Genomic DNA, 905,212 nt, shown 5'->3' with positions numbered 1-905,212 from the left:
GCAGCCCAGGCGCCCCGGGCGCTCGACGATGTCGATGCGGCGGTCATCAACACCAACTATGCGACACAGGCCGGTCTCGATCCGGTCAAGGATCCGATCCTGCGCGAGGATCCGAAAGGGCCATACGTCAATCTGATTGCGGTTCGCTCCGCCGACAAGGACAAGCCGTGGGTCAAGATCCTGGTCGACAGCTACCACACGCCCGAGATCAAGGAATTCGTCCAGACCAAGTTCAAGGGCGCGGTGCTGCCCGGCTGGTAGTTGCCGCTCCAATTGCTGAGGGATGATGATGCGTATTCTGATGACGGCGGTTGCCGCGGTAACGCTCCTGGTCGGCACCGCGAGGGCCGAGACGGTCCGCGTTGGCGTCACGGCCGGACCACACGCCGAGATCCTCGAAGTCGTCAAGAAGGTGGCTGCGGGCCATGGGTTCGACATCAGGGTGGTCGAATTCACCGACTATGTGATCCCGAACCAGGCGCTCGCGCTCGGGGATCTCGCGGCCAATTCGTTCCAGCACGAACCTTATTTGAAGAACCAGATATCGAAGACCGGCTGGAAGATCGTCAAGGTCGCCAACACGATTGCGTCGCCGCAGGGTGTCTACTCGTTGAAATACGAGAAGCTGGCCGATCTTCCGGATGGCGGGCGGGTGGCGATCGCCAACGATCCTTCCAATGGCGCGCGCGGCCTGATGATCCTTGCGCTGCACGGCGTGATCAAGCTCAAGGACCCCAACAACGTCGCGTCGACCATTGCCGACATCACTGACAATCCGAAGCATCTGCGCTTCGTCGAGCTTGATGCCGCGCAGTTGCCGCGTTCCCTGCAAGATGTCGATCTGGTCTCGATCAACAACAATTATGCGGTTCAGGCCGGGCTCAATCCCGCCACCGATGCAATTGCCCGCGAGGCGGCCGATGGCCCGTGGGTCAACATCGTTGCCGTGCGCGAGGCGGACAAGGACAAGCCCTGGGTCAAGCAGTTGATCGATGCCTACCATTCCGAGGAGGTCAAGGCATTCCTCGAGAAACGCTTCAAGGGCACCTACATCGCAACCTGGTGACGGGCGTTGACCGCCCATCGCCAGGAGGTTTCCAGGCCGATCTATTCGGCGGCTTCGGTGCGCGCTGCCGTCGAGGCGCGGCGGAAGCCGGCGCCGGGATGCGTGGCGTCAAGATAGGGTCCGCGTCCGGGGAACAGCTTCTCGCGGAGCGTGCCTTCGCGATAGGCTGTCTTGTAGACTCCGCGTGACTGCAATTCCGGCACGACGAGGTCGACGAATGACGTCAGTGATTCCGGCGCGACGAGGCGGAACAGGTTGAAGCCGTCGACGTCGGTTTCGTCGGCCCAGGCGATCAGCTCATCGGCCACGTCCTGGGGTGAGCCGACCACGAATGGCGAGCGTGCGCCGATCCGGCTCAGCGTCGCGAGATCACCGACCTTGACCGGCCGCTCGCTCCGCAACGTGAAATTCTCGACCATCGACTGGATCGCGTTGCTCTCGACATATTGTACCGCCTGATCGGGACGATAGTTCGAGAAGTCGATGCCGGTCCAGCCCGAGAGCAGAGCCAGCTGGCCGGCTTGATCGACATACCCTGCGTACTCCTCGAGCAGATCGTTGGCCTCCGCGCGCGTCGGGGCAACGATCACGGTCGCGCCGGCGAACAGGCGGATATCATAGAGATCTCGTCCGAACGCCTTGGCCGCTTCCCTGATCTCGCGTACGGCACGGGCCAGAATGGGCCTGGTCTGGCCGTTGAGGAAGATCGCCTCCGCGTGCCTCGCCGCGAAGGCGCGGCCGCGCTTCGAGGTTCCCGCCTGATACAGCAACGGTGTGCGTTGTGGCGAGGGTTCGGCGAGGTGGATGCCGTCGACCTGGTAATGAAGTCCCTGGTGCCGCACATTGTGGATCCTTGCCGGATCCGTGAACACGCGCGCTGTCCGGTCACGGCGAACCGCGCCGTCCTCCCAGCTGCCTTCCCATAGCTTATAGCTCGCAATGAGAAACTCCTCGGCCGCCTCGTAGCGTTCATCATGCGCGCGGTTGGCCTCAAGGCCCATTCCGCGGGCGCCGCTGTCGAGATAGCCGGTGACGATGTTCCAGCCGATCCGCCCGCGAGTGAGATGATCGAGCGTCGAGAAGCGGCGGGCGAACTGGTAGGGATGCTCGTAGGTGAGGTTGGATGTGATGCCGAAGCCGAGATGCTTCGTTGCGTAAGCCATGGCGGAGACGAGCAGGGTCGGCTCGGCGTTCGGCAATTGAACGGCGTGACGCAGCGCAGTGTCAGGACTGCTGCCGTAGACGTCATAGATACCAAAGACGTCGGCGAGGAAGATGCCGTCGAGCAGGCCGCGTTCGGCGGTTCTGGCGTAGTCGACCCAATAGTCGAGCGAGTTGTAGTTAAGTGAAGTGTCGCGCGGATGCGACCAGAGACCGGCCCAGTTGTGGCTCGGCGCCATCATGTTGAACGCGTTGAAGCGAAGTTCCTTTGGTCTGGTCATTGCGCAATTCCGCTAATTGAGGACTGAGAGGTGATTTATCACGTCAGTTGCGCGGCTTTATTTTCTATATGGAAAGACAGGATCAAAATCGTGCTTTGTCTTCGATCCGGCGCAGCAGAGATTCGTTTGTTCGACGTCGTCGTGCTGTTCGAAATGACGGTATGCACGACATTGCGTACTGATTTGCAGGCGCGATCGGCAGATGACTCGTCAGCTCCACTGAGTCGTTCAAACCGGCGGAGCAGTGAAACAAATGTTACGCGACAGGCGCCGCGGCTGAAAAATTAGCGACGCCATCAGACGCGCCGCCAGCACGCTCATCGCTATTTTCTCCGATGTCTCGACAGTCGCGGACGCTGCTGCGCATCATTCTTTGCCTTTTGATGCTGGGTCCACGGATTTCAGGAGAATTTCGAGATGCCGATCGAAACCAAGAATGTCGAGACGCTCGCCTTGCATGGCGGATCGTACCGGTCCGACCCGGCGACCGGCGCCGTCGCCGTTCCGATCTACCAAACGACGTCCTTTCAATTCGAGAATACCGATCACGCATCGCGGCTGTTCGCCCTGGAGGCGATCGGACAGATCTACACCAGGATCAAGAATCCGACGGCTGACGCGTTCGAGGAGCGCCTGGCCGCGCTGGAAGGCGGCGTTGGCGCGCTGGCCGTGGCGTCGGGCCAGTCGGCGACGGCCTACGCGATCTTCAACATCGCGCAAGCCGGCGACAATATCGTCTCATCGACCGATCTGTACGGCGGCACCTGGACGCTGCTGTCGCAGACGCTGAAGCAGTTCGGCATCGAGGTTCGCTTCGTCGATCCGGCCGATCCGGAAAACTTCCGCCGGGCGACCGATGCGAAGACCCGGGCCTATTTCGCCGAGACGCTGCCGAACCCCAAGCTCAACGTCTTCCCGATCAGGGAAGTCGCGGATATCGGCCGTTCGCTCGGCGTGCCGCTGATTCTCGACAACACCGCCGTCCCGCTCATTGCGCGCCCGTTCGAGCACGGCGCAGCGATCGTCGTCTATTCCGCGACAAAGTATATCGGCGGCCACGGCACGTCGATTGGCGGAGCGATCATCGATGGCGGCAATTTCGACTGGGCGGCGCACGCCGAGCGCTTCCCGCTGCTGACGCAGCCGGACGATGCCTATCACGGCGCGATCTGGACCGAGGCAGCCAAGCCGCTCGGTCCGATCGCCTACATCCTGCGCGCACGCGTGAAGCTGCTGCGCGATCTCGGTGCCGCGGTCGCTCCCCAGAACGCATTTCAGTTCATCCAGGGACTCGAGACCTTGCCCCTGCGGCTGCGTCAGCACAACGAGAACGCGATCAAGGTCGCGAATTTCCTGGCACGACATCCCGCCGTTTCGCACGTGATCTTCCCCGGACTGCAGAGCGGGGAGGACCGGCGCCGCGCCGATCTCTATCTGAAGGGCGGCTTTGGCGGGCTGGTCGGCTTCGAGCTGAAGGGGGGCGTCGAGACCGGCCGTCGTTTCATCGATGCGCTGAAACTGTTCTATCACGTCGCCAATATCGGCGATGCGCGCTCGCTGGCGATCCACCCGGCGTCGACCACCCATCAGCAGCTGAGCGCCGCGGAACAACTCGCGGCAGGCGTGACGCCCGGCTACATCAGGCTTTCGATCGGCATCGAACATCCCGACGACATCCTCGCCGACCTCACCCAGGCATTGGCCGAGGCTGAGGCGGGAAGCAGCGGCCGCAAGGCGGCCTGATCGATCCCTGAAGACGGAGTTGAAACCGAGACCATGAAGACATTGTTGCGCCTGGCGCAGGCGGCTGGCGTGCTGCTTGCCATGACTGCGGCCGCCGTTGCGGACGAACCTCTCAAGATCGCGACCAGCGCCGGCCCGGTCGGTCAGCTGGCTGGCTTTGCCGCCAAGCTCGCCAAGGACAAGGGGCAGGACGTCAAGATCGTCGAGCTGTCGGACTGGGTCGCGTTGAACGAGGTGGTGAACAGCGGCGACGTCGACGCCAACCTGTTCCAGCACGCCACCTATCTCGCGATCCAGAACAAGCAGCGCGGCTTCGACCTGGTCCAGGTCGACAAGGTCGGCGTGATCGCGCCCGTCGGGCTGTTCTCGAAGAAGATCAAGTCGCTCGAGGAGATCAAGTCCGGCGACAGCGTTGCGATCCCGAACGAGCCGCTCAACGGCGCGCGTGGCTTGATCCTGCTCGAACGCGCCGGACTGATCAAGCTGGCGCCGGGCAAGGGTTTTTCGGTCAATCGGTTTGATATCATCGAAAATCCCAAGAACCTGAAGATCGTCGAGCTTGATCCGGCGCAGACCTACCGGTCGCTCGATGACGTCACGCTTGCGCTCGTCAACATCACCTATCTGATACCGGCCGGCGGTGATCCAAAATCGGCGCTGGTGATCGACCGCACGCTCGATGACGGTCTCGTGCTGCGCTTTACCGCGCGGCCGGACAAGAAGGACGATCCGCGCCTGAAGGCCTTCATCCAGGTCTTCAATTCACCCGAGGTCAAGCACTTCATCGAGGAGAAGCTGCCGGCGTTCATTCCGGCCGGCTTCGGCAGCTAGAGCTTTCCCGAGCGAAGTGGACGCCGGTTCGCGGCAGGAAAGCGCGTCAAAACTGGAATCTGGAGCTCCGTTCCGATTCCATCGGAACGGGGTTCTAGACGCGCGCGAGGGATGCGAGTCGCCGCCCCTCGTCGGAGTGAACCAGCAGAGCGGCAAGCTCGGCGCATTGGTTGCGGATGTCGGGAATTGCGCTGATTTCCCAGAACGCGGCGCGCGTGAGCGGGCCGACGGCATACAGGCGGCGCGATGGGACGCCGTCGTGACCGATGATCGCGCAATTGCGATCGGTTTCGATGCCGATGCGGAGCGGATCGACGCGCGCCAGGCCAAGCTCGAGCAGGCTGCGCACCGCGGGATTGGCGGTTGCGCGCGGATCCTTGACAATGCCGGTGCAGTCGACGATGGCGCCGACATGCATGCGACGGAGCCTGCTCTCGCCGCGCCGCCGGTAACTGACGATCGCGCCTGTCCGGTCGGGCTCGGCCGAGATCAGCTTTGCGGCCATCGGGGTGAGCCGGCCTCCATAGATCGCTTCAGTGATCCGGACCTCCACTTGCGGCGCCATCCGATGCCGATGCACGTCCCACCAGGCGCGTGCGTGCTCGAGGAACCGGCGCTTGGACGAAAGCGGGAGCTCACGCCACATTCGCTGGGTATGGGGGCGAAGCCCATCGATCACGCTGCGCCAATCGCCGCCCGCTGCGATGTGCCGGTCGATGCGGCCGCGAAGCCAGCGAAGCAGGCTGCCGATTCCGGAGCCGAAGGGGACCTCCGCCTCCTCGATGTGCACGGCGTCGACCCGGCGGTGCGGTTTCGCGAGAAGGCCTCGGCGCGACATCGCAACGATCGGCCCGCGATGTCCGTCGCGCAGCAACGACAGCACGTAATCGACCATCGTCAGGCCCGTGCCGAGGATCAGGACGGTCGCGTCGTCGGCGATCGCAGCGGCAGACGGTGCTGCCCAGGGATCGGCATGTCCCGGACTGTTCGCGCGTGGATCGTGTCCGGTTGCGAGAACGACGATGTCGCCGATCAGCTGCCGGCCGTCGTCGAGGCTGGCGGTGACGTCGCCTCGCCGTTCGCGGATCGCGATGCATCTGCCGTGCACGATCGACAGGCGTTGGATGTTGGCCTGATCGGACGCCTGTTGCTCGAGCAGACTGGCAATGTAGTCACCAAAGATGCGCCGCGGCACGAAGCAATAGGGATCAGGGCAGAGCGGCGCGTCCGCCCCGCGCGAGATCAGCCAGTGCCAGAAATGGTCCGGCTGGTCGGGCAGCGCACTCATATTCGCGACCCGTACATTGAGCAGATGATCCGGATTGCCGGTATGATAGGCGATACCGCGCCCGATGTCGGGACGCTGCTCGATCAGGCTGACACGGACATCGTCCGTCGGTTGACGCAGTAGCTGGTGCGCCAGCAGGACGCCGCTTGCGCCGCCGCCGACGATGATGACGTGACGCGCTCGAGGAGCTGTCATGCTATCGCTCTGTGCGTGATCCTGTCGCACGACATGTGCGGCGTGGGCAGACTGACGTCAGCGAGGCGATGGATCACATCTGCCGCGGTCTCGATTGGGCATGCGTCGCGCCAACGAGCGGTCAGCCGTGAGGACCAAACAGAAAGAGTTCGTGCATGTCCTTGCCGTCGGGGTTGGCGGCACGCGCCAGCCGCCGCTGCCATCTCTTCAGCCGGCGTGCCGCGCGATGAAGGACGTGGAGCCAAGAGGATGTCCGCACCCAGAGCCTCCTTCGCATTCCGAGCCGTTCGATGAACGATAACACGCTCCTGTTCGGGACGCGCGCGAAACTCGGCGGCGCCGCGAACTTTGCAATTAGACGCGCATGGCGAGGCGATTTGCAGCAGAGAGATTCTCTCGCGACGCGGCGCCAGGAAAATTCATTCCGGGCAATGTTGCCCGATCGCCGGGCTTATGGAATTGTCCGACCGGATGGTCAATAAATAGCGGTTCGGAGGCGGGGCTGCGGTCGCGGAACTTTGCGGCTCTTGACAGACATCTCTGGACGATGGCCGAACGGCCGCCTGGTGAAACGGACAAGACATGGCCCGATCGCGCGCCAAGGACTATGACGACAAGCGCCTCTTGATGCTGCATCGCTCGGCCGAGCTGTTTGCCGCATCGGGATATGTCGGCACGTCGATGAACACCATCGCCGATGCCTGCGGGGTTTCGAAGGCGCTGCTCTATCACTATTATCCCGACAAGGAAGCGATCCTGTTCGATATCCTGTCGTCGCACCTCGCGAAGCTGGTGGCGGCGATCCGCAAGGCGAGCGCACAGGCCGGCGATCCGGTCGCGCGCTTCAGGACGATCGTTGCGACCCTGCTCGAGCTCTACCGGCATGCCGACGCCGAACATCAGGTCCAGATCTCAAGTCTCAAGCTGTTGCCGAAGGACAAGCAGCAGCCGCTGCTCGCAAGCGAGCGGATCCTGGTCGGGATCATGTCGGACGCACTCGCCGCCGCCGTGCCGGCGGCGAAGCACAAGCGCCTGCTCAAGCCGCTGACGATGAGCGTCTTCGGCATGCTGAACTGGCATTACATGTGGTTTCGCGAGGGCGGGCCGATGACCCGCGCCGAATATGCCGGTTTCGTCGCGCAGCTCGTGCTGGCTGGCGCCGACGATGCCGCGGCCGGCGCCACCCGGCCGCGCGGCAGGGCGAAATCGGCCGGCCGCGGCCGACAGGCCGAGTTGCTCTGACGCGCCTCTTAACCCCGCATCGCGTTCATGGTCAGCAGCTCGTAGGTCGCCGCGGTTTCGCCGGTGCCGGTCGTGATCTCGACGTCCCAGCGTACCTCGCCATATTGCTTGTTGCGCGGCATCTTCTCCTTCGCCGTCAGCCGCACCTGGATCTGTTCGCCGGGCTGGACGGGTTTGACGAAGCGCAGCGAGTCGAGGCCGTAATTCGCCAGCACCGGCCCGTAGTCGGGATCGACGAACAGGCCGGCCGCAAACGACAGCAGCAGATAGCCATGCGCGACGCGGCCCGGGAAGAAAGGATGCCCCTTGGTCGCTTCCTCGTCCATATGGGCGTAGAAGGTGTCGCCCGTGAAATGCGCGAAGTGCTCGATGTCGTCGAGCGTGACCTGCCGCGACTTCGAGACCAGCGTGCGGCCGATCTCGAGATCGTCATAGTGATAGCGGAACGGATGCAGGTCGCCTTCGAGCATCGGGCTGCCCTTGAACCAGCGGCCGGTGACGCCGCTCAGCATCGCCGGCGATCCCTGCAATGCGGTGCGCTGCATGTAGTGCTGGAGGCTGCGGACGCCGCCCAGTTCCTCGCCGCCGCCGGCCCGGCCGGGGCCGCCGTGAACCATCTGCGGCATCGGCGAACCGTGTCCGGTGTGCTCGCTCGCGCAGTCGCGGTCGATGATCGCGACGCGGCCGTGAAAACTGCCGATGCCAAATGCCAGTTCGGTCGCAGCCGGGATGTCGTGCGTGTAGATGGATGCGACGAGGCTGCCGCCGCCGCGATTGGTCAGCGCGATCGCTTGCTCCAGACCGTCGTAACCCATAACGGTGCTGACAGGGCCGAACGCCTCGATCGCGTGGACTGCGGATGCGGCGAGCGGCTTGGCGCAATGCAGCAGCAGCGGCGGAACGAAGGCGCCGCGCTTCGCATCGGCATCGAGCAGCGCGAAGTTGCCGGGATCGCCGGCCACCAGTTCGGCTTCGGCGCGAAGCTTCGCGACATGGGCAAGCACATCGCTGCGCTGGCCGAGCCCGACAAGCGGCCCCATCCTGACCTTGTCGTTTTCGGGATTGCCGATCGTGACCTTGGCCAGACGGTCGCGCAGCGCCGTGATCACGGCATCGAGCTGTGCCGACGGCACCAGCGCGCGACGGATCGCGGTGCATTTCTGGCCGGCCTTGACCGTCATCTCCTTCGCCACTTCCTTGACGAAGAGGTCGAACTCCGGACTTCCCGGCACGGCGTCCGGAGCGAGGATTGCGGCGTTCAGCGAATCCCGTTCGGCGATGAACCTGACCGCCTCGCGCGCGATGACCGGATGCCGCTGCAGTTTTTGCGACGTGTCGGCCGAGCCTGTGAAGGACACGACGTCCTGGCAGGTCAGATGGTCGAACAAGTCGCCGGTCGATCCGACGATGAATTGCAGCACGCCTTCGGGCAGCGCGCCGGATTCGGTGATGATCCGAACCAGCTCGTGGGCGACATAGGAGGTGACCGTCGCGGGCTTGGTCACGACGGGCACGCCGGCCAGCAGCGCCGGCGCCAGCTTCTCCAGCATGCCCCAGCACGGGAAGTTGAATGCATTGATGTGCACTGCGACGCCGTGCAGCGGCGTCACGATATGCTGACCGGCGAATGCGCCAACCTTGGAGAGCCCTTCGACGTTGCCATCGAGCAGGAATTTGCTGTTCGGGAGCTCGCGGCGGCCCTTGCCGGCATAGGCGAACAACGTGCCGATGCCGCCGTCGACGTCGATCATTGCGTCGGTGCGGGTTGCGCCTGCGTGGAATGACAGTTTGTAGAGCCGGTCCTTGTGCTGGGTCAGATAGTCGGCCAGCGCCTTCAGTAGGCCCGCGCGCTGGTGGAACGTCAGTTTTCTAAGATGTTTGCCGCCGATCGCGCGGCCATAGGCAAGGATCTCGCGCATGTCGAGATCGCTCCGGGTCGTGACCGCCACCACATCGCCGGTGACGGCACTGTGAATCTCGGCTGCCGGTTCGCCCGGGCCGGACCATTTTCCGCGCACGAAGCTGCCGAGCTTCATGACGTTGTCCGCAGTCCGTGCACCACTGGATTGAGGCTGTGTCATCGCAATTGGACCTTCTGACTTGTGATCAATGATGCGTCTCGCCTTGGCGGCGGAACGTTCAAGCTTTGGCTCGTCCGACAAAGCGCGTCGCGCGCTTTTCGAGAAGGCGTTGAGCGTCACGACGCGATATCCGGCGCGGTTATCGGTCAACACCAAATCGCTGGCCATGATGACCTCCCGTTGCGGCTTCTGGTGGCCGAAGGTTGCGTGACGTGCGCTTGGATTACTATTGACCGTCCGGTCAGTCAATTATAATCCGCGTAACGGCTTGGGACGACGACACCGGGCAATATCGAGCGAGCACGATTTCGGTCTCGGTTGCATTTCAGACCCGACAAGAACGTCAGGATGATCCGGCCGAGCATCGCCTGTCGGCAGCAAAAGTGCCGACGCGTAAGCACGGGACCGTGCTTACGCGCGGTGTCATGCTGCCACAAATCGGCCGAATATCACCGGCCACCTCCTGCCGCCATGAGGATCAGCCGGTGACGATGCAGTCGCCGGATATCGCCGGGTTTCGGTTCTCGACCGCGGATTTCGGCGAGCGCGACCGCTTGCCGATCTTTCGCGAGCAGATCGGGCGGATGATCGTGAAGCTCGATCCGGAGCCACTGAGCGGCGCGTTCCATGCCGACCAATGTGCGCGAGCTGCCTGGGCTCGGGATGGGATCCTAGGCGTGCAGCAACCTAAAGATCGCACGGCCGCGCGAGCAGCCCGACGGCAATGACGACCTTGTGCTGACGATCATCACGAGCGGCAACGCCCGCGCGTCGCAGCGCGGCCGCGACATCGAGCTGGGCTCCGGGGCAGGCCGTGCTGGAGTCGAGCGCGGAGGTCGGCAACATGGTGGTCCCGGTCTCGCCGAGCCGTCTCGTCGGTCTCACGCTCCCGCGCAAGGCGCTGGCACTGCTGGTCCGCGATCCCGAGGACATGCTGAACCGGTCGTTGCCCGCGAACACCGAGGTGATGCGTCTGCTGGCGCTCTACATCAGGGAGCTTGACGACAGCTACCAGCTCGCGACGCCCGAGCTGCGCGGCGCCGTCGTCCGGCATCTGGTCGATCTCGGGCGACGTCGCAAACAGCGCTCTCGGCCAGCCTGTGTGCTGTCGTGCACCCAACATCGCCGCCCAATCACGTCCGCTGCGGGCGATTTCAGACGTCAATGCACGACAACGTGTTTCACATTGTTGCCCGATGTCGCATATGTCCAATCCCCCGTCGCCTCAGTCCGAGCCTGCCGATCGTCTCGCGCTTAAAAGGCAGCCCCCGGTGATCGTTGCAATCGGCGGATTCGTCGACTGCGATGCATTGAGGCGACTTGAGACCATCGAGGAGAATGTGATGAAGTTTGCACTTCGAGGATATTTTCTTGCGCTCGGCGCGAGCCTGGCCTTGTCCGGCGCCGCCATGGCACAGGATATCAGTGTTGCCGTGGTCGGGCCGATGACCGGCTCCGAGGCGAGCTTCGGCCAGCAGTTCAAGAACGGTGCTGATCTCGCGATTGCCGATATCAATGCGGCGGGTGGCGTGCTTGGCAAGAAGCTGAAGCTGGAGGTCGGCGACGATGCCTGCGATCCGAAGCAGGCGGTGTCGGTTGCCGAGAAGATGGCAGGCGCGAGGATTCCGTTCGTCGTTGGGCATTTCTGCTCATCGACCTCGATCCCTGCGTCGGACGCCTATGCAGAGGGCAATGTGCTGCAGATCACGCCGGGCTCGACCAATCCGCAATTCACCGAGCGCGGGTTGTGGAACACGTTCCGTGTCTGCGGCCGGGATGACCAGCAGGGCACGGTTGCGGCCGCCTACATTATCAAGAACTACAAAACCAAGAACGTCGCGATCATCCACGACAAGACGACCTACGGCAAAGGCCTTGCCGACGAAACGAAGAACGCCATCAACGCCGCGGGCGTGAAGGAAAAGCTTTATGAGGCCTATACCAAGGGCGACAAGGATTTTGCCGCTCTGGTATCCCGCTTCAAGAAAGAGTCGATCGATTTCGTCTACGTCGGCGGCTATTATGCCGAGGCTGCGTTGATCCTGCGCCAGATGCGCGAGCAGGGCGTCAATGCTGTGCTGATGGGCGGCGACGCCCTGATCGACAAGCAGTTCGCTGCGATCGCAGGTCCGCTTGCCGAAGGCTCGCTGTTTACCTTCTCGCCCGACCCGCGCAAGAAGGCGACCGCGGCCGCGACCTTGAAGAAGTTCAAGGACAAGGGCATCGATCCCGACGGCTACACGCTCTACAGCTATGCCGCGTTCCAGATCTGGAGCCAGGCCGCGGCCCGTGCCCAGACCACCGACGCCAAGAAGGTCGCGGCGGCCATCAAGGCCGGAAGCTGGGATACCGTGCTCGGCAAGATCAGCTATACGCCGAAGGGTGACATCACCCTGATCGACTACGTCGTGTACCGCCGTGACAAGGACGGCAACTACGCCGAATTGCCGGCCGGTCAATGATCGCCAGAGCGTTTTCGAGCGAAGCGGATACCGGTTCGCGTGAGGAAAACGCGTCAAAGCAAAATCGAGAGCCTCCGTTCCGATGCAATCGGAACGGAGGCAACCCTGGCCAGGCTGAATCGTTTCCCGCTGCGCCCGTGGTCGGCGCATCCGGTCACATGTTCCGGGGAAAGCGCGCAGCGCCGGGGATCGGCGCGAGCCATGCGACGGCGCGATCGGTATAGATCTCGGCCTGCGGCTGCAATCCCTCCATGCTGTCGAGCGTGCCGGCTTTCACCACGACCTTGCCGGGCATCAATGCGGTCTTCGCCAGCAGAGGGGACCCGCAGCGCCCGCAGAAATGACGATGGACCGGATGGCCGCTGTCGCCCTTGTCGACGAACGCCACCGTCTCGCCCGACTGCTGGTAGTCGGTTTCGCGGATCACGAGGTTGAATGAAAACAGGCTGCCGCTTTGCCGCTGGCAATGTGTGCAATGACATATCGCGATGCTCCGCGGTTCGCTCTTGAGCGTGTAACGCACCGCGCCGCACAGGCAGCCGCCGTTCCGTTCCTGCATGCTGTTTTCTCCCATTCGATGACGCCGTCGCCGCGACAAGGACGCCGCCTCAGGCGTCGCCAATCACGGCATCGATGAATGTGGTGGCCGACTCCCTCAACTGCTTGCGGCTGTATCCGGCGCGCTCCATCACGGCGAGCCCGCGCGTGAACGTCACGATGACGCGCGCCAGCCGGTTTGCATCGGCCGTGCTGCGCCTGTTCGGCGCCGCGCTGATGGCTTTGCCGACCAGTTGCTCGAGCCGGGTGAGCACGTCCAGCACGCGCTGACGCACATCCGCGCTCGAAATGGCAGCGTCCAGCGCAGTGCGCGTCGTCAGGCAGCCCCGCTGCGGCGTGCCGTTCGTCATGTTGACGATGATCATGTCAAAGAAGTCCCTCAGTCTCGCCGAGGTATCGCCCTGCGCCAGCGCGCTGCCGGCCGCGTCCAGGAATTGCGCGGCATACTGATCGAAGGCGCGCAGGAAGATCGCTTCCTTGTCGCCATAGGCGTTGTAGAGGCTGCCGCGCTGGACGCCGGTCGCGGCCGCGAGGTCCTGCATGGTCGCATCGTGCAGGCCCTTGCGCCAGAACACGTCGAGCGCGGTTGCGATCATCTCGTCCTCGTCGAACTGACGCACGCCCACCATTTCGATCCACTCCATCGGCTCATTGTTGACACAATCGTCAATATTGACAATGATGTCAAGAATGAACCCGAGGAGATCCGGATGATTACCGCTGTCACGACGTTCAAGCTGCCGAAGCCGATCACGCGCGAGGAAGCCCGCAGCATCTTCCTGAGCACCGCGCCGATCTATCGCGGCATTCAGGGGCTGTTCCGAAAGACCTATTTGCTGTCCGAGGACGGGATGACGGCCGGCGGTATCTATTTCTGGAACTCGAGGGTGGAGGCGGAGGCGCTTTACACCGATGCGTGGCGCGCCCGCGCCCGCGAGAAATATGGCGCCGATCCGACGGTGACCTATTTCGAGAGTCCTGTGGTGGTCGACAACCTTGCCCATCAGATTGTTGCCGACGATTAGCAACGACGCGGCGGAGGCGGATGCGCATCACGGGTGCGCGGCGGCGCTGGGACCAGCTCGCGCGCGATCCAGACCGCCGCCGGCCCATGGCGAGCTCGGCAACCGCCGCGACGGATTTCAGCCAGATCGGCGCGAGCTTCGGTGACGGCGGCAGGTGGTTCGCGATCTGCCGGCGAAACAGCTCGTCATCGGGCAGTCCCGTGATCGGAGCGGTGAATGCTTCCGGCGGCAATCTGCGCCGCCACAGCGGAATGCCCGCCGCGGCCGCGGCGTCCGCGAGCGAGCGGCCGTCGATGACGCATGCGCGTGCGCGCGCCGACGCGATCCCGGCTCGCGGGACCCGCCAGCGCGAATAGCAGCGCAGGGAAGCTCGCGGCAAGGTCCGCAAGACGCGTGTGCCGCATGGCCAGCGCGCGGACCTTTCCCTGAACGTGTGGATGATACCTCCGCAGCTGATGTTCGAGCAGCACGGAGCGTGTGGCCTCGCGACGAGAGGTCACCAGAAGCGTCGAGGTCATGAACAAAAGTTCCGCAAGCGCGGAGCCGAAGGCCCGCGGCAGATTCGATTGCGTGTGGGTGTTGCGATTTCACCCGGGATCCGATCCCGGGACGCGCGTCAAATATCGCGCGGCGAACCCGGGAAGCGCACAGACCTGAACATCGTCGCCTCCTGCGTTGAAGTTGCGGAGCGCTCCCATAGCCTATTCCCCGCCGATAGGCAACGTGAAGCTGTGCATTGCATTTTAGCGATGTGGTGCGAGCGCGATGAGAGACCACACCGCGGCGTCGGCCGCCAAGGTCTCTTCACGATCCCGGTCAACGACGCTAGTCTGATGAGGGGCTAACAAGAAACGCAGGCGAGAGGCCATAATGACCCAACAACAATCCTCCGATCCAGGCTCCCCGGCACTGCCACGCCGCAGGCTCGGCCGCACCGGGCTCGATGTCTCCATTCTCGGCTTCGGCACAGCACCGCTCGGCGACCTGTTCGCACGGCTCGACGACACTGCTGCGATCGCAGCAGCGGAGCGGGCGTTTGCGCTGGGCGTCAACCTGCTGGATTCCTCGCCGCTCTACGGCCATGGCCTCGCCGAACACCGTAGCGGCACCGCGCTGCGCCGCGTGGCGCGCGACGACGTCGTCGTCTGCACCAAGGTCGGGCGCTGGATGGACCCGTTCCACGGCCGCGGCGACGGCTCCAATTTCGCCGGCGGCGCGCCGCATCGCGCGGTGTTCGACTATTCCTATGACGGCACCATGCGCTCGGTGGAGCAGTCGCTGCTGCGGCTCAGCACCGATCGCATCGACCTGCTGCTGATCCACGACGTCGACGTCTGGACCCACGGAGCTGACGCGATCGAGGCGCGGTTTCGCGAGGCGATGGAGGGCGCCTATGTCGCGCTCGACAAGTTGCGTTCCGAGCGCGTGGTCAAGGGCATCGGGATCGGCGTCAACGAGGCCGAGATGTGCGTGCGCTTCGCCAAGGCCGGAACGTTCGACACCATGCTGCTTGCCGGCCGCTACTCGCTGCTCGAGCAACCCGCACTCGCCGAATTCCTGCCGCTGGCGCAAGCAAAGGACATCGGCATGATGCTCGGTGGCGTCTTCAACTCCGGCATCCTGGCGACCGGCGCGGTTGCCGGCGCCAAGTACAATTACAAGGATGCGCCGCCGGACGTGATGCGGAAGGTGGCGGCGATTGATCGCGTCTGCCGCGCCCACAACGTAGCGCTGCCGACCGCGGCGCTGCATTTCACGCTCGGCCATCCGGCGGTGGCAAGCCTCGTGCTCGGCGCGCAGACGCCGCAGGAGGTCGAGCGCAACGTCGCCGCGTTGTCGTCGCCCGTGCCTGCCGCGCTGTGGCGCGACCTGAAGAATGAGGGGCTGCTCGACCAGCATGCGCCGGTGCCGGCATGATGCGGATCGACGCCCATCACCATGTCTGGACCCTGGCGCGCGCGGATTACGGCTGGCTGACGCCCGAGCGCGGGCCGATCTACCGCGACTTCGGCCTGGCCGATCTCGCGCCGCATCTCGCCGCGGCTGGGATTGAAGGCACCATCCTGGTGCAGGCCGCACCGACTGAAGCGGAGACCGTATTCCTACTCGATATCGCCAAAGGGACCGAGCAGGTGCGCGGCGTGGTCGGCTGGCTCGACTTCGACGCTGCCGATGCCGCGGCGCGGATCGACGCGTTTGCCGGGCGCGAGCTCCTGGTCGGTCTGCGGCCGATGGTGCAGGACATCGCCGATGACGACTGGCTGCTGCGCCCCGAACTGGCGGCGCCGCTCGAGGCCATGGCGCGGCATGACCTGGTCTTCGACGCGCTGGTGCTGCCGCGCCATTTGCCGCGGCTCATTCAGGTGGTCGATCGCCATCCGGACCTGCAATTCGTGCTCGACCATTTCGGCAAGCCGCACCTTGCGACCGGCGACATCGCGGCCTGGAAGGACGACATCGCAAGCCTCGCCACACGATCCAACGTGGTCTGCAAACTCTCGGGTCTTGCGACCGAGCCGGCGCCGAACTGGCAGGTTGCCGATCTCAGCGAGGCCGTCGATCATGCACTGGCATGTTTCGGGCCGCAGCGGATGCTGTGGGGCAGCGACTGGCCCGTCGTCAACCTCGCCGGCGGCTATGCGTACTGGTTCGCAGCCGCGGAGTGCCTACTTGCTGATTTGTCAAGTGAAGCAAGAGCTGCGATTTTCGGCGGCAATTCGGCGCGGGTTTATTTGTCAAGCCGCGGACGGCCAACATCCCGGAAATAGATTGCAGCCCGCGCCCAATTTGATCCACAGCGCGCCTTGATGAATCAATCCGGGATGGTTCATAAGCGACCTCCGCGCCATCGGTGATCCGGCGGCGCAACGGAATTTCAGAGAGACAGGCGTGGCAAAGATTCATCATCAGATTGCGCAGGAGCTGGGGGTTCGCGACGAACAGGTCGAGGCGGCGGTGACGCTGCTCGACGGCGGCGCCACGGTGCCGTTCATCGCGCGATACCGCAAGGAGCTCACCGGCGCGCTTGATGATGCCCAGCTGCGCACGCTGGAAGAGCGGCTGACGTATTTGCGCGAGCTCGAGGAGCGCCGTACCGCGGTGCTCAATTCGATCCGCGAGCAGGGCAAGCTCGACGCCGCGCTCGAGGCTCAGATCATGGCCGCCGACAGCAAGGGCCGGCTCGAGGACATCTATCTGCCGTACAAGCCGAAGCGTCGCACCAAGGCCGAGATCGCCAAGGAGGCCGGCCTCGAGCCGCTCGCCGATCAGCTTCTGACGCAGCCCGAGAGCGATCCGAACGAGGCCGCGACGCCCTTCGTCAATGCCGAGAAGCAGGTCGCCGACGTCGCCGCGGCGCTCGACGGCGCGCGCGCGATCCTGGTCGAGCGCTTCGCCGAGGATGCCGACCTGATCGGCGCGCTGCGTGAGGAGATGTGGTCGAACGGCATCATGGCCTCGACCGTCCGCACCGGGAAGAAGACCGAAGGCGAGAAGTTCAAGGACTATTTCGATTTCTCCGAGCCGCTGCCGAAGTTGCCGTCGCATCGCATCCTGGCGCTGTTCCGCGGCGAGAAGGAAGAGGTCCTCGACCTCGCCATCAAGCCGGAGGCGCAGGAGCCGGTCGTAGGCCAGCCCGGCCTCTACGAGCTCAAGATCATGAACCGCTTTGCGATCTCCAACCAGGGCCGCAAGGGCGACAAATGGCTGACCGAGACGGTGCGCTGGGCCTGGCGCACCAAAATCCAGATCCACCTCAACATCGATTTGCGGCTGCGGCTGTGGACGGCGGCCGAGACCGAGGCGGTGCGCGTGTTCGCCTCGAATCTGCGCGACCTCTTGCTCGCGGCGCCGGCCGGCGCGCGCGCCACCATGGGGCTCGATCCCGGGTATCGCACCGGCGTCAAGGTCGCGGTGATCGATGCGACCGGCAAGGTGGTGGCGCATACGGCGATTTTCCCGCACGAGCCGCAGCGGCGCTGGGATGAGGCGCTCGCCATTCTCGGCAAGCTCGCGATCGAGCATGGCGTCGAGCTGATTGCGATCGGCAACGGCACCGCCTCGCGCGAGACCGACAAGCTCGCCGCCGAGCTCGTGAAGCGGCTGCCCGAGCGCAAGATGACCAAGATCGTGGTCTCCGAAGCCGGCGCATCGGTCTACTCGGCCTCGGCCTTCGCCTCGAACGAATTGCCCGACCTCGACGTCACCATTCGCGGCGCGGTCTCGATCGCGCGGCGCCTGCAGGATCCCTTGGCCGAGCTGGTCAAGATCGATCCGAAGGCGATTGGCGTCGGCCAATACCAGCACGATCTCGGCGAGGCCAAGCTCGCCCGCTCGCTCGATGCCGTGGTGGAAGACTGCGTGAACGCGGTCGGCGTCGATGCCAATACCGCCTCGGTGCCGCTGCTCGCGCGGGTGTCGGGCATCGGCCAGGGACTGGCGCAAAGTATCGTGCAGCACCGCGATGCCAACGGCCCGTTCAAGTCGCGCAAGGCGCTGAAGGAGGTGCCGCGGCTCGGCCCGAAGGCGTTCGAGCAGTGCGCCGGCTTCCTGCGTATCAGCAATGGCGAGGATCCGCTCGATTCATCCGGCGTGCATCCGGAAGCCTATCCGGTAGTGCGCCGCATCCTCGAGGCGACCAAGAGCGACATCAAGGCGCTGATCGGCAATGCCGACATGGTGCGGGGTCTCAAGCCGCAATCCTTCGTCGACGATACGTTCGGATTGCCGACCGTCACCGACATTCTGCGCGAGCTGGAAAAGCCCGGCCGCGATCCGCGTCCGGCGTTCAAGGCGGCGGTGTTCAAGGAAGGCGTCGAGGAGGTCAAGGACCTAAAGAAGGGCATGATCCTCGAGGGCACCGTGACCAACGTCGCCGCATTCGGCGCCTTCGTCGATATCGGCGTGCACCAGGATGGGCTGGTGCACATCTCGGCGATGTCGCGGAATTTCATCAAGGACCCGCGCGAGGTGGTGAAGCCCGGCGACATCGTCAAGGTCAAGGTGCTGGACGTCGAGGTCGCGCGCAAGCGCATCGCGCTGACGCTGCGGCTTGACGACGAGATCGGGCCGAAGAAGGACAATGCGGCGCCGTCGCGCGATTTCTCCCGCGGCTCCGGCAAGATGACGTCGTCGGCTCCGCGCCGGCCGCAGGAGCAGTCCGGCGGCGGCGCACTCGCCGACGCGCTGCGCCGCGCGGCCGAGAAGAACGGACGCGGCAAGCCGACCTGAGCCGCGGAGGAGGGCGGCGAGCCGAGTTCGCCGCCTTGTTCGAAATCGACCACCTGACGCTTCTGGCTGAGTTGCCTAAGCGGTCCCCGTCATCCTGAGGTGCGAGCTCTTGCGAGCCTCGAAGGATGCACGGCCCCATTTCTGGCCGATTCATCCTTCGAGGCCCGCTCCGCGGGCACCTCAGGATGACGGGGCCGAAGGGGGGCCGTCCCGGCTACAGCTCTCCGGCAGCAAACCTCGCCAGCGCATCCGCGACGCCCTTGCCGTAGGCCGGGTCGGCCTTGCTGCAATTCGCGACGTGCCGTTCCTGGATGTGCTTCGACGCGTTGCCGACCTGACGGGCGGTGTTGTCGAACAGGGCCTGCTTTTGCGCGGCATTCATCTTGCGGAACAGGTCGCCCGGCTGCTGCCAGTGGTCGTCATCCACGCGATGATCCCAATGCGCGGCCGCGCCTGACAATTCGAGTGGCGGCTCGTTCAGCTGCGGCTGATCGGTCCACTCGCCATGGCTGTTCGGCCAGTAGGTCAGCGTGGCGCCCAGATTGCCGTCGGTGCGCATCGCACCGTCGCGGTGATAGCTGTGGAATGGGCATTTCGGCGCGTTGACCGGAATCTGGTGGTGGTTGACGCCGAGCCGGTAGCGCTGCGCGTCGCCATAGGAGAACAGGCGGGCCTGCAGCATCTTGTCAGGTGAATAGCCGATGCCGGGCACGACATTCGCCGGCGTGAACGCCGCCTGCTCGACCTCGGCGAAGAAGTTCTCCGGATTGCGGTTGAGCTCGAAATACCCGACCTCGATCAGCGGATAATCCGCCTTGGGCCACACCTTGGTCAGATCGAACGGATTGAACGGGAATGCCTTGGCCTGTGCATCCGTCATCACTTGGATAAACAGCGTCCAGCGCGGGAAGTCGCCGCGCTCGATGCTCTGGAACAGGTCGCGCTGGTGGCTCTCGCGGTCCTTGCCGACCAGCGCCTCGGCCTCGGCATCGGTCAGGTTCTGAACGCCCTGCCGGGTGCGGAAATGGAATTTCACCCAGACGCGCTCATTGTCGGCATTGATCATGCTGTAGGTGTGGCTGCCGAAGCCGTGCTGGTGACGGAAGGTTTTCGGGATGCCGCGCTGGCTCATGACGATGGTGACCTGGTGCAGCGCTTCCGGCAGCAGCGTCCAGAAATCCCAGTTCATGTCGGGGTCGCGCACCCCCGTGCGCGGATGCCGCTTGATGGCGTGGTTGAGGTCGATGAAGCGCAAGGGGTCGCGGAAGAAGAACACCGGCGTGTTGTTGCCGACCACGTCCCAATTGCCTTCATCGGTGTAGAATTTCAGCGCGAAACCGCGAATGTCGCGCTCGGCGTCCGCCGCGCCGCGCTCGCCGGCGACCGTCGAGAACCGCGCGAACATCGGCGTCTGCTTGCCGATCTCCGAGAACATGCTGGCCTTGGTGTAGCGCGTGATGTCGTGGGTGACGGTGAAGGTGCCGTGCGCGCCGGCGCCCTTGGCATGCATCCGTCGCTCCGGGATCACCTCGCGGTGAAAATGCGCCAGCTTCTCGATCAGCCAGACATCCTGCAGCAATGCGGGTCCGCGCGGCCCCGCCGTCAGGATGTTCACATTATCGGCAACGGGGGCGCCGGAGGCGTGGGTCAGAAACGGTCTTTTGGTCTCGTCGCTCATCGAAAGCTCCTTGCTGAAGGTCAGCACTTCGCCGTCCCGGCGCCCGCAGGGAGGCCAGGCGAAAGGCGATTGCATCGCGGGTTGGATGACGGCCGCGGGGAGGGCAGAGTCCGGTGATTGACAAATTGTGAAGCGGGTCTGCGATCCCTCGACGCCGTCGTTGTTCTCCGACAGCTGCAGGATTAAGAACCGCGGCCGATCGATTCAACGAGCGCTATCCGCCGATTCCAGCCAAATGTCCGTCGATCCCGGCCAACGCAATCGTGGCCGCCGGTCCGGGCAACTGCCGCTCGGCATGCCGGCGCGCGAATTCTAAATCCGGTGTCAGAATCTGGCGCATTTGTCAGTTGAAGTCGGCATCGGCTTGCGTCTTCTGATCATGCTCGCGTGCGGCGATACGAATTCGCCGCGGTCCCAATCAGGGAGGGTTTCATGAAGAACAGGCTTCTCACGTGTCTCACGGCAGCGACGCTCGCTGTCAGCGTTGCGCTTGCACCCGCTGCCCTCGCCAGAGGCGGCGGTGGTGGCGGCGGACATGGCGGCGGCGGCGGCGGCTTCGGTGGCGGCCACGGCGGCGCCATGGGTGCCATGGGTGGTGGCATGCACGGTGGCGGCTTTGGCGGCGGCATGCATGGCGGTGGTTTCGGCGGCGGAATGCGTGGCGGTGGCGCGGCGTTCGCCGCCATGGGCGGCGGCGGGCATTTCGCAGGCGGGCGCGTTGGTGGTCCCCGCTTCGTCGGTGCACCGGCAATCGGCCCGCGCTTTGCCGGCGCCGGATTCCGCGGTTCGCGCTTCTTCCATCATGGCGGCTTCTTACGCCATCACCGCTTCCATCGCTTCGCATTCATCGGTGCGCCCTATCTCTATGCCGGCTATGACTACGGCTGCTACCGCAGGGTATGGACGGCTTACGGTCTGCAATGGGTCAATGTGTGCGGGGACTATTGGTGATCGCCCAACCAACCGCACCGTTGTCGCGGTCGTCGCCAGACGTTCCATCCTGCCCCGGAATGGGATAGTCTGGCGGCGATCGTCGCGGGGCGGCCGCTCGGAGAGTTTGAGAACTCGGAGAGTTCGACACAACTCAGAGAGTTCAGGAATATGACCGGTGCTCACCGCCGCATTCTCGTCGTCGAGGACGACCCGGAAACCGCGGATCAGCTCGTCGAGGAGCTCACCACCAGCGGTTATGATGTGGATCTGGCGGCGAACGGCCGCGAGGCGCTGAGCCAGGGCGCGGCGCGCGACTATGCCGTGATCACCATCGATCGCATGCTGCCCGACATCGACGGCATCACGGTGATGCGTCAGATGCGCGACGGCGGCATCGCAGTGCCGTTCCTGATCATCAGCGCGCTCGGCGAAGTCGACGACCGGGTGCGTGGCTTGCGCGCCGGCGGCGACGACTATCTTGTCAAGCCGTTCTCCTTTGTCGAACTGCTGGCGCGGCTGGAGGCGCTTGGCCGCCGCAGCGAGACCGTTGCAAAGGAGACCATCCTGCGGGTCGGCGATCTCGCGATCGATCTGATTTCGCGGACGGCGAGCCGCCGCGGCCGCAAGATTCCGCTGCTGCCGAAGGAATTCCAGCTGCTCGAATACCTGGCGCGCAACGAAGGCCGCGTGGTGTCGCGCGCCATGCTGCTGCGGCATGTCTGGGACCTGCACTTCGATCCGTCGACCAACATCATCGACGTCTATGTCGGACGTTTGCGCCGCAAGGTCGACGACCAGCAAGCCTATCCGCTGATCCACACGATCCGCGGCATCGGGTACTGCCTCCGTGCTCCTGGCTAAGACCCTCAAGTCGTCGACGTTCCGCCTGGCGTTGATCGCCATCGGTGTCTTCGGCCTGATCGTCTCCGCGATCTTCGCCTATGTCTACTGGTCGACGTTGTCCTATGTGCGCGACAGATCCGACCGCGCGATCAGGACCGAGCAGGCGAGCCTCGATGATGCCTATGCGCGGTCCGGCCGCGATGGCCTGACCGCGTTGATCGCGCAACGCGTCGCGGACAAGGGCTTTGCCGATCATGTGTATTTGTTGGTCGGTCCCGGATCGACCGTGCTGGCGGGAAATCTCAGACAGTGGCCGGCGGGCGCTGCCGAGAAGGGATGGGCTGAATTTCGTGCCTCCCTGCCACAGCTTTCCTCGGGCCCCTCCCTGCTGCGAGGCGTGACGGAAACCCTGTCAAACGGCGATCGGCTGCTGGTCGGCCATGACATCAGCGATCTCGACGGCTTCATGGCGCAGATCAGGGCCGCCGGCATTGCCGTCGTCGTGCTGATCATCGGGCTTGCGGCTGCTGCCAGCATCGGCGTCACGCGGCGAACCGTCGGCCGGATCGAGTCGATCAATGCGACCAGTCGCGCTATCATGCTCTCCGGCCTCGACCAGCGCATCCCGCTTCGCGGCAGCCATGACGAATGGGATCGCGTCGCCGAGAATCTCAATCTGATGCTGGACCGGATCCAGACCTTGATGGGAGACGTCAAGCAGGTCAGCGAAAATATCGCCCACGACCTGCGCACGCCGCTGACCCGGATGCGCGGCCGGCTCGAGAAGGCCTATCACGCCCCGCGGAGCGGCGAGGGGGATGCTGCGCTGATCGGCGACACCATCGCCGATCTCGACGCGGTGCTCGGGATGTTCGCGTCGATCACGCGGATTTCCGAGATCGAGACGCGAGCCCGCAAGGGTGCGTTTCGCACCGTCAATCTCGTCGAGATCGCCGCCGAGGTGGTCGAGCTCTACGATGCCGCGGCTGAGGAGGTTACCACCCGGCTCGACCTTGCCGGCGATCGGGCGGTGCTGGTTACCGGGGACCGCGACCTGCTGTTCGATGCGATTGCCAATCTCGTCGACAACGCCATCAAGCATGGCCGCCCAGGTGGGCGGGTGACGGTGACCTGCGACAACGATGAGCGAGGCGCGGTGATTTCGATCGCCGATGACGGCCCCGGGATACCCGCCGAGCAGCACGACCGCGTCTTCAAGCGGTTCTACCGGCTCGAGCAGAGCCGCTACACGCCGGGCAACGGCCTCGGCCTCAGCCTGGTCGCGGCGGTCGCGAGCCTGCACGGCGCACGGATCGAATTGCGCGACAATGCGCCAGGATTGTTGTGCAGGCTGGTCTTTCCCGCCGCGGAAACGTAGGGCTAGTGCGGAGTGACCCACAAAATCGTTTCGCGAGAATGAAAGCGTATGACCCGCCGGCCAAGCCATACATTCGATGTGGTCCCTGCGAAAGCACTAGTGCATCTACACGTTTGTCGGGCCATTTGCGAGGATTTGGAAGCGGGCCATTCCGGTGTGGAAGGTGATTGGTCCAGGTGGACGGTGGGAGGCGTAGCCGGTCCATCCGCCGAGTTTTGCGATGATCCATGCCGCCCGAGCAAGGGTGTTGGGGCGATGGTGGTTTTTCTGAAGCTCGGTGCGACCTTTCATGGTTTTGTTGATGGCCCTGAGCGTCTCGATCTCTTCTGCGGTGAAGACAAATTCAGCCGGCAATTCTTCGCCACTGTTGCGGGCCTGAACGAGTTGAATGACGATACATGCCGCTCTGGTGGCGACCGCCACGAGCTTGATCAGGCCTTCGGCGCTCTCGATCTGACTATCCTCGATGCGCAAACCCTGGCTCTTCAGCGAGCGAAAGAGTTGCTCAATGATCCAGCGCTGGCGGTACCAGGAGACGATCTGCCAGGCGTCTTTAACGGTGGCGACCGGATGAGTGGTCAGGAGCAGCCAGCGAATGGGCTCCGCACCTCTCGGCGGATGCAACTCGACCACTTCTACGAAGCTGAGTTTGATGCCCTCCGCCAAGTCGGTGACGCCGGGCCTCTGCGGCCGCTTGAGCACGACGGTTCCGAAGCGCATCGAGAGATGGGCCTGCCGGCCGCGCCGATCCATTCGCTGCGGCAGATCGATCACCGCGTTGTCGCAGAAGCGGCTCCGCTCGACCGCCTGATAAAGTGTGTCGCCATCGACCAGCGCATGGTCGTGCATGGCACGCGACAGAAGATGGACATTCTCAGCTGGCGTCAGCGCCCAGTGAGCAAAGAAATCCCCCTCGCGGTCGTTGACGACGGTGATCATGCGGGCATCTGCCAGGACGTCGCGGCCTTGCTCGGCGGCCGTCACCCAGCGCGCCGACTCCTTGTCGGCCAAGGCGCGCCGCTCATGCGGGATTTTTACCTTGCCTTTGCGCGTCCAAACGTTGCCGCCAGTAAGGCCAAGACAGACCCCGCTGTCGGCATCCACCGCCATCATCGCATGCAACAGCACGCCGCGAGCATTGCCCTTGCCGACTTTGCCCAGCCCGCGCCGCCGTCCCGCCTGGGTCTGGAACTTGACCTCGCTCGTATCCTGGATCGCCAGCACATGACGCCCGCTGACCGCAGTCCGCGTCTGCGTGCTCCAGCCCTCAATCAATTTATCGATCGTGACTTGGGGGTTGTTCACAAACCGCCAGAACGCCATATTGGCAGCCCAATCGCCCCGGGCCATCTGGCGCAAGCAGACGCTGCGCGTGCAAAGCATAGCCCGGAGAAGCGTCGCCCCCTTTTGTCGAGACGAACGTCCCCGAACTCACCCAAAGACAAATCCGGCTGCATCGCTGGCGCTCCTTCGAATCAAAGCGCCAGTGAGAGAATCATACAACATGCTGCAGAGACGCCACTTCTTGCTGCGCCGAGTCAATCTGTCGCGCCCCAAAACCGTGTAGACACGCTAGTGCTTTCGCAGGGACCACGACGGAGTGGAGTCTCTTTCAAAACCTCCCTGCCATCTCCACCAGCCGCCGGTGCGCCGCCTCGCGGGCGGCGCGGATCGGCTCGGTGGGCCCGGTGGTAGGGCCGATCGGTACGAAGCGCACGTCGCTGATGCCGATGAAGCGCAGCGCCTCGCGCAGATAGGGCGTTGCCATGTCGATGCGGCCGCGGTTCATGCCGGTGACGAAGTCGCTGCCGCTTGCGAGGATCACGATCGTCGGGCGGTCCTTGAGCAGCGGCAGGTAGCCCTGCGCCGGATCGAAGCGGAAGGCCAGCCCGGGCTGGATGATGACGTCGAGCCATTGCTTGAGCTTGTAGGGAATGCCGAAATTCCACATCGGCGTCGAGATCAGCACGCGATCGGCCAGCGACAGCCGCAGCGCGAGGCGCTCGGCGATTGCGAAGGCGTCGTGCTGCGAATTGGTGAAGCTCTTGCCGCCGATCCGGGCGTATTTGGCCTCGAGCAGATACCCATCGAATTCCGGCAGCGGCTCGCGCCAGAGGTTCATCGCGTCTATCTCCCAGTCCGGTCGCGCCCGACGGAAGCGATCGAGAAAGGCACGTGCGCCGGCCGCCGATTCCGAGTCGGGGCGCGGTGAGCAGTTAAGGTGCAGCAGCTTCGGCACCGCGCCTCCCTAGCCAAGTGCCTTGATCACGGTGTCGGCGTTGGTCACGACGGAGACGTTCTGGAGCGCGAAATTGATCGCGGCGTTGTGCCAGTCGGCATTCATGGTCGAACAGCAATCCTCCGGCACGATCATGAAATAGCCTTTGTCGGCGCCGGTGCGCGCGGTGTGCTCGACCGACATGTTGGTCCAGGCTCCGGTATTGATGATCATGTCGCGGCCGGTCGCCTTCAGGATGGTCTCGAGCCGGGTGCCCTCCCAGGCGCTCATCCGCATCTTCTCGACCACGAAGTCGCCCGGGCGCGGTTCGAGCCCCGAGACCGGTGCCGCGCCCCAGCTGCCGCGCACCATCGCCTTGCTGTCGACCAACCCCTCGAACAGCGGCGCATTGAGCGTGACGCCGGGCGCGCCCGGCTCGACGACGAACCAGACATGGATGATGGAGACGCCGCGCGCTCGCGCAGCCTCGGCCACGCGGCGCACATTCTCGACGACATGCTGCTGGCGGGCGTGTGCGGGCGCACCGGACTCGGCGAACGCGCCGCCGTCCATGATGACGTCATTCTGCATGTCCTGGATGATCATCGCGCAGCGTTGCGGATCGAGCTGCATCTCGCCGGCGGCGAGATTCGGCGCAGGCGTCGACGAGGCGGCGCCGGCGCCGCCGCGCTTGCCGCTCATATAGGGCTCGTGGCGCGGGCCGACCTTGGTCGGGATCGCATAGACCGAATGGGTCGCGGTCAGATAGAGCGTGCGGAAGTCGGCGCCGCCCCAAGCGAGGTTGGCGACGAGCTCGGGCAGGCGGACCTTGCCGAGCAGGTCGGCGGCGGGCGAATAGACCCAGACGCCGCCGGGCGCGGTGACCCAGACATTGCCGCGCTGGTCGCATTTCATGCCGTCGGGCAGGCCGGGCTCGAGCTCGGAGCGGATGCCGGAGGCGAACACGCGCGGATTGGTAAGCGAGCCGTCGGCATTGACGTCGAAGGCGCGGATCAGCGCCTGCACGGTGTCGTTGACATAGAGGATGCGCTCGTCGGGCGAGAAGCACAGCCCGTTCGGCTGCTCGAACAGGTAGCGGTCGACCAGCAGTTTCGGCGCGCCGCCGCCGGGCGGCACGCGGTAGACGCCCTGGAAGCCGAGCTGGCGCGGCCGTTCGACGCCATAGACCGGCATGCGGCCGTACCAAGGATCGGAGAAATAGATCGCGCCGGAGGAATGCACACAGACATCGTTCGGACTGTTGAGCTCCTGGTTCTCGTAATGCGAAGCCAGCACCTCGCGCCGCCCGTCGGGCCGCTCGCGGATCAGCGAAGACGTCGCGTGCTCGCAGACGATCAGATTGAGGTCCGCGTCATAGGTCATGCCGTTGCATCTGTTCGATGGCCGCCTGACCTCGACGACGCCGCGCCGCGCATCCCAGCGCCGGCGCACATCGCCCGGCATGTCGGAGAACAGCAGGAAATGATCGGCCGGATGCCAGATCGGTCCCTCCGTGAAATCGAAGCCGGTCCCGACCTGGCCGACCGGCGCGTAGGGATCGATCAGGTCTTCGAACTCGCTGCGCAGCGTGACATGCGTCATCGCCTCGATCCTCTACGCCGGGAACCAGTTGCGCTGCGGCAGGCTCTGCACGACAGGCCCGGGTACCTGGTCATGCAGGCGGCCGACCACCATGCCGCCCTCGACCTTGGCCGGGCGATCGTGCACAGGAAGCAGATAGCGGGAGCTCGAGAGCAGCTTCTTGATCGCTGCCTTCTCGGCGCGCTTGCTGGTGCCGTGGTTGCCCGTGGTGCGCGGCTCGGCGTCGTGGATCTCGTTAAAGGGATTCACGATCTGGTCGTTGAAATCATAGATCACGTCGCCGCAGATCGTCGCAATCCCGTCGGCGGTGTGGACATGGATGTTCATCGAGCCTTCGGTATGGGCGTTGGCAGCGTCGCAATAGACGCCCGGCATCAGCTCGACCGGGCCGGTGATTTCGAGGTCGAGAAAGCGCAGCGCGCTCTTGGTGTGCAGGCGGTCGATCAGGTGCTTGATGTCCGGCGCCGGATACTGCGGGTGCATCAGGCCCGAGACGGAGTATTCCAGCTCCTTGCGGTTCAGCACGACGGTCGTGTTCATCGGGAACAGGTCGTCCTTGCCGGCATGGTCGATGTGCAGGTGGGTGTGACAGACGAAGCGGACGTCGCCCATCCGCACGCCGTGGCGGGCGAGCTGGTTCTCGATCATGTTTTCGTGGAACTGGAGCCCGCGCATGCCGAGCGTCTCCATGATCTGGTTGGAGCGATAGCCGGTGTCGACCAGCACGGGATAGGGGCCGCCGAGGATCAGGAAGCCGAGCGTCAGCACGCGGCGGGTGCGGCCGCAATTGTGCCCGAGCACGAGGAAGCTCGATTCCAGCTCGATATCGCCATAGTCCAGAATCTTGATCTCTAGCGGCATCTGTCTCCCTCCCAATTCGTGTTCGTTGTTATGTTCGACCCCGCGGTGCGGCTATGGCTGTAGCCGATAGACCCGCGCCGCCGTCGTGCTGAAGATCGCATCGCGCTGTTCGGGGCTCAGCCGTTCGGCTGCCGCCTTGAAAGCGGCGACGAGATCGCGATAGCTGGTCCACAGCTTCTCGATCGGAAAGTTCGAGCCGAACAGGCAGCGGTCGGCGCCGAAGATCGCGACGGTATCGGTCACCACGCCGGCGATATGCGCGGCATCGTTGCGATGGATGAAGGTGCCGAGCCCGGACAGCTTCGACACTACATTCGGACATCGCGCGAGCCGCGTCATCCCGCTGCGCCAGGTGGCGCGGCCCTGCGGCGACAGGTCCTCCAGCATGCCGGCATGCTGCAGGATGAAGGTCACGTCAGGGCAAGCCTCCGCGAGGCCGGCCGCATCGGCCATCTGCGGCGCGAACACCTGCAGGTCAAAACTCCAGCCGTAGTCGGCGAGGTGGCCGACATTGCGCCGGATCACGGGATCATTGCAGAGATCGGCACGCGCGGCGAAGCGGTACAGCGGGTTCTCGTGCCAGTGCAGCTGCATGCGCACGCCGTGCACCAGCGGATAGCGCTTCAATCGATCGAGTTGCGGGCGGACGTCGGCGACGGAGAAATCGGCATAGGCGACGAGGGCGTGCGGCCAGCCGTGCTGGTCCGCGGTCTGCTGCACCCAGGCGGCTTCGTCCTCGAATTGGCCGTTCGGCCAGTTGGTCTGGACATAGACCGAGCGGGTGACGCCGGTGCCCTTGAGGTCGCCGAGATACTCCTCGATCGGATAGTCGCGGCGGATCGGCTCATAGGGGCCGAAGATGCGCGGCTGCATCGGGCCGGACAGCCAGGCGAGATCGGCCTGCCGCCAGATGTGATGATGTCCGTCGACAATGCCAGTCACGCGGCTCTCCTTGTTCCAAGCGACAGCAGATGCGCGACAACAGCCGCGCTGGATCCGCCGTCCACGAGATCGTCGACAAAGCGCTGGATCGCGATCAGCGCCTCGGTTTGCGGCGTGAAGCCGGGCGAGGTTGCGAGCGGCGTCAGCCAGCTGACGCGCCAGGCCCGCCGCGACAGTTTTGCCACGGCATCGCGCAGCGCAGCCGGATCGCCGCGTTCCAGGCCGTCGGAGACGATCACGACCGCGGCGCCGCGGGCATATCCGCCGAACCGCGGCACGGCGAGGAACGCCTGCAGCGCATCGCCGATCCTTGTGCCGCCGTCCCAGTCGCTGACCAGGAAGGAGACCGCGTTCAGCGCCTGCTCGCGCCGCTTCAGCCGCAGCGCCGGCGTGACTCGGGTCAGTCTTGTGCCGAAGGTGAAGACCTCGACATTGCCGGCCGCCTGCACCAGCACATGCGCGAGCTTCATGTTCTCCTCGGTGCGTGCCTTCATCGAGCCGGAGACGTCGATCAGGAACAGGATCTTGCGCGGGCGCTGGCGGCGTCGCATCCGCCCGAGCCGCAGCACCTCGCCGTCATTGCGGACGCTGTCGCGCAGCGTGCGGCGCAGATCGGCGAACGGACCACTGCGTGCACGGCGGCGCCGGTGGCCGCGCCGTCGCGGCAGGCGCCTTGCCGCCTCGCGCGACAGCTTTCGCAGCGGATCGCTGGTCGCGGTCTGGGCAAAGCGGCGCTCGACCAATGCCTCGGCGCGCGCCGCGGCGAGGCCGGACTCATTGGCCTCGTCGGCAAGCGGCGGCTCGTCCTCGCCGCGGCCTTCCTCCTGCAGGCGAACGGTCTCTTCGTCCTCACCCTCGGCCTGCTCGATCGCCTCGGCGCCGCGGAAGTGGATGTCGAACAGCCGGTCATACGTCGCCCGGCGCTGGGGCGGCGGCGCCAATGTCGCGAGCCCGGCCAGGCGGATGTGCTCCAGGCTGCGCGGACCGAGCAGCTCGATCGCGGCGAGGAAGCTCGTCGTCTGCTCCGGCGCAACCGAAAAGCCGTTGGCGCGCAGCAGCGCGACGAACGAGACAAATATCCGCGCGGCGCGCGGCAGCTGCAGGTCGTCGTTCACGCGGCCGCCTCCGCGATGATCGCATCGAGCCGGGGCGAAATGAAATGCAGATCCTCCTCGTCCTTCAGCGCGACGCCGATCGAGCGTTTGAACGCGTCCGGCCAGCGCGCGCCGCCCTTGTTGAGCAGGGTCGCGGCCTCGGCCCAGTCGACCGCCTCGGCGATCCCGGGCGCCTTGCTCAGCGGCTCGCGGCGCAGCCGGCCGACGGCGGCGACCACCGCGCGGGCGGTGGCCTCGGCGACGCTGGACGCCCGCATCATCACGATGCGCGCCTCGCGCTCGGCATTCGGATAATCGATCCAGTGATAGACGCAGCGCCGCCGCAGCGCCTCGTGCAGATCGCGCGTCCGGTTCGACGTCAGCACCACGACCGGATGCTCTGCAGCGCGCACCGTGCCGCGCTCGGGGATCGAGATCTGGAAGTCGGAGAGGAATTCGAGCAGGAAGGCCTCGAACTCCTGATCGGCGCGGTCGATTTCGTCGATCAGAAGCACCGTCGCGTCGGGCGCGCGCAGCGCGGCCAGCATCGGGCGCTCGATCAGGAAGGCGTCGCCATAGATATCGATGCTCTCCTCGCCGGCCTGCCGGATCGCCAGCATCTGGCGCGGATAGTTCCACTCGTAGAGGGCAGCGGCGGCGTCGATGCCTTCGTAGCATTGCAGGCGGATCAGCCTGCGGCCGAGCACGGCGGCGATCGCTTTTGCAGCTTCGGTCTTGCCGACACCCGGCGCGCCCTCGAGTAACAGCGGCTTGCCCAGCGCAAGCGAGAGATAGGAGGCGGTCGCGATGCCGTCGTCGGCGAGATAATAGGCCGCGCGCAGCGCCTTCTCCAGCGCCTCTGGGCTGTCGATGCCGACGATGTTGCTGCGGACCGGCATGGAGAAACCTCAGCGCCGTGGCTGCGGGCGCGCGCCGCCTTGCGCCCTGATGGCGCGCAACACCTTTTCCGGCGTGATCGGGAGATCGTCGATCCGCACCCCGACTGCGTTGAAGATCGCGTTGGCGATCGCAGGCAGCACGGGATTGGCGCACATCTCGCCCGGTCCCTTGGCGCCGAACGGACCGTCGGGCGCCGGGCGTTCCAGCACCGCGATGTTGTGCGGGCAGATGTCGCCCGGACCCGGCATCAGATATTCGACGAAGTCGCGCGGACCGTGCACCGGCTCCGGATAATAAGGCTCCGGCGTCTCGTAGAGCGCGTGGCTGACGCCCATCCAGGCGCCGCCGACCAGCTGCTGCTCGACCAGCCGTGGATTGAGCGCGCGGCCGAGTTCATAGGCGGAGTCCATCCGGACCATGTCGACCTCGCCGGTCTCGTCGTCGACCTCGACCTCGGCGACCAGGCAGGCATGCGCGTAGCATGTCGCCGGCGACATCTCGCCGGTCTCGGGGTCGACGTCGGACAGCGGCACCAGGAAGATACCGCGGCCGGAGATCGTCTTGCCCTGCTTGAACTGCGCGGCGATGGCGACGTCCTTGGTGGAGATCGAGCGATGCGGCGCGCCCTTGACGTGGATATTGCCGCGGCCGTCGGTCTCGAGGTCGGCGGCATTCACCTCCAGTTCCTCGGCGGCGGCCTCCATCATCACACCGCGTGCCTCGCGCGCAGCCGCCATTACGGCGTTGCCGACGCGATGCGTGCCGCGCGAGGCGAACGAGCCCATGCAGTGCGGGCCGGTGTCGGAATCCGCGGTGTCGACATAGACGTCCTCGACCGGCACGCCGAGCGTCTCGGCGCAGATCTGCCGCGTCACCGACTTCATGCCCTGGCCGAGGTCGATCGAGGACAGCGCCACGGTGAACTTGCCGCTCGGGTTGGAATGCACCAGCGCCTGGCTGGGATCGCCGCCGAGGTTCATGCCGATGGGATAGTTGACCGACGCGATGCCGCGTCCGCGATGCCGGGTCATGGTCAGCGCCTCCTGGTGCCGAAGACGGAAGAGAAGCGGGTGGCGCCGTGCGACGGCGCGCCCGGCCGCGGCGGCGGAGACGACGGTGGCGGCGAAGAGGGCGGCGGTGGCGGCGGCTCGCGGGTCGCGGCCTGCGCGCGGTCATACGTCGTGCGCTGCTGGGATGGTGAGGCCGGCGGTGCATGCGGCTCGCGCGGGGTCGGCGTCACGGCGGCTCGCGCGCCGCCACCATCCTTGCGCGACGACATCCGCTTGAAGTCTTCGCGGAGCGGCCACTTGGCCTTCTCCGCTGCGACCTGCACGCATTCGATCAGCGCGGTGTTCTTGGCCTCGCGGCGGTGCGCCTTCATGTCGCCGTCGCGATATGCATTGAGGATCCGGAACTCCATCGGGTCCATGCCGACGAGATGGGCGAGCTTGTCCATCTGGCATTCGATGGCGAAATCCATCGCGGTGACGCCGAAGCCGCGCATCGCGGTCGCCGGCGTGCGATTGGTGAAGACGCAGTAGACGTCGCCATGAACGTTCGGGATCGTGTAGGGGCCGGGCAGATGGGCGGCGCATTTCACCGCTGCATAGCTCGACAGCCGCGTATAGGCGCCGCTGTCGAAGTAGGCGCGCACCTTGCGGGCGACGATGCGGCCGTCGCGCATCACGCCGTCCTTGATGTAGATGCGCTCGGCGCCGCGCGGCGGCCCGTACTGCATCTCCTCCTCGCGCCCGAACACATAGCGCACCGGGCGACCGGTCAGCATCGCGCCGAGGATGCAGAGCGGCTCGGTCAGCGTATCGACCTTGCCGCCGAACCCGCCGCCCACGGTGCCGCCGATGAAGTGGAAGGTGTTGGAAGGCACGTCGAGGATCTTCGCGCAGGTGTCCACCGAGAAGAACAGCGCCTGCGTCGAGGTGTAGACGATGTAGCGGCCGTTGGTGTCGGGAGCTGCGATCGAGCCGTTGGTTTCGGTCGGCGCGTGCTCGATCGGCGACATCTGGTAGCGCTGTTCCAGCACATGGTCGGCCGTCGCGAGTGCGCGGTCGGCATCGCCGAAGCGCAGCTGCTGGCGGTCGTAGGTCTCGTGATAGGTGAAGGTGTTCTTCGGATAGACCTCGTTGACCACGGGCGCACCCGGCTTCAGCGCCTCCTCGACATCGAACACCGCCGGCAGCGGCTCATAGTCGATCTTGACCTTTGCGATGGCCTCATAGGCCTCGCGCGGGCTGTCGGCGACGATCGCGACGATGGGTTCGCCCTTGTAGCGCACCTTGTCGACCGCGAGCGAGGGCTCGTCGTCCTTGCCGAAATTGATCAGGCTGAGCAGCGTGTTCAGGTTCCGCGGCACGTCGGAGGCGCGGATCACGCGCCGGACCCCCTGCGACCGCTCGGCCTCCGAGGTGTCGATGCGGCGGAGTCTTGCGTGGGGATGCGCGCTGCGCACCACCTTCAGATGCAGCATGCCCTGCAGCTTGTGGTCATCGAAATAGGGCGAGGTGCCGGTGACATGGCCGAGCATGTCCTGGCGCTGCGTGCCTTTGCCGATCTCCTTCAGATTTTCGTCGCGCTCGTCGGCGAAGATATCCTTGCGCAGTTCCAGCATGGCACTGTTCCCTTACGCACGCGCCCGGCCGCCGGACGCGGCTGATAGCACGGCGTTAATGATCGGCTCGTAGCCGGTGCAGCGGCAGATATTGCCGGAGATCGCCTCGACCACCTCGGCGCGGCTCGGCTGCGGATTGCGGTCGAGCAGCGCCTTCGCGGCCATCAGCATGCCCGGCGTGCAGTAGCCGCACTGCGCGGCGAAATTGTCGGCGAAGGCGCGCTGCAGCGGGTGCAGATTGGGGCCGTCCTTGATGCCGTCGAGCGTCTCGACCGAGCGGCCGGCGACCGTTTCGGCGAGCGTCAGGCAGGAGAGATGCAGCTCGCCGTCGATCAGCACGCTGCAGGTGCCGCAGCCGCCCTGGCCGCAGCCGAACTTCGGCGTCATGTCGCCGATCAGTTCGCGGAGCGCGACCAGAAGGTTGGTGCCGCCGTCGACGAAGATCGCGACGTCACGGCCGTTATGCTGGAATTGAAGGGCAGTCTTGGCCATCACGATTTATTCCTGACCGGACAACAGACGACGTAGATGCACGCCGACGATCTCGCGGCGATACCAGGCGCTGGCGAGCGCATTGTCGCCGGGTGACGTTCCCTCAACAGCTGCCGCAGCAGCCGCGCTGATGGTGGAGGCGTCGAGCGCGCGGCCTTCCAGCGCGCGCTCGGCGGAGCGGGCGCGGATCGGCGTCGGCGCCATCGAGCCGAGCGCGACGCGGGCGCCGACGATGCGGCTGCCGTTGACCGGCAGGTGCGCCGCGAGCGTGATCACCGCGCCGCCCTTGGGCTTGATCCGCGCGATCTTGCGGTAGCGGAAGGCGTCGACGCTGCTGGGCCTGGCAAAGGAGATCGCCAGCACCAGCGATCCGGCCTGCCGGTCGCGCGATTGCAGGAACTCCTCGATCGGGATCTCGCGCCCTCCGAGGCCGCCCTGGACGGACACGGTGGCATCAAGCGCGAGCATCGCGACCGTGAAGTCGCCATACGGCACTGGCGCGAACAGATTGCCCCCGACGGTACCCATGTTGCGCACCGCCGGCCCGCCGATCGAGCGCGCCGGGGCGTGCAGGAAGGTGAGGTCGCGTTCGGCCAGGATGCGCGCGAAGGTGACGCCGGCGCCGAGCGCGATGCGCGAGCCGGTGGCATCGATCCGTGTCATAGCATAGTCGCTGGCGCGCACGATGGTCGAGATCGAGATGTCGCCCTCGTTTAGCGCCCGCATCACCAGCGTGCCGCCGCCGAGATAGCGGGCGCTGCCATCCGAGGACAGCGCCGCCGCGGCGTCATGGGTGCTGGTGAAGGTCTTCACCGTGACTGGCATGATGGTGCTCTCCGCTTACGCGGCCTCCTTCAGATGCCGGCGGATGGCGTCGAAGCCGGCCTGGTAGATGTCTTCCGAAACCATCCGCGTGATGCGCTCGCTGTCCTCGGTTCGCGTCGTGAAGCGCGACTCCCAGTGCCAGAAGGTGCGGTCACCATCGGTGACCGGCAGCAGACGGACATGCGCCACGTAGTTGAACATCGGGATCGGCGTATCGAGCAGGCAGTAGCTGAACGATTGCTCAAGATCGGACAGCGCCAGCAGTTGCTCGCGCAGCTCGGCGCCGTCCTTCAGCTTGAAGCGCCTGACGCAGCCGATCTTGTCGGACGGCTGGGCGCGCTCGATGCCGCTGCTCGCGACCGCCGGATGCCAGCGGTCATGACCGTTGAAATCGCGCAGCACGGCCCACACCGCATCGGTCGGCGCATCCAGGATCGTGCTTTTGACGATATGCGGCACGGTCTATCCTCCGAACGCCCGCTTCAACGCGTCGAAGCCGCCCTGGAACACGCCGCCGGCGATATTGTTGACGAGCTCCGTCTCGCGCTCCGGCGCGCAGTCGAATTCGGCGGTCCATTCCAGGAAGGTCTGGTCGCCGTCGGTGACTGGCGTGAGCCGCAGCGTCGCGACGTAGTTCTCGACGCCCATCGGCGATTCCAGGATCGAATAGGTGCAGAACATGTCGTAGTCGGACAGCCCGAGCAGCTTCTCGCGGATGCGATCGCCGTTGCGCAGCCGGAAATCCCTGACGCAGCCGATCTTGTCGGAGGGCTCGCCGCCCTCGATCCGGCTTTCGGCGATCGCGGGATGCCAGTTCGGCAGCCCGTTGAAATCGCGGACGCGGGCCCAGACCCGGTCGTTGCGGGCGTTGACGACGGTGGAAACGTAAACCCGTGCCATGGCGTGAGCTCAGTCCTTCTTGCGCGGCGTGCGCTCAGGTCGCGCCGGCTCGCCGCCGCCCTCGGGCGCCGCCGGCTTGGCCTCGCCGCCGCTCTTGCGCGCGGAGTCCTTGATGCCTTGCATGTCGCGGGCTTCGCGGATCAGGCCGGGCATCTTGGCGAGGCTGCCGCCCTCGACGCCGATATCCGAGAGGATCGAGTCGATCAGCGGCGCCTGCACGCGGTAGCGCAGCGCCGAGTCGATCACCTCGTCGGTGGCGCTGCGGCCGGTGCCGTTGCCATGGCCATTGCCGTTGAGGCCGTCGACCTGGAGGATGCGGATGCCCTCGATCTTCTCCATCGGCTTGACGCTCTCGCGGACGATGCCCTCGATGCGGTCGAGCAGCTTGCGGCGGAACAGCGAGTAGCGCGCCTGATCGGTCAGCACGTTCTCGGCCTCGTTAAGCAGACGCTGCGCCTCGGCCTCGACCGTGGCACGGACCCGTTCGGCCCCGGCTGCGATCCTGGTTTCCTCGGCCTGCTTTTCGGCGAGCAGCACCTCGACGGTCTTGCGCCGCTTTGCGATCTCGCTTTCGCGCGCGGTGACGACGCGTTCGGCCGCTTCGGTGGCGTGGATCCGGGCGTCCTCGGCCGCGGCTCGTGCCGCGGATTCTTCCAGTGATTTCTGATGCAGCGCGATGGCCTTTTCCATCAGCGCGGTCTCGACATCCTTCTCGCGGTTGACCTCGAGCTTGCGTAGCTCGCGCTCGCGGCCGATGCGGGCCTCGTCGAGGCCACGGTCGGAGGCGATGCGGGCGCGTTCGACCTCCTCGCGGGCGACGATCTCGGCCTCCTGCAGCGACTGGTTGCGAGCGACCTCGAGCTGTTCGATCGCACGGCGCCGCTCGATCCGGGCCGCCTCCAGCGCCTGCTCGCGGGAGACGTCGGTGGTGTCGATGTCCTTGCGCGCCACAATTTCGGCCTGCCGGACCTGCCGGTCGGCATCGATCCGCTCGGAGCGCTTGGCGGCGAGCGCGATCACGCGCTCCTCGTCGGCGAGCTCGATCGCCTTCTTCTGGTCGATGTTGAGCACTTCGCGGGTCCTGGAGGAGGCGATCCGCTCACTCTCCAACGTCAGCTCGACATCGATGCGCTGCCGCTCGATGGCGTCGCGGCGCTTCAGCTCGGCGGCCTCGATCGCCTCGGTGCGCGCGATCTCGAGCCCGCGGGTTTCGCGCTCGGCGCGGATGCGCTGCGCGGCGACCGACTTCTCCTGCGAGATCCGCGCCGCCTCGATCGCCTCGCGGGAGGCGATATCGGCTTCCTCGATCGCGCGGGTGCGGGCGATCTCAAGCGCCCGGACGTGCTCTTCCTGGGCGATCCGCGACGCTTCGGTGGCTTCGCGGGCACTGATCCCGGCGATCTCGACCGCCTGGTTGCGCTCGATCTCGAGCTTGCGTGTGGTGTGGTCGGCGGCGATGCGCTCGGCGGCCAGCATCTTCTCGCGCGCGATGCGGGCGGCCTCGACCGCCTTCTGCGCCTCGATCTCGGCTTCCTGGATGGTGCGGACCTGCTGGATTTCCAGCGCGCGGGTGCGCTCGTCCGAGGAGATGCGCTCGACATTGACCGTCATGGTCTGGGCGATGCGCGCCTTCTCGGTGGCCTCGCGCGCGGCGATCTCGGCCTCGTCGACCGCGCGGGTGCGCTCGATCTCGCGGCGCCGGGTCTCCTCCTCATTGGCGATGCGGGCATCGGTGACGACGCGGTCCTGCTGGATCCGGGCCTTCTCGATCGCCTCGCGAGCGGCGATCTCGGCTTCCTCGACCGTGCGCATCCGCTCGATCTCGCGCTGGCGCACCTCGCGCTCGGAGGCGATGCGGGTGGTGTCGACCGAGCGCTGGTTGGCGATCCGGACCTTCTCGATCTCCTCGCGCGCCAGCAGCTCCTTCTCTTCGACCGCCCGCGTCCGCTCGATCTCCTTGTGCCGGGTCTCGCGCTCCGAGGCGATGCGTGCTTCGGTGATTGCCTGCTCGTTGGCGATGCGCGCTTTCTCGATGGCTTCGCGCGCCGCAATCTGGGCCTGCTCCGACTCGGTCTCGCGCAGCGCGCGCTCGCGGGCGACTTCGGTGCGCTGCAAGGCGCGGCGCATCTCGATGTCGCGTTCCTGCTCGAGGCGGGCGGTCTCGCTTTCGCGCTCGATCTCCAGCGCCTGCCGCTCGGCCTCGAGATTGCGGGAGCGGATCTTGATCATCGAGTCCTGCTCGATGTCGTTGCGCAGCTTGCGCTTGGCCTCGATGTCCTCCATCAGGCGGGTCAAGCCTTCGGCGTCGAAGCGGTTCGAGGGATTGAAATATTCGAGGTCGGTCTGATCGAGATCGGTGATCGCGACCGACTCCAGTTCGAGGCCATTCTGCGCCAGTGCTTCGGCGGCATTGGCCTTGACGCGCGCCACATAGTCGCCGCGCTGCTCGTGCATCTGCTCCATCGTCATCTCGGAGGCGACTGAGCGGATCGCGGAGATGAACTTGCCGGAGAGCAGGGTGTGGAGCTGTTCGGGCTCCATGGTGCGGCGGCCGAGCGTGGCGGCAGCGATCGAGACCGCTTCGCGGGTCGGCTGAACCCGGACGTAGAAATCGGCCTCGATGTCGACGCGCATGCGGTCGCGGGTGATCACCGCGTCCTGCCTGGAGCGCACGATCCCCATCGGCAGCACGTTCATGTTGACCGGCGTGTAGTCGTGGATGAAGGGCAGCACGAAGGCGCCGCCATTGATCACCACGCGCTCGCCGAGGAAGCCGGTGCGGACGAAGGAGACCTCCTTCGACGAGCGGTGATACAGCCAGTTCACGACATAGACGATGATGACGATCGCGACGATTGCGACGATGAGCCAGAGGATCAATTCACCGACCAGCATCCCCGACATCTCTTCCTCCCTTGGTCACGGCGGCTAGCGCGCGCCGATCGCCTTGAATTTGCGAACCTGATCCGTCAGCGCTCGCTCGACCGGCAGGCGTTCCATCGAGGAGGCGCCGTAGAAGCCGTGGCAGTTGCGGGTCTGCTTCATGATGAAATCGGCATCGGCGGGGTCCGCGATCGGACCGCCATGCGCGAGCACGATGATGTTCGAATTGACGCTGAGCGCGGCCTCGGCCCAGGCCTCGATGCGGGCAGGGCAGTCGGCGAGCTTCGGCGCGGTCTGCGCGCCGATCGTGCCGCCGGTGGTCAGGCCCATGTGGCAGACGATGATGTCGGCGCCGGCGATCGCCATCGCGGCGGCCTCCTGCTCGCTGAAGACATAGGGCGTGGTCAGCATGTTCTTCTCATGCGCCTTCGCGATCATGTCGATCTCGAGCGCGTAGGACATTCCGGTCTCTTCGAGATTGGCGCGGAAGGTGCCGTCGATCAGGCCGACGGTCGGGAAGTTCTGCACGCCGGCAAAGCCGATCGCCTTGAGCTGGTCGAGGAAGAAATCCATATCGCGGAACGGATCGGTGCCATTGACGCCGGCGAGCACCGGCGTCCTGGTCACGACCGGCAGCACCTCGCCGGCCATCTCGACGACGATGGCGTTGGCATCGCCATAGGGCATCAGTCCGGCGAGCGAGCCGCGGCCGGCCATGCGGTAGCGGCCGGAATTGTAGATCACGATCAGGTCGACGCCGCCGGCCTCCTCGCATTTCGCCGACAGTCCCGTGCCGGCACCGCCGCCGACGATCGGCTCGCCGCGTGCGATCATGGCGTGAAACTTCTTCAGCAGCGCTGCGCGTTCAAACCTGGGCATGGGTCACCTCGCCACTCTCCGCCGCACACCGGCGCGTCCGAGCAAGGGGCGGAACGCGCTGACGATGGCGGCGGTGAACTCGGGATCGTTGATGTTGCGTTTGATGCGGATGATCTGCCGGTTGCCGGTCTGGCGCACGGTGCGCTCCAGCGCGCGGAACAACGCCGCGTCGGCCTCCGGGTCCCAGAACGGCTGGCCGGGTGCATCGAGCGCGGAGACGCCGCCCTCGGCCAGGAAGAAGCGCACCGGCCCGTCCATCTGGTTGAGCCGTTCGCCGATCCAGCGGCCCATGCGCTCGTTCTCTTCCGGCGTGGTCCGCATCAAGGTGACCTGCGGATTGTGGATGTGGAATTTGCGCTGCCGATAGCGCTCCGGGATCGTGTCGGGTGCGCCGAAGTTCACCATGTCGAGCGCGCCGACCGAGCCGACATAGGGCACGCGGCTGCGGACGATGGCGCCGAAGCGATCCTCGGTCGCCGGGAACACGCCGCCCATCAGGAGGTCGCAGACCTCGGTCGTGGTGAGGTCGATCACGCCGGCGAGTTGGCCGGACTCGACCAGCTTCTCCATCGAGCGGCCGCCGACGCCGGTGGCGTGGAAGACGAGGCACTCGAAATCCTCGCGCAGGTCCGCCGCGATCTTCTGCACGGCCGGGGTGGTGACGCCGAACATGGTGATGCCGATCGCCGGAAGGTTCGCGCCTGCGCTGCGCTGCTTGCCGGCCTGCTCATCGAGCCGCGCCTTAACCATGCCGACCAGCGCATGAGCGCCGTTGCCGAGCACCGTGCGCGAAATCGAGTTGAGACCCTGCACGTCGGTCACCGAATACATCATGGTGATGTCGGCGGGACCGACATAGGGACCGACGTCGCCGGACGCGACCGAGGAGATGATCAGCTTCGGCACGCCGACCGGCAGCGCGCGCATGCCGGGCGCGACCAGCGACGCGCCGCCGGAGCCGCCGGCGGAGATGATCCCGGCGATATTGCCCTGGCGACGCAGCCATCGCTCGAACGCCTCCGCCATCGCCGTCACCGAGGCGCCGCGATCGGCGCCGAACACGCCGGAGCCGCCGCGGCCGTGGTTCAGTGCGATCTCCTGCGCGGTGACATCGCAGCTCGCCGCTTTGCCGCTGGTCGAGACGTCGACCAGTCGCGTGCGCAGGCCGCTGCCGGCGATGATATCGCGGATGAAGCGCAGCTCGGCACCCTTGGTGTCGAGCGTGCCGACGATGAGGACGACCGGTGGCCCGGACGTTCGGGAGGTCGTCGGTTCGCGTCGCTGCCGGGTTGCCTCCTCGAGCCGAGTGACCCCGGTGGACTGCGTCCGTGCGGCGGCCTCGATGCGGGCGATCGGCACCGGCTGCGACCAGCGGGTCGGCAGCACGGGATTGGAGACGTAGATGCGGGTCGGCCCCTTGCGTTCCGGCTGCGGGGCACCGGCCGCTTCGGCCTTCGCCGGTGCTGGCTCGGCGTCGGTCTCGTCGGCGCCATGGGTGCCGACGCCGAGCAACCGCTGCTGCAGCTCGCGGTCGGTTGCAAGGCGGGCGGAATCGATGATCCGGTTGATCCGGCCATTGACCATGATGGCGACGTTGCGCGACACCGCCGTCGCCACACCGATGTTCTGCTCGATGACCAGCACGGAGATGTCGCCCTCATCGCCGAGCCGCAGCAGCATGTCCTCGACCTGGGCGACGATCACGGGCGCAAGGCCTTCGGTCGGCTCGTCCATGATCAAGAGATGCGGATTGGTCAGCAGCGCACGCGCGATCGCGAGCATCTGCTGCTCGCCGCCGGACAGCTGGTTGCCGCCGTTGGTCTTGCGCTCGGCGAGGCGCGGGAAGGTGTCGTAGATTCGCTCGATGGTCCAGGCGCCGCGCCGCAGGCCGCCGGCAAGCGCAAGGTGCTCGTCGACGGTCAGCGACCGCCACAGGCGGCGGCCCTGCGGCACATAACCGACGCCGAGCCGGGCGATCCGTGCCGGATTGAGCCGCGTGACCTCTTCGCCGCGAATCCGGATCGAACCGCCGCTGGCACGCACGAGGCCCATGATCGCCTTGCACAGCGTGGTCTTGCCCATGCCGTTGCGGCCGACTACCGAGAACACGCCGGACTCGAGCGTGAGATCGACGCCCTGCAGCGCATGCGAATGGCCGTAATAGACGTCGAGGCCCTTCACCTCGAGCGCGGGCATTGCGCGGCGGTCATTCATGGCCGCCTCCGAGATAAAGCTCCTGCACCTCGGGATCGGATTCGATCTCGCGCGGCAGGCCTTCCTTGAAGATGCGGCCGTTGTGCATCATCGTCACGCTCTCGACGACGCGCAGTGCGACGTCCATGTCGTGCTCGATGATGATGTAGCCGATATGCGCCGGCAACGAAGTCAGGATCTCGATCAGCTCGCGCCGCTCGGTCGGCGACAGCCCCGCCGCCGGCTCGTCGAACAGGATGAAGCGCGGCGCGCCGGCCAGCGCCAGCGCGATCTCGAGCTGCCGCTGCTGGCCATGTGCGAGCTCGGCGACGCGCTGGTCCTTCACGCCGCTGAGGTGAACCGCCTGGACCAGCGTTTCGGTCGCGTGCATCAGCGCATCGTTCTGCCCCGGGCGCAGGAACGAGAACCGGCCACGCGAGACGCCACGGCAGGCGAGGTAGACGTTGTCCTGCACCGTGAGGCCGGGGAACAGCGCCGAGATCTGGTAGGTACGGCGTAAGCCCCGGCGGATCCGCTCATAGGGCGGGAACTGGGTGATGTCCTCGCCGAAGAAGCGGATCGTGCCGGAGGAGGGCGGGAAGTCACCGGTGATGCAGTTGAACAGCGTGGTCTTGCCGGCGCCGTTCGAGCCGAGCACCGCGCGCCTTTCGCCCGGCCGCACAGTGATGGTGACGTCGGTCAGCGCCGCCAGCGCGCCGAACAGCCTTGTCACGCCGCGCAGTTCCAGCGCCGCGCCGGCGCCGACCACGGACAGCCGCTGCGCGACGCTATCCATGGCGGCCTCCGCCTGAACGTTGCGTCGAGGATGCATTGCGCTGCCGCCAGCGTTCCCACAGGCCGATCACGCCATCCGACGACCAGAACACGATGGCGAGGAAGCCGAGCCCGATCAGCAGCCGGAAGCGGTTGCCGTCGAGCCCGAACTTGATCAGCACGTCGAGCGCGAAGGTCCGCAGCAGCACGAAGATCAGCGCGCCGATGAAGGGTCCGATCGGCCGCGTGATGCCGCCGACCACGGCGATGATCAGGACGTCGATGCAGGCTCCGACGCTGACCGAGCCGGGCGAGATCTGCCGGTAGTTCCAGACCTGCAGCACGCCGCCGAGCGCGGCGATGAAGGCGGCGAAGGCGTAGGCCGCGATGCGGTGCGCATTGGGGTTGAAGCCGAGCGCCGCCATGCGGCGGGAATTGTCGCGGACACCCTGCAGCGCGAGGCCGAACGGCGCCCGCGAGACATACTGGACGGCGAAGTAGCAGATCGCGGCGACGCCGAGCGTGACATAATAGAAGGCGATATCGGCGCGCCAGTCGACGCCCCAGAACTGCGGCGTCGCGACGGTGTTGATGCCGGTGTGGCCGTTGAAGATCGCCCAATTCTGGTTGGTAAAGTAGTAGAACGCGGCGCCGATCGCGAGCGTAATCATGATGGTGTAGATGCCCTCGGTGCGCACCGCGAGCGCGCCGCCGAGCGTGCCGAACAGCGTCGCGAGCGCCAGCGCCATCGGGGTTGCCAGCCACCACGGCCAGCCGAGGCTGATATTGGCGTTGCCGCTGATGCCGAACACCGCGACCATGTAGCCGGCGAAGCCCGCGATGGTGAGCTGCATCAGGCTGACCATGCCGCCATAGCCGGCGAGGAACATCAGGCTGAGCGCGATGATGCCGAGGATCAGCGTGGTGGCGAAGATCTCGATCAGGAAGAAACCGTTGGCGATCAGCGGCATGATCACGAGGATCAGCGCGACCAGCCAGGCCGCCGGGTTCTGGAATTCCGGCCAGGCACGGATGAAGGCGCGGCGGGCCGCGTTGGCGGATGGATCGGGGCGGAACTGGGTGCTCTGGAGCAGCGACATCTGTCATCGCCTCGCGAGCAGGCCCTGCGGCCGCAGCGCCAGCACCAGCACCATGATCAGGAAGGTGACGACGATGGCGTAGGTCGGGATGTAGACCGAGCCGAGCTGCTCGGCGAGGCCGATGATGACGGCGCCGAGCGCCGCTCCCGGGATCGAGCCCATGCCGCCGACGATCACGACGACGAGCGAGGCGAGCAGGAACCGCGTATCTTCGCCCGGCGATAGCGACTGGAAGGTGCCGCCGACCACGCCGGCGATGCCGGCAAGGCCCGCGCCAAGCGCGAACACCAGCACGAACACCAGCTGGATCCGCACGCCGGTGGCGGCCAGGATGTCGCGGTCGTCGACGCCGGCACGCACGATCATGCCGATCCGCGTACGGTTGAGCGCCACCCACATCGCGATTCCGATCACGACGGACGCAGCGAAGATCACCAGCCGCACCAACGGGTATTGCAGATAGACCGGTTCGCCCGTTGATTTGATCGCGGTCAGCAGCGGCAGCTGGATCGGGCCGATCAGCCAGCTCGGGGTCTGGATCTGGTAGAAGTCGCCGCCGAACACCCAGAGCATCAGATCGGCGAACACGATCGACAGCCCGATCGTCACCATGGTCTGCCTGAGGTCCTGACCCTCCATGCGTCGGAACACGACGAGCTGCAGGATCACGCCGACCAGCGCCACCGCGATGAAGGCGATGATGAAGCTGAGGAGCCACGACCCGGTCCAGCTGCTGATCGCGTAGCCGACATAGCCGCCGAACAGATAGAGCGAGCCGTGCGCGAGGTTGACATTGCGCATCAGGCCGAAGATCAGCGTGAAGCCGCTAGCCACCAGGAAGTAGAGCCCGCCGAGCGTGATGCCGTTCAGCACCGCGTTGAGGAACACGCGCTTGCGGCCGATCGCGGCCTCCAGCCCCGGCGGCCAGATCGCGAACACCAGCCACGCGAGCACCGCGACCGCGATGATCACGATCAGTGCCCAGGCCGGATGGCGTTCGATGAACCTGGCCATCTCCGTCGCGTTCCCTCACTGGTCGCGACCGTCTGCCGGGCCGCGTGTCCAGTATCCTACCGAGGGCGTAAGCTCAGGATTTGATCGACAGTATCTTTTATCGTGCGCTCCGGAACTCCTTCACGGCCGCAACACCTTGGCGGCGCGGCGATAGTCGGTCGGGGCCATGCCGACATTGGCGGCGAAGAAGCGGGTGAAGCCGCTCTGCGAGGAGAAGCCGAGGTCGAAGCCGATATCGGCGATCGGCGTCTCGGTCGCCACCAGCGCATCGAGCGCCTGCTCCATGATCAGCGTGTTCATGTAGAGGTGAGGGGTGACGCCGGTCTGGGTGCGGAACAGCCGGTAGAAATGCGGCCGCGACAGCCCGGCCTCGCGCGCGATCGCATCGAGCTCGATCTCGGCGCCGGGGCTTTCCGACATCAGCTTGATCGATTTGCGCACCCTGAAATCGGTCACCGCGGCCGCCGCGCGCGCATCCTGCGCGGCCTGCCAGCTCTCCTCGTAGCAGGAGTCGATCAGCTGCCGGAGTTCGCAATCGAGGCTGCGCAGCGACGGCGCGCCGCACACTAGTGCTGCGGTGCGGCGGATCAGCCGGTCGAGCGCTTCGGTGCGCGGAAAGAAGGTGCGGCCGAACCGCAGGCCCTGTGCCGTCGCGGGCTGCGGCGCGAACCATTCGGCGTTGACATAAAGCACGAAGAAGATCGCGCCGTGGTCCATGTCGGTCGGCAGAAAGTTGTGCGGTTCCCACGGGTTGACCGCGACGACGGTGTCGTCCTTGAGCAGCAGCCGCTGCTCCGAAACGTCGATCTGCGCCGGCGTTCCGCCGACATGAAAAATCAGATGCCCTTCGCGGTGCGCATGCACGTTGAAGGGACGGTTCAACTGATAGACCGTCGCGCGACCGAACCGGCCGTGGAAGACGGCAAGCGCCCTGCTCATGCCTCCCCTCCCGCGGGATGTTCTTGTCTTTTCGACAAGCGTTCATCATCCGCCCGCGGAAAGCAAGGGCGAGCAGGGCTCTTGATGCAACCGCGCACCATGCCCCGGCCGTTCAGCCTGCACTGCAACAAATACGTCAGTACTTCTTGCACTCCGGGACCGTGCGGCTCGGCAGGCCGATCTTGGCGAACACCGCCGGATCGTAGCCCAGCGTCTGGTTGACGTTCGGGATCACCTTGACGACCTTGCTGAACAGTGCGCCCTTGCCGTCATCGACCACCTCGGTGACGAAATTGGTGCCGATCGCCTGGCGGTTGGAGTCGAGCTTGATCTTGCCGTTCGGCGCGTCGATCTCGATCTTCGCCAGCGCGTCCTTGAGCTTGGCCTGGTTGTTGGAGAGATCGCCATTGACCTGGCGCAGCGCCAGGATCAGCGCCATCGTCGAGCCGTAATAGTTGGTCGCGAGCAGCGACGGGCTTGGGAAGCGTTTGGCCGGCGGGAAGGCATCCTGATAGGCCTTGACGAATTTCTGCCAGCCCGGATCCTCCCAGGTATCGGCCTGGCCGCTGGCGGCGATGGTGCCGATCAGCGCGTTCTTGGCGTTGCCCTTCGACGACAGGATGGTCTGGTCGATCATGATCGAGCCGCCCATCAGATGCGCCTTGCCGCCGGCCTGCTGATACTGGTTGAGGAAGTTGACGGCATCGGCGCCGCCGAGGCCGAGATAGATCGCGTCGACGTCGTCAGGCAGCGCGGCGATCACGGAGGCAAAGTCCTTGGTGCCGAGCGGCACCCATTGCCGGTTGGTGACCTGGCCGCCGGCGCCGCAGAACTCGAGCACCAGGCCAAATACCTGGGTGTAGATGAAGGAGTAGTCCTCGCCGACGGTCGCGATCTTGCGATAGCCCTTGGTCTCGTAGGCGTATTTGCCGAGGCCGACCTGCCACTGCGCGCCGTCCATGTTGTAGCGGAAGAAGTTCGGCGCCGGATCGACATAGGTCGTTTCCTGCGCGCCGGAGGCGGCGTTGACGAAGGTCAGCTCCGGATGGGTCTTGGCGAAATTCTTGACTGCGATGCCTTCGTCGCCGGACAGCGGCGACAGCAGGATCTGCACCTTGTCCTGCTCGATCAGCTTGCGCACCGCGCGCACTGCGGAGTCGGGCGTCGCGTCGGTCGAGGCGACGACGTATTCGAGCTCCTTGTCGCCGATCTTCTTGCCGAGCACGTTGAGCGCCGTCTGGAAGCCGCGCATGCCGTCCTCGCCGAGCACCGTGTAGGTGCCCTCGAGCGTCGCGGTGACGCCGACCTTGATCTTCTCCTGGGCGAACGCCGTGCCCGAAAGCAACAGGCTGCTCAACGCAATCAGTCCCAAACTGCCTTTCAACATCGCGCTCCTCCCTCTGTGTTGTCGCCGGCGTCCACTTGGCGTGCGAAGGCTGATGGGCGTCCGGTTGTTGCCGGCAAAGCTAGCCGAAGGCAGGCGCGGCGCGGATGTCGTCGGCGCTGGGTGGCTTAACGGGCAGTCTCATTTTGATTGTTGCGCCGCAGCGCGGCTCGCGGCGCAATGCCGCGGAGCGTGTTCGGTGTCATCACCGCGCATGCGGGTGATCCGGTATTCGAGAGACGGTCCTGCTTGAGCCGAGAGGTCACGGTGCACTGGATGCTCGCACGCGCGGGCATGACACCGGAGAGAATGCCGTCCATGCTCTCTCCGCACGTCGTCCCGGCGAAAGCCGGGACCCATAGGCCGCGGCGGGTGTCGTGAACGGGACTCGTCGTTCCACATCGTTCAACAATCACGCTCGGTGGTTATGGGTCCCGGCCTTCGCCGGGACGGCACCGAATGTATTGCGCTGCCGGTGAGTCATACTTCCGCGCTCTCGCGACATGATCTGTCCGAGCTTTGCATTTCGTTTCACCACTCCGGAAACAGAGGGCGCAGGGAAAGCCGGGTGCCGATCGCACCCATGGGTCCCGCGTAATAAAAAACGCGGGAGGTAAGACGACGGCCGCGGGGGCGTGCGCCGTCGGGCAAAGCAGTGGCAGGGTCCGGATTGGTTAATGCGCCCACGCAACGCGTTGCCCGATGACGGGCTCTGCGTTGATCGGCCACGGCAGCAGACTGCCGGCCCGACCTGAACCTGTCCCTCTGCATTTGCGGATTGGATCGGCCGAGCTTGCACTCTGCTTTTAACTGGCGACGGTTCCGGCATCAGCGCCATGGAATCGTGATGACGCGTGTGGCGGATTGTCCGCAAGATGCGGTTGCCGGAACCGATGGTGGCGCGCATCGGAGAGTCGATAACTGCGACGAACGTCGAAGTTCCCTTGCGTTTGCCCAACATTGTCCATCATGAGTCTATCAACTTCGCGTGTGGTGCCTGTTGAATGCGGAGACAGGGGATCGCCGGAACCTGAGGTGCAGAGACTCGGGTCGCGTCAACAGGCAGGCGGAGCGGAACAATCAAGCAAATCGTGGTGCGACGATGCCTGCCGCCTTTGCCGGGGCGGGCAAGGCGGAGGTATTTCATCGCTGCAGCGCGGCGCGTTCTGCGTTCGGCGTGCGTCGCTGTCGTCGGTTGCTCGCTGTGCGAACAGGCTCACGCGCTCGACTTCTTTGGCCTGTTCGGTTCCGACGATCCGCCGCCGGTCAGCGCCACGACGCTGTCCTATCGGCTGGAGATCGAAGCCAAGACGCCGGAGGGCAAGAACGATAGCGACGCCGAACAGGCATTGCGCGATGCCGCCGGCACCTATCGCCTTCGACAGGAACCGCCGCCGGACGGGGAAGGTCTCGCGCGCCGGCTGCAGGCGGATATCAATCCGCTGCTCGATGCCCTTTGGGGGCTTGGCCGCTACAACGCCCAGATCGATGTGACGATAGATGGAGTTCCAATCTCCCTCGACGAGATCGGGCTTGCCGCGGCCGCGCGCCGGGCCGACAGCTTTCGCAATCGGACCGTTGTGGCCGTCAAGGTCATCGCGCGACTTGGTCCGTTGTTCAAGCTGCGTGCCGTTGATGTAGACTATCCGCGCGACCAAGCGCCGCAGGGATTGCCGCGCCGCGCGTTTGCGCTGAAGTCCGGCGATCCCGCGATCTCTGCCGACCTGCGCGCCGCGCAGGTGAAGCTCGTCGACTGGTTCCGCAGCAACGGACATCCGCTCGCGAAGGTCGCCGACGTCAAGGCCACCGTCGATCATGGCGCCGCCGCGATGGACCTTCGGCTGCGGGTCGAAGCGGGCCCCAAGGCCGGCATCGGCGCCGTGACGATCTCGGGCGGAGACGTCGATCCGAGAGTAGTGGCCACGCACGTCTACCTGAGGGAAGGCGAGCCTTATTCGCCAGAGCGGCTCGCCTTGGCGAAAACCTCGATCGCAAAGATCCCGGCCATCGGGGGAATTCGCGTCCGCGAGGCGGACCAGCTCGATGAGAATGGCAATCTGCCGGTCTTCATCGATTTGACGGAAAGGCCCAGGCACGCGGTGGGCCTCTCGGCGAAATATTCCACCGTCGATGGTCCCGGCATTGCTGGCTACTACGAGGATCGGAACATATTCGGCGGCGGCGAGCGCCTGAGGCTCGAAGCGTCCGCCTCGCTTTTGCAACGGATCGACGGCACGTCCTTCACCGGCTTCAATAATCTGAGCGGCTCGGATTTCGGCGCACGCTTTACCGGCACCTTCATCAAGCCGGGCTTGTTCGGTACGGCCAACGATCTACTGATCGAGGCCACTGCGTTCCGCGAGCGTGTCGGCAACAACGACCTCGGCGGTTACACTGACGACACGGTGCGCGGCACATTCGGCGTGATCCATCGCTTTTCGGAGGCGGCTTCGCTGCAGGCCGGTCTCCAGGTCGAGCAATCGAAATCGCAGGACGTGCTGGGGCGGGTCGATGCGACATTGATCGGCTTCACGGCGACCGGCCGCTACGACACGACAGACAATCCGCTCGACCCCACGCGCGGTGTGCGCCTCTCGGCGACCGTCAATGCCTATCCGAAGCTGATGGGTTCCACGATCGATCTGTTCGAAGCGCGGGTTGCGGGCTCGGCCTATTATGCGCTCGACGAGCAGGCCGACTACGTGCTGGCGGGTCGGTTGGCCGCAGGCTCGCTTGCGGGCGCGCCGCTCGACCAGATTCCGGACGCACATCGCTTCTTCGCCGGCGGCGGCGGATCCGTACGCGGTTACGGCTTCAACACCATTTCGCCGATGATGTTCGGTCAAATCACCGGGTGGTCGCAGCCTGATCGAGGGCTCCGCCGAGGTGCGGGTCAGGATCACTCCCACCATCGGCCTCGTGCCATTCTTCGACTTTGGCACCGCCTCCCGATCGTCCCTGCCAGGCTTCGACGACTATGTGGGCTACGGCGCGGGACTTGGGTTGCGCTATCTCACGCCGGTCGGCCCGATCCGCCTTGACGTTGCGACACCGCTGAACCCTCGCCCCGGCGACAGCCGTTACGCGATCTATGTCAGCATTGGGCAAGCCTTCTGATGCGCATCCGACGGCTGTTCATTATCGGTTCTGCCGTCGCGGCCCTGGGTCTCATCGCTGCCGCGGTGCTTGGTGTCGTTCTCTACCGAATGGTGGGCGGTACCGGCGAGAACCAGCAGGATGTGCTAGCCAGTCTCGTCTCGCGGACGCTCTCGACGCCGGCGACCCAGGTCCATGTCGGCGCCGTCGATGGTGTGCTGTCCTCGGATGCAACGGTCCGCGACGTTAGCATCACCGACAAGGACGGTGTCTGGCTGACGCTCGACAAGGCGCGCCTCGTCTGGCGACGCAGCGCATTGTTGCTGGGGCGGCTGGAAATCGACCGTCTCGAGATCGGCACGCTTGAGATCAGGCGAAAGCCGCTTCCGTCCGACCAGCCTGCCGCCGAGTCCGATCAGCCGACCCTGCCTGACCTTCCGGTGAAGGTGCAGGTGAAGGCTTTCGACCTGCGGGCCCTGACGCTGGGACAGTCGATTCTGGGTGAAGCTTTGAGTGTCGCGGCGACCGGCAATACCGAGCTCGGCTCGCCCTCGGAAGGGCTCGTCTTCAACCTCGATGCCACCCGTAAGGATTTTCCGGGCCACTTCAAGGCCGCTCTCGCCTACGTTCCGCAGGGAAATGCGCTTACCCTCGACGTCACGCTCGACGAGCCAGCCCACGGACTCATGTCGAAGCTCGGCCATCTGCCGGGCGAGCCGCCCGTCACATTCGCACTGGGCGGCAAGGGCACGCTCGACAGCTTTCGCGGTGCCCTGAAGTTGCAGGCCGGCCCCACGATCGATGCGACCGGCACGATTGCGCTTGACCGAAACGGCGCGGCCCGAGTGCTCGCAACGCGCCTTGCCAGTCACCTCGAACCGTTGTTGCCGGCGATCGCCGCGCCGGTCTTCGTGGGCGAAACCCATCTCGACAGTACGACGCATTTTGGTGACGACGGCAGCGTCGCCCTGGACGGGCTGACGCTGACGAGCCGTCTCGCGCGGCTCGACGCGAAAGGTCTGCTCCGAGCCGACAAGGTCGTGGATTTTGCGGCTTCGATCCGCGCCTTGCCAAGCAACGGCGACGTGACCGAGTCTGACCAAGGCTCGATCCGCAGCCTCGTCTTCGACAGCCGCGTCATCGGCCCAATCAAGGCTCCTACAGCATCGGTCAAGCTCGCGCTGTCGGGTGCTCATCTGCCGGACGGAGACGTCGAGACGCTTGATGCTTCGATCACGGCCGTTCCTCGTGCCGAGGCCAGCGATCCCGCAACGCGTATCATCCTTGACGCGAACCTGCGCGCTTCCGGCATCGCGCCACGCGACGCGAGTTTGGCGGCCGCGATCGGCAACACCGCGTCGCTCGTGCTCCATGGCGATACGGACCTGGGCGGCCGCGCCAGGATCGAGCGTCTCGAGGTCGGCACATCAACGGTTCAGGCCACCTATACAGGCGATGTCAGCGCCGATCGCCTGAATGGCCGGGCAACCGGAACCGTGCCCGACCTCGGCGCCTTTGCCGACCTTGCCGGGTTGAAGCTCAAGGGTTCGGTGGCGTTCGGCCTCGATCTCGACACGGATTTACAGCGTGGCAGCTTCGATATCAGAATGTCAGGTGCCGGCGAGAAGCTTGCGACGGGACTTGCGGCGCTCGATGGGCTCGCGGGGGCGCGGCTCGCACTGGCAGCCGACATCTCTGCTGACGGACGCGACACTTACACGGTCCGCGACGCGTCGATCGATGGTGCCCATGTTGCGGTTCGCGCCAAAGGAACAGTGACGCGCGACTCGAGCGACCTGTCGGCGCGTGTGGACCTGCCGGATCTCTCGGCGGCCGATGCTCGCCTCACCGGTGCGGGAGCTCTCGACGTCGGCCTGACCGGCGGGCTCGCGCATCCCGGGGTTTCGTTCGTGGCCTCGGTGGATCGTGCCACCGCGATGCGGCGTCCGATTCCGCATCTCGGGCTCGCCGCCACGGTCAACGACATCAACGGAGTCTGTGCTGTCGAGGCCAAGCTCGACGGCTCCGTCGACGGCAAGCCGGCGCGCGGGATTGTTCAGCTGAGTCGTCGATCGTCGGAGCCCGACGATCGCGCAGCTCCTGCCTTTGCCGGATGGCACGCAAAGACCGTCGACATCGCGATCGGATCGGTATCCCTGAAGGGGGTAGCAACGATCGACGCCCAGAGATTCGCCAGCGGGCAGATTCGCTTCGCAGCCGGGGCGCTCGCCGATCTCTCGCCGCTTGCCCTTACAGAGCTCGCCGGTTCGGCCTCACTCGACCTTGCCGCTTCGGCCGATGGCGGCCAACAGTCGATCCGGCTTGCCGGCAAGGGCGCGGGAATCCGTGCCGCGGGTGCGGCCGTCCGCAGTTTCGATCTGCGCGCCGATGGCGCCGATCTCTACAGCCATCCGGTGCTCAATGCTGATGCGCAGGTCAATGGTGCCGAGTTCGGCGGTCAGACAGTCTCAAACGTCACGCTGGCGGCCGCGGGCAATGCCGATGCGAGCACGATCGGCCTGTCCGCCAAGGCTGCCGGATTCGATCTCGATGCCGTGGGTGCACTGACCACCAGGGAGCGGGTGCGGTTCGATCTCAACCGCTTCACCGCGCGCCGTGGCGCCAAAGCGATTGCGCTGCAGGGCCCCGCGGGCTTCACGCTCGACGATGGCACGGTGCTGATCGAGCATCTGGCGCTTGGGATTGGACGCGGCCGCTTCACGGTGGACGGCAAGGCCGGCCAGGTGCTCGACCTTAAGGCCATGGCCAGCGCGATCCCGCTCGGCGAGGCCGATGTCGCGATACCCGGTCTGGGCCTGAGCGGGACCCTCGACGCGTCAGCGGCCATTGCGGGCTCCATGAGCGCGCCGACCGGCCAGTACAAAGTCGCGGTCAAGCAGCTCACCGCGCCGCAGACCAGAAGCGCCGGCCTGCCGCCGATCGACGTTGCCGCGGACGGACGATTAGATGGCAGCCGTGCGAGCCTGAACACCACAATTGCTGCGGGAGGAGCCGGAGCGATCGCGGCGTCGGGCACGGTGCCGCTCGACGCCACGGGTCCGATCGCGCTGACCGCGAAGGGCCGCCTCGATGCCGCCGTCGCCAATGCCGCGCTTTCCGCCTCCGGCCGTACCGTGTCCGGCAGCGTTACGCTCGATGCCCGTGTCGGCGGCACACGTACCAAGCCCCAGATCGGCGGTGTCGCCACCATGAGCGGAGGTACCTTCCGTGACAGCATGCTCGGTACGCGCCTTGATGCCGTCGAGGCGAAAATCACCGCCGAAGGAGAGCGCATCGTCGTGGAGCGCCTGACCGCGGTGACGCCCAACGGCGGTACGTTGTCCGGCTCCGGTGAGGTAAGGGTCGCCCCGGATGCAGGTTTTCCAGGCACGATCTCGATTCGCGGTCAGCAGGCGACGCTTGCTTCCAGCGCGCTGGCGACCGCGCAGGCCAATCTCGCTATCGACGTCACAGGCGCCTTGGCGCGCGATCCGCGGATCGTCGGTCGCGTCGACTTGACTCGCGTCAACGTCGATATTCCGGATCGCCTGCCGTCGACGCTGAAGCCGATCGACGGCATCAACCATGTGAACGCCTCGGGGCAGGCCGCTGCACGGCTCGCAGCTGCGCGCAAGGCCGAGACGCCGAAAGGCAACAAGAAGCGTCCGGCGCTCTTCAACGCCGCGCTCGACGTGACAGTTTCGGCGCCGAACCACGTCTTCATCCATGGCCGCGGGGTAACCGCAGAACTCGGCGGCTCCGTTCATGTCGGCGGCACGAGCAACGCGCCGGTTCCGAAGGGGGCTTTCTCGCTCTATCAGGGCAAGCTGGTGGTGCTCGGAAAGACGCTGACCTTCACCAAGGGCAATCTCTCCTTCAATGGCGATCTCGCGCCCGAGCTCGATTTCGCGGCAGAGATACAGGCCTCTGACATCACCGCGCAGGTCGGAATCTCGGGCCCGGCGGCCGCGCCGGTCTTCGCCTTCCATTCGCAGCCCGAGTTGCCGCAGGACGAGATCCTGTCGCGCATTCTCTTTCAGAAGGGTTCGGGCAGCCTGACGACCTCGCAGGCCGTGCAGCTCGCCGGGGCCGCCGCTCAGTTCGCAAGCGGTGGCGAGGGAACGGTGGACCGCATGCGCCGCTCGCTCGGGGTCGACAATCTGGACGTCGGCGCCGGAGCGGGCGGTCCGATGGTCGGCGCCTCGCGCGCGATCGGCGACAGGCTGAGCGTGGGCGTGCGGACGGGCGCGAGCGCCAGCCAGTCAGGAGTGTCGGCCAATGTCGACGTGACGCGCCATATCCGCGTCGAGTCGGATGTCGATGCGAAGGGCTCGACATCCGTCGGAGTCGGCACGCGATTCGAATGGTAAGGGCGACCGAGATCGCGCCTCACTTCGTGGTGTAGCCGCCGTTGACGAGGATGGTCTGGCCGGTCATCCACCAGCCGTCCGACACCAGCAGGCGGATCCACGGCACGATGTCCTTGATGTCGGTGAGCCCGGTCCTGGAGAAGCCCGACAGCGACGCCGCCGATTTGTGATAGGCGACCGCGTCCGCGCCTTCGGCCGGATAGAAGAACGGCGTGTCCATCGGCCCGGGTCCGATCGCGGTGACCGAGATGCCGCGCGCGCCGAACTCTTTCGATGCCGCGCGGGTGAAATGCTCGACCGGCGCCTTGGTCCCGGCATAGGCCGCATAGAACGGCGTGTAGGCGCCGAGCAGCGAGGTCACCAGCGTGCAGATCTTGCCGTTGTCGTTGACGTGGCGGCCGGCCTCCTTGAGGAAGAAGAACGCGGACTTGGCGTTGACCGCGCTCATCGCGTCATATTCGGCTTCCGAGATCTCGATCATCGGTTTCTTCAACACCTTGCCGACGGTGTTGATCGCGATGTCGGGGCGGCCGATCGCGGCGACCGCGTCGGCGAACAGCTTCTCCATCGCGCCTAGTGTTGTGAGATTGGCCTGGAAGGCGACCGCCTTGCTGCCTGCGGCCTGCAGCGCCGCCACCGTCGCGTCGGCATCGGCCTTGGTGGCCGCGCTGTTGTAGTGGATCGCGATCGCCCTGGCGCCGTGGGCGGCGAGATCGCGCGCGATCAGGCCGCCGAGATTCTTGGCGCCGCCGGCGATGATGACGGTCTTGCCCTTGATGCTGTGGTCGGTCATGGCGTTCGCCTCTCCAGGTCTCGCGGCCGCGCCCTGCGGCCGCTTTCTGGAGAGGACGATATCGTCTAGAATTTGCCGATAAAGCCATGCATCCTGATATCACTTGTCGGGAATGGCGAACAATCGGGGACGATTTTGGACCGCATCGACCTGTTCCGCATCTTCGCTCGCGTCGTCGAGTGCGCGAGCTTTACGCGGGCGGCCGATACGCTGGGCCTGCCGCGCTCGTCGGTCTCGTCAGCGGTCGCAGAACTGGAGCAACGCGTCGGCGCGCGGCTGCTGCATCGCACGACGCGAAAGGTGTCGCCCACGCATGACGGCGCGGCCTTCTACGAACGAGCCTTGCTCGTCGTTGCCGATGTCGAGGAGGCCGAGACCCTGTTTCGCCACGCCGCCGCCGAACCGTCCGGCAGGCTCAGGGTCGATGTGCCCGGGCGGATCGGCCGCCTGATCATCGCGCCGGCGTTGCCGGCTTTCCTTGATCGTTATCCGCAGATCGACATCGATCTCGGCGTCACCGATCGCGCTATCAACCTGATCGAGGATTCCGCCGATTGCGTCGTGCGCGTCGGCCCGCTCAGCGATTCCGGTCTGATCGCGCGGCCGCTCGGCGATCTGACGCTGATCAATGTCGCAAGCCCCGGATATCTCGCGCGCCACGGCACGCCGCGAACGCCCGACGATCTCGGCGCGCATTGGGCGGTCAACTACGCCTCGCCCTCCACCGGCCGCATCGAGGAGTGGGAGTGGAGCGAGCAGGGCGCGTCGCGCGGCATCGCGCTGCGCGGCCGCGTCACCGTCAACAGCGCCGAGGCCTATATCGCCTGCTGCCTCGCCGGCCTTGGCCTGATCCAGATTCCCGCCTACGACGTGAAGCGGCACCTCGATGCCGGAGAGCTCGTCGAGCTGATGCCGCGGCACCGCGCCGCGCCGATGCCGATGACCTTGCTCTATCCGCACCGTCAGCATCTATCGCGGCGGCTGCAGGTGTTTGCCGACTGGCTGACGGATTTGCTGAAACAGAAGCTGCTCGCGGCGGGGTAGGGCGCAGGCTGGTGTTCCCGGTCGGTGGGACGTATAATCCCTGTGCTCGTGACGGTAATCTGATGACCACTTTGGTAAGCAAACTCGGCCCCGCAATCGCAGTGTTGGCGCTGTGCCTGAGCGGCCAGCAGCAGGCCAGTGCCCAGGCCGGCCCGGTGCGCTACTGGACGCCGGGCTCGCTGTTCGGCTTCGGCGGCAGCCTCGCCGACGGCCAGAAGGCGGATACCTACGGAAACTTTCCGAGCTTTGACGCCGCCGGCGCGCAAGGCGGCGATTTTTCGTATCTGAACGGCCGGCCCGACGGCTGGTTCGCCGGCAGCGAAGGCGGTCGCGTCGGCTGGAACGCGCTCGGCCAATCGGCGGCGTTCGGCTCGCTGGAATATCAGGGCGCGCAGTTCGGCTACAATTTCAGGGGCGTCGGCAATACGCCCGTGACCTTCTTCGCCGGCTTCGACACGCTGAAATACAATCCGCCCGGGGCCGGCGGACCGCTGGCGCCGTTCAGCGGCAATCCCGGCGTCAACGCCGGCTATTCTGCGCGCGCGGGACTCGAGTTCCGGCCGACTTCGAATCTCAGCCTGTCCTTCGGCGCGAGCTTCACCCAGCAAGGGGCGGAGCGGATGGACAGCGACATTCATTCGCAGCTGCTGCCCGGCCAGTCTCCGGTCCTGTTCGGCGGGCGCTGAAGCGCGATGAGAATCGTCATCGCGCCTTATCTCCTTGTTTGAGCATGATCTTTTCGGAACCGCTTCGCACTTTTCCGGATCATGCTTTAGCGCGTCAGCGCAAGACGGCAGCGCTGCGGTCCTGATTCAACCAGAACGTCACAACCAAGAAGGCTCGAGCTCACGGGCACAGTCAGGATCGAAACATGGACATGCAGGGCAAGATCGCACTCGTCACCGCCGCGGGATCCGGCGCCGGCCGCGCCGGGGCACGCATCCTCGCGCGCGAGGGCGCGGCGGTCGCGGTGGTCGACCAGAACGAGGCCGGCGCGAAGGCGGTGGTCGACGAGATCAAAAAGGGCGGCGGACGCGCGCTGGCGCTGACCGGCGATCTGCGCGACGACGGCTTTGCGCGCGACATCGTCACGGCAACCGTGAAGGAATTTGGAGCGCTCGACTGCGTGTGGAATCACCTCGGCATTCCCGGTCCGTCCGTGATCGACGATCTGGAAGGCTGGGATCTCAGCGTCGATCTCAACCTGCGCTCGCAGCTGATCACCACCAACGCGGCGCTCGGCCAGATGACCGCGCGGCGCCAGGGCAGCATCCTGTTCACTGCATCGACCTCGGGCCTGGTCGGCTCGCCGTGGAGTCCGACCTATTCGGCGGCCAAGGCCGGCGTGATCGGGCTGGCGCGCGCGCTCGCCAAGCGCCACGCCAAGGACGGCGTCCGCGTCAACGCGATCTGCCCCGGTGCGATCGACACGCCGATGCTGCGGGTGTTCGTCAACCGGCCGGACCAGCCGGGCCACAACGAGGCCGATCCAGAGGAGCTGATCAAGGCCGCGGTCACCCGCAATCCGATGGGCCGCGCCGCGCGTCCCGAGGAGATCGCGGAGGTCGCGGTGTTCCTGCTGTCGGACAAGGCGTCGTTCGTCACCGGCATCGCGATGCCGGTCGACGGCGGGACGGTGGCGTAGCGTCTTCCAGGAATTGCCCTAAAGCATGATCCGGAAAAGTGCGAAGCGGTTTTCCGAAAAGATCATGCTCAGACAAAGAGCTAAAGCGCGATGACGATTCAACCTAATCTCATCGCGCTTTAGAACTTCGCCCTGATGCCGGCATAGGCGGCGAGCGGCATGCCGGGCACGAAGGTGCGCGGATCGGTCAGCTGCGCCATCAAATTGGGCGCGGCTCCGGCGCTGGCAAAGCCGCCAGTCTCGTAGAACGCGCCGCCGAGATAATAATGCTGGTTGAAGACGTTGTTGATCAGGCCGAACACCTCGATATTCGGCGTGATCCTGTAGGAGGTGTGCAGGTTCACGACCGCGTAGGCCGGGACCTTCTGGCTCTGGTTGGTGTCGTCGCCGATCAGCCACTGGCTGCCGACCACGTTGATGTCGGCGCCGACCTTCCATGCGTCGGTGGCGAGGTACTCGACACCTGCCTTGAAGCGGTGCGCCGGAATGCCCGGGATATGGTCGCCCGGCTTGACGTTGATGAACCGGACGTCATCGTTGTTCAGGTCGGTCAGGGCGTTCGGGTTGTCGGGAGCCGGCAACGTGTTTGCGCTTCGATAGGTCGCGTCGATGAAGGTGTAGTTGGCATAGGCGTTCCAGCGATTGACGCGGTAGTCGAGCTTGGCTTCGATGCCCTGCCGCAGGGTCTGCCCCGCATTCTGGAAATAGCCGAAATTGCCTGTGCCGATGGGGCTCTGCACCCGGATGATGTCGTCGTCGGACAGAGTGTGGAATGCGCCGAGGCCCCAGCTCAGCACGCCGGTCCTGGCGTCGTTGCCCCAGGTGCCGCGGAAGCCGGCCTCGACGGTGTGCGACACTACCTGCTTGAGCGGCGGATCGGACACCAGGAAGGAATCGATGACGCAGGGGCGGGCCGGATCGGAGCAGCCGAGCTCGAGCGGCGTCGGCGCGCGGTTGGCCTCTGAATAGCCGGCATAGAAGGTGAGGTTCGGGGTGATCTTGTAGGTGCCGCCGATCACCGGGTTGAGGCGCTGGAATCGGTTGCTGCTGTTGAGCTGGTCATTTGTCCCGGTCTGGTCCTGCAGATCGATCTGGGCATAGTTGAATCGTCCACCAGCAGTGACCGAGAACCTGTTCGTCACGTCGAAGGTATCGGTGAGATAGACGCCGGTGTAGGTGTTGGTGGCGCGCAAGTCGACCGGGGCGAGACCGGCATCGGGCTGGTTGATGAAGATGCCGGTGCCGGTCACGAACAGGTTGTTCGGATCGATCGTTCCGAGCTCGCTGGTCGCCGTGAATTTCGTGTTGCCGTGGTCGACGCTGACGCCCATCACGACGTGGTTGTCGTGTCCGAACAGCTTGTCCGAGTTGGTCAGCTGGGCTGTGCCGCCGAAGCTGTTGGTCGCGGCCCGGTTGCGGTCGACTTCGCCAAGGAAGGCGTTGCCCAGCGTGTTCGGAACCGAGGGACCTCCCGCCGGACCGAAAATCGGCAGGTCGTCGCCGATGCACAAACTGTCTCCCCCGTCGCAGGCATGCACGTCGGTGCCGTTGCCGTCGACATGGGTCTGCCGGAAGCCGCGGAAATAGGCATTGCCCTGGAAGGACCAGGTATCCGAGAAATTATGGTTCAGCGTGGCGTTGACGAAGGCGAGCTGAAGCAGCGTCGTCTGCGGCCAGGTGTAGACGCTCGACCAGCGCTGATTGAGCATCTGCACCGGCGTTGCCGCGACGTTGCCGAGCAGGTTGCTGGCGCCGGTGAAATTGACATGAAATTCGGTGTCGTCGTTGCGTGCGCCAACATCCACATACATGCGGTTGATGTGCGACGAATTGGCGTAGTCGCGCCAGCCGCGATCATACGCGGATTCGAACGCAGCGTAGGCGGAGATGTTGTCCCTCTGGCCGCCGGCCTGCACGCTGCCCTGCACGCGCCCGTAAGAGCCGCCGAACAGTTCAGCCTCGGAGCCCTGATAGGTGAAGCCGTTCTTCATCTGGATGCTCAGCGCACCGCCGATCGCGTTGAGGCCGAACACCGGATTGTTGGGAAACAATGCGACGCTGTCGATGGCCTTTTCCGGGATGAAGTCCCAGTTGACCACGTCACCCCAGGATTCGTTGATGCGCACGCCGTTCTGATAGACCGCGATGCCCTGCGGCGTGCCCTGGACCGGCGAGGCGGTAAAGCCGCGGTAGTCGAGGTTGCGCTGGAACGGATTGCCGGTCTGGTCGCCGAGCGTGACGCCGGGCAGCTTGCGGTTCACAGCATCGAGGAAGTTGGTCGAGTAGTTGTGGCTGAAATCCTGCGTCGTCATCACCGCGGTGTTGGACGGGACCTTGTCGCGATCAATCAGGGTGGAGTCGCGGTCGGAGGGGCCAGGTGCAGCGGTGCCGACATCGGGTCCCGCTGCCGGAGCAACAGGTCCGGTTCGGGTTCGCGCGGTTCGCGTGGTCCGAACCACCGGCCGTGCCGTCGGCCTTGCGCTGCGGGTGCCGGCCAGAGGTGTGGGCGCAATCACGTTGACGGGCGGCAGTTCAGTGGGGACCGGATCGGCCGTCTGAGCATGCAGGACAGTCGATGGCAGTGCAGAGCCAATAACAGCCAGCACGGCCGCAGCGCCTCGCGTATAGACCGAAGAAGACAAAGACCGTGTTGCCGCACGCAACAACGCAGCAGCCATGACGCCCACCCCCAAGCCGCGGTTCGGCTTGATCCCCGACGAACCTTGGCTCGGAGACTGCGGGAACGCCCTTGCTTTGGCAAACAAGATCAGTCCCGGGGGACCGGGATTCTTTTCCATCTGGAATCGGGAAAAATTCCCGATTTTGATGGACGGGCACACGCACACGATATGGGCGGGATGATTCCGGCCGACTTGGCGCAAATTCGTGCCCAAAAGGCGGGCATCGCCGCCTTTGGGACCGCCGATCGTCTCAGTCCTTGAACTCGCAGCCGAGGCGTTGCAGGGCCTCGTCGACCCAGCGGCGGTCGCTGGTGCCGGCGAGGATTTGCTGGATGGCCTTTTCCTCGGTGGCCTTCTTGGCTTCGGTCAGCTTGCAGATCGCCTCGGCGTCGTCATGGGGCACGCACAGCACGCCGTCGTCGTCGGCCACGATGAGATCGCCGGGCTCGACGATCATGCCGTCGATCGAGATGGCGCAGTTGATCTCGCCCGGGCCGTCCTTGTAGGGGCCGCGATGGGCGACGCCGGCGGCGAACACCGGGAACGATCCGGCGCGGATCGCGCCGGCATCGCGGATCGAGCCGTCGATCACGAAGCCCGCGACGCCCTTCTTCTCGGCCAGCATCGACATGATCTCGCCGATGATGGCGTTGACGAGGACGCCGCCGGCATCGACCACGATGACGTCGCCGGGCTGGGCCAGGTCGATCGCCTTGTGGACCATCAGATTGTCGCCGGGACGGGTCTTGACCGTCAGCGCCGGGCCGCCGAGCCAGCCGCCCGCATGCATCGGCCGCAGCCGGTTGGTGCCCGCGATCCGCGACATCGAATCGCTGATATTGGCGACCGGCAGGGTGCGGTAGCGCGCGACGAGGTCAGGCGACACTTTCCGCTTCGCTTTGTGAATTGCAAATCCTATGGCCATCGGTTTTCTCCGAGATTGATTGGTTGAAGTCGATTGTCGGTCTTGCTGCTTGGTTGGACCCTCATGGTGAGGAGCGCGGAACGCGCGTCTCGAACCATGTGGCCCGGTTAGTGGCCTGCATCCCTCGAGGCGCCCGCTTCGCGGGCACCTCAGGATGAGGAGTTGGAGTGCTTGTCTCGGCAACGTTCAATGCGCGCGGCGTTCGAGATGGGCGTTGAGGCGAGGATAGACGCGGCGGGCGTTGCCTTCAAAGATCTTGGCCTTGTCCGCCGCGCTCAGCGGCAGCGCGTCGATATAGCGGCGGGTGTCGTCGAAGTGATGACCCGTTTCAGAATCGATGCCGCGGACCGCGCCGACCATTTCGGACGCAAACAGGATGTTCTCGACAGGGATTACCCTGGTCAACAGCTCGATGCCGGGCAAGTGATAGACGCAGGTGTCGAAGAACACGTTCTTCAAGAGATGCTCCGACAGCGGCGGCAGCTTCATGTCCTGCGCGAGGCCACGGTAGCGGCCCCAGTGGTAGGGCACCGCGCCGCCGCCATGCGGGATGATGAACCGCAGGGTCGGGAAGCGCTTGAACAGATCCGAAGTCAGGAACTGCATGAAGGCGGTGGTGTCGCCGTTGAGGTAATGCGCGCCGGTGCCGTGGAAGCAGGGATTGCAGGACGAGGAGACATGGACCATCGCCGGCACGTCGAGCTCGACCATCTTCTCATACAGCGGATACCACCATTCGTCGGTCAGCGGCGGATCGCACCAATAGCCGCCGGCGGGATCGGGGTTGAGGTTGCAGCCGACGAAGCCGAGCTGGGTCACGCAGCGCTCCAACTCCTCGATGCAGTTGGCAGGCTTGATGCCCGGGCTCTGCGGCAGCTGGCACACGGGGACGAAGTTCTGCGGGAACAGCGTGCAGACCCGGTGCACGAGGTCGTTGCAGATCGTGGTCCATTCGCGGCTGGTCGCTTCCTTGCCGACGTGATGTGCCATGCCGGCGGCGCGCGGCGAGAAGATGGTGACGTCGGTGCCGCGCTCCCTTTGCAGGCGAAGCTGCGCGCCCTCGACGCTGGAGCGGATCTCGTCATCGGTGATGCCGAGATTGGTGGTGAGCGGCCGGCGCGACTTGTCGGCGAGGCCGGCGAGCTGCTTGTCGCGGAAGATCTGCAGCTTGGCCGGCTCGGTGGTGTAATGGCCGTGACAATCGATGATCATGGTTGCTTCCTTGGCAGGGGTGTCAGTGTGCGACGGATGACGGGACCGCGCCCGTCAATTCCGTCTCGCGCGGCTTGACGCGCATGGTGGCGGCGATGGCGGAGGCGACGAGCAGGAAGCCGGCGATCCCGACCAGCGCCCAGGAGAAGCTTCCGGTGGAGTCCTTGATCAGGCCGATGCACCACGGCCCGATCAGGCCGCCGAACTGCGCCAGCGTGTTGACCAGCGCGATCGAGGCGGCACCGGCCGCGCCGGTCAGCAGCGAGGCGTTGATGCTCCAGAACAGCGGGTTGCCGGCATTGAGGCTGAAGCCGACGATGCAGAGGAACACGAAGGCCAGCACCGGGCTCGCGACATAGGCGCTGCCGAGCATCGCGACGGCGGCGAGCAGATAGACCGCCGCGAGATGAAACTTGCGATCGCCGGTCTTGTCCGAGCTGCGGCTGACCACGATGGTGCCGATGACGCCGAGCAGCGGCGGGATCGCCGAGAGGAAGCCGACCTGGATGTTGCTGAGATTGCCCATGCCCTTGATGATCTGCGGCAGCCACAGCAAGAGGCCGTAGATCCCGACCAATGCGCAGCCGAACAGCGCCGCCAGCAGCCAGACCCGGATATCGAGGACGCATTCGATCAACCTGTGCTGCCCCTGTTGTTCGATCTCGGCCCGCTCGGCGGCGAGTTCGCCCTCCAGCCAGGCCGCCTGTTCCTTGGTGAGCCAGCTCGCCTTGGCCGGGCGGTCGGTGAGATAATAGAGCGTGAACAGGCCGAGCAGAATGGTCGGCACGCCCTCGGCGAGGAACATCCATTGCCAGCCGTGGAGACCGGCAGTGCCATCGAACCAGGTCATGATGCTGGTCGAGATCGGCCCGCCCAAAACCGCCGAGAACGAGCCGGCGATGATGTATCCCGCCACCGCGCGGGCGCGATAGCGCGCCGGGAACCAGTAGGTGAGGTAAAGCACCACGCCGGGCATGAAGCCGGCTTCCGCGACGCCGAGCCCGAACCGCATCACATAGAGGCTGAGCGGATTCCAGACAAAGGCGGTCAACGCGGCGACCAGGCCCCAGGTGATCAGGATGCGCGCCAGCCAGATCCGGGCGCCGAGCCAGTGCAGCATCAGGTTGCTCGGCACCTCGAGCACCATGTAGCCGAGGAAGAAGATGCTGGCCGCGAAGCCGAAGATCGCGGGGCTGAGGCCGAGGTCCTTGTTCATCGTCAGCCCTGCATAGCCGAGATTGATACGGTCGAGATAGTTGAAGAACATCATCACGAACAGGATCGGGATCAGCCGCCAATAGACGCGGCGGATGGTCTGTTGTTCGAGCTCAGTGACGGACGCTCCGGCCATTGCAATCCTCCCGTTCATTGTGATGGCGTTCATTGGGTCGCGACGCCATTTCGGATGTTGTTAGGGTGTCCTGTCTCTCGTTCGTGCGGCGGGCGTTCGGCGCCGTCCGGCGCGCCGCCCGCTGCCATTGTTCTGAGGTCGATGCCCTGCTGCTCGGGCAGCAGCAATGCCGCGCAGAATGCGGCGGTGTAGCCGCAGATGGCGCAGATCGCCATTGCGTCGCCGAGATGCATTCGCGTCGAGAGAATGCCGACGGTCGCCGGCACGATCGAGCCGAGGCCGCGCCCTGCGCTCAGCGCAAAGCCGGCGCCGTTGGCGCGGATGCTGGTCGGAAACAGCTCGGCAAAGGTCGGCATCAGGCCGGAGGCGAGGCCGGCCTGCAGCGCGCCGAGGAAGAATCCGAGGATGATGGTGATGCCTTGGCCGATCGGCGCCTGGGTGTAGACGACGACGTTCAGTGCCTGGCAGACCAGGAACAGCATGAAACCCTTGCGGCGGCCGATGCGGTCGGCGATCAGGCCGAAGGCGATCGGTCCGACGAACGATCCGAAGATGTTGACTGCGAGATAGCCGGCGGTGTGCGTGACCGGCAGATGCAGCCCGGTTTGCAGATAGGTCGGCAGCCAGGTGATCATCACATAGGCCGCGCCAAGCGTGCCGGTGGTGAAGAAGGTCGCGACCAGCGTCTTGAACAGATGCTCGCCGGTGAAGATGGTCCAGAAGCTATGCGCCGGCGAGGCGGCGCGCTGTGCCTTCTCCTCGACGAAGATCGCGGATTCCGGCACGAAGCGGCGGACGAAGAAGACCAGCAGCGCGGGGAGGATTCCGATCGCGAAGAACACGCGCCAGGCCATGTCCTGCGACAGCCAGCCGAAGATGACGGGAAACAGCGCCACCGACAGCGCATTGCCGACGGCGTATCCGCTCTGGATCGCGGCGGCGACGCGGCCGCGCATGCCGGCCGAAACCACTTCGGCGACCAGCACGGCACCGACCGCGGCCTCGCCGCCATAGCCCATGCCCTGGATGGCGCGCGCGACCAAGAGATACCAGAAGCCGTCGGCAAAGGCGGCGGCAAAGGTCGAGACCGCGACCAGGAGGATGGTGAATTGCAGCACGCGCACCCGGCCGAACCGGTCCGCGGCAATTCCGGCGACCCAGCCGCCCAGGGCGGTGCCGATCAACGAGCTGGAAGCCAGAATGCCGGCGTCAGGCCGCGACAGGCTCAGCGTTGCGATCAGCGCCGGCGTGACCAGCGCGTAGATTGTCGTGTCCATCGAATCGAGTGCAAGGCCGCCGAAGGCAGCGAAGAAGGTCTTGCGTTCGACGGTGGACAGCTTGGACAGCCACCCCAGATTCATGTTCGTTTCCTCTTGATGTCGCGGCCTCTTGGTGGGCCGTTTCTGCGAGATTTAAGGCGCGTCGAGTGCCGCCGGGTTGACCACATTGGCGCGATCGATGTCGCGTTGCGTGAGGACAGCTGCGATGTTGCGCGCGGCCTCGACGCCGGTCCGCGTGATCGATGCGCCGGTTTGGGCTGCGATATGCGGCGTCACGATCAGGTTCGGCGCCTGCAGGATCGGCCTGTCTTTCGCCGGCGGCTCCTCCGCCAGCGTGTCGAGGCCGGCACCGGCGAGATGGCCGCTGCGCAGCGCCGCGCACAGCGCGTCCTCGTCGACCAGCGCGCCGCGCGCGGTGTTGATCAGGAGGGAGCCGGGCTTCATGGCGTTGAGCCGCCCGGCATCGATCATGCCGCGCGTCGCATCGGTCAGCGGCGCGTGCAGGCTGACGATGTCGGAGACCGCAAGCAGCTCGGCGAGATCGGCGGCTTCGCGCGCCAGCGCCGGATCGACACGGCCGCTGCTCCGGCCGAGCGCGACGACGCTCATGCCGAGCGCGGCCGCCGCGCGGGCGACGTGCCGGGCGATGCGACCGAAGCCGACCAGGCCGATCGTGCGGCCGCGGATTTCGCGGCCGCGATAGGTGGCGCGGTCCCAGGCGCCGGAATGGGTTCGCGCGTTCAGGCTGACGACGTCGCGCCCGAGCGCGAGGATTAATGCGATGGTGTGCTCGGCAACCGCAGGCGCATTCGCGTCGCCCGCGACCATCACCAGCACGCGCCTGGCGGTTGCGGCATCGATATCGACGCTGTCGATGCCGGCGCCGTGCTTTGCGATCACGCGCAGGTGCGGATTGCCGGCGATGGTGGCGGCGGAGAATACCGGATTGCCGCGCATCAGGATCGCCTGCGTCGGTGCCCGCGCCATCTCGTGCGTGAGACGCTCAGGGGTGACGGCATCGCGCATCAGCACGACATCTGCACCGATCTCGCTGAGGACATTGACGGCGGCCGGCGCGAGGCTGTCGCCGGTGACGAGAACGCGAAACGGAACGGTCATCTTCTATCGTTCGCTGCGATATTGCATGGCTGACCCGCTGCGAGCGCCGCGCCGTCGTGCCTGAACCTGACGCATTTCCCGCGTTTCTCCCTTGGGAGGACTGGTGATTTCGCGCGAAGATCGGGAAACGGCCCCGCGAGGTCAAATACCTTGTTGACCCCCGACTTATAGGGAATCGGAATAAGCGATGGATTACAGGCAGCTTCGTTACTTCATCGCGGTAGCCGAAGAGCTCAGCTTCAGCCGCGCCGCCAAACGCTTGCATGTCAGCCAGCCGCCGCTGAGCACGCAGATCAAGGCGATGGAGGAAGAACTCGGCACGCGCCTGTTGGCGCGCACGCGGCGCGCGGTGGAACTGACGCAGGCCGGGCAGTTGCTGCTGGAACATGCGCGGCGTGCGGTCAGCGAGCTCGATCTGGCGTCGGAGACGGTGCGCCGTGCGGCGCGCGGCGAGGCCGGGATGATCCGGGTCGGCTTCACCGGCTCAGTCCCGATGCTCGACATGTTCGCCGAGCTGTTCCGCAGCTTTCGCGCCAGCTATCCGCGGGTGAAGATCGAGCTCAGGCACATGTCGACGGCAACGCAGCTGCGCGCGCTTGCCGACGCCGAGCTCGATGTCGCGATCATGCGCCCGCCGCTCGATTTCAGGCCGGCGGCCGATCTGCAGGTCCATGTGGTGTGGCGCGACCGGCTGATGGTGTTTTTGCCGCTGGATCATCCGCTGGCCGGCGCGAAGGGTGCGCTCGAGATGGCCGACCTTGCCGAGCATGAATTCGTCGGTATGGCCGAGAGCGGCTGCGGCGTCGGCGATCAGGCCGCGATGCTGTGCCGGCGGGCGGGCTTTGCCCCGCGCGTGGTGCAGGAGGCGCATGAGCTGCGCACCGTGCTCAGCCTGGTTGCAGCCGGGATCGGACTTTCGATCCTGCCTTCCTGCTACCAGCAGGCCGGCGTGATGAACGTGGTGGCGAAGCCGCTGGACACGCCGGATGCGGAGAGCCGCATGCTGGTGGCGATGCGCTCCAACGCTTCGCTGCTGCCGCGCCGGTTCGTCGAATGCGCGCTGCAGGCGGCGTCGCGCAGCGCACCGCCGCTCGTTCCGGAGGTTGCGGCAGTGAGTCGTTGATCGTGCCGCGCGCCCTATACTTTCGTTGACCGTAGTCTTCCGGCGTCCCGTCTGGCCTTGCTCTTGCATCGTTCAATGTCAGGTGCTGGGGCGCGGATGTGTCGCGTTCTCGCCTGCGGCGGCAGCGTCGCAGGCGAGCGGTCTGTGACGCGCGCCCGCAGCTGGATCGACGCTTACGGAGACGACGACATGCACGCTATCACGCGTGCGGCACTGCTGCTCGGGACGATGTGGCTGACATCGCCGACCCTGGCGCGGGACGACGGCCGCTACGCCAATTCACCGCTGAAGCCCTGGTTCGAAAGCCTGCACAGCGGCTATGGACAATGCTGCTCGGATGCCGACGGCTATGTGGTCGCCGATCCCGACTGGGAGTCTGATCACGGCCACTATCGCGTGCTCATCGACAATGAATGGGTTGTCGTCCCGAACGAGGCCGTGATCACCGAGCCGAACAAGGTCGGGCGCACCATGGTGTGGAAGCACTATATCGACGGCCACCCGCGCGTGCGCTGCTTCATGCCGGGCAGCATGACCTGAGGCGCATCGTCCGGGTTGCAACTCAGGCCGGCGGGACGAACACTCGGTTCGGGAATGCCTGCTCGACGACGTCGAGAAACGCGCGAACCTTTGCGCCGACCAGCCGTCGCGAGCTCTGCAGCGCCCAGATCTCGACCGGAGGTCTGGCATCCGTTCCCCAATAGGCAAGCCGGCCCGCGGCAATGTCGTCATCGACCAGCAGCTTGGGCAACAGGGCCGCGCCGGCGCCTGCGAGCACCGCATCGCGCATCATCAACATCGACGAGAGACGCAGCATCGGCCGCGGCCTGAGCATCATCTCATCGTGTTCATTCCGGATGCGCCAGGCCATATCGGGCGGCGTCGGCGACATCAGAACGGCATCGACGGAGACGCCATCCGGATCGCGCACGGAGATCGTCGGTCGTCGCAGGTCGGGATGCGCCACGACCAGCAGCTCGTCGCTGAGGAAGCGGCGGCCGACGAGACGTTCATCCGGTGACGGGTTGATGCGGATGACGAGGTCATAGCCGTCTTCCACCGGATCGACCAGGCGATCCTCGGCGACGATCTCGAGCTGGACGTCGGGATAGGCGTGCGCAAAGCGCGCACCGATCCGGCCGAACGCGACATGGGCGAGCAAGACCGGCGCGCTGACCCGCAAGCGGCCGCGCGGTGTCGATGCGCCGAGCACCACGGCTTCGCCGGCCTCGGCGATGTCGGACAATGGACCGCTGGTGCGCTCGTGCAGCGCGCGGCCCTCATCGGTCAATCGCAGACTCTGCGAACCCCGCTCGATCAAGCGGACGCCGAGACTCTGTTCCAGTTCGGCGACGCGGCGGGACAGCGTGGCCTTGGCCCGTCCGGAAGCGCGGCTGGCGCGGCCCAGCCCGCCATGAGCGGCCACCAGATTGAAATCGGCGAGTGCCTGAAGGTCCATCGAACTGTTCCATATTCGAAACGATGTGTTCAGATACTGCCATTTCCAAAGGAAAATTGGAACAGATAGCTTCTCCGCAACGGCAGACGGTCTGCCCCAAAAGAGGAGTATTCGACATGACCATTCTGGTGACAGGCAGCACGGGCACCATCGGCACCCAGGTTCTCAATCATCTCGCCGGTCAAGGCGTCGAGGTTCGGGCCCTGACACGTTCGCCCGGCAAGGCGCAATTTCCGCAGCACGTGACGGCGGTTCGCGGCGATCTTGCCGACGTGGATTCGGTCCGCGCGGCGCTCATTGGCGTCAGCACGCTTTTCCTGCTGGTTCCGAACGCCGCCGACGAACTGACGCAGGCGATGCTGACGTTGACTGCCGCGCGCGAGGCCGGCGTCAAGGGCATCGTCTATCTCTCGGTGTTCAAGGGCGAGGCCTATGCGGACGTGCCGCATTTCGCCGGCAAGCACACGGTCGAGCGGATGATCGAGGCGCTCGATCTTCCCGCGACTGTCCTGCGTCCGGCCTATTTCATCCAGAACGATCTTCGGCTGAAGGAGCCGCTGCTGAACTTCGGCGCCTACGGCATGCCGATCGGCGCGAAGGGCATCTCGATGGTCGATATCCGCGACATCGGCGAGGCGGCCGCGATCGAGCTGCTGCGCCGCGAGCGCGCGTCCGCCCCGCTCGGCCGCGAGACTTACGCGCTGGTTGGCCCCGACGTCGTGACCGGCGAGGGCGCGGCTGCGATCTGGCGCGATGAGCTTGGCCGCGCGATAAGCTATGGCGGCGACGATCTCGCAGCGATGGAGCAGCGTTTCAAGGCAGCGATGCCGGCATGGCTCGCGCTCGACATGCGCCTCATGTTTGGCCGGTACCAGAGCGACGGCGCGGTCGCGACGGCCGACGAGCTGGCACGCCTGACGAAGCTGCTCGGCCGCGCGCCGCGGGCCTATCGCGATTTCGCCCGCGACGCCGCCGCGCAGTGGCACAAGGGCTAGCTGCGAATGAAGGCTTTACAGCGAAGCAAGCGCTTCCTTCAGCTCTCCCCCGCGTGCGGGGAGAGGTCGCATCGCATCGAAGATGCGATGCGGGTGAGGGGGGAGCCTCCGCGAATTTTTCTGGCTCCGTTGACGTGGTGACAGCCCCTCACCCCAACCCTCTCCCCGTAAGAACGGGGCGAGGGAGCGCAGTTCCGTTGCGGCCGCCAAGCGAACACGATGTCTAGTTGCTACGGCGCACGAGGAAGCGCGTGATCACGCCGCCAAGCGTGGCGTGGTCGAGCGGTTCGGTGAGCGAAGTCTTGGCGGCTTCGATCAGGGCATCCGGCGCGAGGCCGCGGCGCAGGTCGCACAGCGCGTCGGCATAGTCGGCGGTGAATTCCGGATGCGGCTGCACCGACAGCGTCGTGCCGTTGGCGTAGAGCAGGGCGGCGTGCGGCGTGAACCCGGACGAGAGGATGGTGCGCGCTGAGGCGGGCGGGGTGATCACCTGGTCCTGATGCGAGCAGGCGACGGCGATCGTCTCGCCGTCGATCAGTCCGTTGTCCGGCGCGATCCGATAGACATGGCGTCCGATGCCCCAGCCTTTCTCGGATTTGCGCACCGTGCCGCCGAGCGCCTGCGCGATCAGCTGATGGCCGAAGCAGACGCCGACGGTTGGAATGCGCTTGTCATGGGCCGTGCGCACGAAGGCTTCGAGCGGCGCGATCCACGCGACGTCGTCGTAGACGCCGGTGGCCGATCCCGTGATCAGGATCGCATCCAATGCGACCGGATCCGGCAGCGTCTCGCCATTGGCGAGGCTGACGACGTCGCAGGTAACAGAGGAATCGGCGGTGGCTACCATCCGCTGAAACATCTGCGGATAGCTGCCGTGGCGCTCGCGCAATTGCGGACTGACGAGCCCGGTTTCGATGATGGTGATGCGGGGCATGGAACGCGCTGACAGATGAGCGGGGATGCCTCAGCCTTTACTCCGAAAGCACTGGCGGCGACAAGCCGCGCGCGGCGGTCGCCGATCAATTCCGCGACGGTGCCGCCGCGTCGATCGTGGCGGTGTGCTGCCCTGTCGGCGCCGGCGTCGTTGCGACGATCACGGGCTCGGTGCGGTAGCGCGGCAGCTGATCCTCGAGCGAGTAGCCGACGCAGAGCGCGAGGCTCGACCAGACCGCCATGCTGAAATACAGCGACATCCAAGCGATCTCCTCGCGCCACTCGGCGATGTCGTGGGTCACGACCCAGCGCCGGCTGACGTCGCGCAAGCCTTCCAGCGGATGCAGCAGCGTGCCGCCGGCGGCGAGGTTGGCGCGCCAGCGATTCAGATACATCGGGACGTCGACGGTCATCAGGAAGGCGAGGAAGGCGGCGATGCCGAGGATCGCGACGATGAAGGCCCAGCGCACCGGGCCATGAAACTCCGGCAGCAGCCGGCACAGCGCGATCCCGACCAGGAAGAACACCACCGCCCAGATCGAGTTCTCGATCGCGTTGCAGAGATAATGGGTGGTCAGCACCGCATACCAGGAGAAGCATTCCGCGATCACGATCAGCGGCACGATGATCCAGGCGATGTTCACGGTGGTCTCGGCGCCGGTCATGGTGCCGAGCTGATGCAGGATGATCGCCCATTGCGCGGCGAAGCAAACCTCGGCGACGGTGGCGACGGTGCGGCCGACCACGACGCTCGACAGCCAGGTGTCGAACAGGCAGATGCGCTGCACGTCGGCGCGCGGCAGGACCGAGCGGAAGGCACAGCCGAACACATAGGCCGCGCACAGCAGCATCATCAGGCCGATGCCCGAGGTGTTGCTGAAGCTGCCATTGGCTTGTTCATTGAACTGGCGGTAGAGCGCGAACCAGATCGCGATATTGGCGGCGCTGACGAGGCTCAAGAAGCCCCACCACCGGACCAGTGGATTTGACCAAGCCAGCGAAACCGGCCGTGCCCGCCACTCCATGCTCATTCACCGCTCCACGTGTAACCGAATTGATATTGAACTGTAGCAATTCTGTCATAGAAGCCGGCGAATCACGAACTAAAAATTGCGTGTGGGAGCGAGCCGGGCAGATCCGATTATGACAGTGCCCGATTATGACAGTGCCCGATTGTGACAGTGCGCGATTGTGACAGTGCGCGATGGCGCGTGACCGTCAGCCGCGCAGCGCCGTCTCGGGAATGGTGCGGCGAACCACCTCGCGCATCGCGAAGCTGGAATGGATGCGGGCGACTCCCGGCATCCGCGACAGATGCTGCTTGTGGATGCGCTCGAAGTCGGCGATGTCGCGGGCGATCACCTGCAGATGATAATCGTCGCTGCCCGACATCAGATGGCAGGACACGACGTCGGGACAGCGCGCGATCGCAGCTTCGAAGGCTGCGAGATAATCCTCGCTCTGCTTCTCCAGCGTGATGGTGACGACGACGGTCGTCACCAAGCCCAGCGCCGATGGTTCGAGGTCGACGCGATAGCCGCGGATCACGCCGATCTCCTCGAGATGGCGGATGCGTCGCGCGCAGGCGGTCGGCGACAGCCCGACCTTCTCGGCAAGCTCGATTTGGCTGGCGCGGGCATCGCTGACCAGCTCGGCGAGGATTCTGAGGTCGATACGATCGAGACCGTCCACGCAGATTTCCTTCAAGAGCTGAGCTGAATGCGAAGGATATGGGCGTATTTTGCTGTGAGCAAGCCGGAAATCGCCGAGAAACGCCATGTGACGGGGCATAGCCTTGACGACGGCGGAAACGAATCCTTCAAGGAGCGGACCATGCGCATCGGCGTGCCCAAGGAAATCAAGGTCGAGGAATATCGGGTCGGGCTGACGCCTGACTCGGTGCGGGAATATGTGGCGCACGGCCACGAGGTCGTGGTCCAGCGCGGCGCCGGTGACGGCATCGGTGCCGGCGACGACGTCTACACGCAGGCCGGCGCGCGGATCGCCGATACCGCCGAAGAGGTGTTTTCCGTCGCCGAGATGATCGTGAAAGTGAAGGAGCCGCAGCCGTCCGAATGGATCAGGCTGCGCGAGGGACAGATCCTCTTCACCTATCTGCATCTCGCGCCCGATGTGCCGCAGACCGCGGGTCTGATCGCCTCCGGCTGCACGGCGGTGGCCTATGAGACGGTGACCGACGCACATGGCGGACTGCCGCTGCTCGCGCCGATGAGCGAAGTCGCCGGGCGGCTCGCGATCGAGGCCGCGGGCGCCGCGCTGCGCAAATCCGCCGACGGCATGGGCAAGCTGCTCGGTGGCGTGCCCGGCGTTCCGCCGGCGCGGGTTGCGATCATCGGCGGCGGCGTGGTCGGCACCCATGCGGCGCGGATGGCGGCAGGCCTTGGCAGCGAAGTCACCATTCTCGACCGCTCATTACCGCGGCTGCGCGCGCTCGACGACCTCTTCCTCGGCCGCGTCCGCACCCGTTACGCCACGCTGGAAGCGATCGAGCAAGAAGTCTTCGCGGCTGATGTTGTGATCGGCGCGGTGCTGGTGCCGGGCGCCAGCGCGCCAAAGCTGGTGTCGCGCGCGCAGCTTGCAGGCATGAAACACCGCGCGGTGCTGGTCGACGTCGCGATCGACCAGGGCGGCTGCTTCGAGACCTCGAAGCCGACCACGCATCAGGCGCCGACTTACCTCGTTGACGACATCGTGCATTATTGCGTCGCCAACATGCCGGGCGCGGTGCCGGTCACCTCGAGCCACGCGCTCAACCACGCCACGCTGCCGTTCGGCTTGGCGCTGGCCGCGAAGGGACTGCGTGCGCTGGTCGAGGATCCGCATCTGCGCGCCGGCCTCAACGTGCATCGCGGCCGCATCACCAACCGCGCCGTCGCCGAAAGCCAGCATCTGTCGGCCGTGATGCCGGAAGAAGCGCTGGCGTCGTAGGAAATTCGAAAGATCTAACTGCAGCGCGGGTCCCAACCTCCCCTTCAAAAGGGGAGGTCGCTTTGCTCGCCAGAGCAAAGCGGGTGGGAATCAACTCTCTCCACATAGAGCGTCGCCTGCGGCTGCCCCCCATCCCGACCTTCCCCCTTTCAGGGGGAAGGAGAAGACAGATATTTAGTCCGAATGCTTCGCTTCATCCGGGCTGCGGCTCCGTCATCCGCACGACGCGTTATGCGTCCCAAGAGGTCATTTCTCAACGAATCTTGGCCCGGCTTCATCTGTCAATTCCTTCAGCCGGCTCTGCATGACTTCAATGATGTGCGCGCGCTTTGCCGCGATACGTTCGATGGGGCCGCCGATGCCGATAGCCAGCGGAGCGCGTCGCTTTGGCAGGGGAACGAGCATGCCTATTGTGTTTGCGCCTGGCGTCGTGCGGCCGCCTGTCTCGGAAAAGCCGCGGCGGCGAATGCGCTCGACCTCTTCGAGAAAGGCGGATTCGCGAACGCGCGCCGATTGACTCGGCTCCTCGGCGTTGTTGCGCCGGATAATACCGCGAATTTTGGTGTTCGGCATTTGGCTCAGCAGCACATGTCCGAGCGCGGTCCGCACCATCGGTCGTACTTGACCGGCTTGTGCCGTGTACTGAAGCTGAGAGCCGCCGGGGACAACGTGCAGATATTGCATCCCGGCGGCGCCGGCCTGTTGTCCGAGCATGACGGTTTCGCCGCCCGTCGCGGTCCAGAGTTCCTCCATCAGATCGGTGAGCTTGGTATCACGGAACGGGGAACGACGGATCCAGTCACCGAGCAGATTGACCCGGTAACTGGGGATGAAGAGCCGGGTCTTTCGCTCGTATTCCAGGTAGTTCAATTCGACGAGACATCGAAGCAACATTGACGTGCTCGATTGCGGCATCTCCAACGCGGACGATATTTCGGTCACGGAAGCAGCCCGCTTTGTTTTCCGAAAGAACTCCAGAACTGCAAACGTCCGCATGGCCGATTTGACGATGGCCGTCTTATTCGGATTCGGCATGGCTGGCTCCTCGGTGGGTCAAGTACCGCACCTCCATCACATATGTGATGTTAGGGCAAAACTGCTTCACTTGACGACAACTTTGGCCCAGATTGGCGCCAATAAGATCAAGCCGCATGGAAACGCACAGAGCAGGGGAAGGCGGATGCCCGGCCGAAGTTTGCTCGAGAAGATCTGGGACCAGCATGTCATTGCTCGCCTCAGCGAAGACACAGACCTCCTTCATATCGACCGCCATCTGCTGCACGATCTCGGCGGCTCGCGCGGCCTGCTCGATCTCAAGAGCCGGGGCCTCAAGGTCCACAATCCCGAACTGACCTTCGCAACGCCGGATCATGCGCTGTCCACGGCGCCGGGCCGCGCCGGAACCAGCAAGATCGGACTGGAATTGCTGGCTGCGCTGCGGGTCGAGACCTCGGCGAGCGGCATCACGCTGTTCGACGTCGACCAGCCCGGCCAGGGCATCGTCCACGTCATCGGTCCGGAGCTCGGCTTGAGCCTGCCGGGGGCGACCATCGTCTGCGGCGACAGCCACACCTGCACCCATGGCGGCTTGGGGGCGCTCGCCTTCGGCATCGGATCGAGCGAGCTCACCCATGTGCTGGCGACGCAGTCGCTGATCCAGCGCCGCCCGAAGACGATGCGCGCGCGCTTCGAGGGCAAGCTGCCGCTCGGCGTCACCGCCAAGGACATGATCCTGGCGCTGATCGGCCATATCGGCGCCGCCGGCGGCACCGGCTATGCGGTCGAATATGCCGGCAGTGCGATCCGCGCGCTGCCGATCGAGGGCCGGCTCACGATCTGCAACCTCTCGATCGAGCTCGGCGCCAAGATGGGCATGGTCGCGCCGGACGAAAAGACGTTCGAATTCCTCCGCGGCCGTCCCTATGCGCCGCAAGGCGAGATGTGGGATCTCGCGGTGAAAGCGTGGCGCGAACTGCCGAGCGATCCCGACGCGGTGTTCGACCGCGAGGTCGTGATCGATGTCGAGAAGATCATCCCGCAGGTGACCTGGGGCATCAGCCCCGAGCACGTCGTCGGCGTCGATGGCGTGATTCCCGATCCGAAGGCGGTCGACGATCCCTTGCGGCGCGCCGCGATCGAGACGGCGCTGGAGTATATGGGCCTGCAAGGCGGGGCGCCGATCGCGGGCACGCCGGTCGATTGGGTGTTCATCGGCTCCTGCACCAACAGCCGGCTCAGCGATCTGCGCGCCGCGGCCGAGGTTGCGCGCGGTCGCAAGGTCGCGGCCGGGGTCCGCGCCTGGGTTGTGCCGGGTTCGGAGAACGTCAAGCGCGAGGCGGTCGCCGAAGGGCTCGACAAGATCTTCATCGACGCCGGCTTCGAGTGGCGCGAGCCGGGCTGCTCGATGTGCCTTGCCGCCAATGGCGAGGTGGTGGCGCCCGGGCAGCGCTCGGTCTCGACCTCGAACCGCAATTTCGTCGGCCGGCAGGGGCCGCGCGCGCGGACGCATCTGGCTAGCCCCGCGAGCGCCGCAGCATCCGCCATTGCCGGCGCGATCGCCGATGTCAGGATGATGGGACGCTAGAGCATGCCAAAACCCTTCGACAAGCTCACCGCAACCGCCGCGCCGATCATGCGCGGCAATATCGATACCGACGTCATCATCCGCATCGAGCGGCTGGTGGGCAATTCGATTCGCGGCACGCTCGGTAAATGGGCGTTCGGCTCGCTGCGCTATCTGCCCGACGGCTCGGAGAATCCGGAATTCATCCTGAACCGCGAACCGTACCGCGAGGCGGAGATCCTGGTGACCGGGCCGAACTTCGGCTGCGGCTCCTCGCGCGAGGGCGCGGTGTGGTCGCTGCAGGAGCGCGGTATCCGCGCCATCATCGGCTCCGGTTTCGGCGACATCTTCTTCGCCAACTGCTTCCAGAACGGAATCCTGCCCGTCATCGTCGACAAGGCGGTGGTCGATCAGCTTGCTGCCGACATCGAGGCGACGCAGGGCGCGGGCAAGGTCTCGATCGACCTCGAGGCCCAGACCATCGTCTCGCCGTCGGGCGCGCGGCATTCGTTCGAGATCGATCCGCGGCGGCGCGAGGGGCTGCTGAAGGGGCTCGACGAGGTGGCGCTGACGCTGCAGCGCGACGACGAGATCCACGCCTTCCAGGCCTCCGACCGCGCGGCGCGGCCATGGATTCATTCGACAACGACACCCGCTTCAAGGACACCGGCATGAGCACGCAATCCAACATGGTCAAGGTCGCCGTCGTCGGCGGCGAGGGCATCGGCCCCGAGGTCACCGCGCAGTCGCGTCGCGTGCTCGACTGGTTCGCGGCGAAGCGTAACGTGCCGATGACGCTGCGCGAGGCGCAATACGGCCTGATCCCGTATCTGGCGACCGGCAAGGTGCTGCCCGAGGACACCGCCGAGGCGATGGACGAGGCCGATGCGATCCTGTGGGGTGCGACCGGCGGGCCGGAGACCACCGAAGTGCCGGCCGCGGCACGCAAGGCCGGCAGTCTGCTCGGCCTGCGCAGCAAATACGATCTCTATGCCAATCTGCGGCCGATCGTGGCGAGCCCGGCCCTGTCGGCCTCCGCGCCGCTCAAGGCCGAGGTGCTCGACGGCGTCGATTTCGTCATCATCCGCGAATTGACCAGCGGCATCTATTTCGGCGAGCCGCGCGGCATCGAGACGCTGCCCGATGGCCAGCGCCGCGGCTTCAACACCGAGCAATACACCACGAACCAGATCCGCCGCGTGGCGCGCTCGGCCTTCGAACTGGCGCGGACCCGGCGCAACAAGGTCTGCTCGGTCGACAAGGCCAATGTGCTGGAGACCAGTGTGGTCTGGCGCGAGGAGGTGATCAAGCTGCACAAGGAGGAGTTCTCCGATGTCGAGCTGACCCATCTCTATGTCGACAACGCCGCGATGCAGATCGTGCGCGAGCCGCGGCAGTTCGACGTGATGGTGACCGGCAACATCTTCGGCGACATCCTGTCGGACTGCGCGGCGATGGCTTCGGGCTCGCTCGGCATGCTGCCGTCGGCCTCGCTCGGCCCGGTCGATCGCTTCGGCCGGCGCAAGGCGCTCTATGAGCCGGTGCATGGCAGCGCGCCCGACATCGCGGGCAAGGGCATCGCCAATCCGCTCGGTTCGATCCTGAGTGTCGCGATGCTGCTGCGCCTGACGCTGAACCGGCCGGAGGACGCCGACCTGCTCGAGAAGGCGGTGCAGGCCGCGCTGGCCTCCGGCGCCCGCACGGCCGATATCGCCGAGGCCGGGGCGAAAAAGCTGTCGACTGTCCAGATGGGCGATGCGGTGCTCGGCGCACTCGACAGGATCTCGGCGAAGGAGCACGCGTGATGGCGCGCCTCACCATGCCCCACATTTCAAGGCGATCGGCGCTGACGGTCATCGCCGCCGGCGGCGCCGCGCTGGCGACCGGGCGTGCGTGGGGGCAGGCGGCCACGGGTCGCGCGATCTATCCGGTCGCGGTGCCGGTCTATCAGACGCAGTTCGTCGCCGACCGTATAGGCTACTTCAAGGAGGCCGGGCTCGATTGCAAGCTGGTGCAGGGCGGCAGCGGCGTGAAGACCCGCGAGATCATCGCCTCGTCGCAGGGCGATATCGGCATCGGCGACGTCACCCATCCGATGCAGCTGACCAATCACGGCCGCGCCGCGCGCGTGCTGTTGCCGGTCGACACGCGATCGAACTCGGTGATGTTCATTATCCGTAAGGACCTGAAGGACCAGGGCATCAACTCGCTGGAGGCGTTCACGCAATGGAAGCGGCCCGACGGCCGCAAGCCGATCGTCTCGGTCTCCTCGCTCGGCGGCACCAACCATGTCTGGTCGTCCTACTACATGGAAACCATGGGGCTCGACGACAAGGTGACCTGGATCGGCACCGGCAATGTCGACACCATGCTGGGATCGCTGAAGTCGAAGCAGGTCGATATCCTCGTCAGCTCGCTGTCGCTGTTGAACGAGGCGCAGCAGCAGGGCTGGGGCGAATTGCTGTTCGACGGCACCGATGAGGCGATCTGGAACAAGCATATCGGCGGCAAGGTGCCGGTGACGGCACATTTCACGCTGCAGGCCACCATCGACAAGGACCCGGCCAAGATGCAGGCCTATGTCACCGCGCTGTGGCGGGCCTCGCAGTGGATCAAGACCCACAAGCCGACCGAGGTCTATGACGCCATCGAGCCCTATGTCGGCAGCACCTCGCGCGACGCCAATCTGCTCGAGATCACGTCGATCCAGAAGGTCGCGGATTATGAGGGCTCGATCGACGCCGCGAGCTTCGCGCGCGGCGAGAAGGTCTGGTTCCGCGAGATGACCGGCATCAAGCCGCTCAAGATCGCCGACGTGGTCAATTCCAACCTGATCGAAGCGGCGCGAAAGGCCTATCCGGGTTGAGCGCGCTCGAGACAAGCGCAACCGTATCGCCGCGCGCCTCGGCCGATCGCCGCGTCGAGGTCAAGTGCCTGAGCAAATCGTTCCAGCTCGCCAAAACCACGATCGAGGCGGTCCGCGACGTCACCTTCGACGTCCGCCGCGGCGAGTTCGTCGCGCTGCTCGGGCCGTCGGGCTCCGGCAAGAGCACCGTGCTCAACATGATCGCCTCGCTGATCCGCCCGACCGGCGGCGAGATCCTGATCGACGGCAAGCGCGTCGTCGCCGGCAAGGCGACGCCCAACGTCGGCTACGTGTTCCAGCGCGACACGCTGTTTCCGTGGCGGACCGTCGGCGACAATATCGGCTACGGGCTGGAGCTATCAGGCGTGCCGGCTCACGAACGGAAGGAACGCATCGCCGAATGCGTCGCGCAAGCCGGCCTGAAGGGATTCGAGAACGCCTATCCGTCGGCGCTGTCGGGCGGCATGCGCCAGCGCGCGGCGCTGATGCGGACGCTGATCGTCGAGCCGCAGATTCTCCTGATGGACGAGCCGTTCGGCGCGCTCGACACCCACACCAAGATCGACATGCACGAGGTGCTGCTCCGGATCTGGGAGCGCGAGCAGCAGACCGTGCTGTTCGTGACCCACGATCTCGGCGAGGCGTTGACATTGGCCGACCGCATCATCCTGTTCTCGGCGCGGCCGGGCCGGATCAAGGACATGTTCGAGGTCGATTTCGACCGCCCGCGCGATGCGGTGAAGGTGCGCGAAACCCCGCATTATGCCGAGCTGTTCCAGCACATCTGGCATTCGCTGGGCGAGGAATTCGTCAGGGGCCGCAGCACATGAAGAGGTACGGCACGCTCGGCACGGTCGGCTGGCAGGTCCTGATCTGCGCAGTCGTGCTGTCGGTCTGGCAATGGGGCTACGACCTCCGCACCAAACTGCCCTGGCTGGTGCCCGACCTGCTCGATCCCTACTTCATCTCGAAGCCGTCGATGATCTTCGACAACTTCCTGATCCAGAGCTGCCTGACCTCGAAGCTCGGCGCCTTCAACGGCTGGTTCAATGGCGACTTCGGAAAGTGCCTGGCGCGCAACGAGAACAACCTCTGGGCCGCGACCGCCATCACCCTGAAGAACACTTTCTTCGGCTTCGTCACCGGCGTTGTCAGCGGCTTCATCGCGGGGCTCATCCTGGGACGATCCGACCGCCTGAGCGCGATCTTTCAGCCCTTCATCACCGCGGTGAACTCGATCCCGCGGATCGCGCTGGCGCCGATCATCGTGCTGGCATTCGGGATCGGCGACATGTCGAAGATCGTGACGTCCTGGATCGTCGTCGTGTTCCTCGTGTTCTTCAACACCTTCGAGGGCGCGCGCTCGATCGACGAGGGCTTCACCAATGCCGCGCGGCTGCTTGGCGCCAGCGAATGGCAGATCACCCGGACGGTGGTGATCCCCTCGACCATGGCCTGGGTGTTCGCTTCGCTGACGCCTGCGATCTCCTTCGCGCTGATCGGCGTGATCGTCGGCGAGTTCATCGGCGCCGAGCGCGGCATCGGTCGCCTCATCATCGAATCGGAGGCGCGCGGCGAGGCCTCGGGCATGATGGTTGCTGTCGTGGTGCTGATGCTGGTCGGTGTGGTGCTGTCGACGATCATCTGGCGGCTGCAGGCCTATCTGTTGCGCTGGCAGCGGCAACGCAGCGCCGAGTAGGCCGCGGGCCGTGGCGACGTCGCATTTGCCGCCACGGCCGGGCTGGATCTAGGCTGCATTTTCCGATGGCGAGGTCTCGCCGTCGAGCCAGTCCTGTTCCTTTGCCAGCGCGCGCCAAGCCGCTTCCATTCGCTTGAAGCGATTGTAGGTCGGCCCGTCGTCGGCACGCTCGGCAAGTTGCGCGCAGTTCTCCGCATTGTCGCGGAAGTGCTGTGACTGTTTCATGGAACGTCCTCCTATTAGTTAAGGACGTGGGACATCAATTCAGGCTATTCAACGCGTGGAACATGGGTATTTCGCCACACAGATGAATGCCTGTTCAGCGAGTTCCCGGCGCGATATTTCGCAACTGAGCGTGAGCAATTGCAGCACGGTCGATACAGGAACGGTGCGTCGCACTCGACGTTCCTCTTTCACGTCGCAACTGGAGGAGGAGAGACGGCATGAGGACGTATCTGCTAACCGCGGCCATGGTGACCGCGATCGCATCTCCTGTGTTCGCCGATGATATCGGTGTCCGCGCAGGTCCCGTCGGCGCAGGCGTAACGGTTGGTCGGGCACCCGAACATCGCGATCGCGATCGTGATCGCACCACGGTGATCAGGGAGCGTGAGCCGCGCCATGACCGGACCACGGTCATCAAGAAGCGGGACGAATTCGGCAATCGCAGCAAGACCGTCATCCATAACGACGACGATTGACGCCAACTCAGGCGATCTTGTGTGAGCATGAACGTCCGTCGCTGACCTCGTCACGGCGGACGTTTGCTTGGTGCCCCAGGCATGGAGCGACGATGGCGGCCGAGACGGAGCTCAAATTCCACGTTCCCGCGCGCAAGCTCAAGGGACTGAAGAAACCGCTGGTCGCCGGCAGCAAGAGCGGTGCACCATCCGAGAGCGATCTCGTCTCGACTTATTTCGACACCGCGAAGCACAAGCTCAAGCGGCACCGACTGACGCTGCGCGTGCGGCGGGATGGCGGCAACTATGTTCAGACGATCAAGTCGGCGGCGGGTCCGCAGTTTGAACGGGGCGAATGGGAGACCGACCTTGCGGACGGACACTTCGACCTCGACAAGGCCGAGGGTACGCCGCTCGAAGACCTCGCGTCTGGCAGGCTGGGTCGCAAGCTGAAACCGGTATTCGAGACGTCGGTGCGGCGTATCACCGTGCCGCTGCGGACCAAACGCAGCGAGATCGAACTCGCGATCGATCGCGGCTGCACCACGGCCGGGCACCGTTCGCGCCGAATCGACGAGGTCGAACTCGAACTCAAGAGCGGCCGCCCGCTCGACCTGTTCCGGGTCGCAAGGGCGCTGGAGCGGAAGGCGGCGGCGGAGCTCGATCTGCGCTCGAAAGCCGAACACGGCTATGAACTTGCCGACGGCGAGGAGCATGTCGTCGTTTCCGCCGGGAGCATCGTGCTCGACGCCGGACTTACCGCCGGCGCGGCGTTCCGGGTGATCGCGCGCGCCGCGCTTCGTCACTTCTCGTCGAATGCAGACGCCGTCCGCGAGGGCGAGGCGGAAGGCATTCACCAAATGCGGGTCGGGTTGCGGCGGCTGCGCGCCGCGATCTCGCTGTTCTCGAAGATCCTGACCGTGGCTCCGACGGAAGAGATCAAGATGCAGCTGAAGTGGCTCACCAACGCGCTCGCGCCGGCGCGCGAGCTTGATGTGTTCGTCAAGGAAGATATCGAGCCAGCATCGCATGACGCGCTGCTGCGGCGCGGCGGCAAAGCGATCCGGCAGGAGTTTTCCGGCCGCCGCGATCGTGCATTTGCCGGCGCGAGGCAGGCGGTCAATTCGCGGCGCTATCGGTCCATGCTGATCGACACGTTGCAATGGATCGAGGCAAAGCAGACCGTTGCCGCGGAGGACGAAGGCGGTCCGATCGAGGAATTCGCCGCCGCGCTGCTGCATTGCCGCATCAGGAAGCTGCGCAAGGATGGCCGGCGTCTCGACGAGCTGTCGGCCCGGGAGCGGCACAAGGTGCGCATCAGGGCCAAGAAGCTCAGATACGCGATCGATTTCTTCGAAAGCCTGTTTCCGCGCAAGGGTGAACGCAAGCAACTCGCGCGGCTGTCCAAGCACCTGAAGCGGGTCCAGGATGCGCTCGGCTCGCTCAACGATTTTGTCGCGCACCGCAAGCTGGCGGTCGATGCGGCGCTGAAGGCCCCGCATCGGAAGGAGCGCGCCAGCGCCTTCGCCTCGGGCGTTGTGCTTGGCCGAGAGGAACAGGCGGTCAAGCCGCTGATCAAGGTCGCCGCCAGGGAAGTGCGAGGACTCGAGAAATTTTGACGAGCGTGCGGTGGCGAACCCCGGACATCTATGCTGCTGGTGATGCCCCCGACTGCCTCTCCCGTTCGGCCGCTTCGATGCGACATTCCTCCGCGTAGGCACGCAGGCGCTCGGCCGTCAACGAGTCCATGCCGGTGCGTGCCAGCCGCTCGGCGCGGTCGGCCTGATCTCTGAGATCATTGATGGTCCGGGTCATGTGTGCCTCCATGCCCAGACAATTTGAATCGAATTGCGACGTTCCCCGGCCGATCAGGACGTGGCTAACGGGTGGTTAAGGAGGCACGGTTGCTCAGGTCACCGGCGCCGGGTTGAACAGCGTCAGATCGTTGTGGATGCCCCAACGGTCCGACCATGGCTTGGTGCGCCCGCTCGCGACGTCGAGGATCAGGCGGAACAGGTCCCAGCCGGTTTCCTCGATGGTCTTCTCGCCGGTCGCGATGCAGCCGGCGTCGAAATCGATCAGGTCCTTCCAGCGCCGTGCCAGCTCGCTGCGGGTCGCGACCTTGATGACGGGAGCTGCGGCCAGGCCATAGGGCGTGCCGCGGCCAGTGGTGAACACCTGCAAGGTCATGCCGGAGGCGAGCTGCAGCGTGCCACAGATGAAGTCGCTGGCGGGAGTCGCCGCAAACAGCATGCCCTTCTGCCGCGCCTTCTCGCCCGGCGACAGCACGCCCGCGATCGGGCCGGAGCCGGACTTGACGATCGAGCCGAGCGACTTTTCGACGATGTTGGCAAGACCGCCCTTCTTGTTGCCCGGCGTGGTGTTGGCGCTACGGTCGGCGCCGCCGCGGGCGAGATAGGCGTCATACCATTCCATCTCGCGGATCAGCGCGCGGCCGACATCCTCGTTGACAGCGCGGCGGGTCAGCAGCTGGATCGCGTCGCGCACCTCGGTCACTTCCGAGAACATCACGGTCGCGCCGGCGCGAACCAAGAGGTCGGCGGCGAAGCCCACCGCGGGGTTCGCGGTGACGCCGGAGAACGCGTCGCTGCCGCCGCATTGCAGTCCGATCACAAGATCAGCGGCCGGGCAGGTCTCGCGCTTGCGCGTGTTGAGCACCTTCAGCCGGGCCTCGGCCTGGGTCATGATGGCGTCGACGATGGCGCCGAAGCCGTCAAAGGCCTCATCCTGCATCCGCACGATGGCATCGCCGACGCCCTCCGGCACCAGCCGTTCCGGCGCGAGCTTCTCGCAGCCGAGCCCGACGACGAGGATCTCGCCGCCGAAATTCGGATTGAGCGCGAGATTCTGCAGCGTGCGGATCGGCACCACGGCGTCGGGCGCCGTGATCGCGACGCCGCAGCCATAGGCGTGGGTCAGCGGCACGACGTCGTCGACATTGGGATATTTCGGCAAGAGCTCGGCGCGGATGCGCTTCACGGCATATTCCATCGTGCCCTTGACGCATTGCACGGAGGAGGAGATGCCGAGGATGTTCTTGGTGCCGACCGAGCCGTCGGGATTGCGATAGCCCTCGAAGGTGAAGCCTTCGAGCGGCGGCAGCACCGGCGGCACCGCGGTCGCGATCTCGAGCTGATCGAGCGGTGGCGCCTCGGGCATGCGGATGCGTGCCTCGTCGACCCACTCACCGGCCAGGATCGGCGACAGCGCCGTGCCGATCACCTCGCCATAGCGCACGATCGGCGCGCCCTCGGCGATGTCTCCGAGCGCGGTCTTGTGGCCCTGCGGCACGAAAGCACGCAGCGTCAGGCCCGAGGCGAAGCGGGAGCCGGCCGGCAAGCCGAAATCATTCACGACGATCGCGACATTGTCGCGCTCGTTGAGCTTGATGTAGCGGGGCTGCTCCTGCGCGCCGATCGACTGGTCCATGTGGCTTCTCCTGACTCTTCACCTCTCCCGCTTGCGGGAGAGGGGGCAGCGCTTGCGCGGCTGCAACTCGTTTCAACCGCTTCAGCCCGGGAAGGTGTAAGCCGTCTTCACGGTGGTGTAGAACTCGCGGGCATAGGCGCCCTGTTCGCGTGCGCCATAGCTTGAGCCTTTGCGGCCGCCGAACGGGACGTGATAGTCGACGCCGGCGGTCGGCAGGTTGACCATGACCATGCCGGCCTCGCTGTTGCGCTTGTAGTGCGAGGCGTATTTCAGGCTTGACGTGCAGATGCCCGAGGCAAGGCCGAATTCGGTGTCGTTGGAGATCGCCAGCGCCTCTTCATAATCCTTGGCGCGGATCACGCAGGCGACCGGGCCGAAGATCTCCTCGCGGGCGATCCGCATCTGGTTGTTCGCCTCGGTGAACAGCGCCGGCTGCAGATAGAAGCCGGGCGTCTCGCGGTTCAACAATTCGCCGCCCCAGTGCAGGCGGGCGCCTTCGTCCTGACCGATCTTGATGTAGCGCAGATCCTGGTCGAGCTGGCTCTGGTCGACGACCGGGCCGACATGCACGCCGCTCTTCAGCGCGTCGTCCACCGAAAGTCCCTTCATGCGCTCGGTCATCGCGGCGACGAAGCGGTCGTGAATCCCCGCGGTGACGATCAGGCGCGAGGATGCGGTGCAGCGCTGGCCGGTCGAGAAATAGGCCCCGTTGACCGCGACCTCGACCGCGACCTTCACGTCGGCGTCGTCGAGCACGACCAGCGGGTTCTTGCCGCCCATCTCGAGCTGGAACTTCTTCATGGGGTTGGAGAGCACGCAGGCCTGCGCGATCTTGCGGCCTGTCTGCACCGAGCCGGTGAAGGAGATCGCGGCGACATCGGGATGATCGAGCAGAGTCTGGCCGACCACCGAGCCCGAGCCGACCACGAGATTGAAGACCCCCGCCGGAATGCCGGAACGCGCAATGATCTCGGACAGCGCATGGGCGGAGCCCGGCACCAGCTCGGCCGGCTTGAACACCACGGCGTTGCCGTAACACAGCGCCGGCGCGATCTTCCACGCCGGGATCGCGATCGGGAAATTCCACGGCGTGATCATGCCGACAACGCCGACCGGCTCGCGGGTGATCTCGACGTCGAGGCCGGGGCGCACCGATGCGCCCTTCTCGCCCATTAGCCGCAGCGCTTCGCCGGCAAAGAACGCAAAGATCTGCCCGGCGCGCGCCACCTCGCCGATGCCTTCCGGCAGCGTCTTGCCCTCCTCGCGGGCGAGCAGGCGGCCGAGCTCTTCCTTGCGGGCGAGGATTTCGACGGAAATCCTGGTCAGCGCGTCGAAGCGTTCCTGCGGCGTCGACCGTGCCCAGGCCGGGAAGGCGGCCTTCGCGGCGGCGATCGCCTTTTCGGTCTGCGCCTTGTCGGCCCTGGCGTATTCGCCGACCACGTCTTTGGTGTTGGAGGGGTTGATGTCCCGCGTGATGCCTGTTCCGTCGACCCATTCGCCGGCGATGAAGTTCTTCTGGTGAGCGGTCATGTTTCCAACCTTTCTTGTTAGCGCACGAGGCAGGGACGCTTGTCGTCGAAGGTCCACCCCTGGATCAGGAACTGCATGGCCAGCGCGTCGTCGCGGGCGCCGAGACCATGCTGCTTGTATAGCGCGTTCGCGGCCTCGATGGCACCGCGATCGAGCTCGATGCCGAGGCCCGGCCGATCCGGAATAGCGATCTTGCCGCCCTTGATCTGCAGCGGCTGGCGCGTCAACGCCTGGCCGTCCTGCCAGATCCAGTGGGTGTCGATCGCGGTCACCTTGCCGGGCGCGGCGGCTCCGACATGGGTGAACATCGCCAGCGAAATATCGAAATGGTTGTTGGAGTGCGAGCCCCAGGTCAGGCCGTTGTCGCGGCAGGTCTGTGCCACCCGCACCGAGCCTTGCATGGTCCAGAAATGCGGATCGGCGAGCGGAATGTCGACTGCGCCGAGCCGCAGTGCGTGCGCGAGCTGGCGCCAGTCGGTCGCGATCATGTTGGTCGCGGTCGGCAGCCCGGTGGCGCGGCGGAACTCGGCCATGATCTCACGACCGGAGAAGCCGGCCTCGGCGCCGCAGGGATCCTCGGCATAGGCGAGCACGCCATGCATGTTGCTGCACAGCCGGATCGCCTCGTCGAGCGACCAGGCGCCGTTCGGGTCGAGCGTGACGCGCGCCTTCGGGAAGCGTTTTGCAATTGCGGTGACGGCCTCGATCTCCTCTTCGCCCCTGAGCACGCCACCCTTGAGCTTGAAATCGGCAAAGCCGTAATGCGCCTGCGTCGCTTCGGCGAGGCGCACGATGGCATCCGGCGTCATTGCAACCTGATGGCGCAGATCGAACCAGTCGGGCTTGCCGGTCTCGCCCTTGACGTAAGGCAGGTTGGTCTTCCTGCGGTCGCCGACGAAGAAGAGATAGCCGAGCGTCTCGACGCTGGCGCGCTGCTGGCCTTCGCCAAGCAGCGCCGCGACCGGGAGATTGAGATGCTGGCCGAGCAGGTCGAGCAGCGCGGATTCCACTGCGGTGACCGCATGGATGGTGACGCGGAGGTCGAAGGTCTGCTTGCCACGGCCGCCGGCGTCGCGATCGGCGAAGGCCTGGCGCATCGAGGCTAGGATGTTGTTGCAGGCGCCGATGGTCTGGCCGACGACGAGGTCGCTTGCGTCCTCGAGCGTCTTCTTGATCTTCTCACCGCCCGGCACCTCGCCGACGCCGGTGTGGCCGGAGTTGTCGGTGAGGATAACGAGGTTGCGGGTGAAGAACGGCGCATGCGCGCCGCTCAGATTGAGGAGCATGCCGTCGCGGCCGGCGACCGGGATCACCTCCATCGCCGTGACAACAGGTGCGCCGGCAAAGCCGGTGCGGATCGTGTCCTGGATCATCTGCCCCTCCCTTCCTCCTTTGCAGTTTTCCTGGCCGTTCGGCTTATTCTGCCGCCTGCTGCGCGGCGGCCTGCGGCAGCTTGGCGACCAGCGCCGCGAGCTCGCCGATCTCCTGCTCGTTAAGATCGGTCAGCGGCGGCCGCACCGGGCCGGAGTAGCGGCCGATCACCTTCATGCCGGCCTTGATAATCGACACCGCATAACCCTTCCTGCGGTTGCGTATCGCGATCAGCGGCAGGATGAAATCCTTCAGGCCTGCATGGATGGTCTGATGATCGCGCCGGCGCACCGCGGCGTAGAAACTGGTGGCGAATTCGGGCACGAAATTGAACACCGCCGACGAATAGGTGGTCACGCCCATGTCGAGATAGGGCAGGGCAAAGGTCTCCGCGGTCGGCAGGCCGCCGATATAAGTCAGGCGGTCGCCGAGCCGGGTGTAGACACGGGTTATCAGCTCGATATCGCCGATGCCGTCCTTGTAGCCGACGAGGTTCGGGCAGCGCTCGCAGAGGCGCGCCAGCGTATCAGGCTGCAGGATCGCATTGTCGCGGTTGTAGACGATGACGCCGATCGTAACCGATGCGCACACCGCCTCGACATGGGCAGCGAGGCCGTCCTGCTCGGCATGCGTGAGATAGGGCGGCAGCAGCAGCAGGCCGTCGGCGCCGGCCTTCTCGGCGCCAACCGCGATCTCGCGCGCGATCGCGGTGCCGTAGCCGGTGCCGGCCAGCACGGGAACACGGCCCTTGGTCTCGTCGACCGCGACCTTCACGACGTGGGGAACTTCACTCGGCGTCAGCGAGAAGAACTCGCCGGTGCCGCCGGCGGCGAACAGGCCGGCAACGTCATAGCCGCACAGCCAGTCCATGTTGGCGCGATAGGTCGCCTCGTCAAACGAATAGTCCGCGTTGAACGGGGTCACGGGAAAGGACAGGAGGCCGCCACCGATTCTAGCGGCCATCTCCTGAGGGGTCATCTTGCTCATGGCGCCACTCCTGATGATGTTGGGATAAGGGATGCGCGAGCAGCGCGCGTCCATGGCGGAATTTCTAGGGAATGGTTCGATGCGCGTCCAAGCCAAACGCGGTATCGAGCGATGCTAACTCTGCATCAATCGCCGCGCAGATGCGGCGCCGCGATTTCGGTTGCGATCTCAATCAGCGACGGCAGCAACTGGTTCTCGTGATCGCGCCGCCACACCATGAACAGCTCGACCGGCACGGGCGATCGCAGCTTCAGCGGCTTCAGCTTGACGTTCGCGATCTTCAGGCTGGCGGCCGCTTCCGGCACGATCGCGACGCCGAGCCCGGCGCGCACCATGGCGAGGATCGAATGGATCTGGCTGAGATGCTGCACATAGCGCGGCAGCACGTCGGCGCGCGTGAACATCGACACCAGGAGATCGTGGAAGTAGCGCGCCTCATAGGGCGAATACATCACGAAGGGCTGGTCGTCGAAATCCTTGATGCTGACGGTCTCGGCCGCGGCCAGCGGATGCTTCTTCGGGATCGCGGCGAGCAGCGGCTCGGCCACGACGCGGCGGCTGGCGAATTCCGGCCGCGCGATCGGCGGGCGCAGCAGGCCGGCGTCGATCTGCCCGGTGGTGAGCGCCTCGAACTGGTCGCCGGAGACCATCTCCTTCAGCGAAAAATCGACCTCGGGCAGGCGCGAGCGGCAGGCCGCGATCAGGTCGGGCAGGAAGCCGTAGGCGGCCGCCGCGGTGAAGCCGATCTTGAGCGAGCCGGTCTTGCCGAGCGCGATGCGCCGGGCAACCTGCGAGGCCGATTCCGCGAGCTTGAGGATGCGCCGCGCCTCGGGCAGGAAACTGCGTCCGGCCGGCGTCAGCCGCACCGAGCGGCTGGTGCGTTCCAACAGCGGCGCGTCGATGATGTGTTCGAGCACCTGGATCTGCCGGCTCAGCGGCGGCTGCGTCATGTTGAGCCGCGCCGCGGCGCGGCCGAAGTGCAATTCTTCGGCCACCGTGACAAAGCAGCGGAGCTGGCTCAGGTCGAACATCGATGCAAGCCCGGAATTGATCGCGCGGGGATTTGTACGTTCTAGCATCGATGCCTCCCACTGGCCAAGAAGACAAACAAGAAGACAAAAAAGCAGACAAAGACGGCGGCCGAAGCCGCCGTTTGGTTTTCTGCTCCCTCTCCCCGTTCTTACGGGGAGAAGGTTGGGGTGAGGGGCTCTCTCTGCGCAACGGCCGCCTCGATGTGCACGCGCGATCCGAACGAGTCGGAAGGACTGTCTCTGCGGAGACGTGTTGCTTCGCCCCTCACCCGAAATTCGCTGTGCGAATTTCGACCTCTCCCCGCGGAAGGCGGGGAGAGGTGAAGCGCGCTCACGCCGCCTTGAGCTGCACCCGCTTGATCTCGCCGACGATGAACAGATAGGCGATCGCCGCGACCAGCGCGTTGGCACCGACGAACACCAGCGCGCCGTTGAACGAGCCGGTGGCGGCCAGAATGTAGCCGATGACGATCGGCGTCGTGATCGAGGACAGGTTACCGAAGGTGTTGAACAAGCCGCCGGAGACGCCGCCGGCTTCCTTCGGCGAGGTGTCGGAGACGACCGCCCAGCCGAGCGCGCCGATGCCCTTGCCGAAGAAGGCGAGCGCCATGAAGCCGACCACCAGTGCCTGGCCGTCGACATAGTTGCAGGCGATGATCGACATCGACAGCAGCATGCCGCCGACGATCGGGATCTTGCGCGCTATGGTCAGCGAGCCGGTGCGGCGCAGGATATAGTCCGAGATCACGCCGCCGAGCACGCCGCCGATGAAGCCGCACAGCGCCGGCAAGGTCGCGACGAAGCCGGCCTGCAGGATCGAGAGCCCGCGCTCCTTCACCAGATAGACCGGGAACCAGGTCAGGAAGAAATAGGTCAGGGTGTTGATGCAGTATTGGCCGATATAGACGCCGAGCATCATGCGGTTGGCGAGCAATTGGCGGATGTGGTCCCAGCTGGGGCCGCTGTCCTGGGTCTTGCCGGCCTTCGCCGCGTCCATGTCGACCAGCGCGCCGCCCTGCTTGATGTAGTCGAACTCGGCCTCGTTGATCGCGGGGTGCTCCTTCGGCTCGTAGATGGTCTTGATCCAGGCAATGCCCGTGACGATGCCGAGCGCACCCATCACGTAGAACACATGGCGCCAGCCATACTCATGGGCGATCCAGCCCATCAGCGGCGCGAAGATCACGGTGGCGAAATACTGCCCCGAATTGAAGAAGGCCGAGGCGGTACCGCGTTCATTGCCGGGGAACCAGGAGGCGACGATGCGGGCATTGGCCGGGAATGACGGCGCCTCGGCGATGCCGACCAGGAAGCGCAGGGCGAACAGCAGGACCACGGCCGCGCCCGCGGACAGGAATCCGACCAGGCCCTGCATTGCGGTGAAGATCGACCAGACGATGATGCTGAGCGCATAGACCCATTTGGAGCCGAAGCGGTCGAGCAGCCAGCCGCACGGCACCTGCGCGACCACATAGGACCAGCCGAACGCCGAGAACACGTAGCCCATCGCGACCGGATCGAGATGCAGTTCCTTGGAAAGGGCGGGGCCGGCGATCGAGAGCGTGGCGCGATCGGCATAGTTCACGGTGGTGACGAGAAACAGCATCGTCACGATCAAGAGCCGGACGCGGGATCGCCGCGTGTCTGCGGCGGACACAATTGCGCTCATTAGCGCCTCCTCGAAAATTTCCTCGGGGTCTGTCCTAGAGAGATGACGACAATGGGTCCAAGCCGAAACGGGTATTGATCCATACCGATTTTGAATGGATCGGCCGGTGTCATTCCACCTTTGCCGCTATTGCCAGGGTTTTGTATTTAGTGTACCAATAGTACAGTTATTAAGGGCGCAGCGTTGCGCCCGGCTGCTCGAGATCGAATGCTGATGACCACGCCGCGCGACTATGAGGTGTTCGAGGCAGGTGATGTGACGCTGCAGGGCGGTGCCGTGTTTCCGCAACTGAGGCTCGCCTACAAGACCGATGGCACGCTGAATGCGGCGCGGGACAACGTCATCCTCTATCCGACGTCGTTTGCCGCACAGCACTCCGACATCGAATGGCTGGTGCAGCCGGGCGGCGCGCTCGATCCCGAGCGCTACTTCATCGTCATCGCGAATCTGTTCGGCAATGGCCTGTCTTCCTCGCCGTCGAATTCGGTCGAGGTGCTCGGCGGCGCGCCATTTCCTGCCTTCACCTATCATGACGCGGTCGCGATCCAGCGGCGGCTGCTGGTCGAGCGGTTCGGCGTGACCAGGCTCGCGCTGGTCTATGGCTGGTCGATGGGCGGCATGCAGGCCTATCACTGGGCCGCGCGGTATCCCGACATGGTCGAGCGCGCGGCCGTGGTCTGCGGCAGCGCGCGGTGCTCGCCGTATAATCATGTGTTCCTCGAAGGTGTGAAGGCCGCGCTGACCGCCGACCCGGCCTACCGGGACGGCCGCTTCGTCAGCAAGCCCGCGGCGGGCCTTCGTGCGATGGGGCGCGTCTACGCCGGCTGGGCGATGTCACATGAGTTCTATCGCGAGGAAGTCTGGCGCGCGGCCGGCTTCAACTCGCTGGAAGACTACCTCGCGGGATCCTGGGACGGTGCCTTCGCGCGGCGCGATGCGAATGATCTGATGGCGCAGATCGCGATCAAGGCGCATGTCCTGCTGATGCCGGGGCGTACCGATCGCTATTTCGACCCGCGCGACAACGAGGCTGAACTCGGCCGCCTGGTCAACGCGCGCTCGGCCGCGCTGCATGCGATTCCGTCGATCCACGGGCACCGGGCCGGCAATCCCGCCAACAACGCCGAAGACCGCGCCTTCATCAACGCCGAAATCTCGGCGCTGCTGCAACGCTGACAGGTGAGACGACCATGAGCACCGCAGAGACCAGTGACGCCGGACCCCGCCTGAAGCCGCTCAGCCCGCTGACCTTGCGCGATTTGTCGACCAAGTCGAACCTTGCCGGCGCGGTGCGCGCGGCAAGCCACTACGGGATGATCGTCATCGTCGGCGCGCTGATCTCCCTGGTCTCATCGCGCTACGGTCTGCCATGGGCGCTGCCGCTGATTGCCGTGCAGGGCTACTTCATCGCATTCCTGTTCATGGTGGTGCATGAGACCGCGCACAAGACGGCGTTCCGCAGTCCAGCGCTCAATCTTGTCGTAGGCAATCTGTCCGCCTTCATGATCGGACTGCCCTACCGGTATTACTGCCTGTTCCACTGGGACCATCATCGCTACACGCAGGATCCGGAGAAAGACCCGGAGCTGATCGTCGGCCCCAAGCCCGCGTCGGACACCCAGCTCGCGATCGCCTATTCGGGACTGCTGCAGGTGTTGGTTCGCATCCGCCTGATGTTTTGGCATGCACTCACCGGAAAGGTGGTCGTGCCGTGGATTCCGGAGCACAAGCGCGCCTCGATCGTGCTGGAGGCGCGGCTCTATCTCGCGGGCTATCTGCTGTTGCTCGCGGCCTCGTTCGCGCTGCACAGTGCGATCCTGCTGTGGGTGTGGATCGTGCCGCTCCTGGCCGGTCAGCTCATCCTGCGCCCCTATCTCTATGCCGAGCACACCGGCTGCGAGCGGACGCGGAGCGCGTTCGAGAACACGCGCACAACGATGACCAGCAGGATCATGAAATGGTTCGCCTGGAACATGCCTTACCATGTCGAGCACCACGCCTATCCCACGGTGCCGTTCCATGCGCTGCCGAAGCTGAACGCTATCGTCGATGGCCACATCGTGTATCGCGGCAGCAGTTACCGGGCCGTCACGCGCGAGACCTGGGTCTGGTTCCGCCGTCAGCGCCAACGCTCTGCTTGATAGTCAAGCGTCCGTGCGCGGCCGCAGCACCAGATTGACGAGATTGCGGGCGTAGGCCGGCGTCAGCGGCTTGATGCCGAAGACGTAGCGGTAGAACAGGCTGCCGTAGATTGCGTCATAAATATCGCCGGGTACGCCCGGTGCGCCGATGCTGCCGTCCTTCTGGCCGGCGGCGATGATCTCCAGCATCTTGCTGCGGCGCAGGCCGAGGTAACGCTCGTAGAACAGTTCTGCCGTGCTGGTCTTCGAGATGCATTCCGAGATCACGGCAAGCTGCACGCGGCCGAACTCGCCCTGCAACGCCTCGACATAGGTTGCAACGTGGCGGCGGATGCGGGCCACCGGACTGCCGGTTTCGGGCAGCGGCACGGCCCGCGAGGCCTGGTCGAGGAAGGCATCGATCAGCAAGGCTTCGCGCGACGGCCACCATTTGTAGATCGTCATCTTCGAGACGTTGGAATGCCTGGCGATCGCGTCGATGGTGGTCGCGGCGAGGCCGGTCGTCGCCATCAGCTGATAGGCGCCTTCCAGGATCGCGGCCGTGGTCGCGGCGGAGCGCGGCCGCCCGCGCCGCCCCGTTGCCGCTTCCTCTGTCTGCGTCTTGCCGCTAGCCATGGCCGGACTTCGCGTCCTGCGTCTTTCAATCATTGCGCTGCATGCGGGCATAGCATGAAATCGCGCTCGGTTTCAGATCGTCGCCGTCGCTGATAGTGTACAACGCGCAGGCCAGAGCTTGCGTGCGGCACATTGCCCTCGCTCTGTCCAGCTCAGCCGCCGATCCAACAGGAGTGTCCCCGTGAAGGCCGTCTACAGTGATCTGCACCGCAGCCATGATCCGCAATTCTTCCTGGTCCGCGGTGTGGTCCAGCGTACCACCGAACAGCCCGAACGCGCCGACCGCCTGCTGGCGGGCCTGAAGGCCGGCAAGCACACGCTGATCGAGCCGACCAGGTTCGGGCAGGGGCCACGGGCGCGCGTGCACAGTCCGGAATATCTGAGCTTTCTCGCGGACGCCTGGGACGAATGGTCGGCGCTCGGCAATGCCGGACCGGAGATGATCGCGAACATCCACCCGGTGCGCAATGCCGGCACGTACCCTGCTCATATCGTCGGCAAGCTCGGCTGGCACACGATGGACACCGCAGCCCCGATCGGTCCCGGCACCTGGGCCGGCGCCTGCGCCGCGAGCGACGTGGCGGTCACCGCCGCGCAGATGGTGCTCGACGGCGAGGACGCTGTCTACGCGCTTTGCCGCCCGCCCGGTCACCACGCCTATCGCGACCTCGCCGGCGGCTTCTGCTTCCTCAACAACAGCGCGATCGCGGCCGAGCATCTGCGCCAGAAGCATGAGCGCGTCGCGATCCTCGACGTCGACGTGCATCACGGCAACGGCACGCAGGGCATCTTCTACGAGCGGCCGGATGTCTTCACCGTCTCGATCCACGCCGATCCGTCGTTCTTCTACCCCTTCGTCTGGGGCTATGCGCATGAGCGCGGCGCCGCAGGTGGCCTCGGCACCAATCTCAACATTCCCCTCGCCAAGGGCACCGGTGACGACGACTACATGAAGGCGCTCGCGGTGGCGGAGAAGGCGATCCGCTCCTTCGCCCCGACCGCGCTCGTGGTCGCGCTCGGTCTCGACGCCTCCGAGAAGGACCCGCTCGCCGGTCTCGCCGTCACCACCGACGGCTTCCGTCGTATCGGCGAGGGACTGGCCCGATTCGGACTGCCGACGGTGCTGGTGCAGGAGGGCGGCTATCTCTCCGACATCCTCGGCGCCAATCTGACGGCAGTGCTCGGCGGGTTTGAGGCCGCGCGCTAGCGCGGCTTCGGGCGAGGTGGCGACCGGTCCGCGCGAACAAAGCCCGTCAAGGCCGGAATCCGGAGCATCGGCCTTGATTGGTCAAAGCCGATGCCCCGGCCGCGAGGCGCGCAACAGAACGTCGTGGACTTGCGTGTCCGCAACCAAAATCACATCATGCCGTTAGTATTCGGCGCTGGCTTATGATTCTGCCTGGCGACTTCAGCCGGCCAGGTGGACAGCAACGCGAGGACGGCCATGAGTGACCTGCTTCGCATCGCCATCGTCGGCTATGGCGAGATCGCGTGCCGGCAGCACGTGCCTGCGATCGCGAAGACGTCAGGCGTGGCTCTCGTTGCGGTGGCCGATCCCGTCAAGACCCCGCCCGGCCTGCCGCATTTCCGTGATTTGCAGGAGTTGTTGCGCGACGGGCCGGAGATCGACGCGGTCGCGCTGTGTACGCCACCGCAGATGCGCCACGCGCAGGCCGCCGCCGCGCTCGCCTCGGGCAAGCACGTGCTGCTGGAGAAGCCGCCGGGCACGACGTTAAGCGAACTCAAGCCGCTGATCGCGGCCGCGCAGGAGGCGGGTCGGACATTGTTTGCCACATGGCATTCACGCTATGCGGCCGCGGTCGGTCCTGCGCGGCAATTGCTCGCGAGACGCACCATCAACAAGGTCACCATCATCTGGAAGGAAGACGTGCGCGTCTGGCATCCGGGTCAGGCCTGGATCTTCGAGGCGGGTGGCTTCGGCGTGTTCGATCCCGGCATCAACGCGCTGTCGATCCTGACCGAGATCCTGCCGCGTGCGGTCTTTGTCAGGAGTGCGGCGTTGGACTTTCCGTCCAATCGGGAGGCGCCGATTGCGGCAGAGATCGAACTCTCCGACGCGAGCGGCTTGCCAATCCACGCCGAATTCGATTTCCGCCAGACCGGATCGCCGAGCTGGGACATCCTGTGCGAAACCGAGGCCGGGCCTGTGACGCTGTCGAAAGGTGGAAGGCAGCTGCGCGATGGCGGCAGGCTGGTGGTCGATGCGCCAGATGAGGAATATCCCGCGCTGTACCGCCGTTTCGTCGCGCTGACCTCGGAAGGAAAATCCGATGTCGACCTCGCGCCCTTGCAGCTTGTCGCCGATAGCTTCATGTTCGGACGACGGCGCCTCGTCGAGGCGTTCGAGGACTGACAATGACATCAGCCAGCATCGGTCGCGCTCCCTTCGGCAAATTGCACGACGGCACCGTGGTCGAGCGCGTGATCTTGCGCGGCGAACACGGTTTTGAGGCCGCCATCCTTCCGTTCGGCGCCACGCTGCAGGCGCTGTTTGCGCCGGATCGTGACGGGCATTGCGACGACATCGTGCTTGGCCACGAGGAACTCGACGGCTATCTCGCACAGCGCAAATTCTTCGGCGCGACGATCGGGCGCTATGCCAACCGGATCGCCGGCGCGCGTTTCGTGCTCGATGGCGAGACCGTGCAGCTCGACGCCAACAACGGTCCCAACGCGCTGCACGGCGGGGTGCAGGGCTTTGATCGCAAGCTGTGGCGGATCGTCGAACTATCGGATGATCCGGCGCCGACGCTGGTGTTGGAGCGCGAGAGCCCGCATGGCGAGGAGGGCTATCCGGGCAATCTCGCGGCGCGCGTGACCTATCGCGTGCGCAGTCCGATGGAGCTCTCGGTCACCTACGAGGCGACGACCGACCGGCCGACCTGCCTCAATCTCACCAACCATAGTTTCTTCAATCTCGAGGGCGCGCGCTCGAGCATGCAGATCCTCGATCACCGGCTGACGATCGTCTCCGACCATCTCCTCGCGGTGGATGCCACGGCGATCCCGCTCCACGAACCGCCGCGGCCGGTCGACGGCACGCCGTTCGACTTCCGCAAGCCTACAGCCATCGGCGCGCGGATCAGGATGAATGACGAGCAGCTGCGGCTCGGGCGCGGCTATGACCACAATTTCTGTCTGGCCAAGGGGGCGGGCCTTTGCCTTGCTGCGCGCCTCGAGGCGCCGCACAGCGGCCGCGTGATGGAGCTGTTCACCGATCAGCCGGGACTGCAGTTCTATTCCGGCAATTTCCTCGACGGCTCGACCGCCGGCAAGGGCGATCGTCTGTACCGGCAATCCGACGCGCTCTGTCTCGAGCCGCATGCCTGGCCGGATACGCCGAACCGGCCCGACTTCCCCTCGGCGCGGCTCGATCCAGGACAGCTCTATCGGCGCAGCATCGTCTACCGCTTCTCAACCGCGTGAGTGACGCCATGACCGACCGTGCCGCCGAGCCGCTGATGGAAGAGGTGCCGACATCGGTGCTGTCGGCGGAGCGTTGCCATCTCGGCGAAGGCCCGACCTATGATGCGGCGACCGACACCGCCTGGTGGTTCGATATCCGCGAGCGCCGCCTGTTCGAGCATCGATTTGCAGGTGGCCGCACCGTCATCCACGGATTGCCGAAAATGGCGAGTGCATTGGCGCGGATCGACGGCGAGCGGCAGCTGATCCTTGCCGAAGATGGACTTTATGTACGGCACGTTGCAGACGGCCGCCTGGAGCTGTTCGCTGCGCTGGAGGCCGACAATCCGCTGACGCGCTCCAACGACGCGCGTGTGCATCCGTCGGGCACGTTCTGGCTCGGCACCATGGGGCGCCATGCCGAGCAGGGTGCCGGCGCGATCTATGCGCTGCACCGGGGCCGCATCGTGCGACTCTATCCCGGGATCACCATCCCGAATGCGATCTGCTTTTCGCCCGCGGGCGACATCGGCTATTTCGCCGATACCGCAACCAATGTGCTGCATCGCGTGCCGCTCGATCCATCAACAGGACTGCCGACCGGTGAACCCATCGAATTGATCAGGCATCAAGGCAGCGGCGGCCTCGACGGCGCGATCGTCGATGCCGACGGCCTGATCTGGAACGCGCGCTGGGGTGGCGGTCGCGTCGACGTTTACGATCCCGCCGGCCGGCATCTGCGTTCGCTGCGCGTACCCGCGAGGCAATCGAGCTGCCCGGCATTCGTCGGCCGCGACTTCTCGCGCGTGCTGGTCACTTCGGCCTGGCAGGACATGGATGAGGCGCAGCGTGCGGCCGATCCCGAGCATGGCAGGACGTTCCTGCTCGAGGCCGCCGCGCGCGGTCGGGCAGAGCCTGACGTCAAACTATCCTGACGGATGGGTGCCGCGCGGCGTTGTTGACGCGACCGGATTATTTGGACGATAGTACAAATATGGTCCGCAAACCTGCCAGGTCTGACGTGAAGGCCGCCAGCGCCCGCAAGCCGAACATGCGCGAGGCGATCCTCGCCGCGGCGGAGGAATTGTTCTCGACCTACGGCTTCAACGCCGTCTCGGTACGCGACATCGCGCAGGCCGCCGGCGCCAATCCGGGCAGCGTGACCTATCATTTCAGGACCAAGGACGGCCTGCTGCTGGAAATCTATCGGCGCCATTGCGGCCCGATGAACCGCCGGCGCTCCGAGCTTTTGGCGGCGGCGCGGCGGGTGCGCGATCTGCAGGACCGGCTGGAGGCGATCGTGCGCGCCTATGTGTTGCCGGCCTTTACGTCCGGCAGCGATCTTGCCGGCGGCGGAACGCGGTTCACGCGATTGCGCGCGATCATGTCGGCCGAGGGCAATGAGGTCGTGCGCAAGATCATCGCGCAGACCTTCGACGACACCAGTCATGCCTTCATCGACGCGATTCATGAAAGCCTGCCGCATATTCCGCGTACCGATCTGGTCTGGCGCAGCCACTTCCTGCTCGGCGCGCTCTACTACACGCTGGTGACGCCGGAGCGCGTCTCGCGCCTGTCGCGCGGCAGCGCCGACGGCTCCGATGCCGGCCACGCCATCGAGGAACTGGTGCGCGCCACCGTTGCCGCGTTGCAGGCCGCGCCGCTCGACGAAGGGGCGCCCCGCAAGATCCCGGGCGCGAATCCGGGCCGAGTGGTGACCTGAACGTCCGGAGCTTGTCGCGATGGAGAAACTTCGGCTGCGCGCCGTGCTCGGCAATCATCCGCACATCCGGGCGGTGAAGAACGGTGAGCTTCGCTCCGAGCTGTTCGATCTCGACTTCAAAGAATTCACGCCGACCAACGCCGCGTTCAAGCCGATGGTGCGCGAGCAGGCCTTCGACGTCTGCGAGATGGCGATCGTGACCTATCTGATGGCAAGGGCGCACGGCAAGCCGCTGGTGCTGCTGCCGGCGGCGATGGTCGGCCGCTTCCAGCACGGCCATGCGCTCTATCGCGCCGACCTCGGTACGCTTGAGCCGGCCGATCTCGAAGGCAAGCGGGTCGGCATCCGCTCGTTCACGACCACGACCGGGGCATGGATGCGCGGCATCCTTGCCAATGACCATGGCGTGAACCTCGACAGGATCAACTGGGTCACGTTCGAGGATCCACATGTTGCGGAATATGTCGACAGCACCGAGCGCGCGCCGAAAGGCAAGACAATCGTCCAGATGCTGGGGGACGGCGAGGTCGACGCCGTGCTGGGCGAGACCTCCAGCGATCCGGAGCTCAAGCCGCTGTTCGCCGATCCAGCCGCAGAGGCGTCCCTGTAGTATGCGCGGCACGGCGTGGTGCCGGTCAATCATCTGGTGGTGGTGACATCGCAGCTTGCGGCGTCGCGGCCGGATGTGGTGCGGAGCCTGTACGATCTGCTCAAGCGCGGCAAGGCTGAGGCCGGCCCGCCCGGCATGCCGGACCTGCTGCCGTTCGGCGTTGCGGCGAACCGCAAGCCACTCGAATTGATGATCGACTATTGCGTGCAGCAGGCGTTGATCCGCCGGCGCGTCACGGTCGACGAGCTGTTCGACGACACAACACGGGACCTGAACTGATGACAATCTCCGGCGATCCGCGGCAATGGCAGGTCGGCATGCTCGGCTATGGCGAGGTCGGTCGCATCCTTGCCGAGGATCTGCGCCAGCAGGGCGTGAGGGTTTCGGCCTACGACATCAAGCTTGACCGCGAACAGGGCGCGGCGCTGCGCGCACACGCGGTGGAGATCGGCGTCGAACTCGCGCAATCCCATGCCGTTCTTGCGGCGCGGGCCGATTTCATCATCTCGGCGGTGACGGCGAGCCAGGCGGTGCCGGTGGCCGCGGCCTGCGCGCCCGGGATCCGGAGCGGGGTCTGGTTTCTCGATTTCAACTCGGCCTCGCCCGGCGCCAAGCAGCGCGCGGCGGCGCACATCGACGGCGCCGGTGGCCGCTATGTCGAAGGCGCGGTGATGACTTCGCTGCCGCCGTACCGGATCAGGGTGCCGCTGCTGCTCGGCGGCCAAGGCGCGCGGGAGCTGGCGCCGCTGCTGGTCGCGCTCGGTTTTGCGGCGAAGGTCGCAAGCGACGAGCTTGGCGTCTCCTCGGCAGTCAAGATGTGTCGCAGCATCATGATCAAGGGGCTGGAGGCCATGGTGATCGAGAGCTTCACCACCGCGCGCGCCTATGGCGTCGAGGATGCGGTGCTCGCCTCGCTCAAGGAGACCTTTCCGTCGATCGACTGGGAGAAGCAGGGCGCCTATTTCTTTCAGCGGGTGATCGAGCACGGCCGGCGGCGCGCCGAGGAGGTGCGCGAGGTGGCGGAGACCGTGCGCGAGGCCGGGCTGACGCCGTGGTCTGCCTCCGGCACCGCCGAGCGGCAGGGCTGGATCGCCGATCTTGCCGATGAGGGCGTGTTCGGACCCAGGGGAACGCCGGACTTCGCCCGCAGCGCCGACTGGCGTACCGAGGCCGACCGGATTCTCGCGCGCATCAAGTCGTAAGGTCTCGCCCGGAGAATCCGCCGCGTTCCCTGCCGACGCGCAATGCGCTATTGCTCCATGAACAGTTTGTTCTGGAGGCACTCCCATGAAGAATTCCGGCAAGGTCGTCGCCATCACGGGGGCGGCACGCGGCATCGGCAAGGCCTGCGCGGCGCGCTTCCTGTCCGACGGCGCCAGGGTCGTCATCTCGGATGTCGACGCTGCAGGGCTGGTCCACACCGCCCAGGAGCTCGGACATATCGATCAGTTGCGGGCCGTCGAGGCCGACGTCAGCAAGCGCGCCGATGTCGATCGCATTGTCGCGACCGCGGTGAAGGAGTTCGGCCGGCTCGACGTCATGGTCAACAATGCCGGCGTCGCGCGCAACCGCGACTTCCTCGACATCAGCGAGGCCGAATTCGACGACGTGATGGGCATCAACCTCAAGGGCGCGTTCTTCGGCGTCCAGGCTGCGGCGCGCCAGATGATCGCGCAGGGCGGTGGCGGCGTCGTCGTCAACATGTCCTCGGTCAACGCGCTGCTCGCGATCCCCTCGCTCGCGACCTATGCGATGTCCAAGGGCGCGATGAAGCAGCTCACCTCGGTCGCCGCCGTGGCGCTGGCGCCGCACGGTATTCGCGTCGTGGCGGTCGGACCCGGCACGATCCTGACCGAGATGGTGGCAACGGCGATCTTCTCGTCGGAGGATGCGCGGCGCAGCGTGCTGTCGCGGACGCCGGCCGGCCGCTGCGGCGAGCCGAGCGAGGTCGCCTCCGTCGTGGCATTCCTTGCCAGCGACGATGCCTCCTACATCACCGGCCAGACCATCTATCCCGACGGCGGGCGGTTGATCCTGAACTACACGGTCCCGGTCAGCGAGAAGAAGTAGCGGGCAGGTTCAATCGCGAGCACACTGCCAAAATATCGAAAACAACCCCATGCAAAGGAGCCGGCCGGCGGCCGGCCTTCGACCAGGCGACTTGACGCGTCGGGCAAATCGGGGCTATTATTCCATTATTCAGAAATCGTGCGATCGTCATCCGGCGTCATCACCCGCGCATGCGCATGCGGGTGATTCAGTATTCCAGAGGCGGTCGTGCTTGAGCCGATGGGCCGCGGCGTACTGGTTCGCCCGGTTGAACCGGGCGATGACCGGTGAGGATGAGGACGCCGCTACCGGCCCTTGAACTGCGGCTTGCGCTTCTCCATGAAAGCATTGCGGCCTTCGCGGAAATCCGCGCTGTCCATGCATTCGATGCCGACCTGCTTGATCGCCGCCATGTCGCGATCGGCGGGATCCTTCAGCACCTGCGCGATGGTGATCTTGGCGGCTTTGATCGCCAGCGGCGCGTTGCCCGAAATGGTGCGCGCGATCTCCATGGTCGCGTCCCAGAGCTCGTTGTCCGGCAGCACGCGATCGACGAGGCCGATCCGCAGCGCCTCGGCGGAATCGATCCGCATGCCCGTATACATGATCAGCCGCGCCCAGGACGGCCCGACCAGCGACACCAGATGGCGCAGCCCGTCATAGCCATAGGCGATGCCGAGCTTGGCCGCGGGAATGCCGAACTGGCCGCTGGCGCCGGAGATGCGGATATCGGTCAGCATCGCGACCTGCATGCCGCCGCCGAGGCAGAAGCCGCGGATGCAGGCGATGGTCGGCTTCGGATAGTCGGCGAGCAGGGTGCGCTGGGCGGCGCTGCGCCGTGAATATTCCTCGGAGGCCTCGGCGTTGTGCCTTGTCTTCTCGAACTGGCTGATATCGGCGCCCGATACGAACGCCTTGTCGCCGGCGCCGACCAGGATCACGACGCGGACAGCCGGATCGTCGCGCAACGCCGTCAGCGCCTCGCCAAGCCCCTCCCACATCTCCAGCGACATCGCATTGCGCTTGTCGGGATTGTTGAAGGTGATGACGCCGACACCGTCGACGACGTCCTGCAGGATCTTGCCGTCGGCAAGCGATTTGTTTGACATGTTGAGCCTATGAGGGTCCGGACCGATCGAGCGAAGGCTAGCACCCGGCCGACAGCCGGGGCAGGCGGTTTGGAGCACGGCGCGATTGCATTGCCGGGCGGCAACTCTCCCGGCAGTTGTACGGTTCGCAAAATAAACCGCCGCGAAACGGTTGCGCCATAGAGTGCGCCGCCGACGCTCCGTCCCGGTTTAACTTTTTCCTAGTTTTTCGACGGTATGGCTGTACGCACCTGCGCGCCAGGACCATTCCGCCACGCGCTGGGATGCGTGCCGCAGCTGCCCGCTACCATCGCGTCGGTAGCGGACTTCCCCACCACCGGACCGGCAGTGAAGCCGGTCAATCCCGACCTCCGTGCACTCACATCGCCTCGGGCGAGGTTCAGTCGTGTCCGTCGAAAAGTTTCTCAAGCAACGCGCGGTCAAGATCACCGTCAATGGCAGCTACACGTTGCCGAACTGGTACGATGCCCAGGGCAAATTGCGCACCTTCGCCTGCCGCACGACGCGCGTCTCGCCGTTCCGGATGATCGTGGACGTGCCCGTCGTCGGCAAGGTCGGCGACCGGCTGACTTCGTATTTCGAGGAGTTCGGCAAATTCGAGGGCTGCATCACCGACACGATGAGCGGCAGCTTCCTGCTCGAGCTCGAGATGACGCATGCCATGCGTGAGAAGTTCGCCGACAAGCTGACCTGGATCGAGAAGAAGCAAAAGGATCCGAGCATCCGCGAGGCGCGCAACAACCCGCGTTTCGTTCCCGTCGCGCCGCATGCCATGTTGACGCTGGCGGACGGCACCATGCAGAGCTGCTTCATCATCGACATGTCGCTGTCCGGCGCGGCGGTCTCCTCCGAGGCGCAGCCGCCGGTCGGCATGCCGCTTGCGATCGGCGCCTGCGTCGGGCGGGTGGTCCGGCATCTGCCGAACGGCTTCGCCATCAAGTTCGTCGAGACCTACAAGCAGAGCGAACTGGCCCGCCTGATCTCGCGCAAATCCAAGGAATTGCAGCAAGCGTCGGCCGACGGGAACCCTGTCGCCTGACGGCCGGGATCCGCCGGCTCCCTAGGTCAGCTGTTCCGGGTCTTCGGCCGCGCGCATCCGCGAGATAGTGTGCTCGGTTGCATTTGGACCGGCCGCCGCGATCGCGATCTCCCGCGCCAAATTGGTGCATTCGGCCCACATCAGGAAGAACACCAGCGGTGGCCGTTCGCGCGCTTCCAGCAGTTGCCGGCAACGCTCGGCCGCGCCGTCGATCGCCCACCACTGTTGGGCGACCACCATGACCCTGCGGAAGCTCCGCAACGTGCCGGAAAATTTTTGCGGATCGGCGCCCACGAGCGCGCCGCAATGGTTCAGCCAGTTCAGGCCAGCGTAGATCGCAATCCCGTAGTCTTCGATCGCGGTGCCGGTGAAATCGACGACGGTCTTGTCGTGCGCGCGCTGGCGCAGGAAAGCATCGATCATCTCCGCCTGGCGGGCCGGATCGACCAGCAGCGAGATGTCCTGCCGCGGCACCATCGGGACATAGCGCATCGCTTCAAGCCGCGTGTGCTCCCAGATCGCACTGATGTCGCCGAGCAGATCGCCGGACTTGCGTTTGCAGGCCGGATAGACCAGCACGCCATTGTCGGCGAGATCGAGATAGCGCGGGACCACCTTGTCGAGCGCGGCGACAAACGCCAATGGATCGGTAAGGCCGCGCAAGTCGCTGGCGGCGTCCTCCGCTTGTGCAGGCTTGTTGCCGCGTGTCCAGCCGAAATTGGCCATCCCCGGACGCCCTGATCTCAACCCGGCTATCAGGTTAGTTGGAAAATGCGGCGAAGCAAATGCGGCATTTGCTGCTACGCCGCCGTGCGTGCCCGCCGCTGCCGGTTGACGCGAGAGACCGCCGCGCCTAGCTGATGGTTAATGGCGCAACGCAGGTTGTTGCCGCTTTCGGGACCTATCGCCATGACCGCTTCTGATTGGCAATCGCATTGGCAGACTGTCTATCTGACCAAGGGAGAGCAACAGGTGAGCTGGTCGCAGGCCGATCCGCAGCCATCGCTGCGCCTGATCGAAACGGTTGCGCCCGGCCGCGACGCCTCGATCGTCGACGTCGGCAGCGGAGCTTCGCGACTTGTCGATGCGCTGCTGGCGAGCGGCTTTCATGATGTGACCTTGCTCGATCTCTCTGAAGCGGCACTGGCGAACGCGCGGGAGCGGATCGGCGCAGCAGGTGACGCGGTGCACTGGATCGTAGGTGACGCAACGGTCTGGCAGCCGCAGCAGACCTTCGACATCTGGCACGATCGCGCGGCGTTTCACTTCCTGGTCGAGGAACCAGACCGTGCAGCTTATCTCGACCGGCTGCATCGCGGCGTCAAAGCAGGCGGGCACGCCGTGATCGGCACCTTCGCGCTGGATGGCCCGGAGAAGTGCAGCGGCCTGCCGGTGCAGCGCTATGACCCCGCGACGCTCAGCAGGACCATTGGTCCGGCATTCGAGTTGATCGCGCATGAGGCGCACCGGCACGTCACGCCCTGGGGCGCGACGCAGTCGTTCCAGTTCAGTGTGCTGCGGCGCAAGTGACCGGCCGCGGAGGGAGAGGTGAGATGACGGACGCGCCACGGATGATCGGCGAGATCGCGAGCTACCACGCCCATGTCTATTACGACCCCGCGGCCAGCCGGGACGAGGCGGAGCGGCTGCGCAACTGGATCGGCGAGCGCTTTCTGGTCACGCTCGGACGCTGGCACGACGTCAAGGTCGGCCCGCACGATCAGGCGATGTATCAGGTGGCGTTTGCGGCCGAGTTGTTCCCGACCCTGGTGCCGTGGCTGATGCTGAACCACGGCAGCCTAAGCATCCTGGTCCATCCCAACACCACCAATCCGCGCCGCGACCACCACGACGATCCGCTCTGGATCGGCACGCCGCTCGCCGTCCACGCCGACAAGCTGCCCGAAGAGGCGGAGATGGAGCAGGCGCCGACGCCGAACACGTCGCCGACACTGCGTCCCTGAGCGTCGCGGCTGTTGCGTAAAGTTTGACGCAATTGTGCTGCAGCCAAGTCGTTTCAAACTCATCGCGTTTTGCAACGTGAGGTTAAGTCACCATTCCTAGGCTACCCGATAAATTTCAGGGTCGGGGCGCATTGGGCATGTTCTTTTCGTTTCGAAGCTGGTCGTTGTGGCGGGTGGTGGGACCGCTGCTGGCCATCGTGTTGCTGCTGGGCGGCCTGTCGACGGGCAGCCTGCAGGTGATGTCCGCGGTCAGGGCCTATGTGGCCGGCGAAAGCATGTGGTCGAAGGGGCAGAAGGACGCCATCCACTACCTGCAGACCTATGTCAGCACCGGTGCGCCGATCTATCTGCAGAAGTTCGATGCCGCGATCGCGGTGCCGCTGGCCGATCGCACGGCGCGGCGCGCGCTGGAAGCGCCGGGCGACAATGACGCGGTGGCGAGGGCCGGCTTCGCCAGGGCAGGTAATCATGATGACGACATCGGCGGCCTGATCTGGCTGTTCAAATATTTCCGCACGATGCACCACGTGGCCGGCGCGGTGACGGCATGGCGCAATTCGGATGCGCTGCTCGATCAGCTGATTGAAATCCGGAACGAGGCGGCGAGCGACGTCGCGCTGCACGATCCGTCGGCTGCGACCATCAGGCATTGGGCCGAACGGATCGGTACGGTTGATGCGGCGCTGAGCACGCTCGCCGTCGATTTCTCCGATCATCTGGGCAAGGCGTCGCGTCAGGTCTCCGCGCTGCTGCTGCTGGTCAACCTCGTGATCGCGGCCTGCCTTGCCGGCATCGTGCTGGTCCATACGCGGCGGATGCTGTGGCGGCGCTGGCTTGCCGAGACCGCGCTCGCGGTCGAGAAGGAGCGCGCCCAGCTCACGCTGGCGTCGATCGGCGATGCCGTCATCGTGACGACGCAGGACGATCGGGTCGACTACATGAACGCCGCCGCGCAGCGGCTCATCGCGGCAGGGCAGGAGGTGACGGGACGGCCGCTGTCGTCGCTGTTCAACATTGCCGAACAGCCGGTGCGCGGATCGTTCGACGCCGACGACGAAAGCCGGCCGCAGCTCCTGGTGCGGCCGGACCACTCCAGCGTGCCGGTCTCGGTGGTCGAGACCCCGATCGTGTATGCCGGAGAACCGGCCGGCCGCGTCATGATCATTCACGACATGACCGCCGAGCGGCGGCTGGTCGAGGAATTGGCGCGGGCTGCCTCGCATGACGCGCTCACCGGCCTTGCCAACCGCCGGCAGTTCGAGTTCGAACTGCACAAAGCGATGTCGGGCTCGCCGGCCGTCGGCGCCGACCTGATGCTGATCGATCTTGATCAGTTCAAGATCGTCAACGACACCTGCGGCCACATGGCGGGCGACCGGTTGCTGAAGCAGGTGGCGAGGCTGCTGGCGACCGAAGTCGGCAGCAGCGGCCTCGTCGCGCGTCTTGGCGGCGACGAGTTCGGCATTCTCCTGCGTGACGACGGCTCCGCGACGCACGACGTCGCTGCCGACGTTGCGGAGCGGGTCAGGGCGGTGATCGAGCAGTCGAACTTCATTTATGAGGGATCGAGCTTCCGGATCAGCGCGAGCATCGGCCTGGTCGGGCTGGCCGACAGCGCCGGCGTGCAGGACGCGTTGCGGCTTGCCGACGTTGCCTGTTTCCTTGCCAAGGACAAGGGACGCAATCGCGTCCAGGAGCACCGCCCGTCCGACACCGGCATGGCCGTGCGCGTTGCCGAGATGAGCTGGGTCAATCGCATTCGCAAGGGACTGGATGAGGGGCGCTTCTGCCTCTACGAGCAGGAGATCCGCCCGGTGAACGGCGTGCTGAAGGGCAACGACCGGCGCGAGCTCTTGCTGCGCCTGCGCGACGAGAGCGGCGCGCTGGTGCCGCCCGGCAGTTTCCTGCCCGCCGCCGAACGCTACGGGCTGATGCCGCTGATCGACCGCTGGGTGGTTCGCCGCGCCTTCGAGATCATCGCCGAGCGCAAGCACCAGCCGCGCAAGATTGCGAGCTACGCCATCAACCTGTCCGGCGCCACCATCGGCGACAGCGACTTCGTCGACTTCGTCGCCGGGCTGTTCGCGCAGCTTGACGTTTCGCCGGCATCGGTGTGTTTCGAGATCACCGAAACCAGCGCAATCTCGAACCTCGACGAGGCGCAGAAGTTCATCGCGCGGCTGCGCGAGATCGGCTGCAGCTTCTCGCTCGACGATTTCGGCACCGGCATGTCCTCGATCGCCTATCTGAAGCACCTGCCGGTCGACATCATCAAGATCGACGGTTCGTTCGTGAAGGAGATCCTGAACAGCAAGGTCGATCGGGCGATGGTCGAGATGATCACCAAGACCGCGAAGATCATGCAGAAGCAGGTGGTCGCGGAATTTGTCGAGAACCTCGCGATCCTGGACGAGCTGCGCCAGATCGGGGTCGATTACGCCCAGGGTTACGCCATCGGGAAGCCGGTCCCGGTGCTCACTCTCTGGGAAGAAAAGATCGCCTGAGCCGCCGAAATCGTCCCGAATCGGGACATTTTCGGTCAATTCAGCCCGCCCAAGGCTGATTCTCTGGCACTTTCCATCCGAAAAACGTTTAAAAAACCTCTCGTTGTGCGCTTTGTCTCGATTATGCCTTACTCTAATTCCCTGATATGATGAGTGATCGGTGAATCCCGGTGGGCCGGGTAACAGGCCCCAGAGCACCGAACTTGGGGATTGATGGGTCAACGAACGACGAAACCTGCCCGGCGCAAGTCGAGCCGCGGCATGTCTCTGGTGGGCAGCACGGCGTTTGCCGTGAGCGCGCTTGCCCTGTCGTCTGGCCTTGCCGCCTGGATGGTCGGCATCGACCCCACCGCATGGCTTCACGGTCCGGCGCTCGCCAACACCACCGCCTCGCTGAACTTCGACGATCGCTTCGGCTCTCGCTCCACGATCAATTCGGCCTCACTCTATTATCCACTGCGCCGCGGGTTCCGTTCGAGCCGCGGCGATTTCAATTCCGAGTTCGGCCAGATCGAGGACGCGCTGTCCGGCCAGCTGCGCGACACGCAGACCGAACTGCCGACCAGCCAGTCGGCGACGGCGTCCGTCGCCGCCACGACCACAGCGACGACGTCCACCGTGCCGATGCCGCGGTCGCGGCCGGCCGAGGCCAATCTGCTTGCGCGTAACGATCAGCCGCCACCGCCACAGGCGCCGGTGCAGCAGGGCGACAACCGGACGTTCCTGCAGAAGATTGCCGACATGATGCCGGGCAAGATGCAGCTGGCCTCGCTCGATCCGAATGACGGATTGTTGTCCGGTCCGAGCCCCGATCTCGGCAAGCTCGGCTATGACAGCACCACGGCGGTCTACGACATCACCGGCCGCGTCGTGTACATGCCCGACGGCACCAAGTTCGAGGCGCATTCAGGCCTCGGCAATCTGCTCGACGACCCGGCGCATGTGAATGCCCGCAACGCCGGCGCGACGCCGCCCGGCATCTATGAGATGAAGCCGCGCGAGAAGCTGTTCCACGGCGTGCCCGCGCTGCGCATGACCCCGGTCGATGGCAGCGACACGTTCGGGCGCGTTGGCCTCTTGGTCCACAGCTACATGCTCGGACCGAATGGCGACTCCAACGGCTGCATCTCGGTCAAGCACTACGACAAGTTCCTGCAGGCCTACCGCAGCGGCACGATCAAGCGCATCGCCGTCGTCATCAACATCAAGGATGTTCAGTCGGCCTCGACCCGCGCGGCGTCGAACTCGTAGGCCGCGCGCCGGCGCCTCCGGCAAATTGCGCAGGCTCTTGCAGAGTCCAACCTTCGATCCGCTGACCGCCTCCAGCGCGGCCTGGTTGCTTCTTCCATCGTCTCGGAAAATTGCACCACGTTGTCGCCAGCTCTCCCTGGAGGCGGCGCCGGCTTGATTGTCTTCCCGACACGGTGCAATTATGTATACTGAAAATCGGACATAAATACCCTGATACCTCGTATTTGCCTATTTTGCGAACACGATGTATACATAGCGTATTCATAAACGCTGAGAGGCGGACCAGTGCCAAAACCCTTTCCAATGAACGCATGGTACGCGGCCGGCTGGGATGCCGAGATCAAGCACGCGCTGTTGCCGAGGACGATCTGCGGAAAGCATGTCGTGATGTACCGGAAGGGCGACGGCGAGATGGTGGCGCTGGAGGATGCCTGCTGGCACCGCCTCGTGCCGCTCTCCAAGGGCCGGCTCGATGGCGATGCCGTGGTCTGCGGCTATCACGGCTTGAAATACAATGCGCAGGGCCGCTGCACCTTCATGCCCTCGCAGGAGACGATCAATCCGTCGGCCTGCGTCCGCGCCTATCCCGTCGTCGAGCGCCACCGCTTCATCTGGCTCTGGATGGGGGATCCCGCGCTTGCCGACCCGGCGCTGGTGCCAGACATGCACTGGAACCACGACCCGGCCTGGGCCGGCGACGGCAAGACCATTCACGTCAATTGCGACTATCGCCTCGTCGTCGACAATCTGATGGACCTGACGCACGAGACCTTCGTGCACGGCTCGAGCATCGGCAATGATGCGGTCGCCGAGGCGCCGTTCGACGTCACCCATGGCGAGAAGACGGTCACCGTAACGCGCTGGATGAAGGGCATCGAGGCGCCGCCGTTCTGGGCCAAGCAGCTGCAGAAGCCGGGCCTGGTCGATCGCTGGCAGATCATCCGCTTCGAAGCGCCGTGCACCGTCAACATCGACGTCGGCGTCGCGCCGGCCGGTTCGGGCGCGCCGGAGGGCGATCGCTCGCAGGGCGTCAACGGCTATGTGCTGAACACGATCACGCCCGAGACCGAGAAGACCTGCCATTACTTCTGGGCGTTCGTCCGCAATCACCGCATTACCGAGCAGCGGCTGACTAGCGAAATCCGCGACGGCGTCGCCGGCATCTTCCATGAGGATGAGATCATCCTGGAAGCGCAGCAGCGGGCGATGGACGAGAATCCGGACCGGGTGTTCTACAATCTCAACATCGACGCCGGCGCAATGTGGGCACGGCGCGTCATCGACCGCATGGTGGCGAAGGAAAATCCGCCGCAGCAGCTGCAGGCTGCCGAGTAGACGAGGGGCGAGCCCATGGCGGAACGCGAGACCGATCGTTCAGTGTCGCAGACCGTGCGGGCGCAGCTTGCGCTGCGCGACCTCGTTCTCTCCGGCGGCCTGCGGCCCGGCGAGCGGATCTCGGAGCTGCAGGCGGTCGAGTTCACCGGGGTGTCGCGCACGCCGGTGCGGATGGCGCTGGTCCGGCTGGAGGAGGAAGGCCTGCTGGAGCCGATCCCTTCCGGCGGCTTCATGGTCAAGGCATTTTCCGAGCGCGACATTCTCGATTCGATCGAGCTGCGCGGCACGCTGGAGGGACTGGCCGCGCGCTTCGCCGCCGAGCGCGGCGTCTCGTCGCGCGATCTCGAGCCGCTGAAGGAATGCCTCAACGAGATCGACGGCCTGGTGCGGCAGGATCCGATTTCGGTCGAAGCCTTTTCGTCCTATGTCGCGCTCAATGCGCGCTTCCACGCGCTGCTCACCGAGCTGTCGCGCAGCCCGCCGCTGATCCGGCAGATCGACCGCGCCTCGGCGCTGCCATTCGCCTCGCCGAGCGGCTTCGTGATGGCGCAATCGGCGTTGCCCGAGGCGCGTCAGATCCTGCTGATCGCGCAAGATCACCATCGCATTGTGGTCGACGCCATCGAGAACCGCGAGGGCGCGCGCGCCGAGGCGATCATGCGCGAGCATGCAAGGCTTGCGGCACGCAATCTGCGGCTGGCGTTACGCAACCGCAGCCATCTCGATCTGCTGCCGGCGCTGGCGCTGATCAATTCGGCAGCCGGCTGAGCGGAGAACGCCATGCGATTCATCGAGACCTGGACATCCGCCACGCTGCTCGCCGCGCGCGACCTCACGCCCGGCATCCGTGAATTCCTGCTGCGGCCGGATAACTTTACGGGTGCGCCCTATCCGGTCGGCAGCCATATCGATGTCGGTGTCACCATCGAAGGCCAGCCGCAGACCCGCTCCTATTCGCTGGTCGGCGAAGTCGATCCGCAGGGCTACCGGATCGCAGTTCGGCGCGCAGCGGATTCCCGCGGCGGCTCGCGCTACATGTGGTCGCTCGCGCCGGGCGTGCGGCTCAACATCACGCTGCCGACCTCGCTGGTGCAGCTCGACTGGACGCGGCGGCAGTTCTGCCTGATCGCGGGCGGCATCGGCATCACGCCGCTCGTCGGTGCGGCACAGGCGCTCGCCCGCCGCGACGCCGGCGTGACGCTGCACTATGCCGTGCGCACGCGCGGCGATGCGGTCTATCTCGATATGCTTGAGCGTGCGCTCGGCGACCGCCTCACCGTTCATGCCGGCGACGAAGGCAGGCGGCTCGACCTCGAGCGCGTCTTTGCGGCGCTACCGCAGGACACGATGACACTGTTCTGCGGCCCGATGCGGATGCTGGACGCGGCGCGGCGCGCCTGGGAGGCATCCGGCCGCCCGCTCTCCGACTTGCGCTACGAGACCTTTGGATCGAGCGGGCTGCTGCCGACCGAGCCGTTCCGCGTGCGGCTCAGGGGCGAGGGGACTGAGCTGGGGACCGAGTTCGTCATCCCGCGCGACCGGTCGATGCTGGACGTGCTCAACGAAGCCGGTCATGAGGTGATGAGCGACTGCCGGCGCGGTGAATGCGGGGTCTGCGCGCTCGACGTGGTCGATGTCGACGGCGAGATCGACCATCGCGACGTCTTCTTCAGTGACCATCAGAAGCGGGAGAGCCGCAAGATCTGCGCCTGCGTCTCGCGTGCCCGCGGCACCATCACGGTCGACACCCTGCATCGGTCGGACGCGCCCTGACGAGCCGAGCGGCGCTACGCCGCGTGCACCGAGTGCTGCGGATCGTGATCGAGCAGTGCGGAGATCTCGCTGCCTGACATCGGCCGCCCGATCAGATAGCCCTGGACCTCGTCGCAACTGGTCTGGCGGAGATATTCGAGCTGATCCGCGGTCTCGACGCCTTCGGCCACGACGCCGATCCGCAGCTCCTGCGCGAGGCCGATCACCGATTTGACGATCGCGGCGCAGTCCGGCTGGGTCAGCATGTCCCGGATGAAGGATTGATCGATCTTGATACGGCTGAACGGCAGCTTGCGCAGATAGGTCAGCGACGAGAAGCCGGTGCCGAAATCGTCGAGCGCGACCGTCAGGCCGAGCTCGAGCAGCGCGTGCAGGATCGCGGGCGCTGATCCGTATTTCGAGATCAGCATCGACTCGGTGATCTCGATCTCGAGACGGTTCGGCGCGACGTTCGCCTCGGCCAGCGCGTCGACGATCGTCTGCAGGATGCCGACGTTCTGGAACTGGACCGCGGAGAAATTGACCGCGATCCGGATGTCGTCCGGCCAGCGCGACAGCATCGTGCAGGCGCGACGGATCACCCACTCGCCCAGCTGGTGGATCAGCCCGCTCTCCTCGGCGATCGGGATGAAGACGGTCGGCGGGATCAGGCCGCGGGTCGGATGCTGCCAGCGCAGCAGGGCCTCGAAGCCGGTGACGCGGCCTTTGCGGATGTCGAGGAACGGCTGGTAGACCAGAAACAGCTCGTCCGCCTCGATGGCGTGCTCGAGATCCCGCTGCAGGGCGCGGCGGTCGCGCGCCGACCGGTCGTCGCTGGCCTCGAAGAAGCAGATGGTGCCGGGCGCGGATTTCTTCGCCCGGTAAAGCGCGATGTCGACGTGCTTGAGCAGGTCGTGGGACGTGCTGCCGTCCCGCGGCGCCAGCACGATGCCGATGCTGATCGTCCGGTTGACCTCCAGCCCATCGATCGGGAACGGGTCGGCAAAGGCCGCGACGAACCGTTCGGCGATTGCAAACGCGTCCTCGGGCCGCGTCAGATTGGACATGATCAGCGCGAACTCGTCGCCGCCGATCCGTGCGACATGTTCGGCCGCGCGCGTGCAACGCTGCAACCGGGCGGCCACCTGCACCAGGAACTCGTCGCCCGCCGGATGGCCGAACCTGTCGTTGACCTCCTTGAAGCGATCGAGATCGAGCAGCAGCACCGCGAATTCTTCGCCCGACCGCGCCAGCCGGTTCAGTGCGCTGTTGAGCGCTTCATTGAAGGCGACGCGGTTCGGCAGATGCGTCAGCGGATCCTGCCTCACCGTCCGTTCGGCCTCGTGCTGGGCGATGATCCGCCGCCTGAACTCGAACGCGTTGACGAACACGCCGCGCAGCAGCACCGAACCGTAGACCAGCACCAGCACGGCCATCAGGAGGTAGACGAAATCGCCGTCCCGGCCGAGGCAGATCGCGGTGCCGACGAAGATCGGCGCGGTGAACGCAATCGCGGCGATCGGGATGGTGGAGAACGCGAAGGCGCCGCCGGCCAGCATGCCGGCGCACAGGCAGGTGATGACGAGCTGGGCGCCGCTCGATGCGTTCGCGAAGAAGGCGACGGGGACGACGCCCCAGGTCGTCCCGAGCGCCAGCGCATTGCGCACCAGCCGGTACATGGTTCGGCGCGACACGAATTGCGGCTTGGCGATGCGGCGCGATGCCCGCGCCTGCAGGCCGAAGAACAGCGCCGCGCTGCCCACCGCGACCGCCCACACCAGCGCAAAGGCCCAGTCAGGCGATTGCCACAGCGCAATCGCGAGCACCAGCGCGTTGCAGGCGTTGGCCAGCATGATGCCGAAGGAATAGCCGAGCACCAGCGAGACCTGTTCGGCGCGGATGTGGCCGGCAAGCGCTTCATCCGTCGGCGGTGCACCGAAGGCCGCGAGGTCGCCGGCGAACAGGGTCGCGAAATATGATCTCAGATGGGTACGCATCACTACGTTGCCTGCCCGGTTTGGCCATGGCGCCGTGGCGAAGAATTCTCTGCAAACCTTTGACAAACTATGAACTATTGGAACGGACCGTGCCGCGGCGGGCCGCTCCTTCGGTTCCACCGGCGGGCATTGCTAACAAATCGATACAAATGCGTGACGCGGGGTCACGGAGCGGCAAAGCTTGCCGCGCGCCGCGCTGCTTGATCCCCCGCGGGTTTTTCGCAATGAGTCGGGTTCCCGCGAACGGCAAAAACCAGAAGGTGCGCATGAGCCTCCCGATCACGAACCACGATCCCGGGTTCCGTATTACGCGAGCCAGCCATGTCGTCCTGAGCGTTCGTGATCTTGCGGCGAGCCGGCAGTTCTACGAAAAGGTGATCGGGCTGATCCTGACCGCGGAGGAGGGCGGCGCACTCTATTTCCGCGGCGTCGAGGAGGCCTGTCATCACAGCCTTGTGTTGCGCAAAGGCGAGAGCGCCGCCTGCGTGCGGCTCGGCCTGCGGGTCTTTCAGGACGGTGACCTCGACCGGCTCAAGGCCTTCTTCGAAGCGCAGGGATGCCGGGCCGCCTGGGCCGAAGTGCCGCATCAGGGCCGCACCCTGCATGCGACCGATCCGGCCGGCACGCCGCTGGAGTTCTGCGCGACCATGCCGGTCGAGTCGCGCATGATCACCAAATTCACCCGCCATGCCGGCGGCTCGGCGCTGCGGCTCGATCACTACCAGGTGCTGACGCCGGAGCTGCGCAAGGCGTGCGAGTTCTACACCGCGGCAGGCTTCCGGCTCAGCGAATACATCGCGCCCGCTGATACCTTCGACCTGCGCGGCGTGTTCCTGCAGCGCAAGGGCAATCCGCACGACATCGTGTTCTTCAACGGCGCCGGACCGCGGCTGCATCATTTCGCATTTCTCGCGCCCGAAGTTCATCATCTGCTCAACGCCTGCGATGTCGCCGGCGAGCTCGGCTATGGCGCGGCCGTTGAACGCGGCCCCGGGCGTCATGGGCCGGGACACGCGTTGTATGTCTACATGCGCGATCCCGACGGGCATCGCGTCGAGCTGTTCAACACCCACTACCAGATCATAGACATCGAGAACGAGCCGGTCGGCTGGGATCCGTCCGACCACACGATCTCGTTCCCGTGGGGGCTGCCGGCGCGGCAGGCCTGGTTCGAGGAGGCGACGCCGTTCGAAGGTGTCGCGATCCGCGAACCCGAGGTGAAGCCGAAGCCGCTGACGCTCGAGAGCTACCTCGCGAAGTAGCATGTCATTGTCAGCCGATAATCCCATCCATGACGTGGCCATCGTCGGCCTCGGGCCGGTCGGTGCCATCTTCGCCAACCTGCTCGCGAAATCCGGCTTGAGGGTCGCCATCGTCGAGCGCGTTGCCGACATCTACGACAAGCCGCGCGCGATCACGCTCGACCACGAGGCGCTGCGCGTGCTGCAGGCGATCGGGCTCGGCGATTTCATGGAGCAGGCGATCGCCCCGCATAACGGCTCGCACTATCTCGGCGTCGACGGCGAGATCATCAAGATCTTCGACCCGATGCCGCCGCCGTTCCCGCTCGGCTGGATTCCGAACGTGACCTTCGTGCAGCCGGACGTCGAGCAGGCGCTGCGCGACAAGCTCGCCGACTATCCGCATGCCGACATTTTCCTTGCGGCCACGGGCGTGGCGCTGCAGCAGGACGATGGCGCGGTGATGCTGACGGCACGCCGCGAGACCGGCGAGGAGTTCTTGATCCGCGCGCGCTATCTGGTCGGCTGCGACGGCGCCAACAGCTTCGTCCGCAAGCAGCTCAGCATCGGCCTCGACGACCTTGCCTTCGATGAATGGTGGATGGTGGTCGACACGCTGACCAACGATCCCGCCAAGCGGCCGGCCAGGAGCTTTCAGTATTGCTGGCCGTCGCGGCCCGGCACCTTCGTGCCGGGCCCGCGCAATTTGCGGCGCTGGGAGATCAAGTTGCTGCCCGGCGAGGATCCCGAGGCGGCCGGCGCGCCCGACAACGTCGTGACGCTGCTCAAGGGTTTCACCGATATCTCGGACCTGACGATCTGGCGCTCGGCGGTCTATCGCTTTCACGCGCTGCTCGGCCGGCGCTGGCGCGACCGCCGCGTGCTGCTGATGGGCGATGCCGTGCACCAGACGCCGCCGTTCCTCGGGCAAGGGCTGTGCGCCGGTATCCGCGATGCGGTGAACCTGGCCTGGAAGTTGCGGCTGGTTCTTCGTGGCGACGCCGGCAATGCGCTGCTCGACAGTTACGAGATCGAGCGCAAGCCGCATGTTCGCGCCGTCGTCGCCAGCGCCAAGGAATTCGGCAAGATCATCGGCGAGCTCGATCCGGTGGCCGCCGTCGAACGCGACATGCGGCTGCGCGCCGACCTGAAGGCCGGCAAGGCCGAAACCATCAGGCAGAAATTCATCCCCGATCTCGTCTCCGGCCTGATCGCGCGCGATGCCGCGCTTGCCGGGCGGCTGTTCGTGCAGCCGCATGTGCGCGCGCCGGATGGGCGGACGTGCCGGCTCGACGATCTGCTGCAGCCGGAATTCGCGATCGTGACGACGGCGGCGGAGCGGATGGTGTGGCTGTCGGATGCGTCCGCTGCCGCCTGGCAGCGTCTGTCGGGCGAGCGCGTCGTCATCGCCACATCAGGCGAAAGCGCCGATCGAGGCGGTATCCTGACCGTGATCGAACGCGACAGTTTGTTCGCGGACTGGATGCGGCAGCATGACTCCGCGGCGGTCATCGTGCGGCCGGACCGCTACGTCTTCGGCGCCGCGCGCAATGCCGGCGAGCTCAGTATGCTTGTCGGGCAACTGCTCCAGAACCTCAGCGCAGGGCACTAGTCTTTTCAAGGCTGCGCTTTGTCTGTACCACCGGAAGAAAGAAATTCCGGGGGAAACCAGTGAACAACAATAACGATGCGGCGGAGTATGATTACGTCATCGTCGGTGCCGGCTCGGCCGGTTGCGTGCTCGCCAACCGCCTGAGCGCTGACGGCAAGCACTCGGTGCTGCTGCTCGAGGCCGGCCCGAAGGACAGCAACATCTGGATCCATGTGCCGCTCGGCTACGGCAAGCTGTTCAAGGAAAAATCCGTCAACTGGATGTACCAGACCGAGCCCGAGCCGGGCCTGAACGGGCGGCAGGTGTTCCAGCCGCGCGGCAAGGTGCTCGGCGGCTCCAGCTCGATCAACGGCCTGCTCTATGTGCGCGGCCAGCACGAGGACTATGACCGCTGGCGCCAGCGCGGCAATGCCGGCTGGGGCTATGACGACGTCCTGCCCTATTTCCGGAAGGCGGAAGATCAGCAGCGTGGCTCCAACACCTATCACGGCGCCGGCGGCCCGCTGCCGGTGTCGGATTGGCGGCATCATGATCCGCTGTCGGAGGCCTTCGTGCATGCCGCAGCCGAGGTCGGGATTCCCACCAATCCGGATTTCAACGGCGCGACCCAGGAGGGCGCGGGCTTCTTCCAGACCACGACGCGGCGCGGCCGGCGCGCCTCGACGGCGCGGTCCTATCTGCGGCCGGCGTTGACGCGCGGCAATCTTCATGTCGAGACCTCGGCGCTGGCGCAGCGCATCCTGTTCGACGGCAAGCGCGCGAGCGGCGTCGCCTACAAGCAGAACGGGCAATTGCGCAAGGCCAAGGCGCGCAGGGAGGTGCTGGTATCGAGCGGTGCGTACAACTCGCCGCAATTGTTGCAGCTCTCCGGCGTCGGCCCTGCCGATCTGTTGAAGCAGCACGGCATCGACATCGTGCTCGATGCGCCCGGCGTCGGCAACGACCTGCAGGACCACATGCAGGTCCGCATCGTCACGCGCTGCGCGCAGACCGTCACGCTGAACGACGTCATCAATCATCCCGTGCGCCGCGTCATGGCGGGCCTCCGCTACGCCGCGCTGCGCAAGGGGCCGCTGACGATCGCCGCCGGCACCTCGGGCGCGTTCTTCAAGACCAGCCCGCGGCTTGCCTCGCCCGACATCCAGATCCACTTCCTGCCGTTCTCGACCGACAAGATGGGCGAGCAGCTGCATCCGTTCTCGGGCTTCACGGCCTCGGTCTGCCAGCTGCGTCCGGAGAGCCGCGGTTCGCTGAAGATCAGGAGCGCGGACCCGGGCGTGCCGCCGGAAATCCGCATCAACTATCTGGCGACCGAGACCGATCGCCGCGCCTTCATCGACGGCATCCGTATCCTGCGCAAGATCCTGGCGGCACCGGCGCTGAAATCCTATTCAGTGGGCGAGGTCGATCCCGGCGCCAAGGTGGTCAGCGACGACGACCTGCTCGATTTCTGCCGGCGCACCGGAAGCACGGTCTATCATCCGACCTCGACCTGCCGGATGGGCAACGATCCGCTCGCGGTGGTCGACCAGCGGCTCAAGGTGCGCGGCATCGAAGGTCTGCGCGTGGTCGATGCGTCCGTCATGCCGGACCTGATGTCGGGCAACACCAATGCGCCGACGATCATGATCGCGGAGAAAGCGTCGGACATGATCCTGGAGGATGCGAGGTAGGACGCCATCCGTCATCCTGAGGAGCGCGTAGCGCGTCTCGAAGGATGCACGGCCCCGGTCTGACGGCTCGGAAAGCTCCGGGCCGTCGACCCTTCGAGACGCGCGCAAGAGCGCGCTCCTCCAGCGACAAAGGCGAAGCCTTTGCGCGGTGACGGTGATAGAGTGGGCGACTGGACGTCAGCCCTTATACGCGCGCACCCGTGCGACCATCTGCTCGACATGGGCGATCGGCGTCTCGGGGAGGATGCCGTGCCCGAGATTGAAGATCATCCGCCCCTTGCCGAAGTTCTCCAGCACATCGTCCACCGCGCGGTCGAGCGCGGCGCCGCCGGCGATCAGGGCCAGCGGATCGAGATTGCCCTGCACCGCGACGCGGCTTTGCACGCGCTCGCGGATCATCGACGGCTCGGTGGCCCAATCGATCGAGACCGCATCGACGCCGGTTTGCTCGATATAGGCCGGCAGCATGCCTGCCGCGCCGCGCGGGAAGCCGATGATCCTGGCATCGGGGACCTGCTTGCGCACCCCGGCCACGATGCGCCGGGTCGGCTCGATCGCCCAGCGGGCGAACTCGCGCGGCGGCAGCACGCCGGCCCAAGTGTCGAAGATCTGCAGGCAGTCGGCACCGGCCTTCAACTGGCCGACGAGATAGTGGATCGAGTTCTCGACCAGCACGTCGATGATCTTGGCGAACGCATCCGGATGGCGGTAGGCAAGCATCCGCGCGGGTGCCTGGTCCGGCGTGCCCTGTCCGGCCACCATGTAGGTCGCAACCGTCCACGGTGCGCCGCAGAAGCCGATCAGTGCGATCTCGGGGGCGAGTTCGCGACGGACGCGGCGCAGTGCTTCAAAAACCGGCTCGAGCGTGTCGAAGTTGGCATCGGTTGCCAACGTCGCGATTTCGCCGGGCGTTGCCAGCGGATCGAGCCGCGGTCCTTCGCCGGCCTCGAAGCGCACCGAGCGGCCGAGCGCGTAGGGGATTACCAGGATGTCGGAGAAGATGATCGCGGCGTCGAAGTTGAACCGGCGGATCGGCTGCAGCGTGACCTCGGCGGCGAATTCGGGCGTGAAGCAGAGATCGAGGAAGCCGCCGGCCTTGGCGCGCAGCTCGCGATATTCCGGCAGATAGCGGCCGGCCTGCCGCATCATCCAGAGCGGCGGCACGGCCTGGCGGTGGCCCGATAGCACGTCGATGAGCGGCTTCTTGGTGGGATCCTGGGGCACGCGGATAGTTCCTGATCACGGTCAAATTTGCGCCCCTGATACACGCTGCAGCGCAATGGGCCAAGGCGGTTCTGGAACCCCCCTTTGCGCGGCCGCGTTGTCCCCCGAATGGAGGGACGACATGGCCGACAAATTCGATCCTGCCCCGCACGACAAGCATGCCGAGAAGCCGCACGAGGCGCAGGCTGCCGACCGCAAGGCCCGCACCCGGCTGAAGGAGGGGCTCGAGGATACCTTCCCGGCCTCCGATCCGGTCAGCGCCACGCAGCCCGCGCCGTCAAAGCACGACGGCAATCGGGACAATTAGCTGGTGTATGCCAGCGCCTGCTAACCACGATGCCAAGAGAGTTCCACATGCGGCGAACTATTCGCCGCGGAGCGATGGCCCGGAGCACCGGGCCCGTCCGCATACCGTGATCGCCGGGATAGTCTAGACGGGGCCGCTTGCGGGGCGCTGCATCCGGTCAGATTCGAAGGTCACGCCGAGCCGGCGCTCCAGGCGCCAGGCCACAATGCAGTGCCGCCGGATCGGTTCGCTCTCGATCTCGAGGTCGAACGCGAGCGGGATTGCGACGTCGCTTTCCACGGCGAGCCCCGCACCGCCGGTCGAGAGGTTGAGCACAAGACATCCGACACTGCTGTTGCGGAAGAAGATCGTCCCGCGCTTCAGCAGGATCGTTCGTTGGCTGTCGGTCTTGTATCTTATCGTTGTGCTCACGGCAGTCTCCTACCCCCGATGTGATGCCCGTCGCGATCGGTCCCCTCAAGCGCGATGGTCGCGCTTTCGCTTCTTTGTTCGAGCATGATCTCCGCGCAAACGCTTTGCGTTTGTCGCGAGGGAAAACCGCTTCGTACTCTTCCGGATCATGCTCTAGTTCACCAGCACGGCGCCATCGCAGCGGATGCCCAGCACCCAAACGTCGACCTGGCCGAGCCCTATGCCGAGCGTCGCGAGCAGCGACGCGAGCACCTGATCGACTGAACTCGTCACGCCGTTCAGGATGCTCATGACGAGCGCCCCCAATCCCGGGATCGGCAGCCCGAGCGGGCCGAGATTGATGGTCAGCGAGAGGTCGCCGAGCAGACTTCCTGTCAGCGATGAAAGGAAGTTGGTCGTCGTCACCGTCTTCTTGGTGCCCGACTGGATGTCGCTGTAGCTGAAATTGACATTGGTCGGCGTGGTGTTGCCCATGCCGGCATGGGCGAGGCCGGTGACGGTGGCGAGACCAAGGTTGACCAGTGTCGCCGGCGGCGGATTGGGCTTGGTCGTGAAGTTGGTCATGTCGGCGATCGTGACGTTGCCGATCCATGCATCCACGATCCCAGGCGTCACGCCGATCGTGACCTGCGAGGTGTTGATGTTGGGGTGGCCGCAGGACACCGCGTTGAGTGTCGCGGTACCCGAGGCGACCTCGACATAGACCGGGAGATTGATCGCAGACACGGTGCCGGAGCCGAGCACATTGATCGTCGCCAGGATCCTGGTCTGCGCGGTGTGGACGCTCACACCCTGGGTGCCGATCGCGATCCAACTCGAGCCGACCGGTCGCTCGCCGATCGTTGCGATCACGGAGACGTTGGCGATGCCGGGCAGGCCGAGATTGATCGAGGTCGCGATCTGATGGTTGCCGTTGGCGATCTGGGCCACCGTGGAAATCAGGTCGAACACCGAAACGCTGGCGCCGACCTTGGGTTTCTGCCCCACCGTGAGATTGGCGAAGGGACCGAGGTCGACCAGCGTGCCCGGCGAAATCTTGGTGGTGGAGCCGGTGACGGCCTGGGAGATCGTCGACAGCGCGGTGGTCGCCGCGTTGGCGCCGTTGGTGATCTGCTGGGTGGTCAGCGCCGACGCGACGATGTCGCCGACCTTGATGTTGCTGCTCAGCAGGTCGCTATAGGTGACGCCGGTCAGGTTGACCCGGGTCGCCAGTGCCGACAGGAAATCCAGTGCGTCGATCTTGGCGCTGATCAGCGCGTTGTAGTCCATCACCGAGAGCGACAGCGTGGTGCCGAGCATCGAGCCGAGCAGCGCATTGAGCGCGCCGCCGTTGACCGAGAGCAGCCTCGACCCGATCGCGAACGAGGCCATTTCGGTCGATGTCGCGGTGGCGGTCGTCTTGATGGTGAAGCTGTTCGCGCCGGTGAGGTACCGCGCGAAGTAGAGCGGGGTCTGGGTGTTCAGCGTGACCCGCGCGGCGTTGGGAGTGCCGACCGCCGGGGTCACGAAACGGGCCTGCGGCGCGATGGCGCTGTTTGCGGTGTAGGTTCCTGTCTCGACCTTGACCAGCGCACTGGCCGGGTACTTGTTCTGCGTAACCGTCGCGGTGGCGGCGTTGACCGGATTGTTCAGGTTGGCGGCGGCGACGATCGCGGCGAGATCGGCGGTGCTCTGCGTCTTGCGCCGGTCGGCGAAGATCGTGCCGAGATCGATGGCGAGCCCGGCGCACCCGATCAGGAGCGTCATCAGGCCGGCGCTGATCATCGCGAAGTTTCCTCGTTCGTCGGCGCCGAAGCGCCGCATCAGCATGAGGACGCCTCTCATCCTAGAATCCCCCGTACTGAATCGCCGCGGAGCGGACGATGGTGCTCGCCGGGGCGGGGACGAAGGGCAGCTTGTAGATGAAGTTGCCGGCCGCGTTGTAGTTGACCGTCACGACGTAGACGTTGGCATTCGATGGAGACGGCGCGGCATTGACCGTGAGATTGCCGGGAACGAGCAATGGATAGGTCGACGCGTTGGCGGTGACATAGCTCGTCGCGAGGCTGTTTGCGTTCGGTGTCGGTCATTCCCGCGATGGATGACCGCGCCGCTTCGGCGGCGAGTTGCTGAACGCCATGCACCATGGCGAGATACGAGCCGAAGACGATGATGCCGAAAATGAAGGCAAGAAACAGCGGCAGCATCAGCGCGAATTCGACGGCGGACGCACCGCTTCGGCAGCGAAAAAAACTGGTCATTGCAACACACCTCGAAACGCCAACGACGACGTCACGTTGCGAGGCTTTGATTAAGGAAAACTATGAAAACGCTTTCACGAATCAGCGGCCGCAATTCAGACTTATCGGGTCAGTGAAGCATTATGGGGCGATCAGAATATTTGATGCGATACCCGCAAAAACCCGGGGTGTGGTGCGGTTGAGGTGCTGCAGCGTGTGGAGATGTAGTTGTTGGATACCGTGATATGCGGAGCAATGCACGTAACAATACATATGACCTGCAATATCAGTGCCTTGGCGGGTAATTGTGGCTAAACGAAAGTGCAACCAAATGTTAGTATAGCCTGATGGCATACTGTGGAGATTGGAATTGCGTCCCGTGCTGAGACTGGAGGGCTCGCGATGCATAGACCGCGTCAGCATTTGAATATTCCTACTGAAATCGTTCGTACCGTCGTTGCGATCGCGGAGACAGGCAGCCTGTCGAAAGCCGGGGAGCGTCTCGGCCTCAGCCAGCCGGCGATCAGTTCGCAGGTCAAGCGCCTGCAAAGCCTGATTGGTGGCGCACTCTTCGTCAGAACCGCAAACGGCACCACGACCACCGAGCTCGGCAAGGTCGCCGTGCAGCAGGCGAGGCGCATCCTCGAAGCCAACGATCAACTGCTTCGGCTCGGCGGCAATCATGAAGGACCCCAGCCGTTGCGGCTGGGAATCAGCACGATGCTCGCGGAGGAATTCCTGAAGCTGCATCCCTCCGATGCACTCGCCGACGTTCTGCTGCACGCCGACATGTCACCGGCCGTCATCAGGGGGGTGATCGACGGCTACATCGACATCGCGTTCGTCTACAGCAACCCTTCGCAGGAGAACGAAGACGAGGTGACGATCGCCGCCGAAGCCGAGGAGCGGTCGGTGTGGGTGCGATCGCGCGATTTTGTGCTGCGGCCGGGCGCCCCGATCCCGATCCTGGCCTGGCCAGGTGACGACTGGATGATCCGGACGCTCACCAAGCACAACATCACGTACAAGATCGTGTTCAGGAGCCCGAACCACCAGCTGCGACTGGAAGCCGCCCGGGCCGGGTACGGCCTGACGGCGTGCCCCGAGCGGATGATCCCGTCCTCGCTGATCTCGGCGAAGGACTATTATCTTCCGGAGCTTCCGTTGCAGAAGCGCCTGCTGTGCGTTCGCCCTGGTCTCGAAGGCAGCCGCGCCACGGCGATGGTGCAGCGGTTGTCCAGCCTGTTCTTCAGCGGCGCGAAGCCGATGCGTCAGGTGAGCAACATGTAGCTGGTGCTGCCGCGGTCCGGCGGCACCGATCAATAGTGCGGTGGGCGTTCGTTGGCGGGGCCGGGCGCCTGGCGTTCGGCCTCCTGAAGCCGGTCGCGCAACTCGGCGATCTGGCGCGTCAGCGCGTCGATCTGCTTCCATTGTGCCGTGATGGTCTGGTTCAGCGTCTCGATGGTTTCGTCCTGATAGGTCAGGCGAACCTCCAGCGCATCGATCCGCTCGCTCAGCTTGGCCGTGTCATTCATGGACGGCAGCCTCGCAGGGGGTACTCTCGCGCTCCGCGTCGCTCGAACGCGCACCCGCGCGCTCGCGCAGGCCGTGGCCGAGCGCGACACGCTCGTCGAACACAAAACAGTCGCCGCGCCAGCGGCTGTCCAGCTGCGGGGTTTCCTCGAGATATTTCAGAATGCCGCCCTTGAGGTGATAGACCTCGGCAAAACCTTGCGCGAGCAGATAGGCGCTGGCCTTCTCGCAGCGGATGCCGCCGGTGCAGAACATCGCAATCCTGCGGTGCTTGGCCGGATCGAGGTGCCGCGCCGCAAATTCCTTGAATTGTCCAAAGCTCGCGATCCTGGGATCCACCGCGCCTTCGAACGTGCCCATCGCGACCTCGAACGCGTTGCGGGTATCGAGCACCACGATGTCAGGCGCGGCGATCAGCTCGTTCCAGTCGGCGGCATCGACATAGGTGCCGACCTGCCGCGTCGGATCGACCGTGGTGTCGCCGAGCGTGACGATCTCCCTTTTCAGCCGCACCTTGAGCCGCTGGAATGGCATCTGCGCCGCTTCGGAGAACTTCAGCTCGAGATTGTCGAGGCGGCCGCCGAACAGTGCTCCGTGCCTGAGCTCCGCAATGAAGTCATCGATGCCTTGGCCGGTGCCGGCAATGGTGCCGTTGATGCCCTCATGGGCGAGCAGCACGCTGCCCTTGAGATCGAGCCCGGCGCAGAACGCGCGCAGCGGCTCGCGCAGCGCGCGGAAGTCCGGCAGCGCGGCGAACTGGTAGAAGGCGGCGACCTTGAAGGGCATCGCCGGGGTTTATCAGGCCGGCCAGGCCGGCGAAACCCGCAAAGCCATGCATTGTCGGGATAATTCCCCTGGCATGCCAGGCATTGCTCAGCCGGGGATGAGTGTGCCATGTACTTTGTACTCCCTTGGCATCATCCGCCGCAGCCGCATCAGACCATCACGATCAAGCGAGCACTCCGTTATGAGGAATTTCCATTTCGCCGGCCGTTCCACGGTCCACGCCCAGAACGCGATGGTGGCGACGTCGCATCCGGAAGCGGCGCTCGCGGCCATCGAGGTGATGCGCGAGGGCGGCACGGCCGCCGACGCGGCGGTTGCAGCCTGTGCGCTGCTCGGCGTCATCGAGCCGCAATCGACCGGCATCGGCGGCGACTGCTTCGCGCTGATCCAGCCGAGGGGGGAAGGCAAGATCACCGCCTATAACGGCAGCGGCCGGGCGCCGATGGCGGCGACCGCCGACTGGTATCTCGAGCGCAAGATCCATTCGGTGCCGCTGACCTCGGCACATGCGGTCAGCATTCCCGGCGCGGTCGATGCCTGGGACGTGATCCTGAAGGACCACGGCAAGTTCGGCTTCGACCGGCTGCTGCAGCCCGCGATCAAGGCCGCCGAAGAGGGCTACGTGGTCGCGCCGCGCATCGCCTTCGACTGGAAGAACGGCTTCGAGAAGCTGAAGAACGGCACCAACACCGAGCGCTATCTGTTGCCGCACGGCAGGCCCGCGGTTGCCGGCGACGTGATCCGCCAGCCCGAGCTCGGCAAGACGCTGCGCGCGATCGCGCAAAAGGGCCGCGACGCCTTCTATAGCGGCGAGATCGCCGCCGACATGGTCGACACGCTGCGCGGCATCGGCGGCCTGCACACGCTCGAGGACTTCGCCGCGCACTCGACCGAGGCGACCTCGCCGATCGGCACGATGTACAAGGGCTACGACGTCTGGCAGTGCCCGCCGAACGGCCCCGGCATCACCATGCTGGTCATGCTCAACATCCTGTCGCGCTTCGACCTGACCAAGTTCAAGCCGCTCAGCATCGAGCGCTTCCATCTCGAGGCCGAGGCGGCACGCATCGCCTACATGATGCGCGAGCAGCATATCGGCGATCCCCAGCACGTGCATGTCGACGTTGCCGGCATCCTCGCCAGGGAATTCGCCGAAGAGCACATCAAGAACATCCGGATGGACCGGCTGCTCGAACTGCCGAACGTCGCGCCGCCGATGAATCCGTCGACGGTCTACATCACGGTGGTCGACAAGGATCGCAACGTCTGCTCGTTCATCAATTCGATCGCGCATTCGTTCGGCTCGGCGATCGTCTCCAACAAGACCGGCGTCCTGCTGCAGAACCGCGCCGGCGGCTTCCGCGTCCAGCCCGGACATCCGAATTGCATCGCACCGGGCAAGCGTCCGCTGCACACCATCATCCCGGCGCTGGTCACCAGGAACGGCCGCGCGCTGATGCCGTACGGCGTGATGGGCGGGCAGTACCAGCCGGTCGGCCAGACCCGTGTGCTGACCAACATGCTCGACTATGGCTGCGACATCCAGGAAGCCATCGATATGCCGCGCGGCCTGCACTACGAAGGCGTCTACCAGCTCGAGGACTCTGTGCCGGCGGAGATCGTCGAAGGCCTGAAGAAGATCGGTCACAAGACCACCAGCGTGGTCGCGCCGCTCGGCGGCGGGCAGGGCATCTGGATCGATTGGGACAAGGGGACGCTGACCGGCGGCTCCGATCCGCGCAAGGACGGCTGCGCGCTCGGCTACTGATTGTCGCGGCCGATCAGGGGCCGGCGGAAACAAGGTGTTGTCGCGGGGGGGGGGCTAGTCCTGCCCGACGGAAGCCCGTCACCGGCATCACCTACTCGTATCTGGCGGCGCAACTGATCGGTGATCTCATCGCGAGCGCGTCGTCGCCATTGCTCGGCGATTTTGCGCTGGACCGCGACGTCGGCACGGCCGGTCACTGAAAAATGGCTAGGGATTCGACCCGCACTGGGCTAGAGACGGCCGTCCTTCACGAGAGGTGCAAGATGCGATCTTCCCGACGCACGATCATCAAGACTGCATTCGCCGGCCTTGCGGCGGCAGTCTCCACGTCCGTTGTCAGCGGGACGGCAACGGCCCAAACTGCAGGAAAGCCCATGACCACAGCTTCAGGCCTCCAGATCATCGACAGCAAGGTCGGCACCGGCGCCTCGCCGAAGACCGGCCAGACCTGCGTCATGCACTATACCGGCTGGCTCTACGAGAACGGCCAGAAGGGCAAGAAATTCGACTCCTCCGTCGATCGCAACGAGCCGTTCGAGTTTCCGATCGGCCAGGGTCACGTGATCAAGGGCTGGGACGAGGGCGTCGCCACCATGAAGGTCGGCGGCAAGCGCACCCTGATCATCCCGCCGAACCTCGGCTACGGCGCGCGCGGCGCCGGCGGCGTGATCCCGCCGAACGCCACGCTGTTGTTCGACGTCGAACTGCTTGGCGTCAAATAAGCCGATGGGCGTCAAGTAACCGGCCCACAGCAACAGGGGCGCAGCGATGAAGATTTCGATCCTCGACGATTATTTCGACACGCTGCGCACCCTCGATTGCTACCGCAAGCTCGACGGGTATGACGTCAAGATCTGGAACGATCATGTCCAGGACGTCGATGCGCTCGCCGAACGGCTGCGCGATACCGAAGCGCTGGTCCTGATCCGCGAGCGAACCCAGATCCGCACGCCGCTGCTCGAACGTCTGCCGAAGCTGAAGCTGATCAGCCAGCGCAGCGTCTATCCGCATATCGACATCGACACCTGCACGCGGCTTGGCATCATCGTGTCGTCGAGCCAGCATGCCGATACGCCGTCCTACGCCACCGCCGAGTTCACCTGGGGCATGATCCTTGCGGCGATGCGCGCGATCCCGCAACAGATGGCGGCGCTCAAGGCCGGCAAGTGGCAGATCGGCGTTGGCCATACGCTGCGCGGCAAGACGCTCGGCATCTATGGCTATGGTCGCATCGGCGCCGTGGTCGCGGGCTATGGCAAGGCGTTCGGCATGAACGTGCTGGTCTGGGCGCGCGAGCCGGCGATGGCGAAGGCGCGTGCCGACGGCTATGAGACATCAGCCAGCAAGGCGGATTTCTTCGCCCGCTGCGACGTGCTGTCGCTGCATATGCGGCTGGTCGACGCGACGCGCGGCATCGTCAAGGCGGAAGACCTCGCGCGGATGAAGCAGACCGCGCTGATCGTCAACACCAGCCGCGCGCCGCTGATCGAGCCCGGCGCGCTGGTCAACGCGTTGCGTGCCGGCCGGCCAGGCATGGCCGCGATCGACGTCTACGAGAAGGAGCCGCTGCGCGACACGGCGGACCCGCTGCTCAACATGGACAATGTGGTCTGCACGCCGCATCTCGGCTACGTCTCGCGCGACGAGTACGAAATCCAGTTCACCGACATCTTCGACCAGATATTGGCCTACGCGGCCGGCACGCCGACCAATGTCGTGAACCCGGATGTTCTGGCACATCCGGATGTGCTGGCACATCCGCGCCCGCGCGGCTGAGCAGCGTCGTTCATGCTCGATCGGCCGGCTCGATGGGGCGGCCGTGTCATCTCTCGTTCAGCGAGGCCAGTGAGCCGCTGAGGTCACCCTGCCGACAATCCTCTTGATGCCGCCGAGTGCCTTCTGTCCCTTGCCCTTGGCTTCCAGGATCGCGCCTCGGCCCTGCATCGCCGGAGAGCCGGTGACCTTGCCAAGACGCCGCTTGAACCTGCCGATCGCCTCGTTGGCCGTGCCCTTGATCCTATCGGTCGCGCTACCCATGAAATTACTCCTTCGGAATACGCTGAGGTAACGCGCCGGAACATGGCGATGTTCCGATTCGGCGAGGTTCCGATTTTCCGCTCGCCTGCGCGGCTGCTTTTCGCTAGCGTTCCACGCACGAAATCAGGCCAACGAAAGCAAGAATGATGAGCGGTTCCCACGATCACACCCATTCCCACGACCATCACCATCACGACGAGCGCTGGAAGCACGACGGCGTCCGCGTGATTCCCGGCAACCAGCTCGATCCGAACGTGCCGTCGACCGCCGGCATGGACCGCAAGGCCGCGATCAATTTTGCCCGGGTCGGGGCGCAGAAATTGTGGGCAGGCACCGTCAGCATCAAGCCGGATGCCAAGACCGGCGCGCATCATCACGGCCATCTCGAAAGCATCATCTATGTCGTGAAGGGCAAGGCGCGGATGCGCTGGGGCGAGAAGCTGCAGTTCACCGCCGAGGCCGGCCCCGGCGATTTCATCTTCGTGCCGCCCTACGTGCCGCATCAGGAGATCAATGCCAGCCGCGACGAGGTGCTGGAATGCGTGCTGGTGCGCTCCGACGGCGAGGCGGTTGCGATCAACCTCGATATCGAGCCGATCGAGAAGCCGGAGACCGTGCTGTGGGTCGACCCGGTGCACCGCCATCCCGACGAGAAGAAATAGCCGCGGCGCCGCTATGCTGTCATTCCGGAGCTCGCGAAGCGAGAACGCCGGAATCTCGAGGTTCCGGGTTCGCGCTATGCGCGCCCCGGAACGACATCCCAGGAAGGGCTGAGATACCAGGGAGGCCAGCATGACGCTCGTGCGTTACGAGAGCGCCGACCACGTCGCGACCATCACGATGGACCGCGTCTCCTCGCACAACGCGCTCAACAACGCGCTGTGCGACGAGTTGCAGCAAGCCTGGCGGCGCTTTCGCGACAGCGATGACCGCGTCGCGGTGCTGGCTTCGGCCGAGGAGAAGTACTTCTGTGTCGGCGCCGACGTCCGGGATTTCCCCGCCAATATGTGGCAGGCGGTGCCCGGGCTCGGTGTCGAGCTGGACAAGCCGGTGATCGCGGCGACCTCGGGCTGGGTGGTGGGCGGCGGCTTCGTTTTGGTGCAGATGGCCGACATCTGCGTCGCCTCGGAGACGACGCGGTTCGTCTATCCGGAAGCCAAGATCGGCACCACCGGCGGCGGTGTCTCCTCGGTGCTGGCCCGCATGCCGCACAAGATCGCGATGGAGTTCCTGCTCGTCGGCGAGGAGCTGTCGGCCGAGCGGGCCTACCAGATCGGCTTCGTCAACCGCATCACGCCACCGGGGCAGCACCTTGCGGCGGCGCAGGAGCTGGCGGCCAAGATCGCGGGCAACGCGCCGCTGGTGGTGCAGGCGCTCAAGAAGCTCGCCCGTGACGCGATGCCGAAGGGGCCGCTGGAGACGGTCGCCGAGGTGCGCCGGCAGCTCGACGCCATCAAGGACAGCGACGACCTCAAGGAAGGCGCCAGGGCGTTCAGCGAGAAGCGCAAGCCCAGGTTTACGGGGAAGTGACCTTTTCCGTCATTGCGAGGGGCTCGCGACAAAATTGCAGGCAATCTTGCGCTGAAGCGACGAAGCAATCCATCTGTCCCTGAGCGGAGAAATGGATTGCTTCGCTGCGCTCGCAATGACGGGGCCTAACCCCTACGCAAACACCCGGTGATCGATCACACCGTTCGGTACGACATAGCCGTAACGCGTGTTCGACGGTTCGGGGCCGGCCTTCTCATACTGCGCCTTCATCATCGCAAAGCGGTCGCCCTTGAGGTCGAGCATCGCGCGCTTCGGCTGGATGTTGTAGAGTCGGGCGTTGTTGTCGCCGAAGATCGCCGTCTTCACCGGCCCGTCGGCGGGGCCGAGCGGTGCATAGCCGAACTTCTTCTGCATCATCTCCGGGATCTCCAGCCGCCGCAGGCCCTCGATCTGCCATTGCGGCGCGCCGGTCCACAGCGCATCGGTACCCCAGCAGACGTGGTCGGCGCCGAGCCCCTTGATCAAGGTACCCATCAGCGCGGCGCAGACATTGGGCTCGGCGACCAGCGTGGTCGCGAACAATTGTCCGACGTCGCCATAGACATTGTTGACGCCGTACTGCGCCGGGATGTCGGCGAGATCCGAGGTCCAGGCGACGCGGCCGGTGCGCTCGAACTCGGCGAGCGCGACCTTCGGATCGCCGCCGACATGGCGATAGGCCGAGTGGTAGATGATGAAGTTGAGCTGCGGCCAGTCCTTGGCGGCCTTTCCGACATCGGCAACGTCGGCGAAGCCGCGCAGATTCGGATACTGTTTCTCGATCCCGGGCGGAAACAGTCCCTTGTGGACGCAGACGTTCTTGATGCCCGCCTTCACCATCTTCTCATAACCCTTGTAGGCGACCTTCTCGTCGTCCAGCCGCCAGGGGTAGCGGCTGATCTCCTTGTGGGTGTTGTCGCCGATCGTGTAGCCCTTGCAGGATTCCGGCTTCAGCGCCAATGCGGCGTCGAGCTTGTCGAGCCAGCCGGGCTGCCCGGGCGTGAAGATGGCGTGGCAGAACACGCGCCGCGAGCCGGCCTCGTCGTTCATTTTCTTGCGCGCGTCGGCCATCTGCTCGTTGGTCAGGAACCAGTCCTGCTCGATATCCGACGGCGCCGAGGAGATCAGCGCGATCTTGGTGTCGGAATCGAGAAACATCTCCTTCTTGTAGTTGTTGAACTTGAGATCCTCGATGGTCTGCTCGTGATCGTTGAGCTCCTTGTTCCAGCCGGCCTTGCCGACCGCCTTGCGCATTTCCACAAAACCCATGATGCGGGTGTCGTCGCGCAGGAAATGCGTGTGCATGTCCATGATGAACTGGTCTTTGAGGGAGTTGGCGCGCTCCTGCGCCATTGCGGGTGTCGCGGCCTCCGCCGGCGTCACGGCGAACAGCTCCCCGTAGACCTGGTTCATCGCGACGAAGGAGGCGGCCATGCCGGCCGCGGTCTGGAAGAATCTGCGGCGGTCGAGGCCCTGCTTGCCGCCGAGATCGTCGGCCATCGCGAGCAGCCGCGCCTCGACCTCGCGCTGCCGTTCATTCTGCGGGTCGGGATAGAATTCGTCGCTGGAGACGATCTGGGTCGGGATCGGCGTCTGGTGCTGGCACAGTTCGGAGGGCATCAAGGCGGCAAGTTCATCGTCGGTGAGATTGCTGCTCATTCTTCGCTCCCACTTCTCGCCGGATTTTTCCGGTCGGATCGCCGCGGAGACTAGGACCAAGTCCGCCCGTCGTCCGCGCCGTTTGCCGGAAAACGCATTCACAAAATCGTGCATCGGATTGGCGGAGGCGAGATGCGCCCGTCGCGCAACCGGACATGCCCGCTGCTATGCTCGATCGCGCCGGATCGGACGAAGAAATCCGGAAGGGAGCGAACCATGATGTCATCTGACCATTCGCGGCGCAGCATGATCAAAGGCATCGGCATTGCAACGGCCGCCGGCGTGTTCGGCGCAGCGTCGGCACAGGCAGTGCCCGCGGTTCCTGTCGAAGGAGAAATATGGAGCAACGAATACTGGGCGAAGAAGGATGACATCCCCTTGTGGATGTTCCGCAAGCGGATCGGTGCGCCGAAGCCGGGCGAGCCCGCGCGGCCGGTGGTGTTCTTCGTCCACGGCTCGTCGGTGACATCACGGGTGTTCGACCTCACGGTGCCGGGCAAGGGCGAGTATTCGCTGCTGAACACATTTGCCCGCTACGGCTTCGATTGCTGGACCATGGACCACGAGAACTACGGCAAGTCCGGCCGCACGTCGGGCAATGCGGATATTGCAAGCGGCGTCGAGGATCTGAAGGCCGCGGTCGAGGTGATCGCGCGCGAGACCGGGCAGGAGCGATATCACTTCGTCGGCGAATCCTCGGGCGCGCTGCGGGCCGGCGCATTCGCGATGGCCGCACCCGAGCGCATCGACCGGCTGGTGTTCGCGGCCTTCACCTACAAGGGCGAGGGCTCGCCGACGCTGGCAAAGCGCGCCGAGCAACTCGCCTATTATCGCAGCCACAACATGCGCAAACGCGACCGCGACATGATCCGATCGATCGCAACCCGCGACAGGCCCGGCACGTCGGACCCCGCCGTGGTCGAGCTGCTGGCCGATGTCGAGATGCAGTTCGGCGACCAGATCCCGACCGGCACCTATCTCGACATGACCGCCAATTTGCCGGTGGTGCATCCGGAGAAGGTGCTGGCGCCGGTGCTGCTGGTCCGCGGCGAATATGACGGCATCGCCGCGGTTCCGGACCTCGAGGAGTTCTTCAACAAGCTGCCGAACGGCGATCGGCAGTTCATCATCCTGCCCGGCACCGCCCATTCGGTGGCGCTTGCCACCAATCGGGAGCTGTTCTGGCATGTGACGCGGGCATTCCTGACCATGCCGACACCGATTGTGACCTGACGTCACCCTGCGGCAGGACGCCGCAAGAAAAATCGGCGCGGTGATGTCGGGACGCGGCGAGGCGGTTCGTCCTCGGGGCACAACCCCGCGAAAAGGAGCGCCTTTCATGGCCAAGCCGACAATGATCTTCGTCAACCTGCCGGTCAGCAATCTCGCCCACGCGACCGCCTTCTATGAGGCGATCGGCGCGACCAAGAACGCGCAATTTTCCGACCACACCGCCTCCTGCATGGTGATCTCCGACACGATTCACGTCATGCTGCTGACGCACGACAAGTTCCGCGAATTCACCCCGAAGAAAATTGCCGACACCAAAACCACGAGCGAAGTGCTGATCTGCCTGTCCGCCGACAGCCGCGACGCGGTCGACGGCTACGTCGCCAAGGCAACGGGCGCGGGCGGCAGCGCCGATCCGTCGCCGCAGCAGGATTACGGCTTCATGTACGGCCGCAGCTTCGAGGATCCCGATGGTCACATCTGGGAAGTGATGTGGATGGACGTCGAGGCGGCGATGAAGGCGCAGTCCGCCGCGGCGACCGCCTGATCGCATCCCGCCATCACGAGGAGCTCAGCATGTCGAAGGTATCTCCCTGCCTGTGGTTCAACGGCGAGGCCGAGGAGGCCGCGAACTTGTACGTCTCGCTGCTGCCCGGTTCGCGGATCGAGACCGTCCAGAAGAATGTCATCGACAGCCCCGGCGGAAAGGCCGGCACGGTGCTGCTGGTCGAATTCACGCTCGCCGGTCAGCGCTTCATGGCGCTGAACGGCGGGATGAGGATGGAGCATACTCACGCGGTCTCGTTCGCGATCGACTGTGTAGACCAGGCCGAGGTCGATCGCCTGTGGGACGCGTTGCTCGCGGCCGGCGGCACCGCCGAGCAGTGTGGCTGGCTGCGCGATCGCTACGGCGTCGCTTGGCAGATCGTGCCGGCGGCGGTCCGCCAATATCTCGGCGGGCCCGACGCCGCCGGCGCCGCGCGTGTGATGCAGGCCGTGCTCGGGATGATCAAGCTCGATATCGAAGGCCTGCGCCGGGCCTATCAGGGTGAGGCGGCGGCGTGAGGTAGGGCTTCGCTGGCATCGCCCGGCTCGCCGCCTTCGCTAACGCTTCGGCGAGCCAGGGATTCGTGGCCTCGTCGACGCCTTGGCGTAGACGGACCGGGCGATCCAGCATTCCAGAGATTTCGGTGCTCGGCCGACAGGCCGCGGCGTACTCGATGCCCCGCATGAAGCGGGCATGACAGTATGGGCACGATGGTTCCGTCACATGACCGTGGCGACGGATCGCGGATGCAGCTGATATCGTATATTTGTCACAAGCTGTGTTCCCCTCGCACCATGCTTGCCCTTTGAACATCGTATCCAAATCTCCTTCTGTTCCGCGACGTCCCGCCGCGCGCACGGCGATCGTCGCGGCAATCGTCTTCATCGTCGCCCATGTCGTGCTGCTGCTCGGGATCACGGCGCCGGACAAGCTCTATTTCGACGAGGTGCATTACGTGCCGGCGGCGCGGCAGATGCTGCTGCCGGTGCGCGAGGGCCCGATCCTCAATCCGATGCATCCGCCGCTTGCCAAGGAGATCATCGCCCTCTCGATCAAGGCATTCGGCGATGGGCCGCTCGGATGGCGCTATCCCGCGGCGCTGTTCGGTGCGCTGGCGCTGGTCGGCGTCTATCTCGGCGGGCTTGCGCTGTTCGCGTCGCAGCAACGCGCGATCGCTGCCGCGCTGCTCGCCTTCTTCAACCAGATGCTGTTCGTGCAGTCGCGGATCGCGATGCTGGATATTTTCGCGCTCGCTTTCGGCCTGTTCGCGATCGCGGCGTTCGTCCACGGCTTCAGGCAACAGCAGCCGCAATTCGCCCTTGCGCTGGCGGGGCTGTTCGCGGGGCTTGCCAGTGCCTGCAAATGGAGCGGGCTGTTCGTGCTCGCGACCTGCATCGCGATCGTCGCTGCGATCCGCTTGATGCAGGGCTGGCGCACGCGCTTTGCCGACGCCAATGCGGAGGATTGGTACCGGCCGGAGCTTTGGCCGGATTTTCGTGTTCCGCACTTCATGGTCTGCTTCGTGCTGATCCCGGCGGCCGTCTATCTCGCGACCTTCGTGCCGCTCTACGGCCTCTCGTTCACGGATATCATGGAGGCGCAGCGTCGCATCTTTGCCGACAACACCACGGCCGCCATCGCGGGCCACACCTATATGAGCTCATGGCCGTCCTGGCCGTTCCTGGTGCGCCCGGTCTGGTACCTGTTCGAGAAGGTCGACGATGACAGGTTCGCCGCGATCGTGCTCCTCGGCAACCCGTTGGTGCTGTGGCCGGCATTGATCGCGCTGATCATTGCGCTGCGCGACTGGATCGTCGGGCGCGGCCGTGATGCATTTCTCGTGCTGGCGTTCTACCTCGGCCCGTATCTCGCCTGGGCTCTGCTGCCGCGCACGCTCGGTTTCATTTATTACTATCTCCCCGCGGCGACCACCGCGAGCTTCGTGCTGGTCTACGCCTTGACGCGCAAGGGTGCGCCGCGCTGGCTGCTGTGGGCGTTCGTTGCGGTTGGATGCGCAGGGTTTGTTGCGATGCTGCCGGTCACGGCCGCTGTCATCGAGACGTCGATGGCGACGTTCAACCGCCTGATGCTGTTTCAGGGCTGGATATGACGGTCTTTAAAGCAAAGTGATCCGCCTGCCGGGCATGGCAGGCGGATCGAGGCTGCGGGAGATTACTGCGAGGCGGTCTTGGTATCCATGTTGACGACCTGCACGCGGCGATTGGTCGGGTCCATCGGTGCGCTCGGGTCCTTCGGCCGGGTCTTGCCGTAGCCGACCGTCACGAGATCCGAGCCGTTCAGGCCGTAATGCTCGACCAGAAATTTCTTGATGGTGTCGGCGCGGCGCTCCGATAGGTCCTGGTTATAGGCCTCGCCGCCGATCGCGTCGGTGTGGCCGGCGACGACGAAGGTCGAGCCCTTCATGCTGGCATCGGACAGTGCCTTGCCGAGCTCCTGCACCGCCTGGGTCGAGCCCTTGCTGATGTCGGCCGAGTTGTAGTCGAAGTGGATCTCCAGATCGATCTTCGGCTTGTTCGCCGCGATGTCGGCGATCTCCTGGCGTTCAACGCGCGACAACGAACGGGTCTGCCGGTTGCGGACGGTGTTGAGGAAGCTTGCCTCCTTGGCGGAAGCCGCGAGGTCGACCTGCGTGCCGGCGGAAAGGCCGCGGGTGGCCGACTTCGGCTTCAGCGCATTGAGAATCTGTGCGGCCGGAACGGCCTCGCTGCCGGCCAGTGCGACGCCCGCCGTCATCGACAGCGCGGCGCCGATTGTCAGAAAAGACAAGGAAAAAGAGCGGGTCATGGTTTTCGTCCTCAAATGTCGGGCTAGCCAATCCGGCTTGCTGTCGTTTTGATGCTGGAAGAATAGGACCGGTTCAAAGCCCGGAATGTGATCTGGGTCACGGTTGGGTGTGCCGCCCCGCCTTGCGCCAGGCAGGCAGACGGGAAGCGAGGACATCATGGCCAACGTCAATCGTGTCCTCCGCTCGATCAATGACGAAGCTGCCTCGCGCTGCGTCGATATCTTCCTTCGCCCGGACGGCAGCATCGGCTTCGAGGAATATCGGCGGGACGTCGAAGATGGCCGTGGCTGGTTTCCGGTCGGCGGTCATTCGTCCCGCATCTTCCATGGAGAAAGCGCCGCGCTCGCGGCGGCGATCGGGGACGTTCCGTGGTTGCGGCGGGTCGTCGGATCGACGTAGCCGTTCCGAATGATGCGGAGCTGATTTCCGCCGCGCGGCTCTCCACAGCTGCGCGAATCTCACTACATTGCTGGGGCAATGTCCCGCGCCGCCGAACCCCTTTCGTTGAACAATGCTGCCGCCCGCCATATCTGGCTGCGCGCGCAGCGGCTCGATACCCAGGTGCCGTTCGGCGAAGGGGCATCAGCGGTGGCGGCCGCCGTCGATCATCTCGGCTATGTGCAGATCGACACCATCAACGTGATCGAGCGCTGCCATCACCACATCCTGTTCAGCCGCATTCCGGACTACCGCCGCGCCGACCTCAAGCAGGCGCAGAGCCGGGACAAGAGCGTGTTCGAGTACTGGACGCACGCGCTGTCCTACATTCCGTCCAAGGACATCGGCTTCTTCCTGCCGGCGATGAAGGCGCACAAGCGCGAGGGCCACAAATGGTTCTCGTCGGTGACCCCGGCGGATACGCGCAAGGTGCTGCGGCTGCTTCGTGCCGGTCCGCTGACGATCCGCGACATCGATGACGACGTGCTGACCGAGAAGGAGCATCTCTGGCAGAGCCGCAAGCCCTCCAAGCGCGCGCTGCAGCTCGCCTTCTACGGCGGCGTGGTCACGATCAGCGAGCGCGCCGGCATGCTGAAGACCTATGAGTTGATGACCCGGCACTTCGGCTGGGACAAGCCGCCGAAGCCGGCCCCGGCCTCGGCCCGGACGGCCTATCTGCTCGACCGCGCGCTGCGCTCACAGGGCATCGTCAGCCTGGATTCGATCTGCCATCTCGACGCGCCGAGCAAGAAGGCGGTGCGCAGCCTGATCGAGGCGAGGGTGCGCCGCAAGGAGCTGGTGCGGATCGCGCTCGATGGCGCCGGCAAGCAGGAGCATTGGGCGCGGCCCGAGGTGCTGGACGCGACCGGCGAGGGTGATCCCACCCTGGTCCACATCCTCTCGCCGTTCGATCCGCTGATCATCCAGCGCAAGCGCACCGAGCTGTTCTTCGGCTATGGCCACCGTTTCGAGGCCTATGTGCCGAAGGAGAAGCGCCTGTTCGGCTATTTCGCGCTGCCGGTGCTGGTCGGCGACGACATCGTCGCCGCCCTCGACCTCAAGACCGACCGGCAGAACAAGAAGCTCCTGATGCAGAAATGGAGCTGGGTCGGCAACGGCAAGAAGCAGGCGGCACGCAAGGAGCTGAAGCGGCGCATCGAGGAAGAGCTCGACCGCTTCGAGCGCTTCCAGCTGGCTGAATAGGGGTGGCTCCGTCATTGCGAGCCAACGGGTCGCGCGAACGCGCGCCCGATGGCTCGCAATGACGCCGTGCACAAAACGCACAGGTTTCCCGTTTGCGCTGTGAGCTATGAGTTTTTGCCATTGCTCAATGTGGGGCCAGCCAATAATCCTCACGGCAAGCAACACCCGGGGAAAGCTCATGAGCCAGACAGCTACCATCGCGCCCGATCGCGGCGCCCGCAGCGAGATCGAGACGTCGACGATCCGCGCGATCTCCTGGCGGCTGATCCCGTTCCTGATCCTGGCCTACTTCTTCTCCTATCTCGACCGCGTCAATCTCGGTTTCGCTGCGCTCACCATGAACAGCGAGTTGAAGTTCTCGCCGGTGGTGTTCTCGTTCGGCGCCGGCATCTTCTTCATCGGCTATTTCATCTTCGAGGTGCCGAGCAATCTGGCGCTGGAGCGGTTCGGCGCCAGCAAGTGGATCGCCCGCATCATGGTGAGTTGGGGCATCCTCTCGGCGTTGATGGCGGCGGTCTATGACGAGCACAGCTTCTACGCGCTGCGCTTCTTCCTCGGCGTCGCCGAGGCCGGCTTCTTCCCCGGCATCATCCTCTATCTGACCTACTGGTATCCGGCCGAGTATCGTGCGCGCTTCCTCGCCGCCTTCGCGCTCGCGGTGCCGATTTCGACCGTGATCGGCGCGCCGATCTCCGGCCTGTTGCTCGGCCTCGACGGCGTGATGGGCTTGAAGGGCTGGCAGTGGCTGTTCGTCATCGAGGGCATTCCCTCGGTGCTGCTCGGCATCGTCACCTGGTTCTATCTGACCGACCGGCCGGAGAAGGCCGAGTGGCTCTCGGCCGAGCAGAAGGCGTGGCTCAAGGCGAAGCTCGACGCCGAGGTCGCGGCCAAGCAGGCGGCGAAGCATTTCACGCTGGGCGAGGCGCTGTCCTCGCCCAAGGTGCTGGCGCTCAGCGCGATCTATTTCGGTTTCGTCGCCTCGCTCTACGGCATGCAGTTCTGGCTGCCGCAGATCGTCAAGGCGTTCGGTCTGACCAACGCGCAGACCGGCTTCGTCACCGCGATCCCGTACGCATTCGGCACCGTCGCGATGATCCTGTGGGCGCGCCGTTCCGATGCCACCCGCGAGCGCGTGTTCCATGTCGGCGCGCCGCTGCTGCTGACCGCGCTGGCCCTCGCCGTCTCCAGCTACATCACCGATCCGGTCATGACGATGGTGGTGCTGACGGTCGCCGCGATCGGCGTGTTCTGCACCTTCGCGGTGTTCTGGACGCTGCCGACCGCCTGGCTCTCCGGTACTGCCGCGGCCGGCGCGATCGCGCTGATCAACTCGATCGGCAACCTCGCCGGTTTCGGCGGGCCCTATCTGATCGGCTGGGTCAAGGAGGCTACCGGCAGCACGTCGACCGGCCTGCTGGTGCTGTCGCTGTTGCCGCTCGCCGCGGGCCTGCTGGTTTTCCTCGGCAGCCATGAGACCAAGACCGAGTTCGCCGGCGCGAGGTAGCTCGCCCTCAAATCACGTGTTCCCGTAGATGGGGTAACGGGCCGGCCGCCCGCTCGCTACGGCGCAATTTGGAAGCGCGCTCGCGAGCGGCCTGTTGGTTGGAAGGCGGTCGTCCCTCAAACTGATGGTGTTCAACGGAGTCGGGCAAGCCCGCTCCAAGCATCATTAAGGGACGACCATGTACCACTATGCAGGAATTGACGTGTCTTTGGAATGCTCGAGCGTTTGCCTTGTCGATGGGACAGGCAAGATTTTGCGCGAGACGAAGGTTGCGAGCGAGCCGGCGGCGCTGATCGCCTGGTTCCGGTCGCTGGGTCTGGTACTGGAACGGATCGGGCTGGAGGCAGGCCCCTTGTCGCAATGGCTGTATGCGGGTCTGCGAGACGCAGGGCTTGCGGTCGAGCTGCTGGAAACGCGGCACGTTCGCGAAGCCTTCAAGTCGATGCCGGTGAAGACGGACCGCAACGATGCCCGCCGGATCGCGCAGTTGATGCGGCTCGGCTGGTTCCGGCCGGTGCACTGCAAGTCGGTCGCGGCGCAGGAGACCCGCGCCATCCTGACGGCGCGCAAGCTGCTGCAATCCAAGCTTCGCGATGTCGAGAACAGCCTGCGCGGCATACTTCGCGGTTTTGGCCTGAAGGTCGGTGCGACCACCGAGCGCACGTTCGCCGGACGCATCCGCGAGCTCGTGACCGGCCATCCCGGACTGGAGTTGGTCGCGGCGGCGCTGCTCCAAGCCCATGCGGTGCTGCTGCGGGAGTTCAAGAGCCTGGACAAGCACACCCAGAAGCTCGCCAGGACGCATCCATCCGCCAAGCTCCTGATGACAACGCCGTCCGTTGGTCCGATCGTGGCGCTCACCTATGCCGCGGCGATCGACGACCCGAAGCGCTTCCGCTCCTCGAAGGCCACGGGAGCCCACTTTGGGCTCACCCCGAAGAAGTACCAGTCCGGTGAGACCGACTACACCGGCCGCATCAGCAAGATCGGGGATGCCTCCGTGCGCGAGGCACTCTACCAGGCAGCTCACGTCATGCTGACCAAGCCGGTCAAGAATTGCTCGGCATTGAAGAGCTGGGCGATGCGGATCGCCCGGCGCGCAGGCATGCGCAAGGCCAAGGTAGCGCTGGCTCGCAAGCTCGCCGTGATCCTGCATCGCATGCTCGCCGACACCAAACCGTTCAACCCGATGACCAAGGCCATCTAGCCAGGAGCAGCAATCGGTTCCGGGCGGGCCACGACACCAGGCTCTCCCCGAGCGAAGTCCCTCCGCTGGGACGATGGATCCGGTCAGGCCGCCATCCGGGAAGTGGCTCACGACCACGCAATCCGTAGATTGGCCGGCCGGCTCCTCAATGCACCCCATCAGGCGACGGCCTTCGCGCCGATCCCGTACAGAAGCAAGTGCCCGGCGAGTGGATGACGCGAAAAGGGATTGACTAACCAAGGCCCGTTACAGAAGCCCGGATGGAGCGCAGCGCAATCCGGGGAGCCGCCACCGGTGATGTCCCGGATTTCGCTCCGCTTCATCCGGGCTACGCATTTTCCGATCTCTGCACCCGCCAAATCCGACCCCGCTCACGAATTGGTTATCACTGACGAATATTGACATTTATCAGTGATAAATCGATACTCTTCATCAGTCGTCAGCCCGATGGAGATTTCAGATGTTCGTTCGTTCCGTTTTCTTGAGCTATTACAGGCTCTTAACCGGAGCGTCGCTGGCTTTCGCGGTGTTCGCGCTGACCGGCTGCAATGAAAAGGCGGCTGAAAACGCCGATCCGGGGCGCCCCGTTCTGGTGGCGACCGTCCATTATGAAGCTGAAACCCCTGAGCGCAGCTTTGTCGGCACCATCAAGCCCCGTATCGAAGCCGATATGGGCTTTCGGGTCGCCGGCAAGGTGGCCAAGCGGCTGGTCGAGGTCGGACAGACAGTCGACGTCGACCAGCCCTTGGCCACCCTCGACGAGGTCGACCTGAAGCTGCAGGCCGAGCAGGCGGAGGCGGAATTCCGCGCCGCCACCGGCGTGCTGGCGCAGGCCGCCGCCGCCGAGCAGCGCGCCAAGGATCTGAAGGCGAAGGGCTGGACCACCGACGCGGCACTCGATTCCGCCAAGGCCGCCGGCGACGAGGCCCGCGCGCGGCTGAACCGTGCCGAGCGCTCGGTCGAGCTGACCAGGAATTCCCTCTCTTATGCAACGCTGGTGGCCGACACCCGGGGTGTCGTCACAGCGACCATGATCGAGCCCGGCCAGGTGGTTGCCGCGGGCCAGGCTTCGATCCGTGTCGCCCCGACTTGGCGAGAAGGAAGCTGTCGTCGCGATCCCCGAGACGCTTCTTGCTCGTGCCAGGTCGGGCGTAGCCACGGTGACGCTGTGGTCGGACGCCAAGAAGAGCTATGCCGCCAGGCTGCGCGAGGTCGCGCCGCAGGCCGATCCCGCCACCCGCACCTATCTCGCAAAATTCTCGCTGCCGGACGCGGACGAGGCGGTCTCGCTCGGCATGACCGCGACGCTGACGCTGGCCGACAAGGCGAGTGAGCGCGTCGCCAAGTTGCCGCTGTCGGCGCTGTACAGCCAGGGCGGCGATCCCTCGCTCTACATCGTCGACGACAAGGGCGACATCGCGCTGAAGCCGGTCAAGGTGAAGGCCTATGAGAGCAACAACGTCGTCATCTCCGGCGGCGTCGACGATGGCGCCAAGGTGGTCGCCCTCGGTGTGCAGAAACTCGATCCGAGCCAGAAGGTGCGGGTCGTGTCGTCGCTGTCGTTCTAACCCTCGCATAGCAGCGGAAACGGTTCTGGGACTGGTCTAGAACTTGGAGAGTTCGATGAAGCGCTTCAACCTTTCGGCCTGGGCGGTCAGCCATCCGACGCTGGTGCTGTTCCTGATGATCATCCTCGCCGCCGCCGGCTTCTTCTCCTATGAGAAGCTCGGCCGCGCCGAGGATCCGTTCTTCACCGTCAAGGTGGTGAACGTCTCGGTGATGTGGCCGGGCGCGACCTCGCAGGAAATGCAGATGCAGGTCGCCGATCCGATCGAGAAGAAACTGCAGGAGCTGCCGTTCTTCGACAAGGTGCAGACCTATTCCAAGCCGGGCTTCACGGCGATGCAGGTCTCCTTCAAGGATTCGACTTCGCCGAAGGACGTGCCCTATCTCTTTTATCTGTTGCGCAAGAAGCTGGTCGACGTGCAGGGCGAGCTGCCCTCCGGCATCCTCGGTCCCGTCGTCAACGACGAATTCTCCGACGTCGATTCGATCCTCTATATGATGACCGGCGACGGCGCCAATTATGCGCAGCTCAAGAAGGTCGCGGAGGGTTTTCGCCAGCGCCTGCTGAAGGTGCCGGGCGTCACCAAGATCGATCTCTACGGCACCCAGGACGAGCGTATTTTCGTCGAGTTCTCGCATGCCAAGCTGGCGACGCTCGGCATCACGCCGCAGGCGCTGTTCGACTCGCTCGCCAAGCAGAATAACGTCACCCCGGCCGGTACCGTCGAGAGCTCGTCGCAGCGCGTGCCGCTGCGCGTCACCGGCGCGCTTGACGGCGTCAAGGCGGTTGCCGAGACGCCGGTCGAGAGCAACGGCCGCGTGTTCCGCCTCGGCGATATCGCGACCGTCAGCCACGGCTATGTCGATCCGCCGAGCTTCAAGGTGCGTCAGGAAGGCAAGCCGGCGCTCGGTATCGGCGTCGTCACCGCCAAGGGCGCCAACATCCTCGAACTCGGCAAGGAGGTCCAGAAGGCGACCGCCGAGTTCCTGAAGGCGGTGCCGCAGGGCGTCGATATCCAGCAGATCGCCGACCAGCCCAGGGTGGTCGAGCACGCCGTCGGCGAGTTCGTGCACTCCTTCGTCGAGGCGCTCGCGATCGTGCTGTTCGTCTCCTTTGTCGCGCTCGGCTGGCGCACCGGCATCGTAGTCGCGCTGTCGGTGCCGCTGGTGCTCGGCATCGTCTTCATCGTGATGAACGCAATGTCGCTCGACCTGCACCGCATCACGCTCGGCGCGCTGATCATTGCGCTCGGCCTTCTGGTCGACGACGCCATTATCGCGGTCGAGATGATGGTGGTGAAGATGGAGCAGGGCTGGGACCGCATGAAGGCGGCGTCCTTTGCCTGGGAATCCACCGCGTTTCCGATGCTCACGGGGACGCTGGTCACGGCCGCTGGCTTCCTCCCCATCGGCTTTGCCAATTCTGCGGTCGGCGAATATGCCGGCGGCATCTTCTGGATCGTGGCGATCTCGCTGGTCGCCTCCTGGTTCGTCGCGGTGATCTTCACGCCCTATATCGGCGTCAAGCTGTTGCCCAACATCAAGGTGCACCAGAACCACGATCCGCACGCGATCTACGAGACGCGGATGTATCGCGGCCTGCGCAGCGTCGTGCAGTGGTGCGTCGATCACCGCATCAAGGTGGTGGCGGCGACCGTCGGCGTCTTCGTTGCCTCCATCGTTGCGTTCGGCCACGTCCAGCAGCAGTTCTTCCCGCTGTCGGAGCGGCCCGAGCTGTTCCTGCAGCTGCGTCTGCCCGAGGGCACCGCCTTCAACGTCACCGAGAAGGCGGTGAAGCAGGCCGAAGGGCTGCTGAAGGGCGATGACGACATCCAGACCTACACCGCCTATGTCGGCCAGGGCTCGCCGCGCTTCTGGCTCGGCCTCAACCCGCAGCTGCCGAACGAGGCCTTTGCCGAGATCGTGATCCTCGCCAAGAACGTCGAGGCGCGCGAGCGCGTCAAGGCCAAGATCGAGCAGGCTGCCGCCGACGGCGCTTTGAACGAGGCGCGGGTCCGGGTCGACCGCTTCAATTTCGGTCCGCCGGTCGGCTTCCCGGTCCAGTTCCGCGTGATCGGCCCCGATGCCAACAAGGTGCGCGACATCGCCTACCAGGTGCGCGACGTCATGCACCAGAACAAGAACGTCAAGGACGTCCAGCTCGACTGGAACGAGCAGTCGCCCTACCTGAAGCTCGCCGTCGACCAGGATCGGGCGCGTGCGCTCGGCCTGACCCCGCAGGACGTCTCGCAGGCGCTGGCGATGCTGATCTCGGGCGCGCCGGTCACCACGATCCGCGACGGCATCGAGAAGGTCGGCGTGGTCGCCCGCGCGGTGCCGTCCGAGCGGCTCGATCTCGGCCGCGTCGGCGATCTCACCATCACCACGCGCAACGGCGTCGCCGTCCCGCTGCAGCAGATTGCCAAGATCGAATATGCGCATGAGGAGCCGATCCTGTGGCGGCGCAACCGCGACATGGCGATCACCGTGCGCTCCGACGTCGTCGACGGCGTGCAGGCGCCCGACGTCACCAACCAGATCTCGCCGAAGCTGAAGGACATCCAGGCCCATCTCGAGCCAGCCTACCGGATCGAGCCGGGCGGGGCGTTCGAGGAATCCGCCAAGGGCAATGCGTCGATCTTCATCCTCTTCCCCGTGATGGTGATGGTGATGCTGACGCTGCTGATGATCCAGCTGCAGAGCTTCTCGCGCCTGTTCCTTGTGTTCCTGACCGCGCCGCTCGGCATCGTCGGCGCCTCGCTGGGGCTCAACGTCGCCAACCAGCCGTTCGGCTTCGTGGCGCTGCTCGGCCTGATCGCGCTCGCCGGCATGATCATGCGCAACGCCGTGATCCTGGTCGACCAGATCGAGAGCGACGTGGCGTCCGGCCTGACCCGGCGCGAGGCGATTGTCGAAGCCACCGTCCGGCGCGCCCGGCCGGTGGTGCTGACGGCCCTGGCCGCCATCCTCGCCATGATCCCGCTGTCGCGCTCGGCGTTCTGGGGCCCGATGGCGATCACCATCATGGGCGGTTTGTTTGTTGCGACTTTCCTGACCTTGCTGTATCTGCCGGGCCTTTACGCCCTCTGGTTCCGCAAGACCCTCGAGGAGAGCGGCTCCGAGCAAACCGATACTGCGCCGCAGCATGCCGGCGATGCGCAACGCGCATTTCCACTTGCTGAGGCGGCCGAATAATTGAAGATTGAGCAGGCCAACATGACACTGATCTCGGAACATAGCGAAACCGACACCCGCGAGCGGATTCTCGTGGTGGCGGAGCGCTTGTTCCGGCAGATCGGGTATCAGAAGACGACGGTCGCCGACATCGCCAAAGAGCTGCGGATGAGCCCCGCCAACGTGTACCGCTTCTTCGATTCGAAGAAGTCGATCCACGAGGGCGTAGCCCGCGGCCTGATGGGCGAGGTCGAGATCGAGGCCCGGCGCATCGCGCGCTCGGAAGGGCCGGCGGCGCTACGCTTGCGCCAGATGATGACGACCATCAATCGCATGAACACCGAGCGCTATGTCGGCGATTCCAAGATGCACGAGATGGTCGAGATCGCGATGCAGGAGGACTGGGACGTCTGCGTCGCCCATATGGAGTGTATCGCCTCCATTATCGGCGAGGTGATCGCGCAAGGAGCCGCGTCGGGGGAGTTCGAGATCACGGACCTGCAGCTCGCCTCGCTGTGCGCCTGCACGGCGATGATGCGGTTCTTCCACCCACAGATGATCGCCCAATGTGCCACCAAGCCGGGCCCGACCATCGACCAGATGATCGATTTCGTGATCGCCGGCCTATCGCCGCGCGGCCGCGCCAATTGAGCGCCAGGGCTGACATTTTCGTCAGTTGACTTCCTTGTCATTCCGGGGCGATGCGTAAGCATCGAACCCCAATGCGCAATCGCGCATTGTGGAATCTCGAGATTCCGGGTCTGGTCCTTACGGACCATCCCGGAATGACGAGGACGCAATCGTGACCGCCAAAGACCTGCATTTCTACGAGCCGAAGAACGGCCACGGCCTGAAGCACGACCCGTTCAACGCCATCGTCGCGCCGCGGCCGATCGGCTGGATCTCCTCGCGCGACAAGGGCGGCAACGTCAACCTCGCGCCCTACAGCTTCTTCAACGCGTTCTGCTATGTGCCGCCGATCATCGGCTTCTCCTCCACCAACTGGAAGGATAGCGTCGCCAACATCCAGGACACCGGCGAGTTCGTCTGGAATCTGGCGACGATGGATCTCGCCAGACACATGAACGCGACGGCGGCGCATGTCGCGCGCGATGTCGACGAGTTCAGGCTCGCGGGCCTCACGCAGGTCGCCGGCAAGCTCGTCAACGTGCCGCGGGTCGCCGAAAGCCCGGTGTCGTTCGAATGCAAGGTGAGCCAGATCGTCCAGCTCCAGGGCGCCGACGGCAAGAAGGCCGAGGCCTGGCTGACGCTCGGCGAGGTCGTCGCCGTCCACATCGACAAGGCCTTCATCAAGGACGGCGTCTACCAGACCGGCCTCGCGCACCCGATCGTCCGCGCCGGCCGCCGCGGCGACTACTTCGAGATCAAGCCGGAAAACATGTTCGAGATGATCCGGCCGGATTGAGTGCTGCTCTATCCTCCCTCTCGCCGTTCTTCACGGGGGCGAGACGAGCGAAGCTCGCTCTTAGAGGGTAGGGTGAGGGGCTGCTTCCACCAGCTGTGATGGTCGTGAGACCTGTACCCCCTCACCCGAAATTCAAGCTGCGCTTGAATTTCGACCTCTCCCCGCAAGCGGGGCGAGGTAAGGGACGTTGCTCCGCTGCGGATTCGTGCGCTCCGCAACGACGGCCCGCACCACAACAATGTGAAATTTTCGCGCGCGGGGATGAAAAACCGTCACTCGCAACCTCTCCGAGAGCAGTCTAACCTCCACTCGCCAGGCCGGATCAACGGCCGGCCAACAGAGTGGGAGGATGCGATGACACGCCACGAGCGGAGCGATCCGAACGAAGAACAACGCGATCCGAATGTTTCACGGCGCACGCTGGTTCAGGGACTGGCGGTTTCCGCCGCTGCCGTAGCCAGCATCGGCAGCGCGCTGGCCCAGAACGCGCCCGCGCCGGTCGGGCCGCCGACGACGATCACCAGCCCGCCGCGCGACTTCAGTCCGCGCGGTGCGCCGACCACCTATTTCTGGGACCCCGACATCATCGCGGTCGATCCGTCCTTCAACGACCTTGCCCAGCCCAACACCTCGATCAAGCGCCTCTATACCGGCCTGTTGTGGGCGGAAGGCCCGGCCTGGAGCTCGCAGGGCCGCTATCTGCTGTGGAGCGACATCCCGAACAACCGGCAGATGCGCTGGTCGGAAGATGACGGCCATGTCAGCGTCTTCCGCATGCCGTCGAACTACTCGAACGGCAATTCGTTCGACTTCCAGGGCCGCCAGCTGTCCTGCGAGCATCTCACCCGCCGCGTGACGCGCTACGAGAATGACGGCACCGCGACCGTGCTCGCCGACAACTATCAGGGCAAGCGGCTGAACTCGCCGAACGACGTCGTCGCGCATCCGGACGGCAGCTACTGGTTCACCGATCCGCCCTATGGCGGCCAGCTCTATGAGGGCGAGCCTGATGCCGCGGGCGGCCCGAGCAATCCGGCCGGCAAGCTCAATCCCCGGATCGGCCAGCCGGCGGGCTTCGTGCCGGCCAAGCGCGAGCTGCCGACCAATTGCTACCGCATCGACCCGTCCGGCCGCGTCGATCTCGTAGTGAGCGAGGACCAGGTGCCGGACCCGAACGGCCTCTGCTTCTCGCCGGACTACAAGAAGCTCTACGTGGTCTCGACCGGCAAGGGACCGGGCGATAGCGGACCCGGCGGCAAGGGTGACGTTTTCGTGTTCGATGTCGGCGCCGACAACAAGCTTTCCAACGGCAAGCGGTTCAGCGATTTCACGATCGACGGCGTGAAGTGCGGACCGGACGGTATCCGCTGCGACGTCAACGGCAATGTCTGGTGCTCGAGCAATGCCGGCCGCGCGGTCGGGTACAGCGGCGTGACGGTGTGGTCGCCGGAAGGCAAGCTGCTCGGCCGTATCCGGCTGCCCGAGGTCTGCGGCAACATCACCTTCGGTGGTCCCAAGCGCAACCGTCTGTTCATGGCCGCAAGCCAGTCGCTCTACGCGGTCTATACCGCAACCCAGGGAGCGGGGGCCGCCTAGCTCGTCTTGCATGGGGATGGCGTCTGCGCCATCCCCCGCTACCTGATTGTCGCACCTCAGCTTTCGGAACTGAACCCGCGGCGTGCCGTTAACAAAATGGCGCCTGGGCCGCGTCAATTTCGCTTTATCTGCGAAGCGAAGTGTTCACCGGTGAACGGCACTTTCCGATAAGATCACCCATCCGCGCCGCCGTTTCATGAGGGATCCGCCATGAGCTTCCGCCGCGACTATATGACAAAACCGATCTTCTCCTGGGCGCGTGGCGTGCTGCCGACGATGTCGGACACCGAGCGCGAGGCGCTGGAAGCCGGCGACGTCTGGTGGGACGCCGATCTATTCACCGGCAACCCCGACTGGTCGAAATTGCTGGCGTTCGCGCCGGCCAGATTGACCGAGGAAGAGCAAGCCTTCCTGCACGGTCCGGTCGACGAGCTCTGCAGGATGCTCGACGAGTGGAAGATCAACTGGGAATGGCGCGATCTGCCGCCCGAGGTCTGGGCTTTCATCAAGGCCAAAAAATTCTTCGGCATGATCATCCCGAAGGAATTCGGCGGCCTCGGCTTCTCGCCCTACGCGCATTCCGAGGTGGTGCGCAAGATCTCGTCGCGCTCGCTGACCGCGGCCGTCACCGTGATGGTGCCGAACTCGCTCGGGCCCGGAGAGCTCTTGATGCGCTTCGGCACCAAGGAGCAGCAGGACAAATGGCTGCCGCGCCTCGCCTCCGGACAGGACATTCCCTGCTTCGGCCTGACCAGCCCGGAGGCAGGCTCCGACGCCGCCTCGATGATCGACACCGGCATCATCTGCAAGGGCAATTTCGAAGGCCGTGAGGTGCTCGGCTTGAGGCTCAACTGGCACAAGCGCTACATCACGCTCGGCCCGGTCGCGACGCTGCTCGGCCTTGCCTTCAAGGCCTATGATCCCGATCACCTCGTCGGCAGCGAGGAAGAGCTCGGCATCACCGTCGCGCTGATCCCGACCCATCTGCCGGGCGTGTCGATCGGCCACCGCCACCTGCCGGCGATGCAGGTGTTCCAGAACGGCCCGAACTGGGGCAAGGGCGTCTTCATCCCGCTCGACTACATCATCGGCGGCGAGGCACGGCTCGGTCAGGGCTGGAAGATGCTGATGACGGCGCTTGCCGCCGGCCGCGGCATCTCGCTGCCGTCGCTGTCGGCGGCCGGCGCTGCCTATGCCGCGCGGACCACCGGCGCCTATGCCCGCGTCCGCGAGCAGTTCGGCATCTCGATCTCGAAATTCGAAGGCATCGAGGAGCCGCTCGCGCGTATCGCCGGCACGGCCTATCTGCTCGACGCCGCGCGGGCGGCTGACCTGCGCCGCGCTGAACGAGGGGCATCATCCCGCCGTCATCTCCGGGATCATGAAGTTGCACGCCACCGAGCGGATGCGGATCGCGATCGACGACGCCATGGACATCCATGGCGGCAAAGCCGTGATCGACGGGCCGCAGAATTATCTCGGCGGGCTCTACCGCTCGGTGCCGGTCGGCATCACGGTCGAGGGCGCCAACATCCTGACCCGCAATCTGATCGTGTTCGGGCAGGGCGCGATCCGCGCGCATCCCTATCTGTTGCTGGAGATGAACGCGCTCGGCGAGACCGACCGCGACAAGGGTCTGACCGCGTTCGACATCGCGTTCTGGAAGCATGTCGGCCACAGCTTTGCAACCATGTTCCGCGCCTGGGGCCGCAGCTGGAGTTTTGGGATGTTCGCACCGGCGCCGGATGCCGGCGATGCGACCGAGTTCTATCGCCAGCTGTCGCGCTATTCGTCGGCGTTCGCGCTGTGCGCCGACATGGCGCTGCTCACCCTCGGCGGCGCGCTAAAGCGCAAGGAGATGCTCTCGGCACGCTTCGGCGACATCCTGTCCGAGCTGTATTTGCTCTCCGCTGCTTTGAAACGCTGGCAGGACGAGGGCCGGCAGAAGGCGGATCTTCCCGCGCTCGAATGGTGCATGGCATCCGGCTTCAAGACCATCGAGAACCGCTTTGCGGAAATCTTCGCCAATCTGCCGAACCGCCCGATGGCTTGGCTGCTGAAATTCCTGATCCAGCCGTTCGGCGCCCGCGTCACGGGCCCGACGGACCGCGTCGTGCAGCAATGCGCGCAGCTCGTGCTGTCGCCGTCGGCGGCGCGCGACCGCCTGACGCCGGACCTCGCCTTTGTCGAGGATGACGGCGGCATCGCAAGGCTGGAGAAAGCCTTCCGCCTCGTCACCGAGGCCGAGGATGCCGCTAAGCAGCTGCGCGCGGCGCGTCTGCATGACTGGAAGGAGGCGGTCAAGAAGGGCGTTATCACCGAGGCCGACGGCGAGAAGCTTGCCGCTGCCCACGAGGCCGTCGCCAAAGTGATCGAGGTCGATGATTTTGCGCCGGAGGCGCTGTCCCCGATTTACAAGAAATCCGCCGACGTGCATCAGTTCTTCCAGGAGCTTGGTGAGCAGAGGGCGGCGAGCTGATGGCGCGACCAGTCTTTATTGTCGACGGCAGCCGGACGCCGTTCCTGAAGGCGCGCTCCGGTCCCGGCCCGTTCACCCCGGTCGATCTTGCCGTGCAATGCGGCCGGCCGCTGCTGGCGCGGCAGCCTTTCGCGCCCACCGCCTTCGACCAGGTCATCCTCGGCTGCGTCAACGTGATCGCCGACGAGATGAACCCGGCGCGCGTTGCGGCTCTCAGGCTCGGCATGGGCGAGCAGATGGTCGCCTTCACGGTGCAGATCAATTGCGGCTCCGGCATGCAGTCGATCGACACCGGCTATCGTTACATCCGCGAGGGCATCTCCGACCTGATCCTCGCCGGCGGTGCCGAAGCCTTGAGCCACGCGCCGCTGGTCTGGCCCAATTCGGGCGTGCGCTGGTTTGCCGACTTCGCCGGCGCCAAGGGGCTAGGTGCCAAGATCGCCGCGGCGCTGAAGGTGAAGCCGAGTTACTTCAAGCCGATCATCGGCCTCGAGCGCGGGCTGACCGACCCGATCACCGAGCTCAACATGGGGCAGACCGCCGAGAAGGTCGGTCATCTCTTCGGCATTACGCGCGCGCAGTCTGATGCGTATGCCGCCGAGAGCCATCAGCGGCTGGCCAACGCGCAGCAGCAGGGCTTTCTCAAGGGCGAGGTCGAGACCGCGTTCTCCCGCGACGGCAAGTTCTTCGACCATGACGACGGCGTCCGACCGGACTCGACGCCCGAGACGCTCGCAAAGCTGAAGCCGGTGTTCGAGCGTCCGTGGGGCCAGGTCACCGCCGGCAATTCCTCGCAGATCACCGACGGCGCCTCCTGGGTGATCCTGGCGTCCGAGAAGGCGGTGGCCAAGCACGGGCTGACGCCGAAGGCCGTCATCCTCGACAGCCAATGGTCGGCGCTCGATCCCTCGATCATGGGCCTCGGCCCGGTGCTCTCGGCGAGCGCGCTGCTCAAGCGCAATAGCCTGACCTTGCAGGATGTCGAGACCTGGGAGCTGAACGAGGCCTTCGCCACCCAGGTGCTGGGCTGCCTCGCGGCATGGAACGACGAAAAATTCTGCCGCGAGATCCTTGGCCTCGATGGCGCGGCCGGCGAGATCGACCGCGCGAAGTTGAACGTCGACGGCGGCGCGATCAGCCTCGGCCATCCGGTCGGCACCAGCGGCAACCGCATCGTGCTACATCTGGTCAATGCGATGAAGCGGCTCGGCACCAGGCGCGGCGTCGCCACCGAATGCATCGGTGGCGGGCAGGGCGGCGCGATGTTGATAGAGACGGTGTGATCATGGATTCACGGATCATGGACGTTCTCTCCGGCCGCGTGCTCGAACTCGGGCCGAAGCCTGCCGCCGACAGTCCCTACAAGAATTTCAAGCTGACGCGCGATGACGACGGTATCGCCTGGCTGCTGTTCGACCGCGCCGGCGCCAGCGCCAACACGCTGTCCGCCGATCTACTCGAGGAGCTCGATGCCATCGTCGCGGCGCTGGAGAACCAGCGGCCGACGGGTCTCGTGGTGCGCTCGGCCAAGCCAAGCGGCTTCATCGCCGGCGCTGACGTCAATGAGTTTCGCGGCGCCAGCGATTCCAGCGCGGTCGAGACCGCGATCGGCCGTGCCCATGCGGTGATCGACCGGCTCGAGGCGCTGCGCGTGCCCTCGGTCGCCGTCATCCACGGCTTCTGCCTCGGCGGCGGCCTCGAGGTCGCGCTGGCCTGCCAGATGCGGATCGCGATCGACGATGCCAGGTTCGGTTTCCCAGAGGTGATGCTCGGCCTGCATCCAGGTCTTGGCGGCACCGTGCGCTTCACCGAGCTGGTCAACCCGATGCAGGCGATGACCTTGATGCTGACCGGCAAGACCATCGACGCGCGCCGCGCCAAGGCGCTCGGCCTGGTCGACGCCGTCACCCAGGAGCGCCATGTCCGCAACGCGGCGAAGGATGCGGTGTTCGGCCGGCTGAAGCGCGCCAGGCCGGGCGCGCTCAACTCGATTCTCAATCTTGGTCCGGTCAGGGGCTTCCTCGCCTCGCGGATGCGCAGCGAGGCCGAGAAGGCCGCGCCGCGCAAGCATTACCCGGCGCCCTATGCGCTGATCGATCTGTGGGAGAAGCACGCCGGCAACCGCTCGGCGATGCTGAATGCGGAGAAGGCCTCGTTCGCCAATCTGATGGTGACGCCGACCGCGCAGAACCTGATCCGTATGTTCTTCCTGCGAGAGCAGATGAAGAAGCTCGCCGGCAGCGGCAACAAGGTTGCGCACGTCCATGTCATCGGCGCCGGCGCGATGGGCGGCGATATCGCGGCCTGGTGCGCCAACCAGGACATGCTCGTGACCTTGGCCGACATGAAGGCCGAGCCGATCGCGGGCGCCATGAAACGAGCGTCAGAGTTGTTCGGCAAGATCGTGCGCAAGCGGATCGACCAGCGCGACGCGCTCGACCGGCTGATCCCCGACATGGACGGCGAGGGCGTCCGCAATGCCGATCTGATCATCGAGGCGGTGCCGGAAAAGCTCGAGCTGAAGCAGAAGGTCTATGCCTCTCTCGAGCCGAAGATGAAGCCCGGCGCGATCCTCGCCACCAATACGTCGAGCATCCCGCTGCAGGATCTGCGCACCACGCTGGCACGGCCGGAGCGGCTGCTCGGCCTGCACTTCTTCAATCCGGTGTCGCGGCTGCAACTCGTCGAGGTCGTCAGCCATGACGGCACCGATGCGGCGATGCTCAAGGAGGCGCTCGCGTTCGTCGGCGCCATCGACCGCCTGCCGCTGCCGGTGAAGAGCTCGCCGGGCTTCCTCGTCAACCGCGCGCTGACGCCCTACATGCTGGAAGCGATGATGATGCTGGACGAGAAGACCGACCAGCGCCTGATCGACGCGGCCGCCGTCGAGTTCGGCATGCCGATGGGGCCGATCGAACTCGCCGACCAGGTCGGCCTCGATATCTGCCTCGATGTCGGCGACATGCTGCGCTCGAAGTTCGGCGACACGCTGCCGCCGACGCCTGCGTGGTTGCGCGAAAAAGTCGCCAAAGGCGAGCTCGGCCGCAAGACCGGCAAGGGCTTCTACACCTGGAAGGACGGCAAGGCGGAAAAGGCGCCGCTGCCGGAGACCGGTCCCCGGGTCACCGATGAGATGATCGACCGCCTGGTGCTGCCGATCTCGAATGTCTGCGTCGCCGCCTTGCGCGAAGGCATCGTCGACAATCCCGATATGGTCGACGGCGCGATGATCTTCGGCACCGGCTATGCCCCGTTCCGCGGCGGCCCGCTCAACTATGCGCGCAGCCGCGGCGTCGACAATGTGGTGTCGGCCATGCAGGCCTTGATGCGCAAGTTCGGCGGACGATTTGCGCCGGATCCCGGCTGGGAGGCATTCAAGTGAGCGATTCGCAAGTGACCGGCTCGCAAGTGACCGACGCCCACGCTCACGCGCCGCTGAGCAACGACGCCGAGCCGAAGGGCGATCTCTGCATCCGCACGCTGGCGATGCCGGCCGACACCAATGCCAATGGCGACATCTTCGGCGGCTGGCTGCTCAGCCAGATGGATCTCGGTGGCGGCGTGTTCGCCTCCAAGGTGGCGAAGTCGCGCACTGTGACGGTCGCGATCGACGCGATGAACTTCCGCAAGGCGGTCAATGTCGGCGATCTCGTCTCCGTCCACGCCAATCTGGTGCGCATCGGCCGCACCTCGATCACGGTGCATCTCGAGGCCTGGGTGCTGCGCCGCCGCGAGCAGCAGTCGATCCTCGTCACCGACGGCAATTTCACTATGTCTCGATCGACGAGCAGGGCCATCCGCAACCGATTCAGCGCGACGGCGCGACGATCGAAACCTGACATCCTCCGCGCGCCAGTGCCGCTGATTCGGTGGGAAAGGAAACGCGTCGAAACTGAGTCCAGAGCGTGGTTTGATTGCAAAAACCCGGAGTTTTTGGCGCTTCGCCGCGCAAAATAATCGAGGAACAAACAGCCAGCGACTCCGTTGTCGGGCCAAAGTCAAACCGAGGCTGACAATGTCCGACAGTTACGTGATCGAAGTGAGTTCGCAGACGGCGGGTATCGTGGTGCGCGATACGCGTGGTTATCAGTTCTTTGCTGCATCGCACCTTTTTGACCGCCTTGAAGGCCAGATCTTCCGCAATGCGCGCGAGGCCGAGCGCGCGGCGCGCCGGCTGCTCGCCGGTCAATCCATGCAGATGGCATCGTAGAACGCCTTCGCGTCATTGCGCATGGCCCGGGCGAAGCGTCCACCTTCGCCCAGGCCTTCCCTGACCCGGCACTGCACGTTGACCTCCGTGCCGAACGGTCGCACCATGGGCGACTCGCCGTTTCAAGGGGGCCGCCGTGGCCGGACTCTCCCATCGCCAGACTGAAATCCTCAACATCGCGCGCGCGTTCGGCCGGGTCATGGTCGAAGACCTCGCCAAGCGGTTCGAGGTGTCGGCGCAGACCATCCGCAAGGACCTCAACGATCTCTGCGACCAGCGCTCGCTGACCCGCATCCATGGCGGCGCGATCATCGCCTCGGGCGTCGAGAACCTCGCTTACGAGGCGCGCCGCTTCGTCGCCGCCGAGGAAAAGAAGGCGATCGGCGCGGCCGCGGCGGCACGGATTCCGAACGGCTGCTCGCTGTTCATCAATATCGGCACCACCACGGAAGAGGTCGCGAGCGCGCTGACCTCGCATGAGGACCTGCTGGTCATCACCAACAACCTCAATGTCGCGATGCTGCTGTACCGCCATCCGCGCATCGAGGTGGTGGTGGCCGGCGGCACGGTGCGCCGCGCCGACGGCGCCGTGGTCGGCTCCACCGCGACGCAGCTGATCGGCCAGTTCAAGGTCGACTACGCCATCATCGGTGCCTCCGCGATCGACGAGGAGGGCGCGCTGCTCGACTTCGACTATCGCGAGGTGCAGGTCGCGCAGGCGATCATCGCCAATGCGCGCAACGTGATGCTGGTCTCGGACTCGACCAAGCTGCGCCGCAGCGCGCCGGTGCGGATCGCCCATATGAGCCAGATCCAGACCTTCGTGACCGATTCACCGCTTCCTGCGGGCCTCGCCAATATCTGCCACAGCCGCGGTATCGAGGTGGTCGTCGCGATGGACAAGCCGCAAGTCGATCTCGACGACAACGCCGCCGACGCGGCACCCGCGGCGCTGCGCAGCGCGCAAGGCGCTTGATCTCTCAAGTTTTAGCGAACCTGTTTCGGATGCCTTTCGGCCGCTGTTGTAGCCTGCCTGAGGTGGAGCGGTTCATTGGTCAGCACGCAATTCAAGATCGTCACGGCATTGGGCATGGCGGCGATGTTCGGCGTCGTCTCGTTTGTCCTTGGCTTTAACGTCGCATCCGCGTGCGCGACGGCGCTGGCCGGCGCTGTTTCTGCGCTTGTGGTCATGCGTGCGTTCGATGGTGAGACCCAGCCGCCATCGAAGAGCGTCCGTGCCGACATCTTTCGCCTCGGCAGCGAGAGCCGCCAGGCCTGGCTTTCGGAACTGGAACAGCAGAACGGCCGTGGCAGGAAACTGCTTTACGGACTGTCGCGGATCTTCCTTTCGGGATCGCCGTGTCAGCGCATCGCGAGCGGGGGCTTCCTCGCGCAGTCGGTAATCGGCCTGGTGGCGATCGTCCTGTTCTGGCTTGGCCAGGCGATGGGCTTTGACATGCGGCTGTTCGCAATCCCGCCGTTCGGGAGCCTGTTTGCGGATGGCATCCCGATGTCGGCTGAAGCAATCGCGGGGGTGAGGTTCGAGCACCTCTTCCTGCCGCTGGTCGCGCTCTACGCCGTCACGTTTTCCCTGTTCCTGATCGCATTGCTTGGCGATCTCGCGACCATCCTGCGCGACTGGCGAGAACAGTGGAAGTATCTCACGATGCCGCTGTTCTGCTTTGCATTCTGGGCACTCCTGGCGCACCGAAGATCATCGGGATATAGCGCCCTGCAAGTCGCGCTCGGCGGCGGACACCTCTGGGCCTATGTCGCGATCTTCGTGTTCTTTCCGCTTTTCTTTCTCGTGCTGTCGGCGTCGCTGCCAGGCAATCGGGCGATCCGATGAACAGGGCTCGCTCGATCGGGCGAATCTATCTCCGCTTCGCGCTCAAAGGTATGCGATCCTTTTCGTCGCATCGTTGGTCTTCTACGTCCTGTTCGCCAGCGGTCACACATTCGTCGCGTCGACCGGTGTGCTCCTGCTCGCCGTCTACTTTGTGCGCGACAGCCGAGCTTGCGCCAAGCGGGTAGGCGGTGAAGTTCACCGTACCTACGATCCCGAAAAGGCTCTGCCGGAATTGCGCGTCGGACGATCGCCACAGCGTCCCTGACCGTCCGCCACCGCCTTGCCTGGGCGTCACGCCAAGCGTCGCTCGTCCCGTCCCTCCAAAAGCCCTGACCACGGGCACTCCGCCCAAAGAATCCCCAGCCCGAGTTCCCCATTTTCACTTTGCTTTCGTTTTTGGTTGTGATTTACTCCAATACGAAAGTAAAACCGTCAAAGCGAAGGCGGTTGCCGGGGGAAGCGTTCTTTGGACCAGATTTACGACCTCGCCATCATTGGAGGCGGCGTTAATGGCTGCGGCATCGCACGCGATGCGGCGGGCCGGGGTAACTCTGTTTTCCTCTGTGAAATGAATGACTTGGCTAGCGGGACGTCGTCCTGGTCGACCAAGCTCGTGCATGGCGGTCTGCGCTATCTCGAATATTACGAGTTTCGTTTGGTGCGCGAGGCGCTGATCGAACGCGAAATCCTCTGGCAGATCGCGCCCCACATCATTCGGCCGCTACGTTTCGTTTTGCCGCACCACGCCGGCCTGCGTCCGGCCTGGCTGCTGCGGCTCGGCCTCTTCCTCTACGACCATATCGGCGGCCGGCATTTGCTGCCGGCGACGCGCTCGGTCGATCTGACGCGCGACGCGGTCGGCAAGCCGCTGATCCCGGGCCGCTACACCAAGGGCTTTGAATATTCCGACTGCTTCGTCGACGATGCCCGGCTGGTTGCGCTGACCGCGCGCGATGCCGCCGATCGCGGCGCCGAGATCCGCACCCGCACCCGCGCGGTCGAGATCAGGCAAGTCGACGGCGTCTGGCACGTCACGGTCGAGGACAGCGTCACGGGTGCCCGCGACACGATCCAGTCACGCGTGCTGGTCAATGCCGGCGGTCCTTGGGTCGAACAGGTCCTGGCCTCGGGCGCCGGCGTCAACGCGCGCGCCAAGGTGCGCCTGGTGCAGGGCTCGCACATCGTGGTGCCCAAGCTCTACGACCACGACCGTGCCTACATCTTCCAGAACGCCGACGGCCGCATCATCTTCGTCATTCCCTATCAGAACGACTTCTCGCTGATCGGTACCACCGATCGCGACTATGACGGCGATCCAGCCAAGGTGAAGGCGACGCAGGAGGAGATCGAATATCTCTGCGCGTCCGCCAGCGCGTATCTCGCCAAGCCGGTGAAGCCCGAGGATGTGGTCTGGAATTACTCCGGCGTGCGTCCGCTCTATGACGACGGCGCCAGCGAAGCCAAGGCCGCGACTCGCGACTATGTGTTCGAGCTCGATACGCCCGGCGGTGCGCCGCTACTGTCGATCTATGGCGGCAAGATCACGACCTATCGCCGCCTCTCCGAAGAGGCGCTGGAGCGGCTGTCGCCTTATCTCCGCGGCACAAAGGCGCAGGAGGGCTGGACCGGCAAGGCGCCGCTGCCCGGCGGCGACATGGATGTATCCGCGGTCGCGGCGCTGAGCGCCGAATTGATCCGCACCTATCCGTTTCTCGCGCAATCGCACGCCAATCGTCTCGCGCATGCCTATGGCACGCGCGCCAGCAAAGTCTTGGGCAATGCAACATCGACGGCCGATCTCGGCCGCTCCTTCGGCGCCACCTTGACGGAAAGCGAAGTCAGGTACCTGATGGCGAACGAATGGGCTCGGACTGCGGACGATGTCGTCTGGCGACGATCCAAGCTGGGCTTGCGGATGACGGCGGGTGAAATCGCCGCGCTCGACGAGTGGATGCTCGCCAACCGCGTGTCCGGTGAACGTCCCCTCCGCGAAGCGGGAGGACGGGCATGAGCGTCACATTGCAGAATGTCACGCGAACCGTGGATGGCATTCCGACCATCCGCGACGTGTCGCTGACGCTGGAGCGTGGCACGCTCAGCGTGCTGCTCGGGCCGACGCTGTCGGGCAAGACCTCGATCATGCGGCTGCTCGCCGGCCTCGACAAGCCGACCACCGGCCGCGTGTTGGTCGACGGCAAGGACGTCACCGGCGCCGACGTGCGGCAGCGTTCGGTCGCGATGGTCTATCAGCAGTTCATCAACTATCCCTCGCTGACGGTCTACGAGAACATCGCCTCGCCGCTGCGCGTGCAGGGCAAGCCGCGCGCCGAGATCGAGCGGCGGGTGGCGGAAGCGGCCGGCCTGTTGCGGCTCGAGCCGTTCCTGAAGCGCACGCCGCTGCAACTCTCCGGCGGCCAGCAGCAGCGCACCGCGATCGCGCGGGCGCTGGTCAAGGGCGCCGACCTCGTGCTGCTCGACGAGCCGCTCGCCAATCTCGACTACAAGCTGCGCGAGGAGCTGCGCGCCGAGCTGCCGCGCATCTTCGAGGCCTCCGGCGCGATCTTCGTCTATGCCACCACCGAACCGTCGGAAGCGCTGCTGCTCGGCGGCGACACGGTGTGCATGTGGCAAGGCCAGGCGCTGCAAACCGGCGCGACGCCGAAGGTCTACCGCCATCCCGACACGCTGCGCGTTGCCCAGGTGTTTTCCGATCCGCCGCTCAACATCATCGGCATCGAGAAGAAGGGCGCGCAAGTGATCTATGCCGGCGGCGAGCAGGCGCCCGCGGCCGGCCTCTATGCCAATCTGCCCGATGGCCGCTACCGGACCGGCTTCCGCGCGCACCAGCTCGAGGTCGGGAACGTCGCGGCCGGCCGCCACAAATTTTCCGCCGCGGTGACGGTGACCGAAATCACCGGGTCGGAGAGCTTTGTGCACGTCCATGTCCACGGCTCGAATTGGGTCGCGGTGCTGCACGGCGTGCACGAATATGAACCCGGGCAGGTGCTCGATGCCGCGCTCGATCCCGACAACATCTTCGTGTTCGACGCGGCCGACCGCCTCGTCGCATCGCCCGCGACCTCGTTTTCGGGCAACGTGCATCGCAGTGCGCGCGCTGCAAACGCGTCAGCCGGCAACGGCAAGTGAGGGAGATGCTTCATGGCCCGCATTGACCTCGTCGATCTCGCGCACTCCTACGGCGGCAACGACGCGCCGCAGGAGTCCTTTGCGCTGAAGCCGGTCACAATGACCTGGCGGCAGGGCGGCGCCTATGCGCTGCTCGGGCCGTCCGGCTGCGGCAAGACCACGCTGCTGAACCTGATCTCCGGCATCGTGACGCCGTCGCGCGGAAAGATCCTGTTCGACGGCCGTGACATCACGCCGCTGTCGACGCAGAAGCGCAACATCGCGCAGGTGTTCCAGTTCCCGGTGATCTACGACACCATGACGGTCGGCCAGAACCTGGCCTTCCCGCTGAAGAATCGCGGCGTCGCGAAGGCCGAGGTCGACGCGCGCGTCAGGCAGATCGCCGATCTGCTCGACCTCACGCCCTATCTCAAACGCAAGGCGACACGGCTCACCGCCGACGCCAAGCAGAAGATCTCGCTCGGCCGCGGTCTGGTGCGCTCCGACGTCGCGGCCGTCCTGTTCGACGAACCGCTAACGGTGATCGATCCCGAGCTGAAGTGGCAGCTGCGCTCCAAGCTGAAGGCGCTGCATCGCGAGCTCGACCTCACGATGATCTACGTCACCCACGACCAGACCGAGGCGCTGACCTTCGCCGACACCGTCGTCGTGATGCATGACGGCCGCGTGGTGCAGAGCGGCACGCCGGCCGAATTGTTCGACAAGCCGGCGCATACGTTCGTCGGCTACTTCATCGGCTCGCCCGGCATGAACATCGTGCCCGCCGAAGTCAGTGGTCACGAGGCGCGGGTCGACGGCCATGTCATCGGCCTGCATCGAAACTATGGTGTGCTACCTGCGGGCAAGAAGATCGAGATCGGCGTGCGGCCGGAATTCGTCGATGTCGCGGCGCCGGCGTCAGGGCTGCTGTCGGCCACCATCGAGCGGATCGACGATCTCGGCCGCATCCAGTTCGCCCGCGTGCGGGTCGGCGATACCAAATTCGCCGCGCGTGTGCCGCCGGGCTTCTCGGTCTCCGGCGACACCGCCGGGCTGATCTTCAATCCCGCGCACGTCCACGTCTATGCCGACAGCCATTTGGTGGAGGGGGTCGCCTGATGGACAAGACGATCAACCAAAAAGCCTGGTTCCTGGTGCTGCCGGTGTTCCTGGTGGTGGCGTTCTCGGCGGTGCTGCCGCTGATGACCGTCGTGAACTATTCGATGCAGGACACCTTCGGCAACAACCAGTTCTTCTGGAACGGGGTCGGCTGGTTCAAGGAGCTGCTCGATCCATCGACCGATCTCGGCGGGCGCTTCCTGGCCTCGCTCGGCCGCAACCTGTTCTTCTCTGCGGTGATCCTCGCGATCGAGGTGCCGCTCGGCATCATCGTCGCGCTGTCGATGCCGCGCGAAGGCTGGAGCGTCGCGGCCTGCCTCGTCATCCTCGCCTTGCCGCTGCTGATTCCGTGGAACGTGGTCGGCACCATCTGGCAGATCTTCGGCCGGCCCGATATCGGCCTGCTCGGCTATGTGCTGAACCACCTCGGCCTCAACTACAATTACGTGTCCAATGAGGTCGACGCCTGGGTCACGGTCATCGTGATGGACGTCTGGCACTGGACCAGCCTCGTCGCGCTGCTCTGCTACGCCGGGCTGAAGTCGATCCCCGACGCCTATTACCAGGCGGCGCAGATCGACGGCGCCTCGCGCTGGGCGGTGTTCAAGGCGATCCAGCTGCCGAAGATGAACCGCGTGCTGCTGATCGCGGTGCTGCTGCGCTTCATGGACAGTTTCATGATCTACACCGAGCCGTTCGTGGTCACCGGCGGCGGCCCCGGCAATTCGACGACCTTCGTCTCGATCGAGCTCGTCAAGATTGCGCTCGGCCAGTTCGACCTCGGCAAGGCCGCGGCGCTGTCGCTGGTCTACAATCTGATCATCCTGATCGTGTGCTGGGTATTCTACACCGTGATGGTCAATGCCGGCTCCGAGCGTCCGGCCAAGGAAGGAGCGGCGTGATGCATTCGATCCCCGGCCGCCGCCTGATCATGGCGCTGTTTTTGATCTTCCTGCTGTTGCCGATCTACTGGCTCGTCAACATGAGCTTCAAGACCAACGCCGAGATCGTCTCGACGATGACGCTGTGGCCGCACACGCCGACGCTGCAGCACTACAAGCGCATCTTCACCGACGAGAGCTGGTATTCGGGCTACATCAATTCGCTCGAATACGTGGTGCTCAACACAATCATCTCGATCGCGGTGGCGTTGCCGGCGGCCTATGCGTTCTCGCGCTACCGCTTCCTCGGCGACAAGCATCTGTTCTTCTGGCTGCTGTCAAACCGCATGGCGCCGGCGGCGGTCTACGCGCTGCCGTTCTTTAACCTGTATTCGGCGATCGGCCTGTTCGATACGCCGTGGGCGGTCGCGCTCGCGCACTGCATCTTCAACGTGCCGCTGGCGGTGTGGATCCTCGAAGGCTTCGTCTCCGGCGTGCCGCGCGAGATCGACGAGACCGCGTTCCTCGACGGCTATTCGTTCCCGCGCTTCTTCATCAAGATCCTGGTGCCGCTCATCGCAAGCGGCATCGGCGTCGCCGCCTTCTTCTGCTTCATGTTCTCCTGGGTCGAGCTGCTGCTCGCGCGGACGCTGACCTCGGTGCAGGCCAAGCCGATCGCGGCGATCATGACGCGCACGGTCTCGGCGGCCGGCATGGACTGGGGCCTGCTCGCCGCCGCCGGCGTGCTCACCATCATTCCGGGCGCGCTGGTGATCTGGTTCGTCCGCAACTACATCGCGCGCGGCTTCGCGCTCGGCCGGGTCTAGGAGGCGATCATGGAATCCATCGCATGGATGGCCTGGACGCTGCCGACCGCGATCTTCTTCGTGCTGCTGGCCTCGACGCTCGGCGTGATGACCTGGCTCGCGGCGGTTTATCCCGAGGCCGAGCGGGTCGGCGTGCTGCGCATCCCGACCACGCGCGGCGATCGTTTGTTCATTTCGCTGGTGCTGGCGGCGGTGATCCACCTGTTGTGGATCGGCCTCGTCGGCACCGATCCGATCCTCACCCTGCCGATCGGCGAGGGCGTGGAAATTTCGAGCCTGTGGCTCGCAACGCTGATTTCGCTTCTTTCAGCCGTGGCGATCTTTCGCACCGTCTGACGAAAGCGAAGAAGAGCAGATCCGGGGTCAACCCGGGCCTGGGGTTTTGTTTGTCGCTGCAACCGGAGGAATCATAATGCGACATTTGAGAACGACAAAGGATAGTCTTTTGACTATGACCAGCGCCGCCGCGCTGATCGCGGCTTCGCTCGCGGTCGCCACGCCGGCCCGCGCCGCCGACGATGCCGTGATCCAGAAGTGGATCGCGGAATTCCAGCCCTCGACGCTGTCGAAGGAAGACCAGAAGAAGGAGCTCGAGTGGTTCGCCAAGGCCGCCGAACCCTTCAAGGGCATGGAGATCAACGTCGTCTCGGAAACGATCACGACGCACGAATATGAATCGCAGACGCTGGCCAAGGCGTTCTCCGAACTGACCGGCATCAAGCTCAAGCACGACATCATCCAGGAAGGTGACGTCGTCGAGAAGCTGCAAACCCAGATGCAGTCGGGCAAGAACGTCTATGACGGCTGGATCAACGATTCCGACCTGATCGGCACCCACTTCCGCTACGGCCAGACCATCATCCTGTCGGACTACATGAAGGGTGAGGGCAAGGAGGTCACCGACCCGATGCTCGACGTCGACGACTTCATCGGCAAGTCGTTCACCACGGCGCCGGACGGCAAGCTGTATCAGCTGCCCGACCAGCAGTTCGCGAACCTCTACTGGTTCCGCTACGACTGGTTCACCAACCCCGAGTACAAGGCCAAGTTCAAGGCCAAGTATGGCTACGAGCTCGGCGTGCCCGTGAACTGGTCGGCCTATGAAGACATCGCCGAGTTCTTCACCAACGACATCAAGGAGATCAACGGCGTCAAGGTCTACGGCCATATGGACTATGGCAAGAAGGATCCCTCGCTCGGCTGGCGGTTCACCGACGCCTGGCTGTCGATGGCCGGCAACGGCGACAAGGGTATCCCGAACGGCCTGCCGGTCGACGAGTGGGGTATCCGCATGGAAGGCTGCCGTCCGGTCGGCTCCTCGGTCGAGCGTGGTGGCGACACCAACGGCCCGGCCGCGGTCTACTCGATCACCAAATATCTCGACTGGCTGAAGAAGTATGCCCCGCCGCAGGCCCAGGGCATGACCTTCTCGGAAGCAGGTCCGGTGCCGGCGCAGGGCAACATCGCCCAGCAGATGTTCTGGTACACCGCCTTCACCGCCGACATGGTGAAGCCGGGCATCGCCGTGATGAACGCGGACGGTACGCCGAAGTGGCGTATGGCTCCGTCGCCGCACGGCGCTTACTGGAAGGAAGGCATGAAGCTCGGCTATCAGGACGCCGGCTCCGTGACGCTTCTGAAGTCGACCCCGCCGGATCGCCGCAAGGCAGCCTGGCTCTATCTGCAGTTCATCATCTCCAAGTCGGTGTCGCTGAAGAAGAGCCATGTCGGTCTCACCTTCATCCGTGAGTCCGATATCTGGGACAAGTCGTTCACCGAGCGTGCGCCGAAGCTCGGCGGCCTGATCGAGTTCTACCGCTCGCCCGCGCGCGTGCAGTGGACCCCGACCGGCAACAACGTGCCCGATTATCCGAAGCTCGCGCAGCTGTGGTGGCAGAACATCGGCGATGCGTCGTCCGGTACCAAGACGCCGCAGCAGGCGATGGACGCGCTGGCCGCGGCCCAGGATTCGGTGATGGAGCGTCTTGAGAAGTCCGGTGTGCAGGGCGCCTGCGGACCGAAGCTGAACAAGAAGGAATCCGCCGAGTTCTGGTACAAGAAGGCCGAGAAGGACGGCACCATCGCTCCGCAGCGCAAGCTCGCGAACGAGAAGCCGAAGGGCGAGACGATCGACTACGACACGCTGATCAAGTCGTGGCCGGCCAACCCGCCGAAGCGCGCCGAAGCGAAGTAAGGCGCAAGCAAAGGCGTACCAGCCCACGCCATCCGAAGACGACGAAAGGCCGGGAGCGATCCCGGCCTTTTTGCTGATTGCCAGGTCATTCCGGGATGGTGCGCAAGCACCAGACCTCAGGTGCGCAACTGCGCACCGGGGAATCTCGAGAATCCGGGTTCGATGCGTCGCATCGCCCCGGAATGACGATGTGGAGAGAGGAGCGCTCCCTACTCCGCCGCCTCGGTCGCCTTCAGCGTCGGATAATCCGTGTAGCCCTTGGCGCCGCCGCCGTAGAAGGTCGCCTTGTCCCATTCGTTGAGCGGCGCGCCGGTCTTGAGCCGCTCCACCAGATCGGGGTTGGAGATGAACGGCTTGCCGAACGCGATCAGGTCAGCCGCGCCGGCCTCCAGCACTTTCTCCGCTAGCGCGAAATCGTAGCCGTTGTTGGCGACATAGGCCTGCTTGAAGCGCTTGCGCAGCGAGGCGTAGTCGAACGGCGCGATATCGCGTGGGCCGCCGGTTGCGCCCTCGACGACGTGGAGATAGGTCAGCTTCAGCGCACTGAGCTGTTCGACGATGTAGTCGAACAGCGCTTGCGGATTGGAGTCGGTGATGTCGTTGGCCGGCGTCACCGGCGAGATCCGGATGCCAGTGCGATCTGCGCCGGCCTCGATGGCGACCGCCTTGGACACGTCCAGCATCAGCTTGGCGCGGTTCTCGATTCCGCCGCCATAAGCGTCGGTGCGCTTGTTGGTTCCGTCGCGGGCGAACTGGTCGAGCAAATAGCCGTTGGCGCCGTGGATCTCGACGCCGTCGAAGCCGGCCGCCAGCGCATTCGCCGTGCCGCGCTTGAAGTCCTCGATGATCCCGGGAATTTCCGACAATTCGAGCGCGCGCGGCTCGGACACGTCGGCAAACGTGCCGTTCACGAAGGTCTTGGTCTTGGCCTTGATGGCGCTCGGCGCCACCGGCGCGCCGCCGTTCGGCTGCAGTGCGACATGCGAGATGCGGCCGACATGCCAGAGCTGGATGAAGATGCGGCCGCCGCGCTCATGCACCCGATCGGTGACCTTGCGCCAGCCCTCGACCTGTTCCTTCGAATAGATGCCGGGCGTGTCCTGATAGCCCTGGCCCTGCTGCGAGACCTGGCTCGCCTCGGTGATCAGAAGGCCGGCGGAGGCGCGCTGGCCGTAATAGTCCACCGCGAGCGGGCTCGGCACCATGCCTGGCGGCACCGCGCGGTTGCGCGTCAGTGGCGCCATCACCAGGCGGTTCGGCAGCGTCAGCGCGCCGAGCTCGTAGGGCTCGAGAAGTTTGGTCGATTGGCTCATGTAAATGTTCCAGAGAATGACTGATGAAGGAGAATTGTGCATTGCCGCGACGAGCGCAATGCCCGAGGCATTCGCGCTCCGCAGGCTAGCTGCGCACAATTCCGCCCATGTGGCCGGCATCGAGGAACAGGGTGTGCGCGTTGACGTAGGAGGATTCATTCGAAATCAGGAACAGCGCAGTATAGGCGACCTCCCAGCCGGTGCCCTGGCGGCCGAAAGGCACTGTCACGGCGCGGTCCGATCGCCTGCGGCTGGCGTCGCGGCCCATCGGCGTGTCCATGAAGCCGGGCGCGATCACATTGCAGCGAATGCCCTTGTCCTCGCCGGCCCGCGCGATCGCCCGGCCCAGCGCGATCTGCGCCGCCTTGGAGGATTCATAGGCCGGGTTGCGGCCGCCGGCGCGCTGGCTCGCCATTGAGGAGATCAGGATGATCGCGCCGCCCGGCGCCATCACCTCCAGCGCCTTCTGCGCGAACAGCATGTGGCTGCGCACATTGACGGCATAGTCGCGGTCCCAGGCTTCGGCCGTCATCTTGGGCAGCGACAGGCCGGAGGAGATGCCGACATTGAGCGCCAACCCGTCGAGCCCGCCGAGCTTCTGCGCGCAGCGTTCGACCGCGGGCGCGATCGCCGCGACATCGGAGACGTCGACCACATCGGTGAGGGCCTTGCCGCCTTCCTTGGTGATCTGCGCGACGGTGTCGTCGGCCGCGTCCTTGTTGACGTCGAGGCAGGCGACCGACGCGCCCTCGCGCGCGAACAGCACGCTCATGGCGCGGCCGTTGCCGATCGGCGGCGCTTCATCCACGGTTGTGCGCTGTCCCGCGCCGACCACGATGATGCGCCGCCCGGCGAGGCGGCCGTGGTTCTTCGCCAGTCCAAGCGCTTCGGCATGCAGCGAAGCGGACGGATCGATGGCTTTCGGTGCGTGGGTTGTGGTCGACATGGCGTGCTCCCTGACGTCTTGTTGTTGTCAGGGAGCAGTAGCACGGGCGAGGGCGTGAAGCGAAAATCCCGTCGCGGGGAATATGGATCGCCGAAGCGCGTCAGCTGACGCCGAGGAAATCGCGCTTGCCGATCTCGACGCCGTTGTGGCGCAGGATGTCGTGCGCGGTCACGGCGTGGAAATAGAAGTTCGGGAATGAGAACGCGCTGAGGAATTGCTGGCCCTTCAAGGTCATCGTGCGATCGGGGCCGATCGGGAAGGTGACGTCCCTGGCGTCGGCGCCGTTGAACTGCTCCGGCTTGAACGACTTCACATAGTCGATCGTCTTGGCGAGCCGCTGCTTCAGCTCACCGATGCTCTTCTCGGTGTCGGGCGTCGACGGCACGTCGCTATGGGTCAGCCGCGCGCAGCCCCGTGCAGCGTGATCGCAGACCAGTTGCACCTGCTTGGTCAGCGGCAGCATATCGGGATAGAGCCGCGATCCCAGCAGCACCTCGGGCGCGATCTTCTTGGCCTCGCAATGCGCCTCGGCCTTGGTCAGCTCGCCGGTGAGGCTGTTGAGGATCTGCAGGTAGGCGGGGACGACGGCGTCATGAAAGGACATGTGATGCTCCCTGTTCTGATGAAATCCGGATGTTACCGAACGGCGATGCTGCAAGTGGGGCGGCAAGGGAAAGAATACAACTGCGGGCGGCCGTAACAGTTGGTCAAATATTTCCCGCGGGCGGCATTCTTGATCCCGTCATCCCGAGGAGCGCGAAGCGCGTCTCGAAGGATGCACGGCCCCAGTGTGGCCGATTCATCCTTCGAGGCTCGCTCCGCTCGCACCTCAGGATGACGGATCGCCAGAGTCTGCGTAGCCCGGATGGAGCGCAGCGCAATCCGGGGAGGCGCATCGGGGCTTGTCCCGGATTTCGCTGCGCTGCATCCGGGCTACGGAAAATGGGCGTTCGCTCTACCGCATCCCCGGTGCCGCGGCATCGGCGGCCGGCTGGGTGCGGGGCCCGCCGCGCATGCGCGCCAGGAGCTCCGCGGTCGGCCAGGAATCCGCCGGCAGGCCGTACTTCATCTGCATCGCCTTCACCGCACTGCGGCTTGCCTGTCCGAGCACGCCGTCGATCTTGCCGACGTCGTAGCCGGCGCGCGCGAGCAGTCCCTGCAGCTCCTTGATCTCATTGAACGGCAATTGCGCGACCGGACCGTGCGGCCGCTGCAGCGGCGGTGCGCCCGCGATGCGGCCGGCGAGATAGCCGGCGGTGGTCGAATAGATCAGCGAGTTGTTCCACTCGGTGTAGGCGGCGAAATTCGCATAGGCGAGGAACGCCGGACCCATCCGGCCCATCGGCAGCAGGAGCGAGGCCGGCATCTCGTCATTCGGCAATGGCTTGCCGTCGGTCAAGCTGACGCCAAGCGATACCCATTTCGATCGCGGCAGCTTGATGGTGAGGTCGGCCTGGTCCCACGGGAAATTTGCCGCCTGCGGCACGCGCACCTCCTGCAGCCACGGCTCGCCGCGCCGCCATTTCAATCCGGTGGCGATGTAGTTCGCGGTCGAGCCGATCACGTCGGGGCCGCTTTGCAGGAGATTGCGGTGGCCGTCGCCGTCATAGTCGACCGCGTAGTTGAAATAATGCGTCGGCAAGAATTGCGTCTGGCCGAGCTCGCCGGCCCATGAGCCGATCATCTCGTCGGGCGTCAGGTCGCCGCGCTCGATGATCTTCAGTGCGGCGATGGTCTCGCCCTGGAACATCTCGGAGCGGCGGCAATCATAGGCCAGCGACACCAGCGATTTCAGCGTCGGCAAATTGCCCATCTGGACGCCGAAATCGCTCTCCAGTCCCCAGAACGCGGCGATCACCGCCGGCGGCACGCCATATTCCTTCTCGGCGCGCGCGAACGCGGCGGCATAGGTCCGGATGTATTGCTGGCCCTGCTGCATGCGATAGTTCGCGGCCATGCGGCCGGCGAACTGGGTGAAGATCTGCCCGAATACGCGCTGGCCGCGGTCGCGGTTGACGATGCCCTGGTCGTAGATCAGGTAGGGGGCGGTCTCCGCGATCGTGCGCTGCGAGACGCCGGCGGCGACCGCCTTCTGCTTCAGCTCGGCGAGGAAGCGATCGAAGTTTTGCCCGTTGTGGCAGGACGCAGCCCGCGGCGAGGCGACGGCGGCCGGGCGCGGCCTGACTGGCGCGGGATTCAAGGGGCTGGGCAACGGCTGCTGCGCCGAGGCGAGGGTGGAGAGCGCCAGCGCCCCCGCGATCGCTGCGATCATGATCCGGGCGCGGAGGGGAGAGGCTGGCATCGATGTCACCGGCTTGAAAAGGGGAATTGAAGCCCAATCTGCATACACCAGGGCGACACCGGGCAACAACGGGGGTAGCGCCGTTAGACCAATTGGGCTGAGGTAGGTTGAGCCGCGGCCGCTATGATCGGCCGGTGATTCGCGCGCAGGGGTGTCGGCGGATCGATCACGCCCGGAGGGACCCATGTGGAGTTTTCTCGAGCGTCTTTTGGATTCGTCGACGTTTTCGCCGCACGGCATCTGCCTGCTGTGGGAGCCCGGAGCTGATCTGGCTCCACGTGATTTCAGACGCGATCATTGCCGCTTCGTATTTCTCGATCCCGTTCGCGCTGGCGATCCTCGTCTCCAAGCGGCGCGATTTCCAGTTCGGCTGGATGGCCTGGCCGTTCGCCACGTTTATCCTCGCCTGCGGCCTCACCCATGTGTTCTCGATCTACACGCTGTGGGTGCCGATCTACGGTCTCGAGGGCCTGCTCAAGGCGCTGACCGCTGTCGCCTCGATCTTCACCGCAGTGCTGCTCTGGCCGCTGATCCCGCGGATCCTCGCGATCCCGACCGAAGAGCAGTTGCGGGAGGCCATGTCGCGCTCGCCGAGGAGGGACGCCAGCGCCAGCGATCGGAATTCCTGCTCGAGCGCTTTCGCGAGGCCGAGGCCAATGAGAGCAAGATCCGCCAGGCGCAGAAGATGGAAGCGGTCGGCCAGCTCACCGGCGGCATTGCGCACGACTTCAACAACATCCTCATCGTCATCACCGGCACGATCGACATCCTGGCCGAGGCGGTCACTCACAACCGCCAGCTCACGGAGATCACCGCGCTGATCCGCGACGCCGCCGAGCGCGGCGCATCGCTGACGCGGCATCTGCTCGCCTTCGCGCGCAAGCAGCCGCTGCAGCCGACCACGCTGTCGGCCAATAATGGGAGCGAAGCCCTTGCCGTGCTCGACAGCGGCGCGCCGATCGATCTGTTGTTCACCGACGTCATCATGCCGGGCGCGATGAACGGACGCGACCTCGCCACCGAGGCGCGGAAGCGCCGCCCGGGCCTGCGCGTCCTCTTCACTCGGGCTATACCGATGACGCCATCGATCAGGACGGCAAGCTCGAGCAGGGCATCCTGTTCCTGGCAAAACCCTACAGCCGCGCCGAGCTCGCCCGCATGTTGCGCGTCGCGCTGCGCGAGGAGGGGGCGGTGATTGCACAGGAGCCGGCGGCGTAGCGAGAGATCGTAGCCCGCATGAGCGAAGCGACATGCGGGACCGGTCTTACCCCGCATGTCGCTTCGCTCATGCGGGCTACGGACGGCGCCGCACATGACCAATCATTAACCCGCGCCGCGTCGCTGCGACGCACTGGTTCCCCTTGCGGCTTCTGCGGCAAAATCCCTACCTCAGCGGCGTCAGTTGTGGCAGCATTCCGCTCGCCGTGAGGGAACAACGATGAACTATTTCCGCACCGCGCTCCTGCTTGCCGGCCTCACCGCCCTGTTCATGGGGGTCGGCTATCTGATCGGCGGCGGCACCGGCGCCGTGATCGCGCTGATGGTCGCGACTGCGACAAATCTGTTCACCTACTGGAATTCCGATCGCATGGTGCTGTCGATGTACGGCGCCCATCAGGTCGATGCGGGCTCGGCGCCCGAACTCTACAATCTCGTCGCCGAGCTCGCACAGCGCGCCGCTCTCCCGATGCCGCGCGTATTCCTGATGGACGAGGCGCAGCCCAATGCGTTCGCGACCGGCCGCAACCCGGAGAACGCGGCGGTCGCCGTCACCACGGGCCTGATGCAGCAACTCAGCCGCGAGGAGCTTGCCGGCGTGATCGCGCATGAGCTTGCGCATATCAAGCATCACGACACGCTCACCATGACGATCACGGCGACGATCGCCGGCGCGATCTCGATGCTGGCGCAGTTCGGTATGTTCTTCGGCGGCAACCGCAACAACAACGGCCCCGGCATTGTCGGCTCGATCGCGATGATGGTCCTGGCGCCGCTCGGCGCCATGCTGGTGCAGATGGCGATCAGCCGCACCCGCGAATACGCCGCCGATAATTATGGCGCGCGCATCGTCGGTCAGCCGATGTGGCTTGCCTCCGCGCTCGCGAAGATCGAGAACGCCGCGCATCAGGTGCCGAACATGGAGGCCGAGCGCAATCCGGCCACCGCGCACATGTTCATCATCAACCCGCTGTCGGGCCACGGCGTCGACAACCTGTTCGCGACCCACCCCTCGACCGCGAACCGCATCGCCGCGCTGCAGCAGCTCGCCGCCGAGCTCGGCACCCAGACCGCGCCGCGCCCGGCCGGTGGAAGCTATCCGCCGCGCAGCCCGTGGGGCGGATCCGGCCAGCGCGGCCCGTGGGGGTAGGGTGAGACCAAGCCGTAGCCGCGAAGGCGGTGTGCTCCCTCGCCCCGTTCTTAGGGGAGAGGGTTGGGGTGAGGGGCTGTCTCCGCAAATACGGCGATAGCTGCACTCGCGGAAGCTCCCCCTCACCCGGAACGCATCTAGCGATGCGTTCCGACCTCTCCCCGCACGCGGGGCGAGGTGAAGTGAAGGCAGCTGCTACGCGCTCGCGGCGTCCAGCCGTTCGACCTGATCCTTGCTCAGCTCAAGTTCGGTCGCCGCGACCAGCGTTGCGACCTGCTCGGGCCTGGTAGCGCTGGCAATCGGCGCGGTGACGGAGGGTTTTGCCATCAGCCAGGCGAGCGCGACCGCGGCCGGCTCGGCGCGGGTTTCCGCGGCGACCTCGTCAAGACCGGCCAGGATGCGCATGCCGCGCGGGTTCATGTATTTTGGGATGCTGCGTGCACCGCGGGGGCTCTTGGCGAAGTCGCTCTCCGAGCGATATTTGCCGGTCAAAAATCCTGCGGCGAGCGAGAAGAACGTGATCACGCCGACGTCGTTCGCCTCGCAGACGCGTTGCAGCGCGCCTTCGTAGCTGGAGCGCTCGGCGAGGCTGTATTCGGGCTGCATGCTCTCATAGCGCGGCAACCCGTTCGCCTTGGCAATGTCGAGCGCACTCTGGAGCCGCTCCGCCGAGAAGTTCGAGGCGCCGATGGCCCTGACCTTGCCGGCCTTGATCAGCTTGTTGTAGGCCGCGAGCGTCTCTTCCTGCGGTGTCGTCTCATCGTCCTTGTGGGACTGGTAGAGATCGATGAAATCGGTCTGTAGCCGCCGCAGCGAATCCTCGACGGCGCGCGCGATGTAGTCCGGCTTCAGCCCGACATTGCCGCCTCCCATGTCCATGCCGACCTTGGTGGCGAGGATGACGCGGTTGCGGTTGCCGCGCGCCTTCATCCATTTGCCGATGATGGTCTCGGATTCGCCGCCGCTGTGGCCCGGCACCCAGCGTGAATAGACATCCGCCGTATCCAGGAATGTCAGCCCCTGATCGAGCACGGTGTCGAGCAGGCGAAACGACGACGTCTCGTCCACGGTCCAGCCGAATACATTGCAGCCGAAGCACAGGGGAGGGACAGTGAGGCCGGAGCGGCCGAGCGCGCGATGCTTCATGAGTTTTCTTTCGCTTGTTCTTGATGGCGGGTGCCGAACACTGAGGCAGATCGCCCTTGTTTGCAAGGCGTTGTCCCGCCACCGCCTAGCGGGCGCCGACGCGTCACTCGGCGGGCTCGGATGGATCGCGTTCGTCGGTCGGGTCAGGCGCGCTGCCCTTCAGTGCCGCATCGACCAAGGAGAGATTTCGTCGCAGAGCAGAAACGCGATTTTATTTGCCGCGGGTCTGATGTAGATTGCGCGGCGAGCTGCCACCGGTTGCGCCGAAATCCGGAGAATGAGCGGCAGCGCGACTGGCCATCGGCAGGCCATTTCTTCTCATTTTTCAGTACGAAATGCTCTGCCCGGGCCGCGCGCCTGGGTGAATGTTTTTTTCATTCCAACCAAACGGAGCGATTGCCATGCATTTCTGCTTCTCTGGTGAATACACCCCGCGTTCCCTGAACAACATCATGGAAAACCCGACGACGAATCGATACGAGGCCGCGAAGAAGTTGATTGAGGCCGCCGGCGGGAAACTGATTTCGATGTACAGCACGGCGACCGATGGCCCCGGCGTGATGGTGATCTTCGACGTGCCGGATCCGAGCTTCGCGCCTGCGGTCAGCGGCGTGGTGGTTGCGGCCGGCGCCATGCAGAACGTGCGGCTGGTCCGGCTCTTTACCCAGGACGAGATCAAGGTGGTGCGTCAGCACGCGACCAAGCTCAAGGCCGCCTACACGCCGCCCGGTGGCTAGCAGGCCGAGCGATCCAAAACGGCGCAGATTGATCTGATGGCCGGTGTCACTCTCGCGCGGCGGCGCTTGCTGGCGTCCCGCGCGGAGGCGAGGGCCGTTGCGCGCCGCTGATCCGGGGCGTCAACGGAATGGGCACTAGCTCAGGCGGATGTCCTGGCTACGTGCATGCCGGCCACAGCCCCGGCCGGTTGTGCCGTCGCATGACGTCCGCCGCCTCGCTCGGCCTCCGCTTCAGCAAGACGAGCGCAGTACGCGCTAAGGCGCGATGAGATCAGGGCGTGTACTCATGAATTCTTCGCGTCCGCTTTGATCTCGGAAGCTGACGTTGAGGCCGACATCGCCGTATGTCGGCCTTGGGCCAATAAGCAACATCCAAAGAAGTTCAGTTGACTAGGGGCGGGCCTCAAAGTTCATGTTGAACGGCGTCTCGGTCGCGCGACCGAACTACTTAGAGCCCGCCCCTATAACGCATGCTCGCATGTCCAGCTCTTCTTAGCGGACGACTAGCAAATGCGACAGGGGATGCGAAGTATCGCCTTGGCCGACCAGCGCCGCTTGGGGATGGAAAAATCACACCCCCCGCTTCTTCAGACCGAGCCCCTCGAACTGCGTCTTCTGCTCGTCACTCAGGTTCCAACGGAAATCGTCGACCGCGTCGTTCACGCTGATGATCGCCTCTCTCATCGCTTCCAACCGCGCCTTCGCGGCCTTAAGGCGGGCCGGTGGGGTGAGCGCGTCCTTTGGCGGGCATGGGTTTAAGGCTTCCATGGTGCCCATCGTGGTATCCTGCACCACTTCGAGCGCGGCGCGTTGCGTATCGTTCAGTTTCAGGCTGGCGACGATGTCGTCGAGGGGCCATTGCTGGGCGACGAGCTGGCGGTATTGCTTTTCGGCCTGTTGCTCGTCTTGCGGTTCACGGCTCGCCTGGCAGGCGGCGTCCTGCATCTCCTTCAGCTTCGCGGCCGCAGCGTTGGCGCGGCGGTCGCGTTCGGGCGTGTTGAGCTGGGCCTTCTGTTCATCGCTTAGGAGATCGTAGAATTTTTGAAATGGCGGCATAACGGTCGCAACTGCGCTCAGCATCGCGTTGACGCGGCTCTGCATGGCCGCGAATCGCTCCAGCGCGGTGGTTGCGGTCTGTGCTGTACAGGAAGCGCGGATGGTGTTGCCGGCGGAAATCCAGGCGCTCGCGAGCTCGTCGAAGGCTGCGCGCTGCGCCTCGTTCGCCGCGACCGCCAGGCCGATCCGCTCGAGGGGAAGGCCGGTCGTCTCGGCGGTGTCGCCGCTACAGAATTCCTGCACCGAGGGCGCTTTGCGATGCCGCCTCCCGGCGGGGCGCTCGGCCGCAAACGCTGAGAGATCGCTCGCAGCGTAAGGCGAGAAGATCGCGGCGTAGAGATCGCCGTAGCCATAGGCCCAGAAGCCGCTGCCATCATTGAGAAGCGCGTAGTCATAGAGATCGCTATAGGCAAACGGCCAGAAGAGCGGACCGACCCAGCCGTATGAACCGTCGGAGTGCTGCCACCAGCCTTGCGCAGCTCGGCCGCCCTGCCAGCCGGCCAGCGCGGCGACGGCAGTGAGCTGCGCGCGCTCACTCGGGCCGATCGACTCGGCGGCGGGGCGAAGATCTTGCGGTCTTAGAGCAGCCATGCGGACGCGGCTGTGGCGCGCCGCCATGCGTGCGTGGCGGAGACCTGCGACCGACAGCACGCCGGCCATCGCGAAGCGCGCGACACTCACGGGGCCGCCAACGCGCAGGCGGAAACCCGCCTCGGCCGTGCTCAGCAGCGCTCCCAGAACGCCAATTGCAACGCCGGCCGCAGCCATTCCAAGGCGGGACTTTGACATGATCTCTCCCTCGGTCTCTCCCTTGGCGGTCCAGGCCACATCGCGTCACAAATATGACTCGCAGCGGAACCGAAAGTTCCTCCCGCCGTTTTCATTGGGTGAACCCGCGGTCAGGTCACGACGTCAACGGATTAGTCGCGTCGAGTACACGCGCTGGGTCGAATCGTCATCGCGCGTTAGTTTGGTGTGTGATTCGCGCAAACGCGTTGTCGCGAGGGAAAGCCGCTTCGCACTTTTCCGGATCATGCTTTAGCGCACGTCGTCCTCGGTCGAATCCTCCTCCGTTTTCGGCGGCCAGGCGCCGCGCCGGACCAGCGCCTCGTGCAGGAGATGTGCACGCTGTTCGTCGCACCCGATGGCTGCTAGGTGGTCGAAGGTGCGATCAGCAAGGACGGCTGGTGCAAGGCCTTTGCCGCGATGGATTGATCGGTGGATTGATCCTTGGCTCACAACTCCCGCGCATTCGAGAACGCGAACGAGGACACGCGCCGCGTGGTCTCGTCCAGGATCAGGGTGCGTGTGATCGGCGGCTCGGCGCGCTGGCTGCAATTCTCGCGCTCGCAAAGCCGGCAGTTGACGCCGATCGGGGTACCCTCGACCTTTTCCAGATCCATGCCGGTGGCATAGACGAGCTTGGCCGCATGCCGGATCTCGCAGCCGAGCCCGATCGCAAAGCGCGGCTGCGGCTGCGGGTAGGGCGCCACCGGCCGGCGCACCATCTGCGCGATCGAGAAGTAGCGCGTGCCGTCCGGCAATTCGATCACCTGGCTGAGCAGGCGGTCCGGCATGTCGAAGGTCGAGTGCACGTTCCAGAGCGGGCAGGTGCCGCCGAACTTGGAGAACGGAAAGGTGCCCGAGGAGAACCGCTTCGACACGTTGCCGGCATTGTCGACGCGGAGCAGGAAGAACGGCACGCCGCGCGCGTTCGGCCGTTGCAGCGTGGTGAGGCGGTGGCAGACCTGCTCGAAGCCGGCGTTGAAGCGCTGCGCCAGCACATGGACGTCGTAGCTCAAGGCTTCGGCTGCGGAATGAAACGCCTGATAAGGCATCATCGCGGCGGCTGCGAAGTAATTGGCGAGCGTGATGCGGTAGAGCCGGCGCGCGGTATCGTCGAGCGGACCGGCGCGGCTGACGATGGCGTCGATCGAAGCGCCGCACTCGACAAAGCCGATCTGCAGCGCAAGCTGGAAGCTGCGGCCGGAGCTGTCGACCAGTTCGGAGATCAAGAGCTGCCGGCGATGCCGATCGAAACGGCGCAGCGTCTCGCGCATCACGTCGACCGGCATCACGCGAGTCAAAATCGAATGTTTTTCGCGGAGGCGCGTGGTCAGCGCCGTAAACAGGCCTTCGGTCGGCACGTTGAGCTCGTCGCGCAAATTCTCCGCGGCGGTCTCGAGCTCCGGAAAATAGTTGCGGTTGGCTTCGATCAGGTCGCGCACCCGCTCGATCGGATTGGCGTCGAATTGCGAGCCTTCGCGGTCGGCCATCTGCGCCGCCACCAGCGTCTCGCCGCGGCGCGCCTCGGTGTAGGCGGCGTAGAGCCGCTGCAGCGCGTGCGTCACGCCGGGGCAGAGTTCGGCGAGGTCCCGCAGCTCCTGCTTCGGCAGGTCGATCTGGCGGAACAGGGGATCGGAGAAGATCTCGTTGAGTTCCGCGAAGAAGCGGTCCTCGTCGGCGGTGGCGAGGTCGCGCAAGTCGAGGTCGTAGGTCTCGGCCAGCCGCAGCAGGATCTGCGCCGTCACCGGGCGCTGGTTGCGCTCGATCAGGTTGATGTAGGAGGGCGAGATGCCGAGCCCCTCGGCGATCTGGGTCTGCGACAGCCCCAATTGCTGGCGGATCCGCCGGAAGCGCGGACCGACGAACAGCTTCTTTCCGGATTCACCGGGCACGGGTTGGTCTCGCTTGCCGCAGCAAATTCTGACCGCCTCGCCCCGCGCGCGGGGAGAGGCCGGATCGCATCGCTAGATGCGATCCGGGTGAGGGGGACCTTCCGCGAGTCTCGCTGCGGAGACAGCCCCTCACCCCAACCCTCTCCCCGTAAGAACGGGGAGAGGGAGAAGAAAAACCGGCGGGCATGGCAGGCTTCCTGACCTATTATGTGACAAAATTTACAAGTCGACATTTATTACAAGTTCAGATGTTACATGACATCACCAATAAAAAACAAGGCATCTGTACGAACTTCGCGTTTTCGCGTTTATCTCCTGACACGCAATTCGCAATGCTCTGTCAAGAATGTCGATATGAGCAGATTGTGAGATCAAGGTGCACGCGGCTGGGCAAAGGCAGCCCGTTTTTTTGAAGGAGACTGACGATGAGCAAGGGCAGCAATTTCTGGGTGATCGGCGGAGAGTTCGGGTCGATGAACTTCCACAAGCTCGTCGAAGGCTCGGCCCAGGTCCGCGGTCCGTTCAAGACCCGCAAGGAAGCCGAAGAGTGCTGGAAGGAAGTCTCGGAAGAGAGTCGCCACAAGGCCGGCGTGCGCTTCTCCATCGTCGAGGAGCCGTCGCGGGTTTCGGCCTGAGCGCCAGAATTTCAGAGCTAAGAAAACGTCCAAGGACGGCGGCCCCATCCGGTTCATCCGGGTGGGGTCGACCGCTTTTGGGACAGCGTCAGGTATCTTTGATCTGGGGATAAGTGGCGGCCTAAGTGCTTGGGAACCAACGCCCTTTGCGGACATCTTGGTTGCTGATAGGTTAATGCGCAGGAAACCCGTCACCACGAGACCGCAAGGCATGTCCGATCCGCAGAACACCGGCAGCGAGGCGCGCGAGATGCGGCCGACGCTGCGAGAGGCGTTGCGACGGGCGCGGATCGAGGCGGCCGATCGCACCGGTGTCGTCGTCGAGTTGCGCGACGCCGAGGTGGCGCGGCTCGAGATCCTCAACGATGCGCTCGATCCGCTGTTCGCGCAGGTGCCGGACAAGGTCGATCTGTTCGACCGCGGCATCAGCCAGGGCGAGACGCCGCGGCTGTGGATCGACGTCGTCGCGCATGTGCTGATGGGGCGCGACAAGCGGATCTACCGCTTCGTGCAGGACACGAGGTTCGGCCGCATCGTGCTCGCCGAATCGCATGACGTGGCCGCGATCGTCGATGCCGTCACCGACTATGTCGCGCGCCGCCTGATCGAGCGCGAGCATGCGATGGTGGCAACGCCGCTTCCGGTTGCCGAGCCGCCGGCGCCGCCGCCCGTCCCGGTGGTGACGCCGAGGCGCCGCGGCGGGATCGGCATGTTCGTGTTCGGCTTCGTCATGGGCGCGCTCGCGCTGTTCGGTCTCGCGCTGTATGCGAGCTTGCAAAACTTCTAGCCGCTCAAGGGGCGGGGCATCGTGGTCATAACACCCGCCTCGGTATTTTTCGGCGTCCTGGCGGCGGCCGCGGTGGTCGGCAGCGCCGTGCTGTTCGGCAAGTGGCAAACGTTGCGACGTGCCGAATACATCCGCACCTTTCACTGGCCGGCGGGCCTGTTGGCGCGGCTCGAGAAGCGTCACCCCGGCTTCGCCCGCAAGGACAGCGCGCTGGTCTCGCGCGGCCTGCGGCAGTTCTTCCTCGCCTATCTGATGAGCGGCAAGCGTTACGTCTCGATGCCCTCGCAAGCGGCCGACGACCTCTGGCACGAATTCATCCTCTACACCCGCGAATACGGCGCGTTCTGCCGCCGCGCCTTCGGCGGCTTCCTGCATCACACCCCCGCGGTCGTCCTGGTGAAGGAGCGGCGCAGGAACAATGAGGGGCTGCGCCGGGTCTGGTGGTACTGCTGCAAATACGAGAACATCGATCCGGTCAGGCCGACCCGGCTGCCGCTGCTGTTCGCGCTCGACGCCAAGCTGAACATCGCGAACGGCTTCATCTATCACACCGACTGCGAGGCGCTGCGCCGCAGCGGCATCGGTGGCAGCAGTCCCTATTGCTGCGGCGATTTCTCCGACTCCTCGATCGACGGATCGTCAGCCGGCTTTGGCGATGCCGGCAGCGACGGGAGTGGCGGCGGCGATGGCGGTGACGGCGGTGGTGGTGGCGGCGACAGCGGAGGCGGCTGCGGCGGTGGGTGTGGCGGCGGCGCGGGCGGCGATTAGGAAAGTCGTGCTTGCTTCAATTCGCGAATGCCGACGTGCTCGCCGAGCCCGCGCACGGTCTGCTCGCAGCGCCACGCATTGCCGTCACGCTCGATCGTGAACAAATTGTAGGCCGCCGCCGGATAGTGCTTGCGCGCCAGCGCCGATGCCGACGGCACGCCGATCGCCGGGATCTTCCGCTCCGGGCCGTCGAACCACATCGTCGAATGGATGTGGTCGTGGCCATGCAGCACCAGCTCGACGCCGTGGCGCCTGAGCAGCGCCAGCAGTTGATGCGAATCGGTCAGCCGCTTGGCGCGGCCGTCGGAGTGCAGCGGGTGATGCACCAGGAGGACGCGGAAGGCGTCCTCCCGCGACAGCTGCGCGAGAATCGCATCGAGCGCATCGAGTTGAGGATGGCCGAGCCAGCCGGTCGCCATCAGCGGCGGGGTCGGCACCGCCGAGGAGACGCCGATCAGCGCCAGCGGCCCGCGGCGGCGCACGAACGGAAAATGCGTTGCCGCGCCGTCGGCGTCGCCGCGCAGATAGTCGCCGAAGTGACTGACGAAGCGATGCCGGGTCGCGCGCACATAGGCGTCGTGGTTGCCGGGGACCACGGTGACGTCGGCAGGCGAACCTACCCCCTCCAGCCATTGCCGGGCCGGATTGAACTCGGCATCCAGTGCCAGATTGACCAGGTCGCCGGTCACGGCAATGTGGTCCGGCTGCTGCGCCTGCATGTCCGACACCAGCGCGTCGAGCACGTCGCGGCGGTGATATTTGTGACGGTTGCGCGTCCAGTTCAGATAGCCGAAGGCGCGCTTGCCGGCGAGATCGCGCAGCCGCGCCACCGGCAGCGGCGGCAGATGCGGGTCCGACAGATGCGCGAGGCGGAACGCCGCCATCATGCGATTCCCTTCGGATTGTCCGCGAAAAGTGGCCGGCAGCGGGTCATGTCGTGCTATCCCGAACGTCCTGCCCTGTATTGGCAAGAGCTGCGCAGGCGCGCAAGGATCAAAGCACGGATCAAACACCATGATGTCGAGGGTTCAGTGACGGTCCTGCTCGATTTACGCAAGCGCTACGAGCCGCAGATCAGATGGGTGTTTCATTTCTACTGGCGGCTCGTCCGCAGCATGACGCTCGGGGTCCGTGCCGTCGTGCTCGATGCCGACAACAGGGTGTTCCTGGTCAAGCACAGCTACGTCCATGGCTGGTATCTGCCTGGCGGCGGGGTCGAGGTCGGCGAAAGTTTTATCGAGTCGCTGCGGCGCGAATTGGAGGAGGAGGGGCGGATCGAGCTCAAGGGCGAGCCGGTGCTGCACGGCATCTTCCACAACAGCCACGTCTCGCCGCGCGATCATGTCGCGGTCTACGTCGTCAGGAACTACCGGCAGGACCGCCTGCCGGAGCCGAATCGCGAGATCGTGGCCTGCGGCTTCTTCGATCCGGCTGATCTGCCTGACGAGACCACCCCGGGCACGCGGCTGCGGATCGCGGAGGTGCTCGAGGGCAAGCCGCCGACGGCGACGTGGCGGTGATGGACCGCGCCCGCGCCAGATGCTATCCCGCGCCCCACAATGACCGAATTGTCCCTGACCATCCTGCCCGAGACCCCGAAAGACGCCCAGGCGATCGAGCGTCTGCACGAGCGCACCTTCGGGCCTGGCCGCTTCGTGCTCAGTGCCTACCGGCTGCGCGAGCATGTCGATCATTTGCTCGATGTCTCCTTCACGGCGCGGATCGGCACGCTGCTGGTCGGCTCGGTGCGCCAGCTGCCGGTCACGATCGGCGATACGCCGGCCCTGATGCTTGGGCCGTTGACGGTCGAGCCGCCGTTCCGCAGCCGCGGCGTCGGCCGTGCGCTGCTCGAGCGTGCGATCAACGACGCCCGCGCCAAGGGCCATCGGCTGATCGTGCTGGTCGGCGACGAGCCGTACTACGCGCGGGTCGGCTTCAAGCCGGTCCCGAAGGGGCGGATGACCATGCCCGGCCCGGTCGATTACAGTCGCCTGCTTGTCATGGAACTGGTCGACGGCGCGGCCGAGGGCGTGTCCGGGCCAATCCTGCCGGACTGGAGCAAGGCAATCTGACATCCGCGCGAGCGGTGCCGGAACGGTTGCGCACCATCGGAAACTGAAGCACAGTTGAGGCAAGCGCCGGGACAAGACCGGCGCATGTCATATCAACAGGGAGAGTGCGCGCCATGATCAAAGTCAGTGTGATGTATCCGAACAATCCAGGCGCACGCTTTGATCACGACTATTATCGCGACAAGCACATGCCGCTGGTGAAGGCGCGCCTTGGCGACGCGTGCAAATACTACACCGTCGACAAGGGTCTCGCCGGCGGCGCACCGGGGCAACCCGCAACCTATGTCGGAATGTGCCACATCTTCTGCGACTCGGTTGAGGCCTTCGCGGCCGGCATGGGCAAGCACGCCCAGGAGATCATGGGCGATATCCCGAACTACACCGATCTGCAGCCGGTGATCCAGATCAGCGAAGTCGTCGTCGGCCACTGATCGTCCAGACCGAGCAGGTTACGCGGCTCCCCTCAGAGACGCTCGTAGCCCGGATGAAGCGAAGCGAAATCCGGGATCAGTCTCACCGCGGGAGCAGTCTCCCGGATTGCGCTGCGCTCCATCCGGGCTACGCGATAAATCCCTCTGCCGCTGGCGGCAGAGGGATGACCTTGGCTCAGAACTTCAGATTGGCGAACGCCCGTATGCCGAGGCCCGGCATCAGCACCTCGTCCTTGGTATAAGAAACGGAGTTGCGGATGTTCTGGTTGAGCAGGTTGTTGCCGACCAGACCAAGCGTCATCTCGCGTGCGCCGATCCATGACGAATTCAGCTTGGTGTTGTAGGTGATCTCCGCGTTGAGGAGATTGTAGCCCGCGGTCGGGGTCTCGCCGATGACAGCGATGTCGTTCTGCGCGAAGGCGTGCACCAGATTGATGCGGGTCAGCCAGTTGCTGTCGCGCCAATAGAAGCCGCCGCCAAGCCGCACCGGTGGAATCCGCGGCACGTTGGTGCCGTCGGTGAAGGTCGCGCGCACCACGTCGAACTGGTTCTCGATGCCCCAGATGCCGCCGTTGAGCGGGCCGATGTCGAGCTGGCTCTGGAACTCGGCGCCGCGGAAGATCGCGTCGCGCTGCGAGTAGCGCGCCTGGTTCAGTTCGAGGCCGGGGCCGAGCTGGCACGCGCTCTCGTCACACGTGTTGCCCGTCAGCCGGCGGAATATGAAGCCGTCGAACCTGGTGTAGTAGCCGGTGAGTTCGAACCGCAGCGGTCCGGTCGCCCGCCGTAGTCCGATCTCGATCGATTTTGCGGTTTCGATGCCGAGATTGGGATTGCCGATGTCGAACGTGGCAGTCGCATCGTGTGGGCCGCGCGAGAAGAGCTCGGCCGGTTTCGGCGCGCGTTCGACGTATTGGGCGGTCGCGCTTGCTACCAGATCCCACGGCAGATTCTGGATCAAGCCGATGCTGCCGCTCTTGGGTGTGAAACTGGGATTTTGCGGTGTCGCTGGACCGATGCTTGCGGGGTCGGTGGCCACGTCGAACACGGGGGGAATGAAGGCCGGCGTTGTGCCGGAAAGATCGACGTGTTCGATCCGCCCGGCAATCTGTGCTTTGGTGGTGTCGGTGAACTTCAGCTCGTTGAACACGTAACCGGCGACCCTGTTGTTCTTGTTGGGGTCCCATAATCCGTTGAGCGGGCTGGTCGGATCGTCCGGACTCGGGGCGGTCAGCTCCTGGTGCCCACCCTGCAGGCCGAATGCCGTGGTCACGGTGGCGAAGCGCGCGTTGAACGGCATCATCTGCACCTCGACGCGCGCCTCCTGCTCCTTGCTGGTGAAGGTCTGTCTCACGCCGTCGCTCAATGGATCGGCCGGATCGGCAAGGCCAATCTCGTTGTGGCGATAGTCGGTCGCGCCGACCCAGAACCGCACGGCGTCGATCGCCGCGGCATCGGGCCGGTACTCGCCCTTGACCGCGATCTTGGTCTGGTGCGCGTCGATCCGGGTCTGGTGATCGGCGCCGTCGATACCGGGGATGTGGTAGAGCGAGTCGTTCTGGGTGATCGCCGCGCCGATAAAGCCGCCCTGGAAGAAATAGGAGGCGCCGACTGACGCGCCGTCCGACTGCGTCGCGGAGTTCGGCTGGCGTCCATTAAACGGCTGGCCCGGGACGAACAGATAAGGGTAGCTCGGAATGCTGTAGTCGCTGGTGGTGCGGCCATAGACGTCGGCATGCACGGCGACATTGTTGCCGCCGGCGTCCAGCAGCATGCCGCCGTCGACGCCGCGATTGACCGAGCTCACCGACGTGCGGGTCTCGACATTGAGGCAACCCGGGCCGCCGGCATCGGCCAGCGGCGCCTTCACCGGCAGCCCGTAGGATTGGAACGGCGCCGCCGTGCAGGTCGGCATCGCATCGGGGATGCGGTTGTTGGTGGCGCTCACTACGCCGCCGATCGAGGTCGAGCCGTAACGCAGCGCGGCCGGGCCGCGCACCACCTCGATCTGATTGGTCGAGAGCGGATCGATCGGCACGAAATGATCTTCGCCAAGATCCGAGGCGCCGCCACCGCCGAGACCATTCTCGACAATGCCGACGCGGTTGACGTCGAGGCCGCGGATGATCGGCCGGCTGGATGCGCCGGGGGCGAAGCTCGAACCGGTGATGCCGGGCTTCGAGAACAGCAGATCGCCGAGCGTGGCGGCGCCGGAGCGCCGCAGTTCCTCGTTCGGGATCACGGTGACGGTGGCGAACTGATCGGTGACGACGGGCAGCACGCCCTGCTGCGGTGCTGGCGCCGCCGCTGCGGGCGCCGGTTGTACCGCGGCGGCGCGTTCGCGGCTGCGGCTCGGCGCAGCCCGAGCAACACGGGTCGGCGTGCGCGTCGGCGCAGTCCGGTGCCGCTGGATCGGGCTCGGCGCCGTCACGGTGATGTCAGGCAGTTGCGTCGGCGTCTCCTGGGCCAGCGCGCCGCTACTCATTGCGCCCAGCAATAGCCAGCTCGCGCTCCCGATGTGGAATGCTCGTTTCTTCTGAAGTGTCATTGTCCCGATCCAAGTCCCGATCCAGGGCCCGTCGAAATGACGGATCGATCCCGATTTGCCCCGCTGGAGCAGGCCGCATGTGACGCGGCCGTCCGCTCAGGGCGTGCAGCAACCAGTCGATGTCAGGACAGGGGAGGGGCGCGGGAATGAAAGGCCGCAGGCGCCGACTTCAGATGGAGGAATTCGGCATTGGTGGTTCGGAACAGAAGCTCGACGGCTTCCGGCAGCAACAGCACCGGCGGCGCCGTGAACAGCATGCTGCTCGCGAGCGAGATGACGGCGCAGATTGCGCAATTGTCGGCCGGATGCCGGTCGTTGTCGTGCTTGGCGGGCGGCTTGGTCCCGGTCACCTGGACCGCGAGGTCCGGCGTCGCCGAGGTCCCGATATAGGCGAGATCGATCAGCGACAGCCCGGTCTGAACTGCGGGCGCCGCTTGCGCGGCCGCGATCGGATGGAAATGCCCGAACGACAGCATGAACTGGACGGCGAGCGCGAACAGCGCCAGCCGCGAGCCAGTCTTGATGTGTCGCCGGAACCACTGCATGCCGATAACGCCCGCCCAATCGGGAGCGCGTCAACACCCAAGCGCCCCGATGTTACATTATAACATCGGATGGCATCCGCGATGTCAACCGGCGTTCAGACAATCCGTGTCGATGCATTGCCTGTGTGTGCTTGATGCAACGCAGACGTGAGCCCGGCCGGACTCAGCGTCCCTCGCGCAGCCATGTTGCCGCGAATGCGCCGAGCAACAGCAGCAGGCCAACCAGGCCGGCGAACATCGGCAGCACGCCGACACCCTTCACGACGCTGGCGTCGCGCATCTTGACGCCGAGCCAGCCGTCGCCGCGGAAGATCGAGGAGGAGCGTACCGGCACGACGCGCGGCATGTCGACGCTCGAACCGTCGACGATGCGCCGGGCGTCGCCGCCGGTTGCCTGCGCCAGCGGCTTCAGCATGTCGGTGGTCGAGGTGACCTCCGAGAATTCCTTCGGGTTGGTCGGCCCGACATTGATCAGCGCCTTCAGCGTGCCGTCGGTGGCCTGCCACAGGCCGAGCTCGTTGGCGGGCAGCGTCGCGCGCCACTCGCCGGGATCGCCGGCGGTGAGCGTCAGTTCATGCGTGGTGCCGCTCGGCGACGTCACGGTGACCGGCGATACGGTGTCGGCCATGGTCTGGCGCACCACCATGAGATCCTTACCCTGCACCTGCATGCGCAGCGCCTCTTCGTCGAGGTCGGGCTGCTTCATCAGCCAGTGCGACACCCGCCGCAACAAATCGAGATGCGGGCCGCCGCCCTCGTAGCCGCGCGCCCACAGCCAGATGTGGTCCGAGAGCAGCAGCGCGACGCGGCCTTCGCCGAAGCGCGACAGCAGCAGCAGCGGCTTGCCGTCGGCGCCGGTCATGACCGGCGGATTGATCGCGTTGCGGGTATCGACGGTGCGGAAGAAGCGGCTCCAATGCGGCGGCTCGGCATTCGAGCCTTCCAGCCCGCGCGTCACCGGATGGCGTTTACCGGCATCGCTCAGATGCGCGTAGAACGGCTTCTCGGTCACGCCGACCGGTTCGGCCGGCAACACGGAGTCCAGCGGCGTGCGCCAGATGCTGGTGGTCGAGGCGTAGTCGGGGCCGGCGGACACCAGCACCGCGCCGCCGGCGCGGACATAGCGCGCGATGTTGTCGAAATAGGCGATCGGCAGCACGCCCTGGCGGGCGTAGCGGTCGAAGATGATCAGCTGGAATTCGTTGATCTTCTGCTGGAACAGCTCGCGGGTCGGAAATGCGATCAGCGACAGCTCGTTGATCGGCGTGCCGTCCTGCTTCTCCGGCGGACGCAGAATGGTGAAGTGCACGAGATCGACGCTGGGGTCGGACTTCAGGAGGTTGCGCCAGGTGCGTTCGCCGGAATGCGGCTCGCCGGACACCAGCAGCACGCGCAGCTTGTCGCGCACGCCGTCGATCGCGACCACGGCGCGGTTGTTGACCGGCGTCAGCTCGTTCTCGAGCGGCGAGGCCTCGATCTCGACGATGTTGGGCCCGGCGTGCTTGATGTCGATGTCGACGCTCGAGGTCTGGCCGCTGGTCAGCGTGCGCTCGTTGATCACTTCGCCGTCGCGGCGGATCGTGACCTTGGCGCGCTCGCCGGTGACGCCCTGGTCGTCGAGCCGGAAGGTGATGGTCTGGGTCTGGCCGACGATGCCGAAGCGCGGCGCGGCGGTGATCGCGATGCGGCGGTCGCGCTCGTCCTTGCGGCCGGTGATCAGCGCGTGGACCGGCGCCTGGAAGCCGAGCGCCTGGGCGTTGGCGGGAATGTCGTGCACGCGGCCATCGGTGATCATGAAGGCGCCGGCGACGCGCTCGACCGGAACGTCCGACAGCGCCGACGTCAGCGCGCCGAACAGCTTCGTTCCGTCGGTCTCGCCATCGGCCTGACCGGCCTCGACGACGCGGACCTCGAGGCCCTTGATCTGCTTCAGGCTGTCGACCAGCGCCTGCCGCGCCTTGTCGGTCTCCTGGTTGCGCGTGCCGAAATTCTGGCTCGGGCTCTTGTCGACTACGACGGCAGCGACCGAGGACAGCGGCTCGCGGTCCTCGCGGGTGAAGGAGGGATTGGCCAGTGCCAGCAGGATCAGCGCCAGCGCCGCGACCCGCACCGCGGCGCCCCGCGCGCGCGACACAAGCAGCAGCACGGCAATGACGACGATCGCGCCGAGCGCGAGCCACAGCACGAGCGAAGGAACCAGCGGTGTGAACGCGATGCCGTAGTTCATGACGTCACTCCGTCATTCCGGGGCGATGCGAAAGCATCGAGCCCGGAATCTCGAGATTCCGGGTCTGGTCCTTCGGACCATCCCGGAATGACGGTGTTGGCAGCTGAAGCACTTGCATCTCTATTGTCCCAGCCGCTCGATCAAGGCAGGCGCGTGCACCTGGTCGGCCTTGTAGTTGCCGGTCAGCGTGTACATCACGATGTTGACGCCGGCGCGGAAGGCAAATTCGCGCTGGCGCGGCTCGCCCGGCGTCAGCGGCAGCATCGGCTGGCCGTCGGGGCGGATCGCCCAGGCGCCGGCGAGGTCGTTCGACGTGATGATGATCGGCGAGACGCCGTCGCCGCCGCGCGCCGGGCGCTGCGCAGCCTCGTCGTCGTCCTCGCGCGGCAGCGCCTCGACCCAGGTCTGACCGGAGTTGAAGCGGCCGGGGAAGTCGCGCAGCAGATAGAACGTCTTGGTCAGCACGTGCTCGCGCGGCACCGGCTCGAGCTCGGGCACGTCGAGGGTCGACAGCAATTCGCGCAGCGTCTGCATGCCGGGCGTTTGCGATGAGCCGCTGTCCCCCGGCGGCGCTTCGACGGCGTCACGGGTATCGAAGATGACCGTGCCGCCCTGCTTCATGTAGGCGTCGATCTTGTTGATGGCGTCCTGCGGCGGCTTCGGCGCGCCCGGCACGATCGGCCAGTAGATCAGGGGGAAGAACGTCAGCTCGTCGCGCGCGGGATCGATGCCGACGGGATCGCCGGCTTCCAGCGCGGTGCGCTGTCCGAGGAACAGCGTCAGTCCGGACATCCCCGCCTTGACGATGGAATCGACGTCGGCATTGCCGGTCACGACGTAGGCCAGCCGCGTCTGCGACACCGCCTTGATGGCGAAGTCGTCGCTGCTGGCGTTCTGCGCGCGGCTCGGCGAGGGCACCATCGTGGTCGCAAGGATGAAGGCCAACGCGAGCACGGCCGGTGCCGCGCGCCGCCGGATCAGCGCGGCAAGGCCGCCGCCGAGCATGGCCACCACGATCGCATCGAGCAGGAACAGCGCCAGCGCCGTCGACAGCATGATGCCGCGCAAATCGCGCGGCTCGGCGTTGGTGTAGCTCGCACGCGTCGCGCGCAGGGCCGAGGTGTCGAGCGGCGCGATGCGATCGGCGGAGGCGAGCGTGTTGACCGCGATCGGGCTCTCGGCCGTGCCGTAGAAGCCGGGCGGATGGTCGGCCGTGCCGCGATCGCGATAGTCCGCCGACATCGGCTTGGCGCTCGAGGGCGGCGGGCCGAAGACGCCGAAGCCGTCGAGCGTGCGCAGCGGCGCAACCGTCTCGGCATTGGGATCGCTGGCGACGCCCGGGCCGGGCTTCGAGGTATAGCCGGACATGTCGATCAGCCGGCGCAGCATCTCGACGAAGGTGCCGGACATCGGCAGATCCGACCAGCGCATGTCAGCGCCGACATGGAACAGGCTGACAACGCCCTTGCCGCGACGCTCGCCGGTGACCAGCGGCGTGCCGTCCTCCAGCGAGGCCCAGCTCTTGGTCGAGAGCACGGCGTCGGGCTCGGCCAGCACCTGGCGGTTGACGGTGATGTCCTTCGGCACGGTGAGGCCCGAGAACGGGCCATCGGCGGCGAACGAGGCCATGTGCTGCGGCTTCTCCCAGGTCAGGCTGCCGCCGAGCGTGCGTCCGCCGCGGCGGAGCTTGACGGGAACGAGGTCGTCATCGGCCTGGGCGAGGCGCGGACCTGCGAAGCGCACCAGCACGCCGCCTTGCTCGATCCAGGCATTCAGCCGGTCGCGAATCTCTGGCGATAGCGTGCCGACGTCGGCCATCACGATCATCGGCAGCCGCTGGTCGAGGAATTGCCCGATCACCTGCTGCGGCGCGCCGCGATCGCCGAGCCTGACATCGGCGAATGGCGACAGCGCCCGGGAGAGATAGAAGGTCGACGCCAACAGCGGCTGCGCGGTGTCGTTGCTCGCACCCGAGACCACGCCGATGGCGCGGCGGCGCCAGCGCCGGTCGAGCAGCTGCACGGCGCCGGCCGAATGCTCGCCGGAGATTTCGAGCCGTGCGATGTCGTTGCGCAATTCGACCGGAAGATCGAAGGCGGCTTCGGTCTCGCGATCCTGCGGTCCGAATGTGTAGCGCGCCTCGCCGATCGGCGATCCCTTGGCGTCGACCGCGCGCACCGTTCCCGCCGCGATGCCGCTCTCGGTGCGCAGCACCTTCACCGTCATCTTGGCGGCGGCGTTCTCGGCCGCGACCAGCGCCTGCGCCGACTGCGCACCGCCCGCATAGATCGTCAGATTGCGGCTCTCGATCACCTTGCCGAGCCCCTCGGTGAATTCGCTGCCGCGTCCGGTGTCGACGCCGTCGGACAGCCAGGCGATGTCGCAGTCGCCGGTCGACTTGAGGAAACGTCCAAGCGCGCCGAGAGTTTCAACCCGATCGACCGAGTAGGGCTTCGGCGCGAGCTGGCGCAGCGCGACGCGCGCGGCGCCGGCCGGCATCAGTGTGATGTCGCGCGCGGGCTCGGACAGCGGCACCAGCGCGACGCCGCGGCGGTCGCTGTCGGCGTTGGCGATCAGTTCGTCCGCGGCCCTTATCCGCGCATCCCAGCTCGAGGCCGCGCTCCAGCCGTCGTCGAGCAGGATCACCAGCGGCAATTTGCCGGCGGCAACGCCGGTCTGTGGATTCCAGATCGGGCCGGCGGCTGCGAAGATGACGAGCGCGGCGGCGGCGAGCCGCAGCAGCGTCAGCCACCATGGCGTGCGCGACGGTGTCTCCTCCCTCGGCGCGATGTCGAACAATAGCCGCGTCGGCGGGAATTCGATCCGGCGCGGCCGCGGCGGCATCACGCGCAACAGCCACCACAGCACCGGCAGGCTGACCAGCCCCAGCAGCAGCAGCGGTTCGGCAAAGGAGAGGGGGAGGCCTGCGATCATGCGCTGCGTCCCGCCTTGACTATTGAGCGGCCGCCGCCCTTGCTCACCATCATGCCGGCATGCAGGAACAACAGCAGCTCGGCAGCGGAGCGGCTGGTGGTATGGGTCGAGAACAGCCAGTCGAGCCGATTGGTCTCGCCGCGGATCTGGTCGCGATGCAGCGCGACCCGGGCGACATAATCGCTCGCCCAGCTCTCGGCGCGGCCCGCGGTGATGACGCTGCCGATCTCCGGTTCGACGAATTCGACGCGCCCGGAATAGGGGAAGGTCTCTTCGGCGGGATCGACGACCTGGATCATGGTGCCGTGCGCGCCGGAGGAGGAAAGCCCGGCCAGCATCGTCGTGATCTCTGTGATTGGCGACCAGAAATCCGACAACACGACGACTTCGGCCAGCGACGACGGCACGAAGGACGGCGGCAGGCTCGCGCGCGTCTTCTCGTCGTGCAACATCGCTTCCGCCATCTTGTCGATCACGTTGAGGCTTGCCGTCGGATTCAGCAGGCCGGGAATGCCGACGCGTTCTCCGCCCGCAACGAGCAACTCGGCGAGCGCGAAGGCTACGATCAGTCCGCGCTCCAGCTTGCTGTCGCGCGCCTCGCGCGAGGCAAAGGCCATCGACGGCGAGCGGTCGGGCCAGATCCACACCGTGTGCGCGGCTTCCCACTCCTGCTCGCGGACATAGAGATGGTCGTCGCGTGCCGAGCGGCGCCAGTCGACGCGCTGCGACGGCTCGCCGGAGACGAAGCGGCGGTATTGCCAGAAATTCTCGCCCGAGCCGGCGCGGCGGCGGCCGTGCAGGCCATGGATGACGTTGGCAGCGACACGGCGGGCCTCAAGCACCAGACGCGGCAGCGATGCGGCGAGCGTTCGGCTTTCGCCATCGGCACGTCGAACCGCAAGGATCTCCTCGTTGTGGTGCCTGTTGTCTGCGGCCATCAACCGATCCGGGTCTTCAGTTGCTTGATCACGTCGGGAATGGTGCGACCCTCGGCGCGCGCCGAGAACGTCAGCGCCATGCGGTGCTTGAGCACGGGCTCGGCGAGATCGAGCACGTCGTCGATCGACGGCGCGAGTCTCCCGTCGAGCAATGCACGGGCGCGCACCGCGAGCATCAAGGCCTGGCTGGCGCGCGGACCCGGGCCCCATGCGATCAGCTTGCCGGCCTCGCCGCCCTCGGTGCCGGGACGCGCGGCGCGGACCAGCGTCAGGATCGCCTCGACCACGGAATCACCGACCGGCAGCCGCCGCACCAGGCGTTGCGCGGTGAGCAACGTCTCGGCGTCCATCGACGGCTTGGCCGCGGCCTCTTCGGCGCCGGTGGTTTCGAACAGGATGCGCCGCTCGGCGTCGCGATCGGGATAGTCGACGTCGATTTCCATCAGGAAGCGGTCGAGCTGCGCCTCGGGCAGCGGATAGGTGCCTTCCTGCTCCAGCGGGTTCTGTGTCGCGAGCACGTGGAACGGCTTTGGCAAATCATGCCGCGCGCCGGCAATGGTGATGTGCTGCTCCTGCATGGCTTGCAGCAGCGCCGACTGGGTGCGCGGGCTGGCGCGGTTGATCTCGTCGGCCATCAGCAGTTGCGCGAACACGGGACCTGCGATGAAGCGGAACGAACGCTTGCCGGCCGAGCTCTCGTCGAGCACTTCGGCGCCGAGAATGTCCGACGGCATCAGGTCGGGGGTGAACTGAATGCGCTTGGCATCGAGGCCGAGCGTGACGCCGAGGGTCTCGACCAGCTTGGTCTTGGCGAGGCCGGGCACGCCGATCAACAGCGCGTGGCCGCCCGACAGAATCGTCACCAGGGTGTTTTCGATCACCTGCTCCTGGCCGAAGATCACGGTGGAGACCGCTTCCTTGGCGGCCTTGATCTGGCCCGCGACCTGCTCGGCCGAACGGACGATCACATCCTCCAGTTTCTCGACGCTGTCTGCACCAGCCATTCGATCCGCTCCTTCTTGACGATGCGCGCACATCGGCGCGTCGTCATCATCTGTCGTCATCTCGGCCCTCATGCTAAACCTGAGCGAAGGCCATGTATTCGTTGAATTAAACTATCCCCACCTTATCGGTGTTTCAGGGTATGAACGGCATCACGATGTGGCGAGAATGACATCCCGACCACATCTCAGGATATGTGCACCAAACGTGCCAGATTGAAGGTAGGAAACTTTAAGGCAAACAATGGCGAAGCAAGGGCAGAGCGATTCCGGCAGGGAAACTACGGGCCTCGGGAGCAAGGGTCTCGAAGGGCTCACCACGGCCGCCAATCAAGCTGCGACATCGGGTTCGGCCGGACGCAAGGGTCTGCCGCCGGTTCACCTGTGGAATCCGCCATTCTGCGGCGATCTCGACATGCGAATCGCGCCTGACGGCACCTGGTTCTACATGGGAACGCCGATCGGCCGCCCCGCGCTGGTGCGGTTGTTCTCCACGATCCTGAAGCGCGAGGACGGCAAGCACTTTCTCGTGACACCGGTGGAGAAGGTCGGCATCCGCGTCGATGACGCGCCGTTCCTTGCCGTGGAAATGCAGGCCGGGGAAGACGCGCGCGGCCGCCTGCTCAGGTTCCGCACCAATGTCGACGATTGGGTCGATTGCGAGAAAGGCCACGGCCTCAGATTCGAGGCGGCCGAGGACGGCGGATTGACGCCCTATCTGCACGTCCGCGCCGATTTGTGGGCCAAGGTCACCCGCGCGCTCTATTACGATCTGGTTGACATGGGCGAGCAGCGGATGGTCGATGGTCAGGAGATGTTCGGCATCGAGTCCGGCGGCGAGTTCTTCGCGATGGCCGATGCCAGTCAGGTGAGGGACGCACTTTGAACGAGCCGTTGCTGAAGGTGGAGCCGGCGACGATCAGCTCGACGGAATTCTTCGCGCGGGCCCGCACGCGGCTCACTTTCGATGTGCCGCCGGGCCTAGTCGATCCGCATATCATTCCGCGCACCGGAGATTCCGGCAACGACCGCATGCTCGAGATCGTGGCGCAGGAGCAGCCGGTGCGGCCGGCCGCGGTGCTGATCCCGGTGGTCGATCACCCCGAGCCGACCGTGCTGTTGACGCAGCGCTCGCCCAATCTGTCGAGCCATGCCGGCCAGATCTCGTTTCCCGGCGGCAAGATCGACGCCACCGACGCCTCGCCGCTCGATGCCGCGCTGCGCGAGGCCTGCGAGGAAGTCGGACTGAAGCGGGAATTCATCGACCCGGTCGGCTATCTCGACCTTTATGGCACCGCGTTCGGCTTCCGCATCCTGCCGACGGTCGCCAAGGTGAAGCCGGGATTCACGCTTGCGATCAACGAGGCGGAGGTGGTCGATGCGTTCGAGGTGCCGCTCGCCTTCCTGATGAATCCCGAGAATCATCAGATCCACACCAAGGAATTCCGCGGCATGGACCGGTCCTATTACGCGATGCCGTTCGCCGAGCGCTACATCTGGGGCGCGACCGCGGGCATCCTGCGCGTGCTGTATGAGCGGATCTATCTGTCATGATCCGCACGGTATTGACCGAGATCGGAATCTTTCTGGTCCCCTTCGCGGTCTATGCCATCTTCCTCATCGCGACGCGGTCCGGCGTGACGCTGCCGGCGTCATGGCCGCTCGACATGATCGCAAAGTTGACGCTGGTGGCGCTGGTGATGGTCATCGTGAGCTTCGTGCTGCTGGCCGAATTGACTGGCGCGCCGCCGAATTCGACCTACGTTCCAGCCCATATCGAGAACGGCAAGCTGGTGCCGGGAGTTGAGAAATGAGCGAGGTGCGCCTGTTGTCCGACGCGCCATGGCTCGCTTCCGGGCCCGCGGCGCGCGTGCTCGACCTGCTCAATGCCGACGGCGAGGAAGCGCGGGTGATCGGCGGGGCCGTGCGCAACGCCTTGATGCAGATTCCGCTCGCCGACATCGACATCGCCACCACGGCGCTATCGGAGGAGGTGATCCGCCGCGCCAAGCGGGCGGGCATCAAGAGCGTGCCGACCGGCATCGAGCACGGCACGGTGACCTTGGTCGTCGACAGCCAGCCCTTCGAGGTGACGACGCTGCGCGAGGATACCGAGACCTATGGCCGCAAGGCCAGGGTGGCGTTCGGTCGCGACTGGGTGCGTGACGCCGAGCGGCGCGACTTCACCATCAACGGCCTGTCGGTCGACGCTTCGGGCGTCGTGCACGATCACGTCGGCGGCCTCGCCGACATCGAGGCGAGGCGCGTGCGCTTCATCGGCGATCCCGCGCAGCGGATTGCCGAGGACTATCTGCGCATCCTGCGCTTCTTCCGTTTCCACGCCGCCTACGGCGCGGGCGAGGTCGATCGCGCCGGCTATCTCGCCTGCATCGGCGGGCGCGCCGGTTTGAGCGGCCTGTCGGCCGAGCGGATCCGCATGGAGATGCTCAAGCTCGTGGTCGCGAACGGCGCCGCAAGTGCAATGGTCGCGATGGGTGACGGTGGTTTGCTGCAGCCGCTGTTCGGCGGCATCGCCTATACTGGACCGTTCGCGGCTATGATCGAGATCGAGCGGCTGATGAAGCTCGCGCCGAGCGCGATGCGAAGGCTCGCCGCGCTGACGGTCGCCGTGACCGAGGACGCGCGGCGTATCGCCAGCCGGCTGCGGCTCTCCAACGCCGAGGCCAAGGCGCTCGATTCGATGGGCCATCGCTGGTGGCGCTTGCCCGGCATGGACGAGGCGCATGCCAAGCGCAGGCTGTACCGGCTCGACGAGGAGCCGTATCGCGACCGGGTGCTATTGGCCTGGGCGCGCACCGGCGCGGGCCAGGATGTCGATCAATGGCGCGCGCTCGCCACGCTGCCGGAGCGCTGGCGCGCGCCGCACTTTCCGTTGCGGGCGTCGGATTTCATCGCGCGCGGCATTGCCGAGGGACCGGCACTCGGACATGTCCTGACCCTGGCGGAGGATGCCTGGTTGGCCGCGGACTTTCCGCTGGAGCCGAAGATACTGTCTGATATCGCCGACCAGACCGCGGCCCGTTTCACCCGCGACCATCGGCTTTGAATTTCCTCTGAGTTTTCTCTGAGTTTTCTTGCCGACGTCTCGATGCCGCCGTGGTCAGCGGCGGCACGGTGACGATTGGCTGAACGACGATCGGTCGAACGTCGCATGGAGGCGATGCTGCCGGCATCTGCCAGTCAGCATCGCGCCAACTGATCTCACGCCGCCTTGCGCTTCTTCTTGCGGTCGTCTTCGTCCTCGTCGTCCTCTTCTTCCGCGTCGTCCTCGTCTTCGTCGTCTTCCTCTTCATCGTCCTCCGGATCGAGCTCGGTCGATTCGAGTGCGACAAGCGGCAAGGTTTCGCGAAACAAGTCGCCGTCCGTACCCATCCACAGGCACTCGACCTTGTCCTCGTCGATTTCGACGACCGTGATCGGATGGCCGCCGGACTTCAGCATGACAACATCGCCTGGTTTCAGTTCCATGATTTTCCCTCCGCGCTGGATGACGCGGGCGGCAGGCTAGCGACCGGTGATGAGAGCCAAATCACGGCCGGCGCCAGCTTCAATGGAATTGACGTGGAAAACGGCCGCGATGCGCTATTTGCGCGCGGCAGGAACCAGTTCGCTCAGCGAGCGGATGATGCGGTCGGGCTTGATGGTCGATCCCGGCGGCAGCCCGACACCGTGCACGTCCATCCAGATCGCATAGATGCCAAGCCGCTGTGGCGCCACGACTTCCCACTCGAGATTGTCGCCGATCATCCAGGTGTCGGATGCGGTGACGCCGAGCGCTTCCATCGCGTGCAGGTAGGCGCGCTCCTCCGGCTTGCCGAAGCCGTGCTCGCCCTCGATCTGGATGTGATCGAAGCGATGGCCGAGCGCGAAGCGTTCGACCTTGGCGCGCTGCATGTCGGCGGCGCCGTTGGTGACCAGCGCGAGCTTGATGCCGAGCGCCTTCAACGCATCGATCGCTTCATGCGCGCCGGGGAAGACGAACATCTCTTCCTCGCGATAGGCGGTGAAGCGATCGGCGATGCGGTCCGCAAGATCGTCCGGCAGCGCGCGGTGACCGGCTGCCGCGAGCGCCGCGAAGCCGCCCTTCACGGTGAGCCGCCGAGCCTCGCCGAGCTTGATCCGCCAGATCGGCTCGGCGGTCGACCAGAATTGCCGTGCATAGGCCAAGAGCGCGGTCGCGACCTGATCCGGGGGGAGGGGCGCCAGTTCCGCGGCGAACTCCGTGGTGATCGTGTTCCAGGCGATCTCGGGGCGTCCATAGGCCGACAGGATGGTGTCATCCATGTCGATCAACATCGCGCGCGGCAGGTTCATCACGGCCATTTCACCTCCGGCGGCAGCGACGACAGGATCGAATCCACATTGCCGCCGGTCTTCAGGCCGAAGATGGTGCCGCGGTCATAGAGCAGGTTGAACTCGACATAGCGGCCGCGGCGGACCAGCTGCTCGTCGCGATCCTCCGCGCTCCAGGCGGCCGCGAAATTGCGCCGCACCAGGTCGGGATAGATCTTCAGGAAGCTGCGCCCGACGTCCTGGGTGAAGGCGAGATCGGCCTCCCAGTCGCCGCTGTCGTGCCAGTCGTAGAAGATGCCGCCGATGCCGCGGGCTTCCTTGCGGTGCGGCAGGTAGAAATAGTCGTCGCACCATTTCTTGTACTTGTCGTAGTCGGCGACGCCGTTCGGCCCGCTGCACGCCTCCTTCATCGCGGCGTGGAAGGCGACCGTGTCGGGGTCCTCCTGGGTGCGCCGGCGGTTCAGCACCGGCGTCAGGTCGGCGCCGCCGCCGAACCACGCCTTGGTGGTGACGACGAAGCGGGTGTTCATGTGCACGGCGGGTACATTCGGATTGCGCAGATGCGCGATCAGTGAAATGCCCGATGCCCAAAATCGCGGATCGTCGGCGGCACCTGGAATTTGCGCGCGGAATTCGGGGGCGAATTCGCCGTGCACGGTCGAGCAGTGCACGCCGACCTTTTCGAACAGCCGGCCCTTCATGATCGACATCACGCCGCCGCCGCCCGGCTTGCCGGTGTGGTCGGTGCGGTCCCAGGGGGTCCGCGCGAACCGGCCGGCGGCGCCGGGATAAAGCGTGGACGGGGCGTCGTCCTCGAGCTTCTCGAAGGCGGCGCAGATGTCGTTGCGTAGCGCCTCGAACCAGCCGCGCGCACGCGCCTTGCGGTCCTCGATGATGGCGGGATCTGTTGGCAGCATGACTAACCTTGCGGGCCGAAATAGGTGCAGCTTTCGTTGCAGCTGTCGCGATGGACGCTGACGCGGGTCAGCTTGCCTGCGTGTTGCAAGCGCTCCCAGATGAAGCGCGACAGATTCTCCAGCGTCGGCACGCCGATCGCCTCAATCTTGTTCAGGAACTTATGGTCGAGCGTCTTCTGCACCTCGGCCATGGCGCGTTCGAGGAGGCCGAGATCGACCACCATACCGGTCGCGGGGTCGGGCGTGCCGCGGACGGTAACTTCGGCTCGAAAGGAGTGGCCGTGAATCTCCTCGCTGGCGGCGCCAAAGGTCGTTCCGGACAGCGCATGCGCAGCCTCGAACCGAAACGCTTTCGTCAATTCCCACATCTCGTTCAACAATCCGATTCTGTTAGTTCATCTAATGCCGAGCGACTTGTGCGTCTGCACGCTAAGGCGCCATTGCGGGTGCTTCAGGCAATAGGCGATCGCCCGCTCGGTATTCTCGATCACGTCGGGGCCGTCCATCGGCTGCAGCGAGAAGCGCTCGAAGGCGAGGCCGGCGAAATCCTCCGGTGCGTTCTCCATTTGCGGATAAACCAGTTTGAGCTCGTGCCCCTTGCGGATCACGAGCTCGGCCGCGGCCTTGGGACTGACGCAGATCCAGTCGAGCCCGTCGGGCGGGACGATGGTGCCGTTGGTCTCGATCGCGATCGCAAAGCCGTGGCCGTGCAGGGCATCGATCAAGGCCGCGTCGACCTGCAGCAGCGGTTCGCCCCCGGTCAGGACGACGTAGCGGTCGGCCTCGCCTCCTGTCCATTGCGCGGCAATGGTGCCGGCAAGCTCTTCTGCGGTCGCATAGCGGCCGCCCAGCGTGCCGTCGGTGCCGACGAAATCGGTGTCGCAGAACTTGCAGACCGCGCCGGCGCGGTCCTGCTCGCGGCCGCTCCAGAGGTTGCAGCCGGCGAAGCGGCAGAACACGGAGGCCCGGCCCGCATGGGCGCCTTCGCCCTGCAGGGTGAGAAAGATCTCCTTGACCGCGTAGCTCACCAAAAATCCCTTAAGTTGCCGAACCGGCAATTCCCGAACCGGCGATTCCTGAACCGGTCTGCCGCAGCGCCTCGCCGACGGCCATGGCCGCCGTGACGGCAACATTGAGCGAACGCATGGTCGGCCGGATCGGAATCACCAGCCGCGCATCCGCAGCGGCCACCACCGCGTCGGTCACCCCTGCCGTCTCGCGCCCGAACAGCAGGACATCGGAGGCCGTATACGCGAAATCAAGATAGGATTTCGCCGCCTTGGTCGTGAACAGCACCAGCCGGCATCCGGCCTCGGCCCGCCATTCCTCGAATTTCGACCATGAGTCGTGACGCTTCAACCGCACATGGTCGAGATAGTCCATACCCGCCCGGCGGAAATTCCGGTCCGAGGTGTCGAATCCCGCCGGTTCGATGATATGGGCTGCCACGTCCAGGCAAGCGCAGAGGCGCAGAATCGTCCCTGTATTCTGGGGGATGTCGGGCTGGAACAGCGCGATCTGCATGGTGCGGGCGGCCCGTGAAATCCGGATGAAATTGTCTCAATAAAACATCGCTCGGCGCGGATTTCGTGCATTGCACGTGTGCGAGCCGATAGCGGGCTTGCGCTCGTCCGGCAAGGGTGCCAATAGAACGATTCTGGACTGCTGTTCCGCCATTTGGGGTGGGGAATAGCGGTTTTCTGCCGCCGCGGGGGCCGCGGGCGCCGGCAGCCTTTCTTGGGGCGCGTCCTGCGTCTCCAGGGCGGTTCCACCGGCTGCAGAAAAGAAAGGGCTAGGAATCGTGACGACAGCGTCTTCGGCGGACCATCCGACACGCCGTGATTTTCTCTTTGTTGCAACCGGAGCAGCCGCCGCGGTCGGCGCAGCCGCCACCGTCTGGCCGCTGGTTGCGCAGATGAACCCGGATGCCGCGACGATCGCGGCCGGCGCGCCGATCGAGGTCGATCTGACGCCGATCGCCGAGGGCCAGGACATCAAGGTCTTCTGGCGCGGCAAGCCGATCTACATCAGCCATCGCACCAAGAAGCAGATCCAGGAGGCCCAGAGCGTGGCGCTCTCGAGCCTGCCCGATCCGCAGCCCGACTCGGCCCGCGTCAAGGCCGGCCACGACCAGTGGCTGGTTGTGATCGGCATCTGCACCCATCTCGGCTGCATCCCGATCGCCCATGAAGGCAATTACGACGGCTTCTTCTGCCCCTGCCACGGCTCGCAGTACGACTCCTCCGGTCGTATCCGCCAGGGGCCGGCGCCCGCCAACCTGGCGGTGCCGCCTTACGCCTTCCTTTCCGACACCAAAATCCAGATCGGCTAAGTCCCGGCCCCTCCGGGATTTCAGCTTCCACTTGGACCCATCGCGTCGTTTTTCTTCTTCAGGATCGCATCAATGAGCGGACCATCTGATTTCCAACCGAGCAACCCCGCCTTGAAGTGGATCGAACGGCGCCTTCCGATCTTCGGCCTGATCCACTCCTCGTTCGTGGCCTATCCGACGCCGCGCAACCTGAACTACTGGTGGACCTTCGGCGCCATCCTTTCGATGATGCTGGCGCTGCAGATCCTGACCGGCGTGATCCTGGCGATGCACTACACGCCGCACGCCGACCTCGCCTTCAAGTCGGTCGAACTGATCGTCCGCGACGTCAATTACGGCTGGCTGCTGCGCAACATGCATGCCTGCGGCGCGTCGATGTTCTTCTTCGCCGTCTACATCCATATGTTCCGCGGCCTCTATTACGGGTCGTACAAGGAGCCGCGCGAGGTGCTGTGGATCCTCGGCGTCATCATCTACCTCCTGATGATGGCGACGGGCTTCATGGGATACGTGCTGCCATGGGGCCAGATGAGCTTCTGGGGCGCCACCGTCATCACCAATCTGTTCTCGGCCGTGCCCTATTTCGGCGAGAGCATCGTGACCCTGCTGTGGGGCGGCTATTCGGTCGGCAACCCGACGCTGAACCGCTTCTTCTCGCTGCACTATCTGCTTCCGTTCGTGATCGCCGGCGTGGTCGTGCTGCACGTCTGGGCGCTGCACGTCGCGGGTCAGAACAACCCGGCCGGCGTCGAGGCTAAGACCGAGAAGGACACCGTTGCGTTCACGCCGTATGCGACGATCAAGGACATGTTCGGCGTGTCCTGCTTCCTGATCTTCTTCGCCTGGTTCATCTTCTACATGCCGAACTATCTCGGCGACGCCGACAACTACATCCCGGCGAACCCGGGCGTGACGCCGGCGCACATCGTGCCTGAATGGTACTACCTGCCATTCTACGCGATCCTGCGTTCGATCCCGAACAAGCTCGCCGGCGTCGTGGCGATGTTCTCGGCGATCATCATCCTGTGCTTCCTGCCCTGGCTCGACAGCGCACGGACCCGTTCGTCGAAGTATCGCCCGCTGGCCAAGCAGTTCTTCTGGATCTTCGTGGTGGTCTGCATCCTGCTCGGTTACCTCGGCTCGCAGCCGCCGGAAGGCATCTATGTGATCGCCGGCCGCATCCTGACGGTCTGCTACTTCGCCTACTTCCTGATTGTGCTGCCGCTGCTCGCCCGCATCGAGACGCCGCGTCCGGTGCCGAACTCGATCGCCGACGACGTGCTGGCGAAGAGCAAGGGAAGGGCCGCGACCGCGGCCTCTGTGATGCTCGCGATGGTCGTGGCCGGCAGCCTGCTCGTCGGCGGCACCCAGAACGCCAAGGCCGAGGAGGGTGGCAACGCGCCGCCGGCCCAGAAGTGGTCGTTCTCCGGTCCTTTCGGCACCTATGACCGTGGCTCGCTGCAGCGCGGCTTGAAGGTCTACAAGGAAGTCTGTGCGGCCTGTCACGGCCTGTCCTATGTCGCGTTCCGCAACCTCGCCGATCCCGGCGGTCCCGGCTATTCGCCGGCGCAGGCGGCGGCCTTCGCGTCCGAGTACAAGATCAAGGACGGTCCGAACGACCAGGGCGAGATGTTCGAGCGTCCGGGCCGCCCGGCGGATTACTTCCCGTCGCCGTTCCCGAACGAGCAGGCCGCGCGCGCGGCTAATGGCGGCGCGGCGCCGCCCGACCTCTCGCTGATCACCAAGGCGCGGTCCTACAAGCGCGGCTTCCCGCAGTTCGCGATCGACTTCTTCACCCAGTACCAGGAGCAGGGACCCGACTACGTCGACGCCATCCTGCAGGGCTTCGAGGACAAGGCTCCGGCGGGCGTCACGATCCCGGAGGGCTCGTACTACAACAAGTACTTCCCCGGCCACGCCATCAAAATGCCGAAGCCGCTGTCCGACGGTCAGGTGACCTTCGACGACGGTTCGCCGGCGACGGTCAAGCAGTACGCGCATGACGTCACCACGTTCCTGATGTGGGCGGCCGAGCCGCACATGGAGGAGCGCAAGCGGATCGGCATGCAGGTGTTCTTCTTCCTGGTCGTCTTCGCCTTCCTGATGTACTTCACCAAGCGCAAGGTCTGGGCCAACGCCCACTGATCTCGGGTACGGTATAGCGAGTTTGAGAAAGCCCCCCTTCGGGGGCTTTTTTGTTTGCAATCTCTCCGTCATTCCGGGGTGACGGGGTAGCATCGAACCCGGAATGACAGTGTCGTCAATTGCGTCGGCCGCCGAGTGCGGACAAGATGCCGGCCAATCAGCCGGCAAACATTGCGGAGGAACTCATGGGTACCAGCATCAGCTTCAAGCGTCCGGACGGCAAGGATGCGTCGGGCTATCTCGCCAATGCGGCGCGCGGCAACGCACCCGGCGTCGTCGTGATCCAGGAATGGTGGGGCCTGTCGGACCAGATCAAGGGCCTGTGCGACCGCTTCGCGGTGGCCGGCTTCGATGCGCTGGCGCCCGATCTCTACAAGGGCAAGGTGGTGCCGTATCACGACACCGATGCCGCGGGCAAAGAGATGAACTCGCTCGACTTCATGGACGCCACCACGCAGACGGTGCGCGGCGCCGCGCAGTATCTCGCCAAGAACGGCGCCAAGGTCGGCCTGACCGGCTTCTGTCTCGGCGGCGCGGTGACCATCATCGGCTCGGTGCATGTGCCGGAACTAACTGCGGGCGTCGTGTTCTACGGCATTCCGCCGGAGCAGGCCGCCAAGCCCGCCGACGTCAGGATTCCGCTGCAGGCGCATTTCGCCAACAAGGACGATTGGTGCACGCCGGAGCTCGTCAGCAATTTCGAGAAGGCGATGAAGGCCGCCGGCAAATCGCTCGAGCTGTTCCGCTATGACGCCGAGCACGCCTTCGTCAACGAGCAGCGCCAGTCGGTGCACGACCGCGAGGCCGCCGAACTCGCCTGGGGCCGCGCCACGGACTTCTTCAAGAAGCACCTGGGGTAAGGCGATTGCCAAAACCACCGGCGTCGTCCCGGCGAAGGCCGGGACCCATACGCCGTGGCTTTTGCAATGGGCACGCTGGCAGTCATCTCGCCAAATAACTAGGCCCTGTGGTTATGGGTCCCTGCTCCCATGCGCAATTGCGCACTAGGCAGGGACGACGGCGAGATCTAACTCTCCGCCTTCACCCCGTCCCACCACGGGCAGGTGCCCGACATCAGCTTGAAATTACCTTCCATCACCTGCACCGGTGCGCGCTTGCCCTCGGCGGCGGCGCGCATCCGCATCTCGCGCGCGACGGCGCGGTCCTCCGGCGACAGCCAGACCCGCTCGTGGCCCCACAGGCTCGGGCCGTCATGCATCTCGAACGGTGTCCAGTTCACCGGATCGATCTCGCGGCCGCCCCAGCCGCACTCGACCATGAAGGCGGACGGCGATTTGGCGTAGAACGACGTCATCAGGTCGTTGGTGTGGCGGCCGAGCGTGACGTTGACGCGGTCTTCCTGCTGCGCGACGTCATAGGCTTGGCCGACATCGTCGAGCGAGAACAGCTCGACCATCAGATGATGCATGCCGTTCGTGCCGGTCTCGATCAGCGCCAGCGAGTGGTGGCGGGCATTGACGTGGAAGAAATAGGCGCGGAACGGTTTTTCGATGTAGTCGCTGAGGCCGAAGCCAAGCACGTCGACATAGAAGCTCATCACCGGCGCGATGTGCTCGACCGTCAGCACGGCGTGGCCGAGGCCGAGCGGCCCGGTGCGGAAGCCGGAGATCGAGCGGCCCGGCCTGAACGGCGTGTCGTCGATCTCGGCGCCATGAAACGCCTCGAGGCGGTTGCCGGCGGGATCCCGAAACGAGATCAGGCCGCGCACCCGCCTGCTATCTGCGAGCGCCAGCGGCTCTGATGTCACGGTGACGCCGGCGCGCTCCAGCCGTGCCGCCAGCGCATCGAGGGCCGCACTGTCAGCTACCTCCCAGCCGAAGAACCGGGTGCCTTCGCCCTGCGCGCGGTCGATCACGATGCGCTGCTTGCGGTCGTCCATCCGGAACGCGAGCAGCGAATTGCCGCGTTCGACCGCCTGCAGCCCGACGAGGCCAGTGCCGAACCGCCGCCAGTCGTCGAGCGCGTCGGAGCCGAAGCCGGCATATCCGAGACCCAAAATCGCCATCTGCGCCTCCGCCATCTGTCTGTTTTTTGGGCGGCCGACCAGCCGCCATTTCAGCAAATCCTACGCGGATTCCTGCCCCTTCAAACCCGAAAATGCCGCCCGAAAGGGCGTCCAGGATTGGGGCAGGGGTGCCGGGCCATCTCTTGACACGGCCCGCGCCGGGTGGTGAGTAACGGGCATGAGCACCGTTGCCTGCCCATCCCGTCGTTGGTGGCCCACCTTCTCATAGGTGGCCGGTGCGTTTTCTTTTTTCACAAACGTCGAAGGTCGCCATCGCAGTGCGACCGATGGTTAGTTTATTTGCCCTTCGTTTGTCCTGTGTGGCGCTCTCTCGGCAAGTCTCGTAAGAGGATCACATGAACAGGACAGTCTTCTCCCTGCCGGCTCGAAGCGAATATCTGACCAATGGCGGCCTTGCGGTCGCGCGCGTGGTCGAGCAGTTCACCGGCGGCGCCAACCGTCTCGACGATTTGATCGCGCTGCTGGACCGCCGCCGCGGCGTGGTGCTGTCCTCGGGCACGACGGTACCGGGCCGCTACGAGAGCTTTGACCTCGGCTTTGCCGATCCGCCGCTGGCGCTGGAGACGTCGGGCACCAACTTCTCGTTGCAGGCGCTGAACCCGCGCGGCGAGGTCCTGATCGCCTTCCTCGGCGACGTGCTGCGCGAGCCCTGCGTCGTGATCTCGGAGCGGACCCCAACGCGGCTCGCCGGCCATATCATCCGCGGCGCCGCGCCGGTCGAGGAAGACCAGCGCACGCGTCGCGCCAGCGTGATGTCGCTGGTGCGCGACATGGTGGCGGCGTTCACCTCCAATGCCGATCCGCTGCTCGGCCTGTTCGGCGCCTTCGCCTACGACCTCGTGTTCCAGATCGAGGACCTCGTGCGGAAGCGCGCCCGCGAGGCCGACCAGCGCGACATCGTGCTCTACGTGCCGGACCGTCTCTTGGCCTATGACCGCGCCACTGGCCGCGGCGTGGCGCTCACTTACGAGTTCGCGTGGAAGGGCAAATCCACCGCCGGCCTGCCGCAGGAGACCGCGCCGAGCCTCTATGCCAGGAACGGCCGGCAGGGCTTTGCCGATCACGCCCCGGGCGAGTACCAGGCGACTGTCGAGGTCGCGCGCGCGGCGTTTGCCCGCGGCGACCTGTTCGAGGCGGTGCCCGGGCAGCTGTTCGCCGAGCCCTGCGAGCGCTCGCCGGCGGAAGTGTTCCAGCGGCTCTGCCGCATCAATCCGTCACCCTATGGCGCGCTGATGAATCTCGGCGACGGTGAATTCTTGGTCTCCGCGTCGCCGGAGATGTTCGTGCGCTCCGACGGCCGCCGGGTCGAGACCTGCCCGATCTCGGGCACCATCGCGCGCGGCTCGGACTCGATCGGCGATGCCGAGCAGATCCGCAAGCTCCTGAACTCGGAGAAGGACGAGTTCGAGCTCAACATGTGCACCGACGTCGACCGCAACGACAAGGCGCGCGTCTGCGTGCCCGGCACCATCAAGGTGCTGGCGCGGCGTCAGATCGAAACCTACTCGAAGCTGTTCCACACCGTCGATCACGTCGAGGGTATGCTGCGGCCGGGCTTCGATTCGCTCGACGCCTTCCTGACCCACGCCTGGGCGGTCACCGTGACCGGCGCGCCGAAACTGTGGGCGATGCAATTCGTCGAGGATCACGAGCGGTCGCCGCGGCGCTGGTACGCCGGCGCGATCGGCTGCGTGAATTTCGACGGCAGCATCAACACCGGGCTCACCATCCGCACCATCCGCATGAAGGATGGACTTGCCGAGGTGCGCGTCGGCGCGACCTGCCTGTTCGATTCAGATCCCGCCGCCGAGGATCGTGAGTGCCAGGTCAAGGCGTCGGCGCTGTTCCAGGCGCTGCGCGGCGATCCGCCGAAGCCGCTGTCGGATTTCGCGCCCGACGCCACCGGCTCCGGCAAGAACGTGCTCTTGATCGATCACGACGACAGCTTCGTGCACATGCTGGCCGATTACTTCCGCCAGGTCGGCGCCACCGTCACCGTGGTCAGGCACGTCCATGCCCAGGACATGCTCAAGAAGAAGGGCTGGGACCTCCTGGTGCTGTCGCCCGGGCCGGGTCGGCCGGAGGATTTCGGCATCGCGAAAACCATCGACACCGCGCTCGAGAAGCAGCTGCCGATCTTCGGCGTCTGCCTCGGCGTGCAGGCGATCGGCGAGTATTTCGGCGGCCAGCTCGGCCAGCTCGGCCAGCCCGCACACGGCCGTCCCTCGCGCGTCCAGGTGCGCGGCGGCCGGCTGATGCGGAACCTGCCCAATGAGATCGTGATCGGCCGCTACCACTCGCTCTATGTCGAGCGCGACAGCGTGCCCGAGGTGCTGGCGGTGACCGCGACCACCGAAGACGGCGTCGCGATGGTGATCGAGCACAAGACCCTGCCGGTCGGCGGCGTGCAATTCCACCCGGAATCGCTGATGTCGCTCGGCAACGAGGTCGGCCTGCGCATTGTCGAGAATGCATTCCGGCTTAATGTGAGTAGCAAGTGAAGGCTAAGTTTAACCATCGTCATTCCGGGATGGTGCGTTAGCACCAGACCCGGAATCTCGAGATTCCAGGTTCGATGCTTCGCATCGCCCCGGAATGACCCTCAGAGCGAGACCAATGACCTTCGACCACGACATCAAGGCGACTGTTCGCACCATCCCGGACTACCCGAAGAAGGGCATCCTGTTTCGCGACATCACGACGCTGCTGGCGGATGCGAGGGCCTTCCGCCGCGCCGTCGACGAGCTGGTGCATCCCTGGGCGGGGGCGAAGGTCGACAAGGTCGCGGGCATCGAGGCCCGCGGCTTCATCCTCGGCGGCGCGGTGGCGCATCAGCTCTCCGCCGGCTTCGTGCCGATCCGCAAGAAGGGCAAGCTGCCGCACACCACGGTGCGGATTGCCTATTCGCTTGAATACGGCATCGACGAGATGGAGATGCATGCCGACGCCGTGCAGCCCGGCGAGCGCGTGATCCTGGTCGACGATCTGATCGCGACCGGCGGCACCGCGGAGGGCGCGGTGAAGCTGCTGCGCCAGATCGGCGCCAATGTGGTCGCCGCCTGCTTCATCGTCGACCTGCCCGACCTCGGCGGCGCGGCCAAGCTGCGCGCGATGGACGTTCCGGTGCGCACGCTGATGGCGTTCGAGGGGCATTGATCTCTTAGCCTCGCCCCGCGTGCGGGGAGAGGCCGGATCGCATCGAAGATGCGATCCGGGTGAGGGGACTCTCCGCGCACTCCAATCTCGGTCGAATTTGCGGAACCAGCCCCTCACCCCGACCCTCTCCCCGCAAGAGCGGGGCGAGGGAGCAGAGTCATCCCCGCTGCAGCAGCATGCTCAATTCGAGATCGCGGAACGTCGTGTAATTCCGCCGGATCCATTGATGCAGCTCGGTCGATGAATCCTTTTCCTGGCGCAGATAGCCGGTGAAGGAGAAGTTCAGCCGGTCGATATAGGTCTTCAGGAACACAGGCAGCGCGCGGAAGCGCAACACCCGGCTGGCGGTCATGACCGGCGGCAGCTCGCCGCGCACCACGAATTCGTTGTCGATGACGATCAGCGCGTTCGGCGGGATCGTGCCGAGCAGCGTCTGGTAGCCACGCACCGAGGCGCGGTCGGTATCGGCGACATACAGGATGACCGGCGCGACGCGACGGCGCAGCGCCTCCTTCATCAGCCCGATCTCGTCGCACATTTTGAAGAATTCGTCGAAGGCGTGGTAGCCGAGGTCGATCACCTTGCCGATGCCGTCATTGACGATGACGCGGTCCATCAGCTGCATCTTGCCGTAGGTGTCGATCACGTCCGCGGTTTCGGTGATTCGCGGCAGGTAGTCGAGCAGCGACGGCTCCTTCAGATTGATGTCGTAGCAGACCACGTCGCCGTTCTTGAGCAGCAGGAATTCGCCGAGCAGCCGCGCGATCAGCGTCTTGCCGACCTGCGGGCGGGGCGAGCAGATGATGTAAACGGGCGTGGACGACATCGCCCGCTATATCAGGCCAAATTTTCGCCTAATCCAGCCCCATCAAGGTCGAAGGTCCGACTATTTTTCGCCTTTGGCCGACTTGGCGCCGACGAGATCGGTCAGCTTGATCCGGTCGTACTCGCTCCAGACATTGGCGAGCCAGTGCCGGACGTAGCCGCGCAGCACGAAGGAGTAGTTGGCGGCGTCGTCGTTGATGCCCTTGTTGGCGACGAATTTCAGGAACGGAACCGAGGAGACCTCGACCTGCTCATAGGCCATTTCGTTGAGCTTCGGGATGGTCAGGTCCACGGCATCCTTGATGCGGTGGAAGTAGGAATTGTAGGTCGCCTGGTCCCACTGGAAGAACTGGGTGTCGTTGATGAAGTTCTTCACCAGGAAATATTTCGCGCCGCTCATGAAGTTGGCGGTTTCGGCGATCTCGTCCAGCGAAGCGATCGACGGGCCGAGGATATGGAACACGGCGAAGGTGATCTGGCCGGAACGCGCCGCGTCGAGGAAGCCGATATCGCGCAGCGAGGCCAGCGCGGGCGACAACAGGCCGGCGCGGACGTCGATCACGGTAACCGAGGGCCCCGAGTTCAGCGTGTCGAAGATCTTCATCTGGTCCGCGGTCGTCGTCATGTCGACGATCTCGGTGATGTCAGGATGGAAGCGCTTCAGCGTGCCGCGCGGCGATTCAGTGTCGAACGCCCGGGTCTGCACGTTATTGGCACTGAAATAGTCTAGGAGCGTCCGCGAGACGGTGGTCTTGCCGACCCCGCCCTTGTCGGCGCCCACCACGATCACAACCGGCTTTGCCATGGAAGTCCCTTAAAGCGTGCTCCCGATCGCGATGGCGATCGGCAAGTCCCCACACTGCTTTGGGCGCGAACATGGCAGAAACGAGGGAGAATTCAATTCCTTAAGGCGCCCACGATGGGTTTGGTGGGAATTTCCTTAATGGACTGAGTAGGCTAGGGCGCGATTAGCGGTGTCGTCCCCAAGGGCCCTGGAGAGGACCCAATGGTCCCTGCGTGGGGTTGTTGCCCGGCAGCGCTGGCGGATTGCTCTTCTGTGTCGGCGGCACATCGCCCCATGGGCCATGGGTCGCCGGCGGAGGCTGGTCGCCCGCCGCGGGCGGCTCATCCTGCGGCTCCGTCTCGTCCGACAGCGCCAGCGGTCCGGGATCGTGGCCGCCGGCGTATTTCACCAGGGCATCGACCCGGGACTTCACCGAAGGATGGGTGGCGAACAGGTCGGCAAACCCCTCGCGCGGATTGTCGACGCAGAGTTCCATCACCGCCGAGGTGGCGTCCGGCAGCTCGCCGCGGTTCTCGATCTTGCGCAGCGCCGAGATCATCGCGTCGGGGTTCTTGGTCAGCTCAACCGATCCGGCATCGGCGAGGAATTCGCGCGAGCGCGACAGTGCGAGCTTGACCACCTGCGACAGCAGCCAGGCCAGCAAGATCAGCGCGACCGCGATGATGATCACGATGATCGCGCCGCCGCCCGAGCCCTTGCTGTCGCGGTCCGAGGAGGATGACGAGGAGCGAGAGGATGAAGACGACCAGCCGCCTCCGCCGCCGCTCGAGTTCCACGACAGGTTCGTGAACAGGCGGAAGAACAGCTCGCCGAAGAAGCCGACCACGCCGGCGATGATCACCGCGATCACCATCAGCTGCACGTCGCCGTTTTTGATATGGGTGAGCTCGTGGCCGAGCACGGCCTCGATCTCCTTATCGTTCAGCGCCTTCAACAGGCCGGTGGTGACGGTGATAGCGTATTGACTCCGGTTCAGTCCGGTCGCGAACGCATTCAGCGCCGGACTGTCCATCACCTTCAGCTTCGGCATCGGGATGCCGCGCGAGATGCAGAGATTTTCCAGGAGATTGTAGAGCCGCGGCTCTTGCTGCCGCGTCACGCTCTCGCCGCCGGTGACGGCATCGATCATCTTCTGGTGGAAGAAATAGGCGATCACGATCCAGGTCGCTGCCGCGATCGTCGCCCAGGGGAAGGCCGAGACCAGGTCGCGCGAGGCCCGCGTTAGGTAGTAGTCGACGGTGCGGCCGCTATCGATCATCACCTCCGCGACCAGCGCGCCGGCATAGACCAGCACGTAGATCAGCAGGAACAGGCCGGCAAGCAGCAGCATCGAACGAAACTTGTTCGATGCGATATGCGTGTAGAGACCATAGGCGGCCATGGTGCGCGTCCGCTCTCACCGTCATTCCGGGGCGCGCGGCACGCGCGAACCCCAATGCGCAATTGCGCTTTGTGGAATCTCGAGATTAGTGAGTGAGATGAGATTCCGGGTTCGATGCGTTGCATCGCCCCGGAATGACCGAAGGGGCGTCATCTCGAAGGAAGTAATCAGAACTTCACGCTCGGCGCCGCCTCGACCTCCGTGCGGCTGGCGCCGAGGTCGAAGAAATCCTTGCGGGTGAAGCCGAACATGCCGGCGAACAGCGCGGCCGGCATCTGCTGGATGCCGGTGTTGTATTCCTGGACCGCGTTGTTGAAGAAGCGGCGGCTGGCGGCGATCTTGTTCTCGAGATCGGAGAGCTCGGAGGCGAGCTGCTGGAAATTGGCGTTGGCCTTGAGGTCCGGATAGGCCTCCGACAGCGCGATCAGCCGGCCGAGCGCGCCGGAGAGCTGGTTTTCCGCCGCCGAGACCTGGGCCGGGCCCTGCGCCGACATCGCCGAATTGCGCGCCTTGATGACGTCGTCGAGCGTGCCGCGCTCATGTGCGGCATAACCCTTCACCGTCTCGACTAGGTTCGGGATCAGGTCGTGACGCTGCTTGAGCTGCACGTCGATGTCGGCAAAGGCCTGTCCGACCCGCTGGCTGAGCGCCACGAGGCGGTTGTAGGCGCCGAATGCAAACAGCACGAGAAGCACGATGACGCCGATAACGATCCAGCTGGTCGACATGACGGGGCAGCTCCTGATGGACGAGACGGCGGCACCGTAGCCCAAGATCGGGGCGCAGGGCAGCCCGCCGCGGAAAGGTGGGCAAGCGTTAGTCGAAGGTTGGCCGACATCGGTTCAACATATTCCGTCGTCGCGGCGAAGGCCGGGACCCATGCGCCGCGGCCCGCGGTAGGGGCACAAGCGGCGACGGCTTCACTCACAACAAACTTCGGTGGTTATGGGTCCCGGCGAAGGCCGGGACGACGAGATACCGCATCGCCCCAGCGCCAGCGCCGGGCGCTTGCGTATTCGGCTCTGGCGCGGCGCGGGATCCGCGCAACCGATACGCCCTCGGGCGTGCACAGTTTCGCCGCGATCTCGACCTTGCCGACGTCCGGCTGCAGCAGCACGCGCGATGGCCTGTTCTCAACGCGCGCGCGGCTCAGCGCGACATAGGCGAAGCGCTCGTCCTCGAACGGGACGTCGGCGCCCTTGAGCTGCTTGTGCGCGCGCGAGCGCTGCAGGCGCTGCGAGAAGTGGCACCAATCGGGCGCGACCAGCGGACAGCCGCTGTCATGCGGGCAGGGGGCCACGACATGCGCGCCGGCAGCGATCAATCGCGCGCGGAGTGCGATGATCCGCGCGTAGCCGGCGGGCGTACCGGGCTCGACGACCAGTAGCGTATCGCTGGTCTTCGACCACAGCGCATCGGCCAGCGCCCCGCGCTCGGCATCGCCGAGTTCGCCGATCATGTAGCTGGCGACGACGAGGTCGGCGGGCTCGGCCTTGTCGAGCAGGGCGCGCGCCTCGCCGAGTTGATAGCTGGCGTCGTGCAGGCGAATGCTGCCGTGAAACAGCTCCTCGGCGAGCGTCCGCAACGCGCCGTTGGCATCAAGTAGGGTGAAGTCCCGCAGCGACGTGAACGCTTCCGCGGCGGCCCAGGTCACGGTCCCCGGACCGGCACCGACATCGAGCAGGCGCGCCGGCGCGAGGTCCGGCCTGATCTCCGTCAGGGCGTTGAGGCTCGCTGCGACGGCGGCATAGGTCGCCGGCATCCGCGCCAGCGCATAGGCCAGCGCATCGGTCTCCGTCCTGATCGTCGAGGAGCCGCCGCCCTCGCGATAGGTCTGCGAGATCACCGCCGCGCGGCCGGCGGCGTCGCTGCGCGACAGGCCTTCGAGCCTGGCGTTGAGGGCTGCGCGCAGTTCGGCGGGGAGATCGGGTGAGGTCATGTGACGGACTATCCCACGTCATTGCGAGCGGAGCGAAGCAATCCATAGCGCCGCGTGCTGAGGCATGGATTGCTTCGTCGCTATCGCTCCTCGCAATGACGATGCGGAGGCGCGGGTATCCAGAAAATGACGTCGACGCGTAGGTGCTACGCCTAAGCCACGTTCTGGTCGAGGATGTCCACCGCGCCCTGCAGGTCGACCGACACCAGCTGCGACACGCCGCGCTCGGCCATGGTGACACCGAACAGCCGGTTCATCCGCGCCATCGTGATCGGATTGTGCGTGATGATGATGAAGCGTGTCTCGGTCGAGCCGGTCATCTCGTTCAGCAGGGTGCAGAACCGTTCGACGTTGTGGTCGTCGAGCGGCGCGTCGACCTCGTCCAGCACGCAGATCGGCGACGGGTTGGTCAGAAACACCGCGAAGATCAGCGCGAGCGCCGTCAGCGCCTGCTCACCGCCCGAGAGCAGCGAGAGCGTCTGCGGCTTCTTGCCGGGCGGCTTGGCGATGATCTCGAGGCCGGCCTCGAGCGGATCGTCGCTCTCGATCAGATGCAGCGCGGCTTCGCCGCCGCCGAACAGCTCGGTGAACAGCCGCTTGAAGTGGTTGTTAACGGTCTCGAACGAGGTCAGCAGGCGCTCGCGCGCCTCGCGGTTGAGGCTCTGGATGCCCTGGCGCAGCCGCTTGATCGCTTCGACCAGATCGTCGCGTTCGGTGGTCAGCGCGGTGTGCTGGGTCTCGACTTCCTTGAGCTCTTCCTCGGCACGCAAATTGACGGCGCCGAGCCGCTCGCGGTCGCGGCGCAGCTTTTCGAGCTCTTCCTCGACCTGCGTGACCGGCGGCAGCTCCTGGCCGGGTTCGATCTCGGCCATGCCGACGACCGCGCTGGGCTCGACCTCGAGCATGTCGTGGATCTCGCGCTCGATGTCGGCGAGGCGGCGGCGGGTGCCTTCCATACGCTCCTCGGCGCGCGCGGTAGCTTCGCGGGATGAGGACAGCGCTTCGAGCGAGGCCTTGGCGAGGCGATCGGTTTCCGCCATCGCGGCTTCCGCGGTCGCCAGCGCGTCGGCGGCGATGCGGCGATCGCCCTCGGCGTGCTCGATCTCCGTGATCAGCGCGCTGCGCTTCTCGGCGAAGACTTCGGGCGCATTGGCGAGCTCCTCGCGCTCGGCCGACACTTCGGCGATGCGCGCCTCGACGGTCTCGACCTGCGAAGCGGCGCTGGTCTTGCGGTTCTGCCACTCGTTGCGCTCGGCAACGATCGCCTGCACGCGGCGGTCGGCGAGCTCGGCCTCGCGGGCCAGCGCCTGCGCCTCGGCGCGGACTTGTGCCGCGGCCCGGCGCTGGTTGTCGATCTCGGCGCGAACCGCGGCGAGCTGGGCCTCGGTCTCGACACCCGGCGGCAGTTCGGCGAGCGCGGCAGCCGCGCTCTCATATGCGGCTTCGGCCTCGGCGCGGTCGGCGGCGACGCGGCTGTGCGCCTCGGTCAGCGCCGATTTGCGTGCGGCGTGGCGGTTGATCTCGCGCTCGGTGGCGGCATGACGTTCGCGCGCGGCGTCGGCCTCGCGGCGGGCGGCGCGGACGGCTTCGCGCGAGGCACCCTCGGCGGCGGACGCCGAGCGCAATTCCTCTTCAGCCGTCTCCAGCGCCTGGCGCTTGGTGGAGGCATCGATGCGGGCCTGTTCCAGCTCGTGCTCGATGTCGACAAGACGGGCGCGCTCGGCAAGACGGCGGGCGGCGCCGGTCGGGGCATGCGCGTCGGCGACGAAGCCGTCCCAGCGCCAGACGTCGCCTTCGAGCGACACCAGCCGCTGGCCGGTCTTCAGCTGCGACACCAGCGCCGCGCCGCGTTCCTTGGCGACGACGCCGATCTGGGCCAGGCGGCGCGCCAGTTCCGGCGGCGCCTGGACATGGTCGGCCAGCCGCTCGACGCCATCCGGCAGCGCCGGATCTTCGCCGGCCACGCCTATATTGGTCCAGCGCATCGGCGCCGAGGAATCCACCGGCGCATCGAGGTCGTCGCCAAGCACGGCGCCGATCGCCTTTTCATAGCCCTTGGCGACGGTGATGCCGTCGATGATCGGCGGCCACAGATTCTTGGTCTCGCTGGTGACGAGCTTGGAGATGGTGCGGGCTTCCGTCTCGAGCCGCTGCACGCGCTTCTCGGCTTCGGTGAGCGGATTGCGCGAGGCTTCCAGCGTCTGCCGCGCGGCGGCGTGATGCGCCTCGCTGGTCTGCACGGCGGCCTCGGACTCGGCAAGGGTCTGCTGCGCCATCTCCATGGCGGCGGCCAGCGCGTCGATGTCGCCGAGATTGCCGGTCTCCTGCGCGAGCCTGGATTCCTCGGCCTGGACGTTGGCGATCTCCTGATCGAGCCGCGCCAAGCGGTCGCGATGCGTGCGCACGCCGGCTTCGAGCTGATTGCGCTTGGCGGTGAGATCGGCGAGCTGCGTGGTCAGCTCGGAGAACTGGCGCTCGGTCGCGGCCAGGATCTCCTCGGCCTCAGCGACGCGCTCGTCGACGCCGGAGCGCTTCTCGACGCGCGACTTGATCTCTTCCTTCAGCTCTGCGTCTTCGGTGTCGAGCCGCTGCAGCGCGATGTCGGCATCGGAGGTCTGCTGCTGCTCGCGCGCGATGTCCTGGGCGAATTGGGTGAGACGGCGATCGAGCTCGCCGACGCGCTCCTTGGCGCGCTGCTCCTCGCGGTCGAGCATCTCGCGCGTGTTGGTCAGGCGCTGCAGGCCGGCGGCGGCGCGCGCTTCGGCATCGCGCAGCGCCGGCAATTCGGCGGCGCGGATCGCCTGGATGCGGGCGGATTCGGCCTGCTCGCGGGTGCGCTCGGCCATCTCGCGCACGGAGATATCATGGGTCTGCGCGGCGTCGTTGACGTCGGCATTGGCCTCGATCCAGCGCAGATGGAACAGCATCGCCTCGGACTTGCGCACCTTGGCCGCGACCTCGCGGTAGCGGATCGCCTGGCGCGCCTGCTTCTTCAGGCCTTCCATCTGACCGGTGAGCTGGCCGATCACGTCCTCGACGCGGGTGAGGTTGGTTTCGGCCGCCTTCAGCCGCAGTTCCGCCTCGTGGCGGCGGGCATGCAGACCCGCAACGCCAGCGGCGTCTTCCAGCACGCGACGGCGCTGCTCGGGCTTGGCCTGGATGATCTCGCCGATCTTGCCCTGGTGGACCAGCGCCGGCGAGCGCGCGCCGGTGGCGGCGTCGGCGAACAGGATCTGCACATCTCTTGCACGGACATCGCGGCCGTTGATGCGGTAGACTGAGCCGGCTTCGCGCTCGATGCGGCGGGAGATTTCCAAGAGCTGGCTGTCGTTCACCGCGGCCGGCGCCGAGCGATCGGAATTGTCGATCGTCATCACGACTTCGGCGTGATTGCGTGCCGGACGGTTGCCGGAACCGGCGAAGATCACCGCGTCCATGTCGGCGGCGCGCAGCGACTTGTGCGAGGTCTCGCCCATCGCCCAGCGCAGCGCTTCGACGAGATTGGATTTGCCGCAGCCATTCGGTCCGACGACGCCGGTCAGGCCCGGCTCGATCATGAAATCGGTGGGTTCAACGAACGACTTGAAACCGTGCAGGCGGAGGCGCGTGAGCTTCATGTACACAAATCTCGTTTGGCCGGGCGCGAATCTCCCTGCCGTGACAATACCATGGAAGGCAATGTCGGTGTGTGGGTGAGTTGCTGCGTGCAGCTCTCATGAGCGGCGACAATGGCGATGCGAGCGCGTCAGGGCAACCGCTTGAGCAAGCTTTTCCCAAGGGATTTGCAGGGTTTTATGGCCCTTGCATGTCCTCGATGATTCGCATCGCGCGAATCAGGTTTTCAACAACCAAATGATGCGACGGCTGCGTGCCGTGATCGCAAATCATCCACAATTATCGTGCCTCGACTCGAAAGCGAGCCACGAAGACGTCAGGTTCGCGGGCTCCCGATCAGCTCTTCAGCAGCGGATCGATGTGCTTGCTGAATTCCTCGAACGAGGTCTCGCCCTTTAGCATCTCGCCGTTGACGAAGAAGGTCGGCGTCGAGTTCACCTTCAGCACCTCGTTGGCGTATTTCTGGTCGGCCGCGATCTTGTCGAGCAGCTTCTGATCCTTCAGGCAGTCCTCGACCTGCTGCTGGGTGAGGCCGGCCTGCTTGCCGATCCGGGTCAGTGTCTCGGTGGTGTTCTTCACCACCCAGTCGTTCTGCTGGCGGAACAACAGGTCGATCACGGCAAAATACTTCGGCGCGTCGTCCTTGGCGATACAGCGCGCCAGCATCGAGCCGGCGGCGGCCTTGATGTCGAGCGGGAATTCGCGGAACACGTAGCGGACCTTGCCGGGGTCGATGTAGGTCGACTTGATCTTCGGGAACACGGTCTCGTTGAAATTGGCGCAGTGCGGGCAGGTCATCGAGGCGTATTCGATGATGGTTACCTTGGCGTCCTGCGGGCCGAGCCCCATGTCCGGCAGCGACTGCGGCTTGGCGACCTCGGCGGCGGTCTGCGCGAACGCGTCGGTGATCAGGCGCAGCGGCGACAGGCCGGCGAGGGCGGCGAGCCCGGTCAGCGAGAGAGCGGTGGTGAAAGCGCGGCGCGTGATGATCAAGGTCAGCTCCCGGATTGGCGCATTCACGCCACAATGAAGGGGTCCCGAAAAGAAGCCTTCGCTAGCTTGAAACGGCCATTGTGGCAATGCCGCGGTCTCGCGGCTGGCCCGCCGAAAAGCGTCAATTTCGCTTGATCGAGGCACCCAAACGGGCCAGCGCCGCGCGCAGATCGTCGTCCTCGACGGCCGCAAGGTTGGCCGCCTCCCGGGCCACGGTTTTGGCGTCCGGCGGGCGCGGCCGTACCGGGCGGCTGCGGCGCGAGAGCGGCGCCTGTCGGATGGTCAGGCGGCCGACCGCATGCCAGCCGAAGAAGCGGTTCACCCGTTCCAGGATGACGTCGGAGGAGTGCTGGATCTCCAGCGCCATCGGCCCTTCGACCCGCAGCACCAGCGTCGCCGGCTCCTGCGGCTGTCCCTCCACCGGCCGCGGCCACTGCATCTTCAGCGGCTCGCAATAGGCCGCGATCCGCTCGCCCGCGATCTCGGTCCAGCGCGTCACCAATTCGCGCGCGGCAAAGCCCTGCTTGGCATAGGCGTCGGTGAAGACATCGCTGAGCAGGATCGACAGGGGCTTGGCGCTGATCGGGCCGGGTCTGGACATGGGAGGGTTATAGCAGTGGTGGTGATGTGGCTGAAACCGTGTTCATCATTGTGGCGGCGTTTTCCGTGCCGGGCGAAGAAAGACGTGGATGCCCGGGTCAAGCGCGGGCATGACATGGCGAGATGTGGCTTAAGATGCGTTCATGAGTTCTCGCGCTGCCGCCAAAATCAAATCGACCGATCAGCAGGCCGACCGCCCGGCGCGTCTGCTCGCCTGGTATGACCGGCATCGCCGGACGCTGCCGTGGCGCGCGGTGGCGGGGGAGCGGGCCGATCCGTATCGCGTCTGGCTGTCGGAGATCATGCTGCAGCAGACCACGGTACGGGCGGTCGGGCCCTATTTCGAGAAATTCGTGTCGCGCTGGCCCGACGTGACCGCGCTTGGGCGTGCCTCGCTCGACGACGTCCTGAGGATGTGGGCCGGGCTCGGCTATTATTCGCGGGCGCGCAATTTGCACGCCTGCGCGGTCGCGGTGATGGGCGACCACGGCGGGGTGTTTCCGGACACCGAGGAGGGCCTGCGCGCGCTGCCCGGCATCGGGCCGTACACCGCGGCCGCGATCGCCGCCATCGCCTTCGACCGCCGCACCATGCCGGTGGACGGCAACATCGAGCGCGTGGTCAGTCGGCTCTACGCCATCGAGGAGGCGCTGCCGCAGGCCAAGCCGCTGATCAAAGAGATGGCGGCGACATTGCTCGGCCCGTCCCGCGCCGGCGACAGTGCTCAGGCGCTGATGGATTTGGGCGCGACGATCTGCACGCCGAAGAAGCCGGCCTGCGCATTGTGTCCGCTGAATGACGACTGCGCGGCGCGCACGCGCGGCGATCAGGAAACGTTCCCGCGCAAGGCACCGAAGAAGAGCGGCATCTTGCGCCGCGGCGCGGCCTTCGTGGTGACGCGCGGCGGCGAGCTTCTGGTGCGCTCGCGCGCGGAGAAAGGCCTGCTCGGCGGCATGACCGAGGTGCCGGGATCGCAATGGCTGGCCGAGCAGGAGGACGCGGCGGGGCTGGCGCAGGCGCCGGACCTGAAGGGCGTCACGCGCTGGCACCGCAAGGCGGGCGTTGTCACCCACGTGTTCACGCACTTCCCGCTGGAGCTCGTCGTCTACACTGCCAGCGTGCCGCCGCGGAGCCGCGCGCCGGATGGCATGCGCTGGGTGCCGGTGGCGACGCTGGACGGCGAGGCGTTTCCGAACGTGATGCGCAAGGTCATCGCGCATGGGCTCGATCTCTGACGATGCGATGAATCACATCATCGGCTCATTTTTTTGAGCATGATTTTTTCGGAAAACCGGTTCCCACTTTTCCGGATCATGCTCTGACCTGCTGACACCATGCTGGCAGCAGGGCTTCGCTATCACCTCCGGAAGCCGGAGGCCGCCATGATCGTAACCGCACTCGACCGCATTCCGATGCCGCCCGTCGCAAAGCTACTGGGTTGGCACGTGGTCGACGCCCGTCCGCAGGAGGGCTGGATCAGGATCGTGTTCGACGGCAAGCCGGAGTTTTGCAATCCGGCCGGCTTTATCCAGGGCGGCATGCTCTCGGCGATGCTCGACGATACGATGGGGCCGGCGGTGTTCGTGATGACCGAGGGCCGGCTCTTCACCACGACCATCACGATGACCGTGAATTTCCTGGCGCCGGCAAAACCCGGGCCGATCACCGGCGAGGCGACGGTGACGCAACTCGGCAAGACCATTGCCTTCGTCGAGGGAAAGCTGAGCGCCGCCGACGGCACACTGCTCGCGACCGCGAGCAGCAGCATCCGCCTGGTGGAGGCGGCGCGCGCGCTGCGATGAAGCCGCGCCTGCATTGGTAAGTCCGTCATGCTGAGGTGCGAGCGGAGCGAGTCTCGAAGCATGCACGGCCACCGGCCGGGCCGTGCACCCTTCGAGACGCCGCTTCGCGGCTCCTCAGGGTGACGGTGATACATAGTGCGCCGCGCTACAACTCAGCCTGCCCGCTGCACGATCGGCGGCTTGGCGTTCAGTCCCTCGACCTGGAAACCGGCGACGCGCTTGTAGTTGGCGGCGATGTCTTCCAGCTCCTGCTGCGACAGCACGTCGGTGACAACCTTGAAGCCGTCAGGCGCGCGCTCCTCGACCAGCTGCATCACCTGCTCCGGGCCGTTGCGGCGATTCAGCATCACGAGGTCCGTGGTCGCAGGCCGCCGCTCGGCCTCATAGGCCGCGAGTGCCGCCTGCGTCGGGCCATGCGCCAGAATCTCGCGCGTCAGCACGCGCGCATCCAGGATCGCCTGCGAGGCGCCGTTGGAGCCGATCGGATACATCGGATGCGCGGCATCGCCCATCAGCGTGACGCGGCCAAAGGTCCATTGCGGGATCGGATCGCGATCGACCAGCGGATATTCGTAGGCATGCGGACAGTTCCGGATCAGGCCGGGGACATCGAGCCAGTCGAAATTCCAGCTCTCGAACCACGGCAGGAACTCGTCGAGCTTTGCGGTCCGGTTGTAGTCCTCGCGGCGCCATTGATAGGTCGGCGGCATGTGTCGCTCGGCGACCCAGTTGATGTCGAACTTGCCGTCGGGGCCTGCCTCCTTCGAGATCGGGTAGCAGACGAATTTCAGGATCTCGTGGCCGGCCATGATCATGGTGCGGCCGGTCAGGAAGGCATCGCCGCGGGTGATGCCGCGCCACAGGATGCGGCCGTTCCAGATCGGCGGCCCCTCCTGCGGATAGAGCTTCTCGCGCACCGCCGAATGGATGCCGTCGGCGGCGATCAGCACCACGCCGTCATAGCTGCCGGCGGGCTTGCCGGTGGCGCGATCGATGAAATCGGCGCGGACGCCGTCGGCGGTCTCGGTCCAGCCGGTGAGGTGATGGCTGGTGAGAATGTTCGCAGCCCCCAGCCGTTCGGTCGCGGCATCGAGCAGCAGCTGTTGCAGCCGGCCGCGATGGATCGAGAATTGCGGCCATTTGTAGCCGGCCTCGAGCCCGCGCGGCTCGCTCCAGATCGGCTTGCCGTGCTTTGAGAAATAGGCGAGCTCGCGGGTGCGCACCGCTGAAGCGTCGAGCACATCGTGCAGGCCGAGCTCGATCAGTTCGCGCACCGCATGCGGCAGCACGTTGATGCCGACGCCGAGCGGCCGCAGCTCGGGCACGCTCTCGAAGACGCGGGCCGGCACGCCGATCTGGTGCAGGCTGAGCGCCAGCGTCAGCCCGCCAATTCCGCCACCTGCAATGAGCACAGTCATGAAAAATCCCCTCGATTGGCCATGGTCATCGCACGACGGCACCGCCGCGGGCAAGGTCCGCGGCGCGCGGGGTGGACGGCCAAGGGGGCTGCCGCTAACCTCCGCGCCGTCAGAACAAGAACCAGAGCCGCGTTCGCAACGAACCGACAAGGCTCGGAGAGGACAGCAACATGCTCAAGCTCTATTTTGCCCCCGGCACCTGCGCGCTCGCGTCCCACATCGCGCTGGCCGAGGCCGGCGCGCCCTACACGACCGAGAAGATCGACTTCAAGACCAACCAGCAGAACAGCCCGGAATACCTGAAGATCAATCCGAAGGGCCGCGTGCCCACTTTGGTGACCGATCGCGGCGTGCTGACCGAGACGCCGGCGATGCTGGCCTATATCGCGCAGAGCTTTCCGCAGGCGAAGCTCGCGCCCGACGACGCCTTCGAATTCGCCAGGCTGCAGGCCTTCAACTCCTATCTGTGCTCGACGGTGCATATCTGTCACGCCCACAAGATGCGCGGTCCGCGCTGGGCGACGCAGGAGACGTCGTTCGCCGACATGAAGGCGATGGTGCCGAAGACCATGGGCGCCTGCTTCAACCTGATCGAGCGCGACATGCTGAAGGGCCCGTGGGTGATGGGCGAGAACTACACCGTCGGCGATGCCTATCTCTACACGCTGACCCTGTGGCTCGACGGCGATGGCGTCGACATCGCAACGCTGCCCAAGGTGAAGTCGCATCGCGCGGCGATGGAGGGCCGCCCGGCGGTGCAGAAGGTGCTGGCGGAGCAGAGGGCGTAAGGCCCAAAAATTCGGTGTCGTCCCGGGCAAGCGCAGCGCGACCCGGGACCCATAACCACCAAGGATCGTTGTTACGCGACGTTGGGGCCGCAGCCCGCTCTCACAACGCAACCCTGTGGTTATGGGTCCCGGCCTTCGCCGGGACGACGTGTGGAGAGAGCTGGGCTACACCTTCCCCGTCTCCAGCTCGCGTCCGGTCTCCAGCATCAGCTTGCGCAGCCACAGCGAGCCCGGGTCCAACTGGGCACGGGTCGGATAGAACATGTGCTGCTCGTCGATCCCTGGATCGAGCGGCGGCGTCACCGTCATCAGCGACAATTGCTTCGACAGCGCCGAGATCAGCCGGCGCGGCACAAAGGCGACGAGGTCGGTGCGCGCGGTGACGTGCAGCGCCTCGATATAACCCGGCACCACCAGCGCGATCCGCCGCTCGATGCCCTTGGCGCGCAGCCAGCTGTCGATCAGGTCCTCGTTCTGGCCGCGGATGACCACGGCGACATGGCGCGCTGCGAGGAACGCCTCGCGCTTCTTCAGCTTCGTGCCGACGCCGTGCCCGCGCCGCACCGCGAGCGCGTCGCTGTCGGTGTAGAGCCGCTGGCGGTGAAAGCCCTTGAAGGAGTCGCCGATCGAGATCACGAGATCGATGGTGCGGGCGAATTCGGGCGTGAAGATCGCAGGTCCCCGCCACGGCACCACGTCGATGGTGACGTTCGGCGCGATCTGCGTCACCTTCTCCATCAGCGGCGGCATCAGGAGCTCGACCGCGAGGTCGGGCATCATCAGGCGAAAGTGCCGGTCGCTGCGCGCGGCGTCGAAATCGTCGGAGACGAACAGCGCGCGCACCTGGTCGAGCGCATGGGCCAGCGGCGAGCGCAACGCCTGCGCCCGCGGCGTCAGCTCCATCCGCGCGCCGGTGCGCACCAAAAGCGGATCGCCGATCAGGTCGCGCAGCCGCTGCAGCGCGTGGCTGGTCGCCGGTTGCGACAGATTGAGCCGCATCGCCGCGCGGCTGACATTGGCTTCGCGCAGCAGGGCGTCGAGCGCGACCAGCAGATTGAGGTCAAGCGAATTCAAATTCATCGAGTGAATATATATCATACTACCTATCGATTGGAAGAATGCGCGCAGGCGCCGCAGGATTGCGGGCAAGGCGTTTTTCACGAGAGCCGAAGACCGCATCGCGTGAGGAAACGCCTGAAATCAGGGTCTATCAATCGCAAGGAGACGCGCCATGAGCGCAGCCGACAACAAGAAACTGGTGCAGGAGATGTTCGTGATCGCAGGCAGTCCCGATCCTGCGGTGCGCGAGAACTCGCTGTTCATGGCAACGCTTGCCGACGACGCGATCTGGACCGTGACCGGGCAATATTCCTGGTCGCGTACGTTCACCGGCAAGCAGTCGATCATCAACGATCTGCACGGCCATGTCCGCTCGAAACTGGTCGAGCGCGGCCGCACCGTCGCCCATCGCATCATCGCCGACGGCGACATCGTCGTGATCGAGGCCAAGGGCGACAACCTCACCAAGCAAGGTCAGCGCTACGACAACGACTATTGCCTGGTGTTCCGTTTCGACGGTGGTCGGATCAAGGAGGTGCGGGAATATTGCGACTCGGTCCTGACCGAGAAGGCGCTCGGCGCGTTTCCGGCGTAGCGGTCCGCCGCTAACGGGCGGCACAAACGAAGACGGCGCCCATCCGGGCGCCGTGGTCTTGCCGTCGTGTGGATTGGCTTACGCCACCTTGGACTTGAGGTGGCCGAACATGATGTCGCGCGCAGCGTCGTCCATCTCGGCCTTGAAGGTGTGCTTGTCCTTCAGCGCGATCGCGCGCGCCGCCGCCGGCCGCGCCGAGATCTCGTCGACCAGCCGCTTGACGTTCGGATATTTGGCGTAGCCTTCCTCGCCGAGGATGAACGCCGCCATCCGCGCCCAGCCCCAGAACGCCATGTCGACGATCGTGTAGCTGTCGCCGACCATGTAGCGCTGTTTCGCCAGGTGATCGTCGAGGATCTTGTAATGGCGGTGCGCCTCGTACTGGTAGCGGTTGTTGGCGTAGTCGAGATCCTTCGGCGCGAAGTGCTTGAAGTGCACGGCCTGGCCGGAATAGGGGCCGAGGCCGGTCGCGATGAACATCAGCCAGGACAGCGTCGCGGCGCGATTGGCCGGCGTATTGGCGGGCAGGAACTTGCCGTGCTCCTCGGCGAGGTAGAGCAGGATCGCGTTCGAATCGAACACCAGCACGCCGTCATCGTCGATCGCCGGCACCTTGCCGTTCGGGTTGACCTTGAGGAATTCCGGCGCGAACTGCTCACCCTTGCGGGTATCGACCGGGATCGCCTCGAACGGCAGGCCGGACTCTTCGAGGAACAGCGCGACCTTGTTCGGGTTCGGCGCACCATTGAAATAGAATTTGATCATGAAGGGACTCCCTTGGTTCTTGTAGCCGGCGAGATCGCGACGCGGCGGGGAAGGCCGCAGACCGGCTCCTCTTGCGCAAATTTCACGCCGCGGCGCAAGCGACGAGTTTGTGAATCAGGGTCGCGTGGCGCGCTGGTCAGCCGGCCCAGAAGAAGCCCAGGATACCCGCGACGACCAGCGCGATGCCCGCGACGTCCAGCGCGGCGGCGGAGCGGGTCGCAGCACGCAAATGGGAGACCTGCGCCGCGCGTTCTGATCCCCGCGCGTAACCATGGACGATGATCTCTTCATTGAACTCGCCATGCGCCTCGAGGGCGAGCGTCAGGCCGACGCAGACGAGCAGGATGCCGAAAATGATCAGGCCGAAGAATCCGAGCAGGCCGATCAGCAGCATCGGAAACATGCCGAGCAGGAAGACCGGCAGCAGCGGCACCAGCAGCAGTGTCTCGGATTGTCTGCGCATCGGGCGACCAGTCGAAGCGGCAAGTGGTGGGACCGAATCTAGTCCCGCCGTCGCGGCGCAACAAGGCGGGCCGCATTCAAGACGGCGTCATCTTTCCCAACGTGTCATTCCCCGGTGCGCAATTGCGCATCTGAGGGCGCCGGGAAGCGGCGAGCCCGGAATGACGAGGAAGATTAGTCGGCTTGCCTCAGCCCGCCGCCATCTCGGAGCGGATCTCGGCGCGCAGCTCGTCGATCAGCCGCAGGCCGCTCTTGGTCTCGACGTGCCAGAAGGTCCAGCCGTTGCAGGCGCCGGAGCCCTGCGCGACCGCGCCGATGCGGTGGATCGAGCCGACCTTGTCGCCGAGCATGATGGCGCCGTCGGCGCGCACCAGGGCGCCGTGGCGCTTCTTGGCGTCGACCAGCCTGGCGCCCGGCACGATCATGCCGCGTTCGATCAGTTCGGAGAACGCCACCCGCGGTGCCTCGCGCGCGGTCATGAACGGCGCCAGCGTTGCTTCCGGCAGCGGCTCGATCGCGGCGATGCGCGCCTCGGCGGCGGCGGCATAGGCCTTGTCGCGCTCGAAGCCGATATAGCTGCGGCCGAGGCGCTTGGCGACGGCGCCGGTGGTGCCGGTGCCGTTGAACGGATCGATCACGAGATCGCCGGGCTTCGAGGACGACAGCAACACGCGGGCGAGCAGCTGCTCGGGCTTCTGCGTCGGATGCACCTTCTTGCCGTCGCCGTCCTTGAGGCGCTCCTCGCCGGTGCACAGCGGGATCAGCCAGTCGGAGCGTGCCTGCACGTCCTCATTGGACGCCTTCAGCGCTTCGTAATTGAAGGTGTAGCCCTTGGCCTTCTCGTCGCGCGCGGCCCAGATCATGGTCTCGTGCGCATTGGTGAAGCGGCGGCCGCGGAAATTCGGCATCGGATTGGACTTGCGCCACACGATATCGTTCAGGAGCCAGAAGCCGAGGTCCTGCATGATCGCGCCGACGCGGAAGATGTTGTGATAGGAGCCGATCACCCACAGCGTTGCCGACGGCTTCATCACGCGGCGGCAGGCCAGCAGCCAGGCGCGGGTGAAATCGTCGTAGGCAGCGAACGACGAGAACTTGTCCCAGTCGTCGTTGACGGCATCGACATGCGACTCATCGGGGCGCTTGAGGTCGCCCTTGAGCTGCAGATTGTAGGGAGGATCCGCGAAGACCAGGTCGACCGAGCCGGCCTGAAGCTTCGACAATTCGGCCACGCAATCGCCAATGACGATGTGGCTCGATGGGGCACTCTCAAATTTAGTGCGGGGCGCCCTTGCAGACGCCCCGCGACGCGACACTACCATGACTCAAGAACTCTGACTCAGGCGACGCTGTCGGCGACGCGGGACTAAACAACCGACTGACGTCACATTGACCCGGCAAAGTAAAAATCGACTTAATTGGAAATCTTCATGCAAAAGATTGCAGCATCTTTTGCGCGGCACGTCGCGATGCCACCGGCGTTGTGCTGCAACATCAGCGCGTTCGGCGAAAAAATTTGCGGATCATCAAACCGGCACGATTCGCGCGGTAAATTTGCGCTCATTGGCAACCGTTTGCACCGCAAGGGATGCGCCTCTTCCGGACTAGGCAATTATTGCCGGGCAGGATATTGATTAACAGAATGGAAATTTTAAGTTGGAGTGTCCCGCGTCGGGTCGCCGACTGGAATGAAGGGAAACCACCATGCGCTATGATGATTTCCGCCGCAGCGACGACATCGAAGATCGTCGCGATGAAGGCGGGATGGGCGGAGGGGGCGGTGGCGGCTTCGGCGTTCCGATGGGTGGTGGCGGGCTCGGCATCGGCACCATCATCGTGCTCGGCTTGCTCGGCTATGCCTTCGGCATCGACCCGCGCATCCTGATCGGCGGCGCCGAGATTCTCACCGGCGGCGGCCAGGCGCCGACCTACCAGACCGACCGGCAGTCGTCAGGCGGCCAGGCCAAGCGCGGCGCCCCGACCGACGAGATGGGCAGCATGATCGCCGGCATCCTTGGTGAGATCGACGATCGCTGGAGCGAGATCTTCAAGGCCAGCGGGCAGACCTACACCGGTCCGAAGATCGTGCTGTTCCGCAATGCCACGAATGGCGGCCGCTGCGGCATGGCGCAGTCGGCGATGGGACCGTTCTACTGCCCGCCGGACAAGACCATCTTCCTCGACACCGGCTTCTTCCGCGAGGTCGAGACGCGCTTCCGCGGCTGCTCGGGCAACGCCTGCAAGTTCACCGCGGCCTATATCATCGCGCATGAGGCCGGCCATCACATCCAGAACCTGCTCGGCATCATTCCGCGCGTGAATCGGCTGCAGCAGCAGGCCGGCAGCAAGGCCGAGGCCAACGCGCTGCAGGTCAAGGTCGAGCTGCAGGCCGATTGCCTTTCCGGCGTCTGGGTCAACCGCGAGGAGAAGAAGCGGCCGGGCTTCCTCGAGGCCGGCGACATCGACGCCGCGCTGACCACCGCGAACGCGATCGGCGACGACACGCTGCAGCGGCAGGCGACGGGCAGGGTGGTGCCTGATTCCTTCACCCACGGCTCCGCCGCGCAGCGCAAGGAGTGGTTCATGAGGGGCTACCAGCAGGGCACCGTGCAGGCCTGCAACACGTTCGGCGGTAGCTTGTAGCCGTGTGCCGGTAGCGTCATCCCCGGATGAGCGCGAACGCGCTCACTCGGGATATGTTCGCCTGTTAGCGAGCCCCGAAGGATGACGGAGCCCGTGGCCCATCCTGAGGTGCTCGCCCAGTGATGCAAGTGCACCGCGAGGCGAGCACCTCAGGATGTCGTCAGCGGGATGGAAAGAGGTGCAAATGTCCTCACTCGACGAATCCAAATCATTCATCCCGCTCAATATCGCAGTACTGACGATTTCCGACACCCGCTCGCTGGCGGATGACAAGTCGGGCACCACGCTGGCCGACCGTCTCACCGCGGCCGGCCACAAGCTCGCGGCGCGCGAGATCGTCACCGACGATGTCGAGGCGATCAGAGCCGTGATCCGGCGCTGGATCGCCGATCCCGCTGTCGATGCCGTCATCACCACCGGCGGCACCGGCTTCACCGGCCGCGACGTGACGCCGGAGGCGGTCGAGCCATTGTTCGAGAAGCGGATGGACGGCTTTTCGATCGCCTTCCACATGCTGAGCCACGCCAAGATCGGGGCGTCGACTGTCCAGAGCCGCGCCACCGCTGGCGTTGCGGGCGCGACCTTCATCTTCTGCCTGCCCGGCTCGCCCGGCGCCTGCCGCGACGGCTGGGACGGCATTTTGGCGGCGCAACTCGACTACCGCACGCGCCCCTGCAATTTCGTCGAGATCATGCCGCGGCTGGATGAACATCTGCGCCGCCCGAAGGCGAAAGGCGCGAGCGCTTAGCCTCCCTCATTCCGGGGCGTGCGAAGCGCGAACCCGGAATCCAGAGATTGTGGCGCGAGATGCCGGGTTCGATGCTGCGCATCGCCCCGGAATGACGCCGGAGGGTAAAGAGCCCTACAACTCCAGCTCCCAGGTCTCGCCGACTAGGTCGACGCCAAAGCTGTGGTGCTTTTCTTCCTTGACCCGCTCGAAGCCGGCACGGGCGTAGATGCCGCGCGCGGCGACCAGGATGCTCTGGGTCCACAGCGTCATCTTCTTGTAACCCTTCTCGCGCGCGGCGCGGATGCATTGCTCGACCAGTGCGCGGCCGACGCCGAGCCCGCGCGCCTTTTCTTCCACCAGCAGCAGGCGCAGCTTGGCGACCCCGTCGCCGCCGTCGACCAGGAAGACCGAGCCGACCGGCTCGCCGTCGACCTCCGCGATCCAGCAATGCTCGCGCGCCGGATCGAACGATCGCAGAAACTGCGCGCAGATCTCGGCCACCAACGCCTCGTAGCTAATGTCCCAGCCATACTCCTCCGCGTAGGCTTGTCCCTGCCGCGAGACGACCCAACCCATGTCGCCGACGCGATGGCTGCGCAGCAGGAAGCCGACCGGTTTCTCGGCCGGCGGCTCCAGCGATTGCTCGATCGTGCCCATGGCGCGCACCACCGCGGCGCGACGGTCGCCGTCCATCTGCTTCAATAGCGTCCCGACCTCGCTGCGCGAGCGGCAGTCGAGATCGGCGGCAGCAGTGCGGCCCTTGGCGGTGAGGGCCACCTCGTTGACGCGCTTGTCGGCCTTCGATGGCTTCCGCGTCACGATCTGGCGCCTTTGCAGCGCCGCCAGCGTGCGGCTGACGAAGCCGGCATCGAGTTCGAGATCGCGCACCAGATCGGTTGCGGTGCAATTTTCGCGGTGCGCGAGCTCGTAGATGATCCGCGCTTCCTGCAGCGTGAATGGTGAGTGCAACAGCTTCGGCTCGATGATGCCGAGCTTGCGGGTATAGAACCGGCTGAAGCCGCGGACCGCGGCGACCTGGCTCTCGAGCGTGGTGTCATGGAAGTTTGATTTCATCAAGCATATTATTTGACGGAATCAAATAATCCGCAAGCGCTTTGTTCAGGCCACCATGATCCGGCTCCGCAGCATGGTGCGGGAGGAACGGCCGAGCCGGCGCAGCAGGCGCGCCTCGGAGCGGCGGGCATCGGGCCGGTAGCCGCCGATCCGCTCGTAATGCTCGCGCGCGATCAAAAGGCCCTGTTCGGCCGAGGGCCCGGTGATCATCCGGGCAACGAATTTGAGGCCGTCGCGCAGGCCCGGGTCGGTGTAGGGTGCGCGGGCGTAGCGGAAGATGCCGGCGCGGTCCTTGCCGCTGGCCGCCACCATCTGGATGAACTGGGGGGTTTCCTCGATCCAGCCGGCATCGAGCACGGCGCCCGGATGCAGGAACATCAGCCAGGGCGACCGCGCCTGCCGCGCGCCTGCCGCAAGCGCGGCGGCGCGCGTGCCCTCGAAGCGCAGGAAGCGGCAGCCGGCGACGTCGGCGACGCGCTCCATCACATCGCTGTGGCTGCGGTCGACCAGCAGCACTTCGCGGATGACGCCCGCGGCCGCGCCCGGCACCAGCGCCGCCAATGTTACGACCGCGGTGCGCTCGACGCCGTCGGTTGGAATGATCACGCTCAGCATGATTTTGAGGCTTCGATGGCTCAAACGGTGGAGAAACTCCGGCCGTGTTATCACCTTGTCATATTCAAAGCAGCCTGTTCGCCTGCAGAATTTTGTAGCAAGGTTTTGTGGAATTTCTCCGTTCATGTTCTTGATTTGTTCTCGTGCTGTGTTAGCTTCAAAGCATGAGCCGAGCATCCTCTCATGCCCTCAAGCACCCGCCGGTAACGGCGCCCTCCGATAACCCGGCGGGTGCACCTTCCCCTTTTCCCGAGCTTGCGGTCGCGATCGAGCGCGAGCGGCGGCGCGGCCGCGGCGCGCAGTCCAACGCCAGCGGCCGCTACGAGGCCGAGGCGCGCGTTGCCTTCGACGACGGCTGGCAGAGCCTCGAGGACCTGCCGCCATTTGCGACCAGCGTGGCGCTCGACACCTCGCGCAAGGTGATCACCCGCAACGACTCGCCCGACATCGGCTTCGACCGCTCGATCAATCCGTATCGCGGCTGTGAGCACGGCTGCGTCTATTGCTTCGCGCGGCCGACCCACGCCTATCTCGGCCTGTCGCCGGGGCTGGACTTCGAATCGAAGCTGTTCGCCAAGCCGGACGCACCCGCGCTGCTCGAGAAGGAGCTGGCGGCACCGGACTACGAGGCGCGGATGATCGCGATCGGCACCAACACCGATCCCTATCAGCCGATCGAGCGCGACCGGAAGATCATGCGCGGCATCCTCGAGGTGCTGGAGCGCGCCGGCCATCCGGTCGGCATCGTCACCAAGTCGGCGCTGGTCACCCGCGACATCGACATCCTGGTACGTATGGCCAAGCGCAATCTCGCCAAGGTCGCGCTCTCGGTGACGACGCTCGACCCGAAACTCGCCCGCACCATGGAGCCGCGCGCCTCGACCCCGCCGAAGCGGCTCGAGGCGATCAAGCGGCTCACGGATGCCGGCATCCCGACCACGGTGATGGTCGCACCCGTGATCCCGGCGCTGAACGATTCCGAGATCGAGCGCATCCTCGATGCCGCCGCACATGCCGGCGCCAGGGAGGCGAGCTATGTGCTGCTGCGGCTGCCGCTCGAGGTGCGCGATCTGTTCCGCGAATGGCTGATGGCCAACTATCCCGATCGCTACCGTCACGTCTTCACGCTGATCCGCGACATGCGCGGTGGCCGCGACTACGACTCGCAATGGGGCACGCGGATGAAGGGCACCGGCCCGATGGCCTGGATGATCGGCCGCCGCTTCGAGATCGCCTGCGAAAAGCTCGGCCTCAACAAGCGGCGGACCAAGCTGACCACCGATCACTTCGCCAAGCCGAAGCGCAGCGGGCAGCAGCTGAGCTTGTTTTAGGTGCCAGCAAAGTGATGATCGTCATTGCGAGGAGCGAAGCGACGAAGCAATCCATGCATCCGAATATGTGGAACAATGGATTGCGTCGCTTCGCTCGCAACGACGGGAAAGGTAAACATGAGTAACGCCCCGACCGCACGCTTCACCGTCCTCACGCTGGGCGTCAGTGACATGCGCGCCAGCATCGGCTTTTATGAATCGCTCGGCTTCTCCAGGAAGATGCGCGCGACCGGCGAGGAGGTCGCCTTCTTCGAGACCGGCGGCACCGTGCTCGGCCTGTTCCCGTGGCATCTGCTCGCTGCCGATGCCGGGCTGCCGGATCAGCCACGGCCTTCAGCGTTCCGCGGCGTCGCGATCGCTTGGAACTGCAACGACGCCGCCGAGGTCGATCGTGTGATGGCGTTCGCGCTGTCGAAAGGCGCCAGGCTGCTGAAACCCGCGCAGCCGACCAGCTATGGCGGCTATTGCGGTTATTTCGGCGATCCCGACGGCCACGCCTGGGAAGTGGTGCGCGCGCCGGGCTTTGAGGTTCGCGACGACCGCCGGGTGTCAATCCCCGATTAGAGCGCCGATCCCGATTAGGGTGGCGGATTGAATAACGGGGAAGGGCGCCAGGTTCCCGGTTGCGCCGCGGGCCGGGCTTGATCACGATCCCCGCATGATTCGGGACAAGTCCAATCGCAGGTCAAAGACCGCGTCGAAGAAGAAGCCGGCCGAGCCGGCCAAGCCGGACAAGCGCGTCATCGTGGTGACGCGGCCGAGCTTTCGGCGCGAGCGCGCGCTGATCAAGCGAGGCGTCTGGCCGGTCGCCGGCTGCGACGAGGCCGGGCGCGGGCCGCTGGCGGGCCCGGTGGTCGCCGCCGCCGTGGTGCTGGACCCAAATCGGATACCCAAGGGCCTCGATGATTCGAAGCGGCTGACCGTCGAGCGCCGCGAGGAACTGTTCGAGGAAATCTGCGCGACAGCAGCGTTCTCGGTCGCGGTGGCGTCACGGGCGCGGATCGACCGCGACAACATCCTGCGCGCCTCGCTGTGGGCGCTGGCGCGCGCGGTGCATGCGCTGCCGGAAATGCCGAAGCATGTCTTCGTCGACGGCCGCGACAAGCTCGCCACGCCCTGCGACTGCGACGCCGTGATCGGCGGCGACGGCATGGTGGCCTCGATCGCGGCGGCCTCGATCATCGCCAAGGTGACGCGCGACCGCCTGATGTGCGCGCTGGCGCTGGATTGCCCCGGCTACGGCTTCGAGCAGCACAAGGGCTATGCCGTCCCCGAGCACCTCGAGGCGCTCGACCGGCTCGGCCCCAGCAGCCATCACCGTAGCTTCTTCGCTCCCGTCGTCGCGGCGCGGCTGAAGCATTTCCCGGTCCCGGCGGAGCCCGACCTGTTCACGGTGGACGCCGAAAGCGAAGCCGCGGCATCCGAAGCGGCGTAAAGCGCGGCGGCGCCGCACTCTCGGTGTCATCGCCCGGCTCGCCGCCTCCGCTAAAGCTTCGGCGCGCCAGGGGGCCCTGGCCTCGTCGAAGCCTTGGCGAAGACGGGACCGGGCGATCCAGTATTCCAGAGACCGTCGTGCTCAAGCCTGGCCGCCGCGGCGTACTGGATGACCGCCTTCGCGGGGCATGACAGCGATGTTTGACTTTGCACCGTGGACACATCCAGCCCGGTTGCCTCCATCGCCGCCGCCGTTTATCAAAAAACCTCGGGATCAGATGGCGCCGCTTGATACGGGTGGCTGGGGCATTTCAGGCGTTTCATGCGGTTTACCTCCCTGGTTGTCGAACTGATCCGCGCCCGGCCGCGCCTCGTGGTCTGGATCGTGGTGCTGGCGCAGGCCGCGATCTGGCTGTTCCTGCCGGCCATCTTCTACGGCAGTCCGCCCGGCAACCTCGCCACCATCCTCGCCTTCGGCCGCGAATATCAGGTCGGCACCGACATGGGGCCGCCGCTCGCGTTCTGGCTCGCCGACATCGCCTTCCGCGCCGTCGGGAATCACGTGTTCGGCGTCTATCTCCTGGCGCAGGTCTGCGAGATCGTCACCTTCATCGCCTTCTACGCCTTGGCGCGCTCCATCGTCGGTGGCCCGCAGGGCGTGCTGGCAGTGCTGCTGTCGATGACGGTCGTGGTGTTCTCCTCGCCAAGCGTCGAGTTCGGTCCGCTGATCCTGGCGCGCCCGCTCTGGGCGCTGCTGTTGCTGCATTCCTGGCAACTGATCGGGCAGAACCGGCGCAGCGCCTGGTTCGCCTGGTCGATCGATTGCGGCCTCCTGCTGCTGACGACGCCGGCGGCGATCGGCATGATCCTGCTCGTGACCGGCTTTGCGCTCGCAACCGAGCGCGGGCGGCGCATGCTCAAATCGGTCGATCCGATCTACGCGCTGCTCGTCATCATCGTGCTGGCGCTGCCCTACCTGATCTGGATGCTCCGCGCCGACGTCCTGGCGCTGCCGGCCTTGCCGGCACTCGCCGATCTCAAGGCGCGCGCGCTGCGCTGGGGCGTGGTGCTCGGCGGTCTGATCGTGGCGACCGCCGCGATCGCGCTGCTGGCGATCCTCAATTCGCGTTGGTTCGCCGGCAAGACCGAGGATGCCCCGATCATCAACCGCCCGCCGGTCAGTCCGCTGGCGCGGCAATTCGTGTATTTCTTCGCGTTCGCGCCGGCGATCGCGAGCAGCTTCGTCTCCGCGCTGTTCAATCTCGATCGCGCCTTCGGCGGCGCCGGAGTGGCGCTGTTGATGTCCGGGCTTGCCGTCGTGGTCGCGACCGGCGAACTGATCCCGCTCAGGCGGCAGCGGCTGCTGCGTTCGGTCTGGGCCTTGGCGGTCGCGGCGCCTGCAGCGCTCGCGCTGGCGGCGGCGCTGTTCCTTCCCTGGACCAGCACCACGGAGGCGTCCACCTCGCTGCCGGCAGCCGCGATGGGCCGCTTCTTCGATGACAGCTATGAGCGCCGCACCAACCAGCGCCTGCGCGCGGTGGCCGGCGATCCCGAACTTGCCAGCCTGATTGCGATGAACCGCCGGCGCCCGCATCTCTTGCTCGACGCCACGCCGCGGCGGACGCCGTGGCTGTCGGTCGCAAAATTCAACGAGACCGGCGGCGTCGTGGTGTGGCGCGCACAGGACACCGCCGGCACGCCGCCGCCCGACATCGCGCAGCGCTTCCCCGGCCTCGTGCCGGAAGTGCCGCGTTCGTTCGACCGGCTGGTCAACGGACGGCAGCCGGTGCTGCGGATCGGCTGGGCGATCGTGCGGCCGAAGGGGACGTGATTTGACGTGGAGCCGTAGCCCGGATGAAGCCAACGGGGCGCGCGTCCGCGCGACCCGTTGGCTCCATCCGGGCTACGAAGCTACGCGCTCGCCACCTGCAACACCTTCGCGATCGCGCGCAGATCCTGCCACGACAGCCGCTTGTACGACGGCGAGCGCAGCAGATAGGCGGGATGGAAGGTGGCGACGGCGCGGATCGTGCGGGTGCCGGTGTCGTAGTCGATCCATTTGCCGCGCGTGCGCATGATGCCCTCGCGCGTGCCGAGCAGCGCCTGTGTCGAGGGATTGCCGAGCGTCACCAGCACGTCGGGATTCACGAGTTCGATATGGCGCTGGATGAAGGGCAGGCACACCTGCGTCTCCTGCGGCGTCGGCGTGCGGTTGCCGGGCGGCCGCCACGGGATCACGTTGGCGATATAGGCTTTGCTGCGGTCGAGCCCGATCGCCGCGATCATGCGGTCGAGCAGCTTGCCGGAGCGGCCGACGAACGGCAGGCCCTCGATGTCCTCGTCGCGGCCCGGCGCCTCGCCGACGAACATCACGCGCGCCTGCGGATTGCCGTCGGCGAACACCAGCCTGGTTGCGGTGTGCTTGAGCGCGCAGCCGTCGAAATTCTCCATCAGCCTGCGCAGGGCTTCAAGCGTCGGCGCAGTCCGCGCAGCCTCGCGCGCGGAAGCGATCGCGGCATCCGGCGCCACGGTGATTTCGCTGCGCGGAACTGACGGCATCGGCGGCGGACGCAGCGGATTGAGTGCAACTGATGGGCGCGGCGCGGCTGGGGCGGGAACTGGCTCCGGCTCATCGAGCCGGTTGATCGGCGCATCGCCAAGCGCGCAATCGACCCCGGCCTCGAGGTAAAAGGCCAGCAATTGCTGCAGTGTAGGGGTGGGCTCGGGCGGCAGGGCCATCATGGGCGCAATCTAGAGCATCGACCAGAAAAGTGGAGGGCGGTTTTCGGAAAAGATTATTTTCTTGCGGTACCCGGGCCGTGCAAACCCATGGAAGCGCAATTCCATGGTTGTCCTTCCGCCAAAAATCGGAAACAACGACCCGTGAAAAGCTTAGAAGCGTTCTCAATGGGCTGAGATCAAAGATCATGAATGCTGAAGACCTTCCTCCGCGCGAGTCTATGGAATTCGACGTCGTCATCGTCGGCGCCGGCCCGTCGGGCCTGTCGGCCGCGATCCGGCTGAAGCAGCTCAATCCGGAGCTCTCGATCGTCGTGGTGGAGAAGGGCTCCGAGGTCGGCGCGCACATCCTCTCGGGTGCGGTGATCGATCCGGCCGGGCTCGACAAGCTCGTGCCCGATTGGCGCGACGACGCCGATTGTCCGCTGAAGACGCAGGTCAAGGACGACCGCTTCTACTGGACGACGTCGCAAGGCTGGTTCCGCCTGCCGAACTTCATCATGCCGCCGCTGATGAACAATCATCACTGCTACATCGGCTCGCTCGGCAATGTCTGCCGCTGGCTGGCACCGAAGGCGGAAGCGCTCGGCGTCGAGATCTATCCGGGCTTTGCCGCGGCCGAAGTGCTTTATGACGACAAGGGCGCGGTGCGCGGCATCGCCACCGGCGACATGGGCATTGCCAGGGACGGCAGCCACAAGGATTCCTACACCCGCGGCATGGAGCTGCTCGGCAAATATACGCTGTTCGCCGAAGGCGCACGCGGCTCGCTGTCCAAGCAGCTGATCGCGAAGTTCAATCTCGATGCCAACTCCGAGCCGCCGAAGTTCGGCATCGGCCTCAAGGAGGTCTGGCAGATCGACCCGGCGAAGCACAAGAAGGGTCGGGTGCAGCACACGCTCGGCTGGCCGCTGAACGACAGGACCGGCGGCGGCTCGTTCCTCTATCATTACGACGACAACCGCGTCGCGGTCGGCTTCGTCGTGCATCTGAACTACAACGATCCCTATCTGTCGCCGTTCGACGAATTCCAGCGCTTCAAGACCCATCCCGATGTCCGCGAGCTGTTCGAGGGCGGCAAGCGGCTCGCCTATGGCGCGCGCGCCATCACCGAGGGCGGCTACCAGTCGGTGCCCCGGCTCTCGTTCCCGGGCGGCGCGTTGATTGGCTGCGCGGCGGGCTTCGTCAACGTGCCGCGCATCAAGGGCGTCCACAACGCGATGGGCTCCGGCATGCTCGCCGCCGAGCATGTCGCGGCCGCGCTCGGCGCCGGACGCGCCAATGACGAGCTCGTCGAGTACGAGAACGCCTGGCGCTCGTCGGCGATCGGCAAGGACCTGTTCAAGGTCCGCAATGCCAAGCCGTTGCTGTCGAAGTTCGGCAACATGCTCGGAACGGTGCTCTCCGGCTTCGACATGTGGTGCAACACGCTCGGCTTCTCGCTGTTCGGCACCCAGTCGCACGCCAAGCCGGACCGCAAGACGCTCGATCCGTCCAAGCAGCACCAGCCGATCGCCTATCCGAAGCCGGACGGCAAGATCTCGTTCGACAAGCTGTCGTCGGTGTTCCTGTCCAACACCAACCATGAGGAGGACCAGCCGGTCCATCTCAAGGTCGCCGACCTCAATCTGCAGAAGACCTCGGAACACGACGTGTTCGCCGGTCCGTCCAACCGCTATTGCCCGGCCGGCGTTTATGAATGGGTCGAGGAATCGACGGGTCCGCGCTTCCAGATCAACGCCCAGAACTGCGTCCACTGCAAAACCTGCGACGTGAAGGACCCCAACGGCAACATCACCTGGGTTCCGCCGGAGGGCGGCGGCGGTCCGAACTACGAGGCAATGTGAGGCCAGGGTGAGCTCGAGGCGGCCGACCACATTTGCGTGAGGCGGCCGCGCGAGTTGCCGCAACCTCCGCTTGGCCTCTCCGCGCGTGGAGCGGCCGGATTGCACTTCAGGTTACAACGGAAGACGCAAAAAGGGGTGCCGTGGCACCCTTATCTCGCGCCTTTTTGCGTCCGCGCGCGAATATGCCCGGCCCGGTCACGATACCGCCATAGTGGAAGCGTCTTGCGGAGGCTGGCTGGATCGGCGGGCCTAAAGGCCTAATCTGCCAATTGATTCGTCATGGGTTGCCTTTGGGCGATCCTTGCGGATAAGCGCCAAAAGCGGCATTGTCCCCCGCCGTGATGCCGCCGCTTGGGTTCGCATTTTGAGACTGATCGCAAGATCTTGGCCATAAAATCCATCTTGGCGTAAATCCCTGGAGCAAGGCGACCGTGATGCTGTCCACCCGATTCCACCGCCTGACGATTGCCGTTTTCGCTGCCGCAGCCCTTGCCGTGCCTGCGCAGCTTGCAGCGCAAACGCCGGACCATCCGACCGACAATACCGCGCAATTCCCGTCCAAGAACGACCTGAAGTCGCTGACCACCGCCGGCAGCTATCTCGCCGCCCGCCACGCCAGCGTCGAGCGCGATGCGACCTCGGCCGCGACGTTCTACCGCTCGGCGCTGCGCACCGACCCGAAGAATTCCGAGCTGCTCGACCGCGCCTTCATCTCCTCGCTCGCCGACGGCGACATCGAGGAGGCGGTCAAGCTTGCCGACCGCATCCTGACCCAGGACAAGGCCAACCGCGTCGCGCGCCTGGTCGTCGGCGTGCGCGATCTCAAGCTGAAGAAATATGCCGCCGCGCAGTCCAACATCAACCAGTCGGTGCGCGGCCCGATCACCGATCTCGTCGCGACGCTGCTGTCGGCCTGGGCCGCCTATGGCGCCGGCGACAGCAAGGCCGCGGTTGCCTCGATCGACAAGCTGACCGGCCCCGAGTGGTACCCGATCTTCAAGGACCTGCATGCCGGCATGATCTATGAGCTGTCCGGCAAGGAGAAGGATGCCGGCGCCCGCTTCGAGCGCGTCTACAAGCTCGACGATTCGATGCTGCGCACGGTCGACGAATATGCGCGCTGGACTTCGCGCAACAAGGACGCGGCCGCCGCGACCGCGATGTACGAGGCCTTCGACAAGAAGCTGCCGCGTCACCCGCTGGTGCTGGAAGGCATCAAGGAGACCAAGGCCGGCAAGAAGCTGCCGCCGCTGGTCGAGTCGCCGCAGGCCGGCGCGGCCGAGGCGCTCTACGGCATCGGCGCGACGCTGACCCGCCGCGGCGGCGAGGACCTCGCGCTGGTCTATCTGCAGCTCGCGCTCTATCTGCAGCCCAACCATCCGCTGGCGCTGCTGTCGCTCGCCGATCTCTATGAATCGGTGAAGAAGCCGCAGATGGCGATCAAGGTCTATGAGCGGATGCCGGCGTCCTCGCCGCTCAAGCGCAACGCGCAGATCCAGCTCGCGACCAATCTCGATGCCGCCGACCGCAGCGACGAGGCGATCAAGATCCTCAAGGAAGTCACATCGGATCAGCCGAAGGACATCGAGGCGATCCTGGCGCTCGGCAATATCGAGCGCGGCCGCAAGAAGTTCGCCGACTGCGCCACCACCTATTCGCAGGCGATCGACGCACTGCCGGCCGGCGGCGACAAGAACGCCTGGGTCACCTATTACTATCGCGGCATCTGCGAGGAGCGCTCCAAGCAGTGGAACAAGGCCGAGGCCGACATGCGCAAGGCGCTCGAGCTGCAGCCCGAGCAGCCGCATGTGCTGAACTATCTCGGTTATTCCTGGATCGACCAGGGCATCAACCTCGACGAAGGCATGAAGATGATTAAGCGTGCCGTCGATCAGCGCCCCGACGACGGCTACATCGTGGACTCGCTCGGCTGGGCCTATTACCGGATCGGCAATTACGAGGAGGCGGTGAAGAACCTCGAGCGCGCGATCGATCTGAAGCCGGAAGATCCGACCATCAACGACCATCTCGGCGACGCTTACTGGCGCGTCGGCCGCACCCTGGAAGCCAAGTTCCAGTGGGCGCATGCCCGCGACCTCAAGCCCGAGCCGGAAGAGCTGCCGAAGATCCAGGCCAAGATCGACAACGGCCTGCCGGATGACACCTCCAACGCCGCCGCCGCCGAGAAGAAGAAGGACGACGACGGCAAGGGCGGCTGAGCGGCGGTCGTCGCGCTGCATCTTCATAAAATACCGTGATGCCCGGGCAAAAGCGCGAAGCGCGTCTTCGCGCAAGATGTCCCGGGCATTGACGTTTGCCCGTCATGGCCGGGCTTGACCCGGCCATCCATCCCTTCGAGAAATTCGTTCTTGGTTGATAGATGCCCGGGTCATAGGCGAGCGGAAGCGACGCCGTCCTTCAGACGGCTATGCCCGGGCATGACGAGTCATGGCGGAATTTCCATCCAAACAAAGGGATAGGATCGTACGGCGATTTACGCTAATCGCATCACGATGTTTGTTTTTTAGGGGTTTATCGCCGTGCCGGCGCTGATTGAAGAAGGGCGTGCCAAGGTCAACCTGACGCTGAAGGTTGTCGGGCGGCGCGTCGACGGGTTTCACGACTTGGAGAGCGTCGTCGCGTTTGCCGATTGCGCCGATCGCCTGATGCTCGAGCCGGGACCCGAGCTGTCGCTTTCGATGGCGGGGCCGCTGGCCGATGCCTGCGGCGACACCTCTGACAATCTGGTGCTGAAGGCCGCGCGGCTGCTCGGCGAGCGCGTCGCGGACCTCGAGGTCGGCCACTTCACGCTGGAGAAGGTGCTGCCGGTTGCGGCCGGCATCGGCGGCGGCTCGGCGGACGCCGCGGCGGCGCTGCGGCTGTTGGCGCGGCTCAATGAGCTCTCGCTCGACGATAGCCGGATCATGGAGGTCGCGCTGCAGACCGGCGCCGACGTGCCGGTGTGCGTCGCCTCGCGGGCCTGCGACATGACCGGCGTCGGCGAAGGCCTGCTGCCGCTCGACCTGCCGAAAATGCCGTGCGTGCTGGTCAATCCGCGCGTGCCGGTTGCGACCAGGGACGTCTTCAATGCGCTCGGCCTGCGCAATGGCGAGCTCCTGATCGGCGCCACCGACGTCGTGATGCAGGCGCCGTCATGGCCGGAAGCCGGGCGCGCGATCGACGATTGGATCGCGGCGCTGGAGCGCGGCACCAACGATCTCGAAGCCCCCGCGGCGCGCATCCAGCCCGTCATCAGTGACGTGCTGTCCGCGCTGCGTGAGACCCGGGGCGTTCGTCTGGTGCGCATGTCGGGCTCGGGCGCGACCTGCTTTGCCGTGTGTCGGAACCGACGCCGACGCCGAGGCGGCCGGCGAACAACTCCGCGCCGGTCACCCCGGCTGGTGGGTGCATGCGGGCACGCTGAGCTAGTGCGCGCCCATTCTCTCTCCGTCATTCCGAGGCTCGCGCCAGGAGGCGCGCCCTCAGGCGCGCAATTGCGCACTGGGGAATGACGACGGAGAGGGGTGCGACAAAACAACCCGACGGGCAACTCAGCAAAACCTGTCAATCCTCGCGCGCGAAAATATTTCGCTTCATCCGAATCGCGAAGCTCGGACAGTGTCGCGAGAACGCGGAAATTTGACTCACTGACCGTGCCACCTATTCGGTGTCGTCCCTGCCTAGTGCGCAATTGCGCACTAGGCAGGGACGACAGGGGCATTTGCGGCGCGCCCATCCCGCCCCAACGCCGGGCAGCCTTGCGGGGCCATTGCTTGGCAAGCCAAACCCCGTTTGCCATAACAGGATGAAACAACAACGTTGCGCGTGCGGGGCCGTTCGGAATCCGCCTGCAGCCAAAGAGCCGGGAGGATGCCATGGCCAATATCCGAGTTCTCGCCACCGATCTGGAGTTTCCCGAAGGTCCCGTCGTCATGCCCGACGGTTCGGTCGTGCTGGTCGAAATCCGCGGCCAGCGGCTGACGCGGGTCTATCCCGACGGGCGCAAGGAGATCGTCGCCAAGGTGCCGGGCGGCCCGAACGGCGCGGCGCTCGGTCCCGACGGCAAGATGTACATCTGCAACAATGGCGGCTTCTCCTGGATTCCGACCCGCAACATGATCATGCCGGGGCCGCAGCCCGAGGATTATCTCGGCGGCTCGATCCAGCGCGTCGATCTGCAATCCGGCAAGGTCGAGACCGTGGTGACTAAATGCGGCGAGCACGCGCTGCGCGGGCCGAATGACCTGGTGTTCGACAGGCAGGGTGGCCTGTGGTTCTCCGACCTCGGCAAGCGCCGCGCCCGCGACATGGATGTCGGCGCGTTCTATTATCTGAAGCCCGGCATGAACGAGATCGTCGAGGCCGTGCACGGCATCCTGCCAGCCAACGGCATCGGCCTGTCGCCGGACGAGAAGACCGTCTACATCGCGGAGACGCCGACCGCGCGGCTGTGGGCGTATGAAGTTTCAGAGCCCGGCACCGTCAAGCCGCGCGACGTGATCTATCGCGGCGAGCGCGGCAAGCCGATCGCCGGCCTCGGCGGCTACCAGATGTTCGACTCGCTCGCCGTGGAAGCGAACGGCAATGTCTGCGTCGCGACGCTGGTCTCGGGCTGCATCTCGGTGATCGCGCCCGACGGCACCGTGGTCGAGCAGGTGCCGACTGGCGACCGCGTCACCACCAACATCGCCTTCGGCGGCCCCGAGCTGAAGACCGCTTACATCACGCTGTCCGGCAAGGGCGAGCTGATCGCGATGGACTGGCCGCGGCCGGGATTGCCGCTGAATTTTCTGAATAGATGACGATTGCGGTTCGCGAAGCGCAATCGTCATTCCGGGATGGTGCGAAGCACCAGACCCGGAATCTCGAGGTTCCCCGATGCGCAATTGCGCATCTGAGGTTCGATGCTGCGCATCGCCCCGGAATGACAAAGATGGAGAGATCTCGAATGCCCTGGCTTGAACCGGTCACCCTTCGCGGCGCGCATGCGCGGCTGGAGCCGTTGTCCCACGATCATCGCGACGGGCTGGTCGAGGCGGTGAAAGACGGCGAGCTGTCAAAGCTCTGGTACACCGCGATCCCGCAGCCGGAGAACATGGCCAAGGAGATCGACCGCCGGCTCGGCCTGCAAAAGGCCGGATCGATGCTGCCGTTCACGGTGTTCGACGCCGACGGCAAGATTTCCGGCATGACGACCTACATGAACGTCGACACGTCGAACCGTCGCGTTGAGATCGGCTCGACCTGGTACGCCAAACGTGTGCAGCGCAGCGCGGTCAATACGCAGTGCAAACTGCTGCTGCTGACCCATGCCTTCGAGAAGCTTGATTGCATCGCGGTCGAGTTCCGCACGCATTTCTTCAATCACCAGAGTCGGCGCGGCATCGAGCGTCTGGGTGCGAAGCAGGACGGCATCCTGCGCAGCCATCAGATCGCGCCCAACGGCACGTTGCGCGACACTGTGGTTTACAGCATCATCGCCAGCGAATGGCCGACGGTGAAGGCGCATCTGACCTATCAACTCAACGAAAAGCCGCGCTGACACTTTGGTCGGCGCCAGAAACGAGACGATGGAAACGTTCGATTATGTGATCATCGGCGCAGGCTCCGCCGGGAGCGTGCTGACCAACCGCTTGAGTGAAGACGCGGGCACTAGGGTGTGCGTGCTCGAGGCCGGGCCGAGCGACTGGCATCCCTACATCCATCTGCCGGCCGGCTTCATCAAGACCTTCCATATGAAGAGCGTGAACTGGGCCTATCAGCAGGAGGTGGGTCCCTACACCGGCGGGCGCAGCATCTATGCGCCGCGCGGCAAGACGCTCGGCGGCTCGTCCTCGATCAATGGCCACATCTACAACCGCGGCCAGCGCCAGGACTTCGACACCTGGGCGCAGCTCGGCAATCGCGGCTGGGGCTATCCCGACGTGCTGCCCTATTTCCGGCGCATGGAGAGGCGGATCGGCGAGGGCGACGACACCTATCGCGGCCGCGACGGCAACCTCACCGTCACCACCATGGACTGGCAGGATCCACTCTGCGAAGCCTTCATGGCAGGCGCGGTCAGCCTCGGCATTCCGCGCAATCCTGATTACAACGGCCAGATACAGGAAGGCGTGTCGTACTGCCAGCGCACCATCCTGAACGGCCGCCGGGTCAGCGCCGCGACCGCGTTCCTGCATCCGGCGCGGCGGCGGCCCAATGTCGATGTGCACACGCATGCGCATGTCACCGGCATCATCTTCGAGGGCAAGCGCGCGGTCGGCGTGCGCTACAACCGCGGCGGCAAGCACGGCGATCCCCTGGAGATCCGCGCCACCAAGGAGGTCATCCTCTCCGGCGGCGCCTACAACTCGCCGCAGCTGTTGCAGCTCTCCGGCGTCGGCGCGCCCGAGCTGTTGCAGGCGCACGGCATCGAGGTGCGCCACGCGCTGCCGGGCGTCGGCGAAGGTTTGCAGGATCATTACGCGCCGCGCTCGGTGGCGCGGGTCAAGAACATCAGGACCATCAACGAGCTTCGCCGCGGCTTCAGCCTGTGGGGCGAGGCGATCAAATGGGCGACGACGCGGCGCGGCCTGCTGTCGCTGTCGCCTACCATGGTCTACTGCTTCTGGCATTCCGGCGAGACCACCGAGAGCTCCGATCTGCAGCTCACCTTCACTCCGGCGAGCTACAAGGAAGGCGTGCAGGGCCAGCTCGAGGACGAGCCCGGCATGACGGTGGCGTCATGGCAGCAGCGGCCGGAGAGCCGCGGCTATGTCCGGATCCGCTCCGCCGATCCTTTCGCGCCGCCGATCATCCAGACCAACTACCTCGCCGAGGAGATCGACCGCCGCGTCGTCGTCGCCGGCATGAAGCTGGCGCGCCGGCTGCTCGCCTCCGAGCCGCTCAGTCCGTATTACGCCTATGAGGACTTTCCGGGCCCGAAGGTCACGAGCGACGACGAACTGCTCGCGGCCGCGACCGAGCGCGGCACCACCACCTTCCATCCCGGCTGCACCTGCCGGATGGGACCGGCGGACGCGCCGTGGGCGGTGGTCGACGACCAGCTTCGGGTCCATGGCATGGAGGGCCTGCGCGTGATCGACGCCTCGATCATGCCGCGGATGATCTCAGCCAATCTCAACGCCTCGACCTTGATGATCGCCGACAAGGCCTCCGACATGATCCGCGGCAAGGCACCCGAGGCGGCTGCGAAGCTGCCGGAGTATGCGTGACGGAATAGAGGCGTACGCGATGTTGCTTCTTGATCAGCGCGCTGTGTCTAACACCGTCATGCTGAGGAGGCCGCGAAGCGGCCGTCTCGAAGCACGACGGCCCGAGTGGGGCCGTGCATCCTTCGAGACGCGCTACGCGCTCCTCAGAGTCTGACTCATAAATCACCCAACCTTAGCTGCAGCCGCGAGTCTGCGGGTCAGGAGCCTGATGTGTGCAATCAGCAGCCAGGCAGCTTCGGTTGCCACCGTCGCCTCGAAGTCCTTGGCGAGGCGGCGGCATCTGCCGAACCAAGCGAATGTGCGTTCAACCACCCACCGCCTCGGCAGAAGCTGGAAGCCTTTGACGCCTTGAGGCCGCTCGACGATCTCGACAGTCCATGGACCGCAGTCTGAGAGCGCGTCGAGGAGTTGATTTCCGCGGTAGATCCGGTCGGCAAAGACGTGGCGCAGCCGGGGGAAGTTCATCCGCACGTTCTTCAGCAGCGGTACGGCGCCATGGCAGTCCTGAACGTTGGCGGGATGAACATGAACCCCAAGGAGGAGGCCATTGGTATCCGTCACAATGTGCCGCTTGCGGCCGTAGATGCGCTTGCCTGCATCGTAGCCGCGCGGTCCACCAGCTTGGGTGGTTGGCGCACTTTGACTGTCGATCACGGCTGCCGTCGGCTTCGGTGTCCGTCCAAGCTTTTTTCGCGCCCGGCGGACAAGCACGCTGACAATCCTCTGCCACCGGCCTGTATCCCGCCATCTATAAAAATAGCCCTGCACCGTCGAATAGGGCGGGAACTCCTGCGGCAACGCCCGCCACTGGCAGCCGGTCGAAACGATATAGAGGATCGCTTCGATCACACGACGCAGCTCCGTCTTACGCGGCCGGCCGCGCCGGTTCGCTCGCGGCAACAGGCGTCTGATCACCGCCCACTCCGCATCGGTCATATCGCTTGCATAACGCAGATCGTCCCGCCGATATTGCTCCCGAGTGATCTTGGTCCAGGGCATCGTGCTCTCCCTCGAATCTTTGCAAATCCGATGGAATCACACCCCACTGAGATCACTCACCCATTTTTCAGTCAGGCTCTCAGGATGACGGGACTAATATCAGGAGCTCAGCCGTAGACGAACGCCTTGTCCTTGAGGTCGATCGCCGGGAATTCGTCCTTCTCGGCCCAGTAATCCTGGTTGTGCTGCCACTCCGGCTTGTCGCCGCGCTTCGGCAAGAGGTGCATGCCGCGCATCATGTAGCCGGGGTTGAAGTTCTCCGGATCGATCCACGGCAGCAGCGGCATGTTGTGGTCTTCGGGGCGCAGTTCCGGCGTCACCTTGTTCGCGCCGGTCGCCTTCATGTGCTGCAGCAGGCGGCAGACGAAGTCGCCGACCAGATCGACGCGCAAGGTCCAGCTGGCGCGGAAATAGCCGAACACCCAGACGAGGTTCGGCACGCCGGTGAACATCATGCCGCGATAGGTCACGGTATCGGCGAAGTCGAGCGGCTTGCCGTCGATCTCGAAGTCGATGCCGCCGTTGGCGGAGAGGTGGAAGCCGGTCGCGGTGATGATGATGTCGGCCTCGAGCTGCTTGCCGGACTTGAGCAGGATGCCCGTCTCGGTGAAGCGGTCGATCTCGTCGGTGACGACCGACGCCTTGCCGCCCTTGATGGCGTGGAACAGGTCGGCATCCGGCACGAAGGCGATGCGCTGCCGCCACGGCCGGTAGCTCGGCGTGAAGTGGGTGGCAATGTCGTAGTCCTTGCCGAGGACGGCTTCGACCGCCGCCAGCAGGTCCTTCTTGGCGCCCTCGGGCTCGGCGAAGGTCCGCCTGGTGAAGGCGTCCTGTTCGAACAGGATCTTGCGGCGGGTGATCTCGTGGATCCAGTGCTCGTCGACCTGCAGCCTGCGCAGCTCCTCGGCGATCTCGATGGCGTTGCGGCCGGTGCGGAAATAGGTCGGCGAACGCTGCAGCATGGTGACATGGCCGGCGTCCTTGGCCATCGCCGGGATCAGGGTCGCGGCGGTGGCGCCGGAGCCGATCACGACCACGCGCTTGCCCTTGTAGTCGAGGTCGTCGGGCCAGGTCTGCGGATGCACGACGGTGCCCTTGAACTTCGCCATGTCGGTCCATTCGGGCGTATAGCCCGCGTCGTGGCGATAATAGCCCTGGCACATCCAGAAGAAGTTGGTGGTGAAGCGCAGCCGCTCGCCGGTGTCGATGCGCGTCGCATCGATGGTCCAGAGATTGGTTTCGTTCGACCACTTCGCCGCGGTGATGGTGTGGCGATAGCGGATGTGACGGGCGATGTCGTTCTCCTCGATCACCTCGCCCATGTACTTCAGGATCTCGGCCGCGGTCGCGATCGGCGCGCTGGTCCACGGCTTGAAGCGATAGCCGAAGGTGTGCAGGTCGCTGTCGGAGCGGATGCCGGGATAGCGGTGGGTGGACCAGGTACCGCCAAAAGTCTTCTGCGTCTCCAGCACCACGAAGCTGGTGCCGGGGCATTGCGTGGTCAGGTGGTAGGCGGCGCCGACGCCGGAGATGCCGGCGCCTGCGATCAGGACGTCGAAGTGCTCTGTCGTGACGGGCTCGGCGGCCCGGATCTGGGTTTGGACGTTCATCTTCCCTGGTCTTCTTGCTTGTTGGCTTGTTTGTTGAGCTGCAGAAGCAAAACGCCGGAGCCATCGCCCCGGCGTTTGCCGATATCGGAACTAGACTTCGCGGCGGCTGAGGAAAGCCAGCCGCTCGAACAGATGCACATCCTGCTCGTTCTTGAGCAGCGCGCCATGCAGCGGCGGGATCAGCTTGCGCGGATCGCGCTCGCGCAGCATCTCGGGGGTGATGTCCTCGTTCAACAGCAGCTTGAGCCAGTCGAGCAGTTCCGAGGTCGAGGGCTTCTTCTTCAGGCCCGGCACCTCGCGGACTTCGAAGAAGATCCGCAGCGCCTCTTCCACCAGGCGCTTCTTGATACCGGGGAAATGCACGTCGACGATCTTGCCCATCGTCTCGTTGTCGGGGAACTTGATGTAGTGGAAGAAGCAGCGGCGCAGGAAGGCGTCCGGCAGTTCCTTCTCGTTGTTCGACGTGATCATCACGATCGGGCGCAGCTTCGCCTTGATGGTCTCGCCGGTCTCGTAGACGTGGAATTCCATGCGGTCGAGTTCGAGCAGCAGATCGTTGGGGAATTCGATGTCGGCCTTGTCGATCTCGTCGATCAGCAGCACCGGGCGCTTCTCGTTGGTGAAGGCCTCCCACAGCTTGCCGCGCTTGATGTAGTTCTTGATGTCGGACACGCGGGCGTCGCCGAGCTGGCTGTCGCGCAGTCGCGAGACGGCATCGTATTCGTAGAGGCCCTGCTGCGCCTTGGTGGTCGACTTGATGTGCCAGGTCAAAAGCGGCGCGTCGATCGCCTTGGCGACTTCCTCGGCCAGTACGGTCTTGCCGGTGCCGGGCTCGCCCTTCACCAGCAGCGGGCGCTCGAGCACGATGGCGGCATTGACGGCGACCTTGAGGTCATCGGTGGCGACGTAGTCCTTGGTACCCGTGAATTTCATCTATCTGTTTGCCTTGCTTCGTTCGTCGGCGGCCCGGGCCCCCACACGAAACGACCGCTCCCGCAGCGGTCGCATGTCCTCTCCGATATCTTGTCCGGTACAATTCTAATTGAAAAAGCCGGGCGGTCTAGCGCGGATTCCGCAGCGCAGCGGTACCGATGTGGGCTTCCGCATGGAATGTCATGCATCATCTTTCCGCTCTGCGGAATGATCGCCGGCGTGGCGCGACCTTGCCGCGATGGCGCGGGCGCCGCCACGGACCGACGGCGGCGGAGGTAACCCGGTGAAAGTGGATGGCTGATCTCGGGATGAAGCACGGCCGGGGGCCCTTGACGCCACCGGCCCAGCGGGCGATCTAGGTGGGTATGTTCCTGCAGTTTTTCACATCGCTGCGCGACGCCCAGGTCCCCGTGACGCTACGGGAATATCTGACCTTGATGGAAGCGCTTGACGCCGATCTCGCCGAGCAGACGGTCGAGAACTTCTACTATTTGTCGCGCGCCGCGCTGGTGAAGGACGAACGCAATCTCGACAAGTTCGACCGCGTGTTCGGCACCGTGTTCAAGGGGCTCGAGAGCCTGCTCGACGCCATGGGCAAGGCGGAGATCCCCGAGGAGTGGCTGAAGAAGCTCGCCGAGAAATATCTCACCGAGGAAGAGAAGAAGCAGATCGAGGCCATGGGCTGGGACAAGCTCATGGAGACCCTGAAGAAGCGGCTCGAGGAACAGAAGGGCCGCCACCAGGGCGGCAGCAAGTGGATCGGCACCGCCGGCACCTCGCCGTTCGGCGCCCATGGCTATAATCCCGAGGGCGTGCGGATCGGGCAGGAGAAGAACCGCAACAACCGCGCCGTGAAGGTGTGGGACAAGCGCGAGTTCAAGGATCTCGACGGCAATGTCGAGCTCGGCATCCGCAACATCAAGGTGGCGCTGCGGCGGCTGCGCAAGTTCGCGCGCACCGGCGCGCCAGACGAGCTCGACCTCGACACCACGATCAAGGAGACCGCCAACCACGGCTATCTCGACGTGCACATGCGCCCCGAGCGGCGCAACGCGGTCAAGGTGCTGGTGTTCTTCGATATCGGCGGCTCGATGGATTCGCATATCGAGCAGGTCGAGGAATTGTTCTCGGCCGCCAAGAGCGAATTCAAGCACATGGAGTATTTCTACTTCCACAACTGCCTCTATGAAGGCGTCTGGAAGCAGAACAAGCGGCGCTTCACCGATCGCACGCCGACCTGGGACGTGCTGCACAAATATCCGCACGACTACAAGGTGGTGTTCGTGGGCGACGCCTCGATGTCGCCTTACGAGATCATGGTTCCCGGCGGCTCGGTCGAGCATGTCAATGAAGAGGCCGGCTCGGTCTGGCTCGATCGAATCATCCGCACCTATCCGCACGCGGTGTGGCTCAATCCGGTGGCGCAGAAGCACTGGGACTATTCGGAATCGACCACCATCATCCGCCGCCTGTTCTCTGAACGCATGTATCCGATCACGATCGAAGGTCTGGAGAACGCGATGCGGGAGTTGGTGCGGTAACCAATCCCGTCATTCCGGACGGTCCATGGGATCGATCCGGAATCTCGAGTTGATGAAATTCGATCGTCATTCCGGGTTCGATGCTGCCGCATCGCCCCAGAATGACGATCAAGAAAAGCCAGGGAGAGCCCCATGCCCCAGAACATCCACCGCGGCATCAAGGTGATGATCGACGAGGCCAATGCCGAGATCGAGACCATCAGCGCGGCCGACGCGATCACGCTGATCGGCAAGAACGACGTCGTCATCGTCGACATCCGCGATCCCCGCGAGATCGAGCGCGACGGCAAGATCCCCGGCGCGTTCTCCTGCACCCGCGGCATGCTGGAGTTCTGGATCGATCCGAACAGCCCCTATGCCAAGCCGATCTTCCAGGAAGACAAGAAGTTCATCTTCCACTGCGCCGGCGGCCTGCGCTCGGCGCTCGCCGCCAAGACCGCAAAGGACATGGGCCTGAAGCCGGTCGCGCATATGGGCGGCGGCTTTGCCGCCTGGCGCGAGGCCGGCGGGCCGATCGAGGCGTGGGAGCCGAAGAAGAAGGGCTAGGCAGGATGTCACACGCGGGCTTGACCCGCGTGTCCATCGCTTCAAGGCAAGATGGATTGCCGGATCAAGTCCGGCAATGACGATGGAGAAACACGCAAGATGACGATGACCGACGATCCGCTCGTTTCGACCGAATGGCTGGCTGCGCATCTCGGCGATGCCAACGTCAAGGTGCTCGACGCGACCTTCAAGCTGCCCGGCGTGCTGCCATTGCCGAAGGACGATTATCTCGCCGCGCATCTGCCGGGTGCTGTGTTCTTCGATGTCGACGCGGTGTCCGACCATGCCAATCCGCTGCCGCACATGTTTCCGAGCGCCGAGCAGTTCGGCCGCGACATCGGTGCGCTTGGCATCGGCAATGCCGACACCGTGGTGATCTACGATTCCGGCGGCTGGGTCGCGGCACCGCGCGCCTGGTGGATGTTCCTGTCCTATGGCCATCGCAACGTGCGCATTCTCAACGGCGGTTTGAAGAAGTGGCGCGCCGAGGGCAGGGCGGTCGAGAGCGGCGAGGTGAAGCCGAAGCCTGCGACCTTCAAGGCGAGCTACGATCCGCAGCGCGTGCGCAGCATCGAGCAGATGATCGCCAATGTCGAAAGCCGTGCCGAGCAGGTGATCGATGCGCGCGCCGCCGACCGCTTCGAAGGCCGCGCGCCGGAGCCGCGTCCGGGCATCCGCGCCGGCCACATCCCAGGCGCCCGCAACGTGCCCTACAACCAATTGTTCGATGCCGCGACCGGCGAGATGAAGCCGCTCGATGACCTGCGCAAGTCGTTCGCGGGCGCCGGCGTGAAGCTCGATGCGCCCATCGTCACGAGCTGCGGGTCCGGCGTCTCGGCCGGCGTGCTGACGCTTGCGCTCTACCGGCTCGGCGTCACCGAGAGCGCGCTCTATGACGGCTCGTGGTCGGAATGGGGGCAGGCGAGCGGCCCGCCGATCGCAACGGGGCCGGCCTGACAGGTCGTTCCTGCTTGCTAGCGCCGGGTGAGCGGCACCAGGGTCGGCTGGCCGAACGGATCGAGCTGCTGCTGCTGAACGACCTGCCGAACCGGCGGCGCGCGGACAATCCGCCGCCGCTCCTTGCGATGTGCCGGCTTGCTGACCGCGCTGCGCTCCGGCTTCTTCGCCTCAGCGGCCTTCGGCGCTACCGGCACTTCGACAACAACTTCGGGCCCACCCAGCGTTGCGATCTTGGTCGCGGCCGCGATCGCCTCGGGTGATGGCGGCGGGGCGGGCTCCGGCGCTGCCATTGCGGGTGCCGGCGGCGGAAGCGCGGGCTCGCTGGGGGCAGGCGGATCGGCGACGGCGGCGACCTTGGCCTCGGTGGCCGCCGGTGCGGCTTCGGCGGCAGCGGGCGTTGGCTCCGATGCCGGCGAAGGATCTGCGGTCGGAATCTGCGCCGCGCCGTCGGCGGGCTGAGCTGGCGCGGGGGTCTCCGTGGCTTGGGCCTCCGGCTTCGGCGGAGCGGGTGGGACCCGATCATCCGCCGTCACGGCGGCGACCTTCTCCGGCTCGGCTGCAGGGGCGGCGATCTCAGCGGGAGCGGCCGGCTCGGACGGGGCTGCCGGCGTATCGGTCGTCACCTTGTCGGCGGCGGGCGGATCGACCCGCACCATGGCAAGCACCGGCGGGGTCTCGGGCTGCTGCGCGAATTGCGGCTCGGGCGGCGGCGCCCGGCGGGCCGGAATGCTGGCGAACTCTTCATGCGCCGCGCGGAACAGCGCGGCTGCCCCTAACCCGAACACCAGAAGCGAAGTCGCCAGCACGATCGCGGCGAACAGAAAACGAAGGCCGGGGAGCATGGGCGCGGGTTCCCCCTTCTGCGGGAGGGTCTTCGATGTCGAGGGAACGCGGTGACCACACAAGAAAGCCGGCGTCGCGAGCGCGAATCAGGCCGATTCGAAGATATCGCAACGTCCCGGGACTGTTTGTTACAAAATGCGGGTGATTGATGACTTTGGCCACGTGGACAAACATTCCCGACCCGTGAGACATCTTTGCCGCAGCGTTGACGCGAAATCACAAAAGGCCCGGAATAGCCCGGGTTTCGCGGATTTGTCTTGAATGCGCCGCTATCTTCCTGCATTGGGCCGTTAACAGTCCGGTGTGGCTTGGGGACTATAACAGAGCAATGATGATCAACCGCATTCTGACGATTTGCGCTGCCGCGGCTCTCGGCGTGGCAGGAACCTCGCTTGCGCATGCGCAGCAGGGTTATCCGGCGCCCCAAGGCACCGCCTATTCGACGGCGCCCCAGCCCTACCCCCAGGGCAGCATGCCGGATTTCGACGCACTCAATGACGATGACGGGCAGGATTCGGCCGCATTGCCGCCGCCCGGCCCGGTGCTGTCGCCGAACGACCCGCGCTATGGCCGTCCGGCGAATGCGCCCGCCTATTCCGATCGTGGCGCGCCGACCGGCCCAGTGATGTCGCCGGACGATCCGCGCTATGGCCGCCCGATGAATGCTCCTCCGGTCTATTCCGACCGTGGCGCGCCGACTGGGCCGGTGATGTCGCCCGATGATCCCCGCTATGGCCGTCCGATGGGGCCGCCGCCGGTGATCTACGGCGATCGTCCGGGTGCGCAACAAGCCAATCGCGACAATGGCGTTCCGGCCGCCGGTGTTTCCTACGGCGACGACCGCGGCGGCATGCGTCCGCCCGAGGGCGTTACCGGAGCCGTGCCGCAGCAGCAGGCGCCGGTCGATGCCAACGGCAAGCCGGTGCAGATCGCGGCGCTGCCGCCGGACGACCAGCCAGAAGACGCCCCGGCGCAACTGCCGCCGAAACTGCGTCGCCAGGAAGTGTCGTTCGCGACCAAGGAGCCGGCAGGCACGATCGTTGTCGATACGTCGAACACCTACCTCTATTACATCCTGGGCAACGGCCGGGCGATCCGTTACGGCGTCCGTGTCGGCCGCGACGGCTTCACCTGGACCGGCGTGCAGAAGATCACCCGTAAGGCCGAGTGGCCGGATTGGCATCCGCCGACCGAGATGATCGAGCGTCAGCCCTATCTGCCGCGCTTCATGGCCGGCGGACCCGGCAACCCGCTCGGCGCCCGCGCGATGTATCTCGGCTCGACCGTGTACCGTATTCACGGCACCAACCAGCCGTCGACCATCGGCAAGTTCGTCTCGTCGGGCTGCATCGGCATGCTGAACGAGGACGTCTCCGACCTGTTCGAGCGTGCCAAGGTCGGCACCCGCGTGGTTGTGCTGCCCGGTGGTCCGCCGCCGGGAACGGCGACGGCTTCTGCCGCGCCCGCGAACCCGATGGCTCCTTCTGCGGCCCAGGCTCAGGCGGCCGCGCCGCTGCCCGGCACGCAGCCGACCACGGTGCAACCGCTGCCCGCACCGGTGACGGTGCGCTAGGCCAACGGGCAAGTTCATCATTGAAAAAGGCGCGCGAACAGCGCGTCTTTTTTGTTGCAACAAGCCGCGCAATCCGACGTTGCCGCCCGGGAGGCAATGCGATGCAGGACGTCTGCGAGACCTATCCGCCGCTGAATGCGCCAAAGCCTGTCGCCGATGACGTATGGATGATCGATGGTCCGATCATCCGGTTCGGTCCGCGCTGGTTCAAGATGCCGTTTCCACGCGCGCGACGATCGTTCGTCTGCCGGGTGGGCGGCTGTTCATTCACTCGCCGACACCATTGCTGGCCGAGCTCAAGGCCGCAATCGTTGAGCTGGGCGTACCGCGCTGGATCATCGGTCCGAACCGTCTGCATTACTGGTGGATTCTGCAATGGAATGCTGCCTATCCCGACGCGCGCATCTTCCTTGCGCCCGGGATCAAGCAACAGGCGGACAATCGGCTGACCTTCGAAGGCGAGCCACTGGAACGATCATCCGGCTATCCCTGGGATGAGTGGATCGCGACGCTGCCGGTGGCAGGCAGCTACATGACGGAGGTCGTGTTCTTCCATCTGCCGTCGCGGACATTGCTGCTGACGGACCTGATCGAGAATTTTGAGGCCGGACGAGTTCGCTCGCCGTTGATGCGGTTCCTGGTCTGGCTCGGCGGCGTGCGCGATCCCGACGGCAGCAGCACGCCAACCGATCTGCGCTCGACCTTCCTGCAGGACAGGGACGCGATGAAGGCCGCCGTCGCCCGCATGATCGAATGGGATCCGGAGCGGATCATTCTCGCCCACGGGCGCTGGTACGACCGGGACGGCCGCGCCGAGCTCGAACGCGCGTTCCGCTGGCTCGGCTAGCCGCAGTGTATGCTGCTGTCAGGCCAGGCGCCGCGGCGGCTCGTTGCCCTTGGTGAAGGCATCGATGCACTCGACCATCTGCTGATAGTGCGCCTGCAAGCTCTCGCGCGTCGCATAGCCGAGATGCGGCGTGATCACGACGTTGTCGAGCTTGCGCAGCGGATGATCCGACGGCAGCGGCTCGACCGAGAACACGTCGATGCCGGCGCCGGCGATCGTCTTGTCGCGCAGCGCCGCGAACAGGGCGTCCTCATCGACGATCGGCCCGCGCGCGGTGTTGACGAGATAGGCCGATGGCTTCATGCGGGCGAGATCGGCGGCGCCGACCAGTCCGCGCGAGCGCGGGCTCAGCACGACATGGATGGTGATGATGTCTGATGTCGCGAACAGCTCGTCCTTGCTGGCATAGCCGACGCCGGCCTCCTTGCACTTCTCGGGCGTCAGATTGGGACTCCAGGCGATGACGTTCATGCCGAACACCTTGGCCATGCCGGCGACCTTGCTGCCGAGCTTGCCGAGGCCGATGATGCCGAGCGTCTTGCCCTCGATCTCGGTACCGGCAAAGGTCTGCCAGGCCTCGCCGGCGTGCATGCGCGCATTCTCGCGGCCGATGCCGCGCGTCAGTTCCAGGATCAGGCCCATGGTCAGCGGCGCGGTGGGATCGCGGCTATATTGGGTGCCGCACAACACCACCTTGCGGTTCTTGGCGGCCTCCATGTCGATCGCCGCGTTGCGCATGCCTGACGTGATCAGGAGCTGCAGCCTGGGCAGCGCGTCGAGCAGGCTCTTCGGGAACGGGGTGCGCTCGCGCATCGCGCAGATGATCTCGAAATCCTTCAGCTTCGTCGCCGCTTCCGCCTCGCTCGCGAACGGCTTGTCGAACACGGTGACGTCGACCCGGTCCTTGACCTTCGGCCAGTCGGCCACCGAAAGCGCGATGTCAAAATAGTCGTCGAGGATTGCACATCGGAGCCGCGTCATCGGGGAGGTCCATTCAGGGTGAGGACGACGGCGGGAGATCAACCGTCGGGATACCCGTCATGGTCGCGCGCAATCGGCAGGCGCGCAAGCGGCCGCGGTTTCAAAAAGCGGCGATTGTCACACGCGCGGCGACGGCTTCTTCGTGGCGCGGATATCGGCGAGCATCGAGCGGACCGCCGGCGACAGCGCCATCTGCTTGGCACGGCAGGCCGGACCCGGGCCGCGCATATAGTGCAGTTCCGGCCGGTAGGGATTGAAAGCCTTGGCGACGAAGGCGCGCCAAAAGGCGCGGAATTCGGCGAACAGCGTCGCCTCGCCTTTGGTCGTCGGGCGCGGAAGGGGTGCTGAAATGATGGTAGCCATGACGTGGCCTCAACTGTTTTGGCCGCGGTTCTGCCGCGAAAATCGCCGTTTTTCGACGTTGAGAACGAGTTTTGGCCTGATTTATTAAAAGATGGTTTCAATTGTCGTGATTCGGCGCACACATGACGTCGAACCCGTAATCACCCGTGGTGAAGCCGCGAAACGTGGTGAACGGACGGAAAACAGAGGTCCCGCGGTTGCGCTTTCGGGGGCCGGCCGTTACATCGGCGGCAGCAAAATTTCCACAAATCGGATCAATTCCAGGGACAGCGGATGGCTCGCCAGTTCATCTATTTCATGCAGGGTCTGACCAAGGCGTACCCGACCCGCAAGGTGCTCGATAACATCCATCTGAGCTTCTACCCGGACGCCAAGATCGGCGTGCTCGGCGTCAACGGCTCGGGCAAGTCGACGCTGCTCAAGATCATGGCCGGCCTCGACAAGGAGTATAACGGCGAGGCCTGGGTCGCCGAGGGCGCCCGCGTCGGCTATCTCGAGCAGGAGCCGCACCTCGATCCGGCACTCAACGTTCGTGAGAACGTCATGCAGGGCGTCGCCAAGCAGAAGGCGATCCTCGACCGCTACAACGAGCTTGCGGTCAACTATTCGGACGAGACCGCCGACGAGATGACCAAGCTGCAGGACGAGATCGAGGCCCAGGGCCTGTGGGATCTCGACAGCAAGGTCGACCAGGCGATGGACGCGCTGCGCTGCCCGCCCGACGATGCCGATGTCACAAAACTGTCCGGCGGTGAACGCCGCCGCGTGGCGCTGTGCCGCCTGCTGCTCGACCAGCCGGAATTGCTGCTGCTGGACGAGCCGACCAACCATCTCGACGCCGAATCGGTGTCGTGGCTGGAAGGCCATCTGCGCAACTATCCCGGCGCGATCCTGATCGTGACCCACGACCGCTACTTCCTCGACAACGTCACGGGCTGGATCCTCGAACTCGACCGCGGCCGCGGCATCCCGTACGAGGGCAATTACTCGTCCTGGCTGGTGCAGAAGCAGAAGCGACTCGAGCAGGAAGGCCGCGAGGACGCCGCGCACCAGAAGACGCTGGCCCGCGAGCAGGAATGGGTGGCGTCCTCGCCGAAGGCGCGCCAGGCCAAGTCGAAGGCGCGCTACCAGCGCTATGAGGATCTGCTCAAGAAGGCGAGCGAGAAGCAGACCCAGACCGCGCAGATCATCATTCCGGTCGCCGAGCGGCTCGGCGCCAACGTCGTCGACTTCGAAGGTCTCAGCAAGGGATTTGGCGATCGCCTGCTGATCGACGATCTCACCTTCAAGCTGCCGCCCGGCGGCATCGTCGGCGTGATCGGTGCCAACGGCGCCGGCAAGACCACGCTGTTCAAGATGATCACCGAGCAGGAGACGCCGGACAAGGGCACCATCACGGTCGGCGAGACCGTGCATCTCGGCTATGTCGACCAGTCGCGCGACGCGCTCGAGGGCAACAAGACGGTGTGGGAGGAGATCTCCGGGGGCAACGAGCTGATCCTGCTCGGAAAGAAGGAAGTCAATTCGCGCGGCTACTGCTCGGCGTTCAACTTCAAGGGCGCTGACCAGCAGAAGAAGGTCGGCGCGTTGTCAGGCGGTGAGCGCAATCGCGTGCATCTCGCCAAGATGCTGAAGTCGGGCGCCAACGTGCTGCTGCTCGACGAACCGACCAACGACCTCGACGTCGACACGCTGCGCGCGCTGGAAGAGGCGCTCGAGGATTTCGCCGGTTGCGCCGTCATCATCAGCCATGACCGCTGGTTCCTCGACCGCATCGCGACCCACATCCTGGCCTTCGAGGGCGACAGCCATGTCGAATGGTTCGAGGGCAACTTCCAGGATTACGAAAAGGACAAAATGCGCCGGCTCGGCCAGGACAGCATCATTCCGCATCGCGTGAAGTACAAGAAGCTGACGCGCTGACCAGTATGAACGGTCGAACGCGGCATCTCGCCGCGCTCGACCGTTCTTCGTTGGCAGGATCGTGACGGCATCGCGGCGCAATGTGCGGCCAGTTGTCGCTTTTCAAGCGCGCGGGATTGCGTAGATAGAGCGCTCCGCAATTTTCAATCCTGCGAGCACTCCACCATGTCCGCACTTTCTGAGGCGCGCGCCCCCGCGAAGGGCCGGTCGCTGCGTCCCGTTCCCATGCTGATCTTCGGATCGCGCTGGCTGCAATTGCCACTCTATGTCGGCCTGATCATCGCCCAGGGCGTCTATGTCGTGCTGTTCCTCAAGGAACTATGGCACCTGTTCGCCCATGCCTTCGATTTCAGCGAGCAGCAGATCATGCTGGCCGTTCTCGGCCTGATCGACGTCGTCATGATCTCGAACCTGTTGGTGATGGTGATCGTTGGCGGCTACGAGACCTTCGTCTCGCGCCTCAATCTGCAGGGCCATCCGGACGAGCCGGAATGGCTGAGCCACGTCAATGCCAGCGTGCTGAAGATCAAGCTGGCGATGGCCATCATCGGCATCTCCTCGATCCATTTGCTGCGCACCTTCATCGAGGCCGGCGCGCTGTCGTCAGGCAAGGGCAACTACACCGAGACCGGCGTGATGTGGCAGACCATCATCCACTGCGTCTTCATCCTGTCGGCGATCGGCATCGCCATCGTCGACAAGCTGTCGAACGACTCGATCGAAGGCGCCAAGCAGGCCGCGCATTGAGCGCGGCCGCCAAGGTTCACAGCAATCCGGTGTCGTGGTAAGGCTCACGACACTGATATCGCGGGCGTTGGCCTGATGCCGCGCCCATTGGACCGCTGCGTGAACAGGTTGTTGGATTTGACATTCCTCCGCGCGCTTGCCCTCGGGCTCCTGCTCGCATCCGTCGTCTCACCCGCGCGCGCCGCCGATGCTGCGTTCACCCAGTTCATCGCCTCGCTGTGGCCGGAGGCCAAGGCCGCCGGCGTGTCGCGCGAGACCTTCGATCGCGAGACGCGCTCGCTCGAGCCCGACTACAAGCTGCCCGACCTGATCCTGCCCGGACGTCCGAAGACCGGCGCACCGGCGCAGGCCGAGTTCGTGCAGGTGCCGGCCGATTACATCAGGGAAGCCTCGATCGCGCGGCTCGCCGCTGAGGGGCAGCGGCTGTTGCAGAAGTATCGCTCCTCGCTTGATGCGATCGAGAAGCGGTTCGGCGTCCCGGCCACCGTCGTGCTGGCGATCTGGGGCCGCGAGACCGATTACGGGCGCTATTCGCTGCCCTATGACACGCTGCGCGTGGTGGCGACGCAGGCCTATGTCGGCCGTCGCAAGGATCAGTACCGCACCGAGTTCATCCTGGCGCTGAAGATCCTCGGCGAGGGCGCGGTGACGCGCAAGGAGATGCGCTCATCGTGGGCGGGAGCGACCGGCTACACCCAGTTTCTGCCGTCGGAATATTACAAGCACGGCGTCGATCTCGACGGCGACGGCCGCGTCGACATCTGGCATTCGGTGCCGGACGCGCTCGCCTCCGCCGCGCAGCAGCTGGTCAACAAGGGTTGGCAGCCCGGCGTGCGCTGGGCCTATGAGGTGCAGGCGCCGGCCAATGCCGACTGCACGATGGGCGTGCCTGAAGTGACGAAGCCGATCAGCCAGTGGCTGCGCGCCGGCTTCGTGCCGGTGCGCGGGCAGAAGCTCAGCGCCGCCGAGCAGGCGCAATCGGCGTCGCTGCTGCAGCCGGAAGGCAGCTACGGTCCGGCCTTCCTGACCACGCCGAACTACTTCGTGATCAAGGAATACAATTTCTCCGATCTCTACGTGCTGTTCGTCGGCCACCTCGCCGACCGCATGACGAGCCCGCAGCCATTCGCGACGCCATGGTCGGCGTCGAAGCAGCTGCGCTCCGCCGATGTCGAGGCGATGCAGCAGCAGCTGACGAAGATCGGTCTCTACAAGGACAAGCTCGACGGCAAGGCCGGGATGCAGACCCGCGCGGCGCTCGGCGCCTATCAGAAGCAGGCCGGGCTGAAGGTCGATTGCTGGCCGAGCGAGGCGGTGCTGCGCGCGATCAACGGGCAGCGCTGATCGGGCCGGCTCGCAGGGCCGCCTGTGGCGAAAAGCAAAAACCCGGCCGAGAGGCCGGGTTTTCGAATGTGATGCTGAAAACGTGTCGGTCGATCAGTCGCAAACCTGGATGCGACGGAAGCGCCAGCCGTAGCCGTCCCAGAAGCGCTCACGAACCATGCGGCACGGGGCCTCTTCGACGTAAACCGGCGCCGGTGCGACATAGACCGGGGCGGGGCGAGCGCCTGCGATAGCGCCGCCCAGCAGGGCGCCGCCGATCAGGCCGCCGGCAACGCCGGCCGCGACGGCGCCGCCGTCACCAGCCTTGGCAGCCGGAGCAACGGCCAGCGAACCGGCAATCGTGGTGACGGCGACAAGGGCAGCTAAAGTCTTCTTCATGTCTTTGGCTCTCCTGGAAGGTGGTGGCGTCGTGGTTCGGCGCCGGGTTGAGGTGACTCACACGCTGATCTCGAACTGCTGTCTTGCTAAACAGCGCAGAACAGTCAACCGAAAGTAAACGTCCGCAGGCTGATCGCGCAGAAAAGCGGTTTTTTCTGGCCATCTGCAGCAGATGTCCCGGAGAAACAGTCGGTTTTTCCGGGACATTTGGTTCGATTTAATCGAGATGAACGGCGATCAATCGCAAACGCGGACGCTGCGAACGCGCCAGGTGTAGCCGTCCCAGAATCGCTGGCGCTGCCAGAAGCAATCGGGACCATAGCCGGGCTCGGCGACATAGGCCGGACCGGGCGCATAGTAGCCGTATCCGGGACCGTAATAGCGGTTCTGCGATGCGATCGCGCCACCGACAATGGCGCCACCGATCAATCCCGCAGCGACGCCGGCGGCGACACCGCGTTGTGCCTGGGCGGGGGCGGGCACCGCCACAGTCGAAGCCGCCACAGCGGCAACGGCGCAAAGCGCCAGCAATGTCTTCTTCATGGCCTCACCTTTCTCGCGGCAGCAGGGACAGCGTGCATTGGCGATCTGTCTCGCCGGAGGGTTCCATATTCAGCTTGAATGATCAATGAACGACGCTGCCGCATTCGCGACCAAATGCTTGCAGTTTTTGCAATATCTTGCAACGCACAAGCCCGATAGCGCCGCGGCGAGGCGCCTACTCATGGGGCCGGTGGCGAAGGCAGCGGTTATTGGCCCGTCAGCCACCCGGCGGGTGTCGGATTCCTGACCTCCGACCGATTTAGACTCATTCCAATATGAATCCCGCATCAGTTTGGAATTGCTACAAAAACCGCTTTTTCCTTTTGCATCCCGCGGGAGCCGACAATATCCATATTGGAAAGCATCACCGTTGGACCCCGCCTTTCTCCGATGATTGTCTGTTCCTGTAACGTCCTTAGCGACCACGATGTCCGCAATGCCGTCAATGGCGGTGGGTCCGTGACTCGAAATGCCAAGCAGGTGTACGGCTGCCTCGGCTGCAGTGCCGAATGCGGCCGCTGCGCGCGCACCATCAAGGCGATCATCGACGAGGCGCTCGGTCCCTGCGCCAAGGCCTGCTGCTCCGGCTGCCCCCACAGCGGCCATCCGCACGCCGCCAACGAGGACGCCGAGCCGGCCGAATTCGCGCTCGCGGCCTGCTAACGCTTCTCGTTTCGACGCGCTTCCTGACGGCGAACCGGCTTCCGTTTCGCTGGAAGACGCTGCGCTAATCCTTCGAATCCGGTTATCCACGCGCTGCTTCTGCGAAGAGTTGCTCTTGCCGATAATCTGATTTAGAAGCGTTCTAAGTTTAGCGCCGGCCAAGGTTGGCCGCGACAGGTGGAGTGGATCATGCAAGGCGACCCGAAGGTCATCGATTATCTGAACAAGGGGCTGCGCAGCGAACTGACCGCCATCAATCAGTACTGGCTGCACTACCGGATGCTCAACAATTGGGGCCTCCTGGAGATGGCCAAGGTCTGGCGCAAGGAGTCCATCGAGGAGATGGAGCACGCCGACAAATTCGTCGATCGCATCCTGTTCCTCGACGGCTTCCCGAACCTGCAGGTGCTCGATCCCCTGAAGATCGGCCAGGACGTCAAGGAGATCATCGAGTGTGACCTCGCCGCCGAGATCGGCGCGCGCACGCTCTACCAGGAGGCGGCGACCTACTGCCATGGCGTCAAGGACTATGTCAGCCGCGACCTGTTCGAGCAGCTGATGAAGGACGAGGAAGAGCACATCGACTTTCTCGAGACCCAGCTCGACCTGATCAAGCGCATCGGCCTTGAGCTCTACACCCAGAAGCACGTCGGTCATCTGAAGGTCGAGGATTCCTGACCGGCTGTCAGCCGCGCGCCGAGCGTCTGCCAAAATACGAGAGGCCGGCCTTGCGGGCGGCCTCTTTTGTTTTTGTGAACGAGCTATTCGTCAGTAGCACCGCGTGATGTTGATGGTGCGGTCGCCGCCGCGGCCGGGCACCGTGACGCTCTCGGTGGGGCAGCTCGACACATAGGGCCGATCCGACGGCACCACGGCCGGCGGATAGCGGTGCGCCCAATCCCACGGCACGTCCTGGGTGTAGGTGTAGCGGACGTCGCTCGAGACCGGCGCCGGGACCTCGGCGGCGAAAGGAACGCTCGCCGCGCCATCATAATATCCGCCCGCGTCCGGCAACACGATGCCGGGCACCCGCACATGATGGCGGAAAGCTGGATGATGCGAGGAGAACGTGCCGCGCGCTGCGGATCCGGATCTCGCATAGGTCTCGGTCGGGGAAGCAAGCAGCAGCGCTGCAACGCCAAGGTAAACACCAAGGGACGCCATCAGCGCCCCAGTTGTTCGATACGCCATTCTTCGAAGAGCCATGGCACGCACCAACTCGCGGTTACGGAGCATTTCTGCAGACGCTAGGCCGCGCCTCACGGCGCCCGCAAACTCATCCTTAATTATTGGTTAAAAAGTAAGGTTAACAGGGAGTAACTGTTTCAAATTGACGCGACCTCGCGCGCAGGCTTCCCGCGCAGGCGGCGGGCGCCGTTCAGACCGCATCCGCCGGAACGAAGCAGCTGATGATGATGCTGCCGCGGTGGTGCACGTACCACACCACGGCCTCGCCGACCGGGTTGCCGCGATCGCGGATCACGGCGCGCTCCGGCACCATCATCCACTCGCCCTCGATCGGCACCCAATAGGCGCCGCCCCGAACGTCGTAGCTGGTGCGATGGCCGTCGGAGATGTCGCAGCACGGCACGCCATTCGGCGCGATCACGCTCTTGAACCAGGCGCGGATATCGGGCGGCACGTTGTCATATTGGCCGTTGTCGAACGCCAGTGCAACGCCCGCCATCATGGCGAGCCACGCAAGCACCGCGACATGCGTGAGCCTTCGCATTACCTTCCTCCGGCGAAAACTTCTACGTGACCCGCGCATAGCGTCACGCGAATCCGGGGTTTGCGCGATTAGGCACGAACCGCGCGCGGGATGCATGCTCAAAGAATCAGCGAATCCGCGTGTCTTGCTTGATGCAGTGCGGGATGGTTGCGCTCAGGTTGGTTGCTTCGTGCGCGCCTTCTTCGCGGCTTTCACCGCGATATTGTCCCGCGCCATTTCGAGCACGCTGCGCAGCGTGATCTGATCCGCTTTCGCGAGGCGGACATTGGTGCTGCCGCTCTTGCCCCAGCCGCCCGGCACCGGCCGGAAGATCTCGGGCTCGGCCTCGATCACCATCGCCTGCTGCTCAGGTGTCAGCTTCACCATGCCCCAATCCTGGTCGGGATAGCCGAGCGTCGCGAAGATGCGCTTGCCGACGCGGAAGTCGGCGGTGCCGTGATGCGCGCCTTCAACGACCTCGGGCAGGCTCAGCGCAATGCGGCGGAAGCGATCAGCGGACATCGCCCTGGCCTCGATCGCTACATCGTGCGTTGCGGCGCCGTCTGCAACAGTTCCTGCAATTGCCTGGCATAGAACCGCGCGTCGCCGGTGGTGAGATGGCCGCGTGTCTCGCTGCTTGCCGGGATCAGATCAATCCTGCCGTTCTTGATCCGCTTCACTGCAGCTTCGGTGACGCCGGTCTCCGGCGGATTGCGCTCATCGTCGGCCGCATTGATCGCAAGCAGGGTGGCCTCGATCTTCTCCAGTCCCGCCGACGGATCGTAATCGTGCGAGGCCTCCCATTGATAGATGTAGTCGTTGGCATCTGATGTGACCGGCAGGGCCAGCTGGTCGTCGACGAGCTTGTCGGCCTGCGTCGCGGTCGGCGCCAGCATCTGGTAGGCGAGCGTGCCGCCGGCGCTGGCGAAGCGATAGGCGGCGATGGCGTATTTCATCATCCGCGGCTGGCTGGTGTAGTTGCCGCCATTGTAGTCGGGATCGTTGCGGATCGTTTCCAGTATCGTCCGCCGCAGCATCCAGTTGCGTGCCGCCATAGCGGTCGGCTGCGAGGCCATCGGCACCAGCACGTCCATCATCCGCGGATAGCGCACGCCCCAGATCCAGGTGTGCATGCCGCCCATCGAGTTACCGATCACGAGCCGCAGATGCCTGATACCGAGCCCTTCGGTGACCAGCCTATACTGCGCGTCGACCATGTCGTTGTAGTCGTATTTCGGAAAGCTCGTCCGCATCGCGTCCGACGGCTTCGACGATTTGCCGTGCCCGATGCCGTCGGGGATGATGATGTAGTATTTCGCCGCATCGAGCGGCTGGCCGGGGCCGAACAGCTGGCCGGCAAAGCTCGGCGTCAGCATGCTGGCCGCCGAGCCGCCGGAGCCGTGCAGCACCAGCACCGGCTGTCCGGTGGGCGCGCCGACCGTGGTGTAGTGCAGCCGCAGTTCCGGCATCACCTCGCCGCTGTGAAACTTGAAGTCCTTTGCGATCCATTCGCCATCCTGCGGCGTGGGATAGTCTGCAGCCATGGCCGGTACCGACATCGAGACAACAACAGCGGCCACAAAGGCCGCGCACCAACGGATCATTATGCTTCTTCCCACGCGCGGCGCATTTGTCCAGCCGCTTGCGTGCAAGCCTAGCATGACGGAAGGCGTCGTCCGATAGCGGCGCCGCGCCCCTGACGCAGAAGTGTCCGGTTAACTCGCCTTCAGCACGTTCAGCGCATACCATCCCCAATAGACGCGGTGACGCTGGATCAGGCCGTCATCGATCTCCATGACCTCGACCAGATCCATCTGATCGCCGTCCGGAGACTGCCGTGGATACTCCCAGGTGAGAAGGCGGCCGTCGCTGAAGAAGCCCTGCTTGAAGCGCCGCCGTTGCGGCGGGTTGGTGCGGAACACGCGCGTGATGAACTCGCACAGCGCGTCGCGGCCGCGGACGATCCCGTCTTTGGTCTGCATCAAATGCTGGACCAGCGGGCTCTCGATCGAGGCGTCGGCTGCGTAGAGCGCGAGCGCCGCCTCGAGGTCCTTGTTACCGAGCGCATCATCCCAGAGCCTGTAGATACGTTCCGCGTCGTTGCTGCCAGCTGTCATGATCGTTCCCTTGTGTTTGGTCGACTGCCGCCCATTTGAACGGAACAGGCCGCCGCAACGTTTCAGGAAAATCTGAAATGAGCTGCGTGGCACGGCGCATGCGGGTAGGACGTTTCGGCGCGATCTGGAGGACGATGCGGTGGGATCATCCCAGGGCTTGCAGACAGGATTTTCGCGGATCGCCGAGGCCTTGGGCGATCCGGTCCGCGAGGCCATGGTCAGTGCGCTGGCCGACGGCAAGGCGCTGCCGGCGGGCGAGCTTGCTGCGGTCGCCGGCATTTCGCCGCAAGGCGCCAGCGCGCATTTGCAGAAGCTGGTCGACGCCCGCGTGCTGTCGGTGTGGGCACAGGGCAGGTTCAGATATTACCGGATCAGGGACGACGACGTCGCGGCGCTGATCGAGAACCTCGTCGATCTTGCGGCCAAGGCCACCGTCGGGCGGCGGCGTGCGATGCCGGCCGAGCAGCTCAGGCGATCGCGGACCTGCTACCACCACCTTGCGGGGTCAGCTCGGCGTGCTGTTGTCGAATGCGCTGATCCGCCGCCGCCTCGTCGTGATCGACGGCCGCGATGGTCGCGTGACCGAGCAGGGGTTAGCCTGGTGCCGGGCCGAGGCAATCGATTTCGATTCGGCGCGGCAGCCGCATCTGCGGCTCTGCAACGACTGGACCGAGCGCGTGCCGCATCTCGCCGGTCCGTTTGCCAATGCCGTTCTGGCGCGGCTGGTCGAGATGCGCGGCGTTGCGCCGCATCGGATTCCGCGCGCATTGCGGATCACCGATCGGGGGCGGGCGTTCTTCGACCGGCTTGGCGTCCAGGTTCCGTTCTGAAAGCGACGAGGTGAACTAGCGGCCGTCCTCGACCTCGGTCTCCGGGCGGTCGTTGCCGGAGGCGGTTTCGGTCAGCCATTTGCCGTCCGACGTCTCGTACTGGATCGCCTCGGTGCGGCCGGGGACGCGCTGCTCGTTGGCGGCGCGTCGGGCAGCGGCGAGTGCCGCGGCGTGGGTAGGAAATGGTTCCGAGAACACCCCGTTGACGGTATAGGCCCAGCCGCCGTCGTGCTGGACGACCTTGTAGATCACGTGGCTCATCCGGAACCTCGCTCCACCGTGGACGATGACACTGCCAGAATAGACCACGATGTCGTATTTTGCAGCAGCCGATCGTCCTGAGAGAGCCGCCCCGTTGCCGCGGGCGAGGGAGACCGACATGTGCCGCAATATCAAGACGCTGTTCAACTTCGAGCCGCCCGCTACCGAGGACGAGATCCACGCCTCGGCGCTGCAGTTCGTGCGCAAACTGTCCGGCTTCAACAAGCCGTCGCAGTCCAATGAGGCCGCCTTCAACCTGGCCGTGACCGAGGTCTCGAATGCCGCGCGCAAGCTCCTGATCTCGTTGCAGACCACGGCACCGGCGCGCGATCGCGAGGTGGAGGCGGAGAAGGCGAGGGAGCGTTCGCGCCTGCGGTTTGGCTGAGGGCGGGGCGCACCGTGATGCAGATCACGGTACGGCGCCACGCGTCCGGGCATCGGTGCAGTTCACCCGATCCCGGAGCAACGCCATGAAGCCTGCCCTGCTCACGTCCTGTTCGATTGCGTTCGCCGTGCTCTGGACCTGCGGCATGCTGTGGTCGAGCGGGACGATCGACCTTGCCAACGTCATCATCCTGTCGGCTTGCGGGGCGCTCGCGGGCGTTGCCTGGTATTACGCCATGCGCTGGGTCTTCCAACTCATGCACCTCGCTCGACCCTCCGATCCTCCGGCCAATCCGGGCGCGGAGCGGTAGGCATAGGGCGCGGCACGGACAAAGCTGGCCGCGTCGCCGCGCCAGGACAGGAAGGACTACTTCTTGTCCTTCTTGCGGTGCTTCTTCTTTTTCTTGTGATCGTCGTCCTCGTCGTCATCTTCCGCGAAGTCGATGGCGTCGACGTCAAGCGCGATCGCCTCCGCTGCCGCGCGCTCGGCGGCATCGCGCTCGGCGAACTCGGCGGCTTCACGCTCCTTGGTGCGCTTGTAGTCTTCCCAGGCGTCGAAGATCATGTGCAGCCACGGCATCACCTGCTCGATCGACGGCAATTGTCCGGGCGGGCCGGCTTCACCGCGCGGGCCGGCCGGTCCCTGCGGTCCCTGTGGGCCAGCCTCGCCGCGCGGACCCTGCACGCCCGCCTTGCCTTGCGCTCCCGGCTTGCCCTGGGGCCCCGCCTTCCCGACCGGTCCGGGCTTGCCCTGCGGACCCGGCTTGCCGCGCGCACCTTCCGGCCCCGGCCGCCCCGGATGTCCTTGCGGACCGGGCCGACCCGGCTCGCCCTGACGGCCCTGCGGCCCCTGCGCCCCTCGTGACCCCTGGCGGGAGATTGTCTCGTCAGCCACTGATATGCTCCGTCGCGATTTCAAGCCGCTTGTAACAGAGGTTGGATGACGGCTTCAATTCTGCCGGGCGCGGCTGATGCAAGCGATCAACAATCATAATTCGATGCGAAGATCGTGACGGGAGGACGCGTTGCGGATTCTGAACGACAGGCGCGGGGCAGTTGCAGGCGACGCAACAGGGACGCTGACGTTCGACATCGTGGTGACGCGGCACGATCTGCGCGACGAAGCGGCGTTTCGCAACACTGGCGTCCTCGATCTGTATGCCGAGCTGTTTCCTCCGAACGAGCGCGACGCCCCCGACGACATTGTGCGTTGGGTGTTGTCAGATGATGTCGGCGAGCGACGAGAGTTCAGCGTCGGTGATCAGCAGCTGTCATATTGCCTCGACTCGCGCTGCTTCATCCTGCGCGCGGAAGGGCGCGCGATCGGCCTCGGCTTCTTCACCTACGATCACGCAAGCGAGCTGATCTACTGCAACTATGTCGGCGTCGCGAAGGCGTGGCGCGGCGGCGGCCTGGCGGGCCGGCTCTATCGCGAGATGATCGAGATGCTCGACGCCTTGTTTCCGCGCAATATCGGCGTGGTGCTCGAGGTCGAGCCGTATGATCGCGATCGCCTGGCGGCGATCATCGGCGATCTCGAACTGACGGGCATGAGGCGGCTCGCAGCGGATCAACAGACCGAGATTCGCAGATTGCTGCGCGTCAACTGGTACGACAAGCTTGGCTATTGCTTCTTCTGCGACGCGCGCGGCATGCAGCCGCTTGAGTGTCGCTCGCCATGCCTCGATCCATCGCTATTGCCATCCGCTTGGGGCGGCGCGGAGGAAAATTATTGGTTGGCCTGGCAGTCGCGGACCGGCGCGTCCTTGGCGGAGGGCGAGCGCGCGGGTGAGCTCTGGCAAAGAGCCGTCGCTGCGATCTATGTCGAGATCCTCGCAAAATCGCTGGTCGACGACGATCCGAAGGGGCGGCGCGACTATTGGGACTATGCGACGGCGCTGGTCGCGCAGACGCTGCAACAGGCCGCGACGACCGAGGTGCGTCTCGCTCGCTGCCTTGATGCCGGCGGCAGCGAGCTGTTGTCGCGCTGGCGGCGGCTTTCGATCGACCTGCCGATCTAGCGTCGACGTGCCGCTCATGCGTGATGCGATCCGGTTGAATCGTCATCACGCTTAGCTCGTTGTCCAAGCACGATCTTCCCGGAAAGCCGCTTCGCGCGTTTCCGGATCTTGCTCTAGGCTGCGGCGTGCTCGCTCAGCGGCACGTCGATGCCGTCGGCCGAATATTCGCGGATCTTGTTCCGCAATGTCCGAACCGACAGCCCGAGCACGCGCGCGGCGCGGGTGCGGTTGCCGTCGCAGCGCGCAAGCGTTTGCAGCACGAGCTCGCGCTCGACTTCATCGACGGTCGCGCCGATCAGCAGTGGGACGATTTCATTTGGAGCCAGCGACGGCAGCAGAGCTTCCGGCGACGGTACGGTGGACGCGTAAGACATGAACTCCTCCCGATCAACGCCCGCTTCGTCGGTGAAGCGAAGACATCGAGAACCAACTACCCCGTAGATCAACGGTGTGCCGGTTTGGTTAACAAGCCCTTAACGCGCCCCTAACTCCCTGCTCTGTAAGCAAAATACCCAGAAATCGCCACGATTGCGGTTCCATCCGTCACAATGTGCGGTAGCCGCCATCGACCATCACGATCGATCCCGAGACATAGGCCGACAGGTCCGAGGCGAGGAAGATGGCGGGGCCGACGATGTCCTCCGGCTTGCCGGCGCGGCCGAGCGGGGTGTGGTCCATGAAGACCTTGACGAGGTCGGGATTGGTGGCGCGCACCTTCTCGTTCAACGGCGTCTCGATGAAGCCCGGCCCGATTGCATTGACGCGCACACCATCCTTGCCGAGTTCGGCGGCCAGCGCCTTGGTGAAGCCGAGCACGCCGTGCTTGGAGGCGGTATAGGCCGGCGAACTCGGCGTGCGCAGATGCACGAAGGACTGGATCGAGCCGATGTTGACGATGCGTCCCTTGTTCTTGCGCAGTGGCGCGAGGAACGAATGCGTCACGTTGAACACGCCGGTGAGATTGATCGAGATGATGTCTTCCCAATCCTTGATCACGGCCTCGTCGGTGCCGAGCATGCCGTTGCGGCGCGCGATGCCGGCATTGTTGACCAGGATCGAGACCGGCCCGGCCTTGTCGGCCACCTGCTTTGCCATCGCGACGCAGGCGTCGCGATTGGTCACGTCGAGCGCAAAGCTCTCCGCCTTGCCGCCGGCATTGCGGATCTCCCTGGCCGCTTCCGCCGCCGCATCGCCGTTCATGTCGAGCAGCACCACGCGCGCGCCCTCGCGGCCGTAGCCCAGTGCGATGGCGCGCCCGATGCCCGAGCCCGCACCGGTGATGACGGCGATGTGATTGTCGAGAAGGGCCATGGCGTTTCCTCGTTCTGATTTGTGAGCGTTGTCGACAACACTATTCAAAACTGCGCCAACCGAAACGCCAAGCCGCGTTTGCGCGTTGCTGTTATCCGGATTCGGATGACAGTTACGGACCGCGGACATGGACCCGCATATCAGACACTGGAAAGTTGCGATCGAGCGCTTTTGCGCGGCGCCGGATCCCGACTACCGCGAGATGGCCAAAATGGTCGCGGAGATCGCCGCGACCGACATCGACGAGACGCTGCGGCATGCGGCCGCACAGGTGCTGCCGATCCTGCGCCAGGCGGCGATGAAATCGGCCGACCGCCGCACTAAAGCGATGGCGCTGCGCCGTCTCGGCATCGTCAACGACGCACTGCACATGCTGTCGGCACCGCGGTTTGGCCAGCGCGGCCTGGCGCCGAAGGCGCTGACGCAGGAGGAGCAGTACCGGCAATTGCTCGGCCTGCCGTTGGGTCGCCGCCTCGCTGCGACCGAAGTCCAGCAGGCTTTCAAACGCGCGGCCAAGACGGTGCATCCCGACGGCGGCGGCAACGGCGCGGCATTCCTCGAACTCGCCGCCGCGCGCGACGCCCTGATCAAGCATCACTGACGCTGGATCGCGTCATATCTGACAGCACAAGGACGGACGCCGCGCTGTTGCCGCGTGTCCGCCCTTTGCGTGATCGAATGGCGTTCGCTCAGAACGCGCAGGTGCCGTTGTTCAGGAGGCCGGTCTTGTAGCTGAACGCAGCGTCGAAGGTCGGCAGCTCCTCGCTGACGATGGAGAAGTTCGCCGGCCACGGCGTGGTCGGGATGCTCTGGTCCCAGATCTGGCAGAAGCCGGTGTCCTGCCAGCGGATCAGATGATAGGGCGTGGCGCTGGCTGGGCTTGCCGCGGCAAGCAAGGACACGGTGGCGGCAATGGCGGCACAGGCAATCGCAAGACGACGCATGGGAAATCTCCGGTTTGAAAAATGAATGCTCCGCGGGGCAATCCTGGAGCTCAGGGGCCGATCGCCCCGGACATGCAGTGAGTATTGCAACCCCGGGAACAGGTTCAACACCGGTCGTGCGAAAGCACCCGTCAACAAATCGGCCATCGCTGTGCCAAATTGCGCCTGTTTACGCGCTTGCTACAGTCGGAGCATCGCGATTCGCAGCCGTGTCACGACGCGAGCAAATCGACGAGAGCAAATCGACGTGAGTAAATCCTGGGGAGACCACACATGAAACCTTCATCCACCCTGCGTGCTGCGCTTGTCGCGCTGCTGGCGTTCACCGGCCTTGCGTTCTCTTCCGCGGCCCGCGCCGACAGCGGCTTCGTGACGCTCACGATCTACAAGGCCGGATGGATCATCGGTGGCTCCGGCGGCAGCGGCGTGTTGACCTTCCGCGGCCGCTCCTACCGGCTCTCCACCGGCGGCCTCGACTACGGACTGGTGTTCGGCGGCTCCAAGACCGTGCTACGCGGCCGGGTCAGCAACATCAACCGTCCGTCCGACGTTGCCGGCGTCTACGGTGCGGCCGGCGCGGGGCTTGCCGTCGGACGCGGCGCGCGTGCGATCGTGCTGACCAATCAGAAGGGCGCGGTGTTGGAGTTGACCGGCCACCAGGTCGGCCTGATGGCCAACGCCGATCTGAGCGGGCTTGCGATCACGATGCGGTAGAGCATTTCGTTCGGTTTATCCCCGTCATCCTGAGGAGCGCGTCTTCGCGCGTCTCGAAGGATGCACGGCCCGGCTGGTGGCCGATTCATCCTTCGAGGCTCGCCGAAGTGGCTCGCACCTCCAGCGACAATGGCATAGCCATTGCGCGGGGATGACGGGGACAGCTAGTCTAAAGCGTTGAGTGCGCGAAGCCGCGTTCACCTGAACAGATGCAGCGCGGCGTATTGCAGCAGCATGATGGTCTTGGCGTCGACGATGCGGCCGTCGCTGATCATGGCGAGCGCGTCGTCGATCGCAAGCTCGAGCACCTCGATGTCCTCGCCCTCGTCGGCGAGCCCGCCGCCGTCACCGATGCGCATCGCGGCGTCGTATTCGGCGACGAAGCAATGCAGCTTCTCGGTCACGGCGCCCGGAGACGTGAAAGCCTCGAACACCTTGCGCACATGCGCGAGCCGGTAGCCGATCTCTTCCTCCGCTTCGGCGCGGATGCGTGCTTCCGGCTCGGCATCGTCGAGCATGCCGGCGGCAACCTCGATCAGCAGATCGTCATAACCGTTGGCGAAAGCGGGGAAGCGGAACTGGCGCACCAGCACGACGCAGCGGGTCGTCAGATTGTAGGGCAACAGCGCCGCGCCGTTGCCGCGATCGTAGACCTCGCGCACCTGGGTCTGCCATTCGCCGTTGGCGCGCCGGTAGTCGAACGTCGCGCTCTTCAGCTCGTAGCGGCGCTTCGAAAGCAGCTCGACGTCCTTGACGCAGACGCGGTCGGCGATGCTCATGCGTTGATCCTCAGCCCTCTCACGGCGTCGCTTCGCGACCGTCAAGCCATTTGGCCAGCATCACCGAGGTCGACTCGTCATAGCCGAGCGATTGGTAGAACGCGCCGGCCTTGGCGTTCTCCCGCCGCACCAGCAGTTGCAGCTTCGGCACGCCGGCGGCGCGCAGCCAGTCCTCGGCCGCCGCCATGATGGTGCGGCCAAGTCCCTTGCCCTGGCGGTTGGGATCGACCGCGACGTAATAGACCCAGCCGCGATGGCCGTCGTGGCCGACCATCGCGGTCGTCACGATCGCATTGGCGTCGCGGCCGACCAGCACGGCCGAGTTCGGTCCGCGCCGCGCCAGCGCGATGTCGGCGGCAGGATCGTTCCACGGCCGCGTCAGGCCGCAGGCCTGCCACAGCGCGACGACATCGGCGATGTCGTTATCGGTGATCTCTGCAATGGCGAGGGAGGCAGAGGAGGAGGGCATCGTCGCCTGCGCGGTCACAGCACCTTGCCCGGGTTCATGATACCGAGCGGATCGAGCATCGCCTTGACCTGCCGCATCAACTCGATCGCGACCTTGTCCTTGACGTCGGGCAATTCGTCGCGCTTGAGCACGCCGATGCCGTGCTCGGCCGAGATCGAGCCGCCCATCCGCAGCACGATCTCGAACACGACGGCATTCACGTCGTGCCAGCGCGCCAGGAAGTCGGCCGCATTGGCGCCGACCGGCTGGCTGACATTGTAGTGGATGTTGCCGTCGCCGAGATGGCCGAACGGCACCGGCCGCGAACCCGGGATCAGCTTCACCACGGCAGCATTGGCTTCCTCGATGAAAGCCGGCACGGCTGCGACCGGCACCGAGATGTCGTGCTTGATCGAGCCGCCTTCCGGCTTCTGCGCCGCCGACATCTCGTCGCGCAGCTTCCAGAACGCCTGGCGCTGGCTCAGATTGGCGGCGATGACAGCGTCATCGACGATGCCGTCCTCCATGCCCTGGGCCAGGATCGCCTCCAGCGTGTCGCGTGCATCGCCGCGCGACGACGACAACTCCATCAGCACGTACCAGGGGTGCTTGCTCTCAAGCGGATCGCGGATATCGATGCCGTGGCGGATCGAGAAGTCGACCGCGACGTCGGCGAGCAGCTCGAAGCTCGTCAGCGCTCCGGCCGCTTGATCGCGCGAGATCGACAGCAGCTTGAGTGCGGCCGCCGGCGAAGCCAAGCCGACATAGGCGGTCTCGACCGCACGCGGCCGCGGAAACAGCTTGAGCGTCGCCGCGGTGATGATGCCGAGCGTGCCTTCGGCGCCGATGAAGAGATTGCGCAAATCGTAGCCGGTGTTGTCCTTTTTCAGCTTCGACAGCGCGTTCAGCACCCGGCCGTCAGCCAGCACGACTTCGACCCCGAGCGCCATTTCGCGCGCCACGCCATAGGCAAGGGCTCCGGTGCCGCCGGCATTGGTCGAGAGGTTGCCGCCGATCGTGCAGCTGCCTTCTGCGCCGAGCGACAGCGGAAACAGCCGGTCGACCTCGGCTGCCTTTTGCTGCGCGATCTGCAGCACCACGCCGGCCTCGCAGGTCATGGTGTTGGATTCGACATCGATATCGCGGATCTTGTCGAGACGCCGCAGCGAGACCACGACCTCGCCATTGTGCGGCGTCTGGCCGCCGACCAGGCCGGTATTGCCGCCCTGCGGCACCAGCGCGATCCTGTGCTCGGTCGCGAGCTTGCAGATCGCAGCGACTTCGGCGGTCGAACCGGGGCGCAGCACCAGCGGCGAGCGGCCGTGGAACAGGTCACGCTCCTCGGTGACATAAGGCTCGATGTCGGCAGCGTCGGTCATCGCATATTTCGCGCCGACGATGGCGCGGAATTTTTCAAGCAATTCGGGCGGAAGCGGCGGCACCGCTGATTGGACGATGTTCATTTTTTCTTGGTCTTTCACTCAGTCGGGGATCTTTGCCTAAGCATGCCCTTCGCGCAAACGCTTCGCGTTTGTCGCGAGGGAAAACCGGTTCCCGGTTGGCGCCAACGCGGCCGTTCCGGTCCGGGTCATGCTTGTTACCGCCCAACGGCTGCGCGGCGCAGCCGGTCATTGATGGCTTCGCCCAATCCGTCCTCGGGAATCGGCGTCACCGCGATCGCATCCGCGTTTCTCTTGTCGAGGGTGCGAAGGTAGCCGAACAGATTGGCGGCGGCCTCGGCAAGATCGCCGCGCTCGGACAGGTTCATCTCCACGGAGGCGCATTCGCGCCGCGCGACCTTCGCCGGCCCGAACGACAGCAAGGCTTCGCCGACATGGACGTCGCTGGCATTGAGCCGGACCGGTGTCCGCGGTGCGTAGTGCGAGGCGAGCATGCCGGGGGCAACCGGCTGGGCGTCGCTTTCCGCGTCTTGCGGCGGCGACTGCAAGGGCTGGCCGAGCACGCGCTCGATCTCTGCGCGCGTCAGCCCGCCCGGTCGCAGCAGCACCGGATCGGAGAAGCAGCCGACGATGGTGGATTCGACGCCGACCTCGACCGGCCCGCCGTCGACGATCAGGTCGATGCGGCCCGCCAGATCGCCGTTCACATGCTCGGCGGTGGTCGGCGAGACGTGGCCAGAGAGATTGGCCGACGGCGCTACCACGGCACCGCCGAAAGCCTTGATGATGTCGCGCGCCACCTTGTGGGCCGGGATGCGTATGGCGACCGTGTCGAGCCCGGCGGTCGCGAGTTCCGCAACCGGGCAGGACAGCGCCTTCGGCAGCACCAGGGTCAGGGGACCCGGCCAGAACGCGTCCGCCAATCGCAGGGCCTGCCCATTGAACAGGGCAATCCGGCGGGCGGCGCCCAGATCGGCGACATGGGCAATCAGGGGATTGAAGGCCGGCCGGCCCTTGGCCTCGTAAAGCCGGGCGATCGCTGAGGCGTTGCCGGCATCGGCGCCGAGGCCGTAAACCGTCTCGGTCGGAAACGCCACCAGGCCACCCTCGGCCAGGACCCCGGCGGCGGTCGCCGTCGCGGCGGCGCCGGCGGACAAAACGTGCGTTTTCAGACCTGTATCCACTGTGACTAGATTCCTCAATTGGGTGGCTCGTGGTCCCTTGCGGTCCCCGAAACCCGACGCTATAAGCCGGCCCTCAGTCGGAGTGTGGCTCAGCCCGGTAGAGCACTGCGTTCGGGACGCAGGGGTCGCAGGTTCGAATCCTGCCACTCCGACCATTCTTTCAAGCACTTATAGTTTCTGTGTTTTTCGTGCGCAACGACATGCGCATCGATTTGAAGCGCGGCTGCCATGTCGGTCGATTTCGGGACGCCTGTCTCTGATATCGGCGATTCGGGACCATTGGAGCGCGCGAGGGAAGCGGCCCCTGACGTGAAAATGCGTAGCACGTCACCAAGCACCACACGGTCTCCCTTCGGACCTCTCGGCTGATCCTGTCCGACATCAAAGCACGAATAGCCCGCCGCGAGTAGTGCTCAGCTTGCCGGCGCAAATACCCGTCAGGGGTTGCCGACCTCAAAGGCCAGCAGAACGTTGCCGGGCAGGCCGCTCCATTGCGCGTAGCCGGAATTGACGTACAGCATGCCGTCGACGACGACCGGGCCGGGTCCGTCCATGGCGCCGCCATGGGCCGCAACGCCGTTGACCGTGGCGTAGTCGCGGGCGGTGTCGATTTCCCAGAGCAGCCGTGCGTCATCGGTCGCGTAGGCGCGCAGGAAGCCGCTCACGCCGCCCGAGAACACGACGCCGGGAATGGCGGTGACCGCCGCGGAGAGAGCGGGGCTACACTGCGGGCGGTCGCCACAGGCCACCGGCGCCACCTGCATCGCGATCCTTCCGGTCGCAAGATCGAGCCCGAACAGGCCGCCACCTTCGCTTGAATTCAGACGTCGCGCGCCGTCCCTGAGAAATCGTACGTCCGAATTGGCGACATAGATTCGGTCCTGGTCGGCGGCGGAACCCCATTCGGTCCCGCCCAACGCGCCGCCCTTGCCGATCCGCGTCTGCCACAGGATCTTGCCCTCGTGGTCGGGATCGAGCGCGTGGACCACGCCGGATTTCTGGCCGATCACCAGCACGCGCTGTCCGTTACGCAGGCTCACCAGGATCGGTGATTGGCCGAAATCATGGTCGGGGCCGCGGTCTTCCGGACAATTGCTCTGATCGGTGCCGAAACACGCAACGACGAAGCTGTCCTTCGGTGTGGCCTGTTGGTGCCAAAGCATTCGGCCGGTCGCGAGATCGAACGCGAGGATGGCATCGCTGGTGTCGGTTGCCGGATCGGCATAGCTGTTCGAGGTCGCGACATAGAGCGCCTGGCGCTGCACGTCGATCGTCGGCGCGGACCAGACCGACGCGCCGGCCGGACCGAACAGCTGGGTCCCGAGGGCGTTCGCCCGTGTCGGATGCGGTGCCTCGGGAATCGTATAGGCCTTCCAGATCTGCGCGCCGGTCTCGGCCTTCAGCGCAACGACGCTGCCGCGAAACGTACAGCACTGGTAGGTGGGACGAGACCCGATAGCCTCCTCGATCGATGAAACGCCGACATAGACGACGCCGGAATAGAACACTGGCGCACCGGTAATCCGGCCGGCCACATGATCGTCGACCTTGCTCTTCCAGATCAGTTTGCCGGTCGCGGCATTCAGGGCGTAGACGTTGGCACGCACATCGCCAAAGAAGATGGCAGGCTGGCCGTTGTCCAGCGGGGCAAAGCTGATGGCCGTCCGCACCGGCGCCTCGGTCGGAAACGCCCAGCGCGTGCAGCCGCTTTTGGCGTCGAGGGCGTGGACCTTGCGGTCGCCGCCACCGACGAACAGCAAGCCGCCGACGACAGCCGGCTGCGCGTTGGCGTTCGACGTGTCAGGAAATCCGAACGCCCATTTCAGACGCAGCCGCGGGACCTGGTCTTGCGCGAGGCCGGCCATTGCCGCCGGCTGAAACCGGCTGTTGTTGATATCCGTGCCCCAACCGTTCCACCGCGGCCCATCGATCGGCTGCGGAAAGCCGGTCTCGTTCTGCGCGCATTGGCCTGCGCTCTCGGTTGGCACGAGCGACGCGGCCTTTCCGGTGACGAGTGAGGCGATCGCCGCCCGCTCGTCGCTGGTCAGTCCCTGCGCGAAGGATGCCATCGGGCCGGTGGTGATCGCACCAAGCACCTCGTCGAACGATCTGGATTGCAGGGTGGTGCGGCTCGGCGCGCGAACACCCGTGTTGCTGCTGTCGTGACATTGCGCACAGCGTTGCGCGTAGAGGTCGGCACCGGCTTGCTGCGCCGCGGCGGGCAGGCAAGACGAGATCAGGGCGATGGCAATCGCAGCACTCAGTTTCATCGTGATTCACCGGCGTTGGCTTTGATGAAGAGAGCAATTGCAGCTTAGCACAACCTTCCGGCTGCCATCGTGCCTGGCGGAGGCCGGCCGCACGTATGGCGGTGCAACATCCGATCGCCGCCTTCAATTCGAGCGCCCGCCGGCGCGATCTCCCATTGACAGGTCGGTCGATGTGATAGAATTATAACAAGATAAGTTGCAAAAATAACAATATGTCACCATCGTACCAGCGCCTCGCGCGGTCGACGGGAGGAAAATTTGGAATTGTCCGGTTCGATCGCAGCCGAGCCTCGGCCGTCGACGGCGCTGTTGATGGTCGGTGGCATCAACAAACGCTTCGGCGGCGTGCGGGCGTTGCGGGACGTCAACCTCGAGGTCCGGGCCGGCGAGGTGCACGCGCTGCTGGGCGAGAACGGGGCCGGCAAGTCCACGCTGATCAAGATCCTTAGTGGTGTCCACGCGGCCGACAGCGGCACGATCGAGATCGCCGGCAAACCAGCTACGTTCGACAGTCCGGCTAGATCGCGCGAGGCAGGCATCGCCGTCGTCTATCAGGACCTCAGTCTCGTCGAGTCGCTGAGCGTCGCCGACAATCTGTTGCTCGGCCGCGAGCCGCGTACGCGGTTCGGCTTTGTCCGCAAGCGCGAACTGATGGCCAGGGCCGGGGCGTTCCTGAGCGAGCTCGGCATTCCCCTCGATACCAAGGCAGCAGTCGGCTCGCTGCCGTTCGCCTACCGCCAGATGACCGAGATCGCCAAGGCACTGATGGGCGAGGTGCGCCTGTTGATCCTCGATGAACCGACATCGTCCCTGACTTCGGATGAAGTTCGTATCCTGTTCGACGCGATCGGCAAGGCGACGCGCCGCGGCGTCGGCGTGATCTATGTGACGCATCGGCTCAACGAGGTGTTCGAGATCTCGCAGCGTGTCACGGTGCTCCGCGACGGCGCCAATGCCGGCACGTTCGTCACCGCCGAGACCGACATGAAGCGGCTGGTGAACTCCATCATCGGCACCGATCGATTGGCGCCCGCGGCGTCGCGCGCTGAACCTGCAGTTGCGCGTTCATTCGATCCGTCGCCGGTTCTGTCGCTGTCGCGCGTGTCGAACGATCGCCTGTCGGCCGTCGAACTGTCCGTGATGAAGGGTGAGATCCACGGCCTTGCCGGATTGATCGGCAGCGGACGCACCGAGATTCTGGAGACCATCTTCGGCCTTCGGCCGGTCGACAGCGGCACATGCCAGATCGACGGTCGGCCATGGCTGCCGAGGAGCCCGGCCGATGCGATCGACCATGGCGTCGCGCTGGTGCCGGAAGACCGGCATCTGCAGGGCCTGGTGCTGGATCATTCGATCGAGCGCAACATCACCTTGCCGCGGATTCCGCATTTCTCGCGCTGGGGCTTCATGCAGCAGCGCGCCGCCGCCCGGCGTGCCGACGCTGCGGTGGCGAGGCTGTCGGTGAAGGCGCAAGGCGCTTCGAGCCTGGTCAGGACATTGTCCGGCGGCAACCAGCAGAAGGTCGTGTTCGGAAAATGGAATGATCCGCGGCCGCGCGTTCTGCTGCTCGACGAGCCGACGGTCGGCGTCGACGTCGGCGCGCGCGAGGAGATCTACGGCGTGATCCGCAATGCCGCTCGCGACGGCACCGGCGTCCTGGTGGTCTCGTCGGACCTCGTCGAACTGATCGAGCTCTGCGACCGCATCTCCGTGATCGTCGATGGACGCGTGGCGCGAACGCTGCTGCGCGGGGAGATCGGTGATGCCGAAGAGCTCCATCATCTGCTGCAGATCTACCAGGCTTCCGAACAAGGCGTATTGCAAGAGCTGCCCGCATGACCGAACTGACCGCGCCCAACCTCGTCGCCTCGTCGACCCGATCCGATCGACGCCGCAAGCTGCTGCAGAATCTGCTGCGGGGTGAGCGGCCCTACATGCTGTACATCGCCTTCGTGGTGCTGCTGGTCGTGTTCAGCCTGTCCTCGCCCTGGTTCCTGTCGGTCGACAATTTCCTGAACATCGGACGCCAGACCACGCTGGTCTCGATCATCGCGGTCGGCATGACCTTTGTAATCATCGCGCGCCAGATCGATCTGTCGGTCGCATCGACATTGGCGCTGTCGGGCATGGCCGCGGCGCTCGCGATGAGTCAGATCAACAATAGCTGGATCGTAGGCGCTGTTGCCGGGCTCGGCACCGGCGCGCTGGTCGGGCTGCTCAACGGCATCCTGACCGCGCAGCTCTCGATCCCGTCGTTCCTGGTGACGCTGGGTTCACTGAGCATGGCGCGCGGTTTGGCGATGATGGTAACCAATACCAAGCCTGTCATCATCACCAACGAGACGTACTTTGCGATCTTCGGCGAAGGCTCGTTCCTGGGCATACCGGTTCCGATCGCCTGGACGCTGGTGGCGATGATCGTCGGCATCCTGCTGCTGCACTATAACGTGTTCGGCCGCCGCATCTATGCGGTCGGCGGCAATCCGACCGCGGCGCTGTATTCCGGCATCAACACCAAATGGGTGACGACCGCGGCCTTTGTGCTGACCGGCGCGCTCGCCGGGCTTGCGGCGCTGGTGCTGTCCGCGCGCTCGCACGCCGCGCGGCCCGACGTCGTGCAGGGCATGGAGCTCGACGTCATCGCCGCCGTGATCCTCGGTGGTTGCAGCCTGTTCGGCGGGCGCGGCTACATCCTGGGGACGCTGTTCGGTAGCCTCATCATCGGCACGCTCAACAACGGCCTTGTGCTGCTCGGCGTCAGCTCGCCGCTGCAGCTCGTCATCAAGGGAGCGATCATCGTGGCCGCGGTCGCCTTCACGAAACGCTAGAGCACGACGGCGCAGCGCATAGGCCGCAAGGTCAGGCGTTGCAAGGGTAGGGGCAAGGTCGCCGGCCTCCGGTCAATCGGCGACCAAAACGGGAGGAAACAATGAAGCCGATCTTGCGACAAACCCTGCCGCTGACCGCGTTGATCGCGGCGACGACCATTTCGATCGCCGCCTCGGCCCGCGCCGAAGTGCCTGCAACCTGCGTCAAGGGCATCGATCTCGCGACGCTTGGACCGAAATCGATCGTCGGTCAGGGGCCGCACGGCGAGAAGGCCGCCTCGCCCGAAGTGCTGGCGCTGTCGGACGCCGCTGCCGCCAAGATCAGGGAGAAGCATTTCAAGGTCGGCATCTCCATGCAGACCGTCAATCTCGACTGGGCGCAACTGCAGATCCAGGGCATCACCGATACGCTGAAGAAGTACGGTGTGACCGTCACCGGCGTCGCGTCCGCCGAATATCAGGTCGACAAGCAGATCGCCGATATCGAGAACACCATCCAGCAGCATCCGGACGGGATCATCTCGATCCCGGTCGATTTCACGGCGACCGCGCCGACCTACAAGAAGATCGCCAAGGCCGGCATCAAGCTCGTGCTGATGGACAGCATTCCGACCGGACTGAAGCATCCCGAGGAATATGCGTCCATGATCTCCGCGGACAGCCAGGGCAACGGCCTGATCGCGGCCCAGATCCTGGCGTCCTGCGTCGCGCAGGGCGCCACCATCGGCCTCGTCAATTTCGGCGTCGATTATTTCAGCACCAACGAGCGCACCAAGGGTGTCCGCGAGTGGATGCAGAAGAACCGCCCGGACATCAAGATGAAGAAGGTCGACTTCACCGACCCGCCGAAGGTGTCGCAGATCGCAGGCGACTTCCTCACCGGCAATCCGGATATCAAGGGCCTGTTCGCGGTCTGGGACCAGCCGGCGCTCGATACGCTGAGCTCGATGCGCGCGCAGGGCATCGACATTCCGGTCACCACCGTCGACCTCGGCCTGCAATCGGCGATCGAGATTGCCAAGGGCGGACCGCTGAAGGCGACCGGATCGCAGCGCCCCTATGATCAGGGTGTCGCCGAAGCGATGGCCATGATGAACGCGCTGCTCGGCAAGGAAACGCCCGGCTGGATCGGTGTGCAGTCGCTACCGGTGACGCAGTCCAACGTGCTGGAATCCTACAAGACGGTGTTCAAGAAGGAGCCGCCGCCGGAACTGACCGACGCCTGCAACAAGGCGAAGCCTGCCTGCAACTGAGCCGCAGGAGTGCGATGCGTGGTCCTGCGAGCCCGCGCATCGTGAGCAGCCTGATCCGGCGTGCCAGCCCCCGCTCGGATCAGGTTGCGCTGGTCACGTACTCGACGGGAAGGCTACGGAAGTGCTTGCGCATGTCCGCTGACGCCGCGCCGCCGACGATGATGCGCGAGAACGCGCCGATATCGGAGAAGAACGCCGACTTGAGGCTGCCGAGCTTGCTGGCGTCGATCACCAGGATGCTTTCCATCGCGGTCTCGATGACGGCCTGCTTGACGGCGACCTCGTGAAAATTCGAGCAGCTCGCGCCGCGGGTCCAGTGCACGCCGCCCGCGGAGATGAAGGCCTTGTTGATGCCGAGCCGCCGCAGATAGGATAGGCCGTCGTCCGACGCAAAGGACTGCGACGACGGATGGTAGAGGCCGCCCATCAGCATCACCTGCGTGGCCGGCCGTCGCGTGACGATCGACGCCACGTTCATCGAATAGCAGATCACCGAAAGCGGCAGGTCCTCCGGTAGGCAGTCCGCCAGCGACTGCATCGTCGTGCCGCAATCGATGAAGATCGTATCGCCTTCCTTGATCGAGGCCGCGGCAGACCGGCAGGCCAGGCGCTTGTCCTGGGTGTGCTGATCGATCTCCTGCTCGAACGTGTACTTGACCCCGGTCGGCGACGCCGCATTGACGACGTACCCGCCGAGCAGCGCCAGCGCGGCGTCCGGTCCGGCGAGATCGCGCCGGACCGTCATTTCGGAAACCTTGAGGAGCTCGGCGGCGTCCTTCAGATGCAGCGTGCCGCTCGATTCGACGGCGCGGCGCAGCCTCTGCAGGCGCTGCACGCGCGTCTCGCTTGGTCGTGCGTTCGATGTTTCAGCCATTTTGATCGCCGGGCTTGCTTATCCGATTGACAATGATCTTACAATGTTGTGAGTTTATCAACGTCGATTTGTTACAATAATAACATCCAGTCCGGCGGGCTGATCGAGGGTCGGGGACGATGTTCCTCAGGCAGTCGGCAAACCCCGCGGCAAGGTCAGGGGAGGATCACATGTTGCGATCGACACATTCAGTCTATCTGGCGATCTCGTCGATTCGCTAGGACGCACGGCGCCTCCATGACGCAGAGCGTCTTCATGCAGAATCCGTCCCCACTGGCCGCGCAGCCGCCTTCCCCGGGCGGCGAGCATCCGCTGCCGCGCAACGGCGGCCGCACGCTCGAGATGGATTGGGTCGACGAGATCAGGATCAATCTGTCGGCCGCCGAACGCCGCGTTGCGAGCCTGCCGGGCCGGCGCACGGTCAAGAAGGACGCGCAGGCGGCGTGGCTTCTCAAGGCGATCACCTGCATCGACCTGACGACGCTCAATGGCGACGATACGACCGAACGGGTGAAGCGCCTCTGCGCCAAGGCCAAAGCGCCGGTGCGCGGCGACCTTCTCGAGCGGCTCGGCTTTGCCGGCCGTGAGCTGCATACCGGCGCGGTCTGTGTCTACCATCGGTTCGTGGCGACGGCCGTCGAAGCGCTCAGCGGATCGGACATCCCGGTCGCCGCGGTCTCGACCGGATTTCCCGCAGGCCTCGTGCCGCACGATCTGAAGCTGAAGGAGATCGAAGCGTCGGTCCGCGACGGCGCACAGGAGATCGACATCGTCATCACGCGCGAGCATGTGCTGACCGGCGATTGGCGGGCGCTTTACGCCGAGGTGCAGGATTTCCGCGCCGCCTGCGGCGACGCGCATCTGAAGACGATCCTGGCCACCGGCGATCTCAAGACGCTGCGCAATGTCGCCAAGGCGTCGATGGTCTGCATGATGGCCGGCGCCGATTTCATCAAGACCTCCACCGGCAAGGAAGGCGTCAACGCGACGCTGCCGGTGACGCTCGCGATGCTGCGGATGATCCGCGTCTATCAGGAGCGTACCGGCTACCAGATCGGCTTCAAGCCGGCCGGCGGAATCTCGACGGCAAAGGACGTGCTCAACTATCAGTTCCTGATGAAGGAGGAACTGGGCCGCGACTGGCTCGAGCCGGACCTGTTCCGTATCGGCGCCTCCAGCCTGCTCGCCGATATCGAGCGGCAGCTCGAGCATCACGTGACCGGCCACTACTCGGCTTTCAACCGCCACCCCGTGGGATGAGACTCCAGCGATGAGCGTCGCAAGCTATTTCGAGACCATGGAGTATGGCCCCGCGCCGGAGGCGGACGGCGAGGCACGCGCCTGGCTGGCGCGGCATGGCGCCACCTTCGGGCATTTCATCGCCGGCAAGTTCACGGCGCCGCATGCCGGCAAACGCCTCACGACGACCGAGCCCGCCACCGGCAAGACGCTGGCGCGCATCGCGCAGGGCGCCGCCGCCGATATCGAGGCGGCGGTCAGCGCCGCGCGCACCGCGCAGACAGCGTGGGCGAAGCTTGGCGGCCACGGCCGCGCCCGTCATCTCTATGCGTTGGCGCGCATGCTGCAGCGTCACGCCCGGCTGTTCGCCGTGCTGGAGGCGATCGACAACGGCAAGCCGATCCGGGAAACCCGCGATCTCGACGTGCCGCTCGCTGCGCGCCATTTCCTCTATCACGCCGGCTGGGCGCAGCTGCAGGAGCGCGAATTCACCGATCAGGTGCCGGTTGGCGTGATCGGGCAGATCGTTCCGTGGAATTTTCCGCTGCTGATGCTGGCGTGGAAGATCGCGCCGGCGCTGGCCGCGGGCAATACGGTGGTGCTGAAGCCGGCGGAGTTCACCTCGCTCACCGCGCTGCTGTTCGCCGAACTTTCGGCCGAAGCCGGCCTGCCGCCGGGCGTGCTGAACGTCGTGACCGGCGACGGTGCCACCGGCGCGCTGCTGGTCGAAAGTCCCGGCGTCGACAAGATCGCGTTCACCGGCTCGACCGAGGTCGGACGGCTGATCCGCCAGTCGACCGCGGGCACCGGCAAATCGCTGACGCTCGAGCTCGGCGGCAAGTCGCCGTTCATCGTGTTCGACGATGCCGATATCGACGGCGCGGTGGAAGGCGTGGTGGATGCCATCTGGTTCAACCAGGGCCAGGTCTGCTGCGCCGGTTCGCGGCTGCTGCTGCAGGAGGGGATCGCGGAGACTCTCCGCCGGCGCCTGATCCGCCGCATGGAGACGCTTCGCGTCGGCATGCCGCTTGACAAGGCGATCGACATGGGCGCGGTGGTCGCACCGGTACAACTCGAACGGATCAAGTCGCTGGTCGAGACCGGAGTGAAGGAGGGTGCCGAGAAATATCAGGCTTCCGGTGCGATCCCGGCGGAAGGATGTTTCTATCCGCCGACCTTGCTCTGGAACGTGCATCCATCCTCGACGGTTGCGACCGAAGAAATCTTCGGCCCTGTTCTGGTGGCGATGACGTTCCGCACCCCTGACGAGGCCGTGATGCTCGCCAACAACACGCGCTACGGCCTTGCCGCCAGCGTGTGGAGCGAGACGATCGGTCTGGCGCTCGATATCGCGCCGAAGCTCTTGGCCGGCGTGGTCTGGGTCAACGCCACCAATCTGTTCGACGCCAGCGTCGGTTTCGGCGGCTATCGCGAGTCCGGCTTCGGCCGCGAGGGCGGCCGTGAAGGCATGTATGAGTATCTCAAGCCGAAGGCCTGGAGCGGGCGCAAGGCGCGGGCCAAGGCATCGCCGCTGCCGACGGCTTTTGGCGCCAGCGCAGGATTCGATGTGCCGCCGATCGATCGGACGGCAAAACTGTTCGTCGGCGGCAAGCAGGTGCGCCCGGACGGCAATTATTCGCGTCCGGTGCTGTCGCCGAAGGGCCGGCGCCTGGGCGAAGCAGGCGAGGGCAATCGCAAGGATATCCGCAATGCGGTGGCCGCGGCGCGCTCCGCCGAGTCCTGGGCGCGGGCGACGGCGCATAATCGCGCCCAGATCCTCTATTACCTTGCCGAGAATCTTTCCGCGCGCGGCGACGAATTCGCCCGGCGCATCGCCGAGATGACCGGCGTGTCGGCTGCGAAGGCGCGCACGGAAGTCGATGCGAGCATCGAGCGGTTGTTCAGCTATGGCGCCTGGGCCGACAAATTCGAAGGATCCGTCCACGCGCCGCCGCTGCGCGGCGTGGCGCTCGCGATGCATGAGCCGATCGGGGTGGTCGGCGTCGCCTGTCCCGACGAGGCGCCGCTGCTCGCCTTCATCAGCCTGGTGGCGCCGCTGGTTGCGATGGGCAACCGGGTCGTCGCCGTGCCGAGCGAGCGGCATCCGCTCGCCGCGACCGACTTCTACCAGGTGCTCGAGACCTCGGACGTGCCGGGCGGCGTGGTCAACATCGTCACCGGCGATCACAGCGAACTGGTCAAGGTGCTTGCCGAGCACGACGATGTCGACGCGCTCTGGGCATTCGGATCGCAGGACGCCTCAGCGGCCGCCGAGCGGCTGTCGACCGGCAATCTCAAGCGGACTCTGGTCGATCATGGCCTCGCGCTCGATTGGTACGACAAGGCCGCGAGCGAGGGCCCGATCCTGCTCCGCCATGCCGTGCAGGTGAAGAACATCTGGATTCCGTACGGTGACTAAAGGCGTCACGCTACGGTGATACGGATGGGGATCCGAACCGTCAGAGTTCGGCGAGTTTGAACACGAGGGAGGGACGCAACATGCTCAAGGGCATCGATCCACTGCTCAATGCCGACGTGCTCTATGCCCTGCGGGCGATGGGGCATGGTGATCGTCTGGTGGTGTGCGACACCAATTTTCCGGCCGACTCGATCGCGCGCCAGACGGTTCTCGGCCGGTTGCTGCGCATCGACAATGTCAACGCGGCCAGGGCGGTTGAGGCGATCCTCTCGGTGATGCCGCTCGACACCTTCGTCGACGATGCGGCCAGCCGCATGGAGATTGTCGGCCAGGCTCAGGAAGTGCCACCCGTGCAGCGCGAGGTGCAGACCGCGATCGATCGCGCGGAGGGACGGTCCTGGCCGCTGGTCGGCGTCGAGCGCCACGCTTTCTATGAGAAGGCCAAGACGGCCTATTGCGTGATCGCGACGGGCGAGCGGCGCTTCTATGGCTGCTTCCTGTTCAGCAAGGGCGTGATCGGGCCGGACGGGGAGTGACGAGATGAGCAAGAGTGGCGTCGCCGTCCTCGGCGTCTTCGTCGTCGACTTGGCGTTCCGCGCCGACAACATGCCGGCGATCGGCGAGACGATCGCCGGATCGGGATTCGCGATGGGGCCTGGCGGCAAGGGATCCAACCAGGCTGTCGCGGCCGCGCGGGCCGGCGCCGGCGTGAGCTTCATCTCGCGGATCGGCAGCGACGCCTTCGGCGAGCTTGCGATCAGGACCTGGGAGGCCGAGGGAATCCGGCCGCGCGTGGCGAGGACCGCGGATGCGCCGACCGGCGCGGCGTTTATCTATGTCCATGAGACGCGCGGCGACAACGCCATCATCGTGGTGCCGGGTGCAGCGGGCGGTATCGGCTCGGCCGATGTCGACGCGGTGGCGGACGCGATCCGCGACAGCCGTGTGTTCGTGACGCAGCTCGAGCAGCCGGTCGATGCAGCGCGGCGCGGGCTCGAGATCGCGCGCACCGCCGGCAGCATCACCGTGTTCAATCCGGCGCCGGCCATCCAATTTGACGATGGTCTGTTTGCGCTGTGCGATTATGTCGTTCCCAACGAGACCGAGGCCGAAGCGCTCACCGGGATCGCGGTGGGCGACCTCGCCGGCGCCCGCCGCGCTGGCGACGCCCTGTTGGCCAAAGGCGCCGGGACGGCGCTGATCACCCTCGGCGAGCGCGGCGCGCTATTCCATGCGCGGGATCGCTCGCTGCACGTGCCGCCCTTCGCGGCCGGCAAGGTCGTCGAAACCACCGGGGCGGGCGATGCATTCGTCGGCGGCTTCGCGGCGGCGCTCGCGGACGGCGTCGATCCGCTCGAGGCCGCGCGGTTCGGTTCGGCCACGGCGGGAATCTCGGTGACCCGGCCGGGCACCGCGCCCGCGATGCCGCGGCGCGTGGAGATCGAAGCGCTGCTGAGGGGATGATGCTGCGATGATGCGGAATGATCCGATCAAGCATGTCTTCATCTGGCCGGCGGTGCTCGTCGTGCTGGCGATCTCGATCTTTCCGCTGATCTATTCGCTGACCACGAGCTTCCTCAGCTACCGCCTGATTCCGCCGATCCCGCCGCGCGTCGTCTGGCTTGGCAATTATGCGGCGTTGTTGCAGGAGCCGCGGTTCTGGGATGCGCTCTTCACCACGACGCTGATTGCGCTGATCGCGGTCGGGTTGCAATACGCGATCGGGTTCGGCGTCGCGCTGGCGCTGAATGCGCGGGTGCCGGGCGAGCGGCTGTTCCGCGTCGCCCTGCTGCTGCCGATGCTGCTGGCGCCCGTCGCGGTCGCGCTGGTGGCGCGCATGATCTTCAATCCGACGATGGGACCGCTCAATCAGTTCCTGTCGAAGTTCGGCCTGGTCAACCTGCCGTTCCTTACCAATGGACATTGGGCACTCGCCTGCATCATCGCGGTCGAGGTCTGGCAGTGGACCCCGTTCGTCATCCTGATGATGCTGGCCGGGCTGCAAACGCTTCCCGAAGATGTCTACGAGGCCGCCGAGCTCGAGAATGCCAGCGCCTGGCAGCAGTTCTGGGGCATCACCTTTCCGATGATGCTGCCGATCTCGGCCGCCGTCGTCTTCATCCGCCTGATCGAGAGCTATAAGATCATGGACACGGTGTTCGTGATGACCGGCGGCGGGCCGGGCGTCGACACCGAGACGCTGACGCTGTTCGCCTATCAGGAAGGTTTCAAGAAGTTCAATCTCGGCTACACATCGGCGCTCAGCTTCCTGTTCCTGATCGCGATCACGATCATCGGCGTGACTTATCTGGCGCTGCTGCGGCCGCATCTGGGGAAGCGCCGATGAGCGGCCAGGGCTTGACGGGACTGTCGCCATGGCGCCGCCGCCTGGTCGCGGCCGGCGTTCTCATCTGGTGCCTGATCACGGTGTTTCCGCTCTATTGGGTGGTGGTGACCGCATTCAAGACGCCGCCCGGCGTCGTCGGCGGGCCGACCTATCTGCCGTTCATCGACTTCACGCCGACCTTGCAGCCCTTCATCGATCTCTATCAGGGCATCCGCGGCGAGTTCTTCCGGACCTTCCTGAACTCGACCATCGTTGGCCTATCCGCGGCAGCGATCGCCACGGCGATTGGCGCGATGGCGGCCTATGCGCTGGTGCGCTTCGAATTCAAGGTCCGCTTCGGCGCGGGCCTCGCGTTCTTCCTGCTCGCGCTCGGCGGCTACCTGCTGTTCAACACGACGTTCGGGTTCACCCGCCCGCAGGCCCTGTTGCTGGCCTTTCCGATCGCGCTGATCGTGGCCGTCGCCGCCAACCGCCTGCCGCTGCCCGGACCGATCCTCGGCAATGAGGACATCCTGTTCTGGTTCGTCAGCCAGCGCATGTTCCCGCCCATCGTCACCGCCTTCGCGCTGTATCTGCTCTACAGCGAGATCGGGCGGCTGGGCTTCCAGCTGATCGACAGCTTTGTCGGCTTGACGCTGTGCTACGTCGCCTTCTCGCTGCCGATCGTCGTCTGGCTGATGCGCGACTTCTTCGAGGCTGTGCCGATCGAGGTCGAGGAGGCGGCGGTGGTCGACAATGTGCCGAGCTGGCGCATCTTCTTCGGCATCGTGGTGCCGATGTCGATGAACGGGCTGCTGGCGACGTTCATGATCACGCTGGCCTTCGTCTGGAACGAGTTTCTGTTCGCGCTGTTCCTGACCAATTCCAGATGGCAGACGCTGCCGATCCTGGTGGCGGGACAGAACAGCCAGCGCGGCGACGAATGGTGGGCGATATCGGCTGCGGCGCTCGTCGCCATCGTTCCCATGATGATCATGGCGGGCCTGCTCAGCCGGATGATGCGGTCGGGCCTGCTGCTCGGGGCCATCAAATAGCAAAAAACCTTGTAGGGAGGACTAGACGATGTTGCGACGGACGTTCCTGATGCTGACCACCTCGCTCGCGATGGCCTGTGCCGCGAGCCAGGCGAATGCTGCCTGCAGCCCGGACTATACCGGCGTCACCCTGACGGTGGCGTCGCAGACCGGGCCGTATATCGCCTCCGCGCTCAAGCTCGGCGCGGACGAATGGGCGAAGAAGACCTGCGGCAAGGTCAATGTCGTGGAGTTTCCATGGTCCGAGCTCTATCCGAAGATCGCGACGTCGCTCACCGCATCGGACGCGACGTTCGACCTCGTCAGCTTCGCGCCGGCCTGGCTGCCGGATTTCGTGCCCTATCTCAGCGAGATGCCGAAGGAGATGCAGTCCGGCAAGGACTGGGACGATATCGAGCCGGCCTATCGCGAACGGCTGATGGTGTGGGAAGGCAAGATCTACTCGCAGTCGATGGATGGCGACGTCCACACCTATACCTACCGCACCGACCTGTTCAGCGATCCCAAGGAGAAGGACGCCTTCAAGGCCAAATACGGCTACGACCTCGCGCCGCCGAAGACCTGGAAGCAGTATCTCGACATTGCCGAGTTCTTCCAGCGGCCAGACAAGGGGCTGTGGGGAACGGCGGAAGCCTTCCGCCGCGGCGGTCAGCAGTTCTGGTTCTTCTTCAGCCATGCGGCGGCCTACACCAACAATCCGAACTATCCGGGCGCGATGTTCTTCGATCCCGAGACGATGGACGCGCAGATCAACAATCCGGGCTGGGTGAAGGGGCTCGAGGAATACATCAGGGCATCGAAGCTCGGGCCGCCCAACGCGCTGAATTTCTCGTTCGGCGAGGTGAACGCTGCCGTGGCCGGCGGCCAGGTAGCGGAATCGATCGGCTGGGGCGACACCGGCGTCATCGCCGCCGACCCGAAGCAGTCGAAGATCTCGGGCAAGGTCGGTTCGGCGATGCTACCCGGTTCGGACGAGATCTGGAACGCCAAGACCAAGAAGTGGGACAAGTTCCCGAGCGTGCTTCCGGGCCCGTTCATGGCATTCGGCGGCTGGCAGATCGCGGTGCCGAAGGCCGGCAAGAACCAGAAGGCGGCGTGGGATTTCGTCAAGACACTGACAAGTCCTGAAGTGTCGGGCCAGGCGGCGATCACCGGCGGCAGCGGCGTCAATCCCTATCGCAAATCGCACACGGCCAATCTGCAACTGTGGAGCAAGATCTTCTCGCCGGAAGAGGCCAAGGAATATCTCGGCGCGCAATCCGACTCCATCAATGCCAAGAACGTCGCGCTCGACATGCGTCTGCCCGGCTACTTCTCTTACACCGAGGTGGTCGAGATCGAGCTCGGCAAGGCGCTGGCCGGCCAGACCACGCCGCAGGCGGCGCTCGACGCGATGGCCAAGGAGTGGAATCGGCTGACCGACGAGTTCGGCCGGGCCAAGCAGCTCGCGGCCTATCGCGCGGCGATGGGTCTTCCGCCGAAGAACTAGCTTTCCAGCGAGACGTCCCGGATGATGCGCGAGCGTCGTCCGGGACTTTACTTGCCGTCGACGAAGGGACGGAAAGGGATTCCATGGCGCACGTCGAGATCGAGAACGTCAGCAAGGCATACGGACCCTACAAGATCATTGAAGGGCTCGACCTCAACGTGGCCGACGAGGAGTTTGTCGTGCTTGTCGGCCCGTCCGGCTGCGGCAAGACGACGACGTTGCGCATGATCGCAGGACTGGAGGCGGTGACGAGCGGAACCATCCGCATCGGCAATCGCGACGTGACGCAATTGCGTCCCGGCCTGCGCAATTGCGCGATGGTGTTCCAGAACTACGCGCTCTACCCGCATATGACGGTCGGAGAGAACATCGGCTACGGCATGAAGGTGCGGGGCGAATCGCGCGCCAGCATCGAGAAGGCCGTCAATGACGTGGCACGCGTGCTTGACCTCGAACAATATCTGCAGCGCCGGCCCAAACAGCTCTCGGGCGGGCAGCGCCAGCGCGTGGCGATCGGCCGCGCCATCGTGCGCAGCCCGGATGTGTTTCTGTTCGACGAGCCATTGTCCAATCTCGACGCCAAGCTCCGCATCGAGATGCGGACCGAGATCAAGGCGCTGCACCGCCGTCTCGCCAAGACGATCGTCTATGTCACGCACGACCAGGTCGAAGCCATGACCATGGCCGACCGCGTCGTGGTGATGAACCGCGGCCGCATCGAGCAGGCGGCCGATCCGATCACGATCTACGAGAAGCCCAGCAATCTCTTCGTCGCCGGTTTCATGGGCGCGCCCAGCATGAATTTCATCCATGGCGAGCTCGCCGCCCGCGACGGCGCGCTCATTTTCACCGAGCCGTCGGGCACGGCGTTGAGAGTGCCGAAGTCACGCGAGGCGGCCTATGCCGGCAGCGTCGGCAAGCCCGTGGTGCTCGGCGTCCGGCCCGATCATGTGTTGCGGCAAGACGCGCCGGCGGGCTCTTCGATCCGGATCCTTGTGAAAGACGTGGAGCCGCTCGGGCCGCACACGCTGGTGATCGGGACGGTCGGCCCATTCGCATTCACGGCGCAAATGCCGGTCGGCGTCGCCGCGGAGCCGGATCATGTCATCGACGTCGCGCTCGATCTTGAGCGAACGCACTTGTTCGACAAGGTGTCTGGGACGGCTATTTGCTGATCCGCCGCAGCCTGGCTCGACAACCGCCTGCCTAGCTTAAGAAACCTCGCGCGCGCCGGACCGTATCGGACGGATACAGGCCGAAGGCCGAGCGGTACACCGCAGCGAAACGGCCCATATGCGTAATGCCCCACTTCAGGGCAACTTCGCTGACCGGGAGCATGTTCTCCGGTCGCGACAGTTCGTCGTGGATGGCCTCCAGCCGAATTTGCCGCAAATAGGCGACCGGCGTCGTGCCGTGAATTTTGCGGAAGCCCAATTGCAGCAACCGGCTGCTGACCCCAACCGTTGCGGCAATATCCGAGATCGTCAGCGGCAGATGCGGATTGGCCCGCATATACTCGACCGCACGCCTGATGTAGCGCGGCGGCGCATCCCGCGGGTGGCGGCTCAACCGGTCCGTCAACCGATGAGGAACGTTCTCAAGGATGAGCTGTATGGCTGCTTCCGATAGCAGCGCGCTGGCTTTCGGAGAGCGTACCAGGATCCCGTCATACAGACCGGTGGTGCTCGTGCGGACAAGCTGAAGAAGGGTCTGTCCAACGCCGGTCGACAAGTCGACGATCGGCGTCAGATTGAGATCTTCCAGCGCTGTGCTCCCGAACGTCGCCGACAGCACCTTGGTAACTGCGCCCGTATGCAAGGTGAGCGTGACGCTTGAGTATCGTCCATCGACCGCTTCGACCCGCTGCGCTTGCATCGTCGGAAGGGGCACGATGGCGATCTCGGAGGGGGTCCGCTGGATGCTCTTTCCTGCGATGAGCATTTCGGCCTGGCCGGCATTCAGCAGGCTTATTGCAAGCTCTCCGGCAGATTTCTCGTAAGAATAGCGCCAATCCCAACCGGCCGACAGATCGGCCCGCACGACGTCAAGTTCCGCGCCGATGGCTATGTCCGCATGCCAGCGAAACGATTCGTCAGGCCGCGGCGAGGAATGCGCATTGATCCCGTGGGGGTGGAGCATTTCAAGGAGTTCTTCGAACGAAGATCCCGATCGCGTGGGAGGTGCAGCGAGTACGTCTTCGACCATCAAATCCCAACCATCGGATGATTGCTGTTTCGCGGATTGCCCGATCCATCAGACCGGTTTTCCGCTGTTCAGGGCGTCCGCCACACGCATAGACCGCATCACCACACTAGCACAGCTTTGGTGATTTCGGGTCGCGTGCCCTTTCTCACAATTTCTTCAATATCCGAATAGCGAACAGAATATCCAGGTCGCGCAATCGAGCCGCGAAAGCTGACATTTGATCTCATCCGCTCGCCGGCATCGCGCGAACGTTCCGATTCAATCCGCCGCGCCAACGTTCGAGAGCACCAGCGAATGCACAGCATTCGCGATCGACTGCTCTAGCCACAATCCGAACGCCTGCATCCGGAATGCGACGTCGTCCATGGACTCGTAGCCCATTTGGCCTAAATCGTCACGACCAACTCAAACGGGTTATGAAAGCATGCTTACAAGGATTACTTGCGTACTCGCGCTTACAGTTCTTTCGTCCATGCCTGCGCTGGCCGATGGTTGCGCAGATCACGTCCAGAGCACCGGCGTTCCCATGGTAACGGGCATGACGCACAAGACCTGGATGATCTTCCCGTCGGTCAATCCCGGTGCCGCCCTCGACAAGGTGTCCCGTGCCGTTCTGGCGGAGGGCTTTGTCGGCGTAAACGTCGACAAGAAACTCGGCACGCTGACCACCCAGCAGGAGACCACCGGATCCGGCCGGCCACAAACGTTGCAGGTCGTCGTCCGCAAGGACGGCAAGGGTAGCCGCGTCGATGCGACCTTCAGCCTGCCGCCGGGACAGTTGGCCCCAGGTGTCGGCGATAACCTCTGCCGCGTCGTGAACGCAGCCGGCCAATGAACGCCGCCCATCCGCGAAGCAGGCTGACGCGCGAATTGTAACCGGCCGCGCGTGTAGGGGTGTCGTCCAGTCCGGGACCAGGCGAGCCCATCCATGTTGAGGGAATCGGGACGCAGGTGCCGGCCTGCGCCCACAGCAATGAAGCAGGAGATATGATGCGCAGGGCTCGCTTTGTGAAAGTTGTTTTGATGGCCGCCACCGGTGCCATGGTGTTTTCGGCCTCCGCCATTTCGGCTCCGTTGCAGCACGGCGCCGGCGTTGCGGCGGCAGTGCCGTCGTTGACCGAGAAGGTCTGGTGCCGTTACGGGCAGTGCTATGACAATGGCGGCGGCGCTGCCGTCGGCGGACTGGTCGGTGGCCTCATCGGCGGCGTCATCGCGGCCGGCGCAGCCAACGCCGCCGCGCAGCAGGAAGCTGCCGCCGCCCAGCAGCACGCGGCGTCCTGCGCCCAGCGCTATCGCTCCTACGATGCGGCGTCGAATACGTTCCAGGCAAAGGACGGCCGGCGGTATCCCTGCCAGTGAGACTGCCGCAGGCTTGCGGCGCCGGAACGGCGGAGTGAAACTGCCGCGCCAGACAATAACCCTCGGCGCCGCGCTGAGCACGAATGGAGCTCCGGCCCGTGAGCCGGAGCAGGTTTTCGAGCGCCCCAGGAGCCACAAACGCGGCTTCTGCCGGCGAATTGGCCAGGACCTTTGACTGAACGGGTTCCCGTTCCGCGCCTGGATGCGCGGATCGAGAGGCTTCATCGGGAATCGCGGAGCGGGCGGCCCACGGCCGCTTCTGACGCGACCGTTTTCCATGCTATCACGCGATCCGTCGAAACTGCGCTCGTGGCAGGATCTGCCCGAACCTTACGAATCCGGATCTCGATGATGCTGTCGCTTCCCAAGACCAAAATACGCGTGCTGCTGCTGGAGGGCGTGAACGAATCCGCGGCCCGGATGTTCGAGGCGAACGGCTATACCGAGCTGCAGCGTCTGCCCAAGGCGCTGGGACCAAAAGAACTCAGGCAGGCGCTGTCGGGCATCCACATGCTGGGAATTCGCTCGCGGACCCAGTTGACCGCGGACATCCTGGAGGCCGCCGACCGATTGCTCGTTGTCGGCTGCTTTTCGGTCGGCACCAATCAGGTCGATCTCGACGCCGCGCGGAAGCTGGGAATCCCCGTCTTCAACGCGCCATACTCCAACACCCGAAGTGTGGCGGAGCTGACCATCGCCGAGATCGTGATGCTGTTCCGCCGGATCTTTCCGCGTTCGGTCTCCGCACATGCCGGCGGCTGGGACAAGTCCGCCGAAGGCAGCCGCGAGGTGCGCGGCAAGACGCTCGGCATCGTCGGCTACGGCAACATCGGCTCGCAGCTGTCGAACCTCGCCGAAGCCATGGGCATGCGCGTGATCTATTTTGATCAGACCGACAAGCTCCGCCATGGCAATACCGAGCCCGCCGAATCGCTCGACGCGTTGCTCGCAGCCAGCGACGTCGTATCGCTGCATGTGCCGGAGACGCCGGCCACCGCCAACATGATCGGCGCCGCCCAGCTCCAGCTGATGAAGCCTGAGGCCTATCTGATCAACAACTCGCGCGGCACCGTGGTCGATCTCGATGCGCTGGCGAGCGCACTGCGTGGGGGCCGGCTGGCGGGTGCCGCGGTCGACGTGTTTCCGGTCGAGCCGGTGTCAAACGAGGCGCGCTTTGTCTCGCCGCTGCAAGGTCTCCCCAACGTCATCCTCACGCCGCATGTCGGCGGTTCGACGGAAGAAGCGCAGGATCGCATCGGCGGCGAAGTTGCACGCAAGTTGATCGACTATTCCGATGTCGGATCGACCTTCGGTGCGGTCAATTTTCCGCAGGTGCAATTGCCGGCGCGACCGACCGGCACCCGTTTCATCCATGTTCATCGCAACGTTCCCGGCGTCATGCGCCAGGTCAACGACGCGGTCTCCCGGCACGGGATCAATATCCTGGCGCAATATCTGCAGACCGATCCGGAAGTCGGCTATGTCGTGCTCGAGACCGACGTGGTCGGCGGCGAGGGCGAGGGGCTGCTGGCCGATTTGAGAGCCATTGACGGCACGATCCGCGTGCGGGTGCTGTACGACGCGAACCGGCCGCAGGGGTGATCGACTTCGTCAATCCGCCGAGAAGCCGAACGGCACGCTCGAGGTCCTGAAATCGTCCGGAAGAATCTCGCGTCCGATCGGCGGCGCCGACCGCGCCGCGCATTTCGGCCGATGGCAGACCCGGCATGCGACGCCGATCGGCGTCGGCTCGTCGGCATTCGGTCCCTGTCCGTCGCGCGTGTAGATCAACTGGCCCGCATGTTCGGCGGCGCAGCCGATCGCGATCGCCCGCTCGACGCGGACGGCGCCGAACGCGCCGCCGCCGGCGGTCACGGTGCGGGCGATCGAAAAGAACCGCTGTCCGTCGGGCAGTTCCAGCCATTGGGTGACGATCTGGCGCGGCGTCTTGAAGATGTCGTGCACTGACCATAGCGGACATGCGCCGCCGTGCTTTGCAAACGGGAAGCCGGCGCCGTCAAGCAGCTTGGAAATGTTGCCGGCCGGATCGACCCGGATCAGGAAGAACGGGACCTTTTCGAGACCCGGCCGTTGCAGGGTCGTGACGCGGTGCGCGACCTGCTCGAAGCTGGTGCCGAATTGACGTGCCAGCGCCTCCAGATCGTAGCGGCGGGCCTCGACCGCTTTCGCGAACACCGAATACGGCATGATGAGTGCGGCGGCGGCGTAGGCCGCAAGCGCACGGCGTGCCAGCAGCTCGGCGCTTTTGGTCGTGAACTTGCCGGCTTCGACGGCGGCGCCGATCTCGTTTTCCAGTTCCAGATAGGCAAGTTGCTTGGCCAGCTGAAAATTGAGCCCCGCGGTATCGAGCGAGTCCTCCAGCAGCAATTGTCTGCGATGAAGGTCCAGTCGCCTGATCGAACCCAGCATGACGTTCGGCGGCAGATAGCGGACCTGGAGTTTATGTCGCTCCCGAAGCCGCTCGATAAATCCGGCGGGCCCGGCAGGTTCGTGGACGAGCCGCTCGGCGGCATCGTCGAGGCTGGCAAAATTGTTGCGGCGCGCGGCGAGAAAACGTCGGACCTCCGCAACGGGATCGTTGGCGTCAAAGTTCTCCTGGCCCGGTGAAGCGATCGCCATGTCCGGAGCCCTGCGCTCCGCAAGCGCCAGCTGCTCTTCGCGATAGGCGGTGTAGAGGCGCAGGAACGCCTCGGTCATTCCGGGATAGCTGACCGCGAGGTCGCTGACCTCGAGCGCGGGGATGTCGATGTCGGCAAACATCGGCTCCTTCAAGACGGACTGCATGCGGGCGGTGTGATCGGCACCGCCATCGCCAGCGAGATCAGCCAGATCGATCTTGTAGGTGCGGGCAAGCCGCAGCAGCATGTCGGCCGTCACCGGGCGCTGATTGCGTTCCAGCAGCGCCACATAGGGGGCCGAGATTTCGAGATCGGCGGCCATGTCGGCCTGGGTCAGCCCGAGGTCGCGCCGCAGCCGGCGTAGCCGCGGGCCCATGAAAACGGAACGGGCGCTTGAGGTTACCATCGCCTTATCCAAGGTTTGTAAGATTTTTACAATAATACATCGGTTTCTTGTAAGTTATGACAAGTTTTCCGCGCCAGGTCTAGCTCCCGATGACGCCGCGCGTCACAAATGGTGCAGTTATTTCGTCACCGAAGGGATCACGGACATGAACTTCCAACCGCGCGGGATCAGCGACCGGGCCATCCAGGGACCGGCTTCGTATCAGAGCGAGATCGAGGCGGCCGAAGCGCTGCTCAAGGGCAAGGACACCTGGAACGGCGTCACCGCCGAAGCCGTGGCGCGGATGCGCCTGCAGAACCGCTTCAAGACCGGTCTGGATGTCGCCCGTTACACGGCTGCGCTGATGCGCGCCGACATGGCGGCCTATGACGCCGACAGCACCAAGTACACCCAGTCGCTCGGCTGCTGGCACGGCTTCATCGCCCAGCAGAAGCTGATCTCGGTCAAGAAGCACTTCGGCAATACCGACCGCCGCTATCTGTATCTTTCCGGCTGGATGATCGCGGCGCTGCGCTCCGAGTTCGGCCCGCTGCCGGATCAGTCGATGCACGAGAAGACCTCGGTGCCGGCCCTGATCGAGGAGCTCTACACCTTCCTGCGTCAGGCGGATTCGCGTGAGTTGAACGATATCTTCCGCGCGCTCGATGCGGCCCGCAAGGAAGGCGACAAGGCCAAGGAAAAGGCGCTGATCGAGAAGATCGACAACTTCCAGACCCACGTCGTGCCGGTCATCGCCGACATCGACGCCGGCTTCGGCAATGCCGAGGCGACCTATCTGCTCGCCAAGAAGATGATCGAGGCGGGCGCCTGCGCCCTGCAGATCGAGAACCAGGTCTCCGACGAGAAGCAGTGCGGCCACCAGGACGGCAAGGTGACCGTGCCGCACGAGGTGTTCATCGCGAAGATCCGCGCCTGCCGCCATGCGTTCCTCGAGCTCGGCGTCGAAGACGGCATCATCGTGACCCGCACCGACTCGCTCGGCGCCGGCCTGACCCAGCAGATCGCCGTGAGCCACAAGCCCGGCGACATCGGCGACCAGTACAATAGCTTCCTTGATTGCGAGGAAGTGACGGCCGCCAACGCACGCAACGGCGACGTCATCATCAACCAGAACGGCAAGATGATGCGTCCGAAGCGTCTGCCCAGCAACCTCTACCAGTTCCGTCCCGGCACCGGTGCAGATCGCTGCGTGCTCGACTGCATCACCTCGCTGCAGAACGGCGCCGACCTCTTGTGGATCGAGACCGAGAAGCCGCATATCGAGCAGATCGCCAGCATGGTCGATCGCATCCGCAAGGTCATTCCGAATGCGAAGCTGGCCTACAACAACTCGCCGTCGTTCAACTGGACCCTCAACTTCCGTTGGCAGGTCTATGACGCGATGAAGGAAGCCGGCCAGGACGTCAGCAAGTATAACCGCGCCGAGCTGATGAAGGCGGAGTACGACGACACGCCGCTGGCGAAGGAAGCCGACGAGCGCATCCGTACCTTCCAGGCGGATTCGGCCAAGCGCGCCGGCATCTTCCATCATCTGATCACGCTGCCGACCTATCACACGGCTGCGCTGTCGACCGACAATCTCGCGAGGGAGTATTTCGGCGAGCAGGGCATGCTTGGATACGTCAAGAACGTGCAGCGCGCGGAGATCCGTCAGGGCATCGCCTGCGTCAAGCATCAGAACATGGCGGGCTCCGACATCGGCGACGATCACAAGGAGTACTTCGCCGGTGAGGCTGCCCTCAAGGCGGGCGGCGCCCACAACACGATGAACCAGTTCGGCTAATCGATCGAACGGATCATTCCGACATCGGCTGGACAGGCTGGCGCGCGAGCAGCCTTGCCTGTCCGCCTTGGCGGGGCGATTTTCGACCACGGTAACGCGGTCGAGATCGCCCCGCGACTTTTTTAGGCCCGCTTCCCCTCGAGCCCGCCATTTGCAGAGGTTCGCGCGTTCCACGCCCGTGTGGTAATGCGTCGCTGCGATCTTGAGGGCATGCCACGCGATGACTGTCGGGCACTACGCATCCGCCGTCACCAGCTCCGCCGTGATGGAACTGCTGAAGCCGTTCGATCCCCGTATCGTCGGAACGCTGCCGCTCGGCCTCGCCGTGCCCGGCAGCGACATCGATATCGTCTGCCATGCGTCCGACCCGAACGCATTCGCGGACATCGTTTGGGCTCACTATCAAGCGTGCGATGATTTCGTCCTCTTCCGGTGGACCTCGGGAACGCGGCCGGTGATTGCGCGCTTTGTGTGCGATGGCTGGCCGTTCGAACTGTACGGTGATCTGCGTCTGGTGGAGCAACAACGAGGCTGGATCCATTTCAAGGTCGAACGGCGGCTGCTTGCGCTTGATGATGGAGGGGCTGCGGCGAGCCGTCAGGGAATTGAGGGCGGGCGGTCTCAAGACCGAGCCTGCGTTCGCTACCGTGCTCGGGATATCGGGCGATCCCTATCGTGGATTGCTTGAGCTCGCGGCCGAAACGGACGCCGAGTTACGTGTCCGGCTCGCGGCGTGCGATTTCGGCTGAGAGACAAATTGATAGAACGGCTTCATTCGCCCGGAACGAGGTGGCCGACCGGCTGCCGCGCGAGCCGCCGGTGCCTGCGACGGGACAGATAAAGCAGCAGGCCGGTCACGGCGAATAGCGGCATCATGGCGGCGGCCAGCATGAAGGCGAGCTTGCCGGGCCATCCCAGGATGGCGCCGCGGTGGATGTCGAGCACGCTGGCGAGGACGCGTTCGCCAAACGTCTTGTCGGCGTAGCGATCCGATGAGATGACGCGGCCGGTGAGGGCATCGATACGGAATTCGTCACGCACGGCCTCGCGCGACGAGTCCCGCGGCCATGACCGCACGCGCACGGCCGTGCCCGCGCCGGCCGGCATGGTCAGGAGGGCCCTACCGTAACTGTTGTCCTCCTGCTGCAGGAACGCCGACCAGGCGTGATCGAAGGCAAGCGGCTTTGCCTCGGCCTTCGCTTCGGTCTTAGCTTCACCCTTGCTCTCGGCGCCGCCGCGCGGCGGCTTGGACTGTATCGCGTTTGCCGTGGCCTGAGGCCGCGCGAACAGCCAGTTGGCGCCGGCCTTGTACCACTCGAACGAATACCACAGGCCGGTCAGCGTCATCACCAGATAGACCGGCAGCACCCAGGTCCCGATCACGGCGTGCAGCGAGCGATGCAGGCCGCGGCCGCGCAGTCCCAAATTCGGCTTCAGCCACATCTTGACGCTGCGCGCACGACGCGGCCAGCGCAGCACGAGGCCGGTGATCAGCATCACGATCAGGCAGATCGCGGCTGAGCCGGTGATCTTGCGGCCGATGCCATTGCCGTCGCCCGGCAACAGCAGCCAGCGGTGCAGCTTGCGGACGGTTGCGAAAAAGTCCTCGCCGCGCGGCGAGCCGAGCACGTGCCCATCATAGGGGTCGACATAGACCGAGGACGGCCGCGTGCCGCCTTCGCTGCGAGCAAAACGGATGCGGGCCGCGGCCGATGGATCGCTCGACATCGTCACGGCCGAGACCTTGCCGAAATCGCCCGCCGCCGCCAGCCGCGCGATCAACTCGTCCGGCGTGAGCCGCCGGGCTGCACTGGCCTCGACGTGCATCATCCGACTGTTCAGGCTGGCCTCGATCTCATCCTCAAAGGCCATCGTCGCGCCGGTGAGGCCGACCACGGCCCACAGCAGCGCCAGCACGAGGCCAACCAGGGAATGGACCTGCAGCAGTGCAGCCTTGATTGGGCGCCAAACGTCACTCATCAGAATTTCACCGTCGCCGAGAGCGAGAAGCGCCGCGCGTCGCCCATCGCGACCGTCAGGATGCTGTTGGCCGAAGGGTAGTAGACCGTGTCGAACAGGTTCTTGACGTTGAACTGGTAGATGACCGGGAACGACTGGACCTTGGTCTCGTAGGTCGCAAACACGTCAGCGACCGTGTAGGCCGGCAGCACGAAGCTGTTCGCGGCATCGCCCGGCCGGTCGCCGACATAGCGCGCGCCGCCGCCGAGGCGAAGCCGGCCGGGCAGGGTGGTGCCGAAATCATAGACGAGGTAGAGCGATGCGGTGTTCAGCGCGACGTTCTGCAGGGCCTTGCCGGCGAGCGTCGGGTCCTCGGTTACGCGTGCGTCGGTATAGCCATAGCTGCCGATCATGCTCCAATTGTCAGTCAGCCTGCCGGTGACGTCGAGTTCGACGCCGCGCGAGCGAACCTTGCCTGCCGTACGGTACTCGACGATACCAGTCGTGGCGTTGAGCTGCGAAACCAGCACGTTCTTCTTGTCGATGTCGTAGAGCGCAAGTGTGCCGGAGATCTGCTTGTTGAAGTCGAACTTGACGCCGGTCTCCCACTGGGTGCCCTCTTCGGGCGCGATGTTGGACCCGATCACGACGCCGCCGGTAAGCGGCGCGATGGTCGAGGTGGGTTTCAGCGATTGCGTGTAGCTCGCATAAAGCGAGACCTGGTCGGTGAGCTTGAAGATGGCGCCGCCGAGCGGCAGCACCTTGTCGGCCGAGACATTGGTATTGGTGATGAACGGGCGGCCCTTGCCGGCGAGCTGGTCGTAATCCATGTAGCGTACGCCGCCGACCAGCGCGAAGCGCTCGGTCAGATGCAGCGTGTCCTGGAAGAACAGCGACCACTGGCCGAGCTTGTCGGTCTGCGCGCTATCGGCGGCGGACACCGTCGTCCCCGGCGTGATCAGCCCATAGATCGGATTGTAGAAGTTGAAGCTCGGCGTCGCCTGCCGGATCAGGTCGTCGCGGTAGATCGTGCGGTACTGGCCGTCACCGCCGAACAGCACCTCGTTGCGAATGTTGCCGAGCCAGACATTGCCCTGCAGATAGGAGGTGCCGTAGCTGGCATTGCTGAGCGAGCCCCATGTGCCGTCATTGCTGCGGGTCTCGACGCCGGTCTTGGCGTTGACGCCGGTGATGCGAAGCTGGTTGGCGCTGAAGGTCTCGGTGTTGTAGCTGTAGGCCGCGAACAGCTTCCAGTCCTGGTTCAGCCGGTGCTCGACCGACGCCTGCATCAGGTCGGAGGTGCCCCACATGTTGTTGAAGGGCTCGTCGAGCCGGCGCGTCGCCGGGATCGCCAGCGGCGCCTTGGCCACGGAATCGAATGCGGTGCCGCGGTCGAACGGCGTGATGAATTCGCGGTGCTCGTAGTTGAGCTGGACGGTGGTGTTCTCGCCGTACCAGGCCAGCGACGGTGCGACCAGCATTTCGCGATGGCGCCCGAAATTGCGCCAGTAATCCTCGCTCACGCCATAGCCGATAAAGCGATAGGCGAGTCCGCCATCGCCGATCGGGCCGGTGATGTCGATGGTGCCGTCGGCTCCGGTCCTGGAGTTGGCATAGGTCGAGCCGAGCAGGGTCACCGAACCATGCTGGTAGAGCTCGGGGCGCTTGCTGATCGTGTTGACGATGCCGCCGGGATCCATGATGCCGTACAGCAGCGACGCCGGGCCCTTCAGCACCTCGACGCTTTCGACCGCTGCGTTGAGGCTGCGGCCCTGCACCAGCGGCATGCCGTTGCGCATGATCGAGCCGTCGCGGTTGTCGCCGAAGCCGCGGCGCATCACCGCATCCTGGGTGCCGGCCAGCGTATTGGCCTGGGTGACGCCGCTGACATTGGCGAGCGCATCGTCGAGGTTGCGCGGCAGCTGATCCTTCAGCACCTGCTCGGGCACAACGTTGACCGTCTGCGAGGTGTCCAGCGGCGAGCCGCCGCTGCGCAGCGTGGTTGGGCTTGGCATCGCGCGGTAGTGCAGCTTGGCTTCGTTGAGCGCCGCGGCGGCAGCTGCCGCGCGCTCCGACGGTGTCGGCGGCGCCGGTTGGGCATTCCGGCTGCGCTGCCGTGCCGCGGCGGCCGCCAGCGTTCGCTGCGCCGGCTTTGCCGCGGCGGCAGCCGGCTTGCGCTTCGGCGTCGGTTGGTCGACCGAAACAGGCGGCAACGGGACGCTCGATTGGGCGTTTGCCGGCGTTGCCGGGGAGGCGACATCGGCGAGCAGGAATGCTGCGCCGATCAGCAGATGGGTACGGCCCTTGTCGGCGGCATTTCGACGGTCGCCGACAACCCGGCCATCAGCATTCACAGGCACTCTTGGACTTCCGATTCACGCGAACTCGTTCACGGCGCGCCTCTAGCAGTCGGCGTGCGCGAAAAGAACCGGAGCAGACTTGAATCTCTCTAACCGGAATAGATTTGAATCATTCTAAGACACGACAGGGCTCGCGCGTGTGCGCGAGCCCTGAACGTCGTGACCTGCTTGTCGCGTCTGCGCGTCAAATGGCTGTGCGATCGTCGCCTAAGGCTGCAGCCGTCGTCCTGTCACATCTCAGGTGTATGGTTCGCCGTAGGCCGCGCGATGCGCTTCACGACATCGCCAGGCTGACCGGTGCAGAGCCGACCATTCCCGTGCTGACGCCGTCGCGGGCCATGGATTCGATCGTGCCCCAGTTCTCGCGAAAGATCCGCGCCGCCTCGTTGGCGCTTTCCGCCTGGATCGTCAGACTGCACGCGCGCCTCGTGCCGTTGCTGGCGAGCTGGAAGTAGAGAACATATCCAGACGATTCCGCACTCCGTGCGGCCAGCGGTGCCTGCTGCATGTAGGTTTTCCCCAAAGTGTTTTTGTTGCGCCACCCGCATGCAGGATTTGACAGGGATGCGGCACAGTCGTGGTCGCGATCGAGCTAAGCTGAACGTTTGTTCATTTTGTTGGCCGGTGTTGCCAGGATTCAACACCGGGTGGAACTTGCTGTAGCTCGTCACTGCAACTAAGCCGCGATCGCGGCATCTGCTCAACCGTCGTGGCGTCTAGCGTCGCCCTCTGGATGGACCATCAGCGTCTCTTGGATCGCGGTGGCGAGCATCGCGCCGTCACGGTCGTGGACGCGCGCGATCGACAGCCCGCGGCCGCCATCGGCGCAGGGGCTCTCGGTTTCGACATGCATCCAGGCGTCCGGCGAAAATGTGCGATGAAACCAGATGCAATGGTTGAGGCTCGACAGATAGAGTGGCGCGCGCGACTGCAGATCGCCGAGATGGCCGCCGACGCTGGAGAAGTTGAGCCACCAGTCCGAGAGATAGGCGAACACCGCGGCCTGGGCGCGGGAACCGGCGGCGAGCGGCTGCCGGCATCTGATCCAGAAGCGCAGACATGGCCCTGCCGTCGTGGCCGAGAGCTGGCGTTCGATCTCCGGAATGCGGAAATCCATGCTGGGCTTGATGTGCTGGGAATATGGGCCGAGCGGCCGCAACTGCGCCATCAGCGCGTCGGGGATCATGCTCAGATCGGGCAGGCTTTCGGGATCCTCTGAGGGGGTGAATGGCGCTGCGTGCCGCGGACCCGGTTGCGCTGCGCAGAACGTGGCCTGCGCGCTCAGGACCGTGCGCCCGTTGCCCTGGCTTCCCACGACGTGGCGTGAGGAGAACCGCTTACCGTCCTGCAGGACCTGCGCGTCGAACGTGATGCGGCGGCCGGGATCGGCACCGCGCAGGAACAGGAGCTGCAGCATCGCGGCGGGACGATCTTCGGGCGCGCTGAGGGTCGCGGCCATCATCGCCTGGCCAAGGATCTGGCCGCCATAGGACCGGCCATTGAGATTGCCGTCGCCGAAGCGGCTGCGATAGCGGAGCGGGGCGATCGTCTCGAGCGAGACCAGCGCCTCGGCTGCCTGATTGTCCCATTGATCGCAAGTGAATTCGCTGCCTTCCGCGACGCGCTTGCGTTGCCCGTCCATTCCGATCACATCGCTGGGAATTTCTGTGGTCCGGGATAGAGCGGATAGCCGGCGGCGACACCGTATTCGCTGATGCCAAATCCGGTCTCGTTGCCGCTTTCGAGCCGGACGACGTGGTCCGAGAGCGTGCGTGCGACAGCACGCGTCGTCGCGTCGTCGAGGTTCCAGATATCGTACGCGGCATGGTTCTCGCCGCGGTCGCCGCCATGGGTCCAGCCCTGCAGGCCGCCATACATGCCGGCCTTGAGATAGAAGCGGGTCCGCAGTCCGTGCATCCTGATATGGCGCGGCTCACCGCGATCGAAAGCGAAGGTGAAATCGGCCATCGCGATGGTTTGACCGAGCGAATCGTCGGCCCACTCGATCTTGTGCTCGACCGAGGTGACTTCGCGATGCGACACGGATCCGTCGGCCTCGCGGCGGAACTCGGTGCCCGAGAGGTAATGCGGTTGGCCCGGCGTGCGCTCCTTGATGAAGATCGACAGCGCCGACTCCGGGAACTGGAACATCGACCAGGTCCAGAAGAAATTGCGATGGGTCGCGACCGGCGGCCTGGTCTCGTCGGTGCGCATCTCGGATCGCAGGCCCCAGGAGCGGTCGCGCTGCCCCCACCACAGCTCGGGCTCGATCTCGTAACGCTTGCCGTCGGCGACGATCCAGCCGCGCCAGCGGCCGAATTGCGAGACGCGCGCGAGGTCTTCCTCGACGACACCGTTGCGCTCGCGAAAATTCTGCTTCTCCTGCGCCGCCGGAAAGCTCGCCTTGAATTCGAGCGCGAAGCTGATGCCGGACGGATTGTCGGCGAGCGAGATCCTATGCAGGCTGTTACCCTCGACGATCTCGATCCTGAGCCCGCCGACTTCCGTCTCCAGCGGACGGGTCCCGAGCCGGCGCGAGGCACGGAAATTGTGCTGACGCCGGCCGATGGTGATGCCGGCAAAGCCGTCGATCACGTTGCGGTTCGGGTAATAGCCGAGCCCGATGTCGATCAGCAGTTCGCTGCCGTCGATCGGATGCGCGGTGTACCAGTAGCGTTCGGTGAACCTTGCATCGCCGCCGCCTGCCTTGGCAAACGGCTGCGGCGTCTGGTGGCCGATGAGATCGTCCTGGGCTGTCAGCATTGTTCTTGTCCTTGTGTTTGAGCCGGTTCGGTCGGATGGGTAGCGCGGGATCAGTCCTTGGCCGGGCCGGCGCCCACGATGTCGCCGAACAGCACCCAGGTCTTGCCGTCGAAGCGGGCGAAACGGCGCTCGGTGATCGCCGCGTAGTCCTGCGGCGCGGTCTGGATCGTGATGCCCGGGAGCAGCATCGGCAGCTCGATGCCGCTGAGATTGGTGGCCTGCTTCAGCACGTTCTCCCGCGTGAGGTTGTCGCCGCAGCGCTGCAGGATGATCGCGCCGAGCTGGGCCGTGGTGTAGCCGGTCACCGCGATCACGTCGTTCGGATCCATCCCCGGCATATATTTCGCGGCGAAGGCGAGATAGTCGGTCATGCCCTTGTCATTGGCCCACGCCGGATCGTTCGGCGTCTTGTAGGAAGTCGTGGTCAGGATGCCGGTGGAGGCCTCGATGCCTGCCGGCACCAGCACGCCGGCGATCGAATTCGCGGTCGAGCCGAGGAAGATCAGCGGTTTCCAGCCAAGCTCGTGGATCTTGCGGATCGCCATCGAGGCGAATTTGTTCTGTGCGGCGATCAGGATCGTATCGGCGCCTGATGCTTTCAGGTTCACGATCTGGGAATCGATCGTGGGCTCGGTCGACTGATACATCGCCTCCTTGACGATCATGGTGTCGGCCTTGGCGCCGAGCCCTTCCTTCAGGCCAAGCACAAAGTCCTTGCCGATGTCGTCGGCCTGCAGCAGCACGCCGATCCTGGCATCCGGCTTCTCGCGCAGCACGTAGCGCGCGATGATCCGGGACTCGTTGACGTAGGTCGGCGAGTAGGGCGTCGTCCAGGGGAACTGCTTGGGATCGTTCCAGCGGGTGCCGCCACTCTGCACCAGCAGATGCGGAACGCCATTGCTGTTGAGATATTTCTGGATCGCGGCGTTGGTCGGCGTGCCGAACGGCGCCATGATCGCGAGCACCTTGTCGTTCTCGACCAGCGCGCGCGTCACTTCGACGGTCTTGGGCGGGCTATAGGCGTCGTCGCGGGTCAGGAAGTTGATGTGGCGGCCATTGATGCCGCCTTTCTCGTTCAGCATCGTGAAATAGGCGAGCATGGTTTTCGGGAAGCTCGCATAGATCGATGCCGGTCCGCTGTAGGGCGCGTTGGCGCCGAGCAGGATCTCGCTGTCACTGACCCCGGGACCATAGGCCTTCTGGGCGTTCGCCGTTCCGAGCGCGCCGGCGAGCGCGAACGCCCACACGGCAAGCGTGACGATTGGCTTCCGCATCTTCCCCTCCCATGACGCCCTCTTTTGCGGGGCTGGTTGATCCGGCGATGGAAGCCTTGAAAGGCTTTACCCCTCGCATCGGCTATGCAATAATAGACCGTCTGTCCGGATTATCAACAGGAATTTCCGGACGGCGTATCGGCCTCATGCGTGACGGAAACATCCGCAGGCGTGCGCGGCCGCATGGCGGTTGAGGAGGAAACATGAAGCTGACGCAGGCGCTGATAGCGGCGGTGCAGTTGCGCAAGGACGCACCCGGCACCATCCACGCAGGACGGTCGCGGAGCTGGAAGGAGATCGGCCATCGCGTTGCCTGTGCCGCGGGCGGGCTGCGACGGCTCGACGTCGATGCCGGCGATCGCGTCGCCATCCTCGCGCACAACAGCGACCTCTATATCGAGGCGCTCTATGCCATCGCCTGGGCCGGTGCGGTCGCGGTGCCGCTCAACACGCGCTGGGCGGTCGCCGAGAACGCCTATGCGATTAACGATTCCACGCCAAAACTATTGCTGGTCGACAAGGCCTTTGCCGAGATTGCGTCCGCGCTGCGCGGCACAAAATCACTCGCCGCTATGGTCTATCTCGACGAGGGGCAAGTGCCCGACGGTATGCAAAGCTATGACGAGCTCATTGCGCATGCGCCGATCGAGGACGCCTCCGGCGCCTACAACGATCTCGCGGGCATCTTCTACACCGGCGGTACCACCGGGTTTCCCAAGGGCGTGATGCTGTCACATGCCAACATCATCTATGAATCGCTGGTCTGGATCTATGCGCTCCGGTTCCGTGAAGATACCCGGTATCTGCACTCGGCCGGCATGTTCCATCTGGCCGGCACTTCGCCGATGATCGCGCTGACCCTGGTCGGTGGCACGCACGTGACCATCGCGAAATTCGAGCCCGAGCTCGCGATGAAGACCATCGCCGAGCACAAGGTGGATTACTGCCTGTTTGTGCCGACCATGCTCAACATGATGCTCAACCATCCATCCTTCGGCACATATGATCTGAGCAGCGTCAAGGATTGCGAATATGGCGCCTCGCCGATGCCCGACGCGCTGCTGGTCAAGCTGATGCGCGTGCTGCCGAGCTGGCGCTTTCACCAGGGCTACGGCATGACCGAAAGCGCAGCGCTGGCGACCATCCTGCCGTGGGAGTATCACGCGCTGGAAGGGCCGCTGGCGGGCAAGCGCAAATCGGCGGGGCGGGCGGCGCCAGGCGTTGAAATCCGCATCATCGATCCCGCGGGCAATGAGGTGCCGCGCGGGACGGTGGGCGAGATCGCGATCCGCGGCGCCGGCGTGATGCTCGGCTATTGGCGCAAGCCTGAGGAAAGCGCGCGCGTGCTGCGCAACGGATGGCTGCACACCGGCGACGGCGCCTGGATGGACGAGGACGGGTTTGTCTATATCGTCGACCGACTGAAGGACATGATCGTCTCGGGCGGCGAGAACGTCTATTCCGGCGAGGTGGAGAACGCCATCTTCCAGCACGAGCACGTCAAGGAATGCGCCGTAATCGCGGTGCCCGATCCGCAATGGGGCGAAGCGGTGCACGCCATTGTGGTGCCGAAGGACGGCAGGAGTCTCGATTCCGAAATGGTGATCGCGCACTGCCGCACCTTGATCGCCGGTTACAAGTGCCCGCGTTCTGTCGATATCCGCCTCGAGCCATTGCCGCTGACCGGCTCCGGCAAGATCATGAAGTCGGCGCTGCGCGAGGAGAAGTGGCAGGGCTATACGAGGTCGGTCAATTGATGCCGGAGGCTGCGAAACGATCCCATCAAGATGTGCCGGAGCCGGTTCGCCCGGTCGCGGTGGATGACGATACAGTGCGGGCGGCACTGGCTCAGCATCTGTCGCGGATATCCGGAAGCCGGACGGAGATTGTCGGCTTCGGGCGCAAATCGTCGGGTTTCTCCTGGATCACCTATGCCTTCGTGGCCCGCTCCGCTGCCGAAGACGACCGCAAACTGATCCTGCGCGTCGGTCCACCGAGCGGGCTGTTTGCGCCTTACTCGGTGCTGCCCCAGGTTTATGCGCTGCAGTCGCTGGCCGGCAGCGGCGTACCGGTGCCGGCGTTGGTGTCATCAGAACAGGATGGCGCCGAGATCGGCTTTCCGTTCTTCATCTGCGCGCATGTCGAGGGCGACGTGCCGGCGCCCTGGGCGGCGAGCGAACTCGATCCGGACCACAAGCGCGCGGTTGCCCGGCAGTTCGTCGAGATCCTCGCGTCGCTGCACCGGGTCGACGCGGATGCGACGCCATTCGCATCGCGGCATCACAGCGGAGAACGTGCCGAAGTCCGCGCCATCGCCGGCTGGCGCGCCTCGCTGGCGCGGCCGACGGCGCGTTACTATCCGCTGCTCGACTGGGGTGGACGCTGGCTGCAGGACAACTGTCCGCGGCCGCCGCGCCGGACCATCGTGCACGGCGACTACCGGATCGGGAACTTCATCGAGCGCAACGGGCGGATCACAGCCATCCTCGATTGGGAGCTCACGCACCTGGGCGATCCGCATGAAGATCTGGCCTGGGCGATGCTGCCGACCTTCAACGCCAGGAGCCGCAAGCTCTATGGCGTGCTCGAGCGCACGGAGGTGATTGATCTCTATCAGCGCGCCTCCGGCATTCCCGTCTCGGACAAGAGCCTCGCCTTCTACGAGGCCTATGCGCTGTATCAGGCGGCAGCGATCCAGATGTGCGCGGTGCGCGCCTTCGAGGTCGATCGCTTCAACGACATGCGGCTCGCCGTGATGGCAAGCCAGATGCCCTCGATCGTGCGGGCCTTCGAGCGCGCATTGGAGGCCGCGGCATGAGTGCATCCTTCGAGCGGTTGATCGACGGCATAATCGATGCGCTGCAAAGCCACGTCGTGCCGAACAGCAATGACGATTTCGTTCGCGGGCAGGTGTTCTCTGCAGTCTACGCGCTGAACGGGCTGAAGCTCGCAGCCGACTGGAAGGCCGGGCCGCTGCTCGAGCAAGTGCGTCTGCAGGACGATACTTTCGCGACGGTCGAACGACTGGCCGGCAGCATGGCGCATCCGGAGGTTCCTTCGACGCCGCGCATCCAGGGCGGCGCGTCCGACGTTGCCGCGATCGAGGCATTGCGCGACGATGGCGACCGGCGGCTGGGGCAACTTCTGCTCTGGGCGAGCGGGGAGCACGCACGGGCGGCTAATCCCAATGCCGCGACCGAGATCGAGCGCCTGCTGCGGCGGGCGACCTGCGACCAGCTCAAGATCGAGCTTGCGACGACGCCGAAGTCGATGCTGCAGCAGATCGCGGGTGGCGAGCGCGACGGTGGTGCGGCGCAGGGCTAGCGTGGTTTCGTCGCCGACCGCCGCCGGGATGCATCGTTGCACGCCTTCCGCGACCAGCGGCGACGCTCACGAAGAAGCTTGCCGGTCCATGGCGCTCATGCTACTAATTCACCGAACGGTCGTTCGGATTATTATTGGATGGCCGATAGACATCCGCGGCAAGCGGCCGGCGAGGGAGACGGAGCGATGAACATGATGACCGGCGTCCCGCCATGGGACCGGCTGATCCGGCCCGACCGGGTGCACGGATCGCTCTACACCGACCCTGACATCTTCGAGGCCGAGCTCAAGAACATCTGGTACCGCACCTGGGTCTATGTCGGGCATGAGAGCGAGGTCCCGAACGCCAACGACTACGTCGTCAAGTCGATCGGCCCGCAATCCGTGATCATGACGCGCGACGAGCAGGGCAAGGTCAATCTGCTACTCAACCGCTGCTCGCATCGCGGCAACCAGGTCTGCTCCTATGACCGCGGCAATGCCCGCTCGTTCACCTGTCCGTTCCACTCCTGGACTTTTGCCAATGACGGCCGCCTGGTCGGTTATGCCTTCCCCGACGGCTATGAGGGGCAGGACAAGTCGCAGCTCGCGCTCGGGCGGGTGACGCGCGTCGAGTCTTACCGCGGCTTCGTGTTCGGCTCGTTCGCGGCCGATGGCCCGACGCTGAAGGAGCATCTCGGCGGCGCCGCCGAGACCATCGATCGCCTGGTGCGCACCTCGCCGGAGGGCGAGGTCGAGATCACGGCGGGCTTCCTCAAGCATCGCGTCAAGGCGAACTGGAAGTTCATCCTGGAGAACGAGTGTGACGGCTATCACCCGGCCTTCGTGCACACCTCGATCTTCGGCGTCGCCGACAGCATGATCGGCAAACTCTATGGCGGCGCCTCGACCGCGCTGACGCGCGACTACGGCAACGGCCATACTGAGATCGACCTGCGACCCGAGTTCCGCAAGCGCGACGCGCCGATGAGCTGGTTCGGCACCAGCGAGGACCGGCTGCCGGACTACACGGCGCGCATGAAGGCCGCCCATGGCGACGCCGCCGCGCGGGAGATCATGATCGACGGCACGCCGCATGTGATGATCTTCCCGAACCTGTTCATCGCCGAGATCCAGATGTTTGTGATCCAGCCGCTCGGCGTCGACGACAGCGTGCAGCACGTCACCGCGTTGCAGTTCAAGGGCGCGCCCGATCTGAACCGAAGGCTGCGCCAGCAGACCATGGGCTCGGTCGGCCCAGCCGGCTTCCTGCTGGCGGACGATTCCGAAATGTACGAGCGCTGCCATCGCGGCGTGCTGGCGCGCAATCCCGAGTGGATCTTCCTCGGCCGCGGCGAGAAGCGCGAGCGGCAGGACGAACTCGGCTTCACGGTCGGCCACGTCACCGACGAGGTGCCGTCGCGCGGCATCTGGACCCATTATCGCAAGTTGATGGAGCCTAGCTGATGCTGTCGCGCGAGAGCAGCGCCACGTTGATGAGCGCCATCACCGCCTTCCTTTATCGCGAGGCGCGGCTGCAGGACGAGCATCAATACGAGGCCTGGGAAAAGCTCTGGACCGACGACGGCGTCTATTGGGTGCCGGCCAACGGCGCCGACATCGACCCGGAACGGCAGATGTCGATCATCTACGACAACCGCTCGCGGATCGCGCTGCGCGTCCGGCAGCTGATGACCGGCAAGCACTTCACCCAGACGCCGCAGTCGAATTTGCGCCGGCTGATCTCCAATATCGAATTGATGGATGACCAGCCTGATGATGGCGACATCGCGGTCGCCAGCAACAGCCTCATCTTCGAATCGAGCCTGCGTGACGACACGCTGTGGGCGGCGCGCAATGAATACCGGCTGCGCCATGTCGATGGCGAATTGCGGATGGCCGCCAAGAAGGTCATCCTCGTCAACAACGACAAGGCGATCTACACGCTCTCGTTCCTGGTCTAGAGGAAAACGCGCCATGATCGACAAGGGCCCCGTTCTGCTCGACATCACCGACGGCATCGCGCGGCTGCGGCTCAACCGCCCCGATGCGGCCAACGGCATGAGTGTCGAGCTGCTCCGCGCGCTGTGCGATGCCATCATGGTCTGTCATGGTCATTCCGATCTGCGCGTCGTGCTGCTGAGCGGCGAGGGCACCAATTTCTGCGCCGGTGGCGACGTCCGCGCCTTTGCCTCCAAGGGCGAGAAGCTGCCGGACTATATCCGTCAGGCGACGGCGTATCTGCAGAATGCGGTGACTGGATTGCTGCGGCTGGAGGCGCCGGTCATATCATCGGTGCAGGGCTTTGCGGCGGGCGGCGGCGGCTTCGGCCTGGTCTGTGCTTCCGATATCGTGATCGCGGCGGAATCGGCAAAGTTCCTCGCTGGCGCGACGCGGGTGGCGATGGCGCCGGATGCCGGCGTCTCCGTTACACTGTCGCGGCTGGTCGGCCTGCGGCGGGCGATGTCGATCCTGTTGACCAACCCGGTGATCCCGGCTGCCGAAGCGTTGCAGATCGGCATCGTCACCAGGGTCGTGCCCGATGCCGAGCTCGCCGATGCATCGCTCGCGCTGGCCCGCGAGCTTGCGGCCGGCGCGCCGAAGGCGCTGGCGGCGACCAAGCGGCTGGTCTGGGCCGGCACCGGCACCAGCATCGAGCAATGCCTGTCGGAAGAGGCGCGCACCGTCGCGGAACTCTCGGGGATGACCGATGCACGCGAAGGGCTCGCCGCGGTGATCGAGCGGCGCCAGCCTGTATTCACTGGGCGCTGAGGTGGCGAGCTTGCCATTCGGACGTCTCGATGGCCGCCGCGCCTTCGTCTCCGGCGGCGCGCGGGGCATCGGTGCTGCGATCGCGCGCAGCTTTGCCGGCGCGGGCGCCAGGGTTGTGATCGCCGATCTCGATGTCGCCGCGGCCTCGGAGCTGGCGCGCGAGACCGGCGCCGGCGTTGCAGGATTAGACGTCAGCGATGCCACGGCAGTGCAGGCTGTGATGGCGCAGGACGGCCCATTCGACATTGTCGTCAACAATGCCGGCATCGATCAGCATGCCTTCTTCACCGATACCACGGCGGAGGATTGGGCGCGGCTGATCGCGGTCAATCTCACCTCGGTCTTGGCCTGCACCCACGCCGCGTTGCCGGCGATGCAGGCGGCGGGCTTTGGCCGCATCATCAACGTTACCTCGGAAGCGGCGCGGCTCGGCTCAAAGGGCGGCGCGGTCTACTCCGCGGCCAAGGGCGGCGTGATCTCGTTCACCCGGAGCATCGCGCGGGAGAATGCACGCTATGGCATCACTGCGAACGCGATGGCGCCGGGACCGATCCGCACGCCGATGCTGGAGCAGGCGGTGGCAAAGGGCGGCGACAGGATCCTGCAGGCAATGACCGGCGCAACGCTGCTCGGCCGCCTCGGCGAGCCGGAGGAGGTCGCGGCTGCCGCGCTGTTCCTGGCTTCCGACCAGGCCGCCTATATCACCGGAGAGACGCTCGGCGTTTCCGGCGGCATGGGCATCGGCGGCTGAAATGGGCAGCGCGGACGACGATATCGCAATCACGCCGGTCGATCGCGCGATCGAGCGTTTGCGCGCGATCTATAGCGGCTGGACCCGCGATACATCGGTGGCGCAGATGCGCGACGACTGGGACGCCGCCTTTGCCGGCTGCTCGGTGCCGGTGACGCGCCAACCGGTCGCCGCCGGCGGGGTCGACGGCGAATGGCTCGTGCCGACGGGCGCATCGCGCGACAAGGTGATCCTCTATTTTCACGGCGGCGGTTTCCGTATCGGCTCGGTCGCGTCGCATCACGACCTGGCCGCACGGATCGCCGATGCATCCGGCTGCCGCGTGCTCTCGATCAATTACCGGCTTGCCCCGGAGCATCGTTTCCCCGCGGCACTCGAGGATGCGCTGATTGCCTATCGATATCTGCGCGATCAGGGGCTGCATCCGGCGGATATCGCCTTCGCCGGGGATTCGGCCGGCGGCAATCTCGTGCTGTGCGCGATGCTGGCGGCGCGCGACCGTGGCTTGCCGCTGCCCGCCGCCGCCGCGCTGATGTCGCCCTGGACCGATCTTACCGCGAGCGGCGCGAGCTATCAGAGCAGGGCCGAGGCCGATCCGATCCACCAGCGCGCGATGATCCTGGCGCTGGCGAAGAACTACCTTGGCAAGGACGGCAATGTCCGCGATCCGCTGGCCTCGCCGCTTTATGCCGATCTCACCCGTCTGCCGCCGCTGCTGGTGCAGGTCGGCGACCGCGAGACCGTGCGCGACGATGCGACGGAACTGGCCGCCCGGGCGCAGGCTGCCGGTGTCGACGTCAAGCTCCAGGTGTGGGACGGCATGATCCACGTCTTCCAGATGTTCCCGGAGATTTCGCAGGCGCGCGAGGCGATCGCATCGCTGGCAGCTTTTTTGCGCAACCATCTTCACATCGGCCATGAGAGGGCGCCACAATGAACGTCATGACGTCGGATCCGCGCCAGCTCACTGAGGCCGAGTTCCACTTTTCGGAGCAGCCCAATCTGCCCGAGGAGCTGCGCATGCTGCGCGAGCAGGTGCGCCGCTTCGTCGAGAAGGAAGTAGTGCCGCATGCCGAGGCGTGGGAGCGCGACGGCAAGATCCCGCGCGAGATCTATCGCCGCATGGGCGCGCTCGGCTTTCTCGGCATGCGCCACGCGGTCGACCATGGCGGCACCGACATGGGGCCGCTGGCCTCGATGGTATTCGCCGAGGAGTTGGGGCGCTCCAGCTTCGGCGGTTTCACCTCGTCGATCCTCGTGCATACCGACATGTCGGCGGTGCACATCTCCTTGCGCGGTACGCCGGAACAGAAGCAGAAGTATTTGCCGGCGATTATCCGCGGCGAGACGGTCTGCTCGATCGCGGTGACCGAGCCCGATGCGGGCTCCGACGTCGCAGGCCTCAAGACGCGGGCGCGGCGCGACGGCGACAGCTGGGTGATCAACGGCGCAAAGATGTTCATCACCAACGCGGTCTATGGCGACATCCTGATCGTCGCCGCGCGGACCGACCCGCATGCCAAGGGCAGCCGCGGCATCTCGCTGTTCATCGTCGAGCGCAACACGCCGGGCATCACGGCGACCAAGCTCGACAAGCATGGCTGGCTCTGCTCGGACACCGCCGAGATCGCGTTCCAGGACGTGCGCGTGCCGGCGGAAAACCTGCTCGGCGAGGAGAACAAGGGCTTCTATGGCATCATGGAGACCTTCCAGAACGAGCGCATCTGCATCGGCGGCATCTGCGCGGGCGAATCCGCCAAGGCGATCGAGCTGACGACGAATTACGTGAAGACGCGGCAGGCATTCGGCGGCCCGCTCTGGAATCAGCAGGGCGTGCGGCTGAAGCTCGCCCAGCTTGCCGCGAAGGCGGCGGCGGCGCGGGCGCTGGCCTATCAGGCCGCCGAGCTCGCGGCGGCCGGGCAGGATTGCCTGCGTGAGGTCTCGATGGTGAAGGCGCTGTCGCCCGAGGTGCTGCACGAGGTCGTGCATGGCTGCCTGCAACTGCACGGCGGCTCAGGCTTCATGCGCGGCACCCCGATCGAGCGCATGGTACGCGACGCGCGGGTGCTGACGATCGGCGGCGGCGCCACCGAGGTGATGCTGGAGGAAGTGGCGAAAAGGATGTGACGCCGGCGCTCTTTCTTACCTCTCCCCGCAAGCGACCGCTTGCGGGGAGAGGTCGGATCGCATCGTGAGATGCGATCCGGGTGAGGGGGAGTCTCCACGAGCGTTTCTGGCAGCGCGTGTGCGGATGCGGCCCCTCACCCCAACCCTCTCCCCGTAAGAACGGGGCGAGGGAGCAGACCTACGTCCGGGTCATGTCATTTCTGGGCACGAGCGCCCTGGCCGACAGTCTGCGCCGCAATGCCCGGCTTCAGCCGCCAGTCCTCGCCAAAATCCGCGAGCGGGTGGAAGAACAGCGGCTCGGTGGTCTCGAGCCGCCGCAGCCGTTCGGCATAGTCGTTGAGATAGCGGTGCCGCGTGGCCTCGTCGACGAAGTTCACTGAATACGACACGAACGGCGGCAGCACCTTGCAGCCCGCATAGGCCAGCATGCCGTTCTGGATCGGCCACAGCACCACATCGAGCGCACCGACCAGCCCGTCGGGCGCGCACATGCCGGGATAGGCGGCGGTCGAGGTCACGACCATGGCGCGGCGGCCGGCAAGGCCGCCGGTGTCGTAGCGGCGGCCGCTGCCGTAAATTGCGCCGTTGACGAACACGCGGTCGATCCAGCCTTTCATGATGGCGGGGACCGAGAACCACCACAGCGGAAACTGCAAGATCAGGAGGTCGCACCACAGCAGCTTCTCGATCTCGGCGGCGATGTCGCCGCTGAGCGCCCCGTGCTGCAGATTGTATTTCTGCTCGCGGTCATATTGCAGCCGGTCGGGAAACCGCCGCGCGCCAAAGTCTTCGGCGGTCGCTACCGGGTTGAACCGCATGGCGTAGAGATCGGAGATCCTGACCGTATGCCCGAGCGCGGTCAGTTCCGCCACCGACCGCGCCAGCAGTGCAGCGTTGAACGACCGCGCCTCCTGATGGGCAAAGACGATCAGGACCTTCATCTCTCTAGTTCACCGGCTTGAAGCTGAGCGTCGCGGCATCGGCCTGCATGATCTGCAGCTTCTGGTTCGAGAAGCGGACGCCGGGACCGAAGCTGATCGGCGCCATCACGCCGGTCTCGACATTCTTGGTCTTCTCCAGTTCCGAGATGGTGCAGGCCCAGGTCGGCTGCTTGCCACAGCGCTCGATTGCCGCGATCAAGACCTTCGCGGCGGCATAGCCGGTCATGGTGTAGCGGTTGATGCCCTTGAACTCGGCCTCCGACACCAGCGGCTTGGCCTTCTCCAGGAACGCCTTGCCCGCCGCGCCGGCGAATGGCTCGACATAGTCGACCGCGTAGATGCCATCGCCCGCCGGGCCCATCAGCTTCAGCACCGGCTCGATGCGGCCGGGCCAGAAGATGCCGGTCACCGGCTTGATGTTCAATTTCTCGAGCTCCTTTGTCATCGCGATATTCTCGGCGATGATGCCGCCGGCCAAAAACACCTCGGCGCCGGCATCCTTCAGCTGCAGCATGTCGGATGAGAAGTCCTGCTGGCCCTTCTTGTAGTTGCCGCTGTAGACGACGTTCAGCTTCTTGGCCTTGACCACGGAATCGAAGCCGTCGCGCACGGTGATGCCGTAATCGTCGTCCTGGGTGATCAGGCCCCATTTCTTGCCGGGGTTCCTGTCGGCGAGGAAGTTGACGAGATGGATGATTCCCTCCTCGTAGGATTGGCCGACCACGAACACGTTCTTGCGCGCCGGCTCCCACAGGAATTTGACCGGCGCGACGTCGATCACGGTCGGGATACCGGACTTCTCCAGCACCGGCATCACAGCGATCGACTGGCCCGAGCCGGAGATGCCGAGCATCGCGAAGACCTTGTCGACGTCGATCACCTTCTTGATGCCCTGGATGGTTCGCGCTGTGACGTAGCCGTCGTCCTCCAGCACATATTTGATCTTGCGGCCGTTGATGCCGCCGGCGGCGTTGGCTTCGGCGATCGCGATCTTGTGGCCGATCGAGGCGGCGACGCCCAGCAGCGCCGGCGGGCCGGTCAGCGGCTCCACGTCGCCGATCAGGATCTCGCTGTCGGTGATGCCGGGATCGGCGGCAGTAGCCGGGCCGGTCGCGAGACAGGCCGTGGAAAGCAGCAGCGCGGCCGCCGCCAGGTGTTTGATCATTGTCTCCTCCTCATGGTGTTGCGTCTTTTTTTGATTAGTAGCGCAGCGGCCAGTGCACCCAGGCCCGCCTGATGTCGTGCCAGGCGCCGACCAGCCCCCGCGGCTGGAAGCGCAGGAACAGGATGATGACGAGGCCGTAGAGCATGCTCTTCAGCTCCTGCGCGCCGGTCGTGAAGGTCGCATCCATCTGCGCGCTGAACAGGCTGAAGACGAGCCGCGTCGCCTCCGGCAGCAGCACGATCAGGATGGTGCCGAGCACCGCGCCGAGCGCCGAGCCGAGTCCACCGACGATCAGGATCGCCAGCGCCTCGATCGAGAGCAGGAACGGAAAGCCCTCGACGCTGACGAAGGAGAGATAGATGCCGTACAGCGCGCCGGCGATGCCGGTGATGAACGCCGAGGTGACGAAGGCGAACAGCTTGTAGGCATGCAGGTTGATGCCCATGACGCGCGCCGCCGTGTCGTTGTCCCTGATCGCGACAAAGGCGCGGCCGACCCGGCTGCGGCGGATGTTGAGGGTGGCGAACAGCGTCAGTGCCGCGATGCCGAGGCAGAGATAGGTGAAGGCCGCGTCGCCGTCGAAGCTGATGCCGAGGATCTCGGGCCGCTGCACCTGAATGCCGCGTGCGCCGTTGGTGAGCCAGCGCATCTCCAGGATCACGGTGTTGATGATGAAGGAGAAGGCGAGCGTGGTGATGGCGAGGTAAAGTCCCTTGAGCCGAAGCGACGGCGCACCGACGATCAGGCTCGCCAGCGCCGGCACCACGCCGGCGCCGAAGAAGCCGACCAGCGGCGGCATGTGGTACTTCGAGACCAGCACCGCATAGGCATAGGCACCGGTGACGAGGAAACCGACATGGCCGAGCGAGATCAGGCCGGTGTAGCCGGTCAGGATGTTGAGTCCGAGCGCACCGGTGACCGTGATCAGGATGATCATCAGGAACGACAGCGCGTAGGAGTTCAGCACAAAAGGAGCGGTGATCAGCGCCAGCAGCAACACGGCCGACCATAGCCACACCGGCGGGGAATCGATCAGCGCAACCAGTTCGCCGTAGCTCTGCTTGTAATCGCCGGTGCGCATCACACCCTCTCGATGTCGCGTTCGCCGAAGATGCCGAACGGGCGGATCATCAGCACGATGATGATCATGGCAAAGCCCGCGACCTCCTTCATGCCGGAGCCGATATAGCCGCCGGCCAGGTTTTCGGTGATGCCGATCAGGAGGCCGCCGAGGCCGGAACCGAGCACGGCGTCGAGGCCGCCGAGGATGGTGGCCGGAAACGCCTTCAGCCCGAGCTGGAACATCGCCGGCGATAGATCATAAGACAGCGCGAAGAACACGCCGCCGATGCCGGCGATCACCGAAGACGCGGCCCAGGCCAGCGCATGAACTCTTGTTGCGCTGATGCCCATCAACAGCGCCGTGCGATCGTCGGCTGCGACCGCGCGCATCGCAACCCCGACCTTGCTGTAACGGAAGAACGCCCAGATCGCGGCGATCAGCAGAAGCAGCGTCGCGATGACCGCAATCTGCCCGGTACGCACGCCGATGCCGCCGAGATGCACGATGCCGCGGCCCATGCCGATGTCGAGGCCGTGCGGATAGGCGTCCCAGATGAAGTTGATGGCGGAGCGCAGGATCACGGCGAGCCCGATCGTGACCATCACGGTCGCGAATACCGGCTCGCCCAGCATCGGCCGCATCACGAGCCGCTCGATGATCAGGCCGAGCAGGACAGCGGCGAGAATCGCACCCACCGCGACGACGAACACATTGCCGCTGACCGTGGTCGAGATCGTCCAGGCGATATAGGCGGTGATCATGGTCATCTCGCCCTGTGCGAAATTGACCAGCCCGGTGGACTTGTAGATCACCGCAAAGCCCATCGCGATCAGCCCGTAGATCGCGCCGATCGCGAGCCCCGAGATCAGCAGCTGGATGAGATACTGCATTCAGCCCTCCGCCCGGTAGATGATGGCGAGCTCGCGGGCGAACTTCTTCTCGATCATGGCGCGGCGTACCTTCTGGGTGGCGGTCAGCTCGCCGTCGTCATGGTCGAGCTCCTTTTCCAGGATGGCGAAGCGCCTGATGTTCTCGACCCGGGCGAACCGCTTGTTGGTCTCGTTGACGACGCGCCCGACCAGCTCATTCACTTCGGGAAGCTGCGACAGCGATTTGTAGTTGGTGTAGGCGAGCGCCCGTTCGCGCGCCCAGCGGCCGACATTGTCGTAATCGACCTGGATGATGGCGCCGAGATACTTCCTGGCCTCGCCGACCACGATCGCTTCCTTGATGAATTCGGAATCCTTCAGCGCGTTCTCGATCTCGGACGGGGCGATGTTCTTGCCGCCAGCGGTGATGATGATCGCCTTCTTGCGGTCGACCACGGCGATCTCGCCATTGTCGAGGACATCGATGATGTCGCCGGTGCGCAGCCAGCCGCCGGGCTCCAGCGAGGCGGTCGAGGCCGTTTCGTCGAGGAAGTAGCCCTTGAAGACGCCGGGGTTGCGCAGCAGGATCTCGCCGTCGGTGTCGCACTTCCATTCGGTCTGCGGCAGCGGCACGCCGCAGCCGCCGATCCGGTGATGGTTTTCGGTCTGGATGAAGGCGACGCCGCCGCTTTCGGTGAGGCCATAGCCCTGCGACACCGGACGGCCGATGATGTCGAAGAAGCGCAGCGTCTCCGGCGAGATCGAGGCGCCGGCGCACAGCCGGTGCCGGCTGTAGGCGAAGCCGAGATGGCGCTGCAAATTGCGGAACATCAGGAGATAGAGCAGCCCGTAGGCGGCGCGATCGAGCCAATTGTCTTTGCCGGCCTGCCGACGGTCGGACAGCGTGCGGCCCCAGGCGAGGCAGGCCCTGGTGAAGCTCTGGCGCAGGCGGCCGCTCTCGCCAAGGCGGAACAGAAAGCCCTGCTGCAGCTTTTCGTAGATGCGGGGAACGCCGACGAAGAAGGTCGGCGCGATCTCGCGGATGTTGATCGCGACGGTGTCGATCGATTCGGCGAACGAAACGGTGCCGCCGAGCACGAGATGGGTCACGGTGCCGTAGCAGCGCTCGGCGACGTGGCACAGCGGCAGGTAGCTCACCGCCTCGAACGGCTTGTCGGCAATGCCGACGGTCCTGGCGTAGGCATAGGCGGCGTAGACGAGATTGCGATGGGTCAGCATCGCGCCCTTGGGCGGACCTGTCGTGCCCGAGGTGTAAACGAGGATGCAGACGTCGTCGGGCGCGCCCTGGCTGATCAGGCGGTCGAGCGTGGCGTCGGCCTCCGGGTTCTGCTGCGCGTAGGCCCTGCCGCGCTCGCACAATGCGGCGAACGACATCAGCTCCGATTGCCGGTAATGCCGCAGGCCCTTCATGTCGATGCAGACGATGGCCTCCAGATCCGGCAGGCCGCCATTGCCCGCCATCGCATCCCGCACCTTGTCGGTCTGCTCCTGGTCGCCGGTGACGACGATGCGGGCACCCGAATGCTTGACGATATATTGCAGCTCGACCCAGGGATTGGTCGGATAGATGCCGACCGCGACCGCGCCGATCATCTGCGCGCCGAGATCGGCATAGAACCATTCCGGCGTGTTCTCGCCGGCGATGGCGATGCGGTCGCCAGGCTTGATGCCGAGCGAGAGCAGGCCGAGCGCCACCGCGCGCGCGGTGTCGTAATAGTGCCGCCAGGAATAGGGATTCCAGATGCCGTAGTCCTTCTCGCGCAGCGCCAGCGCCTCGCCGTGCATCGCGGCGCGCTGCCGTAGCAATTGCGGGATGGTGATGGCGGCATCCGGAAGCGTAGCCTGCAACGCGTCGATGCCGGCTGCGGGCACACTGCGTGCGGCGCTGGCTGGCAGCGGCGGATGAGCGGTGCGCAGGCTGTCCAGCGTCGACATCACGCGCCTGCCTTTGTCATCGCGTCAGTGCGCTGACCGCCGAGATAGGCCTCCGCGACTGCCGGATCGCGCCTGATCGCACCAGGTGCGCCTTCGGCGATCTTGCGGCCGAAATTCAGCACATGGACGCGGTCGGAGATGTCCATCACGATGCGCATCTCGTGCTCGATCATCACGACGGTGATGCCGAGCTCGTCGCGGATGTCGAGCACGAAGCGCGCGATGTCCTCGGTCTCCTCCTGGTTCATGCCGGAGACCATCTCGTCGAGCAGCAACAGCTTCGGCTCGCAGGCGAGCGCGCGGGCGAGCTCGACGCGCTTCTGCTGGCCGTAGGACAGCGTGCCGACCACGGCGTCCCTGATATGCTCGATCTCGAGGAATTCGATGATGTGCTCGACGCGCTGCCGTGCCGCGATTTCCTCCTTGCGGGTACGCCCGTAGAACCACACCGCATCGAGCACGGTCGAGCGCAGATGGGTGTGGCGGCCGGTCAGGATGTTCTCGACCACGGTGCCGTGCTTGAACAGCGCCAGATTCTGGAAGGTGCGGCCGATACCGACGGCGGCGAATTTCCACGGCGAGATCGTCGAGAGGTCGATGCCGTCGAACGTGATGCGGCCACCGCTCGGCCGCAGCACGCCCGAGATCATGTTGAACAGCGTGGTCTTGCCGGCGCCGTTCGGACCGATCACGCTGCAGATCTCGCCGGGCGCGACGCGCAGGCTGACATCGGCGACCGCCTGCAGGCCGCCGAAGCGTTTTGACAGCTTCTCGACCGTGAGCAGCGCGGTCACGACAGCCACCGCTTGCGGCGCTTGTAATGCTTGACGTCGCGCAGGCTCTTGCGGCCGGCGGTGGAGACGCCGAGATAGAATTCCTGGACGTCCTCATTGGCGGTGAGCTTCGCCGCCGTGCCGTCGAGCACGACGCGGCCGGTCTCCAGGATGTAGCCGTAATCGGCGATGTCGAGTGCGCGCTGCGCGTTCTGCTCGACCAGCAGCACCGTCATCTTCAGTTCGTCGCGCAGCCGGACGATCACCTCATAGATGCGGTCGATGATCAGCGGCGCGAGGCCGAGCGACGGCTCGTCGAGCGCCAGCAGCACGGGATCGGTCATCAACGCGCGGCCGATCGCGAGCATCTGTTGCTCGCCGCCGGACATGTAGCCGGCGATCTGGTCGCGCCGCTCATATAGTCGTGGAAACAGCGTAAACACCTTGTCGCGGCGCTCGCGCGCCTCGGCGCTGGTCCTGGTGTAGCCGCCCATTTGCAGGTTCTCGTCGATGGTGAGTGCCGCGAACACGCGGCGGCCCTCCGGCACCTGCACGATGCCGCGGCGGACCAGTTCGTCCGGCGCAAGGCGATGCACCTCGTCATTGCGGAAGCGGATGCTGCCGTTCTCGATCACGCCTTCCTCGGTATAGAGGATGCCGGACATCGCCTTCAGCAGCGTCGATTTGCCGGCGCCGTTGGAGCCGAGCAGGGCGACGATGTTGCCCTCGGGCACCGCGATCGAGACGTCGCGGATCGCCTCGATCGCATTGTCGTAGACGATCCGGATGTTGCGGAATTCAAGCAAGCCATCCTGCGCCGGCGCGGCCTGCGGCGCTGCTTGCGGCATCGGATGCGGGATGGTCGTCGGCATCGTGCTCAGACCCGGCCTGCCGATAAGCGCGGGCGTGCGGCGAGGATCGCGTCGGTGACGATCTTGGCGGTCTCGGCGCAGGCTTGCGTGCCGCCATTGCCATATTGCTTCACCGCATCGCCGACGCACCACAGGCCCTCGATGCCGGTCTCGCGCGGCAGATCGTAGCCGGCGCAGCTGCGTTGCGCCGGCCAGTCGTCGCGCATCACCCGGATCGACAGGATTTTGGCCTGGTCGAAATTAGTGAACTGCTCGCGAAGATCCTCGAGCGCGAGCGCGACCTCCGCGTCGGCATCGAAATCGCCGAGCGCGGGCACCGGCACGGCATAGGCGACATAGAGGTGCCAGCCGGGCGGCGCCAATTCCGGACAAGTGGCAGAGAGGTTGGCCATGTTGCAGAGCCGGCGCGTCTTGCCGAAGGTGACGATGCCGGGATGACTGATCAGCGGCTCGCGGCTCGCGACATTGATGACGATGTTGGCGGCCGGGCGAAGGTCGTTCTTCACCCTGGCGATATAATCCGCCGGGAACGCCTCGCTGCCGGCGAGCGCGACGGTGGCCTTTGGCCCGGCATTGCTGATGACGAGATCGGTGTCGATCCGCACCAGTTCACCATTGCGCAGAACGGTGACGCCTTCGACGCGGCCGTCTGATGTGTGGATCGTGGTCGCCGGCGTTTCCAGCCAGATGTCGCCGTTGCGCCTGATCGCGCTGCCCAGGCTGTTCCAGACCCCGATCGTGCCCTGCGGGCAGAAGCCGAATTTCTTGAAGGCGCCCTTGCTGGTGAAATAAGTGAGGAAGGCGCGGGCCGGCAGCTCGGCGGCGTTGCAGGCGAAGATCGCCGCGCAAAGATTGCGGAACAGCGCGTGTACGGTGGCGTTGCTGGTGTAGCCCTTCAGCCAGTCCTCGGTCGATTGCCGCCCGTCGGGCAGGTTGCCGGAGCGGGCGTCGGCGAATTTCTCCAGGATGCGCGAGGCCTGCTTGGTCAGTTGCCCGAGCAGCAGCGACCAGCCGCCGCGGCCGACATCGATCACCTTGCCGTCGATGAAGAACGAGCTCGCGGGCTCCGGCGCGCGGATGTCGAGCGGGGCGCCGACGGTGTGGAAGGTTTCCTCGAACACGCCACCGAACTCGATCGCGATCGCCCCGATATTGACCTTGAAGCCGTCGATCTCCTCGGTCGAGGCGCGTCCGCCGAGCCGGTCCTTGTCGTCGACGACGAGCGTATGCAGCCCGCCATGGGCGAGGAGCGCCGCGGCGCACAGCCCGCCGGCGCCGGCTCCGATCACGACAGCATCGATCCTCTGAGAATCCACGCGCAACCTCCCGCGATGCCGCCGGGTTGCTCCCGGCGTGCGCAATCCGCTTGCTTGATAGAAGGCAGTCTAATATAATCCGACCGGTCGTTCAAATTATTTTTTGACGCAGGTCGCTCGTCGCACGGGCGATGGAAGAGTCTGGTGGATGGTGCCCGCAAAGGGGAGGAGAGCGTGGGGCGGCGGTAGTATAGAGAGAGGCAGTCGCCCGATTCCGGCGGCGCCGATGGTGCATGAGAGAGACGGCAATGGCGCGGACGCGCTCAGAGAATTACGACGAGATTCAGCGGAACATTCTCACCACTGCCTGCGGCCTGTTCGCGCGGCAGGGCTACATGCGTGCCTCGATCGCCGACCTTGCGGATGCCTGCAAGCTGTCGCGCGGCGCGCTGTACCATTATTTCGATTCCAAGGAAGCGATCCTGTTCGCGATCCTCGACGCCCATATCCGCGAGATGATCGCGGACGTCGAAGCCGCGATGGCCGAAAAAGCGACGACGCTGGAGCAGTTCCGCGCCGCGATCCAGGCCATCGTCGCGCTGAATGCGCGTTCGAGCGACGAGCAGCGCGTCATCCTCAACGACCTCTCGTTCCTCGGCGAGACCGAGCAGGATGCGATCAAGGCGCTGGAGCGCCAACTCGTCGACACCGTCTCGGATCTGCTGGTCAAGCTCGACAAGGAAGGCAAGATCGTCAAGCGGACCAAGAAGATCTACAGCATGATGCTGTTCGGCATCCTGAACTTCAGCCACACCTGGTACGATCCGAAGGGCGGGATCGATCCAGGGGAGTTCGCCGACATGGTGGTGGACCTGTTCCTGTACGGCTTCACCATGCCGGTGCCGGCAAAGAACGCCGCGCGGCCGCTGCGCCAGCGCGCGTGAGGCCGACGCGGCGCGCACTGCGGCTTCGCGCCGAAGACATCTCTCGCAGCGATTATTCCTCATCTCGTCTGCACATCATCGTGAAGGCCGAGACGTTGTCCCGCGCGTAACGCACGCGCGGCGCGCCGCGTAGTTTTGCCACGAACGCCGCGACAGCGGCCGATGGTGGCTCCGCAGCGAGGGAAGAAACAACCACATGAATCTGTCGTTCAACATCGCCGAACAAGGCGAGGGGTCTTATCGAGCGCTCGCGATCCTGCGCTGGGTCATGGTCGTGATCTTCGTGTCGTTCGGCATGCAGAAATTCACGCTGCAGTCGGCGCAAGGCATCGCGCAGTTCATCAGCAACAGCCCGTTCATCTCGTGGCTGTCGGTGTTCGGTCTCCGCGGCGAGGCCTATGTGCTCGGGGTGGCCGAGTTCGGCATTGCGGCGCTGCTCGTCGCGGGCGCGTTCAGCCCGCTTCTCTCGGCGATCGGCTCGTTGATGGGCGTCTTCACCTTCGCGGTGACGTGGTCGTTCTTCTTCACGACGCCGGGGGTGGTCAAATGGAGCCTGTCGACCGATCCGATGGCCTGGAACCTGGCCGGCGAGTTCCTGTTCAAGGACATCGTGCTTCTGTGCGTCTGCCTCGTGCTGCTATTGGCGTCGTTGCCGCGGTCGATCGTCCGCTCGCGCGCCAAATAGGTGTCGCGCCGCGCATCGATGGTTGACCAATGGTTAAACAGTCATCGCGCGCATCCGGCATCTGGAACAGGACAAAACGTCGCGGACGACCGTGTCTTGAAAATCGAATCCGATCGGCTTATGCAACCTTCGATTGACGAATTGTTGCTAGGAAGAAACGTCCCCGGTTGGGAGCGGAATGTGACGAAGTCAGAAATATCCTTGGCCCGATCGGCAAGCGCCGATCTTGCCGTTTCGTCGAAGCCCACTCCCGTCATTTTCAAACGTCCCGCATTTTTTAGTTCGATTGCAGTTCCCGCACCGTGGCTGGAGTGGGAGGGCGGTCGCGATCGCGGCTTCCGGAAGTGACCACCGGAACAGCGATCGGGCCGCCCCGTCCCCAGCCGGGCGGGTAACGGCGCAAGACGCGCAATCGTGAATTCGGACGCTTGGGTTCCACCGCTAGGATCGTGATGTCGCCATCTATCGATGGTGAACAGATTGTCTGCAGGTCGCATCGCAACATCGTGCCGATTTCGTTCTTCATGAGACAATGGCTCACCGTCCGGATCGCGGCCGTCCTGTTCGTGGTCGCTGGTAGCGTGCTTGGGGGAGCGCGCGCGGATTCCGACATGGACGCGCAGATCAGGGACATCGTCACGACGGAACTCGCGCCGACCGCGACCGCGACCGACCCGGGCGGCCTCGCCGCGGCGGTCTATGCCGGGGGCCGGGTCGCGTTCTTCAACTACGGTTTCGCTGATGACTCAGCGAAGCGGCCGGTCACCCCGGACACGCTGTTCAACCTTGCCTCGTTGCGCAAGCTGTTCGAGGCGACGCTGGTCGCGCTCGGCACCGAGCGCGGCGAATTGCGGCTGGACGATCCGGTCGGCAAGTATCTGCCCGAGCTCAACGGCGACTACGTCAGCCGCGTCACCATCGGCGAACTCGTCAATCATACGTCGGGGCTGCTGCTGCCGACCGATCATCCGCCATGGCCGGTCGGGACCTTCAGCCGTGATCAGTTCATCGCGATGCTCAACGCGTGGACGCCGCCGGCAGGAGAGCAGCCGGGCAAGCAGCGCATCTACAGCCATGCCGGCTATGTCCTGCTGCAGCTGGTGCTGGAGCGGCGCTATGAGATGCCGATCGCGACGTTGATCGGGAGCCGCATCCTCAATCCCCTCGGAATGACGTCGACCTTCGTTCCGGACCGCAGCGAGGACAACCGCGCGAGGATGGCGCCCGAGCTGATGCAGCGCGTGGTTCAGGGCTACTCCCACGACGGCACGGCGATCGGTCCGCCGGGCAATCAGCAGCGCTATTACGATTTTCCAGGCACCGGCCAGATGTTCTCATCGGCGCGCGATCTCGGCATATTGCTGGGCGCCTGCCTCGACGGCGCGGTGATCGATCCCGAATTGCGCGCAGCGTTGCAGATGACCGAGCGGGAGAGTTTTCGCGTCGACGAAAAGTTCGGCCAGGCGATGGCATGGGAGCATGTGCGGCTGGACGGCATCACCGTGATCGACAAGCCGGGCGGTCTCAATAACGCCTCAGCCTATGTCGGCCTGGTGCCGGCGCGCAGGCTCGGCATCGTGCTGCTCGCCAATCGCGGCGACTATCCGCACGAGATCGCGCGCTACAGGATCTTGCCGGCCCTCGCGCGACTTTAATCGCAGGACGTGCCAGTCCAATGACACGGCCTGCGCGGCAGGGCAGAGGATGCATGCAAAAATCGCGATGGCGCGGAACCGTGATGAGCTGTATAAGCCGGTAGCTTCTTCTCCATTTTGAAGAGGCTGATATGACCGATCTGTATCCTGATTTGCACAATTGGCTTTCGCAACAGCCCCATGGGTTGCGAACCTTCAGGACCTTCCAGCAAAAACTCGAGATTCTGAGCAAGGACGACCCGGAGCAACGCGGCGTTTGCCGGCTGCTGAGCGGACTCGTCGGCAACTACGTCGAAACCTTCGACGAGGAGCCGCTGCCGGTCGCGGTCGCCGACCGCGCCTATGGCCGGCTGCTCGATCTCGTCGCAAGCCTTGATCTCAAGGGAAATCCCGACCGGCGCCTCGCCGACATCAACCGCATCGCGTCCTGCGATCTGCTGAACTGATCTCAGCGCAAGACGCTTCGCGTTTTGTCGCGGAAAAACCGGTTGGCACTTTTCCGGATTGTGCTCTAGCGCCGCGTCGTCGCGAGCTCGCGATAGAGCGCGGCGTAGCGGCCGGCGCGATTGTGCCAGGAGACATCGGTGGCCATGCCGGCCTGCTGCAGCCGGCGCCATGTCACCTTGTCGTTGAACAGCAGGTTTGCCTTGCGCAAGCCGTGGGCGAGCGCATCCGAGGTGACGGGTGCGAACTTGACGCCGGTCGGCGCATCGCCGGTGATCGCGACTTCGTCGAAGTCGAGCACGGTGTCGGCAAGGCCGCCGACATTGGCGACAACAGGGACCGCGCCGTAGCGCAGCGCGCACAGCTGGGTGAGGCCGCACGGCTCGAAGCGCGACGGCACCGCGAGCGCGTCCGCGCCGGCCTGGATCAGATGCGCCAGCGCCTCGTCGTAGCCGATCACGACCGCGATCCGTCCGGGATTGTCGCGCGCCAGCGCGGCGTAGCGATCCTGCAGGTCGCGATCGCCGCTGCCGAGCAGCGCAAGCTGAATGCCTTCGCCGAGCAGCGTCGGAATGTTCTCGAGCAGCAGGTCGAGGCCCTTCTGCCATGACAGCCGGCTGATGACGCCGAGCAGCATCGCATCCGGCATTGGATCAAGCCCGAAGCGCCGCTGCAGCGCCGCCTTGTTCACCGCGCGATCCGCCGGCTGCTCGGAGCTGAAGCGCGCCGCGATGTCGGGATCGGTGGCCGGATTCCACACCGATATGTCGATGCCGTTGAGGATGCCGCTCAGCACGTCGGCGCGTTCGCGCAGGAGGCCGCCGAGCCCCATGCCGCCCTCGTCGCTTTGAATCTCCCGCGCATAGGTCGGCGACACCGTGGTGATGCGGTCGGCGAATTGCAGGCCGGCCTTCAACAGGCTGATGGTGCCGTAATATTCGACGCCGTGGAGCGCGTAGGATTCGCTCGGCAGGCCGAACGCGGCAAGCATGTCCGGCGAGAACTGGCCCTGATAGGCGAGGTTGTGCACGGTCATCACCGTGCCGGGCCGTGGTTGCCCGGCATAATGCAGGAGGGCGGGTGCGAGGCCCGCCTGCCAGTCATGCGCATGCACGATGTCGGGGACGAAGGAGGTGATCGCGCCCTGGCCGATCTCCGCCGCCATCCGCGACAGCGCGGCAAAGCGGATGCCGTTGTCCGGCCAGTCGCGTCCGTCCGGGCCGACATAGGGATTGCCGGGGCGCGCATAGAGATGCGGCGCGTCGAGCGCGAACAGATCGAGGCCATCATGCGTGCCGCCCAGCACGCGGATCGGCCCGCCGTAGAATTCCGGCCAGTGCAGCAGCGTCTCCGCCGCGGCCAGCGCCTTGAGCACGTCGGGATAGCCGGGCACCAGCGTCCGCGTCGTGACGCCGTGTTGCTTCAGCGCCGCCGGCAGCGCGCCGACCACGTCGGCAAGGCCGCCGGTCTTGACGATCGGGTAGACTTCAGAGGCGACTGCGAGGACGCGGATGGGCGTCATGTCCCCAGCCTGTCGATCATCGACTGCGTGATCAGCGTGATGCCGCTCTCGGTGGTGCGGAAGCGCTTGCCGTCGAATTCGGGATCCTCGCCGACCACGAGCCCTTCCGGAATCCTCACCCCGCGATCGATCACGACGTTTCGGAGCCGTGCTCCGCGGCCGACATTGACATAGGGCATGATCACCGCATTCTCGATATTAGCGTAGGAATTGACGTGCACGCCGGTGAACAGCAGGGAGCGGCGCAGCGACGCGCCCGAGATGATGCAGGCACCCGAGACCAGTGAGGTCACCGCCTGGCCGCGTCGTCCGTCCTCGTCATGCACGAACTTGGCAGGCGGGGTGATCTCGGCATAGGTCCAGATCGGCCATGATCGATCGTAGAGGTCGAGCTCGGGCACCACGTCGGTGAGATCGATATTGGCGCCCCAATAGGCATCGACGGTGCCGGCATCGCGCCAGTAGGAGCGGGGATCGTCGCCGGAGCGGACGCAGGAATCGTTGAACTGATGCGCGATCGCCCGGCCGTGCTTCACGATATAGGGGATGATGTCCTTGCCGAAATCGTGGGCCGAGTTCGGGTCAACGGCATCGCGGCGCAACTCGTCGAACAGGAATTCCGAATTGAAGACATAGATGCCCATGCTGGCCAGCGACTTGTCGGGCTTGCCGGGCATCGGTGGCGGATCGGCGGGTTTCTCGAGGAAGGACTGGATCAGGCCGGTCTCGTCGATATGCATGATGCCGAAGGCGCTGGATTCAGCCCGCGGCATTTCAAGGCAGCCGACCGTGACATCGGCGCCGCTTTCGACATGCTGCTTCAGCATGATCTCATAATCCATCTTGTAGACGTGGTCGCCGGCGAGCACCAGGATGTACTTGGTGCCGTGCGCTTCGAGGATGTCGATATTCTGGTAGACCGCGTCGGCCGTGCCGACATACCACATCGTTTCGGAGACGCGCTGGCTTGCGGGCAGGATGTCGAAACTCTCGTTTCGCTCCGGCCGGAAGAAGTTCCAGCCGCCTTGCAGATGCCGGATCAGGCTGTGCGCCTTGTACTGGGTCGCCACCGCGATGCGGCGGATGCCCGAATTCACCGCATTGGATAGCGCGAAATCGATGATGCGCGACTTGCCGCCGAAATAGACCGCGGGCTTGGCGCGTTTGTCGGTGAGCTCCTGAAGTCTGCTGCCGCGTCCGCCGGCCAGCACGAAGGCGAGGGCGTGACGCGACAAGGGTTCATTTCCGACGGATCTCATGGTCATCCTCCCAGAACTTCAGGCTGGCCCCGCTACCTTCTCTTGTCCGGAAGGCCTGATCGGGCGCCAACGGGGCCGATTGGGAACGTAGCAAGTGCATCCCGGTTGAGCAAAGCGGGATGGCGGGCTTTCGTTCCCCGGACCCCCGCTCGTGAAGATCGGGGTTGCGGGCCGGTTAAAGCTATTGACGAGGCGTGATTTCGGCCTAGAGCAAGCCTGCCGTTTTCTTCTGTCAGGCCAGCATTCCATGACACTTGCTTCCGTCACGCCCCAGGACATCCGCGCAACGCTGCTGCTGCGTCGGGAGATCGCGTTGCTCGACGTCAGGCATGAGGCGGAATTCGCCACCGGTCATCCGCTGTTTGCCGCCAACATGGCGGCCGGCCGGATCGCGCTCGAAGCCGAGCTGCGATTGCCGCGCAAGGACGTGCCGATCGTTCTTTATGACAATGGCGAGGGGCTGGTCGCTGCCGCCGTGGAGCAGTTGATGGCGCTGGGCTACGGCAATGTCGCCGCGCTTGCCGGCGGCTTAGGAGGCTGGAAGGCGGCCGGTTACGAGGTGTTTGAGGATGTCAATTCCTACGCCAAGGCGTTCGGCGAGTTGGTCGAGTCGCGCAGGCACACGCCGTCGCTGAGTGCCGACGAGGTCGCCGCGTTGATTTCGGACAAGGCCAACATCGCGATCCTCGATGTCCGTCGCTTCGACGAATATGCCACCATGAACATCCCGGGCTCGGTCAGCGTGCCCGGCGCCGAGCTGGTGCTGCGCGCAAGCGGCGCGGCGCCGGATCCCGACACCACCATCATCGTCAACTGCGCCGGCCGCACCCGCTCGATCATCGGCACGCAGTCGCTGATCAATGCCGGACTGCCCAACAAGGTGCGGGCGCTGCGCAACGGCACGATCGGCTGGACGCTGGCGAAGCACGATCTCGAGCACGGCGCCGGCAAGCGCGGCGGCATCGGTCCGTTCGAGGGCGCGGGCGACAATGCGCGCCACGTCGCCTATCGCGCCGGCGTCCGTCACATCGGGATCGATGAACTCGCTGCGCTGGACGAGGACGCACACCGTACGCTGTATCGCTTCGATGTGCGCGATGCCGAGGAATACACGACCGGTCACCTTGCCGGCTTCCGCCACTATGCCGGCGGCCAGCTGGTGCAGGAAATCGACATGGCCGCGCCCGTGCGCGGCGCGCGCATCGTGCTGAGCGACGACAAAAACATCCGCGCCGACATGACGGCGTCCTGGCTCGCGCAGATGGGCTGGGAGGTCTATGTGCTCGACGGCGGCTATGACGGCCGGCTCGAAGTCGGCCCGCCGCGCATCGTGCCGCGGCCCGATCCCGCGCACTGCTACCGGCGACCCTATGAGGGCACCGGCGTCGCGGAGCAGGCGATGCAGGCCTATCTCGATTGGGAGTACGGCCTCGTCGAGCAGCTGCGCCGCGACGGCACGCACGGGTTCTATGTGATCTAGCGGATGACGTGGTGACGGCGGGCGACCGCATCGGTGCCGAGACGCAGGGGCGCACTGCCAAAATATCGAAAACAACCCCATGCAAAGGAGCCGGTGGCTGCCGGCGGACACGGCAACTTGACTCGTCGGGCAAATCAGTGGTACTTTTCCATTATTCAGAAATCGTGCCGGCATGGTCGTCCCTGCGAAGCAGGGACCCATAACCACAAATGCCAATTGCTGGGCGATGCTGGAACGACGAATTCCTTCAACAAGGTCCGCCGCGGAGTATGGGTCCCTGCTCCCGTGCGCAATTGTGACGCGCCGTTTCGGGTGACACCCCCTCGGCAATTCCGGGATTGACCGGGATTGGGCGGGAAGTGGCGAGTTCTCAAAGGGTTGGCCGGGCGGCGGCGCGCGATTGGCGAGACCTCATCGCGCAAGTTCGAGTGACACCCATCGGCGCGGCGCAATCGAGAAACGTCAATAAATTCAGTCGGCGGCTCGCCGAAGTGGGACTCGACGGGCCGAGCGCCGCGCACCGAGTCCCACCTCGCCGTGACATGCTAAGAAGCCTTTAAAACACGGGATAATCCGCACTTCAGCTGCCCCGAAAGCACCAACAGGTGGGACTCGCAGGTGGGACTCCTAGGGCGCGTACTCATAGACTGGGACACCCGCTTGCAGGAGCGAAGCAGACACTCGGCCTGAACGTCAGGGATGTCGCCTTATGACCGATTTTGTTGCAAAAGTCGGTTGAGTGAGGCCTCGAACGATGATTCCGTTGTGTTGACGCGATTCTCGGCGAGGTCGATCCATGATGGGCCGTCTGAAGAGTGACCAAGGTCAACTGTTCTACGAGTTTCGTCTTGGCGATGTGGTCCCCGAAGATCATTTGGTGCGGACGATCGATGCTGCTCTCGATCTGTCGTGGCTTCGCGGCGAGCTTGCGTCCCATTATGCGTCCATGGGTCGTCCGTCGATCGACCCTGAACTGATGATCCGGATGCTGGTGGTGGGGTATGTCTTTGCGATCCGCTCGGAGCGATTGATCTGCCGCGAAGTACAGGTGAGCCTCGCCTATCGCTGGTTCTGCAGGCTTGGCATCGAAGATGCTTTTCCCGACCATTCAGCGTTCTCGCGTGCCCGCAACGAGCGTTTCCGCGAGGGAGATGTTTTTCGCCATGTGTTTGAGCGGGTCGTCGAGGCGTGTATTGCGGCCGGTCTGGTTGGTGGTGAAGGCTTTGCAGTTGATGCGAGCCTGATTGCGGCCGACGCCAACAAGCGGCGCTCGATCGCGGGTCAGGATTGGCGCAGGGATCGCGATCCGGCGAGGTCCAGCCGCGCCGTGAAGGAGTATCTGGCGACTCTCGAAGACACGGCATGGGGTGCCGCTACGGAGGTTGTGCCGAAGTTCGTCTCGCCATCCGATCCCGCGGCGCAGTGGACCGGCGCACACAAAGGGGCGGCATTCTTCGCCTACTCTGACAACTATCTCATCGACATGAAGTTCGGCGTCATCTTGGACGTCGAGGCGTCTCGTGCCATTCGGCAAGCCGAAGTCGGTACCGCAAAGACAATGATCGAACGAACAGAGGAACGTTTTGGCCTCAAGCCGGAGCGGCTCGCGGCCGATACCGCTTATGGATCGGCGCCGATGCTGAACTGGCTGGTAGAGAAGGACATCGCGCCACACATTCCGGTCATCGACAAGTCAAAGCGCGAGGATGGCACCTTCTCGCGCAACGACTTTCGATATGATCCGGCCGGCGACGTCTACCACTGCCCAGGCGGAAAGCGGCTCGGGACAAGCGGCACAGCACACGAGGGCAAGACGCTCTTGTACCGCGCAAGCAAGCTCGACTGCGATGTTTGCCCGCTCAAACCGCAGTGCTGCCCAAAGGAGCCCTCACGCAAGATCCCGCGCGACGTCCATGAGCGCGCCCGAGACGTTGCACGCTCCTTCGCTGGCACCGAGGCCTTTGAACAGTCGCGACGTGAGCGAAAGAAGATTGAGATGCGGTTCGCACACCTGAAGCGCATCCTGAGGCTCGGCCGACTGCGACTGCGTGGCCCACGAGGCGCCCAGGATGAGTTTGTTCTGGCCGCCATCGCTCAGAACCTACGGCGGCTCGCGAGCCTGGTCGCGCGGCCGCCACCGGCACACACGGTGTACACCGCGTAGAGTTGCGTAGAGAGCGTCAGGGCCGGCAAACCAAAGCCGGTCGTCCTTGGCGAGATGGCCGAACAATCCATCGCGAGCAGCCGACTTTTGCAACAAAATCGACCCGCTGCGGACTTCGGGATTGTGCGCGCCGTTCAAGACAGATCGCCGATTGAGCGGTCACTTGACCTAGATCAAAGGAAGTGGCTGTCATTCTTGCAGCTACTCCGGGGGGTCCCACGACGGAACGCGCGTCTCGGAGTGCGACAATGCCCAATCCCATCCATAGCATGCGCTTATTGCGGCGCGAATACAACGACCGCTTGCTCACGCTGCTCGCCATCTTGCTCGCGCTTGAGATGTTCGTAATTGCCCCACTTCATGCGATGGGCATTTTTGTATTTCAAGGCTTCGCGATAGTTGCCTTGCTGGGCATCATAAGCGGCATGCTCATCATTTCCGACCATCCGGCGGCGCTCGCCATCATGACGGTTTGCGTTGTCGCAAATGTGGTCGTCTTCCTGGTGCGCTTGTTTTACCCCCCTTGGCCATATAGCGCTTATCTTTTGGCTGCCGCCTGGCTTGCCATCGCGGTCACGCTCGGAGCGGTCGTTGCTCAAGCTGTATTTAGAAGCGGCCCTATCAACTACCATCGAATTGTCGGAGCAATCCTGCTCTATTTACTGATCGCGCTCGCCTTTGGGACGCTGTTCATATTTGTCGGATTGTCGCTTCCGGATGCATTCAAGGGAATAACATTCGAACAAAACTCAGGCCTCGCCAGCTCGGTCTTCTATTTGAGTTTGGTCACTCTTACATCAACGGGATACGGCGATCTTGTCCCGGTGCATCCCATAGCGCGGAGCTTGTGTAACCTTGAAAGCGTGGTGGGTCAGCTTTACCCAGCTACGCTATTGGCGAGGCTCGTCTCGCTCGAACTGAAGGAGCACGTCCCGTAGTCGTTTATCTGCTAGGTCAGCTTTCTGGCCAATCGCGTCATTTCGCGGCGATGCGGAATTTTGGTCGCTATCGGGGCATAGCGGACACTGAGTAGGACGCACCGCCACTGTAACTGGCAAGTGCGGTCACGCGGTCCCCGCCGTTCCAAGGAGCCCCAGAGGACACGGACGACCGTGCGGCAGGGCGTCGGAAGGGTCACGACGAAGCGCCACATCTCGATCATTTCTTCCCTTCATGCACGCGAGCTAATGCACGCGCTGCATCGGGACGATGAGCGGCGATGATGACCCTGTCGAGCCCCTAGACGCTGTAGCCAGGCTACTTGGCTGTCCCAGTCGTAACGCCTGTCCCCGGCGTAACTCCGCGCCGTATTTGGCGCGCTTCACGGCGACCCTCACGCCGCACTTCGCGCGCCTCACGCCGCCCCTCGCGGCGCTCGCGCCGCCCCTCGCGTCGATCTTGGCGCCTTTCCATGCCAGCCGTCTGCGCCTCCGCATCAGGGACCATCAGCACGGTCGGGAGCGCTGCTATTGCGGTCGCCAAGCCCAAAGAAGAAAGAAGCTTCCGTCGAGAGATCATGACCGCCTCCTTGCTTGGTTGCCCCAAGATTGAAGTTTACTCGCTTTACCCGTCCTCTGCTTGATCTATGTCATTGGACGGTTGCACTCGCACATCCGCCCAAGCGCGTGTGGGCCGACCGCTGACGCCAGTGAGCGTCGCGGGCGTTGCGCGTCGTCAAACCCGGCGGGCCGCGTACGGATACGGGTATGGGTACGGGTTGGCGCCGGTGTCGCCGCTACGGCAGCGGTCGCCACGGCAGCCGCTACCGCGCCGGCCTATGCCGGCTGGGGTACCAACAGCTGGACCAATTCGTATGCCGCCCAGACCGATCCTCACTTCGGCCAACCCTACTATCCGGCACGCGCCTATCGTGGGATCAGCCCGTATTACGGCTACGCCGGATGGGCAGAATACAAGGCAGCCAACGGCATCGGCTGCGAGCCCGGCACGATGACGAAATGGGCTGACGGCCGCATGTACGTCTGTCAGTGACGTTCCGCAACGGCACCGCAAGAGGGTGGCTCCCTGAGCCGCTCTCTTGATCTGCAAGTGAAGCACGTCGATTTCGCGTACGATGAGGAAGAAATGCGTCGGACGAACATTTTTCCAACCAAGTCGGTGACGGTTGCGGGGGGGGGGGGGGCGGCCAGCCTAATGTTGGGGTTTGCGGGTGCCGCTCTCAGTCTAGCACCAGCCAACGCCGTGGTTTACTGCACTTATGTCGATTATCCGGCAGGCTGCGTGGCGAGGGCTGGCGTCGTGCTCAGGCCTCGCCCGGTGGCGCGCGCTGCTGTCCGTCATAACGCGGGCGGCAACATGAATGGCGGCGTTAACCGGGTTGGAGCGCGACGGTAGTGCCGTCTTGCGGTTCACGAGCGGAGCACCTTCCGGCAAGGCAGCTTTGTGACCCATTGCATTCAGAGCAATCGATGAGGCGCACTTGGTACGTCACCTTCGAAGTGCAGCAGCGTCGAGGGATGTTGCCAAAGCCAAGACATCCTCGGCTGACCAAGACATTTGAGACAGAGTCGGAAGCCAAGCTGTTTGCGAAAGAGAAACTTGATCAAGGACTCGTCGTGACAGCGGGCACACTCAATCCACACGCGCCCAAACAGGTTATTCCGTCGAGCGCCGTGTCTATCTGGCTTGGGAGCGTGCTGGATCAAGTGCGGGGAGGTCCGACGATCTGGGCGACTGAGAAGTCGCTGAAGTCAGCTCTTGGCCCAGGCTGTGTGCCGGCATGACCAAGCGCGCCGCTTTTGTCCGCTTCTGACGGTAATACGGACTTCGTTCGACGACCAGATTTATGGGTACACGCCCTAATCCTAGTCGGTCGCGGCCGGTTGCTCGCCGGGTCGATAAGCGAAACCCGGGTCGATTCCTTCGGGCACCATGACGGTCCGCCCGCCGACGATATGCGGCATCAGACGCGAGGCCGGCGCCTGGTCCGAGACCTGATAGCCGAAGCGATCGAGGTCGGCGTCGGAGAGGCTTTCAACCCAGCAATGGCAGAACCAGCCGTTCGGCGGGAAATGCGTCTGCCACCACGGCATGTTCAGGGATAAGTTTTCCGGCGCTGGCACGTTCAACGATTGGAATTTCAACCGGGTTGGTCAGCACGGCGCAGGCGATCTGTCGTCCACTGCGAACCTCGCCGATCTGAACAGCGCCCCGAAGGCGATTATCAATCTCGGCATTCCAGGTGTACTCAGCGGTTATCTCGCCGGACTAAAGATCACGTCGCCTGGCGCTGTTTCGACGTTCAGCGTCAGCGCCGGTGTCGCTTGCGATCGAAACGCGGGTGATATGATCGTCCTCGGTGCAGCACTGACCAAGTCAAGTTCGGCATGGGCGGCCGGCAACAACAATGGTTGCCTCGATACCGGGACGCTTGCGAACGGCTTCTACCATGTCTTCGTGATAAAGAATCCGACGACCTCGACCGTCGACGTGCTCATGTCAAAGAACGCAACCGCGCCGACGATGCCTGCCGGATATACGTTGTTCCGTCGCATTGGCGTCGTGTGGTTCAATAGCGGTGTCAATTTCTCGGCGATTTTGCAGCGAGGCCGGGAATTCTTCTGGCCCGGTTCAGCGCTGGATATAAGCGCGACGATCGGAACGACGTTGCAGACGTTTGCGCTCGCCAGTTGTCCGACCGGCGTTAGGGTGCAAGTTTTGGTGAACATCATTGCGTGGAACCCCACGCAAAACACCGTATGGTGGACGCACGAAACCGGTCTTACCGACAACGCACCTAGCTATTCGGTCGGCGGAAACGGTTTGGAATCATCAACCGCCACTTCCGGCAACGCAAATGACTTGCGCGTTTGGACCGATACCTCAGCGCAGATTGCCGCGCGATCATCCAATGCGAACACGTCTTATCGGTGTTTTACGCGCGGATGGTTCGATCCATTGGAAGGATGAGGGGATGGGATTTGTAGAGCGAAACAGCGATGGCGCCATCGTTGGATGGTTTGCCTGTGAGCAGCCGGCGCCGATGGTGACCGAGCAGGTCGCCGACGACGACCCGGCGGTGATTGCGTTTCTGAACCCGCCGGCCCCTGTGCCCACCTCCTGCACCAGGCTCGGCCTTAAACGGGCTTTTGACGAGCTTGGGACGTGGGCCACGGTCAAAGCCGCGATTGCGGCGGATGCTAACGTCCAGGAGGAGTGGGACTTGGCGACCGAGATCAGGCGGTCTGACCCCTTGGTTCAGCGCATGATCACCGTCGTGGGCCTGTCGGATAACCAAGTCGACGCCCTTCTGGTCCGCGCCAATGCCTTGGTCTAGGGGCCGCCGGCTGCCCGGTTCCGGGGGTGACAAACGAAATTGCGCGCGGTGCCATTCGTTTTTGCGCGCTACAGCAAATGCGCACTAGGCAGGGACGACGTGTTGGAGGGGCCGCGGGCTCTCATCTCTGCGGTGCCATACCCCGCACAGGCATCCAGTACGGCGCGGCCTTTAAGCACGAACGCCGTGAGGAGTCGGATCGCATCTATCGATGCGACCCGACCTAACAGGAGCTTCGCTCGTCTCGACCCCGCAAGCCGGGGAGATACACCGAGTTTGCTGCGAAGCATAACCCAGCCCGCCGCTACTTCGGCAACGCCACCGGCGTCAGCTTGAACGGGCCGGGGTCCTTGCCCTTGTTGTCGCCGATCACGTAGGACAGCTTGCCCTCGGCGACCCAGCCGACATCGCCGACCTGCGTCACCGAGACCGGCTCGGCGAGGCCATCCTTGATGGTGTCGATGGTAGCCTCGCTGCCCTTCACCGTGACCTTGTCGAGCTTGCCGTTGCCCTCGATCAGCAGGAAGCTGCCGCCATGGGCACGCAACGCGTCGGCGTGGTCGAGCCGCCGCGACGGCTTCAACTCGGTCACCGCGCCCGCCTTGCCGTCCTTCATCTCGATCTTGAACAGTTTTGCCGGAATGAAGGTCGTGACATAAAGATTGCCGTCGGCGCCGATCGCGATGCCGTCGAGCCCGACGCCGTCCTTGGCGGGCGCGAGCTGCGGATCGGTCGCGAACGTCGCCAGCGCCGTGCTGCCGGGTTTCAGGCTATAAACGAACGGCGCAAAGGAATCGCTCACATAGGCGGTGCCGTCGGCCCCGACCACGATGTCGTTGCAGAACGATTTCGGATCGCTCAGGGCAAAGCTGCCCTTCGGCGCGCCGCTCTTGAGATCGAAGGTCTTCAGCCAGGCGCCCTTGGTGTCGCTCGGCCCCGCCACGCCCATAGCGCTGATGTCGTTGGAGCAAACATAGAGCGTGCCGCTCTTCTCGTCGGCGAGCACGCCCAGCGTCGAGCGGCTGTCGGCGGCGCCCGGCTTGACCAGCTGCTCGGCCTTGCCGCCCGAGATCTTCGTCACGCCGCCATGGTTGAAGCTGCCGACGTAGAGCGTCCCGTCGGAAGTCGAGGTCACGCTCTCCGGAAAACTCTTGTCGGGAACGCCGACCGCAGCTGTTTCGGCGCGCACTGCGCCGGCCGCACCGAGCGCAAGGATGATGGCCGCTAGCGATGCGCGGCGGATCTTGAGCAGTTCTCCCGTTGCGCGCGGACGTCCCGCGGCGCCATTGTTTTTTATCATGATCGCGTTTCCTCGATGAACCTGGTTGGACCAGGCAGGATTTTCTTGGCAATCGTCTCCGGTCGATGGTTGTTGTCTGCAGGGTTCCCGACCGGATTGTTCACCCGCCTGCCTTGTCGTCGCGATATATACGATAGTATATAGCGTGAGGGAAGCAGCGTCCGCTGGAGAGCGCGTCATGGAACGGGAATTGGCGTCGCACCACCAATGCGTGTGTCGCGGTGGCATCATCGATGGGATCGTCGACGACGATGCGATCGGCCTCGATGCACGGGTCGGCCTGTTTACGGACGGGTGTGCGTTCATCTGCGACGAATGCACCGCGAGCCTGATCGCGGCCGCAGCACGGCGCAGGCAGGAACCGGTTCGGCGCAAGTCGTAAGGCGGGAAGGTTTCCGCGTCATTGCGAGGAGCGTAAGCGACGAAGCAATCCATCTATCCCCATGCGGAGACATGGATTGCTTCGCTGCGCTCGCAATGACGGTGGGAACTCAATCCGGGCTGAACGCGTCGTAGACCAGCTTGCGGAACGCGGGCGTAATGCGCTGGCGCTCGTTCTGGGTCTGCTCGAGCATGATGTAGATCATGTCGAGCTTCGGATCGACGCCGAAATAGGTGCCGCTGCCGCTGTCCCATTTCAACTCGCCGATCGAGCCGGGCGGTGGTGGCTTGGCAATGCCGGGATCGGTGCGCACGGCGATGCCGTAGCCATAGCCGAAGCCGTCGCCGGGAAAGTACCAGTAGTCGCGGCCGACACCGGAGCCCGGCCCGATATGGTCCGTCGTCATGGTCTTGAAGGCTGCGGGGTTGAGATAGCGCTTGCCGTCCAGCTCGCCGCCGTTGAGCAGCATCTGCGCGAAGCGCGCATAATCGAGGATGGTCGATACCAGGCCGCCGCCGCCGGATTCCCATTCCGGATGCGCGCGCCGGTCGTTCTCGCCCTCGATCAGGATGGTGTCCGAGGGCAGCGGCTCGGCGAGCCTTGTCCGTTCGGTCTCCACATCGAGCACGTATCTGGTGTCGTTCATCTTCAGGGGATCGAACAGGCGCTCCTTCTCGAACTGATAGAGCGTCTTGCCCGAGACGATCTCGATCACCCGGCCGAGCACGTCGGTGGAATGGCCGTAGCGCCACAGCGTGCCGGGCTGTCGCGACAGCGGCAGCTTGGCCAGCCGCGCCACGAATTCCTCGTTGTCGAACTTGCCGTCGAACAGATGTCCTGCGCGGTAGATCTTCTGGATCCAGTCGGCACCGATATATTCGTAGGTGATGCCCGAAGTGTGCCGCATGACATCTTCAATGGTCACCGGCCGGATCGGCGGCACCAGCTCAACCTTGGCCGGATCGTTTCCACCGTCCGGTTCAATGGCGACCTTCACGTCGGCGAAAGCCGGAATGTATTTCGACAGCGGGTCCTGCGGCGACAGCTTGCCCTCGTCGACCAGCATCATCGCGGCGGAGTTGGTGATCGGCTTGGTCATCGAATGCAGCGCGAACATCGTGTCGGGCCGCATCGGCGATTTGGTCGTGACGTCGCGATAGCCGAAGGTCTTCAGGTAGACCGGCTTGCCGTGCTGCTGGATCAGGATGACCGCGCCCGGAATTTTTCCTGTCGCAACCTCGTTATCAAAGAATGCGGTGATGCGTTCGAGTTTTTCCGGCACCGGGGCAGGGGCATCGGAGGCGCGCGCCGCGCCTGATATGACAACTGCAAGACAACCGATCGCGGTCACTGCTCCGCGAAGCGACAGCACAGCACGGTGGACTGCCCGATCATACCCGCACGACATTGAAAAGCCTGCCCCTGCCTGATGCCCTGAGCGCAGAGTTTTAGCGGCGCGCGCTCCCGCGCACCATAATCATTTTGGCGCGAGTTTATTCCCGGCGATCGCCGGAATTATACGATTTGGGTAGCGCCGACGGGCGTGCGCACCGCATTCGACAACACCTGCAGCGCCTGGCTCAGTTCGGCGCGGTTGCGTGCCGCACCCAGCGACACGCGCAGGCCGCGCGGCGCGGCATCGCCTGCCGCAAAGGCGTCTTCGCCGACCACGGCGAGACCGTTGCGCATCAGATGCGACAGCAGGTCGGTGCCGTCGAAATGCTTCGGCAGCGGCATCCAGAGATGGTGGCTCGCCGGCCGCGCCGCGTAAGTGACGCCCTTGAGGAAACGGGCCGCGAGCTGCTGGCGCGCGGCCGCCTCGTTGCGAATGGCGCGGATGATGTCCGCGGCGACGCCGGAACGCAGCCATTGCGTGACCAGCGCGACCATCAGCGACGGCGGCATCTGCATGGTGGCCTGCATGCCGGCGCGCATGCGCTGCTCGGCGGCAGCATCGGGCGCCAGGAGATAGGCGACGCGCAGGGCCGGCGCGATGCATTTTGCGATGCTCGCGGCGTAGTAGGTGCGCTCCGGAATGAGCGTAGCGATCGGCGCCATTTGCGGTTCGAGCGGCCCGTAGACGTCGTCTTCGATCAGGACGCAGCCGCGCTTGCTGATGACATCGGCGACCGCCTTGCGTCTGATCGCGCTCATCGTCGCCGTGGTCGGGTTTTGCTGCGTCGGCACCAGGTAGACCGCCTTCGGCTTGTGCTTGCGGCAGGCCTCGTCGAGCGCCGCGGGCCGCGCGCCCTCGGCGTCCATCGCAACCCCGACCAGGCGGACGTCGAGCCGCGCCGCCGCGGCCTTGATGCCGGGAAAGGTCAACGCCTCCGTCACCACGACATCGCCCGGCGATGTCAGCGCCAACAGCGTGTTGAAGATGATCGCCTGCGAACCCGGATAGATCACGATGCGGTCGGCCGCCGCCTGCGGCACGCGCGGCGCGAGCCATGCGGCGCCGGCCTCGCGCTCCGCAGTGGTGCCGCCCGGACGCGTGTAGCCGAGATAGGCGGAGAACCCGGCTTCGGAGCGGATGGTCGCAAGTCCCTGCGCGATGCGCAGGTCGAGATTGGCCTCGACCGGCTGCGGCGGCAGGTTCATCGACAGGTCGATGTTGACGGGCGCGGGCAGGTCGGACGCGGCGCGCGCGGTTGTCTCCGAGACGAACGTACCCTGGCCGACACGGGCGTCGAGCAGTCCGCGCCGCCGCGCCTCGCCATAGGCGCGAGTCACCGTGGTCAGATCGATATCGAGCGCTGACGCCAGCGCGCGATGGGTCGGCAGCCGCTGGCCGCGCACCAGCCGGCCGCTCGCGATGTCGGCGGCCAGCGCATCGACGATGCGCAGAAACATCGGGCCGTGCCATTCCGAAACTGTAGGGATCCAATCCATGCAATTCGACGCTTTGTCTTTGATTGTAGGTGCTAGAATGCATATTGTATGGATCATCCAGATCAGGTCAAGGACGACGGCGAAAGGAAAACGACGATGACCGAGACGGTTTCCCTGCCAAAGGCGATGTGGCGCGGCTTCACCATGAAGTGCCCGAACTGCGGGCGTGGCCATCTGTTCGGCCGCTTCCTCAAGGTCGCCGATCACTGTGAAGTCTGCAGCGAGGACTTCACCCCGCAGCGCGCGGACGATTTCCCGGCCTATCTCGTGATCGTCGTGGTCGGCCACGTCGTGGTGCCGGCGCTGCTGTGGCTGGAGATGAACTACGCGCCGCCGGCCTGGCTGCAACTGGCGATCTGGCTGCCCTTCACGCTGTTCAGCGCGCTCGCGCTGCTGCAGCCGACCAAGGGCGCGATCGTGGGCCTGCAGTGGCAGCTGGGGATGGAGGGATTCGCGGCGACGCGGCGTGCGGTGGCGCCCGCCCGGGCGCAAAGCAGCGTCGGACGGACTCGCGAAGCCTGACGCGATCTCAGAATCGTAGCCCGGATGAGCGAAGCGACATCCGGGAACTGTAGCCCCACATATCGCTCCGCTCATGCGGGCTACAGTGATGCAACCAGTCAGAATTGTAGCCCGGATGGAGCCAACGGGTCGCGCGAACGCGCGCCCGATGACAAGCTCCGCGTAATCCGGGATCCTGTCGCCCGCACGATGAATCCCGGATTGCGCTGCGCTCGATCCGGGCTACGGATCAATCAAATCGGATGATGATGCGGCCGGAACATCCGGCCCTTTTCCGTCACCAAGACGACGGCGAGCGCGGCCAGCGTGCAGAGGAAGAAGCCGGTCGCGAACGGCGCCAGCGTGCCGTCGTAATCCTGGCCGATCGTGGTGCCGACGCCGATCCCGAGCAGCGTCGTGATCGTGCCGTACAGCGAGGAGGCGGTGCCGGCGATCTTGCCCTGCGGCTCCATCGCGAGCGCGGTGAAATTCGCCATCACCAGCCCGAACGCGAACATCATCAGGCCCGACAGCACCATGAACAGCGGCAGCGACAGCGTGTCGGTCTTCACCGCCAGCAGCAGGGCGCCTGCGACGACGGCAAAGCCGGTCAGCGCGGCGTGCGAGATCACCCGCATGCCGATGCGGCCGACGATACGCGAATTGAGGAAGCCGGCGATCGCGACGCCGACCGCGCAGGCCGCGAACGCCACGGGGAAGTAATGCCCGAGCTTGAAGATCTCGGTGAAGATCTGCTGCGAGGAGAACACGAAGGCAAACAGCGAGCCCTGCACGCCGCCGGCGGCGAGCGCGTAGCCGAGCGTCTGGCGATTGGTGACGGTCTGGCGAAACGCGGACAGCACTTCCGGGATCGCCAGCGACTTGCGCAATTCCAGCGGCAGCGTCTCCGGCATCCGCATCGCGCTCCAGGCCAGCGCGATCACGCCGTAGATCATCAGCAGCACGAAGATGCCGCGCCAGTGCGTCAGCAGCATCACCGCCTGGCCGAATGACGGAGCGATCACCGGCACCGCGATGAACACCATCATCGCGAGCGACATCACGCTCGCCATCCGCCGTCCGGCGTAGCAGTCGCGCACGATCGAGGTCGCGATCACGCGGGTCGCCGCGGTGCCGAGCCCTTGCAGCGCGCGCGCCAGCAGCAGCGTCTCAAACGAGGGCGCCATGATCGCGAGCAGGCCGGCGATGGTGTAGACGGTCATGCCGCCGAGCAGCACCGGGCGGCGGCCGAAGCGGTCCGACAGCGGGCCCATCACGAACTGGCCGACGCCGAAGCCGACCAGGAAGATCGACAGCACCATCTGCGGGCGGTTGGCGTCGGCGATCTGGAACGCGGAGCGGATGTTCGGCAGCGCCGGCAGCATCATGTCCATCGCCAGCGGGTTCAGCGCCATGATCGAGGCGATGACGACGACGAATTCCGGAAAGCCCATCGGGCGGTGGCCTGAGGAAACCCAGGCATCGGCATTGATGTCAGACACTTAGCAACCTCTTGGGAATCCTCGCATCGTAGCGATCTTGCTGCGATGCACAATCGGCGTTTCGGGATAGCTGCCCGCCGATCGCGGTCGAGGTAGCGGGGTCGGGAACCGGGGCCAAAAGCACAATTCGCCGAATATCGTTGCGGCTGCAACTATTTTGCTCGTGTGGTGCGGAAACCTCTGCTAATCCCGGGCCCAGCATCCGTGCGGGGCAGGCGCATCGCCGCCAACCACGCCCGCGCGGCCAAGAACAGGTTCAAGAACGGGTTTTGGGGAGGCGACATGTCCATCGAACTGTCCGCGCGCTCGCGCGGCGCTGAACTGTCGGATGAGGAGCGCAAGGTCCTCACTGCAACGCTCGTCGGCACCACCATCGAGTGGTACGACTTCTTCGTCTACGCCCAGGCGGCGGGCCTGGTGTTCGGCGCGCTGTTCTTCGCGCCGATGAACGCGAACAATCCGCTGCTGGCGCAGATCGTCTCGTTCGCGACGCTCGGCCTCTCATTCCTGTTCCGCCCGTTAGGCGCCATCGTCTGCGGCCATCTCGGCGACCGCTTCGGGCGCAAGAACATGCTGGTCGTCACGCTGCTGTTGATGGGGGCGGCGACCGCGCTGGTCGGCCTGCTGCCGACCTACGCGCAGATCGGTGCCTGGGCGCCGGCACTCCTTATTCTCCTGCGCATCCTGCAAGGCTTCTCGGCCGGCGGCGAGTGGGGCGGCGCGGCGCTGATGGCGGTGGAATCGGCGCCCGTCGACAAGCGCAGCTTCTTCGGCTCGTTCCCGCAGATCGGCACGCCGCTCGGCATGATCCTGGCGACAGGCGTGCTGTGGGTGCTCACCGCGACGCTTGGCAAGCAGGCGATGATCGAATGGGGTTGGCGGATTCCGTTCCTGCTGTCGATCGTGCTGATCGTCGTCGGCATCGTGATCCGCCGCACGGTCGAAGAGTCTCCGGTGTTCCAGGCGATGCAGCGGCGGCACAAGGAATCCTCTGCACCGCTGCGCGACCTGATGCGCAATCACAGCAAGGAGATCCTGCGCACCGCGTTGATCTTCATGGCCAACAATGCAGCCGGCTACATCCTGATCGCGTTCATCATCAGCTACGGCGCCAACACGCTGAAGATGCCGTCGGAGCAGCTGCTGCTGATCGGCACGCTCGCGGCGGTGAGCTGGTTCATCTTCACGCTGCTCGGCGGTATCCTCGGCGACAAAATAGGCCGCGTGCGCTGCTTCCAGATCGGCTACACCCTGATGGTGCTGTGGGCGGTGCCGATGTGGTTCCTGATCGACAGCAAGAACCTCTTGCTGTTCTTCGTCAGCGCGGTCGGGCTCACCATCGCGCTCGGCCTGTCCTATGGCCCGCAGGCGGCGCTCTATGCCGAGCTGTTTCCGGCCAAGGTGCGCTATTCCGGCGTCTCGATCGGCTATGCGCTCGGCGCCATCTTCGGCGGCGCCTTCGCGCCGATGATCGCGCAATGGATCATCGGCACCTACGGCCAGTCCTGGCGCGTCGGCGTCTACATCGCGGTGCTGTCGCTGATCTCGCTGATCACGGTGTCGACAATCAAGGATCCGCAAGGCGTCGATCTGAACGTGCACGACGCGGGGGCGTGAGCCGCGACCTTGTGTCATTGCGAGGAGCTCGCGACAAAATTGCGAAGCAATTTTGCGCTGAAGCGACGAAGCAATCCATCGATCCGCGTATGCGGTGAAATGGATTGCTTCGCGGAGCCTGTCATCCGGCGGCGCTTCGCGCCGACCGGGTGGCTCGCAATGACGGAGATCAAACCCCCAGCATCGCCTTTAGCTTCAGCACCGCGCTATCAGGTGTCGTCAGCACCTCGCGGCCGGTGACTTCGGCGACGCGCTCGGCCGCCGGCGCCATGCTGTACTGCGCGAGCGCGATCAGGTCGCAGTTGCGCAGCTCCTTGGACGCCTCGACGACGATGCGGTCATGCTCGGCGCGGTCGCCGCGGTCGAGCGCTGCCAGCGCGCCATCGGCAAGTTTCGGCACCAGCGTGACCTGTGGCGGAAATTCCGGCGGCATCGACACCAACGTCGGCGGGAAGGTCGAGAGCAGGCCGATCCGCTTGCCCTTCGCCACCGCCTGCTCGATCATCGCCTCGTTCGGCTTCAGCACCGGCATCGGCGCGTGCGCGCGCGCCACCGCCTCGATGCACGGCCCGAACGCCGAGCAGGTGAACAGGATGCCATTGGCGCCGGTGCTTGCCGCATAGCGGCCCATGGTCAGAAATCGCCCGGTCATGCGCTCGTCAAGCTTGCCGTCGCGCGCGAGGTCCGCCGACAGGCTATCGTCCAGCAGGTTCATCAGCCGCGCCTCCGGCCAATGCCGTGCGAACGATGCCTCGATCGGCACGATCGAGTGTTTCAGGGCGTGAATCAGGGTGATGCGCATCGATATTTCTTGCTCTCCCTCTCCCCGCTCTTTCGCGGGGAGAGGGTTGGGGTGAGGGGCTCTATCGTCGTAACAGATGAGAGGAGGGTATGCGGAGGCTCCCCCTCACCCGGATTGCTTCGCAATCCGACCTCTCCCCGCAGGCGGGGCGAGGTGACTTCCTACTTGAACGGAATCGCGTACATCAACCCGCCCTTGCTCCAGGTGGCGTTGAGGCCGCGCTCGAGCTTCAAGGGGCTGGCCTTGCCGACATTGCGCTCGAAGATCTCGCCGTAATTGCCGCCGGCCTTGATCGCGGCGAGCAGCCATTTGTTGTCGAGGCCGAGGCGCGAGCCGAGATCGCCCGACGCGCCGAGCAGGCGCTGGATCGCCGGGACCTGCGACTTCGCCATCTCGTCGGCATTGGCCTGGGTGACGCCGAGCTCTTCGGCCTCGATCAGGCCGTAATGCAGCCAGGTGATGATGTCGCTCCAGACCTCGTCGCCGTTGCGGGTGAACGGACCGAGCGGCTCCTTGCTGATGGTCTGCGGCAGCACGACGTAGTCATCGGCCTTCGGGGCTGCGGTCGCGACCGCGCCGGCGAGCGCGGAAGCATCCTGGGTCATGGCATCGCAGCGGCCGCCGAAGAAGGTCTGGTACATGGTGTCGACGCGGTCGAACACCAGCGGCTTCCAGTCGATGCCGTTGGCGCGGCCGTAGTCGCCGAGCGTCACTTCATGCGTGGTGCCCTGGGCGACGCACACGGTGGCGCCCTTGAGCTCCTTCAGCTCCTTCACGCCGAGGTCCTTCTTCACGACAAAGCCCTGGCCGTCGTAGAAATTGACCGGTCCCTGCCGCAGCCCAAGCGTGGTGCCGCGCAGAAAGGTCTGCGTCGAGTTGCGGTAGAGCACGTCGATCTCGCCTGACTGCAGCGCGGTGAAGCGGTTCTGCGCGGTCAGCGCGACGTAGCGCACCTTGGCGGGATCGCCGAGCACGCCGGCGGCAAGCGCGCGGCAATAGTCGACGTCGAGCCCCTTGAAGTTGCCTTGCGAATCCGGCGCCGAGAATCCGGCAAAGCCGGTCGAGACGCCGCACACCAACGTGCCGCGCTGCTTGACGGTGTCGAGCGTCGCGGCGCTTGCGCCCGCGATGCCCGCGGCGAGAACGGTTAGAGTGATGATACCCCTCAGCATGCTTCCTCCTCCTCCTAACGTTTGAGCATGATCCCTGCGCAAACGCTTCGCGTTTGTCGCGGGAAAATCGGTGCCCGTTTTTCCGGATCATGCTCCGTGATCGATATCCTTCAGCGCGCTGTCCACCGCAGCGCCTAGTCGTTCGACGATCATGTCGATGTTGCCGGACGTTGCGATATAGGGCGGGGCGAGCAGCACGTGATCGCCGCGCTGGCCGTCGGCGGTGCCGCCCGACGGATAGCAGCCGAGCCCGCCGGCGAAGGCCGCGGACTTGATCCGCTGATGCAGTTTCAGCTTGGGATCGAACGGCTGCCGCGTGGCACGGTCGGCGACCAGCTCGAGCCCCCAGAACAGGCCGCGGCCCCTGATGTCGCCGACATGGCGATGATTGCCGAACCGTTCGGTGAGCCGCTGCTCAAGCTGGCGGCCGCGCTCCTTGACCTGGTCGAGCAGCTTCTCCTCAGCGATCACCTTCTGCACCTCGAGCGCGGCGGCGCAGGCCAGCGGATGCGCCAGATAGGTGTGGCCGTGCTGGAACGCGCCGGAGCCGTTGCGCACGGTGTCGACGATGGTGCCGCTGGCAAGCATCGCGCCGATCGGCTGATAGCCGCCGCCGAGGCCCTTGGCGATCGCCTGGATGTCGGGCGAGATGCCTTCCTGCTCCCAGGCATGCAGCGTGCCGGTGCGGCCCATGCCGCACATCACCTCGTCGAGGATCAACAGGGCGCCGTGGCGGTTGCAGATCTCGCGCACCGCCTTGAAGTAACCCTCCGGCGCAGGCACGCAGCCGGCGGTGGCGCCGACCACGGGCTCGGCGATGAACGCCGCGACCGTATCGGGGCCGAGCCGCTGGAATTCGGCTTCGAGCTCGGCGGCAAGGCGCGCCACGAACGCCGCCTCCGATTCGTCGTCGCGCTTCTCGTGATAGGCGAAGGCCGGCGTGACATGGCTGAACGAGGGCGACAGCAGCGGCGCGTAGGGCTCGCGGCGCCAGGCATTGCCGCCGGCCGACAGCGCGCCGAGCGTATTGCCGTGATAGCTCTGGCGGCGCGCGATGAAGCGCGCACGCTTCCGCTCGCCGCGCTCGATGAAATATTGCCGCGCCAGCTTGATCGAGGCCTCGATCGCCTCCGACCCGCCGCTGACGAAATAGACATAGCCGAGGCCGCCGGGCTCGTGGCCGACCAGCCGCTCGGCGAGCTCTTCCGCGGGCTCGGAGGAGAAGAAGCCGGTATGGGCATAGGCGATCTTCGAAGCCTGCTTGGCGATCGCGGCCAGGATGCGCGGATGCTGATGGCCGAGGCAGGACACCGCGGCGCCGCCGGAGGAATCCAGAATCCGGTGGCCATCCTCCGCGATCAGCCAGACGCCGTCGCCGCCGACCGCTTTCGGCGGGGTCTCGCGCAGGCTGCGATGCATCACGCGGCTCTTGTTGGCTGCCATGACAGTCATCCTTTCTCGACGAAATATTGCGACATCTCGGCAAGCCGGCCCTCGGTCTCCTCCAGCTTGCGTTTTGCGCTCGCGCCGCCCAGCGTGAAAGCGACGGCCGCCAGCGACTGGGCGACTGCGATCGCGCCGGTCAGGCTCGGGAAGAAGCCGGGGGAGGAGGCGGCCTCGAACAGCAGCAGATGATCGGCGCCTTCGGCCATCGGAGCTGTGATGGTGTCGGCGATCGCGATCAGCGCAGCACGCGCCTGATGCGCCGCGCGCGCCGTCTCGACGCTGACCAGGGTGTAGGGCGCAAAGCCGATCACGACCACGGCGTCGCCTGAGCGGAAGGCGCCGTGGTCGAGATCGAACGGGCCGGAGCCGCCGACCAATTGCACGGCATCGGGGCGGAACAGGCGAAGCTGATAGGTCAGCAGTTCCGCGACGCTGCGGCAGCTGCGAAACCCCGATATCCAGATCCTGTCAGCGGAGTGCAGCGCACGCGCGGCTTCCGCGATCGCGCTCGCTGAAATCCGCGCAAGGCCCGCGGCCTCGGCCTCCAATTTGTCGTGCACCAGTTTGACATCGGCATTCGGCCCGGCGCGGCGGCTCCTGGCGCGGCCGGAGAACGGCGAGCCCTGCGCCGGCCGGCGCGCCTCGGTGAGTGCGGCGCGCAATTCGTCCCAGCCAGAATAGCCGAGCGCCTTGGCAAGACGGGTGAATGAGGCAGGATCGGCGCCGGCGACGGAGGCGAGCTCGCGCATCGAGCGGGTGGTGGCGTCGTAATCATTGGCGGCGACGAACCGGCCGACCTCCTGCAAGCGCATCGGCAGCGACGGCAGTGCGCTGCACAATTCGTTCAGGGGCGATGGTTTCGGCTGGGCCTGGGCCATGAAACATATGTTGCACAAATATTAAATTGGTGCAACATATGACGCGCGCAGGATTTGAGGTTGACGCGTCTTCTTCACGCGAACCGGGTATCCACTTCGCTCGAAAACGCTCTTGCGCATGGCAGAAGATCGCTTCTCACTGGGGTCCTTGTGCTGTGACGACATCGACGCCGAAACGCCCTCCCGCCCGGCCCTGGCGGCTTTCGCTCAGCGATCCCCGCGTCGCAGGCCTGTTCTGGCAGGTCCTAGTGGTCGCCATCGCGGTCGCCGTCGTCGCCTGGCTGTGGTCCAACGCGGTCCATAACCTCTCGGTGCGGCGCATCTCGACCGGCTTTGCCTTCCTCGGCCGTGAAGCCGGCATGCCGATCGCCGACAGCTGGATCGACTACACGCCAAAGAACACTTACCTGCGCGCCTTCATCGTCGGCGTCGTCAACACGCTGCGCGTCGCGGTCATCGGCATCGTGCTGGCGACCGTGATCGGCACGCTGGTCGGTATCGCGCGGCTGTCGTCGAACTGGCTGCTGGCGCGGCTCGCCGCCGTCTATGTCGAGGTGCTGCGCGACCTGCCGCTGCTGTTGCAGCTGTTGTTCTGGTACGTGCTGATGCAGGGCCTGCCGGCGGCGCGCCAGGCGTGGAAGCCGGTCGACGGGGTCTATCTGTCCAACCGCGGCCTGGTGCTGCCGTCGGTGCCGCTGCATGAGGCCAATGGCTGGACGCTCGTTGCGCTGGTCGCCGGCGTGATCGTCTTCCTCATCGTCAGGCGCCGCCTGATCGCGCAGCAGATGCTCGATGGCAAGGCGCGGCCGGCCTGGCCCTACGCGCTCGGCCTCATCATCGCGCTGCCGGCGCTGGTGTCGTGGCTTCTGGGTGCGAGCTGGAGCGTCATGCTGCCCGAGTTGCGCGGCTTCAACTTCGTCGGCGGGCTGACCCTGGCGCCGGAATATTTCGCGCTGCTGATCGCGCTGGTCACGTATACTTCGGCGTTCATCGCCGAGATCGTGCGCAGCGGCATCCAGGCGGTGCCGCGCGGCCAGTCGGACGCCGCCAAGGCGCTCGGGCTGAAGCGCAGCTTCGTGCTGCAGCACATCGTGCTGCCGCAGGCGCTGCGCGTCATCATCCCGCCGATGACCAGCCAGTATCTGAACCTGACCAAGAATTCGTCGCTCGCGGTCGCGGTCGGCTACCAGGACATCGTCTCGATCGCCAACACCACGCTGAACCAGACCGGGCAGGCGATCGAGTCGATCGCGCTGATCATGATGGTGTTCCTCACCATCAGCCTCGGCATCAGCCTGTTCATGAACTGGTACAACGCGCGGATCGCGCTGGTGGAGCGCTGACATGAGCTCGGTCGCACATCTCCCGCAGGATCCGCTGCCGATCGGCCGGCGTCGCGCGCAGCGCACGCTCGGTGGCCAGATCGTGGCCTGGCTGCGCGCCAACCTGTTCGCGTCCGTGACGTCGAGCATCATGACGCTGCTGCTGCTGTTCGTGCTCGGCAAGGCGTGCATCGGCCTCTGGCAATGGGGCATCGCCAACGCGGTCTGGATCGTCTCGGGCAACGACACCAGCGCCTGCCGCGCGCTGCGCGGCGTCGGTGCCTGCTGGGCGGTGATCCCCGAGAAGTACCGCTTCATCCTGTTCGGCACCTATCCGTTCAGCGAGCAGTGGCGGCCGGCGCTCGCCGTCGTGATCTTCATTGCGCTGTTCGTGGTCTCGAGCCGCCGCAGCTTCTGGCGCAAGGAGCTGTTCCTGCTGTGGGCTGCGGCCTTGATCGCGATCGGGTGCCTGATGTGGGGCGGCTTTCTCGGCATGTCCTTTGTCACGCAGGACCGCTGGGGCGGGCTGCCGGTGACGCTGATCCTGGCGACTTTTGGATTGGCGTTCGGCTTCCCGCTCGGAATCCTGGTCGCGCTCGGCCGCCGCTCCAAGCTGCCGGCGATCCGCTCGCTCTGCGTGCTCTATGTCGAGCTGATCCGCGGCGTGCCGCTGATCAGCCTGTTGTTCATGGCGAGCGTCATGTTTCCGCTGTTCATGCCCGACGGCGTCAACATCGACAAACTGCTGCGCGCCCAGATCGCTTTCATCCTCTATGCCGGCGCCTATCTTGCGGAAGTGGTGCGCGGCGGTCTGCAGGCGGTGCCGCGCGGACAATATGAGGCCGCCGACGCGCTCGGGCTGTCCTACTGGGAGAAGAACGCGCTGATCGTGCTGCCGCAGGCGATCCGCCACGTCATCCCGCCGCTGGTCAACACCTTCATCGCCTTCTTCAAGGACACCAGCCTGGTCCTGATCATCGGCATCTTCGATCTCTTGACCACCGCCAAGACCGCGATCGTCGATCCGGCCTGGCAGGCCTTCAGCGTCGAGGTCTATGTGTTCGTCGGCGTGATCTACTTCGTGTTCTGCTTTGCGATGTCGCGCTACAGCCGCGGCCTCGAGGCGCAGCGCGCGCACGGCTGAGGTGGTGATCACGTTCGAGCGCGAAGCCTCGACCTCTATGCGTTTGTCTGGGTCGCATCGCATTTTCCTTCGTCGCATGGGACGTTTTTGGAGCCTGCCGTGATGGATCGATCCGCTTTGCGCGGAACCTGATATGCCCCATCCGGACAAGCTTGAGAAAGTGGAAAACATCTCCGTGAGTGTGTGAACCCCGGCAGCGGCAACTTGCACTCATGTGATGCGATCACGCCGCATATGAGGAGATCGATGATGGCGCCCCCGAAACGCTCGCCTCACCCGATCGAGCGACCGCCAAAGGGCATGCCCGTCCCACGCAATTGGGGATTGATGCAAGGCGGCATTCCCTACCGGCCCCACGGGCCCGTCCGACCGGGAGATACCCGGCCTCAGGAAGACTGGCACACCGTCGCCGAGAAGTTCAGTGTCGGAGTCAAGGAGCTGATCTATTTCAACTTCATGACCGACGACCCCGATGTCGTGAACTGGTACCTCAGCCACTATGTGGGATGCGTCAAGGTCAGCCCTAGCGGCAACAATTGGATGTTCAGCAATTCGGCCAATCCCGGCATCATCTACATCCCGCCCGTCGATCATGATCCGATCGATTTCGAGGCCGAGGATATCTGCGTCTGGACTCCAAATGATGCCAAGACGTTTCTGATGCGCCTGCTTGCGCTTGCGCAGGGCATGAAGGGCTACAAGGGGCAGCGTATCAAAAAGCTCGTGCAAGTGATCCTGAACGCTGGATATCCGGCGTGCCTGGACCTCTGGTACTACAACGATATGGTCATATCGGTGTATGTCGACATCAAGGAAGGCAACGCCAAGCGCCGCGAGATGATCAAGGCGACGCGCGGCGCGTTTCCGTTCAGTGGAGAGTCGGGTGTCTACGGGCAGCAGGGCAGCGAAGAGCGCCATCGCGGCATGTGGCAAATCCATCCGGTCAGAAGCCTGTTCACCGAATCTTGCGGCGCTTTCAATGCTCAGGCCATGAAGGACCGCTTGGAAGGCATCGACGAGGAAATGTACAGGGGCTGGTACGAGCTCGATATGGTATCCGCCAAGTCGAGCCAGGGCGGCGGCAGTGCCTTCGGAGAAATGGTCTGGGACTTTATCAATCATGTGAGGCTGTTGTCGGAAGACGAGAAGCACCTTTACTGGGCGTTTTCACAATAGCGGCCCATCGCTCGCTTGCCTCCCTCACATGCTGCATCCTTCGGTGCCGGCCTGTTCGCATCCGCAGCCGTGTGCTTTGATTTCTGGAGCGGCCTGTTCTGGCTTTAACGATGCGGCAACCAAGACTTGGCCGATGGTTGGCGCAAAGGCGCGGCTGGCACAGAGTGCACTAGGCGATGTTCCGCCCGTAACTTATCTTGAGCGCCATTGGATTCGCGAGCGCGTGCGATGACAGAAATCATTGTTCGCGCGGGCATCGTTCGATCTGGACTGAACGCAAATGCTGCCGTTGATTTGTTGATTTGGTTCGGCCCTGACAGGGCATTACTTTGATTTTTGCCGTACGCCAATGGCCGAAGACAACGCCTCCTATCCCGAGAGTACCCGAAACCAGGTCCACGATGCCCTGCAAGGGTTTTCGACCGATGAGCTTCGCCAACTCCTGGCGGAGATCGAACAACTCCTGAATGTTGAAGCCAAGCCTCGCCGACCGAGACTGCGACTGGCGGGAGGCACATACGTGAACGAGTATACCGCGCGCGCAAACATCGACCACTATCTGGATCTGCTGAAGCGCCCGGACGTTCCAACCAACACGAGATCGATGCTCAACAAGCGGCTGCTTGAGGAAGAAGACAAGCTCGGCCGCCGACACGAGCAACTGGAGTTTGCCGAAAGCAGGGCCGCAGCGTGCCGGGATCGCGCAGATCGCCAGCGGCGTCTGGCGGAATCGTTTGCCCCTGGATCGGTTGACCGGGAGCAGGCCGAAAGGCTGCTGGTCAATTTCGAGGCGCTCGCGCAGTTCGTGGAGGGCTTTTGTCGCCAGATGCGCCACACCGTGAGCCATAGTCCGCTTTAAGCGAGACGCCGCCTCGGTTCCGCGGGCTCCTCGTCATCACCATCGTCCAGCGTCCGGTCGCCCTTTGACCGCGTAGGCGCTTTGCCTCGGGGCGATGCCAAGCGACCGGGGGGTACGCTGTTCGTCGGCGTGATCTACTTCGTGTTCTGCTTTGCGATGTCGCGTTACAGCCGCGGCCTCGAGGCGCAGCGCCTGTCGAATTGAGGAGGCGTGATCATTCTTGGCAACAGCGCGGAAAGTCCCTGCCGCACCCGAGTTGCTCGCGCTGCTGTTTCCAAGCCGTAAAGCCCAGCCTCAAATGGCAGTCCTCGTAGAAATACGCTGAATTCGCCTGCCGTCCGCCAAACCGGCGCAGTTTCGGTCCCGGCACTGTCCACGGCAGCGGACGACCACTGGCCTCCCGGCGCGCCACCAACTCGTCGTAGTATTGGACGTCGGACGGCTGAACTGAGGGCTGCAATTCATTGCGCAGATAATGCCCGCGTTGCCAGTTGTCGGCCACGCGCTTCATGAGATGCCATTTGCGCCGATAGCCGGAACTGAGTTGCGCCGGCTCCTCGTTGGCGAGCCCCAATGCCGCGATGAAAAGTATTGCGCGGCCGTGCCGAGGTCGCAGTTCGGCTGCTCGAAGATCCATTCGATCACGCTATCCCGATCGTCGCTGTTGTGATCCCAGCTGTCGACGATGACGTGCCAGGTGTCGGGCGTCTGATCCTTGATCCAGAGCAGGACGTCGTCGGGCTCGGTACTCAGCGCCGCATGCGGACACGGCCAATATTGCGACTTGAGTTCTTCGTCCGGCGCAGCCGCTTTTTTCTGGCCTCTTCCTGCTGTTGCGCCACGGCCTGCATGGCGTGAACGGCATGCCGACGCTGCCGCATCCGCTTTGCCGTCGCGGCGTCCAGCGGTCGCAAGAGGTAATCGACGTGAGCCTCGCTCTCGGGCTCGGGAGGCAGGAAGTAGACGGAAAGCGCTGCATCCAGGCGGACGATCGCGGCCGCAGGCAGCAACTGTATGGTGTCGCAGTACGACCCGATGGTCGTGTCGCGCATCCCGATGCGCGCAGCGCGCGCTTCCAGCTCGACATCCGCGAGGAAGTAGTCCCACGACAGCCCCTCGAATGGCCGGGTCGCAAGGCCTTGAAACGTAATGCGGCTCTGGATGGCGCTTCGGTGGAGCGCAAGGTTTTCGTCGGACAGTCCCACGCCGCCACCCAATTGAGCCTGATCTCGAACTTCGTCGCCTGTCATACCGGCCTCATTGGAATTTGCCGTGGCATTCTAGGCATCAGATGTTGATCGATCCCGAGTCCGCAGCGTCGATTTCTGCGTTTCTGGAACGGGACTATTGACCGATGTAGCCCGGGCGGCCGGCGGAAACGTCTTGCCATACCGTGCCCGACCTATTTATGATTATAAAATGGATAAATCGGCTCTCCCGTCCCTCGACCCTTCGCGCCGCGCCTCGATCAAGCGCAAGCGCTCGGACGCGGTCGCCGACCTGATCCGCTGCCACATCTTCCAGGCCGGCTTGCAGCCGAGCGACCGGCTGCCGCAGGAGGGCGAGCTGATCGAGATGTTCGGCTGCAGCCGCTCGACCATCCGCGAGGCGCTCAAGTCCCTGGAGGTGCAGGGGCTGGTGCAGAACACCACCGGTCCCGGCGGCGGCGCGCGGGTGGCGCCGGTGTCGATCAACCGGATCGTCGGCCTGCTCAGCAACTACTTCTACTTCCAGTCGGTCTCTACCGCGCAAATCTACCAGATCCGCCGGCTGATCGAGCCGGAGCTCGCCTTCAGCGTGGTCGGCCACCTCACGGCGGAGCATTTCGCCGCACTGGAAAAGGCGATCGCGGTCCAGGAGCATCATCCCCGTGGCGATGCCGATTGGGAACATCATCGTCACGCCGAGATCGATTTCCACGACATCCTGATCGAGGCCTGTCCCAACCCGCTGCTCGGCCTGGTGTGCCGGTTCGTCAACGAGGCCATCAGGCATCTGATCGGCAAGCTCGGCGTGCAGGAATTCGCATCCAGCTTCACCTGCGAGAATATCGAGTTTCACAAGCGTCTGATGGCCGCGTTCCGCTCCGGCAATGCCGCGCGCGCCCGGCGCGTGATGCTCGATCATGTGCTGAGCGCCGAAGCGGTGGTCGTTCCCGCGGAAGACCGGCGCATCGATCTGCCCGTGTTTCATCAGCCGTTGCGGCTCGATTGAACCGCATCGGCGGACTGCTGCATCACGCCCTGGAGAAAACGACAATGGACACGCGGCGCGAGAATGAGTTGTGGAGCTGGTCGGCCGTCGATCTGGCGCGTGCGATCGCGACGCGCGCGATTTCCAGCCGGGAAGCCGTGCGATCCAGCCTCGATCGCATCGCCGAGGTCAATCCGGCATTGAACGCCATTGTCGCTGTGCTCGCCGATGAAGCGCTGGCCGCCGCGGACGCGGCGGACGAAGCGGTGAAGTCAGGCGCGGAGCTCGGCGTGCTGCACGGCGTGCCGGTCACGATCAAGGTCAATGTCGACCAGCGCGGCTGCGCCACCACCAATGGCGTCGTGGCCTTCCGCGACGTGATCGCCACCGAGGACAGCCCGGTGGTCGCGAATCTTCGCAAGGCGGGCGCGGTCATTGTCGGGCGCACCAACACGCCGGCCTTTTCGCACCGCTGGTTCACCAACAACGATCTGCACGGCGCGACCTACAATCCGTGGAGCCATCGGCTGACGCCGGGCGGCTCCAGCGGCGGCGCCGCATCGGCCGTCGCCTCCGGGATGGGCGCGATCGCGCATGGCAATGATTTCGGCGGCTCGATCCGCTATCCGGCTTACGCCTGCGGCGTCGCCGGCCTGCGTCCGACGCCGGGGCGGATTCCGGCGTTCAATCCGTCGGCAACCAGCGATCGTCCGATCACCGCGCAGATGATGTCGGTGCAGGGGCCGCTGGCCCGCTCGGTCGCCGATCTCGGGCTCGGCCTTGCCGCGATGGCCCAGGCGGACGCGCGCGACGGCACATGGCTGCCGGTGCCCCTGCAAGGTGCGCCGCTCAAGCGTCCGATCGGTGTCGCGGTCGCGCCCGCGCCGTTCGGCGACGAGGCGCCGGAGGTGAGCGCGGCGGTGCGCGCTGCCGGGCGCTGGCTCGCGGAGGCCGGCTTTGCCGTGGAGGAGACCGTGCCGCCGCGGCTCGCGGAGGCGGCCGATCTCTGGCATCGCCTCGTCATCAATGAGGAGCGGCGCGTGCTGGCGCCGATGATCCGCAAGTTCGGCGACGATCGGAGCCGCTACAATCTCGAGTGCCATATCGCCTACGCGCCCGAGCTCGACGGCGATCAGGTGCTCGCCTGCTTCGAGCAGCGGCTGGCGATCGTGCGGGCCTGGCAGCTGTTCCAGGAGCGCTATCCCGTCATCATCCTGCCGGTCTCGGCGCAACTGCCGTTCCGTTTCGATCAGGATCAGGAAGACGCGGCGGTGGTCCGCGCGCTGCTCGACGCGCAGCGGCCGCTGCTTGCGGTGCCCGCGCTCGGCTTTCCGTCGGTCGTCGTACCGACCGGGACCGCCGAGGGCGTGCCGGTCGGCGTGCAGGTGATCGCCGGCCGCTTCCGGGAAGACGTCTGTCTCGCAGTGGCCGAGCTGATCGAGGCGCGTGCATCAAAGCTGACGCCGATCGACCCGCGAGACTGAACCAACAACAAGCACTGACCATCATGGGAGAACATCACGTGACGAATGCACCGATCTGGCACTGGTCCGCCGTCGACACGGCCGCGGCGATCCGAAACAACCAAGTGACGTCGGAGGAGGTGGTTCGCGCCCATCTCGACCGCATGCAGGACGCCAATCCGGCGCTCAACGCCGTCGTGGTCGATCTCGGCGCGTCTGCGATGCAGGCGGCGAAGGCTGCGGACGAGGCGCTGGCCGCGAGCAAGCGCGGAGGCGGCGCCGTCGGGCCGCTGCACGGCGTGCCGGTCACGATCAAGATCAACATCGACGTCGAGGGCCAGGCCAATTCGAACGGCGTGGTGGCATTCAAGGACAACATCGCGCCGGGCGACTCGCCGGTGACGGCCAATCTCAAGAAGGCCGGCGCCGTCATCATCGGCCTCACCAACACGCCGGAATTCTCGCTGCGCGGCTTCACCGACAACCCGCTGCATGGCCTGACGCGCAATCCCTGGAATGCCGACGTGACCTGCGGCGGATCGTCGGGCGGCGCCGGCGCGTCGATCGCGGCCGGCATCGGCACCATCGCGCATGGCAACGACATCGGCGGCTCGCTGCGCTGGCCGGCGCATTGCAACGGAATCGCCACCATCAAGCCGACCCAGGGCCGCATCCCGGCGTTCAATCCGAGCGCGACCGCGGAGCGGCCGCTGATGGCGCAGTTCATGTCGTCGCAAGGGCCGCTGGCGCGCCACGTCGCCGACGTGCGCCTCGGCCTCGAGGTGATGGCGAAGCGCGACCCACGCGATCCCTGGTACGTGCCGGCGCCGCTGACGGGGCCGAAGCCGGCCGGGCCGATCAAGGTCGCGCTCGCAAAGATCCCCGAGGACATGGCGACCGATCGCAGCGTGATTGCGCTTCAGCGCAAGGCGGCGGATCATCTCGCCGATGCCGGCTATGCGGTCAGCGAGGTCGAGGTCCCCGACCTCAACAAGGTCTGGCAGCTCTGGTGCGACCTGATCATGACTGAGGTTCGCGTGTTGCAGCAGGACCAGATGCTGGCGACCACCAGCGCCGACTTCCAGAAGACGTTCCGCGGCTTCATGGCGCTGGCCAACCCGCTCGACCAGGCCGGCTACATGAAGGCGATCGCCGAGCGCTCGCGCCATATCCGGAACTGGATGACGTTCCTCGAGCAGTATCCGCTGGTGCTGATGCCGACCACCGTGCGCAAGACGCCGGAGGTCAACGCCGATCTCGGCGGCGATCAGCGCGTCAAGGATTTGTTCTGGAACGACCTGCGCTTCATTTCGTCGATGAACGTTCTGGGGCTGCCGGCGGCCGTGGTGCCGGTGGGTCTCGATGAGGGATTGCCGGTCGGCGTCCAGATCGTCGGCTCGCGCTATCGCGAGGACATGTGTCTCGACGCCGCCGAGGCGATCGAACGCAAGGCCGGCGTTCTGGCACGGCAATTGTGGCAGCAGCGCTGAGGCGATCCCGACGCCACCACGCATTATCCATTCGCATGATTCAGCGCACGCCGCGGCGAAATTTCGTCGCGGCGTTCGTACGATCGGAAACGCGAGCGTGCTGGCAGTCGAGCTGTGTTCCTTCTCCCGGAATTTCTGAGCGGAATCGCAGAGCGCCATGCCGGCGACGGGGTTGTCGGCGATCCCTGATTGCTTCAGGAGATCGTCCGAAACGTCGAAACGCCTGGGAACGAAATGTCCATCACGAAACGCTCGCATGTCCTGGTCGCAATTGCCGTGTGTCTCTCATTTGCGGCCGGCGCTGCCCGAGCGGAGGATGGCGTGCTGCGGGTCGGCATCATCACCGACATGAGCGGGCAATATTCCGACGGCAATGGCCCGGGATCGGTGATCGCGGCGCAGATGGCCGCGGAGGAAATCGGTGGCACGGTCGCCGGACGCAAGATCGAGATCATTTCGGCGGATCACCAGAACAAGCCTGATGTGGCGACCGGCATCGTGCGCAACTGGATCGACAACAAGGGTGTCGACGTGATCGCCGAAGGCGTCAATTCCGCGGTGGCGCTCGCGATCCAGACCGTGACGCGCGAACGCAAGAAGCTGTTTCTGATCTCGGGCTCGGGCTCGTCCGATCTCACCGGCAAGCAATGCTCGCCGACGAGCGTGCAGTGGACTTACGACACCTATGCCTCCTCGAACGCGACGGCGAAGGCCGTGGTTGCGCGCGGCGGCACGCCCTGGTTCTTCCTGACGGCGGATTATGCGTTCGGCCAGGCGCTGGAGCGCGATGCCAGCAAGGCCGTGACATCGGCCGGCGGCAAGGTGCTGGGCGCGGTCCGCCATCCCTTCGATACCGCCGATTTCTCGTCGTTCCTGCTGCAGGCCCAGTCCTCCGGCGCCAAGATCCTGGCGCTTGCCAATGCCGGTTCCGACTTCCGCAACGCGGTGTCGCAGGCCGACGAGTTCAATATCCGCGCCAGCATGCAGGTCGTCGCGCTGCAGGTGACGCTCACCGACGTGCCCGCGCTTGGCCTCGCGCATGCGCACGATCTGCTGTTCACCGATTCCTTCTATTGGGATCGCACGCCGGAGACGCGCGTGTTCGCCCAGGAGTTCTTCAAGCGGCACGGGGCGATGCCGACCGCTTACCAGGCCGGCGTCAACTCGGCGCTCCGGCACTATTTCAAGGCGGTCGCCGCGACCAACTCGGTCGATTCGGAGACCGTGATCGCGCAGATGCGCAAGATCCCGGTCAATGATTTCTTTGCCCAGAACGGCCTCGTGCGCGAGGACGGCCGGATGGTGCACGACATGTATCTGATGCGCATCAAGAAGCCGGAAGAGTCCAAGAGCAAATGGGACCTCTACGAGTATCTCGCGACGGTGCCGGGCGACCAGGCCTTCCGTCCGCTCGATGAGGGCGGCTGCCCCTACGTTGCCAAGTCGCACTAGCCCTGTCAGAAATTTGCATCGAGCCCTCCGCGTGAGTTTTTCTCCTATCATGCGCGAGTTTTGATCGGTTGTCCGGCGCCGATCCTGACGATACGTTCGGATTGAGATCAGTCTTAGTTGGCAGATCATGCTCCTGCGCGGTTCCGCGCGAACTGCGGGCTTGCTGCGCGTTGACGTCGCTGAGACCTTCTCGTCCGCCCGGCTAGACCGGGCGCAGAGGCGATCTGGACAGGAGACGCAGCAACATGACGGGCGACATGGGTGTTCGGGCTGGCCAGTGCCATTGCGGCGCGGTGCGTTTCGAGGTGACGCTCAGCGACGGCTTCAATTCGATCCGCCGCTGCACCTGCTCTTACTGCCGGATGCGGGGCGCCGTCGTTGCCATGGCCGAAATGGGCGGGATCAAGATCCTGCACGGCGAGGATGCGCTAACAAGCTACCGCTTCCATACCGGATCGGTGCAGCACTTCTTCTGTTCGCGCTGCGGGATCTACACCCATCATCAACGGCGATCGAACCAGAACCTGTATGCCGTCAACGTGGCCTGCCTGGATGGTGTAAGCCCGTTCGACTTCCCCGAGGTGCCTGTGATGGACGGCGTCAATCATACGAACGACACCGGCAAGCCGACCCGCCGGGCAGGCACACTCCACTTCATCCCTGCCGACTGACGATCGCTGTCGGCCGACGACCGCCCGGCTCGTCGCGGGACGACGGTGAGAGGGAAGGGAGCCCTTCCACCGGTGGTCGTGCAACAAGTTCAGTGTCGTCCCTGCCTAGTGCGCAATTGCGCACGGAGCACGGACCCATAACCACCGATCGTCATTGTTTCACGACGCCGAAATGACGAGTCCCTTTAACAACCTCGGCCGCGGAGTATGGGTCTCTGCTTTCGCAGGGACGACAGCTGTGGTGAAATCAAGCGAGGCGTCATCGCGACGGCCCCATCACCGTGTTCACGAGGCACCATGACCAACACCATCGAGGCTTCCGACGGCGGCTACCGCTTCATGCCCGGCGTCAGCCAGTATTCCTGCGGCATCGCTGCGCTGCCCAGCTTTGCCATCGAGCGCGTCAGGTTCTCTGAACCGGTGCCGTTGGGCGCGGGTTTTGCAAGGATTGCCGACATCATCAAAGCGGCGGGTCGTCCGCTGACGTCATTTGGCGCCTGCGAACTGCGTTCCCCGGCGCCGTTCACCGAGGACGGGTTCAGGGCCTTCAACGAGATCTACATCAAGACGCTCGTGGCCTGGGGTGCGATGCGGGACGGCGTCAATCCGGTGGCGCGCAGCAATGTCTGTCCGAAGCTCGATCCGCCCGGTGAGCCGAGCTTCCACGCCTTCTGCTACACGGTGCCGGCCGCCATGGACGAACCAGCCAGCTTTGTCGTCGCCGGCAGCGGCGAGTCGGTCGAGGGCAAGGCCAATTATCGCGATCATACCGTAGCCCTCGGCGACACCAGCCCGGCCGGCCTCCTGGCGAAGGCGAAATTCGTGGCCGACGAGATGGAACGCCGGATGAGCGCGTTCGGCGGCCGTTGGCAGGACACCACCGCGGTGCAGCTCTACACTGTGCACGACGCCTATCCGGTGCTCGAAAGCGAGCTCGGCCGCCGCGGCGTGCTGCGCAACGGCTTGACCTGGCATTTCGACCGGCCGCCGGTGGTTGGCCTCGACTTCGAAATGGATTGCCGGCGCGTGCATCGCGAGCGCGTGGTGTGACGTGGCGGTCGCGTGATGCATCAAAAGCGCGTGTGGGTGGATGTGGAAGCGTGCGCCCTTTCTTGACACGGATCGCGTCAACCGTTTCCCTTCGCCATCGACGTCAGCGGCTGGGTGAGCGCGGGTGCAGAACGAATCTGTGATCAGGCGGCGTGATCTGCTGGCGCTGATTGGCACCGTTGCCGGCAGTTCGGCGATGTATCACGCGATGACGAGCCTCGGCTTCGCGTCCGAATCCGCCTACAAGGGGCCGCTGAAGCTCGCAGGCGATGTGAAGGGCGCCTCGGTGCTGATTCTCGGCGCGGGGCTTGCCGGGATGACGGCGGCGCTGGAGCTGCGCAAGGCCGGCTACAAGGTCCAGATCCTCGAATTCAACAGCCGCGCCGGCGGCCGCAACTGGTCGATCCGCGGCGGCGACAGTTTTGTCGAGCTCGGCGGCTTCAGGCAGACCAGCCAGTTCGAGCAGGGGCTCTATCTCAATCCCGGCCCGTGGCGGATTCCCTATCATCACCGTGCGCTGCTCGACTATTGCCGCCGGCTCAATGTGACGCTGGAACCCTTCATCCAGCTCAATCACAACGCCTATCTGCACGCGACGCGTGCATTCGGCGGCAAGCCGCAGCGCTTTCGCGGTATCAAGGCGGATTTCCAGGGCGGGGTCTCGGAGCTGCTCGCAAAGATCACCCAGCAGGGCCGGCTCGACGAGACCATCGGCAAGGAAGATCAGGAGATCCTGCTGCAGTCGCTGCGCGACTGGGGCGCGCTGGATCGCGACTACAAGTACAATGCCAACCTCGTGTCGGCCGAGTTCCGCGGTTATGCGCGCGATCCCGGCGGCGGCCTGATGGGCGATCCGCTGCCCAGCGAGCCGATCCCGCTGCAGGAGCTGCTGCGGTCGCGGATGTGGCGCTATCTGCAGACCTTTGCGCGCTACGATTTCCAGACCACCATGTTCCAGCCGGTCGGCGGCATGGACATGATCGGCAAGGCGTTCGCGCGCGAGGTCGGCGATCTCATCCGCTATGGCGCCAAGGTGACGCAGATCCAGCAGAACGGCTCCGGCGTCACCGTGAGCTATGTCGATACCGCCAATCCATCGACGGTGCAGCAGGCGACCGCCGACTGGTGCATCTGCACCATCCCGTTGCCGATCCTGAGCCAGTTGCCGGTCGATGTCAGCGCGCCGATGAAGAGTGCGATCGACTCCGTGCCCTATGCCGCCTCGGTGAAGATCGGCCTGCAGTTCAAGCGGCGGTTCTGGGAGGAGGATGACGCGATCTACGGCGGCATCAGCTACACCGACCTGCCGATCCGGCAGATCGCCTATCCGAACTATGGCTTCAACCGCGGCGGCCGCGGCATCCTGCTCGGCGCCTACATGTATGGCGGTGCCAATTCGTTCGAATTCACCGCGATGACGCCGGCCGAGCGGGTCGCCAGCGCGGTCGAGTTCGGCGCCGCGATCCATCCGCAGTACAGAAACGAATTCGAGAACGGCGTCGCGGTGGCCTGGCATCGCGTGCCGTTCACGCTCGGCTGCGCCGGCGAATGGACCGAGGCCACCCGCGCGCAGCACTACCGCAATCTCTGCCAGATCGACGGCCGTATCGTGCTGGCGGGCGAGCACGCCTCGCAGCTGCCGGCCTGGCAGGAGGGCGCCATCCTGTCCGCGCTCGACGTCATCTCCCGGCTGCACGAACGCGTGGTGAAGACATGATGATGCGGACCGCAACATCCGTCGTCGCTGGACTGGCGCTGCTGTGGGCGACGGCAGCCCTTGGGCAGGACAGCGGCGCGGGTAAGCGCACCTTCTCTTCGGGCTACCGCTTCGTCGAGATGACCGGCGAGGAGCTGTTCGCCAATGTGTGCCAGGGCTGCCACATGCCGGATGCGACGGGCGCCAGCGGGGCGGGCAGCTACCCGTCGCTGGCCGGCAACAAGAATCTCGAGGCCGGCAGCTATCCGGTCTTCCTGGTCATCAACGGCCGCCGCGGCATGCCGGCGTTCGGCGACATGATGACCGATGGTCAGATCGCCGCCGTTGTGAATTATCTGCGGACGCACTTCAGCAACAACTATGAGGACGCGGTGACGACCAAGGATGTCCAGGACGCCCGCCGCTAGAGGCGCCGTTCCGTCATTCCGGGGCGTGGGCAAGGCCCGCGAACCCGGAATCCAGAGGTGATGTACTCGGAGTTCCGCAACTTCGAGATTCCGGGTTCGCGCTGCGCGCGCCCCGGAATGACGAAATGAACGATGTGTGCCGCACGAACTTCTATCGAGTAATGGAGAAATCATGAGATTAGCAACTATCACACTGGGCGCGGCGCTATCCGCGGTGGCGACGGTCGCCTGCGCGGATGTGGTCAGGCATCCGATTCCCAACTCGACATTCCCGATCGCGCAGGCCGTGACCGTCACCGGCAACACCACGACCGTCTATGTCAGCGGCCAGGTGCCGCCGGCGATCAACAAGGACGCCGATCCGTCAAGCCCGCAGGCCTATGGCGATACCAAGACGCAGACCGTCGGCGTGCTCAACCGCATCAAGACCATTCTGGAAGGCCAGGGCCTTGGCATGGGCGACGTCGTCAAGATGCAGGTATTCCTGGTACACAACGCATCCGCGCCGATGGACTTCAAGGCCTTCATGGAGGGCTACACCCAGTTCTTCGGCGGCAGCCAGCCGAACCTGCCGGCGCGCTCGGTGGTCGGCGTCGCCGCGCTCGCCAATCCCGGATTCCTGGTCGAGATCGAGGTGATCGCGGCCAAGGATTCGAAATAAGGACTGCAAATAGCGTGCGCGAAACCGCGGAGCATGCGCGCGGAAATTGAAGGGCTCGCCGTCTTGCCAAAGCGCGTGTCGCCTGTCTGAATTCGTCTCCGATCAGGCGGCGGAATTCTGGGAGAGTACGATGTCGCACAAGGCTAGAGACACGGTTCGATCGCTGCGGCTCGCGGCAGCGCTTGGTCCGGCGCTGCTGGCAACCGGCGCCGCGGCGCAGGGGCTGACCGAGCAGCAGCAATTCGCCCGCGGCATCTACCAGGAGCTGGTCGAGATCAACACCACCACCGCGACCGGCGATACCCAGAAGGCAGCGGAGGCGATGGGCGCGCGGCTCCGCGCGGCTGGCTTCCCCGAGGCCGACGTGCACGTGTTCTCGCCGGCGCCGCACAAGGGCAATCTGGTGGCGCGGCTGCGCGGTTCCGGCGCGCGCAAGCCGATCCTCCTGGTCGCCCATATCGACGTCGTCCCCGCCAACCGCGAGGACTGGTCGGTCGATCCGTTCAAGCTCACCGAGCAGGACGGCTATTTTTACGGCCGCGGCTCCAGCGACGACAAATACATGGCGTCCGCCTTCATCACCAATCTGATCCGCTACAAGAAGGAGGGCTACAAGCCCGATCGCGACATCATCGTGGCGCTCGAGACCGACGAGGAGATCCTCGATGCCAACGGCCTCGGCATGCAGTGGCTGATCAAGAACCACCGCGACCTGATCGATGCCGAGTTCGCGCTCAATGAAGGCGGCGGCGTCGGCCTCAAGAACGGCAAGGCGATCCGCAACAGCGTGCAGACCAGCGAGAAGGTCTCGATCGGCTACCAGCTCACGGTGAAGGATCGCGGCGGCCACTCGTCGCTGCCGCGCAAGGACAACGCGATCTATCATCTCGCCGAAGGCCTCGTGCGGCTCTCCAATTACAGCTTCCCGATGAACCTCAACGAGACCACCCGGATCTATTTCACCAAGACCGCCGAGGTCGACACGTCGCATGCCGACGATATCAAGGCCATTTTGGCGCCGCAGCCCGACCCGGCGGCGCTGGCGCGATTGTCGGAGAATCCGGGTTATAATGCGCAGCTCCGCACTACCTGCGTTGCGACCATGCTGGAGGGCGGCCACGCCATCAACGCGCTGCCGCAGCTGGCGACCGCCAAGGTGAACTGCCGGATCCTGCCCGGCGAGCCGGTCGAGGGCGTGCAGGCGACGATCGAGCGCGTGCTCGCCGACAAGGAGATCGCGGTGGCTCCGACCGGCAAGGCCGTGCTGAGCCCGCCGTCGCCCCTCAACGAGGAGATCATGGGTTCGATCGAGAAGCTGTCGAAGGAGTTCTGGCCGGATGCGTCGATCGTTCCGGTCATGAGCACCGGCGCGACCGACGGCAGCTATCTGCGTAACGCGGGGATTCCGACCTATGGCCACTCCGGGCTGGCCGCCGATGTCGACGACAACCGTATCCATGGCAAGGACGAGCGCGTGCTCGTCAAGTCGTTCTACGAGGGCGAGGAGTATCTCTATCGCCTGGTCAAGATGCTCGCCGGCGGGAAATGATGGCTGACAGCAAGACAAGGACACGGGTTGCGGTCGCCGGCCTCGGTGCGATCGGCACCGACGTCGTCAAGGCGCTCGATCAGGGCATCGAGGGCCTGACGCTGGTCGCGGTGTCGGCGAACAGCCCGGACAAGCATCGCGGCTGGGTGGCGGAGCTCAAGTCTGCGCCGAAGCTGGTGCCGATCGAGCAGCTGGCCGAGATTGCCGACATCGTGGTCGAGTGCGCGCCGAGCAAGCTGGTCCGCGCAATCGTGGCGCCGGTGGTCGAGCGCGGCAAGACCGCGGTCGTGCTCAGCGTCGGCGCGCTGCTGCAGAACGAGGACCTCGTCGATCTCGCGAAGGCCCATGGCGGCCAGATCATCGTGCCGACCGGCGCGCTGATCGGGCTCGATGCGGTGACCGCCGCGGCGATCGGGACCATTCATTCGGCGAGGCTGGTGACGCGCAAGCCGGTCGCGGGCCTCGTCGGCGCGCCGCATCTGGTCGAGAACAACATCCGGATCGAAGGCATCACCGAGCCGCTGCGCATCTTCGAGGGCAGTGCGCGCGACGCCGCAAAGGGTTTTCCGGCCAACCTTAACGTCGCGGTGGCGCTGTCGCTGGCCGGCATCGGCCCCGACCGCACGAGGGTCGAGATATGGGCGGATCCGACCGTGACCCGCAACACCCACCGGATCGAGGTCGATTCCGATTCCGCGCGGTTCTCGATGATGATCGAGAACATTCCCTCAGAGAACCCGAAGACCGGCCGCATCACCGCGCTGTCGGTGATCGCCTGCCTGCGCAAGCTGCGCGCATCGTTGCGGATAGGCACCTGATGAAGATTGCGCCCGACGATCTGTTGCTGGTCATCGACGTGCAGAACGATTTCTGCCCCGGCGGCGCGCTGGCGGTCGCGGACGGCGATGCCGTCGTGCCGGTCGTCAACCGGTTGGCCGGCCGGTTCGACCATGTCGTGCTGACCCAGGACTGGCACCCGGCGGGCCACAGCTCGTTTGCGACCTCGCATCCGGGCGCGGCGCCGTTCTCCGAGATCGCCATGCCGTATGGGCCGCAGACGCTGTGGCCGGATCATTGCATCCAGGGCAGCGCGGGCGCCGCGTTTCATCCTGACCTCGCCACCGAGCGGGCCGAGCTCGTGATCCGCAAGGGGTTCCGGGCCGCGATCGATTCCTATTCGGCGTTCTTCGAGAACGACCGCAAGACGCCGACTGGGCTCGCCGGCTATCTGCGCGAGCGCGGCCTCAAGCGCATTGTGATGGCGGGGCTCGCCACGGACTATTGCGTGCAGTATTCGGCGCTCGATGCGCGCCGGCTCGGTTTCGAGACTATTGTCGTGCTGGCGGGCTGCCGCGCCATCGATCTCGGCGGTTCGCTTGCCGTCGCCACCGCGGCGATGCGCGCGGCCGGGGTGGAGCTTGTCGAGGAGCTCGTCTGAGCGTCGCCAAAGAGGGGCAAAAACCGTTGTTTTGACTGGCTTTTTGTTCTAATCCCCCACCGTTGATGATCACGCGTAGCGGAGCTTTCGTGTCGGGACAGGTTTTGCGGATTGGGACGCGCAAGAGCGCGATGGCGCTCGCGCAGACGGATGAGGTCGCACGCCTGCTGCGCGCTTCGGCGCCGGACCTTGCCGTCGACATCGTCAAGTTCGAGACCCGCGGCGACCAGGACCAGACCAGCAAGCTGTTGCGTCATGGCGGCAAGGGCGGCGCCTTCGTCGCCGAGATCCGCGAAGCCATGCGTGCCGGCACCTTGCAGGCGGCGATGCATTCGCTGAAGGACGTGCCGGGCAACGAGGAGACGCCGGGTCTTGTCATCGCCGCGATGCTGGCGCGCGATGCCGCCAATGACAGCCTCGTGCTGCGTCCCGGCCTGTCGCTGGAAACGCTGCGCGCCGCGCGCGGCAAGGGCTTCATGATTGGCACCAACGCCGTGCGCCGCGCCGCCTATCTGCGCCGGCTGTTTCCGGAAGCGACCGTGATCCATTATCGCGGCGCCGCCGACACGCGCGTGGCCAAGCTCGATCGCGGCGACAAGCAGCGGCTGCCCGGCGGCGGCGACGTGGGGCCGGCGGATGCGCTGGTGATGGCGCGCTCGGGCCTGGAGCGCATCGGCATGACCGCGCGCATCGCGCATGATTTCTCGGTCGGCGAGATGCTGCCGGCGGTCGGCCAGGGCATCGTCGCGGTGGAATGCGTCGAGACCGACTGGGCGACGCGTGCGCGGCTTGCCGGGATCGACAACGTGCAGTCGCGGCTTGCGGCCGAGGCCGAGCGCGAGGTGCTGTGGGTGCTCAACGGTCATTGCAATTCGCCGATCGCGGGCCACGCCACGCTCGCGGGAGCCGAGATGACGCTGCGCGCCTCCGTGCTCGACGAGGCCGGCGCCGGCTTCATCGAGGTGACGCGGCGCGGACCCGCGGACCGGCCGCGCGAACTCGGCCGCGCCGTGGGCATGGAGCTGCTGGAGAAGGGCGCCGCCGAGATCATCGCCCGCACCCGGGCGGAGGAATAGCGCGCGCTACGCCCGCAACGGCCAGCTGCCGATGATGCGGAAGCGCGATGCGCTGTCGGTCTGCTTGAACAGCGCGATGCGGTCGATTGCGAGCCGCGCGAGGTCGATCGCCGCGAACCGTGAGCGCAGCTGCGCCACGATCGGGCCGCGCCGCTCGTCGCTCAGCCGCCCTGTCAGCGTCATGTGGAAGCGGAACTCCTCCATGACGTAGGGATAGCCCCAGCGGTCGAGATAGTCGCACTGCCGCGCGGTGAGTTTCTCTGGCCTGCGGCGCGCGCGATCTTCCGGCGTCAGCGGCGCGCGGAACGCGTCGAATTCGGTGACGCAATCGGCGGCAAGCTGCTGCAGATCATCCGAGCGGCTGGCCGGGATCACCGCGATGAAGCCGCTGATCGCATCGACCACCGGTTCGATCACCGGAATGCGCCGCGCGCGGCCGGCGAAGGCGGCACAGGCATCGAGAAGCTCGGCCTCGCTTCGACCGTCGGCGAGCGCGGTGGGCGCTTTCAGCGTGGCGTGGAATCCATACTTGCGCGGATCTTCGGTGATCTCGCGCCAGTCCGGCGTGACGCCTTCGGGAAACGGCAGGTCGTCGCCCGACACCGCATCGTAACCGAGCAGTGTCGAACCGAAGCGGTGCAGGACGCTGTCGGGTGACGGCGCATAATAGATCGCGTAGCGCGGAGTGCTGGCCATGGGACTGGGCTACGCCGCCGCAACCGTCTTGCGCGGCGCGAGCGAATGAACGAGGCAGCTCGCGTCCGCCAGGTGCACCAGCCGTCCGGCCGCTATCACGGCGACGATGCGCGGCCGCAGCGGCACCTTGTCGTCGACGACGATGATGTCGGCACGGCGGCCCGCGGCGAGCACGCCGCGATCGGCGAGCCCGGCCGCGCGGGCCGCCGCCGACGAGATCAGGTCCCAGGCCCTGGCGAGCGGCAGGATGCCGTCGTCGGCGAGGCGGAACGCCGCGAGCAGCTGCGCCGGATAGTAATAGTCCGACGCCAGCACCGAGCAGAGGCCCTGTGCGATCATGTCGGATGCCTTGGTCCAGCCGGTATGGCTGCCGCCGCGCACCACATTGGGCGCGCCGAACACGATGAAATCGCCCGCCGCGGCGGCGTCGCGCGCGGTCTCCTCGTTGACAGGGAATTCGGCGATCGTGGCGCCGAGCGCGCGAAACTCCTGGCGCATCGCCGGGCTGTTGTCGTCGTGCGAGAGCATGCGGATATCGGCCGCGCGCGCGGCAGCGGCCAGTCGCGCTATCGAGGCCGGCACCTCGGGGCGACGCGCCACGATCCGGTCGAGCATGTCGTTGACGGCCTCGACGGAGAGCCCGGTGCGCTCGGCCAGCTGGTTGCGCTTCTTCGGCTTGACGTTGCTGTGGTCGTTGAAGGCGAACAGGTCGATGCGGCCTTCACTGAGCCATTGAATGATCTCGGCCTCGGCCTCGAGATTGTGGGTCTCGTGGCGCAGGTGGAAGCGGGTGTCGGCGGCGAGGTGCGGCCGCAGCGCCTCGATCGCATCGAGCAGCTTGCGCGCATTCTCCGCGCTGCGCAGGCCGGGCTCCCACGACCAGGTCGTGCCGTGGAACACGGTGGTGATGCCGTTGGCGATCGCCTGCCGGTCGCTGTCGATCAGCGCCACGTCGGTCGGGAAGTCGACGCCGGGGCGCGGCATCATCTGCCGCTCGAACGCATCGCCATGCAGGTCGATGATGCCGGGCAGCACCAGGAGGCCACTAGCATCGATGTGAAGCGCGGCGCGACCCTGCTCGGCGTCGAGCGCGCCGATGTCGCGACCAGCGGTCCGCAGCGAGGTCTCGACCAAGGCGCCGTCAACCAGCGTGCGCCCGCCCTCGATGAAAATGTCCGTCACGATGCGGCGCTCCGTTGTTTGGCTTGTGATTGGGATACGGCCTTGGCCTCATGCTTGTCGAGGAATTCCTCGACCGCGAGCTTGCGAAAGTCGGGCAGGACGCGGCGGAGCGTCTCGTGATCCCAGTCCCACCATGCGAGCGCGGCGAGGCGGTCGGCGATCGTCTCGGAGAAGCGCCGCTTCACCGGCCGCGCCGGATTACCGGCCACGATGGTGTAGCCGGGAACGTCCTTGGTCACGATCGCGCCGGCGGCGACGACGGCGCCGGTTCCGACGTTCCGTCCTGGTAACAGGATCGCACCATGACCGATCCAGACGTCATGGCCGATATGCACGTGATGCGCACGTCGCCAGTTGAAGAAGTCGGTGTCGTCGCTCTCTCCGGGGAAATACGCGCTGGCGCGGTAGGTGAAATGCGCCTGAGTCGCGCGATGCATCGGGTGGTTGCCGGGGTTGATGCGGGTCATCGCTTCGAGCAGAACTTGCCGATCGAGGTGTAGGTGATCTGGCTGTCGTTCACGACGTAGGAATAGTCATCCATGCTCACTTCAAGCAGGATCGTGCGCGCGCCGACCTCGGTATATTTGCCGAGCTTGCTCTCACGGACCGACGCGGTCGGGTCGACGGTCGGCACAACCGAGAGTGTTTTTCCGGCCATCAGGGCCTCCGCAAATCTTCAAGAATCTTGGGCTTCCGGGGGATGCGCGCTCGTCATCGGGATGCTTGATGACAACATCATGACGTTGCGATGACGGCAAGGGAGCGACAAGGGAGGGGTGTGGACGATCGCCGCACCGCAGCGCTGTCGTCACATAACTGTAAAACGCCGGGGATAGCGATGGCCCAACGAGGCGCGGTTGGAGCATTACATGCTGGTGGTGGAAGGTTTGACGTGCCGTTTCGGCACGAAAGCCGCAGTCGACAACGCGTCCTTTTCGATCGCGCCGGGCAGCTTTGTCGGCGTGATCGGCCGCTCCGGCGCCGGCAAGTCGACGCTGCTGCGGATGATCAACTGTCTCGCCGATCCGACCTCCGGCCGTATCCTGTTCGAGGGCACCGACGTCACCGCGTTGCGCGGCAAGGAACTGCGGCGGTGGCGCGCGCGCTCGGCGATGATCTTCCAGCAGTTCAATCTGGTCGGCCGCCTTGATGTGCTGACCAACGTGCTGATGGGCCGACTGGCCCAAATTCCGTCATGGCGCTCGCTGGCGCAGGTCTGGCCGGAGCAGGACAGGGCGCTCGCACTGTCGGCGCTCGAGCAATTCGACATCGCCCAGCTGGCGGCACAGCGCGCCGACCAGCTCTCCGGCGGCCAGCAGCAACGCGTCGCGATCGCCCGCGCGCTGGTGCAGGAGCCCGACATCATTCTCGCCGACGAGCCGATCGCCTCGCTCGATCCGCGCAACACCAAGATCGTGATGGACGCGCTGCTGCGCATCAACAAGCATTTCGGCATCACAGTGCTTTGCAATCTGCACTCGCTCGACCTGGCGCGGACCTATTGCGACCGCCTGGTCGGCATGGCCGCAGGTCGCGTGGTGTTCGATGGCGCCCCCGCGGCGCTCACCGACCATATCGCCCGCGAGCTCTATGACCTCGAGGCCAATGACGTCATCGGCGCAGCACCGCTGCCCGCGCCCGACGATGCAACTGCGCCGGCACTCGGCACCGCAGCCGCGGCCTGAGCGTCGCGCATTTTTCAATCTGGGAGGCCGGGCATTTTGCCCGGCCAACAGGTGCAACTACAACAAAAGAGGGGTAGTCATGTTCACTCGTCGCATCATTCTGGCTGGCGCCGCTGCGCTGGCATTTGCCGGTTCGGCCTCCGCGCAGGACTGGAAGGCAAAGTATCCGGAGCTCACCTTCGCGGTGGTGCCGGCCGAGAACGCCTCCGGCGTCACCGAGCGCTGGACGCCGTTCGTGGCGTATCTGTCGAAGGAACTCGGCGTGAAGGTCACACTGCGCATCGCCAACGACTACGCGGCCGTCATCGAAGGCCAGCGCGCCGGCAACATCCAGATCGCCAGCTACGGCTCGGCCTCGTTCTCTCGCGCGCGCTTGACCGGCGTCAAGACCGACGCGTTCGCCAACGATATGAACGCCGACGGTTCGACCGGCTATTACTCGGTGTTCTTCGTCAAGGCGTCGAGCCCGTACAAGACCGTCGAGGACCTGAAGGGCAAGAATCTCGGCCTGGTCGATCCGAACTCGACGTCCGGCAACAACGTGCCGCGCTTCGAACTGAACAAGATGGGCATCGCGAACGCCGAAGGCTTTTTCGGCAAGGTCGTGTTCACCGGCAGCCACGAGAACGCCGTCCTGGCGCTGTCGCAGGGAACCGTTGATGTGGCCGCCAACCAGTGGACCAACGAGGACGATTCCACGCTCGCCCAGATGCTGACCAAGGGCATGCTGAAGAATGCCGACGGCTCGGCGATGAAGAAGGATGATTTCCGCATCATCCACAAGTCGGCGCTGATCATCAACGGCCCCTATGCGTACAACACCGATCTTCCGGAGGACCTGAAGGCCGCGATCGCAAAGGCCTTCTTCGACGCCCCGACCAAGGACAAGGCCGCCTTCGACCGTCTGTCCGACGGTCAGAAGAAGGGCTTCCATCCCGCCACCACCAAGGATTGGGACGGCACCATCGAGCTGATCAAGTTCGTCGACGGTTTGCGAAAGAAGGCGAGCTGATCGCACGCCTGACGTCACGAGGGTCGGGCGTATAGCCCGGCCCTTTCTCTCCACTCAACTCCGAACCGGATTGGCACGCGTCGATGGCGACCGCCGTATCCATTCTTCCAGCGCAGCAACTGGCGACGCTGGGGGACGCCTACCGCAAGTCCGTCGCACGCAAGCGGTTGAAGGCCGCGCTGGCAACGGCGGCATTCTGTGCGGTGCTGGTGATCGCGGCGTTCGGCGCGGAAGTGAACCTGCGCACGCTGTTCACCTATTTCGGCAATTTCGTCAGCTATTTCGATCGCATCCTGACGCTGGATTCCGGCGCGCGGGTCTGGACCGATCCCGCCGAATGGTTCTGGGGTTGGCATAAGTGGCTGAAGATGCTCGGCGAGACGATCCTGATCAGCTATGTCGGCACGCTGACGGGTGCCGTGCTCGCCTTCGCGCTCAATTTCTTCGCGGCCCAGAATACGTCGCCGGGCCCGTGGGTACGTTTCACGATCCGCCGCCTGCTGGAATTCGCCCGCACCGTCCCCGGCATCGTGTTCGCGCTGATCTTCGTGATCGCGTTCGGCCTCGGGCCGATGGCCGGCGTGCTGGCGATCGCGATCCACACCACCGGGGCGCTCGGCAAGCTGTTCGCCGAGATCGTCGAGAATGCCGACATGAAGCCGGTCGAGGGCATCCGCTCCACCGGCGCGAGCTGGCTGTCCTGCATGCGCTTTGCCGTGCTGCCGCAGGTCTCGGCCGGCTATGCCAGCTATGCGCTGCTGCGCTTCGAGATCAACGTCCGCGAGGCGTCGGTGATGGGCTTCGTCGGCGCCGGCGGCATCGGCCAGGAGCTGGTGGTCGCGATCCGCAAGTTCTACTATTCCGACGTCAGCGCCATCCTCATCACCATCATCGTCACCGTCTTCATCATCGATATCTCGACCGGCTGGCTGCGCGGCCGGCTGTTCGGCAAGGAGACCCGTCGATGAGCCAGATGCCGAGGCCGGACACCGCGGAACTGCGCGCGAAGTACCCCGACGTCTTCGAACGTCCCACATCGGCACGGCTGGCGATGCCGGCCATGATCGTGGCGGCGCTCGCGATCTTCGTGTTCGGACTGGTCGATCTCGATTTCTCGCCGTCCAGGCTGATCGCGGGCCTCGGCCAGCTCGGCTGGATCACGATGCTGATGCTCCCGCCGAATCCGGGCTCGTCGTTCCCGCTCTACATGCAGGCGCTCGGCGAGACGCTGTCGATCGCGGTGCTCGGCACCACGCTTGCCGCGCTGCTGGCGCTGCCGGTCAGCCTGCTGGCGGCGCGCAACATCATCCCCTCGAACCTGATCCGCTTTCCGGTGCGCCGCTTCCTCGATTCGATCCGCGGCGTCGATACGCTGATCTGGGCGCTGGTCTGGATCAACGTCGTCGGCCTCGGCCCGTTCGCGGGCGTGCTCGCGATCATGGTGTCGGACTTCGGTGCGTTCGGAAAGCTGTTCTCGGAGGCGATCGAGGCCGCGGATCGCAAGCAGGTCGAGGGCATCCGCGCCTCCGGCGGCAACGCGCTGCACGAGATCCGCTTCGGCCTGCTGCCGCAGGTGCTGCCCGTGATCGCCGGGCAGCTGCTCTACTTCATCGAGTCGAATACCCGTTCGGCCACCATCATCGGCATCGTCGGCGCCGGCGGCATTGGGTTGCAGCTCGCCGAGCAGATCCGTGTGCTGGAATGGCAGAAGGTATCGTTCCTGATCCTGATGATCCTGATCGCGGTTGCCGCGATCGACTTCATCTCGAGCAAGCTGCGCTTTGCGATCATCGGCCAGCGCGCCGTGGTGTAGGACCCTGCCTCGCCCTGCTCTTGCGGGGGGCCTCGAGTTTTGTACCGCACTATGCGCTGCGATCGTGAAGATGCGCGACGGAGCGCCAGGCGTGATGCGTGAGCGTTTCAAGGCGCCGTACGGTATCGACGCGAGCGATTGCGTCGTCCGCGATCGTCGTTCCATTCGCCACTGAGTCGAGCGTGGCCTTGCGGTGGTCTCTCCGCACTTCGCCGAGTGCTTTCGCGCAGTGTTCCAGATGCGCAAGGGCCTGCTCGGTCGATGTCCTGGCTGTGGCGAGTGCCTTTTCTGGGTGGAGCGACCGCGTCGGCGCAGTTCTCGGCTTGATCTTTCTGGCGGAATCGGAAGCGTCGGGCACGACGGCGACTTCAGCGGCGAGCGATGCCGCGCTACGCATGGCCTCCACGCAGAGTTCCACCGCGCGCATGTCCTGGGAGCCGCTGGGGAGCCGACCGAGTTCGATTTCCTCGCCGAAGGTTTCGGCCAGGCGAGACGCGTGGTCAAGTGCATGTACCGTGCTGGTGAGCCGCCGCTGCTCATTCTGCGATTCAGGAGGTCCACTTACTTCTGACATGAACTCCTGCGCCTGGCGCAGGGCAGAGGCAGCTTCCCCCGCTGGCACTGTGTTCTGTCTCGCCGGGACGGAGGCGTCCTGACTCGCTGCTGACAGTGCTGTCGCCAATGATCCGCACATCGCTTCAAGCGCGCGCGCGACCGTGCGTCGCACTGCCTCGACGGTTGCGATCGGGGTCGCGAGCGCTGCCGGATCGAGGCACCTGGTCAGCGGTGAGCCTCGTTCGGGCAGGATGCGCTCGACGAACCGGGTAAAGCCATTGATCACAGGCAGCAGCACCAGGACGCCGATGACGTTGTAGGCGGTGTGATAAGCTGCAAGCAGCGTTACACCACCAATGCTGTCTGAGGCGCGGACCAGAAGGGGAATGGTCACGGGGAAGAGCACCAGCGCAATAGCCGCCGCAATCAGCTTGAACAGGATGTACGCCAAGGCCAATCGCTTGGCGGTGCTGCTCGCGCCGATTGCCGCCATGGCGGAACTGGTCGCCGTTCCGATGTTCTGCCCAATGATCAGTGCGCATGCCTGGTCTAGGCCGATGGCTCCAGCATAGTGTGCCGAGAGCGTCACCGCGATAGCCGCGGTCGACGATTGCATCACGGCGGTCATCACCAGTCCGACGACGGCCAGCGCCAGCACCCCGCACAAGCCGGCCCACCAGGTGGCGCCGAGAACGGCCGGCAAGTCCGCCGGGTGCAACCGTTCGGCTAGTCCTCCCATGCCCTGCTGCAGGGTCGTCAGCGCGAACAGCACCAGCGCGAACCCCGCAAGGGCTGCTCCCGCTGCGGATACACGGCCACCGCCCAACAGCTTGATCAATGCGCCGACGAAAATCATCGGGAGCGCCGCGGCCGTGAGGGAGACGCGAACGCCGATCAGCGCAACGAGCCAGCCGGTTCCCGTGGTTCCGACGTTCGCACCGAACACCAGGGCCAGCCCTTGTGGAAAGGTCAGCACGCCCGCGCTTACCAGACCGATGGTGGTCATCGTCGTGGCGCTGGACGATTGCACGATCAAGGTCACGATGGCGCCCCACAGCGCCCCGGATAGCGGGCTCGCTGCTGCCTTGCTCAGGACTGTCCGCAATTTGGATCCGGCGAGTCCCTTGAGGCCGGCGGTCATGACGCTCATGCCAAGCAGGAACAAACCAACTCCACCGAGGACCGAGATCGCCGTCGAGATGCGTGCTCTCTTCGCAGTGCACCGACAATTGAACCAATCAACCTAAAGCAGCGGCGCCCTGAAGTCAGCACGGGATGAGGATTTGTCATCCGGCCGATCCCGCGACGGCTTTTTGGTCGCACGGGTCGAACTCAGAAGGGCGCGGCACACAGGCTTGCGGCGAGTCCTTGTTCGAGACACATGCGACAATGTCGCTTACTCAATTGCACCGAGCGCTAAAAACATCTCGGGATTGTGAAGCTGCGTGCATGATTGCGCGGCAAGAGACTTTCGGGTCTGTGCTAAGTTTCGGCCGTGCATCACGCGCGGAATAGGGGCAGCACTTCGAGCCATCAGGGAGTGTTCAATGTCAGATCTCGTTGCGATCGTGTACCCATCCGAAGTCAAAGCAGAGGAAGTTCGGCAAAAAATACTCAAGCTTCAGAGCGAGTACCTGATCACGATCAGCGATGCCGTGATCGCAGTCAAAACCGGGGACGCTGTAAAGCTCAATCAGCTCGTGAACACCACCATGACCGGCGCCGCCAGTGGCAGCTTCTGGGGACTGCTCTTGGGGATGGTATTCCTGAATCCCCTTCTCGGCGTGGCGCTCGGAGCCGGCGCAGGCGCTTTGAGCGGTGCGCTGACCGATTTCGGGATCAGAGACCAGTTCATGAAGGATCTCGCGTCGAAGGTGAAATCGGGAGATGCCGTTCTGTTCCTGCTGATCAAGTCCATGACCTCAGACAAGGTTCTCAATGCGATCAAGGATGCCGGAGGGATCGTCCTGACGACCTCGCTCGATGAAAAGAAGGAGCAGCACCTTCGCGACGCGCTCGCAGCCGCAACCCAGGCCAAGGCTGCCTAGTCGCCGATCTTGTGGCGGCCTAATACGCTGCGGACTTGCGTGGGGATCAGTGCGCAACAGCATCGGTCCTTGGGCGGATCGCCAGCGATGAGGTTGGCTGCGGCGTTCGGCTCCGCGGTCGCTTCCCTTCCGCGCAGCCAGGAGCCGGGAGAAAATCATGCGCAAATTGTTTCTATGGGGCCTAGCACTTGGGATTGCTTCGGTGGCGATCACGGCGACCAGCGGTCGTTCGCAGGCCGGCCTCATTGCGCCGCTGGGTCTGCGCCAGGCCGCCGACGAGCTTCGTCTCGCGGAAACTGTCCAATTCACCTGGAGGGGCCACCGCTACTGTTGGTACAGCAGGGGATGGCGCGGCGGCGGTTGGTATCGGTGTGGTTTTGGTTCAAGGCGCGGCATGGGTTGGGGTGGTCCGGCGGGATGGCACGGATGGCGACGGCCAGGCCACCGCCCGGTCACTCGGCCTCCGAGACCTGGGCGGCCAGGAATCGAGCGTCCGCAACCACTCCCGCAACCGCTTCCCGGCAGGAGCTGATGGCTGCTTTGTCTATCGTTCGCCGGCCGCGACGTGGCCGCACGCCAGTCGGAGCCCCGCCATGTCCTTGAAGGAGCCGCAAACACGCGCGGGCCAAGTGCGCGATACCGTGCTGGTCGATCTCGCGCTGGAGGGCAGTGGATCGTACCGCGCTTTTACCTGGGGGGTGCTCGATCGGCTCATGGATGAGCCGTGGTTGCGCAGCGAGGCAATATCGGGCACCTGACGACGACCAACGTTCATACTGGCCGTGGTGGGCGTGTGTAACAAGACATCGGGCCTTGCAGGGCTCGACCGTTTAGTTCGGATTACAAAGGGGATTGTCAGCCGTTCTCGACCAGAAACTCCACGCGCTCGGCGGCGAAGCGCGAGCGCTTGGTCACCAGCGGCTGGTCCAGCATGTCGACGTCGGTGGCGTCGACCACCAGCACCGGCCGTCCCAGCGGCAGGTCGAGTCGCGCGGCGTCGGTCGCATCGACGATCGCCGCGGTGATCCGGGTCGAGGCGCGGTGGTAGTCCTTGACGCCGTAATGCCCGAGCAGCTTCGTCATCGAGCGGACGTTGGCGAACACGCTGCCGGCATCGGGAAACCGCTCGGCCGACAGCCAGGTGGTGGAAACGCAGATCGGCGTCCGGTCGGCGAGCCGCACCGCTTCGATCCGGATCAGCGGCGCACCGATCTTCAGGCCGAGCTCGCGCGCGATCTCGCGATTGGCGGTATCGCTGCTCGCATCGATCAGCTGGCCGCGCGGCTCGTGACCGCCGGCGCCGACGATCTCGGAGAACCGCGTGCGTGAGCGCAAGGGATAGGCGAGGCGCTGGGCTTCGACATAGGTGCCGCTGCCGCGCTCCGCGCGCACCAGGCCGCGCTCGGCCAATGCGGCGAGTGCCCGCCGCACGGTGTGCCGGTTGACCCGGTACGTCTCGGCGATCTCCATCTCGCCGGGCAGCTTTTCGCCGGCGGCGAAGCGGCCGTCAGCGATGCCGCGCTCGATGCCGTCGGCGACCTGCCGCCACAAGGCGACGCCGGAACTTTCCTGCATGCTCATGGCGCGGTGATACCAGAAATCTTTGGTTTGTCACGAAACAGTCATGGCGCTCCGCTATCAAGTTGTCTAGTATCATAGACAACTTGATGCAAGCAAGGTTGCCCAAAGGTTTGCCCATGAGTTCGACCATGAGTTCGACCGGACCAAACAGCAAACAGGCCCAGCGCAAGGCCGCGATGACGGTGCTGGCGCACGCCGCCGCTACGGACATCGCAGGCAGGCTGGCCGCGATCGCGGTGCCCGCGCATGAGAACCTGCGCGAGCCGGAAAACGGCCTTGTGATGCTGCGCGGGCGGATCGGCGGCGACGGTGCGCCATTCAATCTCGGCGAGGCGACGGTGTCGCGCGCGGCGGTGCGGCTTGCGACCGGCGAGGTCGGCTTCGGCTACACGCTCGGCCGCGACGCGCGGAAGGCGCAGATGATCGCGCTGTGCGATGCAATGGTGCAGTCGGCGGAACTGTCCGGCGAGGTGGAGGCCAAGGTGATCGCGCCGCTGCGCGTCGCCATGAACGCCGAACGCGGCCGCAAGGCGGCGGAAACCGCGGCGACGCGGGTCGATTTCTACACGATGGTGCGCGGTGAGGGATGATGCAATGACGACGATTGCCGAAATGCCCGCGGGCTTTGCCGACAAGGTGCTGTCGGCGCAGTCGACTTTCCGTTCCGTGATGGATGCGATGGCGCGCCCGGGCAGCGTGCAGCGCGTCGCCGCGAGCGTCGGAACGCCCGCCGGCATGATGCGCGGCTCGGCCGCGATCGCGCTGACGCTGTTCGATCACGACACGCCGATCTGGCTTGACGCTGCGATGTCGGCGACGCCGGACGTCGCCCGCTGGCTGAAGTTTCACGCCAGCGCGCCGGTGGTGGCCGATTCCTCGATCGCGAGCTTCGCTTTGATCGGCGATGCCGCGAGCCTGCCGGCGCTCGATCGCTTCGCATTCGGCAGCAGCGAATATCCTGACCGGTCGACCACGCTGATCCTGCAGGTCGACAGCCTGTCGCAGGGGCCGGCCTTCGAGCTGAAAGGGCCCGGTATCGACGGGAGCGCCGTGCTGCAGGCGATGCTCAAGCCGCGCGACCTGTTCCAGCGGCTTGCGATCAACGAAGCCCTGTTCCCGCGCGGCATCGATGTCGTGCTGGTCCATGACGATGCCATTGTGGCGATCCCGCGCACCACGCGGCTGATCGCAAGCGGAGTGTGAGCGATGTATGTAGCCGTCAAGGGAGGCGAGCGCGCCATCGAGAACGCCCATCGTCTGCTCGCGCATGAGCGGCGCGGCGACCGCGAGGTGCCCGAGGTGACGCTGGCACAGATTTCCGAGCAACTCGCGCTCGGCGTTGATCGCGTGATGACCGAAGGTTCGCTCTACGACCGCGAGCTCGCGGCGCTCGCGATCAAGCAGGCGCGCGGCGACATGATCGAGGCGATCTTCCTGGTCCGCGCCTTCCGCGCCACGCTGCCGCGCTTTGGCGCCACCGAGCCGGTCAACACCGGCGAGATGCAGGTGCGGCGGCGGATCTCCTCGACCTTCAAGGACGTTCCGGGCGGCCAGATCCTGGGGCCGACCTTCGACTACACCCATCGCCTGCTCGATCCGCAGCTCGCGGAAGGCTTTGTGCCGGAGCAGCCGGCGACCGCGGAGGCCTCGCAGGCCGCCACGCCGCGGGTGACCGACATTCTCGGCCGTGACGGTCTGATCGAATCCTCGCCGCAGGCAGATTGCGACACGCCGGTCGGCGACCTCACGCGCGAGCCGTTGAGCTTTCCGGCCGATCGCGATTTGCGGCTGCAGAACCTGGCGCGCGGCGATGAGGGCTTCCTGCTCGCGCTCGGCTACTCGACGCAGCGCGGCTACGGTCGCAATCACCCGTTCGCCGGCGAGATCCGCTTCGGCGAGGTCGAGGTCGAGTTCTTCGCCGAGGACGCGGGCTTTGCCGTGCCGCTGGGCTCGATCGAATTGACCGAGTGTCAGATGGTCAACCAGTTCAAGGGCTCGACGACTGAGGCGCCGTGCTTCACCCGCGGCTATGGCCTCGCCTTCGGGCAGAGCGAACGCAAGACCATGTCGATGGCGCTGGTCGATCGCGCGCTGCGTGCGCGCGAGCTCGGCGAGGAGGCGGCGGCGCCGGCGCAGGACGAGGAGTTCGTGATGTCGCACTCCGACAATGTCCAGTCGACCGGCTTTGTCGAGCATCTCAAGCTGCCGCACTATGTCGACTTCCAGTCCGAGCTCGGCCTGTTGCGCAAGCTGCGGCAGGGGTTCGCGGAAGCCAACGAGGCCGTGGAAATGCAGGAGGCCGCGGAATGAACGCGCCGACGTACAATTTCGCCTATCTCGACGAGCAGACCAAGCGGATGATCCGCCGCGCGATCCTCAAGGCGATCGCGATCCCCGGCTATCAGGTGCCGTTTGCGAGCCGCGAGATGCCGATGCCCTATGGCTGGGGCACCGGCGGCGTGCAGGTGACCGCCGCGATCCTCGGTCCCGACGACGTGCTGAAGGTGATCGACCAGGGCTCGGACGACACCACCAACGCGATCTCGATCCGCAAATTCTTCGGCAAGACCGCGGGTGTCGCGACCACGACCTCGACCACGGACGCGACCGTGATCCAGACCCGGCACCGCATTCCCGAGGCGTCGCTGCATGCCGGACAGGTGCTGGTCTATCAGGTGCCGATCCCCGAGCCGCTGCGCTTCCTCGAGCCGCGCGAGACCGAGACGCGGCGCATGCACGCGCTCGCCGAATACGGGCTGATGCACGTCAAGCTCTACGAGGACATCGCGCGCTTCGGCCATATCGCGACCGCCTACGCCTATCCGGTGAAGGTGAACGCACGCTACGTGATGGACCCGTCGCCGACGCCGAAATTCGACAATCCGAAGATGGACAATTGCGCGGCGCTGCAACTGTTCGGCGCCGGCCGCGAGAAGCGCATCTACGCGATCCCGCCCTACACCACCGTGGTGTCGCTGGACTTCGAGGATCACCCGTTCACGCGCTACCGCTTCAACGCGCCCTGCGCGCTGTGCGGCGCCGACAATTCCTATCTCGACGAGATCGTCACCGACGACAAGGGCGGGCGGATGTTCGTCTGCTCCGACACGGACTTCTGCGAGCAACGCCAGGCCGCCGGCCATCACGGCACCGAGAGCGCAGCGCCGCACAAGGAGAAGGCGCATGTCTGAGCTCTCGAGCCTCGACAACGACGAGCCGTTGCTGGTGGCCGAGGGGCTTGCCAAGAATTACGGCCGGCTTGCCGCCTGCCGCGACGTCTCGTTCGCGCTCTATCCCGGCGAGGTGCTGGCGATCGTCGGCGAGTCCGGCTCGGGCAAGTCGACGCTGCTGCAGCTGCTCTCGGCGCAGCTCGCGCCGAGCGCGGGCCGGGTGTGCTACCGGATGCGCGACGGCGTGCTGCGCGATCTCGCTGAACTCGGCGAGGCCGAGCGGCGCTTCCTGTTCCGCACCGACTGGGGCTTCGTGCACCAGGACCCGGCGCAGGGGCTGCGCATGGGCGTCTCGGCCGGCGCCAATGTCGGCGAGCGGCTGATGGCGGTCGGCTGGAATCATTACGGCCGCATCCGTGACACCGCGTCGACCTGGCTGGAGCGGGTCGAGATCGATACCGGCCGCATCGACGATGCGCCGAAGACCTATTCCGGCGGCATGCGGCAGCGGCTGCAGATCGCCCGCAACCTCGTCACCGAGCCGCGGCTGGTGTTCATGGACGAGCCGACCGGCGGCCTCGACGTCTCGGTGCAGGCCCGCCTGCTCGACCTGATGCGCAACCTCGTCAGCGAGCTCGGGCTCGCCGCGATCGTCGTGACCCACGATCTCGCCGTGGCGCGGTTGCTTTCGCATCGCGTGATGGTGATGAAGGGCGGTCGCGTCATCGAGACCGGCCTCACCGACCAGGTGCTCGACGATCCGCGTGAGCCCTATACGCAGCTGCTCGTTTCCTCGATTCTTCCGCCATGAGCGTGCCAATGACCGCGATGATCGAACTTGCCAACGCCGAGAAGACCTTCACCATGCATCTGCAGGGCGGCGTCGAACTGCCGGTGGTGCGCGGCGTCTCGTTCCACGCCGATCCGGGTGAGTGCGTGGTGCTGTCGGGCCCGTCGGGCGCCGGCAAATCCTCCATCCTGAAGATGATCTTCGGCAACTATCGCTGCGACAGCGGCCGGATCGGCATCCGCCATCACGGCATGGTTGTCGACCTTGCCACCGCCGAGCCGCGCCAGGTGCTGAGCATCCGCCGCTCGACCATCGGCTATGTCAGCCAGTTCCTGCGCGCCGTGCCGCGGGTGGCGACGATCGACGTCGTCGCCGAGCCTTTGATCGTCAACGGCGTGGCGCGCGAGGAGGCCCGCGCGCGCGCCGGCCAGCTGCTGCGCCGGCTCAACATTCCGGAGCGGCTGTGGACCTTGCCGCCCTCGACCTTCTCCGGCGGCGAGCAGCAGCGCGTCAACATCGCGCGCGGCTTCATCTCGGACCTGCCGATCCTGCTGCTGGACGAGCCGACCGCTTCGCTCGATGCGGCGAATCGCGCCGTGGTGGTCGAGCTGATCGCGGAGAAGAAAACCAAGGGCGTCGCGATGGTCGCCATTGTCCATGACGACGAAATCCGTCATCTGATTGCCGACCGCATCGTCGATGTGACCTCGTTCGCGGCTGCTGCCTGAAGGACCGTTTGAAATGACCGCCAAGCAAGACACCATCATCGGCAACGCCCGGCTGGTCCTCGCCGATCGCGTGATCGAGCAGGGCTGGGTCGCGATTGCTGATGGCAAGATCGCCGAGTTCGACGAGGGCAGGGCGCCCGAGGCCGCCGAGGATGCCGGCGGCGATCTCCTGATGCCCGGGCTGATCGAGCTGCACACCGACCATCTCGAGATGCACTATGTGCCGCGGCCGAAGGTGTTCTGGAATCCGGTCGCGGCCGTGATCTCCTATGACGGGCAGCTCGCGACCTCAGGCATCACCACGGTGCTGGATTCGCTGCGGGTCTGGCGCGAGGACGGCGCCGAGGATGTCGACGGCCGCGCCGGCGTGCTGGCGGCGGCGATCGCGGCGGCGCGCGAGGAGAATCTGCTGCGCGCCGATCACTTCCTACATCTGCGCTGCGAGGTCCCGATGCCGGACGTGGTCGCCGAGGCCAAGGAGCTGATCGACCGGCCGGACGTGCGGCTGATGTCGCTGATGGACCACACGCCGGGCCAGCGCCAGTTCCGCGACGAGGTCAAGCTGCGCGACTACTATCGCGGCAAGGGCGGCGGCATGACCGACGCCCAGCTCGACGTGCTGTTCGCACGGCGCTTCGCCTATCAGAAGGAATATGCGGTGGCGAACACCCGCGCGATCGTCGCGCTGGCGCATGAATACCGGATCCCGCTGGCGAGCCATGACGACACCACGGATGAGAACGTGGTCGACGCCGTCAACGACAAGGTCGCGGTGGCAGAGTTCCCGACCACGATGGAAGCCGCGCGAGGCTTGCACGCCGCCGGCATCGACATCCTGATGGGCGCGCCGAATGTGGTGCGCGGCGGCTCGCACTCCGGCAACATCGCGGCCGTCGATCTCGCCAATGAGGGCATGCTCGATATCCTGTCGTCGGACTACATCCCGTCCAGCCTTTTGATGGCGGCGCTGCAGCTGCCGCGGCATGTGCCGGCGATCGATCTCGCTTCCGCCGTGCGCACCGTGACCAAGACGCCGGCCGAAGCGGTCGGGCTCACCGACCGCGGCGAGATTGCGGTCGGCCGGCGCGCCGACCTGATCCGCGTGCACGTTGCGCGCGATCTGCCTGTCGTGCGCAGCGTCTGGCGCGAGGGAGGGAGGGTCGCATGACCGATGCATCCGTCGTCGCCGATCGGCGCGCCGGAATCGGTCCCGGCCGGCTGATCCTGGTGGTCGGCCCGAGCGGCGCCGGCAAGGATACGCTGCTGGGGTTCGCCAAGGCGGCCTGTGGCGATGATCGCGATGTCGTGTTTCCGCGCCGGCTGATCACCCGCCAGGCCTCGGCGTCGGAGGACAATGAGGAGGTCAGCGCGGAGAGCTTCCAGCGCGCGGTAGCCGCCGGCGACTACGCCATGCACTGGGAAGCGCACGGCCATCGCTACGCGCTGTCGCGGTCGATCAACGACGATATCGGCGCCGGGCGCACCGTGATCGCGAACGTCTCGCGCACCGTGATCGCCGCGGCGCGCCGCAACTATGCCAATGCTGTCGTGGTGCTGGTCACGGCGCCGCCGGATGTGCTGGCCGCGCGGCTCGCGATGCGGGCGCGCAGCAGCGACGGCCTTCTCGAGCGGCGGCTGGCCCGCACCGTCGACGAGAGCACGTCGACGCCCGATTTCACCATCGTCAATTCCGGCACCGCCGACTATCATGCGCGACAGCTTGTCCGCATCATCAAGGGCGAACGCTGGGACGACTAGCAACCATAGGAGAACGGCACGAATGTCGGTGATCGAAACGGTCGAGCAGCTTGAGGCGATCTACGGCTTCCCGAACGACGCGTCGACCGTGAAGGTCGCCGATCACGTGACGCCGCTCTATCGTGTGCTCATCGAGAAGTCGCCGTTCGTGTCGCTTGCGACCGCAGGTCCCGAAGGGCTCGATTGCTCGCCGCGCGGCGACCTGCCGGGCTTCGTGCGCATCCATGATGCGAAGACGCTGATGATGCCGGATCGCCGCGGCAACAATCGCTGCGATTCGCTGCGCAACATCGTTCGCGATCCCCGCGTCGGCTTGCTGTTCCTGATTCCCGGTTCGGGCAGCACGCTGCGCGTCAACGGCCGCGCCTATGTCACGGCCGAGCCGGAGCTTCTCGCCTCCTTCATGATGGAAGGCAAGGCACCGCGCACGGTGATCGTGATGCATGTGGAGGAGATCTATTTCCAGTGTGCGCGCGCGATCGTGCGCTCCGATCTCTGGAATCCGGACAAGCGGGTCGATCCGAAGGTCTTGCCGACGCCGGGCCAGATCCTCGCCGAGATGAGCGAGCACACGGTCGGCGGCGAAAAATACGATCGGGAATGGCCGGAGCGCGCGCGACAGACGATGTGGTGATGCGCCCGGACGGCTGGGAAGCATGATCCGGAAAAGTGCGAAGCGGTTTTCCCTGCGACAAACGCGAAGCGTTTGCGCGGAGATCATGCTCAAACAAAAGCGCTATAGCGCGCTGACGATTGAACCCATCGCGCTTTAGGCCTCGGCGGCGCGGTCTTCCCAGTCCTCCCAGGTCACGTCAGCATTGATCTCGAGGTAGCGCGCAACGGCGACGCCGATGGTCGGGAAGAAGTTGTTTTCGCCAAGTTGCGCCAGCAGGCCGAATTTCTTCAGCTTGTCCTTGACGGGATCCTTGAGCTCGGCAAAGCACAGCTCGATCTTCTGTGCATGCAATGCCTCGTCGAGCTCGGCGAGAATGTCGCCGGCGGTCACGTCCACGCTGGTGACCGGCTCGGCCGTGACCACCAGCCAGCGCACCGGCGTCGGGGATTTCGCCACGGCATCCAGCGCGCGTTCCTTGAAGAACTCGGCATTGGCAAAGAACAGCGGCGCATCCCACCGGAACAGCACCAAGCCGGGGATCTGGCGCGCGTCCGGGTATCGCGTGATGTCGTGATAGCCCTTCACGCCGGAGGCGCGGCCCAGCACGGCGGAATGCGGCCGCCAGCCGTCCCACAGGAATTCGACGATCGCGAGCACGATGGCGAGGCCTATTCCGGGGATCACGCCCAGCACGGCCACGCCGACAAAGCAGACCATCGATAGCCAAAACTCCCACTGCTGAATGCGGTAGATTCGCCTGAGGTCGCCGATCTCAAACAGGCCGAGCGCAGCGGCGATGACGACGGCCGCCAATGCTGCGTTGGGCAAGTGCTGCAGCAAATTCGGCGCTATCAGCAGCAGGAAGGCGATGGCCAGCGCGCCGATGACGCTGGTCAATTGCGTGCGCGCTCCGGCAGCTTCCGCAACGGGCGTTCGCGATCCGCTGCTGCTGATCGGAAAACCCTGAAAGAAGCCGGCCGCCAGATTGGCCGCGCCGAGCCCCACCATCTCCTGGTTGGGATCAACGCGATCGCCCAATCGTCCTGCATAGGCGCGCGACAGGACGCTGGTATCGGCGAACGACACCAGCGCGACGGCGCAGCCGCCGATCAGCACCTGCACGATGTCGCCATAGCCGATCCGGGGAATGGCAAATCCCGGCAAGCCCTGGGGAAGCGAACCCAGGACCGTCACGCCGAAGCGGGCCCCGAGATCGAGAACCCCGGTGACGACCGTCGCGGCGACGACGGCAATGAGAATGCCGGGCAACCGCTTGTTCCGGGCTAGCAGCAGGATCACCGCCAGCGTCGCAAGGCCGATCCCGAGGGTCGCCCAATTCGTCTTTCCGTCGACGATTGCTCCGATGACCGCCCAGAGGCTGCGCAGAGGTCCATCGCCTTCAATGGAAAAGCCGAACAGCTTTGGCAGCTGGCTGATCAGCACGGTCAGGGCAATGCCGTTCATGTAGCCGTAGCGGATCGGCTTGGAGAGAAGCTCGGTCAGGAATCCCAGCCGCGCGATACCCGCGACGATGCATATCGTCCCGGAGACGACCGCCATCATGGCGGCCAGGGTTGCCGCACGCATCGGATCGCCGCCAGACAGCGGAGCGACGACGCCGAGGATGATGGCCGCAAGCGCCGAGTCCGGCCCAAGGACAAGGATGCGGCTCGGCCCGAACAGCGCGTACACGAGCAGCGGGATGATCGTCGCATAGAGCCCGTAGATGCCGGGCAGGCCGGACGCCTCCGCATAGGCGATGCCGACCGGGACCAGCATGGTCGCGAGCACCAGCCCGGCGACGATGTCGTGTGGGAGCCACGCCGCTTGATATCGACGCAGCGTGGTGAGACCCGGCAGCCAGCCGGTCCAATGCTTCATCGCCGGTCACTCCCAACGTCGTTGGGGCCGCAGGCGCTTGACGTGAACCGCTCTACCCCTTCAACCGCTTTAACCCTTCGCCTGCTCATCAAACGCCTTCAGCGACACCGCTGCAATCTCGCGCAGCGCGTTGCGGTCGGCGCCCGAGGAAGCCATCACGCACATGCCTGATGTCACCGCGGAGAGATAGCGGGCAAGGGTGGCCGGATCGGCGCTTTCGCCCAGGTCGCGTTCGGCCTTCGCGCGGACAAAACGCTCGTGCAATTGGTCCTCCGTTCGGGTGCGGCGCGCTGCCAGTTCAAATGGAACATTCTCCGAGCCGGTGCCGCAGGCAAGGCCGCCCTGGACCAGCAGGCAGCCGGGCGGGTTGGCGGGATCGGTCTGGGCGTCCGCGTGCTCCATCAGAAATCGTTCGGCCACCTCTCGGGCGGTGGCGGCGCCCAAAACCTTTTCCATCCAGGCGTCGCGCTTCTCGGTGTAGCGGTCGAGCGCGGCCTTCAGCAGACCCTCCTTGCTGCCAAAGGCGGCGTAGAGGCTCGGCGGATTGATATTCATCGCCTCGGTGAGCTGCGCGATCGTCGCGCCCTCGTAACCATGGCGCCAGAACACATCCATGGCCTGGTCCAAAGCGGCGTCCGCGTCGAAAGCGCGGGGGCGTCCCATTCCCATTTTTTGTTGCTCCGTAAGCCGGGTGCCGTTTCTATGACGGATTGTCCCTGGCTTATCCTCTTGTTGCACGTGATGTTTTTCCGCGACTTCCCATTTCCCCATGAATGAGATAAGAAATTCATAGTGCTTGATACATAAGTATCTTGCGAACCGGCGTCCAGCTCCACATCTGTATCGAACACTACAGATATCTGGGAGCGCGTGAATGCCCTCGTCAATCCAAAATCCCCGTTCCGGCCGCTTCCGACGTGTCGTCGGCGGTATCGTGATCCTTGGCGCCGTCGCGGTGGCCGGTTCGATCGCGACCGGCCACTATTTTCATGCCGCACAGGCGACCGCGACTGCCGCGGCTCCCGAGCCGGCGGTCCCGGTCACCGTTGCCGTGATCCAGCCGCGGCCGACCACGCTGTTCGATGACTTCTCGGGCCGGCTCGAAGCCGTCGACCGGGTTCAGCTCCGGCCGCGGGTGGCGGGCGCGATCCTTTCGACCAACTTCACCGAGGGCGCGCTGGTGAAGTCCGGCGACATCCTGTTCAAGATCGACCCCGCGCCCTACGCCGCCGAGGTCGATCGCGCCCAGGCGCAGCTCGAGGCCGCCAAGGCCCGCGTCGTGTTCACCACGAGCGAAGTCGAGCGCGGCGCGCAGCTGGTTGGCAACAACATCGTGACCAGGCGCGATTTCGACCAGCGCGACAATGCCAATCGCGAGGCAGTCGCCAACGTCAAGGCCGCCGAGGCCGCGCTGCAGACGGCCAAACTCAATCTCGACTACACCGAGGTGCGGGCGCCGGTCGACGGCCGGGTCGGCAGGATCGAGGTCACCGTCGGCAATCTCGTCGCCGCCGGCACCTCGTCACCGGTCCTGACCTCGCTGGTCTCGGTCAATCCGATCTATGCGAGCTTCGATGCCGACGAGGAAGTGGTGCTGCGCGCGTTGAACTCGATCGCGGACGCCTCCGGCAAGCGCGGCAATCTCGACCAGATTCCGGTCGACATGGTGACGTCGGGCGGCCTCAGCGCCAAGGGGCACATCCAGCTGATCGACAACCAGGTCAACGGGCAGAGCGGCACTATCCGCGTCCGCGCCGTGTTCAAGAACGATGATGGGCGATTGATCCCGGGGCAATTCGCCCGTGTGCGCATGGGCCAGCCCAAGCAGCAGACGCTGGTGCTGATCGACGAGCGCGCCGTCGGCACCGACCAGGACAAGAAGTTCGTCATGCTGGTCGGCGACGACAGCCGCGCGGTCTATCGCTCCATCACGCTTGGCGGCTCGGTCGATGGCCTGCGGATCGTCTCCGCCGGCCTGAAATCCGGCGACCGCATCGTCGTCAACGGCCTGCAGCGCGTGCGTCCCGGCGCACTCCTGAAGATGGAAGTCGCCGAGATGGGCGCGCGCGGCATGCAGCAGGCATCCACTGAAACCAACCAGCACGTCGTGCAGCGCTAGGCGCTGCACGCGGGGGCGGAGCCATGAATCTCTCAAAATTCTTCATCGACCGGCCGATCTTCGCCGGCGTGCTTTCGATCCTGATCTTCCTGGCCGGGCTGATCTCGCTGCTGGCGATGCCGATCTCGGAATATCCCGACGTGGTGCCGCCGTCGGTCGTGGTGCGCGCGACCTATCCCGGCGCCAATCCGAAGGTGATCGCCGAGACGGTCGCGACCCCGATCGAGGAGCAGATCAACGGCGTCGAAGGCATGCTCTACATGTCGAGCCAGGCGACCACCGACGGCGCGATGACGCTGACGGTGACGTTCCGGCTCGGCACCGACCCCGACAAGGCGACCCAACTGGTGCAGAATCGCGTGCAGCAGGCCGAGCCGCGCCTGCCGGCTGTGGTGCGCCAGCTCGGCATCATCACCAAGAAGAGCTCGCCCGACCTCACCATGGTCGTGCATCTGCTGTCGCCGAACAACCGCTATGACATGACGTATCTGCGCAACTACGCGGTACTCAACGTCAAGGACCGGCTGGCGCGGATCGACGGCGTCGGCGACGTCCAGCTCTATGGCGCCGGCGACTATTCGATGCGGGTCTGGGTCGATCCGCAGAAAGCCGCCGAGCATTCGCTGACCGCGAGCGACGTCGTACGCGCGATCCAGGCCCAGAACGTCGAGGCTGCCGCCGGCGTGGTCGGCTCCTCGCCCAGCGTCAAGGGCATCGACCTCCAGCTCTCCGTCAACGCCGAGGGACGGCTCTCGACCGAGGAGCAGTTCGGCGACATCGTGGTGAAGACAGGTTCGGCTGGCGAGGTGGTGCGGCTGCGCGACGTCGCGCGGGTCGAGCTCGGCGCCTCCGAATACGGCCTGCGCTCGCTGCTTGACAACAAGCAGGCGGTCGCGATCCCGATCTTCCAGGCGCCGGGGTCGAATGCGCTGGAGATCTCCGACCATGTCCGCGCCACGATGGCCGAGATCAAGAAGAACATGCCGGAAGGCGTATCCTACCAGATCGTCTACGATCCGACGCAATTCGTGCGTTCGTCGATCGAGGCTGTCATCCATACGCTGCTCGAGGCGATCGCGCTTGTCGTGCTGGTGGTGATCCTGTTCCTGCAGACCTGGCGTGCCTCGATCATTCCGCTGATCGCGGTCCCGGTGTCGATCGTCGGCACCTTCGCGGTGATGCATGTGTTCGGCTTCTCAATCAACGCGCTCAGCCTGTTCGGCCTGGTGCTGGCGATCGGCATCGTGGTCGACGATGCCATCGTCGTGGTGGAGAACGTCGAGCGCAACATCGAATCCGGCCTGTCGCCGCGCGATGCCACCAACCAGGCGATGCGCGAAGTGTCCGGCCCGATCATCGCGATCGCGCTGGTCCTGATCGCGGTGTTCGTGCCGCTCGCCTTCATCTCCGGCCTCACCGGACAGTTCTACAAGCAGTTCGCGCTGACGATTGCGATCTCGACCGTGATATCAGCGATCAATTCGTTGACGCTGTCGCCGGCGCTGTCGGCTCTGCTGCTGAAGGGACATCACGAGCCGAAGGACTGGCTGACCCGGATCATGGAAAGGTCGCTTGGCTGGTTCTTCCGCGGCTTCAACAAGGTCTTCACCAAGTCCTCCGAGAACTACGGCCGCACCGTCACCAAGGTGATCTACGGCAAGGCCGTGGTGATCGGCCTCTATGTGCTGCTGATCGGCCTGACCGGCGTTCTGTTCAAGCAGGTGCCGAGCGGATTCGTGCCGGGCCAGGACAAGCAGTATCTGGTCGGCTTTGCCCGCCTGCCCGATGGCGCGACGCTCGACCGCACCGAGGAAGTGATCCGCAAGATGAGCGACATCGCGCTGACCCAGCCCGGCGTCGAAAGCTCGGTGGCGTTCCCCGGCCTGTCGATCTCCGGCTTCACCAACTCCTCCAACGCCGGCATCGTGTTCTCGACCTTGAAGCCGTTCGACGAGCGCAAGGATCCCTCGCTCAGCGGTCCGGCGATCGCGGCGGCGCTCAACAAGAAATATGCCGGCATCCAGGACGCCTTCATCGCCATGTTCCCGCCGCCGCCGGTCAACGGCCTCGGCACCATCGGCGGCTTCAAGCTGCAGATCGAGGACCGCGCCGGCCTCGGCTATGAAGCGCTGAACGACGCGACCAAGGCGTTCATGGCGGCGATGCAGAAGGCGCCGGAGATTGCCGGCGTGTTCTCGAGCTTCCAGGTCAACGTGCCGCAGCTGTTCGCCGATATCGACCGTACCAAGGCGTTGCAACTCGGCGTGCCCGTCACGGAGGTCTTCAACACGCTGCAGATCTATCTCGGCTCCTACTATGTGAACGACTTCAACAAATTCGGCCGCACCTACTCGGTCTATGTGCAGGCCGACGCGCCGTTCCGCGCGCGTGCCGACGACATCAGGCAGTTGAAGGTGCGCTCGTCGTCGGGCGACATGGTGCCGCTGTCGGCGTTGCTGAAGGTCCGCCAGAGCGCGGGTCCGGAACGCGCGATCCGCTACAACGGCTTCCTGTCGTCGGACATCAACGCGGCTGCCGCGCCGGGCTATTCCTCCGGCCAGGCCCAGGAGGCGGCGACGCGGATCGCGGCCGAAGTGCTGCCGCCCGGATTCGCTTTCGAATGGACCGACCTGACCTATCAGGAGTTCATCGCCGGCAACTCCGGAATCTGGGTGTTTCCGCTGGCGATCCTCCTGGTGTTCCTGGTGCTCGCCGCGCTCTATGAGAGCCTGGCGCTGCCGCTCTCGATCATCATGATCGTGCCGATGGGGCTCTTGGCCGCGATGTTCGGGGTCTGGCTGTCGAAGGGCGACAACAACGTCTTCACCCAGATCGGCCTGATCGTGCTGGTCGGATTGTCGGCCAAGAACGCCATCCTGATCGTCGAATTCGCGCGCGAGCTCGAATTCGCCGGGCGGTCACCGATCCGTGCCGCGATTGAGGCGAGTCGCTTAAGGCTGCGACCGATCCTGATGACGTCGATGGCCTTCATCATGGGCGTGCTGCCGCTGGTGCTGTCGACCGGCGCGGGCTCGGAGATGCGGCGCGCGATGGGCGTTGCGGTGTTCTCCGGCATGATCGGCGTCACGGTGTTCGGCCTGTTCCTGACGCCGGTGTTCTACGTGCTGCTGCGCAGCCTCACCGGGATGAAGCCGCTGACGCAGCACGGCGAGACGACCATCCCTGGAAAAGCACACGCGGCATGATGCCGCGTGTGCAGAGCGTTTTCGAGCGAAGTGGATACCGGTTCGCGTGAAGAAAACGCGGCAAGACAAAAAAACGAGAGCTTCAGCTTTGATTCAATCAAAACTGAAGCTCTCGTTCGTGTCAGCTTCGAACGGAATCAGGCTGCGATATCGAGCAGCAATTGTGACGAACCGCGGACCAGCACCTTGCGGCCCGCGGGCGTCAGTTCAAACGAATCGCCGCGCACCGCAACATAGCCGAGCGTGATCAGGCTCTCGACGGCAAACCGGTTCAGCCGGGTAGGGTTTGCTGCGGGAGCCCGCAGCGCTTTCAGCGCATCCCATTGATCGGGTCTGAGTTCGAATTCTTCGCTCATCGGTCCAGGCACTCCAGAAGTTCTTGGCGTGCGAGATACAGAGCGCAGATGAATTTCGTGCGACCACAACGAGTCAGGATTTCGATTTATGTGGACGCGTCGTCACATCGCCGTGTCATTGGAATACTTCAATTTTTTCGAATCAATGCGGCGCAATAACGCGTGATTTCGTCACAGTGATTAATCCCAAATTGTCACACAGGTTAATCGTCTCGATTAACCGCGCCGCACACTTGCGCCGCCATCGACCGGCAACGTGACGCCGGTCACGAAGTTTGCTTCATCGGAGGCGAGAAACAGCGCGGCATTGGCGACGTCCCAGCCGGTGCCCATCTTGTGACGCAGCGGCACCTTGCTGTCGCGCTCGGCCTCGACCTCGGCGCGGCTCTTCTTGAATTCGCGGGCGCGGGTGTCCACCGCCATCGGCGTGTTCATCAATCCCGGCAGGATCACGTTTGCGCGAATGCCATATTGCGCATTCTGGTAGGCGAGCTGTTCGGTGAAGGCGATCATCGCCGACTTGGTCGCCTTGTAGGCGACGTAGGGATAGGTCGTGATCGCGGCCATCGACGAGATGTTGATGATCGAGCCGCGCTGCTGCGCGCGCATGATCGGGATCACATGCTTGGCGGCGAGGATGCAGCTCTTCAGATTGATCGCCACGCAGCGGTCGAACGCCTCCTCGGTGATATCAAGCAGTTCGGCATCGCCGCCAGAGAGGCTGACGCCGACATTGTTGTGCAGGATGTCGACACTGCCCCAGCGGCCATGTGCGTCCGCCACCATCGCCTTGATGTCAGCATTTTTGGTGACGTCGGCCTTGAAGGCGACTGAAGTCCCGCCCTTGGCCGCGATCAGGTCGACCGTCTCCTGCGCCGAAGCCAGATTGTAATCGACGCACAGCACCCTGGCGCCTTCGCGCGCGAAGGTCAGCGCGGTGGCGCGGCCGTTGCCGATACCCTCGCCGGGGCTTTGGCCTGCACCGACGACGATGGCGACGCGATCTTGCAGGCGCATCTCACTTCACTCCCTGTAGCGGGTACTGCTGCAGTACCTCCTTGTAGTAAGGTTCGTTGTCGATCTGCATGGTGGCGAGCACCCGCACCACGGCGCAGTAGAACGCGATCGTCAGCACGAGGTCAGTCATGTGCTCGTCGGAGAGATGTTGCTTGATCTCGGCGAAGGTCGCATCCGACATCGCGAGCTCGTGGACCATCTCGCGAGCGCCCTTGAGGATCGCTTTCGCCAGCGGCTCGAGCTTCGACGGCTTGCCACTGGTCTCCGCGATCAGGCCCTTTATATCCTCGTTGGTGACGCCAAACTCCTTGCCGATCTTCACATGGTGGGTGAATTCGTATTCCGACTGCTCGAGCCAGCCGACCTGCAGGATCGCGAGTTCGCGTAAGCGCGGATCGAGCTTGCTCTTGAAGCGGATATAGCCGCCGACGCCGTTGAAGGCGCGCGCCATGTCCGGCGAGTTCACCAGCAGCTTGTGCAGATTGGTGTTGCGCTTGAGCATGTCACGATATTCGGGGGCGACCTGATCGGCTTCGAGATAGGGCAGGCGGGCCATTGTTGTTGTCCTTGTTTCGGCGGCTTGCGGAAGAGGCGGCTGTTGTTTCAGCCGTAGAGGGCTTTGTGCTCGCTGGCGTAGTTGGCGTAGGAGTCCTTCATGCTGGCGCCGTTGAGCAGCATCGTTGCGACCACGGCGTTGTCGGCATCGAACACGGTCGAGCGCACCCACATGCTCTCGGTGCGCTTGCTGCCGGAAAGCGCCACGACCTCGCGCTCGACCCAATAGGTCTCGCCGGGGAAGAGCGGCCCGCGCAGAAGACGAATCTCCTGGTCGGCGAACAGCCCGACGGCGGGGCCGCGGACCGGCAGCCGGTCCTCGCGCGCGCGGTACTGGAACAGCACGCTCAGCATCTCCATCGGGATGATGGCGCGGCCCCAGGGATTGTGCTCCAGCGAATAATAATCCGAAGGCTCGGTGATCACCTTGAGCTTTTCGGCCAGCGAAAACGGATAGAGATCGCCCATGTTCTGGTCGAAATCCATCTTGATCGCCTGCCGCGGCGTCTTCATGCCGACCTTGATGTCGGCGAGGATGACGGGATCGGTCAGCGGCTTCAATTCGCCGAGCCGGCGGCTGAGCGCCGTCTCGTTGCCGTCGCCATCGATCGAGGCGGTGCCGCGCAGGATCTCGGTGCCGTCACGCTTGACCATCCCGATCGTGCAAACGGTCTGGCCCGGCTTCGGCTTCTCGACCTGGGCCTGCACCTCTTCGCCTTCGAACACCGGGTTGCGGTAATGCGCGGATAGGCAGCCAGTGATGAACCAGGCGCGGCCCCAGATCCGCTCGCACAGCGGCGCGAACTGGCTGAAATGGGTCGGTCCCTCGATCGTGCCGCCGCGAAAGCCGAGCTTCTGCGCGGTTGCATCGTCGTGAATCGAGGCGTGGGAGTCGTAGGTCTGGGCCTGCAGCATCTGCTTCGGGCTGCGCCAGGGACCCACCAGCAGATTGCCGTTCTCCACGATTTCCGTCGTGAATGCGGATTCGACTGTAATCATCCTTGGTCTCCCTTTGCGCGCCACCGTTTCAAAGATGCCGGGGTTCGGCAAGGCCTTGCAGAACGGCAAGGCCTCGCTTGGGCAACATGAGATATGTGCTGCGGCCATGGAACGGGGCTGTTCATGCATAACAAAATCAGTGCATGCTGATGCATGATCATTTCGGAAGATAATCAGACCGGTCCGGACCGGCGTGGCTGACTGACGGGGAAACTGATGGCGTTGATGGAAGTTGGACTGGACGACAAGTACCGGTTGGATACGAAACGAATCTTCCTCTCCGGTACCCAGGCGCTGGTCCGATTGCCCATGTTGCAGCGCGAACGCGACCGCGCGCAGGGGCTGAACACCGCCGGTTTCATCTCCGGTTACCGCGGCTCGCCGCTCGGCATGTACGACCACGCGCTGTGGCGGGCGAAATCCTTCCTCAGGGAACATGACATCGCCTTCGTCCCCGGCCTCAACGAGGATCTGGCGGCGACCGCGGTGTGGGGCAGCCAGCAGGTCGGCATGTTCCCCGGCGCCAAGGTCGATGGCGTGTTCGGCATCTGGTACGGCAAGGGCCCAGGCGTCGACCGCTCGCTCGATGCGCTCAAGCACGCCAATTCCGCCGGCACCTCGCCGAACGGCGGCGTGATCGCGCTGGCCGGCGACGACCATGGCTGCCAATCCTCCACCCTGGCGCATCAGAGCGAGCAGGTGTTCGCCTCGGCGCTGATGCCGGTGGTCAATCCGGCGACGCTGCAGGATTATCTCGACCTCGGCATCCTCGGCTTCGCGCTGTCGCGCTATTCCGGCTGCTGGGTCGGCTTCAAGGCGATCTCCGAGACGGTGGAAAGCTCGGCCTCGATCGTCAGCGATCCCGATCGCATCAAGATCATCATGCCCGACGATTTCGAGATGCCGCCGGACGGGCTCTCGATCCGCTGGCCGGATCCGCCGCTCGAAGCCGAGCGCAGGTTGCACGGGCCCAAGATGGAGGCGGTCGCGGCCTTCGCCCGCGTCAACCGCTTCGATCGCATCGTGCTGGATTCGAAGCCGGCGCGGCTCGGCATCATGGCGACCGGCAAGGCCTATCTCGATCTGCGCCAGGCGCTCGCCGATCTCGGCATCACCGATGCCGATGCGCAGGCGCTCGGGCTGCGCATCTACAAGGTGGCACTGACCTGGCCGCTCGAAGCGCGCGGCGCGCGCGCCTTCGCCGAGGGCCTGCAGGATGTGCTGGTCGTCGAGGAGAAGCGCGGCTTCATCGAGGACCAGCTGGTCCGCATCCTCTACAACATGGACGCCTCCAAGCGTCCCTCGGTGGCCGGCAAGCGCGACGAGAGCGGCGCTCCCTTGCTGCCGAGCGAGGGCGAGCTGACGCCGACCATGGTCGCCGCCGCCGTGGTGGCGCGGCTGCGCCGGCTCGGTCACCGCAGCCCGCTGCTGGAGCAGCGTTTGGCAAAACTCGAGGCGTTCGATCGCCCCGCCGAGGGCACGGGCACCGCGAAGCTGCAGCGCACGCCGTATTTCTGCTCGGGCTGCCCACACAACTCGTCGACCAAGATCCCCGAGGGCAGCCGCGCCATGGCTGGCATCGGCTGCCACGGCATGGCGCTGTCGGTGCCGAACCGCAACACCCAGACCATCTCGCATATGGGCGCGGAGGGCGTGAGCTGGATCGGGCAGGCGCCGTTCACCAGCGAACAGCATGTGTTCCAGAACCTCGGCGACGGCACCTACACCCATTCCGGCTTGCTGGCGCTGCGCGCAGCGGCCGCGGCCGGCGTCAACATCACCTACAAGATCCTCTACAACGATGCGGTTGCGATGACCGGCGGCCAGCCGGCCGAGGGCGGCTTTACGGTGTCGCAGATCGCACACCAGGTCTGGGCGGAGGGCACCAAGCGGCTCGCGATCGTCTCCGACGATCCAGACAAATATCCCGCCAATTATTTCCCGGCCGGCGCTACCATTCATCATCGCCGCGAGCTCGATGCCGTGCAGCGCATCCTGCGCGAGATCGAGGGCCTCACCGTCCTGATCTACGACCAGACCTGCGCCGCCGAGAAGCGCCGTCGCCGCAAGCGCGGGCTGTTCCCCGATCCGGCCAAGCGCGTCTTCATCAATGAGCGCGTCTGCGAGGGTTGCGGCGACTGCTCGGTGGCGTCGAACTGCGTCTCGGTGCAGCCGCTGGAGACCGAACTCGGCCGCAAGCGCCGTATCGACCAGTCGAACTGCAACAAGGATTTCTCCTGCATCGAGGGCTTTTGCCCGAGCTTTGTGATGGTGCAGGACCCCAAGCTGCGCAAGGCGGACCGCGCTGCCGCCGAACCCAAGGCGTTGTTCGCCGACTTGCCGACGCCGCCTGTGGCCGCGTTGAGCAATCCCTACAACATCCTGATCACCGGCATCGGCGGCACCGGTGTGATCACCATCGGCGCGCTGCTCGGCATGGCCGCGCATGTCGAGGGGCTCGCCTGTTCGACGCTCGACTTCACCGGCCTGTCGCAGAAGAACGGCGCCGTGATGAGCCATGTCCGGCTCGCGCCCGCCTCCGACATGCTGACCACGGTGCGCATCGCACCGGGCAATGCCAACCTGATCCTCGGCTGCGACCTCGTCGTCGCCACCAGCGTGCCGGCGCTGAGCCGCGCCGAGCGCGGCGTCACCCGCGCCGTGGTCAACGCCGATCTCTTGCCGACCGCGAGCTTCGTGATCGATCCCGATATCGACTTCGAAGCCAGCTCGATGCGCGATGCGCTAAACGGCGCGGTGACGCCTGGCGACCTCGATATCCTCGATGCCACCGGGCTTGCCACCGCGCTGATGGGCGACAGCATCGCCACCAACGCCTTCATGCTCGGTTTTGCCTTTCAGCGCGGCGCGATCCCGCTGTCGCTGGAAGCGATCCTGAAGGCGATCGAGCTCAACGGCGCCGCCATCGAGATGAACAAGACCGCGTTCTCGTGGGGCCGGCTCGCCGCGCATGATCTGCAACGCGTGGTCAGCGCCGCACGCTTCAAGAGCGCCGGCGCCGCGCCGGCCAAGAAGACGCTTGATGAGGCGATCGCGTTCCGCGCCAAATTCCTCACCGACTATCAGGACGCGGCCTACGCCAGGCGCTATCTCGACGATGTAGCGCGCGTCCGCACCGCCGAGGCGGCGGCCGCGCCGGGCTCGCAGGACCTGACGGAGGCCTTCGCAAAGGGCCTGTTCAAGCTGATGGCCTACAAGGATGAATACGAAGTCGCGCGGCTCTATTCCGACGGCGAGTTCAGCAAGGCCTTGAGGGAACAATTCCAAGGCAAGTCCGGCTTGAAGGTCTTGCTGGCGCCGCCGCTGCTGGCCCAGCGCGATCCCGTCACCGGGCGGCTGCAGAAGCGTGAATTCGGTCCGTGGATCTTCACGGCGTTCGGCATGCTTGCAAGGCTGAAGGGCCTGCGCGGCACCGCCTTCGACATCTTCGGCTATACCGCCGAGCGCAAGATGGAGCGCGCATTGCCGGTCGAGTATTCGGCGATGATCCTGCGTCACCTCGACGGCAAGAAGCCGCTCGACTTGCCGCGCCTCGTGGCGCTGGCGAAGGCTGCGGAGCTCGTGCGTGGTTATGGCCACATCAAGGAGGGCAACGTCGCCCGCTACCGCACCGAATGCGCTCGGCTGGAGCGCGCGATCAGCCAGCCGCTGGCGCAGGCGGCGGAGTAAGGCCGGGGAACTTTCCACAGCCGCCCTGGTTGACCGGCAACCCTGCCTGCAAGCGGTGGCTGGATTCGTACGCCCGAGCCCCTACATGATGGCTGTCTGTTCGAGTGATTTCAGGAGGCCGTTTGATGGTCCTGAAAAACGCTTTTGTTGCAACCGTTTGTACCGCGTGCCTGGCTTTGGGCGGCGTGGCGTTGGCTGACGAGTATCGCCCCAGCGAGTTCTTCAGCCTCGATCTTTCACGCGCAGTGTTGTCGCCGAAGCCGCTTGGCCCGCCGGCGCAGTTCGAGCCCGTTCCGGTCGAGGCGAAGACCGACCATGGCCCCGATCAGCATGCGAATGTCGAGCCGCAGGTCGAGGAGCCGAAAGTCGCGCCGAAGAAAGCCGTGCGGACCACCAGGGTGACCGCGCCGCACGAGAAGAAGCGCGCGGAAGCGCGCGTGCCCGCCCGTGCCAAGCTCGCGCGCCGCCACTCGAACCCGCTCGATGCGGAGGCCCGTGACACACGGATCCAGACCTGGCCGTGCCGCACCGGCGGCATCTGCAACTGGCATCGGTGAGGCGGCGCTCTCGCGCCTCTGCTTTCTCGAAGTGCGTCAATCCTTGACCCGTCATCCTGAGGTGCGAGCGAAGCGAGCCTCGAAGGATGGATCGGCCACGGACGGGCCGTTCATCCTTCGAGACGGCCGCTTCGCGACCTCCTCAGGATGACGGGTTTGGTGCTTGAGCGCTCGATATCCGGGGCCGCCGTCCCAGCAGCCGCCCCCGAGTCATCCCGCCGTCGCAAAACCGTCGGCGGAGAGTCAAGAAACCGTAAGGCCGGAGTCAAGGAGCGCAGGCAAAACCTTCGTTGCGATTCGACGAAGGTTATTCGATGCCGACAGCGAACTCCGCGAGGCGGCGAGGCCTCACCCGGCGCCAGCTTCTGGTGCGCTCGGCGTCGACCGCGGCGCTGGCGGGATTCGGCGCGCTGGCAAGACCGTATCTGAGCCGCGCCGCGGATCGGCCCGCGATTGCGGGCATCCAGTCCGGCGACGTGGCAAGCGATTCCGGTGTCATCTGGGCGCGCGCCGATCGCGCCGCGCGGATGCACATCGAATGCGCCGCGGTCGAAAGCTTCGCCAGCATCCTGCGCACCGTGTCCGCCGATGCGCTGCCCGAGCGCGACTTCACCGCCAAGCTGCTGCTCGACGGCCTGCCGCCGGGCCAGGACCTGTTCTATCGCGTGCGCTTCGAGGACCGCGAGGGCACATCAGGCGAAAGCCGGGTCGGCCATTTCCGAACCGCGCCGGCCGACCGGCGTCCCGTCTCGTTCGTCTGGTCCGGCGACGTCGTCGGGCAGGGCTGGGGCATCGACCCCGCGCGCGGCGGCTTGCGCAGCTACCGCACCATGCTGGACGAGCGTCCGGACTTCTTCATCCATTCCGGCGATCACATCTACGCCGATTGCACGGTGCCGTCGGAGCAGAAACTCCCAAACGGTGAGATCTGGCGCAACATCGTCACCGAGGAGAAATCCGTCGTCGCGCAGAGCCTCGATCAGTTTCGCGGCAACTACAAATACAACTGGCTCGACGAGAGTTTCCGCGCCTTCCACGCCGAGGTGCCGATGTTCGCGCAGTGGGACGACCACGAGGTGGCCGACGACTGGTCGCCACTCGGCACCACCGATGCGACCGGCTATGAGGCGGACGGCAGCTCGCGCCTGGTGGCACGGGCACGCCGCGCCTTCCACGAATTCATGCCCATGCGGCTGATGCCGGAGCGCGATGGCCGCGTCTACCGCAAGATTCCCTACGGGCCGCTGCTCGACGTCTTCATCATCGACATGCGCTCCTATCGCGATTCCAGCTGGAACAAGCAGGGCGATCCGGACCACGCCTGCATCCTCGGCCAGAGCCAGCTCGCCTGGCTGAAGCGGGAGCTGGTGGCGTCGGATGCTGTCTGGAAGGTGATCGCGGCGGATCTGCCGATCGGCCTCGTCAGCCTCGATGCGGTCGCGCTCGGCGACGGGCCGCCCGCGCGGCGCGAGCACGAGATCGCCGATCTGTTGTCCTTCATGAAGCGCGCCGGGGTCCGCAACACGGTGTGGCTCACCGCCGACATGCACTACACCGCCGCGCATCACTATGATCCGAACCGCGCGGTTTTCCAGGAGTTCGAGCCGTTCTGGGAGTTCGTCTCCGGTCCGCTGCATGCCGGCACCTGGTCGCCGGGCGAGCTCGACAACACCTTTGGCCCGAAGGCGATGTACCAGAAGGGCTGCTCGGCCGAGCAGGGCGACAATCTCGCGCCGTGCTTCGAGCTGCAATTCTTCGGCCGCGTCGACATCGACGGCAAGACCGGCGTGATGACGGTGACGCTGAAGGACGTCGACAACCACGACCTCTGGTCGGTCGATATCGAGCCGCGGCCGGACGCGCGGCCCGGCCAGATCATGGCGCAGCACATCTAGCGCCGTCTCTGATCCGTCGCGACATCTTGATTGCCGGCGTCTTGCCCGAGGGCCCGGTTTGCGGGCAGACTGCGTGTCGGCAGTCCTGCCAATTTCATTCCCACGAAACGATTTGCTGGCGTGACGTCGTCGATGGCATCGGCGTCCCACGCGTCAGGAGCTATCCATGGAAAATCTGCAGACACAGGGCATCAGCCTGCCGCAGCTCGGGCTCGGCACCTTCCGCATGCAGGGCGATACCTGCCGCGCGGCGGTCGAGAGCGCGCTTGGGCTCGGCTATCGGCATATCGACACCGCCGAGATGTACGGCAATGAAGAGGCGATCGGGGCGGCGATCGCTGCCTCGAATGTCGCGCGCAGGGACCTGCACGTGACCACCAAGGTCTGGCACGAGAACCTGGCGCCGGATGCGATCCGGACAGCGTTCGACGCCAGCCTGAAGAAGCTGCGGCTCGATCACGTCGATCTCTATCTGGTGCACTGGCCGTCGCGGAGTATGAAGCTGCCTGCCGTCTTCGAGACGCTGATGAAGCTGAGGGAGGAAGGCCGCACCCGCGCGATCGGCGTCGCCAATTTCACCACCGCGCTGCTCAAGACCGTGGTCGAGGACATCAAGGCGCCGATCGCCTGCAACCAGATCGAATATCACGCGATGCTGGACCAGACGCCGGTGCGCAAATATCTCGCCGCGAAATCGATCCCGCTGGTGGCCTATTGTCCGCTCGCCCAGGGCCGCTTCGCCACCGACGAGACGCTGGCGAAAATCGGCAGCAAGCATGATGCGACCGCGGCGCAGGTGGCGCTGAAATGGCTGCTCGATCAGGATGGAGTGGCGGCTATTCCGAAAGCCTCGCGCGCCGAAAGCCAAAAGGCCAATCTCGACGCACTGAAGGTCAAGCTCGACGACGCGGACCGCAAGGCGATTGCGGCGCTGCCCAAGGACATGCGCTGCGTCAATCCGGGGTTTGCGCCGGCGTGGGATTGAGGCCGCTGGCCCTGAGGAAGCAGAAAAGAAAATGGCTCCGTGAGGAGCCATTTTCCGTTGTGTCGGTCCTTAGTAGTGATGACGCTTGATGATCACCGTCCGGTCATGGCCGTGATGCCAGCCATGATGCCAACCGCGATGCCAGCCACGGTCATGGCGCATTTCGGCGCGTGCGCCCCAGCCGCGGTCCCAGTGATGATGACCGCCGTGTCTGATCACGACCGTCTCGGCGCTCGCGATCGACGGAACGGCCACCGCAAGCGCACCAACCGCCGCGAGAACAAAGCCAATCTTTTTCATCTCATCCTCCTCAAATAAGTGAAGAGAAAACCGTGCGGAGATTGAAACGTTCCTCAGGAACCAGAGGAGTTTTCTGAACACTTGTTCAGCAACTGCCTCGAACGCTGCTGCCGTCGCGTGTTGGTGCGCACAACCGATGAGCGAGCGCACGGGCGGCTTTCCCGGCCTTGCCTAACCGCTGCGTCCGACGCATCATCGCGCCATAAAAATCAATGTTCGGGGGGACGTTGCCATGAGCGAATTTTCACGCCGGGATTTTTTGAAAGTGACGGGATCGGCCGCTGCCGCAGCCATCGCGAGGCCGGCCGCTGCGGCGATGGGGCCGGACGACAAGTTCGACCTCGTGATCAAGAACGGCGATGTCATCGATCCCAGCCAGTCGCTGCGCGGCAAGCGCGACATCGGCATCCGCTGGGGCATCATCGAGGCGATCGAAGACGATATCCCGGCTGCTCGCGCCGCCAGGACCATTGACGCGTCGGGCAAGCTCGTGATGCCGGGTCTGGTCGATCTGCACTGCCACGTCTACCCGTACGGATCGGCGATCGGCATTCCCGCCGACGAGCTGGTGCAATTCCAGGGCACCACGACGGTGGTCTCGGCGGGCGACGCCGGCGTCAACAACCTCGCGGCGCTGCGGCGCTTCATCGTCGCGCAATCGCGGGCGCGGATCTACGCCTTCGTCCACATCGCCAACAACGGCCTGTCGGCATTCCCGGTGGCCGAGCTCTACAACATCGACAACGCCCAGGTCGAAGCCTGCGCGATGGCGCTGGCCGAGAACCCCGACTTCCTGATCGGGGTCAAGGTGCGGATGTCGGAAAACGTCATCTTCAAGCACGGCCTCGAGCCGCTGAAGCGCGGCATCCAGGCCTGCGAGATGTGCGGCTGGCCGGCGCGGATGATGGTACATATCGGCGGCGTCGAGACCAGGGAGCTGATGTCCGACATCCTCGATCTGCTACGGCCGGGCGATATCCTGACCCACGCCTATTCCGGCGCGCCGAACATGTCCGGCGCTTTCACCAATATCGTCCAGGAGGGCAAGCTGTTGCCGGCGGCGCTCGCGGCCAAGCAGCGCGGCGTGCTGTTCGACGTCGGCCATGGCGGCGGCAGCTTCGATTTCACGGTGGCCGAAGTCGCGATCCCCGCCGGCTGCGCGGCCGATACGATCTCCTCCGACATCCACGTCTTCTCGGGCAACTCGCCCGGCATTCCGTTCCTGCCGAACGTGATGAGCAAGTTCCTGGCGATGGGCTCGTCGCTGGATCAGGTGGTGGCGATGGCGACCTCGGCGCCGGCGCGGATCATCAACCGGACCCCGAAGGTCGGCACGCTGCAGCGTGGCGCGCCCGGCGACGTCGCGATCATGGATCTCGTCGAAGGCCCGGTCTCCTTCGTCGATACCCGCAACAACAAGCGCGACGGCAATCTGCTGCTAAAGCCGGTGCAGACCGTGGTCAACGGCGTGCCGTTCGGCCGGCCCTATCAGGCGCCGTTCTCGGTGAGGTAGGCGCGCAGATCCGTAGAGCATGATGAGATCAGATCGAATGGCGACCGCAAGCGCGCTGCGCTCCCTCGCCCCGTTCTTACGGGGAGAGGGTTGGGGTGAGGGGCTGCCTCCGCATATCCGGTGATAGCTGAGGTTGCGGAGGCTCCCCCTCACCCGGAACGCATCTGACGATGCGTTCCGACCTCTCCCCGCAGGGGCGAGGTGAATCGGAGTCCGCAACTCGCTTCAGCGCAAAGTCATCATGATCTAGCCGCGCTTCTCCACATTGCTGCTGCGCGCCGGCACGCCGAACTCCTTGCGGCACACCTCGGCCAGCGCGGCAACGCCCTCGCGGATCTGCTCGTGCGAGGGGCTGGCGAAGCAGAGGCGGAGCCGGCTGCCGGTATGGGCCTTGCTGGTCGACCATTCCGGTCCCGGATTGATCGAGACGCCGGCGGCAAGCGCCGCCTGATAGAGCTTCAGCGTGTCGACATTGTCGGGCAGCTTGACCCAGAGGAAGATGCCGCCCTTGGGCGCCTCGAATTCGGCCGCGGTGCCGAACTGCTCGTTCAACGCCTCCATCAGCGTATCGAGCTTGGCGCGCAGGCCCTTGGTCAGGCGCGGCACATGGGTCGAAAAATGCGGTGCGCAATATTCCGCGAGCACCATCTGCTCCAGTGCGCCGGAGCCGGCGTCGGTCTTCAGCGGCAGCATTCGCGACATGATCCCCCAGGGCGCGACGATGAAGCCGACCCGTAGCGCAGGCGCGATCGATTTGGAGAACGAGCCGATATGGATCACGCCGCCATGCTTGCTCATCGCATAGATCGCGGGCGGCCGTTCGCCGTTCCAGATCAAATCGGCATAGCAATCGTCCTCGAAGATCGGCACGCCGTATTCCCTTGACAGCTTCAGCATCCCGGCGCGGCGGCTCTCCGGAAGGATCGAGCCGGTCGGGTTCTGCACTGTCGGGATGGTGTAGATGTATTTCGGCGTGATGCCGCGCCGCTTGTGATCGGCGAGTGCCGCAGCCAGCGCATCGATCCTGATGCCCTCGCCATCGAGGGGAATGCCGACCGCATTGACGCCGAGCCGTGTCAGCCGGTTCAGTGAGCCCTGATAGGTTTCCTGCTCGATCAGCACGGTATCGCCCTTGGCGAGCAAGGTGTGATTGACAAGATCGAGCGCCTGCAGCGAGCCGGAGACGATCATGATCTCGTCCGGCGTGCAGGCAATCCCGGCGTCGCGCTTCAGCTTCTCGGTCAGGAACTGGCGCAGCGGCAGATAGCCCTGCGGCCCGTGCGCGAGATTGTAGGTCGCCAGATTCCTGCCCTCGCGCTTCAACACGGCGTTGACCGCCTCCAGCAGCCCGTCGACCGGGACCTGGTCGGGATCGTTGTTGCCGCCGACGAAGCTGTATTTGGCGAGCCCGGTCCAGCGTGCGGCCGGGGCAGGCAGGCCGGCCGCGAGTAGCGGTGTAAAGTCGAACTGGGCTGAGGTGGACATGGACGTTTCGCTCCGTGTTGTTATCGTTGAGAAGGCCGCGGCAAGCGGCCTTCCATGAGGTTAGTTCTTGCCGACCGGCCGGATCGGCCGGCCCTGGCTGATGAAGGCGTAGTGCCCTGCGCCGACACTGCCGACCATCAAGGCCTCGACCGCCGGTTCCGCGATCTCGCCGGCGGCCGCCCAATCGACCACGAAATTCGCGCCGGTGCCGCCGCGGGTATCGGTCGTGGCGATCGCGACCTCGACGGTCGCAAACGGTTTTAGCGCGACCGGCGATTTAAGGTAGCTCTCCACCATCTTGCCTGATGTGTCGAAATAGGCGATCCGCTTCAGCACCAGCGGCTTCGTCTCGGAGGCGTTGTGCACGCTGAGCGTCACCGAAAAATCGGCCCTGAGCTTGCCCTGGCTCATCGACACGCTGGAATACACCGGCACGTAGAATGCACCGGAGGCGGTGAGGCCCTCCGATGGCACCGTCGTCAACGAGTTCGCGAAATTTTGTTCAATACTTGCCGAGGATTGTGCTAGCGCCTCTGACATGCGCACGGTGAGCAGGCAGAGCAAAACTGCGAGAAAAATGCCGCCTGCGCGGATGTGACACATTGCTCGGTTGATCCTCACGCCCGGCCCTCTAGGTTGCGGCAACAGGAAGTCTTTGACGCATGCATGAACTGATTCCCGATATCACGCTCTGTATCCTGTTTGCCTGGGGGATTGGGCTGCTCGCCCACTTCTCCCGGCAACCGCTGATACTGGCCTACCTTATCGCCGGCTTTTTCATTGGTCCATTCGGCATGGGCTGGGTCAAGTCCCAGGAATCGATCAGCGTCATCTCCGAGCTCGGCCTGATCTTCATGCTGTTCATGATCGGGCTGGAAATCGACCTCAAGAAGATCATCCGTGCCGGCAAGGTCATCCTGTTCGCGGGAGCCGGCGAGCTGATCGGCGGCTGCCTGATCGGCGTGGCGTTCTTTGCCGCTATCGGGCTTGCGGTCGGCGGCGGCAAGTTCGACGCGATCTATCTCTGCGTCGCCTGCTCGTTGTCGTCGACCGTGATCATCGTCAAGGTGCTCTACGAGAAGCGCGAGCTGGATACGCTGCCGGGCCGCATCACGCTCGGCGTGTTGGTGCTGCAGGACATCTTCGCGATCCTGTTCCTGGCGGTGCAGCCGAGCCTCGACAATCTGCAGATCAGCGTCGTGCTGTTGTCGATTGCCCGCGTCGCGGTGCTGGTCGCGACCGCGCTGGTGCTGAGCCGCTACGTGCTGCCGCGGCTGTTCCACCAGATCGCGCGGCGGCCCGAGCTCGTGCTGCTCGGCGCGCTCGCCTGGTGCTTCCTGATCGGCGAGATCGCCGAGCGGCTGCATCTGTCGCGCGAGATGGGCTCGCTGGTCGCCGGCGTCTCGATCTCGACCTTTCCCTATGCGCTCGACGTCACCGCCAAGGTCACGACGCTGCGGGATTTCTTCATCACGCTGTTCTTTGTCGCGCTCGGCATGACGATCCCGATTCCGGGCCTCTCGGTGATCTGGCTTGCGCTCGTCATCGCGGCCTTCACGGTGGCGAGCCGCCTGATCACGACGTTCACGCCGCTCTATCTGATGAAGCAGGGCCTGCGCGCCAGCCTGCTGCCGGCGATCAACCTGGCGCAGATCTCCGAGTTCTCGCTGGTCGTGATCCAGACCGGCGTCGCCGCCAACCACATCGGAACCGAAACCGCGAGTGCGGCCTCGTTCGCCTTCGTCGTGCTGGCGGTGCTCTCGACCTTCGCGATGGGGCGCAGCGACCAGATCGTGCGCGGCCTGATTGGTCCGTTGAAGCGGATCGGGCTGCGCGACCTCGACCAGGAAGGCCGCGGCGAGGCCGGGCACGAGGACGGACATGGCGAGATCCGGCGCATCGTCATCCTCGGCTTTTTCCGCGCGGCGAGCGCGCTGATCAGCCAGATCGAGCGGCAGAACCAGTCGCTGCTCGAGCAGATCAGCGTGATCGATTTCAACCCGCTGGTGTTCCGCACGCTGTCCGACCGCGGCATGCATGTGATCTATGGCGACATCAGCAATGTCGACACCCTGGTTCATGCCGGCATCGGCAAGGCCGAGATCATCATCCTGAGCGTGCCGGATTTCCTCTTGGTCGGCGCCGACAATGAGAAGTTGGTGCGCCACGTCCGCGCCCTCAATCCGACCGCGCGGATCGTTGCCACCGCGGACCTGTTGACCGGCGTCGACGACCTCTACAGCGCCGGCGCCGACTACGTGACGGTGACCCGGCTCAGCGACGCCGGCGAGCTCTATTCCGTGATCGAGGCGGCCGACGCCGGTCTGCTCGACGACAAGCGCGCCGAACTGGACGCACAGCTCAGCGACCGGCGCGAGGTGCTGCCGTAACGCCGGTCTCAAGGCTGTCCATCACCTCTCCCCATCGGGGAGAGGTCGATTTGCGCAGCGGGTGAGGGGCTCGAGTCCCACGAGAGGGCTGAACCCTCACCCGGATCGCATCGAGCGATGCGATCCGACCTCTCCCTTTGGGAGAGGTGAAATCTCCCCTCCTGGTATCCCTGCCGGATGCATGGCGGGTTGCATAATGATACTGGCGCTGACATCGGAACCCGGCTAATCCACTGCCTGCATATAGCGAGATGTCAGGACAATGGCCGATACGATCCAGGAAGTGCTGCAAGCCTTTGCGAAGGGTGAACTCGTCGTCGTCACCGACGATGACGACCGGGAAGGCGAGGGCGATTTGATCGTCGCGGCGTCGTTCTGTACGGCGGAGAAGATGGCTTTCATCATCCGCCACACCTCCGGCATCGTCTGCGCGCCGATCACCACCGAGGATGCCCGCCGGCTGCGGCTCGACCCGATGGTGGCGCACAACGAGTCCAACCACACCACCGCCTTCACGGTCTCGATCGACTACAAGCCCGATGGTGGCACCGGCATCTCGGCCGAGGAACGCGCCTCCTGCTGCCGCGCGCTCGCCAATCCCAATGCCGGCGCCAATGATTTCGCGCGTCCCGGCCACATCTTCCCGCTGATCGCGCGCGACGGCGGCGTGCTGCTGCGCTCCGGCCACACCGAGGCGGCGGTCGATCTGTGCCGGCTCTCCGGCCTGCCGCCGGTAGGCGTCATCAGCGAGCTGATGAACGACGATGGAACCGTGATGAAGGGCGAGCAGGTCGCCAAATTCGCCGCCGCCCACAAGCTCAAGCATGTCACGATCGCGGACATGATCGCCTATCGCCAGGCGCGCGAGAAGCTGATCGAACGGGTCGCGACCTTCACCACCGAAAGCCCGATCGGCCCGCTGCAGGGCTACGCCTATCGCTCGCCGTTCGACGAGATCATGCATGCCGCCTTCGTCTATAACGGCATCGGCGACGGCCGGGACGTGCTGACGCGGCTGCACAAGCCGAACATCGTGAAAGACCTGTTCACCGGGCCGGCGCGAATGGAAGCCGTGCTGCGGCATTTCAAGGATGCCGGCCGCGGCGTGCTGGTATATCTGCGCGATGGTGCCGCCGGTGTTCCGGTCGAGCCGGTTGGCGAGCAGAAGACGGCGGAGGCCGATCGCCACAGGCAGTGGCGCGAGGTCGGCGTCGGCGCACAGATCCTGCGTGATCTCGGCGTCACCTCGATCCGGCACCTGACTTCGTCGGTGCATGACTACAAGGGATTGTCAGGTTTCGGCATCGAGATCGTGTCGAATGAGAAGCTGGAGACCTGACGTCAGTCATTCCGGGGCGCGCGATAGCGCGAACCCGGAATCTCGAGATTCCGGGTTCGATGCTGACGCATCGCCCCGGAATGACGAAGGTCCCAATTCAATTGCGCTTCGCAGCATAGCGCTTTAATTTATCCGCCAATTTCCGATAGACGATGCGAAAGGATGTTTCATGAGCGTGCGCCCCCAGGCCAAGGACAAGCCGGCTGCCGCCAGCTTCCAGTGGGATGATCCGTTCCTGCTCGACGACCAGCTCACCGAAGACGAGCGCCTGATCCGCGACACTGCGCGGGCCTATGCGCAGGACAAGCTGCTGCCGCGGGTCACCAAGGCCTATCTGGAAGAGAAAACCGACCGCGAGATCTTCAACGAAATGGGCGAGCTCGGCCTGATCGGCGTGACGCTGCCCGAGGAATATGGCTGCGCCAATGCGAGCTACGTGGCCTATGGCCTCGTGGCGCGCGAGATCGAGCGCGTCGATAGCGGCTATCGCTCGATGAACTCGGTGCAGTCGTCGCTGGTGATGTATCCGATCTACGCCTATGGCGACGAAAACCAGCGCAAGAAATATCTACCCAAGCTCGCGACCGGCGAATGGGTCGGCTGCTTCGGCCTGACCGAGCCGGATGCCGGTTCCGATCCCGGCGGCATGAAGACCCGCGCCGAGAAGGTCGCCGACGGCTACAAGCTCAACGGCGCCAAGATGTGGATCTCGAACGCGCCGATCGCCGACGTGTTCGTGGTGTGGGCCAAGTCGGCTGCGCACGACAACCAGATCCGCGGCTTCATTCTCGAGAAGGGCATGAAGGGCCTGTCGGCGCCGAAGGTCGGCGGCAAGCTGTCGCTGCGCGCCTCGATCACCGGCGAGATCGTGCTCGACAATGTGGTGGTGCCGGAAAGCGCGCTGCTGCCCAACGTCTCCGGCCTCAAGGGCCCGTTCGGCTGCCTCAACCGCGCCCGCTACGGCATCTCCTGGGGCGCATTGGGCGCTGCCGAGGACTGCATGCACCGCGCGCGGCAATACACGCTCGACCGCAAGCAGTTTGGCCGGCCGCTCGCCGCCACCCAGCTGGTGCAGAAGAAGCTCGCCGACATGGAGACCGAGATCGCGCTCGGCCTGCAGGCCTCGTTGCGCGTCGGCCGCCTGATGGACGAGGGCAAGATGGCCCCTGAGATGATCTCGATCGTCAAGCGCAACAATTGCGGCAAGTCGCTCGACATCGCCCGCATGGCGCGCGACATGCACGGCGGCAACGGCATCCAGATCGAGTATCACGTGATGCGTCACGCCGCGAACCTCGAGACGGTCAACACCTATGAGGGCACGCACGACGTCCATGCGCTGATCCTCGGCCGCGCGATCACCGGCATCCAGGCGTTCTCGTAAGGGCGCTTGCTCGTCATTCCGGGGCGCGCCAACCGAACTCAGGTTTACCCGAGTTCGGCAGATCTTAAATGTCCAAGTCGGCAACAGCCGATTTGGACGGCGCGAACCCGGAATCTCGCGCCGCGTTCCTTTCCCTTCTTTCGAGATTCCGGGTCTGGCCCTGCGGGCCATCCCGGAATGACGATGCAGAGAAAATCCCCATGGCCGACAACGACGACATCCCGTTCAACCGCGACTTTCCGCTGAAGCCCGGCGTGGTCGAACAGGTTCGCCCCGGCGTTCGCCGTGTCCTCTGCAACAATCCGAGCCCGTTCACCTTCACCGGCACGGTCAGCTACATCGTGGGCGAGGGGAAGGTCGCGATCATCGATCCCGGTCCCGACGACGAGGCGCATGCCAAGGCGCTGCTCGATGCGGTCAAGGGCGAGACCGTGACGCATATCCTGGTCACCCATACCCATCGCGACCATTCGCCGAACACGCCGCGGATCAAGGCCGCGACCGGCGCGCCGGTCTATGCCGAGGGGCCGCACCGCGCCTCGCGGCCGCGCTTCGAGAGCGAAAAGCACAATCCGGAATCCGGCGCCGACCGCGATTTCCGACCCGACGTGCAGGTCAAGCACGGCGACGTCATCGAGGGCGCTGGCTTTGCGCTGGAGGCGGTCGCGACCCCCGGCCACACCGCCAACCATCTGGCGTTCGCCTGGGCCGAGCGCAGCATCAATTTCGTCGGCGATCATGTGATGGGCTGGTCGACCTCGATCGTGGCGCCGCCGGACGGCTCGATGATCGATTACATGGCCTCGCTGGAGCGGCTGGAACAGCGGCCCGAGCAGCTGTATTTCTCCGGCCACGGCCCGGAGATTCCGGAGGGCCCGCGCTACGTCCGCTTCCTGGCGCGGCATCGCCGGGCGCGCGAGGCGTCGATCCTGCATCGTCTCGGCAAGGGCGAGGCCGACATTCCAACCATGGTGCGGGCGATCTATATCGGGCTCGATCCGCGGCTCGCCAATGCCGCCGGCTATTCGGTGCTGGCGCATCTGGAGGACCTGGTCGCACGCGGCGTCGTGGCGACGGACGGCGATCCCGTGATCGGCGGGACGTACCGATTGGCCTAGTTCGTCATTCCGGGATGGTGCCAAGCACCAGACCCGGAATCTCGAGATTCCGGGTTCATCGCTGCGCGATGCCCCGGAATGACGCTACCGCGTCACTTCTTCACCGTCTTCGCCGGCGGCGCCTTTGGCGCGACAGGCGCCGCCTTCTTCGCCGGCTTGGCATTGTCGTTCTCGGCCGCGCTGTTGAGGTCTTCGATCAGCTTCTTGACGCGGGCGGCGTTGCTGCCGAGATCGGTGTCGAAATAGCGCGACGCCGAGCGGATATCGACGCGGGAGTCCTCGTCGTCAGGCGTGACCCGGATCGAGACGTCCTCGCGGAAACCCATGATCGGCGTCCGCGCTACCGCCTCGATGCGGCCGATGCGGCGCGGCGGCTGCGGCGCGCGCGCGTCGATGACGAGCCATTTGCGGCGGTTCACCAGCCGCAGCGTCAGCTCATAGGCGCGGTCGACCGGGGTTTCGAGCTCGACGGTTTCGATATCGGGATAGGCCGCGCGCTGCCGCTCGGCCGAATAGAGGCCGGCATAGGCGGCAGGATTGGTGCCTTCCCCGGTGCGCAGCCGCGCCAGCGCCTCGAATTTCGGCGGGTCGATCGCGTCGGTGGTGACGTCGTAAATCCGCGGCAGCTTGCGGTACTGATAGATGAGGTAGGCCGGGTAGGCGAGGATCGCCGCGTCGATCAGCAGCGCGAGCAGGATCCGGCCCATGCCGCGGGTGCCGTTCTGCCAGATCGCGGCAAAGGCGGCCAGCCCGAGCAGGATCGACAGGCCGGCCAGGCCCAGCGCGCCGAAGAAGGTCGCCAGCGCCGGCTTGACCTCCAGGAACCCGAAGCGGACGATCAGGATCGAGACCACCACCGCGACGACGGAGAAGATGGCGAGGTTGCGCGACCAGGTGGCGAGACCGGACACGGGCTCCTGCTGGTAGGGAGCGGAAAACCTGCGCGCCATCGTCGAAAAATCTGCCGGTTGAGATGTCCTCAGGCGACCTCGGCCGCCGCGATCAGTCGTGTGAGACCACGGACCTGCGGCGAATTCAAGGGATTTGGGCTTTACCCCGAATCGTCATGGCCGCGCATAGCCGTCCGAAGGACGGCGTCGCTTGCGCTCGCCTATGACCCGGCCATCCATGTCTTGCCGCACGATGAAGTCGTGGATGCCCGGGTCAAGCCCGGGCATGACGAGCGTTTGTTTTCACGCCGCGGCGGTCGGGAACGTGTAATCCTTGAATTGGTCGCGCAGCGCCGTCTTCAGGATCTTGCCGGTCGCGGTGTGGGGAATGCCGTCGACGAAGGCGACGTCGTCGGGCATCCACCATTTGGCGATCTTGCCGTCCATGAACTTCAGGATGTCCTCGCGCGTGGCACTCTGGCCCTGCTTGAGTTGCACGATCAGCAGCGGCCGCTCATCCCATTTGGGGTGATGGACACCGATCACGGCGGCTTCCGCGACCGCCGGATGGCCGACCGCGAGGTTCTCGAGATCGATCGAGGAGATCCATTCGCCGCCGGACTTGATCACGTCCTTGGAGCGGTCGGTGATCCGCATGTAGCCGTGCTCGTCCATCGTCGAGACGTCGCCGGTGTCGAAATAGCCGGCATCGTCGAGGATGTTGCTGTCGACCCGGAAATAGGCCTTGGCGATCGCCGGGCCCGAAACCTTGAGACGGCCGAAGGTCTTGCCGTCCCACGGCAGCTCCTTGCCGGCATCGTCGGTGATCTTCATCTCGACGCCGAACGGCGGATAGCCCTGGGTCTGCAGGATGTCGAGCCGCTCCTCGCCGGTGCGCTCGGTAAACGGTGGCTTCAACGTCGCCAGCGTGCCGAGCGGGCTCATCTCGGTCATGCCCCAGGCGTGGCGCACCTGGCTGCCCATGTCGAGGAACGCCTGGATCATCGAGCGTGGCATCGCCGACCCGCCGCAGATCACCATCTGCAGATCCGGCAGCTTGACGTTGTTGGCGGCCATGTATTGCAGCAGCATCAGCCACACCGTCGGCACGCCGGCGGTGTGCGTGACCTTCTCGGTCGACAGCAACTCGTACACCGAGGCGCCGTCGAGCTTCGGGCCCGGCATCACGAGCTTGGTGCCCATCGACGGCGCGGAGAAGGCGATGCCCCAGCTGTTGGCATGGAACAAGGGGACCACCGGAAGCATTGTGTCCGACGCGGAGGTGCCGAGCGCGTCCTTCGAATTGGCCATCAGCGCGTGCAACACGTTGGAGCGGTGCGAATAAAGTACACCCTTGGGATCGCCCGTCGTGCCGGAGGTGTAGCACATCGCCGCCGCGGTGTTCTCGTCGAAGGTCTTCCACTCGAACTTGCCGTCGGATGCCGCGATCCAGTCCTCATAGGCGACCGCGTTCTTCAGCGTGGTCTGCGGCATGTGCGCCTTGTCGGTCAGCACCACGTAGCGCTCGACGCTCGGCAGCTGGCCTGCGATCTTCTCCAGCACCGGAACGAAGGTGAGGTCGGTGATGACGATGCGGTCCTGGGCGTGGTTGACGATCCAGGCGATCTGCTCCGGAAACAGGCGCGGATTGACCGTATGGCAGATCGCGCCGATCCCCATGATGCCGTACCAGACCTCGAGGTGGCGCCAGGTGTTCCAGGCTATGGTGGCGACGCGGTCGCCGAGCTTGATGCCGTCACGTTCCAGGCTCTGCGAGACCTTCAGTGCGCGGGTGTGGATCTGGGCGTAGGTGGTGCGATGAATGGGGCCTTCGACCGACCGCGTCACGACTTCCTGTGTGCCGTGATATTTGGCGGCGTGCTCAATAATCTTGTGACACAGCAAGGGCCAATCTTGCATCAAACCAAGCATACGCGAATCCCTCCTCGATCCTCACACATGATCCGCCGGCATCTTGGACGGCCGGCAGTAAAATCATGGAACTGACATGAACTTTAGCGCGGAGAAAGCAAGCCGAAAATGGCCTGTTGGCGCGTTTCGTCGCGGGGGCGCGGCAATGGTTACCGCCGCCGCCGTGCTGCTTTGCCTTGGCATGCAAGCAGGCCCCGCCGAGGCCGCCCGCCGCGCGCCCAGCTTTCCGTGGGACGATCTGTTCGGCACCCGGCCGCAAAGGCCGCATAAGGCAGCCCGCCGCTCAGCGGTGCCGCTGCCGAAGCCACGCCCGGCTGAGGCGCCGGCGGCAGCTCACGCGCCGGCGGCAACCGAGCCCGAACCTCCCGCAGCCGGGACGCAGTCTCCGGCCGCGCCTGCCGAGGCGGCCAAGCCCAGCGAGACGGCCAAGCCCGCTGATGCCGCCAAGCCGGCCGAGCCCGCCGCGCCGCAGCTTTCGGCCTGCCGGCAGGCGCTGACCGAGGAGATCGCGATCGCCCCGAGCATTCCGGATATCCACGGCGCCGGGGGCTGCGGCGGCGAGGATCTGGTGCGGCTCGAGGCGATCGTGCTAGCGGACAAGCGCATGGTCGCGGTCAAGCCCGCCGCGATCCTCCGCTGCAAGATGGCCGCTGCGGTCGCCGACTGGGTCCGCACCGATATCGCGCCGCTCGCGCAGAGCCTCGGGGGCGGGATCAGCAATCTCGACAATTTCGACTCGTTCGAGTGCCGCGGCCGCAATCGGGTCGCCGGAGCGCAGCTCTCCGAGCACGGCCGCGCCAATGCGCTCGACGTCCGCGCGCTCGGTCTCGCCAACGGCAAGTCGATCTCGCTGACCGACCGCAGCGTGCCGCGGACCTTGCGCGAGACCGTGCTGCATTCGGTCTGTGCCCGCTTCTCCACGGTGCTCGGTCCGGGCTCGGACTGGTACCACGAGGACCACATCCATCTCGACCTGATCGAGCGTCGCAACAATTACCGGATCTGCCAGTGGAACGTGGACGGACGACCCGCTGCCGCAGGTCGCGCCGCTGTTGCCGGCCGAGCGCCCCGAAGAGGCGCCGCCGCGCGAGGTCGCTGCCAAATCCAACGCGCCGAAAGCGGACACATCCAAAGCTGACCACGGCAAGTCTGACACCGGCAAGTCTGGCACCGGCAAGCCGAACGCCACAAAATCAGATGATGCGGGCGCGCCCGACCGCAGTGCCGAGACCAAACCGCAGCCGACAAAAAAGCGCCGGCAAAGCCGGCGCTTTTGATCGCGATTGGATCAGTAGGTCGTGCCGCCGCCGCCCTGCAGCGCCATCTGCGGCTTGTAGGGCGAGTCGCCGTGCTTCGGCTCCAGCACCACGACGATGGTGCCGAGCTTGACGCGGTTGTAGAGGTCGATGACGTCCTCGTTGGTCATGCGGATGCAGCCCGAGGAGATCGACGCGCCGATATATTCCGGCTGGTTGGTGCCGTGGATGCGGAACAGCGTGTCCTTGCCGCCCGAATAGAGATACATCGCGCGCGAGCCCATCGGATTGTCCGGGCCCGGGGCCACGAAGGTCGGGACGCCGAGGCGCGAGATTTCGCCGGGGGTCGGGTGCCAGGCCGGCCATTCGGTCATGCTGCCGACCTTGGCGATGCCGGACCAGGCCATGGCTTCCTCGCCGACAGTGATGCCGTAGCGGATCGCCTTGCCGTCGTTCAGCACGTAATAGAGGTAATGGTTGTCGGAATCGACCACGATCGAGCCGGGGGCTTCCTTGCGGTGATACTCGACGATGGCGCGGCGGAACGGTTCAGCGACCGGCGTCTTGACGTAAGTGGTCTTGGCCAGGAGTTCCTTGTCACGCGGCTTGAAGTTCGCGGTGTTGGTTGCCTCATAGGTTGTGGCCTGCATGCAGCCTGACAACATCAGGCCCGCGGCCAGAATCCCGAGGGTAACTTTGAGCGATGACATGATTACATTCCAATCGAAAATCCGCGCCCGAAAGCGCCACTATTACGCCCCAAACGCCACGATTCCATTAGCGGCATTATTGCCGAAAGGTGCCATTATTCCCAGACTTTAGATGCCTTTCCCGCATCGCGGGACGCTGTCTGTGGCTTTTTTGCCGCAACTGTTCTGGTGCCGGGTTGGTTTTTGTGCAAACAGGCAACGGTCGACGAGTCGGCGTCACGTCGCTGCCGCCTGGCCGCCACAAGTATGGATGCCCGGTTAATACCCCGGTCATGAAGCGCCCCCCAGAATCGCGCTAAGTCGGCGGGTCCTGCCAGCCCTGTTTCGTGGAGTTCGTGATGCTGTCGGTGTTCGTTCCGTCCGAGTTTTCGCTCAAGAAGGCCACCGCGACGGACCTCGGCGCGCTGCCCGAGGGAGCGGTCTGGGTCGATCTGGTGAATCCGACCGTGGAGGAGGACCGGGCGGTCGAGAAGCTCGCGGGGATCGCGGTGCCGACCCGGGAAGACATGCAGGAGATCGAGATCTCCAGCCGCCTCTATATCGAGAACAGCGCGCGCTACATGACCGCGACGCTGATGTGCCAGTCCGACACCGACATGCCGCGCACCACGGCGGTGACCTTCATCCTCACCGGTCATCGGCTGGTGACGGTGCGCTACGACCTGCCGAAGCCGTTCGCGCTGGTCGAGAACAAGCTGGCGCGCGCCTGTTCCCCCAGCATCACCGGGGAGCAGGTGCTGATGGAACTGCTGGACGCGGTGATCGACCGTTGCGCCGACATTCTGGAGCGCTGCGGGGCCGATATCGACCAGGTGTCCCACGACATCTTCGAGCCGGAGAGCGAGCGCCACGGCCACGCCAAGCAATATTCGCAGATTCTGATCGCGATCGGCCGCAAGGGCGACCTGACCTCGAAGGTTCGCGAAAGCCTGGTCTCGATCGGCCGCCTCGTCACCTTCCTCTCCGCGGTGGTCGAGGGCGTGAAATGGTCCAAGGACATGCGCGAGCAGCTCAAGACCATGCAGCGTGACGTGGCCTCACTGACCGACCACGCCTCCTATCTCTCCAACAAGATCACCTTCGTGCTCGACGCCATGCTCGGCGTGGTCAATCTGGAACAGAACAACATCATCAAGCTGTTCTCGGTGATGGCGGTGGTCTTGATGCCGCCGACGCTGATCGCCTCGATCTACGGCATGAATTTCAAGGTGATGCCGGAACTCGAATGGGCGCACGGCTATCCGTATGCACTGGTGCTGATGCTGATCGCGGCGATCGTGCCGTACTGGATCTTCAAGTGGAAGAAGTGGCTGTAGACCGGTTCCACGCGTCGCGTTTTGGGACGCGCTTCCTGCCTTATTTCCTCTGCTAAAATTTGAGCGTTGCGCTGAACGTTTGGGCGAAACTTGTCTGCGATAACGCCCGCCTCGAAGCCGGAGGACAGCAATGGTTGAGAAGATCATAACGCCACGGCGTAACGTCATCGACTTTGCGCGCTATCAACAGGACCGCGCAGCAGGCAAGGTGCAGGCGATCTCGCCGAGACTTTGCCGTTACTGTGGCGCTGCGTTGCTGGATGGCGAGGACGAAGACGAATGCTCCAGCGCGCTGAACGACGTCGCGCTGCGGCAGCCCGAGAAGAAGTCGCGTCGGTTCTACGCAGACTAGAGGCCGAAGCCTCGGAGGCAGAAGCCTCGTTTGCGTTGTTACGCCTGCAAGTGAAGCAATCCCAATGACGGCCGCGGCGGCGGCCGGGATCGCCTCAAAACTTCCTTCCCCGAAATACGGCTCTTCCCAAGCTCAGACGTGCTGACCACCGTTGATGTGGATCTCCGCACCGTTCACGTAAGAGCTGGTCTCCGTGCAGAGAACGTAGATGATCTTGGCGACCTCGTCCGGCGTGCCGAGGCGATGCATCGGGATCTGCTGGTCGACGATCTTCTCGGTGCCCGGCGACAGGATCGAGGTATCGATCTCGCCCGGCGCGATCGCGTTGACGCGGACGCCGACGCGGCCGAAGTCCGATGCCATCTCGCGCGTCAGCGCCGCGAGCGCGGCCTTCGACGTCGCATAGGCCGCGCCGGCAAACGGATGCACGCGCGAGCCGGCGATCGAGGTGACGTTCACCACCGCGCCCTTGGCGTGTTTCAACTCCTCGATCAGCCCGCGCGCGATCATGATCGGTGCGAAGAAGTTGACGTGGAAGACGTGGGTCCAGGTCTCGATGTCGGTGTCCATGGTGCCGAGCCGGCCGCCGCCCGCAGCCTTCGGCGAGATCGCGGCGTTGTTGACCAGCGCGTGCAGTTCATCGTTCTCGAGCCGCCTGCGGATCTCGGAGATCGCGCGCACGGTGTCGTCATGGCTGCCGAGGTCGACCTCGATGTGGTCTTCCGGCCCGGCGCCCCAGGGGCAGACCTCGGGAAACGCATGCCGCGACAGGGTGATGACGCGCCAGCCGGCGGACGAGAACCGGATCGCGGTGGCATGGCCGATGCCGCGGCTTGCGCCGGTCAGAAGCAGCGTGCGCCGCGGCGCATTGGATGGGTGGGGCATCGACGGTTTCTTTCGTTTTCGTCATGCGCGGCGGCGTGCCGGGCATCCACGCCTTCGAACGACTTGGGATGACTTGGGATCAAGACGTCGCTGGCCGGGTCATCTTACACGAAGATGCGCTTCGCGCTTTCGCCCGGCCATGACGGTCGCAGCTTTCAAGGATAGAGCCGCACCTTCGACCAGGCGCTGCCGGCGCCGTCGCGGCGGAATTCGATGCGGTCGTGCAGGCGGTACGGGCGGTCGTGCCAGAACTCGAAGCGCTGCGGCGTGATCCGCCAGCCGCTCCAGCCCGGCGGCCGCGGCACCTCGCCGATGACGTATTTCGCACCGGTCTTGGCGATCGCCTGCTCGAATGCGAAGCGGCTCTCCAGGGGCTGCGACTGCTTGCTGGCCCAGGCGCCGATCTGCGCCTGCTTCGGCCTGGTGGCGAAATAGGCGTCGGCCTCGGCATCGGTCACCGGCGTGACCGGCCCGCGGATGCGCACCTGGCGGCGCAGCGATTTCCAGTGGAAGAGTAAAGCAGCCTTGGGATTTGCGGCCAATTCGCGGCCCTTAGCGCTCGCAATGTGGCTGTAGAACACGAAGCCGTCGGCATCGAAGCCCTTCATCAGCACCATCCGCACGTCGGGCAGGCCGTCGGGATCGACGGTCGCAAGCGCCATCGCGTTCGGATCGTTCGGCTCGGACTTGATCGCCTCCGCAAACCATTCGGCGAACAGGGCGAACGGCTCCTCCGCCGCGGTGAAATCACCCGATGTTAACGGTGTCGGGTGTTTGATGGAGGTCGTGTCGGTCATGTCAGGAGTCCCGATTTGCATCCGCCCGCGTCTGAAAGCGCGTTACTAGCCCTATATAGGGCATGGGGGCGCGTTGGCCTATCGGCGATCCACCCCGCAGGCGCGGTGGTGACATTGATCCTGATCGGCGTCGGCGCAAGCGGCTGCAGCCTGTCGCGCAGCGACGCCTTCGCCAAGCTGGACGACAAGGATGTGACGGGCTCGATCAGGCCGACCCAGATCAATGCGGTGATGCCGACCGACAGCGATCTCGCCTTCGCCCGCAATGCCGCCTCCGACGTGCTGACCAAGGGCGACAAGGATTCCAGCCAGCCCTGGGAAAATCCTGAAACCGGCGCGCGCGGCTCGGTGACGCCGCTGGCCCAGGCCTATTCGGGCGAGGACGGCAAGACGTGCCGGGATTTCCTTGCCAGCTACGTCAACGGAGCCACCGAGAGCTGGCTGCAGGGCGCCGCATGCAAGGCTGGACAAGGGCGGTGGGAAATCCATAGCCTGAAGCCCTGGAGAAAATCCTGAGAATTCCGGCGAAGCCGGACTAGTTGCAAAAATGCCACTGAGCCCCCACATCAAGGTAAAGTGGGCCCGGACGGGTTCCCGGCCAGGACTGATTTTTCCCGTGAAGGAGACGTGACGGATGCGCGACCCCTATGAGGTCTTGGGGGTGCAGCGGAGCGCCAGCGCTGCGACGATCAAGAGCGCCTATCGCAAGCTCGCCAAGAAGCATCACCCTGATAACAACAAGAACGACCCGAAGGCGGCGGCCCGCTTTGCGGAGATCAACACGGCCAACGAGATCGTCGGCGACGAGGACAAGCGCAAGCAGTTCGACCGCGGCGAGATCGATGCCGAAGGCAAGCCGCGCTTCCAGGGTTTCCCTGGCGGCAGCGGTGCCGGCGGCCGTGCCGGTCCGGGCGGCTTCGAGTACAGTTTCCGCTCCGGGCCCGGCGGCGGCATGGGCGGCGGCAGCTTCGAGGACATCCTCAACAGCATGTTTGGCAATGCGGCTCGCGGAGGCGGCAGCCGCGCGGGCCGGGCCAGTCCGTTCGAGTTTGACGGCGGCGGGGTCGGCGTCGACCTCGATCTTTCGGTCGCTATGACGGTGTCGCTGGAGGAATCGGTCAGGGGCGGCGACAAGCGCGTCCGCCTGCCGACCGGCCGCGAGCTCAACGTCAAGATTCCGCCCGGGGTTGCTGCGGGTCAGCAGATCCGGCTGAAGGGGCAGGGCGAGACCGCGCAAGGCCATCCGCCCGGCGATCTCCTGATCACGATCTCGGTCGCGCCGCACCCGTTCTTCAAGGTCGACGGCAACGACCTCAGGATCGACCTGCCCATCACCCTCTACGAGGCGGTGCTGGGCGGCAAGGTCCGCGTGCCGACGCTCGGCAGCGCGGTCGAACTGTCGATCCCGAAGAACACCTCGAGCGGCCGTACCTTCCGCCTCAAGGCCAAGGGGCTGTCGAAGGCGGGCGCGACCGGCGACCTCTATGTCACGACCCGCATCATCCTTCCCGACGGGAACGATGCCGAGCTTGAGGCATTGATGCAGACGTGGCGGGATCAAAAACCCTACAATCCGCGTAGCGATCTCGGCTGACCGCCGATAACGCGCCCCAAAAGACGCGAAGACGCGAAACTGCACTACCCCGGACTCTATCGGGGTAGACGCGGGCATCGTGAGCGCGTCACAAAGGATGACGGGCCGTCCGAGGTCTGCGGCGTGCAGACCGGATGACGGAAAAGGAGTGCGGCCTCGAGAGGGGGACCAGCGCGGTACACAAAACCCCAATCGAGGCCGCGTGCGCCGATCGGCGGATCGGGCGCGGATCATCTTCGCGTGAGCATCCGGTGCGATAATGAGACGCGTCGATGACGCGAATCGAAGTTTTCGATGTCGGAATTGGGACGCTGAGTGAGGCTGGATTCACTTGCTCGAAATGACGCAATTTCGACGGCCTGATCTTCCGTAAAATTACGGAAGATCACCCGCCGCTCTTCTCCATCTGATCGTAGACGGCCTGCGCGACCTGGGTCAGGCGCGTGCGATCGGTGCCGCCGCTGACGACATAGGCGACGCCCCGATCGGCCCAGAACAGCGCGCCGTCGCTGCCCTGCACGGCGTAGCGCATCTGGGTCGCCTCGGTCTTCACCTTGGCGGTGTAGACCGTGAACCGCTCACCCGACGTGCTCTCATACATCAGGAACGACGCCGGGCCGCTCGGTCCGGGCAGCAGGCGGCCGCCGACCAGCTTCAGCCCGGTCAGCTCCGGCGCGCGGACGTCCCAGCCGCAGCGCTTGGTCAGCCATTGCTGCAGGTGGTCGCGCTCGCTGCCGGGCACCTCGACGGGATGCCGGACCTCGACCACGTAGAGCCGATGCGCATCGAGGGCATCGACCGTGAAGCTCTGGAATGCCGACGGCGTCGCCGCCGCTCCGCGCGCGATCCAGCCGGCGCCGCCACCGGCGACGAAGGCCATGACCGTCGCCGCCACCGCGCCATAGACCCAGCGGCGCGGCTGGCGCACCAGCCGCTCGAGTTCGAGCCGTTTCGGCACCGCCTCGTCCAGCACGGTGTCGTAGCGTGCATGCAGTGTCTCGGCCATCGCACGCCATGACTGCACCCGCGCCGCGTCGTCGGGATGCGCGGCAAGCCACGCCTCGACATCGCCGCGGCGTTCGGCTGGCAGCTCGTTGTCGACGTAAGCGTGCAACTCGTCTTCGGTGACGGGAATGTTCGGGTCGGTCATATCAGTCGTCTCTGCCAAATCTTGTTCGAAAATCGTTCATGCATAACGCCGGCCATCGCGCACATTATCATTTCACCCGCCGGAGCGCCGGGCGCTGGCCCTCGATCGAGGCCCGGACATGGGCGCGGGCGCGGGCGAGGCGGGACATCACCGTGCCGATCGGCACGCCCTGGATATCGGCGACCTCGCGGTAGCTCATGCCCTCCAGCATGACGAGCAGCAGCACCGAGCGTTGTTCCTCGACCAGCGTCGACAGCGCGCGTTCGATGTCGCGTCCCTCGGCCTCGGTGCCGCTGGCGTCGGCATTGTTATCGAGCAGCGGCACGAACGCCGGCCGCCGCGCCAGCGAGCGCCGGCGGTTCTTGTTCAGATTGGTCAGGATCGTGTAGAGCCAGCTCCTGACGTCGCCGCCGAGAAACAGCCGCTCCGAGCGCAGCGCCCGCACCAGCGTGTCCTGCACCAGATCGTCGGCGATATCCGTGTCACGCGCCAGCGCGCGCGCATAGCGACGCAGCGCCGGTATCATGGCTTCGACACTTTGACGAAACGCGGTCATGCATCCCAGTCTTCGATGGTCTCGGCGATAGCCGCCTTGTCCAACATAACACCCTGGCGGCGTGGCTATTCCGTCTGCGCCGATCTGCGCGCATACCGCCCAAGCTGCGGCCGATTTGGGCTTGTCGCCAGCCGAAGTGCTGGTGTACCTCCGAGCCGAAAAAATTCGGAGCGTGGAAGCCTTGAGGCGGCCGACCTCTCGCGCAGCAGGGACCAGCCGTTACGGGAATGCCGGTACCGACGATCTATTACATCCGCCACGGCGAGACCGCGTGGAACGCCGAAGGGCGGCTCCAGGGCGTGCAGGACATCGCCCTCAATGAGCGCGGTCGCGCCCAGGCCGCGCATGCCGGGCGCATCCTCGGCGATCTCCTCGCGCGCGACCGCCGTGACAAGGCGACGCTGCCGTTCGTCGCAAGCCCGCTGATCCGGGCGCGTGCCACCATGGAGCTGGTGCGCGCCGAGCTCGGCCTGCCGCCGGGCGACTACGCGCTCGACGCGCGGCTGCGCGAGATCGGCTACGGGACGTGGGAGGGCTCGACCTTGGCGCAGGCGCAGGCTGCGGACCCCGCGCTGTATGCCCGCCGCCTGGCCGAGAAGTGGACGGTGTCGCCGTCCGGCGGCGAGAGCTATGTCGACGTGCAGGTGCGGATGACCGACTGGTACCGCTCGGTGACGTCGGACACGGTCGCGGTCGCCCATGGCGGTACGGCGCGGGCGCTGATGGTGGCGCTCGGCTTCGAGACGCCGGCCTCGGCCGCCGAACTCTATATCGAGCAGGGGGCGGTCTACGTATTCGGTGAGCAGGGGCTGCGGAAGCATAGTTAACTCGCACTGTCATTCCGGGGCACGAAGCGAACCTCAGGGGCGCAATTGCGCCCCGGGGAATCTCGAGATTCCGGGTTCGATGCTCCGCATCGCCCCGGAATGACAGCTTGGCTGTTTGACCCCGCTGCCTCTGCGCGTTACGACACGCCATGTCCTTCAATACTTTCGGTCATATGTTCCGCGTCACGACCTTCGGCGAGAGCCATGGGGTCGCGATCGGCTGCGTCGTGGACGGCTGCCCGCCGCTGATCCCCCTGACCGCGGAGGAGATCCAGCACGACCTCGACCGCCGCCGCCCCGGCCAGTCGCGCTTCACCACCCAGCGCCAGGAGCCGGATGCGGTCAAGATCCTGTCCGGCGTGATGGCGCATCCGGAAACCGGCGCGCAGGTGACGACCGGCACGCCGATCGCGCTGCTGATCGAGAACACCGACCAGCGCTCGAAGGATTATTCCGAGATCAAGGACAAGTTCCGGCCCGGCCATGCCGACTTTACCTATGAAGTGAAATACGGCCTGCGCGACTATCGCGGCGGCGGACGCTCCTCCGCGCGCGAGACCGCGACCCGCGTCGCGGCCGGTGCGATCGCGCGCAAGGTGCTGCCCGAGGTGAAGGTGCGCGGCGCGCTGGTGCAGATGGGGCCGCACAAGATCGACCGCGAGAAGTGGGACTGGGACGAGATTGCGAACAACCCGTTCTTCTGTCCCGACAAGGACAAGGCGGCGTTCTTCGAAAGCTATCTCGACGGCATCAGGAAGAGCGGCTCCTCGATCGGCGCCGTCATCGAGGTCGTCGCCGAGGGCGTGCCAGCCGGCCTCGGCGCGCCGATCTACGCCAAACTCGACAGCGACCTGGCGGCGGCGATGATGAGCATCAACGCGGTCAAGGGCGTCGAGATCGGCGCCGGCTTCGGCGCCGCCGAATTGTCGGGCGAGGAGAACGCCGACGAGATGCGGACCGGCAACAACGGAACGCGTTTCCTGTCCAACCATGCCGGCGGCGTCCTCGGCGGCATCTCGACCGGGCAGCCTGTGGTGGTGCGCTTTGCGGTCAAGCCGACGTCCTCGATCCTGACCACGCGCCGGACCGTGGACCGCAAGGGCGCGGATACCGACATCCTGACCAAGGGCCGCCACGACCCCTGCGTCGGCATCCGGGCGGTACCGGTCGGCGAGGCCATGATGGCCTGCGTGCTGGCCGATCATTTTCTGCGCGACCGCGGGCAGACCGGGCGCTGATCCCTTATATAGTGGCGGTCGCCAGACCGCCCTGGGGGAATGCCATGAACGCGTCGGAGCTTCGGGACATCATCGAATGGATGATCGGCGGCGCGCGGTCGGCGCCGACCCCGCCGCAGATGATGGCGGAATGCTGCGAGCGCCTGGTGCGGGCCGGCCTGCCGCTGTGGCGCATCGGCGTCTTCGTGCGCACGCTGCATCCGGAGATCTATGGCCGCCATTTCTTCTGGAAGCCCGGCGCCGAGGTCGAAACCGGCACCGTCGATCACAACATCCTGGACTCCCCGGAATTTGCCGTCAGCCCGCTGTCGACCGTGTTCAGGCAGGGTGTTGAAGTACGCGCGCGGCTCGACGATCCCGCAAGCGCCCGGTTTCCGATCGTCGTGGACCTGCAGGCCGAAGGCGTCACCGACTACATCGCCGTGCCGCTGGTCTATACCGACGGCTTCGTCAATGCCTCGAGCTGGACCACCAGGCAGCCGGGTGGCTTCACCGAGGAGCAGCTCGATGCGATCCGGTCGATCACCGTGCCATTGGCGCGCTATATCGAGATCATCACCCTGCGCCGCACCGCCTCGCTCTTGCTCGACACCTATGTCGGCAACCGTGCCGGCGAGCGCATCATGGGCGGCCAGATCCGGCGCGGCCATGCCGATACGATGGATGCCGCGATCTGGCTGTCGGACCTGCGCGGCTTCACCGCGCTGTCGGACCGCTTGCCGGCCGAGACGGTGGTGGAAATCCTCAACCTCTACTTCGATTGCCAGGTCACCGCGATCCGCGACCATGGCGGCGAAGTGCTCAAATTCATGGGCGACGGCCTGCTCGCGGTGTTCCCGGTCGACGAATATCTCGGCGACGAGGTGCAGGTCTGCTCACGGGTGCTGGAAGCCGCGCGCGCGTCCCGCGCCGGCGTCGAGGCGCTGCAATTCGCCAATGGCGATGCCGTCGAACGCTTCCGTTTCGGCCTCGCGCTGCATCTCGGGCGCGTGCTCTACGGCAATATTGGCGGCGGCAACCGGCTCGACTTCACCTGCATCGGTCCGGCGGTCAATCTCGCCGCGCGGCTGGAGAAGATCGCCGGCCGTCTTGGCCGCACCGTGGTGGCCTCGGAGCGCTTCGCCGGCATCAGCGACGGCGGCTGGAGCGATCTCGGCGAGTTTCCTATCGCTGGAATTGCCAAGTCCGAACGGGTCTACGGCCTGTACGACGAGGCGCCGGTCGCTGCTGCGAGCTAAAGCATGATCCGGAAAAGTGCGAAGCGGTTTTCCGAAAAGCTCATGCTCAAACAAAGAGCTAAGGCGCGATGACGATTCAACCTAATCTCATCGCGCCTTAGCCGCCGCGGGCGTAAGACTGCTTCAGGCCGAAGGTCAGGATCGACAGCGTGATCCACAGCCGCAGCATGGCGAAGCCGAAGATGAAGACGACGTAGACCAGGTTCTTGAGCGGCTGGCCCACCGTCGCGGTCTGCCAGAAGTGCCAGATCGCGGTGCGGACAAGCTCCTGACCGTAGCCCAGCGCGACGTTGATCGCACCGAGCACCAGCACCGCGGCGCCGAGCCACAGCGCATGCCGGCCCAGATCCTTGACGGCGGCAAACAGTGCGACACGGCCGCCATTGCCTTCCGCATTGACGATGATCAAGAGCACCAGCGCTGCGATCGCCGCACTCCAGAACCGGCCGAGATCGGAGTCCTGATCGAAGGCCATGCCGTCGAGGCCCCACATCAAATGCGGAGCACACGACGTGAAGCCGACCGCGGCGGTGCCGACTGATGCCACGATCATCACGAGCATGATCCGCCACAGGATCGACGCCGACAGTCTGGTCTGCTCGGCCAGGGTCCATTCGCCGAGCGACGATTGGCCTCCGGCAGCCTGGATCGAGTCCCGCGCTGTCGCGAAGAAGGCGAGCAGCACGCAGATGTCGGCCAGCACCAGCGCGGGCAGCGTCAGGCCGGGCCTGCCGAAACCGACGATCCGCAGCGCCGCCGCCATGACGAGCCAGGGCAGAGCGGGCAGGGGGCGAAACGGCCCGAACGAGGTTTCTGGGCGGGTCTTCCGCAGTGAGAGCTGTTGGCGCAGTGCGACGGACATGCCGCGTTCATGCCATGCGATCCCAAAAGCACCGGTCGCCGCGATCGCTAAAATTCGCGGCAAGGCCTGTGGCAATCTGGCGCTGGCGCGCTATTCCTCGGGCTCGGTGGTGAACAGCAGCGGATAGCCCTTGGCGCGGCCGGCGTCGGTGGCGCGCGTCGCCTTGGTCTCGGCGACGTCCCTGGTGAAGACAGCGACGACGCAGACGCCGCGCTGGTGCGCCGTCAGCATCACCTTGTAGGCTTGGTCGTCGGTCATGCGGAATTCACCCTTCAGCACGGTGACGACGAATTCGCGCGGCGTGTAGTCGTCGTTGACCAGGATCACCTTGTGCAGGCGCGGCCGCTTGACCTTGGTCTTCGTCCTGGTTTTCGGCTTGACGACGGTATCTGGCATCGCACTCCCTCGCGATTGCCCCGTAAGAATACCGTCTTCAGGCGCGCCTTGGAACCGTTCGATTTGCACGGCGTCATTGCGGCAACGGCACGGCGCGCGTTGCCGCATTCGAGACAAACGAAGTTTGACTTGAGTGTGGACGTCTAACCTGAATGTGAAGGACAGCTGATATCTGCGCTTTTCGCCGCCTGAATTGCGTGTCACCATGACACTCATACGACGGGAGGGCCGCAATGCGCTGGTATGTCTCGATCGGAGCGGTGCTTGTCGCGGGCATGGTGGCCTGCGGCGATGTGGCCGGTGTTGCCGCGCCCGGCCCGGGAACCCAACCCGGCCATCGCCTGGCTGAAAAGGAATCCACACCGAGCGTCGACATCGAGTTGATCATCGCGGTCGACGTTTCCTATTCGATGGACATGGACGAGCTCGCGATCCAGCGCGAGGGCTATGCGCAGGCGATCGTCTCCAAGGATTTCCTGCAGGCGCTGAAGGCCGGTCCGAACGGCAAGATCTCGATCACCTATTTCGAATGGGCCGCCTCCAACGATCAGAAGATCATCATCCCCTGGCGGGTGATCGACGGTCCTGAATCCGCCGATGCGGTCGCCGCCGAGATCATGAAGACGCCGGTGCGCCGCGCCTCGCGCACCTCGATCTCCGGCGCGATCTATTTCGCGATCCCGATGTTCGACGAGAATCCGCATCGCGGGCTGCGCCGCGTGATCGATATTTCCGGCGACGGGCCCAACAACAACGGCACGCCGATCACGCCCGCGCGCGATGCGGCGCTCGACAAGGGCATCGTCATTAACGGTCTGCCGATCATGGTGAAGGAACCGTCCTACTCGACGATGGATATCGAGAATCTCGACTATTACTACGAGGACTGCGTGATCGGCGGACCGGGCTCCTTCGTGGTGACGATCAAGGATCGTGAGAAGTTCAAGGAGGCGATCCGCACCAAGCTGCTGCTCGAAGTTGCCGGCCGCACCCCCGAGCGCCCCATCATGCGGACCGCCGAGAAGGAGCCGCGGGTCAATTGCCTGATCGGCGAGAAGATCTGGCAGGACCGCTGGGGGCGGTAGCGATCATGTGGACCTCGTAGGATGGGTAGAGCGCAGCGAAACCCATCAATTCATGTCTATGGCGCGAATGATGGGTTTCACTGCGCTCTACCCATCCTACGGTTCTAACTCGCCCTACAGATCTTCTGGAGCTCACTCTCTATCGCGCGCAGCATCTGCAACGCGGCGGCATGCTCGGTCGCACCGATCTGCCGCCAGACCTCTGCGGCGCGGCCAGCAAGGCGCGAACCGTCACCGGAAAATTCGCGGCCTGCGCCAGTGCGCTCTTTTCGTTGATCAGATATTGCCCGTTCAGCGCAAACAGCACCTGTGCGAGGCAGGCCAGCGCGCGATAGGCGCAGCCGGCGACATGCGTGCCGTCGCCGCGCGGCAGAGCAAGCTCTGCATTCTCGATGCTGAACAGGACTTCCCATTGAAAGCGCCGGATCAGCGCATCGCGCAGGGCCGGCGGGTAGGGCACAGTCCTCGCCTTCAGCGCCGCGACGAGGCCGTCGGGATCGTGCAGCTGATGGCACAGCGCGACCTCGCCCATCCAGATCGCCGAGCAGAAGCCGTGCGGATGGCCCGGCTGGTAGTGCATGCTGATCTCGCCGTTCCGGCAAGCATCGATGACAGCAGAGACCTGATCGGTGCTGCGGTAGAGCAGGTCGACCTTGCGGCCGCCGATCGTGAGCCAGGCACCGCCGACGATCCACGGTCCCCATTCGCCGACCGGCGTGACATGCGCAGCGGCGGGGTCGTCGACCAGACCCGTTACAGCTTCGCGCAGCCGATCGATATCCGGCGCGGCGCCATCCCGATAGTAGAGGCCGATATCGGTGTCGGAGGTGTCATGCGCCGTGCCGCGCGCCCGCGAGCCGCCGAGTACGATGGCGGCGACGCCCGATACGGCGGCGATAACGGGGATGATGCGTGCGAGCAGCGGATCGTCGGACATGGAGCGCAGACTATAGCGAGACTGCCCGCGCTCAGCGATAGCCGCTCCGTCCTGTCAGCGCGCGAACCGCGCCACCAGCTCGACATGCGCCGTGTGGCGGAACTGATCGACCGGTGTGACGGCTGCGATCTTGTAGCCGCCGTCGATCAGGATTTTCGCGTCGCGCGCAAACGTCGCGGCGTTGCAGGACACCGCGACGATCACCGGCACCTTGCTCGCCGCCAGCTGGGTGACCTGCGCCTGCGCGCCCTGGCGGGGCGGGTCGAACACGACGGCGTCATAGTCGCGCAACTCCTGCGGCATCAGGGGACGGCGGAACAGGTCGCGCGCCTCGGCCTTGAGTGGCTTCAGCCCCGGCGTCGATTGCGCGGCCTTCTGCAGCGCGGTGATCGCACCCGTGTCGCTGTCGAAGGCGGCGATCCGCGCCTTCTCCGCGAGGCGCAGCGCAAACGGACCGACGCCGCAAAACAGGTCGGCGATATGCTTGGCGCGTCCGCAATGCTCGCGAACCAGCGCGGCCAGCGTCTCCTCGCCCTTGACGGTCGCCTGCAGGAACGAGCCGGGCGGCAGCACGACCTTCGCCTTTCCGATCGCAATCTCGGGAGAGGCACGCTGCAGCACCAGCTCGCCGTGGCGTGTCAGCCGCGCCAGCCGGTGCTTCTCCGCAACGCGCGACAAAGTGGTGATCAGGCTGGTCGGCAGCGCGCCGGAACCGCGCACGTCGATGTCGAGTCCGTTGACGGTTGCGGTGACCTGGATGTCGAGCGGCTTGCCGATCGCGATCAGCGGCTCGGCGGTGGCCCAGGCCGCCTCGATCGCGCCGTCGAGCGCAGGATCGAGGATCGGGCAGCGATCGACCGGGACGATATCGTGTGAACCTGCCGCGGCGTAGCCGACCTTGAGGACCTCGTGGCTGCCAATGCGCCCGTGCAGCGTGATGCGGCGACGGCCCGCGCCATGGGCATCGATCAGCGCTGCGACTTCCGCCGCAATCTTCGGCTGCGCCAGCGTCTCGACCACGATGTTGCGCTTCCAGGCGTGGTAGGGCACATCGTTCCAGTGCTGGATCGCGCAGCCGCCGCACACGCCGAAATGCGGACAGAACGGCGCGATGCGCTCGGGGCTTTCCTGCGCGACCCGCAGCAACCGCCGCCGGTCGGGATGGTTGCCCGGGACGTCGTCGACCTCGACCGTTTCGCCGGCCAGCGCATAAGGCACAAAGATCGATTGCGATCCCTCGATCGCGACGCCGTCGCCGCGGTGGCCGACATGGTCGATGGTAAGAAGCTCAGCCACGGCGCGCGCCGAGGAAGAATTCGATATTGCCGTCGCCGCCCGAGATCGATGACGGGAACACCTGAATGTCGGTGCAGCCCTGCGAGGCGGCAAAGGCTGCGATGTCGTCGCAGATCTCCTGGTGCACCATCGCGTTGCGGATCACGCCGCGCTTGGAGTGTTTGCGCGCCGCCTCGAATTGCGGCTTGATCAGCGCCAAGAGATGCATCGGGGCGGCCGCCAGCGACAGCGCAACCGGCAGCACCAGCTTCAGCGAGATGAAGCTGACGTCGATCACCACGATGTCGGGCCGCGCCGGCAGGCGCTTGCCCTCGAAACTCCTGATGTCGGTCGCCTCCATGGAGACGATTTTCGGATGCCCCTGCAGCGAGGGATGCAGCTGGCCGTGGCCGACATCGATGGCGAACACGAGGCTCGCGCCATTGGCGAGCAGCACTTCGGTGAAGCCGCCGGTCGAGGCGCCGACATCGAGGCAGACATGGCCCTCGACGTCGATCGGATAGTGCTCGAGCGCGCCGGCGAGCTTGACGCCGCCGCGCGAGACATAGGGATGCGCCGGCTCGGCCGAGAGGGCCGCGCCCGGTGCGACGATCTCGGACGCCTTCGCGATCTGCCTGCCGTCGGCGGTGACGAGGCCGGCGTCGATGGCGGCGCGCGCTCGCGCCCGGCTTTCGAACAGGCCGCGTTCCACCAGCAGCACGTCGATGCGTTTGCCGGCGGATGCGTCGTTGTCGTTGTCGCCCGCTCTGGTCACTTCGCCGCCTGCCGGCGCTGCGCGGCAGCGAGCCGCACGCAGGCCTCGAAGGAGGTGAGGTCGTGCCATAGGTCGGCCGACGGCTCGCGCGGGGTCACCAGCGGGCTGCCGTGCAGGTCGAGCGCGTGCATCATCATCAGATTGTCCGGCAATCCAAACTCTTCCACCGTCAGCCCCTCCGCATCGATCAGGCGTCCGTCGGATGCCGGCACGACCTGGCTGAGCCGCGCCACGCGATTGGCGTAGGACGTGGGATCGTTGGAATAGGCGAGGCACAGTTTGCCGCGTCCCGCCATGTAGCCGAGTTCGTAAACCGTGCCTGCGTCGGCACTGGGGCCGCGAAACGGCGTCAAGTTGGCGATGATGGCGTCGGCAGACTCCATCATCGCCTCGTTGCTCTTGAAGATGGTGAGCGAGACGCCGGCGGCGGTGGGATCGATGCTGTTGTCGAGCGGATACAGCCCGGTCAGCCCGTGATAGGCGCAAACCTCCGCCTTGCGGCGGCCGATCTCCACGGCATCCGGCAGGAACACGTCAGGACCTGCCAGATAGATCTTCATGGACTTGCCGGGGCTGGTGCGTTTTCGAGCGACAACCTGGAGCTTCGGTTCTGATTCAATCAGAACCGAAAATGCTCCAGTGAGCGCCGCCCGTCACGATCAGGCGAGCTTGACGGTCTCGGCCTTGTAGTCCTTGCCGAGGGTTTCGAACACCTTGGCAACGATGCTCTTGGCGTCGAGACCGGCGCGGGCATACATCGCCGCCGGCGTGTCGTGGTCGAGGAACACGTCGGGCAGGATCATCGAGCGGAACTTGAGCATGCCGCTGTCGAGCATGGCGTTGTCCGACAGGAACTGCATGACATGCGAGCCGAAGCCGCCGATCGAGCCTTCCTCGATCGTGATCAGGATCTCGTGGTCGCGGGCGAGCTTCATGATCATCTCTTCGTCGAGCGGCTTCATGAAGCGCGCGTCGGCGATCGTGGCGGAAAGGCCGTGCGCGGCGAGCTCGTCGGCCGCCTTCTCGCACTCTGCGAGACGGGTGCCGAACGACAGCAGCGCGACCTTCTTGCCCTCACGGATGATGCGGCCCTTGCCGACCTCGAGGGCAACGCCGACTTCCGGCATCTCGATGCCGCGGCCTTCGCCGCGCGGATAGCGCAGCGCGCTCGGACGATCGTTGATCGCAACCTGCGTCGCCACCATGTGGACCAGTTCCGCCTCGTCGGCGGCGGCCATGATCACCATGTTCGGCAGACAGCCGAGATAAGCATTGTCGAACGAACCCGCGTGCGTCGCGCCGTCGGCGCCGACCAGGCCGGCGCGGTCGATCGCGAAGCGGACCGGAAGGCTCTGGATCGCGACGTCATGGACCACCTGGTCATAGCCGCGCTGCAGGAAGGTCGAGTAGATCGCGCAGAACGGCTTGTAGCCTTCGGTGGCGAGGCCGGCGGCGAAGGTCACCGCGTGCTGCTCGGCAATGCCGACGTCGAAGGTGCGGTCCGGGAACGCCTTGTTGAAGATGTCGACGCCGGTGCCTGACGGCATCGCCGCGGTGATGGCGACGATCTTGTCGTCCTTCTCGGCTTCCTTGACGAGGCTCTGGCCGAACACGTTCTGGTAGGCCGGCGCATTCGGCTTGGCCTTGGCCTGGGTGCCGGTCGCGACGTCGAACTTGACCACGGCGTGGTACTTGTCGGCGGAGGCTTCGGCCGGGCCGTAGCCCTTGCCCTTCTGGGTCACGACGTGAACTAGGATCGGGCCGGTCTCCATGTCGCGGACGTTCTTCAGCACCGGCAGCAGATGGTCGAGATTGTGACCGTCGATCGGGCCGACATAGTAGAAGCCGAGTTCCTCGAACAGCGTGCCGCCGTCCATCATGAAGCCGCGGGAATATTCCTCGACGCGGTTGGCGCGGTTGGCGAGGATCTTCGGCAGGCGCTTGTTGATCTGCTTGGCGGCCTCGCGCAGCGAGCGGTAGGTCTTGCCGGAGTAGAGGCGCGACAGATAGGCGCTCATCGCGCCGACGGGCGGCGCGATCGACATGTCGTTGTCGTTGAGGATCACGATCAGGCGCGAGTTCATCGCGCCGGCGTTGTTCATCGCCTCATAGGCCATGCCCGCCGACATCGCGCCGTCACCGATCACGGCGATAACGTTGTTCTTGCCGCCGGAGAGATCGCGCGCCACGGCCATGCCGAGGCCGGCCGAGATCGAGGTCGAGGAGTGCGCGGCGCCGAACGGATCGTAGTCGCTTTCGGTGCGCTTGGTGAAGCCGGAGAGACCGCCGCCGGTGCGTAGCGTGCGGATGCGGTCGCGGCGTCCGGTCAGGATCTTGTGCGGGTAGGCCTGGTGGCCGACGTCCCAGATCAGGCGGTCGCGCGGGGTGTCGAAGATGTAGTGGATGGCGGTGGTCAGTTCGACCACGCCGAGGCCGGCGCCGAAATGGCCGCCGGTCACCGACACCGCGTCGATGGTTTCCTGGCGCAGCTCGTCGGCAACCTGCTGCACCTGCTCGACCTTCAGCTTGCGCAGGTCATCCGGCGTGTGAATAGTGTCAAGAAGCGGCGTCTTACTAAATGTGGTCACAGCGAATTTCCAATTTTTGCCTGTCGGAACGAACCGCCCGACGCGAGATGGGATGGCGCGCACACCGCGCAGCGAATGCCAGACACTGGGTGCCGCCCCGGCAGGCCGGTGCCTGGTTGTAAGCCTAGATTCACTCCGGATTGGACCACGTGATATGCATCACCTTGGTCGCTCTTCACCCGTCCCGGTTCAGTTTTGTCGAACCATTTGAGATGCATGCCGCCCGAAAAGTCGGGCTGCCCGCCACTCTCAAATGCCCATAGAACTGGAAGCATTACACCAAAGCCGCCGCCAAAGCCAACCCGATAGGGGCCGCAAGGTTCCTATGCGGCGCGCCGAAAAACCTAGTCTTTTCAATAGTCGGGTGGGAGCTGGGTTCCAATTCGCCTAATTTGGCGGCAGCCGGCCGGGCCGGCTCGGCCTGATTCGCAGCCGTACCCGACCCCGCGGGTAGCCCCGGAGGTTTACGGGTGGCTGGAAATGCACAGCAACAATTGCCCGCCGTGGCGGACATCGCGCCGCACGATCGACGTGGTCGGTAGCGCTACTGCAGGTCGAGCGGCTCGGTGCCGGTCGGCTGGCCCGAGGCGTCGGTGGTGATCTTGTCGACGCGGGCTTCGGCCTGACGCAGCAATTCCTCGCAGCGCCGCTTCAGCGCCTCGCCGCGCTCGTAGATCGCGACCGATTCCTCAAGCGGGACCTTGCCGTCCTCGAGCCGCTTGACGATCGATTCGAGTTCCTCGATCGCGCGTTCAAAGGAGAGCTTCTTCACGTCGGCTTGGGTATTCTCGGCCATTCTTGCGTTCCCGATTGCGTGGATCAGATCGCAACCTGATCTTGTCGTCCAAACATGACCTGTCGCAGGCCATGCTCGCCCCGGCGCAGAATCAATCGAATTTTTGCGGGCGTATTGTGGCGGGGATTTACCCGTCCATCAATGCGGTGACGTGAGATGCCACCGACTCTTTCAGGCCCTGCAGGTCGTAGCCGCCTTCCAGGACGGAGACGACGCGGCCGCCGGCGCTCTTGTCGGCGAGATCCATCAGCTTGCGCGTGACCCAGCCGAAATCCTCGCCCGTCAGGTTGATCGAGGCCAAGGGATCGCGGTGATGCGCGTCGAAGCCCGCCGAAATGACGATAAGTTCGGGGGAGAACTTCTCCAGCTGCGGCAGGATCAGGTTCTCGAAAGCGGAGCGGAACTTGGCGCCGCCGTCGCCGGGCGCCAGCGGCGCGTTGACGACAGTGTCGTGCTCGCCACGCTCGCCGGCGGCCCCAGTGCCGGGGAACAGCGGCATCTGGTGCGTCGAGCAATACATCACGGTCGGGTCGGCCCAGAAGATATCCTGCGTGCCGTTGCCGTGATGGACGTCGAAATCGATGATTGCGGCGCGCTTGATGCCGTATTTGCGCTGCGCGTGGCGGGCAGCGATCGCGGCATTGTCGAAGAAGCAGAAGCCCATCGGCGTCGATTTCTCGGCGTGGTGCCCGGGCGGGCGCACCGCGACGAACGCGTTTTGATGCTTGCCCTCCATCACCGCATCGGCGGCGGCCACCGCGCCGCCGACGCCGCGCATCACCGCTTCCCAGGTGCCCGGCGACATCGAGGTGTCGCCGTCGATATAGATCATGCCGGAGGTCGGCGCGATGTGGCGGAGTTCGCCGACATAGTGCTCACCGTGACAGAGCAGCACGGTGTCGAGGTCGCCTTCCGGCGCGGAATCGCGCACCAGCGCCTTGAAGCGATCCTCGCCGAGCACCTCGGCGACCGCCCGCAGCCGGTCGGGGCGTTCGGGATGTCCGGGAGGGGTCAGGTGGTCGAGACAGGCGGAATGCGTCAGAAGCAGTGTCATGCAGATTCCCGGCGCAATCGATGCGCGTGCGAGGACGCATGATCCGGAAAAGTGCGCAGCGGTTTTCCGACCAAGATCATGCAAGAGCAGGCCCTAATCTAGGCCGTTAGCGGCGTTCCGGAAAGGGCCGACATCATCCCTGTTCCCGTCCTTCCAAAGCCGGGGTGTTTTCCGCGTCATTGCCAGCGGAGCGAAGCAATCCATGCCGCATGCTCGGAGACAATGGATTGGTTCGCTCCGTTCGTAATGACGTGAGGAGCTGCGTACGCCACCCCTAGACCTCGCTCAATTGATCCGCTCGATCCGCTTGTCTGCCGTCGGGCCCACCGGGCTGTTGGCCTTGAAGTAGGCATAGAGCGCATCGACGTCGTAGATGCCGAACTGCTGCGCGGTTCCTTGCTTGAACACCGTGAAGCCGTCGCCGCCCTCGGCGAGATAATTGTTCACGGTGACGCGGTAGCTCGCGGCCGGGTCGATCGGCTTGCCGTCCAGCGACATCCGTGCGGCAATGATGCGCGCGCCATCGGGCTTGCTCGCATCCCACGCATAGGAGAACCCCTTCGAGACCTGGAGGGCGCGCGGCCGCTTCGGATCGGCCCATTGCTGCTCCAGCGCGTCCTTGAGCTGCTTGCCGGTCAGCGTCATCGTCACCAGCTGGTTGCGGAACGGCTGGCTTGCAAAGATATCGGCATAGGTCACCGCGCCGTCCTCGCGCTTGACGATGTCGGTGCGCACGCCGCCGGGATTGGTGAAGGCGATTACCGCGCCGCCATTCGGCTCGGCGCTGGTTGCAAGCAGCTGTGCATCGGCGACGATGTCGCCGAGCGGGCTCTCGCCAGTTTCGGCAGGTGTACGCGACAGCGTTTCGGTGACCGAGCCTGCCGCGCGGCTCGCGATCGGCGCGGCCAGCCGGTCGTAGGATTCCAGCAGCGCGCTCTGCTCGGGATCCTTGGCCGTGCCGGCGATCCGCACGATGGTGTTGGCGGCCCTGGCGCTGATCACGTCATGGCTGTTCGGATCAAGCTGAAGGTCGATCGCGGTGACCAGGGTGCCGTATTTGTCGCCGGAGGTGACGAGCCGTCCATCGATCTCGCAGACATAGGCCTGGTGGGTGTGGCCGGAGACCACGACGTCGACCGCGCGATCGAACTTCTTGACGATGTCGACGATCGGCCCGGAGATCCCTGGACATTCATTATAGTCGCCGGTCGGAAAGCCGCCTTCGTGGATCAGCACCACGATCGCCTCGACGCCCTTTGCCTTCAGCTCGGGGACCAGCGCATTGACGGTCTCGGCCTCGTCGCGAAAGTCGAGGCTCGCGACGCCGGCCGGCGACACCAGGTTCGGGGTGTTCTTCAGCGTCAGCCCGATGAAGGCCACTGCAATGCCGTCGAATTGCTTGATCTCGTAGGGCGGAAACACCGGCTTGCCGGTCGCCTTCTCGATCGTAGAGGCGGCGAGATAGCGGAATTTGGCTCCTGTGAACGGGTGCGGCCCCTGGCATTTGTCGATCGGATGGCAACCGCCATTCTGCATCCGCAGCAGCTCGTCCTTGCCCTCGTCGAATTCGTGATTGCCGACCGAGGAGATCGCAAGCCCCATCAGCGAGAGCGACTCGATGGTCGGCTCGTCATGAAACATCGCCGACAGGAACGGGCTCGCGCCGATCAGGTCGCCGGCCGCGACGAAGATGTTGTTCTTGTGGCCCTCGCGCAGCTGCTTGACGACGGTGGCCATCCGCTCGGCGCCGCCGGCGGGCTCCATGATCTTTTTGGTCGCGTCAGCGGCGTCGGTGATGCGGATGCCGCCCGGCGGCGGCCGCAGATAGCCGTGGAAATCGTTGATCGCGAGAATGCGCAGGCTCACCGGCTCCGCGGCCTGCGCCGGACAGGGGCTTGCTGCGGCCAGTCCGAACGCGCAAAGCGCGGCGAGAGGGGAAAGGCGGGACTGTCTCATGACCTGTCCATGGAGCACGGGATCATGGCGCCGCGCCACTACAATTTTGCGACGCTTCGTTTCAATCCTTCGGGCGAGCCATGAATGCCTTGAACGCCTCGACTGCTTCCTCGGAGCGCATCCGTTCGCTGAACAGATGGTTCTCCTGCTCGATGCGGCGGGTGACGTCCTCCGGCGGCAGCCGGATCAGGCGCCGCGAGATCGCCACCGCCTCGGCCGGCAGCGCGCAGATCTCGCGCGCCACCTTGTGCGCCTCCACCTCGGCATGTCCCGGCGCCACCACGGTATTGACGAAGCCGGCGACGCGGGCGTCGTCGGCCGACATGGTGCGGCCCATCACCAGCATCGCGAAGGCACGCTGGTGGCCCATCATGCGCGGCATCAACAGGCTCGAGGCGCCTTCCGGCACCAGGCCGAAATTCGAGAACGGCGTCGAGAACAGCGCGGTCTTGCTGGCGAGCACATAGTCGCAGTGAAACAGCATGGTGGTGCCGATGCCCATCGCGACGCCGTCGACGGCGGCGATGATCGGCTTCACATTGTGGGCCAGCGAATACAGGAATTTGACGAGGTCAGAGGCCGGCGGCGTCTCACCGGTCGAGGTGCCCTGCGCGAGCAGGTCCTCGATGTCGTTGCCCGCGGTGAACACGCCGGAGCCGCCGGTGATGATCAGGCAGCGGATCTTCGGATTGTTCTGCGCCTTGTCGATCGCGTCGCTGATCGCGCGAAACATCTCCTGGGTGATCGCGTTCTTCTTCTCGGGCCTGCGCAGCCGGATCACGCGCGTGGCGGCTTCGTCGGTCACTATGACATGCGCGGTCATCGAGCGGTCCCAGGGTCGGCCGGCATCGTCGCCGGTGGAGGTCGTGCCGCCATCCTACATGATCCCGTGCAAGCCCCAAGAGCTCCGGCGTGTTCCGGGCCGCTTTTCCCCGTGGGCGAGCATGAGAACGGCGCAATGCAGATAATCGGAATCTTGCGATTCCGGGCAGGGGACGTTGGTCGTAGGCGCGGAGGCGCACGGCGATGCTGCCTTCCGCCCGCGCCACGATGGCGCCGATGCTGCCCGCCCGCCGCGCCCGTGGCGCTCGCGACGAGTTTAACTTCCCCGCGAGAAACATTCCGCTGTTCGCGGCATTCCCCCCTTTACTGACAGGCCGAACAGACCTCGACACGTCGTTGTCGTGGTTCCGCGTGCGGCTGACTTGAGGAGAGCGGCGGCATGCAGATCTCCGGACGTTTGGAACTATCGCGGCGCCATCTGTTGATTGTTGGAGCCGCCTCGCTTGCGGCGTCGTCGATCGCGACGCCTCCGCCTGCGGCCGCCCAATCTGCCCCGACCGGAGCGCCCGTGATGACGAGAGTATCCTTTGACGTGAACGGCGAAACCCACCAGCTCGAGCTCGACACCAGGACCACGCTGCTCGATGCCCTGCGCGAGCACCTGCATCTGACCGGCACCAAGAAGGGCTGCGACCACGGCCAATGCGGCGCCTGCACGGTGATTGTCGACGGCCGGCGGATCAATTCCTGCCTGACGCTCGCCGTGATGCATCAGGGCGACGAGATCACGACGATCGAGGGGCTCGGCACGCCGGACGAGCTGCATCCGCTGCAGGCGGCATTCGTCGAGCATGATGGCTATCAGTGCGGCTATTGCACGCCCGGCCAGATCTGCTCGGCGGTCGCCGTGCTTGCCGAGGTCAAGGCCGGCATCCCGAGCCATGTCACGGCGGATCTGAATGCGCCGCTGCGACTGACCAATGCCGAGCTCCGCGAGCGCATGAGCGGCAATATCTGCCGCTGCGGCGCCTATTCCAACATCGCCGAGGCGATCAGCGAGGTCGCCGGGAGGAGCGCATGAGATCATTCAGCTATGAGCGCGCCGCCTCGCCGGGCGCGGCGGCCGCAGCCGCCGCCGGCACCGCGAACGCCAAGTTCATCGCCGGCGGTACGAATCTGCTCGACCTGATGAAGCTCGAGATCGAGACGCCGGCGCATCTGATCGACGTCAACGACCTGGCGCTCGACCGCATCGAGGAGACCGCGGACGGCGGCTTGCGGATCGGCGCGCTGGTGCGCAACACCGATCTCGCCGCCGATATACGCGTGCGGCGCGACTACGGCGTGCTGTCGCGCGCGCTGCTCGCCGGTGCCTCCGGCCAATTACGCAACAAGGCGACGACCGCGGGCAATCTGCTGCAGCGGACGCGCTGTCCTTATTTCTACGACACCAATCTGCCCTGCAACAAGCGCAAGCCCGGCAGCGGCTGCGCCGCGATCGGCGGCTTCAGCCGCCAGCATGCGGTGGTCGGTGTGAGCGACGCCTGCATCGCGACCCATCCGAGCGACATGGCGGTGGCGATGCGCGCGCTCGACGCCCGTCGTCGAGACGGTGCGGCCCGACGGCACCACGCGCAGCATCCCGATCGCCGAGCTGCATCGTCTGCCCGGCGACAGCCCCGAGATCGAAACCAGCCTGGTGTCGGGCGAGCTGATCACCGCGGTGGTGCTGCCGAAACCGGTCGGCGGCGCGCAGGCCTATCGCAAGGTGCGCGACCGCGCCTCTTATGCCTTTGCGCTGGTCTCGGTTGCTGCGATCGTGCAGCGCGACGGCACCGGCCGCGTCGCGCTTGGCGGCGTGGCGCACAAGCCGTGGCGCGTCGAGGCGGCGGAGGCGGAATTGCCCGACGGCGCCAAGGCCGTCGCCGCGCGCCTGTTCGCCGATGCCAAGCCGACCAAGGACAATGCGTACAAGCTGCCGCTCGCCGAGCGAACGCTGGCGGCGGTGCTGCGCGAGGCCAGGGCTTGAGATCCAGGGCTTAAGAAGAGGGCCTGACATCATGCGTTTTGAACATCCCGCCACCTTCAATCCGATCGACCAGCTCAAGGTGATCGGCCACCCGACCAGCCGGATCGACGGGCCGCTGAAGACCACCGGCACCGCGCCTTACGCCTATGAGCGGCACGACGTCGCGGCCAACCAGGCCTATGGCTACGTGGTCGGTTCGGCGATCGGCAAGGGGCGGATCGGTTCGATCGATCTCGAGGCGGCCAAGGCTGCGCCGGGCGTGCTCGCCATCGTCACAGCGGACAATGCCGGCAAGCTTGGCAAAGGAGAGCGCAATGCGGCGCCGCTGCTCGGCGGGCCGGAGATCGCGCATTATCACCAGGCCGTCGCCGTCGTCGTCGCCGGGACCTTCGAGCAGGCGCGGGCCGCGGCGCAGCTGGTCCGGATCGACTACGTCAAGGGCGACGGCAAGTTCGATCTCGCCGCGGAGCGGGACAAGGGCGTCACGCCGCACCCCTCATTCGGCGGCCCGGCCGATACCGCCGTCGGCGATTTCGCCGCCGCCTTCGCTGGTGCGCCCGTACAACTCGATGCCACCTACACCACGCCCGATCAGGGCCACGCGATGATGGAGCCGCATGCTTCGATCGCGGCCTGGGACGGCGACAAGCTCACGGTCTGGACCTCGAACCAGATGATCGCCTGGGGCGCTGAGGATATGGCGAAGACGCTCGGCATCGCCAAGGAGAATGTCCGTCTGGTGTCGCCCTATATCGGCGGCGGCTTCGGCGGCAAGCTGTTCCTGCGCGCCGAGGTATTGCTCGCCGCGCTCGGCGCCCGCGCGGCCGGCCGACCGGTCAAAGTCGCGCTGCAACGTCCGCTGATGTTCAACAACACGACACACCGTCCGGCGACGATCCAGCGCATCCGCATCGGCGCCGAGCGCGACGGCAAGATCACGGCGATCGGCCACGAAAGCTGGTCTGGCAACGTCAAGGACGGCGAGCCCGAGATGGCGGTGAGCCAGACGCGGCTGCTTTATGCCGGCGCCAGCCGGATGACGGCGACGCGGCTTGCGGCGCTCGATCTGCCGGAGGGCAATGCGATGCGCGCGCCCGGAGAAGCCTCCGGCATGATGGCGCTCGAGATCGCGATCGACGAACTCGCCGAGAAGCTCGGCATCGACCCGGTCGTGCTGCGCATTAGCAACGACACCCAGGTCGACCCCGAGCATCCGGAGCGGCACTTTTCGCAGCGGCAACTGGTGCAGTGCCTGAGCGATGGCGCGGCGCGGTTCGGTTGGGACAAGCGCAATCCGAAACCCGGCGCCGTCCGTGACGGGCGCTGGCTGGTGGGAATGGGCGTCGCCGCGGCGTTCCGCAACAATCTCGTGACCAAGTCGGCGGCACGCGTTCGTCTCGACCAGAACGGCATCGTGACCGTCGAGACCGACATGACCGACATCGGCACCGGCTCCTACACCATCATCGCGCAGACCGCGGCCGAGATGATGGGCGTGCCGCTCGAGAAGGTCGCGGTGCGGCTCGGCGATTCCGACTTCCCGGTGTCCTGCGGCTCGGGCGGGCAGTGGGGCGGCAACAATTCCACCGCCGGTGTCTACGCCGCCTGCACCAAGCTGCGCGAGGCCATTACGCAGAAGCTCGGCTTCAATTCCGAGGAGGCGGTGTTTGCCGACGGCGTGGTCCGCTCCGGCAATCGCAGCGTGCCGCTGGCGCAGGCCGCCGGCGGCGGCGACCTCGTGGCGGAGGATGCCATCGAATACGGCGATCTCGCGAAAACCTACCAGCAGTCGACCTTCGGCGCGCATTTCGTCGAGGTCGGTGTCGACGCCGACACGGCTGAAATCCGGGTGCGGCGGATGCTTGCGGTCTGCGCGGCGGGCCGCATCCTCAATCCGAAGGCGGCGCGCAGCCAAGTGATCGGCGCGATGACCATGGGTGTCGGCGCGGCGCTGATGGAAGATCTCGTCGTCGACAGGCGTCATGGCCTGTTCATCAATCACGACCTTGCTGCCTATGAGGTGCCGGTCCATGCCGACATCCCGCATCAGGAGATGATCTTCCTCGACGAGATCGATCCGATCTCATCGCCGATGAAGGCCAAGGGCGTCGCCGAACTCGGCATCTGCGGCGTCGCCGCCGCGGTCGCCAATGCGGTCCACAATGCGACCGGCGTGCGGGTGCGCGACTATCCGATCACGCTCGACAAGTTGCTGGCAGGGATGCCGGAGCCGGCGTAGCGCGGGACGCTTCACCTCGCCCCGCAAGCGGGTGAAGAACGGGGAGAGGGAGCACAGCGGAGTCGGGGGCGCTGTTCTACCTAAACGCTCTAACCGCGACCGACGAACGAGCCGATGCCCCGGCCGATCGCGGCGCCGTGCTGAAACAGCGCGCCGAGGTGATCGCCGGGCACCGACATCGCATGCAGGCCGTTCTCCGCGGCGAAGCGCTGCATCGGCGCATGCGGCCCGTCGTCCTGTCCGTTCCAAAGCAGCACCGGCACGCGCGAGGACAGGACCGCGTCCTTGGCGCCATCGACCTGGCCGAGCGCATTGAAGCAGGCGCGCACGCCGCCTTCGAGATCCGGCGTCACCCATTCGGCGAGCTCCGGCACCGTGCGGCGGGCAAAGGTGATGAAGGCACCATAGGTCAGCGGGCCGGCGTTGCCGCGCGGCAGTCCGGTGAGAAAGTCCCAGCCGCCGATCGCCAGCGACGCCAGCCGTGCCGGGAAAAACCGGGCGACACCGACCGCGACCCAGCCGCCCATCGAATGTCCCACCACGTGGGCGCGCTCGTCGCCGAGATCGTCGATCACGGCGACGATGTCGCCGGCACGCTGCGCCTGATTATAGAGCGCCGGATCGGCGGGCTTGTCGCTCAGGCCATGTCCGAGCGAATCGACGCAGACGACGCGAAAGCGATCGGCAAGCGCGTCGACCACGCCGCATTGTTTCCAGCTCGCGGCGTCGAGCAAGAGACCGTGCTGCAGCACGATCAGCGGCCCGGATCCCTCGACGGTGTAATGGATACGCTGGCCCCGGTGATTGGCGAATGGCATCGGATAGAGTTCCCCACGTTTTATCAGAGGTGAGCGTGGAGGCGCCGGGTTTCAAGACCTCGTTCCGGATCAGGAACCGCATCGCCGATGGCGGGCGAACCATCAGCCGCCCCACACGGTGGCTTCGCTCCAGCCGAGATCCCTGAACTCGGCTGCCCGGAGCGGGGCTTCGCCGGCGGCGAAGAATTCGTCGAGCTGCGGCGGCTTCACCGTGGTCTCCGAGAGCATCGCATGGGCCTGGCCGCGATGATGAATCTGGTGCTGAAACAGATGCATCAAGAGGCGGTCGCGCCGCTCGGTCTGCACGCTCGTGTCGCGATTGATCTTCACCACATCATCGAGCCGCTCAGCCGTTAGCGCATCGCAGTGCACGATCAACCGCTGATCGATCGCGCGCTGGGCGTCTTTCAGCGCGGCGACTGACGGGTAGGGCACCTCGTTGGCCCACGCCTTCGGCCCGAGCCAGCCGCCCTCGAGCGCATCAATGTAGAAGAGATCGATGACATGAATGTGGTTGAGCGTCGCCTGCAGGCTCGGGAAGAACCCGGTCCGCGCGGCGGCGAACTCCGCCTGGCTGAGACCGGCGCAGGCCGTGAGCAGGCGGTGATTGGCCCAGGCATTATTGTACGCAAAAGCGCGAAAGGTCTGAACGAGGCCTGCTTGCATATCGGTCCTCACTGGATTGACTGTTTCAGGCAGGTGCACCGGCCGACCCGCGACAGTGATCGTGGTGCTTGCGTTGGTGACTTGATCCTCGCATAGCTAATCCATCGTGGTGCACTTCATCCGAAGGCGGGAGCAGATGCAACTGGCAAAGAACGTGATCGACGTCGGCCTTTCCTTCAACGATCTCGAACCGATGCTGCGGTTCTGGCAGCAGGAGGCCGGACTTCGCTTCGATCATGTGCAGCCGATCCGCCGCGGGCAGAAGCAGTACCGGCACGACGCGCAAGGTTCGGTCATCAAGCTCAACCATCATGTCGAGCCGCTGCCGGATGCGGCGCCGAGCGGCTATCGCGAACTGATCATTGCGCGCGCGGGCGTCGACGCACCGCAACGCATGGCCGACCCCGACGGCAACAGCGTTTGCCTGGTTGCGCCCGGACATGACGGCATCACCCAGATCGCCGTCACGATGGCGGTGCGCGACCTTGCCGCGCATCGCAGGTTCTACGGCGACATCCTCGGCTTCACCGAGCAGTCATGGTCTGATGGTCCGGCGTTTCGCCTCGGCGACAGTCTGATCCTGCTCAGGGAAGATCGCGCCGCAACCATCGATCCGGTTCGGGGTGCGCGCGGCTGGCGCTACATCACGCTGCAGGTCGCCGACATCGACGCCGTGCATGACGAGTTGCGCGCCAAGGGCGTGCGGGAAGGCCTTGCGCCGGTGACGCTCGGCGAGGTCGCACGGATCTCCATGATCCTCGATCCCGATGGCAACTGGATCGAACTGTCCCGCCGCGCATCGATCGTTGGAAGCCTGTCCAACCGCTAGGCAGCAAATTTTCTGGCCGCCCGGTCGGCACCGATGATATGATTCTGCGAATGCATCCAATTTGATGATCGCTTTATGCAGTCGATTTTCGGGCCGCGGCGGGTTCATCGATCGATTTTGCCAGCGGCTATCGGCTCGGCTTGCCTGCTGCTGTTCGTCCCCGTCGCAAACGCCCAACCTCCCGGCAATCCAGCGGTAACGCCCTCCGCGCAGCGCGCAGAGCTGGCGCAGGCACAAACATCGCAAACAGAAACGTCTCGTCCGGATAGCAACGCCGGAGTGCGCAACGCTGAGGCCGATCGGTCGGCGTCCGATCAGCAATCGTCATCCGTTCCGTCGCCGGCGCCGACAGCTTTGCGTCCAAAGCTCGATGGGCCGCAGCAGTACTGCAAGGCGTTGGAGGAGGCTGCATTGGAGAACGGCTTGCCGCCGGATTTCTTCGTCCGGCTGATCTGGCAGGAAAGCAATTTCGATCCCAACTCGGTCAGTTCGGCCGGTGCCCAGGGGATCGCCCAGTTCATGCCCGGTACTGCGCGGTGGCGCGGTCTGGCCGACCCGTTCGAGCCATTGCCTGCCTTGCAGGAATCCGCGCGCTGGCTCCGCGAGCTGCGCGCGCAGTTCGGCAATCTCGGCCTTGCGGCGGCCCCCTATAATGGTGGTCCACGGCGGGTTCAGGATTGGTTGGCGGGACGTGGAAGCCTGCCGGGCGAAACGCGCGCTTATGTCAGGATCATCACCGGCAGGTCCGCCGAGGAATGGGCGCAGGGTTCGCTTGAGGATCGGGTCCACACCGACGCGGCCATGGCCTGCGGTGACATCGTGCGCGGCATGCTCGTTCGGGCGCTTCCTGCGGGCCCAAGAGAGTCTGTGACAATCGCGCAGCAAGCTGCGTGGGGGCCCTGGGGACTTCAATTGGCCGGCGGCCCGTCGCAATCGCGCGTACTCGCCGACTACCAGCAACTTCAGAAACGATTTGCATCCGTGCTCGGCGATCGCGCACCGCTCGTTCTGAGATCGCGCATGGCCGGGCCAGGCTCGGCCACCTGGTATCTGCTCCGGGTCGCCGAGACGACCCGTGAGCGAGCTAACCAGCTGTGCGCCCGGTTGGAGGCAGTCGGCGGTCGCTGCCTGGTGTTTCGCAACTAGGTGGCACACGTTGCAGGTCGCAGCGATCGACGGCGTGGTCAGCGCTAATTGGCGACAGAGCCCTCAACTGCAAATGTGTGGTACCTCGCGTATTTCTCGCCGACGGCCCGAACCTGCACGTAGGCCGGATCGTGTCGCCAGGCCCAAAGCGCCTCCATGCTCGGATACATGTAGACGACGACGCGCTTGGGTGGATCTCCATCGACGGCAACGACCTGCGACCCGGTTGCCGCCGCGCCGGCAGCCGCAATCAACTTGCCGCCATGTGCCCTGATGATCTCCTTCGCCTTCGGGAGATATTCCCTGGCATAGCCATCGGGATCGGTGACCTCGATTTGGCCGATCAAATAGGCGGGCGGCCTGGCTTCGCCATGCAGCGCTTCGCTGCCAAGAGCGCCGATAGCGGTACAACTCAACATGACCAGAGCCATCTTGCCTCCAGAATTCATGGGAGCCTCCTCCGGTGCCGTGCCTGTGCGGCAAGCCGTAGCCTGACAGGACTCTTCACGAGGCTTCGAAATACGTCCAATACATATATTTTCTCGAATCTTATGCTCGAATGGTATAAGCGGGCATGAACCTTCAACAGGCCCTCACGTTCTTGACGGTGGCCGAGCTCGGCACCGTCTCAAAGGCCGCATTGCGGTTGCGTGTCGCGCAACCCGCCCTGTCCAGGCAAATCATCGGTCTCGAACGGGAGCTCGGCTTGCAGCTCTTCGACCGCGTCGGGCGCCGGCTTCTATTGACTGGCGAAGGCGAGCAGTTGATTGCGGGCTGCCGTCTGCTGCTCAACAGCGTCAATTCGCTGAAAGAGCAGGCTCAGCTGCTTCGCCAAGGAGATACCGGGGTCTTGAGGATCGCCGGCTCGCCGCAACACATCGAGAGCGTGCTGTCAGATTTTCTCCACCGGTACGCGGAGCGATATCCCAGGGTCGAGATCAGGATCAGGGAGGGGACGGGCAGCGAGATATTGGCGATGCTGGAACGCGGGGAAGTTCACCTCGGCCAAAATTTGCTGCACGCCGTCAGACTGAACGAGCAGCACTTCGGCAGCCTTCCGCTTGGATCCGTACAGTTACTGGCTGCTTGTCATCCGTCGATGCCGCTTGGTCCCCGTTGCACAATCGAGATCGCTGACCTCGCCGAACTTCCGTTGCTGCTGCTGGACAGCGGGTTCGGATTTCGGCGTGCTTTCGATGCGGCAAGCCGTATGGCGGGGCTGAAACCGAAGATCACGTTCGAGAGTCGCAGTCCGCACACCTTGCTGGCACTGGCCGAGGCGGGGCACGGCGTCGCGATCGTTCCCTCCCAGCTTCAGTGCTGGCGCTACGAATTAAGGATTGTTGGTCTCACGCACAGGCGCCGCGTGTTGCAGGAGCCTCTGACCATCTCATGGGACAAGCGGCGTCCGTTGCCTCGTTTCGCGACCGATTACTGTGCAATGCTGGCAGCGCATATGCGGGAGACGTTTCCGATCACGCGCCCGACGGAACCGGCAGCGGCAAAAGCAAGTGTTCAGACGCGCGCCAAGCGAGTTCCACGCAAGGCGAAAAGTTCGGGCGGTTGAATATCGCGATTTGCGTCCGCGTCACCGATCACCGAGTTGCGCGGCGGCGCAAGCCCTTACGCGAAACATGGTTCGGTTTATCGGAACGGCAGCTCGGTGAAGCTCCGCTCGCCCCCATCGACGGCGCTTCCGAGCTTGCCCTAGCGGATTAAGTGTGTATGCTTGCAGCGTTCGATTTGCCGTTGTGCCTTGTTGAATGGTCAAAGCGGCCCTTTTCCAAAGAACATCGTCGGTTGAAGGATGATGCGGAACCAGGCGCGAATTCACGTGCGTCCGCTTTGGAGAAGACAAATGCCTACAGGTACTGTGAAGTGGTTCAATGGCCAGAAGGGCTTCGGTTTCATTCAGCCCGATGATGGCACGAATGACGTGTTCGTTCACATCAGCGCTGTCGAGCGGGCCGGACTTGGCGGTCTCGCCGAGGGCCAGAAGCTGTCGTTCGAACTCAAGGTCGACAAGATGCGTGGCAAGACCAGCGCCGAAGATCTTCGGCTGGCTTGAATCGATCTGTTATTCCACGGATGTACTGGGATGACAGCCGCGGCCCGCTCGATCCTCTGATGGGTTGAGCGGGTCTCGCTGCTTTTCAAAGGGCTCATTCGCTCATGGCCAAGAAGCCGGAAGAACTCTCTGCCGAGCGCCTGGCCAAGGCCCAACGCCAGCGGCTTGCCGCCGAGGCCGGTGCGCAGGCAATCGCTGAAGTCGAGCGCGATGCGATCGCCGTGCGCAAGAACATGGTGCGTCTGCGGGCTCTCCGTGAAGCGCGTGACGCCGAGGCGGCCGCCGCGCAGGCTGGCTCTGCACCCGCTGGCACGGCATCTGTGGCTGCCAAGAGAACCAAACGGGTCAAGCGCATCGTGCGTTAAGCCGCGCAATCACGCACGTCGAGTCCGTCGCTGATACGTTGCTGAAGCGGACCTGTTGTTTCGCGGCCTCGGCCGCCAGTTCAGGCCGCGAAGCCAGGCCGTGGCCCGAACTATTTGGGACGATCGGCTTCCTTCCTGTTCGCCGCCTTCAGTCTGATCCTGATGTAGTCAGTGATATCGCCGGCCGCATCACGCAGATCCTGTTCCGTCAGGCCTTGCTGTCCCGCCATCTCGATGCACCGGCGCGCCAACTCGGCAACGTCCTGCGAGGCACCCGGCGTTCCATATTGCTCGGCAGCGTGGACGCTGTTTTCAATCCAGAAATCAAGGAACTCTCTCGCTTTTGCGGTCATGACTCACCCGGACGGCTCGCGCGCCACTGTCCTCACCGGCCACATTCCCCGGTCTTCGCAGGAACAATCGAGAGCCGGGGTAAATTACCATGCCGATGACGCGCTATTATTTCGATCTTCGTGACGGCGGCGGCCTGGCGATCGACGAAGAGGGCATGGAGATGTCCAACTTCGGTGCGGTTCAGGAGGAGGCTGCGCGCGCCTTGGCCGACGTCATTCGGGATTCCTTTCGCGGTCACAATTTCCATCAGATTGCCATCGAGGTCCGGGACGGCGACGGGCCCGTGCTTGAGGTGGCTATCGCTTGGCGCAGTTGCCGGCTGGATTCTTGAGTTTGGGTGCGCAGCGCGGCAGTTAGCACCTTGTGATACCCAGACTGAGACTGACCTGAAACAGCGGCCCTTCGTCCGTCCGGACCTCAAACGCCAGCAGCCTGTGTTTATCCAAAGGCAGGTTCTCCTTGGCTATGCTGAGCAATGACTGCATCGCTTCGTGCGCGGCAGTTTCCTCGTCGCGTAGCTCGATGCCCTGTTTGTCGGCATAGAGTTGCTCGCCGTTGCGGATATCGAAATAGAAGCGGGTTGCCATCTTCGGCTCCCTTTGGTGGCGGGAGCTGCCCAGGCTCTCAGGTGCCGGCGCTCAACAGTCGTCCGGCAGCGCCGTACTCTGCGCCTGTTGGAGCGAATTTGCTACTCGGCAACGATGGAGATTTTTGGGGAACCGCTTTTCGCGTTCGCGGTCAAGCCGCCATCGCCGTTCAGCCATGATCTCGCCGTGGCTGAACCGTCGGATATAATTCTCACGGTCTGCGATTGTGTCTTGCATAGCTGAGATGAGTGCATAACTGTACTAGATCGACTGGCCTTGAGCCTTGTAGATCGGTCCCAGGACCTTTTTCCAAAGACATCGTCGGATGAAAGCGAGGACGCGTGCTTGTAGCACCGCGGCTGAAGCTTCCGCGACGTTGTCGGTCGGCTGCCGTTCCACGGATGTACTGGAATGGCAGTGCGGCCCGCTCTGTCATTGATAGAGCGGGCTCTGGTCTTGTTCATTCAAAGTGCGTTGTACCGCGAGAGAGGTGATCCGTTGCAAGTTCTTGTCAGGGACAACAACATCGACCAGGCGCTTCGAGTTCTAAAGAAGAGGTTGCAGCGCGAGGGCGTCTTTAGAGAGATGAAGCGCCGCAGATCGTTCGAAAAGCCATCGGAAAAAAGGGCTCGAGAGAAATCCGAGGCCGTGCGGCGAGCCCGCAAGCTTGCCCGCAAGCAAGCGATACGGGATGGATTGATCGCGGCGCCTCCGCGGAAACCCAAATTCCCGGCGTCCAAACCTTCGGCGCCAAGGCAATCACCACAATCGCCACAGCAAGCAGGCAGCACACGGGAGACCTAGCCCGTACCGATCCTGCTGGAAGGATCGTGCAAGATGACGCAGCGATCTTATCGAGGCAACGGATGCCTCCAGGAACGTCTCTCCGATGAGATCTGTCGTCGGCGAGCCGTGGATCGGGATATTCGGTCGAGGCACGACGATCAACGGCGACGTGCGCAGAACTTGGCCGGCACGGCCATCAACGCAATGGCAGATCATTCCGCCAGCCAGTTCGATCAGGCCGCGCGCAAGCGTGACTTGCTCGACGGCCCGGAGGAATTTCGCGCGTTTCGCGCGGATCGCTGACGAAACGTATGATTCGGCGGTAGACGCAAAACTCGATGTCGTCCCGGGCAAGCGAAGCGCTACCCGGGACCCATAACCACAAGTGCCGATTGGTTTGCAACGCTGGAGCCACAGCTCGTTTCAAAACGGAAGGCTGTGGTTATGGGTCCCTGCTTTCGCAGGGACGACAGTTGTGATGCGGCACGTCATGTGCATCAAACGAGCGAGGAGGGCCTTTGGCGAGCACAGCGCTTTGGGCCCTCTGACCTCGCAATGACGGTGGAAGGTATCTTATCCCGCCAGCACCGCATCCGCGCCGGTCACCGCCTCGGCGCTTTCGGTCACGGTCTTTTCCAGCGACGGCGCCTGCACGGCGATGTTCTCGGCGAAGAAGCGCGCCAGCGCGACATAGCGCTGCGGCTCGGCTTCGCCGTTCGCCTTGGCGGCCAGCGCTTCGCCGGCGAGCATGCAGCCGCCGAGCGTTGCGGCGAACAGCCGCAGATAGGGCGTTGCGCCGGCCAGTGCCTCGTTCGGCGCCGAGGCGAGGCGCTCGAGCAGCCATTTGCTGGTGCGCTCCAGCGCGGCGTGCGCGTCGCGCAGCTTGGCGCCCGTGGTGCCGAACGCCGGATCGTTGGAGGTCTCGACCTGCTTGATGACGGCAGCGAGCTCGTCCAGCAGCGCCCAGACCGAGGCGCCGCCATTGGCGCCGAGCTTGCGGGTGACGAGGTCGATCGACTGGATGCCGTTGGTGCCCTCGTAGATCGAGGTGATGCGGGCGTCGCGATAATGCTGCGCGGCGCCGGTCTCCTCGATGAAGCCCATGCCGCCGTGGATCTGCACGCCGAGATAGGCGACCTCGTTGCCGATGTCGGTGGAGAAGGCCTTGGCGATCGGGGTCAGCAGCGCGCCGCGGGCCGCGGCCTCGGCGCGCACCTTGGCGTCCCTGGCGCGCACCGAAACGTCGAGCGCGACCGCGGTGGCGTAGCAGATCGTGCGCGCCGCCGCCGTCATGCTGCGCATCTGCATCAGCATGCGCTTGACGTCGGGATGCACGATGATCGGATCCATCCCGTCGCCCTTGTGGCCGATCGCCTTGCCTTGCCTTCGCTCCTGCGCATAGGCCAGCGCCTGCTGATAGGCGCGGTCGGCAATGCCGACGCCTTCGAGGCCGACGCCGAGGCGGGCCTGGTTCATCATCGTGAACATGCAGCGCATGCCCTGGTTTTCCTCGCCGATCAGATAACCGATCGCGCCGCCCTTATCGCCCATCGTCATGGTGCAGGTCGGCGAGGCGTGCATGCCGAGCTTGTGCTCGACGCCGCTGGCATGGATGTCGTTGCGCTCGCCGAGCGAGCCGTCGGCATTGACCAGGAATTTCGGAACCAGGAATAGCGAGATTCCCTTGGTGCCCGAGGGGGCATCGGGCAATCGTGCAAGCACGAAATGCACGATGTTGTCGGTCATGTCGTGCTCGCCATAGGTGATGAAGATCTTGGTGCCCTTGATGCGGTAGGTGCCGTCGGGGGCGCGTTCGGCGCGGGTGCGCAGCGCGCCGACGTCGGAGCCGGCATTGGGCTCGGTGAGCTGCATCGTGCCGGTCCACTCGCCGGTGACCAGCTTCTCGAGATAGGTCTTCTTCAGCTCGGCGCTGCCATGGGCATCGAGCGCCTCGATTGCCGACAGCGTCAGCAGCGGGCAGAGGCCGAAGGCGACGTTCGACGCGCTCCAGATCTCGGTGCAGGCGGCGTTGACCGCGAGCGGCAGGCCCTGGCCGCCGAATGCTTCCGGCCCTGAGACCGCGTTCCAGCCCGCGGCGGTCCAGCGGTGGTAGGCGTCGGGCCAGCCCGGCGCGGTCGTCACCTTGCCGTTGTCGAGCTTGATGCCGTGCTCGTCGCCGACACGATTCAGCGGCGCCAGCACATCGGAGGCGAACTTGCCGGCTTCTTCCAACACCGCAGCGGTGATGTCGCCGTCGAAATCGCCGTAGTGGCCGGCCTCCACGGCGGCAGCGAGCCCCGCACCGTGATTGAGGGACAGCAGGATATCGTTGATCGGCGCACGGTAGGTCATGGCGTTACTCCCGACGAAGCGTTTGCAAATTGTCATCCCATGAAACCGGCGGCCTCTCAACAGTCCGAACGGACATCGCACGGTCTGTTTCGGCCACCGCGGCGTCGCCTTATAATAAGAGTACCGTCATCATCCTGCGGCTTTCGTGCCTTTTCGATCGCCGCCCTGTTGAAATGGCGGGACTCACCCTATAGACCGACGTGGCCTTCGATCGGCGCGTTGGGGCGTAGCCAAGCGGTAAGGCAGCGGATTTTGATTCCGCCATTCGGAGGTTCGATCCCTCCCGCCCCAGCCATATTCAAGGTATTGAATTAATTAAATAAATTGCTTTGGCGCATCAAGAATTTTCAACGCGTTTGGAAATTCGGTTCAGCCCGCATTTGGAAATTCTGTGCTCAGTTCGTTCTGGATGGATTGCGAACGCGAATCATAACGAAATTGAGCGGCGCTCAATCTGTCAGTTGGGCGCTAGAATGCTGCTGACGAATTCGAGCTTTCGACTGTTCAGGTTTGTGATGCCGCGGATGCCGGGCGAGAATGCCTCCGACCTTTTGCAGTGTTGAACGGAGCTCGAAGTTTATCTTTGCGAGCCGATATCTGGAGACATTTGGCGCGTTTCATCGCGAGGCGATTCCGCTTCGCCAGCAATCGGCTGCTGATCAAGTTCCTTCTGCGCCAGGAGATGCGCGTGTCGCTTTCGGGTTGCGGCTAACGCTCGCGCCATCGTCTCCTTGGCGTAACCACGATAGGCCTGCGCGGTCTTGTGTCCGGAAAGCGCGCGTCCCTGGCCGTCCGTCAGTTCGGCTTCCTCAAGCTCGGTCATGCCGCCGTGTCGACAGGCATCGAGCGTGAATAGCTTGGAAACGTCGTCGATCTTCTTGCGCATTTGCTGTACGACCTTTTCCATGCCGGGATAGGACCATACTTTGGCGTCGCCTTTGCGCTCACCCCTTTCAACCCGACGCATGATCATCGGGACGCCGAGCTTGGGCAGATGGCTCAAAACGTCCTCCGCTTCCGCATAAAACTTGACGGTCTCTCCTTCGACTGTCTCTTCGAGCGGGTGCCAGACCAGCGCCTTGTTTTTGTGGTGCTCGATACGCACGGCATGCGGCCAGTTCTTGCTGCGGTAGTCAGCCCAAGTCAAAAACCCGGCCACCACGTTCTCCGGCCGTTGCAGCCATTCAAAGCAGATCACTGCGACGGCCGCGGGTTCAGGCCGGCCTTCCTTGATGCAACCCCACGCGAACTTGTATACCTCCTCACGGGTAACCGCGTGTTTCTTGGTCCTAGTGCGGCTCTTTAGAGTGAAATCGTCCCAGGGGTTCGGGTGCTTCTTATCGAACAACTCCGGGTGCAGCCGACGCATGATCCGCCATACCTTTCGGCAGAGCCCAACCACCTTTTCTCCCTGCCGCAGTCTAAGGCCGTTCGGGCCGTTGATGATTTTGTCGTAGATCTTATCCGCCGCTCTTGGCGTGACTTCCAGTATCTGCCGTTCGCCGATCCGGCGTCCGCTCTTGCCGACGGTGTCGCAGATCAATTGCATGATCCGTTCGTAGTCGGGGCGCGACCGAGGTGAAACCTTCTCACTGTACGCCTTCTCCGTCTTGTATTGCCGGAATAGCCAATCGACGGTGCCGTAGCGTGAGATCTTTCCCTGCTCCCCCGGCTGCCCTCTGCGCTGATTGTTCCATTCATCGAACCAGGCGTTGAGCGTGGCGGCGCGTCCGCCGTTTCCGTCATCGCCGCACGCCGCTGCATAGCTCGTCCCAAGTGGCTCATTCGCCATCTCGCAGCCGAGATTCCGGTAATGGGTCGGGATCCGGAAGTAGAATGCGGCCGAACCGCGGGCAAGCCGACGCACCTCCACGAAGCGTGGAAGCGGGCGCTCCAACGTCACAAATCCTCGGCGAGGTCGCCCGGCACGATGCCCGGCGCAATAGCTCGGTCCAGATCGTCTCTCAACCACAGCTGACGCCTCCCTTCTTTCACGCGTGGTCGAGGATACTCCATACCGACTCGTTTGAGAAAGGCTTCGACAGTTGGCTCACCGCAATACCCTGCCGCGACTGCAGCTGACATACGGCGTGGCCAAGAACCAGCAGGAATTACGGAACGTGGCATCGCAACCGTCCAATCTTGAGCTGCCGAAATCGGCTTCTAGCGTATGGAGCCGATGCATCATGCAGGTCGCCAACGGCGCTTGGAAGTGCGACGGCGGCCAGATCGGGCAAGAAGGTAGTAGATCGTGCGAAAGGGATAAGTTGGGTGTGTCCCCGCTAGTAAGGGAGCTACAGCCAGTTTTGTACTGGGCCGCCGGATAGCCAAACCTTGGAGGATGGTACGGAGCGGCTAAATAATGCTAAATAATGATGTGGCGAACCGTCCACATCGATGAAGCCGTGCTTTTCTTCGCTCTAGATGTTTAGTCCCGGCATTTGCTAGAGCGGGTTAAGTTTGAATCGTTCTGGCTGGGAACGGGGTAGGGGTACGCTGTGAGGGAGAGGAGGTTGCGAGAGTTGATGAGAACTGTCCGTCGCGCCACCATGAGCGCTCTCCGTCGGTCCAGAAAGTCGGGTAGTTTTTGTTGGATGTGGGTCCATGGGCTTCTCGCAAACGGATCGACTTCTCAGGAATGTCGATCATCGTCCGCATTGCCGGGTCTCCAAGATAGAAGCGCGTTCATCCCGCGTGGCGCTGATAAGTGCAGTTGAGTGTAACGCTTAAGGCTGCCAATTGCACGGCGAAGGTCCTTCGAGAGCGAGTACGGTGCATCGCAGAGAAGTTATTGCTCCAGGCTGGGAGGGAGACGGTAGCGAGAGTCCGCACGGTCAAGCTCGTCGTAATTCAATAGTTCGAACACCTCGTCGAGCGTTGCGATGTCGGGCTCTATGCTGGTCGTATTCTCCTCGGTTAAGATACGACGGCAGACCCGCCGCATCGCCGCCAATGCAGCTCGCATGGCATGATTGGCCCCAGAGGACCGTGGAGATGCGTGCTTTTCAATATTCAGAGGCCGGTGTTCGATAGTACTTCGTTGGAACGAGCACAACAGGCAGCCGGTTCCGCCACGCGCGCGCGAACGAAAGGATCTCATCCGCGCTGCTCTTATGGGAGTGAATAAGAATAGCATCAGCACGCGCATCCGCGTAAGCATGAGCTCGCGAAATTGCGTCGTCTATTCCGCGGCCGGCGATCAACGCCTCGATCCTGGCCACCAGGACCAAGTCTTCTGCAACTGTGTCTTTCACTGCCCGTAGACGCCCTGCGAACTCGGAGGTATCTGCAAGGGGATGCCGCTAGCCGATAAGGGAGTTTGTTTTCGGAAAACAGCTATCCTCCAGCGCAATCCCGCCAGCGCCGCGCTGATGGAGTTTGCGCGCCAGCAGACGGGCGTTGTCGAAATTTCCGAAGCCGCTATCGCCGTCGACTAGGACGGTCAGTTCGGTCGAGTCAACAAGCAAGCGGCCCACCCGAAAGGGTGGGCCAACTGCCCGACCGCTCCGCGGACGCCGGGACGCAATGCCCAGACTCGTACTATACAGCAAGAAACGTCTATTTTCCGATCTTTCCACGACCAGCGTCGGTAATTTGCAATATCCCGTTATCATCTGCTCCAGCAGCGAACTTTCGCTGCTCATGGAGGCGCATGACGGTCTCTCAGCCGCAGTAGCCGAGCGCGCAGGATTCAAAGGCCTCTGGGCGTCGGGTCTATTGATCTCTTGCTCGCTGGGCTGCCGCGATGCCAATAGTTGGCTGATGTATGAGTTGCGCCTCTAAATTTGGAGAGGGATTTCTGGCCTATGACGCGGATTAAAGCGCTCAGTAAATCCGTGAGGCTTTTGCGGGCAGCGGCGTTTCTTGTCTGTATCTCTTTCGATGCGCACGCGTGCATGGGGCCACATTTTAAGGGCATCATATGGGAGCAAGTGCCGCCCGATATCGACGCGCCGGTAATCGTCGAGGCTACGATTTAGGACAATCATTCGTGGCACAAACGCGCGATCGACACCATCAAGATTATTCCCGAAGTCGGAGGGGCCTTCCTTGCCGGTGGTCCACAGGCGGCACTCGCCAAGGCGATTACCGCGACGGCTGCTCAGTTCTTTGTTGAAGTGGCCGCAAAAGGCGACAAGGAGGAGGTTCTGAAGCGAAGCGGGCTGACATACCTGCTGCGACTCAAGGCCTTCCATGATGCGAGGCAGTGAAAGGCCCGTATTTCTTGAGGCGTTGATTAGAAAGGCCAGTGGAAATCGTACTTTGAAGTTCGCGTGTCGGGTTCTTTACAGCCCGCAAGCTGTTGGTTGATTAACCGATGCGCCGGCGCCGCGTTTCTGCGGTACGTTGGGTGGTCGGCGGTTCATCAGGAGGGTAGGAAAATCTTATCCGGCGCTTGCATGCCGAATAGCTTGGAGCTGCGCTCGTTCTTCCAGTGATTGATACGGTTGCGAATAGTACTGCTGAATGTGGGGCCGAATCTCTCGATGATTGTACTTGGCTGGGCATCTACCAGATCCGACGTCCTAAAGCGGCCGTCTACAATCTTGTACAGAAGGATGCTGTAACGCCACACGTCGATAGGGTCCGTGGCCGTTGCCATCAGGCGAGACCAATGCTTCGACCACAAATGGCGATCCATAGCGTACGTGGCGCCCTCGTAAGCGCGCTTCAGGAAGCCGTGCGAGTCTTTGAGGAGCGCAATCGTTTCGAGTGCCCAGTCCTCCTTGGGGCTGAAGCCTGCGACCATGGCCGCACGCGCGCGATACGCCGGCTCTTCTCGGCTCCGTCGATCGAGCACGTAATCGCGAAGTTCGTCTTCGCGATTGGCCCAGATAGCTGCCAGAACCTCCACAGCCAACTCGTGGTCGCTGGCGGTTCTATCAAGTCTTTGAGCACGTAATGCCGTCATTTCGGCGTTGGGCGCCGCTGCCCAAGCCGTTACTGCATCAAGGCTCAGATGGTCTCTGCCGAAAGTGGCTCGGACGTGCGGTGACCCGCTTGCAAGACGCCTTATCAGGGCAAGGCTGCCGGCTGAATTTCTGTGTGAGATCGCCTCTGCCAAAGCGGAAGCGACATTGTGGACGTTGTTCAATGCGGCTTGGTCTAAGGCCGAGAAAAAGTTCAACCAGCTATCGGTCATCGCCGGATCTACTCTGTCGATTTCAGCAATGAGCTTAGCCGTGACAGACTTGATGATAATCTGCGCGCCAGCCTTCGACAGCTCACGTTCGAAGCGCTCCGCCGCGTCCTGATTGCGCTGTTGGCGTTGATACCAAGCGTCTGCATCGGAGGGCTGGTCCAGCTGCGCTGCCATCCCCTGGTCGACGGGCTTTTCCGAAATGTCCAAGACAGACGGCCAATGTTGCCCCTCGAAACGCTGCTCAATATTGGGGAGATTGGTTTGCACCTTGAATTCGGCGGCTTTCCGAATGGCGATGTCGAGACGCGCAGCGACAGCCGACGCGGCGCTCGGTCCTAGGCGGATCACGAAGTCCTGATAAGCCAAAAGATCGATACGCTCCAGGCAAGACTCAATGGAGAGTAGACCTTTCTCCGACGCAAGCACGAGCGCCTCAGAACCATGCATGATCTCGACGTTGTCCGATACGCTATCAAGATTGCTGGCGCGCCAGTTGCTGTTGACCAATGCGGCGAGAAGATCCGGGTCAGCGGTTGTTCTGAAGAGGCCTAGAGCTGACAGCCGCACATGTTTGTGGCTGGAGGCTAGCAAGCCAATAGCGAGGTCCTTTATCCGTTGGGTCAACGGTGTTCGAGAAAGTTCGGCAAAGGCAAGTATGCGGAACTGTGCGACTTCGTTGGTATCGGCGCCGGCCTGTTCCAGCGCGGTTTCCAATCTGGCGGGGTCACAAGGTTGGAAGAGATGGCCCAATGCCAGAAGAAACGTCGAATCCTTCGGGTGCGCGATAAGGGCGTCGAATTGTGCATCGCCGCTCATATGCGGGAATGCGATGAGAAGTGAGTACTGCGCTGCGCCGTACTTTTCATTGTTCTCATCGCCTGCCAATGCCTCGGTCGCGATTTCGGCAGCCTTCGTTACAAAGCCTGGTGCAGCAGAATCTTCTAAGGCAATGGTATGCGGCTCAATAAAGAAGGCGGCCGTGCGGAAACCGGCGGTCTCTCTGGACAGGCTGTGCTCGGCAAAGCGCCGCATTGTTTCGAGCGCCGCATCGGGTCTGAAACGAGCCAGACCGGGGCGCGCCATATCAAAGAGATGGTCGTTTCCGCCTCTACCCGTGTGCTCTTTCAGGGTCGAAACATCAAGAGCACGATATTTTTCTGCCGTAGCGTCGATGTTGGCCGGGCGTTGTGAGGAAGGGTCGCAGGGATCGGTGTCGCAGAAGGTTTCAACAAGCCGCCAGCCTTCGCGCCGCTCCCTGTCCTTGGTGAGCTCATTGACAATTTGCTGAGCCTCCGCGGCATCGGTACTGTCCGCTGTGGCACGGAGCAAATAAGCGAGAGCCCAGCTGCCAGTCTTAGACATGCCGGGTGCTCGAAAGACTTTCGCAGCCTCCAAGATCGCGAGACGGCTGGCCTTCCAATCGGCGAGATTGAGCCCGATCAGGTGGTCAAAGTCGGCGTGGTGATTGCGGAATCCGCCGTTAAAGGAAGCAGCAAAGGCCCAGTTTCGCAGACTTTCCGCATATTCTGCCAGAGGATGCCCGGCAAGGAATTGGAAGGCAAGGTCACTGAGGCTGCTGTAGTTACCGCGTTCTTCTTTAACAAGGGTGGCGAGGAGCGCGTGCTCGACATCAGTGAACTGTGCCAGCGCGTCTGCAATCTCGCCCTCGCGTTTCGCGCGCCGCTTCTTACGCTCTTCCTCCTGGCCATCGGGGGGAAGTGTCGTCATACGCTCTGGTGCGGTTGAGTACATGCTGAGCCAACGATGGATAGCGCTCTTCAGCGCAGTCGAGCACTCGGGTGATCCGCGCGTGTCGTGGACGGCCTGGATCAGCCACGACAAGTTCGAGGTCACATTTTCCGTCAGCGCCGCTTCCTCGAGACCAGCAATAAACGCAATTGGGTTTTGCCTCAGGAGTGCCTGGAATTCGGGATAAAGCGACTGGTCGAGGTTCTGCAAAGCGATGAAAGATCGAACCAAAGCCGCAATGACAGGGGCGGGGGACTGGTCGAGGACGGCGGCAAGGATCGCGCCAATAAGGACGTCACTGGTCCGGTCGAGCGCGACGATCGGGTCCAAGATCTTGGACAGTGCGTCATCTACGTTTGTGTTCTGCCGAAGCGCCGTTCGAGCGGTGTTCACCAGCGAAAGTCCCAGGGCGAGGGAGAGACCTTCATCCTTCAAGACGTATTTGCTTGGATCATCGTCCAGGATTTCGAAGAAGCGACCGGCGGACGTAAGAACGAATTGGTCAGTCACAGTGCGACCTGAAGAACTGGATGCAAACGGGCTAGGTCGGTTGAAAACCGTAAGGTCCGCCTCCTGGTTGACCTTGAGTCTCTCTACGATCTGGTCGGCATGCGTTCGTATGTCGCTAACGAACTGTTTGGGTGAAACGGAGCTTCCGTTTGTTATGGCTCCGGTACGAATGTGCTCGAAGAGCAGCCGGTTGACGCTCAACTCCTCGAATTGGTCAATCGCGTGGCCTTTCAGAAGTTCGGCAGCAACGCCAAAAAGTCGCGGGTTGCGTAAGCTCCGGACCACATTAGGGTGCAGTTTTTGGATCGAGGTACCGAGCGGCGTCAATAGCGTTTCAAGTTCTGAATCGCTCCACTCCGGCACATCGCACTCGACAACCTTGGCGATGAGACGACCTTGAAGATTGTCTCGATAGAATACCCGCCTGGAGCTGATAACGAGCTTACCGCCTAGCTCTGCAACAAGCTCGCTCAAAGCATCGATAAGCCGAGCCCAGTCTAAGCTCTCTCGCTGGTTAAGGCCGTCCACGAAAACGACAAGTCGCGGGCTTTCAGTGTCCTTCCGATGCCGCCACCGTTTGAAGTGATCTTGCCACCGCCTCGTTGACTCCGCAGTCGCGGTCTCCCCGGCCTGGGTCAACAACTTCGCAATCAGCAGCTCCTGCAGCGATTCAATCGAAAAGGGCACTTTGAAATCGTCCGGCAAGATGAGAATCGTCAGCGGCTTTATCGTCTGGTGTGTCCAAGCCTGGGCGAATATCCAGGACTTTCCGTTCCCATCGCCGCCCAAGATGGCCGTGATCGAGCCGTCGGGCGTGGAAAACACACCCGTTGCGAGAGTGTCGCGAAGCGCCGGGCGGTCCAGGACACCGGGAATGGATCCATCTTCGGGCGAGAGCGCTTGGCCGAAAACCGCGCGGGCCCGTTTCTTGTTGCCGAACGCATTCGACAGCCAAGCTATGTTATCCTTCAGCGCGTATGCCGGTGCGAGACTGGGTTGTTGGAGGTCCGTCTGGAGCTCGGCCGATCTTGCGGAAAACTGAGGGTCGGAGCGCACGGCCTCAAGCTGGGCGACCACATCTGCCTTAGGTGTTCTGGTATGCTGAGAAAGGAATTCCGCTGACGCCGCGGGCGCCATGGCAATCAGGGTCGCAAGCTCAGACAGGCCGGTCGGTGGCCAAGCAAGTACCTTAACCGCCACGCCAAGCTGCCTTCCCGCTCTTTTTGCAGTATTGCTATGCTGGGTCGAGATGGGGCCCGTGGATGCGATGATCCAAAGCTCGGTCTGGCCTTCCTCGTCAACCGCAATTTCTGCAATCTTAGAGAGGACCTGATCCTTGGCGACAGCGTCGTCGTAGAGTTTGCCTTCAAACGTGATCGCGCCGTTGTCGAGCGCTGATTGCCCATCTTTACCACGCTGCGATCCGGAACTGGCCAGGGCAAAGGTACGTTTCGTGAGCTCGGTTAGGACCTTCGCCATCAGGCCCTCAAACCCGTCTTGGCCGGCGGGCTTGAGTTTCCGAATTGTGTCGCGAAGATCGTTGATGGTTTGGGTGCTCATTGTCGGCGATCAGTCCTCAAAGACCTCTTTGGTGCTCGCGTCGGCGAGGCCACGGGCTACTTTGGCCCGCGAGAGTTTAGTGCGTGCGTGCGAATGAATATGCACAGTCGATGATTTTCAGATTGCCGAAAAACCGCTTGCCATTTGAGACATCCTCTTCAGTTGGCGTGCCGGAAGACTCAATAATCGACACTTCGAATCCGCTTCCATCGCGATCAATGATCAGCATGGAGCGTGACTTCCTGTAGTGCGCCATCGCAGCTCGCGTAAGCATAAGGCCTCGCGCCAAAACCGTAGGCCGGGAAATTCCTTTGCTGGACGCCAGCACGAAGACGAGATCAGGCCGAGAGTCAAAGTAGAGGGATCTGAAGACGAACCCTTCCTGGTGGTCCTTTAAAGTCTCAATGGACCCACTGAAGGCACGTCCTAATTCAGCGCGTTCCCGCAAACGCAAGTTGGCCAGAATACCTTGCATCTCCAGATAGTGGCTTCGATCGGCGGGATCATCAAAAGCAGCAAGGATGTGGGACGGAAGTTCCGATGCGTATTCCGTCAGACGTGTGGCGAGTTGATCCGCTACGTACTCAATCACTTTGCTGTAACGATCCGAGTCCGCCTTTGTCGCTCGAGCCGTCGCTAATCGATCCGTATTGTTTGCAACAAACTCTTTCGCAGACATGTGACCCGTGCATCCGCCGAATGACCCATCATTGCCGAGGTAGTATTCGTACAAGGCCTTCTCATCGCCTATTGTGCGAAGCGACGTTGCCGGTAACGATCGTCGGGTTTTCAGGTACTGCAAGATCTCGGGGAGGGTGCGCAGCTCCTGAGCCAGGTTGAGAAAGTCGTTGACCGAAAGATATGTGACCGGAGTTTCGTTTATGGCGAGTGGGAAATCACTCTCTGGCTCGAGTTCAACGTGTTCAAAGACCTCGGCAATCACAACGCCATGATCGATTGGCGGAAGGCCGTCCGGGAACTCGACACGTCCACGTCGACGGTGATCACACCACACGACTTTTTTCGCCCTTGCAGTGCCTAAAGCGCCACGGAGCTGAGAGAGGGCATTCTTGGATTGTTTCCTTGCCCAGGCCGCAGTCCGTTCAGGGCTGCGGCTGAAAGGATCCTCCTGGCATTTTTGCGAGATCAGAATGCTCATCCCGCTGTGAGAGACCAGCAAATCGACGACCTCTTTTTGGCTGGTGTCGATTGTTTGCGGGCTCCGAAAAACGAACTCGGAGATGAAGGGGAGCGAGACGAATTCTTCGACCCACTTTTCCGCGCTCTGCGTACGCTGGTTTGTCGGCGATTTGCTCATGACATGCGAAAACTCATATTTGAAGATTTGGTGCAGTCGCACGGACTTCATATTTCAATCGGGATCTCAATGCCGACCTGAACAGCAACGGGCGTATAGATGTCGAGTTCCTGGCGAGGTGTGTAGATAGAGACAATCAGGGAATAGCGTACAGACCGATCGTACCGACCTTCCTTTTTTCGTGTACGCCACCAGCCCAAGGTCGGGTGAACAGCAATATGGCCACGACGGGCCAGCTCGGCCGCACTCCCGTGCCAGGTGTTGGAATGGATTGAGCCGTTGGTCGGTTTGCCGGTGCCAAGCTCCCAATAGCCAGTTTCGCCCGCGTGGTCCTCGTCGTAGTCCTCGTCCCGGTCATAGGTGTTGATGCGCAGCTTGAACTGTTCAAGGGTTTCAGTTGCCCGGATGACTTTGAAGCGGAGACCGTGCGAGGGATAGCCGTATTTCCGGTCCCACCCACGCTCACCCGGACTGGGTTCAATGAAATAGGAGAGAGTGACGCGCATCTCGATGGGCGTGTCGAATGGCAGCGCCTCTAGGGCCTCTTGCGGCCAGGGCAAGTGATGGTAGTTAATGTCGCGGCTCTTGATGGCGCTGTCTTCCTCGTCAAGGAAGAACGGCTGGATCGTATCCTCGGCTACCAAGGTCAGATTGTTCTGCGCGCTGTAAAACAGCGTCTCCCGATCCGGCACGCCGTAGCCAAAAGTCCTGAGTAGTCGAGTGGTGTCAAGCGAACCGTCCGGGTACTTCACCCGGTCGCGCATGGCGTCGGTCCAGCGCGCACTATGGACCATGAACGCTCTGATGGTTTCCGGACGATAGTCCGGGTAACGCGCTGTAAATTCGCAGGCCAGGTTGGCGGCGAGCGCAGTCGCGGCACTGGTGTCCCTGAACCCGGCAAGGGGCGGTCGCCCGACCTCAAACACGTAATTGGTCGTGAGCAATTGCAGCTCAGGAAGAAAGTCCGGGTCACTGCCGTCGGGCGGCGATCCCATATTTCCGGCCTCCATCACGATGTCCGGCTTCAACGGCGTCTTGTTGGAGCGTGGCCAGGTGACCGATGTCGTGCTGCTCGGCGCCAGGTCCCCCTGGCTTGCCAGAGCTGTCCAGCCCGGATTGGTCTCAGCGTCGATAAAGGCATGATTGGTATATCCGCCGACAGTCAGCGCATTCCAGGACTGCGCGGGATCGTGCACCGACGATGTTTCGTTGGACTCGGGGTAGTCCGCTCTTTCAGCGAGGCCGGTATTGCCGGCGGAGATCAAGATCATCCGCGGTGTGTCGTTGATCGCTCCAAAGGCAAGATTGTCGATCGCGGCTGACCAGGACGAGGGGCGCCCTCGGTCGAGACCATCCGTCGTCGTTATCGCCATGCAGAAGATTTTCCGGCGCGTGGCATCGACTTCGAGGCGAGAGACGCCTTCAATGGTCACCGCGCCGTAGAGGTCCGGATCGTGTGGATCGGCCGGATGCAGAAGCTTCAACGACTGAAGCCCATGGGTGAGTTCGATGGGCCCGGCGCCGCCTAACACTTCAGCCAGGTCACCATAGAGGGCAAGCCCCGCCATCTGCGTACCATGACCGCCCTGATTGCCGTCGTGGGCACCCCACGCCGGCTTCAATGTCTGCGCGTCGTTATCGCTGATAAGTGGCGCGAGGAGGGGATGGCCCCGGTTGACGCCCGTATCGAGCAAGCCGACGATCGGCGAATTCGCCGGTGGTGGCCTCAGCCGCGCCAGGGTCTGCTCGATTTCGAGGGTCTGTTCTTCTGCGCCGCGGGTCGAGTAGAGATCGGCCGTCGCCTTGGCTTTGCGAACTTCAGCAATGACACCCAGGACCTCAGCGCTTCTCGACAGTTGCTCCGGCGTACCGCGGACGAGCACAACTGTCCGGTCAACAAACCTGAGTTCGTTGGAAATGATTTCATAGCCAAAGTCGCCAGAGGCCTCCCGCATGTGTGCGAGGGGGTCTTCGGTGCCTTCCTGGCCCGCCCGCAGCCAGACTTCCCAAAAGAAATTTGTGTTGGGGGCCGGATAAAGGGCCGCATCATCGGTCCACAACTCACGCAAAGTCGCGAGCTTGATGTTGGCGATGCTTTCGACGAGCTTCTTGTTGTCTCGCTTGCCTGGCACCGCATTCCGGTAAGCTTCCAGGACGTTGATGAAGCGTGTGATCTTGTTGTCGGGAACGATGATGGTTGCAATCGTGCGGTTCTGGTCATCGGTCGTGACGGAAAGGAGTTCGATGCCGCTTTTCCTCAGCTCAAGACTCTCAAACGCCAACGGGAAATTGGGGTCGCTCTCGAAAGCCAGAATGATGCCCGGGGATTCGTAAAAGCCGTTTCCTACTTGAACGGGAAATTGCTCTCTCTGCGTGCGGGCAGCGTCGAGCGCTCCACGCAAATGAGCTGCGTGCCCAGCCCGGTTACGGTCCGGCAGGTTGAAGCGAGGAGAATGTCCTCGAGTTGCCGTGTAACGGGCCGACTCCGCAGGAGTGTCCAATAACAGGTGCGGATAGCGTGGCATTCAGGATTTGGGTTATTTCGCTGGCTTTCTGTGTGCCAGCACGCTTTTGCGTTCGGAAATGGCTGAGGTCAGATCTTTGCTGGTGATTTCGCGACGTTCAATCAGCGCATGCTTGATGGCGTCGCTGGCGGCACGCGTAACATCGGCATAGCTGAGCCCCTTGGCTTTTCTCGCCAACGCTTGCCAATTCGTTTCGCCTGCGATTTTTCGAGAGGCAAACTTGAACTTCAGGGCTGTTATGATTTCCTTCTCGCCGGGCAGCGAATATTCAACGATATCGTCGAACCGCCGGAAGAGGGCACGATCCAGAATGGTTGGATGGTTTGTGGCTGCAATGATCACGCTGTCTGATTCATCCTGCTCAACCATTTGCAGGAAGCTGTTAACGACGCGTCGGATTTCACCGACGTCATTGCTCAGGCCACGCTCGGAACCGATGCTATCGAACTCGTCAAACAGATACACGGCTCTGGTTTGAGCGATAGCGTCAAAGATCAAACGCAGCTTGGCGCCTGTCTCACCCATGAAGCGGGTGATGAGTCTATCGAGGCGAACGACAAAAAGCGGCAATGAAAGTTCACCGGCGATTGCCGAGGCAGTGAGAGTCTTGCCGGTGCCCGGAGGGCCAACCAATAAGAGCTTTTTGCGAGGCGCCAATCCGTGGGCCCGAATATCCCCTATCGTCTTATGCTCGCGGACCACGCGTTCGAGAATGGTTTTGGTTTTCGCGCTCAACACCAGGTCATGGAGGCGCGTCTGCGGATAGGTGACGGTAAGGAGATCGGCAATTTCCCCCCGGGGGCGGGCAAGCGGAATGGGGGCTGGCCCTGGCGAAGGCACCCTTACCCTGGACTTATCAATGAGGTCACGAAGCTCTTCCGCAAGCTTGCCATGGCCACTGCGGGCCTCGCCAGCAGCGATCTGCATGGCAATCGAATGGAACTGAGCGGCATCGCCTTCGGCATATGCCTTCATAAGCGCCTTAAGTTGATCTGCGCTGGCCATGGGACGTACTTTGCTGTTCACGCTGCGACTCTACCGTTAGGTTGCAGATTCCTGGCAACCACTAGGATCTGCTGTGCCTTCATTTGGTGAATAAGTGGTGGTGCGGACGTCCGGACCCTGGAGTTGCCCCCGTCAGACCGGACACTCGGCTGGTTTGAGTGATGCAATGTACTCGCGCGGTGAGCGGTAGCCCAGCCGGGAGTACGGGTGTTCTGAGTTGTAATCCTCCATCCATTGGTCGATCCGCTGCAGGGCGGTGCACGCGTCAGGGATCGGGTTCACACGAACATAGTCACGCTTGAAGGTCTTCACGAACGCCGCGGCCATGCCGTTGCTCTCGGGGCTTTCGACCGGTGTGAAGCAGGGCTCGAGGTTCAGGGCGGCGGCAATCTCAAGGGTGCGATAGGCGGCGAAGATGGATCCATTGTCGGTCAGCCATTGCACCTTGCGCTGAGCCCGGATGTCGGCGAACCGTTGCTCGACAAAGTGGACTATCATGTTCCGGATCACCTCGCCGGAGATCCCAGCCGTTGTCGCCACCCAACTGATGACCTCGCGGTCGTGGCTGTCGAGGGCAAAGGCAACCCGCACGATCTCGCCATTTCAGCAGGTGGAACTCCCGCGCGTCCGAACAACAGCGCTCGTTGGAGCGGCTTGTCATGATCGTTCCGACATGGGCCTGCGGGATGCGGCGCCCTGTATGCCGGGCCAGCAACAAGCCGCTCTTCTTCATCAGCCGGTAGACGCGCTTGGCGTTGACAGGGGCGTGGCCGGCGGATCGCCGCTCGCGCTTGAGGAGCGCGGCGATCCGCCGGCATCCATGGCTCGGGCGGCTATCCACCAGGCGACGGATATCAGACGTGAGCTCTGCATCCCCGGCGGGTCTGGGGACTGCGTGCTTCGGACGGTTGCCACCCGCTCGCTCAACCAGGTTGGAACGGGCCACCCCCGAGGGTCTCTGCGATCCGTTTCACGGGGTATCCTCCGGTGCCTGCGATCGCGACAGCAAGGTCGGTTTTTTTACCCGTGCAAGGTCAAGAGCCTCCTTGAGGATCTCGACCTCCATGGTCTTGCGGCCCAGCAGGCGTTCGAGGTCTCGAACCCGTTCCTCCAGCCGCCGGACTTCGGACGCGGCGACCACATCCTCGTCGGCCCGCACCGCTTCCTTGCCCCCCTTCACTCATCAACCGTCTCCATCGGAAGACCAGGCTCGGGGAGAGCCCATGGCGACGAGCAACATAGCTGATCGACATGCCCGGTTGCAGCGTAGGCGGGAAAGAGGCCCCGTCTGGCGGAGTGGTAAGCGATCGGCTATCGGCTGCTGAGTTTGTGAGCCGATGTGAGCTTCTATGTCTGCGCCTAGTTCTGGAACTAGAACCTTCCATATGATCGAAGCGGTTGCCGAGCGTCTTGAGAGAGCGCCGCGGCAGCTTACGTTGCAGCGTCTCGTTGACGACCAAGAGCTTCTGCTCCGTCGTAAACCGCCGCCGGGCAACGTCGGTGATGACTTCCACCTTCGAAAACGTATCGGACATAGGCGTATGCCTAGGACTAGGCCTAGCTCCTCCGGCCAACGCCGGTGTCCGGTCAAAATGGGGGGCAGTTCAGAATCCGAGGTGATCCATTGTAAGCGGAATGAAGATGGGCAGCGGTGCGGTAGCTCAGGACGGCTATCCTGGCATCCCTGCAATTCTAAATCCTTCGGCTAGCTTCGCTACGTCTTCGTCTCTCCTAAATGGCTGTCGATCCCGAATGTCGGATATTCGTTGATCCGGAACTATTTGCGTGGCCCTTGCACAAGCCTCACGAGCTCCTCGAAGCTTGCCAGACAGAGCGTGATTGGCCATTGCGATTCGGTGGATCGGCAGCGCTCTAGCGTTTTCTCGCATTGCTGCCTCGACCCACTGAGAGGCCTCTCTATAATCGCCGCAAAAGAAGTAGGTGTATGCTAAACCAGTATAGGCAAGCCAGATAAGCTAGAGTAGCCGGCAACGTCAGCTGCCAATACAGCTGCCAAACGCCGATCAACGTTGTCGCTCTGCAACGGGATCCCTTCCATACCTCGGTTGGCTACTTCAACATGTCCGTCTTTGTACCACGGCACGGCTGACTTAGGAGAAGATTGGTCAGAGTTGGATACGTTGATTTCTCTAAAATCGGGCTGCAGCTCATCCTGTCGGTTCTCGGGGGGATGTCCGAACCGTTATGTAGTGAAGGTGCTACGCAAGGTCGTTGAGATCGTCGAACACCTCGGTCAAAAAAAAGCGAGAGTTTTGTCCATTTCGTACGGTGTTCGTTCGGGTGCAACCAAAAGGTGCTGCTGACCACAGAGCGCGCCGTTACATCGCGCGGGATCATCGAATGCGCGAAGGGCGATCGAACCCTTGACCGTCTCTCCGAAGCCGCGCTGGCAGCCGTGTCGCTACTACCGCCAAACAAGGCCGCCTAGGTCGGCGGCGTCTGGTTATGACCTAGAACGCTCTCGAGCGGCTGCTCCGAGCGGTGGCGAAAGAATGATGCTCTCTCGGCATCGCATGATTGGCCGACCCGGTGCTGGGCCTGCCTATGCTTGCCGCGCGCCGCGATCGCCGGCAGACGCTAGTGGTGCAACACGAATCTATATTGACGTGCCCGACGAGGAAGCTCGCCGCTTGATCAAAGACAGAGCGACCGCAGCGATTTGTTTGCGCTGCCGCGTCTGTTCATGCCGAAGATGTATGGAATCGCGCCTGCAATAGAAAGTTGCAATGGGACGACCTAGCTTCTATAATTCAGACATTGGGCTTGAGGCATTTCATGAGCAAAAAGCTTCTGTTTATAGCTGTTGCGGCTTTTCTGCAGGCGCTGATTACGCCGCCGAGGGCTTGGGCTGAGGTGCTTAGTGAAGCTCAGCTTATCGTGATCGCAAACACAGCAGAACGCATTTGCGGAGTCGTCAAAGACCAGGGCAGCGCTTCGACCACAACGGCAAAAGGTGCCCTCAGCGTCGAGCTAAGAGGACTGGCTTCGCAAATTCTGACAACCGGCGGGCAGATCAGCGGAAACATCACCACGGACGAATATGTGGGCGTTGTGCGCGAACAGGTTGCTCCTCTCATCGTGAACCTCAGCGAATGCAGATTCAAGGTTTTCCAAATATTGGTCTTAAAACTTGCACCCAGCGGAACAAGTCCGGCACCGCCTCCGACGTATACTCCGCCTCCGCCCCAACCGGTATCCCGGACAAGGCTATCGTGCCAGGTGGACCAGATCATCGATTGGCTCGACCAGCACGGAATTTATGGCAACCGGCCGTTCGACAGTTCGGTTTACGATGATCAAGTCAACTGGACCGTCAACGGAAGGCGGGCCATGAAGACCAAAGCCGATGTCATCAAGGAAGAAGACGACTTCAGAAAAGTATACCCGATGCAGAGGTATACCCCGACATCATCGTCGGCAGGCCGGGTCGGAGACCAATGCGTGCTCACGCAGCAGGTCGACGGCTATAAGCAAAAGGCCAATGGAAACGCGCAGCTCAGCAGTTACAGATTCGAGTTTGGTATAAAGAGCGACGCTAACGGGCCACGTATCGTCGAGCGACAGACCGACGTATTAACGGGTCGCCGCTAGGAAATGCCTCCTTAAGGAGACATTGACATGAGCGGCGACTTTGACGGCAACCGGCGCCCGGTCGGCAGCAACAGGAGGGCGCCGCAGAAAATGCCGCAGCGATTCCCTTGGTGGATGGTTTACTGCGCATTGCTGATGTGTGCAGCCGCGGCCGTATGGATGCGCCACACGGCGCCGTCTGAAAGCGAAGCGCCAGTGACGGCGGATGTTGCCGACGATCAAACAAAGCTGAGAGAGCGCGGCGCAGCGATGCTAGCCGCCGCGCAAAGAGCAAAGTTAGAGGCCGCGGCGCCGCTCCCCGCGGCTCAAAAGCCAGAACCGGAAATGACGGCCGGGCGGCAGACCGGAGCGCCGGACCCGGGACCGCATACAGCTGCGGTACCGACCGCGCAGCGAGAGTTAGGACCGGACACGGTCGCATCACCGCTTGAGGCGCAGACATCGACGCCGGCCCCGGCCGCGTCGCCGTCTGGGGTCCACACGTCAAAACCGGAACAAGAAACTACTCTGCGACAGTCCGAGACCCAAGCCGATGCTCCGGCCCCAGCATCGAACGCCGTTACGCCGCCAACCGTGGACCAAGCATCGCGGGCGGATACGGTTGAAACGCTTCCTGACACACAGAGATCAAAGCCGGAGGCGGCTGTGTCATCGCCCGACGCGCAGACATCAAAGCTGAAAATCGATGTAGCCACGCGACAGCGGCCCGACGCCGAAAAGCCAGGGTCAAACGCGGCTGCGCCGTTTTCCGATGCGCAGAGGCCAAGCCGCAAAGGCAGGGACAAGGATAAGGATAAAGACACCAATCCAGACAAGGTCGTCGCCGTACCGCAACTCGCTCTGTCCGACGATGTGGCTCAAAAGGTCGGCCACAAGATTTGGTTGAACGAAACGGATGGTAACCGTGATGCGATAACGTCATGGAATGCAGGCGAGGAATTTGCCTCACTTGGCATCGGCCATTTTCTCTGGTTTCCAGCGGGTAAGCCGGCGCCTTTCGAAGAGAGTTTTCCACCCTTGCTCGCTTTCCTGCGCCAACAAAATGCGCATCTGCCCACCTGGCTCGACAAGACGCCCATTCCGCCCTGTCCCTGGACAAGCCGTGCCGATTTCCAGAAAAACTTCAACTCGCCTCAGATGAGAGAGCTGCGGCAGTTCCTGCTCGACACCGTCGCTGGTCAGGCCCAATACTTGGTGGTGCGTGCCAATGGCGCGATGGACAAGATCCTGCAAACCGCCCCGGACAGCGCGGAGCGTGCGCACATCATCACCCAGTTTTCACGCATCGCGCAGGCTTCCAAGGATCTCTACCCTCTTATCGATTACGTCCAATTTAAGGGCGAGGGCGTCAACCCGGAAGAGACGGCGGTCGACAAGAAAACTGGCAGCCGGCAAGGCTGGGGCCTGAAGCAAGTGCTTCTCAAGATGAACGGCACGGCAACCGAGCCGAAGGCGGTGCTGGCGGAATATGCCGATGCCGCGCAGTCTGTTTTGCGACAACGGGTTCGCAATATCCCAGCCAACCACCCGTGGGAATCAGGCTGGCTGCGTCGAGTCGACACTTATCGTCGCCCTCTCGTTGAGGTTGCCTCGAACGCCAAACCAGCGCCAGACAAGCCATCACTCGCAAAGACTCGAAAGCGCAAATAGTCCATTCGGTAGTCTTTTCGAGGGACGCGACAACAAGAACGATTTCAATCACTCTTGATCATCTTCGCCTGAAGCTTGTCAAAGACGTTGAACTTGCATTGGGCGTTGTCCTTGATGGCCACGGCAAGATCGGTCCGAATAACGTTCACGTACTGATCTGAATTGAAATCTGCAGCCCCACTGATACCCAGGTCGGCGAGCTGCCTGATCAAGCCGCTCAGCTGTGCCTTGACTTCGCCTTTGACATTCAGGCTCTCTGAGTTTCCATGATGTTCGACAATGCTACAGACGCTATCTGCGGTCTTGGTGATGAGATCGAGTGCTTTGGCCTGAGCGTCTATGGACTGAGATTGAGCACTTGCATCGGACGCAAAGAAAATCGCGAAGACAAAGCCAACAATGCGAACACCGCTCAGCATGACCGTCCTCCTAACGCGTGGACAAATGGAGGCTACCATGGGTTGAAATTGCGTACAACGCCGACACAAACGTCGTTGAGCACAATTGCCAAATCTAGGGCCGGACACGATATGAGCGGTACATCGGTGAGTACGTCCTGCACTACCACATACTGGGCCACGAGGACGCCGGCATGATGGGCGGCCAACGTCGCAATCGTGCCCGACCTTAACGCCCCAGGCGGCGGGTTGGGGATGCTGGGCATGCGTCATGCCGAGCCAGCGCCGGCGATGAATCGGTGTTTCTGGCGGAGACCCGAAGCCAATCTCGCGATCCTGCATCAGCTGCGCGAGCTCGAGGTTGCCATCTCCATGGACGATTTCAGACCGGCTATTCCAGCCTGAGCTATTTACGCAGCTTCCCGTTTGACAAGATCAAGATTGAAGGCTCTTTGTTAAAGATCTTGCGAACTGCGCCGAGGGCTGCCCCGAGGTGTAGGGAGTCTTGCCGAGTCGGCCCATGGAGCAGCTATTGCTTCGTTTTGGGGCGAGTGCATCGAGAAAAGAACCGGTTTTGCCCGCCACAATAGCTGAAACGAGCGGCGTGATTAATCGTGTCATAGCGTACGTCTCATATTTTAGCTCATGCATGATCTTTGGTACGAGGCCGAGATGGCACGTTGAGGTGAGATATGAGATTGTTCGTCCGCTACGTACGGTGTTTGCCGAGCGCAACCTGCGCGCCGGGCTCGTGATTGATAGGTCAAGGCAGACGGCAACGCGGCCCTGATCATCGCAGGCGCGAATTCAGCAATGATAGGCGACAAAGCTTCGAGAAGACCCCTGCCGGCTCCACGGACGGTTGAGATGAAGAGCGACAAGACCGGCTCTTCATCGACGGTGCCGATGAAACAAAGGTTGCATTTCAAATATCGGTGATGCAAACAACTGCCGTCGACGCTTGAATGCTTGCGATTTCTTCGATGCCTCGTTGCGCGCCCGTGCCTTTCCTTTCCTTCCTTAATCTGGTCCCATTGTTAGCGCCCCCGTTGTTTGCCAGTCGCAAGCACGGACGCTGCTTCGCCGCGGACGACCGGAAGTGATCCGCAATAGCGGCGTTTCCAACCGCCTTCTCGCGGCCTTGCCGCATGCCGATTTCGATCTGCTGGCGAAGGAGGTCGAGACGGTCGAACTACAACAGGAAGCTGTGCTCGCGCGCTCAGGCAAGCCGGTCGAGCACATCTTCTTCCCCAACAGCGGTGCCATCTCGCTGATGGTCAACATGGCGAACGGGCAGACCGTCGCCACAGCAATGCTCGGACGCGAAGCTGTGATTGGCAGCCTTCGCGTCTTGGGGCCGGCGGTCTCGGGCATCACTGCCATCGTCCGGGTGCCGGGCACGGCTTTGCGTGTACCTGCGGCACGGTTTGAGGCTGCGTTTAACCAGAGCCCTGCCGTCCGCTATGTGGTGCAGATGCACATTAGGGCGATCCTGGTGCAGCTTCAGCATGGGGCGGCCTGCAACGCCCTGCACCCCGTTAGAGCGCGCGTGGCGCGCTGGCTATTACATCTGCGCGATCTCATGGACGACGATATCCTGCCGATCACGCAGGAAACTTTGTCGCATATGCTCGGTGTACGGCGGTCTACAGTCACTACCCTGATGGGCGATTTGCGAGCTTCCGGCGCGATCATACCGGATGGGCGCGGCCACATCGTGATCGATCGGCTGCGGCTAGGGAAGGCTGCGTGCGAATGCCACCGCACCATGCGCTTCGAGGTCGAACAGATTTTCGCCCAGAAGGTGGTGTCGTTGGAAAAGTTGCCGAAGCTAAGGTGACGGAAAGAGCCGCATCAGCCTCAGGTGAGGCGAGCAGTGCTAGGCGTACGGCCGGCGGGAAGGCACGCACCCTCATTGACCAAGGCTTCGCGCGCGAACCATGCATGATCGGATCGGCAGATGATGCAGCGCGTGCGCCCGAAAGACACGACGCAGTGCTGAAAACTCTCGTGATCGGCCTCGATGCCAGTAGGGATCGTACGGCCGGTCTGCGGACATTTGATCATGACCATTCCAATGTGACCCTCCCTCAGATGTCGTCTTCCCCTGTTGCAAAAGCCAGGTCCCGGCCGGCTCGATCGCGCCTCATGTCGGTGCCGTGGTTTGGGGTCATGCACCGAATCTGTCCCTGTGTGGGCAGGGGGTGGACGGGCGCGTTTTCGAACCGGCCGGATTCCATCGTGCCTGAATGCTACACTTAAACTTCGATTGCCTAGCTGGGCTGCCCGAGAGCCTTGTCGACCTGCCTTTTGATCGACTCGCGGGTCTCTGTTGCGAGCCTCTGCGTCAGCTGCCACAATTCCTTGTTTTGCGCGGAAGCGGTCTCGAAAACTTTCCGCGCCTGTGTCGCCGAGAGGGAGAGAGCGTCGACCGGCGATCTGCTGGCCAAAATGTCGGCGGCGAAATCAATTGCCGTGGCCGTGTTAGCCTGCGAGAGTTCGATCAATTTCAGCCCGTACTCGGTCGCGCTCTGGGCGTTGCTGGCATAAGTCTCGCGCAATGCTGCCGCGATCTCAACGGACGTAGCCTTTATCTTCTCGCAGCCTTCCTGTGCGCGAGGGAATCCCCATGGGAAACCGAACGGCGGCACGCTGAAACCATTCGTGCCATTCACTTTAGTTTCGCTTTTACTCACTGCAATCTCCACGAATGACATTGACATGACACCGAGTAGTCGCCTCTCGCTACAAGGACACCGGAGGCAGCGGAGGGTCGTCTGCTTTTCGAATTCGGTCTGTTTGCTAATGAACTGTTGTCCCAACCCGGCTTCGACTATGTGTCTGATCGCGTACAAAAGTATGTACGGTTTCCGACGCTCGGTGAAAAAAATGTCCTGCAGCGCGGGAAGTAGCTGCCATAGGAGGTGAGCCGGGTGGCGGTTTGTTGAAAGAAGATACGAGACGATCTGCTGGCGCGAGCCAACGTCGTGCGCGCTCCTTGAACCACCTGGCGATGTGTTCGTTGAGCTTCGGCGCACGCTTCGGCAGAGTAGTTGGACCGCTACCGAGGCCATCAGCAGGCACGACGACAGTCTTTCTTGGCCGCAGGACTGCGTCCACCCTCAGAAGGTCGTGCCCGACCTGCAGCTGGGGCTGTCACCGAAAGAGTCCGGTAGAGTCATTGCTCGACGCCCAACGATGCCGATCGCGTTGGGTTTACGGCGTGGGCGCGAGGCCGCTTGAGTCCAGCGCTGCTGGACGCCCACGGTCAACCTCCTTGCAGCGCAGCAGTACTATTGGAATTCACAATTCCATATGCACGGATCTCGATCCGCCCGCCTAGACCGTGAGAGAAGTGGCCTCTGCCTAGACTTCTCCTTCAGCATTTATTGTCGCCTCAACCCTCATTGGCGTACGGCGGCATTCTACGAAGAACTCATCCCGAGGGGACGAATGATCGTGTGCGAGCGCGACGGTGTTATGGTCGATTTGTCGACGCGGAGCCTGGCGGAATGACCAGGTTATTTATATTGCCTGAGGCCGGCTTCTACCGAAAGCATGGTTTCATCAGCGAGCGGCTCTGAATGAAATATTGCTATCGGCGGTCATTAGAAGTGGATTCCTTGCAAAGGGGAGAAAGCACCGGCGAGAGGGACGGAGTTGTCGGCGGCGATGGTCGATAACTCGAAATCGTTCAACGTTAGTGGCATGCCTTGATGAGAAGTGCGTTCTCGATCTCGTGAGGTTAGCGGCAGGCCGCGGACAGCCGCATCGGGACGTCCGTGGCTGTCCGGGACAGTCACCTGTTCCGGCAGTCATCCAACTGGGGGCGTGCTATCCAGGCCCTGTTCAGGCACCGGGTTGTCCAGCCCAGCTGGAGCGTTCCCTGCAGTCGCGCTTGAGCTTCCTGGTAGGGGCCGACGTAGCGCAGCCGGGTCGGCATCTTGGGATAGATGCGTCGTATCCGCGCAACGGCACGCGCTGCGGCCTTCCTGTCGCGTTCGTCAAAGGCAAATCCGAAGCCGGTGCGCAATCGGTCCGCCAGCAGCTCGGCGGTCAGGGTTTGATACCAACGCGGCGGCCGCAACCATGGTCGTCCCCCGGCAAAGATCTGTCGGGCCACCTCGCGGGCGGCGGTGCTGACGGACAATGTATCCGATTGCATCATCGCCGCGGTGTAGGCCGCGAATGAATCCCAATCCGCCGGCAAGTCGCTCGACGTCAGCCCGAACAATGCCCCAAACAGCCGGCTTTCGGCCCAATAGCGCTCGCGCTCTTCGACCGGGAACGGAGGCAGGATCAGGTCGTGGACTGTCAGAGCGGTGTCGACGAGGGTCGCGTGAACCCAGCGCAACGCAGCGACCTCATTGGCGCGGTAGGACGAGCCGCTCTCGAACGGACCGATTGCTTCAGGTAGGCGGCCGACGATCATGGTATGTCGGTGGTGCAGGCGCCGGGCAGTGGTAAGGGCCGCATCGAGCGAGCCGAACACCATCGTAAACACGACGTCAAAGGTTCGATGGCAGCGGCCGATTGGATCCGAGAAGGTCCGCGAGTGGTCGGCCACGGCGGCGGCGATCCAGGGATGCGCCAGCTGAAGCAGCAAGGCTCGACCGGCGCCCAAAAAGGTGATGGCTTCCCGGTCGATCCGCCAGATCATCGAGCCTGCACCAAAAATGCCCTCGACCGGTCCGGCGGCCCGAGCCCGGACGAAATCAAGAGCGAGCTCGAGGTCGCTTTCGGTGACCAAAGGCGCACCTTACGAAGCAGACGGGGCGTTCCCCTCGTCTCGCGGGGAGCTTTGTGTCGGCGGCGGTGGCACGATAACGGAATTGGCCCGACTGCAGAATGGGCAAAAGTCCCAGCGGGCCGTCTCATATTATCATCGGCAGCTAGTGCTTACCTGTCGAGAAATTCATAACTTGCCTTTAGGCGATCAGAGGGAGCACCTGCACTTCCTAGATGGGGGATCCGAACTGGGGGACCGGCGTCTCCGGCGAGACCGCAGTCCGCCGCGGCCAGACCGTCGAGGGGTCGAAAATCTTGAGCTCCTGCGGCGTGGCCATCAATCTGCGCCAAAACAACGGACCGACGATCTCCCCTTTCCAGCATAGAGGAGTCCAGTCCGTTTGGCTGCCAGCGACGATTAGCATCAGCGGCGCAGTCACGCTTCGAGCTATCCGCAAGAGCGTCGCCGAATCGAGATCGCTCATCTCAGCGACGCCATCGGGATGCGAGTGCCAGTCGCCGAGATAGTCGAGATCGCCGTCGCTCGCTTCGAATGCGCTCTTGATCTCGGCCTCCTGCCACTTGTGATCCGGCACGAAACAATGTCGCCCGTGAAGTGCGAGTGGACCGGGGCCGCGGAGATCGACGACGATACGATCCTCGCCCGAACGCCAGCCCAGAAGGATGCCTCCGTTCTCGAGCGGGGACAGATCCCGCGCGGATTCGACCATCGATTGCATCACGCGCGAGGACAGCCACACTGTCATCGTTTGGCTCCGCAGCATCTTGGATGCGGTGGGCAGGGGTACGCCTCCCAGCGAGGCAGCGTCCTTGAGCCATCGTCGTTCTTGAGCGTCAGCACGGCCACGGTCCAACCGCCGGAATCGTAGGTTCCTTCCGACAGCAATCCGACCGCAGTCCGCACGATTTCAAGCGAGATCTCCTGCAGGTCGAAACCGCCCCCCATGAAGGTCGCAGCGTTGCAGCCGACCGGGATTACGACGCCCTGATCGTCAACCCGTGGCTGGGGTATGCGCTCATCCTTCCAGTGCTCGTTGAGGCAGACAAAGCAGCCTTCGGCATCTGGCAGGAAACGCGCGACCAGACCGCCTGCGACTCCGTACGTCGTGTAGCCGACCACGTAAGGCACACGAAAGCGCTTACAGTGATGCGCCAGTGCAAGCTGCACCTCTTCCGACGCCGAAGCGTCGACCACCACATCGGCGCTACGCAGCAGATCGAACACCGGCGCAAGCACGTTGCCGGAGTCCGGCGGGATCGCGGCGGCATCGGTGGTTGCCTCGCCGAGACGCCCCGGAAAAAAGCTCGCTTTCGTCCATGGATAGTTCTCGGCGATGAAGTTCGCGAGAGACGAGGCCTTGCCTCTTCCCCAGGCCGAGCGACCCAACGGCCAGCGCAGGCTATTGCCCGGTTGGACCATGTCGAAATCAAAAAAGGTGATCTCTCCGACGCCGGCGCGCGCCAGTTCTAGACCGGCGAAGCTTCCGATCGCGCCGGCTCCGATGACCACAGCCTTCTTCGTCAGGAGCGACTTCGCGATCGGCAGCCGTGAAAACACGTCGTCCTTACCGGCTCGCTCGCCCAGGACCAATCCCGGCGCACCCGCAGTCGTTCCGTCCGCGAGTGAAGGCCGCGTAACCAGGAACAGCCATCCCGCGCCGTTCTTCTGAGGGCCGTACTTGACTTCCTCCGGAAACACGATGCCGGTGATTGAGAGGGGGCCACGCGTCGCCTCGTTGACTTTGCGCACGCTGGTCGGCTGCATCACCGCCTGGCGGGTAAGTTCTGCTTCGGCAAGCCTGAGCAACTCGTGCGCATCGATGGTCGCGGGCGGAGTGAACTTGACCCATCGGCCGGTGAGCACCGGAGCGTCTAGTGGTTCCGTCGGAAAGCCGAACCTCTTGCCGATGGCCGCGCCGCTGCTGGTCTTTAGTTGCCGCAGCACGCCTTCGAGCGCGGCGTCGTTCGTGCGGCTGGAGCGAGCCGAGCAGACCACCTCAAGCAGGCCATGCGGCCCGGGCGGCAGCGGCGCATGGCCGTCGAAAAGAATGACCGAGTCCGCTTCGGAAGCTCCTGCGAAATACGGCATCAACGGGTCGGCGGCCTGCTCCTCGAGCCTGGCTGCATCGTCCCAGCGGCCCGCCGCTTCTCGCCGCGAGGGCGCGCAGGAGATGGTTTAGCCGCTCCTGGACGAAGTCGGCGACGAGTTGGTTGGAGTCCCATTGCCCCGATTCCTGCGTGAGCAGGCACAGCTCGCGGCTGATGGGGTTTTGATGGCGCTCGAAACTCTCGTTCGGTGCAGCCACCGCCGGGCGAAAGAAGGGGTGCAGCGGGGAATACCCGATGCGCAACAGCATCGGGGCGGACTGCCCGTCCACCGGCCAGTCCGCTTCGAGGATCAGGATCCCGTTGCCCTTGTAAACAGTTCGCGGCTCAATCCCGAGCCGTGCGAACGCCGCCAGCTCGGCATCGAACACCTCCGGCCAGATCGTCCACCAATCCTGGTCGGCGCCGGGTTTGTTGTGTTTGGCCAAACTTAGCCCACGGGACGATGTCCAGGCGGCGTGCTGGGCCGCGGCGGACCTTTGCCGGGCGTCTCGCTAGGCGGACCGGGCGGGGCGTCCGGGTGCTCCGGGTGGGGAGGTTTGGCCATGCGTAAAATTCCTTCTTGAACTTTCCGATCTAGGCGGACTGACGTCCGCCTAGAAAATTCTTCTGTCGGCAGATTTGCTTGAGCAAAATGGACACGAAACTGCTCTGGATGGACGACTTGGGCTGAATTTCACTATTACACCGATTCGCCCAGGTGAGGGCAGTTGGCGTTGAACAGCACGCGTCGCACTTCATGCAGGTGCCGTTCCGAAGCAGCCCTAAACTTGCAGCGAAAGCCCTGAAAGGTGGTTTTCGGCGGGATCCACACCTAATTCCTCATCCAGATCGGTAAGGCATTGAAACTGCATAGTATATCCGCCCTCCGAGGGCGCCGAGACTCGCATGCGCTGTTGAAGGTTATTTGGCTGCGCATATTCGGCAATCATCGCGACCAGATGATGTGTGTCCCCATTGTGCCCCAGCTGCTTCTGGGCACGCGTTAAGGGAAAAAGGTTCGTAACCTATTGACTTGTTGGGAGTAATGGTGGACGCACAAGGGATCGAACCTTGGACCTCTCCCGTGTGAAGGGAACGCTCTCCCGCTGAGCTATGCGTCCGGGATGTGACGTGCCAAAGGCCGCTGGTCGGCGGCCGGTCGATAGAGGCGCTTCGTCAGAGCGTGCGATTTACGAAGTGCCGGGTAGGGGTGTCAAGCCAAACCCTGCGGGAATCACGCCCCTTGCTGGCGGGCGCGGGAGGCGTGTGACTGCAGCGCCCGGATGCGCTCGGCGAGCGTGCCGCCGCCTTCGGGTAACCCGCTGCCCGGCGAGGCGCCGTTGGCGGGCTTGGCCGCCGCCTTGGCCGGCACCGTCGGCTCCGCCGCCAGCATGGCCTCGATCGCCGAATTCGGGCCCTCGAGCTGGATCGCGAGCTTGGCCACCTCGGCGGCAATGTCGTTGATGCGCTCGCGCAGCAGCGCATTCTCCATCCGCTCGGTCGCCCAGGAGCTCTCGGCCTGCTGCTGGATCGCGTTGATGTCGCGCTGCAGCTTGCCGCGCTCGTCGCTGACGGTGCGCAGCTGCTCCTCGACTTGAGCCTTCTCCTGCCGCAGCTTGTCGAGCGCAGAGGATTTGCCGCCGCCCACTGCTGCGATCTCCTCGCGCAGCTCCTGCACGGTCCGCTCGGCGGCGGCGTTGGCCTGCTTCAACTGGCCGTTCTCGAATTCACGCTCGGCAAGCAGCTTGCCCTGGGTCGCAAGCCGCGTCTCGAGGTCGTTGACCCGGTTGCCGAGCATCTCGGCTTCCTTGACCTGGGCGACGAGCTGGCGGTCGAGATCGGTGACGCGCTGGCTCAGATTCTCGACCCGGCCGCGCGCGTCGGTGAGATCGCGCGTTGCAGTTTCCGATTGATTGCGCTCCTGGGCGAGACGGGCTTCGGTTGCCGCGAATTCCCTGGCGGCATCGCCGACCCGGTTCTTCAGCTCCTCGACCTGGGTCCGCACCGCGACCAGTTCGATCTGGCGGCTGTCGGCGGTCATCGCGCGGTCGTTGAGCTCGGCGTTGATCTTGCCGAGCTCGCCCTGCTTGTCGGTCAGCGCCTGCTCGGCGTTGCGCAACAGCTCGGTCTTGGCCGAGAACTCTTCCTCGGTGGCGCGAAGCTGATCCTTCATCGCCTTTTCGCGCGCTTCCAGCGCGAAGATCGCGGCGTTCTTCTCGCCGAGCTCGATCTTCATGCGGTTGATCGCATCGGTCTTCTTGCCGAGCTCGGCGAGCTGGCTCGTGGTCTTGCTCTTGAGCTGGTCGACGCTCATCTCGAGCCGGCGGGCCGACATCGCGAATTCGGCGCGGAGCTGGTCCTTGTCGGCCTGGATCTCGGCCATCGACAGCGGGGTGGCCGCCTCCATGCGGCGCGTGGTCAGCCGCACCGCCCGGTTGTGCACCAGCGGAACGATCATCAGGCCGCACAGCATCGAGATCAGGAAACCGATCGCCGCGTACATGATCGGCTCGATCATGAAGGGTCACTCCAAGAAAAGAAGGAATTTGTTAATCACAATGCCACGGCGGACCGGCCAAAGGCCAGCCCGATTGCCGCGTTAACCTGAATTGCTAACCGTGCCGGAGCGCCGGCCTCATCGCCCGATCAGGGCTGCGACCTCGCGCTTCGTTCCGATTGAATCGGATCGAGGCTCCAGATTCTGTCCTGACGCGTCTTCTTGATGCGAACCGGCGTCCGCTCGGCTGGAAACGCCCTAGAACGGGTTCCAGGTCGCGCGCGGGGTGAATTTGAGATAGCCGACGCTGGCGCCGAGCCGCAAGCCGATGCCCGAGCGAATCGGGACCAGCACGATGTTGTTGGCGGTCAGCGCCGTCATGCCGAAGCCGCCGACGATATAGGCCGAGCCGTCGATGCCGACGAAGCGCTGATAGATCGCCTGGGTCGAAGGCAGGTTGTAGACCAGCGTCATGGTCCTCGCGCCGTCGCCGCCCCAGTCGAAGCCGACCGAGGGACCCTGCCAGTAGACCCTGAGGTCGCCGGCGTTCTTGGTGTAGAGCGTGCCTTCGCCATAGCGCAGCCCGGCCACGAAGGCGCCGGAGCCTTCCTCGCCGAGCACATAACCATTGGGCAGGCCCCACTGGCTGACGGCGCGCTCGATGACCGAGGCGAGTCCGCGCGAGACATTGCCGAAGAACTTGTGTCCGGCATTGACCAATTCGTCGGGCCCGTAAGTATACGGGGTCGGCTCACGCTGTGGCGGCGGATATTGCGGTGGCGGGCCCTGCTGCGCGGACGCCCCTGCGCTCCAGCACATCAGCGCGGCAAACGCGACCGCGGCAAGGCGTGATGCGAAAGTCATTAAGAACCCCTGCTATCGAAATCCGGGCGCTGCCCTTTAACCTGATGCCAACAGGCACGGCTCTAGGTTGCGCCCGGTGTCCCCTCGACTCGGATGTTATCGGTATCAACTATGACGGCACAACGGCAGGAAAGATATGGATCGTGCCGGGGGGTGGCGTTTTTCGGCCTGTTGGCGGGCATTTTGGCGGCCATCTGGCCGTCCTTGCCTGTTCAGGCCACCACAACCGAGCGCGTGGTGACGAACCGCTACTCCGGATTGGCGATCGAGGGATTCGATCCCGTCGCCTATTTCACCGACGCCGCCGCCACCCAGGGGCGGCCGGAATTCGAGGCCGCGGAGAACGGCGTGGTCTGGCGTTTCCGCAACGAGGGCAACCGCGCTTCGTTCGTGGCGCATCCCGAAATCTATGGCCCGCAATTCGGCGGTTACGATCCGACCGATCTGGTGCGGGGCGTCACCTGCGCGGGCAATCCGCGATTCTGGGCCGTCGTCGGGAACAGGCTTTACCTGTTCAACCGGGAACGCAGCCGTGACGTGTTCGCCGCCGATCCCGCGCGCTTTTTGAAGGAAGCCGCGGCGCGTTGGCCGGAGCTGGAAGACAATCTCGCGCAGTGATCACGGCGCCGCGGCCGGATCGCCCGAGGCAATGAATTCCGGCACCAGGAAGTCTTCGCGGCCGAGCCCGAAATGCAACGGGCTGCCATTCGAATCGGTGACCTTGCCGCCGGCCGCTACGACGACCGCGTGACCTGCCGCAACATCCCACTCCGATGTCGGCGACAGGCGGGGATAGATATCGACTTCGCCCTCGGCGACACGGCCGAATTTGACCGCCGAGCCCAGCACGGCGCGGACCGCGTTGCCGCGCGCGTCGATGAAGGCTTCGGTGCGCGCATCGCCATGCGAGCGGCTCACTGCCACCGTCCATGGCGCGCCGCGCGGCGGGCAGGGACGGGTCTTGATCGGCACCGCCTGCGAAACCGCGCCGCCCTGCAGCGTCAGTCGCTCCGCGCCCTTGCCGACGATGCCGCGCCAGATCAGCCCGAGCGCCGGTGCGCCGACGATGCCGAGCAGCGGCACGCCTTGCGTGACCAGCGCCACATTGACGGTGAATTCATTGCGGCCGGCAACGAACTCCTTGGTGCCGTCGAGCGGATCGATCAGGAAGAAACTGTCTTTATAGGGCGGCGTCGCCAGATGGACGCGCTCCTCGGACAGCAGCGACACCTGCGGCGCGAGCCGCGTCAGCCCTTCGACGATGATGTGGTCGGCGGCGAGATCGGCCTCGGTGACCGGCGACCCATCGTCCTTGCCGGCAACATTCATCGTCGAACGATTGACCGCAAGGATCGCGTCGCCGGCGCGGATCACCAGTTCGGTCAGTGATTCGAGCAGCGTCGCGGCGGCCTCGCAGCCGATCAGGGACGGCTTTGCCTTATTCATGTGCGGGTCTCATGTCAGCGGGTCGCATATCCTGTTTGTGTTCCCTGAGATCATGATGCGATGACGGAGCATCGCATCATGATCTCATCTCCTTGTTTGAGCATGATCTTTTCGGAAAACCGGTTTCCACTTTTCCGGATCATGCTTTATCAGTCCCGCCGCAAGCTGGCAGCATCCGTCTGCGCGGTGTATCAAGCCGACAGGCATGCGTGATTCGCACTCCTCGGTCGGCGTGCGGCTTTCCAGGAAACAATTGATGTCTGGCACTTCGTCTCCCGGTCCCGCTCCCGATGCGCTCGAACTCGCGGCGCTCTTGTGCTCGCGGGTCTGTCACGATCTCATCAGTCCGGTCGGCGCGATCGTCAATGGGCTTGAGGTCCTTGACGACAATCCCAAGCCCGAAGACCGCGACTTCGCGCTCGATCTGATTCGCAAGAGCGCCAAGACCGCTTCGGCGCGGTTGCAGTTCTGCCGGCTGGCGTTCGGCGCGGCCGGTTCCTCCGGCGCGCAGATCGATCTCGGCGATGCCCAGAACATGGCGAAGGGGCATATCGAGGACGGCAAGGTGACGCTGACCTGGAATTTGCCGCGGCTGCTCCTGCCCAAGAACCGGGTCAAGCTGCTCTTGAACATGCTGGTCATCGCGCAGCAGACGATCCCGCGTGGCGGCACGCTCACGATCGATCCGGTCGGCGAAGGCGAGGCGATGAGCTTCCGCATCACGGCTGCGGGCCTCAATGCGCGCGTGCCGCAGAACATCGTCGATCTTCTGAATGCGACCTCGCCGAACACGGTCGATGCGCATGCGGTGCAACCGCACTACACCCGCCTGCTGGCGGAAGCCTGCGGGCTGAAGGTGACGCTCGCGCTCGACGGCGACAAGGTTATCATTGCCGCGTCCTGACCGCGGCCGCGCCGATATCATTAATCAAAGGTTACGACCGGCCGCGCGATTCGATCGCGCGGCCTTATCTCTTTGTTGATCCCGTTCCTTTCCATTTGCTCAACCAAACTTAAACGCTTTGCGGAGAAGCTGACCTGAGTTCCGTCAGGCGCGTCGATGTTGCGCGCCGCTGCGTTTTCGGCGTTTTTCGAAGGTTGGTTTCATGGACGATCTGTTGCGCGAGTTCCTGACGGAGAGCAGCGAGAGCCTGGATACGGTCGACAACCAGCTGGTGCAGTTCGAGCAGGATCCGAACAACGCGAAGATCCTGGATAACATCTTCCGGCTTGTGCACACCATCAAGGGCACCTGCGGCTTCCTCGGGCTGCCGCGGCTCGAGGCGCTGGCGCATGCCGGCGAGACCTTGATGGGCAAATTCCGCGACGGCATGCCGGTGACGGCGGAAGCCGTGACGCTGATCCTGTCCTCGATCGACCGCATCAAGGAGATCCTCGGCGGCCTCGAGGCGACCGAGGCCGAGCCTGAAGGCAATGACCGCGATCTGATCGATCAGCTGGAGGCCATGGTCGAGCACGGCATGGCGGCGATGTCCGATTCGACGCAGTCGATGCCGGTTGCCGCTGAAGAGGACGTGCCTGTCGTCGAAGCTCCGTCCGTGCAGGCTAACATGACCGAAGGCACGCTGGTGGTGCAGACGCTGGAGCGTCCGCTGCGTCCGGGCGAGGTCTCGCTCGACGATCTCGAGCGCGCCTTCCGCGAGACCGAGACCGAAGTCGCCGCACCGGCGCCGGTCGTGAAGCCTGCACCTGCTGCCGCCGCCGAGCCGGCTGAGGCTGCGAAGAAGCCGGCCCGCAAGGCCGCCGGTGAGGACGTCCAGGAAGGCGACAAGATCGCCAACCAGTCGATCCGGGTCAATGTCGACACCCTCGAACACCTCATGACCATGGTCTCCGAGCTGGTGCTGACCCGCAACCAGCTGCTGGAGATCTCCCGCCGCAACGAGGACACCGAGTTCAAGGTGCCGCTGCAGCGGCTCTCCAACGTCACCGCCGAGCTGCAGGAAGGCGTCATGAAGACGCGCATGCAGCCGATCGGCAATGCTTGGCAGAAGCTGCCGCGCATCGTCCGCGATCTCTCCGGCGAGCTCGGCAAGCAGATCGAGCTCGAGATGCACGGTGCCGACACCGAGCTCGACCGCCAGGTGCTCGACCTGATCAAGGATCCGCTGACGCATATGGTGCGCAACTCCGCCGATCACGGGCTCGAGACCACCGCCGAGCGGGTCGCCGCCGGCAAGCCGGAGCAGGGCACCATTCGCCTCTCCGCCTATCACGAGGGCGGCCACATCATCATCTGCATCGCCGACAATGGCCGCGGGCTCAACACCGAGCGGATCAAGGCCAAGGCGCTCCAGAACGGTCTCGTCACCGAGGCCGAGCTCGAGAAGATGACCGAGGCCCAGGTCCACAAGTTCATCTTCGCGCCGGGCTTCTCGACCGCCGCGCAAGTGACTTCGGTGTCCGGCCGCGGCGTCGGCATGGACGTGGTGCGCACCAATATCGACCAGATCGGCGGCACCATCGACATCAAGAGCGTGGCCGGCGAGGGCGCCTCGGTCACCATCAAGATCCCGCTGACCTTGGCGATCGTCTCCGCCCTGATCGTGGAAGCCGGCGGCGACCGCTTTGCGATTCCTCAATTGTCTGTCGTCGAGCTGGTGCGGGCCCGCGCCAACTCCGAGCACCGCATCGAGCGGATCAAGGACACCGCAGTCTTGCGCCTGCGCAACAAGCTGCTGCCGCTGATCCACCTCAAGAAGCTCTTGAAGATCGACGACGGCGCGACGACTACGGATGCCGAGAATGGCTTCATCGTGGTCACTCAGGTGGGCAGCCAGACCTTCGGCATCGTGGTCGACGGCGTGTTCCACACCGAGGAGATCGTGGTCAAGCCGATGTCGACCAAGCTGCGGCACATCGACATGTTCTCCGGCAACACCATCCTTGGCGATGGCGCCGTCATCATGATCATCGACCCCAACGGGATTGCAAAAGCCCTCGGCGCGTCCGGCTCCTCGGCCCATGACCTCGCCGACGACAATGCGAACGCCCACGCCGCAAGCGGCGAGCAGCTGACCTCGCTGCTGGTGTTCCGCGCCGGCTCCTCGCAACCCAAGGCGGTGCCGCTCGGCCTCGTCACCCGGCTGGAGGAGATCGCAACCGACAAGATCGAGCTCTCGAACGGCCGCTACATGGTGCAGTACCGCGAGCAGCTGATGCCGCTGGTGCAGATGGCCGGCGTCGAGGTGCAGTCGCAGGGCTCGCAGCCGATCCTGGTGTTCGCCGACGACGGCCGCTCGATGGGGCTCGTGGTCGACGAGATCATCGACATCGTCGAGGAGCGGCTCAACATCGAGGTCGCGGGTTCGCAGGACGGCATCCTCGGTTCGGCCGTGATCAAGGGCCAGGCCACCGAGGTGATCGACGTCGGCCACTTCCTGCCGATGGCGTTCGCCGACTGGTTCTCGCGCAAGGAGATGCGGCCGTCGGCCTCGGCGCAGTCGGTGCTGCTGGTCGATGACTCAGCCTTCTTCCGCAACATGCTGGCGCCGGTCTTGAAGGCCGCCGGCTACAAGGTCAGGACCGCGGGCGGCGCGCAGGAGGGCCTCGCCGCGCTGCGTTCGGGACAGAGCTTCGACGTCGTGCTGACCGACATCGAGATGCCCGAGATGAACGGCTTTGAGTTCGCCGAGAACATCCGAAGCGACCACAATCTGAACCAGCTGCCGATCATCGCGCTGTCGGCGATGGTGTCGCCGGCGGCGATCGAGCGCGGCCGGCAGGCCGGCTTCCACGACTATGTCGCCAAGTTTGATCGTCCCGGGCTGATCGCGGCGCTGAAAGAGCAGACCGCCGAACTGCGCCGGGCGGCCTGACACGGGATAAGGACAGGGATCGATGACCAGCAAGACCGAGACAAGCGAAGGCGCGATGGCCGAATACGTCACCGCCGTGATCGGCGGGCAGCTGTTCGGCCTGCCGATCTCGCGGGTGCAGGACGTGTTCATGCCGGAGCGGCTGACGCGGGTGCCGCTGGCCTCCAGCGAGATCGCCGGCGTGCTCAATCTGCGCGGCCGCATCGTCACCGTGGTCGACATGCGCGCCCGGCTCGGGCTGCCGAAGGCCGACGACGGTAAGCCTCCGATGGCGGTCGGCGTCGACCAGCGCGGCGAATCCTACGGCCTGTTGATCGACCAGATCGGCGAGGTGCTGCGGCTCTCCGAAAACAGCCGCGAGGACAATCCGGTCAACCTCGATCCCCGCATGGCCAAGCTCGCCGGCGGCGTCCACCGCCTCGACGGCCAGCTCATGGTCGTCCTCGATATCGATCGCGTGCTCGAACTGGTGCCCGACGCCAAAGCGGCGTGAACAGGGCCGCCCGAACTGAAGAACTGAAACATCCCACCGGGGATGAGGAAGTAGAGGTCGCAGATGAGAACCTGTCTTGTTGTCGATGACTCAAGCGTCATTCGCAAGGTCGCCCGTCGCATTCTGGAAGGGCTCGATTTCCAGATCGTCGAGGCCGAGGACGGCGCCAAGGCGCTCGAGGCCTGCAAGCGCGCGATGCCGGAAGCCGTGCTGCTCGACTGGAACATGCCGGTCATGGACGGCTACGAGTTTCTCGGCAATCTCCGCCGCATGCCCGGCGGCGATCAGCCCAAGGTCGTGTTCTGCACCACCGAGAATGACGTCGCGCATATCGCACGCGCGCTGCATGCCGGTGCCAACGAATACATCATGAAGCCGTTCGACCGGGACATCGTCACCGCGAAGTTCCAGGAAGTCGGACTCATTTAGAGCATGATCCGGAAAAGTGGGAACCGGTTTTCCGAGAAGATCATGCTGACTTAGATTCTTCGTTCGATCCGGCGGCAGAAGCCTTCGGCTCAACGGTTGTTGTGCGTCGTGTTGCGTCGCTGGTGAAGTAATGATTGTTGCGTTGACAAGTACTGCGGTCCCGACATCGACCCGTTCCGACAAGGTGCGGGTGATGGTGGTCGACGATTCCGTGGTAATCCGCGGGATGATCTCGCGCTGGATCGGCGCCGAGCCCGACATGGAAGTCGTCGCCTCGCTGCGCACCGGCCTCGACGCCGTCAACCAGCTCGAACGCATCAACCCCGATGTCGCGGTGCTCGATATCGAGATGCCCGACCTCGACGGCATCTCGGCACTGCCGCAGCTGCTGGCGAAGAAGCGCGATCTCGTCGTCATCATGGCCTCCACGCTGACCCGCCGCAACGCGGAGATCAGCCTGAAGGCTCTCTCGCTCGGTGCGTCCGACTACATTCCGAAACCGGAAAGCACGCGCGAGGCCACCGCCGCGGAAACCTTCCGCCACGACCTGATCCAGAAGATCCGTCATCTCGGCGCCAAGGCGCGGCGCAACCCGCTGCACTCGATGGCAAGCCCGCCGCTTGCGCCCGGTCATGACAGGCCGCGTCCGCTGGCGCCCGCTGCTGCGCACACAGCGCCGGCCCAGGCCACGCGCCGTTCGTTCGGCCTGCTGCCGCCCAAGGTGCTGCTGATCGGCTCGTCGACCGGCGGCCCGCAGGCGCTGATGACGCTGGTCGCCGAGATCGGCCCGGTGATCGATCGCTTCCCGGTGCTGATCACCCAGCACATGCCGCCGACCTTCACGACCATTCTCGCCGAGCATCTGGCGCGCACCAGCAAGCGGCCGGCGCATGAGGGGATCGACGGCGAGAGCATCAAGCCGGGCCAGATCTATCTGGCGCCCGGCGGGCGCCACATGCGCGTCGCCCGCCACGGCGTCGATGCCACGATCGCGCTCGACGACGGGCCGCCGGTCAATTTCTGCAAGCCCGCGGTGGATCCGATGTTCACCTCCGCAATCGATGTCTGGCAGGGCAGCATCATGTCGGTGATTCTGACCGGCATGGGCTCCGACGGCATGCGCGGCGGCAAGGACATCGTCGCCGCCGGCGGCAGCGTGATCGCCCAGGACGAAGCGACCAGCGTGGTGTGGGGCATGCCCGGTGCTGCGGTCAATGCCGGCATCTGCGCCGCGGTGCTGCCGCTCAATCAGATCGCACCGAAGCTTGTTCGGGTATTTGCGGGAGACCGTTCGTGACGCCGCTGGACTACGAGTATCTGCGTAAGCTGCTGAAAGAGCGTTCCGGCCTCGATCTCTCCGCCGACAAGCAATATCTCGTCGAGAGCCGCCTGTTGCCCTTGGCGCGCCGGTCGAACCTCGCCGGGATTCCCGAGCTGGTGCAGCGGATGAAGGGTGGCGCGGAGCTGCTGACATCCGAGGTGGTCGAAGCGATGACCACCAACGAGACCTTCTTCTTTCGCGACAAGATCCCGTTCGACCATCTGAAGGAAGCGGTGCTGCCCGCGCTCGCGCAGGCGCGCGCGGCGCGCCGCAGCTTGCGCATCTGGTGCGCGGCGTCGTCGACCGGGCAGGAGCCGTATTCGATCGCGATGCTGCTGAAGGAGATGACTGCGCTGTTTGCCGGCTGGCGGATCGAGATCATCGCCACCGACCTGTCGCAGGCGGTGCTCGAAAAGGCGAAGGCCGGCTTGTTCAGCCAGTTCGAGGTGCAGCGCGGCCTGCCGATCCAGCTGCTGGTCAAGTATTTCGTGCAGAAGGGCGAGCTCTGGCAGCTCAACGCCGATATCCGCGGCATGGTGCAGCACCGCCAGCTCAATCTGCTGCAGGACGTCTCGCATCTCGGCACCTTCGACGTGATCTTCTGCCGCAATGTGCTGATCTATTTCGATCAGCAGACCAAGGCCGGTATCTTCGGCAAGGTGTCCCGGATGCTCGAGCCCGACGGCGTGCTGGCGCTTGGCGCGGCGGAATCCGTGGTCGGCATCACCAACCTGTTCAGGCCATATCCCGACCGGCGCGGGCTCTATCAGCCAAACACTGCGCCAGTCGCGCGCGCCGGCGCCGCGCTGCATGTGCTGAAGGCGGTTGCGTCCGCTGCGCGGTGAGACGAGACATCTCGCTTTAACCCCGTCACCCTGAGGAGCCGCGAAGCGGCGTCTCGAAGGGTCGACGGCCACCAGCGGGGCCGTGCATCCTTCGAGGCTCGCAAGCGCTCGCACCTCAGGATGACGGCGACAGAGCCGCGTTCTTTCAACGTTCATGAACTACAAAATCGCGTGCGGCAGGAAGCGCGAGGTGTTGCCGGTGATCGGATTCTCGTCTTCCCGAATCGAGAGTCCGCAGGGCGTGCCGTCCACCAGCCAGCTGCCGAGCACCGGATACTGCCCGGAAAAATTCGGCAGCGGCGCCAGCGCCTGGCGGATGAAGCCCTCGGCGCCGTAGGGGCCTTGCTCGGCGACCAGCGTAACGCCGGCGCTGACCAGCTCGACATTGGCGCCCTCGCGCGAATAGATCGGTTTGCGCACGAACGACGTGCCGAGCTGGGCGGCCTGCGGGTCGTCCTCGAAATAGGCCGGCAGCAGATTGGGGTGGTTCGGGAACATCTCCCAGAGCAGCGGCAGGATGCCCTTGTTGGAGAGGATCGCCTTCCATGGCGGCTCGATCCACTGCGTCGGCGCGGTCGCGAGGTTCTTGCCGAACGCGTCGTGGAACATCCACTCCCACGGATAGAGCTTGAACGCGAGCGCGATCGGGCGTTCGTCGAGGTCGACGAACTGACCGTCGTCGCGCAGTCCGATCTCCTCGATGTCGAGCAGCGTGGTCTTCAGCCCGGCCTGCGCCGCGGTGTCCTCGAGATAGGCGAGCGTGCCGGCGTCCTCGGGATTTCCGGTCAGTCCGGTGAGATGCAGCGGGTGGGTCGCGCCGATCCTCTTCCAGGCCTCGATCAGCCGGTCGTGGATCGAGTTGAACTGGTCGGCGCGCTTCGGGATGATGTTGCGTTGGATCGCCTGTTCGAGCCAGGTCCATTGAAACACCGCGGCCTCGAAGATCGAGGTCGGCGTATCGGCATTGTATTCGAGCAGCCTGGCCGGGCCGCGGCCGTCGAAGGTGAGATCGAGCCGGCCGTACAGGCTCGGATTCCTGCGGCGCCAGCTTGCCGCGATCAGATCCCAGTACGCCTCCGGTATCTTCAGCCGGCGCAGATAGCGTTCATCCCTGACCGCGCGTCCGGCGAGCTCGAGACACATCGCGTCGATCTCGCCGGTCGGCGCCTCGATCGCGCGCTCGATCTCGTCCAGCGTGAAGGCGTAATAGGCGCGCTCGTCCCAGTACCGTTCGCCGTCGATGGTGTGGAAGGTGAAGCCGGCGTTCTCGGCAGTCGTCCGCCAATCGTCGCGTTCGGGACATGCGATGCGTTGCATGAGGGGAAACCGCGTTCGCTCGTCAGCCTGGTGTCAGCTTCCGCCATGCGACGGATCGTCGTCGCCGTAGCGGGCGATGGTGCGCGGCGCGCCGCCGAAGCCGCCGGAGGGCGACCGTTCCGCCGATTTTCCCTTCCTTCCGTGTCCTGCATGGTGGTGGCTGCGGGCATGGCTTGGCGTCAGGCCGATCGACGCCGCGCCGATCGCGATACTTCCCATCAATTTCAGCCATACCCGGCGCGAGCGTTTCATGAACGCAATCCCTGCCTTGCCGTCTGCGGAGCCATGGCGAGTTTCCATCAGCTGCGTTCGCCGGGCAAGCGAAAGCGCGATGACACGGCGATGACACGGCAACATGCATCAGCTGCCGCTGAAGCCGAACGCATGCGCGAATGAACCGAAGCCGCCGCGGCTCACCGACGAGCTAGACGACGAGCTCGAGGAAGAGGAGGTGCCGCTCGACGACGAGCTGCCGCTGTAGAAGCTGCTGCGCGACGAGCCGCTGCTGCCGCCCGATCCGGACGATGAGCTGCGCGTTGTGCAGTCGACGCCGGGTTGTGGCGGGACCGGTGTGACGACGCCCGGTGCGGTGACGCCCGGCGGGGTCGGCGGCACCGGCTGGCAATTCGGCCGCGGCATCAGCGCGTAGGCGCTGCCGCCGACCGCGAGCGTTCCCATCAAGAGCAGCGCGACGTGGTTGGAGCGCTTGGATGGCGCATCCGGCCGCGGCGGCGTCGGCACCGCCGGCACGACCGGTCGCCGTTTGCCGAAGTCCGGGTTCGGTTTGCGCGCCATGGTGGCTCAACGGCTCAGTAGATCATGCAGGCCGCGTTCAGCGCGCCTGCGGCCAGCGAGGACAGCCCGAGCCAGATCGCCGGCGCCATTTCGCCGGAGGCGATCCGCCCCGACAGGTTCGGCACCGGGATCTTCACGATGTAATAGACGATGATCTGCACGATCAGCGCGATGATGCTCCAGATCAGGCAGTCCACCACATTGGCGGAGTGGGCGATCGCGCTGACCACCGGCAGCACGAAGCCGAGCAGGCTTAAGCCCAGCGCAATCGCTGCCGCCGGATCGTTGTCGCGGATCAGCTGGAATTCGTCATGCGGCGTGACGCGTGTGTAGACGAAGAGGTAGGCGACCACGGCGATCAGCGCCGTGCAGAAATAGACCAGGAACGCCGGCAGGCCGGCGAGGGATTGCAGGATCATGTCGGGGCGGTCCGGGAGTTCGTCGGGATTCGCGCGAGGCAGGATTGCACGTTCCCTTGGTCGGCGCATGCCGACAGCCGGTTCAATCCCAAACAAAAACCCCGCCATTTGCGGCGGGGTTCAGGTCGAAAGGAGCGAACCTTGCGGTTCTCTGCGGGCCCGGAAGGTCAGGCGGGAATGCGCTCGTCGGCCTCGTGCGGCTCGCGCAGCACGTAGCCGCGGCCCCACACGGTCTCGATGAAGTTGCGGCCTTCGGAGGCGTTGGCGAGCTTCTTGCGGAGCTTGCAGATGAAGACGTCGATGATCTTCAGCTCCGGCTCGTCCATGCCGCCGTAGAGATGGTTGAGGAACATTTCCTTGGTGAGCGTGGTGCCCTTGCGGAGCGAGAGCAGCTCCAGCATCTGGTATTCCTTGCCGGTCAGGTGCACGCGCTGGCCGCCGACCTCGACCGTCTTGGTGTCGAGATTGACCACGAGATCGCCGGTCTGGATGACCGACTGGGCGTGACCCTTGGAACGGCGCACGATCGCGTGGATGCGGGCGACCAGCTCGTCCTTGTGGAAGGGCTTGGTCATGTAGTCGTCGGCGCCGACGCCGAGACCCTTGACCTTGTCCTCGATGCCGGCGAGGCCGGAGAGGATCAGAATGGGAGTTTTGATCTTCGACACCCGCAGCTGCTTGAGCACGTCGTAGCCGGACATGTCGGGCAGGTTGAGGTCGAGAAGGATGATGTCGTAGTCGTAAAGCTTGCCGAGATCGACGCCCTCTTCGCCGAGGTCCGTCGTGTAGACGTTGAAACTCTCGGACTTGAGCATCAATTCGATCGACTGCGCGACGGCGCTGTCATCTTCAATCAGCAAAACGCGCATGCCAGTCCCCTATAGTCGCCGCTCCGGGCGTCAGGTCGGCCGCACTTGCGGCACTCACAAAACGCCTTTGAACAACTGATTCGGATCCTGACGAGATATGGTTAACAAAAACTGATTCCTCCGCGCAAGCTCTAACCGTGCAATTTTTGTCGAATCGCCCTAAGATATTGCGTAGAAGAAGCTTTTCCTAACCGCGTCCGTTCAGTTTCCACATTAAGAGACGGGCCTAACCGACTCTCGCGACTCGCCCTTCTTCTGATGGGCAAGCGACCTCAGTCACCAAAGACAGTGACGCAATGATTAATGATGCGGGTAAACACGAAGTTAAGCGGCCGGAGCAAAAAAGCGGAAACTTAAGGTTTTCGCAATGAAGGCGCTCGCGGAGCAGATCGGCGACATCGACGGCGTCAATATTTATGGCCGTGTGGTCGGCGTCCGCGGGCTGATGGTCGAGATCGCGGGCCCCATTCACGCGATGTCGGTCGGCGCCCGCATCGTGATCGACGTCGGCGCGGGCCGCTTCATCCCCGCCGAGGTGATCGGCTTCTCCGGCGAGAACGCGGTGGTGATGCCGTTCGGCGGGCTCGATGGCGTGAGGCGCGGTTGCCGCGCGGTGATCGCCAATGCGGCGAGCCAGGTGCGGCCGTCGCCGGCCTGGCTCGGCCGCGTCGTCAACGCGATGGGCGAGCCGATCGACGGCAAGGGCCCGCTGGTGCAGGGCGCCTCGCCGATGTCCTACCGCAACTCGCCGCCGCCGGCGCATTCGCGCAAGCGGGTCGGCCCGCCGCTCGATCTCGGCGTGCGCGGTCTCAATACGTTCCTGACCTGCTGTCGCGGCCAGCGGCTCGGCATCTTCGCCGGCTCCGGCGTCGGCAAGTCGGTGCTGCTGTCGATGCTGGCGCGCAACGTCGATGCCGCGATCTCGGTGATCGGGCTGATCGGCGAACGCGGCCGCGAGGTGCAGGAATTCCTCCAGGAGGATCTCGGCGAGGAGGGGCTGGCGCGCTCGGTCGTGGTGGTCGCGACCTCGGACGAGCCGGCGCTGATGCGGCGCCAGGCGGCGTATCTGACGCTCGCCATCGCGGAATATTTCCGCGACGAGGACCAGGATGTGCTGTGCCTGATGGATTCGGTGACGCGCTTTGCGATGGCGCAGCGCGAGATCGGCCTCTCGGCGGGCGAGCCGCCGACCGCCAAGGGCTACACGCCGACCGTGTTCACCGAATTGCCGAAGCTGCTCGAGCGGGCAGGGCCGGGCACCGGCGACGGCACCATCACCGCGATTTTCACGGTGCTGGTCGACGGCGACGATCACAATGAGCCGATCGCGGATGCGGTGCGCGGCATCCTCGACGGCCATATCGTGATGCAGCGGGCGATCGCCGAGCGCGGCCGCTATCCCGCGGTCAACATCCTCAAGTCGGTGTCGCGCACCATGCCGCGGTCGGCCGACCCCAACTTCCTGCCCTACATCAACAAGGCGCGGCAGGTGATGGCGACCTATGCCGACATGGAGGAATTGATCCGGCTCGGGGCCTACCGGCCGGGTTCCAGCGCGGAGGTCGACGAGGCGATCCGGCTGCACGAGCCGCTCGAGGCCTACCTGCGCCAGGCCAAGGACGAGTCCACCAGCCTTCCCGACGGCTACCGGCAACTGGCTCAAATCCTGTCGGGTTTGGAAACGGAACGCTAACTTTGTCAGGCCATCATCGCCGGCACACCATAGCTATGCCGGCGGGGCCCAGCGGGGAGCCGGCTCTGTCCCGCGTTCAGATTTGGGACTTCTGGGGAGTATGAGTCGATGAAGTCACGTGAAACGCTGATCCGCCTGAAGAAATTTCAGGTCGACGAAAAGCGCCGTCGGGTTACCCAGATCGAAGGCATGATCGCCGACTTCCAGCGCATGTCGGTCGAGCTCGAGCGCGAGATCCAGACCGAGCAGGAGCGCGCCGGGATCAACGACCCCACGCACTTCGCCTATCCGACCTATGCCAAGGCCGCGATCCAGCGCCGCGAGAACCTGACCCGTTCGGCCGACGAACTGCGCGCCCAGCTCGACGACGCCAAGGCGCTGCTGTCGGAGGCATTCGAGGAATTGAAGAAGGTCGAACTGCTCGACGAGCGCGACCAGGCGCGCGAACGCGCGGAGGAGAGCGCTCGCGAACAAGCCGACATGGATTCGATCGGCCTGATGCGGGCCCGTCTCGGCGTCATCGCCTGAACCCTCGCTCCCTCCGCTGACCAGATTGAGAGCCCGGGCCGATCGCCCGGGCTTTTTGCTGGGCGCTGTCCACAAGCCGCCGACTTGCCGGCCACTTGTTAGCCCCTTGGCGGATCGTGGTGTCCCAAAATATGCTACCACCGGTCAGGACGGATGATCGGCAGCACGGTGGCAATGACGCGATGGGGGATCGGGGCTTGGAGGGCGCAAGATGCTGACGCCGGCTGAGCTGGTCTGGCTGATCGCCGCCGTCGCCAAGGGGGATGAGGCCGCCTTCGAGCGGCTGTACGCCGCGACCCGCGCGAAACTCTTCGGCGTCGTGCTCCGTATCTTGCGGCGACAGGACCTCGCCGAGGAGGTCATTCAGGAGGCTTACGTCAAGATCTGGAACAGCGCCGGGCAGTTCAACCCAGCCCTGTCGTCCCCGATCACGTGGATGACGTCGATCGCGCGCAACCGCGCCATCGACGTGGTGCGCAAGCGCGGCGAGGCCTCGCTGGAGGAAGAGCCGGCGGCGATGGAGGTCGCAGCCGACCAGCCCGATCCGCTGGCGCGACGGGAGATGACGGAAGAGTTGAAGCGATTGCTGGAGTGCGTCGGTCGTCTGGAGCCGGATCGTCAGAAGCTCGTGCTGCTCGCCTATTACAACGGCTGGAGCCGCGAGCAACTCGCCGCAAAGTTCGAGACGCCGGTGAACACGGTGAAGACCTGGCTGCGCCGCAGCCTGATGGATATCCGGGAGTGTCTTGGACTCTGATTGATGGCCTATAGCGAAGACCATATCGCGCTCGCCGCGGAATATGCGCTCGGTACGCTCGATGCCGAGGAGCGCGCGCAGGTCGAGACCATGATGGCCGTCGACAGCGAGTTCGCAGCGCTGGTGCAGGCCTGGCAGTTCAGGCTCGGGCCGCTGAACCAGATGGTCGGCCTGGTCGAGCCGCGTCCGGTGGTCTGGGACAACATCAAGGCGGCGATCGGCCCCACGAGCGCGCCGCAGGCGCCGCTGGTGCTGCCCGAGACGCCGGCCACGACGGAGACGCCGCCGCCTTCGCCAATCACGGACGATCCCGAATTCGGCTCGGCGTTCGATCCGGAGCCTGCGCAGTCGCCCGAGCCCCGGAGGCTGCCCGAGGCCCGACCGCCGCGGGTCATCTTCGACGAACGCAACGTGACCGCGCTGACGGGTCGCGTGAAACGCTGGCGCGGCATCGCGTCGGCCGCGACCGCGATCGCGGCCGCGCTGCTGGTGACGCTCGGCCTGCAGATCTACAAGCCCGACGCTCTGCCGAATGCGATCCGGCCGAAGCCGCGCATCCAGACCGTCGAAGTGAAGACCCCGGCGCCGGCATTGACGCCGTCCGCGCAGTATGTCGCGCTGCTGCAGGGGCAGAATGGCGGGCCGGCCTTCATCATGACCATCGACGGCGCCACCAAGAATTTTACCGTCCGCAAGGTCGGCGCCCCGTCGGAGCCCGGCAAGAGTTTCGAGCTCTGGCTGATCTCCGACAAGCTGCCGCAGCCGCGCTCGCTCGGCGTGATCGGCGCCGATGATTTCACCGCGCGGCCGGTGCTGTCGGGCTACGATTCCGACGTGATCAACGGCGCCACCTATGCGGTGACCGTCGAGCAGGCCGGCGGTTCACCGAACGGCCAGCCGACCTCGGCGCCGATCTTCACCGGCAAGCTGATCGAGACCGTGCCGGGCGCGTCGGCTTCGCCGCCGCGATAGGCCAGCCGCCCATCGTCAGAGGTTGCCGATGGTGGCCGTCCGTCATTGCGAGCGCAGCGAAGCAATCCATGCTTCCGAGCGAGCGGTGACAGTGGATTGCTTCGCTTCGCTCGCAATGACGTGGATAAGACGTCGCGTCGGCCACCCGCACAAAAAAGAAAACGCCCGTGGGGAGCGGGCGTTTTCGATAGTCAACTTGGGGGTAGTTGGGGGTCTTAAATATCCACGCAGCGACTTTGGGGGGCTGTAAAGAACACTACGTGAATTCGTGAAACTCTCCTGTTAGCGGACCAGCGAGTTGCTGGAGCTGGTGATCGCGACGGGCTTGCCGGCCTTCATGACCCGCGCCGTCTGCGTGTATCCCTCATCCGACGAATTATGTGCCGCGATGCCGAAACCCGCGACCAGGATACCGGCGAACAACGCCACGACCACAATCTTCAGGTGCGTCATACGATCGGCGCTGTAGATCGAGTGGTTCATGGAAGTCTCCTGCCGCCTTCCTGCTCTCAGTAAATCTGTCGGTTCGGTCTGTTGTCCGGTTCAACGTCTCGTGCCCCGCTAACGTAGGATTTGCCGATTCCGTTCCCTAGAGGCCATCACAAGGCCGTGATGAGACGTGATCGGGCGCGATCAAAAATGACCCTTTGGTAATCCAAAGCGCATTAAAGCTATTTAATATCAGTGTCTTGGGATTGTGCTGGGATGCTGCATCCCAGATAGGGCCGTTCCGGACCTGTCTGCATAAATCAGTTGCCTGTGGCGAGAAAGCACAGACGAAAACCCAAGTGATTTGCGGCCGCTAGCGCGTTTTCGCGCGAGCTGGACGCCCGTCCCGCGTGCAGAAAACGCTCCGGAACAAAAGGCTCTAGACGCTGCCGACCGTCTTCAGCCGGGCCCTGGGATGGATCTCGGCTTGCGACAGGACGGTGGTCTGCGAGCGGAACCGTTCCACCAGTGAGCGAACGAACGGCCGGATCGCGGCCGACGTCACCAGGACCGGCGCCTCGCCCTCGCGCGCCGCCTGCTCGAAGGCGTTGCGCACGGCGGTCATGAACTCCGACAGTTTCGAGGGCTGCATCGCCAGGCTGCGGTCGTCGCCGGTGCCTACGATCGACTCCGCAAACGCCTGCTCCCAGCGCGCCGACAGCGCGATCAGCGGCAAATAGCCGTTCGGCGAGGTGTTTTGCGCGCAGATCTGGCGGGCCAGCCGGGCACGGACGTGCTCGACCATGGTGGCCGGATTGCGCGAGAACGCCAGCGCATCGGCGATGCCTTCGAGGATGGTCGAGAGATCGCGGATCGAGATGCGCTCGGCGAGCAGCAATTGCAGCACGCGCTGGATGCCCGACACCGTGACCTGGCCCGGCACGATGTCCTTGATCAGCTCGCCTTGCTCCTTCGGCAGGTCCTTCAAGAGCTTCTGCACCTCGCCGTAGGACAACAGGTCCGCCATGTTGGTCTTGAGCAGCTCGGTCAGATGCGTCGACAGCACCGTGGCGGCGTCGACCACGGTGTAGCCCTTCAGCGCGGCCTCTTCCTTCAGGCCGGCGTCGACCCAGGTCGCCGGCAGGCCGAAGGTCGGCTCGATGGTGTGGATGCCGGGCAGTTGCACCTGGTTGCCGGCCGGGTCCATGACCATGAACTGGCTCGGCCAGATCTTGCCGGTGCCGGCGTCGACTTCCTTGATCTTGATGACGTAGCTGTTGGCTTCGAGCTGGACGTTGTCGAGGATGCGCACCGCCGGCATCACGAAACCCATCTCGATGGCCAGTGAGCGGCGCAGCGCCTTGATCTGCTCGGTCAGGCGGTCGGTGCCGTCGGGGCCGTTGACCAGCGGCAGCAGCGCGTAGCCGAGCTCGATCTTGAGGTCGTCGATCTTGAGCGCGGCGGCGATCGGCTCCTCCGCGGCCGCAGCGGCGGCGGCCGCGGCTGCAGCAGGGGCGGCGGCGGCTGCCGTTTCGGCCGCCTTCGCAGCCCGCTTCTGCTTGCGTGCGTTCCAGGCTAGCACCGCGGCGCCGGAGCCCAGCGCCAGGAACGGCAGCGTCGGAATGCCCGGCAGCAGCGCCAGCACCAGCATCACGCCGGCCGACATGCCGAGCGCCTGCGGATAGCCGGAGAGCTGGCGCATCAGCGCCTTGTCGGCGGCGCCGGTGATGCCGGCCTTGGAGACCAGGAGGCCGGCGGCGGTCGACACGATCAGCGCGGGCACCTGGGTGACGAGGCCGTCGCCGACCGTCAGCACGGTGTAGGTGCGGGCGGCTTCGCTGAAGGAGAGGCCCTGCTGGGCGACGCCGATGACGATGCCGCCGACGATGTTGATGCCGACGATCAAAAGACCGGCGATGGCATCGCCGCGGACGAATTTCGAGGCACCGTCCATGGCGCCGAAGAAACCGCTCTCGTCTTCCAGCGCCTTGCGGCGCTCCTTGGCGGCCTTCTCGTCGATCAGGCCGGCGGAGAGGTCGGCGTCGATCGCCATCTGCTTGCCGGGCATCGAGTCCAGCTGGAAGCGTGCGGCGACTTCGGCGATGCGGCCCGAACCTTTGGTGATGACCACGAAGTTCACGATCACCAGGATCGCGAACACGATTATGCCGATCACGAAGTTGCCGCCCATCACGAAGTTGCCGAACGCCTCGATGACGTGGCCGGCGGCCGCCGTGCCCTCATGGCCGTGGCTCAGGATCAGCCGGGTCGAGGCCATGTTCAGCGACAGCCGCAGCATGGTCGAGATCAGCAGGATGGTCGGAAACGACGAGAATTCCAGCGGCGCCTGGATGAACAGCGAGGTCATCAGGATCAGGATCGAGACCGTGATCGAGACCGCCAGGAAAAGGTCGAGCACGATCGAGGGCAGCGGCAGGATCAGCACCACCAGGATGGTGAGGACGCCGATCGCCAGCGCGATATCGCCGCGCTTCAGGATGTCGCCGATCTCGCCGAGGCTCGGCAATCCGCTCTTGCCTGCCGTGCCCTGACCCGCCGTGACGTCGACCATGGTAGCCGCTCTCCCCCGCGACTGGCGGCTGCGGCCGCCAAGCGTCTGCGCGACGGCCGCAGGGCCGCCGTTCCGAAAGTGAGGCACCGCGCTGGCGTTCACGGGGATCTCCGCCCGTTAGACGCGTTCGACGACACTCGACTTCACTCGGCAATTCTTGCCGGGTGTATGGTTAGCAAAGGGTTAATAAGGGCTTTCGCGCGACCGCACGGGTCGTCGCAGGCGCCGGCAGGGGGATTCGCGGCCGGAAGCAGGGGTGAGAGGGCCTCGTGGTCAAGATGCGCCGCCCTCACCATGAGGGTCCAGACCAGGATTTTGCCCCGCAACAACGCGTCATCCTGATGAGGAGCCCGCCAAAGGCGGGCGTCTCGAAGGATGGCCACGGATGAGGCCGCAGGCCTTGCGGCCTCTATCTGAGCGCACCGAGCACGACGCCCGATGCGGCGATGATGCCGAGCGTGATGACACTGGCGCGCCACAAGAACTGCTGCCGGGCGGCGCGCCGGTCATGAAAGGCCAGCCAGTCGTGGACAAAGCCCGCGGGGATGTCGAACACCACCGCCGACTTGTTGCGACGGTGCGTTTCATGCTCGCAGTACATCGTCCGGACCGTCGGCACGCCCAGCCGCTCGAGCTCGCAGTGCCACTCCCAGGCATGCTTGCCGTTGGTCCAGCGATTTTCAAAGGGGATCACGTGTGATTCCATGACGAGCCTCCTGGCCCACCCTTGAACCTCACGCGACAAGTCTAGCCGATTTCATGGGCTGGCGCGAGATTGACGCCGCACCGGGGCTCGTGCCCGTGCGGCGCGATGGCGGTAACTCGTCCGGGCGCCATGGAGCTGTCCCCGGCGGCCCTGCGCCGGGTCCACCCGGCGGTGCAGAGGCCCGCTTTAGGCGGGCTCAGTCCAACTGCGCCAATGCGTCGGTTGAACATGGACGTGGTCATTTGAACCAACGACCCAGTCGGCGCCGTCCTTGTGGCAGGGGAACACGAGCGCATGGACCATTCCATCATAGTCCAGGACACAGACTTCGAGATCCCGGTCTGCTGGCGCAGTTGAAACGGGTAGCCATTCTGCGGGCAAGGTATGCATGATGTACCTCCGATGAAATGCATGCGGTTCTCTCGGTGCGACGGCCGGGGGCGTGGGGCATCTGGCTTGACGCCAGCACGCGAGCGTCTGTCGCTCGTCAGTTCCGTCACAAGCGGCGCTGCCGGCCTGCGACGCACAATCCACCGTCCGAACGATCTTGGCACGGATGACGATTGGCAAGTGTGAACCAGCTCGCACTGCTTTCAATCTTCTTCGACAGGATGATCGCCGTCGCGCGATCGATATTCCTACACGTCCGGACACCTTCTCAAGTCGTATGCACGAGCACGATCAGTCCCGCCACAATCAACGCGGCGCCGGCGGCATAGCTGAGGCGGTGGCCGACCGGGAGCAGCTTCTCGCAGGCGACGTAGACGGTGATGCCGACGATCCAGAGCAGGTTCATCACGCCGCCGACGAACAGCAATGCCATCAGGAACCAGCAGCAGCCGAGGCAATAAAGGCCGTGCCGCAGCCCCATGCGCAGCGCACCGGCCGTGCCCGGTCGCCAGTGCCGGCTCAGGAACAGCACCGGGCTCTGGCAGTAGCGCAGGCAGGCGCGCTTGAGCGGCGTGAACTGGTAGAGCCCGGCCAGCAGCAGGACGCCGCTGGCGAGCGTCGCGCTGGTAGCAGCCATCGCCATCGACAAGAGGCCGGCGAGGTCGAGTTGCCATTGCGCCAGCGTCGCGGCGAGGCTAAAGCCGGCCCAGATCGCGAGATAGCCGCACAGGAAGATCCAGGCCTCAGCGAAGGGAGAGGGCGTTGCCGATTGCTTGCGCTTCAGGGCGGCGAACAGCAGCACCATCGGCGCGACGCTCGAGATCATCATGGCGACCATCATCGTCAACCACATGACGAACACCAGCACGGCATAGGAAGGCGTCCATGGCGTCGGATCCATCGGCATATCAGCCATGCTCATGTCGATGCCGGCGCCGGCCAGGAGATAGGCCCAGGCCAGCGCCATCACCGCGGCGATGCCGCCTGCAAAGATCAGGCGGTCATGCCGCAGGACGTTTTCGAGCGCCGATGTCTCGCTCATGTTGGGATCCCAGCAGCCGAACGGCCGAACCGCGCCCGGCTGTGTCAGGCCGCGACGCCGTCCGGCGTCTGCACGACGTTGGCGAGCGAACTGTGCGAGCCCTTGGTCTCGTACTTGATCGCCCCCGTCGAGCGGATGTTGGAGGAGGCCACCTCGGCCCCCCTGTGCTCGAACCCCTCCGGCATCACGACCTGGATGCGATGCGGCGTGCCGGTGACAGGATTCTTGATCGGCTCGACCTCGGTCTCCAGCACGCCCTTAGCGACGAGCTTGGCGACGCGCCCGTTCTTGTCGAAGGAGAACTCGATCGGCACGAACACCGGATCATGGATCTTGGTCACGATCAGGCTGAAGATCTGGAACAGCGTGCCTTCGGCCGAATTCTTGCCGGACAGGATGTTGAACAGCGCTTCGCGCTGTTCCGCCGTGGCGCGCTCGTCGATGATCGGCTGCATCTGCCCGTTGCCCTCGTGAAGCGCGCCGGGAAAGTCGACGGTTGCCGCGAACACCAGGCCGTCGAGCTTGGTGCTGCCGAAATGCCCCTTGGTGATCCGCATGCCGACCATGCCTTTGCAGGAACCATGCGTCGGCAGCGCATTGAAATCGCAGGGGCAGCCAAATGCACAATTGCAGTTCTTGATCCATTCGCCTTCGAGACGCCAGTCAGAAGCCATGGCTAACCTCCATATGACTGTCGGTGATCAATGCAGGCGCTTCAGAATGCTTTCCGCTTCAAAAAAACCGGATCAGTTCAAGTAGGCCGGGATCATAGCAGCAACCGGTCCGGCGGTACAGGAAGACGCCCGATCGCCCAAACATCGCCGCGGCGGCGCACGGAGGCGCCGATCGGGGAGGGAGGACGGACCGGGATTTGAACGTCCAAGCCTCGACGTCAGACGAAATAAACCGAGCAAGTCGCTTCGTGTCGGGGGATCCATGACAAGCCAAGGAGACCGTGCGGCGGCAACGACCGGCAAACCCTGGATTGGTGGTTTCGGGGCTGTCGCGGCTGTCACCCTTTCCGTCGCGACGGGCGCTGCCGCAAAGCCTCCGGGCCAGGACGCCGCCATGATGCGCATGCTGGCGTGCGACGGCGAAGGCGTCAGGATGGAGGTCTATCTACCGCTATCGGTTGCATTGGCAGGCCAAGGCCTGCGCGCCGGCCAGACGGTGATCGGCTACTACGCGCTCGACCTGACCGAGGCCAACAAGGGCAAGCCGCTTGAGCCGGTTCGCGTCACGATGAGCGCGGACAAGAAGACGGTGACCGTCGACCAGTACACAAGGGGACTGCCGCCGACACAGATTCCGGTGGGCGGGGGCACGGTCGATTTCGATCAGCGGTTTGCGAAACGCGCCAAATGCGGCCCGTTCCAGTCGCAGGACCCGAACTTCGGGAATTGATGCGACGCTAGCCGCGCGCGAATCCGCCGCGGAGCGTGCCGTTTCAAGGGGCGGCGTCCCCTTGCTGGCGCATGCCTAATCTCTCGGCAATGTGGCTTGACCCGGAGGCAAATGCCGACGAAGTTCCGCCTGCCGTGGTAATTTCTTCTGAATTTTCCCCTGAAGTCGCTACGTTCATTCCCGACTCGCGCCGGGCATGGCTGCGCCTTGTCGTGGCCGTGGTGATCGGCTCGCTCGGCAGCGTCGGCATGTGGTCGGTCGTGGTGGCGTTGCCGGTGGTGCAGACCGACTTCGGCGCGACCCGCGGAACGGCCTCGCTCGCCTTCACCATGGTGATGCTCGGCTTCGGCCTCGGCCAGGTCGTGACCGGCAAGATCAGCGACCGCTACGGCATCGTCGCGGCGATCGGCGCCGGGATCGGCGTCCTCGGCCTCGGCTATGTCGGCGCCGGCTACGCGCCGTCGATCTGGGCCTTCATCCTGCTGCATTTTGCCATCGGCCTGTCGTCGGCGGCGACCTTCGGCCCGTTGATGGCGGAGGCGTCGCACTGGTTCGAGCGCTACCGCGGCCTCGCGGTCGCGATCGCCGCGAGCGGCAATTACGTCGGCGGTACGGTGTGGCCGCCGCTGGTCAATTTCGGCATGCAGAGTGTCGGCTGGCGCACCACCCATATTGCAATCGGCATCTTCACCGCGATCGCGATGTTGCTGGCACTCATGGTGCTGCGCGTGTTGATGGGCGCGGCGACCAGGCGCAGCCATGGCAACGCGGCGCCACCCCGGGTCGACCTCAAGCTTTCCACCAACGCGCTGACCGCGATACTGTCGCTCGCGTCGATTTCCTGCTGCGTGGCGATGTCGATGCCGCAGGTCCATATCGTCGCCTATTGCGGCGATCTCGGCTACGGCGTGGCGCGCGGCGCCGAGATGCTGTCGCTGATGCTCGGCTTCGGCATCATCAGCCGGATCGGCTCCGGCTTCCTCGCCGACCGGATCGGCGGCATCCGCACCCTGCTGATCGGCTCGATCGCGCAAGGCGCGGCGCTGTTGTTCTATCTGTTCTTCGACAGCCTGACCTCGCTCTACATCATCTCGGCGATGTTCGGCCTGTTCCAGGGCGGCATCGTGCCGAGCTACGCGATCATCGTGCGCGAGGCGATGCCGGCGTCGGAGGCCGCGACGCGGATCGGCATCGTGATCTTCGCCTCGGTGTTCGGTATGTCCTTTGGCGGCTGGATCTCGGGCGTGATCTTCGACGCCACCGGCTCCTATGCCGCCGCCTTCGCCAACGGCCTCGCCTGGAACCTGCTCAATGTCAGCATCATTCTGCTGCTCATGATGCGGGCGCGGCAGCGGGTGGCGCTGGCGTAATTCTCGATCACACCGCTTGGCCGGCCTTGAGTAATGAGCAGCCGGTGATCTTCAGGCTGCCGTCGGCCTGCCGCTCCAGCGTGTAGAGCGCCTCCCACGCCTCGCCATTGGCATCGACGATGTGGACGCGCTGCGCGATCCGGTCGCCGTCGCTGCGCGCCTCGCCGAACTCGAAGCTCCTGTGCCGATAGACCGGCGCGTATTGGTTCTGCACCATCGACATGAAGATGTCGGCTTGCGGAAAGATCTGCCGGATCGCGGGCGCCGCATGCGAATAGGCCGCCGCGGCGTCGTCGCGGCCGAACGCCTGCTCCTGCGCGCGGATCACGGCCTGCGCGGCGCCGACGTCGTCGGCCGCTGCGGGAGCGAGCGAGCCGAGCAGAATAGCGACGAACATCAGGATGATGCGCATGCGGTGGCACCGTCGACAGTCGACCTTCCAGCCGCCGCAAGGCTACTCCCGCGCGACCACGGCGGCAACGGAGCAGGCGCGTTCGGCGGCTGGCTCCGAACGGCCACGCAGCGCGATGTCAGTTGACGCGCCGATGGTGCCGCAGCGCCTCGGCAGTCGGGCATCCGGCGTGCCGCGCATGACGCGTTGCGAATGGCTGCTCGATGGTGACGATCTGGCAACTGTATTGCGCGGAAACCTCGGCGATGACGTTCGATACCGCGTCGTCGATCCGCGAGCCGGGCAGATGCGCGACGATCAGGTCGCCGATGCTGAGCCGCTTGCGGACGCGCAGGTCGTTGTCGATGCGGTAACTGAACAGGGCATGGATTACGCCGCGGCGATCGCGGATCGCGATCAGCCCGGTCTCGGGCGAGCTGCCGCGGCAGCGCCGGCGCACGAACCGCAGCCACTGATCCGTGGTAATACTGGCATCATGCATGAACACCAGCGGATAGGCCACGATCGCATGCTGATGGTCGATCGGAAGTGCCTGGAATTGCTCGTTCATCGCCGGATTCCCCGATGATGGCGAAACTGCTGGGGAAAGCGCGGCGCAGCATTGATCTGCATCAATGCCGCCGGCGGTTGATCCAGATCAAATCGGGGTTGATAGTGTCAAGCACCCAACCAAGCGGACACCCGAAGCCATGAGCATTGCCGAGCCACTGCAGCATTCGTGTGCAGGCGCGACGCGTTCCGACTGCAGGCACGGCCGCGCCACGAATGGCTGCGAGGACTGCAAGGTCAGGCTGTTCAGCGTCTGCGCTGCGCTGGAGCCGTCCGAGCTCGAGGAGCTCGACCGGATCAGCCAGGCAAAGCAGGTTCCGGCACGAACGACGCTGTTCGAGCAGAGTGCGCTGGCGGGCAGCGTGTTCAATGTCACCGACGGGGTCGTGCGGCTCTACAAATCATTGCCCGACGGCCGCCGCCAGATCGTGGGTTTCGCGCTGCCGGGCGACTTCCTCGGACTTGCGCTGCAGGACCGCTACGGCGTCACCGCGGAGGCGGTCAACGACGTCGCGGTTTGCCGTTTCGTGCGATCGGCGTTCCTCGCCTATGTCGACGGCAAGCCGCATCTGTTGCGCCGCCTGCATGAGTTCGCGGGGCACGAGTTGAGCCTGGCGCAGGACCAGATGTTGCTGCTCGGACGGCGCAGTGCCGAGGAAAAGATCGCTGCATTCTTGCTCCACATGCAGACGCGATACGCCCGGATCGGAAGCGTGTCCGTTACCGTGCCGCTGCCGATGAGCCGGCAGGACATCGCCGACTATCTCGGTCTCACCATCGAGACGGTGAGCCGCACGCTGACCCGCCTTGCGCGCGAGAAGGTGGTGTTGATCGTGGCCGATGGCGTGCGGCTGCTCGACCTCGAACGGCTCAAGCTGAGCGGCGCGAGCTGACGCTGCGGCGTCGGCTTTTGATCCAGCACAAGGCGATGCGCGCGCAGGCGCGCTAGGTCTCTCCATCACATGCAGGAGACGACCCATGCCTCTCGACACCATCCTCGTCATGATCGCGGTCACCGCGATGTTCGCCACCATTGCCGCCGTTATTGCGTGGGGCGACCGGCAGACGCGCGATCTGTGATACTGTCGTGTGATCAGAGCCATTCCGGTCCGATTGAATCGGAACGGGTCTCTGGATCGTTGTCTTGACGCGTTTTCGTCACGCGAACCGGTATCCACTTCGCCTGAAGACGCTCTATCTGATCGAGCCCTTGAAATTATCGATGTCCGGCGAGGGGCGGGCGGGAAACAGCCGCGCGGTCGAGGAATTGTCAAGCCGGCGCTTGCACTTCGCTTCGTCGGCGTCCTTGTTCTCGGTGCCATCTTTATTCGAGTAGCGCTTCTTCGCGAACAGATCGTCCTGCCGGTTGACGATCAGCATGGCGTGGTCGCGCTCGAGCGTGTCCGGGTTCTTGCGCTGCTCGTCGGAGCGGAACGTGCCGCCGACGATCTTGCCCGTCATCTCGTAGTCGCAGCCGGCCTTCCAGTCGCCCTGGTCCCACTTCCATCCCGTCGCCTTCAAGGTACCGTTGCTCTCGGTGGTGATCTTGATGATGGCGTTATGGGCGAGCCAGATGCCCGCAAGTCCGCTGCGCTTGTCGTCAAAGCCTTCGAGCAGCGCCAGGCGTTCGCGCTGCAATTCGTCGACGTGGTCGCGGGCATCGACGGTGAAGTGAACCTGGGAGCTCTGCTTGTTCCAGGCCGGGTGCAGGAATTCGGGATATTGCTGCGCCTGGCTCTTCACCCAGTTGCGCTGGTCGTCGATCAGCGCGCGCCGCGTCGCTTCGTCGAGGTGCGGCTGCAACGCCTTCCAGGCGCGGTTCAGCCGCCGGTCGTTGTCGGCCAGATCAGGGTCGGCGCAGATTTCCTCGTCGGTCGCCGTCTCCGGCCTGGTGCAGTCGAAGGTCGGGACGACGAAGGCGGTGTCCGCCCGGTCGGATGCCGCCTCCTTGCCGGCGGCAAAATAGCTGCCGGTGACCTGCCACATCGACGAGCAGTCGGCGAAGCCGTGCCACTCCTCGTCGTCGATGCTGCCGACGATCCGCAAGGTCTCGCCCTGGCGGCGGAGTTTGACTGACGGCGGCCTGGCGGCAGCGGCCGCTGCGTCGGCTTTCGGCTTGTCGGCCGCCGTATCCGTATTGATCACCACGGTGCCGGCGAGCCAGCCACTCCCCGAAGGCTTCAGGTCGGCGGTGAGCTTGCAGCTTCGCCTGCGGTCGCCGCCATAGTCGCCGCGCAGATCGGCGGCGAGGCGATAGGCGCCGCCGTCGGCAGGCGTCAGCGTGATGTTGCCGAAGGCATTGACCCAGTTGCCGGCAAAGCCGGGACGGCTGGATGCCATTCCCTCAAGCGCGGCGGCGCGGCGCCGCAAGGCTTGCGCAAAACTCTCCTTCAATTCGTCCGCGTCGCTATCGGCCAGCACCTCGGCGGCGTCGATGATCATCTCGTTGAACCAGGCCTGGTCGCGTTTCAAGAGCGGCTTGACGTTCGCCGGCATCCTGCCGAGCGCCACGTCGAACGCCCTGTCGATCTGCGTCACCAGCCTGTCGGTGCCGGCCTTCCTGCAGTCCGCGGTCTTGATCGTGCTGTCGCCGCTATCGCCGCACAGCCTGATCGCGGTCGGCCCGCTGCTTGATGCCCGCAGATCATCGTCCAACGCAACGGACGGGCCGGATGCAAGGACCGCGATGGCCGCGACGGCGGCCGCAAACCGTGGAGAGCAAGGCATCGACGTCACCCGCACGGCCGCGCCATGCGGCCCCTGCGGCTTGGGTCGCCCGCCGCGCGCGCCGGGTTCAAAATGTCGGCGGCGTGCAGGCCGAGATCACTTCGCACGGCTTGGCGCCGATGCAGCGGAAGCGGTGCGGGCGGCGGCTTTCGAAGTAATAGGCGTCGCCGGCGTTGAGCACCCGCCGCTCGTCGTCGACCGTGACCTCGAGCCGGCCCGAGACCACGATGCCGCCTTCCTCGCCCTCATGCACCAGCGGCACCCGGCCGGTGTCGCTGCCGGGCTCGTAGCGCTCCTTCAGGATCTGCAACGCCCGGCCGAACAGACTGTCGCCGATTTGCAGATAGGAGATCGGCTTCTTGCCGATCTCGGTCAGCTCGTCGGCGCGATAGAACGCCTTGCGCGGCCGCTCCGGCTCGATCGCGAAGAATTCGGCGAGCCCCATCGGGATCCCGTCGAGGATGCGCTTGAGGGCGCCGACCGACGGGTTCATCTGGTTGGATTCGATCAGCGAAATCGTCGAATTGGTCACGCCGGAGCGCTTGGCGAGCTCGCGCTGCGACAGCTTGTGCCGCGCGCGGATGAATCGAAGCCGACCGCCGATGTCGACGCTCATGGCAGTCCCCTTGGCAAATCTTTGTTGCAGGTGTTGCGGATCGAACAAATCTTGGCAGACCGCCTCAACAAGATCAATGGCTTGCGCTGCGGCAGAAAAGGACTTGTTGAGTGCCTGGAAGAGTGGTCCGACTAGCATCAGTCAGCAATGGAGCGCCGCCGTGACCGTTCATCAGATTCCGAACACCATCAAGACCGACTCGTTTTGGATGCCGTTCACGGCCAACCGGCAGTTCAAGAAGGCGCCGCGGCTGTTCTCCTCCGCCAAGGGCATGTACTACACCTCGGTCGACGGCCGGCAGGTGATCGACGGCTCAGCCGGCCTGTGGTGCGTCAACGCCGGCCACGGCCGCCCGCAGATCGCGGCCGCGGTCGAGCGGCAGTTGTCGACGCTGGATTTCGCGCCCTCGTTCAACATGGGCCACCCGCTGGCGTTCGATTTCGCCGAGCGGCTCGCCGAGATCGCCCCGAAGGGGCTGGATCGCGTCTTCTTCACCAATTCGGGCTCTGAATCGGTCGATACCGCGCTGAAGATCGCGCTGGCCTATCATCGTGCCGCCGGCCAGCCGAGCCGCACCCGCTTGATCGGCCGCGAGCGCGGCTATCACGGCGTCGGCTTTGGCGGCATGTCGGTCGGCGGCATGGTCGCCAACCGCCGCCAGTTCGCGACCCATCTGCCCGGCGTCGACCACATCCGTCATACCCACGATCTCGCCCGCAACGCCTTCGCCAAGGATCAGCCGGAGCACGGCGCCGAGCTCGCCGACGATGTCGAGCGGATGGTGGCGCTGCATGGCGCCGACACCATCGCGGCGGTGATCGTCGAGCCGGTGCCGGGTTCGACCGCGGTGCTGCCGGCGCCGAAGGGCTATCTGCAGCGCCTGCGCGAGCTCTGCACCAAGCACGGCATCCTGCTGATCTTCGACGAGGTCATCACCGGCTTCGGCCGCCTCGGCACCCCGTTCGCCGCCAACTTCTACGGCGTGACGCCCGACATGATGACGACCGCGAAGGGTATCACCAACGGCACCGTGCCGTGCGGCGCGGTGTTCACCAGCCGTCAGATCCACGACGGGCTGATGGTCGGCCCGGACAACGCCATGGAGCTGTTCCACGGCTACACCTATTCGGCGCATCCGGTGGCCTGCGCGGCGGGTCTTGCCACGCTCGACATCTACAAGGACGAAGCTCTGCTGACCCGCGGCGCCTCGCTCGCCGACTACTGGCGCGATGCCCTGCATTCGCTGAAGGGCCTGCCGAACGTGGTCGACATCCGCAACCAGGGCCTGATGGGTGCGGTCGAAGTCGCGCCGCGCGATGGTGTCGTCGGCGCGCGCGGCTACGACATCATGGTCGATTGCTTCAACCGCGGCCTCTACTTCCGCATGAGCGGCGACTCGCTGGCGTTGTCGCCGCCTTTGATCGTTGAGAAGTCGCACATCGACGACATCGTCTCGATCCTCGGCGACTCCATCAAGCGCGTGGCCTGATAATTGCTAGCTAGATATTAGCTAGCTCTACAAATTGCTGTCGCCGTTGCGAAGCAGAGTGGTTTCGCAGCGGCGATTGCGTTTTCGCTGCAGGATGTGAGGAAAAGTGAAGGTCCTTGTTCTCGGCAGTGGCGTGATCGGCGTCACCTCTGCCTATTACCTTGCACGCGCAGGCCACGAGGTGACGGTGATCGACCGTCAGCCGAAGCCCGCGCTGGAAACCTCCTTTGCCAATGCCGGCGAAGTGTCGCCCGGATACTCATCGCCGTGGGCCGGCCCCGGCGTGCCGGTCAAGGCGGTGAAGTGGCTGTTGATGAAGCACGGCCCGCTGGTGATCCGCCCCAAGCTCGATCCCGTGATGTGGCTCTGGCTCTTGAAGATGCTGCGCAACTGCACGACTGCGCGCTACGCGGTGAACAAGAGCCGGATGATCCCGATCGCGGAATACAGCCGCGACTGCCTGCAGGCGCTGCGCAGCGAGATCGGCATCCGCTATGACGAGCGTGCGCGCGGCACGCTGCAGCTGTTTCGCGAGCAGGCCCAGCTCGATCACACCGGCGACGACATCGCGGTGCTGAAGCAGTACGGCGTGCCGTTCGAGGTGCTCGGCCGCGAGGGCTGCATCGCCGCCGAGCCCGCGCTGGCCGGCGTGAAGGAAAAGTTCGCCGGCGGGCTGCGGCTGCCGCATGATGAGACCGGCGACTGCCACATGTTCACGCAGGCCCTGGCGCTGGAAGCCGAGAAGCTCGGCGTTCGCTTCAACTTCAATGTCGGCATCGACGGACTGAATGCGGACGCGACCCGGATCACCGGCGTCGCGACCAGCGCCGGGATGATGACGGCGGACGCCTATGTGCTGGCGCTCGGCAGCTATTCGCCGATCCTGCTGCGGCCGCTCGGCATCTCGCTGCCGGTCTATCCGGTCAAGGGCTACTCGATCACCGTGCCGATCAGGGACGCGTCCGGCGCGCCTGAATCGACCGTGATGGACGAGAGCTACAAGGTCGCGATCACCAGGCTCGGCGATCGCATCCGGGTCGGCGGCACCGCCGAGATCTCGGGCTATTCGACCAAGCTCTACGCCGCGCGGCGCGCGACGCTGGATCATTCGCTGACCGACCTGTTTCCGCGCGGCGGCGACCTTCCCAGGGCCACCTTCTGGTGCGGGCTGCGCCCGATGACGCCGGACGGCCCGCCGGTGATCGGCGCCACGCGCTTTGCCAATCTGCACCTCAACACCGGTCATGGCACGCTCGGCTGGACCATGGCCTGCGGCTCGGGCCGGGTGCTGGCGGACATGCTCTCGGGGAAGAAGCCCGAGATCGGCACCAAGGAGCTGTCGATCAAGCGCTACGATGTCAGGTTCGGGTAGGCCGCATCGCTGTACGCGAGCTGCTGGCGCAAGATGAGTTTATTTTGAGTCGAGCAACGGGCTCCGCTTCACCTCGCCCCGCGCGCGGGGAGAGGTCGGAACGCATCGTTAGATGCGTTCCGGGTGAGGGGGAATCTCCGCAAACGCGGCTGTCGCCGAATACGCTGAGAAGGCCCCTCACCCCTACCCTCTCCCCGTAAGAACGGGGAGAGGGAGCGCAGCACCGTCGCGGCTGCGATTTTGCCCCAATCTCGTCACGCACTATTCGGCGGCGTTCTTCACGGGCGGTTCGACATCGTCGTCGCGCTTCGTTGCCGTCCAGCTCGACAGCGCATTCGAGAACCGGTCGAGCTAGAGATACACGAGTGAACAGCGTGAGCGCCTGGCTCACGATCAGGCCGCCGACCATCGCATAGCCGAGCGGTTGGCGGATTTCCGATCCCGTTCCGGTGCCCAGCATCAGCGGGACGCCGCCGAGCAGCGCCGCCATCGTCGTCATCATGATCGGGCGGAAGCGCAGCAGGGCCGCTTTCCGGATCGATTCACGCGGCGATAGGTGCTCGTCCCGTTCGGCGGTGATCGCGAAGTCGACCATCATGATGCCGTTCTTCTTCACGATCCCGATCAAGAGGATGATGCCGATCAGCGCGATCAGGCTGAAATCGAATCCGAACGCCATCAGGATCGCCAGCGCGCCGACCCCGGCCGATGGCAGCGTGGACAGGATCGTGAGCGGATGGATGTAGCTTTCATAGAGCACGCCGAGGATCAGGTAGACCACGACCAGCGCGGCCAGGATCAGCAGCGGCACCGAGCTCAGTGATTGCTGGAAGGCCTGCGCGGTGCCCTGGAAACTCGAGCTGAGCGTGGCTGGAGCACCGAGATCGGCGACGGCGTTCTGGATCGCATCGGTGGCCTGGCCGAGCGCCACCCCTTGCGCGAGGTTGAAGCTGATCGTGGTCGCAGGAAACTGTCCCTGGTGCGCGATCGCGAGCGGGCGCACCGGAATAGTGGTCCACTTGCAGAACACGGAGAGCGGCACCTCGTCCCCCGTGGTCGGCGACTTGATGTAGATCTTGTTGAGCGTGTCGAGCTTGCCCTGCAATTCGGGGAGGATCTCCAGGATGACGTGATAGCTGTTGAGCTGGGTGAAGTATTGGGTCACCTGGCGCTGGCCGAACGCGTCGTACAGCGTGTCGTCGATCAATTGCGGCTGGATGCCGAAGCGCGACGCGGTGTCGCGATCGATGGTCAGCGTTAGCGTCGTTCCCTCGGTCTGCTGGTCGGTGGCGACGTCGCGCAGTTCCCGGCAGCGTCTTCATCCTGGCCAGAATCTTCGGCACCCATTCGTTCAGCTCGTCGAGCTTTGCATCCTGCAGCGTGTATTCGAACTGCGTCCGCGTGGCGCGGCCGCCCAGCCGGACGTCCTGGGACGCCTGCATGTAGAGACGTGCTCCCTCGACCGCCTCGAGCTTCGGCCGCAGCCGCGCGATGATCTGCTGCGCATTCGCGTCGCGCTCCTCGCGCGGCTTCAGCGTGATGTACATGCGACCCGAATTCAGCGCGGTGCCGCCGCCGATGAACTCGGCCATGCTCTCCACCGCGGGATCGGCCCGAACGATCCTGCTGAGTTCTTCCTGGTGCCGCTCCATGTCGGCGAAAGAGATATCCTGGGCCATCTCCGACACCGCGTTCAGGAAGCCATTGTCCTGTTGCGGGAAGATCCCTTCGGAATGATCAGGAACAGATAGACCGACAGTGCGACCGTCGCGAAGAAGATGCATAGCGTGGTGCGGCTCCAGCGCAGCGCCAGATCAAGGCCGCGTTGATAGCCATTCAGCATCCTGTCGAATGCCGCTTCGCTCCATTGGTAGAGCCGGCCGTGCCTCGTTTCGGCACGCGCGCGCAGGAAGCGCGATGCCATCATCGGCGTCAGCGTCAGCGACACCACCAGTGAGACGAAGATCGCCATTGCCAGGGTCACCGCGAACTCGCGGAACAGCCGGCCGATCACGCCGCCCATCAGGAGCAGAGGGATCAGCACCGCGACCAGTGAGATGCTGATCGACAGGATGGTAAATCCGATCTCGCCGGCACCTTGCAGTGCCGCGGCGAGCGGCCGTTCGCCCTGCTCGACATATCGCGTGATATTTTCCAGCATGACGATGGCGTCGTCGACCACGAAGCCGACCGCAATCGTCAGGGACATCAGCGAAAGGTTGTCGAGCGTATAGCCGAACACCCACATCAGCGCGCAGGCGCCGAGCAGCGCGAGCGGTACCGTGACGGCCGGAATCACCGTGGCCCAGAAGCTGCGCAGGAACAGGAAGATTACCATCACGACCAGAACGATGGTGATGAGCAGCGTGATCTGAACGTCCTCGACGGCGGCGCGGATGGTCAATGTCCGGTCGCTGATGATCTTGATCTTGATGGCGGGCGGAATCGCGGCAATGAGTCTCGGAAGTTGCTCCTTAATCCTGTCAACCGTTCCGATCACATTGGCGCCGGGCTGCTTGAAGATGACGAGGAACACGCCGCGTTGGCCATCCGCCCAGGCGGCTTCCGGCGCGGCGACCGCTTGGCCGATGTCGCGAATCCGCAACGGGCCGCCGTTGCGGTAGGCGACGATGACGTCATTCCAATCCTTGGCATCCGGGAGCTGATCGTTGGCGTAGATCGTGTAGGCGCGGCTGGCGCCGTCGATGTTGCCCTTCGGACTGTCCGTCGTCGTGATGGCGATCTGGCTGCGGATATCTTCCAGCGAGAGCCCCTTGGCGACCAGCTTGGCGGGATCGATCTGCACGCGTATAGCGGGCTTCTGCTGCCCTCCGATGAACACCTGGGCGACGCCCGAAATCTGGCTGATTTGCTGCCCGAGCTGGGCGTCGACCGCATCGCTCACCCTGATGAGCGGCAGGGTGTCCGAGGTCGCCGACAATATGAGGATGGGCGAGTCCGCCGGGTTGACCTTGCGGTAGATCGGGGGCGTCGGCAGATTCTTGGGCAACTGACCGCCTGCGGCATTGATCGCCGCCTGAACATCGTTGGCGGCGCCGTCGATGCTGCGGTTCAGATCGAACTGAATGGTGACTGCGGTCGACCCGAGCGAACTCGTCGAGGTCATCTGGGCAATGCCCGGAATCTGCGCGAATTGCCGCTCCAGCGGCTGCGCAACCGAGGAGGCCATGGTCTCCGGGCTGGCGCCGGGCAGACTTGCGGAGATCTGGATGGTCGGAAAGTCGACTTGCGGCAGCGGCGCGACCGGCAACAGGGGATAGGCGACCATTCCGGCGAACAGAATGCCGGCCATCAGCAGCGAGGTGCCGATCGGGTAGCGGATAAACCGAGATGAGATGCTCTCGTTCATTTCTGCGATCCAAATGAACGGCAGGCGCATCTTTTCCCGAGTATCGGGAGTCGTCCTCGAAAGCTCGAGCGCGAACGCGCGTTTTCCTCGCCATGGCCAATCGGCAGATCGCGGAGTTTGCCTCCGCGTCTACCTGTTTTTTGCCAGCATAATCATTCCGGGGCATGCCGCGCGAATGGAAACGTCGGATCGCACATTCGACGTTCGTTCAATGGCGGGAATTCGCGCGTCGTTATCGCCGCTTGGGAAGCGTCAAAAAATGTCGCTGGCGCAGAATATGTCGTGGGACGACATATTATTGCGGCGCGCGGTTGGCTCGACGCCACGAGGGGGCGTTATGATTGTTCAGCCGCGGCTTGTCCAATGCAACTTGCTCGTGCAGCGGTCCTAGGCGATGTCGAACTCGTCCTGCATCCTGGTCACGATGTCGCGAAGTTCTTTTTCCTTCGCCTCGTCCAGCGCGGTCTCGCGGGTGCCGCCGAGATCCCAGCTCGGCGTATAGCCCTTGAGCCGGATCAGCTTCAGGCCAGTGACACCGGATCGTCTTTCCAGCTCGGCCGTGATCTCGTGCTGCATTTGAAGCGTCTTCATCGCGCACCTCCGGGAACGCTATTCCGCTCAACAGGACAGCCAGCATCATGTTCCTCGCGAGCCCGCGCCGGATGTGTGTCCCGCCGTGCAGGAACGTGCGCCTTGCGGTCCACGTTGCTTCCGGTCGAACCAGGAAAGGACCTCACATGAAGAAACTGGCAACGATCGGATTGGCTGCGGCCGTGATGCTGTCGACATCGCTCGCCTTCGCGCAGGGTGGCGGCGGCGGTGGGGGCGGCGCCGGTGGCGGATCGGCCGGCGGTGCGAGTGCAGGCGCGGGGACCGGAAGCTCCGGCACAGGAACCGGCACCGGCGGCACCACCGGGATGGGAACCGGCTCGGGAATGAGCAATCCGCCCGGCAGCACGACCGGGAACATGAACAACCCCGGCGCCTCGACGCCGAACTACTGGACCGACCCAAACAACAATTCCGCGACCGGGACCGGGACCTCAAACCTTCCCGGCAACAACAGCGGAACGCGGACCAATCCGCGATGATCGCGAAAGCCTCGCCTCAGCGCGGGGTTTTTCATTACGGTCGCGTTCGGCGACGAAAGAGCCCGGCGCGATGGCCGGGCTGGATCGCGAATATGAACAGATATATATGTACCAGGCTTGGCAATGCGACGATCTAACCGAATGCCAACCTGATCGTCTGTGCACTTTAGCACACTTGCGCGGCCACCGTGCTCAGCGACCGCAGCCATCGCATCCGGCGCGGGCTTATGCGGCTCATATGCCGTAGAGCCCGCGGCGCTCTCGAATTCATATCCCGCCCTGAAGATATTGAGCCCGACGCAGACGCTCTCGCGTGCAGGCCAGACCGTTGAGGTTCGGCCGCGAGCACGGCAGCGAACCGAAAGGTGATGTCATGTCTTCGCTTCAGATTTCTATCGGCGACCGGATCATCGAGCCGATGATCGCGCTTGCCGGCTGCACGACGCAACAGCGCATCGTCGTGGCCGGCACGAGGAGCATGGAATTGATGTTCGAGCTGCAGCGGCGCGGCTACGCGCGCGCGGCGCCGTCGGGCAATTGCGGCCGCCCCGCCGGTCAGTACGACGTTGCGCTGGTCGATTGGCGGCGGCGCACGCTTCGCTCGCTCGAGCCGGCGCTGGACTGGTTGACGAATGTCCTTAGCGCCCGTGCGGTGCTGGTGGTGTGGGTCGATGCCCAGAAGCCCTCGGCCAACCAAAGCCTGCGGGCGTCGCTGGAGCGGCGCGGCTTCGTCTTCGAGCAGGGCATCGTGCATCAGTACGGCTGCGCGCTGTCGGCACGGAGGTCGCAAGCCCATCCGCTGCAGCTTGCGGCCTGACGCGCTGAACGCGGCTTATCGCGAGGGGAAATCACCATGTCCAAGGTGCGACGCGCCGTGATCCGCGAATGGATGTTGCTGGCGCGCGAGAAACGGCAATCCAGCGAGCAGGCGGCCGCCTTTGCAACGGCGTCGCTGCAGCGGCACGACCTGCCGCGCAGCAGCCGTCGAACACCGCATGAAATCATCATGCGGTGGCTGCGGCCACGCACCGGACGTCCTTGAGCGGCGGCCGCCGCCATCGTGGGGCGGGCGGCAATCAACAGCAGAGCGATCGATGCGTGCCCATGAGTTTGAGCTGCCCCCGCATGCGCCTCGCGGCGCGGAGGATCTTGTTGCCGAAATCGCGAGGTCAACGTCCGACGCTGCGGCCCGCAGCGCCGCGGCGCTCGCGCTGGTGTATTGCGACATCATCGCGGGCGAGGGACCCACGGTGGCCGGCCGGGCGCATTTCTCGCGAACGATCGACGCCGCCGACGCCGCGCTATGTGCGCGCATCCTCTGTGCCGCCGGTCGCGCCGGACATTCGGTCAGTCGCGCCGAAGCCGACGCGCTGTTCGCGATCGATGCGGTCGGGAGCGAACGGGTCGATGACGGACGTTTCGACGACCTGCTTGCCAAGGCGGTGCTGCATCATCTGATGGGCGCCGCCGGCACAACCATTCCCGGCCGCGAGCAGGCGCTGGCCCGCGACAATCCGCTGGATGACTGGGGGGCGGCGATAGTGCTGGCTGCGGAACCGCGATCCTGGCTCGCCGGTCATCTTGACTGGATGAAGCCGTCATCCCCCGCCGCGCGCACCATCGATGCGGTGCTTCATGTCAATCCGGCAGGACCCCGGCTGCCGCTCGGCATCCTCTTCAACATGGAGGCCTGAACAAGCATAGCCCGTTGAGCCAACGGGTCGCGTGATGGCCCGCCGATGACAGGCTCCGCGACATCCGGGGCAGTCGGTCCCGCATGTCGCTGCGCGCATGCGGGCTACGATGGGTAAGGTCAGCGCGACGGCTTTGGGTTGGCTTTCTTCGCAGGCTTTGCCGTTGTGCCGACCGGCTGCACCCGCAAGCCGTCCACGAATACGTCCAACAGCCGGAGCGCAGTAGTCTGCCAGCCGGGCTGGTCGTGCATGTAGCACATGCCGATCAGCGCCCGCAGCACGTCCTCGGCGCTGATGTCGCCACGGATCGCACCGGCCGCGACCGCGCGCGCGAGCAGGGTGCCGATCGCCTTGGTCAGGCGGTCGAACGAATAGGCGTGCAGCTCGGTCGAGCCGTGAGCGACCAGCGCCAGTGCTGCGACCATGCCCTTCTTGGTGGCGACGAATTCCACGTTAGCGCGCAGCCAGCGCCGCAGCGCCTCGACCGGCTCGGGCGCGCATTGCAGTTGTTCGGCCAGATCGCCGAGCTGCTCGACCTCGCGGCGGTAGACCGCCTCATAGAGCGCTTCGCGCGTCGGGAAGTGGCGATAGAGCGTGCCGATGCCGACGCCGGCATGGCGCGCCACCGCCTCGAGACTCGCCTCGCTGCCGCCGGCCGAGAACACGGCCTTGGCCGCTTCCAGCACGCGCTCGCGATTGCGCACGGCGTCGGCGCGGGGCTTGCGTGCAATTTCTGGTGATCGAGCGGCCATCGCTTTTTCTTTTCACCCTCCCTTGTAAACGGAGGATGCCTCCGTATATGGCGACCAGCACCGGGCCTGACAAGGCGCGCCGATCCTGCATCGGCGGCCACGGGCTTCCGTTGCCTCGATTCAAACCGACCATACACGGATCGGAGCCCTGCATGAATCTCCCACTCAGCCTCACTATCAACGGTGTCCGCCGGGAAATTGCCCTCGACGACCCCCGCGTAACCCTGCTCGACCTGTTGCGCGAGCGGCTCGACCTCACCGGTACCAAGAAGGGATGCGACCGCGGCCAGTGCGGCGCGTGCACCGTCCTGGTCGACGGCCGCCGCATCAATTCCTGCCTCGCGCTTGCCGTCAGCCATGACGGCGCCGAGATCACAACCATCGAAGGCGTCGCGCGCGGCGACCAGCTGCATCCGGTGCAGGCCGCCTTCATCGCCCATGACGGCTTCCAGTGCGGCTTCTGCACGCCGGGCCAGATCATGAGCGGCATCGGCCTGATCCAGGAAGGCCAGGCCGGCGACGATCCGGAGCGCGTGCGCGAATGTATGAGCGGCAATCTGTGCCGCTGCGGGGCCTATCAAGGAATCACCGAGGCCGTGCTCGAGGCGCAGGCCGACATCAACGCGACCAAGCAGAGGCGCTCCGCATGATGAACTTCGATTATGTCAGGCCGGCCAGCGTCGCGGACGCGATCGCGGCGGCATCCGAGAAGGGCGCGAGCTATCTCGCCTCCGGCACCAATCTGCTCGACCTGATGAAGGGCGGCGTCAGCCGGCCGAGCCTTCTCGTCGACGTCACGCGTCTGCCGGGGCTCGACCGCATCGAGCATCTGGCCGACGGCGGCTTGCGGATCGGCGCGCTGGTGCGCAATGCCGATCTCGCGCATGACGCGGAGTTTGCGCGCGACTATCCGGCGGTCGCCGAGGCGTTGCTGTCGGGCGCGTCGGCCCAGCTGCGCAATGCCGCGACCGTCGGCGGCAACCTGATGCAGCGGACACGCTGCGCCTATTTCTACGACGCCGGCAGCGCCTGCAACCGGCGCTGGCCGGGCGCCGGCTGCGACGCGCTGAAGGGCGAGAACCGCCTGCACGCGGTGCTCGGCTGGAGCGAGGGCTGCATCGCAACCCATCCGTCGGATTTCTGCGTGCCGCTGGTCGCGTTCGACGCCGTCGTCGAGATCGAGGGCAAGACCGGCCGGCGCGAGCTGCCGCTCGAGGCGCTGCACCGTCTGCCGGCCGAGACGCCGGAGCGCGAGACCGCGCTGGAGCGCGGCGACCTGATCGTCGCGCTGCGGCTACCGGCCGAAGCGCAAGGCTTCTCCGGGCATGCCCGCTACATCAAGGTGCGCGAGCGCACGTCCTACGCGTTCGCGGTGGTCTCGACCGCGGCCGGCTTGCGCATCGAGGATGGAAAGATCCGCGAGGCGCGGCTGGCGCTCGGCGGCGTCGCGGCAAAGCCGTGGCGAGCGCGCGAGGCCGAGCAGGTGCTCGCGGGCGCCGCGCCGGATGCGGCGACCTATCGCGAGGCGGCGCGCGCCGCGCTCGCGGGCGCAAAACCGTCCGGCGACAACGCCTTCAAGATCGAGCTCGCGCAGCGCATCGTCGTGCGCGCGCTCACCCTTGCTGCTGCAGGCACGCCGGATCGCATTCCCGCGCTGCCGGGCTCTCCCTTCTCATCCGTTGCAGGAGCGTAACGCATGACGGCTGAACTCAATCTGACCCGCGACCCTGCCCATCTCAGGCACGGCTCGAATATCGGCCAGCCGCTGACCCGCACCGACGGCACGCTGAAGGTGACCGGCAAGGCCCGCTATGCCGCCGACAATCATCCGCCCGGCATGGTCTATGCCGTGATCGCGACCAGCTGCATCGCGCGCGGCCGCGTCACCGCGCTCGACGTCGCCGCCGCCAAGCGCCACCCCGGCGTCATCGACGTGATGACGCCGGCGCACAAGCCGGAGCTCGCCGAAGACCCCGACGCCAAGGGCAATCCGTTCGCCTTCCGCATGGAGCTCTTGCAGAGCGACGAGGTGCGCTACGCCAACCAGGCGATCGCGGTCGTGATCGCCGAGACGCTGGAGGCCGCCACCGAAGGCGCCGCGCTGCTGTCGCCGCGCTATCAGGTCGAGATCGCGCGTGTCGGTCTCGACGCCGGCGAAGCCTACGCGCCGCCGGTGGTCGGCATCGGTAATCCCGCCGAAGTCCGGCACGGCGATATCGATGCTGGCCTTGCCGCTGCGTCGAAGCGGATCGACGCAACTTACGACACGCCCGCGCAGTACCACAACGCGATGGAGCCGCACGCGATCGTCGCGGTGTGGGACGGCGACCGCCTGTTCCTCGACACGCCGAGCCAGGGCATGGCGATGGCGCAGATGCGGATCGGCGGCCTGTTCGGCGTTCCGCCCGGCAACATCCACATCAACAGCCCGTTCCTGGGCGGCGGCTTCGGCTCCAAGGGCCTGGTCTCCGGGCCGCAGGTGCTTGGCATCATGGCGGCGAAGCTTGTCGGGCGTCCGGTTAAGCTGGTGCTGCGGCGGAGCCAGATGTACGGCCCGGTCGGCCATCGTCCGCAGACCCGCCAGCGCATCCGGATCGGCACCGGTGACGACGGCCTGCTGACCGCGCTCGATCACGAGGCGCGCGTCACGACGTCGAGCTTCGACGATTTCTATGAGCCGGCGGCGGACGCCTCGCACACGCTCTATGCCAGCCCGGCGATCCGCACCGCGCATGAGGCGGTGCGCGTCGACACCGGCACGCCGCTGTTCATGCGCGCGCCGGGCGAGGCTACCGGATCGATCGCGCTGGAAAGCGCGATCGACGAGGCGGCGTTCGCCTGCGGCATCGATCCCCTGGAATTCCGGCTGAAGAATTATGCCGAGGTCGAGCCGACCACCGGCAAGCCGTTTTCCTCCAAGGCGCTGCGGCAGTGCTACGCCAAGGCCGCCGAACGTTTCGGCTGGGCGCGGCGTCCGCTGCAGCCGCGGCAGATGCGCGACGAGAACGGCTTTCTGGTCGGCTGGGGCATGGGCACCGCGACCTTCCCGGCGCTGATGTTCCAGGGCAATGCCCGCGCCGTAATCCGCGCCGACGGACGCGGCGTGATGGAGAGCGGCGCGCATGACATGGGGCAGGGCGCCTGGACCGCGCTCACGCAAATCTCGGCCGATGCGCTCGCGCTCGATCTCGAGCAGATCTCGTTCCTGTCGGGCACGTCGGACCTGCCGGATGCCGGCATCGCCGGCGGCTCCGCGCACACCGCAACGGTCGGTGCCGCGATCCACAATGCCGGTGCGGCGGTGATCGCAAAACTCGCCGAGCTTGCGACCTCCGATGAGCGCTCGCCGCTGTTCGGCGCCGGCAATGCCGGCGTGGTGGCGCGGGCTGGGCGGCTCCATCGCCGCGACGATGACGCGCGCAGCGAAAGCTACGCCGAGATCTTGGCGCGCGCTGGCGTTGCCGAGGTCGAGGCCTCCGGCACGGGTGCGGCCGATCCGGCGGCGCAATCGCAATATGCGATGCACGCGCATGGCGCTGTCTTTGCTGAGGTGAAGGTCGATCCGGAGCTCGGCCAGATCCGCGCCACGCGGCTGGTCGGCGCGTTCGCCGCAGGGCGCATCATCAATCCGTTGATGGTGCAGAGCCAGCTGCGCGGCGGCATGATCTGGGGCCTCTCGTTCGCGCTGCACGAGGAGGCGGTGATGGACAAGCGGTCCGGCCGCATCCTGAATGCGAACCTTGCCGAGTATCATGTGCCCGTGAATGCCGACGTGCCGCCGATGGAGGTGATCACGGTCGACGAGCACGATCCCCATGTGAACCCGCTCGGCATCAAGGGCGTCGGCGAGATCGGCATCACCGGCAGCGCCGGCGCCGTCGCTAACGCCGTCTTCCACGCCACCGGCATCCGCGTGCGGAATTTCCCGATCAAGATCGAGGAAGTGGTGATGGGGTTGAAGTGATGCGGCTTGACGTGAGGGCTGTAATAACAGGTGTCGTCCCGGCGAAAGCCGGGACCCATAACCACGAATGTGAGTTATGGCAGGACGCTGGGGCCGCTTCCCCTTCGACAATCAAGATTGGTGGTAATGGGTCCCGGCCCCCGTGCGCAATTGCGCACTAGGTCGGGACGACGCTGGATGGTTTTCGCCGGGACGACGGCGGAGAGAGTGGGGCCGTCACCCCGCCGCCGTCACGCAGTTCACCCACAGCACCACGGCCTTCGCATCGCGCGCGGGATTGGAGAACCGGTGCGGCCTCCGGCTCGCGAATCTGAAGCTGTCGCCTTGCTTCAGAGTCCAGGTCTCCGTGTCCACCGTCAGCGTCATCTCGCCCTGGAGCACGAGGCCGGCCTCTTCGCCGTCATGGGTATAGAACTCGTCGCCGGTGTTGCCGCCGGGCTCGAGATGCACCAGGAACAGGTTGAGCCGGCTCTCGCTGCCGGCCGGGCTCAGCAGCTGCTTTGAAATTCCCGTGCGCCACAGCTTCAGCTCGGCGCGCTGCACCTCGCGGGTCACGATGCCGCCGGCGCCGTCATCCCTGGGCGTCGCGCCGAACAGCGCGGCGATGCCGACGCCGAGTACGTCGGCCAATGTCGCCAGCACGCGCAGCGAGGGCGACGACAGGCCGCGCTCGATCTGGCTGATGAAGCCGATCGACAAATCGGTGCGCGCGGCGACCACCTCCAGCGACATTTCCTTGCTGCGGCGCAGGTCGCGGATGCGGCGTCCGACCGCGAGATCCATCGCCGGCTCCGCCGGCTTGCCGGCCGGTTTCCTGGCCGGTTTCTTGGCCGCGCGGCGTGCCGTTGCGGGCTTCGCTGCCGCGCCTTTACGCATTCTCTTGCCGCCGCTCACGTCAGTCCGCTTCCTTCATGTGCATGAAAACCGCTTGCATTGGCCGCGGTTTCGTGACCACAATTTCATATTGGTGAAAATAGGCCGGAACGGCGTCGACCGCAACCAAAAGCCCGAAACGCGCGGGCGATGCGGCGCCAAGGCCAGCTTCGGGAGGTGTTGCGATGTCGTTTCAGCGTCTCGTCCAGGCCGCGGTGGCGGCGCTTGCCCTTGCCTTGATCGCGCCGTCAGGGGCGCAGCAGGTGCTGAAGGTCGGCTCGACCCCGACCGGCATTCCCTTCACCTTCCTCGACACCAAGTCCAACTCGATCCAGGGCATCATGGTCGATCTCGCCACCGAGATCGGCAAGGACGCCGGCTTTACCGTGCAGATCGAGCCGATGCAGTTCTCGGCGCTGATTCCCTCGCTGACCGCGAACAAGATCGACATCATTGCGGCCGCGATGTTCGCCACCGCCGCGCGCAAGGAGGTGATCGACTTCTCCGAGCCGGTCTACACCTACGGTGAAGGTTTGGTGGTGCCGAAGGCCGACACCAAGGCCTATGCCTCGCAGGAGGATCTGAAGGGCACCGTGGTCGGCGCCCAGGTCGGTACTGCCTTTGTCGACGCGCTGAAGAAGACCGGGCTGTTCAGCGAGGTCAAGGTCTACGACACCATTCCCGACATCCTGCGCGACGTGAATGCGGGCCGTCTCAAGGCCGGCTTCGCCGATTATCCGATCCTCGCCTACAATCTGCAGCAGGGCAATTTCGCCGACGTTCGGCTGGTCGACGGTTACAAGCCAGTCACCGTCGGCACGGTCGCGATCGGCGTCCGCAAGAGCGACACCGAGCTGCTCGCGAAGATCAACGCCTCGCTGGCCAAGCTGAAGGCGAACGGCACGATCGCCAAGATCTTAGAAAAGTGGGGCCAGAAGGCCAACGCATCGTGAGTATTCATGTCCCGAAGTGATCCGTCACCCTGAGGTACGAGCGAAGCGAGCCTCGAAGGGTCGACGGCCACCAGCCGGGCCGTACATCCTTCGAGACGCGGCGAAGACGCCGCTCCTCAGGATGACGGAGGTAACGTTCGAATAGTGTCGGGACTGGATACGTTTGAGCCGATGCAAAAATTCTTTCATGACGCCGTCGAGTTCGTGCCGATCCTGCTGCAGGGTGTCTGGCTGACCATCGTCGTCACCGTCGGCTCGCTCGTCCTTTCGACCGTGCTCGGGCTGGTGTGGGCCTTGATGCGGGTGTCCGGCATCGGCGTCCTGGTCGGGCTCAGCGCCTCGTTGATCAACGTGATCCGCGGCATCCCGATCATCGTGCTGCTGTTCTACATCTATTTCGTGATGCCCGATTTCGGCATCGCGCTGTCGGCGCTGCAGGCCGCGATCATCGGGCTCGGCATCGCCTATTCGGCCTATCAGGCGGAAAATTTCCGCGCCGGCATCGAGGCGATCGACAAGGGACAGATCGAGGCGGCGCAGACCATCGGGATGGGCTGGTGGCTCACCATGCGCCGCGTGGTGCTGCCGCAGGCGGTCAGGATCATTTTGCCGCCCTACGGCAACATCATGATCATGATGCTGAAGGATTCCTCGCAGGCGTCCACCATCACGGTGGCCGAGCTGGCGCTGCAGGGCAAGCTGATCGCCTCCTCGACCTTCAAGAACACCAGCGTGTTCACACTGGTGGCGCTGATGTACCTCACCATGAGCATTCCGCTCATCCTGCTGGTTCGGCACTTCGAGAACAAGGCGAACCGCAAATGATCGAGCTCCGCGACGTCCACAAGAGTTTTGGCAAGGTCGAGGTGCTGAAGGGCATCACCGCCTCCGTCGCCAGGAGCGAGGTGGTCTGCATCATCGGCCCGTCCGGCTCCGGCAAGTCGACCATCCTGCGCTGCATCAACGGGCTCGAGAGCTACGATCGCGGCGAGATCAGCGTCGAGGGTGCGCGCGTCGACAGCAATGACCGCTCGATCGTGGCGATCCGCACCCAGGTTTCGATGGTGTTCCAGCGCTTCAATTTGTTCCCGCATCGCACCGCGCTCGAGAACGTCATCGAGGGGCCGCTTTATGTGAAGAAGGAGCCGCGTGAGCAGGCGATCGCCCGCGGCCGCGCGCTGCTCGCGCAGGTCGGGCTCGCCGACAAGGCGGAGGTGCATCCGCCAAAACTCTCCGGCGGTCAGCAGCAGCGCGTCGCGATCGCGCGGGCGCTGGCGATGCAGCCGAAGGCGATCCTGTTCGACGAGCCGACCTCCGCGCTCGATCCGGAGCTGGTCGGCGAGGTGCTGTCGGTGATGCGCAAGCTCGCCGACGACGGCATGACCATGGTCGTCGTCACCCACGAGATGGGCTTTGCCCGCGACGTCGCCGACCGCGTGCTGTTCATCGACGGCGGCGTCATCGTCGAGCAGGGCGCCGCCAAATCCGTCCTCAACCAACCCCAGCACCCGCGCACCCAGGATTTCCTGCGCCGCGTGCTGCATCCGCTGTGATCAGGTCACCTGCAATGAACGCGCCTATTCGCCTGCCGCTGCCACCGAGCCTCTATGCCGACACCGCGGTGCAGGCGACGCCGACGCCTCAGCTCACAGCGGACAAGAGCGTACCGGTCGCGATCATCGGCGGCGGCTTCACCGGCCTGTCGACCGCGCTGCACCTCGCCGAGCAGGGCGTGCTGGCGACCGTGCTCGAAGCGCAGGAGCCGGGCTGGGGTGCCTCCGGCAACAATGGCGGGCAGACCAATCCCGGACTGAAGCACGATCCGGACCAGATCGAGCAGGATTTCGGCGCCGATCTCGGCCGCCGCATGATCGAATTCTCCTACGGCACCACCAACTTCACGCACGATTTGATCCGCCGCTACCAGATCCCCTGCGAGGCCAGGCAGAACGGCACGCTGCGCGCCGCCTACAACGAGGCCAGCGCAGCGGCGATCGCGACCACCGCAAAGCAGTGCATCCGGCGTGGCATGCCGGTGAAGCTGCTCGACGCCGCCGAGATGCGCCAGATGACCGGCAGCGACCGTTACCTCTGCGCCATGCTGGATGCGCGCGGCGGCGACCTGCATCCGCTGAGCTATGCCCGCGGGCTTGCGCGCGCCGCGATCGGGGCCGGCGTCGCCGTCCATGGCGAGACCCCGGCGCTGCGGCTGCGCCGCGACGGCGGCCGCTGGCGGATCGAGACGCCGCGCGCCGTCGTGCTCGCCGACAAGGTGCTGCTCGCGACCAACGGCTTTACCGATGATCTCTGGCCGGCGCTTCGCCGCAGCATCGTGCCGGTGTTCTCGTCGATCGCGGCGACCGCACCGCTGTCCGAGGCGATCGCGCGCGCGATCATGCCGACCCGGCCGGTGCTCTACGAAAGCGGCCACATCACGGTCTATTACCGCGTCGACCAGCACAATCGGCTCTTGATGGGCGGCCGCGGCCCGATGCGCTGGATCAGCAAGCCGACCGACGTCGCCTATCTGATCCGCTACGCCGAGCGGCTATGGCCGCAGCTCAAGGGCGTCAGCTGGACCCACGGCTGGAACAGCCGTCTTGCCATCACCGCCGATCACTACCCGCATGTCCATGAGCCCGCGGAGAATTTGCTGATCTCGCTCGGCTGCAACGGCCGCGGCGTCGCGCTCTCGACCGCGATGGGCGCACAGCTGGCGCGCCGGCTGATCGGCGGCCCCAAGGCCGAGATCGACATGCCCGTGACCGGTATCAAGCCGATCCCGATGCACGCCTTCTGGCGGGTCGGCGTCACCACGGCCGTGCTGACCGGCCGGGTGCGGGACTACCTCGGTGTGTGAGGCATTTAACACAATTACAGAATGTGCTGGGCTAATCTCGCGCGTCGGATATATTCGCAGTCTTTACTGAAAGGCTGTTCATGCAGTGCGAGCGATGCGGCCGCGCGAACCGGGCTGGCAACGATTATTGTGAAGATTGCGGTGCGCCATTAGGCCTCAAATGTGACTCCTGTCAGCATGTGAACGGGCCCTCCAGCCGCTTCTGCGGCCGCTGCGGCACCGCGCTCGCCGCGGGCAGCGTCCGTCCCGACGCGCCCTCGCAGCGGCTGCTGCGTTCGCTCAGCACCAAGGGCGGCGAACGCAAGAACCTCACTCTGCTGTTTGCCGATATCCGCAACTCGACCAATCTGATCGACAGCCTCGGCGATCCCGAACTCGGCATGCGGCGCCTCGAGCCGGTGCTCGACCTGATGAAGGAAGCGGTCCACCGCTACGACGGCATCGTCAACAAGATCCAGGGTGACGGCGTCATGGCGCTGTTCGGCGCGCCGCCGCGCCCGCATGAAGATCATGCGGTCCGCGGCTGTCTCGCCGCGCTCGCCATGCAGGATTCGGTGGCCAGGCTCGCCGATCCCGGCATGCAGATCCGGGTCGGGCTGCACACCGGCGAAGTCGTCGTTCAAACGGTGGAAAACACAATCTATCAGACCTACGACGCCGCCGGCGCCAACGTCCATATCGCCAACCGGATGGAGCAGATGGCCGATGAGGGGGCGATCCTCATCACGCGGGACACCTATCTCGGCGCCAGGCAATTCGTCGAGGTCATGCCGCTCGGCATGCAGACCATTCGCGGCATCTCCATGCCGGTGGAGGTCTTTCGGCTGACCGGGCTGCTCAGCGCGCCCGCCAGCGACGTTTTCCGCAGCGGCCGCCGCCTGACCTCGATGGTCAACCGGACCGAGCAGATGGCGGCGTTGGAGCATGAGCTGTCGCGTGCAGTTGGCGGCGACGGCCGGGTCGTCGGCATGGTCGGCGACGCCGGCATCGGCAAGAGCCGGCTCTGCTTCGAGTTCGCCGAAAACTGCCGCCGCAAGGGCATTCGCGTCTACGAGGCCCGCGTGCTGGCGCATGGCCGCGCAACACCGTTCCAGCCCGTGCTCGAGCTGTTGCGCGACATCTTCGGCATCCGCGCCAAGGAGCCGATCGAGACATCCCGGCGTCGCGTCATCGACCGCTTCGCCGAGATGGCCGCATCGGAGCAGGAACTGCTGGTGCTGCTCGAATTCCTCGGATTGGCTGATCCGGCGTATCCGGCCCCGAAGCTCGATCCGCGCGCGCTGCGGCTGCAACTGCTCGATCTCGTTCGAACCTTGGTGCATGCGCGCCCCGGCGACACGCCGGCGGTCGTCATGATCGAGGACCTGCACTGGATCGACGCCGCGAGCGAAGAGTTCGTCGAGACGCTGGTCGATGCCATCGTCGGCACCGCGACGTTGCTGGTGGTCAATTTCAGGCCGGGCTTCACGGCACCTTTCATGCAGCGGTCGCACTACCGTCAGATCGCAATCCCGCCGCTGCCGTGGTCCGATTCGAACGAGCTGCTCCGCGAGCATTTCGGCAGGCATCCCTCGCTCGCCTCGCTGAGCAGCAACGTCATCGAACGCGCGCAGGGCAATCCGTTCTTCATCGAGGAGCTTGCCAACACCGTCGTGGAGCGCGGCAATGTCGAGGGCGAACGCGGCAACTACCGGCTCAAGCATGGCGTCGATGCGGTGCCGCTGCCCGCGACGGTGCAGGCCGTCGTGGCCGCCCGCATCGATCACCTCGAGGATATCGCCAAGCAGGTGCTGGAGACGGCGGCCGTGATCGGCCGGCTGGTCGCGATGTCGGTGCTGCGTCCGGTCGCGGCGTTGCCGAACGACGATTTGCAGAACGCCATCGCGCAGCTGCGCCAGGCTGAACTGCTGTACGACCTGCCGCCCTACGACAAGGGACTGCTGGCGTTTCGCCATCCATTGATCCAGGAGGTCGCCTACGCAACCCAGTTGCGGTCGCGGCTGACCACGCTGCATGCGACTGTCGCCAAGGCCATCGAGGGCTTCGACTGGGGCAAGCTCGACGAGTTTGCCGGGCTGCTCGCCTATCACTACGAGGCCGCGGGCCAGCCGCTGGAGGCGGTCACCCATTTGCAGCGTGCGGCGCGCTGGATCGGCAAGACCAACTCCGCCGAGGCAATGAAAAGCTGGAAAAAGGTTCGCGCCCTGCTGCAGGACCAGCCCCCGTCCGAATATGTCGACCGGCTGCGGGCGATGTCGAGCGGCCAGATCCTCAACTTCGGCTGGCGTGAGGGGATGTCCGCCGAAGAGGTCAAGCCCTACGCCGAAGAGGCGATCAAATACGCACGCGCGGCGGACCCGGTGCACGAGCCGATCCTTCTCGGCGCCTACGGCAGGATCCTGGCCGCGACCGCGGCCGCCGACGACTATGTCAATCTCGTGCAGGACGCCTTGAAGCTCACTTCCGGCACCGGGGACGTCGGACGGTTTGCGACGGTCAATGCGATGCTGAGCCAGGCGTTCTTCCTGTCGGGTCGTCTTGCCGAGGCGCTCGACGCCGGGCAGGTGGCGGTTGCCGCGATTGCCGAGCAGGGCGGTTTTCACAACAACGTCACACTCGGCCTCAACCCGAACCAGATTCTCGGCTTCGACGTCGAGCACTGGATCAGGTGTCTCGGCACCAGAATTCTGGTGCGGCTCGGCCGGTTCGACGAAGCCGAACGGCGGATCGCCGAGGTGCTGCGGGCCGAGCCGGAGCGCTTCGCCGCCGTCGTGCAGTTCATTCCGCATTTTGCGATGGTGGAGATGGGCTGGAGCCGCGGCCGGCCGGAACTCGCCAAGCCGCATGCGGCGAGGATCGCCGAATTGGCCGAGCAGTCCGGCACGCCCTATCTGCGGGTCGCGGCGCTCGCCAGCGCCGGCCTCGCCAGCGGCGCCGCGGGCGATTTCAAGGTTGCCGCCGCCCAGCTTCAGGAAGCGATCGACTTTGCGCGCTCTGCGCGAGCCGGCCTCGAATTCGAGGCGCGCATGCTGGCGGATCTGGCCGAGGCGCTCTATCGCGCCGCCGACCACCATGCGGCCCTGCAAGCTGTGGACGAGGCGCTGATGGTCGCGCGGCGAAGGACCGATCGCGTCGCCGAACTGCACGCGACCGTGCTGCGCGGCCTGATCATTTGCGCCTTGGGCAGCACGTCACATGAGGAGCTTGACGAGATTGTCGGCGGCGCTCAGAATCTGCTCGATGTCTCGGGGGCAGTCTATTTCACACCACAACTCGATCAGCTTCGATTGCATCTTGAGCGACGCTAGACGCGACGATTTTTCATTTCGGGAAACAAGGTACTGAGGGGGTTTTAATGGGACGGATGATTCAAGACGATACGACGCGCGATGTCCTTGATCTGCTGAACAAGCGGTTTGGTCCCGGCGGGATCATGGAGATGGTGGAGCTGCAAAAGGAGTTCGACATCTTCTCTCCCAATCATCCCCTCGAACAGTCGTTCCGGCTGATCGGGATCGAGCCGGCCGACCGGGTCGAGCGGAAGCGCTGGTATACTTTCCTCGGCACGCTGAAGGACTATCCTTCCGATCAGCCCAATGTGAGCGGATACAAGCGGGTGGTCCAGGCGTTCCGGCAGGCGCTCACGCAGGGTCCGTATCTGCCGGTGCTCGTTAGCGTTCACGCCATGAAGGAAAATCCGAAGGTGACGTTTGCAGCCGATGGCCATACGCCGCTGATCTACTCGACCCAGTCGTATCGGGTTCTGTCGATCCCGACCAAGCCAAGCCAGGTCGCCCGCAAGGAGCTTGCCGCGATGGCGAAGCAGCGGCGGGCCAAAGCCAAGAAATGAGCAAGACGTGAGCATCGCAGCGGAGACCGCGGGTTTCGGCGCCGAAGGCGACCGGGCGCGGTTCTCCGACCTCTATGCCGATGTCGAATCCTACTACAGTGCGCGGGTCGCCAAATACGGCGCCACCCCGCGCGGAGTGGACTGGTCCTGCCAGGCCACCCAGGACCTGCGCTTCGTCCAGTTGCTGAAGCTCTGCGACTTCTCCGCACCGTTCAGCCTGAACGACATCGGCTGCGGATACGGCGCGCTGTGCGCCTATCTCGCAAGGCGCCATCCGCAAGCGGAGATCGACTATCTCGGGATCGACCTGTCGCTCGCCATGATCAGCCGCGCGCGCCGCCGTTTCTCGGCGCCGGGGCGCCGCTTCAAGGTCGGCAAGGGCGGCCTGCGTCGCGCGACCTATTCGGTCGCGAGCGGCATCATGAATGTCGATGTCGGCGGCTGCCGCCGATCCTGGGAGGCATTTGTCGCCGGGATGCTGGCCGACCTGCGCCGCGCCAGCCTGCGCGGCTTCAGCGTCAACTTCGTTACCGGCGGGACGGAAGGCACGGCGGCCGCCGATGCGTCGCCGGTGCAGCTCTATTGCACCAGCCCCGAGGCGTGGATCGATTATTGCGAACGCGAGCTTGGCTGCACCGTCGAGACCGTCGACGGCTACGGACTGAACGAAGTCACCCTGCTGGCGCGATGTAGGGATTGCTGATCGGGCTGCGGACTATCGCTTGTCCAGAATCCGCAACTCGGCCGTGGCGCTGGCGACCGTCACATCGCTGGCGTCGATCAGATCGGCTTCGACGATGATGTCGCGGTCGGTCTGCAAGATGACCTTCGCCTTGGCCGTGATCGGGCCGACGCGCGCCGGTTTGAGAAACCGCGTGGTGAGGGTCCTCGTCACGACGGTCCGCGTTGCGGGCAGCGCTGCGAGGGCGCCGAGACCGGTGGCTGAATCCAGCATCGCGGCAAGGAAACCGCCCTGGATCATTCCATGGCGGTTGGTGAACAAGGGTTGCGCCTCGAAGCGGACTGTGGCGATTTCACCGTCGAAGCCCAGCCACTCGCGTCCAAGAAGTCGCGCGCCGGGCGGCACGTTTGTGCTTGCTTCACTCAAGCCGGTCACCGCAATTGTTGTCGGTCCAAATGTATCAGCCCGTTCGGGTCATGCAATGTCCGCGGGCGCGGGTGGCGAAAAGTGGCAAATCACTGAGTGGCCCGACCTTTTGCAGATCGTGTCGCGAGAATGCGAGCGTGTGACTCACAGGTCGTGCAACACATTCACTGTCGTCCCGGCGAAGGCCGGGACCCATAACCACCGATGGTCGTTGTTTCGCGATGCTGGAACGACGAGCGCGATCCACAATTCTCGCTGCGGCGTATGGGTCCCGGCCTGCGCCGGGACGACGGTGGAGAAGGAGTCGTGCGTATAACTCACCCCTCCGCGACCGCATCGCCCCAGGGCTGGAACGGCTCGGTGACGCCGCTGTTGGTGGCGCCGTCGCGCAGCACGACGCTCGGGCAGGCGAACTTCATCGGCAGGGTCTGGATGCGGGCTTCCTCGAAGTCGAAGCGGCCGCGCAGCGCCTCGCGCACGCTCGCGGGCAGGCGCTTGTCGCCGATCACCACGGCGCCTTCGCTGGCGTCGATCCGGGGCTGGTGGATCGCGGCGTCGAGATCCATGCCGAAATCCATCACGAAGGAGAGCAGTTGCGACACGGCCGGCAGGATGCGGCGGCCGCCCGATGCGCCGGCGGCAAGCGTGCGGCCGTCGGCGGCCTGCGCCACGACCGGCGTGTAGTTGGTCAGGCAGCGCTTGCCGGGCGCGAGCGAGTTCGGATTGCCTTGCGTCGGATCGAACCACATGATGCCGTTGTTCATGGTCAGCCCGGTGTTCGGCGTCACGAATTTGGAGCCGAAGGTCGACAGCAGCGTCTGCGTCACCGCGGCCATGTTGCCGTCGCGGTCGACCGCGGAGAAATGCGTGGTGCAGCTTGGCGCGATTGCTTCGGCGCCGAGCGCGCGGCGGCCGTCGACGTCGCCCATGTCCTTCAGCCGCTCGCGATAGGCGGCTTGCAGCGCCTCGGCATAGGCTGCGTAGGCCGCCGCATCCGGACCGCCCTGCGCGGGCGCCAGCGCCTTTTGCAAAAGGCCGAGCGTGCGCGCCATGGTCGGACCCGCGGTCAGCTCCGGCGTCGCATAGACCGTGCCGCCGCGATAGGGAATTTTCAACGGCTCGCGCAGATGGGCACGGAAGGCGGCGAGGTCGCGCACCGACAGCGCGCCGCCGGCGGCCTGGATGTCGTCGGCGATGCTGCGCGCCAGATCGCCCTCGTAGAAATCGCGCGGGCCGGCCGCGGCGAGCTGCGCCATCGTGGCCTTCAGCCTGTCCTGCGGCATGCGGACCACCGACCTGATGCCCCATTGCGCATTCGGCGGCAGGCCATCCTGCAGATACGCCACCGCGCTGGCGGGATAGCGCCGCAGATCGGCGGCGGAGCTTGCGATCATCGCGGTGGTCCACCAATCGACCAGAAGGCCCTCGCCGGCGAGCTTGACGCTCGGCGCCAGCAGGTCCTTCCACGGCATTTTGGCGTGGCGACGATGCGCTTCCTCCATGCCGGCAACGACTCCGGGCACAGCGATCGAGCCGGGGCCGTGCAGGTTGCGGTCGTCCTTGACCCGCGCCCAGGGGAACAGGTCGGAGGCCGCGCCGCCGGTCAGCGGATAATCCTCGATGCGCAGGCCGTCGGGCGCGCGCATGCCGTAGTCGATCACCTCGACGCGGTTCTCCTTGGCGCGATAGAGCACCATCGCGCCGCCGCCGCCGGCGCCGCTCATCCAGGGCTCAACGACGCCAAGCGCGAAGGTGGTTGCGATCACGGCGTCGACGCAATCGCCGCCCGCAGCCAATACCTCCGCGCCGACCTCGGCCGCCCGGCGCGACTGTGCGGCGACGATGCCGCCCTTGGCGCTGACGGCCGGCTTGCGGATCACTTGCGAGTTGGAGAACTGGTCGGACATGGCGTTGCTTTCGCTGTTCTTGTTGCGGGTGGGACACGTTGGCGTAGCATGCCAAGCATGGCACTGTCAGTGCAACAACAAGAACCAATTTCAGGGAGCGGAAAATGACTGGTGTGAAGCGTGAACGGGACGGCAAGGTCGGCATCCTGACGCTCAACGATCCCGCGAGCCTGAACGCCATGACGCCGGAACTGCTCGGCGATCTCGCGCGCGCCGTCGGCGAGATGAGCCTCGATCCGGACATCCGCGCGCTGGTCCTGACCGGGGAGGGACGCGGCTTCTGCTCCGGGCAGAACCTCAAGGCGTTCCAGTCGCTCGGCGACAACATCTACACCGGCGTGATGAGGCATTATTGGCCGGCGATGCAGGCCTTGCGCGAATGCCGCGTGCCGGTGGTGGTCGCGGTCAACGGCGTCGCGGCCGGCGGTGGCTTCAGCCTCGCGATGTCCGGCGACATCATCCTGGCGGCGCGCTCGGCGAGCTTCATCCAGGTGTTCAGCCGGATCGGCCTGGTGCCGGATCTCGGCTCGACCTGGCTGTTGCCGCGCCTGATCGGCCGCCAGCGCGCGCTCGACCTGATGCTGCTGAACGAGCCGCTGCCGGCCGAGCGGGCCAAGGAGTGGGGGTTGGTGCGCGACGTGGTCGACGATGCCAAACTGCTCGACGAGGCGAAGGCGCTCGCCGGTCGTCTCGCGGACGGACCGACGCGCGCGCTGGTCGCGACGCGGCAGCTCCTCGAGGAGAGCGAGCACGCCAGCTACGCCGATCAGTTTCGGCGTGAGATCGAGCTCCAGCAGGTGATCCGCGAGAGCGCCGACGCGAAGGAAGGCCGCCAGGCCTTCGTCGAGAAACGCAAGGCTCAGTTCACGGGACGCTAGAGCGGGATGAGCTTACCTAAATCGAGCGGCGAGCTCCGCTTCACCTCGCCCCGCGTGCGGGGAGAGGTCGGAACGCATCGTTCGATGCGTTCCGGGTGAGGGGGAGTCTCCGCGAATACAGCTATCACCAGACATATGCGGAGGCAGCCCCTCACCCAACCCTCTCCCCGTAAGAACGGGGCGAGGGAGCGCAGCGCCGTCGCTGTTCGGCGCAATCTCAGGATGCTCCAGGCCTTGATCGTGGGCGTGCTAGCCGATCGCAATCGCGATCTTGCCGAAATGCGCGCCACTCGCCATGTGGGCGAACGCTGCCTTGGCCTGGTCGAACGCGAACACTTTGTCGATGACAGGCTTGACGCCGTGCAGGCTGATGCCGTCGCACAGCGCCTGCAGATCCTCGATTGAGCCGACGGTGACGCCTTGCAGCCGCTGCTGCTGCATCACCATCAGCGGCAGCCGCGTGTCGGACGCGGCGGGACCTGCGAGCACGCCGATGAAGGCGATGGTGCCGCCGATCCTGGTGGCGCGGATCGACTCGTTCAGCGTGCCGACGCCGCCGACCTCGACGACGAGATCGACACCGCGTCCGGTGAGTTCGCGCGCCTTCTTGCCCCAATCGGGCGTGGACTTGTAGTTAAGCGTGACATCGGCGCCGAGCTGCTTCAGCCGCGCGATTTTGGCGTCGCTGGAGGATGTCGCGATGACGCGGGCGCCGCACATCTTGGCGAATTGCAGCGCGAACAGCGAGACGCCGCCGGTGCCCTGGGTCAGCACCGTCTGCCCCGGCTTGAGGTCGCCGAGCTTGACCACCGCGCTCCACGCCGTGAGGCCGGCGCATGGCAGTGCCGCGGCCTCGATATCATTCAGATGATCCGGCGTGCGCACCAGCGCATGCGCGGGGAAGACCCGGTACTCGGTCAGCACACCGTCGACGCTGCCGCCGAGCGCCGCGCGCATCCGCGCCTCGCTCGGCTCGCCGGCGAGCCAGCTTTCGAAGAAGCTGCCGATCACGCGATCGCCGGGTGCGAAGGTCCTGACGCTGGCGCCGACCGCCTCGACCACGCCGGCGCCGTCGGAGACTGGCACCAGCGGAAATTTCTGGCGCGAGCCGTAACCGCCCTTGACCGTGAGCAGGTCGCGATAGTTCAGCGTCGCCGCCTTCAGCCGCACCAGGACCTCGCCCGGGCCGGCTTGCGGAACCGGCTTGTCGACCAGCGCCAGCGCGTCGACGCCGCCGGGGCCTTGCAACTCATAGCATTTCACGGAACGTCTCCTGCTCGGTGCTCTTGTCTTGGGCTGCGCTCGCGGCGCTGCCACGCATGCGCTGAGCATATGTCAGGCCTGCCGCGCGTGGCCATAGCGCGCAGTGGGATTGATGGAATGGCGCCCATGCCCGAACGCGCTGGCGCGCGACCGGGAAATACCGCCAATCTGAGCCGTCAATGAAGTGACCGAGCGGAGGTGACCATGGCTGCCTTGCTTGAGACGAAGCGCGATCTGCTCGCCACGCTCGCACGCGGCGCGGTTCGCGTGCTGCTTGCCGCTGCATGGATCGCTTGCGGTGGTGCGATGGCCGCAGCAGACGACAGCCTCTACCGCGCGCAAACCGTCGTCACCGGCCAGGGCGAGCCGAACCGCATCGTAGGCTTCGGGGCGTGTCTGGAGGACGTCCTGATCAAGGTTTCCGGTCAGCCAATGCTGGCAGGCGACCACCGGCTTGCCGCGTACAAATCGAAGGCCAAGGCGTTCGTCAGCAGTTTCGACTATCACGATCAATATGCCGGCAAGCCGCATCATGACGAGCAGGGCACCCGCGACCGGCCCTACGACCTGACGGTGAATTTCGACGAGAAGAAGATCGACGGCATTCTCGCCAGGCTCGGTCTCAAGCCGTGGCGGTCGCAGCGACCGGTGCTCGGCGTCTTCGCCGAGATGCAGCACGGCCCGAAGGATTACATTGTCACATCCGACGGGACGCAGTCCGACCTGCAACGCGACGCGCTTGCGGCTGCGGCCGGCAAGCGCGGCATGCGCTTCGTGCTGCCTGAGACAACCGACTTGACGAGCGCCAACCTCACCGCTGCCGAACTGTTGAAGACGGCGCCGGCGAAGCTGAGTTCGATCGTCGCGCCGCAAGGCGGCGAGGCCACCCTGCTCGGTCGGCTGGTCTGGGACGACAAGGATCTCGGCTGGGCCACGCAATGGCGGATGGCCTGGCACGGCAAGGATTACAAATGGCAGTTTCGCGGCGTCACCTTCGATGAAGCCTTCCGCCGCGGCATCGGCGGCGCCGCGCAGGTGCTGTCGGGCAATGGCGATCCGGGGCGATCGAAATGAGCTTGCGCGCGCAGCGGCTGGATCGCGCTAGAGCCCCGTTCCGATTGAATCGGAACGGGGCTCTAGATTCTCATTTTGACGCGTTTTCTTCACGCGAACCGGTATCCACTTCGCTCGAAAACGCTCTACCCGGCGTAGCCAAGCGTCTGCGACGGATACTCCCCGAACATCGCGCGGTAATATTGCGAGAAGCGCCCGAGTTCGATGAAGCCCTGTTCGATCGCAACCTTGGAGACGGTGGTCTGGTCCGGGGTGCTTTCGCGCAGGATCGAACGGATCATGCAGAGCCGCTTGTAGCGCAGGAAAGTCACCGGGCCGACCCCGAACACCTCGTGGAAGGCGCGGTGCAGGCTGCGTCGCGACAGCCGAAGCTCGGTGCAGATTTCCGAGACGTGGACCGGGCGCGTGCCCGCGGCGTGCAGATAGTCCTCGACATGGCGCACCAAGCGCATCGCCGACGGCAGATAGCTCGTTCCGTCGGGCGGCAGCGATGTCACGACCGTCGCGGTCACGCAGTCGACGATCGCGCGCCTCCAGAAGTCGGCCGACGCGTCCGTCAAGGCGTCCGGATAGCGCGCGAGGTGCGCGACGATCCGCGGCAGTTTGTCCGCCGCGCCCATGCCGATCGTGGGGTCGGCGCGAAAGTGGTTCTTCGCCTGCCAGGTTTCGGCGTCGGCGAGCCGCGGCTCGCCGCCGAATATGTCGGGCAGATCGGCGAGGTCGAAGCGGATGGCCGCGTAGGACGAAGCGCTGTGAAAGACCCCGTCATGCTCGACCGACGGCGGAATCACCAGCACATCGGCCGGCTGCATGTCGAACGCCCAATGCGTGACACGGTCGGTCGCGTTCAGCAGCATCCCGATGATCAGCTTGGGATCGGTCGAGATGCGCTGGGTGCGGACCCCGACATTGAATGCGCCGATGCTGAGCGAAAAATCACCGATCCCGACGTGAGACAATGTGCCGCGCAACTTGCCGCGCTCAAGCTGCATGACATCGACATGCGAGCCTTTGACGGCATCGTAAAGACCCTCGAAGCCGTCAAGCTCGCCGGTGCTAACCGTCAGGTGTTGGCCCATATCCACGTTCACAACTGCAGCGCGATTAATCTACTAAAACCAAATGCTTGAAGTCGGTGCAAGTCGGTACAAAAAGTGTGCCCCGCGACAATGTGCCTAAATTGGTTTGATTCGCATGGCGAGATCGTGATGCGGATTTGCAAACGTGCGGATTTTCGCTTGTTTTTCCGAGAAAGCAATAAGGCCGACCGGATCGGATTGATCGAATTGGAGCATCTTTCGTTAAGCCTGCACGCCTCGGGGTTGAGATTGGCACAAAGTGCACATCACTTGTATAGTGCGTTTCGCTATCGTTTGAACTGACAGCAGAATTCGCTCGTGACAACGTCCAGTGGAACGAGGCACGATGGAGAGCACTGTGCATGCAAGTGTGCACATGGATTGGCAACGGAGGAGAAAGGGAAGAAGACCTGACGGATCAACGCTGCCGAAAAGTGCAGCACAGAAAAATGGAAGGGCGCGACAATGCACTCAGGCACGATGCAATCATGGACGACGTTCGGTCACCGAGATCATAAGGCTCCGATCTTCAACAGGATTTTCCGTCTGGCGCTCGTTGGAGCAGCCGCGATTGTCGCGCAAGCAGGCCCGGCGTCGGCGGTCAGCATCGGCTCTTCCGCTTCACTGCCGATCATCACACAGCAGGAAGGCAGCGGTAACGTTGTGCAGGTGCGCGCTGTCGCGCGCCGGGGCGGCGTTGCCGTCGGACCACGCGGCGGTGCGGTAGCTTACCGGAGCCGGACGGTGGTGGGGCCGGGCGTTCGCCCCGGCTGGCACGGCGGCGGCACGCGCTGGGTCGGACCGCGGCCGGGAGGTTGGGCGCGGCCCGGCTGGTACGGCTGGCCGGTCGGGGGCGCGGTCGCGGCCGGCGCAGCGATCGGGTTCGTCAGCGCGGCGAGCGCAGCCGCCTGGGCGGGACCGGCACCGGCAGCGGGCATGTGCTGGTACTACACCGACCCGTCTCGAACACAGGGCTTCTGGGACTACTGCTCGCGGTAATGCCCAAAGAGGTGCATCGCCATGTCCCGGGTAGAGATCGCCTCCGCTGAACAAGAGCGTGACGACCGCGTCCAGACCGACGACATGGTCTGGATTCCCGGCGGCACGTTCCGCATGGGCTCCGACCATCACTATCCCGAGGAGGCGCCGGCGCATCGCGCCTCGGTCGACGGCTTCTGGATCGACCGCACCCCGGTGACCAACGCTCAATTCCGCGAATTCGTGCGGGAGACCGGGCACATCACGGTCGCCGAGCGACCGCCGGATCCTGCGCAATATCCGGGTGCGCTGCCGCATATGCTCTACGCCGGCTCGCTGGTGTTTCAGCCGCCGCGCCGCGTCACCACCCTGCGCGACTGGAGCCAATGGTGGACCTTGATGAAGGGCGCGAACTGGCGCCGCCCCTACGGCCCGCGCAGCAACATCAACGTGCTCGGCAGCCATCCGGTGGTCCACGTCGCCTATGCCGATGCGCTCGCCTACGCCAAATGGGCCGGCAAGGAGCTTCCGACCGAAGCCGAGTGGGAGTTCGCGGCGCGCGGCGGGCTCGAGGCCGAGGAGTTCGCCTGGGGCAACGCCTTGACGCCCGGCGGCAAGCACATGGCCAATACCTGGCAGGGCAATTTCCCGATTCAGAACCTCTGCGAGGACGGCTTCGACCGGACCTCGCCGGTGACCGCGTTTCCGCCCAATGGCTACGGCGTCCACGACATGATCGGCAATGTCTGGGAGTGGACCGCCGACTGGTGGTCCGCCCGTCATGAGGCCGACGCCGCGAAGCCCTGCTGCATCCCGCAGAATCCGCGCGGCGGCCGCGAGGAGGCGAGCTACGACCCCGCCCAGCCCGCGATCAAGATCCCGCGGAAGGTGCTGAAGGGCGGCTCGCATCTCTGTGCCCCGAACTATTGCCGCCGCTATCGCCCCGCCGCACGGCATGCCGAACCGGTCGATACGTCGACCAGCCATGTCGGCTTTCGCTGCGTGGTGCGCCGACCCGATTCTCAATCGTCACAAAAACCGTTCGACAAGCAAGGAGCGTCAGAATGAGCGATGAGAGCAATATCGTTGCCAGGCAGTCCGGTAGTCGCGGAGGGCTGCTTCGTGGCTTGTTCGCGGCGGCGTTGGTCGCGACAAGCCTGGCGCCATTTGCCGGGTCTCCCGCGTCAGCGCAGCAGCCGAACGCGGCCAAGCCGAATATTCTCGTGATCTTCGGCGACGATGTCGGCCAGTCCAACATCAGCGCCTATACCCGCGGGCTGGTCGGTTACAAAACACCGAACATTGACCGCATTGCCAATGAAGGCATGATCTTCACCGACTATTATGCCGAGAATAGCTGCACCGCCGGCCGCTCCACCTTCATCACCGGACAGGTCTGCCTGCGGACCGGCCTCTGCAAAGTCGGTATTCCGGGAGCACCGGTCGGCTTGCAGAAGGGCGACATAACTATCGCGCAGGCCCTGAAGCCTCTCGGCTACGCCACAGGTCAGTTCGGCAAGAACCATCTCGGCGATCGTGATGAATACCTGCCGACCAATCACGGCTTCGATGAGTTTTTCGGCAATCTTTATCATCTTAACGCCGAAGAAGAGCCCGAGCGGCCATACTGGCCGAAGGACGACGCAGCTTTCGTCAAAGCCTATTCGCCGCGTGGCGTCCTCAAAGCTTCCGCCGACGGCAAGATCGAGGATACCGGCCCGCTTACCAGGAAGCGGATGGAGACAGTCGATGACGAGACTACAGGTGCTGCGATCGATTTCGTCACGCGACAGGCAAAGGCCAACAGGCCGTTCTTTACCTGGATGAACTTCACTCGCATGCACATCTTTACCCACGTTCGTGCCTCGATGCGCGGGCAAAGCGGCATGCCGGGCAATGAATACGCTGACGGCATGGTCGAGATGGACATGAACGTCGGAAAGCTGCTCAAGACGCTCGATGACCTGAAGATCGCAGACAACACGATCGTCGTCTTCAGCACGGACAACGGCCCGAACGCGTTCACCTGGCCGGATGCAGCGACGACGCCCTTCCGGTCGGAGAAGGACACCAATTGGGAAGGCGCGTTCCGTGTGCCGGCGATGATCCGTTGGCCCGGCCACGTCAAGGCAGGCGAGGTTGCCAACGGAATCGTGTCAGGTCTCGACTGGTTCCCGACGCTCCTTGCCGCCGCCGGCGATCCCGGGGTGAAGGATCGCCTGCTCACCGGCTGGCAGCCGCAAGGCGGCTCGACCACCTTCCGCAATCACCTCGACGGGTTCAACCAGCTCGACTACATCACGGGCAAGGCCGACAAGAGCGCACGCAACGAGTTCTACTACTTCAACGACGACGGTGATCTCGTTGCGATGCGAAACGGCGATTGGAAACATACCTTTGAACGGCAGGATCAGCCCGGCCAGTTCGACGTCTGGGCCCACCCGTTCACGCCTTTGCGCGTGCCAAAGATATTCAATCTGCGCATGGATCCGTACGAACACGCGGAGATATCGGGCAGCATGTACGATCAATGGCGGGTAGAGAACGCGTACATGATCGCTCAGGCACAAATCAAGGCGGCAGCGTTCCTGCAGACCCTTGTTGAATATCCGCCAAGCCAGCGGATTGCGAGCTTCAGCATCGACCAGATTCGTCGTGCGGTCGACAAGAAGGTCGATGAATCGTTCAAGAAGCGTGGTCTCGAATAGTCGCGAGGCCCTGCGAGACAGGCCAGTGGTATCGGCCTGTCTCGCACTGTATCCAAGGGGACTAGCGGATGGATGCTCGATCGAGCATAGGGTCTGCATCGACCGCGACCCGAGCACACCGAAAGAATCTGGACGCCGGCGCGAGCCGGAGGCTTGTCGCAGCGGCGCTGGCGTTCGTCTCGGGTGCCGCCGGCTTGGTCTATCAGGTGATCTGGATCAAGCAGCTTTCGCTCGTCGTCGGCGCTGATGTCTACGCCATCACGACCGCCGTGAGTGCCTTCTTTACCGGCCTGGCGTTGGGTGGCCTGATCTTTGGTGGAAGGGCCGACCGCGCCAGCCAGCCAGCGAGACTCTACATCGCGATCGAGATCGGCATCGGCATAACCGGCGTCGCCACCACATTGATCCTGGCGAATATTGCGCCGGTCTTCGTGGCGATCGAGAGCGCGAGCGGCTTGCTCGCATGGGTCATGGTGTTCGTTCTGGTCGGCATCGCCCCGCTTCTGATGGGTGGGACGCTACCGGTCCTTGTGCGTGCGGTGCTGCAGAATTCCGGCGATGCCGGCCGCGTCGGCGGCCGGCTATACGCCGCCAACACGGCCGGCGCGATTCTTGGCGCTCTGCTGCCGATGTTTGTCCTCATTCCGCTGTTCGGGGTGCAAGGGACCTCGATCGCGGCGGCGACCCTCAATGTCCTCGCGGCGGCGGGGGCAACGGTGCTCGGCCGGATTCCCCTGGCGTCGGCGAGGATCAAGCCTGCCGGCCGCGCGGCGGCGCATCAACCGCGTCGGGTCGGATTGGCCGTCGCCCTCTACGCCGCCGCCGGCGCAATTGCCCTCGGCTATGAGGTCATCTGGTCCCAGTCCATCGTTCAGTTCATGAGTACGCGCAGTTTCGCGTTTTCCGTGGTGCTTGCGACGTACCTCGCGGGACTCGCGGCGGGTGCCGCGATCGTTGCGCGGGCAATCGACCGGATCCGCGATCCCTGGAGTGTCTTTGGCCTTCTGATCGCCGCTGCCGGTTTGCTGGCCTTGATCGAGATCGCGGCACTTGGCCATTGGCTCGTGGTCGCGCAGACGGCGACCGAGGCGTTCGTGCTCCGCCTTACCGAAAGCCAGTTCGCCGGCATGTGCGCCCGCTTCGCGGTGGCCGCGTTCTGCATCGTATTCGTGCCGACCTTGCTGCTCGGGGCGGCCTTTCCAGTGGCGCTGCGTCTGGTGGTGCGGGATGCGCATATCGGGCAGGACGTTGGCGCGGTCGTGGCGGTCAATACGCTGGGCGGTGTGGGCGGCGCGCTTCTCACCGGCTTCGTGCTTCTCCCCTGGCTCGGGCTTGTCCACACACTTGCATTGCTCGCAATCGGTGCCGGCCTGCTGGGTGTCTTGGCCTGCTGGGGCGGTCGCTCGAGCCGCACCGGTGTTGGACTGGCATTCGCGGTCGGCGCAGCCTGCATCGTCGCTGCGGTCGCCACGCCGTCCGACCGATTTGCCCAATTGTTGCCGGCAGCGCGGTCGGGAAAAATCATGTTCTATGAAGAGAGCCCGGGTGGGACCGTTGCGGTGGTCAACACCGGCCGCTTCCGCCGGCTCTATATCCAGGGCGTATCCAATTCCGGCGACGCCATGCCGTCGCTGCGCTACATGCGGCTGCAAGCGCTCCTGCCTCTCATCATTCACAATGGCGAGCCGAAATCAGCCCTGGTGATCGGCTACGGTACGGGCATCACGGCCGGCGCTCTCTCGCAATTCCCTGCTCTCGACAGGAGGGTGGTGGGTGAGCTGCTCCCGGCGGTCCTTCGTGCGGCTCCGATATTCGACGGCACCTTCAACGCCGCGTCCGACCCGGGATTGGAGAAGCGCTTGGGCGACGGCCGTCGCCTCCTGCAGCGCGAGAGCCAGACCTACGACCTGATCACGCTGGAGCCGCCGCCGCCATCGGCGGTGGGCGTCGTCAATCTCTATTCTCGCGATTTTTATCGCCTGGCATCGTCGCGGCTGAACGACGACGGGATTGTCGCGCAGTGGTTGCCGCTGCCAACACAGAACGACGAGGACACGCGCGCACTGGTTCGCAGCTTCATCGATGTGTTTCCGTACGCGTCGCTGTGGACATCGGAACTGCATGAAATGTTGCTTGTCGGGTCGCGTCGTCCGATTCAGTTGGATGCGGAGCGCATCAGCGCGAGATTCAATCAGCCCGAGACGTCTGCGGCGCTTTCCGCGGTCGGCGTCAACTCGGTCGCGGCGCTGATCGCAACCTGGATCACCGACCGCGACGGGCTCGTGCGCTACGCGGCGGACGCGCCGGCGGTGACGGACGACAGGCCGCGGATCGAATACGCGACATGGGTTCGTCCGGACGAGTTCAGCCGGACGATTTCGCACATCTGGCAGTACCGTAGCGAGCCGCCGCTCAAGGGAGCGGACGAGCAATTCACCGCTTCGCTGCTGAGCGAAAGGCGAGATCTTGATGCGTTCTATCGTGCCGGCCTCAGCGCCTATGCGGGCAACCGGCAGGCCTACGCGCGCGAGATGGCGAGCCTCAGCCAAGCGGCGAGGCGAAACCCCTATTACACGTGGTTTACGGGGTCCAAGGAGCCGTAGTGCAATGTCAGACCACGCCGCAACACAGTTAGCGGCCGCCCCGGCGCGGCGAACTGCCAAGGACTCCGCGGCGCGCGAGGCCGTGCTCGATCTCAAGGCGCGCATCGGCAAGTCGGTGCTCGGGCAGGATCATCTGGTCGAGAGCATGCTGATCGGCTTGCTGGCCAACGGCAATCTCCTGATCGAAAGCCTGCCGGGGCTTGCCAAGACGCGGGCGGTGAAGACGCTGGCGAAGAATCTTGCCGCGGACCTGTCGCGCGTGCAGTTCACGCCGGATCTGCTGCCGTCGGACGTGACCGGCGCGGAGATCTACCTGCAGACCGAGAAGGGCGGCCAGTTCCAGTTCCAGAAGGGGCCGATCTTCGCCAACCTCGTGCTCGCGGACGAGATCAACCGCGCGCCGGCCAAGGTGCAGTCGGCGCTGCTGGAAGCGATGGAAGAACGTCAGGTCACCGTTGCCGGCAAGACCTACAAGATGCCTGACCTGTTCATGGTGCTCGCCACCGAGAATCCGATCGAGCAGGAGGGCACCTATCCGCTTCCCGAGGCGCAGCTCGACCGCTTCCTGATGCATGTCGTGATCACCTATCCCGACGAGGCGACCGAAGGCGAGATCATCAAGCTCAATCGCGCCGAGAATGCGCGGAAACCGGAAGCCGGAGCTGCCGAGCCGCCGCCGGTGCCGCAGCAGGCGATCCTCGATGCGCGCGGCGAGCTCGATGGCATTTTCGTCTCCGACCTCGCACAGAAATATATCGTCGACCTGATCTATGCGACGCGGTTTCCCGGCCGCTACGGCGAACCCCTGAGTAAATGGATCCAGATCGGCGCCAGCCCGCGCGGCAGCCTTGCCATTGACCGCTGCGCGCGGGCGCGGGCATGGCTCGACGGGCAGGATTTCGTCACGCCCGACCACATCCGCGCCGTCATCCACGACTGCCTGCGGCACCGGCTGATCCTGAGCTACGAGGCCGTATCGCAGGGCATCAGCCCCGACCAGGTGATCGACAAAATCACCGAGCTTGTCGCTGCAGCGTGAGGCCGTGATGCCGGAGACATCAGCCAGAACGCCCGGTGTCTACGTCGGTCTCGACGATCTGATCGCGCTCGAATTCCGGGATCGCAGGGTTTCGTTCCTGCCGCGCCAGCCGGTGCATAGTCTGCTGTCGGGCCGGTTCGCCTCGCGCATGCGCGGCCGCGGGCTGAACTTCGAGGAGATCAGGGACTATCGCCCGGGTGACGATGTCCGCGAGATCGACTGGAAGGTCACGGCGCGGCTGCAGAAGCCGCATGTGCGCGTCTTCAACGAGGAGCGCGACCGTCAGGCTCTGCTCGTGGTCGATCAGCGGCTGTCGATGTTCTTCGGCAGCCGGCGCGCCATGAAGTCGGTCACCGCGGCCGAGACCGCCGCGATCGGCGCCTGGCGTGTGCTCGGCGTCGGCGACCGGATCGGCGCGATCGTGTTCAATGACAGCGATGTCGTCGAGCTGGCGGCGCGGCGCAGTCGCGCGACGGTGTTGCAGATATTGTCCACCATCGTCGCGCAGAACCAGGCGCTCGGCGTCGGCCGAGGCATCGTTCCGGCGTCAGGCATGCTCAACCGGGCGCTCGAACATGCCGAGCGGCGGACGATGCATGACGCAACCGTGATCCTGATCAGCGATTTCGATGGCGCCGATAGCGCGACGCGCCGGATGATCGGGGCGATCGCCCGGCATAACAACGTGGTCGCGGTGCTGGTCCACGATCCCTTGCAAAGCGATTTGCCGGCCTCGAGCCGGATGACCGTCACCGATGGCGAGCTGCAGATTCAGCTCGAAGTCGGCCGCGAGAGCGTCCGCAAAAGTATCGCGCAGGCGTCGCAGGAGCGGCTGCGCGGCGTATTCGCATGGACGCGCGAGCTTGGCATTCCGGTGCTGCCGCTGAGCACAGCGGAGGAAACGGCGCCGCAACTCCGGCGTCTCCTGGGCGGGCTGCCGGCCCGGCACGGACGCGGTGGCGGTCACGCCCGAGCGGAGGCGGCTCTTGGCTGATCCCCAACCCGTCATTGTGGATCCCGTCGCGGGCCTGATCGATATCCCGCTGCCCCCGTCGGTGAGCCTGCTTCCGGCGACATGGGCGTCGCGGATCGTGATCGTGCTGGTTGCCGCAGGGGTCGCCGTCGCGGCGTGGCGCCTGCTGCGACATTTCCGCGCCAACCGCTATCGGCGCGCGGCGCTCGCGGAGCTTGACCGGCTGCTGCAGACACAAGGCGGCGTCCCGGAGGGAATGGCCGCGAGCCTCGCGCTGCTGGTGCGGCAGACCGCGCTCGATGCCTTTCCGCGCGAAACCGTCGCGCCACTTGCCGGCGCGGGCTGGCTTGTGTTCCTCGACCGTAGCTATGGCGGGAACGAATTCTCGCAAGGCGCGGGACGGCAGCTCGCGACCGCGCCGTACAGGCGGACGACGGCGGATGCCGGCGATCTAATGGCGCTGCAGGATCTGGTGCGGCGCTGGATCAGGGGGCACCATGTTTAAGTTCGCATGGCCCTGGATGCTCGCGCTCCTGCCGCTGCCGATCCTGGTGTGGTGGCTGCTGCCGCCGTATCGCGCGCGGCAGGCGTCCGTGATGGTGCCGTTCTTCGACCGCCTTGCGGCGGCAACCGGACAGACCCCGCAGCGCGGCGCCGTCGTGCTGCAGCGGCGGCGCATCCAGATGGTGACGGCCGCATTGATCTGGGCGCTCGTCGTCGCGGCGCTGGCGCGGCCGCAATGGGTCGGTGATCCCGTCACGCGCGAGGTTTCGGCGCGCGATCTGATGCTCGCGATCGATATCTCCGGCTCGATGGACCAGCGCGACTTCCGCGGCAGCGATGGCGCGACGCTGACGCGGCTCGACGGCGTCAAGCGCGTGGTCGCGGATTTCATCGCGCATCGGCACGGCGACCGCGTCGCGCTGGTGCTGTTCGGCACCAGGCCCTATGTGCAAGTACCGTTCACGCAGGATCTGCAGACCGCGACCGCGCTGTTGGCGCAGACCGAGGTCGGCATGGCCGGACAGCAGACTGCGATCGGCGACACCATCGGGCTTGCGATCAAGACCTTCGAGACAAGCAAGGCGCGACAAAAGCTTCTCGTCCTGCTCACCGATGGCAACGATACGGCGAGCCGCGTCCCTCCGGAGCATGCCGCCGACATCGCGCACCAGAACGGCGTCGTGATCGACACGATCGGCGTCGGCGATCCGGCCGCGACCGGCGAGAACCGCGTCGATCTCGGCGTCCTGCGGTCGGTCGCCGCCACGACCGGCGGCCATTTCTACCGTGCCGAGGACGGTGCGCAGTTGCAGGCGATCTACGCGGACATCGACCGTCTCGCGCCGGCCAAGCTCGATACGCTGTCATGGCGGCCGAAGCAGCCGCTGTTCCAGTGGCCGCTCGGCGCCGCCGTGGTGCTGTCGCTGCTGCTGTGGCTCGGCCTTTCGCTGGAAAGCGGGCTGGGACGAAGGGGAGCGCCCGGCCATGCATGACGCGGCCGCGATTCCCTTCCATCTGCTGCGGCCGCTGTGGCTGCTCGCGCTGATTCCCGTCGCTGCCGTCTTCGCATGGGTGCGGTGGCGGCAGAGCCCGCAGGCGCAATGGGGCGGGGTGATCGCGCCGCATCTGCTCAACCATCTCATCGTGCAGCCGGGGACGGGGCGTGGCGTCAGCCCGCTTTATCTGGTCGCCGCCGCGCTGTCGCTTGGCATCGTCGCGTTGTCGGGCCCGACCTGGCGGCGTGAGCTGCCGCCCTTCGTCGAGGACAAGGCGCCGCTGATGATCGCGCTGTCGCTCGACGCAACGATGGGGCAGAGCGACGTCGCGCCGACGCGGCTCGAACGCGCCAAGCAGAAGATCAGGGATCTGCTTGCGGCGCGCGCCGGCGCGCGCACGGGGCTGATCGCCTATGCGGGCACCGCGCATCTGGTGATGCCGCTGACCGACGATCGCGCCGTCATCGAACCCTTCCTCGCCGCGCTTGCCCCGGGCCTGATGCCGTCGCCCGGGAAGAACGCGGTCGCGGCGGTGGCGCTCGCCGCGGAGGCGCTCGCGACCGAAACAGTGCCCGGCACGATCCTGCTTGTCGCCGACGACGGCGGTGACGAGGAGGGAGCGGTTCGTCAGGCTGCCGGACGGAACGGCCTGGTCAAGCTGAGCGTCACGCCGAACAAGGGCGAAAGGTTCGGGCTCGGTTCGGACGTCGTCCAGGTCAGCATCGACGACGCCGACATCGCGGCGCTCGAGCGCCGGATCGAAACCCGCTATCAGGCCGCGCAGGGTGACGCGTTCGGTACGCAATGGCGCGATGAGGGCTTTTGGCTGCTGCTGCCGATTGCACTGCTCAGCCTGCTCTGGTTCCGGCGCGGCACCACGGTGGCCTGGGTTGTCGCCTTCGTCTGTTTGTCGCACGTGTCATCCGCGAGAGCGGAGGAGCCGCGCCGTTTTGCCGACCTGTGGCTGACGCCGGATCAGCAAGGACGCATCGCCTTCGATCGCGGCGACTATACGACCGCGGCCAAGCGCTTCTCCGATCCGATGTGGCGCGGCATCGCCGCCTATCGGGCGTTCGACTTCCTGACGGCTGCGCAGGAATTCGCGCATGTCGAGACGCTCGAGGGACGCTTTGCGCTGGCTAACGCCCAGGCGCAGAACCACGCCTATGAGAAGGCGATCGCCGCCTATGACGAGGTTCTGAAGGTCGCGCCCGGCCATGTCGCCGCGAAGACCAACCGTGCCATCGTGGTGGCGGCGCTGAAGGCGAAAGAGGAGAAGCGGAAGAAGCAGGAGCAGGACGACAGCGCGCCGCCGGACGAGAAGGCCGACGAGATGCGGGTCGACCCGACCCAGAAGGGCGGCAAGCGGATCGAGGTGAAGCCGACGGATCTCACCACGGCCGGCGCCGCCGAAGCCTGGATGCGTCAGGTCCAGACCACGCCGGCTGACTTCCTCAAGCTGAAATTTGCGATCCAGGACGCGACGCGGCCGGCGGGGACGAAGCCATGAGGCACCCGCTCGCCGCCGTAGCCCTGATGATCGGACTGCTCATACCCTGCGCGGCGCTCGCCCAGCAAACCGCGCCGGAGCCGATCCTGCGGGTGACGATCGATCCGCCGCGCGTCGTGGTGGGGCAGGCGGCCACGCTGCGGATCGACGTGCTGGCGCCGAACTACATGACGGCGCCACCCGAGCTGCCCGACTTCCAGGTCCGCAATGCCGTGACCCGTCAGTTGCGGAGCATCAATGAAAACGAGCAGCGGGACGGCCTCACCTATGCCGGCGTCCGGTTCGAATTCGCCATCCATCCGCAGGAGCCGGGCAGCTACGCGATCGCCGGCCAGGCGATCACCATCAAATACGCCGCCGAGCCGCCGGCGACGCGCGAGGCCACGCTCGCGCTGCCGCCGATCGCATTTGAGGCCTTCATCCCGGACGCGGCCTCCGCCCTGCAGCCGTTCCTGGCCGCGCGCAATCTGTCGATCGAGCAGACCGTCAACCGTTCGTCGGATCAGCTCAAGACCGGGGACGCCGTGACGCGGACCGTCACCGTCAAGGCCGAAGGCATTCCCGCGATGCTGCTGCCGCCGGTGAAGTTCACCACGTTCGACGGGCTCAAGCTCTATCCTGCGCAGCCGTCGCTCCAGGACAAGACCGACGGGCGCACCGATGTGCTGTCCTCGGCGCGCACCGACAGCGGCGTCTACATGCTCGAGAAGGCCGGCGACTATGTGCTGCCGCCGATCGACCTGCGCTGGTGGAACACCGGCGCGCAAAGCATCGATGTGGCGCATCTCGACCCGGTGACGCTGCACGTGGAGGCGAACCCCGCAGCCGGCGCTGCGTCCTCCGTCGGCACCTCCGGCCCGCGCCGGTCATGGGGCGCGCTGCGCGATGTCGTCGCCGACCACTGGCTGTCGATCGCGCTCGTGCTCCTGGCGCTTGCCGGGCTCGGCTGGCTGATGCCGCGGATGGTGCGGGCGATCGCGGCGCGTCTTCGCCGGCGTCGCGAGGCCTATCTCCGCTCGGAAGCGTTCGCCTTCAGCGAGCTGCGGCGCGCCGCGCGCCGTGGCGATGCCAAGGCGGTCTACTTCGCGCTGCTCGACTGGCTGCAGCGGTTCGAGCCGGTCGCGCCGCAGCATACGGTCGAGGCGTTCAAGGCCGTCGCCCATGATGCCGCGCTCGATGACGAGATCGGCGCGGTCGAGCGCGAGCTGTTCGCGCCGTCTGCCGGCGCGGTGCGCTGGTCACCGCACCGGCTGCTGCGCCACATCGGCGGTGCCCGGCGCAGCATACGACACGAGACGGCGCGCGCCGCAAGGCACAGGGCGCCGGGACAACTCAATCCGGTTGACGATCGTGTGCTGTCGCTCAACCGGCAGAGGAGGCCTGCGAGATGAGCCGCGATGTTGGTGCCTTTGCCGTCTCGAAGAGATTGCTGCTGATCGCGTTGATCGCCCTGCCGCTCAGCGCGCTGGCGCCGGCGCGCGCGCTGAGCCAGGTCGATCCCTTACCGTCCTGGAAAGACGGCGCGGCGAAATCGGCGATCGTCGATTTCGTCGCGCGCGTCACGACACAGGGCGGGCGAGACTTCGTGCCGCCGGCTGAGCGGATCGCGACGTTCGACAATGACGGCACGCTGTGGACCGAGCAGCCGTTCTACTTCCAGCTCGCCTTCGCGTTCGACCGCGTCAAGGCAATGGCGCCGGAGCATCCGGACTGGAAGACGCGGCAACCCTTCAAGGCGCTTATCGAGAAGGACAGCAAGGCGCTAGCCGCGAGCGGCGAGAAGGGCCTCCTGCAGATCGTGATGGCGACGCATGCCGGCATGACCACCGATGCGTTCGCAAGCTCGGTGCGCGACTGGCTCGCGACCGCCAGGCATCCGCGCTTCAACCGGCCGTATGACAGCCTGGTCTACCAGCCGATGCTGGAGCTGCTGGCCTATCTCAGGGCCAACGGCTTCAAGACCTTTGTCGTATCCGGCGGCGGCGTCGAATTCATGCGGCCGTGGATGGAGCGGGTCTACGGCATCCCGCCGGAGCAGGTGGTCGGCTCGTCCGGCGTGGTGAAATTCCAGATCGGCGCCGACGGCAAGCCCGTGCTGATGAAAGAAGCCAAGGTCGAGTTCATCGATGACGGCCCGGGCAAGCCGGTCGGCATCAACCGGTTCATCGGCCGCCGCCCGATCTTTGCGTTCGGCAACTCGGATGGCGACCTGCAAATGCTGCAATGGACCGTGGCGGGGTCGGGCGCGCGCTTCGCCGGCATCGTGCACCACACGGATGCGGTTCGTGAATATGCCTACGACCGGCAATCCAGGATCGGCAAGCTCGACAAGGCGCTGGATGCCGCCAGCGCGGGTGGCTGGACCGTGGTCGACATGAAGCAGGACTGGAAGGAGGTCTTTCCGCCCCTGACCGCGGCCGGCGCCGCGACGGAGGCGAAGCCATGAGCGGCTACGACATCTTCGCCTGGATCGTGCTCGTCATCCTGGTCGCGAGCGCGATCGGCGTGTTCTGCATCGCCGGCTGGCTGCCCGGGCACATCGCGAAATCGCGCAATCACCCCTATGCGCAGGCCGTGATGGTCGCCGGCTGGATCACCTTGATCTGCGGCTTTGCGCTGTGGCCGATCGCGTTCATCTGGGCCTATGTCGATGTGCCGGCGCCGCGCCGGGCGGGAGATGCGTGATGGGTGTCGCGATCTTCAACGTCTATCTGGTGCTGCTGTTCCTCTTGGTGCATTTCAAGATCGTGCGCTTCAACCTGTTCTGGAAGGCGTCTCCCTTCATCGTGCTGGTTCTGCTGCTGTTCGGCCTGCTGGTGCCGATGGGCTGGGGCGCGCCGCAGGGCTCGGCGCTGGTCGTGCGCAACGCGGTGTCGATCGTGCCGGACGTCGCGGGCGAGGTGACCGAGGTGCCCGTCGTCGCCAACGTGCCGCTGAAGGCCGGCGACGTTCTGTTCAAGATCGATCCGACGCCCTATGACGCGCAGGTCAAGGCGATCACGGCGCAGCTCAAGCTGTCGAAGACGCGGCTTGCGCAGATGACGACGCTTTACGAACGCGACGCCGGGCGCGGCTTCGACGTCGAGCAGCGGCAGTCCGAGGTCGATCAGCTCAGTGGCCAGCTCGAGGCCGCGCAGTGGAACAGCGACAAGACGGTGGTCCGCGCGCCGGCCGACGGCTACGTCACCAACCTCGCGCTGCGCAAGGGCGCGCGGGTCGCGAACCTGCCGCTGTCGCCGGTGATGGCGTTCATCGACACCTCGAACACCATCATCGGCGTCGAGATCAACCAGATCGACGCGCGCTACGTTACGCCCGGGCAGGAGGTCGAGGTGACCTTCAAGTTTGCGCCCGGGCAGATTTACTCAGGGAAGGTCGAAAGCGTGCTGCAGGCGGTCGCGACCGGCCAGGCCACGACTTCGGGCACCGCCGTTGCGCCGAAGGCGATCGAGGCGGTGCCGTTCGTCGTGCGCGTCAAGCTCGATGATGCCGCGTTCGCCAACCGTCTGCCGGCCGGCTCGACCGGAACGGCGGCGATCTACACCGACCATCTGAAGCCGACCCACGTCGTGCGCCGCGTGATCCTGCGGCAGCTCGCGATCGTCAATTATGTGAATCCGTTTTGAGTGATGGAGATTGTCATGAAGCCATTGATCGCCGGAGGACTTGCGCTGATGATGGCGACCGTATCGGCATATGCCCAAACGCCGTCCAGCGATGATCTGAATCGCCGCCTGATCGAACGCCGCGCTGTCGAGGCCGTGATCTGGGGCATTCCCGCGGTCAACACCGACCTGATGCGGCAGGAGATGCTGACCAGGACGCCGGGCAAGGTGGGGCAGGTGATCTATTGGGGGCGTCCGCTTGATTGGCACAACCAGACGCTGACGCCGAATCCGGACGCGCTGTACTTCATGACGTTCTTCGACACGCGGAATGGTCCGATCGTGCTCGATCTCCCGCCTGGCGATGCGAACGGATCGTTCAACGGCAATATCGTCACGGTCTGGCAGATGCCGCTCGAGGATGCGGGCCTGCTCGGCGTCGACAAGGGTGCCGGCGGCAAGTTCCTGATTCTGCCGCCGGGCTATAACGGTCCAAAGCCCGACGGCTACATCGTACTGCAGTCCGATACGTTCGGCGGCTACATGCTTTTGCGCTCCAACCTCAAGAGCCACGGCGACGCCGACGTCCAGGCCGCGATCGCCTACGGCAAGCGCATGAAGGTCTATCCTCTGGCGCAGGCGGCCAGCCCTCCGGCGACCGTGTTCAGCGACGTGAAGGACACCGATTTCGATTCCACCATTCGCTACGACGCGGCTTTCTTCGAGCATCTGAACCGGATCGTACAGGACGAGCCGTGGATCGACCGGGATCGGGTGATGATCGATAGCCTCAAGTCGATCGGCATCGAGAAGGGAAGGCCGTTCGCTCCGTCCGAGGCGATGAAGACGGTGCTTGCGTCGGCGGCGAAGGAGGCGGGTGCCTGGCTGGCGGCGAAATACGACGCCGGCCTGCCGCCGTTTTTCTCCGAGACCAGCCGCTGGACGTTCCCGGCGCCGCCGGACGTCGTCAAGGCCTACTCCGACGGGTTCGCCGATCTGAACGCATACCCGACCGACAGCCGCGCTCTCGCTTACAGCTACGCCTATATCGGCATCAAGCGCCTGGGCGCCGGTCAGTTCTATGCGATCTCGATCCGCGACAAGGCGGGCGATGCCTTCGACGGCAGCAAGACCTATCGCCTCAACGTTCCGGCCAATGCTCCGGTCGCACAATACTGGTCGGTGACCGCCTACGATCGCGAGACCCATGCCCTGATCAAGAACGTCGGGCGGGCCAGCCGGTCCTCGCAAATCCCCGACCTGAAGAAGAACCCGGATGGCTCAGTCGACATCTATATCGGGCCGGCGGCTCCGGCCGGACAGGAGACGAACTGGCTGCCGACCGACCCCGCGCGCAAGTTCGAACTGATGGCGCGCTTCTACGCGCCGAAGAAGGAATTTTTCGACAAGGTGTGGAAGCTGCCCGACGTCGAGCGGATCGCCACGACAACAGGCGGTTCAACGAAATGAAGCGCCGGGAATCAGTTATGAGGAAGGTCCGTCTCTTGCTCGCCACCGCCGCCATTGGGCTCGTTTGCGTTATCCCGGCGTCGGCGCAAACCCAAGCGCCTTACGCGTTCGAGCGCGGCTATCCGACGGCGGATACGACTAGGCGCGCACGCGATGACGCCGACTTCCAGCGGGCGATCACCGCCTATCGGTTCTGGTATCCGACCGTGTCGGTCGAAGGCATCTTCAACGGCAACCGTGAGGTCGGCATCAAGGACGGCGAGAAGATGGGAATCGCCGCGACCGGGCCGCGCCAGGTCGGCTTCACGCTGAACTCCGATACCCCGTATGGTTCTGCCACGCTCGATCTGTCCAAGGGGCCATACGTCATCGAACTGCCGCCCGGCGCTTATATCGGCCTGGTCAACGACCATAACCAGGGCTGGGTGCAGGACCTCGGCCTGCCTGGTCCCGATGCCGGCAAGGGCGGCAAGCACCTCGTGCTTCCTCCCGACTACAAGGGCAAGGTCCCGGAGGGCTACTACGTCGGCCGCTCGAAAACCTATAAGAACCTTCTCGCTGTGCGGGCGCTGCCAGTCGGCGGCGACGTCAATAAGGCGATGGACGCGTTGCGCGCCTTGAAGGTCCATCCGCTCGGCAGCAACGCCAATCTTGCGATCGTCGATACGAGCAAGGAGAAGCTGGACAGTTCCTCGCTGCGTTGGGAGGACAACGGTCAGTTCTGGCAGGTGCTCAAGCGGATCGTCGACGAGGAGCCGATCGTTCCGTCGTTCCTGCCGATGTATGGGCTGCTGTCCGAACTTGGTATCGAGAAGGGCAAGCCGTTCGTGCCCGACGCGCGCATGACCGACATCCTCGCGCGTGCGGCCAAGGCTGGGCGCGACCAGATGCTGGTGTCGGCCTTCGACAGCGCACGGCCCGATCGTATCAACTGGCCGGATCGCAAATGGGAGTGGGTCGGCCTGACGCCGGGCAGCGCGCAATTCGAGACGCCGGCCGGCATGGATCTCGAGGCGCGCGACCGCTGGTTCGCGCAGGCGATCGTCACCTCGCCGGCGATGTTCCGCCGGACCGCCGGCGCTGGCTCGCTCTACTGGATGAGCGTGCGCGACGCTACCGGCGCCTTCCTCGACGGCGGCAAGAACTACACATTGTCGTTGCCGCAGCCGGTGCCCGGCAAACTGTTCTGGTCGGTCACCGTCTATGACACGGCGACGCGATCGCAGGTGCAAACCGATCAGGATCGTGGCGCGCTGCGCTCGATGTTCGAGCTGAAGGACATCAAGGGCAGCGCACCGGCGCAGCTCTATTTCGGTCCGGATACGCCCGCAGGACACGAGGCGCACTGGATCAAGACACAACCCGGCAAGGGCTGGTTCGCCTACATCCGCATCTACGGGCCGGAAGCAGCGGCCTTCGACAAGAGCTGGAAGCCCGGCGACTTCACCGAGGTGAAGGCTGCCACGGTCGGGAGCATGAAATGATGCTGCGGAATTTCCTCTTTGGTGGTGTCCTTTGCCTCGTGGGCCAAAGTGCATCGCTCGCGCAATCGCCGGTACCCGTCACGGTCGACAATTTTGCCCGCGCCGAGTCCGATCTCTATCTGGGCAATCTCGCCAAGGGGGTCGGCCTCGGAAAGCTCAACCATCGCCGCGAGCCGGCCAGCATCGACAACCAGACCGTCATCCGGCTCAACCGCGATACGCTCTATACATCAGGGGTGTTCGACCTCGACGCCGGGCCGGTGACGATCACGATGCCGGACCCTGGCAAGCGCTATATGGCACTGCAGGTGATCAGCGAGGATCATTATGTGCCCGCGGTCTATTACGGTGCCGGCAAGCGCACGCTGACGCGCGACAACGTCGGCACGCGCTACGCGGTGGTCGGAATTCGGACGCTCGTCAATCCAAACGATCCGAAGGATCTCGAACAGGTCCACGCGCTGCAGGATGCCATCAAGGTTAGCCAGAAAGGCACCGGCAAGCTCGAACTTCCGAACTGGGACCCCGCCAGCCAGAAAGCCATTCGCGAAGCGCTGCTTGCGCTCAATGATTACACCGGAGGCTTTGCGCATGCTTTCGGACCCAAGGGGCACGTCGATCCTGTCAGGCATCTGATCGGCACGGCCGCCGGCTGGGGCGGCAATCCCGACAAGGACGCCACCTATCTGAGCATCACGCCTACGAAGAATGATGGCACGACGGTCTACAAGCTGACCGTCCGCGACGTCCCGGTCGACGGCTTCTGGTCGATCAGCGTCTACAACGCCAAGGGATATTTCGAGAAGAATTCCTACGACGCCTACACGCTGAACAATATCACCGGCGCGAAGGGCCCGGACGGCTCCGTCGCGGTCCAATTCGGCGGCTGCGACGGCAAGATCCCGAACTGCCTGCCGATCACCAAGGGCTGGAACTACACGGTCCGGCTCTACCGGCCGCGGGCGGAAATCCTGAACGGCAAATGGAAGTTCCCGGAGGCGCAGGCGGTCAACTGAAGCGCGCGCGAATCCGCTACGATGCCTTGAACGAAGTGGGGAGATCAGGATGAGGATGGTCAAGAATCACAGGTGCGCCGCACTGGGCATAGCTGGCGCACTCGCACTGTCGGCAGCGCCGCGCGCGGCGTTGGCCGATTCCGGCGGGGTCAGCTTCTGGCTGCCCGGCGCGTTCGCAAGCCTGACCGCCGCACCGGCCATGCCCGGCTGGGCGTATGAGACGATCTACATTCACCTCGACCAAAGCGCCAACGCGGGCAAGAATTTCGTGATCGGCAACCGGGTGCCCGGATCGGTCGTCGCTGGTCTCAACGCGCATGCAGACGTTCTCGTGGAAGGATTTACCTACACCTGGGCTCAGTCCGTGCTCGGGGGCCAGGCCGCCGTAACCTTCCTTGCCGCGCCGGGAAATGTCGGCGTCGGTGTCGACGCGACACTGACGGGGCCGCGGGGCAATACGGTCTCGGGCGTCGCAACCGACAACCGCAACACGGTCTCCGATGTCTTCTACCAGGGCACGCTGAAATGGAATCAGGGTGTCAACAACGAGATGTTCTACATCTTTGGCAACATCCCGAGCGGGACCTATGACAGCAGCCGCCTCGCCAATCTCAGCTTCGGATTCACTGCGATCGATGTCGGCGGCGCCTATACCTATCTCAATCCGGAAACCGGCCAGGAGTTCTCGGTGCTGGCGGGCGTCACCTACAACGGAATGAACAAGGATCTGCAGTACCAGAACGGCATCGACTTTCACGTCGACTGGGGACTTTCGAAGTTCGTCGCCAAGAATGTGCATGTCGGTGTCGCCGGCTACTATTTCCAGCAGCTCACCGGAGACAGCGGTGCCGGCGCGACGCTCGGTGATTTCAAGGGACGCGTCGCCGGCATCGGCCCGCAGGTCGGATTCATCTTCCCGGTGGCCGACGGCTATCAGGGCTATCTGAACCTTCGTGGCTACAAGGATTTCGCCGCAGAGAACCGGCCGGAAGGGTGGACGGCGTGGGTGACGTTCCAGCTCTCGCCGGCCGCGCCGGCTACTACACCGACGAAGCCGATCGTGCGCAAATATTAGCGGAGGCGAACGACGAGCTCGATGAGTGATGCGCGCGAGACCGGCCGGGGGCCGGTTCGTATCGGCTTCCGCACCTCGATCATCACGGTGGTCATCGCCGCGGTGCTGGTGGTCGGACTGACGCTGGTCTATCTCAGCTTCAGGCGGGTCTCGTCGATCACGCAGATGGCTGCGAGCACCTTCATCGACAAGGTGGGGCAAATCGGCGCCGATCGCATCGACGCGCAGTTCAAGAATGTGCGCGACAACCTCGAGATCCTGGCAGGAATTCCGGCCATCCAGGAGGCCGACGTCGCCGACAATGTCAGGCTCTACGCCCTGCTGGCCTCGATGCTGCGCAACAATCCGCAGATCTTCAACCTCTATGTCGGGTACGAAGACGGCTCCTTCCTTGAGATGGACGTCATCGATCGCGCCAAGCCGCAATTCCGCACGGCGCTGAATGTCGCCGCCGACGCCGTCTACCGCGTCGTCGTCATTGCCCGCTCCGGGGCGGCCGCCGCGGCACCGGTGACGCTGTTCCTGTCGGAAAACCTGACCAAGGTCGCCGAGGTGGCGGGGCCGCACAGCTACGACCCGCGGCGGCGTCCCTGGTATGTCGATGCCTTAAAGGATCGCAAGACGCTGCTCACCGGGCCTTATGTGTTCTACGCGACCGGGGAGCCCGGCTACACGCTGCGCACGCCGCTGAGGGAGGGCCGCCGCGGGGTGGTGGCCGCTGACCTGCTGCTCAATCGCCTCGAGGAGATGCTGAGCCGGCAAAAGCTCGGAAAATCGGGGCTGGCCTTCCTGTTCAACGACGCCGACCGCATCGTCGGCCATCCCGAGATGCGCGAGCTGATGACGGAACGCAGCGACGCATTGCCCCGGATCGACGTCCTCAAGCTTCCCGGCCTGTCCGCGGCGATCCAGGCCTGGCGCACCGACGGGCTCGCCCAGCAGTTCTTCACCGACGCCGACGGACGGACCCTTGTCGCGGCCTTTCACCGCATCGAGACGGCCGGTGCGGCCAACATCCACCTCGCGGTGGTCGCCCCGCTCGACGAGTTTTTCGCCAAGATCATCTCGGAGCGGCGCGCGCTGTTCGCCATCGCGCTCGGCTTTGTGATCGCGATGCTCCCTTTCGCGTTCTGGCTCGGCTCGCTGCTCGCCCGGTCGCTGCGTGAGCTGGCGCGGCAGACCGACGAGATCCAGCGCTTTCAACTCGCCGACCGGCCGCGGATGCAATCGGCCATCGACGAGATCGATGAACTGGGCCGCTCGGTGTTTACGATGCGCACCGTCGTGCGCAACTTCTCGAGCTTCATTCCGCAGCCGATCGTCCGTCAGCTGATGGAGTCAGGAGCCTCGCTGCAGCTCGGCGGTATCAGGCGCGAGGTCACGGTTCTCTTCACTGACGTCGCCGACTTCACCGCGAAGACCGAGAAGGCGGACCCCTCGCAAGTCATGATCTTCACCTCGCGTTATTTCGCCGCGATGTCGGAGGCGATCATGAAACACCATGGCACCATCGACAAGTTCATCGGCGACGCCGTGATGGCACTGTGGAACGCGCCGGACGAGGATCCCGATCACGTCGTTCATGCCTGCGAGGCCGTGCTGGACTGCGTTCACCGCAATGCCGAGCTCAACCGGGCTTTCCGCAGCGAAGGCTGGCCGGCCTATGGCACGCGGTTCGGCCTGCATCTCGGCGATGCCGTGGTCGGCAATGTCGGCTCCGCGGCCCGCATGAGCTACACCGCGCTCGGCGCCACCATCAATCTGGCCTCGCGTCTCGAAGGCCTCAACAAGAACTACGGCACGCAGGTCCTGGTGAGCGCAGCCGTGAAGGCGCGTGCCGAACACAGATTCGCGTTCCGCAGCGTCGACCAGATCCGGCCGAAGGGCTTTGCCGACGCGATCACGGTCTACGAGCTGTGCGGCGAACGCGGCGATTCGGAGCTGACGTTCTGCGCGCGCTGGGAAGCCGTCTACAGTTCGATTCGGTACGCGGAGCCCGCCGCGGCGGCGCTGCGCATTGCCGATTTCCTGGTCGAGTACCCCTGGGATTGTGTCGCGCAGTACCATGCCGAACGGCTGCGCAACGCGGTTCAGCAACCGTTGCTTGATCTACCGGTGCCCTGAGATGCAGGGAGAGGAAATTAGATCCGACCCTCGATCTTCCAGGGCCGCTTCGGTCGTCGATCGAGATTGCGCGATTGCCGATGCGATCGTTTCGGCCACCCCCGCAACAGGGGCGCGTAACGCCGGTGGCTAGGCGGCCATCAGTTGCTGAAGCGCAACAGCCTGCTCACGGGTCTGGAATGCGATGGCGGTGTGGGTAAAGCCCGACGATGCCTGGGTCTGCGCGATATGATTGAGGACCTCGTTGCCCTTGACCACGTGAAGATCCATTCCCTGGCCGGCCGGAAAAATCCCCAGAACGACGTCGTAGGCCTCGATGATGGCCTTCAAGGCGCCACCCTTGTCTTCCGACGCGTCGATAAAGATACGAACATCCGCGGCGATACTACGAAGTTCGTCAAAGTCGATCACTGGAAGTCTCCCATACGCAACTCACTGATCGATCCTAGCTACAACTTGCTTACTGAAACATAAATTACGCGGGGTTCCTCACCGGACAAGTGTCGCTAGGCGCCGGTCGGCGGCCTCCGCTTCGCAATGCGTTTGACCGGCGCATGGGCCGGCACGGCGTTCGAGGTCTGGTCGGCCATGTGGGGGATGCGGTGCTCGATATGCGCCACGACCCGGAAGAAGCTCTCCAGCGCCTTGGCGTCGAGACCGGCCGTGAGGTTGCTGTGCCGGCGCAGGATTTCATCCAGACTGCGGTCGAGCAGCGCCACGCCCTGCGATGTCAGCCGGATCTCGGTCCGGTTCCGGGCGCTGCCTCGCACCGGCGTCAGCTCGATCAGGCCCTTTTTCTTCAGCGAGGCCGTCTCGCGGCTGACGACGGCCTTGTCCAGTTGCGCATTGGTCCAGATGTCGTAGGCGCTTGCCGGTTCATGCTCCCTGAGAAAGGACAGCACCCGCCATTCCGCGAGCGATACGCCGTAGGCTTGCGGGAAGAAGGCATTGGCATTGGCGCGCAACTTCGCGACCAGGCTGGACAGCACCGTGGGCACGTAACGTTCGAAATCGATCACCAGCTCCGAGCCCGTGTTCCCTTGCGCGGCGCGGCGCGGGTCAGGGGCTCTGTTGCGGTTTGCGCCAGTCCGGCTCTTCATTCTTTCACGAGTTGAGTGCGCGCGATCAGGACCAACGCCGCCGCGACCAGGAGAACGCCTGTTACCACGAGGAATCCGGTGGTGAAACTGCCCGAGGCGTCCTTGGCGCGTCCGATCACGATCGGGATGGTGGCGCCTCCGATGCTGCCGATGGTGCTGACCAGGCCGATCGCGCCCGGCGCGCTCTGCCGCGACATGTAGGACTGGGGAATAGTCCAGAACACGGCCTGCGTACCATAGACACCGACATTGGCAACCATGAATCCGATGATGATCCAAACCGGCGATGTTGAAAAGGCCGCCATCGCGAAGCCGGCCGCTGCGATCACGAAGGTCATGGCCGCATAATAGAAGCGCTCACCGACATGGTCGGAGTGCCGCGACAACGCGATCATGCCGATCAGGCCGGCGACGGGCGGGATCGCGGTCACGAAACCGACCTGTGAATTCGGCAGCCCGAACGACTTGATGATTTGCGGCAGCCAGGGAAACAGCGAAGCCAGGCCGCAGAACAGGCCGAAATTGCACAGGCCGAACAGCAGCACCATCGGCTTGGTGATGGTCCTGAGCACGCCTTCGGCATGCACCACCCCGGTCGCCTTGGCGTCGCGCTCCAGCGCGCTGGTCAGCCAGTTGCGCTGCGCCGTCGACAGCCAGCTCGCCTGCTGCGGGCGGTCGGTCAGATAGAAGATGCCGACGATCCCGAGAATGACGGGCGGCAGGCCTTCGAGGATGAACAGCCATTTCCAACCCGAGATGCCGAACACCCCGTTCAGCTCGAGGATCGCGCCGGAGATCAGCGAGGCGAAGATATAGGAGATCGGCACCGCATAGTTGAACATCGCGTTGTAGCGGGCGCGGTAGCTGAATGGAAACCAGAGGCTCAGCAGCAGCATCACCCCGGGAAACAGGCCGGACTCGGCAAATCCGAGGAAGCCGCGGAATGCATAGAGGCTGAGCGGGCCCTGCGTGAATGCCATCAGCATCGTGGCGATGCCCCACAGGATCGCGATCCGCGTCAGCGTGACGCGCGCGCCGTATTTGCTGAGGATGAGATTGCTCGGGATCTCGAAGATGGAATAGGTGAAGTACATGATGCCGACCGCGATGCCGAACTTCTCGGCATTGAGCCCGAGCTCCTTGTTCATCTGCAGCGCGGCAAAGGAGATGTTTCCGCGGTCGAGAATGGCGAGGAAATACATCGCCATCACGAACCACATCAGGCGCAGCGCGACCTTGCGGATTGTGGTGCGTTCGATCTGCGGATCGGCGGTCGTTATCGCCGCCTTGTCCATCACGACTTCGGTCATCCCTGTTTCCCCCGATTCTTGATTTTTGATGGTTGTCTTATGCGGGCAGGCAGACTTCGAGCCTGTCGCCCGCCACGCGGACCGGATAGGTCCGGATGTCGATCTCGACCGGGCTGGTCAGCGCCTCGCCGGTCCGGATATCGAAGCGGCCCATATGCAGCGGGCATTCGATCTCGCAGCCCTCCAGAATGCCGTCGGACAGCAGCGCCTCCGCATGCGTGCAGATGTTGCTCGTGGCGTAGTACTCGTTGCCGACGCGATAGAGCGCGACGTGGTGGCGGCCGATTTCGATGCCGTACGGCTCGCCTTCGTTCAGCGCGCTGAGTGCGGCCGCTTCGTGCCAGGTTCCCTGATCGTCGGTCATGTGCCCTCTCAAATGCTGTAGAAATCGAGCACGGCCGGGACGCGGTCGTTGACCAGCGTGATGACCTTGCGCGCGATCTTCCAGGTCTCGCCGTCACGCCGCAGCGTGTGCTCGTAGCGCCCGTGCCGCAGATGTTCCTTGGCCATGCGCGGGTCGTAGACGTGGACCGAGAACACCGAATGGCAGGTGATCTGATCGGCGCCGGTTTCCCACGCTTCCAGGTTCGAGATCTGGTGCACGGTGCGCGGCAGCGGCAGCGCGGTGATCGATTTGCGCGACTCGATGCGCGCGATCCGCTCTTCCAGTCCGCGCCGCGCATCGTGGTAGAGCAACGAGACCTGCGTGTCGGGATCATTGGTGGTGGTGTACTCGTCGAGCCAGGCCGGCACCCAATAGACGGCATCCTCGCTGTACATCGCGACCCAGTCGGCCCATTCGCCGGTGTCGAGCAGGCGAGCCTCGCGAAAGATGACCGCGGCTGCGACCGCGCGGGCATCGGTTTGCTTGATTGCGTCGGCCGCCATCACGCCGTCTCCCCGGCAGCGTGCTGCAGCAGCCTGCGCCACTCGCGATACCCGGGATGGAAATTCGTCTCGCCGCCGAAGCTGGTGGGGCCGAATGACCATTCGGAAGGGGTGATGCCGAGCTCGCGCGTGTGCGCGCTCTCGCCGTGGCCGACCTCCGCGATGCCGCGCAGATAACCTTGCGTGGGCGCGGCGGTCGTCGCGTCATAGCCGGTCTGGCAGAACTCATACATGACGTTGTCGTCCGAGCTTGCCAGCCCGGAGGCATTGAAGAAGTCTTCGTAGTTGCGAATACGAAGCGTGCGCGCCGCGGCACTTTCGCCGACCGGAGCAAGGCAATGCGACACCATCTCGGTCTTGTCGGGTGCCAGCGGCCGCCAGGTTCGCACCTGCGCCGACAGGATGTCGATGACCTGCAGGTTCGGAAAAATCGTGAGGTTGCGCTGGCGCAGCATCCATTTGGCGCGGGTGCTGCCGACGCGCTGCCGCACGGCGTCGAGACGCGCCGGATCCATGCCGAGCGGCCGGCCATAGAGCTGCGTGCGCTTGATCGACCAGTTGACGGCGTGACCGTATTCGAAGCTGAAGCTGCCTTGCCCTTCCTGCTCGCCTTCCGGCTCCGCAGTGAATCCGGCATCCGGTCCGGCGCTTGCATTGCGCTTCTTCAGGATATCGACGTAGGAGCTGTGCGTGGTCGCGAAGTGATAGTAGTCGAGCCCGTTCTCGAACTGCAGCTTCCAGTTTCCATCGAACGTGTAGGTGCTGGCGCCCGGCACGAATTCGACCTCACCGCTGTCGCTCTGATCGATGATGAGGTCGAGGAACGCGCGGGTGTCGCCGAGAAATTCTTCCAGCGGCGGAACGTCGGCCGAGAGGCTCGCGAACAGGAATCCGCGATACGAGCCCAGCCGCGCGACCGGAAGAAGGTCGTGATTGCTGTTCGAGAAGGACGGCGGATACTGCCCGCTCGCTTCCTCCGTCACGGAGATGTTGCGCCCGCCCGAGTCGTAGGCCCAGCCGTGATAACGGCAGACATGGAATTTCTGCCGGCCCTGCTTGAACGGGCAGACGATCGTTCCGCGATGCCGGCAGGTGTTGAGGAAGGCGCCGACTTTGCCCTCAGCGCTCCGCATCACCAGAATTGGATGCCGGCCGATATGGGTGGTGACGAAATCGTTGGGCCGAGCGACCTGGGATTCCAGGCCGATGAAATTCCACGTGGCCTCGAAGACATATCGCAGCTCGGCGTCGAACACGTCCGGATCGGTGAAGATCCGGCGATCGACTTCAAAGATGCGTTCGCCGGGGCGGTCGTCGATGAGCCGGGAAATCTCGCTCAGCCTTGCCGCGTGGGTCTGCGAAGCAGCGTTCATAACGTCCTCCCTTCGACTAACCGCCGGCCGTGAAAAGTCGCCCGCAGAGCCGCGTCACGGCTCGCGTCTTTTCACGGCGGGAACAGCCGGCTTGATCGCCAATCTTGGAATGACTCTATAGTTGTCATGACAACTATGGTCAAGACAGATTGGTCGATCGGAAGCTGGAGCCGGACGCAACGGATACGGCCCGTGCGTCGGGCAGCGAGGAATGAGCAGACCGCTTGCGTAGAGCGGCGGGTTCAGCTCTTGCGCGCCGGCGCGGTCAGGATAATTCCCGCGTCGATCAAAGCGCGGCAGATCTTCTTCAGCGCGGCAATCGCTTCACGCGTGGCCCGGCTCACGGGCCGTCCGCGCGGCAGCGCCAGCACGCGCTCGGCGCGCATCCACGGCAACAGCGCCGCCGACAGCACCCCGGCAGCCACCTCCTGGTGAATGCCGGAGAAGGGTAGCAGCGCGTAGCCGAGGCCAGATGCCACCATGCGTTTCATCGGTGTGCTGTTGTCGACCCGCACTGCGCACAGCATGGTCGACGGGAATGGGTTGCGGCTGAGCGGGGCCACCGCGGACGGCAGGGCGTCGAACTCCTTGCGGGTCAGCCGGCCGCGCTTCAGCAGCGGGTCGCGCGACGGTCCGATCAGGAACACCTGTTCGACGACCAGCGTCTCATAGTCGAGATGGTCGTTGGGGGATGGCGTCGTCACGATCGCCAGATCGAGTTCACCGCGCAGCAGGCGTTCGGACGCGTTCTCAGTCAGGCCCTCGCTCAGTTCGAGCCTCACGCGTGGAAACTGCCTTACGAAGGTCTGGGCCAGCGGCGGGTAGAGGATATCGCCGAGGCTCGGCGGCGCACCGATCCGCACCGTACCGCTCGGCTCGCGGTTTTCCGTACGCACCTCGGCCTTGATGTCGCCGATGGTACCGAGCAGCCAGCGCCCGCGCGCGAGCAGCACCTTGCCGGATTCCGTGACCGAGACACCGCGCGCGCCGCGTTCGAGCAAGGCGCCGCCCAATTCCTCCTCGAGTTCCTTGACGTGGCGGCTGAGTGCCGACTGGGCGACGTTCAGCGTGCTCGCTGCGGCGGCAAAGCCGCCACGCTCGGCGACGGCGACGAAATAGCGGATCTGCCGCAGGTCCATGACTGGCACTCCATCTCAAATCGAGATGGATACCATATCAAACATATTCTTGTGAGATACCAAAAAAGGAGCAGTCTCCTCGCAACGATCAAACGGAGGAGAGACGAGGATGGGCATCGCCACCGATGAGGCACGCCAGACGTCTGTATTCATTGCCGGCGGCGGGCCGGTCGGCCTTGCGATGTCGCTGCTGCTCGATCGCTTCGGCATCGACTGCGTGGTGGTCGAGAAGAGCCCGACGACGACGGATCATCCCAAGTCGCGCGGCTGCTGGGTCCGTACCATGGAGATCTTCCGGCAGTGGGGGATCGAGCAAGCGATCCGCGACCGCGGTCTGCAGGACAATTCCGACATGTTCGTGTTCCTCGACAGCATCGCGGGCCACGAGTTCGGCCGCACCCGTCCCGAACCGAATGTCGGCCATACCCCCGCCTGGAAGAGCCTGGTCGCCCAGGACGCCGTCGAGGAGGAAATCCTGCGGGTGGTCGAAAAGTCCAAACACGCCACGGTCCTGTTCAACACGGCCTGTGAATCGTTCGAGGAGACCAACAGCGGCGTCAACGTCACGACACGTTGCGAAAAGACCGGCGAGGTGACGCGATGGATGGCGACTTACCTGATCGCCGCCGATGGCGCGGGCAGCCAGACGCGGCGCAGCGCCGGGATCGAGATGGTCGGGCCCTCGACGCTTGCGGTGATGTCGAACGAGTATTGGCGTGCCGATCTGTCGCGGCTGCCGATCGCGCGCGAGGCCGCCGGCTTCATCATCGTCCCGGACAAGCCCGACCTGCCGCGCGCCGGCATCCTGAACACCAATGGCCGGGATCGCTGGCTGACCGTGACGCAAATCGGCCTGACCAAGGACGATCGCGAGCGGCCTTGGACCGACCAGGAGTTCATCGAGATCGCGCGCGGCCATGTCGGCATTCCCGATCTCGATGTCACGCTTTTGAACCGCTCGATCTGGCGGGTCAGCATGCAGGTGGCCGAGACCTTTCGAAAGGGCCGGGTGTTTCTGGTCGGCGACTGCGCACACCGCTTTCCGCCGACCGGCGGTTTCGGCCTGAACTCCGGCGTTCAGGACGCGCATAACCTCGCGTGGAAACTGGCCTTCGTGCTGAAGGGCTTTGCGAACGAAAAGCTGCTCGACAGCTATTCCAGCGAGCGACGTCCGATCGCGCAATCCAATGCCAATTTCAGCTACGGCAATCGGCTGAGATTCGGGCTGACCGATGACGCCGTGCGATCGCGCGATCCGGACCGGATCAGGTTCTGGATCAACGACATGGACAATCACCTGCACAGCATCGGGCAGAACCTCGGCCACAATTACGAGGAGGGCGCGGTGATCCCCGATGGCACCGTCGCGAAGGCCTTGAACTCCCGCTACTACACGCCGACGGATCGTCCCGGCGCGCGATTTCCGCATATGTGGCTCGAACCTTCGCGCAAGAAATCGACGCTCGACTGGTTCGACAAGCAGTTCACCGTCGTCACGGGGCCGCTCGGCGGCGAGTGGCTGGAGGCGGGGAAGCAGGTGTCGGAGAAGACCGCCTTGCCGCTGTCGCTGAAACAGTTGCCGTCGGCCGATCCGGCGGACGGATTCCAACTGGGCATGCGCGGCGCCGTGCTGGTGCGCCCCGATGGACACGTGGCCTGGCGAATGCCGTGGCTGCCGTCGGATCCGGCGAAGGAATTGGCCGGCGCGCTTTCAACGCTGCTGCATTAGCGGGGACCCCGATGCAATCGTTCGAGTCCAACGGCGTCGTCACGGCGTTTGAGAAAACCGGGCGCGGCGAGCCGATCGTGCTGCTGCATGGCGGCGAGGCCGATCATGCAATGTTCGACGGCCTTGCGCCTGTCCTTGCGGCGAACTTCACGGTGATCGCCTATGACCAGCGCGACTCCGGTGCCACCCGAAACCCTCCGTCGTCCTATTCGCTGGCCGATTTGGCCGACGACGCCGCGGCCTTGGTCGGAGGGCTCGGTTACGATCGTGCCCATGTCTTCGGAACCTCGCTGGGTGGGCAGATCGCGCAGGTGCTGGCGGCCCGTCATCCCGATCGCATCGACCGCCTGATCCTGAGCAGCACCTGGAAGGTCAACAGAAGTCCACTCGACGTCAATGCGGATGTGTTCCGCAAGCTCGCTTCTTACCGTGCGGACACCATCGCCAACGCATCGAAGATTGCCGAGTTCTTCTTCCCGCCGGCTTATCTGCGGGCGAGGCCCGAGCTGATCGAGATCTTCCGTGGCTCGAGCCGCGACGAGGGACAGAAGGCGCGCCGCGCCGCCTTGCTTGCGCAGCCTGTCGCCGCCGATCTGACCGGCTTCGATCGCCCGACGCTCTTGCTGGCGGGCGGTGATGACCGGCTGATCCCGAATGTCGAAACATTTGCGCTCGCCCGCGATCTTGCGCGCGTCGAGACGAGGACCATCGCAGGCGTCGGCCATGTCGCGTCGATCCAGGCCCCCGAGCGGGTGGCGGAGGCGGTGACGGCATTTCTGAATTCAAACGAGAAGGCGGCTTGACAACAACAGGGGGAGACCATGGCGGAGCAAACGAGCGCAGTGCCGTTCGACGAAGCGCCGGTAACGACGCGCTATTGGCTATCGATCATCATCTTCGCCGTCACCGGCGTGGTCGATTTCTTCGATTTCTTTGTGGTCGGCTTCCTGGTCTCGGTGCTGGCGCCGAAATGGCACCTGACGTTTGGGCAGACCTCGATCATGCTGATGAGCGCCGGCATCGGGGCGATGCTGGGGGCGTTCGTCGCGGGCGTCCTCGCGGATCGTTTCGGGCGCAAGCCGCTGGCGATATCAGGCGTTCTGCTCTGCGGCCTGACCTCGGGTGCGATCGCGTTCATTCCGGAAGACGGCTGGGTTGCGTTTGCGATCCTGCGCTTCTTCGTCGGCTTCGGCCTTGCCGCCGGCGCGGCGGCGGCGGTTCCTGCTATCGTCGAATTCGCGCCGACCCGCCATCGCACGCTGGTCACGAGTCTCGTGGTCGTCCCGGTCGCTTTTGGCGTGTTGTCGGCGTCGGTGACGGCGAGCTTCCTGCTGCCACTGGTCGGCTGGCGCGGATTGGCGGCGGTCGGATTCCTGCCGATCATCCTCGGGATTCTGACCATGATCATGATGCCGGAATCGCCGCGCTGGCTCATCAGCAAGGGCCGCGTCCGCGAGGCGCAGGCGAGCATCCGAAAACTCTATCGGGTCGGCGGCGATGAGTTTGTTCTGCCCACGCTGCCGCCGGCGAGCCCGGCGACATTTGCCGATCTCTTTGCCGAGCAGCGGCGCTTCTGGCTGACGGTCCTGATCTGGTTCGGCGCCAGCACGGCGAATTACGGCGTGTTCCTGTGGGGGCCGACGATCGTGGCGCTTCTGCTCGGCGTCGCGCCCCAGGATGCGGCAAAGATGTTCATCTATGTCAGCCTCGCCGGCGTGCTCGGCCGGACCGGCTTCGCCTTCCTCGCCCATCGGATCGGCCGCAAGCCCTGTGGTCAGTTGATGGGCTACGGCACCGCGGCGTCGCTGGCGCTCGCCGCCTATTTTCACAACGACTTTGCCGGCTCGGTACCGTTGTTCCTGGTCTTCCTGATCGTCGGCGCCGTGTTCTTCGATGGCGGATTTTCGAACATCGGACCCTATCCGGCGGAAATCTTCCCGGTTCAGCTCTCGGGACGCGCAGTCGGCCTTGCCCAGCTCTCGAATGGGATCGGCAAGATCGTAGGTCCCCTGTGTCTCGCATTGATCGCCGGCGCGGATAATCTCGTGCATCCAAGTGCGACCGCCGCGGCGGTGACGCCGGCGTTCTGCTTTCTTGCCGGCGCGGGCCTCCTGATCGGCCTTGCCTTTACGTTCCTCGGCGTCGAGCCGCACGGGCGCCCGGTGGTTCTGTTTGGCGAAAACGCGAGCGCGAGCGCCGCACCGAAATCGCTGGCCGCAAAACCGGCCGCGGGACAGTGAAAGACGAAAGGTCATACCATGGACAACGCTTTCGACACGATCGCAACGGCGGCGCCGTTCGATACTGCAAAGCTCGATCGGCTGATGGATGAAGCGGGGCTCGACGTCCTGATCGTCACCTCGCGTCACAATGTGCAGTATCTGCTCGGTGGATATCGCTTCTTCTTCTTCGACGTCATGGAGGCAATCGGCACCAGCCGCTATCTGCCGGTGTTCGTCTATCAGAAAGGACACCCGGAAAATTCCGCCTACATCGGCAACCGCATGGAAAAGTTCGAGCACGCGCTCGGACGGATATGGACGCCGATTGTCAAGGCGGAGGCGTGGGGAACGATCGATGCGATCGGCCTCGTCATCGATCATGTGAGGAAGCTCGCTGGCTCCGCCAGGCGCATCGGCATCGAGGCAGGCTTCCTGCCGGCCGATGCCAGGGATCATCTGCATGCCGGCCTTGGCGACGTCGAGTTCCGCGAGGTCCATTTCACGCTGGAACGTCTGCGTGCCGTAAAGTCTCCCGCCGAACTGGACCTCATCAGAGAGGCTTCCGAACGGGTCGTCGACGCGATGATGGCCACGTTCAGTGGCTGCGCACCGGGCATGACCAAGCACGACGTCGTCGCCCATCTGCGCCGCGAGGAGCAGGAGCGCGATCTGGTCTTCGAATATTGCCTGATTGCCGCGGGCAAGAGCCATAACCGCGCGCCTTCCAGCCAGCGTCTCGTGCAAGGCGACGTGATCTCGATCGATTCCGGCGGAAACTACCGGGGCTATATCGGCGATCTCAGCCGCATGGGCATCCTGGGTGAACCCGACAGCGAGCTGCGCGAGTTGCTGCAGGAAATCGAGGACGTCCAGCAGTTGGCCCGGCGCGCGATCCGGCCGGGCGCCAGGGGTGGCGACATCATCGCGGCGGGCGAGGCGGCCGTCAAAGCCTCGCCGCATCGCGCCGTGCTCGACTTCACCGCACACGGCATCGGGCTCGTCAGCCACGAAGCGCCGCGCCTGACTGCGACAGGTCCGGTGCCTTATTCGCCGTATGACGCTGATCGGCCGCTCGAACGCGGGATGGTGATCTCGATCGAGACCGCGCTGCTGCATCCAACGCGCGGCTACATCAAGCTCGAGGACACGCTGATCGTCTCCGAATCGGGCTGGGAAGCGCCCGGTGACCATGGCAGGGGGTGGAATTCGGCCCGTCCCATGGCCTGAAGCGGTCAGTGCAGGGCGGTATTTTGGCTAAGCCACGGATTCAGCCGCAGCGCTGGAGGCGTTTGGCAATATTCGGAATACTAGAAATGTACCCCTGAGTTGCCCGACGTGTCAAGTGGCTCGGTCGAGTCTGTCAGTAGCTCGTGATCTGTCGCCTGTTTGTAGCTCGTGAAGTGTCGTGTTTTCGGTGCTCCGGAACAAGGGGGGCACGATGGGCACGGCATCCATTCACGAGGGTGTACGACGGATGCGGTTTTCAGATTTGCTGGATCGGACGGAGGCGAAGGAACTGACGCAGGAGGCAGCTTCGGAGGTTCTTGGGATCAGTGTTCGGACGTTTCAACGCTGGGCGGAGCGCTATGAGGCGGAGGGCGACGACGGGCTTGTCGACCGCCGGCTGGGGCGTCGTTCGCCACGGCGGGCGCCGGAGGAGGCGCTGGAACGGATGCTTGCGCTGTACCGGGACAAGTACGCGGACTTCACGGTGAAGCACTTCCACGAGCAGATGCAAAAGCGGCACGACTATGTGCTGGGCTATACGGTGACGAAGCTGGCGCTGCACGCGGCGGGGCTGGTGCGGAAGGCTCCGAAGCGTTCGGCGCACCGCAAGAAGCGGCCGCGGCGGCCGCTTCGGGGCATGCTGCTGCACCAGGACGGATCGCGCCACGTTTGGATCGAAGGCCTGCCCGCGAGGGACCTGATCGTCACGATGGACGATGCGACCAGCGAGATCTACTCGATGGTGCTGGTCGAGGAAGAAGGAACGGCCTCGACCTTCCAGGCCTTGCGCGAAGTGATTGGCGAGCATGGCCTGTTCTGCGCGCTCTACACCGACCGCGGCAGCCATTATTTCCTGACCCCAAAAGCTGGCGAGAAGATCTCGAAGACGCAACAAACCCAGGTGGGACGGGCTTTGTCGCATCTTGGGATCGAGCATATCGCAGCCTATTCGCCGCAGGCGCGCGGGCGCTCCGAGCGGGTGTTCGGCACCTTGCAGGACCGGCTGCCGAAGGAGCTGCGGCTTGCCGGGATCACGACGGTTGAGGCTGCCAACGCGTGGCTGAAGGCGCATTACATCCCCGGGCACAACGCCGCGTTTGCGATCAAGCCCGAACAGGAAGGCACGGCATTCGTGGCCGATCGGCATGAGGCCTGGCGCGAGGCGCTGTGCGTGATCGAGGAGCGAACCGTCGCCAACGACAATACCGTTGCATGGAACGGTCGGCGGCTGCAGTTGCCGGAGAGCCGGCTAAGACCTCACTTCGTCAAGGCTGTGGTGCGGCTCCATGAGTATCCCGATGGCACCGTCAGCGTGTTCCTTGGACCGCATCGATTGGCGATGTTTAGCGCCAACGGACAGCAGATCAGCCCCGACGCGCCTCAGCCTGGCGGCGTGCTCGGAGCCGTCAAGGACAAGCCCTGGCGGGCGCGCAAGCGCGCGTCCTTGACCGCTCCTGCGCGCGCCGCCGTCGAGAAAGCGCGGGTCGGGACGGAGAAACGGGCTTCAAGTCGAACAAAGAAACTCACCCACAGGGCTAAAACCGCCACAACAGCCGTGGCATGATCAATCAGGGAAAGCCGTCCCCGCCTTCCGGCTCCCCTGCAAATCAGAAACGAAGGCGACAGATCACGAGCTACAAAAACACGACATCTTCACCCGCTACGGACAGTGGCTCGGTCGAGTCTGGCCGCCGCCGGCTACTGTGCATGGGGTTGTTTTCGATATTTTGGCAGCGGCGGTCTTTGCTTCACGCCAGCCTCCCCTCATGCGATGCTTCGAACTGGATGCAGCGGCGGCTCCGTGCCGTCCGCTCGCCGGGTCGGCGCCGACGATGGTAAGGTGCAACCGATATCGATTGCCTCCCCATCGACAGAAGCGACCCGATGACCGCTGCCGCCGACGCACTCCGTGACTACGCCCAAAGCATCCTGACCGCCCGTGTCTACGACGTGGCGGTCGAGACGCCGCTCGATCCCATGCCGCGGCTTTCGGAGCGATTGTCGCGTAACGTGTTGCTGAAGCGGGAAGACTTCCAGCCGATCTTCTCGTTCAAGCTTCGCGGCGCCTACAACAAGATCGTCAGGTTGCCGGACGCGCAGCGAAGACAGGGCGTGATCTGCGCGTCGGCCGGCAATCATGCCCAGGGCGTGGCGCTGTCGGCGCGCAAGCTCGGCATTCCGGCGACGATCGTGATGCCGAGGACGACGCCCGCTATCAAGGTCGAGGCCGTCCGGCGTTTGGGCGGTGATGTTGTCCTGCATGGCGATACGTTCGACGACGCGCAAACCAAGGCCAGGGAGATCGAGGCTGCGCGTGGCTTGACCTTTGTGCATCCGTTCGACGATCCCGATGTAATCGCCGGCCAGGGAACGGTCGGGATGGAGATCCTGCGCCAGCATCCCGATCCGATCGAGGCGATCTTCGTGCCGATCGGCGGAGGCGGACTGGCGGCCGGCGTGGCCGCCTTCGTGAAATTCCTCAACCCGTCGATCAAGGTCGTCGGCGTCGAGCCGGCGGACGCCGCGTCGATGGCGGCCGCGCTCGCCAAGGGCAACGTCGTCGCGCTGGATCAGGTCGGACTGTTCGCCGACGGCGTCGCCCGTCCGCAAGGTGGGAACCGAGACCTTCCGGCTCTGCCGCGACCTGCTCGACGAGGTTGTCACGGTGGACACCGATGCCATGTGCGCCGCCATCAAGGACATCTTCGACGACGTGCGATCGGTTGCCGAACCCTCCGGCGCATTGGCGCTGGCCGGCCTCAAGGCCTACGCCGAGCGCGGCGCGCTCAGTGACGGAAGCCTGATTGCGGTCAACAGCGGCGCCAATCTGAATTTCGACCGGCTGCGCACCATTGCCGACCGCGCCGAGGTCGGCGAACATCGCGAGGCGCTGCTTGCCGTGACCGTGCCGGAGAAGCCGGGCAGCTATCGGCACTTCATCCGCATCCTCGGCTCGCGCGCGATCACGGAATTCAACTACCGCTTTGCCGAGACCACCGCGCCGGCGCAACTGTTCGTCGGCATCGCGCTGAGCCGCGGCGAGGCCGAGAAGCGGGAGGTCATGGAGCTGCTTCGGCGCGAAGGCTATCCGATCCTCGATTTGAGCGAGAACGAGATGGCCAAGGACCATGTGCGCTACATGGTGGGCGGTCGCGCTCCGCTGCTCAAGGACGAGGTCATCTACCGCTTCGAGTTTCCGGAGCGTCCCGGCGCGTTGCTGAAATTCCTCGAGAGCCTGGCGCCCGACTGGAATATTTCGCTGTTCCACTATCGCAATCACGGCGCCGACTATGGACGCATCCTGGCGGGGATCGAGGTCAAGCCTCACGAGCGCACCCGGTTCGTTCAGGCGCTGGATGCGCTCGGCTATCCCTACTGGAACGAGAGCGAAAATCCGGCCTATCGCCTGTTTCTCTCCGCCGAGAAGGGATGAAGCGACGAACGTCTCTGTCGATCAGCGATCGGCCGTCAGTTGCTGGCGATAGCGCTCGGCGTCCCAATTCAGCAGCGCATGCTCGTTCTCTGCGGTCAGATAGTTGACCCGTGCGGTCAGGGGCAGGCGGCAGGTGACCAATGCGAGACAGCTCAGCATGGCTTCCGCGCCGTCGCTCGCATCCTCGCGGATAAGGCTGCCGAGGTCGGGAACGAGGAGCGCCACCGGCGGCGGCAGTCCGTTCGCGGTGGTCTGCGCGATCATGGCGCTCAGCTTCTCGCGATGTTCCAGGACCGGCAGGCCCGGGCCGAGGAAGACGACGTGATCAGGATACAACGAGCCGCTGGTCGCGATCGCGCGGCTGTAACGGTCGGTGGCAATGTCGTGGCCGCGAGGATCCCGCGGCAGGCGATAGTTGCTGCCGGCGCAGATCGTGCGGAGCGCGTCATGATCTGCCGAGGGCGCGCTGCGCTGCTCGAGGGCGAGACGTAGCTCGACATCGGCGACCAAAGCCTCCGCCGCGTCGCAGCTGGCTGCACCGACCACCAGGCCGTGATTGCCGAGGATCAGGACGTCCACCGTATCATCGGCGATCGCGTCGCTGACGGCGCGTGCGAGCGGCAGCCCCGGGTGATGATAGTCGAGGTAACGCCAGGCCAGTCCGTCCAGTCGCCGGGCAAATTCGTCGCGGGCGTCGGTGCGCACCGCCCATGCGATGGTGTTGACGGAATGGACGTGCAGCACGATCCGGTGCGGCATCAGCGCATGCAGCGAGGTCTCGATCGAGGCGCGCAGCGTCGTCCCGGCGTTCGGCGCCAGCGGCACGCGTTCGTCGCCATGCAGCAGCGCCGCGCGCGCGGCCGACAAGGCGACCGGCACGAAAATCTCCTTGTCCTCGGCATCGGCGAGCCAGGTCCCCGACGCCTTCACCCACAGCACGTCGCCATCCTTGACCGACGAATTGCCGCCGGCGCCTTGCACCAGCAGGATGTTCCTGCCGACGCGTGCCGACATGCGGCGCAGTTCATCCAGCATTTGAGGCGGTCGCATCGGGGCTGTTCTCACCAGGTCAGATGGTCCATCGTCCAGTGCGGCATCCGCGCCGCTGTGCCGGCCACGGTCTGGATCGCCCGCGGCAGATCGCTCGCCTGCGCAAGCGTCGCGCGGTGGGCGCCGGAGCCGATCAGCAGGGTCAGCATGCCGGCGGTGCGTCCACCGGCGATATCGTGATCGAGGGAGTCGCCGATGACGAGGATCCGGTCCGGCGGCGGCCGTCCCAATTGATCGCGCGCGGCGGCAAACATCGGTGGATACGGCTTGCCGACGAACAGCACGGTGCCGCCGAGCGAATGGTAGAATGCGGCGAGCGCGCCCGGCGCCGGGATCAGGCCCGCGACCCCGAACATCACGAGATCGGGATTGGCGCACAGCATCGGCAGTTGGCGTGCGGCAGCGGTTGCCAGCGGCTCACGCCATCGCTCGGGCTCGGCCGCATCATCGTCGAGACCGCCGAGCAGGATGAAATCGGCCTCGCGCATGTTCGAGACCACCACAAGGTCGGTGCCGTCGACGATCGAGCGGTCACCGTCGCGCGAGATCAGGAAGCAGGCCCGTCCGAGCTCGGCAAAGGGAGCCTGCTCGCGCGCATGCAGGCCGCGCCAGGTGACCTCGCCCGAGGACAACACGCCGTCATAGGCATCGGGCGGCAGGCCGAGCGTCGCGAGCCGCCGCTGGTTGCTGCCGGCGCGCTTGCCGGAATTGGACAGGATCAGGATCCGTTTGCCGGCTTCGCGCAGCCGCGCCACGCACTCCAGCGCCGCGGGGAACACCGCCAGCCCCTCATGCAGCGTGCCCCACTGGTCGAGCAGCACATGATCGAAGCGGTCGGCGATGGCGTTAAGGCCGGCGATCGCGGTCGCGTCGGCCTTCATGACGGGCCTCCGTTCAACGCGAGCAGCGCGGCGCCGTAGCTTGCTTCGGTCTGCTCGGCGACCGAGACGGGAACGCCGAGAACGCGGTGCCGGATGCTGGTCCAGGCGTCGTTCTTCGCGCCACCGCCGATGGCGATGACGCGGCGCAGGCGCGGCGCACCGAGCCGCGCTAGCTGGCGGTAGGCGAGGGCTTCCACCGAGGCGATGCCCTCGAGCAGACCCTGGAAGAAGCGGCAATCTTCCGCAGGACGCGGCGTGACCCGCGCGGCCAACGCTGGATCGGCGATCGGAAAGCGTTCGCCGGGTTTTGGCAGCGGATAGTAGTCGAGCCCGGTCGGCTGGTCCGGCGTCAGCTGCGGTGTCAGCCGCTCCATCTCGGCGGCGGTGAAATGCACCAGCAAAGCGGCGCCGCCGGAGTTCGAGGCGCCGCCGGCAAGCCAGCGCTCGCCGAGCCGGTGCGAATAGACGCCTTGGTCGGCCGCGAAGATCGGCTGGGTCGCAAGCTGCTTCACCACCAGCGTGGTGCCGAGCGAGGTGACGGCATCGCCCGGCTGGTCGGCGCGCGTCGCGATGAAGGCCGCAACGCCATCGGTGGTGCCGGCGGAGACCTGCGCCGTGAGCGGCAGTCCCAGCGACCGTGCGATCTGCGGATCCATCTCGGAAAATGGCGTGCCCGGCACCAGCACTTCGGGGAGCAGATCGTCGCGCACGCCGAGCTGTTCGAGCCAGGATGGCCAGGCGCGCGCGACCGGGTCGTAGCCGAGCTTCAGCGCGTTGTTCTCGTCGCTGATGCCGTGATGGTTCGCGAGCCGGCCGGCGATCCAGTCCGCCTGGTGAACGGCGTGGCGCGCATCGCCGACATAGCCGTCATTCTGCAGATAGAGCAGCTTGGCGAGCGCGCTGCTCGCGCCATGCGCGCCGCTCTCGCGCGGGGCGACCGCCGCGACGCGCGTCGCCTCACGCGTGGCGCGGGCATCATTGTACATCAGCCCCGGCGAGCAGGGGCGGCCGGCGGCGTCGACCAGCAACAGCGTGCCCGACGTGCCGTCGACGACGATGCGCGTGACGTCGCCGAGAGCGACGGTCTCGCCGAGCTTGCGGATGGCCGCCGTCGCGGCCTGCCACCACAGCTCTGGTGTCTGGTCGATGGCGTTGCCGTCGACGCGCGGTGCAGCCAGCGCGACGGACGCAAAGCCGCGGATGGCGGCCTGCGCATCGATTGCACAAGCGCGCACGCCGCCGGTTCCGACGTCGATGCCGAGATACAGACCTCCCATGCGACCTCATCGCTCTCTGGTGCGCGCGCGACGACGTTGGTTGCGCTGCAGCACGTTTGGGGGATTGACGCCCCGTTCGGCCTCTGCAATTTTTTGCAGTACGTGAAGAAATTTGCAAGCGGACTTTTCCTGATATGGCACCCCCGCCCGACAGGCTGCCGGTGATCGACGGCGAGGCGTCGCTCGCGACGCGCGCAGCGTGGCTGTATTTCGCGGCGGGGCTCACCCAGTCCGAGGTCGCCGACCGCCTCAACATCCAGAGCACCAAGGCGCATCGCCTGATCGCACGCGCCAGCCGCGAGGGCATGATCCGCGTGTTCGTCGAGGGGCCGGTCGCCGAATGCGTCGCGCTCGAGAACGATCTCGCGCAGCGCTTCGGCCTCTCGTTCTGCCGCGTCGCGCCTGATCTCGGCGAGGGCGATCTGCCGCTGAAGGCGCTGGCGCTGGAAGGCGCGAGCTTCCTGCGCCAGATCCTGGAGCGCGGCCAGGACAGGGTGATCGGCTTCGGCCATGGCCGCACGCTCGCGGCGGTCGTGGAGCAGATGCCGCAGACGCCGGCGCGCGACGCGCAATTCGTGTCGCTGCTCGGCGGACTGACGCGGAAATTTGCCGCCAATCCGTTCGATGTGATTCACAAGCTCGCCGAGCGCACCGGCGCGGAAGCCTATCTGCTGCCGGTGCCGGTGTTCGCCAATTCGGTCGCCGACCGCGCCGTGCTGATGCAGCAATTCGGCATCGCCGACGTTTTCGCGCTGGCGCGCAAGGCCTCGCTGCTGTTCGTCGGCATAGGCCAGGTCAGCCGTGACGGCTTCCTGGTGTCGAGCGGCATGATCAAGCCCGACGAGGTCGTCGAGCTGAAGCGTGTCGGCGCCTGCGCGGACCTGCTCGGGCATTTCTTCAGCGCCGACGGAACGGTGCTGGACACCGATCTGTCGGCCCGCGCTACCTCCATGAGCATGCCCGACCTCAGGAAGCACCGGATCGTCGCCATCGCCGGCGGGCCGGCCAAGGTGACCGCGCTGCGCGGCGTGCTGCGCAGCGGCGTTCTGCACGGCCTCATCATCGACGAAGCGACCGCAAAGGCGCTCGCCACCGACAAGCCGGAGACCACATCCGGCAAGACAAGAAGCAAGACCCGGAAGGACACATAAAACAAAGCGTCAACAAGGAGAGGAAATACATGTTCGATCGCGAGAAGAATCTATTCGACTCCTACGCTGCCAAACGCATCAGCCGCCGCGATCTCCTGGACGGCGCCGCCAAGCTCGGCATCGCGGGGATCGCCGCCAACGCCGCTTTCGCCTCCTCCATGTCGAAGGCGATGGCCGCCGACTTCAACTGGAAGGCCCAGAGCGGCAAGAGCGTCAAGCTGCTGCTCAACAAGCACCCCTATGTCGACGCGATGATCGGCGACATCGAGGCGTTCAAGACGCTCACCGGCATGAACGTCACCTACGACATCTTCCCGGAGGACGTCTATTTCGACAAGGTGACGGCGGCGCTGTCGTCGAAGTCGGACCAGTACGATGCCTTCATGACCGGCGCCTACATGACCTGGACCTATGGTCCGGCGGGCTGGATCGAAGACCTCAACACCTACATCAAGGACCCCGCCAAGACCAATCCGGCCTTCGCCTGGGACGACGTGCTTCCGGGCCTGCGCGCCTCGACCGCGTGGGACGGCGTCGCCGGCTCCGAGCTCGGCACGGGCAAGGCCAAGCAGTGGTGCATCCCCTGGGGCTATGAGCTCAACAACATCACCTACAACCGCAACGTCTTCGACAAGGTCGGCGTCAAGCCGCCGAAGAACCTCGACGAGATGCTGGAGGTCGCGGCCAAGATCACCAAGGACGCCGGCGGTCCCTACGGCGTCGGCGTGCGCGGCTCGCGCTCCTGGGCGACCATCCATCCCGGTTTCCTGTCTGCCTATTCGAACTTCGGCCAGAAGGATTTCGTGATGGAGGGCGGCAAGCTGAAGGCCGCGATGAACACCAAGGCCTCGAAGGATTTCCACGACAAATGGGTCAAGATGATCCAGACCTCGGGCCCGAAAAACTGGTCGACCTACACTTGGTACCAGGTCGGCACCGATCTCGGCGCCGGCGCCTCGGGCATGATCTTCGACGCCGACATCCTCGGCTACTTCATGAACGGCGGCGACAACAAGGAGAAGGGGCATCTTGGCTATGCGCCGTTCGCGGCCAATCCGGCCGCCAAGGCGCCGACCCCGAACGTCTGGATCTGGTCGCTCGCGATGTCGAGCTTCTCCAAGCAGAAGGAGGCGGCCTGGCTGTTCATGCAGTGGGCGGCATCCGTCGAGCACGATCTGTTCGGCGCGCGCAAGATGGACTTCGTCAATCCGGTGCGCGCATCGGTGTGGAAGGACAGCGAATTCCGCGACCGCATCGCGAAATCCTATCCCGGCTATCTCGAGCAGCACGACATGTCGTCGCCCGGCGCCAAGATCTACTTCACGGCGCAGCCGCTGTTCTTCGACCTGACGACGGAATGGGCCGCTTCGCTGCAGAAGATGGTGGCCAAGGAGGTCAGCGTCGACGAAGGGCTCGACAAGCTCGCCGACAGCATCAACCGCCAGCTCAAGCAGGCCGGTCTCGGCTGACGGATCAACTGTGCGGTGCCTGATCCCCCGCACCGCACCCATCCGCCGGCTCGGACCCTTGTCCCATCCGAGCCGGCGGCGTTTGCCAGCCGAACGCGATCTCTTATCATCATGAGCATGGTCCAACTCCTCCAGACGAACGCGCAGGCAGCGCCGGCCAAACCAAGGCCGCGCGTGCGCCTCTTGCCCTATCTGCTCAGCCTGCCGGCGCTGCTCGTCTGCGTGGCGATCCTGGTTCCGTTCGTGACCGCGGCGGTCTACTCGCTGCAGCGCTACCGGCTGAACCTGCCTCATCTGCGCGGCTTCATCGGCGCCGGAAACTACATCGACTTCCTGTCCGACCCGGCGTTCTGGAATACGTTCCGCGTCTCGATCACCTATACTGTGGTCACGGTCGTGCTCGAGCTGCTGCTCGGTCTTGGCATCGCGCTGCTGCTGCGCCGGCCCACCCGCTTCCACAATGCAGTGTCGATCATGCTGCTGCTGCCGCTGATGACGGCGCCGGCGATCGCCGCGCTGATGTGGAAGCTGATGACCAATCCGAGCTTCGGCATCCTGTCCTATCTGGTCGGCCTGTTCGGCGTCACCGATTTCAAATGGGCCTCCGATCCATCGAGTGCGCTGTTCACGGTCGTGCTGGTCGATGTCTGGGTCTACACGCCGTTCATCATGATCCTGCTGCTGGCGGGGCTGCGCTCGCTGCCGCGGCAGCCGTTCGAAGCCGCGGCACTCGACGGCGTGCCGGCGAGCTTTGTGTTCTTCCGCATCACGCTGCCGATGCTGGCGCCCTACATCATCACGGCGTCGCTGTTCCGGCTGCTCGATTCGATCCAGCAGTTCGACATCATCTATGCGATGACGCAGGGCGGGCCGGGCGACCGGCTGATGGTGTTCCAGGTGCAGGCCTATCTGGAATTCTTCCAGTACACCAATGTCGGCAGATCGGCGGCGCTGTTGATGATCCTCTGGCTCATCACCAACATCCTGTCGAACATCTTCATCAAGAACTGGCTGCGGCTGCGCGCGCGTGCGCACGGCCACGCGTGACGGGGAGGGGAGCGATGGAACATTCCAGCCTTGCCGGTCGCATCTTCCGCGGCGTGGCGCTCACGCTGATCCTGATCTTCTTCATGTTTCCGATCGTCTGGATCTTCCTGATGTCGTTCCAGACCAACGAGCAGATCCTGCGGATTCCGCCGCGGATCCTGTTCGAGCCGACGCTTGCCAATTACGAGGCGCTGATCTCCGGCCAGCTGCGCACCGCGGCCGGCAATCTGCAGATCTCCTTCATGCGCAACCTCTTCAACAGCGTCGTGCTGTCGAGCGCGGCGGTGCTGCTGGCGCTGCTGCTCGGCGTGCCGGCGGCCTACGCCTTTGCGCGCTTCAAATTCCGCCTCGGCGAGAGCATCGCCTTCACGCTGCTGTCGTTCCGCTTTGCGCCGCCGCTGCTCGTGCTGCTGCCGCTGTCGCTGTACTACCAGGAGCTCGGACTCAACGACACCTATTTCGGGATCGTCTGGGTCTATCAGTTGATCGCGCTGCCGCTGATCCTTTGGATCGTGCGCGGCTATTTCGAGGATATCAGCCCTGATATCGAGCATGCCTACCGACTGGCCGGGCATTCCTGGCGCGAGGCCTTCACCAGGATCGCGGTGCCGCTGGCAGGACCGGGGATCGCCGCGGCGGGTTTGCTGTCGTTCATCTTCTGCTGGAACAATTTCATCTTCGCGCTGATCCTGGCCTCCGCCGACAAGCAGCCGGTGACGGTCGGCGCGCTCGCCTTCGTCACCGCGTCCGGTATCCAGTACGGCCAGATCGCGGCGGCGATCGTGCTGTCGGTGACGCCGACGCTGTTGCTTGCGCTCTATGCGCAGCGCTATCTGGTCGAGGGTCTCTCGCTCGGCGCGGTGAAAGGCTGATCCAATGGCGCGTCTCGAGATCAACTCGGTGAGCAAGGCATTCGGTGCGGCACGGCCCGCCGACGGATTGTCGCTGGCGATCGAGCCCGGCGAGATCGTGGCGGTGTTCGGACCGTCCGGCAGCGGCAAGACCGTGCTGCTGCGCATGATCGCGGGCATGTTCGAGCCCGACGACGGCGACATCCTGGTCGGCGGCCGCTCGGTCGTCGGTGCTCCGCCCGAGCGGCGCGGGATCGGCATGGCATTCCAGAACTTTGCCTTGTTCCCGCACATGACCGCCCGCGACAATATTGCAAGCGGCCTGCGCGCCAAGGGCGGCGGCGGCGATGTCGCCGGCCGCGTTGCCGCGATCAGCAGGCTGCTCAAGATCGAGCACGTGCTCGGTCACGCGCCGCGCGAATTGTCGAACGGACAGAAGCAGCGCACGGCGCTGGCGCGGGCGCTGATCGGCAATCCGGATGTTCTGCTGCTGGATGATCCGCTGCGCAATGTCGACGCCAAGCTGCGCTACGAGATGCGGCTCGAGCTGCCGAACCTGCTGCGTCGCGGCACTGCCGCGGTGCTCTACGTGACCCAGGACTATCGCGAGGCGATGGCGATCGCCGACCGCATCGCGGTCTTGATCGACGGCCGGCTCGCGCAGGTCGCGACGCCGACCGATATCTATGCCCAACCCGCATCGGTCGCGGTCGCGCGCCTGTTCGGCGATCCGACCATTAACCTCGCGGAAGTCTCGCCAGTAGCGGAGCACGGCATGCTGTCGGCTGACATCGCCGGCGCCAGGATGCGGCTCGGCGCGGCCGATGGCGCAGCACCTGCCGGTGCATGTTGGCTGGGCGTCCGGCCTGAGGATCTCGTGGTTTCGTCTGCATCCACCGACGACGCCATCCCGGCGCGCATTCTCGCGATCACGCCGATGCACGAGAAGGCGGTGCTGCTGCTCCGTCTTGCCGACGGCACGGAGTGGCTGGCGGCGCTGCCGCCGGATGCGCCGCAAGGCGCGGCTGACGATGCTATTTTCGTTCGCTTTGCGCCCGACGCCGCGATGCTGTTCGATCGCGCCACCGGGCTGCGGATCGGGGCGTCGCACCGGCTCAAGGCGGCATAGGAGCGAATGGTCATGGACATGCTCGAGCTTCGGGGCATCGACAAGGTCTATCGCAGCCGCGGCAAGGAGCCGGTGCACGCGGTGCGCGCGCTCGACATGGCGGTCGAAAAAGGCGAGATCGTCGCACTGCTGGGATCGTCGGGCTGCGGCAAGACCTCGACATTGCGCATGATCGCAGGCTTCGAGGACGTCTCCGCCGGATCGATCGCGCTCGGCGGGCGGCGGATCCACGAGCTGCCGCCGGCGCGGCGCAAGGTCGCGATGGCGTTCGAGGGCTACTCGCTCTATCCGCCGCTCACGGTCCGCGAGAACATCGCGTTCGCGCTGAAATCTGCCCAGTTGCCGCGAGCCGAGGTGACGCGTCGCGTCGGCGAGATCGCCCGTCTGGTCGAGATCGAGGACATCCTCGACAGCTATCCGCGCGCGATCTCAGGCGGCCAGCAGCAGCGCGTGTCGCTGGCGCGGGCGCTGGTGCGCGACGCCGATCTCTATCTGCTCGATGAGCCAATGGGGCAGCTCGAACCGCAGCTGCGCGCGGTGCTGCGCGGCCGGATCAAGAGCCTGCTTGCCGAGCGCGGCATGACCGCGATCTTCGTCACCCACGACCAGACCGAAGCGAGTGCGCTGGCCGACCGCATCGCTGTCATGGAAGGCGGCCTGCTGCAGCAGTTCGCCAGCGAGAAGGAGCTGAAGGGCCGACCGGCCAATCTGTTCGTTGCAAGCTTCATCGGCGAGCCGCCGATGAACCTGCTCGACGCCGAGGTGACGCGGTCCGATGGTGGCTTCCGTCTGTCGGTCGGAACCGACATGGGTTTCGATATCGCCGGCGCCGGACTCGACGTTGAGGCGGCGAAGACGCTCGTGGCCACGCCGCAGGTGCGGATCGGCATTCGTCCGCAGAAGATCGTGGTCGGGACCGGTGACGTCAGGGTCAAGGTCGTCTCCAACCAGTGGCTCGGCGATCAATCGCATGTCGCCGGCGATTGCGGTGGCCGCATGCTGATCGCGGTCATACCGGGCCGTGTCGCCGCGCGGCCGGGAGAGATCATCTCGTTTGCGCTGGAGCCGCGTCACCTGCACATCTTTGGCAGCGACGGAACCTACATTCGCCATGCGGAGGGAGCGTGACGATGACCGCTTCGGCCAGCCGCGACGTTATCATCGGCATTGACGCCGGCACCTCCCTGATCAAGGCGGTGGCGTTCACGCTGACCGGCGAGCAACTCGCAGATGTCTCGCGGCCGAATGCGTACAGCAGCCTGGCCGGCGGCCATGTCGAGCAGGACATGGCGCAGACCTGGAGCGATACGGTCGCGGTCATTCGTGCGCTGGCGAAGTCCGCGCCTGACCTGTCGGCGCGGATCGCGGCCGTCGCGGTGACCGGGCAGGGCGACGGCACCTGGCTGATCGATGACGACGGCCGGCCGGTCGCGCCGGCGCTGCTGTGGCTCGACTCGCGCGCCGGGCGGCTGGTCGAGGCGATTCGCGGCGGCGAGCACAACGCGATCCTTTACCGTCGAACCGGCTCCGGGCTCAATGCCTGCCAGCAAGGGCCGCAACTGGCGTGGCTGCAGGCCCACATGCCCGACACGATCGCCAGCGCGACCACGGCCTTCCACTGCAAGGACTGGCTTTATTTCCTGCTCACCGGTGAACGCGCAACCGATCCGTCGGAAGCCACGTTCTCCTGCGGCGATTTCCGCAAGCGAGCATTCGACGCAGAGACCGCGCGGTTGATCGGTATCGCCGACCTGACGCGCCTGTTCCCGCCGGTCGTTGACGGCGCGGTCATGACGCATCCGCTGACCGCGGCCGCCGCCATCGAGATCGGCCTGCCGGAAGGTGTGCCGGTCTGCCTCGGCTATGTGGACGTGATCTGCAATGCGCTCGGCGCCGGGCTCTACGATCCGTCACCCGATGTCGGCTGCACCATCATCGGGTCGACCGGCATGCATATGCGGCTGGTACCGAGCGCCGACGCGGTGACACTGAATCGGGAGGCAACCGGCTATACCATGCCGTTCCCCGTGCCCGGTCATTATGCCCAGATGCAGTCCAACATGGCGGCGACGCTGAACATTGACTGGATGCTCGATCTCGCCTGCGACATGCTGGCGGCGGAAGGCGTGACGCGCACGCGCGCCGAACTGATCCGCCGGCTCGACGATCAGGTGCTGCGGGCGAGGCCCGGCGAGGTGCTGTTCCACCCGTTCATCTCCGATGCCGGCGAGCGTGGTCCGTTCGTCGCGCATGAGGCCAGCGCGCAATTCTTCGGCTTGCGGTCGCGCCACCGCTATGGCGACCTGATGCGCGGCGTGATGGAGGGCCTGGCCTTCGCCGCACGGGATTGTTACACGGCGATGGGGTCGCTGCCGCGCGATGTCAGGATCACAGGCGGCGCGGCGAAGAGCCGTGCGCTTGGCGCCATCCTCGGGGCCGCGCTGGATTGCGACGTCCGGATCTGCAGCCGCGCCGAGGCCGGCGCCGCGGGCGCTGCGATGATCGCGGCGGTCGCGATCGATGCCTATCCCGACATGCGCGCCTGCGCCGAGCAGTGGGTCGCGCCGCATCTCAGTGCGCCGCAATCGCCGGACGCTGCGCTGGCGAAGCGCTATGCCAGCATCTTCCCGACCTATCTCGAGGCAAGGCTGGCGTCGCGGCCGGTCTGGAAGCAACTCGCCGCGCTGCGCGCCGGAGGCGATCATGTCTAAGTCCATCGCCATCGTCGGTGACCGCTTCATGCTGCCCTCGGTGTTCGCCGAGCACATCCGGTCAGCCTGCGGCGATGGCGTCGACATCCGCACCCTGGAGCAGCCTTGGCCGGACGAGCCGATGGAGCACGGTTACGCCGGCTCGAAGCTCGATGGCCTGAAGGAATTCATGGGGCAGCCCGACGAGATCATCGGCTTCATCGGCGATGCCGAACTGCTCGTCACCCATCTGGCGCCGATCTCGCGGTCGATGCTGGAACGGCTGCCGACGCTGAAGTTCATTGCGGTGTCGCGCGGCGGCCCGGTCAACATCGACATGCAGGCGGCGCGCGACCACAACGTGCTGGTAGTCAATACGCCCGGCCGCAATGCGGGTGCGGTCGCGGAGTTCACCATCGGCGCCATTCTGGCCGAGACACGCCTGATCCGCAGTGGTCACGAGGCGCTGCGAGGCGGGGAATGGCGCGGCGATCTCTATCGCGCCGACCGCACCGGGCGCGAGCTCGGCGAGATGACGGTCGGCATTGTCGGCTACGGCGCGATCGGCAGCCGCGTGGTCAAGCTGCTGAAGGCCTTCGGCTGCAAGATCCTGGTCGCCGATCCCTATGTCCAGCTCAGCGCCCAGGACCGCAATGACGGCGTCGAGCATGTCGCGCTCGGCGAATTGCTCGGCCGCGCCGACGTCGTCACGCTGCACGCCCGGGTGACGCCGGAGACCACCCGTTTCATCGGGCGCGAGGCTCTGGCGCGGATCAAGCCGGGCGCGTTCCTGATCAACACCGCGCGCGGTCCGCTGGTCGACTACGAAGCGCTGCATGATGCGCTGGCATCGGGGCATCTCGGCGGCGCCATGCTCGACACCTTCGCGGTCGAGCCGGTTCCGGCGGACTGGCCGCTGCTGCGACTTCCCAACGTCACGCTGACGCCGCACATCGCCGGCGCCTCCGTGCGTACCGTCACCGTGGCCGCCGGACAGGCGGCCGAAGAGGTTCGTCGCTTCCTGGCCGGCGAGCCGCCACGCAATCCGTGCTGAAGAGAAAGGCAGTTCGTATGACCCGTGAGGAACGACAGTTGCGCGAGGCGATCATCGCCAAGTGCCGGTGGATGAATGCGTCGGGTCTCAACCAGGGGACATCGGGCAACATCTCCGCCCGCTACAAGGACCGGATGCTGATCACGCCGTCGGCGACCCCCTACGATTCGATGAAGCCGGACATGATCGCCTCGATGCCGCTCGAGGGCGACTATGGTGCGTGGGAGGGGCCGCTGCAGCCGTCCACCGAATGGCGCTTCCATCTCGACATCACGCGCGCCCGGCCCGATGTCGGCGCCATCGTCCATACTCACTCGACTTACGCGACCGTGCTCGCGATCGCGCGCAAGCCGATCCCGGCCTGCCATTACATGATGGCGGCGTTCGGCGGCACCGAAATCCGCTGCGCCGGCTATGCGCGCTACGGCACCAAGGAATTGTCCGATCATGCGATTGCGGCGCTCGAAGGCCGCAATGGCTGCCTGCTCGCCAATCACGGCATGATCGCGCTCGGCGCCAATCTCGACAAGGCGATGTGGCTCGCGGTCGAGCTCGAGACCATCGCGCGTCAGTACTACCTCTCGCTGGCGCTCGATTCGCGCGTCATCCTGACCGACGAGGAGATTGCCGACACCGCGAAGGGGTTCTCCACTTACGGTCTGCAGGCGCCGAAGCCGAACAAGGCCCGCGCGACCGCAAAGGCGGCGCCGCGCCGCGCCGAGAAACGGCGCAGCAGCAAGCGATGACGGGCACTGCGCCGGTCGCAGGTACGGATCACGGGCTGGTCGATATCGCCATCATCGGTGGCGGCATCAACGGTGCCGGCATCGCCCGCGACGCCGCCGGCCGCGGCTTGAAGGTGCTGCTTTGCGAGAAGGATGATTTCGCCGAGGGCACCTCGTCGCGCTCGGGCAAGCTGATCCATGGCGGACTGCGCTATCTCGAATATTACGAGTTCCGCCTGGTGCGCGAGGCGCTGATCGAGCGCGAGGTGCTGCTCGCGTCGGCGCCGCATATCATCTGGCCGATGCGCTTCGTGCTGCCGCATTCGCCGGAGCAACGGCCGGCGTGGCTGGTCCGCACCGGCCTGTTGCTCTACGACCATCTCGGTGGCCGCAAGCAACTGCCGGCGAGCCGCAGCCTGGATCTGTCGTGCGCTCCGGAGGGCGCGCCGCTGCGTCGGGAGTTCCGGCGAGGCTTCGAATATTCGGACTGCTGGGTCGATGACAGCAGGCTGGTGATCCTCAATTTGATCGATGCCGCGCAGAACGGCGCCTGCATCCTGCCGCGCACGCGGGCGGTGCGCGCGCGCCGCGACGGCGGGACCTGGCTGCTCGAAATGCACGGCGACGACGGCACAACGCAGGTCGTGCGGTCGCGCGCGCTGGTCAACGCCGCCGGGCCGTGGGTTCAGGATGTCATCCAGGGCGTGGCGGGCCTGAACTCGGCCCAGAGCGTACGGCTGGTCAAGGGCAGCCATATCGTGGTGCCGAAATTCTGGAGCGGGCGGCAGGCCTATCTGCTGCAGAACAGCGATCGCCGGGTGATCTTCGTCAACCCCTATGAGGGCGATCTCGCATTGATCGGCACCACAGACATTCCCTATCACGGCCGCGCCGAGGACGTCGCGATCGGCGAGGACGAGACCGATTACCTGTTGCAGGTCTTGCGCCGCTATTTCCGAACGCCGCCGCAGGCCGGCGAGATCGTGCATGCATTCTCCGGGGTCCGGCCGCTCTACGACGACAACGCCGACAATCCGTCGGCCGTGACGCGCGACTATGTGTTCGAGGTTCATGGCGCGCAGGATGTGCCGCCGCTGCTGTCGATCTTCGGCGGCAAGATCACGACCTACCGCCGGCTGGCGGAGCAGGCGCTGCAGCGCCTCGCGCCGTGGTTTCCGAAGCTGTCCTCGGCCTGGACCGCGGATCGGCCGCTGCCGGGCGGCGACATCGGCGGCAGTTTCGATGAATTCGCAAATCGGCTGGCACGCGACTATCCCGATTTGCCGCGAACGCTCATCCATCACTATGCCCGTCTTTATGGGACGCGCGCGCGCCAGCTGCTGGGTCCGGTCCGCAGCGCCGTAGACCTGGGCCGTCATTTCGGCGGCGAGTTCTATGAATGCGAAGCGGCGTATCTCCGCAAGAATGAGTGGGCGAGGCGGCCTGCCGACTTCCTGGACCGGCGCACCAAGCACGGCCTGCACTTGACGCCCGCGCAGCGGGTCGCGTTCGAGAGCTACCTCTAGGACGCGATTTGCGTCCAGGTGCGTCACGCAATCGTTTTCAAATACAGGCTCGGATCGAAATATTTGCTTGCCGGGGTAAAGTCCTTGATGCCGGCATTGGCCATGAAGAAGTCGGTCGATTGCTGCAGCCAGTTGGTGACCGTGCCGTCGGAATACATCCGCTTCCAGTCCCGCGACGAGAACATCTTCTGCGCCTTGAACGATTCGTCGATGTCGGCCATCGGCGTCTGGCTGTAATGGCCCTTCTGCAGCTTTTCCATCGCTTCGGTGCTGTTCGCGATGATGTAGTCATTGGCATCGGCCCAGCCACGGATCAGCTTCGCCAGCGTTTCCTTGTTGGGCTCGTAATAGTCGTTGGCCGCGGCCCAGCCGCCGATGATCGCGGCCTTTGGATAATAGGCTGAGGCGTCGGCGAGCTTGACCGCGCCCGGCACTTTGTCGCGAACCGTCACGTTGAAAGGCACCCAGAGCGCGACGGCAGGCACCGCGCCTGAAATGAAGGCGGTTGCGGCGGCCGGCATGGTCTGGTTGACGAGCTCGACCGCTTTGGGATCGACCTTGTTCGCGCGCAGCGCGGTGTCCAGGAACACATGCGCGGTGGTGCCGGTCGCAGTTGCGATCCGCTTGCCCTTCAGGTCCTCGAATGACTTGATGCCCTGATCGCCGCGCACCCAGAGCTGTGCGGTCGCGACCTCGATGTCGTTGATCAGGAAGACCTTGCCCTGGCCGCGGGCGGGGAAGTTCGAGAGCACGGCGCCCGTCGCCAGCACGTCGAGGCTGCCGCCGATCAGCGCCTGGAAGATTTCGAGGCCGGTATTGAACTGCCGCAGCTCGAGATCCAGTCCCTGCTTTTCGAAGGAACCGCGGTCCATGCCGGTCCAGATCTGGCCGTCGACGGCAACGGTGTGCAGATAGCCGACACGAACTTTTGTTTTTGCCTGAGCAATCGCAGGAGCTGCGGCGGTGAAGGACCCCAGGGCAAGCCCGGCCGTCGTGGTCAGAAATTGTCGCCGATCCATAGGTCGTCCTCCGCTGTGTTGTTATTCCGAGAATGAGACCGGACGCATCTGCGCCTGCTGGGCGCGATACTCGTCCATCACCAGATGCTTGATATAGCTTCGCAGCTCGCCGAATTCGGCCCGTTCCTGGATCGATTCATCGCGTGGATAGGCGAACGGCACGTCGATGATCTGCCTGATCCGCGCCGGCCGCGCGGTCACGACCACGATGCGGGACGCGAGATAGATCGCCTCCTCCACGGAGTGGGTGATCAGCATGACCGTCTTGCCTTCGGTCTGGAGCACCTTGAGCAGCAGGTTCTGCATGTTGGAACGGGTCTGGGCGTCGAGCGCACCGAACGGCTCGTCCATCAGCAGGAACTGCGGCTTGACCGCGTAAGCCCGCGCGATCGCGAGCCGCTGACGCATGCCGCCGGACAAATGCTTCGGATAGGAGTTGGCGAAGTCGGACAGCCCCATCAGGCCGAGATAGTGATCGCAGATCGAATCGCGCTCACCGGCCGCGACGTGATTGGCTCGGAGCGTCAGGCCGAAAGCGATGTTCTGTTTCACCGTCAGCCACGGGAAGACGCCATATTCCTGGAAGATGACGCCGCGCTCGGGACCGGGACCCGTGACGGGCTGCCCGTCGAACAGCACCCTTCCGGTCGTCGGCTTCTGGAAGCCCGCGAGCATGCTCATCATCGTGGTCTTGCCGCAGCCTGAAGGGCCGATCACCGCGATGAAATCGCCATCGTTGATATCGTAGCTGACATTCTCGACGACGTTGAGGCGTCCCTTCGGGGTCTCGAAGGCAAGCGAAACCTTGTCGAACTGTGCACGCGTGGTCATGCGATGGCCCGATCCTGCCAGACCAGCAACCGGGCGGTGATCTTGCGCAGGATCATGTCCATGATCAGCGCGATCAGGCCGATGCAGATGATGCCGACATAGATGACGTCGAGCAGGAAGTAGGTCGATGCATTCTGGATCATGGCGCCAAGCCCACGCTGGGCCGCGATCAGTTCGGATGCCACCAGCGTCGCCCAGGCCACGCCAAGCGCGACCCGCAGCGCGGTGAGGATGTGCGGAACGGTGAGGGGAATGATCACCTTGCGAAAGATTTCCGCCTGATTGGCGCCGAGCGTCTGCGCCACGCGGATATAGAGCGGGGTGATCTGCGAGACCCCCTCATACATGACGATCACGCCGGAGAAGAACGAGGCGTAGAACAGGATGACGAGCTTTGCGAGCTCGTCGACGCCGAAATAGACGATGACGAGCGGGATCAGCGCGATCGGCGGCAGCGCGCGGAAGAAGTTGATCATAGGGTCGGCGAAGGTGCGGGCCGGGCGATACCATCCGAGCAGAAAGCCGACCGGCACCGCGACCAGAATTCCAAGCGAGACGCCGAAAAAGACGCGCCTGGTCGAGGCGAAGATGTCGATCAGGAGGCCTTCCTTGGTGAGAAGCTCGACGAACTTCGCGGCGACCTGGTGCGGGGCGGGGATCAGCGATGCGTTGACGAAGCCGCTCCAGCGCACGGCATACCAGAGCAGGATCGCACCGACCCACGGTATCAACCCGAGACCAAAGCGTCTCACGCCAGCTCCGTCCATTCGACGCGTCCACCCAGATTGCAGTTGATGTTTGCCCAAGTCATATTATAAATAGGATGACCATACAAGCGCCGCTTTGGTCGTAGGCGCCGCAGGTTTCCGCGCATGACATCGCCGCCTTTCACCATCCGGAGCGTCCAGGCCTTTGGCTTCCGCTATCCTCTGACGACACCGGTCATCACCTCGTTCGGGCGGATGGGGGACCGGCCTGCCGTGTTCGTTCGGGTCGAGGACACGGACGGTTACGTGGGCTGGGGCGAGGTCTGGTGCAACTTTCCCGCGCCGGGCGCCGAGCATCGTGTTCGGCTGGTCAATGAGGTCCTGGCACCGGCGCTTGTCGGATTCAGGGCAAGCGAACCTGGTGCCGCATTCGAGCGACTGACGCAGGGAACTTCGGTGCTCGCGTTGCAATCCGGCGAAGCGGGCCCGTTCGCGCAATCGATCGCCGGCATCGATCTTGCGGTCTGGGATCTCCATGCACGGCGCCGGAACGTTGCGTTGTGGAGATTGCTCGGCGGATCGCGGAGCCGGATCAAGGTCTATGCCAGCGGCATCAATCCGGTCGGATCGGAGCGAGCGGCGGAAGCAGCGCTCGGCCGCGGCTACCGCGCCTTGAAGCTGAAGATCGGCTTCGATCCGGCAGGCGACCAGGCCAATCTCGCCGCGCTGCGCCGAGTTGTCGGCGATGGCATGCTTGCGGCCGACGTCAACCAGGGCTGGACCATCGCGCAGGCGCTCGAGCGTGCGCCGCAGCTCGAACCGTTCGGCCTTGCCTGGCTCGAGGAGCCGATCCGCGCGGACCGTCCGCGGCAGGAATGGAAGCAACTGCACGAGACAATCCGTTTTCCGCTCGCTGCCGGTGAGAACATCGCGAGCCACGCCGGCTTTGCCGAAGTGCTGAGCGAGCCGGCTCTCGGTGTCGTCCAGCCTGACGTCGCCAAGTGGGGCGGGCTTTCGGCTTGCGCCGGCATCGCCCGCGACATCCTGACGTCGGGCAAGATGTTCTGTCCGCACTATCTCGGCGCCGGCATCGGCCTGTTGGCGTCGGCGCATCTGCTGGCGGGCGTCGGCGGCGAGGGACTGCTGGAGGTCGACAGCAACGAGAACCCGCTGCGGGATCAATTCTGCGGCCCCGTGCTTCACGTCAGCGATGGAATGATCGAGCTCGGCGACGAGGCGGGTCTCGGCATTGCGCCCGATCTTGCCTCGATCGAACAATACCGGACCGCGTGATGTCGGGGCTTGGCTACGATTACATCATCGTCGGTGCGGGGGCGGCCGGCTGTGTGGTCGCAAACAGACTGTCGGCCGATCCTGCCTGCCGCGTGTTGTTGCTCGAAGCCGGCGGATCGGACCGGAATTTCTGGCTCAAGCTGCCGGTCGGCTATTACCGGACCATCTACGACGAGCGCTTCTCGCGCCTGTTCAAGACCGAGCCGTCGGAAGGAAGCGGCGGCCGCGCCATCGTCTGGCCGCGTGGCCGCGTGCTCGGCGGATCGTCGTCGATCAACGGCCTGATCTTCATCCGCGGCCAGCACGAGGATTTTGACGACTGGGAACGTCTCGGCGCCGACGGCTGGAACTATCGCGACGTCCTGCCCTATTTCCGGCGCTACGAGCGCTATCGCGGCGGCGAGAGCCAGTTTCACGGCGGCCTCGGTGAGTTCGAGGTCTCCGACCTCCGGAACGACAACCCGGCGTCGAGGGCCTGGGTAGAGGCGGGCGTGCAGTTCGGCCTGCCGCGCAATCCCGACTTCAACGGCGCGACGACGCTTGGCGTCGGTGCCTATCAGCTTGGCATCGGGCGGCATTGGCGGACCAGCTCGGCATCCGCCTTTCTTCGACCGATTGCCGACCGGCGCAACCTGACCATCATCACGCATGCGCAGGTGAGCAAAGTCACTTTCAACGGCCGCGTCGCGACCGGCGTCGAGTGGATCAGCAAAGGGCAGGTTCATCGCGCGACAGCCGATCGCGAGGTGATCCTGTCGGGCGGCGCGCTGCAATCGCCGCAAATCCTCCAGCTTTCCGGGATCGGTCCGGCCGACCTGCTTCGCAAGCACGGCATTGCCGTCGTCACCGACTCGCCCGAAGTCGGCTCCAATCTGCAGGACCATTACCAGGCGCGGCTGATCGTGCGCCTGAAGGAGCGGATCTCGCTCAATGACCAGGTCCGTCATCCTGTCGCGCTCGCGAAGATGGGGCTCCAATGGATGCTGGCCGGGCGGGGACCGTTGACGGTGGGGGCGGGACAGGTGGGCGGAGCGGCCTGTACCGAATATGCGGTCGGTGGCCGTCCCGACGTGCAGTTCAACGTGATGCCGCTCTCCGTCGACAAGCCCGGCGAACCCCTCCACAGCTATTCCGGCTTCACGGCCTCGGTCTGGCAATGCCACGGCCGGTCGCGCGGACAGCTCGCGATCCGCTCGGCCGATCCGTTCGAGCAGCCGCTGATCGCGCCCAATTATTTCGCCGAGGAGATCGACCGCAAGACCATTGTTGCCGGCCTGAAGATCTTGCGCGAGATCTATCAGCAAAAGGCGTTCCGCCCGCTCTGGGACGTCGAAATGGTGCCGGGCGAGGCCGCAAGTAACGATGCCGGGCTGTGGGAGTTTGCGCGCAACACCGGCGGCACGGTGTTTCACTGCGTGGGCACCTGCCGCATGGGCAGCGACGAGCGGGCAGTACTCGATCCGCAGCTGCGGGTGCGCGGCGTCGAGCGGCTGCGCGTGATCGACGCCTCGGTGATGCCGCAGATCACCTCGGCCAACACCAATGCGACCAGTTTGATGATCGGGGAACGCGGTGCAGCCCTTGTCATGCCGTGATTGGGCCGCTTGATTTCCGGAGGGCGAGATGGAATTGAGTTCCGACAGTCACGTCCCCAAATACGCGCAGATTGCCGATATCTTTCGCCAGCGGATTGCGCGCGGTGTCTGGAGTCAAGGTTTTCGCCTGCCGGCCAACGAGGATCTGGCGGCCGAGTTCGGCGTCTCGCGCGTCACCATCAGGCAGGCCGTTGAGTTGCTCGCCCGCGACGGTGTCATCGAGGCGCAGCAAGGCCGCGGCACCTTCGTCACCGGGACTGTACGACAGGACCGCTGGCTCAAGGTCGAGACCACACTGTCCGATCTCGCGGACATGTACCGCGACACCTCGCCGGAGATCATCAACATCTCGGAAAGCCGGAGCGATGCGCCGTTGCTTCCCGAAGACGGCAAGCCGGCCGAGAAATATGTCTTCATGCGCCGTCTGCACTCGCGCCAGAAGCAGCCTTATTGCGTCATTTCCATCTATCTCGATGAGAAGATCTTTCGCAGGTCTCCCAAGCGCTTTCGCAACGAGACGGTGATCCCGATCCTCAACGATCTCAGGGATCCGGCGATCGCCAGCGCCCGCCAGACATTGACCATCGGAACCGCGGACATCGAGGCGGCGCGGCTGCTGCGCGTGCCTTTGAATTCGCCGGTCGCCGAAGTCCGCCGTGTCTTCACGGCGAGCGATCGCACCGTGATCTATCTCGGTGAAGTCACCTATCGCGGCGATTTTGTGCGGATCGATATGGATCTAAGGCCATAGCGCGCAAGTATCACCGCGAAAACAGCTCCTGGTTCCGGCGTTCGAGCTCTTCCCCATAGGTGCGCAGCACATGGGATTCGCTTAAGGTGCCAATCGTGACGCGGTGGTCGGCACGGTCAACGACCGCGAGGACGTCGGCTTCGCTCCGTTCAAAGGCCTTCAGGATCTCGCGAACCGACGTGGTCGGAAGCAGGTACTCATCCTGCTGCTGGGCCAGCGACCCGAGCGGATCGTCGTCCCGATTGGTGACGGAATGCAGCGTCGCCGCCGCAACGATGCCGGCATAGCTGCCGTTCGGATCGCGCAGCACGACCTGTCGGACCTGGGCCGGCGAGAACAGCTTCTGCGCCTCGCCGATCGGCATTGTCGTCAGTGCATTCTCGAAGTCGGCGCGCATCAGGGAGGCCGCGCTCATCTGACGGACCCAGCCGATGTCCTGCGGACCGCGGATCACCTCGCCGCGCAGATGGAAGCGCCATGTCGCAAAACTGTAGCCGAACAACTCGCGGACGATGAGCGCGCAGACCGATGATGCGACCACCGCCCCGACGGTCACGGAGAAATCGCCGGTGATTTCGAGCGCGAGACAAACCATGCTGAACGGTGCGCCCAGTACGCCGGTTCCGAGTGCGGCGAGAGCCGCGATAGCAGCGGTGCCGGGCTGAAGCGCGAGCGTGGGGAAGGGGCCGGTCAGCACGACGCTGTAGAGCTGCCCGATCAGCGCGCCGAGCAGCAGCGAGGCGAAGAACAGTCCGCCGCGAAAGCCGGAGCCGAGCGAGACGGCCGATGCCAGGATCTTGAGCACGATTGTTGTCGTGAGCAGGAGCCAGCTCGGATTGCTGACCAGCAGGATTTGCATTGCGCCGTGGCCGGCGCCGAGCACGGTCGGCGTCAGCAGGGCGAGGCCGCCGAGCAGCAGACCGCCGAGGATCGGGCGCACGAAGCCGCTGAAAAGCGTGACCCGCTGAAAGCAACGTTCGGAAAATGCGACCGCGAGCATGACGAGGATGCTGACGAATGCGCAAATGATGCCGATCAGCACGGTCTGTCCGATCATCTCGACGGACACGGGCGATGGGAAGCCCGGCACCATCAGAAAGGACTGATGCGTCAACCCCCGCGCCACCAGCCAGGCCGTGACGGCGCTGGCGATGACGGGCACGAGGGCGGCCGACGTGTAGGCTCCCAGCACGACCTCGAAGGCATAGAAGGCGCCGGCCAGTGGAGCCGAAAAGGCTGCGCTGATCGCCCCCGCCGCGCCGCAGGCCACCAACAGCCGCATGTCGTTGCGGCGGGCGGCGAGGCGCTGGCCGACATGGGAGCCAAACATCGAGCAGATCTGCGTGTATCCCGCTTCCAGTCCGACCGATCCGCCGAACCCGTTGGACAGCAGAGTCTGGATCGAGATCAGCAGGCTGCCGCGGAACGACACCCGGCCGCCATAGAGCGCGTTGGCTTCGATGGCGTCAGCGAGCTGCTGTCCCTTGACGCGCCGCGCGAAGTACAGCCCGATCAGCGCCAGGACCAGGCCGCCAACTGCCGGGATCAGCAGCGTGCGCTGCCAGGAAATCACGCCGGTAGCGCTGAGATGTGCGTCGAGGGGAATGTCGAACAGCAGCGCGTGCGAAGCCTGGCTGAGGCCCGAGATCGTGGCAACGAGGACGCCGCTCAGCAACCCGACGACAATGCCGACCAGCACGAGGCCAGTCTCGCGATTGCGCACGAAATTACGCAAGAACTGCGGCAACAGACGGGTGCCGGGAGCAGGGGCCGGCTTCGCGGCATTTGTCGCCAGCGTCATCCTATGCCGGATCCCGCAGCTGCCCGGTGCGCACGACAGAAAAGCCGATCTTGCTCGACGAGCCGACCGACGCGTTCGGGTCTCGCTGCGAAGCGGTGGCGGCCGCCGTAGGGCTCGAGACAGGATTTACCGCGCGTCGAGCGGTTCGGTGCAGGCTCGCGATTCAAGGGGACTCCCGACGGTGCGAGGCGGTCCTCGTACCATTCCCAAACATTTCCGGCGACATTATGCAGGCCGTATCCGTTGGTTTCCTGGCTCATCCGGCAAGAAACCCGCCATCCACCGCGACGACGGTGCCGGTCGCATATTGTGATGCCGGCATGCAGAGGAATGCGACAGCTCCCGCAATGTCCTCCGGCTGACCCCAGCGCTTGAACGCGGTGCGGTCGGCGATGCGCTGATAGTGCGCGCGATCGGTGCGGCCGGCCGCATTGATCGCCGTTTCGATATAGCCGGGGGCAACCGCATTGACCCGGATGCCTTGCTCGGCCCATGCCAACGCGAGCGCTTTGGTCAGCATCACGACACCGCCCTTGCTGGCGCAATAAGCCGGGATTCGCGGCAGCGCCAAGGTCGCATTCATCGAGGCAAGATTGACGATCGCGCCCTTGCTCTCGGCGAGAAGCGGGCGGAACGCCATGCAGGTTCGAAATGTGCCCGTGAGATTGACGTCGAGCACCCTCATGAAGGTCTCGATCTCGTATTCCTTGTCGCGGGCGAGGATTCCCGCGCAGTTGACCAGCGCATCGACGCGCTTTTGCTGTTGGGCAAAAGAAGCGACAGCGTCGTCGTTCGTGACGTCGAGCGTCGCGAGTGTGAGGCCGGCGCGCGATTTCAGCAAAGTGCGCGCCAGATCGGTCTCGTTGGCCGCCGTTGCGGTCACTGTCGCGCCGAGGTCGCAAAACTGATTGCTGATTGCGGCGCCAATGTCGCCGGCGCCGCCGATCACCACGGCATGGAAGTCGGACGCAAGAGAGAAGTTTGAGCGCATTGGAGGGGTCTCGCTTCAGGATTTGAGAGGGGGAGCCGTCGATTCACGGACCACCAGGGAGAAGTCGATCTCGCGATGCATGATGGTCTGCTCGCCGGCGAGGCTGCGCACCAGATATTCCCCGGCGCGCTGCCAGGTTTCTCCGGTCGGTACGTGGATCGTGGTCAGGCTCGGCCGCAAGTGGCGGCTCCAGTCGAGATCGTCGAAGCCGACCACCGACAGGTCACGCGGCACCGAAAATCCATCGCGCTCCGCCTCGAGCAACACGCCGTAGGCGATCACATCGTTGCCGCAGACGACGGCGGTCGGACGATCCTTCAGGTTGAGGAGATAGCGGGCCGCTTCGCGCGCGTCATCCAGCGTGTAGGGCACCTCGACATGCCATTGCGGCGGAAGCTCCAGGCCGTTCTCGGTGAGCGCGCGGCGAAAGCCGGCGACGCGAGCGCTGGCGCGGTCGTTGTTGCGCTGGAGCGCCGAGACGATCCCGATGCGGCGGTGGCCAAGCTCGATGACATGCGCAGCGGCGCGATGGGCGGCCGCTTCGTTGTTGGTTCCGACGCACGGGTGGGGTCGATCAGGCTGGTAGATGCCGACATTGATGAAGGGAACCGCGTTGTCCGCAAGCAACTTGCGCAGTCCCTCGTGATGGCAATCACCGCGCAGCACAAGTCCATCGACGCCGCGGCTGATCAAATTGCGCGCTTGCTGCAATTCGACGTCGAGATCGTAGCCGCTCGTGGTGAGAAACAGCATGTATCCGACCGAGGAGAGATACTGCTGCAGCGAGGCGATGCCGCGCGCGAACATCGTATTGTCGATGGTCGGAACGATCGCGCCAAGCGTGCGCGAGCGCCGTGACGACAGGATGCGCGCCGGCGCATGCGGAATGTAGCCGAGCGCGTCGATGGCCTGTTCGATGCGCGCCCGCAGGGAAGGGCTCACCGCATCGGGATTGTTGAGCGCGCGCGACACCGAGGCCGTTGAGACGCCGGCACGGGCTGCGACGGCGCGGATGCCCTGTTTCACGGATTTGGCGTTGGTCAATCGTATCAATGTAACGTTACATTCGATGAGGCAAACCGCGTGGTAGCGGTAATCTCGTAAATTTGCCGCAGAATATCCGGTTTGTCCATTGCTTGACACAACCGATGTGAGGTCTAGATTGTAACCGTTTTCAAGCCGCGTTCAAAATGGCCCGCCAGCTTAAGGCGGCCAGCCGGGAGGAGAGTTCGATGAAGGTCAGGATGCTCGCGACGCACGTCGCGTTGCCCGTTCTCGCGCTTGTCGCCGTCAGCGCGCAGGCTCATGCGGCCGATTTCGACTGGATGAAGTTCAAGGGCAGGACCGTCACCTTTCTCGCCAATAACAATCCGGTCGCGCAGGCACTGCTGACCTACAAGGCCGATTTCGAGAAGCTGACCGGCATGACCCTGAAGGTCGACGGCTATCAGGAACAACAGATGCGCCAGCGTCTGGTCACCGTCATGAATGCGAACAGCGACGAGGTCGACGTGTTCATGACGCTGCCTTCGCGCGAGGGCGAGCAGTTCGCCGCGGCCGGCTGGTACGGCGATCTCACTGCGATGGCCAAGAACGAGGTGGCCAAGGAATACGACCCGGCCGGGTTGAGCCAGGCCCTGCTCAAGGCCGCGACCTTCGGCGGCAAGCTGACCAGCATGCCGATGAACATCGAAGGTCCGATCTTCTATTACCGCACCGACATCTTCAAGAAGTGCGGGATTGAGGCGCCGAAGACCATCAAGGATGTCGAGGCGGCGGCCGAGAAGATCAAGACCTGCGACAGCGCTGTCACGCCCTTTGTCTCGCGTGGCCTCAAGCCCGCGGTCGCCTACACCTTCAGCAACATGCTGCACAACATCGGAGGCAGCTACATCGCAGGCGGCAAGTCGAACCTCTGCTCGGCCGAGGGCAAGGAAGCACTCGACACCTATAGCCGGCTGCTGCGCGACTTCGGTCCGCCGGGTGTGGTCAACTACAGCTTCCAGCAGATTTCGGCGCTCTACCGCAGCGGCCGCGCCGCGATGGCATTCGAATCCTCGAATGAGTTGCGCACGGTGATGGAGGGCGGCGCGCGCCTGAAGGACACCGGCCTGTTGCCGTTCCCGGCAGGCGAGGCCGGCCAGGTGCCGACCACGATCGGCTGGGGCATGGCGGTGTCTTCGCACAGCAAGCAGCCGGACGCGGCCTGGTACTTCGTGCAGTGGGCAACCAGCCCCGAGGTGCAGAAGAAAATGGCGCTCCAGGGCATTGCCCCGCCGCGGCCGTCGGTTGCCAAGGATCCTGAGTACCGCAAATGGATCGACGAGGAGCCCGTCCGCAAGGAATGGCAGGCTGCGCTCGACGTGCTTGCGACCAAGGGCTCCTCCGAGGTCGGCTACCCCATCATCGCCAACCCGGAATCACGCGAATTCATCGGCCAGGCCGTGCAGGACCTGATCTTGAAGCAGAAGCCCATCGACCAGGCCTGTGCTGATGCCGACAAGGCGCTCGATGCGCTGATCGCACAGAAGTAACCGCCTGATACTGGCAGGCTTATGCCTGCCGGCTCCTCACTCTCAAGGAAACGGACGCATGTCGGACGCGGCTGCGACACTCACGCAGGACCGGCAGAAGCTGGAAATGGCGACGCTCTCGGCGCCGGCCGTGATCTTCACGGTCGCGATGATCGCGTTTCCGGTCGTCTATACGATCTGGCTCGGCTTCCAGACATTCTCCTCGACCGGCAAGCAGTCCTTTGCGGGCCTCGCCAATTATTCAAAGCTGATCTCCGACTACGAGTTTTGGCACGGACTCTGGATCACCATAGCGCTCTATGTGCTATCGTTGGTGCTCCAGCTCGTCTTTGGCGTGTGGCTGGCTCTGGTGTTGTTTCACGCCAGGCGCCTGCCGGGAATCGTGCGCTCGCTGTTCATCTCCCCATTCATGATGCCGCCGGTGGTGGCGGGCATGATGTGGCTGGTGATCCTCGATCCCTCGCTGGGCGCGGCCAACTACATCCTCCAGTCGCTCGGCCTGCCGCCGTCGGACTGGCTGGCGTCGCCGACGTGGGTTATCCCGACCGTCGCTCTGATCGACAGCTGGCAGTGGACGCCATATGTCGCCTTGATCGTGCTGGGCGGCCTGCAATCGCTGCCGCCGAGTGTCTACGAGGCCGCGCAGATCGACGGGGCATCGCCGTTCAAGACCTTCCAGCGCATCACGCTGCCGCTGCTGCTGCCGACCATCGTCACCGCGGCCATCCTGCGCAGCGTCGATCTCCTGCGCTTCTTCGACATCATCTACATCACCACCCAGGGCGGCCCCGGCAACGCTTCGAACACGCTCAACATCTACGGCTTCCGGGTGGGTTTCGAGTTCTTCAACATCGGTTACGCCAGCGCCCTGATGCTGACGCTGACGGCGATCGTGTTCGGCGCCGTGCTCGCCTTCAACCGCCTGCGCGGCGCCGTGGCGTGGTGATGTCATGACGGATGCCGCCAACACCGACCGCTGGATCCGCTGGCTCAACACCGTGCAGCTCGTGCTCGCCGGCGTGCTCATCATGGCGCCGACGGTCTGGATGGTGTTGTCCTCGTTCAAGCCGTCGTTCGAGGTCACGGCCTATCCGCCGACGCTGATCTTCACGCCGACGCTCGACAATTATGTCGAGCTGACCAAGACCACGCCGTTCCTCAGCTATGCGCTCAACAGCCTCATCGTCACCGTCGGCTCGACGGCGCTCGGCTTACTGTTCGGCATCCCCGCCGCTTTCGCCGTCTCCTGGACACGGATCTCGTGGCCGGCGATCCTGACGCTCGCGGCGCGCATGGCGCCGGGCACGCTGTTCCTGCTGCCGTGGTACGTCATGTTCCGGCAGGTCGGGATGATCGGCTCCTACACCGCGTTGATCCTGAGCCACGCGGTCATCACGCTGCCGATCGTGATCTGGGTGCTGCTGCCGTCCTTCGACGGCATCCCGCGCAGCGTCTTCGAGGCGGCGCAGGTCGACGGATGCAGCGTCACGCGCATCCTCTGGCGTATCGCGCTGCCGTTGGTGGCGTCCGGCGTCGCCGTCTCGGCGATCCTCGCCTTCGTCTTCTCATGGAACTACTTCCTGTTTGCGCTGGTGCTCTCCAACGGCGACACCAAGACGCTGATCGCGGCGGCCTTCAACTTCATCGGCGAAGGCTCGACGCAATGGGGCGCTCTCATGGCCGCGGCGACGCTGATCGCACTGCCGCCGCTGGTGCTGGCTGCCCTGGTTCAGCGCTGGCTGGTGTCCGGACTGACGCTCGGTGCGGTGAAAGGCTAGGTATCTGATGAACGTGTCACCCCGTCCGAATTCGATCATGCAGGCCGCGGTCTTCCACGGCGGCGACCGCATCACCATCGAGCGCGTGGCAATGCCTGACGTCGGCACAGGTGAAGTGCTCGTGCGCGTTTCGCGCACCGCGCTGTGCGGTTCTGACTTCAAGCTCTGGCACAAGGGCGCAGAGTTCACCGCCGGCCATGAGATTTTCGGCGTGGTCGAGCAGCCCGGTCACCGGCTGCATGGTCGCCGCTGTGCCGTCTATATTCCACTCCACTGCGACCATTGCGCGGCCTGCAAGCGCGGCGATACCCAGATGTGCCTGGAGGTCTCCAGCCTGATCGGCTGGAACCGGCCGGGCGGCTACGCCGAATACGTGCCGGTGCCGGAAAATTGCCTGCTGCCGGTGCCCGATGACATCGAGGACAGCCTCGCGCCGCTCTTGCTCGACACCATCGGCACGTCGGGCCACGCCGTGCGTTTCGTCAGCCGCGTGGTGACGCCCGGTGAGGCCGGACCTGTTCTTGTCATGGGCGCCGGGCCGGTCGGCCTCGGCGTCGTGCTGGCGCTCCGTGCGCTCAGCTACAACGACATCTACGTTGCCGACCCCAATGCGACGCGGTTGAAGATCGCGCAATCCTTCGGCGCGAAGGCGCATCCCGTGGGCGACACCTCGAAGCGCTTTGCTCTCATCATGGAATGCTCCGGCGCGCATGCGGCGCGCAACCTCGGCATCGAGCTTGTCCTGCCGCGCGGCGCGCTGGTGCTGGTCGGCGAGAACGCCGCGCCCTGGACCATCGAGGAGGGCAAGGTGTTCCGCCGCAAGGACTTCTACATGATCCGGACCTTCTACTTTCCGGTCTCGGATTTCGAGCCGAACATCGAGCTGCTGCGCAAGTTCAAGGACGAATACCGCGTCCTCGTCGACGGCGAGTTCGGCCTGTCGGCCCTGCCTGAGAATTTCGCCCGCTTTGCCAGGGGCGAGCTGATCAAGCCGGTACTGGCGCTGGATTAAGCGATCATGGCCTCGATCTCGATCCGCAACCTCGTCAAGCGCTACGGCAGTTTCACTGTGATCCCCGATCTCAATCTGGAGATCGCGGACCATGAATTCGTCGTCTTCGTGGGGCCGTCCGGCTGTGGCAAGTCGACCCTGCTGCGAATCATTGCGGGTCTCGAGCCGATCACGTCGGGTGACCTCTACATCGGCGACAAGCGCGTCAACGGCGTGCAAGCTGCACAGCGCGACATCGCGATGGTGTTCCAGGACTACGCGCTCTATCCGCACATGCGCGTCTACGACAATATGTCGTTCGCATTGGAGCTGCGGGGAACGCCAAAGGCGGAGATCGATACGCGCGTGAAGCGTGCCGCCGCACTCCTGCACATCGAGCCCTATCTCGATCGCAAGCCGAAGCAGCTCTCCGGCGGACAGCGCCAGCGCGTCGCCATGGGCCGTGCGATAGTGCGCAATCCCAAGGCGTTCCTGTTCGACGAGCCGTTGTCCAACCTCGACGCAAAACTGCGCGGACAGGTGCGGGCCGAGATCAAGGCGCTATCGCAGGAGCTCAAGACCACCATGGTTTTCGTGACCCATGACCAGATCGAGGCCATGACGATGGCTGACCGGATCGTGGTGCTCCAGAACGGGACGATCCAGCAATACGACACGCCGGAGACGGTCTACGAGCGGCCGGCCAACCAGTTCGTCGCCGGCTTCATCGGCTCGCCCGCCATGAACTTCTTCCCGGTCGAATGGCGTGAGGAGCGCGCGATCCTTTCGCAAGGCGCAACGGGGGTGCCGCTGGACGGTGAGGCCGCAAGCCGCCTGCAGCAGGCGGGAAATGCCGTGCTCGGCATCCGTCCTGAACATTTTGCCGTCACGACCGATGCGGCGGACGGCATCGCCATCAACGTCAAGCTGGTCGAGCCGCTCGGCTCGGATACCCTGATCCATTTCGATCTCGCCGGCGTCTCCGCGATCGCAAGGGTCGATCCAGCGTTGCGACCAAAGCCCGGCGATCGCCTCAGCTTGCGGCCGCAGCCGGGCAAGACGCATTTGTTCGATGCAGCGAACGGGCAGGTCTTGCGGTGAGCGCGTCGGCGAACATAGCAGCTCTTTCGGCGCTCGCGGATGTGGCGACGGGAGCCAGGGGCGTCCAGGTGATCTGCCTTGGGCTGTCCGCGCTCGATTAGGTCTGGCGTGTCGATCAGCTCTTTGCGGGCAACAGCGAGAAGATAAAGGCCATCGACTACGGTACCCTTGGCGGCGGAATGGCCGCCAATGCCGCGGTTGCGGTCGCACGGCTCGGTGCCTCCGTCGCGTTCTGGGGGCGGGCAGGGGACGATGCCGCCGGGCACGAGATGCGGTCGGCTTTTGCGGCCGAAGGCGTCGACGTCGAGAATTTCCGGCTGTTTCCCGATGGCCGCTCATCGGTCTCGGGGATCATTGTCGACAGTTCGGGCGAGCGGCAGATCGTGAACTTCCGTGGTCTGTTTCCAGAAGCGGCCGATTGGCTTCCGCTTGAAGCCGTCGCTCGCGCATCCTCGGTGCTGGCCGATCCGCGCTGGGTGGAGGGCGCCGCGACGCTGTTTCGCGAGGCGCGTGCGCGCGGCATTCCGACGGTGCTCGACGGCGACATGGCTGATGCCGAGGTATTCGAGCGACTGCTGCCCCTGACCGACCACGCGATCTTCTCCGAGCCTGCGCTCGCTTCTTTCGCCGGATCTGCCAAAGACGAATCTCTCGCAGCACTGGCGCGCTTCGGCTGCAGTGTCATCGCGGTCACGCGCGGCGAGGGCGGCGTCAGTTGGTACGAGAATGGCCAGCTGCACCGGCACGCCGCCTATGCCGTCGATGTCGTCGATACCACCGGCGCCGGCGACGTCTTCCATGGCGCCTATGCCCTTGCGATCGGCGTCGGCCTCGATGTGCGCAACGCCATGGCGTTTTCTGCAGCCACGGCCGCGATGAAATGTCGCCACGCCGGTGGCCGCAACGGAATCCCCACCATCAACGACTGTCTTGCATTCATGAGGACGAAGCCATGAGAACGATTGGAAAGAACCGCGGGCTGGGCCGCCTTGCTGACGCGGAAGGCCACTTTCGCATGGTCGCGCTGGATCAGCGGCCGCCGCTGTTCGATGCCATTGCGAAGGCGAAGGGAATCACGCGGGATCAGGTCGAATATTCCGACGTCACGGCGGCCAAGCGGCTCCTCGTGGAGAACCTCGCACCGCATTGCAGCTCGATGTTGTTCGACCCGAATTTTGCCGTGCCCGCAGCGATCGATCTGTTGCCGCCGCGCTGCGGCCTGATCATGACGCTGGAGGAGCATCGCGTCGAGGAGACCGCGGGCGGTCGCAAGTCGCGCGCGATCGCCAACTGGAGTGTGGAGAAAATTCGCGCCATGGGCGGCGACGCCGTCAAGGTGCTGGCCTGGTATCGGCCGGATGCGGACGCCGCGGTCAACGAGCATCAGAAGCGCTTCGTGCGCGAGATTGGCGAGGAGTGCGCCCGCCACGACGTTCCCTATGTTCTTGAACTGCTGGTCTATCCGTTCCTTGGCAGCGCCAATCACACCGCCGATTATGTGGAATCGCCCGGCAAGCTGCCGAGCCTCGTCATCGATAGCGTGCGCGAGTTTGCCAAGCCCGAATACGGCGTCGATCTCCTGAAGCTTGAGAGTCCCCTCGCGGCCAACAGCCTGCCGGCCCGTGACGGCAGCGCCGAAGCCAAGGCCGCGCAGAAGGAATTCGATGCAATCGGCGATATCTGCCGCGAGCGGAGCATTCCCTGGGTCCTGCTGTCGGGCGGCGCCGCGCCGGAAAAATTCGAACGCGTCCTCGACTTCGCCTATGCCGCGGGCGCGGGCGGTTTCCTGGCCGGTCGCACCATCTGGCTCGATGCCGTCCTGAAGAATTTCCCGGACCTTGGGGCGGTTTCGGCGAGCCTGCGCAAGGAAGGCCTCGGCGTGCTTGAGCGGCTCAACAAGCTGACGACGGCCAAGGGCACGCCGTGGAAGGCGCGCTTTCCGGTATTCACTGACATCAAGCAGGAGGGTGACTTCGCGCGCGCCTATTGAAACAGTGACGGCTCCACGTGTCTTGGTGGGCCCGGCAGGACTCGAACCTGCAACCAGACCGTTGTGAGCGGCGGAGCAAGATCAGCTTCGTTGATCTAGCTGCACCATGCTTGAGTTCGATGGCGTTCGTCGCGCTTTGGTGAGGTCGTTTTCTGGCGCGAAACCGGTGCGGTTCGCGGCAATGGCGGATTTCGGCCGAAGCTGAGGCTGCTCGCGCGCCCAATCGCTTTGTTGAACGTTCAGTAAAGTCGCATACTAAACATGCTGGCTGCGGCTGACCTTCCGGCTTCCCTGTTATCGGGACGGACCGAATTGCGTCCTCCGGACCAGGTCGGCAACTGCAATTATGGGGAAATTTGCTGCATTGCAAACGTCGACGCTTGCGCGTGCGAGCGTCGGGAATATTTTCGCCAAGGTCGCGAGAACCGGCTTGACGGGCCAAAAAATTTAGTACTACGTTTAGTAATACAAAAAACTAAACATCGCGCATCGAGCGCCGATGTGCAGGAGGAGCCCAAGCCATGCCGGAGCCGTCTCCGGCAGCGGTCCGTCTCGTCCTTCACTCATCGCTCCTCAAACTCGGTTTCAGGGTCTTGGCGTCGCTCCGGCAGGGCGCGCTGAGCGGGTTGGACGCTTCAACGAGAGAGGAAACGGATATGCGGACATTCAATTGGCTGAGAAGCTCAGCGGCCACCACGGTTCTCGGGGCGGCGCTGCTGGGGATATTTGGCGGAGGCGAAGCCGCGGCCCAGGGTAAGCAGCTCACGCTGTGCTGGGCGGCATGGGATCCGGCCAACGCGCTGGTCGAACTCGGCAAGGATTTCACCAAGCAATCCGGCATCGAGATGAAGTACGAGTTTGTCCCCTGGACGAGCTACGCGGATCGCTTCCTCAACGAGCTCAACTCCCACGGCAAGCTCTGCGACCTGATCATCGGCGACAGCCAGTGGATCGGCGGCGCCGCCGAGAACAAGTGGTACGTCAAGCTCAACGATTTCTTCGACAAAGAGCACATCTCGATGGACGACTTCGTTCCGGCGACCGTTGTCGGCTATTCGCAGTGGCCAAAGAATTCGGCGAACTACTGGGCGCTGCCGGCGATGGCCGACGCCGTGGGCTGGACCTATCGCAAGGACTGGTTCTCGCGGCCCAACATTCAGTCGGCTTTCAAGGTCAAGTACGGTCGTGACTTGGCGCCGCCGAAAACCTATGACGAGTTGAAGCAGGTCGCGGAGTTCTTCCAGGGCCGCGAGATCGACGGCAAGAAGGTCTACGGCGCCTACATCTTCACCGAGCGCGGCTCCGAAGGCATCACGATGGGCGTGACCAACGTGCTCTACAATTACGGCTTCAGCTACGACAATCCGAAGAAGCCGTACCAGATGCAGGGCATCGTCAATTCCGCCGAGGCGGCCAAGGGGCTGGAATTCTACAAGGAGCTCTACAAGTGCTGCACCGCGCCGGGCATGACCAACGCCTACATGCAGGAAGGGCTCGATGCCTTCAAGTCGGGCCAGGTGGCGATGCAGATGAACTGGTTCGCCTTCTTCCCCGGCCTCTACAAGGATCCGAATGTGGGCGGCGACAAGATCGGCTTCTTCGTCAATCCGGCTGGCCCGAACGGGCACTTCACCCAGCTCGGCGGACAGGGCATCTCGGTGGTTGCGACCTCCGACCGCAAGGACGACGCGCTCGCCTATATCAAGTGGTTCGCGCAGCCTGCCGTGCAGCAGAAATGGTGGCAGATCGGCGGCTACTCGGCGCTCAAGGCGGTGGTCGACGCGCCGGACTTCCCGAAGAGCGCGGCGTTCGCGCCGCAATTCCTGGAGTCGATGGGCATCGTCAAGGACTTCTGGGCCGAGCCGTCCTACGCCCAGCTGCTGCTTGATATGCAGAAGCGGGTGCACGACTACGTCGTCGCCGACAAGGGCACGGCGCAGCAGGCGCTCGATCTCCTGGTCAAGGACTGGACCAAGGTGTTCAAGGAACAGGGCAAGCAAGTCGCCTCGCAATAGCCCGAACGCCGCGTCCCAACTGAACTGGCTTCCCCGAGGTCAGCCTCGGGGAAGACGAACCAGCCGATGGACAAGATGACGACGATCCTGCAACCCGACCATGCTACGATCCCGGGCGTGAGCGAGCCCGCCAAATCCCGCGCCGCGCGCCGCAGCCATGGTCTGTCCGACCGGACCATCGCATGGCTGTTCGTCGCGCCGACGATTGCGCTGCTGCTCGCGATCAACATCTTTCCGCTGGTCTGGATGATCCGGCTGTCCTTCACCAGCCTCAACCTCAGCATGTCCTATCTGCCGCTGCGGTTTGTCGGGCTCGACAATTTCAGCGACATACTCAACGACGAGGACGTCTGGTTCCGGCTCCAGACCACGGCGCAATTCGTGATCTGCTCGGTCGCCTTGCAGGTCGTGGTCGGCTTTGGGCTCGCGCTTCTGATCAACCGTCAGTTCCGCGGCCATAGTTTCTGGACCACGATCATCCTGCTGCCGATGATGCTGTCGCCGGCGGTCGTCGGCAATTTCTGGACGCTGCTGCTGCAGCCGCAGATCGGCCCGTTCAACTATCTGATCAGCTTGTTCACCGGTGTGCCGCCGAGCTCTTTCAGCATGACAGGGCAGGTCGCGCTCGCGCCATGGACCATCGTGCTCGTCGACACCTGGATGTGGGCGCCCTACGTGATGCTGATCTGCCTCGCCGGGCTGCGCTCGATCCCGGATTACATCTACGAGGCGGCTGAGGTCGATCGTGCCTCGGCCTGGCGGCAGTTCTGGTCGATCACGCTGCCGATGACGGTGCCGTTCCTGATGCTGGCGGTCCTGTTTCGCGCGATCGAGAACTTTAAGATGTTCGACATGGTCAACCTGCTGACGTCCGGAGGACCAGGGTCGACCACCGAGCTCGTATCGATCACGCTGAAGCGTGCGGCATTCGAGAAGTGGCGCACCGGCTATTCGTCCGCGCTCGCCATCATCCTGTTCGTGACCGTGTTCGGGGCCGCCAACATCTACGTCAAAGCGCTCAATAAGGTGAAGCAACGATGACCGCTGCCGTAGCCAAATCGGTCCTGGCCAGATCCAGCGCACACTCGATTGTCGAGGCCTCGCCGCGCACCAAGGCATTCGCTGGTGCTCTCGTCATCCTCTATGCGTTGATCACTATCCTGCCGCTGGTCTGGATCGTTGCCACCGCCTTCAAGTCGCAAAGCGATGCGATCGCCTATCCGCCCAAGGTGATCTTCGAGCCGACACTCGAAGGATATGTCAACCTGTTCACGGTACGCACCCGCCAGACACCTGATTTCATCGCCAAGTTGCCGCCCCCGGGGACCTGGTATGACAAGCTGGTCCGCAAGCATGACATGGTCATTGCCGGACCGTCCAAAGTCGTCCCGCGCTTCGTCAACTCGCTGATCATCGGGTTCGGTTCGACTTTCCTCGCCGTCTTCCTCGGTACGCTCGCGGCCTACGCTTTCTCGCGCTTCCGCATTCCGTTGGCCGACGATCTCTTGTTCTTCATTCTGTCGACGCGGATGATGCCGCCGGTCGCGGTCGCGATCCCGATCTATCTGATGTACCGGCAGCTCAACCTGACCGACACCAGGCTCGGAATGATCCTGCTCTATACCGCCGTGAACGTCTCGCTCGCGGTCTGGCTGCTCAAGGGGTTCATCGACGAGATCCCACGCGAGTACGAGGAGGCGGCCCTCGTCGATGGCTACACGCGACTGCAGGCGCTGCGCAAGGTGGTGCTGCCGCAGGCCGTCACCGGAATTGCGGCGACCGCGATCTTCTGCCTGATCTTCTCCTGGAATGAATACGCCTTCGCGGTTCTGCTGACCAGCGGCGAGGCGCAGACCATGCCGCCCTTCATTCCTTTCATCATCGGTGAGGGCGGGCAGGACTGGCCGGCGGTTGCCGCCGCGACCACGCTGTTCGTCGTCCCGATCGTCATGTTCACCGTGCTGCTCCGCAAGCATCTGTTGCGCGGCATCACCTTCGGAGCGGTGCGCAAATGAGCGGTTCAGCTGTTGTTAAGGAGGCCAAGGGAACCAAGGGGACATTGCACCGCTTCTTCAGCCGCGGGCGCTGGGAGGCCGTTGCGATGACCCTGATCGGGGGCGGCATCTTCATGCTGGTGCAGCCCTTCTCGATCGATCTCTACAGCTATTCATTCGTGACGATTCTGGCCGGCACGGTAGGCTTCGTCGTCGTCAGCCACTTTCCGGAATAGGGCCATGGCTCAGATCCGCATCGAAAATCTTCGCAAGTCGTTCGATCAGTTCACCGCGGTGGAAGGGTCGACCTTCACCATCGACGACGGCACTTTCTTCGCGTTGCTCGGCCCTTCCGGCTGCGGCAAGACCACCACCTTACGCATGATTGCTGGCCTCGAGCTGCCGACCGAGGGCAAGATCCTGCTCGACGGGGAGGACGTCACGTTCCACCGCGCCGCCGCCCGCGATATTGCGTTCGTGTTCCAGCTGTTCGCGCTCTATCCGCATATGAATGTCGGGCAGAATATCGGCTTCCCGCTGAAGTGCCAGGGCATGGCGCGGCACGAGATTCGCGAGCGGGTGCAGGAGACCGCGCGGATGCTGCGGATCGAGCATCTGCTGTCGAGCAAGACATCAAAGCTCTCGGGCGGCGACCGCCAGCGTGTCGCGCTCGGGCGAGCCATGGTGCGGCGCCCGAAGGCCTTCCTGATGGACGAGCCGCTGGGCGCGCTCGACGCCGAGTTTCGTCATCTGATGTGCGGCGAGCTGCGCGATTTGCACGATCGCATCAAGGCGACCACGGTCTATGTCACCCACGACCAGCTCGAAGCGATGTCGATGGCCGACCAGATTGCGATCATGAACAAGGGGCGCGTGGAACAGATCGGCACGCCGCAGGAGGTCTACGACCGGCCCGCCAGCATGTTCGTGGCCGACTTCATCGGCTCGCCTCCGATGAACTTCCTGCGCTTCGAGGGCGGCCTGCGATCTGGTGACCGGGCGATCAATTTTCACGACACCAGGCTCGTGGTGCCCGAGATCCGCGAGGACCGCCCCAGCGGTGCGCTGGCCCTCGGGATTCGTCCAGAACATATTCGATTCACCGACGCCGGATCCGTTCGCGGCGAGGTGTTCGGCGCGGAATATCTCGGCACGACGCAGATCGTCACGATCGACACGGCCTATGGACGGGTCGCGGCGCGGCTGCCGTCGAGCGCCTCGGTGCGGATCGGAGAGACCGTCGGCATCGAATTCAACTCCGGTCGGCTCTCATTGTTCGATGCCGGCAGCGGCCTTGCAATCAGGACCGCCGGCGAGGAGGGGGGGCGCCATGGTTGACGTCAGCTTACGCAACATCAGCAAGCGCTTCGGCGCGGTGGAGGCAGTGCGCGACCTCTCACTGACCGTGAACGACGGTGAATTCCTCGTCCTGCTCGGGCCGAGCGGTGCCGGCAAGACCACGACGCTGCGGCTGATCACCGGGCTCGAGAGCCCCGACGCCGGTTCGGTCATGATCGGCGGGCGCGATGTGACGCATGATCCGCCGGGTTCACGGGACATCGCATTCGTGTTCCAGCAATATTCGCTGTATCCGCATCTGTCGGTCTATGACAACCTCGCATTCCCGCTGCGCTCTCCGGCACGGCGCGTGCCGGAGCCGCTGATCCGGAAGCGTGTCGAGCAGACCGCAGAGCTCCTGCATATCGCCAGCAAGCTGAATAATCGCGCCACCCGTCTGTCGGGAGGTGAGATGCAGCGGGTCGCGATCGGCCGCGCGCTGGTGCGCGATCCCTCGATCTATCTGATGGACGAGCCGCTGTCGTCGCTGGATGCAAAGCTCCGCGCCGAGCTTCGCCTCGAGCTGAAGCGGATCCAGCTCGAGCTCGGCGCGACCATCCTGTATGTGACCCACGATCAGGTCGAAGCCATGACGATGGCATCGAGGATCGGCGTGATCAAGGACGGCCGGCTGCTTCAGCTCGGCACGCCGAGGGAGATCTACGAAAATCCATCCAGCAGCTATGTCGCGTCGCGGCTCGGGACGCCGCAGATCAATTTCCTGCCCGCACGGCTGCTGTCCGATGTGGCGATACCGCCGGAAACGGAGACGGTCGGCATCCGCACCGAGCACCTTCAGATCGCCGCGCGCAACGGCGGGCAGATGGTCGGTCGGGTGCATCGCGTCGAGCATCTCGGCGAGCAGAATCACGTTCACCTCGACTATAAGGGCGAAACGCTGGTGACGCTGGCGGATCCGCACCAACCGCTGCGGGCCGGCCAGGAGGTTGAATTGCAACTGGTGCGTCCGCTGTGTTTCGACCGGGCGGGGCAACGCATCGGCGCGATGGTCCAATAGGGGAGCGAGAGGTTCAGATAGATGTCTGTGCAACCGGAGACATTCAAGTCGCTGCTCAAGGCGGCCGCCGAGCAGGTCATCGCCAGCGCGCCGGAGCTCACGAGCCTGGACCAGGCGATCGGCGACGGCGACCACGGGACCAACATGAAGCGCGGCTTCGAAGCCGTGCTCGGCAAGCTCGATGCCATCTCGGCGCAGCCGCTCAACGAGGCATTCAAGGCGATTGGCAAGACCCTTGTCATGACGGTCGGCGGCGCCTCCGGCCCGCTTTATGGCAGTTTCTTTCTCGCCGCGGGCGAGGCGCTGTCGCAAGACAAACACCTGCCCGACGATCTCGCCGACGTGTTCGGTAGCGGAGTGGACGCGGTGAGCGCGCGCGGCCGCTCGCAGGCCGGCGAGAAGACGATGCTCGATGTGCTCGTTCCGGTGCTGGAGACACTGAAAGCGGGCGCCGGCCAGCCCGATCTGATCGAGCGGGTGCGCATCACCGCGGCTGAAGCGGTTGAGCGCACAGCGCCGATGCAAGCCACCAAGGGCCGGGCGTCGTTCCTCGGTGCGCGCAGCGTCGGTCATGTCGATCCCGGGGCACGATCGAGCTGCGTTCTGCTGCACGCTGTGTGCGCTGGCCTGGAGGCGCGGCAATGACCGATACCGTAGGGATCGTGATCGTCTCGCATTCCCGGGATATCGCCAAGGGAACCGCGGACATGGTGCGGCAGATGGTCGGCAGCGAGGTCAAGGTCGCCTTCTGCGGCGGCAATCCCGATGGTGGTCTCGGCACCAGCGTGCCGCTGATCATCGACGCCATCAACGATGCCTGGTCGTCAAAAGGTGTTGCTGTGCTTGTCGACCTCGGCGGCGCCGAGACGAACAGCGAAATGGCGGTCGAAATGCTGGAGCCGGCGCGGCGTGATCTCGTTGTCGTCTGCAACGCCCCGATCGTCGAGGGCGCCGTCATGGCGGCGACCGAAGCTGCGGGCGGCAGCTCGCTGGCCCAGGTCAGGGCCGTGGCCGAGGAACTCTCTGCCGACTGAGCCGGCGGGGAAGCGATGATGGATGATGAGCATGCTTGATAAAGCGGACGAACAGATCTTCACCGGCAGTGTGCGGTTGGTGCATGCGGTTGGCATGCACGCGCGCCCCGCGGTCAAGCTGACCAAGCTCGCCAAGAAGTTCCAGGCTCAGATCTCGGTGCGGGTCGCGGGCGCGCCTGAATGGATCAATGCCAAGAGCGTGGCCAAGATCATGGCAATGCGCGCGGCACATGGCAGCACGATCGAGATCAAGGCCTCCGGTAGCGATGCCGAGGCCGCGGTCGCGACGCTGGTCGATCTGATCGCAAGCGATTTTCCGGATGGAGCACCATAGCATGCAGGGCGGCGCTGCAGGTCTGGCCTACCGCGGCAGGACCGCCTCGATCGGCTTTGCCCATGGCCCGTTTGTCCGTGTCGATGCGGGCGCGGCCGGCGAGCGCGTGGCCGGCACGTTGGTCGAGGAGGCGCTGGCCTTGCGCAATGCGATCGACGTCGCGAGTGGCCAGATCGCGGATCTTGCCGCCAGCGCCGGCGGCGAAGCTGCGCAGATTCTCGAATTCCAGGTTGCGCTGCTGGAGGATGAGGACCTGATCGAGGCGATCTTCGCGTCGATCGGCGAGGGACGTCCGGCCGATGTCGCATGGCGTTCGACGCTCGACGCGCACATCGCCGACTACAATTCCGCACCGGACGACTATCTGAAAGCGCGTTCCTCCGATCTTGCGGATTTGCGCGACCGCGTGGTCCACATTCTGCGCGGCGACCAGGGGCAGCCGCTGAAGATCCCGAGCGGGGGCGTGGTCTGCGCCGACGATCTGCCGCCATCGCGATTCCTCGAGATTGACTGGTCCGGCGGCGGCGGCCTGGCGCTGTTGCGCGGCAGCCCGACCAGCCATGTTGCGATGCTGGCGCGCGCGCGCGGCATCCCGATGGTGGTGCAGCTCGGTTCAATTCCAGACATCGGCACCAGGGCGTTGCTCGACGGCGAAGGCGCGACGCTGGAGCTCGATCCCAATGCCGAACAGGTCCGTACTTTCGAGAAGCGGCGCGACAACCATCTCAAGAGCAGGGCATCCGCGCGAGCGATCCTGCGGCGGCCGACAGCCTCCTGGCGCGGCGAGCGGATCAAGCTCTTCATCAACATCCAGCGCGTCGAGGATCTCGAGCATGCCGACGCGCAATATGCCGACGGCATCGGCCTGATGCGGACTGAATTCCTGCTCGCCGGCCGGAGCGTGCCGGACGAGGAGACCCAATTCCAGGCCTATGACGCGATATTGCGCTGGGCTGGCCAGCGGCCCGTCACCATCCGCACGTTCGATGCGGGCGGCGACAAGCCGGTGCCCGGGTTCACGCTGGATGGCGAGGCCAATCCGTTTCTCGGCGTGCGCGGCTTGCGGCTTTGCCTGGCCCGGCCCGAGATCTTTGCGGTCCAGCTCCGCGCGCTGGCGCGGGCCGCGGTGCGCGGCAATCTCAAGGTCATGTTCCCGATGGTCACCTCGGCGGACGAGCTCGAGGCGGGACGGAAGCTGTTCGCCGATGCCGTGCAGCGCTTGCAGGCGGACGGCATTGCCGCAATGCTTCCCGATCTGGGAATCATGGTTGAAGTCCCGGCGGCGGCCCTTGCGGTATCTAGCTTCAAGGCCGCCTTCTTCTCGATCGGCTCGAACGATCTCGCGCAATATGTCCTGGCCTGCGATCGTTCCAACGGAGCTCTCGCCCCCTTGATGGACCCTCTGCATCCCGCAGTGCTCGAACTGATCGCGCGAACCGCGGAGCACGGCCGCCGCGCCGGCATCAGTGTCAGCCTCTGCGGCGACATGGCCGGTGATCAGCGCTGCCTGCCCGCTCTGCTGAATTGCGGACTGCGCGAATTGTCCGTGAACGCCTCGGCGCTGGCGCAGATCAAGCACACCATTGACCGGCTGAGCAGCGGAGGCAGCGTTGGCTGACACGGCGGCCGATGAAGCGCCCGAAGCGGGCGCGGTTGCGGTCTACAAGCGCATCTTCAAGGAAGTCCTTGAGAGCCGCCCGTCCGGCATGCGGCTTCGACTGGCCCATGCCATGGGCAAGAACCGCAGCTTCGTCAGCCAGATCAGCAATCCCGCATATCCGGTGCCGATCCCGGTGCAGCATCTCAACACGATCTTCGATGTCTGCCACTTCCCGCCACAGGCGAAGGCAGCCTTCCTTCGCGCCTATGCGCGCGCACATCCGCGCCGCGTCGGCCGGTTGAGCGAAGGCTCGCACGAGCGGACGCTGACGCTGCATCTGCCGGACCTCGGCAGCACCAAGCGCAACGCCGAGCTTGACACGCTGCTCCAGGAGTTCACGCGGCGACTGATTGACATCATGCGGGAAAAATAGGCGAGAAACGCCAAACGGACCAAGCGGGGAGGACACCATGAAGAAGTTCATCAATTCGGTCGACAACGTGCTCGGCGAAAGCCTCGACGGTTTCGCGGCCGCGCACGCCGATCTGGTTGTGCTGGGCGCCGAGCGCAAATTCGTCCGCCGCCGCGAGCTGAACTCGAAGAAAGTTGCGCTGGTCTCGGGCGGCGGCAGCGGGCACGAGCCGCTGCATGCGGGCTTCGTCGGTTACGGCATGCTGGATGCCGCCTGTCCCGGCCAGGTGTTCACTTCGCCGACGCCGGACCAGATCGTCGAGGCCGCACAGGTGGTCGCGGGCGATGCCGGCGTCCTGTTCATCGTCAAGAACTATGCCGGCGACCGCATGAACTTCGAGATGGCAGCCGAGATCGCCGAGGGTCGCATCGCCACCATCGTGACCGATGACGATGTCGCGGTCGAGAAGTCGACCTACAGCGCCGGGCGGCGCGGCGTCGCCGGCACCCTGATCGTCGAGAAGATCGTCGGCGCCGCGGCCGAGAAGGGCGCCGATCTCAAGACCTGCGTGGCGCTCGGCGAGCGCATCAACGCACAGACGCGCTCGATGGGCGTTGCGCTGACCAGCTGCACCGTCCCGGCTGCGGGCACGCCGACCTTTGCACTTGCCGAAGACGAGATGGAGATGGGGGTCGGCATTCACGGCGAGCCGGGCCGCCGCCGCGTCAAGCTTGCGGAGGCCGATGCGATCGCATCGGAGATGACGGCAGCGATCGCCGGCGATCTCGCGGCGCCCGCGGGCTCCGAGGCCCTGCTGCTCGTCAACGGCTTCGGCGGCACGCCGACGATCGAGCTCTATCTGATGTACAACGCGACGCGCCGGATGCTCGAGGAGCGGGGCCTGCGCATCGCCCGTTCGCTGGTCGGCAGCTATGTCACATCGCTGGACATGGCGGGTTGCTCGCTCACCGTAAGCCTGCTCGACAGCGAGACCACCGGGCTCTGGGATCATCCCGTGCGTACGGCCGCATTGAAATGGTGACTGCCGTGGTGGGCGGCCGCTGATTTTCAGATTGCGCCCCGATCGACGATGGGCCGGGGTCTCAGGCATGCACCGGAAGTCTGCCGGTTCACCCTCCCTGAAACTTGCCGTGTCCTTCGGGCGCGGCATCTTTTTTGCGTGGAGGAGACAAGGGCTTCGGCGATCGTGAGTGCCAAGCCATTGATTTATTGCTGGGCCCGGCAGGACTCGAACCTGCAACCATGAACGGGCATAGCGGTTCGGTTGTGAATTCGCTCTTGGATGCTTGCTCCACAATTCGCCTGACGCGGAGCATTTGGACTGTTCGGACGGCGTTAAGAGGCAGCAGAACCGAGTGAAGGATGAGGATTGGATACAAGCCGTCGAAGAACGCGTATGCGATGAACGCGACATTGCTCAAGATGGCCGTGATCCTGAGCTGGAGCATCGTCCTCATGCAAAACGTGGCGAAGACGAGAAGAGATGCGAGATAGCCGGCGGCTTCAACCCAGGATTTCGAGCCGCAAAGCAAAACGTCCGAGCAGCGCATTTCCGCGTCCTTCTATGAACTTGACCCTGAAGAGCGCGACGAGCCCTGCACATGTGGCTCAACGGGCTTGGATACCGAAGCAAGCGCAAAATCAGATGCTGATCGGCTAGAAGAATCCGGCACTAAGATCCAGCCCATAAGTCATCGACAGCAGCCACACCAAGAGGGCGGCTCCACAGAACAACGCGGTCTGCTTGAGGACGTTTGCCTGCAATGACGATGCGGGGAATACCCGGACAAAAGCGTTTGCAATCGCAGCAGTTGCAGCGGCGCGCATGATGATCTCCAGGAGTTGGCTAATGACTGGGCGTCAGCGAGCGTCGTGCTTCACGCACGAGCCCGCGATTCGGCTCTCGGCGACGGGGGCTTCTTCGATCTTCCAGAATGCCCAGACAAAGCAGGGCCCAAGGCAAACCGAAATCAGCATGAGCAAAGATGCCCGATCGTGAACGGTCTGGATCCACAATTTCCAATGCAAATGAAATCTCGGCTCCAGGCAAATGGTGCGCCAACAGCGCCTCGATCAGGGAATGTTGATCGCCGGCAGCGGGCCAGTGGGGCGGATCAACGCTTTAGCAGGTTGCTCCTGCCTGAAGGCCGCGAGTGCAATCAAAACGGCGCATAATACGGCGATGAAAAAGCCGAGACGCCACCGCCGCTCCGTCCGGTCGTCGTCGGGCGTGTCAAGCCGGCGCGCGCCCGTTGCTGTGCGCATCGTTAATCTCCGAATATCGTGACGGTGAGAAGGCCAGTCTTCCCAACACCCGCACTGAATATCTCGCCAGTTGATGCGTCTGGGAACTACCTAGAAAGGTGGTCCGGTGTCTCCTATGCTCGAAGGTCGGTGATCTGCGCACTCGTTTCGGGGGGGACATGTATCTATCCACGGATTCCACCAATCCGCAGAATCAAGATGTCTATGCACTCTGGGATCGGCTGGCCGAGTTTTCCGTCGGCGACGGCGACGCCGCACTGACACATCTGCTAGCCGCACTGCGTACCATGTTGTCGGCACGCAATGTGCTATGGGGTGTGGTCGTGCGATTGCCGTCGCCGAAGCGGGCCGATCCCTTGCTCGGTTGGCGTCCGCGCCTCGTCCGGGTGCTGGACCCGATACCGGCGGTGGCAGCATCCGTGCAGAAGCAGTTCGATACGCTCTGGTCCCGCGACGTCGACCTGTCTCAGATCCTTTCCATGTCGGGAGATGAGCCGTTCCGCGTCCGCCTGCTGTTCGAAGCGCTGCCGGCGGAATGGTTCGAGGGCGAGCACTATCGGCGGCACTATTTGGACGTCGGCTTCGCCGACAGCATTTCCGTGCGCATAGCGCTCAATGACGACGTGAGGATTCGCCTGTTCGTATTTCGCGATGCGGAGGCCCCTCGCTTCTCGGCACAGGACGGCCAGCGTCTGGGCTTCGTGATGCGCGGGTTGAGATGGTTTCACCGTCAGCAACTGCTCAGCCACGGCCTGCTCATCGCCAATGCACCCCTGACACCTGCTGAACGCAGGGTGTTGCTCGCACTGCTCGACGGGCACACGGAAAAGCAGATCGCGCAGAGGCTTGACCAAAGTCCGAACACCACGCATTTCCACGTCAAGTCGATCTACGCCAAGTTCGGCGTGCGTAATCGCTCGGCGCTCACCGCGCTGTGGCTCGGCAAGCTGCGATAACGAACTTACAGTTGATTTGCTGGTGGGCCCGGCAGGACTCGAACCTGCAACCAGACCGTTATGAGCGGCCGGCTCTAACCATTGAGCTACAGGCCCCGCCGCCTTGCGGGCCGCGGGGCGCGGCCGGCAACGGTGCGGGCTCCGTTTACAGGCTGACTGCGGTTTCGGCAATGCCGCCCCCACGTCCCTGCCATCGCCGCCGGGCCAGCCACGTCTCGCGGCTGGCATCACTGGAACAGCGGCCGGCAGCCATCCTGCCTGACCCTCCGTTTCCCTGGCGACCGGCGCCCTAATCCACTGAGACGCCTGCAAACTCGACGACTTTGCGCCATTTCTCGGTCTCGTCGGCCACCAGCTTGCCGAATTCGGCCGGGGCCATCGGCTTCGGGATGCCGCCGACCTCGGCGAGGCGCGCCACGAGCTTGGGGTCCTTCAGCGCTTCGCCGACCGCCTTGTTGAGCGCATCGACGATCTCGGGCGGGGTGCCCTTCGGCGCCGAGATGCCGTAGAAGCCGACCGCCTCGAATCCCGGCACGGTCTCGGCGATCGCCGGCACGTCGGGCACGCTCGCCCAGCGTTTCGGCGAGGTGACGCCGAGCGCGCGGACGTTGCCGCCGCGGGCCTGCTCCAGCGCCGACGGCAGATTGTCGAAGATCAGCTGCACCTTGTTGGAGATGATGTCGGGGAAGGCGATCGCGGATCCCCGATACGGCACATGCAGCATGTCGCACTTGGTCATCGCCTTGAACAACTCGGCCGACATGTGCACCGAGGTGCCGTTGCCCGAAGAGGCATAGGAGATCTTGCCCGGATTGGCCTTGCAGTAGTCGATGAACTCCTGGACGGTCTTCACCGGCATCGCGTTCGAGACCACCAGCATGTTGGTGAGCTGCATGATGCTCGCGACCGGGGTGGTATCGCGCAGGAAGTCGAACGGCAGCTTCTTGTAGAGCGAGGTCGAGATCGCATTGTTGGGCGCGACGAACAACAGCGTATAGCCGTCAGCCGGCGAGTTGATAGCGGCCGCGGCGGCGATGTTGCCGCCCGATCCGGTGCGATTCTCGACGATGAATTGCTGGCCGAAATGATCCGACAGCCACTGGCTCATGATGCGGGCGACGATGTCGACCGGACCGCCGGCGGCAAACCCGATCACCCAGCGCACCGGGCGGTTCGGATAGTCGGATGCGGATGAGGGGGCAATCGAGGCGAGGCAGCAAATCAAACCAAGCAAGGCGACACGCGCGAACTGGATCATCGTCTCTCCCGTCATTTTCTTGTGACTGTTGCCGGCATGGTTTCACAAAACGCTGGCTTTGCCTACGACGTCGCCCGTGCGACGATAGTCGGGTTCGTGTGGAATGCTTGAGGCTCGGGATGAAATTCGCTGTTATGATGTGCGCCGGCGCGCTGCTGCTCGCGGACGGGGCGGCGGCGCAAGAGGGGAGCAAGACCATTTCCAAGACCACGATCAGTTTCGCCACGGCGACGCCGGGTGGCGGCTTTCCGCTCTATGGCAATGCCTTCGCCGAGGTGATGAATGCGGCCGACCCGACGCTGTCGATCGAGCCGCGCAACACCAAGGGCTCCAATGAGAACATCCCGCTGCTCGAGGCCGGCAACGTCGATATCGCGACCGTGGCGGGCGAGCCGTCCTATGAAGCCTTCATGGGCATCGGCCGGCCGAAGGCCACGAAGCTGAAGATCCTCACCGCGATGTATTCGAGCCCGGGCATGTTCGTGGTGCGCGCGGACAGTCCCTACAAGACTATCCAGGACCTGGTCGGCCAGCCCGTCGCGTTCGGCGCCAAGGGCTCCGGCCTGCCGATCCTGTCGCGCTACATCCTCGACGGCATCGGGCTGAAGCAGGACGAGGACTTTAAGTCGATCTATCTCGATCGCGCCGGCGACGGGCCCGCGATGGTTGAGGATGGCCGCGCCGCCGCACTGTGGGGCGCCGGCATCGGCTGGCCCGGCTTCACCAAGATGGCCGAGAGCGCCACCGGCGCGCGCTTCATCGCGCCGACCGCGGACGAGATCGCCCGCATCCGCGCCAAGCACACGTTCCTCAAGCCGCTGACGATCCCCGCCGGCAGCTATCCGAAGCAGACCGCGGCAATCTCTTCGGTCGGCTCCTGGAGCTACATCCTGGTGCGCGAGACCTTGCCCGACGACGTCGCCTACCGGCTGGCGAAAACGCTGCACGGCATCGAAGCGACCTTCTGCACGAAGCTCGCCCAGGCGTGCGAGACCACGGCGGCGAACACGCTCGCCGCCGCGCCTGATATCAACCTGATCCACCCCGGCGTGCTCAGATATTTCCGCGAGATCGGGGCGGCGAAATGACTTCTGCATGGACGCGCTATCGCGTCTATGCAGAGGTCATTCCGGGGCGCGCGAAGCGCGAACCCGGAATCTCGAGATTCCGGGTTCGATGCTGACGCATCGCCCCGGAATGACGACCTTCGGTCGTCATTTCTTCGCCATCGCGCAGGCCGGGTCCGGCGGGCCGAACGCGTCCTCGCCCGAGATCTTGGCCAGGATCTTGTAATAGTCCCACGGATATTTCGACTCGGCCGGGGTCTTGACCTGCACGAGCCAGAGGTCGTGCACCATCAGATTGTCCTCGCGCAGCTTGCCGTTGCGGGCGAAGAAGTCCTCGACCGGCTTCTCGCGCATCTTGGCCGCGACCTTGAGCGGATCGTCGGTGCCGGCATCCTTGATCGCGTTCAGATAGGCGGTCACGGAGGAGTAGACGCCGGCCTGCCACATCGTCGGCATCCGGTTCATCTTGGCGAAATAGCGCTTCGACCACTCGCGGGTCTTGTCGTCCATGTCCCAGTAGAACGAGGTGGTCAGCAGCAGGCCCTGCGCGGCCGACAGCCCGATCGAGTGGATGTCGGTGATCAGCGCCAGCAGCGCCGCCATCTGCTGCCCGCCAGCGAAGACGCCGAACTCGGCGGCGGTCTTGATCTCGTTGGTGTTGTTGGGCGGTCCGCCGGCAATGCCGATGATCTTGGCCTTCGAGGCCTGCGCCTGCAGGATGAAGGACGACAGATCGGGCGTCGCAAACGGCGGCCGCACCGCGCCGAGCACCTTGCCGCCGTTCTTGGTCACGATCGCGGAGGCGTCCTTCTCCAGCGAGTGACCGAACGCATAATCGTCGGTGATGAAGAACCAGCTGTCGCCGCCGCGCTTCACCACCTCCTGCGCGGTGCCGACCGCGAGCGCCCTGGTGTCGAATACCCACTGTATCGCGTAGGGCGAGCAGAACTTGCCGTGGAAATCGGTCGCGCCGGTCGAATGCGTGATGAAAAGCTTCTTCTTCTCGTTGGCCATGTTCTGCACCGCGAGCCCGACCGCCGAGACCGGCACGTCGACGATGAGGTCGACCTGATCGACGTCATACCAGCGTCGCGCGATGGTCGCGCCGATATCCGGCTTGAGCTGGTGATCGCCGACGATCACCGAGATTGGCTTGCCGAGCACCTTGCCGCCGAAATCGTCGACGGCCATCTGCGCGGCGGTGACCGAGCCCTGGCCGGTCGGCGTCGAGGCGGGGCCGTTCATGTCGGTCAGCACGCCGATCTTGACGATGTCGTCGGATACCTGCGCCGATACGCTCGGGGAGGCCAGCAGCGCGGCTGCGAGCGTCCCGAACATGGCTAGTCTGGTGGCCTTCATTCTGTCTCCCTCCTGAATTGGCGCATTGGCCATTATTGGTTGTGCCGGGCCTTCGGGGACCCGGTCATATTGGTTTCTTTTGCAACTATATTGGGGACCGCGTCAACGCGCCATCGGTCTAATGACGCAGCCCCGGTGCGGCGAGAGACAGTTTCTTTCGGGGCCGATTCAGTCCATAGCGGGCCATGGTCACCGCCCAGCGCCTTCCGCCTTCGCTCACCCCGCTCGATGCGGCACTGGCTGCCGTGCTGCGCGACGTCGGGCCGGTCCAGCCGATCGCGTTGCCGCCGGCCGACGCCTTGCGCTGCATTGCGGCCGAGATGCCGGCCTTGCGCGCCTATCCGCCGCGCGATGTCGCGGTCAGCGACGGGTGGGCGATGCGCGCCAATGACCTGGTCGGCGCGTCGTCCTATGCGCCGTTGCCGCTGGCCGAACCTCCGGTCTGGGTGGCGGCAGGCGCTGCGATGCCTGATGGCACCGACTGCGTGGTCGATGCCGATGCCGTCGATACCTCCGGTCCGCTTGCGCAGGTGCTCGCCGAAGCAATCCCGGGGCAGGGCGTCAGGCGTGCCGGCAGCGACATCGCCGTTGGGCGCACCGTGATCGCAGCAGGGGAGCCGCTGCTGCCGCGCGGCCTGCTGCTCGCGCGCGCGGCCGGACTGCAGATGTTGCGCGTGCGACGGCCGCGGCTTCGCATCGTCAACGTCGCCAATGGTGAGCTGACCGCACAACTGATCGCTGACACCGCGCGCATCGCGGGCGCTGAGGTCGTCGGCATCGAGGCGGCACCCGATGTGGCGGCGATTGCAAACGCACTCGAACCAGACGGCTGCGATCTGATGGTCACGATCGGCGGCACCGGCGTTGGTCACACCGATGCCGCGGTGAATGCGCTGGCAACGCGTGGCGCACTGATCGCGCACGGCATTGCCCTGCAACCGGGGCGCACCGCAGCGGTCGGCCGTATCCACACAACGCCGGTCGTCGCCTTGCCGGGCGCGCCGGATCAGGCTTTCGCGGCCTGGTGGGCGATTGCGCTTCCCCTGCTCGACCGCCTGTCGGGCCGGCGCGCGCGCAAAACACTGGCGCTGCCGCTGGAACGCAAGATCGCCTCCGGCGTCGGCGTTGCCGAGGTCGTGCTGCTGATACGCGAGCAAGGTACTCAAGAGGATTCCTGGGCGGCACTTGCCATCGGCGACCTGTCGCTCGATGCCGTCGCGCGCGCCGAAGCCCTGCTGATCGTGCCTGGCGATGCCGAGGGCTTTGGTGCGGGCACGGTGGTCGATGCCTATATGTTGCGGGAGTGAGTTCCCGAGATGAGCAACACGTTCACGCCGAAACCCAACCCGTCCGTCGAGCAGGACCAGTTCCTGACCATCCTGTCGCGCGAGGAGGCGCTCGCGCGCTTCGAGGCGGCGCTGTTCCCGCGCCAATTGCCGTCCGAGAAACGGCTGCTCGCCGATGCGCTCGGCCGTGCGCTGGCGGAGGACGTGGTGGCGCCGATCGACGTGCCGCCATTCGATCGCTCCAATGTCGACGGCTTTGCCGTGCGCTCGGCCGATCTGGTGCGCGCCGGCGAGGCCGCGCCGGTGCAGCTCGCGCTGAACGACGAGACGATTTCGTGCGGGACTGCGCCCACCCTGCCGGTGCTCCCGGGTACTGCAACTGCGATCGCGACCGGCGGTCCGGTACCGCGCGGCGCTGATGCCATCGTGATGGTCGAGCACACCCAGCTCGCCGGCCACGGCACCATCGAGGTGCGGCGTGCGGCATCGCCCGGCCAGTTCGTGTCCTATGCCGGCTCCGACATCGCGCGCGGCGAGGCCCTGCTGCGCGCGGGAACGATGATCGGGTCGCGCGAGATCGGCATGCTCGCGGCCTGTGGCATCGCCGAGGTTGCGGTGACGCGCCGTCCGCGCGTCGCGATCCTCTCGACCGGCGACGAACTGGTGCAACCGGGTGAGAAGCTTCGGCCGGCCGCGATCTACGACACCAATGGTGCGATCGTCACCGCGGCGATTGCCGAGAACGGCGGTGACGCGTCGTTCCTTGGCGCGATCGCCGACAATGAGGCGACGCTCGAGGCCGCGATGCGCAAGGCGCTGGCGGACAGCGACATGCTGGTGCTGTCAGGCGGCACCTCTAAGGGCGCGGGTGACGTCTCGCACCGGATCATCGCTCGCCTCGGCAAGCCCGGCATCATCGCGCATGGCGTGGCGCTGAAGCCCGGCAAGCCGCTGTGCCTTGCGGTGTGCGACGGCAAGCCGGTGGTCATCCTGCCGGGCTTTCCGACCTCGGCGATGTTCACCTTCCACGACATGATCGTGCCGGTGCTGCGGCGGATGGCCGGGCTGCCGCCGCGATCGGATGCCAAGGTGGCGGCGAAGGTGCCGGTGCGCATCGCCTCCGAGCTCGGGCGTACCGAGTTCGTGATGGTGTCGCTGGTCGAGGGCGCCGACGGCCTGATCGCCTATCCCGGCGGCAAGGGCTCGGGCGCGATCACCTCGTTCGCGCAGGCCGACGGCTTCCTGAAGATCGAGGCGCTGGCCGACCAGTTGCCGGCCGGCAGCGAGGCCGAGGTGACGCTGTTCACGCCGCATGTGCGGGTGCCCGATCTCGTCATCGTCGGCAGCCATTGCACCGGGCTCGATCTCGTCACCGCGCCGCTGGCGCATGCCGGTCTCGTGGTGCGCTCGATCGCGGTCGGCAGCCTCGGCGGGCTCGCTGCCGCCAAGCGCGGCGAATGCGATCTCGCCCCGATCCATTTGTTCGACGACAAGACCGAGACCTACAACACGCCGTATCTGGCCGACGGGCTCGAACTGGTGCCGGGCTGGCGGCGCATGCAGGGCATCGTGTTTCGCAAGGACGACACGCGCTTTGCCGGCTTGAGTGCAGAACAGGCGGTGCGCGCCGCGCTCGCCGATCCCGCCTGCATCATGGTCAACCGCAACCAGGGCGCCGGCACCCGCATCCTGATCGATCGCTTGCTGGCGGGCAGCCGGCCCGACGGTTACTGGAATCAGCCGCGCTCGCACAATGCGGTTGCGGCCGCGGTGGCGCAGCACCGCGCCGACTGGGGCATGACCATCGCGCCCGTCGCCGATGCGTCGGGACTCGGCTTCATACCGTTCGCCGAAGAGCATTATGACTTCGCATTGGTGACGGCGCGCAAGCACCGGCCCGCGGTGCAGGCCTTTCTCGATGCGCTGGCGTCGGATGAAGGCCGGGCTGCATTGACGAAGGCGGGGTTCAGGCCGGCGTAGCCGGTGTGCGCTCTGCCGCACCATCACAGCTGTCGTCCCTGCGAAAGCAGGAACCCATACGCCGCGGCGGGCGTTACAGGCGGGCCTCGCCGTTCCAGCATCGCGTAACAATTTGCGTTTGTGGTTATGGGTCCCTGCTTTCGCAGGGACGACACTGAGCTTGTTGCGCTAGCTGTGAGTCAGAACATCCGCATTCTCGCGACATTCGGGGGCTTCCTGATGCGGTGTGCCGAAGGCACCCTGATCACTCGCTCAGCTTGCGGTCCAGGAAGTCGACGTAGGAATTGTCCGGGTCCAGTTTGACGGCCAGGCGAAGCGCGGCCCGGGCGGCGGACTTGTCGCCGTCGGCCGTGGCCTTGTGCTCGTCCAGGATCGCATTGGCCACCGTGCGCGCGGTGTCGAGACGGGCCTCGTCGATGGAACGGTCGGCAAGATAGGCTTCCACCGGCTCGCGGAGGCGCTTCAGTTCGTCCACGCTGACCGAACCCAGCGGATACCAGTTGTAATATTCGAGACGCGGCCGATCATCCGTGAGGGTCGGCACATCCCCGACAAAGGCCGCGAGTTTTTCATCGGCGGCGATGAATGTCGCCAGGAAATCCTCGGGCGAGCCGAGGCCGTTCGCCGTCAGGTCTTCAGCCACCGCGGGCTTCGACATGCGCATGGCGAGCTCGTGCGGATCGATGTTCAACGGTTCATCGGAGGCGATCGCCACGCCTTCCATTCTGGACGGCAGCCACAGCGAGACATGCTTGAACTGGCCCATCATGGCCTTGAGTATCATCTTCGGAAGGATGCCGCGGTTGAAATCCAGCGGCACCCATTGCGCGAGAACGCCGCCGGGACGCATCCTCTGCTTTGCCAGCGCATAGAATTCCTCCGTGTAGAGGTTGATGACGCCGGCATCATGGGGCGGTGGCGGCTCGAGCGTGATGACGTCAAATGTCTCCTTGGTCCCCAGCAGGAAGTGGCGCCCGTCCGCGACGATCTGATGGACTTTGGGATTTTGATAGAATTGCTTGTTGATCGGCACGAAGTGGGGCGCAAATTCGAACACCGTCGATGCCAGATCGACCGCGTCGATGGATTGCAATTCTTCATGGGTGCTCACCGCTCCCACCGTGGTTCCGGTCCCGATGCAAATGACGACAGCCGTTTCAACCGGGCCCTGGTGCAGCAGAACGGGATAGTGCCCCATCGCGGCCATGTAGCGTCTGCCCTCGGGACGGTTGTTGGCATAGCTCTTCGAATTCACCACCAACTGCTGATAGGTGCCCGCCGCCTTCTCGCGATACTCGACCACCGCAAAGGTCGCTTGCCGGGTTTCCCGCAACTCGAGCACATTGGCGCCTTCGATCGCGGTCAGGACCCGCTCCAGATAGTGCGGGGTGAAGATCAGCAGTGCTACGGCGATGACGCTCGCGGCGATCGTCCCCTGCCGCCACAGGCTCCTTTCTCTCACAAGATCCGGCTGCGACACGGTGGTCGCGACGAACAGCAGGACGTTCACGACAATCAGCGCGGTGAGCGCGCCCTGGCTGCCCAGACAGGGGATCAGCAGAAACCCCGCCGCCAGCGAGCCCACGACGCCGCCAATCGTGTTCAGGGCGTAGAGCGTGCCGATCCTGCGGCCGAGCGCGCTCATCTGCATCACGGTCAGTTCGCTGGCGAGCGGAAAGCTGATGCCGATCAGCGTCGTCGGCAGCAACAGCGCAACAGCGCAAACCAGGAAGAATGAAACGTCACCCCCCAACAGCTCCTGCACCGGGACAGGAAGCAGGCCCGATACGATGGGAGACAGCGCTACTCCCATGGTCCGCGCCTTGCCGAGTATTCCGACGGTCAGCGTGGCCGCAACCGCGATCAGCAGCTGCGTCACGGCGAAGTATCGCAGCAATTGATCCTTGCGGGGGGCGAGTAGCCTGGCGCAGATCAGGGCGCCGATCACGAGCCCCAGTAGGTAAACGCCGAGCATGCCCGAGAAGGCGTAGACGCTCGAGGTGCTGACATTGGTCAGGAATCGAAACCAGACCACCTCATAGGCGATCGATACAAAACCGGAGCACGCGAAAATCCAGATCAGGACCGACGTCCTGCCACTCGCGGTCGCGGCGGTTTGCACCGGCGCCCGTGCCGCAACCGGCAAGAGCGGAGTTGCGTCGCGCGCAACGAGCAGGGCCACAACGCCGACGCAGACATACAGCGCTGCCGCAACCAGGCTCGATCCCGCGATGCCCCAAAGGCCCATCAGCACAAAGCCGACAACCAGGGTGCCGAGGGCGGCGCCGAGGGTATTGAACCCGTAAAGCAGACCGATGCGATTGGCGAGGTCGGTTTGTGTGCGGGTCAGGAATCTCACCAGGAAGGGCAGGGTCGCGCCCATCAACATCGTCGGCAGCGACAGGATGGCGAGCGACACGGCGACCATGAGAGGCAGCCGGAAGGGAGACTCCAGATCGAGCATCGGTGACAGCCAGCCCACCCATGTCGGCCAATGCGACAGAAACGCGGTGACCGCGAGAGAAACGAGGGCGAGGGCGAGTTCGAGCAACCCGTAAATTTTCAGGGGGCGGCTGACGGTGTCGGCGATCCGGCCTCCCAGGGCGCTGCCCAGCGAGAGACCGAAAAAGAAGCTTGCCACCGTGACGCTGACGGAGACGGTCGCGCTTCCCAGCACGAATTGCAGTTGCTTGAACCAGAGAACCTGCAGGATCAGCGATGCCGCGCCCGATGCCAGAAAGATCGCCGTGACCAGAACCCGGTTTTTCAGGCTCACGGCGTCTCGAACGTCACCACGATTGCGCACTGGACCGCTCTCCCGTTGAACGGAGAACAGGTAAGGCGAATGCTCTTAATATTGCCTTATGGCGGAGCAGCGCTGCGCGGCAGCCGAATCCCGTTGAAATTGCTCGTAAAATTGCCGTTTGGCGGATGCTTGCAGGGGGCCGAACGATCGCGCTGTGAGAGGGCCTTTTGCGTTGCGGATCCAGCTCAATGCCGCATCGCCGTCTCCACGAACTCCAGCACGGAGCGCGGGACCTCTTCGTATTCGACGAAACGGCGCCGAAGCTCGTCGGCAATGTCGGTCGTGACGTCGCGCGACCATCCTTCGTTGGTATTGAAGGCCACGATGCGGACCGGACGGCTGTACTGGTCATCCAGCAGGCGGCGGATCAGCGTTTTCCGGTCAGTGCCTTCTTCGTCGGTTTCGCTCCAGGCACGGCCCAGTCGGCCAAAATCGTTCAGCACGAGATAGGTGTCGTGATCGATTGAATGCGGCACAATCGAAGGCGAGCGAGGCATACATAGTCCTCCATGCTGCACATTATCGTGTTCCGATCGCCCTGCGTATCGGAAATTTCGAGGTAAATCCGCTGGATAGCGGGATCGCGCGTGACGTGAGCGGGGGCTGCAACATGCATTGGAGCAAACCGTCCCGTCGCTGGTTATCTCTTGTCACCGACATGGGCCCTGTTGTGGATGTCGGTGGTTGAGCGACCGATGGGGCTCCCACCCGCTCGAGGAGCGGAGCGATGTTAAGAAGGCTTCGTTTTAGGAATACAACGCTGGAAGAAGTGCTGGCAGTCGATACGCAGCGGCCGCGGAAGAGGCTACGGATGCGTGACCAGCCCCCGAGAGAGAGCCGATCGGCAAGGCTGGCCAAGCCGGGGCGGCCTGTCAGTCAACGAAACGACTGACCCTGCGGGATAGCGCGCCGAGCCCAACTTGCGCGGCGGCCCGTGAACGGGTTCGCCGATTGCGGCGACCAATCCATCATGGCATTCGACACCGCCAACTTCCGTAAGATTGCCGCGCTCGTCGCGGCGGCCGGCACCTTGTTCTGGCTCTACACCTTCTACGCCATCGCCCATGTGCCGCCTGGCGACGGTACCGGCTTCCAGTGGCTGGCGGTCTTTCCGCTCGGCATGGTGTTCGGCCTGTTCTTCCTGCCGGCCTGGCTGCTCGTCGCCATCGGCCGATTGCCGAGATTCACCGCGGCGCTTGGGGTCTGTGGCCTGATCGCGTTCGCGGTGCTGTGGGGGCAGCTGCTGCAGGAGTTTCCGAGGGCGGTCCTCTAGCGCGCCAGCCCATCCTCATCTGCCGGCGAGCCTGGCATGACATTGCTCCAAGGCTGATATAAGCAGCGTTGGGCGCAAGTCGCGGCTTTCCGCCGTCACGGCTGGTCCCGGCCATCCATGTCGGGCGGAACCGCGGGCGTGGATACCCTAACGATTGGCATGTCTTCGGAGACGCGTATGAAAGTGATTGGCCTCGCGGGCTGGAGCGGTGCCGGCAAGACCACCCTGCTGTCGCGGGTGATCCCCTGCCTGCTGGGCCGCGGCCTGCGCGTCTCCGTAATCAAGCACGCCCACCATGAATTCGATGTCGACGTGCCCGGCAAGGACTCCTGGGTGCACCGGCAGTCCGGTGCGACCGAGGTGCTGGTGTCCTCGACGCGGCGCTGGGCGCTGATGCACGAGCTGCGCGGCGCCGATGAGCCGCGGCTGCCGGAGCTGCTCGCCAAGATGGCGCAGGTCGATCTGGTCGTGGTCGAAGGCTTCAAGCGCGAGCCGGTCAACAAGATCGAGGTGTACCGCGCCGCCAACGGCAAGCCGCTGCTGTTTCCCGACGACCCGCGCGTGGTCGGGATTGCCAGCGATGTCGCCGTTGCAACCACGCTGCCGGTCGCGCATCTCGACGACATCGAGGACGTTGCCGAATTGATGCTGCGCGCCGCGATTCCCGTCGACGACGTGCTCGCGTCGGCTCCGGCCGAAGGCTGACGTGGACGGGGAGGCGGCGTTGACGATGCAGGACGGCTTCGCCATGGTCGAACCATGACAACGACGAAGCTCGATCTCACCGGCCTGAAATGCCCGCTGCCGGCGCTGAAGACGCGCAAAGCCCTCCGGAGCGTGACGGCGGGAGATTTCCTCGAGGTGCACTGCACCGATCCGCTTTCGGTGATCGATATCCCGGCCCTCATCCAGGAGACCGGCGACAAGGTCGAGATCACCGAACGAAGCGACGCCCGGATCGTTTTCTTGATCGAGAAGATCAATGGAGCGATAGGCAATTCGAATGCTGCGTTGCCGCGTACGCGCTAGATGCAGCTTGATATCTACCTTTTGCCTATCGACACCTATTTTCCATTCTGCGCGAATTGATAATGTCCGCCGGGTTGTGGTGATGGCGTTGTGCTCGAGTGTGGGCGCATCGACGGACAACGACTGGGCCCGTGCCCAGATCACGGGCTGCACGGCCGGGCATATCCGGTCGTATTGGGGGTTAGCATTTCCGGAATGTGCGTGGTTGGTCCCGACGCATTGAGGAAATGTGCGGAGCTGCCGGCTGACGCTGGCCGCAATGGGCTGAGGCGGGATCGAAGATGCAGATGCGCCTGTCGTAATGGCGGCTGCAGGGGAGGTGTCAATGACCACAGTGAGCAGCGCCGGACGCGTATCCGCGACAGGCGCAGGTTTCCTCGACAAGGAACATACAATCGCGACCGCCGGCTTCAACCGCTGGCTGGTGCCGCCGGCCGCGCTCTGCATCCATCTGTGCATCGGCATGGCTTACGGCTTCTCGGTGTTCTGGCTGCCGCTGTCGCGCGCGATCGGCCTGACCGCGCCGAAGGCGTGCCCCGACATCTCGCTGGTGCAGGAGCTGTTCACCACCACCTGCGACTGGAAGGTCGCGAGCCTCGGGTGGATGTACACGCTGTTCTTCGTGCTGCTCGGCGTCTCCGCCGCGATCTGGGGCGGCTGGCTCGAGAAGGTCGGTCCGCGCAAGGCCGGCTTCGTCGCGGCGCTGTGCTGGGCCGGCGGTCTCGTGATCGGCGCGCTCGGCGTCTACACGCACCAGCTCTGGCTGATGTGGCTCGGATCCGGCGTGATCGGCGGCGTCGGCCTCGGCCTCGGCTACATCTCGCCGGTGTCGACGCTGGTGAAATGGTTCCCCGACCGGCGCGGCATGGCGACCGGCATGGCGATCATGGGCTTCGGCGGCGGCGCGATGATCGGCGCCCCGCTCGCCGACAGGCTGATGAACTACTTCAAGACCCCGACCTCGGTCGGCGTCTGGGAGACCTTCCTCGCCATGGGCGCGATCTACTTCGTGTTCATGATGATCGGCGCGTTCCGCTATCGCATCCCGCCGGCCGGCTGGCAGCCCGAAGGCTGGACGCCGCCGACGAAGGCCAACGCGATGATCTCGAGCAAGCACGTCCATCTCGACAACGCGCACAAGACGCCGCAATTCTGGCTGATCTGGTGGGTGCTCTGCCTGAACGTGTCGGCGGGCATCGGCGTGATCGGCATGGCCTCGCCGATGCTGCAGGAGATCTTCGCGGGCAAGCTGATCGGCCTGCCCAATGTCGGCTTCAACCAGCTCGATGCCGGACAGAAGGCGCAGATCGCGGCGATCGCGGCCGGCTTTGCCGGATTGCTGTCGCTGTTCAACATCGGCGGCCGCTTCTTCTGGGCGTCGCTGTCGGACAAGATCGGCCGCAAGAACACCTACTACACGTTCTTCATCCTCGGCATCGCGCTCTACGCGCTGGCGCCGACCTTCGCCGCGATGGGATCGAAGCTGTTGTTCGTGCTCGGCTTCGGCATCATCCTGTCGATGTATGGCGGCGGCTTCGCCACCGTGCCGGCCTATCTCGCCGACATGTTCGGCACCCAGTTCGTCGGCGCCATCCACGGCCGTCTGCTGACGGCATGGTCGACCGCCGGCATCATCGGTCCTGTCGTGGTGAACTACATCCGTGAGTTCCAGCTGGCCGCAGGCGTGCCGCGCGACCAGCTCTACAACACCACGATGTACATCCTGTGCGCCATGTTGATCGCGGGCCTGATCTGCAACTACCTGATCAAGCCGGTCGATGCGAAATGGCATATGAGCGACGCCGAGGTTGCCAAACTGCAGGATGCGAGCGCCAGCGCCGCGGCGGCCGGACCGCATGGTTCCTACGGGATCGGGTTCGGCGGGCTTGACGCCAAGGCGGCGCTGTTCTGGCTGTTCGTCGGCATTCCGCTGGCGTGGGGCGTCTACATGACGCTGCTCAGCGCGGTCAAAATCCTCTGATCGCAGTTCAGGCCGCGCGCGGGCCATCTGGTATCCCGCGCGGCCTGAAGCGTTTTCGAGCGAAGTGGATGCCGGTTCGCGTGAAGAAGACGCGTCAAACAAGAAGCTCTACGCCGTTCAAATCAACAGATAATCAAGGGACATTTCAGTCATGTTTCGTACCGCAAGCTGTCTTGTGGCCGCCCTGCTTCTCGCCGGCTCGCTGCACACCGCGTCAGCCCAGACCACCGAGGCCAAGCCGTCGAAGGTCAAGCTGACCATGCAGAAGCTGAAGGACATGAAGGCGAAGTGGAAGGCCAACAAGCCAAAGCTGAAGGCTTGCCGCGCCGAGGTGAAGTCGAAGGGCCTGACCGGCGACGACCGCTGGTTCTACATCGAAGAATGCATGGGCAAGAGCTGAGCGGCACCGCTCCGCTATCTGCAACGCAAGAGGGCGTGACGGCGATCGCTGTCACGCCCTCTTGTTGCGTTTGAGACGCGATCACTCCGCGGCGGCGGGCGTCGTCTTGGCGGCCTCCAGCGCGGCTGCGATCGCCTCGTCGACCCGTTCGAGCCAGATGAACTCCAGCTTGGCGCGGGCGCCGGCGGGGATGTCGTCGAAGTCGCGCTTGTTGCGCGCCGGCAGCATCACCCGGGTCAGGCCGGCGGCCGCGGCCGCGACCACCTTCTCCTTGATGCCGCCGACCGGCAGCACGAGGCCGCGCAGCGAGATCTCGCCGGTCATCGCGGTATCGCTGCGCACCGTGCGATCGGTCAGGAGCGAGGTGAGGGCGGTGAACATCGCAACGCCCGCGCTCGGACCGTCCTTCGGCGTCGCGCCGGCCGGAACGTGGACGTGGATGTCGCTCTTCTCGAACACGCCGGGGTCGATGCCGAGCTGCGAGGCCCGGCTCTTCACCAGGGTTAGCGCGGCCTGCACGCTCTCGCGCATCACCTCGCCGAGCTGGCCGGTGAGGATCAACGCGCCGCGGCCCGGCGTGCGCGACGCCTCGATGAACAGGATGTCGCCGCCGACCGGGGTCCAGGCCAGCCCGGTGGCAACGCCCGGGATGCTGGTGCGCATCGCGATCTCGTTCTCGAACCTCGGCTGGCCGAGCAGCGAGACGATGTCCTTCGGCGCGATCGTGACGTGGCGGGTGCTGCCCTCGGCGATCTGCACCGCGACGTTGCGCAGCACCTTGCCGATCTCGCGCTCCAGGTTGCGGACGCCGGCTTCGCGGGTGTAGCTGCGTATGATCAGCCGCAGCGCATCCGGATCGATCTCGACCTGCTCGGCCTTGATCCCGTTCGCCTCGAGCTGGCGGCGCACCAGATAGCGCTTGGCGATCTCGAGCTTCTCGTCCTCGGTGTAGCCGGCGAGGCTGATCAGCTCCATGCGGTCGAGCAGCGGCCCGGGCACGCCGTCGAGCATGTTGGCGGTGGCGATGAAGACGACACGCGAGAGGTCGAACGGCACGCCGAGATAATTGTCGCGGAAGGTGCTGTTCTGCTCGGGGTCGAGCACTTCGAGCATCGCGGCCGACGGATCGCCCTGGATGCCGCGGCCCATCTTGTCGATCTCGTCCAGCATCATCACGCAATTGCGCGCACCGGCCTTCTTGATCGCCTGGATGATGTTGCCAGGCAGCGCCCCGATGTAGGTGCGGCGATGGCCGCGGATCTCGGCCTCGTCATGCACGCCGCCGAGCGAGACGCGGACGAACGGCCGCGCCATCGCGCGCGCGATCGATTGGCCGAGCGAGGTCTTGCCGACCCCGGGCGGCCCGAGGAAGCACAGGATCGGCGCCTTGCCGCCGGGCGCGAGCTTGCGCACCGCGAGATATTCGATGATGCGGCTCTTGATCTTCTCGAGGCCATAATGGTCCTGGTCGAGGATCTTGCGCGCCTCCGCGATGTCGATCGGCTTCTCCTCCGGAATGCTCCAGGGCAGATCGACCAGCCAGTCGAGATAGCTGCGCACCATGCCGGATTCGGCCGCTGCCTCCGGCATCCGCTCGTAGCGGCGCAGTTCCTTCTGCGCCTGGCTTTCGGCCTCCGGCGGCATCTTGGCCTCGACGATCGCCTTGGTCAGCTCGGCGACTTCCGCGGCCTTGCCGTCACCTTCGCCGAGCTGGCGCTGGATCGTCGCCATCTGCTCGCGCAGGATCGCCTCGCGCTGCCGCTCGTCGAACACGGCCTTGGTCTTCTGCCCGATCTCCTGGCTCAGCCGCAGCACCTCGATACGTTCGGCGAGGTGACGCGACACCTTGTCCATCCGTGCCACGAGATCGATGGTTTCCAGGATGTCCTGTTTCTCCGACGGCTTGATGTCCATGTAGGACGTCGCAAGGTCGGCAAGGGTTGCCGGCGAGGTGGTGCCCTGCAGTGCTGCGATCAGCTCCTGCGGCACTTGCGGCAGCAATTGCGCGGCCTCCAGCGCCTGGCGCTGCAGATTGAGGAAGCGCGCCTCGATCTCGGCCGAGGTGGTGGTCGGCTCCGGGATTTGCAGCACGCGGGCCGCGAGGAACGGCGTGCCCGGCAGATAGTCGAGCACGCGCATGCGCTGCACGCCCTGGCAGACCAGATGGTGGCTGTCGTCCGCACCGGTGATGTAGCGCACGATGTTGGCTGTGGTGCCGACGCGGTAAAGCCCGTCGGGGCCGGGATCGTTGGTCTCGGGATCGCGCTGCAGCAGGATGCCGATCGGCCGCTGCTCGCGCACCGCCTGCTGGGCCGCGGCAATCGAGGTCGCCCGGGCGATCGTGATCGGAATGATGACATCCGGAAACAGCACGGTGTTGCGCACCGGGACGATGATCAGCGCGTCGCTCGGGATCGGCGTCGAAGTTGAAGCTGGGCTTGAAACGTCTGAGGCAGCCATGTCGAAATCCTTTAGCTCGACTTTCCGAGCCGCAGGCCGACGCAACCATGCGCGGCAAAGCGGCTGATCGTGTAGCGGCCGGTCGGCAGCGCGATGCGGCGCTCGAACCGGCCCTGCGGCAGTTCGAGGCGCAGGATACGGGCGTTGCGGAGTTCAGGGGGCAGGGTGCGGCGGCCGGAGATCACCAGCGTGCCGCCGTCGAGCGCGGCCTCGACCTCGTCGGGATCGACCCCCGGCAACGCGACCAGGATCAGGATTTCATCCTCGGTCTCGATCACGTCGGTCGGCGGTTCCCAGCTCGGCTCGGTGCTTCCCGCGCGCGGGTGCAAATTGAGGAAGCTCTGGTGCAGCCGTTCGGCGCGGGCGAGCGCCTCGATCGCATCCGACAGCATCCAGTTGATCTGATCCTTGGGCCGCATGGGCACTCTCCACGTCGCACTGGGAGGCAAGGTTACCGGTCTTGCCGCCGACCGTAAACCTGCCCCTCGCGCCGCTGATCGAGGGTAAAATTGTCCGAAATGTCGCGATTTGCGGCATGACGGCGGTGCACGGACCGCGGCCGGACGCTTATGCCGCGGCTATGTGACAGGGCTGCGGCTGCTCTCGAATTCCTACGACCTTCCCCGCATCTTTTGCCGTGATGCGGCGCGCTCGCGCGCGCCGCCAAAAGGGAAGGTGGCACATGACCTTGCTCCATTACCACGATGCCCGGCCGCACGGTTCGGCCGGCGCCATGCCCTTGATGCTGCGGCGAACCGTCAGGCGGATCGGCCTCGTCTTCAGGACTGTTCACCGCGCGATCGCTGCCGCCAAGATTCATCGGCTGCGCAATGAGCTGCTGCTGCATCGCGGCCACGAGGATTGGGCGCGAACCAACCTCAACGTCGGCATGCTCGGCGACGACGCCGAGAGATATCCACGGGCGCCGGTCGTGCTCGGCGAGAAATGGGACTACTGAGATGCGCACAGTTTCGTTCATCGCTGCCCTGCCGCGCCGCGCCGCAGAAGGGCTGCTCGCATTCCTCGCCTGGATCGGCGAGGAGCCGATCAGCGGCTACCGGCCCGAGGCGCACTACATGCGCGGTCCGGGACCAGCGTGGCGGGCCAAGCATCCCGGGAGTTAAGGCCCCGAACCCATCCGCGTCATTGCGAGGAGCATGGCGACGAAGCAATCCATATCTCCGCATGTGGCGCGATGGATTGCTTCGCGGAGCCTGCCATCGGGCGCGCGTTCGCGCGACCCGTTGGCTCGCAATGACGTGGAGAGGTCGCGACGCCTACGAGACCCACGATCCCGAGCGCGCCGACCTTGAGCGACCGTCGTTTCTGCTCCCAAGCCAGTTCACGTCGCTTCACGTCGCGGCGCCAGGTGATCGAGAAGGTTCATCGGCAGCGGGAAGACCACGGTCGAGGAGCGCTCGCCGGCAATGTCGTGCAGCGCCGCGAAGTAGCGCAGCTGCATCGCTTGCGGCTCCTGGGCGAGGATCCGGCCGGCCTCGACCAGCTTCTCGGCGGCCTGCTGCTCGCCCATCGCGTTGATCACCTTGGCGCGCCGCAGCCGTTCCGCCTCGGCCTGCTTGGCGATCGCCCGCACCATCGTCTCATTGAGATCGATATCCTTGATCTCGACCCCGGTGACCTTGATGCCCCAGACGTCGGTCTGCCTGTCGAGGGTCTCCTGGATATCGGCGTTCAGCTTGTCGCGTTCCGCCAGCATCTCGTCGAGCTCGTGCTTGCCGAGCACCGAACGCAGCGTGGTCTGCGCAAGCTGGCTGGTCGCAGCCATGTAGTCGCTGACCTTGATGATGGCGCGCTCGGGATCGACGATGCGGAAGTAGAGCACGGCGTTGACCTTGACCGAGACGTTGTCGCGCGAAATCACGTCCTGTGGCGGCACCACCTGCACCACCACCCTGAGATCGACCTTCACCAGCTGCTGCACCACCGGAATCAGGATGATGAGCCCCGGGCCCTTCACCCCGGTGAAACGGCCGAGCGTGAAGATGACGCCGCGCTCGTATTCGCGCAGCACGCGCACGGCCTGGGTCAGGAATACGATGATCAGCAGCGCGATCGCCGCATAGGTGAAATAATCAAGCATCATGCCTTACCTCCCTCGCCGGGAGAGGCCGGCGTGCGCCGTACCACCAGCGTCAAATCGATGATGTTGGCGACCTCGACCGTGTCTCCCGCCGCGAATGTCTCGGTGCTGCGCGCTTGCCAGCGTTCGCCGTTGGTGAAGACGTGACCCGTGGTCTCGGACCAGTCGAGCACTTCGGCCGATAGCCCGCGCATGGCTTGCGCACCGATCCGCACCGGGCCCTTGCGCGCCCGGCGGAGCGCGCCGAGCACGACGAGAATGAGCCCCGTGAACATCGCGGCGACGATGCCGATGACCGGCCATGACAGCCGGTAACCGGGCGCCTCGATCCGAAACAGCATGGCTGCTCCAAGCACGAAGGCGACTATTCCTCCGAGGCCGATCACGACGGTCGGGTTGAAGGCTTCGATTGCGAGCAGCGCGATCCCAACCAGCATCAGGGCGAAGCCCCGCGTAGTTGATCGGCAGCATGTTGAGTGCGTACAGACCGAGCAGCAGGCAGATCGTCCCGACAACCCCGGGCGCCACGGCACCGGGCGACATGAACTCGAAGATCAGGCCGTAGATGCCGACCATCAGGAGAATGAATGCGATGTTAGGGTCGGTGATGACCGCAAGCGCGCGCGCGATCCAGGTGGGATCGATGGCCTCGATCGCGGTGTCCGTGGTCGCCAGGCGTTGCGTCTTGCCGCCGGGAAGCTCGATGGTCCGGCCATCGACCTGCCTGAGCAGGTCGGCCGGATCGCGCGCGGTGAGATCGATGACGTTGGCCTGCAGCGCTGCGTTGGCGGAGAGGGTGGCGGCATCGCGCACCGCCTTCTCGGCCCAGTCGGCATTGCGGCCGCGCAATTCGGCGAGGCTGCGGATGAAGGCAACGGCATCATTCGTCACCTTCGCCGTCATGGCATCCTTGGTTTCGGACGGATGGCCGCCGTCCTTCTGGTCCTTGCCGCCCTTGTCCGGGGTGCTGCCCGGCAGCCCCGGTATCGGGCCGCCGATCTGCACCGGCGTCGCGGCGCCGATATTGGTGCCGGGCGCCATGGCCGCGAGATGGGTCGCATAGAGGATATAGGTCCCGGCGCTCGCGGCATGGGCGCCGGATGGCGCAACGTAGCCGACCACGGGAACGGGCGAGGCCAGCACGTCGGCGATGATCTCACGCATGCTGGTGCTGAGGCCGCCCGGCGTATTCAAACGCAGGATAACAATTTCGGCGTGGCGCTCGGCGGCCTTGGCCAGGCCGTCCTTGACGTAGCTGGCCGCTGCCGGCCCAATTGCCCCGTCGATTGAAATGGTCAGGGCAAGATGGCTGTTGTCCGCGGCCGGACCGGGACGGATGGAGACAACCAGAGCGACCAGGACGGTCGCAACAACGAGGGCCGCCTTGAAGGTGGTGTGCACGGCAAGCACTCCCTTGCCGTGGATATGGGGCGCCGTTTCGGAACCTCAAGTTGGCGCCGCGTCACGGGCACCGTGTGCTGATCGCATTGTGCATTGCGATGGGTTATGTCGGGTCGGCAAATCTCAATGCGCGGCTGCGAGGTACTCGTCGGCAAGCTCAGCCATCGCCTGCGAGACCTCGGCCTTTGCCGACCCGTTCAATTGCACGATCGGCAGTCGCGTCGTCGGCGGCATGAATCCCAGAAGCGACAGCGCGAACTTCAATGCGGCGGGATGCTCGCGCTCCAGCAAGGTCGCAAGCGGCACCAGCCGCTGGTGCAACTCCCGCGCCTGATACAACCGTCCCTCGCGGAAATGCCTGTGAACGGCCACGTACAGATCGGGCGCGACGTTCGTCACGACCGAGATGCAGCCATCGCCACCGGCGGCGAGCCAGGCCAGCGAGGAGGCGTCGTCGCCGGTCAGCATCCGGAACGTCGCCGGCAGGCGTGAGCGCAGGCGCGCCAGCCGGGCAACGTCACCGCTGCCGTCGCGCAAACCCACGAAGCGTGGCGATGCGGCGAGCTCGAGCAGGGTCTCGTCGGCAAGGCCCTTCACCGTGCGCGACGGAATGTCGTGCAGGATGACAGGCAGCGTGGTGGCCGCGGCGACCGCGTGGAAATGCGCCGCAGTGCCCCGTGGCATCGGCTTGTTGTAATAGGGGACGACCGACATGACGGCATCGGCGCCGGCCGCTTCCGCTGCCCGGGTGAATGTGACGGCGCGATCGGTCGCGTTCGATCCGGCGCCGGCGATGATGCGAACCCGCTTGCGCGCGACGCCGGCCGCGATCCGGACCAGCTGCGCACGTTCCGCGGGCTCCAGCGTCGCGCTTTCACCTGCGGTCTCGCCGACCACCAGCGCGGTGGCGCCGGCCGCGATCTGGCGCTCGCACAGCCGGCCGAACGCGTCCACGTCGATCTCGCCCCGATGGTTGAAGGGGGTCGGAAGATCGGGGATGAAGCCCGACAGCCATCCGGCCGTGTCGGCTTTCGCAGCCGTTTGCCAGGTCATGTTTGTCAAGTCATGGGTGGCTCACGCCACGCGGATTGCGGGGAAGCTCGCGGTCTCGCCGCGCATATCGAGCTCGATCTCACGCGAAAGCTCGACGATCATTTCAGGATGCTGGCCGTTTTCGAACAGCGCGTATTTGACGGCCTGGGCGCGGTTGACGAACAGGCCGCCATAGAGGCCGTTCTGTTGCTGGGCGACCCACTGGCCGCGATGGTTGCGGCCGATGAAGACGACGGTGGACGCGGCGCTACACGAGGGAGGTTCGACGAGTTTCACGGTGGTGGTCCTTCTTTTTGTTTCTGACGCGTTTTCCTCGCGCGAACCGGTATCCGGCTCGCTCGAAAACGCTTCAGTCACGGTCACGCGATCAATGTCTGATTTGCGGGATATGAAATCGAGCGCGTGCGAGCAGCGACTTCATAGGAGCGGCATAGGATTTGTGAGGATGGTCTAGAGGCGCTGGACGATGCCGCTGCCGAGCGCGCACAGCGCGACATAGGCGGTCATCTCGTCCCAGTGATTGAGGTTTGCGGCAAACGGCATTTCGCGCTTGGCGATCCCGGCGAAGGCGCAGATCACGGCCGACATCCACAACAGCGTGACGAGGCCCTTGCCGAAGCCAGCGCCGGCGAACACGGCAAAGCCGATCATGATGGCGAGCCGGAAGCCGAACCGGACCATGACCTGGACCGACTGCAGCTGCCGCGGCAGTTGTTTGGTGTCCACGGCCGCGCCGCCGTCAGCCGATATTGTCGACGAACAGCGGCTCGTACAGCGCGCGCGTGTCGCGACGGACGGTCGGCACGCTGGTTCGGCTATCGGGCGTCGAGATGCGCTGCGCCTCCACGAAGGCGCTGAGGATCGCGAGTGCAAGATCGGTGTGGTGGGTCTCGATCGACTGGTCGAGCCAGTCCGGCAGCTCGCGTTCGCGTGACAATGCGCAGTGCCACTCGCCCTCGTCATAGACCAGGCGGCGGATCTGCCATTGCGGCAGTTCCAGATCGAGCAGCGCGATCGCGGCGTCGGTCCAGGCGCCCGACTGGATCAGCCGCTCGACCTGGCGGGTCTTGCCGCTCTGTCCGACCGAGGGAAAGCGCCGGCAGGTCTGGCTGATGATGTCGGCCATGAATTCGGCTGTCACCGCATAGGCGTCGCGCAGCCGGTCGCCGAGATCGATGGAGGTGTTCTGGGAAAGTACGGACATGGCGTCATCTCGTCTTGCGCGGCCCAAGAAATCCAAGCTCAAGGCATTGGCCGCACGCTCAAAATGGCCGGAGTGCCATTTGAAAACGAGATGAGGCGGGGGACGGAGATATAGGCATTCCATAAAGACACGTCGTCCCGGCGAAGGCCGGGACCCATAACCACCGATTTCAGTTTTCGTGTCGCGCTGGGCCCAGCCATCACAAAACTCGGCCCTGTGGTTATGGGTCCCGGCCTTCGCCGGGACGACGGCTGCGCAGCTCGTGGCACTTATAGGATTCCTATAACGTCCTTACTCGCCACCTCTCGAAAACCTATGTCCCGGATGGCACCTCACGGCCATCCGGCGCGGGACGCCTATGCAATGGCCCGCGCCCTGTGACGCATAGGAGTCTCACATGATGGACATTCTCATGGCGGCGCTTGCGATCGGCTTCTTCGCGGCCGGCATCGGCTACGCCTACGCCTGCGAACGGCTGTAACGGAGGCGGCGATGATCTTCGATTACTCGCTCGCCGGCCTCGTCTCGCTCGGCCTGCTGTTCTACCTCACTTACGCATTGCTGCGGCCCGAACGCTTCTAGGCGGCCCGCGATGTCAGCGCTTTGCACAATTCTGTTAGCCGACGCGATGCTGACCGGGCTGTTGCTCGGCTTGTTCGCGTCGATGCTGCGCTTCGCTCCCATTCGAAAGGTTTGACGCAATGACCGTCATCGGCTGGATTCAAATTATTCTGTTCTGCGCGATCGTTGCCGCGCTGGTCAAACCGCTCGGCTGGTACATGACCCGCGTGTTCAGCGGCGAGCGCACCTTCCTGTCGCCCGTGCTGCGCCCGGTCGAGCGTGGCATCTACTGGGTCGGCGGCGTCGACGAGCGGCGCGAGCAGCACTGGCTGACCTATACGGTCGCCATGCTGCTGTTCCATGTCGGCGGCTTCGCCATCATCTACGGCCTGATGCGGCTGCAGGCAGTGCTGCCGTTCAACCCGGCCGCGCAATCGGCGGTCGCGGAGGACCTCTCCTTCAACACCGCGATCTCCTTCATCACCAACACCAACTGGCAGAACTACGGCGGCGAGAGCACGCTGTCCTATCTGGTCCAGATGGTCGGCCTCACCCACCAGAATTTCCTGTCGGCGGCGACCGGCATCGCGCTGGCGATGGCGCTGATCCGCGGCTTCACCCGCTCGTCGATGCGCACCGTCGGCAATTTCTGGGTTGATGTCACGCGCTGCACGCTCTACGTGCTGCTGCCGATCTGCGTCGTCTACGCGCTGTTCCTGGTCTGGCAGGGCATGCCGCAGACGCTCGGCGCTTATGTCGACGCCACCACGCTGGAGGGCGGCAAGCAGACCATCGCGCTCGGGCCCGTGGCCTCGCAGGTCGCGATCAAGATGCTCGGCACCAATGGCGGCGGCTTCTTCAACGCCAACGCCGCGCATCCGTTCGAGAATCCGACCGCGCTGTCGAACCTCGTGCAGATGGTCTCGATCTTCGCACTCGGCGCCGCCATGACCAACGTGTTCGGCCGCATGGTCGGCAACGAGCGCCAGGGCTGGGCGATCTTCGCCGTGATGGGCATCCTGTTCGTCGCCGGCGTCACCGTCACCTACTGGGCGGAAGCCAACGGCACCTCGGCGCTGCACGCGCTCGGTCTCACCGGCGGCAACATGGAGGGCAAGGAGGTCCGCTTCGGCATCGTCGCGTCCTCGCTGTTCGCCGTCGTCACGACTGCCGCCTCCTGCGGCGCGGTCAATGCCATGCATGACAGCTTCACGGCGCTCGGCGGCATGATCCCGCTGATCAACATGCAGCTCGGCGAGGTCATCATCGGCGGCGTCGGCGCCGGCTTCTACGGCATGTTGCTGTTCGTCGTGCTGGCGATCTTCGTTGCCGGCCTGATGGTCGGCCGCACTCCGGAATATGTCGGCAAGAAGATCGAGGCGCGCGAGGTCAAGATGGCGATGCTCGCGATCCTGGTGCTGCCGCTGATGTATCTCGGCTGGACCGCGGTCGGCGTGGTACTGCCGTCGGCGGTGGCCTCGATGGCGAACTCCGGCCCGCACGGCTTCACCGAGGTGCTGTACGCGTTCACCTCGGCGACCGGCAACAACGGCTCGGCCTTCGCGGGCCTCACCGGTAACACCCTGTTCTACAATCTGACGCTCGCCTCCGCGATGTTCGTCGGCCGCTTCTTCATGATCGTGCCGGCGATGGCCATTGCAGGTTCGCTGGTCGAGAAGAAGTCGATCCCGGCCTCGGCGGGCACCTTCCCGACCACCGGCGGGTTGTTCGTCGGCCTCGTCATCGGCGTGATCCTGATCATCGGCGGTCTCACCTTCTTCCCAGCGCTGGCGCTCGGGCCGATCGTCGAGCACCTCGCCATGAACGCCAACACCCTGTTCTGATCGAATTGTCCGGAGTGACAACCATGGAAACCACAAGACTGCAAAAGCAGGTGACGGCGTCGACCATGTTCGACCCGAAGATCCTGGTGCCGGCGATCCGCTCGGCCTTCGTCAAGCTCGATCCCCGCCTGATGGCGAAGAACCCCGTGATGTTCGTGGTCGAGGTCGTGGCCGCGTTGACCACGGTGATCTTCGTCCGCGACCTCGTCACCGGCAGCGCCAATCTCGGCTTCACCTTCCAGATTATCCTCTGGCTCTGGTTCACGGTGCTGTTCGCCAACTTCGCCGAGGCCGTTGCCGAAGGCCGCGGCAAGGCGCAGGCGGAATCGCTGAAAAAGACCCGCACCGAGAGCCAGGCCAAGCTGCTCACCGGCACCGACCGGACCTATCGCATGGTGCCCGGCACCTCGCTGAAGGTCGGCGACGTCGTGCTGGTCGAGGCCGGCGACAACATCCCGTCCGACGGCGAGGTGATCGAAGGCGTGGCCTCGGTCAATGAAGCCGCGATCACGGGTGAATCCGCACCTGTGATCCGCGAGTCCGGCGGCGATCGTTCCGCGGTCACCGGCGGCACCCAGGTGCTGTCGGACTGGATCCGTGTCCGCATCACCGCAGCCCAGGGCTCGACCTTCATCGACCGCATGATCAAGCTGGTGGAGGGCGCCGAGCGGCAGAAGACGCCGAACGAGATCGCGCTCAACATCCTGCTGGCCGGCCTCACCATCATCTTCGTGTTCGCGACGGTGACGATCCCGAGCTATGCGGCCTATGCCGGCGGCTCGATTTCGGTCGTGGTGCTGGTGGCGCTGTTCGTGACGCTGATTCCGACCACGATCGGCGCGCTTCTGTCGGCGATCGGCATCGCCGGCATGGACCGCCTGGTGCGCTTCAACGTGCTGGCGATGTCTGGCCGCGCGGTGGAGGCTGCCGGCGACGTCGATACGCTGCTGCTGGACAAGACCGGCACCATCACGCTCGGCAACCGCCAGGCGACCGCATTCCGTCCGATCCGCGGCGTCGCCGAGCAGGACCTCGCCGACGCAGCGCAGCTTGCCTCGCTGGCCGACGAGACGCCGGAAGGCCGCTCGATCGTGGTGCTCGCCAAGGAGAAATACGGCATCCGCGGACGCGACATGCATGAGCTTGCCGCGACCTTCGTGCCGTTCACCGCGCAGACCCGCATGAGCGGCATCGATGCCGGCACGTCGTCGGTCCGCAAGGGCGCGGTGGACGCGATCCTTGCCTATGTCGACGGCGGCTCGCCCCGCACCGTCGCCTCGGGCAACACCGTCCGCGCGGTCGCGGCGACGATGAGCGCCGAAGCGCGCGAGATCCAGTCGATCGCCGACGAGATCGCAAAGGCCGGCGGCACGCCGCTGGCCGTCGCCAAGGACGGCAAGCTGCTCGGCGTCGTGCACCTGAAGGACATCGTCAAGGGCGGTATCCGCGAGCGCTTTGCCGAACTGCGCCGCATGGGCATCCGCACCGTGATGATCACCGGCGACAACCCGATGACCGCGGCCGCGATCGCGGCAGAGGCCGGCGTCGACGACTTCCTGGCGCAGGCAACCCCCGAGGACAAGCTCAAGCTGATCCGCGACGAGCAATCCAAGGGCAAGCTGGTCGCGATGTGCGGCGACGGCACCAACGACGCGCCGGCGCTGGCGCAGGCCGATGTCGGCGTCGCCATGAACACCGGCACGCAGGCCGCCCGCGAGGCCGGCAACATGGTCGACCTCGATTCCAACCCGACCAAGCTGATCGAGGTGGTCGAGATCGGCAAGCAGCTGCTGATGACCCGCGGCGCGCTGACCACGTTCTCGATCGCCAACGACGTCGCGAAGTACTTTGCGATCATCCCGGCGATGTTCCTCGCGTTCTATCCGCAGCTTCAGGTGTTGAACGTGATGCACCTGGCGAGTCCGCAAAGCGCGATCCTGTCGGCGATCATCTTCAATGCGCTGATCATCATCGCGCTGATTCCCTTGGCGCTGAAGGGCGTCAAGTATCGCGCGGTGGGTGCCGGCGCGCTGCTCGGCCGCAACCTGATGATCTACGGTCTCGGCGGCATCGTCATCCCGTTCATCGGCATCAAGGCGATCGACCTCGTCGTCGCCGCCTTGGGCCTGGCTTAACCACAGCGTCATTGCGAGGAGCGAAGCGACGAAGCAATCCATCCATCCGTTATGCCGATCCATGGATTGCTTCGCTTCGCTCGCAATGACGAAAGAGATTTAGGAGACCAGTCATGCTGAAAGAAATCCGCCCCGCCATCCTCGTGCTGGTCCTGCTGACCGCGATCACGGGCCTTGCCTATCCGCTCGCCATCACCGGCATCGCCGGCGTCATCTTCCCGCGCCAGGCGCAAGGCAGCCTGATCGAGCAGGACGGCAAGGTGATCGGCTCCGCCCTGATCGGGCAGGAGTTCAAGGAAGATAAATACTTCCATGGCCGGCCGTCGGCGACGGTCGCGCCCGATCCGAACGACTCCACGAAGACAGTGCCGGCGCCCTACAACGCGGCCAATTCCGGCGGCTCCAACCTCGGCCCGACCAGCAAGGCGCTGAACGACCGGGTCAAGGAGGATGTCGAGAAGCTGAAGGCGGAGAACCCGTCCGCCAGCGTGCCGGTCGATCTTGTGACCACGTCGGGCAGCGGGCTCGATCCGGATATCTCGCCGGACGCCGCGCTGTTCCAGGTGCCGCGGGTCGCCAAAGCGCGCAGCATGTCCGAGGACGCAGTGCGTGAGCTGGTGACGCAGAACACGCAGGGCCGCTTCGCCGGCGTGATCGGCGAGCCCCGTGTTAACGTTCTTGCGCTCAACCTGGCGCTCGACGCGGCAAAGCCAAAATAGGAGAGTAGGCTGCCCCTCGCAGGATGACTATATTGCGGTATGGCCAATCAGCGCGACCCTGACAAACGACCCTCGCCGGATGCGCTGCTGGAGGCGGCGCGCCGGGAGACCGATCGATCGGGACGGCTGAAGATCTTCATCGGCGCCGCCCCCGGCGTCGGCAAGACCTACGAGATGCTCTCGAGCGCCCACGCCCGCCTGAAGGCGGGCGTCGACGTCGTGGTCGGCGTCGTCGAAACCCACGGTCGGGTCGAGACCGAGACGCTGCTCAGGGGTCTCGAGGTGCTGCCGCGGAAGCGGCTGACCTATCGCGACCAGACGCTAGAGGAGATGGACCTCGATGCATTGATCGCGCGGCGGCCGCAGCTCGCGCTGGTCGACGAGCTCGCCCATACCAACGCGCCGGGCAGCCGGCATCCCAAGCGCTATCTCGACGTCGAGGAATTGCTGTCGAACGGCATCGACGTCTACACCGCGATCAACATCCAGCACATCGAGAGCCTCAACGACGTCGTCGCGCAGATCACCCATGTGCGGGTGCGCGAGACGGTGCCGGACTCGGTGGTCGATCGCGCCGATGCGATCGAGCTGATCGACCTGACGCCCGACGACCTGATCCAGCGGCTCAAGGAGGGCAAGGTCTATGTGCCCAAGCAGGCCGAGCGGGCGCTGGAACACTATTTCTCGCCCGGCAATCTCACCGCGCTGCGCGAGCTGGCGCTGCGCCGCACGGCCGAGCGGGTCGACGAGCAGCTGCTCAACCACATGCAGGCCAATGCGATTGCCGGACCCTGGGCCGCCGGCGAGCGCATCCTGGTCTGCCTGAGCGAGGATCCGCGCGCGGCCGGCCTCGTGCGCTACACCAAGCGCCTCGCCGACCGGCTGCATGCGCAATGGACCGCGGTCAGCATCGAGACGCGGCGCAGCCTGCAACTTTCCGACGAGCAGCGCGACCGGCTGGCCGACACCATGCGGCTCGCGGAATCGCTCGGCGGCGAGGCGCTGACGCTGCCCGGCGTCGGCCGCCGTATCGCCGACGACGTCATCAATTTCGCCCAGGCCAACAACGTCACCCAGATCATCATCGGCAAGTCGACGCGCTCGCGCTGGTTCGAGTTGACGCATGGATCCGTGGTGCACGATCTGGTGCGCCGCGCCGGCAATATCAGCGTCAACGTGATCGCCGGCGACGAGCTGCCGGTCGGCAAGGCGGTGGTGCAGACCGCGCAGCGGCAGGAGCCGTTCAATCCGCGGCCCTATCTGATGGCGCTGCTGCTGGCGGCGCTCGGGCTCGGCGCGGCCAAGCTGATCCAGCCGTTCTTCGGCATCGAGAATGTCGACCTCGTCTTTCTCACCGCCGTGGTCGGCGCCGCGGCGCGCTACGGCCTCGGGCCGTCGCTGCTGGCGAGCGTCGCGGCCTCGCTGTGCTACAATTTCTTCTTCCTGCCGCCGGTCTATACCTTCACCATCACCGACCCGACCAATGTCGCGGCGTTCTTCTTCTTCATGCTGATCGCGCTGCTGGTCTCCAACGTCGCGGCGCGGGTGCGCACCCAGGCCGACACCGCGATCAGCCGGGTCCGCACCACCGAATCGCTCTACGCCTTCAGCCGCAAGCTCGCTGGCACCGCGACGCTGGACGACGTGCTGTGGGCGACCGCCTACCAGATTGCGCTGATGCTCAAGGTGCGCGTGGTGCTGCTGCTGCCGGAGGACGGGATGCTGACCGTCAAGAGCGGCTATCCGCCGGAGGATCAGCTCGACCAGGCCGATCTCGCCGCCGCCAACTGGGCCTGGGGCAACGACCGTCCGGCCGGCCGCGGCTCCGACACGCTGCCGGGCGGCAAACGACTGTTCCTGCCGATGCGCACCGGCCGCGGCCCGATCGGCGTGATCGGCATCGATGACGACCGCACCGGGCCCTTGCTGACGCCGGACCAGCGCCGGCTGCTCGACGCGCTGGTCGATCAGGGCGCGCTCGCAATCGAGCGCGTGCTGCTGGTCGAGGACATGGATCGCGTCAAGCGCACGGTGGAATCCGACCGGCTGCGCGGCGCGCTCCTGACCTCGATCTCGCACGATCTCAAGACGCCGCTGGCCTCGGTGCTCGGCTCGGCCTCGGCGCTGCGCGACCTCAGCGCCAACCTGAGCGATGCGCAGAAGCACGATCTGCTCGCCACCGTGATCGACGAGTCCGAGCGGCTGAATCGGTTCATCGCCAATCTGCTGGACATGACCAAGCTGGAATCCGGCGCGATCGTGCCGAACACGGCGCGCCATGATGTCGGCGAGATCGTCGGCAGCGCGCTGCGGCGGGCGAGCAAGATCCTGGTGCATCACCGGGTGTCGCTGGAGCTCGCGGCCGACCTGCCGATGCTGGAGCTCGACGCCGTGCTGTTCGAGCAGGTGCTGTTCAACCTGCTCGACAACGCTGCCAAATACGCCCCGTCGGACACCACGATCTCGATCCGCGGCGCGCGCGATCGCGACACCATCGCGCTGCAGATCCTCGATGAAGGCAACGGGATTCCCGCGGCCGAGCTCGAAAGCGTGTTCGACAAATTCTATCGCGCCGAGAAGGGCGACCATGTTCGCCCCGGAACCGGCCTCGGGCTTGCGATTTCGCGCGGCTTCGTCGAGGCGATGCGCGGCACGATCGCGGCGGCCAACCGCGCCGACCGCAGCGGCGCCGTCATCACCATCCGCCTGCCGATCCCTGCCGACACCAACGCGCTGGACACTGCTGCATGAACGCGACGCCGATCAAGGTCCTGGTCATCGACGACGAGCCGCCGATCCGCAAGTTGCTGCGGATGGGGCTGAGCACGCAGGGCTATGACATCCTCGAGGCATCCAACGGCAAGCTGGCGCTGGAGATGCTGGGTGAGGGACCGGCGCTGATCATCCTCGACCTCGGATTGCCCGACATTCAGGGCCATGACCTCTTGCGCATGATCCGCGGCCGCAACGAGAGCGTGCCGATCGTGGTGCTGTCGAGCCGCGGCGACGAGGCCGGCAAGGTGCAGGCGCTCGATCTCGGCGCCGACGACTACCTGACCAAGCCGTTCGGCATGGACGAATTGCTAGCGCGGCTGCGCGCGGCGCTGCGGCACCAGTTGCAGGTGCAGGGCGAGCGGCCGGTGTTTCGCTCCGGCGATCTTTCGGTCGATCTGGTGCGCCGGATCGTCAAGGTCGGCGACAAAGAGATCAAGCTGTCGCCGAAGGAATACGACCTGTTGCGCGTGCTGGTTCAGCATGCCGGCAAGGTGCTGACCCACCGCTTCCTCTTGAAGGAATTGTGGGACGAACTGACCGACGCGCAATATCTGCGCGTCTATGTGCGCCAGCTCCGCCAGAAGATCGAGGCCGACCCGGAGCGTCCGCAATTCGTGCTGACCGAGACCGGCATCGGCTATCGGCTGCGCGCGGCGGACTAACATGTGGCCCGGATGAGCGAAGCGATATCCGGGGCATCTCCCGCATGTCGCTGCGCTCATGCGGGCTACGTTGGTGCCGTCGCCCGACGACACCAGACGGAACTTTCGCTGCCATCGAGGCTTGTTTTCCGTTAGCGGGAGACAAGCCATGGCAAGGAAATATTCGCGGAAGGCATCGGGCGATGTCGAGCGCGCGATGAAGAAACGCAAGGCAGGCACGCTGCGCAGCGGCCGCTCCAAGAAGAAGGTGAAGAGCCGCAAGCAGGCGATCGCGATCGGCCTGTCCGAGGCGCGTGCCAAGGGCAGGAAGGTGCCGAAGAAGGCGTCCAAGAAGAAGACGGCGAAGAAGCGCAAGACTGCCAAGAAGCGGAAGAGCTCGAAGAAGAAGTAGCGGACGAGTTGCATCCATCCGTCATTGCGAGGAGCGTAGCGACGAAGCAATCCATCCCTCCGCGTATGTGGAGAGATGGATTGCTTCGCTGCGCTCGCAAGGACGAGAGATCTCACCCCGCCTTGCGTCGCCGCGCGCTTGACCGGTGCGCCTTCTTGGCGGCGCGGCGATGCGGGGTCGGGCGGCGCGCGGTGGAGCGCGAGCGCCTTGCGCCGCTCTTGCCGCCTTTCAGGCTCTGCTGCAGCGCGTCCATCAGGCTCACGACGTTGCTTGGCTTCTCCTCGCGCTCGGCGGCCTTGATCGGCTTGCCGGCCGCCTTGCGGCGGACCAGGGCCTTCAGCGCGGTCTCGTACTCGTCCTTGAATTTCGACGGATCGAAATGCGCGGCCTTGCTGTCGAGGATATGGCCGGCGAGCTCGATCATGTCCTTCGTGACCTTCGGGCTCCTGATGTCGTCGAAATAATCGTCGGCGTCGCGCAGCTCGTAGGGGTAACGCAAGGTGGTGCCGAGCATGCCCTTGTCGAGCGGCTCGATCGCGATCACATGCTCGCGGTTGGTCAGCACGATCCGCGCCAGCGCGACGCGGTCCTGATCCTTCATGGCGTCGCGGATCACCGCGAACGCGTCGACGCCGGCCTTGCCGTCGGGCCTGATGTAGTAGGGGTGGTCGAGATAGCGCTTGTCGATCTCGCCCTCGGGCACGAAGCTGTCGATGTCGATGGTATGGTTGCTCTCGATCTGCACCGCTTCGAGCTCGTCCTTCTCGATCTCGACATATTTGCCCTTGCTGACCTCGTAGCCGCGGCCCTTCTGATCGCCCTCGACAACGTCGCCGGTCTCGGTATCGACCATCTGCTGCTTCAGCCGGTTGCCGGTCTCCCGGTTGATCATGTGGAAGCGGGTCTTCTCGACCGCGGTCGAGGCCGGGTAGAGCGCCACCGGGCATGACACCAGCGAGAGCTTGAGCGTGCCTTTCCAGTAGGCGCGGGGAGCGGCCATGATCGCCTCCAAACAGCTTGAGTTTGGAACTTGAACGGATACCGTGGGTTTTGGTTCCTGATGGCCGCACGGAGGCGGCGGCCGTCGTTTGCGCCGAGGGTTTGCCGAGGTTTGTTGTGTCGCTGAGAAACCTGTCCACCTATCGCAAGAAGCGCGACTTCGAGAAGACCAGCGAGCCGTCGGGCGACGTCAAGGTCGCACCCAGCAAGCAGCGGCGCTTCGTCATCCAGAAGCACGACGCGACGCGGTTGCATTACGATCTGCGGCTCGAATTCGATGGCGTCTTCAAGTCCTGGGCGGTGACGCGCGGGCCCTCTCTCGATCCGCATGACAAGCGGCTGGCGGTGGAGGTCGAGGATCATCCGCTCGACTATGGCGATTTCGAAGGCACCATTCCCGAAGGCCAGTACGGCGGCGGCACGGTGCAGCTGTGGGATCGCGGCACTTGGGAATCGGACGATCCCGAGCGCGGCTTCAAGAAGGGCGACCTGAAGTTCACGCTTGAGGGCGACAAGCTGCACGGCAGCTGGGTGCTGGTGCGGATGAAGGGCGACCGCTTTGGCGGCAAGCGCACCAACTGGCTCCTGATCAAGCACCGCGACGAATATGCCGTTGACGGCAACGGCGAGGAGATCCTCGACGAAGACCGTTCGGTCGCCTCCGGACGCTCGATGGCGCAGATCGCGGCCGGCAAGGGCCGGGCGCCGAAGCCGTTCATGCTGGCCAAGGGCAACGGCAAGGCCAAGGCGGACGCGGTCTGGCAGTCCAACCACGGCATGGCTGCGGACGCGCGCGCCAGGACCAAGGCGCCGGCGCCCAAGGAGCGGCTGAAAGTGACGCGGCAGGCGAAACCGAAGCAGGTATCGGAGATGCCCGATTTCGTCGCGCCGCAGCTCTGCGCCGCGGTGGAGTCTCCACCCAATGGCACGGGCTGGTGCCACGAGATCAAGTTCGACGGTTACCGCGTGCAGCTCCGCGTCGAAGACGGCGAGGCCGTGCTGAAGACGCGCAAGGGGCTCGACTGGACCGCCAAGTTCGGCGCGATCGTGAAGGAGGCGGAGAAGCTGCCCGACGCGCTGATCGATGGCGAGATCGTCGCGCTCGACAAGAACGGCACGCCGCATTTTTCGACGCTGCAGGCCGCGCTCTCCGACGGCAAGACGGATCGGCTGATCTTCTACGCGTTCGACCTGCTGTTCGCCGGCACCGAGGACCTGCGCCCGCTGCCGCTCGCCGAGCGCAAGACGCGGCTGAAGCAATTGCTCGCGGCGCGCAAGGGCAAGAACCCTCTGATCCGCTATGTCGAACATTTCGAGCAGCGCGGCGAGGCGGTGCTGGAATCCGCGCGCAAGCTCGGCCTCGAAGGCATCGTCTCCAAACGGCTCGACGGTGCCTACCATTCCAGCCGCTCCGACGACTGGACCAAGGCAAAAATCCGCGCCGGCCATGAGGTGGTGCTCGGCGGCTGGAAGACCACCAATGGCAAATTTCGCTCGCTGATGGCGGGCGTCTATCGCGGCGATCATCTGGCTTTTGTCGGTATCGTCGGCACCGGCTTCGGCCAGGACACGGTCCGCCGCATTATGCCGGCGCTGAAGGCGGCGGAGGCGGACAAGAGTCCGTTCGGTGGCAAGGACGCGCCGAAGAAGACCCGCGACGTGCACTGGCTCAAGCCGGAGCTGGTCGCCGAGATCGAGTTCGCCGGCTGGACCGACGCCGGCAATATCCGCCAGGCCGCCTTCAAGGGCCTGCGCCAGGACAAGCCGGCGCACGAGGTCGAGGCCGAGCGGCCGGTTGTAACCAAAGTGGTGAAGCCGATGGCCAAGGGCGCGGCGAAGAAGGGTACCGGGAAGGCGTCCAGCGAGGTGATGGGCGTCGTCATCTCGCACCCGGACAAGGCGCTGTGGCCCGATGCGGGCGATGGCGAGCCGGTGACCAAGCTCGACCTCGCGAACTATTTCGAGGCGGTCGGCGAATGGATGATCTCCTATCTCAAGGGCCGGCCGTGCTCGATCGTGCGTGCGCCCGACGGCATCAAGGGCGAGACCTTCTTCCAGCGTCATGCGATGGCCGGCACATCAAAACTGCTCAAGCTTGCGAAGGTCTCGGGCGACCGTAAACCCTATTTGCAGATCGACCAGATCGAGGGCCTGGCAGCAGTCGCGCAGCTCGGCGGTCTCGAGCTGCATCCCTGGAATTGCGCGCCCGATGCCTATGACACGCCGGGCCGGCTGGTGTTCGATCTCGATCCCGCGCCCGATGTTGCATTCACCGACGTGATCGACGCCGCCAAGGACATGCGGCAACGGCTGAGCGCGGTCGGCCTCGAAAGCTTCTGCAAGACCACCGGCGGCAAGGGGCTGCACGTCGTCACACCGCTGCTCGCAGGCAGCAGGGACAAGGTGACGTGGAAGGAAGCCAAGGCGTTCGCACAGGCGGTCTGCCAGTGGATGGCGCAGGACGATCCCGAGCGCTATCTGATCAACATGTCCAAGGCCAAGCGCACGGGAAAGATCTTCCTCGACTATTTGCGCAACGACAGGATGTCGACGGCGGTCGCGGTGTTGTCGCCGCGGGCGCGTCCGGGGGCGACAGTGTCGATGCCGCTGACCTGGCCGCAGCTGCGCGGTGATCTCGATCCGAAGAAATTCACGCTGCGCACCGTGCCGGCCTTGCTCGCGAAGACGAAGGCCTGGGATGGCTACGAGGACGCAGCGTCGTCGATCAAGTCGGCGATGAAGAAGCTCGCGGCCAAGTAAGCGCCGTCCAACGAAGCACCACCCGCTTTCGCGGGTGATGCTGGTCGTCGATATCGGCAGGACGCAACGCTACCAAGGGCTACAGTCGTCCCATCAGGAGCAGGATCAGCAGAATCACGACGACCAGGCCGAGCCCGCCGCCGCCGTAATAGCCGGTACCGTAAAACGGTCCGCCGCCGATGCCGCTGAAGCCGCCAAGCAGCGCAATGACCAGGATGATGAGAATGATCGTTCCAATTGACATCTAGCGTCTCCTCAGCCCCGCGGGCCCGTCTCGTTTCTGCCCTTCGGGAAGGAAAACAACCCGTAACTGTGAAGGTTCCGGAGTTGGCGCTGTGATAAACCTGTGTGGTTCTTCCGTTTGCCTTGGAACAGAACTACATCAACCAAACCCACGGAGGAGTGCATCGCAATGTCGGCGCCGCTGATCGTTTCGATACCCCATAGCCTCGGCCGCGACGAGGCGATGCGCCGCTTGAAAACGGGCCTGTCGCGCGCGACGGCGAACCTGCCGGTCATAAGCGTCGACGAGGAGCGCTGGGACGACAACCGGATGAGCTTTCGTGTCCGGGCGCTGGGGCAGGTCGCGGCCGGGCATGTCGATGTCGAGGATGCCCATGTGCGCGTCGAGGTGACGCTGCCGTGGCTGCTGCAACGGTTCGCCGAGGTCGCGCAGGTGGCGATCCAGAAGCGCGGGAAATTGCTGCTGACCAAGCGCTGACGCAGGACGTCAGGCGTGCGAGCGGGCCGGCCTTGCGGTGCGTTTCGTCCCCGCGACCTTTGTCTTGAGCACGGCAACCGGCAGATTGCCGAACAGTTCCGGGAGCTGAATCCGGGTTGCGCCATCCCTGAGCGCATATCCAGCCGCGTCGATTTCACCCTCAAAAGCCTCGGGGCGCGGCCAGCTGCGGCCGCCCTGCGTGAACGGGGCGAATGACCTTGCCACCGCAACGATGGCCGCCTCGCGGCCATGGCGCCGCGCGAAGGCAATGACGTGATCGCGGTGCGGGCCGCTGACGGCGAGCGGCATGTAGTCGCCGCTGGTGAACACATCGGCCATCTCGTTGCGGAGCCGGAGCAGATGCCGCGTCCATGCGAATTTGAGGCGGCCGTCGCGCCAGTTTTGCGCCAGCGCATCCCAATCCGGCATCTCCAGTGCGGCGAGCATTCCCGCCCGTTCGGTAAAGTCGACCGGGCGGCGGTTGTCCGGGTCGACCAGCGAAAGATCCCAGCTTTCGGTGCCCTGGTAGAAATCCGGCACGCCCGGCATGGTTGCCTTCAGCGTGATCTGGCTGAGCGAATTCAGCGCGCCGATCAACGCGGTCCGTTGCGCCAGCGTCCCCAGCGCATCGAGGAATTCCGGCGAGGTCTTGCGATCGAGGATTCGCTCGATAAAGGCTTTCACGCCGGCCTCGTAAGGCTGGTGCGGATTGAGCCAGCTGGTTTCCTGCTTGCCCTCGCGCGCCGCCTTCAGCGCGTAGGCCTGGATGCGGGCGGCGAGCGACGCATCATCGGGATCCCAGGCGCCGAGCAGGGCCTGATACAGCATGTATTCGAACGTCGCCGATGGCGCGCGCATCTCGCCGTCGAGCACCAGATGCGGCGCATTCAGCACCTTCCAGCGCGCCACCGCGCTGGTCCATTCGCCGGGGATTTCCGCAAGCGCCATTATGCGGGCGCGGGCGTCCTCGCCGCGCTTGGTGTCGTGGGTCGCGGTCGCCGTCATGCCGTGCGGCCATTCGCGGGCGCGGGCCTGCATCATGGCGTGGAAGGTCTCGGGCGCGATCGCGCTCGCCGCCGGATCGCCGCCAACCTCGTTGAGCGCCAGCAGTCGGTGATAGCGATAGAAGGCGGTATCCTCCAGCGACTTCGCCATCATCGGCCCGGTGAATTGCTGCACTTTCAGCGCGAAGCGCCGGACCCGCGGCGCGCCATGCGGCGGCCGGCCGGGCTGCAAAAGGTCCATGGTCAAGGCATCGCGCAGGAAATCGAAGATACCCTCGTCGGCGGCGAACCAGTCGGCGCGAGCGCGCTCGATGGTCTCGCTGATCAGCGTGCGGTCATGCGCGGCGGGGCCGGAGGCGGTCAGATAGGTGCGATAGACCGGAAAGTGCAGCACATAGAGCTCGAGCGCCTGCCGCAGACTGTCGCCGGAGAAGTCGCGGGTCGAGTAGTGTCCGCTGGCAATGCGCGCAAGCAGCCGCGCCAGCACGGTGAATTCGCTGGTGAGTAGCGTCTCCAGCACGCGTTGCTTGGCCTCGCGCAACACCGGCGTCAGGTTCGGCGACTGGTTGCTGATCTGGCGCCAGATCTCGTTCAGTGGATCGAGGCCGCGACCGTCGACCAGTGCCTGGCTGATCGTGTTCATCCATTCATAGCCGGTGGTGCCGTGAACGCCGCTGAATTTCGGCAGCTTCTCGTCCTCGCCGAGGATCTTCTCGATCACCATGTAGAACGGCCTGGCCTTCGCGCCCTGCGCGGAGCGGATCAGGCGGCGCAGCCGCTGGAAGTACTGCGCGGGATCGCGCAGGCCGTCGATATGGTCGAGCCGCAGGCCCTGCAGCCGGTCTTCGGCGATCAGCCGCTTCACGAGGCTGTGGCTCGCCTCGAAGGTCGCGGCGTCCTCGACCCTGAGGCCGGCCAGCGTGTTGACGTCGAAGAAGCGGCGATAGTTGATGTCGCTGGACGCCAGCCGCCAGTGGCCGAGCTTGTAGTGCTGGCGTTCCAGCAAATGATGCAGGGCCAGCGTCTGGGTCGGGCGGTCCTCGCCGGCGCGATAGGCATCGAGGCCGCGTGCGATGATGTCGGCGCCGCCCTCGATCGCCTTGATCGCCGCCTTCAGCGCCGGCGCTTCGACGCGGTTGGGGCGACGCAGCGCCCGGTATTGCGCGGCGAGCTCGAGCATCGCGCGTCCGGTCGGGCTGTCTTCGGCCGCGGCCTCGCGGACGATGGTGCGCAGCACCTCGCCATAGCGCTCCGGCGCGATCGGCAGGCGGTGCTCGAAATACCAGGCCGAGAAGCTGCCCTCGTTCGCGTCATAGCGCAGCTCGATGTCGCCGCGCTCCAGCGCCTGGCCATAGGACGAGCCGAGGATCGGCAACAGCACGCCGCCGCGCGCGCGATAGGGCAGCTGGTCCCAGTCGATGTCGAAGGAGACCGCGTGCGGCGACGCCGGTCCCCATTCCAGCACATCGAGCCACCACGGATTGTCGGCGAAGTGAACGCCGACATGGTTCGGCACGAAATCCAGGATCAGGCCGAGATCATGGCGCTTCAATGCGTCGCTCAGCCGCGCAAAGCCCTCCTCGCCGCCGAGCTCCGGATTGAATTTGGTGTGGTCGACGACGTCATAGCCGTGGGTCGAGCCCTTGCGCGCCTTCATGAAGGGCGACGCATAGACATGGCTGATGCCGAGCGCCTTCAGATACGGCGCCACGCCGGCGGCGGCATCGAAGTCGAAATCGGCAGTGAGTTGCAGACGGTAGGTTGCGATCGGGATCGCCGGAGGCATTGTGCTATCCGATGTGCCAGCGCACCGCCCAGCCGGGGAGGTCGCTCGACAACGCGCCGCCCCAGATCGCAGTTCCCTTCGGCTCCGGTCCATCGGGGATGTCGCGAGCGGACAAATTGGCGGTCAGCCGCAGCGTGCTGCCGTCGCCCATCTGCCAATGCGCCGTCAACAGGTCGCCAGCCACGATGGCATCGCCGAAACGGCACCCTTTGAGCCGGGGCATGATCTCCTGCCGGCGAACGGCGAGCAGGTCGCGCACCAGCGCAAGCCGCGCGCGCGCCGGATCATGGCCGAGCGCCGCCCAGTCGAGCACGGCCGATCGCACCGTTTCGTCGGCAAGCGGGTCGGGAATGTCGTTGCCATATTTGGCATAGGCCCAGGCGAACTCCTTGCGCCGTCCGGCGCGGACGGCATTGGCGAGGTCGCCCTTGAAATCGCAGAAGAACGGGAAGGGCGTCGTCGCGCCCCATTCCTCGCCCATGAACAGCATCGGCGTGGTCGGCGCGATCAGCGTCACCGCCAGCGCCGCCGCGACCGCCGCCGGCCGGGCAATGCTGACGAGACGATCGCCGAGCGGCCGGTTGCCGATCTGGTCGTGGTTCTGCAGGAAGTTGATGAAGCAGGTCGGCGACAGCATGCCGCTCGGCTCGCCGCGGGCCTTGCCGCCCCAGAACTCCGAGACTTCGCCCTGGTAGATGTAGCCGGACGACAGCGCGCGTGCGAGGTCCTGCTTCGGCGCCCGGTAGTCGCCATAATAGCCCTGCGTCTCGCCGGTCAGCAGCACGTGCCAGGCGTGATGATAGTCGTCGTTCCATTGGCCGCGGAATTTGCCGTGCGGCGGATTCTCGGCGGCATCGAGCAGGCTTGCAATGTTGTCGCCGTTTTCGAGCACGAGGTTGATATAGCGGCCGGTCTCGGTGGCGAGCTTGCCGGCGGCATTGCTGAAGTCATGGAGCACCGAGACTTCGCCGGCTTCGACGATGGTGTTGACCGCATCGAACCGCAGCCCGTCGAAGCGATAGTCGCGCAGCCAGCTCACCACGCTGCCGATCGCAAACGCACGCACCTCGGGCACGCGATAGTCGATCGCGCTGCCCCACGGCGTGTGCGCGTCACTGAAGAAGGACGGCGCATAGCGGCCGAGATAATTCCCCTCGGGGCCGAAATGGTTATAGACCACGTCGAGCATCACCATCAGCCCGCGCAGATGCGCTTCGTCGATCAGGGTCTTCAGGTCCTCGGGCCGGCCGTAGGCGCTGTCGGGCGCGTACCACAGCACGCCGTCATAGCCCCAGTTGCGCTTCCCGGCGAAATCCGCCAGCGGCATCAGCTCGAGCGCGGTGATGCCGGTCGCCACGAGATGATCGAGCTTGTCGATCATGGCGCGATAGGTGCCCTCTCGGGTGAAGGTGCCGACATGGGCCTCGAGGACGACGGCCTCATGCCAGGGGCGTCCGCGCCAGTCCGTCGCGCGCCACTTGAAGGCGGCGTGGTCGACCACATCGCTCGGGCCGAACACGTCGTCCGGCTGGAATGCGGAGGCGGGATCCGGCACATCGACTTCGTCATCGATGCGGAATTTGTAACGCGTGCCGGCGCGCGCGCCCGGGACCTCGGCGACGTACCAGCCGGCTGCATCGCGCGTGAGCGGATGCGGGTTGTCGAGCAGGAGGTCGACGCGCTTGGCAGCCGGCGCCCAGAGCCGGAAGCGCGTGCCGTCAGGTGTCAGCTCGGCGCCGAAATGTTGTCTGTTCATGTGGAGCCTGCAAATGCCAGCACCGAGCGCGGCGGTGCCCTGGTATCGGCGCCGGATGCGAATTGCTCAGCCGTTTGCTCGGCCTTGGTTGTGTTCAAGACCTGCCGCCAGCTCCTGTATTCCGCCATCCTCGGCATCCTGAACACGATCTCCTGCGGTGCGGCGTTGAGCACGATAAAGATCGGCGCCTGTCCTGGTTCCATCGGCCCCAGCACATAGGCGAGGAATCGGCTCTCGGGGAATTTCCAGTCGGATTCCTTCATCTCTTCGGCCGCGGGCGTCAGCCAGAGCACGCCGTAGCTGCCGTCGGTGCGGCGGCCGTCGAGCCAGCGCTGGCAGCGGATCTGGCCGAAGCGCTGGCGCAGCGCAGTGAGGTGGCCGATGAAATCGATGGCGTCGTCGTCCGTGCCGAGGTTCTCCCAGCCGATCCAGCCGGTCTCGTTGTCCTGGCAATAGGCGTTGTTGTTGCCACCTTGCGTGTTCGCGACCTCGTCGCCGGCGAGAATCAAAGGCGTGCCCTGTGCCAGCAGCAGGCAGGCCAGCGCATTCTTCCGCAGCTGCCGGCGCAGTGCGATGATGGCGGGATCGTCGGTCGGGCCCTCATGGCCGCAATTGTTGCTGTGATTGTCGTTGGAGCCGTCGCGATTGTCCTCGCCATTGGCCTCGTTGTGCTTCTCGTTGTAGCTGAAGAGATCGGCGAGCGTGAAACCGTCATGCACCGTGATGTGATTGACGCTGGCGCGGGTCGCGCGGTTGTCGTGGTGAAACAAATCCGAGGATGCGGTCATGCGGCCCGAGATGTCGCCGATCAGGCTGCCTTCGCCGCTCCAGTAGCGCCGCATCGCGCTGCGATAGCGGTCATTCCATTCCGACCATTGCGATGGAAACGCGCCGACCTGGTAGCCGCCGAGACCGAGGTCCCAGGGCTCGGCGACCATCTTGGCGGTCGCCAGCACCGGGTCCTGGCGGATCGCGGTGAGGAAGGGGTGGTTGCGATCGAACCCGTTCGGCCCGCGCGCCAGGGTGGTGGCGAGATCGAAGCGGAAGCCGTCGACATGGCAGACCTCGACCCAGTAGCGCAGCGAATCCATCACCATCTGCAGCACGCGCGGATGGGTGAGGTTGACCGAGCTGCCGCAGCCGGTGAAGTCGTCGTAGAAGCGCGGGTTCTCGCGGTTCAGCCAGTAATAGGAGGCATTGTCAATGCCGCGGAAGCACAGCGTCGGGCCCATATGGTTGCCCTCGGCGGTGTGGTTGTAGACCACGTCGAGCAGCACCTCGATGCCGGCATCGTGCAGCCGCGCCACCGTGGTGCGGAAGGAATCGAGCGCATTGTCCTGGGCGTAGCGTGCCTCCGGCGCGAAGAAGGCGATGGTGTTGTAGCCCCAGTAGTTCGCCAGCTTCTTCTCGACCAGGATACGGTCGTCGATCAGGCCGTGGATCGGCAACAGCTCGATGGTGGTGACGCCGAGCCGCTTGAGGTGGGCGATCATCGCCGGTGACGACAGGCCGCCATAGGTGCCGCGCAGGTTCGGCGGCACGTCCTCGCGCTTCTGCGTCAGGCCCTTGACGTGGGCCTCGTAGATGATGGTGTCTTCCCAGGGGATATGCGGCCGGATCTCGCGGCGGCCCCAGTTGAAGGTCTCGTCGACCACGACCGCCTTCGGCATGCCGCGGGCATTGTCGCGCCGGTCGAACGAAAGGTCCTCGCGCGCGCTGCCGGTGCGGTAGGCGAAATGCGCATCGCTCCATACCAGCCGGCCGGCGAGCCGCTTGGCGTAGGGGTCGAGCAGCAGCTTGTTGGCGTTGAAGCGATGGCCGCGCTCCGGCGCGTAGGGCCCGTAGACGCGATAGCCGTAGAGCTGGCCCGGCGAGACGTCGTTGAGATAGCAGTGCCAGACGTCTTCGGTGCGCTCCGGCATCTCGATCCGCTCGAGCTCGCGGCGGCCCTGGCCGTCGAACAGGCACAGCTCCACCTTCTCCGCATTCGCCGAGAACAGCGCAAAATTGGTGCCTCTGCCGTCCCAGCTTGCACCGAGCCGTGCGGACGTACCCCCGGTCAGTCGCATCAATCAGCTTTCCGGTACGAGGAAGATCGCAGCCAGCGGCGGAATGGTCAAACTCAGTTCGGGCGTGGCGTCCTCCGATGCTAGCACCTCGCCGACATTGCCGACATTGGTGCCGCCGTAATGCGCGGAATCCGAGTTGAACACCTCGTGCCACTTGCCCGCGAACGGCACCCGGACACGATAGTCGCGGTAGACGTTGGGTGAGAAGTTCGCGATCACGAGGCAGCGTGCGCGCTCGGCGTTACCCTTGCGGATCCAGGCGAACACGTTGTTGTTGGCATCGTCGGTGATGACCCATTCGAAGCCGGCCTGGTCGCAGTCGAGCTCGTGCAGCGCCGGCAGCGCGCGATAGAGCCGGTTGAGGTCGCGGACCAGGTTCTGAATGCCGCTGTGCTTCGGTTGTTGCAGCAGATGCCAATCGATCGAGTAGTCGTGATTCCACTCGCGTTCCTGGCCGAACTCGCAGCCCATGAACATCAGCTTCTTGCCGGGGTGGCCGAACATGAAGCTGTAATAGGCGCGCAGATTGGCAAAGCGCTGCCAGTCGTCGCCGGGCATGCGGCCGAGGATCGAGCGCTTGCCGTGCACCACCTCGTCATGGGACAGCGGCAGGATGAAATTCTCCGAGAAGGCGTAGTGCAGGCCGAACAGGATGTCGCCGTGATGGTATTTGCGGTGGATGGGATCCTTGCCGATATATTTCAGCGTGTCGTGCATCCAGCCCATGTTCCACTTGTAGCCGAAGCCGAGCCCGCCATACTCGACGGGACGCGACACCTGCGGCCATGCGGTGGATTCTTCCGCCGCCGTCGTCGCCTGCGGAAAATGCGCGAACAATTCGGTGTTGAAGCGGCGCAGGAAGTCGATCGCCTCGATGTTCTCCCGGCCGCCATATTTGTTCGGAATCCAGCCACCGGCGGGACGGCTGTAGTCGAGATAGAGCATGGAGGCTACGGCATCGACGCGCAGCCCGTCGATGCCGTAGCGATCAAGCCAGAACAGCGCGTTCGACACCAGGAAGTTGGTGATCTCGGTGCGCCCGTAATTGTAGATCAGCGTACCCCAATCGAGGTGACGGCCCTGCAGCGGATTGGCGTGCTCGTAGAGCGCGGTGCCGTCGAAATTGCCGAGCCCGTGCGGATCGTCGGGGAAATGCCCGGGCACCCAGTCGAGCAGCACGGCGAGCCCTGCGCCGTGGCAGGCGTCGATCAGCGCGGCGAAATCGTCCGGCGAGCCGAAGCGGCTGGTCGGTGCGAACATGCCGGTCGGCTGGTAGCCCCAGGAGCCGTCGAACGGATGCTCTGATATCGGCAGGAATTCGACATGGGTAAAGCCCATGTCGCTGGCATAGGCCGGCAGCTGCTCCGCCATCTCGCGATAGGTCAGCCACTCGTTGCGGCCCTTGCGCCGCCACGACCCGAGATGGACCTCGTAGATCGACATCGGCGAGTTCAGCGCGTTGACGCGATCCGGCGCCGGGCGCGGATGCGGGATCTTGCGTTCGTCGATCACGATCGAGGCGGTCTTCGGGCGCACCTCGGCGGCGAACGCCAGGGGATCGGACTTCAGCGGCAGATGCTGGCCGTTGCGCCCGATGATCTCGAACTTGTAGTGGTCGCCGACCCTTGCACGCGGGATGAACAGTTCCCAGTAGCCCGGGCCGCGCACGCGCATCGGATGCCGCCGTCCGTCCCAGAAATTGAAGTCGCCGACCACGCTGACCCGGCGCGCATTCGGCGCCAGCACCACGAAGCCGATGCCGTCGACGCCGTCGAGCGTCATCGGATGCGCGCCGAGCGTGTCGTAGACGCGCTGATGCGTGCCTTCGCCGAGCAGATAGAGATCGAAATCGCTCAGGATCGGCGGAAAGCGGTAGGCATCCTCCAGCTCGACGACGTTGTCGCCGAAACGGGCGCGGAGCTGGTAGCGCGTCGAGCCGTTCGGCAGGGGGCCTGCGAACAGGCCGGCGTCATGGATTCGCGCCAGCTGTGCCGTCTCGCCATGCTCGCCGATCGCCTCGACATTGCTGGCATCGGGCAGGAAGGCGCGCACGACGTTGCGGTCCCCCTCTGGGTGAAGCCCGAGATAGTGGAAGGGGTCGGAGTGGCGGCCCTCGATGATGGCATAGGCCTCGGCGGGCAGTTTGCTCATGCAACCTCATGCGGCTGTTGCGCCAGGATCCTCAGCAGGCCGGTGAGCGGCACCCGCAGCCAATCCGGCCGGTTGGCCAGCTCATACTCGATCTCATAGAAGGCTTTCTCAAGCAGGAAAAAACTGAGCAGGCGGTCGGCCGTCTTGGCGTCGGCGGGCCACAGCCGCTGGCCGGCCACCGTCTCGCGATAGGCCGCCAGCAGGGTATCCGCGGCCTGGTCGCGCCATTCGGCCAAGGCGAGGCTCAGCCGGCCGCTCTCGTCGGGGGAGACCTTGAGCGTGCGTTCCAGCGCGGCGGTCGCCGCATAGTCGATCGAACGGATCAGGCCGGCGACGTCGCGCGCCGGCGGTGCCTTGCGCCGCCGCTCGGCGATGGTGCGGCCCGGTCCGCCGTCGAAATCGATGATGAAGACGTCGTCCTTGACCACCAGCAACTGACCGAGATGCAGGTCGCCGTGATGGCGGATGTTGAACCCGTCGGTTTCTCGCGGCAGCAGTGCCTTGAGCCGCTCCGGCAGCGTGTCGTGCTGGGCCTGCAACTGATCGGCCAGCAGCCGGTCGGCCTCCCTCAGCGAGCCGCGCCGCTGCTTCAGCGTATCGAACACGCGCTCGGCCCGCGCCATGATCTCGTCGGCCCAGCGCTGCAGGTCGTCGGGCTTGGTCGGCTCGGGCGCGAAGTCCGGCAGGTCGCGGTTGCTGGCGAGCGCCAGATGCAGCTCGGCCAGCCGCTTTCCGCTATGCGACATGTGGCGCAGATAGGTCGCCTGGTCGCCGTTCTCCACGGGGTGCTCGCTCACCGTCAGCAGGCGCTGCCGTTCGACCAGGCGGTCGAGGTGTGCGCCTGCGATGGTCCAGAGGTCGCCCTGGTTGACGACCATCGCATGCAGGACGGCGATGGCGCTGCGCTTGTCGCCCTCGATCAGCTCGGCGGTGCCGAGCAAGGCAGGGGTGTTCGGAAAGTTGACCACCTCGGTGAGGAAGCGGCCCATCTCGATCTCCGGATTGATGCCGACCTCGAGCTTGCGATAGATCTTGGTGACATATTCGTTGTCGACCAGCGCGGTCGAATGCGGCTGGTCGTTCTCGAACACTCGGATACGCTCGGGCTGCCGCACCGGCCGGTCGGAGAAGCGGCTGGTCGGCCGGAATTCGAGCTTGAGGCCTTGCTCGCCTTCGTCGACCGTGAGGTTTTCCCGCAGGTTGCGCAGGAACAAGCCGGTGAAGATCTGGTCGGTGGCAACGTCGAGCAGCGTGCCCTCGCGCGCGCCCTGGCGTATCGCGGCGAAGGCGCGCGGGTTGTAGCGCTCGCGGTCGAAGCGCACCCACTCGATCTGCATCGGCAGCACGTAGCGGCTGGTGGTGCCGCGCTGCGTGGTCTCGAAGAAGGCGAGCCACGGCCGGTTGTCGCCGATGTCGCAGAACGGGATCGCGGAGACCAGCACCGGCTGGATCGCGCTCGCCGATCGTTCCGGATACCAGCGCGTGCGGGCGAGATGACCGGGCAGCACGTCGTGCTCGAACACGCCGCGGGTGCGCGCCAGTGACATCCAGGTCGAATTCAGCGGCACCACCAGCGTCTCGAATTCCGGCACCGCGCGCGGCGTCACCGGCTCGGACTTGTCGCGCTCCTGCAGCTGGAACCAGTAGAAGCCGTACGGCGCGAGCGTGATCATGTAGGGCAGCTCGCCGATAGCCGGGAAGCGCGTGCGGCCGAGCATCTCGAGCGGAATGCGGTCCTTGAAGGCGGAGAGGTCGAGCTCGGTGGCCTGCGCCGACCGCGACAGATTGGCGATGCACAGGATCGCCTCACCCTGGTACTGGCGCACATAGGCCAGCACCGAGCGGTTCTCCGGGCGGATGAAGGTCATGGTGCCGCGCCCGAAGGCAAGCGTCGACTTGCGTACCGCGATCAGCCGCTTGGTCGCCGACAGCAGCGACGACAGGCTGCGTGACTGCGCCTCGACATTGACGGATTCATAGCCGTAGACCGGGTCCATGATCATCGGCGCGTAGAGCCGCGCCGGGTCGGCGCGCGAGAAGCCGCCGTTGCGGTCCGGCGACCACTGCATTGGCGTCCGCACGCCGTTGCGGTCGCCGAGATAGATGTTGTCGCCCATGCCGATCTCGTCGCCGTAATAGATGATCGGCGTGCCCGGGAACGACAGCAGCAGTGAGTTCATCAGCTCGATCTTGCGCCGGTCGTTGTCCATCAGCGGCGCAAGGCGGCGGCGGATGCCGACATTGATGCGGGCGCGCGGATCGTTGGCGTACGTCGACCACAGATAGTCGCGCTCGACGTCGGTGACCATTTCCAGCGTCAGCTCGTCGTGATTGCGCAGGAACAGCGCCCACTGCGCAGCGGCGGGAATGTCGGGCGTCTGCCGCAGGATGTCGGTGATCGGAAAGCGGTCTTCCTGGGCGATCGCCATGTAGATGCGCGGCATCAGCGGGAAGTGATAGGCCATGTGGCATTCGTCGCCATGGCCGAAATATTCCTGCACGTCCTCCGGCCATTGATTGGCTTCGGCCAGCAGGATCTTGCCCTTGGCGTAGGCGTCGAGCTCCTGGCGCAGCCGCTTGATGATGGCATGCGTCTCCGGCAGGTTCTCGTTGTTGGTGCCGTCGCGCTCGCACAGATAGGGAATGGCGTCGAGCCGGAAACCGTCGACGCCGGTGTCGAGCCAGCGCTTCATCACCTGCACGATGGCGCGCACCACGCGCGGATTGTCGAAATTCAGGTCCGGCTGGTGCGAGAAGAAGCGGTGCCAGTAGAACTGGCCGGCCTCCGGATCCCAGGTCCAGTTCGACTTCTCCGTATCGGTAAAGATGATCCTTGTATCGAGGTATTTCTGGTCGGTGTCGCTCCAGACGTACCAGCTGCGCGCGCTCGAATTCGGCGGGCTGCGGCGAGCGCGCTTGAACCACGCATGCTGGTCCGAGGTGTGGTTGACGACCAGCTCGGTGATGACGCGCAGGCCGCGCTTCTTGGCCTCCTGGATGAAGCGCTTGAAGTCCTTCATCGTCCCGAAATCGGGATTGATGTCGCCATAGTCGCCGATGTCGTAGCCGTCGTCGCGGCCGGGCGAGGGATAGAACGGCAACAGCCACAGCGCGGTGACGCCGAGCTCCTGCAGATAGCCGAGTTTCTCCGTCAGCCCCGCGAAGTCGCCGATGCCGTCATTGTTGCTGTCGGCAAATGCCTTGACATGCAGCTGGTAAATGATCGCGTCCTTGTACCACAGCTGGTCCGCAGTCTCGGTTGCGACCTTCTCCTGGGTATTGACGGAGGAGAATACGTTCATGACGGCTCCTTCAGGCGACACAGCGCAGCAGCAACGCGGGATCGCGCGCAGGATCTATACGTAGACGGATGCCTCCCCATTCGAGCGCGTGGCGCTCTCCGGTGACAAGGTCTTCCACTGCCGAGACGGGGCGGCGGGCATCGCCACGGCCGACCATGACGTCGCCGAGCGGCAGCCAGACCTCACGCAGCTCGGCTGATAATGCAATCGCGGCCGCGATCACATTGCCCTGATCGACGGCCTCCTTGATGAAGCCGATCACGCCACCGTCATCGACACTGATAAAGCGCAAATTGGCGAATTGTTGCAGGGCCGGATTGCCGCGTCTGATCCGGTTGAGAGCTGCGATATAGGGCTTGATGTTCCCCGGCTGCTCCCAGTTGCGAACCCTGATCTCGTACTTCTCGGAGTTGAGATATTCCTCGCGGCCGGGGACTGGCGTGTGCTCGAGCAATTCGAAGCCGCTGTAAATGCCATAGCTGCTTGAAAGCGTCGCGGCCAGCGCGAGACGCGACTTGAACATCCAGGATTCGCCGCTTTGCAGGTGGAAGGGCAGGATGTCCGGTGTGTTGACGAAGAAATTCGGCCGAAAGAAGTCACGCTCGGGATAGGAGGTCAACTCGCCGAGATATTGTTCGAGCTCGAAGCGCTGCGTCCGCCAGGTGAAATAGCTGTAGGACTGTGTGAAGCCGAGCTTGGCGAGGCCCTTCATCAGTTTCGGGCGCGCGAAGGTTTCCGCAAGGAACAGCACGTCCGCGTCGCGGTCCCGCACCTCGCGGATCAGCCACTCCCAGAACGCCAGCGGCTTGGTGTGCGGATTGTCGACCCGGAAGATCCTGACGCCCTGTTCGACCCAGAACAGCACGACGTCGCGCAGTGCGCGCCACAGGGCGCCGGCGTCTTCGGACCCGAAATCCGGGTTCACGATATCATCCCAGCGCTGCGGGGGATGCTCGGCGGTGCGCATCGATCCGTCCGGGCGCCGCTTGAACCACTCTGGATGTTCGTTCAGCCAGGGATGATCGGGGGAGCACTGCACGGCGAAATCGAGCGCGACCTCGAGGCCATGCGCCTGGCTTGCCGCCACGAAGGCGCGGAAGTCGTCGAGCGTGCCGAGTTCCGGATGCACGGCGTCGTGGCCGCCCTCGGCTGCGCCGATCGCATAGGGGCTGCCGGGATCGCCCGTCTGTGCGATCGCGGCATTGTTGCGGCCCTTGCGGTGCTGCCGGCCGATCGGGTGGATCGGCGCGAGCAGGACGACGTCAAAGCCCATCGCGGCGATGTCGGGAAGCCGCGCGATGCAGTCGTTGAAGGTTGCATGCATGCCCGGTGTCTTGCCCTGGCTGCGCGGAAACATCTGGTACCATGCGCCGCTGCGCGCCTGCGGGCGGTCCGCGGTCAGCGGGTAGAGCTGCGATCGCATCAGATCGCGCCGAAACTGGCTGCCGGCCATCGCCTCCCGCAATTCGGGCGCGAGCAGCGCACCTGGTTCGCCGGTCTGCAGAAAGATTTCGCACTGCCTGATGATGACGGCCGCCGCCGCCGGGCTGCCGGCCTGCGCCTGGGTCAGCATGCCCGCGCCTTCGAGCGCGTCCAGCGTGTGATCGCTGCCGTCGCGCGGCGTCTGCTCGAAACGATGCCGCCAGCTGGCGAATTCATCGGTCCAGGCCTCGATCGCGAAGGCGTAGCGGCCGGGCCGGTCGGGCACGAAAGCGCCGCCCCAGCGGTCGTCGCTGTGCGCCGTCATCGGCGCGACCTGCCATTCGCTGTCGCCCTCGCGCCGCCACACCAATGCCGCCGATATCACGTCATGTCCGGCACGGTAGATGTCGGCCCACACTTCGACAGGTTCGCCCACAATGCGCTTGACCGGAAAGCGGCCTCCATCAACCGACGGATAGACATCGGTGATATGAAAAGTGCCATGGGCACTCTCGACAGGCCGGAGGGTTTTGTTCACGGTGATGCCGCCATTAAAAATGCAAATGACGTCCCGGCGCCGGGAAGGAGGCGCGCCAGACCCATATAGAAAGCCGCTCGCCGGGCAATGGTTCCCGGTGGGAACGCCGGATAGGGTAGAGCGTTGAACATCAACTATCCCTTTCCCGTATCTGTACAATTTAGCAACGATCCACCTACCGTTGCGAGCAGGCAGCGTGCCGAATGGACCTTTACGCCAAAGCCCAGACCCTGGGAATCCAGACCGAGTATATCGATGGCAGCGGTCACCGCCGTGTGACAACCCCCGAGGCGCTCGCGGCGATCCTCGACGCGCTGCCGCCGCAGGCGCCCCGTCGGATCATCGCCGATCCCGTGGTGGTCAGAGGCGGCCAGGCTGCGCAAACGCAGCTCTCGGAGGCTGCCCGGCTTCCGGTGCAATGGAAGCTTGCGAATGGCACCGGGGTGCTCGCGCAGGGCGAGGCGCGTGAGCGCAGTGTGACGTGGCCGTCAGGTCTGCCCGAAGGGGTGCACCGGTTGCAGCTATCGGACGCATCTGGCAGCGAGGAGCTGCCGCTGCTGGTGGCGCCGCACGGCGCCTTCGGCGGCGAGTTCGACCGCTGCTGGGTGATCGCGGTGCAACTCTACGGCGTGCGGTCCGCGCGCAACTGGGGCATCGGTGACTTCACCGACCTGCAGCACCTGCTCGAATTCGCCCACCGGCTCGGCGCCGACGGCGTCGGGCTCAATCCGCTGCATGCGCTGTTCGACGATCGGCCCGGCGATTGCAGCCCGTACTCGCCGAACAGCCGGCTGTTCCTCAATGCGCTTTACATCGACGTCGAGCAGATTCCCGAATTCCGCGTCGATGCCGAGACCAAGGCCGCGCTGGCACCGCTCCGCAGCCACGACATGGTCGACTATGTCGGCGTCGCGGCGCAGAAATGGCCGGCGCTGCGCGCGGCATTCGCAGCCTTCAAGGCCAACCCGGGCCTCGGCCGCTGGCAGGATTTCGAGGCCTATCGCAACGAGCAGGGCACGCTGCTGTCGCGCTTCGCCTGCTTCGAGGTGATGCGGCACAAATTCAACACGCCGTGGTGGGAATGGCCGGACGAATGGCGGCAGCCGAGCGATGCAGCTTGTGCCAAATTGCGCCGCTCACGCGACTCTGCCGCCGAGGTCGAGTTCGTCGAATTCGTGCAATGGACCGCGGACCGTCAACTCGGCGCCTGCCAGGCGCTGGCGCACAAGCGCGGCATGCGGGTCGGGCTTTATCTCGACGTCGCCGTCGGCGTGCAGTCGGACGGGTTCGACGCCTGGAATGAGCAGATCGCGATCTCGCGCCATCTCGGCGTCGGCGCGCCGCCGGACCCGCTCAACACGGCGGGCCAGGACTGGGGGCTTGCCGGCTTCAACGCCGCGGGCCTTGAACAGCGCTCGTTCGAGCCGTTCAGGCAGATGCTGCGCGCCTCGATGCACTACGCCGGCGCGATCAGGCTCGACCACGCGTTCGGGCTGAAGCGGCTCTATCTGGTACCGCGCGGCTTCGGCCCGGCCAATGGCGCCTATGTGCTGATGCCGTTCGAGGCGCTGCTGGCGGCGACCGCGCAGGAGAGCGTGGCGAGCCGCTGCGTCGTGATCGGCGAGGACCTCGGCACCGTACCTCCCGGGTTCCGCGAGCAGATGAACGGCTGGGGCATCTGGTCCTATCTCGTGATGATGTTCGAGACCGACGACCAGGGCGTCTTCCGCAACGCCGACTACTATTTGCCGAATGCGCTGGTGACATTCAACACCCACGACCTCTCGACCTATGCGGGCTGGCGCTCGTTCAGCGACCTCAGGACCAAGCGTGCGCTCGGGATCGATCCCGGCGAGACCGACGAGGGGCGCTGGCACGCGCTCGGCCAGCTCGACGACGTGCTGCGCCGGCACGACATCCACGCGAACGATTTCTATTCGGTGGCGAGCTTCCTGGCACGGACGCGGTCGCGGATGATGGCGGTGTCGATGGAGGACCTGCTCGGCATTGTCGAGCAGCCGAACATCCCCGGCACCGTCTACGAGCATCCGAACTGGAAGCGGCGGCTTCCGGTCTCGATCGAGCATCTCGCGTCCGCGATCGACGTCGACGCCCTCAAGCGCGCGACCCGCGAGCGCTCGCACACCGGGTAACGCGGAGCGCGGCGGGTGGCCTCTCGTATCGAAGACTATGGACTGATCGGAGATTGCGAGACCGCCGCGCTGGTCGGCCGCGACGGCTCGATCGACTGGCTGTGTTGGCCGGCGTTCGATTCCGACCCCTGCTTCGCGGCGCTGCTTGGCACGTCGAGGAACGGTCGCTGGCTGCTGGCGCCCACGGGCGAGATCAAGCAGACCTCGCGGCGCTACTGGGACGATACGCTGATCCTGGAGACCCGGTTCGAGGTGGAAGGCGGCGCGGTTGCGCTGATCGACTTCATGCCGCCGCGCGGCAACGCCTCCGATGTGGTCCGCCTCGTTCGCGGCATCAGCGGCCGCGTCAAGATGCGCATGGAGCTGGTGATCCGCTTCGGCTTCGGGGTCGATGTCCCATGGGTGCGGAAGAATCCGGATGGTGACGGGCTTCTGGCGATCAGCGGGCAGGACATGACCGTGCTGCGCACGCCGGTGGAAACCCGCGGCAAGGATCTGACCACGATCGCCGATTTCGAGGTCGGCGAAGGCGACACCGTGCCGTTCGTCCTGACCTATGGACCGTCCTATCACCCGGTGCCGGAGGCGATCGACCCTGAGGCCGCGCTGAAGGACACCGAGGAATACTGGCGGGAATGGTGCAACCGTTCGACCTATGACGGCAGCTATCAACGCGCCCTCGTGATGCGCTCGCTGATCACGCTGAAGGCGCTGACCTTCAGGCCGACCGGCGGCATCGTCGCGGCACCCACCACGTCGTTGCCGGAAAAGCTCGGCGGCGCGCGCAATTGGGACTACCGGTTCTGCTGGCTGCGCGACGCCACCTTTACGCTGCTGGCCCTGATGAATTCGGGCTACACCGAGGAAGCGGCGGCCTGGCACAACTGGCTGCTGCGGGCCGCAGCCGGCGCGCCGGCCAACATGCAGATCATGTACGGCATCCTGGGCCAGCGACGCCTCCTGGAATGGGAGGCAGGGTGGCTGTCCGGCTATGAAGGGGCGCAGCCGGTACGCGCCGGCAACGCCGCGCATGCGCAACTTCAGCTCGACGTCTATGGCGAGCTGATCGACGCCTTCCATCAGTCCCGCATGGCCAAGCTGAAGCTCGACGAAGAGAACTGGTCGCTCGAATGCACCGTCGTCACCCATCTCGCCGATGTCTGGGATCAGCCGGATCACGGCATCTGGGAACGCCGTGGCACCCCCAGACACTACGTGTTCTCCAAGGTGATGTGCTGGGTCGCCTTCGACCGCGCCATCAAGAGCGCGGAGCGGTTCGGCTTCAAGGGGCCGCTCGTCAAATGGCGGGTGCTGCGCGAGGCCATTCATCGCGACGTCTGCCAACGCGGCTTCAATCCCGGCCTCAACAGTTTCGTCGAGAGCTATGGCTCAAAGTTGCTCGACGCCAGCCTGCTGCTGCTGCCGTCGGTCGGCTTCCTGCCGTCGGGCGATCCGCGCATCCGCGGCACGATCGACGCGGTCGAACGGCACATGATGCGCGACGGCTTCGTGCTGCGGCACGATCCGCGCGAGGTGTCCGATGAGGTCCAGCCGATCGAGGGCGCGTTCCTGGCCTGCAGCCTGTGGCTTGCCGACGCTCATGTGCTGGCGGGAGATGTCGACAAGGCGCAGACCATGTTCGACCGCGTGGTGGCGGTCGCCAACGATCTCGGACTGTTGGCCGAGGAGTTCGATTCCGGCGCCGGCCGGCAGACCGGCAATTTCCCGCAGGCGCTGACCCATATCGCGTTGATCAACACCGCGCACAATCTCAGCGCCGCCAGGGCCGACGCCGAGAAGCCCGCGGTGCAGCGGTCGACTTAAACCACCGCGGCGATGCCGCCCTCCGCCTTCCGCTTGCGGCACCGCCGCAGGTCCGCGCTGCCAAAATATCGAAAACAACCCCATGCAAAGGAGCCGGCAGCTGCCGGCACTCGACCGGGCAACTTGACACGTCGGGCAAATCAGGAATATATTTCCAATATTCCGAAATCGTGCGAGTGTGATCGGCCGCCTCAAGGAACCGCGGATTGGTCGGGTGACAGATCTCGCCGTGACAAAGGGCCGCGTGATCAGCGTGACGCGATCACATGATCGATTTGACTCGATTGCGATGTAGCGGACTGTAACGGCGATCACGCTGCGGCCCGCGCTCGATCACGCGTGGGGCGATCGTTCGCACGCCTCAGCGAAGCTGCAACACCGTGTCCATCGCGCGTGCGAAACCGTCCTGCTCGTTGGATTCGGTGACATGGGTGGCGCGCGCCTTCACGTCATCGCTGGCATTGCCCATCGCGAAGGAGACGCCGCTTCGCGCGAACATCGGCAGATCGTTCTGCATGTCGCCGATCGTGGCGACGTTCTCCAGCGGCACGCCAAGGCGCTTCGCGATGCCCTCGACGAAGGTGCCCTTGTCGTGGCCCGGCGGGGTGACGTCGAGATAGTAGGTCTGCGAGCGGACCGCGGTGGCATCACGGCCGACCATCTGCTGCATCTCCGCCTCGCAGCGTTGCAGCAGGGCCGCATCCGAACTCGCGCCGACGATCTTGCAGGCCTGATCGAGATAGGGCGTGAAATCGCCGACGATGGTCGGATCATGCTTGATCGTGTGCTGCTCGTGGGCGGTGTACTCGCCGTCAGGATTCCGCGTCAGCCAGCGGTCGTTGGTGAACAGCCAGATGTCGACGTCGCGCTCGCGCAGCATGTCGATGCAGCGTTTTGCGACCGCGGCCGGGATCAAATGCTGCTCAAGGGGCTTGAGCTGCGGATCGACGATCGAAGAGCCGTTGAAGGCGCCGATCGGCTGTGTGATCGCAAGCGGCGCAACCAGAAAGCCCATCCCGATCGTCGGCCGGCTGGAGACGATGGTGAAGCCGATGCCGGCCTCGTGCAGCCTGCGCACCGCCGCCCTGGCGCCGTCGGTCAAGGTCTTGTCCTTGGTGAGCAGCGTGCCGTCGACATCGGATACGACAAGGGCGATGCGGGTCATGTGCGGTCCAACTTCAGTTGATTGACGATGTCTTCGACGATGGTTTCGACCGGACGGTCGATCGCAACCGTGATCGGGCGTTCCTCCGGGGTCGGCGGCTCCAGCGTCTTGAACTGGCTGGCGAGCAGCCCCGGCGGCATGAAATGGCCCTTGCGCGCGCCGAGCCGCGTGGCGATCAGCTCCTGCGAGCCGTCGAGGAAGACGATGCGGATATCGTTGCGGCCATGCACCAGGATGTCGCGATAGGCGCGCTTCAGCGCGGAGCAGGCGATGACGGCGCGTTCGCGGACGCCGCAGGTGCGGTCGATCTCGTCGGCGATCGCGCGGAGCCAGGGCCAGCGATCCTCGTCGGTGAGCGGCTGGCCGGAATGCATTTTGGCGACATTGCTTGGTGGATGAAAACTGTCGCCGTCCTCGAAGCGCCAGCCGATCCTGATCGCCAGGCGGTCGGCGATGGTGCTCTTGCCCGAACCCGACACGCCCATCACGACCAATGCGCAGGGGTTTTGTCCGTCACCCACGAAAGTCCTCCGGCAGCGCGGCCTGATCGATCAGCCAGACGGTCTCGCCCAGCGATCGCGCGCGGTTTGCCGGCAGGTTCTCGCCTGCGAAGAGGCGCGTCAAGATCGCGCGCTTGTTCTCGCCCGCCACCTCGAACAGCATCTCGCGACAGGAGGCGAGGGCGGGCCGGGTCAGCGACACGCGCGGCACGAACGGCTCGACATTGGCCTTCGGCACGCCGACCACCCAGCGCTGGGTTTCCTCGACCGCGGGATAACCCGGAAACAGCGAGGCGGTATGGCCGTCGGGGCCGATGCCCATCAGCACCAGGTCGAACAGTGGCCGCTTCGGATCGAGCTGTTCGGCGCCGTAGAACGCCATCAGCTCGTTCTCATACAGCGCCGCGCTGACGTCGGGATCCCTGAGATCGGCGGTATCGGTCGCGATCGGATGGACATTTGCAGCCGGTGCACAGCGGTCGAGGAAGGCCTGGCGCGCCATGCTCATGTTGTGCAGCTTGTCCTTGCGCGGCACCAGGCGCTCGTCGCCGATGAACCAGTCGATGCGGTCCCATGGAATCCTTTGGCGATAGTCCGGCGTCGCCAGCAGCTGATAGAGCGCCTTCGGGCTGGAGCCGCCGGTGAGGCACACCGCGATCCGGCCGCTGTTCTGGTCGATCCTGGCGATCACCCGCTCGGCGGCCGCCTGCGCCAGTGCCGCCGGATCGGCGACCGTGATGATCTGGCGCTCGCCGGTCGCGGTCATGTCAGCCCAGCTTCCGCCAGCTACGGCCGTCACGCGTCAGCAGCGCATTGGCGGCCTCCGGGCCTTCGCTGCCGGCCTTGTAGGGTTGCAGGCCACGGCCGCCGGCGCTCTTCCAGGCGTCGATGAAGGGCTGCACCGCCTGCCATCCGGCCTCGACGCTGTCGGCGCGCTGGAACAGCAGATTGTCGCCGATCATGCAGTCATAGATCAGCGTCTCGTAGCCGGTCGACGGCTCGGCCTTGAAGTAGTCCTTGTAGCGGAACTTCATCTCGACGCCGTCGATGTTGATGGTCGGGCCGGGTACCTTGGTGTTGAACTGCAGCTCGATGCCTTCGGTCGGCTCGGTGGAGATGACGAGGTAGTTCTGCGACAGGCGATCGACCGACGTGTCGCGGAACATCGCAAACGGCGCCTGCTTGAACTTGATCGCGATCTCGGTGCGCTTGGTGGTCAGCGCCTTGCCGGTGCGCAGGTAGAACGGCACGCCGGCCCAGCGCCAATTGTCGATGGTCAGCTTCAGCGCGGCATAGGTCTCGGTCGAGCTGTCGGGCCTGACGTCGGGCGTCTTGAGAAAGTCCTCGATCTCGGTGTCGCCGATCCGGCCGGCGCGATACTGGCCGCGCACCGAATTGTGCAGCGCCTCCTGTTCGCTCTGGGTCTGGATCGCGCTCAGCACCTCGGCCTTTTCGGAGCGCACCGCGTGGGCGTCGAACCGCGCCGGCGGCTCCATCGTCACCAGCGACAGCAGCTGGAACAGATGGTTCGGCACCATGTCGCGCAGCGCGCCGGTGGCGTCGTAGAAGCTGCCGCGATGACCGACGCCGAGCTTCTCGTCGACGGTGATCTGGATGTGGTCGATGTGGTTGCGATTCCAGATCGGCTCGAACATGCCGTTGGCGAAGCGCAGCACCAGGATGTTCTGGACGGTTTCCTTGCCGAGATAGTGATCGATCCGGTAGATCTGGTGCTCGTCCATCAGCTTCAGCAGCGCGGCATTCAGCGCCTTGGCCGACGCCAGATCGGTGCCGAACGGCTTTTCGACGATCAGCCGCCGCCAGGCGCCGTTCTCCTCCAGCATGCCGGTGCGTCCAAGCTGCTGGCTGATCGGGAGAAAGGCCCGCGGCGGGGTCGCGAGGTAGAACAGCCGGTTGCCACCGGTGCCGCGCGCCTGTTCGAGCTTCTCGAGCCGCTCGTTCATGGCATCGAAGGAGGGCGGATCGCTCGGGTCGGCCTCGATCGCGGTGACGCATTCAAACAGGCGTGTGACGATGGCCTCATCCAGCGGGCGCGTGGCGAACTTGCGTAGCCCTTGCATCAGGCTGTCCTTCATCTGGTCGCTCGACATGCCCTTGCGGGCGATGCCGACGACGCAGAATTTCTCCGGCAGCAGATTGCCGGCGGCAAGATTGTAGAGCGCCGGGATGACAAGCCGATGTGTCAGATCACCGGTGGCGCCGAAGATGATGAAGGAGCAAGGGTCTGGTTTCTTCTGCACGTGACCTTCCGCGGTTCGCTTTAAGTTTTCTTCGGCGGCTCCTTGTGGCCGCCAAAGCCTGCGCGCATCGCCGAGAGGATCTTCTCCGCGAAGGTGTGATCCTTGCGCGAGCGGAAGCGCGTATAGAGCGCCGCCGTCAGCACCTCGGCCGGCACGGCCTCGTCGACCGCGGCATTGACTGTCCAGCGGCCTTCGCCGGAATCCTCGACAAAGCCGGAATAATTGTCGAGCGTGTGGTTCTGCGCCAGCGCCGATGCCGTGAGGTCGAGCAGCCAGGACGGGATCACGCTGCCGCGCCGCCAGACTTCGGCGATGTCGGCGATGTCGAGGTCGAAGCGATGCTCGGCCGGCAGCGCCTCGATATTGGCGTTCTTCAGGATGTCGAAGCCTTCGGCATAGGCCTGCATCAGGCCGTATTCGATGCCGTTGTGGATCATCTTGACGAAATGCCCGGCGCCGATCGGGCCGGCGTGAATGTAGCCCTGTTCGATGCGCGGATCGCGGCCCTCGCGGCCGGAGGTGCGAGGAATGTCGCCGATCCCGGGCGCCAGCGTCTTGAAGATCGGGTCGAGCCGGTCGACCACTTTCTTGTCGCCGCCGATCATCATGCAGTAGCCGCGCTCGATGCCCCAGATGCCGCCGCTGGTGCCGACATCGACGTAATGCAGCCCGCGCTCCCTGAGCGCCTTGCCGCGGCGGACGTCATCCTGCCAGAAGGTGTTGCCGCCATCGATGATGACGTCGCCTGGCTGCATCAGCTTCGACAGCGCCTCGATGGTGGCTTCGGTGATCTTGCCGGCCGGCAGCATCACCCAGGCGGTGCGCGGCGCCTCCAGCTTGAGGACGAAATCCTCCAGCGATGAGGACCCGATCGCATTGTCGGCGACGAGCGCCGCGACGGCCTTCGGATCCTTGTCGTAGACCACGGTGGTGTGGCCCTGGGTCATCAGGCGGCGGACGATGTTGCCGCCCATCCGCCCGAGGCCGATCATGCCGAGTTGCATCCCTCGCCTCCGTCAGTTCAGTGCAGCCGAGATCGCGGCATCGAGCGCCGCGAGCCCGGAGCTGAGATCGCCCTTGAGATGCACGCGCAGCGCCCGCCGGCCGCGCTCGGTGAGCACGTCGAAATCGCCGCGCGCCTGTGCCGCCTTGATCACGCCGAAGCTCGCCTTCTGGCCGGGCACCGGCAGGTCCGCCGTATCGTCGGTCGTGACCTGCAGGAACACACCGCTGTCGGGCCCGCCCTTGTAGGCCTGCCCGGTCGAATGCAGGAAGCGGGGACCGAACTCGGCGCAGGTCGCAAGGTGCCTTGCGTCGCGCACCTTCAGCCGCATCGCCTGCATGGCGTCGATGGTGTCGCCATCGCGCTCGATATAGGCGAGCAGGGCGACATAGTCGCCGCGGCCGGAGCGCGCGAGGTGCGCCTTGATCCAGGAGTCGAGATCGCCGTTCGCACCGGCCTTGCGCAGCTCCTCGGCGTTCTGCGCGTCGGTGTAGAGATCGACCCCGTCCGCCGACACCACCGGCTGTTCGGCCGGCAGCGACCCGGTCTTCTCGAACGCTGCCGTCAGTTCGCGGGTCTTGATCTTGGCGGCTTCGACGTCGGGCTGGTTGAACGGGTTGATGCCGAGGATCGAGCCGGCGACCGCGGTCGCGATCTCGAAGCGGAAGAACTCCTGACCGATATGGTCGATCGACTTCATCACGATCCGAACCACGGGATGGCCGGCGGCCTCGAGCGCCGCGAGCTTGGCCTCATGCGCGGCATCGTTCTCGCCATCGGTGCGCAGATCGATGAAGAACCGGTCGTTGCCGTAGACCGCGGCGTCGCCGATCGTCTCGCCCTCGATCGGGATCAGGCCCTTGCCGTCCTTGCCGGTCGATTCCGCGATCAGCTGCTCGGCCCAGGCGCCGAAATCGGCAACGTCCGGCGAGGCGAAGATCGTCACCTTGTCGCGGCCTTCGAGCCCCGCGATGCCCATCGCGAGCCCGAGCTGCACGCCCGGGTTCTCCTGCGGCGGCACGTCGGCACCGCAAGAGCGCACCATCGCGAGCGTATGGCCGAGCAGGCTGCGGACGTCGATGCCGGCAGCGGCCGCCGGCACCAGACCGAACGGCGACAGCACGGAATAGCGGCCGCCGATCGCGGGGTCGCCGTAGAAGATGCGGGCAAAGCCCTGCTTGATCGCGACCTTCTGCAGCGATGAGCCCGGATCGGTCACCGCGATGAAGCGGTGGCCGGCCTTGTCCTTGCCGATCGCCTTCGCCACCCGATCGAAGAAATAGTCCTTCATCACGTTCGGCTCGGTGGTGCCGCCGGATTTGGAGGAGACGATGAACAGCGTCCTTGCGATGTCGACATACTCCTCCATCGCGCGCACCTGCGCCGGATCGGTGGAATCGAGCACGTGCAGTCGCGGGAAACCGGACCGGTGCGGGAAGGTCTGGGCCAGGACCTCCGGCCCGAGGCTCGACCCGCCCATGCCGAGCACGACGGCATCGCTGAAGTTCTGCCCCTTCACGCGCTGAGCGAAGTCCTCGTAGTCGGCGACATCAGCGGTGGCCGCGCTGGTGAGCCAGCCCAGCCATTTGTCCTCGTCGTCGCCGGTCCAGACCGATTTGTCCTTGTGCCAGAGCCTTCGGATCCGGGCGGAGGCGCGCCATTCCTCGGTGCTCTTCTCGACCGCCTTCTCGATGGTGGCGCCGAGCGCGAGCTTCTGGCGGTCGATGCCGCCGCCGAGCGAGGTGGCGCGCTTGTGGGCGACCGCGCCGTAGAGCTTGTCGGCCGCGTCGGCGAACAGCTTGACGCCGTCCTTGACCAGTTCCTCGGTAATCGCATCAAGCGAGATGCCGGACTTCTCCAGCTCCTCCAGCACGTGGCGGGCGTCCTCGACATTCTCCTCGAGGCTGTCGCGGACCTTGCCGTGGTCGCGGAAGGCATCGAGCGTCGCCGGCGGCACGGTGTTGACGGTGTCGGGGCCGATCAGCTCCTCGACATAGAGCACGTCGCTATAGTCCTTGTTCTTGGTGCCGGTCGACGCCCACAACAGCCGCTGCGGCTTGGCGCCCTTGGCCGCCAGCTTGTCCCAGCGGCTGCCTGCGAACAGGTGCTTGTAGTCCTGGTAGGCGAGCTTGGCATTGGCGATCGCGACCTTGCCCTTCAAGGCCGCGAGCCGCTCCTTTTCGTGCGGATCGTTGGCCTTGGCGATCTTCTCGTCGAGCTGCTTGTCGACGGCGGTGTCGATGCGGCTGACGAAGAAGCTCGCGACGCTCGCGACATGGGAGGGATCGCCGCCCTTGCCGACGTATTTCTCCAGGCCCTTGAGATAGGCCTCGGCGACCTGGCGATAGACCTTCTGCGAGAACAGCAGCGTGATGTTGATGCTGATGCCTTCGCCGATCAGGTACTCGATCGCCGGCAGGCCCTCGGGCGTCGCCGGTACCTTGACCATCAGGTTCTTGCGGTGGACGTCCTTCCAGAGCCGTTCGGCTTCCGCGATCGTGCCCTTGGTGTCCATCGCGAGATAGGGCGACACCTCGAGGCTGACGAAGCCGTCGCCGCCGTGGCTCTGGTCGTAGACCGGGCGCAGCACGTCGGCGGCGTGCTGGATGTCCTCGACCGCGAGGTGCTCGAACAGGTCGGCGACCGAGCGGTCGCCGTTCTTGAGGGCCTTGCCGATCGCCCCGTCATATTCGTCCGAGCTGCCGATCGCCTTCTCGAAGATCGAGGGGTTGGACGTCACGCCTTTGACGCCGTCGGTCTCGATCAGCCGCTTCAGGTCGCCGTCGGCGACGAAGCCGCGGGCGAGGAAGTCCAGCCAGACGGCCTGACGGTGATTTTCGAGTGCTTTGACGGGGTTCATGGGTGCCTGTTCTCGTTCGATCGAGGGTCGATTTTTGGGTTCCCGGGCAGCTTTCGGGGGCGGAGGGGGATTGTCAACATGGCGGGAGCCCCGGGCGGAATATCAGCATTTCCAAGGGATAACGCCATTCACAACAGTTCGATCCGCTCGGACGCAGGTGCGAGCAGACCCCCATCTCAGCACATTTTTATGACGCGTTGCGGCGCAGGACCGCGCGTCAGGGGCGCAGGTAGAGGTAACCTTGGGATTGCAGCTCGGCGAGGCGGACCCACCCCGCCGCGCTCGGCGGCAACGAAGCCGGGGAGCAAGTCGGCGAGGCCGATGTTCTGCGATTTCATGGTGTTGCCGCAGGCGGCGAACTCGATCCCATCCTTGGTGAACCGCGCGACATGTTTTGACAGCTCGGGATTGGCGGCTGCTGAATGAAACGCCTTCAGCGCCCGGCCGTGCACCACCAGCGCAATCGTCACATTGCCGGGGCCGCCGACGCCGTCGAGATGGTTCTGGATGTTGCCGATCACGAAATTGACCTTGTCGAGGTCATCGAGGTGATAGACCACCTTCAGCTTTTGCGGCGGTGCTTCGGTGGCGGCGCCGGCCTGGGACGCTGCCAAGACGGCGCCGATCGCTGAAAGCGTGCCCCAGAGGATGCTGCGTCGGCGCATGGCGTCTCTCGCGCAATTATTGTTGATCCAGTGTTGTCCCTTTGGGCAAACCTATCATTTGTGGCGGAGCGCAGCGAGTTCCTTGCGGTCGGTCACAAGTTCGGCGCATTCGCCCAAGTCCGCGCGATCGACGCGAAAGATCTTGTCGTCGGCGCCGGCGAACAGCGCTTCGCCCGCATCGTCGTCGGGCTTGTTGCGATTCCACACCATGATGCGGCCAAGGGGCGCAATCGCGGATTTATTGTCCTTGGACAACGCCACGGTGATACCGCCGCCCTCGCAATCCACGCCGCATTCGAAGCGTATTTCGTGGCCGGATTCGGCCGCGATGGCATGATTGCAGTAGCCGCTGGAGTCGAAATTGCCAGGGCGGTGGCGGTACGCGACGCCGAGCCGGAATGAATAGTTGGTGGCCTTGTCCTCCGGAGCGTCTTCCGCTGACACCAGCAGCTTCATCGCGCTGACCTTCTGCTTCGGATGCTGCGCCAGATGATTTGCATCGTAGCGCCGCACGAAGCAGGCATAGGCTTTCGCGCCGGGCGGGCCCGCGAACATCCTGTTGTCGAAGGCGGCCGCCGCGGCCTTGTCGACGCCTTCCTGCGCCTGAACGGCTAACGGCGCGCCGGTCCAGGCGGCGGCTGCGAGTGCGACAACAAGGAGCGCCTGCTTCATGACCGGCTCGGGAATAGCCAGCGCCTCCAAGGTGTCATCTTTAAAGCGCGGCAATGGTGCCGCGCGGAACTGCGCGGGCTCGTTGCCTTAGTCGCGGCGACAAGGAGGCACGTTCAACCGCGGCTGAACGTTTGTTCATGAGAGTCTATGACGCGTGCATCTTGACGCCACGGCTGAACGGTCACACTTTTTCAGGGAAGCCCAACGTCCATCGCCGGACGGGAAGTTGCCCGCTCGGATGTCCGCTTCGGAGGCCTGGCCCCGGTAAACCACGGATGTGGCGAGGGGGTTACAGCCACCAAAAACAAGGGGATATTGATGAACCATTAAGCTTCCTGCCTGTTGATAAGGCAGAGGCTGCACGCGCCGTGCATTGCCGAACTGAGTCGGTCGAGTGTCCAATGGACCCAGCGTGCCGACGCTGATTCGATCCTAGGACGCTCTTGTTACGACTCGTGTCAGTCGTGCGGCGATACATATCGTGGAGAGAGGGATCATGTACAACGATTCTTTGTTCAACGCCTTCGCAAGGTCGTTTGAAGCGCGAAGCCAGACCGACATGTCGATGGCCGAGTATTTGGAGTCGTGTCGAAGTGATCCGATGCGATATGCAAATGCGGCCGAGCGGTTATTGGCGGCAATCGGTGAGCCCCAGATGATCGACACGGCCAAGGACCCACGCCTTGGCCGTATCTTTTTGAACCGTACGATCAGGTCGTATCCGGCCTTCGCCGGCTTCTACGGCATGGAGGATACGATCGAGCGCCTCGTCGGCTTCTTCCGTCACGCCGCGCAGGGCCTCGAAGAGCGCAAGCAGATCCTCTATCTGCTCGGGCCGGTCGGCGGCGGCAAGTCATCGCTCGCCGAGCGCATCAAGGCGCTGATGGAGATTCATCCGATCTACGTGCTGAAGGCGGGCGACGAGCTGTCGCCGGTGTTCGAGAGCCCGCTTGGGCTGTTTGATCCCGAGACGCTTGGCCCGATGATCGAGGAGAAGTACGGCATTCCGCGCCGCCGGCTGAGCGGGCTGATGTCGCCCTGGGCCTACAAGCGGCTCGAAGCCTTCGGTGGCGACATCTCGCAATTCCGCGTCGCGCGCATCCAGCCTTCAAGGCTGCGCCAGATCGCGGTTGCCAAGACCGAGCCCGGTGACGAGAACAACCAGGACATCTCCTCGCTGGTCGGCAAGGTCGACATCCGCAAGCTCGAGACCTACGCCCAGAACGATCCCGACGCCTACAGCTATTCCGGCGGCCTCAACCGCGCCAACCAGGGCGTGCTCGAGTTCGTCGAAATGTTCAAGGCACCGATCAAGATGCTGCACCCGCTGCTGACCGCGACGCAGGAGGGTAACTACATCGGCACCGAGAACATCGGCGCGATTCCGTTCACCGGCATCATCCTCGCGCACTCCAACGAGGCGGAGTGGCAGAGCTTCAAGACCAACAAGAACAACGAGGCCTTCATCGACCGCATCTGCGTCATCAAGGTCCCGTACGTCCTGCGGGTCACCGAGGAGCAGAAGATCTACGAGAAGCTGATCCAGGGCTCCGAGCTTGCCGCAGCACCTTGCGCTCCGGCGACGCTGGAGACGATGGCGCGCTTCTCGGTGATGTCGCGGCTGCGCAAGCACGAGAACTCGACGCTGTTTGGCAAGATGCGGGTCTATGACGGCGAGAGCCTCAAGGAATCCGATCCGAAGGCGCGCAGCGTTCAGGAGTACAAGGACGCGGCCGGCGTCGACGAGGGCATGGACGGCGTCTCCACCCGCTTTGCCTTCAAGGTGCTCGCCTCGACCTTCAACCATGACACCACCGAAGTCGGCGCCGATGCGGTGCACCTGATGTATGTGCTGGAGCAGGCGATCCGCCGCGAGCAGCTGCCTGACGAGACCGAGAAGCGCTATCTCGAATTCATCAAGGCCGACCTCGCGCCGCGTTATGCCGAGTTCATCGGCAACGAGATCCAGAAGGCCTATCTGGAATCCTACGCCGACTACGGTCAGAACCTGTTCGACCGCTATGTCGACTACGCCGACGCCTGGATCGAGGATCAGGACTTCAAGGATCCCGACACCGGCCAGCTGATGAACCGCGAGCTCCTGAACCAGGAGCTGACCAAGATCGAGAAGCCGGCCGGCATCGCCAACCCGAAGGACTTCCGCAACGAGGTCGTCAAGTTCTCGCTGCGCTCGCGGGCGCACAATGGCGGCAAGAACCCGAGCTGGACCTCCTACGAAAAGGTTCGCGACGTGATCGAGAAGCGGATATTCTCACAGGTCGAGGATCTGCTTCCGGTCATTTCGTTCGGCTCCAAGAAGGACGGCGAGACCGAGAAGAAGCACGGCGAGTTCGTCGAGCGGATGGTGGAGCGCGGCTATACCGAGCGCCAGGTCCGCCGGCTCGTCGAGTGGTACATGCGGGTGAAGCAGGCCGGCTAATACGCGATCCGGAAAGCCGGCACCGGCTTTCCGTTTCGTCTCGTCCTGTCCAATAAAATGCGATGCGACTGTCATGATCGCATCCGGTGAGGCAGATGCAACGTGGTCATGCATATCGTCGATCGGCGGTTGAATCCGGGTAGCAAGAGCCTGGAGAACCGCCAGCGCTTCCTGCGGCGCGCCAAGGCGCTGGTGCAGGGGGCCGTCAAGAAGTCGTCACAGGACCGGGACATCAAGGATGTCCTGGAAGGCGGCGAAGTGACAATCCCGCTGGACGGCATGGACGAGCCGCGGTTCCGGCGCGAGGGCGGCACGCGTGACATGGTGCTGCCCGGCAACAAGAAGTTCGTCGAGGGCGACTGGCTGCAGCGCCCGAACCAAAGCGGCGCCAAGGGCTCCGGCGCAGGCGAAGGCGACAGCGAGGACGCCTTCCGCTTCGTGCTCAGCCGCGACGAATTCGTCGATCTCTTCCTCGACGACCTCGAACTGCCCGATCTTGCCAAACGCAAACTTGCGGAAACCGAAAGCGAAGGCATCCAGCGCGCCGGCTATGCGACGTCGGGCTCGCCCGCCAACATCTCGATCAGCCGCACGGTGAGCCGGGCGCTGGCGCGGCGCGTGGCACTGCGCCGGCCGCGCAAGGACGACATCGAGGCGCTCGAGGCGGAGCTTGCCGAATGCGATGACGATGCGCGGCGCCGCGAGCTGCTGGCGCTGCTCGAAGCGTTGAAGGCCAAGGCCAAACGGATCCCGTTCATCGATCCGATCGACATCCGCTACCGCCGCTTCGAGACGGTGCCGAAGCCGGTGGCGCAGGCCGTGATGTTCTGCCTGATGGACGTATCGGGCTCGATGTCCGAGCACATGAAGGATCTGGCGAAGCGGTTCTATATGCTGCTCTACGTGTTCCTGAAGCGGCGCTACAAGCACGTCGAGATCGTGTTCATCCGCCACACCGACCGCGCCGAGGAGGTCGACGAGGACACCTTCTTCCATGGCCCGGCTTCCGGCGGCACGCTGGTGTCGAGCGCGCTGGTCGCGATGAACGATATCGTCCGCACCCGCTTCCGTCCGGCCGACTGGAACATCTACGCCGCCCAGGCCTCGGACGGCGACAACATGACCTCGGACAGCGCGCTGACCGGTCACCTCCTGACCGACAAGATCCTGCCGGTCTGCCAGTTCTTCGCCTATCTCGAGGTCGGCGAAGCCGCCAACTACACTTTCGACATGCCGGACTCCTCGCTCTGGACGCTCTATGAGCGTCTGCGCAACGAGGGCGCGCCGCTGTCGATGCGCAAGGTGAGCGAGCGCGGCGAGATCTTCCCGGTGTTCCAGGACCTGTTCAAGCGCCGCAGCAAGCAGGAAAGGGTGTAGCGTGATGGGTTCTTCCGGGGAACGGCTGTTCGAGGGCGCCGATTGGGATTTCCAGACCTTGCAGCGGGTCCACGACGCCTGCGAGAAAATCGCGCGCACCGAGCTCGGGCTCGACGTCTATCCCAACCAGATCGAGGTGATCACCGCCGAGCAGATGCTCGACGCCTATTCCTCGGTCGGCATGCCGCTGTTCTACAAGCACTGGTCATTCGGCAAGCAATTCGCGTTCCAGGAAGCGTCCTATCGCAAGGGCCTGATGGGCCTCGCCTATGAGATCGTGATCAATTCCTCGCCGTGCATCTCCTATCTCATGGAGGAGAACACGGCGACGATGCAGACGCTGGTGATCGCGCACGCGGCGTTCGGGCACAATCACTTCTTCAAGAACAACTATCTGTTCAAGCAGTGGACCGATGCCGACGGCATTCTCGACTATCTGGAATTCGCCAAAGGCTACATCGCGGTCTGCGAGGACCGCCATGGCCGCGAGACGGTGGAGCGGACGCTCGATGCCGCGCATGCGCTGATGTCGCATGGCGTCGACCGCTATCCCGGGAAGAAGACGCTCGATTTGCGTGCCGAGGAGAAGCGGGCCGGCGAGCGCCGGCAGCACGAGGAAAGCGTGTTCAACGATTTGTGGCGGACGGTGCCGAACACCAAGGCCAAGAGCAAGGCTACGCTCACGGCCGAGCGCCGCCGCGCGCTGCTCGGCTTGCCGCAGGAGAACATCCTCTATTTCCTCGAGAAGACCGCGCCGCGCCTTGCACCCTGGCAGCGCGAGCTGATCCGCATCGTCCGCCACATCGCGCAGTATTTCTACCCGCAGGGCCAGACCAAGGTGATGAACGAGGGCACCGCGACCTACGTCCACTACCGCATCATGAGCCGGCTGCATCAGCAGGGCCGGCTCACCGACGGCAATTTCCTCGAATTCCTGCAGTCGCACACCAATGTGGTGTTCCAGCCCGAATTCGACGACCGCCGCTATTCCGGCTTCAATCCCTACGCGCTCGGCTTCGCCATGATGCAGGACATCGAGCGGATCGTGAAAAATCCGGAGGACGAGGACCGCGAGTGGTTCCCCGACATCGCCGGCAAGGGCGACGTCGAGGGCGTGCTGCGCGAGATCTGGAGCAACTACCGCGACGAGAGCTTCATCAACCAGTTCCTCAGCCCGGCGCTGATCCGGCGCTTCCGCATGTTCCATTTGCACGACGACCCCGCGGAAAGCCAGGGGATCAAGGTCGACGCGATCCACGACGAGCGCGGCTACCGCCGGGTCCGCCGCGAGCTGGCGCGGCAATACGACGTCGGCTTCGTCGACGCCAATATCGAGGTCGTGGATGTCGATCTCGACGGCGATCGCCGCCTGATGCTGCGTCACACCACCGTGAAGGGCGCGCAGCTCAACGAGACCGACGCGCGGCGCGTGCTGCAACACCTCGCCGATCTGTGGTCCTACGACGTCGCGCTGACCGAAATCGACGGCACCGACAAGGTGCTGAAGGAATACGTCGTCAGCCCGCGCGCGGCTGCGGTCGCGGCGTGAGGATCACGCTCTCGCGATAATGAGCGCGGCGCGCACCGCCGCGCGGAATGCGAGTCTTGCTCGGTGAACCTTCATGTCTATCGAAGGCTCACATCATGAACATGCCGGCAACATTCCGACTTTGAAAGCGCATGGCGTTCTATGCGCGAACGCGATTGCCGGCATGCGGAAATCTCGCGAGACGTTCTTGGTGATTGCCTGCGCGGACGCGATGGATAATGTGCGCCGCGTCAAGAAAACCAAGAAAAGGATATGCTCTTGTCAACTCGCTCCCGCCTGGCGGGCTTTCTCGCCTTCACCGCGCTCACGGCCTCCTTGATCTCGCCGTCCGTGGCAGCCGATACCGCGATCAAAATAGGAAACACCGCGCCCTATAGCGGCCCGGCGTCGGCCTACGGCACGATCGCGCGTGCCGAAGCCGCATATTTCCAGATGCTCAACGATCAGGGCGGCATCAACGGCCGCAAGATCGACTTCGAGAGTCTCGACGACGCCTATTCACCGTCGAAGACCGTCGAGCAGACCCGCAAGCTCGTCGAGCAGGACGAGGTGCTCGCGATCTTCAGCGCGGTCGGCACCGCGCCGAACATCTCGGTGCAGAAGTACCTCAACATCAAGCGCGTGCCGCAGCTGTTCGTGTCCTCCGGCGCGACGCGCTGGAACGATCCAAAACAGTTCCCGTGGACGGTCGGTTTCAATCCGACCTACGAGCTCGAAGGCCGGCTCTACGCAAAATACATCCTGAAGACCAAGCCGGATGCGAAGATCGCCGTCATCACGCCGAACGAGGACGCCGGCAAGGACTATCTGAGGGGTTTCAAGGACGGGCTCGGCGAGCATGTCGGCCAGATCGTCGCCGAGACCACGTATCTCACGACCGATCCCACCATCGATTCCCAGATGGTGACGATGCGCGAGTCCGGCGCGGACGTCTTCTTCGCGGAGGCGACGCCGAAATTCGCGGCCCAGGCGCTGCGCAAGGCGGCGAGCATGGGCTGGAAGCCGCTGACCATCCTTCCGACCGTCTCGAACTCGGTCTCCGCGGTGCTTGAACCGGCCGGTCTCGAGAACGTCATCGGCGTCGTGACCGGGCTCTATCTGAAGGATCCGACCGATCCGCGCTGGGCCGACGATCCCGCGCAGAAGGAGTTTGCGGACTGGATGAAGAAGTACCAGCCGAATGCGAGCCCGGGCGACCTCTTCAACGTGCAGGGCTACACGGTGGCGCAGGTCATGACGGCGGTGCTGAAGAACTGCAACGGCGACTACAGCCGTGCCAACATCATCAAGCAGGCGACCAATCTGGAGGCGCTCGAGCTGCCGATGCTGTTGCCCGGCATCAAGGTGCAGACCGAGCCCGACAATGTGACGCCGATCCGGCAAATCCAGATGGCGCGGTTCGACGGCAAGTCCTGGGCGCTGTTCGGCGACGTCTTGAGCGACAAGTAGCCGTCACCAACTCCGCTGTCGTCCCTGCCTAGTGCGCAATTGCGCACGGGAGCAGGGACGACACGGAGTGTGCTGCCACTGCTCAGCGCAGGCTGGCGTTGATCTTGTCCAGCACGGCTGAACCCGGGCACAGCGCTTGTTCGTCGAGCGTGTTGAGCGGCGTCTCGACGGTGTCGAGATGGGTGTGCAGATCCTCGGCATCCGGATCGACATAGAGCAGGCCAGTGACGATCTGGCCCTTGGCCGCGTGCTTCTGCAGGAAGGTCATCGCGCCCAGACGATCATGCGGATCGTAATCGGCGTCGAGCTTGCGCAGCGCCAGTCTGGAGCCGTCATGCTGCTCGACCACCTGAACGGTGCCGGGCGCATAGTCGACGCTGATCGGATCGCGGCCGACCAGCACGTCGAGGCGATTCACCGCGTCATTGTGCTCGCGGACATAGTCAAAACTCTTGGTCGAGCCGGCGTGGTTGTTGAAGGCGATGCAGGGGCTGATCACGTCGATGAAGGACGCGCCCTGGTGGCGGATCGCAGCCGCGATCAGCGGCACCAGCTGGGTCTTGTCGCCGGAGAAAGAGCGCGCCACGAATGTGGCCCCGAGCTGCAGCGCGATCGCGACCAGGTCGATCGCGTTGTCGGTATTGACGACACCCTTCTTGGACTTCGAGCCGCGGTCGGCGGTGGCCGAGAACTGGCCCTTGGTCAGGCCGTACACGCCGTTGTTCTCGACGATGTAGGTCATGTTGACGGCGCGCCGGATCGAATGCGCGAACTGGCCGAAGCCGATCGAGGCGGAATCGCCGTCGCCGGAGACGCCGAGATAGATCAGGTCGCGGTTGGCGAGGTTGGCGCCGGTCAGGACCGACGGCATGCGGCCATGCACCGAGTTGAAGCCGTGCGAATTGCCGAGGAAATAGTCCGGCGTCTTCGACGAGCAGCCGATGCCGGAAATCTTCGCCACCCGGTGCGGCTCGATCGAGAGCTCGTAGCAGGCCTCGATGATCGAGGCGGTGATCGAATCGTGGCCGCAGCCGGCGCACAGCGTCGAGATCTTCCCCTCGTAGTCGCGGTGGGTATAGCCCAGCTCGTTCTTCTTCAGGCCCGGATGATGAAACTTCGGCTTTGCAATGTAGGTCATGTCACGGCCTTGCGGAGAGGGGTCACCTTGAGATGATCCTGGTGGTCGCCGATGGCGCCTGCGATGAAGCGCGCGGTGATCGGTGTGCCGTCAAAGTGCAGGATCGGCACCAGCCTGACGGGGTCGATGCCGTTCTCGTTGACGATCAGCTGGCGAAGCTGCGCGTCGCGGTTCTGTTCAACCACGTAGACGAAGTCGTGGTCGGCGATGAAGCTCGCGACGCTGGAGTGGAACGGGAACGCGCGGATCCGCATGCGGTCGAGCTGGTGGCCGCGCGCCTCCAGGATCCCGATCGCCTCGTCCATCGCGGGCGAGGTCGAGCCGAAATAGATCACGCCGTATTTGGTGGGCTTTGCCGCATTGGCCTGCAGCGGCCGCGGCACCATGTCCTGCGCGGTCTCGAACTTGCGCACCAGGCGTTGCATGTTGTCGGCATAGACCGCGCCTTCCTCGGAATAGCGCGCGTAGCGGTCGCGCGAGGTGCCGCGGGTGAAGTAGGAACCCTTGGTCGGATGCGTGCCGGGATAGGTGCGATAGGGGATGCCGTCGCCGTCGACGTCGAGATAGCGGCCGAAGTCGCGGCCTTCCTCGAGCATCTCCGCCGTCATCACCTTGCCGCGGTCGTATTGCTTGGCGTCGTCCCACTTCAGCGGGCGGCACAGCCGGTGGTTCATGCCGATGTCGAGATCGAGCATCAGGAAGATCGTGGTCTGCAGCCGCTCGGCGAGGTCGAAGGCGGCTGCGGCGAACTCGAACGCCTCCGCCGGATCCTCCGGGAACAGCAGCACGTGCTTGGTGTCGCCGTGCGAGGCATAGGCGCAGGCGATCACGTCGCATTGCTGGGTGCGGGTCGGCATGCCCGTCGAGGGGCCGGCGCGCTGGATGTTCATGATCACGGCCGGGATCTCGGCGAAATAGGACAGGCCGATGAACTCGGTCATCAGCGAGATGCCGGGACCCGAGGTCGCGGTGAAGGCCCGTGCGCCGTTCCAGGAGGCGCCGATAACGATGCCGATCGAGGCGAGTTCGTCCTCGCCCTGCACGATGGCGTATTTCGCCTTGCCGGTCTCGGGATCGTGGCGGTACTTCTTGCAGTGGCTGGTGAAGGCTTCCGCCACCGACGATGACGGCGTGATCGGATACCACGCGCACACGGTGGCACCGCCATAGACGGCGCCGAGCGCGGCCGCGCTGTTGCCTTCGACGAAGATGCGGTCGCCGACCTTGTCGGACTTCTTCACCCGCAGCCCGACCGGGCATTTCAGGTTCTGCAGCGCCCAGTCGCGGCCGAGATGCAGCGCATGGACGTTCGAGGAGAGCAGCTTCTCCTTGCCCTTGTACTGCTCGCCGATCAGCTGCTCGACCAGCTTGGGATCGAGGTCGAGCAGGGCGCAGAGCGCGCCGAGATAGATGATGTTCTTGAACAGCTGGCGCTGCCTGGGATCGGTGTAGGTCGAGTTGGTGATCGCGGTCAGCGGCACGCCGATGACGGTGATGTCCTCGCGGAATTTCGACGACGGCATCGGCTTGGTCGAATCGTAGAACAGATAGCCGCCGGGCTCGATCGAGGCGACGTCCTTGTCCCAGGTCTGCGGGTTCATCGCCACCATCAAGTCGACGCCGCCGCGGGCGCCGAGATGGCCGTCCTCGGTGACGCGCACCTCATACCAGGTCGGCAAGCCCTGGATGTTGGACGGGAAGATGTTGCGTGGCGAGACCGGCACGCCGTGGCGCAGAATCGAGCGCGCGAACAGCTCGTTGGCGGAAGCCGAGCCCGAACCGTTGACGTTGGCGAAGCGGACGACGAAGTCGTTTACGCTGCTGATCGGGCTTTGGACTGACATGTTGATCCCGCTTGAACCATATCGATGAGGTACTTCTGCATGTCCCAGGCGCCGGTCGGGCAGCGCTCGGCACACAGCCCGCAATGCAGGCAGACGTCTTCGTCCTTCACCATGACGCGGCCGGTCTTGAGGTCGCCGGAGACGTAGAGCGCCTGGTCGTGATGCGGCGAGGGCGCTTTCAGCCGCTGCCGCAAATCATCCTCCTCACCGTTCTCGGTGAAGCTGATGCAGTCCATCGGACAGATGTCGACGCAGGCGTCGCATTCGATGCAGAGCGGCGCGGAAAACACCGTCTGCACGTCGCAATTCAGGCAGCGCTGCGCCTCGCCGAGCGCGAGCTTGAGGTCGTAGCCGAGCTCGACCTCGGCGCGGATGTCCTTCAGCGCGACCACCTTGTCGCGATGCGGCACCTTGAAGCGCTTGTCGGCGGAGATGTCGTTGTCGTAGCTCCACTCGTGGATGCCCATCTTCTGCGAGGAGACGTTCACCTCGGGCAGCGGGCGCTCGTTGATGTCCTCGCCGGACAGCAATCGGTGAATGGAAAGCGCGGCGTCGTGGCCATGCGCCACCGCCCAGATGATGTTCTTCGGCCCGAACGCCGCATCGCCGCCGAAGAACACCTTCGGATTGGTCGAGACGAACGTCTTGGGATCGACCTTCGGCATGTGCCACTTGTCGAATTCGATGCCGCAATCGGCTTCGATCCAGGGGAACGCGTTCTCCTGGCCGACCGCAACGAGCACATCGTCGCAGGGCACGGTCTCGTCCGGCTCGCCCGAGGGCACCAGATTGCGGCGGCCCTTGGCGTCGTACTCCGCCTTCACCTTCTGGAAGGTGACGCCGATCAGCTTGCCGGCCACATGCTTGAACGCCACCGGCACCATGTAGTTCAGGATCGGGATGTCCTCGTGAAGCGCGTCTTCCTTCTCCCACGGCGAAGCCTTCATTTCCTCGAAGCCGGAGCGGACAATCACCTTGACGCTTTCGCCGCCGAGGCGGCGCGCGGTGCGGCAGCAATCCATCGCCGTGTTGCCGCCGCCGAGCACGATGACGCGGCGGCCGATCTTGTCGACGTGGCCGAACGACACGTTGGCCAGCCACTCGATGCCGATATGGATGTTGGCGGCGCCCTCCTTGCGGCCGGGGATGTCGAGCTCGCGGCCGCGCGGTGCGCCAGAGCCGACAAAGATCGCGTCATAGTTCTCGGCGAGCAGCTGCTTCAGGCTGTCGACGCGCTGACCACCCCTGAACTCGACACCGAGGTTCAGGATGTAGTCGGTCTCCTCGTCGATCACGCTGTCGGGCAGGCGGAATTTCGGAATCTGGCTGCGCATCATGCCGCCGGCCTTGGGATCGCCGTCGAACACGGTGCAGTGATAGCCGAGCGGCGCGAGATCGCGCGCCACGGCGAGCGAGGCAGGGCCGCCGCCGACCAGCGCGATGCGCTTCCCGTTCTTCGGCCCGGGCTTCGGCAGCCGATGCTTGATGTCGTCCTTGAAGTCGGCTGCGACGCGCTTCAGGCGGCAGATCGCGACCGGGTTGTCCTCGACCCGGCCGCGGCGGCATGCTGGCTCGCATGGACGGTCGCAGGTGCGCCCGAGAATGCCGGGGAACACGTTGGACTTCCAATTGATCATGTAGGCGTCGCTGTAACGCCCCTCAGCAATCAACCGGATGTACTCGGGAACGGGTGTGTGTGCGGGACAGGCCCATTGGCAATCGACTACTTTGTGGAAGTAGTCAGGCGCCGAGATATCAGTCGGTTTCATTCCTACCTTTGACCCGCGCGAAAATGCCAGACCCGCGCGGCCTTATCGTTGACGACGAACGCTCACGTGGCGTTGTTCTGGTTTTTGAATTGGATCATAGGCTTATCTTATTAGAGCCGTTCCAGAGAAGGCAAAGGCTAAATTGTCCGATCATCAGCTTTCGCGCGGCTGATGCGCGTGTAGCGTTAATCTCGATTGCGTTATGTGGCGGTGCAGCATGATCTGCACCGCCACGTTTGCTTGAGAAGATGTTTTTCGGGAAAGCGCTTCGCACGCTTCCGGATCAGGCTTACTCGCGCGGAAGGTCGCTCTTCGCGATATCCCACAACAGCCTGTAGACGCCGCTGGTGACCACGAGCGGCTTCAAGGCTGCATTGCCGGTGATGCCTGCGGCCGCTGCGGGGATCGCGCCGACGTCGGTGGCGTCGATCAGCACGAACCAGTCGCCGGCCCCGGGATCGGGTTTCGCCGCATCCGGCGTGAGCGGTTTCGACAGATCAGGGTCGTTCTCCAGAAGGTGCATCGAGATGATGCCGTCGCGCGAAGCTGGATCGAGTTGCTCCCGCAATGCAGCGCGAAGTTTGTCCGCGCCTTCGGCGGGCGGGCGCAGGCGGATGATGCCGAGGGCTGCGCCCCTGCCGACGCCGCGGCTGATCGTGATGCGCGCGACCCCGCGGATCATGTTCTGAAAGCGCGCGATATTGGCCTTCGACCAGTCGGTCTGGTTGGCGAGCGCCTTGCGATAGGCCAGGCTCTCGAGCACATCGAAGGTCGCGGTCGAGTAGAGGCTGAGATATTTCGGCTTGCCGTCATGGGCGACGTAGCGGCGGGCTTCCAGGAAGCCGTCGATGGCGACCCGTTCCTCGAGATGCTCGCGGTCGTACCAGCGATTGAATTCAGCTTCGTGCAAGCTGTCGATATCCATCGAAGTCAGCAGCATGCCTTGTCCGGCGATTGGCATCGAGTGCTCCTTTTTTGCCTGTTTTATCCGCGCAATATCGCCTGATCGCGCAAACCAGGGAAGCCGGTTCCCGTCACCACAGACCAAGGATTGCCACAATTGCTGCAATGCTGTTCAGCACCGGTTCACAGAGGTAGCATTTCATTCGTTACGCCAACTCTCGAGAAGAAAAGGGACGACCACCATGGCACGCATTCTGTGGGCATTGATCGTCGGTCTGGTGTCGCTCGCCTCGCTTCCCGTGCATGCGCAGGATCAGGAAAAGCGTCTCGCACTTGTCGTCGGCAACGGCGCCTATGAGGCCGGCGCGTTGCAGACCGCCGCGAACGACGCCGGTCTGATCGCGCAGACCTTGCAGGCCGCCGGCTTCGACGTGATCGGCGCACGCGATCTCGACGGCGAGACGCTGCGCAAATCGTTCCGCGATTTCATCCAGAAGGTGCAGGAGGCGGGGCCCAATGCCGTCGCCTTCGTCTATCTCGCCGGTTACGGCGTGCAGCTCACCGGCGAGAACTATTTCGTGCCGGTCGATGCCAAGATTGCCCGCGACACCGACGTGCCGGTCGAGGCGATCCGCATCTCCGACTACAGCCACCAACTCTCGGCGCTGCCGATCAAGGCCGGCGTGATCGTGCTCGATGCGGCGCGCAGCAATCCCTTCGCCAAGGAAGGCCAGCCGCTGGCCGGCGGTCTTGCGCTGGTCGATCCCGATCCGAAGATGCTGATCGCCTTCAACTCGGCGCCCGGCACCGTTGCTCCTGACGGCGCGCCGCCCTACGGGCCTTACGCGCAAGCACTGGCGGAAATGATCCGCACCGGCGGCCTGACTCTGCCCGAGGTGTTCGACCGCGTCCGCCTGCGGGTCAACGAGATGACCAAGGGCGCCGAGATCCCGTGGGATGCGCACAAGGTCGACGCGCCCTTCATGTTCTTCGAGCGCAAGCCGGACGCGCCGCCGCAGCAGGTCGATGCCGGGCTGCGCACCAAGCCGATCCGCGATTTCTCGGCGCAGGATGCCTACGCCGCGGCGCTGGAGCGCGACACGCTGCAGGGCTACGAGGATTACCTGCAGGCCTATCCGAACGATCCGCTGGCCAAGCGCGTGCGCGCGATCGTGGCGGCGCGGCGCGAGGCGATCACCTGGCGGCGCACCTACAACGCCGACTCGACTGATGCGTATTGGTCGTATCTGCGGCGCTATCCGCGCGGGCCGCATGCCTACGACTGCCGGCGCCGGCTCGCCTATCTGTCGGCCGCGCTGGAGCCGCCGGCGCAGTTCACGGTGCTCGACTACGACGTGCCGCCACCGCCGCCCGACGAGATCGACTATGTCGACCGCCCGGTGCTGTATTACAGCGATCCGGTGTTCGCCTTCGCGCCGCCACCGCCGCCGCCGGTGTTCTTCCTGCCGCCGCCGCCGCCGGACTTCGTCGTGCTGCCGCCACCGCCGCCGCCGATCGGCCTGTACGTGCTGCCGACGCCGATGTTCGTGGCGATGCCGGCCTATGTCGCCGCACCGGCCTATGTCGTGCCGCCGCAGAACAACATCGTGTTCAACAACATCCACAACACCACGGTCATCAACACGGTCATCAACAATCCCAACCCGACGCCGGCGCAGCTCCATGCGGCCGGGGTGACGGCGGCGATGGGCGGCGCGCCGGTGACGGCGGCACCGCGACTGCCGGCCGCGGCGATGCAGCGCGCCAATCTGCCGGGCGCTCCGCAAGGCGCGACGCCCGCGCAGGGCGCGGCGATGGGAGCTCCGCGCGCCGCACCGAACGCTGCCGCGGCGCCGAACGCTGCTGCCACTCCGAATGCTGCCGCCGCTCCGAATGCGATGGGCGCGCAGGGCACGCCGGGTGCGCATACCCTGCCGGGCGCGAAAAATGGACCGCCGCTGCCGCAGTCGGCGACCGCACCGGCCAATGCCATGCAGCATGGCGCTGTGCCGCCGGGAGCCGCACAACCCGGCGCCGCGCAACCTGGCGCAAAGCCGAATGCGGTGGTGCCGGGCAAGCCGGCGACTGCCATGGCGCCTGCCAATGCGCAGCCTGCTCCTCCGGCCAAGCCCGGTGCCGCGCCGGCGACAAACGCGCCCGCCTCACCCGCGGCCGCCGGCAAGCCAGGTGCGCAACCGCTTCCGCATGCGGCGACCGCGCCGACCGCAAACGTGAAGCCCTCGGCGGCGCCGTCGCCGGCGAACAGCGCGATGTCGACACGGCCGACGCCGGCGGCGCACCCGGCACCCGCGCGCGCCGCAGTGTCGCCGGCGCCGGTCTCCCGGCCCGCGCCGGCGCATGCGGCAGCTCCGCCGGTCCATGCCGCAGCTCCGCCCGTGCGGGCTGCGGCTCCCCCGCCGCGGCCGGTTGCCCCGCCACCTCGTGCTGCGGCTTTGCCGCCGCGTCCGGCGCCGGCACCGGCTCCGCGCGCCGCGCCGCCGCCTCGGCCGGCGATGCAGGTGCAACATGCAGCGCCGCCACCGCGGATGGCGGCGCCGCCAAGGCCCGCGGCCGCGCCACGGGCAGCGCCGGCATGTCCTCCCGGCAAGTGCAAACATTGAGGGAAGCAAGGGAGCCGGTCGAGTTCTTCACCGGCTCCTTGACGTCGGGTGCGTTCCGGCGGCGGTCTAGCGCTTGGCCGCGAGGTCGGCGATCGCCTTCATCACGGCGTTGCGGATGCCGGGATCGTAGAGGATGTGGCCGGCGCCATCGATGATGCGGACCTCGCTGCCCGGCCAGCGCGCGGCGAGCGCGTGCGATGTTGCGGGCGGGCACAACAGATCGTAACGGCCCTGGACCAGGATGCCGGGAATGCCGGCGAGCTTGCCGGCCTCGTCCATCAATTGACGCGGCCGCATGAAGCAATCGTTGGCGAAGTAGTGCGCCTCCATGAACGGCGTCGAGGGCAGGGCGCCTGAGGCCTTGAGATCGAGCCGCGTCTGCTTCGGCGTGTGCTCCGACAACGCGCGTTCGGTGTCGTGCCAGGCGCGCGCGGTCGGCGCATGCACGGCGGCGTCGGGATCGAGGATGCGGCGATAATAGGCCGCAAGCGGTGCTGCGCGCTCGCTCTCGGGCAGGAAGTTGAGGAAGTCCTCGTGGAGGGCGGGATAGAAGCGCGGCAGGGCGCGCAGGAAAACGTCGTCCAGCTCCTCGGCTGTGCCGAGAAACGTCGCGCGCAGTGCGAGCCCGCTGACCCGCTCGGGATGGGCCTGCGCATAGGCCAGCGCCAGCGTCGCGCCCCAGGAGCCGCCGACCACCATCCAGCGCGCGAAGCCGAACCGCTCGCGGATCTTCTCCATGTCCGCGATCAGGTGCTGCGTCGTGTTGTTGTCGCGGCTGCCCTTCGGCCGGCTGCGGCCGCAGCCGCGCTGGTCGAACAGCACGGCGTGAAAGCGCTCGGGATCGAACAGCCGGCGATGATCGGGCTGGCAGCCGCTACCGGGGCCGCCATGCAGATAGACCGCGGGAATGCCACCCTCGCGCCCGACGCTCTCGACATGGAGATCGTGGCCATCGCCGACGTCGAGCCATTCCGACGTCAGCGGCGCAAAGGGATCGGCACGCCTCGCGGCCTTGCCGACGTCGGCGTCAGGCGCCATTGCGCTTGTCCTGGGATTCGTTCCGGGGGTGGTCCGTCTCCAACGTGCCGCCGGCGAAGTTACGATACAGGAAGCGGTTCTGCGTGCCGGCGGATTCCTGCTCGGCCTGCTTGAAGATCTCCTCGTGTCGCGGCGACAGCGCGCAGGCCGGGTCGGTGTTGCCGGCATCGCCGGTCAGCGCAAAGGCCTGGCAGCGGCAGCCGCCGTAATCGACCTCGCGGAATTCGCAAGACTTGCACGGCTCCGGCATCCAGCCGGTGCCGCGATAGCGGTTGAAGGCCTCCGAGTTCTGCCAGATCCAGGCGATCGAATGATTCGAGCGCACCGATTCGAATTCAAGCCCGGTGATGCTTTCGGCGGCGTGGCACGGCAGCATCTTGCCGGCCGGCGAGATGTTGAAGAACTGGCGGCCCCAGCCGCCCATGCATTTCTTCGGCCGCAGCGCGTAGTAATCCGGCACCACATAGTCGATCGCAAGCGTGCCCTTCAGGCGCATTTGGGCTTCCTCGACGATGCGGCTGGTCTCCTCGATCTGCTCGATCGTCGGCATCAGCGCGGCACGGTTCTTCAGCGCCCAGCCGTAATACTGCACGTTGGCGACCTCGAGCCGGTCGGCGTCGAGGTCGACCGCCATCTGGATGATGTCGGTCAGCTGATGCAGGTTCTGCCGGTGCATCACCGCATTCACCGTGAGCGGCAATTCGAGCTCGCGCGTCCATTTCGCGACCTCGAGCTTCTTTCTGTGCGCGTCCTTCAGCCCTGCCACGCGGTCGGCGACGTTGGGCTCGTTACCCTGAAAACTGATCTGCACATGGCTGAGGCCGGCGTCGGCCAGCGCCGAAAGCTTGTCCCTGGTCAACAGCACGGCCGAGGTGATCAGGTTGGAATAGAGCCCGACATCGGTCGCGTGCTGCACCAGCTCGACGATGTCCTTGCGCGCGGTCGGCTCGCCGCCGGAGAAATGGATCTGCAGCACGCCGAGCTCGGCAAGCTCGCTCAGCACCTTCTTCCATTCGTCGGTGGTGAGCTCGGTCGAGCCGCGGTCGAGCTCGACCGGGTTCGAGCAGTAGGGGCATTGCAGCGGGCAGCGGTGGGTGATCTCGAGCAGCACCGCAAGGGGAATGCCGTAGGTCTCGGCCGCCGAGCGGCGGCTCTCCAGCACGGCGAGCCCATCGCTTGGGGCTGCGCTCGGGCCCGGCGCTGTCGTCTTGGTGTCGGCCAGCGTGTCGCTCATGCTGTGCTCTCGCGCGCTTCGGTGAGAAAACCCTTGTCGGCCAGATCCTGCAGCATCGCGATCACGTCGGTCGCGATCGCCTCGCGTGGGGCGGCGTATTTTTCGGCGAGCTGGTCCACCATCTCGGCGACACTGCGCATGCCGTCACACAGCTGCAGCACCTCGACCGCGATCTCATCCGGCGCCAGCACGCGCTCCGGCGCCAAGATCACCCAGACCTGCCGCGTCTCGTCGAATTTCAGCTTGGTATGGCGCGGCAGTTTCGGCCGGCTGGTCTCGCTGACGCTGATGTTGCGGCTGGCCATGATCTAAGTCTCTTTGTCTGAGCATGATCTTTCGGAAAACCGGCTCCCACTTTTCCGGATCATGCTCTAACCTGTCTTCGGCACGAACGCGCCGGGCGGAATCTGGCCGTCGACATACGCATGATACAGCGCGTCGAGCTGCACCCACAGCACGTTGGTCTTGAAGATCAGCGCGTTGCAGACCGCTTCGCGCTCCGCCGGCGTCTTGGCGTGCTGCTTGACATAATCAAGCGCAAAGCCGGCGTCGCGCGGCGCCTGGGTCAGGCGGCGGCTGAAATAGCTCATGATGTCGGGGTTGACGAAGTCGTAATGCTTCAGCATCCCCGAGATGCGCTCCTCGTGCAGGTTCGGCGCGAACAGTTCGGTGAGCGAGGAGGCGATCGCCTCCAGCGGCGTGCGATCGCGGCAGAAATGCACATAGGCTTCGACGGCGAAGCGCGTCGCCGGCAGAATGCCTTCGGTGGACTCCACGTAAGCCGTGTCGAGGCCGAGGCCTTCGGTCAGCTTCAGCCAGCGCTCGATGCCGCCTTCATTGCCGAGATCGCCGTCGTGATCCTCGATGCGGTGGCGCCATTCGATCCTTGTGTTGCGGTCGCGGAAGCGCGAGATCACCATCGCGTCCTTCAGCGGGATCGTGCTCTGGTAGTAATAGCGGTTCAGCGCCCAGGCCTGGACCTGGCCCTTGTTGAGCTTGCCGCCGTGCAGCAGGCGGTGGAACGGGTGCAGGCTGTGATACCGCGTGGCACCGATCGTGCGCAGCGTCGCCTCCATCTCCTCGGCAGTGTCGAGCGTGATGCCCTTGCCGATCGAGAGCGCGGTCATTCCTGAGGTCAGCACGACATTCACAGCACGATCTCCGTTCCGTCGGAGGGAATCTGCCAGCCCGCCTGTTCGGCCGCCTTGCGTTCGGCCGAGGTCCCAAGCAGCGCCGGGTTGGAGTTGTTGATATGCAAAAACACTTTTCGTCCGATGTCGAGCCCGGCGAGGCTTTCGATCGCACCCTGATCGCCCGACATCGCGATATGGCCCATGCCCTGACCGGTCTTGTTGCCAAGGCCCGCCGCGATCAGTTCGTCGTCGCGCCACACCGTGCCGTCGAAAAACACCAGCGGGGCGCCCTTGAGCCGCGATTTCAGGTCGTCAGTCACCCGTGCGCAGGCGGCCAGGAAATAGAAATATTTGCCGCTGCGCCGGTCCGCAATACGCAGGCCGAGCGTATCGCCGACGCCGTCGGCGCCCGCCGGATGCGCCTTGCCCTCAAGATACCACGCGCCCTTGCCGGGAACCTCAAACGGCAGCACCTCAAGCCCGGACGGCGATCCGTCGGGCAGGGCCGGTTCGAAGGCCTGGTCGACCGTGATCGGCCGGCGGTCGACGTTCTCGTCGCTGAGCACGTTGAAGATGCTGTTCGCGCGCAGGATCGCGAGCACCCGCTCATGCGCGTAGATCGTGAACGGCGAGCCCTCGCGCATCGACAACAGCCCGGCGACCGCGTCGATCTCGCCATTGGTGAGGATGACGCCCGCGATCGGACTATGGCGCAGTGCGCCGTGCTTCGGATGCAGCTGCGGCGTGGCAATCAACTGCTGGCGCAGATCCGGGGACGCATTGACCAGGAACCAGTGCACACCATCGCCGCTGACGGCGATCGAGGCTTGCGTGCTCTGCAGTTCGGGGTGGTCGCTTCGCGCCGTCCTGCAGACGGCACAGCCGCAGTTCCACTGCGGAACGCCGCCACCCGCCGCGGCACCCAGGACGACGACACGAAGCATGATCCGTCCCCTGGAGAAGCTTGGCCCTGGAGAAGTTTGTTAGACCCAGAAACGTTACGAGGTGGACCCCGGATTTGAAACACACTCCCTCGCTCGGGAGCGCGTTACGCCCGGATGTCCACCTGCGCTAAAACGCTAAACGTGTAGAGGGCGCTGCCGCTTACTTGCGGGTTGCGCACATATACATGTTGATTTCCATACCGACCGACACTTCAACGATCTTCGGTGCTTTCCAGGCCATTTGGCTCTCCTTGTTGCAACCGGACGAACTTTCCGCCCTGCAGGCTAAACTACTGTGGTTGGAAAAGTTCGCCAGTTAAATTTTCTGTAAGGTGCCGCCTCGAAGGGCATGCTGCACTGCGGCAAGCAAATCTTACCCACTCACAAATTTGTGCGCGCGTTTCCCGTCAAAAGCCCGTGGCATCAGACCTTTTTCCTGTTGTTAGCCACACGGTGAATGGTGATGTTGGAATAGGTAAACAGCAGCCCCGCGGTCCTCCGAAGGTCCCGGTGACGATCCTGTGCTTCCCCGCGACGGGAGGCGACTAACCGAGCCGAGTTCAGCCGATGCCACGCTATTTCTTCAACACCCGTATCGGCGACGAGCTGATCTCCGATCCCGACGGCGAAATCCTGCGGGACCCGGATCGTGCGTGGGAAATGGCGCGCGCGATGATTCGCGAACTGCTCAAGACCGAGGGCGCCGACGGCGCGCTGCTCAGCGCCGTGATCGAGGTGACCGACGACGAGGGCGAGGTCGTGCTGGAGTTTCCATTCACGGAGGCGATCCTCGATCGCCCGGACCGCTCGATGACAAGGCACTGACGCTGGCCCCGCGCGGCCACAACCATGCGTTGGCCGATGTCCGGCATGCTTCCGATTGCAATTGTCCGGACAAATTCGCAAGACTATGAACGGAAAGCCGAACGGCGCCGGGCGACGTCAATGGCGCAATCAACAACGGCTTCCACCCAGGGGAGATCTTCATGAAAAAACACTCGTTCGCACCGCGCAGCTTGCTGCTCGCGGGGGCCATGCTCGGGGCGTTCACGCTCTCTGCTGCGGCGCAACAGCCGGCCGCGCCGGCGGCAGGTGCCGCCCCTGCCGCCCAGCCGCTGCCGCCGGGCTCGCCCTTGATCGGGCGTCCGGACAACGAGGCCGCCGCCAAGCTCGCGCCGGTGGCGCCGCCGCCGCTGCCGTCCGCACCCGACAAGCTGCCGCTCGCCAAGCTCAAGGTGCCGGCCGGCTTCAATGTCGAGGTCTATGCGGCCGGCATGGCCAATGCGCGCTCGCTGGCGCTCGGCGACAAGGGCACGGTGTTCGTCGGCAGCCGCCTCGTCGACAAGGTCTATGCGATCGTCAACAAGGACGGCAAGCGCTCGGTCAAGGTGATCGCCTCCGGCCTCTATCGTCCGAACGGCGTCGCCTTCAAGGACGGCACGCTCTACATCGCCGAGCTCTCGAAGGTCTCCAAGATCGACAAGATCGAGGACAATCTGGACAACCCGCCGAAGCCCACCGTCGTCTACGACAAGCTGCCGAAGGACGAGGCGCATGGCTGGAAGTTCATCGCCGTCGGTCCCGACAACAAGCTTTATGTTCCGGTCGGACAGCCCGGCAACAACGTGCTGCATGATGCCGACCACGGCCAGATCCGCCGCATGAATCTCGATGGCTCCGGCGCCGAGGTCTACGCGCTCGGCGTGCGCAACACGGTCGGCTTCGACTGGAATCCCGAGAACAAGCAGATGTACTTCACCGACAACGGCCGCGATTGGCTGTCGGAGACGGTGCCGGAAGACGAGCTCAACCGCATCACCAAGGCGGGCGAGGATTTCGGCGCGCCGTACTGCTACCAGGGCAACATCATCGACCAGGAGCTCGGCTGGGGCAAGACCTGCAAGGACTACACCGCGCCGGTCGGCCTGATGGGCCCGCATACCGCGTCGCTCGGCATGCGCTTCTACACCGGCAGCATGTTCCCGAAGACCTACAAGAACGTGATCTTCGTCGCGCGTCACGGCTCCTGGAACAAGTCGCAGAAGCAGGGTGGTGACGTGGTCGCCGTCAGGCTGAACAAGGACGGCACCGTGAAGTCGATGGAGCCGTTCCTGACCGGCTTCCTCGAAGACAACAAGTATGTCGGCCGCCCGGTCGACGTGATGCTGCTGAAGGACGGCTCGCTGCTGGTCTCCGACGACTGGAACGGCGCGGTCTATCGCGTCAGCTACGGCAAGCCGAAGGTCGCCAATCAGTAACAACCACCAACGTCATTCCGGGCTGGTGCGACAGCACCAGACCCGGAATCTCGAGATTCCGGGTTCGCCCTTCGGGCGCCCCGGAATGACACTGAAAGTCAGGAGCAGCCGATGCGTAAGTTCATGATCCCTGTGCTCCTGTTTGCATCCGCTCTTTCCGCAAATGCCGAGACCATCCAGGAGCGCGCCGCGGCGTGCTTTGCCTGCCATGGCGAGCATGGCACGTCGGAGACCGAGAACACGCCGTCGCTTGGCGGCCAGACGGCGCCCTATGCGCTGATCCAGCTCTTCATGTTCCGCGAGAAGCTGCGGGTGTTCGACCCGATGAACGAGATGGCGAAGCCGCTGACCGACGACGATTTGCGCAGCTTCTCGGATTTCATCGCGACCCTGCCGAAGCCCACGCCGCCCGCTGACGCCGGCGATCCGGCGCGGATGGCGCGGGGCCAGGCGCTGGCGCAGCAGAACCGCTGCAACAGCTGCCACAACACCGATTTCTCCGGCAAGGAGAATGTCCCGCGCATCGCCAACCAGCGCGAGGACTACCTCGCCAAGACGCTGGCCGAATACAAGGACAACAGCCGCCATGGCTATGACGCCACCATGGCCGACGTGATGCAAACGGTCACCAAGGAGCAGATCGGCGACCTTGCCTATTACATCGCGCATGTCCGCTGAAACATCAGGCGGCGGACCGCTGGCCATGTTCTCCGCGCGGCGCTAAAACGCAGCGTCACACGGAGTTGCACATGCAGGATATTTGGCGTCTGTCGGCGGCCGAGCTCGCCAGCCTCATCAGATCGAAGAAGGTGTCGGCGAAGGAGGCGGCGGAGGCCGGGCTCGCCCGGCTCGACGCGGTCAACCCGAAGCTCAACGCGGTGGTCGATCACCGGCCGGACGACGTGCTGGCGCAGGCGGCCAAGATCGATGCGGCCATTGCGCGCGGCGAGGCGGTCGGGCCGCTCGCCGGCGTGCCCGTCACCATCAAGGTCAATGTCGACCAGGAGGGCTACGCCACCACCAACGGGCTGAAGGCACAGCGCGACGTCATCGCCAGGGTCGACAATCCGGTGGTCGCCAATCTGCGCAAGGCCGGCGCGGTGCTGCTCGGCCGCACCAATTGTCCGGCGGTCTCCTATCGCTGGTTCACCACCAACCTCATTCACGGCGACACCAAGAACCCGCGCGATCCCGGCATCACCCCGGGCGGCTCGTCCGGCGGCGCGGGTTCGGCGGTCGCGGCCGGCATCGGCCACATCGCTCACGGCACCGATATCGCCGGCTCGGTGCGCTATCCGGCCTATGCCTGCGGCGTGCACGGCCTGCGGCCAAGCATGGGCCGCATCCCGGCCTTCAATTCGGCTTTGCCGGAGCGGCCGATCGGCCCGCAGATCAGCGCGGTGTCGGGCCCGCTGGCGCGCACCGTCAACGATCTGCGCATCTCGCTCGCGGCGATGTCGGCGCCGGACTATCGCGACCCCTGGTATGCGCCGGTGCCGCTCGAAGGCCCGCCGCGCGAGAAGCGCGTTGCGATGTGCCTCAATCCGGATGGTCTCGATCCGGTGCCGGAAGTGGTCGCCGCGGTGGCCGATGCCGGCAAGCGCTTGCAGAAGGCCGGCTGGATCGTCGAGGAAATTGCAAACACGCCGTCCTTGCGCGAGGCGGCCGAAATCCAGACCCGGCTTTGGCTCGGCGACGGCTACGAGGCCCAGCTCGCCTTCGCCGAGCGCGAGGGCGATCCCGGCGCACTGGCCTGCCTGCGCGGCGTCCGCGCCCGGGTGCATCCGTTCGACCTGTCGCAGGCGCTGACCCGCCGCGCGACCCTGACGCGCGAATGGTTCGCCTTCTTCGAGAAATATCCGGTGCTGCTGATGCCGGTGTCCGGCGAGCTGCCGTTCCCCGACCATCTCGACCGCAAGGACGAGGCGTCGTTCGCGCGGGTGTGGCACGCGCAGCTGCCGCAGATTGCGATCCCGTTCATGGGGCTTCCCGGGCTCGTGGTCTCCACCGGTCTCGTCGGACGGATCCCGGTCGGCGTGCAACTGGTGGCCGGACGCTACCGCGAGGATCTCTGCCTTGCCGCTGGTGAGGCGGTCGAGGCCGGCGGCACGCCGTCGTCGCCGATCGATCCGGTCAGCTGAGATGGCGACCGTTTACGATTTCACCGCCAAGTCGCTCGCCGGCGACGACGTGCCGCTGCAGCGGTTCGAGGGCCAGGTGCTGCTGATCGTGAACACGGCGAGCGCCTGCGGGTTCACGCCGCAATACAAGGGCCTGCAGGAGCTGCACGCCGGCCTGTCGCCGCGCGGCTTCGCCGTGCTCGGCTTCCCCTGCAACCAGTTCGGCGCGCAGGAGCCGGGCGATGCGAAGCAGATCGCCGCGTTCTGCGAGACCAACTACGCCGTCACGTTTCCGATGTTCGCCAAGATCGACGTCAATGGCTCAGGTGCGCATCCATTGTACGAACACCTGAAACGTGAGAAGTCGGGCCTGCTCGGGCCCGCGATCAAATGGAACTTCACCAAGTTCCTGGTCGATCGCGCCGGCAAGGTCGTGGCGCGGCACGCGCCGACCGCCCGGCCCGAAGGATTGAGGAAGGACATCGAGGCGCTGCTATGAGCGACGACAACGACACCAACGACCAATTCCCCGACCGCCTCTCGGTCGATCCGAACAGCCCGTACTACAATGCGGAGATTCTCGCCCGCGATGTCGGCATCCGATTCAAGGGGGTCGAGAAGACCAATGTCGAGGAGTACTGCATCAGCGAAGGCTGGGTCCGCGTCACCGCCGGTAATGCCAAGGACCGTTACGGCAATCCGCTGACCATCAAGGTGCACGGGCCGGTCGAGCCGTATTTCCGGGACAAGACGTAGCAACCGTCATTCCGGGATGGTCCGAAGGACCAGACCCGGAATCTCGAGATTCTCGGTGCGCAACTGCGCACCTGAGGGTTCGATGCTTCGCATCGCCCCGGAATGACGTGCCTAACAAATTGCGAAAGCAGCGCCATGTCCGTCCGCATCGTCGACGTCCGCGAAATCACAAAACCGATCTCCTCGCCGATCCGCAACGCCTATATCGACTTCACCAAGATGACCTCGAGCCTGGTGGCCGTGGTCACCGACGTGGTGCGCGACGGCAGGCGGGTGGTCGGCTACGGCTTCAATTCCAACGGCCGCTACGGGCAGGGCGGTCTGATCCGCGAGCGCTTTGCGCCGCGCCTCAAGGAAGCCGATCCGAAATCGCTGCTCGATGCCGATGGCGGCAATCTCGATCCGGACAAGGTCTGGTCGACGCTGATGTCGAACGAGAAGCCGGGCGGCCATGGCGAGCGCTCGGTCGCGGTCGGCACCATCGACATGGCGGTGTGGGACGCGGTGGCGAAGATCGCGGGCAAGCCGCTGTTCCGGCTGCTCGCCGAGCGCCACGGCCGCACCGCCAATCCGCGCGTGTTCGTCTACGCCGCCGGCGGCTATTACTATCCTGGCAAGGACCTCGGCGCGCTGCGCAAGGAGATGCGCGGCTATCTCGACCGCGGCTACAACGTCGTGAAGATGAAGATCGGCGGTGCGCCGCTTGGCGAGGACCGCGAGCGCATCGAGGCGGTGCTGAAGGAGATCGGCAGCGCGGCGCAGCTTGCGGTCGACGCCAACGGCCGCTTCGATCTGGAGACCGCGATCGCCTACGCCAAGATGCTGCGCGAGTATCCGCTGTTCTGGTACGAGGAGGCCGGCGACCCGCTCGACTACGCGCTGCAGGCCGCGCTGGCCGAGTTCTATCCGGGGGCGATGGCGACCGGCGAGAACCTGTTCAGCCACCAGGATGCGCGGAACCTGATCCGCTACGGCGGCATGCGGCCGGACCGCGACTGGCTGCAATTCGATTGCGCGCTGTCCTACGGGCTCTGCGAGTATCAGCGCACGCTCGAGGTGCTGAAGACCCACGGCTGGTCGCCGAGCCGCTGCATCCCGCATGGCGGCCACCAGATGTCGCTGAACATCGCGGCCGGCCTCGGCCTCGGCGGCAATGAGAGCTACCCCGACCTGTTCCAGCCCTATGGCGGGTTCCCGGATGGCGTGCGCGTCGAGGGTGGCCACATCGTGATGTCCGACCTTCCGGGCATCGGCTTCGAGGGCAAATCCGATCTCTACAAGGAGATGAAGGCGCTGGCGGACTAAGTCCGGCCCGCGAGTGCCGATCCGCTGGGCGCGGGGTGGGCATGAGCTTGCTCGCAAAATAATTTGAACAATGCTCAAGAAATTATTGAACGCTGCTCATTTCTGGATATACTCATGAGAACAGGGCGTCTTTGTCCCGGATGATCGGGAGTAAGCGCAAAGACCGGCCGTGAGGATAGTTGCATGCCATATTCAGCCAAGGATCTCCGGGACGCCGCCAATGCCGGAGTGATCAGCCCGGTCGATCTGGAACGGTTGCTCGCTTTCCTGGCGAGCAGCGCCGGGCAGGGGCCGGCGGGCGATGCAAGTCCCGCCGCCAAATTCGATGCCGCGCATGTGCTCTGGTACGCCGGCGCGCTCATCGTGATCGGTGCCATGGGCCTGTTCTCGACTCTGGCCTTCACCCAGATGGGCGGCCGCGCGCTCACGGCCTGCGCGATCGCCTATGCGGTCGGGTTCAGCGTGGCGGGTCACCACCTCTGGCACGCCAAGAATCTGCGGGTTCCCGGCGGCCTGCTGATCGCGATCGCGGTCTCGATGGCGCCGCTCGCGGTCTACGGCATCCAGGACGAGCTTGGCTGGTGGGGCAAGTTCGGCAAGCCGGGAACCGTGCAGGACTTCTACGTCTGGGTGAAGGGCAGCTGGATCTTCATGGAGATCGCGACCGTCGCCGCCGGCATCGTCGCGCTGCGCTACTACCGCTTCGCCTTCATCGTCGCGATCATCTCGGTCGCGCTGTGGTTCATGTCGATGGACCTGGCGCCGTGGTTCAGCGGCATGGCTCACGCCGATTTCGAGATGCGCCGCAGGGTGTCGATCTGGTTCGGGCTTGCCGTGCTCGCGGTCGCCTGGATCGTGGACTATCGCAGCCGCAACGGCGACTTTGCGTTCTGGCTGCATCTGTTCGGCCTGATGGCGTTCTGGGGCGGAATTAGCGCGTCCGAAGGCTCAACCGAATTGAGCAAGGCGGTGTACTGCCTGCTCAATGTCGGCCTGATCGTGATCGCCGTGATTTTGATGCGGCGCGCCTATGCGGTGTTCGGCGCGTTCGGCATCTGCCTCTATCTCGGCCATCTCGCCGACGTCGTCTTCAAGGACTCGCTGTGGTTTCCGTTCTCGCTGTCGCTGATCGGCATTGCCGTGATCGCCGCAGGCCTGCTCTACCATCGCCACGAGCGTGCGATCACTGGCTGGATCGACGCGCATCTGCCGGCGGGGTTGCGGCCGCGGTCCGCAACCGCATGACCGCGACGTCCTGATCGTTTTAGAACCGCTACAATCTGGAATCGCTACAAGAAGTGCGGCGCGCAAGCGCCGCTCTTCGTTTCCGGGCGCAAATCCGGAAGCCGACAGAAACCATTCGCATCCTTGACTTTTCCAACCCCGCGCTCGCCGCGCGGCGTACCCGCGTCCATTCGTCGCGATTTTATTCCGTCGTCACGCAAAAATTTTCTCGCGCCCGTCGTCTGGACGCACAGCGCCTCACCTCTCTAGAGGACGGCGCATCGCCTTCAACGAAGGCGAGAGTTGCTTGGGGACGACGTCATGACATCAAGAACACAAGCCCATCGTCGCACTGTCTTGCTTGCGCTGCTCACGGCGAGCTATCTCGCGCTGAGCGTTCCGCTCGCAACGTCTGCCGCACAGGCGCAATCGGCGCCGTCGCAGGCCGGCGCCTCGTCGCTGCCGCCGGTGACCGTCACCGCGCCGGCCACGCAACGTCGCCGCAACGCACCATCGACATCGCGTAACACCGCCGCAGCACGAGGCCGCCGCACCCAGACGGCACGGCGGATCGCGCCCGCGGCGGCGGCAAAACCGTTCGCGGAATCGCAGGACGCCCGCACCGGCACATCGGGCTATTTCGCCAACAGCACGTCGGTTGCGACCAGGACCAACACCGCCATCGTCAACATCCCGCAATCGCTCAACGTGATCACGCGGGAGCAGATCCGCGACCAGAACTATCAGGGCCTCACCGACGTCACCCGCTATGTCCCCGGCGTTGCCGTGCATCAGGGCGAGGGCAATCGCGACGAACTCGTGATCCGCGGCGTCGATTCCAGCGCCAACTTCTTCGTCAACGGCTTTCGTGACGACGTGCAGTATTTCCGCGACATGTACAACGCCCAGAGCATCGAGGTGCTGAAGGGGCCGAGCGCGCTGACCTTCGGCCGCGGCGCCGGCGGCGGCCTGCTCAACCGCACCCTCAAGGAAGCCGACGGCAACCGCGTCTACGAGGCGACGGCGCAGACCGGCTCGTGGGGCGATCGCCGCGTCAGCCTCGATGCCGGACAGGCGATCAACGACAACGTCGCAGCAAGGCTCAATGTGTTCTACGAGGGTGCCGACGCCTTCCGCGATTTCAATCATCTGGAGCGCTACGGCATCAATCCGACGGTGACGCTGAAGCCCGACGACAACACCAAAATCAAACTGAGCTACGAGTACTTTCACGACGAGCGCACCGCCGATCGCGGCAATCCCTCGCAGGGTCTGCCGGGCGGCGCGACCCGCTTCAACCCGACCACGCCGTTCGCGCCGAACGGCGACTTCTCGACCTTCTTCGGCAGCCCAAGCCTGAACACTGCGCAGGCGACGGTGCAGACCGGCATGGCCATCATCGAGCACGATTTCGAGAACGGGCTGACGGTGCGCAACGGCACCATCGCCGCCGACTACCAGAAATTCTATCAGAACGTCTATCCAACGGGCGGTCCGCTCGCCGGCGCGGTCAATCCTGCCGACACCGCGGTCAATCTCGGCGCCTATCAGCACACGACGAACCGCGACAATGTCTTCAACCAGACCGATTTCACCTACAAGGCCTGGACCGGGCCGCTGTTCCACACCGTCGGCTTCGGCACCGAGTTCGGCCGGCAGACCGGCGTCGATATCCGCAACACCGGCGTGTTCCCGAACGGCACCAACACCATCGTGCAGAACCCGTTCGCGCCGACCTATTTCGGCCCGGTGACGTTTCTTCACCACTTCACCGGCACCAACAGCGACGGAGTCACCACGCCCGATTCGAACAGCCGCTATGCGCTGAACATTCAGTCCGGCTATCTCAGGGACACCATCGAGATTTCGCGCGCCGTGCAGATCATCGCCGGCGCCCGGTTCGATCGCTACGACATGTCGGCCACCGACATGAACACCAACATCAATCGCAATCGCGTCGACAATCTGGTGTCGCCGCAGGGCGCCCTGATCATCAAGCCGATCGATTCGATGTCGGTCTATACCGCCTACAGCGTCTCCTTCCTGCCGGCCTCGGGCGACCAGTTCAGCGCGCTGAACGACGGCACCCTGATCCTGCAGCCGCAGCGCTTCGAGAATGTCGAGCTCGGCATGAAGTGGAACATCAACCCGAAGCTGTTGTTCTCGACCGCGGTCTACAATCTGAACCGCACCAACCAGCCGATCGCCGACGGTAACAATCCCGGCTTCTTCTTTCCCTCCGGCAGCACGCTCACGCGAGGCGTCGAGGCGAGCCTGACCGGCTATGTCACCGAGCAGTGGCAGTCGTCGCTGGCCTATGCCTACACCGACGCGAAGATCACCGGCGCGACCTCGGCGACCATCGTACCCGGCAACCGCGTCCAGCTGGTGCCGTACAATCAGTTTGCCTGGTGGAACAAGTATCAGTTCACGCCGATGTGGGCGGCCGCGCTCGGCGTGATCTATTTCGGCGATTCCTTCGCCTCGTCCGACGACACGGTGCGGCTGCCGGGCTTCGTGCGCTTCGATGCGGCGATCTATGCCAAGATCGACGAGACCTGGAGCGCCCAGCTCAACGTCGAGAACATTTTTGACAAGGGCTATTGGGCGTCGGCTGACGGCAACAACAATATCTCGCCGGGACAGGGCCGCACGGTAAGGCTGGTGGCGCGGGCGAGGTTTTAGCTTTCACCGTCATGCCCGGGCTTGTCCCGGGCATCCACGTCTTTGCCGCGGTCTACAAGAAAGACGTGGATGGCCGGGACAAGCCCGGCCATGACAACGGTAGAGAGGTGTGCTCGCAATGACGTGGAGAGGGGTTGGCCTGTCACCCCAACCGCATGTCCAGCAGCCGCCGGCCTTCGCCCTTCAACAGCTTCTTCACCGCGCTCGAGGCGATCACCTCGCCATTGTTGGCGTAGGCTTCGTGGTTCTTCTCGATGTCGTCGAGGCGGTAGAGGTAGTTGACCATGATGCCGGCGGATTCGCGCAGGCCCTTGGGCGAGAGATCGCCGAGCCAGTTGATCCGCTCCAAGCGTGCGCCGTTGCCGAGATGGAAGCGCGCGACCGAATCGATCAGCCGTCCCTTCGGCGTGCGCGCCTTCAGGAAATAGTAGGCGGCAAGCGGCTCCAGCACGGCGCGCAGCTGGGTCGCGAGCTCGGCGTTCTCGAACCAGTCGGGCTTGCCGAGGCTTTCCAGCAGCTGGCGGTCCTCCTCGGTGAGCGGCACGTCGTCGGCCTGCTTGACCCACTGCATGAAGCCCGGCACCGGCGATAGCGTCACGAAGTTGTCGAGCTTCGGCAATTCGCGGCGCAGCTCCTCGACCACCTGCTTGATCAGGAAGCTGCCGAAGGAGATGCCGCCAAGGCCGCGCTGGGTGTTGGAGATTGAATAGAACACCGCGGTGCGGGCGCGCTCGACCGGCACCGGCTCGCGCTCTTCGGCCAGCAGCGGCGCGATTGCGCCCGGGATGGCTTCGGTGAGCGCGACCTCGACGAAGATCAGCGGCTCGTCGGCCAGCGCCGGATGGAAGAAGGCGTAACAGCGGCGATCGATCGGATCGATGCGGCGGCGCAGATCGTCCCAATCGCGGATCTCGTGTACGGCCTCATAACGGATGATCTTCTCCAGAATATTGGCCGGAGACGACCAGTCTATCCTGCGCAGCACGAGGAATCCCCTGTTGAACCAGGACGAGAGCAGATGCACCACGTCGCGATCGAGCGCGGCAAGGTCCTTGTTGCCCTTCATCAATGAAAGCAGATCCGAGCGGATCGACACCAGTTCGCCGGTGCCGCCCGGCGCGCGATTGAGCCGGCGGATCAATTCCTGGCGGCGCGGCTCGGAGGCGAAATGCAGGTCGCTGGCGTCATCGCCATTGGCCTTGGCGCGCCAGCTTTCGATCGCCTGCGCCAGCTTGGCGTGATCGGGGCCAAAATCGCGGGCCAGCGTCTGGAAGAACGACAGCCGCCCGGCGGCATCGAGATGATGGTAGCGGTCGAGCACTTCGCGCGCCATCGCGGTGCCGGAGGCTTCGCCGCGGCCGGATAACAGCGCCTCGCACAATTCCAGCAGTTCGGAAGCATCCTGCTTGTCGTTGGCCGGGCTGGCGCGGCCGAGCAGGACGCGGCCGCGTTCGGAAATCGTCGAGAGCAGATCGGAGAAGAAGGCATTGGCCATGAGCAGGTCGTATCCAGCAGGTCGTATCCAATGAAGCCGGACCTTACACGGGATTTAAGGTCGGGAGCACAGCAATCAAGCGCATGGATCGTACGGAAATATGTCGCAGCGCGACAGCGGTATAATTCGTCGTCGCTGCGCCCGGTGACAAACCCGGTTCACGTTTTCTCGCACGTTTTCTCCGCGAACGCGGTCGGTGTCTTGCCGGTAACCTGGCGGAACGCGTGGGAAAATGCCGGTACGCTGGCATAGCCGAGGTCGGAGGCGACCTGCTTGACCGAAACGTTCGCGCTGCTCGACAGGCGCTCGATCGCGGCCGCGATGCGGGCGCGCTGGCACCAGCTCTTGAACGAGAGCTGCGTTTCCGCCGAGAACAGCCGCGACAGCGTCCGCGCCGAGGTGCCGACGGTGCGCGCCAGCGCATCGATGTCGTGGTCCTGCGTCGGATCGGCCAGCACGAGGTCGGCGGCGCGGCGGCAGCGCGGCTCCTGCGGCAACGGGATGAAGGTCGCGGAGTCCTCGGCCTGGTGCAGCTCCAGCATCACGAGGCGGATCAACAGATCGGTGCGCTCGCGTCCGCATGAGGCGTCGAACAGCGCGAGGATCGCCTGGTGCACCAGCGGCGACACCCGCACCACGAATTCGTGGTCGAGGCTGTCACTGCGCTTTTCGCGCGCGAGCCAGGCCTGGTCGAAATACAGCGTGCGCATCTCGATGTCGGCAAGCACGCCGATCGCGTGCGGGAGCAGGGCAGGGACCCACACCGCGCGGTCCGGCGGCACCAGCCAGCGCCCCTTGGGCGTCGTCACCTGCATGGTGCCGCTGGCGGCATAGACCAGCTGTGCCTCGCGGTGCATGTGCGGCTCGAGCCGGACGCCCTTGCGGTAGCTGCGCGCCACCAGATGCACGCCGTCCCCGGTGACGCGCCGGTCCTGGTGGAGGGCTCTTATTGGCGGCTCAGCGATAGTCATTGGCGACATCCCGTCAGGACAAGCACCTATAACCTATTTTCGAGCAATTGAAGAATCGCGTGAGAGACGTGCCGATGAACGGTCCAAGCAACAGTCCCAGCCGGGTGATCACCTTCGTCAATGCGGCCCATTTCATCGATCACTACGCGATGCTGATCTTCGCGGCCGCCGTCATCATCATGGGCCCGGCGCTCGGCATGGCCTATTCGGAACTCCTGCCTTATGCGACCCCGGGCTTCATCGCCTTCGGCGCCGGCTCGCTGGTCACGGGCTGGCTCGGCGACCGCTGGAGCCGCCGCCACATGATGGTGATCTTCTTCGTCGGCATCGGCCTGTCGATGATCTCGGTCGGCTTCGTGCAGACACCGCTGCAGCTCGGCGCCGCACTGCTGGCGATCGGCGTCTTCGCCTCGATCTACCATCCGGTCGGCACCGCGATGATCGTGTCCTATGCCGAGAAGCTCGGCGCCCAGATGGGGATCAACGGCGTCTGGGGCAATCTCGGCGTTGCCTCGTCGGCGCTGGTCACCGGCGTGATCGGCCAGTATCTCGGCTGGCGCTGGGCCTTCATCGTGCCCGGCACGGTCACCGTGCTGATCGGCATCGCCTTTGCGATGACGGTGGTGCATGAGGACCGCAAGGGCTCCAGGCAGGCCGCAGCGCAGGTGCGGGTCGCCAAGGAGGACATGTGGCGGGTGGTGCTGTCGCTGCTGATCGTGGTGATCGCGATCTCGACCACCTTCAACGCGGTGACCGTGGCGCTGCCGAAGCTGTTCGCCGAACGGCTCGCCGACCTGACCAAGAGCCCGGCGCTGCTCGGCGTGATCGCGGCCGGGGTCTATGTGTTCGGCGCGATGACGCAGTACACCATCGGCAAGCTGCTCGACAGATATTCGCTGAAGACGGTCGCGCTGCCGCTGTCGTTCCTGCTGGCGCCGTTCCTTTATCTGGCGGCGAGCCTAAACAACCTGCCGCTGATCGTGGTCTCGATCGGCATCGTGATGGGCGCGTTCGGCCAGGTCACGGTGAACGATGCCATGGTCGGCAAGTACACCACCGAGGAATGGCGCTCGCGCGCCTATGCGGTGCGCTATTTCGTCGGCTTCACCGCGGCCGGCGCGTCCGTCGGCCTGGTGGCATGGTTGTACGACCAGGGCGGCTTCTCGATGATGCTGCGCGCGTTCGCGGCACTCTGCCTGCTGGCGATCGCCGCCGCGATCATCCTGCCGCGCGAGATCCGCACCCCGGCCGCGCAGGCGGGCTGACGCAGGCGTTTTGCCGCCCATTTAACGTTGCGACGAGGCGTGCCCGACCGGCGGGCCTCGACCGACGGCGGATAACCGTGACATGGTCACGCTTCGCGAACTTTGTTCCGACCCGCAGGTGTGGTAGGTTGAAACGGGCCTCGGGGACGAAGGCGCCGGTTGCGCCTTGAACACGTCTTTGCGGAGCAGCCGGAGCGCTATGGGAGAAATTCGCGACTTCAAGTCAGGCCGGTCACAGCCCGACAATACCCAGCCTCCCGGCGATTCAATGCCGCGGCGCCTCGCGGCGATCGTAGCGGGCGATATCGCCGGCTACAGCCGGTTGATGCAGCTCGATGAGGAAGGCACGCATACGCGCGTCAAGCGGACCCTGCGCGATCTGATCGAGCCCACGATTGCCGAGCACCACGGCAAGCTGGTCAAGACCACCGGCGACGGCTTTATCGCGATGTTCGACAGTCCGGTCGAGGCCGTCCGTTGCAGCATCGTGATCCAGCAGAACATGATCGGCCGCAACGCGGCGATCGCGAGAGATCACTGGATCGAGTACCGGATCGGCGTCAACCTCGGCGACGTCATCATCGAGCCCGACGATATCTATGGCGACGGCGTCAACGTGGCCTCGCGCCTGGAAGGGATCGCAGCGCCGGGTGATGTCTTCATCTCGGGCGGCATCTACGAGCAGATCAAGCACAAGATGGTCTGCGGATACGAATCGCTCGGCGACCGCAAGGTCAAGAACATCACCGATCCGGTCCGGGTTTATCGCGTCCTGCCGGATGCAGCCGCGTACCAACGGACGCGCAGGCGCCGCGAGTCCGTCCTGCTCACGCTGCTCGGACTGGCGGTCGCGATCATCGCCGGCGGCGTGCTGTGGTATCTGCTCGCCCAACCGCGCGGCAAGCCGGCCGATGTGGCGCAGGCGCCTCCGGCACCGACGGCATCGCCTGCCGTTCAGCCGCCGGCACCAAGCCCGGCTCCGACCCAAACCGCAAGTCCGACCCCGGCGGCGCCGACGCAGCAAGCGTCGCCTCAACCCGCGCCCTCCGCGAGCCCCACCCCAGACCTGCCGGAACCCGAACTGGTCTCGCTTCAAGCCGGCAGTTTCTCGATGGGAAGCAATGACGATCCGTCGGAGCGGCCGATCCGCCGGGTGACGGTCAAGCCGTTTGCCATGGGCAAATATCCGGTCACGGTCCGCGAATGGAACGCCTGCGCGGCGGCCAAGGCCTGTGGCTTCACGGCCAGCGGCAAGGACGACGCTCCGGTCACCAATGTGAGCTGGAGCGATGCGAAGCAATATGCGACCTGGCTCGCCGAGCGCACCAAGAAGCCCTACCGGCTGCCGAGCGAAGCCGAGTGGGAATATGCGGCGCGCGGCGGAACGCAATCGAAGTACTGGTGGGGCGACCAGGTGCAATCGGGCCACGCCGGATGCAAGGATTGCGGCGGCGACAGTTCGGCCGAGCAGCCGGTCAAGGTCGGCAGCTACAAGCCGAATCCGTTTGGCCTCTACGATATGGGCGGCGGGGTCGATCAATGGGTCGAGGATTGCTGGCACAGGAATTACCAGGGCGCGCCGACCGACGGTGCGGTCTGGTCCGGCGGCGACTGCGCCTCGCATGTCATCCGCTCCGGCTCGTGGAAGAATGACGCACGCTATGTGCGTCCGGCCAATCGCGATAATTACGACACCAATGTCCGTTATCCGACCCACGGTTTCCGGGTCGCGCTGTCTCCCTGAGCGATCATCCCTGATCGCCAGGCTTCATGGAGGGGCTATGAAAAGTGCAGGCTTGATCATGCTCGCCGCGGCACTGACGCTGTTCGCGGTTCCGGCCGACGCGCAGAACAAGCCGGCCGGCAAGGACACCAAGCTGTATTTCATCTGGCCGCGCGACGGCGCTAAGCTCAAAAGCCCGTTCTGGTGCCGCTTTGGGCTGCGCAACATGGGCGTCACCCATGCCGGCGACGACTACCCGAACAGCGGCCATCACCATCTTCTGATCGACGTGAATGAGCCGTTGAATGCGAATGAGCCGATCCCGTCGGACAAGTCTCATCTGCATTTCGGTGCCGGCCAGACCGAGACGCAGCTCGACCTGGCGCCCGGCAAGCACACCTTGCAGTTGGTGCTGGGCGACGCCAAGCACTATCCATTCAGCCCGCCGGTCGTCTCCGAAAAAATCACCATCCGCGTGAGATAGGCCGATACGGATAGCTCCCTTGCGAGAACCGGCGCTTGCACAAGGCCGCGCCGTGCGGTTTGTTGCGCGCCTGCCGGACAGCAAGATTCGGCTTAGAGGAAGTCTGATGTCGTCTCGACTGCTGCGTCTGGCCGGCCTCGTTCTGGGAGTGATTGTCATGGCCACATCAGCGGATGCCGACGCCTTGAAGGATCAGATCGCGCCGACCGGAAAGCTCCGGGTCGCGATCGCGATCAGCCCGGCCGGCGGCGCGTTCTGGTCGACCAAGACCGAGAGCGGCTATGCGGGCGTTCCCGTCGATCTCGGCCGCGAGATGGCGGCGCAACTCGGCATCCCCGTCGAATATGTCGTGCACCAGAATTCCGGCCAGATCACCGACGCGGCGGCCAAGAACACCTGGGACATCACCTTCCTGCCCAAGGATCCCGAGCGCGAGACCAAGATGACGTTCGGGCCGATCTACGAGGTTGCCGACGCCACCTATATCGTCAAGCCCGGCTCGACGATCACGAATTTCGCCACGCTCGACCAGGACGGCGTCAAGGTCGCCGCCGTCAATGCCACCACCACGATGCGCGGCGCGATCGCCCATCTCAAACACGCCACGGTCACGGGCTATCAGACCTATGACGAGATCTTCAATCTGCTGAAGAGTTGCGAGATCGACGCGTTCGCATTGTCGCGCGATCAACTCAATGCGATGGCGAAGAAGATTCCGGGCACGCGCGTGCTGGACGAGACCTTCAAGCAGACCGTCACCGCGGTCGCGGTGCCGCTCAATCATCCGCTCGCCGCGGCCTTCGCCACCAGGTTCATGACGGAGGCGATCGCCAACGGCACGCTGCGCAAGGCCTACGACAACAACGGGCTGAAGGGCGCGCCCGTCCGCACCGAGGCGAAGTGAAGTAGCGCGCGTATCGACTCTTTCCCCGTCATCCCCGCGCAAAGGCGAAGCCTTTGCGCGGGGATGACGGTGATGGAGGGGCGCGCATCCTCTGGGCGACATCTGGGCATGCTGCATAATTCCGCGCCATCGCGCCGTGCGGTTCCTGCGCCACCAGCCTAACTCATTGTATTGACGGGGATTTAAAGCCAACCGCCAGCGTCGCCGCTTGGCACATCCATTGCTTTTGATTGCACCAGTCAATGACGACTGCCGTCCTCCGGATTGCCGAGGCCAATGCTGGCCGAGGCGAGGGGATCAAGGTGCCCGGCCCGGGCGTCTCGAGCAATCGTCGCAGCCCCATCTCCCCGGACGGACGAGCATTTCAACCAACCCGCGTCGCTTCCGGCAGGCAACCGGCGCGGCCGAATTGCGCAAGGGGATTTTACGAATGGCCTATCTCGCTCCGTCCGAATTCGTCACCAAGATGGTGGATGCCGGCGAATCCAAGATCTTCATGTCGACCCGCGACACCGTGATCCGCGCCTATATGGCCGGCGCGATCCTCGCGCTGGCAGCCTGGTTCGCCGTGACGATCAACGTCAATACGGGTCAGCCGCTTGTCGGAGCATTGTTGTTTCCGGTCGGTTTCGTCATGCTCTATCTGCTGGGCTTCGATCTATTGACCGGCGTGTTCGTCCTTTCGCCGCTGGCGCTGCTCGACAAGCGTCCCGGCGTCACGCTTGGCGGCGTGCTGCGCAACTGGGCTCTCGTCTTCATAGGCAATTTCGGAGGCGCGCTCACGGTGGCGTTCATGATGGCGTTCGTGACGACGTTCGGCTTCACGCAGGAGCCCGACAAGGTCGGCATGACCATCGGCAATATCGGCGAGGGGCGAACGCTGGGCTATGCGGCGCATGGCGCGGCCGGCATGGCCACGCTGTTCATCCGCGGCATGCTCTGCAACTGGATGGTTTCGACCGGCGTCGTCGGGGCGATGATCTCCACCACGGTGCCCGGCAAGGTGATCGCGATGTGGATGCCGATCCTAGTGTTCTTCTACATGGTGTTCGAGCATTCGGTGGTGAACATGTTCCTGTTCCCGTCGGGACTGATGCTGCATGCGAAGTTCTCGATCATGGACTACCTGATCTGGAACGAGATCCCGACCGTGCTCGGCAATCTCGCCGGCGGTCTCGCCTTCACCGGGCTCACGCTCTACACCACGCATGTGAAGACGGCGCCGAAGCGCCAGCGCCTCGCGGCTTGATCCTCGACGACTTATGGGGCTCTCCTGTCACGGAGGGCCCCATTGGCTTTGGGACGGTCGATGCCGCGCGCGCTGACAATATCGGTCGGGCAATTCTCTGATCAGGGCCGCAAGGACGCCAATCAGGACTTCCACGGCGCCTTGATCCCCGGCGAGCCGCTGCTCGGCCTGAAGGGCATCGCGGTGGTGCTCGCCGACGGCATCTCCTCGAGCAGCGTCGGCCGCATCGCCGCCGAATCCGCGGTCAAGAGCTTCCTGACCGACTACTACTGCACCTCGGAATCCTGGTCGGTAAAGTCTTCGGCGCAGCGGGTGCTGGAGGCGACCAATTCCTGGCTGCACGCGCAGACAAGGCGCAGCCAAAATCCCTACGACAAGGACAAGGGTTACGTCTGCACGCTGAGCGCCCTGGTCATCCGGTCGACCACGGCGCATCTGTTCCATGTCGGCGACTCCAGGATCTACCGCGTCGCCGGCAACAGCCTCGAACAACTGACCATCGACCACCGCGTCGTGATCTCCTCGCAGCAGAGCTATCTTGGCCGCGCGCTCGGCGTGAACCCGCAGCTCGAGATCGACTACCAGGCGCTCCCGCTGGAGCGCGGCGACATCTTCCTGCTGGTAACCGACGGGATCTACGAGCATGTCCCGGCGCGGCAGCTCGCGAAGACGATCAAGGACTGTGCCGCCGATCTCGATGTCACGGCGAAATCGATCGTCGAGCAGGCCTATGAGAACGGCAGCCCGGACAATCTCACCGTGCAGATTGTCCGGATCGACGAATTGCCCGACGGCGATGCCAGCGAGGTATTCGGCCAGCCGACCGAGCTGCCGCTGCCGCCGCTGCTCGACGCACGGATGCTGTTCGACGGCTATCGCATCGTGCGCGAGCTCCACGCATCGCACCGCAGCCACATCTATCTCGCGGTCGATGAGGACAGCGCCACCACGGTCACGATCAAGATCCCCTCGATCGACCTGCGCGACGATCCGGCCTATCTGAAGCGGCTCATGATGGAAGAATGGGTCGCCCGGCGGATCGACAGCCCGCATGTGCTGAAGCCGTTTTTGCCGCAGCGCAAGCGCAATTTCCTTTACGTCACGATGGAATATATCGACGGTCAGACCCTGACGCAGTGGATCACGGACAATCCAGCGCCGTCGCTGGAGACGGTACGCGGCATCACCGAGCAAATTGCAAAAGGGCTGCGCGCCTTCCACCGCAAGGAGATGCTGCACCAGGACGTCAGGCCCGACAACATCATGATCGACAGGACTGGCACGGTGAAGATCATCGATTTCGGCTCGACGCGGATCGCGGGCGTCGGCGAGGCGGCGCCGGCGGGCGTCGAGGACATCCTGGGCACCCAGCAATACACCGCGCCGGAATATTTCCTCGGCGAGGGCGGCACCGCGCGCTCCGACCTGTTCTCGCTCGGCGTCGTCACCTACCAGATGCTGACGGGACGCTTGCCCTATGGCGCGCAGATCGCGCGGGCCCGGACACGATCCGACTTCAACCGGCTGGTCTACCGACCGGCCGCGCATCGCGGGCGCGAGATCCCGGGCTGGGTCGACGGCGCGCTGGAGCGCGCGGTGCATGCCAACCCGCTCAAGCGCTACGAGAGCTTTTCGGAGTTCCTGTTCGACCTGCGCAATCCCAACGCAAAATATCTGACGACGTCATCGACCCCGCTGATCGAGCGCAACCCGGTGCTGTTCTGGAAGTCGACCACGCTGCTGCTGGCGCTGGTCGTGGTGCTGCTGCTCGCCTACGGCGCGCATCATTGGCGGTAGTGTATCTAGTCGCCATCTAGTCCCGTCACCCTGAGGAGCGCGCACTTGCGCGCGTCTCGAAGGGTCGACGGCCACCAGCCGGGCCGTGCATCCTTCGAGACGCCCGCAAGTGCGGGCTCCTCAGGATGACGGGGAGGGAGTAGAACGGGGAGAGAGTCGGACGCCGCTAATGCGTCCCACCCGCCGTAATCGGATCGAGGCCGCTCTTCACCAGCGCGTCGCGCGCGTCCGGCGAGGCGAGGAAGCTAATCAGCGCCTTGCCGGCCTCACGCTCCTTTGCAGCCGTCGCGATCCCGGCGGAAAATACCGTGATCTTCTGCAACGGCTCCGGCAATGGGCCGACGATGTCGATGCCGGCGACCGGCTTCAGCTCGGAGATCTGCTGCAGGCCGATCTCGGCCTCGCCTTTGGCCACGATCTCGCCGACCGGCGTCGCCGGGATCATCCGCGCCTTGTCCTTCATCTGATCGGCGATGCCGAGCTTTGCGAACATCTCGGTCGAGACATAGACGCCGCTGGCGCTGTCGGAATAGGCGACAGACTTCGCCGCCAGCAGCGCCTGCTTGACGGTGTCGGCCGAGCCGATGTCCGGTTTTGGTGCGCCGGCCTTCACCGCGATGCCGATCGGCGACTTCACGAGGTCGACGCGGCTGTCGGCCAGCACTTTGCCCTGCTTGATGAGATCGCCGAGCGCATAGCCGACCATGATCAGCACGTCGGCCGGCTCGCCGCGCTCCAGCCGCACCGGAATGGCGTTCGTGGTGGTGCCCATCGACGGCCCGAAGGCGGTCACCACCTTGTGCCCGGTCTTGCGCTCGAACTCCGGCACCAGCGCCTTGTAGGCCGCCGTCAGTCCGCCCGAGATCATGACATGGACTTCGGCGGCGGATACGGCTGAGGTGAAGGCGAGGGCGCCGATGACGGCGAGCGTGAGGGCACGGAAGGCAGTGGGCGCGCGCATGGAGTTTCTCCCTGGACGATTCTTGGGAAGCGGGTCGTCGTGGCCGGGAGACTATAGCGCGAGTCGATGCGTGGCTAGCCGCCACCCGTCATTGCGAGGAGCGTAGCGACGAAGCAATCCACCTTTCAGCCCATGTGGAACGATGGATTGCTTCGCTTCGCTCGCAATGACGGGGAAAGATCGTTGCCGATCCGTCACGAATTCACGTGCACGAAATCGCGCAGCAGCGGGTAGATCTCGTTGTTCCAGCGCTTGCCGGAAAACACGCCGTAATGGCCGACGCCGGCCTGCATGTGATGCACCTTGCGATAGGTGCGGACTCCGATGCAGAGGTCCTGCGCGGCGAGCGTCTGGCCGATCGAGCAGATGTCGTCCTTCTCGCCTTCCACCGTCATCAACCCCATGCGCCGGATCGCCGCCGGATTCACCGGGCGGCCGCGATGTATCAGCATGCCCTGCGGCAGCAGATGCTCCTGAAACACATCGCGCACCGTCTCGATGTAGAACTCCGCCGGGAGGTCCATGACCGCGAAATATTCGTCGTAGAAGGTCTTGATCACCTCGGCCTTGGCGGTCTCGCCCTTGGCGAGATGGTGGGCCAGATCGATATGCTGCTTGATGTGCCGTTCCAGGTTCATCGACACGAACGCAGTGAGCTGCACGAAGCCGGGATAGACCTGGCGCAACGCGCCCTTGCACTGCATCGGCACGTAGTTGATCAGATTGTCCTCGAACCATTTGATCGGCTTGCTCTTGGCGAATTCGTTCACCTTGGTCGGCTGGATCCTTGTGTCGATCGGCCCGGCCATCAGGGTCAGCGAGGCCGGCCGCGCCGGATGATTGTCTTCCGACATGATCGCGGCGGCGGCGAGCGCCGACACCGAGGGCTGGCAGATCGCCACCATATGCGCGCGCGGGCCGAGCTGGCCGAGGAAGTCGATCAGATGGTCGGTGTAGTCCTCGAGGCCGAAGCGGCCCTCGTTGCGCGGGATGTCGCGCGGATTGTGCCAGTCGGTGATGTAGACGTCGTGGTCCTGCAGCAGCGTCTTCACGGTGCCGCGCAGCAGCGTGGCAAAATGCCCGGACATCGGCGCCACCAAGAGCAGCCGCGGCTGCTCCGGGCCGTCCACCTTCCTGAAATGCAGCAGCGAGCCGAACGGCGTCGCATAGGCAACCTCCTCGGTCACCTGCAATTCCCTGTTGCCGACGGTCACGCTGCCGATGCCATAAGGGGGCCGCGCGTAGGTCAGGCTGGAGCGCGAGATCAGCTCGAGCGCAGCCGCGAGCCGGCCATACATCCGGTCAGCGGCGCCCTGCGGCACCAGATTGAGGTATTTCAGCGCCGCTGCAGCCCCGGTCCGCCATGGCGCCGTGAGGTCCATGTGGTTCTGATAGGCCTGGTACATCATTGACATCATACGCATCCACCCGTGGCCTGGCTTGCCATGCAATATCGACGCCAGAGGCGGGCCGACCGCCCGGCAAATTGGCACGTGGCTTGCTGCAAAAGCTGATGGCTCCGGGTGCGCGGCGGCTGAACCGGCGCGATATCCGGGAGCTGAGGACGCGTTCAGGCGTGAGGGACAGATATGGCGAAAGCGACACTCACCATCAGCAGCAAGAATTACTCCTCCTGGTCGCTGCGCGGCTGGTTGCTGGCGAAATTCGCCGGGCTCGACTTCGAGGAGGTGGTCACCGCGCCCGACGACCCGTCGGCCCGCGCCGAGTTGCTGCTGCTGTCGTCCTCGATCCTGGTGCCCTGCCTGCGCCACGACGGCGCGACGGTCTGGGATACGCTCGCGATCGGCGAGTATCTCAACGAGATCATGCCGCATGCCGGGCTGTTGCCGGAAGACCGGATCCAGCGCGCGCATTGCCGCTCGATCTCGGGCGAAATCCATTCCGGCTTTACCACGCTGCGCTCTTCGCTGCCGGTCAATCTCAAGGGCCATTTCCCCGGCTTCAAGATCTGGTCGCGGGCGCAGGCCGACATCGATCGCGTTTGCACCATCTGGCGCGATTGCCTCGGCGCATCGGGTGGACCATTCCTGTTCGGCGAGCGCCGCACCATGGCGGACGCGATGTATGCGCCGGTCGTGACCCGCTTCATGACCTACGACGTCAAGCTCGAGCCTGCGCTTGCGGTGTATGCCAGCACCATCATGACGATGCCCGAGATGCAGGAATGGATCGAGGCCGCGAAGGCGGAGCCCGCCGACGTCGAGGAGCTCGAGGTCGAATATTAGGCAGCGCCCGTGCCGGCCTGCCTGCATCGGCGGCTCAAGCACGAGGCAAGCCTTGCTCAATGGACGTGCCGCCGGCGTCGGGCATCGGCATGCGCGCCGGACCCGCGCGACAGCCACTGAGGCGCAAATTCGTGCCTCGCTCCAAATGCTTCTGCGGCGATATCAGCGCATGGCGAGACGGTTCGCCGCAGCCCAATCCGGCTGGCAAGGATTTCGCATGGCATGACCGAGCTGTGACCGCGACGATGCGACGCTGCCGAAAATTTGGACGCCGAGCCGCGCCGCGATCTCGCGAACACGAGAACCGTGGAGGCTTGAAATGAACCAGCACGCCGTCGTCAGCAAATTCTCCCACGTCAAACCCGGTGACACCGAGTTCAAGGGCGGAGGTCTGCGCGACTTCTTCCTGTATCGCGATCTCGGCATCGCCGATGCCACAAGCGGGCAGGTGATCTGCCACCTGGTCAAGGCCAATCCCGATATGCCGCCGGAGCAGGGCACCGGCTGGCACAAGCATCTGTGCGATTTTCAGATCGTCATCATGACCAAGGGCTGGGCGCGCTTCATGTACGAGGACAAGGAGACGCTGGTCGAGGCCGGCGACGTCATCCATCAGCGTCCCGGCATCACCCACTATTTGTTCGATTACTCGAAGGACATGGAATACCTCGAGATCGTCAGCCCAGCCGATTTCAAGACTGTGGATGTGCCGCCGGCGACCGAAGCGGTGCCGCCGATCACGCCGTGGAAATGATCGCCCGGGCGGACAGAGAGGAGGGATCGCAATGTCGTCTGCGGAAGAGTTAACCTTTGTTATCGGCCGCTGGCTGCGGCCGATCGTCATGCTTCTGTATGTGGTGCGCAGCCTCGGGCTGATGACCACATCTAGCCGTGAACAACGCAGTACGTTGCTCGATCAGTGATTCGGACGCGGTTCGTTCCACCCGCGTTCCAAATCTTAAGACACGGTGCGCGCGCGTCGCGTTTTGAAACAGCGCGCACCGATGCCTCAGGCCACGCCTGCCTGCTTCTCGCGCGGCATCCGCCATGCGATGACGTTGGCTTCCAGCGCGCCGCCGGTGTTGTCATTGCGCCACTGGCCGTTGACGAAGCGGCAGGCGAACGGCAGCTGATACGTTCCGCTATGATCCTCACAAAGTACTTCCACGCGCTGTTCCGGCGCCGGTTCGCCATTGCCATCGAATTGCGCCATCCGTTTTTCGCGCGTTGCCATGCGATCTGTCTCCACTGCCCAAGGTCGAGCCAAAAGGGATCGAACCAAACAAGTTCCGAAGGCCCCCGTCCCCACGAGTAGTCCCGTAATGGGTGAAGCACACCGCTTGAATGCGGTTTCAGTGTGGTATGTCTGCCTCGCTTTCAGCGTCGCGAGCACAAAACTGTGAATGACGCATTTGCCTGGAGACGCCGATGACCGCTCGTTTTGTTCTCGCCTTGCTGGCACCGCTCGCACTCGGCGTCGCCGGAACCGCGCATGCGCAGGACGTTCCCGGCATCGAGATCTGCACCGTCGAGAAAACCATGGAGCGGCGCACGAGCTGTTTGCAGAGCAATGTCGATTTCCTGCAGAAGACGATCAACAAGCTCACATCGGATCATCAACAGAAGCTCGATGCCGCCAACCGGCAGATCGTGAGCTTGCAGAGTTCGGTCGCGAACTTGCAGAAGCTCGTCACCGATCTGCAAACAGCGCAGGTCAAGCTGACCGAGGACCTGAAGAAGAAGGCCGACGCGCCGCCGGCGAAGGACGCCGCGCCCGCCGCGAAGGATGGGACGAAGTAGGAAATCGTCATTGCGCGCCACCCGGTCGGCGCGAAGCGCCGCCGGATGACAGGCTGCGCGAAGCAATCCATCCCACCGCGCGTGCGGAACGATGGATTGCTTCGTCGCTTCAGCGCAAAATTGCTTTGCAATTTTGTCGCGAGCTCCTCGCAATGACAGGAAGCGCGTCTCGGCTCACGCCACCCGATACTGCTCCATCACCTCGCGATCCGGCTCGTAGCCGAGGCCGGGGCCCTGCGGCACGGCGACATGGCCGTTGGCGTCGACGTCGATGCGGTCGCCCCACAGGCAGGCGGGACGCTTCATGAAGAACACCTCGATCAGCCCCGCGTCGCGGATCGCCATCAGATGCAGCGTGGCGAGGAAGCCCGGCCCGAAATAGGGCGAGTGCGGAATCACCTGGACGCCGAACTCGTCGGCGAGGACGGCCACCCTCAGGAATTCGGTGATGCCGCCGACCTTGATCACGGAGGGCTGCGCGTGACTGACCGCGCCCGCGGTCATCATCTGGCGGAATTGATGCACGGTGCAGGCGTTCTCGCCGGCCGCGATATCGAGCCGGCCTTCTCTGCGCACCTCGGCGAGCGTCGCAAAATCCTCCGGCGGCCAGACCGGCTCCTCCAGGAACAGCGGCGCGGCCTGCTTGCAGTCGCGCGCGAACTGGATCGCCGCGGGTCCGTCCAGCGGGCAGTTCATGTCGACCATCAGCGGCACGTCAGGGCCGATCGCCTCGCGCGCGGCGGCGACCGCGGGCACGGTGGTCTCGTGCAGCTTGATCGCGGAATAGCCCAGCTTGATCGCCTTCTTGCATTCGGCGGCGATGTGCGCCGGATTGCCGATTCGCATCAGGCTCGCATAGGCCGGGATCGTGCTCCGCTTCGCGCCGCCGATCAGTTGATGCAGCGGCACGCCCTTCACCTTGCCGGCGAGATCCCACAGCGCGATGTCGAGCGCCGAGATCGCAAACATCGTGATGCCGTAGCGGCCGAACAGATGGAGGTTGCGCTGGATCTGCTCCATCGCGGCGGGGATGCTGGCGGCGTCGGGCACCTCGAGGCCGCGGGCCTGCGGCGCGATCATCTCGGCCACCGCCGTGCAGCTCGTCTTCGGGCAGACATAGGCGAAGGCATCGCCCCAGCCGGTGAGGCCGGCATCGGTCGAAACCTCGACCAGCACCATGTCGAGCGCCGAGATCGCGGAAGCTCCCTGGCGGAAGCTCGCGGGCCCGGCGTCGTAGGGAATGCGGATATGGTGGGCGCGGACGTCGGTGATTTTCATTGTTGTTGTCCTTCCGATCGCAGGATGTGCCTGGAATTCGTGGTGGCCGGACACTTGAGCTTGAAGAACGGCGGCGCTTCGGCTGGTCTGGGTTCCGGCCATCGCAAATCTTGCTCGTAACGAGTCTTGCTTGCGACAAGTCTTGCTCGTGAATCATGTCGAAGACGTGGATGCCCGGCGCACGGCCGGGCATCACGAACCGCAAAGTTGTGGAGGAAAGCCCTCAACTGCTCTTCTCGCCGCTCATGATGGGGCCGAACCGCTCCCAGCTCTCGCCCTTGAAGCGCATCATCTGCAGCTGCTCGATCGGCGCATAGTCGTCCGGCCCGGTCTTGATCTTGGTGCCGGGCAGATAGATGCCGATCTCGAAGTTGAGGCTGGCCGCCTGCTTCATCAGGTTCTCGCGGGTGAGATTGTCGCCGCATTGCCGCAGCACCTGCTCGAGCCCCTTGGCGACACCATAGCCGAATACGGTGGCGGCGTCGTCGAGGTCGCCTTCGGGATACCACTTGGTCATGAAGGCGCGCCACTCGGTCATCGCCGGATCGTTCTTCCACTCGGTATCCTTGGGGTCCTTGAGATACGCCGTGGACAGCACGCCCTGGCTCGCTTCATAGCCGGCCGGCTTCATCACGCCGCCGATCGAGCCGGAGACGTTGGTCAGGAACTGCACCGGATGCCAGTCGAGCTCGGCGACTTTCTTGATCGCCTGCGCCGCGAATTTCGGCGTTGCAATGTTGACGAAGATGTCAGGGTTGGCGCCCTTGATCTGCACGATCTGCGAATCCACCGTCGGTGACGAAGTCTCGTAGGAGGATTCGACGACGATCAGCTTCTTGGCCTGGTCGCCGAGCCCGTCGTGCAGGCCGATCAGATAGTCCTTGCCGAAATCGTCGTTCTGATAGAGCACGCCGATGGTCTTGCCCGGATAGTTCTGCAGAATGTACTTGGCATAGATGCGCGCTTCGACCTGGTAGCTCGGCTGCCAGCCCATGGTCCACGGGAAGTTCTTCGGATCATTCCACTTGGCCGCGCCGGTGGACACGAACAACTGCGGCACCTTCTTGGCGTTCATGTATTTCTGGATCGCGGTATTGCCCGGCGTGCCCAGCGGATTGAAGATCAGGAGCACCTCGTCGCTCTCGACCAGCTTGCGGGCCTGCTCGACCATCTTCGGCGGCGAGTAGGCGTCATCGTAGGAGATGAAGTTGACCTTGCGGCCGTTGATGCCGCCTTCGCTGTTGAGTTTGTTGAAATAGGCGGCTTCGGTCTTGCCGATCGTGGCGTAGGCGGACGCCGGACCGGAATAGGGCATGATGTTGCCGACCTTGATCTCGGTGTCGGTTGCGCCCGGATCGTATTTCTTCTGCGCGTTGGCGGCGCTGGCGACGGCGATCGTCAAAAGCCCCGCAAGCGCCGCTGATTTGACGCAGTTGGCATAGCTCAAGCGTTGGTGGTGCATCATTGTCCTCCCTGACATGCTGGCCGCGGCTCTTGCAGTCTTGATTATCGGGCAGCTTGATGAGCCGTCGGATCGATGCGTTGACGAGTATGCACGATTGCAACATTGTTGCCAGCGACGGCTTTGCGGGTAAATTTCCGTGGAGCGGAACCGCGGTTTCGCCGTCGGGCAGCAAGGACTGTCAAATGCCGCGCGCGGCCGCCGTGCATGATGCCCGAGCTTTGCAGGAAAGCCGTCATCCATGAATCCAGCCCAGAAGGCGCTCTGGTATATCGAAAGCCATCTCGGCGCGCCGCTGACGCTCGACGAGATTGCCGCCGTAGCCGGCGTCTCGCGCTTCCATCTGGTGCGGGCGTTCGCGGAAGCAACCGGGTTCTCGGTGATGCGTTATGTGCGGGCCCGGCGGCTCAGCGAAGCCGCGCGCGAGCTCGCGGCCGGTGCGCCCGATATTCTCAGCCTCGCGCTGGATGCGGATTACGGCTCCCACGAAGCATTCACCCGCGCGTTTCGCGACCATTTCGGCGTCACGCCCGAGACGGTGCGCGCGACAACGTGCCTGACGACGCTCAATCTCCAGGAGCCGATCACCATGATCTCGACAGCTCTCGACCACATCGATCCGCCGCGCATTGCCACCGCAAAGGCGTTCCTCGTCGCCGGCATCGGCGAGCGTTACAACCACGGCAATGGCAGCGATGCCGGCATTCCGAACCAGTGGCAGGGCTTCCACCAGCAATGCGCGCATATCCCCCGCCAGGTCGGCAATGTCGCCTATGGCGTCTGCTGCAACGGCGATGATGCCGGCAATTTCGATTACATCGCCGGCGTCGAGGTTGCCGATTTCTCCGACCTGCCGCGCGAGTTCGCGCGCGTTCGCATTCCCGAGCAGAAATACGTCGTGTTCACCCACGCCGACCACATCTCGACCATCCGCCGCACCGTCAACACGATCTGGAATCGCTGGCTGCCGCAATCCGGCATGAAGGTCGCGGACGCGCCGAACTTCGAGCGCTACGACGAGAAGTTCGATGCGAGTACCGGCAATGGCGGGCTGGAGATCTGGGTGCCGGTGAAGGAGTAGCGGGCGCCGGTGCAGCAAACCCTGGTGTCGCCCCCGCGAAAGCTGGGACCCATGACCACCGATGCTTGTTATTTGCGTGACGCTGGAATGACGAGTCCCGCCTACAACTCTCGCCGCAGAGTATGGATCCCTGCTTTCGCAGGGACGACACCGCCTCTGTTGTTCGCGAGCGCCTAGATCAATGAGAGCGCGCCAGGCAGAACGCGACGACCTCTTCCAGCGCGGTCTTCATCGGCGAGGGCGGGAACAGCGCCAGCGCGTCGACCGCCATCGCGCCGTAGTGCTGGGCGCGGCTGATGGTGTCTTCGAGGGCGCGGTGCTTGGTCATCAGTCCGATCGCGTGATCGAGGTCGGCCGATCCGATCTCGCCGCGCTCCAGCGCGCGGATCCAGAACTTGCGTTCGGTATCATTGCCGCGGCGGAAGGCGAGCACCACCGGGAGCGTGATCTTGCCCTCGCGGAAGTCGTCGCCGACATTCTTGCCGAGTTTTGCGGATTTGCCGCCATAGTCGAGCACGTCGTCGACGAGCTGGAAGGCGATGCCGAGATTCATGCCGACCGAGCGGCAGGCGGTCTGCTCGGCCTTCGGCCGGTTGGCGATCACGGGGCCGACCTCGCAGGCGGCGGCGAACAGCTCCGCGGTCTTGCCGCGGATCACGGCGAGATATTCGTCCTCGGTGGTCGCGGTGTTCTTGGCGGCCGCAAGCTGCATCACCTCGCCCTCGGCGATGGTGGCGGCGGCGGCGGAGAGGATGTCGAGCGCACGGAGCGAGCCGACCTCGACCATCATCCGGAACGCCTGGCCGAGCAGGAAGTCGCCGACCAGCACGCTGGCCTCGTTGCCCCACAGCATCCGCGCGGACAATTTGCCGCGGCGCAGCTCGCTCTCGTCGACCACGTCGTCATGCAGCAGGGTCGCGGTGTGCATGAACTCGACCGCGGCGGCGAGCTTGATATGGCCGTCGCCGGAATAGTCCGCGAGCTGGGCCATTGCCAGCGTCAGCATCGGGCGCAACCGCTTGCCCCCGGAGGAGATCAGGTGATTGGCGACCTCGGGGATCATGGTGACCTCGGAGCCGGTCCGCGAAAGGATCGTCGCGTTGACGCGCTCCATGTCGGCGGCGAGAAGTCCCACCAGCCCGTCGATCGAAGCATTGGACGGGCTTTCGAAGGGTACAATAACCGCCACGCTGGTCTCCAATTTTGCCGAATACGCACTATGCTCAGCTATAACAATAGAAACTGAGCGGTGCAGCGGCAAGGCCATCAAGTTATTGACATGTGGCGCAAGTGCCGCACTGCCGGGGCGACAGGAGAGCGTATTTTGCGGGAATTGGTACGGACCAATGACATGGTGCTGGTCTCCGCCATCGGCGCGCTGCTCGATAGCGCTAACATCCATCATCTGGTGCTGGACCAGAATATGAGCATCATCGAGGGCTCGCTCGGCGTGCTGCCGCGGCGGATCCTTGTGCATGAGGACGACAACCACGAGGCCCGCCAGCTCCTGACCGATGCCGGCCTCGGCCACGAATTGCGGGCCGATGACTAGAGCGTTTTCGAGCGAAATGGGCCCCGGTTCGCGTGAAGAAAACGCGTCAAAAAGCGAGTCTCCGGCCGCCGGGATCACCGAAGACGGATTTCTCGGGGGCCAATTGCGCCTGCGGCAACCCCGCAGCGGCCACCGCGCCGGCCATGACGCGATCCTGCTCGCCGCGGCGACGCCGGCTCGATCAGGCGACCGCGTCGTCGATCTCGGCTCCGGCGTCGGCGCGGCCGGGCTGGCCGTGGCGCGGCGGGTGAGGGGGATCAATCTCGTCCTGGTCGAAATCGACCCGGCCCTGGCCGAGCTTGCGCGGAATAATGCCGCCACCAACGCGATCATGGCGGAGGTGATCGTGCTTGATGTCGAAGCCGGCGCCGCAGCCTTCGATGATGCCGGCCTCGGGCCGGATAGCGCCGACGTCGTGCTGATGAACCCGCCGTTCAACGATCCGTCGCGGCACCGCGCCTCGCCGGACGGTGTGCGCGAGCGCGCCCATGTCGCGAGCGCGACCACGCTGGCCGGTTGGGTTCACGCGGCGCGGCGGATTCTCAAGTCGAACGGGCAGCTTGCGCTGATCTGGCGGGCCGACGGCATTGCCGAGGTGCTGGCTGCGCTGGACCGTGGTTTTGGCAGCCTCGAGATCCTGCCCGTTCACGGCGACGGGACGTCGCCGGCGATCCGAATCCTGGTGCGGGCGACCAAGGGCGGCCGGGCGCCGACGCGGCTCCATGCCGCACTGCTGCTCAATGAAGAGTCAGGCGTGCCCAATAAATGGGTGCAGGAGGTGTTGGCTGGGAAGGGGGAATTGCCGCTGGCGCGGCGCTAAAACGATCATGCTCGAACAAGAAGCCAAGGCGCGATGGCATTGCGCTTTAGCGGGCAGGCATGCTGCCCACGTCGTCAGAGGCACTAAATCACTGCGAAGCCGTTTCCGACTGGCGGTCCGGCGTGGACGTGAAGTGGATCGCCGCCAGGAGTGTACCGATCAGCAAAATCAGCAGATAGATTTTCATGAGTCCCTCTCCGCCCGCGCATTGCAGCCCCAATGACAAAATGCAAAACGCGTTCCACGGATTCCAATGACAGTGGCGTGATAAAAAGTGGTTAATTCGAGGTAACGGCATGAGTGAACAAATAAGTGATCACGCTGGACGTTCGGGACTGCTCGAACGCGTGCAGGCAGTGTTGCCGGCGCGCTTCAGGCGCGGCGCGGCCGTCGTGCCGGTGGTGCGGCTGGCAGGCGTGATCGGCGCGGTGACGCCGCTGCGGCCCGGCATGACACTCTCCGGCGTCGCCAAGATGCTGGAGCGCGCCTTTGGCACGCGGAATGCCAAGGCGGTGGCGCTGGTGATCAATTCGCCGGGCGGCTCGCCGGTGCAGTCGCGGCAGATCTATCTGCGCATCCGGCAACTCGCCGCCGAGAAGAAGCTGCCGGTATTGGTGTTCGTCGAGGACGTCGCGGCCTCCGGCGGCTACATGATCGCCTGCGCGGGCGACGAGATCTATTGCGACCCGTCCTCGATCCTCGGCTCGATCGGCGTGGTCGGCGGCAGCTTTGGCCTGGAGGGGCTGATCAAGAAGATCGGGGTCGAGCGCCGGCTGTATACGGCGGGCAGCCACAAGGCGATGCTCGATCCGTTCCTTCCCGAGAACCCCGACGACGTCGCCCGGCTGAAGGCGATCCAGCGCGAGATCCATGCGATCTTCATCGCGCTGGTGAAGCAGAGCCGCGGAAGCCGCCTCAAGGGTGCCGACGACATGCTGTTCACCGGTGAATACTGGGCCGGCGATACCGCGATCGGTCTCGGGCTCGCCGACGGCATCGGCGACATCCGCTCCACTTTGCGGGCCCGCTATGGCGACAAGGTGCTGACCCCGGTGATTGCGCCGGCCAGCGGCTTGCTGTCCGGCCTGCTCGGCCGGCGGGCGCCGGGGGCGGGATCGCTGGCGGCGCTGGATGGACTGGCCGCGCTGCCGGACGAGGTGATCTCGGCGCTGGAAACCCGGGCGATTTGGGCCAGATTCGGGCTGTGAACACAGGGATGTGAGCGCGCCATTTAGCCCCAAAACCGCGATTGCGGCGCAGGCCGCCTTGCGCGAGAATGCCTGTCATTGGGGGCCTGACAGACGTGAACGACAAGGATCGATGATGCCGCCGCTGATTGCATTCGCAGGCGTCTTGGGAAGCCTGGCCGTGGTCCGCTGGGCGTACAAGACGGCCGTCCGGATCAACCAGGAACTCGAAGAGGCGCGATTGTCCCGCGTGGCCGAGGCCACCCGCGCGGGCGAAATTAAGACCCTGCGCCGCGACCCCGTGACCGGGGCCTATCGCCCGGGCTAGGGGGCTTGGATCTCCCTCGCCCCGCGCTTGCGGGGAGAGGGCCGGGGTGAGGGGCTGTTTCCGCAGATTCGAAAGACCTAAGTTCGCGGAGAGTCCCCCTCACCCGAAATGCGCGCTGCGCGCGAATTTCGACCTCTCCCCGCAAGCGGGGCGAGGTGCAGAAACATCCTCCATCGCCTTGATTCCATTGGCTGCCGCCGATACGGTCCCGCGCGCCTCACACCCCCTCGCGAGATCGATTCCAACGATGGACGCCCTGCCTGACCACATGCGCCCGGAACGTTCGTTCCAGGGCTTCATCCTGGCCCTCCAGCGGTTCTGGGCCGAGCAGGGGTGCGTCATCCTGCAGCCCTACGACATGGAAATGGGCGCCGGCACCTTCCATCCCGCGACCACGCTGCGCGCGCTGGGGCCCAAGCCCTGGAACGCGGCCTATGTGCAGCCCTCGCGCCGGCCCAAGGACGGCCGCTACGGCGAAAATCCCAACCGCCTGCAGCACTACTACCAGTTCCAGGTGATCATGAAGCCGTCGCCGCCGAACCTTCAGGACCTGTACCTGAAGTCGCTGGCCGCGATCGGGATCGACGCCGCCGTCCACGACATCCGCTTCGTCGAGGACGACTGGGAAAGCCCGACCCTCGGCGCCTGGGGCCTCGGCTGGGAGTGCTGGTGCGACGGCATGGAAGTGTCGCAGTTCACCTACTTCCAGCAGGTCGCCGGCGTCGAATGCGCGCCAGTCGCGGGCGAGCTTACCTACGGACTCGAGCGGCTCGCGATGTATGTGCAGGGCGTCGACCGCGTCTACGACCTCAACTTCAACGGCCGCGAGGGCGCCGAGAAGGTGACCTATGGCGACGTCTTCCTGCAGGCCGAGCAGGAATACTCACGACACAATTTCGAGCACGCCGACACCGCGATGCTGTTCGAGCAGTTCAGGATGGCCGAGGAGGCCTGCCGCAAATATCTCGCCGCCGGCTGGCGTGAGGGTGGGAATCAAAAGGAACATCTGATGGCCTTGCCGGCCTACGACCAGTGCATCAAGGCGAGCCACGTGTTCAACCTGCTCGACGCCCGCGGGGTCATCTCGGTGACGGAGCGGCAGAGCTACATCGCCCGCGTGCGCGACCTGGCGAAGGCCTGCGGCGAGGCATGGATCCACACTGAAACGGGCAGGGCGGTCTGATGCCCGATCTTCTCCTCGAACTGTTCTCCGAAGAAATTCCCGCGCGCATGCAGGCGAAAGCGGCCGACGATCTGCGCCGCATGGTGACCGACAAGCTGGTCGCTGAAGGCCTGGTGTATGAGGGCGCCAAGGCATTCGCGACCCCGCGCCGTCTTGCGCTCACCGTGCACGGCATTCCCGCGCGCCAGCCCGATTTGAAGACCGAACGTCGCGGCCCGAAGATCGGCGCCCCTGATGCGGCGGTGCAGGGCTTTCTGAAAGCGACCGGTCTCACGTCGCTGGATGAAGCAAAGGTCCAGAAAGATGCGAAGGGCGACTTCTACATTGCGCTCATCGAAAAGCCCGGCCGTGCCGCGATCGACGTGATCGCGGAAATGCTGCCGGTGATTATCCGGACCTTCCCCTGGCCGAAATCGATGCGCTGGGGCGCGCGCTCGGCGAAATCAGGCTCGCTCACCTGGGTGCGCCCGCTGCACGCCATCACCGCGACCTTCGGTCTGGAGACCGAGGAGCCCGACATCGTCAAGTTCTCCGTCGACGGCATCGAGGCCGGGCAGACCACCTATGGCCATCGCTTCATGGCGCCGGGTGCGATCTCCGTGCGCCGCTTCGAGGATTACGAGGCCAAGCTGAAGGCCGCGAAGGTGATCCTCGATCCGCAGGCGCGCAAGGACATCATCCTCGAGGACGCCAAGGAGCTGGCGTTCGCGCAGGGCCTCGAACTGGTCGAGGATCAGGTACTGGTCGACGAGGTTTCGGGCCTCGTCGAATGGCCGGTCGTGATGATGGGATCGTTCGAGGAGCAATACCTGTCGATCCCCGACGAAGTGATCCGCGCCACCATCCGCAACAACCAGAAGTGCTTCGTGGTCAGGGATCCCAAGACGGGCAAGCTGACCAACAAGTTCGTGCTGACCGCCAATATCGAGGCGCCCGACGGCGGCAAGACCATCGTCGCCGGCAATGAGCGCGTGATCCGTCCGCGGCTGTCCGACGCAAAATTCTTCTACGAGACCGATCTGAAGACCAAGCTGGAAGACCGGCTGCCGAAGTTCGAGCAGATCGTGTTCCACGAGAAGCTCGGCACCCAGGCGGAGCGCATCAAGCGGATCGAGCGGCTCGCCGCCGAGATCGCGCCGCTGGTCGGCGCCGACGTCGCGAAGACCAGGCGCGCCGCGCGCCTCGCGAAGGCCGATTTGCTGACCGAAGTGGTCGGCGAATTCCCGGAGTTGCAGGGCCTGATGGGCAAGTACTACGCGCTGGCGCAGGGCGAGGATGCGTCCGTCGCCGCCGCGAGCGAGGACCACTGGAAGCCGCAGGGGCCGACCGATCGCGTGCCGACCGATCCGGTCAGCGTCGCGGTCGCGCTGGCGGACAAGCTGGACACGCTCGCCGGATTCTGGGCGATCGATGAGAAGCCGACGGGTTCGAAGGACCCGTTCGCGCTGCGCCGGGCAGCGCTCGGCGCGATCAGGCTGATCGTCGAGAATACGCTGCGCCTGCCGATCCTGAAGACGGCCAAATCCGCGTTGCTCGGATTGTCGCTCAAGGCCGATGCCGAAACGCTGCCGAACGATCTGCTAGCCTTCTTTGCCGACCGTCTGAAGGTCCAGCTCCGCGATCAGGGCGCGCGTCACGATCTCGTCGATGCCGTGTTCTCGCTTGGTGGCCAGGACGATCTGCTGCTCGTCGTCCGGCGCGTCGAGGCGCTCGGCAAATTCCTCGACAGCGACGACGGCAAAAACCTGCTCGCTGGCACGAAACGCGCCAGCAACATTCTCGCGATCGAGGAGAAGAGGGACAAGCGGACCTTCGACGGCGCGCCTGACGCCGCGCTCTACACGCTCGACGAAGAGAAGACGCTGGCCAAGGCGATCGACCAGGTGAAGGCCGAGGCCTCCGCCGCCGTCGCCAAGGAAGACTTCGCCGGCGCGATGAGCGCGATGGCCAAGCTGCGTCCGGCGGTCGATGCGTTCTTCGACAAGGTCAAGGTCAACGACGACGATCCGAAGGTGCGCGAAAACCGCCTGAAGCTGCTCAACGAGATCCGCGCCGCGACGCGTGCGGTGGCGGATTTCTCCAGGATCGAGGGCTGATCGATGGACCGCGCGACGCTCGCCGCTTACGACAAGGATGCGGCGGCGTTTGCGCAGGACTGGCACGAACAGCCGGCCCCGGTCGATCTGCACGACATCGTCACGCGGTTCTTCATCCGGGGCGGCGCGACCGCCGATATCGGCTGCGGCAGCGGCCGCGAGGTGGCTTGGCTCAATGCCAACGGCTTTCCGGCCGAAGGCTTCGACGCCTCCGGGGGCCTGCTCGCGGAAGCCTGCGCCCGCTATCCGGCGCTGCGCTTTGCCCGCGCCGAGCTGCCGGACCTGTCCGGCACCGCCTCCGGCAGCTTCGACAATGTGCTCTGCGAGACCGTGATCATGCATCTCGATCACGCGCTGATCGCGCCGTCGGTCCGTCGCATGTTCGATATCGTGAAGCCCGGCGGCATCTTCTATCTGAGCTGGCGCGTGACCAGAGGTGACGATGCGCGCGATGCGCATGGCCGGCTTTACGCGGCGTTCGATTCCGCGCTGGTGCGGGCCGAGCTGGCGGCGGCCGAGTTGCTGCTCGACGCGGAGGTCGTCAGCGCATCGTCCGGCAAGGTCATTCACCGGCTGGTCGCCAGCAAGGGCGCGCGATGATGGCGCGGCTCGCGACATGCGCCTGCGGACAGCTCCGCGTCACCTGCCAGGGCGAGCCCACCACAGTAGCGCTGTGTCATTGCCTGGAGTGTCAGAAGCGAACCGGCAGCACCTATGGCGTCGCGGCGTTCTTTCCGCGCGCTGACGTCGAGCCGCAGGGCGAGGCGCGCGAATACAGCCGCATCGGCGGCAGTGGATCTGCCGTGGTGTTTCATTTCTGCCCGAATTGCGGATCGTCGGTCTATTGGGAGCCCGGTCGCGCGCCGGACCTGATCGGCGTTGCGGTCGGCGCCTTCGCGGACCCCGATTTTCCCGCACCGTCGCAATCGGTCTTCACGCAGCGCCGCCACGCCTGGGTCGTCGACAAATAGACCACCGCCGCAGCGATTTGCGTCGCGCTGGAAATATTTCGACACAATTTGCAATTTGTTGACCATGCCCTGCGAAGGTCCTGACAAAGCAACGATTTCTGAAGACATCGCCCCTCGCGCCAATGCAGGGACCGCCCGATGACCTCGATCGGCACCACGCCCAATCCCTACGCCCAATATGGTTCGGCCTATGCGCGGGCAGCAGCGACGCCGTCACTGGCGGCGACCTTGTCGGGCGACGGCACCGCCGGCGATCTGTCGGCGTCCTCGACGGCCAACGCGGCAACCAACCTCACGCTGTCGGACGCCGCCCGCGCGCAGCTCGCCAAGGCGCCGCTGCCGGATTTTGCCACCGTCACCAGCGATGCGCGGATCACGCTCGACCGGCTCTACACGGTCGCCGGCGTCAAGGCGCCGATCGTCGACGGCAAGACCACCATCGATCTCTCGACGCTGGACCGTCGCTCGCTGTTTGCGATCTCGACCAACAATGGCGGCAAGTTCACCCCGGACGAGCAGACTGTTGCGGCCACCGAGCTGAAGCAGCGCTTCGACAAGGCGTTGGAGCCGTCGCTGGCGACCACGCGCCTGACCGGCGACTACAGCATCAGCTACAAGACCGCGCTCGATTATCTCGATGGTGCGAGCGATGAGGAGAAGGCCACCGCAACCTGGGCCAGCCAGCGCGCCGCGGTGCTGAAGGGCTATCAGGCGACGCAGCAGGATCCGAACACGGCACCATCGGGAATTTCCGGCGATCCGATCGCGGCCTCGCTGGCGGGGACGGCGCCTCCCACAAAGAGCACCACGCGCGACTTCAGCAGCATTGCCAGCGACGTGCGCGCCTTCCTCGATCGGCAGAAGAGCGAGGCGGCGAAAAGCGGCAAGGAGCTGGTCTACGATCCCCGCCGCAAGACCGGACAGCTCGCCGACCTTTCCTCGCTCGACAACCGCTCGCTCTCGGCGATCTCGCTGAACCAGGACAAGAAGTTCTCCACCGAGGAGATCTTCGCGGCCAAGCAGGAACTCAATACGCGGACGCGTCTCGCCGTGCTCGACGCGCTGAAGCAGAGCCAGACCGCCGGCGATCCGCGCCAGTTCAGCCTCGGCATCCTCAAGCAATATTCCTCGATGAGCGCGGAGGAGCGCCAGGCTGCCAACTGGACGCAGGATTTCCAGGACGCCGCGATCAAGAGCTACAAGTCGACCTCGACGCTACTCTCGATCCTCAAGTCGTAACCCGGCACGGCATCAGAACGGAAGAGCCCCGCCCGGAGGGGAGGCCGGACGGGGCTTTCTGGTCCGGTCGATCCTCGCGCACATCCGCTTGCGCGGCGCCCGGACTGTCGTTCAGGCGATCGTGCTGACGTTGATCTAGTCGACCACCTGAACGATCCGTCGCGAACGCGGCTCGACCAGAACGGTCTCGCCGTTCACGACGGTGTAACGATAGGGCGTCGCGCCGAACCGCTGCGGCACGTCGTAAGTGGTCACGCCGGCGTCAGGCAGCACGGTGCCGACCACGACGCGATCCGGAACCGTGTAGTTCGGTACACGCTCGCGCACGATGTATTCGCGGAATGCCGGACGCTGTTCGACCGCGATGCCTCCGTCATCATCGACGGCGACAGCCGGACCACCGCGGACGATGCCAACGGTCTGGGCCTGTGCGGCAACAGCCGGCACCGTGATCGCGGCAGCAACCGCTGCAACGGCAAGTAATCTGTTTCGCATGGCTCGCTCCATTCTTTTTCGGTGCGCGCCAGCCTTCGCCGATGCGCACGGCGAGCCAATGCATCGGCTGCGGTGATGTTCCGGAAAGCCGCCGCCATATACGCGGCAATTTGGAGCAATTTTCGTGAGTTGCGGGAACTCGTCGGCGGGACGGGCGTCTTGATGTGGGAACTTCCCTCAGCGGATAAACTGCCGCTCGATTCGCTCCTCCAAAAACCCCCGGAGAAAACTTCAATGACCATCACCGCTGGGCATCTGCCTGCTATCGTGGCTCTAATCGCAGGCGTCCTAATCCTGATCATGCCGCGGCTCCTCAACTACATCGTCGCGATCTATCTGATCTTCGTCGGGCTCGTGGGGATGGGTCTGCTGCGCTGGTTGCACCTCTAGCGGGAAAGCGGGGTTTCGCGGCTTGCGCGGAACCCCTCAAAATGGTGTAAGGCGCGCATCTTCGACCCCTCCTTCCGGATTGTTGTCTGACATGGCCAAAGCCGTCGCGAAGTCCAAGAAAACTGCTGCGAAAACTGCCGAGAAAACAGCAGCGAAATCAAAGCCCTCCGCCGCAGCCCGCAAGGCCGCCCCGGCGCGCAAGGCGCTGAAGAAGAGCGCCCCGAAGGCGGCGCCGAAAGCCGCTCCCAAATCGGCTGCAAAGCCGGCCGCAAAGCCCGCTGGCAAGGCGCCGGCGAAGGCCGTTGCGAAGAAGGCGGCCCCGGCTGCGATCAAGGCCGGCAAGTGGGTCTATACGTTCGGCGACGGCAAGGCCGAGGGACAGGCGACCTTGCGCAATCTGCTCGGTGGCAAGGGCGCCAACCTCGCGGAAATGGCCAATCTCGGCCTGCCGGTGCCTCCCGGCTTCACCATTCCGACCTCGGTCTGCACCTATTTCTACGAGCACGACAAGACGTATCCGAAGGAATTGAAAGCACAGGTTGAGAAGGCGCTCGACTATGTCGGCAAGCTGACCGGCAAGACGTTCGGCGACGCCAAGAACCCGCTGCTGGTCTCGGTCCGCTCGGGCGCGCGCGCCTCGATGCCGGGCATGATGGACACCGTGCTCAACCTCGGCCTCAACGACCGCACCGTCGAGGCGCTCGCCGAACTCTCCGGCGACCGCCGCTTCGCCTATGACAGCTATCGCCGCTTCATCACGATGTATTCGGACGTCGTGCTCGGCTTCGAGCATCATCACTTCGAGGACATCCTCGACACCTTCAAGGACGGCCAGGGCTATTCGCTCGACACCGACCTCACCGGCGACGACTGGGTCGAGCTGGTCGGCAAGTATAAGGAGGCGGTCGCCAAGGAGACCGGCCACGACTTCCCGCAGGATCCGCACGATCAGCTGTGGGGCGCGATCGGCGCGGTGTTCTCATCTTGGATGAACGCGCGCGCGGTGACCTATCGCAAGCTGCACGACATTCCGGAATCCTGGGGCACCGCCGTCAATGTGCAGGCGATGGTGTTCGGCAACATGGGCGAGACCTCGGCCACCGGCGTCGCGTTCACCCGCAATCCCTCGACCGGCGAGAGCAAGCTTTACGGCGAGTTCCTCATCAACGCGCAGGGCGAGGACGTTGTCGCCGGCATCCGCACGCCGCAGGACATCACCGAGGAGGCGCGCCAGGAATCCGGCTCCGACAAGCTGTCGATGGAAGCCGCGATGCCGGTCGCGTTCAAGGAGCTGACGCGGATCTACACGCTGCTCGAGAAGCATTACCGCGACATGCAGGACATGGAGTTCACGGTCGAGCAGGGCAAGCTGTGGATGCTGCAGACCCGCGGCGGCAAGCGCACCGCGAAGGCGGCGCTGCGCATCGCGGTCGAGCTCGCCAATGAAGGCCTGATCTCGCGCAAGGACGCGGTGACGCGGATCGATCCGGCCTCGCTCGACCAGCTGCTGCACCCGACCATCGATCCGGCCGCCAAGCGCGACGTGATCGCGACCGGCCTGCCGGCGTCGCCTGGCGCTGCCTCGGGCGAGATCGTGTTCTCGTCGGACGAAGCGGCCAAGCTGCAGGCCGACGGACGCAAGGTCATCCTGGTCCGTATCGAGACCAGCCCGGAAGACATCCACGGCATGCACGCCGCGGAAGGCATCCTCACCACCCGCGGCGGCATGACCTCGCACGCGGCGGTGGTTGCGCGCGGCATGGGCAAGCCCTGCGTCTCCGGCTGCGGCACCATCCGCGTCGATTACGGCCGCGGCACCATGAGCGTGGGCTCGCGCACCTTCAAGACCGGCGACGTCATCACCATCGATGGCTCGGTCGGCCAGGTGCTGGCCGGCCGCATGCCGATGATCGAGCCGGAGCTGTCCGGCGAGTTCGGCACGCTGATGGGCTGGGCCGACGAGGTCCGCAAGCTCGGCGTTCGCGTCAACGGCGATACGCCGGACGACGCGCGCACCGCGGTGAAGTTCGGCGCCGAAGGCATCGGCCTCTGCCGCACCGAGCACATGTTCTTCGAGGAGACCCGCATCCGCACCGTGCGCGAGATGATCCTCTCCGAGGACGAGCAGTCGCGCCGCGCCGCGCTGTCGAAGCTGCTGCCGATGCAGCGCGCCGACTTCGTCGAGCTGTTCGAGATCATGCAGGGCCTGCCCGTCACGATCCGCTTGCTCGATCCGCCGCTGCACGAGTTCCTGCCGCACACCCAGGCCGAGATCGAGGAAGTGGCGCGCGCCATGAACACCGATCCGCGCAAGCTCGCCGACCGCGCCCGCGAACTCTCCGAGTTCAACCCGATGCTCGGTTTCCGCGGCTGCCGTCTCGCGATCGCCTACCCGGAGATCGCCGAGATGCAGGCGCGTGCGATCTTCGAGGCTGCCGTCGAAGCCGGCAAGCGCACCGGCAAGCCGGTCGGTCTCGAGGTGATGGTGCCGCTGATCGCGACCAAGGCCGAGTTCGATCTGGTCAAGGCGCGGATCGATGCGACAGCCAACGCGGTGATGAAGGAAACCGGCGTCAAGCTGAGCTACCAGGTCGGCACCATGATCGAGCTGCCGCGCGCCTGCCTGATGGCGGGCGAGGTGGCCGAGACCGCGGAGTTCTTCTCCTTCGGCACCAACGACCTGACGCAGACCACCTACGGCATCAGCCGCGACGACGCCGCGAGCTTCCTCGGCACCTATGTCGCCAAGGGCATCCTCGAGATCGATCCGTTCATCTCGGTCGATCGCGACGGCGTCGGCGAGCTCGTCAGGATCGGCGTCACCCGCGGCCGCAAGACGCGTCCGAACCTCAAGGTCGGCATCTGCGGCGAGCACGGCGGCGATCCCGCGTCGGTCGCGTTCTGCCACGAGGTCGGGCTCGATTACGTCTCGTGCTCGCCCTATCGCGTGCCGATCGCGCGTCTCGCCGCGGCGCAGGCCGCGCTCGGCAAGGAGATCGCCAGCCAGGCGTGAGCGATCTTACAGTTCAGAGAGTGCGATGGCCGGGACCAAGTCCCGGCCATTTTTGTTTGTTGAGGCAGCCTGAATATATAGCGTCATTGCGAGCCAACGGGTCGCGAATGCGCGCCCGATGACAGGCTCCGCGAAGCAATCCATGTTTCCACTTGCCGAGCCATGGATTGCTTCCGCCTTCGCCAAGGCTTCGGCGGACAAGTCGTCGCTGTCGCTCCTCGCAATGACGGCGGGTGGCTGCCGTGCCTGCAACACTTTGTTCACCATCTCCGTTGACTTGTTGTTTACGACTTTCATGCGCCGCGCGTTTACCAAGGCGCGCAATGCAACGTGCGAAACATGCGCGATCGCTTGAGTGTAGCGCGCGAGCAACGCCGATTAACTCCGCGGCAACCTAAACGGTTTAGCAACGAGAAAGGTCGAATTGCGCGGATGTACCGCGTTCGATTGCACTCAGTAAGCGTTGCGTGAGCGTACGATGTTTGTGTCGCGTAACCAGCCGAGGGGCGCACGTCTTGCGCTCTTCGGTCTCGGTCTTGGCATCTTCGCACTGATGCCGACCGAGATCGGATATCAGGATATCGCCTCGCTCCTGGCCCGGCAGCCCGGCGTCGCCGAGCGCTGGCAGAAGCGCGTCTTCGCCTCCGCCGTCGGCTCCATCCAGGTCGCGACCTACAGCTTCGGCCGTCCGATCGGCACGTCCGCGCCGCAAGCCCCGCAAATCCTGCTCGCAAGACTGGACAGTTCGAACCTCGACATCACCGGAACGGTGACGCGCAATCCGATCACGGCCCCGCCGCCGCGCTATCAGGCATCCGATTTTCCCAAGGTCGATCGCACCATGAAGGGCGATCGCCTCGTCGTCCGGCGGCCCGATCAGGTCGAACCGGCGGAGCCTGCAAATACGGCGCCGGCGAACGAGGATCCGGCGACATCGAATTCGTCGGTCAAGGGCATGAAGACCGCGACCGCACCGGCCGACAGCGCGCCGCTCGATCCTGAATTGCAGGAGGCGCTGCGCGCGCCGCCCTTGCCGCAATATGCCAAGCCGTCGCCGCAGCAGAACGACGTGTCGCTCTCGCTCGAGGCCAGCCCGCTCGACGATCTGAAGCCCGCGCCCGCAAAGCCCGCTGCTGCGCCCGCCGATGCGGCGCGCGAGCGCGACCCGTTCGCATTTCAGACCGCCAGTCTGTTCTTCGGCTCGTCGCTCGGCACGCCGGAGGACCTCGAGCGCTGGCAGCCCGGCGAGGCGCCGGTTGTCGTACCGCCGGCAGCAACGCCCGATCCCGACATGAAGGTGATGGCGTCACTGCCGGTCGATGCCGACGGTCCGGTCAAGGCCGGCGAGATGGGCGAGAGCATCGCGCCGAAGGGCGAGGTCAATGCGGACGACCAGCACACCAAGACGCCGGCGGAGCGGCTCGGCCTGTTCGACGAGAAGTCGCGCGCCAAGTCGGAGAAGTGCCTCGCCGAGGCGGTCTATTTCGAAGCCCGCGGTGAAGCGGTGCGTGGCCAGATCGCGGTCGCCCAGGTGGTGCTGAATCGCGCCTTCTCCGGCAAATATCCGGAGACGGTGTGCGGCGTGGTCTACCAGAACAAGAATCGCCATTACGCCTGTCAGTTCACCTTCGCCTGCGACAACGTCGCTGACGTCGTCCGCGAGCCCGACATGTGGGACCGCGCCAGGAAGATCGCGAGGGCGATGCTCGACGGCGAATTGTGGCTGCCGGAAGTCGACCGCTCGACCCACTACCACGCCTATTGGGTGCGACCGTCCTGGGTCAGCGAGATGAAGAAGATGTACAAGTTCGGCGTCCACACCTTCTATCGCCCGCGCGCCTGGGGCGACGGCAGCGACGCGCCGAGCTGGGGCAACCCGGCCGAGACCGCCAAGATCTCGGCGCAGCTCGCCGAGGCCGCCCAGAGCTCGGCCGAGCAGGCCAGCGCCCGGCGATAGGGCCTTCTCCCTCTCGTTCCGCGGCCGGCGTGCCCCCGAATGACGGTCATCATCCTCTCCGATTCTGCAGAGCAGCCCTGCAGGCGAATATTTTTCTCCGGCCCCTCTTGGGGTTTTCATGCACCTGCATTAACTCCCCGTAACGTTCGGCGGGGCGGCTCCCCGCGCAGCAGTTGCGGGGGAAGACAAGATGGCCGTTACCACCGGGGATCTTCGACCGACGTCGGGCACGTGGCGCACGCCGCTTGTCATCATCGTCTGTGGCTGCGCGATTGCGCTGCTGAGCTTCGGGCCGCGCTCCAGCCTCGGCTTCTTCGTGCAGCCGATGAGCCATGAATTCACCTGGGGCCGCGACGTGTTCGGCCTCGCGCTGGCGCTGCAGAACCTGTTGTGGGGACTCGGCCAGCCGATCGCCGGCGCGATTGCCGACCGCTTCGGGCTGCTGCGTGTGATGGTCGTCGGCGCACTGCTTTACGCCGCGGGCCTGCTCCTGATGCGTTACTCGGCGACGCCGCTCTCGCTCAACCTTGGCGCCGGCGTCTTGATCGGCTTCGGCCTGTCGGGCTCATCGTTCAACCTGGTGCTGTCGGCGTTCAGCAAGCTGCTGCCGCCCGCGCAGCGCGGCATCGCGCTCGGCGCCGGCACCGCCGCGGGCTCGTTCGGCCAATTCCTGTTCGCGCCGTTCGGCGTCGCGATGATCGACAATTTCGGCTGGCAGACCGCGCTCCTCGTATTCGGCGCGCTGATGCTGCTGATCCTGCCGCTGTCGCTGGCACTCTCGACACCGCCGGCGGAGACGAATGACGCCGCGCCGGCTGATCAGCAGTCGTTCAAGACCGCGCTGGCGGAGGCGTTCGGCCATCGCTCCTACGTGCTGCTGGTGCTCGGCTTCTTCACCTGCGGCTTCCAGCTCGCCTTCATCACCGTGCATCTGCCGGCCTATCTCGCCGACCGCGGCATTCCGGCATCGACCGGCGGCTGGGTGATCGCGGCGATCGGCCTGTTCAACATCGTGGGCTCGCTCAGCGTCGGCTGGCTGCAGAACGTCTTCCCGAAGCGCTACATCCTGTCGGTGATCTACTTCACCCGCGCGGCGTCGATCGTCGCCTTCATCTCGTTCCCGATCACGACCTTCTCGGCGATCGCGTTCGGGGCGATCTCCGGCCTGACCTGGCTCTCCACAGTGCCGCCGACCTCGGCGCTGGTGGCGCTGATGTTCGGCACGCGCTGGTTTGCGACGCTGTACGGCTTCGCCTTCGTCAGCCATCAGGTCGGTGGCTTCCTCGGCGTCTGGCTCGGCGGCATCGTGTTCGAGCAGTATGGCTCCTACACCCCGATCTGGTGGCTGTCGGTGCTGTTTGGCGTGCTGTCGGCGCTGATCAATCTGCCGATCGTCGAAAAGCCCGTCGTCCGCCCGGTTGCGCAGCCTGCCTGATGGGGTAAACCATTTCCCCGAAACCAAGATTACGGGGAGTGCACATCGTGGCAACGTTCAAGGCAATCAGGATCGACAAGGCGGACAAGGGTACCACCGCCGCACTCATCCAATTCGACGAAGCCGAGCTGATGGACGGCGACGTCACCGTCCGCGTCGAGTGGTCGACACTGAACTACAAGGACGGCCTCGCACTGACTGGCAAGGCACCGGTGGTGCGCCGGTTCCCGATGATCGCCGGCATCGATTTCGCCGGCACGGTCGAGCAATCCAGCCATCCGGACTGGAAGGCGGGCGACAAGGTCGTCTGCAACGGCTGGGGCATGGGCGAGACCCATCTCGGCGCCTACGCTGAAAAGGCCCGCGTCAAGGGCGACTGGCTGGTGCGGCTGCCCGACGGCATCTCGGCCCGCGATGCGATGGCGGTCGGTACCGCCGGCTATACCGCGATGCTCTCGGTGCTGGCGCTGGAGAAGCATGGTCTCACCCCGAAGAGCGGCCCTGTGGTGGTCACGGGTGCCGCCGGCGGCGTCGGCTCGGTGGCGATCGCCGTGCTGTCGAAGCTCGGCTACCACGTCATCGCGTCGACCGGGCGGATGTCGGAGACCGACTACCTCAAGGGTCTCGGCGCTACCGAGGTGATCGACCGCGCCGAACTGTCAGGTGCGCCCAAGGCGCTGGCGAAGGAGCGCTGGGCCGGCGGCGTCGACAGCGTCGGGTCGACCACGCTCGCCAACCTGCTGTCGATGACGAAGTATGGCGGAGCCATCGCGGCCTGCGGTCTGGCGGCCGGTATGGATCTGCCGTCGTCGGTCGCGCCCTTCATTTTGCGGGGCGTGTGCCTTCTCGGTATCGATTCGGTGATGTGTCCGATCGAGCTGCGGAGGACCGCCTGGCGCCGCCTTGCCAGCGATCTGGATAAGGCAAAACTGGCTGATATCACTCACGAAATCGCCCTGGACGAAGTCATGGGCTTTGGCGCGAAAATCCTCGGTGGCCATGTCCGCGGCCGCATCGTGGTAAAAATAGTCTGAGGACGTTCAGACTTTACCAACCAAGCTGCTCCAATGTTGCCACTGTTGGTATGGTAAGCAGCGGGTAAAGAGACTTGCAGCATGATCCCGGGGGGCCGGGTTTCCTCGCGCAGACGTCGAAAAGCGTTGGTGCGGGGGTCATGCGCAACAAGGAGCGAGTGCCCGCGCTCGTAAGTGGAGTAGCTCATGCTTGCGCGTTTGGTGTTGGGGGCCGTCACGGCCGGAGCAATGGTCGTGCCGGCATTCGCGGGCATGATGAACGCCGATGAGGCCCGCAGGTTCGTCGCCGGCAAGGTGTTCGCGTTCACCTGTTTCGATGGCACCCGCGGCGCCGGTCGCATCCTCGACGATCTGGGTGCGGCAGGCTCGGTCCAGTTCTCCGGCTCGGGGCCGATCCGTCACCTGCGCCTGCCCGGCAACACGCTGCAGATCCGCGGTCAGAGCGTTTGCGCGTCGCTGAAGGGCATTCCGTTCGAACCGTGCTTTAATCTCGACAAGCAGGACGACCGCTCGTTCCGCGGCTCGGTCTCCGGCATGGGCTTTGCCTATTGCGATTTCCATCACCAGGGCGGCCAGCAGATGCTGATGGCGCGCGCGGCGGCGCGTCCGCGCTCGCTGCATCCGCGCACCCGATCCGCGGATGCCTCGCAGACCGAAGTGTCGCGCGTTGAGACGCCGCAGGTCGGAAGCGCGAAGCTCGAGCCGGTCAAGGCCGAGCCCGCCAAGGTCGAGAGCGCGCCGGAATTGCGCCGCTCCACCGACTAACCTTTCATCTGCGCGCTAGCGGGAATAGCGCCGCCAAGCCGTAGTCATACGGATGGCGGTCGCCACGCCTTGCTCGCTACTCAATACCTGGCGTTCGCCGTGAGGCGGGACATTGGGGACTCTGATTTTGAGTAGTCATATGGCGCAATATTTTTTTCGAATTAGTGATGGCGATTACGCTGGTGCATCCGACCACGCGACGGAGTTTGAAAGCCGCGACGTGGCCTGGGCCGAGATGACCAAGGTCTGCGGAAATTTCCTCGGCAGCATTTCGCGCAATCTGAAGCAGAACAGCGAATGGCACATGGAGCTGCTCGACGAGGGCAGAAAACCCGTGTTCAGGATTCGACTGGTCGCCGAGTCCGTCGACTGAAGCTGTCTTTCAGGACGGCAAGTCCTAACCCTCAGCCTGCGCGAGCGGCTGAGCGGTTCGCCTGCGAAACAGGATCCGCTGATACAGCCAGCCGATCGCGACCAGCACGATGCCAAGGCACATGAACGACAGCGCCCGGTAGACACCCGTGAGCGTCGACATGTCGATCAGGAACGCCTTCAGGATCGTCAGCCCGATCACCGCAGCAGACGCGAGCCGCGCCCGCTGCGAGTTGACGACGATGCCGATGCCGAGCAGCGCGACGCCGAACATCAGCCAGGCGATCGAATAGGTGTATTGCTCCGCGCCCGTGGTCTCGCCGCGCGTCAGCACCGGTCCATGGTAGAGCCTGCGAATCTCGAACGTGACGTAAGCGAGCGCAAGGACCAGCGCGCCGGCGGCGATCGTGTTGGCATAGCCGGCAGGACGATGGCCCGCCACCGCATAGGACAGCAGCAGCGCCGCACCGCCGGCAGCGCGTAGCCGAGCAGCAGCAGGTTGATGAAGCTGCCGCCGACGTCCTGCCACCACAGCATCGGGTTCTCCAGCGCCAGCAGTCCGAACAGGCTGGCAAGCCCCGCGAATGCGGTCAGCAGGATCGCGCCGACATTGTGCACGATGCTGCCGCTGCGCAGGCGCAGCCGCTCCAGTCCGATCGCCATCGCAAGCGTCGCGCCGACCTGCAGCGCGACCTCGGTCAGCCCGGCGCTGGCATAATAGACATCGCCGCTGTTGACCGCGTGGCGGATCTCCATGAAGGCAAGCAGCACCGTGAACAGGATCGCGGCGGATTCGACGATGCGCAGCGGGACGTCGTCGCCGTTGCGACGCAGGAAATGGCTTGCCGCCCAGAATGACAGCGCCGGCACGCCATAGCCCCACAGCAGCCAGTTGAAGATCGGCGTGGTGCCGACGGCGTCGCCCGCGATCCGCGGCTCATAGCCGATGCGCAGCACGACGATGCCGGCCAGGATCGCGGCAAGCCAGCGCAGGAACGGAATCGGCCGCTGCACCGACAGCCACGCCGTGCCCATCGACACCAGCGCGAGCGCGATGGTGAGCCAGCCCTTGTCGAGCGCGAAGGTCAGCGCCAGCGCCAGCGAGGCGAGGGCGCCGGTGGCGGACAACGCAATCGAAGGCGACAGCTCCGGCCGCTCGTCGCGCCGGGTCAGCGCCTCGGTCGCGGCTGCGTAGGCCGCCGCCAGCAGCACGGCGAGGACCGCGAACGGGATCGAGCGGTCGAGATGCGCGATGCGTGCATAGAGTGCGACCAGCAGCGCGACCGGCGTGAACACCGCCGCCGCGGCCCAGGTCACCGTGACCTTCGTGGTGGTAAAACGGAATTGCGCGAGGAAGCCGGCGATGCCGAAGGCGGCCGCGAACAGCGCGGCGGTGACGAGATGCAGCGAGACCGAGCCATCGGTCACGGACCGGCCGATGCCGGGGATCGCGCCGCCCGGCAGCACCAGCATGTCGACGTTGCGGCGGACGGCCCATTCGCCGAACACAATGAACACGAAGATCGACGCGGCGCCGATCGCACGGGTAGCAGCAGGCGCGCGCCAGGCGACAAGCAGGCTCGCGGCTGTCAGCAGCGCAAAGCCGATCATCGCGGTGTCGGCGTGGGCGCTGTTGAGCGCGATCAGCATCGCGCCAGACAGATAGGCGGCGAGCGAGCTAGATGAAATCGGCTCGATCTCCTCGCCGTCGCCGTCGGGACCGAACATGAAGCCGCAGACCACGAGCAGCGCCGCCAGCACGAAGCCCGCGATGACATGGAAGACATGGGGCGCGATCATCTCGGGCCCGCATTGCAGGCAAGGGAAGGTCCACAGCAGCGCGAAGGCGATCGTCGTGACCGCGAGCCAGCGCCACAGCCGGATCCGGGCGAGGCCGAACGCCGCCGCCGTGACGATGGCGAGGTAGACGTAGAGCGACCAGAAGTCGGGTTTGTCTGACGACACCAGGAGCGGCGTGACGAAGGCGCCGACGATGCCGAGCCCGGCCAGCGCGGGTCCGTGCAGCAGCGCGGCCGCCAGCGTGCCGAGCGCGACCATACCGAGCAGGATGAAGGCGCTCGCCGGGGCGAGGAAGTCATACAGCGCGTAGGCGGCGTAGACGGTAGCGAATGCCACCGCGGTGCCGGCGGCGATGAGGATCGCCGGGATGTTGGCGATCGGCAGCGCCGCGATGTTGGAGATGCTTTCCTGGCGCCTGGTCCATTCACCGGCGCCGAGCAGCGCCAGCGCAAACAATCCGCCGAGCATCGTGCGAACGCCGGGGCCGAGCAAGCCGGCCTCGATCGAATAGCGCACCATGAAGAAGCCGCCGAGCGCGAGCGTCAGGCCGCCGATCCACACCACCCAGCGCGTGCCGAGCGTCTCCTCGAAGCCGGGTGCAGGCTGCGGAGGGGCTGGCGGCTCCGGCAGGGGCGGCGGTACGGCACCTGGCGCGTCCGCGGCTGGCTCAGTCTGCGCCGCCGGTTCGCCGGGAGCCGCCTCCGGGAGCGGTGGCGGCGCGACGGAAGGCGCCGTCGGCGGCGTCTGCTCGAACTCCTGCAGCGGAGTCAGCGGCGGCGGCATGGCCGTCCGCGCGGCGGCGCCGCCCGCGGCCTCGATCGCATCCAGGCGGCGCTGCAGCAGGTCGATCCGGCCCAGCGCCTTGCGCGCGAAAATGATCGCGACGATGGCGAGGACGAGCGTCAGGAAGTCGAACGGCGAATCGAACATCGGGCCTCCGGCAGGACGCGCCGGACTTGGCCAGCCCGGCGGCCCGTCGCAACCTAGTAGTGCAGTGAGGAGGACCGGAAGTTCAAGCGATCGGGCGTGACCGGCCGCGCTTAGTCCAGATCGATGCGGAAGGGCCGGCCTTCGACGCTCATGCTGCCGGGACCCATCGCGTCGAGTGCACGCAGCATCCGGCCCTCGCGTCCCAGCGCCTTGTCGGCGAGGCTGACGATCAGCCGGTTGGGAGCCGCGATCGGCGAGGCCTCGCGGATCATCCGGGCGATGGACATTTCGTCGCGGTGCGGGTTGAGGGCGCAGACCGTGGCGAATGCGCTCGCGGTCGAGCGGCTGATGCCGGCGTAGCAATGCACCACCATCGGTGCTTGGCGATCCCAGCCGCGCACGAAGCTCAGCACCTTCTCGATATGCGACTCGTTGGGCGCAACGAATCCGTCCATCTGTTCGATGATGTCGTCCATCGACACTTTCAGGTGGTTGGCCGGCAGCACGGAAGGCGGCCGCTGCACTTGGTCGACATTGGCCATCACAGTCAGCACATGGCTGGCGCCGGTGGCGCGAACCGTGTCGGAGAGTGCGGCAAGCGAGCAGACGTGAAGCATGATGGTCCTTCTATCGGGGGTGCCGGATTATAACGGCTGCTCCCGAACGGGCAAAGGCGGGGGTGCCATGCCGATTCATCGTTTTGCGGCGCAACCGGCGGCACGTTTTCGCTGCCGCCCTACGAGGCGTGCAATGCCTCGAAGCGCTCGAGGAACTGCTTTTCGGCCCGCGCGGCGGTCCATGGCGTCAGATAGTCGCGCTCGGTCGCTTCGGGCAGTTCCGGATCGCGGCCGAACAGCCGCTTGGCCTCGGCTCGCGAAAATCCCGCCAGATGCGTCGCCTCGAGATACGCGGCGCCGCGATCGGCGGCCTTGATCTGCTGGGTGATCTCGTCCGCCAGCACGGCGGGCAGGCCGAAGCGGATATGGATCGCGCCGAGCAGCCGCTTCTCCACCGCCTTGTATTCGCCTGACAGCACCGCCTTGAACGGTGAGATCATGTCGCCGATGACATATTCCGGTGCGTCGTGCAGCAGCGCCGCAAGACGATGGCGGATGTCGACGCGCGGCATCTGCTGGTGCATCACGGCTTCGACCAGCAGCGTGTGCTGGGCCACCGAGAAGATGTGCGCCCCGCTGGTCTGGCCGTTCCAGCGCGCGACCCGCGCCAGTCCATGCGCGATGTCGACGATTTCGATATCGAGCGGCGACGGATCGAGCAGGTCCAGCCGGCGTCCCGACAACATCCGCTGCCAGGCGCGGGTTGTCTCCGTCGATTTGCGCGCCGTCATTTCTTCTTGAGTCGCGGTGTGCGGAGCTTGCCGCTGCAGCTCTCGTGGCAGAAGCAGGTCACGAGGTGATCGTTGACCATGCCGGTCGCCTGCATGAAGGCGTAGACGATGGTGGGACCGACGAACTTGAAGCCGCGCGCGCCGAGCTCCTTGGAGACCTTGATCGAGACCGGCGTCGAGGCCGGCACGCTCGCGGTGGTCTTGAACTGATTGACCTTCGGCTTGCCGTCGACGAAGTCCCACAGGAAATTCGAGAAGCCGGGGCCTTTCTCCATGATTTCCAGATAGCCCTTCGCACTCGCCACCGCGCCTTCGATCTTGGCGCGATTGCGCACGATGCCGGCGTCGTTCATCAGCGCGTGCACCTTCTTGGCGTTGTAGCGCGCGATCTTCTCGGGCTGGAAATCGTCGAAGGCTTTGCGGAAGTTCTCGCGCTTGCGCAGGATCGTGATCCAGGACAGACCGGCCTGGAAGCCGTCGAGGATCAGCTTTTCGTAGAGCGCGCGGTCGTCATATTCCGGCACGCCCCATTCATTGTCGTGATAGGCGACGTAGAACGCATCCTCGCCCGGCCAGGGGCAACGCGTCTTGCCGTCAGGGTGCAGTTGCGCGGTACGGCTCATGCGGTCTGCTTGGGTGTGATGCGGACGGCGTCGGGTTCGGCGAGGTGAAGCGACAGCCCGCCCGCGGTCAGCGCCAGGCCGGCGTCGAGCGCATCGGCGACGCGGTCGATGCGGACCAGCGCGAGACCCTTCTCGCCGGCGGTCGAGCCGATGGTGCCGACCTGCTTGTCGCCGGCCAGGATGGTAGCGCCGGCTTCGGGGGCGGGGCCGTCGAGGACGATCTTCACCGTGCGGGTGCGCGCCGTGCCGCGATGCTGCATGCGCGACACCACCTCCTGGCCGACATAGCAGCCCTTGTCGAAATCGACGCCGTTGAGGCGATCCATATTGGTCTCGTGCGGGAAGGCGTCGCCATACATGAAGTCGAGCCCGCCGCGCGGCACGCCGGTGGCGATCCGATGCGCCTCGTAGGCGTTGGAGTCGACGAGATCGGCACCGATCAGCTCAGCGAGCTTCTGCTTCAAATCTTCCGGAATCAGGATGCGCCAGCCGAGCGCTGGGTTGCGCGGATCGGCGAACGCGAGATCCGGCGTCGCCGCCGGCTCGCCATCCCAAGCTGCCAGCACACCGAGGCTGTCGGACAGGTTCTCGACCACGACCTTGGCGCGCAGCTTGTAGAAGCCGAGCTTGTCGGCAAGACCCTTGGCGAGCGCGCGCGGCGCGTCGATCAGGAAGCCGCCGCCATGACCTGAGGGTATCTCGGTGATCAGGAAATCGACGATGATCTTGCCTTGCGGCGTCAGCAGCGCGCCAAACCGGGCCTGTCCCGCGCGCAACTCGGCGATGTCGGCGGTGATGAGGCCGTTGAGGAAGTTGCGGGCGTCCTCGCCAGAGACCTTGACCACGCCCCGATCTGGAAGAAACGCTGCTTTCATTCGCAAAATTGGCTCTTTTCCAAGTTCCTTGGGAAACGCGCAGGCCGCGATATCCCCTGCCAAGCTAAGGCGCTAGAGTGCGCCGAACAAGGCCCGCGCGACAGCCGAAAGCGGGCGTCGAGGACCGATGAATCAGCATTTTGACACCATTCTAAAATCCGGCACCGTGGTCAATCAGGACGGCGAGGGCGTGCGCGATATCGGTATCGCGGGCGGCCGCATCGCCGCGATCGGCTCGCTCAGTCAGGCCTCGGCCGGCGAGGTGATCGACTGCAAGGGCCTGCACATCCTGCCCGGCGTGATGGACACCCAGGTGCATTTCCGCGAGCCCGGGTTGACCCAGAAGGAAGACCTCGAGACCGGCTCGCGCAGCGCGGTGATGGGCGGGGTCACCGCCGTGTTTGAGATGCCGAACACCAATCCGCTGACGGTCACCGAAGCGGCCTTCACCGACAAGATCAAGCGCGGCCGCCATCGCATGCATTGCGATTTCGCGTTCTTCATCGGCGGCACCCGCGAGAACGTGCAGGATCTGCCGGAGTTCGAGCGCGCCCCGGGCTGCGCCGGCGTCAAGGTGTTCATCGGCTCCTCCACCGGCGCGCTGCTGGTCGAGGACGACGAGAGCCTGCGGCGGATCTTCCAGGTGATCCGGCGCCGCGCCGCGTTCCACGCCGAGGACGAGTATCGCCTCAACGAGCGCAAGCCGCTGCGGATCGAGGGCGATGCTCGCTCGCATCCGGTGTGGCGCGACGAGACCGCCGCGCTGATGGCGACCGAGCGCCTGGTCAATCTCGCGCGCGAGACCGGCAAGCGCATCCACGTGCTGCACATCTCGACCAAGGACGAGATTCTGTACCTGCGCGACCACAAGGATGTCGCCTCCTGCGAGGCGACGCCGCACCACCTCACCATGGCCGCGCCGGAGTGCTACGAGCGGCTCGGCACACTGGCCCAGATGAACCCGCCGGTGCGCTCGGCCGATCACCGCGCCGGCATCTGGTACGGCATCGAGCAGGGCATCATCGACGTGCTCGGCTCGGATCACGCGCCGCATACGCTGGAGGAGAAGGCCAAGACCTATCCGGCCTCGCCGTCGGGCATGACCGGTGTGCAGACGCTGGTGCCGCTGATGCTCGATCACGTCAATGCCGGGCGGCTGTCGCTGGCTCGCTTCGTCGATCTCACCAGCGCGGGGCCTGCGCGCCTGTTCAACATCGCCTGCAAGGGCCGCATCGCGGCCGGTTACGATGCCGACTTCACAATCGTCGACCTGAAGCGCAGCGAGACCATCACCAACAAATGGATCGCCTCGCGCGCCGCCTGGACGCCTTATGACGGCGTGCGGGTGCAGGGCTGGCCGGTCGGCACCTTCGTGCGCGGCCGGCGGGTGATGTGGCAGGGCGAAGTCACGACGCCATCGACCGGCGAGCCGGTTCGGTTCCTCGAGACGCTGAAGCAGTAGGTTCGCGTTTGACGCGTTTTCTTGACGCGAACCGGCGGCCCACTTCGCTCGAAAACGCTATCGTTTTTACTGTCGGGCCAATGCCAGCGAGAACTCGCCGTTGCGCACGCGCGCGGCGAGGCCCTCGGCAAATTTCGCCACCGCGTCCTCGCCATAGGTGCCGACGAGTTCGGCGAGCGCCGCAAACAGGCTCGCCTGCGCGAGGCAGTCGCCATCGACGCCGTCGTGACGCGCTTCAGCCCAGGCCTCGTTCAGGTAGCCCAGCGCGGCCTGCTTCTGCTCGTGGTCGGGTCGCGGGTCTTGGTGATGGGGGAAGGACGCTGGATGGCGCATGAAACTCTGCAAATTGACAGCGCGCGGTCCGAGGAGCGAACCACTGCGACGCGCGAGATGTATCACGCATGCAGGTACCGCCTAGCCCACATCTTTCGAAAAGGTTAACGGCGGCCCCGGCATTTAAAGGGGAATTCCGGATATCCGGGCCGCGATCAGCCGAATGAGCTGTGGATATGGTCCAGCACCGCGCGCGGCGTGGCGCACAGATGGCTGGCGCCGGCCTCGGTCAGCTCCTCGGGCGTGCCGTAGCCATAGGTGACGCCGACCGCCCGGATGCCGTTTCGATTCGCCCCGATCACGTCGTGGCTGCGATCGCCGATCATCAGGGATTTGGCCGGATCGGCCCCGGTCTGCGCCAGCGCATAGGTGAGCAGGTCGACCTTGTTGACCCGGGTTCCGTCGAACTCCGAGCCGAACACGTGGTCGAAATAGCCGCCGAGGCCGAAATGCGCGATGATCCGCGTCGCGAACACATGCGGCTTCGAGGTCGCGACGAACATCCGGCCCGGTGCCCGGCGCAGCTCGGCCAGAACCTCCGCGATGTCGGGATAGACCGCGTTCTCGAACAGCCCGACATCGCCGAATCTTTCGCGGTAGAGCGCGACCGCGCGGTCCGCGAGCTCCTCGCCGCCGAGCAGCATCGCAAAGCTCGCCCTGAGCGGCGGCCCGATGCACCAGGTCAGTTCATCCTGCGAGGGAACCGGCCGGCCGAGCTTTTCCAGCGCGTACTGGATCGAGCCGGTGATTCCGGGCTTCGGGTCGGTCAGGGTGCCGTCGAGGTCGAAGAAGATCGCCCGTTCAGTTGGCATAGCGGGCCGTCAGGTCGCGCGAGATTTTCGAGCCCTCCTCGATGTAGCGGCGGATCGCCACGGTGGCCGCGGGCGTGCAGGTCCGGTAGGTCTGCTGGAAGCCGTTATAGCCGCGGTTGAAGCCTGCGATCATGCGGGCGCGGCGGTCGCCGGAGGGGGTCTCGGCATCGATCAGCGCCTGCATTTCGTTGCGCCATTTGGCGCCCTCGTTGGAGCCGCAGATGCCGCGCAGATAGTGCAGGGCGCCGAGGATCTCGGCCAGCCGCTGCAAATCGCCGTCGAACGGCGCAGCCGCGTCCTGCGCCCGGGCGGGCGTCGCAAGGCATGCCGACAACAGGATCACAACGGCGAGAAAGGCTCTGATCATCAGGGGTTCCGGAATGGCGGTGGTATGCCCCCTCAATGCGCCCGAGGCAAGGCGGCCGAGCCCCCAAAGCCGCTAAAACGGGCCTCAAACCAGCCGCCGGGCGGCCGCAATCACCTCATGCAGGCCGCCGGTGACCTTGAGGTCGCCGATCTCCTCCGGCGCCAGCCATTTGAAATCGTCGTGCTCGTCGTTCAGGTGAGGCTCGCGGGACGCCCAGCGCGCCGCGAAGGTCATGATCAGATAGTGTCCGGTGCCGGGGCCGGTCGGCAGCACCTCGCGCCAGCCGGCGAGGCCGACGATCTCGACCTTGAGGCCGGTCTCCTCGTCGATCTCCCGGTGCAGGGCGGTATGCAGCGATTCGCCGAACTCGACCCGGCCGCCGGGCAGCGAATAGAAGCCCTTGCCGGGCGAGCGGGCGCGGCGCACCAGCAGCACCTTGTCGTCGCGGAAAATCACGCCTGACACGGCGAGCTGCGGGCGGATCGGAGGTTCGGGAGAGGTCAAGGTGATTGGCAGCCGGTTGTGAAGACCATCATGCCCGATATCTCAGGCGCCCGCCATGATGCTGTCGACATCGGCCTCTGCGGCGCCGTTGATGATGCCGGCGGTCTGCATCACCAGCGGCTTGACCCAGACGATCGCCTGCTCGGCGAGCGCGACCCGGCTCTTGTCCTGCTGCAATTGCCGCATCGCCGCCCCGACCTCGGTCAGGATCTTCGTCATGCTGTCGGTGAGCTGGTCGAATTCGGCCCGGATTGCGGCGTCCGCGGTCTCATAGGCCTCGATCGCGAGATCGCGTGCCCGGAAATTCGACGCGGTGAAATGCTCGGCATAGGACAGCGGCTGCCATTCGAGGAAATCGCTGGCGCATTCCGGCAGGTCCGGGACCATCTCCAGCAGCATGATGGCTTCGTTGAAGTGATTGAGGTAGTCGGTGGCAAGCCCGGTGCGGGGATTGATGTTGGCGGCGCGCAACAGCGCCGCCCGCGCCTCATCGGGGTACGTCGGTCGCGGGGAAGAGTCCGCTATGGCGGCCGTTGAGGTCATTGATCGCAGTCTTTAACGGTCCAAGTTAAGGCAGAATAAACGGATACCACTCTGGACGGCAAATGTGCGGACGCTTTGTCATAACCTCGCCGCCGGCGGCCTTGCGCGAGATGTTCGGCTATATCGAGCAGCCGAATTTTCCGCCACGGTATAATGTTGCGCCGACCCAGCCGATCCCGGTGGTGCTGCTGCAGAATGGCGGCCGGCATTTTCAATTGATGCGCTGGGGCCTGATCCCGTCGTGGGTCAAGGACCCCAGGACCTTCTCGCTCCTGATCAACGCGCGCTCCGAGACGGTGCGTGAGAAGCCGGCCTTCAAGAACGCGATCAAGCGGCGCCGGGCGCTGATCCCCGCCGACGGCTATTACGAATGGCAGGATGCCGGCGGCCGCAAGCGGCCGTTCTTCATCCATCGCCGCGACGGCCATCCGCTCGCCTTCGCCGCGCTTGCCGAGACCTGGATGGGGCCGAACGGCGAGGAGCAGGATACGGTCGCGATCGTCACTGCGCCGGCCAGTCCCGACCTCGCGCAATTGCATCACCGCGTGCCGGTCACGATCAGGCCCGAGCAATTCGCGCGCTGGCTCGACTGCCTGCCGAACGATGTCGACGACGTGATGCCGATGCTGAAGGGCCCCGAGGTCGGCGAGTTCGCCTGGCACCAGGTCACGATGCGCGTCAACGCGGTCGCCAATGACGATGCGCAATTGCTGCTGCCGATGACCGCGGATGAAATCGCCGCGGAGGACGCGCCGCAGCCGAAGAAGGCCGCGCCGCGCAAGGCGCCGGTGCGGGAGGATGACGGGCAGGGGTCGCTGTTTTGAGGGCTCACTGAACCGGCGTGATGCAGCGCGGATTTGCGTCAGCTCTCCACATCGTCGTCCTGGCCTTCGCCAGGACGACAATGAAGATGGACCTCGATTCAACCGGTGCGCAATTGCGCACCTGAGGGCTCGCGCCAAGTGGCGCGCTCCGGCATGACAGAGCCAGAGATCACCCCTTCACGTGTGCCACGCCCTCGATCTCGATCAGCATCTTTGGATTGGGCAGCGCCACCACCACGCAGGTGGTGCGCGCGGGGTAGGGGGCGGGGCCGAACGCGCCAGCATACAGCGCGTTCATCGTCGCGACGTCGCTCGCGCGCGTCAGCAGCACGTTGACCTTGACGAGATCGCGCATCGTCGCGCCCGCCTCGCTCAGCACGCGCTTGAAATTGATCACGACATTGGCGAACTGCGCCTCGAACCCGTCGGGCAGCTCGCGATTGGCGTCAAAGCCGGGAATGCCGGAGATGAACAACAAATCGCCGACGCGGGCGCCGAACGAGAGTGGCGGCGCCTGGACGCCGGGCGGAGGAGGGAAGTGCTTGATTGTGGTCTTTTCAGTCATTGGGTCACCCGTCTGCGTGAGATGGAAGGGAAGAAGTTTCGATGGCGCGCGGTGCCGCTGCACGCCGGCGCCAAAGATTCCTGCCGAAGAGATTCTGGCCGATCATGCCTGCGAGCATCGCGAGAACGAAGACCACGATCGGTAGCGAGAGGCCGGCGATATTGACCAGTGCCGGCCCGGGGCAGATGCCGACGAGGCCCCAGCCGATGCCGAACAGCACCGCGCCGGCAACCAGCGGCGCATCGATGTCGGTGCGGTCGGGCCAGAGGAAGCGCGCCGAGAAGGCGGGGGCCGTGCGCCGCCGGGCGATCGCGAAGCCGGTTGCTGCGACCGCAACCGCGCCCGCCATCACGAAGGCGAGCGTCGCGTCCCACGCGCCGAACAGATCGAGGAAGCCGAGCACCTTCTGCGGATCGGTCATGCCGGAGATCAGAAGGCCCGCGCCGAAGATCAGGCCGCAGGCAAAACTGGCAAGCACCGCCATCGCTAAACCGCTCCTTGTTTGAGCATGATCCTTTCGGAAAACCGCTTCGCACTTTTCCGGATCATGCTTAGCCTCCGATCCCGTGCCTGACGATTGCGACCGTCGCGATCGCCGTCAGCATGAAGATGCATGTTGCCACGATCGAGCGGCCGGACAGCCGCGCGAAGCCGCAGACGCCGTGGCCCGAGGTGCAGCCATTGCCCATCCTTGTACCGAATCCGACCAGCAGTCCCGCGATCGCGACCACCACAAGGCTCGCATTCATCGCCGGCCGCGGCAGCGGCGCGCCGAACAGCGCCGCAATCAGGGGCGCTCCGATCAGTCCCGCGATGAACGCGATGCGCCAGGAACGATCGGCGCTACGGTCGGCGGTATCGGCCCGCAGCGCGCCGCCGACGATGCCGGTGACCCCGGCGATTCGCCCGGTCAGCAGCATCAAGAGCGCCGCGGCAAGCCCGATCAGCGCGCCGCCGGCTAGGCCGGAAAGTGGGGTGAAATCGTGCATCGATGCAGATCCCTGTTGCGCAAACTCCTCAGCGATCCGGCAAAGCGGTGGGCGCGCATGCGCCAGTGGTCGCGCGGCTGCAGAGGCGATGATAGACTCCGCACCATCAGGAACAAGCGCAATCCCGCATGTTTCGCGGCATTTCAGCGATGCCGCCGGTCGGCTGGATTGCCGCGATTCGCTCTCACTTCGTCCGGAGAATCCCCCATGAAGTTGCCATCCGTCGCCCGCGCCGCGCTGCTCGCGCTGGCGATGCTCACCGGAACGTCCGCTGCCCTGGCTGACGAGGGCGCGGTGACGCTCGTGATCTTCAAGGGCGGCTGGGTGTTCGGCGGCTCCGCCGGCAAGGGCGTCATGACCTTCCACGGCCAGACCTATGGGCTCACGGCCGGCGGGCTGGACTATGGGCTCGTGTTCGGCGGCTCGCAGACCACGTTGCAGGGGCGGGTGCGCAATATCCGCCGTCCGCAGGATATCAACGGCGTCTATGCCGCGGCGGGCATGGGCGTTGCGCTCGGCGCCGGCGTGCGCGGCATCCTCTTGACCAACCAGAACGGCGCGGTGCTCGAATTGAGCGGCAAGCAGGTCGGGCTGATGGCCAATGTCGATCTCAGCGGGCTTGCGATCACGTTGAAGGAGTAGGGAGCGGTCTCGTAGCGATCTCGTAGGATGGGTAGAGCGAAGCGAAACCCATCGACTTCGGTGCGTCGGGAGAGATGATGGGTTTTGCGGAGTTTATCATCGGGCCGCGCTTTGCGCGGACCCGTTGGCTCTACCGATCCTACGATCCTACGATTCCGTGATCCACTCGGCGAGTTCGCGCCACGGCTGTAAGGTCCAATGACCCGAGGCCGCGCCGGATGGCGACGGCAGCACGAACACTTCGGGAAAGCCATTCACCGATGGCTGCCGACCGAGCACGAGCGCGTTGGTCGGCCTGTTGTAGAACAGGCTCGCCGCCTTCCTGCTGGTGAAGGCGACGGTGTTCGGCCGATAGGTCTCGATCTTCGTCCGGAAGCCCACCACGTCGAACGACTGCCTGTTGATTTCGTGATCCATCCCGGCGCCGGTCTTGGAGAGATCGGTGAAGCCGATGCCGAGCGCGAGCAGTGCCGCGAACTCGTCCGGCCGATAGCGCCGCGGCGTGATGCCGGCCTCATGCAGCGCACGCCAGAACCGGTTGCCGGGATGCGCGTAATAATGCCCGACGGCGGCTGACCGCGTGCTGGCCGCGGTGCCGACGAACACCAGGCGCAGATTGGCGCGGAGCTGGTCGGGGAGGCGGTGGGAATTGTTCGCGGGCATCTGGGGGCTGAATAAAGTAATCACGCGTTGGCACATGACTTCACCTGGAATCGAGCGGCGAACTGCGCCTCACCTCTCCCGATTGCGGGCAGGGCAATCCGGTGTTTCCGCGCCGTCATGGCCGGCACAAGGCCGGGCATGACGAGTTTGTGGCGCTATCGAGCCCATATGCGATTGCCAGCACTCGCAGGGGAGGCGCGTTCCCAAAATATCGAAAACAACCCCATGCAAAGTACAAAGTAGCCGGCGGTGGCCGGCGTTCGACCAGGCTACTTGACACGTCGGGCAACTCACGGATATTTTCCAATATTCCGAAATCACGCAGGCGCACGCTCGCCTCCCGGGGCATATGGCATTCGTGCGCTTCTGTAAGCGACGTTTCCATGTCGTCGTGGCCGCCAGCCATATGCATAGCCCTGCGGCTTGCGGGGGGCAGTGCCGTCGCTGTCGTCATTCAAGCTAGTCCCGTCACGCGCTAGCGCACCGGCTCCTTGACCTCTTCTTCCGTCGTGACCGCTTGCGACGGTCCGGTTGCGCGCACCATCAGGAACGTCCCCGAGAACCTTGTGCCGCGGATGCTCCAGCGGCCGTCGATCTCGGTCGCGTCGGCATTGACCGCGCCTTCATAGTGCACGGTGTCGTAGCCGTAGCCAGGCGGCTCGTAACGTTTGACGAACGTAACAGCGCTGCCGGAGCGCTGGCCCGCAAGCGATGCATTGTGCGTGCTGATCGGACAGCCCGGCATCACGCAGGGTTCGGTCACGCTGCCGCCGAGCGCGCCGCCGGCGTCGATCAGCGTCGCCAGGAACGTGACCATGCCGCTCGGCTGAACATAGCTGCCGTCCCAGACGCCGGTGAGATTGTCGGTCATGTCGCTTGCCCGGATTGCGCTTGGCGAAATTGCAGTGATCGATGTGGTGCACGCAGCGCCTCAACGCAAGTCGTGCCCGATCGCGCGGTTGCTTGCAGGTGCAAAAGGGTCTGTAATCCGCTCAAACAGATCAAGAAGAATTCGGGAGCGGACATGACAGGAGAGGCGAAAACCCACTTTGAGGTGATCGTGGTCGGCGCCGGCGTCGCGGGCATCTACCAGATCAAGCGGCTGGCCGATCTCAGCATCGACGCCACCGTGCTCGAAGCCGCGCCCGATCTCGGCGGCACCTGGTACTGGAACCGCTATCCGGGCTGCCGCTTCGATTCCGAGAGCTACACCTATGGCTTCTCATTCTCGCGCGAGCTGCTCGACGAGTGGCACTGGAAGGAACGCTTCTCCGGCCAGCCCGAGAATCTGCGTTACCTCAACTACGTCGCCGACAAGTTCGACCTGCGCAAGTACATGCAGTTCAATTGCAAGGTCGATATCATGCAGTTCGACGAGACGCGCGACCTCTGGCAATTGAGGATCAGTGACGGCCGCGAACTGACCTGCCGCTTCGTGGTGCTCGCGATCGGGCTGTTGTCGGCGCCGACCATGCCGCGCGTGCCTGGCATCGATGACTTCAAGGGCCGCTCGTTCCACACCTATTACTGGCCGCACGAGCCCGTCGATCTCGCCGGCAAGAAGGTCGCGGTGATCGGCACCGGCGCGACCGGCATCCAGCTGATCGGCGAGATCGCCGACAAGGTCGGCGAGCTCACGGTGTTCCAGCGCCGGCCGAACTGGAGCGCGCCGCTCAACAACTCTGCGATCTCCGTTGACGAGATGGCCGAGATCCGCGCCCGCTATGACGAGATTTTTGCTGCCTGCGCGTTGACGCCGGGCAGTTTTGTCCATGGCCCCGACAAGCGCGGCTTCTACGAGGTGAGCCGCGCGGAGCGGCTCAAGCTGTGGGACAAGCTCTACGACGAGCCCGGCTTCGGCATCTGGCTCGCGAACTTCCGCGAGATCTTCATGGACGAAGCCGCCAATGCGGAGCTCTCGGAATATATCGCGGGCCGCATCCGCCAGCGCGTGAACGATCCTGATGTCGCCGAGAAGCTGATCCCGCGGGATCACGGCTTCGGCGTGCAGCGCCTGCCGCTGGAGACCCGATATTTCGAGGCGTACAATCGCGACAATGTGCAGCTCGTCGATCTCTCCGAAACGCCGCTGGTGCGCGTCACCGAAAAAGGCCTCCGCACCGCGGCGCGCGACTACGATTTCGACATCATCGTCTACGCCACCGGCTTCGACGCCATCACCGGCGCCTACGACCTGATCGATATCAGGGGCATCGGCGGCGAGAGCCTTGCCGACAAGTGGAAGCACGCGCCGTCGACCTTCCTCGGCATGCTCGTGCACGGCTTCCCGAACCTGTTGATGCCGACCGGCCCGCAAAGCGCCTCCGCGTCGACCAACTTCCCGCGCGGCATCGAGAACGGCGTCAACTGGTGCACCAACCTGCTGCAATACATGTGGGACCGCGGCCTGACCCGCGCCGACGCGACCCTGGAAGCGCAGCAGCGCTGGACCGCGCATGTCGTCAAGATGTACGAGATCATGCTGATGCGCAAAGCCAAGTCGTGGTTCACCGGCTACAACTCCAACGTCGCCGGCCACGAGGAGGGGACGGTCCGCTACTTCGTCTACAACGGCGGCACGCCGAAGTTTTTGGGGATCATCAACGGCGTGGCGGCGGAGGGGTATCGGGAGATCGAGTTTGGTGCGAGCGCCGGTGGCGCCGTGCGGGAGGCGGCCACTGGCGCGTCGGCATAGCGTAGCCCGCATGAGCGCAGCGATATGCGGGTCAGATAGAAGCCCCGGATATCGCGTCGCTCATCCGGGCTACTAGCTTTGTTTTCAGGCCACCGCCGCCGAATATCACATCGAGCAGCGAACATACGGCGTCTCGATGGGCACCGGTGCCTTGGAGCTGAGTATGATCTTGTTCTCTCCGGAGAGTGTTATGTCGAATGACACGTCCGAAACCGCGACGCCGTCCGAGCACGCCGCAATCACGCGAACATTCTGCCCGTCATCATGCAGCGATTTGACGGTGCATTTTTGAAATGTGCCGGTGATTTGCTTGCCCTGGACGATCAAGCCTCCCGCGTTGAGATCGGCATCTTTCTTGAACGCGAGCTTGTTGTTCTCCTTGGTGAAGACCTGGTTGCAAGCCGAGGCGTCGATCGTCCAGGCTCCGCTCAAATCCGCAGCCTGTGTCGAGGCCGCTTGCGCAACGAGAAGTACGAATAGCACAGCGTTGAAGGTTCTCATGAAACTCTCCAATCAAATGGTCACAGGGGTGATATCCCTGACCCGACCTTCATCGCTTTCGAGCGTCATAGCAAGCGATGAGATAGCGGATTTTTCGTTGATCCAAGTCAAGGGTTCTGCGGAGCGCCTGGTGTGGACCTGGGCCGGTTGCTGTCGTGACCGGCCCTCCACAAGCCGAACACACGCACTAAATCATAGGTGAATGATCCAGGCGCAAAAAGGCCGGGCTTTCACCCGGCCTTTCGTTTTTGGATGGATGCCCGGGGCGTCTCGCGCGAAGACGCGCTCCGCGCTGCCCGGGCATGACGAGCGGTGAGGGTCAGAACACCCTGTTGCTCTCCTTCACCTTCTCCGCGTCCAGATACACGTCGCTTCCCATCTCCTTGAACTTGGCGCTCATCTGCGCCATGCCCTGCTCCTTGTCGTTGAGCGTCGCGGCGTAGTCGCGGACGTCCTGGGTGATCTTCATCGAGCAGAATTTCGGGCCGCACATCGAGCAGAAATGCGCGACCTTGTGGGCTTCCTTCGGCAGGGTCTCGTCGTGGAAGTTCTTCGCGGTGTCGGGATCGAGGCCGAGGTTGAACTGGTCCTCCCAGCGGAAGTCGAACCGGGCACGGCTGAGCGCATCGTCGCGGAGCTGCGCGGCCGGATGGCCCTTGGCCAGATCAGCGGCGTGGGCCGCGATCTTGTAGGTGATGACGCCGGTCTTGACGTCGTTGCGATCCGGGAGACCCAGATGCTCCTTCGGCGTGACGTAGCACAGCATCGCGCAGCCGAACCAGCCGATCATCGCAGCGCCAATGCCCGAGGTGATGTGGTCGTAGCCCGGCGCGATGTCGGTCGTCAGCGGCCCGAGGGTGTAGAACGGCGCCTCGCCGCACTCCTTGAGCTGCTTGTCCATGTTGATCTTGATCTTGTGCATCGGCACGTGGCCGGGGCCCTCGATCATGACCTGGCAGCCCTTGTCCCACGCGATCTTCGTCAGTTCGCCGAGCGTCTCGAGCTCGGCAAACTGCGCGCGGTCGTTGGCGTCCGCAATCGAGCCGGGGCGCAGACCGTCGCCGAGCGAGAACGAGACGTCATACTTGCGCATGAGGTCGCAGATCTCGTCGAAATGGGTGTAGAGGAAGCTCTCCTTGTGATGCGCAAGGCACCACTTCGCCATGATCGAGCCGCCGCGCGACACGATGCCGGTGACGCGGTTGGCGGTGAGGTGGATGTAGGGCAGCCGCACGCCGGCGTGGATCGTGAAATAGTCGACGCCCTGTTCGCACTGTTCGATCAGGGTGTCCTTGTAGAGCTCCCAAGTCAGCTTGACCGGATCACCGTCGCACTTCTCCAGCGCCTGGTAGATCGGCACGGTGCCGATCGGCACCGGCGAGTTGCGCAAAATCCATTCGCGGGTGGTGTGGATGTTGCGGCCCGTCGAGAGGTCCATCACGGTGTCGGCGCCCCAGCGGATCGCCCACACCATCTTGTCGACCTCTTCTTCAACCGACGAGGTCACCGCCGAGTTGCCGATATTGGCGTTGATCTTGGTCAGGAAGTTGCGGCCGATGATCATCGGCTCGAGCTCGGCATGGTTGATGTTGGAGGGAATGATGGCGCGGCCGCGTGCGATCTCGTCGCGGACGAATTCCGGGGTGATGAAGTCCGGCACGGAGGCGCCAAAGCTCTCGCCGTCGGCAAGCGCGGCCTCGGCGCGCTCGAGCTGTTGCTTGCGGCCGAGATTCTCGCGCTCGGCGACGTAGATCATCTCCTTGGTGATGATGCCGGCGCGGGCGAATTCGAGCTGCGTGATCTTGTGGCCGTCGAGGCCGCGCAGCGGCGTGTGGTGCGCGGTGAACGCCTTGGCGGCGTGGGCGGCGCCGACATTGCCGTTGTCCTCCGGCTTGATGGTGCGCCCCTCATATTCCTCGACGCCGCCGCGCTCCTTGACCCAGGCGAGCCGATTGCGCGGCAGGCCGGCGTTGACGTCGATCGTCACGTTCGGGTCGGTGTAAGGGCCCGAGGTGTCGTAGACCGGCAGGTTCGGCTCGCCGGCGCCCTCCGACAGCATGATCTCGCGCAGCGGCACGCGCAGATCGGACGCGGCCTCCGGCGTCGCAAAGATCTTGCGTGAGGCGGGCAGCGCGCCGGTGGTGACGGCGGGACGGGTGGTGTCGGGATTGGAGCGGATGTTCATGAGGGATCCTCCTTAATCTTGTCGTCATTCCGGACGGTCCGTTAGGACCGATCCGGAATCTCGAGGTGGTGGCGCGAGATTCCGGGTTCACGCTTCGCGTGCCCCGGAATGACGCTGGTGAGAGTTACGTGCATCACGCGGCCTCCGCGCTGAGGCCGAGCCATTGTCTGACCCGCGCGTCGGGGTCGGGGTTCTGGGTGACGTCACTGACGACGGCGATCGAATCGGCGCCGGCGGCGAAGATCTCGGCCGCGTGCTCGAACTTGATGCCGCCGATCGCGACAAGGGGGATGGAGCCGATCCGTTTCTTCCACTCGGTGATCTTCGGAATGCCCTGCGGCTCGAACCGCATCGATTTGAGCGTGGTGAAGAAGATCGGGCCGAGCGCGACATAGTCGGGCTTGGCGGCGAGCGCGGTGGCGAGCTCGGCGTCGTCATGGGTGGAGATGCCGAGCGTCAAGTTCGCTTTGCGGATCTCGCCGAGGTCGGCCTCGGCGAGGTCTTCCTGCCCGAGATGCAGATGCTCGGCGCCGGCGACGATCGCCGCGCGCCAATAGTCGTTGACCACGAGCTTGGTCGGCGTGCCCTTGGTCACTGCGAGCGCATCGCTGACGATCTGCAGCGCCCCGGCATCGTCGAGCTCCTTGGCGCGCAGCTGGATGGTGCCGACGCCGAGTTTTGTCAGTCGCTCGACCCATTTGATGCTGTCGACGACGGGATAGAAGGGATCAGGATACGGCATGCCAGAACGGGGTCCCAACGACAGGGGTGGAGGGGGAGGCGAAGTCGCGGGCTTCCATCAGCCCGGCTTCGTAAGCGGTGCGGCCGGCCTCGACGCCGAGGCGGAAGGCATTGGCCATCGCAACGGGATCGGCGGCTTTGGCGACCGCCGTGTTGAGCAGCACGGCGTCATAGCCGAGCTCGAGCGCCTCGGCGGCATGCGAAGGCGCCCCTAAGCCGGCGTCGACCACCAGCGTGATGCCGGGCAGGCGGTCGCGCAACAGCTTCAGCGCGTCGCGGTTGGTGATGCCCTTGGCGCTGCCGATCGGTGCTGCCCACGGCATCACCACCTTGCAGCCGGCGTCGACCAGCCGCGAGGCGACCGAGAAATCCTCGGTGCAATAGGGGAAGACTTCAAAACCGTCCTTGATCAGGATGCCGGCCGCCTCGACCAGGCCGACCACATCGGGCTGCAGCGTGTCGTTGTCGGCGATCACCTCGAGCTTGATCCACGGCGTGCCGAACAATTCGCGCGCGAGCTTTGCGGTGGTCACCGCTTCCTTGACGCTGCGGCAGCCCGCGGTGTTCGGCAGCACGGTGACGCCGAGCTCGCGGATCAGCGACCAGAACGCATCGCCGGTCTTGCCACCCGCCGCCTCGCGCCGCAGCGACACCGTGACGATGCTGGCGCCCGAGGCGCGGATCGCATTCTGCATGATCGCAGGCGAGGGATACAGCGCCGTGCCGATCAGCAGGCGGGACGGGAAGGATTTGCCGTAGAAGGTGACCATGTGTCTCCTCAAACTATGCCGTCGTCCCGGCGAAGGCCGGGACCCATAACCACGACCGGAAGTTGTCGGATGGGACGTCTCCCCGCGTGCTTCACTGAAGGGCCGCGGCGTATGGGTCCCGGCCTTCGCCGGGACGACGTGGGGAGGGAGCTTGCGAATAAGCTCACATCACCCTCCCTGCCGCGGCGTGATGATCTCGATCTCGTCGCCGGCTTTCAACGCGGTGTCGGCCCAGCGGCTCTTCGGCACCACGTCGTAGTTCAGCGCGATCGCGAAATGCGTGCCCTCGTAGTCGAGCTCGGCCAGCAGCGCATCGACACTGGAGGCCACGATCTCCCGCTGCTCGCCGTTGACGATCACGCGCATTGCATCACCTCATTGTCGATTTCGCCGCGCGCGAGATAGGCGAGCGTCAGCTCCGCCAGCGCCGGCGCGAGCAGGAAGCCATGACGGTAGAGTCCGTTCACCGTGATGCGTTCCTGCTCGATCCTGATTTTCGGCAGATTGTCGGGAAATGCAGGGCGCAGGCCGGCGCCGAATTCGACGATGCGCGCCTCGGCGAATGCCGGATGCACGACATAGGCGGCCCCTAACAGCTCCAGCGCCGAGCGCACGCTGACGCCGTTGTCCTCGGCCTCGATCGAGGTCGCGCCCAGCATGAAGCGGCCGTCGCCGCGCGGGATCACGTAAAGCGGCCAGCGCGGATGGATCAGCCGCACCGGGCGCGCCAATTCGACCTCGGAGGTCTCGATGATGATCATCTCGCCCTTGACGCCGCGCAAGCTCGGCTCGCGGTCGCGCGCGGCAAGGCCGCGGCAGTCGATCACGACGCCGTCGAGATCGGCTGCCTCGGCGTCGCTGCCGAACTTGATGGCGCCGCCGGCCTTGCCGATCGCGGCATGCAGCCGCGGCAGCACGCGGCGCGGCTCGACATGGCCCTCGTCGGGATAGAACAGGGCGTCACGGAAACGGCCCTCGAGCGACGGCTCGAGCGCGCGAACGCCCTCGGCGTCGATCCGGCGATGGCCGGTGGTGAGGCGGGCAAAGCGCTCGAAATCGGCGCGGTCGCGCGGATGCGCCACCACCAGCGAGCCGTTGAACGGGGTTTCCGGAACATGCTGCCGCCAGAGCTCGAGCGAGCGGATGCCGAGCCGGGAGATCACCGGCTCGGAGGCCTCCGCCTCGCACCAGGGCGCCAGCATCCCGCCGGCCCAGTGGCTTGTGGATTCCGTCATCGCGGCGTCACTGCGCTCATGCAGGGTGACGGCATGTCCGGCCTCTGCGAGCAAGAGCGCATGCCAGGCGCCAGCTATGCCTGCGCCGATGATGGAGACGGGGGAATCCCCCCGCGGTCTTGACGTCTGATACATCCCCGTCCCTTCGCCGGCATGACCCGGATCAGGTTCAAAGGGTCACCGCGGTCCCGGACTATTCGCCTACTGGCTAGTCCAAGCTTGCGGTATCTCAGCTCCTCCTTCGGAGCACCCCTCGGAACGCCCCTAATGTAGGCGGATGGGCTCGTGTGTCAACTTGTATGCCAGACACGTTTGACAGGCGGTGTCGAGGATGGCCGGCACGCGTCGCGGGGCTGCGCGGACGCGATCGGTGCTATTTTTCGGCCTGTTCCGGCTTCGGCTCGGCGGTACCGGCCGTCATTTGCTCCGACTTGGCGAATTCCTTCGGCGGTGCACCCGCGCCGCCATGCTTCGCTTCCTTCAGGTGATCCCCGCGCTGGCGCTTTGCGACGTAGTAATACCCGCCCGCGAAATAACGCACGGCTCGATCGTGATTGCCATCGGCGGCGCGATAGGCGCCGGCGAGGTATTTGATGCCGTATTTGAGGTTAGTCTGGGGATCGCGCAGACCCTCGGCGGTACCGGTGTAGCCGAGGCCGCGTGCAGTGCCGAGCTTGATCTGCATCAGCCCGATGGTGCCGCCGCGTCCGATCAGCTGCGGATGGTACTTGCTCTCGCGCACGATGACGCGATGCACCAGCTCTTCCGGTACGAGGTTGGCCTGGGCCTCGGCCGCCACCATCGCCTCATATTGCGCGCGCGATTGCGCCTGCGCGCTCGCGCAGGACGCCAGCACCGCGATTGCGGCAAGGCAGCCAAGGGCTTGTACGGTCTTCATCTCAATCGCTCGGGCTTTCAGATGCGCGTCGGTTCTGCGGTCTCATTGGTACGGCTAGCGGGCAGGAATGTGGCAAAACCTTCGCATCAGCGAACGTTAATGCATCCGTGATTGTCCGGTCATGGGGTGAAGGGACGACGCGATTGCAAGACGGATGCTTCAAATTGTTTGCTTCAATCGTCTCAGCCAAAAATTGTCTTGGCCTGCAATTTCCTTCTAATTTTTCTGACTAATTTTGCCGCACGCTATCCACAGCAGTTTGTCGTGCAAACGAATCAATGAAGGTCTAGACTTCGTCCACGGCAGAGTGCGCGATCGTTCAGTCAGCAGCTCTGTCCAAGCACGCAAGAAACAACATTCGGGAGATGCGCCATGGTCCGTCAGGACACCGGCTATATGCCTCGCGAAAATCCCTGCGCGCAATGCGGTAAGCCGATCGCCCGCCCTGATTGGGTGGAGCACAGCGAAGGCCGCTCGTCGTTCTTGTGGAATTGCCGCGCCTGCAATTACCGCTTCGAGGCCATCGCGATCTACGAGGAAGCGGAGCTCATTACGCCGCTCGCCGCCTGACGTCTCCTCATCGCATCAGCTTCGCCTGATCAGGCCGCGGATTTCTGCCGCTGCAATTGCTGTTGCCGCGCCGGCAATTCGATCCGGACCACGAGCCCGTGCGGCTTGCGATCGTGCAGCGACAGCGTGCCGGCATGCGCGAGCACGATGGCGTTGGCGATCGACAGTCCAAGGCCGAAGCCTTCGGCCTCATCCATGTTGCGTGCCTGGTCGCCGCGCACGAACGGCTCCAGCACGCTCGCCTTGTGCGCATCCGAGATGCCGGGCCCGTCATCCTCGATGTCGACGACGAGGCGGTCGGGCTTGACGTCGAGGCGGACGGCAACTTCGCCGCCGAACCGCACGGCATTCTCCACCAGATTGGTGATGCAGCGATGCAGGTCGGCCGGCCGCGCGGTCGCCATCGCGTGCTGCGGGCCCGTGTAACTGACCTTGTGTCCCATGTCGGCGAACTGATCGGTGACGAGGTGCAGCGTGCTCGCGATGTCGACCAGCGTCATCTCCTCGAGCTTGCGGTCGTTGCGCAGGAACGACAGCACCGATTCCAGCATCGAGCGCATCTGGTCGAGGTCGCGCAGCATGCGGTGGCGGTGGGTCTCGTCCTCGATGAATTCGGCGCGCAGCCGCATCCGCGTGATCGGCGTGCGCAGGTCATGGCTGATCGCGGCCAGCATCTTGGTGCGATCGTCGATCAATGCGGTGATGCGCTCGCGCATCCGGTTCAGCGCCCGGGCCAGCGAACGAATCTCCTCCGGACCGCGCTCGGGCAGCGGCGCGGCGGCGCCGTTCAGGCTGAAGGTCTCGGCGGCCTTGACGAAGGACGACAGCGGCGCGGTCAGCGCCCATGCCGCCCACAGGCCGAGCAGGGTGACGCTGATGACGGCGAACAGCACCGTCATCATCCACGGTCCACCCCAGAACGGCCTCATGTGCTGATCCGGCGTCAGGTTGGCGGCGAACATGGCGCCGTCGGGCAGGCGGATCGCGACGCGGCGAATTTCGCCGTCATGCGGCGTGCCGCCAGCCTCGCGCGGGAGCAGGAAGATGCGATAGCCGGCGCCGAGCCGGCGCAACGCGTGCAGGCTCGGCGTGTCGGTTTCGGTAAGCGCGCCGGCATCGGAAGGCAGGTCGCCGATCGCAAGTTGCGGGAAGGCACGGGCGACGTCGGCCAGGAGCCGCGGCCGCTCCGACGCCGGGGCATGCCCGAGCAGCTGCGCGGCGGCGGCGAGCTGGGTGTGCCAGCGGTCCGACGGCTCCACCCGATCAGGGCGATGGATCAGGAAGGTGGCGGTGATGATCAAGTGCAGCGCGACGATCGAAACGACGACCAGCGCCGCCATCTGGGCGCCGATCCCCCGCAGACTCAGCACGCGCAGCAGCTTCATGGTCAATTGTTCGTGGCGGCAACCGCCTCCACCCTCGGCGTGAACACATAGCCGCCGGAACGCACTGTCTTGATCATGGTGGCTTCCTGCGGATCGGGCTCGATCTTGCGGCGGATGCGGCTGACCAGCACGTCGATCGAACGTTCGAACGAGCCGGCGCTGCGGCCCTGGGTCAGGTCGAGCAGGCTGTCGCGCGACAGCACGCGGCCGGGCCGCTCGCAGAAGGTGCGCAGCAGGTCGAACTCGGCGCTGGTCATGGCGACGCGCGCGCCTTCGGGGTTGCGCAGCTCGCGCAGGCGGATGTCGATACGCCAGCCGAGGAAGGTCAGCGTGGTCGCGCCCTCGATCGCGCTGGCGTTGCGCGCGGCGGCCTGCCGGCGCAGCACCGCGTTGATCCGCGCCAGCAGCTCGCGCGGGTTGAACGGCTTTGCCAGGTAATCGTCGGCGCCCATCTCGAGGCCAAGGATGCGGTCGACGTCCTCGCCGCGCGCGGTCAGCATGATGATCGGCGTCTGCGATTCCGCCCGCACCTTGCGGCACAGGCTGAGGCCGTCCTCGCCGGGCAGCATGACGTCGAGCACCAGGAGATCCACGCGGTGGTCGGTCATCGCCTTGGCCATCTCGCGGCCGTCGGAGGCGGTCGTGACATGACAAGAATTGGTACGGAGATATTTTGCGATAAGCGATCGCGTCTCGCGGTCGTCCTCGACGACAAGGATATTGGGCGCAGCCTGGGTCATACCGATCTTTTGTCCGTGATTCGGGGAAAGCGGCTCAGGAATTTTGTTTCAGTATGTGTCTGAAATCTTGCCCGGCTATCCGGGTTAACAGGTCGGCCGCAGGCAGAAAAGTTATCGTTCTGTCATCAATCCTGATGCCCTGAAATGCGGGCAGAACCCTCTCGGGATAGCGCATCGGCCCCTGGTCGTTATGGCGGCCGGAGAAGGGGAAGGGCGGCTGTCATATCCGGGGGCGGAACCCGTTACCCCGGCGACGCGTTATTTCTCTTTCGGGTCAAGGAGGGTGAGATGGCTGTCGAGGTCGAGACCAGGCCGCATCAGCTCATTGCAAGCGACCGGGTCGAGGGGACGGCGGTGCGCCGGGCCAATGGCGACATGATCGGCCATATCGAGCGGCTGATGATCGACAAGATCTCCGGCAAGGTATCGTACGCGGTGTTGAGCTTCGGCGGCTTCCTGGGCATTGGAACCAATTTGATCCCGCTGCCCTGGGGCCGGCTGCACTACAACCCGAAGTTCGAGGCCTATGAGCTCGACATCGAGGACGAGGAGCTGAAGCGCGCGCCGTCGTTCCGTGCCGACAAGGATTTCGATTGGGGCGATCGCTCGCAGGAAGTCGAGCTGCATCGCTTCTACGGCGTGCCGCCCTATTGGGGCGGCTTCTGATCGCGCGGCAACATGCGCGCATGACGACGCTCGCCGATCGATGATGCGGTCGCTGGGACGAGCGCGCGGCTTGTGCAGCGCGGTTCGCCGGGACGACTTAGTGAGCCAAACATCGTCACATCATGGACTGCGCGTCCGGCGCAGTCATGAGGCTCAACCGCAAGCTCACTTGAGAGATCACGATCGCTTCCGTCAAGCGGCGCAGCGTTCCATGCGCTGAAAGGTCCTCACCCTGTTCCTCGGCATTTAAGCGGCTTTTGAGCGCAGGTCCGTTAGGAACGGTTGCGAAGATGACGGGTTTTCCCAGCATCGATTTTGCGAGAGGAGAGCCATCAATGTTGGTCAAATCCATCATCGCCGGCCTCGCCGGCACCGCGCTGCTTGCAACCGTCGCCGTTGCGCAGACGCCAACCGATAAGGGCGACAAGATGTCTCCTGCGGCGTCGACGTCAGCCACGTCGCCGGATTCGTTCAAGGGCAACTGGCGCGCGTCGAAGGTCGTCGGCCTTAGCGTGTACAACGACGCCAATGAAAGCGTCGGCTCGATCAATGATCTGCTGATGGAGAAGGGCGGTACAATCAAGGCGGTCGTGATCGGCGTCGGCGGCTTCCTTGGCGTCGGCGAGCACTTGGTCGCGGTCCCGATCGACAAGGTGAAGTTCGTGAACGAGCCGATCGCCTATACCGGCGCCTCGAACACCGGCGCCGGCAGCACCAGCAAGACGACCACCACGGGCGCGGCCCCTGCGGCGGCGACGTCGAAGCCGAATCCCTGGTATCCGGATCACGCCGTGTTCAATGCGAGCAAGGATGAGCTGAAGGCGATGCCGGAATTCAAGTATTCGACCGACTAACGCATCGCGTCACCTGCAAGAGAAGAGCGCGTCCGGTTGCTGCCGGGCGCGCTTTTTTGCTGGCCGGATGAATAAAATTTGGGAAGAGTGTAGGGAGTAGGTCAGGCGATCCAATTCGGACAGCGCGTTGCAATCATCATCAACCCTCACGTGATCATTCGTCAAATGACTGAACAACCTGATGAATGACAAGGAGCGCGATGGCGGCAATCCCGCGGTAGCCCGGATTCGCGGCCGCTACCCGCAATACACGCGGCGCCGGTTGGCAGGCTTTGCGGAGCGGCTGCAACAGAAGGTTCATGCCGACCGCGTGCCGGTCACTTCGCTCGCGCTTGCCGGTCCCACCGAGCGGATCAGCCTCGAGGACGCGCTCAAGCTCGATTATCGGCCGGTCCCGTTGGGCGAGGCGCTGGGACCGCTATGGGCGACCTATTGGGTGCAGGTCGTGGCCGAGGTGCCGCAGGCCTGGGCCGGCTCGCGCGTGGATTTGTATTGGGACAGCCGCTCGGAAGCGCTGCTTTGGCTCAACGGACGTTCCTCGCAGGGTCTCAATCCCGGCCGCCACATCGCGCCGCTCGTTCAGTCGGCGAGCGGAGGGGAGACGATCAGCTTCCATGTGGAGGTGGCCTGCAACGGCCTGTTCGGTGCGTTCTGGAGCGATCCGCAGGCCTACGCGCTGGTCGCCTGCGAGCTGCGCTGCTTCGATTCCGAGGCCACGGCATTCTATTTCGACTACGAGGTGCTGCGCCAGCTCGAGGCTGACCGCGATCCCACGACAAAGTCGAGGTCATACGGCGCTGTCGGCGAGACGGCGCAGCCGGCGCTGGATCGGACCTGGGCGGGGCGCCTGCTGCACGATCTCAACCGCATCTGCAACATCACCGATCCCGACGATCGCGCGACCTGGCCGGCGGCGCGGGCGATCCTCGATGGCCTGCTCGCGGCACGAAATGGCAGCATCGCCCACGAGGTGTCGGCGATCGGCCACGCCCATCTCGACACGGCATGGCTGTGGCCGCTGGCGGAAACCCGGCGCAAGGCGCAACGCAGCTTCTCCACGGCGGTGGCGCTGATGGAGCGCTATCCCGATTTCAAGTTCGCCTGCTCGCAGGCCTATCAGTATGCCGTCATCGAGCAGAATGACCCTGACCTGTTCGCCCGAATTCGCGCCAAGGCCGCCGCCGGCCAATGGATTCCGGTCGGCGGCAGCTGGATCGAGCCGGACTGCAATCTGCCGTGGGGCGAGTCGATCTGCCGTCAGTTCCTCTATGGTCAGCGCTATTTCGAGCAAACGTTCGGCGCGCGCTCCAGCGTGTTCTGGAATCCCGACGTGTTCGGCTACGACGCCCAGCTGCCGCAGCTGATGCAGTCCGCGGGGATGTCGCGCTTCCTGACCCAGAAGCTGTCGTGGAACAAGTTCACCTCACCGCCGCATCACAGCTTCCATTGGCGCGGACTGGACGGCAGCACGGTGCTGGCACATTTCCCCCCGGCGGACACCTACAATGGATCGGCGCAGGTCGCGGAGCTCCGCTATCACGCCGCCAATTACAAGGACGCCGACCGTTCGTCCGACGCACTCTATCTGTTCGGCTATGGCGACGGCGGCGGCGGTGCCGACGAGACGATGCTCGAGACGTTGCAGCGCGCAAGGGACTTGCAGGGGCTGCCGCGAATCCAGATTCGCTCCGTCGACGAGTTCTTCGACCGCCTGGCGATATCAGCGCCGGATCTGGCGACGATCGAAGGCGAGCTCTATCTCGAATATCATCGTGGCACCTACACCACGCAGGCCGAGACCAAGCGCCTCAACCGCGCTTGCGAGGCAAGCCTTCAGGCACTCGAATTCGTGACCACTGTCGCGGCTGCCTGCCGGCAACCGGCACCGTCAGCACAGGAGATCGAAGCGCTGTGGCGCACGCTGCTGGTCAACCAGTTCCACGACATCATTCCCGGCAGCAGCATCCGCGAGGTCTATGAACGTGCGGAGCTCGAACTCGCCGGCGTGGCGGAGGAGGCCGGGCGTCGCACGCAAGCCGTGCTGGCGACACTGTGCGATCCCGAAGACGGCAATTGGACGCCCGTCAACACGCTGGGCTGCGCGCGCGCCGAAGTCGCGTCCGACCCCGACGGCGAGCTTCGTCACATCGTCGCCGCGCCGTTTGCGGCGGGCGAAACGACGACGACCGACGATCGCGTTGTGGTCGCCGCCGATCTGGACGGCTTCGTGCTGTCGAACGCGCGGCTCGAAGCGCGCATTGATCGCAGCGGGCTCGTTCGGTCGCTGCTGCATGTTGCGACCGGCCGCGAGACCTTCGCATCGCCGGCAGCCCGGCTGCTGCTGCTCGATGACCGGCCGCTCGATTTCGAGGCATGGGATATCGATCCGTTCGCGCTGGAGACCGCGCGCGAGGTGACAGGAGAGGTGAGCTGCGCCGTGCTGTCGGATGGCGGACTGCGCGGCGAGATTCGTTTCGAGCGCGGGCTCGGACGCGCGAGCCGGCTCGCGCAGGTGATCCGCCTCGATGCCGGCGCCGATCATCTCGAATTCGAAACCACGGTCGATTGGCAGGAGCGCAAGACGGCGCTGAAGGTCATGTTCCCCATCGCCTGCCGTGCATCGAGGGCAACCTATGAAACCATGTTCGGCGCAACCGAGCGGCCGACCCATGCCAACACGGATGCCGATGCGGCCAAGTACGAGGTGCCCGGGCATCGCTGGGCCGATATCGCCGAGCCGGATTTCGGCGTGTCGCTGTTCAGCGACTGCCGTCACGGCTATTCGGCGTTCGGCAACCAGCTCGCGCTGACGCTGCTGCGCGGCTCCGAATTGCCTGATCCCCAGGCCGATATCGGGCGGCACCGGATGCGCTATGCGATCTATCCCCACCACGGCGACTGGCGCAGTGCGGACACGGTCGGGCGCGCCTTGCGGTTCGAGCGTCCAGTGCTGTGGACGAAGGGAAAAGCGCGCGCGCCGTTGCGACACTCGCTCCTTACCGCGTCTCCGGCCAACGTGATCGTCGATACGATCAAGCCTGCCGAGGATGGCAGGGGCTGGGTGGTGCGGCTCTACGAGAGCGCAGGCATTCGCACCGCCGCGACGCTCGATCTCGGGGTCGACATCGCGTCGGTGTGGATGAGCAACACCCTGGAGGACCGCATCGAGGCCCTGCCGACCGAGGATCGCGGGTGCCGCCTGGCGCTGCGTCCATTCCAGATCGCAACGTTGCGGGTCTTCCAGGCGTAATGCTTGCAGTGACTTTCGCCCCGGCTTGCGCGGAGAGACCGGATCGCATCGCCAGATGCGATCCGGTGTGGAGTAGCCGTCAGTTCGACTTCACCAGCGGACAGCCGCCCTTGTCGAGCGGGCGGAACGCCTCGTCGCCGGGCACGGTGGCGATCAGCTTGTAGAGGTCCCACTCGCCCTTGGATTCCTCGGGCTTCTTGACCTCGAACAGATACATGTCGTGCACCATGCGGCCGTCGATCCGGATGTGGCCGTTCTTGGCGAAGAAGTCGTTGACCGGCGTGGCGCGCATCTGGGCCATCACCTTCGGCGCCTCGTCGGTGCCGATGGCCTCGATCGCCTTCAGGTAATGCATGGTCGCCGAGTAGAGGCCGGCCTGGATCATGGTCGGCATGTGGCCGACCTTCTCGTTGAAGCGCTTCGAGAAGGCGCGCGTCTCGTCGTTCATGTCCCAGTAGAAGGCGTCGGTGACGATCAGGCCCTGGGTCGCCTTGATGCCGAGCGAATGCGTGTCGGTGATCTCCTGCAGCAGCGCGATCATCTTCTGGCCGCCCTGGGTCAGGCCGAACTCGGAAGCCTGCTTCAGCGCGTTGGTGGTGTCGCCGCCGGCATTCGCCAGCGCCACGACCTTGGCCTTGGAGGCCTGCGCCTGCAGCAGGAAGGACGAGAAGTCCGACGAGTTGAGCGGATGACGCACGTCGCCCAGCACCTTGCCGCCGCTCTCCTTGACGACATTGGCGGCATCGCGCTCCAGCGCCATGCCGAAGGCGTAGTCGGCGGTGACGAAGAACCAGGTGTCCTCGCCGCGCTTGACCATCGCCTTGCCGGCGACGTTCGAGAGCGCGTAGGTGTCGTAAGTCCAGTGCACCGTGTTGGGCGAGCAGGCGGTGCCGGTGATATCGGAGGAGCCGCCGCCGGAATTGATGTGGATTCTGTTCTTTTCGCGCGTCAGCGCCGAGATCGGCAAAGCGACCGACGAGGTCGGCACGTCGAGGATCGCGTCGACCTTGTCGTTGTCGTACCAGTTGCGTGCGATGTTGACGCCGACGTCGGGCTTGTTCTGGTGATCGGCTGCGATCACCTGCACCGGCTTGCCTTTCACCTTGCCGCCGTAATCGGCGACCGCCATCTCGACGGCGGCGACCGAGCCCTTGCCGGTGGCGTCCGCATAGAGGCTCGACATGTCGGTGAGCACGCCGATCTTGACGACATCGTCGGAGATCTGGGCGTTCGCCGCGGTCGCTGAGACCGCGAGCGCGAGGCCGGCCGCCGCTGCGGCCAAGAGTGTTTTCATCGTGTTTTTCTCCCTGACTTTTTCGTTGAGGGTTGCTTCCACCGGGGCGTTCTAGCCGCTGCGACAAGCTGTCGCAAAGACGACTTTTTGAGCATGCGCGCGGCAAGTGTTCCCCCTCTCCCCGCTCTTCGCGGGGAGAGGGTTGGGGTGAGGGGCCTTATCCACGGGTGGCGATTGTCGTGAGACCTGTACCCCCTCACCCGGATTGCTTCGCAATCCGACCTCTCCCCGCAAGCGGGGCGAGGTAAGAGAGCAATCCGCTCGGGCAGTGTCCTACAGCGCCGGTAACGTGGTGACGGCGGCCTTGATGCTACCGTCGGTTTCCACGATCACCCGCAACGTCTTGGAATCGAAGTCGATCCCGGCCAGCCGGATGCTGTTGACCTCGGCGTCGACGCGGATGCCCTCCTCGTTCTTCTGCAGGTCGGCGATGGCGGCGGCGACCTTGCGCTGCGCGTTGGTCGCGAATGGCTTCAGGTCGACCACCAGCCGGTCGTTGAGGGTCTGCTGCATGTGCGGGATCGCCGCGCGCGCGGCGGCGCCGAGCAGGCCGAACGCGGCCTCGGATTCCACCGCCAGCTCGACGTCGGTCAGCCGCAGCGTCTGCGACGGCTGGTCGAGCCGCGGCCGGCCCCAGATGTGCACGGTCGCCTCGGCGCCCAGCCCGAACCAGCTGGCCTTCTCCTTGGCGTGCACCAGGAGCGAGATAAGAAGCCGGTCGCCGGAGGCGGCGATGCTCGCGCTCTTGACCGTCACGTCGACCGGACCGGAGCCGTCCTCGGGGAAGGTCTTGCCCTTGAGCTGCGCCTCGACCAGCTGGCTCAGCGTGGTGAAGGACAGGTCGACAGGCAGGCCGATCGCGACCTGGCTCGGCATCGGCGGCACGATCGAGAGTTTTTCGGGGAACGGGCAGTTCGGGGTGGTCTGCGCCTCCGTGATCCGCGTCTCGGCCTCGATCCCCATCGTCAGGATCAGCGAGGACGCATCGACTTTCGGCTGCGCGGCGATCGCGCGGGTCGGTCGCAGCTCGAGCCACATCGGCGGCATCGAGGTGGTGCCGCCGGTGCCTTGCAGCGGGATCGAGCGGCAGGCCTTGGCCCATTGCGTGCGGGCGTTGTTCTGGAACACCGGGTCGTTGTGCAATCGGGCCTCGACCACAGAAATCTGGTCGGCGACCGCCTTGTCGATGACAGGCTTGACCTGGGCCGGCACGCTGATGCGGACGCCGGCCGTCGACAGGCTGGTGTCGCCGAGATTGACCTGTGCCTGCAGGTTCGGCTCGATCCGCCAGGACGCGCCGAGCTTCGGCCGCGCGGTGAGGGTGACGTTGCCCTTGATCTCGGCGTTGGCGTTGATGTTCTTGATGTTCACGGCGCCGATCTGCTTGGCGACATTGCCGCCGAGCAGGCTGCCGAGCGCGTCGTTGACCGCACCGGTTGCCTTGGCGGACAACGCGCCGGTGACCTTGAGCGTGCCGTTGATCGGGGTGGTCAGCGTCAGCACGTCCTGCGCGCCGGTGGCCGCGATCGGCCCGCGCGATGCGGTCCAGCCGATGTCGGCATTTTGCAGGATTTGCTGGACCGGGTTGTCGGCCTTGCCGCCGAACGTCTTCGGCGCGCCGCGTTCGGCGGCGTCGCGGATCGCCGACAGCGCGACCGAGACCTGCGCCACGATCGTCGAGGAACGCGGCGCCTGCGGCAGCGGCGGCAGCTCTGCGAGCTTCGGCTTCTGCACGGTGACGCTCGGCGCGAGCCAGTCCATTGCCTTGAGGCTGATCACGAACGAGACCAGCACCACCGCGGTCCCGAGCGCTATCGTCCTTGGATGCATCGGTAGACGCATCATTCCCCCGGATGAAAATCAACTTGACGGCTTGTACAGGCCCCCCGACGAGGGCGCCAGTGTGGCGGGATCAAGCTGCTTCAGGGGCGAAGGCGTTAAGGTTGATGAACGCGACAACGGCCCCGGCATGAGAATGCCGGAGCCGTCGTCGAGGACGCCTTTGTTAAGGACGCCTTGGAAGGGCGAGACCTAGCGGACGGCCGAGCCGAGATCGGCGCGGCGGTCGGTCATCGGCAGCACGATCACCTTGGTGCCGACGCTGACCCGCGAATAGAGGTCGGAGACATCTGCGTTGGTCAGGCGCAGGCAACCGGAGGACACGCGGGTGCCGATCGTCTCCGGCGCGTTGGTGCCGTGGATGCGGTAGATGGTGCCGCCGAGATACATGGCGCGGGCGCCGAGCGGATTGCCGGGGCCGCCGGCCATGTGGCGCGGCAGATAGGGCTGGCGGGCGATCATTTCCGGCGGGGGCGTCCAATCCGGCCACTCCGCCTTCTTGGTGATGGTCTGGGTGCCCGACCAGGTGAAGCCGTCGCGGCCGATACCGATGCCGTAGCGTATGGCCTGGCCGTTGCCGAGCACGAGATAGAGATAGGTGTGCGGGGTGTCGATGATGATGGTGCCGGGCGCCTCGCGCGTCGGATAGGCGACGACCTGGCGGCGCAGGCGGGCGGGCAACTCGACCGAACGGTCTTCCTCCTGCGTCTGCGGCATCGACTGCACCGGCGGCTGCACGGCCTCGGTCGGCGGCGTCAGGATGAAGGGGAACATCGGCAGCGGAGCGGCCGCGGCGGAATTCGAAAAAGCCACGGTGCCAATCGCCAGCGCACCGAAGGCGGCGGCAGCGAGACGTGAGTTCAGCTTGATGGAATTGAACATTGTCGACCCCTGTTGTTTGCGCCCTGCGCGCCAGTTCCGGCGCGTCGTTGGGTCAAAGCAGTACAGGTGAGGCGTTTCAGGACGTTTGCACGAAATCGCCAAAATGGTTTCGTGCCGTTAGGGAATTGTTTCGTGCGTGTTTCGTCGCACGGTTAAGGCCGGGTTGCCGGGAAGGGGGTGTCCCGCCGCAAGACAGTCTTCCTGGCACGGTGCTTGCTGTCCCAGCGCATTGTTTCGGAATGGAGTGGAAATGATGCTGGGGCACACGATCGGCAGCATGCTGGATCGGCAGAAGGGCTTCGGCCCCGGGTTCGATTTTCTCCGTATCGCACTGGCGATTTCCGTCGTCGCCGCCCACGCGCCCTATGTCGCGAGCGGCAGTGGCGACGGCGAGCAGGCGTGGATCGCCTGGTTTCCGCACTACGCCATTCTCGTGATGTTTTTCGCGCTGAGCGGCTTTCTGATCGCGGCGAGCGGCCTGCGGCTCTCCCTAAAGGAATTTCTCACCAATCGCGGCATGCGGATCATTCCGGCGCTTGCGGTCGAGATCGTGCTGTCGGCACTGATCCTCGGGCCGATCTTCACCGCGCTGCCGCTGTCGGACTATTTCGCCAATTTCGGCACCTACAAATACTTCACCAACATCATCGGCCTCGTGAACTACGTCCTGCCCGGCGTGTTCAGCGGAAATCCCGCGCCGGAGGTCAACAGCTCGCTGTGGACGGTGCCGTTCGAATATGGCTGCTACGCGCTGATGACGGTGTTCATCCTGTTCGGCCTGTTGCGCAAGCCGCCGCTCATCGTGCTCGGTGCGCTCGTGCTGGTCGGCATCGGCCTTGCGCTCGTACTCGCCGGGCATGGCGCGCAACCCTCGCAACTGCCCGCCGGGGTCGCCGGCACGCTGCATGACAGGATCTTCAGCACGGCGCCGTTCCTCGGACGCGGCGCGAAGCTGCCGGTCGCGTTCATGCTCGGCATCGCGATCTATCTCTATCGTGACCGCATTCCCTACAACGGATGGCTTCTCGCCGCGTGCTGCGCGCTCTGCGCGGGCGCCGCGCTGCTCGGTCCGGCGGACTGGATGAGCCAGCCGGTGCTCAATCTGCTGATCGCCCCGGCGCTGGTCTATATCACCGCCTATCTCGGCGTTTCGAAGCTGCCGCGGCTGCCGCTGATTTCGCGCGGCGACTATTCCTACGGCATCTATCTCTACGGCTTTCCGGTGCAGCAGGTGGTGCGGGTATGGCTGCCGCACGCGCCCGTGATCGTTCAGTTCGCGATTGCGCTGCTGCTGATCACGCTGTTCGCCGCGTTCTCCTGGCACTGGATCGAGAAGCCGATCCTGAAGCTGCGCAGCCGCTTCTCCTTCGTGGCGCGCGAGCGCCTTGCGCCGGACGACGCGGCCGCGCCGCGCCAGGACATTGCGCCTCTTGCCGTTGCCGCGAGCGCCGTCCGCAGCAGGCACTCCTCCTGACGAGGAGCCAGCACCTTCGCCGTTCAGGAGCTGAGATATCCGGCCGATCCGTCCCACAGCAGCTTGGCCGCGGTGATGACCAGAATGGCGTAGCAGGCGCGGTACAGCGCGCGCTGGTCGAGACGTTCGTGCAGCCGCCATCCGGCCCAGACGCCGACCGGCACCGCCGGCACGCAAAGCGCCATCAGCATCCACAGGCTGCGCGACGGCGTGGCGAGCACGAGCCACGGGCCGGCCTTCAAGAGGTTGCCGACCGTGAAGAACAGGCTGGTGGTGCCGGCGTAGAGCGCCTTCGGCATGCCGAGCGGCAGCAGATAGATCGCAAGCGGCGGCCCGCCCGAATGGGCCACCATCGTGGTGACGCCGGAGGACAGGCCGGCGAACGTCGCCTTGAACGTCGAGCGCGGACGCGGCTTGATCTCGCCGCCGCCGAGAAGCCACAGCGCGGCGAACACCAGCGTCACCACGCCCATCACGATCTCGACGGCATGCCGGTCGAGATCGCGCAGCACGAAATAGCCGAGGCCGATGCCGACGACGAGCGCCGGCAGCAGCATCGCGAGGTCGATGCGCGACCACGTGCTCGGGCGCCAGAACCGCAGCGCGGTGACGTCCATGACGACGAACAATGGTGCCAGCAGCGCGCCCGCCGCGATCGGGTCCATCGCCAGCGACAGCAGCGGGATGCCGACGATGGCAAAACCGCCGCCGAACGCGCCCTTCATGAAGGCGATCAGGAAGACGCCGGCGAAGGCAACCGCGAGCACGAAAGGTCCGGGCAGGTCAGCGACGATGGACGTGATCATGGTGTCGTGCGAAGCGTTGTGGTCATGTACTCAACATGGCCACGCGCGCCTGCATGCGCAATCCAAACATTGCTCTCGGTGCACATTGCTCTCGGTGCAATTCGGCGTGCACGCGGCCTAGCCGGCGCGCATCCGCGGCAGGCCCGGCTTGTCGCCGTTGATCACGGCGCGGCGGTCGGAGACGGCGTGATGGAATTGCTCGAGCGTCAGCCCGATCACCGAGAGATCGCCTTCCTCGATCGCGCCGTCGTCGTAGCAGTCGAGCGCCTCGCGCAACAGGGCATCCGCGTCGCCCTGCATGGCGGCGAGCTGTTCCGGCGTCTCGGCGCCGCGCACCTGCGAGATCAGGGTCAGCAGATTGTCGCGATGGGTGATGTAGTGCTCGCGCTCGTCGCGCTTCACGTAGTGGCGCAGCCAGGCGCCGGCCGAGCCGAGGCCGGAGAGCAGCAGGATGCCGCCCCAGATGTAGTCGGAGTATTTTTCGAGGAAGGTGCGCTCGGTGCCGTCGATATAGGCGGCCGCGCCCTGATGCGCCGGCAGCGCGGCGTCCTTGTCGGTGTCGGGCTTCTCGATCTTTGCCGCCGCCGGCAGATCGCGCGCGACCTGGAGGCGCAGCGTGAACAGCTGCCGGTCGAGCGCGCCGACGGTCGCCTCGCTCAGCGCATGCTGCGCGATGATGAGGTGATTGACGCTGACGGTCTCGACCTTGTCCTCGGGCCGCGCCGGCGACGAGGAGAAGATGCTGCCGGCGATCTCCTCGGACTCATAGCGCGGATGCTTCTGCGCGATTGCCTCCGAGACATCGACCGGGAGGAAGACCGGCTCGCCGCGCGCCGCCGCCGTCGCCGTAATCGCTTCCGCCGTTATCTTGCTGTCGAGCGGGCCGACGGTCATGTAGGCATCGAGCGAGGGGTCGCGCGCGAGGTCGGCGATCTTGTTGACGGCGAACTGGCTGACCGCGACCTTGTCGGGGTTGACGCCGGACTCGGTCAGGATCACGCGCAGCAGCGTGACGTTGGCCTGGGTGCTGCCGATCACACCGACCTTGTGGCCGGCGAGATCGTCGATGCTCTTGATCTTCGCGGACCGCCGCTTGCCTTTGGCGCCCGAGGGCGCCCACAGCACGACGACATTCTTGCGCAGGATCGCAACCGACTCGGCGCTCGCGGGCAGATCGAGGTCGCCGCGCACCACCGCGAGGTCGACCTTGTTCGCCGTGAACAGTGCGATGCTCTCGGCGGAGCCCTGCGTCGTGACCGGCTTCAGCCGCACCGAGCTGCCGTCGTGCGTAAAGACCTGGGCGAAGCCCTGGATCAGCTTGACGTCCTCGCTGCCGGTCGGGCCGACCGCGATCGCGAGCGTCACCGGACGCAGCGCGTAATACAGCGCGCCGGCGGCGAGGCCGAACACAAGCATGCCGGCCGCAAGGATCAGCAGCGACGAGTTTCGCCGCCTGAGCCTGCGGCGCTTGGCGCCGGGATTTTCACTCTGCTCCGACATCTGGCTGTCACGTTACACGAAAAACCGGCCGTTTGCGTGAAAAACAACCTAACATTTCGATGACGTCATACGTTTGAAACATCCATGTCAGAACGTCGTGCGAGCAGAATCAAGATTAGCGATTTGGATCTCCTGCAATGCGCATACTCGTTGCGACCGATGCCTGGCATCCGCAAGTCAACGGCGTGGTCCGGACGCTGACGTCGCTTGCGCGCAGCGCAGCCGGGCTCGGCGCCGAGATCGAATTCCTCACTCCCGACGGTTTCCGCTCGGTCGGCGTGCCGACCTATCCTGGCCTGCGCGTGGCGCTGCCGAACCGCCGCGAGATCGCGCGCCGGATCGAGGAGGCCGCGCCCGAGGCGATCCACATCGCGACCGAAGGGCCGATCGGCTGGGCGGTGCGCGGCTATTGCCAGCGCAACAAGCTCGCCTTCACCACATCCTATACAACGCGCTTCCCGGAATATGTTTCGGTTCGCACCGGAATTCCCGACAGCGTCGGCTACGCGGTGCTGCGCCACTTCCACGCCGCCGGGTCGATGACGATGGTCGCGACCGACTCGCTGCGCAGCGAGCTCGCCGAGCGCGGCTTCCGCAGGCTCGGCTTCTGGACCCGCGGCGTCGACACCAGAATCTTCAATCCGGACCAGCCGGCGGTGCTCGATCTGCCGCGGCCGATCTTCATGACCATGGGCCGCGTCGCGGTCGAGAAGAACCTCGACGCCTTCCTGTCGCTGGACCTGCCGGGCTCCAAGGTCGTGGTCGGCGATGGCCCGCAAAGGGCGGCATTGGAACAGAAATATCCCGACGCGATTTTCCTCGGCGAGAAGAAGGGGCATGATTTGACCTCGCACCTCGCCGCCGCCGACGTCTTCGTGTTCCCGAGCCTGACCGACACCTTCGGCGTCGTGCAGCTCGAAGCGCTGGCCTGCGGCACGCCGGTCGCGGCATTCCCGGTCACCGGCCCGAAGGATGTCATCGCCAACCATCCGATCGGCGCGATCGACAACGACCTGCGCAGCGCCTGCCTGCGCGCGCTGACGATGTCGCGCGCCGACTGCCGCAATTTTGCGCTGGAGCGTTCCTGGGAAAACAGTGCGCGTCAGTTCATCGGCAATCTGGCCACGCTGCAGCCGAGCCGCGCGCCGCGGCCCGCCCGCCGCGTTGCCGGCCGCAGCGCGGTTCCGAATTAACAGCTCAATCGAACGAGAGACGAGAGACGATCTATGGCTGAAATCATCAAGCTGGGTGCCGACCGTTCCATGGACTTCGACCGCGAGACGGTCGAGCAGGCCTATGACCGCTGGGCGCCGATCTACGACCTCGTGTTTGGCGGTGTGTTCAGCAAGGGCCGGCAGGCCGCGATCCAGGCCACCAACAAGATCGGCGGCCGGGTGCTCGAGGTCGGCGTCGGCACCGGCATCTCGCTGCCGCTCTATAGCCCGAACGTCCGCATCTTCGGCACCGACATCTCGGAAGCGATGCTGGAGAAGGCCAAGAAGCGGGTCGCGGAGCGGGGCCTGAAGAATGTCGAGGGCCTCGCGGTGATGGACGCCGAAAAGCTCGAATTCCCCGACAATTCGTTCGACGTGGTGATGGCGCAGTACGTGCTGTCGGCGGTGCCGAACCCGGAAGCCGCGCTCGACGAGTTCGCCCGCGTGGTGCGTCCGGGCGGCGAACTGATCATCCTGACCCGCGTCAGCGCCGATGCCGGCGTGCGCCGCTTCATCGAGCAGAAGCTGCAGCCGGTGGTGCGCCCGCTCGGGTTCCGGACCGCCGAATTCGCCTGGTCGCGCTACACCAAATGGCTCGCCGGCGCGCGCGGCATGGAGCTCGCGGAGCGCCGCCTGATTCCGCCGCTCGGCCACTTCTCGCTGGTCCGCTTCCGCAAGGCGGATGTTGCCAAAGCCGCCTGAGGCGGCCCAGCCCGCCGCTCCTCCCGGGTGAGGTAGCGCACAGCGCGCCCCAAGCCGGGAGGCTACGATCTCCTTCGCCTGATCTCCGCAGATTTCGTCGGGATCAGGCGAGACCCTGCTCCGGTTGCGTCAAGGCGTCGCTCCGCATTGTCATATGTCATTATGATGATGTCACACGCGATACATCGAATCCCTGTAAATCCTGTTCCGAAAGATGTTGGGGGAACCAATGATCAAGAATTTCCTGCAAGAGCTGCGTACCCAGCGCTGGGATGACCATCGCTTCTACCATCACAGCCGGATCAACCAGAGCCTGCACTTCGTCAGCGCGCTGAGCTTCCTGTTCGCCTATGTGATGCTGTTCTTCGATCCGGTCGTGTCGGCGCTGGTCGGCTGGCTGGTCTCGATGACCTCGCGCCAGGCCGGTCACTTCTTCTTCGAGCCGAAGGGCTACGACCACGTCAACCAGGCGACCCATGAGCACAAGGAAGACATCAAGGTCGGCTACAATCTGCAGCGCAAGGTCGTGCTGATGGCGATCTGGGCGCTGTCGCCGATGGTGCTGTACTTCGATCCGACGCTGTTCGGCCTGTTCAAGCCCTGGGTCACGATGGGCGACTTCACCCGCCAGGTGGCCAAGATCTGGCTCGTGGTCGGCATCGGCGGCCTCTTGTTCCGCACCATCCATTTGTTCTTCATCCGCGACGTCGAGACCGGCCTCGTCTGGATGACCAAGATCGTCACCGACCCGTTCAACGACCTGAAGCTCTATCACAAGGCGCCGCTGTTCCTGATGAAGGGCGAACTGATCGATCCGGGTCTCGAGAAGCACGTCAAGCACGCCTGATCGGTTGCCCTCAGAGTCTTCAAGCTGCGTCATGCCCGGGCTTGTCCCGGGCATCTACGTCTTAGGATTACGGCGGATCATCACTTGAGCGCCTTCGACCGCGCGTACACGTCACCTCGCCCCGCTTGCGGGGAGAGGTCGGATCGCGCCAGCGATCCGGGTGAGGGGGGCTCACCACGAGTCCGTCCATTTCCGATTTTATGGATGCAGCCCCTCACCCCAACCCTCTCCGCGCAAGGGCGGGGCGAGGGAGCAGGGGGGCCGCGCGTTGCCTCAGCGCCTGAACTTCACGGTGACGACCTAAACGCCGTCATTCCGGGGCGATCGCGCCAGCGAGCGAACCCGGAATCTCGAGATTCCGGGTTCGATGCTGTGCATCGCCCCGGAATGACGGTGTGCTCAGCGGCCGAACCTCACGGCGACCATCTCCTTCAGGATCTGCCGCTTGATGTTCTTGTTGGTGAGGCCGGCCTTGTGCCACCACCAGCCGTCGCGCTTCATCTTCTCGGCTGCGGCGACGAAGCGGTCGCTGACCTCGGCGAAGTCGGCGTCGGTGTAGTTCAGGGTGAAGATCAGGCGGCCGGTGCCGACCCAGCTCAGCGCCAGGCCCTCGGCCCGCAGATAGTATTGCAGCATCCAGTTGTAGCGGGACGGCTCGGTGTAATAGACGGTCCAGATCGACGAGATGTTGCCGACGCGAACCGGCAAGCCTTGCGCGGCGAGGCGGTCGTTGAGCGCCTTGGCACGGCCGTTCCAGGTCTCGTCCAGCCCGTTGTAGATCGAGCGGAAGTTCGGGCTGGCGAGCCGGCTCAGGAACTCGTCCATCGCCGTCATCACATAGGGATGCGAGTTGAAGGTACCGCGGGCGAAGCAGATGTCGGCCGGGCGGTCGTCGCGGAAGCGCCGCATCAAATCCTTGCGGCCGCACACCACGCCGACCGGAAGCCCGCCGGCCAGGCTCTTGCCGTAGGTCGCCATGTCGGCCTTGACGCCGAAATATTCCTGGGCGCCGCCGGCGGCGAGGCGGAAGCCGACGAACACCTCGTCGAAGATCAGGACGATGCCGCGTTCGGTGCACACCTCGCGCAGCTTCTTCAGCCATTCGGTGTAGGCGGCGCGGTCGTATTTGGAGGAACGCGAGGAGTCGACCAGCGCGGAATCGCCGGGTGCGTTGGAATTGGGATGCAGCGCCTGCAGCGGGTTGACCAGCACACAGGCGATGTCGCTGCGCGTCCGCAGCACGTGCAGCGTCTTCTCCGACATGTCGGCGAGCGTGAAGGTCTCGTGCGGCGACACCGGGTTGCCGACGCCGGGCTGCACGTCGCCCCACCAGCCGTGATAGGCGCCGGCGAAGCGCACGAGGCGCTTCCGCTTGGTGTGGTAGCGCGCGAGCCGCACCGCCTGCATCACGGCCTCGGTGCCGGACATATGGAACGAGACCTCGTCGAGGCCGGACAGCTCGCAGAGCCGCTTGACGTTGTCGGCAATGACCGGGTGATAGGGGCCCAGCACGGGGCCGAGCGCGTGGGCGCGCTTCTCACCCTCGGCGATGCACTCCTTGTAGAAGTCGTTGCCGAAGATGTTGACGCCGTAGGAGCCGGTCAGGTCGTAGAAGACATTGCCGTCGACGTCGGTGACGGTGACGCCGCTGGAGGCCTCGACGAAGGCCGAGGTGCCGAGATGCTCGCGCACCAGGCGGCTGTACTGGAACGGCACGCGGTAGGTTTCGGTGAACTGCAGGTCGGAGATGCGCTCCGTCACCTCGGCGGTCAACGCGCGGCCCTTGGGGTAGCGATCCCCGTAGAGGCCGGCGAGGCGGAAGAAGCCGTCCTGGCGCTGCATCGCGACGTCCTTCGGCGCGCCGTCGGAGCGGAAGAAATCGTCGATGTCGAATTCGTAGTGCGGGACCATGCGCGCGACCATCTTGGACATCTTGGAATGTCCGGTCAGCGAGCGGTGTTTGGCGCGCGACAGCGCGATGCGGGCCTGAATTTTGGGGAAAGCTGCGGCGGCGCCGGCAAGCGCGGCGGCGGACAGCGAGAGAATCGGAAGGGATGTTTCCATGACAGAAGCGCTAGCCTCAGCACCTAACAGATTCATGACAGTCAAGGGCCTGATCTCGGCATTCACCCAGCAGGAAGACCTCAATTTCCTGCTCACCAACCGGATTCCGCGGGCCGCGCTGACCCGCTTCATGGGCTGGTTCTCCAAGGTCGAGAACCCCCTGGTGCGCGACGCCTCGATCGCCTGCTGGAAGCTGTTCTCCGACCTCGATCTGTCGGAGGCCAAGAAGACCGAGTTCAGGAGCCTGCACGATTGCTTCACCCGCGAGCTCAAGCCCGGCCTGCGTCCGGCCGCTGCCGATCCTGCCATCATCGCGAGCCCGTCGGATGCGATCATCGGCGCGCATGGGCGGATCGAGGACGGGCAATTGTTCCAGGTCAAGGGCGCGCCCTATTCGCTGCTCGATCTGGTCGGCGATCCGGCGCTCGTGGAGCAGCACCGGAACGGCCGCTTCGTCACGCTGCGGCTGACCTCGAGCATGTACCACCGTTTCCACGCGCCCTATGATCTTGCCATCGACAAGGTGACGTTCATTCATGGCGACGTCTGGAACGTCAATCCGATCGCGCTGAAGCGGATCGAGCGGCTGTTCTGCAAGAACGAGCGCGCGGTGCTGCGCGCCAAGCTGCCAACCGGCGAGGCACTGACGCTGGTTCCGGTCGCGGCGATCCTTGTCGCCAGCCTCCGCCTGCATTTCCTCGATATCACGCTGAACGCGCAGTCGCGGGGCCTAGTGGATTTTTCCTGTAACGCGCATGTGAAGAAGGGCGATGAACTCGGCTGGTTCGAACACGGCTCGACGATCATCGTGCTGGCGCCCGGCAATTTCGAATTCTGCGACAACGTCGCGGAGGGAACGCGGATCAAATGCGGCGAGCCGCTGCTGCGGAAGCCTTTATAGCCTTGTTTCCATAGCGCTCATCGTTTGAGCATGAAAACCGGTTTCCACTTTTTCCGATCATGCTTTAGAGTAGCCGGGATCGTCGTGCGACGATCCTAAATCGCAAACCTGATGGACACGAGATGGCGCGGACGCCTGTTCTGGCGGCGGGAGGCATTGTGCTGCGGCGGGACGCACCGCAGCGCTTCGCCGTGGTGCGGCTGCGCAAGCGCAATGAATGGGTGTTGCCGAAAGGCAAGCTCGACGACGGCGAGACGCCGCGCGCCGCTGCCGAGCGCGAGGTGCTCGAGGAAACCGGCCATGACGTCGACGTGCACGAATTCCTCGGCACGCTGGTCTATGATTCAGGCGGCCGATCCAAGGTGGTGCATTACTGGCGCATGGATGCCGGCGGCAAGCCGGTGCGGGCGCTGATGAGCGACATCCGCGAGGTGGACTGGCTGCCGCTCGATGCGGCACTCGAGCGTCTGTCGCGCGGCTACGAGCGCGCGTTCCTGGAAAATGTCGGACCGATCGCGTTGCAGGCCGCGGCGCTCACCGAGCGCGAGCGGCGCGCGCGGGCGAGAGCCGTGGCCGCAGAGCGCCGGCGGATTCGCGAAGCCGCAGTGCCACAGGTCATCGACGAGCAGGAGGTCACCGACGCGCCTGATGTTGCCGATGCGGCTGCGCCGGCGGAGACGCCGGCCATCGATCAGCCGCCACTCGCGCAAAGCGAGCCCGATCCGCCGGCCATGGCGCCGCAAGACGTTCCGGTGGCCGAACCCGATGCAACTGCCGAGACCGAGCGGGGCGCCGAGACGGTCATCCCTGACCAAGCGCCGCCATTCGTGCACGAGGTCGTGCCGGCCGGCGCGGCACCTCAGCCCACGCCGCGCAAGAATCTGATCGAACGCGTGCGCGACTGGCTGCGCCGCGCGGCGTGATCACCCGCACATCTGACGTCGTGCCGTTGGCTGCCAGGCGTCAATGTCACGCTGCAAGGCAAGACACTCGGCAAGACGCTTGGGCGAGCCCAGGTCACGGGCCAGAAGCTGTGCCGCATGAACTTCGGCCATGGCGCCGCGAACATCTCCATGCTCCAGCTGGAGGCTGGAGATCTGAAGCCGCAGCCGCACGATCTGGACCCGCCCCTCGATGCTGGACCACAGCTGGCGGGCGAGATGGAGATGCCGCATGGCTGTTTCATGGTCCTGCCGGGAAAGCGCGAGGATCGCCTGTGCTTCGTTGGTGAGTGCGCGGATCGAGGGCATCGGCCAGCGATCCGGACTTCCCGACAGTTCGCAGATCAATGCCTTCGCTCGAACGGTCCGATGCGTGTGCGCGGCAACCAGCGCCAGATGCGCGAGCAGGATTCCGCGTCGCTGCAGCGTCCACCAGGTCTTGCCGATCAGGCTCCGCTCGAGGCTTGCATAGGCGGCCTCCGCTTCCCCTCTTGCGAGCAGCAGCATGGCGCGGCCCGGCTCCGGACACCAGCCCAGCGTGTAAGCCCTGTCATAGGCTTCGAGCGCTGCGTCGTCATTGCCGATCGCCGCCTGAATATCGCCCAGCACCCGGTTGGCATCGCCAAGAGACCAGGGCGCATCGCTGGTCAGGCGTCCGAGCGCGTCCTGAATGCGCGACAGCGCTTCGTCGAGCGAGCCTCTGATGCCGAGCACCTCGGAGCGGTGCAGCTGGCACGAGCCCGTCAATTCCATGCCGCTGCCCGAGCAAAAGTTCTGGTAGCTCCGCGTCCACTGGTCGGCGCGTGCCCAATCTCCGAACATCCGGGCCGCCCAGAGGATGTTGCAATAGAGGTTGCCGCCCATGATCGGGTCCAGATTGTTGCTGGACAGGGCAACTGCGGCGGCATGGTCCTGATCGGACAGTCCTCCGTGTGTGTCGCCGAGGCACAGCCGATAGAAGCCGCGATAGGCCAGGCTCAGCGCTTCGATATTGATCGCATCCTTGTATCTGACGGCGGTGTAGGCAGCGTCGGCCAACGCGAGTGCCTGTTCCGGCTCGCCATCGAAAGCAGCCAGTTTCGACTTCATCCATAACACCAGGGCCGTCGTCGGAGGATCGTCGAGCGTTGAAGCCCAATCTTCCGCCCGCGCGAGCCAGCCCTTTCCGATCGCGGCCTGGCCGCTTTCGAAATGCAAGGCCGAGAGCGCTATTGCGTCGACCGTGGCGCCAGCAGCGTCACCGGCCTGGCTGCGTGCGGCGACCGCGCGAACCAGAATCGGAATCGCTGCCGTGGCCCTGCCGAGGCACTGCAGGGCAAGCGCCCAATCGTGCAGATCTTCAGCGTTGAGCTGGCCGCTTTCATCCGCGCTCGCGAACAGGGTCGCTGCCTGCAACCACAATTGTCCGGCCGCTGCGCGTCGGGCGAGACCGATTGCACCGACGGTGCCATCGACTTGCTTGGGGTCGATGCGTTCCGGCTGCCGGATCCCGGACTCGAGGAAGAAGCGATAGCCTTTGCCCGGCAGATTTCGGATCGCGCCGTCCATGCCGCCGTTGCGCAGCGCGGCGCGCAACGCACTCACCGCCCGCTGCAGCGAGTTGTCTGTGACCGTCACATCCGGCCAGACGGCTTCGAGGAGTTCTTCCTTGGGGATGACCCGGTCGCGGTGTCGAACCAGATAGATCAGCAGATCGAACACACGCGGCTGCAATGGGATCTCTTGGCGCGCGCACAGCAACACGCGTCCAGCTTCATCAAGCTCGAACAGTCCAAATGAGAATGCCATGTGTATGAGTGCGGGCTCGGCGGAAAAGGTTCAGGCAAGGATCAGACAAAGATCAGGCAATGATCAGTCCGCGGTAAGGACAGTCGGCATCGACAGCGCCTATAGCTGATCATGGCTCGCCATGAGCGCCTGCCGTTCAATAATTGCAACCGAGGAGATTTCGATGGAACTCTATGTCATTCGCCGTCCGAGCGCCTGGGCGAACATGAGCGAGCTGGAACTCGCCGGCGCAACGTCCGCCAGGATCGGCGACGAGCAGATGCCGGACCGTGTCCGCTGGATCCGCAGCTATGTGGTGCACGAGGCGGATGGTCGCATCGGCACATTCTGCATATACGAGGCGCGTGACGGTGACTCGATCCGGGAGCATGCGCGCTGCGTCGGCATGCCGGGCGAGGAATTCTACAAGGTCGCGGCAACCGTGGTGGTGCGTGGTGATCCGGTCCAACCGCCCATTGCAGCCGAATGACGCCTGCGCGGCGTCGCATGGCGTATCCCGACCAAACCTGATCCGGAGCGCCATCACACTTCGATCAAGGAAACAATTATGTCGATTTCATTCATGGAATCCATTTCAAGTCCGGTACGAAGGCATTTTTCCTTCCTGCTTTTGCGGATCCGCCGGATCGTCAATCAATCGGTCGCAGGCATGCTCGCCCATCGCGAGCGGCAGGCCAGTCGCCTGATGCCGCGCGAGGCCGGCGGCCAGTCGAAGGGCGCCGGGAACCGCTGCTCACGGCAGATCGGGCGAAGCGCGCTGCTCGGGCTGGTGATCGCGGGTTTGTCCTCGCCCGTGTTCACCCGAGCGGAGGAACCTGTCGTTCTGGAGCATCGTGCAGCTCCGGCGCAGCAGGCCGCCTCGACGCAGCGTAGCAGCCACGGCTGCAGGCATCGCTCGGACTGGAGCATAGTTGCCGCATCGACCATCCCGGTCCTGCTCGACCGCGCACATAGCGCGCAGCACATTTGAAGTCATTGCACTGCTCGACGCCGTTTTTTGGCGCAACCCGCGGACTTTCGGCGAAGCCGGCGGCCTCGCCGCGAGCCGCATCACATTTTCAAAGGAGATGCACATGAACGTTCAGACCGAAATGCCGACTGTCGATCTCGCCGCCGTCAAGGCGCGCCAGCAAGCCACCTGGAGCTCGGGCGACTACGCGATCGTCGGCACCACGCTCCAGATCGTCGGCGAGATGCTCTGCGAGGCAGTCGACCTGCGCAGCAATCAGATGGTGCTCGACGTCGCCGCCGGCAACGGCAATGCGACGCTGGCTGCGGCGCGGCGCTTTGCCGACGTGGTCTCGACCGACTACGTCGCGGCGTTGCTCGAGCGCGGCCGCGAGCGGGCGGCGGCGGAGCGTCTGCCCATCACGTTCCAGGAAGCGGACGCGGAGAAGCTGCCGTTTGCCGATGCCAGCTTCGATGTCGTGCTGTCGACCTTCGGGGTCATGTTCACCGCCGACCAGCAGCAGGCGGCGAATGAACTGCGCCGCGTCTGCCGCATCGGCGGCAAGATCGGCCTCGCAAGCTGGACGCCGGAAGGTTTCATCGGCCAGCTGTTCAAGACCATCGGGAAGTATGTGCCGCCGGCGCCGGGCGTGAAGTCTCCCGCGCTGTGGGGCACCGAGGCGCATCTCGGCGCCTTGTTCGGCCCGCAGGCGACGCTCGATGCCAGGCGCAGGCACTTCAATTTCCGTTACAGGTCGCGCGAGCATTTCCTCGAGATCTTCCGCACCTATTACGGGCCCGTGCTGAAGGCGTTCGGGGCGATCGATCCGGTCAAGCAGCAATTGCTCGCCGCCGACATGTTCAGCCTGATGGACCAGTTCAATATCGCCAGGGACGGCACGCTGGTGATCCCGAGCGAATATCTGGAGGCCGTGATCACCAGGCGCGGCTGACCTGCCGCTCGGCATTGGTCGATCTGTGCATGGCGCCGGCGTAACTCGCCGACGCCATTCGCTCGTTTGATCGACATTGCTGTGATCTCAGTTACTGGCGCTTGTCCCTGGGTGGAGCCTTCGCGCCGCGCGGCGGAGGCGGCGCGCGCCGTTGCTGGAAGCTTGGCCGCGCCTGCACCGCGGGCCGTTGTATGCCCGGTGCGGCTTGCTGGATGCCGGGTCGGATCTGGCCGGGCGCCTGCGGCACGGGCTGCGCGGTGCCTTGTCGCGGCGCGCCCGATTGACCCGGCTGGGCCGCTGGTGGTCCTGGCTGGCGCACGCCGCCCGGCGCCTGGGTGCGGCCGGGCTGCAGACCGCCTTGACGTGCCGGCGATTGTTGTCCGCCGGGTTGCGTCGTGCCGCCTTGGCGCGCGGGCTCTTGCGTGGGGGCTTGGCGCGTTGGCTGTTGTCCCGCCGGCTGTTGTCCGGCTGGCGTCTGGACGCCGGGCGCGTACGGCAGCGTCGCGCCGCCGGGTTGGCCGGGCAGCGCATGCTGTGCGCCGCCTTGCTGCTGCGTGCCGGGCCGCTGCTGCGAACCTTGCCGGCCAGGCGTGCCCGGTTGCTGGCCGGGACGGTTCGGCTGACCGGGCTGCTGCATCTGGCCCGGACGGTTTTGCTGACCCGGCTGCTGCGGCGTGTTGCGGTTCTGGCCCGGCAGGCCGTTCTGCCGCTGCGGGTTCGGCTGCACCGGCTGGCCGCGGTTCGGATAGGGCGCGGCCGGATTGGCCCTGCGGAAATCGGGATTGGCGCGGCGGAAGTCGCGCTGCTCGGTCACGACCTGGCGGCCCAGCGTCTGCGCGCTATGGACCTGGCGCACAAAGCCCTGGTCGCGCGTGATCTGTTGCGGCGAGATCGTCAGCGGCACCGCGGCGAAGCGGGCACCGCCGGTGCCCGGACGAATCGCAAAGCCGCTGGCGCCGCGCGTCAGCACGCCGAGCGAGGCACCGCTGCGGTCGTTGACCTCGATGCGGCCGACATGTCCGTCGGCGTCGGGATAGAGCTTGATGCCGACATTCCTGCTGGTCGCGGTGGCGCCTTCGGGCACCTCGACGAGGCCGGTGGTGCCGCGGATGCCGAGCGTCGCGGTCGGGGTCGAGATCTTCATGTCGCCGGTCTTGGCGACCGCGGCGGCAACGAAGGCCGCCGTTCCCTTGGTGACGTTGAACAGCGCACTGTTCTGCTGGCCGCCGTCCTCATAGACATAATTGTCGATCGTGATCCTGGCATTGGCGCGCAGGTTGAAGGTGGTGCCGTCGTTGAAGGTGATGCCGAGCGAGGAGGTCCCTGATGTCGCGACCTCGTCATTGGCAAAGATGTCGTCGCGGATCTGCAGCGGCGTCGCGGTGCTGTTGCGCGTGACGGTCGCGGTTCCTGTCAGTGTTGCCACATTGCCGATCGGCTCGGGCGCCGCGGGCTGCGCGCTCGCGGCCGGCGCCGGCGTTGCAGGCGCGGGTGTTGCAGGAGCGGGCGTAGCCGGCGTCGCACTCGGCGCCGGGGCGGGCGCCTGTGCAGGCTGCGCCTGTGCAAGCCGCGTCAAGTCCGGCGCGGCATTGGCCGTTGATTGCCAACCGATCGTGACGCCGGCGCCAAGCAGAAGCGCAAAGAGAAAGCTGCGGCGCATCGCCATCGATTCCCGGGGGAGGCAGTGGGGACGGCAATTGAGCCGCGTCAGGCTGAATGCCGGATGAACGGTCGTGCCTTGTTGTCATGGCGGACCGAAACGATCAAGCACCGCGCTCCGTTGCCGGAAGCGCGGTGCCTGGTCGCTGTTGGGGTTTTGCTTAGCCGCGCTTGTGAGGAGTGATATTGAGCGGTTTCGCCGGCTTGGCCGCGGGCGCATAATTCGCAGGTTGCGCAGCCGCCGGCGGCACGTAGTGGAACACCGCCTTGCAGCCGTCGCTGAGCAGCGCGCGCTGACGGATCATGCAGGCGGTGACGCGATCGACGTCGGGAATTTCGGAGCTGCACAGCCGCATGGCGTCGCTGGTGCACATCTGCTGCTGCTCGTCGGTGTAGGCATAGGACGCCGAGGTCAGCAGACCGAGCGTGAACGCGGTTGCCGCCAGCAGTTTGCCGTGACGAAGCGCGGAAGCGGTGAAAGCCATCATGTCCCCCTTGTGATCGCGCCGAAGCAGCGCGTTGTCGAACCGATCACTAGGCAGGCTTGGTTTCGCCAATTCTTCGTTGTCACGGCAAAATGGTTTCGTCGCGCGGGCCGTTTGTTTCGTCGACCACACCCCGGTCGGGGGCTACGGCGCCGCTGGCGCCGGTGCCCCTTCGAGCGCGAGCACGGCCTCGCGCTGCGTCTCCGGCATGGCGCGGATGCGGCGCCTTGCGGTGAGGCGGAGCGCGGCAAAGCCGCCGAGGAACACCACGATCTTGCTCACGATGCCGAAGATCGGCATCACGACGGCCCATGTCGTGATCTCGCAGGTCAGCGCGACGATGGCGTTCACCGCGGCGGAGATGAACATCAGGGCGGCCCAAGCATAGCCGACCTTGACGGCGACATCGGGCACGACTTTCTGTGCGATCTCGGGCAGGTAGCGGTTGAGCCAGCCGGGTTTGAGCATCACGACGCCGACGATGGCGTAGATCACGCTCGGCTTGAACAGCACGAAGCGCGGGTCGTGGGTCAGCAGCGTGGCGGAGCCGGCGGCGACGACCAGGAACAGGCTCAGCCATTCCATGGTGTCGATCCGTTTGCCGCGCACCATCTGGACGCCGATCTGCACGACGCCGAATGCGATGCCGAGGCTGACCGCGAGCGCGGTGTTGTGCGTCAGCAGGAACAGAACAAGAAAGACAAGCGTCGAGGCGAGATCGAGGGCCAACAGCCTGGCCGCGGTGAGGAAATGCTTCATTGGTCGCTGGTCGCCCGCAGGTTCAATTCATTTTCGACAATGCGGCTCTTATAGCGGGTCCGGCGACGCACATGAAGCGACCGCCGGGCAGATATAAGCCGTTACCTGAAGGGCGACTCGCTAAACTCGCCCCGCCGTTGCACGGCGCAGCGCTGCACGCGCATCGCATTCGAGCCCCTCATCGCGATCATCGAGCTGTAGTTGTGGCGGAGTGAACGCAAAACAGCAAAGCGCCGGCGGGGGCGGCCGCCGGGCGCTGAACTCATGCCTGTCGAATGTCCTAGAACACGCCGAGAATAATGGCGCCGACGAAGGCTAACGCGATGTACGCGGCCACAATGCTCAGCTTGCTCAGCAGAGGACTCGCGAAATCCATTGGGGAAACTCCCTCGGTTCACACAACGCTGCCCGCATTAACGTCAAAGCTAGCAAGGGGTTCCAGGCCGAAAAAGGCAGTCTTGTTGTCAGGCTCGCTGTTCGCGGCAATGCCGCATTGCGATGCGCGGCTCAAATAGCCGCCGAATCAAGGCGTTGACGCGTCGCAAATATATTCGGCGGCGGCGCCGGTTCCAGGCGCCGATAGCAGTACCCGCTTGGATGTCCGTCGGTTGCTCTCGCCCCTGTGTCGTTGCGCCGCAAGGCGGCATCGTCATTTGTTGTGCGCCTGTCACAAACCATACCCAGATTGCCGCCCGCAATGACCGGGGCTCTACCCCGGTAATAAGTACTTGGGGGCGTTACGTGAAATCTGGGTTTCTGAGCCGCGCAAGCCGGCTTGCGCTGGCTATTTCTGCGACTTCGTTGGGGTTCTCCTGTCCGGCACTGGCCGCAAGCTTCAGCACTCCTCCCAACAGCACGACGGCGCAGACCGTCTCCAACAATGATACCGGCTCGGTCGCCGCCGGCAGCAGCCTGTCGGTGACGGGCACCGCGATCACCTGGATCACCGGCCTGTCGTCGCCCGGCGTCGTCATCACCAACAACGGCACCATCTCGGCGACCTCGCGCGGCATCGACACCTCGAGCAGCGCCATCAGCGGCAATCTCACGCTGATCAACAATTCCGGCGCGCTCTTCACCGCGTCCAATGATGCATTCCGGATCAATGGCGGCCTGAGCAGCGGGTCGGTCACCGTCGACAATGCGGGCACCATCCAGTCGACGGGCAACGGCCGCGTCTTCGACTTCGTCAACGCGACGTCGAACACCACCGTGTTCTCGATCACCAACCAGAGCGGCGGCATCATCAAGTCATCAGGCAGCGACGTGATGCGGATCGGCGGCGGAACCACCACGATCACCAATTCCGGCATGATCGACGCGACCAATACGGCAGGTTCTCGCGCGATCCGCGCCACCACCAATCTCAACAACGTGATCTCGCTGTCGGTCGTCAACAATGCGGGCGCGACGATCCAGTCGGCCGACGACGCCATCCAGATCAACGGCGCGTCGGGCAGCAACAGCACGACCGCGGCCAGGTTCTCGGTCGACAAGCCGGCACCATCAAATCGGCGACCGGGCAGGCGATCGACTTCGACAATCTCGTCTCGACCGCCGCGAGCGTTCACATCACAAACCGCGCGACCGGCCTGATCACTGCGGCCAATGCGGACGCGATCCGTCCCGGCGAAAACTTCACGATCGACAATTACGGCCAGATCATCGCCAATGGCACGATCGATCCCGCAACCGGCCGGCCCAGCGCCGATGCGATCGATCTTCAGGGCGGCCACAACGGCACCGTCAACAACTATGCCGGCGGCCTGATCTCGGGTGCCAAGAACGGCACCGCCGGCGACGCCGGCACCATCACGGTCAACAATTTTGCCGGCGCAACCATCATCGGCCGCAACGGTGCGGGCGTCGGCGGCGGCAACGCCATCGTCACCAACTACGGCACCATCACCGGGGCGATCGATGGCGTCTCGACGCGCAGCGATGGCGACGGCATCGATATCGACAATGTCCTGACGCTGACCAATTACGGCATCGTCCAGGGCACCGGCGCAACCGGCGCCGATGACGGCGGCCGCTTCAACAACAGCGAGGGCCTTGCGATCGGCGGCGGCACCATCCGCAACTACGGCACCATCAGCGGTGCCGCGGCGGGCATCGTCGTCAACAACGATTCAAATCCGGACCATTCGCGCAGCGGATCGGCGGCGCTCGACTTGATCAACTATGCCGGCGCCACCATCGTCGGCAACAACAGCTATGCGATCCGCTCCGAGAACAAGACCGGCAATGCCGCCGTCGACAACGACAGGATCGTCAACTACGGCACCATCATCGGCAACGGCACGATTCCCGATCCCAATGGCGTTACGCTGCTGCAGAACGGCACGCCCGATACCGGCTCGGTCGGTACGCTGAACGGCGTGACCTATACCGGTACCGGCTCGACCCGCTTCATCCGCGGCGACGGCGCAGCGATCCAGACCGGCGAGGGCGCCGACGTGCTGTCGAACTACGGCACCATCATCGGCAATACCGGCCGCGCGATCAGCATGGAAGGCGGCGACGACACGCTCAATCTCTATGGCGGCTCGACCATCACCGGCCGGATGGATGGCGGCGTCGGCACCGACACGCTCAACCTGTTCGGGCCAGGCTCGGGCACGCTCTCGAACGTGATCAATTTCGAGGTGCTCAACGTGCAGGGCGGCGTCTGGACCGTGACCGACGCGCAGAGCTACCAGGCCGGTGCCACCATCGGCGCCGGTGCGAAGCTGCTGGTCAATGGCTCGCTTGGCAATGCCGTGACCGTCAATGCCGGCGGCACGCTCGGCGGCAATGGCAGCGTCGGCAATGTCCTGGTCAATGGCGGCACGCTGTCGCCGGGCAATTCGATCGGCACGCTCACGGTGCAGGGCAGCCTGACCTTCACCGCCGCATCGACCTATCTGGTCGAAGTGTCGGCCGCGGCGTCCGATCGCACCAACGTGACAGGTGCGGCAACGCTCGGCGGCGCCACGGTCAACGCGTCCTTCACCGGCACCACGTTCCAGAAGCAGTACACCATCCTCAACGCGGCCGGCGGTGTCAGCGGCAGCTTTGCCGGGCCGGTCAACAGCAATTTGCCATCGAACTTCATCTCCAGCCTGAGCTATGACGCCAACAGCGTCTATCTCAATCTGGCGCTGAATTTTGCCGCAACCGCCAGGCTCAGCAGCAATCAGGCCGCGGTCGGCCATGCGATCAGCAGCGCCTTCAACGGCACGGGCAGCATTTCCGCCGCGTTCGGCGCGCTGACGCCGGCCGGGCTGATGCAGGCGTCGGGCGAATTCGGCACCGGCTCGCAGCAGACCACTTTCGACGCCATGAACATGTTCCTCGGCGTCATGACGGATCCCTTCACCGAAGGGCGCGGCGGCGTGCCTGCAAATAGCGGCGCGTCGCAATTCGCTGATGACACCATGAGCTACGCGTCGACCGGCATGTCGCGAGCGAATGGCGCGCGCGATGCCTATGCCGCGATCTATCGCAAGGCGCCGCCGCCCCCGCCGCAGACGTTCGAGCAGCGCTGGAGCGTCTGGGCGGCGGGCTTCGGCGGCGGGCAGAGCACCGATGGCGGCACTACCGCCGGATCGAATTCGACGACGAGCCGCATTTTCGGTGTCGCCGTCGGCGCCGACTACCGGATCTCGCCCGACACGATTGCGGGCTTTGCGCTCGCCGGCGGCGGCACCAATTTCACCGTGGCCAACGCACTCGGCGGCGGACGCTCCGACCTGTTCCAGGCCGGCGCCTTCATCCGTCATGGATTCGGGCCGGCCTATCTGCTGGGCGCGCTGGCCTATGGCTGGCAGGACGTCACCACTGATCGCACGGTGACGATCGCCGGCATCGACCGGCTGCGCGCGCAATTCAACGCCAATGCGCTGTCGGGCCGGATCGAAGGCGGCTATCGCTTCATCACGCCGTGGTCACTGGCGCTGACGCCCTATGCCGCCGGACAGTTCACGACCTACGATCTGCCGTCCTATGCCGAGCAGGTGCTGTCGGGATCGAGCGCGTTCGCGGTGGCCTATGGCGCCAAGACCGTCACCGCCACGCGCAGCGAACTCGGCGTCCGCAGCGATCGCTCGATCGCGTTGCAGGATGGCATTCTCAGCCTGCGCGGCCGGCTCGCCTGGGCGCACGACTACAACACCGATCGCAGCGTTGCCGCGACATTCCAGACGCTGCCGGGCGCGTCCTTCGTGGTCAACGGTGCGGCGCCTGCGAGCGACGCGGTGCTCACCACCGCGAGCGCGGCGATGAACTGGACCAGCGGTCGGTCGGCGGCGCTCACCTTCGAGGGCGAGTTCTCCGACGTCACGTCGTCCTATGGCGGCAAGGGTGTCGTTCGCTACACGTGGTGATGACATCATCTCGGCAGGGCGCGTGTTGCCCTGCCGGGTTCCGCTGCATGGTTAAGGACAGCTGAAAACAACGCATCGAAATGCGTTGAAGAGTCTTTAATCAAATTCGCAGAACCTCCGCGCCATGACGCGTGGAGTTCGTTTGTATCTCGTCGGCTCCCTTGTCCTTGTGTCGCTTGCTGGTTGCGGTCGCGGTCTGTTTCAGACCGCCGAGCGCGAACCGTGGCGGGCCGAGGCCGAGGCCGCATGCCTGAAGTCGGGCGCGGTCAAGGAGAGCGCCGACCTCGTCCGCATCGATCCGATCTCCGGTCCCGGCGTCTGCGGCGCCGAGTTCCCGCTCAAGGTCGCCGCGCTCGGTGAAGCCAGTTCGGCTTACGGATTTGCCGACGACAGCCTGCGCCCGCCGGCATCGGTCGGCAACCAGCCGCGCTGGCCGATCAACCGCCAGCCGCCTCCGCCGCCCGCGCAGGCGCCGTATTCCAATCAGGCCGTCGGCCAGCCGAGCTATGGCAACGAGCCGGGCTATGGCAGCCGTCAGAATGGACCGGTCTCGCTGTCGGCGCCCGGCGTTCCGCCGCAGCAGGACGAGATCGATTTGCCGCCGGAAGGCTCGCCCGACGCCAGGGGCGAGCGACCTTATTATCCCGGCCTGCCATCCAATCCGCAGCGCGACAGCGCGGCCGCGCCCTATTCACCGGCACCGTATTCCCAGCAGCCGCCCGGCGCGCCACCGCCGCCGCGGCTCGGTCCCTCGAGCGGCAATCCGGTGGTGACGGTCGGCCCGGTCGCAGTGAAGCCGGCGGCAACGCTGGCGTGCCCGATCGTCTCGGTGCTCGAGCGCTGGCTCGCCGATTCCGTACAGCCGGCGGCGCAGCGCTGGTTCGGCGCGCGTGTCGTCGAGATCAAGCAGATCTCGGCCTATTCCTGCCGCGGCATGAACGGCAATTCGCACGCGCATATTTCCGAGCACGCCTTCGGCAATGCGCTCGACATCGCAGCCTTCACGCTGGCTGACGGTCGCCGCATCACCGTGAAGGATGGCTGGAAAGGCCTGCCGGAGGAGCAGGGCTTTCTGCGCGATGTCCAGGCCGCCGCCTGCCAGCAATTCACCACGGTGCTGGCGCCGGGGTCCAACGTCTATCACTACGACCACATCCATGTGGATCTGATGCGCCGGGCCAGCCGGCGTCTGATCTGCCAGCCCGCCGCCGTCTCGGGCGAGGAGGTCGCGGCGCGTGCCGGCGGCCGTAACCCCTATGCAACGCGCGAACCTTATGTCACAGGATCGCTCGGCGGCAGAAAGCCGGCCCCGCGGGGTAAGGCGGGGATCAACGAAGAAGACGAATTCGCCGACGAATAGGGACGCGTCTGATACCCGTATTTTTACTGGGTGACACCGTGCAAACGGTAGCCACTTTTATGCTGCATATGCTTCGGAGCCGGGCGCACCCGGCTGATTTCTGGGGGATAGCTTTGCAAGACGCGCCGATCATTCTCGTCATCGAAGACGATCGTGATCTTCAGATGATGGTAGAGGACGCCCTGAGGGACGGCGGCTATGAGCCGGCGATCGCGGGCTCGGGCGAGGAAGCGTTGACGCTGCTGAAGGCGTTCCGCACCAAATACTCAGCACTGGTCACCGACATCCGCCTGCTCGGACGGCTCGACGGCTGGCGCGTGGCGCGCGGCGCCCGCGAGATCGACCCGTCATTCCCGGTGCTCTACATCACCGGCGGCGGCGGCGACGAGTGGCCGACCCGGGGCGTGCCGGACAGCGTGCTGCTGAACAAGCCGTTCTCGCCCGACGAACTGGTCGCGGCCGTGGCCAAGCTGCTCAAGAACGGCGCGCCGGCCTGAGCGACTGATCGTTCCTGCGATTTGACGATGCGCACGTTGTGCGGGCAAAACGTGCCGGCATGAATGATTTCGCACAGTCGATCACGGCGGCGGCATCGCTGATAGCCGGTCGCGATCCGGTCCTGCTTGGGATCGTCGCATTGTCGTTGCGCGTCAGCCTGCTGGCGAGCCTGCTCGCGCTTCTGATCGGCGCGCCGATCGGCGGCTGGCTTGCGATATCGAGGTTTCGCGGACGGCAGGTGGTGATCGTGCTCGCCAATGCCTGTCTCGGCCTGCCGCCGGTCGTGGTCGGCCTCGGGCTTTATCTGCTGCTGTCGCGATCCGGACCGCTGGGCTTCGCCGGGCTGCTGTTCACGCCGACGGCGATGGTGGTGGCGCAGGTCATCCTGGCGACGCCGATCGTGGTTGCGCTGGTGCATCGTCCGGTCGCGCTGCTGTGGGCGGAATATGCCGATTTGATCCGCACCGACGGCCTGTCCCGCCTGCGCAGCCTTGCGCTGGTGTTCTCGCTCGGCCGCGCCTCGCTGCTCACCGCGTTCCTCGCCGCGTTCGGCCGCGCCATCGCGGAGGTCGGCGCCATCATCATCGTGGGCGGCAATATCAGCGGCTATACGCGAACGATGACGACCGCGATTGCGCTCGAGACCAGCAAGGGCGAGCTGGCGCTCGGTCTCGGGCTCGGCGTCATCCTGCTTGCGCTGAGCGTCAGCGTCAGCACGATCGCGTTTCTGCTAGTGCGCGGCGTTGGGGAAAAATAGCTGCTCGCCACCGACCTTGTAGCCGGCGATGGCCGACTGCCCGGCCTGCGAGACCAGCCAGTCGATGAAGGCCTCGCCGTCCGCGGCCTTCACCGTCGGATGTTTCGCCGGATTGACCGGCATCACGCCGTACTGGTTGAACAGCCGCCGGTCGCCTTCGGTCAGCACGGCGAGCTCGCCGCGGTTCTTGAACGACAGCCAGGTGCCGCGGTCGGACAGCACATAGGCATTCGACGCGGATGCCATGTTGAGCGCCGGACCCATGCCCTGGCCGATCTCGCGATACCACTGGCCCTTCGCTGAGCCGAGATCGACGCCAGCCGCCTTCCAGAGCCGCAGCTCGGCCTCGTGCGTGCCGGAGTGGTCGCCGCGCGAGATGAAGGCCGAACTGGTCGCAGCGATCTTGCGCAGGGCATCCGCGACATCCTTGTCGCCGGCGATATGCGCCGGATCGGCCTTCGGGCCGACGATGACGAAATCGTTGTACATCACGTCATATCGTTTGGTCGCAAAGCCCTCGGCCAGGAATTTCTCTTCGGCCACGCGATCATGCACGAACACGACATCGGCATCGCCGCGCCGTCCGATGTCGAGCGCCTGTCCGGTGCCGACCGCGACCACCTTCACGGCAATGCCCGAGGTCTCCGAGAACCGCGGCAGCAGATAGCCGAACAGGCCGGACTGTTCGGTCGATGTCGTCGAGGCGACGGTGATGGACCGGGTCTGCGCGAGCGCGGGACCGGCGAACAGCATCACGGCGGCGATGACAAGGTGTCGAAGGAGGGATGTCATGTGAATACTGCGTACCGGAGAACGATGTCGGTCACCATGCCGCATTTCGTCCGGTGACGCAAAGCAGGCGCGATGTCGCGCGCTGCGGTCGGCGGTGGTAGGGTCGCCTCGAACGAAGCAATAAGAAGGGATATCAGGTCATGGCTTTGGAGAAGGTCGCGCTCGTTACCGCGGGCGGCAGCGGCATGGGAGCGGCGGCGGCGCGGCGCCTCGCGGCCGATGGTTTCCGCGTTGCGATCCTGTCGTCGTCGGGCAAGGGCGAGGCGCTGGCAAAGGAGCTCGGCGGCCTCGGCTTCACCGGCTCGAACCGTTCCAACGATGATCTGAAACGCGCCGTCGACGGCGTGGTGGAGCGTTGGGGCCGCATCGATGCGCTGGTCAACAGCGCCGGCCACGGCCCGCGCGCGGGTGTGCTCGAACTGACCGACGAGCAGTGGCACACCGGTCTCGACGTCTACCTGATGAACGTGATCCGCCCGACGCGTCTCGTCGCGCCTCACATGCAGGCGCAGAAGTCGGGCGCGATCGTCAACATCTCCACCGCCTGGGCGTTCGAGCCGAGCGCGATGTTTCCGACCTCGGCGGTGTTCCGCGCCGGGCTCGCCGCGTTCACCAAACTGTTCACCGACAGCTACGCCGCCAGCAATGTGCGCATGAACAACGTGCTGCCAGGCTGGATCGACAGCCTCCCGGCAACCGACGAGCGCCGCGACAGCGTGCCGATGAAGCGCTACGGCAAGGCGGAGGAGATCGCCGCAACCATCAGCTTCCTCGTCTCCGACGGCGCGGGCTACATCACCGGCCAGAACATCCGCGTCGACGGCGGATTGATGCGGTCGATTTGAGGCAACTGCTAAACCCGTCATCCCCAGGGCCTGACTCATAGACAGACTCTGAGGAGCAAGTGAGCTTGTGATTCACAAGCGGCACCAAATATTCGGTGTCGTCCCGGCGAAAGCCGGGACCCATAACCACCGATGGTCATCGTTGCGCGTCGATGGAACGACGAGTCCCGTCCCAACATCCGCCGCGGAGTATGGGTCCCGGCTTCGCCGGGACGACATCAAAGTGTGCGGCGCCGTTCGTACCCGTTGCGTCGCCACAACTTACGTCACCAGTTGCGTCTACGCGCTGCGCGGCGCGCTCCAGGCCGCGGGCGTCACAATTGCGGCGACCTCTGATTGCGTTTGTCGTGATGACAAACTGAAGGCGCAGGGCTAGCCTTCCGTCAAATCAAAACATACGGAGGAATGGCATGCCAGACGCAGCAGTTGCAGCACGCGCTTCAGACTCCACGCAGAGCGGAACCACGCAGCAGGTCGACGTTGCGGTGGTCGGCGCCGGCTTCGCCGGACTTTACCTGTTGCATCGGTTGCGCAAGGCGGGCTTCTCGGCGGTCGCGCTCGAGGAGGGCGCCGATGTCGGCGGCACCTGGTACTGGAATCGTTATCCCGGCGCGCGCTGCGACATCCAGACCATCGACTACAGCTACACTTTCGATCCCGAGCTCGATCAGGCCTGGACCTGGTCGGAGAAATACGCGACCCAGCCGGAAATCCTGCGCTATCTCCGCTTCGTCGCCGACCGTTACGATCTGCGTCGCGACATCAGGTTCGGCACCAAGGTCACGCAGGCGACCTGGAATGATGCGACCTCGCGCTGGCAGATCTCGACCAACAACGGCGCCGACGTCTCGTGCCGCTACTACATCATGGCGACCGGCTGCCTGTCGTCGCCGAAGCCCCCGGAGATCGACGGCGTCAAGGACTTCAAGGGCGAGATCTATTTCACCGGCCGCTGGCCGCATCAGGGCGTCGATCTCAAGGGCAAGCGCGTTGCCGTGATCGGCACCGGATCGTCGGGCATTCAGTCCATACCGATCATCGCCGAGCAGGCCGCGCAGCTCACCGTGTTCCAGCGCACCCCGAACTTCGCGCTGCCCGCGGGCAACGGCCCAGCGCCCGAGGATCGCAAGACCTATTTCGAGAGCGACCGTGCTGCCTATCGCGACCAGGCGCGCTGGTCGATGGCCGGCGTGCCCTATCCGCAGCAGACCGTGGTGAGCTGGCAACTGAGCGACGCCGAGCGCCGCGAGCGGTTCGAGAAGGCGTGGGCGGCGGGCGACCTCGTCCATATCCTGACCCAGCTCTGGGCCGACCAGGCGGTCGATGTCGACGGCAACAGACTGGTCGCCGACCTGATCCGCGAGAAGATCGGCGCCGTGGTCAAGGATCCGGAGACGGCGGCGGCGCTGGCCCCGCACGATCATCCGTTCGGTGCCAAACGTCCCTGCCTCGATACCAATTACTACGCGACCTACAACCGTCCCAACGTGACGCTGGTGAATCTGCGGCAGGAGCCGATTAAGGGGATCACCGCCAGCGGCATCTTCACCAACGGACGCAAGTTCGACGTCGACGTCATCGTGTTCGCCACCGGCTTCGACGCGATGACCGGGGCGATCATGGCGGTGCATCCGATCTCCGGCCGTGGCGGCAAGTCGCTGTCGGATGTCTGGGCGCACGGACCGCAGACCTATCTCGGCGTCACCGTCGCGGGCTTTCCCAATCTGTTCATGATCACCGGTCCCGGCAGCCCGTCGGTGCTGTCGAACATGGCTGTCTCGATCGAGCAGCACGTCGATTGGGTGGTGGAGCGGATCGCCGCGCTGCGCGACGCCGGCTTCACCACGATGGAAGCGACCGAGACCGCGCAGGCCGGCTGGGAACGGCACATGGCCGATTGCGCGACGCTGACGCTGCACCGGCTCGCCAACACCTGGTACACGGGCGCCAACGTGCCCGGCAAGCCGCAAGGCGTGATGCCTTATACGGGCGGCGTCGGTCCGTATCGCAGCATCTGCAACGAGGTGGTCGGCCGCGGCATGCTCGGCTTCAAGCTCTCGGGTCCCGGCGTTGCCGAGCAATGCAATGACGGCGAGATCGTGCGCCTGCAGCCGGATGTGCGGCTGGTGCTGAACCTGCTCGGCGAAATGAACCTGCCGCCGCTCGAGACGATGGGGGCGCAGGGCGCGCGCGACTTCCTCACCGAATTCAACAAGGGGCGTCCCTTTGGCCGCCCGGTCGGCGAGGTCGGCAGCGGCATGCTGCAGGGCGCGGACGGTCCGCTGCCGTACAAGCTGTACCGGCCCGGCGACGCCGGGGCCGCATCCGATCGTGGTGTATTTCCACGGCGGCGGCTGGGTGCTCGGCGACGAGATGTCGGACGATCCGTTCTGCCGCGACCTGTGCCGGCGCACCGGCATGATCATCGTCAGTGTCGGCTATCGCCATGCGCCCGAGCATCGCTTCCCGGCCGCGGCCGAGGACGGTTTTGCGGCGACGCGCTGGATCGCGGCCCATAGCGCCGAGCTCGGCGGCAGGGCAGGGCCGCTGCTGGTCGCGGGCTGGAGCGCCGGCGGCAACATCGCGGCCGTCACGTGCCAGCTCGCGCGCGATCGCGGCGGGCCCGAGATCGCGGGCCAGCTCCTGATCTGTCCGGTCACCGATTCCACATTCGACCGGCCGTCCTATGTCGACAACGCGACCGGCTATTTCCTGACCCGCGGGCTGATGTACTGGTTCTGGGACCTGTACTGCTCGCCGGCCGACCGCACCGACCCGCGCGTCGCGCCGCTGCGCGGCAAGCTCGAAGGCCTGCCGCCGACGTTCATCGCGACCAGCGAGTTCGATCCGTTGCGCGACGAGGGCATCGCCTATGGCGACGCGCTCGCCAAGGCCGGCGTCAAGGTCGAGCAGCTCAAGGCGCAGGGCCACTTCCACTCGTCGTTCGTGATGGTCGACGTCATCATCACCGGCGTTGCCGGCCGCGTGAAGATGGCGAAGGCGCTGCGGCGCTTCGCCGGCCTGCCCGAGGAGGTCGAGCAGGACAACGTCGCTACGCCGGAGGTCAACGCGGCGGCGAACTAGCTCGGGTTTGAATTGCAGCCGCGCTCCCTCTCCCGCTTGCGGGCACTTGCGGGGGAGGCGCGTTGCGAAAATATCGAAAACAACCCCATGCAAAGGAGCCGGCGGTGGCAGGCGTTCGACCTAGCCACTTGACACGTCGGGCAACTCACGGATATATTTCTAATATTCAGAAATCTCTCGCTCTAGCCGAGCTCGAACGTCGTGACGCCGAACACGCGATCGATCCGGAGTGGCGGGATCGCGCCGGTATACATCCGCGCGGTCTCGAACACCGGCGACAGCCCGAGGCCTTGCGCCAGCGCGACGGCGTCGCGGTTGACCGCGGGGACATCGAGGAAGACCTCGCCGCTGCCCGCGCTCGCGAGCAATGCCGCGACAACGGCCTCGGCGCCGGCACGGTCATCTGCAACCAGCGGACCGATCTTGCGGCCGGTCCGGCACGGGCGGATCACGCCCCAGCCGGCCAGCCTGCCGTCGCGCATCAGCGCGCGCCCGACATGTCCTGACGTGTTGATCCAGGCGCGCAGGAATGCCGGCCGCGGTGCGGGAAACACCGTGGCGTCATCGGCCTCGATCAGCGCCATCGGCAGATCGGTCAGCGCGACGGTGTCGCCGCTCGGCGCGGATGGTGTGGCGACAGTGCCGCCATAGCGCACATTGGCGTAAGCGAGCGCGAAGCCGGACTTCTGGTAGTTCGCCTGCTGCGCCACCACGCCATCGAGCCCGATCACGCGCGGGCGCGCATGCGCGATGGCCGCATTCCAGATCTTCAGGCCATGGCCGCGGCCGCGCAGATCCGGACGCACGATGTAGAAGCCGAGGAAGGCAAATTGCGCGCCGTAATTGACGCAGGAGATCACCGCGGCCGGCTCGCCATCGAGCTCGCCGATGAAGAAGCCCTGCGGGTCCTCGGCGGCAAAGCAGGGCGCATCTGCGAGACCAGGATTCCATCCCTCCGCCGCGGCCCAGTCCACCGCGAGCGCGATCTCGTCCGGCTGCATCTGTCGGATGGTGAGGTCGTTCATGGTCGATCGCCTCGTCGTGCTGGAGTTATTGATCGTGCACATCGACGGCTGGAGAACAATACCCCCCGTGACGATCTAAAGAACGTACGTCCGTCATGTTGATGAGGCTGCCAACGAGTCCGCACAAAGCGCGGCCCGATGATAAACTCCGCGGCCGTCTCAAGCACGACGGCCACCAGCCGGGCCGCGCATGCTTCGAGGCTCGCTACGCGAGCACCTCAGCATGACGGGACGAAGAGCGCGCTGGTCCGCGATAAGACGTCGATCTCACCCGGCCTTCGGCCGGTACGCCGCGAAGAACACGCGCGTCGCGCTGTCGACGACGGTTGCGATCCGCTCCGGCGAGGGCGACGGCTTGGCCTGGAAGATGAACGCCTGGAACAGCGTCGCCTGGCACATCTGCATGAATTGCCAGGCCGCGAGCTGGTAGTCGTCGATCACGAGCTCGCCGAGCGCGGCGCGCGCCTCGAGATAGGCGGCGAAGCGGTCGACGGTGTGGGCGATGACGTGGGTGTAGAACCGGCTGCCGAGCTCGGGCATCCGCTCGGCGATCGCCATCACGGTGCGGATCGCCGAGCCGCCGCCGGGCCGGCACAACACCGCGACATAGGCGCGGCCGAATTCGGGGAGGGTGGTGTCGACGTCGCGCGCCGGATCGAAATTAAAGGCGACCTTGCCCTGCTCGAGCTTTTCCTCCTCGACGATCGCCGCGAATAGCCCGGCCTTGTCGGGGAAATAGACGTAGAGCGTGCCCTTGGAGACGCCGGCGGCGCGCGCGATCTCGCCCATGCTCGCCCCGTCAAAGCCGAGCTCCAGGAATACCTTGCGGGCGCCGTCCAGGATCTGGCGGCGTTTCGACGATTCCTCCTCGCCGACGGATTGGAGGGAGGTTCGGGGCGCTGCAACCATTGATTTAGCTTCTCGGGAAAGAACTCAACCCAAAGTAGGAAAGGGAAGAATCGAAGCTTTATAATCTAGCGGGCGGGAATGTATATTGACCGAACCGTTCGGTCAATGATATCTTGGGAGTGACGATGCGCCGCACGGCCCTTATTCCGCCATCGCGGGCGTCAAGATTTTTGTGGGGAGCCTCGGCCATGGCCGCAGCACGGGATCAGGCTGCACGCATTGTTCGTTCCGAGCCTGAGATGGCCGAGGACGCGATCGCGCGCGATGCATCCGCCGATCTCGGCGAGCAGGGCCGTGCTGATGAAGCCAAGCGTCCCGCGGAGGCGCCGCCCGCGTCTGCGCCCGAGCAGCCGGCGGCTTCGTCCACTGCGGCGCCGGCGCCGAAATCCGGCAAGCGCAAATTCGTGATGATGGGCGTGGTCGGCCTGCTCGCGCTCGCTGCCGCGGGCTATGCCGCCTATTACCTGATGGTCGGGCGCTTCTACGTCTCGACCGACGATGCCTATGTCCGCGCCAACAACTCCATGCTCGGCGCGCGCGTCGCGGGCCATATCGCGGCGATCCTGCCCGGCGACAACGCGCTGGTGCGCGCAGGCGACGTAATCTTCCGGATCGATGATGGCGACTACCGTATCGCGGCCGACGCCGCGCGCACCAGGATCGCGACCCAGCAGGCGACGATCGAGCGCATCGGCCGCCAGGTTGCGGCGGCGGCGAGTTCGGTCGAGCAGGCGCAGGCCCAGCTCGTGTCCGCCCAGGCCGGCCTGAAGCGCGCCGATCTCGATTTCGATCGGCAGCAGGCGCTCAGCACCAAAGGTTTTGCCTCGCGTGCCACCTTTGAAGTCTCGGAGGCCGGCCGCGATCAGGGCGCGGCCAGCGTGCGATCCGCGCAGGCGGCCTATGATGCCGCCAAGGACAATGTCGAGGTGACCAAGGCGCAGCAGGCCGAGGCCCGCGCCCAGCTCGCCGAATTGCAGACCCAGCTCGCCAAGGCCGAGCGCGATCTCGAATTCACCAACGTCCGCGCGCCGGTCGACGGCACCTTCTCCAACCGCCTGGTCAACACCGGCGACTACATCAATGTCGGTCAGCGGCTCGGCAATGTGGTGCCGCTCGACGGCGTCTACATCGACGCCAACTATAAAGAGACCCAGCTCAAGCGCATCCGCACCGGGCAGCGCGTGACGATCAAGGTCGACGCCTACGGCTTCCGCAAGTTTACCGGCCTCGTCGACAGCATTTCGCCGGCGGCAGGCTCGGTGTTCACCTTGCTGCCGCCCGACAACGCCACCGGCAACTTCACCAAGATCGTGCAGCGCCTGCCGGTCCGCATCCGCGTGCCTGCCAGCGTCGCCAGGCAGGGCCTCTTGCGCGCCGGCATGTCGGTCTACACCACCGTCGACACCCGCGAGGGCGCGGCCGATGCCGACGCCGAAACTGATCTCGACGCGCCGATGATGATCCATCCGCAGTGATGTCTTGAAGCTTCGGACAGAGTCCGAGGCTCGGAGCCGATGAGCCCATGGCTGATACGACCACTGCTTCGCCCTCGATGATGACCGGCGCCCCGGAGTCCGAGCGCATCCAGCCGAAGCGGCTGGTTGCCTTCATCATCATGGTGTTCGGCATGTTCATGTCGATCCTGGACATCCAGATCGTCTCGGCCTCGCTGTCCGAGATCCAGGCCGGCCTGTCGGCATCCTCGACCGAAGTGTCGTGGGTGCAGACCGCCTATCTGATCGCCGAAGTGATCGCGATTCCCTTGTCCGGGTTCCTGTCGCGCGCGCTCGGCACAAGGCTGTTGTTTGCGATCTCGGCGTTCGGCTTCACCGCCTCGAGCCTGCTGTGCGGCTTCGCTTCCTCGATCGAGCAGATGATCCTGTGGCGCGCGCTGCAGGGCTTTCTCGGCGCCGGCATGATCCCGACGGTGTTCGCCTCGGCCTACACGATCTTCCCGCGCACCAAATTCCACATCGTGGCGCCGATCATCGGCCTCGTCGCGACGCTGGCGCCGACCGTTGGCCCAACCGTCGGCGGCTACATCACGGATCTGATGTCGTGGCACTGGTTGTTCTTCATCAACATCGTGCCTGGCGTCATCATCACGGCAGGCGTGCTGGCGCTGGTCGATTTCGACCAGCCAAACTTCGCGCTGCTCGAGCGCTTCGACTGGTGGGGCCTGATCTTCATGGCCGGTTTCCTCGGCTCGCTTGAATATGTGCTGGAGGAGGGGCCGCAATATGAGTGGCTGCAGGACACCTCGGTCGCTGTCTGCGCCGCGATTGGCTTCGTCTCGGCGGTCGCGTTCTTCTGGCGCGTCTTGACCGCGGAGGAGCCGATCGTCGATCTCTACGCCTTCAGTAACCGCAACTTCGCGGTCGGCTGCGTGCTGCAGTTCTGCATCGGTATCGGGCTCTATGGCCTGACTTATGTCTATCCGCGCTATCTCGCGGAGGTTCGCGGCTACAGCGCGCTGATGATCGGCGAGACCATGTTCGTCTCCGGCGTCACCATGTTCTTGATGGCGCCGGTGGTCGGGCGGCTGATGCAGAAGGTCGATTTGCGCTACATCATCGCCTTCGGCCTCGTGACCTTCGCGCTCGGCTCCTGGCAGATGACCTGGATCACCCGCGACTATGATTTCTATGAGCTGCTGCTGCCGCAGATCCTGCGCGGCATCGGCATGATGTGCGCCATGGTGCCGACCAACAACATCGCGCTCGCGACGTTGCCGCAGGATCGCGTCAAGAACGCCTCCGGCCTGTTCAACCTGATGCGCAACCTCGGCGGCGCGGTAGGTCTCGCCGTCATCAACGAGGTGCTCAACGACCGCACCGATCTGCACATCTCGCGGCTGCATGACCGCGTGACCTGGGGCAACACCACCGCGGTCGAGACCCTCAACATGTTCACCCAGCGCATGCAGGGCATGGGCGATTCCGCCGTCATGGCGATGAAGCAGCTCTCGCAGATCGTGCACCGTCAGGCAGCGGTGATGGGCTATGGCGATGCCTTCTTCATGCTGTCGCTGTTCTATGTCGCGCTCAGCCTTCTGGTGCTGTTCGTCAACAAGCCACCGTCGATGACCGCGAGCGGCGGCGACGCGCATTAGGTGTCATCGGTTTTCGTATCCCCCATGAGCGAAGCGACATGCGGGACCGATCTCGGCAGTTCATCACTGAGCGTGACGCGGCCCCGGATATCGCTTCGCTCATCCGGGCTACGAAAGTGTGCCGTTGTCGCCGGGCTGAGTGCATCGCATCGGCGCGCGGGCTGCGCCCGGTCCCGTGAATAGCTGATATCGCCGACACATTGACGCACTCACGCCGATGTTACCTTGCCAATCGCGCGTGATGCATTTATAAGCAGCGCTTCCTTACTCGAACCGGGGAGATGCGCATGAAGTCGCTTATTTCGCAGATCGCGCGCCCGCGTTCGACGGTGCTGGACGCCTTTACGCGTTAGCTCCCGGCGCTGATCGGGCCTGATCCCCGATCAGCAAAACGTCCCAACAATTTATCGACAATTTCCAGCGGCGCTCGCGGTCGGATTCCGCCCGCACGTCGCCTCAGATGGAGCCGGCACGCGCTGCAAAAGCGTGGCCGGAATGTGCCATGACCTCTCTGACGACCAAGCGGCCGGCCGCAATCCGGATCGTGCTCCCCTTTGTCTTCCGCCATTGGCTGGAACAGCCGCTGCGTGCCTCCGCGGTGACGGCGGGATTCCTCGGCGCAACCGCGGCCGACCTGTTCATGCCGGTGTTTTCCGGCCATCTGGTCGACGCGCTGACCGCGGGCGCCACCAATGCGGCCGCGCGCCATGCGGCGATGCTGGCGTTCGGCGCCATCGTCGGCCTCGGCGCGCTGTCGCTGGTGCTGCGGCTGGTCGGCATCCAGACCATCGTGCCGTTCACGCTGAAGACGATGTCCGATGTCGGGCAGCAGGCCTTCATGCGGGTGCAGCGCTTCTCGACCGACTGGCACGCCAATTCGTTCGCCGGCTCCACCGTGCGCAAGATCACGCGCGGCATGTGGGCGCTCGATTTGCTGAACGACACCATCCTGATGGCGCTGCTGCCGTCGGTCGTGGTGCTGCTCGGCTCGATGATCCTGCTCGGCGTGCATTGGCCGCAGCTCGGCGCGGTGATCGCGGTCGGCTCGGTGATCTATGTCGCGATGACCATGGTGTTCCAGGTGCGCTACGTCGCGCCTGCCGCGCGCGTTTCCAATGCGTGGGACACCAAGGTCGGCGGCACGCTGGCCGACGCCCTGACCTGCAACGCGGTGGTGAAGTCGTTCGGCGCGGAGACGCGCGAGGACATGCGGCTCGACGGCGTCATCAGCCGCTGGCGCCGGCGGGTGCGGCGCACCTGGTTCCGCTACAACCACACCTCGACGGCGCAGCTCGTGGTGCTGCTGTGCTTCCGTGCCTCGGTGATCGGTGGTGCGATCCTGCTGTGGGCGCAGGGCCGCGCCACGCCGGGCGACGTCACCTATGTGCTGACCAGCTACTACATCATCCACGCCTATCTGCGCGATGTCGGCATGCACATCAACAACCTGCAGCGTTCGGTGAACGACATGGAGGAGCTGGTGCAGATCCATGGCGAGCCGCTTGGCATCGTCGACGCGGATGATGCTGGAACGATCGACATCCAGGGCGGCCGCATCGTGTTCGACGACGTCACGTTTCACTATGGCGGCCATCGCCGGCCGCTCTATGACGCCCTGTCGGTCGACATCGATGCCGGCGAGCGGGTCGGCCTGGTCGGGCGCTCCGGCTCCGGCAAGACGACCTTCGTCAAGCTGGTGCAGCGGCTCTACGACGTCTCCGCTGGCCGGATCCTCATCGACGGTCAGGACATCGCCAAGGCGACGCAGCAATCGCTGCGCAGCCAGATCGCGATCGTGCAGCAGGAGCCGATCCTGTTCCACCGCACCCTGGCGGAGAACATCGCCTATGGCCGGCCGGGCGCCGGCATGGAGGCGATCGAGCAGGCGGCGCGGCTTGCCAATGCGCACGACTTCATCATGCGGCTGCCGAAGGGTTACGGCACGCTGGTGGGCGAGCGCGGCGTCAAGCTGTCGGGCGGCGAGCGGCAGCGCGTGGCGCTGGCACGCGCCTTCCTGGCCGATGCGCCGATCCTGATCCTGGACGAGGCGACCTCGAGCCTCGATTCGGAATCCGAGGCGCTGATCCAGCAGGCGATGGAACGGCTGATGAAGGGCCGCACCTCGATCGTGATCGCGCACCGGCTGTCGACCGTGCGCAGCATGGATCGCATCCTGGTGTTCGACCGCGGCGAGATCGTCGAGCAGGGCACCCATGAGGTGCTCGCCGCGCGTCAAGGCGGCATCTATCGCGGCCTGTTCGAGCGTCAGGCGACCGAATTCGGTCAGGCCGCGGCGGAGTGAGATGGCGCATGGCTGGAGCGTCGGTTCTGATTGGATCAGAACCGACGCTCACGCAGCGCCCGCTATTTCGGCGCCAGTCCGTTCCACACCAGCGCGACGCCGGACAGGAACAGCAGCAGCAGCACGACGTCGGAGAAATTGCGGTCGCTGAGCGCGTGATAGAGCCGCGCGCCGAGCCAGGCGCCGAGCAGTGTCCCCGGAAACGCGCACGCCACCAGCCAGATCAGCTCTGTTTTCACCAGGCCGCTTGCGATCTGCACGCAAAGCGCGGCCGCCAGGATCGTGAAGTTGAAGATCTGGAACACGCCGCGGCGCTGCTGTTTGCCCCAGCCGCGCACGCTGGCCCACAGGATCGGCAGCGGGCCGGACAGTCCGGCGAGGCCGCCGAGGATGCCGCCGGCAAATCCGATCGCGCCATCGGCCCATTTGCCGCCGAAGGCGATCGACATCGGCTTGCGTTGCAGGAACAACGCGGTCGGAAACACCAGCAGGAAGACGCCGATCGTCAGCTTGAAGACCTCGGGGTCGGCCCGCGCGATCAGCAGGATGCCGATCGGCACGCCCGCGAGGCCTGCGATGACGAACGGCCAGACCAGGCGGAAATCGATGCTCTTCCAGATCGACGGCAAGGTCGAGAGCTGCGCGATGACCGAGCAGACCAGCACGAGCGGCACCGCGAGTGTCGGCGGCAGCACATAGAGCCAGATGCCGAGCGCCATCAGCGCGGTGCCGAAGCCGGCAAGGCCGGAGACGAAACCGCCGGCAAGCGCGCCGAAGAACAGGATCGCATAGCTTGCCGGGGTCATTTTTTCTCCTTCGTCATTCCGGGATGGTCCGAAGGACCAGACCGCAGGTGCGCAATCGCGCACCGGGGAATCTCGAGATTCCGGCTTCGATGCTGGCGCATCGCCCCGGAACGACGGTGGTGTTTGGCGCCACGTTTACACAACGCGTCTCGCAGGTACTATTCAAAATCGCGGCTCATCAACGATAATCGGAACGGAAGCATCCCATGACTTCAGGCTCGCCTGCGAATTCGCAAAAAACCTTTCTGGTCTGTCACGGCGCCTGGTCGGCAGGCTGGGCATGGAAGAAGATGCATCCCCTGATGCAGGCCGCCGGCCATCGGCTGGTCACGCCGAGCTACACCGGGCTTGGCGAGCGCGCGCACCTTGCGCATCAAGGACTCGACCTCGAGGCGCATATCCAGGATGTGCTCAGCGTCATCAGTTACGAGGACCTGCACGACATCGTGCTGATCGGGCACTCCTATGGCGGCATGGTCGCGACCGGCGTCGCCGACCGGGTGCGCGAGCGCATCGCGCAGATGATCTATATCGACGCTTTCGTGCCGCGCGACGGCCAGTCGCTGTTCGATCTCAACGAATCGGCCATCGAGACCATGCGTGAGTTCGCGAGCGACGGCGACGGCTGGCGTATTCCGCCGATGCCGGTGCCGCCGGACACGTCGCCCGCCGACGTCGCATGGCTGAGCGCGCGGCGCGTCGACATGCCGATCAAATGCTTCGAGCAGAAATTGCGGTTGAAGCACGGCGAGACCAGCCTGCCGCGCAGCTACATCTACGCCACCCGCGCCACGCAGGCCGACACGTTCGGCCAGTTCGCCCGGCGCATCAGGAACGAAGCCGGCTGGCGCTATTTCGAGATCGACGCCAGCCACTCGCCGAACGTCACCGCACCGGAGGCGCTGATGGCGATGCTCATGGAGATTGTTTCCTGAGGCGATCTCTAGCGATCCAGATCGTATTCGTGCACGGCAATCCTCGTTCACGGACGAGATCTATCAGCGCTGCGGTGAAAGATCCGAGCGTTACGATAAAAAGTATGGCGACACCATATTCGTGCCGCAGCTGGAAATAGGTACTGACGAATGCCACGATCACCAGCAGGCACGTCAGGATGGCGCTTATTGTGGAGAACATGATAGGCGATTGAGGAGCTCGGCGCGGCGCCTCAGCCGGGGCATGTCTTTCTTACGCCCTGTTTTGGCATCATCGCCGTCCGGGACCGCATCAAGAGCTTGTATCCGGTCGGTCACGCGGTCCATGCGGGAGATCAGCGTCCGGATTGGGTTTGAGGTTCTGGCGGGCACTGATCGACTGGCGGTTGCATTGACCAATGCCGCTGCAACGCCGCGCCCTGTCCGCTTCAGCATGCGACAGACCGCGCGCAACCGCGACGGCTGGCGTATGCCGCGGGCTGCCGATGCCGCGCCGGAATCAATCAGCCGCTTGTTTGCCCGGGATCATGCACCGCGCGCGTCGCGGACGGCTTGAGCGACCTTTGTCGCCTGCGATACGCGTCCGATCTTTGCGCCTGCAATGATCTTTCGTCGGCGTTCGCTTGGCTTCGACGCCATGCCTTCGCCCGCGGTGCCTCCTGCCGGGGGACGCGTCGTGAAGTTCGCGGCCCGGTGCAGCGCGAGGGCCTTTCGCGCTGCTTCGACATGTGCGGTCCGGGCTGCCAGATTGTGCTGACGCCTCAGCTCCGTGTTGACCCGTTTCAGCGCTGCCGCGAAGACCTGTTTTCGCTCTGACGCATGCTTGGCGGTTCCTGGAAAGCTCGTGCCGCGAGCCTCGGCCTTTCCGCGGCTCTCTCGCTGCTTTTGTCGGCCGACCGTTCGCTCCTTGTCGCGCATCTTGCGCAAGCGGGGTCGCATGGCCTCGAGCTCGCTCACCTCGACGCCGTAGATGGCGGGATGATGCGTCAGGCGGATTTCCTCATATTCTTCGTGGCTGAGGATGCTGCGTTCGAACTTGCAGGCGACCGACATTCCTATTCCTCCTCTTGATCTTCTTGAATCTCGGGGCAGAAGGACACGTCCAGCTCTGGCGGATCATAGCTGCAATGCCGCCGGATGACCAATCTGCCACTATCCAAACTCGGCCAGCGCTTCGATCGCAGTGATCGATTGTCTTGCTATAGCGTCAAAGCACAGTGGCTCCTACTTTTCTGCGTCGTTGTCCTTGAGACGAATCCCCTCAGTGCGCAGAGCCGCAAAGAGAGCCGCGATATCTTCGGGCTCCATATTGTTGGGGCACATCCCGTTCAGTTGCTCGGTCGTGATCGTGCCGGTGCTACTGGCGATGTCTCTTGCCTTCGCCATGATCTTCTGAAGGTCCATCTGCGATCCTCCGCGAGAGGCACACTCTACGCCCGCCACCCCATGCATGTCGCCTTTTAAGAAAGGTGGGCTGTGGCGGCACTGAAGCGATCGGTTCGCTTCGCTTCGCTTCGAGTTGAGATAATATCGTTCGAAGTTCGCCGTCGGAATTGCGCAGCGACCGCAACTTTGTCTCGCATGTTCGGCTAAACTGCGACATAATGAGTGTCTCGCGTGCTGGTGAGCATGGATTCATGAACCGCAGCCCCGTGCTCGTAGACCTGGCGCTCCAAGGTGGGGGATCGCACGGTGCGTTCACGTGGGGTGTCCTGGATCGGCTTCTCGAAGAACCATGGTTTCAGATTGCGGGCATATCCGGGACATCGGCCGGAGCGATGAACGCAGCCGTGCTGGCGGATGGTTGGACCGCGGGCGGAGCTGCCGGCGCACGCGAAGCGCTTGAAAAATATTGGCGAAGCGTCTCGCGCGCCGCCGCATTCAGTCCGTTGCAACGGTCGCCGCTCGACCGCCTGATGGGACGCTGGTCGCTTGACAGCTCCCCGGCCTATCTCTTCACCGATTTGATGTCGCGGATGCTTTCACCCTATGACCTCAATCCGCTTGGCTTCAATCCGCTACGCGACATATTGAACGACAGTATCGATTTCGAGCGTCTTGCACGCGCGCCGATCAAGCTCTTCATCACCGCCACGCGCGTGCGTACGGGCCGCGGACGGATTTTTCGCAACGCGGAGATTACCGCGGATGTCCTGCTTGCGTCGGCTTGCCTGCCAACGATGTTTCGCGCGATCGAGATCGATGGCGAGCCCTATTGGGACGGCGGCTACGCGGGTAATCCCACGATTACGCCGCTCGTCCGCGAGACCGACGCGCGCGACACCGTCGTCGTCCAGATCAACCCGACCGAGCGTCCGGAGCAGCCGCGCACGGCCGCTGACATTCTCAACCGGCTTAACGAGATCTCGTTCAACTCGCCGCTGGCAAAGGAGCTGCGGATGATCGCGTTGCTTCGCCAGGTCGCCGATCCCGGTACAGGGGAAGGCGCCCGCTGGGCGCAGATGAAGACGCACCGGATCAAGAGCGACATGCTCGCGACGTTCGGTTCGTCATCCAAGCTCAATGCCGAATGGGCGTTCGTGGCCAAGCTGCACGAGGAAGGGCGGCGAGCCGCCGGCGAATTCCTCGACGCCCATGGCGCCGATCTCGGTGAGCGTTCGACCGCAGATCTCGATATTCTGCTGGCGGAGTGCTGAGACGATGGGTCTTCTCGGCATTCTCGTCGGGCTTGGACTGCTGGTCTGTCTCGCTTTCCGCGGTTGGAGCGTGCTGCTGCTCGCGCCGCTCTGTGCGCTGGTGGCCGCAGCCTTCGGTGGCGAGCCGCTGCTTGCCAACTGGACGCAGACCTTCATGGGTAGCGCGTCGGAGTTTCTCGCGCAGTTCTTCCCTATTTTTCTGCTTGGCGCCGTGTTCGGAAAGCTCATGGATGACAGCGGCGCAGTCGCGGCGGTCGCGGGCTTCATCTCCCGGTGCCTGGGCGAACGCCGGATCATCCTTGCGGTCGTGCTCGCAGGCGCACTGGTCACCTACGGCGGCGTCAGCCTGTTCGTCGCCTTCTTTGTCATCGTTCCGATGGCGCAGTCGCTGTTTCGCACGGCGGGGATTCCACGTCGTCTGGTACCGGCGGCGGTCATTCTCGGGACTTCGACCTTCACCATGTCGGCGCTGCCGGGCACGCCGTCGATACAGAATGCGATACCGATGCCTTTCTTCGGCACGACCCCCTTTGCCGCACCGGGCCTCGGCGTTGTCGCCTCGATCATCATGCTGAGCGTCGGGCTGTGGTGGCTGCTTCGCGCGGAGAAGGCAGCGCATCGCGCAAAAGAGGGGTATGGCGACGAGCCGCCGGTTCCGGCGGATGCAGCCGACGACGAGCTGTTGCGCGAGCGGGCTACGACGGCGCGAGAATTCGACCCGGCGGAGCTCCGCCACGGATATCACAGCAACGCCGCCGTCCCGATTTTCAACGCCATCCTTCCCCTGATCGTCGTCGTCGCCGTCAATCTGGTGATGTCGCTGGTTGTGCTGCCTCGGCTTGATTTCTCGTTCCTGGCCGAACAGCGGTGGGGAAATACATCGCTGGCTGCCGTGGCCGGTGTCTGGTCGGTTGTGGTGGCGTTGGCGGGAGCGATCGTGACGGTCATCCTCTGCAACTGGACGCGGCTGCCCGCACTGCGACGAACTATGGATGCCGGTGCCAACGCGTCGGTCCTGCCGGCGCTGAGCGTCGCAAGCCTTGTCGGATTCGGCGCCGTTATCGCCTCGCTTCCCGCTTTCGGCGTGGTGCGGGACTGGGTGTTGCGAATTGAAGGCGGTCCATTGGTGTCGCTCGCGGTCGCGACGAACATCCTTGCCGCGCTGACGGGGTCGGCTTCCGGCGGCTTGACGATCGCGCTCGATGCGCTGGGACGGACCTATATGGATCTTGCCGCGGAGGCGGGTATTGACCCCGGCCTGTTGCATCGCGTCGCGGTGATCGGTTCGGGAACGCTGGACATTCTACCTCACAACGGCGCTGTCGTTAGCCTGCTTGCGATCTGTGGGCTCAAGCATCGCGATAGCTATCTCGACATTGTCATGGTCGGCATTGTGAGTTCTGTCATTGCTCTCGCAGCGGTGATTGCGATCGGCACCGCATTCGGGTCGTTCTGACGCAAGACGATGGGTTGGCTCTACTTCCCGCCGGCGCGCGTAGCTGGAACGACGTTGATCTGAAACTGGCGAGGGGCCCGGCGTGTCGCGCCGAGCCCCTCATGGTCCATCTTCAAGACGCGTTTTCTTCACGCGAACCGGAAATCCACTTCGCTCGAAAACGCTTTAGAATATCAGCCGGCCTGTAAGCCGGGTTCTGTAGGGCACCATTCTCGCGAATGGTACGCGACGGCCATTCCTCTGGGACAAGGTTTGCACCTTGCCTCGGGCAACCTACCCGGACAGCGGGCCTGACATCGCCCTGCGGTGTTATCGCGCGTGCGCGAACTAACCGCGTTGCCGTCCCTATTCGGTTTTGCTCCCGGTGTGGTTTGCCATGCCGTCTCCGTTGCCGGAAACGCGGTGCGCTCTTACCGCACCTTTTCACCCTTACTTCCTCCGAGGAGGGAGCGGTTCGTTCTCTGTGGCACTTTCCCTGGGGTCGCCCCCGCCGGATGTTATCCGGCACCGCATGTCGATGGAGCCCGGACTTTCCTCCCCCGCGGCCTTTCGGCGCTTGCGGGAGCGGCCGTCCGGCCGACTGACGGGTTACGCATGCGGGCTTTGGCCGCCCGCGTCAAGCGATTGCGATGGTTAACCCCTGGCCCGGCGCCCGGCGGGTCCTCGATTTTGACATTCGCAGAGGAGGGGCCTTTGATATCGATTTGATCGATCCAAAGGTCGAGGCGCCATGGATACCGAACTGGCCCGGACGTTCCTGTCGGTGGTGAGCGCCGGCAACTTCATCACCGCGGCGGAGCGGCTGCATGTCAGCCAGTCGACCGTCAGCACCCGCATCCACACGCTCGAGCAGCAGCTCGGCTGCGTGCTGTTCGTGCGCAACAAGGCCGGCACCACGTTGACGCCGGCCGGCCGGCAGTTTCAGCGCCACGCCTCGGTGCTGGTCCGCACCGTCGAGCAGGCGCGCCATGATGTCGGAATCCCCAAGGGATTTTCCGCGACGCTGGTGGTCGGCGGCCGCATCGGACTTTGGGAAGAGTATCTGCTGCGCTGGCTGCCGCTGATGACGCGGGCGCATCCCGACATCTCGATCCGCGCCGAGAGCGCGCTCGAGCCCGAGCTGATGCAGGGGCTGGTCGAGGGACGCATCGACATCGGCGTGATGTACACGCCGCAGAGTCGCCCCGGCCTCAAGGTCGAGCAGCTGTTCGAGGAGCAGCTCATCCTGGTGTCGACCGATCCGAAAAGCGCACCGGAGCCGGGACCGGGCTATGTCTATGTCGATTGGGGCCCCGAATTCTACGCGCGTCACGCCACGCTGTTTCCGAATTTCGCCGGCCCCGCGCTGACGGTGAATATCGGCTGGCTCGGATTGCAGCATCTTTTGGAGAATGGCGGCTCTGGCTTCTTCGCGCGTCGTATCGTGGAGCCGCTCCTGAAGGCGCGGCGGCTGCACGCCGTCGCCGGCGCACCTGGCTTTGCGATGCCCGCCTATGTCGCCTATCCGGCTGACAGCCAGGACGATCATCTGGCGCGCGCGGTCGAGACCATGCATCGGCTTGCCGCGTCGCAGGTTAATGCGAGCGCGGACCTGCCGCGGGCCAGGCCTGCCGCGCGGCGGCGGCGCTGACCGCGATTTCTATCGGCATCTCCGATCGATTCCATCGGCTTTCTTCGCTTGTCAGCGCCAACGTCCGCGTTCACAGCAGGATCGGGATCAGCAGGAGGTCAAACGATGGATATTGCGGCAGAAGTGGGAGACGCGTTGCTCAAGGGCGCCTCCGACGCGATCGTTGCGACCGATGTCGAAGGCCGTATCACCTTGTGGAATCCCGGCGCGGTCAGGATGTTCGGCTTCGGCGCCGAGGAGGCGATCGGACAATCGCTCGATTTGATCATTCCGGAGAATCTGCGCGCGCGTCACTGGGCCGGCTTCCGTCACACGATGGCGACTGGGACGAGCCGCTACGGTCAGGGCGATCTGCTGTCGGTGCCGGCGCTGACCAGGCACGGGACGCGCATCTCCGTCGAATTCACCATCGAGATGCTGCACGATGCGGCGCACAAGGTCGCCGGCACCGTCGCGGTGATGCGCGACGTGACCAAGCGTTTCGAGGAGCTCAAGGAGTTGCGGCGCCGCGCCGCGCAGCAGGCCGCGACATCGTCGTAAAGGCTGGGAAGCCATGCCGTCATTGCGAGGAGCTCGCGACAAAATTGCGAAGCAATTTTGCGCTGAAGCGACGAAGCAATCCATCGCTCCGCACCTGCGACGGATGGATAGCTTCGCGGAGCCTGTCATCGGGCGCGCGTTCGCGCGATCCGGTGGCTCGCAGTGACGCGGATAAGGCTACAAGCAAATGCCAGGTTCTCGGTCATCCCCTCCGGAGCCGATCACGGCCGCTGGAGTTACTTTCCCGATCGCAGGCGGGTCTCCGCCAGCGCGGTCACAAGGCCGATGACCAGCATCGAGGCCACGATGTCGGCTTCCGCACCGAAACCAAATGCGATCACCGTCGCTGCGGCTACCGCCGCAAGGATCGCGATGGTCAGCCCTTCGTCGGCGATCAGCTGACGCAACGCCTTCAGGCGCGTGATGCCCCGTTGCATTGCCTGCTCACACGCCGAGCGGATTGCCGCCCGCGGCGATGTTCGAGGCGACCTGACTGGCGTGGTGGCGCGGTTTCGCCACGATCCGGCTGCGCAGGATTCGGTACAGCATCGACAGCAGGAGCCGGCAAAGGCGTGTGGCTGTCTGCGGCAGTGGTGTCATGGCGAAGTCCTCCGGGCATCCGAAGGCTACGCGCTGCCATGAATTTAACAAACGAATAATATTGGCGGTTACTATCGGATTATCCGATATAAGCTAGCTCTGCGGCCCGCCGGGCCGGTGAGACATTCACGCCGGGCGGCCAAAATAATTTATCCTGACGATGTCGTCCTGCGTGTCGCCCGTTCGACTGGGTGTCGGCGATCCAGCCGATCAAGAGGAGTTCTCAAGATGCAATATCTGTTGCTGATCTACCGGAGCGACGCGGAATATGGCCGCATGAGTGCCGACGACCGCAAGGCCCTGTCGGCGGAATATGGCGTCTACACCCAGTCCATCATCCAGAGCGGACACTTCAAGGCGGGTGACGGGCTGCAGCCGGTGTCGACCGCGACCACCGTTCGGGTGCGCGACGGCAAGACGCTGACAACCGACGGGCCGTTTGCGGAAACCCGCGAACAACTCGGCGGCTATTATCTGGTCGATGCCAAGGATCTCGACACGGCGCTCGGCCTCGCGGCGCGGATTCCCGGCGCCAAGACCGGCTCGATCGAAGTCAGGCCGGTGATGATCTACGACAAGTGATGGTTTCGTCGTTCCGGGGCGTGCGAAGCGCGAACCCGGAACCTCGAGATTCCGGGTTCGATGCTTCGCATCGCCCCGGAATGACGGTGAGACCATGACCCCCAGCCAGATCGAAAAAGTGTTTCGCGAAGAGGCGGGCCGGGCGCTCGCAACGCTGATCCGTCTCGTCGGCGATTTCGACCTGGCCGAAGATGCGCTTCAGGATGCTTTTGCCGTGGCGCTGCAGCGCTGGCCGATCGGCGAATTCCCCTCCAATCCGCGTGCCTGGCTGGTCAATGTCGGCCGCAACAAGGCGATCGACCGCGTTCGCCGCGCGGCGACGTTTCGCGGCAAGCAGCAGGAACTGACGCATCAGATCCTGCTCGATGCAGAGTCCTCGCCCGAGCCGGCCGATGCAACGCTCGACGACGACATGCTGCGGCTGATCTTCACCTGCTGCCATCCGTCGTTTGCGGCGGAGGTCCAGGTCGCGCTGACCTTGCGCACGGTGTGCGGGCTGACGACGGTGCAGGTCGCGCGCGCCTTCCTGGTGAGCGAGGACGCCATGGCGCAGCGCCTCTTGCGCGCCAAGCAAAAGATAAAACTCGCCGGCATTCCCTATGAGGTGCCGGAGCGTGAGGCGCTGGAGCCGCGCCTCACCGGCGTGCTCGCGGTGATCTACCTCGTCTTCACCGAAGGCTATGCGGCGACCGCCGGCGAGGATCTGATGCGGCCCGATCTTGCCCGCGAGGCGATCCGGCTGGCGCGGCTGATCGATGCGCTGATACCGGCGCGCGGCGAGATCAAGGGGCTGTTGGCGCTGATGCTGCTGCATGATGCGCGCCGCGCCGGCCGCCAGACCGCCGGCGGCGATATCGTGCTGCTCGAGGAGCAGGACCGTTCGCTGTGGGATTTCCAGCAGATCGCCGAAGGCCTCGAACTGGTCGAGGAGGCGCTGCGGATGCCGGGCCGGCCGCAGTCCTACGCCGTGCAGGCGGCGATCGCCGCGCTGCACGCGCGGGCGCCGAGTTACAAGGACACCGACTGGCCGCAGATCGCCGGTCTTTACGAGGTGCTGCTGCGCATCAGCCCGTCGCCGGTGATCGAGCTCAATCACGCCGCCGCGGTGTCGATGGTCGATGGTCCGGCGCGCGCCCTTGACCTGATCGACGCGCTGGACGCGCGCGGCACTTTGAAGGGATATGACCAGCTGCCCGCGGTGCGCGCCGACCTGCTGCGCCGCCTCGGCCGCAAGGATGAAGCGCGGCAGGCCTATCTCGCCGCAACGGCAGCCACGCAACTCGAACCGCTGCGCCGGCTCTATGCGCGGCGCAGCGCCGAGATGGGGTGACGCACCCCATCTCTTGCGTGGCCAGTGACGGCGCGTCATCCACGATGGTCAGCGCGCCGTGAGGCGTTGAGCGTGCTCAGTACCCTGTCTTTGCCTTGGCGCCGGTGCTCGATTGCCCGGTCGTCGTCCCCTTCGACATGCCGGTCGTGGTGCCGGGTGCCATCTTCTTCTGCGCGTGATGGACCTTCTGGGTCTTGTGATGGGTCGACGACATGGTCTTGCTTTGGGTCGACATAGCGCCAGCGGCTGCCGGAGCGACAATGAGGCCGACGGCGGCGGCTCCTGCGATCAGTGCTTTGAACATGGACGAATCTCCACTCGGACCGCCCCACCTACAAAGACCGCTCATGCCGAAAAGTTCCAACGTGCACGCACACTTGGCCGGTAAATGCACCGCTCCTCGCGACGACGGACGGAGGCGAGCCTAGCTCGGCGCGACCACCGTCGCCGCATCCGGCGGCAGGCTCTCGAGCAGCGCGTGCAGTGTGGCCATGGTGGAACGGTCGGCGATCCCGTCGATGCGCTCCGGGCGGAAGTGGCGCTGGAAGGCGGTGACGACCTCCATGGTCGGGCCGTCGAACTTGCCGTTGGTCGGGATGTTGTAGCCGTAGCGCCGGAACGCGGCCTGCATGTTGGAGACGCTGTCGCTGATCGCACCGAGCTGCAGCGCGTCGCCGCGCACGATCGGCGCCGGCTGCACCCAGTGCCCGACGCCGGAATTGGCCAGCGAGTGCCACGGGAATTTCTCGCCGGGATCCTTCTTGCGCGCCGGTGCCACGTCGGAATGGCCGAGCACGCGATGCGGGACCACCTTGCGGCGAAGCATGATGCCGCGGCACAGCGCGATGACAGCCGCGATCTGGCGCAGCGGAAAATCCGGATAGCCCCAATCGTGGCCGCGATTGACGATCTCGACGCCGATCGAGCAGGAGTTGATGTCGTCATCGCCAGCCCACGCGGACACGCCGGCGTGCCAGGCGCGCTTGCTCTCCGGCACGCACTGCACGATGCGGCCGTCCTCGAGCACGATGTAGTGCGCCGAGACCTCGGTGCCGGCCGTGCACAGCTGGGTGATCGCACCCTCGACGTCGGGCATGCCGGTGTAGTGCAGCACGATCATGTCGGGTTGCCGGCCATTGGCGCGATCGCCGAAGTTCGCCGACGGGATCACGTCGGAGGCGATCGAGGAATCCGGCGTGAACGTCTTCGCGTCCGCCACCCCCTTTGGAACAGGGAGGGCGCGCTGACGCTTCGAATCAGCGTTGCCGGACGAAGACGAACTTGAAGCCATACGAATCACTCAAACCCGAACCAGGAGAAAGCATTTTGACATATGGATAAACAAATAGGCGTTTACTATTCCTTTACCGTGCGGGCCGCGCAATCGACCCCTGCCGGTTCCACGATCCGCATGATGCGCTGCGCCATTGTGCCCGGAGCGGGTCGCGAGGGTATCACTCGAATGCGGATCAAAGCCGCGCGATTCCGCTAACCGATCATCAACGTTTTCTTAACGTTAAGTGCCGTTACTGAGAGGTGAAGTGCCGAACCGGTTTCGGGGGACGGCCAAAGGACGCTGAGCCCCGCTGTTTGCGCGAAATCCCATGGAAACCCTCCCAATTCCGGTCGGATATCAGGATTTGCGGCCGAAAACGGGAGTTGGCGCTGGCGTCACGCAGCGGCTTTTTCACGCGTTTTCGAGCGAAGTGGATACCGGTTCGCGTGAGGAAAACGCGTCAAGACAGGAATCCAGAGCCCCGTTCCGGTCCGATCGGAACGAAGAGGGCTCTGGGCGCAAGGATTCGAGGCGCAATGAGTCGGCGCGCACCCAGCTTGCATGCCAGTTACGCGGCCCCGCCCGGGAGCGGCGCATGAGCGAGCGTGCGCCGCGTCACATTTCGGTGCTGGGCCGCGAGGCGGTCGCGCATCTCGCTCCGCGCGCCGGCGGCATCTATGTCGACGCCACCTTTGGTGCCGGCGGCTACAGCCGGGCGATCCTCGACGTCGCCGATACCCGCGTGATCGGCATCGACCGCGACCGCACCGCGATAACCGGCGGCTTCGATCTGGTCGACGGCGCGGGCGGTCGGCTGACGCTGGACGAGGACCGCTTCTCCAACCTCGCCGAGGTCTGCGCGTCGCACGGGGTGGATAAGGTCGACGGCGTCGTGATGGATGTCGGCGTCTCCTCGATGCAGCTCGACCAGGCCGAACGCGGCTTCTCATTCCGGCTCGGCGGTCCGCTCGACATGCGGATGGCCCAGAGCGGCCCGACCGCGGCCGACGTGGTCGCGACCGCTTCCGAGAAACAACTCGCCGACATCATCTATATCTTCGGCGAGGAGCGGCATTCGCGCGGCGTCGCCCGCGCCATCGTCGCCGCGCGCAAGGACGCGCCGATCACCACGACCGATGCGCTTGCCGATATCGTCGCGAAGGTCGTGCGCGCCAAGCCGAACGAGATCCATCCGGCGACGCGGACCTTTCAGGCGCTGCGCATCTTCGTCAATGAGGAGCTCGATGAACTGCACGAGGCGCTCGCAGCGGCCGAGCGCGTGCTGAAGCCGGGCGGCCGGCTCGTCGTGGTTTCGTTCCATTCGCTGGAAGACCGCATCGTCAAGAATTTCCTCAGCCTGCGCGGCAAGGTCTCCGCCGGCTCGCGGCATTTGCCCGAAATGGCGCAAGCGGCGCCGAGCTTTCAGATCCTGACCAAGCGTCCGGTGACGCCTGGTGAGGCCGAGCTTGCCGCCAATCCGCGCGCGCGATCGGCCAAGCTGCGTGCCGCCGAGCGCACCGCGGCGCCGATGCACGCCGACGACGACCTGCCGTCATGGCCGCGGCTGTCCGACCTGAAGCGGGGAGGGTGACGATGCGCCTTCTCCATCTCCTCGTCATCGGCATGCTGATCTTCGCGGCGTCGTATGTCTATCGCATCAAGATGGAATCGACCGCGCGCGTCGAACGCGTGCTGCAGCTCAATGCCGAGATCCGCGAGCAGCGCAATGCGATCGCCGCGTTGCGCGCCGAATGGGCCAAGCTCGATGCGCCGCTCCGGCTGCAGGGCCTCGCCGAGCGCCATCTGCCGCTGAAGCCGGTCAACGCCAACCAGTACGATTCCCTGAAGAACCTGCCGGAGCGGCCGCCGAGCTTCACGCGGCCCGGTTCGCGCGATCCGATCGGCGCGATGATCGACACCATCGAGGCCGCCGCGGCGCCCGACAGCACCACCGGATCGATCGACAAGGCGGCGACCGACCAGCCGGCCGCCGACCAGCCCGCGCTCGACGACTCCGGGCAGGGCGGGGGAGACCAGCAATGACGGGACCAGCCATGACCGATCCGGCACCCGCCAACACGCCGGCCGTGAAACCCGCCGAGCCATGGAACCAGCGGCTGATCCGCACGCTGCTGTATGGCAGCAATGTCGACCGCGCCGCCAAGGCGCGCGCGCGTGTCGGTCTTGCGATCCTCGCTTTCGCCGCGGTCTATTGCGTGCTGGCGGGGAGGCTGGTGCTCTTCGCCGTCGGCGCCGACAGCCACGGCGCGCGCCGCACCGCCTCGCAAGACGCCATCGCGACCGCGCGGCCCGACATCACCGACCGCAACGGCGAAATCCTCGCCACCGACGTCAAGGCGCCGAGCCTGTTCGCCGAACCGCGCCGCCTGATCGACAAGGACGAGGCGATCGAGCTTTTGACCGGAGCCCTGCCCGATCTCGACACCAGCGAGGTGCGCGACCGCCTGTCGTCGCGCAAGGGCTTCGTCTGGCTGAAGCGCGAGATCACGCCGAAGCAGCAGAGCGACATCCATCGCCTCGGCCTTCCCGGCGTCGGCTTCCTGCGGGAGAACAAGCGCGTCTATCCGACCGGCAACGAGGTCGCCCACCTGATCGGCCTGGTCAACATCGACAACCAGGGCATCGCCGGCATGGAGAAGTGGCTGGACAGCAACGGGCTGGCCGATCTGCATCGCGCGGGCTTCGCCACCGACCGGCTGCAGAAGCCGGTGGAACTGTCGGTCGACCTGCGCGTCGAGCACGCGCTGCGCGACGAGCTGCTCAAGGCGAAAGAGAAGTTCAAGGCCAAGGCCGCTTCCGGCCTCGTCTCTAACGTCCGCACCGGCGAGATCGTGGCGATGGTGTCGCTGCCGGATTTCGATCCGAACAATCCGAAGGAGGCGCACGATCCCGATCGCATCAACCGCCTGACCACCGGCGTCTACGAGATGGGCTCGACCTTCAAGGCGTTCACGCTGGCGATGGCGCTGGATAGCGGCCGGTTCGACCTCAACTCGATGTGGGATGCGCGCGGCCCGCTGCACTACGGCAAGTTCGCGATCCATGACGATCACAACATGGGCCGCATGATCAACATGAAGGAGGTGTTCTACTATTCCTCCAACATCGGCGCCGGGCGCATTGCGCTGGCGATGGGCGTCGACGCGCACAAGGCGTTCCTGCGCAAGATGGGCCAGCTCGAGCGGCTGCGCACCGAATTGCCGGAGAGCGCCTCGCCGATCGTGCCGAAGAAATGGGGCGAACTGAACACCGTCACCATCTCGTTCGGTCACGGCATCGCGGTGGCGCCGCTGCAGGCGGTGATGGGCATCGACGCGCTGGTCAATGGCGGCTACCTGATCCCGCCGACCTTCCTGAAGCGCACCGAGCAGGAGGCGATGGCGCTCGCCAAGCGCGTCATCAAGCCCGAGACCTCGGACAAGATGCGCTATCTGATGCGGCTCAATGCCGAGATCGGCACCGCGAAGAAGGCCGACGTCAAGGGCTACTACATCGGCGGCAAGACCGGCACCGCGGAGAAGGTGATCAACGGCCGCTACGCCAAGAAGCGCGTGCTCAACGCATTCACCGCGATCCTGCCCGCCGACAATCCGAAATACCAGCTGCTTATCATGCTCGACGAGCCGCAGCCCCTGAAGGAAACCTACGGGTTCATCACCTCGGGCTGGAATGCGGTGCCGACCGGCGGCAATGTGATCGCCCGAATTGCGCCGCTTTTGGGCGTTGAACCGCGATTCGACCTGCCGCCGTCCGACCGCCTTATTCTTGCGGCATCCAGAACAACCCAGTAAGGCGTATACTCACGCGGCGCCAGAACGGCGCCGGCCAGACTGGAAGATCATGAGACTTCGCGACCTCTTCAGCGATGATGCCACGATCGATCCGAGTGCCTCCTCGCTCATTGTCGGAGGGCTTGCGGTCGACAGCCGCGCGGTGAAGCCGGGCGACCTGTTCTTCGCGCTGGCCGGCAGCAGGACCGACGGTGCGCGCTTCGTCGATGCGGCGATTGCCGCCGGCGCGGTCGCGGTCGCCAGCGACCATCCGCCGCAAGGTCACGCGCGCGCCCCCTTCGTCATCACGCCGAATCCGCGCCGCGCGCTGGCGCTCGCCGCGGCCAAATTCTTTTCCCGCCAGCCGGCGACGATCGCGGCGGTGACCGGCACCAGCGGCAAGACCTCGGTCGCAGCGTTCACGCGCCAGATCTGGCAGCGGCTCGGTCATTCCTCCGCCAGCATCGGCACCATCGGCCTCGTCTCGGACAAGCGCACGGTCTACGGCTCGCTGACCACGCCGGATCCGATCGCGCTGCATCGCCAGCTCGACGAGATCGCGAGCGACGGCGTCACGCATCTGGCGTTCGAGGCGTCCTCGCACGGCCTCGATCAGTATCGTCTCGACGGCGTGCGCATCGCAGCCGGCGGCTTCACCAATCTGTCGCGCGACCACATGGATTATCATCCCGACGTCGCGCATTACCTCAATGCAAAACTCCGGCTGTTCCGCGATCTGGTCGCGCCAGGCGGCGCCGCGGTGGTCTCGGCCGATCATGATTGCTCAGGGCAGGTGATCGATGCGGCGCGCGCGCGCGGCCTGCGCATCATCGCGGTCGGGCGCAACGCCGATGCAGGCGATGGCATCAGGCTCACCGATGCTGTCATCGAAGGCTTTGCACAGAAGCTCCTGATCGAGCACCGCGGACGCAAGCACGCGATCCGGCTGCCGCTGGTCGGCGAATTCCAGATCGAGAATGCGCTGGTCGCGGCCGGGCTTGCGATCGGCACCGGCAGCGCCGCCGACGACGTGTTCGGCTGCCTCGAACATCTCGAAGGCGCCAAGGGCCGGCTGGAATTCGTCGGCGAGCACAATGGCGCGCCGATCTTCGTCGATTACGCCCACAAGCCCGACGCACTCGCCAAGGCGCTGCAGGCGCTGCGGCCCTATGCCAGGCGCAAGCTGGTCGTGATCTTCGGCGCCGGCGGCGACCGCGACGCCGGCAAGCGTCCGATCATGGGCGCGATCGCGGCCGAGAATGCCGATCAGGTCATCGTCACCGACGACAATCCGCGCAGCGAGAAGCCGGAGGCGATCCGCGCCGCGATCATGGCGACGGCGAAGGGCGCGCGCGAGATCGGCGACCGCGCCGCGGCGATCCGCGCCGGCATTGCCGGCCTCGCGCCGGGCGATGCGCTGGTCGTTGCCGGCAAGGGCCACGAGGTCGGGCAGATCGTCGGCAACACGACGCTGCCGTTCAGCGATCATGAGGCGGTCGCCAGTGCACTGGCTGCGGAGGGCGCATGAGCACGATGTTGTGGACCTCGGATGCGATGGCGACGGCGATGCGCGCCGCCACGCAAGGCGCGCTGCCGGACGGCGTCAGCGGTCTCTCGATCGACAGCCGCACCATCGCGCCCGGCGAGGCGTATTTCGCGATCAAGGGCGACGTCCATGACGGCCATGCCTTCGTCGAGGCGGCGCTGAAGGCCGGCGCCGGGCTCGCGGTGGTCGAGACCGCGCAACGGGCAAAGTTTCCCGCTGATGCGCCGCTGCTGGTGGTCGACGACGTGCTCGCCGGTCTTGTCGAGCTCGCGCATGCCTCGCGCGCGCGGCTCAACGCGCAGATCGTCGCGGTAACCGGCTCGGTCGGCAAGACCTCGACCAAAGAGGCGCTGCGCCGCGTGCTGTCGGCGCAGGGCGAGACCCATGCGTCGGTGGCGTCGTTCAACAATCACTGGGGCGTGCCGCTGTCGCTGGCGCGCTGCCCGGCCAGCACGCGCTTTGCGGTGTTCGAGATCGGCATGAACCATGCCGGCGAGATCACGCCGCTGGTGAAGATGGTGCGCCCGCACGTCGCAATCATCACCACGATCGAGCCGGTGCATCTGGAATTCTTCGCCGGCATCGAGGCGATCGCCGACGCCAAGGCGGAGATCTTCGCAGGGCTCGAGCCCGATGGCGCGGTCGTGCTCAACCGCGACAACGGGCAATTCGCGCGGCTGCAAAAGCAGGCCAAGCAGGCCGGCATCTCGCGCATCGTCTCGTTCGGCGCCGACAAGCGTGCCGAGGCGCGGCTGCTCGACCTGTCGCTGCACGCGACCTGCTCGGCGGTGCATGCGGATATTCTGGATCACGACATCACCTACAAGATCGGCATGCCCGGCCGGCACATGGCGATGAACTCGCTCGCGGTGCTTGCCGGCGCCTCGCTACTCGGCGCCGATATCGCGCGCGCGGCGCTGTCGCTGTCGCAGCTCGAGGCGCCGACCGGCCGCGGCCTCCGCCGCACCCTCGAGGTCGGCCATGGCGAGGCGATGCTGATCGACGAGAGCTACAACGCTAACCCGGCCTCGATGGGGGCCGCGCTGAACGTGCTCGGCCAGGCCCAGACCGGGCCGCATGGCCGGCGCATCGCGGTGCTCGGCGACATGCTCGAGCTCGGGCCGACCGGGCCCGAACTGCACCGCGGCCTCAACGAGGCCGTGACCGCCAACCGCATCGACCTCGTATATTGTTGTGGTCCGCTGATGCGGAATCTGTGGGATGCCCTTTCCACCGGCAAGCGGGGAGGCTATGCCGAGAGCTCGGCGGCGCTCGAAGCGCAGGCGGTCGCCGCGGTCCGTGCCGGTGACGTGATCATGGTGAAGGGCTCGCTGGGATCGAAGATGAAGCTGATTGTCAGCGCGCTGGAAAAACGCTTCCCCGACAAGGCCGCGCACGAAGAAGCGGTATAGGACTCCTCGAATGTTCTACTGGTTGATCGAACTGTCCAACACCGTTCCGGGGTTTGGGGCGTTCCGCAGCGCTTTGAACGTGTTCCGCTACATCACCTTCCGCACCGGCGGCGCGATGGTGACCGGCGCATTGTTCGTGTTCCTGTTCGGGCCCTGGATCATCGATCATCTGCGGCTGCGGCAGGGCAAGGGCCAGCCGATCCGCACCGATGGTCCGCAGTCGCATCTGATCTCCAAGAAGGGCACGCCCACCATGGGCGGGTTGATGATCCTGTCCGGGCTCGTGGTGTCGACGCTGCTCTGGGCCAACCCGCTCAATCCCTATGTCTGGATCGTGCTGGCGGTGACGCTCGGCTTCGGCTTCGTCGGCTTCTATGACGATTATTTGAAGGTCACAAAGCAGTCGCACAGCGGCTTCGCCGGCAAGCTGCGGCTGCTGATCGAGGCCGCGATCGGGCTTGCCGCCACCTACGCGCTGGTCCGGCTCGGGCGCGACGTGTCGTCGACCTCGCTCGTGATTCCGTTCTTCAAGGACCTCGTGATCAATTTCGGCTGGTTCTTCGTGATCTTCGGCGCCTTCGTGATGGTCGGCGCCGGCAATGCGGTGAATCTCACCGACGGTCTCGACGGTCTTGCCATCGTGCCCGTGATGATTGCCGCCGCAAGCTTCGGCATGATCTCGTACCTGACCGGCAACGCGGTGTTCTCGGATTACCTGCAGATCAATTACGTCGCCGGCACCGGCGAACTGGCAGTGCTGTGCGGCGCGGTGCTCGGCGCAGGCCTCGGCTTCCTCTGGTTCAACGCGCCGCCGGCCTCGATCTTCATGGGCGACACCGGTTCGCTGGCGCTCGGCGGCATGCTTGGCGCGACGGCGGTTGCGGTGAAGCACGAGATCGTGCTCGCCGTGATCGGCGGCCTGTTCGTGCTGGAGGCGGTCTCGGTCATCGTCCAGGTCACCTCGTTCAAGCTCACCGGCAAGCGCGTGTTCCGGATGGCGCCGCTGCACCATCATTTCGAGCAGAAGGGCTGGACCGAGCCACAGATCGTGATCCGGTTCTGGATCATCTCGGTGATGCTGGCGCTCGCCGGCCTGTCGACGCTGAAGCTGCGCTGATGGCTTCGCATCCCATTGACTGTCATTCCGGGGCTCGCGCAGCGAGAACCCGGAATCTCGAGATTCCGGATAACCGCTGCGCGGTTTCCGGAATGACAGGGAGATAGACATGATCCCGGTCACCTCCTTCTCCGGCAAGACGGTCGCGGTGTTCGGGCTCGGCGGCTCCGGGCTCGCGAGTTGCCAGGCGCTGAAGGCCGGCGGCGCCGAGGTGATCGCCGCCGACGACAATGCCGACAACGTCGTCAAGGCGGCGCAGGCCGGCTTCACCACCGCCGATCTGCGCAGCGTGTCATGGGCGAATTTCGCCGCGCTGATCCTGACCCCCGGCGCGCCGCTGACCCATCCGGCGCCGCACTGGAGCGTGCTGAAGGCGCGCGAGGCGGGGTGCGAGGTGATCGGCGATGTCGAACTATTCTGCCGCGAGCGGCGCCGTCATGCGCCGAACGCGCCGTTCGTCGCCATCACAGGCACCAACGGCAAATCGACCACCACGGCGCTGATCGCGCATCTGATTGATGTCGCCGGCTACGACACCCAGATGGGCGGCAATATCGGCACCGCGATCCTGTCGCTCGAGCCGCCGCGCATGGGCCGCGTCCATGTGATCGAGATGTCGTCCTACCAGATCGACCTCGCACCGTCGCTCGATCCGTCGGTCGGCATCCTGATCAACATCAGCGAGGATCACATCGATCGCCACGGCACGCTCGAGCATTACGCCGCGGTGAAGGAGCGGCTGGTCGCCGGCGTACAGGCCGGCGGCACCGCGATAACAGGCGTCGACGACATCTGGTGCCGCAACATCGCCGACCGGCTCGATCGCGCCGGCAAGCGCGTGGTGCGCATCTCGGTGAAGAACCCGCTGCCCGACGGTCTCTATGTCGAGCACGAGACGATCGTGCGTGCCTCGGGCGCGGCGCGCAGCGAGATCGCGCGGCTGGGCGGCATCGGCTCGCTGCGCGGCCTGCACAATGCGCAGAACGCCGCCTGCGCCTCGGCCTGCGCGCTGGCGATGGGGATCGCGACCGACGTCTTGCAGAACGGCCTGCGCAGCTTCCCGGGTCTCGCGCATCGCATGGAGCAGGTCGGCCGCCGCGGCAACGTGCTGTTCGTCAACGACTCCAAGGGCACCAACGCGGATGCGGCCGCGCATGCGCTGTCGTCGTTCGCCGACATCTATTGGATCGCCGGCGGCAAGCCGAAGGCCGGCGGCATCACCAGCCTGACCGAATATTTCCCGCGCATCCGCAAGGCCTATCTGATCGGCGAGGCGGCGGCCGACTTCTCCGGCACGCTGGGCGAGCGCGTCCCGCACGACATGTCCGGCACGCTCGACGTCGCGATCGCCAGCGCCGCGCGCGATGCCGAGGCGTCGGGGCTCGCGGAAGCCGTCGTGCTGCTGTCGCCGGCCTGCGCCTCGTTCGACCAGTACCGCAATTTCGAAATCCGCGGTGCCGCCTTCCGCGACATCGTGCAGGCGCTGCCCGGCGTCAAGCCGGTGGTGTGACGACACGTAGGGCGGATTGGCACAGCGTAATCCGCCGTTCGGTGCCGGGCGATGACACCGAGATGAAGTACGCAGTGACGGTGCGTCGTATCGCGCGAGAACGATCCTCATCGTCGTCCTGGCTTTCGCCAGGACGACGTCGGGATGGGGGCTCAACCACCTCCCTCAAAAGTTACCCATCCCGTTAACCCCTTGGAAACCATCCTGCGCCACGAATGGACGTTATCTCTGCCATCTGGGGACGCCCATGCTCGCCCGTGACCAACGCACCCCGTTCTCGGACTGGTGGTGGACCGTCGACAAGCTGCTGCTTGTGGCGATCGCCGCGTTGATGCTGGCCGGCGTCATCCTGTCGCTGGCGGCGAGCCCGCCGGTGGCGACCCGGATCGGGCTCGATCCGTTCCACTTCTTCAACCGCCACGTCATGTTCCTGGTGCCGTCGCTGATGGTGCTGATCGGCGTCTCGTTCATGACGCCGCGGCAGATCCGGCGCACCGCGCTGATCGTGTTCGCGGTCTCGATCGCGCTGATCGTGCTGACGCTGCTGCTCGGCCCCGAGGTCAAGGGCTCGCGGCGCTGGATAACGCTGCTCGGCGTCAACATCCAGGCCTCCGAAGCCGCAAAACCCTCTTTCGTCATCGTCGCGGCCTGGCTGTTTGCGGAATCGACCAAGCGGCCGGAGATGCCGGCGACCTCGATGGCGCTGGTGCTGTTGCTGACGCTGGTCACGCTGCTGGTGATGGAGCCCGACTTCGGTCAGACCATGCTGATCCTCACCGTGTGGGGCGCGCTGTTCTTCATCGCGGGCATGCGGATGATCTGGGTGTTCGGGCTCGCCGGCGCGGCGGGCGCGGGCCTGTTCGGCGCCTATCTGCTGGTGCCGCACGTCGCCGGCCGCATCAAGCGCTTCATGAATCCCGCCTCCGGCGACACCTTCCAGGTCGACACCGCGATGGAGGCGTTCTGGAACGGCGGCTGGTTCGGCTTGGGGCCCGGCGAGGGCATCGCCAAGCGCAGCCTGCCGGACAGCCACACCGACTTCGTGTTCGCGGTCGCGGCGGAGGAGTTCGGCATCATCCTCTGCCTGATGCTGGTCGCGCTGTTCGGTTTCATCGTGATCCGTACGCTGACCCGCGCCTATGCCACCGAGGACATGTTCTCGCGCTTCGCAGCCTCGGGGCTTGCGATCCTGTTCGGCGTGCAGGCGACCATCAACATGGCGGTCAACCTGCAACTGATCCCGGCCAAGGGCATGACGCTGCCGTTCATCTCCTACGGCGGTTCCTCGTTCGTGTCGCTCGCCTATGGCGTCGGCATGATGCTGGCGCTCACGCGGCAGCGGCCGCGCACCGAGATCGAATCGATGGAAGGCGCCAGCGCTCAGCGCGCCTACGCGTAGGTGAACCCTTGTTGTCATTGCGAGGAGCGAAGCGACAAAGCAATCCATCCCTCCGTTCTGCGGGGCGATGGATTGCTTCGCTTCGCTCGCAGTGACGATGTAAAAGGCGGCCATGGACAATGCGCCCCTGATTCTGCTGGCGGCCGGTGGCACCGGCGGCCATCTGTTCCCGGCAGAAGCGCTCGCCGTGGAATTGATCAGGCGCGGCCTGCGGGTCCGGCTCGCCACCGACGGCCGCGCGCTGCGCTATTCCGGCCTGTTCGGCCGGGAGAGCATCGACCTCGTGCCGAGCGCGACCGTGCGCAGTCGCAACCCGATCTCGCTGGCGCGGACCGCGCTGATGCTCGGCTATGGCACGCTGGTCGCCACCAGTCTGGTGCGGCGGCTGAAGCCCGCGGCCGTGGTCGGCTTCGGCGGCTACCCGACCTTGCCACCGCTGATGGCGGCGCGGCTGCTCGGCGTTCCCGGCATCATCCATGACGCCAATGCGGTGCTCGGCCGCGCCAACCGTTTCCTGTCCGGCCGCGTCAACGCGATCGCGACCTCGCTGCCCGGCGTGCTCGATCGCGATCCCGCGCTGGCCGGCAAGGCCACCACGGTCGGCACACCGATGCGGCCGGCGATCCTTGCGGCCGCTGCGGTGAAATACACGCCGCCCGAGGCGAACGGGCCGCTGCGCCTGCTCGTCGTCGGCGGCAGCCAGGGCGCGCGGGTGATGAGCGATATCGTGCCGCCGGCGATCGAGCAGCTCGCGCCCGCGCTGTGGAGCCGCCTGATCATCACCCAGCAGGTGCGCGAAGAAGACATGGATCGGGTGCGCGCCGTCTACGACCGGCTCAAGATCAACGCCGAGCTCGCGCCGTTCTTCGCCGACCTGCCGGCGCGCCTCGCCTCGAGCCAGCTCGTGATCTCGCGCTCCGGCGCCGGCACGGTGGCCGAACTCGCCGCGATCGGCCGGCCCTCGATCCTGGTGCCGCTGCCCGGCGCGATCGATCAGGACCAGTTTGCCAATGCCGGCGTGCTGTCGCAGGCGAGCGGCGCGCTGCGCATGGCGCAGAGCGACTTCACGTCCGAGCGGCTGGCCGCTGACATTTCGGCCTTCGCCGCCGAGCCCGCGAAACTGACCACGATGGCGGAAGCCGCGCGTGGCGTCGGCCGGCTCGATGCCGCCGAGCGGCTGGCCGATCTGGTTGCGAAAGTGGCCGGAATTTAGGCCGCTTTCGAGGAATTTCGGCCGTGGGACGCCATGGCCGGGCTTGTCCCGGCCATATCAGTCTTTCATAAGTCGGAGAATTGCCGGGGTGAGTCCGGAGACGATGAAGGTGTTAGCATCATGAGACTGCCGCGCGAGATCGGACCCATTCACTTCGTCGGGATCGGCGGCATCGGCATGAGCGGCATCGCCGAAGTGCTGATCAATCTCGGCTACACCGTGCAGGGTTCCGATGCTTCGGACAATTACAACCTCGACCGCTTGCGCAAGAAGGGCGCCAAGGTCTCAGTCGGCCACGCCGCCGAGAATGTCGATGGCGCCGATGTCGTCGTGGTCTCGACCGCGATCAAGCGCGACAATCCCGAGCTGATGGCGGCGCGCGCGCGGCGCATTCCGGTGGTGCGGCGCGCCGAGATGCTGGCGGAGCTGATGCGGCTGAAGAGCTGCGTCGCGATCGCCGGCACCCATGGCAAGACCACCACGACCACGATGGTGGCGACCCTGCTCGACGCCGGCGGGCTCGATCCGACCGTGATCAATGGCGGCATCATCAACGCCTATGGCTCCAACGCGCGGCTCGGTGCCGGCGACTGGATGGTGGTCGAAGCCGACGAGAGCGACGGCACCTTCCTGAAGCTGCCGTCCGATGTCGTCATCGTCACCAATATCGACCCCGAGCATCTCGATCACTTCAAGACCTTCGAGGCGATCCAGGACGCGTTCCGCAATTTCGTCGAGAACGTCCCGTTCTACGGCTTTGCCGTGATGTGCACCGATCACCCCGTGGTGCAAACTCTTGTCGGCAAGATCGAAGACCGCCGCATCATCACCTACGGCCAGAACCCGCAGGCCGATGCGCAGCTCAAGGATCTGACGCCGATGGGGGGCGGCTCGAAATTCTCGGTCGCGATCCGCGATCGCAAGTCTGGCGCGGTCCACGAGATCGCCGATATCATGCTGCCGATGCCGGGGCGCCACAACGCATCGAATGCGACGGCCGCGATCGCGGTCGCGCACGAGCTTGGCGTGTCCGACGACGTCATCCGCCAGGCCATGGCCGGCTTCGGCGGCGTCAAGCGGCGCTTCACCAAGACCGGCGAGACCAACGGCATCACCGTGATCGACGATTACGGTCATCATCCGGTCGAGATCGCCGCGGTGCTGAAGGCGGCGCGGGAATCCGTCAACGGCAAGATCGTCGCCGTGGTGCAGCCGCATCGCTACACCCGCCTGCAATCGCTGTTCGAGGAATTCTGCACCTGCTTCAACGACGCCGATGCGGTCGTGGTCGCCGAGGTCTATCCGGCCGGCGAGGCGCCGATCGCCGGCGTCGACCGTGATCATTTCGCCGCCGGCCTGCGCGCCCACGGCCATCGCAATGTGGTGCCGCTGCCGAACGCGGGCGAGCTCGCGAAGATCGTGCACGGCCTTGCCAAGCCCGGCGACCTCGTCGTCTGCCTCGGCGCCGGCAACATCACGCAATGGGCCTACGCGCTGCCCGGCGAATTGAAGGCGTTGGGGTGATCGTGACCTTCCCCGACATCACGCCCGACCTGAAAGCCGCGATGCCGGAGCTGCGCGGGCGGCTGCTGGCGAACCAGTCGCTGGCCGAGTTGACCTGGTTTCGCGTCGGCGGCCCGGCACAGGTGTTGTTCACGCCGGCAGATGAAGATGACCTCGCCTATTTCCTGAAGCGGCTGCCGCAGGAATTGCCGGTCTATGTCGTCGGCGTCGGCTCCAATCTGATCGTGCGCGATGGCGGCATGCCCGGCGTCGTGATCCGGCTCGCGCCGCGCGCGTTCGGAGAGACCAGCGCGGCCGGCGATGTCGTCACCGCCGGCGCTGCGGCGCTCGACAAGCGCGTCGCCGAGACGGCTGCGTCTGCTGACATCGGCGGCATGGAATTCTTCTTCGGCATTCCCGGCACGGTCGGCGGCGCGCTGCGCATGAATGCCGGCGCCAACGGCGGCGAGACCAAGGACGTGCTGATCGAGGCCACCGGCATCGGCCGCGACGGAACGAAGCATACGTTCGACAATGCCGACATGAAGTTCGTCTACCGCAACAGCGGCGCCGATCCGTCCATCGTCTTCACCTCGGCGCGCTTCCGCGGCACGATCACCGATGCTGAGGCGATCCGCGCCCGCATGAACGAGGTGCAGAGCCATCGCGAGACCGCGCAGCCGATCCGCGAGAAGACCGGCGGCTCGACCTTCAAGAATCCGCCCGGCAACAGCGCCTGGAAGCTGATCGATGCCGCCGGCTGTCGCGGCCTCAAAATAGGCGGCGCGCAGGTGTCTGAGATGCACTGCAATTTCCTGATCAACACCGGCAACGCTACCGGGCACGACATCGAGACGCTCGGCGAGACGGTGCGTGAACGGGTCAAGCAAAGCAGCGGAATTGAGCTACACTGGGAAATCAAGCGGATCGGGAATTCATCGTAGTCGTCATTCCGGGGCGATGCGCAGCATCGAACCCGGAATCTCGAGAGTCCGGTCTGGTGCTTCGGACCATCCCGGAATGACGGAAGCAGCGAAGACAGGCAAAGAAGATGCAGGTGACCATTCTGTTCGGCGGCACCAACAAGGAGCGGCTGGTCTCGGTGGCGAGCACGCAGGCGCTGCACCGCGCGCTGCCCGACGCGGATCTCTGGTTCTGGGATGTCGACGACACCGTGCACGCGGTGACGTCGGAAAAACTGCTCGGCCACACGCGTCCGTTCGAGGTCGACTTCAAACCCGACGGTCGCGGCATCGCACTTGACCAGGCGCTCGACAAGGCGAGCGCCGAGCAGCGTGTGCTGGTGTTCGGTTTGCACGGCGGCCGCGCCGAGAATGGCGAGTTGCAGGCGATGTGCGAGATGCGCGGCGTCGCGTTCACCGGCTCCGGCTCGGCATCGTCGCATCTGGCGTTCGACAAGCCGTCGGCCAAGCGCTTCGCCGCGATCGCGGGCCTCAACGCGCCGCAGGGCATCAATGTCGAACAGATCGATGACGCCTTTGCGAAACACGGCAAGCTGATCGCAAAACCGGCCAAGGACGGATCGAGCTACGGGCTGATCTTCGTCAACGCGAAGCAGGATCTCGTCGCGGTCCGCAATGCCGCGAAGCATGAAGAGTATCTGATCGAGCCGTTCGTATCGGGCGTGGAGGCGACCTGCGGCGTGCTCGAGCAGTCCGACGGCTCCGTGTTCGCGCTGCCGCCGATCGAGATCGTGCCGGGGGAGGGAACCTTCGACTACACAGCCAAATACCTTTTGAAGTCGACCCAGGAGATTTGTCCTGGCCGCTTCGCGCCCGAGGTCAGCGCCGCGATCATGGACCATGCGCTGCGGGCGCACCGCGCGCTGTCCTGCACCGGCTACTCGCGCAGCGATTTCATCGTCTCGGCCAATGGCCCGGTCTATCTCGAGACCAACACTCTGCCGGGGCTCACCGCGGCATCACTGTACCCTAAGGCCTTGAAAGCACAGGGTATCGCCTTTTCCGACTTCCTCACCGACCAGATCGAGCTGGCCCGCCGCCGCGTCCGAAGTTAATGCCCGGCCGGGGGGAACCCGCCCTGGTCGGCCGGATGGAACCCGGGCGCTGTTGCTAAAATGCTAACGAGTTCGCGGCAAAGTACTCACAGCGTTGATCAAAACACGCTCCAGGCCGAAGTCATTTACCCTTTGTTTACCAGGAAGCCCGAAGGTTAACGCTGGCGGCGCATGTAGCGCTTGGCTGCCGGGGCGTGAGCTGTCGCGGATTACCGCTTCGAGGATCGCAACCAGGGAACAGGGGGCCACTCTAATCCCACCGGTCTAGCCGAGACGTGATTTGTGCCGGGACCCGCGGGGTTTGCGGGCGCAACATGTGACGAGCTCGTGCAATGGATGGTGCAGGACGCCTCACCCGATCGCTGCGATCGCTGGGGCCTCAAGCTGACCTGAGAGCAGCCGCTATCGGAGCGGCGGTGCTGCTGCGCGAGTATGTCGGCGCCCATCTCGCACCCCGCAGGCGGCGTCCCGCCAAGCGGCCGCAAGTCATCATCGATCGCGAGCCGCCGATCCGCTACATCCTGATGGTCGAACGCTATCTGCCGCGCCGCATCGGGCTGGTCGCGACGCTCGCGATCCTGTTCGGCAGCCTGGGCCTTGGCATCGTCAAGGGTGGTCATGTCGAGGAATTCACCACCGCGCTCAGCGATGCCCGCAACGCGCTTGCCAATACCGCCGGCTTCCGCATCACCACCGTCGGCATCAACGGCCGCAAGCAGCTAAGCCAGGACGAGGTGCTCGCGATCGGCGGCGTCAACGGCCGCTCCTCGCTGCTGTTCCTCGACGCCGACACCGTGCGCGCCAAGCTGAAGGCCAATCCCTGGATCGCGGATGCCACGATCCTGAAGCTCTATCCGGGCCGGCTGCAGATCGACATCGTCGAGCGCACCGCCTTCGCGCTGTGGCAGCAGAACGGCCGCCTGTCGGTGATCGCTTCCGACGGCGCGGTGCTCGAGCCCTACGTCTCGCGCCGCTTCCTCAATCTGCCGCTCGTGGTCGGCAAGGGCGCCGACGTCAGGGCCCACGACTTCCTGGCGCTGCTCGACCGTTATCCGCAGGTCCGTTCGGTGACCAAGGCGGCGATCTTCGTCGGCGAGCGGCGCTGGAACCTGCGCCTCAAGGACGGTCTCGACGTCCGCCTGCCGGAGAACGACGTCGGCAACGCGCTCGCTGCGCTCTCCAGGCTCGACAAGGACGAGAAGCTGTTCTCGCGCGACATTGTCGCCGTCGACATGCGGCTGCCCGATCGGCTTATCGTGCAATTGTCGGAGGACGCCGGCAAGGCGCGCGACGAACTGTTCAAGGACAAGAAGTCCAAGAAGAAGGCCGGTGACTCCGCATGACCGGCCTCGATCGCAACCTGACCCCGAAGACCCGCCCGATGCAGAAGCGCACCGCGATGGTGGCTTCGCTCGATGTCGGCTCCAGCAAGATCGCCTGCATGATCGCGCGGCTGAGGCCATCGCCGCCGAACGAGGCGCTGCGTGGACGCACCCATGCGGTCGAATTGATCGGCTACAGCCAGATCCAGTCGCGCGGCGTCAAGGCCGGCTCCGTGGTCGATCTCGCCGAATGCGAGAAGGCGGTGCGCCACGCGGTGGCGTTGGCCGAGCGCATGGCCAAGGTCCGTGTCGAATCCGTCCTGCTGTCGGTCTCCGGCGGCCGGCAGCACGGCCAGCTGGTCGAGGCCGCGGCCGATATCCGCGGCGGCTCGGTGACCTCGGACGATATCAGCCGCGTCACGTCCGCCGGCATGCGCCACGCCGCCGGCGCGGGCCGCACCGTGCTGCACGCGCTGCCGGTCGGCTACGCACTCGACGGCGTCAAGGGCATCCGCGATCCCCGAGGCATGGTGGCGCGCCAGTTCGGCGTCGACATGAACGTGGTGACGTCGGACGCGACGGTTGCCAAGAACCTGATGTTGGTGGTCGAGCGCTGCCATCTCAACGTCGAAGCCATGGCGTCGAGCCCCTATGTCGCGGGCCTCTCGGTGCTGACCGATGACGAGGCCGATCTCGGCGCTGCCGTCGTCGAGATGGGCGCGGGATCGACCACGATCGCGACATACTCCGGCGGACGTCTCGTGCACGCATCCGGATTTGCGCTGGGCGGACAACACATCACGATGGACCTTGCGCGCGGCATCGGCGCGTGCATTGCGGATGCCGAGCGAATCAAGACTTTATACGGCACGGTGCTGACCGGCGGTTCGGACTCGCGCGAGCTGATGTCCGTTCCCACTGCAGGCGATGATCGGGAGACACCGCAAATCGTGTCCCGCGCCACGATTGCGAACATTGTCCGGCATCGCGCCGAGGAGATTTTCGAAATGGTCCGTGACCGGCTCGCGGATTCCCCCTTTGCGGCAGAGCCGAGGGCGCGCGTCGTGCTGAGCGGCGGCGCCTCGCAGCTCACCGGCACCGTCGAGCTTGCCACCCGCATCCTGAACCGTCAGGTCCGCATCGGCCGTCCGCTCGGCTTCGGCCGGCTGCCGAACGAGGCGAAGGGCGCCTCATTCTCGGTGCCGACGGGCCTCCTGGTCTATCCGCAATACGCACATCTTGAACATGTCGAACCGCGGCGCACGCGGCAGCTCAGGACAGGGACAGACGGTTACTTCGGAAAGGTCGGACGATGGCTTCGCGAGGGCTTCTGATGACCGCACCCCGGCTCACTGCATTTTCACCAGCTCCGGCGGCCAGCGGCCGGGACGAACCAACGCGCGCATAATCGAGAGAGGCAACCATGGCACTCAATCTGACACCCCCTGACATCAGCGAGCTGAAACCGCGGATCACCGTCTTCGGCGTCGGCGGCGCGGGTGGTAATGCCGTCAACAACATGATCACCGCCGGGTTGCAGGGCGTCGACTTCGTCGTCGCCAACACCGACGCGCAGGCGCTGACCATGTCGAAGGCGCAGCGCATCGTGCAGATGGGCACCCAGGTCACCCAGGGCCTCGGCGCCGGTTCGCAGCCCGACGTCGGCGCTGCGGCCGCGCAGGAGGTGATGGACGAGCTGCGCGATCACCTCACCGGCGCCAACATGGTGTTCGTCACCGCCGGCATGGGCGGCGGCACAGGCACCGGTGCTGCACCCGTGATCGCCAAGGCCGCGCGCGAGATGGGAATCCTCACCGTCGGCGTGGTGACCAAGCCGTTCCACTTCGAAGGTCAGCGCCGGATGCGCACCGCCGAGCACGGCATCGCCGAGCTGCACAAGGTGGTCGACACGCTGCTGATCATTCCGAACCAGAACCTGTTCCGGGTCGCCAACGAGAAGACCACCTTCGCCGACGCCTTCGCGATGGCCGACCAGGTGCTGTACTCGGGCGTCGCCTGCATCACCGACCTGATGGTCAAGGAAGGTCTGATCAACCTAGACTTCGCCGACGTGCGCGCCGTGATGCGCGAAATGGGCAAGGCGATGATGGGCACCGGCGAAGCCACCGGCGAGAAGCGCGCGCTGACCGCCGCGGAAGCCGCGATCGCCAACCCGCTGATCGACGACAGCTCGATGAAGGGCGCCCGCGGCCTCTTGATCTCGATCACGGGCGGCAAGGACCTGACCCTGTTCGAGGTCGACGAAGCTGCCACCCGCATCCGCGAAGAAGTCGACGCCGACGCCAACATCATCGTCGGCGCCACCTTCGACGAATCGCTCGACGGCGTCATTCGCGTCTCGGTGGTCGCAACTGGTATCGAGCAGGCCGCGATCGCCTCCCGAGCCCAGGCTCCCGCCGCGCAGCAGTCGGGCGGTTCGCCGGAAAGCCGGCTGGCCGATCTGACCGCCCGCTTGCGTGCCGACAATCAGCGCATGGCCGAGCGTGCCCAGAAGCTGGAACCGCCGACCGGCGTGACGGTCGCCCCGATTGCGGCTCCGGCCGGCCAGCAGCAGCGTCCGGCCGTCGAGCGCGCCGCGCTCGCGGCGATCGCCGCCGCGGTTGCTCCCGACAGCGCGCCGGCCGCCCAGGCGCCGATGCAGCCGGCCTCCTACGGTGACGTCACCGTGCGGCCGATTGCCCAGAAGCCCTCGCTGTTCCCGGACCACGAGGCCGCCCGGGCCGAGCAGCATGAGCCGATGCCGCCCGAGACCTTCATCCCGCAGGCGGCGGAACGGTCGCCGGTCCGTGCTCCGCGGATGCCGAAGTTCGAGGATCTGCCGATGCCGGCGCAGGCCGAAATCCGCCAGGCCAGCGGTGACGGCGAACCGGAACACCCGCAGAAGACCCGCCTGTCGCTGCTGCAGCGGTTGGCCAATGTCGGCCTCGGCCGCCGCGACGAGGAGACCGAGCCGCCGATCGCGGCCCGTTCCTCCGGTCCGGCCATGCCGACGATGCCGCCACTGCCCGAGCGCAAGCCGGCCCGCAGCGTCGCCCAGCAGATTTCGGCGAACGAATCGCCGGTATCCGAATATGCAAAGCGCCCTGCGCCGCAGGGTCTGGACGCTCATGGCCGCCAGGCACCTGTTGCCCCAGCGCCACAGGGCGACGACCATCTTGATATCCCGGCCTTCCTGCGCCGGCAGGCAAACTGAAGTTTGTTACAATCTTGGCCACGAAGAAGGCCTCGGCGGGGAACCGCCGGGGCCTTTTCCTTGTCGCGGGCCGGCGATCGCGCCGGATGAACAAGCAACTGATTTTAAATGATTAATTATTCTTTCGGTGGTCAGATGGCGCGTTGCCGAGGACCGCTTTCGCTGCCGTAGTTTGGTTTACCTTGGGCGTGAATGCGGCGGAGATGGGGTAACAATCGGTAAAGAAGCGTGAGTTGGCGCGGTTTAGGGCCGTGACTATGGTCTGCCGTGACTTGGGGAGCTCAAGCGAGTCGGCCTTGGGGAAATTGGCCACTTGAATTGAGTGAAGTCGGGTAGTGGGCATTATCGAATGAAGTTCAGCCGTCAAACAACGCTTCGGTCGCAAGCCACCGTGACTGGCGTAGGCGTTCATTCCGGTCTTCCTGTCAGTCTCACCCTGGGACCTGCACCTGTTGATGCGGGTTTTATTTTTGTCCGCACCGGTCTCGACGGTTCCGACCGTGAAGTCGTGGCCACCGCCGATGCGGTGATCGCGACCGAGTTCGCGACGGTGCTGGGTGACCGCGAAGGGCCGCTGGTTTCCACCGCCGAGCACGTGCTCGCGGCGCTGCGCGGCATGGGCGTCGACAACGCCACCATCGAAGTCGACGGCGCCGAAGTTCCGATCATGGACGGCAGCGCTGCGGCGTTCGTCGCGGCGATCGATCAGGCCGGCATTGTGACCCAGCCCGGCGTCCGCCGCTTCATCCAGGTTTTGAAGCCGGTGCAGGTCAAGATCGGCGAATCGGTTGGCGAGCTGCGTCCGTTCGCCGGCGGGTTCCGCACCGAAGTCGAGATCGATTTCACCAACCAGGTGATTGGTCGCCAGACCTTCACCTTCGATCTGTCGCCGGAAGGTTTCCGCCGCGAGGTTGCCCGTGCCCGCACGTTCGGCTGCATGAGCGACGTGGCGCGGCTGTGGGGTGCAGGCTTCGCGCTCGGCGCGTCCTTCGACAACACCGTGGTGTTCGACGAGGCCCGTCTGCTCAACGCCGAGGGCCTGCGCTACGCCGACGAATGCGCCCGCCACAAGGTGCTCGACGTGATCGGCGATCTGGCGCTGGCCGGCCTGCCGCTGCTCGGCAGCTACCGTTCGGTACGGGGCGGCCACAAGCTCAACAACGCGGTGCTGAAGGCGCTGCTCGCCGACCGCAGCGCCTGGCGGGTGGTCGAATCGGAGACGGCTCGGCGGCCGGCCCGTGGCCATGTCGAAGCCGGTGCAGGCACCGTGGGCGGCCTCGTCGCCCCGGCCTATGGCCCGGACGTGTCCTGATCGCCCAAGTCCTGATCGCCTGGCCGGTCGGGCCCAATTTCCGTAATAACCACAGCAGGCTGTGAGCTTCGCCGGGTCGCCTTATTCCCGGCGGAATGGCTCCGTATTCGGTTGGTCCACGGTCATTTTTCGGCTAAGCAGGTCTGCGGTTGCGAGTAACGGCAGTCAAGGCACTGGAAATATTGCATCCATGACCGCGGTTCATGGGTGGAGTGGGGTCGCCGTTAACCGCATCAAAGGCGTCAGGTTCTAAAATCCATGTCGGCAATGCGTATGGCGCTCGAATCACGCAATTCTTCTGACGTCTCCGGCCTGACCAAGGCCGCGCGCACGCTGCGTTTTGCGGCGGGGCTGATCGTGCTGGCCATGCCGCTCAGCGGCTGCGGCACCGGCGCGCTGTGGGACAAGTTCATGGCCAAGGACGACACGTTCGTCGATGAGCCCGCGGACAAGCTCTACAATGAGGGCTTGTACATGATGAACGAGAAGAAGGACCTGAAGGCCGCCTCGAAGAAGTTCGAGGAAGTCGACCGTCAGCATCCCTATTCCGACTGGGCGCGCAAGTCGCTCTTGATGTCGGCCTATTCGTTCTACCAGGCGGGCGACTACGACAGCTGCATTGGCTCTGCCACCCGCTACGTCACGCTGCATCCCGGCAGCCCGGACGCGTCCTACGCCCAGTACCTGATCGCGGCATCGCATTTCGACCAGATCCCGGACATCTCGCGCGACCAGAGCCGCACCGAGAAGGCGATCGCGGCGCTCGAAGAGGTGGTCCGCAAATATCCGACCTCGGAATACGCCACCCAGGCCAAGTCCAAGATCCAGGCTGCGCGAGACCAACTCGCCGGCAAGGAAATGGCGGTCGGGCGCTATTACATGGGCAAGCGCGACTTCACCGCCGCGATCAACCGCTTCAAGACCGTGGTCACGCAGTACCAGACCACGCGCCATGTCGAGGAGGCGCTGTACCGCCTCACCGAGGCCTACATGGCGATCGGCATCGCCGGCGAGGCGCAGACCGCGGCCGCGGTGCTGGGCCACAATTTTCCAGACAGCCGCTGGTACAAGGACGCATATAATCTAGTAAAGTCCGGCGGTCTCGAGCCGAGCGAGAATCAGGGATCCTGGATCAGCAGGACCTTCAAGAAGATAGGTCTCGGCTAGGAATTGTCCTCGCATGCTGGCGCGTCTGTCGATCCGTGACATCGTCCTGATCGAACGGCTCGATATCGAATTTTCCCGTGGCCTCGCGGTGCTGACCGGCGAAACCGGCGCAGGCAAATCCATCCTGCTCGATGCCTTTGCGCTGGCGCTCGGCGGCCGCGGCGATGCCGGACTGGTGCGCCACGGCGCCGAACAGGGGCAGGTCACCGCCATGTTCGACGTCCCGAAGGGGCATCCGGCGGCCGGGATTCTGGCCGAGAACGGCCTCGACGACACCGGTGAGATGATCCTGCGCCGCGTGCAACTCGCCGACGGCCGCACCCGCGCCTTCATCAACGATCAGGCGATCAGCGTGCAGACCCTGAAGGCGGTCGGTGCCGCGCTGGTCGAGATCCATGGCCAGCATGACGAGCGCGCGCTGGTCGACGCCTCCACCCATCGCCAGCTGCTCGACGCCTTCGCCGGACACGAGAAGGACGTCGCGGCGCTGGAAGCGCTGTGGGATATCAGGCGGACCGCCAATGCTGATCTCGACGAGCATCGCGCCGGCATGGAGCGCGCCGCGCGCGAGGCCGACTATCTGCGCCATGCCTCGCAGGAATTGAAGACGCTGGCGCCGAAGGAAGGCGAGGAGACCGAGCTCGCGGGTCGCCGCACCACCATGATGCAGGGCGAGAAGATCGCAACCGATCTGCGCGAGGCGCAGGAGGCGATCGGCGGCTCGCATTCGCCGGTGGCGTCGCTGTCGGCGGCGGTACGGCGGCTGGAACGGCGCGCCGCCAATGCGCCCGCGCTGATCGAGCCCGCGGTCAAGGCGATCGATATTGCGATCAACGCGCTGGAAGAAGCCGACCAGCACCTCAACGCCGCGCTGGCGGCAACCGATTTCGATCCGGCCGAGCTGGAGCGCATCGAGGAGCGGCTGTTCGCGCTGCGCGCGGCCTCGCGTAAATATTCGACGCCGGTCGATCTGCTGGCCGCGCTGGCGGCGCAATATGCCGGCGACGTCGCGCTGATCGATGCCGGCGCCGACCAGCTGAAGAAGCTGGAAGCGGCCGCCGGTGAAGCCGACAAGCGCTATGCGGCAGCTGCCGCCAAACTGTCGGCGGCGCGCACCAAGGCCGCCGAGAAGCTCAACAAGGCCGTCAACGCCGAGCTTGCGCCGCTCAAGCTCGAGCGCGCGAAGTTCATGACCCAGGTCGACAGCAACGCGGCCGCGCCGGGGCCGCAGGGCATCGACCGTGTCGAGTTCTGGGTGCAGACCAATCCGGGCACCAAGCCGGGGCCGATGATGAAGGTCGCCTCCGGCGGCGAACTGTCGCGCTTCCTGCTGGCGCTGAAGGTCGTGCTGGCCGATCGCGGCTCGGCGCCGACCTTGGTGTTCGACGAAATCGACACCGGCGTCGGCGGCGCGGTGGCCGATGCGATCGGCTCGCGGCTGGCGCGCCTTGCCGGCAAGGTGCAGGTGATGGCGGTGACGCACGCGCCGCAGGTCGCGGCCCGCGCCAGCCAGCATCTCCTGATCTCCAAAGATGCGCTCGACAAGGGCAAGCGGGTCGCCACCCGCGTCAACGCGCTCGCCGCCGACCACCGCCGCGAGGAGATCGCGCGCATGCTGGCCGGCGCCGAGATCACCGCGGAGGCGAGGGCGGCCGCGGAACGGCTGCTCCGGGCGGCGACAGCGTAATCTCTCCCCTCGTCATTCCGGGGCGATGCGAAGCATCGAACCCTCAATCTCGAGATTCCGGGTTCATCGCTGCGCGATGCCCCGGAATGACCACCTCAGGTACAGATCGACTCGTACAAGTCATTCCACTGCGGATTGCTCGCTTCGATCAATTGCGTCTTCCAGGCTCGCTTCCACTTCTTGAGCTCCTTCTCGCGTGATATCGCGGAGATCGGGTCGTCGTAGATTTCGAACCAAACCAGCTGCGTGATGTTGTATTTGGACGTGAAGCCTGGGACGGCCTTCATTCGATGTTCGTAGACCCGCCGCACGAGATCGTTGGTGATCCCAACATAGATTGCTCCGTCTCGTCGACTTGCTAGAATGTACACGTAGTACGACATGAGCCCCATTTCCCACACAGTCATTCCGGGGCGATGCGAAGCATCGAACCCGGAATCTCGAGATTCCGGGTTCGGTCCTGACGGACCGCCCCGGAATGACGAAAAACTATAGCGCGCCCGTCGCATGGCTAAAGCAGCAAAAAAGAAAGAACTCTCCGACGTCGACAAGCTCACCAAGGCCCAGGCCAAGGTCGAGTTGATGCGCCTTGCGCTCGAGCTCGAAGGTCACGACAAGCGCTACTATCAGGACGACGCGCCGAGCGTCAGCGACGCCGAATACGACGCGCTGCGGCAGCGCTACAATGCGATCGAGAAGCGCTTCCCTGAATTCGTCACCGCGGAATCGCCGTCGCAGAAGGTCGGCGCCGCGCCGTCGGGGCGCTTCAGGAAGGTTCGTCATTCGCTGCCGATGCTGTCGCTCGACAACGCGTTCGCGGAAGCCGACGTGGTCGATTTCGTCGGGCGCATCACGCGCTTCCTCAAGCTGCCGGATGACAAGATCGATTTCTCGGCCGAGCCGAAGATCGACGGGCTCTCGATGTCGCTGCGCTACGAGGGCGGCGAACTCGTCACCGCGGCAACCCGCGGCGACGGCGCCGAGGGCGAGGACGTCACCGCCAACATCCGCACGCTCGAGGACGTGCCGCAGAAGCTGAAGGGCCGCAACGTGCCCGACATTTGCGAGGTGCGCGGCGAGGTCTATATGACCAAGAAGGCGTTCCTCGCGCTCAACGAGCGGCAGAAGGCGGCCGGCGACACCATCTTCGCCAATCCGCGCAATTCGGCGGCCGGCTCGCTGCGGCAGAAGGATCCCACAATCACTGCCTCGCGGCCGCTCGGCTTCTTCGCCTATGCCTGGGGCGAGATGAGCGCGCTGCCGGAGGATACCCAGACCGGCATGATCCACTGGTTCGAGCGGTGCGGCTTCAAGACCAATCCGCTGACCAAGCTGTGCCACTCGGTCGAGGAGCTGATCGCCTTCCATCGCAAGATCGAGGAGCAGCGCGCCGAGCTCGACTACGACATCGACGGCGTCGTCTACAAGGTCGATCGCATCGACTGGCAGGAGCGGCTCGGCTTCGTGTCGCGCACGCCGCGCTGGGCGATCGCGCACAAATTCCCGGCCGAGCGCGCCATGACGGTTTTGCGCGACATCGAGATCCAGGTCGGGCGCACCGGCTCATTCACGCCGGTCGGCAAGCTCGAGCCGGTCGGTGTCGGCGGCGTGATCGTGCAGAACGTCACGCTGCACAATGAGGACTACATCAAGGGCATCGGCAACAAGGGCGAGGTGCTGCGCGAGGGGCGCGACATCAGGATCGGCGACACCGTGGTGATCCAGCGCGCCGGCGACGTGATCCCGCAGGTCGTCGACGTCGTGATCGACAAGCGGCCGAAGAGCGCGAAGGAATTCCACTTCCCAAAGAAGTGCCCGTGCCCGCTGCACACCGACGTGGTGCGCGAGGAGACTGCGGCCGGCGAGGAGGGCTCGCGCGCCCGCTGCACCGGCGAGTTCGCCTGTCCGTTCCAGAAGGTCGAACACCTCATTCTGTTCGTGTCGCGCCGCGCCTTCGACATCGACGGTCTCGGCGTGAAGCAGTTGCAATATTTCTTCGACGAGGGATGGGTCAAGGAGCCGGCTGATATCTTCACGCTGCAAAAGCGCAACGCGAAGCTGAAGCTCGAGGACATCGAAGGCTACGGCGAGACCTCGGTGCGCAATCTGTTCGCCGCGATCGACAGCCGGCGCAGGATTGGCCTGGAACGCTTCATCTACGCGCTCGGCATGCGCCATGTCGGCGAGACCACCGCGCTGGCACTGGCGCGCGGCTATGGCTCCTGGGACGCGTTCCACGATGCCTGCCTCAAGGTCGCCAAGGGCGACGAGGAAGCGATGGCGGAGATGGATGCGCTCGACCAGATCGGCGACACCGTGATCAAGAGCATCGCCGACTATTTCGGCGAGAGCCACAATCGCGGCATCGTCGAGCGGCTGACCGGAGAGCTCGACGAGATCATCGACGCCGAGAAGCCGAAGAGCAATTCGGCGGTCGCCGGCAAGACCGTGGTGTTCACCGGATCGCTCGAAAAGATGACGCGCGACGAGGCCAAGGCGACCGCCGAACGGCTGGGCGCCAAGGCGGCCGGTTCGGTGTCGAAGAAGACCGACTACGTCGTCGCGGGGCCGGGCGCCGGCTCGAAGCTTGCCGAAGCGCAGAAGCACGGCGTCCAGGTGCTGACCGAGGACGAGTGGCTGAAGCTGATCGGGGAGTAGGGTTGTCCGTCATTCCGGGGCGCCTCGAAGAGGCGAACCCGGAATCTCGAGATTCCGGGTTCGATGCTGCGCATCGCCCCGGAATGACGAACTGCTCACATCATCCCCTGCTCATCCTCCTCGGCCTGCGCGATCAGCTCCTCGCTCACCACCACCTGCCGCCGCGGCACGACGAAGATCATGGTGCAGGCGCAGGCGATCGAGATCGCGAAGATCGCCGCAGTCAGCGGCAGCGTCGTGGTGGAGTGGCCGCCGAGATAGGCGCCGAATTGCGAGATCAGCGAGCCGATCCCCTGCTGCAGGAACCCCATGGCGCCCGAGGCGGTGCCGGCGGCTTCGGGCCGGATGCTGATCGCGCCGGCGGCGGAATTGGCCATCACGAAGGCGTTGGCGATCATCACGATCATCTGGGTGCCGAACAGCCAGAGTGGGGCCTGGTTTACTCCGGTAAGACTCCAGACCAAGTTCAACAGGCTGCCGCCGACCTGCAGCGCGAGGCCGAACCAGATCAGTTTCTCCAGCGAGTGCCGCGGCGCGAAGCGCACGCACAAGAGATTGCCGACGAAGTAGCCGAACCCCGTCATCGCGAACCACGCGCCATACTCGGCACTGGTCCGGCCCATCTGGGTCACCACGATGTAAGGGCCGCCGCCGGCGAAGGCGAAGATGATCTGCGACGCCAGCACCTGACACAGCAGATAGCCGACGAAGGCGCGGCTCGTCATCAGCTTGCCGAGGTCGCCGCGAAAGCTGCTGCTCTCGGCGCGGTCGCGGCGGGTTTCCGGCAGCGCCAACGCGATGAAGATCGTGGTGATCAGCGACGCCGCGGTGATGAGATAGAGGATCGCGCGCCAGCCGAATGCGGTCTCCAGCAGGCCGCCGGTCAGCGGGCTCACCATCTGCGCGATCATCAATGCGGCGACGACAAGGCTGATCATGGCGCCGACCCGCTCGCGCGGATAGAGATCGCGGATGATGGCACGGCTGATCACCATGCCGCTGGCGCCGCCGAGCGCCTGGAAGAAGCGCGCCGCGATCAGTTGCGGCAGGGTCTCGGCGAACACCGAGCCGACGCCGGCCACGACCATCAGGCCGAGGCCCGCGAGCAGCACCGGCCGACGGCCGAACCTGTCGGACAGCGGCCCCATGATCAGCTGTGAAAGCGCGATGCCGACCATGTAGAGCGACACGGTCATCTGCGCGATAGAGATGTCGCGGCCGAAGGTGGTCGCCAGCACCGGCAGCGCCGGCACCAGCATGTAGAGCGAGATCGGCGCCACGCCCGTCATCACGACGAGCATCAGCAGCATGACCTTCGATGTCGCGATGTTGTCTTTGGCCGCGCCGGGCGGCTTGCCCATCACGCCGTGCATTCAGGTCCGATCCAGCATTGTGGAAAGACTGTAGCGTGCCCGTCCGCGCGGAATACGGGTGTTTCGGCATACGCCCATGCGATTTCAGGAGACGCGGTGACGATGTTTCGTCTCGCGCAATAAACGCTCTGTCGTCAGCTGCGAATTCCGCTGTCGTCCTCCGCGAAAGCGGGGGACCCGGTATTCCAGAGGCAGGCGTATTTGAATTGAGAGGCCGCGGCGTACTGGATCCTCCGCTTTCGCGGGGGATGACACAGAGCATTGGGGGGACGACGTCGAGCGTGCGGATGCCTGGGCGCGCCGCTACTTCAGCGCCGCCGTCGCCTCGTCCAGCCACAGCTTGGTGGCGTTGTCGTCGAGATGCGGCCGCACCACATGCGCGACGCGGGCGTGGTAGTCGTTGAGCCAGCTTAACTCGTCCGGGCTCAGCATGCTGACCTCGATCAGGCGGCGATCGATCGGCGCCAGCGTCAGCGTCTCGAATGCATTGATCGGCTTCTCGGCGCCGGCAATGTCGGTGCCGATCACGAGCTCGAGGTTCTCGATCCTTATGCCGTAGGCGTCGGTCTTGTAGTAGCCGGGCTCGTTCGACAGGATCATGCCGCGCTTCAGCGGCGTGGTGCCGAGCTTGGAAATCCGCGCCGGCCCTTCATGGACGCTGAGATAGCTGCCGACGCCGTGACCGGTGCCGTGCTCGAAATCGATCCCGGCCTGCCAGAGATATTGCCGCGCCAGCGTGTCGAGCTGCGCGCCGGTGGTGCCGTCGGGGAAGATCGCGCGGGCAATCGCGATATGGCCGCGCAGCACGCGGGTGAAGCGGTCGCGCATCTCGTCGGTCGGCTTGCCGATCGCGACGGTGCGGGTGACGTCGGTGGTGCCGTCCTCATATTGCGCGCCGGAATCGATCAGCAGGAGATCGCCGGGCTCGATGCGGCGGTTGCTCTTGCGCGTCACACGGTAGTGCACGATGGCGCCGTTCGGCCCGGTGCCGGCGATGGTCGGGAAGGAGACGTCCTTCAGCGCGCCGGTCTGGCGGCGGAACGTCTCCAGCGCCTCGACGGTGTCGATCTCGGTGAGGCTGCCGGAGGGCGCCTCGCGATCGATCCAGGCGAGGAAACGCACCAGCGCCACCGCGTCGCGCTGATGCGCCGTGCGCGTGCCCTCGATCTCGGTGACGTTCTTGACCGCCTTCAAGAGGCTGACCGGATCGCTGCCGCGCACCGGCTTGCCGCCGGCACCCGCGATCAGGCGGCTCAGGGCGTCGGCTGCGGTCACGTTGTCGAGCGCGATCGAGGCGCCGCGCTTGGCGAGCTCGGTGAGTTTTGCCGCCAGCGCCGCGGGCTGCTCGACATCGGCCGATTGCTCGAGATGGTCGCGTGTCGAGTTGGACAGCTTGCGCTGATCGATGAACACCAGCGGCCGGCCTTCCTTCGGTACCAGCGCATAGGACAGCGGCAGCGGCGTATGCGAGACGTCGGCGCCGCGGATGTTGAAGGTCCAGGCGACCGCGTGGCTGTCGGACAGCACCAGCGCGTCGACGCCGAGCTTGTTGATCTCGAGGCGGATGCGCTTGAGCTTCTCGGCTTCGATCTCCCCGGAAAACTGCGCGCCGTGGATCGTGACCGGACCGAGCGGCGGTGCCGGCCGCTCGTGCCAGATCGCATCGAGCGGATTGCTGTCGACGGCGACCAGTTCCGCGCCGGCCTTGGCGCAGGCCGCGGCCAGCCGTTCGGCTGCCGCAGAAGTGTGCAGCCAGGGGTCAAATCCTAGGCGGTCGCCGGCCGCCAGATGCCGGGTCAGCCAGTGCTCCGGTGGCGGCTCGACCAGCGGCTCGACCTGCCAAGCCTTGCGGTCGACCTGCTTGCCGGCCTGCAGCGTGTAGCGGCCGTCGACGAACAGGGCGGCCTCCTTGCTCAGCACGATCGCGAGCCCGGCCGATCCGGTGAAGCCGGTCAGCCAGGCGAGCCGCTCCTCGGAGGCTGCGACATATTCATTCTGCTGCTCATCGGCGCGCGGAACCACGAATCCGGTCAGCTTGCGCCGCGCCAGCTCCTCGCGCAGCGCGCTCAAGCGGGCAGTCAGCGCCACGCCGCCTTCAGGCTCTTCGAACGTCTGGAAATGGGCTTCGAACATCGCCGTCGCACTCTCTTCGGATGGGGCATGACCTTCGCGCGAGCGCGGTCAAGCATGACCATATTTTTGGCATAACTTATGCTTGAATATGGCATAGTGGAATTGGCCGGACGATGTCCACTGCACGTCAACGGTCAAGCGTACGGGGAGTGTCCAGGAGTGTCTCAACTCAACGGTGAGGAGATGCACGATGCCTGCATTCACGTTTGAGAAGATCTCGCCGCCGGTCCGCCGCGGCCCGATCGCGCCGGTCGAACAGAAGCAGCGCGGCGTCATCGTCCAGATGCTGGACCGCCTTGTCGAGGCGCGCGCCAAGCGTGCGGCCGGTCAGGACAAGGTCGAGACCATCCGTAGCGATTCGCCAGCGCCCGAATAAACAACCCGCGGATCGCGGCTACCGTTCCAGATCGGAAGCCTTCGCCACGGTCACATTGACGACCTTGCCATCCTCGAGTTCGCGCACGATCCGCTCATCGGGGCCGACGATGCCGAGATCGAATTCGCGCTCGGGCGTCACGAGCGTCATGCGCTGGCCGGCGATCACGACGACGGTCATGTCGAGCGTCTCGCCGGAGATCGCCCATTCCCTGAGCTCGTTGCAAAACGGCACTTTGCGCCAGGCGTCGGGGAAGCCCGGATCGCATCTGACCTCAAGACCATCTTCCGACGTGGTCAGGACGAGCTTCGACCTGGAAGGCTTCCAGTGCTCCTCCAGCAGCTCGTTCGCTAGCCAGACGCAGCTGAACGAGCGGCATTCCATAGGCCGCCCCGGATAGATCCGGCAGCCGCGCCCCGGTTTGCAATGCGGGCACCACGTGTTGGCGGGCTTGGCCAGTTCCTCGATCGCCATCACCTTGCAGCAGAGCGTGCAGTCGCCGCACTGTCTGCCGGTCGCGGTCACTTCACGGAGCGCAGCAGCAGGCTGCTCCAGCCCTCGATCTTCAGATGCCGCAGCGGCACCAGCCCGCGGGCACGGTAGGCGGCGATGACCGCCGGCGCCTGGTGCGTCAGCAGGCCGGAGAGAATGACCTGCGCCGACGAGGCGAGGTGACGCGCCATCGGGCCGGCCAGCTGCCGCAGCGGATTGGCGAGGATGTTGGCGAGCACCAGGTCGAACGGACCGTCCTCGGCGAAGCGCGGAGCGGCAAAGCCGGTGGCGCGGATCACGTCCACCAGATCGCCGGCGCCGTTCAGCCGGGCATTCTCCTCGGCGACCCTGACCGACGGCGCGTCGATGTCGCTCCCCAGCACCTTGCCGTGCAGCGCCTTGGCGGCGGCGATCGCCAGCACGCCGGTCCCGGTACCGAGATCCAGCACGCGGCGGGGCTGATACGCCTTCAGCACGTGGTCGAGCAGCAGCAGGCAGCCGCGGGTGGTGCCGTGATGGCCGGTGCCGAAGGCCAGCGCCGCCTCGATCTCGATCCCGAGCTTGTTGGGGGGTATCCGGTGCCGGTCATGCTGGCCGTGGACGATAAAGCGGCCGGCGGCGACCGGGACAAGATCCTCCAGGCTGGCCTTGACCCAGTCCTTGGCCTTCACGGTATCAAAGACTAAAGTAGATGCGACATCCTGCCGCACCACTTGGCCGACCAGCTCGCGCAGTAAATTTTGGTCCGGCGGCTCGGCAAAATGGACGGTGACGTCCCAGCGGCCATCCGGCCGCTCGAAGGCCGCAAACGCCGCCTGATCCTCGAAAAACAGCTCGGAAAGCGCGTCTACCACGCGCTTTGCGGTCGATTCATCTGGAAGGGTGACGCTGGCGCGGTGTGTGGACGGGGTCATCGGAGGCCGGTAGCGCGGTTTTTGTTAAAATTTCAAGCCGGATTCAATCGAATATCGCGAGAATTGAGAGGTTCCCGGTTCAGACAACCTTAGATGTTGCCGTACTACTACGGCGGCGGAACTGGGAACACCCTTCGTTCCAAGGCATCACAACCAAGGGCAGGGCTGCAATGAAGGCTTTTATCGTTAAGTTTTTGCGGAATGAATCCGGCGCGACCGCCATCGAATACGGACTGATCGCAACCGGTATCGCCATCGCCATCATCGCTGCGGTGAATGGCGTCGGCACGGCACTGAGCGGGACCTTCAACTCGATCAGCGGCTCGCTGAAGTAATTTCTCGAACGGCGTTCTCAGGGAAGCACCGGGCGACATGTCGCCCGGTGTTTTCTTTTTGACCGATTGTCCACAGAGCCACACGCAGCTTGTCGACAAGACATCAACTGCGTTCTCCCGGGATTGTCAGCGTCGATCGCACAGCCGGTCCACAGCGACGTCCACCGGTTATCCCGTCTTGAGACAAGGCCGCTATCCACCGCAGGCCCACAGCTTCTCAACACGCCTGTCCACAGCTTGTCCCGCGGCCCGCGGTGTGTCGTCTACGAGAACAGCGCGCGATGGTCGGCCAGGATAGCCCGCGCGGCATTGTGGCCGGGGGCGCCGGTGACGCCGCCGCCGGGATGGGCGCCGGAACCGCAATGGTAGAGACCCTTCAGAGGTCCGCGATAGTCGGCATGGCCGAGCATCGGCCGTGCCGAGAACAATTGGTTCAATGTCAGCGCGCCGTGAAAGATGTCGCCGCCGAGCAGGCCGAATTGCCGCTCGAGGTCGAGCGGCGACAGGATCTGGCGGCCGATCACGCTGCCTGCGAACCCGGGGGCGTAGTGGTCGACGGTTGCGATCATCAGATCGGCGACCTCCTCGCGATGATCATCCCACGATCTGCCGTCGGGCAGTTGCGGCGCGACGTGCTGGCAGAACAGGCTCGCGACATGCTGGCCCGGCGGGCTCAGGCTGTCGTCGAGCGTCGAGGGGATCAGCACCTCGACGACCGGAGCGCGGCTCCAGCCGAATTCGCGCGCATCGTGCCAGGCGCGATCCATGTAGCCGAGGCTCGGAGCGATGATGATCCCCGCCGTGAGGTGATCCCCTAGGCCGGGCAGCGCGGTGAACGAGGGCAGGGCACTTAGCGCCACATTCATCCTGAACGTGCCGGACCCGTTCCGCCATCGTGAGATGCGCGCGCGAAACTCGGGCGCCAATGCGCCCTCCGGCACCAGGCGCGTGTACAGCAGCTTCGGATTGACGTTCGAGACGACGTATTTGGCGCGCACGGTCTTGTCATTGTCGAGGACGACGCCGACGGCGCGCTGCTTCTCGACGATCACCTCGCTGACGGCAGCATCGGTTTCGATCTCGACGCCATGGCTGCGCGCGGCACGCGCCATCGCCTGGGTGATCGCACCCATGCCGCCGATCGCGTGGCCCCAGACGCCTTTCTTGCCGTTCACCTCGCCGAACGCATGATGCAGCATCACATAGGCCGAGCCCGCCGCGTAGGGGCTGGCATAATTGCCGACGATGGCATCGAAGCCGAACAGCGCCTTGACGAGGTCGTTTTCGAAACGCTCATCGAGCATCTCGCCGGCCGATCGCGTGAACAGGTCGAGCAGATTGCGCTGCTGTTCCATCGACAGCCGGCGCAGGATGTTGGCGGTGCCGAGCGCGTTGAAGGCCTCGCTGATCGCGTCGACACCAAAACCTTCGACGAGGTTCGGCGGCGCGCGCAGCACGAACTGCCGCAGCACGTCGGCGATGGCTTCGAGTTCCCCTGAGAACACGCCGATTGCGGCCGCGTCCTTGTGGCTGAGCTTTTCGACCGACTTCCCGGGTCCGGCCTTCGCCGGTCAAAAGATAGCTGCCGTCGGGCGCGGGGAGGAAGTTCTGCGCGCGCCGCTCGACGATCCTGAGGCCGTGATCGGCAAGTTTCAGGTCAGACATGATCTGCGGATTGAGCAGGCTCACCGTGTAGGCGGCGACCGAATTGCGGAAGCCCGGGCAAAATTCTTCGGTGACCGCGGCGCCGCCGACCACGTTGCGGCGTTCCACGACCTTCACGCGCAGCCCGGCCATCGCGAGATAGGCCGCGCAGGTGAGGCCGTTGTGCCCCGCACCGATGATAACGACGTCTGTTTCGTTCATGTTCGCTTCAAGAAGCAGTGATTACAGCCTGCTGTGGCGCCGCAGCGCCGCGTCGTCAAGTCCGCGTGACCGCCGTTTCTTGTCCGTGATAGTGCCGTATGCTCAACTGAAATCCTCCGGTGGGGTGCCACCGGACTGTCCGCCTCCGGCGCCCGCCGGGTCCATGCCGGAGCTTTCATGACGTCTGAGCCGACCGCCTCGCGCAACCGGCTGGTGCTGGTTGTCTACACCGCCGCGATCTTCGTCAGTGCCCTGTTGCTGTTCTCGGTGCAGCCGCTGTTCACCAAGATGGTGCTGCCGCGGCTCGGCGGCTCGCCGGCGGTGTGGTCGGTGGCGATGGTGTTCTTCCAGTCGCTGCTGCTCGGCGGCTACGCCTATGCGCATCTCCTGATGAAGCTGAACGGCCGTATTGCGCCGGTCGTGGTGCATCTGGTGCTGCTCGTCGTCGCGTTGCTGACCTTGCCGCTGGCGATCAGGAGCGGCTGGGGCGAGCCGCCGACGTCCGGCTATGCGATCTGGCTGCTCGGCCTGTTCGCGGTTTCGATCGGCCTGCCGTTCTTCGCGCTCGCCGCCAACAATCCGCTGCTGCAGGCCTGGTTCGTGCGCACCGGACATCCCAATGGTCCCGATCCGTATTTCCTCTACGCATCCTCGAACATCGGCAGCTTCCTCGCGCTATTGTCCTATCCGGTGCTGCTCGAGCCGATGTTCACGTTGCGCATCCAGAATCTGATCTGGACCGGTGGTTATGGTCTGCTGATTATTCTGATCGCAAGTTGCGGCGTGCTGCTGTTGCGGTCGCCGGCCAATGCCGCCGCGCTTGACATGCAGGTCGATGACGCCAATGCGCCGGCGCCGTCCTGGCCGCTGCGGGCGCGCTGGATCTTCCTCGCCGCGGTGCCGTCCGGCCTCTTGATCGCGGTGACGGCGCATATCTCGACCGACGTCGCCGCCGCGCCCCTGCTGTGGGTGCTGCCGCTGTCGCTGTATCTCTTGACCTGGGTGCTGGTGTTCCAGTCGCGGCCGCTATTGCCGCACAAATGGATGCTGCGGGCGCAGCCGCTGGCGATTGCCGGCGTCGTGATCCTGCTTGCGGTCGGCGGCGAGCAGAACCTGCTGCTCACGCTCGGCGGCCATCAGCTCTGTTTCTTCATCATCGCGATGGCCTGTCACGGCGAGCTCGCGCGCACCCGCCCGGCGGCGAAATATCTCACCGGCTTCTACGTCGCGCTGTCGTTCGGTGGCATGGTCGGCGGCCTGTTCGCGGGGCTTATTGCGCCTTTTACTTTCTCGTGGGTCGCCGAATATCCGATCCTGCTGGCGCTCGCGGCGCTATGCCGTCCGCCCGGCGGCGCGGAGCGGCTGCCGCGCTGGAGCGCCTGGTACTGGCCGTTCCTTGCGGTGCTGGCGGTGGCGCTGATCGCGCCGAGCCATTCGGCCGGCGACATCTTCAACTGGTTCGATGTGCACCGGGTCTGGGTGATCGGCGCGGTCGGCGTGCTCTCGGCGCTGCTTGCGCTCGCGCTGAACGCCAATCGCTGGAAGATCTTCGCCACCGTCGTGGTCGCGTTGGTGGTGCTGCGCGCCTATCCATCCGACGACGGCCGCGTCGAAACCGTGCGCAGCTTCTTCGGCGTGCACAAGATCGTGGTGACGCCGAACGGGCAGTATCACGTGCTGATGCACGGCACCACGATCCATGGCGCCGAGAAGTTCAAGAACGATGACGGCACGCCGGTCGCCGGAAAGCCCGAACCGATCAGCTACTATTACAAGGATGGCGGCATCGGGCGGGCGATCACTGCAATCCGCGAGCGCAAGGGCGCGCCGCTGAAAGTGGCGGTGATCGGGCTCGGTTCGGGGACGCTGACCTGCGCGTCGGCCCCCGGCGAGGACTGGCGCTTCTTCGAGATCGACCAATCGATGGTCGATACCGCGCGCGATCCGAAATACTTCACCTACATCCAGAACTGCGAGCCGAACCTCAAGCCCGTCATCGGCGACGCGCGGCTGACCTTCGCCAAGGAGCCGGACGGCGCCTACGATCTGATCATCGTCGACGCCTATTCGTCGGACGCGATCCCGATCCATCTCGCGACCGAGGAGGCGATGGCGATCTACAAGGAGAAGCTGGCGCCGCAGGGCGCCGTCGTGATGCACGTCTCCAACCGCCACCTCGAGCTTGCCAGCGTCGTGGTCGGCATCGCCGACGCCAACGACATGAAGAGCTGGGTCTATAGCGAGGATTCCGGCCGCGACAACGAGTACATCTTCTCGACCTCGGTCGTGGTCTCCGCGCGCGAGGAGGAAGACGTCGGCAAGCTCGCATCGTCTGATGTCTGGACCGAGACCGAAGCCGACGAGAAGCAACGGGTCTGGACCGACGACTATTCGAACGTGCTGGGTGCAGTGTACCGCCGACTGCGCGACGGCGAGCAGTAGGACCTGCAAGCCGAGCCAATCGCGGCGGCTTCCGCGCGATAATTCTCTAGCGATCGGCTACCAGCAGTCTGGCGAACTGGGGCTTGACGATCGCGGCAAACATTCCGGGATCGTCGAAAGCCCTCGCCGAGAGCATTGCCCCATGAACCGATGCCATCAGCATCTGGGCCTCCTCGTGCGGCCGCTGGTCCAGCCGGAACAGATGCTGTTCCGCGCCGGCCTGCAGCACCGAGGTGAGCCATCCCGCAAGATGATGGAAATGGGCGCGGACGCGCGATGCGACCTCGTCCGGCAGCATCGGCATCTCGCCGGCAAGCATCGCGCAGACGCAGAACGGCAGCGAGGCATCGCCGATGCACGCCTGCCAGAAGTTCACGTAAGCCTGCAGTTGGTCGGCCGGGCTTGCGAATTGCTCCCGAAGCGACTTCAGGCCCAGCTCGGTCTGCTGCCGGTAGCGATCCACCAGCGCCGAGACCAGCTCGGCCTTGGTCGGGAAGTGATGGTGGATGCTCGCCTTCCGGATGCCGATGGCATCGGAGATGTCGGCATAGCTGAAGCCGTTGTAGCCCCCGGCGACAATGAGGGGCTGCGCGACGTCGAGAATTTTTTCAGAAGTCGAAGTCATCACGTTCACGTCATGCCTACCTTCCAGTAGGTAAATCCACAAGATAAATCAAGGCTTTCCTCTCCTCACAGGGCGTCCGAGCGCCAGATTGACTGGAATCCATCAACTACCTACTAGTAGGAAGGCAACAAGGAGCCCTGTCAATGCAAAGCCACCTTTCGACCCAATCCACCTGGCTGCGATCCTATTATCTCGGGCGCGCCATCTTCTCGGTCGCCTGGGTCGCCGCCGCCGTTCTGTTCAGCGGCCAAGCCGGCCCTGCCGCGGTTCTGCTCGTGATCTACCCGGCGTGGGACGGCATCGCCAATCTGGCTGATGCCCGGGTCAATGGCGGCCTGAAGGCCAACCCATCCCAGGCCCTGAATGTCGCGGTCAGCGCGATCACGACGCTCGCCGTGATCGTGGCGCTCAGCCACAGCAGCTATGCCGTCCTGGCCGTGTTCGGGGTTTGGGCGATCCTCGCGGGCGTGCTGCAATTGTACACCGGCGTCAGGCGCTGGCGTCATTATGGCGCGCAATGGGCGATGATCCTGAGTGGCGCACAGTCGGCACTCGCCGGCGGCTACATGATCAGCCAGTCCATCGGCACCGTTGCGCCGACCATTCTCGACGTCGCTCCCTATGCGGGCTTCGGCGCGTTCTATTTCCTGCTTTCCGCAATCTGGCTCGTTGCCACCGGCTATCGCCACGCGCGCGCCTAGAGTCAAAGCAAGAAGCTGGAGCTCCGTTCCGATCCAATCGGAACGGAGAGCTGTCCGACAGCACCGGAGAGCGCGAACTCGCCTTCAGCGCGACGCGACTATTTGTTCTCTGGCGGCGCCGCACTCGCGGAGGCGGGCGTCGAGGCGGCGAGCAGCGGCATCGTCGGCGTGCTCTCGCCGGCATCCTCGTCGAGGAATCGCTCCACGCCGGCCTGGATCGACGATTTCGCGCTGTCCGGGCCGCGGTCGCTGAGATCGTTGTGCTGGAATTCGGTTCTGACCACCTTGATGCCGAGTCTCGCACAGGTCTCGTCGTCGGGCACGACGCCGGGATCGGCCTTGAACACCGGATCCCTGGAGCGGAACGAGAGGATCTTGATCTTGCCGTCGGTGATGAAGGGGACGCGCAGATTGTCCAGCGTGACGACCTTCTTGACCAGGTCGGGGTGCTGCTTGGCGAAGAACATCGAGATGTCGCCGCCGTTGGAATGGCCGATCAACGTCAGCTGGCGATAGTTTGCGTTCGGGTAGAGCTTCTTCAGCTCGTCGATCGCATACATGATGTTGAAGACGCCGCGATTGTACTGCATGCGGCGGCCGACATATTCCTCGCCGACCTTGGTAACCATCGGCGCGTCGGTGTCGAGATCATGCTGAATGCTGATCACGAGGTATCCGCGCGACGCGAACAAATTGGTGAGGAACGAGTACTCGGTGTTCTTGACGGTGTTGCCGTGGCTCAGGATCGCGACCGGCAGCTCGATCATCTCGGCCATTGCCTGCATTTGCCGGTCGCGGCGCACCGCGACCTCGACCGTGACGTCGCGGTCGTCGCGCAGAACGTCGTGGAACGTCAGCGTCGTGTGACGGATGGCCCATCTGTCCGTCGTGAAATAAGCGGCCATCGCCACGATGCACAGGCAAAGGACAATGATGCCCCGTTTCATGTCGACCTCTGATCTAGCCTACGTGACCCGCGCTTCTCGCCCTGATTTCATCGGGCATGCCGCATGAATCGGCCTCCAGGGGCCAGGCGGGCGCTTGTGCCGCCGAATATCGGGCTAGTTTTACAATCAGATGACGACGCGACGACGGGCCACGGCGCACGATGACGGGCGCTCTTTGCGACGGTCACAAGCGGGTGAGGGGAGCGTGAACTGACGGCGCCCTGCCTGCGGCGCCGTCACGGATCAAGAGCGTGCGGCAGATTTTCTTGACGCGTTTTCTTCACGCGAACCGGCGTCCACTTCGATCGAAAACGCTCTAGTCCTGATAGGTGTTGCCGTAGAAGCCGCGCGACTGATAGGCGGGGCGCGGCTGGTAGTAGCCCTGCGGCGCCGGTGCGTAGCCCTGATTGCCGTAATACTGCTGCTGCTGGCCATAGGCCTGCGCGTCGTAGACACGGCGGCTTGACGGCGGTGCCGGATAGCGGCGATCGGTCGAGCTGCCGTCGGCTGGATAGATGTAGCCGTCGTCGGTGCGGACCTGCGCCGGATAGTCGCGCGGCTGCGGCGTCAGCACGACCGGGTCGCCGGCGGCGGCGGTGCCGTACTGCTCGTCATATTGCTGCGGTGCGCGGCGGGCGACGGCGGTGCCGTTGCGTCCACGCGGATTGCGCGCCAGCGCGACCTGCGACGAGCCGGTCAGCGTCACGGTGGTGTTGAGCACGCCTTCCTTCTGGACCAGGGAGTAAAGCGTGGTTGCGTTGTCGCGCGACAGCCGCACGCAGCCATGCGAGGCCGGCGAGCCGAGGCGGCTCACCGAGTCGGTGCCGTGAATCGCGTGCCCGATCTTGGTGAAGAAAATCGAGTGCGGCATCGGCGCGTCGTCGAATTCCTTGGAGTAGTGATCCTCTTCCATGCGGAAGGCGCGGAAGCTGCCGTTCGGCGTTTCGCGCGACGGGATGCCGGTCGAGACCGGCCAGTGATAGCGCGCGACGCCATCGACCGCGACGGTCATCTGCTGGTTGTCCTTGTCGATGGTGATATCGACTTTGGCCTGTGCGGCACCGGCGGTGAAGAGCATCACGGACGTGAACGCAATGAGGAACGAACGCATTTTACCTTTGGCCTCCAGGCCTGCTCGCGAAGCCGCGGCTCTCCGTCCCCGGCAATCAATATGCACGGAATCCGAACTTGGTTCCAGTGGCGGGCCAAGGCCGTGATCAATCGCCATGGTTAATCCCGTGCGCGGCGCAAACAAGGCCGAAGCCGGGCTTGCCTGTCACGGCGAGCTGACTTTTTCGCGAGCAGGCCGCGACCACGGCCCGATTGGTCTCCGACACGCAACCATTTGGCCGCATGAGCGTTTAACAAATCCCCGCCCGGCGGCGCGTTCGCGCCGCGCATCAAGGAATCCAGATGAACAACACCAAGGTGAAGACCGCGGCCGTCGTCCCAGCCGGCCTCTCCGCGCGGCTCCTGCTTGCGGCCGCAGCCCTCGCTTTGACGCTGGTCGCAGTCCCCCACGCCGGCCATGCCCAAGGCATCGTCCGCGGCGCCCACGAGGGCGCCTATGAGGGCAACCGGGTCGCCGGCCCAGTGGGCGGCGTGGTTGGCGGTGCTGTCGGCGCCGGCGTTGGTGGCGCCATGGGCGCGGTCAAGGGCGTGTTCGGCATCCCGGATCGCGGTTACCGCCGTGGCCACCGCTGCCGCGGCTATTACCGCCACGGCCATTTCCACTGCTATTGATTGGGATTGTCATTCCGGGGCATGCGAAGCATGAACCCGGAATCTCGAAGTGACGGCGTGAGATTCCCCGATGCGCAATTGCGCATCTGAGGTTCGCGCTAAGGCGCGCCCCGGAATGACTTGCTTGCAAGTCAGTTCTTCAGCCGGTAGCCGGTCCTGAAGATCCACGCCACGATGGCCATGCAGGCCACGAGGAATCCCACGGTCATGCCGAGGCTCAGCGGCACGCTGACATCGGCGATCTCGTAGAAGCTCCAGCGGAAGCCGGAGATCAGATAGACCACGGGATTGAGCAGGGTGATGGTGCGCCAGCCCGACGGCAGCATGTTCACCGAATAGAAGCTGCCGCCGAGGAAGGTCAGCGGTGTCACCACCAGCATCGGGATCATCTGCAGCTTCTCGAAGCCATCGGCCCAGATGCCGATGATGAAGCCGAACAGGCTGAAGGTGACCGCCGTCAGCACCAGGAACGTCAGCATCCACACCGGATGCTGGATATGCAAGGGTACGAAAAGCCCGGCCGTCGCCAGGATGATCAGGCCGAGGATGATCGACTTGGTGGCGGCGGCGCCGACATAGCCGATGACGATCTCGAAATAGGAGATCGGCGCCGACAGGATCTCGTAGATCGTGCCGACGAATTTCGGGAAGTAGATGCCGAACGAGGCGTTGGAGATGCTCTGGGTCAGCACCGACAGCATCACGAGCCCCGGCACGATGAAGGTGCCGTAGCTGACGCCCTCGACCTCGGTGATGCGCGAGCCGATCGCGGCGCCGAACACCACAAAGTACAGCGAGGTCGACACCACGGGCGAGACGATGCTCTGCAGCAGCGTGCGCCAGGTGCGCGCCATTTCGAACAGGTAGATGGCCCGGATTGCGCGGTAGTTCATGGCGCCCTCACGAGGCTGACGAAGATGTCTTCGAGGGAGCTTTGTTTGGTATCGAGGTCCGAGATGCGGATGCCGGCATTGCGGAGATCGTTGAGCAGGCTGGTGATGCCGGTGCGGTCGCCTTTGGTATCGTAGTCGTAGGTCACGGTGCGGCCGTCGTCGGACAATTCGAGATTGTAGGCAGACAGAACATCGGGAATGGCCTCGAGCTTGTTCTGCAACTGCAGGGTCAGCTCCTTCTTGCCGAGCTTCTGCATCAAGGTCGCCTTGTCCTCGATCAGGATGATCTCGCCCTTGTTGATGACGCCGATGCGGTCGGCCATCTCCTCGGCTTCCTCGATGTAGTGCGTGGTCAGGATAATGGTGACGCCGGAAGCCTGCAGCGTGCGGACCACCTCCCACATGCCCTTGCGCAATTCGACGTCGACGCCGGCGGTCGGCTCGTCGAGGAACAGGATCTGCGGCTCGTGCGACAGCGCCTTGGCGATCATCACGCGGCGCTTCATGCCCCCGGACAGCGTGATGATCTTGTCGTCCTTCTTGTCCCATAGCGACAGGTCGCGCAGCACCTTCTCGATATGGGCGGGGTTCTTCGGCTTGCCGAACAGGCCGCGGCTGAAGCTGACGGTCGCCCACACCGACTCGAACGCGTCGGTGTGCAGTTCCTGCGGAACCAGCCCAATCATCGACCGCGCCGCGCGATAGTCGGCGATGATGTCGTGCCCGCCGATCGTGATGCGGCCCTCGCTCGGATTGGCGATGCCGCAGATGATGCTGATCAGCGTGGTCTTGCCGGCGCCGTTCGGCCCGAGCAGCGCGAAGATCTCGCCTTTGACGATATCGAGATTGATGCCCTTCAGCGCCTTGAAGCCGGAGCCATAGGTTTTCGAAAGATTGGATACGGAGATGATCGGCGACATGGAGAGTCGGTGAGCGTGAGGGAGGGGGCGCGCGCGGATTGGGGCCCGGGCAGGCGCGTGATGCGGGTTCAGCCCAGATAGGAACGCACGGTCCGTTCTGCAATCGGTCGGCGAGGGAGAAATTTATTCTGCAGCGTGCACCGCTCCCGCTTGCGGGCAGGGCCATTGCATACGGCGCTTGCGGCCTCTGCAACTCACGTGTCCACGTATCGAGGCCGGGCTCGAACGAGGCTGATAGCCTGCCGCCTCAGGGGCGCACTACCAAAATATCGAAAACAACCCCATGCAAAGGAGCCGGCGGCCGGCGGCGCATATTGCAACTTGACCCGTCGGGCAAATCAGCGGTAATCTTCTATTATTCCGAAATCGTGGAGGCGCCGCTCGCCCCGGGGACATCGTATACGGGCGGGAGGGGGACGCAGTTCCCACGCCCCGATATTCAATCCAATCAGTGCTTCTTGGCTGATTTCGCCGGCTTCTTGGCGGCGGCCGTCGGGGCAGGGTGCGCGGGCGGCGCGCTGTCGGCGACCTTCGCGACCAGCATGATCTGCACCTGGTTGTTGACCGGCGCGTTGGGTTTGGTCGGGTCGAGCAACTGCTCCTCGCCGAGCCCGACCGACTGCAAGCGCTTCGCGGTGATCTTGAAGGTGTTGACCAGGATGTCGCGGATCGCGTCGGCGCGCCGCTGGCTCAGCAGCACATTGTTCTCGCGTCGTCCGGTCGATTCGATGTGGCCGACGATCAGGAAGGTGTAGGGCAGCAGCGAGGAGTGCGTCAGCGCATCGGCGATCCGCCCGACCGTCTGATACGACTCCGGCAGCACGATGGGCGTGTCGACGTCGAACGCGATGTCGACGTTAAACGTCGGCAGCTTGGTCAGGTCGGGAGCGATCGGCGGCCGCTTCGAGGGCGGTGGCTCGTTCTTCGATCGCGACTTCGATCGTTCGGCCACCTGCTGGCGCAGCGCAGGGACATCGACCTCGGCATCTGTCTCAAAATGATTGAGCTTGGCGATGACGTCGTCGCGTGTGATGGCGGTCTGCGCCGGCGCTGGCGCAATCGACATCGCCAGCAAAGCCAGCGTGCCCAGCAGGGCCAAAAGGCCAGGATCGCGCAAGCCTCGCCTCGACAGCCGCATCATTGATACCCCGCGTCATTGATCGCCTGGGTGCAATTGCGGCTGAGGCCCTTGGCGCTGACGAGGCAGGGCACCGACTTGCTGGTCTCCTTGGTCGAGCCGCCGCAGACCTTGACGATCTCGCGGGTGCAGGCATTCGCAACGGTGACGCGCGCCGCGATCCGCTTCTGGATCGCATCGAGGGTGGAGAAGTAGCTCTCCTTGCACTGCGGCGAGATCACGTCGCGGTTGCGCGACAGGCATTCCTTGAGGCGGTTGGAGTCGAGATTGACGCCGCGGCAGTTCGCGGTGATGTCTGCGCCGCAGGCCTTGGCGAGCTGGGCTGCCGAATCGCCAAAGCTCATCGTCTCCGCGACCGCCAGCGACGGCGCGGTGAGCGCGATGACAAAAAGGAAAAACCTCCCCCGGACCATGGATCCATCTCAACCCATGAAATCAACTGGGGTCAAGGGCTACCAACAGAGAAGACCGCCAAAGAAGGTCGCCAAAGAAAGGTCGCTATGTCACACCCGTTGCACAAAGCTGTCGACCACCTTCTTCTCGCCGGCCTTTTCGAAGGCGATGGTCAGCTTGTTGCCGTCGATCTTCACCACATGGCCGTAGCCGAATTTCTGGTGAAATACCCGGTCGTCCAGCGAAAAATCCGACGTTGTGCCGGTGGACTTCGCCACCAGCTCGCCCTCGATCACGACAGGGCCGCGCTTGGTGCGACTGAAGCTTTCGGAGGAAAAGGAGGATTGCCGCTCCTCGAAGCCGCTGCCGCTACGGCCCCCGCCGCCGCGGTTGCGGTTGGCCTGGGCGCGCTGCCAGCCCGGGGTCGAATAGCTCGAGCCGAATGATTCGAGGTTGTCGAAGCGCGAGGCGCCATAGCCGCCGCTGCCGCCCCAGCCCGATCCGCCCTTGGATTCGGTGATTTCGACATTGTGCGCCGGCAGCTCGTCGAGGAAGCGCGAGGGGATCGTGGTCGACCAGGTGCCATGGACGCGGCGGTTGGTGGCGAAATAGATCTTGGCGCGGCGGCGCGCCCGGGTCAGCCCGACATGGGCGAGGCGGCGCTCCTCCTCGAGCCCGGCGCGGCCCTGTTCGTCCAGCGTGCGCTGGCTCGGAAACAGGCCTTCCTCCCAGCCCGGCAGGAACACGTTGTCGAATTCCAAGCCCTTGGCCGAATGCAGCGTCATCAGCGACACCGCCTCGTCGCCGGCCTCGCCGTCGCGGTCCATCACCAGCGAGATATGTTCGAGAAATCCTTGCAGGTTCTCGAATTCCTCCATCGAACGCACCAGCTCCTTGAGGTTCTCCAGCCGGCCCGCGGCATCAGCCGAGCGGTCCTTCTGCCACATCTCGGTGTAGCCGCTCTCGTCGAGCACGATCTCGGCGAGCTCGGTGTGCGAGGTGACCTCGCGCTGGGCGCGCCAGCGGTCGAACTGCATGACGAGATCGCGCAAGGAGCTGCGCGCCTTCGGCTTCAGCTCGTCGGTCTCAACCACGGCGCGCGCCGCCTCGAACAGCGGAATGCGGCGCTTGCGGGCATGGTCGTGCAGCAGCTGCACGGTGGCGTCGCCGAGCCCCCGCTTGGGCACGTTGACGATGCGCTCGAAGGCGAGATCGTCGGCGGGTGAATTGATGGTGCGCAAGTAGGCCAGCGCATCGCGGATTTCGGCGCGCTCATAGAAGCGCGGCCCGCCGATCACGCGGTAGGGCAGGCCGAGCGTGACGAAGCGGTCCTCGAACTCGCGCATCTGGAACGAGGCGCGCACCAGGATGGCGACGTCGTTGAGGTTTTCGCCCGCGCGCTGCAGTTCCTCGAGCTCCTCGCCGATCGCGCGCGCTTCCTCTTCCGAATCCCAGGAGCCGGTGACGGTGACTTTCTCGCCGTCGACATCCTCGGTGCGCAGCGTCTTGCCGAGCCGGCCTTCATTATGCGCGATCAGATGCGAGGCCGCGGCCAGGATGTGGCCGGTGGAGCGGTAATTGCGCTCGAGGCGGATGACCTTGGCGCCGGGGAAATCGTGCTCGAAGCGCAGGATGTTGTCGACTTCGGCGCCGCGCCAGCCATAGATCGACTGGTCGTCGTCGCCGACGCAGCAGATGTTCTTGAGAACGGTCTGCTCCCTCTCCCCGTCCTTCACGGGGAGAGGGTTGGGGTGAGGGGCTCTATCCTCGAGCTCAGTCCGCGGAGAGTCCCCCTCACCCGGCGCGCCTTGCGCGCCGACCTCTCCCCGCAAGCGGGGCGAGGTAAGCTCGCCCGGGATCACCGCCGAGAGCGGCTGGCCCGGCCGCGACGGTGCCTGCGACAGCAGGCGCAGCCACAGATACTGCGCGACGTTGGTGTCCTGATATTCGTCGACCAGGATGAACTTGAAGCGGCTCTGGTACTGCCGCAGCACGTCTGGATTTTCGCGGAACAGCCTGATGTTCTCGAGCAGCAGGTCGCCGAAATCGGCCGCGTTGAGGATCTTTAACCGCTCCTGATAGGTCGCGTAGATCTTGCCGCCCTTGCCGTTGCCGAACGAGGCGGCTTCGCCCGCCGGCACCTGCGATGGCGACAGGCCGCGATTCTTCCAGCCGTCGATCAGGCCGGCCAGCATCCGCGCTGGCCAGCGCTTGTCGTCGATGTTCTCGGCCTGCAGCAATTGCTTCAGCAGCCGCACCTGGTCGTCGACGTCGAGCACCGTGAAGTTGGATTTGAGCTGCACCAGCTCGGCATGGATGCGCAGGATGCGGCCGCCGATCGAGTGGAAGGTGCCGAGCCACGGCATGCCCTCGACCGCCTGGCCGAGCATCTGGCCGAGCCGCAGCTTCATCTCGCGCGCCGCCTTGTTGGTGAAGGTCACCGACAGGATCTCATGCGGCCGCGCGCGGCCCTGGCTCAGGATATGCGCGATGCGCGTGGTCAGGACGCGTGTCTTGCCGGTGCCGGCGCCGGCAAGCACCAGCACCGGACCGTCGAGCGTCTCGACCGCCTCGCGCTGCTCCGGATTGAGGCCGTTCAGATATTGCGGACCGGCCGCCGCCCGCGCACGCGCGGCGATGCCGCCAGCCGCCGGCTGGTGCTCGGGAACGCCGTGATGGGGCAATTTGCTCGGCTCGGTCATTGGCGAATCGTCTCGGCCCCACGATGGCACCGCAGGATGGTGAAGGGGAGCCTTCTTAACAGGGATTGAAGGCCATATAGGGCCTGATCGGCCGTTTTGACAGGTTTTATCGCGATCGACAGGAACGCTTTTGGCAGCAGCCCGCAGTCAATCGCGGTTCCGGAAATCGGCGAAAATTTCGCGGTTTCATGCTCAGGAACCAGCATTTCCCCGCCGGATTGTTTCAACAGGTGCGGCGCCGGGCAGAGGTTCGCGCCGAGCAACAACAGGGAAAACGAAGCGGAGTTTTGATCATGCTGAGCTGGGTCGTCACGTTCCTGGTCATCGCCCTGATCGCGGGCATTTTGGGCTTTGGCGGCATCGCCGGCGCCTCCGTCGAAATCGCCAAGGCGATCTTCTTCATCGCCGTCATCCTGTTTCTGGTGTCGGCGGTGGTCGGATTGGTACGCGGCCGCACAAGGGTCTAGCGAGGCCGCGAACCGGCGGCCGCTTCGCTTGAAAACGGCAAGTTATTTCGCCGAGGGCATCGCCACGTTGCGGCCGATGCCCTCGGGACGCGATACGCCCACATAGCTGTCCACGATCGCTTGCGCGCGGGCGCGGATATCGGGCGGAAACGGCGCTACCTTGCGCGCCTCCATGTCGATGTGCAGCGTGAGATTTTCCGAGGTCGCGGAGAGCCAGCCTTCGGTGGCATGGCGCAGCTCCTCGAACGTGTGCAGCCGCTTCTCGTCGGCGCCGAGCAGGTAGACCTGGACCTGCACGGGATCGCCGAGATGAATCTCGCGGAGATAGCGGACGTGGCACTCGGCGGTGAAGGTCGAGCAGTGCCGCGCCTTCATGTAGTCCGGCCCGATGCCGAGCTGCAGCCACATCTCGTCGATGGCGCGGTCGAACATCACGTTGTAGTAGGCCATGTTGAGATGGCCGTTGTAGTCGATCCATTGCGGCTCGATCTGCATCACCGAGGATCTGAACGGGGCCGATGGAAGCGGCATCTCGCTGGTGGCAGTCGCTGAAGTCATGATCCGTCCCCGGTTCGTTGGCGTTCGAGCATGAGCTTTTCTGTGACTCCGGCGTCCACTTTTTCAAGTCAGGCTCTCTTGACCCCTTATACAAGCTTTGCCACGGTCGGCTAAAGGTGGGAGGAAATTTGACGTGGCGACAACGATTTCGGGCAATGTGACGCGACCTGATCCGCAGGCCCTGAAGCGCGCGATCGACGCGCTGGCGGCGCGGTTCGGCAACCGGCTCGTCACGTCGCAGGCGGTGCGCGAGCAGCACGCCCATACCACCACATGGCTGCCGACCCAGCCGCCGGACGCCGTCGTGATGGCGCAGGAAACCGCCGACATCCAGGACGTGGTGCGAATCTGCGCCGCCAATCGCGTACCGGTCATCGCCTTCGGTACCGGAACCTCGCTCGAGGGTCAGGTCAACGCGCCCGCGGGCGGCATCTGCATCGATCTTCGCGACATGAACAAGGTGCTCGAGGTCCATGCCGAGGACCTCGACTGCGTGATCCAGCCCGGCGTGACGCGGAAGGCGCTCAACGAGCATCTGCGCGACCAGGGCCTGTTCTTTCCGATCGATCCCGGCGCCGATGCCTCGCTCGGCGGCATGACCTCGACCCGCGCCTCTGGCACCAACGCGGTGCGCTATGGCACCATGCGCGAGAACGTGCTGGCGCTGAAGGTGGTGCGCGGCGACGGCGAGATCATCACGACAGGCACGCGCGCCAAGAAGTCGTCGGCCGGTTACGACCTGACGCATCTGTTCGTCGGCGCCGAGGGCACGCTCGGGATCATCTCCGAACTGACCATCCGCCTGCGCGGCATTCCCGACACCATCGCGGCGGCGGCCTGTTCGTTCGACACGGTGCGTGGCGCCTGCCAGGCCACGATCCTTGCGATCCAGACCGGCATTCCGGTCGCCCGGATCGAGCTGCTCAATGCCGCGCAGGTGAAAGCCTGCAACAGCTACTCGAAGCTGTCGCTGCCGGAGACGCCGCTGCTGCTGCTGGAATTCCACGGCAGCGAGGTCGAGGTTGCCGAGCAGTCGAAGAATTTCCGCGACATCGCCGCCGAATGCGGCGGCGGCGACTTCACCTGGACCACCAAGCCTGAAGACCGCACCAAGCTGTGGCAGGCCCGGCACGACGCCTACTGGTCGGTAAAGGCGCTGCGCCCCGGCGACGGCATCGGCGTGGTCGCGACCGACGTCTGCGTGCCGATCTCGCGGCTCGCCGACTGCGTCACCGAGACCGAGGAGGATCTGCAGCGGCTCAACCTGCTGTCGCCGATCGTCGGCCATGTCGGCGACGGCAATTTCCACTGCTCGCTGCTCTGCGACGTCAACGACAAGGGCGAGATGGCGCGCGGCGAGGAGTTCATGCACCGCCTGGTCGAGCGTGCCCAGGCCATGGGCGGCACCTGCACCGGCGAGCACGGCATCGGCCAGGGCAAGCAGAAATACTTGCAGGCCGAGCTCGGTCCGGAGGCGCTCGACGCGATGCGGGCGCTGAAGCAGGCACTCGACCCGCAAAACATCTTCAATCCCGGAAAGATCGTCCCGGCCGCCTGAGGCGTCGTCACGCCGCGCAGCGTTCGCGAGCCCGCGCGCGGCGCGTGTTATACGCGGAACTTTTCCGCCCGCCCGGCGTCTCTCTTGTGCTGCGCTGTGTTGCCGCGACGTGTGTGGTGCGCGGAGGGAGGACGCCATGATCGGACGGGCAATCGGAATTGCGGTCGTGGTGCTTGCGATGGCGCTATCGGGTGACGCGATCGCCCGAGGCGGCGGCGGACACGGCGGCGGCCATGGCGGTGGGCATGGTGGCGGCCATGGAGGACATGGCGGTGGCCATGGCCACGGTGGTGGCCATGGACGCGGCGGGCATGGCTTCGGCCACATGCATTTCGGCGGCGGCCATCATGGCGGGTTCGGCCGCTCGCACGGGATCTCGCGATCAGGCTTCGCCGGCCATGGCGCCTTCGCATCGCGCGGGGGCGGCAATTTCGGCCGGATGCGCAATGCCGCGATCGCACCAGGCCATATGCGCAATGCGTTCAACTCGCTGTCGCGCAACGGCGCATTGCGCAACGGCCGGCTGTTGAGCAACCCTGCGGCGCGTGCGCAGATCGCCGCGGCTGCGGCGCTCGCCGGCTGGCACGGCGGGGCGGTGGCCAACGGCTGGTGGCAGCATCCCGGCGGCGGCTATGGCTGGGTCGGCCCGCTGTTCTGGCCGTTCGCGTACAACGACATCTACGACTACGCGATCTGGGGCGACGACATCGGATTCTGGGGCTACGGCTATCCGGACATCTATGCCGGCATCTTCGGGCCCTATGGGTATGACGATCTCAGGGCCTATCTGCCGGAGCGCCGGACGGGCCGCCGTTACCGCGGCGGCGGGCGCATCGAGCAGATGTGCGGCAATGATAGCCGTTCGGTCGCCGGCCTGCCGGTAGATCAGATCGCGGATACGGTGCAGCCGACCGAAGCGCAATCGGTGGCGCTCGGCGAACTCGGCAACTCGTCGCTCGCGGCTGCCCAGGTCATTCGCGCGGCATGTCCCGCGCAGGTGGTGTTGACGGCGCCGAATCGGCTCGCCGCCATGCAGCAACGGATCGAAGCGATGGTCACCGCGGTCGGAATCGTGAAGCCTCCGCTGGAGAAATTCTACGGCCTGCTCGATGACGAGCAGAAAGCGCGGCTCAACGCGCTTGCCGAGAACCAGCGCAAGGAAGCCGCGGCCCGTGATCCGAGCGCGACGGTCGCCCAGAGCTGCGGCGCCGCACAGCCGGCGATGCAGGAATGGCCGACCGGCGAGATCGAGGCGCGGCTGCAGCTCAGCGACGCCCAGCGCGGTGCGCTCCAGGCGCTGCAGGATGCCAGCGCCGACGCCGCGCGGAAGCTGAAGGCCGCGTGCCAGACCAATGAGGCGATGACCCCGCCCGCACGTCTTGCCTTCGTCGCCAGGCGGCTCGACGTCATGCTGCAGGCGGTCAAGGATGTCCGCGCCGCGCTCGAAAATTTCTACGCCACGCTCAGCGATGAGCAAAAGGCGCAGTTCGAGGCGATCGGGCCGAAACGATCGGCTTAGAGCCTCGGCGGTTCGCGTGAAAACGCGGCGAGCGAAATCCCCGCAGCCTCGGCCCTGACGCAATCAGAACCGAAACGGGCTTTATTCCATGAGTTCGACATCAATTCGCGCGCGGATCGGCCGCGGGTGTGGCCGCCGGGCCATAGTGTGCACCTCTTGCTCGGCACCGAGTCGACTCTGCGGTTCACAGGTTGCGCCAAGGCCAGCTATGTTTGCCGTGCTTTCAAGGTGCGGCGATGTGGTGGTTCAGCAAGGACGAGCACAAGGATATCTGGGACGATCCCGTCGCGCACCCGCTCGGCGACATCGAAGCTGCGCAGCGGATCCGTGCGATCTGCCGCGATGCCGCCGGCTGTGCCGAGGCGGTCGGCTCGCCCGACAAGCGCTCAGCGAAGAAGCAGCAGATCGAGCGTGATCGCTACGAGCGTGCCGCCAAGGTCGCGATGGAGACCGCGATGAAGATCTCCGACGAGCTGGTGCGGGATTCCGCGGTGCGCGAGATCGTCGGTCTCTGCATGAAGGCCAATAACATCAAGACGGGGCGGGCGCTGCTGCGCGCCATCCACGCGGGCTCGATCAAGGCGGAAGTTTTGAGGGAGCATCCGACGCTTGAGGGCGAGCAGGCCTGAGGTCGTCCGGTAGCCCGGATGGGGCGTAAGCGAAATCCGGGACGGTTCATCAACGCGCGAGAAATCCCGGATCGCGCTTCGCTTCATCCAGGCTACGCAGCTGAGTCGCCCTAAATTTGTAGCTCCGTCATTGCGAGGAGCGATAGCGACGGAGCAATCCATGCTTCCGCATATGCCATACGATGGATTGCTTCGCTTTGCTCGCAATGACGGAGGATCGTGCGTAGCCCGCATGAGCGAAGCGATATGCGGGAACGGTTTCCCGGGTATCGCTTCGCTCATGCGGGCTACGGACTGATCTCACCAACCTCTACGCCTGTCCGCCGAGCGTGCGGACCGCTTCGTCGACGCTGCGGAAGACGTGGTCCCGCGGCAACACCTCGTAGAGACCGAAGCGCCCGAAGGCGTCCTGCGCGCGCTCGGATTCGAGCCGCGCCACCGCCACCGTCACGCCCTCATCGCGGCATTCGCGAAATAGGTCGCGCAGCGTCTGCGCCGCCGTGAAATCGATCTCGATCATGCCGCTGGCCTCGATCACCAGCAGCCGCGGCTTGGGTGTCGCCCCGCTGATGGCCTGGAGCACGCCGCTGTGGAAGCTTTCCGCGTTGAGGAACGACAGCGGCGCCTGCAGGCCGACGACGGCAATGCCGGGCTTGCGCTCGCCTGTGACGTGCGGGCCCGTCGGCCACCAGATCGTGGTGCCGGGCACGTGGACGAATTCCGCCAGCTGGCCGCGCGTCGTGGTCCAGATGCCGTGCAGCAGCGACAAGGCGATGCCGACGGCGACGCCTTGCTCGATCGGCAGCACGATGATCGCGGCTGCCGTCGCCACCACCAGCAGGAATTCATAGAACGACTGGCGGAAGATCGCGACGATCTGCGTGACGCGGATGATGCGCAGCGCCACGAACAGCAGCACGCCCCCGAGTGCCGCGTCGGGCACGTGCCGCAGCAGCGTTGCGCCGAACGCGAGCAGCGCGAGCACGATGGCCGCGGCAAACAGCCCCGAGAGCTGCGTGCGTCCGCCGGTCTCCGACACGATGCCGGTCCGCGGCGGGCTGGCGTTGACCGGAAAGGCGCCGAACAGCCCGGACAGCAGGCTGCCGGCACCGGCGCCGAGGAAGTCGCGATCGACGTCGGCCGGCTTGTCCGGATCGGACAGGAACGAGCGCGTCGTCGCCGCGGTCTGCACCATGATGACAACGGCGATCAGGATCGCCAGCGACAACAGCTTGATCCAGCGCTCCGGCGCGATGTCCGGAAACGATGGCGTCGGCAGCGTCCCGGGCACGGTGCCGACCACCTTGACGCCCTTGCTTTCGAGATGGCCGGCGATCACGGCGACGGTGGCCACGACAAGGCCGATCAGCGCGCCCGGAATGCGTGCGCTGATCTTCTCCGATCCGGCGACCAGCGCCAGCACGCCGAGGCCGATCGCCAGCGTGTAGAAATTGGTTTGACCGATCTTCTCGGTGAGCACCCCGAGCTTGTAGAGCGTCGGCCCTTCCGGCGTGGTCAGGCCGAGCACGCCGGGTAATTGCGAGACCAGGATGTGGACCGAGATGCCGGCGAGGAAGCCGACCGTCACCGGGGTCGACAGTAAATTGGCGATCCAGCCGAGCTTGAACAGGCTGCCGGCGATCATGATCGCGCCGACCATCAGCGCCAGCGCCATCGCGAGCGCCTGATAGTCCGGCGAGCCGGCGGTCGCCATCAGCGCGAGGCCGCCGGCGAAGATCGGCGTGATCGTGGAGTCGGCGCCGCAGGACAGGAAGCGGTTGGCACCGAACATCGCAAAGCCGAGCGAGCCGGCCATGAAGGCGAAGAAGCCGATCTGCGGCGAGAAGCCGCCGAGCCGCGCGGTCGCCATCTGCTCCGGGATCGCAATCGCGGCGAGCGTCAGCCCGGCGATCAGGTCACCCGGCAGGTCGTTTGGCCGGAACGACCTGAGCGAACGGAAGACCGGCCAGCTGGCGCGTGTCTGACGATCCTGGCCCATCGGTGCCCCGTGAGGATTGCGGCGATTCCGCGATAGTCCGACATCGCGCGGCCAAAAGCCAGCCGACGGCACCCTGCGTCGGCGTGAAGGCCTAGCCGATATTTTGCAGCGCCGGGAAGGTTTCCAGCAGCCAGACGCTGACGCTCGAGACTGCGCCGGTCAGGAAGCCGATGCCGGTGACCACCATCAGCACGCCCATCACCCGCTCGACGGTGTCGAGATGGCGCTTCATCCGCGCGAACAGCGAGGAGAACTGCTTGACCATGAAGGCCGCAAGCAGGAACGGGATGCCGAGCCCGGCGGAATAGACCGCGAGCAGGCCGGCGCCCTTCGTCACCGTGGCCTCCGCGGCCGCGATCGAGAGGATCGCGGCGAGGATCGGCCCGATGCATGGCGTCCAGCCGAAGGCGAAGGCAAGGCCCATGACGTAGGCGCCCCACAGCCCGACCGGCTTCGGCGCGGTCAGCCGCCCCTCGCGCATCAGCAGGCCGATCCGGGTCACGCCGAGGAAGTGCAGCCCCATGATGATGATGACGATGCCCGCCAGGATCGAGAGCTCGGCCGACCAGGCGCGCACCAGCCCGCCGACAAAGGAGGCGCTGGCGCCGAGCGCGACGAACACGGTGGAGAAGCCGAGCACGAACATCAGCGCCGCCGTCATCACCGCGCGCTTGGAAGCCGCGGTGGCGCCGTCCTGGTTGACCTGCTCGATGGTCGCGCCGGTCAAATAGATCAGATAGGGCGGCACCAGCGGCAGCACGCAGGGCGAGAGGAAGCTGACCAGACCGGCGATCAGGGCCGCCGGGATCGAGACGTCGTGCATCAATGAAACCTTCGCAGAATAGCGCTCCTGTCTTGGCGTCTATGCGGCCAACAATCCAGAAGTTTCGTCGTCGCAGCCTTCAACTATGGTCACAGGCCCGTGTGCGGGTCGACTCTCGTGGCAGGCGCGGAATGACGGTGAGGCGAGCACGCCGCGCGGCTCCCACTCTCGCAAGGGGGAGGGAACCCTTCCGGCGGTGCCTCGCTCACGCACCAATCACTAATGCGGATTTTTAGCGACAAGCGGCACCACACATTCGCTGTCGTCCCGGCCTAATGCGCAATTGCACACGGGGGTCGGGACCCATAACCACCGCTGAGCTCGGTTGCGCGACGCTGGAACGACGAGTCTCACCGACAACATCGGCCGCGGCGTATGGGTCCCTGCTTTCGCCAGGACGACCATGTGGAAGCAGTGAGCGCATCACGACCGCAGTCACCAACATCATCGGCGCTTGGCTGGACGTGGCGTGTCGAACTCCCGGCCACGGATTCGCACCAGGTCGTCGGCGGAATTCGTCAGCAGCACGACCGTGGCTGTGCGCGCCGTCTCCGCATCTCCGGCGGCGATCGCGTCCAGCACCGCGCGGTGCTCGCGCAGCGCCCGCGGACGGTGCGAGCCCGGCGCTGCGATCGTAAAACTCTGGCGCAGCGTGATCTCGAACATCTGCGCGATCGGCCAGAAGAATTCGTTGCGGGTGGCGAAATAGATCGCCTGGTGGAACGTAATGTCGGCGGCGACGAACTCCTCGTTGGTCTGCGCGGCGTCCATGCCGTCGCATCCGGCGCGGATGCGGGCGACGTCGACCTCCTCGGCATGGGTCGCCGCGAGCGCTGCCGCGGCCGGCTCGACCGCGGCGCGCAGCTGGAACAGCTTGGCGAGGTAACGGTCGATCTCCGCTGTCTCGAGGTGCCAGCGCAGCACGTCGGGATCGAGCTGATTCCACTGCTCGGGCGGCCGAACCCGCGTGCCGCTCTTGGGCCGCGACTCGATCAGGCCCTTGCCGGTCAAGGTGCGGATCGCCTCGCGCACCACGGTGCGGCTGACGTCCATCATCTCGCAGATCCGGATTTCCGGCGGCAGCGTTTCGCCGACGCCGATCTCGCCGCGCACGATGCTGCTGCCGACGCGGTCGGTGACCTGGCTGTGCACGCTTCGACGCAACGCGTTGGATGTCTGGAACATCGAGGGCCTCGCTGCGGTTGCAGCCTGCGCCGCCGCCGAGCCGCGCCCTTGCACAACCGTATCCGTTTTGTCATACATTATGACAAATCGGCTGCCAAGCTCACGCCGTCAGGCGGGTGGCCAACACAATAAAGATCCGTCCCCGGGAGGAGCACCATCATGACGTCGAACCGCGTGAGCCGCCGCATTGTGCTGCAGTCGTCGGTCGCAGCGACCGCGTGGCTTGCCGCCGCGCCCGCCATCATCGGCCGCGCCGAGGCTGCGGTGATGAAAATGCGATGCTCGTCGTCGCTTCCGAACGATCCCAAATACGCCAATGGCCGCGTCTACTACGACAATCTGGTCAAGAGTCTGAAGGCGAACGGACTCGGCGAGCAGATCGAGGTCACCTTCTTCCCCGACAACCAGCTCGGTCAGGAGATCGACGTCATCAATTCGGTGAAGCTAGGGGTGATCGACCTGATGGTGTCGGGCTCGTCGATCTCGGCGAATCTCGTGCCGCTGGTCGGCACCTTCGACCTCGGTTACCTCTTCACCAGCTTCCAGCAACAGACCAAGGCGTTCGACGCCGGCGCGGCGAAGCCGATCGAGGCTGCGCTGCTCAAGGGCGCCAGCATTCATATCATCGGCTGGGCCTATAATTTCGGCGCGCGCAGCGTGCTGGCGAAGAAGCCGGTGAAGACGCCGGAGGATCTCGCCGGCCTGAAAATCCGCACCTTGCCCAATCCGATCATCACCGAGTGCCTGCGGCTGATGGGCGCCGCCGCAACGCCGCTGGCGTTCGGCGAGATCTATACTGCGCTGCAGGCCGGCGTGCTCGACGGGCTCGAGCACGATCCGCCGACCATCCTGGCGAGCAAGTTCTACGAGACCGCGAAGCACTATGCGCTGACCCAGCACATCTTCTCGCCGCTCGCGGTCTATTTCAGCGACACCAGCTTCAACCGCATGGCTTCCAAGCTGCGCGAAGGCTTTCTCGACGCGGCGAACAAGGCCGCGACCGACACCCGCGCGCACGGCCTTGCGGTGGAGAAGGAGGCGCTGGCGGCGTTGGTGGAGAAGGGCGTCACCGTCGTCGAATGCGACAAGGAGGCATTCCGCAAGCGCGTGCTGCCGCAGACCGACAATTTCATCAAGGCGCGGCCCGAGGCAAAGGCCGTCGTCGACCTGATCCGCGCCACCCAGGCCTGAGGTCGGCGCATGTCAGTCGCCGCAGTCGAGGCGAGAAGCACCGCTGATCGGATCACGGCGCCGCTGCTCGCCATCAGTGACGCGATCGCCGCGCTCCTGCTTGCCGCCGATCTCGTGGTGGTCTGCGTCGCGGTGCTGGCCCGCTTCCTGTTCAACGCGCCGGTCGAATGGTCCGACGACGTCGCCCGCGGCCTGATGGTCGGGTCGAGCTTTTTCGGCGCGGCAAGCGCGCTCGCCCGCGCCGAAAATCTCGGCGTCGCCTTCTTCGTCAACATGCTGCCGCCGGGCGTGCGGCGGGTGGTCGACGCGGTCGGTGCGCTGCTTGTCACCATCATTGCCGGCTATGTCGCGTTCAACGCCGTCAAGATGGGCTGGCTAACCACCGGTCAGACCTCCGGCTCCGGCCTGCCGCTGGAATGGACGTTCTATCCGATGGGCGTCGGCGCGGCGTTTATGACGATCTTCGCGTTCGAGACGTTCTGTGGCCGGCCGTTGCGCGACATGACGGTGGCCATCGTCGCGACTGCCGTCATCGTGGGTCTCTATCTCGCCTGGGATGCATTCGCACCATCGTCCGTACCGTCATCGCAAACGTTGATGCTGATCGGCTTCTTCCTCACGCTGTTCGGCGGACTGCCGATCGGCTTTGCGCTGGCGCTGGCGGCGCTGATCTTCATCTGGGCCGAGGGCACGCTGCCCGGCGTGATCTTCGCCCAGCAGATGGCGCGCGGCATCGACAATTTCGTGCTGCTCGCGATCCCGTTCTTCATCCTGGTCGGCTACCTGATGGAAGCCAACGGCATGTCGGTCCGGCTGATCGAGCTGCTGCAGCGCGCGGTCGGACGGATGCGCGGCGGGCTCAACGTCGTCATGGTGATGTCGATGGTGCTGTTCTCCGGCATCTCGGGCTCCAAGATGGCCGACGTTGCCGCGGTCGGCTCGGTGTTGATCCCGGCGGCGCGCCGCTCGCGGCAGAACCCGGGCGGAGCGGTGGCGCTGCTCGCCGCCTCCGCTGTCATGGCGGAGACGATTCCGCCCTGCATCAACCTCATCATCCTCGGCTTCGTCGCCAACCTGTCGATCGGCGGACTGTTCGTCGCCGGCATGTTGCCGGCCGCGCTGATGGCGCTGGCGCTGATCGCGGTGTCGATCATCTTCGGCAAGCGCCCCGCGGCGAACGTGGAAGCCGAGCCGCGCGTCGCGGTATCCGGGCTCTGGACCGGTGCGATCGCCTCGTTCGGGCTGATCTTCATGATCTTCTTCGGCTTCAAGAGTGGCTTTGCCACCGCGACCGAGATTTCCGCCTTCGCCGCGGTCTACGCCATCGCCGTCGGCAGCCTGCTGTTCCGCGAGCTCGGTGCGAGGAGTCTGGCGCATTGCTTCGTGCATGCGGCTGTTCGTTCGGGGCTGGTGCTGTTCATCGTCGCCGCGGCGCAATCGCTGGCCTTCATTCTGACGCTGCAGCAGGTGCCGCATGCCGTCGGCGACCTCATGCTGGCGATCTCGGGCAGCCACGGCGTCTGGCTGTTCATGCTGCTGTCGATCCTGGTGCTGGTGGTGATGGGCTCGGTGCTCGAAGGCGCCGCGGCGCTGATCATTTTCGGCCCGCTGCTGCTGCCGGTTGCCGTCAAGCTCGGCATCGATCCGCTGCATTTCGGCGTCGTGCTTGTGATCGCGATGGGGCTCGGGCTCTTTGCTCCGCCACTCGGCCTTGGGCTCTACGGCGCCTGCCTGATCGGCAACGTGCCGATCGAGCAGACCATCAAGCCGATCGCGGGTTATCTCGGCCTGCTGTTGCTGTGCCTGCTGGTGATCGCCTTCGTGCCCGCCATCAGCACGGCCTTGCCGCATGCGCTCGGCTACTAGGGGGGTGGGATCGTGAAGGTGCTGCTTGCCCATACCCCGCAGATGCGCCGCGACTATTATGGCGAGCGCAGCCTGAACGGCCTGCGCGCGGTCGCCGACGTCATGCTGCACGAGGGCGAGGACGCGCTCGATGCGGCGGCGCTGGTCGAGGCCGCGGCCGATGTCGACATCATCGTCGCCGACCGCATGACGCAGGGGCGAGGGGAGATCTTTCCGCAGCTGCCGAAGCTGCGCGCGTTCGTGCGCTGCGCGGTCGATATCCGCAACATCGACGTGGCTGCGGCCTCCGCCGCCGGCGTGCTGGTGACGCAGGCGAGCGCCGGCTTCGTCCAGTCGGTCGCCGAGCTCGCGCTCGGCTTCATGGTCGATCTGTCGCGCGGCGTCTCGCGCGCCACCGCGGATTATCACGCGGGCAGGGCGCCCGAGGTCGTGATGGGCCGCCAGCTGGCGGGAAGCGCGATCGGCATCATAGGCTATGGCAGCATCGGGCGCTATCTTGCCGGGATCGCAAAAGTGCTCGGCATGAATGTGCTGGTCGCCGATCCCTACGTAACGATCGATGATGCGGCGATCGGGCATCTGCCGCTCGACGATCTGCTGGCACGCGCCGACTACGTTGTCTGTCTCGCGATCGCCAACGCGCAGACCGAGAACCTGATCGGGCAGGCCGCACTGGCGCGGATGCCGAAGCACGCATTCTTCATCAACCTGTCGCGCGGAAACCTCGTCGACGAGGCGGCGCTGTTGGCCGCGCTGCGCGATGGCCGCATTGCGGGTGCCGCGATGGATGTCGGCCGCGCGCCGGACCAGATGCCGACGCCCGAGCTTGCGAAGCTGCACAATGTGATCGCAACGCCGCATGTCGGCGGGCTGACGCCGCAGGCGATCGAGCATCAATCGTCGGAAACGGTACGCCAGGTCGCGAAGATCGTCGCCGGCGAGATACCCGTCGGTGCGGTCAATGCCGGCTACTGGACACGGCGGCCTCGGCCATGAAAGTTTGGCGAAGCCCAATGTCGTCCGCGGGGCTGGACAAGAGCTTCGCATCCGGCCCAGACTTGGCCCGCATAACCGCGGCCCTTGAGCGCGCGGACAATCAATGAACGGACGTCCCGCAACAAACGACGGGCGCCGAGAGGGAAACAGGGAGGCATCACATGGCTATTTCACGCCGTGACGTTTTGTTGGGCAGCGCCGGTGCTTTGGGCGCCGCATCATTTTCCTTCCCAGCGCCTGCCATCGCACAGTCGGAACCGATCAAGATCGGCTGTCTCGCGGCGATCACCGGCCCGAGCTCGGCTCCGACGGTCGGCTTCAATCGCGGCGTCAACTTCGCGGTCGACGCCATCAACGGCGCCGGCGGGGTGAAGGGCCGCAAGATCGAGCTCGTGATGCGCGACACCCAGGGCGATCCGACCAAGGCGGTGAACGCGACGCAGGAGCTGATTAGCCAGGCCAAGGTGCACGCGATCTGGGGTCCGCTGAACTCGGGCGAGGCGCTGGCGACGACGCCGATCATGGCGCGCGCCAAGATGCCGGACCTGCATCCCTGCGTCGTCGAGACCCTGATCGACCCGGTCAAGTTCCCCAACGCGTTCCGCATCGCGCCGTCGAACAACCAATGGGACGATGCCGTGCGCAATTACTGTCTCAAGATCCTCAAGGTGAAGAAGGTCGCCGTGATCGGTGACACCACCGGCTATGGCGTCACCGCGGTCGGCGCTTCCGTCGCGGCGTTCAAGAAGGACGGCGCCGAGGTGGCCTATCAGGCCAATATCGACGCCACGCAGCCCGACATGACGCCGGACATGCTGCGCGCCAAGAATGCCGGCGCGGAAGCGATCGTGGTGTGGAGCGTCTCGACCGGCATGGAGGCGCGCATGTTCAACACCCGCGCCGCGATGAACTGGGACGTGCCCTTTGTCGGGCATCCCTCGATGGCGTCGGGCGAGCTTGCGAGCCTGGTCGCCAAGCCGGAGAACTGGAAGAAGGTCTACGCGATCGGCTACAAGAGCTGCAGCTATGACGGCGCCGGCAAGCTGCCGCCGAAGAGCGCGGACCTGGTCGCGCGCCTGACCAAGGCCAACATCGCGCTGAACGACACGCTGTTGTGGTGGGTCGCGGGCGGCATCGATTGCATCGAGCTGATCGCCAAGGCGGTCGCCGAAAGCGGCTCGACCGACAGCGCCGGCATCATCAAGTACTGGAACACGCTGTCGACCTATCCCGGCTATTTCGGCAATTACCGCTTCTCGCCGACCGAGCACAACGGCTACCTGACCGAAGAGATCGTGATGTCGGAAGCCTCTACTGCCAAGGACGGCACCTTCGCGCTGGCGCCGGGGTATACATAGAAGGGCGAGGGCGCAGCCGATGCTGGCCTCGATCCTCGCATCCGGTCTCGCGGCGGGCGCGATCTACGCGCTCGTCGGCGTCACCTACAACACGATGTTCTCGACCTCGCGGGTGATGAGCTTCACCGCCGGCCAGCTGGCGATGCTGGGCGGCGTGTTCGGCTCGATGTTCACGCTGAAGCTCGGCCTGCCCATTGCCGTCGGCTTCGTGCTGACGCTGCTCTGCTGCGCGGTGATCGGAATCATCACGGAATTCGTCGCGGTGCGGCCGGTGCTCAAGAGCCTCGACCAGCATCTCTACGTGCTCTCGACCCTCGCGGTCGCGCTGATGATCCAGCAAATCACCGCGATCAAATGGGGCACCGAGCCGCAACCGTTCCCGCGCATCGCAGGATTCGGCGAGGGCGTCCTTGATGAGAAATTCTGGCTGCCGGTCCTCGCCTGCGCCGTCACCATTGTCGGCCTTGAATATCTCTACCGCCGCACCCTGGTCGGCCGCGCGTTCCTCGCCATCGCGGAGGATAATTTTGCGGCGCGGGCGCTCGGCCTGCCGGAGCGCAATCTGCGGGTCGCGAGCTACGCGCTCGCCGGCGTGGTCGGCGGCATCGCCGGGTTTTCCGGCGGGCAGTTGCTGCTCGCCTTCTTCGCCAACGGCGCGCTGCTCAACTTCTACGGCTTCGTGCCGGTGGCGCTGGGCGGGCTCGGCAATAACAGAGGCGCGATCATCGGCGGGCTGGCGCTCGGCCTGTTCCAGCAGGCGGCGAACTTCCTGGTCGGCGGCATCTTCTCCTCGGTCGCGGTGTTCACGCTGTTCATCGTGGTGCTGCTTGCCGCGCCGCAAGGGCTGTTCGGCGCCTCGACCGCGCGGAGGGTGTGATGACGTCGGTCGTGGCCACTCCGTCCCGAACCGACAGCGGCGTGTGGCGCGCCGCGCTGCCGCACGTCCTGCCCTTCCTCGGCATTCTGGTGGCGGCGGTGCTGCTGCCGTTCGTCAGCAACGATTACTGGGTGCTGATCGGCACCCGCATGGCGATCTACTGGGTGCTGGTGTCGGGCCTCAATCTGGTGGTCGGCTTTGCCGGTCACCTTGCGATCGGCTATGTCGCGCTGCTGACGCTCGGTGCCTACACGACGAGCGTGCTGGTTGCCGGCAACGTGATGCCGGCGATTCCGGTGTTCGTCGCCTTGCCGATCGCCGGCCTGATCGGCGCGATCTTCGGCGTGGTCGTCGGCCTGCCGGCGCTGCGCCTGCGCACCTTCTACTTCGCCATGTCGACGCTTGGCTTTGCAACCATCGTGACCCAGATCGCGCTGGCCTGGCAGAGCGTGACCGGCGGCGGCATTGGCATTGCAGGTCCGGAATTCCCGCCGCCGTTCAATACGCCGTGGGGCTTCTACGCCCTCTGCATCGCCTTCGCCGCGCTGACCACCTGGATGAGCGCCAATGTCGCGCGCAGCCGGTTCGGCCGCGCGCTGATCGCGGTGCGCGACGCCGAGGTCGCCGCTGAGGCCAGCGGCATCTCCAAGCCGAAAATGCTGATCGCGATCTTCCTGTTCGCCGGCGCGCTGGCGGCGATCGCCGGCGGATTGTTCGCGACCCTGCAGACCTACATCACGCCCGATGCGTTCACTTTCGATCTCTCGGTGCTGTTCTTCATCGCGATCCTGATCGGCGGCCGCGGCTCGATCCTCGGGCCCATGCTCGGCACCATCATCCTGACCATCCTGCCCGAGATCGCGGCGCCACTCGCGGCGTGGTCGACCTTCCTCTACGCGGTGCTGCTGCTCGTGATCGTGCTGGTGATGCCCGGTGGCATCGCGGCGCTGCTCGATTTCCGCAACCGCCGGCCGCTCGCCAGCAACCGCGCCATCGTTCCGCGTCCCGCTGCACTCGCCGACATCGTGCGCCGCAGGGACGGCGGCAAGACGCTGCAGCTGCGCGGCATCGCGCTGAGCTTCGGCAATGTGAAGGCGATCGATGGTCTCGATCTCGATATTGCGCCCGGCGCGATCCACGGGCTGATCGGACCGAACGGCAGCGGCAAGACCACGACGCTCAACGTGATCTCGGGCTATTATGCCGCCAAAGCCGGCACCATGACGCTTGGCGGCGAAGTCCTGGCCGCGGGCCAGCCGGTCAAGCGCGCCGCGTGCGGCATCGCACGCACCTTCCAGACGCCGCGCGTGATCGGCGAAGCCTCGGTGCTGGAGAACGTCATGATCGGCGGCTCGATCGAGGGCCGGGCCAATTTCGTCGAGGCGATGCTCGCACTGCCGCGCAACGGCGCCGACGAGCGTCTGCTCGCGGCAAAGGCGCACGCGCTGCTCGGCGTCGTCGGCCTCGAGGCGCTCGCCGACATACGCGCCGATCGCCTGCAGCACAGCGAATTGCGCTTCATCGAGATCGCGCGGGCGCTGATGCTCGATCCGGACTTCCTGCTGCTCGATGAGCCCGCCGCGGGTCTCTCCAATGACGAGATCGAGCGGCTCGCCAGCCTGATCAAGGCGGTCTGCGGCCGCGGTACCGGTGTGCTGCTGGTCGAGCACCATGCCGATCTGATCTTCGATATCTGCCACCAGGTCACCGTGCTCAATCTGGGCCGGACGCTGGCGGCGGGAACCCCGGCGGAGATCCGCATCCACAAGGAGGTCGTCAGTGCCTATCTCGGCGGCTGAACCGTTGCTCGCGGTCAATGGGCTGCAGTCCGGCTACGGCAAGATCCGTGTGCTGCACGGTATCGACATCAGGATTGCCACCGGCGAGGTCG

At 65.0% G+C, this 905,212-nt stretch carries 812 protein-coding genes, 4 tRNA genes, 1 other RNA gene, 27 pseudogenes and 1 riboswitch (2 of these 845 cut by a window edge); of the genes and pseudogenes, 476 read left to right on the top strand and 368 right to left on the bottom strand.

What is annotated here, in order from left to right:
• Together ACVMIH_RS20850 and ACVMIH_RS20845 are read left to right on the top strand one after the other, a co-directional pair.
• A protein-coding gene (locus ACVMIH_RS20850; RefSeq protein ID WP_456863184.1) for a MetQ/NlpA family ABC transporter substrate-binding protein crosses the window boundary here: on the top strand, window positions 1-261 show its 3' portion. 534 nt of this gene lie to the left of the window's left edge; the window shows 261 of its 795 coding nt (coding positions 535-795); its start codon lies off the left edge, out of view; it ends in the stop codon at window positions 259-261.
• 28 nt (window positions 262-289) lie between these two features.
• Complete coding sequence (locus ACVMIH_RS20845; protein ID WP_057017484.1) at window positions 290-1,066, top strand: MetQ/NlpA family ABC transporter substrate-binding protein; 777 nt, start codon at window positions 290-292, stop codon at window positions 1,064-1,066.
• 41 nt (window positions 1,067-1,107) lie between these two features.
• Here the strand turns inward: ACVMIH_RS20845 and ACVMIH_RS20840 are convergent, their stop codons facing one another.
• A complete protein-coding gene (locus ACVMIH_RS20840) occupies window positions 1,108-2,508 on the bottom strand; it encodes an LLM class flavin-dependent oxidoreductase (protein WP_057017448.1) in 1,401 nt (466 codons plus the stop codon).
• Window positions 2,509-2,925: 417 nt separating this feature from the next.
• On the opposite strand from ACVMIH_RS20840, the gene ACVMIH_RS20835 reads away from it, so the two are divergent.
• A complete protein-coding gene (locus ACVMIH_RS20835; protein WP_057017449.1) occupies window positions 2,926-4,251 on the top strand; it encodes an O-acetylhomoserine aminocarboxypropyltransferase/cysteine synthase family protein in 1,326 nt (441 codons plus the stop codon).
• Between the two features lie 33 nt (window positions 4,252-4,284).
• On the top strand, window positions 4,285-5,082 hold the full coding sequence (locus ACVMIH_RS20830) for a MetQ/NlpA family ABC transporter substrate-binding protein (protein WP_076826961.1): 798 nt from the start codon (window positions 4,285-4,287) through the stop codon (window positions 5,080-5,082).
• Between the two features lie 94 nt (window positions 5,083-5,176).
• On the opposite strand, the gene ACVMIH_RS20825 is transcribed toward ACVMIH_RS20830, so the two are convergent.
• Window positions 5,177-6,565, bottom strand: coding sequence for an FAD/NAD(P)-binding protein (locus ACVMIH_RS20825; RefSeq protein WP_057017451.1), 1,389 nt, complete (start codon window positions 6,563-6,565; stop codon window positions 5,177-5,179).
• Between the two features lie 582 nt (window positions 6,566-7,147).
• Here ACVMIH_RS20825 and ACVMIH_RS20820 point away from each other — a divergent pair.
• Complete coding sequence (locus ACVMIH_RS20820; RefSeq protein WP_057017452.1) at window positions 7,148-7,807, top strand: TetR/AcrR family transcriptional regulator; 660 nt, start codon at window positions 7,148-7,150, stop codon at window positions 7,805-7,807.
• Between the two features lie 8 nt (window positions 7,808-7,815).
• Here ACVMIH_RS20820 and paaZ read toward each other — a convergent pair whose 3' ends face one another.
• A complete protein-coding gene (gene paaZ / locus ACVMIH_RS20815) occupies window positions 7,816-9,843 on the bottom strand; it encodes a phenylacetic acid degradation bifunctional protein PaaZ (protein WP_057017453.1) in 2,028 nt (675 codons plus the stop codon).
• A 73-nt stretch (window positions 9,844-9,916) separates the two neighbouring features.
• Between paaZ and ACVMIH_RS20810 the strand changes: the two genes are divergently transcribed.
• From ACVMIH_RS20810 to ACVMIH_RS20795, 4 genes are all read left to right on the top strand, one after another.
• A complete protein-coding gene (locus ACVMIH_RS20810; RefSeq protein WP_057017454.1) occupies window positions 9,917-10,099 on the top strand; it encodes a hypothetical protein in 183 nt (60 codons plus the stop codon).
• A 214-nt stretch (window positions 10,100-10,313) separates the two neighbouring features.
• Window positions 10,314-10,616, top strand: a complete 303-nt coding sequence (locus tag ACVMIH_RS20805) for a hypothetical protein (protein WP_156436228.1) — start codon at window positions 10,314-10,316, stop codon at window positions 10,614-10,616.
• Window positions 10,617-10,702: 86 nt separating this feature from the next.
• The gene (locus ACVMIH_RS20800; RefSeq protein WP_057017456.1) at window positions 10,703-11,146 is read left to right on the top strand and encodes a hypothetical protein; all 444 of its coding nucleotides are present in this window, start codon (window positions 10,703-10,705) and stop codon (window positions 11,144-11,146) included.
• Window positions 11,147-11,231: 85 nt separating this feature from the next.
• The gene (locus tag ACVMIH_RS20795) at window positions 11,232-12,350 is read left to right on the top strand and encodes a branched-chain amino acid ABC transporter substrate-binding protein (protein WP_057017485.1); all 1,119 of its coding nucleotides are present in this window, start codon (window positions 11,232-11,234) and stop codon (window positions 12,348-12,350) included.
• Between the two features lie 154 nt (window positions 12,351-12,504).
• Here ACVMIH_RS20795 and ACVMIH_RS20790 read toward each other — a convergent pair whose 3' ends face one another.
• Window positions 12,505-12,972: a GFA family protein gene (locus tag ACVMIH_RS20790; protein ID WP_245311479.1), complete on the bottom strand. Its 468-nt coding sequence runs from the start codon at window positions 12,970-12,972 to the stop codon at window positions 12,505-12,507.
• Window positions 12,959-13,537, bottom strand: coding sequence for a TetR/AcrR family transcriptional regulator (locus ACVMIH_RS20785; protein WP_063790097.1), 579 nt, complete (start codon window positions 13,535-13,537; stop codon window positions 12,959-12,961). Before ACVMIH_RS20785 ends, ACVMIH_RS20790 begins: the two co-directional genes overlap by 14 nt.
• An 81-nt stretch (window positions 13,538-13,618) precedes the next feature.
• Between ACVMIH_RS20785 and ACVMIH_RS20780 the strand changes: the two genes are divergently transcribed.
• The 5 genes from ACVMIH_RS20780 to ACVMIH_RS20760 all read left to right on the top strand — a co-directional run bounded on the left by ACVMIH_RS20780 (window position 13,619) and on the right by ACVMIH_RS20760 (window position 19,162).
• Complete coding sequence (locus tag ACVMIH_RS20780) at window positions 13,619-13,933, top strand: monooxygenase (protein WP_076826962.1); 315 nt, start codon at window positions 13,619-13,621, stop codon at window positions 13,931-13,933.
• Between the two features lie 20 nt (window positions 13,934-13,953).
• Window positions 13,954-14,289, top strand: a complete 336-nt coding sequence (locus ACVMIH_RS20775; protein WP_076826964.1) for a hypothetical protein — start codon at window positions 13,954-13,956, stop codon at window positions 14,287-14,289.
• A 514-nt stretch (window positions 14,290-14,803) separates the two neighbouring features.
• Entirely contained in the window at window positions 14,804-15,850 is a 1,047-nt protein-coding gene (locus tag ACVMIH_RS20770) for an aldo/keto reductase (RefSeq protein WP_057017461.1), read from the top strand.
• Entirely contained in the window at window positions 15,847-16,701 is an 855-nt protein-coding gene (locus ACVMIH_RS20765) for an amidohydrolase family protein (RefSeq protein ID WP_057017462.1), read from the top strand. The genes ACVMIH_RS20770 and ACVMIH_RS20765 overlap by 4 nt, the downstream gene beginning before the upstream one ends.
• 121 nt (window positions 16,702-16,822) lie before the next feature.
• A complete protein-coding gene (locus tag ACVMIH_RS20760; protein WP_076826966.1) occupies window positions 16,823-19,162 on the top strand; it encodes a Tex family protein in 2,340 nt (779 codons plus the stop codon).
• Between the two features lie 214 nt (window positions 19,163-19,376).
• Here the strand turns inward: ACVMIH_RS20760 and ACVMIH_RS20755 are convergent, their stop codons facing one another.
• Window positions 19,377-20,840 carry a catalase gene (locus ACVMIH_RS20755; RefSeq protein ID WP_456863176.1) on the bottom strand — a complete coding sequence of 488 codons (1,464 nt, stop codon included), beginning with the start codon at window positions 20,838-20,840 and terminating at the stop codon, window positions 19,377-19,379.
• Window positions 20,841-21,272: 432 nt separating this feature from the next.
• Here ACVMIH_RS20755 and ACVMIH_RS20750 point away from each other — a divergent pair, with 432 nt between their 5' ends.
• From ACVMIH_RS20750 to ACVMIH_RS20740, 3 genes and pseudogenes are all read left to right on the top strand, one after another.
• Window positions 21,273-21,791: a hypothetical protein gene (locus ACVMIH_RS20750; protein ID WP_076826967.1), complete on the top strand. Its 519-nt coding sequence runs from the start codon at window positions 21,273-21,275 to the stop codon at window positions 21,789-21,791.
• A gap of 150 nt (window positions 21,792-21,941) precedes the next feature.
• On the top strand, window positions 21,942-22,634 hold the full coding sequence (locus ACVMIH_RS20745; RefSeq protein ID WP_057017464.1) for a response regulator transcription factor: 693 nt from the start codon (window positions 21,942-21,944) through the stop codon (window positions 22,632-22,634).
• A gap of 424 nt (window positions 22,635-23,058) precedes the next feature.
• Window positions 23,059-23,994: pseudogene (locus tag ACVMIH_RS20740) on the top strand (sensor histidine kinase); the annotation flags it as partial.
• Window positions 23,995-24,099: 105 nt separating this feature from the next.
• On the opposite strand, the gene ACVMIH_RS20735 reads toward ACVMIH_RS20740, so the two are convergent.
• The 22 genes from ACVMIH_RS20735 to ACVMIH_RS20630 all read right to left on the bottom strand — a co-directional run bounded on the left by ACVMIH_RS20735 (window position 24,100) and on the right by ACVMIH_RS20630 (window position 47,940).
• Window positions 24,100-25,344 (bottom strand): IS4 family transposase, encoded by a 1,245-nt coding sequence (locus ACVMIH_RS20735; RefSeq protein WP_456866532.1) that lies wholly within the window; start codon window positions 25,342-25,344, stop codon window positions 24,100-24,102.
• 262 nt (window positions 25,345-25,606) lie between these two features.
• Complete coding sequence (locus ACVMIH_RS20730; protein ID WP_057016864.1) at window positions 25,607-26,233, bottom strand: FMN-dependent NADH-azoreductase; 627 nt, start codon at window positions 26,231-26,233, stop codon at window positions 25,607-25,609.
• Between the two features lie 9 nt (window positions 26,234-26,242).
• Window positions 26,243-27,814: an isochorismatase family protein gene (locus ACVMIH_RS20725; RefSeq protein ID WP_057016865.1), complete on the bottom strand. Its 1,572-nt coding sequence runs from the start codon at window positions 27,812-27,814 to the stop codon at window positions 26,243-26,245.
• 12 nt (window positions 27,815-27,826) lie between these two features.
• Window positions 27,827-28,675: an MBL fold metallo-hydrolase gene (locus tag ACVMIH_RS20720; RefSeq protein WP_057016866.1), complete on the bottom strand. Its 849-nt coding sequence runs from the start codon at window positions 28,673-28,675 to the stop codon at window positions 27,827-27,829.
• Between the two features lie 51 nt (window positions 28,676-28,726).
• Window positions 28,727-29,617: an amidohydrolase family protein gene (locus tag ACVMIH_RS20715; protein ID WP_057016867.1), complete on the bottom strand. Its 891-nt coding sequence runs from the start codon at window positions 29,615-29,617 to the stop codon at window positions 28,727-28,729.
• Window positions 29,614-30,732: a vWA domain-containing protein gene (locus tag ACVMIH_RS20710; protein ID WP_456782493.1), complete on the bottom strand. Its 1,119-nt coding sequence runs from the start codon at window positions 30,730-30,732 to the stop codon at window positions 29,614-29,616. The genes ACVMIH_RS20715 and ACVMIH_RS20710 overlap by 4 nt, the downstream gene beginning before the upstream one ends.
• Window positions 30,729-31,610, bottom strand: coding sequence for an AAA family ATPase (locus ACVMIH_RS20705; protein WP_028338483.1), 882 nt, complete (start codon window positions 31,608-31,610; stop codon window positions 30,729-30,731). The genes ACVMIH_RS20710 and ACVMIH_RS20705 overlap by 4 nt, the downstream gene beginning before the upstream one ends.
• A 9-nt stretch (window positions 31,611-31,619) precedes the next feature.
• Entirely contained in the window at window positions 31,620-32,642 is a 1,023-nt protein-coding gene (locus ACVMIH_RS20700; protein ID WP_456863171.1) for a xanthine dehydrogenase family protein molybdopterin-binding subunit, read from the bottom strand.
• A 2-nt stretch (window positions 32,643-32,644) separates the two neighbouring features.
• Complete coding sequence (locus ACVMIH_RS20695; protein ID WP_456863168.1) at window positions 32,645-34,237, bottom strand: xanthine dehydrogenase family protein molybdopterin-binding subunit; 1,593 nt, start codon at window positions 34,235-34,237, stop codon at window positions 32,645-32,647.
• A gap of 12 nt (window positions 34,238-34,249) precedes the next feature.
• Window positions 34,250-34,729: a (2Fe-2S)-binding protein gene (locus ACVMIH_RS20690; protein ID WP_028333320.1), complete on the bottom strand. Its 480-nt coding sequence runs from the start codon at window positions 34,727-34,729 to the stop codon at window positions 34,250-34,252.
• Window positions 34,730-34,735: 6 nt separating this feature from the next.
• Window positions 34,736-35,554, bottom strand: a complete 819-nt coding sequence (locus ACVMIH_RS20685; RefSeq protein WP_456863165.1) for an FAD binding domain-containing protein — start codon at window positions 35,552-35,554, stop codon at window positions 34,736-34,738.
• Window positions 35,555-35,569: 15 nt separating this feature from the next.
• Window positions 35,570-36,013 (bottom strand): SRPBCC family protein, encoded by a 444-nt coding sequence (locus tag ACVMIH_RS20680; protein WP_057016876.1) that lies wholly within the window; start codon window positions 36,011-36,013, stop codon window positions 35,570-35,572.
• A 3-nt stretch (window positions 36,014-36,016) separates the two neighbouring features.
• The gene (locus tag ACVMIH_RS20675) at window positions 36,017-36,454 is read right to left on the bottom strand and encodes an SRPBCC family protein (protein WP_168855380.1); all 438 of its coding nucleotides are present in this window, start codon (window positions 36,452-36,454) and stop codon (window positions 36,017-36,019) included.
• Window positions 36,455-36,463: 9 nt separating this feature from the next.
• Window positions 36,464-39,358, bottom strand: coding sequence for a flotillin family protein (locus ACVMIH_RS20670; protein ID WP_225158678.1), 2,895 nt, complete (start codon window positions 39,356-39,358; stop codon window positions 36,464-36,466).
• 24 nt (window positions 39,359-39,382) lie between these two features.
• Window positions 39,383-40,216, bottom strand: coding sequence for a phosphoenolpyruvate hydrolase family protein (locus tag ACVMIH_RS20665; RefSeq protein WP_229191102.1), 834 nt, complete (start codon window positions 40,214-40,216; stop codon window positions 39,383-39,385).
• Window positions 40,217-40,219: 3 nt separating this feature from the next.
• The gene (locus tag ACVMIH_RS20660) at window positions 40,220-42,430 is read right to left on the bottom strand and encodes a Tm-1-like ATP-binding domain-containing protein (RefSeq protein ID WP_456863160.1); all 2,211 of its coding nucleotides are present in this window, start codon (window positions 42,428-42,430) and stop codon (window positions 40,220-40,222) included.
• Window positions 42,423-43,205, bottom strand: a complete 783-nt coding sequence (locus ACVMIH_RS20655; protein WP_016847809.1) for an ABC transporter ATP-binding protein — start codon at window positions 43,203-43,205, stop codon at window positions 42,423-42,425. The genes ACVMIH_RS20660 and ACVMIH_RS20655 overlap by 8 nt, the downstream gene beginning before the upstream one ends.
• The gene (locus tag ACVMIH_RS20650; protein WP_057016880.1) at window positions 43,198-44,283 is read right to left on the bottom strand and encodes a branched-chain amino acid ABC transporter permease; all 1,086 of its coding nucleotides are present in this window, start codon (window positions 44,281-44,283) and stop codon (window positions 43,198-43,200) included. Before ACVMIH_RS20650 ends, ACVMIH_RS20655 begins: the two co-directional genes overlap by 8 nt.
• 3 nt (window positions 44,284-44,286) lie before the next feature.
• On the bottom strand, window positions 44,287-45,297 hold the full coding sequence (locus tag ACVMIH_RS20645) for a branched-chain amino acid ABC transporter permease (RefSeq protein WP_057016881.1): 1,011 nt from the start codon (window positions 45,295-45,297) through the stop codon (window positions 44,287-44,289).
• A gap of 120 nt (window positions 45,298-45,417) precedes the next feature.
• Window positions 45,418-46,236 (bottom strand): helix-turn-helix transcriptional regulator, encoded by an 819-nt coding sequence (locus ACVMIH_RS20640; RefSeq protein WP_016847806.1) that lies wholly within the window; start codon window positions 46,234-46,236, stop codon window positions 45,418-45,420.
• Between the two features lie 136 nt (window positions 46,237-46,372).
• On the bottom strand, window positions 46,373-47,623 hold the full coding sequence (locus ACVMIH_RS20635; RefSeq protein ID WP_057016882.1) for an ABC transporter substrate-binding protein: 1,251 nt from the start codon (window positions 47,621-47,623) through the stop codon (window positions 46,373-46,375).
• A gap of 125 nt (window positions 47,624-47,748) precedes the next feature.
• A complete protein-coding gene (locus tag ACVMIH_RS20630; RefSeq protein ID WP_057016883.1) occupies window positions 47,749-47,940 on the bottom strand; it encodes a hypothetical protein in 192 nt (63 codons plus the stop codon).
• A 1,509-nt stretch (window positions 47,941-49,449) separates the two neighbouring features.
• Here ACVMIH_RS20630 and ACVMIH_RS20625 point away from each other — a divergent pair.
• The 3 genes and pseudogenes from ACVMIH_RS20625 to ACVMIH_RS20615 all read left to right on the top strand — a co-directional run.
• Window positions 49,450-50,397: pseudogene (locus ACVMIH_RS20625) on the top strand (autotransporter assembly complex protein TamA); the annotation flags it as partial.
• 109 nt (window positions 50,398-50,506) lie between these two features.
• The gene (locus tag ACVMIH_RS20620) at window positions 50,507-50,737 is read left to right on the top strand and encodes a BamA/TamA family outer membrane protein (RefSeq protein WP_456863155.1); all 231 of its coding nucleotides are present in this window, start codon (window positions 50,507-50,509) and stop codon (window positions 50,735-50,737) included.
• On the top strand, window positions 50,737-55,086 hold the full coding sequence (locus tag ACVMIH_RS20615) for a translocation/assembly module TamB domain-containing protein (protein ID WP_456863152.1): 4,350 nt from the start codon (window positions 50,737-50,739) through the stop codon (window positions 55,084-55,086). Before ACVMIH_RS20620 ends, ACVMIH_RS20615 begins: the two co-directional genes overlap by 1 nt.
• 19 nt (window positions 55,087-55,105) lie before the next feature.
• Here the strand turns inward: ACVMIH_RS20615 and ACVMIH_RS20610 are convergent, their stop codons facing one another.
• A complete protein-coding gene (locus tag ACVMIH_RS20610) occupies window positions 55,106-55,879 on the bottom strand; it encodes an SDR family oxidoreductase (RefSeq protein WP_456863149.1) in 774 nt (257 codons plus the stop codon).
• 135 nt (window positions 55,880-56,014) lie between these two features.
• On the opposite strand from ACVMIH_RS20610, the gene ACVMIH_RS20605 reads away from it, so the two are divergent.
• From ACVMIH_RS20605 to ACVMIH_RS20595, 3 genes are all read left to right on the top strand, one after another.
• Complete coding sequence (locus tag ACVMIH_RS20605) at window positions 56,015-56,923, top strand: LysR family transcriptional regulator (protein ID WP_456863146.1); 909 nt, start codon at window positions 56,015-56,017, stop codon at window positions 56,921-56,923.
• 62 nt (window positions 56,924-56,985) lie between these two features.
• Window positions 56,986-57,609 carry a hypothetical protein gene (locus ACVMIH_RS20600; protein WP_168855389.1) on the top strand — a complete coding sequence of 208 codons (624 nt, stop codon included), beginning with the start codon at window positions 56,986-56,988 and terminating at the stop codon, window positions 57,607-57,609.
• 185 nt (window positions 57,610-57,794) lie between these two features.
• The gene (locus ACVMIH_RS20595) at window positions 57,795-58,568 is read left to right on the top strand and encodes an SDR family NAD(P)-dependent oxidoreductase (RefSeq protein WP_076826024.1); all 774 of its coding nucleotides are present in this window, start codon (window positions 57,795-57,797) and stop codon (window positions 58,566-58,568) included.
• 119 nt (window positions 58,569-58,687) lie between these two features.
• Here ACVMIH_RS20595 and ACVMIH_RS20590 read toward each other — a convergent pair whose 3' ends face one another.
• From ACVMIH_RS20590 to ACVMIH_RS20565, 6 genes are all read right to left on the bottom strand, one after another.
• Window positions 58,688-61,174: a TonB-dependent receptor gene (locus ACVMIH_RS20590; protein WP_456863143.1), complete on the bottom strand. Its 2,487-nt coding sequence runs from the start codon at window positions 61,172-61,174 to the stop codon at window positions 58,688-58,690.
• A gap of 325 nt (window positions 61,175-61,499) precedes the next feature.
• Window positions 61,500-62,174 (bottom strand): RraA family protein, encoded by a 675-nt coding sequence (locus ACVMIH_RS20585; protein WP_076826028.1) that lies wholly within the window; start codon window positions 62,172-62,174, stop codon window positions 61,500-61,502.
• 186 nt (window positions 62,175-62,360) lie between these two features.
• Window positions 62,361-63,386 carry an amidohydrolase family protein gene (locus ACVMIH_RS20580; protein ID WP_076826030.1) on the bottom strand — a complete coding sequence of 342 codons (1,026 nt, stop codon included), beginning with the start codon at window positions 63,384-63,386 and terminating at the stop codon, window positions 62,361-62,363.
• A gap of 22 nt (window positions 63,387-63,408) precedes the next feature.
• Window positions 63,409-64,737 (bottom strand): MFS transporter, encoded by a 1,329-nt coding sequence (locus tag ACVMIH_RS20575; protein ID WP_456863140.1) that lies wholly within the window; start codon window positions 64,735-64,737, stop codon window positions 63,409-63,411.
• Between the two features lie 29 nt (window positions 64,738-64,766).
• On the bottom strand, window positions 64,767-66,098 hold the full coding sequence (locus ACVMIH_RS20570) for an MFS transporter (protein WP_057016892.1): 1,332 nt from the start codon (window positions 66,096-66,098) through the stop codon (window positions 64,767-64,769).
• 51 nt (window positions 66,099-66,149) lie between these two features.
• The gene (locus ACVMIH_RS20565) at window positions 66,150-67,136 is read right to left on the bottom strand and encodes an NAD(P)-dependent oxidoreductase (RefSeq protein ID WP_057016893.1); all 987 of its coding nucleotides are present in this window, start codon (window positions 67,134-67,136) and stop codon (window positions 66,150-66,152) included.
• A gap of 187 nt (window positions 67,137-67,323) precedes the next feature.
• Here ACVMIH_RS20565 and ACVMIH_RS20560 point away from each other — a divergent pair, with 187 nt between their 5' ends.
• Complete coding sequence (locus ACVMIH_RS20560) at window positions 67,324-68,259, top strand: LysR substrate-binding domain-containing protein (RefSeq protein WP_057016894.1); 936 nt, start codon at window positions 67,324-67,326, stop codon at window positions 68,257-68,259.
• A gap of 189 nt (window positions 68,260-68,448) precedes the next feature.
• A complete protein-coding gene (locus tag ACVMIH_RS20555; protein WP_057017007.1) occupies window positions 68,449-68,799 on the top strand; it encodes a hypothetical protein in 351 nt (116 codons plus the stop codon).
• Between the two features lie 22 nt (window positions 68,800-68,821).
• Here ACVMIH_RS20555 and ACVMIH_RS20550 read toward each other — a convergent pair whose 3' ends face one another.
• On the bottom strand, window positions 68,822-69,718 hold the full coding sequence (locus ACVMIH_RS20550; protein WP_076826034.1) for a LysR family transcriptional regulator: 897 nt from the start codon (window positions 69,716-69,718) through the stop codon (window positions 68,822-68,824).
• Between the two features lie 116 nt (window positions 69,719-69,834).
• Here ACVMIH_RS20550 and ACVMIH_RS20545 point away from each other — a divergent pair, with 116 nt between their 5' ends.
• Entirely contained in the window at window positions 69,835-70,713 is an 879-nt protein-coding gene (locus ACVMIH_RS20545) for an NmrA family NAD(P)-binding protein (RefSeq protein WP_076826035.1), read from the top strand.
• A gap of 223 nt (window positions 70,714-70,936) precedes the next feature.
• On the opposite strand, the gene ACVMIH_RS20540 is transcribed toward ACVMIH_RS20545, so the two are convergent.
• The 3 genes from ACVMIH_RS20540 to ACVMIH_RS20530 form a co-directional block, all read right to left on the bottom strand.
• Window positions 70,937-71,647, bottom strand: a complete 711-nt coding sequence (locus ACVMIH_RS20540) for a type 1 glutamine amidotransferase (RefSeq protein ID WP_456863134.1) — start codon at window positions 71,645-71,647, stop codon at window positions 70,937-70,939.
• 85 nt (window positions 71,648-71,732) lie between these two features.
• A complete protein-coding gene (locus ACVMIH_RS20535) occupies window positions 71,733-72,671 on the bottom strand; it encodes a hypothetical protein (protein WP_456866529.1) in 939 nt (312 codons plus the stop codon).
• A 193-nt stretch (window positions 72,672-72,864) separates the two neighbouring features.
• Window positions 72,865-73,353, bottom strand: coding sequence for an Lrp/AsnC family transcriptional regulator (locus ACVMIH_RS20530; RefSeq protein WP_028333294.1), 489 nt, complete (start codon window positions 73,351-73,353; stop codon window positions 72,865-72,867).
• Window positions 73,354-73,479: 126 nt separating this feature from the next.
• On the opposite strand from ACVMIH_RS20530, the gene ald reads away from it, so the two are divergent.
• A complete protein-coding gene (ald, locus tag ACVMIH_RS20525; RefSeq protein WP_076826146.1) occupies window positions 73,480-74,595 on the top strand; it encodes an alanine dehydrogenase in 1,116 nt (371 codons plus the stop codon).
• A gap of 246 nt (window positions 74,596-74,841) precedes the next feature.
• Here ald and ACVMIH_RS20520 read toward each other — a convergent pair whose 3' ends face one another.
• Window positions 74,842-75,630, bottom strand: coding sequence for an IclR family transcriptional regulator (locus tag ACVMIH_RS20520; protein WP_076826040.1), 789 nt, complete (start codon window positions 75,628-75,630; stop codon window positions 74,842-74,844).
• A 145-nt stretch (window positions 75,631-75,775) separates the two neighbouring features.
• Between ACVMIH_RS20520 and leuC the strand changes: the two genes are divergently transcribed.
• The 6 genes from leuC to ACVMIH_RS20490 are packed head-to-tail and all read left to right on the top strand — an operon-like array spanning window position 75,776 to window position 81,723.
• On the top strand, window positions 75,776-77,179 hold the full coding sequence (leuC, locus tag ACVMIH_RS20515) for a 3-isopropylmalate dehydratase large subunit (protein WP_076826042.1): 1,404 nt from the start codon (window positions 75,776-75,778) through the stop codon (window positions 77,177-77,179).
• Between the two features lie 3 nt (window positions 77,180-77,182).
• Window positions 77,183-77,833, top strand: a complete 651-nt coding sequence (leuD, locus tag ACVMIH_RS20510) for a 3-isopropylmalate dehydratase small subunit (RefSeq protein WP_016847649.1) — start codon at window positions 77,183-77,185, stop codon at window positions 77,831-77,833.
• The gene (gene leuB / locus ACVMIH_RS20505; protein ID WP_083714925.1) at window positions 77,830-78,963 is read left to right on the top strand and encodes a 3-isopropylmalate dehydrogenase; all 1,134 of its coding nucleotides are present in this window, start codon (window positions 77,830-77,832) and stop codon (window positions 78,961-78,963) included. The genes leuD and leuB overlap by 4 nt, the downstream gene beginning before the upstream one ends.
• A complete protein-coding gene (locus ACVMIH_RS20500) occupies window positions 78,963-80,024 on the top strand; it encodes an ABC transporter substrate-binding protein (RefSeq protein ID WP_076826044.1) in 1,062 nt (353 codons plus the stop codon). The genes leuB and ACVMIH_RS20500 overlap by 1 nt, the downstream gene beginning before the upstream one ends.
• Window positions 80,021-80,854: an ABC transporter ATP-binding protein gene (locus ACVMIH_RS20495; protein WP_076826046.1), complete on the top strand. Its 834-nt coding sequence runs from the start codon at window positions 80,021-80,023 to the stop codon at window positions 80,852-80,854. The genes ACVMIH_RS20500 and ACVMIH_RS20495 overlap by 4 nt, the downstream gene beginning before the upstream one ends.
• A complete protein-coding gene (locus tag ACVMIH_RS20490) occupies window positions 80,851-81,723 on the top strand; it encodes an ABC transporter permease (RefSeq protein WP_076826049.1) in 873 nt (290 codons plus the stop codon). The genes ACVMIH_RS20495 and ACVMIH_RS20490 overlap by 4 nt, the downstream gene beginning before the upstream one ends.
• A gap of 48 nt (window positions 81,724-81,771) precedes the next feature.
• Here ACVMIH_RS20490 and ACVMIH_RS20485 read toward each other — a convergent pair whose 3' ends face one another.
• Window positions 81,772-81,948: a hypothetical protein gene (locus ACVMIH_RS20485; protein WP_168857282.1), complete on the bottom strand. Its 177-nt coding sequence runs from the start codon at window positions 81,946-81,948 to the stop codon at window positions 81,772-81,774.
• Between the two features lie 218 nt (window positions 81,949-82,166).
• Here ACVMIH_RS20485 and ACVMIH_RS20480 point away from each other — a divergent pair, with 218 nt between their 5' ends.
• On the top strand, window positions 82,167-82,424 hold the full coding sequence (locus ACVMIH_RS20480) for a hypothetical protein (protein WP_076826051.1): 258 nt from the start codon (window positions 82,167-82,169) through the stop codon (window positions 82,422-82,424).
• Between the two features lie 92 nt (window positions 82,425-82,516).
• Window positions 82,517-84,022, top strand: coding sequence for a CYTH and CHAD domain-containing protein (locus ACVMIH_RS20475; protein WP_456863129.1), 1,506 nt, complete (start codon window positions 82,517-82,519; stop codon window positions 84,020-84,022).
• A gap of 28 nt (window positions 84,023-84,050) precedes the next feature.
• On the opposite strand, the gene ACVMIH_RS20470 is transcribed toward ACVMIH_RS20475, so the two are convergent.
• The 7 genes from ACVMIH_RS20470 to ACVMIH_RS20440 all read right to left on the bottom strand — a co-directional run bounded on the left by ACVMIH_RS20470 (window position 84,051) and on the right by ACVMIH_RS20440 (window position 92,441).
• Complete coding sequence (locus ACVMIH_RS20470) at window positions 84,051-84,218, bottom strand: hypothetical protein (RefSeq protein WP_168857280.1); 168 nt, start codon at window positions 84,216-84,218, stop codon at window positions 84,051-84,053.
• A gap of 93 nt (window positions 84,219-84,311) precedes the next feature.
• Window positions 84,312-85,853 carry a galactarate dehydratase gene (gene garD, locus ACVMIH_RS20465; RefSeq protein ID WP_076826056.1) on the bottom strand — a complete coding sequence of 514 codons (1,542 nt, stop codon included), beginning with the start codon at window positions 85,851-85,853 and terminating at the stop codon, window positions 84,312-84,314.
• A gap of 81 nt (window positions 85,854-85,934) precedes the next feature.
• A complete protein-coding gene (locus ACVMIH_RS20460; RefSeq protein WP_057016909.1) occupies window positions 85,935-87,383 on the bottom strand; it encodes an aldehyde dehydrogenase family protein in 1,449 nt (482 codons plus the stop codon).
• A gap of 17 nt (window positions 87,384-87,400) precedes the next feature.
• On the bottom strand, window positions 87,401-88,756 hold the full coding sequence (gene gudD, locus ACVMIH_RS20455; RefSeq protein ID WP_057016910.1) for a glucarate dehydratase: 1,356 nt from the start codon (window positions 88,754-88,756) through the stop codon (window positions 87,401-87,403).
• Window positions 88,757-88,799: 43 nt separating this feature from the next.
• On the bottom strand, window positions 88,800-89,741 hold the full coding sequence (gene kdgD / locus ACVMIH_RS20450) for a 5-dehydro-4-deoxyglucarate dehydratase (protein ID WP_057017010.1): 942 nt from the start codon (window positions 89,739-89,741) through the stop codon (window positions 88,800-88,802).
• Between the two features lie 125 nt (window positions 89,742-89,866).
• Window positions 89,867-90,772, bottom strand: a complete 906-nt coding sequence (locus tag ACVMIH_RS20445) for a LysR substrate-binding domain-containing protein (RefSeq protein WP_057016911.1) — start codon at window positions 90,770-90,772, stop codon at window positions 89,867-89,869.
• 331 nt (window positions 90,773-91,103) lie between these two features.
• Window positions 91,104-92,441: an MFS transporter gene (locus ACVMIH_RS20440; RefSeq protein ID WP_057016912.1), complete on the bottom strand. Its 1,338-nt coding sequence runs from the start codon at window positions 92,439-92,441 to the stop codon at window positions 91,104-91,106.
• Between the two features lie 213 nt (window positions 92,442-92,654).
• Here ACVMIH_RS20440 and ACVMIH_RS20435 point away from each other — a divergent pair, with 213 nt between their 5' ends.
• Window positions 92,655-93,617: an alpha/beta fold hydrolase gene (locus ACVMIH_RS20435; protein ID WP_456866526.1), complete on the top strand. Its 963-nt coding sequence runs from the start codon at window positions 92,655-92,657 to the stop codon at window positions 93,615-93,617.
• Window positions 93,618-93,631: 14 nt separating this feature from the next.
• Entirely contained in the window at window positions 93,632-94,582 is a 951-nt protein-coding gene (locus ACVMIH_RS20430; RefSeq protein WP_057016913.1) for a fatty acid desaturase, read from the top strand.
• Between the two features lie 3 nt (window positions 94,583-94,585).
• Here ACVMIH_RS20430 and ACVMIH_RS20425 read toward each other — a convergent pair whose 3' ends face one another.
• Complete coding sequence (locus tag ACVMIH_RS20425; RefSeq protein ID WP_057016914.1) at window positions 94,586-95,197, bottom strand: TetR/AcrR family transcriptional regulator; 612 nt, start codon at window positions 95,195-95,197, stop codon at window positions 94,586-94,588.
• A 181-nt stretch (window positions 95,198-95,378) separates the two neighbouring features.
• Between ACVMIH_RS20425 and ACVMIH_RS20420 the strand changes: the two genes are divergently transcribed.
• From ACVMIH_RS20420 to ACVMIH_RS20380, 9 genes are all read left to right on the top strand, one after another.
• Window positions 95,379-96,404 carry a histone deacetylase family protein gene (locus ACVMIH_RS20420; protein WP_076826066.1) on the top strand — a complete coding sequence of 342 codons (1,026 nt, stop codon included), beginning with the start codon at window positions 95,379-95,381 and terminating at the stop codon, window positions 96,402-96,404.
• Window positions 96,405-96,641: 237 nt separating this feature from the next.
• Entirely contained in the window at window positions 96,642-97,571 is a 930-nt protein-coding gene (locus tag ACVMIH_RS20415) for a Gfo/Idh/MocA family protein (protein WP_456815360.1), read from the top strand.
• 2 nt (window positions 97,572-97,573) lie between these two features.
• On the top strand, window positions 97,574-98,644 hold the full coding sequence (locus ACVMIH_RS20410) for an aldose epimerase family protein (RefSeq protein ID WP_456863123.1): 1,071 nt from the start codon (window positions 97,574-97,576) through the stop codon (window positions 98,642-98,644).
• A 35-nt stretch (window positions 98,645-98,679) separates the two neighbouring features.
• Complete coding sequence (locus tag ACVMIH_RS20405) at window positions 98,680-99,558, top strand: SMP-30/gluconolactonase/LRE family protein (protein ID WP_057017013.1); 879 nt, start codon at window positions 98,680-98,682, stop codon at window positions 99,556-99,558.
• 59 nt (window positions 99,559-99,617) lie between these two features.
• On the top strand, window positions 99,618-100,346 hold the full coding sequence (locus ACVMIH_RS20400) for a TetR/AcrR family transcriptional regulator (RefSeq protein ID WP_076826067.1): 729 nt from the start codon (window positions 99,618-99,620) through the stop codon (window positions 100,344-100,346).
• A 19-nt stretch (window positions 100,347-100,365) separates the two neighbouring features.
• A complete protein-coding gene (locus ACVMIH_RS20395) occupies window positions 100,366-100,956 on the top strand; it encodes an ABC transporter substrate-binding protein (protein ID WP_244558716.1) in 591 nt (196 codons plus the stop codon).
• A gap of 18 nt (window positions 100,957-100,974) precedes the next feature.
• Entirely contained in the window at window positions 100,975-101,235 is a 261-nt protein-coding gene (locus ACVMIH_RS20390) for a hypothetical protein (protein WP_244558717.1), read from the top strand.
• Window positions 101,236-101,240: 5 nt separating this feature from the next.
• On the top strand, window positions 101,241-102,158 hold the full coding sequence (locus ACVMIH_RS20385; RefSeq protein WP_083714926.1) for a DUF1932 domain-containing protein: 918 nt from the start codon (window positions 101,241-101,243) through the stop codon (window positions 102,156-102,158).
• A gap of 85 nt (window positions 102,159-102,243) precedes the next feature.
• Entirely contained in the window at window positions 102,244-103,026 is a 783-nt protein-coding gene (locus ACVMIH_RS20380) for an SDR family NAD(P)-dependent oxidoreductase (RefSeq protein ID WP_028333266.1), read from the top strand.
• Between the two features lie 284 nt (window positions 103,027-103,310).
• Here the strand turns inward: ACVMIH_RS20380 and ACVMIH_RS20375 are convergent, their stop codons facing one another.
• The gene (locus tag ACVMIH_RS20375; protein ID WP_229189569.1) at window positions 103,311-104,114 is read right to left on the bottom strand and encodes an enoyl-CoA hydratase; all 804 of its coding nucleotides are present in this window, start codon (window positions 104,112-104,114) and stop codon (window positions 103,311-103,313) included.
• A 385-nt stretch (window positions 104,115-104,499) separates the two neighbouring features.
• Between ACVMIH_RS20375 and ACVMIH_RS20370 the strand changes: the two genes are divergently transcribed.
• Entirely contained in the window at window positions 104,500-105,153 is a 654-nt protein-coding gene (locus ACVMIH_RS20370; protein WP_076826071.1) for a PilZ domain-containing protein, read from the top strand.
• Between the two features lie 21 nt (window positions 105,154-105,174).
• Here ACVMIH_RS20370 and ACVMIH_RS20365 read toward each other — a convergent pair whose 3' ends face one another.
• Window positions 105,175-105,879 (bottom strand): hypothetical protein, encoded by a 705-nt coding sequence (locus ACVMIH_RS20365; RefSeq protein ID WP_076826073.1) that lies wholly within the window; start codon window positions 105,877-105,879, stop codon window positions 105,175-105,177.
• Between the two features lie 183 nt (window positions 105,880-106,062).
• On the opposite strand from ACVMIH_RS20365, the gene ACVMIH_RS20360 reads away from it, so the two are divergent.
• The 7 genes from ACVMIH_RS20360 (at window position 106,063) to ACVMIH_RS20330 (ending at window position 113,980) form a co-directional block, all read left to right on the top strand.
• Window positions 106,063-106,683, top strand: a complete 621-nt coding sequence (locus ACVMIH_RS20360; RefSeq protein WP_076826075.1) for a class I SAM-dependent methyltransferase — start codon at window positions 106,063-106,065, stop codon at window positions 106,681-106,683.
• 23 nt (window positions 106,684-106,706) lie between these two features.
• A complete protein-coding gene (locus ACVMIH_RS20355; RefSeq protein WP_057016923.1) occupies window positions 106,707-107,117 on the top strand; it encodes a DOPA 4,5-dioxygenase family protein in 411 nt (136 codons plus the stop codon).
• A gap of 137 nt (window positions 107,118-107,254) precedes the next feature.
• Window positions 107,255-109,621 carry a putative bifunctional diguanylate cyclase/phosphodiesterase gene (locus ACVMIH_RS20350; RefSeq protein ID WP_076826077.1) on the top strand — a complete coding sequence of 789 codons (2,367 nt, stop codon included), beginning with the start codon at window positions 107,255-107,257 and terminating at the stop codon, window positions 109,619-109,621.
• A 261-nt stretch (window positions 109,622-109,882) separates the two neighbouring features.
• Window positions 109,883-110,872: a DUF2778 domain-containing protein gene (locus ACVMIH_RS20345; protein ID WP_076826079.1), complete on the top strand. Its 990-nt coding sequence runs from the start codon at window positions 109,883-109,885 to the stop codon at window positions 110,870-110,872.
• 285 nt (window positions 110,873-111,157) lie between these two features.
• Window positions 111,158-112,207, top strand: a complete 1,050-nt coding sequence (locus ACVMIH_RS20340) for an aromatic ring-hydroxylating dioxygenase subunit alpha (RefSeq protein ID WP_194295330.1) — start codon at window positions 111,158-111,160, stop codon at window positions 112,205-112,207.
• 15 nt (window positions 112,208-112,222) lie between these two features.
• On the top strand, window positions 112,223-112,975 hold the full coding sequence (locus tag ACVMIH_RS20335) for a GntR family transcriptional regulator (RefSeq protein WP_057016927.1): 753 nt from the start codon (window positions 112,223-112,225) through the stop codon (window positions 112,973-112,975).
• 12 nt (window positions 112,976-112,987) lie between these two features.
• On the top strand, window positions 112,988-113,980 hold the full coding sequence (locus ACVMIH_RS20330) for a PDR/VanB family oxidoreductase (RefSeq protein ID WP_076826083.1): 993 nt from the start codon (window positions 112,988-112,990) through the stop codon (window positions 113,978-113,980).
• A 14-nt stretch (window positions 113,981-113,994) separates the two neighbouring features.
• On the opposite strand, the gene ACVMIH_RS20325 is transcribed toward ACVMIH_RS20330, so the two are convergent.
• On the bottom strand, window positions 113,995-115,956 hold the full coding sequence (locus ACVMIH_RS20325; RefSeq protein ID WP_057016928.1) for a putative bifunctional diguanylate cyclase/phosphodiesterase: 1,962 nt from the start codon (window positions 115,954-115,956) through the stop codon (window positions 113,995-113,997).
• 266 nt (window positions 115,957-116,222) lie between these two features.
• Here ACVMIH_RS20325 and ACVMIH_RS20320 point away from each other — a divergent pair, with 266 nt between their 5' ends.
• The 3 genes from ACVMIH_RS20320 to ACVMIH_RS20310 are packed head-to-tail and all read left to right on the top strand — an operon-like array spanning window position 116,223 to window position 120,482.
• Entirely contained in the window at window positions 116,223-117,218 is a 996-nt protein-coding gene (locus ACVMIH_RS20320) for a VOC family protein (protein WP_245311414.1), read from the top strand.
• 1 nt (window position 117,219) lies between these two features.
• Window positions 117,220-118,809, top strand: a complete 1,590-nt coding sequence (gene mhpA / locus ACVMIH_RS20315) for a bifunctional 3-(3-hydroxy-phenyl)propionate/3-hydroxycinnamic acid hydroxylase MhpA (RefSeq protein WP_063790082.1) — start codon at window positions 117,220-117,222, stop codon at window positions 118,807-118,809.
• 59 nt (window positions 118,810-118,868) lie between these two features.
• A complete protein-coding gene (locus ACVMIH_RS20310; protein WP_057016931.1) occupies window positions 118,869-120,482 on the top strand; it encodes a GMC family oxidoreductase in 1,614 nt (537 codons plus the stop codon).
• A 177-nt stretch (window positions 120,483-120,659) separates the two neighbouring features.
• Here the strand turns inward: ACVMIH_RS20310 and hemE are convergent, their stop codons facing one another.
• Window positions 120,660-121,706, bottom strand: coding sequence for a uroporphyrinogen decarboxylase (gene hemE, locus ACVMIH_RS20305; protein ID WP_057016932.1), 1,047 nt, complete (start codon window positions 121,704-121,706; stop codon window positions 120,660-120,662).
• A gap of 121 nt (window positions 121,707-121,827) precedes the next feature.
• On the opposite strand from hemE, the gene ACVMIH_RS20300 reads away from it, so the two are divergent.
• Window positions 121,828-122,013 (top strand): hypothetical protein, encoded by a 186-nt coding sequence (locus tag ACVMIH_RS20300; protein ID WP_028333252.1) that lies wholly within the window; start codon window positions 121,828-121,830, stop codon window positions 122,011-122,013.
• Between the two features lie 123 nt (window positions 122,014-122,136).
• On the opposite strand, the gene ACVMIH_RS20295 is transcribed toward ACVMIH_RS20300, so the two are convergent.
• The 3 genes and pseudogenes from ACVMIH_RS20295 to ACVMIH_RS20285 form a co-directional block, all read right to left on the bottom strand.
• The gene (locus ACVMIH_RS20295) at window positions 122,137-122,424 is read right to left on the bottom strand and encodes a PilZ domain-containing protein (RefSeq protein WP_229189556.1); all 288 of its coding nucleotides are present in this window, start codon (window positions 122,422-122,424) and stop codon (window positions 122,137-122,139) included.
• 153 nt (window positions 122,425-122,577) lie between these two features.
• On the bottom strand, window positions 122,578-124,248 hold the full coding sequence (locus ACVMIH_RS20290; RefSeq protein WP_076826093.1) for a pilus assembly protein TadG-related protein: 1,671 nt from the start codon (window positions 124,246-124,248) through the stop codon (window positions 122,578-122,580).
• A 1-nt stretch (window position 124,249) separates the two neighbouring features.
• Window positions 124,250-124,664 (bottom strand): annotated as a pseudogene (locus ACVMIH_RS20285) (TadE/TadG family type IV pilus assembly protein).
• A gap of 381 nt (window positions 124,665-125,045) precedes the next feature.
• Between ACVMIH_RS20285 and ACVMIH_RS20280 the strand changes: the two are divergent.
• On the top strand, window positions 125,046-125,933 hold the full coding sequence (locus ACVMIH_RS20280) for a LysR family transcriptional regulator (protein ID WP_229189553.1): 888 nt from the start codon (window positions 125,046-125,048) through the stop codon (window positions 125,931-125,933).
• A 29-nt stretch (window positions 125,934-125,962) separates the two neighbouring features.
• Here ACVMIH_RS20280 and ACVMIH_RS20275 read toward each other — a convergent pair whose 3' ends face one another.
• Together ACVMIH_RS20275 and trhO are read right to left on the bottom strand one after the other, a co-directional pair.
• Window positions 125,963-126,178: a SlyX family protein gene (locus tag ACVMIH_RS20275; protein ID WP_057016935.1), complete on the bottom strand. Its 216-nt coding sequence runs from the start codon at window positions 126,176-126,178 to the stop codon at window positions 125,963-125,965.
• Entirely contained in the window at window positions 126,171-126,962 is a 792-nt protein-coding gene (gene trhO, locus ACVMIH_RS20270; protein WP_057016936.1) for an oxygen-dependent tRNA uridine(34) hydroxylase TrhO, read from the bottom strand. Before trhO ends, ACVMIH_RS20275 begins: the two co-directional genes overlap by 8 nt.
• Before the next feature lie 181 nt (window positions 126,963-127,143).
• On the opposite strand from trhO, the gene ggt reads away from it, so the two are divergent.
• From ggt to ACVMIH_RS20255, 3 genes are all read left to right on the top strand, one after another.
• Window positions 127,144-128,730 (top strand): gamma-glutamyltransferase, encoded by a 1,587-nt coding sequence (ggt, locus tag ACVMIH_RS20265; protein ID WP_316394078.1) that lies wholly within the window; start codon window positions 127,144-127,146, stop codon window positions 128,728-128,730.
• A gap of 263 nt (window positions 128,731-128,993) precedes the next feature.
• A complete protein-coding gene (locus tag ACVMIH_RS20260) occupies window positions 128,994-129,452 on the top strand; it encodes an FKBP-type peptidyl-prolyl cis-trans isomerase (RefSeq protein ID WP_143270760.1) in 459 nt (152 codons plus the stop codon).
• 46 nt (window positions 129,453-129,498) lie between these two features.
• Complete coding sequence (locus ACVMIH_RS20255; RefSeq protein ID WP_057016939.1) at window positions 129,499-130,506, top strand: D-2-hydroxyacid dehydrogenase family protein; 1,008 nt, start codon at window positions 129,499-129,501, stop codon at window positions 130,504-130,506.
• Window positions 130,507-130,563: 57 nt separating this feature from the next.
• Here ACVMIH_RS20255 and ACVMIH_RS20250 read toward each other — a convergent pair whose 3' ends face one another.
• On the bottom strand, window positions 130,564-130,767 hold the full coding sequence (locus ACVMIH_RS20250; protein ID WP_057016940.1) for a CsbD family protein: 204 nt from the start codon (window positions 130,765-130,767) through the stop codon (window positions 130,564-130,566).
• Window positions 130,768-130,913: 146 nt separating this feature from the next.
• Between ACVMIH_RS20250 and ACVMIH_RS20245 the strand changes: the two genes are divergently transcribed.
• On the top strand, window positions 130,914-131,429 hold the full coding sequence (locus ACVMIH_RS20245; protein ID WP_057017016.1) for a cupin domain-containing protein: 516 nt from the start codon (window positions 130,914-130,916) through the stop codon (window positions 131,427-131,429).
• A 130-nt stretch (window positions 131,430-131,559) separates the two neighbouring features.
• Window positions 131,560-132,297 (top strand): enoyl-CoA hydratase/isomerase family protein, encoded by a 738-nt coding sequence (locus ACVMIH_RS20240; RefSeq protein ID WP_076826100.1) that lies wholly within the window; start codon window positions 131,560-131,562, stop codon window positions 132,295-132,297.
• Window positions 132,298-132,429: 132 nt separating this feature from the next.
• Here ACVMIH_RS20240 and ACVMIH_RS20235 read toward each other — a convergent pair whose 3' ends face one another.
• Window positions 132,430-133,956, bottom strand: a complete 1,527-nt coding sequence (locus ACVMIH_RS20235; RefSeq protein ID WP_057016941.1) for an amidohydrolase family protein — start codon at window positions 133,954-133,956, stop codon at window positions 132,430-132,432.
• Window positions 133,957-134,172: 216 nt separating this feature from the next.
• On the opposite strand from ACVMIH_RS20235, the gene ACVMIH_RS20230 reads away from it, so the two are divergent.
• The 4 genes from ACVMIH_RS20230 to ACVMIH_RS20215 all read left to right on the top strand — a co-directional run bounded on the left by ACVMIH_RS20230 (window position 134,173) and on the right by ACVMIH_RS20215 (window position 137,843).
• Window positions 134,173-135,189 carry an alpha/beta hydrolase gene (locus tag ACVMIH_RS20230; protein WP_057017017.1) on the top strand — a complete coding sequence of 339 codons (1,017 nt, stop codon included), beginning with the start codon at window positions 134,173-134,175 and terminating at the stop codon, window positions 135,187-135,189.
• A gap of 106 nt (window positions 135,190-135,295) precedes the next feature.
• Window positions 135,296-135,733 (top strand): VOC family protein, encoded by a 438-nt coding sequence (locus ACVMIH_RS20225; RefSeq protein WP_057016942.1) that lies wholly within the window; start codon window positions 135,296-135,298, stop codon window positions 135,731-135,733.
• Window positions 135,734-135,762: 29 nt separating this feature from the next.
• A complete protein-coding gene (locus ACVMIH_RS20220) occupies window positions 135,763-136,251 on the top strand; it encodes a VOC family protein (protein WP_057016943.1) in 489 nt (162 codons plus the stop codon).
• A gap of 287 nt (window positions 136,252-136,538) precedes the next feature.
• Window positions 136,539-137,843: a phospholipid carrier-dependent glycosyltransferase gene (locus ACVMIH_RS20215; protein WP_456863114.1), complete on the top strand. Its 1,305-nt coding sequence runs from the start codon at window positions 136,539-136,541 to the stop codon at window positions 137,841-137,843.
• Window positions 137,844-137,905: 62 nt separating this feature from the next.
• Here ACVMIH_RS20215 and ACVMIH_RS20210 read toward each other — a convergent pair whose 3' ends face one another.
• The gene (locus ACVMIH_RS20210; RefSeq protein WP_057016944.1) at window positions 137,906-138,538 is read right to left on the bottom strand and encodes an OmpA family protein; all 633 of its coding nucleotides are present in this window, start codon (window positions 138,536-138,538) and stop codon (window positions 137,906-137,908) included.
• 157 nt (window positions 138,539-138,695) lie between these two features.
• On the opposite strand from ACVMIH_RS20210, the gene ACVMIH_RS20205 reads away from it, so the two are divergent.
• The 14 genes and pseudogenes from ACVMIH_RS20205 (at window position 138,696) to ACVMIH_RS20140 (ending at window position 157,342) form a co-directional block, all read left to right on the top strand.
• Complete coding sequence (locus tag ACVMIH_RS20205; protein WP_057017018.1) at window positions 138,696-138,938, top strand: hypothetical protein; 243 nt, start codon at window positions 138,696-138,698, stop codon at window positions 138,936-138,938.
• 78 nt (window positions 138,939-139,016) lie between these two features.
• Window positions 139,017-140,180: a winged helix-turn-helix domain-containing protein gene (locus tag ACVMIH_RS20200; protein ID WP_057016945.1), complete on the top strand. Its 1,164-nt coding sequence runs from the start codon at window positions 139,017-139,019 to the stop codon at window positions 140,178-140,180.
• Between the two features lie 178 nt (window positions 140,181-140,358).
• Window positions 140,359-141,684, top strand: coding sequence for an MFS transporter (locus ACVMIH_RS20195; protein WP_057016946.1), 1,326 nt, complete (start codon window positions 140,359-140,361; stop codon window positions 141,682-141,684).
• Window positions 141,685-141,862: 178 nt separating this feature from the next.
• Complete coding sequence (locus ACVMIH_RS20190; RefSeq protein ID WP_057016162.1) at window positions 141,863-142,891, top strand: IS110 family RNA-guided transposase; 1,029 nt, start codon at window positions 141,863-141,865, stop codon at window positions 142,889-142,891.
• A 460-nt stretch (window positions 142,892-143,351) separates the two neighbouring features.
• Window positions 143,352-144,459: pseudogene (locus ACVMIH_RS20185) on the top strand (efflux RND transporter periplasmic adaptor subunit).
• A 55-nt stretch (window positions 144,460-144,514) separates the two neighbouring features.
• A complete protein-coding gene (locus tag ACVMIH_RS20180) occupies window positions 144,515-147,652 on the top strand; it encodes an efflux RND transporter permease subunit (protein WP_456863110.1) in 3,138 nt (1,045 codons plus the stop codon).
• A 21-nt stretch (window positions 147,653-147,673) separates the two neighbouring features.
• Window positions 147,674-148,282 (top strand): TetR/AcrR family transcriptional regulator, encoded by a 609-nt coding sequence (locus tag ACVMIH_RS20175; RefSeq protein ID WP_057017019.1) that lies wholly within the window; start codon window positions 147,674-147,676, stop codon window positions 148,280-148,282.
• Between the two features lie 151 nt (window positions 148,283-148,433).
• Window positions 148,434-149,057 carry a flavin reductase family protein gene (locus ACVMIH_RS20170; RefSeq protein ID WP_057016949.1) on the top strand — a complete coding sequence of 208 codons (624 nt, stop codon included), beginning with the start codon at window positions 148,434-148,436 and terminating at the stop codon, window positions 149,055-149,057.
• Window positions 149,058-149,411: 354 nt separating this feature from the next.
• Window positions 149,412-150,653 (top strand): SMP-30/gluconolactonase/LRE family protein, encoded by a 1,242-nt coding sequence (locus tag ACVMIH_RS20165; protein WP_168857240.1) that lies wholly within the window; start codon window positions 149,412-149,414, stop codon window positions 150,651-150,653.
• 210 nt (window positions 150,654-150,863) lie between these two features.
• Window positions 150,864-153,132, top strand: a pseudogene (locus ACVMIH_RS20160) (acyl-CoA dehydrogenase).
• Window positions 153,132-154,415: an acetyl-CoA C-acetyltransferase gene (locus tag ACVMIH_RS20155; protein ID WP_168857239.1), complete on the top strand. Its 1,284-nt coding sequence runs from the start codon at window positions 153,132-153,134 to the stop codon at window positions 154,413-154,415. The pseudogene ACVMIH_RS20160 and the gene ACVMIH_RS20155 overlap by 1 nt, the downstream one beginning before the upstream one ends.
• Window positions 154,416-154,417: 2 nt before the next feature.
• Window positions 154,418-156,514, top strand: a complete 2,097-nt coding sequence (locus tag ACVMIH_RS20150; RefSeq protein ID WP_456863107.1) for a 3-hydroxyacyl-CoA dehydrogenase NAD-binding domain-containing protein — start codon at window positions 154,418-154,420, stop codon at window positions 156,512-156,514.
• A 26-nt stretch (window positions 156,515-156,540) separates the two neighbouring features.
• Window positions 156,541-156,971: pseudogene (locus ACVMIH_RS20145) on the top strand (acyl-CoA thioesterase).
• Window positions 156,972-157,147: 176 nt separating this feature from the next.
• Window positions 157,148-157,342 (top strand): hypothetical protein, encoded by a 195-nt coding sequence (locus ACVMIH_RS20140; RefSeq protein WP_057016955.1) that lies wholly within the window; start codon window positions 157,148-157,150, stop codon window positions 157,340-157,342.
• Here the strand turns inward: ACVMIH_RS20140 and ACVMIH_RS20135 are convergent.
• Window positions 157,318-157,449, bottom strand: a complete 132-nt coding sequence (locus tag ACVMIH_RS20135; protein WP_256521284.1) for a hypothetical protein — start codon at window positions 157,447-157,449, stop codon at window positions 157,318-157,320. The two genes, ACVMIH_RS20140 and ACVMIH_RS20135, sit on opposite strands and share 25 nt — an antisense overlap.
• A 29-nt stretch (window positions 157,450-157,478) precedes the next feature.
• On the opposite strand from ACVMIH_RS20135, the gene ACVMIH_RS20130 reads away from it, so the two are divergent.
• From ACVMIH_RS20130 to ACVMIH_RS20090, 9 genes are all read left to right on the top strand, one after another.
• Window positions 157,479-158,318: a DeoR/GlpR family DNA-binding transcription regulator gene (locus ACVMIH_RS20130; RefSeq protein WP_057016956.1), complete on the top strand. Its 840-nt coding sequence runs from the start codon at window positions 157,479-157,481 to the stop codon at window positions 158,316-158,318.
• 75 nt (window positions 158,319-158,393) lie between these two features.
• On the top strand, window positions 158,394-159,191 hold the full coding sequence (locus ACVMIH_RS20125) for a hypothetical protein (RefSeq protein WP_456863104.1): 798 nt from the start codon (window positions 158,394-158,396) through the stop codon (window positions 159,189-159,191).
• A gap of 466 nt (window positions 159,192-159,657) precedes the next feature.
• The gene (glpD, locus tag ACVMIH_RS20120; protein ID WP_225158590.1) at window positions 159,658-161,202 is read left to right on the top strand and encodes a glycerol-3-phosphate dehydrogenase; all 1,545 of its coding nucleotides are present in this window, start codon (window positions 159,658-159,660) and stop codon (window positions 161,200-161,202) included.
• Window positions 161,199-162,338 carry an ABC transporter ATP-binding protein gene (locus ACVMIH_RS20115; protein WP_168857235.1) on the top strand — a complete coding sequence of 380 codons (1,140 nt, stop codon included), beginning with the start codon at window positions 161,199-161,201 and terminating at the stop codon, window positions 162,336-162,338. The genes glpD and ACVMIH_RS20115 overlap by 4 nt, the downstream gene beginning before the upstream one ends.
• Window positions 162,339-162,350: 12 nt before the next feature.
• Window positions 162,351-163,436 carry an ABC transporter ATP-binding protein gene (locus ACVMIH_RS20110; protein WP_057016959.1) on the top strand — a complete coding sequence of 362 codons (1,086 nt, stop codon included), beginning with the start codon at window positions 162,351-162,353 and terminating at the stop codon, window positions 163,434-163,436.
• Window positions 163,436-164,338: a carbohydrate ABC transporter permease gene (locus ACVMIH_RS20105; RefSeq protein WP_028338609.1), complete on the top strand. Its 903-nt coding sequence runs from the start codon at window positions 163,436-163,438 to the stop codon at window positions 164,336-164,338. Before ACVMIH_RS20110 ends, ACVMIH_RS20105 begins: the two co-directional genes overlap by 1 nt.
• Window positions 164,338-165,144, top strand: coding sequence for a carbohydrate ABC transporter permease (locus ACVMIH_RS20100; protein WP_028333212.1), 807 nt, complete (start codon window positions 164,338-164,340; stop codon window positions 165,142-165,144). Before ACVMIH_RS20105 ends, ACVMIH_RS20100 begins: the two co-directional genes overlap by 1 nt.
• Window positions 165,145-165,153: 9 nt before the next feature.
• Window positions 165,154-165,480, top strand: a complete 327-nt coding sequence (locus ACVMIH_RS20095) for a DUF2160 domain-containing protein (protein ID WP_057016960.1) — start codon at window positions 165,154-165,156, stop codon at window positions 165,478-165,480.
• Window positions 165,481-165,595: 115 nt separating this feature from the next.
• A complete protein-coding gene (locus ACVMIH_RS20090; protein ID WP_038382516.1) occupies window positions 165,596-167,338 on the top strand; it encodes an ABC transporter substrate-binding protein in 1,743 nt (580 codons plus the stop codon).
• 209 nt (window positions 167,339-167,547) lie between these two features.
• On the opposite strand, the gene ACVMIH_RS20085 is transcribed toward ACVMIH_RS20090, so the two are convergent.
• The 4 genes from ACVMIH_RS20085 to ACVMIH_RS20070 form a co-directional block, all read right to left on the bottom strand.
• On the bottom strand, window positions 167,548-168,651 hold the full coding sequence (locus ACVMIH_RS20085) for an alkene reductase (RefSeq protein WP_456863102.1): 1,104 nt from the start codon (window positions 168,649-168,651) through the stop codon (window positions 167,548-167,550).
• 85 nt (window positions 168,652-168,736) lie between these two features.
• On the bottom strand, window positions 168,737-169,597 hold the full coding sequence (locus tag ACVMIH_RS20080; RefSeq protein WP_456863099.1) for an SDR family NAD(P)-dependent oxidoreductase: 861 nt from the start codon (window positions 169,595-169,597) through the stop codon (window positions 168,737-168,739).
• A 100-nt stretch (window positions 169,598-169,697) separates the two neighbouring features.
• Entirely contained in the window at window positions 169,698-170,201 is a 504-nt protein-coding gene (locus ACVMIH_RS20075; protein ID WP_225158585.1) for a DUF1993 domain-containing protein, read from the bottom strand.
• A 351-nt stretch (window positions 170,202-170,552) separates the two neighbouring features.
• Window positions 170,553-171,899 carry a lytic murein transglycosylase gene (locus tag ACVMIH_RS20070; protein ID WP_456855419.1) on the bottom strand — a complete coding sequence of 449 codons (1,347 nt, stop codon included), beginning with the start codon at window positions 171,897-171,899 and terminating at the stop codon, window positions 170,553-170,555.
• Between the two features lie 134 nt (window positions 171,900-172,033).
• Between ACVMIH_RS20070 and ACVMIH_RS20065 the strand changes: the two are divergent.
• Window positions 172,034-172,390, top strand: a pseudogene (locus ACVMIH_RS20065) (hypothetical protein); the annotation flags it as partial.
• Here the strand turns inward: ACVMIH_RS20065 and ACVMIH_RS20060 are convergent.
• Window positions 172,354-172,623, bottom strand: a complete 270-nt coding sequence (locus ACVMIH_RS20060; RefSeq protein ID WP_456866708.1) for a hypothetical protein — start codon at window positions 172,621-172,623, stop codon at window positions 172,354-172,356. The pseudogene ACVMIH_RS20065 and the gene ACVMIH_RS20060 overlap by 37 nt on opposite strands.
• On the opposite strand from ACVMIH_RS20060, the pseudogene ACVMIH_RS20055 reads away from it, so the two are divergent.
• Window positions 172,510-173,117 (top strand): annotated as a pseudogene (locus ACVMIH_RS20055) (response regulator); the annotation flags it as partial. The gene ACVMIH_RS20060 and the pseudogene ACVMIH_RS20055 sit on opposite strands and share 114 nt — an antisense overlap.
• A gap of 220 nt (window positions 173,118-173,337) precedes the next feature.
• On the top strand, window positions 173,338-174,267 hold the full coding sequence (gene htpX, locus ACVMIH_RS20050) for a zinc metalloprotease HtpX (RefSeq protein ID WP_456863097.1): 930 nt from the start codon (window positions 173,338-173,340) through the stop codon (window positions 174,265-174,267).
• 195 nt (window positions 174,268-174,462) lie between these two features.
• Here htpX and ACVMIH_RS20045 read toward each other — a convergent pair whose 3' ends face one another.
• Complete coding sequence (locus ACVMIH_RS20045) at window positions 174,463-175,413, bottom strand: aldo/keto reductase (RefSeq protein WP_057016967.1); 951 nt, start codon at window positions 175,411-175,413, stop codon at window positions 174,463-174,465.
• Window positions 175,414-175,814: 401 nt separating this feature from the next.
• On the opposite strand from ACVMIH_RS20045, the gene ACVMIH_RS20040 reads away from it, so the two are divergent.
• Window positions 175,815-176,150, top strand: coding sequence for a GYD domain-containing protein (locus ACVMIH_RS20040; protein WP_057016969.1), 336 nt, complete (start codon window positions 175,815-175,817; stop codon window positions 176,148-176,150).
• A 570-nt stretch (window positions 176,151-176,720) separates the two neighbouring features.
• Here the strand turns inward: ACVMIH_RS20040 and ACVMIH_RS20035 are convergent.
• Together ACVMIH_RS20035 and ACVMIH_RS20030 are read right to left on the bottom strand one after the other, a co-directional pair.
• Complete coding sequence (locus tag ACVMIH_RS20035; RefSeq protein ID WP_456866524.1) at window positions 176,721-177,974, bottom strand: Spy/CpxP family protein refolding chaperone; 1,254 nt, start codon at window positions 177,972-177,974, stop codon at window positions 176,721-176,723.
• A gap of 467 nt (window positions 177,975-178,441) precedes the next feature.
• Complete coding sequence (locus ACVMIH_RS20030) at window positions 178,442-179,884, bottom strand: helix-turn-helix domain-containing protein (protein WP_057016971.1); 1,443 nt, start codon at window positions 179,882-179,884, stop codon at window positions 178,442-178,444.
• A 425-nt stretch (window positions 179,885-180,309) separates the two neighbouring features.
• Here ACVMIH_RS20030 and ACVMIH_RS20025 point away from each other — a divergent pair, with 425 nt between their 5' ends.
• From ACVMIH_RS20025 to ACVMIH_RS20015, 3 genes are all read left to right on the top strand, one after another.
• Entirely contained in the window at window positions 180,310-180,519 is a 210-nt protein-coding gene (locus tag ACVMIH_RS20025; protein WP_016839740.1) for a DUF4170 domain-containing protein, read from the top strand.
• 211 nt (window positions 180,520-180,730) lie between these two features.
• A complete protein-coding gene (locus ACVMIH_RS20020) occupies window positions 180,731-181,306 on the top strand; it encodes a hypothetical protein (protein ID WP_057016972.1) in 576 nt (191 codons plus the stop codon).
• Between the two features lie 21 nt (window positions 181,307-181,327).
• A complete protein-coding gene (locus ACVMIH_RS20015; protein WP_456863094.1) occupies window positions 181,328-182,074 on the top strand; it encodes a glycine-rich domain-containing protein in 747 nt (248 codons plus the stop codon).
• Here ACVMIH_RS20015 and ACVMIH_RS20010 read toward each other — a convergent pair.
• A complete protein-coding gene (locus ACVMIH_RS20010; RefSeq protein ID WP_456782435.1) occupies window positions 182,071-182,958 on the bottom strand; it encodes a metallophosphoesterase family protein in 888 nt (295 codons plus the stop codon). The two genes, ACVMIH_RS20015 and ACVMIH_RS20010, sit on opposite strands and share 4 nt — an antisense overlap.
• A gap of 147 nt (window positions 182,959-183,105) precedes the next feature.
• Here ACVMIH_RS20010 and ACVMIH_RS20005 point away from each other — a divergent pair, with 147 nt between their 5' ends.
• From ACVMIH_RS20005 to ACVMIH_RS19995, 3 genes are all read left to right on the top strand, one after another.
• Window positions 183,106-183,594, top strand: a complete 489-nt coding sequence (locus ACVMIH_RS20005) for an NUDIX domain-containing protein (RefSeq protein WP_016839736.1) — start codon at window positions 183,106-183,108, stop codon at window positions 183,592-183,594.
• 39 nt (window positions 183,595-183,633) lie between these two features.
• Window positions 183,634-184,146, top strand: a complete 513-nt coding sequence (locus tag ACVMIH_RS20000; RefSeq protein WP_057016974.1) for a GNAT family N-acetyltransferase — start codon at window positions 183,634-183,636, stop codon at window positions 184,144-184,146.
• 113 nt (window positions 184,147-184,259) lie between these two features.
• Complete coding sequence (locus ACVMIH_RS19995) at window positions 184,260-184,577, top strand: EthD family reductase (protein WP_016839733.1); 318 nt, start codon at window positions 184,260-184,262, stop codon at window positions 184,575-184,577.
• Between the two features lie 175 nt (window positions 184,578-184,752).
• Here the strand turns inward: ACVMIH_RS19995 and ACVMIH_RS19990 are convergent, their stop codons facing one another.
• From ACVMIH_RS19990 to ACVMIH_RS19965, 6 genes are all read right to left on the bottom strand, one after another.
• Window positions 184,753-187,122, bottom strand: a complete 2,370-nt coding sequence (locus ACVMIH_RS19990; protein ID WP_057016975.1) for a TonB-dependent receptor — start codon at window positions 187,120-187,122, stop codon at window positions 184,753-184,755.
• A gap of 122 nt (window positions 187,123-187,244) precedes the next feature.
• Window positions 187,245-187,667, bottom strand: coding sequence for a DUF2946 family protein (locus tag ACVMIH_RS19985; protein WP_456863091.1), 423 nt, complete (start codon window positions 187,665-187,667; stop codon window positions 187,245-187,247).
• A 163-nt stretch (window positions 187,668-187,830) separates the two neighbouring features.
• Window positions 187,831-189,894, bottom strand: a complete 2,064-nt coding sequence (locus ACVMIH_RS19980) for a hypothetical protein (protein WP_057016977.1) — start codon at window positions 189,892-189,894, stop codon at window positions 187,831-187,833.
• Between the two features lie 120 nt (window positions 189,895-190,014).
• The gene (locus ACVMIH_RS19975; RefSeq protein WP_076830466.1) at window positions 190,015-192,825 is read right to left on the bottom strand and encodes a DUF4159 domain-containing protein; all 2,811 of its coding nucleotides are present in this window, start codon (window positions 192,823-192,825) and stop codon (window positions 190,015-190,017) included.
• Window positions 192,825-193,766, bottom strand: a complete 942-nt coding sequence (locus ACVMIH_RS19970; protein WP_076830268.1) for a DUF58 domain-containing protein — start codon at window positions 193,764-193,766, stop codon at window positions 192,825-192,827. The genes ACVMIH_RS19975 and ACVMIH_RS19970 overlap by 1 nt, the downstream gene beginning before the upstream one ends.
• Entirely contained in the window at window positions 193,766-194,770 is a 1,005-nt protein-coding gene (locus ACVMIH_RS19965; RefSeq protein ID WP_038386028.1) for an AAA family ATPase, read from the bottom strand. Before ACVMIH_RS19965 ends, ACVMIH_RS19970 begins: the two co-directional genes overlap by 1 nt.
• Window positions 194,771-195,011: 241 nt before the next feature.
• Between ACVMIH_RS19965 and ACVMIH_RS19960 the strand changes: the two genes are divergently transcribed.
• From ACVMIH_RS19960 to ACVMIH_RS19945, 4 genes are read left to right on the top strand one after another with little or no spacing between them, the layout of a single operon-like run.
• A complete protein-coding gene (locus tag ACVMIH_RS19960) occupies window positions 195,012-195,653 on the top strand; it encodes a DUF1285 domain-containing protein (protein ID WP_057016979.1) in 642 nt (213 codons plus the stop codon).
• A gap of 32 nt (window positions 195,654-195,685) precedes the next feature.
• On the top strand, window positions 195,686-196,321 hold the full coding sequence (locus ACVMIH_RS19955; RefSeq protein WP_371852161.1) for a CoA pyrophosphatase: 636 nt from the start codon (window positions 195,686-195,688) through the stop codon (window positions 196,319-196,321).
• Window positions 196,318-196,581: a DUF6111 family protein gene (locus ACVMIH_RS19950; RefSeq protein ID WP_028333189.1), complete on the top strand. Its 264-nt coding sequence runs from the start codon at window positions 196,318-196,320 to the stop codon at window positions 196,579-196,581. The genes ACVMIH_RS19955 and ACVMIH_RS19950 overlap by 4 nt, the downstream gene beginning before the upstream one ends.
• Complete coding sequence (locus ACVMIH_RS19945; RefSeq protein ID WP_253625570.1) at window positions 196,578-197,834, top strand: CCA tRNA nucleotidyltransferase; 1,257 nt, start codon at window positions 196,578-196,580, stop codon at window positions 197,832-197,834. The genes ACVMIH_RS19950 and ACVMIH_RS19945 overlap by 4 nt, the downstream gene beginning before the upstream one ends.
• A 155-nt stretch (window positions 197,835-197,989) precedes the next feature.
• Here the strand turns inward: ACVMIH_RS19945 and ACVMIH_RS19940 are convergent, their stop codons facing one another.
• From ACVMIH_RS19940 to ACVMIH_RS19915, 6 genes are all read right to left on the bottom strand, one after another.
• Window positions 197,990-198,229 carry a DUF2158 domain-containing protein gene (locus ACVMIH_RS19940; protein WP_229191608.1) on the bottom strand — a complete coding sequence of 80 codons (240 nt, stop codon included), beginning with the start codon at window positions 198,227-198,229 and terminating at the stop codon, window positions 197,990-197,992.
• Window positions 198,230-198,370: 141 nt separating this feature from the next.
• Complete coding sequence (locus ACVMIH_RS19935; RefSeq protein WP_028338635.1) at window positions 198,371-199,111, bottom strand: HAD family hydrolase; 741 nt, start codon at window positions 199,109-199,111, stop codon at window positions 198,371-198,373.
• Entirely contained in the window at window positions 199,102-199,998 is an 897-nt protein-coding gene (gene hemF, locus ACVMIH_RS19930; RefSeq protein WP_200844447.1) for an oxygen-dependent coproporphyrinogen oxidase, read from the bottom strand. The genes ACVMIH_RS19935 and hemF overlap by 10 nt, the downstream gene beginning before the upstream one ends.
• Window positions 199,999-200,000: 2 nt before the next feature.
• Window positions 200,001-200,366, bottom strand: coding sequence for a 6-pyruvoyl trahydropterin synthase family protein (locus tag ACVMIH_RS19925; protein ID WP_076830472.1), 366 nt, complete (start codon window positions 200,364-200,366; stop codon window positions 200,001-200,003).
• Between the two features lie 27 nt (window positions 200,367-200,393).
• Window positions 200,394-201,026 (bottom strand): 7-carboxy-7-deazaguanine synthase, encoded by a 633-nt coding sequence (queE, locus tag ACVMIH_RS19920; RefSeq protein WP_076830475.1) that lies wholly within the window; start codon window positions 201,024-201,026, stop codon window positions 200,394-200,396.
• 10 nt (window positions 201,027-201,036) lie between these two features.
• Window positions 201,037-201,522, bottom strand: a complete 486-nt coding sequence (locus ACVMIH_RS19915) for a tRNA (cytidine(34)-2'-O)-methyltransferase (protein WP_456863088.1) — start codon at window positions 201,520-201,522, stop codon at window positions 201,037-201,039.
• Window positions 201,523-201,799: 277 nt separating this feature from the next.
• Here ACVMIH_RS19915 and petA point away from each other — a divergent pair, with 277 nt between their 5' ends.
• From petA to ACVMIH_RS19900, 3 genes are all read left to right on the top strand, one after another.
• Window positions 201,800-202,330: a ubiquinol-cytochrome c reductase iron-sulfur subunit gene (gene petA / locus ACVMIH_RS19910; RefSeq protein ID WP_016839713.1), complete on the top strand. Its 531-nt coding sequence runs from the start codon at window positions 201,800-201,802 to the stop codon at window positions 202,328-202,330.
• A gap of 72 nt (window positions 202,331-202,402) precedes the next feature.
• Window positions 202,403-204,475, top strand: coding sequence for a cytochrome c1 (locus tag ACVMIH_RS19905; protein WP_026193258.1), 2,073 nt, complete (start codon window positions 202,403-202,405; stop codon window positions 204,473-204,475).
• Between the two features lie 185 nt (window positions 204,476-204,660).
• The gene (locus ACVMIH_RS19900) at window positions 204,661-205,335 is read left to right on the top strand and encodes a dienelactone hydrolase family protein (RefSeq protein WP_057017022.1); all 675 of its coding nucleotides are present in this window, start codon (window positions 204,661-204,663) and stop codon (window positions 205,333-205,335) included.
• A 167-nt stretch (window positions 205,336-205,502) separates the two neighbouring features.
• Here ACVMIH_RS19900 and ACVMIH_RS19895 read toward each other — a convergent pair whose 3' ends face one another.
• Window positions 205,503-206,501 (bottom strand): VOC family protein, encoded by a 999-nt coding sequence (locus ACVMIH_RS19895; RefSeq protein ID WP_456782432.1) that lies wholly within the window; start codon window positions 206,499-206,501, stop codon window positions 205,503-205,505.
• Between the two features lie 356 nt (window positions 206,502-206,857).
• Between ACVMIH_RS19895 and ACVMIH_RS19890 the strand changes: the two genes are divergently transcribed.
• Entirely contained in the window at window positions 206,858-209,023 is a 2,166-nt protein-coding gene (locus ACVMIH_RS19890) for an anthranilate synthase component I (protein ID WP_456863085.1), read from the top strand.
• Window positions 209,024-209,138: 115 nt separating this feature from the next.
• Entirely contained in the window at window positions 209,139-209,678 is a 540-nt protein-coding gene (locus tag ACVMIH_RS19885; protein WP_018273383.1) for an adenine phosphoribosyltransferase, read from the top strand.
• A gap of 157 nt (window positions 209,679-209,835) precedes the next feature.
• On the opposite strand, the gene ACVMIH_RS19880 is transcribed toward ACVMIH_RS19885, so the two are convergent.
• The 8 genes from ACVMIH_RS19880 to ACVMIH_RS19845 all read right to left on the bottom strand — a co-directional run bounded on the left by ACVMIH_RS19880 (window position 209,836) and on the right by ACVMIH_RS19845 (window position 219,837).
• Window positions 209,836-210,504, bottom strand: a complete 669-nt coding sequence (locus tag ACVMIH_RS19880; RefSeq protein ID WP_057016987.1) for a P-loop NTPase family protein — start codon at window positions 210,502-210,504, stop codon at window positions 209,836-209,838.
• 60 nt (window positions 210,505-210,564) lie between these two features.
• Window positions 210,565-211,308 carry a P-loop NTPase family protein gene (locus ACVMIH_RS19875; protein WP_016839706.1) on the bottom strand — a complete coding sequence of 248 codons (744 nt, stop codon included), beginning with the start codon at window positions 211,306-211,308 and terminating at the stop codon, window positions 210,565-210,567.
• A 163-nt stretch (window positions 211,309-211,471) separates the two neighbouring features.
• Window positions 211,472-212,689, bottom strand: coding sequence for a M48 family metalloprotease (locus ACVMIH_RS19870; protein WP_168855842.1), 1,218 nt, complete (start codon window positions 212,687-212,689; stop codon window positions 211,472-211,474).
• A 167-nt stretch (window positions 212,690-212,856) separates the two neighbouring features.
• On the bottom strand, window positions 212,857-213,417 hold the full coding sequence (locus tag ACVMIH_RS19865; RefSeq protein ID WP_016839704.1) for a LemA family protein: 561 nt from the start codon (window positions 213,415-213,417) through the stop codon (window positions 212,857-212,859).
• Window positions 213,418-213,632: 215 nt separating this feature from the next.
• On the bottom strand, window positions 213,633-214,628 hold the full coding sequence (locus tag ACVMIH_RS19860; protein WP_057016990.1) for a small ribosomal subunit Rsm22 family protein: 996 nt from the start codon (window positions 214,626-214,628) through the stop codon (window positions 213,633-213,635).
• 152 nt (window positions 214,629-214,780) lie between these two features.
• Window positions 214,781-218,245 carry a chromosome segregation protein SMC gene (gene smc / locus ACVMIH_RS19855; protein WP_057016991.1) on the bottom strand — a complete coding sequence of 1,155 codons (3,465 nt, stop codon included), beginning with the start codon at window positions 218,243-218,245 and terminating at the stop codon, window positions 214,781-214,783.
• A 334-nt stretch (window positions 218,246-218,579) separates the two neighbouring features.
• Window positions 218,580-219,236 carry a DsbA family protein gene (locus ACVMIH_RS19850; RefSeq protein WP_076830481.1) on the bottom strand — a complete coding sequence of 219 codons (657 nt, stop codon included), beginning with the start codon at window positions 219,234-219,236 and terminating at the stop codon, window positions 218,580-218,582.
• Window positions 219,237-219,357: 121 nt separating this feature from the next.
• Window positions 219,358-219,837, bottom strand: a complete 480-nt coding sequence (locus ACVMIH_RS19845; RefSeq protein ID WP_028334785.1) for a DUF721 domain-containing protein — start codon at window positions 219,835-219,837, stop codon at window positions 219,358-219,360.
• Window positions 219,838-219,979: 142 nt separating this feature from the next.
• Between ACVMIH_RS19845 and mutY the strand changes: the two genes are divergently transcribed.
• Together mutY and ACVMIH_RS19835 are read left to right on the top strand one after the other, a co-directional pair.
• Window positions 219,980-221,071 carry an A/G-specific adenine glycosylase gene (gene mutY, locus ACVMIH_RS19840; RefSeq protein WP_057016992.1) on the top strand — a complete coding sequence of 364 codons (1,092 nt, stop codon included), beginning with the start codon at window positions 219,980-219,982 and terminating at the stop codon, window positions 221,069-221,071.
• A 147-nt stretch (window positions 221,072-221,218) separates the two neighbouring features.
• Entirely contained in the window at window positions 221,219-221,638 is a 420-nt protein-coding gene (locus tag ACVMIH_RS19835) for a PaaI family thioesterase (protein ID WP_253625576.1), read from the top strand.
• Between the two features lie 152 nt (window positions 221,639-221,790).
• Here the strand turns inward: ACVMIH_RS19835 and ACVMIH_RS19830 are convergent, their stop codons facing one another.
• Entirely contained in the window at window positions 221,791-223,056 is a 1,266-nt protein-coding gene (locus ACVMIH_RS19830) for a flavin-dependent oxidoreductase (RefSeq protein ID WP_076830300.1), read from the bottom strand.
• 170 nt (window positions 223,057-223,226) lie between these two features.
• Between ACVMIH_RS19830 and ACVMIH_RS19825 the strand changes: the two genes are divergently transcribed.
• Window positions 223,227-223,844 carry a glutathione S-transferase family protein gene (locus tag ACVMIH_RS19825; RefSeq protein ID WP_253625577.1) on the top strand — a complete coding sequence of 206 codons (618 nt, stop codon included), beginning with the start codon at window positions 223,227-223,229 and terminating at the stop codon, window positions 223,842-223,844.
• A gap of 165 nt (window positions 223,845-224,009) precedes the next feature.
• Here the strand turns inward: ACVMIH_RS19825 and ACVMIH_RS19820 are convergent, their stop codons facing one another.
• Window positions 224,010-224,924, bottom strand: coding sequence for a LysR family transcriptional regulator (locus tag ACVMIH_RS19820; RefSeq protein WP_057016995.1), 915 nt, complete (start codon window positions 224,922-224,924; stop codon window positions 224,010-224,012).
• A gap of 151 nt (window positions 224,925-225,075) precedes the next feature.
• Between ACVMIH_RS19820 and ACVMIH_RS19815 the strand changes: the two genes are divergently transcribed.
• Window positions 225,076-225,498, top strand: coding sequence for a nuclear transport factor 2 family protein (locus ACVMIH_RS19815; RefSeq protein ID WP_057016996.1), 423 nt, complete (start codon window positions 225,076-225,078; stop codon window positions 225,496-225,498).
• A gap of 78 nt (window positions 225,499-225,576) precedes the next feature.
• Here ACVMIH_RS19815 and ACVMIH_RS19810 read toward each other — a convergent pair whose 3' ends face one another.
• The 3 genes from ACVMIH_RS19810 to ACVMIH_RS19800 form a co-directional block, all read right to left on the bottom strand.
• Window positions 225,577-226,263, bottom strand: coding sequence for a glutathione S-transferase family protein (locus tag ACVMIH_RS19810; protein ID WP_028334792.1), 687 nt, complete (start codon window positions 226,261-226,263; stop codon window positions 225,577-225,579).
• A gap of 136 nt (window positions 226,264-226,399) precedes the next feature.
• The gene (locus tag ACVMIH_RS19805) at window positions 226,400-226,726 is read right to left on the bottom strand and encodes a hypothetical protein (protein ID WP_057016997.1); all 327 of its coding nucleotides are present in this window, start codon (window positions 226,724-226,726) and stop codon (window positions 226,400-226,402) included.
• Between the two features lie 187 nt (window positions 226,727-226,913).
• Complete coding sequence (locus tag ACVMIH_RS19800; protein ID WP_057016998.1) at window positions 226,914-228,047, bottom strand: site-specific DNA-methyltransferase; 1,134 nt, start codon at window positions 228,045-228,047, stop codon at window positions 226,914-226,916.
• A gap of 108 nt (window positions 228,048-228,155) precedes the next feature.
• Between ACVMIH_RS19800 and ACVMIH_RS19795 the strand changes: the two genes are divergently transcribed.
• The 3 genes from ACVMIH_RS19795 to moaB all read left to right on the top strand — a co-directional run bounded on the left by ACVMIH_RS19795 (window position 228,156) and on the right by moaB (window position 230,116).
• The gene (locus ACVMIH_RS19795) at window positions 228,156-228,359 is read left to right on the top strand and encodes a hypothetical protein (RefSeq protein ID WP_156436184.1); all 204 of its coding nucleotides are present in this window, start codon (window positions 228,156-228,158) and stop codon (window positions 228,357-228,359) included.
• A 70-nt stretch (window positions 228,360-228,429) separates the two neighbouring features.
• Window positions 228,430-229,368 carry a KPN_02809 family neutral zinc metallopeptidase gene (ypfJ, locus tag ACVMIH_RS19790; protein ID WP_057016999.1) on the top strand — a complete coding sequence of 313 codons (939 nt, stop codon included), beginning with the start codon at window positions 228,430-228,432 and terminating at the stop codon, window positions 229,366-229,368.
• A gap of 184 nt (window positions 229,369-229,552) precedes the next feature.
• Complete coding sequence (gene moaB / locus ACVMIH_RS19785) at window positions 229,553-230,116, top strand: molybdenum cofactor biosynthesis protein B (protein WP_076830310.1); 564 nt, start codon at window positions 229,553-229,555, stop codon at window positions 230,114-230,116.
• Window positions 230,117-230,230: 114 nt separating this feature from the next.
• Here moaB and ACVMIH_RS19780 read toward each other — a convergent pair whose 3' ends face one another.
• Together ACVMIH_RS19780 and ACVMIH_RS19775 are read right to left on the bottom strand one after the other, a co-directional pair.
• Window positions 230,231-231,172 carry a bifunctional helix-turn-helix transcriptional regulator/GNAT family N-acetyltransferase gene (locus ACVMIH_RS19780; protein WP_057017001.1) on the bottom strand — a complete coding sequence of 314 codons (942 nt, stop codon included), beginning with the start codon at window positions 231,170-231,172 and terminating at the stop codon, window positions 230,231-230,233.
• 45 nt (window positions 231,173-231,217) lie between these two features.
• Window positions 231,218-231,787 carry a glycosyl transferase gene (locus tag ACVMIH_RS19775; protein WP_456863081.1) on the bottom strand — a complete coding sequence of 190 codons (570 nt, stop codon included), beginning with the start codon at window positions 231,785-231,787 and terminating at the stop codon, window positions 231,218-231,220.
• 164 nt (window positions 231,788-231,951) lie between these two features.
• Between ACVMIH_RS19775 and ACVMIH_RS19770 the strand changes: the two genes are divergently transcribed.
• From ACVMIH_RS19770 to ACVMIH_RS19755, 4 genes are all read left to right on the top strand, one after another.
• Complete coding sequence (locus tag ACVMIH_RS19770; RefSeq protein WP_141342983.1) at window positions 231,952-233,118, top strand: PA0069 family radical SAM protein; 1,167 nt, start codon at window positions 231,952-231,954, stop codon at window positions 233,116-233,118.
• A gap of 117 nt (window positions 233,119-233,235) precedes the next feature.
• Window positions 233,236-233,682 carry a VOC family protein gene (locus tag ACVMIH_RS19765; protein ID WP_456863078.1) on the top strand — a complete coding sequence of 149 codons (447 nt, stop codon included), beginning with the start codon at window positions 233,236-233,238 and terminating at the stop codon, window positions 233,680-233,682.
• Window positions 233,683-233,776: 94 nt separating this feature from the next.
• Window positions 233,777-234,553 carry a ribonuclease HII gene (locus tag ACVMIH_RS19760; protein WP_057017004.1) on the top strand — a complete coding sequence of 259 codons (777 nt, stop codon included), beginning with the start codon at window positions 233,777-233,779 and terminating at the stop codon, window positions 234,551-234,553.
• A gap of 321 nt (window positions 234,554-234,874) precedes the next feature.
• Window positions 234,875-236,383, top strand: a complete 1,509-nt coding sequence (locus ACVMIH_RS19755; RefSeq protein WP_057017005.1) for a glycosyltransferase family 39 protein — start codon at window positions 234,875-234,877, stop codon at window positions 236,381-236,383.
• Between the two features lie 80 nt (window positions 236,384-236,463).
• Here ACVMIH_RS19755 and ACVMIH_RS19750 read toward each other — a convergent pair whose 3' ends face one another.
• Window positions 236,464-237,294, bottom strand: a complete 831-nt coding sequence (locus ACVMIH_RS19750) for a uracil-DNA glycosylase (protein WP_456863074.1) — start codon at window positions 237,292-237,294, stop codon at window positions 236,464-236,466.
• Window positions 237,295-237,479: 185 nt separating this feature from the next.
• Here ACVMIH_RS19750 and ACVMIH_RS19745 point away from each other — a divergent pair, with 185 nt between their 5' ends.
• The 6 genes and pseudogenes from ACVMIH_RS19745 to ACVMIH_RS19720 all read left to right on the top strand — a co-directional run bounded on the left by ACVMIH_RS19745 (window position 237,480) and on the right by ACVMIH_RS19720 (window position 246,352).
• Entirely contained in the window at window positions 237,480-239,138 is a 1,659-nt protein-coding gene (locus ACVMIH_RS19745; protein WP_253589323.1) for an electron transfer flavoprotein-ubiquinone oxidoreductase, read from the top strand.
• Window positions 239,139-239,572: 434 nt separating this feature from the next.
• Entirely contained in the window at window positions 239,573-241,357 is a 1,785-nt protein-coding gene (locus ACVMIH_RS19740) for a tetratricopeptide repeat protein (RefSeq protein ID WP_456782424.1), read from the top strand.
• Between the two features lie 321 nt (window positions 241,358-241,678).
• Window positions 241,679-242,567, top strand: a pseudogene (locus ACVMIH_RS19735) (4-(cytidine 5'-diphospho)-2-C-methyl-D-erythritol kinase).
• A gap of 446 nt (window positions 242,568-243,013) precedes the next feature.
• Window positions 243,014-243,940: an SMP-30/gluconolactonase/LRE family protein gene (locus ACVMIH_RS19730; RefSeq protein ID WP_076830329.1), complete on the top strand. Its 927-nt coding sequence runs from the start codon at window positions 243,014-243,016 to the stop codon at window positions 243,938-243,940.
• A gap of 146 nt (window positions 243,941-244,086) precedes the next feature.
• Entirely contained in the window at window positions 244,087-244,680 is a 594-nt protein-coding gene (locus ACVMIH_RS19725; RefSeq protein WP_253625584.1) for a GNAT family N-acetyltransferase, read from the top strand.
• Between the two features lie 28 nt (window positions 244,681-244,708).
• Window positions 244,709-246,352: a GMC family oxidoreductase gene (locus ACVMIH_RS19720; protein ID WP_456863071.1), complete on the top strand. Its 1,644-nt coding sequence runs from the start codon at window positions 244,709-244,711 to the stop codon at window positions 246,350-246,352.
• Between the two features lie 162 nt (window positions 246,353-246,514).
• On the opposite strand, the gene ACVMIH_RS19715 is transcribed toward ACVMIH_RS19720, so the two are convergent.
• From ACVMIH_RS19715 to ACVMIH_RS19705, 3 genes are all read right to left on the bottom strand, one after another.
• A complete protein-coding gene (locus ACVMIH_RS19715; RefSeq protein WP_076824982.1) occupies window positions 246,515-247,351 on the bottom strand; it encodes an IS5 family transposase in 837 nt (278 codons plus the stop codon).
• Between the two features lie 107 nt (window positions 247,352-247,458).
• Window positions 247,459-248,961, bottom strand: a complete 1,503-nt coding sequence (locus ACVMIH_RS19710) for a flavin-containing monooxygenase (protein WP_057019124.1) — start codon at window positions 248,959-248,961, stop codon at window positions 247,459-247,461.
• Between the two features lie 90 nt (window positions 248,962-249,051).
• Window positions 249,052-249,894 (bottom strand): AAA family ATPase, encoded by an 843-nt coding sequence (locus ACVMIH_RS19705; protein ID WP_016847781.1) that lies wholly within the window; start codon window positions 249,892-249,894, stop codon window positions 249,052-249,054.
• A 365-nt stretch (window positions 249,895-250,259) separates the two neighbouring features.
• Between ACVMIH_RS19705 and ACVMIH_RS19700 the strand changes: the two genes are divergently transcribed.
• The 3 genes from ACVMIH_RS19700 (at window position 250,260) to sseA (ending at window position 252,938) form a co-directional block, all read left to right on the top strand.
• On the top strand, window positions 250,260-251,435 hold the full coding sequence (locus ACVMIH_RS19700) for a vWA domain-containing protein (RefSeq protein ID WP_016847779.1): 1,176 nt from the start codon (window positions 250,260-250,262) through the stop codon (window positions 251,433-251,435).
• 132 nt (window positions 251,436-251,567) lie between these two features.
• Window positions 251,568-251,981 (top strand): rhodanese-like domain-containing protein, encoded by a 414-nt coding sequence (locus ACVMIH_RS19695; protein WP_016847778.1) that lies wholly within the window; start codon window positions 251,568-251,570, stop codon window positions 251,979-251,981.
• A gap of 99 nt (window positions 251,982-252,080) precedes the next feature.
• Entirely contained in the window at window positions 252,081-252,938 is an 858-nt protein-coding gene (gene sseA, locus ACVMIH_RS19690; protein ID WP_253607152.1) for a 3-mercaptopyruvate sulfurtransferase, read from the top strand.
• 17 nt (window positions 252,939-252,955) lie between these two features.
• On the opposite strand, the gene ACVMIH_RS19685 is transcribed toward sseA, so the two are convergent.
• Complete coding sequence (locus ACVMIH_RS19685; RefSeq protein ID WP_456863068.1) at window positions 252,956-253,783, bottom strand: hypothetical protein; 828 nt, start codon at window positions 253,781-253,783, stop codon at window positions 252,956-252,958.
• Between the two features lie 329 nt (window positions 253,784-254,112).
• Between ACVMIH_RS19685 and ACVMIH_RS19680 the strand changes: the two genes are divergently transcribed.
• Window positions 254,113-255,357 (top strand): L,D-transpeptidase family protein, encoded by a 1,245-nt coding sequence (locus tag ACVMIH_RS19680; protein WP_456863066.1) that lies wholly within the window; start codon window positions 254,113-254,115, stop codon window positions 255,355-255,357.
• A gap of 163 nt (window positions 255,358-255,520) precedes the next feature.
• The gene (locus ACVMIH_RS19675; RefSeq protein ID WP_456863064.1) at window positions 255,521-256,204 is read left to right on the top strand and encodes a DUF4336 domain-containing protein; all 684 of its coding nucleotides are present in this window, start codon (window positions 255,521-255,523) and stop codon (window positions 256,202-256,204) included.
• 18 nt (window positions 256,205-256,222) lie between these two features.
• Here the strand turns inward: ACVMIH_RS19675 and ACVMIH_RS19670 are convergent, their stop codons facing one another.
• The gene (locus tag ACVMIH_RS19670; RefSeq protein ID WP_225160019.1) at window positions 256,223-257,185 is read right to left on the bottom strand and encodes a D-2-hydroxyacid dehydrogenase family protein; all 963 of its coding nucleotides are present in this window, start codon (window positions 257,183-257,185) and stop codon (window positions 256,223-256,225) included.
• A gap of 117 nt (window positions 257,186-257,302) precedes the next feature.
• Complete coding sequence (locus ACVMIH_RS19665) at window positions 257,303-257,548, bottom strand: hypothetical protein (protein ID WP_057019128.1); 246 nt, start codon at window positions 257,546-257,548, stop codon at window positions 257,303-257,305.
• 273 nt (window positions 257,549-257,821) lie between these two features.
• On the opposite strand from ACVMIH_RS19665, the gene ettA reads away from it, so the two are divergent.
• From ettA to ACVMIH_RS19650, 3 genes are all read left to right on the top strand, one after another.
• Window positions 257,822-259,471 carry an energy-dependent translational throttle protein EttA gene (gene ettA, locus ACVMIH_RS19660; RefSeq protein WP_057019129.1) on the top strand — a complete coding sequence of 550 codons (1,650 nt, stop codon included), beginning with the start codon at window positions 257,822-257,824 and terminating at the stop codon, window positions 259,469-259,471.
• 165 nt (window positions 259,472-259,636) lie between these two features.
• Window positions 259,637-260,218 (top strand): TIGR00645 family protein, encoded by a 582-nt coding sequence (locus ACVMIH_RS19655; protein WP_057019130.1) that lies wholly within the window; start codon window positions 259,637-259,639, stop codon window positions 260,216-260,218.
• Window positions 260,219-260,293: 75 nt separating this feature from the next.
• Window positions 260,294-261,562: a lytic murein transglycosylase gene (locus ACVMIH_RS19650; protein ID WP_456863061.1), complete on the top strand. Its 1,269-nt coding sequence runs from the start codon at window positions 260,294-260,296 to the stop codon at window positions 261,560-261,562.
• Between the two features lie 93 nt (window positions 261,563-261,655).
• Here the strand turns inward: ACVMIH_RS19650 and ACVMIH_RS19645 are convergent, their stop codons facing one another.
• Both ACVMIH_RS19645 and ACVMIH_RS19640 read right to left on the bottom strand, forming a co-directional pair.
• The gene (locus tag ACVMIH_RS19645) at window positions 261,656-261,940 is read right to left on the bottom strand and encodes a hypothetical protein (RefSeq protein ID WP_016843728.1); all 285 of its coding nucleotides are present in this window, start codon (window positions 261,938-261,940) and stop codon (window positions 261,656-261,658) included.
• Between the two features lie 237 nt (window positions 261,941-262,177).
• Entirely contained in the window at window positions 262,178-262,483 is a 306-nt protein-coding gene (locus ACVMIH_RS19640) for a hypothetical protein (RefSeq protein WP_016843729.1), read from the bottom strand.
• Between the two features lie 390 nt (window positions 262,484-262,873).
• Here ACVMIH_RS19640 and ACVMIH_RS19635 point away from each other — a divergent pair, with 390 nt between their 5' ends.
• A complete protein-coding gene (locus tag ACVMIH_RS19635) occupies window positions 262,874-263,146 on the top strand; it encodes a (2Fe-2S)-binding protein (protein WP_016843730.1) in 273 nt (90 codons plus the stop codon).
• A gap of 189 nt (window positions 263,147-263,335) precedes the next feature.
• Complete coding sequence (bfr, locus tag ACVMIH_RS19630; protein WP_456863059.1) at window positions 263,336-263,824, top strand: bacterioferritin; 489 nt, start codon at window positions 263,336-263,338, stop codon at window positions 263,822-263,824.
• A gap of 90 nt (window positions 263,825-263,914) precedes the next feature.
• On the opposite strand, the gene ACVMIH_RS19625 is transcribed toward bfr, so the two are convergent.
• The 5 genes from ACVMIH_RS19625 to ACVMIH_RS19605 form a co-directional block, all read right to left on the bottom strand.
• Window positions 263,915-264,310 carry a hypothetical protein gene (locus ACVMIH_RS19625; protein WP_141342584.1) on the bottom strand — a complete coding sequence of 132 codons (396 nt, stop codon included), beginning with the start codon at window positions 264,308-264,310 and terminating at the stop codon, window positions 263,915-263,917.
• Window positions 264,311-264,524: 214 nt separating this feature from the next.
• Window positions 264,525-264,878 carry a hypothetical protein gene (locus tag ACVMIH_RS19620; protein WP_456863056.1) on the bottom strand — a complete coding sequence of 118 codons (354 nt, stop codon included), beginning with the start codon at window positions 264,876-264,878 and terminating at the stop codon, window positions 264,525-264,527.
• 153 nt (window positions 264,879-265,031) lie between these two features.
• The gene (locus tag ACVMIH_RS19615) at window positions 265,032-265,379 is read right to left on the bottom strand and encodes an MmcQ/YjbR family DNA-binding protein (RefSeq protein ID WP_141342582.1); all 348 of its coding nucleotides are present in this window, start codon (window positions 265,377-265,379) and stop codon (window positions 265,032-265,034) included.
• Window positions 265,380-265,396: 17 nt separating this feature from the next.
• Window positions 265,397-266,461, bottom strand: a complete 1,065-nt coding sequence (locus ACVMIH_RS19610) for an alpha/beta fold hydrolase (RefSeq protein WP_456863054.1) — start codon at window positions 266,459-266,461, stop codon at window positions 265,397-265,399.
• Between the two features lie 111 nt (window positions 266,462-266,572).
• Complete coding sequence (locus ACVMIH_RS19605) at window positions 266,573-266,974, bottom strand: nuclear transport factor 2 family protein (RefSeq protein ID WP_316395736.1); 402 nt, start codon at window positions 266,972-266,974, stop codon at window positions 266,573-266,575.
• Between the two features lie 214 nt (window positions 266,975-267,188).
• Here ACVMIH_RS19605 and ACVMIH_RS19600 point away from each other — a divergent pair.
• Window positions 267,189-267,314, top strand: a pseudogene (locus tag ACVMIH_RS19600) (helix-turn-helix domain-containing protein); the annotation flags it as partial.
• A 175-nt stretch (window positions 267,315-267,489) separates the two neighbouring features.
• Window positions 267,490-267,804, top strand: coding sequence for a hypothetical protein (locus ACVMIH_RS19595; RefSeq protein ID WP_456866706.1), 315 nt, complete (start codon window positions 267,490-267,492; stop codon window positions 267,802-267,804).
• A gap of 15 nt (window positions 267,805-267,819) precedes the next feature.
• Here ACVMIH_RS19595 and ACVMIH_RS19590 read toward each other — a convergent pair whose 3' ends face one another.
• Window positions 267,820-268,065, bottom strand: coding sequence for a DUF2188 domain-containing protein (locus ACVMIH_RS19590; RefSeq protein ID WP_016840968.1), 246 nt, complete (start codon window positions 268,063-268,065; stop codon window positions 267,820-267,822).
• 118 nt (window positions 268,066-268,183) lie between these two features.
• Here ACVMIH_RS19590 and ACVMIH_RS19585 point away from each other — a divergent pair, with 118 nt between their 5' ends.
• Both ACVMIH_RS19585 and ACVMIH_RS19580 read left to right on the top strand, forming a co-directional pair.
• Window positions 268,184-268,450 (top strand): DUF2277 domain-containing protein, encoded by a 267-nt coding sequence (locus tag ACVMIH_RS19585; RefSeq protein WP_141342579.1) that lies wholly within the window; start codon window positions 268,184-268,186, stop codon window positions 268,448-268,450.
• Between the two features lie 85 nt (window positions 268,451-268,535).
• The gene (locus ACVMIH_RS19580; RefSeq protein WP_076830377.1) at window positions 268,536-268,760 is read left to right on the top strand and encodes a hypothetical protein; all 225 of its coding nucleotides are present in this window, start codon (window positions 268,536-268,538) and stop codon (window positions 268,758-268,760) included.
• Window positions 268,761-268,816: 56 nt separating this feature from the next.
• On the opposite strand, the gene ACVMIH_RS19575 is transcribed toward ACVMIH_RS19580, so the two are convergent.
• On the bottom strand, window positions 268,817-269,344 hold the full coding sequence (locus tag ACVMIH_RS19575) for a collagen-like protein (protein ID WP_456863051.1): 528 nt from the start codon (window positions 269,342-269,344) through the stop codon (window positions 268,817-268,819).
• 130 nt (window positions 269,345-269,474) lie between these two features.
• Here ACVMIH_RS19575 and ACVMIH_RS19570 point away from each other — a divergent pair, with 130 nt between their 5' ends.
• Window positions 269,475-270,470, top strand: coding sequence for a GNAT family N-acetyltransferase (locus ACVMIH_RS19570; RefSeq protein ID WP_456863048.1), 996 nt, complete (start codon window positions 269,475-269,477; stop codon window positions 270,468-270,470).
• A gap of 113 nt (window positions 270,471-270,583) precedes the next feature.
• Here ACVMIH_RS19570 and ACVMIH_RS19565 read toward each other — a convergent pair whose 3' ends face one another.
• Window positions 270,584-270,844, bottom strand: a complete 261-nt coding sequence (locus tag ACVMIH_RS19565; protein WP_016840962.1) for a helix-turn-helix domain-containing protein — start codon at window positions 270,842-270,844, stop codon at window positions 270,584-270,586.
• A gap of 169 nt (window positions 270,845-271,013) precedes the next feature.
• Window positions 271,014-271,781 (bottom strand): SDR family NAD(P)-dependent oxidoreductase, encoded by a 768-nt coding sequence (locus ACVMIH_RS19560; protein WP_057019141.1) that lies wholly within the window; start codon window positions 271,779-271,781, stop codon window positions 271,014-271,016.
• A gap of 127 nt (window positions 271,782-271,908) precedes the next feature.
• Between ACVMIH_RS19560 and ACVMIH_RS19555 the strand changes: the two genes are divergently transcribed.
• Entirely contained in the window at window positions 271,909-272,382 is a 474-nt protein-coding gene (locus ACVMIH_RS19555) for a hypothetical protein (RefSeq protein WP_316395728.1), read from the top strand.
• An 88-nt stretch (window positions 272,383-272,470) separates the two neighbouring features.
• On the opposite strand, the gene ACVMIH_RS19550 is transcribed toward ACVMIH_RS19555, so the two are convergent.
• Entirely contained in the window at window positions 272,471-272,725 is a 255-nt protein-coding gene (locus ACVMIH_RS19550; RefSeq protein WP_057019143.1) for a hypothetical protein, read from the bottom strand.
• A gap of 273 nt (window positions 272,726-272,998) precedes the next feature.
• On the opposite strand from ACVMIH_RS19550, the gene ACVMIH_RS19545 reads away from it, so the two are divergent.
• Complete coding sequence (locus ACVMIH_RS19545; RefSeq protein ID WP_092087297.1) at window positions 272,999-273,439, top strand: hypothetical protein; 441 nt, start codon at window positions 272,999-273,001, stop codon at window positions 273,437-273,439.
• Window positions 273,440-273,636: 197 nt separating this feature from the next.
• Here the strand turns inward: ACVMIH_RS19545 and ACVMIH_RS19540 are convergent, their stop codons facing one another.
• The 4 genes from ACVMIH_RS19540 to ACVMIH_RS19525 all read right to left on the bottom strand — a co-directional run bounded on the left by ACVMIH_RS19540 (window position 273,637) and on the right by ACVMIH_RS19525 (window position 277,250).
• On the bottom strand, window positions 273,637-274,218 hold the full coding sequence (locus ACVMIH_RS19540; protein ID WP_456863045.1) for a GDP-mannose pyrophosphatase: 582 nt from the start codon (window positions 274,216-274,218) through the stop codon (window positions 273,637-273,639).
• A gap of 19 nt (window positions 274,219-274,237) precedes the next feature.
• Complete coding sequence (locus ACVMIH_RS19535; RefSeq protein WP_456863042.1) at window positions 274,238-274,687, bottom strand: GNAT family acetyltransferase; 450 nt, start codon at window positions 274,685-274,687, stop codon at window positions 274,238-274,240.
• 14 nt (window positions 274,688-274,701) lie between these two features.
• Window positions 274,702-276,129, bottom strand: coding sequence for an FAD-binding oxidoreductase (locus tag ACVMIH_RS19530; RefSeq protein ID WP_253625594.1), 1,428 nt, complete (start codon window positions 276,127-276,129; stop codon window positions 274,702-274,704).
• A gap of 134 nt (window positions 276,130-276,263) precedes the next feature.
• On the bottom strand, window positions 276,264-277,250 hold the full coding sequence (locus ACVMIH_RS19525; RefSeq protein WP_057019147.1) for an L-threonylcarbamoyladenylate synthase: 987 nt from the start codon (window positions 277,248-277,250) through the stop codon (window positions 276,264-276,266).
• Window positions 277,251-277,328: 78 nt separating this feature from the next.
• Between ACVMIH_RS19525 and ACVMIH_RS19520 the strand changes: the two genes are divergently transcribed.
• A tRNA-Pro gene (locus ACVMIH_RS19520) sits at window positions 277,329-277,405 on the top strand.
• 282 nt (window positions 277,406-277,687) lie between these two features.
• Here ACVMIH_RS19520 and ACVMIH_RS19515 read toward each other — a convergent pair.
• A complete protein-coding gene (locus ACVMIH_RS19515; protein ID WP_456863038.1) occupies window positions 277,688-279,520 on the bottom strand; it encodes an outer membrane protein assembly factor BamB family protein in 1,833 nt (610 codons plus the stop codon).
• 258 nt (window positions 279,521-279,778) lie between these two features.
• Here ACVMIH_RS19515 and ACVMIH_RS19510 point away from each other — a divergent pair, with 258 nt between their 5' ends.
• The 3 genes from ACVMIH_RS19510 to ACVMIH_RS19500 all read left to right on the top strand — a co-directional run bounded on the left by ACVMIH_RS19510 (window position 279,779) and on the right by ACVMIH_RS19500 (window position 283,601).
• Window positions 279,779-281,359 carry a sugar ABC transporter ATP-binding protein gene (locus ACVMIH_RS19510; RefSeq protein WP_456863035.1) on the top strand — a complete coding sequence of 527 codons (1,581 nt, stop codon included), beginning with the start codon at window positions 279,779-279,781 and terminating at the stop codon, window positions 281,357-281,359.
• On the top strand, window positions 281,356-282,348 hold the full coding sequence (locus ACVMIH_RS19505) for an ABC transporter permease (protein WP_456863033.1): 993 nt from the start codon (window positions 281,356-281,358) through the stop codon (window positions 282,346-282,348). Before ACVMIH_RS19510 ends, ACVMIH_RS19505 begins: the two co-directional genes overlap by 4 nt.
• Before the next feature lie 101 nt (window positions 282,349-282,449).
• A complete protein-coding gene (locus tag ACVMIH_RS19500; protein ID WP_456863030.1) occupies window positions 282,450-283,601 on the top strand; it encodes a substrate-binding domain-containing protein in 1,152 nt (383 codons plus the stop codon).
• A gap of 79 nt (window positions 283,602-283,680) precedes the next feature.
• On the opposite strand, the gene ACVMIH_RS19495 is transcribed toward ACVMIH_RS19500, so the two are convergent.
• Window positions 283,681-284,475: a DeoR/GlpR family DNA-binding transcription regulator gene (locus ACVMIH_RS19495; RefSeq protein WP_057018878.1), complete on the bottom strand. Its 795-nt coding sequence runs from the start codon at window positions 284,473-284,475 to the stop codon at window positions 283,681-283,683.
• A 255-nt stretch (window positions 284,476-284,730) separates the two neighbouring features.
• Here ACVMIH_RS19495 and deoC point away from each other — a divergent pair, with 255 nt between their 5' ends.
• The 8 genes from deoC to ACVMIH_RS19455 all read left to right on the top strand — a co-directional run bounded on the left by deoC (window position 284,731) and on the right by ACVMIH_RS19455 (window position 294,178).
• Entirely contained in the window at window positions 284,731-285,735 is a 1,005-nt protein-coding gene (deoC, locus tag ACVMIH_RS19490; RefSeq protein ID WP_456782365.1) for a deoxyribose-phosphate aldolase, read from the top strand.
• Window positions 285,736-285,745: 10 nt separating this feature from the next.
• On the top strand, window positions 285,746-288,133 hold the full coding sequence (locus tag ACVMIH_RS19485; protein WP_456782364.1) for an aldehyde dehydrogenase family protein: 2,388 nt from the start codon (window positions 285,746-285,748) through the stop codon (window positions 288,131-288,133).
• 80 nt (window positions 288,134-288,213) lie between these two features.
• Complete coding sequence (locus ACVMIH_RS19480; protein WP_057018876.1) at window positions 288,214-288,669, top strand: RbsD/FucU family protein; 456 nt, start codon at window positions 288,214-288,216, stop codon at window positions 288,667-288,669.
• A 4-nt stretch (window positions 288,670-288,673) separates the two neighbouring features.
• The gene (locus ACVMIH_RS19475; RefSeq protein ID WP_456782363.1) at window positions 288,674-289,597 is read left to right on the top strand and encodes a ribokinase; all 924 of its coding nucleotides are present in this window, start codon (window positions 288,674-288,676) and stop codon (window positions 289,595-289,597) included.
• A gap of 7 nt (window positions 289,598-289,604) precedes the next feature.
• Complete coding sequence (locus ACVMIH_RS19470) at window positions 289,605-290,480, top strand: carbohydrate ABC transporter permease (RefSeq protein WP_456782362.1); 876 nt, start codon at window positions 289,605-289,607, stop codon at window positions 290,478-290,480.
• Window positions 290,477-291,514 carry a carbohydrate ABC transporter permease gene (locus ACVMIH_RS19465; protein ID WP_456782361.1) on the top strand — a complete coding sequence of 346 codons (1,038 nt, stop codon included), beginning with the start codon at window positions 290,477-290,479 and terminating at the stop codon, window positions 291,512-291,514. Before ACVMIH_RS19470 ends, ACVMIH_RS19465 begins: the two co-directional genes overlap by 4 nt.
• Window positions 291,515-291,563: 49 nt before the next feature.
• On the top strand, window positions 291,564-293,003 hold the full coding sequence (locus tag ACVMIH_RS19460; protein ID WP_233475792.1) for an extracellular solute-binding protein: 1,440 nt from the start codon (window positions 291,564-291,566) through the stop codon (window positions 293,001-293,003).
• A gap of 83 nt (window positions 293,004-293,086) precedes the next feature.
• Window positions 293,087-294,178, top strand: a complete 1,092-nt coding sequence (locus ACVMIH_RS19455) for an ABC transporter ATP-binding protein (RefSeq protein WP_057018871.1) — start codon at window positions 293,087-293,089, stop codon at window positions 294,176-294,178.
• A gap of 31 nt (window positions 294,179-294,209) precedes the next feature.
• Here ACVMIH_RS19455 and ACVMIH_RS19450 read toward each other — a convergent pair whose 3' ends face one another.
• A complete protein-coding gene (locus tag ACVMIH_RS19450) occupies window positions 294,210-295,208 on the bottom strand; it encodes a helix-turn-helix transcriptional regulator (RefSeq protein WP_456863028.1) in 999 nt (332 codons plus the stop codon).
• Between the two features lie 538 nt (window positions 295,209-295,746).
• On the opposite strand from ACVMIH_RS19450, the gene ACVMIH_RS19445 reads away from it, so the two are divergent.
• The 3 genes from ACVMIH_RS19445 to serA all read left to right on the top strand — a co-directional run bounded on the left by ACVMIH_RS19445 (window position 295,747) and on the right by serA (window position 298,169).
• The gene (locus ACVMIH_RS19445; RefSeq protein WP_244435956.1) at window positions 295,747-296,043 is read left to right on the top strand and encodes a hypothetical protein; all 297 of its coding nucleotides are present in this window, start codon (window positions 295,747-295,749) and stop codon (window positions 296,041-296,043) included.
• Between the two features lie 188 nt (window positions 296,044-296,231).
• Window positions 296,232-296,567, top strand: a complete 336-nt coding sequence (locus ACVMIH_RS19440) for a BA14K family protein (RefSeq protein WP_051003209.1) — start codon at window positions 296,232-296,234, stop codon at window positions 296,565-296,567.
• A 348-nt stretch (window positions 296,568-296,915) separates the two neighbouring features.
• Complete coding sequence (gene serA / locus ACVMIH_RS19435) at window positions 296,916-298,169, top strand: phosphoglycerate dehydrogenase (protein ID WP_057018869.1); 1,254 nt, start codon at window positions 296,916-296,918, stop codon at window positions 298,167-298,169.
• Window positions 298,170-298,178: 9 nt separating this feature from the next.
• On the opposite strand, the gene ACVMIH_RS19430 is transcribed toward serA, so the two are convergent.
• Window positions 298,179-299,612 (bottom strand): helix-turn-helix domain-containing protein, encoded by a 1,434-nt coding sequence (locus ACVMIH_RS19430; protein WP_456863024.1) that lies wholly within the window; start codon window positions 299,610-299,612, stop codon window positions 298,179-298,181.
• Between the two features lie 145 nt (window positions 299,613-299,757).
• Between ACVMIH_RS19430 and ACVMIH_RS19425 the strand changes: the two genes are divergently transcribed.
• The 3 genes and pseudogenes from ACVMIH_RS19425 to ACVMIH_RS19415 all read left to right on the top strand — a co-directional run bounded on the left by ACVMIH_RS19425 (window position 299,758) and on the right by ACVMIH_RS19415 (window position 302,144).
• Window positions 299,758-301,395, top strand: a complete 1,638-nt coding sequence (locus tag ACVMIH_RS19425; protein WP_057018867.1) for an isocitrate lyase — start codon at window positions 299,758-299,760, stop codon at window positions 301,393-301,395.
• A gap of 220 nt (window positions 301,396-301,615) precedes the next feature.
• A pseudogene (locus ACVMIH_RS19420) lies at window positions 301,616-301,909 on the top strand (DUF4269 domain-containing protein); the annotation flags it as partial.
• Window positions 301,872-302,144: a DUF4269 domain-containing protein gene (locus tag ACVMIH_RS19415; RefSeq protein WP_456866522.1), complete on the top strand. Its 273-nt coding sequence runs from the start codon at window positions 301,872-301,874 to the stop codon at window positions 302,142-302,144. The pseudogene ACVMIH_RS19420 and the gene ACVMIH_RS19415, both read left to right, overlap by 38 nt.
• Window positions 302,145-302,166: 22 nt before the next feature.
• Here ACVMIH_RS19415 and ACVMIH_RS19410 read toward each other — a convergent pair whose 3' ends face one another.
• The 6 genes from ACVMIH_RS19410 to ACVMIH_RS19385 form a co-directional block, all read right to left on the bottom strand.
• Window positions 302,167-303,375, bottom strand: a complete 1,209-nt coding sequence (locus ACVMIH_RS19410; RefSeq protein WP_076829068.1) for a PepSY-associated TM helix domain-containing protein — start codon at window positions 303,373-303,375, stop codon at window positions 302,167-302,169.
• Window positions 303,375-305,708 (bottom strand): TonB-dependent siderophore receptor, encoded by a 2,334-nt coding sequence (locus ACVMIH_RS19405; protein WP_456866520.1) that lies wholly within the window; start codon window positions 305,706-305,708, stop codon window positions 303,375-303,377. Before ACVMIH_RS19405 ends, ACVMIH_RS19410 begins: the two co-directional genes overlap by 1 nt.
• Window positions 305,709-305,988: 280 nt before the next feature.
• The gene (locus tag ACVMIH_RS19400) at window positions 305,989-306,222 is read right to left on the bottom strand and encodes a hypothetical protein (protein WP_028339610.1); all 234 of its coding nucleotides are present in this window, start codon (window positions 306,220-306,222) and stop codon (window positions 305,989-305,991) included.
• 192 nt (window positions 306,223-306,414) lie between these two features.
• On the bottom strand, window positions 306,415-307,356 hold the full coding sequence (locus ACVMIH_RS19395) for an acyl-CoA thioesterase (protein WP_253624224.1): 942 nt from the start codon (window positions 307,354-307,356) through the stop codon (window positions 306,415-306,417).
• A 5-nt stretch (window positions 307,357-307,361) separates the two neighbouring features.
• Window positions 307,362-308,477 (bottom strand): hypothetical protein, encoded by a 1,116-nt coding sequence (locus tag ACVMIH_RS19390; protein WP_456863021.1) that lies wholly within the window; start codon window positions 308,475-308,477, stop codon window positions 307,362-307,364.
• A 50-nt stretch (window positions 308,478-308,527) separates the two neighbouring features.
• Window positions 308,528-309,751, bottom strand: coding sequence for an ABC transporter substrate-binding protein (locus tag ACVMIH_RS19385; protein ID WP_057018860.1), 1,224 nt, complete (start codon window positions 309,749-309,751; stop codon window positions 308,528-308,530).
• Between the two features lie 203 nt (window positions 309,752-309,954).
• Between ACVMIH_RS19385 and ACVMIH_RS19380 the strand changes: the two genes are divergently transcribed.
• The 9 genes from ACVMIH_RS19380 (at window position 309,955) to ACVMIH_RS19340 (ending at window position 318,704) form a co-directional block, all read left to right on the top strand.
• Window positions 309,955-311,508, top strand: a complete 1,554-nt coding sequence (locus ACVMIH_RS19380; RefSeq protein WP_456863017.1) for an acyl-CoA synthetase — start codon at window positions 309,955-309,957, stop codon at window positions 311,506-311,508.
• Window positions 311,478-312,569 carry a phosphotransferase family protein gene (locus ACVMIH_RS19375; protein ID WP_456863014.1) on the top strand — a complete coding sequence of 364 codons (1,092 nt, stop codon included), beginning with the start codon at window positions 311,478-311,480 and terminating at the stop codon, window positions 312,567-312,569. Before ACVMIH_RS19380 ends, ACVMIH_RS19375 begins: the two co-directional genes overlap by 31 nt.
• A complete protein-coding gene (locus ACVMIH_RS19370) occupies window positions 312,566-313,075 on the top strand; it encodes a hypothetical protein (RefSeq protein WP_456863012.1) in 510 nt (169 codons plus the stop codon). The genes ACVMIH_RS19375 and ACVMIH_RS19370 overlap by 4 nt, the downstream gene beginning before the upstream one ends.
• A 186-nt stretch (window positions 313,076-313,261) precedes the next feature.
• A complete protein-coding gene (locus ACVMIH_RS19365; protein ID WP_456863009.1) occupies window positions 313,262-314,521 on the top strand; it encodes an aromatic ring-hydroxylating oxygenase subunit alpha in 1,260 nt (419 codons plus the stop codon).
• On the top strand, window positions 314,521-315,018 hold the full coding sequence (locus ACVMIH_RS19360; protein ID WP_168858853.1) for an aromatic-ring-hydroxylating dioxygenase subunit beta: 498 nt from the start codon (window positions 314,521-314,523) through the stop codon (window positions 315,016-315,018). The genes ACVMIH_RS19365 and ACVMIH_RS19360 overlap by 1 nt, the downstream gene beginning before the upstream one ends.
• Window positions 315,019-315,031: 13 nt before the next feature.
• Window positions 315,032-315,826, top strand: coding sequence for an enoyl-CoA hydratase/isomerase family protein (locus tag ACVMIH_RS19355; RefSeq protein ID WP_456863006.1), 795 nt, complete (start codon window positions 315,032-315,034; stop codon window positions 315,824-315,826).
• A gap of 1 nt (window position 315,827) precedes the next feature.
• Window positions 315,828-316,577, top strand: a complete 750-nt coding sequence (locus ACVMIH_RS19350) for an SDR family NAD(P)-dependent oxidoreductase (RefSeq protein ID WP_456863003.1) — start codon at window positions 315,828-315,830, stop codon at window positions 316,575-316,577.
• A 1-nt stretch (window position 316,578) separates the two neighbouring features.
• Complete coding sequence (locus tag ACVMIH_RS19345; RefSeq protein WP_456863000.1) at window positions 316,579-317,514, top strand: alpha/beta hydrolase; 936 nt, start codon at window positions 316,579-316,581, stop codon at window positions 317,512-317,514.
• Window positions 317,511-318,704, top strand: a complete 1,194-nt coding sequence (locus tag ACVMIH_RS19340) for an acyl-CoA dehydrogenase family protein (protein ID WP_092083745.1) — start codon at window positions 317,511-317,513, stop codon at window positions 318,702-318,704. Before ACVMIH_RS19345 ends, ACVMIH_RS19340 begins: the two co-directional genes overlap by 4 nt.
• Window positions 318,705-318,898: 194 nt before the next feature.
• Here ACVMIH_RS19340 and ACVMIH_RS19335 read toward each other — a convergent pair whose 3' ends face one another.
• The 8 genes from ACVMIH_RS19335 to ACVMIH_RS19300 are packed head-to-tail and all read right to left on the bottom strand — an operon-like array spanning window position 318,899 to window position 327,659.
• Window positions 318,899-319,645 (bottom strand): NAD(P)H-dependent oxidoreductase, encoded by a 747-nt coding sequence (locus tag ACVMIH_RS19335; RefSeq protein WP_076829055.1) that lies wholly within the window; start codon window positions 319,643-319,645, stop codon window positions 318,899-318,901.
• Window positions 319,646-319,649: 4 nt separating this feature from the next.
• Window positions 319,650-320,810, bottom strand: a complete 1,161-nt coding sequence (locus ACVMIH_RS19330; protein WP_456862997.1) for an ABC transporter substrate-binding protein — start codon at window positions 320,808-320,810, stop codon at window positions 319,650-319,652.
• 34 nt (window positions 320,811-320,844) lie between these two features.
• The gene (locus tag ACVMIH_RS19325) at window positions 320,845-321,891 is read right to left on the bottom strand and encodes a branched-chain amino acid ABC transporter permease (protein WP_057018850.1); all 1,047 of its coding nucleotides are present in this window, start codon (window positions 321,889-321,891) and stop codon (window positions 320,845-320,847) included.
• Window positions 321,891-322,763: a branched-chain amino acid ABC transporter permease gene (locus tag ACVMIH_RS19320; RefSeq protein ID WP_168858856.1), complete on the bottom strand. Its 873-nt coding sequence runs from the start codon at window positions 322,761-322,763 to the stop codon at window positions 321,891-321,893. The genes ACVMIH_RS19325 and ACVMIH_RS19320 overlap by 1 nt, the downstream gene beginning before the upstream one ends.
• Window positions 322,764-324,698, bottom strand: a complete 1,935-nt coding sequence (locus ACVMIH_RS19315) for an AMP-dependent synthetase/ligase (protein ID WP_456862994.1) — start codon at window positions 324,696-324,698, stop codon at window positions 322,764-322,766. It lies immediately after the preceding gene.
• Window positions 324,698-325,492 carry an ABC transporter ATP-binding protein gene (locus ACVMIH_RS19310; protein WP_057018903.1) on the bottom strand — a complete coding sequence of 265 codons (795 nt, stop codon included), beginning with the start codon at window positions 325,490-325,492 and terminating at the stop codon, window positions 324,698-324,700. Before ACVMIH_RS19310 ends, ACVMIH_RS19315 begins: the two co-directional genes overlap by 1 nt.
• A complete protein-coding gene (locus tag ACVMIH_RS19305; RefSeq protein WP_057018847.1) occupies window positions 325,489-326,343 on the bottom strand; it encodes an ABC transporter ATP-binding protein in 855 nt (284 codons plus the stop codon). Before ACVMIH_RS19305 ends, ACVMIH_RS19310 begins: the two co-directional genes overlap by 4 nt.
• A 5-nt stretch (window positions 326,344-326,348) precedes the next feature.
• Window positions 326,349-327,659, bottom strand: a complete 1,311-nt coding sequence (locus tag ACVMIH_RS19300; protein WP_456862991.1) for a phytoene desaturase family protein — start codon at window positions 327,657-327,659, stop codon at window positions 326,349-326,351.
• 248 nt (window positions 327,660-327,907) lie between these two features.
• Here ACVMIH_RS19300 and ACVMIH_RS19295 point away from each other — a divergent pair, with 248 nt between their 5' ends.
• Window positions 327,908-328,543: a TetR/AcrR family transcriptional regulator gene (locus ACVMIH_RS19295; RefSeq protein ID WP_076829047.1), complete on the top strand. Its 636-nt coding sequence runs from the start codon at window positions 327,908-327,910 to the stop codon at window positions 328,541-328,543.
• A gap of 196 nt (window positions 328,544-328,739) precedes the next feature.
• Complete coding sequence (locus ACVMIH_RS19290; RefSeq protein ID WP_456862988.1) at window positions 328,740-329,228, top strand: DUF417 family protein; 489 nt, start codon at window positions 328,740-328,742, stop codon at window positions 329,226-329,228.
• Between the two features lie 277 nt (window positions 329,229-329,505).
• Here the strand turns inward: ACVMIH_RS19290 and ACVMIH_RS19285 are convergent, their stop codons facing one another.
• On the bottom strand, window positions 329,506-329,754 hold the full coding sequence (locus ACVMIH_RS19285) for a hypothetical protein (protein ID WP_316396020.1): 249 nt from the start codon (window positions 329,752-329,754) through the stop codon (window positions 329,506-329,508).
• Here ACVMIH_RS19285 and ACVMIH_RS19280 point away from each other — a divergent pair.
• Window positions 329,753-330,883 (top strand): serine hydrolase, encoded by a 1,131-nt coding sequence (locus ACVMIH_RS19280; RefSeq protein WP_456782349.1) that lies wholly within the window; start codon window positions 329,753-329,755, stop codon window positions 330,881-330,883. The genes ACVMIH_RS19285 and ACVMIH_RS19280 overlap by 2 nt on opposite strands.
• A 131-nt stretch (window positions 330,884-331,014) precedes the next feature.
• Window positions 331,015-331,329, top strand: a complete 315-nt coding sequence (locus tag ACVMIH_RS19275) for a hypothetical protein (RefSeq protein WP_057018843.1) — start codon at window positions 331,015-331,017, stop codon at window positions 331,327-331,329.
• Between the two features lie 65 nt (window positions 331,330-331,394).
• Here the strand turns inward: ACVMIH_RS19275 and glgA are convergent, their stop codons facing one another.
• Both glgA and glgC read right to left on the bottom strand, forming a co-directional pair.
• A complete protein-coding gene (gene glgA / locus ACVMIH_RS19270) occupies window positions 331,395-332,849 on the bottom strand; it encodes a glycogen synthase GlgA (RefSeq protein ID WP_456862985.1) in 1,455 nt (484 codons plus the stop codon).
• On the bottom strand, window positions 332,846-334,108 hold the full coding sequence (glgC, locus tag ACVMIH_RS19265; RefSeq protein WP_057018901.1) for a glucose-1-phosphate adenylyltransferase: 1,263 nt from the start codon (window positions 334,106-334,108) through the stop codon (window positions 332,846-332,848). The genes glgA and glgC overlap by 4 nt, the downstream gene beginning before the upstream one ends.
• A gap of 247 nt (window positions 334,109-334,355) precedes the next feature.
• Between glgC and ACVMIH_RS19260 the strand changes: the two genes are divergently transcribed.
• The 4 genes from ACVMIH_RS19260 to ACVMIH_RS19245 all read left to right on the top strand — a co-directional run bounded on the left by ACVMIH_RS19260 (window position 334,356) and on the right by ACVMIH_RS19245 (window position 340,107).
• Window positions 334,356-335,588, top strand: a complete 1,233-nt coding sequence (locus tag ACVMIH_RS19260) for a rhodanese-like domain-containing protein (RefSeq protein WP_456862982.1) — start codon at window positions 334,356-334,358, stop codon at window positions 335,586-335,588.
• Window positions 335,589-336,384: 796 nt separating this feature from the next.
• Window positions 336,385-337,752, top strand: a complete 1,368-nt coding sequence (locus tag ACVMIH_RS19255) for a transposase (protein ID WP_456862979.1) — start codon at window positions 336,385-336,387, stop codon at window positions 337,750-337,752.
• Window positions 337,753-338,000: 248 nt separating this feature from the next.
• Window positions 338,001-338,690, top strand: a complete 690-nt coding sequence (locus ACVMIH_RS19250; protein ID WP_456851887.1) for an ion channel — start codon at window positions 338,001-338,003, stop codon at window positions 338,688-338,690.
• 1,147 nt (window positions 338,691-339,837) lie between these two features.
• The gene (locus ACVMIH_RS19245) at window positions 339,838-340,107 is read left to right on the top strand and encodes a hypothetical protein (protein WP_456866518.1); all 270 of its coding nucleotides are present in this window, start codon (window positions 339,838-339,840) and stop codon (window positions 340,105-340,107) included.
• Window positions 340,108-340,577: 470 nt separating this feature from the next.
• Here ACVMIH_RS19245 and ACVMIH_RS19240 read toward each other — a convergent pair whose 3' ends face one another.
• Window positions 340,578-340,805: a phage minor head protein gene (locus ACVMIH_RS19240; RefSeq protein ID WP_456862976.1), complete on the bottom strand. Its 228-nt coding sequence runs from the start codon at window positions 340,803-340,805 to the stop codon at window positions 340,578-340,580.
• On the opposite strand from ACVMIH_RS19240, the gene ACVMIH_RS19235 reads away from it, so the two are divergent.
• The gene (locus ACVMIH_RS19235; RefSeq protein ID WP_456862974.1) at window positions 340,804-341,682 is read left to right on the top strand and encodes a hypothetical protein; all 879 of its coding nucleotides are present in this window, start codon (window positions 340,804-340,806) and stop codon (window positions 341,680-341,682) included. The genes ACVMIH_RS19240 and ACVMIH_RS19235 overlap by 2 nt on opposite strands.
• A 4-nt stretch (window positions 341,683-341,686) precedes the next feature.
• Window positions 341,687-342,049, top strand: coding sequence for a hypothetical protein (locus ACVMIH_RS19230; RefSeq protein ID WP_456862971.1), 363 nt, complete (start codon window positions 341,687-341,689; stop codon window positions 342,047-342,049).
• A 304-nt stretch (window positions 342,050-342,353) separates the two neighbouring features.
• Here the strand turns inward: ACVMIH_RS19230 and ACVMIH_RS19225 are convergent, their stop codons facing one another.
• Window positions 342,354-343,349, bottom strand: coding sequence for an NHL repeat-containing protein (locus ACVMIH_RS19225; protein WP_253640470.1), 996 nt, complete (start codon window positions 343,347-343,349; stop codon window positions 342,354-342,356).
• A 178-nt stretch (window positions 343,350-343,527) separates the two neighbouring features.
• Here ACVMIH_RS19225 and ACVMIH_RS19220 point away from each other — a divergent pair, with 178 nt between their 5' ends.
• Window positions 343,528-343,731, top strand: a complete 204-nt coding sequence (locus tag ACVMIH_RS19220; protein ID WP_456862968.1) for a hypothetical protein — start codon at window positions 343,528-343,530, stop codon at window positions 343,729-343,731.
• A gap of 109 nt (window positions 343,732-343,840) precedes the next feature.
• Here ACVMIH_RS19220 and ACVMIH_RS19215 read toward each other — a convergent pair whose 3' ends face one another.
• Window positions 343,841-345,139 (bottom strand): serine hydrolase domain-containing protein, encoded by a 1,299-nt coding sequence (locus ACVMIH_RS19215; protein ID WP_456862965.1) that lies wholly within the window; start codon window positions 345,137-345,139, stop codon window positions 343,841-343,843.
• Window positions 345,140-345,246: 107 nt separating this feature from the next.
• A complete protein-coding gene (locus ACVMIH_RS19210) occupies window positions 345,247-346,584 on the bottom strand; it encodes an aminotransferase-like domain-containing protein (RefSeq protein WP_456862962.1) in 1,338 nt (445 codons plus the stop codon).
• Window positions 346,585-346,719: 135 nt separating this feature from the next.
• Between ACVMIH_RS19210 and ACVMIH_RS19205 the strand changes: the two genes are divergently transcribed.
• Complete coding sequence (locus tag ACVMIH_RS19205; protein WP_057018899.1) at window positions 346,720-347,145, top strand: DUF983 domain-containing protein; 426 nt, start codon at window positions 346,720-346,722, stop codon at window positions 347,143-347,145.
• A gap of 233 nt (window positions 347,146-347,378) precedes the next feature.
• Here ACVMIH_RS19205 and ACVMIH_RS19200 read toward each other — a convergent pair whose 3' ends face one another.
• On the bottom strand, window positions 347,379-348,578 hold the full coding sequence (locus ACVMIH_RS19200) for a multidrug effflux MFS transporter (RefSeq protein ID WP_456866516.1): 1,200 nt from the start codon (window positions 348,576-348,578) through the stop codon (window positions 347,379-347,381).
• A 330-nt stretch (window positions 348,579-348,908) separates the two neighbouring features.
• Between ACVMIH_RS19200 and ACVMIH_RS19195 the strand changes: the two genes are divergently transcribed.
• Entirely contained in the window at window positions 348,909-350,243 is a 1,335-nt protein-coding gene (locus ACVMIH_RS19195; RefSeq protein ID WP_456862959.1) for an MFS transporter, read from the top strand.
• A 169-nt stretch (window positions 350,244-350,412) separates the two neighbouring features.
• Here the strand turns inward: ACVMIH_RS19195 and ACVMIH_RS19190 are convergent, their stop codons facing one another.
• The 4 genes from ACVMIH_RS19190 to ACVMIH_RS19175 all read right to left on the bottom strand — a co-directional run bounded on the left by ACVMIH_RS19190 (window position 350,413) and on the right by ACVMIH_RS19175 (window position 354,541).
• The gene (locus tag ACVMIH_RS19190; protein ID WP_456862956.1) at window positions 350,413-351,045 is read right to left on the bottom strand and encodes an aspartate/glutamate racemase family protein; all 633 of its coding nucleotides are present in this window, start codon (window positions 351,043-351,045) and stop codon (window positions 350,413-350,415) included.
• 161 nt (window positions 351,046-351,206) lie between these two features.
• Window positions 351,207-352,217 carry an amino acid ABC transporter substrate-binding protein gene (locus ACVMIH_RS19185; protein WP_168859112.1) on the bottom strand — a complete coding sequence of 337 codons (1,011 nt, stop codon included), beginning with the start codon at window positions 352,215-352,217 and terminating at the stop codon, window positions 351,207-351,209.
• An 87-nt stretch (window positions 352,218-352,304) separates the two neighbouring features.
• A complete protein-coding gene (locus ACVMIH_RS19180; protein WP_456862953.1) occupies window positions 352,305-353,660 on the bottom strand; it encodes an aspartate aminotransferase family protein in 1,356 nt (451 codons plus the stop codon).
• A gap of 5 nt (window positions 353,661-353,665) precedes the next feature.
• A complete protein-coding gene (locus tag ACVMIH_RS19175; protein WP_057018834.1) occupies window positions 353,666-354,541 on the bottom strand; it encodes a MurR/RpiR family transcriptional regulator in 876 nt (291 codons plus the stop codon).
• 155 nt (window positions 354,542-354,696) lie between these two features.
• Between ACVMIH_RS19175 and ACVMIH_RS19170 the strand changes: the two genes are divergently transcribed.
• The 4 genes from ACVMIH_RS19170 (at window position 354,697) to ACVMIH_RS19155 (ending at window position 359,042) form a co-directional block, all read left to right on the top strand.
• Window positions 354,697-355,884 carry an amino acid ABC transporter permease gene (locus tag ACVMIH_RS19170; protein WP_057018833.1) on the top strand — a complete coding sequence of 396 codons (1,188 nt, stop codon included), beginning with the start codon at window positions 354,697-354,699 and terminating at the stop codon, window positions 355,882-355,884.
• A 1-nt stretch (window position 355,885) separates the two neighbouring features.
• Window positions 355,886-357,007 (top strand): amino acid ABC transporter permease, encoded by a 1,122-nt coding sequence (locus tag ACVMIH_RS19165; RefSeq protein ID WP_057018832.1) that lies wholly within the window; start codon window positions 355,886-355,888, stop codon window positions 357,005-357,007.
• Window positions 357,008-357,253: 246 nt separating this feature from the next.
• On the top strand, window positions 357,254-358,183 hold the full coding sequence (locus tag ACVMIH_RS19160) for a hypothetical protein (RefSeq protein ID WP_156436369.1): 930 nt from the start codon (window positions 357,254-357,256) through the stop codon (window positions 358,181-358,183).
• Between the two features lie 349 nt (window positions 358,184-358,532).
• Window positions 358,533-359,042: a hypothetical protein gene (locus tag ACVMIH_RS19155; RefSeq protein ID WP_141343099.1), complete on the top strand. Its 510-nt coding sequence runs from the start codon at window positions 358,533-358,535 to the stop codon at window positions 359,040-359,042.
• 214 nt (window positions 359,043-359,256) lie between these two features.
• Here the strand turns inward: ACVMIH_RS19155 and ACVMIH_RS19150 are convergent, their stop codons facing one another.
• The gene (locus ACVMIH_RS19150; protein ID WP_456866705.1) at window positions 359,257-359,679 is read right to left on the bottom strand and encodes a hypothetical protein; all 423 of its coding nucleotides are present in this window, start codon (window positions 359,677-359,679) and stop codon (window positions 359,257-359,259) included.
• A gap of 112 nt (window positions 359,680-359,791) precedes the next feature.
• A complete protein-coding gene (locus ACVMIH_RS19145; RefSeq protein ID WP_456866703.1) occupies window positions 359,792-360,292 on the bottom strand; it encodes a hypothetical protein in 501 nt (166 codons plus the stop codon).
• 169 nt (window positions 360,293-360,461) lie between these two features.
• Here ACVMIH_RS19145 and ACVMIH_RS19140 point away from each other — a divergent pair, with 169 nt between their 5' ends.
• The 13 genes from ACVMIH_RS19140 (at window position 360,462) to hemC (ending at window position 374,209) form a co-directional block, all read left to right on the top strand.
• A complete protein-coding gene (locus ACVMIH_RS19140; RefSeq protein ID WP_456782337.1) occupies window positions 360,462-361,256 on the top strand; it encodes a FadR/GntR family transcriptional regulator in 795 nt (264 codons plus the stop codon).
• Between the two features lie 44 nt (window positions 361,257-361,300).
• Window positions 361,301-362,719: an amidase family protein gene (locus ACVMIH_RS19135; RefSeq protein ID WP_057018897.1), complete on the top strand. Its 1,419-nt coding sequence runs from the start codon at window positions 361,301-361,303 to the stop codon at window positions 362,717-362,719.
• Between the two features lie 23 nt (window positions 362,720-362,742).
• The gene (locus ACVMIH_RS19130) at window positions 362,743-364,188 is read left to right on the top strand and encodes an amidase family protein (protein WP_456782336.1); all 1,446 of its coding nucleotides are present in this window, start codon (window positions 362,743-362,745) and stop codon (window positions 364,186-364,188) included.
• A 234-nt stretch (window positions 364,189-364,422) separates the two neighbouring features.
• Window positions 364,423-365,640, top strand: coding sequence for an ABC transporter substrate-binding protein (locus ACVMIH_RS19125; RefSeq protein WP_456862951.1), 1,218 nt, complete (start codon window positions 364,423-364,425; stop codon window positions 365,638-365,640).
• Window positions 365,641-365,885: 245 nt separating this feature from the next.
• The gene (locus ACVMIH_RS19120; RefSeq protein WP_076829027.1) at window positions 365,886-366,311 is read left to right on the top strand and encodes a GFA family protein; all 426 of its coding nucleotides are present in this window, start codon (window positions 365,886-365,888) and stop codon (window positions 366,309-366,311) included.
• 297 nt (window positions 366,312-366,608) lie between these two features.
• Window positions 366,609-367,361 (top strand): 2-amino-5-chloromuconate deaminase CnbZ, encoded by a 753-nt coding sequence (gene cnbZ / locus ACVMIH_RS19115; RefSeq protein ID WP_456782334.1) that lies wholly within the window; start codon window positions 366,609-366,611, stop codon window positions 367,359-367,361.
• A gap of 124 nt (window positions 367,362-367,485) precedes the next feature.
• Window positions 367,486-369,078 carry an FAD-dependent oxidoreductase gene (locus tag ACVMIH_RS19110; protein WP_456782333.1) on the top strand — a complete coding sequence of 531 codons (1,593 nt, stop codon included), beginning with the start codon at window positions 367,486-367,488 and terminating at the stop codon, window positions 369,076-369,078.
• A 2-nt stretch (window positions 369,079-369,080) separates the two neighbouring features.
• Complete coding sequence (locus tag ACVMIH_RS19105) at window positions 369,081-369,485, top strand: c-type cytochrome (RefSeq protein WP_229192223.1); 405 nt, start codon at window positions 369,081-369,083, stop codon at window positions 369,483-369,485.
• Window positions 369,486-369,657: 172 nt separating this feature from the next.
• Entirely contained in the window at window positions 369,658-370,146 is a 489-nt protein-coding gene (locus ACVMIH_RS19100; protein WP_456782332.1) for a Rid family hydrolase, read from the top strand.
• A 130-nt stretch (window positions 370,147-370,276) separates the two neighbouring features.
• Window positions 370,277-371,695 (top strand): M20/M25/M40 family metallo-hydrolase, encoded by a 1,419-nt coding sequence (locus tag ACVMIH_RS19095; protein ID WP_253640464.1) that lies wholly within the window; start codon window positions 370,277-370,279, stop codon window positions 371,693-371,695.
• Window positions 371,695-372,513, top strand: coding sequence for an aspartate dehydrogenase (locus ACVMIH_RS19090; protein ID WP_456782331.1), 819 nt, complete (start codon window positions 371,695-371,697; stop codon window positions 372,511-372,513). The genes ACVMIH_RS19095 and ACVMIH_RS19090 overlap by 1 nt, the downstream gene beginning before the upstream one ends.
• On the top strand, window positions 372,513-373,133 hold the full coding sequence (gene pncA / locus ACVMIH_RS19085) for a bifunctional nicotinamidase/pyrazinamidase (protein ID WP_057018820.1): 621 nt from the start codon (window positions 372,513-372,515) through the stop codon (window positions 373,131-373,133). The genes ACVMIH_RS19090 and pncA overlap by 1 nt, the downstream gene beginning before the upstream one ends.
• 65 nt (window positions 373,134-373,198) lie before the next feature.
• Complete coding sequence (gene hemC, locus ACVMIH_RS19080; RefSeq protein ID WP_253624199.1) at window positions 373,199-374,209, top strand: hydroxymethylbilane synthase; 1,011 nt, start codon at window positions 373,199-373,201, stop codon at window positions 374,207-374,209.
• Window positions 374,210-374,215: 6 nt separating this feature from the next.
• Here the strand turns inward: hemC and ACVMIH_RS19075 are convergent, their stop codons facing one another.
• The 3 genes and pseudogenes from ACVMIH_RS19075 to ACVMIH_RS19065 form a co-directional block, all read right to left on the bottom strand.
• Window positions 374,216-374,905 (bottom strand): DUF1045 domain-containing protein, encoded by a 690-nt coding sequence (locus tag ACVMIH_RS19075; protein WP_076829018.1) that lies wholly within the window; start codon window positions 374,903-374,905, stop codon window positions 374,216-374,218.
• Window positions 374,906-374,914: 9 nt separating this feature from the next.
• Window positions 374,915-376,087 (bottom strand): alpha-D-ribose 1-methylphosphonate 5-triphosphate diphosphatase, encoded by a 1,173-nt coding sequence (locus ACVMIH_RS19070; protein ID WP_253624198.1) that lies wholly within the window; start codon window positions 376,085-376,087, stop codon window positions 374,915-374,917.
• Window positions 376,084-376,745: pseudogene (locus ACVMIH_RS19065) on the bottom strand (chloramphenicol acetyltransferase). Before ACVMIH_RS19065 ends, ACVMIH_RS19070 begins: the two are co-directional and overlap by 4 nt.
• Window positions 376,746-376,956: 211 nt before the next feature.
• On the opposite strand from ACVMIH_RS19065, the gene phnC reads away from it, so the two are divergent.
• The 4 genes from phnC (at window position 376,957) to phnE (ACVMIH_RS19045) (ending at window position 380,597) form a co-directional block, all read left to right on the top strand.
• On the top strand, window positions 376,957-377,772 hold the full coding sequence (gene phnC, locus ACVMIH_RS19060; protein ID WP_253624197.1) for a phosphonate ABC transporter ATP-binding protein: 816 nt from the start codon (window positions 376,957-376,959) through the stop codon (window positions 377,770-377,772).
• A gap of 79 nt (window positions 377,773-377,851) precedes the next feature.
• The gene (gene phnD / locus ACVMIH_RS19055) at window positions 377,852-378,784 is read left to right on the top strand and encodes a phosphonate ABC transporter substrate-binding protein (RefSeq protein ID WP_057018814.1); all 933 of its coding nucleotides are present in this window, start codon (window positions 377,852-377,854) and stop codon (window positions 378,782-378,784) included.
• An 83-nt stretch (window positions 378,785-378,867) separates the two neighbouring features.
• Window positions 378,868-379,752 carry a phosphonate ABC transporter, permease protein PhnE gene (gene phnE, locus ACVMIH_RS19050; RefSeq protein WP_057018813.1) on the top strand — a complete coding sequence of 295 codons (885 nt, stop codon included), beginning with the start codon at window positions 378,868-378,870 and terminating at the stop codon, window positions 379,750-379,752.
• Window positions 379,749-380,597, top strand: a complete 849-nt coding sequence (gene phnE, locus ACVMIH_RS19045) for a phosphonate ABC transporter, permease protein PhnE (protein ID WP_456862948.1) — start codon at window positions 379,749-379,751, stop codon at window positions 380,595-380,597. The genes phnE (ACVMIH_RS19050) and phnE (ACVMIH_RS19045) overlap by 4 nt, the downstream gene beginning before the upstream one ends.
• A 49-nt stretch (window positions 380,598-380,646) precedes the next feature.
• Here phnE (ACVMIH_RS19045) and ACVMIH_RS19040 read toward each other — a convergent pair whose 3' ends face one another.
• On the bottom strand, window positions 380,647-382,353 hold the full coding sequence (locus ACVMIH_RS19040) for a Na/Pi cotransporter family protein (RefSeq protein ID WP_456866514.1): 1,707 nt from the start codon (window positions 382,351-382,353) through the stop codon (window positions 380,647-380,649).
• A gap of 346 nt (window positions 382,354-382,699) precedes the next feature.
• Between ACVMIH_RS19040 and ACVMIH_RS19035 the strand changes: the two genes are divergently transcribed.
• Together ACVMIH_RS19035 and ACVMIH_RS19030 are read left to right on the top strand one after the other, a co-directional pair.
• Window positions 382,700-383,200: a DUF1269 domain-containing protein gene (locus ACVMIH_RS19035; protein WP_076829007.1), complete on the top strand. Its 501-nt coding sequence runs from the start codon at window positions 382,700-382,702 to the stop codon at window positions 383,198-383,200.
• A 565-nt stretch (window positions 383,201-383,765) separates the two neighbouring features.
• Window positions 383,766-383,955 (top strand): annotated as a pseudogene (locus tag ACVMIH_RS19030) (patatin-like phospholipase family protein); the annotation flags it as partial.
• Window positions 383,956-384,055: 100 nt separating this feature from the next.
• Here the strand turns inward: ACVMIH_RS19030 and phnF are convergent.
• On the bottom strand, window positions 384,056-384,781 hold the full coding sequence (gene phnF / locus ACVMIH_RS19025) for a phosphonate metabolism transcriptional regulator PhnF (RefSeq protein WP_028334541.1): 726 nt from the start codon (window positions 384,779-384,781) through the stop codon (window positions 384,056-384,058).
• 128 nt (window positions 384,782-384,909) lie between these two features.
• Here phnF and phnG point away from each other — a divergent pair, with 128 nt between their 5' ends.
• The 9 genes from phnG to ACVMIH_RS18980 are packed head-to-tail and all read left to right on the top strand — an operon-like array spanning window position 384,910 to window position 391,861.
• Window positions 384,910-385,371: a phosphonate C-P lyase system protein PhnG gene (gene phnG, locus ACVMIH_RS19020; protein ID WP_141341820.1), complete on the top strand. Its 462-nt coding sequence runs from the start codon at window positions 384,910-384,912 to the stop codon at window positions 385,369-385,371.
• A gap of 4 nt (window positions 385,372-385,375) precedes the next feature.
• Window positions 385,376-385,984, top strand: coding sequence for a phosphonate C-P lyase system protein PhnH (gene phnH, locus ACVMIH_RS19015; RefSeq protein ID WP_456862945.1), 609 nt, complete (start codon window positions 385,376-385,378; stop codon window positions 385,982-385,984).
• Between the two features lie 3 nt (window positions 385,985-385,987).
• Window positions 385,988-387,091 carry a carbon-phosphorus lyase complex subunit PhnI gene (locus ACVMIH_RS19010; RefSeq protein ID WP_456862943.1) on the top strand — a complete coding sequence of 368 codons (1,104 nt, stop codon included), beginning with the start codon at window positions 385,988-385,990 and terminating at the stop codon, window positions 387,089-387,091.
• Entirely contained in the window at window positions 387,088-387,972 is an 885-nt protein-coding gene (locus ACVMIH_RS19005; protein WP_016846424.1) for an alpha-D-ribose 1-methylphosphonate 5-phosphate C-P-lyase PhnJ, read from the top strand. Before ACVMIH_RS19010 ends, ACVMIH_RS19005 begins: the two co-directional genes overlap by 4 nt.
• On the top strand, window positions 387,965-388,762 hold the full coding sequence (phnK, locus tag ACVMIH_RS19000; RefSeq protein WP_028339544.1) for a phosphonate C-P lyase system protein PhnK: 798 nt from the start codon (window positions 387,965-387,967) through the stop codon (window positions 388,760-388,762). The genes ACVMIH_RS19005 and phnK overlap by 8 nt, the downstream gene beginning before the upstream one ends.
• A gap of 8 nt (window positions 388,763-388,770) precedes the next feature.
• Entirely contained in the window at window positions 388,771-389,469 is a 699-nt protein-coding gene (phnL, locus tag ACVMIH_RS18995; RefSeq protein WP_057015437.1) for a phosphonate C-P lyase system protein PhnL, read from the top strand.
• 13 nt (window positions 389,470-389,482) lie between these two features.
• Window positions 389,483-390,637, top strand: a complete 1,155-nt coding sequence (locus ACVMIH_RS18990; protein WP_076829001.1) for an alpha-D-ribose 1-methylphosphonate 5-triphosphate diphosphatase — start codon at window positions 389,483-389,485, stop codon at window positions 390,635-390,637.
• Window positions 390,634-391,227 carry a phosphonate metabolism protein/1,5-bisphosphokinase (PRPP-forming) PhnN gene (gene phnN, locus ACVMIH_RS18985; RefSeq protein ID WP_253624191.1) on the top strand — a complete coding sequence of 198 codons (594 nt, stop codon included), beginning with the start codon at window positions 390,634-390,636 and terminating at the stop codon, window positions 391,225-391,227. The genes ACVMIH_RS18990 and phnN overlap by 4 nt, the downstream gene beginning before the upstream one ends.
• A 22-nt stretch (window positions 391,228-391,249) precedes the next feature.
• Complete coding sequence (locus ACVMIH_RS18980; protein WP_057015434.1) at window positions 391,250-391,861, top strand: pyridoxamine 5'-phosphate oxidase family protein; 612 nt, start codon at window positions 391,250-391,252, stop codon at window positions 391,859-391,861.
• Between the two features lie 135 nt (window positions 391,862-391,996).
• Here the strand turns inward: ACVMIH_RS18980 and ACVMIH_RS18975 are convergent, their stop codons facing one another.
• Both ACVMIH_RS18975 and ACVMIH_RS18970 read right to left on the bottom strand, forming a co-directional pair.
• Window positions 391,997-393,724: a SulP family inorganic anion transporter gene (locus ACVMIH_RS18975; protein ID WP_057015433.1), complete on the bottom strand. Its 1,728-nt coding sequence runs from the start codon at window positions 393,722-393,724 to the stop codon at window positions 391,997-391,999.
• Between the two features lie 69 nt (window positions 393,725-393,793).
• A complete protein-coding gene (locus tag ACVMIH_RS18970) occupies window positions 393,794-394,393 on the bottom strand; it encodes a TetR/AcrR family transcriptional regulator (protein ID WP_028339538.1) in 600 nt (199 codons plus the stop codon).
• Between the two features lie 205 nt (window positions 394,394-394,598).
• Between ACVMIH_RS18970 and ACVMIH_RS18965 the strand changes: the two genes are divergently transcribed.
• Window positions 394,599-395,843, top strand: a complete 1,245-nt coding sequence (locus tag ACVMIH_RS18965; protein ID WP_456862940.1) for an efflux RND transporter periplasmic adaptor subunit — start codon at window positions 394,599-394,601, stop codon at window positions 395,841-395,843.
• A 23-nt stretch (window positions 395,844-395,866) separates the two neighbouring features.
• On the top strand, window positions 395,867-399,049 hold the full coding sequence (locus tag ACVMIH_RS18960) for an efflux RND transporter permease subunit (protein ID WP_057015430.1): 3,183 nt from the start codon (window positions 395,867-395,869) through the stop codon (window positions 399,047-399,049).
• Between the two features lie 137 nt (window positions 399,050-399,186).
• Here the strand turns inward: ACVMIH_RS18960 and ACVMIH_RS18955 are convergent, their stop codons facing one another.
• The 4 genes from ACVMIH_RS18955 to ACVMIH_RS18940 form a co-directional block, all read right to left on the bottom strand.
• Window positions 399,187-399,405 carry a hypothetical protein gene (locus ACVMIH_RS18955; RefSeq protein ID WP_057015429.1) on the bottom strand — a complete coding sequence of 73 codons (219 nt, stop codon included), beginning with the start codon at window positions 399,403-399,405 and terminating at the stop codon, window positions 399,187-399,189.
• Window positions 399,406-399,621: 216 nt separating this feature from the next.
• On the bottom strand, window positions 399,622-400,422 hold the full coding sequence (locus tag ACVMIH_RS18950; protein ID WP_057015428.1) for an SDR family NAD(P)-dependent oxidoreductase: 801 nt from the start codon (window positions 400,420-400,422) through the stop codon (window positions 399,622-399,624).
• 1 nt (window position 400,423) lies between these two features.
• Window positions 400,424-400,978: a carboxymuconolactone decarboxylase family protein gene (locus tag ACVMIH_RS18945; protein ID WP_456862937.1), complete on the bottom strand. Its 555-nt coding sequence runs from the start codon at window positions 400,976-400,978 to the stop codon at window positions 400,424-400,426.
• Window positions 400,979-401,025: 47 nt separating this feature from the next.
• Window positions 401,026-401,976 (bottom strand): hypothetical protein, encoded by a 951-nt coding sequence (locus ACVMIH_RS18940; RefSeq protein ID WP_456862935.1) that lies wholly within the window; start codon window positions 401,974-401,976, stop codon window positions 401,026-401,028.
• Window positions 401,977-402,192: 216 nt separating this feature from the next.
• On the opposite strand from ACVMIH_RS18940, the gene ACVMIH_RS18935 reads away from it, so the two are divergent.
• The 4 genes from ACVMIH_RS18935 (at window position 402,193) to ACVMIH_RS18920 (ending at window position 409,103) form a co-directional block, all read left to right on the top strand.
• Window positions 402,193-405,666, top strand: a complete 3,474-nt coding sequence (locus ACVMIH_RS18935) for an indolepyruvate ferredoxin oxidoreductase family protein (protein ID WP_456862933.1) — start codon at window positions 402,193-402,195, stop codon at window positions 405,664-405,666.
• Window positions 405,667-405,791: 125 nt separating this feature from the next.
• Window positions 405,792-406,223 (top strand): hypothetical protein, encoded by a 432-nt coding sequence (locus tag ACVMIH_RS18930; protein WP_200844543.1) that lies wholly within the window; start codon window positions 405,792-405,794, stop codon window positions 406,221-406,223.
• A 314-nt stretch (window positions 406,224-406,537) separates the two neighbouring features.
• Window positions 406,538-408,118 carry an alkaline phosphatase D family protein gene (locus tag ACVMIH_RS18925; protein WP_456862930.1) on the top strand — a complete coding sequence of 527 codons (1,581 nt, stop codon included), beginning with the start codon at window positions 406,538-406,540 and terminating at the stop codon, window positions 408,116-408,118.
• Window positions 408,119-408,284: 166 nt separating this feature from the next.
• Window positions 408,285-409,103, top strand: a complete 819-nt coding sequence (locus ACVMIH_RS18920) for an aldo/keto reductase (RefSeq protein ID WP_057015422.1) — start codon at window positions 408,285-408,287, stop codon at window positions 409,101-409,103.
• Between the two features lie 69 nt (window positions 409,104-409,172).
• Here ACVMIH_RS18920 and ACVMIH_RS18915 read toward each other — a convergent pair whose 3' ends face one another.
• Window positions 409,173-409,403: a hypothetical protein gene (locus ACVMIH_RS18915; protein WP_050387960.1), complete on the bottom strand. Its 231-nt coding sequence runs from the start codon at window positions 409,401-409,403 to the stop codon at window positions 409,173-409,175.
• Window positions 409,404-409,635: 232 nt separating this feature from the next.
• Between ACVMIH_RS18915 and ACVMIH_RS18910 the strand changes: the two genes are divergently transcribed.
• Window positions 409,636-410,916, top strand: coding sequence for an amidohydrolase family protein (locus ACVMIH_RS18910; protein ID WP_456862928.1), 1,281 nt, complete (start codon window positions 409,636-409,638; stop codon window positions 410,914-410,916).
• A 246-nt stretch (window positions 410,917-411,162) separates the two neighbouring features.
• Here ACVMIH_RS18910 and ACVMIH_RS18905 read toward each other — a convergent pair whose 3' ends face one another.
• Both ACVMIH_RS18905 and ACVMIH_RS18900 read right to left on the bottom strand, forming a co-directional pair.
• Window positions 411,163-412,401 (bottom strand): aminotransferase-like domain-containing protein, encoded by a 1,239-nt coding sequence (locus ACVMIH_RS18905; RefSeq protein WP_456862925.1) that lies wholly within the window; start codon window positions 412,399-412,401, stop codon window positions 411,163-411,165.
• A 60-nt stretch (window positions 412,402-412,461) separates the two neighbouring features.
• Window positions 412,462-413,004: a DUF3124 domain-containing protein gene (locus ACVMIH_RS18900; RefSeq protein ID WP_375162624.1), complete on the bottom strand. Its 543-nt coding sequence runs from the start codon at window positions 413,002-413,004 to the stop codon at window positions 412,462-412,464.
• Between the two features lie 59 nt (window positions 413,005-413,063).
• Between ACVMIH_RS18900 and ACVMIH_RS18895 the strand changes: the two genes are divergently transcribed.
• From ACVMIH_RS18895 to ACVMIH_RS18880, 4 genes are all read left to right on the top strand, one after another.
• Entirely contained in the window at window positions 413,064-414,791 is a 1,728-nt protein-coding gene (locus ACVMIH_RS18895; protein ID WP_253587667.1) for a cation:proton antiporter, read from the top strand.
• Window positions 414,792-415,053: 262 nt separating this feature from the next.
• Window positions 415,054-416,130: a 3,4-dihydroxy-2-butanone-4-phosphate synthase gene (gene ribB, locus ACVMIH_RS18890; RefSeq protein ID WP_028334516.1), complete on the top strand. Its 1,077-nt coding sequence runs from the start codon at window positions 415,054-415,056 to the stop codon at window positions 416,128-416,130.
• A gap of 169 nt (window positions 416,131-416,299) precedes the next feature.
• Window positions 416,300-417,514 (top strand): acyl-CoA dehydrogenase, encoded by a 1,215-nt coding sequence (locus tag ACVMIH_RS18885; protein WP_028334515.1) that lies wholly within the window; start codon window positions 416,300-416,302, stop codon window positions 417,512-417,514.
• A gap of 200 nt (window positions 417,515-417,714) precedes the next feature.
• Window positions 417,715-418,632, top strand: a complete 918-nt coding sequence (locus ACVMIH_RS18880; RefSeq protein ID WP_057015202.1) for an MBL fold metallo-hydrolase — start codon at window positions 417,715-417,717, stop codon at window positions 418,630-418,632.
• A gap of 92 nt (window positions 418,633-418,724) precedes the next feature.
• Here ACVMIH_RS18880 and ACVMIH_RS18875 read toward each other — a convergent pair whose 3' ends face one another.
• Window positions 418,725-419,582 carry a DUF1499 domain-containing protein gene (locus tag ACVMIH_RS18875; protein WP_057015203.1) on the bottom strand — a complete coding sequence of 286 codons (858 nt, stop codon included), beginning with the start codon at window positions 419,580-419,582 and terminating at the stop codon, window positions 418,725-418,727.
• A 243-nt stretch (window positions 419,583-419,825) separates the two neighbouring features.
• Window positions 419,826-421,454 (bottom strand): fatty-acid--CoA ligase, encoded by a 1,629-nt coding sequence (locus ACVMIH_RS18870; RefSeq protein ID WP_057015204.1) that lies wholly within the window; start codon window positions 421,452-421,454, stop codon window positions 419,826-419,828.
• Between the two features lie 76 nt (window positions 421,455-421,530).
• Between ACVMIH_RS18870 and ACVMIH_RS18865 the strand changes: the two are divergent.
• Window positions 421,531-422,731 (top strand): annotated as a pseudogene (locus ACVMIH_RS18865) (extensin family protein).
• Window positions 422,732-422,742: 11 nt separating this feature from the next.
• Here ACVMIH_RS18865 and ACVMIH_RS18860 read toward each other — a convergent pair.
• Window positions 422,743-423,420 (bottom strand): L,D-transpeptidase, encoded by a 678-nt coding sequence (locus ACVMIH_RS18860; RefSeq protein WP_057015206.1) that lies wholly within the window; start codon window positions 423,418-423,420, stop codon window positions 422,743-422,745.
• Window positions 423,421-423,758: 338 nt separating this feature from the next.
• Between ACVMIH_RS18860 and ACVMIH_RS18855 the strand changes: the two genes are divergently transcribed.
• Entirely contained in the window at window positions 423,759-424,736 is a 978-nt protein-coding gene (locus tag ACVMIH_RS18855; RefSeq protein WP_057015269.1) for a magnesium transporter CorA family protein, read from the top strand.
• A gap of 130 nt (window positions 424,737-424,866) precedes the next feature.
• On the top strand, window positions 424,867-425,088 hold the full coding sequence (locus tag ACVMIH_RS18850; RefSeq protein ID WP_063709281.1) for a hypothetical protein: 222 nt from the start codon (window positions 424,867-424,869) through the stop codon (window positions 425,086-425,088).
• Between the two features lie 132 nt (window positions 425,089-425,220).
• On the opposite strand, the gene ACVMIH_RS18845 is transcribed toward ACVMIH_RS18850, so the two are convergent.
• Together ACVMIH_RS18845 and pdxH are read right to left on the bottom strand one after the other, a co-directional pair.
• Window positions 425,221-425,973 (bottom strand): SDR family NAD(P)-dependent oxidoreductase, encoded by a 753-nt coding sequence (locus ACVMIH_RS18845; protein ID WP_018270354.1) that lies wholly within the window; start codon window positions 425,971-425,973, stop codon window positions 425,221-425,223.
• Between the two features lie 155 nt (window positions 425,974-426,128).
• Entirely contained in the window at window positions 426,129-426,770 is a 642-nt protein-coding gene (gene pdxH, locus ACVMIH_RS18840; protein WP_057015208.1) for a pyridoxamine 5'-phosphate oxidase, read from the bottom strand.
• Window positions 426,771-426,875: 105 nt separating this feature from the next.
• Between pdxH and ACVMIH_RS18835 the strand changes: the two genes are divergently transcribed.
• Window positions 426,876-427,286, top strand: coding sequence for an RT0821/Lpp0805 family surface protein (locus ACVMIH_RS18835; protein ID WP_249796067.1), 411 nt, complete (start codon window positions 426,876-426,878; stop codon window positions 427,284-427,286).
• 118 nt (window positions 427,287-427,404) lie between these two features.
• Window positions 427,405-428,364: a DnaJ C-terminal domain-containing protein gene (locus ACVMIH_RS18830; protein ID WP_253624181.1), complete on the top strand. Its 960-nt coding sequence runs from the start codon at window positions 427,405-427,407 to the stop codon at window positions 428,362-428,364.
• A gap of 385 nt (window positions 428,365-428,749) precedes the next feature.
• On the opposite strand, the gene ACVMIH_RS18825 is transcribed toward ACVMIH_RS18830, so the two are convergent.
• Window positions 428,750-429,514, bottom strand: coding sequence for an anti-sigma factor family protein (locus ACVMIH_RS18825; protein WP_057015209.1), 765 nt, complete (start codon window positions 429,512-429,514; stop codon window positions 428,750-428,752).
• A gap of 67 nt (window positions 429,515-429,581) precedes the next feature.
• Window positions 429,582-430,070 carry a sigma-70 family RNA polymerase sigma factor gene (locus ACVMIH_RS18820; RefSeq protein ID WP_016844579.1) on the bottom strand — a complete coding sequence of 163 codons (489 nt, stop codon included), beginning with the start codon at window positions 430,068-430,070 and terminating at the stop codon, window positions 429,582-429,584.
• 227 nt (window positions 430,071-430,297) lie between these two features.
• Here ACVMIH_RS18820 and ACVMIH_RS18815 point away from each other — a divergent pair, with 227 nt between their 5' ends.
• The 3 genes from ACVMIH_RS18815 to ACVMIH_RS18805 all read left to right on the top strand — a co-directional run bounded on the left by ACVMIH_RS18815 (window position 430,298) and on the right by ACVMIH_RS18805 (window position 433,373).
• On the top strand, window positions 430,298-430,897 hold the full coding sequence (locus ACVMIH_RS18815; protein ID WP_168857197.1) for a histidine phosphatase family protein: 600 nt from the start codon (window positions 430,298-430,300) through the stop codon (window positions 430,895-430,897).
• Window positions 430,898-431,046: 149 nt separating this feature from the next.
• Entirely contained in the window at window positions 431,047-432,135 is a 1,089-nt protein-coding gene (gene aroC / locus ACVMIH_RS18810; RefSeq protein WP_456862922.1) for a chorismate synthase, read from the top strand.
• Window positions 432,136-432,179: 44 nt separating this feature from the next.
• The gene (locus ACVMIH_RS18805) at window positions 432,180-433,373 is read left to right on the top strand and encodes an adenylate/guanylate cyclase domain-containing protein (protein WP_456862919.1); all 1,194 of its coding nucleotides are present in this window, start codon (window positions 432,180-432,182) and stop codon (window positions 433,371-433,373) included.
• 97 nt (window positions 433,374-433,470) lie between these two features.
• Here the strand turns inward: ACVMIH_RS18805 and ACVMIH_RS18800 are convergent, their stop codons facing one another.
• Together ACVMIH_RS18800 and clpS are read right to left on the bottom strand one after the other, a co-directional pair.
• A complete protein-coding gene (locus ACVMIH_RS18800) occupies window positions 433,471-434,235 on the bottom strand; it encodes a hypothetical protein (RefSeq protein ID WP_456862916.1) in 765 nt (254 codons plus the stop codon).
• A gap of 90 nt (window positions 434,236-434,325) precedes the next feature.
• Window positions 434,326-434,631 carry an ATP-dependent Clp protease adapter ClpS gene (gene clpS, locus ACVMIH_RS18795; protein WP_456862913.1) on the bottom strand — a complete coding sequence of 102 codons (306 nt, stop codon included), beginning with the start codon at window positions 434,629-434,631 and terminating at the stop codon, window positions 434,326-434,328.
• Window positions 434,632-434,864: 233 nt separating this feature from the next.
• On the opposite strand from clpS, the gene ACVMIH_RS18790 reads away from it, so the two are divergent.
• Entirely contained in the window at window positions 434,865-435,716 is an 852-nt protein-coding gene (locus ACVMIH_RS18790; RefSeq protein WP_456862910.1) for a DUF1194 domain-containing protein, read from the top strand.
• Between the two features lie 139 nt (window positions 435,717-435,855).
• On the opposite strand, the gene ACVMIH_RS18785 is transcribed toward ACVMIH_RS18790, so the two are convergent.
• From ACVMIH_RS18785 to ACVMIH_RS18745, 9 genes are all read right to left on the bottom strand, one after another.
• The gene (locus ACVMIH_RS18785) at window positions 435,856-436,653 is read right to left on the bottom strand and encodes a nucleotidyltransferase domain-containing protein (RefSeq protein ID WP_456862907.1); all 798 of its coding nucleotides are present in this window, start codon (window positions 436,651-436,653) and stop codon (window positions 435,856-435,858) included.
• A gap of 54 nt (window positions 436,654-436,707) precedes the next feature.
• Window positions 436,708-437,949, bottom strand: a complete 1,242-nt coding sequence (locus ACVMIH_RS18780) for a class I SAM-dependent RNA methyltransferase (protein WP_456862904.1) — start codon at window positions 437,947-437,949, stop codon at window positions 436,708-436,710.
• On the bottom strand, window positions 437,942-438,703 hold the full coding sequence (locus ACVMIH_RS18775) for a TlyA family RNA methyltransferase (RefSeq protein ID WP_253587659.1): 762 nt from the start codon (window positions 438,701-438,703) through the stop codon (window positions 437,942-437,944). The genes ACVMIH_RS18780 and ACVMIH_RS18775 overlap by 8 nt, the downstream gene beginning before the upstream one ends.
• Window positions 438,700-439,263: a nucleoside 2-deoxyribosyltransferase gene (locus tag ACVMIH_RS18770; protein ID WP_057015217.1), complete on the bottom strand. Its 564-nt coding sequence runs from the start codon at window positions 439,261-439,263 to the stop codon at window positions 438,700-438,702. The genes ACVMIH_RS18775 and ACVMIH_RS18770 overlap by 4 nt, the downstream gene beginning before the upstream one ends.
• 99 nt (window positions 439,264-439,362) lie before the next feature.
• Window positions 439,363-441,291, bottom strand: coding sequence for a 1-deoxy-D-xylulose-5-phosphate synthase (gene dxs / locus ACVMIH_RS18765; RefSeq protein ID WP_050387827.1), 1,929 nt, complete (start codon window positions 441,289-441,291; stop codon window positions 439,363-439,365).
• Window positions 441,292-441,835: 544 nt separating this feature from the next.
• The gene (locus ACVMIH_RS18760; protein ID WP_456815758.1) at window positions 441,836-442,087 is read right to left on the bottom strand and encodes an exodeoxyribonuclease VII small subunit; all 252 of its coding nucleotides are present in this window, start codon (window positions 442,085-442,087) and stop codon (window positions 441,836-441,838) included.
• A 127-nt stretch (window positions 442,088-442,214) separates the two neighbouring features.
• Window positions 442,215-443,141: a histone deacetylase family protein gene (locus ACVMIH_RS18755; protein ID WP_057015218.1), complete on the bottom strand. Its 927-nt coding sequence runs from the start codon at window positions 443,139-443,141 to the stop codon at window positions 442,215-442,217.
• Between the two features lie 285 nt (window positions 443,142-443,426).
• Window positions 443,427-445,097, bottom strand: a complete 1,671-nt coding sequence (locus ACVMIH_RS18750; protein WP_076829108.1) for a bifunctional metallophosphatase/5'-nucleotidase — start codon at window positions 445,095-445,097, stop codon at window positions 443,427-443,429.
• Between the two features lie 61 nt (window positions 445,098-445,158).
• Window positions 445,159-445,920 (bottom strand): crotonase/enoyl-CoA hydratase family protein, encoded by a 762-nt coding sequence (locus tag ACVMIH_RS18745; RefSeq protein WP_050387826.1) that lies wholly within the window; start codon window positions 445,918-445,920, stop codon window positions 445,159-445,161.
• 203 nt (window positions 445,921-446,123) lie between these two features.
• On the opposite strand from ACVMIH_RS18745, the gene ACVMIH_RS18740 reads away from it, so the two are divergent.
• The 4 genes and pseudogenes from ACVMIH_RS18740 (at window position 446,124) to paoC (ending at window position 450,148) form a co-directional block, all read left to right on the top strand.
• Window positions 446,124-446,306, top strand: coding sequence for a hypothetical protein (locus ACVMIH_RS18740; RefSeq protein WP_253640447.1), 183 nt, complete (start codon window positions 446,124-446,126; stop codon window positions 446,304-446,306).
• Between the two features lie 13 nt (window positions 446,307-446,319).
• Complete coding sequence (gene paoA, locus ACVMIH_RS18735; protein WP_076828978.1) at window positions 446,320-446,961, top strand: aldehyde dehydrogenase iron-sulfur subunit PaoA; 642 nt, start codon at window positions 446,320-446,322, stop codon at window positions 446,959-446,961.
• Window positions 446,958-447,909 (top strand): annotated as a pseudogene (locus ACVMIH_RS18730) (FAD binding domain-containing protein). The gene paoA and the pseudogene ACVMIH_RS18730 overlap by 4 nt, the downstream one beginning before the upstream one ends.
• Before the next feature lie 31 nt (window positions 447,910-447,940).
• Window positions 447,941-450,148 carry an aldehyde oxidoreductase molybdenum-binding subunit PaoC gene (gene paoC, locus ACVMIH_RS18725; protein ID WP_456815762.1) on the top strand — a complete coding sequence of 736 codons (2,208 nt, stop codon included), beginning with the start codon at window positions 447,941-447,943 and terminating at the stop codon, window positions 450,146-450,148.
• Window positions 450,149-450,237: 89 nt separating this feature from the next.
• On the opposite strand, the gene ACVMIH_RS18720 is transcribed toward paoC, so the two are convergent.
• Window positions 450,238-450,966, bottom strand: a complete 729-nt coding sequence (locus ACVMIH_RS18720; RefSeq protein WP_456815763.1) for an alpha/beta fold hydrolase — start codon at window positions 450,964-450,966, stop codon at window positions 450,238-450,240.
• Between the two features lie 102 nt (window positions 450,967-451,068).
• A complete protein-coding gene (locus ACVMIH_RS18715; protein ID WP_057015223.1) occupies window positions 451,069-451,632 on the bottom strand; it encodes a DinB family protein in 564 nt (187 codons plus the stop codon).
• 136 nt (window positions 451,633-451,768) lie between these two features.
• On the opposite strand from ACVMIH_RS18715, the gene ACVMIH_RS18710 reads away from it, so the two are divergent.
• Complete coding sequence (locus ACVMIH_RS18710; RefSeq protein ID WP_057015224.1) at window positions 451,769-452,461, top strand: VOC family protein; 693 nt, start codon at window positions 451,769-451,771, stop codon at window positions 452,459-452,461.
• 75 nt (window positions 452,462-452,536) lie between these two features.
• Window positions 452,537-453,607 (top strand): lytic transglycosylase domain-containing protein, encoded by a 1,071-nt coding sequence (locus tag ACVMIH_RS18705; RefSeq protein ID WP_456862901.1) that lies wholly within the window; start codon window positions 452,537-452,539, stop codon window positions 453,605-453,607.
• A 44-nt stretch (window positions 453,608-453,651) separates the two neighbouring features.
• Here the strand turns inward: ACVMIH_RS18705 and ACVMIH_RS18700 are convergent, their stop codons facing one another.
• Entirely contained in the window at window positions 453,652-454,056 is a 405-nt protein-coding gene (locus ACVMIH_RS18700) for a DUF1330 domain-containing protein (RefSeq protein WP_229191173.1), read from the bottom strand.
• 125 nt (window positions 454,057-454,181) lie between these two features.
• Here ACVMIH_RS18700 and ACVMIH_RS18695 point away from each other — a divergent pair, with 125 nt between their 5' ends.
• From ACVMIH_RS18695 to ACVMIH_RS18685, 3 genes are all read left to right on the top strand, one after another.
• Entirely contained in the window at window positions 454,182-455,174 is a 993-nt protein-coding gene (locus ACVMIH_RS18695; RefSeq protein ID WP_057015227.1) for a LysR family transcriptional regulator, read from the top strand.
• Between the two features lie 291 nt (window positions 455,175-455,465).
• Window positions 455,466-455,675 carry a cold-shock protein gene (locus ACVMIH_RS18690; RefSeq protein ID WP_028339489.1) on the top strand — a complete coding sequence of 70 codons (210 nt, stop codon included), beginning with the start codon at window positions 455,466-455,468 and terminating at the stop codon, window positions 455,673-455,675.
• Window positions 455,676-455,779: 104 nt separating this feature from the next.
• Window positions 455,780-456,040 (top strand): hypothetical protein, encoded by a 261-nt coding sequence (locus ACVMIH_RS18685; RefSeq protein ID WP_057015228.1) that lies wholly within the window; start codon window positions 455,780-455,782, stop codon window positions 456,038-456,040.
• Window positions 456,041-456,150: 110 nt separating this feature from the next.
• Here the strand turns inward: ACVMIH_RS18685 and ACVMIH_RS18680 are convergent, their stop codons facing one another.
• Entirely contained in the window at window positions 456,151-456,393 is a 243-nt protein-coding gene (locus ACVMIH_RS18680) for a hypothetical protein (RefSeq protein ID WP_057015229.1), read from the bottom strand.
• A gap of 89 nt (window positions 456,394-456,482) precedes the next feature.
• Between ACVMIH_RS18680 and ACVMIH_RS18675 the strand changes: the two genes are divergently transcribed.
• Window positions 456,483-456,725: a DUF6894 family protein gene (locus ACVMIH_RS18675; RefSeq protein ID WP_082653668.1), complete on the top strand. Its 243-nt coding sequence runs from the start codon at window positions 456,483-456,485 to the stop codon at window positions 456,723-456,725.
• 22 nt (window positions 456,726-456,747) lie between these two features.
• On the opposite strand, the gene ACVMIH_RS18670 is transcribed toward ACVMIH_RS18675, so the two are convergent.
• Window positions 456,748-456,981 carry a DUF6894 family protein gene (locus ACVMIH_RS18670; RefSeq protein WP_057015230.1) on the bottom strand — a complete coding sequence of 78 codons (234 nt, stop codon included), beginning with the start codon at window positions 456,979-456,981 and terminating at the stop codon, window positions 456,748-456,750.
• A gap of 498 nt (window positions 456,982-457,479) precedes the next feature.
• Here ACVMIH_RS18670 and rpsU point away from each other — a divergent pair, with 498 nt between their 5' ends.
• Together rpsU and ACVMIH_RS18660 are read left to right on the top strand one after the other, a co-directional pair.
• Window positions 457,480-457,785, top strand: a complete 306-nt coding sequence (gene rpsU / locus ACVMIH_RS18665) for a 30S ribosomal protein S21 (RefSeq protein ID WP_076829105.1) — start codon at window positions 457,480-457,482, stop codon at window positions 457,783-457,785.
• 162 nt (window positions 457,786-457,947) lie between these two features.
• Window positions 457,948-458,070 (top strand): hypothetical protein, encoded by a 123-nt coding sequence (locus tag ACVMIH_RS18660; protein ID WP_256520744.1) that lies wholly within the window; start codon window positions 457,948-457,950, stop codon window positions 458,068-458,070.
• Between the two features lie 270 nt (window positions 458,071-458,340).
• Here the strand turns inward: ACVMIH_RS18660 and ACVMIH_RS18655 are convergent, their stop codons facing one another.
• Window positions 458,341-460,119, bottom strand: a complete 1,779-nt coding sequence (locus ACVMIH_RS18655) for an acyl-CoA dehydrogenase (protein WP_057015231.1) — start codon at window positions 460,117-460,119, stop codon at window positions 458,341-458,343.
• 220 nt (window positions 460,120-460,339) lie between these two features.
• Between ACVMIH_RS18655 and ACVMIH_RS18650 the strand changes: the two genes are divergently transcribed.
• Window positions 460,340-460,414, top strand: a tRNA-Gln gene (locus ACVMIH_RS18650).
• A 282-nt stretch (window positions 460,415-460,696) separates the two neighbouring features.
• Here the strand turns inward: ACVMIH_RS18650 and ACVMIH_RS18645 are convergent.
• Together ACVMIH_RS18645 and ACVMIH_RS18640 are read right to left on the bottom strand one after the other, a co-directional pair.
• On the bottom strand, window positions 460,697-462,016 hold the full coding sequence (locus ACVMIH_RS18645) for a hypothetical protein (RefSeq protein ID WP_456862898.1): 1,320 nt from the start codon (window positions 462,014-462,016) through the stop codon (window positions 460,697-460,699).
• An 891-nt stretch (window positions 462,017-462,907) separates the two neighbouring features.
• A pseudogene (locus ACVMIH_RS18640) lies at window positions 462,908-463,583 on the bottom strand (isocitrate lyase/phosphoenolpyruvate mutase family protein); the annotation flags it as partial.
• Window positions 463,584-463,731: 148 nt separating this feature from the next.
• Between ACVMIH_RS18640 and ACVMIH_RS18635 the strand changes: the two are divergent.
• Window positions 463,732-463,878, top strand: a pseudogene (locus ACVMIH_RS18635) (isocitrate lyase/phosphoenolpyruvate mutase family protein); the annotation flags it as partial.
• 20 nt (window positions 463,879-463,898) lie between these two features.
• On the opposite strand, the gene ACVMIH_RS18630 reads toward ACVMIH_RS18635, so the two are convergent.
• The 6 genes and pseudogenes from ACVMIH_RS18630 to ACVMIH_RS18605 all read right to left on the bottom strand — a co-directional run.
• The gene (locus tag ACVMIH_RS18630; RefSeq protein ID WP_456862896.1) at window positions 463,899-464,315 is read right to left on the bottom strand and encodes a hypothetical protein; all 417 of its coding nucleotides are present in this window, start codon (window positions 464,313-464,315) and stop codon (window positions 463,899-463,901) included.
• 170 nt (window positions 464,316-464,485) lie between these two features.
• The gene (locus ACVMIH_RS18625; protein WP_456862893.1) at window positions 464,486-469,081 is read right to left on the bottom strand and encodes a hypothetical protein; all 4,596 of its coding nucleotides are present in this window, start codon (window positions 469,079-469,081) and stop codon (window positions 464,486-464,488) included.
• A gap of 76 nt (window positions 469,082-469,157) precedes the next feature.
• Complete coding sequence (locus ACVMIH_RS18620; RefSeq protein WP_456862890.1) at window positions 469,158-470,399, bottom strand: hypothetical protein; 1,242 nt, start codon at window positions 470,397-470,399, stop codon at window positions 469,158-469,160.
• 47 nt (window positions 470,400-470,446) lie between these two features.
• A complete protein-coding gene (locus ACVMIH_RS18615; RefSeq protein WP_456862887.1) occupies window positions 470,447-472,924 on the bottom strand; it encodes a S8 family peptidase in 2,478 nt (825 codons plus the stop codon).
• Between the two features lie 12 nt (window positions 472,925-472,936).
• Complete coding sequence (locus ACVMIH_RS18610) at window positions 472,937-473,950, bottom strand: AAA family ATPase (protein ID WP_456862884.1); 1,014 nt, start codon at window positions 473,948-473,950, stop codon at window positions 472,937-472,939.
• A gap of 111 nt (window positions 473,951-474,061) precedes the next feature.
• Window positions 474,062-475,239 (bottom strand): annotated as a pseudogene (locus tag ACVMIH_RS18605) (IS3 family transposase); the annotation flags it as partial.
• Between the two features lie 1,486 nt (window positions 475,240-476,725).
• On the opposite strand from ACVMIH_RS18605, the gene ACVMIH_RS18600 reads away from it, so the two are divergent.
• Both ACVMIH_RS18600 and ACVMIH_RS18595 read left to right on the top strand, forming a co-directional pair.
• On the top strand, window positions 476,726-477,541 hold the full coding sequence (locus ACVMIH_RS18600; protein WP_456862881.1) for a hypothetical protein: 816 nt from the start codon (window positions 476,726-476,728) through the stop codon (window positions 477,539-477,541).
• A 27-nt stretch (window positions 477,542-477,568) separates the two neighbouring features.
• Window positions 477,569-479,191 (top strand): hypothetical protein, encoded by a 1,623-nt coding sequence (locus ACVMIH_RS18595; protein ID WP_456862878.1) that lies wholly within the window; start codon window positions 477,569-477,571, stop codon window positions 479,189-479,191.
• Window positions 479,192-479,235: 44 nt separating this feature from the next.
• Here the strand turns inward: ACVMIH_RS18595 and ACVMIH_RS18590 are convergent, their stop codons facing one another.
• The gene (locus tag ACVMIH_RS18590) at window positions 479,236-479,610 is read right to left on the bottom strand and encodes a hypothetical protein (protein WP_456862875.1); all 375 of its coding nucleotides are present in this window, start codon (window positions 479,608-479,610) and stop codon (window positions 479,236-479,238) included.
• A 272-nt stretch (window positions 479,611-479,882) separates the two neighbouring features.
• Here ACVMIH_RS18590 and ACVMIH_RS18585 point away from each other — a divergent pair.
• Window positions 479,883-480,056, top strand: a pseudogene (locus tag ACVMIH_RS18585) (EAL domain-containing protein); the annotation flags it as partial.
• Window positions 480,057-480,688: 632 nt separating this feature from the next.
• The gene (locus ACVMIH_RS18580; RefSeq protein WP_456862872.1) at window positions 480,689-481,429 is read left to right on the top strand and encodes a Crp/Fnr family transcriptional regulator; all 741 of its coding nucleotides are present in this window, start codon (window positions 480,689-480,691) and stop codon (window positions 481,427-481,429) included.
• A gap of 433 nt (window positions 481,430-481,862) precedes the next feature.
• On the opposite strand, the gene ACVMIH_RS18575 is transcribed toward ACVMIH_RS18580, so the two are convergent.
• The 9 genes from ACVMIH_RS18575 to ACVMIH_RS18535 all read right to left on the bottom strand — a co-directional run bounded on the left by ACVMIH_RS18575 (window position 481,863) and on the right by ACVMIH_RS18535 (window position 489,787).
• Entirely contained in the window at window positions 481,863-482,285 is a 423-nt protein-coding gene (locus ACVMIH_RS18575; protein WP_456862869.1) for a phasin family protein, read from the bottom strand.
• Window positions 482,286-482,391: 106 nt separating this feature from the next.
• Entirely contained in the window at window positions 482,392-482,736 is a 345-nt protein-coding gene (locus tag ACVMIH_RS18570) for a DUF7831 domain-containing protein (RefSeq protein WP_456866512.1), read from the bottom strand.
• A 652-nt stretch (window positions 482,737-483,388) separates the two neighbouring features.
• Window positions 483,389-484,339: an oxygenase MpaB family protein gene (locus ACVMIH_RS18565; protein WP_456862866.1), complete on the bottom strand. Its 951-nt coding sequence runs from the start codon at window positions 484,337-484,339 to the stop codon at window positions 483,389-483,391.
• Between the two features lie 208 nt (window positions 484,340-484,547).
• Entirely contained in the window at window positions 484,548-485,057 is a 510-nt protein-coding gene (locus tag ACVMIH_RS18560) for a Mov34/MPN/PAD-1 family protein (RefSeq protein ID WP_456862863.1), read from the bottom strand.
• Between the two features lie 23 nt (window positions 485,058-485,080).
• The gene (locus tag ACVMIH_RS18555) at window positions 485,081-486,427 is read right to left on the bottom strand and encodes a ThiF family adenylyltransferase (RefSeq protein ID WP_456862860.1); all 1,347 of its coding nucleotides are present in this window, start codon (window positions 486,425-486,427) and stop codon (window positions 485,081-485,083) included.
• Window positions 486,336-486,872 (bottom strand): hypothetical protein, encoded by a 537-nt coding sequence (locus ACVMIH_RS18550; RefSeq protein WP_456862857.1) that lies wholly within the window; start codon window positions 486,870-486,872, stop codon window positions 486,336-486,338. Before ACVMIH_RS18550 ends, ACVMIH_RS18555 begins: the two co-directional genes overlap by 92 nt.
• 600 nt (window positions 486,873-487,472) lie before the next feature.
• Window positions 487,473-487,547, bottom strand: a tRNA-Val gene (locus ACVMIH_RS18545).
• Between the two features lie 113 nt (window positions 487,548-487,660).
• On the bottom strand, window positions 487,661-488,944 hold the full coding sequence (locus tag ACVMIH_RS18540; protein ID WP_229193274.1) for a coiled-coil domain-containing protein: 1,284 nt from the start codon (window positions 488,942-488,944) through the stop codon (window positions 487,661-487,663).
• A gap of 237 nt (window positions 488,945-489,181) precedes the next feature.
• The gene (locus tag ACVMIH_RS18535) at window positions 489,182-489,787 is read right to left on the bottom strand and encodes a DUF1134 domain-containing protein (RefSeq protein WP_016843676.1); all 606 of its coding nucleotides are present in this window, start codon (window positions 489,785-489,787) and stop codon (window positions 489,182-489,184) included.
• A 111-nt stretch (window positions 489,788-489,898) separates the two neighbouring features.
• Between ACVMIH_RS18535 and ACVMIH_RS18530 the strand changes: the two genes are divergently transcribed.
• Window positions 489,899-490,405, top strand: coding sequence for a YHS domain-containing (seleno)protein (locus ACVMIH_RS18530; RefSeq protein WP_456862854.1), 507 nt, complete (start codon window positions 489,899-489,901; stop codon window positions 490,403-490,405).
• On the opposite strand, the gene cysQ is transcribed toward ACVMIH_RS18530, so the two are convergent.
• Entirely contained in the window at window positions 490,406-491,233 is an 828-nt protein-coding gene (cysQ, locus tag ACVMIH_RS18525) for a 3'(2'),5'-bisphosphate nucleotidase CysQ (RefSeq protein WP_253638925.1), read from the bottom strand.
• A gap of 256 nt (window positions 491,234-491,489) precedes the next feature.
• Between cysQ and chpT the strand changes: the two genes are divergently transcribed.
• The 6 genes from chpT to ACVMIH_RS18495 all read left to right on the top strand — a co-directional run bounded on the left by chpT (window position 491,490) and on the right by ACVMIH_RS18495 (window position 498,160).
• Complete coding sequence (gene chpT / locus ACVMIH_RS18520) at window positions 491,490-492,137, top strand: histidine phosphotransferase ChpT (RefSeq protein WP_253591253.1); 648 nt, start codon at window positions 491,490-491,492, stop codon at window positions 492,135-492,137.
• Window positions 492,138-492,339: 202 nt separating this feature from the next.
• Window positions 492,340-495,072, top strand: coding sequence for a hybrid sensor histidine kinase/response regulator (locus tag ACVMIH_RS18515; RefSeq protein WP_456862851.1), 2,733 nt, complete (start codon window positions 492,340-492,342; stop codon window positions 495,070-495,072).
• Between the two features lie 22 nt (window positions 495,073-495,094).
• Window positions 495,095-495,565: a chemotaxis protein CheW gene (locus ACVMIH_RS18510; RefSeq protein WP_076824388.1), complete on the top strand. Its 471-nt coding sequence runs from the start codon at window positions 495,095-495,097 to the stop codon at window positions 495,563-495,565.
• Between the two features lie 63 nt (window positions 495,566-495,628).
• Entirely contained in the window at window positions 495,629-495,994 is a 366-nt protein-coding gene (locus ACVMIH_RS18505; protein WP_018273268.1) for a response regulator, read from the top strand.
• Window positions 495,995-496,124: 130 nt separating this feature from the next.
• Window positions 496,125-497,291 carry a protein-glutamate methylesterase/protein-glutamine glutaminase gene (locus tag ACVMIH_RS18500; protein WP_456862848.1) on the top strand — a complete coding sequence of 389 codons (1,167 nt, stop codon included), beginning with the start codon at window positions 496,125-496,127 and terminating at the stop codon, window positions 497,289-497,291.
• Window positions 497,288-498,160: a CheR family methyltransferase gene (locus ACVMIH_RS18495; protein WP_092090226.1), complete on the top strand. Its 873-nt coding sequence runs from the start codon at window positions 497,288-497,290 to the stop codon at window positions 498,158-498,160. Before ACVMIH_RS18500 ends, ACVMIH_RS18495 begins: the two co-directional genes overlap by 4 nt.
• Before the next feature lie 159 nt (window positions 498,161-498,319).
• Here the strand turns inward: ACVMIH_RS18495 and ACVMIH_RS18490 are convergent, their stop codons facing one another.
• The 5 genes from ACVMIH_RS18490 to ctrA form a co-directional block, all read right to left on the bottom strand.
• Window positions 498,320-499,477: a glutathionylspermidine synthase family protein gene (locus ACVMIH_RS18490; protein WP_456782270.1), complete on the bottom strand. Its 1,158-nt coding sequence runs from the start codon at window positions 499,475-499,477 to the stop codon at window positions 498,320-498,322.
• A 33-nt stretch (window positions 499,478-499,510) separates the two neighbouring features.
• A complete protein-coding gene (locus ACVMIH_RS18485) occupies window positions 499,511-499,729 on the bottom strand; it encodes a hypothetical protein (RefSeq protein ID WP_168856231.1) in 219 nt (72 codons plus the stop codon).
• 108 nt (window positions 499,730-499,837) lie between these two features.
• Entirely contained in the window at window positions 499,838-500,272 is a 435-nt protein-coding gene (locus ACVMIH_RS18480) for a hypothetical protein (RefSeq protein WP_253625701.1), read from the bottom strand.
• A gap of 14 nt (window positions 500,273-500,286) precedes the next feature.
• Window positions 500,287-500,691, bottom strand: coding sequence for a DUF350 domain-containing protein (locus ACVMIH_RS18475; protein WP_057015189.1), 405 nt, complete (start codon window positions 500,689-500,691; stop codon window positions 500,287-500,289).
• Window positions 500,692-500,858: 167 nt separating this feature from the next.
• Window positions 500,859-501,560 (bottom strand): response regulator transcription factor CtrA, encoded by a 702-nt coding sequence (gene ctrA, locus ACVMIH_RS18470; protein ID WP_016848562.1) that lies wholly within the window; start codon window positions 501,558-501,560, stop codon window positions 500,859-500,861.
• Between the two features lie 367 nt (window positions 501,561-501,927).
• Between ctrA and fliI the strand changes: the two genes are divergently transcribed.
• From fliI to ACVMIH_RS18450, 4 genes are all read left to right on the top strand, one after another.
• Window positions 501,928-503,253 (top strand): flagellar protein export ATPase FliI, encoded by a 1,326-nt coding sequence (fliI, locus tag ACVMIH_RS18465; RefSeq protein ID WP_028335735.1) that lies wholly within the window; start codon window positions 501,928-501,930, stop codon window positions 503,251-503,253.
• Between the two features lie 108 nt (window positions 503,254-503,361).
• Entirely contained in the window at window positions 503,362-503,781 is a 420-nt protein-coding gene (gene fliJ / locus ACVMIH_RS18460; protein ID WP_016848565.1) for a flagellar export protein FliJ, read from the top strand.
• A gap of 211 nt (window positions 503,782-503,992) precedes the next feature.
• Window positions 503,993-504,538, top strand: a complete 546-nt coding sequence (locus tag ACVMIH_RS18455; RefSeq protein WP_028335734.1) for a sigma-70 family RNA polymerase sigma factor — start codon at window positions 503,993-503,995, stop codon at window positions 504,536-504,538.
• A gap of 3 nt (window positions 504,539-504,541) precedes the next feature.
• The gene (locus ACVMIH_RS18450) at window positions 504,542-505,510 is read left to right on the top strand and encodes an anti-sigma factor (RefSeq protein WP_057015188.1); all 969 of its coding nucleotides are present in this window, start codon (window positions 504,542-504,544) and stop codon (window positions 505,508-505,510) included.
• Window positions 505,511-505,792: 282 nt separating this feature from the next.
• On the opposite strand, the gene ACVMIH_RS18445 is transcribed toward ACVMIH_RS18450, so the two are convergent.
• From ACVMIH_RS18445 to ACVMIH_RS18425, 5 genes are all read right to left on the bottom strand, one after another.
• The gene (locus ACVMIH_RS18445; RefSeq protein ID WP_016848568.1) at window positions 505,793-505,993 is read right to left on the bottom strand and encodes a hypothetical protein; all 201 of its coding nucleotides are present in this window, start codon (window positions 505,991-505,993) and stop codon (window positions 505,793-505,795) included.
• A gap of 385 nt (window positions 505,994-506,378) precedes the next feature.
• A complete protein-coding gene (gene flhA, locus ACVMIH_RS18440) occupies window positions 506,379-508,511 on the bottom strand; it encodes a flagellar biosynthesis protein FlhA (protein WP_456862844.1) in 2,133 nt (710 codons plus the stop codon).
• Window positions 508,512-508,920: 409 nt separating this feature from the next.
• Window positions 508,921-509,217 (bottom strand): hypothetical protein, encoded by a 297-nt coding sequence (locus ACVMIH_RS18435; protein WP_028341258.1) that lies wholly within the window; start codon window positions 509,215-509,217, stop codon window positions 508,921-508,923.
• A gap of 658 nt (window positions 509,218-509,875) precedes the next feature.
• Entirely contained in the window at window positions 509,876-510,649 is a 774-nt protein-coding gene (locus ACVMIH_RS18430) for a DUF2182 domain-containing protein (protein WP_076824374.1), read from the bottom strand.
• A gap of 44 nt (window positions 510,650-510,693) precedes the next feature.
• Entirely contained in the window at window positions 510,694-511,323 is a 630-nt protein-coding gene (locus tag ACVMIH_RS18425; RefSeq protein ID WP_057015186.1) for a DUF1326 domain-containing protein, read from the bottom strand.
• Between the two features lie 394 nt (window positions 511,324-511,717).
• On the opposite strand from ACVMIH_RS18425, the gene ACVMIH_RS18420 reads away from it, so the two are divergent.
• Together ACVMIH_RS18420 and ACVMIH_RS18415 are read left to right on the top strand one after the other, a co-directional pair.
• Complete coding sequence (locus tag ACVMIH_RS18420; RefSeq protein ID WP_229191757.1) at window positions 511,718-512,053, top strand: hypothetical protein; 336 nt, start codon at window positions 511,718-511,720, stop codon at window positions 512,051-512,053.
• Between the two features lie 212 nt (window positions 512,054-512,265).
• Complete coding sequence (locus ACVMIH_RS18415; RefSeq protein ID WP_456862841.1) at window positions 512,266-513,423, top strand: MFS transporter; 1,158 nt, start codon at window positions 512,266-512,268, stop codon at window positions 513,421-513,423.
• Window positions 513,424-513,430: 7 nt separating this feature from the next.
• On the opposite strand, the gene ACVMIH_RS18410 is transcribed toward ACVMIH_RS18415, so the two are convergent.
• Together ACVMIH_RS18410 and ACVMIH_RS18405 are read right to left on the bottom strand one after the other, a co-directional pair.
• Window positions 513,431-513,835 carry a DUF4864 domain-containing protein gene (locus ACVMIH_RS18410; RefSeq protein WP_225160594.1) on the bottom strand — a complete coding sequence of 135 codons (405 nt, stop codon included), beginning with the start codon at window positions 513,833-513,835 and terminating at the stop codon, window positions 513,431-513,433.
• A gap of 118 nt (window positions 513,836-513,953) precedes the next feature.
• The gene (locus ACVMIH_RS18405; protein ID WP_456862838.1) at window positions 513,954-514,337 is read right to left on the bottom strand and encodes a hypothetical protein; all 384 of its coding nucleotides are present in this window, start codon (window positions 514,335-514,337) and stop codon (window positions 513,954-513,956) included.
• 187 nt (window positions 514,338-514,524) lie between these two features.
• Between ACVMIH_RS18405 and ACVMIH_RS18400 the strand changes: the two genes are divergently transcribed.
• Window positions 514,525-515,277 (top strand): Crp/Fnr family transcriptional regulator, encoded by a 753-nt coding sequence (locus ACVMIH_RS18400; protein WP_456862835.1) that lies wholly within the window; start codon window positions 514,525-514,527, stop codon window positions 515,275-515,277.
• A gap of 301 nt (window positions 515,278-515,578) precedes the next feature.
• Here ACVMIH_RS18400 and ACVMIH_RS18395 read toward each other — a convergent pair whose 3' ends face one another.
• Both ACVMIH_RS18395 and ACVMIH_RS18390 read right to left on the bottom strand, forming a co-directional pair.
• A complete protein-coding gene (locus ACVMIH_RS18395) occupies window positions 515,579-517,111 on the bottom strand; it encodes a lysozyme inhibitor LprI family protein (protein ID WP_456862832.1) in 1,533 nt (510 codons plus the stop codon).
• Between the two features lie 67 nt (window positions 517,112-517,178).
• The gene (locus ACVMIH_RS18390) at window positions 517,179-517,727 is read right to left on the bottom strand and encodes a cupin domain-containing protein (RefSeq protein ID WP_018273259.1); all 549 of its coding nucleotides are present in this window, start codon (window positions 517,725-517,727) and stop codon (window positions 517,179-517,181) included.
• Window positions 517,728-517,887: 160 nt separating this feature from the next.
• Between ACVMIH_RS18390 and ACVMIH_RS18385 the strand changes: the two genes are divergently transcribed.
• Window positions 517,888-519,216, top strand: coding sequence for an aspartate aminotransferase family protein (locus ACVMIH_RS18385; RefSeq protein WP_035631725.1), 1,329 nt, complete (start codon window positions 517,888-517,890; stop codon window positions 519,214-519,216).
• 106 nt (window positions 519,217-519,322) lie between these two features.
• On the top strand, window positions 519,323-520,588 hold the full coding sequence (locus ACVMIH_RS18380; protein ID WP_456862829.1) for a D-amino acid dehydrogenase: 1,266 nt from the start codon (window positions 519,323-519,325) through the stop codon (window positions 520,586-520,588).
• 261 nt (window positions 520,589-520,849) lie between these two features.
• Here ACVMIH_RS18380 and ACVMIH_RS18375 read toward each other — a convergent pair.
• Both ACVMIH_RS18375 and ACVMIH_RS18370 read right to left on the bottom strand, forming a co-directional pair.
• A pseudogene (locus ACVMIH_RS18375) lies at window positions 520,850-523,958 on the bottom strand (efflux RND transporter permease subunit).
• Between the two features lie 387 nt (window positions 523,959-524,345).
• Window positions 524,346-524,549 carry a hypothetical protein gene (locus tag ACVMIH_RS18370; RefSeq protein ID WP_016844551.1) on the bottom strand — a complete coding sequence of 68 codons (204 nt, stop codon included), beginning with the start codon at window positions 524,547-524,549 and terminating at the stop codon, window positions 524,346-524,348.
• A 146-nt stretch (window positions 524,550-524,695) separates the two neighbouring features.
• On the opposite strand from ACVMIH_RS18370, the gene ACVMIH_RS18365 reads away from it, so the two are divergent.
• From ACVMIH_RS18365 to ACVMIH_RS18350, 4 genes are all read left to right on the top strand, one after another.
• Window positions 524,696-525,049: a hypothetical protein gene (locus tag ACVMIH_RS18365; protein WP_168856240.1), complete on the top strand. Its 354-nt coding sequence runs from the start codon at window positions 524,696-524,698 to the stop codon at window positions 525,047-525,049.
• A 373-nt stretch (window positions 525,050-525,422) separates the two neighbouring features.
• Window positions 525,423-525,866, top strand: a complete 444-nt coding sequence (locus ACVMIH_RS18360) for a hypothetical protein (protein WP_456862827.1) — start codon at window positions 525,423-525,425, stop codon at window positions 525,864-525,866.
• Between the two features lie 36 nt (window positions 525,867-525,902).
• A complete protein-coding gene (locus tag ACVMIH_RS18355) occupies window positions 525,903-526,091 on the top strand; it encodes a hypothetical protein (RefSeq protein WP_057015177.1) in 189 nt (62 codons plus the stop codon).
• 52 nt (window positions 526,092-526,143) lie between these two features.
• Window positions 526,144-526,743, top strand: a complete 600-nt coding sequence (locus ACVMIH_RS18350; protein WP_253625707.1) for a hypothetical protein — start codon at window positions 526,144-526,146, stop codon at window positions 526,741-526,743.
• A gap of 119 nt (window positions 526,744-526,862) precedes the next feature.
• On the opposite strand, the gene ACVMIH_RS18345 is transcribed toward ACVMIH_RS18350, so the two are convergent.
• Window positions 526,863-527,495 carry a TetR/AcrR family transcriptional regulator gene (locus ACVMIH_RS18345; RefSeq protein WP_076824361.1) on the bottom strand — a complete coding sequence of 211 codons (633 nt, stop codon included), beginning with the start codon at window positions 527,493-527,495 and terminating at the stop codon, window positions 526,863-526,865.
• A 152-nt stretch (window positions 527,496-527,647) separates the two neighbouring features.
• Between ACVMIH_RS18345 and ACVMIH_RS18340 the strand changes: the two genes are divergently transcribed.
• The 3 genes from ACVMIH_RS18340 to ACVMIH_RS18330 are packed head-to-tail and all read left to right on the top strand — an operon-like array spanning window position 527,648 to window position 531,459.
• The gene (locus ACVMIH_RS18340; RefSeq protein WP_057015174.1) at window positions 527,648-528,145 is read left to right on the top strand and encodes a (2Fe-2S)-binding protein; all 498 of its coding nucleotides are present in this window, start codon (window positions 527,648-527,650) and stop codon (window positions 528,143-528,145) included.
• Window positions 528,142-529,188, top strand: coding sequence for an FAD binding domain-containing protein (locus tag ACVMIH_RS18335; protein WP_057015173.1), 1,047 nt, complete (start codon window positions 528,142-528,144; stop codon window positions 529,186-529,188). The genes ACVMIH_RS18340 and ACVMIH_RS18335 overlap by 4 nt, the downstream gene beginning before the upstream one ends.
• Before the next feature lie 3 nt (window positions 529,189-529,191).
• Window positions 529,192-531,459, top strand: coding sequence for a xanthine dehydrogenase family protein molybdopterin-binding subunit (locus tag ACVMIH_RS18330; RefSeq protein ID WP_057015172.1), 2,268 nt, complete (start codon window positions 529,192-529,194; stop codon window positions 531,457-531,459).
• Between the two features lie 216 nt (window positions 531,460-531,675).
• Here the strand turns inward: ACVMIH_RS18330 and ACVMIH_RS18325 are convergent, their stop codons facing one another.
• On the bottom strand, window positions 531,676-532,335 hold the full coding sequence (locus ACVMIH_RS18325) for a cupin domain-containing protein (RefSeq protein WP_057015194.1): 660 nt from the start codon (window positions 532,333-532,335) through the stop codon (window positions 531,676-531,678).
• A gap of 182 nt (window positions 532,336-532,517) precedes the next feature.
• On the opposite strand from ACVMIH_RS18325, the gene ACVMIH_RS18320 reads away from it, so the two are divergent.
• From ACVMIH_RS18320 to ACVMIH_RS18290, 7 genes are all read left to right on the top strand, one after another.
• A complete protein-coding gene (locus tag ACVMIH_RS18320; protein ID WP_057015171.1) occupies window positions 532,518-533,285 on the top strand; it encodes an ABC transporter substrate-binding protein in 768 nt (255 codons plus the stop codon).
• 171 nt (window positions 533,286-533,456) lie between these two features.
• Window positions 533,457-534,110: an amino acid ABC transporter permease gene (locus ACVMIH_RS18315; RefSeq protein WP_057015170.1), complete on the top strand. Its 654-nt coding sequence runs from the start codon at window positions 533,457-533,459 to the stop codon at window positions 534,108-534,110.
• Window positions 534,107-534,838 (top strand): amino acid ABC transporter ATP-binding protein, encoded by a 732-nt coding sequence (locus ACVMIH_RS18310; RefSeq protein WP_038378946.1) that lies wholly within the window; start codon window positions 534,107-534,109, stop codon window positions 534,836-534,838. The genes ACVMIH_RS18315 and ACVMIH_RS18310 overlap by 4 nt, the downstream gene beginning before the upstream one ends.
• A gap of 14 nt (window positions 534,839-534,852) precedes the next feature.
• Window positions 534,853-536,145, top strand: coding sequence for an NAD(P)/FAD-dependent oxidoreductase (locus tag ACVMIH_RS18305; RefSeq protein ID WP_057015169.1), 1,293 nt, complete (start codon window positions 534,853-534,855; stop codon window positions 536,143-536,145).
• A gap of 80 nt (window positions 536,146-536,225) precedes the next feature.
• Window positions 536,226-539,453, top strand: coding sequence for an adenylate/guanylate cyclase domain-containing protein (locus tag ACVMIH_RS18300; protein ID WP_076823719.1), 3,228 nt, complete (start codon window positions 536,226-536,228; stop codon window positions 539,451-539,453).
• A 47-nt stretch (window positions 539,454-539,500) separates the two neighbouring features.
• Window positions 539,501-539,995: a hypothetical protein gene (locus tag ACVMIH_RS18295; protein ID WP_057015167.1), complete on the top strand. Its 495-nt coding sequence runs from the start codon at window positions 539,501-539,503 to the stop codon at window positions 539,993-539,995.
• Between the two features lie 7 nt (window positions 539,996-540,002).
• Window positions 540,003-540,698, top strand: a complete 696-nt coding sequence (locus tag ACVMIH_RS18290; RefSeq protein WP_253625712.1) for a class I SAM-dependent methyltransferase — start codon at window positions 540,003-540,005, stop codon at window positions 540,696-540,698.
• A 12-nt stretch (window positions 540,699-540,710) separates the two neighbouring features.
• On the opposite strand, the gene ACVMIH_RS18285 is transcribed toward ACVMIH_RS18290, so the two are convergent.
• Window positions 540,711-541,082, bottom strand: coding sequence for a PaaI family thioesterase (locus tag ACVMIH_RS18285; RefSeq protein WP_456862822.1), 372 nt, complete (start codon window positions 541,080-541,082; stop codon window positions 540,711-540,713).
• 338 nt (window positions 541,083-541,420) lie between these two features.
• Complete coding sequence (locus ACVMIH_RS18280; RefSeq protein WP_057015164.1) at window positions 541,421-543,010, bottom strand: gamma-glutamyltransferase; 1,590 nt, start codon at window positions 543,008-543,010, stop codon at window positions 541,421-541,423.
• A 104-nt stretch (window positions 543,011-543,114) separates the two neighbouring features.
• Here ACVMIH_RS18280 and ACVMIH_RS18275 point away from each other — a divergent pair, with 104 nt between their 5' ends.
• Entirely contained in the window at window positions 543,115-543,888 is a 774-nt protein-coding gene (locus tag ACVMIH_RS18275) for an enoyl-CoA hydratase-related protein (protein ID WP_026193208.1), read from the top strand.
• A 249-nt stretch (window positions 543,889-544,137) separates the two neighbouring features.
• Here ACVMIH_RS18275 and ACVMIH_RS18270 read toward each other — a convergent pair whose 3' ends face one another.
• Window positions 544,138-545,151, bottom strand: a complete 1,014-nt coding sequence (locus ACVMIH_RS18270; protein WP_456862818.1) for a zinc-dependent alcohol dehydrogenase family protein — start codon at window positions 545,149-545,151, stop codon at window positions 544,138-544,140.
• 204 nt (window positions 545,152-545,355) lie between these two features.
• On the opposite strand from ACVMIH_RS18270, the gene ACVMIH_RS18265 reads away from it, so the two are divergent.
• The gene (locus ACVMIH_RS18265; RefSeq protein WP_456862815.1) at window positions 545,356-546,225 is read left to right on the top strand and encodes a DUF2066 domain-containing protein; all 870 of its coding nucleotides are present in this window, start codon (window positions 545,356-545,358) and stop codon (window positions 546,223-546,225) included.
• Between the two features lie 125 nt (window positions 546,226-546,350).
• Here the strand turns inward: ACVMIH_RS18265 and ACVMIH_RS18260 are convergent, their stop codons facing one another.
• On the bottom strand, window positions 546,351-547,304 hold the full coding sequence (locus ACVMIH_RS18260; RefSeq protein ID WP_057021062.1) for an AraC family transcriptional regulator: 954 nt from the start codon (window positions 547,302-547,304) through the stop codon (window positions 546,351-546,353).
• Between the two features lie 747 nt (window positions 547,305-548,051).
• Between ACVMIH_RS18260 and ACVMIH_RS18255 the strand changes: the two genes are divergently transcribed.
• The 18 genes from ACVMIH_RS18255 to ACVMIH_RS18170 all read left to right on the top strand — a co-directional run bounded on the left by ACVMIH_RS18255 (window position 548,052) and on the right by ACVMIH_RS18170 (window position 569,388).
• On the top strand, window positions 548,052-548,303 hold the full coding sequence (locus tag ACVMIH_RS18255; RefSeq protein WP_244558638.1) for a hypothetical protein: 252 nt from the start codon (window positions 548,052-548,054) through the stop codon (window positions 548,301-548,303).
• A 21-nt stretch (window positions 548,304-548,324) separates the two neighbouring features.
• Window positions 548,325-549,350 carry a formylglycine-generating enzyme family protein gene (locus tag ACVMIH_RS18250; protein ID WP_456862812.1) on the top strand — a complete coding sequence of 342 codons (1,026 nt, stop codon included), beginning with the start codon at window positions 548,325-548,327 and terminating at the stop codon, window positions 549,348-549,350.
• Complete coding sequence (locus ACVMIH_RS18245) at window positions 549,347-550,990, top strand: arylsulfatase (protein ID WP_141339640.1); 1,644 nt, start codon at window positions 549,347-549,349, stop codon at window positions 550,988-550,990. The genes ACVMIH_RS18250 and ACVMIH_RS18245 overlap by 4 nt, the downstream gene beginning before the upstream one ends.
• Before the next feature lie 194 nt (window positions 550,991-551,184).
• Window positions 551,185-553,593, top strand: coding sequence for a fused MFS/spermidine synthase (locus ACVMIH_RS18240; protein WP_456862809.1), 2,409 nt, complete (start codon window positions 551,185-551,187; stop codon window positions 553,591-553,593).
• Between the two features lie 4 nt (window positions 553,594-553,597).
• On the top strand, window positions 553,598-554,632 hold the full coding sequence (locus ACVMIH_RS18235; RefSeq protein WP_245311888.1) for an AAA family ATPase: 1,035 nt from the start codon (window positions 553,598-553,600) through the stop codon (window positions 554,630-554,632).
• Between the two features lie 7 nt (window positions 554,633-554,639).
• Entirely contained in the window at window positions 554,640-555,626 is a 987-nt protein-coding gene (locus ACVMIH_RS18230; protein WP_456862806.1) for a DUF58 domain-containing protein, read from the top strand.
• Window positions 555,619-556,110 carry a DUF4381 domain-containing protein gene (locus ACVMIH_RS18225; RefSeq protein WP_456862803.1) on the top strand — a complete coding sequence of 164 codons (492 nt, stop codon included), beginning with the start codon at window positions 555,619-555,621 and terminating at the stop codon, window positions 556,108-556,110. Before ACVMIH_RS18230 ends, ACVMIH_RS18225 begins: the two co-directional genes overlap by 8 nt.
• A complete protein-coding gene (locus ACVMIH_RS18220) occupies window positions 556,103-557,101 on the top strand; it encodes a vWA domain-containing protein (protein WP_456862800.1) in 999 nt (332 codons plus the stop codon). The genes ACVMIH_RS18225 and ACVMIH_RS18220 overlap by 8 nt, the downstream gene beginning before the upstream one ends.
• Entirely contained in the window at window positions 557,094-558,614 is a 1,521-nt protein-coding gene (locus ACVMIH_RS18215; protein ID WP_168856260.1) for a VWA domain-containing protein, read from the top strand. The genes ACVMIH_RS18220 and ACVMIH_RS18215 overlap by 8 nt, the downstream gene beginning before the upstream one ends.
• Window positions 558,611-560,005 carry a BatD family protein gene (locus tag ACVMIH_RS18210; RefSeq protein WP_456862797.1) on the top strand — a complete coding sequence of 465 codons (1,395 nt, stop codon included), beginning with the start codon at window positions 558,611-558,613 and terminating at the stop codon, window positions 560,003-560,005. Before ACVMIH_RS18215 ends, ACVMIH_RS18210 begins: the two co-directional genes overlap by 4 nt.
• Window positions 560,002-561,060 (top strand): HAD family hydrolase, encoded by a 1,059-nt coding sequence (locus ACVMIH_RS18205; RefSeq protein ID WP_076823754.1) that lies wholly within the window; start codon window positions 560,002-560,004, stop codon window positions 561,058-561,060. Before ACVMIH_RS18210 ends, ACVMIH_RS18205 begins: the two co-directional genes overlap by 4 nt.
• Window positions 561,057-561,299 carry a DUF3302 domain-containing protein gene (locus tag ACVMIH_RS18200; protein ID WP_057021056.1) on the top strand — a complete coding sequence of 81 codons (243 nt, stop codon included), beginning with the start codon at window positions 561,057-561,059 and terminating at the stop codon, window positions 561,297-561,299. Before ACVMIH_RS18205 ends, ACVMIH_RS18200 begins: the two co-directional genes overlap by 4 nt.
• Complete coding sequence (locus ACVMIH_RS18195) at window positions 561,299-562,240, top strand: HlyD family secretion protein (RefSeq protein WP_456862794.1); 942 nt, start codon at window positions 561,299-561,301, stop codon at window positions 562,238-562,240. The genes ACVMIH_RS18200 and ACVMIH_RS18195 overlap by 1 nt, the downstream gene beginning before the upstream one ends.
• 15 nt (window positions 562,241-562,255) lie before the next feature.
• A complete protein-coding gene (locus ACVMIH_RS18190; protein WP_456862792.1) occupies window positions 562,256-563,689 on the top strand; it encodes a DUF1254 domain-containing protein in 1,434 nt (477 codons plus the stop codon).
• Between the two features lie 17 nt (window positions 563,690-563,706).
• Window positions 563,707-565,173, top strand: a complete 1,467-nt coding sequence (locus ACVMIH_RS18185) for a DUF1254 domain-containing protein (protein WP_456862789.1) — start codon at window positions 563,707-563,709, stop codon at window positions 565,171-565,173.
• Window positions 565,170-566,189, top strand: coding sequence for a DUF1254 domain-containing protein (locus tag ACVMIH_RS18180; RefSeq protein ID WP_456782247.1), 1,020 nt, complete (start codon window positions 565,170-565,172; stop codon window positions 566,187-566,189). Before ACVMIH_RS18185 ends, ACVMIH_RS18180 begins: the two co-directional genes overlap by 4 nt.
• 49 nt (window positions 566,190-566,238) lie before the next feature.
• Window positions 566,239-567,264, top strand: a complete 1,026-nt coding sequence (locus tag ACVMIH_RS18175; protein WP_456862787.1) for a SphA family protein — start codon at window positions 566,239-566,241, stop codon at window positions 567,262-567,264.
• A 21-nt stretch (window positions 567,265-567,285) separates the two neighbouring features.
• Window positions 567,286-569,388: an adenylate/guanylate cyclase domain-containing protein gene (locus ACVMIH_RS18170; protein WP_253638960.1), complete on the top strand. Its 2,103-nt coding sequence runs from the start codon at window positions 567,286-567,288 to the stop codon at window positions 569,386-569,388.
• 129 nt (window positions 569,389-569,517) lie between these two features.
• Here ACVMIH_RS18170 and ACVMIH_RS18165 read toward each other — a convergent pair whose 3' ends face one another.
• From ACVMIH_RS18165 to ACVMIH_RS18135, 7 genes are all read right to left on the bottom strand, one after another.
• Window positions 569,518-569,799, bottom strand: coding sequence for a hypothetical protein (locus tag ACVMIH_RS18165; protein WP_057021052.1), 282 nt, complete (start codon window positions 569,797-569,799; stop codon window positions 569,518-569,520).
• 95 nt (window positions 569,800-569,894) lie between these two features.
• Window positions 569,895-570,407: a MarR family winged helix-turn-helix transcriptional regulator gene (locus ACVMIH_RS18160; RefSeq protein WP_076823768.1), complete on the bottom strand. Its 513-nt coding sequence runs from the start codon at window positions 570,405-570,407 to the stop codon at window positions 569,895-569,897.
• A gap of 77 nt (window positions 570,408-570,484) precedes the next feature.
• Window positions 570,485-571,798 carry an MFS transporter gene (locus ACVMIH_RS18155; RefSeq protein WP_168856273.1) on the bottom strand — a complete coding sequence of 438 codons (1,314 nt, stop codon included), beginning with the start codon at window positions 571,796-571,798 and terminating at the stop codon, window positions 570,485-570,487.
• Window positions 571,799-571,835: 37 nt separating this feature from the next.
• Entirely contained in the window at window positions 571,836-572,162 is a 327-nt protein-coding gene (locus ACVMIH_RS18150) for a non-heme iron oxygenase ferredoxin subunit (protein WP_016846920.1), read from the bottom strand.
• 8 nt (window positions 572,163-572,170) lie between these two features.
• Window positions 572,171-572,686: an aromatic-ring-hydroxylating dioxygenase subunit beta gene (locus ACVMIH_RS18145; RefSeq protein ID WP_456862783.1), complete on the bottom strand. Its 516-nt coding sequence runs from the start codon at window positions 572,684-572,686 to the stop codon at window positions 572,171-572,173.
• Window positions 572,686-574,059, bottom strand: coding sequence for an aromatic ring-hydroxylating oxygenase subunit alpha (locus ACVMIH_RS18140; RefSeq protein ID WP_456862781.1), 1,374 nt, complete (start codon window positions 574,057-574,059; stop codon window positions 572,686-572,688). Before ACVMIH_RS18140 ends, ACVMIH_RS18145 begins: the two co-directional genes overlap by 1 nt.
• A 242-nt stretch (window positions 574,060-574,301) precedes the next feature.
• Window positions 574,302-575,198, bottom strand: a complete 897-nt coding sequence (locus ACVMIH_RS18135) for a LysR family transcriptional regulator (protein WP_456862778.1) — start codon at window positions 575,196-575,198, stop codon at window positions 574,302-574,304.
• Between the two features lie 109 nt (window positions 575,199-575,307).
• Here ACVMIH_RS18135 and ACVMIH_RS18130 point away from each other — a divergent pair, with 109 nt between their 5' ends.
• From ACVMIH_RS18130 to ACVMIH_RS18100, 7 genes and pseudogenes are all read left to right on the top strand, one after another.
• Complete coding sequence (locus ACVMIH_RS18130; RefSeq protein ID WP_229190479.1) at window positions 575,308-576,927, top strand: FAD-dependent monooxygenase; 1,620 nt, start codon at window positions 575,308-575,310, stop codon at window positions 576,925-576,927.
• Window positions 576,928-576,938: 11 nt separating this feature from the next.
• Window positions 576,939-577,730 (top strand): alpha/beta fold hydrolase, encoded by a 792-nt coding sequence (locus ACVMIH_RS18125; protein WP_456862776.1) that lies wholly within the window; start codon window positions 576,939-576,941, stop codon window positions 577,728-577,730.
• Between the two features lie 18 nt (window positions 577,731-577,748).
• On the top strand, window positions 577,749-579,167 hold the full coding sequence (locus tag ACVMIH_RS18120; RefSeq protein WP_456862774.1) for an MFS transporter: 1,419 nt from the start codon (window positions 577,749-577,751) through the stop codon (window positions 579,165-579,167).
• An 18-nt stretch (window positions 579,168-579,185) separates the two neighbouring features.
• Window positions 579,186-580,376 (top strand): M24 family metallopeptidase, encoded by a 1,191-nt coding sequence (locus tag ACVMIH_RS18115; RefSeq protein WP_456862771.1) that lies wholly within the window; start codon window positions 579,186-579,188, stop codon window positions 580,374-580,376.
• A 247-nt stretch (window positions 580,377-580,623) separates the two neighbouring features.
• On the top strand, window positions 580,624-581,940 hold the full coding sequence (locus tag ACVMIH_RS18110; RefSeq protein WP_456862768.1) for an ISNCY family transposase: 1,317 nt from the start codon (window positions 580,624-580,626) through the stop codon (window positions 581,938-581,940).
• Window positions 581,941-582,260: 320 nt separating this feature from the next.
• A pseudogene (gene ilvA, locus ACVMIH_RS18105) lies at window positions 582,261-583,449 on the top strand (threonine ammonia-lyase, biosynthetic); the annotation flags it as partial.
• Window positions 583,438-583,809: a hypothetical protein gene (locus ACVMIH_RS18100; protein ID WP_456866510.1), complete on the top strand. Its 372-nt coding sequence runs from the start codon at window positions 583,438-583,440 to the stop codon at window positions 583,807-583,809. The pseudogene ilvA and the gene ACVMIH_RS18100, both read left to right, overlap by 12 nt.
• A 21-nt stretch (window positions 583,810-583,830) precedes the next feature.
• Here the strand turns inward: ACVMIH_RS18100 and ACVMIH_RS18095 are convergent, their stop codons facing one another.
• Genes ACVMIH_RS18095 through ACVMIH_RS18085 form a run of 3 tightly spaced genes read right to left on the bottom strand, consistent with a single transcriptional unit; the run spans window position 583,831 to window position 587,017 of the window.
• Window positions 583,831-584,859 carry a class II aldolase/adducin family protein gene (locus tag ACVMIH_RS18095; protein ID WP_456862766.1) on the bottom strand — a complete coding sequence of 343 codons (1,029 nt, stop codon included), beginning with the start codon at window positions 584,857-584,859 and terminating at the stop codon, window positions 583,831-583,833.
• A gap of 11 nt (window positions 584,860-584,870) precedes the next feature.
• Entirely contained in the window at window positions 584,871-585,740 is an 870-nt protein-coding gene (locus tag ACVMIH_RS18090; RefSeq protein WP_456862763.1) for a TIGR01459 family HAD-type hydrolase, read from the bottom strand.
• Window positions 585,737-587,017 (bottom strand): FGGY-family carbohydrate kinase, encoded by a 1,281-nt coding sequence (locus tag ACVMIH_RS18085; RefSeq protein WP_456782235.1) that lies wholly within the window; start codon window positions 587,015-587,017, stop codon window positions 585,737-585,739. Before ACVMIH_RS18085 ends, ACVMIH_RS18090 begins: the two co-directional genes overlap by 4 nt.
• A 134-nt stretch (window positions 587,018-587,151) precedes the next feature.
• Between ACVMIH_RS18085 and ACVMIH_RS18080 the strand changes: the two genes are divergently transcribed.
• The 10 genes from ACVMIH_RS18080 (at window position 587,152) to ACVMIH_RS18035 (ending at window position 598,659) form a co-directional block, all read left to right on the top strand.
• A complete protein-coding gene (locus ACVMIH_RS18080) occupies window positions 587,152-588,168 on the top strand; it encodes a sugar-binding transcriptional regulator (RefSeq protein WP_456862760.1) in 1,017 nt (338 codons plus the stop codon).
• Between the two features lie 29 nt (window positions 588,169-588,197).
• On the top strand, window positions 588,198-589,637 hold the full coding sequence (locus ACVMIH_RS18075; protein ID WP_057021038.1) for an extracellular solute-binding protein: 1,440 nt from the start codon (window positions 588,198-588,200) through the stop codon (window positions 589,635-589,637).
• 117 nt (window positions 589,638-589,754) lie between these two features.
• Window positions 589,755-590,684: a carbohydrate ABC transporter permease gene (locus tag ACVMIH_RS18070; protein ID WP_210262648.1), complete on the top strand. Its 930-nt coding sequence runs from the start codon at window positions 589,755-589,757 to the stop codon at window positions 590,682-590,684.
• 14 nt (window positions 590,685-590,698) lie between these two features.
• A complete protein-coding gene (locus ACVMIH_RS18065) occupies window positions 590,699-591,556 on the top strand; it encodes a carbohydrate ABC transporter permease (protein ID WP_456862757.1) in 858 nt (285 codons plus the stop codon).
• Window positions 591,557-591,560: 4 nt separating this feature from the next.
• Window positions 591,561-592,664: an ABC transporter ATP-binding protein gene (locus ACVMIH_RS18060; protein ID WP_456862754.1), complete on the top strand. Its 1,104-nt coding sequence runs from the start codon at window positions 591,561-591,563 to the stop codon at window positions 592,662-592,664.
• 12 nt (window positions 592,665-592,676) lie between these two features.
• Window positions 592,677-593,792: an ABC transporter ATP-binding protein gene (locus tag ACVMIH_RS18055; protein ID WP_456862750.1), complete on the top strand. Its 1,116-nt coding sequence runs from the start codon at window positions 592,677-592,679 to the stop codon at window positions 593,790-593,792.
• 2 nt (window positions 593,793-593,794) lie between these two features.
• Window positions 593,795-595,375, top strand: coding sequence for an FGGY family carbohydrate kinase (locus tag ACVMIH_RS18050; RefSeq protein ID WP_456862747.1), 1,581 nt, complete (start codon window positions 593,795-593,797; stop codon window positions 595,373-595,375).
• Window positions 595,368-596,408, top strand: coding sequence for a 2-hydroxyacid dehydrogenase (locus tag ACVMIH_RS18045; RefSeq protein WP_057021033.1), 1,041 nt, complete (start codon window positions 595,368-595,370; stop codon window positions 596,406-596,408). The genes ACVMIH_RS18050 and ACVMIH_RS18045 overlap by 8 nt, the downstream gene beginning before the upstream one ends.
• A 17-nt stretch (window positions 596,409-596,425) precedes the next feature.
• Window positions 596,426-597,154 carry a class II aldolase/adducin family protein gene (locus ACVMIH_RS18040; RefSeq protein ID WP_057021032.1) on the top strand — a complete coding sequence of 243 codons (729 nt, stop codon included), beginning with the start codon at window positions 596,426-596,428 and terminating at the stop codon, window positions 597,152-597,154.
• Window positions 597,151-598,659, top strand: a complete 1,509-nt coding sequence (locus tag ACVMIH_RS18035) for a glycerol-3-phosphate dehydrogenase (RefSeq protein WP_456862744.1) — start codon at window positions 597,151-597,153, stop codon at window positions 598,657-598,659. The genes ACVMIH_RS18040 and ACVMIH_RS18035 overlap by 4 nt, the downstream gene beginning before the upstream one ends.
• Window positions 598,660-598,682: 23 nt before the next feature.
• On the opposite strand, the gene ACVMIH_RS18030 is transcribed toward ACVMIH_RS18035, so the two are convergent.
• From ACVMIH_RS18030 to ACVMIH_RS18020, 3 genes are read right to left on the bottom strand one after another with little or no spacing between them, the layout of a single operon-like run.
• Complete coding sequence (locus ACVMIH_RS18030; protein ID WP_456862742.1) at window positions 598,683-599,678, bottom strand: ABC transporter substrate-binding protein; 996 nt, start codon at window positions 599,676-599,678, stop codon at window positions 598,683-598,685.
• A gap of 21 nt (window positions 599,679-599,699) precedes the next feature.
• Complete coding sequence (locus tag ACVMIH_RS18025) at window positions 599,700-600,509, bottom strand: ABC transporter ATP-binding protein (RefSeq protein WP_456862739.1); 810 nt, start codon at window positions 600,507-600,509, stop codon at window positions 599,700-599,702.
• Window positions 600,506-601,261, bottom strand: coding sequence for an ABC transporter permease (locus tag ACVMIH_RS18020; RefSeq protein ID WP_225163506.1), 756 nt, complete (start codon window positions 601,259-601,261; stop codon window positions 600,506-600,508). Before ACVMIH_RS18020 ends, ACVMIH_RS18025 begins: the two co-directional genes overlap by 4 nt.
• A 120-nt stretch (window positions 601,262-601,381) precedes the next feature.
• On the opposite strand from ACVMIH_RS18020, the gene ACVMIH_RS18015 reads away from it, so the two are divergent.
• The 3 genes from ACVMIH_RS18015 to ACVMIH_RS18005 are packed head-to-tail and all read left to right on the top strand — an operon-like array spanning window position 601,382 to window position 604,855.
• On the top strand, window positions 601,382-602,509 hold the full coding sequence (locus ACVMIH_RS18015) for a mandelate racemase/muconate lactonizing enzyme family protein (RefSeq protein ID WP_456862736.1): 1,128 nt from the start codon (window positions 601,382-601,384) through the stop codon (window positions 602,507-602,509).
• Window positions 602,509-604,104 carry a GMC family oxidoreductase gene (locus ACVMIH_RS18010; RefSeq protein ID WP_456862733.1) on the top strand — a complete coding sequence of 532 codons (1,596 nt, stop codon included), beginning with the start codon at window positions 602,509-602,511 and terminating at the stop codon, window positions 604,102-604,104. The genes ACVMIH_RS18015 and ACVMIH_RS18010 overlap by 1 nt, the downstream gene beginning before the upstream one ends.
• A 28-nt stretch (window positions 604,105-604,132) precedes the next feature.
• The gene (locus tag ACVMIH_RS18005) at window positions 604,133-604,855 is read left to right on the top strand and encodes a GntR family transcriptional regulator (RefSeq protein ID WP_028335658.1); all 723 of its coding nucleotides are present in this window, start codon (window positions 604,133-604,135) and stop codon (window positions 604,853-604,855) included.
• A 10-nt stretch (window positions 604,856-604,865) separates the two neighbouring features.
• Here the strand turns inward: ACVMIH_RS18005 and ACVMIH_RS18000 are convergent, their stop codons facing one another.
• The 4 genes from ACVMIH_RS18000 to ACVMIH_RS17985 are packed head-to-tail and all read right to left on the bottom strand — an operon-like array spanning window position 604,866 to window position 608,697.
• Window positions 604,866-606,656 carry a chloride channel protein gene (locus ACVMIH_RS18000; protein ID WP_456782226.1) on the bottom strand — a complete coding sequence of 597 codons (1,791 nt, stop codon included), beginning with the start codon at window positions 606,654-606,656 and terminating at the stop codon, window positions 604,866-604,868.
• Window positions 606,653-606,916, bottom strand: a complete 264-nt coding sequence (locus tag ACVMIH_RS17995; protein ID WP_456782225.1) for an SUMF1/EgtB/PvdO family nonheme iron enzyme — start codon at window positions 606,914-606,916, stop codon at window positions 606,653-606,655. The genes ACVMIH_RS18000 and ACVMIH_RS17995 overlap by 4 nt, the downstream gene beginning before the upstream one ends.
• Window positions 606,913-607,647: an SDR family NAD(P)-dependent oxidoreductase gene (locus ACVMIH_RS17990; RefSeq protein ID WP_456862730.1), complete on the bottom strand. Its 735-nt coding sequence runs from the start codon at window positions 607,645-607,647 to the stop codon at window positions 606,913-606,915. The genes ACVMIH_RS17995 and ACVMIH_RS17990 overlap by 4 nt, the downstream gene beginning before the upstream one ends.
• Before the next feature lie 15 nt (window positions 607,648-607,662).
• Complete coding sequence (locus ACVMIH_RS17985; RefSeq protein WP_057021071.1) at window positions 607,663-608,697, bottom strand: LacI family DNA-binding transcriptional regulator; 1,035 nt, start codon at window positions 608,695-608,697, stop codon at window positions 607,663-607,665.
• Window positions 608,698-608,879: 182 nt separating this feature from the next.
• Between ACVMIH_RS17985 and ACVMIH_RS17980 the strand changes: the two genes are divergently transcribed.
• The 20 genes from ACVMIH_RS17980 to ACVMIH_RS17885 all read left to right on the top strand — a co-directional run bounded on the left by ACVMIH_RS17980 (window position 608,880) and on the right by ACVMIH_RS17885 (window position 627,375).
• Window positions 608,880-610,181, top strand: a complete 1,302-nt coding sequence (locus tag ACVMIH_RS17980; RefSeq protein WP_253625747.1) for an ABC transporter substrate-binding protein — start codon at window positions 608,880-608,882, stop codon at window positions 610,179-610,181.
• Between the two features lie 58 nt (window positions 610,182-610,239).
• The gene (locus tag ACVMIH_RS17975; protein WP_253625748.1) at window positions 610,240-611,127 is read left to right on the top strand and encodes a carbohydrate ABC transporter permease; all 888 of its coding nucleotides are present in this window, start codon (window positions 610,240-610,242) and stop codon (window positions 611,125-611,127) included.
• A gap of 4 nt (window positions 611,128-611,131) precedes the next feature.
• A complete protein-coding gene (locus ACVMIH_RS17970) occupies window positions 611,132-611,959 on the top strand; it encodes a carbohydrate ABC transporter permease (protein ID WP_028335651.1) in 828 nt (275 codons plus the stop codon).
• Between the two features lie 7 nt (window positions 611,960-611,966).
• A complete protein-coding gene (locus ACVMIH_RS17965) occupies window positions 611,967-612,971 on the top strand; it encodes a zinc-dependent alcohol dehydrogenase family protein (RefSeq protein ID WP_456862727.1) in 1,005 nt (334 codons plus the stop codon).
• Window positions 612,972-612,977: 6 nt separating this feature from the next.
• Window positions 612,978-614,051, top strand: a complete 1,074-nt coding sequence (locus ACVMIH_RS17960) for an ABC transporter ATP-binding protein (protein WP_456862724.1) — start codon at window positions 612,978-612,980, stop codon at window positions 614,049-614,051.
• Between the two features lie 143 nt (window positions 614,052-614,194).
• Entirely contained in the window at window positions 614,195-615,007 is an 813-nt protein-coding gene (locus tag ACVMIH_RS17955; protein ID WP_456866508.1) for a sugar kinase, read from the top strand.
• A complete protein-coding gene (locus ACVMIH_RS17950; protein ID WP_057021018.1) occupies window positions 615,004-616,041 on the top strand; it encodes a tagatose 1,6-diphosphate aldolase in 1,038 nt (345 codons plus the stop codon). Before ACVMIH_RS17955 ends, ACVMIH_RS17950 begins: the two co-directional genes overlap by 4 nt.
• Before the next feature lie 656 nt (window positions 616,042-616,697).
• Window positions 616,698-618,056: an ABC transporter substrate-binding protein gene (locus ACVMIH_RS17945; RefSeq protein WP_057021017.1), complete on the top strand. Its 1,359-nt coding sequence runs from the start codon at window positions 616,698-616,700 to the stop codon at window positions 618,054-618,056.
• 66 nt (window positions 618,057-618,122) lie between these two features.
• Window positions 618,123-619,097 (top strand): carbohydrate ABC transporter permease, encoded by a 975-nt coding sequence (locus ACVMIH_RS17940; RefSeq protein WP_229190524.1) that lies wholly within the window; start codon window positions 618,123-618,125, stop codon window positions 619,095-619,097.
• On the top strand, window positions 619,094-620,071 hold the full coding sequence (locus tag ACVMIH_RS17935; protein WP_253625754.1) for a carbohydrate ABC transporter permease: 978 nt from the start codon (window positions 619,094-619,096) through the stop codon (window positions 620,069-620,071). The genes ACVMIH_RS17940 and ACVMIH_RS17935 overlap by 4 nt, the downstream gene beginning before the upstream one ends.
• Window positions 620,068-620,286, top strand: a complete 219-nt coding sequence (locus ACVMIH_RS17930) for a hypothetical protein (protein ID WP_057021016.1) — start codon at window positions 620,068-620,070, stop codon at window positions 620,284-620,286. Before ACVMIH_RS17935 ends, ACVMIH_RS17930 begins: the two co-directional genes overlap by 4 nt.
• Window positions 620,287-620,290: 4 nt before the next feature.
• Window positions 620,291-621,388 (top strand): ABC transporter ATP-binding protein, encoded by a 1,098-nt coding sequence (locus ACVMIH_RS17925; RefSeq protein WP_456862719.1) that lies wholly within the window; start codon window positions 620,291-620,293, stop codon window positions 621,386-621,388.
• Entirely contained in the window at window positions 621,381-622,406 is a 1,026-nt protein-coding gene (locus tag ACVMIH_RS17920) for an ABC transporter ATP-binding protein (protein ID WP_057021014.1), read from the top strand. The genes ACVMIH_RS17925 and ACVMIH_RS17920 overlap by 8 nt, the downstream gene beginning before the upstream one ends.
• Before the next feature lie 21 nt (window positions 622,407-622,427).
• Window positions 622,428-623,051, top strand: coding sequence for a dihydroxyacetone kinase subunit DhaL (gene dhaL / locus ACVMIH_RS17915; protein ID WP_456862715.1), 624 nt, complete (start codon window positions 622,428-622,430; stop codon window positions 623,049-623,051).
• Window positions 623,048-623,440, top strand: coding sequence for a dihydroxyacetone kinase phosphoryl donor subunit DhaM (gene dhaM, locus ACVMIH_RS17910; RefSeq protein ID WP_028163196.1), 393 nt, complete (start codon window positions 623,048-623,050; stop codon window positions 623,438-623,440). Before dhaL ends, dhaM begins: the two co-directional genes overlap by 4 nt.
• Before the next feature lie 31 nt (window positions 623,441-623,471).
• A complete protein-coding gene (locus ACVMIH_RS17905) occupies window positions 623,472-623,774 on the top strand; it encodes an HPr family phosphocarrier protein (protein ID WP_233475452.1) in 303 nt (100 codons plus the stop codon).
• Entirely contained in the window at window positions 623,761-625,392 is a 1,632-nt protein-coding gene (gene ptsP / locus ACVMIH_RS17900) for a phosphoenolpyruvate--protein phosphotransferase (RefSeq protein ID WP_456862712.1), read from the top strand. The genes ACVMIH_RS17905 and ptsP overlap by 14 nt, the downstream gene beginning before the upstream one ends.
• The gene (locus tag ACVMIH_RS17895) at window positions 625,385-625,807 is read left to right on the top strand and encodes a hypothetical protein (protein ID WP_057021010.1); all 423 of its coding nucleotides are present in this window, start codon (window positions 625,385-625,387) and stop codon (window positions 625,805-625,807) included. The genes ptsP and ACVMIH_RS17895 overlap by 8 nt, the downstream gene beginning before the upstream one ends.
• Window positions 625,808-625,844: 37 nt before the next feature.
• Window positions 625,845-626,828 carry a dihydroxyacetone kinase subunit DhaK gene (dhaK, locus tag ACVMIH_RS17890; protein WP_456862709.1) on the top strand — a complete coding sequence of 328 codons (984 nt, stop codon included), beginning with the start codon at window positions 625,845-625,847 and terminating at the stop codon, window positions 626,826-626,828.
• Window positions 626,829-627,162: 334 nt separating this feature from the next.
• Window positions 627,163-627,375: a hypothetical protein gene (locus ACVMIH_RS17885; RefSeq protein ID WP_156436580.1), complete on the top strand. Its 213-nt coding sequence runs from the start codon at window positions 627,163-627,165 to the stop codon at window positions 627,373-627,375.
• 88 nt (window positions 627,376-627,463) lie between these two features.
• On the opposite strand, the gene ACVMIH_RS17880 is transcribed toward ACVMIH_RS17885, so the two are convergent.
• Together ACVMIH_RS17880 and ACVMIH_RS17875 are read right to left on the bottom strand one after the other, a co-directional pair.
• Complete coding sequence (locus ACVMIH_RS17880) at window positions 627,464-627,634, bottom strand: hypothetical protein (RefSeq protein WP_156436579.1); 171 nt, start codon at window positions 627,632-627,634, stop codon at window positions 627,464-627,466.
• A 246-nt stretch (window positions 627,635-627,880) separates the two neighbouring features.
• The gene (locus ACVMIH_RS17875; protein WP_057021008.1) at window positions 627,881-628,072 is read right to left on the bottom strand and encodes a hypothetical protein; all 192 of its coding nucleotides are present in this window, start codon (window positions 628,070-628,072) and stop codon (window positions 627,881-627,883) included.
• A 158-nt stretch (window positions 628,073-628,230) separates the two neighbouring features.
• On the opposite strand from ACVMIH_RS17875, the gene ACVMIH_RS17870 reads away from it, so the two are divergent.
• The gene (locus ACVMIH_RS17870; RefSeq protein WP_253638991.1) at window positions 628,231-629,028 is read left to right on the top strand and encodes a helix-turn-helix transcriptional regulator; all 798 of its coding nucleotides are present in this window, start codon (window positions 628,231-628,233) and stop codon (window positions 629,026-629,028) included.
• Window positions 629,029-629,048: 20 nt separating this feature from the next.
• On the opposite strand, the gene ACVMIH_RS17865 is transcribed toward ACVMIH_RS17870, so the two are convergent.
• Window positions 629,049-629,124, bottom strand: a tRNA-Ile gene (locus ACVMIH_RS17865).
• 193 nt (window positions 629,125-629,317) lie between these two features.
• Window positions 629,318-630,286 (bottom strand): Bug family tripartite tricarboxylate transporter substrate binding protein, encoded by a 969-nt coding sequence (locus ACVMIH_RS17860; RefSeq protein ID WP_057015085.1) that lies wholly within the window; start codon window positions 630,284-630,286, stop codon window positions 629,318-629,320.
• Window positions 630,287-630,405: 119 nt separating this feature from the next.
• Here ACVMIH_RS17860 and ACVMIH_RS17855 point away from each other — a divergent pair, with 119 nt between their 5' ends.
• Window positions 630,406-631,374 carry a TAXI family TRAP transporter solute-binding subunit gene (locus ACVMIH_RS17855; RefSeq protein WP_057014857.1) on the top strand — a complete coding sequence of 323 codons (969 nt, stop codon included), beginning with the start codon at window positions 630,406-630,408 and terminating at the stop codon, window positions 631,372-631,374.
• 126 nt (window positions 631,375-631,500) lie between these two features.
• Here ACVMIH_RS17855 and ACVMIH_RS17850 read toward each other — a convergent pair whose 3' ends face one another.
• The gene (locus ACVMIH_RS17850; protein ID WP_057014858.1) at window positions 631,501-632,712 is read right to left on the bottom strand and encodes an ABC transporter substrate-binding protein; all 1,212 of its coding nucleotides are present in this window, start codon (window positions 632,710-632,712) and stop codon (window positions 631,501-631,503) included.
• A gap of 185 nt (window positions 632,713-632,897) precedes the next feature.
• On the opposite strand from ACVMIH_RS17850, the gene ACVMIH_RS17845 reads away from it, so the two are divergent.
• Entirely contained in the window at window positions 632,898-634,019 is a 1,122-nt protein-coding gene (locus ACVMIH_RS17845) for a molybdopterin-binding protein (RefSeq protein ID WP_057014859.1), read from the top strand.
• Between the two features lie 9 nt (window positions 634,020-634,028).
• Entirely contained in the window at window positions 634,029-635,978 is a 1,950-nt protein-coding gene (locus ACVMIH_RS17840; protein ID WP_456862705.1) for a molybdopterin biosynthesis protein, read from the top strand.
• Between the two features lie 244 nt (window positions 635,979-636,222).
• Here the strand turns inward: ACVMIH_RS17840 and ACVMIH_RS17835 are convergent, their stop codons facing one another.
• Window positions 636,223-638,754 (bottom strand): fused MFS/spermidine synthase, encoded by a 2,532-nt coding sequence (locus ACVMIH_RS17835; protein WP_456862703.1) that lies wholly within the window; start codon window positions 638,752-638,754, stop codon window positions 636,223-636,225.
• 215 nt (window positions 638,755-638,969) lie between these two features.
• Window positions 638,970-639,227, bottom strand: coding sequence for a hypothetical protein (locus ACVMIH_RS17830; protein WP_311988559.1), 258 nt, complete (start codon window positions 639,225-639,227; stop codon window positions 638,970-638,972).
• Between the two features lie 527 nt (window positions 639,228-639,754).
• Here ACVMIH_RS17830 and ACVMIH_RS17825 point away from each other — a divergent pair.
• From ACVMIH_RS17825 to ACVMIH_RS17805, 5 genes are all read left to right on the top strand, one after another.
• Complete coding sequence (locus ACVMIH_RS17825; RefSeq protein ID WP_456862700.1) at window positions 639,755-640,057, top strand: hypothetical protein; 303 nt, start codon at window positions 639,755-639,757, stop codon at window positions 640,055-640,057.
• A gap of 159 nt (window positions 640,058-640,216) precedes the next feature.
• Window positions 640,217-640,762 (top strand): molybdopterin-guanine dinucleotide biosynthesis protein B, encoded by a 546-nt coding sequence (mobB, locus tag ACVMIH_RS17820; RefSeq protein WP_141339621.1) that lies wholly within the window; start codon window positions 640,217-640,219, stop codon window positions 640,760-640,762.
• Window positions 640,763-640,816: 54 nt separating this feature from the next.
• A complete protein-coding gene (locus ACVMIH_RS17815) occupies window positions 640,817-641,086 on the top strand; it encodes a sulfurtransferase TusA family protein (RefSeq protein ID WP_057014863.1) in 270 nt (89 codons plus the stop codon).
• Between the two features lie 325 nt (window positions 641,087-641,411).
• Window positions 641,412-643,067 carry an OFA family MFS transporter gene (locus ACVMIH_RS17810; protein ID WP_456862697.1) on the top strand — a complete coding sequence of 552 codons (1,656 nt, stop codon included), beginning with the start codon at window positions 641,412-641,414 and terminating at the stop codon, window positions 643,065-643,067.
• A gap of 151 nt (window positions 643,068-643,218) precedes the next feature.
• The gene (locus tag ACVMIH_RS17805) at window positions 643,219-643,467 is read left to right on the top strand and encodes a hypothetical protein (RefSeq protein WP_028342462.1); all 249 of its coding nucleotides are present in this window, start codon (window positions 643,219-643,221) and stop codon (window positions 643,465-643,467) included.
• 81 nt (window positions 643,468-643,548) lie between these two features.
• On the opposite strand, the gene lon is transcribed toward ACVMIH_RS17805, so the two are convergent.
• A complete protein-coding gene (gene lon / locus ACVMIH_RS17800; RefSeq protein ID WP_456862694.1) occupies window positions 643,549-645,927 on the bottom strand; it encodes an endopeptidase La in 2,379 nt (792 codons plus the stop codon).
• 11 nt (window positions 645,928-645,938) lie between these two features.
• On the bottom strand, window positions 645,939-646,346 hold the full coding sequence (locus tag ACVMIH_RS17795; protein WP_028332710.1) for an Hsp20/alpha crystallin family protein: 408 nt from the start codon (window positions 646,344-646,346) through the stop codon (window positions 645,939-645,941).
• Between the two features lie 263 nt (window positions 646,347-646,609).
• Between ACVMIH_RS17795 and ACVMIH_RS17790 the strand changes: the two genes are divergently transcribed.
• Together ACVMIH_RS17790 and ACVMIH_RS17785 are read left to right on the top strand one after the other, a co-directional pair.
• Window positions 646,610-646,885, top strand: a complete 276-nt coding sequence (locus tag ACVMIH_RS17790) for a hypothetical protein (RefSeq protein WP_057014866.1) — start codon at window positions 646,610-646,612, stop codon at window positions 646,883-646,885.
• A gap of 1 nt (window position 646,886) precedes the next feature.
• Window positions 646,887-647,051, top strand: a complete 165-nt coding sequence (locus ACVMIH_RS17785) for a hypothetical protein (protein WP_199805185.1) — start codon at window positions 646,887-646,889, stop codon at window positions 647,049-647,051.
• A 218-nt stretch (window positions 647,052-647,269) separates the two neighbouring features.
• Here ACVMIH_RS17785 and ACVMIH_RS17780 read toward each other — a convergent pair whose 3' ends face one another.
• The 6 genes and pseudogenes from ACVMIH_RS17780 to ACVMIH_RS17755 form a co-directional block, all read right to left on the bottom strand.
• Entirely contained in the window at window positions 647,270-648,031 is a 762-nt protein-coding gene (locus ACVMIH_RS17780) for a slipin family protein (protein ID WP_028332707.1), read from the bottom strand.
• A pseudogene (locus tag ACVMIH_RS17775) lies at window positions 648,028-649,438 on the bottom strand (NfeD family protein). Before ACVMIH_RS17775 ends, ACVMIH_RS17780 begins: the two are co-directional and overlap by 4 nt.
• A 114-nt stretch (window positions 649,439-649,552) precedes the next feature.
• A complete protein-coding gene (gene dapA, locus ACVMIH_RS17770) occupies window positions 649,553-650,482 on the bottom strand; it encodes a 4-hydroxy-tetrahydrodipicolinate synthase (RefSeq protein WP_057014868.1) in 930 nt (309 codons plus the stop codon).
• A gap of 21 nt (window positions 650,483-650,503) precedes the next feature.
• Window positions 650,504-650,758 (bottom strand): hypothetical protein, encoded by a 255-nt coding sequence (locus ACVMIH_RS17765; RefSeq protein WP_057015086.1) that lies wholly within the window; start codon window positions 650,756-650,758, stop codon window positions 650,504-650,506.
• 174 nt (window positions 650,759-650,932) lie between these two features.
• Window positions 650,933-651,208, bottom strand: coding sequence for a hypothetical protein (locus ACVMIH_RS17760; RefSeq protein ID WP_456782150.1), 276 nt, complete (start codon window positions 651,206-651,208; stop codon window positions 650,933-650,935).
• Between the two features lie 13 nt (window positions 651,209-651,221).
• Window positions 651,222-651,686 carry a hypothetical protein gene (locus ACVMIH_RS17755; protein ID WP_057014870.1) on the bottom strand — a complete coding sequence of 155 codons (465 nt, stop codon included), beginning with the start codon at window positions 651,684-651,686 and terminating at the stop codon, window positions 651,222-651,224.
• 492 nt (window positions 651,687-652,178) lie between these two features.
• On the opposite strand from ACVMIH_RS17755, the gene ACVMIH_RS17750 reads away from it, so the two are divergent.
• The 7 genes from ACVMIH_RS17750 (at window position 652,179) to ACVMIH_RS17720 (ending at window position 660,773) form a co-directional block, all read left to right on the top strand.
• The gene (locus ACVMIH_RS17750; RefSeq protein WP_016846764.1) at window positions 652,179-652,268 is read left to right on the top strand and encodes a K(+)-transporting ATPase subunit F; all 90 of its coding nucleotides are present in this window, start codon (window positions 652,179-652,181) and stop codon (window positions 652,266-652,268) included.
• Window positions 652,269-652,387: 119 nt separating this feature from the next.
• Window positions 652,388-654,091: a potassium-transporting ATPase subunit KdpA gene (gene kdpA, locus ACVMIH_RS17745; protein ID WP_057014871.1), complete on the top strand. Its 1,704-nt coding sequence runs from the start codon at window positions 652,388-652,390 to the stop codon at window positions 654,089-654,091.
• Window positions 654,092-654,114: 23 nt separating this feature from the next.
• On the top strand, window positions 654,115-656,226 hold the full coding sequence (kdpB, locus tag ACVMIH_RS17740; protein WP_057014872.1) for a potassium-transporting ATPase subunit KdpB: 2,112 nt from the start codon (window positions 654,115-654,117) through the stop codon (window positions 656,224-656,226).
• Window positions 656,227-656,339: 113 nt separating this feature from the next.
• Window positions 656,340-656,945, top strand: coding sequence for a K(+)-transporting ATPase subunit C (locus tag ACVMIH_RS17735; protein ID WP_057014873.1), 606 nt, complete (start codon window positions 656,340-656,342; stop codon window positions 656,943-656,945).
• Between the two features lie 39 nt (window positions 656,946-656,984).
• The gene (locus tag ACVMIH_RS17730; protein ID WP_456862689.1) at window positions 656,985-659,696 is read left to right on the top strand and encodes a DUF4118 domain-containing protein; all 2,712 of its coding nucleotides are present in this window, start codon (window positions 656,985-656,987) and stop codon (window positions 659,694-659,696) included.
• On the top strand, window positions 659,693-660,382 hold the full coding sequence (locus tag ACVMIH_RS17725; protein WP_057014875.1) for a response regulator: 690 nt from the start codon (window positions 659,693-659,695) through the stop codon (window positions 660,380-660,382). The genes ACVMIH_RS17730 and ACVMIH_RS17725 overlap by 4 nt, the downstream gene beginning before the upstream one ends.
• Before the next feature lie 148 nt (window positions 660,383-660,530).
• Window positions 660,531-660,773 (top strand): DUF6496 domain-containing protein, encoded by a 243-nt coding sequence (locus tag ACVMIH_RS17720; RefSeq protein WP_057014876.1) that lies wholly within the window; start codon window positions 660,531-660,533, stop codon window positions 660,771-660,773.
• Between the two features lie 112 nt (window positions 660,774-660,885).
• On the opposite strand, the gene ku is transcribed toward ACVMIH_RS17720, so the two are convergent.
• Complete coding sequence (gene ku / locus ACVMIH_RS17715) at window positions 660,886-661,773, bottom strand: non-homologous end joining protein Ku (RefSeq protein WP_057015087.1); 888 nt, start codon at window positions 661,771-661,773, stop codon at window positions 660,886-660,888.
• A 116-nt stretch (window positions 661,774-661,889) separates the two neighbouring features.
• On the opposite strand from ku, the gene ligD reads away from it, so the two are divergent.
• Window positions 661,890-664,532, top strand: a complete 2,643-nt coding sequence (ligD, locus tag ACVMIH_RS17710; RefSeq protein WP_057014877.1) for a DNA ligase D — start codon at window positions 661,890-661,892, stop codon at window positions 664,530-664,532.
• Between the two features lie 79 nt (window positions 664,533-664,611).
• Here the strand turns inward: ligD and ACVMIH_RS17705 are convergent, their stop codons facing one another.
• Complete coding sequence (locus ACVMIH_RS17705; RefSeq protein WP_076823921.1) at window positions 664,612-664,776, bottom strand: DUF3309 family protein; 165 nt, start codon at window positions 664,774-664,776, stop codon at window positions 664,612-664,614.
• A 168-nt stretch (window positions 664,777-664,944) separates the two neighbouring features.
• On the opposite strand from ACVMIH_RS17705, the gene ACVMIH_RS17700 reads away from it, so the two are divergent.
• Window positions 664,945-665,253, top strand: coding sequence for a polyhydroxyalkanoic acid system family protein (locus ACVMIH_RS17700; RefSeq protein ID WP_038382949.1), 309 nt, complete (start codon window positions 664,945-664,947; stop codon window positions 665,251-665,253).
• A 9-nt stretch (window positions 665,254-665,262) separates the two neighbouring features.
• Here ACVMIH_RS17700 and treY read toward each other — a convergent pair whose 3' ends face one another.
• The 6 genes from treY to ACVMIH_RS17670 are packed head-to-tail and all read right to left on the bottom strand — an operon-like array spanning window position 665,263 to window position 679,281.
• Window positions 665,263-668,043 carry a malto-oligosyltrehalose synthase gene (gene treY, locus ACVMIH_RS17695; protein WP_456862684.1) on the bottom strand — a complete coding sequence of 927 codons (2,781 nt, stop codon included), beginning with the start codon at window positions 668,041-668,043 and terminating at the stop codon, window positions 665,263-665,265.
• A gap of 4 nt (window positions 668,044-668,047) precedes the next feature.
• Window positions 668,048-669,799, bottom strand: a complete 1,752-nt coding sequence (treZ, locus tag ACVMIH_RS17690) for a malto-oligosyltrehalose trehalohydrolase (protein ID WP_456782144.1) — start codon at window positions 669,797-669,799, stop codon at window positions 668,048-668,050.
• On the bottom strand, window positions 669,796-671,868 hold the full coding sequence (gene glgX / locus ACVMIH_RS17685; RefSeq protein WP_253639012.1) for a glycogen debranching protein GlgX: 2,073 nt from the start codon (window positions 671,866-671,868) through the stop codon (window positions 669,796-669,798). Before glgX ends, treZ begins: the two co-directional genes overlap by 4 nt.
• Before the next feature lie 3 nt (window positions 671,869-671,871).
• Entirely contained in the window at window positions 671,872-674,019 is a 2,148-nt protein-coding gene (gene glgB, locus ACVMIH_RS17680) for a 1,4-alpha-glucan branching protein GlgB (protein WP_456862681.1), read from the bottom strand.
• Entirely contained in the window at window positions 674,016-677,321 is a 3,306-nt protein-coding gene (gene treS / locus ACVMIH_RS17675; RefSeq protein WP_229189653.1) for a maltose alpha-D-glucosyltransferase, read from the bottom strand. The genes glgB and treS overlap by 4 nt, the downstream gene beginning before the upstream one ends.
• A 10-nt stretch (window positions 677,322-677,331) precedes the next feature.
• Window positions 677,332-679,281 carry an alpha-1,4-glucan--maltose-1-phosphate maltosyltransferase gene (locus tag ACVMIH_RS17670; RefSeq protein ID WP_456862678.1) on the bottom strand — a complete coding sequence of 650 codons (1,950 nt, stop codon included), beginning with the start codon at window positions 679,279-679,281 and terminating at the stop codon, window positions 677,332-677,334.
• A 203-nt stretch (window positions 679,282-679,484) separates the two neighbouring features.
• Here ACVMIH_RS17670 and malQ point away from each other — a divergent pair, with 203 nt between their 5' ends.
• Both malQ and ACVMIH_RS17660 read left to right on the top strand, forming a co-directional pair.
• On the top strand, window positions 679,485-681,434 hold the full coding sequence (malQ, locus tag ACVMIH_RS17665; RefSeq protein ID WP_456862675.1) for a 4-alpha-glucanotransferase: 1,950 nt from the start codon (window positions 679,485-679,487) through the stop codon (window positions 681,432-681,434).
• A gap of 15 nt (window positions 681,435-681,449) precedes the next feature.
• Window positions 681,450-683,258: a glycoside hydrolase family 15 protein gene (locus ACVMIH_RS17660; RefSeq protein WP_456862672.1), complete on the top strand. Its 1,809-nt coding sequence runs from the start codon at window positions 681,450-681,452 to the stop codon at window positions 683,256-683,258.
• Window positions 683,259-683,619: 361 nt separating this feature from the next.
• Here the strand turns inward: ACVMIH_RS17660 and ACVMIH_RS17655 are convergent, their stop codons facing one another.
• The 8 genes and pseudogenes from ACVMIH_RS17655 to ACVMIH_RS17620 form a co-directional block, all read right to left on the bottom strand.
• Window positions 683,620-684,423, bottom strand: a complete 804-nt coding sequence (locus tag ACVMIH_RS17655; RefSeq protein ID WP_092085690.1) for an HAD family hydrolase — start codon at window positions 684,421-684,423, stop codon at window positions 683,620-683,622.
• Window positions 684,420-684,908, bottom strand: a complete 489-nt coding sequence (locus tag ACVMIH_RS17650; RefSeq protein WP_233285885.1) for a gluconokinase — start codon at window positions 684,906-684,908, stop codon at window positions 684,420-684,422. The genes ACVMIH_RS17655 and ACVMIH_RS17650 overlap by 4 nt, the downstream gene beginning before the upstream one ends.
• A gap of 28 nt (window positions 684,909-684,936) precedes the next feature.
• A complete protein-coding gene (pgl, locus tag ACVMIH_RS17645; RefSeq protein ID WP_456862669.1) occupies window positions 684,937-685,689 on the bottom strand; it encodes a 6-phosphogluconolactonase in 753 nt (250 codons plus the stop codon).
• A 1-nt stretch (window position 685,690) separates the two neighbouring features.
• Window positions 685,691-687,184: a glucose-6-phosphate dehydrogenase gene (gene zwf / locus ACVMIH_RS17640; protein ID WP_456862666.1), complete on the bottom strand. Its 1,494-nt coding sequence runs from the start codon at window positions 687,182-687,184 to the stop codon at window positions 685,691-685,693.
• Between the two features lie 20 nt (window positions 687,185-687,204).
• Window positions 687,205-688,188 carry a phosphogluconate dehydrogenase (NAD(+)-dependent, decarboxylating) gene (gene gnd / locus ACVMIH_RS17635; protein ID WP_057014889.1) on the bottom strand — a complete coding sequence of 328 codons (984 nt, stop codon included), beginning with the start codon at window positions 688,186-688,188 and terminating at the stop codon, window positions 687,205-687,207.
• Between the two features lie 12 nt (window positions 688,189-688,200).
• Entirely contained in the window at window positions 688,201-691,047 is a 2,847-nt protein-coding gene (locus ACVMIH_RS17630) for a bifunctional transaldolase/phosoglucose isomerase (protein WP_456862663.1), read from the bottom strand.
• A gap of 217 nt (window positions 691,048-691,264) precedes the next feature.
• Window positions 691,265-691,712 (bottom strand): annotated as a pseudogene (locus ACVMIH_RS17625) (DsrE family protein).
• A 54-nt stretch (window positions 691,713-691,766) separates the two neighbouring features.
• Window positions 691,767-692,384 carry a hypothetical protein gene (locus ACVMIH_RS17620; RefSeq protein ID WP_057015089.1) on the bottom strand — a complete coding sequence of 206 codons (618 nt, stop codon included), beginning with the start codon at window positions 692,382-692,384 and terminating at the stop codon, window positions 691,767-691,769.
• Between the two features lie 496 nt (window positions 692,385-692,880).
• Between ACVMIH_RS17620 and ACVMIH_RS17615 the strand changes: the two genes are divergently transcribed.
• From ACVMIH_RS17615 to ACVMIH_RS17600, 4 genes are all read left to right on the top strand, one after another.
• Entirely contained in the window at window positions 692,881-694,824 is a 1,944-nt protein-coding gene (locus ACVMIH_RS17615; protein ID WP_038382967.1) for a PrkA family serine protein kinase, read from the top strand.
• 108 nt (window positions 694,825-694,932) lie between these two features.
• Window positions 694,933-696,201, top strand: a complete 1,269-nt coding sequence (locus ACVMIH_RS17610) for a YeaH/YhbH family protein (RefSeq protein WP_076823957.1) — start codon at window positions 694,933-694,935, stop codon at window positions 696,199-696,201.
• Window positions 696,202-696,205: 4 nt separating this feature from the next.
• Entirely contained in the window at window positions 696,206-697,750 is a 1,545-nt protein-coding gene (locus ACVMIH_RS17605; RefSeq protein ID WP_057014891.1) for a SpoVR family protein, read from the top strand.
• Between the two features lie 258 nt (window positions 697,751-698,008).
• Complete coding sequence (locus ACVMIH_RS17600) at window positions 698,009-699,199, top strand: ABC transporter substrate-binding protein (protein WP_456862660.1); 1,191 nt, start codon at window positions 698,009-698,011, stop codon at window positions 699,197-699,199.
• A gap of 82 nt (window positions 699,200-699,281) precedes the next feature.
• Here ACVMIH_RS17600 and ACVMIH_RS17595 read toward each other — a convergent pair whose 3' ends face one another.
• The 4 genes from ACVMIH_RS17595 to ACVMIH_RS17580 form a co-directional block, all read right to left on the bottom strand.
• Window positions 699,282-700,337, bottom strand: a complete 1,056-nt coding sequence (locus ACVMIH_RS17595; RefSeq protein WP_057014892.1) for a 2-oxoacid:ferredoxin oxidoreductase subunit beta — start codon at window positions 700,335-700,337, stop codon at window positions 699,282-699,284.
• Window positions 700,334-702,181, bottom strand: a complete 1,848-nt coding sequence (locus tag ACVMIH_RS17590; RefSeq protein WP_456862657.1) for a 2-oxoacid:acceptor oxidoreductase subunit alpha — start codon at window positions 702,179-702,181, stop codon at window positions 700,334-700,336. The genes ACVMIH_RS17595 and ACVMIH_RS17590 overlap by 4 nt, the downstream gene beginning before the upstream one ends.
• Window positions 702,151-703,950, bottom strand: coding sequence for an FAD-dependent oxidoreductase (locus ACVMIH_RS17585; protein ID WP_456862654.1), 1,800 nt, complete (start codon window positions 703,948-703,950; stop codon window positions 702,151-702,153). Before ACVMIH_RS17585 ends, ACVMIH_RS17590 begins: the two co-directional genes overlap by 31 nt.
• Before the next feature lie 289 nt (window positions 703,951-704,239).
• Window positions 704,240-704,911, bottom strand: a complete 672-nt coding sequence (locus ACVMIH_RS17580; protein WP_253625779.1) for a DUF4286 family protein — start codon at window positions 704,909-704,911, stop codon at window positions 704,240-704,242.
• A gap of 184 nt (window positions 704,912-705,095) precedes the next feature.
• On the opposite strand from ACVMIH_RS17580, the gene ACVMIH_RS17575 reads away from it, so the two are divergent.
• The gene (locus ACVMIH_RS17575; protein ID WP_456862651.1) at window positions 705,096-707,474 is read left to right on the top strand and encodes a caspase family protein; all 2,379 of its coding nucleotides are present in this window, start codon (window positions 705,096-705,098) and stop codon (window positions 707,472-707,474) included.
• A gap of 66 nt (window positions 707,475-707,540) precedes the next feature.
• Here ACVMIH_RS17575 and pip read toward each other — a convergent pair whose 3' ends face one another.
• The 6 genes from pip to pqqA form a co-directional block, all read right to left on the bottom strand.
• Window positions 707,541-708,512, bottom strand: a complete 972-nt coding sequence (pip, locus tag ACVMIH_RS17570; RefSeq protein WP_076823966.1) for a prolyl aminopeptidase — start codon at window positions 708,510-708,512, stop codon at window positions 707,541-707,543.
• On the bottom strand, window positions 708,502-709,746 hold the full coding sequence (gene pqqE, locus ACVMIH_RS17565) for a pyrroloquinoline quinone biosynthesis protein PqqE (RefSeq protein ID WP_456862648.1): 1,245 nt from the start codon (window positions 709,744-709,746) through the stop codon (window positions 708,502-708,504). Before pqqE ends, pip begins: the two co-directional genes overlap by 11 nt.
• On the bottom strand, window positions 709,743-710,051 hold the full coding sequence (gene pqqD / locus ACVMIH_RS17560) for a pyrroloquinoline quinone biosynthesis peptide chaperone PqqD (protein WP_057014898.1): 309 nt from the start codon (window positions 710,049-710,051) through the stop codon (window positions 709,743-709,745). The genes pqqE and pqqD overlap by 4 nt, the downstream gene beginning before the upstream one ends.
• 66 nt (window positions 710,052-710,117) lie before the next feature.
• Window positions 710,118-710,873, bottom strand: coding sequence for a pyrroloquinoline-quinone synthase PqqC (gene pqqC, locus ACVMIH_RS17555; protein ID WP_057015091.1), 756 nt, complete (start codon window positions 710,871-710,873; stop codon window positions 710,118-710,120).
• Window positions 710,874-710,893: 20 nt separating this feature from the next.
• A complete protein-coding gene (gene pqqB / locus ACVMIH_RS17550; protein WP_229193128.1) occupies window positions 710,894-711,823 on the bottom strand; it encodes a pyrroloquinoline quinone biosynthesis protein PqqB in 930 nt (309 codons plus the stop codon).
• Window positions 711,824-711,983: 160 nt separating this feature from the next.
• Window positions 711,984-712,064 carry a pyrroloquinoline quinone precursor peptide PqqA gene (gene pqqA, locus ACVMIH_RS17545; protein WP_035635412.1) on the bottom strand — a complete coding sequence of 27 codons (81 nt, stop codon included), beginning with the start codon at window positions 712,062-712,064 and terminating at the stop codon, window positions 711,984-711,986.
• Window positions 712,065-712,390: 326 nt separating this feature from the next.
• On the opposite strand from pqqA, the gene ACVMIH_RS17540 reads away from it, so the two are divergent.
• The 9 genes from ACVMIH_RS17540 to ACVMIH_RS17500 all read left to right on the top strand — a co-directional run bounded on the left by ACVMIH_RS17540 (window position 712,391) and on the right by ACVMIH_RS17500 (window position 722,171).
• Complete coding sequence (locus tag ACVMIH_RS17540) at window positions 712,391-712,648, top strand: DUF6894 family protein (RefSeq protein WP_028332662.1); 258 nt, start codon at window positions 712,391-712,393, stop codon at window positions 712,646-712,648.
• A 161-nt stretch (window positions 712,649-712,809) separates the two neighbouring features.
• A complete protein-coding gene (locus tag ACVMIH_RS17535; protein WP_456782134.1) occupies window positions 712,810-714,081 on the top strand; it encodes a PQQ-dependent sugar dehydrogenase in 1,272 nt (423 codons plus the stop codon).
• A 111-nt stretch (window positions 714,082-714,192) separates the two neighbouring features.
• On the top strand, window positions 714,193-714,759 hold the full coding sequence (locus ACVMIH_RS17530) for a c-type cytochrome (RefSeq protein ID WP_253625784.1): 567 nt from the start codon (window positions 714,193-714,195) through the stop codon (window positions 714,757-714,759).
• A gap of 71 nt (window positions 714,760-714,830) precedes the next feature.
• Window positions 714,831-716,222 carry an amidase family protein gene (locus tag ACVMIH_RS17525; protein ID WP_456782133.1) on the top strand — a complete coding sequence of 464 codons (1,392 nt, stop codon included), beginning with the start codon at window positions 714,831-714,833 and terminating at the stop codon, window positions 716,220-716,222.
• A 1-nt stretch (window position 716,223) separates the two neighbouring features.
• Window positions 716,224-716,700, top strand: a complete 477-nt coding sequence (locus ACVMIH_RS17520) for a glutathione peroxidase (RefSeq protein WP_028332658.1) — start codon at window positions 716,224-716,226, stop codon at window positions 716,698-716,700.
• The gene (locus tag ACVMIH_RS17515; protein WP_057014902.1) at window positions 716,697-716,957 is read left to right on the top strand and encodes a DUF3297 family protein; all 261 of its coding nucleotides are present in this window, start codon (window positions 716,697-716,699) and stop codon (window positions 716,955-716,957) included. Before ACVMIH_RS17520 ends, ACVMIH_RS17515 begins: the two co-directional genes overlap by 4 nt.
• A gap of 135 nt (window positions 716,958-717,092) precedes the next feature.
• Window positions 717,093-718,262, top strand: coding sequence for a mandelate racemase/muconate lactonizing enzyme family protein (locus ACVMIH_RS17510; protein WP_456862644.1), 1,170 nt, complete (start codon window positions 717,093-717,095; stop codon window positions 718,260-718,262).
• Window positions 718,263-718,445: 183 nt separating this feature from the next.
• On the top strand, window positions 718,446-719,507 hold the full coding sequence (locus tag ACVMIH_RS17505; protein ID WP_057014904.1) for a hypothetical protein: 1,062 nt from the start codon (window positions 718,446-718,448) through the stop codon (window positions 719,505-719,507).
• 300 nt (window positions 719,508-719,807) lie between these two features.
• Window positions 719,808-722,171, top strand: coding sequence for a TonB-dependent receptor (locus tag ACVMIH_RS17500; protein WP_057015093.1), 2,364 nt, complete (start codon window positions 719,808-719,810; stop codon window positions 722,169-722,171).
• A 142-nt stretch (window positions 722,172-722,313) separates the two neighbouring features.
• Here ACVMIH_RS17500 and ACVMIH_RS17495 read toward each other — a convergent pair whose 3' ends face one another.
• Both ACVMIH_RS17495 and ACVMIH_RS17490 read right to left on the bottom strand, forming a co-directional pair.
• Window positions 722,314-723,666, bottom strand: a complete 1,353-nt coding sequence (locus ACVMIH_RS17495; protein ID WP_057014905.1) for a malonyl-CoA decarboxylase — start codon at window positions 723,664-723,666, stop codon at window positions 722,314-722,316.
• A gap of 158 nt (window positions 723,667-723,824) precedes the next feature.
• Window positions 723,825-724,637, bottom strand: a complete 813-nt coding sequence (locus ACVMIH_RS17490) for a helix-turn-helix domain-containing protein (RefSeq protein WP_456862641.1) — start codon at window positions 724,635-724,637, stop codon at window positions 723,825-723,827.
• A 74-nt stretch (window positions 724,638-724,711) separates the two neighbouring features.
• Between ACVMIH_RS17490 and ACVMIH_RS17485 the strand changes: the two genes are divergently transcribed.
• The 6 genes from ACVMIH_RS17485 to ACVMIH_RS17460 all read left to right on the top strand — a co-directional run bounded on the left by ACVMIH_RS17485 (window position 724,712) and on the right by ACVMIH_RS17460 (window position 732,059).
• Entirely contained in the window at window positions 724,712-725,902 is a 1,191-nt protein-coding gene (locus ACVMIH_RS17485) for an MFS transporter (protein ID WP_456862638.1), read from the top strand.
• A gap of 199 nt (window positions 725,903-726,101) precedes the next feature.
• Window positions 726,102-727,646, top strand: a complete 1,545-nt coding sequence (locus tag ACVMIH_RS17480) for an SUMF1/EgtB/PvdO family nonheme iron enzyme (RefSeq protein WP_456862635.1) — start codon at window positions 726,102-726,104, stop codon at window positions 727,644-727,646.
• Window positions 727,647-727,683: 37 nt separating this feature from the next.
• A complete protein-coding gene (locus ACVMIH_RS17475) occupies window positions 727,684-728,109 on the top strand; it encodes a DUF4399 domain-containing protein (protein WP_229192178.1) in 426 nt (141 codons plus the stop codon).
• Between the two features lie 157 nt (window positions 728,110-728,266).
• Complete coding sequence (locus ACVMIH_RS17470) at window positions 728,267-729,013, top strand: transporter substrate-binding domain-containing protein (RefSeq protein WP_456862632.1); 747 nt, start codon at window positions 728,267-728,269, stop codon at window positions 729,011-729,013.
• Between the two features lie 430 nt (window positions 729,014-729,443).
• On the top strand, window positions 729,444-730,262 hold the full coding sequence (locus ACVMIH_RS17465; RefSeq protein ID WP_137480433.1) for a formate/nitrite transporter family protein: 819 nt from the start codon (window positions 729,444-729,446) through the stop codon (window positions 730,260-730,262).
• Window positions 730,263-730,322: 60 nt separating this feature from the next.
• Window positions 730,323-732,059, top strand: coding sequence for a protein kinase domain-containing protein (locus ACVMIH_RS17460; RefSeq protein WP_456866506.1), 1,737 nt, complete (start codon window positions 730,323-730,325; stop codon window positions 732,057-732,059).
• A 166-nt stretch (window positions 732,060-732,225) separates the two neighbouring features.
• On the opposite strand, the gene ACVMIH_RS17455 is transcribed toward ACVMIH_RS17460, so the two are convergent.
• Together ACVMIH_RS17455 and ACVMIH_RS17450 are read right to left on the bottom strand one after the other, a co-directional pair.
• On the bottom strand, window positions 732,226-733,020 hold the full coding sequence (locus ACVMIH_RS17455; protein WP_456862629.1) for a substrate-binding domain-containing protein: 795 nt from the start codon (window positions 733,018-733,020) through the stop codon (window positions 732,226-732,228).
• A gap of 194 nt (window positions 733,021-733,214) precedes the next feature.
• A complete protein-coding gene (locus ACVMIH_RS17450; RefSeq protein ID WP_456866504.1) occupies window positions 733,215-734,438 on the bottom strand; it encodes a polyhydroxyalkanoate depolymerase in 1,224 nt (407 codons plus the stop codon).
• Window positions 734,439-734,609: 171 nt separating this feature from the next.
• Between ACVMIH_RS17450 and ACVMIH_RS17445 the strand changes: the two genes are divergently transcribed.
• The 3 genes from ACVMIH_RS17445 to ACVMIH_RS17435 all read left to right on the top strand — a co-directional run bounded on the left by ACVMIH_RS17445 (window position 734,610) and on the right by ACVMIH_RS17435 (window position 736,189).
• Complete coding sequence (locus tag ACVMIH_RS17445; RefSeq protein ID WP_168857485.1) at window positions 734,610-735,266, top strand: glutathione S-transferase family protein; 657 nt, start codon at window positions 734,610-734,612, stop codon at window positions 735,264-735,266.
• A gap of 319 nt (window positions 735,267-735,585) precedes the next feature.
• Complete coding sequence (locus tag ACVMIH_RS17440) at window positions 735,586-736,020, top strand: cupin domain-containing protein (RefSeq protein WP_057014914.1); 435 nt, start codon at window positions 735,586-735,588, stop codon at window positions 736,018-736,020.
• Window positions 736,021-736,051: 31 nt separating this feature from the next.
• Window positions 736,052-736,189 carry a hypothetical protein gene (locus ACVMIH_RS17435; protein WP_016848367.1) on the top strand — a complete coding sequence of 46 codons (138 nt, stop codon included), beginning with the start codon at window positions 736,052-736,054 and terminating at the stop codon, window positions 736,187-736,189.
• Between the two features lie 86 nt (window positions 736,190-736,275).
• Here ACVMIH_RS17435 and ACVMIH_RS17430 read toward each other — a convergent pair whose 3' ends face one another.
• Entirely contained in the window at window positions 736,276-736,500 is a 225-nt protein-coding gene (locus ACVMIH_RS17430) for a hypothetical protein (RefSeq protein ID WP_057014915.1), read from the bottom strand.
• Between the two features lie 194 nt (window positions 736,501-736,694).
• Here ACVMIH_RS17430 and ACVMIH_RS17425 point away from each other — a divergent pair, with 194 nt between their 5' ends.
• Window positions 736,695-737,066, top strand: coding sequence for a hypothetical protein (locus ACVMIH_RS17425; RefSeq protein ID WP_057014916.1), 372 nt, complete (start codon window positions 736,695-736,697; stop codon window positions 737,064-737,066).
• Between the two features lie 174 nt (window positions 737,067-737,240).
• Here the strand turns inward: ACVMIH_RS17425 and ACVMIH_RS17420 are convergent, their stop codons facing one another.
• Both ACVMIH_RS17420 and ACVMIH_RS17415 read right to left on the bottom strand, forming a co-directional pair.
• Entirely contained in the window at window positions 737,241-738,344 is a 1,104-nt protein-coding gene (locus tag ACVMIH_RS17420) for a mandelate racemase/muconate lactonizing enzyme family protein (RefSeq protein ID WP_456862626.1), read from the bottom strand.
• 223 nt (window positions 738,345-738,567) lie between these two features.
• Entirely contained in the window at window positions 738,568-739,809 is a 1,242-nt protein-coding gene (locus tag ACVMIH_RS17415; RefSeq protein WP_057014918.1) for an ABC transporter substrate-binding protein, read from the bottom strand.
• A gap of 238 nt (window positions 739,810-740,047) precedes the next feature.
• Here ACVMIH_RS17415 and ACVMIH_RS17410 point away from each other — a divergent pair, with 238 nt between their 5' ends.
• Entirely contained in the window at window positions 740,048-740,887 is an 840-nt protein-coding gene (locus ACVMIH_RS17410; RefSeq protein ID WP_456855524.1) for an AraC family transcriptional regulator, read from the top strand.
• Between the two features lie 178 nt (window positions 740,888-741,065).
• On the opposite strand, the gene ACVMIH_RS17405 is transcribed toward ACVMIH_RS17410, so the two are convergent.
• Window positions 741,066-742,076, bottom strand: a complete 1,011-nt coding sequence (locus ACVMIH_RS17405) for a polyprenyl synthetase family protein (protein ID WP_057015096.1) — start codon at window positions 742,074-742,076, stop codon at window positions 741,066-741,068.
• 135 nt (window positions 742,077-742,211) lie between these two features.
• Between ACVMIH_RS17405 and ACVMIH_RS17400 the strand changes: the two genes are divergently transcribed.
• The 9 genes from ACVMIH_RS17400 to ACVMIH_RS17360 all read left to right on the top strand — a co-directional run bounded on the left by ACVMIH_RS17400 (window position 742,212) and on the right by ACVMIH_RS17360 (window position 750,263).
• Window positions 742,212-742,439: a putative signal transducing protein gene (locus ACVMIH_RS17400; RefSeq protein WP_026193157.1), complete on the top strand. Its 228-nt coding sequence runs from the start codon at window positions 742,212-742,214 to the stop codon at window positions 742,437-742,439.
• Between the two features lie 16 nt (window positions 742,440-742,455).
• Window positions 742,456-743,259, top strand: a complete 804-nt coding sequence (locus tag ACVMIH_RS17395) for a tRNA1(Val) (adenine(37)-N6)-methyltransferase (RefSeq protein WP_456866502.1) — start codon at window positions 742,456-742,458, stop codon at window positions 743,257-743,259.
• A gap of 296 nt (window positions 743,260-743,555) precedes the next feature.
• Complete coding sequence (locus tag ACVMIH_RS17390) at window positions 743,556-744,467, top strand: S49 family peptidase (protein WP_057014921.1); 912 nt, start codon at window positions 743,556-743,558, stop codon at window positions 744,465-744,467.
• Window positions 744,468-744,582: 115 nt separating this feature from the next.
• Entirely contained in the window at window positions 744,583-744,774 is a 192-nt protein-coding gene (locus ACVMIH_RS17385; RefSeq protein ID WP_026193154.1) for a hypothetical protein, read from the top strand.
• A gap of 247 nt (window positions 744,775-745,021) precedes the next feature.
• Window positions 745,022-745,957, top strand: coding sequence for a glycine--tRNA ligase subunit alpha (locus ACVMIH_RS17380; protein WP_057014922.1), 936 nt, complete (start codon window positions 745,022-745,024; stop codon window positions 745,955-745,957).
• Window positions 745,957-748,053, top strand: coding sequence for a glycine--tRNA ligase subunit beta (gene glyS, locus ACVMIH_RS17375; RefSeq protein ID WP_057014923.1), 2,097 nt, complete (start codon window positions 745,957-745,959; stop codon window positions 748,051-748,053). Before ACVMIH_RS17380 ends, glyS begins: the two co-directional genes overlap by 1 nt.
• A gap of 3 nt (window positions 748,054-748,056) precedes the next feature.
• Window positions 748,057-748,653, top strand: coding sequence for a class I SAM-dependent methyltransferase (locus ACVMIH_RS17370; RefSeq protein WP_057014924.1), 597 nt, complete (start codon window positions 748,057-748,059; stop codon window positions 748,651-748,653).
• On the top strand, window positions 748,650-749,024 hold the full coding sequence (locus tag ACVMIH_RS17365; protein WP_057014925.1) for a GFA family protein: 375 nt from the start codon (window positions 748,650-748,652) through the stop codon (window positions 749,022-749,024). Before ACVMIH_RS17370 ends, ACVMIH_RS17365 begins: the two co-directional genes overlap by 4 nt.
• Window positions 749,025-749,162: 138 nt before the next feature.
• Complete coding sequence (locus ACVMIH_RS17360) at window positions 749,163-750,263, top strand: hypothetical protein (protein WP_057014926.1); 1,101 nt, start codon at window positions 749,163-749,165, stop codon at window positions 750,261-750,263.
• A gap of 135 nt (window positions 750,264-750,398) precedes the next feature.
• Here the strand turns inward: ACVMIH_RS17360 and ACVMIH_RS17355 are convergent, their stop codons facing one another.
• The gene (locus ACVMIH_RS17355) at window positions 750,399-750,758 is read right to left on the bottom strand and encodes a DUF1236 domain-containing protein (RefSeq protein ID WP_057015097.1); all 360 of its coding nucleotides are present in this window, start codon (window positions 750,756-750,758) and stop codon (window positions 750,399-750,401) included.
• A 234-nt stretch (window positions 750,759-750,992) separates the two neighbouring features.
• On the opposite strand from ACVMIH_RS17355, the gene ACVMIH_RS17350 reads away from it, so the two are divergent.
• Window positions 750,993-751,148: a DUF3096 domain-containing protein gene (locus tag ACVMIH_RS17350; protein WP_016844375.1), complete on the top strand. Its 156-nt coding sequence runs from the start codon at window positions 750,993-750,995 to the stop codon at window positions 751,146-751,148.
• A 91-nt stretch (window positions 751,149-751,239) separates the two neighbouring features.
• Window positions 751,240-754,161, top strand: a complete 2,922-nt coding sequence (gene ppdK, locus ACVMIH_RS17345; protein WP_057014928.1) for a pyruvate, phosphate dikinase — start codon at window positions 751,240-751,242, stop codon at window positions 754,159-754,161.
• 6 nt (window positions 754,162-754,167) lie between these two features.
• Here the strand turns inward: ppdK and ACVMIH_RS17340 are convergent, their stop codons facing one another.
• Window positions 754,168-754,533: a hypothetical protein gene (locus tag ACVMIH_RS17340; RefSeq protein ID WP_156436015.1), complete on the bottom strand. Its 366-nt coding sequence runs from the start codon at window positions 754,531-754,533 to the stop codon at window positions 754,168-754,170.
• A gap of 106 nt (window positions 754,534-754,639) precedes the next feature.
• Between ACVMIH_RS17340 and ACVMIH_RS17335 the strand changes: the two genes are divergently transcribed.
• From ACVMIH_RS17335 to ACVMIH_RS17315, 5 genes are all read left to right on the top strand, one after another.
• Window positions 754,640-756,118: a cell wall hydrolase gene (locus tag ACVMIH_RS17335; RefSeq protein WP_456862621.1), complete on the top strand. Its 1,479-nt coding sequence runs from the start codon at window positions 754,640-754,642 to the stop codon at window positions 756,116-756,118.
• Window positions 756,119-756,308: 190 nt separating this feature from the next.
• On the top strand, window positions 756,309-757,553 hold the full coding sequence (locus ACVMIH_RS17330) for an MFS transporter (RefSeq protein ID WP_456862618.1): 1,245 nt from the start codon (window positions 756,309-756,311) through the stop codon (window positions 757,551-757,553).
• A 47-nt stretch (window positions 757,554-757,600) separates the two neighbouring features.
• Window positions 757,601-758,587 carry an acrylyl-CoA reductase (NADPH) gene (gene acuI, locus ACVMIH_RS17325; RefSeq protein ID WP_456862616.1) on the top strand — a complete coding sequence of 329 codons (987 nt, stop codon included), beginning with the start codon at window positions 757,601-757,603 and terminating at the stop codon, window positions 758,585-758,587.
• Between the two features lie 186 nt (window positions 758,588-758,773).
• On the top strand, window positions 758,774-759,352 hold the full coding sequence (locus ACVMIH_RS17320; protein WP_028332627.1) for a hypothetical protein: 579 nt from the start codon (window positions 758,774-758,776) through the stop codon (window positions 759,350-759,352).
• Window positions 759,353-759,491: 139 nt separating this feature from the next.
• Window positions 759,492-759,725 (top strand): DUF6894 family protein, encoded by a 234-nt coding sequence (locus ACVMIH_RS17315; RefSeq protein ID WP_016844381.1) that lies wholly within the window; start codon window positions 759,492-759,494, stop codon window positions 759,723-759,725.
• Between the two features lie 24 nt (window positions 759,726-759,749).
• Here ACVMIH_RS17315 and ACVMIH_RS17310 read toward each other — a convergent pair.
• The 5 genes and pseudogenes from ACVMIH_RS17310 to ygfZ form a co-directional block, all read right to left on the bottom strand.
• Window positions 759,750-762,454 (bottom strand): annotated as a pseudogene (locus ACVMIH_RS17310) (DUF2339 domain-containing protein).
• Window positions 762,455-762,564: 110 nt separating this feature from the next.
• Window positions 762,565-763,071, bottom strand: a complete 507-nt coding sequence (locus ACVMIH_RS17305; RefSeq protein ID WP_028332625.1) for a tyrosine phosphatase family protein — start codon at window positions 763,069-763,071, stop codon at window positions 762,565-762,567.
• Window positions 763,072-763,190: 119 nt separating this feature from the next.
• Window positions 763,191-763,802 carry a YfbR-like 5'-deoxynucleotidase gene (locus tag ACVMIH_RS17300; RefSeq protein ID WP_456782117.1) on the bottom strand — a complete coding sequence of 204 codons (612 nt, stop codon included), beginning with the start codon at window positions 763,800-763,802 and terminating at the stop codon, window positions 763,191-763,193.
• Entirely contained in the window at window positions 763,799-764,425 is a 627-nt protein-coding gene (locus ACVMIH_RS17295) for a DNA-3-methyladenine glycosylase I (protein WP_057014934.1), read from the bottom strand. Before ACVMIH_RS17295 ends, ACVMIH_RS17300 begins: the two co-directional genes overlap by 4 nt.
• Entirely contained in the window at window positions 764,422-765,300 is an 879-nt protein-coding gene (ygfZ, locus tag ACVMIH_RS17290) for a CAF17-like 4Fe-4S cluster assembly/insertion protein YgfZ (RefSeq protein WP_057014935.1), read from the bottom strand. The genes ACVMIH_RS17295 and ygfZ overlap by 4 nt, the downstream gene beginning before the upstream one ends.
• A 127-nt stretch (window positions 765,301-765,427) precedes the next feature.
• Between ygfZ and ACVMIH_RS17285 the strand changes: the two genes are divergently transcribed.
• A complete protein-coding gene (locus ACVMIH_RS17285) occupies window positions 765,428-766,762 on the top strand; it encodes a dihydroorotase (protein WP_057014936.1) in 1,335 nt (444 codons plus the stop codon).
• 66 nt (window positions 766,763-766,828) lie between these two features.
• Here ACVMIH_RS17285 and ACVMIH_RS17280 read toward each other — a convergent pair whose 3' ends face one another.
• The 5 genes from ACVMIH_RS17280 to ACVMIH_RS17260 form a co-directional block, all read right to left on the bottom strand.
• Window positions 766,829-767,095 (bottom strand): hypothetical protein, encoded by a 267-nt coding sequence (locus tag ACVMIH_RS17280; RefSeq protein WP_028332620.1) that lies wholly within the window; start codon window positions 767,093-767,095, stop codon window positions 766,829-766,831.
• Window positions 767,096-767,250: 155 nt separating this feature from the next.
• Window positions 767,251-767,907 carry an HAD family hydrolase gene (locus tag ACVMIH_RS17275; protein WP_057014937.1) on the bottom strand — a complete coding sequence of 219 codons (657 nt, stop codon included), beginning with the start codon at window positions 767,905-767,907 and terminating at the stop codon, window positions 767,251-767,253.
• On the bottom strand, window positions 767,897-768,274 hold the full coding sequence (locus tag ACVMIH_RS17270; RefSeq protein WP_057014938.1) for a TIGR02301 family protein: 378 nt from the start codon (window positions 768,272-768,274) through the stop codon (window positions 767,897-767,899). Before ACVMIH_RS17270 ends, ACVMIH_RS17275 begins: the two co-directional genes overlap by 11 nt.
• 84 nt (window positions 768,275-768,358) lie before the next feature.
• Complete coding sequence (locus ACVMIH_RS17265; protein WP_057014939.1) at window positions 768,359-768,778, bottom strand: NUDIX hydrolase; 420 nt, start codon at window positions 768,776-768,778, stop codon at window positions 768,359-768,361.
• A 42-nt stretch (window positions 768,779-768,820) separates the two neighbouring features.
• On the bottom strand, window positions 768,821-769,321 hold the full coding sequence (locus ACVMIH_RS17260) for a hypothetical protein (protein WP_057014940.1): 501 nt from the start codon (window positions 769,319-769,321) through the stop codon (window positions 768,821-768,823).
• 62 nt (window positions 769,322-769,383) lie between these two features.
• Between ACVMIH_RS17260 and ACVMIH_RS17255 the strand changes: the two genes are divergently transcribed.
• The gene (locus ACVMIH_RS17255; RefSeq protein ID WP_057014941.1) at window positions 769,384-770,145 is read left to right on the top strand and encodes an SOS response-associated peptidase; all 762 of its coding nucleotides are present in this window, start codon (window positions 769,384-769,386) and stop codon (window positions 770,143-770,145) included.
• A 169-nt stretch (window positions 770,146-770,314) separates the two neighbouring features.
• Here the strand turns inward: ACVMIH_RS17255 and ACVMIH_RS17250 are convergent, their stop codons facing one another.
• The 3 genes from ACVMIH_RS17250 to ACVMIH_RS17240 all read right to left on the bottom strand — a co-directional run bounded on the left by ACVMIH_RS17250 (window position 770,315) and on the right by ACVMIH_RS17240 (window position 771,699).
• Window positions 770,315-770,710, bottom strand: coding sequence for a RidA family protein (locus ACVMIH_RS17250; RefSeq protein WP_057014942.1), 396 nt, complete (start codon window positions 770,708-770,710; stop codon window positions 770,315-770,317).
• Window positions 770,711-770,714: 4 nt separating this feature from the next.
• Entirely contained in the window at window positions 770,715-771,194 is a 480-nt protein-coding gene (locus ACVMIH_RS17245) for a DUF6691 family protein (protein ID WP_057014943.1), read from the bottom strand.
• A gap of 67 nt (window positions 771,195-771,261) precedes the next feature.
• Window positions 771,262-771,699, bottom strand: a complete 438-nt coding sequence (locus tag ACVMIH_RS17240) for a YeeE/YedE family protein (protein WP_456862611.1) — start codon at window positions 771,697-771,699, stop codon at window positions 771,262-771,264.
• 207 nt (window positions 771,700-771,906) lie between these two features.
• Here ACVMIH_RS17240 and ACVMIH_RS17235 point away from each other — a divergent pair, with 207 nt between their 5' ends.
• Window positions 771,907-772,341 carry a hypothetical protein gene (locus ACVMIH_RS17235; RefSeq protein ID WP_028332611.1) on the top strand — a complete coding sequence of 145 codons (435 nt, stop codon included), beginning with the start codon at window positions 771,907-771,909 and terminating at the stop codon, window positions 772,339-772,341.
• A gap of 147 nt (window positions 772,342-772,488) precedes the next feature.
• On the opposite strand, the gene ACVMIH_RS17230 is transcribed toward ACVMIH_RS17235, so the two are convergent.
• A complete protein-coding gene (locus tag ACVMIH_RS17230) occupies window positions 772,489-773,004 on the bottom strand; it encodes a mismatch-specific DNA-glycosylase (RefSeq protein WP_057014945.1) in 516 nt (171 codons plus the stop codon).
• Window positions 773,005-773,479: 475 nt separating this feature from the next.
• Window positions 773,480-773,875: a hypothetical protein gene (locus tag ACVMIH_RS17225; protein ID WP_168857501.1), complete on the bottom strand. Its 396-nt coding sequence runs from the start codon at window positions 773,873-773,875 to the stop codon at window positions 773,480-773,482.
• Window positions 773,876-774,028: 153 nt separating this feature from the next.
• Here ACVMIH_RS17225 and ACVMIH_RS17220 point away from each other — a divergent pair, with 153 nt between their 5' ends.
• Window positions 774,029-775,699, top strand: a complete 1,671-nt coding sequence (locus ACVMIH_RS17220; RefSeq protein WP_456862608.1) for a flavin-containing monooxygenase — start codon at window positions 774,029-774,031, stop codon at window positions 775,697-775,699.
• A 105-nt stretch (window positions 775,700-775,804) separates the two neighbouring features.
• Here ACVMIH_RS17220 and ACVMIH_RS17215 read toward each other — a convergent pair whose 3' ends face one another.
• From ACVMIH_RS17215 to ACVMIH_RS17185, 7 genes are all read right to left on the bottom strand, one after another.
• On the bottom strand, window positions 775,805-776,200 hold the full coding sequence (locus ACVMIH_RS17215) for a hypothetical protein (protein ID WP_057014948.1): 396 nt from the start codon (window positions 776,198-776,200) through the stop codon (window positions 775,805-775,807).
• A 319-nt stretch (window positions 776,201-776,519) separates the two neighbouring features.
• Window positions 776,520-778,385: a phosphomethylpyrimidine synthase ThiC gene (gene thiC, locus ACVMIH_RS17210; protein ID WP_456862605.1), complete on the bottom strand. Its 1,866-nt coding sequence runs from the start codon at window positions 778,383-778,385 to the stop codon at window positions 776,520-776,522.
• 133 nt (window positions 778,386-778,518) lie between these two features.
• Window positions 778,519-779,127, bottom strand: a complete 609-nt coding sequence (locus tag ACVMIH_RS17205) for a thiamine phosphate synthase (RefSeq protein WP_168857505.1) — start codon at window positions 779,125-779,127, stop codon at window positions 778,519-778,521.
• Window positions 779,114-779,896 (bottom strand): thiazole synthase, encoded by a 783-nt coding sequence (locus tag ACVMIH_RS17200; protein WP_076824053.1) that lies wholly within the window; start codon window positions 779,894-779,896, stop codon window positions 779,114-779,116. The genes ACVMIH_RS17205 and ACVMIH_RS17200 overlap by 14 nt, the downstream gene beginning before the upstream one ends.
• Window positions 779,897-780,064: 168 nt before the next feature.
• A complete protein-coding gene (gene thiS, locus ACVMIH_RS17195; RefSeq protein ID WP_076824056.1) occupies window positions 780,065-780,262 on the bottom strand; it encodes a sulfur carrier protein ThiS in 198 nt (65 codons plus the stop codon).
• Complete coding sequence (locus tag ACVMIH_RS17190; RefSeq protein WP_456862602.1) at window positions 780,253-781,266, bottom strand: FAD-dependent oxidoreductase; 1,014 nt, start codon at window positions 781,264-781,266, stop codon at window positions 780,253-780,255. Before ACVMIH_RS17190 ends, thiS begins: the two co-directional genes overlap by 10 nt.
• Window positions 781,255-781,395, bottom strand: a riboswitch (TPP riboswitch). Its footprint overlaps the gene before it by 12 nt.
• Window positions 781,396-781,504: 109 nt before the next feature.
• A complete protein-coding gene (locus tag ACVMIH_RS17185; protein ID WP_456862599.1) occupies window positions 781,505-782,029 on the bottom strand; it encodes a transglycosylase SLT domain-containing protein in 525 nt (174 codons plus the stop codon).
• Window positions 782,030-782,401: 372 nt separating this feature from the next.
• Between ACVMIH_RS17185 and ACVMIH_RS17180 the strand changes: the two genes are divergently transcribed.
• On the top strand, window positions 782,402-782,599 hold the full coding sequence (locus tag ACVMIH_RS17180; RefSeq protein WP_028332600.1) for a hypothetical protein: 198 nt from the start codon (window positions 782,402-782,404) through the stop codon (window positions 782,597-782,599).
• Window positions 782,600-782,628: 29 nt separating this feature from the next.
• Here ACVMIH_RS17180 and ACVMIH_RS17175 read toward each other — a convergent pair whose 3' ends face one another.
• Window positions 782,629-783,984 (bottom strand): ATP-binding protein, encoded by a 1,356-nt coding sequence (locus ACVMIH_RS17175; protein ID WP_076824060.1) that lies wholly within the window; start codon window positions 783,982-783,984, stop codon window positions 782,629-782,631.
• Between the two features lie 2 nt (window positions 783,985-783,986).
• The gene (locus ACVMIH_RS17170) at window positions 783,987-784,724 is read right to left on the bottom strand and encodes a response regulator (protein ID WP_018273044.1); all 738 of its coding nucleotides are present in this window, start codon (window positions 784,722-784,724) and stop codon (window positions 783,987-783,989) included.
• A 288-nt stretch (window positions 784,725-785,012) separates the two neighbouring features.
• Here ACVMIH_RS17170 and ACVMIH_RS17165 point away from each other — a divergent pair, with 288 nt between their 5' ends.
• Window positions 785,013-785,390: a PRC-barrel domain-containing protein gene (locus ACVMIH_RS17165; RefSeq protein WP_028344225.1), complete on the top strand. Its 378-nt coding sequence runs from the start codon at window positions 785,013-785,015 to the stop codon at window positions 785,388-785,390.
• Between the two features lie 115 nt (window positions 785,391-785,505).
• On the opposite strand, the gene ACVMIH_RS17160 is transcribed toward ACVMIH_RS17165, so the two are convergent.
• Window positions 785,506-785,745 (bottom strand): hypothetical protein, encoded by a 240-nt coding sequence (locus tag ACVMIH_RS17160; RefSeq protein ID WP_456862596.1) that lies wholly within the window; start codon window positions 785,743-785,745, stop codon window positions 785,506-785,508.
• Here ACVMIH_RS17160 and ACVMIH_RS17155 point away from each other — a divergent pair.
• Together ACVMIH_RS17155 and ACVMIH_RS17150 are read left to right on the top strand one after the other, a co-directional pair.
• Window positions 785,726-786,244 carry a PRC-barrel domain-containing protein gene (locus ACVMIH_RS17155; RefSeq protein ID WP_057014954.1) on the top strand — a complete coding sequence of 173 codons (519 nt, stop codon included), beginning with the start codon at window positions 785,726-785,728 and terminating at the stop codon, window positions 786,242-786,244. The genes ACVMIH_RS17160 and ACVMIH_RS17155 overlap by 20 nt on opposite strands.
• Before the next feature lie 181 nt (window positions 786,245-786,425).
• A complete protein-coding gene (locus ACVMIH_RS17150; protein WP_456862593.1) occupies window positions 786,426-789,494 on the top strand; it encodes an alpha-mannosidase in 3,069 nt (1,022 codons plus the stop codon).
• A gap of 79 nt (window positions 789,495-789,573) precedes the next feature.
• Here ACVMIH_RS17150 and ACVMIH_RS17145 read toward each other — a convergent pair whose 3' ends face one another.
• The 3 genes from ACVMIH_RS17145 to ACVMIH_RS17135 form a co-directional block, all read right to left on the bottom strand.
• A complete protein-coding gene (locus tag ACVMIH_RS17145) occupies window positions 789,574-790,788 on the bottom strand; it encodes an ABC transporter substrate-binding protein (protein WP_057015099.1) in 1,215 nt (404 codons plus the stop codon).
• A gap of 273 nt (window positions 790,789-791,061) precedes the next feature.
• Window positions 791,062-792,630 carry a DUF4403 family protein gene (locus tag ACVMIH_RS17140; RefSeq protein ID WP_456866500.1) on the bottom strand — a complete coding sequence of 523 codons (1,569 nt, stop codon included), beginning with the start codon at window positions 792,628-792,630 and terminating at the stop codon, window positions 791,062-791,064.
• A gap of 189 nt (window positions 792,631-792,819) precedes the next feature.
• Complete coding sequence (locus tag ACVMIH_RS17135) at window positions 792,820-793,509, bottom strand: L,D-transpeptidase (protein ID WP_456862590.1); 690 nt, start codon at window positions 793,507-793,509, stop codon at window positions 792,820-792,822.
• A 250-nt stretch (window positions 793,510-793,759) separates the two neighbouring features.
• Here ACVMIH_RS17135 and ACVMIH_RS17130 point away from each other — a divergent pair, with 250 nt between their 5' ends.
• Window positions 793,760-794,983 carry an acyltransferase family protein gene (locus ACVMIH_RS17130; protein WP_253625813.1) on the top strand — a complete coding sequence of 408 codons (1,224 nt, stop codon included), beginning with the start codon at window positions 793,760-793,762 and terminating at the stop codon, window positions 794,981-794,983.
• Window positions 794,984-795,006: 23 nt separating this feature from the next.
• Here the strand turns inward: ACVMIH_RS17130 and ACVMIH_RS17125 are convergent, their stop codons facing one another.
• Both ACVMIH_RS17125 and ACVMIH_RS17120 read right to left on the bottom strand, forming a co-directional pair.
• The gene (locus tag ACVMIH_RS17125; protein WP_076824231.1) at window positions 795,007-795,789 is read right to left on the bottom strand and encodes a sulfite exporter TauE/SafE family protein; all 783 of its coding nucleotides are present in this window, start codon (window positions 795,787-795,789) and stop codon (window positions 795,007-795,009) included.
• Between the two features lie 117 nt (window positions 795,790-795,906).
• The gene (locus ACVMIH_RS17120) at window positions 795,907-797,289 is read right to left on the bottom strand and encodes a TAXI family TRAP transporter solute-binding subunit (protein ID WP_229191587.1); all 1,383 of its coding nucleotides are present in this window, start codon (window positions 797,287-797,289) and stop codon (window positions 795,907-795,909) included.
• Between the two features lie 137 nt (window positions 797,290-797,426).
• On the opposite strand from ACVMIH_RS17120, the gene ACVMIH_RS17115 reads away from it, so the two are divergent.
• The 3 genes from ACVMIH_RS17115 (at window position 797,427) to ACVMIH_RS17105 (ending at window position 800,052) form a co-directional block, all read left to right on the top strand.
• Complete coding sequence (locus ACVMIH_RS17115; RefSeq protein WP_168857513.1) at window positions 797,427-798,482, top strand: glycosyltransferase family 4 protein; 1,056 nt, start codon at window positions 797,427-797,429, stop codon at window positions 798,480-798,482.
• Between the two features lie 33 nt (window positions 798,483-798,515).
• A complete protein-coding gene (locus tag ACVMIH_RS17110) occupies window positions 798,516-799,205 on the top strand; it encodes a class I SAM-dependent methyltransferase (protein WP_057014960.1) in 690 nt (229 codons plus the stop codon).
• 229 nt (window positions 799,206-799,434) lie between these two features.
• Window positions 799,435-800,052, top strand: coding sequence for a hypothetical protein (locus ACVMIH_RS17105; RefSeq protein WP_057014961.1), 618 nt, complete (start codon window positions 799,435-799,437; stop codon window positions 800,050-800,052).
• 399 nt (window positions 800,053-800,451) lie between these two features.
• Here the strand turns inward: ACVMIH_RS17105 and ACVMIH_RS17100 are convergent, their stop codons facing one another.
• Window positions 800,452-802,116: an aminotransferase class III-fold pyridoxal phosphate-dependent enzyme gene (locus ACVMIH_RS17100; RefSeq protein WP_456782107.1), complete on the bottom strand. Its 1,665-nt coding sequence runs from the start codon at window positions 802,114-802,116 to the stop codon at window positions 800,452-800,454.
• 34 nt (window positions 802,117-802,150) lie between these two features.
• Between ACVMIH_RS17100 and asd the strand changes: the two genes are divergently transcribed.
• Together asd and ACVMIH_RS17090 are read left to right on the top strand one after the other, a co-directional pair.
• Entirely contained in the window at window positions 802,151-803,017 is an 867-nt protein-coding gene (asd, locus tag ACVMIH_RS17095) for an archaetidylserine decarboxylase (protein ID WP_316393686.1), read from the top strand.
• Between the two features lie 122 nt (window positions 803,018-803,139).
• Window positions 803,140-803,940 carry an NUDIX domain-containing protein gene (locus tag ACVMIH_RS17090; RefSeq protein ID WP_456862586.1) on the top strand — a complete coding sequence of 267 codons (801 nt, stop codon included), beginning with the start codon at window positions 803,140-803,142 and terminating at the stop codon, window positions 803,938-803,940.
• On the opposite strand, the gene ACVMIH_RS17085 is transcribed toward ACVMIH_RS17090, so the two are convergent.
• Window positions 803,941-805,746: a winged helix-turn-helix domain-containing protein gene (locus tag ACVMIH_RS17085; protein ID WP_456862583.1), complete on the bottom strand. Its 1,806-nt coding sequence runs from the start codon at window positions 805,744-805,746 to the stop codon at window positions 803,941-803,943.
• A gap of 163 nt (window positions 805,747-805,909) precedes the next feature.
• Here ACVMIH_RS17085 and ACVMIH_RS17080 point away from each other — a divergent pair, with 163 nt between their 5' ends.
• From ACVMIH_RS17080 to ACVMIH_RS17070, 3 genes are all read left to right on the top strand, one after another.
• Window positions 805,910-806,215, top strand: coding sequence for a nickel-binding protein (locus ACVMIH_RS17080; RefSeq protein ID WP_028332582.1), 306 nt, complete (start codon window positions 805,910-805,912; stop codon window positions 806,213-806,215).
• A gap of 78 nt (window positions 806,216-806,293) precedes the next feature.
• On the top strand, window positions 806,294-806,716 hold the full coding sequence (locus tag ACVMIH_RS17075; protein WP_456862580.1) for a hypothetical protein: 423 nt from the start codon (window positions 806,294-806,296) through the stop codon (window positions 806,714-806,716).
• Between the two features lie 103 nt (window positions 806,717-806,819).
• Window positions 806,820-807,647 carry a class I SAM-dependent methyltransferase gene (locus ACVMIH_RS17070; RefSeq protein ID WP_233475622.1) on the top strand — a complete coding sequence of 276 codons (828 nt, stop codon included), beginning with the start codon at window positions 806,820-806,822 and terminating at the stop codon, window positions 807,645-807,647.
• 91 nt (window positions 807,648-807,738) lie between these two features.
• Here the strand turns inward: ACVMIH_RS17070 and ACVMIH_RS17065 are convergent, their stop codons facing one another.
• The 4 genes from ACVMIH_RS17065 to ACVMIH_RS17050 form a co-directional block, all read right to left on the bottom strand.
• Entirely contained in the window at window positions 807,739-809,313 is a 1,575-nt protein-coding gene (locus ACVMIH_RS17065; protein ID WP_456862577.1) for a FecR domain-containing protein, read from the bottom strand.
• 154 nt (window positions 809,314-809,467) lie between these two features.
• Window positions 809,468-809,794: a hypothetical protein gene (locus ACVMIH_RS17060; RefSeq protein WP_063790043.1), complete on the bottom strand. Its 327-nt coding sequence runs from the start codon at window positions 809,792-809,794 to the stop codon at window positions 809,468-809,470.
• A 141-nt stretch (window positions 809,795-809,935) separates the two neighbouring features.
• Entirely contained in the window at window positions 809,936-810,550 is a 615-nt protein-coding gene (locus ACVMIH_RS17055; protein WP_057014969.1) for an inner membrane-spanning protein YciB, read from the bottom strand.
• A 737-nt stretch (window positions 810,551-811,287) separates the two neighbouring features.
• On the bottom strand, window positions 811,288-812,286 hold the full coding sequence (locus ACVMIH_RS17050) for a hypothetical protein (RefSeq protein WP_456862574.1): 999 nt from the start codon (window positions 812,284-812,286) through the stop codon (window positions 811,288-811,290).
• 438 nt (window positions 812,287-812,724) lie between these two features.
• Here ACVMIH_RS17050 and ACVMIH_RS17045 point away from each other — a divergent pair, with 438 nt between their 5' ends.
• From ACVMIH_RS17045 to ACVMIH_RS17030, 4 genes are all read left to right on the top strand, one after another.
• Window positions 812,725-814,917 (top strand): autotransporter outer membrane beta-barrel domain-containing protein, encoded by a 2,193-nt coding sequence (locus ACVMIH_RS17045; protein WP_456862571.1) that lies wholly within the window; start codon window positions 812,725-812,727, stop codon window positions 814,915-814,917.
• A gap of 124 nt (window positions 814,918-815,041) precedes the next feature.
• Window positions 815,042-816,277: an extensin-like domain-containing protein gene (locus tag ACVMIH_RS17040; RefSeq protein WP_076824094.1), complete on the top strand. Its 1,236-nt coding sequence runs from the start codon at window positions 815,042-815,044 to the stop codon at window positions 816,275-816,277.
• A gap of 113 nt (window positions 816,278-816,390) precedes the next feature.
• Window positions 816,391-816,774, top strand: coding sequence for a response regulator (locus ACVMIH_RS17035; RefSeq protein WP_050425581.1), 384 nt, complete (start codon window positions 816,391-816,393; stop codon window positions 816,772-816,774).
• Between the two features lie 59 nt (window positions 816,775-816,833).
• The gene (locus ACVMIH_RS17030) at window positions 816,834-817,532 is read left to right on the top strand and encodes an ABC transporter permease (protein ID WP_016845814.1); all 699 of its coding nucleotides are present in this window, start codon (window positions 816,834-816,836) and stop codon (window positions 817,530-817,532) included.
• Here the strand turns inward: ACVMIH_RS17030 and ACVMIH_RS17025 are convergent.
• A complete protein-coding gene (locus tag ACVMIH_RS17025; protein WP_456862568.1) occupies window positions 817,506-818,324 on the bottom strand; it encodes a substrate-binding domain-containing protein in 819 nt (272 codons plus the stop codon). The two genes, ACVMIH_RS17030 and ACVMIH_RS17025, sit on opposite strands and share 27 nt — an antisense overlap.
• A gap of 140 nt (window positions 818,325-818,464) precedes the next feature.
• On the opposite strand from ACVMIH_RS17025, the gene ACVMIH_RS17020 reads away from it, so the two are divergent.
• On the top strand, window positions 818,465-819,169 hold the full coding sequence (locus ACVMIH_RS17020; protein WP_057014974.1) for an SDR family oxidoreductase: 705 nt from the start codon (window positions 818,465-818,467) through the stop codon (window positions 819,167-819,169).
• A gap of 410 nt (window positions 819,170-819,579) precedes the next feature.
• A pseudogene (locus tag ACVMIH_RS17015) lies at window positions 819,580-822,253 on the top strand (flavin-containing monooxygenase).
• Window positions 822,254-822,435: 182 nt separating this feature from the next.
• Here the strand turns inward: ACVMIH_RS17015 and ACVMIH_RS17010 are convergent.
• Together ACVMIH_RS17010 and ACVMIH_RS17005 are read right to left on the bottom strand one after the other, a co-directional pair.
• Window positions 822,436-823,278: a GNAT family N-acetyltransferase gene (locus tag ACVMIH_RS17010; protein ID WP_456862566.1), complete on the bottom strand. Its 843-nt coding sequence runs from the start codon at window positions 823,276-823,278 to the stop codon at window positions 822,436-822,438.
• Window positions 823,279-823,545: 267 nt separating this feature from the next.
• Complete coding sequence (locus ACVMIH_RS17005) at window positions 823,546-824,187, bottom strand: TetR/AcrR family transcriptional regulator (protein ID WP_057014977.1); 642 nt, start codon at window positions 824,185-824,187, stop codon at window positions 823,546-823,548.
• 188 nt (window positions 824,188-824,375) lie between these two features.
• Here ACVMIH_RS17005 and ACVMIH_RS17000 point away from each other — a divergent pair, with 188 nt between their 5' ends.
• The 3 genes from ACVMIH_RS17000 (at window position 824,376) to ACVMIH_RS16990 (ending at window position 829,601) form a co-directional block, all read left to right on the top strand.
• Window positions 824,376-825,662 (top strand): HlyD family secretion protein, encoded by a 1,287-nt coding sequence (locus ACVMIH_RS17000; RefSeq protein ID WP_456862562.1) that lies wholly within the window; start codon window positions 824,376-824,378, stop codon window positions 825,660-825,662.
• 47 nt (window positions 825,663-825,709) lie between these two features.
• Window positions 825,710-827,299: a DHA2 family efflux MFS transporter permease subunit gene (locus tag ACVMIH_RS16995; RefSeq protein ID WP_092087667.1), complete on the top strand. Its 1,590-nt coding sequence runs from the start codon at window positions 825,710-825,712 to the stop codon at window positions 827,297-827,299.
• 502 nt (window positions 827,300-827,801) lie between these two features.
• Window positions 827,802-829,601 carry an ABC transporter ATP-binding protein gene (locus ACVMIH_RS16990; RefSeq protein ID WP_456862558.1) on the top strand — a complete coding sequence of 600 codons (1,800 nt, stop codon included), beginning with the start codon at window positions 827,802-827,804 and terminating at the stop codon, window positions 829,599-829,601.
• Window positions 829,602-829,663: 62 nt separating this feature from the next.
• On the opposite strand, the gene ACVMIH_RS16985 is transcribed toward ACVMIH_RS16990, so the two are convergent.
• Window positions 829,664-830,407 (bottom strand): sulfite exporter TauE/SafE family protein, encoded by a 744-nt coding sequence (locus ACVMIH_RS16985; RefSeq protein ID WP_456862555.1) that lies wholly within the window; start codon window positions 830,405-830,407, stop codon window positions 829,664-829,666.
• A gap of 206 nt (window positions 830,408-830,613) precedes the next feature.
• Here ACVMIH_RS16985 and ACVMIH_RS16980 point away from each other — a divergent pair, with 206 nt between their 5' ends.
• Entirely contained in the window at window positions 830,614-831,342 is a 729-nt protein-coding gene (locus ACVMIH_RS16980; protein WP_057014981.1) for an alpha/beta fold hydrolase, read from the top strand.
• On the opposite strand, the gene ACVMIH_RS16975 is transcribed toward ACVMIH_RS16980, so the two are convergent.
• The 3 genes from ACVMIH_RS16975 to ACVMIH_RS16965 form a co-directional block, all read right to left on the bottom strand.
• Window positions 831,323-831,544 (bottom strand): DUF2721 domain-containing protein, encoded by a 222-nt coding sequence (locus ACVMIH_RS16975; RefSeq protein WP_156436019.1) that lies wholly within the window; start codon window positions 831,542-831,544, stop codon window positions 831,323-831,325. The genes ACVMIH_RS16980 and ACVMIH_RS16975 overlap by 20 nt on opposite strands.
• Before the next feature lie 323 nt (window positions 831,545-831,867).
• Window positions 831,868-832,395 carry a hypothetical protein gene (locus ACVMIH_RS16970; protein WP_229191802.1) on the bottom strand — a complete coding sequence of 176 codons (528 nt, stop codon included), beginning with the start codon at window positions 832,393-832,395 and terminating at the stop codon, window positions 831,868-831,870.
• A 171-nt stretch (window positions 832,396-832,566) separates the two neighbouring features.
• Window positions 832,567-832,746, bottom strand: coding sequence for a hypothetical protein (locus tag ACVMIH_RS16965; RefSeq protein WP_076824115.1), 180 nt, complete (start codon window positions 832,744-832,746; stop codon window positions 832,567-832,569).
• 233 nt (window positions 832,747-832,979) lie between these two features.
• Here ACVMIH_RS16965 and ACVMIH_RS16960 point away from each other — a divergent pair, with 233 nt between their 5' ends.
• Window positions 832,980-833,999 (top strand): patatin-like phospholipase family protein, encoded by a 1,020-nt coding sequence (locus tag ACVMIH_RS16960; protein ID WP_026193140.1) that lies wholly within the window; start codon window positions 832,980-832,982, stop codon window positions 833,997-833,999.
• Window positions 834,000-834,003: 4 nt separating this feature from the next.
• Window positions 834,004-835,455: a GntP family permease gene (locus tag ACVMIH_RS16955; protein WP_456862552.1), complete on the top strand. Its 1,452-nt coding sequence runs from the start codon at window positions 834,004-834,006 to the stop codon at window positions 835,453-835,455.
• 169 nt (window positions 835,456-835,624) lie between these two features.
• Here the strand turns inward: ACVMIH_RS16955 and rnpB are convergent.
• An RNA gene (gene rnpB, locus ACVMIH_RS16950) (RNase P RNA component class A) lies at window positions 835,625-836,039 on the bottom strand.
• Between the two features lie 146 nt (window positions 836,040-836,185).
• Between rnpB and ACVMIH_RS16945 the strand changes: the two genes are divergently transcribed.
• Both ACVMIH_RS16945 and ACVMIH_RS16940 read left to right on the top strand, forming a co-directional pair.
• Window positions 836,186-837,085 carry a LysR family transcriptional regulator gene (locus ACVMIH_RS16945; protein ID WP_456782093.1) on the top strand — a complete coding sequence of 300 codons (900 nt, stop codon included), beginning with the start codon at window positions 836,186-836,188 and terminating at the stop codon, window positions 837,083-837,085.
• A gap of 105 nt (window positions 837,086-837,190) precedes the next feature.
• The gene (locus ACVMIH_RS16940) at window positions 837,191-837,625 is read left to right on the top strand and encodes a PAS domain S-box protein (protein ID WP_456782092.1); all 435 of its coding nucleotides are present in this window, start codon (window positions 837,191-837,193) and stop codon (window positions 837,623-837,625) included.
• Window positions 837,626-837,861: 236 nt separating this feature from the next.
• On the opposite strand, the gene ACVMIH_RS16935 is transcribed toward ACVMIH_RS16940, so the two are convergent.
• Both ACVMIH_RS16935 and ACVMIH_RS16930 read right to left on the bottom strand, forming a co-directional pair.
• Entirely contained in the window at window positions 837,862-838,062 is a 201-nt protein-coding gene (locus tag ACVMIH_RS16935; RefSeq protein ID WP_057014987.1) for a hypothetical protein, read from the bottom strand.
• 7 nt (window positions 838,063-838,069) lie between these two features.
• Window positions 838,070-838,225: a hypothetical protein gene (locus ACVMIH_RS16930; RefSeq protein ID WP_456782091.1), complete on the bottom strand. Its 156-nt coding sequence runs from the start codon at window positions 838,223-838,225 to the stop codon at window positions 838,070-838,072.
• A 228-nt stretch (window positions 838,226-838,453) separates the two neighbouring features.
• Between ACVMIH_RS16930 and ACVMIH_RS16925 the strand changes: the two genes are divergently transcribed.
• Both ACVMIH_RS16925 and ACVMIH_RS16920 read left to right on the top strand, forming a co-directional pair.
• Window positions 838,454-838,807, top strand: coding sequence for a YciI family protein (locus ACVMIH_RS16925; RefSeq protein WP_168859070.1), 354 nt, complete (start codon window positions 838,454-838,456; stop codon window positions 838,805-838,807).
• A gap of 94 nt (window positions 838,808-838,901) precedes the next feature.
• The gene (locus tag ACVMIH_RS16920) at window positions 838,902-840,137 is read left to right on the top strand and encodes an RNA polymerase sigma factor (RefSeq protein WP_456862549.1); all 1,236 of its coding nucleotides are present in this window, start codon (window positions 838,902-838,904) and stop codon (window positions 840,135-840,137) included.
• A gap of 76 nt (window positions 840,138-840,213) precedes the next feature.
• On the opposite strand, the gene ACVMIH_RS16915 is transcribed toward ACVMIH_RS16920, so the two are convergent.
• On the bottom strand, window positions 840,214-840,441 hold the full coding sequence (locus tag ACVMIH_RS16915) for a hypothetical protein (protein WP_016840052.1): 228 nt from the start codon (window positions 840,439-840,441) through the stop codon (window positions 840,214-840,216).
• Between the two features lie 120 nt (window positions 840,442-840,561).
• Window positions 840,562-841,428, bottom strand: a complete 867-nt coding sequence (locus tag ACVMIH_RS16910) for an N-acetylmuramoyl-L-alanine amidase (protein ID WP_456862547.1) — start codon at window positions 841,426-841,428, stop codon at window positions 840,562-840,564.
• A 580-nt stretch (window positions 841,429-842,008) separates the two neighbouring features.
• Between ACVMIH_RS16910 and rsmH the strand changes: the two genes are divergently transcribed.
• The 19 genes and pseudogenes from rsmH to recN all read left to right on the top strand — a co-directional run bounded on the left by rsmH (window position 842,009) and on the right by recN (window position 865,644).
• A complete protein-coding gene (gene rsmH / locus ACVMIH_RS16905) occupies window positions 842,009-843,004 on the top strand; it encodes a 16S rRNA (cytosine(1402)-N(4))-methyltransferase RsmH (RefSeq protein ID WP_456862545.1) in 996 nt (331 codons plus the stop codon).
• 2 nt (window positions 843,005-843,006) lie between these two features.
• Window positions 843,007-843,456: a cell division protein FtsL gene (gene ftsL / locus ACVMIH_RS16900; RefSeq protein ID WP_057014992.1), complete on the top strand. Its 450-nt coding sequence runs from the start codon at window positions 843,007-843,009 to the stop codon at window positions 843,454-843,456.
• Between the two features lie 11 nt (window positions 843,457-843,467).
• Window positions 843,468-845,225, top strand: a complete 1,758-nt coding sequence (locus tag ACVMIH_RS16895) for a peptidoglycan D,D-transpeptidase FtsI family protein (RefSeq protein ID WP_050385389.1) — start codon at window positions 843,468-843,470, stop codon at window positions 845,223-845,225.
• A gap of 49 nt (window positions 845,226-845,274) precedes the next feature.
• On the top strand, window positions 845,275-846,732 hold the full coding sequence (locus ACVMIH_RS16890; RefSeq protein WP_456862543.1) for a UDP-N-acetylmuramoyl-L-alanyl-D-glutamate--2,6-diaminopimelate ligase: 1,458 nt from the start codon (window positions 845,275-845,277) through the stop codon (window positions 846,730-846,732).
• Window positions 846,729-848,162 (top strand): UDP-N-acetylmuramoylalanyl-D-glutamyl-2,6-diaminopimelate--D-alanyl-D-alanine ligase, encoded by a 1,434-nt coding sequence (locus ACVMIH_RS16885; RefSeq protein ID WP_057014995.1) that lies wholly within the window; start codon window positions 846,729-846,731, stop codon window positions 848,160-848,162. The genes ACVMIH_RS16890 and ACVMIH_RS16885 overlap by 4 nt, the downstream gene beginning before the upstream one ends.
• A gap of 10 nt (window positions 848,163-848,172) precedes the next feature.
• Window positions 848,173-849,279, top strand: coding sequence for a phospho-N-acetylmuramoyl-pentapeptide-transferase (mraY, locus tag ACVMIH_RS16880; protein WP_016846578.1), 1,107 nt, complete (start codon window positions 848,173-848,175; stop codon window positions 849,277-849,279).
• 109 nt (window positions 849,280-849,388) lie between these two features.
• Window positions 849,389-850,789 carry a UDP-N-acetylmuramoyl-L-alanine--D-glutamate ligase gene (gene murD / locus ACVMIH_RS16875; protein ID WP_456862542.1) on the top strand — a complete coding sequence of 467 codons (1,401 nt, stop codon included), beginning with the start codon at window positions 849,389-849,391 and terminating at the stop codon, window positions 850,787-850,789.
• Window positions 850,790-851,036: 247 nt separating this feature from the next.
• Window positions 851,037-852,188, top strand: coding sequence for a putative lipid II flippase FtsW (gene ftsW / locus ACVMIH_RS16870; RefSeq protein ID WP_057014997.1), 1,152 nt, complete (start codon window positions 851,037-851,039; stop codon window positions 852,186-852,188).
• A gap of 112 nt (window positions 852,189-852,300) precedes the next feature.
• Window positions 852,301-853,401 (top strand): undecaprenyldiphospho-muramoylpentapeptide beta-N-acetylglucosaminyltransferase, encoded by a 1,101-nt coding sequence (murG, locus tag ACVMIH_RS16865; RefSeq protein ID WP_456862541.1) that lies wholly within the window; start codon window positions 852,301-852,303, stop codon window positions 853,399-853,401.
• Window positions 853,402-853,521: 120 nt separating this feature from the next.
• Window positions 853,522-854,925, top strand: coding sequence for a UDP-N-acetylmuramate--L-alanine ligase (gene murC, locus ACVMIH_RS16860; protein WP_229192360.1), 1,404 nt, complete (start codon window positions 853,522-853,524; stop codon window positions 854,923-854,925).
• Between the two features lie 2 nt (window positions 854,926-854,927).
• Window positions 854,928-855,848, top strand: a complete 921-nt coding sequence (murB, locus tag ACVMIH_RS16855; RefSeq protein WP_057015103.1) for a UDP-N-acetylmuramate dehydrogenase — start codon at window positions 854,928-854,930, stop codon at window positions 855,846-855,848.
• A 107-nt stretch (window positions 855,849-855,955) separates the two neighbouring features.
• Window positions 855,956-856,942: a D-alanine--D-alanine ligase family protein gene (locus tag ACVMIH_RS16850; RefSeq protein ID WP_057015000.1), complete on the top strand. Its 987-nt coding sequence runs from the start codon at window positions 855,956-855,958 to the stop codon at window positions 856,940-856,942.
• 98 nt (window positions 856,943-857,040) lie between these two features.
• Window positions 857,041-857,335: pseudogene (locus ACVMIH_RS16845) on the top strand (D-alanine--D-alanine ligase); the annotation flags it as partial.
• Window positions 857,275-858,285, top strand: coding sequence for a cell division protein FtsQ/DivIB (locus tag ACVMIH_RS16840; RefSeq protein WP_456862538.1), 1,011 nt, complete (start codon window positions 857,275-857,277; stop codon window positions 858,283-858,285). The pseudogene ACVMIH_RS16845 and the gene ACVMIH_RS16840, both read left to right, overlap by 61 nt.
• Complete coding sequence (gene ftsA / locus ACVMIH_RS16835) at window positions 858,282-859,598, top strand: cell division protein FtsA (protein WP_028332543.1); 1,317 nt, start codon at window positions 858,282-858,284, stop codon at window positions 859,596-859,598. The genes ACVMIH_RS16840 and ftsA overlap by 4 nt, the downstream gene beginning before the upstream one ends.
• 89 nt (window positions 859,599-859,687) lie before the next feature.
• Complete coding sequence (ftsZ, locus tag ACVMIH_RS16830; protein WP_057015002.1) at window positions 859,688-861,478, top strand: cell division protein FtsZ; 1,791 nt, start codon at window positions 859,688-859,690, stop codon at window positions 861,476-861,478.
• Between the two features lie 349 nt (window positions 861,479-861,827).
• Complete coding sequence (gene lpxC, locus ACVMIH_RS16825; protein WP_076824136.1) at window positions 861,828-862,790, top strand: UDP-3-O-acyl-N-acetylglucosamine deacetylase; 963 nt, start codon at window positions 861,828-861,830, stop codon at window positions 862,788-862,790.
• A 258-nt stretch (window positions 862,791-863,048) separates the two neighbouring features.
• Window positions 863,049-863,957, top strand: a complete 909-nt coding sequence (locus ACVMIH_RS16820) for an outer membrane protein assembly factor BamD (RefSeq protein WP_028332540.1) — start codon at window positions 863,049-863,051, stop codon at window positions 863,955-863,957.
• A 13-nt stretch (window positions 863,958-863,970) separates the two neighbouring features.
• Window positions 863,971-865,644, top strand: a complete 1,674-nt coding sequence (gene recN / locus ACVMIH_RS16815) for a DNA repair protein RecN (protein WP_076824138.1) — start codon at window positions 863,971-863,973, stop codon at window positions 865,642-865,644.
• A gap of 95 nt (window positions 865,645-865,739) precedes the next feature.
• Here the strand turns inward: recN and ACVMIH_RS16810 are convergent, their stop codons facing one another.
• Window positions 865,740-866,027, bottom strand: coding sequence for a GIY-YIG nuclease family protein (locus tag ACVMIH_RS16810; protein ID WP_057015104.1), 288 nt, complete (start codon window positions 866,025-866,027; stop codon window positions 865,740-865,742).
• A 124-nt stretch (window positions 866,028-866,151) separates the two neighbouring features.
• On the opposite strand from ACVMIH_RS16810, the gene ligA reads away from it, so the two are divergent.
• Window positions 866,152-868,302 carry an NAD-dependent DNA ligase LigA gene (gene ligA, locus ACVMIH_RS16805; protein WP_057015005.1) on the top strand — a complete coding sequence of 717 codons (2,151 nt, stop codon included), beginning with the start codon at window positions 866,152-866,154 and terminating at the stop codon, window positions 868,300-868,302.
• Between the two features lie 95 nt (window positions 868,303-868,397).
• Here ligA and ACVMIH_RS16800 read toward each other — a convergent pair whose 3' ends face one another.
• Both ACVMIH_RS16800 and ACVMIH_RS16795 read right to left on the bottom strand, forming a co-directional pair.
• Complete coding sequence (locus ACVMIH_RS16800) at window positions 868,398-869,675, bottom strand: multidrug effflux MFS transporter (RefSeq protein ID WP_456862537.1); 1,278 nt, start codon at window positions 869,673-869,675, stop codon at window positions 868,398-868,400.
• Between the two features lie 303 nt (window positions 869,676-869,978).
• Window positions 869,979-871,808 (bottom strand): aminopeptidase P family protein, encoded by a 1,830-nt coding sequence (locus tag ACVMIH_RS16795; RefSeq protein ID WP_456862536.1) that lies wholly within the window; start codon window positions 871,806-871,808, stop codon window positions 869,979-869,981.
• A 190-nt stretch (window positions 871,809-871,998) separates the two neighbouring features.
• On the opposite strand from ACVMIH_RS16795, the gene ACVMIH_RS16790 reads away from it, so the two are divergent.
• The gene (locus tag ACVMIH_RS16790) at window positions 871,999-872,184 is read left to right on the top strand and encodes a hypothetical protein (RefSeq protein ID WP_028342170.1); all 186 of its coding nucleotides are present in this window, start codon (window positions 871,999-872,001) and stop codon (window positions 872,182-872,184) included.
• A gap of 18 nt (window positions 872,185-872,202) precedes the next feature.
• Here the strand turns inward: ACVMIH_RS16790 and ACVMIH_RS16785 are convergent, their stop codons facing one another.
• Together ACVMIH_RS16785 and ACVMIH_RS16780 are read right to left on the bottom strand one after the other, a co-directional pair.
• On the bottom strand, window positions 872,203-872,709 hold the full coding sequence (locus ACVMIH_RS16785; protein ID WP_229190140.1) for a hypothetical protein: 507 nt from the start codon (window positions 872,707-872,709) through the stop codon (window positions 872,203-872,205).
• Window positions 872,706-873,590: a 50S ribosomal protein L11 methyltransferase gene (locus tag ACVMIH_RS16780; RefSeq protein WP_456862535.1), complete on the bottom strand. Its 885-nt coding sequence runs from the start codon at window positions 873,588-873,590 to the stop codon at window positions 872,706-872,708. Before ACVMIH_RS16780 ends, ACVMIH_RS16785 begins: the two co-directional genes overlap by 4 nt.
• 170 nt (window positions 873,591-873,760) lie before the next feature.
• Here ACVMIH_RS16780 and ACVMIH_RS16775 point away from each other — a divergent pair, with 170 nt between their 5' ends.
• A complete protein-coding gene (locus ACVMIH_RS16775; protein WP_016841571.1) occupies window positions 873,761-873,925 on the top strand; it encodes a Flp family type IVb pilin in 165 nt (54 codons plus the stop codon).
• Window positions 873,926-874,188: 263 nt separating this feature from the next.
• On the opposite strand, the pseudogene ACVMIH_RS16770 reads toward ACVMIH_RS16775, so the two are convergent.
• Window positions 874,189-875,791: pseudogene (locus tag ACVMIH_RS16770) on the bottom strand (phytoene desaturase family protein).
• A 177-nt stretch (window positions 875,792-875,968) separates the two neighbouring features.
• Between ACVMIH_RS16770 and ACVMIH_RS16765 the strand changes: the two are divergent.
• Window positions 875,969-878,233 carry a spermidine synthase gene (locus tag ACVMIH_RS16765; protein WP_456862533.1) on the top strand — a complete coding sequence of 755 codons (2,265 nt, stop codon included), beginning with the start codon at window positions 875,969-875,971 and terminating at the stop codon, window positions 878,231-878,233.
• A 46-nt stretch (window positions 878,234-878,279) separates the two neighbouring features.
• Here the strand turns inward: ACVMIH_RS16765 and ACVMIH_RS16760 are convergent, their stop codons facing one another.
• Window positions 878,280-878,867 (bottom strand): TetR/AcrR family transcriptional regulator, encoded by a 588-nt coding sequence (locus tag ACVMIH_RS16760; RefSeq protein WP_141341106.1) that lies wholly within the window; start codon window positions 878,865-878,867, stop codon window positions 878,280-878,282.
• Window positions 878,868-879,001: 134 nt separating this feature from the next.
• On the opposite strand from ACVMIH_RS16760, the gene ACVMIH_RS16755 reads away from it, so the two are divergent.
• A complete protein-coding gene (locus tag ACVMIH_RS16755) occupies window positions 879,002-879,559 on the top strand; it encodes a DUF308 domain-containing protein (RefSeq protein ID WP_456862531.1) in 558 nt (185 codons plus the stop codon).
• 98 nt (window positions 879,560-879,657) lie between these two features.
• Here the strand turns inward: ACVMIH_RS16755 and ACVMIH_RS16750 are convergent, their stop codons facing one another.
• Both ACVMIH_RS16750 and ACVMIH_RS16745 read right to left on the bottom strand, forming a co-directional pair.
• Window positions 879,658-880,506 (bottom strand): alpha/beta fold hydrolase, encoded by an 849-nt coding sequence (locus ACVMIH_RS16750; protein ID WP_456862529.1) that lies wholly within the window; start codon window positions 880,504-880,506, stop codon window positions 879,658-879,660.
• A 316-nt stretch (window positions 880,507-880,822) separates the two neighbouring features.
• Window positions 880,823-881,617 carry a L,D-transpeptidase gene (locus ACVMIH_RS16745; RefSeq protein ID WP_316393745.1) on the bottom strand — a complete coding sequence of 265 codons (795 nt, stop codon included), beginning with the start codon at window positions 881,615-881,617 and terminating at the stop codon, window positions 880,823-880,825.
• A gap of 302 nt (window positions 881,618-881,919) precedes the next feature.
• Here ACVMIH_RS16745 and ACVMIH_RS16740 point away from each other — a divergent pair, with 302 nt between their 5' ends.
• Window positions 881,920-882,249: a hypothetical protein gene (locus ACVMIH_RS16740; protein WP_018273009.1), complete on the top strand. Its 330-nt coding sequence runs from the start codon at window positions 881,920-881,922 to the stop codon at window positions 882,247-882,249.
• Window positions 882,250-882,380: 131 nt separating this feature from the next.
• Here ACVMIH_RS16740 and ACVMIH_RS16735 read toward each other — a convergent pair whose 3' ends face one another.
• From ACVMIH_RS16735 to ACVMIH_RS16710, 6 genes are all read right to left on the bottom strand, one after another.
• Window positions 882,381-883,142: an ABC transporter permease gene (locus ACVMIH_RS16735; RefSeq protein ID WP_028342160.1), complete on the bottom strand. Its 762-nt coding sequence runs from the start codon at window positions 883,140-883,142 to the stop codon at window positions 882,381-882,383.
• Entirely contained in the window at window positions 883,139-884,062 is a 924-nt protein-coding gene (locus ACVMIH_RS16730; protein WP_018273008.1) for an ABC transporter ATP-binding protein, read from the bottom strand. The genes ACVMIH_RS16735 and ACVMIH_RS16730 overlap by 4 nt, the downstream gene beginning before the upstream one ends.
• A 448-nt stretch (window positions 884,063-884,510) precedes the next feature.
• Window positions 884,511-885,203: an OmpA family protein gene (locus ACVMIH_RS16725; protein WP_076824165.1), complete on the bottom strand. Its 693-nt coding sequence runs from the start codon at window positions 885,201-885,203 to the stop codon at window positions 884,511-884,513.
• The gene (locus ACVMIH_RS16720) at window positions 885,200-885,613 is read right to left on the bottom strand and encodes a hypothetical protein (RefSeq protein WP_057015016.1); all 414 of its coding nucleotides are present in this window, start codon (window positions 885,611-885,613) and stop codon (window positions 885,200-885,202) included. Before ACVMIH_RS16720 ends, ACVMIH_RS16725 begins: the two co-directional genes overlap by 4 nt.
• 90 nt (window positions 885,614-885,703) lie before the next feature.
• Window positions 885,704-888,295, bottom strand: a complete 2,592-nt coding sequence (locus tag ACVMIH_RS16715) for an ATP-dependent helicase (protein ID WP_456862526.1) — start codon at window positions 888,293-888,295, stop codon at window positions 885,704-885,706.
• The gene (locus tag ACVMIH_RS16710; protein WP_057015018.1) at window positions 888,292-888,561 is read right to left on the bottom strand and encodes a hypothetical protein; all 270 of its coding nucleotides are present in this window, start codon (window positions 888,559-888,561) and stop codon (window positions 888,292-888,294) included. Before ACVMIH_RS16710 ends, ACVMIH_RS16715 begins: the two co-directional genes overlap by 4 nt.
• A 27-nt stretch (window positions 888,562-888,588) precedes the next feature.
• Between ACVMIH_RS16710 and ACVMIH_RS16705 the strand changes: the two genes are divergently transcribed.
• Window positions 888,589-888,762, top strand: coding sequence for a DUF1328 domain-containing protein (locus tag ACVMIH_RS16705; RefSeq protein ID WP_016846258.1), 174 nt, complete (start codon window positions 888,589-888,591; stop codon window positions 888,760-888,762).
• A gap of 42 nt (window positions 888,763-888,804) precedes the next feature.
• Here ACVMIH_RS16705 and ACVMIH_RS16700 read toward each other — a convergent pair whose 3' ends face one another.
• Entirely contained in the window at window positions 888,805-889,293 is a 489-nt protein-coding gene (locus ACVMIH_RS16700) for a thioesterase family protein (protein ID WP_028332516.1), read from the bottom strand.
• Window positions 889,294-889,453: 160 nt separating this feature from the next.
• Between ACVMIH_RS16700 and ACVMIH_RS16695 the strand changes: the two genes are divergently transcribed.
• The 3 genes from ACVMIH_RS16695 (at window position 889,454) to ACVMIH_RS16685 (ending at window position 893,026) form a co-directional block, all read left to right on the top strand.
• On the top strand, window positions 889,454-890,878 hold the full coding sequence (locus ACVMIH_RS16695; protein WP_316393758.1) for an FAD-binding oxidoreductase: 1,425 nt from the start codon (window positions 889,454-889,456) through the stop codon (window positions 890,876-890,878).
• Window positions 890,879-891,014: 136 nt separating this feature from the next.
• Complete coding sequence (locus ACVMIH_RS16690; protein WP_456862524.1) at window positions 891,015-892,397, top strand: Spy/CpxP family protein refolding chaperone; 1,383 nt, start codon at window positions 891,015-891,017, stop codon at window positions 892,395-892,397.
• A gap of 236 nt (window positions 892,398-892,633) precedes the next feature.
• Window positions 892,634-893,026 (top strand): hypothetical protein, encoded by a 393-nt coding sequence (locus ACVMIH_RS16685; RefSeq protein ID WP_028332513.1) that lies wholly within the window; start codon window positions 892,634-892,636, stop codon window positions 893,024-893,026.
• Between the two features lie 310 nt (window positions 893,027-893,336).
• Here ACVMIH_RS16685 and ACVMIH_RS16680 read toward each other — a convergent pair whose 3' ends face one another.
• The 3 genes from ACVMIH_RS16680 to ACVMIH_RS16670 form a co-directional block, all read right to left on the bottom strand.
• A complete protein-coding gene (locus ACVMIH_RS16680) occupies window positions 893,337-895,025 on the bottom strand; it encodes a SulP family inorganic anion transporter (RefSeq protein ID WP_456862522.1) in 1,689 nt (562 codons plus the stop codon).
• A 91-nt stretch (window positions 895,026-895,116) separates the two neighbouring features.
• On the bottom strand, window positions 895,117-895,848 hold the full coding sequence (locus ACVMIH_RS16675; protein WP_016846251.1) for a cytochrome c biogenesis CcdA family protein: 732 nt from the start codon (window positions 895,846-895,848) through the stop codon (window positions 895,117-895,119).
• A gap of 444 nt (window positions 895,849-896,292) precedes the next feature.
• Window positions 896,293-897,033: a FadR/GntR family transcriptional regulator gene (locus ACVMIH_RS16670; protein WP_456862520.1), complete on the bottom strand. Its 741-nt coding sequence runs from the start codon at window positions 897,031-897,033 to the stop codon at window positions 896,293-896,295.
• A 159-nt stretch (window positions 897,034-897,192) separates the two neighbouring features.
• On the opposite strand from ACVMIH_RS16670, the gene ACVMIH_RS16665 reads away from it, so the two are divergent.
• From ACVMIH_RS16665 to ACVMIH_RS16635, 7 genes are all read left to right on the top strand, one after another.
• Window positions 897,193-898,224 (top strand): TRAP transporter substrate-binding protein, encoded by a 1,032-nt coding sequence (locus ACVMIH_RS16665; RefSeq protein WP_057015024.1) that lies wholly within the window; start codon window positions 897,193-897,195, stop codon window positions 898,222-898,224.
• A 9-nt stretch (window positions 898,225-898,233) separates the two neighbouring features.
• Window positions 898,234-900,090 (top strand): TRAP transporter large permease, encoded by a 1,857-nt coding sequence (locus ACVMIH_RS16660; protein ID WP_057015025.1) that lies wholly within the window; start codon window positions 898,234-898,236, stop codon window positions 900,088-900,090.
• A 12-nt stretch (window positions 900,091-900,102) separates the two neighbouring features.
• Window positions 900,103-901,086, top strand: coding sequence for an NAD(P)-dependent oxidoreductase (locus ACVMIH_RS16655; protein WP_057015026.1), 984 nt, complete (start codon window positions 900,103-900,105; stop codon window positions 901,084-901,086).
• 161 nt (window positions 901,087-901,247) lie between these two features.
• Window positions 901,248-902,444, top strand: coding sequence for an ABC transporter substrate-binding protein (locus ACVMIH_RS16650; protein WP_225164325.1), 1,197 nt, complete (start codon window positions 901,248-901,250; stop codon window positions 902,442-902,444).
• Window positions 902,445-902,463: 19 nt separating this feature from the next.
• A complete protein-coding gene (locus tag ACVMIH_RS16645; protein WP_050385417.1) occupies window positions 902,464-903,321 on the top strand; it encodes a branched-chain amino acid ABC transporter permease in 858 nt (285 codons plus the stop codon).
• On the top strand, window positions 903,321-905,120 hold the full coding sequence (locus ACVMIH_RS16640) for a branched-chain amino acid ABC transporter ATP-binding protein/permease (RefSeq protein ID WP_168857180.1): 1,800 nt from the start codon (window positions 903,321-903,323) through the stop codon (window positions 905,118-905,120). Before ACVMIH_RS16645 ends, ACVMIH_RS16640 begins: the two co-directional genes overlap by 1 nt.
• Window positions 905,101-905,212: the 5' end (the start) of an ABC transporter ATP-binding protein gene (locus tag ACVMIH_RS16635; protein ID WP_456862517.1), read on the top strand. The gene runs 635 nt beyond the window's last position; only the first 112 of its 747 coding nucleotides appear in the window; its start codon is at window positions 905,101-905,103; its stop codon lies beyond the right edge, outside the window. Before ACVMIH_RS16640 ends, ACVMIH_RS16635 begins: the two co-directional genes overlap by 20 nt.

Source organism: Bradyrhizobium sp. USDA 4503 (genome assembly GCF_054055815.1).
This window is presented reverse-complemented; position numbering and strand designations above follow the sequence as displayed.

Excerpts from the sequence above, each read along its gene's own strand:
- ACVMIH_RS16910 (WP_456862547.1), bottom strand. The coding sequence starts at position 841,428 with ATGGCTTCAAGTTCGTCTTCGTCCGGCAACGCTGATTCGAAGCGTCAG.
- ACVMIH_RS18715 (WP_057015223.1), bottom strand. The coding sequence starts at position 451,632 with ATGCAAGCAGGCCTCGTTCAGACCTTTCGCGCTTTTGCGTACAATAAT.
- ACVMIH_RS17980 (WP_253625747.1), top strand. The coding sequence starts at position 608,880 with ATGAAGGTCAGGATGCTCGCGACGCACGTCGCGTTGCCCGTTCTCGCG.
- ACVMIH_RS18870 (WP_057015204.1), bottom strand. The coding sequence starts at position 421,454 with ATGCTTGGTTTGATGCAAGATTGGCCCTTGCTGTGTCACAAGATTATT.
- thiS (WP_076824056.1), bottom strand. The coding sequence starts at position 780,262 with ATGCGCGTGATCGTCAACGGCGAGCAGCGGGAGATCGTGGCCTCCAGT.
- ACVMIH_RS16640 (WP_168857180.1), top strand. The coding sequence starts at position 903,321 with ATGACGTCGGTCGTGGCCACTCCGTCCCGAACCGACAGCGGCGTGTGG.
- ACVMIH_RS19540 (WP_456863045.1), bottom strand. The coding sequence starts at position 274,218 with ATGAGCATCGCCGACCGCGTCTGCGTCAAGGACGTCGAGCTGCTTTCG.
- ACVMIH_RS19440 (WP_051003209.1), top strand. The coding sequence starts at position 296,232 with ATGGCCGCCACCGGTGCCATGGTGTTTTCGGCCTCCGCCATTTCGGCT.
- ACVMIH_RS19345 (WP_456863000.1), top strand. The coding sequence starts at position 316,579 with ATGGGCAGCGCGGACGACGATATCGCAATCACGCCGGTCGATCGCGCG.
- ctrA (WP_016848562.1), bottom strand. The coding sequence starts at position 501,560 with ATGCGCGTTTTGCTGATTGAAGATGACAGCGCCGTCGCGCAGTCGATC.
- ACVMIH_RS20330 (WP_076826083.1), top strand. The coding sequence starts at position 112,988 with ATGCGATTCATCGAGACCTGGACATCCGCCACGCTGCTCGCCGCGCGC.
- ACVMIH_RS17615 (WP_038382967.1), top strand. The coding sequence starts at position 692,881 with ATGTACAACGATTCTTTGTTCAACGCCTTCGCAAGGTCGTTTGAAGCG.
- ACVMIH_RS17495 (WP_057014905.1), bottom strand. The coding sequence starts at position 723,666 with ATGGCCAATGCCTTCTTCTCCGATCTGCTCTCGACGATTTCCGAACGC.
- ACVMIH_RS18155 (WP_168856273.1), bottom strand. The coding sequence starts at position 571,798 with ATGACCGAAGTCGTGATGGACAAGGCGGCGATAACGACCGCCGATCCG.
- ACVMIH_RS17365 (WP_057014925.1), top strand. The coding sequence starts at position 748,650 with ATGATGGCGCGGCTCGCGACATGCGCCTGCGGACAGCTCCGCGTCACC.
- ACVMIH_RS18925 (WP_456862930.1), top strand. The coding sequence starts at position 406,538 with ATGCCGACAGCGAACTCCGCGAGGCGGCGAGGCCTCACCCGGCGCCAG.
- ACVMIH_RS19710 (WP_057019124.1), bottom strand. The coding sequence starts at position 248,961 with ATGAACGTCCAAACCCAGATCCGGGCCGCCGAGCCCGTCACGACAGAG.
- ACVMIH_RS16645 (WP_050385417.1), top strand. The coding sequence starts at position 902,464 with ATGCTGGCCTCGATCCTCGCATCCGGTCTCGCGGCGGGCGCGATCTAC.
- ACVMIH_RS19560 (WP_057019141.1), bottom strand. The coding sequence starts at position 271,781 with ATGGCCCTTCTCGACAATCACATCGCCGTCATCACCGGTGCGGGCTCG.
- ACVMIH_RS19480 (WP_057018876.1), top strand. The coding sequence starts at position 288,214 with ATGCTCAAGGGCATCGATCCACTGCTCAATGCCGACGTGCTCTATGCC.
- ACVMIH_RS18685 (WP_057015228.1), top strand. The coding sequence starts at position 455,780 with ATGGCCAAGAAGCCGGAAGAACTCTCTGCCGAGCGCCTGGCCAAGGCC.
- ACVMIH_RS16970 (WP_229191802.1), bottom strand. The coding sequence starts at position 832,395 with ATGTCGGTCGCCTGCAAGTTCGAACGCAGCATCCTCAGCCACGAAGAA.
- ACVMIH_RS20750 (WP_076826967.1), top strand. The coding sequence starts at position 21,273 with ATGAAGAACAGGCTTCTCACGTGTCTCACGGCAGCGACGCTCGCTGTC.
- ACVMIH_RS16990 (WP_456862558.1), top strand. The coding sequence starts at position 827,802 with ATGACCTCTCTGACGACCAAGCGGCCGGCCGCAATCCGGATCGTGCTC.
- ACVMIH_RS18000 (WP_456782226.1), bottom strand. The coding sequence starts at position 606,656 with ATGACGCTGGCGACAAATGCCGCGAAGCCGGCCCCTGCTCCCGGCACC.
- ACVMIH_RS17235 (WP_028332611.1), top strand. The coding sequence starts at position 771,907 with ATGAAGTTGCCATCCGTCGCCCGCGCCGCGCTGCTCGCGCTGGCGATG.
- gnd (WP_057014889.1), bottom strand. The coding sequence starts at position 688,188 with ATGCAACTCGGCATGATCGGCCTCGGGCGGATGGGCGGCAACATCGTC.
- ACVMIH_RS20675 (WP_168855380.1), bottom strand. The coding sequence starts at position 36,454 with ATGGCACGGGTTTACGTTTCCACCGTCGTCAACGCCCGCAACGACCGG.
- ACVMIH_RS19165 (WP_057018832.1), top strand. The coding sequence starts at position 355,886 with ATGAGCTCGGTCGCACATCTCCCGCAGGATCCGCTGCCGATCGGCCGG.
- ACVMIH_RS20095 (WP_057016960.1), top strand. The coding sequence starts at position 165,154 with ATGGAATCCATCGCATGGATGGCCTGGACGCTGCCGACCGCGATCTTC.
- pqqE (WP_456862648.1), bottom strand. The coding sequence starts at position 709,746 with ATGAGCGACACGCTGGCCGACACCAAGACGACAGCGCCGGGCCCGAGC.
- ACVMIH_RS18360 (WP_456862827.1), top strand. The coding sequence starts at position 525,423 with ATGTCTTCGCTTCAGATTTCTATCGGCGACCGGATCATCGAGCCGATG.
- ACVMIH_RS19340 (WP_092083745.1), top strand. The coding sequence starts at position 317,511 with ATGAACGTCATGACGTCGGATCCGCGCCAGCTCACTGAGGCCGAGTTC.
- ACVMIH_RS17205 (WP_168857505.1), bottom strand. The coding sequence starts at position 779,127 with ATGCCGTATCCTGATCCCTTCTATCCCGTCGTCGACAGCATCAAATGG.
- ACVMIH_RS17420 (WP_456862626.1), bottom strand. The coding sequence starts at position 738,344 with ATGAAAATCACCGACGTCCGCGCCCACCATATCCGCATTCCCTACGAC.
- ACVMIH_RS20235 (WP_057016941.1), bottom strand. The coding sequence starts at position 133,956 with ATGAGCAGCAATCTCACCGACGATGAACTTGCCGCCTTGATGCCCTCC.
- ACVMIH_RS18950 (WP_057015428.1), bottom strand. The coding sequence starts at position 400,422 with ATGCGCCTGCAAGATCGCGTCGCCATCGTCGTCGGTGCAGGCCAAAGC.
- ACVMIH_RS20475 (WP_456863129.1), top strand. The coding sequence starts at position 82,517 with ATGGCGGCCGAGACGGAGCTCAAATTCCACGTTCCCGCGCGCAAGCTC.
- ACVMIH_RS19235 (WP_456862974.1), top strand. The coding sequence starts at position 340,804 with ATGTTCAGGGATAAGTTTTCCGGCGCTGGCACGTTCAACGATTGGAAT.
- ACVMIH_RS17790 (WP_057014866.1), top strand. The coding sequence starts at position 646,610 with ATGACCTTGCTCCATTACCACGATGCCCGGCCGCACGGTTCGGCCGGC.
- ACVMIH_RS19135 (WP_057018897.1), top strand. The coding sequence starts at position 361,301 with ATGGACACGCGGCGCGAGAATGAGTTGTGGAGCTGGTCGGCCGTCGAT.
- pip (WP_076823966.1), bottom strand. The coding sequence starts at position 708,512 with ATGGCGCCTGACGCCGACGTCGGCAAGGCCGCGAGGCGTGCCGATCCC.
- ACVMIH_RS17410 (WP_456855524.1), top strand. The coding sequence starts at position 740,048 with ATGAATCCAGCCCAGAAGGCGCTCTGGTATATCGAAAGCCATCTCGGC.
- ACVMIH_RS20245 (WP_057017016.1), top strand. The coding sequence starts at position 130,914 with ATGAGCGGTTCCCACGATCACACCCATTCCCACGACCATCACCATCAC.
- ACVMIH_RS20415 (WP_456815360.1), top strand. The coding sequence starts at position 96,642 with ATGAGTGACCTGCTTCGCATCGCCATCGTCGGCTATGGCGAGATCGCG.
- ACVMIH_RS18720 (WP_456815763.1), bottom strand. The coding sequence starts at position 450,966 with ATGCCATTCGCCAATCACCGGGGCCAGCGTATCCATTACACCGTCGAG.
- ACVMIH_RS18745 (WP_050387826.1), bottom strand. The coding sequence starts at position 445,920 with ATGACCGCGCATGTCATAGTGACCGACGAAGCCGCCACGCGCGTGATC.
- ACVMIH_RS20770 (WP_057017461.1), top strand. The coding sequence starts at position 14,804 with ATGACCCAACAACAATCCTCCGATCCAGGCTCCCCGGCACTGCCACGC.
- ACVMIH_RS18915 (WP_050387960.1), bottom strand. The coding sequence starts at position 409,403 with ATGAAAAAGATTGGCTTTGTTCTCGCGGCGGTTGGTGCGCTTGCGGTG.
- ACVMIH_RS20725 (WP_057016865.1), bottom strand. The coding sequence starts at position 27,814 with ATGACGCATGTCACGCTGCGCAGCGAGTTCGAAGACCTGATCGATCCC.
- ACVMIH_RS20080 (WP_456863099.1), bottom strand. The coding sequence starts at position 169,597 with ATGTCGACCACAACCCACGCACCGAAAGCCATCGATCCGTCCGCTTCG.
- ACVMIH_RS19130 (WP_456782336.1), top strand. The coding sequence starts at position 362,743 with ATGGGAGAACATCACGTGACGAATGCACCGATCTGGCACTGGTCCGCC.
- htpX (WP_456863097.1), top strand. The coding sequence starts at position 173,338 with ATGAACTATTTCCGCACCGCGCTCCTGCTTGCCGGCCTCACCGCCCTG.
- ACVMIH_RS16675 (WP_016846251.1), bottom strand. The coding sequence starts at position 895,848 with ATGCACGACGTCTCGATCCCGGCGGCCCTGATCGCCGGTCTGGTCAGC.
- ACVMIH_RS18320 (WP_057015171.1), top strand. The coding sequence starts at position 532,518 with ATGTCGTTTCAGCGTCTCGTCCAGGCCGCGGTGGCGGCGCTTGCCCTT.
- ACVMIH_RS19195 (WP_456862959.1), top strand. The coding sequence starts at position 348,909 with ATGTCCATCGAACTGTCCGCGCGCTCGCGCGGCGCTGAACTGTCGGAT.
- ACVMIH_RS20785 (WP_063790097.1), bottom strand. The coding sequence starts at position 13,537 with ATGGTGGGCGTGCGTCAGTTCGACGAGGACGAGATGATCGCAACCGCG.
- ACVMIH_RS17305 (WP_028332625.1), bottom strand. The coding sequence starts at position 763,071 with ATGCTTCACGTCTGCTCGCTTGCCGCACTCTCCGACACGGTTCGCGCC.
- kdpA (WP_057014871.1), top strand. The coding sequence starts at position 652,388 with ATGACCGTCATCGGCTGGATTCAAATTATTCTGTTCTGCGCGATCGTT.
- ACVMIH_RS19760 (WP_057017004.1), top strand. The coding sequence starts at position 233,777 with ATGATTCGGGACAAGTCCAATCGCAGGTCAAAGACCGCGTCGAAGAAG.
- ACVMIH_RS18175 (WP_456862787.1), top strand. The coding sequence starts at position 566,239 with ATGAGGATGGTCAAGAATCACAGGTGCGCCGCACTGGGCATAGCTGGC.
- ACVMIH_RS19755 (WP_057017005.1), top strand. The coding sequence starts at position 234,875 with ATGCGGTTTACCTCCCTGGTTGTCGAACTGATCCGCGCCCGGCCGCGC.
- ACVMIH_RS19745 (WP_253589323.1), top strand. The coding sequence starts at position 237,480 with ATGAATGCTGAAGACCTTCCTCCGCGCGAGTCTATGGAATTCGACGTC.
- ACVMIH_RS17370 (WP_057014924.1), top strand. The coding sequence starts at position 748,057 with ATGGACCGCGCGACGCTCGCCGCTTACGACAAGGATGCGGCGGCGTTT.
- ACVMIH_RS18315 (WP_057015170.1), top strand. The coding sequence starts at position 533,457 with ATGCAAAAATTCTTTCATGACGCCGTCGAGTTCGTGCCGATCCTGCTG.
- ACVMIH_RS19090 (WP_456782331.1), top strand. The coding sequence starts at position 371,695 with ATGGCTGACAGCAAGACAAGGACACGGGTTGCGGTCGCCGGCCTCGGT.
- aroC (WP_456862922.1), top strand. The coding sequence starts at position 431,047 with ATGTCCTTCAATACTTTCGGTCATATGTTCCGCGTCACGACCTTCGGC.
- ACVMIH_RS17225 (WP_168857501.1), bottom strand. The coding sequence starts at position 773,875 with ATGACCGACAATCTCACCGGCGTCTGGGACGGCAGCTATGTTCAGCCG.
- glyS (WP_057014923.1), top strand. The coding sequence starts at position 745,957 with ATGCCCGATCTTCTCCTCGAACTGTTCTCCGAAGAAATTCCCGCGCGC.
- treY (WP_456862684.1), bottom strand. The coding sequence starts at position 668,043 with ATGCCTCCGGCGATCCCGATCGCAACCTACCGTCTGCAACTCACTGCC.
- ACVMIH_RS17230 (WP_057014945.1), bottom strand. The coding sequence starts at position 773,004 with ATGCCCGCGAACAATTCCCACCGCCTCCCCGACCAGCTCCGCGCCAAT.
- ACVMIH_RS16920 (WP_456862549.1), top strand. The coding sequence starts at position 838,902 with ATGACCCCCAGCCAGATCGAAAAAGTGTTTCGCGAAGAGGCGGGCCGG.
- ACVMIH_RS20140 (WP_057016955.1), top strand. The coding sequence starts at position 157,148 with ATGTCCGACAGTTACGTGATCGAAGTGAGTTCGCAGACGGCGGGTATC.
- murD (WP_456862542.1), top strand. The coding sequence starts at position 849,389 with ATGATCCCGGTCACCTCCTTCTCCGGCAAGACGGTCGCGGTGTTCGGG.
- ACVMIH_RS20655 (WP_016847809.1), bottom strand. The coding sequence starts at position 43,205 with ATGGATAGCGTCGCGCAGCGGCTGTCCGTGGTCGGCGCCGGCGCGGCG.
- ACVMIH_RS16715 (WP_456862526.1), bottom strand. The coding sequence starts at position 888,295 with ATGACCGAGCCGAGCAAATTGCCCCATCACGGCGTTCCCGAGCACCAG.
- ACVMIH_RS20020 (WP_057016972.1), top strand. The coding sequence starts at position 180,731 with ATGTCCGATCCGCAGAACACCGGCAGCGAGGCGCGCGAGATGCGGCCG.
- ACVMIH_RS18365 (WP_168856240.1), top strand. The coding sequence starts at position 524,696 with ATGAAGAAACTGGCAACGATCGGATTGGCTGCGGCCGTGATGCTGTCG.
- ACVMIH_RS18630 (WP_456862896.1), bottom strand. The coding sequence starts at position 464,315 with ATGGAAGGCCTTGAGTCGCAGCAGGTATGTCAGCCCGCTTCGCTTCAG.
- ACVMIH_RS17950 (WP_057021018.1), top strand. The coding sequence starts at position 615,004 with ATGAGAACGATTGGAAAGAACCGCGGGCTGGGCCGCCTTGCTGACGCG.
- ACVMIH_RS20645 (WP_057016881.1), bottom strand. The coding sequence starts at position 45,297 with ATGGCCAGGTTCATCGAACGCCATCCGGCCTGGGCACTGATCGTGATC.
- ACVMIH_RS19460 (WP_233475792.1), top strand. The coding sequence starts at position 291,564 with ATGCTGACCACCTCGCTCGCGATGGCCTGTGCCGCGAGCCAGGCGAAT.
- ACVMIH_RS20685 (WP_456863165.1), bottom strand. The coding sequence starts at position 35,554 with ATGCCAGTCACGGTGAAGACCTTCACCAGCACCCATGACGCCGCGGCG.
- ACVMIH_RS18090 (WP_456862763.1), bottom strand. The coding sequence starts at position 585,740 with ATGAAGGCCGACGCGACCGCGATCGCCGGCCTTAACGCCATCGCCGAC.
- ACVMIH_RS19905 (WP_026193258.1), top strand. The coding sequence starts at position 202,403 with ATGAGCGGACCATCTGATTTCCAACCGAGCAACCCCGCCTTGAAGTGG.
- ACVMIH_RS19615 (WP_141342582.1), bottom strand. The coding sequence starts at position 265,379 with ATGTCCGCTGATCGCTTCCGCCGCATTGCGCTGAGCCTGCCCGAGGTC.
- ACVMIH_RS19865 (WP_016839704.1), bottom strand. The coding sequence starts at position 213,417 with ATGTCGACCAGCTGGATCGTTATCGGCGTCATCGTGCTTCTCGTGCTG.
- ACVMIH_RS19870 (WP_168855842.1), bottom strand. The coding sequence starts at position 212,689 with ATGGCCGCCTATGGTCTCTACACGCATATCGCATCGAACAAGTTTCGT.
- ACVMIH_RS17255 (WP_057014941.1), top strand. The coding sequence starts at position 769,384 with ATGTGCGGACGCTTTGTCATAACCTCGCCGCCGGCGGCCTTGCGCGAG.
- ACVMIH_RS19750 (WP_456863074.1), bottom strand. The coding sequence starts at position 237,294 with ATGATGGCCCTGCCGCCCGAGCCCACCCCTACACTGCAGCAATTGCTG.
- ACVMIH_RS18265 (WP_456862815.1), top strand. The coding sequence starts at position 545,356 with ATGGCTGCCTTGCTTGAGACGAAGCGCGATCTGCTCGCCACGCTCGCA.
- ACVMIH_RS18900 (WP_375162624.1), bottom strand. The coding sequence starts at position 413,004 with ATGTGTCACATCCGCGCAGGCGGCATTTTTCTCGCAGTTTTGCTCTGC.
- leuD (WP_016847649.1), top strand. The coding sequence starts at position 77,183 with ATGCCAAAACCCTTCGACAAGCTCACCGCAACCGCCGCGCCGATCATG.
- ACVMIH_RS17085 (WP_456862583.1), bottom strand. The coding sequence starts at position 805,746 with ATGGCATTCTCATTTGGACTGTTCGAGCTTGATGAAGCTGGACGCGTG.
- ACVMIH_RS18060 (WP_456862754.1), top strand. The coding sequence starts at position 591,561 with ATGGCGCGTCTCGAGATCAACTCGGTGAGCAAGGCATTCGGTGCGGCA.
- ACVMIH_RS20375 (WP_229189569.1), bottom strand. The coding sequence starts at position 104,114 with ATGTCAAACAAATCGCTTGCCGACGGCAAGATCCTGCAGGACGTCGTC.
- ACVMIH_RS19335 (WP_076829055.1), bottom strand. The coding sequence starts at position 319,645 with ATGAAGGTCCTGATCGTCTTTGCCCATCAGGAGGCGCGGTCGTTCAAC.
- ACVMIH_RS19830 (WP_076830300.1), bottom strand. The coding sequence starts at position 223,056 with ATGACTGTGCTCATTGCAGGTGGCGGAATTGGCGGGCTGACGCTGGCG.
- ACVMIH_RS18115 (WP_456862771.1), top strand. The coding sequence starts at position 579,186 with ATGGACAACGCTTTCGACACGATCGCAACGGCGGCGCCGTTCGATACT.
- ACVMIH_RS18140 (WP_456862781.1), bottom strand. The coding sequence starts at position 574,059 with ATGAACGCTGCTTCGCAGACCCACGCGGCAAGGCTGAGCGAGATTTCC.
- ACVMIH_RS17355 (WP_057015097.1), bottom strand. The coding sequence starts at position 750,758 with ATGCGAAACAGATTACTTGCCGTTGCAGCGGTTGCTGCCGCGATCACG.
- ACVMIH_RS19695 (WP_016847778.1), top strand. The coding sequence starts at position 251,568 with ATGCCCCAGAACATCCACCGCGGCATCAAGGTGATGATCGACGAGGCC.
- ACVMIH_RS17480 (WP_456862635.1), top strand. The coding sequence starts at position 726,102 with ATGGGAGAAATTCGCGACTTCAAGTCAGGCCGGTCACAGCCCGACAAT.
- ACVMIH_RS18400 (WP_456862835.1), top strand. The coding sequence starts at position 514,525 with ATGAGCATTGCCGAGCCACTGCAGCATTCGTGTGCAGGCGCGACGCGT.
- ACVMIH_RS18960 (WP_057015430.1), top strand. The coding sequence starts at position 395,867 with ATGAATCTCTCAAAATTCTTCATCGACCGGCCGATCTTCGCCGGCGTG.
- ACVMIH_RS19900 (WP_057017022.1), top strand. The coding sequence starts at position 204,661 with ATGGGTACCAGCATCAGCTTCAAGCGTCCGGACGGCAAGGATGCGTCG.
- ACVMIH_RS17125 (WP_076824231.1), bottom strand. The coding sequence starts at position 795,789 with ATGATCACGTCCATCGTCGCTGACCTGCCCGGACCTTTCGTGCTCGCG.
- asd (WP_316393686.1), top strand. The coding sequence starts at position 802,151 with ATGACAGTCAAGGGCCTGATCTCGGCATTCACCCAGCAGGAAGACCTC.
- ACVMIH_RS17485 (WP_456862638.1), top strand. The coding sequence starts at position 724,712 with ATGAACGGTCCAAGCAACAGTCCCAGCCGGGTGATCACCTTCGTCAAT.
- ACVMIH_RS20240 (WP_076826100.1), top strand. The coding sequence starts at position 131,560 with ATGACGCTCGTGCGTTACGAGAGCGCCGACCACGTCGCGACCATCACG.
- ACVMIH_RS18860 (WP_057015206.1), bottom strand. The coding sequence starts at position 423,420 with ATGTCATCGCTCAAAGTTACCCTCGGGATTCTGGCCGCGGGCCTGATG.
- ACVMIH_RS20820 (WP_057017452.1), top strand. The coding sequence starts at position 7,148 with ATGGCCCGATCGCGCGCCAAGGACTATGACGACAAGCGCCTCTTGATG.
- ACVMIH_RS17135 (WP_456862590.1), bottom strand. The coding sequence starts at position 793,509 with ATGTTCAATTCCATCAAGCTGAACTCACGTCTCGCTGCCGCCGCCTTC.
- ACVMIH_RS17040 (WP_076824094.1), top strand. The coding sequence starts at position 815,042 with ATGACGCGTGGAGTTCGTTTGTATCTCGTCGGCTCCCTTGTCCTTGTG.
- ACVMIH_RS19810 (WP_028334792.1), bottom strand. The coding sequence starts at position 226,263 with ATGATCAAATTCTATTTCAATGGTGCGCCGAACCCGAACAAGGTCGCG.
- ACVMIH_RS20190 (WP_057016162.1), top strand. The coding sequence starts at position 141,863 with ATGTACCACTATGCAGGAATTGACGTGTCTTTGGAATGCTCGAGCGTT.
- ACVMIH_RS18970 (WP_028339538.1), bottom strand. The coding sequence starts at position 394,393 with ATGGGAATGGGACGCCCCCGCGCTTTCGACGCGGACGCCGCTTTGGAC.
- ACVMIH_RS19355 (WP_456863006.1), top strand. The coding sequence starts at position 315,032 with ATGATCGACAAGGGCCCCGTTCTGCTCGACATCACCGACGGCATCGCG.
- ACVMIH_RS17385 (WP_026193154.1), top strand. The coding sequence starts at position 744,583 with ATGCCGCCGCTGATTGCATTCGCAGGCGTCTTGGGAAGCCTGGCCGTG.
- ACVMIH_RS17850 (WP_057014858.1), bottom strand. The coding sequence starts at position 632,712 with ATGAAGGCCACCAGACTAGCCATGTTCGGGACGCTCGCAGCCGCGCTG.
- ACVMIH_RS18625 (WP_456862893.1), bottom strand. The coding sequence starts at position 469,081 with ATGAGCACCCAAACCATCAACGATCTTCGCGACACAATTCGGAAACTC.
- ACVMIH_RS17140 (WP_456866500.1), bottom strand. The coding sequence starts at position 792,630 with ATGCGTCTACCGATGCATCCAAGGACGATAGCGCTCGGGACCGCGGTG.
- ACVMIH_RS16745 (WP_316393745.1), bottom strand. The coding sequence starts at position 881,617 with ATGCGTTCGTTCCTCATTGCGTTCACGTCCGTGATGCTCTTCACCGCC.
- ACVMIH_RS19005 (WP_016846424.1), top strand. The coding sequence starts at position 387,088 with ATGAACGCGCCGACGTACAATTTCGCCTATCTCGACGAGCAGACCAAG.
- mutY (WP_057016992.1), top strand. The coding sequence starts at position 219,980 with ATGAGTTCTCGCGCTGCCGCCAAAATCAAATCGACCGATCAGCAGGCC.
- ACVMIH_RS19240 (WP_456862976.1), bottom strand. The coding sequence starts at position 340,805 with ATGCCGTGGTGGCAGACGCATTTCCCGCCGAACGGCTGGTTCTGCCAT.
- ACVMIH_RS17505 (WP_057014904.1), top strand. The coding sequence starts at position 718,446 with ATGCCATATTCAGCCAAGGATCTCCGGGACGCCGCCAATGCCGGAGTG.
- ACVMIH_RS20805 (WP_156436228.1), top strand. The coding sequence starts at position 10,314 with ATGCTGCCACAAATCGGCCGAATATCACCGGCCACCTCCTGCCGCCAT.
- ACVMIH_RS16780 (WP_456862535.1), bottom strand. The coding sequence starts at position 873,590 with ATGACCCCGTCCACACACCGCGCCAGCGTCACCCTTCCAGATGAATCG.
- ACVMIH_RS19325 (WP_057018850.1), bottom strand. The coding sequence starts at position 321,891 with ATGCGCACCGGCGATTACAAGCAGAGCTACGGCGAACTGGTTGCGCTG.
- phnG (WP_141341820.1), top strand. The coding sequence starts at position 384,910 with ATGAGTTCGACCGGACCAAACAGCAAACAGGCCCAGCGCAAGGCCGCG.
- ACVMIH_RS20735 (WP_456866532.1), bottom strand. The coding sequence starts at position 25,344 with ATGGCCCGGGGCGATTGGGCTGCCAATATGGCGTTCTGGCGGTTTGTG.
- ACVMIH_RS19225 (WP_253640470.1), bottom strand. The coding sequence starts at position 343,349 with ATGATAAAAAACAATGGCGCCGCGGGACGTCCGCGCGCAACGGGAGAA.
- ACVMIH_RS17595 (WP_057014892.1), bottom strand. The coding sequence starts at position 700,337 with ATGACCTACATTGCAAAGCCGAAGTTTCATCATCCGGGCCTGAAGAAG.
- ACVMIH_RS18770 (WP_057015217.1), bottom strand. The coding sequence starts at position 439,263 with ATGAAGATCTATCTGGCAGGTCCTGACGTGTTCCTGCCGGATGCCGTG.
- glgB (WP_456862681.1), bottom strand. The coding sequence starts at position 674,019 with ATGAGCAAACTGCCCGCCGAGGCCTATGCCATCATCGAGGGCCGCCAC.
- ACVMIH_RS19610 (WP_456863054.1), bottom strand. The coding sequence starts at position 266,461 with ATGATCCGTTGGTGCGCGGCCTTTGTGGCCGCTGTTGTTGTCTCGATG.
- ACVMIH_RS17150 (WP_456862593.1), top strand. The coding sequence starts at position 786,426 with ATGAATGACAAGGAGCGCGATGGCGGCAATCCCGCGGTAGCCCGGATT.
- ACVMIH_RS17785 (WP_199805185.1), top strand. The coding sequence starts at position 646,887 with ATGCGCACAGTTTCGTTCATCGCTGCCCTGCCGCGCCGCGCCGCAGAA.
- ACVMIH_RS18905 (WP_456862925.1), bottom strand. The coding sequence starts at position 412,401 with ATGTCCACCTCAGCCCAGTTCGACTTTACACCGCTACTCGCGGCCGGC.
- ACVMIH_RS18675 (WP_082653668.1), top strand. The coding sequence starts at position 456,483 with ATGCCGATGACGCGCTATTATTTCGATCTTCGTGACGGCGGCGGCCTG.
- ACVMIH_RS20325 (WP_057016928.1), bottom strand. The coding sequence starts at position 115,956 with ATGCGTACCCATCTGAGATCATATTTCGCGACCCTGTTCGCCGGCGAC.
- ACVMIH_RS20280 (WP_229189553.1), top strand. The coding sequence starts at position 125,046 with ATGCATAGACCGCGTCAGCATTTGAATATTCCTACTGAAATCGTTCGT.
- ACVMIH_RS18540 (WP_229193274.1), bottom strand. The coding sequence starts at position 488,944 with ATGATCGAGCCGATCATGTACGCGGCGATCGGTTTCCTGATCTCGATG.
- ACVMIH_RS17170 (WP_018273044.1), bottom strand. The coding sequence starts at position 784,724 with ATGACCCAGGCTGCGCCCAATATCCTTGTCGTCGAGGACGACCGCGAG.
- ACVMIH_RS20335 (WP_057016927.1), top strand. The coding sequence starts at position 112,223 with ATGGCGGAACGCGAGACCGATCGTTCAGTGTCGCAGACCGTGCGGGCG.
- cnbZ (WP_456782334.1), top strand. The coding sequence starts at position 366,609 with ATGACCAACACCATCGAGGCTTCCGACGGCGGCTACCGCTTCATGCCC.
- ACVMIH_RS16980 (WP_057014981.1), top strand. The coding sequence starts at position 830,614 with ATGACTTCAGGCTCGCCTGCGAATTCGCAAAAAACCTTTCTGGTCTGT.
- ACVMIH_RS18300 (WP_076823719.1), top strand. The coding sequence starts at position 536,226 with ATGCAGTGCGAGCGATGCGGCCGCGCGAACCGGGCTGGCAACGATTAT.
- ACVMIH_RS19100 (WP_456782332.1), top strand. The coding sequence starts at position 369,658 with ATGAGATTAGCAACTATCACACTGGGCGCGGCGCTATCCGCGGTGGCG.
- ACVMIH_RS20500 (WP_076826044.1), top strand. The coding sequence starts at position 78,963 with ATGGCGCGCCTCACCATGCCCCACATTTCAAGGCGATCGGCGCTGACG.
- ACVMIH_RS16790 (WP_028342170.1), top strand. The coding sequence starts at position 871,999 with ATGCCTGCATTCACGTTTGAGAAGATCTCGCCGCCGGTCCGCCGCGGC.
- ACVMIH_RS20845 (WP_057017484.1), top strand. The coding sequence starts at position 290 with ATGCGTATTCTGATGACGGCGGTTGCCGCGGTAACGCTCCTGGTCGGC.
- ACVMIH_RS19105 (WP_229192223.1), top strand. The coding sequence starts at position 369,081 with ATGCGGACCGCAACATCCGTCGTCGCTGGACTGGCGCTGCTGTGGGCG.
- ACVMIH_RS19330 (WP_456862997.1), bottom strand. The coding sequence starts at position 320,810 with ATGATCAAACACCTGGCGGCGGCCGCGCTGCTGCTTTCCACGGCCTGT.
- ACVMIH_RS16740 (WP_018273009.1), top strand. The coding sequence starts at position 881,920 with ATGAACAACACCAAGGTGAAGACCGCGGCCGTCGTCCCAGCCGGCCTC.
- ACVMIH_RS20220 (WP_057016943.1), top strand. The coding sequence starts at position 135,763 with ATGTCGAAGGTATCTCCCTGCCTGTGGTTCAACGGCGAGGCCGAGGAG.
- ACVMIH_RS20745 (WP_057017464.1), top strand. The coding sequence starts at position 21,942 with ATGACCGGTGCTCACCGCCGCATTCTCGTCGTCGAGGACGACCCGGAA.
- paoA (WP_076828978.1), top strand. The coding sequence starts at position 446,320 with ATGCAGATCTCCGGACGTTTGGAACTATCGCGGCGCCATCTGTTGATT.
- ACVMIH_RS17475 (WP_229192178.1), top strand. The coding sequence starts at position 727,684 with ATGAAAAGTGCAGGCTTGATCATGCTCGCCGCGGCACTGACGCTGTTC.
- pncA (WP_057018820.1), top strand. The coding sequence starts at position 372,513 with ATGAAGATTGCGCCCGACGATCTGTTGCTGGTCATCGACGTGCAGAAC.
- ACVMIH_RS19545 (WP_092087297.1), top strand. The coding sequence starts at position 272,999 with ATGAAACCTTCATCCACCCTGCGTGCTGCGCTTGTCGCGCTGCTGGCG.
- ACVMIH_RS17115 (WP_168857513.1), top strand. The coding sequence starts at position 797,427 with ATGCGCATACTCGTTGCGACCGATGCCTGGCATCCGCAAGTCAACGGC.
- ACVMIH_RS18335 (WP_057015173.1), top strand. The coding sequence starts at position 528,142 with ATGATGAACTTCGATTATGTCAGGCCGGCCAGCGTCGCGGACGCGATC.
- ACVMIH_RS17470 (WP_456862632.1), top strand. The coding sequence starts at position 728,267 with ATGGCCACATCAGCGGATGCCGACGCCTTGAAGGATCAGATCGCGCCG.
- ACVMIH_RS19720 (WP_456863071.1), top strand. The coding sequence starts at position 244,709 with ATGGAAACGTTCGATTATGTGATCATCGGCGCAGGCTCCGCCGGGAGC.
- ACVMIH_RS17030 (WP_016845814.1), top strand. The coding sequence starts at position 816,834 with ATGAATGATTTCGCACAGTCGATCACGGCGGCGGCATCGCTGATAGCC.
- ACVMIH_RS20810 (WP_057017454.1), top strand. The coding sequence starts at position 9,917 with ATGATGCGTCTCGCCTTGGCGGCGGAACGTTCAAGCTTTGGCTCGTCC.
- ACVMIH_RS18885 (WP_028334515.1), top strand. The coding sequence starts at position 416,300 with ATGAGCGTGCGCCCCCAGGCCAAGGACAAGCCGGCTGCCGCCAGCTTC.
- ACVMIH_RS18280 (WP_057015164.1), bottom strand. The coding sequence starts at position 543,010 with ATGTCCGACCAGTTCTCCAACTCGCAAGTGATCCGCAAGCCGGCCGTC.
- ACVMIH_RS20045 (WP_057016967.1), bottom strand. The coding sequence starts at position 175,413 with ATGAAGCATCGCGCGCTCGGCCGCTCCGGCCTCACTGTCCCTCCCCTG.
- ACVMIH_RS17020 (WP_057014974.1), top strand. The coding sequence starts at position 818,465 with ATGGCTTTGGAGAAGGTCGCGCTCGTTACCGCGGGCGGCAGCGGCATG.
- ACVMIH_RS20225 (WP_057016942.1), top strand. The coding sequence starts at position 135,296 with ATGGCCAAGCCGACAATGATCTTCGTCAACCTGCCGGTCAGCAATCTC.
- ftsA (WP_028332543.1), top strand. The coding sequence starts at position 858,282 with ATGACCGGCCTCGATCGCAACCTGACCCCGAAGACCCGCCCGATGCAG.
- ACVMIH_RS17165 (WP_028344225.1), top strand. The coding sequence starts at position 785,013 with ATGGCTGTCGAGGTCGAGACCAGGCCGCATCAGCTCATTGCAAGCGAC.
- ACVMIH_RS18275 (WP_026193208.1), top strand. The coding sequence starts at position 543,115 with ATGACTGGTGTGAAGCGTGAACGGGACGGCAAGGTCGGCATCCTGACG.
- ACVMIH_RS19825 (WP_253625577.1), top strand. The coding sequence starts at position 223,227 with ATGCTCAAGCTCTATTTTGCCCCCGGCACCTGCGCGCTCGCGTCCCAC.
- ACVMIH_RS20665 (WP_229191102.1), bottom strand. The coding sequence starts at position 40,216 with ATGCCCAGGTTTGAACGCGCAGCGCTGCTGAAGAAGTTTCACGCCATG.
- ACVMIH_RS17155 (WP_057014954.1), top strand. The coding sequence starts at position 785,726 with ATGTTGGTCAAATCCATCATCGCCGGCCTCGCCGGCACCGCGCTGCTT.
- glgA (WP_456862985.1), bottom strand. The coding sequence starts at position 332,849 with ATGACGCCCATCCGCGTCCTCGCAGTCGCCTCTGAAGTCTACCCGATC.
- ACVMIH_RS20670 (WP_225158678.1), bottom strand. The coding sequence starts at position 39,358 with ATGTCGGGGATGCTGGTCGGTGAATTGATCCTCTGGCTCATCGTCGCA.
- ACVMIH_RS18920 (WP_057015422.1), top strand. The coding sequence starts at position 408,285 with ATGGAAAATCTGCAGACACAGGGCATCAGCCTGCCGCAGCTCGGGCTC.
- ACVMIH_RS19565 (WP_016840962.1), bottom strand. The coding sequence starts at position 270,844 with ATGTCTTACGCGTCCACCGTACCGTCGCCGGAAGCTCTGCTGCCGTCG.
- ACVMIH_RS20635 (WP_057016882.1), bottom strand. The coding sequence starts at position 47,623 with ATGTTGAAAGGCAGTTTGGGACTGATTGCGTTGAGCAGCCTGTTGCTT.
- ACVMIH_RS17960 (WP_456862724.1), top strand. The coding sequence starts at position 612,978 with ATGGCCTCGATCTCGATCCGCAACCTCGTCAAGCGCTACGGCAGTTTC.
- murG (WP_456862541.1), top strand. The coding sequence starts at position 852,301 with ATGGACAATGCGCCCCTGATTCTGCTGGCGGCCGGTGGCACCGGCGGC.
- ACVMIH_RS17275 (WP_057014937.1), bottom strand. The coding sequence starts at position 767,907 with ATGCCAACTGAACGGGCGATCTTCTTCGACCTCGACGGCACCCTGACC.
- ACVMIH_RS16720 (WP_057015016.1), bottom strand. The coding sequence starts at position 885,613 with ATGGTCCGGGGGAGGTTTTTCCTTTTTGTCATCGCGCTCACCGCGCCG.
- ACVMIH_RS17450 (WP_456866504.1), bottom strand. The coding sequence starts at position 734,438 with ATGATGTCAATGATGTACCAGGCCTATCAGAACCACATGGACCTCACG.
- ACVMIH_RS17925 (WP_456862719.1), top strand. The coding sequence starts at position 620,291 with ATGGCTCAGATCCGCATCGAAAATCTTCGCAAGTCGTTCGATCAGTTC.
- ACVMIH_RS19365 (WP_456863009.1), top strand. The coding sequence starts at position 313,262 with ATGAACATGATGACCGGCGTCCCGCCATGGGACCGGCTGATCCGGCCC.
- ACVMIH_RS19160 (WP_156436369.1), top strand. The coding sequence starts at position 357,254 with ATGATGGCGCCCCCGAAACGCTCGCCTCACCCGATCGAGCGACCGCCA.
- ACVMIH_RS17285 (WP_057014936.1), top strand. The coding sequence starts at position 765,428 with ATGAATCAGCATTTTGACACCATTCTAAAATCCGGCACCGTGGTCAAT.
- dapA (WP_057014868.1), bottom strand. The coding sequence starts at position 650,482 with ATGACCTGGCAAACGGCTGCGAAAGCCGACACGGCCGGATGGCTGTCG.
- ftsL (WP_057014992.1), top strand. The coding sequence starts at position 843,007 with ATGCGCCTTCTCCATCTCCTCGTCATCGGCATGCTGATCTTCGCGGCG.
- ACVMIH_RS17105 (WP_057014961.1), top strand. The coding sequence starts at position 799,435 with ATGATCAAGAATTTCCTGCAAGAGCTGCGTACCCAGCGCTGGGATGAC.
- ACVMIH_RS19500 (WP_456863030.1), top strand. The coding sequence starts at position 282,450 with ATGAAGCCGATCTTGCGACAAACCCTGCCGCTGACCGCGTTGATCGCG.
- ACVMIH_RS18180 (WP_456782247.1), top strand. The coding sequence starts at position 565,170 with ATGATGCTGCGGAATTTCCTCTTTGGTGGTGTCCTTTGCCTCGTGGGC.
- ACVMIH_RS17320 (WP_028332627.1), top strand. The coding sequence starts at position 758,774 with ATGCTTGCGCGTTTGGTGTTGGGGGCCGTCACGGCCGGAGCAATGGTC.
- ACVMIH_RS17610 (WP_076823957.1), top strand. The coding sequence starts at position 694,933 with ATGCATATCGTCGATCGGCGGTTGAATCCGGGTAGCAAGAGCCTGGAG.
- phnL (WP_057015437.1), top strand. The coding sequence starts at position 388,771 with ATGACCGCGATGATCGAACTTGCCAACGCCGAGAAGACCTTCACCATG.
- ACVMIH_RS18170 (WP_253638960.1), top strand. The coding sequence starts at position 567,286 with ATGAGTGATGCGCGCGAGACCGGCCGGGGGCCGGTTCGTATCGGCTTC.
- ACVMIH_RS20535 (WP_456866529.1), bottom strand. The coding sequence starts at position 72,671 with ATGGAGTGGCGGGCACGGCCGGTTTCGCTGGCTTGGTCAAATCCACTG.
- ACVMIH_RS19605 (WP_316395736.1), bottom strand. The coding sequence starts at position 266,974 with ATGACAGCTGGCAGCAACGACGCGGAACGTATCTACAGGCTCTGGGAT.
- ACVMIH_RS18245 (WP_141339640.1), top strand. The coding sequence starts at position 549,347 with ATGAGCGATGAGAGCAATATCGTTGCCAGGCAGTCCGGTAGTCGCGGA.
- ACVMIH_RS18655 (WP_057015231.1), bottom strand. The coding sequence starts at position 460,119 with ATGACCTACCGTGCGCCGATCAACGATATCCTGCTGTCCCTCAATCAC.
- ACVMIH_RS17490 (WP_456862641.1), bottom strand. The coding sequence starts at position 724,637 with ATGACTATCGCTGAGCCGCCAATAAGAGCCCTCCACCAGGACCGGCGC.
- ACVMIH_RS17845 (WP_057014859.1), top strand. The coding sequence starts at position 632,898 with ATGGTCACCGCCCAGCGCCTTCCGCCTTCGCTCACCCCGCTCGATGCG.
- fliJ (WP_016848565.1), top strand. The coding sequence starts at position 503,362 with ATGAAGTCACGTGAAACGCTGATCCGCCTGAAGAAATTTCAGGTCGAC.
- ACVMIH_RS16895 (WP_050385389.1), top strand. The coding sequence starts at position 843,468 with ATGACCGATCCGGCACCCGCCAACACGCCGGCCGTGAAACCCGCCGAG.
- ACVMIH_RS20490 (WP_076826049.1), top strand. The coding sequence starts at position 80,851 with ATGAAGAGGTACGGCACGCTCGGCACGGTCGGCTGGCAGGTCCTGATC.
- ACVMIH_RS19380 (WP_456863017.1), top strand. The coding sequence starts at position 309,955 with ATGAAGCTGACGCAGGCGCTGATAGCGGCGGTGCAGTTGCGCAAGGAC.
- ACVMIH_RS19260 (WP_456862982.1), top strand. The coding sequence starts at position 334,356 with ATGACACTTGCTTCCGTCACGCCCCAGGACATCCGCGCAACGCTGCTG.
- ACVMIH_RS19960 (WP_057016979.1), top strand. The coding sequence starts at position 195,012 with ATGGCGAAGCAAGGGCAGAGCGATTCCGGCAGGGAAACTACGGGCCTC.
- flhA (WP_456862844.1), bottom strand. The coding sequence starts at position 508,511 with ATGGTCGACGTCACGGCGGGTCAGGGCACGGCAGGCAAGAGCGGATTG.
- ACVMIH_RS20690 (WP_028333320.1), bottom strand. The coding sequence starts at position 34,729 with ATGGCCAAGACTGCCCTTCAATTCCAGCATAACGGCCGTGACGTCGCG.
- ACVMIH_RS19655 (WP_057019130.1), top strand. The coding sequence starts at position 259,637 with ATGTCCGCACTTTCTGAGGCGCGCGCCCCCGCGAAGGGCCGGTCGCTG.
- ACVMIH_RS19095 (WP_253640464.1), top strand. The coding sequence starts at position 370,277 with ATGTCGCACAAGGCTAGAGACACGGTTCGATCGCTGCGGCTCGCGGCA.
- ACVMIH_RS17245 (WP_057014943.1), bottom strand. The coding sequence starts at position 771,194 with ATGGCGGTGCTTGCCAGTTTTGCCTGCGGCCTGATCTTCGGCGCGGGC.
- ACVMIH_RS16795 (WP_456862536.1), bottom strand. The coding sequence starts at position 871,808 with ATGTTCGAAGCCCATTTCCAGACGTTCGAAGAGCCTGAAGGCGGCGTG.
- ACVMIH_RS19590 (WP_016840968.1), bottom strand. The coding sequence starts at position 268,065 with ATGAGCCACGTGATCTACAAGGTCGTCCAGCACGACGGCGGCTGGGCC.
- ACVMIH_RS19425 (WP_057018867.1), top strand. The coding sequence starts at position 299,758 with ATGAACTTCCAACCGCGCGGGATCAGCGACCGGGCCATCCAGGGACCG.
- ACVMIH_RS18040 (WP_057021032.1), top strand. The coding sequence starts at position 596,426 with ATGACCCGTGAGGAACGACAGTTGCGCGAGGCGATCATCGCCAAGTGC.
- clpS (WP_456862913.1), bottom strand. The coding sequence starts at position 434,631 with ATGCCAGATACCGTCGTCAAGCCGAAAACCAGGACGAAGACCAAGGTC.
- ACVMIH_RS17055 (WP_057014969.1), bottom strand. The coding sequence starts at position 810,550 with ATGAAGCATTTCCTCACCGCGGCCAGGCTGTTGGCCCTCGATCTCGCC.
- ACVMIH_RS18695 (WP_057015227.1), top strand. The coding sequence starts at position 454,182 with ATGAACCTTCAACAGGCCCTCACGTTCTTGACGGTGGCCGAGCTCGGC.
- ACVMIH_RS20010 (WP_456782435.1), bottom strand. The coding sequence starts at position 182,958 with ATGGCGGCGTTCCGCCTCGCGCATCTGTCGGACCCGCATCTGCCGCCG.
- ACVMIH_RS19740 (WP_456782424.1), top strand. The coding sequence starts at position 239,573 with ATGCTGTCCACCCGATTCCACCGCCTGACGATTGCCGTTTTCGCTGCC.
- ACVMIH_RS17295 (WP_057014934.1), bottom strand. The coding sequence starts at position 764,425 with ATGAGCCGTACCGCGCAACTGCACCCTGACGGCAAGACGCGTTGCCCC.
- ACVMIH_RS20640 (WP_016847806.1), bottom strand. The coding sequence starts at position 46,236 with ATGAGCAGGGCGCTTGCCGTCTTCCACGGCCGGTTCGGTCGCGCGACG.
- ACVMIH_RS18500 (WP_456862848.1), top strand. The coding sequence starts at position 496,125 with ATGATTGTTGCGTTGACAAGTACTGCGGTCCCGACATCGACCCGTTCC.
- leuC (WP_076826042.1), top strand. The coding sequence starts at position 75,776 with ATGCCCGGCCGAAGTTTGCTCGAGAAGATCTGGGACCAGCATGTCATT.
- phnF (WP_028334541.1), bottom strand. The coding sequence starts at position 384,781 with ATGAGCATGCAGGAAAGTTCCGGCGTCGCCTTGTGGCGGCAGGTCGCC.
- ACVMIH_RS19140 (WP_456782337.1), top strand. The coding sequence starts at position 360,462 with ATGGATAAATCGGCTCTCCCGTCCCTCGACCCTTCGCGCCGCGCCTCG.
- ACVMIH_RS19470 (WP_456782362.1), top strand. The coding sequence starts at position 289,605 with ATGATGCGGAATGATCCGATCAAGCATGTCTTCATCTGGCCGGCGGTG.
- lpxC (WP_076824136.1), top strand. The coding sequence starts at position 861,828 with ATGAAGTTCAGCCGTCAAACAACGCTTCGGTCGCAAGCCACCGTGACT.
- ACVMIH_RS18710 (WP_057015224.1), top strand. The coding sequence starts at position 451,769 with ATGCAACTGGCAAAGAACGTGATCGACGTCGGCCTTTCCTTCAACGAT.
- ACVMIH_RS17445 (WP_168857485.1), top strand. The coding sequence starts at position 734,610 with ATGGCGAAAGCGACACTCACCATCAGCAGCAAGAATTACTCCTCCTGG.
- ACVMIH_RS16955 (WP_456862552.1), top strand. The coding sequence starts at position 834,004 with ATGGGTCTTCTCGGCATTCTCGTCGGGCTTGGACTGCTGGTCTGTCTC.
- ACVMIH_RS17805 (WP_028342462.1), top strand. The coding sequence starts at position 643,219 with ATGTTTCGTACCGCAAGCTGTCTTGTGGCCGCCCTGCTTCTCGCCGGC.
- ACVMIH_RS16685 (WP_028332513.1), top strand. The coding sequence starts at position 892,634 with ATGTGGTGGTTCAGCAAGGACGAGCACAAGGATATCTGGGACGATCCC.
- ACVMIH_RS18955 (WP_057015429.1), bottom strand. The coding sequence starts at position 399,405 with ATGAGCGAAGAATTCGAACTCAGACCCGATCAATGGGATGCGCTGAAA.
- ACVMIH_RS20480 (WP_076826051.1), top strand. The coding sequence starts at position 82,167 with ATGAGGACGTATCTGCTAACCGCGGCCATGGTGACCGCGATCGCATCT.
- ACVMIH_RS18595 (WP_456862878.1), top strand. The coding sequence starts at position 477,569 with ATGAGCGGCGACTTTGACGGCAACCGGCGCCCGGTCGGCAGCAACAGG.
- ACVMIH_RS19805 (WP_057016997.1), bottom strand. The coding sequence starts at position 226,726 with ATGCGCAGACAATCCGAGACACTGCTGCTGGTGCCGCTGCTGCCGGTC.
- ACVMIH_RS18055 (WP_456862750.1), top strand. The coding sequence starts at position 592,677 with ATGGACATGCTCGAGCTTCGGGGCATCGACAAGGTCTATCGCAGCCGC.
- ACVMIH_RS18895 (WP_253587667.1), top strand. The coding sequence starts at position 413,064 with ATGCATGAACTGATTCCCGATATCACGCTCTGTATCCTGTTTGCCTGG.
- ACVMIH_RS18855 (WP_057015269.1), top strand. The coding sequence starts at position 423,759 with ATGCTGTCGGTGTTCGTTCCGTCCGAGTTTTCGCTCAAGAAGGCCACC.
- ACVMIH_RS16755 (WP_456862531.1), top strand. The coding sequence starts at position 879,002 with ATGCAAAGCCACCTTTCGACCCAATCCACCTGGCTGCGATCCTATTAT.
- ACVMIH_RS19230 (WP_456862971.1), top strand. The coding sequence starts at position 341,687 with ATGGGATTTGTAGAGCGAAACAGCGATGGCGCCATCGTTGGATGGTTT.
- ACVMIH_RS20650 (WP_057016880.1), bottom strand. The coding sequence starts at position 44,283 with ATGTCGCTGCTCCAGAGCACCCAGTTCCGCCCCGATCCATCCGCCAAC.
- ACVMIH_RS19820 (WP_057016995.1), bottom strand. The coding sequence starts at position 224,924 with ATGAATTTGAATTCGCTTGACCTCAATCTGCTGGTCGCGCTCGACGCC.
- ACVMIH_RS19925 (WP_076830472.1), bottom strand. The coding sequence starts at position 200,366 with ATGTGGGAATTGACGAAAGCGTTTCGGTTCGAGGCTGCGCATGCGCTG.
- trhO (WP_057016936.1), bottom strand. The coding sequence starts at position 126,962 with ATGCCCTTCAAGGTCGCCGCCTTCTACCAGTTCGCCGCGCTGCCGGAC.
- ACVMIH_RS17815 (WP_057014863.1), top strand. The coding sequence starts at position 640,817 with ATGACAACGACGAAGCTCGATCTCACCGGCCTGAAATGCCCGCTGCCG.
- ACVMIH_RS20565 (WP_057016893.1), bottom strand. The coding sequence starts at position 67,136 with ATGACCGTTCCGTTTCGCGTTCTCGTCACCGGCGACAGCCTCGCGCCG.
- ACVMIH_RS16665 (WP_057015024.1), top strand. The coding sequence starts at position 897,193 with ATGACGTCGAACCGCGTGAGCCGCCGCATTGTGCTGCAGTCGTCGGTC.
- ACVMIH_RS18185 (WP_456862789.1), top strand. The coding sequence starts at position 563,707 with ATGAGGAAGGTCCGTCTCTTGCTCGCCACCGCCGCCATTGGGCTCGTT.
- ACVMIH_RS18410 (WP_225160594.1), bottom strand. The coding sequence starts at position 513,835 with ATGCGCATCATCCTGATGTTCGTCGCTATTCTGCTCGGCTCGCTCGCT.
- ACVMIH_RS17795 (WP_028332710.1), bottom strand. The coding sequence starts at position 646,346 with ATGCGGCCCAAGGATCAGATCAACTGGATGCTGTCGGATGCGATCGAG.
- kdgD (WP_057017010.1), bottom strand. The coding sequence starts at position 89,741 with ATGAGCAAGATGACCCCTCAGGAGATGGCCGCTAGAATCGGTGGCGGC.
- ACVMIH_RS16960 (WP_026193140.1), top strand. The coding sequence starts at position 832,980 with ATGAACCGCAGCCCCGTGCTCGTAGACCTGGCGCTCCAAGGTGGGGGA.
- ACVMIH_RS18700 (WP_229191173.1), bottom strand. The coding sequence starts at position 454,056 with ATGAATTCTGGAGGCAAGATGGCTCTGGTCATGTTGAGTTGTACCGCT.
- ACVMIH_RS18975 (WP_057015433.1), bottom strand. The coding sequence starts at position 393,724 with ATGAAGCATTGGACCGGCTGGCTGCCGGGTCTCACCACGCTGCGTCGA.
- ACVMIH_RS17465 (WP_137480433.1), top strand. The coding sequence starts at position 729,444 with ATGGCCTATCTCGCTCCGTCCGAATTCGTCACCAAGATGGTGGATGCC.
- ACVMIH_RS17750 (WP_016846764.1), top strand. The coding sequence starts at position 652,179 with ATGATCTTCGATTACTCGCTCGCCGGCCTCGTCTCGCTCGGCCTGCTG.
- ACVMIH_RS18260 (WP_057021062.1), bottom strand. The coding sequence starts at position 547,304 with ATGGGCCAACACCTGACGGTTAGCACCGGCGAGCTTGACGGCTTCGAG.
- ACVMIH_RS18345 (WP_076824361.1), bottom strand. The coding sequence starts at position 527,495 with ATGGCCGCTCGATCACCAGAAATTGCACGCAAGCCCCGCGCCGACGCC.
- ACVMIH_RS17720 (WP_057014876.1), top strand. The coding sequence starts at position 660,531 with ATGGCAAGGAAATATTCGCGGAAGGCATCGGGCGATGTCGAGCGCGCG.
- ACVMIH_RS17780 (WP_028332707.1), bottom strand. The coding sequence starts at position 648,031 with ATGATGCTTGATTATTTCACCTATGCGGCGATCGCGCTGCTGATCATC.
- ACVMIH_RS18805 (WP_456862919.1), top strand. The coding sequence starts at position 432,180 with ATGAACGCGTCGGAGCTTCGGGACATCATCGAATGGATGATCGGCGGC.
- ACVMIH_RS18145 (WP_456862783.1), bottom strand. The coding sequence starts at position 572,686 with ATGGCGGCCGACGCAATCAAGCAAACCGATGCCCGCGCGGTCGCAGCC.
- ACVMIH_RS19550 (WP_057019143.1), bottom strand. The coding sequence starts at position 272,725 with ATGCGTCGTCTTGCGATTGCCTGTGCCGCCATTGCCGCCACCGTGTCC.
- ACVMIH_RS20380 (WP_028333266.1), top strand. The coding sequence starts at position 102,244 with ATGAAGAATTCCGGCAAGGTCGTCGCCATCACGGGGGCGGCACGCGGC.
- moaB (WP_076830310.1), top strand. The coding sequence starts at position 229,553 with ATGTCCTCACTCGACGAATCCAAATCATTCATCCCGCTCAATATCGCA.
- ACVMIH_RS17935 (WP_253625754.1), top strand. The coding sequence starts at position 619,094 with ATGACCGCTGCCGTAGCCAAATCGGTCCTGGCCAGATCCAGCGCACAC.
- ACVMIH_RS17270 (WP_057014938.1), bottom strand. The coding sequence starts at position 768,274 with ATGATCAGAGCCTTTCTCGCCGTTGTGATCCTGTTGTCGGCATGCCTT.
- ACVMIH_RS18705 (WP_456862901.1), top strand. The coding sequence starts at position 452,537 with ATGCAGTCGATTTTCGGGCCGCGGCGGGTTCATCGATCGATTTTGCCA.
- ACVMIH_RS18005 (WP_028335658.1), top strand. The coding sequence starts at position 604,133 with ATGGAATTGAGTTCCGACAGTCACGTCCCCAAATACGCGCAGATTGCC.
- ACVMIH_RS18085 (WP_456782235.1), bottom strand. The coding sequence starts at position 587,017 with ATGGGAGGTCTGTATCTCGGCATCGACGTCGGAACCGGCGGCGTGCGC.
- ACVMIH_RS17605 (WP_057014891.1), top strand. The coding sequence starts at position 696,206 with ATGGGTTCTTCCGGGGAACGGCTGTTCGAGGGCGCCGATTGGGATTTC.
- ACVMIH_RS17215 (WP_057014948.1), bottom strand. The coding sequence starts at position 776,200 with ATGAGAACCTTCAACGCTGTGCTATTCGTACTTCTCGTTGCGCAAGCG.
- ACVMIH_RS19220 (WP_456862968.1), top strand. The coding sequence starts at position 343,528 with ATGGAACGGGAATTGGCGTCGCACCACCAATGCGTGTGTCGCGGTGGC.
- ACVMIH_RS20470 (WP_168857280.1), bottom strand. The coding sequence starts at position 84,218 with ATGACCCGGACCATCAATGATCTCAGAGATCAGGCCGACCGCGCCGAG.
- ACVMIH_RS18435 (WP_028341258.1), bottom strand. The coding sequence starts at position 509,217 with ATGGAATCACACGTGATCCCCTTTGAAAATCGCTGGACCAACGGCAAG.
- ACVMIH_RS20520 (WP_076826040.1), bottom strand. The coding sequence starts at position 75,630 with ATGCCGAATCCGAATAAGACGGCCATCGTCAAATCGGCCATGCGGACG.
- ACVMIH_RS17875 (WP_057021008.1), bottom strand. The coding sequence starts at position 628,072 with ATGCGCACAGCAACGGGCGCGCGCCGGCTTGACACGCCCGACGACGAC.
- ACVMIH_RS19990 (WP_057016975.1), bottom strand. The coding sequence starts at position 187,122 with ATGACACTTCAGAAGAAACGAGCATTCCACATCGGGAGCGCGAGCTGG.
- ACVMIH_RS19815 (WP_057016996.1), top strand. The coding sequence starts at position 225,076 with ATGAGCGCAGCCGACAACAAGAAACTGGTGCAGGAGATGTTCGTGATC.
- ACVMIH_RS19985 (WP_456863091.1), bottom strand. The coding sequence starts at position 187,667 with ATGCAGTGGTTCCGGCGACACATCAAGACTGGCTCGCGGCTGGCGCTG.
- ACVMIH_RS18330 (WP_057015172.1), top strand. The coding sequence starts at position 529,192 with ATGACGGCTGAACTCAATCTGACCCGCGACCCTGCCCATCTCAGGCAC.
- ACVMIH_RS19795 (WP_156436184.1), top strand. The coding sequence starts at position 228,156 with ATGCAAAAGATTGCAGCATCTTTTGCGCGGCACGTCGCGATGCCACCG.
- ACVMIH_RS19835 (WP_253625576.1), top strand. The coding sequence starts at position 221,219 with ATGATCGTAACCGCACTCGACCGCATTCCGATGCCGCCCGTCGCAAAG.
- ACVMIH_RS16690 (WP_456862524.1), top strand. The coding sequence starts at position 891,015 with ATGATCGGACGGGCAATCGGAATTGCGGTCGTGGTGCTTGCGATGGCG.
- ACVMIH_RS19275 (WP_057018843.1), top strand. The coding sequence starts at position 331,015 with ATGACCGATCTGTATCCTGATTTGCACAATTGGCTTTCGCAACAGCCC.
- ACVMIH_RS20115 (WP_168857235.1), top strand. The coding sequence starts at position 161,199 with ATGAGCGTCACATTGCAGAATGTCACGCGAACCGTGGATGGCATTCCG.
- lon (WP_456862694.1), bottom strand. The coding sequence starts at position 645,927 with ATGGCTGCCTCAGACGTTTCAAGCCCAGCTTCAACTTCGACGCCGATC.
- ACVMIH_RS17060 (WP_063790043.1), bottom strand. The coding sequence starts at position 809,794 with ATGATGGCTTTCACCGCTTCCGCGCTTCGTCACGGCAAACTGCTGGCG.
- ACVMIH_RS19895 (WP_456782432.1), bottom strand. The coding sequence starts at position 206,501 with ATGGCGATTTTGGGTCTCGGATATGCCGGCTTCGGCTCCGACGCGCTC.
- ACVMIH_RS17070 (WP_233475622.1), top strand. The coding sequence starts at position 806,820 with ATGAACGTTCAGACCGAAATGCCGACTGTCGATCTCGCCGCCGTCAAG.
- ACVMIH_RS20585 (WP_076826028.1), bottom strand. The coding sequence starts at position 62,174 with ATGGCCATAGGATTTGCAATTCACAAAGCGAAGCGGAAAGTGTCGCCT.
- ACVMIH_RS17460 (WP_456866506.1), top strand. The coding sequence starts at position 730,323 with ATGCCGCGCGCGCTGACAATATCGGTCGGGCAATTCTCTGATCAGGGC.
- ACVMIH_RS17975 (WP_253625748.1), top strand. The coding sequence starts at position 610,240 with ATGTCGGACGCGGCTGCGACACTCACGCAGGACCGGCAGAAGCTGGAA.
- ACVMIH_RS20830 (WP_076826961.1), top strand. The coding sequence starts at position 4,285 with ATGAAGACATTGTTGCGCCTGGCGCAGGCGGCTGGCGTGCTGCTTGCC.
- ACVMIH_RS18130 (WP_229190479.1), top strand. The coding sequence starts at position 575,308 with ATGGGCATCGCCACCGATGAGGCACGCCAGACGTCTGTATTCATTGCC.
- ACVMIH_RS17575 (WP_456862651.1), top strand. The coding sequence starts at position 705,096 with ATGGCACGCATTCTGTGGGCATTGATCGTCGGTCTGGTGTCGCTCGCC.
- ACVMIH_RS17510 (WP_456862644.1), top strand. The coding sequence starts at position 717,093 with ATGTCCGTCCGCATCGTCGACGTCCGCGAAATCACAAAACCGATCTCC.
- ACVMIH_RS20615 (WP_456863152.1), top strand. The coding sequence starts at position 50,737 with ATGCGCATCCGACGGCTGTTCATTATCGGTTCTGCCGTCGCGGCCCTG.
- murC (WP_229192360.1), top strand. The coding sequence starts at position 853,522 with ATGAGACTGCCGCGCGAGATCGGACCCATTCACTTCGTCGGGATCGGC.
- ACVMIH_RS16750 (WP_456862529.1), bottom strand. The coding sequence starts at position 880,506 with ATGAAACGGGGCATCATTGTCCTTTGCCTGTGCATCGTGGCGATGGCC.
- bfr (WP_456863059.1), top strand. The coding sequence starts at position 263,336 with ATGCAAGGCGACCCGAAGGTCATCGATTATCTGAACAAGGGGCTGCGC.
- pqqA (WP_035635412.1), bottom strand. The coding sequence starts at position 712,064 with ATGGCCTGGAAAGCACCGAAGATCGTTGAAGTGTCGGTCGGTATGGAA.
- paoC (WP_456815762.1), top strand. The coding sequence starts at position 447,941 with ATGCGTTTTGAACATCCCGCCACCTTCAATCCGATCGACCAGCTCAAG.
- ACVMIH_RS20485 (WP_168857282.1), bottom strand. The coding sequence starts at position 81,948 with ATGAAACAGTCACAGCACTTCCGCGACAATGCGGAGAACTGCGCGCAA.
- ACVMIH_RS18990 (WP_076829001.1), top strand. The coding sequence starts at position 389,483 with ATGACCGCCAAGCAAGACACCATCATCGGCAACGCCCGGCTGGTCCTC.
- ACVMIH_RS20700 (WP_456863171.1), bottom strand. The coding sequence starts at position 32,642 with ATGACCCGGCATCGCGGACGCGGCATCGCGTCGGTCAACTATCCCATC.
- ACVMIH_RS20195 (WP_057016946.1), top strand. The coding sequence starts at position 140,359 with ATGAGCCAGACAGCTACCATCGCGCCCGATCGCGGCGCCCGCAGCGAG.
- ACVMIH_RS19640 (WP_016843729.1), bottom strand. The coding sequence starts at position 262,483 with ATGAAGAAGACATTGCTGGCGCTTTGCGCCGTTGCCGCTGTGGCGGCT.
- ACVMIH_RS19935 (WP_028338635.1), bottom strand. The coding sequence starts at position 199,111 with ATGGCCGTGATGAACCTGCCGCGCGCGATGTTGATCGACATGGATGAC.
- ACVMIH_RS19390 (WP_456863021.1), bottom strand. The coding sequence starts at position 308,477 with ATGCTGACAGCCCAGGACGATCTCATCGGCCACCAGACGCCGCAGCCG.
- ACVMIH_RS17180 (WP_028332600.1), top strand. The coding sequence starts at position 782,402 with ATGGTCCGTCAGGACACCGGCTATATGCCTCGCGAAAATCCCTGCGCG.
- ACVMIH_RS18450 (WP_057015188.1), top strand. The coding sequence starts at position 504,542 with ATGGCCTATAGCGAAGACCATATCGCGCTCGCCGCGGAATATGCGCTC.
- ACVMIH_RS19915 (WP_456863088.1), bottom strand. The coding sequence starts at position 201,522 with ATGCAGATCGCGCTGTTCCAGCCCGACATCCCCCAGAATACAGGGACG.
- ACVMIH_RS20440 (WP_057016912.1), bottom strand. The coding sequence starts at position 92,441 with ATGAGCGCAATTGTGTCCGCCGCAGACACGCGGCGATCCCGCGTCCGG.
- ACVMIH_RS17990 (WP_456862730.1), bottom strand. The coding sequence starts at position 607,647 with ATGCGCTCAAACTTCTCTCTTGCGTCCGACTTCCATGCCGTGGTGATC.
- ACVMIH_RS17965 (WP_456862727.1), top strand. The coding sequence starts at position 611,967 with ATGAACGTGTCACCCCGTCCGAATTCGATCATGCAGGCCGCGGTCTTC.
- ACVMIH_RS16735 (WP_028342160.1), bottom strand. The coding sequence starts at position 883,142 with ATGAACTACCGCGCAATCCGGGCCATCTACCTGTTCGAAATGGCGCGC.
- phnD (WP_057018814.1), top strand. The coding sequence starts at position 377,852 with ATGTTCACTCGTCGCATCATTCTGGCTGGCGCCGCTGCGCTGGCATTT.
- ACVMIH_RS20825 (WP_057017451.1), bottom strand. The coding sequence starts at position 6,565 with ATGACAGCTCCTCGAGCGCGTCACGTCATCATCGTCGGCGGCGGCGCA.
- ACVMIH_RS17100 (WP_456782107.1), bottom strand. The coding sequence starts at position 802,116 with ATGGAAACATCCCTTCCGATTCTCTCGCTGTCCGCCGCCGCGCTTGCC.
- ACVMIH_RS20555 (WP_057017007.1), top strand. The coding sequence starts at position 68,449 with ATGCACGCTATCACGCGTGCGGCACTGCTGCTCGGGACGATGTGGCTG.
- ACVMIH_RS17620 (WP_057015089.1), bottom strand. The coding sequence starts at position 692,384 with ATGAAGCAGGCGCTCCTTGTTGTCGCACTCGCAGCCGCCGCCTGGACC.
- sseA (WP_253607152.1), top strand. The coding sequence starts at position 252,081 with ATGACGATGACCGACGATCCGCTCGTTTCGACCGAATGGCTGGCTGCG.
- mobB (WP_141339621.1), top strand. The coding sequence starts at position 640,217 with ATGTCTTCGGAGACGCGTATGAAAGTGATTGGCCTCGCGGGCTGGAGC.
- ACVMIH_RS20705 (WP_028338483.1), bottom strand. The coding sequence starts at position 31,610 with ATGCCGGTCCGCAGCAACATCGTCGGCATCGACAGCCCAGAGGCGCTG.
- ACVMIH_RS18390 (WP_018273259.1), bottom strand. The coding sequence starts at position 517,727 with ATGAGCGTCGACATCGGCGGTCGGCTTCGATTCATCCGCGCGCGGCAC.
- ACVMIH_RS18680 (WP_057015229.1), bottom strand. The coding sequence starts at position 456,393 with ATGACCGCAAAAGCGAGAGAGTTCCTTGATTTCTGGATTGAAAACAGC.
- ACVMIH_RS18200 (WP_057021056.1), top strand. The coding sequence starts at position 561,057 with ATGAGCGGCTACGACATCTTCGCCTGGATCGTGCTCGTCATCCTGGTC.
- ACVMIH_RS16985 (WP_456862555.1), bottom strand. The coding sequence starts at position 830,407 with ATGACCCCGGCAAGCTATGCGATCCTGTTCTTCGGCGCGCTTGCCGGC.
- pqqC (WP_057015091.1), bottom strand. The coding sequence starts at position 710,873 with ATGACCGCGCTCTCGATCGGCAAGGGCATCACGCTCGACACTGCCGAG.
- ACVMIH_RS20580 (WP_076826030.1), bottom strand. The coding sequence starts at position 63,386 with ATGATCATCGATTGTCACGGCCATTACACCACCGAGCCGGCCAAGCTG.
- ACVMIH_RS17080 (WP_028332582.1), top strand. The coding sequence starts at position 805,910 with ATGGAACTCTATGTCATTCGCCGTCCGAGCGCCTGGGCGAACATGAGC.
- ACVMIH_RS17810 (WP_456862697.1), top strand. The coding sequence starts at position 641,412 with ATGACCACAGTGAGCAGCGCCGGACGCGTATCCGCGACAGGCGCAGGT.
- ACVMIH_RS18120 (WP_456862774.1), top strand. The coding sequence starts at position 577,749 with ATGGCGGAGCAAACGAGCGCAGTGCCGTTCGACGAAGCGCCGGTAACG.
- ACVMIH_RS18050 (WP_456862747.1), top strand. The coding sequence starts at position 593,795 with ATGACCGCTTCGGCCAGCCGCGACGTTATCATCGGCATTGACGCCGGC.
- ACVMIH_RS20445 (WP_057016911.1), bottom strand. The coding sequence starts at position 90,772 with ATGTTCGACCTGAGCCAGCTCCGCTGCTTTGTCACGGTGGCCGAAGAA.
- phnK (WP_028339544.1), top strand. The coding sequence starts at position 387,965 with ATGTCTGAGCTCTCGAGCCTCGACAACGACGAGCCGTTGCTGGTGGCC.
- ACVMIH_RS20155 (WP_168857239.1), top strand. The coding sequence starts at position 153,132 with ATGGCGCGACCAGTCTTTATTGTCGACGGCAGCCGGACGCCGTTCCTG.
- ACVMIH_RS19945 (WP_253625570.1), top strand. The coding sequence starts at position 196,578 with ATGAGCGAGGTGCGCCTGTTGTCCGACGCGCCATGGCTCGCTTCCGGG.
- ACVMIH_RS17725 (WP_057014875.1), top strand. The coding sequence starts at position 659,693 with ATGAACGCGACGCCGATCAAGGTCCTGGTCATCGACGACGAGCCGCCG.
- ACVMIH_RS17705 (WP_076823921.1), bottom strand. The coding sequence starts at position 664,776 with ATGTCAATTGGAACGATCATTCTCATCATCCTGGTCATTGCGCTGCTT.
- ACVMIH_RS19205 (WP_057018899.1), top strand. The coding sequence starts at position 346,720 with ATGACCGAGACGGTTTCCCTGCCAAAGGCGATGTGGCGCGGCTTCACC.
- ACVMIH_RS20000 (WP_057016974.1), top strand. The coding sequence starts at position 183,634 with ATGACCGAATTGTCCCTGACCATCCTGCCCGAGACCCCGAAAGACGCC.
- smc (WP_057016991.1), bottom strand. The coding sequence starts at position 218,245 with ATGAAGCTCACGCGCCTCCGCCTGCACGGTTTCAAGTCGTTCGTTGAA.
- ACVMIH_RS17315 (WP_016844381.1), top strand. The coding sequence starts at position 759,492 with ATGGCGCAATATTTTTTTCGAATTAGTGATGGCGATTACGCTGGTGCA.
- ACVMIH_RS17260 (WP_057014940.1), bottom strand. The coding sequence starts at position 769,321 with ATGACCTCAACGGCCGCCATAGCGGACTCTTCCCCGCGACCGACGTAC.
- ACVMIH_RS20435 (WP_456866526.1), top strand. The coding sequence starts at position 92,655 with ATGACCACGCCGCGCGACTATGAGGTGTTCGAGGCAGGTGATGTGACG.
- ACVMIH_RS17065 (WP_456862577.1), bottom strand. The coding sequence starts at position 809,313 with ATGGCGATGCGCCGCAGCTTTCTCTTTGCGCTTCTGCTTGGCGCCGGC.
- ACVMIH_RS19215 (WP_456862965.1), bottom strand. The coding sequence starts at position 345,139 with ATGTCGTGCGGGTATGATCGGGCAGTCCACCGTGCTGTGCTGTCGCTT.
- rsmH (WP_456862545.1), top strand. The coding sequence starts at position 842,009 with ATGAGCGAGCGTGCGCCGCGTCACATTTCGGTGCTGGGCCGCGAGGCG.
- ACVMIH_RS19680 (WP_456863066.1), top strand. The coding sequence starts at position 254,113 with ATGATGATCAACCGCATTCTGACGATTTGCGCTGCCGCGGCTCTCGGC.
- ACVMIH_RS20300 (WP_028333252.1), top strand. The coding sequence starts at position 121,828 with ATGGCCGACAAATTCGATCCTGCCCCGCACGACAAGCATGCCGAGAAG.
- ACVMIH_RS19485 (WP_456782364.1), top strand. The coding sequence starts at position 285,746 with ATGAGCGTCGCAAGCTATTTCGAGACCATGGAGTATGGCCCCGCGCCG.
- ACVMIH_RS17145 (WP_057015099.1), bottom strand. The coding sequence starts at position 790,788 with ATGAAAACACTCTTGGCCGCAGCGGCGGCCGGCCTCGCGCTCGCGGTC.
- ACVMIH_RS17945 (WP_057021017.1), top strand. The coding sequence starts at position 616,698 with ATGCGGACATTCAATTGGCTGAGAAGCTCAGCGGCCACCACGGTTCTC.
- ACVMIH_RS17520 (WP_028332658.1), top strand. The coding sequence starts at position 716,224 with ATGGCGACCGTTTACGATTTCACCGCCAAGTCGCTCGCCGGCGACGAC.
- ACVMIH_RS20040 (WP_057016969.1), top strand. The coding sequence starts at position 175,815 with ATGCATTTCTGCTTCTCTGGTGAATACACCCCGCGTTCCCTGAACAAC.
- ACVMIH_RS19705 (WP_016847781.1), bottom strand. The coding sequence starts at position 249,894 with ATGAAATTCACGGGTACCAAGGACTACGTCGCCACCGATGACCTCAAG.
- ACVMIH_RS16840 (WP_456862538.1), top strand. The coding sequence starts at position 857,275 with ATGGATGGTGCAGGACGCCTCACCCGATCGCTGCGATCGCTGGGGCCT.
- ACVMIH_RS18230 (WP_456862806.1), top strand. The coding sequence starts at position 554,640 with ATGCCGGAGACATCAGCCAGAACGCCCGGTGTCTACGTCGGTCTCGAC.
- ACVMIH_RS16800 (WP_456862537.1), bottom strand. The coding sequence starts at position 869,675 with ATGCACGGCGTGATGGGCAAGCCGCCCGGCGCGGCCAAAGACAACATC.
- phnE (WP_456862948.1), top strand. The coding sequence starts at position 379,749 with ATGAGCCAGATGCCGAGGCCGGACACCGCGGAACTGCGCGCGAAGTAC.
- ACVMIH_RS18480 (WP_253625701.1), bottom strand. The coding sequence starts at position 500,272 with ATGGCGCGCAAACCGAACCCGGACTTCGGCAAACGGCGACCGGTCGTG.
- ACVMIH_RS18065 (WP_456862757.1), top strand. The coding sequence starts at position 590,699 with ATGGAACATTCCAGCCTTGCCGGTCGCATCTTCCGCGGCGTGGCGCTC.
- dhaL (WP_456862715.1), top strand. The coding sequence starts at position 622,428 with ATGTCTGTGCAACCGGAGACATTCAAGTCGCTGCTCAAGGCGGCCGCC.
- ygfZ (WP_057014935.1), bottom strand. The coding sequence starts at position 765,300 with ATGAAAGCAGCGTTTCTTCCAGATCGGGGCGTGGTCAAGGTCTCTGGC.
- ACVMIH_RS17930 (WP_057021016.1), top strand. The coding sequence starts at position 620,068 with ATGAGCGGTTCAGCTGTTGTTAAGGAGGCCAAGGGAACCAAGGGGACA.
- ACVMIH_RS17590 (WP_456862657.1), bottom strand. The coding sequence starts at position 702,181 with ATGTCAGTCCAAAGCCCGATCAGCAGCGTAAACGACTTCGTCGTCCGC.
- ACVMIH_RS16975 (WP_156436019.1), bottom strand. The coding sequence starts at position 831,544 with ATGTTCTCCACAATAAGCGCCATCCTGACGTGCCTGCTGGTGATCGTG.
- ACVMIH_RS16730 (WP_018273008.1), bottom strand. The coding sequence starts at position 884,062 with ATGTCGCCGATCATCTCCGTATCCAATCTTTCGAAAACCTATGGCTCC.
- ACVMIH_RS16775 (WP_016841571.1), top strand. The coding sequence starts at position 873,761 with ATGAAGGCTTTTATCGTTAAGTTTTTGCGGAATGAATCCGGCGCGACC.
- ACVMIH_RS17525 (WP_456782133.1), top strand. The coding sequence starts at position 714,831 with ATGCAGGATATTTGGCGTCTGTCGGCGGCCGAGCTCGCCAGCCTCATC.
- ACVMIH_RS17250 (WP_057014942.1), bottom strand. The coding sequence starts at position 770,710 with ATGACTGAAAAGACCACAATCAAGCACTTCCCTCCTCCGCCCGGCGTC.
- ACVMIH_RS20230 (WP_057017017.1), top strand. The coding sequence starts at position 134,173 with ATGATGTCATCTGACCATTCGCGGCGCAGCATGATCAAAGGCATCGGC.
- ACVMIH_RS20255 (WP_057016939.1), top strand. The coding sequence starts at position 129,499 with ATGAAGATTTCGATCCTCGACGATTATTTCGACACGCTGCGCACCCTC.
- ACVMIH_RS19400 (WP_028339610.1), bottom strand. The coding sequence starts at position 306,222 with ATGCAGCAGGCACCGCTGGCCGCACGGAGTGCGGAATCGTCTGGATAT.
- ACVMIH_RS18750 (WP_076829108.1), bottom strand. The coding sequence starts at position 445,097 with ATGAGACAGTCCCGCCTTTCCCCTCTCGCCGCGCTTTGCGCGTTCGGA.
- pqqD (WP_057014898.1), bottom strand. The coding sequence starts at position 710,051 with ATGGCCAGCCGCAACATCAGCGTCAGCGAGACCAGCCGGCCGAAACTG.
- ACVMIH_RS17430 (WP_057014915.1), bottom strand. The coding sequence starts at position 736,500 with ATGGCAACGCGCGAAAAACGGATGGCGCAATTCGATGGCAATGGCGAA.
- ACVMIH_RS17905 (WP_233475452.1), top strand. The coding sequence starts at position 623,472 with ATGCTTGATAAAGCGGACGAACAGATCTTCACCGGCAGTGTGCGGTTG.
- ACVMIH_RS18215 (WP_168856260.1), top strand. The coding sequence starts at position 557,094 with ATGCATGACGCGGCCGCGATTCCCTTCCATCTGCTGCGGCCGCTGTGG.
- ACVMIH_RS19770 (WP_141342983.1), top strand. The coding sequence starts at position 231,952 with ATGAGCCGAGCATCCTCTCATGCCCTCAAGCACCCGCCGGTAACGGCG.
- ACVMIH_RS17025 (WP_456862568.1), bottom strand. The coding sequence starts at position 818,324 with ATGACATCCCTCCTTCGACACCTTGTCATCGCCGCCGTGATGCTGTTC.
- ACVMIH_RS17380 (WP_057014922.1), top strand. The coding sequence starts at position 745,022 with ATGGACGCCCTGCCTGACCACATGCGCCCGGAACGTTCGTTCCAGGGC.
- ACVMIH_RS17000 (WP_456862562.1), top strand. The coding sequence starts at position 824,376 with ATGGCCGCAGCACGGGATCAGGCTGCACGCATTGTTCGTTCCGAGCCT.
- ACVMIH_RS18220 (WP_456862800.1), top strand. The coding sequence starts at position 556,103 with ATGTTTAAGTTCGCATGGCCCTGGATGCTCGCGCTCCTGCCGCTGCCG.
- ACVMIH_RS19535 (WP_456863042.1), bottom strand. The coding sequence starts at position 274,687 with ATGCCCTCCTCCTCTGCCTCCCTCGCCATTGCAGAGATCACCGATAAC.
- phnC (WP_253624197.1), top strand. The coding sequence starts at position 376,957 with ATGCTGGTGGTGGAAGGTTTGACGTGCCGTTTCGGCACGAAAGCCGCA.
- ald (WP_076826146.1), top strand. The coding sequence starts at position 73,480 with ATGCGCATCGGCGTGCCCAAGGAAATCAAGGTCGAGGAATATCGGGTC.
- ACVMIH_RS18190 (WP_456862792.1), top strand. The coding sequence starts at position 562,256 with ATGAAGCCATTGATCGCCGGAGGACTTGCGCTGATGATGGCGACCGTA.
- ACVMIH_RS19505 (WP_456863033.1), top strand. The coding sequence starts at position 281,356 with ATGACCGAACTGACCGCGCCCAACCTCGTCGCCTCGTCGACCCGATCC.
- ACVMIH_RS19190 (WP_456862956.1), bottom strand. The coding sequence starts at position 351,045 with ATGCGCATCACCCTGATTCACGCCCTGAAACACTCGATCGTGCCGATC.
- ACVMIH_RS17010 (WP_456862566.1), bottom strand. The coding sequence starts at position 823,278 with ATGAACGACCTCACCATCCGACAGATGCAGCCGGACGAGATCGCGCTC.
- ACVMIH_RS18370 (WP_016844551.1), bottom strand. The coding sequence starts at position 524,549 with ATGAAGACGCTTCAAATGCAGCACGAGATCACGGCCGAGCTGGAAAGA.
- ACVMIH_RS20840 (WP_057017448.1), bottom strand. The coding sequence starts at position 2,508 with ATGACCAGACCAAAGGAACTTCGCTTCAACGCGTTCAACATGATGGCG.
- ACVMIH_RS19730 (WP_076830329.1), top strand. The coding sequence starts at position 243,014 with ATGGCCAATATCCGAGTTCTCGCCACCGATCTGGAGTTTCCCGAAGGT.
- ACVMIH_RS18875 (WP_057015203.1), bottom strand. The coding sequence starts at position 419,582 with ATGGCGCGCAGGTTTTCCGCTCCCTACCAGCAGGAGCCCGTGTCCGGT.
- ACVMIH_RS17515 (WP_057014902.1), top strand. The coding sequence starts at position 716,697 with ATGAGCGACGACAACGACACCAACGACCAATTCCCCGACCGCCTCTCG.
- ACVMIH_RS17630 (WP_456862663.1), bottom strand. The coding sequence starts at position 691,047 with ATGAACCCCGTCAAAGCACTCGAAAATCACCGTCAGGCCGTCTGGCTG.
- ACVMIH_RS18760 (WP_456815758.1), bottom strand. The coding sequence starts at position 442,087 with ATGGCCGAGAATACCCAAGCCGACGTGAAGAAGCTCTCCTTTGAACGC.
- ACVMIH_RS18025 (WP_456862739.1), bottom strand. The coding sequence starts at position 600,509 with ATGACCACGCGTGCACAGTTCGACAAGGTTTCGCTTGCCTTCGAGACC.
- ACVMIH_RS20460 (WP_057016909.1), bottom strand. The coding sequence starts at position 87,383 with ATGACCGCTCACCAGAAGAACTTCATCGCCGGCGAATGGGTCGACGGA.
- ribB (WP_028334516.1), top strand. The coding sequence starts at position 415,054 with ATGGCCGATACGATCCAGGAAGTGCTGCAAGCCTTTGCGAAGGGTGAA.
- ACVMIH_RS17425 (WP_057014916.1), top strand. The coding sequence starts at position 736,695 with ATGACCGCTCGTTTTGTTCTCGCCTTGCTGGCACCGCTCGCACTCGGC.
- ACVMIH_RS19155 (WP_141343099.1), top strand. The coding sequence starts at position 358,533 with ATGGCCGAAGACAACGCCTCCTATCCCGAGAGTACCCGAAACCAGGTC.
- ACVMIH_RS17700 (WP_038382949.1), top strand. The coding sequence starts at position 664,945 with ATGTCGGCGCCGCTGATCGTTTCGATACCCCATAGCCTCGGCCGCGAC.
- ACVMIH_RS20545 (WP_076826035.1), top strand. The coding sequence starts at position 69,835 with ATGACCATTCTGGTGACAGGCAGCACGGGCACCATCGGCACCCAGGTT.
- ACVMIH_RS19725 (WP_253625584.1), top strand. The coding sequence starts at position 244,087 with ATGCCCTGGCTTGAACCGGTCACCCTTCGCGGCGCGCATGCGCGGCTG.
- ACVMIH_RS19185 (WP_168859112.1), bottom strand. The coding sequence starts at position 352,217 with ATGCTGAGGGGTATCATCACTCTAACCGTTCTCGCCGCGGGCATCGCG.
- ggt (WP_316394078.1), top strand. The coding sequence starts at position 127,144 with ATGAGGAATTTCCATTTCGCCGGCCGTTCCACGGTCCACGCCCAGAAC.
- ACVMIH_RS17730 (WP_456862689.1), top strand. The coding sequence starts at position 656,985 with ATGGCCAATCAGCGCGACCCTGACAAACGACCCTCGCCGGATGCGCTG.
- ACVMIH_RS17415 (WP_057014918.1), bottom strand. The coding sequence starts at position 739,809 with ATGATGCACCACCAACGCTTGAGCTATGCCAACTGCGTCAAATCAGCG.
- ACVMIH_RS20175 (WP_057017019.1), top strand. The coding sequence starts at position 147,674 with ATGACACTGATCTCGGAACATAGCGAAACCGACACCCGCGAGCGGATT.
- hemC (WP_253624199.1), top strand. The coding sequence starts at position 373,199 with ATGATCACGCGTAGCGGAGCTTTCGTGTCGGGACAGGTTTTGCGGATT.
- ACVMIH_RS19120 (WP_076829027.1), top strand. The coding sequence starts at position 365,886 with ATGACGGGCGACATGGGTGTTCGGGCTGGCCAGTGCCATTGCGGCGCG.
- ACVMIH_RS19075 (WP_076829018.1), bottom strand. The coding sequence starts at position 374,905 with ATGGCCAGCACTCCGCGCTACGCGATCTATTATGCGCCGTCACCCGAC.
- ACVMIH_RS19885 (WP_018273383.1), top strand. The coding sequence starts at position 209,139 with ATGACCTTCGACCACGACATCAAGGCGACTGTTCGCACCATCCCGGAC.
- ACVMIH_RS17920 (WP_057021014.1), top strand. The coding sequence starts at position 621,381 with ATGGTTGACGTCAGCTTACGCAACATCAGCAAGCGCTTCGGCGCGGTG.
- ACVMIH_RS17175 (WP_076824060.1), bottom strand. The coding sequence starts at position 783,984 with ATGAAGCTGCTGCGCGTGCTGAGTCTGCGGGGGATCGGCGCCCAGATG.
- ACVMIH_RS18510 (WP_076824388.1), top strand. The coding sequence starts at position 495,095 with ATGACCAGCAAGACCGAGACAAGCGAAGGCGCGATGGCCGAATACGTC.
- ACVMIH_RS20610 (WP_456863149.1), bottom strand. The coding sequence starts at position 55,879 with ATGACCGACCACAGCATCAAGGGCAAGACCGTCATCATCGCCGGCGGC.
- ACVMIH_RS20425 (WP_057016914.1), bottom strand. The coding sequence starts at position 95,197 with ATGGCTAGCGGCAAGACGCAGACAGAGGAAGCGGCAACGGGGCGGCGC.
- mraY (WP_016846578.1), top strand. The coding sequence starts at position 848,173 with ATGTTCTACTGGTTGATCGAACTGTCCAACACCGTTCCGGGGTTTGGG.
- ACVMIH_RS20795 (WP_057017485.1), top strand. The coding sequence starts at position 11,232 with ATGAAGTTTGCACTTCGAGGATATTTTCTTGCGCTCGGCGCGAGCCTG.
- ACVMIH_RS17535 (WP_456782134.1), top strand. The coding sequence starts at position 712,810 with ATGAAAAAACACTCGTTCGCACCGCGCAGCTTGCTGCTCGCGGGGGCC.
- ACVMIH_RS17335 (WP_456862621.1), top strand. The coding sequence starts at position 754,640 with ATGTTTGTGTCGCGTAACCAGCCGAGGGGCGCACGTCTTGCGCTCTTC.
- ACVMIH_RS17880 (WP_156436579.1), bottom strand. The coding sequence starts at position 627,634 with ATGCGCGCCGCTGCAACTGCTGCGATTGCAAACGCTTTTGTCCGGGTA.
- fliI (WP_028335735.1), top strand. The coding sequence starts at position 501,928 with ATGAAGGCGCTCGCGGAGCAGATCGGCGACATCGACGGCGTCAATATT.
- ACVMIH_RS17940 (WP_229190524.1), top strand. The coding sequence starts at position 618,123 with ATGGACAAGATGACGACGATCCTGCAACCCGACCATGCTACGATCCCG.
- ACVMIH_RS16820 (WP_028332540.1), top strand. The coding sequence starts at position 863,049 with ATGTCGGCAATGCGTATGGCGCTCGAATCACGCAATTCTTCTGACGTC.
- ACVMIH_RS18195 (WP_456862794.1), top strand. The coding sequence starts at position 561,299 with ATGGGTGTCGCGATCTTCAACGTCTATCTGGTGCTGCTGTTCCTCTTG.
- ACVMIH_RS17580 (WP_253625779.1), bottom strand. The coding sequence starts at position 704,911 with ATGCCAATCGCCGGACAAGGCATGCTGCTGACTTCGATGGATATCGAC.
- ACVMIH_RS20200 (WP_057016945.1), top strand. The coding sequence starts at position 139,017 with ATGTCCCGCGCCGCCGAACCCCTTTCGTTGAACAATGCTGCCGCCCGC.
- ACVMIH_RS16890 (WP_456862543.1), top strand. The coding sequence starts at position 845,275 with ATGAGACTTCGCGACCTCTTCAGCGATGATGCCACGATCGATCCGAGT.
- ACVMIH_RS20210 (WP_057016944.1), bottom strand. The coding sequence starts at position 138,538 with ATGACCCGCTCTTTTTCCTTGTCTTTTCTGACAATCGGCGCCGCGCTG.
- ACVMIH_RS17280 (WP_028332620.1), bottom strand. The coding sequence starts at position 767,095 with ATGCGCCATCCAGCGTCCTTCCCCCATCACCAAGACCCGCGACCCGAC.
- paaZ (WP_057017453.1), bottom strand. The coding sequence starts at position 9,843 with ATGAAGCTCGGCAGCTTCGTGCGCGGAAAATGGTCCGGCCCGGGCGAA.
- ACVMIH_RS20320 (WP_245311414.1), top strand. The coding sequence starts at position 116,223 with ATGAGCCTCCCGATCACGAACCACGATCCCGGGTTCCGTATTACGCGA.
- ACVMIH_RS20570 (WP_057016892.1), bottom strand. The coding sequence starts at position 66,098 with ATGAATCTGGGGTGGCTGTCCAAGCTGTCCACCGTCGAACGCAAGACC.
- ACVMIH_RS19455 (WP_057018871.1), top strand. The coding sequence starts at position 293,087 with ATGGCGCACGTCGAGATCGAGAACGTCAGCAAGGCATACGGACCCTAC.
- ACVMIH_RS19150 (WP_456866705.1), bottom strand. The coding sequence starts at position 359,679 with ATGGATCTTCGAGCAGCCGAACTGCGACCTCGGCACGGCCGCGCAATA.
- ACVMIH_RS17090 (WP_456862586.1), top strand. The coding sequence starts at position 803,140 with ATGGCGCGGACGCCTGTTCTGGCGGCGGGAGGCATTGTGCTGCGGCGG.
- ACVMIH_RS18590 (WP_456862875.1), bottom strand. The coding sequence starts at position 479,610 with ATGCTGAGCGGTGTTCGCATTGTTGGCTTTGTCTTCGCGATTTTCTTT.
- ACVMIH_RS16925 (WP_168859070.1), top strand. The coding sequence starts at position 838,454 with ATGCAATATCTGTTGCTGATCTACCGGAGCGACGCGGAATATGGCCGC.
- ACVMIH_RS18445 (WP_016848568.1), bottom strand. The coding sequence starts at position 505,993 with ATGAACCACTCGATCTACAGCGCCGATCGTATGACGCACCTGAAGATT.
- ACVMIH_RS18210 (WP_456862797.1), top strand. The coding sequence starts at position 558,611 with ATGAGGCACCCGCTCGCCGCCGTAGCCCTGATGATCGGACTGCTCATA.
- ACVMIH_RS20720 (WP_057016866.1), bottom strand. The coding sequence starts at position 28,675 with ATGCCGCTAGAGATCAAGATTCTGGACTATGGCGATATCGAGCTGGAA.
- ACVMIH_RS20395 (WP_244558716.1), top strand. The coding sequence starts at position 100,366 with ATGGAGAAACTTCGGCTGCGCGCCGTGCTCGGCAATCATCCGCACATC.
- ACVMIH_RS18930 (WP_200844543.1), top strand. The coding sequence starts at position 405,792 with ATGGTCCTGAAAAACGCTTTTGTTGCAACCGTTTGTACCGCGTGCCTG.
- ACVMIH_RS19555 (WP_316395728.1), top strand. The coding sequence starts at position 271,909 with ATGGACCCGCATATCAGACACTGGAAAGTTGCGATCGAGCGCTTTTGC.
- ACVMIH_RS20070 (WP_456855419.1), bottom strand. The coding sequence starts at position 171,899 with ATGCCAGCCTCTCCCCTCCGCGCCCGGATCATGATCGCAGCGATCGCG.
- ACVMIH_RS19675 (WP_456863064.1), top strand. The coding sequence starts at position 255,521 with ATGGATGATCGATGGTCCGATCATCCGGTTCGGTCCGCGCTGGTTCAA.
- ACVMIH_RS20165 (WP_168857240.1), top strand. The coding sequence starts at position 149,412 with ATGACACGCCACGAGCGGAGCGATCCGAACGAAGAACAACGCGATCCG.
- ligA (WP_057015005.1), top strand. The coding sequence starts at position 866,152 with ATGGCTAAAGCAGCAAAAAAGAAAGAACTCTCCGACGTCGACAAGCTC.
- pqqB (WP_229193128.1), bottom strand. The coding sequence starts at position 711,823 with ATGCTTCGTGTCGTCGTCCTGGGTGCCGCGGCGGGTGGCGGCGTTCCG.
- ACVMIH_RS19145 (WP_456866703.1), bottom strand. The coding sequence starts at position 360,292 with ATGACAGGCGACGAAGTTCGAGATCAGGCTCAATTGGGTGGCGGCGTG.
- ACVMIH_RS19495 (WP_057018878.1), bottom strand. The coding sequence starts at position 284,475 with ATGGCTGAAACATCGAACGCACGACCAAGCGAGACGCGCGTGCAGCGC.
- ACVMIH_RS19625 (WP_141342584.1), bottom strand. The coding sequence starts at position 264,310 with ATGGCGTCCCTTGGTGTTTACCTTGGCGTTGCAGCGCTGCTGCTTGCT.
- ACVMIH_RS17840 (WP_456862705.1), top strand. The coding sequence starts at position 634,029 with ATGAGCAACACGTTCACGCCGAAACCCAACCCGTCCGTCGAGCAGGAC.
- ACVMIH_RS20575 (WP_456863140.1), bottom strand. The coding sequence starts at position 64,737 with ATGGCCGGAGCGTCCGTCACTGAGCTCGAACAACAGACCATCCGCCGC.
- ACVMIH_RS18325 (WP_057015194.1), bottom strand. The coding sequence starts at position 532,335 with ATGCGTAAAGGCGCGGCAGCGAAGCCCGCAACGGCACGCCGCGCGGCC.
- ACVMIH_RS18015 (WP_456862736.1), top strand. The coding sequence starts at position 601,382 with ATGACATCGCCGCCTTTCACCATCCGGAGCGTCCAGGCCTTTGGCTTC.
- ACVMIH_RS19210 (WP_456862962.1), bottom strand. The coding sequence starts at position 346,584 with ATGTTTCTGCGCATCGTCGATGCGCTGGCCGCCGACATCGCGAGCGGC.
- ACVMIH_RS20410 (WP_456863123.1), top strand. The coding sequence starts at position 97,574 with ATGACATCAGCCAGCATCGGTCGCGCTCCCTTCGGCAAATTGCACGAC.
- serA (WP_057018869.1), top strand. The coding sequence starts at position 296,916 with ATGATGCTGTCGCTTCCCAAGACCAAAATACGCGTGCTGCTGCTGGAG.
- ACVMIH_RS18150 (WP_016846920.1), bottom strand. The coding sequence starts at position 572,162 with ATGACCGACGATCAGGGAACCTGGCACGAAGCGGCCGCACTCAGCGCG.
- ACVMIH_RS19430 (WP_456863024.1), bottom strand. The coding sequence starts at position 299,612 with ATGGTAACCTCAAGCGCCCGTTCCGTTTTCATGGGCCCGCGGCTACGC.
- ACVMIH_RS18395 (WP_456862832.1), bottom strand. The coding sequence starts at position 517,111 with ATGCCTTGCTCTCCACGGTTTGCGGCCGCCGTCGCGGCCATCGCGGTC.
- ACVMIH_RS20360 (WP_076826075.1), top strand. The coding sequence starts at position 106,063 with ATGACCGCTTCTGATTGGCAATCGCATTGGCAGACTGTCTATCTGACC.
- ACVMIH_RS18490 (WP_456782270.1), bottom strand. The coding sequence starts at position 499,477 with ATGCAACGCATCGCATGTCCCGAACGCGACGATTGGCGGACGACTGCC.
- ACVMIH_RS20110 (WP_057016959.1), top strand. The coding sequence starts at position 162,351 with ATGGCCCGCATTGACCTCGTCGATCTCGCGCACTCCTACGGCGGCAAC.
- pdxH (WP_057015208.1), bottom strand. The coding sequence starts at position 426,770 with ATGACCGACACGACCTCCATCAAACACCCGACACCGTTAACATCGGGT.
- ACVMIH_RS20775 (WP_076826964.1), top strand. The coding sequence starts at position 13,954 with ATGCGCATCACGGGTGCGCGGCGGCGCTGGGACCAGCTCGCGCGCGAT.
- ACVMIH_RS18420 (WP_229191757.1), top strand. The coding sequence starts at position 511,718 with ATGATGCGCATGCTGGCGTGCGACGGCGAAGGCGTCAGGATGGAGGTC.
- ACVMIH_RS16885 (WP_057014995.1), top strand. The coding sequence starts at position 846,729 with ATGAGCACGATGTTGTGGACCTCGGATGCGATGGCGACGGCGATGCGC.
- ACVMIH_RS16930 (WP_456782091.1), bottom strand. The coding sequence starts at position 838,225 with ATGACACCACTGCCGCAGACAGCCACACGCCTTTGCCGGCTCCTGCTG.
- dhaM (WP_028163196.1), top strand. The coding sequence starts at position 623,048 with ATGACCGATACCGTAGGGATCGTGATCGTCTCGCATTCCCGGGATATC.
- ACVMIH_RS19285 (WP_316396020.1), bottom strand. The coding sequence starts at position 329,754 with ATGAAGAACGAAATCGGCACGATGTTGCGATGCGACCTGCAGACAATC.
- ACVMIH_RS19585 (WP_141342579.1), top strand. The coding sequence starts at position 268,184 with ATGTGCCGCAATATCAAGACGCTGTTCAACTTCGAGCCGCCCGCTACC.
- ACVMIH_RS20075 (WP_225158585.1), bottom strand. The coding sequence starts at position 170,201 with ATGTCCTTTCATGACGCCGTCGTCCCCGCCTACCTGCAGATCCTCAAC.
- ACVMIH_RS17870 (WP_253638991.1), top strand. The coding sequence starts at position 628,231 with ATGTATCTATCCACGGATTCCACCAATCCGCAGAATCAAGATGTCTAT.
- ACVMIH_RS18340 (WP_057015174.1), top strand. The coding sequence starts at position 527,648 with ATGAATCTCCCACTCAGCCTCACTATCAACGGTGTCCGCCGGGAAATT.
- ACVMIH_RS19845 (WP_028334785.1), bottom strand. The coding sequence starts at position 219,837 with ATGTCCAGACCCGGCCCGATCAGCGCCAAGCCCCTGTCGATCCTGCTC.
- ACVMIH_RS18940 (WP_456862935.1), bottom strand. The coding sequence starts at position 401,976 with ATGATTACAGTCGAATCCGCATTCACGACGGAAATCGTGGAGAACGGC.
- ACVMIH_RS18080 (WP_456862760.1), top strand. The coding sequence starts at position 587,152 with ATGGCACCCCCGCCCGACAGGCTGCCGGTGATCGACGGCGAGGCGTCG.
- ACVMIH_RS16850 (WP_057015000.1), top strand. The coding sequence starts at position 855,956 with ATGCAGGTGACCATTCTGTTCGGCGGCACCAACAAGGAGCGGCTGGTC.
- glgX (WP_253639012.1), bottom strand. The coding sequence starts at position 671,868 with ATGCGACTGACCGGGGGTACGTCCGCACGGCTCGGTGCAAGCTGGGAC.
- ACVMIH_RS18100 (WP_456866510.1), top strand. The coding sequence starts at position 583,438 with ATGGAGCTGCTTCGGCGCGAAGGCTATCCGATCCTCGATTTGAGCGAG.
- ACVMIH_RS19800 (WP_057016998.1), bottom strand. The coding sequence starts at position 228,047 with ATGGTAGTGTCGCGTCGCGGGGCGTCTGCAAGGGCGCCCCGCACTAAA.
- ACVMIH_RS19715 (WP_076824982.1), bottom strand. The coding sequence starts at position 247,351 with ATGCCCTGGACCAAGATCACTCGGGAGCAATATCGGCGGGACGATCTG.
- ACVMIH_RS19035 (WP_076829007.1), top strand. The coding sequence starts at position 382,700 with ATGTCAGATCTCGTTGCGATCGTGTACCCATCCGAAGTCAAAGCAGAG.
- ACVMIH_RS18125 (WP_456862776.1), top strand. The coding sequence starts at position 576,939 with ATGCAATCGTTCGAGTCCAACGGCGTCGTCACGGCGTTTGAGAAAACC.
- recN (WP_076824138.1), top strand. The coding sequence starts at position 863,971 with ATGCTGGCGCGTCTGTCGATCCGTGACATCGTCCTGATCGAACGGCTC.
- ku (WP_057015087.1), bottom strand. The coding sequence starts at position 661,773 with ATGGCCGCTCCCCGCGCCTACTGGAAAGGCACGCTCAAGCTCTCGCTG.
- kdpB (WP_057014872.1), top strand. The coding sequence starts at position 654,115 with ATGGAAACCACAAGACTGCAAAAGCAGGTGACGGCGTCGACCATGTTC.
- malQ (WP_456862675.1), top strand. The coding sequence starts at position 679,485 with ATGGACCTTTACGCCAAAGCCCAGACCCTGGGAATCCAGACCGAGTAT.
- dhaK (WP_456862709.1), top strand. The coding sequence starts at position 625,845 with ATGAAGAAGTTCATCAATTCGGTCGACAACGTGCTCGGCGAAAGCCTC.
- ACVMIH_RS20290 (WP_076826093.1), bottom strand. The coding sequence starts at position 124,248 with ATGAGAGGCGTCCTCATGCTGATGCGGCGCTTCGGCGCCGACGAACGA.
- ACVMIH_RS20755 (WP_456863176.1), bottom strand. The coding sequence starts at position 20,840 with ATGAGCGACGAGACCAAAAGACCGTTTCTGACCCACGCCTCCGGCGCC.
- ACVMIH_RS20780 (WP_076826962.1), top strand. The coding sequence starts at position 13,619 with ATGATTACCGCTGTCACGACGTTCAAGCTGCCGAAGCCGATCACGCGC.
- ACVMIH_RS20105 (WP_028338609.1), top strand. The coding sequence starts at position 163,436 with ATGGACAAGACGATCAACCAAAAAGCCTGGTTCCTGGTGCTGCCGGTG.
- ACVMIH_RS18295 (WP_057015167.1), top strand. The coding sequence starts at position 539,501 with ATGGGACGGATGATTCAAGACGATACGACGCGCGATGTCCTTGATCTG.
- ACVMIH_RS20550 (WP_076826034.1), bottom strand. The coding sequence starts at position 69,718 with ATGGACCTTCAGGCACTCGCCGATTTCAATCTGGTGGCCGCTCATGGC.
- ftsW (WP_057014997.1), top strand. The coding sequence starts at position 851,037 with ATGCTCGCCCGTGACCAACGCACCCCGTTCTCGGACTGGTGGTGGACC.
- ACVMIH_RS19250 (WP_456851887.1), top strand. The coding sequence starts at position 338,001 with ATGCCCAATCCCATCCATAGCATGCGCTTATTGCGGCGCGAATACAAC.
- ACVMIH_RS19445 (WP_244435956.1), top strand. The coding sequence starts at position 295,747 with ATGACGCACAAGACCTGGATGATCTTCCCGTCGGTCAATCCCGGTGCC.
- ACVMIH_RS19305 (WP_057018847.1), bottom strand. The coding sequence starts at position 326,343 with ATGCCGACGACCATCCCGCATCCGATGCCGCAAGCAGCGCCGCAGGCC.
- ACVMIH_RS16705 (WP_016846258.1), top strand. The coding sequence starts at position 888,589 with ATGCTGAGCTGGGTCGTCACGTTCCTGGTCATCGCCCTGATCGCGGGC.
- ACVMIH_RS19880 (WP_057016987.1), bottom strand. The coding sequence starts at position 210,504 with ATGTCGTCCACGCCCGTTTACATCATCTGCTCGCCCCGCCCGCAGGTC.
- ACVMIH_RS18815 (WP_168857197.1), top strand. The coding sequence starts at position 430,298 with ATGCCGGTACCGACGATCTATTACATCCGCCACGGCGAGACCGCGTGG.
- pgl (WP_456862669.1), bottom strand. The coding sequence starts at position 685,689 with ATGACCGCGACCGGCGAGCGCCAGATCATCACGGTCGCCGATCCGGCG.
- ACVMIH_RS19580 (WP_076830377.1), top strand. The coding sequence starts at position 268,536 with ATGAAGCCTGCCCTGCTCACGTCCTGTTCGATTGCGTTCGCCGTGCTC.
- ACVMIH_RS19685 (WP_456863068.1), bottom strand. The coding sequence starts at position 253,783 with ATGCTCCCCGGCCTTCGTTTTCTGTTCGCCGCGATCGTGCTGGCGACT.
- ACVMIH_RS17130 (WP_253625813.1), top strand. The coding sequence starts at position 793,760 with ATGATGCTGGGGCACACGATCGGCAGCATGCTGGATCGGCAGAAGGGC.
- ACVMIH_RS19645 (WP_016843728.1), bottom strand. The coding sequence starts at position 261,940 with ATGAAGAAGACTTTAGCTGCCCTTGTCGCCGTCACCACGATTGCCGGT.
- ACVMIH_RS18820 (WP_016844579.1), bottom strand. The coding sequence starts at position 430,070 with ATGACCGCGTTTCGTCAAAGTGTCGAAGCCATGATACCGGCGCTGCGT.
- ACVMIH_RS16965 (WP_076824115.1), bottom strand. The coding sequence starts at position 832,746 with ATGGACCTTCAGAAGATCATGGCGAAGGCAAGAGACATCGCCAGTAGC.
- ACVMIH_RS20180 (WP_456863110.1), top strand. The coding sequence starts at position 144,515 with ATGAAGCGCTTCAACCTTTCGGCCTGGGCGGTCAGCCATCCGACGCTG.
- ACVMIH_RS19410 (WP_076829068.1), bottom strand. The coding sequence starts at position 303,375 with ATGAGTGACGTTTGGCGCCCAATCAAGGCTGCACTGCTGCAGGTCCAT.
- ACVMIH_RS18755 (WP_057015218.1), bottom strand. The coding sequence starts at position 443,141 with ATGACACTGCTTCTGACGCATTCCGCCTGTCTCGACCACCTGACCCCT.
- ACVMIH_RS17220 (WP_456862608.1), top strand. The coding sequence starts at position 774,029 with ATGACAGGAGAGGCGAAAACCCACTTTGAGGTGATCGTGGTCGGCGCC.
- ACVMIH_RS17440 (WP_057014914.1), top strand. The coding sequence starts at position 735,586 with ATGAACCAGCACGCCGTCGTCAGCAAATTCTCCCACGTCAAACCCGGT.
- ACVMIH_RS18825 (WP_057015209.1), bottom strand. The coding sequence starts at position 429,514 with ATGACCGACCCGAACATTCCCGTCACCGAAGACGAGTTGCACGCTTAC.
- ACVMIH_RS17190 (WP_456862602.1), bottom strand. The coding sequence starts at position 781,266 with ATGTATCAGACGTCAAGACCGCGGGGGGATTCCCCCGTCTCCATCATC.
- ftsZ (WP_057015002.1), top strand. The coding sequence starts at position 859,688 with ATGGCACTCAATCTGACACCCCCTGACATCAGCGAGCTGAAACCGCGG.
- ACVMIH_RS17120 (WP_229191587.1), bottom strand. The coding sequence starts at position 797,289 with ATGTCGGAGCAGAGTGAAAATCCCGGCGCCAAGCGCCGCAGGCTCAGG.
- ACVMIH_RS18535 (WP_016843676.1), bottom strand. The coding sequence starts at position 489,787 with ATGACTTTCGCATCACGCCTTGCCGCGGTCGCGTTTGCCGCGCTGATG.
- ACVMIH_RS18880 (WP_057015202.1), top strand. The coding sequence starts at position 417,715 with ATGGCCGACAACGACGACATCCCGTTCAACCGCGACTTTCCGCTGAAG.
- ACVMIH_RS19775 (WP_456863081.1), bottom strand. The coding sequence starts at position 231,787 with ATGCTGAGCGTGATCATTCCAACCGACGGCGTCGAGCGCACCGCGGTC.
- ACVMIH_RS20100 (WP_028333212.1), top strand. The coding sequence starts at position 164,338 with ATGCATTCGATCCCCGGCCGCCGCCTGATCATGGCGCTGTTTTTGATC.
- ACVMIH_RS18305 (WP_057015169.1), top strand. The coding sequence starts at position 534,853 with ATGAACGCGCCTATTCGCCTGCCGCTGCCACCGAGCCTCTATGCCGAC.
- ACVMIH_RS19415 (WP_456866522.1), top strand. The coding sequence starts at position 301,872 with ATGGCTGGCCGTTCGAACTGTACGGTGATCTGCGTCTGGTGGAGCAAC.
- ACVMIH_RS19765 (WP_456863078.1), top strand. The coding sequence starts at position 233,236 with ATGAGTAACGCCCCGACCGCACGCTTCACCGTCCTCACGCTGGGCGTC.
- ACVMIH_RS17200 (WP_076824053.1), bottom strand. The coding sequence starts at position 779,896 with ATGGTCACCTTCTACGGCAAATCCTTCCCGTCCCGCCTGCTGATCGGC.
- ACVMIH_RS19515 (WP_456863038.1), bottom strand. The coding sequence starts at position 279,520 with ATGAAACTGAGTGCTGCGATTGCCATCGCCCTGATCTCGTCTTGCCTG.
- ACVMIH_RS19780 (WP_057017001.1), bottom strand. The coding sequence starts at position 231,172 with ATGAAATCAAACTTCCATGACACCACGCTCGAGAGCCAGGTCGCCGCG.
- ACVMIH_RS19700 (WP_016847779.1), top strand. The coding sequence starts at position 250,260 with ATGTTCCTGCAGTTTTTCACATCGCTGCGCGACGCCCAGGTCCCCGTG.
- ACVMIH_RS17110 (WP_057014960.1), top strand. The coding sequence starts at position 798,516 with ATGGCTGAAATCATCAAGCTGGGTGCCGACCGTTCCATGGACTTCGAC.
- ACVMIH_RS18455 (WP_028335734.1), top strand. The coding sequence starts at position 503,993 with ATGCTGACGCCGGCTGAGCTGGTCTGGCTGATCGCCGCCGTCGCCAAG.
- ACVMIH_RS20355 (WP_057016923.1), top strand. The coding sequence starts at position 106,707 with ATGACGGACGCGCCACGGATGATCGGCGAGATCGCGAGCTACCACGCC.
- ACVMIH_RS20150 (WP_456863107.1), top strand. The coding sequence starts at position 154,418 with ATGGATTCACGGATCATGGACGTTCTCTCCGGCCGCGTGCTCGAACTC.
- ACVMIH_RS17585 (WP_456862654.1), bottom strand. The coding sequence starts at position 703,950 with ATGAAACCGACTGATATCTCGGCGCCTGACTACTTCCACAAAGTAGTC.
- ACVMIH_RS17650 (WP_233285885.1), bottom strand. The coding sequence starts at position 684,908 with ATGGGCGTGTCGGGTTCGGGCAAGAGCACCATCGCCGACCGCCTGGCG.
- ACVMIH_RS20205 (WP_057017018.1), top strand. The coding sequence starts at position 138,696 with ATGGCCAACGTCAATCGTGTCCTCCGCTCGATCAATGACGAAGCTGCC.
- ACVMIH_RS18965 (WP_456862940.1), top strand. The coding sequence starts at position 394,599 with ATGCCCTCGTCAATCCAAAATCCCCGTTCCGGCCGCTTCCGACGTGTC.
- ACVMIH_RS20135 (WP_256521284.1), bottom strand. The coding sequence starts at position 157,449 with ATGGTGCGACCGTTCGGCACGGAGGTCAACGTGCAGTGCCGGGTCAGG.
- ACVMIH_RS20090 (WP_038382516.1), top strand. The coding sequence starts at position 165,596 with ATGACCAGCGCCGCCGCGCTGATCGCGGCTTCGCTCGCGGTCGCCACG.
- ACVMIH_RS20595 (WP_076826024.1), top strand. The coding sequence starts at position 57,795 with ATGGACATGCAGGGCAAGATCGCACTCGTCACCGCCGCGGGATCCGGC.
- ACVMIH_RS18250 (WP_456862812.1), top strand. The coding sequence starts at position 548,325 with ATGTCCCGGGTAGAGATCGCCTCCGCTGAACAAGAGCGTGACGACCGC.
- ACVMIH_RS18430 (WP_076824374.1), bottom strand. The coding sequence starts at position 510,649 with ATGAGCGAGACATCGGCGCTCGAAAACGTCCTGCGGCATGACCGCCTG.
- ACVMIH_RS19475 (WP_456782363.1), top strand. The coding sequence starts at position 288,674 with ATGAGCAAGAGTGGCGTCGCCGTCCTCGGCGTCTTCGTCGTCGACTTG.
- ACVMIH_RS18425 (WP_057015186.1), bottom strand. The coding sequence starts at position 511,323 with ATGGCTTCTGACTGGCGTCTCGAAGGCGAATGGATCAAGAACTGCAAT.
- chpT (WP_253591253.1), top strand. The coding sequence starts at position 491,490 with ATGTCTGGCACTTCGTCTCCCGGTCCCGCTCCCGATGCGCTCGAACTC.
- phnH (WP_456862945.1), top strand. The coding sequence starts at position 385,376 with ATGACGACGATTGCCGAAATGCCCGCGGGCTTTGCCGACAAGGTGCTG.
- hemF (WP_200844447.1), bottom strand. The coding sequence starts at position 199,998 with ATGCTGCCAACAGATCCCGCCATCATCGAGGACCGCAAGGCGCGTGCG.
- ACVMIH_RS20430 (WP_057016913.1), top strand. The coding sequence starts at position 93,632 with ATGAGCACCGCAGAGACCAGTGACGCCGGACCCCGCCTGAAGCCGCTC.
- ACVMIH_RS19290 (WP_456862988.1), top strand. The coding sequence starts at position 328,740 with ATGAATCTGTCGTTCAACATCGCCGAACAAGGCGAGGGGTCTTATCGA.
- ACVMIH_RS18740 (WP_253640447.1), top strand. The coding sequence starts at position 446,124 with ATGCTGCCTTCCGCCCGCGCCACGATGGCGCCGATGCTGCCCGCCCGC.
- ACVMIH_RS17390 (WP_057014921.1), top strand. The coding sequence starts at position 743,556 with ATGAGTGAACAAATAAGTGATCACGCTGGACGTTCGGGACTGCTCGAA.
- ACVMIH_RS16935 (WP_057014987.1), bottom strand. The coding sequence starts at position 838,062 with ATGCAACGGGGCATCACGCGCCTGAAGGCGTTGCGTCAGCTGATCGCC.
- ACVMIH_RS18615 (WP_456862887.1), bottom strand. The coding sequence starts at position 472,924 with ATGCCACGCTATCCGCACCTGTTATTGGACACTCCTGCGGAGTCGGCC.
- ACVMIH_RS19280 (WP_456782349.1), top strand. The coding sequence starts at position 329,753 with ATGAGACAATGGCTCACCGTCCGGATCGCGGCCGTCCTGTTCGTGGTC.
- ACVMIH_RS20025 (WP_016839740.1), top strand. The coding sequence starts at position 180,310 with ATGAGCAAGGGCAGCAATTTCTGGGTGATCGGCGGAGAGTTCGGGTCG.
- ACVMIH_RS17360 (WP_057014926.1), top strand. The coding sequence starts at position 749,163 with ATGACCTCGATCGGCACCACGCCCAATCCCTACGCCCAATATGGTTCG.
- ACVMIH_RS18310 (WP_038378946.1), top strand. The coding sequence starts at position 534,107 with ATGATCGAGCTCCGCGACGTCCACAAGAGTTTTGGCAAGGTCGAGGTG.
- ACVMIH_RS18485 (WP_168856231.1), bottom strand. The coding sequence starts at position 499,729 with ATGAAACGCTCGCGCCGGGTATGGCTGAAATTGATGGGAAGTATCGCG.
- ACVMIH_RS20345 (WP_076826079.1), top strand. The coding sequence starts at position 109,883 with ATGTCTCTGGTGGGCAGCACGGCGTTTGCCGTGAGCGCGCTTGCCCTG.
- ACVMIH_RS18205 (WP_076823754.1), top strand. The coding sequence starts at position 560,002 with ATGAGCCGCGATGTTGGTGCCTTTGCCGTCTCGAAGAGATTGCTGCTG.
- ACVMIH_RS19860 (WP_057016990.1), bottom strand. The coding sequence starts at position 214,628 with ATGACCTCACCCGATCTCCCCGCCGAACTGCGCGCAGCCCTCAACGCC.
- ACVMIH_RS20250 (WP_057016940.1), bottom strand. The coding sequence starts at position 130,767 with ATGGGTAGCGCGACCGATAGGATCAAGGGCACGGCCAACGAGGCGATC.
- ACVMIH_RS18475 (WP_057015189.1), bottom strand. The coding sequence starts at position 500,691 with ATGATCCTGCAATCCCTCGCCGGCCTGCCGGCGTTCCTGGTCTATTTC.
- ACVMIH_RS18530 (WP_456862854.1), top strand. The coding sequence starts at position 489,899 with ATGACGGCACAACGGCAGGAAAGATATGGATCGTGCCGGGGGGTGGCG.
- ACVMIH_RS16915 (WP_016840052.1), bottom strand. The coding sequence starts at position 840,441 with ATGTTCAAAGCACTGATCGCAGGAGCCGCCGCCGTCGGCCTCATTGTC.
- ACVMIH_RS16725 (WP_076824165.1), bottom strand. The coding sequence starts at position 885,203 with ATGATGCGGCTGTCGAGGCGAGGCTTGCGCGATCCTGGCCTTTTGGCC.
- ACVMIH_RS17500 (WP_057015093.1), top strand. The coding sequence starts at position 719,808 with ATGACATCAAGAACACAAGCCCATCGTCGCACTGTCTTGCTTGCGCTG.
- ACVMIH_RS19635 (WP_016843730.1), top strand. The coding sequence starts at position 262,874 with ATGATTGTCTGTTCCTGTAACGTCCTTAGCGACCACGATGTCCGCAAT.
- ACVMIH_RS19360 (WP_168858853.1), top strand. The coding sequence starts at position 314,521 with ATGCTGTCGCGCGAGAGCAGCGCCACGTTGATGAGCGCCATCACCGCC.
- ACVMIH_RS18235 (WP_245311888.1), top strand. The coding sequence starts at position 553,598 with ATGTCAGACCACGCCGCAACACAGTTAGCGGCCGCCCCGGCGCGGCGA.
- ACVMIH_RS19980 (WP_057016977.1), bottom strand. The coding sequence starts at position 189,894 with ATGAACTACGGCATCGCGTTCACACCGCTGGTTCCTTCGCTCGTGCTG.
- ACVMIH_RS16670 (WP_456862520.1), bottom strand. The coding sequence starts at position 897,033 with ATGTTCCAGACATCCAACGCGTTGCGTCGAAGCGTGCACAGCCAGGTC.
- ACVMIH_RS19670 (WP_225160019.1), bottom strand. The coding sequence starts at position 257,185 with ATGACGCGGCTCCGATGTGCAATCCTCGACGACTATTTTGACATCGCG.
- ptsP (WP_456862712.1), top strand. The coding sequence starts at position 623,761 with ATGGAGCACCATAGCATGCAGGGCGGCGCTGCAGGTCTGGCCTACCGC.
- ACVMIH_RS18670 (WP_057015230.1), bottom strand. The coding sequence starts at position 456,981 with ATGGCAACCCGCTTCTATTTCGATATCCGCAACGGCGAGCAACTCTAT.
- mhpA (WP_063790082.1), top strand. The coding sequence starts at position 117,220 with ATGTCATTGTCAGCCGATAATCCCATCCATGACGTGGCCATCGTCGGC.
- ACVMIH_RS17970 (WP_028335651.1), top strand. The coding sequence starts at position 611,132 with ATGACGGATGCCGCCAACACCGACCGCTGGATCCGCTGGCTCAACACC.
- ACVMIH_RS17435 (WP_016848367.1), top strand. The coding sequence starts at position 736,052 with ATGTCGTCTGCGGAAGAGTTAACCTTTGTTATCGGCCGCTGGCTGCGG.
- ACVMIH_RS18935 (WP_456862933.1), top strand. The coding sequence starts at position 402,193 with ATGGCGTTGATGGAAGTTGGACTGGACGACAAGTACCGGTTGGATACG.
- ACVMIH_RS18355 (WP_057015177.1), top strand. The coding sequence starts at position 525,903 with ATGTCCAAGGTGCGACGCGCCGTGATCCGCGAATGGATGTTGCTGGCG.
- ACVMIH_RS17530 (WP_253625784.1), top strand. The coding sequence starts at position 714,193 with ATGCGTAAGTTCATGATCCCTGTGCTCCTGTTTGCATCCGCTCTTTCC.
- ACVMIH_RS19315 (WP_456862994.1), bottom strand. The coding sequence starts at position 324,698 with ATGTCGACGCTGGACAGCCTGCGCACCGCTCATCCGCCGCTGCCAGCC.
- ACVMIH_RS20035 (WP_456866524.1), bottom strand. The coding sequence starts at position 177,974 with ATGGCTGCGGCCGGCGTTGCAATTGGCGTTCTGGGAGCGCTGCTGAGC.
- ACVMIH_RS17395 (WP_456866502.1), top strand. The coding sequence starts at position 742,456 with ATGGGCCCCGGTTCGCGTGAAGAAAACGCGTCAAAAAGCGAGTCTCCG.
- phnN (WP_253624191.1), top strand. The coding sequence starts at position 390,634 with ATGACCGATGCATCCGTCGTCGCCGATCGGCGCGCCGGAATCGGTCCC.
- ACVMIH_RS19255 (WP_456862979.1), top strand. The coding sequence starts at position 336,385 with ATGATGGGCCGTCTGAAGAGTGACCAAGGTCAACTGTTCTACGAGTTT.
- ACVMIH_RS18945 (WP_456862937.1), bottom strand. The coding sequence starts at position 400,978 with ATGGCCCGCCTGCCCTATCTCGAAGCCGATCAGGTCGCCCCCGAATAT.
- ACVMIH_RS18690 (WP_028339489.1), top strand. The coding sequence starts at position 455,466 with ATGCCTACAGGTACTGTGAAGTGGTTCAATGGCCAGAAGGGCTTCGGT.
- ACVMIH_RS16765 (WP_456862533.1), top strand. The coding sequence starts at position 875,969 with ATGACGTCTGAGCCGACCGCCTCGCGCAACCGGCTGGTGCTGGTTGTC.
- ACVMIH_RS19395 (WP_253624224.1), bottom strand. The coding sequence starts at position 307,356 with ATGGACGGGCAACGCAAGCGCGTCGCGGAAGGCAGCGAATTCACTTGC.
- ACVMIH_RS19950 (WP_028333189.1), top strand. The coding sequence starts at position 196,318 with ATGATCCGCACGGTATTGACCGAGATCGGAATCTTTCTGGTCCCCTTC.
- ACVMIH_RS20540 (WP_456863134.1), bottom strand. The coding sequence starts at position 71,647 with ATGCCCCGCATCACCATCATCGAAACCGGGCTCGTCAGTCCGCAATTG.
- ACVMIH_RS19010 (WP_456862943.1), top strand. The coding sequence starts at position 385,988 with ATGTATGTAGCCGTCAAGGGAGGCGAGCGCGCCATCGAGAACGCCCAT.
- ACVMIH_RS16650 (WP_225164325.1), top strand. The coding sequence starts at position 901,248 with ATGGCTATTTCACGCCGTGACGTTTTGTTGGGCAGCGCCGGTGCTTTG.
- ACVMIH_RS17240 (WP_456862611.1), bottom strand. The coding sequence starts at position 771,699 with ATGCACGATTTCACCCCACTTTCCGGCCTAGCCGGCGGCGCGCTGATC.
- ACVMIH_RS20695 (WP_456863168.1), bottom strand. The coding sequence starts at position 34,237 with ATGCTGGAACTGCGCAAGGATATCTTCGCCGACGAGCGCGACGAAAAT.
- ACVMIH_RS18845 (WP_018270354.1), bottom strand. The coding sequence starts at position 425,973 with ATGCCCCACCCATCCAATGCGCCGCGGCGCACGCTGCTTCTGACCGGC.
- ACVMIH_RS18075 (WP_057021038.1), top strand. The coding sequence starts at position 588,198 with ATGTTCGATCGCGAGAAGAATCTATTCGACTCCTACGCTGCCAAACGC.
- gudD (WP_057016910.1), bottom strand. The coding sequence starts at position 88,756 with ATGATCCAGGACACGATCCGCACCGGCTTTGCCGGCGCACCTGTTGTC.
- ACVMIH_RS18555 (WP_456862860.1), bottom strand. The coding sequence starts at position 486,427 with ATGCCGTATTTCGCAGGAGCTTCCGAAGCGGACTCGGTCATTCTTTTC.
- ACVMIH_RS19465 (WP_456782361.1), top strand. The coding sequence starts at position 290,477 with ATGAGCGGCCAGGGCTTGACGGGACTGTCGCCATGGCGCCGCCGCCTG.
- ACVMIH_RS18800 (WP_456862916.1), bottom strand. The coding sequence starts at position 434,235 with ATGTCCGTCGCACTGCGCCAACAGCTCTCACTGCGGAAGACCCGCCCA.
- ACVMIH_RS16945 (WP_456782093.1), top strand. The coding sequence starts at position 836,186 with ATGGATACCGAACTGGCCCGGACGTTCCTGTCGGTGGTGAGCGCCGGC.
- ACVMIH_RS18110 (WP_456862768.1), top strand. The coding sequence starts at position 580,624 with ATGCGGTTTTCAGATTTGCTGGATCGGACGGAGGCGAAGGAACTGACG.
- treS (WP_229189653.1), bottom strand. The coding sequence starts at position 677,321 with ATGAACGTATTCTCCTCCGTCAATACCCAGGAGAAGGTCGCAACCGAG.
- ACVMIH_RS19970 (WP_076830268.1), bottom strand. The coding sequence starts at position 193,766 with ATGGCCGCAGACAACAGGCACCACAACGAGGAGATCCTTGCGGTTCGA.
- ACVMIH_RS19650 (WP_456863061.1), top strand. The coding sequence starts at position 260,294 with ATGCCGCGCCCATTGGACCGCTGCGTGAACAGGTTGTTGGATTTGACA.
- ACVMIH_RS20400 (WP_076826067.1), top strand. The coding sequence starts at position 99,618 with ATGGTCCGCAAACCTGCCAGGTCTGACGTGAAGGCCGCCAGCGCCCGC.
- ACVMIH_RS17860 (WP_057015085.1), bottom strand. The coding sequence starts at position 630,286 with ATGATCCAGTTCGCGCGTGTCGCCTTGCTTGGTTTGATTTGCTGCCTC.
- ACVMIH_RS20560 (WP_057016894.1), top strand. The coding sequence starts at position 67,324 with ATGGATTACAGGCAGCTTCGTTACTTCATCGCGGTAGCCGAAGAGCTC.
- ACVMIH_RS18070 (WP_210262648.1), top strand. The coding sequence starts at position 589,755 with ATGGTCCAACTCCTCCAGACGAACGCGCAGGCAGCGCCGGCCAAACCA.
- phnE (WP_057018813.1), top strand. The coding sequence starts at position 378,868 with ATGGCGACCGCCGTATCCATTCTTCCAGCGCAGCAACTGGCGACGCTG.
- ACVMIH_RS20835 (WP_057017449.1), top strand. The coding sequence starts at position 2,926 with ATGCCGATCGAAACCAAGAATGTCGAGACGCTCGCCTTGCATGGCGGA.
- ACVMIH_RS18515 (WP_456862851.1), top strand. The coding sequence starts at position 492,340 with ATGGACGATCTGTTGCGCGAGTTCCTGACGGAGAGCAGCGAGAGCCTG.
- ACVMIH_RS16995 (WP_092087667.1), top strand. The coding sequence starts at position 825,710 with ATGGCTGATACGACCACTGCTTCGCCCTCGATGATGACCGGCGCCCCG.
- ACVMIH_RS19890 (WP_456863085.1), top strand. The coding sequence starts at position 206,858 with ATGAACAGGACAGTCTTCTCCCTGCCGGCTCGAAGCGAATATCTGACC.
- ACVMIH_RS18620 (WP_456862890.1), bottom strand. The coding sequence starts at position 470,399 with ATGAGCAAATCGCCGACAAACCAGCGTACGCAGAGCGCGGAAAAGTGG.
- ACVMIH_RS19245 (WP_456866518.1), top strand. The coding sequence starts at position 339,838 with ATGCGTCGGACGAACATTTTTCCAACCAAGTCGGTGACGGTTGCGGGG.
- ACVMIH_RS20660 (WP_456863160.1), bottom strand. The coding sequence starts at position 42,430 with ATGAATGACCGCCGCGCAATGCCCGCGCTCGAGGTGAAGGGCCTCGAC.
- glgC (WP_057018901.1), bottom strand. The coding sequence starts at position 334,108 with ATGAGATCCGTCGGAAATGAACCCTTGTCGCGTCACGCCCTCGCCTTC.
- ACVMIH_RS20600 (WP_168855389.1), top strand. The coding sequence starts at position 56,986 with ATGACCACTTTGGTAAGCAAACTCGGCCCCGCAATCGCAGTGTTGGCG.
- ACVMIH_RS17755 (WP_057014870.1), bottom strand. The coding sequence starts at position 651,686 with ATGTCCGTACTTTCCCAGAACACCTCCATCGATCTCGGCGACCGGCTG.
- ACVMIH_RS17160 (WP_456862596.1), bottom strand. The coding sequence starts at position 785,745 with ATGATGGATTTGACCAACATTGATGGCTCTCCTCTCGCAAAATCGATG.
- ACVMIH_RS17185 (WP_456862599.1), bottom strand. The coding sequence starts at position 782,029 with ATGAAGACCGTACAAGCCCTTGGCTGCCTTGCCGCAATCGCGGTGCTG.
- ACVMIH_RS18790 (WP_456862910.1), top strand. The coding sequence starts at position 434,865 with ATGCGCTGGTATGTCTCGATCGGAGCGGTGCTTGTCGCGGGCATGGTG.
- ACVMIH_RS19125 (WP_456862951.1), top strand. The coding sequence starts at position 364,423 with ATGTCCATCACGAAACGCTCGCATGTCCTGGTCGCAATTGCCGTGTGT.
- ACVMIH_RS19940 (WP_229191608.1), bottom strand. The coding sequence starts at position 198,229 with ATGCTGAAGTCCGGCGGCCATCCGATCACGGTCGTCGAAATCGACGAG.
- ACVMIH_RS19620 (WP_456863056.1), bottom strand. The coding sequence starts at position 264,878 with ATGCGAAGGCTCACGCATGTCGCGGTGCTTGCGTGGCTCGCCATGATG.
- ACVMIH_RS18010 (WP_456862733.1), top strand. The coding sequence starts at position 602,509 with ATGTCGGGGCTTGGCTACGATTACATCATCGTCGGTGCGGGGGCGGCC.
- ACVMIH_RS18850 (WP_063709281.1), top strand. The coding sequence starts at position 424,867 with ATGGTTGAGAAGATCATAACGCCACGGCGTAACGTCATCGACTTTGCG.
- ACVMIH_RS18830 (WP_253624181.1), top strand. The coding sequence starts at position 427,405 with ATGCGCGACCCCTATGAGGTCTTGGGGGTGCAGCGGAGCGCCAGCGCT.
- ACVMIH_RS18350 (WP_253625707.1), top strand. The coding sequence starts at position 526,144 with ATGCGTGCCCATGAGTTTGAGCTGCCCCCGCATGCGCCTCGCGGCGCG.
- ypfJ (WP_057016999.1), top strand. The coding sequence starts at position 228,430 with ATGCGCTATGATGATTTCCGCCGCAGCGACGACATCGAAGATCGTCGC.
- ACVMIH_RS19530 (WP_253625594.1), bottom strand. The coding sequence starts at position 276,129 with ATGAACATCGTCCAATCAGCGGTGCCGCCGCTTCCGCCCGAATTGCTT.
- ACVMIH_RS18095 (WP_456862766.1), bottom strand. The coding sequence starts at position 584,859 with ATGCGACCGCCTCAAATGCTGGATGAACTGCGCCGCATGTCGGCACGC.
- ACVMIH_RS17855 (WP_057014857.1), top strand. The coding sequence starts at position 630,406 with ATGAAATTCGCTGTTATGATGTGCGCCGGCGCGCTGCTGCTCGCGGAC.
- ACVMIH_RS18045 (WP_057021033.1), top strand. The coding sequence starts at position 595,368 with ATGTCTAAGTCCATCGCCATCGTCGGTGACCGCTTCATGCTGCCCTCG.
- ACVMIH_RS20350 (WP_076826077.1), top strand. The coding sequence starts at position 107,255 with ATGTTCTTTTCGTTTCGAAGCTGGTCGTTGTGGCGGGTGGTGGGACCG.
- ACVMIH_RS18785 (WP_456862907.1), bottom strand. The coding sequence starts at position 436,653 with ATGTCCGACGATCCGCTGCTCGCACGCATCATCCCCGTTATCGCCGCC.
- ACVMIH_RS17825 (WP_456862700.1), top strand. The coding sequence starts at position 639,755 with ATGGCATTCGACACCGCCAACTTCCGTAAGATTGCCGCGCTCGTCGCG.
- ACVMIH_RS19295 (WP_076829047.1), top strand. The coding sequence starts at position 327,908 with ATGGCGCGGACGCGCTCAGAGAATTACGACGAGATTCAGCGGAACATT.
- ACVMIH_RS20275 (WP_057016935.1), bottom strand. The coding sequence starts at position 126,178 with ATGAATGACACGGCCAAGCTGAGCGAGCGGATCGATGCGCTGGAGGTT.
- ACVMIH_RS18035 (WP_456862744.1), top strand. The coding sequence starts at position 597,151 with ATGACGGGCACTGCGCCGGTCGCAGGTACGGATCACGGGCTGGTCGAT.
- ACVMIH_RS17075 (WP_456862580.1), top strand. The coding sequence starts at position 806,294 with ATGTCGATTTCATTCATGGAATCCATTTCAAGTCCGGTACGAAGGCAT.
- ettA (WP_057019129.1), top strand. The coding sequence starts at position 257,822 with ATGGCTCGCCAGTTCATCTATTTCATGCAGGGTCTGACCAAGGCGTAC.
- ACVMIH_RS17005 (WP_057014977.1), bottom strand. The coding sequence starts at position 824,187 with ATGGTTGCAGCGCCCCGAACCTCCCTCCAATCCGTCGGCGAGGAGGAA.
- ACVMIH_RS17995 (WP_456782225.1), bottom strand. The coding sequence starts at position 606,916 with ATGAGCCAGGAAACCAACGGATACGGCCTGCATAATGTCGCCGGAAAT.
- ACVMIH_RS18600 (WP_456862881.1), top strand. The coding sequence starts at position 476,726 with ATGAGCAAAAAGCTTCTGTTTATAGCTGTTGCGGCTTTTCTGCAGGCG.
- ACVMIH_RS16680 (WP_456862522.1), bottom strand. The coding sequence starts at position 895,025 with ATGGGCCAGGATCGTCAGACACGCGCCAGCTGGCCGGTCTTCCGTTCG.
- thiC (WP_456862605.1), bottom strand. The coding sequence starts at position 778,385 with ATGAACATCCGCTCCAATCCCGACACCACCCGTCCCGCCGTCACCACC.
- ACVMIH_RS19450 (WP_456863028.1), bottom strand. The coding sequence starts at position 295,208 with ATGGTCGAAGACGTACTCGCTGCACCTCCCACGCGATCGGGATCTTCG.
- ACVMIH_RS20765 (WP_057017462.1), top strand. The coding sequence starts at position 15,847 with ATGATGCGGATCGACGCCCATCACCATGTCTGGACCCTGGCGCGCGCG.
- ACVMIH_RS16700 (WP_028332516.1), bottom strand. The coding sequence starts at position 889,293 with ATGCCGCTTCCATCGGCCCCGTTCAGATCCTCGGTGATGCAGATCGAG.
- leuB (WP_083714925.1), top strand. The coding sequence starts at position 77,830 with ATGAGCACGCAATCCAACATGGTCAAGGTCGCCGTCGTCGGCGGCGAG.
- ACVMIH_RS17455 (WP_456862629.1), bottom strand. The coding sequence starts at position 733,020 with ATGCGCGCGCCCACTGCCTTCCGTGCCCTCACGCTCGCCGTCATCGGC.
- ACVMIH_RS19180 (WP_456862953.1), bottom strand. The coding sequence starts at position 353,660 with ATGGCAGCCAACAAGAGCCGCGTGATGCATCGCAGCCTGCGCGAGACC.
- garD (WP_076826056.1), bottom strand. The coding sequence starts at position 85,853 with ATGGACCAGTCGATCGGCGCGCAGGAGCAGCCCCGCTACATCAAGCTC.
- ACVMIH_RS20365 (WP_076826073.1), bottom strand. The coding sequence starts at position 105,879 with ATGGCCAATTTCGGCTGGACACGCGGCAACAAGCCTGCACAAGCGGAG.
- ACVMIH_RS19875 (WP_016839706.1), bottom strand. The coding sequence starts at position 211,308 with ATGGCAAAGCCGGTTGTGATCGTGGTGGGCGCCGACAAGGGCGGGGTC.
- ACVMIH_RS20405 (WP_057017013.1), top strand. The coding sequence starts at position 98,680 with ATGGAAGAGGTGCCGACATCGGTGCTGTCGGCGGAGCGTTGCCATCTC.
- ACVMIH_RS19175 (WP_057018834.1), bottom strand. The coding sequence starts at position 354,541 with ATGGCCCAGGCCCAGCCGAAACCATCGCCCCTGAACGAATTGTGCAGC.
- ACVMIH_RS20260 (WP_143270760.1), top strand. The coding sequence starts at position 128,994 with ATGCGATCTTCCCGACGCACGATCATCAAGACTGCATTCGCCGGCCTT.
- ACVMIH_RS19385 (WP_057018860.1), bottom strand. The coding sequence starts at position 309,751 with ATGCGGAAGCCAATCGTCACGCTTGCCGTGTGGGCGTTCGCGCTCGCC.
- ACVMIH_RS19200 (WP_456866516.1), bottom strand. The coding sequence starts at position 348,578 with ATGGGCTTTCCGGAATTCGTCGTCGTCATCGCCTCGATCATGGCGCTG.
- ACVMIH_RS19370 (WP_456863012.1), top strand. The coding sequence starts at position 312,566 with ATGAGTGCATCCTTCGAGCGGTTGATCGACGGCATAATCGATGCGCTG.
- ACVMIH_RS18910 (WP_456862928.1), top strand. The coding sequence starts at position 409,636 with ATGAGCGAATTTTCACGCCGGGATTTTTTGAAAGTGACGGGATCGGCC.
- ACVMIH_RS19965 (WP_038386028.1), bottom strand. The coding sequence starts at position 194,770 with ATGGCTGGTGCAGACAGCGTCGAGAAACTGGAGGATGTGATCGTCCGT.
- ACVMIH_RS18135 (WP_456862778.1), bottom strand. The coding sequence starts at position 575,198 with ATGGACCTGCGGCAGATCCGCTATTTCGTCGCCGTCGCCGAGCGTGGC.
- ACVMIH_RS17540 (WP_028332662.1), top strand. The coding sequence starts at position 712,391 with ATGCCACGCTATTTCTTCAACACCCGTATCGGCGACGAGCTGATCTCC.
- ACVMIH_RS18030 (WP_456862742.1), bottom strand. The coding sequence starts at position 599,678 with ATGGATCGGCGACAATTTCTGACCACGACGGCCGGGCTTGCCCTGGGG.
- ppdK (WP_057014928.1), top strand. The coding sequence starts at position 751,240 with ATGGCCAAAGCCGTCGCGAAGTCCAAGAAAACTGCTGCGAAAACTGCC.
- ACVMIH_RS17350 (WP_016844375.1), top strand. The coding sequence starts at position 750,993 with ATGACCATCACCGCTGGGCATCTGCCTGCTATCGTGGCTCTAATCGCA.
- ACVMIH_RS19320 (WP_168858856.1), bottom strand. The coding sequence starts at position 322,763 with ATGCAGTATCTCATCCAGCTGCTGATCTCGGGGCTCGCGATCGGCGCG.
- deoC (WP_456782365.1), top strand. The coding sequence starts at position 284,731 with ATGCAGAATCCGTCCCCACTGGCCGCGCAGCCGCCTTCCCCGGGCGGC.
- ACVMIH_RS19665 (WP_057019128.1), bottom strand. The coding sequence starts at position 257,548 with ATGGCTACCATCATTTCAGCACCCCTTCCGCGCCCGACGACCAAAGGC.
- ACVMIH_RS18560 (WP_456862863.1), bottom strand. The coding sequence starts at position 485,057 with ATGCAATCGATGGTCGAATCCGCGCGGGATCTGTCCCCGCTCGAGAAC.
- ACVMIH_RS17330 (WP_456862618.1), top strand. The coding sequence starts at position 756,309 with ATGGCCGTTACCACCGGGGATCTTCGACCGACGTCGGGCACGTGGCGC.
- ACVMIH_RS19995 (WP_016839733.1), top strand. The coding sequence starts at position 184,260 with ATGATCAAAGTCAGTGTGATGTATCCGAACAATCCAGGCGCACGCTTT.
- ACVMIH_RS17735 (WP_057014873.1), top strand. The coding sequence starts at position 656,340 with ATGCTGAAAGAAATCCGCCCCGCCATCCTCGTGCTGGTCCTGCTGACC.
- ACVMIH_RS18980 (WP_057015434.1), top strand. The coding sequence starts at position 391,250 with ATGTCGGTGATCGAAACGGTCGAGCAGCTTGAGGCGATCTACGGCTTC.
- ACVMIH_RS16940 (WP_456782092.1), top strand. The coding sequence starts at position 837,191 with ATGGATATTGCGGCAGAAGTGGGAGACGCGTTGCTCAAGGGCGCCTCC.
- cysQ (WP_253638925.1), bottom strand. The coding sequence starts at position 491,233 with ATGAATAAGGCAAAGCCGTCCCTGATCGGCTGCGAGGCCGCCGCGACG.
- ACVMIH_RS16660 (WP_057015025.1), top strand. The coding sequence starts at position 898,234 with ATGTCAGTCGCCGCAGTCGAGGCGAGAAGCACCGCTGATCGGATCACG.
- ACVMIH_RS17655 (WP_092085690.1), bottom strand. The coding sequence starts at position 684,423 with ATGACCCGCATCGCCCTTGTCGTATCCGATGTCGACGGCACGCTGCTC.
- ACVMIH_RS17300 (WP_456782117.1), bottom strand. The coding sequence starts at position 763,802 with ATGACGGCGCGCAAATCGACGGAGACAACCCGCGCCTGGCAGCGGATG.
- ACVMIH_RS20630 (WP_057016883.1), bottom strand. The coding sequence starts at position 47,940 with ATGGACGGCATTCTCTCCGGTGTCATGCCCGCGCGTGCGAGCATCCAG.
- ACVMIH_RS16810 (WP_057015104.1), bottom strand. The coding sequence starts at position 866,027 with ATGTCGTACTACGTGTACATTCTAGCAAGTCGACGAGACGGAGCAATC.
- ACVMIH_RS20085 (WP_456863102.1), bottom strand. The coding sequence starts at position 168,651 with ATGAGCCAATCGACCAAACTTCTCGAGCCCTACGAGCTCGGCGCGCTG.
- treZ (WP_456782144.1), bottom strand. The coding sequence starts at position 669,799 with ATGAACAGACAACATTTCGGCGCCGAGCTGACACCTGACGGCACGCGC.
- ACVMIH_RS18505 (WP_018273268.1), top strand. The coding sequence starts at position 495,629 with ATGAGAACCTGTCTTGTTGTCGATGACTCAAGCGTCATTCGCAAGGTC.